Source organism: Leptothoe sp. EHU-05/26/07-4 (assembly GCF_043421015.1).
Taxonomy (GTDB): domain Bacteria; phylum Cyanobacteriota; class Cyanobacteriia; order Phormidesmidales; family Phormidesmidaceae; genus Leptothoe; species Leptothoe turfae.
In genome coordinates, this window is sequence record NZ_JAXSQV010000002.1 from 173,015 (window position 1) to 1,095,760 (window position 922,746).

742 protein-coding genes, 2 tRNA genes, 20 pseudogenes and 1 riboswitch (2 of these 765 only partly in view) are annotated in these 922,746 nt (G+C 46.7%); of the genes and pseudogenes, 378 read left to right on the forward strand and 386 right to left on the reverse strand.

What is annotated here, in order from left to right:
* The 3 genes from U2F10_RS02635 to U2F10_RS02645 all read right to left on the reverse strand — a co-directional run.
* Nucleotides 1-877: the start of a cyclic nucleotide-binding domain-containing protein gene (locus U2F10_RS02635; RefSeq protein ID WP_499870544.1), read on the reverse strand. The gene continues 953 nt to the left of window position 1, outside the view; only the first 877 of its 1,830 coding nucleotides appear in the window; it begins with the start codon at nt 875-877; its stop codon lies beyond the left edge, outside the window.
* Between the two features lie 185 nt (nt 878-1,062).
* Nucleotides 1,063-2,268 carry an acetate/propionate family kinase gene (locus U2F10_RS02640; protein ID WP_499870546.1) on the reverse strand — a complete coding sequence of 402 codons (1,206 nt, stop codon included), beginning with the start codon at nt 2,266-2,268 and terminating at the stop codon, nt 1,063-1,065.
* Complete coding sequence (locus U2F10_RS02645) at nt 2,265-4,682, reverse strand: phosphoketolase family protein (protein ID WP_499870547.1); 2,418 nt, start codon at nt 4,680-4,682, stop codon at nt 2,265-2,267. Before U2F10_RS02645 ends, U2F10_RS02640 begins: the two co-directional genes overlap by 4 nt.
* A 698-nt stretch (nt 4,683-5,380) precedes the next feature.
* Between U2F10_RS02645 and U2F10_RS02650 the strand changes: the two genes are divergently transcribed.
* From U2F10_RS02650 to U2F10_RS02660, 3 genes are all read left to right on the forward strand, one after another.
* Complete coding sequence (locus U2F10_RS02650; protein WP_499870549.1) at nt 5,381-6,376, forward strand: 2-hydroxyacid dehydrogenase; 996 nt, start codon at nt 5,381-5,383, stop codon at nt 6,374-6,376.
* A 171-nt stretch (nt 6,377-6,547) separates the two neighbouring features.
* Nucleotides 6,548-7,975, forward strand: coding sequence for a pyruvate kinase (gene pyk, locus U2F10_RS02655; protein ID WP_163671128.1), 1,428 nt, complete (start codon nt 6,548-6,550; stop codon nt 7,973-7,975).
* A gap of 218 nt (nt 7,976-8,193) precedes the next feature.
* Nucleotides 8,194-8,628: a VOC family protein gene (locus tag U2F10_RS02660; RefSeq protein ID WP_163671129.1), complete on the forward strand. Its 435-nt coding sequence runs from the start codon at nt 8,194-8,196 to the stop codon at nt 8,626-8,628.
* On the opposite strand, the gene U2F10_RS02665 is transcribed toward U2F10_RS02660, so the two are convergent.
* Both U2F10_RS02665 and U2F10_RS02670 read right to left on the reverse strand, forming a co-directional pair.
* A complete protein-coding gene (locus U2F10_RS02665) occupies nt 8,618-9,214 on the reverse strand; it encodes an esterase/lipase family protein (RefSeq protein ID WP_499870551.1) in 597 nt (198 codons plus the stop codon). The genes U2F10_RS02660 and U2F10_RS02665 overlap by 11 nt on opposite strands.
* The gene (locus U2F10_RS02670; RefSeq protein WP_163671131.1) at nt 9,204-9,497 is read right to left on the reverse strand and encodes a DUF3493 domain-containing protein; all 294 of its coding nucleotides are present in this window, start codon (nt 9,495-9,497) and stop codon (nt 9,204-9,206) included. Before U2F10_RS02670 ends, U2F10_RS02665 begins: the two co-directional genes overlap by 11 nt.
* Nucleotides 9,498-9,706: 209 nt before the next feature.
* On the opposite strand from U2F10_RS02670, the gene U2F10_RS02675 reads away from it, so the two are divergent.
* Nucleotides 9,707-9,778: transfer RNA gene (locus U2F10_RS02675), tRNA-Thr, on the forward strand.
* Between the two features lie 214 nt (nt 9,779-9,992).
* Here U2F10_RS02675 and U2F10_RS02680 read toward each other — a convergent pair.
* Nucleotides 9,993-10,169: a hypothetical protein gene (locus U2F10_RS02680; RefSeq protein ID WP_499870553.1), complete on the reverse strand. Its 177-nt coding sequence runs from the start codon at nt 10,167-10,169 to the stop codon at nt 9,993-9,995.
* A gap of 26 nt (nt 10,170-10,195) precedes the next feature.
* Here U2F10_RS02680 and U2F10_RS02685 point away from each other — a divergent pair, with 26 nt between their 5' ends.
* Both U2F10_RS02685 and U2F10_RS02690 read left to right on the forward strand, forming a co-directional pair.
* Nucleotides 10,196-10,771 (forward strand): hypothetical protein, encoded by a 576-nt coding sequence (locus U2F10_RS02685; protein ID WP_499870555.1) that lies wholly within the window; start codon nt 10,196-10,198, stop codon nt 10,769-10,771.
* Nucleotides 10,772-10,888: 117 nt separating this feature from the next.
* On the forward strand, nt 10,889-11,491 hold the full coding sequence (locus tag U2F10_RS02690) for a hypothetical protein (RefSeq protein WP_499870557.1): 603 nt from the start codon (nt 10,889-10,891) through the stop codon (nt 11,489-11,491).
* A gap of 24 nt (nt 11,492-11,515) precedes the next feature.
* Here U2F10_RS02690 and U2F10_RS02695 read toward each other — a convergent pair whose 3' ends face one another.
* Nucleotides 11,516-12,070, reverse strand: a complete 555-nt coding sequence (locus tag U2F10_RS02695) for a hypothetical protein (protein ID WP_499870559.1) — start codon at nt 12,068-12,070, stop codon at nt 11,516-11,518.
* A gap of 377 nt (nt 12,071-12,447) precedes the next feature.
* Here U2F10_RS02695 and U2F10_RS02700 point away from each other — a divergent pair, with 377 nt between their 5' ends.
* The 10 genes from U2F10_RS02700 (at nt 12,448) to U2F10_RS02745 (ending at nt 20,337) form a co-directional block, all read left to right on the forward strand.
* Nucleotides 12,448-12,942, forward strand: a complete 495-nt coding sequence (locus U2F10_RS02700) for a hypothetical protein (protein WP_499870560.1) — start codon at nt 12,448-12,450, stop codon at nt 12,940-12,942.
* 193 nt (nt 12,943-13,135) lie between these two features.
* A complete protein-coding gene (locus U2F10_RS02705; RefSeq protein WP_499870562.1) occupies nt 13,136-13,741 on the forward strand; it encodes a hypothetical protein in 606 nt (201 codons plus the stop codon).
* The gene (locus U2F10_RS02710; RefSeq protein WP_499870564.1) at nt 13,741-15,750 is read left to right on the forward strand and encodes a hypothetical protein; all 2,010 of its coding nucleotides are present in this window, start codon (nt 13,741-13,743) and stop codon (nt 15,748-15,750) included. The genes U2F10_RS02705 and U2F10_RS02710 overlap by 1 nt, the downstream gene beginning before the upstream one ends.
* Before the next feature lie 723 nt (nt 15,751-16,473).
* Complete coding sequence (locus tag U2F10_RS02715) at nt 16,474-17,451, forward strand: ParM/StbA family protein (protein WP_499870566.1); 978 nt, start codon at nt 16,474-16,476, stop codon at nt 17,449-17,451.
* Between the two features lie 7 nt (nt 17,452-17,458).
* A complete protein-coding gene (locus U2F10_RS02720) occupies nt 17,459-17,791 on the forward strand; it encodes a hypothetical protein (RefSeq protein ID WP_499870568.1) in 333 nt (110 codons plus the stop codon).
* A gap of 182 nt (nt 17,792-17,973) precedes the next feature.
* Nucleotides 17,974-18,330, forward strand: a complete 357-nt coding sequence (locus tag U2F10_RS02725; protein ID WP_499870569.1) for a hypothetical protein — start codon at nt 17,974-17,976, stop codon at nt 18,328-18,330.
* Between the two features lie 597 nt (nt 18,331-18,927).
* On the forward strand, nt 18,928-19,188 hold the full coding sequence (locus tag U2F10_RS02730; protein WP_499870570.1) for a hypothetical protein: 261 nt from the start codon (nt 18,928-18,930) through the stop codon (nt 19,186-19,188).
* A gap of 44 nt (nt 19,189-19,232) precedes the next feature.
* Nucleotides 19,233-19,601, forward strand: a complete 369-nt coding sequence (locus U2F10_RS02735) for a hypothetical protein (RefSeq protein WP_499870571.1) — start codon at nt 19,233-19,235, stop codon at nt 19,599-19,601.
* Between the two features lie 41 nt (nt 19,602-19,642).
* A complete protein-coding gene (locus U2F10_RS02740; protein ID WP_499870573.1) occupies nt 19,643-20,089 on the forward strand; it encodes a GIY-YIG nuclease family protein in 447 nt (148 codons plus the stop codon).
* Nucleotides 20,086-20,337, forward strand: coding sequence for a hypothetical protein (locus tag U2F10_RS02745; protein ID WP_499870575.1), 252 nt, complete (start codon nt 20,086-20,088; stop codon nt 20,335-20,337). Before U2F10_RS02740 ends, U2F10_RS02745 begins: the two co-directional genes overlap by 4 nt.
* Nucleotides 20,338-20,344: 7 nt before the next feature.
* Here U2F10_RS02745 and U2F10_RS02750 read toward each other — a convergent pair whose 3' ends face one another.
* Nucleotides 20,345-21,325 carry a hypothetical protein gene (locus U2F10_RS02750; protein WP_499870577.1) on the reverse strand — a complete coding sequence of 327 codons (981 nt, stop codon included), beginning with the start codon at nt 21,323-21,325 and terminating at the stop codon, nt 20,345-20,347.
* A 330-nt stretch (nt 21,326-21,655) separates the two neighbouring features.
* Here U2F10_RS02750 and U2F10_RS02755 point away from each other — a divergent pair, with 330 nt between their 5' ends.
* Genes U2F10_RS02755 through U2F10_RS02775 form a run of 5 tightly spaced genes read left to right on the forward strand, consistent with a single transcriptional unit; the run spans nt 21,656 to nt 26,253 of the window.
* A complete protein-coding gene (locus U2F10_RS02755) occupies nt 21,656-21,919 on the forward strand; it encodes a hypothetical protein (protein WP_499870579.1) in 264 nt (87 codons plus the stop codon).
* A complete protein-coding gene (locus U2F10_RS02760) occupies nt 21,919-23,091 on the forward strand; it encodes a hypothetical protein (protein ID WP_499870581.1) in 1,173 nt (390 codons plus the stop codon). Before U2F10_RS02755 ends, U2F10_RS02760 begins: the two co-directional genes overlap by 1 nt.
* A gap of 34 nt (nt 23,092-23,125) precedes the next feature.
* Nucleotides 23,126-23,512: a hypothetical protein gene (locus tag U2F10_RS02765; RefSeq protein WP_499870583.1), complete on the forward strand. Its 387-nt coding sequence runs from the start codon at nt 23,126-23,128 to the stop codon at nt 23,510-23,512.
* Nucleotides 23,513-23,529: 17 nt separating this feature from the next.
* Nucleotides 23,530-24,258, forward strand: a complete 729-nt coding sequence (locus tag U2F10_RS02770) for a hypothetical protein (RefSeq protein ID WP_499870585.1) — start codon at nt 23,530-23,532, stop codon at nt 24,256-24,258.
* Between the two features lie 21 nt (nt 24,259-24,279).
* A complete protein-coding gene (locus tag U2F10_RS02775; protein ID WP_499870586.1) occupies nt 24,280-26,253 on the forward strand; it encodes a hypothetical protein in 1,974 nt (657 codons plus the stop codon).
* Here U2F10_RS02775 and U2F10_RS02780 read toward each other — a convergent pair.
* Genes U2F10_RS02780 through U2F10_RS02800 form a run of 5 tightly spaced genes read right to left on the reverse strand, consistent with a single transcriptional unit; the run spans nt 26,250 to nt 31,005 of the window.
* Complete coding sequence (locus tag U2F10_RS02780; protein ID WP_499870588.1) at nt 26,250-26,735, reverse strand: hypothetical protein; 486 nt, start codon at nt 26,733-26,735, stop codon at nt 26,250-26,252. The genes U2F10_RS02775 and U2F10_RS02780 overlap by 4 nt on opposite strands.
* A gap of 5 nt (nt 26,736-26,740) precedes the next feature.
* Nucleotides 26,741-27,184: a hypothetical protein gene (locus U2F10_RS02785; RefSeq protein WP_499870589.1), complete on the reverse strand. Its 444-nt coding sequence runs from the start codon at nt 27,182-27,184 to the stop codon at nt 26,741-26,743.
* A 2-nt stretch (nt 27,185-27,186) separates the two neighbouring features.
* Nucleotides 27,187-27,903 carry a hypothetical protein gene (locus tag U2F10_RS02790; RefSeq protein WP_499870590.1) on the reverse strand — a complete coding sequence of 239 codons (717 nt, stop codon included), beginning with the start codon at nt 27,901-27,903 and terminating at the stop codon, nt 27,187-27,189.
* Complete coding sequence (locus U2F10_RS02795) at nt 27,904-29,424, reverse strand: hypothetical protein (protein WP_499870592.1); 1,521 nt, start codon at nt 29,422-29,424, stop codon at nt 27,904-27,906.
* Nucleotides 29,425-29,427: 3 nt separating this feature from the next.
* The gene (locus tag U2F10_RS02800) at nt 29,428-31,005 is read right to left on the reverse strand and encodes a hypothetical protein (RefSeq protein ID WP_499870593.1); all 1,578 of its coding nucleotides are present in this window, start codon (nt 31,003-31,005) and stop codon (nt 29,428-29,430) included.
* 126 nt (nt 31,006-31,131) lie between these two features.
* Between U2F10_RS02800 and U2F10_RS02805 the strand changes: the two genes are divergently transcribed.
* Complete coding sequence (locus U2F10_RS02805) at nt 31,132-31,797, forward strand: phage minor tail protein L (RefSeq protein ID WP_499870594.1); 666 nt, start codon at nt 31,132-31,134, stop codon at nt 31,795-31,797.
* Between the two features lie 121 nt (nt 31,798-31,918).
* On the opposite strand, the gene U2F10_RS02810 is transcribed toward U2F10_RS02805, so the two are convergent.
* Nucleotides 31,919-32,437, reverse strand: coding sequence for a hypothetical protein (locus U2F10_RS02810; RefSeq protein ID WP_499870596.1), 519 nt, complete (start codon nt 32,435-32,437; stop codon nt 31,919-31,921).
* Nucleotides 32,437-32,592: a hypothetical protein gene (locus U2F10_RS02815; protein ID WP_499870598.1), complete on the reverse strand. Its 156-nt coding sequence runs from the start codon at nt 32,590-32,592 to the stop codon at nt 32,437-32,439. The genes U2F10_RS02810 and U2F10_RS02815 overlap by 1 nt, the downstream gene beginning before the upstream one ends.
* 20 nt (nt 32,593-32,612) lie before the next feature.
* Here U2F10_RS02815 and U2F10_RS02820 point away from each other — a divergent pair, with 20 nt between their 5' ends.
* The 5 genes from U2F10_RS02820 to U2F10_RS02840 all read left to right on the forward strand — a co-directional run bounded on the left by U2F10_RS02820 (nt 32,613) and on the right by U2F10_RS02840 (nt 36,519).
* The gene (locus U2F10_RS02820) at nt 32,613-32,876 is read left to right on the forward strand and encodes a hypothetical protein (protein ID WP_499870600.1); all 264 of its coding nucleotides are present in this window, start codon (nt 32,613-32,615) and stop codon (nt 32,874-32,876) included.
* Nucleotides 32,877-32,940: 64 nt separating this feature from the next.
* On the forward strand, nt 32,941-33,480 hold the full coding sequence (locus tag U2F10_RS02825) for a hypothetical protein (protein WP_499870601.1): 540 nt from the start codon (nt 32,941-32,943) through the stop codon (nt 33,478-33,480).
* Between the two features lie 1,225 nt (nt 33,481-34,705).
* Nucleotides 34,706-34,975 carry a hypothetical protein gene (locus U2F10_RS02830; RefSeq protein WP_499870602.1) on the forward strand — a complete coding sequence of 90 codons (270 nt, stop codon included), beginning with the start codon at nt 34,706-34,708 and terminating at the stop codon, nt 34,973-34,975.
* 461 nt (nt 34,976-35,436) lie between these two features.
* The gene (locus U2F10_RS02835) at nt 35,437-36,120 is read left to right on the forward strand and encodes a hypothetical protein (protein ID WP_499870603.1); all 684 of its coding nucleotides are present in this window, start codon (nt 35,437-35,439) and stop codon (nt 36,118-36,120) included.
* A 57-nt stretch (nt 36,121-36,177) separates the two neighbouring features.
* Nucleotides 36,178-36,519 (forward strand): NblA/ycf18 family protein, encoded by a 342-nt coding sequence (locus U2F10_RS02840; RefSeq protein ID WP_499870605.1) that lies wholly within the window; start codon nt 36,178-36,180, stop codon nt 36,517-36,519.
* Here the strand turns inward: U2F10_RS02840 and U2F10_RS02845 are convergent.
* Nucleotides 36,500-36,853, reverse strand: a complete 354-nt coding sequence (locus U2F10_RS02845) for an immunoglobulin domain-containing protein (RefSeq protein ID WP_499870606.1) — start codon at nt 36,851-36,853, stop codon at nt 36,500-36,502. The genes U2F10_RS02840 and U2F10_RS02845 overlap by 20 nt on opposite strands.
* 220 nt (nt 36,854-37,073) lie before the next feature.
* Between U2F10_RS02845 and U2F10_RS02850 the strand changes: the two genes are divergently transcribed.
* Nucleotides 37,074-37,742, forward strand: coding sequence for a hypothetical protein (locus tag U2F10_RS02850; protein ID WP_499870608.1), 669 nt, complete (start codon nt 37,074-37,076; stop codon nt 37,740-37,742).
* On the forward strand, nt 37,742-39,937 hold the full coding sequence (locus U2F10_RS02855; RefSeq protein WP_499870609.1) for a phage terminase large subunit family protein: 2,196 nt from the start codon (nt 37,742-37,744) through the stop codon (nt 39,935-39,937). Before U2F10_RS02850 ends, U2F10_RS02855 begins: the two co-directional genes overlap by 1 nt.
* A gap of 273 nt (nt 39,938-40,210) precedes the next feature.
* On the opposite strand, the gene U2F10_RS02860 is transcribed toward U2F10_RS02855, so the two are convergent.
* From U2F10_RS02860 to U2F10_RS02870, 3 genes are all read right to left on the reverse strand, one after another.
* On the reverse strand, nt 40,211-40,588 hold the full coding sequence (locus U2F10_RS02860; RefSeq protein ID WP_499870611.1) for a hypothetical protein: 378 nt from the start codon (nt 40,586-40,588) through the stop codon (nt 40,211-40,213).
* Entirely contained in the window at nt 40,588-40,767 is a 180-nt protein-coding gene (locus U2F10_RS02865) for a hypothetical protein (protein ID WP_499870612.1), read from the reverse strand. Before U2F10_RS02865 ends, U2F10_RS02860 begins: the two co-directional genes overlap by 1 nt.
* A 178-nt stretch (nt 40,768-40,945) precedes the next feature.
* On the reverse strand, nt 40,946-41,467 hold the full coding sequence (locus tag U2F10_RS02870) for a hypothetical protein (RefSeq protein WP_499870614.1): 522 nt from the start codon (nt 41,465-41,467) through the stop codon (nt 40,946-40,948).
* Here U2F10_RS02870 and U2F10_RS02875 point away from each other — a divergent pair.
* Entirely contained in the window at nt 41,444-41,581 is a 138-nt protein-coding gene (locus tag U2F10_RS02875; protein ID WP_499870615.1) for a hypothetical protein, read from the forward strand. The two genes, U2F10_RS02870 and U2F10_RS02875, sit on opposite strands and share 24 nt — an antisense overlap.
* A gap of 285 nt (nt 41,582-41,866) precedes the next feature.
* Here U2F10_RS02875 and U2F10_RS02880 read toward each other — a convergent pair whose 3' ends face one another.
* From U2F10_RS02880 to U2F10_RS02900, 5 genes are all read right to left on the reverse strand, one after another.
* Nucleotides 41,867-42,283 (reverse strand): hypothetical protein, encoded by a 417-nt coding sequence (locus U2F10_RS02880; protein ID WP_499870617.1) that lies wholly within the window; start codon nt 42,281-42,283, stop codon nt 41,867-41,869.
* A gap of 102 nt (nt 42,284-42,385) precedes the next feature.
* Nucleotides 42,386-43,516 carry a hypothetical protein gene (locus U2F10_RS02885; protein WP_499870618.1) on the reverse strand — a complete coding sequence of 377 codons (1,131 nt, stop codon included), beginning with the start codon at nt 43,514-43,516 and terminating at the stop codon, nt 42,386-42,388.
* A 119-nt stretch (nt 43,517-43,635) separates the two neighbouring features.
* The gene (locus U2F10_RS02890; RefSeq protein WP_499870620.1) at nt 43,636-44,082 is read right to left on the reverse strand and encodes a hypothetical protein; all 447 of its coding nucleotides are present in this window, start codon (nt 44,080-44,082) and stop codon (nt 43,636-43,638) included.
* Nucleotides 44,083-44,318: 236 nt separating this feature from the next.
* The gene (locus U2F10_RS02895; RefSeq protein ID WP_499870621.1) at nt 44,319-44,600 is read right to left on the reverse strand and encodes a hypothetical protein; all 282 of its coding nucleotides are present in this window, start codon (nt 44,598-44,600) and stop codon (nt 44,319-44,321) included.
* A gap of 94 nt (nt 44,601-44,694) precedes the next feature.
* A complete protein-coding gene (locus tag U2F10_RS02900; protein WP_499870623.1) occupies nt 44,695-45,261 on the reverse strand; it encodes a hypothetical protein in 567 nt (188 codons plus the stop codon).
* 238 nt (nt 45,262-45,499) lie between these two features.
* Here U2F10_RS02900 and U2F10_RS02905 point away from each other — a divergent pair, with 238 nt between their 5' ends.
* The gene (locus tag U2F10_RS02905) at nt 45,500-45,727 is read left to right on the forward strand and encodes a helix-turn-helix domain-containing protein (protein WP_499870625.1); all 228 of its coding nucleotides are present in this window, start codon (nt 45,500-45,502) and stop codon (nt 45,725-45,727) included.
* A complete protein-coding gene (locus U2F10_RS02910) occupies nt 45,720-46,637 on the forward strand; it encodes a hypothetical protein (RefSeq protein WP_499870627.1) in 918 nt (305 codons plus the stop codon). Before U2F10_RS02905 ends, U2F10_RS02910 begins: the two co-directional genes overlap by 8 nt.
* Nucleotides 46,638-46,984: 347 nt before the next feature.
* Here U2F10_RS02910 and U2F10_RS02915 read toward each other — a convergent pair whose 3' ends face one another.
* The 3 genes from U2F10_RS02915 to U2F10_RS02925 form a co-directional block, all read right to left on the reverse strand.
* Nucleotides 46,985-47,437 (reverse strand): hypothetical protein, encoded by a 453-nt coding sequence (locus U2F10_RS02915; RefSeq protein ID WP_499870629.1) that lies wholly within the window; start codon nt 47,435-47,437, stop codon nt 46,985-46,987.
* A 113-nt stretch (nt 47,438-47,550) separates the two neighbouring features.
* The gene (locus U2F10_RS02920; protein ID WP_499870630.1) at nt 47,551-48,012 is read right to left on the reverse strand and encodes a tellurite resistance TerB family protein; all 462 of its coding nucleotides are present in this window, start codon (nt 48,010-48,012) and stop codon (nt 47,551-47,553) included.
* A 416-nt stretch (nt 48,013-48,428) separates the two neighbouring features.
* Nucleotides 48,429-49,214, reverse strand: a complete 786-nt coding sequence (locus U2F10_RS02925) for a hypothetical protein (RefSeq protein WP_499870632.1) — start codon at nt 49,212-49,214, stop codon at nt 48,429-48,431.
* Nucleotides 49,215-49,360: 146 nt separating this feature from the next.
* On the opposite strand from U2F10_RS02925, the gene U2F10_RS02930 reads away from it, so the two are divergent.
* The gene (locus tag U2F10_RS02930; protein WP_499870633.1) at nt 49,361-49,528 is read left to right on the forward strand and encodes a hypothetical protein; all 168 of its coding nucleotides are present in this window, start codon (nt 49,361-49,363) and stop codon (nt 49,526-49,528) included.
* 278 nt (nt 49,529-49,806) lie between these two features.
* Here the strand turns inward: U2F10_RS02930 and U2F10_RS02935 are convergent, their stop codons facing one another.
* The 3 genes from U2F10_RS02935 to U2F10_RS02945 all read right to left on the reverse strand — a co-directional run bounded on the left by U2F10_RS02935 (nt 49,807) and on the right by U2F10_RS02945 (nt 52,340).
* Nucleotides 49,807-50,127 carry a hypothetical protein gene (locus U2F10_RS02935; protein WP_499870635.1) on the reverse strand — a complete coding sequence of 107 codons (321 nt, stop codon included), beginning with the start codon at nt 50,125-50,127 and terminating at the stop codon, nt 49,807-49,809.
* A 362-nt stretch (nt 50,128-50,489) separates the two neighbouring features.
* Nucleotides 50,490-51,407 carry a helix-turn-helix domain-containing protein gene (locus tag U2F10_RS02940; protein ID WP_499870637.1) on the reverse strand — a complete coding sequence of 306 codons (918 nt, stop codon included), beginning with the start codon at nt 51,405-51,407 and terminating at the stop codon, nt 50,490-50,492.
* Nucleotides 51,408-51,443: 36 nt separating this feature from the next.
* On the reverse strand, nt 51,444-52,340 hold the full coding sequence (locus U2F10_RS02945; RefSeq protein WP_499870638.1) for a helix-turn-helix transcriptional regulator: 897 nt from the start codon (nt 52,338-52,340) through the stop codon (nt 51,444-51,446).
* Between the two features lie 283 nt (nt 52,341-52,623).
* Between U2F10_RS02945 and U2F10_RS02950 the strand changes: the two genes are divergently transcribed.
* The gene (locus U2F10_RS02950) at nt 52,624-52,971 is read left to right on the forward strand and encodes a hypothetical protein (protein WP_499870640.1); all 348 of its coding nucleotides are present in this window, start codon (nt 52,624-52,626) and stop codon (nt 52,969-52,971) included.
* Between the two features lie 145 nt (nt 52,972-53,116).
* Here U2F10_RS02950 and U2F10_RS02955 read toward each other — a convergent pair whose 3' ends face one another.
* The 5 genes from U2F10_RS02955 to U2F10_RS02975 all read right to left on the reverse strand — a co-directional run bounded on the left by U2F10_RS02955 (nt 53,117) and on the right by U2F10_RS02975 (nt 57,836).
* Nucleotides 53,117-53,809: a hypothetical protein gene (locus U2F10_RS02955; RefSeq protein ID WP_499870642.1), complete on the reverse strand. Its 693-nt coding sequence runs from the start codon at nt 53,807-53,809 to the stop codon at nt 53,117-53,119.
* Nucleotides 53,794-55,674, reverse strand: coding sequence for a DEAD/DEAH box helicase (locus U2F10_RS02960; protein WP_499870643.1), 1,881 nt, complete (start codon nt 55,672-55,674; stop codon nt 53,794-53,796). The genes U2F10_RS02955 and U2F10_RS02960 overlap by 16 nt, the downstream gene beginning before the upstream one ends.
* A 527-nt stretch (nt 55,675-56,201) precedes the next feature.
* Nucleotides 56,202-56,555, reverse strand: coding sequence for a DUF5615 family PIN-like protein (locus tag U2F10_RS02965; protein ID WP_499870645.1), 354 nt, complete (start codon nt 56,553-56,555; stop codon nt 56,202-56,204).
* Nucleotides 56,555-56,878, reverse strand: coding sequence for a DUF433 domain-containing protein (locus U2F10_RS02970; RefSeq protein ID WP_499870646.1), 324 nt, complete (start codon nt 56,876-56,878; stop codon nt 56,555-56,557). Before U2F10_RS02970 ends, U2F10_RS02965 begins: the two co-directional genes overlap by 1 nt.
* 133 nt (nt 56,879-57,011) lie before the next feature.
* Complete coding sequence (locus tag U2F10_RS02975; RefSeq protein ID WP_499870648.1) at nt 57,012-57,836, reverse strand: hypothetical protein; 825 nt, start codon at nt 57,834-57,836, stop codon at nt 57,012-57,014.
* A gap of 340 nt (nt 57,837-58,176) precedes the next feature.
* Here U2F10_RS02975 and U2F10_RS02980 point away from each other — a divergent pair, with 340 nt between their 5' ends.
* Nucleotides 58,177-59,502 carry a hypothetical protein gene (locus U2F10_RS02980; protein WP_499870650.1) on the forward strand — a complete coding sequence of 442 codons (1,326 nt, stop codon included), beginning with the start codon at nt 58,177-58,179 and terminating at the stop codon, nt 59,500-59,502.
* Nucleotides 59,480-60,412 (forward strand): hypothetical protein, encoded by a 933-nt coding sequence (locus U2F10_RS02985; RefSeq protein WP_499870652.1) that lies wholly within the window; start codon nt 59,480-59,482, stop codon nt 60,410-60,412. Before U2F10_RS02980 ends, U2F10_RS02985 begins: the two co-directional genes overlap by 23 nt.
* Here the strand turns inward: U2F10_RS02985 and U2F10_RS02990 are convergent.
* Complete coding sequence (locus U2F10_RS02990) at nt 60,401-60,700, reverse strand: helix-turn-helix domain-containing protein (RefSeq protein WP_499870654.1); 300 nt, start codon at nt 60,698-60,700, stop codon at nt 60,401-60,403. The two genes, U2F10_RS02985 and U2F10_RS02990, sit on opposite strands and share 12 nt — an antisense overlap.
* A 135-nt stretch (nt 60,701-60,835) precedes the next feature.
* Between U2F10_RS02990 and U2F10_RS02995 the strand changes: the two genes are divergently transcribed.
* The 14 genes from U2F10_RS02995 to U2F10_RS03060 all read left to right on the forward strand — a co-directional run bounded on the left by U2F10_RS02995 (nt 60,836) and on the right by U2F10_RS03060 (nt 83,105).
* Nucleotides 60,836-62,836 (forward strand): hypothetical protein, encoded by a 2,001-nt coding sequence (locus tag U2F10_RS02995; RefSeq protein ID WP_499870655.1) that lies wholly within the window; start codon nt 60,836-60,838, stop codon nt 62,834-62,836.
* A 13-nt stretch (nt 62,837-62,849) separates the two neighbouring features.
* Nucleotides 62,850-63,185 carry a hypothetical protein gene (locus U2F10_RS03000; RefSeq protein ID WP_499870657.1) on the forward strand — a complete coding sequence of 112 codons (336 nt, stop codon included), beginning with the start codon at nt 62,850-62,852 and terminating at the stop codon, nt 63,183-63,185.
* Between the two features lie 3 nt (nt 63,186-63,188).
* Nucleotides 63,189-63,605, forward strand: a complete 417-nt coding sequence (locus tag U2F10_RS03005; protein WP_499870659.1) for a hypothetical protein — start codon at nt 63,189-63,191, stop codon at nt 63,603-63,605.
* Between the two features lie 39 nt (nt 63,606-63,644).
* Nucleotides 63,645-64,379, forward strand: a complete 735-nt coding sequence (locus U2F10_RS03010) for a hypothetical protein (RefSeq protein ID WP_499870661.1) — start codon at nt 63,645-63,647, stop codon at nt 64,377-64,379.
* Complete coding sequence (locus U2F10_RS03015) at nt 64,376-64,756, forward strand: hypothetical protein (protein ID WP_499870663.1); 381 nt, start codon at nt 64,376-64,378, stop codon at nt 64,754-64,756. The genes U2F10_RS03010 and U2F10_RS03015 overlap by 4 nt, the downstream gene beginning before the upstream one ends.
* Entirely contained in the window at nt 64,756-65,163 is a 408-nt protein-coding gene (locus U2F10_RS03020; RefSeq protein WP_499870665.1) for a hypothetical protein, read from the forward strand. The genes U2F10_RS03015 and U2F10_RS03020 overlap by 1 nt, the downstream gene beginning before the upstream one ends.
* A complete protein-coding gene (locus tag U2F10_RS03025; protein ID WP_499870667.1) occupies nt 65,156-65,590 on the forward strand; it encodes a hypothetical protein in 435 nt (144 codons plus the stop codon). The genes U2F10_RS03020 and U2F10_RS03025 overlap by 8 nt, the downstream gene beginning before the upstream one ends.
* 14 nt (nt 65,591-65,604) lie before the next feature.
* Complete coding sequence (locus U2F10_RS03030; protein ID WP_499870669.1) at nt 65,605-66,621, forward strand: phage tail tube protein; 1,017 nt, start codon at nt 65,605-65,607, stop codon at nt 66,619-66,621.
* Between the two features lie 6 nt (nt 66,622-66,627).
* Nucleotides 66,628-66,885, forward strand: coding sequence for a hypothetical protein (locus tag U2F10_RS03035; RefSeq protein ID WP_499870671.1), 258 nt, complete (start codon nt 66,628-66,630; stop codon nt 66,883-66,885).
* A 35-nt stretch (nt 66,886-66,920) separates the two neighbouring features.
* On the forward strand, nt 66,921-68,174 hold the full coding sequence (locus U2F10_RS03040) for a hypothetical protein (RefSeq protein WP_499870673.1): 1,254 nt from the start codon (nt 66,921-66,923) through the stop codon (nt 68,172-68,174).
* A gap of 286 nt (nt 68,175-68,460) precedes the next feature.
* Entirely contained in the window at nt 68,461-68,781 is a 321-nt protein-coding gene (locus U2F10_RS03045; RefSeq protein WP_499870674.1) for a hypothetical protein, read from the forward strand.
* Between the two features lie 154 nt (nt 68,782-68,935).
* Nucleotides 68,936-79,627: a phage tail tip lysozyme gene (locus tag U2F10_RS03050; protein WP_499870676.1), complete on the forward strand. Its 10,692-nt coding sequence runs from the start codon at nt 68,936-68,938 to the stop codon at nt 79,625-79,627.
* 102 nt (nt 79,628-79,729) lie between these two features.
* On the forward strand, nt 79,730-82,414 hold the full coding sequence (gpJ, locus tag U2F10_RS03055; protein WP_499870678.1) for a TipJ family phage tail tip protein: 2,685 nt from the start codon (nt 79,730-79,732) through the stop codon (nt 82,412-82,414).
* Between the two features lie 28 nt (nt 82,415-82,442).
* Nucleotides 82,443-83,105 (forward strand): hypothetical protein, encoded by a 663-nt coding sequence (locus tag U2F10_RS03060; RefSeq protein ID WP_499870680.1) that lies wholly within the window; start codon nt 82,443-82,445, stop codon nt 83,103-83,105.
* A gap of 87 nt (nt 83,106-83,192) precedes the next feature.
* Here the strand turns inward: U2F10_RS03060 and U2F10_RS03065 are convergent, their stop codons facing one another.
* Nucleotides 83,193-83,561: a hypothetical protein gene (locus U2F10_RS03065; protein ID WP_499870681.1), complete on the reverse strand. Its 369-nt coding sequence runs from the start codon at nt 83,559-83,561 to the stop codon at nt 83,193-83,195.
* A 148-nt stretch (nt 83,562-83,709) separates the two neighbouring features.
* Between U2F10_RS03065 and U2F10_RS03070 the strand changes: the two genes are divergently transcribed.
* Nucleotides 83,710-84,564: a hypothetical protein gene (locus U2F10_RS03070; RefSeq protein ID WP_499870682.1), complete on the forward strand. Its 855-nt coding sequence runs from the start codon at nt 83,710-83,712 to the stop codon at nt 84,562-84,564.
* Nucleotides 84,565-84,734: 170 nt separating this feature from the next.
* Nucleotides 84,735-85,307 carry a tail assembly protein gene (locus U2F10_RS03075; RefSeq protein ID WP_499870684.1) on the forward strand — a complete coding sequence of 191 codons (573 nt, stop codon included), beginning with the start codon at nt 84,735-84,737 and terminating at the stop codon, nt 85,305-85,307.
* Between the two features lie 45 nt (nt 85,308-85,352).
* On the opposite strand, the gene U2F10_RS03080 is transcribed toward U2F10_RS03075, so the two are convergent.
* From U2F10_RS03080 to U2F10_RS03090, 3 genes are read right to left on the reverse strand one after another with little or no spacing between them, the layout of a single operon-like run.
* Nucleotides 85,353-85,853 carry a YpsA SLOG family protein gene (locus U2F10_RS03080; protein ID WP_499870685.1) on the reverse strand — a complete coding sequence of 167 codons (501 nt, stop codon included), beginning with the start codon at nt 85,851-85,853 and terminating at the stop codon, nt 85,353-85,355.
* 60 nt (nt 85,854-85,913) lie between these two features.
* The gene (locus U2F10_RS03085; protein WP_499870687.1) at nt 85,914-86,213 is read right to left on the reverse strand and encodes a hypothetical protein; all 300 of its coding nucleotides are present in this window, start codon (nt 86,211-86,213) and stop codon (nt 85,914-85,916) included.
* A 40-nt stretch (nt 86,214-86,253) separates the two neighbouring features.
* Nucleotides 86,254-88,653: a DUF3854 domain-containing protein gene (locus U2F10_RS03090; RefSeq protein ID WP_499870689.1), complete on the reverse strand. Its 2,400-nt coding sequence runs from the start codon at nt 88,651-88,653 to the stop codon at nt 86,254-86,256.
* A 260-nt stretch (nt 88,654-88,913) separates the two neighbouring features.
* Here U2F10_RS03090 and U2F10_RS03095 point away from each other — a divergent pair, with 260 nt between their 5' ends.
* Nucleotides 88,914-89,846 carry a hypothetical protein gene (locus U2F10_RS03095; protein WP_499870690.1) on the forward strand — a complete coding sequence of 311 codons (933 nt, stop codon included), beginning with the start codon at nt 88,914-88,916 and terminating at the stop codon, nt 89,844-89,846.
* Between the two features lie 46 nt (nt 89,847-89,892).
* Nucleotides 89,893-90,402, forward strand: a complete 510-nt coding sequence (locus tag U2F10_RS03100; RefSeq protein ID WP_499870692.1) for a hypothetical protein — start codon at nt 89,893-89,895, stop codon at nt 90,400-90,402.
* Nucleotides 90,403-90,570: 168 nt separating this feature from the next.
* Here the strand turns inward: U2F10_RS03100 and U2F10_RS03105 are convergent, their stop codons facing one another.
* Nucleotides 90,571-92,136 (reverse strand): IS5 family transposase, encoded by a 1,566-nt coding sequence (locus U2F10_RS03105; protein WP_499870694.1) that lies wholly within the window; start codon nt 92,134-92,136, stop codon nt 90,571-90,573.
* A gap of 364 nt (nt 92,137-92,500) precedes the next feature.
* On the opposite strand from U2F10_RS03105, the gene U2F10_RS03110 reads away from it, so the two are divergent.
* Both U2F10_RS03110 and U2F10_RS03115 read left to right on the forward strand, forming a co-directional pair.
* Nucleotides 92,501-93,499: a hypothetical protein gene (locus U2F10_RS03110; protein WP_499870696.1), complete on the forward strand. Its 999-nt coding sequence runs from the start codon at nt 92,501-92,503 to the stop codon at nt 93,497-93,499.
* Between the two features lie 194 nt (nt 93,500-93,693).
* Nucleotides 93,694-94,739: pseudogene (locus U2F10_RS03115) on the forward strand (IS481 family transposase).
* A 230-nt stretch (nt 94,740-94,969) separates the two neighbouring features.
* Here U2F10_RS03115 and U2F10_RS03120 read toward each other — a convergent pair.
* The 8 genes from U2F10_RS03120 to U2F10_RS03155 all read right to left on the reverse strand — a co-directional run bounded on the left by U2F10_RS03120 (nt 94,970) and on the right by U2F10_RS03155 (nt 99,692).
* Nucleotides 94,970-95,173, reverse strand: a complete 204-nt coding sequence (locus U2F10_RS03120; RefSeq protein WP_499870697.1) for a hypothetical protein — start codon at nt 95,171-95,173, stop codon at nt 94,970-94,972.
* 314 nt (nt 95,174-95,487) lie between these two features.
* Nucleotides 95,488-95,844, reverse strand: a complete 357-nt coding sequence (locus tag U2F10_RS03125; RefSeq protein WP_499870699.1) for a hypothetical protein — start codon at nt 95,842-95,844, stop codon at nt 95,488-95,490.
* Complete coding sequence (locus tag U2F10_RS03130; protein WP_499870701.1) at nt 95,841-96,314, reverse strand: DUF7167 family protein; 474 nt, start codon at nt 96,312-96,314, stop codon at nt 95,841-95,843. The genes U2F10_RS03125 and U2F10_RS03130 overlap by 4 nt, the downstream gene beginning before the upstream one ends.
* A 1-nt stretch (nt 96,315) precedes the next feature.
* On the reverse strand, nt 96,316-96,555 hold the full coding sequence (locus U2F10_RS03135; RefSeq protein ID WP_499870702.1) for a hypothetical protein: 240 nt from the start codon (nt 96,553-96,555) through the stop codon (nt 96,316-96,318).
* Nucleotides 96,545-96,826 (reverse strand): hypothetical protein, encoded by a 282-nt coding sequence (locus U2F10_RS03140; RefSeq protein ID WP_499870704.1) that lies wholly within the window; start codon nt 96,824-96,826, stop codon nt 96,545-96,547. The genes U2F10_RS03135 and U2F10_RS03140 overlap by 11 nt, the downstream gene beginning before the upstream one ends.
* Nucleotides 96,827-96,843: 17 nt before the next feature.
* Nucleotides 96,844-98,622, reverse strand: a complete 1,779-nt coding sequence (locus tag U2F10_RS03145) for an AAA family ATPase (protein WP_499870705.1) — start codon at nt 98,620-98,622, stop codon at nt 96,844-96,846.
* Between the two features lie 66 nt (nt 98,623-98,688).
* On the reverse strand, nt 98,689-99,015 hold the full coding sequence (locus tag U2F10_RS03150) for a hypothetical protein (RefSeq protein WP_499870707.1): 327 nt from the start codon (nt 99,013-99,015) through the stop codon (nt 98,689-98,691).
* Between the two features lie 65 nt (nt 99,016-99,080).
* Nucleotides 99,081-99,692, reverse strand: a complete 612-nt coding sequence (locus U2F10_RS03155; RefSeq protein ID WP_499870709.1) for a hypothetical protein — start codon at nt 99,690-99,692, stop codon at nt 99,081-99,083.
* Nucleotides 99,693-99,829: 137 nt separating this feature from the next.
* On the opposite strand from U2F10_RS03155, the gene U2F10_RS03160 reads away from it, so the two are divergent.
* From U2F10_RS03160 to U2F10_RS03200, 9 genes are all read left to right on the forward strand, one after another.
* On the forward strand, nt 99,830-100,132 hold the full coding sequence (locus tag U2F10_RS03160) for a hypothetical protein (protein WP_499870710.1): 303 nt from the start codon (nt 99,830-99,832) through the stop codon (nt 100,130-100,132).
* Nucleotides 100,133-100,404: 272 nt separating this feature from the next.
* Entirely contained in the window at nt 100,405-101,715 is a 1,311-nt protein-coding gene (iscB, locus tag U2F10_RS03165; RefSeq protein ID WP_499870712.1) for an RNA-guided endonuclease IscB, read from the forward strand.
* Nucleotides 101,716-101,783: 68 nt separating this feature from the next.
* On the forward strand, nt 101,784-104,657 hold the full coding sequence (locus U2F10_RS03170) for a DNA polymerase (RefSeq protein ID WP_499870713.1): 2,874 nt from the start codon (nt 101,784-101,786) through the stop codon (nt 104,655-104,657).
* The gene (locus tag U2F10_RS03175; protein WP_499870714.1) at nt 104,654-105,004 is read left to right on the forward strand and encodes a hypothetical protein; all 351 of its coding nucleotides are present in this window, start codon (nt 104,654-104,656) and stop codon (nt 105,002-105,004) included. The genes U2F10_RS03170 and U2F10_RS03175 overlap by 4 nt, the downstream gene beginning before the upstream one ends.
* Nucleotides 105,005-105,021: 17 nt before the next feature.
* Nucleotides 105,022-105,372, forward strand: coding sequence for a hypothetical protein (locus U2F10_RS03180; protein WP_499870716.1), 351 nt, complete (start codon nt 105,022-105,024; stop codon nt 105,370-105,372).
* A complete protein-coding gene (locus tag U2F10_RS03185; RefSeq protein WP_499870717.1) occupies nt 105,369-106,301 on the forward strand; it encodes a PIN domain-containing protein in 933 nt (310 codons plus the stop codon). Before U2F10_RS03180 ends, U2F10_RS03185 begins: the two co-directional genes overlap by 4 nt.
* Before the next feature lie 74 nt (nt 106,302-106,375).
* Entirely contained in the window at nt 106,376-106,768 is a 393-nt protein-coding gene (locus tag U2F10_RS03190; protein ID WP_499870719.1) for a helix-turn-helix transcriptional regulator, read from the forward strand.
* A 133-nt stretch (nt 106,769-106,901) separates the two neighbouring features.
* The gene (locus tag U2F10_RS03195) at nt 106,902-107,459 is read left to right on the forward strand and encodes a helix-turn-helix transcriptional regulator (RefSeq protein WP_499870720.1); all 558 of its coding nucleotides are present in this window, start codon (nt 106,902-106,904) and stop codon (nt 107,457-107,459) included.
* Between the two features lie 500 nt (nt 107,460-107,959).
* Nucleotides 107,960-108,334, forward strand: a complete 375-nt coding sequence (locus U2F10_RS03200; protein WP_499870722.1) for a hypothetical protein — start codon at nt 107,960-107,962, stop codon at nt 108,332-108,334.
* A gap of 262 nt (nt 108,335-108,596) precedes the next feature.
* Here U2F10_RS03200 and U2F10_RS03205 read toward each other — a convergent pair whose 3' ends face one another.
* Nucleotides 108,597-108,830, reverse strand: coding sequence for a hypothetical protein (locus tag U2F10_RS03205; protein WP_499870724.1), 234 nt, complete (start codon nt 108,828-108,830; stop codon nt 108,597-108,599).
* 194 nt (nt 108,831-109,024) lie between these two features.
* On the opposite strand from U2F10_RS03205, the gene U2F10_RS03210 reads away from it, so the two are divergent.
* The 3 genes from U2F10_RS03210 (at nt 109,025) to U2F10_RS03220 (ending at nt 111,042) form a co-directional block, all read left to right on the forward strand.
* On the forward strand, nt 109,025-109,447 hold the full coding sequence (locus U2F10_RS03210) for a hypothetical protein (RefSeq protein ID WP_499870726.1): 423 nt from the start codon (nt 109,025-109,027) through the stop codon (nt 109,445-109,447).
* 120 nt (nt 109,448-109,567) lie between these two features.
* Nucleotides 109,568-110,593, forward strand: a complete 1,026-nt coding sequence (locus U2F10_RS03215) for a hypothetical protein (RefSeq protein WP_499870728.1) — start codon at nt 109,568-109,570, stop codon at nt 110,591-110,593.
* Nucleotides 110,594-110,742: 149 nt separating this feature from the next.
* Nucleotides 110,743-111,042: a hypothetical protein gene (locus U2F10_RS03220; protein ID WP_499870730.1), complete on the forward strand. Its 300-nt coding sequence runs from the start codon at nt 110,743-110,745 to the stop codon at nt 111,040-111,042.
* On the opposite strand, the gene U2F10_RS03225 is transcribed toward U2F10_RS03220, so the two are convergent.
* The 20 genes from U2F10_RS03225 to U2F10_RS03320 form a co-directional block, all read right to left on the reverse strand.
* Nucleotides 111,008-112,093, reverse strand: coding sequence for a site-specific integrase (locus U2F10_RS03225; protein ID WP_499870732.1), 1,086 nt, complete (start codon nt 112,091-112,093; stop codon nt 111,008-111,010). The genes U2F10_RS03220 and U2F10_RS03225 overlap by 35 nt on opposite strands.
* Before the next feature lie 362 nt (nt 112,094-112,455).
* Nucleotides 112,456-113,196 (reverse strand): thioesterase II family protein, encoded by a 741-nt coding sequence (locus tag U2F10_RS03230; protein WP_499059046.1) that lies wholly within the window; start codon nt 113,194-113,196, stop codon nt 112,456-112,458.
* Between the two features lie 39 nt (nt 113,197-113,235).
* Complete coding sequence (locus U2F10_RS03235; RefSeq protein ID WP_499059044.1) at nt 113,236-115,623, reverse strand: non-ribosomal peptide synthetase; 2,388 nt, start codon at nt 115,621-115,623, stop codon at nt 113,236-113,238.
* 329 nt (nt 115,624-115,952) lie between these two features.
* Nucleotides 115,953-117,107 carry an acyl-CoA dehydrogenase family protein gene (locus U2F10_RS03240; RefSeq protein WP_250564653.1) on the reverse strand — a complete coding sequence of 385 codons (1,155 nt, stop codon included), beginning with the start codon at nt 117,105-117,107 and terminating at the stop codon, nt 115,953-115,955.
* A gap of 76 nt (nt 117,108-117,183) precedes the next feature.
* Nucleotides 117,184-117,372 carry a transposase gene (locus U2F10_RS03245; RefSeq protein WP_489670913.1) on the reverse strand — a complete coding sequence of 63 codons (189 nt, stop codon included), beginning with the start codon at nt 117,370-117,372 and terminating at the stop codon, nt 117,184-117,186.
* 30 nt (nt 117,373-117,402) lie between these two features.
* On the reverse strand, nt 117,403-118,773 hold the full coding sequence (locus U2F10_RS03250) for a class-III pyridoxal-phosphate-dependent aminotransferase (RefSeq protein WP_163659369.1): 1,371 nt from the start codon (nt 118,771-118,773) through the stop codon (nt 117,403-117,405).
* A 119-nt stretch (nt 118,774-118,892) separates the two neighbouring features.
* Nucleotides 118,893-120,407: a thioester reductase domain-containing protein gene (locus U2F10_RS03255; RefSeq protein ID WP_499870734.1), complete on the reverse strand. Its 1,515-nt coding sequence runs from the start codon at nt 120,405-120,407 to the stop codon at nt 118,893-118,895.
* Nucleotides 120,407-124,777 carry an amino acid adenylation domain-containing protein gene (locus U2F10_RS03260; protein WP_499870736.1) on the reverse strand — a complete coding sequence of 1,457 codons (4,371 nt, stop codon included), beginning with the start codon at nt 124,775-124,777 and terminating at the stop codon, nt 120,407-120,409. The genes U2F10_RS03255 and U2F10_RS03260 overlap by 1 nt, the downstream gene beginning before the upstream one ends.
* The gene (locus U2F10_RS03265; protein ID WP_499870738.1) at nt 124,774-130,659 is read right to left on the reverse strand and encodes an SDR family NAD(P)-dependent oxidoreductase; all 5,886 of its coding nucleotides are present in this window, start codon (nt 130,657-130,659) and stop codon (nt 124,774-124,776) included. Before U2F10_RS03265 ends, U2F10_RS03260 begins: the two co-directional genes overlap by 4 nt.
* 74 nt (nt 130,660-130,733) lie before the next feature.
* Entirely contained in the window at nt 130,734-134,192 is a 3,459-nt protein-coding gene (locus U2F10_RS03270; RefSeq protein ID WP_499870740.1) for a non-ribosomal peptide synthetase, read from the reverse strand.
* Between the two features lie 31 nt (nt 134,193-134,223).
* Nucleotides 134,224-134,475: an acyl carrier protein gene (locus U2F10_RS03275; RefSeq protein ID WP_499870742.1), complete on the reverse strand. Its 252-nt coding sequence runs from the start codon at nt 134,473-134,475 to the stop codon at nt 134,224-134,226.
* Between the two features lie 72 nt (nt 134,476-134,547).
* Nucleotides 134,548-135,432 (reverse strand): 3-hydroxyacyl-CoA dehydrogenase family protein, encoded by an 885-nt coding sequence (locus U2F10_RS03280; protein ID WP_499870744.1) that lies wholly within the window; start codon nt 135,430-135,432, stop codon nt 134,548-134,550.
* Between the two features lie 94 nt (nt 135,433-135,526).
* Entirely contained in the window at nt 135,527-141,376 is a 5,850-nt protein-coding gene (locus tag U2F10_RS03285; RefSeq protein WP_499870745.1) for a beta-ketoacyl synthase N-terminal-like domain-containing protein, read from the reverse strand.
* A gap of 133 nt (nt 141,377-141,509) precedes the next feature.
* Nucleotides 141,510-145,064, reverse strand: coding sequence for a non-ribosomal peptide synthetase (locus U2F10_RS03290; RefSeq protein WP_499870746.1), 3,555 nt, complete (start codon nt 145,062-145,064; stop codon nt 141,510-141,512).
* Between the two features lie 41 nt (nt 145,065-145,105).
* Nucleotides 145,106-146,632, reverse strand: coding sequence for a 3-oxoacyl-[acyl-carrier-protein] synthase III C-terminal domain-containing protein (locus tag U2F10_RS03295; protein ID WP_499870747.1), 1,527 nt, complete (start codon nt 146,630-146,632; stop codon nt 145,106-145,108).
* Between the two features lie 165 nt (nt 146,633-146,797).
* Nucleotides 146,798-147,259, reverse strand: coding sequence for a holo-ACP synthase (locus U2F10_RS03300; RefSeq protein WP_163659379.1), 462 nt, complete (start codon nt 147,257-147,259; stop codon nt 146,798-146,800).
* A 16-nt stretch (nt 147,260-147,275) separates the two neighbouring features.
* Nucleotides 147,276-148,598 (reverse strand): salicylate synthase, encoded by a 1,323-nt coding sequence (locus U2F10_RS03305; RefSeq protein WP_499870749.1) that lies wholly within the window; start codon nt 148,596-148,598, stop codon nt 147,276-147,278.
* An 82-nt stretch (nt 148,599-148,680) separates the two neighbouring features.
* The gene (locus U2F10_RS03310; protein WP_499870751.1) at nt 148,681-150,249 is read right to left on the reverse strand and encodes a benzoate-CoA ligase family protein; all 1,569 of its coding nucleotides are present in this window, start codon (nt 150,247-150,249) and stop codon (nt 148,681-148,683) included.
* Nucleotides 150,250-150,255: 6 nt separating this feature from the next.
* Entirely contained in the window at nt 150,256-150,705 is a 450-nt protein-coding gene (locus tag U2F10_RS03315) for a 4'-phosphopantetheinyl transferase superfamily protein (protein WP_163695968.1), read from the reverse strand.
* A gap of 33 nt (nt 150,706-150,738) precedes the next feature.
* Nucleotides 150,739-150,987, reverse strand: coding sequence for an acyl carrier protein (locus tag U2F10_RS03320; RefSeq protein ID WP_163659383.1), 249 nt, complete (start codon nt 150,985-150,987; stop codon nt 150,739-150,741).
* A 1,051-nt stretch (nt 150,988-152,038) separates the two neighbouring features.
* Between U2F10_RS03320 and U2F10_RS03325 the strand changes: the two genes are divergently transcribed.
* From U2F10_RS03325 to U2F10_RS03355, 7 genes are all read left to right on the forward strand, one after another.
* Nucleotides 152,039-153,043: a helix-turn-helix transcriptional regulator gene (locus U2F10_RS03325; RefSeq protein WP_499870753.1), complete on the forward strand. Its 1,005-nt coding sequence runs from the start codon at nt 152,039-152,041 to the stop codon at nt 153,041-153,043.
* Nucleotides 153,044-153,278: 235 nt separating this feature from the next.
* On the forward strand, nt 153,279-155,771 hold the full coding sequence (locus tag U2F10_RS03330) for a TonB-dependent receptor domain-containing protein (RefSeq protein ID WP_499870754.1): 2,493 nt from the start codon (nt 153,279-153,281) through the stop codon (nt 155,769-155,771).
* Nucleotides 155,772-156,965 carry an MFS transporter gene (locus U2F10_RS03335; RefSeq protein WP_499059010.1) on the forward strand — a complete coding sequence of 398 codons (1,194 nt, stop codon included), beginning with the start codon at nt 155,772-155,774 and terminating at the stop codon, nt 156,963-156,965.
* Between the two features lie 131 nt (nt 156,966-157,096).
* The gene (locus tag U2F10_RS03340) at nt 157,097-158,884 is read left to right on the forward strand and encodes an ABC transporter ATP-binding protein (protein WP_499870756.1); all 1,788 of its coding nucleotides are present in this window, start codon (nt 157,097-157,099) and stop codon (nt 158,882-158,884) included.
* Nucleotides 158,885-158,943: 59 nt separating this feature from the next.
* Complete coding sequence (locus tag U2F10_RS03345; RefSeq protein ID WP_499870757.1) at nt 158,944-159,786, forward strand: class I SAM-dependent methyltransferase; 843 nt, start codon at nt 158,944-158,946, stop codon at nt 159,784-159,786.
* Entirely contained in the window at nt 159,779-161,524 is a 1,746-nt protein-coding gene (locus tag U2F10_RS03350) for an ABC transporter ATP-binding protein (protein ID WP_499870758.1), read from the forward strand. The genes U2F10_RS03345 and U2F10_RS03350 overlap by 8 nt, the downstream gene beginning before the upstream one ends.
* 169 nt (nt 161,525-161,693) lie before the next feature.
* Nucleotides 161,694-163,064 carry an MFS transporter gene (locus U2F10_RS03355; protein WP_499870759.1) on the forward strand — a complete coding sequence of 457 codons (1,371 nt, stop codon included), beginning with the start codon at nt 161,694-161,696 and terminating at the stop codon, nt 163,062-163,064.
* A gap of 158 nt (nt 163,065-163,222) precedes the next feature.
* Here the strand turns inward: U2F10_RS03355 and U2F10_RS03360 are convergent, their stop codons facing one another.
* Nucleotides 163,223-163,930, reverse strand: a complete 708-nt coding sequence (locus U2F10_RS03360) for a Crp/Fnr family transcriptional regulator (RefSeq protein WP_499870761.1) — start codon at nt 163,928-163,930, stop codon at nt 163,223-163,225.
* Nucleotides 163,931-164,141: 211 nt separating this feature from the next.
* Between U2F10_RS03360 and U2F10_RS03365 the strand changes: the two genes are divergently transcribed.
* Entirely contained in the window at nt 164,142-165,608 is a 1,467-nt protein-coding gene (locus U2F10_RS03365) for an NB-ARC domain-containing protein (protein WP_499870763.1), read from the forward strand.
* Nucleotides 165,609-165,669: 61 nt separating this feature from the next.
* On the opposite strand, the gene U2F10_RS03370 is transcribed toward U2F10_RS03365, so the two are convergent.
* Entirely contained in the window at nt 165,670-166,377 is a 708-nt protein-coding gene (locus U2F10_RS03370) for an aspartate/glutamate racemase family protein (RefSeq protein ID WP_499870764.1), read from the reverse strand.
* Between the two features lie 88 nt (nt 166,378-166,465).
* On the opposite strand from U2F10_RS03370, the gene U2F10_RS03375 reads away from it, so the two are divergent.
* From U2F10_RS03375 to U2F10_RS03385, 3 genes are all read left to right on the forward strand, one after another.
* Complete coding sequence (locus U2F10_RS03375; RefSeq protein ID WP_499870766.1) at nt 166,466-167,374, forward strand: helix-turn-helix domain-containing protein; 909 nt, start codon at nt 166,466-166,468, stop codon at nt 167,372-167,374.
* Nucleotides 167,375-167,495: 121 nt separating this feature from the next.
* Nucleotides 167,496-167,786 carry a putative quinol monooxygenase gene (locus U2F10_RS03380; RefSeq protein WP_499870768.1) on the forward strand — a complete coding sequence of 97 codons (291 nt, stop codon included), beginning with the start codon at nt 167,496-167,498 and terminating at the stop codon, nt 167,784-167,786.
* 67 nt (nt 167,787-167,853) lie between these two features.
* Nucleotides 167,854-168,207, forward strand: a complete 354-nt coding sequence (locus U2F10_RS03385; protein ID WP_499058994.1) for an LptA/OstA family protein — start codon at nt 167,854-167,856, stop codon at nt 168,205-168,207.
* 2 nt (nt 168,208-168,209) lie between these two features.
* Here the strand turns inward: U2F10_RS03385 and U2F10_RS03390 are convergent, their stop codons facing one another.
* Complete coding sequence (locus U2F10_RS03390; RefSeq protein ID WP_499870770.1) at nt 168,210-168,932, reverse strand: GNAT family N-acetyltransferase; 723 nt, start codon at nt 168,930-168,932, stop codon at nt 168,210-168,212.
* 71 nt (nt 168,933-169,003) lie between these two features.
* On the opposite strand from U2F10_RS03390, the gene U2F10_RS03395 reads away from it, so the two are divergent.
* Nucleotides 169,004-169,609 (forward strand): TetR/AcrR family transcriptional regulator, encoded by a 606-nt coding sequence (locus U2F10_RS03395; RefSeq protein WP_499870771.1) that lies wholly within the window; start codon nt 169,004-169,006, stop codon nt 169,607-169,609.
* A gap of 9 nt (nt 169,610-169,618) precedes the next feature.
* Here the strand turns inward: U2F10_RS03395 and U2F10_RS03400 are convergent, their stop codons facing one another.
* Nucleotides 169,619-170,491 (reverse strand): LysR family transcriptional regulator, encoded by an 873-nt coding sequence (locus U2F10_RS03400; protein ID WP_499870773.1) that lies wholly within the window; start codon nt 170,489-170,491, stop codon nt 169,619-169,621.
* Between the two features lie 103 nt (nt 170,492-170,594).
* Between U2F10_RS03400 and trpB the strand changes: the two genes are divergently transcribed.
* The 3 genes from trpB to U2F10_RS03415 all read left to right on the forward strand — a co-directional run bounded on the left by trpB (nt 170,595) and on the right by U2F10_RS03415 (nt 173,901).
* The gene (trpB, locus tag U2F10_RS03405; protein ID WP_499870774.1) at nt 170,595-171,842 is read left to right on the forward strand and encodes a tryptophan synthase subunit beta; all 1,248 of its coding nucleotides are present in this window, start codon (nt 170,595-170,597) and stop codon (nt 171,840-171,842) included.
* Between the two features lie 211 nt (nt 171,843-172,053).
* Nucleotides 172,054-172,827 (forward strand): tryptophan synthase subunit alpha, encoded by a 774-nt coding sequence (gene trpA / locus U2F10_RS03410; RefSeq protein ID WP_499870775.1) that lies wholly within the window; start codon nt 172,054-172,056, stop codon nt 172,825-172,827.
* Between the two features lie 621 nt (nt 172,828-173,448).
* Nucleotides 173,449-173,901 carry a phosphate-starvation-inducible PsiE family protein gene (locus U2F10_RS03415; protein ID WP_006513708.1) on the forward strand — a complete coding sequence of 151 codons (453 nt, stop codon included), beginning with the start codon at nt 173,449-173,451 and terminating at the stop codon, nt 173,899-173,901.
* Between the two features lie 137 nt (nt 173,902-174,038).
* On the opposite strand, the gene U2F10_RS03420 is transcribed toward U2F10_RS03415, so the two are convergent.
* The 3 genes from U2F10_RS03420 to U2F10_RS03430 form a co-directional block, all read right to left on the reverse strand.
* Nucleotides 174,039-175,055 carry a DJ-1/PfpI family protein gene (locus U2F10_RS03420; RefSeq protein ID WP_499870776.1) on the reverse strand — a complete coding sequence of 339 codons (1,017 nt, stop codon included), beginning with the start codon at nt 175,053-175,055 and terminating at the stop codon, nt 174,039-174,041.
* A gap of 77 nt (nt 175,056-175,132) precedes the next feature.
* Nucleotides 175,133-175,837: a DUF4184 family protein gene (locus U2F10_RS03425; protein WP_499870777.1), complete on the reverse strand. Its 705-nt coding sequence runs from the start codon at nt 175,835-175,837 to the stop codon at nt 175,133-175,135.
* 79 nt (nt 175,838-175,916) lie between these two features.
* The gene (locus tag U2F10_RS03430; RefSeq protein ID WP_499870779.1) at nt 175,917-176,819 is read right to left on the reverse strand and encodes a LysR family transcriptional regulator; all 903 of its coding nucleotides are present in this window, start codon (nt 176,817-176,819) and stop codon (nt 175,917-175,919) included.
* 128 nt (nt 176,820-176,947) lie between these two features.
* Between U2F10_RS03430 and U2F10_RS03435 the strand changes: the two genes are divergently transcribed.
* Complete coding sequence (locus U2F10_RS03435) at nt 176,948-177,595, forward strand: DsbA family oxidoreductase (protein WP_499870781.1); 648 nt, start codon at nt 176,948-176,950, stop codon at nt 177,593-177,595.
* Nucleotides 177,592-178,755, forward strand: coding sequence for an FAD binding domain-containing protein (locus U2F10_RS03440; RefSeq protein WP_499870783.1), 1,164 nt, complete (start codon nt 177,592-177,594; stop codon nt 178,753-178,755). Before U2F10_RS03435 ends, U2F10_RS03440 begins: the two co-directional genes overlap by 4 nt.
* On the opposite strand, the gene U2F10_RS03445 is transcribed toward U2F10_RS03440, so the two are convergent.
* Nucleotides 178,752-179,273 (reverse strand): GNAT family N-acetyltransferase, encoded by a 522-nt coding sequence (locus U2F10_RS03445; protein WP_499870784.1) that lies wholly within the window; start codon nt 179,271-179,273, stop codon nt 178,752-178,754. The genes U2F10_RS03440 and U2F10_RS03445 overlap by 4 nt on opposite strands.
* Before the next feature lie 177 nt (nt 179,274-179,450).
* Between U2F10_RS03445 and U2F10_RS03450 the strand changes: the two genes are divergently transcribed.
* Together U2F10_RS03450 and U2F10_RS03455 are read left to right on the forward strand one after the other, a co-directional pair.
* Complete coding sequence (locus U2F10_RS03450) at nt 179,451-181,625, forward strand: glutamine synthetase III family protein (RefSeq protein ID WP_499870786.1); 2,175 nt, start codon at nt 179,451-179,453, stop codon at nt 181,623-181,625.
* A gap of 91 nt (nt 181,626-181,716) precedes the next feature.
* Nucleotides 181,717-182,013, forward strand: coding sequence for a hypothetical protein (locus tag U2F10_RS03455; protein ID WP_163695933.1), 297 nt, complete (start codon nt 181,717-181,719; stop codon nt 182,011-182,013).
* 449 nt (nt 182,014-182,462) lie between these two features.
* Here U2F10_RS03455 and U2F10_RS03460 read toward each other — a convergent pair whose 3' ends face one another.
* Nucleotides 182,463-183,044 carry a helix-turn-helix transcriptional regulator gene (locus U2F10_RS03460; protein WP_250565594.1) on the reverse strand — a complete coding sequence of 194 codons (582 nt, stop codon included), beginning with the start codon at nt 183,042-183,044 and terminating at the stop codon, nt 182,463-182,465.
* Nucleotides 183,045-183,283: 239 nt separating this feature from the next.
* On the opposite strand from U2F10_RS03460, the gene U2F10_RS03465 reads away from it, so the two are divergent.
* The 7 genes from U2F10_RS03465 to U2F10_RS03495 all read left to right on the forward strand — a co-directional run bounded on the left by U2F10_RS03465 (nt 183,284) and on the right by U2F10_RS03495 (nt 190,409).
* Nucleotides 183,284-184,543 carry an MFS transporter gene (locus U2F10_RS03465; RefSeq protein ID WP_499870788.1) on the forward strand — a complete coding sequence of 420 codons (1,260 nt, stop codon included), beginning with the start codon at nt 183,284-183,286 and terminating at the stop codon, nt 184,541-184,543.
* A gap of 162 nt (nt 184,544-184,705) precedes the next feature.
* Nucleotides 184,706-185,884: a diaminopropionate ammonia-lyase gene (locus U2F10_RS03470; RefSeq protein WP_499870789.1), complete on the forward strand. Its 1,179-nt coding sequence runs from the start codon at nt 184,706-184,708 to the stop codon at nt 185,882-185,884.
* Between the two features lie 146 nt (nt 185,885-186,030).
* Nucleotides 186,031-186,612: a TetR/AcrR family transcriptional regulator gene (locus U2F10_RS03475; RefSeq protein WP_163695925.1), complete on the forward strand. Its 582-nt coding sequence runs from the start codon at nt 186,031-186,033 to the stop codon at nt 186,610-186,612.
* 133 nt (nt 186,613-186,745) lie between these two features.
* The gene (locus tag U2F10_RS03480) at nt 186,746-187,402 is read left to right on the forward strand and encodes a peroxiredoxin-like family protein (protein ID WP_499870791.1); all 657 of its coding nucleotides are present in this window, start codon (nt 186,746-186,748) and stop codon (nt 187,400-187,402) included.
* Between the two features lie 273 nt (nt 187,403-187,675).
* Entirely contained in the window at nt 187,676-187,933 is a 258-nt protein-coding gene (locus U2F10_RS03485; protein WP_499866263.1) for a hypothetical protein, read from the forward strand.
* Between the two features lie 181 nt (nt 187,934-188,114).
* Nucleotides 188,115-188,480: a cyclic nucleotide-binding domain-containing protein gene (locus tag U2F10_RS03490; RefSeq protein ID WP_163660427.1), complete on the forward strand. Its 366-nt coding sequence runs from the start codon at nt 188,115-188,117 to the stop codon at nt 188,478-188,480.
* A gap of 282 nt (nt 188,481-188,762) precedes the next feature.
* Nucleotides 188,763-190,409 (forward strand): BamA/TamA family outer membrane protein, encoded by a 1,647-nt coding sequence (locus tag U2F10_RS03495; protein WP_499058963.1) that lies wholly within the window; start codon nt 188,763-188,765, stop codon nt 190,407-190,409.
* A gap of 241 nt (nt 190,410-190,650) precedes the next feature.
* Here the strand turns inward: U2F10_RS03495 and U2F10_RS03500 are convergent, their stop codons facing one another.
* Complete coding sequence (locus U2F10_RS03500) at nt 190,651-191,625, reverse strand: YbaY family lipoprotein (RefSeq protein ID WP_499870793.1); 975 nt, start codon at nt 191,623-191,625, stop codon at nt 190,651-190,653.
* An 820-nt stretch (nt 191,626-192,445) separates the two neighbouring features.
* Between U2F10_RS03500 and ptsP the strand changes: the two genes are divergently transcribed.
* The 3 genes from ptsP (at nt 192,446) to U2F10_RS03515 (ending at nt 197,684) form a co-directional block, all read left to right on the forward strand.
* Nucleotides 192,446-194,998, forward strand: a complete 2,553-nt coding sequence (ptsP, locus tag U2F10_RS03505) for a phosphoenolpyruvate--protein phosphotransferase (protein WP_499870794.1) — start codon at nt 192,446-192,448, stop codon at nt 194,996-194,998.
* Nucleotides 194,999-195,138: 140 nt separating this feature from the next.
* A complete protein-coding gene (gene ptsG / locus U2F10_RS03510) occupies nt 195,139-197,028 on the forward strand; it encodes a glucose-specific PTS transporter subunit IIBC (RefSeq protein WP_499870796.1) in 1,890 nt (629 codons plus the stop codon).
* Nucleotides 197,028-197,684, forward strand: a complete 657-nt coding sequence (locus U2F10_RS03515; protein ID WP_499870798.1) for an HAD family hydrolase — start codon at nt 197,028-197,030, stop codon at nt 197,682-197,684. Before ptsG ends, U2F10_RS03515 begins: the two co-directional genes overlap by 1 nt.
* Nucleotides 197,685-197,734: 50 nt before the next feature.
* Here U2F10_RS03515 and U2F10_RS03520 read toward each other — a convergent pair.
* The 6 genes and pseudogenes from U2F10_RS03520 to U2F10_RS03545 all read right to left on the reverse strand — a co-directional run.
* Nucleotides 197,735-198,178 (reverse strand): annotated as a pseudogene (locus U2F10_RS03520) (2,3-bisphosphoglycerate-dependent phosphoglycerate mutase); the annotation flags it as partial.
* Nucleotides 198,179-198,272: 94 nt separating this feature from the next.
* Entirely contained in the window at nt 198,273-199,736 is a 1,464-nt protein-coding gene (locus tag U2F10_RS03525; protein WP_499870799.1) for a transposase, read from the reverse strand.
* A gap of 82 nt (nt 199,737-199,818) precedes the next feature.
* Nucleotides 199,819-200,088, reverse strand: a pseudogene (locus tag U2F10_RS03530) (histidine phosphatase family protein); the annotation flags it as partial.
* Between the two features lie 47 nt (nt 200,089-200,135).
* Entirely contained in the window at nt 200,136-200,774 is a 639-nt protein-coding gene (locus tag U2F10_RS03535; RefSeq protein WP_163702964.1) for a histidine phosphatase family protein, read from the reverse strand.
* The gene (locus U2F10_RS03540; RefSeq protein ID WP_499870801.1) at nt 200,765-203,308 is read right to left on the reverse strand and encodes a glycogen/starch/alpha-glucan phosphorylase; all 2,544 of its coding nucleotides are present in this window, start codon (nt 203,306-203,308) and stop codon (nt 200,765-200,767) included. Before U2F10_RS03540 ends, U2F10_RS03535 begins: the two co-directional genes overlap by 10 nt.
* 543 nt (nt 203,309-203,851) lie before the next feature.
* Entirely contained in the window at nt 203,852-204,928 is a 1,077-nt protein-coding gene (locus tag U2F10_RS03545) for an AI-2E family transporter (RefSeq protein WP_163661696.1), read from the reverse strand.
* A gap of 105 nt (nt 204,929-205,033) precedes the next feature.
* Here U2F10_RS03545 and U2F10_RS03550 point away from each other — a divergent pair, with 105 nt between their 5' ends.
* From U2F10_RS03550 to U2F10_RS03560, 3 genes are all read left to right on the forward strand, one after another.
* A complete protein-coding gene (locus tag U2F10_RS03550) occupies nt 205,034-205,642 on the forward strand; it encodes a MarC family protein (RefSeq protein WP_163660411.1) in 609 nt (202 codons plus the stop codon).
* Between the two features lie 200 nt (nt 205,643-205,842).
* A complete protein-coding gene (locus U2F10_RS03555) occupies nt 205,843-206,970 on the forward strand; it encodes a LuxR C-terminal-related transcriptional regulator (protein ID WP_499870803.1) in 1,128 nt (375 codons plus the stop codon).
* A 331-nt stretch (nt 206,971-207,301) separates the two neighbouring features.
* Nucleotides 207,302-207,712, forward strand: a complete 411-nt coding sequence (locus U2F10_RS03560; RefSeq protein WP_163660407.1) for a hypothetical protein — start codon at nt 207,302-207,304, stop codon at nt 207,710-207,712.
* A gap of 131 nt (nt 207,713-207,843) precedes the next feature.
* On the opposite strand, the gene U2F10_RS03565 is transcribed toward U2F10_RS03560, so the two are convergent.
* Entirely contained in the window at nt 207,844-208,269 is a 426-nt protein-coding gene (locus tag U2F10_RS03565; protein WP_499058950.1) for an SRPBCC family protein, read from the reverse strand.
* A 48-nt stretch (nt 208,270-208,317) separates the two neighbouring features.
* Here U2F10_RS03565 and U2F10_RS03570 point away from each other — a divergent pair, with 48 nt between their 5' ends.
* The 3 genes from U2F10_RS03570 (at nt 208,318) to U2F10_RS03580 (ending at nt 211,306) form a co-directional block, all read left to right on the forward strand.
* Nucleotides 208,318-209,124: an AraC family transcriptional regulator gene (locus U2F10_RS03570; RefSeq protein ID WP_499870804.1), complete on the forward strand. Its 807-nt coding sequence runs from the start codon at nt 208,318-208,320 to the stop codon at nt 209,122-209,124.
* A 78-nt stretch (nt 209,125-209,202) separates the two neighbouring features.
* On the forward strand, nt 209,203-210,405 hold the full coding sequence (locus U2F10_RS03575) for a M28 family peptidase (RefSeq protein ID WP_499870806.1): 1,203 nt from the start codon (nt 209,203-209,205) through the stop codon (nt 210,403-210,405).
* A gap of 139 nt (nt 210,406-210,544) precedes the next feature.
* Complete coding sequence (locus U2F10_RS03580; RefSeq protein WP_499870808.1) at nt 210,545-211,306, forward strand: alpha/beta fold hydrolase; 762 nt, start codon at nt 210,545-210,547, stop codon at nt 211,304-211,306.
* A gap of 234 nt (nt 211,307-211,540) precedes the next feature.
* Here the strand turns inward: U2F10_RS03580 and U2F10_RS03585 are convergent, their stop codons facing one another.
* A complete protein-coding gene (locus U2F10_RS03585) occupies nt 211,541-211,918 on the reverse strand; it encodes an aminotransferase class I/II-fold pyridoxal phosphate-dependent enzyme (protein WP_499871600.1) in 378 nt (125 codons plus the stop codon).
* A 71-nt stretch (nt 211,919-211,989) separates the two neighbouring features.
* Between U2F10_RS03585 and tnpC (U2F10_RS03590) the strand changes: the two genes are divergently transcribed.
* A complete protein-coding gene (tnpC, locus tag U2F10_RS03590; protein ID WP_499870809.1) occupies nt 211,990-213,480 on the forward strand; it encodes an IS66 family transposase in 1,491 nt (496 codons plus the stop codon).
* A gap of 12 nt (nt 213,481-213,492) precedes the next feature.
* Here tnpC (U2F10_RS03590) and U2F10_RS03595 read toward each other — a convergent pair.
* Together U2F10_RS03595 and U2F10_RS03600 are read right to left on the reverse strand one after the other, a co-directional pair.
* Nucleotides 213,493-214,302: pseudogene (locus tag U2F10_RS03595) on the reverse strand (aminotransferase class I/II-fold pyridoxal phosphate-dependent enzyme); the annotation flags it as partial.
* Between the two features lie 90 nt (nt 214,303-214,392).
* The gene (locus tag U2F10_RS03600; RefSeq protein WP_499870810.1) at nt 214,393-215,043 is read right to left on the reverse strand and encodes a Uma2 family endonuclease; all 651 of its coding nucleotides are present in this window, start codon (nt 215,041-215,043) and stop codon (nt 214,393-214,395) included.
* 317 nt (nt 215,044-215,360) lie between these two features.
* On the opposite strand from U2F10_RS03600, the gene U2F10_RS03605 reads away from it, so the two are divergent.
* From U2F10_RS03605 to U2F10_RS03625, 5 genes are all read left to right on the forward strand, one after another.
* Nucleotides 215,361-216,389, forward strand: a complete 1,029-nt coding sequence (locus tag U2F10_RS03605) for a glycosyltransferase family 1 protein (protein WP_163660396.1) — start codon at nt 215,361-215,363, stop codon at nt 216,387-216,389.
* A 64-nt stretch (nt 216,390-216,453) separates the two neighbouring features.
* Nucleotides 216,454-217,173: a rhomboid family intramembrane serine protease gene (locus U2F10_RS03610; protein WP_163660394.1), complete on the forward strand. Its 720-nt coding sequence runs from the start codon at nt 216,454-216,456 to the stop codon at nt 217,171-217,173.
* A 103-nt stretch (nt 217,174-217,276) separates the two neighbouring features.
* A complete protein-coding gene (locus tag U2F10_RS03615) occupies nt 217,277-218,626 on the forward strand; it encodes an efflux RND transporter periplasmic adaptor subunit (protein ID WP_499870812.1) in 1,350 nt (449 codons plus the stop codon).
* Between the two features lie 429 nt (nt 218,627-219,055).
* The gene (locus tag U2F10_RS03620; RefSeq protein WP_499870814.1) at nt 219,056-222,286 is read left to right on the forward strand and encodes an efflux RND transporter permease subunit; all 3,231 of its coding nucleotides are present in this window, start codon (nt 219,056-219,058) and stop codon (nt 222,284-222,286) included.
* Nucleotides 222,287-222,323: 37 nt separating this feature from the next.
* Nucleotides 222,324-223,025, forward strand: a complete 702-nt coding sequence (locus tag U2F10_RS03625; protein WP_163661692.1) for a response regulator transcription factor — start codon at nt 222,324-222,326, stop codon at nt 223,023-223,025.
* A 131-nt stretch (nt 223,026-223,156) separates the two neighbouring features.
* On the opposite strand, the gene U2F10_RS03630 is transcribed toward U2F10_RS03625, so the two are convergent.
* Nucleotides 223,157-224,242: a M28 family peptidase gene (locus U2F10_RS03630; RefSeq protein WP_499870815.1), complete on the reverse strand. Its 1,086-nt coding sequence runs from the start codon at nt 224,240-224,242 to the stop codon at nt 223,157-223,159.
* Nucleotides 224,243-224,491: 249 nt separating this feature from the next.
* Between U2F10_RS03630 and U2F10_RS03635 the strand changes: the two genes are divergently transcribed.
* Entirely contained in the window at nt 224,492-224,737 is a 246-nt protein-coding gene (locus U2F10_RS03635) for a hypothetical protein (protein WP_499870817.1), read from the forward strand.
* Nucleotides 224,738-224,761: 24 nt separating this feature from the next.
* On the opposite strand, the gene U2F10_RS03640 is transcribed toward U2F10_RS03635, so the two are convergent.
* Nucleotides 224,762-226,012, reverse strand: coding sequence for a Sll1247 family protein (locus tag U2F10_RS03640; RefSeq protein ID WP_499058932.1), 1,251 nt, complete (start codon nt 226,010-226,012; stop codon nt 224,762-224,764).
* Between the two features lie 131 nt (nt 226,013-226,143).
* Nucleotides 226,144-228,885, reverse strand: a complete 2,742-nt coding sequence (locus U2F10_RS03645; protein ID WP_499870819.1) for a helix-turn-helix domain-containing protein — start codon at nt 228,883-228,885, stop codon at nt 226,144-226,146.
* A gap of 328 nt (nt 228,886-229,213) precedes the next feature.
* Between U2F10_RS03645 and U2F10_RS03650 the strand changes: the two genes are divergently transcribed.
* From U2F10_RS03650 to U2F10_RS03660, 3 genes are all read left to right on the forward strand, one after another.
* A complete protein-coding gene (locus U2F10_RS03650; protein ID WP_163660383.1) occupies nt 229,214-229,399 on the forward strand; it encodes a hypothetical protein in 186 nt (61 codons plus the stop codon).
* 64 nt (nt 229,400-229,463) lie between these two features.
* Nucleotides 229,464-229,814 carry an NfeD family protein gene (locus U2F10_RS03655; RefSeq protein WP_499870820.1) on the forward strand — a complete coding sequence of 117 codons (351 nt, stop codon included), beginning with the start codon at nt 229,464-229,466 and terminating at the stop codon, nt 229,812-229,814.
* Nucleotides 229,815-229,885: 71 nt separating this feature from the next.
* A complete protein-coding gene (locus U2F10_RS03660; RefSeq protein ID WP_163660379.1) occupies nt 229,886-230,116 on the forward strand; it encodes a hypothetical protein in 231 nt (76 codons plus the stop codon).
* A 73-nt stretch (nt 230,117-230,189) separates the two neighbouring features.
* Here the strand turns inward: U2F10_RS03660 and U2F10_RS03665 are convergent, their stop codons facing one another.
* A complete protein-coding gene (locus tag U2F10_RS03665) occupies nt 230,190-231,464 on the reverse strand; it encodes a sensor histidine kinase (protein ID WP_499870822.1) in 1,275 nt (424 codons plus the stop codon).
* A gap of 20 nt (nt 231,465-231,484) precedes the next feature.
* A complete protein-coding gene (locus U2F10_RS03670; RefSeq protein ID WP_163660375.1) occupies nt 231,485-232,168 on the reverse strand; it encodes a response regulator transcription factor in 684 nt (227 codons plus the stop codon).
* Nucleotides 232,169-232,292: 124 nt separating this feature from the next.
* On the opposite strand from U2F10_RS03670, the gene U2F10_RS03675 reads away from it, so the two are divergent.
* The gene (locus U2F10_RS03675) at nt 232,293-232,685 is read left to right on the forward strand and encodes a hypothetical protein (protein WP_250565769.1); all 393 of its coding nucleotides are present in this window, start codon (nt 232,293-232,295) and stop codon (nt 232,683-232,685) included.
* Nucleotides 232,686-232,756: 71 nt separating this feature from the next.
* Here U2F10_RS03675 and U2F10_RS03680 read toward each other — a convergent pair whose 3' ends face one another.
* On the reverse strand, nt 232,757-233,182 hold the full coding sequence (locus tag U2F10_RS03680; protein ID WP_499058925.1) for a hypothetical protein: 426 nt from the start codon (nt 233,180-233,182) through the stop codon (nt 232,757-232,759).
* A gap of 163 nt (nt 233,183-233,345) precedes the next feature.
* Here U2F10_RS03680 and U2F10_RS03685 point away from each other — a divergent pair, with 163 nt between their 5' ends.
* The 4 genes from U2F10_RS03685 (at nt 233,346) to U2F10_RS03700 (ending at nt 237,178) form a co-directional block, all read left to right on the forward strand.
* A complete protein-coding gene (locus U2F10_RS03685; protein WP_163660371.1) occupies nt 233,346-234,128 on the forward strand; it encodes a DUF4230 domain-containing protein in 783 nt (260 codons plus the stop codon).
* A gap of 136 nt (nt 234,129-234,264) precedes the next feature.
* Nucleotides 234,265-235,059, forward strand: coding sequence for a glutathione S-transferase family protein (locus tag U2F10_RS03690; protein WP_163660369.1), 795 nt, complete (start codon nt 234,265-234,267; stop codon nt 235,057-235,059).
* Between the two features lie 61 nt (nt 235,060-235,120).
* Nucleotides 235,121-236,371: an FAD-binding oxidoreductase gene (locus U2F10_RS03695; protein WP_499870823.1), complete on the forward strand. Its 1,251-nt coding sequence runs from the start codon at nt 235,121-235,123 to the stop codon at nt 236,369-236,371.
* A gap of 66 nt (nt 236,372-236,437) precedes the next feature.
* Complete coding sequence (locus U2F10_RS03700; protein WP_163660367.1) at nt 236,438-237,178, forward strand: 2-phosphosulfolactate phosphatase family protein; 741 nt, start codon at nt 236,438-236,440, stop codon at nt 237,176-237,178.
* 22 nt (nt 237,179-237,200) lie between these two features.
* Here U2F10_RS03700 and U2F10_RS03705 read toward each other — a convergent pair whose 3' ends face one another.
* Nucleotides 237,201-238,160 carry a Gfo/Idh/MocA family protein gene (locus U2F10_RS03705; protein ID WP_163660365.1) on the reverse strand — a complete coding sequence of 320 codons (960 nt, stop codon included), beginning with the start codon at nt 238,158-238,160 and terminating at the stop codon, nt 237,201-237,203.
* A gap of 521 nt (nt 238,161-238,681) precedes the next feature.
* Here U2F10_RS03705 and U2F10_RS03710 point away from each other — a divergent pair.
* Nucleotides 238,682-238,981: a ferredoxin gene (locus U2F10_RS03710; protein WP_006513757.1), complete on the forward strand. Its 300-nt coding sequence runs from the start codon at nt 238,682-238,684 to the stop codon at nt 238,979-238,981.
* A gap of 183 nt (nt 238,982-239,164) precedes the next feature.
* On the opposite strand, the gene U2F10_RS03715 is transcribed toward U2F10_RS03710, so the two are convergent.
* A complete protein-coding gene (locus U2F10_RS03715) occupies nt 239,165-240,889 on the reverse strand; it encodes a SpoIID/LytB domain-containing protein (protein ID WP_499870825.1) in 1,725 nt (574 codons plus the stop codon).
* A 411-nt stretch (nt 240,890-241,300) separates the two neighbouring features.
* Between U2F10_RS03715 and U2F10_RS03720 the strand changes: the two genes are divergently transcribed.
* Together U2F10_RS03720 and U2F10_RS03725 are read left to right on the forward strand one after the other, a co-directional pair.
* Entirely contained in the window at nt 241,301-241,783 is a 483-nt protein-coding gene (locus tag U2F10_RS03720) for a Dps family protein (RefSeq protein ID WP_163660363.1), read from the forward strand.
* Nucleotides 241,784-242,094: 311 nt separating this feature from the next.
* Complete coding sequence (locus U2F10_RS03725; RefSeq protein WP_499870827.1) at nt 242,095-243,252, forward strand: aminotransferase class V-fold PLP-dependent enzyme; 1,158 nt, start codon at nt 242,095-242,097, stop codon at nt 243,250-243,252.
* Between the two features lie 8 nt (nt 243,253-243,260).
* Here the strand turns inward: U2F10_RS03725 and U2F10_RS03730 are convergent, their stop codons facing one another.
* Entirely contained in the window at nt 243,261-243,470 is a 210-nt protein-coding gene (locus tag U2F10_RS03730; protein ID WP_163660359.1) for a hypothetical protein, read from the reverse strand.
* Nucleotides 243,471-243,724: 254 nt separating this feature from the next.
* Between U2F10_RS03730 and U2F10_RS03735 the strand changes: the two genes are divergently transcribed.
* Nucleotides 243,725-244,408, forward strand: a complete 684-nt coding sequence (locus U2F10_RS03735; RefSeq protein ID WP_163660357.1) for a helix-turn-helix domain-containing protein — start codon at nt 243,725-243,727, stop codon at nt 244,406-244,408.
* On the opposite strand, the gene U2F10_RS03740 is transcribed toward U2F10_RS03735, so the two are convergent.
* Nucleotides 244,398-244,751 carry a CU044_2847 family protein gene (locus U2F10_RS03740; RefSeq protein ID WP_163660355.1) on the reverse strand — a complete coding sequence of 118 codons (354 nt, stop codon included), beginning with the start codon at nt 244,749-244,751 and terminating at the stop codon, nt 244,398-244,400. The two genes, U2F10_RS03735 and U2F10_RS03740, sit on opposite strands and share 11 nt — an antisense overlap.
* A gap of 437 nt (nt 244,752-245,188) precedes the next feature.
* On the opposite strand from U2F10_RS03740, the gene U2F10_RS03745 reads away from it, so the two are divergent.
* The 6 genes from U2F10_RS03745 to U2F10_RS03770 all read left to right on the forward strand — a co-directional run bounded on the left by U2F10_RS03745 (nt 245,189) and on the right by U2F10_RS03770 (nt 250,774).
* Nucleotides 245,189-245,650: a Fur family transcriptional regulator gene (locus U2F10_RS03745; protein WP_163660353.1), complete on the forward strand. Its 462-nt coding sequence runs from the start codon at nt 245,189-245,191 to the stop codon at nt 245,648-245,650.
* Between the two features lie 355 nt (nt 245,651-246,005).
* Complete coding sequence (locus U2F10_RS03750) at nt 246,006-246,746, forward strand: alpha/beta fold hydrolase (RefSeq protein WP_163660351.1); 741 nt, start codon at nt 246,006-246,008, stop codon at nt 246,744-246,746.
* Nucleotides 246,747-246,884: 138 nt separating this feature from the next.
* On the forward strand, nt 246,885-247,460 hold the full coding sequence (locus U2F10_RS03755; protein WP_499870828.1) for a Crp/Fnr family transcriptional regulator: 576 nt from the start codon (nt 246,885-246,887) through the stop codon (nt 247,458-247,460).
* A 229-nt stretch (nt 247,461-247,689) separates the two neighbouring features.
* Entirely contained in the window at nt 247,690-248,454 is a 765-nt protein-coding gene (locus tag U2F10_RS03760) for a histidine phosphatase family protein (protein ID WP_163661684.1), read from the forward strand.
* A 590-nt stretch (nt 248,455-249,044) separates the two neighbouring features.
* Nucleotides 249,045-250,103 carry a Fe(3+) ABC transporter substrate-binding protein gene (locus tag U2F10_RS03765; protein WP_499058913.1) on the forward strand — a complete coding sequence of 353 codons (1,059 nt, stop codon included), beginning with the start codon at nt 249,045-249,047 and terminating at the stop codon, nt 250,101-250,103.
* Between the two features lie 224 nt (nt 250,104-250,327).
* Nucleotides 250,328-250,774 carry an SRPBCC family protein gene (locus U2F10_RS03770; protein WP_499866286.1) on the forward strand — a complete coding sequence of 149 codons (447 nt, stop codon included), beginning with the start codon at nt 250,328-250,330 and terminating at the stop codon, nt 250,772-250,774.
* A 67-nt stretch (nt 250,775-250,841) separates the two neighbouring features.
* Here the strand turns inward: U2F10_RS03770 and U2F10_RS03775 are convergent, their stop codons facing one another.
* From U2F10_RS03775 to dpsA, 3 genes are all read right to left on the reverse strand, one after another.
* On the reverse strand, nt 250,842-251,615 hold the full coding sequence (locus U2F10_RS03775) for a hypothetical protein (protein ID WP_499870830.1): 774 nt from the start codon (nt 251,613-251,615) through the stop codon (nt 250,842-250,844).
* Nucleotides 251,605-252,189, reverse strand: a complete 585-nt coding sequence (locus tag U2F10_RS03780; RefSeq protein ID WP_499870832.1) for a (2Fe-2S) ferredoxin domain-containing protein — start codon at nt 252,187-252,189, stop codon at nt 251,605-251,607. Before U2F10_RS03780 ends, U2F10_RS03775 begins: the two co-directional genes overlap by 11 nt.
* Before the next feature lie 366 nt (nt 252,190-252,555).
* The gene (gene dpsA / locus U2F10_RS03785) at nt 252,556-253,095 is read right to left on the reverse strand and encodes a DNA starvation/stress protection protein DpsA (RefSeq protein WP_163660341.1); all 540 of its coding nucleotides are present in this window, start codon (nt 253,093-253,095) and stop codon (nt 252,556-252,558) included.
* A gap of 532 nt (nt 253,096-253,627) precedes the next feature.
* Between dpsA and U2F10_RS03790 the strand changes: the two genes are divergently transcribed.
* Nucleotides 253,628-253,840 (forward strand): Asr1405/Asl0597 family protein, encoded by a 213-nt coding sequence (locus U2F10_RS03790; protein ID WP_163660339.1) that lies wholly within the window; start codon nt 253,628-253,630, stop codon nt 253,838-253,840.
* 38 nt (nt 253,841-253,878) lie between these two features.
* Here U2F10_RS03790 and U2F10_RS03795 read toward each other — a convergent pair whose 3' ends face one another.
* Nucleotides 253,879-254,061, reverse strand: coding sequence for a hypothetical protein (locus tag U2F10_RS03795; protein ID WP_163660337.1), 183 nt, complete (start codon nt 254,059-254,061; stop codon nt 253,879-253,881).
* A gap of 211 nt (nt 254,062-254,272) precedes the next feature.
* Here U2F10_RS03795 and U2F10_RS03800 point away from each other — a divergent pair, with 211 nt between their 5' ends.
* On the forward strand, nt 254,273-255,301 hold the full coding sequence (locus tag U2F10_RS03800; RefSeq protein ID WP_163702333.1) for a chlorophyll a/b binding light-harvesting protein: 1,029 nt from the start codon (nt 254,273-254,275) through the stop codon (nt 255,299-255,301).
* Nucleotides 255,302-255,858: 557 nt separating this feature from the next.
* Here the strand turns inward: U2F10_RS03800 and U2F10_RS03805 are convergent.
* Nucleotides 255,859-257,523 (reverse strand): ABC transporter permease, encoded by a 1,665-nt coding sequence (locus tag U2F10_RS03805; RefSeq protein ID WP_499870834.1) that lies wholly within the window; start codon nt 257,521-257,523, stop codon nt 255,859-255,861.
* Between the two features lie 127 nt (nt 257,524-257,650).
* On the opposite strand from U2F10_RS03805, the gene U2F10_RS03810 reads away from it, so the two are divergent.
* Nucleotides 257,651-258,766, forward strand: a complete 1,116-nt coding sequence (locus tag U2F10_RS03810; RefSeq protein WP_499870835.1) for a saccharopine dehydrogenase family protein — start codon at nt 257,651-257,653, stop codon at nt 258,764-258,766.
* 74 nt (nt 258,767-258,840) lie between these two features.
* Here U2F10_RS03810 and U2F10_RS03815 read toward each other — a convergent pair whose 3' ends face one another.
* From U2F10_RS03815 to U2F10_RS03845, 7 genes are all read right to left on the reverse strand, one after another.
* Nucleotides 258,841-259,794, reverse strand: a complete 954-nt coding sequence (locus tag U2F10_RS03815) for an S-layer homology domain-containing protein (RefSeq protein ID WP_499870836.1) — start codon at nt 259,792-259,794, stop codon at nt 258,841-258,843.
* Nucleotides 259,795-260,591: 797 nt separating this feature from the next.
* A complete protein-coding gene (locus U2F10_RS03820; protein WP_499870838.1) occupies nt 260,592-261,227 on the reverse strand; it encodes a DUF6232 family protein in 636 nt (211 codons plus the stop codon).
* 17 nt (nt 261,228-261,244) lie between these two features.
* Nucleotides 261,245-262,444: an HlyD family secretion protein gene (locus tag U2F10_RS03825; protein WP_499870839.1), complete on the reverse strand. Its 1,200-nt coding sequence runs from the start codon at nt 262,442-262,444 to the stop codon at nt 261,245-261,247.
* Between the two features lie 48 nt (nt 262,445-262,492).
* A complete protein-coding gene (locus U2F10_RS03830) occupies nt 262,493-264,733 on the reverse strand; it encodes a peptidase domain-containing ABC transporter (protein WP_499870841.1) in 2,241 nt (746 codons plus the stop codon).
* 669 nt (nt 264,734-265,402) lie between these two features.
* Entirely contained in the window at nt 265,403-265,906 is a 504-nt protein-coding gene (locus U2F10_RS03835; RefSeq protein ID WP_499870843.1) for a DUF937 domain-containing protein, read from the reverse strand.
* Between the two features lie 57 nt (nt 265,907-265,963).
* A complete protein-coding gene (locus U2F10_RS03840) occupies nt 265,964-268,891 on the reverse strand; it encodes a DUF4912 domain-containing protein (RefSeq protein ID WP_499870844.1) in 2,928 nt (975 codons plus the stop codon).
* 168 nt (nt 268,892-269,059) lie between these two features.
* Nucleotides 269,060-269,452: a hypothetical protein gene (locus U2F10_RS03845; protein ID WP_499870846.1), complete on the reverse strand. Its 393-nt coding sequence runs from the start codon at nt 269,450-269,452 to the stop codon at nt 269,060-269,062.
* Between the two features lie 293 nt (nt 269,453-269,745).
* On the opposite strand from U2F10_RS03845, the gene U2F10_RS03850 reads away from it, so the two are divergent.
* The 8 genes from U2F10_RS03850 (at nt 269,746) to U2F10_RS03885 (ending at nt 280,761) form a co-directional block, all read left to right on the forward strand.
* The gene (locus U2F10_RS03850; protein ID WP_499870848.1) at nt 269,746-272,727 is read left to right on the forward strand and encodes an AAA family ATPase; all 2,982 of its coding nucleotides are present in this window, start codon (nt 269,746-269,748) and stop codon (nt 272,725-272,727) included.
* A 218-nt stretch (nt 272,728-272,945) separates the two neighbouring features.
* Nucleotides 272,946-274,394: a glycoside hydrolase family 13 protein gene (locus tag U2F10_RS03855; protein WP_163660314.1), complete on the forward strand. Its 1,449-nt coding sequence runs from the start codon at nt 272,946-272,948 to the stop codon at nt 274,392-274,394.
* 80 nt (nt 274,395-274,474) lie between these two features.
* Nucleotides 274,475-275,644, forward strand: coding sequence for an esterase-like activity of phytase family protein (locus U2F10_RS03860; protein WP_163661682.1), 1,170 nt, complete (start codon nt 274,475-274,477; stop codon nt 275,642-275,644).
* 41 nt (nt 275,645-275,685) lie between these two features.
* Nucleotides 275,686-275,832: a hypothetical protein gene (locus U2F10_RS03865; protein WP_499870849.1), complete on the forward strand. Its 147-nt coding sequence runs from the start codon at nt 275,686-275,688 to the stop codon at nt 275,830-275,832.
* A gap of 185 nt (nt 275,833-276,017) precedes the next feature.
* The gene (locus U2F10_RS03870) at nt 276,018-276,425 is read left to right on the forward strand and encodes a Gp49 family protein (protein ID WP_163660311.1); all 408 of its coding nucleotides are present in this window, start codon (nt 276,018-276,020) and stop codon (nt 276,423-276,425) included.
* Between the two features lie 319 nt (nt 276,426-276,744).
* Entirely contained in the window at nt 276,745-277,944 is a 1,200-nt protein-coding gene (locus U2F10_RS03875) for an NAD-dependent epimerase/dehydratase family protein (protein ID WP_163660310.1), read from the forward strand.
* Nucleotides 277,945-278,207: 263 nt separating this feature from the next.
* Nucleotides 278,208-279,338, forward strand: coding sequence for a glycosyltransferase family 4 protein (locus tag U2F10_RS03880; RefSeq protein WP_163660308.1), 1,131 nt, complete (start codon nt 278,208-278,210; stop codon nt 279,336-279,338).
* A 352-nt stretch (nt 279,339-279,690) separates the two neighbouring features.
* Nucleotides 279,691-280,761: a WD40 repeat domain-containing protein gene (locus U2F10_RS03885; RefSeq protein ID WP_499870851.1), complete on the forward strand. Its 1,071-nt coding sequence runs from the start codon at nt 279,691-279,693 to the stop codon at nt 280,759-280,761.
* Nucleotides 280,762-281,207: 446 nt separating this feature from the next.
* On the opposite strand, the gene U2F10_RS03890 is transcribed toward U2F10_RS03885, so the two are convergent.
* From U2F10_RS03890 to U2F10_RS03900, 3 genes are all read right to left on the reverse strand, one after another.
* Nucleotides 281,208-281,663, reverse strand: coding sequence for a phosphatase domain-containing putative toxin (locus tag U2F10_RS03890; protein WP_499870853.1), 456 nt, complete (start codon nt 281,661-281,663; stop codon nt 281,208-281,210).
* A 29-nt stretch (nt 281,664-281,692) separates the two neighbouring features.
* Entirely contained in the window at nt 281,693-282,838 is a 1,146-nt protein-coding gene (gene arsB, locus U2F10_RS03895; protein ID WP_490793379.1) for an ACR3 family arsenite efflux transporter, read from the reverse strand.
* 220 nt (nt 282,839-283,058) lie between these two features.
* Entirely contained in the window at nt 283,059-284,072 is a 1,014-nt protein-coding gene (locus U2F10_RS03900) for an ArsJ-associated glyceraldehyde-3-phosphate dehydrogenase (RefSeq protein WP_499870855.1), read from the reverse strand.
* Nucleotides 284,073-284,606: 534 nt separating this feature from the next.
* Between U2F10_RS03900 and U2F10_RS03905 the strand changes: the two genes are divergently transcribed.
* From U2F10_RS03905 to U2F10_RS03925, 5 genes are read left to right on the forward strand one after another with little or no spacing between them, the layout of a single operon-like run.
* On the forward strand, nt 284,607-286,238 hold the full coding sequence (locus tag U2F10_RS03905) for an ABC transporter substrate-binding protein (RefSeq protein WP_499870856.1): 1,632 nt from the start codon (nt 284,607-284,609) through the stop codon (nt 286,236-286,238).
* Nucleotides 286,229-287,233 carry an ABC transporter permease gene (locus U2F10_RS03910; protein ID WP_250564694.1) on the forward strand — a complete coding sequence of 335 codons (1,005 nt, stop codon included), beginning with the start codon at nt 286,229-286,231 and terminating at the stop codon, nt 287,231-287,233. The genes U2F10_RS03905 and U2F10_RS03910 overlap by 10 nt, the downstream gene beginning before the upstream one ends.
* Nucleotides 287,230-288,090 carry an ABC transporter permease gene (locus U2F10_RS03915; protein WP_499870859.1) on the forward strand — a complete coding sequence of 287 codons (861 nt, stop codon included), beginning with the start codon at nt 287,230-287,232 and terminating at the stop codon, nt 288,088-288,090. The genes U2F10_RS03910 and U2F10_RS03915 overlap by 4 nt, the downstream gene beginning before the upstream one ends.
* Before the next feature lie 2 nt (nt 288,091-288,092).
* Nucleotides 288,093-289,022 (forward strand): ABC transporter ATP-binding protein, encoded by a 930-nt coding sequence (locus U2F10_RS03920; protein ID WP_499870861.1) that lies wholly within the window; start codon nt 288,093-288,095, stop codon nt 289,020-289,022.
* Nucleotides 289,009-289,638 carry an ABC transporter ATP-binding protein gene (locus tag U2F10_RS03925; protein WP_499870863.1) on the forward strand — a complete coding sequence of 210 codons (630 nt, stop codon included), beginning with the start codon at nt 289,009-289,011 and terminating at the stop codon, nt 289,636-289,638. Before U2F10_RS03920 ends, U2F10_RS03925 begins: the two co-directional genes overlap by 14 nt.
* On the opposite strand, the gene U2F10_RS03930 is transcribed toward U2F10_RS03925, so the two are convergent.
* Complete coding sequence (locus U2F10_RS03930) at nt 289,627-291,087, reverse strand: serine hydrolase (RefSeq protein WP_499870864.1); 1,461 nt, start codon at nt 291,085-291,087, stop codon at nt 289,627-289,629. The two genes, U2F10_RS03925 and U2F10_RS03930, sit on opposite strands and share 12 nt — an antisense overlap.
* A 267-nt stretch (nt 291,088-291,354) precedes the next feature.
* On the opposite strand from U2F10_RS03930, the gene U2F10_RS03935 reads away from it, so the two are divergent.
* Both U2F10_RS03935 and U2F10_RS03940 read left to right on the forward strand, forming a co-directional pair.
* Nucleotides 291,355-292,620, forward strand: coding sequence for a sensor histidine kinase (locus tag U2F10_RS03935; protein WP_499870866.1), 1,266 nt, complete (start codon nt 291,355-291,357; stop codon nt 292,618-292,620).
* Nucleotides 292,617-293,252, forward strand: a complete 636-nt coding sequence (locus tag U2F10_RS03940; protein ID WP_163660285.1) for a response regulator — start codon at nt 292,617-292,619, stop codon at nt 293,250-293,252. Before U2F10_RS03935 ends, U2F10_RS03940 begins: the two co-directional genes overlap by 4 nt.
* 37 nt (nt 293,253-293,289) lie before the next feature.
* Here U2F10_RS03940 and U2F10_RS03945 read toward each other — a convergent pair whose 3' ends face one another.
* A complete protein-coding gene (locus U2F10_RS03945) occupies nt 293,290-294,135 on the reverse strand; it encodes a response regulator transcription factor (protein ID WP_499870868.1) in 846 nt (281 codons plus the stop codon).
* 540 nt (nt 294,136-294,675) lie between these two features.
* Between U2F10_RS03945 and U2F10_RS03950 the strand changes: the two genes are divergently transcribed.
* Nucleotides 294,676-295,611 carry an IS5 family transposase gene (locus U2F10_RS03950; RefSeq protein ID WP_499870216.1) on the forward strand — a complete coding sequence of 312 codons (936 nt, stop codon included), beginning with the start codon at nt 294,676-294,678 and terminating at the stop codon, nt 295,609-295,611.
* Nucleotides 295,612-295,754: 143 nt separating this feature from the next.
* Nucleotides 295,755-295,886 (forward strand): hypothetical protein, encoded by a 132-nt coding sequence (locus U2F10_RS03955; protein ID WP_499870869.1) that lies wholly within the window; start codon nt 295,755-295,757, stop codon nt 295,884-295,886.
* A 3-nt stretch (nt 295,887-295,889) separates the two neighbouring features.
* Here U2F10_RS03955 and U2F10_RS03960 read toward each other — a convergent pair.
* Nucleotides 295,890-296,210: pseudogene (locus U2F10_RS03960) on the reverse strand (IS701 family transposase); the annotation flags it as partial.
* Between the two features lie 52 nt (nt 296,211-296,262).
* On the opposite strand from U2F10_RS03960, the gene U2F10_RS03965 reads away from it, so the two are divergent.
* A complete protein-coding gene (locus tag U2F10_RS03965; protein WP_499870871.1) occupies nt 296,263-296,607 on the forward strand; it encodes a hypothetical protein in 345 nt (114 codons plus the stop codon).
* A 130-nt stretch (nt 296,608-296,737) separates the two neighbouring features.
* Complete coding sequence (locus U2F10_RS03970) at nt 296,738-297,070, forward strand: glutathione S-transferase C-terminal domain-containing protein (RefSeq protein ID WP_499870872.1); 333 nt, start codon at nt 296,738-296,740, stop codon at nt 297,068-297,070.
* A 160-nt stretch (nt 297,071-297,230) separates the two neighbouring features.
* Here the strand turns inward: U2F10_RS03970 and U2F10_RS03975 are convergent, their stop codons facing one another.
* The 4 genes from U2F10_RS03975 to U2F10_RS03990 form a co-directional block, all read right to left on the reverse strand.
* Nucleotides 297,231-298,127 (reverse strand): ABC transporter substrate-binding protein, encoded by an 897-nt coding sequence (locus U2F10_RS03975; RefSeq protein ID WP_499870874.1) that lies wholly within the window; start codon nt 298,125-298,127, stop codon nt 297,231-297,233.
* A 289-nt stretch (nt 298,128-298,416) separates the two neighbouring features.
* Nucleotides 298,417-299,685 carry an MFS transporter gene (locus U2F10_RS03980; protein ID WP_499870875.1) on the reverse strand — a complete coding sequence of 423 codons (1,269 nt, stop codon included), beginning with the start codon at nt 299,683-299,685 and terminating at the stop codon, nt 298,417-298,419.
* Between the two features lie 378 nt (nt 299,686-300,063).
* Complete coding sequence (locus U2F10_RS03985; RefSeq protein ID WP_499870877.1) at nt 300,064-301,158, reverse strand: ABC transporter substrate-binding protein; 1,095 nt, start codon at nt 301,156-301,158, stop codon at nt 300,064-300,066.
* A 4-nt stretch (nt 301,159-301,162) separates the two neighbouring features.
* Nucleotides 301,163-301,498: a hypothetical protein gene (locus tag U2F10_RS03990; protein WP_499870878.1), complete on the reverse strand. Its 336-nt coding sequence runs from the start codon at nt 301,496-301,498 to the stop codon at nt 301,163-301,165.
* A 537-nt stretch (nt 301,499-302,035) separates the two neighbouring features.
* Here U2F10_RS03990 and U2F10_RS03995 point away from each other — a divergent pair.
* Nucleotides 302,036-303,040, forward strand: a complete 1,005-nt coding sequence (locus U2F10_RS03995) for a sulfite exporter TauE/SafE family protein (protein ID WP_499870879.1) — start codon at nt 302,036-302,038, stop codon at nt 303,038-303,040.
* Nucleotides 303,041-303,306: 266 nt separating this feature from the next.
* Here U2F10_RS03995 and U2F10_RS04000 read toward each other — a convergent pair whose 3' ends face one another.
* The 33 genes and pseudogenes from U2F10_RS04000 to U2F10_RS04160 all read right to left on the reverse strand — a co-directional run bounded on the left by U2F10_RS04000 (nt 303,307) and on the right by U2F10_RS04160 (nt 381,326).
* Nucleotides 303,307-304,059, reverse strand: a complete 753-nt coding sequence (locus tag U2F10_RS04000) for a thioesterase II family protein (RefSeq protein WP_499870881.1) — start codon at nt 304,057-304,059, stop codon at nt 303,307-303,309.
* 256 nt (nt 304,060-304,315) lie between these two features.
* Nucleotides 304,316-306,028, reverse strand: coding sequence for an NAD(P)-binding domain-containing protein (locus tag U2F10_RS04005; protein WP_499870882.1), 1,713 nt, complete (start codon nt 306,026-306,028; stop codon nt 304,316-304,318).
* A 504-nt stretch (nt 306,029-306,532) separates the two neighbouring features.
* Nucleotides 306,533-306,895: a YciI family protein gene (locus U2F10_RS04010; protein WP_499870884.1), complete on the reverse strand. Its 363-nt coding sequence runs from the start codon at nt 306,893-306,895 to the stop codon at nt 306,533-306,535.
* Nucleotides 306,885-307,820 (reverse strand): IS5 family transposase, encoded by a 936-nt coding sequence (locus U2F10_RS04015; protein ID WP_499870216.1) that lies wholly within the window; start codon nt 307,818-307,820, stop codon nt 306,885-306,887. Before U2F10_RS04015 ends, U2F10_RS04010 begins: the two co-directional genes overlap by 11 nt.
* A gap of 458 nt (nt 307,821-308,278) precedes the next feature.
* Nucleotides 308,279-309,550 (reverse strand): MFS transporter, encoded by a 1,272-nt coding sequence (locus tag U2F10_RS04020; RefSeq protein ID WP_499870886.1) that lies wholly within the window; start codon nt 309,548-309,550, stop codon nt 308,279-308,281.
* 175 nt (nt 309,551-309,725) lie between these two features.
* Nucleotides 309,726-310,607, reverse strand: a complete 882-nt coding sequence (locus U2F10_RS04025; protein WP_499870888.1) for a cupin-like domain-containing protein — start codon at nt 310,605-310,607, stop codon at nt 309,726-309,728.
* Between the two features lie 84 nt (nt 310,608-310,691).
* Nucleotides 310,692-315,332, reverse strand: a complete 4,641-nt coding sequence (locus U2F10_RS04030; protein ID WP_499870889.1) for an amino acid adenylation domain-containing protein — start codon at nt 315,330-315,332, stop codon at nt 310,692-310,694.
* A 111-nt stretch (nt 315,333-315,443) separates the two neighbouring features.
* Nucleotides 315,444-319,931: a beta-ketoacyl synthase N-terminal-like domain-containing protein gene (locus tag U2F10_RS04035; RefSeq protein ID WP_499870890.1), complete on the reverse strand. Its 4,488-nt coding sequence runs from the start codon at nt 319,929-319,931 to the stop codon at nt 315,444-315,446.
* Nucleotides 319,932-320,210: 279 nt separating this feature from the next.
* Nucleotides 320,211-323,453, reverse strand: coding sequence for a non-ribosomal peptide synthetase (locus U2F10_RS04040; RefSeq protein ID WP_499870892.1), 3,243 nt, complete (start codon nt 323,451-323,453; stop codon nt 320,211-320,213).
* A gap of 7 nt (nt 323,454-323,460) precedes the next feature.
* A complete protein-coding gene (locus U2F10_RS04045) occupies nt 323,461-328,686 on the reverse strand; it encodes an amino acid adenylation domain-containing protein (RefSeq protein WP_499870894.1) in 5,226 nt (1,741 codons plus the stop codon).
* 53 nt (nt 328,687-328,739) lie between these two features.
* Nucleotides 328,740-329,994, reverse strand: a pseudogene (gene ectB, locus U2F10_RS04050) (diaminobutyrate--2-oxoglutarate transaminase).
* 114 nt (nt 329,995-330,108) lie between these two features.
* Nucleotides 330,109-331,509 carry a condensation domain-containing protein gene (locus tag U2F10_RS04055; RefSeq protein WP_499870896.1) on the reverse strand — a complete coding sequence of 467 codons (1,401 nt, stop codon included), beginning with the start codon at nt 331,507-331,509 and terminating at the stop codon, nt 330,109-330,111.
* A gap of 64 nt (nt 331,510-331,573) precedes the next feature.
* Nucleotides 331,574-332,368 (reverse strand): class I SAM-dependent methyltransferase, encoded by a 795-nt coding sequence (locus U2F10_RS04060; protein WP_499870897.1) that lies wholly within the window; start codon nt 332,366-332,368, stop codon nt 331,574-331,576.
* Between the two features lie 86 nt (nt 332,369-332,454).
* Nucleotides 332,455-337,092, reverse strand: a complete 4,638-nt coding sequence (locus tag U2F10_RS04065; RefSeq protein ID WP_499870899.1) for an amino acid adenylation domain-containing protein — start codon at nt 337,090-337,092, stop codon at nt 332,455-332,457.
* 15 nt (nt 337,093-337,107) lie between these two features.
* Nucleotides 337,108-338,130 (reverse strand): TauD/TfdA family dioxygenase, encoded by a 1,023-nt coding sequence (locus U2F10_RS04070; RefSeq protein WP_499870901.1) that lies wholly within the window; start codon nt 338,128-338,130, stop codon nt 337,108-337,110.
* A 232-nt stretch (nt 338,131-338,362) separates the two neighbouring features.
* Nucleotides 338,363-343,108, reverse strand: a complete 4,746-nt coding sequence (locus U2F10_RS04075) for an amino acid adenylation domain-containing protein (protein WP_499870902.1) — start codon at nt 343,106-343,108, stop codon at nt 338,363-338,365.
* 111 nt (nt 343,109-343,219) lie between these two features.
* A complete protein-coding gene (locus tag U2F10_RS04080) occupies nt 343,220-347,869 on the reverse strand; it encodes a type I polyketide synthase (protein ID WP_499870905.1) in 4,650 nt (1,549 codons plus the stop codon).
* Entirely contained in the window at nt 347,862-351,323 is a 3,462-nt protein-coding gene (locus U2F10_RS04085; protein ID WP_499870906.1) for a non-ribosomal peptide synthetase, read from the reverse strand. The genes U2F10_RS04080 and U2F10_RS04085 overlap by 8 nt, the downstream gene beginning before the upstream one ends.
* The gene (locus U2F10_RS04090; RefSeq protein ID WP_499870908.1) at nt 351,320-357,208 is read right to left on the reverse strand and encodes an SDR family NAD(P)-dependent oxidoreductase; all 5,889 of its coding nucleotides are present in this window, start codon (nt 357,206-357,208) and stop codon (nt 351,320-351,322) included. The genes U2F10_RS04085 and U2F10_RS04090 overlap by 4 nt, the downstream gene beginning before the upstream one ends.
* A complete protein-coding gene (locus tag U2F10_RS04095) occupies nt 357,201-362,306 on the reverse strand; it encodes an SDR family NAD(P)-dependent oxidoreductase (RefSeq protein ID WP_499871602.1) in 5,106 nt (1,701 codons plus the stop codon). Before U2F10_RS04095 ends, U2F10_RS04090 begins: the two co-directional genes overlap by 8 nt.
* Before the next feature lie 150 nt (nt 362,307-362,456).
* Nucleotides 362,457-365,108, reverse strand: a pseudogene (locus U2F10_RS04100) (type I polyketide synthase); the annotation flags it as partial.
* 126 nt (nt 365,109-365,234) lie between these two features.
* Nucleotides 365,235-368,708 carry an amino acid adenylation domain-containing protein gene (locus U2F10_RS04105; RefSeq protein ID WP_499870910.1) on the reverse strand — a complete coding sequence of 1,158 codons (3,474 nt, stop codon included), beginning with the start codon at nt 368,706-368,708 and terminating at the stop codon, nt 365,235-365,237.
* 37 nt (nt 368,709-368,745) lie between these two features.
* Nucleotides 368,746-369,777, reverse strand: a complete 1,032-nt coding sequence (locus U2F10_RS04110; protein WP_499870911.1) for a hypothetical protein — start codon at nt 369,775-369,777, stop codon at nt 368,746-368,748.
* Nucleotides 369,660-370,394 (reverse strand): NAD(P)/FAD-dependent oxidoreductase, encoded by a 735-nt coding sequence (locus U2F10_RS04115; RefSeq protein WP_499870913.1) that lies wholly within the window; start codon nt 370,392-370,394, stop codon nt 369,660-369,662. Before U2F10_RS04115 ends, U2F10_RS04110 begins: the two co-directional genes overlap by 118 nt.
* A gap of 100 nt (nt 370,395-370,494) precedes the next feature.
* The gene (locus tag U2F10_RS04120; RefSeq protein ID WP_499870915.1) at nt 370,495-372,021 is read right to left on the reverse strand and encodes a 3-oxoacyl-[acyl-carrier-protein] synthase III C-terminal domain-containing protein; all 1,527 of its coding nucleotides are present in this window, start codon (nt 372,019-372,021) and stop codon (nt 370,495-370,497) included.
* Between the two features lie 161 nt (nt 372,022-372,182).
* The gene (locus tag U2F10_RS04125) at nt 372,183-373,670 is read right to left on the reverse strand and encodes an ASPIC/UnbV domain-containing protein (RefSeq protein ID WP_499870916.1); all 1,488 of its coding nucleotides are present in this window, start codon (nt 373,668-373,670) and stop codon (nt 372,183-372,185) included.
* 32 nt (nt 373,671-373,702) lie between these two features.
* Nucleotides 373,703-374,818 carry an FG-GAP repeat domain-containing protein gene (locus tag U2F10_RS04130; RefSeq protein WP_499870918.1) on the reverse strand — a complete coding sequence of 372 codons (1,116 nt, stop codon included), beginning with the start codon at nt 374,816-374,818 and terminating at the stop codon, nt 373,703-373,705.
* 224 nt (nt 374,819-375,042) lie between these two features.
* Nucleotides 375,043-375,519, reverse strand: coding sequence for a holo-ACP synthase (locus U2F10_RS04135; RefSeq protein WP_499870920.1), 477 nt, complete (start codon nt 375,517-375,519; stop codon nt 375,043-375,045).
* 5 nt (nt 375,520-375,524) lie between these two features.
* Nucleotides 375,525-376,847 carry an anthranilate synthase component I family protein gene (locus U2F10_RS04140; RefSeq protein WP_499870922.1) on the reverse strand — a complete coding sequence of 441 codons (1,323 nt, stop codon included), beginning with the start codon at nt 376,845-376,847 and terminating at the stop codon, nt 375,525-375,527.
* A 25-nt stretch (nt 376,848-376,872) separates the two neighbouring features.
* A complete protein-coding gene (locus U2F10_RS04145; RefSeq protein ID WP_499870923.1) occupies nt 376,873-378,411 on the reverse strand; it encodes a benzoate-CoA ligase family protein in 1,539 nt (512 codons plus the stop codon).
* A 24-nt stretch (nt 378,412-378,435) separates the two neighbouring features.
* Complete coding sequence (locus tag U2F10_RS04150) at nt 378,436-378,801, reverse strand: holo-ACP synthase (RefSeq protein WP_499871603.1); 366 nt, start codon at nt 378,799-378,801, stop codon at nt 378,436-378,438.
* A 140-nt stretch (nt 378,802-378,941) separates the two neighbouring features.
* Nucleotides 378,942-379,190, reverse strand: coding sequence for an acyl carrier protein (locus U2F10_RS04155; RefSeq protein WP_499870924.1), 249 nt, complete (start codon nt 379,188-379,190; stop codon nt 378,942-378,944).
* 1,068 nt (nt 379,191-380,258) lie between these two features.
* Nucleotides 380,259-381,326, reverse strand: coding sequence for a hypothetical protein (locus U2F10_RS04160; protein ID WP_499870926.1), 1,068 nt, complete (start codon nt 381,324-381,326; stop codon nt 380,259-380,261).
* Nucleotides 381,327-381,955: 629 nt separating this feature from the next.
* On the opposite strand from U2F10_RS04160, the pseudogene U2F10_RS04165 reads away from it, so the two are divergent.
* Nucleotides 381,956-382,784: pseudogene (locus tag U2F10_RS04165) on the forward strand (IS1 family transposase).
* A 174-nt stretch (nt 382,785-382,958) separates the two neighbouring features.
* On the opposite strand, the gene U2F10_RS04170 reads toward U2F10_RS04165, so the two are convergent.
* The 3 genes from U2F10_RS04170 to U2F10_RS04180 form a co-directional block, all read right to left on the reverse strand.
* Nucleotides 382,959-384,047, reverse strand: a complete 1,089-nt coding sequence (locus U2F10_RS04170; protein ID WP_499870928.1) for an ABC transporter substrate-binding protein — start codon at nt 384,045-384,047, stop codon at nt 382,959-382,961.
* A 166-nt stretch (nt 384,048-384,213) separates the two neighbouring features.
* Complete coding sequence (locus U2F10_RS04175; RefSeq protein WP_499870930.1) at nt 384,214-386,739, reverse strand: TonB-dependent siderophore receptor; 2,526 nt, start codon at nt 386,737-386,739, stop codon at nt 384,214-384,216.
* A gap of 129 nt (nt 386,740-386,868) precedes the next feature.
* Complete coding sequence (locus U2F10_RS04180; RefSeq protein ID WP_499870932.1) at nt 386,869-388,011, reverse strand: helix-turn-helix transcriptional regulator; 1,143 nt, start codon at nt 388,009-388,011, stop codon at nt 386,869-386,871.
* 276 nt (nt 388,012-388,287) lie between these two features.
* Here U2F10_RS04180 and U2F10_RS04185 point away from each other — a divergent pair, with 276 nt between their 5' ends.
* Complete coding sequence (locus U2F10_RS04185) at nt 388,288-388,707, forward strand: IS21 family transposase (RefSeq protein WP_499870933.1); 420 nt, start codon at nt 388,288-388,290, stop codon at nt 388,705-388,707.
* Nucleotides 388,708-389,852: 1,145 nt separating this feature from the next.
* Nucleotides 389,853-390,362, forward strand: a complete 510-nt coding sequence (locus U2F10_RS04190; RefSeq protein WP_499870935.1) for an ATP-binding protein — start codon at nt 389,853-389,855, stop codon at nt 390,360-390,362.
* Here the strand turns inward: U2F10_RS04190 and U2F10_RS04195 are convergent.
* Complete coding sequence (locus U2F10_RS04195) at nt 390,359-391,963, reverse strand: DUF6399 domain-containing protein (RefSeq protein ID WP_499870936.1); 1,605 nt, start codon at nt 391,961-391,963, stop codon at nt 390,359-390,361. The two genes, U2F10_RS04190 and U2F10_RS04195, sit on opposite strands and share 4 nt — an antisense overlap.
* A gap of 139 nt (nt 391,964-392,102) precedes the next feature.
* Between U2F10_RS04195 and U2F10_RS04200 the strand changes: the two are divergent.
* A pseudogene (locus tag U2F10_RS04200) lies at nt 392,103-392,318 on the forward strand (ATP-binding protein); the annotation flags it as partial.
* 1,037 nt (nt 392,319-393,355) lie between these two features.
* Nucleotides 393,356-394,485 (forward strand): IS3 family transposase gene (locus tag U2F10_RS04205; RefSeq protein WP_499870938.1). Its coding sequence is split into 2 segments (ribosomal slippage): nt 393,356-393,629 and nt 393,629-394,485, totalling 1,131 coding nucleotides; the frame shifts between segments, so codons are not numbered across the junction.
* Nucleotides 394,486-394,573: 88 nt separating this feature from the next.
* Here the strand turns inward: U2F10_RS04205 and U2F10_RS04210 are convergent.
* The 4 genes and pseudogenes from U2F10_RS04210 to U2F10_RS04225 all read right to left on the reverse strand — a co-directional run.
* Nucleotides 394,574-396,229, reverse strand: coding sequence for an IS1182 family transposase (locus U2F10_RS04210; RefSeq protein WP_499870939.1), 1,656 nt, complete (start codon nt 396,227-396,229; stop codon nt 394,574-394,576).
* 220 nt (nt 396,230-396,449) lie between these two features.
* Nucleotides 396,450-397,385 carry an IS5 family transposase gene (locus U2F10_RS04215; protein WP_499870216.1) on the reverse strand — a complete coding sequence of 312 codons (936 nt, stop codon included), beginning with the start codon at nt 397,383-397,385 and terminating at the stop codon, nt 396,450-396,452.
* Nucleotides 397,386-397,671: 286 nt separating this feature from the next.
* Nucleotides 397,672-398,511 carry a siderophore-interacting protein gene (locus tag U2F10_RS04220; protein WP_499870941.1) on the reverse strand — a complete coding sequence of 280 codons (840 nt, stop codon included), beginning with the start codon at nt 398,509-398,511 and terminating at the stop codon, nt 397,672-397,674.
* Between the two features lie 380 nt (nt 398,512-398,891).
* Nucleotides 398,892-399,344 (reverse strand): annotated as a pseudogene (locus U2F10_RS04225) (transposase); the annotation flags it as partial.
* Between the two features lie 108 nt (nt 399,345-399,452).
* On the opposite strand from U2F10_RS04225, the gene U2F10_RS04230 reads away from it, so the two are divergent.
* Nucleotides 399,453-401,126, forward strand: a complete 1,674-nt coding sequence (locus U2F10_RS04230) for an ISL3 family transposase (protein WP_499870943.1) — start codon at nt 399,453-399,455, stop codon at nt 401,124-401,126.
* 127 nt (nt 401,127-401,253) lie between these two features.
* Here the strand turns inward: U2F10_RS04230 and U2F10_RS04235 are convergent, their stop codons facing one another.
* A complete protein-coding gene (locus U2F10_RS04235) occupies nt 401,254-401,550 on the reverse strand; it encodes a hypothetical protein (RefSeq protein WP_499870945.1) in 297 nt (98 codons plus the stop codon).
* 354 nt (nt 401,551-401,904) lie between these two features.
* On the opposite strand from U2F10_RS04235, the gene U2F10_RS04240 reads away from it, so the two are divergent.
* The 7 genes and pseudogenes from U2F10_RS04240 to U2F10_RS04270 all read left to right on the forward strand — a co-directional run bounded on the left by U2F10_RS04240 (nt 401,905) and on the right by U2F10_RS04270 (nt 405,908).
* Nucleotides 401,905-402,243, forward strand: coding sequence for a DUF2004 domain-containing protein (locus U2F10_RS04240; protein WP_499870947.1), 339 nt, complete (start codon nt 401,905-401,907; stop codon nt 402,241-402,243).
* A gap of 164 nt (nt 402,244-402,407) precedes the next feature.
* Nucleotides 402,408-402,872, forward strand: a pseudogene (locus tag U2F10_RS04245) (Tse2 family ADP-ribosyltransferase toxin).
* The gene (locus tag U2F10_RS04250) at nt 402,856-403,380 is read left to right on the forward strand and encodes a hypothetical protein (protein WP_499871605.1); all 525 of its coding nucleotides are present in this window, start codon (nt 402,856-402,858) and stop codon (nt 403,378-403,380) included. Before U2F10_RS04245 ends, U2F10_RS04250 begins: the two are co-directional and overlap by 17 nt.
* A 118-nt stretch (nt 403,381-403,498) precedes the next feature.
* Complete coding sequence (locus U2F10_RS04255; RefSeq protein WP_499870948.1) at nt 403,499-404,029, forward strand: hypothetical protein; 531 nt, start codon at nt 403,499-403,501, stop codon at nt 404,027-404,029.
* A 151-nt stretch (nt 404,030-404,180) separates the two neighbouring features.
* Nucleotides 404,181-404,423: a hypothetical protein gene (locus tag U2F10_RS04260; protein WP_163671783.1), complete on the forward strand. Its 243-nt coding sequence runs from the start codon at nt 404,181-404,183 to the stop codon at nt 404,421-404,423.
* Nucleotides 404,423-404,887 carry a type II toxin-antitoxin system VapC family toxin gene (locus U2F10_RS04265; RefSeq protein ID WP_499061769.1) on the forward strand — a complete coding sequence of 155 codons (465 nt, stop codon included), beginning with the start codon at nt 404,423-404,425 and terminating at the stop codon, nt 404,885-404,887. The genes U2F10_RS04260 and U2F10_RS04265 overlap by 1 nt, the downstream gene beginning before the upstream one ends.
* A 160-nt stretch (nt 404,888-405,047) precedes the next feature.
* Complete coding sequence (locus U2F10_RS04270; protein ID WP_499870949.1) at nt 405,048-405,908, forward strand: alpha/beta fold hydrolase; 861 nt, start codon at nt 405,048-405,050, stop codon at nt 405,906-405,908.
* A gap of 282 nt (nt 405,909-406,190) precedes the next feature.
* Here U2F10_RS04270 and U2F10_RS04275 read toward each other — a convergent pair whose 3' ends face one another.
* Nucleotides 406,191-406,331 carry a hypothetical protein gene (locus U2F10_RS04275; protein WP_499870951.1) on the reverse strand — a complete coding sequence of 47 codons (141 nt, stop codon included), beginning with the start codon at nt 406,329-406,331 and terminating at the stop codon, nt 406,191-406,193.
* A 403-nt stretch (nt 406,332-406,734) separates the two neighbouring features.
* A complete protein-coding gene (gene tnpC / locus U2F10_RS04280; protein WP_499870953.1) occupies nt 406,735-408,225 on the reverse strand; it encodes an IS66 family transposase in 1,491 nt (496 codons plus the stop codon).
* Between the two features lie 187 nt (nt 408,226-408,412).
* Here tnpC (U2F10_RS04280) and U2F10_RS04285 point away from each other — a divergent pair.
* From U2F10_RS04285 to U2F10_RS04295, 3 genes and pseudogenes are all read left to right on the forward strand, one after another.
* Nucleotides 408,413-408,592 (forward strand): annotated as a pseudogene (locus U2F10_RS04285) (IS701 family transposase); the annotation flags it as partial.
* 131 nt (nt 408,593-408,723) lie between these two features.
* On the forward strand, nt 408,724-410,229 hold the full coding sequence (locus U2F10_RS04290; protein WP_499870955.1) for an IS5 family transposase: 1,506 nt from the start codon (nt 408,724-408,726) through the stop codon (nt 410,227-410,229).
* Nucleotides 410,230-410,324: 95 nt separating this feature from the next.
* Nucleotides 410,325-411,149 (forward strand): annotated as a pseudogene (locus U2F10_RS04295) (IS701 family transposase); the annotation flags it as partial.
* A gap of 355 nt (nt 411,150-411,504) precedes the next feature.
* On the opposite strand, the gene U2F10_RS04300 reads toward U2F10_RS04295, so the two are convergent.
* From U2F10_RS04300 to U2F10_RS04325, 6 genes are all read right to left on the reverse strand, one after another.
* A complete protein-coding gene (locus U2F10_RS04300; protein ID WP_499870956.1) occupies nt 411,505-412,245 on the reverse strand; it encodes a TIR domain-containing protein in 741 nt (246 codons plus the stop codon).
* 95 nt (nt 412,246-412,340) lie between these two features.
* Nucleotides 412,341-413,573 carry a COP23 domain-containing protein gene (locus U2F10_RS04305; RefSeq protein WP_499870958.1) on the reverse strand — a complete coding sequence of 411 codons (1,233 nt, stop codon included), beginning with the start codon at nt 413,571-413,573 and terminating at the stop codon, nt 412,341-412,343.
* Between the two features lie 60 nt (nt 413,574-413,633).
* Complete coding sequence (locus tag U2F10_RS04310; RefSeq protein ID WP_499870960.1) at nt 413,634-414,401, reverse strand: GUN4 domain-containing protein; 768 nt, start codon at nt 414,399-414,401, stop codon at nt 413,634-413,636.
* 294 nt (nt 414,402-414,695) lie between these two features.
* Nucleotides 414,696-416,312 (reverse strand): protein kinase domain-containing protein, encoded by a 1,617-nt coding sequence (locus U2F10_RS04315; protein ID WP_499870961.1) that lies wholly within the window; start codon nt 416,310-416,312, stop codon nt 414,696-414,698.
* A 61-nt stretch (nt 416,313-416,373) separates the two neighbouring features.
* The gene (locus tag U2F10_RS04320; RefSeq protein WP_499870963.1) at nt 416,374-418,188 is read right to left on the reverse strand and encodes a trypsin-like peptidase domain-containing protein; all 1,815 of its coding nucleotides are present in this window, start codon (nt 418,186-418,188) and stop codon (nt 416,374-416,376) included.
* A 155-nt stretch (nt 418,189-418,343) separates the two neighbouring features.
* Nucleotides 418,344-419,210, reverse strand: a complete 867-nt coding sequence (locus U2F10_RS04325) for a hypothetical protein (RefSeq protein ID WP_499870965.1) — start codon at nt 419,208-419,210, stop codon at nt 418,344-418,346.
* Nucleotides 419,211-420,344: 1,134 nt separating this feature from the next.
* Here U2F10_RS04325 and U2F10_RS04330 point away from each other — a divergent pair.
* Nucleotides 420,345-420,929, forward strand: a complete 585-nt coding sequence (locus U2F10_RS04330) for a DJ-1/PfpI family protein (protein ID WP_163664353.1) — start codon at nt 420,345-420,347, stop codon at nt 420,927-420,929.
* A 276-nt stretch (nt 420,930-421,205) separates the two neighbouring features.
* Here U2F10_RS04330 and U2F10_RS04335 read toward each other — a convergent pair whose 3' ends face one another.
* Nucleotides 421,206-421,763 (reverse strand): TerD family protein, encoded by a 558-nt coding sequence (locus tag U2F10_RS04335; RefSeq protein ID WP_163701912.1) that lies wholly within the window; start codon nt 421,761-421,763, stop codon nt 421,206-421,208.
* 151 nt (nt 421,764-421,914) lie between these two features.
* Between U2F10_RS04335 and U2F10_RS04340 the strand changes: the two genes are divergently transcribed.
* The 4 genes from U2F10_RS04340 to yddG all read left to right on the forward strand — a co-directional run bounded on the left by U2F10_RS04340 (nt 421,915) and on the right by yddG (nt 425,077).
* Nucleotides 421,915-422,439 (forward strand): MarR family winged helix-turn-helix transcriptional regulator, encoded by a 525-nt coding sequence (locus tag U2F10_RS04340; protein ID WP_499865942.1) that lies wholly within the window; start codon nt 421,915-421,917, stop codon nt 422,437-422,439.
* Nucleotides 422,436-423,317 carry a DMT family transporter gene (locus U2F10_RS04345; protein WP_163664346.1) on the forward strand — a complete coding sequence of 294 codons (882 nt, stop codon included), beginning with the start codon at nt 422,436-422,438 and terminating at the stop codon, nt 423,315-423,317. Before U2F10_RS04340 ends, U2F10_RS04345 begins: the two co-directional genes overlap by 4 nt.
* Before the next feature lie 36 nt (nt 423,318-423,353).
* A complete protein-coding gene (locus tag U2F10_RS04350) occupies nt 423,354-424,109 on the forward strand; it encodes an AraC family transcriptional regulator (protein WP_499870967.1) in 756 nt (251 codons plus the stop codon).
* 68 nt (nt 424,110-424,177) lie between these two features.
* Nucleotides 424,178-425,077: an aromatic amino acid exporter YddG gene (yddG, locus tag U2F10_RS04355; protein ID WP_499870969.1), complete on the forward strand. Its 900-nt coding sequence runs from the start codon at nt 424,178-424,180 to the stop codon at nt 425,075-425,077.
* Nucleotides 425,078-425,197: 120 nt separating this feature from the next.
* On the opposite strand, the gene U2F10_RS04360 is transcribed toward yddG, so the two are convergent.
* The 3 genes from U2F10_RS04360 to U2F10_RS04370 all read right to left on the reverse strand — a co-directional run bounded on the left by U2F10_RS04360 (nt 425,198) and on the right by U2F10_RS04370 (nt 428,986).
* Nucleotides 425,198-425,758, reverse strand: coding sequence for a redoxin family protein (locus U2F10_RS04360; protein ID WP_163664342.1), 561 nt, complete (start codon nt 425,756-425,758; stop codon nt 425,198-425,200).
* Nucleotides 425,759-425,957: 199 nt separating this feature from the next.
* Complete coding sequence (katG, locus tag U2F10_RS04365; RefSeq protein WP_499870971.1) at nt 425,958-428,195, reverse strand: catalase/peroxidase HPI; 2,238 nt, start codon at nt 428,193-428,195, stop codon at nt 425,958-425,960.
* A 494-nt stretch (nt 428,196-428,689) separates the two neighbouring features.
* Complete coding sequence (locus tag U2F10_RS04370) at nt 428,690-428,986, reverse strand: helix-turn-helix domain-containing protein (protein WP_499059482.1); 297 nt, start codon at nt 428,984-428,986, stop codon at nt 428,690-428,692.
* 291 nt (nt 428,987-429,277) lie between these two features.
* Between U2F10_RS04370 and U2F10_RS04375 the strand changes: the two genes are divergently transcribed.
* The 3 genes from U2F10_RS04375 (at nt 429,278) to U2F10_RS04385 (ending at nt 431,030) form a co-directional block, all read left to right on the forward strand.
* Nucleotides 429,278-430,003 (forward strand): Uma2 family endonuclease, encoded by a 726-nt coding sequence (locus U2F10_RS04375; protein WP_499870973.1) that lies wholly within the window; start codon nt 429,278-429,280, stop codon nt 430,001-430,003.
* Between the two features lie 364 nt (nt 430,004-430,367).
* On the forward strand, nt 430,368-430,586 hold the full coding sequence (locus tag U2F10_RS04380; RefSeq protein WP_499870975.1) for a hypothetical protein: 219 nt from the start codon (nt 430,368-430,370) through the stop codon (nt 430,584-430,586).
* Between the two features lie 45 nt (nt 430,587-430,631).
* Nucleotides 430,632-431,030, forward strand: a complete 399-nt coding sequence (locus U2F10_RS04385) for a hypothetical protein (RefSeq protein WP_499870977.1) — start codon at nt 430,632-430,634, stop codon at nt 431,028-431,030.
* A 236-nt stretch (nt 431,031-431,266) separates the two neighbouring features.
* On the opposite strand, the gene U2F10_RS04390 is transcribed toward U2F10_RS04385, so the two are convergent.
* The 5 genes from U2F10_RS04390 to U2F10_RS04410 form a co-directional block, all read right to left on the reverse strand.
* Complete coding sequence (locus U2F10_RS04390; RefSeq protein WP_499870978.1) at nt 431,267-432,391, reverse strand: PEP-CTERM sorting domain-containing protein; 1,125 nt, start codon at nt 432,389-432,391, stop codon at nt 431,267-431,269.
* Nucleotides 432,392-432,513: 122 nt separating this feature from the next.
* On the reverse strand, nt 432,514-433,359 hold the full coding sequence (locus U2F10_RS04395) for a leucine-rich repeat domain-containing protein (RefSeq protein ID WP_499870980.1): 846 nt from the start codon (nt 433,357-433,359) through the stop codon (nt 432,514-432,516).
* Between the two features lie 595 nt (nt 433,360-433,954).
* Nucleotides 433,955-434,785: an AraC family transcriptional regulator gene (locus U2F10_RS04400; protein ID WP_499870981.1), complete on the reverse strand. Its 831-nt coding sequence runs from the start codon at nt 434,783-434,785 to the stop codon at nt 433,955-433,957.
* A 134-nt stretch (nt 434,786-434,919) separates the two neighbouring features.
* Complete coding sequence (locus U2F10_RS04405) at nt 434,920-435,126, reverse strand: Clp protease N-terminal domain-containing protein (protein ID WP_499870983.1); 207 nt, start codon at nt 435,124-435,126, stop codon at nt 434,920-434,922.
* Nucleotides 435,123-436,118, reverse strand: a complete 996-nt coding sequence (locus U2F10_RS04410; RefSeq protein ID WP_499870985.1) for a MerR family transcriptional regulator — start codon at nt 436,116-436,118, stop codon at nt 435,123-435,125. Before U2F10_RS04410 ends, U2F10_RS04405 begins: the two co-directional genes overlap by 4 nt.
* A gap of 125 nt (nt 436,119-436,243) precedes the next feature.
* On the opposite strand from U2F10_RS04410, the gene U2F10_RS04415 reads away from it, so the two are divergent.
* Together U2F10_RS04415 and U2F10_RS04420 are read left to right on the forward strand one after the other, a co-directional pair.
* On the forward strand, nt 436,244-436,987 hold the full coding sequence (locus U2F10_RS04415) for a YegJ family protein (protein ID WP_499870987.1): 744 nt from the start codon (nt 436,244-436,246) through the stop codon (nt 436,985-436,987).
* Between the two features lie 35 nt (nt 436,988-437,022).
* Entirely contained in the window at nt 437,023-437,502 is a 480-nt protein-coding gene (locus U2F10_RS04420) for a GNAT family N-acetyltransferase (protein WP_499870989.1), read from the forward strand.
* Nucleotides 437,503-437,537: 35 nt separating this feature from the next.
* On the opposite strand, the gene U2F10_RS04425 is transcribed toward U2F10_RS04420, so the two are convergent.
* Nucleotides 437,538-438,278: a hypothetical protein gene (locus U2F10_RS04425; protein WP_163668263.1), complete on the reverse strand. Its 741-nt coding sequence runs from the start codon at nt 438,276-438,278 to the stop codon at nt 437,538-437,540.
* A 384-nt stretch (nt 438,279-438,662) separates the two neighbouring features.
* On the opposite strand from U2F10_RS04425, the gene U2F10_RS04430 reads away from it, so the two are divergent.
* Nucleotides 438,663-439,577 carry a LysR family transcriptional regulator gene (locus U2F10_RS04430; RefSeq protein WP_499870991.1) on the forward strand — a complete coding sequence of 305 codons (915 nt, stop codon included), beginning with the start codon at nt 438,663-438,665 and terminating at the stop codon, nt 439,575-439,577.
* Between the two features lie 102 nt (nt 439,578-439,679).
* Here the strand turns inward: U2F10_RS04430 and U2F10_RS04435 are convergent, their stop codons facing one another.
* The gene (locus U2F10_RS04435) at nt 439,680-440,465 is read right to left on the reverse strand and encodes a phycobilisome rod-core linker polypeptide (RefSeq protein ID WP_499870993.1); all 786 of its coding nucleotides are present in this window, start codon (nt 440,463-440,465) and stop codon (nt 439,680-439,682) included.
* Nucleotides 440,466-441,085: 620 nt separating this feature from the next.
* Here U2F10_RS04435 and cpcB (U2F10_RS04440) point away from each other — a divergent pair.
* The 14 genes from cpcB (U2F10_RS04440) to U2F10_RS04505 all read left to right on the forward strand — a co-directional run bounded on the left by cpcB (U2F10_RS04440) (nt 441,086) and on the right by U2F10_RS04505 (nt 456,523).
* Nucleotides 441,086-441,604, forward strand: coding sequence for a C-phycocyanin subunit beta (cpcB, locus tag U2F10_RS04440; RefSeq protein ID WP_163698652.1), 519 nt, complete (start codon nt 441,086-441,088; stop codon nt 441,602-441,604).
* 124 nt (nt 441,605-441,728) lie between these two features.
* Nucleotides 441,729-442,214 (forward strand): bilin-binding protein, encoded by a 486-nt coding sequence (locus tag U2F10_RS04445; protein WP_163698654.1) that lies wholly within the window; start codon nt 441,729-441,731, stop codon nt 442,212-442,214.
* Nucleotides 442,215-442,444: 230 nt separating this feature from the next.
* On the forward strand, nt 442,445-443,260 hold the full coding sequence (locus U2F10_RS04450) for a phycobilisome rod-core linker polypeptide (RefSeq protein WP_163698656.1): 816 nt from the start codon (nt 442,445-442,447) through the stop codon (nt 443,258-443,260).
* 26 nt (nt 443,261-443,286) lie between these two features.
* Nucleotides 443,287-444,156, forward strand: a complete 870-nt coding sequence (locus tag U2F10_RS04455) for a phycobilisome rod-core linker polypeptide (protein WP_163698658.1) — start codon at nt 443,287-443,289, stop codon at nt 444,154-444,156.
* A gap of 242 nt (nt 444,157-444,398) precedes the next feature.
* Nucleotides 444,399-446,615 carry an ATP-binding protein gene (locus U2F10_RS04460; RefSeq protein WP_250565750.1) on the forward strand — a complete coding sequence of 739 codons (2,217 nt, stop codon included), beginning with the start codon at nt 444,399-444,401 and terminating at the stop codon, nt 446,613-446,615.
* Complete coding sequence (locus tag U2F10_RS04465) at nt 446,612-446,992, forward strand: response regulator (RefSeq protein ID WP_163698660.1); 381 nt, start codon at nt 446,612-446,614, stop codon at nt 446,990-446,992. Before U2F10_RS04460 ends, U2F10_RS04465 begins: the two co-directional genes overlap by 4 nt.
* Nucleotides 446,993-447,001: 9 nt before the next feature.
* Entirely contained in the window at nt 447,002-448,921 is a 1,920-nt protein-coding gene (locus U2F10_RS04470; protein ID WP_163698662.1) for a response regulator, read from the forward strand.
* A gap of 264 nt (nt 448,922-449,185) precedes the next feature.
* The gene (locus tag U2F10_RS04475; RefSeq protein WP_499870996.1) at nt 449,186-449,968 is read left to right on the forward strand and encodes a phycocyanobilin:ferredoxin oxidoreductase; all 783 of its coding nucleotides are present in this window, start codon (nt 449,186-449,188) and stop codon (nt 449,966-449,968) included.
* 539 nt (nt 449,969-450,507) lie between these two features.
* Complete coding sequence (gene cpcB / locus U2F10_RS04480; RefSeq protein ID WP_499865964.1) at nt 450,508-451,026, forward strand: C-phycocyanin subunit beta; 519 nt, start codon at nt 450,508-450,510, stop codon at nt 451,024-451,026.
* Nucleotides 451,027-451,090: 64 nt separating this feature from the next.
* On the forward strand, nt 451,091-451,579 hold the full coding sequence (gene cpcA / locus U2F10_RS04485) for a C-phycocyanin subunit alpha (RefSeq protein WP_163698668.1): 489 nt from the start codon (nt 451,091-451,093) through the stop codon (nt 451,577-451,579).
* Between the two features lie 94 nt (nt 451,580-451,673).
* The gene (locus U2F10_RS04490) at nt 451,674-452,492 is read left to right on the forward strand and encodes a phycobilisome rod-core linker polypeptide (protein ID WP_163698670.1); all 819 of its coding nucleotides are present in this window, start codon (nt 451,674-451,676) and stop codon (nt 452,490-452,492) included.
* Between the two features lie 89 nt (nt 452,493-452,581).
* Nucleotides 452,582-453,454: a phycobilisome rod-core linker polypeptide gene (locus tag U2F10_RS04495; RefSeq protein ID WP_499865966.1), complete on the forward strand. Its 873-nt coding sequence runs from the start codon at nt 452,582-452,584 to the stop codon at nt 453,452-453,454.
* A gap of 64 nt (nt 453,455-453,518) precedes the next feature.
* The gene (gene cpcD, locus U2F10_RS04500) at nt 453,519-453,779 is read left to right on the forward strand and encodes a rod-capping linker protein CpcD (RefSeq protein ID WP_163698674.1); all 261 of its coding nucleotides are present in this window, start codon (nt 453,519-453,521) and stop codon (nt 453,777-453,779) included.
* 95 nt (nt 453,780-453,874) lie between these two features.
* A complete protein-coding gene (locus U2F10_RS04505; protein ID WP_499870998.1) occupies nt 453,875-456,523 on the forward strand; it encodes a phycobilisome rod-core linker polypeptide in 2,649 nt (882 codons plus the stop codon).
* On the opposite strand, the gene U2F10_RS04510 is transcribed toward U2F10_RS04505, so the two are convergent.
* Complete coding sequence (locus U2F10_RS04510) at nt 456,520-458,340, reverse strand: DUF2330 domain-containing protein (RefSeq protein WP_499871000.1); 1,821 nt, start codon at nt 458,338-458,340, stop codon at nt 456,520-456,522. The two genes, U2F10_RS04505 and U2F10_RS04510, sit on opposite strands and share 4 nt — an antisense overlap.
* A gap of 265 nt (nt 458,341-458,605) precedes the next feature.
* Nucleotides 458,606-458,977, reverse strand: coding sequence for a hypothetical protein (locus tag U2F10_RS04515; RefSeq protein WP_163668269.1), 372 nt, complete (start codon nt 458,975-458,977; stop codon nt 458,606-458,608).
* Nucleotides 458,978-459,451: 474 nt separating this feature from the next.
* On the opposite strand from U2F10_RS04515, the gene U2F10_RS04520 reads away from it, so the two are divergent.
* The gene (locus tag U2F10_RS04520; RefSeq protein WP_163697479.1) at nt 459,452-460,720 is read left to right on the forward strand and encodes a M23 family metallopeptidase; all 1,269 of its coding nucleotides are present in this window, start codon (nt 459,452-459,454) and stop codon (nt 460,718-460,720) included.
* Between the two features lie 72 nt (nt 460,721-460,792).
* On the opposite strand, the gene U2F10_RS04525 is transcribed toward U2F10_RS04520, so the two are convergent.
* Together U2F10_RS04525 and U2F10_RS04530 are read right to left on the reverse strand one after the other, a co-directional pair.
* A complete protein-coding gene (locus U2F10_RS04525) occupies nt 460,793-461,245 on the reverse strand; it encodes a hypothetical protein (protein WP_163668273.1) in 453 nt (150 codons plus the stop codon).
* A gap of 186 nt (nt 461,246-461,431) precedes the next feature.
* Complete coding sequence (locus U2F10_RS04530; RefSeq protein WP_499871001.1) at nt 461,432-463,483, reverse strand: ABC transporter ATP-binding protein/permease; 2,052 nt, start codon at nt 463,481-463,483, stop codon at nt 461,432-461,434.
* Between the two features lie 310 nt (nt 463,484-463,793).
* Between U2F10_RS04530 and U2F10_RS04535 the strand changes: the two genes are divergently transcribed.
* The 3 genes from U2F10_RS04535 to U2F10_RS04545 all read left to right on the forward strand — a co-directional run bounded on the left by U2F10_RS04535 (nt 463,794) and on the right by U2F10_RS04545 (nt 465,811).
* The gene (locus U2F10_RS04535; RefSeq protein ID WP_499871003.1) at nt 463,794-463,973 is read left to right on the forward strand and encodes a hypothetical protein; all 180 of its coding nucleotides are present in this window, start codon (nt 463,794-463,796) and stop codon (nt 463,971-463,973) included.
* A 586-nt stretch (nt 463,974-464,559) separates the two neighbouring features.
* Nucleotides 464,560-464,751: an SUMF1/EgtB/PvdO family nonheme iron enzyme gene (locus U2F10_RS04540; RefSeq protein ID WP_499871005.1), complete on the forward strand. Its 192-nt coding sequence runs from the start codon at nt 464,560-464,562 to the stop codon at nt 464,749-464,751.
* A gap of 397 nt (nt 464,752-465,148) precedes the next feature.
* Nucleotides 465,149-465,811 carry a transposase gene (locus U2F10_RS04545; RefSeq protein ID WP_499871006.1) on the forward strand — a complete coding sequence of 221 codons (663 nt, stop codon included), beginning with the start codon at nt 465,149-465,151 and terminating at the stop codon, nt 465,809-465,811.
* A 27-nt stretch (nt 465,812-465,838) separates the two neighbouring features.
* Here the strand turns inward: U2F10_RS04545 and U2F10_RS04550 are convergent, their stop codons facing one another.
* On the reverse strand, nt 465,839-466,027 hold the full coding sequence (locus U2F10_RS04550; protein ID WP_250565099.1) for a hypothetical protein: 189 nt from the start codon (nt 466,025-466,027) through the stop codon (nt 465,839-465,841).
* 113 nt (nt 466,028-466,140) lie between these two features.
* Between U2F10_RS04550 and U2F10_RS04555 the strand changes: the two genes are divergently transcribed.
* Both U2F10_RS04555 and U2F10_RS04560 read left to right on the forward strand, forming a co-directional pair.
* Nucleotides 466,141-466,875 carry an AraC family transcriptional regulator gene (locus tag U2F10_RS04555; RefSeq protein ID WP_499871008.1) on the forward strand — a complete coding sequence of 245 codons (735 nt, stop codon included), beginning with the start codon at nt 466,141-466,143 and terminating at the stop codon, nt 466,873-466,875.
* Nucleotides 466,868-467,029, forward strand: a complete 162-nt coding sequence (locus tag U2F10_RS04560) for a helix-turn-helix domain-containing protein (protein WP_499871010.1) — start codon at nt 466,868-466,870, stop codon at nt 467,027-467,029. Before U2F10_RS04555 ends, U2F10_RS04560 begins: the two co-directional genes overlap by 8 nt.
* A 476-nt stretch (nt 467,030-467,505) precedes the next feature.
* Here the strand turns inward: U2F10_RS04560 and U2F10_RS04565 are convergent.
* A pseudogene (locus U2F10_RS04565) lies at nt 467,506-468,521 on the reverse strand (IS701 family transposase).
* A gap of 63 nt (nt 468,522-468,584) precedes the next feature.
* Here U2F10_RS04565 and U2F10_RS04570 point away from each other — a divergent pair.
* Complete coding sequence (locus tag U2F10_RS04570) at nt 468,585-468,965, forward strand: DUF7980 family protein (RefSeq protein WP_499871011.1); 381 nt, start codon at nt 468,585-468,587, stop codon at nt 468,963-468,965.
* 15 nt (nt 468,966-468,980) lie between these two features.
* Here the strand turns inward: U2F10_RS04570 and U2F10_RS04575 are convergent, their stop codons facing one another.
* The 3 genes from U2F10_RS04575 to U2F10_RS04585 are packed head-to-tail and all read right to left on the reverse strand — an operon-like array spanning nt 468,981 to nt 470,784.
* Entirely contained in the window at nt 468,981-469,712 is a 732-nt protein-coding gene (locus U2F10_RS04575; protein ID WP_499871013.1) for a DUF2927 domain-containing protein, read from the reverse strand.
* A 41-nt stretch (nt 469,713-469,753) separates the two neighbouring features.
* Nucleotides 469,754-470,374, reverse strand: a complete 621-nt coding sequence (locus tag U2F10_RS04580) for a GNAT family N-acetyltransferase (protein ID WP_499865939.1) — start codon at nt 470,372-470,374, stop codon at nt 469,754-469,756.
* Between the two features lie 20 nt (nt 470,375-470,394).
* Entirely contained in the window at nt 470,395-470,784 is a 390-nt protein-coding gene (locus U2F10_RS04585; RefSeq protein WP_499871014.1) for a 2TM domain-containing protein, read from the reverse strand.
* Nucleotides 470,785-471,102: 318 nt separating this feature from the next.
* On the opposite strand from U2F10_RS04585, the gene U2F10_RS04590 reads away from it, so the two are divergent.
* The 16 genes from U2F10_RS04590 (at nt 471,103) to U2F10_RS04665 (ending at nt 491,760) form a co-directional block, all read left to right on the forward strand.
* Nucleotides 471,103-472,092, forward strand: a complete 990-nt coding sequence (locus tag U2F10_RS04590) for an NAD(P)/FAD-dependent oxidoreductase (RefSeq protein ID WP_499871016.1) — start codon at nt 471,103-471,105, stop codon at nt 472,090-472,092.
* Between the two features lie 70 nt (nt 472,093-472,162).
* A complete protein-coding gene (locus U2F10_RS04595) occupies nt 472,163-472,711 on the forward strand; it encodes a hypothetical protein (protein WP_499865936.1) in 549 nt (182 codons plus the stop codon).
* A 138-nt stretch (nt 472,712-472,849) separates the two neighbouring features.
* Entirely contained in the window at nt 472,850-473,911 is a 1,062-nt protein-coding gene (gene hisC, locus U2F10_RS04600; protein WP_163664366.1) for a histidinol-phosphate transaminase, read from the forward strand.
* A gap of 683 nt (nt 473,912-474,594) precedes the next feature.
* Complete coding sequence (locus U2F10_RS04605; protein WP_163664369.1) at nt 474,595-475,632, forward strand: hypothetical protein; 1,038 nt, start codon at nt 474,595-474,597, stop codon at nt 475,630-475,632.
* A gap of 95 nt (nt 475,633-475,727) precedes the next feature.
* Nucleotides 475,728-477,023 carry a S8 family peptidase gene (locus U2F10_RS04610; RefSeq protein WP_163664371.1) on the forward strand — a complete coding sequence of 432 codons (1,296 nt, stop codon included), beginning with the start codon at nt 475,728-475,730 and terminating at the stop codon, nt 477,021-477,023.
* 120 nt (nt 477,024-477,143) lie between these two features.
* Entirely contained in the window at nt 477,144-477,971 is an 828-nt protein-coding gene (locus U2F10_RS04615) for a hypothetical protein (RefSeq protein WP_499871019.1), read from the forward strand.
* 123 nt (nt 477,972-478,094) lie between these two features.
* Entirely contained in the window at nt 478,095-479,774 is a 1,680-nt protein-coding gene (locus U2F10_RS04620) for a hypothetical protein (protein WP_250564932.1), read from the forward strand.
* A 142-nt stretch (nt 479,775-479,916) separates the two neighbouring features.
* Nucleotides 479,917-480,948: a hypothetical protein gene (locus U2F10_RS04625; RefSeq protein WP_499871021.1), complete on the forward strand. Its 1,032-nt coding sequence runs from the start codon at nt 479,917-479,919 to the stop codon at nt 480,946-480,948.
* A 54-nt stretch (nt 480,949-481,002) separates the two neighbouring features.
* Entirely contained in the window at nt 481,003-483,378 is a 2,376-nt protein-coding gene (locus U2F10_RS04630; RefSeq protein WP_499871022.1) for a hypothetical protein, read from the forward strand.
* Nucleotides 483,368-483,700, forward strand: coding sequence for a hypothetical protein (locus U2F10_RS04635; protein WP_163697827.1), 333 nt, complete (start codon nt 483,368-483,370; stop codon nt 483,698-483,700). Before U2F10_RS04630 ends, U2F10_RS04635 begins: the two co-directional genes overlap by 11 nt.
* Nucleotides 483,690-484,454, forward strand: a complete 765-nt coding sequence (locus U2F10_RS04640) for a hypothetical protein (protein WP_499871024.1) — start codon at nt 483,690-483,692, stop codon at nt 484,452-484,454. The genes U2F10_RS04635 and U2F10_RS04640 overlap by 11 nt, the downstream gene beginning before the upstream one ends.
* 197 nt (nt 484,455-484,651) lie before the next feature.
* Entirely contained in the window at nt 484,652-485,932 is a 1,281-nt protein-coding gene (locus tag U2F10_RS04645; protein WP_499871026.1) for a hypothetical protein, read from the forward strand.
* 90 nt (nt 485,933-486,022) lie between these two features.
* A complete protein-coding gene (locus U2F10_RS04650) occupies nt 486,023-487,282 on the forward strand; it encodes a hypothetical protein (RefSeq protein ID WP_499871028.1) in 1,260 nt (419 codons plus the stop codon).
* Nucleotides 487,283-487,389: 107 nt separating this feature from the next.
* Entirely contained in the window at nt 487,390-489,618 is a 2,229-nt protein-coding gene (locus U2F10_RS04655) for a hypothetical protein (RefSeq protein WP_499871030.1), read from the forward strand.
* A gap of 184 nt (nt 489,619-489,802) precedes the next feature.
* Nucleotides 489,803-490,018: a hypothetical protein gene (locus U2F10_RS04660; RefSeq protein ID WP_036019430.1), complete on the forward strand. Its 216-nt coding sequence runs from the start codon at nt 489,803-489,805 to the stop codon at nt 490,016-490,018.
* Nucleotides 490,019-490,305: 287 nt separating this feature from the next.
* On the forward strand, nt 490,306-491,760 hold the full coding sequence (locus U2F10_RS04665; RefSeq protein WP_163664389.1) for a cation:proton antiporter: 1,455 nt from the start codon (nt 490,306-490,308) through the stop codon (nt 491,758-491,760).
* 13 nt (nt 491,761-491,773) lie between these two features.
* On the opposite strand, the gene U2F10_RS04670 is transcribed toward U2F10_RS04665, so the two are convergent.
* Both U2F10_RS04670 and U2F10_RS04675 read right to left on the reverse strand, forming a co-directional pair.
* A complete protein-coding gene (locus U2F10_RS04670) occupies nt 491,774-493,045 on the reverse strand; it encodes an adenylate/guanylate cyclase domain-containing protein (RefSeq protein ID WP_163664391.1) in 1,272 nt (423 codons plus the stop codon).
* Nucleotides 493,046-493,426: 381 nt separating this feature from the next.
* Nucleotides 493,427-493,576, reverse strand: a complete 150-nt coding sequence (locus tag U2F10_RS04675) for a hypothetical protein (protein WP_163664393.1) — start codon at nt 493,574-493,576, stop codon at nt 493,427-493,429.
* A gap of 359 nt (nt 493,577-493,935) precedes the next feature.
* Between U2F10_RS04675 and guaD the strand changes: the two genes are divergently transcribed.
* Together guaD and U2F10_RS04685 are read left to right on the forward strand one after the other, a co-directional pair.
* Nucleotides 493,936-495,279, forward strand: coding sequence for a guanine deaminase (guaD, locus tag U2F10_RS04680; RefSeq protein WP_499871032.1), 1,344 nt, complete (start codon nt 493,936-493,938; stop codon nt 495,277-495,279).
* 196 nt (nt 495,280-495,475) lie between these two features.
* On the forward strand, nt 495,476-496,057 hold the full coding sequence (locus tag U2F10_RS04685) for a PAS domain-containing protein (protein ID WP_499871034.1): 582 nt from the start codon (nt 495,476-495,478) through the stop codon (nt 496,055-496,057).
* Here the strand turns inward: U2F10_RS04685 and U2F10_RS04690 are convergent.
* From U2F10_RS04690 to U2F10_RS04705, 4 genes are all read right to left on the reverse strand, one after another.
* Nucleotides 496,049-496,297 (reverse strand): hypothetical protein, encoded by a 249-nt coding sequence (locus tag U2F10_RS04690; protein ID WP_499871035.1) that lies wholly within the window; start codon nt 496,295-496,297, stop codon nt 496,049-496,051. The two genes, U2F10_RS04685 and U2F10_RS04690, sit on opposite strands and share 9 nt — an antisense overlap.
* 222 nt (nt 496,298-496,519) lie before the next feature.
* Nucleotides 496,520-497,173, reverse strand: coding sequence for a response regulator transcription factor (locus tag U2F10_RS04695; protein WP_250564933.1), 654 nt, complete (start codon nt 497,171-497,173; stop codon nt 496,520-496,522).
* A gap of 336 nt (nt 497,174-497,509) precedes the next feature.
* The gene (locus U2F10_RS04700; RefSeq protein ID WP_163664402.1) at nt 497,510-498,478 is read right to left on the reverse strand and encodes a sensor histidine kinase; all 969 of its coding nucleotides are present in this window, start codon (nt 498,476-498,478) and stop codon (nt 497,510-497,512) included.
* A gap of 336 nt (nt 498,479-498,814) precedes the next feature.
* Nucleotides 498,815-499,615 (reverse strand): pre-peptidase C-terminal domain-containing protein, encoded by an 801-nt coding sequence (locus U2F10_RS04705; protein WP_163664404.1) that lies wholly within the window; start codon nt 499,613-499,615, stop codon nt 498,815-498,817.
* A 78-nt stretch (nt 499,616-499,693) separates the two neighbouring features.
* On the opposite strand from U2F10_RS04705, the gene U2F10_RS04710 reads away from it, so the two are divergent.
* On the forward strand, nt 499,694-500,092 hold the full coding sequence (locus U2F10_RS04710; protein WP_250565701.1) for a hypothetical protein: 399 nt from the start codon (nt 499,694-499,696) through the stop codon (nt 500,090-500,092).
* Nucleotides 500,093-500,246: 154 nt separating this feature from the next.
* Complete coding sequence (glgB, locus tag U2F10_RS04715) at nt 500,247-502,547, forward strand: 1,4-alpha-glucan branching enzyme (protein ID WP_163664406.1); 2,301 nt, start codon at nt 500,247-500,249, stop codon at nt 502,545-502,547.
* A gap of 56 nt (nt 502,548-502,603) precedes the next feature.
* Here the strand turns inward: glgB and U2F10_RS04720 are convergent, their stop codons facing one another.
* Together U2F10_RS04720 and U2F10_RS04725 are read right to left on the reverse strand one after the other, a co-directional pair.
* Nucleotides 502,604-502,855: a hypothetical protein gene (locus tag U2F10_RS04720; RefSeq protein ID WP_163664408.1), complete on the reverse strand. Its 252-nt coding sequence runs from the start codon at nt 502,853-502,855 to the stop codon at nt 502,604-502,606.
* 144 nt (nt 502,856-502,999) lie between these two features.
* Nucleotides 503,000-504,169 carry a metallophosphoesterase family protein gene (locus U2F10_RS04725; protein WP_499871037.1) on the reverse strand — a complete coding sequence of 390 codons (1,170 nt, stop codon included), beginning with the start codon at nt 504,167-504,169 and terminating at the stop codon, nt 503,000-503,002.
* Nucleotides 504,170-504,566: 397 nt separating this feature from the next.
* Between U2F10_RS04725 and U2F10_RS04730 the strand changes: the two genes are divergently transcribed.
* From U2F10_RS04730 to U2F10_RS04755, 6 genes are all read left to right on the forward strand, one after another.
* Nucleotides 504,567-505,148, forward strand: a complete 582-nt coding sequence (locus U2F10_RS04730) for a Uma2 family endonuclease (RefSeq protein ID WP_499871039.1) — start codon at nt 504,567-504,569, stop codon at nt 505,146-505,148.
* A 651-nt stretch (nt 505,149-505,799) separates the two neighbouring features.
* Nucleotides 505,800-506,720: a hypothetical protein gene (locus U2F10_RS04735; protein WP_499871041.1), complete on the forward strand. Its 921-nt coding sequence runs from the start codon at nt 505,800-505,802 to the stop codon at nt 506,718-506,720.
* 36 nt (nt 506,721-506,756) lie between these two features.
* The gene (locus U2F10_RS04740; protein WP_499871043.1) at nt 506,757-508,772 is read left to right on the forward strand and encodes an ATP-binding protein; all 2,016 of its coding nucleotides are present in this window, start codon (nt 506,757-506,759) and stop codon (nt 508,770-508,772) included.
* The gene (locus U2F10_RS04745; RefSeq protein ID WP_499871045.1) at nt 508,769-510,856 is read left to right on the forward strand and encodes a DNA translocase FtsK; all 2,088 of its coding nucleotides are present in this window, start codon (nt 508,769-508,771) and stop codon (nt 510,854-510,856) included. Before U2F10_RS04740 ends, U2F10_RS04745 begins: the two co-directional genes overlap by 4 nt.
* Nucleotides 510,857-510,928: 72 nt before the next feature.
* On the forward strand, nt 510,929-511,609 hold the full coding sequence (locus tag U2F10_RS04750) for a DUF4058 family protein (RefSeq protein ID WP_499871047.1): 681 nt from the start codon (nt 510,929-510,931) through the stop codon (nt 511,607-511,609).
* A 65-nt stretch (nt 511,610-511,674) separates the two neighbouring features.
* Nucleotides 511,675-513,054, forward strand: a complete 1,380-nt coding sequence (locus U2F10_RS04755; RefSeq protein WP_499871048.1) for an IctB family putative bicarbonate transporter — start codon at nt 511,675-511,677, stop codon at nt 513,052-513,054.
* 236 nt (nt 513,055-513,290) lie between these two features.
* Here the strand turns inward: U2F10_RS04755 and U2F10_RS04760 are convergent, their stop codons facing one another.
* Nucleotides 513,291-513,761 carry a nuclear transport factor 2 family protein gene (locus tag U2F10_RS04760; RefSeq protein WP_499871050.1) on the reverse strand — a complete coding sequence of 157 codons (471 nt, stop codon included), beginning with the start codon at nt 513,759-513,761 and terminating at the stop codon, nt 513,291-513,293.
* Nucleotides 513,762-513,982: 221 nt separating this feature from the next.
* On the opposite strand from U2F10_RS04760, the gene U2F10_RS04765 reads away from it, so the two are divergent.
* The 3 genes from U2F10_RS04765 (at nt 513,983) to U2F10_RS04775 (ending at nt 517,817) form a co-directional block, all read left to right on the forward strand.
* Nucleotides 513,983-514,525, forward strand: a complete 543-nt coding sequence (locus U2F10_RS04765; RefSeq protein WP_163664422.1) for an OsmC family protein — start codon at nt 513,983-513,985, stop codon at nt 514,523-514,525.
* Nucleotides 514,526-514,789: 264 nt separating this feature from the next.
* Nucleotides 514,790-515,959, forward strand: coding sequence for an acyl-CoA dehydrogenase family protein (locus U2F10_RS04770; protein WP_458789319.1), 1,170 nt, complete (start codon nt 514,790-514,792; stop codon nt 515,957-515,959).
* A 241-nt stretch (nt 515,960-516,200) separates the two neighbouring features.
* Nucleotides 516,201-517,817, forward strand: a complete 1,617-nt coding sequence (locus U2F10_RS04775) for a CmpA/NrtA family ABC transporter substrate-binding protein (protein ID WP_499871052.1) — start codon at nt 516,201-516,203, stop codon at nt 517,815-517,817.
* On the opposite strand, the gene U2F10_RS04780 is transcribed toward U2F10_RS04775, so the two are convergent.
* Nucleotides 517,818-519,083: a PAS domain-containing sensor histidine kinase gene (locus U2F10_RS04780; protein WP_499059424.1), complete on the reverse strand. Its 1,266-nt coding sequence runs from the start codon at nt 519,081-519,083 to the stop codon at nt 517,818-517,820.
* 222 nt (nt 519,084-519,305) lie between these two features.
* On the opposite strand from U2F10_RS04780, the gene U2F10_RS04785 reads away from it, so the two are divergent.
* The 5 genes from U2F10_RS04785 (at nt 519,306) to cynS (ending at nt 524,248) form a co-directional block, all read left to right on the forward strand.
* Nucleotides 519,306-520,082: a response regulator transcription factor gene (locus U2F10_RS04785; protein ID WP_163664430.1), complete on the forward strand. Its 777-nt coding sequence runs from the start codon at nt 519,306-519,308 to the stop codon at nt 520,080-520,082.
* A 249-nt stretch (nt 520,083-520,331) separates the two neighbouring features.
* Nucleotides 520,332-521,972: a CmpA/NrtA family ABC transporter substrate-binding protein gene (locus tag U2F10_RS04790; RefSeq protein ID WP_163664432.1), complete on the forward strand. Its 1,641-nt coding sequence runs from the start codon at nt 520,332-520,334 to the stop codon at nt 521,970-521,972.
* Between the two features lie 36 nt (nt 521,973-522,008).
* Nucleotides 522,009-522,848, forward strand: coding sequence for a nitrate ABC transporter permease (ntrB, locus tag U2F10_RS04795; protein ID WP_250564935.1), 840 nt, complete (start codon nt 522,009-522,011; stop codon nt 522,846-522,848).
* Complete coding sequence (locus U2F10_RS04800; RefSeq protein WP_499871054.1) at nt 522,845-523,744, forward strand: ABC transporter ATP-binding protein; 900 nt, start codon at nt 522,845-522,847, stop codon at nt 523,742-523,744. The genes ntrB and U2F10_RS04800 overlap by 4 nt, the downstream gene beginning before the upstream one ends.
* A gap of 60 nt (nt 523,745-523,804) precedes the next feature.
* Nucleotides 523,805-524,248: a cyanase gene (cynS, locus tag U2F10_RS04805; protein ID WP_163664436.1), complete on the forward strand. Its 444-nt coding sequence runs from the start codon at nt 523,805-523,807 to the stop codon at nt 524,246-524,248.
* 363 nt (nt 524,249-524,611) lie between these two features.
* Here cynS and U2F10_RS04810 read toward each other — a convergent pair whose 3' ends face one another.
* A complete protein-coding gene (locus U2F10_RS04810; protein WP_499871056.1) occupies nt 524,612-525,295 on the reverse strand; it encodes a TetR/AcrR family transcriptional regulator C-terminal domain-containing protein in 684 nt (227 codons plus the stop codon).
* 203 nt (nt 525,296-525,498) lie between these two features.
* Between U2F10_RS04810 and U2F10_RS04815 the strand changes: the two genes are divergently transcribed.
* Nucleotides 525,499-526,557: an NAD(P)-dependent alcohol dehydrogenase gene (locus tag U2F10_RS04815; protein ID WP_499871058.1), complete on the forward strand. Its 1,059-nt coding sequence runs from the start codon at nt 525,499-525,501 to the stop codon at nt 526,555-526,557.
* Nucleotides 526,539-527,156: a gluconokinase gene (locus U2F10_RS04820; RefSeq protein WP_499871060.1), complete on the forward strand. Its 618-nt coding sequence runs from the start codon at nt 526,539-526,541 to the stop codon at nt 527,154-527,156. Before U2F10_RS04815 ends, U2F10_RS04820 begins: the two co-directional genes overlap by 19 nt.
* Before the next feature lie 131 nt (nt 527,157-527,287).
* Here the strand turns inward: U2F10_RS04820 and U2F10_RS04825 are convergent, their stop codons facing one another.
* Entirely contained in the window at nt 527,288-528,862 is a 1,575-nt protein-coding gene (locus tag U2F10_RS04825) for a carotenoid oxygenase family protein (RefSeq protein WP_499871061.1), read from the reverse strand.
* Between the two features lie 97 nt (nt 528,863-528,959).
* Here U2F10_RS04825 and U2F10_RS04830 point away from each other — a divergent pair, with 97 nt between their 5' ends.
* Complete coding sequence (locus U2F10_RS04830) at nt 528,960-529,304, forward strand: hypothetical protein (protein ID WP_499871063.1); 345 nt, start codon at nt 528,960-528,962, stop codon at nt 529,302-529,304.
* 4 nt (nt 529,305-529,308) lie between these two features.
* On the opposite strand, the gene U2F10_RS04835 is transcribed toward U2F10_RS04830, so the two are convergent.
* The 5 genes from U2F10_RS04835 to U2F10_RS04855 form a co-directional block, all read right to left on the reverse strand.
* The gene (locus U2F10_RS04835; protein WP_499871065.1) at nt 529,309-529,806 is read right to left on the reverse strand and encodes a TIGR03943 family putative permease subunit; all 498 of its coding nucleotides are present in this window, start codon (nt 529,804-529,806) and stop codon (nt 529,309-529,311) included.
* Between the two features lie 6 nt (nt 529,807-529,812).
* Nucleotides 529,813-530,619, reverse strand: a complete 807-nt coding sequence (locus U2F10_RS04840; protein ID WP_163699794.1) for an ABC transporter ATP-binding protein — start codon at nt 530,617-530,619, stop codon at nt 529,813-529,815.
* 77 nt (nt 530,620-530,696) lie between these two features.
* Entirely contained in the window at nt 530,697-531,566 is an 870-nt protein-coding gene (locus U2F10_RS04845) for an ABC transporter permease (RefSeq protein ID WP_499871066.1), read from the reverse strand.
* A 291-nt stretch (nt 531,567-531,857) separates the two neighbouring features.
* Nucleotides 531,858-532,907: an ABC transporter substrate-binding protein gene (locus tag U2F10_RS04850; RefSeq protein WP_499059412.1), complete on the reverse strand. Its 1,050-nt coding sequence runs from the start codon at nt 532,905-532,907 to the stop codon at nt 531,858-531,860.
* A gap of 84 nt (nt 532,908-532,991) precedes the next feature.
* Nucleotides 532,992-534,554, reverse strand: a complete 1,563-nt coding sequence (locus tag U2F10_RS04855) for an amidohydrolase family protein (protein WP_499871068.1) — start codon at nt 534,552-534,554, stop codon at nt 532,992-532,994.
* 371 nt (nt 534,555-534,925) lie between these two features.
* Here U2F10_RS04855 and U2F10_RS04860 point away from each other — a divergent pair, with 371 nt between their 5' ends.
* From U2F10_RS04860 to U2F10_RS04870, 3 genes are all read left to right on the forward strand, one after another.
* Nucleotides 534,926-536,404, forward strand: coding sequence for an amidase (locus tag U2F10_RS04860; RefSeq protein WP_499871070.1), 1,479 nt, complete (start codon nt 534,926-534,928; stop codon nt 536,402-536,404).
* Between the two features lie 479 nt (nt 536,405-536,883).
* A complete protein-coding gene (locus U2F10_RS04865) occupies nt 536,884-541,494 on the forward strand; it encodes a PAS domain S-box protein (protein ID WP_499871072.1) in 4,611 nt (1,536 codons plus the stop codon).
* Nucleotides 541,495-541,506: 12 nt separating this feature from the next.
* A complete protein-coding gene (locus U2F10_RS04870; RefSeq protein ID WP_163699803.1) occupies nt 541,507-543,246 on the forward strand; it encodes a two-component system response regulator in 1,740 nt (579 codons plus the stop codon).
* Between the two features lie 79 nt (nt 543,247-543,325).
* Here the strand turns inward: U2F10_RS04870 and U2F10_RS04875 are convergent, their stop codons facing one another.
* The 6 genes from U2F10_RS04875 to U2F10_RS04900 form a co-directional block, all read right to left on the reverse strand.
* Nucleotides 543,326-544,459: an aromatic ring-hydroxylating oxygenase subunit alpha gene (locus U2F10_RS04875; protein ID WP_499871074.1), complete on the reverse strand. Its 1,134-nt coding sequence runs from the start codon at nt 544,457-544,459 to the stop codon at nt 543,326-543,328.
* 147 nt (nt 544,460-544,606) lie between these two features.
* Nucleotides 544,607-545,617, reverse strand: a complete 1,011-nt coding sequence (locus U2F10_RS04880) for a fatty acid desaturase family protein (RefSeq protein ID WP_499871076.1) — start codon at nt 545,615-545,617, stop codon at nt 544,607-544,609.
* A 188-nt stretch (nt 545,618-545,805) separates the two neighbouring features.
* Entirely contained in the window at nt 545,806-546,453 is a 648-nt protein-coding gene (locus U2F10_RS04885; RefSeq protein ID WP_163664462.1) for a transglutaminase-like domain-containing protein, read from the reverse strand.
* A 150-nt stretch (nt 546,454-546,603) separates the two neighbouring features.
* Complete coding sequence (locus U2F10_RS04890) at nt 546,604-547,347, reverse strand: metal ABC transporter ATP-binding protein (RefSeq protein WP_163664464.1); 744 nt, start codon at nt 547,345-547,347, stop codon at nt 546,604-546,606.
* Nucleotides 547,348-547,460: 113 nt separating this feature from the next.
* Complete coding sequence (locus tag U2F10_RS04895; RefSeq protein WP_499871078.1) at nt 547,461-548,417, reverse strand: hypothetical protein; 957 nt, start codon at nt 548,415-548,417, stop codon at nt 547,461-547,463.
* Between the two features lie 402 nt (nt 548,418-548,819).
* Nucleotides 548,820-549,680, reverse strand: a complete 861-nt coding sequence (locus U2F10_RS04900) for a metal ABC transporter permease (protein ID WP_250564939.1) — start codon at nt 549,678-549,680, stop codon at nt 548,820-548,822.
* Nucleotides 549,681-550,127: 447 nt separating this feature from the next.
* Between U2F10_RS04900 and U2F10_RS04905 the strand changes: the two genes are divergently transcribed.
* Nucleotides 550,128-551,783: a right-handed parallel beta-helix repeat-containing protein gene (locus tag U2F10_RS04905; protein ID WP_163664468.1), complete on the forward strand. Its 1,656-nt coding sequence runs from the start codon at nt 550,128-550,130 to the stop codon at nt 551,781-551,783.
* 15 nt (nt 551,784-551,798) lie between these two features.
* Here the strand turns inward: U2F10_RS04905 and U2F10_RS04910 are convergent, their stop codons facing one another.
* From U2F10_RS04910 to U2F10_RS04930, 5 genes are all read right to left on the reverse strand, one after another.
* Nucleotides 551,799-552,656 carry a transglutaminase family protein gene (locus U2F10_RS04910; protein WP_499865867.1) on the reverse strand — a complete coding sequence of 286 codons (858 nt, stop codon included), beginning with the start codon at nt 552,654-552,656 and terminating at the stop codon, nt 551,799-551,801.
* Between the two features lie 111 nt (nt 552,657-552,767).
* Entirely contained in the window at nt 552,768-553,718 is a 951-nt protein-coding gene (locus U2F10_RS04915) for an alpha-E domain-containing protein (protein WP_163664472.1), read from the reverse strand.
* Nucleotides 553,719-553,781: 63 nt separating this feature from the next.
* A complete protein-coding gene (locus U2F10_RS04920; RefSeq protein ID WP_250564940.1) occupies nt 553,782-555,227 on the reverse strand; it encodes a circularly permuted type 2 ATP-grasp protein in 1,446 nt (481 codons plus the stop codon).
* A gap of 416 nt (nt 555,228-555,643) precedes the next feature.
* Nucleotides 555,644-556,168 carry a zinc ribbon domain-containing protein gene (locus U2F10_RS04925; protein ID WP_499865865.1) on the reverse strand — a complete coding sequence of 175 codons (525 nt, stop codon included), beginning with the start codon at nt 556,166-556,168 and terminating at the stop codon, nt 555,644-555,646.
* Nucleotides 556,169-556,292: 124 nt separating this feature from the next.
* Nucleotides 556,293-557,645: an AAA-like domain-containing protein gene (locus U2F10_RS04930; protein WP_499871079.1), complete on the reverse strand. Its 1,353-nt coding sequence runs from the start codon at nt 557,643-557,645 to the stop codon at nt 556,293-556,295.
* 1,261 nt (nt 557,646-558,906) lie between these two features.
* Between U2F10_RS04930 and U2F10_RS04935 the strand changes: the two genes are divergently transcribed.
* The 7 genes from U2F10_RS04935 (at nt 558,907) to U2F10_RS04965 (ending at nt 566,790) form a co-directional block, all read left to right on the forward strand.
* The gene (locus U2F10_RS04935; protein ID WP_499871080.1) at nt 558,907-561,999 is read left to right on the forward strand and encodes a peptidase domain-containing ABC transporter; all 3,093 of its coding nucleotides are present in this window, start codon (nt 558,907-558,909) and stop codon (nt 561,997-561,999) included.
* Between the two features lie 116 nt (nt 562,000-562,115).
* Nucleotides 562,116-563,450: an HlyD family type I secretion periplasmic adaptor subunit gene (locus U2F10_RS04940; RefSeq protein WP_499865861.1), complete on the forward strand. Its 1,335-nt coding sequence runs from the start codon at nt 562,116-562,118 to the stop codon at nt 563,448-563,450.
* A 152-nt stretch (nt 563,451-563,602) separates the two neighbouring features.
* Nucleotides 563,603-563,800 carry a HetP family heterocyst commitment protein gene (locus U2F10_RS04945; protein WP_499871082.1) on the forward strand — a complete coding sequence of 66 codons (198 nt, stop codon included), beginning with the start codon at nt 563,603-563,605 and terminating at the stop codon, nt 563,798-563,800.
* Nucleotides 563,801-563,862: 62 nt separating this feature from the next.
* Nucleotides 563,863-564,798, forward strand: a complete 936-nt coding sequence (locus U2F10_RS04950) for an IS5 family transposase (protein ID WP_499870216.1) — start codon at nt 563,863-563,865, stop codon at nt 564,796-564,798.
* A 599-nt stretch (nt 564,799-565,397) separates the two neighbouring features.
* A complete protein-coding gene (locus tag U2F10_RS04955; protein ID WP_499865860.1) occupies nt 565,398-566,165 on the forward strand; it encodes a peptidylprolyl isomerase in 768 nt (255 codons plus the stop codon).
* Between the two features lie 56 nt (nt 566,166-566,221).
* Nucleotides 566,222-566,416 (forward strand): hypothetical protein, encoded by a 195-nt coding sequence (locus U2F10_RS04960; protein WP_163664486.1) that lies wholly within the window; start codon nt 566,222-566,224, stop codon nt 566,414-566,416.
* Nucleotides 566,417-566,451: 35 nt separating this feature from the next.
* Nucleotides 566,452-566,790 (forward strand): HetP family heterocyst commitment protein, encoded by a 339-nt coding sequence (locus tag U2F10_RS04965; RefSeq protein WP_163664487.1) that lies wholly within the window; start codon nt 566,452-566,454, stop codon nt 566,788-566,790.
* A gap of 172 nt (nt 566,791-566,962) precedes the next feature.
* On the opposite strand, the gene U2F10_RS04970 is transcribed toward U2F10_RS04965, so the two are convergent.
* The 7 genes from U2F10_RS04970 to U2F10_RS05000 form a co-directional block, all read right to left on the reverse strand.
* Entirely contained in the window at nt 566,963-569,308 is a 2,346-nt protein-coding gene (locus tag U2F10_RS04970) for a GNAT family N-acetyltransferase (protein ID WP_499871083.1), read from the reverse strand.
* Nucleotides 569,309-569,694: 386 nt separating this feature from the next.
* The gene (locus U2F10_RS04975) at nt 569,695-569,892 is read right to left on the reverse strand and encodes a hypothetical protein (protein ID WP_163664491.1); all 198 of its coding nucleotides are present in this window, start codon (nt 569,890-569,892) and stop codon (nt 569,695-569,697) included.
* A gap of 419 nt (nt 569,893-570,311) precedes the next feature.
* Nucleotides 570,312-570,584, reverse strand: coding sequence for a hypothetical protein (locus U2F10_RS04980; RefSeq protein ID WP_163664493.1), 273 nt, complete (start codon nt 570,582-570,584; stop codon nt 570,312-570,314).
* A 284-nt stretch (nt 570,585-570,868) separates the two neighbouring features.
* Complete coding sequence (locus tag U2F10_RS04985) at nt 570,869-571,117, reverse strand: hypothetical protein (RefSeq protein ID WP_499059383.1); 249 nt, start codon at nt 571,115-571,117, stop codon at nt 570,869-570,871.
* A gap of 302 nt (nt 571,118-571,419) precedes the next feature.
* Complete coding sequence (locus tag U2F10_RS04990) at nt 571,420-572,313, reverse strand: hypothetical protein (protein WP_499060278.1); 894 nt, start codon at nt 572,311-572,313, stop codon at nt 571,420-571,422.
* Between the two features lie 644 nt (nt 572,314-572,957).
* Nucleotides 572,958-574,712, reverse strand: coding sequence for an ABC transporter ATP-binding protein/permease (locus U2F10_RS04995; protein WP_163664499.1), 1,755 nt, complete (start codon nt 574,710-574,712; stop codon nt 572,958-572,960).
* A gap of 64 nt (nt 574,713-574,776) precedes the next feature.
* Nucleotides 574,777-575,169 carry a YybH family protein gene (locus tag U2F10_RS05000; protein ID WP_499871085.1) on the reverse strand — a complete coding sequence of 131 codons (393 nt, stop codon included), beginning with the start codon at nt 575,167-575,169 and terminating at the stop codon, nt 574,777-574,779.
* Nucleotides 575,170-575,764: 595 nt separating this feature from the next.
* On the opposite strand from U2F10_RS05000, the gene amt reads away from it, so the two are divergent.
* Nucleotides 575,765-578,377 (forward strand): ammonium transporter, encoded by a 2,613-nt coding sequence (gene amt / locus U2F10_RS05005; RefSeq protein ID WP_499871086.1) that lies wholly within the window; start codon nt 575,765-575,767, stop codon nt 578,375-578,377.
* A gap of 895 nt (nt 578,378-579,272) precedes the next feature.
* Here amt and U2F10_RS05010 read toward each other — a convergent pair.
* The 5 genes from U2F10_RS05010 to U2F10_RS05030 form a co-directional block, all read right to left on the reverse strand.
* A complete protein-coding gene (locus U2F10_RS05010; RefSeq protein WP_499871088.1) occupies nt 579,273-582,497 on the reverse strand; it encodes a COR domain-containing protein in 3,225 nt (1,074 codons plus the stop codon).
* Between the two features lie 128 nt (nt 582,498-582,625).
* Nucleotides 582,626-583,201: a PIN domain-containing protein gene (locus tag U2F10_RS05015; RefSeq protein ID WP_499871090.1), complete on the reverse strand. Its 576-nt coding sequence runs from the start codon at nt 583,199-583,201 to the stop codon at nt 582,626-582,628.
* The gene (locus tag U2F10_RS05020; protein WP_499871092.1) at nt 583,201-583,656 is read right to left on the reverse strand and encodes a helix-turn-helix domain-containing protein; all 456 of its coding nucleotides are present in this window, start codon (nt 583,654-583,656) and stop codon (nt 583,201-583,203) included. Before U2F10_RS05020 ends, U2F10_RS05015 begins: the two co-directional genes overlap by 1 nt.
* A 169-nt stretch (nt 583,657-583,825) precedes the next feature.
* Nucleotides 583,826-585,499 carry a DNA repair helicase XPB gene (locus tag U2F10_RS05025; protein WP_499871094.1) on the reverse strand — a complete coding sequence of 558 codons (1,674 nt, stop codon included), beginning with the start codon at nt 585,497-585,499 and terminating at the stop codon, nt 583,826-583,828.
* A 28-nt stretch (nt 585,500-585,527) separates the two neighbouring features.
* Nucleotides 585,528-587,399, reverse strand: a complete 1,872-nt coding sequence (locus tag U2F10_RS05030) for a hypothetical protein (protein WP_499871095.1) — start codon at nt 587,397-587,399, stop codon at nt 585,528-585,530.
* 327 nt (nt 587,400-587,726) lie between these two features.
* Here U2F10_RS05030 and U2F10_RS05035 point away from each other — a divergent pair, with 327 nt between their 5' ends.
* The 9 genes and pseudogenes from U2F10_RS05035 (at nt 587,727) to U2F10_RS05075 (ending at nt 598,529) form a co-directional block, all read left to right on the forward strand.
* Nucleotides 587,727-589,214 carry a tetratricopeptide repeat protein gene (locus tag U2F10_RS05035; protein WP_499871097.1) on the forward strand — a complete coding sequence of 496 codons (1,488 nt, stop codon included), beginning with the start codon at nt 587,727-587,729 and terminating at the stop codon, nt 589,212-589,214.
* A 324-nt stretch (nt 589,215-589,538) separates the two neighbouring features.
* Nucleotides 589,539-590,612: an endonuclease domain-containing protein gene (locus tag U2F10_RS05040; RefSeq protein ID WP_499871099.1), complete on the forward strand. Its 1,074-nt coding sequence runs from the start codon at nt 589,539-589,541 to the stop codon at nt 590,610-590,612.
* Nucleotides 590,609-591,262 (forward strand): hypothetical protein, encoded by a 654-nt coding sequence (locus U2F10_RS05045; RefSeq protein ID WP_499871101.1) that lies wholly within the window; start codon nt 590,609-590,611, stop codon nt 591,260-591,262. The genes U2F10_RS05040 and U2F10_RS05045 overlap by 4 nt, the downstream gene beginning before the upstream one ends.
* 9 nt (nt 591,263-591,271) lie before the next feature.
* A complete protein-coding gene (locus U2F10_RS05050) occupies nt 591,272-594,547 on the forward strand; it encodes an ATP-binding protein (protein WP_499871102.1) in 3,276 nt (1,091 codons plus the stop codon).
* Nucleotides 594,548-594,622: 75 nt separating this feature from the next.
* Nucleotides 594,623-594,876 (forward strand): annotated as a pseudogene (locus tag U2F10_RS05055) (ATP-binding protein); the annotation flags it as partial.
* A gap of 198 nt (nt 594,877-595,074) precedes the next feature.
* Nucleotides 595,075-595,317, forward strand: a complete 243-nt coding sequence (locus tag U2F10_RS05060; protein WP_499871104.1) for a hypothetical protein — start codon at nt 595,075-595,077, stop codon at nt 595,315-595,317.
* Nucleotides 595,317-595,721 (forward strand): type II toxin-antitoxin system VapC family toxin, encoded by a 405-nt coding sequence (locus U2F10_RS05065; protein WP_163702957.1) that lies wholly within the window; start codon nt 595,317-595,319, stop codon nt 595,719-595,721. The genes U2F10_RS05060 and U2F10_RS05065 overlap by 1 nt, the downstream gene beginning before the upstream one ends.
* 94 nt (nt 595,722-595,815) lie before the next feature.
* Entirely contained in the window at nt 595,816-597,363 is a 1,548-nt protein-coding gene (locus U2F10_RS05070) for an ATP-binding protein (protein WP_499871105.1), read from the forward strand.
* A gap of 2 nt (nt 597,364-597,365) precedes the next feature.
* Nucleotides 597,366-598,529, forward strand: coding sequence for an ARMT1-like domain-containing protein (locus U2F10_RS05075; protein WP_499871106.1), 1,164 nt, complete (start codon nt 597,366-597,368; stop codon nt 598,527-598,529).
* Nucleotides 598,530-598,557: 28 nt separating this feature from the next.
* Here U2F10_RS05075 and U2F10_RS05080 read toward each other — a convergent pair whose 3' ends face one another.
* The 15 genes from U2F10_RS05080 to U2F10_RS05150 form a co-directional block, all read right to left on the reverse strand.
* A complete protein-coding gene (locus U2F10_RS05080; RefSeq protein WP_499871108.1) occupies nt 598,558-599,568 on the reverse strand; it encodes a sulfotransferase family protein in 1,011 nt (336 codons plus the stop codon).
* 122 nt (nt 599,569-599,690) lie between these two features.
* Nucleotides 599,691-600,851, reverse strand: coding sequence for a hypothetical protein (locus tag U2F10_RS05085; protein ID WP_499871109.1), 1,161 nt, complete (start codon nt 600,849-600,851; stop codon nt 599,691-599,693).
* A 311-nt stretch (nt 600,852-601,162) separates the two neighbouring features.
* Nucleotides 601,163-603,673, reverse strand: coding sequence for an alpha/beta fold hydrolase (locus tag U2F10_RS05090; protein ID WP_499871111.1), 2,511 nt, complete (start codon nt 603,671-603,673; stop codon nt 601,163-601,165).
* A gap of 2 nt (nt 603,674-603,675) precedes the next feature.
* Complete coding sequence (locus U2F10_RS05095; protein ID WP_499871113.1) at nt 603,676-605,610, reverse strand: condensation domain-containing protein; 1,935 nt, start codon at nt 605,608-605,610, stop codon at nt 603,676-603,678.
* 14 nt (nt 605,611-605,624) lie between these two features.
* Nucleotides 605,625-606,983, reverse strand: coding sequence for a glycosyltransferase (locus tag U2F10_RS05100; RefSeq protein WP_499871114.1), 1,359 nt, complete (start codon nt 606,981-606,983; stop codon nt 605,625-605,627).
* A 2-nt stretch (nt 606,984-606,985) separates the two neighbouring features.
* Nucleotides 606,986-607,711 carry a methyltransferase domain-containing protein gene (locus tag U2F10_RS05105; protein WP_499871116.1) on the reverse strand — a complete coding sequence of 242 codons (726 nt, stop codon included), beginning with the start codon at nt 607,709-607,711 and terminating at the stop codon, nt 606,986-606,988.
* 1 nt (nt 607,712) lies between these two features.
* Complete coding sequence (locus U2F10_RS05110; RefSeq protein WP_499871118.1) at nt 607,713-610,541, reverse strand: non-ribosomal peptide synthetase; 2,829 nt, start codon at nt 610,539-610,541, stop codon at nt 607,713-607,715.
* Nucleotides 610,541-616,015, reverse strand: a complete 5,475-nt coding sequence (locus U2F10_RS05115; RefSeq protein ID WP_499871120.1) for an amino acid adenylation domain-containing protein — start codon at nt 616,013-616,015, stop codon at nt 610,541-610,543. The genes U2F10_RS05110 and U2F10_RS05115 overlap by 1 nt, the downstream gene beginning before the upstream one ends.
* A 2-nt stretch (nt 616,016-616,017) precedes the next feature.
* Nucleotides 616,018-616,257 (reverse strand): acyl carrier protein, encoded by a 240-nt coding sequence (locus U2F10_RS05120; RefSeq protein ID WP_023070732.1) that lies wholly within the window; start codon nt 616,255-616,257, stop codon nt 616,018-616,020.
* Nucleotides 616,258-616,335: 78 nt separating this feature from the next.
* Nucleotides 616,336-617,994, reverse strand: coding sequence for an amino acid adenylation domain-containing protein (locus tag U2F10_RS05125; protein WP_499871121.1), 1,659 nt, complete (start codon nt 617,992-617,994; stop codon nt 616,336-616,338).
* Nucleotides 617,995-618,003: 9 nt separating this feature from the next.
* Complete coding sequence (locus U2F10_RS05130) at nt 618,004-619,152, reverse strand: acyl-CoA dehydrogenase family protein (RefSeq protein WP_499871122.1); 1,149 nt, start codon at nt 619,150-619,152, stop codon at nt 618,004-618,006.
* Nucleotides 619,153-619,182: 30 nt separating this feature from the next.
* Nucleotides 619,183-620,289, reverse strand: coding sequence for an ornithine cyclodeaminase family protein (locus U2F10_RS05135; protein WP_499865830.1), 1,107 nt, complete (start codon nt 620,287-620,289; stop codon nt 619,183-619,185).
* A gap of 59 nt (nt 620,290-620,348) precedes the next feature.
* Nucleotides 620,349-621,557, reverse strand: a complete 1,209-nt coding sequence (locus tag U2F10_RS05140) for a HupE/UreJ family protein (RefSeq protein WP_499871124.1) — start codon at nt 621,555-621,557, stop codon at nt 620,349-620,351.
* A 701-nt stretch (nt 621,558-622,258) separates the two neighbouring features.
* Entirely contained in the window at nt 622,259-625,657 is a 3,399-nt protein-coding gene (locus U2F10_RS05145; RefSeq protein WP_499871126.1) for a GAF domain-containing protein, read from the reverse strand.
* An 81-nt stretch (nt 625,658-625,738) separates the two neighbouring features.
* Nucleotides 625,739-627,604, reverse strand: coding sequence for an AAA-like domain-containing protein (locus tag U2F10_RS05150; RefSeq protein WP_499871128.1), 1,866 nt, complete (start codon nt 627,602-627,604; stop codon nt 625,739-625,741).
* Nucleotides 627,605-628,368: 764 nt separating this feature from the next.
* Here U2F10_RS05150 and U2F10_RS05155 point away from each other — a divergent pair.
* Nucleotides 628,369-629,259: a metal-dependent phosphohydrolase gene (locus U2F10_RS05155; protein ID WP_163665336.1), complete on the forward strand. Its 891-nt coding sequence runs from the start codon at nt 628,369-628,371 to the stop codon at nt 629,257-629,259.
* A 197-nt stretch (nt 629,260-629,456) separates the two neighbouring features.
* On the opposite strand, the gene U2F10_RS05160 is transcribed toward U2F10_RS05155, so the two are convergent.
* Nucleotides 629,457-629,717, reverse strand: coding sequence for a hypothetical protein (locus tag U2F10_RS05160; RefSeq protein WP_499060326.1), 261 nt, complete (start codon nt 629,715-629,717; stop codon nt 629,457-629,459).
* Between the two features lie 77 nt (nt 629,718-629,794).
* Here U2F10_RS05160 and U2F10_RS05165 point away from each other — a divergent pair.
* Nucleotides 629,795-629,938: pseudogene (locus U2F10_RS05165) on the forward strand (transposase); the annotation flags it as partial.
* A 268-nt stretch (nt 629,939-630,206) separates the two neighbouring features.
* On the opposite strand, the gene U2F10_RS05170 reads toward U2F10_RS05165, so the two are convergent.
* The 6 genes from U2F10_RS05170 to U2F10_RS05195 all read right to left on the reverse strand — a co-directional run bounded on the left by U2F10_RS05170 (nt 630,207) and on the right by U2F10_RS05195 (nt 633,546).
* On the reverse strand, nt 630,207-630,638 hold the full coding sequence (locus U2F10_RS05170; protein WP_163665340.1) for a hypothetical protein: 432 nt from the start codon (nt 630,636-630,638) through the stop codon (nt 630,207-630,209).
* 520 nt (nt 630,639-631,158) lie between these two features.
* Entirely contained in the window at nt 631,159-631,587 is a 429-nt protein-coding gene (locus U2F10_RS05175; RefSeq protein WP_499871130.1) for a DUF1622 domain-containing protein, read from the reverse strand.
* A 99-nt stretch (nt 631,588-631,686) separates the two neighbouring features.
* The gene (locus tag U2F10_RS05180; protein ID WP_163703119.1) at nt 631,687-632,121 is read right to left on the reverse strand and encodes a GNAT family N-acetyltransferase; all 435 of its coding nucleotides are present in this window, start codon (nt 632,119-632,121) and stop codon (nt 631,687-631,689) included.
* Nucleotides 632,122-632,393: 272 nt separating this feature from the next.
* The gene (locus U2F10_RS05185; RefSeq protein ID WP_163665346.1) at nt 632,394-632,768 is read right to left on the reverse strand and encodes a VOC family protein; all 375 of its coding nucleotides are present in this window, start codon (nt 632,766-632,768) and stop codon (nt 632,394-632,396) included.
* Nucleotides 632,769-632,915: 147 nt separating this feature from the next.
* A complete protein-coding gene (locus U2F10_RS05190) occupies nt 632,916-633,140 on the reverse strand; it encodes a GNAT family N-acetyltransferase (protein ID WP_499871132.1) in 225 nt (74 codons plus the stop codon).
* A 157-nt stretch (nt 633,141-633,297) separates the two neighbouring features.
* Nucleotides 633,298-633,546: a hypothetical protein gene (locus U2F10_RS05195; protein WP_250566030.1), complete on the reverse strand. Its 249-nt coding sequence runs from the start codon at nt 633,544-633,546 to the stop codon at nt 633,298-633,300.
* A gap of 880 nt (nt 633,547-634,426) precedes the next feature.
* On the opposite strand from U2F10_RS05195, the gene U2F10_RS05200 reads away from it, so the two are divergent.
* The 4 genes from U2F10_RS05200 (at nt 634,427) to U2F10_RS05215 (ending at nt 638,222) form a co-directional block, all read left to right on the forward strand.
* Entirely contained in the window at nt 634,427-635,059 is a 633-nt protein-coding gene (locus U2F10_RS05200) for a hypothetical protein (protein ID WP_499871133.1), read from the forward strand.
* Nucleotides 635,060-635,578: 519 nt separating this feature from the next.
* Nucleotides 635,579-636,883 (forward strand): cadherin domain-containing protein, encoded by a 1,305-nt coding sequence (locus U2F10_RS05205; protein ID WP_499871135.1) that lies wholly within the window; start codon nt 635,579-635,581, stop codon nt 636,881-636,883.
* A 279-nt stretch (nt 636,884-637,162) separates the two neighbouring features.
* Nucleotides 637,163-637,453 carry a transposase gene (locus U2F10_RS05210; protein ID WP_499871137.1) on the forward strand — a complete coding sequence of 97 codons (291 nt, stop codon included), beginning with the start codon at nt 637,163-637,165 and terminating at the stop codon, nt 637,451-637,453.
* A gap of 13 nt (nt 637,454-637,466) precedes the next feature.
* Entirely contained in the window at nt 637,467-638,222 is a 756-nt protein-coding gene (locus tag U2F10_RS05215) for an IS3 family transposase (RefSeq protein ID WP_499871138.1), read from the forward strand.
* Nucleotides 638,223-638,301: 79 nt separating this feature from the next.
* On the opposite strand, the gene U2F10_RS05220 is transcribed toward U2F10_RS05215, so the two are convergent.
* The 17 genes from U2F10_RS05220 to U2F10_RS05300 all read right to left on the reverse strand — a co-directional run bounded on the left by U2F10_RS05220 (nt 638,302) and on the right by U2F10_RS05300 (nt 664,066).
* Nucleotides 638,302-639,096: an arylamine N-acetyltransferase family protein gene (locus tag U2F10_RS05220; RefSeq protein ID WP_163665358.1), complete on the reverse strand. Its 795-nt coding sequence runs from the start codon at nt 639,094-639,096 to the stop codon at nt 638,302-638,304.
* A 373-nt stretch (nt 639,097-639,469) separates the two neighbouring features.
* Nucleotides 639,470-639,955: a hypothetical protein gene (locus U2F10_RS05225; protein ID WP_163703123.1), complete on the reverse strand. Its 486-nt coding sequence runs from the start codon at nt 639,953-639,955 to the stop codon at nt 639,470-639,472.
* A 296-nt stretch (nt 639,956-640,251) separates the two neighbouring features.
* Nucleotides 640,252-643,155: an NHLP bacteriocin export ABC transporter permease/ATPase subunit gene (locus U2F10_RS05230; protein ID WP_499871139.1), complete on the reverse strand. Its 2,904-nt coding sequence runs from the start codon at nt 643,153-643,155 to the stop codon at nt 640,252-640,254.
* 40 nt (nt 643,156-643,195) lie between these two features.
* The gene (locus U2F10_RS05235; protein ID WP_163703125.1) at nt 643,196-645,382 is read right to left on the reverse strand and encodes an NHLP family bacteriocin export ABC transporter peptidase/permease/ATPase subunit; all 2,187 of its coding nucleotides are present in this window, start codon (nt 645,380-645,382) and stop codon (nt 643,196-643,198) included.
* A 245-nt stretch (nt 645,383-645,627) separates the two neighbouring features.
* On the reverse strand, nt 645,628-646,728 hold the full coding sequence (locus U2F10_RS05240) for an agmatinase family protein (RefSeq protein WP_499871141.1): 1,101 nt from the start codon (nt 646,726-646,728) through the stop codon (nt 645,628-645,630).
* Between the two features lie 101 nt (nt 646,729-646,829).
* Complete coding sequence (speE, locus tag U2F10_RS05245; protein WP_163703126.1) at nt 646,830-648,113, reverse strand: polyamine aminopropyltransferase; 1,284 nt, start codon at nt 648,111-648,113, stop codon at nt 646,830-646,832.
* A 308-nt stretch (nt 648,114-648,421) separates the two neighbouring features.
* A complete protein-coding gene (locus U2F10_RS05250; RefSeq protein ID WP_499871142.1) occupies nt 648,422-650,956 on the reverse strand; it encodes an EAL domain-containing protein in 2,535 nt (844 codons plus the stop codon).
* Nucleotides 650,957-651,010: 54 nt separating this feature from the next.
* Nucleotides 651,011-654,853, reverse strand: a complete 3,843-nt coding sequence (locus tag U2F10_RS05255; RefSeq protein WP_499871144.1) for a CHAT domain-containing protein — start codon at nt 654,851-654,853, stop codon at nt 651,011-651,013.
* A 193-nt stretch (nt 654,854-655,046) separates the two neighbouring features.
* Nucleotides 655,047-655,790, reverse strand: a complete 744-nt coding sequence (locus U2F10_RS05260; protein ID WP_163671435.1) for a DUF928 domain-containing protein — start codon at nt 655,788-655,790, stop codon at nt 655,047-655,049.
* Between the two features lie 660 nt (nt 655,791-656,450).
* Nucleotides 656,451-656,708 (reverse strand): hypothetical protein, encoded by a 258-nt coding sequence (locus U2F10_RS05265; protein WP_163703129.1) that lies wholly within the window; start codon nt 656,706-656,708, stop codon nt 656,451-656,453.
* A gap of 161 nt (nt 656,709-656,869) precedes the next feature.
* The gene (locus U2F10_RS05270; protein WP_163671433.1) at nt 656,870-658,297 is read right to left on the reverse strand and encodes a dihydrolipoyl dehydrogenase family protein; all 1,428 of its coding nucleotides are present in this window, start codon (nt 658,295-658,297) and stop codon (nt 656,870-656,872) included.
* A 478-nt stretch (nt 658,298-658,775) separates the two neighbouring features.
* Complete coding sequence (locus U2F10_RS05275) at nt 658,776-659,552, reverse strand: ABC transporter ATP-binding protein (protein WP_163671432.1); 777 nt, start codon at nt 659,550-659,552, stop codon at nt 658,776-658,778.
* A 2-nt stretch (nt 659,553-659,554) separates the two neighbouring features.
* Nucleotides 659,555-660,400, reverse strand: coding sequence for an ABC transporter permease (locus U2F10_RS05280; protein WP_490794888.1), 846 nt, complete (start codon nt 660,398-660,400; stop codon nt 659,555-659,557).
* Nucleotides 660,401-660,470: 70 nt separating this feature from the next.
* Nucleotides 660,471-661,523 (reverse strand): ABC transporter substrate-binding protein, encoded by a 1,053-nt coding sequence (locus U2F10_RS05285; RefSeq protein WP_499871145.1) that lies wholly within the window; start codon nt 661,521-661,523, stop codon nt 660,471-660,473.
* Nucleotides 661,524-661,758: 235 nt separating this feature from the next.
* On the reverse strand, nt 661,759-662,454 hold the full coding sequence (gene hypB, locus U2F10_RS05290; protein WP_163671429.1) for a hydrogenase nickel incorporation protein HypB: 696 nt from the start codon (nt 662,452-662,454) through the stop codon (nt 661,759-661,761).
* A 72-nt stretch (nt 662,455-662,526) separates the two neighbouring features.
* A complete protein-coding gene (gene hypA, locus U2F10_RS05295; RefSeq protein ID WP_163671428.1) occupies nt 662,527-662,880 on the reverse strand; it encodes a hydrogenase maturation nickel metallochaperone HypA in 354 nt (117 codons plus the stop codon).
* Between the two features lie 7 nt (nt 662,881-662,887).
* Nucleotides 662,888-664,066 carry an agmatinase family protein gene (locus U2F10_RS05300; protein WP_163671427.1) on the reverse strand — a complete coding sequence of 393 codons (1,179 nt, stop codon included), beginning with the start codon at nt 664,064-664,066 and terminating at the stop codon, nt 662,888-662,890.
* A 116-nt stretch (nt 664,067-664,182) separates the two neighbouring features.
* A riboswitch (guanidine-I (ykkC/yxkD leader) is annotated at nt 664,183-664,296 on the reverse strand.
* 176 nt (nt 664,297-664,472) lie between these two features.
* Here U2F10_RS05300 and U2F10_RS05305 point away from each other — a divergent pair.
* Both U2F10_RS05305 and queG read left to right on the forward strand, forming a co-directional pair.
* Entirely contained in the window at nt 664,473-665,048 is a 576-nt protein-coding gene (locus tag U2F10_RS05305; protein WP_499871146.1) for a GNAT family N-acetyltransferase, read from the forward strand.
* Nucleotides 665,015-666,007 (forward strand): tRNA epoxyqueuosine(34) reductase QueG, encoded by a 993-nt coding sequence (gene queG / locus U2F10_RS05310; protein ID WP_499871147.1) that lies wholly within the window; start codon nt 665,015-665,017, stop codon nt 666,005-666,007. The genes U2F10_RS05305 and queG overlap by 34 nt, the downstream gene beginning before the upstream one ends.
* 83 nt (nt 666,008-666,090) lie before the next feature.
* Here queG and U2F10_RS05315 read toward each other — a convergent pair whose 3' ends face one another.
* A complete protein-coding gene (locus U2F10_RS05315) occupies nt 666,091-666,867 on the reverse strand; it encodes a hypothetical protein (protein WP_499871149.1) in 777 nt (258 codons plus the stop codon).
* Between the two features lie 206 nt (nt 666,868-667,073).
* Here U2F10_RS05315 and gcvT point away from each other — a divergent pair, with 206 nt between their 5' ends.
* On the forward strand, nt 667,074-668,150 hold the full coding sequence (gcvT, locus tag U2F10_RS05320; protein ID WP_499871151.1) for a glycine cleavage system aminomethyltransferase GcvT: 1,077 nt from the start codon (nt 667,074-667,076) through the stop codon (nt 668,148-668,150).
* A gap of 39 nt (nt 668,151-668,189) precedes the next feature.
* On the opposite strand, the gene U2F10_RS05325 is transcribed toward gcvT, so the two are convergent.
* The 4 genes from U2F10_RS05325 to U2F10_RS05340 form a co-directional block, all read right to left on the reverse strand.
* Nucleotides 668,190-668,591, reverse strand: coding sequence for an NUDIX hydrolase (locus U2F10_RS05325; RefSeq protein WP_163697147.1), 402 nt, complete (start codon nt 668,589-668,591; stop codon nt 668,190-668,192).
* A gap of 79 nt (nt 668,592-668,670) precedes the next feature.
* Complete coding sequence (locus U2F10_RS05330) at nt 668,671-669,786, reverse strand: tyrosine-type recombinase/integrase (RefSeq protein WP_499871152.1); 1,116 nt, start codon at nt 669,784-669,786, stop codon at nt 668,671-668,673.
* A 793-nt stretch (nt 669,787-670,579) separates the two neighbouring features.
* The gene (locus U2F10_RS05335) at nt 670,580-672,043 is read right to left on the reverse strand and encodes a transposase (protein ID WP_499870799.1); all 1,464 of its coding nucleotides are present in this window, start codon (nt 672,041-672,043) and stop codon (nt 670,580-670,582) included.
* A gap of 70 nt (nt 672,044-672,113) precedes the next feature.
* Nucleotides 672,114-673,148 carry an AAA family ATPase gene (locus U2F10_RS05340; RefSeq protein ID WP_499871154.1) on the reverse strand — a complete coding sequence of 345 codons (1,035 nt, stop codon included), beginning with the start codon at nt 673,146-673,148 and terminating at the stop codon, nt 672,114-672,116.
* 309 nt (nt 673,149-673,457) lie between these two features.
* On the opposite strand from U2F10_RS05340, the gene U2F10_RS05345 reads away from it, so the two are divergent.
* The 6 genes from U2F10_RS05345 to U2F10_RS05370 all read left to right on the forward strand — a co-directional run bounded on the left by U2F10_RS05345 (nt 673,458) and on the right by U2F10_RS05370 (nt 676,591).
* Nucleotides 673,458-673,703 carry a helix-turn-helix domain-containing protein gene (locus U2F10_RS05345; protein ID WP_163697153.1) on the forward strand — a complete coding sequence of 82 codons (246 nt, stop codon included), beginning with the start codon at nt 673,458-673,460 and terminating at the stop codon, nt 673,701-673,703.
* Nucleotides 673,704-674,253: 550 nt separating this feature from the next.
* Complete coding sequence (locus U2F10_RS05350; RefSeq protein WP_499871156.1) at nt 674,254-674,841, forward strand: hypothetical protein; 588 nt, start codon at nt 674,254-674,256, stop codon at nt 674,839-674,841.
* Nucleotides 674,842-675,061: 220 nt separating this feature from the next.
* Nucleotides 675,062-675,397, forward strand: coding sequence for a hypothetical protein (locus tag U2F10_RS05355; RefSeq protein ID WP_499871157.1), 336 nt, complete (start codon nt 675,062-675,064; stop codon nt 675,395-675,397).
* A gap of 16 nt (nt 675,398-675,413) precedes the next feature.
* The gene (locus tag U2F10_RS05360; RefSeq protein WP_499871159.1) at nt 675,414-675,803 is read left to right on the forward strand and encodes a hypothetical protein; all 390 of its coding nucleotides are present in this window, start codon (nt 675,414-675,416) and stop codon (nt 675,801-675,803) included.
* A gap of 2 nt (nt 675,804-675,805) precedes the next feature.
* Entirely contained in the window at nt 675,806-676,171 is a 366-nt protein-coding gene (locus U2F10_RS05365; protein ID WP_499871160.1) for a hypothetical protein, read from the forward strand.
* Between the two features lie 9 nt (nt 676,172-676,180).
* Nucleotides 676,181-676,591, forward strand: a complete 411-nt coding sequence (locus tag U2F10_RS05370) for a hypothetical protein (RefSeq protein ID WP_499871161.1) — start codon at nt 676,181-676,183, stop codon at nt 676,589-676,591.
* Nucleotides 676,592-677,103: 512 nt separating this feature from the next.
* Here the strand turns inward: U2F10_RS05370 and U2F10_RS05375 are convergent.
* Both U2F10_RS05375 and U2F10_RS05380 read right to left on the reverse strand, forming a co-directional pair.
* The gene (locus U2F10_RS05375; protein WP_499871163.1) at nt 677,104-677,925 is read right to left on the reverse strand and encodes a formylglycine-generating enzyme family protein; all 822 of its coding nucleotides are present in this window, start codon (nt 677,923-677,925) and stop codon (nt 677,104-677,106) included.
* 208 nt (nt 677,926-678,133) lie between these two features.
* Nucleotides 678,134-678,262: a hypothetical protein gene (locus tag U2F10_RS05380; RefSeq protein WP_499871165.1), complete on the reverse strand. Its 129-nt coding sequence runs from the start codon at nt 678,260-678,262 to the stop codon at nt 678,134-678,136.
* A 90-nt stretch (nt 678,263-678,352) separates the two neighbouring features.
* Here U2F10_RS05380 and avd point away from each other — a divergent pair, with 90 nt between their 5' ends.
* Together avd and U2F10_RS05390 are read left to right on the forward strand one after the other, a co-directional pair.
* Nucleotides 678,353-678,739: a diversity-generating retroelement protein Avd gene (gene avd, locus U2F10_RS05385; protein WP_499871167.1), complete on the forward strand. Its 387-nt coding sequence runs from the start codon at nt 678,353-678,355 to the stop codon at nt 678,737-678,739.
* Nucleotides 678,736-679,812 (forward strand): RNA-directed DNA polymerase, encoded by a 1,077-nt coding sequence (locus U2F10_RS05390; protein WP_499871168.1) that lies wholly within the window; start codon nt 678,736-678,738, stop codon nt 679,810-679,812. Before avd ends, U2F10_RS05390 begins: the two co-directional genes overlap by 4 nt.
* Before the next feature lie 54 nt (nt 679,813-679,866).
* On the opposite strand, the gene U2F10_RS05395 is transcribed toward U2F10_RS05390, so the two are convergent.
* The 12 genes from U2F10_RS05395 to U2F10_RS05450 all read right to left on the reverse strand — a co-directional run bounded on the left by U2F10_RS05395 (nt 679,867) and on the right by U2F10_RS05450 (nt 690,367).
* Nucleotides 679,867-680,715 (reverse strand): formylglycine-generating enzyme family protein, encoded by an 849-nt coding sequence (locus U2F10_RS05395; protein ID WP_499871170.1) that lies wholly within the window; start codon nt 680,713-680,715, stop codon nt 679,867-679,869.
* 27 nt (nt 680,716-680,742) lie between these two features.
* On the reverse strand, nt 680,743-683,451 hold the full coding sequence (locus tag U2F10_RS05400; protein WP_499871171.1) for an SAV_2336 N-terminal domain-related protein: 2,709 nt from the start codon (nt 683,449-683,451) through the stop codon (nt 680,743-680,745).
* Complete coding sequence (locus U2F10_RS05405) at nt 683,451-684,473, reverse strand: AAA family ATPase (protein WP_499871173.1); 1,023 nt, start codon at nt 684,471-684,473, stop codon at nt 683,451-683,453. Before U2F10_RS05405 ends, U2F10_RS05400 begins: the two co-directional genes overlap by 1 nt.
* Nucleotides 684,470-686,314: a VMAP-C domain-containing protein gene (locus U2F10_RS05410; protein WP_499871175.1), complete on the reverse strand. Its 1,845-nt coding sequence runs from the start codon at nt 686,312-686,314 to the stop codon at nt 684,470-684,472. The genes U2F10_RS05405 and U2F10_RS05410 overlap by 4 nt, the downstream gene beginning before the upstream one ends.
* Nucleotides 686,315-686,671 carry a CU044_2847 family protein gene (locus tag U2F10_RS05415; RefSeq protein WP_215619577.1) on the reverse strand — a complete coding sequence of 119 codons (357 nt, stop codon included), beginning with the start codon at nt 686,669-686,671 and terminating at the stop codon, nt 686,315-686,317. It lies immediately after the preceding gene.
* Between the two features lie 483 nt (nt 686,672-687,154).
* Nucleotides 687,155-687,442: a hypothetical protein gene (locus U2F10_RS05420; RefSeq protein ID WP_499871178.1), complete on the reverse strand. Its 288-nt coding sequence runs from the start codon at nt 687,440-687,442 to the stop codon at nt 687,155-687,157.
* Nucleotides 687,443-687,505: 63 nt separating this feature from the next.
* Entirely contained in the window at nt 687,506-687,880 is a 375-nt protein-coding gene (locus U2F10_RS05425) for a hypothetical protein (protein WP_499871180.1), read from the reverse strand.
* A 14-nt stretch (nt 687,881-687,894) separates the two neighbouring features.
* Entirely contained in the window at nt 687,895-688,602 is a 708-nt protein-coding gene (locus tag U2F10_RS05430) for a hypothetical protein (RefSeq protein ID WP_499871182.1), read from the reverse strand.
* A gap of 12 nt (nt 688,603-688,614) precedes the next feature.
* Nucleotides 688,615-689,208 carry a hypothetical protein gene (locus U2F10_RS05435; RefSeq protein ID WP_499871184.1) on the reverse strand — a complete coding sequence of 198 codons (594 nt, stop codon included), beginning with the start codon at nt 689,206-689,208 and terminating at the stop codon, nt 688,615-688,617.
* Nucleotides 689,205-689,684, reverse strand: coding sequence for a hypothetical protein (locus U2F10_RS05440; RefSeq protein WP_499871186.1), 480 nt, complete (start codon nt 689,682-689,684; stop codon nt 689,205-689,207). The genes U2F10_RS05435 and U2F10_RS05440 overlap by 4 nt, the downstream gene beginning before the upstream one ends.
* A gap of 36 nt (nt 689,685-689,720) precedes the next feature.
* On the reverse strand, nt 689,721-690,107 hold the full coding sequence (locus tag U2F10_RS05445; protein WP_490795925.1) for a hypothetical protein: 387 nt from the start codon (nt 690,105-690,107) through the stop codon (nt 689,721-689,723).
* A gap of 38 nt (nt 690,108-690,145) precedes the next feature.
* Nucleotides 690,146-690,367, reverse strand: coding sequence for a hypothetical protein (locus U2F10_RS05450; protein WP_499871187.1), 222 nt, complete (start codon nt 690,365-690,367; stop codon nt 690,146-690,148).
* 366 nt (nt 690,368-690,733) lie between these two features.
* Between U2F10_RS05450 and U2F10_RS05455 the strand changes: the two genes are divergently transcribed.
* Nucleotides 690,734-691,048, forward strand: coding sequence for a hypothetical protein (locus U2F10_RS05455; protein WP_499060658.1), 315 nt, complete (start codon nt 690,734-690,736; stop codon nt 691,046-691,048).
* A 164-nt stretch (nt 691,049-691,212) separates the two neighbouring features.
* Nucleotides 691,213-693,318, forward strand: coding sequence for a hypothetical protein (locus U2F10_RS05460; protein ID WP_499871189.1), 2,106 nt, complete (start codon nt 691,213-691,215; stop codon nt 693,316-693,318).
* 128 nt (nt 693,319-693,446) lie between these two features.
* Here U2F10_RS05460 and U2F10_RS05465 read toward each other — a convergent pair whose 3' ends face one another.
* Nucleotides 693,447-693,806 (reverse strand): CU044_2847 family protein, encoded by a 360-nt coding sequence (locus U2F10_RS05465; RefSeq protein ID WP_499871191.1) that lies wholly within the window; start codon nt 693,804-693,806, stop codon nt 693,447-693,449.
* Nucleotides 693,807-693,894: 88 nt separating this feature from the next.
* On the opposite strand from U2F10_RS05465, the gene U2F10_RS05470 reads away from it, so the two are divergent.
* On the forward strand, nt 693,895-698,637 hold the full coding sequence (locus U2F10_RS05470) for an NB-ARC domain-containing protein (RefSeq protein ID WP_499871193.1): 4,743 nt from the start codon (nt 693,895-693,897) through the stop codon (nt 698,635-698,637).
* Nucleotides 698,638-698,867: 230 nt separating this feature from the next.
* On the opposite strand, the gene U2F10_RS05475 is transcribed toward U2F10_RS05470, so the two are convergent.
* On the reverse strand, nt 698,868-699,047 hold the full coding sequence (locus U2F10_RS05475) for a hypothetical protein (protein ID WP_499871194.1): 180 nt from the start codon (nt 699,045-699,047) through the stop codon (nt 698,868-698,870).
* A 481-nt stretch (nt 699,048-699,528) separates the two neighbouring features.
* On the opposite strand from U2F10_RS05475, the gene U2F10_RS05480 reads away from it, so the two are divergent.
* From U2F10_RS05480 to U2F10_RS05490, 3 genes are all read left to right on the forward strand, one after another.
* Nucleotides 699,529-701,925 carry a glycoside hydrolase family 9 protein gene (locus U2F10_RS05480; protein WP_499871196.1) on the forward strand — a complete coding sequence of 799 codons (2,397 nt, stop codon included), beginning with the start codon at nt 699,529-699,531 and terminating at the stop codon, nt 701,923-701,925.
* Between the two features lie 52 nt (nt 701,926-701,977).
* A complete protein-coding gene (locus U2F10_RS05485; protein WP_163663345.1) occupies nt 701,978-702,733 on the forward strand; it encodes an aspartate/glutamate racemase family protein in 756 nt (251 codons plus the stop codon).
* 192 nt (nt 702,734-702,925) lie between these two features.
* Complete coding sequence (locus tag U2F10_RS05490) at nt 702,926-703,396, forward strand: hypothetical protein (RefSeq protein WP_163663343.1); 471 nt, start codon at nt 702,926-702,928, stop codon at nt 703,394-703,396.
* Nucleotides 703,397-703,476: 80 nt separating this feature from the next.
* Here U2F10_RS05490 and trmB read toward each other — a convergent pair whose 3' ends face one another.
* The gene (gene trmB / locus U2F10_RS05495) at nt 703,477-704,133 is read right to left on the reverse strand and encodes a tRNA (guanosine(46)-N7)-methyltransferase TrmB (RefSeq protein WP_163663341.1); all 657 of its coding nucleotides are present in this window, start codon (nt 704,131-704,133) and stop codon (nt 703,477-703,479) included.
* 155 nt (nt 704,134-704,288) lie between these two features.
* On the opposite strand from trmB, the gene U2F10_RS05500 reads away from it, so the two are divergent.
* Entirely contained in the window at nt 704,289-705,392 is a 1,104-nt protein-coding gene (locus U2F10_RS05500; protein WP_499060355.1) for a metallophosphoesterase family protein, read from the forward strand.
* A 324-nt stretch (nt 705,393-705,716) separates the two neighbouring features.
* The gene (gene gloA2 / locus U2F10_RS05505; protein ID WP_499871607.1) at nt 705,717-706,100 is read left to right on the forward strand and encodes an SMU1112c/YaeR family gloxylase I-like metalloprotein; all 384 of its coding nucleotides are present in this window, start codon (nt 705,717-705,719) and stop codon (nt 706,098-706,100) included.
* 448 nt (nt 706,101-706,548) lie between these two features.
* Here the strand turns inward: gloA2 and rpsU are convergent, their stop codons facing one another.
* The 3 genes from rpsU to U2F10_RS05520 all read right to left on the reverse strand — a co-directional run bounded on the left by rpsU (nt 706,549) and on the right by U2F10_RS05520 (nt 709,543).
* Nucleotides 706,549-706,749 (reverse strand): 30S ribosomal protein S21, encoded by a 201-nt coding sequence (gene rpsU / locus U2F10_RS05510; RefSeq protein ID WP_499871609.1) that lies wholly within the window; start codon nt 706,747-706,749, stop codon nt 706,549-706,551.
* 468 nt (nt 706,750-707,217) lie between these two features.
* Nucleotides 707,218-708,705, reverse strand: a complete 1,488-nt coding sequence (locus tag U2F10_RS05515; RefSeq protein ID WP_499871197.1) for a tetratricopeptide repeat protein — start codon at nt 708,703-708,705, stop codon at nt 707,218-707,220.
* A 79-nt stretch (nt 708,706-708,784) separates the two neighbouring features.
* The gene (locus U2F10_RS05520; protein WP_163671610.1) at nt 708,785-709,543 is read right to left on the reverse strand and encodes a DUF1350 family protein; all 759 of its coding nucleotides are present in this window, start codon (nt 709,541-709,543) and stop codon (nt 708,785-708,787) included.
* 366 nt (nt 709,544-709,909) lie between these two features.
* Here U2F10_RS05520 and U2F10_RS05525 point away from each other — a divergent pair, with 366 nt between their 5' ends.
* The 3 genes from U2F10_RS05525 (at nt 709,910) to U2F10_RS05535 (ending at nt 714,081) form a co-directional block, all read left to right on the forward strand.
* Nucleotides 709,910-710,470: a hypothetical protein gene (locus tag U2F10_RS05525; RefSeq protein ID WP_499871199.1), complete on the forward strand. Its 561-nt coding sequence runs from the start codon at nt 709,910-709,912 to the stop codon at nt 710,468-710,470.
* A gap of 125 nt (nt 710,471-710,595) precedes the next feature.
* Entirely contained in the window at nt 710,596-712,176 is a 1,581-nt protein-coding gene (locus tag U2F10_RS05530; RefSeq protein WP_499060361.1) for an alkaline phosphatase D family protein, read from the forward strand.
* Between the two features lie 522 nt (nt 712,177-712,698).
* Nucleotides 712,699-714,081, forward strand: coding sequence for a hypothetical protein (locus U2F10_RS05535; protein ID WP_499871201.1), 1,383 nt, complete (start codon nt 712,699-712,701; stop codon nt 714,079-714,081).
* Between the two features lie 97 nt (nt 714,082-714,178).
* On the opposite strand, the gene U2F10_RS05540 is transcribed toward U2F10_RS05535, so the two are convergent.
* On the reverse strand, nt 714,179-714,379 hold the full coding sequence (locus tag U2F10_RS05540) for a ribbon-helix-helix domain-containing protein (RefSeq protein ID WP_499871202.1): 201 nt from the start codon (nt 714,377-714,379) through the stop codon (nt 714,179-714,181).
* A gap of 174 nt (nt 714,380-714,553) precedes the next feature.
* Between U2F10_RS05540 and U2F10_RS05545 the strand changes: the two genes are divergently transcribed.
* The 6 genes from U2F10_RS05545 (at nt 714,554) to U2F10_RS05570 (ending at nt 720,647) form a co-directional block, all read left to right on the forward strand.
* Entirely contained in the window at nt 714,554-714,760 is a 207-nt protein-coding gene (locus U2F10_RS05545; RefSeq protein WP_499871204.1) for a hypothetical protein, read from the forward strand.
* Nucleotides 714,760-715,041: a hypothetical protein gene (locus U2F10_RS05550; protein WP_499871206.1), complete on the forward strand. Its 282-nt coding sequence runs from the start codon at nt 714,760-714,762 to the stop codon at nt 715,039-715,041. The genes U2F10_RS05545 and U2F10_RS05550 overlap by 1 nt, the downstream gene beginning before the upstream one ends.
* Before the next feature lie 43 nt (nt 715,042-715,084).
* Entirely contained in the window at nt 715,085-715,294 is a 210-nt protein-coding gene (locus tag U2F10_RS05555; protein WP_499871208.1) for a hypothetical protein, read from the forward strand.
* A 105-nt stretch (nt 715,295-715,399) separates the two neighbouring features.
* A complete protein-coding gene (locus tag U2F10_RS05560) occupies nt 715,400-716,407 on the forward strand; it encodes a hypothetical protein (RefSeq protein ID WP_499871209.1) in 1,008 nt (335 codons plus the stop codon).
* Nucleotides 716,389-717,054 carry a hypothetical protein gene (locus U2F10_RS05565; protein WP_499871211.1) on the forward strand — a complete coding sequence of 222 codons (666 nt, stop codon included), beginning with the start codon at nt 716,389-716,391 and terminating at the stop codon, nt 717,052-717,054. The genes U2F10_RS05560 and U2F10_RS05565 overlap by 19 nt, the downstream gene beginning before the upstream one ends.
* A gap of 689 nt (nt 717,055-717,743) precedes the next feature.
* On the forward strand, nt 717,744-720,647 hold the full coding sequence (locus U2F10_RS05570) for a hypothetical protein (protein ID WP_499871213.1): 2,904 nt from the start codon (nt 717,744-717,746) through the stop codon (nt 720,645-720,647).
* A 393-nt stretch (nt 720,648-721,040) separates the two neighbouring features.
* Here U2F10_RS05570 and U2F10_RS05575 read toward each other — a convergent pair whose 3' ends face one another.
* On the reverse strand, nt 721,041-722,210 hold the full coding sequence (locus U2F10_RS05575; protein ID WP_499871215.1) for a tyrosine-type recombinase/integrase: 1,170 nt from the start codon (nt 722,208-722,210) through the stop codon (nt 721,041-721,043).
* Nucleotides 722,211-722,366: 156 nt separating this feature from the next.
* Between U2F10_RS05575 and U2F10_RS05580 the strand changes: the two genes are divergently transcribed.
* The 5 genes from U2F10_RS05580 (at nt 722,367) to U2F10_RS05600 (ending at nt 727,025) form a co-directional block, all read left to right on the forward strand.
* Nucleotides 722,367-722,440: transfer RNA gene (locus tag U2F10_RS05580), tRNA-Val, on the forward strand.
* A 486-nt stretch (nt 722,441-722,926) separates the two neighbouring features.
* The gene (locus U2F10_RS05585; RefSeq protein WP_499871217.1) at nt 722,927-723,520 is read left to right on the forward strand and encodes a TetR/AcrR family transcriptional regulator; all 594 of its coding nucleotides are present in this window, start codon (nt 722,927-722,929) and stop codon (nt 723,518-723,520) included.
* On the forward strand, nt 723,501-724,895 hold the full coding sequence (locus U2F10_RS05590; protein ID WP_499871219.1) for an HlyD family secretion protein: 1,395 nt from the start codon (nt 723,501-723,503) through the stop codon (nt 724,893-724,895). The genes U2F10_RS05585 and U2F10_RS05590 overlap by 20 nt, the downstream gene beginning before the upstream one ends.
* 29 nt (nt 724,896-724,924) lie before the next feature.
* Nucleotides 724,925-726,094 carry an ABC transporter permease DevC gene (gene devC / locus U2F10_RS05595; protein ID WP_163663327.1) on the forward strand — a complete coding sequence of 390 codons (1,170 nt, stop codon included), beginning with the start codon at nt 724,925-724,927 and terminating at the stop codon, nt 726,092-726,094.
* Nucleotides 726,095-726,323: 229 nt separating this feature from the next.
* On the forward strand, nt 726,324-727,025 hold the full coding sequence (locus U2F10_RS05600) for a DevA family ABC transporter ATP-binding protein (protein WP_163663323.1): 702 nt from the start codon (nt 726,324-726,326) through the stop codon (nt 727,023-727,025).
* Between the two features lie 155 nt (nt 727,026-727,180).
* Here U2F10_RS05600 and U2F10_RS05605 read toward each other — a convergent pair whose 3' ends face one another.
* Both U2F10_RS05605 and U2F10_RS05610 read right to left on the reverse strand, forming a co-directional pair.
* Nucleotides 727,181-727,354, reverse strand: a complete 174-nt coding sequence (locus U2F10_RS05605; RefSeq protein ID WP_499871221.1) for a hypothetical protein — start codon at nt 727,352-727,354, stop codon at nt 727,181-727,183.
* Entirely contained in the window at nt 727,351-728,298 is a 948-nt protein-coding gene (locus tag U2F10_RS05610) for an alpha/beta hydrolase (protein ID WP_499865798.1), read from the reverse strand. Before U2F10_RS05610 ends, U2F10_RS05605 begins: the two co-directional genes overlap by 4 nt.
* 264 nt (nt 728,299-728,562) lie before the next feature.
* Between U2F10_RS05610 and U2F10_RS05615 the strand changes: the two genes are divergently transcribed.
* Nucleotides 728,563-729,489: an AraC family transcriptional regulator gene (locus U2F10_RS05615; protein WP_499871223.1), complete on the forward strand. Its 927-nt coding sequence runs from the start codon at nt 728,563-728,565 to the stop codon at nt 729,487-729,489.
* Between the two features lie 34 nt (nt 729,490-729,523).
* On the opposite strand, the gene U2F10_RS05620 is transcribed toward U2F10_RS05615, so the two are convergent.
* The 15 genes from U2F10_RS05620 to U2F10_RS05690 all read right to left on the reverse strand — a co-directional run bounded on the left by U2F10_RS05620 (nt 729,524) and on the right by U2F10_RS05690 (nt 739,199).
* Nucleotides 729,524-730,078 (reverse strand): CPBP family glutamic-type intramembrane protease, encoded by a 555-nt coding sequence (locus tag U2F10_RS05620; RefSeq protein WP_499871225.1) that lies wholly within the window; start codon nt 730,076-730,078, stop codon nt 729,524-729,526.
* A 153-nt stretch (nt 730,079-730,231) separates the two neighbouring features.
* Nucleotides 730,232-730,420 carry a hypothetical protein gene (locus U2F10_RS05625; protein WP_499060370.1) on the reverse strand — a complete coding sequence of 63 codons (189 nt, stop codon included), beginning with the start codon at nt 730,418-730,420 and terminating at the stop codon, nt 730,232-730,234.
* Between the two features lie 62 nt (nt 730,421-730,482).
* On the reverse strand, nt 730,483-730,701 hold the full coding sequence (locus tag U2F10_RS05630) for a VOC family protein (protein WP_499061614.1): 219 nt from the start codon (nt 730,699-730,701) through the stop codon (nt 730,483-730,485).
* Between the two features lie 93 nt (nt 730,702-730,794).
* Nucleotides 730,795-731,520: a carbon-nitrogen hydrolase family protein gene (locus U2F10_RS05635; protein WP_163663311.1), complete on the reverse strand. Its 726-nt coding sequence runs from the start codon at nt 731,518-731,520 to the stop codon at nt 730,795-730,797.
* Between the two features lie 102 nt (nt 731,521-731,622).
* A complete protein-coding gene (locus tag U2F10_RS05640) occupies nt 731,623-732,156 on the reverse strand; it encodes a hypothetical protein (protein WP_499871227.1) in 534 nt (177 codons plus the stop codon).
* Between the two features lie 457 nt (nt 732,157-732,613).
* The gene (locus U2F10_RS05645) at nt 732,614-733,294 is read right to left on the reverse strand and encodes a DUF8091 domain-containing protein (RefSeq protein WP_499871229.1); all 681 of its coding nucleotides are present in this window, start codon (nt 733,292-733,294) and stop codon (nt 732,614-732,616) included.
* 149 nt (nt 733,295-733,443) lie between these two features.
* Nucleotides 733,444-734,055: a glutathione S-transferase family protein gene (locus U2F10_RS05650; RefSeq protein ID WP_163663305.1), complete on the reverse strand. Its 612-nt coding sequence runs from the start codon at nt 734,053-734,055 to the stop codon at nt 733,444-733,446.
* Between the two features lie 32 nt (nt 734,056-734,087).
* Nucleotides 734,088-734,726: a thiopurine S-methyltransferase gene (gene tmpT, locus U2F10_RS05655; protein ID WP_499871231.1), complete on the reverse strand. Its 639-nt coding sequence runs from the start codon at nt 734,724-734,726 to the stop codon at nt 734,088-734,090.
* Nucleotides 734,727-734,745: 19 nt separating this feature from the next.
* Nucleotides 734,746-735,084 (reverse strand): 3-methyl-2-oxobutanoate hydroxymethyltransferase, encoded by a 339-nt coding sequence (locus tag U2F10_RS05660; protein WP_499871233.1) that lies wholly within the window; start codon nt 735,082-735,084, stop codon nt 734,746-734,748.
* Nucleotides 735,085-735,151: 67 nt separating this feature from the next.
* Nucleotides 735,152-735,550, reverse strand: coding sequence for a hypothetical protein (locus tag U2F10_RS05665; RefSeq protein WP_499871234.1), 399 nt, complete (start codon nt 735,548-735,550; stop codon nt 735,152-735,154).
* 161 nt (nt 735,551-735,711) lie between these two features.
* Nucleotides 735,712-736,341 (reverse strand): cysteine dioxygenase family protein, encoded by a 630-nt coding sequence (locus U2F10_RS05670; protein WP_348917921.1) that lies wholly within the window; start codon nt 736,339-736,341, stop codon nt 735,712-735,714.
* Nucleotides 736,338-736,730: a NifB/NifX family molybdenum-iron cluster-binding protein gene (locus tag U2F10_RS05675; RefSeq protein WP_499871236.1), complete on the reverse strand. Its 393-nt coding sequence runs from the start codon at nt 736,728-736,730 to the stop codon at nt 736,338-736,340. Before U2F10_RS05675 ends, U2F10_RS05670 begins: the two co-directional genes overlap by 4 nt.
* Before the next feature lie 304 nt (nt 736,731-737,034).
* Nucleotides 737,035-737,739, reverse strand: coding sequence for an RraA family protein (locus U2F10_RS05680; RefSeq protein ID WP_163703177.1), 705 nt, complete (start codon nt 737,737-737,739; stop codon nt 737,035-737,037).
* A gap of 104 nt (nt 737,740-737,843) precedes the next feature.
* A complete protein-coding gene (locus tag U2F10_RS05685; RefSeq protein ID WP_499871238.1) occupies nt 737,844-738,779 on the reverse strand; it encodes an EamA family transporter in 936 nt (311 codons plus the stop codon).
* Nucleotides 738,780-738,800: 21 nt separating this feature from the next.
* Nucleotides 738,801-739,199, reverse strand: a complete 399-nt coding sequence (locus U2F10_RS05690; protein ID WP_163703175.1) for a VOC family protein — start codon at nt 739,197-739,199, stop codon at nt 738,801-738,803.
* A gap of 155 nt (nt 739,200-739,354) precedes the next feature.
* On the opposite strand from U2F10_RS05690, the gene U2F10_RS05695 reads away from it, so the two are divergent.
* The gene (locus tag U2F10_RS05695) at nt 739,355-739,855 is read left to right on the forward strand and encodes a MarR family winged helix-turn-helix transcriptional regulator (RefSeq protein ID WP_163703174.1); all 501 of its coding nucleotides are present in this window, start codon (nt 739,355-739,357) and stop codon (nt 739,853-739,855) included.
* Nucleotides 739,856-740,571: 716 nt separating this feature from the next.
* Complete coding sequence (locus U2F10_RS05700) at nt 740,572-741,282, forward strand: PEP-CTERM sorting domain-containing protein (protein WP_163703173.1); 711 nt, start codon at nt 740,572-740,574, stop codon at nt 741,280-741,282.
* 59 nt (nt 741,283-741,341) lie between these two features.
* Here the strand turns inward: U2F10_RS05700 and U2F10_RS05705 are convergent, their stop codons facing one another.
* Nucleotides 741,342-743,312 carry a GumC family protein gene (locus U2F10_RS05705; protein WP_499871240.1) on the reverse strand — a complete coding sequence of 657 codons (1,971 nt, stop codon included), beginning with the start codon at nt 743,310-743,312 and terminating at the stop codon, nt 741,342-741,344.
* 166 nt (nt 743,313-743,478) lie between these two features.
* Between U2F10_RS05705 and U2F10_RS05710 the strand changes: the two genes are divergently transcribed.
* Genes U2F10_RS05710 through U2F10_RS05730 form a run of 5 tightly spaced genes read left to right on the forward strand, consistent with a single transcriptional unit; the run spans nt 743,479 to nt 749,681 of the window.
* On the forward strand, nt 743,479-744,303 hold the full coding sequence (locus U2F10_RS05710) for a glycosyltransferase family 2 protein (RefSeq protein ID WP_163663244.1): 825 nt from the start codon (nt 743,479-743,481) through the stop codon (nt 744,301-744,303).
* A gap of 41 nt (nt 744,304-744,344) precedes the next feature.
* The gene (locus tag U2F10_RS05715) at nt 744,345-745,847 is read left to right on the forward strand and encodes a hypothetical protein (RefSeq protein ID WP_499871242.1); all 1,503 of its coding nucleotides are present in this window, start codon (nt 744,345-744,347) and stop codon (nt 745,845-745,847) included.
* Between the two features lie 33 nt (nt 745,848-745,880).
* Nucleotides 745,881-747,227 carry a hypothetical protein gene (locus U2F10_RS05720; protein ID WP_499057729.1) on the forward strand — a complete coding sequence of 449 codons (1,347 nt, stop codon included), beginning with the start codon at nt 745,881-745,883 and terminating at the stop codon, nt 747,225-747,227.
* Complete coding sequence (locus U2F10_RS05725; protein WP_163703169.1) at nt 747,224-748,435, forward strand: glycosyltransferase; 1,212 nt, start codon at nt 747,224-747,226, stop codon at nt 748,433-748,435. The genes U2F10_RS05720 and U2F10_RS05725 overlap by 4 nt, the downstream gene beginning before the upstream one ends.
* A 13-nt stretch (nt 748,436-748,448) precedes the next feature.
* Nucleotides 748,449-749,681 (forward strand): O-antigen ligase family protein, encoded by a 1,233-nt coding sequence (locus U2F10_RS05730; protein WP_499871244.1) that lies wholly within the window; start codon nt 748,449-748,451, stop codon nt 749,679-749,681.
* Here U2F10_RS05730 and U2F10_RS05735 read toward each other — a convergent pair.
* Nucleotides 749,605-750,795 (reverse strand): nucleotidyltransferase domain-containing protein, encoded by a 1,191-nt coding sequence (locus tag U2F10_RS05735; protein WP_499871246.1) that lies wholly within the window; start codon nt 750,793-750,795, stop codon nt 749,605-749,607. The genes U2F10_RS05730 and U2F10_RS05735 overlap by 77 nt on opposite strands.
* 90 nt (nt 750,796-750,885) lie before the next feature.
* On the reverse strand, nt 750,886-752,781 hold the full coding sequence (locus tag U2F10_RS05740; RefSeq protein WP_499871247.1) for an asparagine synthetase B family protein: 1,896 nt from the start codon (nt 752,779-752,781) through the stop codon (nt 750,886-750,888).
* 459 nt (nt 752,782-753,240) lie between these two features.
* On the opposite strand from U2F10_RS05740, the gene murJ reads away from it, so the two are divergent.
* The gene (gene murJ / locus U2F10_RS05745) at nt 753,241-754,623 is read left to right on the forward strand and encodes a murein biosynthesis integral membrane protein MurJ (protein WP_499871249.1); all 1,383 of its coding nucleotides are present in this window, start codon (nt 753,241-753,243) and stop codon (nt 754,621-754,623) included.
* Between the two features lie 57 nt (nt 754,624-754,680).
* On the opposite strand, the gene U2F10_RS05750 is transcribed toward murJ, so the two are convergent.
* Nucleotides 754,681-756,504: an ABC transporter ATP-binding protein gene (locus tag U2F10_RS05750; RefSeq protein WP_499871250.1), complete on the reverse strand. Its 1,824-nt coding sequence runs from the start codon at nt 756,502-756,504 to the stop codon at nt 754,681-754,683.
* Nucleotides 756,505-756,852: 348 nt separating this feature from the next.
* Here U2F10_RS05750 and U2F10_RS05755 point away from each other — a divergent pair, with 348 nt between their 5' ends.
* Entirely contained in the window at nt 756,853-757,140 is a 288-nt protein-coding gene (locus U2F10_RS05755; protein WP_499871252.1) for a PqqD family protein, read from the forward strand.
* Nucleotides 757,141-757,178: 38 nt separating this feature from the next.
* Here the strand turns inward: U2F10_RS05755 and U2F10_RS05760 are convergent, their stop codons facing one another.
* The 4 genes from U2F10_RS05760 to U2F10_RS05775 all read right to left on the reverse strand — a co-directional run bounded on the left by U2F10_RS05760 (nt 757,179) and on the right by U2F10_RS05775 (nt 762,319).
* A complete protein-coding gene (locus tag U2F10_RS05760; protein WP_499871253.1) occupies nt 757,179-758,417 on the reverse strand; it encodes a cytochrome P450 in 1,239 nt (412 codons plus the stop codon).
* 37 nt (nt 758,418-758,454) lie between these two features.
* A complete protein-coding gene (locus U2F10_RS05765) occupies nt 758,455-759,225 on the reverse strand; it encodes an SAM-dependent methyltransferase (RefSeq protein ID WP_499871254.1) in 771 nt (256 codons plus the stop codon).
* A 32-nt stretch (nt 759,226-759,257) separates the two neighbouring features.
* Nucleotides 759,258-760,265 (reverse strand): P-loop NTPase family protein, encoded by a 1,008-nt coding sequence (locus U2F10_RS05770; protein WP_499871256.1) that lies wholly within the window; start codon nt 760,263-760,265, stop codon nt 759,258-759,260.
* Between the two features lie 254 nt (nt 760,266-760,519).
* Nucleotides 760,520-762,319, reverse strand: coding sequence for an asparagine synthetase B family protein (locus U2F10_RS05775; protein WP_499871257.1), 1,800 nt, complete (start codon nt 762,317-762,319; stop codon nt 760,520-760,522).
* A 445-nt stretch (nt 762,320-762,764) separates the two neighbouring features.
* Here U2F10_RS05775 and U2F10_RS05780 point away from each other — a divergent pair, with 445 nt between their 5' ends.
* Nucleotides 762,765-763,862: a hypothetical protein gene (locus U2F10_RS05780; protein ID WP_499865760.1), complete on the forward strand. Its 1,098-nt coding sequence runs from the start codon at nt 762,765-762,767 to the stop codon at nt 763,860-763,862.
* Between the two features lie 19 nt (nt 763,863-763,881).
* On the opposite strand, the gene U2F10_RS05785 is transcribed toward U2F10_RS05780, so the two are convergent.
* Nucleotides 763,882-764,091 (reverse strand): Nif11-like leader peptide family natural product precursor, encoded by a 210-nt coding sequence (locus tag U2F10_RS05785; protein ID WP_499871258.1) that lies wholly within the window; start codon nt 764,089-764,091, stop codon nt 763,882-763,884.
* Nucleotides 764,092-764,109: 18 nt separating this feature from the next.
* A complete protein-coding gene (locus U2F10_RS05790; RefSeq protein ID WP_348918274.1) occupies nt 764,110-764,475 on the reverse strand; it encodes a lasso peptide biosynthesis B2 protein in 366 nt (121 codons plus the stop codon).
* Between the two features lie 630 nt (nt 764,476-765,105).
* Between U2F10_RS05790 and U2F10_RS05795 the strand changes: the two genes are divergently transcribed.
* The 7 genes from U2F10_RS05795 to U2F10_RS05825 all read left to right on the forward strand — a co-directional run bounded on the left by U2F10_RS05795 (nt 765,106) and on the right by U2F10_RS05825 (nt 773,269).
* Nucleotides 765,106-766,077: a hypothetical protein gene (locus U2F10_RS05795; RefSeq protein WP_499871260.1), complete on the forward strand. Its 972-nt coding sequence runs from the start codon at nt 765,106-765,108 to the stop codon at nt 766,075-766,077.
* Nucleotides 766,078-766,477: 400 nt separating this feature from the next.
* Nucleotides 766,478-766,759, forward strand: a complete 282-nt coding sequence (locus tag U2F10_RS05800; RefSeq protein WP_499871262.1) for a PqqD family peptide modification chaperone — start codon at nt 766,478-766,480, stop codon at nt 766,757-766,759.
* 68 nt (nt 766,760-766,827) lie between these two features.
* Complete coding sequence (locus U2F10_RS05805) at nt 766,828-767,229, forward strand: lasso peptide biosynthesis B2 protein (protein ID WP_499871264.1); 402 nt, start codon at nt 766,828-766,830, stop codon at nt 767,227-767,229.
* A gap of 16 nt (nt 767,230-767,245) precedes the next feature.
* Complete coding sequence (locus U2F10_RS05810) at nt 767,246-769,162, forward strand: asparagine synthase-related protein (RefSeq protein ID WP_499871266.1); 1,917 nt, start codon at nt 767,246-767,248, stop codon at nt 769,160-769,162.
* Nucleotides 769,159-770,838 (forward strand): O-linked N-acetylglucosamine transferase, SPINDLY family protein, encoded by a 1,680-nt coding sequence (locus tag U2F10_RS05815; protein WP_499871267.1) that lies wholly within the window; start codon nt 769,159-769,161, stop codon nt 770,836-770,838. Before U2F10_RS05810 ends, U2F10_RS05815 begins: the two co-directional genes overlap by 4 nt.
* 12 nt (nt 770,839-770,850) lie before the next feature.
* Nucleotides 770,851-771,867: an NAD-dependent epimerase/dehydratase family protein gene (locus U2F10_RS05820; RefSeq protein WP_499057697.1), complete on the forward strand. Its 1,017-nt coding sequence runs from the start codon at nt 770,851-770,853 to the stop codon at nt 771,865-771,867.
* 58 nt (nt 771,868-771,925) lie between these two features.
* Nucleotides 771,926-773,269: a glutathione S-transferase family protein gene (locus tag U2F10_RS05825; RefSeq protein WP_499057695.1), complete on the forward strand. Its 1,344-nt coding sequence runs from the start codon at nt 771,926-771,928 to the stop codon at nt 773,267-773,269.
* A gap of 95 nt (nt 773,270-773,364) precedes the next feature.
* Here the strand turns inward: U2F10_RS05825 and U2F10_RS05830 are convergent, their stop codons facing one another.
* Nucleotides 773,365-774,369, reverse strand: coding sequence for an alpha/beta fold hydrolase (locus tag U2F10_RS05830; RefSeq protein WP_499057693.1), 1,005 nt, complete (start codon nt 774,367-774,369; stop codon nt 773,365-773,367).
* Between the two features lie 144 nt (nt 774,370-774,513).
* Nucleotides 774,514-775,443, reverse strand: coding sequence for a fatty acid desaturase (locus U2F10_RS05835; RefSeq protein ID WP_499871269.1), 930 nt, complete (start codon nt 775,441-775,443; stop codon nt 774,514-774,516).
* 150 nt (nt 775,444-775,593) lie between these two features.
* Between U2F10_RS05835 and U2F10_RS05840 the strand changes: the two genes are divergently transcribed.
* Both U2F10_RS05840 and U2F10_RS05845 read left to right on the forward strand, forming a co-directional pair.
* Complete coding sequence (locus U2F10_RS05840; protein WP_499871271.1) at nt 775,594-776,313, forward strand: GntR family transcriptional regulator; 720 nt, start codon at nt 775,594-775,596, stop codon at nt 776,311-776,313.
* Nucleotides 776,314-776,453: 140 nt separating this feature from the next.
* Nucleotides 776,454-777,881, forward strand: coding sequence for a PDC sensor domain-containing protein (locus U2F10_RS05845; protein ID WP_163697102.1), 1,428 nt, complete (start codon nt 776,454-776,456; stop codon nt 777,879-777,881).
* Here the strand turns inward: U2F10_RS05845 and U2F10_RS05850 are convergent.
* The 14 genes from U2F10_RS05850 to U2F10_RS05915 all read right to left on the reverse strand — a co-directional run bounded on the left by U2F10_RS05850 (nt 777,878) and on the right by U2F10_RS05915 (nt 796,171).
* Nucleotides 777,878-779,200, reverse strand: coding sequence for a dicarboxylate/amino acid:cation symporter (locus U2F10_RS05850; protein ID WP_163670577.1), 1,323 nt, complete (start codon nt 779,198-779,200; stop codon nt 777,878-777,880). The two genes, U2F10_RS05845 and U2F10_RS05850, sit on opposite strands and share 4 nt — an antisense overlap.
* Before the next feature lie 50 nt (nt 779,201-779,250).
* Entirely contained in the window at nt 779,251-780,348 is a 1,098-nt protein-coding gene (locus U2F10_RS05855) for a peptidoglycan-binding protein (protein ID WP_163697104.1), read from the reverse strand.
* Nucleotides 780,345-781,151 carry an aspartate/glutamate racemase family protein gene (locus tag U2F10_RS05860; RefSeq protein WP_499871273.1) on the reverse strand — a complete coding sequence of 269 codons (807 nt, stop codon included), beginning with the start codon at nt 781,149-781,151 and terminating at the stop codon, nt 780,345-780,347. Before U2F10_RS05860 ends, U2F10_RS05855 begins: the two co-directional genes overlap by 4 nt.
* 75 nt (nt 781,152-781,226) lie before the next feature.
* The gene (locus tag U2F10_RS05865; protein ID WP_499871275.1) at nt 781,227-781,619 is read right to left on the reverse strand and encodes a DUF4280 domain-containing protein; all 393 of its coding nucleotides are present in this window, start codon (nt 781,617-781,619) and stop codon (nt 781,227-781,229) included.
* Nucleotides 781,620-781,632: 13 nt separating this feature from the next.
* Complete coding sequence (locus tag U2F10_RS05870; protein WP_163670569.1) at nt 781,633-783,642, reverse strand: VgrG-related protein; 2,010 nt, start codon at nt 783,640-783,642, stop codon at nt 781,633-781,635.
* Between the two features lie 213 nt (nt 783,643-783,855).
* A complete protein-coding gene (locus U2F10_RS05875; RefSeq protein WP_163670567.1) occupies nt 783,856-784,341 on the reverse strand; it encodes a CIS tube protein in 486 nt (161 codons plus the stop codon).
* Nucleotides 784,342-784,406: 65 nt separating this feature from the next.
* Entirely contained in the window at nt 784,407-791,564 is a 7,158-nt protein-coding gene (locus tag U2F10_RS05880; RefSeq protein WP_499871277.1) for a Rad2 family DNA repair protein, read from the reverse strand.
* 3 nt (nt 791,565-791,567) lie between these two features.
* Nucleotides 791,568-792,116, reverse strand: a complete 549-nt coding sequence (locus U2F10_RS05885) for a phage tail protein (protein WP_499871278.1) — start codon at nt 792,114-792,116, stop codon at nt 791,568-791,570.
* A 1-nt stretch (nt 792,117) separates the two neighbouring features.
* On the reverse strand, nt 792,118-792,375 hold the full coding sequence (locus U2F10_RS05890) for a hypothetical protein (RefSeq protein WP_163670561.1): 258 nt from the start codon (nt 792,373-792,375) through the stop codon (nt 792,118-792,120).
* A 7-nt stretch (nt 792,376-792,382) separates the two neighbouring features.
* Entirely contained in the window at nt 792,383-792,814 is a 432-nt protein-coding gene (locus U2F10_RS05895; RefSeq protein WP_348918745.1) for a hypothetical protein, read from the reverse strand.
* An 11-nt stretch (nt 792,815-792,825) separates the two neighbouring features.
* Nucleotides 792,826-793,311, reverse strand: coding sequence for a phage tail protein (locus tag U2F10_RS05900; RefSeq protein WP_163670559.1), 486 nt, complete (start codon nt 793,309-793,311; stop codon nt 792,826-792,828).
* An 8-nt stretch (nt 793,312-793,319) separates the two neighbouring features.
* Entirely contained in the window at nt 793,320-793,802 is a 483-nt protein-coding gene (locus U2F10_RS05905) for a phage tail protein (protein WP_006519850.1), read from the reverse strand.
* 45 nt (nt 793,803-793,847) lie between these two features.
* A complete protein-coding gene (locus U2F10_RS05910; RefSeq protein ID WP_163670557.1) occupies nt 793,848-794,345 on the reverse strand; it encodes a phage tail protein in 498 nt (165 codons plus the stop codon).
* A gap of 113 nt (nt 794,346-794,458) precedes the next feature.
* Nucleotides 794,459-796,171: a phage tail sheath family protein gene (locus U2F10_RS05915; RefSeq protein ID WP_163670555.1), complete on the reverse strand. Its 1,713-nt coding sequence runs from the start codon at nt 796,169-796,171 to the stop codon at nt 794,459-794,461.
* Nucleotides 796,172-796,651: 480 nt separating this feature from the next.
* On the opposite strand from U2F10_RS05915, the gene U2F10_RS05920 reads away from it, so the two are divergent.
* The 4 genes from U2F10_RS05920 (at nt 796,652) to U2F10_RS05935 (ending at nt 800,765) form a co-directional block, all read left to right on the forward strand.
* The gene (locus U2F10_RS05920) at nt 796,652-797,929 is read left to right on the forward strand and encodes a Pvc16 family protein (RefSeq protein WP_163702945.1); all 1,278 of its coding nucleotides are present in this window, start codon (nt 796,652-796,654) and stop codon (nt 797,927-797,929) included.
* A gap of 6 nt (nt 797,930-797,935) precedes the next feature.
* Nucleotides 797,936-798,199 (forward strand): hypothetical protein, encoded by a 264-nt coding sequence (locus U2F10_RS05925; RefSeq protein WP_499057680.1) that lies wholly within the window; start codon nt 797,936-797,938, stop codon nt 798,197-798,199.
* 69 nt (nt 798,200-798,268) lie between these two features.
* Nucleotides 798,269-798,484 (forward strand): hypothetical protein, encoded by a 216-nt coding sequence (locus U2F10_RS05930; protein ID WP_499871279.1) that lies wholly within the window; start codon nt 798,269-798,271, stop codon nt 798,482-798,484.
* A 328-nt stretch (nt 798,485-798,812) separates the two neighbouring features.
* Entirely contained in the window at nt 798,813-800,765 is a 1,953-nt protein-coding gene (locus U2F10_RS05935) for an ATP-binding protein (RefSeq protein ID WP_499871280.1), read from the forward strand.
* 215 nt (nt 800,766-800,980) lie between these two features.
* On the opposite strand, the gene U2F10_RS05940 is transcribed toward U2F10_RS05935, so the two are convergent.
* Nucleotides 800,981-801,190: a Nif11-like leader peptide family natural product precursor gene (locus U2F10_RS05940; protein WP_163671186.1), complete on the reverse strand. Its 210-nt coding sequence runs from the start codon at nt 801,188-801,190 to the stop codon at nt 800,981-800,983.
* A 202-nt stretch (nt 801,191-801,392) separates the two neighbouring features.
* Between U2F10_RS05940 and U2F10_RS05945 the strand changes: the two genes are divergently transcribed.
* The 7 genes from U2F10_RS05945 to U2F10_RS05975 all read left to right on the forward strand — a co-directional run bounded on the left by U2F10_RS05945 (nt 801,393) and on the right by U2F10_RS05975 (nt 811,906).
* Nucleotides 801,393-801,749 (forward strand): GPW/gp25 family protein, encoded by a 357-nt coding sequence (locus tag U2F10_RS05945; RefSeq protein ID WP_163671187.1) that lies wholly within the window; start codon nt 801,393-801,395, stop codon nt 801,747-801,749.
* 8 nt (nt 801,750-801,757) lie between these two features.
* Nucleotides 801,758-803,932, forward strand: coding sequence for a putative baseplate assembly protein (locus tag U2F10_RS05950; protein ID WP_499871282.1), 2,175 nt, complete (start codon nt 801,758-801,760; stop codon nt 803,930-803,932).
* Between the two features lie 10 nt (nt 803,933-803,942).
* The gene (locus U2F10_RS05955; protein ID WP_499871284.1) at nt 803,943-804,959 is read left to right on the forward strand and encodes a phage tail protein; all 1,017 of its coding nucleotides are present in this window, start codon (nt 803,943-803,945) and stop codon (nt 804,957-804,959) included.
* Nucleotides 804,960-804,977: 18 nt separating this feature from the next.
* Complete coding sequence (locus U2F10_RS05960) at nt 804,978-806,258, forward strand: hypothetical protein (protein ID WP_499871285.1); 1,281 nt, start codon at nt 804,978-804,980, stop codon at nt 806,256-806,258.
* A 93-nt stretch (nt 806,259-806,351) separates the two neighbouring features.
* Entirely contained in the window at nt 806,352-808,502 is a 2,151-nt protein-coding gene (locus tag U2F10_RS05965; protein ID WP_499871287.1) for a WD40 repeat domain-containing protein, read from the forward strand.
* Nucleotides 808,503-808,514: 12 nt separating this feature from the next.
* Nucleotides 808,515-811,082, forward strand: a complete 2,568-nt coding sequence (locus U2F10_RS05970) for a COG1470 family protein (RefSeq protein WP_499871288.1) — start codon at nt 808,515-808,517, stop codon at nt 811,080-811,082.
* A 176-nt stretch (nt 811,083-811,258) separates the two neighbouring features.
* The gene (locus U2F10_RS05975) at nt 811,259-811,906 is read left to right on the forward strand and encodes a hypothetical protein (RefSeq protein WP_499871290.1); all 648 of its coding nucleotides are present in this window, start codon (nt 811,259-811,261) and stop codon (nt 811,904-811,906) included.
* A gap of 790 nt (nt 811,907-812,696) precedes the next feature.
* Here U2F10_RS05975 and U2F10_RS05980 read toward each other — a convergent pair.
* A pseudogene (locus U2F10_RS05980) lies at nt 812,697-812,903 on the reverse strand (hypothetical protein); the annotation flags it as partial.
* A 68-nt stretch (nt 812,904-812,971) separates the two neighbouring features.
* On the opposite strand from U2F10_RS05980, the gene U2F10_RS05985 reads away from it, so the two are divergent.
* Nucleotides 812,972-813,118 carry a transposase family protein gene (locus U2F10_RS05985; RefSeq protein ID WP_499871291.1) on the forward strand — a complete coding sequence of 49 codons (147 nt, stop codon included), beginning with the start codon at nt 812,972-812,974 and terminating at the stop codon, nt 813,116-813,118.
* A 2-nt stretch (nt 813,119-813,120) separates the two neighbouring features.
* Here the strand turns inward: U2F10_RS05985 and U2F10_RS05990 are convergent, their stop codons facing one another.
* Nucleotides 813,121-814,563: an MATE family efflux transporter gene (locus U2F10_RS05990; protein WP_499871293.1), complete on the reverse strand. Its 1,443-nt coding sequence runs from the start codon at nt 814,561-814,563 to the stop codon at nt 813,121-813,123.
* Between the two features lie 97 nt (nt 814,564-814,660).
* Entirely contained in the window at nt 814,661-815,371 is a 711-nt protein-coding gene (locus U2F10_RS05995; protein ID WP_163703166.1) for an SDR family oxidoreductase, read from the reverse strand.
* Nucleotides 815,372-815,488: 117 nt separating this feature from the next.
* On the opposite strand from U2F10_RS05995, the gene U2F10_RS06000 reads away from it, so the two are divergent.
* Complete coding sequence (locus tag U2F10_RS06000; RefSeq protein ID WP_163671205.1) at nt 815,489-816,385, forward strand: LysR family transcriptional regulator; 897 nt, start codon at nt 815,489-815,491, stop codon at nt 816,383-816,385.
* A gap of 205 nt (nt 816,386-816,590) precedes the next feature.
* On the opposite strand, the gene U2F10_RS06005 is transcribed toward U2F10_RS06000, so the two are convergent.
* The gene (locus U2F10_RS06005) at nt 816,591-817,271 is read right to left on the reverse strand and encodes a response regulator transcription factor (protein WP_163671884.1); all 681 of its coding nucleotides are present in this window, start codon (nt 817,269-817,271) and stop codon (nt 816,591-816,593) included.
* A gap of 86 nt (nt 817,272-817,357) precedes the next feature.
* Nucleotides 817,358-817,537 carry a hypothetical protein gene (locus U2F10_RS06010; RefSeq protein ID WP_163671206.1) on the reverse strand — a complete coding sequence of 60 codons (180 nt, stop codon included), beginning with the start codon at nt 817,535-817,537 and terminating at the stop codon, nt 817,358-817,360.
* A 193-nt stretch (nt 817,538-817,730) separates the two neighbouring features.
* Between U2F10_RS06010 and U2F10_RS06015 the strand changes: the two genes are divergently transcribed.
* Complete coding sequence (locus tag U2F10_RS06015; protein WP_499871295.1) at nt 817,731-819,383, forward strand: phytoene desaturase family protein; 1,653 nt, start codon at nt 817,731-817,733, stop codon at nt 819,381-819,383.
* A gap of 57 nt (nt 819,384-819,440) precedes the next feature.
* Here the strand turns inward: U2F10_RS06015 and U2F10_RS06020 are convergent, their stop codons facing one another.
* The 5 genes from U2F10_RS06020 to U2F10_RS06040 form a co-directional block, all read right to left on the reverse strand.
* Entirely contained in the window at nt 819,441-820,439 is a 999-nt protein-coding gene (locus U2F10_RS06020) for a sll0787 family AIR synthase-like protein (protein ID WP_499871297.1), read from the reverse strand.
* Between the two features lie 196 nt (nt 820,440-820,635).
* Complete coding sequence (locus U2F10_RS06025; RefSeq protein WP_163703163.1) at nt 820,636-821,148, reverse strand: MSMEG_0567/Sll0786 family nitrogen starvation N-acetyltransferase; 513 nt, start codon at nt 821,146-821,148, stop codon at nt 820,636-820,638.
* Nucleotides 821,149-821,389: 241 nt separating this feature from the next.
* The gene (locus U2F10_RS06030; RefSeq protein ID WP_163671210.1) at nt 821,390-822,472 is read right to left on the reverse strand and encodes an MSMEG_0568 family radical SAM protein; all 1,083 of its coding nucleotides are present in this window, start codon (nt 822,470-822,472) and stop codon (nt 821,390-821,392) included.
* Between the two features lie 114 nt (nt 822,473-822,586).
* Nucleotides 822,587-823,585, reverse strand: coding sequence for a Nit6803 family nitrilase (locus U2F10_RS06035; protein ID WP_499865716.1), 999 nt, complete (start codon nt 823,583-823,585; stop codon nt 822,587-822,589).
* 197 nt (nt 823,586-823,782) lie between these two features.
* Nucleotides 823,783-824,265: an MSMEG_0572/Sll0783 family nitrogen starvation response protein gene (locus U2F10_RS06040; protein WP_499871299.1), complete on the reverse strand. Its 483-nt coding sequence runs from the start codon at nt 824,263-824,265 to the stop codon at nt 823,783-823,785.
* Between the two features lie 329 nt (nt 824,266-824,594).
* Here U2F10_RS06040 and U2F10_RS06045 point away from each other — a divergent pair, with 329 nt between their 5' ends.
* From U2F10_RS06045 to U2F10_RS06055, 3 genes are all read left to right on the forward strand, one after another.
* Nucleotides 824,595-825,884: an MSMEG_0569 family flavin-dependent oxidoreductase gene (locus U2F10_RS06045; protein WP_163703161.1), complete on the forward strand. Its 1,290-nt coding sequence runs from the start codon at nt 824,595-824,597 to the stop codon at nt 825,882-825,884.
* An 18-nt stretch (nt 825,885-825,902) separates the two neighbouring features.
* Nucleotides 825,903-826,139: a WD40 repeat domain-containing protein gene (locus U2F10_RS06050; RefSeq protein WP_163703160.1), complete on the forward strand. Its 237-nt coding sequence runs from the start codon at nt 825,903-825,905 to the stop codon at nt 826,137-826,139.
* A 63-nt stretch (nt 826,140-826,202) separates the two neighbouring features.
* Entirely contained in the window at nt 826,203-826,778 is a 576-nt protein-coding gene (locus U2F10_RS06055) for a Uma2 family endonuclease (RefSeq protein WP_499871301.1), read from the forward strand.
* Nucleotides 826,779-826,808: 30 nt separating this feature from the next.
* On the opposite strand, the gene U2F10_RS06060 is transcribed toward U2F10_RS06055, so the two are convergent.
* A complete protein-coding gene (locus U2F10_RS06060; protein WP_499057647.1) occupies nt 826,809-827,033 on the reverse strand; it encodes a hypothetical protein in 225 nt (74 codons plus the stop codon).
* Nucleotides 827,034-827,302: 269 nt separating this feature from the next.
* Here U2F10_RS06060 and U2F10_RS06065 point away from each other — a divergent pair, with 269 nt between their 5' ends.
* Both U2F10_RS06065 and U2F10_RS06070 read left to right on the forward strand, forming a co-directional pair.
* The gene (locus U2F10_RS06065; protein WP_163671134.1) at nt 827,303-827,887 is read left to right on the forward strand and encodes a TetR/AcrR family transcriptional regulator; all 585 of its coding nucleotides are present in this window, start codon (nt 827,303-827,305) and stop codon (nt 827,885-827,887) included.
* A 252-nt stretch (nt 827,888-828,139) separates the two neighbouring features.
* Nucleotides 828,140-828,523 (forward strand): allophanate hydrolase-related protein, encoded by a 384-nt coding sequence (locus U2F10_RS06070; RefSeq protein WP_499871303.1) that lies wholly within the window; start codon nt 828,140-828,142, stop codon nt 828,521-828,523.
* 161 nt (nt 828,524-828,684) lie between these two features.
* On the opposite strand, the gene U2F10_RS06075 is transcribed toward U2F10_RS06070, so the two are convergent.
* The 3 genes from U2F10_RS06075 to U2F10_RS06085 all read right to left on the reverse strand — a co-directional run bounded on the left by U2F10_RS06075 (nt 828,685) and on the right by U2F10_RS06085 (nt 831,482).
* Nucleotides 828,685-829,314, reverse strand: a complete 630-nt coding sequence (locus tag U2F10_RS06075; RefSeq protein WP_499871304.1) for a hypothetical protein — start codon at nt 829,312-829,314, stop codon at nt 828,685-828,687.
* Nucleotides 829,315-830,036: 722 nt separating this feature from the next.
* A complete protein-coding gene (locus tag U2F10_RS06080; RefSeq protein WP_499057640.1) occupies nt 830,037-830,756 on the reverse strand; it encodes an MOSC domain-containing protein in 720 nt (239 codons plus the stop codon).
* A gap of 57 nt (nt 830,757-830,813) precedes the next feature.
* Nucleotides 830,814-831,482 (reverse strand): M24 family metallopeptidase, encoded by a 669-nt coding sequence (locus U2F10_RS06085; RefSeq protein ID WP_499871305.1) that lies wholly within the window; start codon nt 831,480-831,482, stop codon nt 830,814-830,816.
* A gap of 151 nt (nt 831,483-831,633) precedes the next feature.
* Between U2F10_RS06085 and pdxR the strand changes: the two genes are divergently transcribed.
* Nucleotides 831,634-833,094, forward strand: a complete 1,461-nt coding sequence (gene pdxR, locus U2F10_RS06090) for a MocR-like pyridoxine biosynthesis transcription factor PdxR (RefSeq protein WP_499871306.1) — start codon at nt 831,634-831,636, stop codon at nt 833,092-833,094.
* Nucleotides 833,095-833,359: 265 nt separating this feature from the next.
* Here the strand turns inward: pdxR and U2F10_RS06095 are convergent, their stop codons facing one another.
* From U2F10_RS06095 to U2F10_RS06130, 8 genes are all read right to left on the reverse strand, one after another.
* Complete coding sequence (locus U2F10_RS06095; RefSeq protein ID WP_163670663.1) at nt 833,360-834,343, reverse strand: DMT family transporter; 984 nt, start codon at nt 834,341-834,343, stop codon at nt 833,360-833,362.
* Nucleotides 834,340-835,326 carry an ABC transporter ATP-binding protein gene (locus U2F10_RS06100; protein ID WP_499871308.1) on the reverse strand — a complete coding sequence of 329 codons (987 nt, stop codon included), beginning with the start codon at nt 835,324-835,326 and terminating at the stop codon, nt 834,340-834,342. The genes U2F10_RS06095 and U2F10_RS06100 overlap by 4 nt, the downstream gene beginning before the upstream one ends.
* The gene (locus U2F10_RS06105; RefSeq protein ID WP_163703150.1) at nt 835,310-836,341 is read right to left on the reverse strand and encodes an ABC transporter ATP-binding protein; all 1,032 of its coding nucleotides are present in this window, start codon (nt 836,339-836,341) and stop codon (nt 835,310-835,312) included. Before U2F10_RS06105 ends, U2F10_RS06100 begins: the two co-directional genes overlap by 17 nt.
* 453 nt (nt 836,342-836,794) lie before the next feature.
* Nucleotides 836,795-837,661, reverse strand: a complete 867-nt coding sequence (locus U2F10_RS06110) for an ABC transporter permease (protein ID WP_499871310.1) — start codon at nt 837,659-837,661, stop codon at nt 836,795-836,797.
* Entirely contained in the window at nt 837,658-838,686 is a 1,029-nt protein-coding gene (locus U2F10_RS06115; RefSeq protein WP_499871312.1) for an ABC transporter permease, read from the reverse strand. Before U2F10_RS06115 ends, U2F10_RS06110 begins: the two co-directional genes overlap by 4 nt.
* A 155-nt stretch (nt 838,687-838,841) precedes the next feature.
* Nucleotides 838,842-840,533, reverse strand: coding sequence for an ABC transporter substrate-binding protein (locus U2F10_RS06120; protein ID WP_163703148.1), 1,692 nt, complete (start codon nt 840,531-840,533; stop codon nt 838,842-838,844).
* 381 nt (nt 840,534-840,914) lie between these two features.
* Nucleotides 840,915-842,243 (reverse strand): hypothetical protein, encoded by a 1,329-nt coding sequence (locus U2F10_RS06125; protein WP_499871314.1) that lies wholly within the window; start codon nt 842,241-842,243, stop codon nt 840,915-840,917.
* Nucleotides 842,244-842,254: 11 nt separating this feature from the next.
* Nucleotides 842,255-842,839 carry a hypothetical protein gene (locus tag U2F10_RS06130; protein ID WP_499871316.1) on the reverse strand — a complete coding sequence of 195 codons (585 nt, stop codon included), beginning with the start codon at nt 842,837-842,839 and terminating at the stop codon, nt 842,255-842,257.
* Between the two features lie 319 nt (nt 842,840-843,158).
* Here U2F10_RS06130 and U2F10_RS06135 point away from each other — a divergent pair, with 319 nt between their 5' ends.
* Genes U2F10_RS06135 through U2F10_RS06145 form a run of 3 tightly spaced genes read left to right on the forward strand, consistent with a single transcriptional unit; the run spans nt 843,159 to nt 845,893 of the window.
* Nucleotides 843,159-843,452 (forward strand): DUF433 domain-containing protein, encoded by a 294-nt coding sequence (locus U2F10_RS06135; protein ID WP_163670685.1) that lies wholly within the window; start codon nt 843,159-843,161, stop codon nt 843,450-843,452.
* A 59-nt stretch (nt 843,453-843,511) separates the two neighbouring features.
* The gene (locus U2F10_RS06140) at nt 843,512-844,147 is read left to right on the forward strand and encodes a LysE family translocator (protein WP_163670687.1); all 636 of its coding nucleotides are present in this window, start codon (nt 843,512-843,514) and stop codon (nt 844,145-844,147) included.
* Between the two features lie 9 nt (nt 844,148-844,156).
* Nucleotides 844,157-845,893 (forward strand): CHASE domain-containing protein, encoded by a 1,737-nt coding sequence (locus U2F10_RS06145; RefSeq protein WP_163670689.1) that lies wholly within the window; start codon nt 844,157-844,159, stop codon nt 845,891-845,893.
* A 96-nt stretch (nt 845,894-845,989) separates the two neighbouring features.
* Here the strand turns inward: U2F10_RS06145 and U2F10_RS06150 are convergent, their stop codons facing one another.
* Nucleotides 845,990-846,664 (reverse strand): response regulator transcription factor, encoded by a 675-nt coding sequence (locus U2F10_RS06150; protein WP_163670691.1) that lies wholly within the window; start codon nt 846,662-846,664, stop codon nt 845,990-845,992.
* Nucleotides 846,665-846,868: 204 nt separating this feature from the next.
* On the opposite strand from U2F10_RS06150, the pseudogene amiF reads away from it, so the two are divergent.
* The 11 genes and pseudogenes from amiF to U2F10_RS06205 all read left to right on the forward strand — a co-directional run.
* A pseudogene (gene amiF, locus U2F10_RS06155) lies at nt 846,869-847,121 on the forward strand (formamidase); the annotation flags it as partial.
* A gap of 416 nt (nt 847,122-847,537) precedes the next feature.
* Nucleotides 847,538-847,768, forward strand: a pseudogene (locus tag U2F10_RS06160) (cysteine hydrolase family protein); the annotation flags it as partial.
* Between the two features lie 151 nt (nt 847,769-847,919).
* Nucleotides 847,920-848,477, forward strand: a complete 558-nt coding sequence (locus U2F10_RS06165) for a DM13 domain-containing protein (protein ID WP_250565195.1) — start codon at nt 847,920-847,922, stop codon at nt 848,475-848,477.
* Nucleotides 848,478-848,755: 278 nt separating this feature from the next.
* The gene (locus U2F10_RS06170; RefSeq protein WP_499871319.1) at nt 848,756-849,688 is read left to right on the forward strand and encodes an alpha/beta fold hydrolase; all 933 of its coding nucleotides are present in this window, start codon (nt 848,756-848,758) and stop codon (nt 849,686-849,688) included.
* A gap of 291 nt (nt 849,689-849,979) precedes the next feature.
* A complete protein-coding gene (locus U2F10_RS06175; protein ID WP_163670695.1) occupies nt 849,980-850,642 on the forward strand; it encodes a YdcF family protein in 663 nt (220 codons plus the stop codon).
* Nucleotides 850,643-850,681: 39 nt separating this feature from the next.
* On the forward strand, nt 850,682-852,367 hold the full coding sequence (locus U2F10_RS06180) for an ArnT family glycosyltransferase (RefSeq protein ID WP_499871321.1): 1,686 nt from the start codon (nt 850,682-850,684) through the stop codon (nt 852,365-852,367).
* A gap of 164 nt (nt 852,368-852,531) precedes the next feature.
* On the forward strand, nt 852,532-854,034 hold the full coding sequence (locus U2F10_RS06185) for a sodium-dependent transporter (protein ID WP_163670698.1): 1,503 nt from the start codon (nt 852,532-852,534) through the stop codon (nt 854,032-854,034).
* A 111-nt stretch (nt 854,035-854,145) separates the two neighbouring features.
* Entirely contained in the window at nt 854,146-854,373 is a 228-nt protein-coding gene (gene nrtS / locus U2F10_RS06190) for a nitrate/nitrite transporter NrtS (protein WP_163670699.1), read from the forward strand.
* 117 nt (nt 854,374-854,490) lie between these two features.
* Nucleotides 854,491-855,018 (forward strand): GNAT family N-acetyltransferase, encoded by a 528-nt coding sequence (locus U2F10_RS06195; protein WP_499871322.1) that lies wholly within the window; start codon nt 854,491-854,493, stop codon nt 855,016-855,018.
* 94 nt (nt 855,019-855,112) lie between these two features.
* Nucleotides 855,113-855,529, forward strand: a complete 417-nt coding sequence (locus U2F10_RS06200) for a hypothetical protein (RefSeq protein ID WP_499871324.1) — start codon at nt 855,113-855,115, stop codon at nt 855,527-855,529.
* Nucleotides 855,530-855,537: 8 nt separating this feature from the next.
* Nucleotides 855,538-856,206: a hypothetical protein gene (locus U2F10_RS06205; protein ID WP_499871326.1), complete on the forward strand. Its 669-nt coding sequence runs from the start codon at nt 855,538-855,540 to the stop codon at nt 856,204-856,206.
* A gap of 56 nt (nt 856,207-856,262) precedes the next feature.
* On the opposite strand, the gene U2F10_RS06210 is transcribed toward U2F10_RS06205, so the two are convergent.
* The gene (locus U2F10_RS06210; protein ID WP_163698644.1) at nt 856,263-856,808 is read right to left on the reverse strand and encodes a hypothetical protein; all 546 of its coding nucleotides are present in this window, start codon (nt 856,806-856,808) and stop codon (nt 856,263-856,265) included.
* A 389-nt stretch (nt 856,809-857,197) separates the two neighbouring features.
* Between U2F10_RS06210 and U2F10_RS06215 the strand changes: the two genes are divergently transcribed.
* On the forward strand, nt 857,198-858,379 hold the full coding sequence (locus U2F10_RS06215) for an MFS transporter (protein WP_499871328.1): 1,182 nt from the start codon (nt 857,198-857,200) through the stop codon (nt 858,377-858,379).
* A gap of 147 nt (nt 858,380-858,526) precedes the next feature.
* On the opposite strand, the gene mfd is transcribed toward U2F10_RS06215, so the two are convergent.
* Complete coding sequence (gene mfd, locus U2F10_RS06220) at nt 858,527-862,033, reverse strand: transcription-repair coupling factor (protein ID WP_499871330.1); 3,507 nt, start codon at nt 862,031-862,033, stop codon at nt 858,527-858,529.
* Nucleotides 862,034-862,436: 403 nt separating this feature from the next.
* Here mfd and U2F10_RS06225 point away from each other — a divergent pair, with 403 nt between their 5' ends.
* Complete coding sequence (locus U2F10_RS06225) at nt 862,437-864,617, forward strand: ATP-binding protein (RefSeq protein ID WP_499871331.1); 2,181 nt, start codon at nt 862,437-862,439, stop codon at nt 864,615-864,617.
* Nucleotides 864,618-864,669: 52 nt separating this feature from the next.
* Here U2F10_RS06225 and U2F10_RS06230 read toward each other — a convergent pair whose 3' ends face one another.
* A complete protein-coding gene (locus U2F10_RS06230) occupies nt 864,670-866,256 on the reverse strand; it encodes a glucose-6-phosphate isomerase (protein WP_163702561.1) in 1,587 nt (528 codons plus the stop codon).
* Between the two features lie 426 nt (nt 866,257-866,682).
* Between U2F10_RS06230 and ccsB the strand changes: the two genes are divergently transcribed.
* A complete protein-coding gene (gene ccsB, locus U2F10_RS06235) occupies nt 866,683-867,678 on the forward strand; it encodes a c-type cytochrome biogenesis protein CcsB (protein WP_163670705.1) in 996 nt (331 codons plus the stop codon).
* 88 nt (nt 867,679-867,766) lie between these two features.
* Here the strand turns inward: ccsB and U2F10_RS06240 are convergent, their stop codons facing one another.
* A complete protein-coding gene (locus U2F10_RS06240; protein ID WP_499871610.1) occupies nt 867,767-868,420 on the reverse strand; it encodes an SDR family oxidoreductase in 654 nt (217 codons plus the stop codon).
* Nucleotides 868,421-868,969: 549 nt separating this feature from the next.
* Here U2F10_RS06240 and U2F10_RS06245 point away from each other — a divergent pair.
* Nucleotides 868,970-869,578, forward strand: a complete 609-nt coding sequence (locus U2F10_RS06245; RefSeq protein WP_250565196.1) for a DUF1997 domain-containing protein — start codon at nt 868,970-868,972, stop codon at nt 869,576-869,578.
* Here the strand turns inward: U2F10_RS06245 and U2F10_RS06250 are convergent.
* On the reverse strand, nt 869,575-870,390 hold the full coding sequence (locus tag U2F10_RS06250) for a DUF362 domain-containing protein (protein WP_499871333.1): 816 nt from the start codon (nt 870,388-870,390) through the stop codon (nt 869,575-869,577). The genes U2F10_RS06245 and U2F10_RS06250 overlap by 4 nt on opposite strands.
* Between U2F10_RS06250 and folP the strand changes: the two genes are divergently transcribed.
* Together folP and U2F10_RS06260 are read left to right on the forward strand one after the other, a co-directional pair.
* Nucleotides 870,389-871,504, forward strand: a complete 1,116-nt coding sequence (gene folP, locus U2F10_RS06255; RefSeq protein ID WP_163670707.1) for a dihydropteroate synthase — start codon at nt 870,389-870,391, stop codon at nt 871,502-871,504. The genes U2F10_RS06250 and folP overlap by 2 nt on opposite strands.
* Nucleotides 871,505-871,904: 400 nt before the next feature.
* On the forward strand, nt 871,905-873,893 hold the full coding sequence (locus U2F10_RS06260) for a ShlB/FhaC/HecB family hemolysin secretion/activation protein (protein WP_499871335.1): 1,989 nt from the start codon (nt 871,905-871,907) through the stop codon (nt 873,891-873,893).
* Between the two features lie 185 nt (nt 873,894-874,078).
* On the opposite strand, the gene U2F10_RS06265 is transcribed toward U2F10_RS06260, so the two are convergent.
* The gene (locus tag U2F10_RS06265) at nt 874,079-875,767 is read right to left on the reverse strand and encodes an EAL domain-containing response regulator (protein ID WP_499871337.1); all 1,689 of its coding nucleotides are present in this window, start codon (nt 875,765-875,767) and stop codon (nt 874,079-874,081) included.
* A gap of 525 nt (nt 875,768-876,292) precedes the next feature.
* On the opposite strand from U2F10_RS06265, the gene U2F10_RS06270 reads away from it, so the two are divergent.
* The 10 genes from U2F10_RS06270 to U2F10_RS06315 all read left to right on the forward strand — a co-directional run bounded on the left by U2F10_RS06270 (nt 876,293) and on the right by U2F10_RS06315 (nt 891,586).
* Complete coding sequence (locus U2F10_RS06270; RefSeq protein ID WP_499871339.1) at nt 876,293-877,495, forward strand: glycosyltransferase family 4 protein; 1,203 nt, start codon at nt 876,293-876,295, stop codon at nt 877,493-877,495.
* A gap of 329 nt (nt 877,496-877,824) precedes the next feature.
* A complete protein-coding gene (locus U2F10_RS06275; RefSeq protein ID WP_499871340.1) occupies nt 877,825-879,018 on the forward strand; it encodes an SLBB domain-containing protein in 1,194 nt (397 codons plus the stop codon).
* A 76-nt stretch (nt 879,019-879,094) separates the two neighbouring features.
* The gene (locus tag U2F10_RS06280) at nt 879,095-880,513 is read left to right on the forward strand and encodes a GumC family protein (protein WP_163670713.1); all 1,419 of its coding nucleotides are present in this window, start codon (nt 879,095-879,097) and stop codon (nt 880,511-880,513) included.
* Between the two features lie 88 nt (nt 880,514-880,601).
* Complete coding sequence (locus U2F10_RS06285) at nt 880,602-882,035, forward strand: O-antigen ligase family protein (protein WP_499871341.1); 1,434 nt, start codon at nt 880,602-880,604, stop codon at nt 882,033-882,035.
* Nucleotides 882,036-882,078: 43 nt separating this feature from the next.
* A complete protein-coding gene (locus U2F10_RS06290; protein WP_499057555.1) occupies nt 882,079-883,389 on the forward strand; it encodes an oligosaccharide flippase family protein in 1,311 nt (436 codons plus the stop codon).
* An 893-nt stretch (nt 883,390-884,282) separates the two neighbouring features.
* The gene (locus U2F10_RS06295) at nt 884,283-885,485 is read left to right on the forward strand and encodes a glycosyltransferase (protein WP_499871343.1); all 1,203 of its coding nucleotides are present in this window, start codon (nt 884,283-884,285) and stop codon (nt 885,483-885,485) included.
* A 267-nt stretch (nt 885,486-885,752) separates the two neighbouring features.
* Nucleotides 885,753-886,730, forward strand: coding sequence for an alpha-mannosyltransferase (locus U2F10_RS06300; RefSeq protein ID WP_163670722.1), 978 nt, complete (start codon nt 885,753-885,755; stop codon nt 886,728-886,730).
* Nucleotides 886,731-887,070: 340 nt separating this feature from the next.
* The gene (locus U2F10_RS06305) at nt 887,071-888,057 is read left to right on the forward strand and encodes a glycosyltransferase family 2 protein (protein WP_499057550.1); all 987 of its coding nucleotides are present in this window, start codon (nt 887,071-887,073) and stop codon (nt 888,055-888,057) included.
* Nucleotides 888,058-888,166: 109 nt separating this feature from the next.
* Nucleotides 888,167-890,047: a glycoside hydrolase family 9 protein gene (locus U2F10_RS06310; protein ID WP_163670726.1), complete on the forward strand. Its 1,881-nt coding sequence runs from the start codon at nt 888,167-888,169 to the stop codon at nt 890,045-890,047.
* A 219-nt stretch (nt 890,048-890,266) separates the two neighbouring features.
* The gene (locus U2F10_RS06315; protein ID WP_499871345.1) at nt 890,267-891,586 is read left to right on the forward strand and encodes a glycosyltransferase; all 1,320 of its coding nucleotides are present in this window, start codon (nt 890,267-890,269) and stop codon (nt 891,584-891,586) included.
* 85 nt (nt 891,587-891,671) lie between these two features.
* On the opposite strand, the gene U2F10_RS06320 is transcribed toward U2F10_RS06315, so the two are convergent.
* Nucleotides 891,672-892,388 (reverse strand): polysaccharide deacetylase family protein, encoded by a 717-nt coding sequence (locus U2F10_RS06320; RefSeq protein WP_163670730.1) that lies wholly within the window; start codon nt 892,386-892,388, stop codon nt 891,672-891,674.
* 805 nt (nt 892,389-893,193) lie between these two features.
* Here U2F10_RS06320 and U2F10_RS06325 point away from each other — a divergent pair.
* Entirely contained in the window at nt 893,194-894,600 is a 1,407-nt protein-coding gene (locus tag U2F10_RS06325) for a type III PLP-dependent enzyme domain-containing protein (RefSeq protein WP_163699068.1), read from the forward strand.
* A 58-nt stretch (nt 894,601-894,658) separates the two neighbouring features.
* Nucleotides 894,659-895,945, forward strand: coding sequence for a carboxylate--amine ligase (locus U2F10_RS06330; protein ID WP_499057543.1), 1,287 nt, complete (start codon nt 894,659-894,661; stop codon nt 895,943-895,945).
* Nucleotides 895,946-896,147: 202 nt separating this feature from the next.
* On the opposite strand, the gene U2F10_RS06335 is transcribed toward U2F10_RS06330, so the two are convergent.
* From U2F10_RS06335 to U2F10_RS06350, 4 genes and pseudogenes are all read right to left on the reverse strand, one after another.
* The gene (locus U2F10_RS06335) at nt 896,148-897,137 is read right to left on the reverse strand and encodes a glycosyltransferase family 2 protein (RefSeq protein ID WP_499871348.1); all 990 of its coding nucleotides are present in this window, start codon (nt 897,135-897,137) and stop codon (nt 896,148-896,150) included.
* Nucleotides 897,138-897,358: 221 nt separating this feature from the next.
* A complete protein-coding gene (locus U2F10_RS06340) occupies nt 897,359-899,035 on the reverse strand; it encodes an alkaline phosphatase family protein (protein ID WP_499871350.1) in 1,677 nt (558 codons plus the stop codon).
* A 191-nt stretch (nt 899,036-899,226) separates the two neighbouring features.
* Nucleotides 899,227-899,361 (reverse strand): annotated as a pseudogene (locus U2F10_RS06345) (transposase); the annotation flags it as partial.
* A gap of 102 nt (nt 899,362-899,463) precedes the next feature.
* The gene (locus tag U2F10_RS06350) at nt 899,464-899,622 is read right to left on the reverse strand and encodes a hypothetical protein (protein WP_499871352.1); all 159 of its coding nucleotides are present in this window, start codon (nt 899,620-899,622) and stop codon (nt 899,464-899,466) included.
* A gap of 210 nt (nt 899,623-899,832) precedes the next feature.
* Here U2F10_RS06350 and U2F10_RS06355 point away from each other — a divergent pair, with 210 nt between their 5' ends.
* The gene (locus tag U2F10_RS06355) at nt 899,833-900,030 is read left to right on the forward strand and encodes a hypothetical protein (protein ID WP_499871354.1); all 198 of its coding nucleotides are present in this window, start codon (nt 899,833-899,835) and stop codon (nt 900,028-900,030) included.
* Between the two features lie 87 nt (nt 900,031-900,117).
* Here U2F10_RS06355 and U2F10_RS06360 read toward each other — a convergent pair whose 3' ends face one another.
* Both U2F10_RS06360 and pcrA read right to left on the reverse strand, forming a co-directional pair.
* The gene (locus U2F10_RS06360) at nt 900,118-901,020 is read right to left on the reverse strand and encodes a hypothetical protein (protein WP_499871356.1); all 903 of its coding nucleotides are present in this window, start codon (nt 901,018-901,020) and stop codon (nt 900,118-900,120) included.
* 407 nt (nt 901,021-901,427) lie between these two features.
* The gene (gene pcrA, locus U2F10_RS06365) at nt 901,428-903,788 is read right to left on the reverse strand and encodes a DNA helicase PcrA (protein WP_499871358.1); all 2,361 of its coding nucleotides are present in this window, start codon (nt 903,786-903,788) and stop codon (nt 901,428-901,430) included.
* Nucleotides 903,789-903,883: 95 nt separating this feature from the next.
* On the opposite strand from pcrA, the gene U2F10_RS06370 reads away from it, so the two are divergent.
* A complete protein-coding gene (locus U2F10_RS06370; protein ID WP_163671865.1) occupies nt 903,884-904,699 on the forward strand; it encodes an NAD-dependent epimerase/dehydratase family protein in 816 nt (271 codons plus the stop codon).
* A gap of 26 nt (nt 904,700-904,725) precedes the next feature.
* On the opposite strand, the gene U2F10_RS06375 is transcribed toward U2F10_RS06370, so the two are convergent.
* Nucleotides 904,726-905,256, reverse strand: a complete 531-nt coding sequence (locus U2F10_RS06375; RefSeq protein WP_499871360.1) for a hypothetical protein — start codon at nt 905,254-905,256, stop codon at nt 904,726-904,728.
* A 187-nt stretch (nt 905,257-905,443) separates the two neighbouring features.
* Between U2F10_RS06375 and U2F10_RS06380 the strand changes: the two genes are divergently transcribed.
* The 3 genes from U2F10_RS06380 to U2F10_RS06390 all read left to right on the forward strand — a co-directional run bounded on the left by U2F10_RS06380 (nt 905,444) and on the right by U2F10_RS06390 (nt 907,411).
* On the forward strand, nt 905,444-905,611 hold the full coding sequence (locus tag U2F10_RS06380) for a hypothetical protein (protein WP_163670752.1): 168 nt from the start codon (nt 905,444-905,446) through the stop codon (nt 905,609-905,611).
* Nucleotides 905,612-905,649: 38 nt separating this feature from the next.
* Nucleotides 905,650-905,955 carry a hypothetical protein gene (locus tag U2F10_RS06385; protein ID WP_163670754.1) on the forward strand — a complete coding sequence of 102 codons (306 nt, stop codon included), beginning with the start codon at nt 905,650-905,652 and terminating at the stop codon, nt 905,953-905,955.
* A 406-nt stretch (nt 905,956-906,361) separates the two neighbouring features.
* The gene (locus U2F10_RS06390; RefSeq protein ID WP_163670756.1) at nt 906,362-907,411 is read left to right on the forward strand and encodes a fatty acid desaturase; all 1,050 of its coding nucleotides are present in this window, start codon (nt 906,362-906,364) and stop codon (nt 907,409-907,411) included.
* A 205-nt stretch (nt 907,412-907,616) separates the two neighbouring features.
* Here U2F10_RS06390 and U2F10_RS06395 read toward each other — a convergent pair whose 3' ends face one another.
* A complete protein-coding gene (locus tag U2F10_RS06395; RefSeq protein ID WP_006519751.1) occupies nt 907,617-907,883 on the reverse strand; it encodes a hypothetical protein in 267 nt (88 codons plus the stop codon).
* Nucleotides 907,884-908,228: 345 nt separating this feature from the next.
* On the opposite strand from U2F10_RS06395, the gene U2F10_RS06400 reads away from it, so the two are divergent.
* Entirely contained in the window at nt 908,229-909,092 is an 864-nt protein-coding gene (locus tag U2F10_RS06400; protein ID WP_163670758.1) for a WecB/TagA/CpsF family glycosyltransferase, read from the forward strand.
* A 134-nt stretch (nt 909,093-909,226) separates the two neighbouring features.
* On the opposite strand, the gene U2F10_RS06405 is transcribed toward U2F10_RS06400, so the two are convergent.
* The 5 genes from U2F10_RS06405 to U2F10_RS06425 form a co-directional block, all read right to left on the reverse strand.
* Nucleotides 909,227-910,432 (reverse strand): bifunctional sterol desaturase/short chain dehydrogenase, encoded by a 1,206-nt coding sequence (locus U2F10_RS06405; RefSeq protein ID WP_499871362.1) that lies wholly within the window; start codon nt 910,430-910,432, stop codon nt 909,227-909,229.
* A 4-nt stretch (nt 910,433-910,436) separates the two neighbouring features.
* Entirely contained in the window at nt 910,437-910,721 is a 285-nt protein-coding gene (locus U2F10_RS06410; RefSeq protein WP_163670761.1) for a DUF427 domain-containing protein, read from the reverse strand.
* A 252-nt stretch (nt 910,722-910,973) separates the two neighbouring features.
* On the reverse strand, nt 910,974-911,882 hold the full coding sequence (rimK, locus tag U2F10_RS06415; protein ID WP_499871363.1) for a 30S ribosomal protein S6--L-glutamate ligase: 909 nt from the start codon (nt 911,880-911,882) through the stop codon (nt 910,974-910,976).
* Between the two features lie 219 nt (nt 911,883-912,101).
* The gene (locus U2F10_RS06420) at nt 912,102-912,566 is read right to left on the reverse strand and encodes an ATP-dependent zinc protease family protein (RefSeq protein WP_163670764.1); all 465 of its coding nucleotides are present in this window, start codon (nt 912,564-912,566) and stop codon (nt 912,102-912,104) included.
* A gap of 69 nt (nt 912,567-912,635) precedes the next feature.
* On the reverse strand, nt 912,636-913,481 hold the full coding sequence (locus tag U2F10_RS06425; protein ID WP_006519745.1) for an Npun_R2479 family HD domain-containing metalloprotein: 846 nt from the start codon (nt 913,479-913,481) through the stop codon (nt 912,636-912,638).
* A gap of 671 nt (nt 913,482-914,152) precedes the next feature.
* Between U2F10_RS06425 and U2F10_RS06430 the strand changes: the two genes are divergently transcribed.
* Together U2F10_RS06430 and U2F10_RS06435 are read left to right on the forward strand one after the other, a co-directional pair.
* The gene (locus U2F10_RS06430) at nt 914,153-915,523 is read left to right on the forward strand and encodes an efflux RND transporter periplasmic adaptor subunit (protein WP_499059974.1); all 1,371 of its coding nucleotides are present in this window, start codon (nt 914,153-914,155) and stop codon (nt 915,521-915,523) included.
* A 14-nt stretch (nt 915,524-915,537) separates the two neighbouring features.
* On the forward strand, nt 915,538-918,663 hold the full coding sequence (locus U2F10_RS06435) for an efflux RND transporter permease subunit (RefSeq protein ID WP_499871365.1): 3,126 nt from the start codon (nt 915,538-915,540) through the stop codon (nt 918,661-918,663).
* Between the two features lie 256 nt (nt 918,664-918,919).
* Here the strand turns inward: U2F10_RS06435 and U2F10_RS06440 are convergent, their stop codons facing one another.
* Nucleotides 918,920-919,354: a hypothetical protein gene (locus tag U2F10_RS06440; protein ID WP_163695726.1), complete on the reverse strand. Its 435-nt coding sequence runs from the start codon at nt 919,352-919,354 to the stop codon at nt 918,920-918,922.
* A gap of 105 nt (nt 919,355-919,459) precedes the next feature.
* Here U2F10_RS06440 and U2F10_RS06445 point away from each other — a divergent pair, with 105 nt between their 5' ends.
* Both U2F10_RS06445 and U2F10_RS06450 read left to right on the forward strand, forming a co-directional pair.
* Nucleotides 919,460-921,718 (forward strand): Tex family protein, encoded by a 2,259-nt coding sequence (locus tag U2F10_RS06445; protein WP_499871367.1) that lies wholly within the window; start codon nt 919,460-919,462, stop codon nt 921,716-921,718.
* Between the two features lie 61 nt (nt 921,719-921,779).
* Nucleotides 921,780-922,746, forward strand: partial view of a DUF4062 domain-containing protein gene (locus tag U2F10_RS06450; RefSeq protein WP_499871369.1) — the 5' portion only. 407 nt of this gene lie beyond the right edge of the window; only the first 967 of its 1,374 coding nucleotides appear in the window; its start codon is at nt 921,780-921,782; the stop codon falls past the right edge of the window.

Consider the following 922,746-nt stretch of genomic DNA (forward strand, 5'->3'; position numbering starts at 1 on the left):
GGGCAATTTGGATAAATTCGTTGGCCTTGTTATCGATGGACACAGCATCGGGAATTCGTGCGGCTGTTTGGAGGCAGGTCACTGTTTTTTCAACCCAGGCTTTAATCTCGTTACGGGTGAGATGGTGACGCTGTAGTAGGTATTGGGCAATTTCATCTCCCTGCACTAGATGTTGGGTGGCTTCATTCAGCTCAGGGCAGGTTTCTAGCAGATCTTCGAAGGACTCTCTGGGTAAACTGGCGATTTCACAATCTGTGGTTGCGATCGCAACCGTCCCATGGGGAGCCCCTGTAAAAAACGCCATCCGACTAAAAATGTCCCCTCGTTTCAGCTGGGCAAACGGCTGCATATCCTGGTCAGGATCTAGCAACTGCACGTTTCCACTGTTGAGGATGTATAACGTCTCGCAAGCACTACCCGGCTGATACAGTACGGTATTACTGGAATAGTGGCTAACCAGTAGACATTTAGTCAAGCGCTTTAGTGCGTGGGGTGTTAGCGAGCGAAAGATCTCAAGTCGTCTTACTTGTTTTAACAGGCCTTGGAAATGTTGCTCCTGATGATTGGCAATATGGGCAGCAGCCGTCGCTGGCTTTCGCAAAAAGCTGCCATATTTGTTCATAAACTGATTGACCGTTGTAAAAAAGAGACTGCCAATAATACCACCTGTCACCAACTCAACAATAAATCCTTCCTCTACAGCATGGGAGACTAGATCCAGCATCGTTGCTGCTAGTAACGCTCCGGCTCCAAATGCGGTCAGGGCACCGACAACCCGTCCCGAGGGTTGCCAAAAACGAGAGGTCACCGCCCCTAAAGGCATGGATGCCGCACATAGCAAACCAGATTGAAAGGCGCGTATAATCACAGGTTGCATAGGACAACTTCAGATTGACAGACGCGTATAATCACAGGCTGCATAGGACAACTTCAGATTGACAGGCGCGCACAATAATGAAAGACCCAGGTTGGGGTTGTCGATGGGTGGATGAGTGATGGGGGAATGGGGTGACTATTTCAGCGCAAGCGCCTAACTTGCCAGTCAAGGCCTAAACCGTTAATCTATGGCTTCTCTTGTTTCAAACAGTGCCAACAATCTTGGGCAATGGTCCAATCCTCTTGGGTGTGAATTACTAAAACACGCACCTTAGAATCAGTAGTGGCAATATCCTGATCGACAGGAGCCTTTTCATTTTTACTAGGATCTAGTGTCAGTCCTAAAAAATCCATCGCCCCACAGGCATCAGCTCTAATCGAGGCATCATGCTCACCAATGCCAGCTGTAAAAACAATAGCATCTACACCGCCTAAACTCATGAGCATTGAACCAAAACAGGCCTTAAGACGATGGAGATAAACATCTCGGGCCAGTTGCGCATGGGAGTCTCCAGCAGCAATTGCCTGTCTAATGTGTCGTAAATCATGGGATATCCCAGAAATACCTTTAAGCCCTGACTCTTTATTAAGCATGTGGTCCAGCTCATCCGCGCCATAGCCTTGTCGCATCAGGTAAATCAAAATGCCGGGATCAACCGCCCCAGAACGGGTACCCATCATCAAACCATCCAGGGGAGTAAAGCCCATGGTGGTATCAATGCTGTGGCCATGGCGAACAGCCGAAAGAGAACCCCCATTGCCTAGATGACAAATAATCAGCCGTAAATCATCATTTCCTAACAGCTGGGCAGCTCGCTGACTACAATATTGATGGCTGATGCCATGAAACCCATAGCGACGGATGCCCTGGTCTACCCAGCCATAGGGGCCTGGATAAATCGCTGCTACATCTGGCATCTGGCTATGGAAGGCCGTATCAAATACAGCTACTTGGGGGACTGCCAGTAACTCCTCCATAAGCTCAATGCCTTCGAGATTGGCCGGATTATGGTTGGGGGCCAGCTGTTTTAGACAATCAATTTCTGCTTTTACTTCAGACGTAACAACGGTGCTAGCTTGGTAGGTCTGACCACCGTGCACAACTCGATGGCCAACCACATCAACCTCTTCCAGGTGCTTGAGAACCTGCGTTGTCCCCTGGCAAAGAGAACCCAGCACCTGAGAGAGAATTTCTCGCCGAGACGTTATGGTCAGTTTCTGTTCTAAAGCCTCACCAGCTTCAGTCTTAACCTCGATCACAGCCTGTTTGGGATACCAATCAATTTGGGCCTCCCAAACAGGTGTAGGAGTATTCTCAGGCAGAGTCTCACCTAGGTCATACAAACAGAGCTTATGACTACTAGAACCGGCGTTGAGAACCAGGATCTTCATGTTGTGTAGGGCCACTTCCATTGAACAATTTCATCTTGGTCCTTACCATGCTCATGGGCATAGGCTAGGGATGCAATGATCTTGTTCTTCATCCGCTCTTTTGCATGGGCTGCAGCCGATCCCAGCTTCGGTACGCGGTTAATCACATCAATCACCAAGTTAAACCGGTCCACCTGGTTATTGATCGCCAGCTCCAGCGGTGTGTTGATATTTCCTTCCTCTTTATAGCCCCGTACATGGATACGTTCTTGCTTAGAACGACGGTATACCAGCTTATGGATCAGCCAGGGATAGCCATGGAAGTTAAAGATCACGGGTTTATCGGGGGTGAATAGGGAGTTGAAATCCCAATCCGATAGACCGTGGGGATGTTCTCCTTCGGACACTAGCCTAAACAGATCCACCACATTGACAAAGCGAATCTTCAGTTCAGGAAACTCTTCTCGCAAAATAGCGGTTGCCGCTAGCGCTTCCATGGTGGGAATATCACCGCAGCTGGCCATTACCACATCAGGTTCATCAGGATCAGTTCCGCAGTCATCATTGCTAGCCCAATCCCAGATGCCGATGCCCTTAGTGCAATGGGCAATGGCCTCATCCATGGGCAAATACTGCAAATGCTTTTGCTTATCTGAAATGATGACATTGATGTAATCCGTACTGCGGAAGCAGTGATCAGCCACCGACAATAAGCAGTTGGCATCCGGTGGGAAATACAGTCTGACCACATCAGGGCTTTTATTGGTCACCAGGTCGATATAGCCGGGATCCTGATGGCTAAAGCCGTTATGATCCTGTCGCCAAACCAAGGACGACAACAGAATATTGAGGGACGATACCGACCGTCGCCAGGGCACATGGTTACGACAAATATCTAACCACTTGGCATGTTGATTAAACATGGAATCTACCACATGGGCAAAGGCCTCATAGGTATGGAAAAGGCCATGGCGTCCGGTCAGCAGGTATGACTCTAGCCAGCCCTGTAGCGTATGCTCGCTGAGCATTTCCATCACCCGACCATCGCGGGACAGCTCAGTTCCCCCCTCATCCTCCGGGTAGATATCTGCCATCCAAACCTTTTTGGTGACCTGATAGACATCTTGTAACCGGTTTGATGCGGTTTCATCGGGCCCCATCAATCGGAAGTTATTGGGGTTATCCCGCATGATGTCGCGCATCAAAAAGCCCAGCACTTTAGTGTTTTCAAACTCCTCAGTGCCATGGTGTTCCATCTGAATGGCATAATCACGGAAATCAGGAATTTTTAGGGCCTTACGCAGTAAACCACCGTTAGCATGAGGGTTAGACCCCATGCGGCGACTACCGCTTGGTGCTAACGCCTTAAGTTCAGAGATCAGCGCTCCGTTTTCATCAAATAGCTCTTCAGGTTTATAGCTGCGCATCCATTCTTCCAATCGGCGCAGGTGATCAGGGTTGTCATGCATGCCTCCCATGGGCACCTGGTGAGAACGCCAGAAGTCCTCAACTTTTTTGCCATCAACTTCAGTAGGGCCAGTCCATCCCTTGGGGGTGCGTAGCACAATCATGGGCCACCGAGGTCGCTCAATTTTGCCGGATACCCGTGCCTCTCGCTGAACTTCTTTGATTTTCAGCACACATTCTTCCATCACCGAGGCCATCCGCTGATGCATCTCAGCGGGATCTTTCCCTTCCACAAAGTAGGGGGTATAACCATAGCCCCGGAACAAGCATTCCAGCTCTTCATGGGAGATACGGGCCAGAATGGTGGGATTGGCAATCTTGTATCCGTTCAAGTTCAAGATGGGGAGCACAGCGCCATCCCTGGCTGGGTTAATAAATTTATTAGAATGCCAGGCGGTTGCCAGGGGGCCGGTCTCCGCTTCCCCGTCACCCACTACACAGGTAACAATCAGATCTGGATTATCCAGCACCGCACCGTAGGCATGGGAGACGCTATAGCCTAGCTCACCCCCTTCATGGACTGATCCCGGCGTTTCTGGAGTGACATGGCTGCCGATATACCCAGGGAACGAAAACTGTTTAAAGAATCGGCCCATGCCTTCAACATCTTCGCCCTTATCTGGGTAGATTTCGGAATAGGTACCTTCCAAGTAAACAGGCCCCAACACACCCGGCGCGCCATGGCCAGGACCGGCCACAAAGATCATGTCCAGATCGTATTTCTTAATCAGCCGGTTGCAATGCACATACGTAAAACTCAGGGCTGGAGATGCTCCCCAATGACCGAGCAAGCGATGCTTAACATGCTCAGGCTGAAGAGGTTTCTTGAGCAATGGGTTGCTACGCAGGTAGATCATGCCCACAGCAAGATAATTACAGGCTCGCCAGTAGGCATCCATGAGACGTAATTCATCTTCCGTAGGCGCAGACAATGGGGAAAAGTTTGGTTGAATGGGAGTTTGAACCATAGTTAATAGTTCCCTCTAACAAAAATCACAGGTTTTTAACTGAAGATACGGTGACAGACTCTTTTTAAGAATTCTCTTAGAGTCACAAATAAGTAGCCTGAAAGGAGTCTTTAACGCAAAGTATATCTAAGAAGAGTTCTTCATTTACGATGCATGCACCATTGTAGGTTCCAAATTAGAATTGTGCAGATAAGAGGTACAACAAAGTCAACTCTTAATACTTTTAACTTCTTTGCTAGCAACAGCGATTTAACAACTTGCAACTGGCTGCTAAGACCAGTTTAAGCACATGATAAGCGCTATTTAAGTATTTGATAACGTTGCTCTTTCATGACAACATCCCCAGTATCTAGCTACAGTTTCCCATAACCAAATTCTATTTTTTGTCTTTGATAATGAACCATGAGTCTTAGGATTCTTTTAAGATTCCTGGTAAACAGCTGATGAACTTAGAATCCTATTCTCTGTAATTTTCTACTGTGCTAAATATCACTATTTAAACAGTTCATGGTGGAGAGATTTGAAGCTTGCGAAATAATCACATCTGACCAATTTCATTGACCAAGTTCTATAGTTTTATATGAAACACTTAGATAGATACAAGGGATTGTTTTCTAAGAACAATAAAGATTGTATTCAATGCAGACGATTGAACTAGCACTATTTATGATTGTGGCGTCAGGAGGCTGAGACCAACGATGAGAACAGCGTTTTTCAACACTAAGCTCTACGATAAACATTCATTTATTGAGATTAATGAAGATTATAACCATGAGCTCACGTTTTTTGAGCCCCGCCTGACACCCAAAACAGCATCGCTAGCCGCTGGTTTTCCAGCGGTGTGTGTCTTTATTAATGATGAATTGGACGAGGACACGCTGCGTGCGATCGCAGCCACAGGCACCAAACTCATTGCCCTGCGCTGTGCTGGATTTAACAACATCAACCTCAGTGTGGCAGAAGAGCTAGGCATTACAGTCATGCGTGTGCCCGCCTATTCACCCTATGCCGTGGCAGAGCATGCTGTTGGACTGATTATGGCCCTTAATCGTAAACTTTACCGCGCTTACAATCGTGTGCGGGATGATAACTTTTCGTTAGATGGCTTACTGGGCTTTGATCTCCATGGCAAAACCATTGGCATTGTAGGAACAGGTAAAATTGGCCAATGTTTTGCCCAGATTATGAATGGATTTGGCTGTAAGCTCTTAGCCTACGATGTACGGGTCAATCCAGCTTGTGCAGATATCGGTGTGGACTATGTAGAGCTGCCCATATTGCTGACCCGCTCCGACATAATTTCTCTCCACTGCCCATTGTTACCATCCACACACCACTTAATAAACGCTGAATCTATACAGCATTTTAAGCCAGGCTCAATGCTCATCAATACTAGTCGTGGTGGGTTAATTGATACCAACGCCGTGATTGAAGCCATTAAATCAGGGCGGGTAGGGTACTTTGGTATTGATGTTTACGAACGCGAAGGCAGTCTGTTTTTCGAAGACCTGTCTGACACCGTTATCCAGGATGATACCTTTCAGCTGTTGCAGTCTTTTCCTAACGTAGTCATTACAGCCCATCAGGCCTTTTTCACCAAAGAAGCCTTGCGCAACATTGCTCAAGTCACCCTGGCTAACATCAGTGATATGGAAGCAGGACGGACCAATTCCAACGCAGTGAAGCTCACTTAACATTAACAATCTCTTAACGCCCTCTTGTTAGATTAAATTTCAGCAAACTCACCTAACATTAATAATCTCTTAATGCCCTCTTGTTAGATTAACCTCAGCATTAGTATAGGTTTGACTTATAGTGCTGAGTAAGCATTGGATTTCTCTCTAGCAGTCCTTAAAATACTCTTTATGAAGCCACTTATTCATCGCACTAAAATTGTGGCCACCATGGGTCCTGCCAGTCGGTCTCCAGAGGTGATCAAACAGCTCATGCTCGCCGGCATGAATGTAGCCCGGTTAAATTTTTCCCACGGCACCTATGAAGATCATGCTGAGCAGATTCGTCAACTGCGGGCGGTTTCCGATGAGTTAGAAATGCCCCTGACGCTTTTACAAGATTTACAAGGTCCTAAAATTCGAGTGGGCCAGTTGCCCAACGGCGAGCTAGAACTCCAGCCAGGAAAGAAAATTACCTTTGTGCCCGTATCTGAGGAATCCCCCCAGACAGATGCGATCGCCATTGACTATCCACATCTAGCCGAAGAGGCTACTCCAGGGACTCAAATTTTGTTAGATGACGGGTTGTTGGAAGTACGGGTAGAAACGGTTCAAGGGAATGTAGTACAGTGCAGTGTCATTACCGGTGGCATCCTTAAAAGCCGTAAAGGTGTAAATCTCCCTAGCCTTAATCTGCGGCTACCCTCCTTAACTGAAAAAGATAAGGAAGATTTAGCCTTTGGCATAGAACAAGAGGTGGATATTGTTTCCCTAAGTTTTGTGCGGAGCCCAGAGGATATCAAAAACCTCAAAGCTTTTTTGGCAGCCAAAGCGGTTAATATTCCAGTATTAGCTAAATTAGAAAAACCTCAGGCCATTCAAAACCTGGAAGCAATTATCGATGAATGTGACGCCATCATGGTGGCACGGGGAGATCTCGGTGTAGAAATGAGACCGGAGAAAGTTCCCCTTATCCAAAAGCGAATTATTCGCCTATGTAATCGCAGAGGCATTCCCGTCATTACAGCGACCCAGATGTTGGATAGCATGACCCATAGCCCTCGGCCAACCCGTGCCGAAGCTAGCGATGTTGCTAACGCTATCATGGATGGCACCGATGCAGTGATGTTATCAGGAGAGTCTGCTGTTGGTAATTATCCCGTGGAAGCTGTGAAAATGCTGGCGCGGATTGCCACTGATGTGGAACCTGAGATCGATTATCCTAACTTTCCACCCCAAAAGATTGATGCTCCTGCAGCCATTAGTGAAGCTCTTAATGCCATTGATCATGTTTTAGATCTCCAGTGTATTGTTGGTTTTACAGAGACGGGATATACCGCTCGCTTAGCAGCTGCGGAACGTCCCAAAGCTACCGTCGTGGCTTTAACCGCGAATCCTAAGGTTTATCGACAGCTAAACCTTGTATGGGGAGTCCGTCCTGTTTTGTTAGAACAGTTAGACGGTTCTCTTGAAACACTGTTTGAACAAGTTGAAACCTGTTTGTTAGAGAAACATTTTGCAGCCCCTGGAGATCGCATTTTGCTTCTAGGGGGTCTACCGATTAAGGTTTCTGGCTCCACTAACTTTCTCAAAATTCATACTATTGGGTCGGGTGATTAAGGGGACGGCACAAAAATAAAGACCCAGGTTGGGGCTGTCGATGGGTGGATGAGTGATGGGATAATGGGGTGATTATTTAAGCGCTTGCGCTGAAGAAGTTGTGCCCAGATAGACCTGAGCTCATGCCAGACTACCCTTAGCTCAGGTCTAGATTTCGAGTTCTGAACCCGTTATCAGCCCATGTTTCTATAATAGAAACGTGTTTCACTTATGTAGCTATGGCAAATCTTTTCCACCTAGCATTCCCTGTTAGCAACATTCTCGACACCAAGCGATTTTATGTGGACGGTCTTGGCTGTCAGCCGGGTCGTGAATCTCCCAGTGCGTTAATTATGAACTTTCAGGGCCATCAGCTAGTGGCCCACGTTACCCGAGATCAGCTATCTGACCAAGGAAGTATCTATCCCCGGCACTTTGGCCTAGTTTTCGATACTGAGGCTGACTGGGAAGCTTTAGCAGAACGGGCTAAAGTCCAAAACCTCTCCTTTTACCAACAGCCAAAGTGTCGCTTTAGGGGGACTCCTTTAGAGCACCGCACATTCTTCCTCGAAGATCCATTTCATAATCTGTTGGAATTTAAATACTATTGTCATCCAAGTGCCATCTTTGGTGAGAGTCATCATGCTCAAGTAGGCGAAGTTGCTATGGCTTAATCTTTAGCCCTTGGGCAATGGCCGCTAAACCCCGTTCGTCCCACACCATGCCATCGTGGGTCCGTACGGGTAGTCGTTGGCTTTCACCAATCGGCAAACAACAGTGGTGTGCAGGCAGAACCAACAGATCATAGGCTGTCCATAGCCACAGCGGTCGACAGGTGACTAGCTGTTCCATATCTTGATTTAGCTCCGTTAGAAAGGCACTGCCTGGACGCATTTGTACACATCCTATATTCCACCGAAACCAGGCAAGGGCTGAACCATAGTGAGGCACTGCCACACCAACAAATCGCTGCACTCGCTGCAAACCACCCAAACGCTGTAGGTAGTAACGGCTAGCCAAGCCACCCATGCTAAACCCCACCAGGGAAAATGGTTGCCGCTCTCCCAGGGATGCCCTGATAAAATCATCGAGCTGCTTCGCTTGTTGCTCTATACCGATATCACCGTTATTGGGTTTTATGCTAATGGCATAGACATGCCAACCTTGATTTTCTAAATATGGACGCAACCGTCCAAAAATATTAACGGTATTCCAGAGACCATGGACCAGCACAACCGCTGGTTTGTGATTATGCGTCACGCTTGCCCCGACCCTCTAGCCAAAACAAAAACACAACGATGCCGATGACGCCCATCTGTACAGCTAGATTAGGCAAGGCCGTCTCTACATCCTTACCGGCCATCAGCTGAGTCAAAAATACAAATGCCCCCAACAGCCCGGACGCCCCCACAGCACCATAGATAACCTTACGCATTCCTTTGAAAGGTGACTGCGTCTCCTGAACCAGGCGCTCAAACCGTTCCTGGCTCATGCCTGGTGGTTTGGTGGGGGTGCGATCGCTAGAGCCAGACTTTTTTGCCATGGAGCCTTTATTTAGAGGGGATAAGTACCATTTTTTCAAACTATGTCCCATCTAGCACAGGGGGGCCTGGATTTTTGGAAGATGGACTACGATGATCCCCATAGCAATTGCCTCTCAGGCTCTATCATGCCCCATTGATGAATTTCTGAATTTCTGATGCACCCTGGATGCAGTACCATGATCTACTAGCTAGACTTAGCATTCAATATGCCAACGTGGCTCAGTGGTAGAGCACTCGATTCGTAATCGAGCGGTCGCGGGTTCAAATCCCGCCGTTGGCTTCTTAGGTTTCAGCGTTTTCAAGGGTTTCAACCTACTTCGAGAATTCTTATCAAAGTAGATATTCGAGCATAAATAACACAATTACTAGAAAATCTAGTCCAAAATTAGTCCACCCCTTGGACGCGATTTTGTTTGTCTGAGGCGCTATGAAAAGGGCCTTCTGGCTATAAAGAGAGCGTAGGTGGCTTCACAGAAATTACTGTGATCACATTTCTAATAGTCCTCGTTTGCCTCTTCAACGACAAAGGATAAGGCCAAGGCTTCACTACCATCTAAATCAATGGAGATGTTCAGCGCATCCAAATGTAATCCCGGTTGACAATATAGATTACACTCTGCTATCTTGATGAATGTAAGGCGCACCGCTTCAACTGCGCCACTTCCCTTCACCTCACTACATCTCAGGAATCAACATCATGTATACAGATTTTTACCGCCCAATTATTAACGCAGCTGCTCCTCAGATAGCTGCGTCCCGTGTAACTCGAATGGTTATCGAGACCAGTGCCATCGCTTTAAGCGAAGTCATTACGGTCCTACTACTCACTACTCTAAATGCAGGCGTAGTGAGCGGTGAATGGGTTAAGCGCAATTTATCTGAAGCGCTTCAATGGTGGAAAACCGGAGGCCAAACGCAAACCAAGGAACAGGTTGCAGAGTTCGGCTGGATGGTTCTTCGAGCAATCGCCCTAATTCTCATCGCCCTGGCCTGCCTGATCTGTGTACTCGGTTTCAGTCTTCAGCTTCATTGGAAAGGCTTGGTGGCTCTTTGGGGAGTTATTAATCGGGTCACGGACGATGGCTTAGGAATCTACGGCCCTTCACCCTTATTGGAGAGCTTAAAAGATCGACTGCTCCCCAGTGGAACCTGCCCAGTGCTAGCGATCTCAGAATCTGATCTAGTGGCCGATTCTCTTGAACTCCCTGAAAGCGAAGCTCTCATTTGGGCTAAGCAACGCTGGACTAAAGAGCTCTCTAAGAGTGACGTTTAAGTACCAGCAAAAGATAAGCGGGCAAAGGAGGAGCTGCACCTACTCTCGCTCTTCCTTTTCCCGCTTCAAAACTTTTCCACTTAATCCCCTCCTCCCTGCCCTATTCTCATTTCCGCTATGACTTCTTCTTCTTCCCTACTCTCTTCCCCCACCATTGTCTACGTCTCCTATCCTCGTTGGGAGTACTGCCCGGAACCGTTGCGGCAGACTATAGCCAAACTCGCTGGACAGCTGCCCCCAAAACATTTAGCTCCTTGGCCAGGACTCATTAGTCTGTCGAACTTGGACGATGACTATGCCACATATGAAGCTGTAAGAGAATGGGTCGGCAGGAACTGTGATGGCCACATCCGCTGGTTCACTCTCGGGGGAGTAGTGGATGCTGCTGAGCTCCTTGTGGAACGAGCACTAGAAAATGGCAATCTTCGTGAGTACACGGAAAGTATAGCTATCAACTTTTACTGGTCTTCCGAATGCCAGGGATGGCTAGATGTCGAGGAAAGCGGAAATGGAGATTGTCATTTCCTCGTACCGCCCAATTCAGTCGAGAATTTCTTAAAAGATTGCGGAACAGGGTTCGACCGAGAAGCGTTTAATGATGGGTGTGAACAGTATTGTGAAATGAATAAGGTGCTATGGGGAGAATGGATCACAGCGCTATACGAGCCTGCTGATCATGACTGGGAAGTTTATGAAGACGTTCTCGATGATGAGATCTAGCGGGATAATAGGGCAATTTACCCGCTAGATCTCAGGCTCCAGCGTTTCCTGCACACCACCAGAAATCTGCCATTGATATCCACCCTTAACATCCCAATACTCCAGCAAGTGCCAGATTACAATCCGACTGGTCACCTGGATCAGTGTCAAATCATCCACCTCCATAGCTAAGCGCAGTAATCCTGCATGATACTCGCTCACTCTAATTTGCTTTAGCCGATGCTGGTTCTTTCGAGCCTCCCCAGCATCGGCTATTCGTTTGAGGGGGGATGTGGGAAAGTCCGGTCGGAGTCCTTTCTCCTGCCAAGGTTTCAGGTCATCCTCCAAGAGCGCTCGATAATAGGCCCCCTGAACTCCGTTATAGCCTCGGGCCTCAGCATCTAACTTACCTGCCGCTAGATAGTAATCCAGGTTTTGCTGGAAGAAATCTGCGACGATCGCATTCACAAACCCTGTCATCGCCCCGCCTCGCATACCCAGCGCTGTCTGGAACTTTTCCCACAGTTCTGACCCCAGCACTAGATAACTGGTTTGGATTTGCACATAAGAAGGAGACGAGGACGAGGAAGGAGAGGCCATGAGCACAGGAACCCTGTAGGAGTAGGAAAGATTGGGAGATTGGGACACCTCAGTTTAAGCTCTGTAGCCGCTGTAAGGCAAAGGGTGGGGTGGGAGAGCACTTGGGAAAGAAGTAAGGCAAAAAGTGTGACATAAAAGGACAAAAGTGTTATCGTACAGAAGTCGGTACGAATCGGTACAGTTCGTACCGAAGAGATTTCAAGAGACACCAAGAAAATGGGTAATGCCTCTATTAGACCTGAGCTGATAAAACAGCTCAAGGAACGTTTTCCTAGGCACACAATTAGCGAATCAGTTGCTATTTTGTTGTCCCTGACGCTTCCAATTTCGATAGGGACCGCCACATCGCCAAGCAATGAATCGCAAGAGGAGGATGCATGCAAAAATTCACACCTGCTGGATTAGCATTTGGCTCCTTCCTGCTAATGGTCCCCAGTTTTGCCATCTACCATCACACAGGCCTGAGCCAACAAGCCTATGTGGCTAACACACGAGAATCCGCCCATTTAGATTGGGCTCGGGCTGGCTCTAGTCCAATTTCTAGTGAAGAGGCCCTGGCCAGAGCTAACACCTGTGCTATCGGTCGAGGCCGTGACATGGTGCCAGTCTCTACTGTTTTCAACAGAAATTTTAATTTTGATACGCCTGAAGAAGCTGCTGCCAATGAGGGGCGTTTCTACTGCGCCTTAGATGGCTCGACTGTTCAGATTATTGGGGGGAAGGCAACGAAGCCTGTTCGTGTAGCCCCTGAGGATTTGAACAGTTATCACCAAGTGCTTGTGGATAAGCACAACGTAGATGTTGGACAGATTTTGAACTTTCTAGAACGCAACGAAGATAGTAACGGAGATACCTCCAATGACAACGAGTGATGGCAGAAGACGATACCGAAGCTCCCCGCCAAGAGATGATTACAGAAGATCTCCTAGAGACCGTCGAGGAGAGCGCCCGCAAACCTCCGAGACCGCAACGCCTGAAAGTCCACCTCCCAAAAGGACGAGAAAAACTAAATCTTCCTCTAGTCACGACCCAATCATCAACGGGTTACCTGGAAGGGTGTTCGCGATGGTGCTGGGCCTTTGGTCTATTGCCATAAACATGCACAACTTGTACTACTATTTTGCGCCGGAGGCATCTGCCCGATTTGTCGCAACTGGGATACTAAATTTCATAGCGAGCTTGCCTGTCTTCAATCTCCTAGCATTTGTTTTTCGAATAGGGATGGCAGCGCTGGCGTTCTTACTCTTCCGAATCATGCGGCAAAAACGACTCTTCATGAACCCAATTTGGCTCATAATCTGGTCTTCTTGCCTTTATGGGGCAATTGTAGGAATCGTTCAGGTGATCATGACGTTCCCACTGTTGCTGTCCATGTATTTGGTGGCGGCCCTCCAATACGCCGAGATCATCTTCTGGAACGCTCGAAAACCCTCTATACAGCTTTGGATGCTGGTGTTAGGTGCCTACGGAGTTGAGATTTGGCTGCAATACGAAATGATGCCTTTTCACACTGACTATGCCACGTCACTTGGCCTGATCATGGCCATGGGCAGTCTTGGTAATTTTAACTGGGCAGGGTTCCAGCCGATTCAATGCCTTTTTGCAGCGATTGGTGTGTTTGGGATTGAAATGGCCGAGCGCATTTTGAAAATTACGGAGAAATATGGGTAATGGTACAGGAGAAAACTACCCCCGGTGCAGGGGGCCTGACGAAAGCCAGCAAAAGTGCGATCGCACGAATTGAAGATTTTGAGCTAAGAGATCTTGATTGTGTTGGGCAAAAGTGGCCAGAGATGAAGGCCGGGAATAAAGCTGTTATCTACTTTCTGTTTGCAGTTAGTTGTTTAATCAACCCAACACAAGCTGCTTGGGCCAGCATGCAACTCGTATTGGTGCCCGTCATCGTTGGCATTCTCAGTGGCGCGATGGGGCTCTTTCAAGTTGGCGAAGCGTTTGACGAACAAAAAGAGGAAGACGCCCGAGAAGAAGAGGAGGCGACTGGGGATGAAGAAGGGGAGGGGGAGATTGTAGACGTCGAATCACATGAGGTGGATGATGCCGACGATGGGGATGATGACCATGAGGTAGAGCATCAACCTCCCGCCAGATCTAGAGCTGGGAGCAGAAATACTCGTCGCAGTTACAGAACCAGTCCTAGCCACCCAGCTACCAATGAGGGTCAAGACGATTCTAAACCAGTTTTTGAGCCTAGTCCCTGGGCTAAGACCCCGGATGGGGTACAGATAAGACCTTCGCACGAAACCTCCTCTCCTGGCCAACACGAGGATGAGAGTTACCCGTTTCCTCGGAGACCGTCACGAGGGGAACTACCTCCTGATGATGGACCCAACGACAACGACGCCCCCAAAGAGGATCTCCTAAGTGACACAGAAGCAGCAACGGCCATGGCCAAATTCATGGCCGTTGCTGTAGATGAGCTTCTCCATCTGCCTGTGAAAGAGCGAGCTCAAAGGTTATTGGATGCGCTAGAAACCTCAGGATGTGATCTTTGGGCATACATCAACGACCCCATCCTTGTCTGTCAGGGAACCCAGCAATCTGGCAAGAGTACCTTGGCTGTGATTATCTCGGTTCTGGAGGCAGCTTTCTACGGAAAACGCATCAACTACATTACCAGTAATGGGGACATCTACCCGGTAGCGTTTGCTGCGATCGGAGATGGGCCAGAGTACTACCTTCAGTTAGCGGATTACCTCAGGACGCTACAGAAGGATGAGGGTGGGGAGGACATTTGGATTACAGATGAACTCTCTAAACAGCCGTATGAAGCGACATCCGCTGTGTGGAATCAGCTATTGAGTGATTTCATCAAGACGGGGGATACAGTACGTCTTATTGCTCACGGGACATCCGCAGCTGACATGGGCCTACCCAAAGGTCGAGCCAATCAGTCGAAAAAGGAAATCACAATTCTTGCCGCTAAACGAGCTGTAGATGTGGTGGGTAAGAAAGCTGCCCGACACCTAATGAAAGGAGGCCGGTACCCCAGTGGTCAATATCAGCTTCAGGAACTCCAGGGGGATACGTTGGTGGATGTTCCTGAGGAGCGAGTTCAATTACCTAAATGGCTGCAATTCGAGACTTACACCCATCCTCGAACAGGAGAGCAAATTCCTTGCTATGTGAGAAGTCTGCTGCGATATTTCCCTGAATTGGATACTCGGGCTCAGGGGGAGAAGCCTAAGGTGCTGTTCGAAGAGACGAAGAATGGTGCTAGCTCTGATCCTGCTCAAGCTGGATTTACCCCCGATCCAGCTGACGATAGCCCTCAGCCTGATGACAGCCCTCAGCCTGATGACAGCCCACAAGTAGATTCCGTTCGTTCATCTCTTGAAGGACTGCTCGACGCAGTTGATGACGACTCTGACCCCTTGGAGGATGTCTCCGAGTTAGCTCAAAAACTCCATGCCTGGATCACGACCGGAGCAGGAACTAAACTCTGGCAAGAGCGCGAAACCAAAACAGCTGTCATCACAATCGTAGACCGAGATGACATAATTTCAAAAGGTAATAAACATTGGATAAATGGAGCCACTAAAAGTTGCCATACTTTTGAATTGGCAGACGCGATTTCTGAGTTAGTCAGCATAAGAAAACTTTCTAAAACAAAAGAAGGTCATGTGGTGGTAAAAACGCAATGGAAAAGTAAGGAGATTTGATCAATCTTGGGTCACTTTTAGTGAGGATTTTTCACAAGCAAATCTTTCGCGATTTTTCAACGTAGTAATGGGCCTTACCGCATTCCTTACTACATTCCTTACTAGGGAAGGAATCCTTACACCCCTCATTACAGCTGCATTACAGCCCCTTACCAGGTCATTTTCCCGGTAAGGGGCTTACTTTTTAGAGTAAGGAATCCTTACACCCCCTATTACAGCTGCATTACAGCCTTTCTGAGAGGGGGAAATTCGTAAAAAGGCCAGTAAGGCAGTAAGGCGTCAGAAAGGCAGAAGTAAGGAGTTTGGTAAGGAATCCTTACACCGCCCATTACAGCTGCATTACGCGGATCGGGTAATTCCTTACTGGAGAGGGGCAATTCCTTACGATCCTTATGTAATGGGCATTACCACCTTACTAAAGAGCGGGGAAAAGGAGGTAAGGGGTTAGTGACAGGAATTGAGAATTTTTAGGAATTTTAGACAGTAGGAATAAGGGGGCATAGAAGGATATTAGCTAGTAATAAATAAGCCATATTTTTTATAGTTGTTGTTAGGAATAGCGGACTAAAATCTTGGCTTAACTAGGCAAAATGTAAGCCAAAATGTATACTAAGACACCAAATGGAGGTGGCAATGTAAGGCAAAAAGTGTAATATGGGATTTGTAGGCGAGGTCCTCCCAGTATACCCAAAGGACCCTCAAGTCAGAATTACCCAACGACTCATGGCAAAATCCTCTTCAGTCTCAAACAAAGACAATAAAGACTCAAACTACAACACCTTAGTTCTTGACATTGGCAATAGCGATATCAAAGGTGAAATTAATGGTGAGCAATTTACCCTTCCTAGTAACTACTCGCAATGGTGTGGTGCTAACAACCTAGAATTGCGAGGTATGCGCGCCCCATTCGACGGGTTTAGCGTTTACGACTACAACAACAACCCCGCTGAGGAGCAGTTCAAATTTAGTCCTCTAGGGGGTAAACGACTTCTTGGAGATGGAGATAAACTACTGCGCTACAAAAATATAGTGCAGGGGTGCTGCGGTGCTATTAAATCAGATGCTCCTTGGAAGGTAGTGCTCTCCTATTGGAACCCTGCCAAGTTAAACCTGCTCCCACAACTGCTTAAAGGTACCCATTCTGTAATGGTTAATGGTGTGGACAATCAATTCACTGTTGATCAAGTTATTGGTGTCGCAGAAGGAGCTGGCGCTCACGCATTGTATCGTAAAGAAGGTGCTGGCACTTTCGTCACAGTTGATATTGGATACAACACTCTGATTTTCCGATCAACAAGCGATGCAGGTGTGATGGAACACCACACAGAACCTAAAGTCGGTGTCTGCGAAATCGTTTCCTACATTCAGAAATCCCCAGCGCTGGTTAAACAAGCAGGAACCGGTATCACAGACCGAGCGGTGATTGAGGCAATTAAGAGCCGTGGAATTCTAAGAAACAATCAACGCGAGATCCCTGATATAGATATCTCCCCCCTTATTAAATCCGCATCTGCTAACTGGATGGAGGGACCTCTGTCTAAGCTTGTTCAAGAATTCTCTGCAGATGTCAACCAAGCTTCTGCCATCTGGTTAATCGGAGGTGGTGCTAACTTACTTCGCGAATTTACCCAAGGTACAAACATCCATGTTCCCGCCGATCCTGGCTTCACGAACTTAGCTGGTATGTCCACTTTCCTCTAATACCATCATGACTGGCTCAGAAAGCACTATCAAAGTTGCAACGGAGCTTAAAAATAAGTCCCTTGTCACGATAAAAAATAACGAACACGGGCATCTAAAAGGCATCGTTGCAACTTTCCTGAAAGCCTACATAAAGAACCCCTCCGCTATGTTGTATATGGCTAACGCTATCCTCTCTGACGCTCCTTGGCAGAAGACCGGAGTAATTCCAAGTTCTGAAGGGTCTGTGACTCCCGTACGTCCAAAAAGTGCGCTTACGGAAGATAACGCTTTTGGGAAAGTCTTCAAGAACGCACGAAAATCTCAAATTCAAATTAATGCAACGGAGGTATTGCAGTGATCCCGTCTCTGAGTTCACTAGAACAGATTGACACAGAAGTGGAGCACCCATTTACTTGGGTTCAGAAATCGAAACTGGTGCTCTCGTTTCGTGGGCAATGAAACTTTCAACACCTCGACCCCACCGCTTAGACCACCTCCTCTCACCCTCTTGTCTCACCCTCTCGAAGGAACCCATCCATCATGCCACGCATACCCGTAACCCTTACCCTACAAGACCTCGACGATTTAGAGCGAATCCTTGAAGCGCTAGAAACTGAAGCTTGCCATAACGAGATGAACGGGCACTACGCCAGCGCGGATATCTGTCGGATGCTGGCACAAGATCTAGCGCTTCAAAATCCGTTATCTCCGTCACCGCCTCCCCTCACCAGATATCACATCGAACTAGAAGACGGAACCCACCTCCAAGCTATAGAAGCCGAGTCTCCCGAAGATGCGTACAACCAGTATGTGGCAGAACATTTTGGTAATGGAAGCTGCGGTTGGGATATCAACGTAGTGGACGCTGAGTCAGATGATGTTGTAGGCGCGTTCTAACTCAGCGTCCACCACAGCAATCCCTCGCCCCACTTCCCTTCTCGTCCTCCTCCTTACCCACCCCTTCCCTCACCATGTCTTCGCTTTCACCCCCACCCTCACCTTCTCCCCAACCAACCCCTTGGCTATATATCGCAAAGTCCCTGGCAGGTTTCTGGCATCGCGGACTCAAACGAAAGGAAGAGTGTGTGGTGATCAACTTAAAGTACCATCCAGATCATCCTGCCCAAATAGCTATCCCGGTTTCTGTGATAAAAGAGCTGGTCGAACCGGCCTGGGGGAGAAAAACAGACTTACTCCAATATTTCGGGAGAGGGGAGCCTAAAATGCTCATCTCTGCGGAAATCCTGCGGAAAATTTTCTTAGAACTTCAACTATGCATAATTCCGGAGAAACCCTCATCATGCCTAGATTCGGACCTTTCTTGTTGACACTCTTGCTCGGGGCCAGTATCGGCTGGCTAGTGAATACGCACCAGTGTGGTCAGACAGTACTGGCTGAAGAGATTCAATACCGATGCTACTGGTGGAAATAACAATATTGTAAATGTAGTCAGTAGCACCAACCTAATTTTTAACCCTCTAGGAGAACTTGATCATGGCATTTGAAAAAGGAACAATGCGGCTAGAACCCGCACAAAAATACGCATTCCCCTACTGTGATATCCGGGATTGCAAGGAAAACGAAGGGAACTACCAAGCAACTTTGTTTGGCAAAAAGTTTGTTGATTCTACATTAAAGAACCTCTGCCTAAAACTTGCGAATGAGCTATATCGCTTAGCTGAAATTGGCCATCGCTGCGAGAACAGTGAGGTGGAGATTAAAAGCTTTTCAGGCAGGTCTACAGAAGAACCCTAACAATACCTCGTACATCAACAAAGTGCTTCATTAACAAGATCGTCATGAAAACACTGTTCGCCATCTTTCTGTTATCTGTGATCCCCGGAAGAGCTGTTTTGGCTCAATCGGTAACTATTCATCCTGCAAATGTGCACATTGCGGATCAGACCATTGGTTCTAATACTGCTATGTGTTGGATCGACTTCAATAGTCAAGGTATATTCGTTGGCCAACCCTGGTGCCAGGTTCACCTGCCCGCTCGTTCTGGTCCGCGCACTAACCGGCAATACTTAGTGGAAGGAAGCTCTGCGGTTATCAATGATCGGATTCCTGGGCAGCCTGGGAGAGCGGTTTGCACTGTCAACTTCGATAGCCGAGGCACTCTGATGACAGTTCCTCTATGCTATCGAGGACTGAGTGGCGGAGGCTGATTGAAATTTGTTGGCAAAATCATTAGCAGCACACACCCCTTATGACCCCCGAAGAACTTAAACCCATCTGGCGATGGAAGCGCCTCTCCTTCCGTCGCCGTTCCACTCTCCCCGATGGCCCCGGTATCTACGCTATCTGCGTCTTTTACCAAATCTACTACATCGGTCTAGCCAGCAGTCTACGAAACCGTTGGCGAGGACAAGGGCATCACCGATTCCATATAGCTCGTTTAGTCCCCTTTGCCCACCTTAAATATATTGAAGTGCCTGAGCCAGACCTTCGAGCTTGTGAAAAGCATCTTATCCAAAAGATCGACCCGCCCTGGAACTACACTTCTGACCCGATCGATGGTTGGCTAGGGGCCATCTGGTGGCATGGGAGAGGGCACTGTCATTCCGATAAGCCGCCTATCGATTGGATTGAAGTAGGTCTGTGGGTTGCAATCGTGGGAGTGGCTATTGTTGTGATCCGGAGATTACTGGGATGAAACGCTACCTGCTGTTTGCTTGGCCGAGTTACGAAGTTGGTGGAGGCTGGAATGATTTTTATGGAGACTTTGATAGCCTGGAGGCAGCTATCGACTACGTCGATCAAAACGAGAATATTCTAGGCTATTGCGACTATTTACAAGTCGTTGATGCACAAACTTTCAATGTGCGCAATAACACTCCAGGACTTATCGTATGGAAAGAACCAAGTAGAATCGACAGGACCCCATATCCTTCCTCGTCCTAACCGCCCATCAATCTCCTGCCAATCGCACAACCACGATCGCAATCCCCAGAACCGCCCCCACGATCGCAGCCAGCCAAGGGTGATCCTTGGCCCAGCTCATAAGCCCCCTCGCAACCTCAGCTTTCCAATCCTTGACCACAGGATCGGAAAGCTGAGGTTTCTTGTTCTTCACGTTCCCTCTACTCTGCCCGTTCCCCTCTCCCAAAATCTCCAACCACCCAAGCAGTGCGTACTGATTGTTAATCATGCGATTTTCTAGCCGAAGCTTCACCCGTCCAGCCCCAAAATCATACTCGCTATAGGATGCTTGCCCTGGATAGACCATCGCGTCCTGAACATGGGATGCTAGCCGCTCTTTATCCGGGCCAATCGGTAGCAAATTATTCAAAATGCAACTCTCTTCAATCTCCTTAAGCTCCCCAACTTCGGCCCCCAAAAGCTGCTCAGCATTGGCATCCAGACGAATGATAAACGCAATTCCTTCATTCCCAGAGGAAGAGAGCAACATTGTGCCAATCCCTTTGGCAGATCGACTAATCGCCACCCACGCTTGAACAGCATCGAGCCGGATAGTATCTAGACCGTTAGTGTTGTCCGTGTCCTGCTCGTGGAGAAGCTGGACTGCATAGCCTGCCGTTGGAGGCTTCTCAGGGTGGAAACGCAGTCGTGCCCCAACCGGGAACGGAGTCCACTTCAAATGGGAAAGCGCTTGACCATCGAGATAGGTATGCTTCCAGGTGGCGGACCAGCCCCCATTTTTCTCTCGACCTCCGTCCCGAACCATGAGCCGAGAGCCGTCCCCCTCTGGAGCAAGGATGGTCACCTGGCGACGACTCAGAAAAGTGATAATTTTGCGAAATGCGATATGGTTAGAGCCCATCCCCTCTCGGGAAACCCCAATGACAACTGTGTAATCGGCTCCCCAGCGTTTGGAGATATCGATCTCAACCGGAAATAGTCCTGGCTCGAAAATCCGAAGAGTAGTCATCAGAAGGGAAAGAGGAGGATCGCGTATACTAGGGATAAAAATTTAAGTCTACTCGGCAATCAAATTAGACTACTAAAGTACTATTCTATGGCACCGCCTCCTAAGCTGCATCCGCCCTCTTCGCAGAACTCTGACCCAGTGCGGAAAATCCTAACCTTGGTAGACACCCGGATGAGCTCCCGATTGGCCGCTACAAATCAAGAACTCGGGAAACAGTTCGGGAACTTGGAAAACGAACTAGGCAAGCTATCTAACCAGCTGTCAACCTTGAGAGCAGAGAATGAGGAGCTTAGGAAGGAAGTAGTACAACTGAGATCTGAGTTCAAAGAAATGCAAAAGTTAGCTCTCGCTGCTCAGGATTCCGCAGCATCGGCCAAAGCAGATGGACGAGTAATGGCAGAGACCATGGAACGAGTAAATTTGCTAGCTGAGATTAATGATGCATTCTTAGAATTACTAGAACCCTTGCACCGATGGCTATCCAAGGTAATGGAAAAGCGCAGACAACTTCATGAAGTTAGTGTGGGCAAAGAAAGTCTGGTCTACGGTGATCGACTTCCTGGGGACAAGGTGAATCAAAAGGGAGGGGGCTAGTGGCTGAAATCCCTACACTCACCTTGTCCCCGGCCTGGGGCGTGCGGGAACGGACCAGCCTCCCTTTTGACGAGGCTGAATTGGGAGATAGTTATAAGTCCCGAGTTGACCGCACCATCACAATCACAGGAACCTGGGAGATTTCTAGGGTTGGGCTCACGACAGCTGAGAAAGACCAACTGGTGGCGGAACTCTCCCTCTACACAGGGGTGGATGCCTTTCGATGGAGCCCGCACCCGGATTTGCCTAAGCGGGTCTACTTTTGTGAAAGCTGGGACACCATTCCGCTTGGCCCAAACGGCTGGGAAATCAGAGCTACATTTATTGAGGATGAGACCGGGGAGAACTTAGCTTTTGCGGCGCTGATTGATGATACAGCGATAGATACGATGCTGGCAGGATCGCTTCAGTGGCTTCAAACTTATACGAGGGATACGCTTCCGCTGGCTGCAAACTCAGATTACGTAACGGTTAACGCTTTTCATAATGTCTTAGGACGTGGGGGTTACTTTCCGGGTAGCGCTGGGACAACTGAGGGGCAAGCGGCTCTTGGTCGAGCTTGTATGGAAGCGTTCTTTGTTACGGGGGTTGTAGCTTGGAAGAACTATGCGATCGCACTTGGAGAGGCGCTGATCGAGTACTACTACAATGACCCTGTGCCAGCTCCAGGAAGTGAGTTTAGTACAATTTGGCTCAGTCACTGGCTGATTAATGTGAAAGAGCCTTTTGTGAGTCGAGGTCCTGCCAATACGATAGATCCATTAAATTATGGGGATTTTGGAAGGACAATTACGTTTACCAACGGTGTAGGTGTAATTCCTAGTGGTAACCCGAGTGATGGGGAACTCCTAGCCGTTGTCTATAAGGTGTATTCCACTGATGGGATCCTCCTTTGGCAAAACGTGGATGCTCCACTAGTCGCTGGAACTGAGTACGCCATTGAGTATTTCGTAAGTGATTTCCAGCTCAAAGGCCAAAATTATCGGATATTCCCCGATACAGAGGCATCTGGGGGAACACCTCCGATTTCGACAACGGAAACAGCTGGACTAATCAAGCTAACGAGTAGCTACACAGGAACCGCAAAGTTAGTGTATTGCACGTACTCAGGGCCTGTGATTCAAGTGAATCAGCTTTTTGAGCCGTACCCAGTCTGGCGCAAGCTACTTTAACTGAGTTGTTCTTTAGAAACCAACACTATCTATCATGTCTACCCCCTCCTCAAGTACATCTGATACCCGAACCTTCGACTTATCAATCCCGTCTGGCGCAACCCAGTCTGCACGAGTGCCAATAAAAACATTTGGCAAACTCACTAAATTAATGAGCTTAGCTGTATCAGCAGGAGGGGTTTCAAGCGACACAGGGCTCACGTTCATTACTTGGGAACTAGGAGGAACGGGGGATGGATTAGTTGTTTTAGCTTCTGAAACGATGAGTGATGGGGCATTTACGCTAATGGTTAATGCCGATGGGGGGGTATTCGGGGCGAATGTGATGGCTCCTCTAGCGGGTGAGATTGATAAGGACTGGCAGCTGAAACTGAGCAGTGCTGCAACAGCAGACTTGAAGATTATCTTACGAGTTATCTAGGTTGAGAGGGTCGGAAGATGAGTAGCTTCCTTCATCTAGGATTGGGTTTTGTTTCGGGGTTGTTTGGGTCCGGAGGTCCACAACTCTGGACACCCGCACAGATCAGTCCCTACGCTTGGTATCAACCTGGTGACTTACTAACTGACACTAGTGGGAACAACAGAAACTTTGTCGCAGTAGGGGGAGTTATCCAAGGCCCCACATTTATTTCTTTAGATGGAATCGATGGGGGGCTTAGCATCGAGTCCGGCTTTAATTTGGATCTAACGTATTACATTGTTTGGCGACTGGGAGATCACAATCCCAGTCAGCCCAATGGACGCAATCAACTACTGGACTCTTCCACTTCGTCTAACGGTATGGTCGTGCGGCGCTCTAGTCCTACGACGGCCCAGATTACTGGCAGAGGAGGATCATTTATAACAGCCACTTATCCGATGGCTGATCAAGAGATCATGCTGTTCCAGATGCAAAGCGTATCTGGAAACCGCGCAACATACAAAAATGGCGTACTGGAGCGTTCAGACAACAACCCTCTGAATAACCTGACAATAGGGCTAGAGGTTGGTCGCACGGGAGGAGGCCACAGTAATCACGCAGAACTCGATTTATACGAAATGGTAATCGTGGAGGGGGCGCAACCAGTCGATATTAGGCAAAATATCGAAGGTTACTTGCTATGGAATAACGGATTTCAAGATTTACTACCAATCGATCATCCTTACAAAGATTCTCCACCCAGCTAGCATCTTCCTGCCTACCACCTAATGACCACGACAGAAATACAATTCGCGTTTGATGTGGGAATTTGGAGCTGGCAATTCTACCAGTTCCTATTCCAAGAGACTGGTAATGATACATGGCGTAGAGCGGCTGAGGCAACCCGCCATTCAGTTATTCAATCAGCCGTCGTAGAGAATCTTTCCTTTTACTATCAGACATCCGACGATCCTACTAATCTCTACACCTACCCAGGCACCCAATCAATCCTGATCCAGAATGACAATGGATATTCTGAATCTCGCCAGATCGGGGGTGACAAAGACGGGTGGCTACGACTCGATATGAATACGGCTCCACCCATGCAGTTTGACGGAGAGGGGAAACCCATAGGACCATTTCCTTCAGTAGAGGTTCAAAACTTTGCGATCGTGACGGGAGTGGATAGTGCTACGACAATCCAAGCTGAAACGGCTCATAATCAAGGCGGAATCGTTGAGGTAGGCCTGAGCATCGATGACGACCCGTTCTCATTCGATCAGATCTACAAGCAGTTTTGGCAACTTAGCCCAGCGGGTGCTGCCACAACGCGCACCTTCAACCCGAGAGAATTGATCCGATGGTCGGGTGATTATCTCACCTGGTTTTACCAAATTGCTGAAGACCCAATTTACACGTATCAAGGTGGAGATGGAACCGCGACAGCTGGGCAAGCCTTTGAGACTTTTGCCTTTAATGGGGTTTCAGCATCCTGGCTAGTTGGCACGTTATCTCTTAATGGCGATGGTGGTTTTGCCGGTGGCGGACTCGTTTTCGATGGACTAGGAGCTTTTGTGAATTCTCCACCCCGCTTATGGTTAAGGCATTCTGGAGCAGAGATCCACTTTAAGGTTATTGATGGGGATGGTGACGACTTCTACTTTGATATCGCGGATACAGGTGGAACGTGGGTAAGTATCCAGCCAACCTGGGACCAGATGTACCAGATCGGAGGTGATGATAAGAACCCCAACCGAACAGATTCCCTCCAATCTATTGAATTCGTAGCCAAAGGAGTTGATGGAGCTTCGACCACCTATATTTGGTTTGCGTCGCCTGGTGCGCCACCTGAGCAATTAGACGTTCCAATCTTTACGTATAAGGCTGTAATCACCTCTCGCCAACGATCAGCACACACCTTATGGGTTGGCAATTTTCGACCAATCGGGAACACTCTGGACGAGCTTCAATACAACCCCGGAGTAGTGCCGTTTACAGTGAATCTACTAAATGGCGTAATTAGTGATTGGCGCGGGATTCCCTACGCAGGTTATCAATCGCCCCTGATGTGGCAACTTTGGGGCTACCCAAACCGGCAACGCCAAGTTGAAGATTTTCTTTTGGCAGCTCAAGCGGCTTATGCAAATAAAAATCCGAGTAATTTGTTTGGATCGTTTGCACCTGTATTCTCCTGGAGCTATTGGGATAACGGGGATTTCCTTGCCAACGGTTTAAATGATTTCGGCTGGAATGGGCCAGACCCAAACACCGCTTGGGCACCTTATGCATTTCGAGTACTTGAGGCCAGTGCACATGCATGGAAAAATGATCGGCTCAATACTCGGTTGAAACAGATCGTGATGCAATTTCTTAGATTTCTAGATGACGATTATCTAGAGAGAAATAGCAAATCACCCATTACAGATTTTCCTGAAAATGTTCGGGGGCAAGCAAATTACGCTGAACCTCATGCAGCATCCTTGATCGGGAGAACCGCACTGTACGCGAATTTGGCTGGTGGCGATCCAGTGGTCACGTTTAGGGTGTTGAAGATTTGTTTTGACTACGTGCGAGGTCAATATGTGGGAAGTGGGAATATGCTAGGAAGCTTTTCAGCTGGGCAGCCTACCTACGTTGAGAGTGGCACTACGTACCGAGAATATTTTGTATTCTGGCACGGCGAGATTATTGAGTTCTTGGCCCTGTTGAAAAAGTACAAGCAAGATCTGACGTACCCAGGTCCAAGTACATTTTTGCTTTAACTGAAAATTTCTGAGATACTTGTCAGTTCCTCGTTTACATAAACAAAAGTTTTAGTAAGTGTAATTTCTGCCTGTTCATTAATGGTGTCGATGAAAAATAAATCACCGTCATTGGAATACGTAAATGTCTTAGTAAACAGCTTGACAAGCTTAGTTTCATCGGCCCAAACATCAATTCGAGTGATATCTCCATCTGTATACGTAAATTCCTTATGGGTAGATGGATGTGACACAGCCACTCCAAGAGCTGTTTGATACTCGGTAGAAAGCGATTCACTAGACGAAGTGATAACCTCAATGGTAGTTCCGCCTACATCTTCTACTGATACCTCAACACTGGGTTGAGACTCAATCAACACGTCAACAATAGGCTGAGTTTCCACTTCAACGGAGATTTCTTGAATCTCTTCAATAGAAATATCTACTACTGGCGCAATCTCTACCCGTACACCAACGAGAGCCTGGTCAACCACTTCTACCATAGTGCTCATCCAGAAGTCACCTCCGATGTGACAGCCACCAGTCCGTTCAACCTGCGAATCACCACTGGAGGATCAGCCGCATCATAAGTCTCTAAATCCCAGACATAGGGGGCTAACCCTGTGTTAAATAATTTCCGCTCTTCGTTCGATAACGTCAACTTTGTAGCCCAATTTTTTATTTGAGCAAAGCTCAACGGAGAAATGTTGTCAGGGATATCGGTAGTTGATGGGAGTTCAATGGTCATCGCCCCATTAGCAGCATCCGTAATAGTAGCTGTGAGATCTACTAACGTCGTGCTCTCTGTATACGAAGATCGTATTTTTGCACGCACATCAAGACCCACAAGACTAATGGGGGTATTCGTCTCTTTGTCCTTTAAGCGGAACGTAACAGGTCCAAAAGTCGTTCCTTTATCGATGCATAAATTATAAATTCCTGCTGTACTCATCCTTATAGTCCCGCTGCTGAATAATTCTTGGCTGCTTTAGCATCAGCTGCAACAGACTCTAGGGCTGTTTGAATGGTAGCTAGAGCTGTATTGACGCCTCCTAAGTCAGGAATGGTAGTAAGAGGTCCACTCGATTCCATTTCTGCCAGCGTAGGCAGATTAGCAATAGCCGCTAATATTGCAGTCTGATTAGCAATCGTTGCACTGCCTCCGCCTGATCCACTAGGAGCATTTGCTAATGAAGCGATAGAAAACACTCCAATAGATTCAAGAGTAGCTGCCAAATTAGATAATTGAGACGCCTGCTGTGTTGTTAAAGCCCCACCTGTAGGGATAGTGATAATCTCGACCTGGAGCGGTTGATAGTCAATATCAACAATCGACGACAAGCCAGACCGATCGAACAAATCTCGACCCTCTAAAGCGTCAACGGTGCTGATTAATGTCCCTCGAATCAGAAGACTGTGCGCAACATCATATGGAACTAGCTTCACTCCTGAGGCTAGGTTGGTGAATCTTGGTGTAAACTTGTTAGCCCCAATCTGCTCGTTACCGAATGCGGATACCATTGGCAAGAACAAACGTTCACCATTCAAATTCAAGTGCCTACGCTCACGATGTTCGGTGTAAATATCGATAGGCTCAATTTCCACACCGATCGACTCAACCGATAAGTAAATTCGCTTGTTTGTATAATCTTCGGTGGCGATCAACGACATCTACAGGTTTGTTTCAGCCTCCGATAATGCCTGAGCTGTCACGACAGCCTGCCGAGTAATTGTAATGGTGGCACTGGCAGCTTGAGCACCTCCATCCCCCTCAGCCAGAAATATGACTGATTTGTCTATACCTGCTGTCAATCCGGCTTGAGCGTTCGCATCATAATCAAATGAGAACGAAATCCGGTAGCTACCTGCACTTCCAACAGCATCAGAGGATGTCCCAACAACTGGGTTATCGTCAGCATCATTCACGATCACTGCATTAGTCGTATCAAAATCCTGTGCACCTGCTCCATCGACAAACATGCATTGATACCAACCGTTTGAATCGTTCACCCATGCATCAGAGACTGCAACGTCTATCTGAACATTAAATGGATAGGTTTTCGGATTCCCAGCGTCATCAGTAAAAACAATTGACTGTTGGTCAGCGGTTGGGACATCCTCGATAAATAATCCTTGTCGGGTGACCAAACGGCCTTGGTCATCAATCGTATAAAGGGGAGCAACTCTCTTAGGTAAGAATCCATTTGAATTCTCATCTATATCTATGTCCAATCGCATCCACGCATCCATGCGAGCACGAATTTGAGCCAAAGATGCGGCGGCTGAATTGCTAATAATATCTGTGAATTGGCCATCAGTTTGGGCAAACCCTGTTTCAGTTCGTGCAGAGGCTAATCTCGTGAAAAGCACACCCGTAAATGGGGATACCGCAGACCCTCCATAAACATCAGTTTCTGTGAAAACATTGGTAGGGCTAATTGCTTCACCTACACCAAAACCAGCAGAAAACCCTTGTAATCGTGAAATGCCTGAACCTGAACTGGTTACTTCTCCTTGGGTAAACCCAAATGTTCGAACTTTAGTCACTAAAATTCGACTCGTCGTGAAATCAAAATCCCCTGCATCTGTATCCCCATTAACAGTGCTACCAAACACCTGAAACGCTTCATCTAGAGGACCTACCCTTGAGGCATCAATCGGAGTTGCGGCAAGTAGATCTGATTCACTCGTGCTAGCCGCAATTTGGACATAAGGTTGACTCGTACTCTCAATACTGTTGAGTGACCGAACCCCAAAATAGATCCGATCAATACTTCCGTTAGCTGCAAATTCTCGCCAGCCAGACCCTCGAATTTTAGTGCGGTCATCACTTGTTGAAGTATTACCATCCGCTGCCAACTTAATCCCGTTTTCGAACACCCATGCACCCGCATCCTGGAATGCACCGTCAACACCTGGCAGGAACTTTCGCAAGGATGTATTTTGCCTGCGGCTACGACGCTCAAAAGCATACAGGGCTTGTAGCGTAATCCCAAGGGAATTTGTTAGCGGGTTCGCTTCAGGTCCTGAACCCAGATCAACACTGGCTAACTCTTCTACGGTAATAATCTCAATAAGATCATTGGCCGTATCAAAATAAATATTTCCATCAGGAGTTCCACTTCTCCCCTGGGTGGATTCGACCAGTAGGGTTGCCTGATTCGCTGCTGTAATCAACTGGGGAGTGGCCATGGTCTAAAGATTATCCTCCAAAGCTAGGTTGCTAGACAAATCAAGCGTCTGAGATTGGGCTGGTATGGTGAACAACAAGTTCAGTTCCTTGTAAACTGCACTGTCTCCCGTATTCGGGACAAACTGTAACCTCACCTCATTACCCCCATCTCCGGTGTAAACAATATCTGTTCCTAGTGTTGGGTCGGTCACTTGCAAGGCAGTTCCCAGGTCTTGAGGGTCTGAGTTCTCGTCATCCCAGATTGTGAATATCCCGCCGGACGGGATGTTTTGAAATGTGATTGTCGGTTGGTCTGCAACAATATTGAGCAACCCTGCAACAATATCGAAGTCAGCCAATACTATTCCGCTGCTCCCTGCATTGAAATTTAAAGTTTTACCCGCTGCATCAAGCCTAAATTTATTAATTGATGGATTGTTGGTAAAAACTAGACCATTGCCCTCAAACGTTGCACCATCAGCAAACTCAGTCCCCTCGAAAGTAATCGCATAATCTGAACCAGGGCTGTCAAACACAGACCCTGATAGATTTGCTGCTCCATTCCATGTATAGGTGTGCTGAGCCGTTGAACCGTTGAAATTGAGCGCTAAATTTCGACCGCCCTGCACAACACCGAAAGCCTGAGAAATCCGCCCCTGATAATCGCCTTGTCCAAGATCGATAACACCTAGGCTTCTAACAAAAAAGTTTGTGTAGACATTTGAAACAGGGGAAATATCCTGAAACGCATCCGCAGCAGATAGACCAATAACTTGGAGGGCACTAAAACTCTCAGATGATGAGGTGTTTATTATGCGGTTTGTGCTTGCGATCGCAACGGTTGGCTCAACAGTTCCACTACTCACATCTGTAGGATCTGGAGTTTTGAGAACAGCTGAATCGAAACGTGTAACCTGAGCACTAACCCCATCACCAATGGAGCAACTAACCGGTAGAGCTTGATAATCACTAAATCCCTGCTGGGACGTCACCTCAATACTTTCACTATGGTACCCACCCTCACTAGTGGGTAAAGCTAGGAAATCTCCAAATGTTTCAGCTGTAATAGGGGTTAAGGCGTCTCCACCAATAGCAACCAAGCCCGGATTTTTAGGAATCCAAATCGGTTCATCGGTGAAGAATACATTGCGATCACTCTGGTTTCCATTCCACTGATACCGGAATCGACGCACGTCTGTAGGGTCGAATATACCCGCAGAACGATAAAAATCTGTAGAACTCGGATCTAGAAAATACTGCACTCGTCTGTTAGTAAGACCGCCTGGACAACGCCAAACCTGCCAGTTTTCATCAGGAGTCACACCAGACGAAAACCCAATCGAGAAATCACGACCGGTTCCCCAGTTCTGCTCAACCAGGCACTCAACAATAGCCGAACTTAAATCTAATGGCCCACCTTCAACCGGGATCTCAACCCAACTAAAGGGGGATTCTGAACCTGTATTGGTATCTGCCCGTAACCGCTCTCCATCAACGGAAAGAATCGGCGCAACTGGCACATTAGTAGCGATCACTGATGAGGCAAAATTCGCCTTTGTTAATAATGGGAAGTGGCCACTGAGTGGGGGGGGGGGTGCCATTGAGAAATCCTCGACCATTGCCTACAGTATAGTAGTTTAAGTTTACTGAATGGACTACTATACTGTAGTGGCCTGTCCTTGGTATCTGACCCCCTATTCCTTCCGTCTTCCCTCCCGCCTTCCTCCATGTCAGCCGTTGCCCACCTCCAGGAACTCACCCAGGACACATTCATCGACCTCTTTGCAGTCTCAGGCTACAACCCGGACTCCCCATTTGATTCCTTCCGCTTCACAAACCATGTGGGGATTCAGTTCGGTCGGCAAGGCTATCAGCCAATCCCCTGTCAGATCGACTCCATCGAATTCACGAGTGATGGAACTCAACCGGAACCCACACTAAGCGTAGGAGACCCCGAGGGCATCATCACGGACCTCATCCTCCTCTACAACAATATGGAAGGAGCCTCGGTAAGGATTACAAGGACGCAGAAACGCTATCTCGACGGGCAGCCTGAAGCCGATCCAACTGCGATCATTGCTCAGGCCGATTTCCTGATTGCTCGTAGGGAGCAACATATCCCTCGGGAAGTGGTTGTGTTTTTGTTGGCAAATCCGATCGACATTGATGGGGCCAAAACTCCGGGGAGGATTTGTCTAAGGAATTGTGTTTGGAAGTATAGGGATGCTGACACCTGTGGGTACAACGGGAGCGCAAGGTTCACGTTGGGGAATAAGCGGACTCTAGTGGAGAGTGAGGATAAGTGTGCGAAGAGTATTGAGGCTTGTCGGTTAAGATTTGGGGCGAATGGAGTGTTGAGACATAGCGGGTTTCCGGGGCTGCAGCGACGGTGATGAATGGGGGACGGCACAGACAGCACTTCACTTTCCCAATGGCACGACAGGCCAGCCAGTATTCCGATGGATGGGAAAGGATGGCGTAAGCTCTTGCTGGCTAGAGAGAACAGTTAGGGATTTATTGGATCCTCTCCCGCACATCGTAGTACGGGACCCTAGCTGCCGCAGCAAACATGCGATCGCTATCTCTCCCATTCGCATAGTCCGCTTGCCCGGAAAGGTCCCCTGTGTAGCTGAGAATCTCGTAGCCATGGCGCTCAGCAAGACGAGCCATGCCAGCCCCAGGCTTTCTATAATTATCTTCATCACGCACCAGGCCCCAGTCAAGCCGAGTGCACCAGTAGCAAGATTGCCCGTCATCAGGGCAGAAGTATGCGGCTGCAATAGGGAGCAACCGCATGAGAAAACGCATCTCATTGATCACCGCTGTGGGGCTCTTGTACCCCCACTGGATGCCGCCCTGATTGCTGATGATTATTATCGGCTCGTCCTGGGGGAGACTTAGGGCCAACTGAGAGAGTTGCTGGTTGTAGGGCATCTTGATGTGCCGCGGATGGTTGGCCGCCCAATCGGTATGCGAGCCTATGATCGTGCCGTCGCGATCATAGGCGTGGGCTTTCTTTCTTTTGGAAATCATTATTCGCTCCAAAAACAAGCCTCTGGAAGACCACCATTTATCCAAAACAGGGCCAGCAGGTCTCCGTTATTATCGTGATAATCTAATTCCATCAGCTCTACGCTAATGGCTTTTCTATCTTCAGTATGGACCAATGCTGAAGGCCCGCTTTTCACAAACTCCTCAGGAGTGGATCGTGAGTAACAACACAGCCATGGCCTGGCTATTTGAATGGGTGGAAGATAGTAGCAAAGAAGAGAGGGAAGGATATTTTAAGGACTTTTATTCGGCATATCGAGAGTGGTGTAGGGATAAAAAGCATAAAACTCCATTGAAGGCGATTGGTTTCTCGAAATACATCGTCGCAGCAGGAACTGAGAAGGTAAAACGGAACCGAGATAAAGGATGGTGGATGAGACTACCTGAAGCGGAGAAGATCGATTGGAGGGCGATCGGTTAAGAAAGCTCAGCTGGTGCATCTGACCCTTTCAAGCAAACCATTACTCGATTACTAAGGAGCCGCAATGAATACTCGCCAGTCAAAGCAAATCAGTCGGAAAGACAGATTGGATGTCCACATGGGCGACCACATGTCTGCATGGTTTGGGGACATGGTTATGGAGCTGGGCTACACCCACGGAGAAGACCGACCTGCGTACCGAAAATTCTTCAAGGCATGGTATGAGGGAAAATACCAGCTGGTGGAGTCTGGCCAGGTCCTAGTCAGTGCCGAACCGCCAGATTCTTTGGAAAAAGTAGAGTCAGCAAACGCTGAAGAAGAGGACGATGAGGTCGTCCCATCGTCCTCAAAAGGTCCATCAAATGAAGAGGCTGAGCACTCCGTTGCAAGATGGCTGGAGGTAAAAAAACAGGATATCCCTAGAGAAGCTTGTCAAAAGGAGTACCACCAGCTGTACCAAGATTGGATGTACATGGATGCTGACGCTGCTTATCTCACCAAACGCTCCGTGTTTAGCAAAGCGTTTGAAAAGGTAGCCCCTGTTGACAGGGTGAGCAAATATCCAGGGGAAGGATGGCTTTTGCGGTTCCGACCAAAGCTATAACAGCTCACTGGATAAACGAGAAGCTCTTAAATCTCAATAAAAAGACGCGGGGACGGATTGAGTCCCCGCGTCTTTTTATTGAGATTTACCGGGTAAATGATGATAAGGAGGCTGGCACAGCAGTATAAAGGTTCACGGGTTACCGGGTAAATTTTCACAGAACCTCTCAAATAACTACTGTGCCTGAGCTTTATAACTTACCGGGTAAAACAAAAACTGTTCACAATTTTACCGGGTATCTCTTTTACCCGGTAAAATTTACCCGGTAAATAGCCGATACCCGGTAAATTAAATTTCAGATTAAGCCCTTAGCAACTAAATGCAAATATAGGATTTACCGGGTGATTTTCAGATTACCCGGTAAATCCTATATTTTTCAGAGCCATTCTTAGGAGCTGTGAACAGACTTTGAAATCACCCGGTAAATCTGAAAACTTACCGGGTGATTTCAAAGTCTTTTGCAGCGGGACTTTGAACTACACACAAGCACATTTAAGTATTTTACCGGGTAAATGTTACCCGGTAAAATGTTACCCGGTAAAATTGTTCACAGGATTTTTGCTGATCAAAAATCCTTATATATCAAGGCTTTTAAGCTTTCTTATATACTCTGTGTTCCTTTTTTCAAAAATCGCCGACTAATTTATAGAAAAAAGGAAGAGGAAAAGGAAGAAAGAGGCCCAAAAAAGTAGTGAAAAAATAGAGACAACCCCTCGTTTTTTCATTCTTGCACTAAATAATAAAAGCGTCCTTAACTAAGGAACTGGCACACTCCTCTCTCACTGCCATCACCTATCCCCACTTCACTCACTCCCTTTATTCCTCTACCTCTCACCACCCCACCTCTCCCTTCCCAAGGACCCTTCTATAGCTCGCCTCTCATCCTTGGGCTTGCGCTTATTATTTCCCCACCAACCCAGGAGGGGAAAGGGGAGGGGCGACGGACGGGCATAGGGCGAACAGGAATCAAGAATCTCCCCCTTCCCCTCCCTTTCTCACTCACCTCCTTACTTTCCCCTCCTGTTCACCACCACACTCCTAGCCCCTCCCCCCTTCCCCCTGAGGTCTCAGGACCTGTAAGGCAAAAAGTGTAGACAAACGCGACTAGAATGTGTAAGCTTGGAATACGAAAAAGATTACATAGCCTGTACAGGGCGATCTCACCATCTGCAGAAGTGCCGTCCCCCTCTACAGCTTTAGCCCTTAACCCAACCCACTTCATCCCATGCCTAACCTTCGTCGTGACCTACTACCACGAGATTGGCAGCACTCTGCATCAGATCTCATCTTTTCCATTGCTCAGCGCTCAATCCCTCCTCATATCCAGGGGAGAGCTCGTACAAGCGCAGCGACGCGCAGAAACAACCAACTTGCCAAGCTTATCCAGAGTGAGTTCTATGGGAACGCCCAAATTACCTCCGCTGTTTCCACTGATATTTGGATTCAAGCCTGCCGCTTAGCAGACGCACACCATCCAGAAGATGCTGATTATTGAGCCACTGATTTCACGCACTTTCCCATCCCGTTACTCACCTTCTCCTCGGCTCTTTGCCCGATCTTGCGCGCTGTAATCAGAAATAGTAAGTTAAGATTACTATTGAGATTACAAGGTAGATGTTGGCCGTTGCTACTGTTCCATCGCTCCCATTAGTGACGACCGCGCACTACGCATTCCATCCATCCTTCACCCCCTTACCCATCCTCATGCTTCAAATCACCAGAAACGCTACGTTCGGACAACTCTATGTTTTGGATTTAAAAAATGAGATTGAGGTTCGTGTTACACGGAGAAATGGGTCAGCATTTCTCCGCAAGATCCAAGCTACTCCCTTGGAGGTGCTTGGATCTTCACCAGGGCTACCCCGTTCGAGTAGATGCAGATTTTGCGATCGCTCAAGACTACGAAGGTTAAGCGGGCTGGAATCCATTCTCATTTGTACCCCTCCCCCTCATCTCATGTTTTCGTCTATCACAACCCCATTTATTCCGACTTGCCTCACATCAACCCAGCGTCTGTATCTTGCTGATCGCGCTGAAGGTTTGACTCAACGTCAGATCGCCACCAAGCATTGGATATCGGACGAGAGCCTTGTAAGTCAGGTTTGTCATCGGGCCTGCAATAGAGTAGGGGCTGCATCTGTTCCGCAGCTTTTGTATTGGATGGGGCAAGATATCCCCTCATCTCTGCCACCCATTGTTGTAGGTCCTCGCAGAGGTTTGGTTTTGGCACTCCTTTCTAAAGGGTTGTTACCTAAGCAGGTCGCTAAACGATTGGGCATTTCTGAAGTGTGCACCCATTTCCATCTGAGAGCTGTGCGAGAGCAGACCAGTTCTCAGAATATGTACCAGATGATGTATGTCATTGGTCAGCGCGGTGTTCAGATCGGGGAGTTACTACGAGCTGAAGAAGTTCTAACTCTGAGGGCTTCTGAAATCTCAGAAGCGGAGAAGGAGCTTTTGGAGCAGTTGGCTTTATCTCGTAAGGCAATGACCTGGTCTGATGGGCGGTCAGATACAGCTCGGCTCATTAGGCAACTATGTGACTCCCAAGGGTTTGAGCCAGAATTTGCGCATACAGCACATAATGAGCGAGTTGATTTTTGTCGTCAACGGTATGGCGAGTTGTTCATGTCGGTTTAGGACTTTGCAAGACACAGATTCTTTTTTCGCCCACCCCTCTCACCCCCTTCCCTCGCCATGAGACCTCCCGAATCCTTCGACGACTCGTCATTTCCTTCTCAATCTCCCGAGCCAGAAATCACTTTGGAACAGGAATTTCAGCTCAAACTTCTCGAAAAGCAAGTCAAACTCCTACCCCCTGCACAAGCTCAAAAGTCTATCCTCGAATCGCTCCGCCAAATGATGGTTAAGGATAATGCGATCCTATGTTTAATGGAGCATGTAAAGTCGCAACATGAACTTTCTCAAGAGTTGGCCCAGCAGCTTTTATCCGTAAGTGCGATTAATCAGCAGCTGGGCTTCATTATTCAGATGATGAGTGGAGAAGGGGACCAGAAGGCTAAAGAATCTCAGGATTAAAGTCCTCCATGAAGGTCCCTGTCAGCCGCCACACTCCCTTCGCCACGGCTCCATCACTCACAAACACCAGCCATTCCCAGTCCCAATCCAAACAGGTGTAATTTCCGCCCTCATATCGAAAAGGCTTCCCTTTCCTGTCCCGCAAAAAGTCCTCCACGGCATCTCGGTTCTTCAGCACACCTTGAAAACTCCAGCTTCTGCGCGCATTATTGATGATCTGCGAGCGGCTCCGATGGACCACCCCGCCTCGACCCATCTCAATCCTTGTAAACTGGGGAGTCTGGTTGATCGGATTGCTGTAGTAGATCTCAAGAGGGATGATAGGGTAGGGCATAAGCGATGAGGATAGTGTAGACTTAGACTACTGATGAGTTTACTAAGGGGCTTCCTCAATAGTACGATCGCGACGCTCATCTTCCTGTATTTACGTCCATCCCTGTTCCCTCATCCTTAATCGCTTATCACACATGAAGCAAAATTTTACTCATTAATTGATTTTTATTGCATAACGTTACATTGCCTTCGTGTGATTGTTACACTGAGAACTTTTGCTGATGCCTACTAAGAGAGTCACTCCTGGGTACCGTCGTAATGAGATAGATGAAAGGGCTGAAGCAGTTTTTTTGCATCGTAGATCTGGGGGCCAGATTAACCGGGCATTGGCCAGTAAGCTTGCGGAGCAGGGCTACACAGACGCAAGCGGTTTCCCTTTAAGCACTCAGACGCTGCGAGATGATTACGCTCGGTATGTAGAGTGCCAGCAACTGTTCCATCGGGATACTCATCAGTCCTTTGGCACGCTCCAGATTATGCGATTGGAGCGTAACATGCAGATTTTGGATAAGTATCTGGAGATTTTTGATGTTGATTTGAACCCTGATATCGGGGAGAACGGGGTTCCTCTTGTTTCACCTGGCCAGATTTTCCAGGTTACTGCGCTGGCTAAGGAGATTCGCCAGAGTATTGATTCCATTTCCAAGCTTACTGGCTCCAACGCTCCGACCGAAGTGATTGTGACCCAACGGTTGGAATCTGAAGTCCAAAACATTCTGGCCATTCTTCGTCAGGGCCTTTCAGATGAGATCTTCCAGGAAGTGGCTCAGTGTTTGGCTAAGGGCGTAGGGTTGGCGCGGGAACGGGCTCAAGTGGTCGGGGAGGAGATGACTGTGCCAGGGTATCAGTTGGTTGAAGGGAGCGGGGGACCTGAGGAGGAAGAGGAGTAATGCTAACCAAACGCCAACTCATAGAAAAACTGATAGCTCTACCCGTTCCTGACGATACACCAGTCGTCACGGAAGGCTTTGATGAGACAAACTACACGTCCATTTCTGACCCCTCTCTCCGCTCCAATCTCCTAGGTTCCCAATCCACCGGCCTGGCTGCGGCTATCCTTGGTGCAGCCGCAGAACTCTCCACATCCGATCGGGCCAAGCGTGAGGCGTTCCTTAAGGAAAAGTGGACCCAGGGGGGCAAACCTTTTGTTGAAAGGGTTAGGAAGTACGGTAAGACCGAGGAGGGTGACCCGATTGAGTGGACCCCCTGGTTTGAAGAATTGTTAGAGGCAGAGGGGGACGCGAGATTGTCCGATCTGTCGGTTCAGGCTTGCTCACAATTAGGAAAGACATTTTCGTTTATCCTCCTCGCTTGCGACATCCAAACCACAGGCCGACTCGTTTTCGGCATGGTGTATGACAAGAAGGAAGCTCGCACCAAATTCGCTGCTACCCAGTTTCGTCCCATCATGGACCACTGGCTCGACTCCATGAAAGCCGCCGATGGCATCGACTTTGATCGTTCCAAAGATACTGTTAACGCCTCTCGTAAGATGCTTGGAGGGGTGAACTCAATTTTCTCATTCGCTTCCACGGCAGACCAATCACAACGTGAAGGTAAGTCTGCGGTATCCAGTGAACTTGCTGGTTGGTCGGGCGATTGGCTCCTGGAGGAAGAACGTTCCCAATGGCCTCTTGGTGCCGTGGATGTGGCCTATCGTCGCTTAGACAACTCTGCGATCGCAACCAAACCCGTTCGCTCATGGGGAACCCCTGGTGCTGGGCTCGGTGTGGAGAAAGAAGTGAGGGCCGCCGACTACCACTTCTACCCCCATGGCCAGTGCGAGGAATGTGGCGAGTTCTACCCTGTAGATGCCTTCGGCTCCCTGCTCAAGCCATTCGAGCGCGAGAACCAATACGGTCAAAAGGTCACTGCCTACGTTTCTGAGAGTAATCGCCCGGTCGAGTGGTTCCATCACGACCCCGAAGATCCGATCGGCTCGGCTTATTTCGCTTGTCCCCATTGTGAGGTCGAGCTGACAGAACGCTCTCGAACTCAGGCTCGTTTCAAAGATCTCCACTCGGGCATTTGGCTTCGGGACTTTCTCGATCAGCTTCCTAAGGAAATACCCTCTAAACGCTATCGAGTTGCACTCCACTATGGCCCCCTCCTTCGTGCTAGCAAGATTAACTTGGCTGCAGACCTTATCAGAAATGGTCTGGAGATGGCTAATGCCGCAGACTGGGTTCAGCAGGGTCTAGGCCACTCCACGGAACCAGGTGCCACAGCATTGACCCTTGCCATTCTGGAACGTGCGATCGCAGCGCCTCCTGCCTCTCGTTTCCCAGAAGTCCGTTTGGCAGGAATCGATCAGGGTAGATCGGGCTATCATACGCTCATCAAAGATGTTTCTCTACCATTAGGTTGGGAGAGCATGCCGGTGGCCCAGGTGATGGAGAAAGCGGTCAGAACGGTTCTTTTTTCTGGAGAGGTCTCAAAGCATCATCTTCAAGGCAAACTCAGAGAGTTCCAAGTCCAATACGGAGGCATCGATAATGAGCCCGATCGCACCTTTGCGGGAGACATCCAACGAGCCACCACCCTGGCCATGATGGATCAACGCACTGGTCTGGGAGATGCCTACAAAAAATCATTCGTCGAGGACAGCGGCAAAATCCCCTGTATCCTCATCAGGAATGAAAAATTTCTCCGGCATGTGATGAACAATTTTTTTCTGGTGGCTGATGATGGGCACCCACTCACTCGTTTACCCGACGACTGGACTCGCTGGATTTCATCGCCGACCGAGCGCTCACCTCTTCGTCATTACATGGGGGTGAAATGTGATCCGGATAGCGGGAAATGGGAAAAGGCCGATCAGAATGCGAACGGTCTCTACTATGCAGATATGTTTTCCGAGGCGGCTCTGTATGTTTGGCTGAGCCAAGGGGGTGAGGGTGGAGATAGCGAAGGAGGTGGAAGCGGCGGTTATGTTCCTGGCGGGTTGGTTAGCGTGATGGGGAGGGGTGGAGGTGGGTCAGCCGGGTTAGGAGGTTATCAGCCTAGAGGTGGAGCGGTTGGAGGGAGATCTAGCAGGAGACGGGGAGTGCGATCGCAAGGTAGACGTTTTGGTCGCAAGGGTTAGTACCCCTCTTCATCAAGTAATTCGTCAATAAAGTTTTTCTGGAGCTTTGTTAGGTGGCAGCGCTCTTTTCCAAAATGTTCTAAGCACAATTCGTTTTCTCGAATGACCATTTTACGGCTGTCTAGCGCGAATTCCTAGTACCCAGGTCGCTCAATATTGAACCCTAATCTGGTTGCATTTAGCTTGTACTGGTCTTCTTCGTTTAGCATTTTATTTATTCTCCACTTAAGCAGTTCGGTCGCAGGGGCTGAGCTAGCTCATCGAGTTCTCCAATCATTCGTACCACCAGTCTTTTAGAGACTGGTCAAATAGCACTCCCGGTTCTTCAATCATTTTGATGTTCTCATAGTAGTAGAGAGAATTTACTACTACTATACGGGGTTTTTCCTGCCATTCAAATTCTTCATAGGCGATATAAATGTCGTCTGGAAGCATCTCGCTACCTGTGCACTGCCACACATGATTAGATTTTTCTGCTATGTACATACATCCTAATGTCTGTAAAAAATTTTCTAGTTCTTTATCACCTCCGTTGCCAGGATTAAAATTTCCTATGAAGATGTAGTCGCGAGTATTGCTCATTATTGAGGGGAAAGAAGAAAAATTTTTCTGGTGGACGCTATTTTTTCTTGGACTCTTTTCTGCCAGCATCACTGTATAGTCTCTGTCTGGTCGTACCCGACACTACGAGTTAAACCTTTACCTAGAAGTTTCTCTAATTGACCATTCGTCAGCCTCCCTTGTGGCCTACCATCACCATCAAGCAGGATGTTGTTCTGGATCTTTCCGCCTGCTTTAATTACTTTGAGAGCTTCTCTCTGAGTAGTCATGATTTTGGACTCCTTTTGTCTTGCTAGTTGTTCTTGGATTGCGCTAACTGTTTCATGATCTTGTCGGCCTCATGTGCTGCTGTCACAGCGTCCAAGCCATCCTGGTTCATTAAGCGCAGGATTAATCGTCGTTTGATATTGGTCTTTGATAAAGGTTTGGCCATAGATTTTTCTAGTTCTAGCTCGCTTCGAACTCCTCTTCTATTAGGTCGTCTTCAGCTTTCGTAATTTTCCTGTTCAGCTCGAACAGTCGATCCTCGTAGAGTCCTTGATACTCAGGTCTCAACTCACATTTGTTCAATTGCTGTACAGCGAATTCCAGCACTTCCCGATCCGGTGCAGCAACATTAGGATTCAAATAATCATCTATCAGATTGTAGATCTCTTGAGCTTTCATCTCGTAGAGGTCTAACTCAGTAAAGTTCAAATAGACGCAGTATTTCAGGTCTGCGGCCTGAGTGGGGTCAAGCAGCCGACGACAAATTTTTCTGGGTAGCTCCTTTGTGCCGTAATCACGCAGGAAATCCGCGATTTCTCTTTCCAGAGAGTACTCAGCACGAGGGGATTTACCCGCGTTGTCACTCCAAAGGGTCAGTACTCTGTCCCAGTCGGAGGGGGTGTAATAGGTTCGGAGTGCCAGAGTTGTGAAATAGATAGTTTCTTTGATGGTGAGCGAGTGGGTAGTTTCGAAGGTAATCATGATGATGGGGATGATGATGATGATGATGAGGGAGGATGGTTAAAGGAAGAGGTAGAGGAAGGAGAAGCGGAGGCAGGTAATGTTTTTTCTGGAAAACACCTATCCCTGGTCTGAGACAACAGAAAACTCGGAAAATCTCTGTGGTAACCGTTTTTTGTTCGTCTTACATGAGCAGCTTTGGCCTGATCAAGGGCTTTTTCTATGTCGTCACCGTGGAGGATTGCTGATATCAGGAACATGGAGAGGTGAGAGAAGGGCTAGGGGGATGGAGGTTTGAACGCGTGTTGAACGGAGGTGGGGCACCCTAAACTGTAATTTTATGCGTAATCTAAGCTTACAGCAGCAAGTAAAATTTTTTCTGGGGCTGGGGCAGCTACGGCTGAGCCTGCTATCTCGCCATCAATCTACCAATGGGCTCAGATGTTCCTTAAACTCCTCTAGCGCCTGCTCGGGGTCGTTCGCTTCACTATGAAAGTTATATTTTCCAGAAACCCTGTTGTAGGGACCATGAGGCCATCTCACCAGATCCACACTCTCAAACCTGCAAAAGATTTCCATCCTGCCATCCCTAGCACTCATCGGATTTATCAGGATGCAAAGGTCTGAGCCCTTAGTGGTAGGAATTCTGGAGTAGTAGTAATCAGCTTCTTTTTGCCAGCTGAGCCGAATATCGACAGGGGAAAGGTTGTTCTCAATGTGTGCGATCGCAAGCTTGTGGAAGTAGTCTGTGTCGTCGGGGTGGATGAGTGAGGTTTTTGGTCGATGTCCAGGAGTAGAGGCGGAAGGAGCCGGGGAAACGCGTTTAGTAGGGGTCAAGGGGATTACGTTTTGCATGGTCAGGATGATGAGGGTAGGGATAGTGAATTAAAGGGTCAGGATGGAGTTTTTTTTTCTGGCAAGAGTAGACACACCCAGCTCTTAAGAGATCTCAAGCTTTAATTGGCTCTTCTCAGCCTGGATCTCGCGTTCTTCCTCATTGATCTCATGTAGGATTGCATCAAACGTTTCCTTGTCTATCTCATTGAAGAATCGCTTAGTATCCAGATACATCTGACCACCGGTTTCAAAGTGGTGATAAGGATTCCCACCGTTGTATTCGCAATCGAAATCGATAAAGATCTCAGTCGCATAACCCCCACGCTCGTAGGCTAAGGGATAGAATTTTTCTACGTACTCATCGAGATCTTCGATCTCAAACCATTTTTCAAACCCTCTCTCTAGGTCATGAGAGTAGTGCTGGATTTGATCGTCAAATGCTTCTGACTCAAGGGTGAGCCAGTGATCCTCATCAAGGATAGGATAGCCATCTAAGCTCGCTATCATTTCTACGAGTTCTTCATTCTGGAGTGCTACCCAATTAACGATTAGAGCAACTGTGCCATGGCCACCATTAGCTTGCCAATAAGGAAGATTATTCTCGATCAGGAAGTCTTTGAAGACTTCATAGTTGGATTGATCGCGAAGGCTACCCGAGTAGTCTGAATAACCCACAAGCTCAAGCACGGGTATCTGATGGGAGTAGCAACGGTTGAGATTAGGATTATCGCGGATCTCTAGATCCCTGTAAGAGATATAATCGCCTTCGGAGTCGTAAGCTTCAGTGGGTATATGTTCAGCCCACTCATTTTCATCAAGGTCGGGCAATTCTAGCGCTCCCACATCCACAAGTTTCTCTGCATCCACACAGCAAACTCTCATGTCATGTGTAACGATCTCATCTAGCAGTTGCAGTTGAGCTTCTAACAACGGGGCAGTTTGCTGATTGATCGCAAAGTAGGCATAAGGGGCATGGTTGTCTGAGAACTCAAAATCTTTTACGTCTGACAGTAGACTATTCGGATTGGCACTTTCAAAAAAATCATCTAGTGCGGTTTCCCATCCTGTCCAGTCGTCGATCCCGTAGTCAGCTGCGTTAGACGTGCATTCAATTTCGTCTTTTAGTTCTCCATAGGTCATTCCTGGCCATAGACTCACGGCTAGCACGGTTCGGGAATCACCTTGAAAGTCGTCAGGAAAACAGACGGTGAGGAAGTCAAGAGAGGTAATCATGATGATGATGGGTATGGGGTAGGGGATAAACAGGAAGGGGTGGGGGTGAAAAGTAAACTTTTATGTGGTCTAGACATGCACTCTGAGGTAAAAATTTTTCTGAGGTGAAGGGTTGAGGGTTAGGAATCTTCTTCTAGGTCATCTTCTTCATCTTCTTCATCGAGTAAAGCTTGACGCTCTTCAAACCAACTTTCGAAGATCTCATCAGCGTTCTCTTCATACCACTCAGCAACTTTTTCGTGGATATAGAAGTAGATCGCTACCATTCCGTTGTTATCGCGAGGATTCTCGCCCACACCCGCGTTCTCATAGGCTTCCTCTAGCTCGTCACCATGGAGGAACCAAGCCGTTTTAATCTCTTGCGTGTAGATAGGTACTGCACTATCAACGATTTCGTGAATACGCCCATCGTAATCTAGATCATTAGACAAACAAGGGGTTTCATCGGTATCAGGGTCTAGATCTGGATGCTCTTCGAGATAGTCTAAAAGGGCCTGTTTGGTCTCTTCGATCGCACCATCAACGCATTCTTGAAGAGTGTCATCTAGGGTGATTGTGGTCTGCATGACAGGTAAAGGGGGTGAAGGGTTAAAGAGTGAAAGAAGTGGAATGAAGCGAGTAGTAGAGTCCTGTAGACTGTGAGCGTAAATCAGGAGCGCGGTCCAAACTGTAATCTAAATTGTATGCTTGACTTACATTTATTATGTTACTTATCTCGTTGAGCGATCGCAACCCTGATCTGTAAAGAAGGAATGAAGAAAAGTAATCTTGAATGTATGCTTGGGCTACTTTTCTTCACCTGTTAGCTATCAGAGGGTTTCTTAAGGACGAACTTTGAGACTGTGTGGGCAGTGCCTAGGGCTTCTAGGATTGGGGTAGAGATCTCAGATTCCTCTAAAGTCTCCTCAAAATGGCTAAACATTCCATTGGATAAGGACTCTAAGACGTTGGTTAGTCCATAGCTATGAACCAGGGCCATTAGAAAGGATTGAAGTTGAGCCTGAGACTGATTAGGATTGGCTGAGACAGGAATAGTGATGCTAGGAGTGGAAGGCGTTGAGGGGATAGGTGTAGGGGAAGCCATGATAGTGAAGAGAATTGAGAGGCTAGGGAATGAGGAGAAAGCGGATAGGTGAAAGCGGGTGAAGCGAATAGGTGAGGAAGTAGGCAAAATCGATCTACAGTTCAGAGATCGGCGGCACTTTGCCAAGTTCTGCATCCAGATAGTAATCCTCGTCAGGGTTGACCTGCTTGAGCCGTTCAAACGCATCAATCACCGCTTGACCATCGTACTTTTGGGAAAGGGCTAGAAGGGTCTGGAATGCGTCGTATGCGACTAGATCTTCGATGTATTCAGGCAGATGGGCTGCTAGGGCGAGTTCGGCAGTAGGGTGATAATCGCTGTAGTAGGTAGAGCTAGGCTGCTGGTCGGTATTCGTGGCGTCTGTAGAGGTTGGGTCTGCCTGTAGAAGCGGATCAAAGTAGGCACGATAGCCTAAGGACTGCCTAACGATGTGGAGTCTGGGCGGAAGATTGGAAGGTGTCGCGCTCGTAGCGTACTCGTAAGGGTGTACTGGGTAGATGCGATCTGGGCGACGAGTACGGGAACGAAAGGGGTGGGCGGGGGAATGCGGGAGGGTAGAGGAAGGTTGAGCAGGAGAAGGGGAAGGAGGAAGGGACTGCTTGGAGGGTTGAGCAGGAGGAAGGGTAAAGCGATCGCAAACGGTAAGTGTTAGAGTTGTCATCAGGTCAAATCCTTGTTATGTAAGGGTTTGGTTAGAGGGCCTTGGGAAGGTGGAAGCTCCCTTGGCCTTTGCTTATGCCTTAAACTAGCAAAATTTTGTTAGTAGTGTCAATAATAAGCTAGCAATAAACTGATATATTGTGCTTATCCCAAACTTTGATCAGGATAAGCAGGTCTGATACTATGTTGCTAGCAATAAAGTTATAGTTAGGGTACCGATGGTAGAGAGAAAAACTACTATGCGACAACTCAGAGAAAGAGCTAATTTGACTCAAGAAGAGTTGGCACGGAAATTAGGGTTAACAGTATCTTCTATATCTAAATGGGACCAAGAGCGCACATTTCCGAAGCTTATGCCCATAGAGATGGCAAATTTAATGGAAATCCTTTCTTGCACACTCGACGAGCTTAAAGAAGCCCAGTCTAATTGGATAACCAAAAACACAAAGGAGAAAGAAAATGACTAAATCATCATCATCACTAATGTTTATCCCCGAACTCAACGCAAATATCCGATGTACTGAAGATGGACGTTCCAGTGTTTACGATATGATCGGAGCAACTGGAAAAGGGAATCCTCGTGACGTCTGGAAGCGTATAGTATCAACGCATCCAGAAGTTGTCGGAAAAACCGACAACTTTAAATTCCCCGGTCAAGGTCAACGAGAAACACCTGTCACCGACTTTCGAGGATGGCTCTATATCCTTGCCCTTCTCCCAGGTGCAATGGGTAAGAGATATCGTGAAGAAGCAGCGCAATTAGTAACCCGCTATATGAAAGGCGATCAATCTCTCATAGATGAAATAAAAGATCGTCGACCCATAGACGATAATCCTTTTTCATCTAGCTCGTCTCCTCACCCTTCCCCTTCACCATCTCTCATCTCTAGCGAATCTATCCAACGGGGGCACCAATTCTTAAAACTCGCCATCACCAGTCTTGATGGTGTTACCCTCGGCAAATCTCCAGAGCATGATGCGATCTTAAAACGCACTCTAGCGGTTAGTGCTACTCAGACCTGTATCCCAGAGCTTAAGACAGGGCTAGAACCTATCAGAGCTAAGCTTTATTCGGTTGCTTATCCTGAGCGTTGCAAGAATGATGATGGTAGTGACGTGTATCTCACGCCCACTGCCCTCGGTAAGCGTCTTGGTATCAGCGCTAAAGCTATGAATAATCGTTTGAAGATCCATGGACTACAGAAAAAGAACCGCGATTATTCGGCAGGCAAATCAGCATGGCTGCCCACCGAAGAAGGCAAGGAATATTCTATCCTCACCATTGAGGAGCATAAGGGCGATAACCCGACACAGTACCAACACCTCAAGTGGAATGAGCGAGTGCTAGAGCTGTTTAAGAACCCGTTAGCTGCTTAGCGGTGCTAGTGGCTGCTAGTGGCTGCTAGTAAAACAGAAAGCCTCCTAGGAATATAAGGTAATTCCTAGGAGGCTTTCTATGTAGAAGTGGAGTCAAAGCTAAGGGCAGTAAGTAGTACCTCCCACCCCCTCTGATTAAATGATACTAGGTGTTTGTAAGTGTGGCGGGGTGAGCTTCCGTCGATGGATTACCCGGTGATTGGCACCCTACCCCTCTCATTATTTTTGGCTTCCGTATTTACGGCAAAAAAGCACGTCCTATAATAAGGACGTGCTTTTTTGCTTATGGTGGAGCTTGATTCACACGAATTTATGGTTACTGGTGTGCAGCTCTCGTTATTCTCTCTTTATCTACTCCCTCCTATGCTCAATATTAGTTCCCAATTATCTTCTACCATTTGTTGGTAAGATTTCACTATTTCACCTCGCCTACCAAGGTCGAACACATAAAAATCAGACTGCGGTAGCGCTGTTTCAGGGATTATTACTTTACAAGTAACGAGACTCTCAACACTGTCGTCTTCTGCATCTGTATATGTGCCGTCATTCACACCTTGTGGCACTGGCACCACGGATATAACGTTGCCATTACCATTTCGAACGGTTATATTGAAGCCTTGCATTATGTCCTGGTAGCCGCTTCGTTGCGGATTACAAGGTTCTCCGAGGCGTCCATAGTAAACATCTATTATTATTATTTCACCGGATATTCGAGGCCCTTCAATTTGAGCCACTGCAGTCGAAGGTAGAGCCAAACCACACGCGATCGCAACCGCTCCAGCAAATAATCTACTTTTCATAATCAGACTTCCATTTCTAGAATTTACTTTGAATAGAAACTAAACCCTAATTAAACCCTTGAAAAATCCTGTTTTGTTAGCGTCAACAAAACAGCGACTTCCCTGAATTCTGCTTAACCTCGATTTTTAATCGCCATTACTTTAATAATCAACTGTGCTGTAGATTCAGGGATTTCCAAGACCCGATGCATCATCGTTAAAATCGTAATTTCCTCTTCACTTAGAATCCCATCTGCTAGTACTAGATCTGTTGAGATCGCGAAGACCGTCTCTTTTAGTTCAAATGGGATAGCTTCTTTAGCTGCATAAATAACTGACTTAAACCCATATTGGTCATAATCTTGGCCAACTTTTATAAAGATTCTTCTCACTACATCCGCAGCGTAGCTTTGAAATAGTTTCATGCGTTTGACAGCACTTCCGACCAGCTCAGTTTCTTCATTGGAGATTACGTCGTCAGCCATTACAGCCGCAAGAAGGAAGGCAACTACTCCTTCGGCGGGACTCAGTCCAGACAGTTCAGAAGATCGACCAAGGTTCAAATCTTGAAGCAATGTTTCGTTAAATAGTGCCATTGTTCAATGCGGTAAAATCCACCCTTCAACGAACCTGTTAGCCGACCGATTAAAACCCCTGAGCTGTACAGGTTTTTCACACTCATTCCATTGTTAGGGTGTAGTATTAACGTGCGATATTGAGCCTATGCTCGGGTATGGTTGAGTATGTGGTGGATTTTACAGTCAGGCAATATTTAAGGATTCGTGAAGGTGACGTTTACATTTAACAGCACCTCTACCCCCTTCTGTTCAACAGGGGGTACTAGATGTATGTGGGAGGGGCGAGGTAAGCTTCCATCGATGGATTGCTCTCAATTATCTAAAAAGTCCCTGCTTAATTACCCTCAACGTACTACCCATTATTTTTATTATTTTGGCTCAATAGCTACCCTAATGGGAAATTCCGTGGAAGGGATGATAAAAAGCAGTCAACTCTAAAGCTCTCTGGCTTTTTCAACGTTAATGTCACGCAGATCGAATGACGCTGGACCTGGTGAGAAGTAATATTCACCTGCCAATCCCAGCTCAAACTCAAGCCCAGCCATTAAACTTGCTTCCATGACTTGATTTCCCAGATCAACATTGCCGCTGTGCTTAAACTTAAACCAATCAGGATGATTGGAGGTTAGAGGGACAGTAAATTTAGTCCATTGCTCACCAGGCTCAACGCATAATCTTTTGTAGTTTAAAGGGGCTGTACCATAGACCCAAATTTCACCATCACGGTCCATAAAACGTATTCCTAAACAAACAGAACCTGAGGAACGTGCTTCGAAAGTAAGCCGAGCGGTTCCAGGGATCTTTTCAGGAACGCGGTTTTTAGGCACAATGCTCACACTAGTGCCATAGCCATGGCGAGCAAAATCTACGGTGAGGTGAGGTGAGGCCTGATCTCGGTTTACATAAGCCTGAACCCAGCTGAAATCCTCCCCTTCATGATTTTTTGCATCTGGGTCAGCCCAGAGTTTTCCAACGGTAGCAGTTTCTAAAGAAAAGTCTTGATAGATTCCGTTTGAGGCTTCTTTTCCTTCTGCGGGCTCAAGCCCGTGATATCGGTAGATGTCAGTATTGGGTTCAACAGCAAGTTCTTTCTGGGATGTAGTAACTTGAGCCGTGGGGTCCTGACGGGATTTATTCTGACTAGCTCTGGCAGCTGAAAGATAAAGTAGCGGTAAGCCTACCAAAATGGGACCTAAGATGGGATGAAGGAAACATTTCATATTGGACTCCAAACAACAACTATTGTTAAGATGCCCAGGATTAGACTTGTTGCAATATAAGGACCTCGTGATTTTGTTGCTTATACGAGACTGTCCAGAATTTTGTGTAAGCGGTCTGAAATCAACGTACATCAGGAGACCGTCCTATGGCACGCAAGAAAAAAGAACCCAATCGAGCTGATGCGCTAATCGATGAAATGCTCGAAGGCTTGCTCAAGTCGAGAACTTGCTCAAGCACGAACTTGCCCAGCTCTATCCCCGTTGAGGCTGCCAACCATTCCAACATATCGATTTCTCGGGAAGATTGGTTCTAATATGGCATTTATTTTTTCGATTAGTAATTTTTCTATCTGAAATAGATATACTTAGCTTAGAAATCAACTCTGATTCCTACAGTTAGACATATGACTTTTTCTTAACCTTAATGTAACTGCTTAGAAATAGGGGGTTAGGAATTACTCAGGCTATGGTTGACACAGCCACCCTGCTCGTCTCTTGAGAGTCAGCAGAGTGGCTGTGTCAACACTTCGATGCTAGAAGAACAGCCGCGCTGTCGATAGCGTGGCTGTTCATTTGCTTTTTCGTCATTCGATCAAGTCAAATGAACGGAGATAATCTTAGCTACTTGGTGACCGCGCCTAGTGTGTCGGTCAGTAATACCAATTCGAACAGGCCTTTTATCATCAAAGAACTGTGCTACGGCAATCGCGGTTTCCGGTGTTGCGCCAGTGAGAATAAAGTGAGGAGGGTTTTCCCCTTGTATAGTGGCGTGAACATACGGTGATCCAAAACCACCGGTTCCAGGTGCGAATTCAACAGTTATGGCTTCCAAGGTGAAGCTTGTCGTAGAAACCTCCCCAGCCTGTTTGTTCCCCAAGGTCTCGATTGTAGTTGATAGAAATTGCTTTGTCATATAGTTATCCTCCATCGCTGATGTTTGTGCAGTTTAAGCATACCCAGCGATATTAGTCTGCCTAAACATTTCTGTGCGCCGTACGAAATTGACCTGGCGTATTTGACCCTTTCGACGAAATGGGTGAAAATCCTCGCGTGCATTCTACTCGCAGGATGAGCTACTTAGACCAACATAATGAAAACATCTTATTATCCTCATTGAAGTCTAATAGTAGCGTTATGGGACTAACAGCATCAGCTTAATAACTATGCTACCGACCACTTCAGCAGAGAATGATAACTCTCTTCATCAGTGCATTCTTTCTATCCCATGAAAACACTCTAGGTCTTGCACACGAGTGCTGTTTTTGCACAAAATTGCTATGACTTGAGAAACTTCTTAGGCGTCACACCAGTTAACCCTTTGAAATGACGGTTAAGATGGCTTTGATGTGTAAAGCCACAAGAAATCGCAATATCAGCAATCGTCATTCTACCCTCTAACAATAGTTGTTTTGCGCGCTCCACTCGTTGCTGAATAACATATTGATGCGGAGTAATTCCCATTGATTGCTTAAACGCACGCGCAAAGTGATAGCGGCTGAGTCTCGCCACCTCGGCCAATTTGTCTAAGCTAAGCTCTCGCTCCAGGTTATCATGTATGAGTTCTTTAACCCGCTTTAACTTATGAGGAGACAAACCACCTGAGTAAGGTTTGACCGGTTTGGCCTGTGTTGAATAGTTCTGTAGCAGATGAACCGCTAATGCGTCTGTCATAGATTGCACATAGATCCGACTGCCAGTTCTGTTATGCATCAGTTCATTTTTAATTGCCAGGCCAATTTGTTGAATGAGTAAATCTTCAATGGAAGCAACTGAGTAAATCAGTTCAAACCTATCGTTGTCAAATAGTGCTTGCGAATGACCAGATAACAACGTTGGATCTAAATGAAGGTACAGGTGATGCAGTTCCTTATCCCAGCAGCTCCACATGGGTAACTGAAATGGGAAAATACCAATACCTCCGGTAAATATTTGCGCTTCCTCATACTTTCCATCGGTAATCTGCTCAATATGATGGCTCTGTCCAAGATTAATTCCAATGGTGTAATTATCTAGAATAATTTCCTGATGAACTTCTCCTTGTGGCAGATTTAGAATTTCTACACCAATACTCTCGCCACTTGCTTGGCAGCTTGATAGCATTGTTGACTCTGGAGAAGATTCTTCAACTTTTGGAGTAATCGCTATATCCTTATTATGTGAAATGATAGTGATGTCTTTGTTATCAGGTTCCATTTTTAGAGGCCCCTAGAGCTATTTAGCACAAACCTGTTATGAATTCACAAATTTCTTAGGGGTCACGCCAGTCAAACACTTGAAGTGGCGGTTAAGATGGCTTTGATGAGTAAAACCGCAGGCGAGTGCGATATCAGCAATCGTCATTCTGCCTTCCAGCAGTAGTTGTTTTGCACACTCCACTCTTTGTTGAATAATATATTGATGAGGAGTAATTCCCATTGATTGTTTGAATGCACGAGAGAAGTGGTAGCGGCTAAGCCCTGTCAGTTTGGCAAGCTCATCCAAACAGAGTTCGTGAGACAAGCTGTCATTTATATAGTCCTTCACCAATTTTAAGTTTTGCGGTGATAGACCACCTGGGTAAGAGACAACAGATTTGGTTCTCGCCGAATAATTCTGTAATAGATGTACTGATAATGCATCTGCCATGGATTGCACATAAACTCGTGTCCCATTTTTGTTTCTGCTATGAGCTATTTCGTTCTTTATTGCTATACTCAGATGCTGAATCAGTAAATCTTTATTAGCAGTCATTGATGGGACTAGTTCAACGTTATCGTCATCAAATAGTTCTTGCGAATGTCGAGATAATAACGTTGGTTCTAAGTGAATATATAAATGTTTCACATCTCTATCCCAACGGCTCCACATTGGCAGCTGATATGGGAAAATACCGACGCATCCAGGCAATATAGTATCTGTCAAGTAACGACCATCAATCGTTTGCTCAATCTTGTGACCCGGTCCAATATTAATGCCAATTGTGTGATTGTTTAATGTAACTTCTTGGGGAACTTCTCCTTGTGGAAGGTTGAGAATCTCTACACCAACCTCCCATAGATTCTTCTGAATGTTTGGTTCAGGAAAGCCTACTGGGAAAAAATCTTCAACAGTTGAAACACCTGTCGAGTTATGACTATGAGATCTCATCGCTAGAGCCCCCTATATTGCCTAAAACTATCGCCCTCAAATTTTCCTTCTTAGTTCCACCCCCACCCTCCCCAAATACCACACCCCGACCCCAAAGCGCAGTACCCCCAAGGGTACTTTTTCTTATCAATCTTTCAATGTGCCAGGTAGTCAAAAGCTCGCTCAGATATCTGAACATTTACTCTCAAGAACACCTTCTATCGTAAAATTTGAATCAGCACGGCTCTTAAGCCATATTTAAATAGAATATCTATTCTTAAACTGATACAGGAAACTAAGCTCAATGGAAATTTGTATTCAGAAAATTGAACCTAATCAACCTCTAATCGACCGAGTTGGGAGAAGAATAGGTGGTGGATATATTCCGGTACCTGAAGTAGCAATTCCCGAAGAGAGCAGAAATTTAGAAGACTCTGCAAACTTTATCGTTGAAATAGGTTATCTCGAACCAACCTCGAAAGTAATTTATGGTGCAAGCTTTGTCGCCAATTACGAGTTCCAAGGAAAAGAATACAGCACCCCTGTATTTGTGTATGGGTATACGGAAGAATTAGATGATATCGCTGTTTATGGGATTGTATCATCTCCAATCGCTCCAAATAATGAATGGCATATCTTCTTAGGGGGTTAGCCTGAGCGATAAGCAATACAATCGTAAAATTGAAATCGTAGCCCGCTGCTGCTGAAAAGCGGTGGGCACGCTATTGCAGGGGTGCTCAACTTCGAATATCTAAGATATCCCCACCCTTTCTCCCTTCTCCAGTTGCTCCCCAGCTCTACCCATCGTCCCACAACCGTTCATTCAAAAGCCCCACCATCTCTACCAAAAACTCGCGCTCCAACCGCTCAAGCAGCTGCCCTGCAAACGCATCCGGCTTCGTTGTCGGTCCTACCGAGAAGGTTTGTCGAGGCTTCACAATCCCCGCGTCGATCGCAGCCGCCCTGGTGGAAGAGTATTCGCCTGCTAGCATCTTTTGGTGGATCTCTGGGGCGACCTCGGCGATGCGTTGGGCCAGGTATTCAGAACCTCTTTCTTGCTTATCAACGTAGTCATGACTACGTTGATTCTCTGGCTTGGGTTTACCTTTCCGCCCATGAGGATTATTATTGCCTCCAGGTTTGCGTTCGAGTGTTGGATCAGCCTTTGCAGCCACCTCCACTACAGCCAAGCACTCCTTAGCACTGATAGGTCTATCAGGACTGCCCAGCTTCTTATATCCCTCAGCCACATATTCAATCCATTGAGCGGGGTATCCATAAAACTCTTGGCAAAAGTTCTCCCAGGTGTCGGCAAGCTTTTTCCAAAAGTCGTCTGTTCTGACTTCCTCTATACTCTTGCATAGCTTTCGGCAGTCGCTCTCAGCCGCTTCTGCCCGCATTTGAAAGAGCCTATATTTCCCATCAATCACCCGTTCTATTGGCCATTGGTTAACAGGCAACTGATACAGAGGGACTATGGTCTCATCCATTTTTCGACCTCCCCGGTCAGTTTCATGTTTTCGTTGAGGTCCTGAATCCACCGGTACTTCATCTCCAATTCTTCGAGCGTGCTTTCAGAGACAGCACCTCTAGCTCTTTTCCATCGAGTGTTGATCTTCTTTTTGAGAAGTCCTATCTTGCTGGGTTCAAATGCATTGGGGTGACAAATAATGCGAACAGCGTTATACGCCAAAGTGCCACAAACCTCATTACACTTTTTCCGAGCCTGGTCGCACTGCTCACTTCGGCTCATGACTCTAGGGGTTAGCCCTAATTCTTCCGTCATGGTTTGACGTGCAATATCAAGCAAATCTGATTGACTCATGCCTTTGAAAGCCTCCTTTTTGCCTAGGGTTTCTACTACCTGAGTCTGAGAAACTTTCTCTCCATCGATGGACCAATAGATTTCATCCTGCTTAATCTGTGCACCTATGAGAAAAAAGTCAGGAATCGAGTGAATGACTGGCAGGTCTATATCACTGCTTTCACCCGATGCGTCAGGAGTTACAACACTCGCTTCGACATCTTCCCCTTCGTATTCTTCCAAGACTAAATCGTCTAAACTCTTGAGAATATCTGCCATGCCATTGCTAGACGTTATGTAGATATCTGCAATATCTTCACGCTGTCCAGGGCTACCGAAAGAAATTATCTCTCCATTGCGTCGCAGCACTCTACCAAACGCCTGCCATGCTCGGGGTGTGTCATTCATGATGTTAAGGAAGACCGCAACACTTGCCCTAACACAATTGAAACCTTCAGCAGCCTTCCATACTTGGACCAGGCATTTCAGCTTATTGTCCTTATACTGTTCAATAATTTTATTGTTTATCTTGTCCGGTCGCCCATAGGTATAGCCATTGATGGTTGATTGTGTTCCAATCCAGTCAGCAAATCCTTCACCATGTGTTTTGTTAATCACCTTGCACAGATGCTCAGCATGCTTGCAGGACAGTGCAAACACTAGCATCTGATGCTGCTCAGGGTGTTTGGCATTTTTGGCATTCAGCCGACTAACGGCATCTGTTATTAGAGGGCAAACGTATTGATCGTAATATCGAGCCTCTTCCAAAATCTGACGCTTAGTCACGTTCTTGCCCTCTAACGCAAGCCTAGCCACATATTCGTCAACGTCATCTTCGCTAACCCGCTCTGGTTCACCTTCTCCGACAAAGTCAACATCGACATAGTAGGTTCTCACATGGGTCCTGACTGGGCGAATCGCGTCTTCTTCCAGAGCCTCTTTCAACGTAACGGCAATATCGGGACTGCCAATGATGGGTAAGCTGACGCGATCAGACCGTTCAGGTGTTGCGGTTAGCCCCAGACAAAATTCATAAGGAAGCTTTTTAACCTGCTCCCCCCACTTATTGATATCAGAGGTGCGATGGACCTCATCTAGCGCTAAAAGCCAGTTATGGCCTAAGCTCATCATTCGTCTAACTAGCTCAAAGCTGCTGGGGCTAAGCAGCGCTTGATACGTGGTTATAAATACTTCTGCCTTCCCTGACTGGCAATCTTTAATGGCGTAAAGCTCATTCGCTTGACACACCCCTGTCAGGCGAACCCTTAGCTTTTCGTGACAGTCGTTCTCTAAGTCTCGTATATAGCTAGAAAACTGCTCTGAGCTGGGAACTACAATAAGGGCTCTATTCACCCTATTGGTGTTGCATAGGCTTAGATAGGTGACCAAAAAGGCCAGTGTTTTCCCATATCCTGTAGGGAAATGCAAAAAGAGTTTATCTGCTTTTGGGTTGTCCAGAATCCATCCTGCAACTGCATTTTGCCCATCTCTGAGCTTATATTTCGGCTTGAATTCTCGAATCTTATTTTTGACTAGTGACGCTATGGGCATGACACTTAAAAACTGCTATAGTGCAATAGCGTCGCCGATAGACCGAGGAACAAACGGTCTTAAAAAAAATCTCTGGTAGTTCAAGACCACGCAGAGCACATCCATAATCTTGCAGCAAAATATTTTTTGCATTAAGATCTGTTAGCAAAATGTTAGGCGCTCGTTCGCGTTGTCCCTTAGTAGGCGACTGCTGACTGGAGTATAGCATGCTTTTGTGTAATCTGAGTTTACATCAGAAAAAATTTTGATCTTTGCATGATTTAGAGGTGGGAATGAGGGGATGCCCCTATGCAATGCCATTTCCATCCCAAATCCACCCCGAATACCACGACCCCACCCCCAAGCACAGTACCCTTAAGGGTACTTTTACCCGCACAACTCAGCACACCCCACATGAAAGGTGGAAGTTTGCTTTTGCTCCGTGACGTGATGCTGGAGTGTCTGGTGCGAACCTGTATGCTGGGTGGCAAGGATAAGGGAGGGGAGAAGAGATTCTTTCGAACTCTCCTCATCCCTATCACCCGACCTCACAAGGGGATTTTGGCGATTCGGTTAATCCACTCTTCTGCTGTGCTTACTGACCAAATTAAAATTAGTTCTTCAATAACAGTCTCTAAAGCCGTCTTCCTTGAGACGATCAGCACACCTGAGCTTTGGTTATCGACGATGAACTCTGCAAATTCAGTCGGCATTGTTCTACGGTCATGGGTCACCAAAATGCGCTGTTGCCTAGCTGATAGAGCTAATACTTCCGCATCTCGTAATCCTTCTAAGTCTGCTTCAGTAGCAGTTTGAAACTTCACACTGGGCTGTCGGCGGATAGTCCCGGTCACAATCGCTTGATTGAGATCAGCATCAGCTTGAAATTGAACGCTTGCCATTATGCCTGCTGCGCTGAATTCTTAGCTGCAAGTAGTTTTTCATGCAAAGAAGGTGCATCCACCTGCAACGGCTGTGGCATGGAATCAAACGCTTCTTCCTCGGAGATTAGATAAGCGTCGATATCAGAACGATTAGCTAGATAAAAGGTAATTGCTCCGTATACCTTCTCTAAGTCAAGCAACGGATAGGATTGAGCAATGCTCTCGGGAAGCATACCTTTGCGAAAAGCATAAACAATAGAATCCAAAGAGATTCGGGTACCAATAATCCAATACCCTCGGTTTTTGAACTCTACATATGACTTATTGGCAACGGCAGTCATAGAATTGGCCTGGAGGAGTGCATCTCTCAAATTATATCAAGCACATAGAATCAAAAGTGGCATTAGAGTGCCAGGTGAGATGCGCGCCTGTATCGTATCCGAAGTCTGCAGCCATTAACAAATCGCGTCAATCCTACAGCTCTGACAGCCCTGACTCGCCTTTGGCTCTCATTAAATCCTCTACTAAGCCCAAGTTGCTGGCCCATTCTTGTAAGTAGTCAAAGTCCAAGCTCGTACCCTGAACCTTCAGGACCCCCAGTACATCCCGCCATTGCTTCTCAGATTGGCTATGCTGTCCCCAACGAAGCTTATTCAGGATCACATCCTCAGGCGATGCAAGATAGACACCATTAACCAACTGGCGACGGCTGAACTTGATAATATCCCAGGCTTCATTTCCAGCAATGACTAGGTCAGCCCGTTCAATCGTTTCTTGGTCAGTAATCTGTAGTGTCTGCATTTGACCTGACACAGCATCCTCAACACCAGGAACGTAAAAACCGTCTGCTTCTAATGCGGCGACTAATGGATACAGATCAGCACCCGATACATTGATAACCAAGTCCAGGTCGATAGTGAACCTAGGCTCGCCATACGCTGTAGATGCCACACCACCGGTCACGTAATACTGGATACCCAAGCTAGTAAATATGGCATGTAACCGACGAGCTAGCCCAATCGAATCCTGAGTCCAGGTCATTGGATCTCCTTTGGGTTCAAATCCTACTGGCCAATGCTCACCTAACCAGGCTTGGGCCACTTTATGCGCAAAGGCCTGGTTATCAAGATGGCCAAACCGCTGCTTCAAGCCACCTAGAGACATCGCCAAACCGCCCTGGGTATACCGAACCGTCATGGCCATGCGCTGTTCATTGGTGCGTTGAGAAAGAAGACTGAATAGGTGTCGATCAGCTTCTACGGTGGTATCGATGGCTTGGGGGCGGTAGGCAATGACCATGGCACTGTGTAAGTGACTGATTTCATTACAGCGGCTAGTGCTGGAAAGATCAAGGGAATTAAAATCCTATTGATGGAAGCGTGGGTTAGCTTTCCTCTCTTTGGCTGGCCACATTGATTGTTAGGACCCCAAGAGTCACTCCCGTCACAACACCTAGAGTCAAAATTGCCCCTACCATCATCCCGATCGCAAAACTCAGGCCGGAAAAGTTTTCAAACATACACTAGTAAATTAAGACTACAGATAGGTAGACTATACTTTATTTGACCTGTGCTCAGTTGAGTTCATCTGGCCTAGCTTAGCCTAGCCTGTCTCCTTTATCGTCACGCATCCCCCTTCTATGCCCACCATCCGGGGTCAGCTTTCAAATCTAGTCGATCTCGTCCGGGGCAGTCGTCCCCGTAGACGGACCAGTAAACTAACCGGCTCTCAGGATCAAATCCTCCCCGCTGGGCAAATTCGTCGTCGCAATCTTCGGCAGCTTGACATCCCGGAGATTCCGCTTCGCCCTATCATGTTTGATCATGGGGCTTCCAGATCATTGCTGGAAATGTCTTCATGGTCTTATGAATTCTCCACTTGTCTCCGTCTCCTGGCCCAGAACACCTTTCAGAATGAGCATGGCGGAGTGGAATCCTGGTCTCTTGCTCCCAACACGGGTCTTGATTCCTACACCACAGGTATCATAGAGGATCTCCAGAATCGTTACTGCGGCAAAGATGAGCTTCTCGGTGGAGAGATCCTTGAAGCAGCCGTAGCTCAGATAATGGGTTATGGCGATTCGTTCATGGAACTGGCTATTGAGCGAGATGGCTCAGGGTACGCGATCTCTCAGACTATGTATTTGCCGTCCTTCTCCACTTTCACTGAGGAAGATGAGCATGGAAACATTCTCAACTATCGTCAGCAAGAGCGATTTGAGCCCAACGATTCAACCGACCGGATTTGGCGGGGCATAGACCTGGCCCGTATTCTCCATTTTCGTGCTCCTGGCCCTGGCCGCTATGGACATCCACCCGGACTCTCTCAAATAGAGGTATGGCAGGACATCAAGGATGCGATCGCAGACCTGGTAGACGCCGCTCGCTCATCGGCCATTCTCCCCAATCTCCATATCATGCCAGAGGATAAGGGAGCCAACTATAAGAACCTCTACCGGGCCGAGTACGAGGAAACCAGGGCCATGGGGATCGTGACGGACCTCTACCTCTCTCATGGAGCCAAGGTGGAGAAACTAGCTGCAGCCACCCCAACTCTAAAGCCGCTCATCGACCACTATCTTCAGCTTCGGTACCGCATGTGTCTCCCAGGGTGCCCAATCTTTTTGATTCCCGGTTTGGGTCTAGAACAAGGAGCTTCGAAGGAACTCGGGGGGCAACCCGCATTGGCCTATGGTCGACTCATCTCCACGGTGCGATCGTATCTGGCAAAGCAAATCATATGGGCCGTTGGAGTGGAGGTGACCTTGAATAAGGGTTACAACTTCTGGAAACAGGAACGGCCTAAGGTTCGATTGGAATGGCCTAAGTTTATTACTCAGGAAATGCCCGGTTTGCAACCAGGTGGGGGTGGTGGACAGCAGCAAGGGTCGGGTTCCACTTCTACTGAAGAGGATGAAGCCAAGGCTCAGGAAACCTTTATTAATGTCAACGGCAGAATTCGCTAGAAAAATCATGACTACATCGCCTCTCAGCACCATCTCACCGTCCCTTACTAAGGCTTTCAAAGGTACAACCCTTGAAGGACAAGAGGCCCAACTCTTCGAAGCTCTTGCCCCGCATATCATCAAGGAGCTCGAACACCTCTATCAGCAAGAACGCTCTGTCCAACCCCTCACCCGTTTTCAAGCTGAAGATCTTGAGTCGGATCAGTTGACGGGCCAGATTACGACTCCCGCAGCCTCTCAAATGCGCGCCATCAACGAACTGGTGGGTTGGGGATCTTCTGCTGACGACTGGCTAGTGGTCCCCTACACGGCCTCCAATAATCTGGTGGACTTTGATTATCGTCGATGGCACAAGGACGCAATCATCGGTATGGGGCTCACCTTCAAGGGCAGACCGCTCATCTTTGATCATGCCTGGGGCGATAGCGAAAAAGCTGCTGCGTTTATCTTTGAGTCCAAGCTCGTAACCGAGGAATCCACGACCAAGGACATTCTCAATGGTGGCGGATTTGCTAAGTTCAACCGCGAAATCATCAAAGACGAAGGCTATATCTGGCTCTACCTCGCTGCAGCGGTACCCAAGAATAGTGAGACGGCTGCAGCCATCCTGAGTCGCCGTTACAACGACTGCTCGACTGGCTCCATGCTTCGTCAGCCCACCCTTTATTGTCCAAATTGCTCACGCGAAAAGAACCGAATGGTGTCCTTCTACGAGAAGGACAAGAACGATGACTATGTTTGCCCTCACTTGATTCCGAGCAATTTCATGTTCTATCTCGTATCCATGTACGGGATAGATGATGCGGAGTTTGCTGACTACGCCATCCTTTCTGGGGAGTACCACGAGGCTGTAGAGCTGTCGAATTGCAATCGAGGAGCCCTGCCTGCTGCATCGATCCTACGCGCCTGATCTCTTCTCTAGAATTCGATTAATCCGTTGTAGCTCTTGAAGGATTAGCGCATACCTGTCGTCCACCGGGGGCTGTTCGATCACTCGTGACACCAGCCAGTAGGGGCTGATCCTCATTGCCTTGGCAGCAATCACTAGGTCTTCTACCTTGATATCGGTGGTTCCGTTAGTGCGGTCAATCCATAAATTTCTGTGCCATCCCGTCAACTTAGCTAACATGCTAGTTGATATTTCTTGCTCTTCGAGAGCATTTTTGAAGTTGGCGCACAGCAATTTTTTTAGATTCACAGGAACGTTTTACAAAATTACAGCTGAGAGTTGCACCTATTATACGTGCCTCGCACCTGTTTCCTGGGCGAATTCTAAATTCTCTTCTCTCTCTCGCTACCGTGGGTGGGAATAGATTCCTGGAGCGCAAGGGGTATGCCGAAGAGCCCGCTCAAAACAGTTTTAGACCTGACAAAGGTTTCTGACGAAGATAAAGCCAAGTTAGGTGTTAATTTAAATAAATCAGCAGCGGCAGGCACAGGCTTTGCAGCATCCCTACGTGTGCAAGATTCCGTAAAGACTCGGGCACCAGCGACACCGGCAGATTCAGACGCTACTGCCCCCGCTAGTGGACAAGAAGTCGAAACACCTTTACCCGTTGCCCCGCATAGCCCGACTGTACCTCAGGAACAATCTTCTACTGCTTCTGTTACCCAGTCAGCTGAGACTCAAGAGGGGGCGACTGTACCTGGAGAACAATCTGCCGACGACCCCGTCACCTCCTATCGGCTTGACCCAACCATCTTGCGGACCCTTGTAGATCAAGCTGTCTCCCAAAATATTGCTCCGCTTCAACAACAGCTCACCGAATCTCAGGCTCGTGCGCGTGATCTTGAATCCCAACTCGCGGCTGCCCAACAGCAAGTTGAGCAATCTCAAGCAGCCAACACTGCTGTCGAAAACTTATCCCGCCTACTGGGCCGGGCTGCTACACCCCAGTCAGGTCAAGATGCGCCTCCCCCCTCCCCTGGTATGCCCAACGTAAATACTCAGACGTCCACTAAGTCAGATGTTCTCACGGGCATGTTGGCAGAGTACGTGCAAGAGCGGGACTCCTCGGGGCTCATGTATCGCTCTACTAAGAAGGGTGGGCTGATTCCTGTGTATGACTCCACGAGAGTGGACCGTTTTGCCATCGAGCATGGTTGGAACAAGAAATACTCCCAGGGTTATCGCAACCTGATGAATGAACTCACGGAGTTAGGCAAAAAGAACGGCCTGTTCCGAGGGTCAGCTGCCATGACTCCCGACCAAGCTCGGGCAGCCACCACTGGAGGCAACATCCCGGCAGGTTTCCTGGACACGCTCTCTTCGATTATGAGAGTGAGTGCTCGCCCAGGATTGGTCTTCTGGCAATTTGCAACGACTATCCATCGGTTTGATCGTGGACTGGGTGAACGAGTGGATATTCCTCGGGCACGGTATCCAGATATTCTCACCGATTCCACTCAGCGCCTACTCTCAGGGTCCGGTACCTACATCCCGATTGATAGCTCGAATGCCCCAGTTCAGACCGGGTTTGTTCAGCTACAGCTCCAAGAATACGGGCGAGGCCGACCAGAGGCACCACCCTTGGCTATCCCCACTTTTGTGGAAGCCTACTCGATGATCTCGCTTATGCCGATCCTGGAGCGAGACTTATTCTTTGATTACTACAATTTCGAGGACCTCATCATCCGGGAACAGTGGAAACCCACCACTGCGGTCTTTTACCACAATGGTGCTGAGGGCACGCTGGTCACATCAGCGGCTGAAGTAACCTCTGGTGGGCAGTGTACTCGCAAGTTTCTCCGCAAGTTGCACACCCGGCTTCATGAATTACGGGTTGTCCCTCTCCCTGATGGTTGCTATGGCATTGTGCTTGTGCCTCGTCAGTTGGAGCAGCTTAAGGAGAGCCTCGCAGATGAGTGGGAGCCTCCCACTAAGGAGGATGTGGCTGAACTCACCAACATGATGATGAGCCAGTACCCGGCTGGTGAAAATATCCAAGTTGAAGGGTACATGGGCAACTATGAACAATTTCATATTTGGTCCACGAATGCCTTTGGAGTCGCGAGCAGCGGCCTGACCACTAACTACGATCAACCTGGCAAGGAGGGCGTTGCTGAAGAAACTAACGGGACTTCAGAAAATAGCATCTTCCGTCAAGGATACGCATTTGGTGGCTCAACAACAGGCCGAGGAATCGGAGGTGCAGGCGTTCAGATTCTTTACGACGAGAAAACTGACTTCGGACGTAATGAGCGTGCTATTTGGCACTGTTACGAGGGTCATGCTCCTTTGGATGTCGACCCGATCGGGTACGGGGATAACTCTGAAGTTCCCCAAGAGCTGCGGGTTTATAAGATCCGCACTGCCGATGAACCGGTAGCGTAGGAGAAGATTGGATATGGCTAGAAAGAGAGCTACCGGCTCCACCACTTCCACACCTGAGGAAGAAGTTGTTTCTACTCCGCTAACAGAGGAAATAGGAGCACCCGAGCCTAGCAGTTCATCTGGGGAAAAAGAAAATAAAGCTTCTATCCCTACTCCCAAGGTCTCTGCTCCGCCCCCTCCGTCACCACCACCATCTGAAGTTCAACTTCGGCCTGCGGAGTTCAAGCGCGAAGGACGAACAATGGTCTGCACAGTTTGCGGGACGGAGGCTCGGCAGAATCTTGACCAAGAACTCTTCTGTCCCAATGCTCACAATCATCCGCCCCTAGCTACCTCGGAGGCTGCTTAACCCATGACAGCACAGAATGTTTACGTTCCTCAACGCCATGTCACGGACAATCTTGGCGGTTGTGCCCGAGACATCTACGACTTCTCCATTCACGGTGGTGCGATCGGGACTATCACGATGCCCTTGACGACCCCGGATAACGCGATCATTACCGAGTGCATTGTCGATGTTTTGACTGACCCAACATCAACAGGCTCGGCCACGATCGCTCTCGGCCTAAACACCACCACTGATCTTCTCGCAGCCACAGCGATCGCATCGGTCACTGGGATCGTCGTGGCCAAAGAGCAAGCTGCAGCATTCAAACTCACCGCAGAGCGCAATCTCCAACTCACTATCGCTACGGCAGCTCTCACTGCAGGAAAGCTGGCAGTTTATCTCAAATGGGCTGGTGCCTACGACGACATCACTTCCCGATAACCTTTCTTTTTCTTCTTCGCTATCTCCCCCTCCTTTTTAATGGCCATTCTCAGCATCCAGGACTTAGCTACTTACGCACCAGAGTTGGATCTCGACCCTGGTGTGGCTCAAGGTGCAATCTTACAAGCTGAGATGTTGGCACAGGGTCCTCAAGGGTCCCAACGCCCTCTTTCTAAACAACCCTTCGTTGAGACTCCACGGGTTGGTGGAAATGGCATTGCTCGATTGACTCGTTGGCCGATCGATCCAGACGCTGATTTCACGGTCGAAACTCGTTATTACGCCACTAACCGGATTGCCTACTCCCACTCCAATGACTGGGTGGCCATCGAAGAATCTGAATACACGCGGGATCTAGAACTTGGTGAAGTCTCGATCCATGGTCTCATCGGGCATGCTGAGAACACCTTTTCCACTTTGGCGGGTAGGGGGCTTAATCATCCCGGTATCGGTGGCTATCGCAGTCGAAGTGCTGTGGCCACACGTCAAGCGTATCAACCCCAGGTGAGGGTTGCTTATACTGCGGGTTTTGATTTCCAGGCTGATCCGCTCTCGGAAGACGCCCTCCAGATAAAGACAGCGGTAGCAGCAATCCTTTCACTTCAGCAATCTCCTTTGGCTTCAGGACTCAGACAAGAAACTCTAACAGATTTTAAGTCTGTCACCTACGGGTCGGATACAGCCCAACTCACGACTACCCGTCAAGGTTCCACGTTGATGTCAGACTACTTGGCCATCATGCGGCAATATCGTGCCAGGGAGTACGCCTCATGATTACGATTAAGCCTCCTGCTAACGCCACACTCACCTTCCAACAGATTGGGCAAGGAACCACCACGGACACGGCCACCGGAAATGTTGTGGCTGTGACGACTCCTATTGAGATTGCTGCTTCCCTCACCGAAACTGGGAATCGAGCCAATCAACAAGAACAGCTCGGTCCCAATACAACCGGTCGACAGATGCGGGGGTACCTCCTTGAGACTCCTCCTGGAGATCCTCCTTATGAGGGTCGCACTCCCTGCACTATTAATGGCCAGTCAGGTACGTTTCACTTCACTGAGCGAAACACCCCCTATCGAGCCCAAATTGTTGCGGAGATTGGCGTCCCTATTCAAGGCTCTTTCCAGACTGAAGGAGGTGGTCGCTGATGGCACGTTGGGACAATTGGCATCCACCAACGATCGAGAAGCCTGTCGCGAAGTTCGAATGGGGGGTTCCCTATGCTGCTTTGGTTCATGAAGGGGCTGAAGGGGGAGGGATAATTTATCCTGGTCGCCCCTGGACAGATTATGCGATCGCACAGACAGACTTTGAACGGGTTTTCACAATAGCTTTCGAGGCCACCCAGAGCCTCCAGGTTGCTTTTCAATCCATAGTGGATGCTTTCGAGGGAGCCTGTTATGAGGCCATGTCAGCCCCCGTCTGGTATTGGCCGACGATGACTCGTCGATACAACGGTGAAGTCGTGCCTCCTGGCGCTCGGGATATTCGCGATTTAGATACTCTTTATCGCTCACTCACTATCGAGTATCAGGAGGGATTTACTTATGCTTAATCCTATTACGGCAAGAGATTCGCTTCTTAATCTTCAAAAATATCTGGCCCAGCTTTTGGCAGAGGACCTCGGTACATTTTCCTCCACTGGTACCCCTGCGATCTGGGTTGAACCTCCTTTTCTGGCCGAGCGACAGACCATTTCAGGTGTCGCTTGTATCATCGCTCGCCATGAACAAAATCTTTCTCAATCGCCAATTTATTCGGTTCCACAGTCGTCTCAAAGATTCGATTGGAAAGTTGTGATCCGCGCTTATGACCGGTCGGCAGAGGGGCTCGTTCCCTACGACCGTGCGATCGCAAAAATGCGTCAGGCCTTCTCTCAATTTAGAGAGATCATGCTTGAAACATCCGAGAATGTACTGCCGCAGGTTCGATATCTGTTGGCGTCATCTCGCATCGTGAACTTAATCCATCAGTACTCGTGAGGTGATAGCGAACAATGCCAAGCGTTATCGATTATCCAACAAAAAAGAGAACATCCGTTTTAACCACACTGCGGTTTCAACTCCTGATTCCAGGTAGTCGTGTCCCAACCACCTACGCCATCACGGCTGAAGCTGCTCAGGCTCCTGTTACTGACATTTCCATTGACTCTGGGTCACCTGTCACAGCAGGGGATACAGCTATCACTTTATCTGCACCTATTACGCTTCCCAATCACGCCAAGATTGCATTTGCGAACGGCGTAAATGCCCGTTTAACCTCTGCAGCGGCGGCTACTGCCACCTTAGCTGTTGCACCCATTAAAGACCCGCTTACAGGAGAGCCGACAGGAGGTGGAACGGCTATTCCCGCTTCTACCCCCGGAGTCTATAACCACGGTACTTTGAACGCGGGTGATGAGTACCTGTCGGTCGAGCCGATACCTAAAGCGCTATTTCCTGGAGAAGAATTATTCTTCGGTCCTTCGGGGGCTAACACCAAGGTGACAGTGGCCACCTATGCTCCAGCTGGGGCTACTGTCCTGGAGTGTCTCCCTCTTCCTGCCACCATTAGCGATGGTGATTCTGCTTCCACTTTTGCCACTATTTCGATCGCAGGGGCAACTGATGCTTCTCCCACATCCCAGCCGAAGATCGTAGACGCGACGACGTTTGCGGATGGAGCAGGCTATTCCGGTTTGACAACAGGCACCAACCGAACGTTGAATTTCACGTTTCAAGACGTGGAAGGAGACCCCGGTGCGAGCATCTTAAAACAGATGCTCTACATCGACAGAAACTTTGACCGAGAAATCTACGCGATCTTAAAACGTAATGCGGGTTTCAAGATTCAACCAGAGACTTACGAGGGTGCGTGCATCATGACTCAGGGGGACCAAAGCTCTGCTGTGCAGGACATCATCACTCTCACTGCGAACCTTCAATTCCAAGGTGGTTCCTTCAAGTACACTCCAACGGATGGTGATTACAACATGATCACTGAAGAGTATACGCCACCTGGCCTGGCGGTGTAGTGAGGTATGGATTCACCCGTTCATTATGAGGTGTTACGGTTCGGCTCTCTTATTTTCTTAGTGAACTGTGTCGTAACACCTCAAGAGATTCAAGCAGGATTTGGTTTTTTTGAAGCTAACATTCCGCTTGATTATCCACTTCGAAAGGAAGACAACCAAACAAAAGTAGCCCATGTGTTTACCCCTGAAGAAGCTAAGAACTCTCACCATCCTGTCGTTTTAGGGGATTTTGATTCTCCGATAATTTTGAAGCGCATTTCCTGACTCTTATCTGGCCAACCAATCAACCTTTCTAGACCATGCAAAAACTCCTCCCCTTTGTTAATAAGCCGCTTGAAGAGATTGAGGTCGTCGGCAGCGAACGTACTGGCCAACTTCATTTAGTCAGTCTTAAAGGTGTAACTCCTAATGAGAATCCTGCTGATTTTCAAGAACAGCAGAAGAAACAGCAGAAATTTCTGTTAAGACTCAGTCAGCGCATTAAGCAGCTTGCTAAGGAGCAAAGCGTCCCTATTAAAGAAATGCGCAAGAAAGTTATGGGGGCAATGGGTCCTAATTCAGACCCATTAGCAGCTTACGGGGTTTTTGTTTGTGCTTATGATGAGTACAATGCACTAGAGTTTTCCACAGAACCCGGCATTATTTACTTCCTAAAGATTGCCGATAGTTGGGTCATACGAGTACATCCTGACAACGGGAGTAGTTGGAAAACATATCCCGTTCATCAGAACTTGAATTTACCTGCGTACATAGCAATTCAAGAATATCTGAATGAGCAATTCAATAAGCTCAGCCAATGGCCTGTAACTCAGAATCTGTCGAGTGACCAAATCAATAAGCTTAAATTTTTAGTTAATCGTTTGCAGCTAGACATTCTCACTCAAGAGAGTGATGAGAATGAGTTGTTTGACTATCTAGATGAACAAACAGCTGAACTTTTATTCAATCTCCAAGAGGATAAAGCACGAGTCGAGATCCGCGCAGCAACCTTCATGCTGAAGTACCGGGTTGTTTATCCCGTGGTTGCATTGTCTAACTCGGTTGCAGGCTCAAGGCGCATAAATATTCAACCGCCTCAAGCACCCATTGAGAAAAATGTGTCTGTACGATTTGGACCTCACCAGTATGCAGAAACGACTGAACTCTTAGTTCCTGGGCTTAATCAAACGGACACCCTTCATGTTGACGAACTCCCCTTCGAAATTAAAGATGGCGATGTTGGTTTCATCTGCCAACCCGGTTCTAGGAATCTAAAAATTGGTTTTCCTGACTGGTCAGAAGAAGACACCCGAGATAGCATTCCTGAAGAATTAATCGCGCTTCTATTCCAGTTTTATCAGAAAGAAGCAGGCATCGTTGCGGACTTGGACACTGATGATGCTGAGGACTCGACAGGCACCCCCGAAGATGAGGGAAACTTATTGAGTCCCTCGAACGAGCCATCTCAGACCCTCCCATCAATTGGGGAGACATCTACTACCGACTCCAGTGGCTTGGAGTCAGAGACGAGCGATTCAACCACCAAAATTTTGGAGACCAGCCAAGTTGGCTAATCTTTCAAACACTAGAGTTTTTTGAGAAAGCCCATCGGCAGGAGGTAAATTATCGAGCGAGGACTGAAGCTATAGGGTGGGCCGGACTCTTTAATGGATTCAAAGGTGAGAATGCTGAACCTATTGATCCTGCAAACTTAATCCCCTTTCCTGAGAGAAGTGATGAAGATGAGCAGAAGCGTGTTCTCACTGTCAAGACGGCTAAGATTTTGGCGAAGGTTTTGGATGGGCGACGAATGCCTCCTAGGGCCAGACACTATGTAGAACATCTAGAGGAAATAACAAAATGGCGGAAGCGAAAGCAGTAAAAGTGATTTTTGGTGAGGGGTATGCCGGTAATATCCGAGTGATGATCGGGCCAGAAGAAATTCCTAATATTCGATCGGTGAAGCTTCCTGAAGTAAAGCCAGGAGAATTGCCTGAAATTGAAATTAAGATGCTCGCCCCCAAGCTAACAGTCGAAGATAAAACCCAAGATAGTGTGGTGGAAATGGAAGAGGTCGATCTCGATCTTAAGCCTGAAGCATCTGAAGTGAAAGTCGTTGATGTCCGTTCTACGCCCCCTGACGTGGTTAAGCGCTCTTCTTCTAGGAAGTCTGCGAAGTAGAGAGAGGGATCGGGGAGTATGAGTACAAGGATTAAAGGATAAGAATATCAGATAATTTAGCGGTTGGTCAGAAACCTTGTAGGCGATCGCTTGCAAGGTTTTTTCCTTCAGCAGCGAGGGGTAAGAAGAGGACAAACTAGGGGAGAGAAGAGTAGTGTCCACTACGATTGGCAGTCTAATAGCAGAGTTGGGGATCGACGACAGCAAGTTCAAGGCCAACTTGAAGATGGCCCAGGCTGAAGGAATCAAGGCTGCCCGTGAAGTGGAGAAGGCGTTTGGGAAGTCTCTTTCTAGGGGGGACTTAAGATTGACGCCTGAGGTGGACGACCGGCAACTGACATCTCTCAACGCACACCTCACTTTGAAAGAAAAACATTTCGGAAAAGCCCGAAATGACATGAAGCGTGATCCTCTTAAACCTTCAGTTGATTTAGAACAGCTAGATCAACTAGAAGCTAAATTAACTAATATCACTCAATTACAAAAAGCCGCTCAAAATCAAGTAATTCAGGCATCTGTTGAAACTACTGGGAGTGGGAGTAGCGCTCAAATGAGTCAGGCGGTTACTCAATTCTCTGAGTCCACAAAAACATTTGATGCGGCTGTAAAACAAGCAGCAGGGGGCGGGCAAGAGCGGTTATTCTATGACTCTCGATCGGGTCGCTATCGATATGCTGAAGGTCCTAGGGAAGGGCGCATTGTGAGGGATCGAGATTTAGCTCAGTTACGTCCTGCTGATAGCCCCTACGTCCGACAAGGACAACGGCGAGTACAAATTTCAGCAGATAAACGGGATGCCAGAACCTTCCGAGAACTGTTCGCTACGGAAGCTGATGAGCTAGCAGATGTAATCGAAGGGTCCGTTGAAAAAGGTGTTCAAGATGGTATCTACGGAGGTGCTGTTCGTAAAGCTTTCCGAGGATTAGGCTTTCTTTTTGGCAGCGTGGTAGAGGGTGCTTTAGGACAGCTGGGGTCATTTGCGTTCTCCACCATCCTTGAGAAGGGATTTGGCATCGAAGAGACGATAAAAATTGACGCGAGTCAAATCGATGCGGTCACTCAAGCGCTAGTGGGTACAGATGAAAAGGTAGAGTCAATTGTTGCCTCGATCGAAACATCTATTAGTGGGCTGGGTGATAGACTAGCGATTGAGATCGAGGAGGGTGTTCGTAAGGGAATGGAACCCTCTAAATTTGAGAAATTACTTAACTTTGCTACTGGAGGGTTGTTTGGGGCTTTTGGCGACATCATGCAAGGCCTGTACGAAGAGATTGGCGCTGGCTTTGGCGCTGAGATCAGTGCAGGGCTCGTCAGGTCCTTCGAATCTAATTTTGAGGTATCGCTGCAGCAATTTGGTAATAACAAAGGTGAACGGCTATTTCCGTTGCTTAAGGAAGGGTATAGGCGTACTGAAGGGGCACAGATCGCAGTAGAGGATACAGCTAAACTGCTGGGCGATCGTGTTCGATTGGCTGGTTTTAGATTGGGAGACGGGCTAGTTGCCGCGCTGGATGAGCCCCAGCTTAGGAATAAATTAGCTGCTCTGGTCACCGGGATTGATTTTTCCGGTTGGAACGAGGCTATCGAAGACATCGGAGAGCAATTGAGCGATATTGCTACCAACTTTAATGACACGATGTTTGCTGGGATGTCTGAGATCAAGGTTTTGGATGAAGCTATTCGCTCCAATCGACAATTCGGAGTTCAAGAGCGTGCTGTCCCCTTAGCACGAGAGCGAGCACTAGAAATTGTCCAGTCTGGTAAAAGACGTAACACAGCTAATATTGTCGATGAGAATACTCGTGAGTTATTCATTACTACAGGTGGCTACGCTAAAGCTCGGGGGCTTAGTGGTAAACGAATCTCCAGTGATTTGGATAAGCAGGCTAAAGAAGCTGGCCAAGCGGAAGAGCGCAAAGCCATCTGGGTCCGGAATGAAGCAACAGACATTAGAGAGACTGACTCTGCTATAGGCAAACTGTATGAACTCATGAAGTCCTTGAGTAAACCTCATCTTCAAGGGTATTCCCCTGATGCAGTAGAAATGGCTGCCCAGGCCTACGCTGCTTTAATGAAGAATAGTGAGATTACGGTCAAACTTTTGGGTGAAAGCGGTGGCGGGTTTGCCGCAGAAGAAGCTCACGAAATCATGAAACAATTAGGTTTCGGTGATCGAGTGCAGTACATGGGTGTGGGTACGCCAGACTTGATTGGACGGTTAGACCAAACTCGTCAGAACAAGATTATTTCACCAGATGAAATGTTGGGACGAGAAGCGCATATGTATGCGCGTATGGGTTTGGCCAATGTTGACTCTCCTACACAGAATATTCTGGGTGTGAAAGGACACCCCTATGAGCATTATCGCGATGCGAATATTGCCCAATATATGGACTTTACTCAAGGCAATTTACCAGGGGTCGACAAAGAGGGTGCGCAGTCTATTCTTAATGCAGCTAAACAGTTTCAGGCTCAGGATCTTGGACAGTTAGATTCTCGTCAGCTTGAAACATTCGCAGCTCAAGCCATGGCAAATTTGCAAATGGTTCGACGTAACCTAGCTGTTGCTACAGACGATGTCAGAGAAGAGTTGGAAGAAGCTGCTGTTATTTTTAACGACATCTATTTGGACGCTGCACCTGATGATGTCGGAGGCATGGGTAATATGCGAGCAGCCATTGGCCGTGCTAAAGAGATTCGCCAACAGATTTTGGAGAATCCTGGAGCAGAGTCAGTGGTATTGGCTGATCAGGTCTACAAGGAGCTTAAGAAATACAAAAAGGAGTTTGATGAACTGTACAAAAACACCACAGGGACTGTTAGAGCAAAATACGAGAGATTAAGTGGCGAGCTAGATACTCTTTTGCAGGACTTCGGCGCTCCGGATGCTGGGATTCGGCCCAGACAAAAAGTAGAAATGCCTTTGAAAGCTGTACAAGAGCCCGTTTTAGAGCAAGTTCCTCCGACACATGTCGAAGAGTCCCTTAGTGCAATCGCGACCGAAGCCCAGTCCATCGGACGAGAGATAGGTTTAGCGGTTAAAGAAGTTGTCGAAGCTATTGAGCTGAAACCTGTTGAATTAAAACTTCCAGAGCCCCTACAGGCTGGGCAACTCGCTGAGCCCACACAGCTTGTTCGTGAAATGGAGTCCCGTATTCAAGGGGCTCAATCACTTGTCAATGCTGATCCTAATCAGGCTCAAAATATTCTTCAAGGAGTCGTTGATGAGTTTTCAGCGTTGGAGACTCAACTCAGAGATTTACTTAAGCTTGTTCCCTCTGGAGATCGCATGTCTTCAGAGGTGGCAAATCAGTTGACTAACCTGCTATCACGAGTTCAGCGTATTGAGACGGTTCAAGAACGACTCCTGGCTAGTCTGTCTAACACTAATCGTCCACCACCTGGTGATGCACTTAGATCTCTTCGGCAAACATTTACAGATCAGACCAGGTTACTCAATGACGCTCAAACGCCACAAGAACAGCGTGTTGCAGCAGCTAGAGGAATTCTTTCCAGGGGTGCAGGTGTAAAAGATAGGCTCACTGAACTACGAGGTGCTGCCCCCGATTCCGTTAAAAAAGAAATTAGTTCAGCAAAAGGTCAAGTCACACGGGCTCAGAAAGAAGCTGCAAGATTTTTAGAATCTGTTGGGGAAGACGCGAGTCAAGCAGGGGCTGAGCTAGGTGAAGGGTTGGTCACAGGCATTGACCAATCTATGGCCAATGTTGAGGACTCCATTAGAGGTCTGGTAGAAGGGGTAAAAGACGCGACTGAAGAAGGTTTTGAGATTAGTTCGCCTTCAAAGTTGTTCAAACGGTATGGTCGATTCTTACCTCTGGGATTGGTCGAGGGTATTAAATCAGTTGATATTACAGAGTCGGCAAACAATTTAATTTCCCAGCTTGACCCAATTGTCGATAAAGCTAAGCAAACTTATCAGGAACTAAAGGATTCTGGAGAGCTCCGCAACAAAGTACAGGAAGGAACCGTTAATGCCGTTGGGTACGTTGGCGGTGTTGCAGGTGGCGCAATAGGAGGTGTACCCGGATCACTCATTGGTGATTCCGGAGGTGCTCTACTCGCCAGAAAGGTCTCTAATGACCTTTTAGCGGTTTATGATGCGATCGCAGAAGGTAATGCTAAAGGCATTCTCGCAATTCTCAAACGTGCACGGGAAATCAAATTAGAGCCTGAGAATATTGCTGAGGCGAACCGTACTTATAGGGAAGACCTGACTGGTTTCAGTATTGGTAATGTTGTTGGCAACCTGTCGCCCTTGCCTATCCCGCTACAAGGTGCCATGGCTGCAATGTACAGCACCTCCGATATCGTCGACATGATCGATCAGGTGAAAGCGGGTGAGGGCGTACGAGGTGCGTTAAAGCAAGGTGGGAAAAAGTTAGCAACTAAACCAATTGGCGGGATTAAGCAGCTTTTCTCAATGATAGAGAGGGCAGTCTCTTCCGAGGATCTGGAAAGTGTATCAGAAGAAGTAGTAAATGGAATCGCGCAAGGATTAGAAGATACGGGAATAGCCCAGGACCAGGCTCGAAGTCTAGCGCAGGATATCGTTCAAGCTACCAAAGATGAGCTTCAGATCAACTCTCCTTCCGAGGTGTTTGAAGAAATTGCTCGGATGTGCCTAGCAGGCTTCGAAAAAGGTTTATCCGAGTTTAGAGCTAGTAAAGCAGGGAGCGAGGTCGAAGCTCAACTATCTCAGTGGGTGGACCAGTTAAAGCAAACTGCACTTCAAAAAGGAGAAGAATTAGAAGTTGCTGTTAAGGAGCTGGTGGCCAAGGGACAGACAGAAGCAACAGACCTGGTCAGTCAGGCTTCAGTTATGGCTCAGCAGTTTGGCAGCGATGCGTCATCTGTTGGAGCTGAGGAAGCCAGATCGCTGTCAACCAAATTAAAAAATCTGGAATCCGGTGCTTTTAATGCCCCCGGTACAGGAGGAGAGTGGGAAGAAGCTGTTCGACAGCAAGTAGCCAGAGCATCCCAGGTGTTAGACGAACTGGCGGACAATGCTGAAGCTGTAAGTCAAAAACTCAGCCAAGAGCTTCCTGAGAGTGCCGATGCCTTTGAAGAAGTCGCTGAATCAGTAGGACCGCTAGAAGGTGCTCTGAATAGGCTCAAGGGTGTTGGTTTAGCTGCTTTGAAACTGTTCATAGGATTCCAAGCTTTAACATTTTTAAGCGAGTTCATGATGCAGTTTGGAGCAGCATCTCTCACTGCGGCTATCAATTTTGAAAAGCTAACGACCTCTTTATCCTTTGTTCTTGGTTCTGCCGCAGAAGCTTCCGATGCAATTCAGGAACTGCGCGATGAAGCTCAAGATCTAGGTATTGATGCAAACTCTAATATTCAAGGTTTCCAAGAGATTGCTGCTTCAACCAGGGGGACTAGTTTAGAAGGGGTTGCGACGGAGCAGATTGCCACAGCAGCTAGTCAAGCCACGTCAGCATTCCTACTGAACCCTCAGGAAGCTGAACAGGTCACTAGAGCACTTTCCCAAATTTCTAGTAAAGGTGTCGTGTCCACCGAAGAGATCCGCCAACAAATGGGCGAGGTTTTGCCATCGGCGTTCCAAACAGCTGCCCGGTCAATGGGTGTAACAACATCCGAACTCGATAGGATGTTGGCGAGAGGTGAAGTATTAAGTACTGAATTCTTACCTAAATTTGCACAACAGTTATCAGCAGAAACAGCAGCTGGTGTTGCAGGAGCGAGCAAAACAGCCCAGGCGTCTCTCAATCGGCTAACTAATCAGATTGAGGAACTTAAGATTGCATTTGGAGAACAACTTTTACCCGTTCAAAAACTAGGGGCGGATGTTTTAGGGGCTGCACTGAGTCAGCTAGTGGAAATCTTCCCGACCCTTATAAATCTGGTTACTACAGTTGGGGCAGTCTTTGCGGTGAGATTTGCTATATCTGCGGGGTTAGCAGCTAAAGCAGTAAGGGGTTTGACTGTCAATTTTGTGGAGGCTCTAGTCGCTGCAAAGGGACTCACATTTGAAAAAGTAACCACTGGTCTTAAAGGCATGTTTGGCGCGTTAGCAAAAACAACCGCAGCAATGCTCACCTTTGGCCTCCAAATGCTCGCGATTCAAGCCGCTATTGCAGCCGTTCGATTGGCATGGCAATTTTTTGGGGATAGCTCGGGCGATTTGGGCGACTTTGCAGAAGCATCGACTCGCGGGGTAGATAACCTTATTGCCAAACTCCAACAGCTTCAAGAAGAAACAGGGAGAACCAATGAAGCGCTAAATGGAATGGGGAATCGAAGTCAGCGTGATCAGTTGAATTCAGTGAAGGTGCAAGGGTTTGCGGGTGAATTACTCGACAATGATCTTATCCAGCGAATTAGTGATATCAGTGGGCGAGTAAACCCTGTAGACCGACTATCAAGGGTCATTCCTGGTATTGGTGAAGAAGGGATGATGGGGGTTTATCAACGGACATTTGCAGCTGATCAGCTTTCTGATCAATCTGCCAGAATCGCGGAGATGGGGGCTGAACAACAGCGACTTTCTGAGATTGCCGCCAGTTATCTGGATGGGGGTGCCAATGCTGATAGAACCGACGAATACATAAGAGTGCAAGAACAGCTTAAAGCGATTCAGCAACAAGAATCAGCTTTACGCATTCTTGATCCAGCTGATGTTGAAGCACTCGAAAAAGTTACGGCTGCTAAAGATGAGTTACTATCTCGCCAAGGGCCGTTAGTAGAGGAGATCGAGGGTGTTCGAGCCACCATAAATGCACGAATTCAGATCACAAAAAATGCAATGTCAGATCTTGAGGGAAGTCTGACATCAGGGGCTATCTCACCTGAAGAATTTGCTGTAGGCATGGCCGACTATGAGGCTCAGTTAGCGGATGCTGTCGCAGATCAAGAAGCGTTCAATGATGCTCTTGATGGAACAGCTAGTAGATTATCAGAGTTAAATCTCGAATTTGAGATGATAGCCGCACGTATCGCAGATGCGTCTCAAGCAGCGAGTCGTTCAGTCATGGGCGACCGGCAACGACTATTGCAGGCTCAATTAGCCGGTAATGCTAGCTCAGGCCAGGTTGCATTCACAGCTGGACTGATCGATCAGAAACGTCTTAAAGAAGAACTCCGAATACTCGAAAATGAGTTATCCGATATCGAGATTCAATTAGAAGCCCCTGAGATGAAAGGGCTCATCGATAATCTGAGACTGCGCGAGCCGGGGATAGACCAAATGGGGACCAACCAGCTCAATGTGATTCGAGAGCGGTTTGCTGAAAATCCTGAATATCAACAAGCAATTGATCGCTTAGCTGAAGCTCAAAATGTGCGACTTCAGACTGATGAGTTATCGGTGCAAATTGCTGAAGCCAGATTAGAGGCTAATCAACAGATCAAGGATGCGAACAGAGAGATTACTGAGTATTACCGAGAGGTATCCAATCAAGCGAATGAATTGGCCCTACAAACTCGTGAAGTCGCGTCACAAGCTGATTTCGCTGGGATTAAAAATAAGCTCAAAAGCGCCATGACCGGGATGTCCGGGTCGTTTTTTGACGATTGGATCGGCGGATTTATGAATTTCCTGGATTCACTTCAGGAGATTGTTCAAATCCAGATTGACGCGAATCGTCAACGGATGGCCCTAGAGCAGCAACAGATGCAAGCCCAGATGCAGGCTCAGCAGCTGCAACGAGGTTTACCGGGTCAAGTACCTGGGGTAGTTGGCGGTAGCGGAGGGTTCGCATCACCACTTGCTGGCCAGAGTATTCAATCTCTAATTGACTATGCTCCAAGTAAAGAGATAGGACAAGACTTCCATGCGTCTAGAGATGGAGGAAGACGTATCCACCGGGGTATAGATATCGATAGTCGGGCCGGTGGTGGCCTCGGAGCACAAGTGTTAGCGTCCTTAGGTGGAACAGCTCAAGTCATCGATATTGGCGAACAAAGTGGGGATATCGCGAACTCTGTAGGTGTCTGGATCGAATCTCAACTAGGAAATGGCATTCCTATAGAAATTCGCTATAACCATCTCAACCTGGATGATGTTAGGCGTGATTTAGGTGTTGGTATCGGTGGCACTGCCCAAGTAAACGCAGGTCAAGCTTTGGGGACAGTCGTCAACCATCACCTGGACTATAAGGTCCTCGTAAATGGGGAACACGTTGATCCTCAGGAGTTCATGGCTGCAATGGTTAGCGGTGGGGGTATTGCTAGCACGGTGGATGGTAGATCTATCCAAATTGTTGCTAATGCACCTGTACCAACTTCTCCTCAGATGCCAACCTCTACAGTAGCCGGTTCATCCGCTACAGTTGATCAAAACCAAGGTGGTCTTGATCAACAAGCCTTTAATTTCTTCCGTACTAAAGGAGCTAGTGAGCTGGGTGCCGCCATGCTTGTGGGCAACATCCAGCAAGAATCAGGATTTGACCCGTCCGCTGTAGGGGATGATGGTGCTGCTCACGGCATATTCCAATGGCACCCTGATCGCCGTGACGCAAGTTTCCCAGTAAATGATTTTATAGGCCAGTTGGAATATGCCTGGAATGAGTTTGCCGGTCCTAACGGGTCAGCTATTCGTGGGATTGACTTTCAATCTGCGATCGCGAGTAACGATAGAGGAACAGTACAGAATGCTATCGAGGGAGCCATCCGCTGGGGGCATGAGGGTGATAGATGGCAATATGGTGAGCAAGCATTACAGAGATTTGGTGGGTCTCCTGTGCAGCCTGTTGGCGTGAACACAGGGCAATTCAATCAGGCTCAGGGATTGCAGAATCAGAATTTTGCAATGGATATCGACCTAATCGAACGCAGGGCCGCCATTGCAGTAGAGCAGGCCAACCTAGAAGCGAATAACCTATTCAAACAACTGATGGGTACCGCTAATCGCGAAAGCATGGCGGTAGAAGATCGACGTACGGGAATTGATAGAGAGTTACAGGATCGCACTATTCAATCAATCCCCCAAGGTGATTTGCAATCGCGTACACAAGAGGCTGTGGCAACGGCAAGGAGTGCAGCAGATTCGAGTACGCAATATCAGCGAGATATCCAGCAACTCACAGCAGATATAGAATCAGCTAATGAAGCGCTGGCCACCATGGAGCAAGCCCGTGGTGTACTAGCAGGGCAACTTGATACTCCAGGCTTATCCCAGCAACTAGCAAATTACGATGCTCTGATCGAGCGTACCCGCACCCTACGTGATGAGCGTGAGAGCCTCCTGAATGATACGCAAGAAGCGTTTAGCGGGGCACTCGATTTTGAATATGATTCAGCTATGGCGACATTTGAGCGCCAAGCTGAAGATGCCAATATTGCTGCTGGGAACGTTGATCCGATCGAAGCCCAAACCGCTGATTTACGTCGCCAGATTACGGCACTTGAAGACCATATGGAAACGGCGTCTTCAACCTATCGAGAGTCCATAGAGGGGTTGTACCCTGAAGAACAGGTAGATGAACTAGTAGAAGCCTTTAATTTGCCTAATCAAATTAAATTAGATGGTGCTGTTCGTGAAGTTGAGCGACTAGAAGAATCATTGTTGGCTGCACAAGAGGCGGCGCGGGTAGAGATTAGAACAGAGGGTTTAGCTGAACTCACCCGAATTCTCAATCGTTCGGGACAAGGGAATCAAGCTCAAGAACTCAATTTTCAAAATCAACGCGATCAGTTGGATGCTGAAGAGAATAACCGTATATCAGCAATCCGAAACGATGATTCCATAACGCCTGCTGCGCAAGATGAGCGTATAGCTGAAGTCCGCACGTTGTTTGAACGTCGTCGAGAAAATTTAGCCTTCGATCAAGAAATGAATGCAGGTGAGCGCGATCGCACGATGCGCCAGCAATCATTAGGTGCTCGTCAAGGCTTACAGGGGGCGAGACAGCAACGAGCAGATATGTTGGGTTTTGGAGGTGTTGCACCGCTTCGACAAGAGGAAATGAACCTTGCTCTCGAACAACAACAGATTGATTATGAGGCGCAAATAGCCGAGCTGTACGCTACGACTGACGCGGCAGGTCGCACCACAGAAGCTTTCGCTGAGATGGAAGCAGCGATCGAGGCCACCAATCAGCTCTCGATTGAGAATATCAAAACTCAGTTTTCCGAATTGCCAGAACTCATCGGAGCCATTAAACAACCGATGACGGACGCTCTAAGCTCATGGATTCAGGGGACTAAGAGCTTTGATGAGGCTTTCTCAGATATGCTCTCGTCAATCCTGAGCAATCTCATCTCCATGATGGCGAACAAGGCGATCGAAGGTTTGCTAGGCTCTCTCCTTGGTGGTATGGGCGGATCTGGTGGTGGTGAAACAGGAGGTATTGCGGGTACTGGTGGAGGTGGCGGAATACTCGGAATTGTAGGTAGCGTGTTTGGGGGGTTATTTAAGGATGGCGGTAAAGTTGGACGCGATGGTTCGCTAGTACCCAATTTCTCATTAGGTGGACCTTTGCATGGTGGAGACCCAATTAAGGATGCCTTGAAGCGTGAGGGGCCAGGGGCTCGCGTAATCGTCGCAAACGATACCGAGTGGATTTTGAATCGCAAACATCAGGAGATCTTGCGGCAATACGGAGTTAATGAGCAGGTTCTTGGTTTCCGTGATGGTGGCCCTGTTGGTAAGCAGTCGTTCAGTCCTGCAGTTCGGGGGGCGGCAGCAGGTGGTAGCTCGGAAGGCATCACAGTGAATATTCCCATTACGGTGAATGGTTCTGGTGGAGAAGATGATGGGCGAGAACTTGCTCGACGCTTAGCAGATCCGATCAAGGCTTTAGTGGCCTCGGAGGTTTCGAGGATGAGGAAACCTGGTGGGCCATTACGGTCCAGAAAGTAATCTATGCTTGCAGTAAACTAAGACTACAACTAAGCATCCACTTGCACGCAGAATTAGCTAAGATGAGGCCAAATTGCAAAATTACAACCTCTCCCCTCTCCGTTGCCTGACAAAGACTTAACCGAATATTTATTCCAAGGCTCTGGCGGAGGTGGCTGCTTCATTGCCGGTACCCCGGTCTGGACACCTTCTGGCCCAGTTCCGATCGAGACGGTTCGAGAAGACCAACAAGTCTTGGCTTACACATCAGACCACAAGATAGTCCCCTCGCGAGTTCGAGCCACCCATTTCCACCCGAGCCATCAAATACTCACTCTCAAATACTGGGGAGGGCAGCTGGGCACCACCCCTAACCATTGGTTCTACCTCGAAGAGTTCGATGCCTTCGAGTACGCATCGAAACTCTGGATAGATGCCGGGCTCCTCGATCGCAACCTCCGTATCCGCCCCGTGGAGGAGCTCCAGTACGAGGTCAGCCGAGCCGACGTCTACAACCTCCAAGTCGAGCTCCTCCACACCTATCTTGTTGGCCCCCATGGAATCGTCGTCCACAATGGCGGGGGTGGGAAGGGTGGAGGAGGCAACCCGACTGAACAGGATAACGATGGCTTTAGCCGAGCTACCATCAGAATTGTAGAGCTCCTGTCAGAGGGTCCAATCCAAGGTTTTGTAGGAGATCCTCGGGAATCCACTTTTCTCGACGATACACCTGTTCGAAGCAACGGTACCCAGAACTTCACCGGCTATGCAGTAGCTTGGCGAGCAGGTACTCGTGATCAGACGCATCTACCTGGCTATGGAGATGAGGTCGCTAGCGAGACGTCTGTCGGACAAGACGTAACAGTCTCCTTTCCAGTCACACGACAAATAGTTAATCGACAGATTGATGCTGTCCGAATCCGGTTAGCATTTCAACTGCAAGAGTTCCAGGATGATGGAGATATCACCGGAGCTCAGGTGATCGTCCGAATCCGTGTAAAAGAGGGAAATGGCCCGTTTGTACTCAGGCAACAACTCACCTTTAATACTCGTTTCCAAGCGCTAAAAGAATTCGACTATCAATATCCTGTTAACAATCAAGGTGGGGCCGTTGATGAATTTACCATCAGAGTGGAATCTTCTGCTCCAGATGACCCTGATAGTAAGCTTCAGATTATTAGTCGTTTTCAATCCTATACAGAGGTTATCCAGCAGAAGCTTAGCTATCCTCACTCGGCCATCATTGGGCAACAGTTCGCCGCAGAGCAATTTAATTCTGTTCCTTCACGAGCTTACAAAATTGGAGGAATCCGTTGCCGTATCCCTACCAATGCGGTGGTTACTGTAGATGGGGGCCTAAATTTTTCTGGCCCCTGGAACATGCAACTTTATAGACCCAGTCAAGCCACATCGGACCCCGCCTGGCAGCTCCTAGAGCTTCTCACGAATGAGCGATTTGGTGTGGGCCAACGGATCAAATTGGAGCAGGTTTCTCTAGCCAGCTTATACGAGGTTTCTCGCCACAACAACCAATTTGTCCCAGACGGGTTTGGTGGGACTGAACGACGATATCTTTGCAACACCGTCCTCCAGAGCACCGAGGACGCGCACGACCACATTCAACTGTTCCTGAACGCCTGTAACGCTTTCTACTATTGGGGTGGAAGCAAGATCGAGTTTTGGCAAGACCGACCAGCGACTCCTGTTGCCCAAGTTACCAATGCCAACGTGACGGATGGGCAATTCAAGTATGGGAGCACAGATATTCGGTCGAGGAAGAGCGTTTGCAACGTTGTCTGGAATGACCCGGATGACAAATACCAACGGGCGGTAGAGCCAGTTGATAATGTCATCGAGGCCATCGACAAATATGGAATCCGGGACGTAGATTTTACGGCTCCAGGCTGCACAAGTCGAGGGCAAGCGGTGCGAGCAGGGCGCAGGCGTATCTACAGTGACCTTTTTGAGACGGAAACCGTCACTTTCCAGATGGCCGTATTTGGAATTAAATTCCGGCCTGGGGACGTGATCGAAGTGTTCGACTGGAAGAAACCCAATCTCCGGTATGCCGGGCTCGTGCTGAACGGTACTACTAGCCAGATAGGGTTGGATGCTCCCGTGGTATTGCCAGCAGGGGGAATTTACAGGCTTCAGCTCACATTGCCAAGTGGGGACAATCTGGTCCTGGAAGACCGTGCGATCGCCAATGGGCCAGGTTCCCATCAAACCCTGTCGGTGGTTACACCCTTTTCAAGGGCTCCCGTTCCCGGAGCCGTTTGGTCCATCAATGTGGTCTCACCCCAACTGTTCAGAGTGCGAGGAATGAGGGCGGAGTCTGATAATCAAGCTTTGGTGGAAATCGTCGCAGGCACTTACTACGACCAGAAACAGAACCTGGTGGAAAATGGGTTTGCCCTTCAACCTCAAGAGCTGCCGGTGGTCATCCCGGCTGTGGTGAATCCACCAAGAAATGTGGGGCTTTTGGACATCTCAGTGAGCGAGCAGATCGTTCTACTCGGGTCATGGGAGGAGCCGGTAGATGCAGGTGGAAATCGCGACTTATTCGTATCGGCTTACCGCTATCAGTATCGACGAGGGATTACCGGGGTGTGGTCTGACGTGAGCACTGTGACTACAACTTCAGCTAGAATCGAAGGACTAATCGAGGGGATTTATTACCTCAGGGTGGCCACGGTTTATATCAATGGTAAGGTGAGCGGCTGGGTAGAGAGTTCGGCATACATAGTCACATCGGCCAATTACTACTTCAATTTTGTTCGTCCGCGCAGTGCGATCGCACTCTTTTGATTCCGTCTATAGGAGATCCTGAAAGTTCATGGCTGATTTTGATTATCCCGTTGTCGATGGGGATTCCACAGGGAGAAAAATCCGCGCAGAGAATCTGGGAACCGATGACCAGGGGATTCAGATTCTAGGACACAAATTTTGGAATGACACCATCGGTGCGATAGCAGATGTTGCAGCGACTAATGAGAGTGGCTCTTCTACAGTGATTGCCTTGCTGAAAGGGGCACTTCGAGAACTGGTCGCGATTGCTGCGGGCTCAGGCGGAGGAGGCTCTGCAAACTATCTAGAAGGACGGACAGACGACTTAGACCCGGCAGGTCCTGTATCGATCGGAACTGCTGAGACAACTCTGGTAGAGATTGACTGCCGAGGGTATAAGCGACTGGGGATTATCATCGAAAATGCTGGAGGTGTTGCGCTTAACTCCTTTGTCACGAAGGTTCGCTACCATAGCTCTTTCACTTTTCATTTTCCTGAGGTGGCCGGGAGCTATGACACCGGCAGTTCCAATAACACCGGAAATGCCACAGTCTTGATTCGAAAAACTAATGGTACTGCGCCGGAATCCCTGGCAAGTGGGGAATACACTTGGATTCGGCTCAATGTAGAAGCAATTGAGAGCATTGAGTTTACTGCCACAGTGGGGGCCGGGACCACTGATTTGAATGCGTGGTGGATTTTGGAAAATTGAGGGGCTTGTGGCGAGAGCAAAAGAAAGCCCGACTGCTCAGAGCAATCAGGCCGGTTTGCATCACCAAGACTAGGGGAGAGGGGGGCTTTACTCCTGGGAGTTTTCACCTGCGCCAGTGGGCATCAAGCGTTCGAACTTCTCCTCCACAAAATCCTTAAACTGTTTAAGGTCCTCCCCTACAGCATTGGACTCACTCCGTGAAACGCCATCTTGGGCTCCCTGCCGATATGCGAGATATAAATCCTTAAGCTCGCCGTACTGGAACTTGAGCTTCTCATAGGCATCCTCGGCACGTTCAGCTCCGGCAGAAATACCCGAATCAACGGTCTCTAACGTTGCTTCGATGCGTTGGCCAGGGCCACTTCGCAGATATCTCACCACCAAGGTGAGTAAGGCAAGTAGAATTAGGCCATTTTCAGCCAGAAGCAATTCGAGTAGGAAGTCGGTATTTAGCATGGGGGTAGAGGCAGAAGAAAGCAGAGACTCTTATCAAGGATAATGGCATTTTTTCATTCTGGCTATAAGATGTAAAATATTATGTGCACTGAGATTACACTCAAAGTGTTCTGAGATCCATCCTCATCGTTGTCACTTCAAAGGTTCTATGCCTCTCTCATCTGTAGTTGTGACTCCAGCCATTCAACACTCTAACCCGTCCACAATCCCCATCGAAGTAAAGCAGAAGATCGCAGAACACGCTCGGCTATCTCCCGAACAGGAGGTGTGCGGGGTGGTCCTTGTGGATGGCCCTGGCTGGCAAGTTGTCCCTCTCCCCAATCAGCATCCGACCCCTACAACTGACTTTCAGCTTCCCTCTGACACCTTGCCCAAGTATGGTGAGCAACTCCAATTCATATATCACTCTCATTGGGAGGAGTCTTCTCCCGCGCTACTCACACCCGCCGATATCATCAATGCTCGGGCCACAAGAATAGCTTCAATCGTCTACCATACCACGTTCGATCAATGGGATCTTTTCGATCCCATTGGTCTCCACCCCTGGCCTTTGCGCCAAAGACATTTTAATCCTAAGCAGCTCAAATTCTACCTAGGCTGGCCATGGGAGTGGGGCCGGTCGGACTGTCTCACCCTGTTCCGAGCCTACTATCAGGGGATGCTAGGAATTCATATTCAGGACTTTCAGCGAGTGGAAAGTGAGGAGAAATTCCTGGAGCTACTCGATGCAGCCCAATGGAACCAGTATGATGAAGAACTCCCCGCGCAAGGGCTTCACAAGGTCTACGAGGGCACACCACCTGAGAATTTCGAATTCCATCAGCACGATGTGATTTTGATGCAATTGCAGGGAAGAAGGCCTCATCACGTTGGAGTGTTGGTGGACGTGAAAGAGATGCAGCTGTTGCACCATCTTCAGGCTGGGAGATTAAGTGAAGTGGTGCCGTACGGGAGGGGGCGAATGCGGCAAACTCATTCGGTGTGGCGGCACCAGTCACAATAAAAAAACCTTCCTGCTAATCGGAGACGCAGGAAGGAAAGGGGACATATCTCTAAAGCTTGCGTACTTGGAATACAGCTTAGCATACACAAGTGGGATTTGACTAACCAAGCTGATTGACTAATCTCCCTTCATGCTCGCTATCTTCGCGATACCCTTCCCCATCCCTCGTCATGCCTCTAATCAAGATCCGCCTCTTTGGTGAAATGGCAGACAAGTTCTGCTCAGAGTTCACCGCTGAGATCCGCACTGTCCGAGATGCGATCGCAGCGCTTGAGATTAATTTTGCAGGATTTCGTGAGTACCTCTTAGCCTCTGATTCCCTTGGCATCGATTTCCATGTGCTTATTGGAGAGAGCTGGGAACTCTGCAAGCCAGATGAGGTATTTCTGCCGGTGCCACAGCAACGAGAAATCTGCATTACCCCGGTGGTCAGAGGGAGCGGTCGGGTGGGGAAGATTATTGCGGGAGTGGCCCTGATCGGGCTAGGGATTGCAGGGGTCGGGTTTCTAGGGTTGAGCGCATTCCAGGTGGGGCTCCTGGGGGCAACGTTACTGGTTGGCGGGTTGTTTGGTGGGCAAACCGATGCCCCAGACCCTGAGGAGAATGAGGCTAAGAGTTATATCTTCAATGGGCCGACGAATACGGTAACGGTGGGGAATAGGGTGCCACTGGTTTTTGGGACGGTGTTGACGGGAAGTCAGGTGATCTCTGCGAGTATTCGAAGTTACCAGATTGCGGGATAGAAGTTAACTGACTTGATTTAGCGATAAGTGAAAAAGAGGAGGCAATCACTGTGCAAGATTTGTTGCGGCAAAGAGCTGAAGAAATCGCACCATCACCCTGAAAGTGTCCTGATAAATCTTAGGGTTGAACTCAGATAATCGGTTCCCTGCAACATTGAGCACCGAAATCTCGTTCTTCTTCAGCCAAACCAGCATATCGTGTGCAGTAGACGGATTAATGATTAAGGGTTTTCCTAATCGTCTAGCAGTACCACAGGTAAGTTTGCCTCCGGGACTTCCCTCGTAGCCAAACCAGACAGTGCCATCAGAGTCCTCAACATTGGCTTTGGTTCGAGCCGGATAACCAGGAGTAGGGTGTTCTTTAAGCCCAAAGAGAGTGAGGGAGCGATCAGCGATGTTCTGGCCGCTATACGTTTGAGTGAGGTAGCCTTTAGCGGCCCATCCTCCTGTGGGAAAGCAACAATAGGCTGCTGCGTCCAGTCCTGCTCGATCGGCACCTGTTTGTCCGCCACTGATGATGGTGAAAGAGCGAGAGATATCTTTCATAATTTCACTATTTTACGGAGTTCGTCAGGTCCTGGAGACCCTTAATGAAAGCCAGGCGTCTCAGTTAAATCGCTTCGGCACCGCTATCTTGGGCACTAACCCAAGGTCTCCAGCGTACGCCCAACATACTGGGGGTTTCGCCATGGCTTTCATAGTCACGGTTCCCCTGGATAGGCTCAGTCGCACGTAACCGCTATCTCCCCAGCCTTCACAGCGCTGGAAGGTGTAAATAGCGCTACTTATATTGATGCCTAGACAGACTTGGTCGAAGTCGGGTTCAGATTCTTGAGTATTGTTCCAGAAAGGTTTGGTTGGTGAAAACATGAGAATAGCGACTGAATTTGTAAGTTCAGTATACATTTTAGATTACGAATAAACTCATCGTCAAACTCTCTCTCCATTACCCAATCGCCCCCCACTGAATCTTCTCCGCCTCTGGCAACACCATCCACCAGCCCCGATCTCTGTGCCGCGTCACCTTCTCCGCTCCGGCAGCTACCAAATACTTGGAAAAACCAATCGCCTTTAACGGGGTTTTATGTCCCTCATCCCCGCACCAGCCCCGGTAATCGCTATAAAAATCCTTAAAATACCCCTCCCTCTCCTCCACTGAACTCCCCTCAACCCATTCAAATAACCAAGCCATGGCTGTGTTATTGGAGATAATCCATTCCTGATGAGTGTCCAGGGCAACTTTAGAACTCTTAAAATTCTCAATATTCTTAAATGCAGCTTCCAGGCTTAGTTCCTGCACCCAGTTGTAGATGCCGGGGAGTTCCTTAGCGAGCTGGTCCACCAGGGTTCGATCGGCCTCCCCTTTCCGTGGGGAGATCTTGAGGATCATGGCCCTCCGACTGAATCCCTCTCCATCACCATTACTCACGCTAGGGCTCTTATTGGCAGCCGCCCAGAGCACGGTGTTCAAGGGAGTGGAATGTTCGTTTTGCCAAAGTCGCTTCACATCGACCGGCTCATTTGAGATGACCTTATTCAAAATGGCGAGGGTCGACTCGTCCAAATGGCCCTTATAGTCCAAATCGATGGACACATATTTATCCAGGAGTTTGGCCAGTTTTTTCTCAGGCTCCTGGGTGCTTAAGCTTTTAATCGTAAAGGTGGCACAACCTTCATCAAAGCCCACGAGTGCTTGGAGCACATAAAGTAAGGTTCCTTTTCCTGAGCCGGGTGGACCTAGCAGAATCGGCCACACATCAAATCCATATTTTTTGCCTTTCTCCTTAGGCTCCAAACTCCATCTGAATAGTGATCGGATAGTCCAGAAGAGTGTGCCCTTTCCTCCGCACATTCCTTCGAGGAATTTCTTAAACTTCGGACAGTCAGCATGAGGATCGTAATCGAACCCGAGTCTCCGAGTGAGGAGGTGCTCCCGAGAGTGGCTAATGAAAAAGGTGTTAGCAAAGCCACTCGATGAGCCCTCAGGTTCCTTCACTAAAACCCCATTCCTGAAGCCTATATATTTAGGATGATTAAATTGGTCGAATTCAATAGCCAGTTCTTCCCTGGCCAGGTCGAAATTCTCTTGCTTAAGGGTGGCTCTGCGATTCTGCCAGTTATTTACTCGACAGACCGTATCTGGCAATAGGCTCCAAGCTCCTTTACTAATGGGTTCCCAGATTCCCTTGTCCTCGTCATACTTCATTCCCCCGTGGTCAGGGACGTAGCGGACATCAGCTCCCAAGGTGTATTTGACCATGAGTCCGCGATAATGGGTGGCTGAGATCTTATCCAACCCACCTTTCACAGGAGTGTAGGGACCGAGCAACTCACCAGTGTAGTGGGATGTGATCTTGAGCTCACCCTTTTCTAGCTTCACGGATTGAAGGGGTAACGCTTTAGCAGTGAGATCCTGTAGGCCTATGGTCTTGAACTTCACAAGGAAGTCATCCAACCCCAACTTTTCCCCATCTAGCGCAGTCGGGAGTAACAGAAACTTGACCTTTCTGTTCAGCAGTTCGGCAAAATGGTACTGAGGGAGTTTAGAGCCTTGAATCTTCCGGTCGTCCCACTCTCGAATCAAGCACTTGCCGAATCTCTGAGCGGCCTGAACCACCATCGGGTTATGAGCAGCATCACTATCGAATACAATGATGATTCGTCGCGGCACACTCCAATCAAAGTCGTAGAGTTCTTGAAGGAGCTGATCCGAACCTTCACCGCCTTCCCCATTCTTCTTTCTCATCCACCCCCAGACGCCTCCCAGGCCAAGAGTAGGGAACCCGTGAAGCGTGCCACACAGCGCTTTAGCTTCTCCCTCGGTTCCCAGTAGGTCCTTCCCTTTTAGATCACTAGGAATCTGGTGCCCCATGGTGGGAGTGTCGAGCCAGTTGAAGCCTCTCACCCGTGGCCAATAGGGAAGGACTCGGCTCCTGGGTGGGCTGGCGAATTTTTGTTTCCCGTCAGGCACATCTAGCCTAGCCCGGTAGAATGGATTTACCTCGCCCGTTGAGGGATGCTTCCAAGTGTAAAGCTTCCTTCCGTAGGGGTCAAAGTAGGAAAACACGAGACAAGAATCCGGCCTACCAACGAGTGCCTGGGCCAACTCCCCACTGGCAGAGAAGATCCCTGCATAGCATGCACTCTCCAGTCCTATACCCCGATCAGCCAGATATTGTTGATGCTGGGGCTTGATGTCCCATTGCTGAGGGAGACGGGTATCGAGCGCTGCGATCGACTCCCAGGTTTCTTGCAAGTAGTTATTTTCCAAGGTATTGGGATAAGGGTGAGAGTGACGGGGAGGAGACGAAGGATGGCTGTCTACTGCGTTTGTAGAGATTTGCATAGACATCAGGAGGAAGGGTAAGGGGGTGGAGGATGAGGAGCAAGGTGACGGAAAGGTTAATAGAAGTTGCGCTCCCGATATAATGAATATAAGCATTGTAAGCCTAGTTGACAAGACAGCTTACAAATTGCTAACTTAAGAATGCGGAGATGAGGTGGGCTTTTCAACTGTTCCTTGCTCCATCTCCGCGCTTTTCAGAATACGCCGCATTTGCGGAAAGAATATCGTTTCACCCACTTAGACACCTAACCTAATCTATTATGCCTTTTGGAAAACCTAGCTCCAATGGAGCAACCGCGACTCCTGTCGTTCCCTCTGTCAATCAAGCTGCAATGAATTCAGCTGTTGCAGATGCCGGTCCGGTCCCCGTCCCAGTGGTAGAGGCACAAGTAGTGACAGATATTGGAACTGATGAAGAAGTTCAGACAGCACCCCAGACTACACCTTCTCAGGCCTCTCAAGCCTCTCAAACTCCCCCACAATCTACAAACGCTAAAGTAGATCTGAAAGCACTCCTTGAAGAACGCACCTTAGAACTCGGGGGCTTCTTCGAGGCAACCGAACAGTTGGATGACACTGACCTTTTCCAGACGCCAGACCAGCAAGCAGCCTTCCAAGCGTTCACCCAGGCCATCGGGGTGCCCGAGTACGACATCAGCAGTGCTAAAACCTTTCAGTACGTGGTGACCTCAACCGGGAGTCGTTTCCTCAAAGGCCCCCAAGTGCAAGCTTATGGCGACCCTGAGACTGCCCAGACCTGTTGCGTCGTATGGGACTATCAAAAGACGGTTGGTGAAGGGAAAGATGCCAAAGAGGTCACTGACCAGCATGTACTCCCCTTGCCTGCAGATGCCAATGTGAATTCTATCCAATGGCGGATTTCTCCACCTCAAGGTGATAACCCTTATTGTGAAATCCTGTTCGAGGTTAAGAAGTTTAAGTTCCCCTTCCCATTACGGGTAGACACTGCTGTGTGGAAGAAGGGACAGGACCTTATGAATGCCCTTCTTGAAGTAGAGAACTTTGCGGACCTGGCTAAGTTCCTGCTGGATGGTTCACCGGTTGCTCGTTGGACAGAAGGGTATCCTGATGAGCTCCTCGTCTCTAAGGCCTCTAAGCTTCAACGTGGCGATGGTAGCGAATTCCTCGTGTGCTCAGCCATTGATGTGAATCAGAAGCCCTACCGGATCTGATTTAAATGATCTGCAGCTTCTGGAGGCACCGAAAGCGCTCCCTGCCATGGTTCGCAAAGAGGAGGGTGAAAGTCAGCTGACCATCGTCCCTGAGGATTCCTCAGTTGAGAGTTTCAAATGTGCTCTTGGCGGGAATATCTCTAAGCTACTGGAGCTTCCACTCAAGACCATGTTCTACGTGAGTGCAGTGGAGTTGCTCGAAGGCAAGGATCGGTTAAGCGTTGTCCTCACTGTGGAAGATGCCAATGGCCCGATCGGGTCATTCTGGAGTAATAAGAAGTTGGGGGATCTTATCCTTAGCATGAAGGATAAGGGGGAAGATATCTCACAAGTGTCTGCCTTTATCAAAGTGAATGAGCACAAGCAAACAAGAGAAGGTACGAAATTCCCTGACCTTCAGTACTGGCTCGTGAGTAGCTTCACCAATCCAGTCGCGCTCAAGCATATGAAGCGTAGCGGTGTCCAATTCCCGGCCCCTCTATTGCAAAAGGCGATCGCAACCTTGCCTGCGGGCGCGGTGAATGATGCGATCGCGGGAGAGCTGACCGAAGCATAGGTGAGCCCCCGCTAGAGAAGAACTCTCCCTTCCTAATTCCCTCTCTAGCTCCCTCTGTAAAGATGCGAGGACTCCAAGAACTCTCGCATCTTTACAGAGGGAGTTTCGTCGTTTATAGACCTATATCTATATAGGGTTTGCTGAAAAACTGAATAGAAATCTCAGGGGTTATCCAATAGCCCAGACAGGGTCATTAGTCCCTTTCCCAGAGGCAAGGATTTTCAGCCAGTCCTTGCTTAACGTTTCTGTAAAGGGACACACATTCGCCTGATAGCTGCGTAGTAAGCGCATCAAGACTAGCAAAAACAAGACAATAAAACGGCGTAGCCGTTTCTCCAAGTTCATCACCAAACAGGTGATGGCAATCATGGTTTCGGCGGTTTGGGCGAGTTTGGCCATCACCCGTCCGAGTCCAAATCGTCGTTTACCCTGGCCAAACTTACCTTCGACAGCGACCCGAATACTCTCATCGTCTCGGGCTTGTTGTCGGAGGAGCGCTTGTTGAGCCTCATCAAGAGACGGTCGACCTAAAGGCGGTCCACTCAGACGGATGCCATGCTGTTTACACCACTTCAAATTATCCCGTGTTCGATAAATCTGGTCGGCATGGACTGAATCTGGATAGTGTCCGGTTCGAGCTCGAAACCGTTCTATCTGAGTCATCAAGTGTGTGGATTCATTGAAGTTATCCCAACTGAGATGGTCGAGGAACACATAGCCTGCCACACAGCTGATATCGAATTTAGCCCCAAATTCGACGGGTGTGCCCGCTTTACCCCGCACAATCGGACGCACATGGGGCTGTGAAATACTCACAATGCGATCATCAATCCGGCGCTGCTTGCGGTCGTACATGTGCTGTTGTTGCCGATAGACGTCATGAATCACCAACAGCGTCTTGTACTCCCGTGGATTCAACGCCGCAAGCGTCGCTCCTGCCTCGATTAACTGGTCAATGTGGCCCAGGTTTCGACGCATATAGTTGAGCTGTTGGCGCAGTCCCTTACGAATCAATTTGCGGGGCTTTTTGCGCCGTTTCACAATCCTGAGAAAGTCTCTGCGAGCGATATGACGATACGTTCGCGGCTTTTTAGGAAGACATTCCGCAACCTGTTGATACAACTCATCGATAAGACGTTCACTCTGTTCCCTGGCCTCGTTGAGCAAATCCAGGTCGGTTGGATAGCGAATATCGGCAGGCGCACAACTGGCATCCACAATCAACTGACCCTGATTGCCAATCGATGGCGGCGGGTTGGGTGGGTCTGAGTCATCATCATCGCTCTCGGATGAAGGCTCCTCAGGTGGGGGAGAGACTTGGGGGCATGGAGGCAGGCCTGCTTGAACCACCGACTCATTGACCGTTGACACTAGGTCGACACTGATTCGTTTGCGAAAATGGACCAGCATTGACGCATCAAAGGGGGGCGTGTCGCTGTACTCATGAAGCCCTAGAAAATATTGCAGATATGGGTTCTCCCGTATCTGGTCAATCGTCTCTCGGTCGCTAACTCCCAATTTCTCTTTGATAATCAAGGCCCCCAACGCCATCCGAAATCCTTTCGCTGGTGCTCCCATATCCTCACTAAACTGGCTAGCGTAGATCGATTCAAACTCATCCCATGGGATCATCCCAGCTAGTTTGACCCAACGATTCTTTTCCGATAACTTGCCCCCAAACGGCAAATAAAAATCGTGGAACGATAGCTGACCGGGCGAAGGTTGTCGGTACATTTCCCGAAGTAGGTGCAAGGGTTTTGAGCATTTTAGCTATTTTCCCGTGCACTTAAGCACGTCGCAATAGATTGAAACCCTTGCAGAATATGGGTGCCTGACTTTAACAGCAAACCCTATATAACAAAAAAAATATATAGACATGTCTGAGAAAACCCATAAGACAAATCAATAAAAATACTTGTTCTTTACTAAATATCTTTAAAGAACTCTTTGGAAATCCAAATAAAAGTCAAATCCTTTATGAAACCTAAGTATTTACCGATAACAAGTTTTGGCTTGCAGGTATTAAATTTGACACATTGGCTTAGATAAACCAATAGGTTTTGCAGATATCAATAGACGACTATAAGGGAACGAACATATGCTTCAGGACAAACAGCATGCAAAGCTATTACTTATAGCAGCAAGTTCGATACTTACAACTTTTGGCCTATTTAATACATCCGTAGAAGCTGCAACTTATAAATTAGATTTCGATTCCATTACTATTGATGACGTCGTTCAAGAAGGTTCAATTTACTCCGCTAGCGAAGGCAGAGATATTGACGACGAGTGGGCTAACTGGGGAATCAATATCTCTGGTATTAATTACCGAGGCAACGGACAATATGATAATAGTGACCCCAACGCTACGCTAAGGCTATACGATACCCGCACACGCGATGGGAAAGACCATGACTTAGAGACAGGAGCTGACTACGGCACAAAAGACCAGGGTAATGCACTAATCATTCAAAAGCATAGCGAAAGAGATAGTTCTAGCCCTAATGATGACGCCAATGGAGGTGAAGTCTTAATAGATTTCACCGACGAGAGTGGTGTTGGGAAGCAAATTAACTTTCAACAGTTTACGTTGTTAGATGTTGAACTTGAAGAGGATGGAAACAAAGGCATCAATGTTTTTGGATACAATAAGCAAGGAAGTAAAATTTTAGATATTGATGTTGATGCTCTGGTAAGCGGCTTCTACAACAAGTATGATGGCGAGTACAACGCGGATAACCTTAGCAAAACTAATAAGACCCCTGACGGTGTTGTCTACAACCCTGGTGATCAAGAGCCTAGCTTTAGCTTAAACGGCGTTACCTTGTATCAAGAAGGGCAACAACTTGGCAATAACACTGTCTTTCGCTTTGAAATTGACGAAAATAATGAAACGGCTCAGAGTTTGAGTCAAATTAAGTTTCAGTATGCAGACGTAAGTGGAGCTATCTCAGGTGTTAAATGGAGTGATACTGATTCACCAGAATCTCCAGAATCTGTGCCTGAATCTTCTATGCTTCTAGGTCTAGTTATGCTGGGAGCCTTTGGTGTTTATAGGCAGCGTCTACGTCAAGTTTCAGTGGTAGAGGTGAAGTAGCTTTTGGAGCACAAGTTGTGATGTATGGCAGCAAGGGGGCATTAGATAAAACGAATTTATTTTGAAGTTGCCCCGATTGATAGCTAGGCTGGAAGCAACATGATTCCCTACAGGGAATCATGTTGCTAAATATGTAATAGTTAAGACTTTATCTGACACATCCTGTAAACTCACACTGAATCAGGAGTGTCACAATGAATACTCAAGACAAGATCGTAAAGAATCGCTTAGGCATCTTAAATCTAGCCAAAACCCTCGGCAACGTCTCCAAGGCATGCAAAGTGATGGGCGTATCGCGAGACTCGTTCTATCGCTATAAAGAACTCTACGAGACCGGTGGAGAAGCGGCTCTACGCGACATTGACCGTAAAAAGCCCTGCGTCAAGAACCGAGTCGACCCAGAGGTAGAAGCCGCCGTCGTTGCGTTTGCCACAGACCAACCGGCCTACGGCCAGGTGCGTGTCTCGAATGAACTCAAGAAACAAGGCCTCTTTGTCTCTCCAGGCGGTGTTCGCTCAATCTGGTTACGTCATGACCTTCAAACGTTTAAGCTGCGGCTCAAAGCACTGGAAGCGAAAGCAGCTCAAGACAACCTGATCCTCTCACCGAAGCGCAGGTCAAAGCCCTCGAAAAGGCGAAGGAACAAAAGGAAGCCCATGGGTAAATAGAAACCCATCATCCGGGGTATCTCGGCTCTCAAGACACCTTCTATGTGGGGCACATCAAAGGCATCGGACGGATTTATCAGCAAACCTTCATTGATACCTACACTCGGGTGGCTCAGGTGAAGCTGTATGACCGTAAGAATGCGCTGGTGGCCGCTGATACGCTCAATGACCGAGTGATCCCATTCTATGAGGAACAGAGCATTCCATTACTGAGGATTTTGACCGACCGAGGCACCGACTATTGTGGGAATGTAGAACACCATGAATATCAGCTCTACCTGGCGATTGAAGACATTGACCATACCCGAACAAAAGCGAGATCACCCCAAACCAATGGGATTTGTGAACGCTTTCATCGCACGATTTTGGAGGAGTTTTATCAAATTGCGTTTCGTAAAAAGGTGTATCAAAGTCTTGAAGACCTACAAAACGATGTGGATGAATGGATAGAGTATTACAATTGGGAAAGGCCTCATTCAGGGCGATATTGTTACGGCAAGACACCGATACAAACCTTTCTCGATAGTGCGCATTTAGCGAAAGAGAAACAATTAGATCAACACGGAGAATAGAGTGTAAAAAATCAAACACAATCTGACACATCTCTAAGTGTCAGATAACTCCCTTCTGTCAGATGAAGTTTGATCTATTACACATTAATTTAAAACAAAAGGCTCACCACCGTGCAAAGTAGAAAGCCTTCCGCCGTTTATTATCACCCTCTAAGGAAGGATGAGATTTCTTACTAACGATTATAACCTCAAAATCTCGCCGGTCAATCTTAATTCCAATTTGCACATCTCTACTCAAAGATGTTGAGTACAATAACCGGGCGACCATTCCTCAGTTCTCCGATTCCTACAGTAACCTCATCTGTATCAAAGTAGTCTTTTGCTTCTTTAGCGCTCACACTGAATAGAATAGGTGTATCGTCTGAAACAGGGTCTTCTAGTTCAGACTTTCCTAGAGTCTGAAGAATTTGTAAAAGTTCTCTTTTAGTCATCATGCTTTAGGAGCCACTAGTAAATGAATATAAATCACCATCGTGCTCGTATCTAACACTGAAAATCTCCAGAAACCTGGAACCCGGCTTTAACTCATACTCAATATATGTGATCACCTTATCTGTTAAATGCCTATCAATGTACTCAGAAAAACTGTTTCCAGCATATAGGGTGTCAAACTGTATTTTAGTTGCGTTGAATTCTAGACTTACCTCTGAAAGTGGTTCACCGCATGTATGGGAAATATTGCATCCTGTCAGTCTAGCTCCTGGGCTAAAATGATGCACCAGTTTAGTACTCTTTGCTTCTAGCATTACTAGTCTTTCCAATCAGTTTTGTTCGGCAGTCTCAAACGGAAATCAGGACCTAACTTTCTACAATACCAATCATCATTACTATCTTCCAGCTGTTCAGGGTCTACCTTGAAATAGATTTTCCCGCCTTCAACAGCCGCTACAACCTCAGCATAGTCTTCTGGATCGGGTAAATTGTGTTCAGATACCAAAGTTACCGGTCGACCCAAATGAATAGCTAAGTACGCTGATATCTGGTCCTGTCGAGTATTTTCTATTTGATTTGTGTACAGATAGAATCGATTGGGCTCACCAGAGGATTGGCCTGCCCAAAGATAAGTTTTGGTGCTAGACCCGACAAGGTAGAAACAAGTGCTCATGATGTAAACTTAAAATCCCCATCTACGAAGTTGAAAGCCCACTCTTGCCATCCTTTTTCTAAGATTTGCTCACGCCTTTCCTCATTGAACGTACCCCACTCAGATTCTGTATACCCAAGCTCTTCGGGCACCCAAAGTTCGCCTTTTACCTCGCTGCCAACCTTGCCTGTGGTAATGGTAAATTCGTACATACCCGCAGGGTATCGATCTAGTTTTGACATAGAAGGGAATACGGATTCAAATTCTAGAGAGTCTGAAAGTATTTCAACTCCTGTTTCGGCGCTCCACTCCGCTTCAATTACCCAGTGTGGTTGAATACCCCACTGGGTAATATCCCAACTCTTTACTTCGACCTCCGTATGGACGAACATGTCTTCATTATCATCCACCAAAAACCAAAAAAGGCTGGCATTAAGATAGTGTGTTTCTTCTGCATTTAGCAGTACGTAACCTTTTACGTTATTTTTCACTTCATCCGCACTCCATTTCGTCTAAACACTCTTCCAGGTCAGTACCTTCGATGTGCGCATAAGCAATTACTGCTAAGTTCCAACAACCAATTTCCTGAGGATGTGTGGCTTCATAGAATTTATAGCCTTCTGGTACCCGGCACCCCATGGAAGCGTAAAACAATTTTGCTAAGTAGTTACCCTCTGCAACAACCTCTTCAGACGTTTTATATTCTTCAAACTCTGATTCTTCATAAGGCATGATTTTTTCCTCCTCCCCTTTCTTCTTCCTCTTCTCGTCTGCCCAGTACTAAAGCAGTCTTCCAAACAGGGTCTCCTAAAGCTGTCCCCAGGATCGCTGAAGGTAAGGACTCTAAGCAATCAATCACACTATCGCCTAGTATAGTAATCGCACTGCCATTAGGAACATCGTGCTCAATACGGGCGCTGACGACAGGGTTTTCATCTGATTTCGGGGTAATAGCCAGGTTTGTTTCTATGTAGAAAGTTACTTTCAGATTTTCAAGTGCCATCGAATTCCTCCTCCCTTCTAAGCTGCAATCACAATCTGTTGCATAGCCCGGCTTGCAGCCGTATAGCACGTCCTCACATAATCCCAATTCTCATTGGAATACCTGGCCCCCATCCTGGGGAACACGGTGGCAGCATCGATCACAACGATGTCCACTTGGTCCCCCTGCATACTGTGAACAGTCCTAGCATACGAATAACGGATATCATCAACGAAGTTCAACAGGCGATAGTAGTTCTGCTGCACCTCTCGTTTGATATTGGCATAGACATCGGCACCGACCGCTGAGCCATCCTTGAACTTGAACCAGCTCTTAAGATCGTACATCTCCCAAACGAGCTTGGCATACTCACCATTCTGACCACGGGCTGTGGTTTTCTTCTGACCTCGGCTATAAAAGCTGCTCATAAGCTTCTTGAGATGGTCGAGGTCTGCCAGATACTGCTCTCGTTGATTCGGATTGAGGAGGATCAAGCACTGATCGCTCTTAGGGTTATCCTCAGGATCATCGAACTCGTAACGCCAGAACTCTCGTTGATAGGTGGTGCCGGTTGGAGCCTCCCACTCAAAATGCTGGGGCTCAAGTCGCACTTGGAAATCCGAGTATCGCACCGCATCCAGTTCGGTTGCTGCCCACTCGCCCACTTCAATCGGACGTACCAGATCTACCAGAGTGGAGGTGTGGGAAAGCGGTTTCCCCTTCTTAGCATTGGCGAACGGTCCTGTGGATTGGAGCCCGCCTCTGCGAACAGGCCTACGGGTGAGCAGGCGATCGCCAGGCCGGAAATCAAACTCAGGTCCATAGAGCTTCTTACGAATGAACCGATTAATGGACTCGACCTTTTCGTTTGTGGCGGCAATAAATACCACGTCCTCCCCATTGGCCAAGAGATCTGCCCCGCCCCACATCGCATCTCGATAGCTCAGCTCCATTACTTCGGTTTGGTCCTCCTTAAGAAAGGGGTGATGAAGTTGAGCTAGTTCGAACTTATTCTTGCACTCACGAATACTAAGGGCGTATTGGCGCACTCGACCGCTATTTCGGTGAACTTTAGTGAAATTCCCCAGATATGGGTCAATCTCAAAGGTCTTGGAGATTTTCTCCCCAATGGGCGGCAGCTGGAAATCATCCCCCATGAATAGGATCTTGGCATCCGGTCGGATCTGGTCTTTCTCGAATAGGTTCACCAGATGGTAGAAGATATCTTGCGGGACCATGGAGCACTCATCCACCAAGACAAGCTGGGTATCACCAAAATCACACCCCTCCTTTACTTGACGAAATACCAGATCCTGATTGGCAGCAGCCTCCTTCCGAAACTGGTACTGGGATATCATGCGGATGATATCTGTAGTGCGATTTTCCTCCTTGATTGTGAGGAGTTCTTCAAGGTCTTTCTGGTCCTCAGTGGTAAAGCGCTCCTCTTGAGGAATGAGTTTCAGTGCCCCGTGAAGTGTATTGAACCAGACTTTCTCATCCAGCCAAATGGGAGGCTCTGGTGCGTATTCCCAGAATTTATCAGCGGACTTTCTAAGCTGTTTGCGAGCTGTATGTGTAGGCCCAAGCCCTGCGATCGCACCTTGGAGAATACGTTGTTTAATGGCCAGGTGGCATGAGTGCCAAATGGTAGCGGTTTTACCTGAACCACCAACTCCCTGAAGAACGCCGAAGCGGTCAGCGAAAGGGTCGGCCAGCCATTTGAGGAAGGTATCTTGGAAGGTTTGTTGGTCCGGGTCGAGGGTAAAGGTGCTTGATGTGAGGGAAGAGGGAGGTGAAGCGGTTGCAGTGGTGGTCATGGTCAGTAAGGAAGGAGAGTGGAAAGTGAGATGTAGTGACGCGATACGAGGCGGTGTTAAATAGGGCTATTCAAGGTCCTTAAGGAAGTTTTCTATTTTTGTTGGCAAACAATCTGGTTCTGAAGCCAATTGACAGAGATTTACAATAGCCCTAGCGCACTGGATGTCGATTTTTTCTGAATCTCCCATCTCCATAGCGGTGCGAATTTTTTCTAACCGGCTTTGTAGAGCTATCAACAATCGGGAAGGAGTGGGGATATTTTCGTAATTTCTTGCAGCAACGGCATTTTCTGATTCTTTCACACATTTGTGAGTAGCTGATGTCACCATTTCCTGGAGAGTCATACTGGAAATAGTATTTGTTCGAGTTATAGGTTTATCTGCGAAAGGCATGATTAGGGGTAATAAAGGATTAGATCAGAGTGAAATGGAAGGAAACAGCGTGACGCGGTGTGAAGCTAAGGCTCAAAACCCAGCTCCAAAGGATGTTTGCGAAGCTTCTCAAAACTTGTAAACTCCCTTAATCTCGCCGCAAATTTACCCAGTTCTCGTAGCCGAGTGTTTCTCCCTGGGATATTTACATCCTCTGGCTCAAATACATAGGGGCGGGAGAGTAAGACCAGGTCTATAATCGTTTCGAGAACAGCCTGTACTTCTGTATCCGTCAGACTATCTTTTAAATCTTCACTTAGTTTGACGCCACTTTCCCAGTCTAAAAAATAAACACCCTTACATTGGTTTACTGCGAAAGAAATCTCGCTCCAAGTGCTCGACCCGATATAGCCACCAGGGTTAATGACAAAGATGGATTCAGATAAGTAAATCTTGTGTTTATGAATCTCATCAAGCATAGACTTCATATTTGATGGCAAAGGCTCTACTTCCTGGTGGGGAAAGTGCCCAACACTAAAAACGGTGTTACCCGCCAGGGTGAGATAGCGGTTGGCTAGCTCGAAGTAACCTTTGAACTTCGTACTCCCGCAAAGGGTGATTATTCTGTGGTTCGGGAGTGGTGGAGCCGGATGAGACGGAGGATAGGAAACAGGGGATTGTGTGGAAGGGAAAGGCATAGCGAGGTGGGATGTGTAAGTTCAGTTAACACCTAGTTTGACACACCACTCACAAAAATGTAAACTGAGCTTACAATAAAACTTACACAGGGCGTCTACGAGCTTATACCTCCCGCTTTGTCATTCCCATCCTCATCATGATTACTTCTGCACCACCCAATGATGTCCATGAAACCAACGAAATCTGGATTCCTAGAGATGCCTCTAATGGCGATGCACTAACTACAGAGCCAGTTTCACTCGATGTCGCGGTCGAACTTCAAAAGCACAATCCTCAAGGAGTTCGTTTAGACACTACCAATGGGGGCGGGGCTGGAAGCTGGACATACCCCATGGACGACATGACAGAGGTGGCGCACAAGCTTTTAGCGAACAAGTTGCAACCGTTCGATAAAACCTGGACAAATCTAGACAAAGTTGCCCAAAGCTACCCAGTCTAGTTCTGTCACTTCAAGATCGAACGTGCAGCATAGAGCCGTAATCGCCCTGTAACAAGGTTGGCTACGTTAGGTAACGCCAATACCTGAAAGATGTGAACGCCAGCATCTGAAGGTTATCTCAACCGGATTAAGGAATCAGTTTAATAGCTGCAACGGTGAATCTGGTTTATAGCCGTAGTGTCTAACCGAGATCTAAAAAGCGTCCTAACTTAATCGAGGCAAACCTAACTTAATTGGATTGGCTGAAGAAGCCTAATTACCCACCTAGAAAAATGTCAAACTTTGCATTTCTCACAGACCAAAACAAATCTCAAATGATGCCCGTGCATCCAAAGCAAGCCCGAAAGCTATTAGAAGCGGGCAAAGCTTCCGTGTTTCGTCGCTATCCTTTCACATTAATTCTTAAGCGTGAAGTCCAAGATATTATCGTTCACCCGCTCACCCTCAAGATTGATCCAGGTTCTAAAGTTACTGGTTTTGCATTGGTAACAGACCGTGGCGAAGTTGTTTGGAGAATGCAGTTAGAACATAGAGGTTTTCAAATTTCAGAGCGTCTTACACATCGCGCCCAAATGCGTCGACATCGTCGCTCTAACCTTCGCTACCGCAAGCCAGGACTACCTAACCAAAAGAAGCCTAAAGGCTGGTTGGCACCGTCACTTATGCACCGCGTTCAAACGACTGAGACTTGGGTGAAGCGGGTCTGTAAGTTCTGCCTAGTCAAAGAAATTTGGATCGAGCGAGTCAAGTTTGACACGCAGTTGATGCAGAATCCTGAAGTCTCAGGCGTGGATTACCAGCAGGGCACCTTGCAGGGCTACACCGTTAGGGAATACCTGTTAGAGAAGTGGGGCAGACAGTGCGCTTACTGCGGGAAAACCGATACAGCGCTTGAGATTGAGCATATTCATCCTAAGTCTAAAGGTGGATCTAATCGAGTCTCTAACCTGACTTTGGCCTGCAATCGCTGCAACCAGTCCAAAGGTAATCGAGACGTTGAGGATTTTCTGAAGCGTCGCAAAGGTGGGACTGCAATCCTTGAGCGTGTTCTGAAGAAAGCTAAACAACCTCTTAGAGACACAGCAGCGGTTAATGCTACTCGGTTCAATATTTGCGATACCTTAACCGCTCACAAGCCTGTTGAGACGTTTGCAGGTGCCCAGACCAAGATGAACCGGATCGCTTTGGGGATGCCTAAGAAAGACCCGAAAAATGATCCGCTGAACAACCACTGTATTGACGCTGCTTGCATTGGCGAAACTCCAGTTCTGGAGCTGGCTTCAACTAAGCCACTTCTGGTTAAGTGCGTTGGGTTTGGCGGTCGTCAGCGTTGCCAAACAGACAAATACGGTTACCCGGTGAAGCATCGTCCATTAAGACCAATTCACGGCTATCAGTCAGGCGACATCGTGACCGTGAACAATCCCAAAGGAAAGAACCAAGGCTTACACACTGGAAAGCTTTATCCCTACTCAGGCGCTGATAAGCGAGGTGAAATCATTATCGGTAAGCGTCGCATGGGCGTCTCGCTCAAGAACATTATCAAAGTCAATCACCGCAAGGATGGTTACACCTACGCCTAAATATCTACCCAATCGTGGGAGATCTGACCAGATATGTCCAGAAATAAGCGAACAGTTACTTACCCCTTATGATCACCACTCTTATGCAAGCTCTAGACGCTCGCCCATCCACTGAAACCGAATTCAAATTTCCTGAAATCTCTCCGGTGAAGAAGGATGCACCTTTTTCACCAGATCTCACTCCGAAGCTTCAGTACTTTCCTCTCGAAGATTATCCCACTCTCAAGGATTGGGTAGAGGCAATTGCACTAGCTCAATGGGACGCGATCGAGGAAGAGATTATCGCGTTTATCAACGACGAAGACCGTTGGCCCCTTTATAAACGCCCAACTGAAGACAAAGATCCTGCCCATCATTACCCATCAGACGCTGAAATTCCCTACCAAACTGGCTGGTATCACTTCACCCAAGAAGGTTGGGTCGCCTGCGCACCTGATGATATCCCCCACTTCATAGTCGCTGATACAGAATCTTGCCGACAGACCGAATCATCCCCCTACCGTCCCTTTCTCTTTGGAGGTCTCACCCGTCATGGATGGTACATGTGGCATTGCAATGACAATGAGCTGCCTAATGTCGTGCCTTTTCCCGCTGGCCGTATCGTTGTTGGGCACAACTTTTCCGATTATGATTCTCGCTTCCTTAGCTGCGAGCAAACCCTCGAAAATGGGCGACGAACAACGATTTTAGACACACTCTCGATGCTCACTCGCTACCAAGGGCTAAGCAATCAGCAAACTGGTCGCTACAAGGCTGCGCATGCTTCTGCTACGCAAGGTAGACCTGCTGATCCCTGGTACGCCCATGCCTGTGAAGGTGGCCTCGACCACGCAGTTGAAAAGCTTTTGGGCATCAAGATCGATAAGGGCACTCGTAAAGCCATGGAGAACAATCTATGGATGCAGCTTTACGACGTGGAGCCACCTCAGAGCATCTTCGAGTACTGGGCTCAAGATGTTCTCTACACTGCCAAACTGTTTAAGAAACTCTATTTGGAGTTGAGATATAACTTCCTCCCTAGTACTACCACTTGGGTAGGCATGGCTGAGATGGCCGGGTGCCGAGTGTGGTTGAAAGACTGGGAAGGGTTCTTGGCGGATAGCGATGAAAAATGGAAGGGCTGTAAGGATTACTTGGCTGGAGTGGTTAAGGAGCGAGCGGACCTACTTCTAGCGATGGAGGATGGGCCGAAGCTATTACCGCAATATAAAACTGCTGTTTGTTATGAGGTGCTTTCAGGAACCAACTGGCGAGGGCCTGACGGTGCAGATATTCAGATCCAAGAACTCCCTGATGATGAGTTCAACATCTCCATATTCCCGATGGACAAGGAGCGCTCCTTCGTGTTCCGCCCTGGCCCAGATGGAAAAACCTACTCCTTCGGAATGGAACCTGAGCCATCTGAAGGCTACTTGAAAAAAGAACGAGCTCTTCACCAGTCCCTCAAACGTGTCGCCACCGACCCTGCCTGCCTCCCATTAGAACAAGGCGATCTCATCACTAAGCTTGCCGCGCTGTTCCCCGATTTCAAGCCCTCCCTCAATAAAAGTGGTTGCTTCGACTGGACACCCGCCCGCTCCGGCACCCACAAGGGCCAACCCAAATGGTATAAAGACCTCGCGTCCAAGGGCTCTAAGAAAAACCCAAAAAACCCCTTCTCCATTGGTACCCAGATCGCAGTTTATCTTCTAGAAATCTGCTGGGACGATGAGCCAATCCGATATCGAAAGATCGGCAACAAGGGTGGTTGGGTGGACCATAGGGGAGTCCCCCTTCCTCATCCAACAGGTGGGGAAAATCTGGGTACCCCCTTCTGTAAAGACTACTTGGCCTATGCTACTGCCGGAAAGCTCACGAGCAAAGTGATCAGCCAGGAGGAGCTAATCGAGATCTATCGGAATATCCTGTTGAGTGGTCAATGGACTCAATTTCGCTCTCGCTACCGCGATGTCTACACCCATGAAAGCGAGTTCGAGGGGCTTAAGTTTGTGAAGCCTGCGATCAATCCCGCAGGCACAGTTACGGGGAGAGCAAAGTCTGGGGTCTGGGTGGTGACGCCCAATGAGAAGGAAATCTTTGATGGAAGCATTAAGATTGGCTCAGACATCCAGAACTGTGTGGTTGCTCCTCCTGGCTACAAGGTGGTTGGGGCAGACTTCACGAGTCAAGAAAGTTGGCTGGCTACCTTGCTTACCGATGCTCAGGCCGGGAAGATCGCAAGTAACCCGTGGTGCCAAAGTGTCCTTTACGGGAGTAAAGAAGACCTTACTGACATCCATAACATAACTGCAAAGGCCTTAGATATAAAACGTAAGCCAGCCAAAAACTGTGGATTCGCAAAACAGTATGGCTGCGGGGTTCAGAAACTCGTCATCATGCTTATGCTCGCAGGTATACCGTTTGAAATAGCGGAGCATAAGGCCCAACAGTTTGTAACATTCCTCCAGGGTCCAGAGGGCATCGCCCGCACTATGTTCGGCACCCTCCGCGAACTATCCCAGGTCCCTGCCATCCGAACAGCTATTCTGGGGTGTCGAGTGCCAGAATCGCTCGATCACACTTACTGCGGTCGGAATTTTGTCACTACTCGACAAAACTGGCTTATCCAGAGTGCGGGGGTCGATTGTATCCATACCTTGCTCAGCATCCTAAACACCTTCTTGATCGAGTACGAGGTAGACGCGATCCTCCTCCTCCACCGGCACGATGCAGTCTACTTCGCTGTGAAGGAAGGCCAAGAGGAGCTATTCACTCGCTGTCTCCAACAGGCCCACTACCTTACCAAGCAGCTAGCCTATGAACAGGCAGTAGAGCAGGCGAATCAACTCAACAAAGCCAAAGGACACACGGTATTTATCCCGACTCCGCCACTGGAGTGCCCAGACTCTCAAAAGTGGTTCGACGAGGTGAAGGTGGTAGATTGCGTGGGAGCAGCAGGGTGATGCGCGTCTGTAAAAAAGGTGGGAGCAGCAGGGTGATGCGCGTCTGTAAAAAAGTTCGAAACAAGCTTGTCCCGCTATCTCAAGCTCTCAAAGCCAACAGGGTGCCCAACCGGAAAACTCTTACTCGAAACGATGTTCCCATCCTTCGCATCCTTTTCGGCCATCACATTGTCTACTTTGGGGCAACTCACACCTATCGAATGTTTCGAGATGGCAAGAAGCTGGGGGACTACCAAGGTTCAACAGAGGTGGTCGCCAGGAAAATTGTTGGAGATATTCGTTTCTACGCCAAAGGTGGAAGTGCTATCTTCCCCCCGAACTTCTATCGAAATGAAGCTTTTTATTAAAAATCAGGAGCAAGAAAATGTCTGAACCCCTCTCAGAAATCACAATAGAATTCCGAGCATCTTTATCCGTTGAACTCTCAGAAAGCTTTAATTATGAGGAAGTCTTGAGCTTCGCCAAAGAAGATTACTTCGATTATGACGAGGCAGAATGTTTTGACGACCTCACACCCGAAGACCAGTTGGCAGTTCTCAGAATTTGGCTGCAGTACAAAATGACTCCTGGTGTTCGCCATCGAGACTACTCAGGTAAAAATCCAATGATCTGTGTTATTGACACCCCGCCCGGTATCGACTGGCATAGTTTTGAGGTTTATGAGATTGATTTAGATGATCAACCAGAGTTTGGTGCGTTGGAGGTGTCATCATGAAGCTAGTAATCATCGACACCTCTTGCATCCTTCACCAAATCTCTCACCTTCTCGTCACCTTTGGAGACAATCATGAATCCATTTACGAGTACGCTTATCTAGCTCTCCAATGGATAGACACTCTGGCCTTTTGCCCTCAGTGGTCCGCCCAACGCTATGATTTCAAAGTCCTCTGGGCGTGCGATCGCAAGCCCTATTGGCGCTCAGATTTTGAACCCGAATATAAAGGACATCGAGGCCCCCCTCCGTTTGCACTCGAATACGTAAAAAGGGCATTTGAGGACCTTCGTCGAGAAGGCAAACTCATCGCGATGTCCCTTGTAGGCCAAGAAGCTGACGATGTGGCAGCCTCGGTCATTCGTCTACGCAATCAGCTCCCCTTCGACCAGTATTTCCTCTTCACTGTGGATAGCGATTGGCAGGGACTAATCGTAGACACTCGAATCACATGGTGTGATACCGTGGGGCACGAGCCCCGAGTGCGAACTCGCCACGAAGCTTATTCATGGCTTATGAGTAAGCATAAAAAGCAAAGTGTGCGCGATCAGCTGCTCTGGCCGCTACCTGAACAAGAGGAGTTTGTCCCAGAGGATATCTGGAATTGGAAAAGTGCGGTCGGGGACGCTGCGGATAATCTTCCAGCTGGGACTCCCCCCTATTTAATTAATCTTTTCCACCCGCCCCATGAATACGATCCTGTAGTCCGCCATCGGGAAAGCATCATGGCCACAATCTCACGACTCAGTAGGCACACCCCTACTCCTCCTACCGATCTAGAGGTGACTCTCCACTGCTACGGAGTCGGGTTACCGCTGTCTGTGCTGAGCCTCAGTCCAGGGCAAGTGACCAGAAGACCTGGTAGCAGTAATCAAAACCATCACCAACCACTCCCGGCTGCTGCCGTTTCAAAGGAGCTTATGGTAAACTGAAGCGTAAGCTAAGATTACTCACTCATAAGGCATGCCCACTCACCCGTGCCTTCGTCACACTAACCGACCAAACCGTGAAAAACACTACCGAGATCGATAACACCGCTGCCACAATGCTTAGCGCGCCCAAGCCGCCGAAGATAAATGAAGCGCTCCAAATGTACATCGAAGGCATGGGGCTATCTCAAGCTGCTTTCGGGCGGAAAATTGGGGCAGAGCGAGCCACTGTCAACGGGTGGCTGCGGCAAGGGAAGCGACCTTCCGCTAAACTATTCCTTGAAATTGCTGATCGGCTGGATGAAGACCCACAGGAGTTAAATGAAAAACTCGGGTTCAATCTGGATCTGCAGGAGGCTCAAACTGAACGGGCTCTTTTACAAAGATTAGAGGAAGAAGTAGCTTCACTGAGCGTTCGTGTAGACCAGCTTAGTGAAGCCATTCCAGCTTTTCCGTCTACAGCCGTTTAGCCGTTATCTCTTTATTCGCCACAGTGAAACTTCCGCAAGACTCTACTATTGCGGAAGTTTCACTGTGGCATGCAATCAAAAGTGGTAATCAGGTACACTAAGGTGTTTACAGTTTCCTCCTACTTTCGATTGCATGGCTAAAAATCATAAGCTGCTAGCTTTCATCAACGACCAAAATCTGAACCAGACTTCCTTTGCCAAAGAAGTCGGTGTAGACCGCCAAACAATAATCAGCTGGATTAATTACAAAAAGGCCACATCACTGTCCTCGCTGTATGCGATCGCAACCAGATTCGGTCGAGACCCTTATGAGCTAAATGAAGAACTAGATCTGCGTGTTCAGATTACAGAAGCGGATACAGCACTTCAAAAACTTCAGAAGGAGCTGGCTGATCTAAGAGAGTGGTTTGAGCTACCTGAGCCTTGCGATTTAAAGGATGACAAAGATAAACAAGCAGAAGCTACAGTGAATTTTGTGCTCGGAGCGTTGGAGCGTAAAAGGCTAGCGCCAATAGATGTAGTCAGCAAAACCACCCTTACCACCGCAGACTGGGTCCGGTTTTATAACACAGGGGAGATAGGTGAAGAGGACTTAGAAGACCTTCTGGAATGGCTGGAGTTAAAAATCCCCGGTGAGGGGAAAACTAAAAAGGATGAGAGCAGGATCGCAGAGGCTGACAAAAAACACTAGAGTGTTAGGCGACAGCCTCGCAGATACCGCAAGTACAGTGTATGTCCCAATCCTCATACTTTAGCGACTGTGTACTTAAAGCCCGACAATAATACTTGTTGGCAGTTTTTAATAAAAATACATGTTCCGAAGGTGTGCAACAGACTTCGATGTCTCCACTGTCAATACGCTGCTTTAACCATAGCGGTTGAGCTCTTTTAAACTGCTCGATTAAAATTGCTATGTGAGGTTCAAGAGGTAGCTCACATCCGCCCTCTCCCTTGGCCTCTGTAACGGATGCAGAACTATCACTTCCCTCAACACCGCCGTCTGATTTCATCATCATCTACATCTGTTACCTCTAGGCAGAAAATTTAATCTGTATCTAATCTAATCGGTACTACATATGCACCCTTCCAAAGTATCTTTATCATAATCTTCGTTTGTAATATTGCAAATGAGAATGATTAGTAATCAGGTACAATTGCAATATTTCTTACATTTAATCTACTTAATCAAATATGTATGATCGAAAGCGTAAGAAGATCTTGGGGGAGTATCTTCACGACTTTCTAAGAAACGCAGAACTTTGGCCAGAGGACCTGGCTGACTGGTACGCCGAGCAAGAAGAGAACATGTCCCCGATGCAGCGCTCCAGGGGTCTAACAATCGAGCTTCTTCTTGAATATATGTCCTTACAAACAGGCCTAGACCTCAATAAACCCAGCTATAAAAACCTGCTCGGAAACTGGAGCCGGTGGCACAAAGAACCAGGTCGAGGCGGCGACAATACGGCACTGATGCTAGCATTGGCGACGTGCCGTATTGTCTATATTGATGATTATATTTTCACTTCCTTGGAAGATTTGCTTCGCTGGCTGTTGGCAGAGGACTGAGAAGCTTGATTAAATATCAATCTAAATAACCGTACAGGCAGAGTTTGCACTGCACCAGAGGGGAGTGTAAAACACAACCTCGTAGTCGGAGGCCAATCTTGAACCTTGTGACTCAGGATGAGCAATTGGACTTCAGCATTTTTACGTAGTTGCATGACGAAGACAGGATATGAAAGTTTAACTGTTGTGTTCTTAAATACGTATGTTTTCGTAGTACGCCCTGTAAAAATTAAACTGTAGCCCATGTAGCTACGGATAGACTTTAGTTTGATGGGGAAGCCATGAACTTCTTCATCAAATCCATCAAGGGAATTTGAAGCCCTTCTGCAAACCCTTGCCACTGGTCTGCTGTGAGGGTTGGTACCGTAACGCCTGCGCAATAACTGCGCAGAGTCTTGTACTGGATATTTGCGGCAGAGCAGATATCTTTTTTACGAATCTTTTTGGTGCGAATATGCTGTGTGAGCCAATGGCCCGATGCAGAAGATAGGGGCATAGGTGCAGGAACTCTTCTATGGGAACGATTGAGATAGGGAGCAGAGGATTCAAGTTACTCTAAGGAAATCCTATTGTACCTCAATTACAATTTTTCAAACGAACAGCACTTAGAAAATGTAATCTTGACTTACTAAAAAGATTACACTAGGATTAAAGGGCAAACACAAACCGTGCCTACACGGAGCAGAACCTATGGCCCCAACTCCTCAACTCTCCCTCGTAAGCTCTGAAGCATTAGAGCAGACCATTCGTCCTGATCGTCTACCGCTCTACACAGAGATTCGGCAGCGTATAGACGAGTGTAAAAGCTTGAGTTTCCTCCTGCATTCCAATGAACAAGACCAGCTGGAAGTTGAAAAACAGAAGGCGAAGATCCTCCTTTGCTTCCAGGAGGAGATAAATAACGATAAAACATTATCGAACGACGCAAAGCGTAGAACGGCGCTAACTCAGAAGCTAAATGAGGATGAAGTTTACCAGAATCTTGAACGCCGCTTATCTGCTCTCAAAAACGATGCTTCAATAGCAGGGATTGAACTCCGATATCAACGAGACTTGATTAAGCTCAATCTTGCTTTTGTCGAGCCAGAAGGGGGCCAATCTAAGCCAATCTGAGCGTTTGCTTAGATTACAAGTGGAAATACAAATTTAGCCATCTGGCTTAGAAAAGAAGTCGTGGTCTATGACTTCTTTTCTAAGCTCACCTCTCGCACCCACTGAAATTGTCAATCACCAATGTCACTGTCCGTCTCTGCCCCAATTTCAATTCATCTCACCCCCGACGCGCTCCTACCTAGAGGAACCGGGAGCAAACGAAAGCATATCCCCAAATTGACGGACGTCCTTACTTCCACCACCTTTAACACGGTCGTTGAGCCCTTCGGCCAAGGACTCTGGATAACCCAAGCGCTCCATCAAGGCGAAGAATCTTCGCTTCGTTGCATCATCGCAGCAGAATCCATGGTGGATATGCGTAGCATCTGGATGGCTTGGGCTGCCCCATGGTGGCGACCGGAGATTTTAGCACATTTGCGAGAATGGCAAGCTGTGCCGATCGAGGAGAGTTGGTCTCCCATTAAAAGGACTTGGGAAACGTGCCAGGCTAGAGGAGAAGTTTGCCCGATGGCAGCAGCAGCTGGGCTCGCTGTGAGAATTCTCACATTCTCGGGGATATGTCGCGATACACCTGGAAGTGGGAAGCTAAATATCAAATGGAATAAGAGTCAGCTTAAACGTTGGTTCGGGACTCCTGGCTTGGCGAAGTCAGATAAAAGTTATAGGCCTCCTTACACGCCTAAATGGCCTAAGCCACCACCGACTGATTTTCAGATTTATAGTGACTATGCTCAGGTTGAATACCCAGCTGATACATCCCGTACTCTTTCCCTTATCGATCCACCCTATGCAGGGGATATCTGTAGCCCTCCTCCAACTCGACGATCAGGCCGTTACATCACACCAGCCTATTTTGGGCACAGGCCGCACGCTCAGTTCACCTATGACATGGCGATCTTTTCGGTGAGAAAGGCATTGGCGACAAGGTGTCATACGGTCATCGCTTGCAACTATGACTCCGACCGGCTCCATAGAGATTACTTGGCTCTGGCCAGTGAGTTTGGCTACTCGTGCGATCGCACCGCGCTGGGAGAACTGAAAGGGCTCAACAATAATGCCCGAAAGGTGGAGCGAGCAACTCTGTATCAGGACACTTATTGGGTTTTTACACGGAGAGAGAGTGTGTGTGAAAGCTATGCAGATTGACCTTCCTGACCACCTCGCGTAGCAGAGAATGTCGAACCTGCCCACTCTGTACTCTAAGTGATTTGCTAAGTGGGTCAGCTACCGGAGAGATAGAGCATTAGAAATTCGAATCAAAAGTTCTAGAAAGTCTGATCAAGGTTGAGAAGAAAATGGCTGTTAATGAAATACAGATACTACGAACTCGATTAGAATATTTAGAGCGGTTAATAAACGCGCTAGGACTACCCACTTCACCATGGGTTACACCTACTAATGCGGCAGCAATTATCAGCACTAGTCGATCCACAATTATGAATGAGATCGAACGTGCTGAAGAAGCCCGTATTAGTAAACGAGACTCAGACCTTGCCTGGGGCACTCACTACCGAAAAACTGGAACTCATTGGCAGGTCAACCCGATCGAGTTAGAGAAAGTTATTTTTCTTCCTCCTGAAAGTCGTCCTTATTAACTTTTTCCCAGATCGTTTCATGTTGCCGCTGACTGATCGCCGCATGATATGTGGCAGCGTGGATAGAAACAGAGTGCCCCATCCAACGGGCAGCAATACTGTCAGGAACCCCCTTAACCGCTGAACGAATTGCCCAGGCGTGTCTCAATGCATACGGTTTATGGGGAATCTTTTTACGTAGATTGGAACTCATACGTTGGCCCAGCTGCTGATTGTCTCGACCTTCATAACGAATATTAGGCATAATCACTTTGGCCAGATTGAATCGTTCTCGCCATCGGTCGGGCAAAGGCCACACATCACGTTGCCCAGTTTTACTATCTTCAGCTATAGATATTTTCCCAGTCTTAGTCGCTACACTTTTAGGATCTACGATGGCGAAAATCTCATGGGGTCTGAGCCCGTAAGTCGCCATCATGCCATATGCCCACTCCCAAGTTGTACCCTTCAGCGACTCCCAGATAGCTTCAATATTTTCATCAGTAGGTAGGTCATCCGGCTTAACAGGCTTAGCGGCGTACCCCCTCCCTAAATCTTTTAGATCTACGGGCACTTTAGCAAACTTGCATAGGGCAGTGAAAACCATTACATCATTTTTCCGCGCCCAAGTTCCAGATTCATTTCTTTGTTGGATGTGGACTCTTAACATTTCCTCAGTTAGAGGTTTATCAGGAAGCGATTCTAGTGGATATAGATAATTTGCTCGGAATGACGAAGCTTTTATGCTCGCTTTTTTGTACGTCGCAAATTTTTCACCTAGCGTTCGAGCCGATTGGGGGAACTGGTCAATTCCCTCATCAGTCCATTGAGACCAGTTCCATTGCTGGAGACTCAAGTCAGATTCGGCCCGCTTTGCTCGGGCTAGCGCAACTTTAACCCCATCCGCATTAGCATAGATCTTCAATGGGATACGTTGCTGTTCAGTGCCTCGACCCTTCCCTGGCTTTTTGGGCAAAGTGCCACGCAGACTGAGCTTTTGACCTCTGCGTTCAATTCGTAAGATGTCTAGCTTAGAATTCGCAGTTTTGATCAACTTGTCTACGTCCGGCATGGCTAGTCCAACCTTAGTCCAACACCTTATGATACAGCCGTAAACCCTTACCTACAGGAAGTTTCAGAAATAAAGCACTCGATTCGTAATCGAGCGGTCGCGGGTTCAAATCCCGCCGTTGGCTTTTAGGCAGCGCAAGCGATACAGATTTTCTGGCAAGGGGTTCAGCGATCGCAATCCGAAAATAACCAAAAATACGTTGGACATTTTTGGGCACTTCTTAGCACTTTTAGACCCTAGATTGAGATAAAAACGGTTGGTATCGGAACATCCGTTTGAGGGCGTGTATATGGACTTTAACTTACGCTCTCTCAGCTCTGTCTTGATTTTGGGGGTCACTACAACTTGCAAGAAGTGTGATTTTATAGGGTTTGGATGAGCTCAGTGAGTTTGGCTAATAATCTCTGGGGAAACATGGGGTGATTGGTAAAAAAGTGATCACCAGGAACGGCCTCTAACGTAAATATGTTCGTGTGTTGTTGCCAAGCGGCCACATCAGTATGATTTGCTATCTCATCTTGTTCTCCCCAAAAACAGGTAATTGGGCAAGCAAGCTGAGCCTTTGGTTGGTATTGATAGGTTTCAAGAAGCGAAAAATCTGCCTTCAACATAGGAAGCATCAATTCCATTAGTTCTGGATTTTTCAAAACGCTCTCAGGTGTGCCATTGTACCCTTGTAGTTCAAGAATAAAATCATCGCTAGACAAGTTATGAATTGATTCTCTATCGGGTGGTAAGTGAGGAGCGCGAGCTGCAGCTGCCCAAAGATGACGCGGAGTAAGCTGAACTGTCTGTTGTGACCATCGAGAAAACTCAAATGCAATCCGTGCCCCCAGGCTATGGCCAAAACAGGCAAACGGAACATCTAAAAAAGGTACTAATTCAGGGCCAAGAGTTTGCAACAGTGAAATAATATCGGTGTAGGGAGTCTCAAACAAGCGTTTTCCGCGTCCAGGTAGTTCAACGGCACACACCTCGACTGTTGATGGTAACAACTCAGGCCAGTCATGAAACACCCTAGCTGAGCCGCCTGCATGGGGAAAGCATAGCAACCTTAATTTAGGAGATGGTTTTGGCTGGGGACAAACGATCCATTTACCCATAGTGCAAAATCTATCGTAATTGTATGCAAAGTTTATAATTTAGCCTGATAAGGCACGACGATCTACTTTGCCATTGGCTGTTAACGGTAACGCGTCCAAAAATTTGAAGTACGATGGCACCATATATGTAGGCAATTTCTGATTTAGAAAATTGCGTAGCTCTTCAATGGCAGGAGAGTACCCCTGGCGAGGAATGACATGGGCTGTGAGCGATTGTTGACTTTGTTGAGTGGTAGTGACGGTCACTAAGGCATTTTTGACCGCTGGATGCTTTGCTAGTGTGGATTCGATTTCTCCGGCTTCAATGCGATAACCCCTCAATTTAATTTGAAAATCAGCTCTACCCAGAAACTCAATATTTCCATCTGGTAAATAGCGGCCTAAATCACCAGTTCGATAAATCTGCTCACCAGTTCGGGGATGTGCAATAAAATTAGCTGCTGTTTTTTCAGGGTTGCGCCAGTAACCCTTGGCTAACTGTACACCAGCACAATACATTTGCCCTGGCACCCACACGGGGCAATCTTCCAGATTATTATTCAAAATATAATATTTTGAATTGGCCATAGGCTTTCCATAGGGAATACTTTTCCAATTGGGATCAATATCCTGGATAAGATAACCAATATTCCAAATTGTGGTTTCAGTAGGGCCGCCAATACTCAGAATATTTAAATCTGGAGATAATGCTTTTAATCGACTGGCAAGAGAAACTGGCAGCCAGTCTCCACCTAAGATAGCTAGACGCAAACTCTGTGGCAATTTTTCAGATTTAATGTCGAGATAATTGACCAACATTTCCATCATGGCAGGTACTGAATTCCACAGGGTTACCCGTTCTTTGGTGAGTAAATCCAGCCAATGTCGAGCAAATTTAGCAGCAGCAGCGTCTGGCATCACAATTGTTCCGCCAGCTGATAACGGACCGAAGATATCATAAACCGATAGATCATGATTGAGGGCGGTGAGCGCTAATATCCGATCTTTAGAACTGACTTGAAATCGTTGGTTAGTATGGATGACTACATTGACCACATTTCGATGGGTAATCATGACACCTTTAGGTAAGCCTGTAGACCCAGACGTGTAGATAACATAGGCAAGATCATCAGGGCCTGGGAGAGATAGCAACTGATGCTCAGTGTTTGGGAACAAATGGATTAGATCAACTGCAAATCGTTGAATGGTTGCTGGCCAAACTACCTTTTCTTCTAACCATGATTGCGTTAATGCAATATTGACACCACTATTTTCCAGCAGATATTGAAATCGTTCCGAAGGTAAGTCAGGATCAATGGGTACGTAAGCAGCGCCAGCAGCTAAAATACCAAGTACTCCAACAATCTGTTCCCAGCCTTTCTCCATAACGATGGCTACGGTATGATCAGAGCAGATACCTAACAATTGATTTAAATAATGACCAACTTGATTGGCACGACGGTATAGAAGGTCGTAAGTAATTGATTGCTTTGAAGTGATAATGGCAATCTGTTGAGGGTTTTGTTTAGCCTGATGCACAAACAAACTATAGAGTGTCTCTTCAGGTAGCGGAGCGGTCGTTAGGTTGGCGGTAACTCTCTGGCTAAGTTGAGCTGCAGGAATCATTGAGCGATTAGTTTCCTGCCACGCAGCTTCCTCATGGGCTAATCGTTGCAGAAATGAACAGTAAGATGTCAATATATCCTGCACCATGTTCGGAAGAAAAAAGTCCGTATCAGCATATAGATTAACTGTCAGTGTTCCATTCTTTTCAAGATGCCGACATTCTAGGCGGACGGGCGCTATTGAAGTGGAGTTATTATTAATAACATTTTCGATATTGGAGACGTCTTCTATGTTGTCTGGCTCAATGACAAAAGAAATAGCTAATATAGATTCTAATTTCTCTAATATCTCCTTAGGTAATAATTTTAACTGCGTAAACGGGGCTACTAATCGATGTTGCAGATCTGATCTTAACTTTGTTGCGATATGTTTAACTCTAGCTTCGAAAGAATCTGGTTGCAAATAATTGATGTCTAACAAGGTGTTAAAAATCTTCTTTTGATTTGGTTGTTTAACGGCATCCTCTTCCGAATTGAGAGTTGTAGATCTCGTTTCAACCAGATTAATTGTAAAGTAAGCGCTTTTACTCCAGGTTGCTAGTACTTCTGTGTAAACTGCTAATAGAACGTCGCCTGGTGATGTATTGGCCTTTAAGGCCTGTTGCTTCAAATGTGCCCAAGTTTTGGCATCGATTTGTTGACTATACTGCGCTAGTTTGATGTCACCTTTATTAAAGGTCTGGGCTAAAGGTAATTCTGGAGTAGGGGGCAGAAGTTCAATAGATTTTTGGCAAAATTCCATCCATTTTTCTTTAGCCTGATGAACATTATTATCAAACTTCTTACTAATAGAGATTGAAGTGAATAGTTTGTCTGTACTCATTCTTTTGAGTTTCTCCCTCTGTCTCCCTCACAGAAACTAAATAAAGCATCGACTATTATCCTCAAAAAGAGCTGATACACAGCATCATTAGCAAAGTTTTTTGAGCTAATGATGCTGCTCAATAATTTGCTCTGTAAAACTGCAAACTCGTTTTCCGTAAGCACTGATTTGAGAACTGTTAGATCTTGGAATCAAAAGCTTGCGGTGATTTTCATGGATCAAACCCACCTACTTGAAAAACTAGCTGCCTCTCTCCATAGAGGAGTATATACATGATTTAAGCAGCCAGAAAATGAAAAACAAAAAACAAGTTCTGAGAAGATGAAGATCTACACGCCTGAGAGGGTAGAGATAATATTGCGATGAATTTCAGATGTACCTGCATAGATGGTACCTGCTATAGAATCTCGAAAATATCTTTCTAGTTCGTAATCGGTCACATAGCCTCTAGCACCATGGATCTGGATAGCATCCTGACAGGTTTTCATGAAACCTTCGCTGATAAAAACTTTAGAAATTGAAGATTCTAAAAAGGCTTGTTTTCCTTCTTTTTTCAACCATCCTATTTTATACAATATAAGCTTTGCCAGCTCCAATCTCATCTTCATCTCGGCAATTTTATTGGATACACCCTGAAAAGAGCCAATGGGCTGGCCAAACTGCTTACGCTTTTTAGCATAGCTAACACATTGCTCGAAAATCCTTTCCATGGTCCCCACCTGACTGGCAAACAAGAAACTTCGTTCCCAGCTAATGGTGGATTGAAAAATATTGTGTCCCCGGCCTTCTTTGCCTAAACGATGGTTAACGGGCACTTTACAGTCCTTGAAAACGAGTTCTCCCATGGGTGCTGTCCGCAATCCCGATTTTTCCCACTCTTTTTCGATGGTCAATCCAGGCAAATCTTTGTGAATAATAAAGGCAGAAATTCCTTGTTGAGCACCTACCTCTAAATTAGTACGGGCGAATGTAATATAAACGTCGGCAACAGGGGCATTGCTAATAAATGTCTTGGTGCCATTGAGAATGTAGTAATCCCCATGGGGGATAGCCTCAGTTTGCATCTCAAAAGCAGCAGATCCTGAGTTTGGTTCGGTGATGGCATGTCCTCCCATCGATGTGCCCTGGCAAAGGGCTGGCAAATACTGTTGTTTTTGAGCTTCAGTACCAAAATTGGCAATTGAAACAGCACAACTCCAGAGATGGTTGTTAATGGCAAAGACTAGACCATTGTCTTTGCATCCATAGCCCAAACCTTCCAAACCTAATATGGTGGTTAATGGATCCAGACCTTGTCCACCATATTCTTTGGAAATTGGCCATCCTAAAATGCCAAAATCTGCACATTTTTGCCAGCCTGCTTGATTAAAGTGACTGCGTCTATCGTTTTCAATTAAGTCTGCATTTAACTCTTGTTGAGCAAATGTGACGATGGAGCGATAAAAGGAAAGTTGTTCTAGATCCCAGTCGAAACTGATACTCATGTGGGTACCTCTATTGATTGAACTTCTTAAAAATCGAGATTGTCCTCTCGACGGCTACATTGCTTGGATACGGCTACTAAGGTGGCATGCACAAGTTGTAGAGCTGCTGTAATATCAACAGATTAAACATCACGATGATATTGATGGGACGACGACCGGCATTACTCTTGTGAGGCTTGACATATACCTGTTCTAAAATTGGGTGAGACTGATTCCACGGAATCATCTTATCCAGATCAGACACCAAGTCTTCCTTAGGCTTCAGTTTCTGATGATGTGTCTCAAAATCCTTTGTCTAAACTACCTTCCTAATGTCTTCATAGGTCGTTTTCAGAAATTTGACATTTGAGTATCCCGCCATTTCATCAAAGATCTCAAATAAGCTGTCACAAAACTGATCAATTAAGTCAGGAGGGATTGTCAACGCTGGTCTAATTGCGATACTTTTACCAAATCGATTACCTACGGTACATAGAACCTGTTTTTCGCGAAACATCTTACCGCAGGCGATGCCATAAAAGAAATCTCCTTCCATCCAATCAAACAATTTTTGGGCAATTTTTTTCTTTTGCTGCTGGATTGAAACTGATAACATCAATCCCTTTCCCGCCACTTCTAAGGTGTAGTTGCGATGAGTATTCTGGAGTTCTAGCCGTTCTCGAAATTTTGCTTCTGCGGCTTGAATATTGGCTAAATCATAATTTCTCAGGTTTTCCAGGGATGCTAAACCTGCTGCCATTGATAAATTATTCTCTTTGAAGGTTGAGGAATATACCAGGATTTTCTCCATGCTGTCAAACACTTTCTTATAAACCTCTGCGGTATAAACCACAGCCCCAATGGGAACCATGCCGCCACTTAGTCCTTTGGCTAAGGTCATGATATCGGGTGTGACTTGGGACCACTCATAGGCAAATCGTTTTCCTGTGCGTCCCAACCCTGTTTGGACCTCATCATAAATGAGTAATGCGTTGTGTTTCTGGCATAGACGCTTAGCCTCTCTCAAAAATTCATCGCTAGCAATACTGCCGGTTCTTCCTTGGATGGGCTCAACAATAACTCCAGCGATTTCTCGATGGTGATTCTTAAACACCTGGTTGAGAGCATCTATATTATTTAGCTCTAGTTGAAAGTGAGCTTTTTCTACGCCAAAAATCTTCCTGTAGTTAGAGACACCATTAATGGACAAAGACGCTAACGTTAGTCCGTGATATCCACCTGTAAAACTGACGAAACGCTTTTTTCTGGTGAAGTCGATGGCCATCTTCATGGCATATTCAACAGCCTCAGTACCCGAATTGAGAAAAAATACGCGTTCAAATGATGGGTCAGTTAACTCTAAAAGTTCATGACCCAAAATTGCTGCCAGGGTAGGCACATTAATTTGTGTGAGTGATGGAATTGGAGTGTTGATAGCATCTTCCAAAGCGGTAATTAATTCTGGATTTTTCCGCCCCCAGTTCAAGCAGGCAAAGCCTGCTACAAGGTCTAGATACTCTTTGCCATTCTCATCAATAAGAGTATAGGGAGTGCTGTCTACAAATCGGATTTGAGTGGTCCCTACACTATCCCAATATTTGTAATAACAATGGTTAACTTTATTGGCATAGGTCTCGTTGATGGAATGCTCTTTGATAAAGGATTCAACTTTCGTAGCTAGTTTCATGATTATCCTTCCGTTTCAATAAGATAAATGGCAAATGAATATGCGGTGATATTTGGAGTTCGCTGTTTAGATTGGATTCTAAACAAAGTCATCAGCAATACTAGATATTGTTGATCTGCTTAATTCACTGAAATTCTTGCAGGTGGTGCTGGTAAGAAGTCATGGTGAATAAAATAAGATAATTGCGGATGTAATAGCTGGGAGCTCACAGGGGGACAGCTAATTTGAGCTTTAGCAAGTGCATGCACAGCATTTTCAGAGTTAAATTTGACCTGGTTACTACTACTGCCATGGGCTTGGAGTATGGGGAGTATATTGGCAATGGAACTCGATGATTCGGTAGTGTAGGTTTCAACCTGTTGCGCCCACTGTTCAAAAGCAACTAACTGAATCTGATAGCCAAAGTTGCTTAAGAAATCTGTTAACTGGTGCCAATGGCAGGGATAAGGATTAACTAAGTGGAAACATTGGTGGAGAGAGGAGGGCTGCCTAGATAAGTAAATAATACCTTGACTGACATAGTCCACTGGGGTCATTTCAAGAACTGTATCAATCGCTGGCAGTGCTTTTAGGAGAACAGCACTTTTGAGCGTCAGGGATAGCCAATCTTGTGTGCTACAAACTCCAGTTTGGCTATGGCCTGTAATAGTACCGGGTCGATAAATAGAAACGGGTAAACCCCGCTCACTGGCCAAAGACACCAGTTTTTCGGCCACCCATTTGCTTTGGCTATATCCTCCATAGAGGGTTCCTCCATGATCAAGGGAGTCTTGCTCATATATGACGTGATCGGTAGCTAAGTGAGAAGACAAAAATACACCAATGCTAGAAACATAATGGAGAGGTTTGATTTTATGGGTAGTGGCTAATTTTAGAATCTCGCGAGTGCCGTTAACATTGGTAGCTTTTAGAGCCATATAGGGATAAACAAAATTAACTAAGGCTCCATTGTGATAAATAATATCGATAGCATATGCAAGCTGTTGAAATTGATCTAAAGATAGACCTAGTAAGGGTTCTGCCAGATCTCCAAGCACAGGAATGATTCTGGTCCCTTGTGTTTCTTGCCAAAGTCCATAGGCCTTAAGTTTGGTTTGGAGGCGTTCTTGCCCAGTGTTGAGGTTGGGTGCGCGTACTAAACAATAGATGGTGGCCTGGGTTTGTTCCAGGAGATCATTGAGTAAGTAGGTACCTAGGAATCCTGTTGCTCCAGTTAAGAAAATGGCCATCGGCTCTTTTTGAGCAGGAACAAAGTGAATGGAATCAGGGATATCTTTCAGCTGTGCCATGGCCTCCTGAAGTAGCTGTTCAGTGGTGGTAGCTGTTGCGATCGCATTTCCCTCAGTCCCTTTATTCTCTAAAGCATTGGCAATCACCTGATTGAGGCTAGCCAGGGTTGGTTTCTGATAAAAACTGGATAAATTTAAGGGTGAGGACGGTGACGTGTCAACTGAGCCTTGTCCGAAGAAAGCTAAGATAGCTTGTTTATGTTGTTGTAACTCTGCTTTTAAGTCAGGTGTCAACGCACCTTTAGGCCCCCGAAACCGTAGTTGGCCATTGTCACACCACAATGTTATGCCGATTTGGGAAAATCGTTGTAACAGGTTAGGAATATCAGGATTATGGTTAGCCATTATAATGTGCCTTCCTCCCAGGCATCATGGGTAGTTACAGAACTCAGATCCACTGTCGGCATTGCCTGCTGATTGAGAGCACCCCCTAGCAGGCAATACAAATAGATATGGTGTTCATCGAGAGCAAACAAATGTCGGACCGTTTCAAAATCACAGCTGCCGATCTGACAAAGGCCCATTTCATGGGCAGGCGCAGCTAGCTCCAGCTGCTGACTCATCAATCCGGCTTCCAACAGGCAAAAATCTCGACTTAATTCGCCGTACATGGGTGCAATCGCAGCTAACTGGCCCACCAAAAAGATAGAGAATGCACTTTGATCAAATATCTTCTGATTGTTGAAGGCATACAAGCTTCGGTCAATTTCGGCGTCTGGCGTAATGATCTTTAATTGGTGCTCCAGGGGATGATAATAGTAGGTACCTGCTTTCAGACCAGAGATGCGCTCGGGTTTAATGTAAAGGTAGGCCTGGACAGGATAAAGCCCACCGGCAGACCCATAGCGCAACTTAGGCTGACCATTAACTAATAACTGTTGCCAATTACTCAAAAAAAGGCTGAATCGTTCAAACGGTAGTGGGTCTGAACTAAAGGTTCTACAACTGTAGCGGCTGAGATAGGTTTGTTTGAGCGTATCATCTAATGCTGGGGCCACTAGCTTTACACTCTCCCAAGAGTCTTGTCGCAGTCCACGCCGTAGATGCTTAAACTGTTGACGCTCTTCTGGATCAAAGATCATCTTAAAATTGCCTGCGAGAGCACCATTGTCGACTGATTGAGGTGCAGACTGCGGCGTTGTTTCCCTAACTAACCGATCGTCATAGTTTTTGGCCAACGCCCCTACGGTGGAGAGACTATATAGATCCTTAATCTGTAACCGATATTGGAACTGCTCCTCCATGAGATTAGCAATTCTAGCAATATCGATGGAATTAGCACCCAGATCTAGCAAATTAGCATTAGGTTCGATAGTATCAACATTGAGCACATTAGCTATCAGTTGGGCAATTTGTTGAGTAAGAGCTGCATCAGCAACATCTTTAGATGTTGAGAGTTGGCTCGATGCCACAGAAGTCTGTTGAGGTTCGGGCAGATGGTTTCGATCAACCTTGCCATTAGCTGTCAGAGGTAAGGTTTCCAAAAAGACGAAGGTTGACGGCACCATATAATCTGGCAGTAGCTCTAGTAGCTGTTGCTTTAAGTGGTCTGGCGTCAGTGTTGGCTGTTCTAAAACAACATAGGCCACTAGTCGTTTAGTTTCTTGAGCATCTCCCTTGAGTAAGACAACCCCTTGCTTGACAGCGGTGAGCTGTTCTAAAGCTGTTTCGATTTCTCCCAACTCAATTCGGTAGCCCTGTACTTTAACCTGGGAATCCGCCCGTCCCAAAAACATGATGGCACCATCGGGAAGGTAATATCCTAAATCTCCAGTATGGTAAAGCCGTTCACCTGTAACCGGATGGTGGATAAAGCTTTGACTTGTTTTTTCTGAATTGCGCCAATATTCCCTGGCCAACCCTACCCCACCAATGTATAAATTACCGGGTACCCACACGGGACATGGAGCCAAATGTTCATTCAAGATATGAAACTGTTGGTTCGCCATAGGTTTCCCATAGGGAATACTTTTCCCATTAGGATCCACCTGATTAATGACCTGGAGAATGGACCAGATGGAAACCTCAGTGGCACCGCCTAAACTTACCACCTCTGCCGCAGGGCTGAGGGCCTTAATCTGATCCGGTAACTTTAAGGGAATCCAATCTCCGCTGAGTAGTACAAGGCGTAGGGAATTTAAGGTGACTTCTGGATGAAATTCACTGTATTCCACCAGCATTTGCATCAAGGCGGGTACGGAGTTCCACAAAGTGATCTGATGCTGCTTGATTAATGTTGCCCAGTGGGTCGGTTCTTTGCTGTCGGCAGCATCAGGCACCACCAATGTGCCTCCCGCTGCTAAGGTACCAAAAATGTCGTAGACCGACAGATCAAAGCTGAGGGAAGAAATGGCCAGAGTTCGGTCCTTAGAACTAATTTGAAACCGCTGATTAATATCGAGAATTGTGTTAACAACAGCACGATGCTCAATGGCAACCCCTTTAGGGATACCTGTAGAGCCAGACGTGTAGATCACATAGGCAAGATCGTTGGGAGTTTGAACGGGCTGGAATTGACTAATTTCAGCATCACTACCAGACAGGTGCTCTTCAGTTTGATTGACCTCATCTCGACTAATAACAATTCGTTGCACATCATCTGGCCAATCTAATTGTGAATCTAACTCTGGTTGAGTGAGAACAATGTTGACTGCCCCTTGTTTTAAGATCTGCTGACGTCTTACCTGGGGCCAATTGGGATCAATGGGCACATAGGCTGCACCAGAAACCAGAACAGCGAGGACGGCAACCACTTGTTCCCACCCTTTTTTCATCACCACAGCCACTAGCTGATTAGGAAGAACCTCTAGGTGACGCAGCTGTATTCCCAGACTGTAGGCACGCTTTCCTAACTCCCCATAGGTCAGGGTAATGTCTCCTGCAACCACAGCAATATCTGTGGCTGATGTCTGTAAACGCCTAAGGACTAAACCATGGAGGAAAGACTGGAGATTGTCTGTTTGAGGACTGCTTGTTTGAGGACCGTCTATTTGAGAGCTTAACAACGGTTGCTCAGTGGCGTTGACCATGGCAATTTGAGCAGCCTGCTGGGGTGGAAACAGCCGTTGCATCAGCTGACGCGGATCAGCTTGCCATAAGCTTTCCTCGGTGGCAAGCGCCTCGACAAAATCACCATAGGCCTGAAACATATCGTCTAACAATCCGGGAGGGAAGACTTCGTCAACTGCATCCCAATTAAGAATCAGGGCTCCTTGTTCCTCAAGCACCTGGTGATCCAGATAAATTTGAGGTGTTTGGCTAAGACTGTAAACAACCTCTCCAAGTTCATAAATTGAGGCACTTTCGGTGTTGGAGCTGTTGGCAAAGCGATCACGATTTAGACTATCGTTGGTGAGGGTACTGGTGTAAACAACCGGCATCAGGGCACCGGAGTACCGCTGTTGGGCATGGGCAATATCCCGTAAAACCTTCATGCCGCTCACATAGCGATGATCCAGATCTTGCCAAAGTTGTTTCTGAATGGCCTTAGCGCGGGTGACAAAAGCGGCCAGACTTGAATTATCAATGGCCAATAAATCTAGTGAGGTAAAGTCCCCTACCAAACGGTTAATATCTTGATGTAGGGGAAGTCGTCGGAACAGGGTAATATTAAGGGTAAATCGCGGTTGTTTACTCCAGGCTGATAAGACTTCGCTAAAGGCGGCAAGGATAATGGCAGAAGGGGTTAGGTTTGCTTGGAATCCTCTTTGTCGAAGTTGTTTCCACTGTTCTGGAGAAATTCTCCGGGTGCGATGGACAAATTTGGGCTGCTTGATAGATCCCAAATTGGTTCCCAACGGTAATTCTGGTGATGGGGGCAGGGTGGCAACCCGATTTTGCCAGTAGGTTTGCGATCGCTGATACACAGCTGATGTTTTTAAGGCAATCTCTGCTAAAACATAATCTCGGAAAGACAACTCCATTGCTGCTTGAGAGGGCTGGGGGTTATGGAGATAGTCCACCAGTTCTCGTATAATCAGCTCCAAACTCCAAGCATCGGCAATTAACAAGTCAATGCTGATAAACAACCGGGTTTTGGTAGTGTCTAAAAGCGCTGCTCTCACCTCAAATAAGGGCCATGTGTCAGTGGGAAGTAACTGATGCGAAAGGCACTCCCGTAATGCCATCAACTGTTCATGCGCCACCTCTGATGCTGCCGTACGTAAGTCCAGCGTGTCTATCTGGTAATCAGGGACCTGTTCTAAAATTTGCTGATAGCCATCTGCATTCATCACCGCCCGCATCATTTCATGCTTTTGGATCAGATATTGCCAGGCTTGCTCAAATTTCTTCAGGTCTAAATCCACCACATCAATCTCAGCATAAACATGGGTAGACACATTACTGAGATCAAAGCTATCGTCCCGGCCAATCAAATAGGCCTGTTGGATTTCTGTTAATGGAAAGGATTGATAGCGCTCCGCTGCGTTGGTAACAATTTGCGGTAGGGGTTGATAAATCTCATTTAAGTTCGGCTGATCGCCTGAGTCTTCATCACCTGGTTGCTGTATAAATTCGATAATTTCTGCTTTTCGTTCGGTAATAGACTGTCGCAATGAGTCCGTCAGACTACCTTTGGGTGCATTACACCGCAAGCGGCCATCCTGAACATAGAGTTGAATATCCTGCGTTCTCAGATCATCTAAAAATTTAGCAATTGACTGTGTCGTAGGCTGTATCGCAGACTGTGGGGCAGACTGTGGGGCAGATTTCATAGCTCAATGTCCTCCCGAGCATTACTATCATTACTGAGGTCTGTTGCTGAGGCGGGAGTATTTCGATAGGTCGTATCCAGATATTCTGCAATCCCTGCTACAGTCAGGGCCTCGAATAAGATGGTCATGGGCAGATCAATTTGAAATGTTTGTCGAATCTGGGAAATGACTTGAATACCTACGAGGGAATCTCCCCCCAATTCAAAGAAATTATCGTCAATGCCTACTCGCGTAACACCCATGACATTTTGCCAAATTGGCACCAGTTTTTTCTCAGTCTCAGTACTTGGTTCTCGGTAAACGGCTTCCAAGTCGGGTCTAGAATACAGCTGGGTGTTCTGACTCGATGCTACCGAGGTCGATAGAGAAGTGTCCGGTAAGTCTTTTAACAAAGCTTGCTTACGCATCCAGTGATCAAGTCTAGGCTGTAGACTTCTGGTAGAAATCACAGCCCGCTTGAGTCCTGGGCTAGCCAAAACAGTTTTAAGGATTTTAATATCTTCCGCTGGGGTAACCGTGAGTTCACCGCTCACCGTGCCACTAGTTGACTGGCTCGGCACTCTCCCATCCCAGTTAACGCTGAGCCAGGGAAAGTGTGTTTGGCGATTCTGTTGGACAAAGTGATCTAAAAATATATTGGCTGCTGAATATGCCGTGAGGCCAACTCCACCAAACAGTGATGCCAATGAAGAAATTAAGAGACAAAAATCTAGGGGTTTGTTCTGTAGAACAGTGTCAAGGACTAGTACCCCTTGAACTTTAACACGAAACTGCTGTTGACAGTCTGTTTCAGTGGCCTCAGCAACAGGGCGATAGATCTCTAGGGGGTCGGTGGCCGCGGCATGAATCACCCCGTTCAGTTTGCCAAAACGAGTTTCAGCGCTATTGACGGCGGCAGCCATGGCTTCCAGATCAGCGACATCCGCCTGGGCCACCAGAATCTCGGACCCTAATGTCTCAAGGTTTTGCAATTGCAAAATCTTACGAGATGTCGGTTCTTGTTCACTATGATTTTTTAGCCATTCGGCCCACTGTTCCCGTGCTGGGAACTGCGATCGTCCGGTTAACACAAGCTTGGCTTGGACAGTTTCAGCTAAGTACTCGGCAATGACTAACCCTAAACTACCTAAACCCCCCACAATTAAATAAACTCCCTGGGATGTTAAGGGGAATGTCTGCTCTTCAGTGGATGATTCTAAAGATAAGGGTGTATGTGCTTCAACCCATCTGTGTCCATGGCGATAGGCCACAATGGGATCAAGAATTGGACTATCCAGCTCAGCAATCAAATTTGAAATTAGTGAATCGTTGGCGTGAGCATTGACCTCAGATTCTGATAAGTCAATACTGCGACAATAGACATTGGGGACTTCTTGGGGAATCGTCTTGATCGGTCCCAGGACGGTTGTTTTTTCAGGGAGGACTACCTCAGTGCCAATTACTTCATGGAGACCATGGGAAAGCACCGAGATTGGGAATGACTTGGAAAGTGTTTCTTTTGGGAGGGCCTGGGCCATAAATAATAAACTGTAGAAACCCAGATATTGGGCTTGCTCAGTCCTGGGCCAATCAAGCGGGGTAGGAGGGGTCAACTGCCAGCTGTGTAGTACTTTGGTGGGCATTAACTGGGCCTGTTCCAGCATCTGGAACAGAGACTGGTAGTCTGCCTGAGAGCGGGGATTGAGAATAATGCAATGACTGTCTTGGGTGACTTCAACCTGAAATGTATTTCCTGGCTGGACGAGAATGATTTCATCGCCTCGCTGATTGAGTTGGGAGATAATTTGGTCGCTAATGCCCCTATCATCCTTGAAAATTAACCAGCGTTCAGAAGGCTTTTGGTCAGCTGGACTTGGGGGAGGAAGGAGATGCAATCGCGACCAGGATGGACCATAGAACCAATCAGAAACATGGGGCTTTTTATCCGTCACCTGGCCCCTAGTTACCGGTGTGACAGTCGCAGTTGTTTCAGGTCTGTTGACCACAGTAAACGCAGCCGGTTGTGACCCCCCTTCTGTTAGTTCAGTCCTAGCCACAATGATATGCTGCCCTAGAGCATCGGACTCAGGCTGGGCACTCACCTGAGCAAAACCATGGTTGGTTAGCGTTTCCTGCCACTGTTGACTGCTTAAAAACGGATTGCCGCGACTACGCTGATTGTCCTCCAAGGGATTCATCAGCAAACCAGAGGTAATATCAAAGAACAACAGCGGAGTCGTGATTTCCCAAAGCAGCAAAATTCCCCCTGGTGCTAACAGAGAATGTATATAATCCAGGGTGTTTTCCAGATTCTTTGCCACATGGAGAACATTGGCCGCAATGATAACATCAAAGCTATGGCGCTCATATCCCTGGGATTCAGGAGCCGTTTCAATGTTCAGCAGTTTATAGTTAACAAACGGATAGTCATTAAACTTCTTCTTTGCCTGGTTTAAAAACCATTGACCAATATCCGTGAAGGTATACTGGCTACGCTCAGGTGGCAAAATGGGCAACAAATCGGTGGTTGCTAGCCCCTGTCCTCCACCCACTTCCAAAACTCTTAACTGGGGGTTATCAGATAATTGAGTAACAATTTGTTCTAAACTTGCCCGCATAACTGCACTGTAGTAGGCAAACAGAGGCATTTCTGGATTGGATGCCTTGCCTTGCTGATAGACTAGGGAATTAAAAATTTCAAGGGGATCTTTTTGCCCAGTGATGATCGCTGATAGATTGTTGCCACATTGTTGAGCTAAGTCGACCATCTGGGGAAATTTAATCCACCGGGCTTTAAAGGTATCTAAAATATCACCTAGGCTATTTTTAGCCTCTGGCATAAACTGACAATATTGCCCATCAACCTGTTGAAGGTGTCCTCGCTCAACTAGAACATCCAGCCAGCGGCAAAATAATTGTTGATAACGGGGGGCAATTTGACCCTCAGCAACCAGCTCGTCAAATGAGTATGTCCGAGCCGTATCTTGCCAAAACCCCAAGGATTGAAATGCAAGATTCAAATAGGAGAGACATACCTGCTCCATAGAGGGAAGATTCTCAACATAAACCTCCCGATCAAATTGAGAGATGCCCTGGTTTGCCTGATCTACCATCGCTGCGGTCAATGGCTGCCATAGCTCCTCTGTAGTAGGGGAACGGAGCTTAGTAGCACTCAACGTAGCCGCATTATTTGTGCTGTCAGTCAACCAATATCGTTTGCGTTCAAAAGGATATGTAGGCAATGGTACCCGGTAACGCTGTTGGTCAGCATAAAAGCTGGCCCAGTCAATCTCCACACCGGAAAGCCAGAGTTTACCTAAGGTTTGCAATAAAAAGGAAACATCGTGATAATTTTCCTGAGGGTGGCGCACGGTTGTTAGGACTAATTGTCCTGCTTGTTTTTCAGGATGCTGCTTCGCTAATTTACTTAATGTACGACCGGGGCCCACTTCCAATAGAATCTGATGGGGATTCTGACAAAGGTGTTGCAGATTCTCTCCAAACTGTACTGTTTGTCTAACATGGTTTGCCCAATACTGAGGGTCCGTGGCTTCAGCCTCAGTGATCCAAGTTCCCGTTACATTTGATAAATAAGGAATCTGAGGTGCATGGAATGTGACCTTTTGGAGATGCTCTAAAAATGGTTCAACTATGCCAGCCATCATGGGTGAGTGGAACCCATGGGAGGTATGTAACCGACGACTCTGAATTCCCTGAGTTTCCAAGGTTTGTGCCAATGCATCAATCGCCTCTGTAGACCCTGAAACAACACAGGTATTGACGCCATTCACAACCGCAATGACCAGACTCTCATCGGTCATAAACACTGCACTCTCTTCAGCACTCAATGGCACGGATAACATGCTGCCATTGGGTTGTTGTTGCATTAACTGCCCCCGCGCCACTACAAGTGCTAGGGCTTCCTCAAGGGTAAAGACTTCTGCCAGGGTAGCCGCAACATATTCACCAATGCTGTGACCCACCATGGCCTTGGGCTGAATCCCCCAAGTCATCCAGAGTTGGGCCAGGGCATATTCAACGACAAACAGAGCCGGTTGCGCTATCGCCGTTTGCTGTAGTTGTGCTTTAGCGGTTTCTCGACAGTCAGGTTCAGGATAAAGAATGGATCGTAAGTCTACGTTGAGGTGGGGCTTTAAGAGAGTTGAACAGTGATCAATCGATTCTCTGAATTGAGCCTCAGACTCGTAAAGATCCCGAGCCATGTTGATATACTGAGCGCCTTGCCCAGAAAACATAAAGACGACCCCAGGAGACTGAAGTTTTCTGCTTCCGGTGAGAACTGGGGGCGCTGTCGGATTCCTCAAAGCCGCAACAGCCTCATCCAAACTCTGGCAGGTTAGCCAGCGACGGTGCTTAAATCCACGACGGCCCACCTGTAGAGTATGGGCTACATCGGTGAGGTTGAGTTGAGGATTCGCCGCTAAATAATTGGCTAAATTGAGGGTTGCTTGTTCCAGTGCAGTTTCGGTTTTAGCCGATAGTGCTAATGTCTGATAAGGTCGGTCAGCGACGCTGTTAGTAACACTATCGGCCATCGTCTTGCTATGGACTTGGGACGGTGCTTCTTCAATCACCAAATGCACATTGGTGCCGCCCACCCCCAGGGAACTCACTCCCGCTCGCCGGGGCGTGCCATTCCTGGTCCAGGGGGTTAACTGATGAGCAACATAAAAAGGACTGTTGGCAAAATCTATTTTAGGATTGGTTTGTTGGCAGTGAAGACTGGGGGGAATTACCTGATTTTCCAGTGCTAACACTGTTTTAATAACACTGGGCATACCAGCTGCCACCCCTAGATGGCCAAGATTACTTTTGACAGAGCCGATGCTACAAAACCCTTTTTTCTGAGTGCTGGCCCGAAACACATCGCTTAAGGATTGAATTTCAATCGGATCTCCAAGCGTCGTTCCAGTACCGTGGGCCTCAATGTAGGTAATCGTTTCAGGGGCAACCTCAGCCATCTCCAACGCTTCGGCAACGACGGCAGCCTGGCCATCGATACTGGGAGCCGTGTAACCGACCTTTACGGCACCATCGTTGTTAATGGCTGAGCCTCGAATCACGGCTCGGATGGTATCTCCATCCGCTAAAGCATCTTCTAACCGTTTCAGCACAACCAGACCCAATCCACTGCCAGGCAAAGTTCCTTGGGAGTCTGCTCCAAAGGCTTTGCAATGTCCATCCGACGAGAAAATCCCTCCCTCCTGGTATACGTAGCCTCTTCCTTGGGGCAACATTAAATTCACGGCCCCGGCTAGGGCCATATCACATTCACCGTTAAGTAAACTTTGGTTGGCCACATGAATGGCCACCAGCGCAGTGGAGCAGGCAGACTGAACCATCAAGCTGGGTCCCTTGAGGTTCAAGTGGTAAGAAATTTGGGTGGCTAAGTAATTTAGGTCATTGCCTAAATAGGTTTCCAACCCACTCAGGGTCATTGGAATTATCTTACTGTGGTTAACCGCTGCGAGATAATTACTGACATTACTGCCTGCAAAAACACCCACTGACCCTGGACCATCGCCACCGGCATAACCTGCGTTTTCCAAGGCTTCCCAAGCACATTCCAACATCAGGCGGACTTCTGGACAGAGCACTTCTGCCTGTTTGGGATTAAAACTAAAAAATGAGGCATCAAACTGATCAAGTCCCTCTAACAGCGGTTCAGCTCCGACATAGTCTGGGTGTTCTAAAACCCCCGGATCGATGTGCATTTCTGCCGAATCCTGTTTGTCAAAGAAGGTGATGGATTCCACTCCATCCACCAAGTTTTGCCAAAACTGTTCGAGACTATTTGCACCTGGAAAATGTCCTGCCATGCCAATGATAGCGATGGCATTAGCCGTATTAAGATTGTCTGGCTCGATGTTAAGGTCTACCATAAGATTCTCTGACTATTTATCTGAGATGCTGACTCTGAAAGCTGAAGCAGGTTGGCTGAAGCAGATGGCTGATATTAGCGTCTACGTTTTGTCTGACGACGCTGTTGTAACTGTTTACGATGTTTAGCTCTGGTGAGTTGCCGATGGCCAACGTTGTTATTGTTGGATGGACGGCAGAAGTATTGAGATAATGCTTGGACAGTGGGATACCGAAACATTTCTATCAAAGGAATGTCTTGGTTAAGAATTTCCCGTATCTTGATATGGGTTTGAACCAAGTGAACGGAGTTTCCACCCAGATCAAAAAAGTTATCGTAAATACCAACTTGGGGAATCTTCAATATGGTTTGGATGATATCGCTGAGTTGTTTTTCAATCTCATCGGTGGGGGCAACATATGCTTGCTTTAAAGGTGATTCACTTAGATCAGGCTGAGGTAATTGGCGTCGGTCAACTTTACCATTGGCCGTTAGGGGTAAGCTATCTAAAAAGATAAAGGTTGATGGCACCATGTATGCTGGCAGTTTTTCAGCTAGGAGCTTTCGTAGCTCTGGAGTCAGCTGGGATTCTGTCTTTGCTGACTGAGCCGTTACGGGATAAGCCACAAGCCGCTTTACTCCTGGTCGCTCCTCTATAGCTGTGACAACGGCAGCGTCAATAGCTGGATGTTGGACTAGGGTGGCTTCAATTTCTCCCAGTTCGATGCGATGACCGTTGATCTTGACTTGGAAGTCTTCCCTTCCTAAAAACTCAATCACCCCATCTGGCAGATAGCGACCGATGTCACCAGTGCAGTAAAGCCGCTCTCCCGTTTGGGGATGGTGGATAAAACTAGCGTCGGTTTTGGTGGGATTATGCCAGTACCCCTTGGCTAACCCGACACCGCCAATGTAGAGCTGTCCTGGAACAAAAAGAGGACAGGTGTTTAGAGCGTGATCGAGCACATACATGCGCTGATTGGCCATGGGGTATCCATAGGGAACACTTTTCCACTCAGGGGAAACTTGGTTAATAGGATAAAGAATGGACCAGATGGAGGCTTCTGTAGCGCCCCCTAAACTAATGACCTGGGCCTCTGTAAAGGTTGTTCTAATCTGTTCTGGTAATTTCAGAGGTAGCCAATCGCCACTGAGTAAGACCAATCGTAGGACTGCCTGAATCGGTGTTGATGCGGCAGCTGCATATTCGATTAACATCTGCATCAATGCAGGTACCGAATTCCAAAGGGTGACCTGATGCTGGATTATCAGCTCGAGCCAGTGGGCTGGGTCGCGATTGGCCTCGGCCTTAGGTAACACCAGTGTGCCACCCGCAGCCAACGTACCAAAGATATCGTAGACGGATAGGTCAAAACTGAGGGATGATAGGGCGAACGTGCGATCGCGTTGACTCACTCCAAACCGCTGATTAATGTCTAAAACAGTATTCACCACACCTTGATGGTCAATGGTTACACCTTTAGGTAATCCTGTGGACCCAGACGTGTAAATGACGTAAGCAATATCTTCAGGGCGCTGGACAAATTCCAGGGGGGCCTCTGGGCGTTCATACTTCAGGGTATCGACACAAATACGAGTGGTCCTTGTTGGCCATTGAAGAGTCTGCTCCCACTCAGTCTGGGTCAGCACCAGATCAATGTTACCTTGTTCCAGGAGATGCCAGCGGCGTTCTTGGGGTAAATTTGGATCAATGGGTACATAGGCCGCTCCAGAGGTTAAAATTCCCAATACCGCGACAATTTGTTCCCACCCTTTTGCCATGACTACCGCTACCAGATGGTTTGGCTGTGCTCCTAAGCGGCGGAGTTGTTGACCGAGCTGTTGGGCGCAATTGCTAAGTTCTTGATAGGTCAAGGTGCGATCGCTAGCAATCACCGCAGGCTGGTCGGGCTGGTTAGCCACCCGCTCAAAAAACAAACCATGTAGACATCGACCCCTATCTTCCCCCAGAGAGCTCTCGGTTTGATTAATCGCAGCAATTTGATCTACTTGAGTTTTGGGTAAAAGCCCAGGACTTGTCGCCTGCCAAACCGCTTCCTCCGTTGCTAATCTCTCTAAGAGGTTGCCATAAGCGGCAAACATATCATCTAAAACACCCTCAGGGAATAACTCTTCAACACAGTCCCAATTAAGAAACAGTTCTCCAGATGGATTGAAAAAAACTTGATGATCAAGATAAACCTGGGGCGTTTGGGTGATCATATAAGTCATCTTACCCATGCCCTTAAGCATATCTCGATTGTAGGTTGTATCTACATAGGTATTGAGGTTGTCAGGTAAATTATCAGATGAGCTAACTACAGACTGTTCTCGACTTAAACTTTCGTTGGTCAGCGTACTGGTAAAAATAACAGGGGTTAAGGCTTCAGCCGGGCGGTTTTGAATTCTGGCTAACTCCCGTATAACCTTGACTCCACTATAGTAACTGTGATCTAAGTCATCCCAAAACTGTTCTTGAATCCGTTTGGCACGGGTTTCAAACGATGCCGATGACGTATTATCTACCGATAGTAACGTGACTGAAGTAAAATCTCCTACGATTTTATCAACATCAGGATGTAAAGGTAAGCGGTTATAAAGGGTTAGATTAAGAGTAAACTTAGGGTTTTTACTCCAAAGAGTCAAAATTTCTGCAAACGCTGCCAGTAAAATGCCAGAAGGCGTTAAGTTTGCATGATGAGCCCGTTGCTTCAGACGTCGCCAGGTTGTTGCATCCATCTGCTTTTCACGTCGCATAAAGTGAGGCGAATCAACGGATGAAAGACTTTTCTGTAGGGGAAGTTCTGGGGCTGGGGGTAACGTTGTTAGACGCTTTTTCCAATAATCTTTTGAACGTTGATAAAGCGGAAACCTATGAAATTCCAGCTCAGCTAGCACATAATCTCGGAAAGACAACGTCAGAGGTGGTAGCGAACGTCCAGGAACTCTAACTAAATCTGCCAATTCAGCCAAGAGCAACTCACAACTCCAAGCATCACCGATGAGAACATCAAGGCTAAAGCAAAATCTAACCTGATCAGGGTTGAGATAAATAGCTTGAATTTCAAACAGAGGCCATTGTTCCAGCGGAAAAATCTGATGGGACATCTGCTGGCGAATGCTCTCTGATTTCAGAGCAAGTGCTGAAGCACTTGCTCCCCGTAAATCAGTTACCTGAATTTGGTAGTCGGGAACCTCCGAGAGAATTTGCTGTTGTCCATCCTGACGGATGATCATACGCAACATTTCGTGACGTTGAATTAACTGCTGCCATGCTTCATTGAGCTGGGCTGGCGTAATCCCATCCGTTTCAATTTCAAAGTAGCCATGGGTTGAGATATTGCCTAACTCCAGTCCACCCTGACGACCTATCCAATAGGCTTGCTGAATGTCTGTAAGTGGAAAGGGATGATAGCGCTGCTCTAAACCGGGCACGATGATAGGGAATCTTTGCTCAGAAGAGCCACTTTCCCCTCGCAACCGTCTCTCAAGGAGTTGCTGTTTAGCCAGAGACAATTGAGACTTCTTGGCAACATTTTTTTCTCTTAAAGACATGTAGACCACCTATAGAAAACGCATCAAAATCTTAATGACCTACTGGGAGACTAGTTTTACGCTCAATCAACTGGATCATCGCGTTGACTGTTCTGAAATTCTCAAAATCAAGTTCCTCATCTTTGACAGTTAATTGAAACTCTTTCTCAATAAAGAGAACTAGCTGCATTGCAAACATGGAGTTAATAAAACCAGTTGCAAAAATGTCTTCATCTTCCTGTAATTGATAGTCCTGAAAGTGCTCCGAGAGAAATCCATAGAGCTTTTCTTTTATTTCCTTCATTTTTCTAACTTAGCTCAATAACAACAGTCTGAATACTTAACTGAAAAACCCAATATCTTGCTGAATAATCAGTCAACTCATCTTTTGACCTTTCACATAGGTGTAGAACCCTCGATTACTTTTACAACCATGTAATCCAGCATCCACCATTTTTTTTAGCAATGGACAGGGGCGATATTTATCATCATTAAAGCTCTCATACAAAACCTCAATGGAATAGAGAATCGTATCTAGCCCAATGAGGTCTGCTGTCTCTAATGGTCCCATCTTATGGCCAAAACATCCCTTAAATAAGCGATCAATTTCTGAAACAGTAGCAACTTGATCCTGCAAGATAAAAATGGCTTCGTTGATGGTCAACATCATGACTCGATTGGTTACAAATCCAGGCGCATCATTGACCACAATTGAGTCTTTTCCCATCTGATGCAGCAGTGTCTGGGCACTTTGGATAGTTGTTTCGGCGGTATGATAACCTCGAATAACCTCTACCATAGGTTTAATCGGGACAGGATTCATGAAATGCATGCCAATAACTCTCTCTGGTCGCTGAGTGACTGAACCAAATCGAGTGATGGAAATAGCTGATGTATTGGCAGCAAAAATAGCCTCGGGAGGACAAATAGAATCTATTTTGTGATAAATAGATTGCTTGATATCCCATTTCTCAGTCGCATTTTCGACAACAAATTCAACCCTTTCTAGCTGCTGATAATCTGTAGAAAAGTGAACCTGATTTAAAACATCTGATGTACTCAACTTAGTATCAGATTGACGAGTAGACTCTGAGAAAAAGCTCTGTAGTCGGAGATTTTTTCGTATCTCAAGCTCGGCTCGCTTTAAAATCCGATCAGAAATATCAAGTAACGTAACCTGGTGACCTGTTTGAGCCAGGCTTTGGGCCAGACCAATGCCCATTGTACCAGCACCAATAACACCAACTGATTTAATTTCCATGACTGTCATTCCAGAACTAAGTGCAGACAAAAAGTAGTGATGCAGATATAAATGAGAAATTATTCCATGAACTGTGATTTTCGTTTAGAGCAGCTCAATCTTCTTTGGCAGCAAGTTGCTCGGCTTCTTGCTCATCTAAAGCTTCTAATTCCTGAATGAGTATATTTTCAATCAAAACAGTTAATTCAGATACAGTAGGACACTCAAACAGGCTGCGAACTGGTATCTCAATCTGAAAAATATCGCGCAATTGATTGATTAAAATATTACCAGTGAGAGAATCACCCCCCAGAGCAAAAAAGCTATCGTGAATACCCACTTGACCAAAACCTAGTAATTCTTGAAACTTCTGAGCCAGTTTCTTTTCTAAATCACTGCTGGGTGCAACATAAACATTTTTAAGACCAGCAGGTCTTTGATATTTGGGTTTGAGTGTTTCAATATTGGTGGGTGTTAAAGGGACAAGCTCTTGTTCACCCGTATCCGCTAGAAAATCTTGAGTTGAAACAATAACTTGAGGCTCTGTACTACTTGATAAAATGCGCTCAAAAATCGCTACGCCTTCTGCAGGTGTCATACCAATTCTGAATGCTTTCTCAGCAGTTGCCTCATACTCTTGCTGAACCGTCACAGCTGTGCCAATCCCCTGCCAAACATCCCAATCAATACTTCTGATAAACCAGCCGTACCGATAGGCACCGTAATGGGCAAAACTATCGAAGAAGAAATTTTCAGCACTGTAATCAACTAGACCAGCTTCGGGCTTTAACGTTCTCAAAGATGAGCAGAGTATCCAAAAATCTAATTCGTTATCTTTAAGTAGCTGCTCCAATACCCTAATGCCTTTTACCTTAGGTGCCATATCAACAGCAACAACATCTTGAGTCTTGAGTTGTATAATCCCGCCTCCGCGCACAAAAGCAGCGTGAATTACCCCCTGAATTTGACCAAACTGGGTACAGGCCTGCTCAATGACCTTTTGCATTTGCGCTAGATTGGTAACATCAGCACCCACAGCCATGACTTCTGCACCCAGGCTTTCTAGATGCTGAATTTGGCGAATTTTTAGGCTGACACTTTCCTGCTGCCCGTGGGTGGCTAACCAATCTGACCAATTATCACGCTCTGGCAAAGATGAGCGTCCTGTTAGAACCAGTTTGGCCTGGAAGTTTTCGGCTAGATAGGTTGCTAATGTTAGCCCCACACCTCCTAGTCCACCCGTAATCAGATAAACGCCTTTCTTTTTTAACCTGGATTGTTTCTTGTTGACTGTCCCCAAATGCATCGATTCAAAGGTTTGCACCCAGCGATGACAACCGCGATACGCAATCATTTGCGTAGAGGAGATGGGATGATTAAATTCCATCAGTAACCGATCCACCAACTGCTGTTGTTGATAACCCTTTGTAGTCGGTAGCACAAGGTCAATACAACGGCACTGGATGTGAGGATACTCGGTCGGAATAACCTGACAAGGCCCTAAAACTAAGGCCTTTTCTGGGCAAATATCTTCTGTTCCGGTTAGACCTTGTAAATTATTGGAGACAATATTTATTTCCAGAGTGTCTTTGAGATTATGTTCTCCCAGGGCCTGTGCTATAAATAACAGACTGTAAAATCCTAAGGTCTCAGCAACTTTGTGCTCATTTTCTGCATTGACCAACCATAAATGGATGATTTTTTGAGGTAATAAATTCAGTGCCAACAGCTCATTGAAAAGGGTTTGATAGTCCCCAGGTCGCTGTGGATTAATGCTATAGGTGTGCTGCTTGTCGTGGTCAATATCCCTGGCAAACCCTTCTCCAATTTTAACGACAACCACCTCATGCTCTTCCGGTGTCAACTGCTGGATAATTTGCTCTCCTAACTCACAATCATCCATAAACACCAACCAGCACCCTGCACTGGTCTGAGGTGTCCAGGATGGTAGGGGTGATCGCTGCCAGGAAGGGGTATAGAACCAGTCTGACATGTCTGGCTGCTTCTGATCGGAGACAGGCTGTTTACCTGAAGAGACAGCTGGAATTTCTTTAAGCTGACTAAAGGCTGGAGGAGCAGAGGGTGTTGCTAGGGCCGATGCTTGGGCAACTAAAATATGCTCACCAAACGCAGGAAACTCTGAAAAGGCCTCAACGTTATCAAACCCATGGACAGTTAATATGTCTTTCCACTGTTGTTTAGATAAGTAAGGATCGCCCATATTACGCTGCCCCGTTGCATCAGCAATCGGCTGCATCAAGACGCCATCCATGATGTCAGCTTCTAAGCGAGCTTCTGTAATTTCCCACAACAGGAGTATACCGCCAGGAGCCAGTAATGAACGCGCATACTTCACCGTAGCATCTATATCCTGGGCAACATGAAGGACGTTAAATGCAATCAAAAGATCAAAACTATTGGCTGCATATCCTTGCTCCTGGGGTGCTTTTTCAACATCTAAGACTCCGTAATTAATAAAGGAATACTGACTAAATTTCTGTTGTGCAATACTCAAGAAAAAGCTGCCAACATCGGTAAACATATAGTCAGTTTGGGAGGCTGGCAACAGTGGCAACACCTTTTCGGTAGCGCTACCGGTACCCGCCCCTAGCTCTAAAATTCTCAGTTTGTTATTAGCCGGTAGAGCATCCACAATGGTTTGGATGATAGAAACTAGAATCGGCTCGTAATAGGGCATTGAGGGGTACTCTGGTACGGTATACCCTGCTTCCTGTAGCCGCATGGAGAAGTGAAATTCTAGGGGCTGTCGTTCTCCCGTAAGAATAACTGGCAGATTCATGCCATAAATGTGATAAATATCGTCGATCCATTCTGACGAGATTACATCAGCAGACTTGGCTTTAACGTCGGCTAAGCGATGACTAATTGTTTCAGGTGCCAAAGGCTCTAATTGGCTAAATTGACCCGATTCATCCCGTTGTAAACAGCCCTGAGCAACCAACACATCTAACCACCGTGCTAACAGTTCCTGATAGCGGGGAATAACCCTGGTTTGTTCGAACAGTGCCTCTAAGGTGTAAGTTTGCGTAGGTTGTTGAAATGCCCCTAGCTGCCTGCAGGCTTGATTCATATAGGCGGTGCAGAGACGATCAAGGGCCTGTCTGTAATTTGCATGAGTATGGCTATCTAACGTTTGGACACCATCTAACGCCTTGCTCTGTGCCATGGATACAAGCGATGACCAAAATTCTGGCGTAGTTAATCGTGACTGTATAGATGACTCATCTGGAGCATCGACCCAATAGTGCTGACGCTGAAATGGATAGGTGGGTAGGGGAATGCGGTAGCGCTTGTGCTGGGCTGAGAAAGCTGACCAATCAATATCAACGCCTGCTAGCCAGAGTTGAGCCACCGTATTCAGAATAAAGGCCGTATCTGATTGGGATTCATAGGCATTACGCAGCGAGGCAAGGGCGATTTTTTCAGTGGTGGTGACTTGGTCTAGACACTGTAATGCGAGGCTACTGAGGGTTTGTCCAGCCCCAATTTCCAAAAGAATTGGCTGTTGCTCTTGCCATAGTGCCTGTACTTGATCGGCAAACCGCACTGGTTGGCAGAGATGCTGTATCCAATAGTCCGGATTTGTAACCTGGTCTGGCGTGATCCAGGTTCCAGTGAGGTTAGAGACGTAGGGAATATTAGGGGGCTGCAGGTTAAACCCCGCAACCAATGTCCTAAATGCTGGCACAATAGCTTCCATCATATGGGAATGGAACGCATGGGAAGACTGTAACCGTCGACAGGCCAGTCCTTGTTCAATTAACTGCGTTTGTAGTTGATCGATGGCGTCTGGTTCTCCGGCAACTACACATTGAGTTGCACCATTCACCGCCGAGAGGGATAGTCTCTCATTCAGTAGAGGCTGTACAGCTTCTGCTGAAAGCGGCACTGCTAACATGGCTCCGGGGGGCAGTTGGGCAATCATCTCGGCCCGTTTAGCTACGAGTGTCAGGGCCTCTTCCAGAGATAAGACGCCGGCAAGGGTGGCAGCAACATACTCACCAATGCTATAGCCCACCATGGCGCTGGGGTGTATCTCCCAAGATTGCCACAGTTTTGCCAGGGCATATTCAATGACAAAAATAGCAGGTTGGGTTAAGTGAGTTTGGTTGAGTACACTGGTATCTTTGCCATCAGCCTGGCGATCGCGACCCAGCATCTGACGCAAATCAAGTTTAGGCGCTTGAGCGGCAGCGTCGGAGATGACAGCAGATGTATCTGTGGACTCAGCGCTTTGGGGTGGAAAAATAATCTCTCTTAAATCTATCCCTAAGAGAGGTTCTAAAATTTGGCAGCAGTTGTCGACCTGTTGGGCAAAGATAGGCTCAATGTGATACAGCTCTTTAGCCATGTCTTCATAGTGACTGCCCAAGCCTGTAAACATGAAGGCAATCGGGCGTTTTTGAATGGCTTGTTCCGTAGTTAAGATGCGTTTTGGATCCTGTAAGGCTGCGATCGCAGCTTCGACCGACCGGGCTATCACTGCTCTCTTATGGGAAAAGTTCTGGCGACCCCGTTGTAATGTGTAGGCAACATCTGCTAGATCAACCTGGGAATGCTGCTGTAGATACTGAATTAAATTTGTTGTACTTTGCTCTAAAGCGGCCTCTGTTTTAGCCGATAGAAGTAGTAACTGCCAGGGACTATCATCCCCAGTCGACTGTTCCCGATCTACCAAAGCACTCTGAGGAGCCTCTTCCAAAACCACATGGGCATTGGTTCCACCAAAGCCAAACGAACTTACCCCTGCACGGCGAGGAGTGCCATTGGTTTTCCATTCCGATAACGTTGTATTAACAAAGAAAGGGCTATTGTCAAAATCAATTTGGGGAGAAGGTGTCTCAAAATTAACATTCGGAGGGATACATTGCCGATCTAAACAGAGCACAGCTTTAATTAACCCTGTGATTCCTGCGGCAGCATCCAAATGACCAATATTGGTTTTAACTGAACCCAAGGCACAATATCCCTTTTTTTCAGTGGCAAATGCATGGGTAAGCGCTGCAATTTCAATGGGATCCCCCAACTTTGTGCCAGTGCCATGGGTTTCCACATAGGTAACAGTTTCTGGCTCTACTTCTGCCATTAGTTGAGCAGACTGAATAACTCGCGACTGAGCCAGTTCGCTGGGAGCGGTGTAGCTCACCTTGACAGCTCCATCATTGTTGGCAGACATGCCCTTGAGCACAGCGTAGATATAATCTCCATCGGCCAACGCTTCTGACAACCGTTTGAGGACAACAATTCCCACCCCATTACCTCCAACGGGACCGTTGGCACGGGCATCAAAGGCCCAACAATGTCCATCAGGAGAAACTCCCTCCGGACATAGGGTCATGGCATTTTGTGGTGCTTTGATGGAAACCCCAGCTGCCAGGGCCATATCACATTCTCCGCTGAGCAGGCTCTGATAGGCCAAATTTACAGCTATCAGTGAACTGGAGCAGGCTGTACCAACACTTATGCTGGGACCGTTGAGATTTAACTTGTAGGAAACACGTGTAGGCGCGTAGTCTTTATCAGAGGCCAGTAGGATGGGAAAATATCCCATCGTTTGATGCAAATGGTTCGGCAACAGGTTATACAACAGATAGGTGCTTCTACCAACGCCCGCATAGACACCAATGGTGGTCATTTCCTGTTCAGGATCGTAGCCCGCATTTTCCAACGCTTCCCAGGCACATTCTAAAAAGAGGCGATGCTGGGGATCCATGATTTCAGCATCCCTAGGATTGATACCAAAGAAAGAGGCGTCAAAGAGATCGATATCCTCCAATATGGCCGCCGCCTTGACTGAGTCGGCTGAAGAGTCTTCTGGAAAAATCGAGATAAATTCTCGTCCTGCCACCAAATTTTGCCAAAAAGCCTCAATGTTACGACTACCAGGAAAGCGACCAGCCAAACCGATGACGGCGACCTCTAAACCATTTTGTTCAACTGCCATGGCATTTTTTATGGGGGTAGATGGAATAATACGGATTGTAGTTATTACACTTTGGGACGTGTGGAGGGTTGAAGAAGAATCAAAATATGTGCTTTAAAGCACGATTGTTAAGACTATTGATCTCAAGTTACCCTTATCGATTCTTGCGAACTTTGTTTGTCCTGACCTTAATAGCTTTAGCGCGTTGTAGCTGTTGCTTAAGTCTCTGTTTACCTTCACTGAGACTAACCGCTACTTGTTGCTTGTCTAACGGTTTGCTGGTTGGAGAGATTGACGCTGGGCGATGATGGGCCGATAGATAGTCAGCTAGCCTATGAATAGTGGGATACTTGAACAAATCAGATAGTGATATTAATTCTACCTCATTGACTAAGCGTTCTTTCAGTCTATTGAAAACCGTGGTAATCAGCAGTGAGTTACCACCAACCTCAAAAAAATTGTGGTCTACTCCCACCTTATCTATATTTAAGGTGTCTTTCCAGATCTCACAAATTGTTTTTTCAAGTTCATTTTGAGGGGCAATATAGTCAACTGTTAACCCCGACACCATGTCGTTAGGTAATGAGAGTGCCTGACGATCTATTTTACCGTTAGCTGACAAGGGTAATGCTTCAACAATCACAAACACTGATGGGATCATGTAGTCAGGTAGATGAGCCCTTACGAACTGTTTGAGTTCATCCACCGTAATGCTCCCATGTGGAACGATATGGGCGACTAACCGCTTTTCATTGAGGTGTTTGCCGACTACGCTGACTAAAGCTCGATTGACAGCCCGATATTGCCCTAAAACTGCCTCGATTTCTCCCAGCTCGATGCGATAACCCCCTAGTTTTACTTGAAAGTCTTCCCGGCCTAAAAATTCGATATCGCCATCGGGTAGATAACGACCTAAATCACCTGTGCGATAAAGTCGTTCGCCACTGTCTGGATGGGTGATAAAACTAGCATTAGTCTTAGATTCATCTTGCCAGTATCCTTGGGCAAGACCCACACCGCCAATGTAGAGATCGCCTGGTACCCATGTGGGACAAGGTTCTAATCGCTGATTGAGTACGTGGAAACTCTGATTTGTTAGAGGACGACCATAGGGAATACTTTTCCAGGTTGGCTCTACAGTATGAATGGGGTAGAAAAGAGACCAAATAGAGGCTTCCGTTGCTCCGCCTAAGCTAATAACCTGGACATCAGACACGAGGGTTTGAATGTGAGGTGGTAAGGTGAGGGGAATCCAGTCTCCACTTAACAATACCAAACGTAGGGAGCTGAGTATAGCCGTGTGGTTGCTTGTAGCATCAACCAGCATTTGCATCAGGGCTGGCACAGAATTCCAAAGGGTGATCTGGTGTTGGCTAATTAAATCTATCCAGTGGTCTGGCTCCTTAAGTTGTGAGGCCTGAGGCAGAATAATGGTTCCCCCTGCGGCCAACGTGCCAAAGATGTCGTAAACCGACAGGTCAAAGCTGAGGGATGATAGGGCTAGAATGCGATCGCACGTCCCCACTGAAAACCGCCTATTAATATCTAAAATCGTATTAACTGCACCACGGTGGCTAATTTTGACCCCCTTGGGCGTGCCCGTAGAGCCTGACGTATAGATGAGATAGGCCAGATCATCAATTGTCTGTACCGGTTCAAGCGGTGGCAGTGACTGCCCATAACAGTCTTCACGATTCAACCTATTAAGGTTGATAATATGAACCCCTGTGGGCCAAGAGATTGTTTCATTGAGCCAGGACTGAGTCAGAACAATCTGTGCTCCACTATTGTCCAAAAGATAGGCTCGACGCTGATCAGGCCAGCCAGGATCAATCGGTACATAGGCTGCACCAGCCATCAAAATACCTAGAACAGCAACAATTTGTTCCCATCCTTTTTCCATGGCTACGGCCACTAGCTGATTAGGGCTAACCCCAATCACTCTGAGACGATGACCGACCTCATGGGCAAGACTATAGAGTTGTTGATAGGTTAGGGTACAGGTTTGGTCAATGACCGCACAGTGTTGAGCTTGCTGACGGACTTGCTTAATAAATAAGGTATGTAACCATTCTGACGTAGTAATACTTGCTTTAGCAATGGAAGCATCACCAATAGCTCTGCCATTGAGTTTATCTCGTTGCGCCAACTGCGGCTGCGGCAGAATCTGTAGACTCGCCTTACCCCAAACAGTTGTGTCAGTAGCTAGTTGCTCTAGCAAGGCACAATAAGCCTCAAACATATCACCAACTAGATTTACAGGGAAAAGCTCCTCAACCACATCCCAGTTAAACGTTAAAGTCCCTTGTTCATCCCAAACTTGAATATCCATCCAAGCTTGAGATGCCTGGGCACTCCCATAAACCAGCTGACCAAAGTGGTTAAACGTAGCCATTTTTTGGCCCAATGCTTCCATGCCTAACGTGCTAGTGAACACAATAGGCATGGCTTTGGGGGTAGTATGCTCCCTCTGGTTTAGCTCTCGAGTGACCCGCACCCCATTAAAATAGCCATGTTCTAGATCCTGCCATAGCTGTTGTTGAATAGACTGTGCACGTTCACGAAAAGATTTACCTTGGGCATTATCAACAGCCAACAGCGTAACTGAGGTAAAGTTCCCTAGAATCTCACTAATTTGCGAGTGCAACGGTAAACGATTAAAAGAAGCAACATTAATCACAAACTGTAGCTTTTTACTCCATCGCCCCAAGACTTCAGCAAAACTAGCCAACAATATGCCTGTTGCCGTTAAACCAGCTTGTTTTGCCAGCCTTTGCAACTGTTGCCACGCTTGGGACTCTAATCGACTTTCATAACGCTGGCATCGATATTGCTTTAGGTCCTTAGGGTTTTGAGTGAGGGGTAAATCCGGTGGCCCAGGAAAATTATCTAGCCGTGAGAGCCAATAATGACGAGAGCGTTCGTACAAGTTGGTTTGTGATATTTTTTGCTCACCTAAGACAAAATCTCTATAGGATAATTCCAATGCAGGCAGGGCTAGCTCAGGATTTTCATAAAGCTTAAACCACTCGTCAAAGAGGAGAAATAAACTCCATGCATCAAAGATCAGTAAATCATAACTAACATGTAATCGAACTCGCTGTTCTGGTAGTAAGGTTGCCCGAAAATCAAATAGGGGCCATTGATCAGCTGGCAACACTTGATGGGAAAGCTGATCTCGGGTGGTTTTAACGTGAGCATCAACTTGGTCCATCGGTTGTGACCTTAAGTCAATTACCTTAATCTGATAAGCAGGTACGTCCTCTAAGATTTTCTGTTGGCCATCCGACATGACGACGGCTCGTAACATATCATGTCTGCGAATCACCTGATTCAGTGCTTGATTAAGCCTGACGATATCTAGATTGTCACCGTCAATTTCGTAATAACCATGGTTAGAGACACCACCAAGTTCTAACAGACCACTACGGCCAATCCAAAAAGCATGTTGTAAATCTGTTAAAGGAAAAGGCTGATGACGGTCCTGAGGGGCAGGATTCACAGAGGGTAATGCATGGGTAACGGTATCGAGAGTAGCGTTACCCAATACGTTAAGAATCTCCGACTTCTGCCGCCTTATACTTTTTTTCAATTCTGGGGTGAGTACTCCTTGCGGTGCACGAATATGTAGTTGTGACTTATTATTTTTGTCTATCCATAGCTTTACACCTAATTCGGAAAGCTCCAGTAACATTTGCTGTAAATCCATCGCTTCTCCCCCTGATTGCTCCCTGTTTGAAGTATTGAATGTCAAAGAATAATTTCTTGTAAATCTTCTTCAGCATCAGAACTAGAACTCTGAGTAGTTAAATTATTAACAATCAATTGATTCAATATAAATCCCGCTAATAGGGAAATCTTGTCGTCCTGGAATAACTTGGCTATGGGAACTTGAATGCCCAGATCAAACTCAATTCTTCGCTTGATTTCTAAAGCCATTAAAGAGTCAACTAAATATCGAAGAGATTCATCCGATTCGAGGTGAAGATCAGGATGCTGCAACAATTCCCTGAGGATTTCTAACAGGTAAGTTTCCAAGAGAGGTCTTTGAGCCTTTGATTCAGCAGCTAGAATTTTCTCCCGATAAGGATGGACTTGAGCTTCTTTCTTGCCACTAATTAGAGAAACTGGCTGAGGGGCACACTGCTGAAGGTGCTCAGGTTTCTCTTGCTCTACAACAACTTGCATAGGAGGAGCAGGAGACGGGCCTAGACCAGTACACCCCCAGCGAATGACCATAGCAGCAGCTGTTGCACCAGCTCCATTACTATAAACTAAGACCAAATCATTTTCGCAAATTTTACCGTCCAGGACCCCATGATAAAGATTGGCGATGGGATAAACAGGTCCGATATTGGCATAGCGTGGATAAAGATTAATCACACGTTCTGAATTGATGCCCAAGGCTCGGGCACACACCTGGCTGTACCATGGTGTGGGAGTATTAAACGCAAAATAGTCAATCTGCTCTAGGGTGACTCCTGCTGCTTTAATCGCTTCTGTGCAGCAGTCGCGGACAAAATCGACAGCTGTTGCCGCTAACATACTCATATTCTCACCTGTACGGGTGAGATAGCGTGGGTTACCGGCCTGATCAATCACCAATTCATGGATATAGGCACCGCAGGTAGATGTCGTATTAACGACTTTACTACCGAGTAACCCCTGACCTGGCTTTAAAGCCTCAACCACAAAAGCCCCCGCACCATCACCCATGGACCAAGCCAGCGTATCCGATGGTTCGACAGCATGGGAGCCAAGGTGAGAAGCGACAACTAATACCTTGGCATATTCCCCCGTCTGAACTAAAGCACAGGCATTCTGTAGAGCGATTAAAGCTCCGGAACAGGTTGAGTCTAAATTCCAGGCAGGAATACTGAGCCCTAACTGATTGGCAAGAGCGACTGCATTGCCCCCACCTGCACCTTCAGCGAAAAGTGAACTAACAATAATCAGATCAATCTGATTTGATGCAAGATTGCTAGCGTCTAAGGCAGCTTTTGCAGCCGCGCACTCTAACATCAGCGAAGACTCATGCTCATCGATGACTCTTCGTTCAACATTGCCTCGAAATGGATCCGATAAATAAGGAGAAACAGCCCGAGACCAAATATCCAAATTGTCTAGCGCAGGATTCTCTTGAATAGATTTTCTCACCCGTCGATCACGCGGCTGGGGAATCAGCTCAGGATACTTTTGCCGCCAATAATCATTTGTGCGAATAGTCTTAGGAAAACTCACTGCCAGTGAGCTAATTCCTGATTGATGGACAGTCATGGAACAATTTTACACTCACATAATTATGTTGTCTTTGAACAAACTCATTGAAAAATGGATAGAATCCATGGCCTAGATAGGGAAGATAATGACATTAAGCTCTTTGTGTTGATAAGAGTTCATGGTGTTATGGCAGATGGCATAGTCACTCGTGTTGAACTTTTTTTACTTTGAGCTAAGGGCGATCGCACTTGCGATGGCATAAGTCGATGTGTGACTAATGCTTAACAACCAGGTTTTAATCCTCAGCTGACGTGCAACGTTCTGAACTTCGCCCTTAAGAACCACTAATGGCTGACCACTGGGCAGTTTCTGAATATCAATGCTTTGCCAAGAATTTTCAGGAACATTATCTCGACCCAGTGCTCTGACGACTGCATTTTTCCCGGCCAAACGACCTGCAAAAAAATGTAAACGGCGAGTACCTACAAATGCATTACGCTGCTCTTGTTCTGTGAAACAATGCTGCTCTAGCGATTTACCTAACTGATCCCTCAGTAGTTGGAAACGACTAATGTCTACTAGATAAATGCCGTGACTCACCACATTAGAATAATTAGGGTGACCATCAGATAAACTTTGAGAAATTTGCCGTTCGATATCTATCATCATTTCCGGCATTTCCATTGGTAGCACCTGTTATCTAAGGCTTGAGTACTAAATTGGTGAGCATGGTATTCATTTTGTTGACCGACTCGGTATATTCCTTCTCAGGAACTGATTCAGCAACAATTCCGGCACCAGCATTTAAATAAATACGGTCTCCATATTGATAGGCAGAGCGAATTGCGATCGCTAAATCTGCTCTACCACAACTATCCACCCAGCCAATTCCACCAGCATAGATACCTCTAGGTTGAGACTCTAGGCGATCAATCCATTCCAGGGCTTTACCCTTATTGATACCAGAAACCGTAATACCTGGAAATAAAACCTTCAAAGCATCCCAGAATGTCTTATCTGGTTGCAGCTGACCACCGACCCTGGACGACAGATGTTGTACGCAGCGATATCGCTTAACCTCCATAAAGTTGAAAATCTGAATTGTTCCTGGCAAGCAAATAGCCGTAATTTCATCCTGTGCTAACCAAACAGACAACGCATGTTCTTTAACCTCTTTAGCATCGGTAAACAACTCAGCACTAAATTTCAAATCTTCTTCAAGAGTATTCCCACGTGGCCGGGTTCCAGCTAAAGGATTAGTTGTCACAAAACCATCTTGGTTCACTTCTATCAGTGTTTCAGGGCTAAATCCAACAGCCTGTATATTCTCAAAATCCAGACAGTAAGAACGAGCTGCATTATTAACCTTGGCCCCCACTATATAAGTGCCTAAAACATCTAAATTCCCAGTAAATTCACGCGACCGTGCAATAATCGCCTTATGTAAATGCCCCCCTCGAATAGCATCAATCATTTCACTGACTGACTTTTGATATGTTTCTTGATCGCCACTATCAAGGGTGAGTGATACTGACTCAAGGTTGGGTAGGTCAGCATTAACAAACAGCTGATTTCTAACTTTTTCTAGGGATTGTGTTGTCTTGATTTTTACTCCTTCCTTAGTAAAAATCAATTCGGTTTCAGGAATGAGGAAGTGGCAAAGCGGTTGACTAATTGACTTCGAATATGAAGAGTAGAAACGAGTGATGTCAAAGGCAACATAACCATAGGCTGTCCAATTTTCAAGGGCTAAAGAATTCAGAAGATCCTCAACTTGTTTCAGGGGATCGCTAATGGGTTCCGATTTGGATATATCTAAGCCTTTTAGTGAAACCTCCTGCTGACTTACCGAAACCCTCGCCAATTCACCACCAGCAATACGGGTTTCATCGTTTGCCACATACATGGCGTATTTAGAAAAAATGCCCGCTTGAAGGAGGTTATTTAAGACAACGGTTGGTTCTCTTGTACCGGGAATGAATGTTTCATAATACTTAGTTGAGGGTTTGAATTCTAATACCATGGGAGAACTCCTAATTAGATTTGCACGTCATTTGTCAATGGTTTAAACCTTGTCCTACTGTCAATGACATTCAGTAGAAAAGTTAATGGGAAATGGCGAGTGCTTCATCATTAGCTAACTTATTTTTTAGCTGTTGACGATGGATTTTGCCTGTGGATGTACGAGGTAAGCTATCTAAAAAATAGATTCGCTTAGGTGTTTTAAAATGTGGTAAGCGTTGTTTAGCAAACTGATAAATGGTTCTTTCTAACTCCAGGGTAGATGATTGTTGAGATTTGAGCCTAATATAGGCAACAACTTCAGTCAATTTTTCACCTTGTTCAGCGGAGGACGTAACAGCTACCTCATGGATTTGTGGATGCTGATGTAAGACATCTTCTATCTCCAATGGCGAAATCCATTGGCCATTTACTTTAAATAGCTCATCTTTGCGCCCAACAAACCAGAAAAATCCGTCACGATCACGCCTATATCGATCTCCAGTTCTCATCGTAGAACCGCTGATTGCCTTACGTGTTTCCTGTAATCGATTCCAATACCCCAACATTAAACTTGGACCACTCACTTGTAACTCGCCAATTTCTCCAATGGAGCAAGGTAATCCATTTTCATCCACAACTTGCACCTCGTATCCCGGCAAAGGTTGTCCAGAACTGCCTGGCTTTGATTTACCTAGCTGATTAGAGAGAAATATATAGAGCAATTCAGTGGTACCAATTCCCTCGCAAATCTCTAGATGGTGAGCATCAAGCCACTTCTGCCAAATGCTTTTAGGAAGCTGCTCTGCCGCCGATATACACAGACGCAACGACGACACATTAAAGTTAGAGATTTCCTCTATCTCTAATATATTGGCATATACGCTTGGTATTCCGAAGAAAACCGTTGGTCGAAAATATTGAACATCATCAACAATGTCAAAGGCATTGCTAGCATCAGACAAAATTGAGCCAGCACCTACTGTCATAGGTAAATACAGACTATTGCCTAAACCATAGGCAAAAGCCATACTGGCTACGGAATAGATAATATCATCTTGGGTTAACCCAATCGTTTCTTGGCCATAATGCTGGGCGCAAAAAAGAAAATTTTGATGGGCATGGATCACACCCTTAGGACGCCCCGTACTACCCGATGTGTAAAGCCAGAAGGCTGCCTCATCAGGAGATGTCAATGCGTGAGCTGTTGATTCCTGCCTTTGTTCAACTATGGATAGAAATGGATCTTCCCCATCCACAAGTAAAACATGACGCAAATAACCTAATGAGGTAATACTGATCCTTTCTTGCCATGCCTGAGTTGTTAAGAGAACCCTACTTCGAGAATCTTGAAGGATATAGTCCACATCCTCCAAAGAGCAAGCAGGATTGATCGGAACTGGTATGGCTCCCAACCAAATGGCACCCAAAAAGAAAAATATCCACTCAACTCTATTCTCGAGTAGAATGGCCACTCGGTTTTCTTGCTCTATGCCTAGCTCGGACAATACTTGCGCGCTACGTTTTACCAGACTACTAACCTGTGCATAGGTATAAACTGCAGACTTGCTATAAAAGGCAGCCTTGTCACGACAATCTCGATTGAAATTGTTTTCAAGCAAGTAAGCAGCAAGATTAAAAGTATCAGGTAATTTTTGGTAGGTACCTATCATAGAAAACTATTCCCCTGATTTAACTATTCCAATGGCCACCGCATGAACTAAAACGTAAGCTTCTAAATGCCACCAGTTCAGGAACCAACGCTGTATATTGAGTTTCTGAGCGCGAACTCTGGCTTGTCCGCGCAAACAAACTGTCAGTTGTTGCCCGTTAGGATTTGTCTCAATTTCATTCCAATCAATCTCGGCAAGGCCGGTGGCTAGGGCTTTACCGATAGCTTCTTTAGCACCAAAACAGACTGCATAAGCCCAATTAGGATCGCTGGCCAAGCGACAATACTGCAGCTCGTTCAATGTAAATAGAAGGCCAAGACTGCTATCAGCATAACGCTCAATCAATCTGGCGATCCTAGTTGGAGAGACTAAGTCAATACCAAGCCCCTTAACTTCAAAGCATGGATGGTGAGCTAAGAAACAAAAAGGTTTCTCCTTAAGGCATTGTGATTGCACATCTTTTATCCTCTAAAGGATGCAAAAAACTATTTAGCCTGCATCTTGAGCCTTTGCTAAATCGACCAAGGTGCTAACTTCCTCCAACGTCTTATCTTGACGAGTCTCCAACTTAACCCCAACACCGAAATGGCGTTTCAATGCTAGAGAAAACTCAACAACTTCCGTTGAATCTAACTGTAGATCCTTATAAATAAGGGAACTTGGCTTCATCTTATCTGGAGGAATGCCCAATTCACCCAGAATCTCCATGAGAGAATTGATTGTCTGCTGAGTACTCATCTAATTAAACACATCTTAAAAATTGACTAGTTGCTTCGACTTACCGACACACCATATATCAACAACACTTCACCATTCGAATATCTGTCAACATAATTATTAAGCAGATACTCTAGCACTAAAAAATCAATCAGCTGAAGGACGTACTATTTATTCCTCCTGAACCGTATTACAAACAACCTTGAATAAGAAACGGCCTACAGCACATTAAAGATGCTGGTTGACAACCTTAAACTTATTTGGTTGGGCGAAATAGTTAACTTTCAAAGCCAGGATGTATAACTTGTAAAGAGTGTTATACTTCTAGATCACCCAAAAATGGTGAGGTGACAGTATAGCGTAACTATACTGCGCCAGCACTCTGTTGTCCGATATTCTTTCTATCCTCAAACCTTTTCAACCTTAGAGCAATAAACTCTCTAAAACTGGAAAGCTTTTGAGTAAGTCCTGAAAACATTGCAGTCATCTGAAGATGGAGAAACTGCATCAATACCTACTGATTGATAGCAGTTATTGCGAAAGATTCTCAGAAAAATGACTTACACCTAATTGTTAGCACACTCCTGTGTGATTTTCAACACCTATTTTTTAAAAAGTACGGTTGTTCTCATTTTTCACTGACTTCGTTGCGATCCTTTCAGTGGGTCGGACGCATTGGCAGAACCCTCTTACACAGGTTCAGTACATGAGAATCCGACTATTGCAGTCCTTTCATAGGCACCCTAGAGAGTGAATGTATCTTTAGGGTGAGTTTTGAAAAACCAAAAGGTTTTCCTTTTGGAATGATGAAAAAATCTCAATTTATTAGTTTATTAAATGACTATCCTATTAGTTCATTAAATAACCATACTTTCAATTAATACATATGTACATTCGCTCAAAACCTTGATGTATAAAGGTTATAGCTCTTATGGTCTAGAATTTTTATTATTGAAATTAATTGTCAATAATAAAAAATAATTGTAGGATTCTATAGACGGATTAAAAATGGCAACGCTGTTATGGGGTTGCCATTTTGGCAGGCAAAATAATCTAGCTGGAGGCCTTATGCATGCAAGTGAGCTTTTCTGCTAAAAACGTTGATAATTTATTTGCAGAATGGGGGCAGAAGATTGGTTCGTGTGTGCAGCTAGATTCCACTGATGCAGTGTTAGAGCTATCACCTCGAGTCGGTAAGGGGTATTGGCGACAAATTAGGCTGCGGCCGGGTTTAGAAATATCGATAGAGTATCTTGAGTTTCCCGAGCCTTTTACTGTAGAGGTCTCAAATCAGTTTTACCGAGAGGTAATTGGGTTTAAGTCATCTCTGTCAGGGTATGTTAGAGGCGATTTTTCACCCCTTAAAGATGGGTATCATCTCACTCCGAGACAAAATAGAGTGAGTTTTGCTGCACGCTGCGGGCAGTGGATTGAATATCAGCCACGTCAACCCATCATTCATGTTGAAGTTATTGCTGGAATCTCTACATTAAAAGCCCTAGTGGCTGATCAGACTGATCAAATTTCTGGGGACTTGCAAACTATTTTGCAGGGGCAAAGGGCAACTCCTCTATCAAGAATCCAAACCATGTCTCAAGCTGCATTTCAAGCAGCAGAACAGACTTTAAATTGTCCTTACCAAGGAGTAACACGCCGGTTGTATCTAGAAGGTCGGGCGCTTGAACTCATTGCTCTGCAACTGCCTTTAAATCGTTCGGCAGATAGTTCAACTCAGCTCCAGTCTCCCTTAAAGTCGGATGAAGTTGATCGAATTCATTACGCTAAGGAAGTACTGCTGAGTAATTTGGTAAACCCTCCGTCTTTGATTGAGCTAGCACAGCAGGTTGGACTCAATGATTATAAGTTAAAGCGAGGATTTCGTCAGGTGTTTGGTACTACCGCATTTGGCTGTTTGTATCATCACAGGATGGAGCGAGCAAGAACGTTGCTGGAGGCAAGTTATTCAACGGTGACAGAAGTGGCTCAAGCGGTCGGCTATACCAGTGCGACATCTTTTAGTGCTGCATTTAAGAAAAAATTCGGAATGTCCCCTAGATGCTACAAACTCCGTTCTTAAGTTAGAGTGCGATCCGCTTGCAATAGAAAAAAATCCACCTTGAAGAGGACATAGCCATTGGCATGTCCTACCATCACATCAGCATAGTATTGAGAATAATTTTCATTTTCTGTTTCATACTTTTGCCCCTATTGTGTTGTGAGGAAATAACGTGAGACAACTGTATCTGCTAAAGAGCTTATGTTTAGCTGGTCTATCATGGATTTTTATTTGTTCAACGGCCCATGCTGAATCCGTGGGATTAACGGCAAGGCTAGATGAAGAGTCTTCCACAGTGAGTCTAGTAGATGCTGCGGTAGAAGCTAACGAAGATTGGTTATCTCAGTCGCCCAGGTCTGATATTGAGGTGCCGGTTCAAGTTGAGACTTTAACTCAGATTACAGATGTTCGGCTGGTTCCTACCGACTCGGGTGTCGATTTGTTTTTACGAGCCTCGACAGGGCAACTGTTACCAGTTTCCCCCTCTGTTGTTGGCAATGATTTGATTGCAGATATTCCAAATGCAGTTTTAGTTTTGGCGGATGGTGAACAGTTTCAAGCAGTGGATCTGACGGATGACATTGCCTTGGTCAGTGTTAGCAATCAACCCGACAGTCAGGTGCGGGTAGTTATTTCGGGGGTCAGTGAAGCTCCATTTGCAGATATCACTGTAGAGGAAACAGGACTGTTGTTTAGCGTTGTACAAGCAGCGACGGATAACTTGGCTGAGGAAAATACTCTGCGCATTGTGGTCACAGCGGAGAAAACGTCTGAAGTTGTTCAGGATGTTCCCATTAGTCTAACCGTGCTCACTGAAGATGAACTGGAAGATGGAGACATTACCACCCTTGATGGAATTGCTGGCAATACCCCAAACTTTTCCTCTTTTTCGGCCACTGGCAGCCGTAGTTTTACGTTTTACAGTATGCGTGGTCTATCTAACCAAAACTTTGGCTCTCGGGATCCGGTGGCCTTCTATGTTGATGATGTGCCCTATGACTATGGCAGTTTCCTTGACCTTGATCTGCCTGATCTTCAACAAGTGGAAGTTTTGCGGGGGCCGCAAAACACCCTCTATGGCCGCAGTAGTCAGGCTGGGGTAGTCAATATTATCACTCGCAAACCGACGAATGAATTGTCGTTCAATGGTGCCCTCGGCTACGGTAGCGAAGAAAACCTGGGCCTTCAAGCTGGGGTAAGCGGCCCGATTATTGAAGATGAGCTGTTTTATCGACTGTCCGGTAGCTTTGAACGGCGTGATGGCTTTTATGACAACAGCTTTTTAGATGAGGAGTTTGATGAGAAATCAGGGGGGACAGGTCGGGCACAGTTACGGTGGACACCAACGGACGCATGGGACATTTCCATTAATGCATCCTTGGAAGATTATCAAGATGGTGCCTATCCGTTAGTATTGTTGGATGATGATCCCTTTGACATAGAACAGGACTTTAATGGCTTCAGCGATCTCAATACTAATAGTCAATCTTTGAAGGTTGCCTATCTCCAGCCAGATTTCCGAGTGACTTCGATTACCACCCGTCGCTTCTCGGAACAGGACGCTCTGGGGGAAGTTGATCTAACAGTGGCGGATGTACTGCGATCTACCAGCAAGTTGGATTCAACCGTATGGACTCAAGAATTACGCTTGCAATCTCCAGAAGCAGCGGAGCAGCTGCAGTGGATTGTAGGCGGTTACTTTGAGTCTAGAGAGTTTGACAATAATGGCTTTAAGTCGATTTTTGGGGATGATGCGGCAGCGGTTTTGGGGCCAATGACCATTCCGGGATCTAGCAGTATTAATACCGCAGATTCTCGCGATACAACTTGGGCGACATTTGGCCAAGTTAGCTATCGGCCGATTGATCCGTTGAGTCTCACTGTCGGTCTGAGGTACGAGAATACCGACAGTGAGCTTTCACGCTTTGACCAGGTATTTCGTGTTCCAGGTTTTCCTGACACTCCCTTGGCTACATTTGAAGATGTCGATCAAAGTTCTGATGCACTTTTACCACGCTTTGCTATTGACTACCGGTTGAGTCCAGAGGCTACCCTGTATGGCAGCATTTCACGGGGCTACCGTCCGGCTGGTGTCAATGTTTTTGCAGATGGCAGTGAGGCTTCTCTAGTGTTTGATGCTGAGCGCTCCTGGAACTTTGAAGTGGGGGCTAAAACTACTTGGTTTGATGATCGTCTAGGGGTCAATCTCTCTCTTTTTCATAATCCCGTCGACAATTATCAGGTGGCTACATTTAATCCAATCACCTTATTTACTGATAGTGTAAACAATGCCGATGTTAGTATCACGGGTTTGGAATTTGATATAAGGGCAACGCCCCTTGAAGGTTTGGATTTGCTAGCGGGATTAGGTTTGGTTGATGCTGAATTTACCAACTTCACTGACGCCAATACGGGGGTTGATTTTGATGGCAACAGCCTACCCTATGCCCCCGAGTTGACCTACAATGTAGCAGCTCAGTATCGAGCACCGTTTGGATTGTTTGGCCGGTTAGAATTGCAGGGTGTTGGCAAGACATTTTTTGATGAGGCTAATACTTTGAAACAAGATGCCTATGCATTGATAAATGCTCGTCTGGGATATGAATTTGATCAGTATGGGGTGTATCTTTTTGCCAATAATCTTTTTGATACTCGATATATTATTCAAGGCTTTGATATCGGTGGGCAACGGGCAGGTTCCTTTGGTGCTCCAGCAACCTATGGTGTTCAGTTCAAGTCTAATTTCTAAATGAACAGTCACAGACGGGGCCGTAAATTACTCCTCTTGAGCAGTCTGTATATTTCGCAGTACATTCCGCTGATGTTTTTTGTCCAGGCGCTGCCTGTTTTTATGCGCCAACAGGGGGTGTCTTTGGAGTTCATTGGGCTGGTTTATCTGCTAGCGCTGCCTTTGTTGCTGAAGGTGTTTTGGTCTCCCTTAATTGATCGCTATGGCCATACCCGCTGGGGACATTACCGTTTTTGGATTGTTACGTTTCAATTACTGTTAGCGGGTGTGGCTGCCCTCTGTGCATTTGTAAGCTTCCAAACCAATTTTATGTTGTTGTTTGGGTTACTGATGCTTATGGCCACATTAGCTGCTAGCCAAGATATTGCCACAGATGCTTTGGCAGTGAGGCTACTAACTCCAACCGAGAGAGGCTGGGGCAACGGCATCCAAATGACAGGTAATTATTTGGGGGCGATGTTGGGGGGCGGTGCCATGCTGGTTTTACTCAATCAGTGGGGCTGGCGAAATAGTCTGCTTGCCCTGGCATTGATTATAGTAGTTGCACTTTTCCCGATATTGCAATATCGGGAACATTCTTCAAAGGTAGCTCATAAAGCACCTATTTGGATGGATCTGGCCAATTTTTATCGTCGTCCTGGGGTGTGGCGTTGGCTGATGCTACTCACGTTATATCTTATTGGTGGCACCATGGCGGATAGCATGTTTCGCCCCCTTTTGGTGGATATTGGGTTGTCATTGGCTGATATCGGTTGGCTCTTGGGAGTAGTTGGCAATGGCGCTAGCATTGCAGGCGCTGTGATATCAGGATTGCTCGTGGTGCCCATGGGGCGAAAGCGCTCTCTAATCTTTTTTGGGGGAGTACAAATGATTGCTATTTTGACATACCTGTTGCCTGCATCGGGTATTAGTCATCAATTAGTTCTCCATTTTGTCACCATAGTAACTGGTTTTGCTAGTGGTGCTACTTTTACGGTGTCATCCACTGTCATGATGGATAAAAGTCAATTGGCAGCTCCAGGAACAGACTATACGGCTCAAACATCCATTGTTTATCTGGGTAGCTTTATGGCGGCTGGTATGAGTGGTGTAGTTGCTTCAGCAATCGGTTATCAAGGAGTTTTCGGAGTAGGTGTAGCGGTGGCCTTTTTAACGATTCTTCTGATGCGTCGAACGCTAACATTGGCACAATAGTCCGTTTAAAAATACGGTGAAGCAACGGATAAAAGACAAGGGAAAAAATCCGTTTTCAATATAAAAAAATCCGTTTCAAGAATGTTGTATTGCTTGATATTAGCTACGATGGCCGCATTATGAAAAAGCCCATGACTAAGTCACACTTTACTCAGCCACCAACTGGGATTTGGAGCACCATGGCTCCGGTTAAGGGGCGAATTGTTGTTGCGATCGCACTCTCTGCCCTGAGCTCTTGTAGCAGTCTTGCCTCATTATTGACTATTCCCTTTATCACTGCGGAACTGCTATCTGTAGCACCGGTGCCAGAGGTAATTTGGCGTTGGGTTGCAGTGGCCGTAGTCTTAGTGCTTATAGCTTTTACATCTCGCAGCTTTGCATTTAGAGTTTCCCACATTGGGGCCTTTAACCTTGAGGTGATTTTACGTACCGCACTTGCTGAACATTTGGCCAAAGTTCCCCTGGGATATGTTATTGCCACTGGTTCAGGCGCGATCAAAAAGCTGGTGCAAGACGACGTTAAATCTCTTCATGCCTTTGTGGCTGACAGTACTCCATTGATCGGTCAGGCGTACACCATTCCGATAGTCTCTTTGATAGCCATGCTAATTGCTGATTGGCGATTAGGGTTGGCAACCTTAATGGTGTTACCCGTAGGACTAATCTTTATTCAACTAGCGTTGCGAGACTATAAAGATCAGCGAGATGCCTATGATCAAGCCAATGAGTCTATTAATAGTGTAATTATTGAATTTGTTCAGGGCATGCAAGTGGTGCGTACCTTTGACGATGGTAGTAGTTCATTTGCACGATTTCAAACAGCTCTCGATGCCTTTACCCAGAGCCTGCGAGATTGGAACAATAAGACTCAGTTTTCTGCTCGTTTAGGATCTCTCTTATTTGAACCATTACCTACCCTAGTATTGGTATCTACGGTGGGAACATGGTTGGTCTCCCATGGGAGTTTAACAATACCGAGATTTTTAGTTTTTCTATTGTTAGCTCCTCGATTGTGTGGTGCCTTTAAACCTATTTTTACCCTTTCTTACCTGATTAATCAGGCCAATGCCGGAGCGTTGCGGATTGGTGCTGTGTTAGCGGAGCCGACGTTGCCTCAACCCATGCAGCCGCAGCAGCCTACAGACTCATCGATCTCCTTCCGTAATGTCACGTTTGCCTATGGCGATGGGGCTCCTGCATTGCAAAACATATCGCTTCAGTTGCCAGCGGGTAGTTTGACCGCTTTAGTCGGACCATCGGGGGCTGGTAAGACCACCCTGGCTCGTCTGCTCCCTCGATTCTGGGATGTTGATGAGGGAGCTATTGAAATTGGAGGCGTGGATATTCGTCAGATGACCTCGGAGACGCTAATGTCCTGGGTTTCTTTTGTTTTTCAAGATACCTTTTTGTTGCAAGATACCGTTTTCAACAACATTAAGCTAGGTCGCCCCGATGCTACTCAAAAAGAAGTAGAGGAAGCGGCTCAAGCGGCCCAAGCCCATGGATTTATTCTGGATTTACCTCAGGGATATGGCACCTTAGTGGGTGAACGGGGAGGACAGTTGTCGGGGGGGCAGCGTCAGCGCATCACGATTGCCCGCGCTATTCTCCAGGATAATCCTATTGTGGTGTTAGATGAGGCCACAGCATTTGCCGACCCAGAAAATGAGGCATTGATTCAAGCTGCGATCGCCGCCCTCACCCGAGATAAAACCTTGATAGTCGTTGCCCATCGATTAGCAACCATTGTTCAGGTCGACCAAATTGCTGTACTTGATCGAGGTCGTTTAATAGAGCTAGGCAACCACGACCAGCTGATTGCTGCCAATGGCCTTTACAACCAGCTATGGTCGCGTCATCAAGCCGCTCAGAATTGGGGCTTAAACATACAAAATGACCAATCAGCGCTAGCCCTGTAGTCGACAGCAGCAGCAGTTCTTGAGAATCCTAATGAATCGACACGTGTTATAGAAGTGACATGAGCGCCTATCAACGTGAATCAACTGAAAAATTAACAGGGGTGACCGAAACGTTGCTAATCACCCTGTATGCCCGATATCTTGAAACACAGAGACCCGATAGCTTTTTTCAAGACCTTAAAGCAGTAGAAGTCCTAGACAAAATTAATTACGACTTCCATAAGTATGCTAAGGGATGGAAGTCCAATCTGGGGGTTATCGTTCGGTTACAGGAATTTGATCAGATCATCAGAGAGCTGCTGACTGACAAGCCCAATACAACTGTTATTAACTTAGGCTGTGGACTCTGTACAAGATTTGACAGAATTGATAACGGCAGTGTCCGTTGGTATGAAATAGATTTACCTGACGTGATTGAGCTGCGGCGTAAGTTTTTTGAAGAAAACGAGCGCTACCAATTTATTGGAAAATCTGTTTTAGATTTTTCCTGGATTGATCAAATTCAGCGATTACCTAACCAGCATCTTGTGATTGTCATGGAAGGCGTTTCTTGTTATTTAAGTGAGGCCGATAATCGAGCCCTGATGTCACAAATTTGCACACGCCTATCACCGACAGAGTTCATCTTCGATGTGATTAGCCGCAGAATATCCAATAATTCAGCTAATCATGACACCGTATCTAAAACAGATGCTGAATTTAAGTCAGGGATTGACAACTCCAAAGATCTAGAAAACTGGGAACCTGGCATTACGCTCAAGAGCGAACATTGTTATCTGACCAGGATTGCTGCCCATACTGCTCGTTTACCCCTATGGGCAAGATACATTGCTCCTATCCTGACCCCTCTTTTTAAACAGGGTGGCCGTATTCTACACTTGCAGATTCATAAAAATGCTTAATACATATCGCCGCATGATGCGTGTTGCAGGTTCCCATCAGCCTCAACTGCAAACCACACTTCTATTATCTGTTGGCGCTTCTATTATTCAAGGAATTATCTTTGCACTTTTTTTTCCACTGCTATCGGCCTTAATGGCTTCTCCTGTTGTTGATATGCAGCAGGTTTGGCGGTTACTTGCCCTGTTCAGTTTTCTGGTGATCGTCGAAGGGGCAATTCGCTGGCGAGAGCTGGACTTTGGATGGCTGACATCCACCGATATGGCCTATGACCTTAGACTGCGGTTGGCAGAGAAGCTACGACAAATGCCATTGGAAGAACTTAATAAACGACAATCAGGGGATCTCAATATTGTCATGAGTGGCAATGTCAGTGAAATTGTTCTCTGGATTGGTAGTTTAGCAACCTTGATTATTCAGACCTTAATTGTACCGCTGATGACGGTACTAGTAACCTTATTTATTGATTGGCGACTGGCGGTTTCACTGTTGCTGACATTTCCCTTGGCCATTCCCATTTATCGCTACACACGGGATTTAGTCAAAAGATCCCTGCGAGATGTTTCCATGGCCGATGCCGAGGCAGCGTCCCGAATTGTTGAGTATATCCAGGGATTACCCGTCCTTAAATCTACTGGACAAGTGGGAGCAAGCTCACAATTGCTGCAAGCGGCCCTCGATCGTCAGCGCCAGGTTCAAGCTAAAGGAGAGCGGTTGATTACGCTACCTCTGGTGACCATGGCAACATTGGTAGAAGTTGGCATTTTGTTGATCATTAGTTTAGGTATTTTGTTTATTTTGCAAGGCAGCCTCTCTATTCCTGTTTTGCTTGCCCTAATTGTTATCGCTATGCGATTTACTGAGCCGATCTCTCAACTAATTGCCTACACCAGCATTCTAGATTTGATGGAAGTTGGCTTAGAACGCGTCGAAACCGTCATGGCTATTCCTGCCCTACCCGTACATCCTGCTTCCACGCAGCTGACTCAGTTTGACATTACCTTCGAGCATGTGTCCTTCCGCTATGCCCAGCAGCAAGAGTGGGCGTTGCGAAACGTGTCTTTTCAATTACCTTCTAAATCACTGACAGCGTTGGTAGGTCCGTCTGGCAGTGGCAAGACTACCATCACTCGACTCATTAGCCGCTTTGCCGATGTGCAACAGGGCGCTATCCGCATTGGCGGTGTTGATGTAGGCCAGGTGGATGCCACTCATTTAATGACATCAATCTCGGTGGTGTTTCAGGATGTATATCTATTTGACGATACTATCCTCAACAATATTCGCATGGCCAAACCCGAGGCCACTGATATGGAGGTGGAAGCAGCAGCTCGATCCGCTAACTGCCATGAGTTTATTATGAGATTAGCCCATGGTTACGATACCCGCATTGGTGAAATTGGCGGTACCCTATCAGGCGGAGAACGTCAGCGGGTTTCCATTGCCCGGGCGATACTTAAGGATGCTCCCATTGTGCTGTTAGATGAACCCACCTCAGCTTTGGATACGGAAAGTGAAGTGGCTGTTCAAACCGCTATCAATCATTTGATTGCTGATAAAACTGTCATTGTTATTGCCCATCGTCTATCCACAATTACCAACGCTGATTTGATTTTAGTGTTGGAAGACGGTGAGATTGTGGAACAGGGAACCAGCGGGGAGTTGTTAAACCAAAAGGGGCGCTATGCCAACCTATGGAATGCACAGCAGCAATCTCAAAGTTGGAGAATTGCGGCTTAGCAAATATTTTGCTGTTGGTGTTTCCCTTGTAGCAACAGCATATTTTTTTAGCTTGCGGATCCCCCCCGGGGGGATATAATAAATGCGTTAATCAGATGCCCCCGGGGGGCATCTGATTAACGCATTTCAGAGCACTTTAAAGTGCTCTAATAACATTTGGATTTTTAGTATGTGGAAACAGCGTCCTCGATGGCTACAGGGGTTGGCTAACCCTGTTTTTGCCAGACTTTATTTAGCTCAAACCATTAATTTGGTGGGGGAATCGCTGACCTGGTTAGGTCTTGCTTTATTAGCGTTTGAGATAGCGGGGGAGAAGTCAGGGACTATTCTGGCGGGAGCTCTCACACTACGGGTATTCGCCTTTGTGCTGTTGGCTCCCATTGCAGGTGCGATCGCAGACCAGATTGATCGTAAACGCCTGATGATTACCACACACTTGGTCCGCATGGGAATTGTCTGCTTGCTGCCCTTTATTACCCAGCCCTGGCACATCTATGGGATTGTATTCTTACTGAATGTGTTCTACGCCTTTTTTACCCCTACCTATAAGGCCACAATTCCCTTAGTGACCACCGAAGACGAATGCCCCAAGGCCATTGCCTTATCCAGCGCTACCTATCAATTGTTAGGGGTTTTAGGCCCCGGCCTGGCAGGGAGTATTGCCGCCTGGGTAGGCACACGACAGGTCTTTTTTCTAGATGCCATAACGTTTTTGGTGGCGGCCATTTTAATTGCCACCCTGCCAGGACACCTGCGAGCAGGCAACAATGCATCTGCAAATTTGAGAACAGATGCTAAAGCTGTTGAAACCGTTATTCGCAATATCAAAACCGGGACTCGTTGTTTATTTGCCGATCCTCCCATTCGTTATGCACTGATGCTGCAATTGATTGCTGCGATCGCAGGCGCACAAATTCTTGTGAATACGGTGGGCTATGTCCAGGGCACTCTGCAATTAGGAAAGCTCGAATATGGTTGGGTGATGGCGGCCTTTGGTATTGGTGCCACCATCACCTCCATTGGTTTAGGCAATGCCAAAAAGAAGCACAGCCCCATTTTGTTAACCAGCATTGGTGGAATTTTGATTACCCTGACCCTGATGACGGCCAATCTTACCGGGTTTGGAGTTCTCTTGTTGTTATGGGCTTTAGCCGGTATGGGAACAACCCTGGTTAATGTTCCCACCCAAACCCTCATTGCCAGCCGGGTAGCCAAAGAAGCCCAGGGTCGAGTCTACGGTGCTCAATTTGCTTGGAGCCATTTTTGGTGGGCCTTAGCCTATCCACTGGCAGGCTGGTTAGGTCACTATTCCCCTGACTACCATTTTCTATACAGTAGTCTGATTGGATCTGTATTTTTGGTGGTTATATACCTGTGGTTAAAACCTCAACGTCTCACCCAGCTACAGACTGGACTCTGGCATGAGCACGAACATATCCATGATGAGCATTATGCTGATAACGGTAGGACTCAGCCTCACAGTCACTTACATTTTCATGAAGCGATGAAACCAGGGCTTAGCCATTCATCTCTATCTTGACAGAAACTAACCCGTCATCCACGTCGGTCGACTTGATTGTCGTACTGGGCCGCAAGGAATGCGGTCCATAGAGATGACATGATGCCCGCACAGTATGATTTCACAGGTACTCTCTGATTGGAAAAATTATCTCAAAGAGAGCTTTCACTTTAATTCTATTACTGATTAAGATCAATGTCTCCAGCAGCAAGGATCTCCAGTTCATCTTGATTGAGAATGACAATCTTACCTCCACGATCGTATTGAACAATGGCCTCTAGTTTTTTCATTAAGCGAGCACATTCTTCGTAGGTAATACCAATACTGCGAGCCATTTGATAATAGGGCAGCTTAATTCGCAATTGTTCTCCAACATCGGTGATATCTGTGCCATGCTGCCAGACAGAATATTGAATTAACTGGGCCAACCGCACCACAGCTCGCTCTGAGACCAAGCCATGCACCATGGTATGCAACCGTTGCAGTCGCTGATTAAACACCATTAGTATCCGTAGTGCCACTTCTGGTGATTGCTGAATGGTATCGAGGAGATTGGCTTTAGACAGTGTCAATACCTGACAATCTTCCATGGCGATAACGGTGGCTGGGGCCCTAGCATCTCCAAACAGAGCTGGAGCTGCAAAAATATCTCCATTTCTAAGGGTGCGCAGGATTGTTTCCTTACCGGTTGTGGCACTTTTTTGAACTTGCAGTATGCCACTGATCAGGATGTGTAATTTTTGAGGAAGGATATCTCCCTCATGCAAGACAATTGTCTCACGTTGATAATGCTGAATGTGAGTATGGGGTTGAAGTTGTTCTAGCTCTTTTGGGTCAAGGGCCACAAACAACTGGATCTGGGTGAGTTGAGAAATCGTTGCTTGCATCGGGGTATAGGCGTTTTTGAGCTATATCAAGGGAAAAATGACGAATGGTTGGCAAACTATACTGATTACAGTCTAGGACGAGATGAGATGACTACCCAAGTCGAAATCTAGCCAAGCAATATCTGGCTCAGTGCTTAAAACCAGGGGTATACTCAAACCAGTTATGGACATGGTCACCCACGACTATATGATTTTGGGATAGTTGAGCAGCATGGGGCAGTCGGTACGAGCTTCGGAAAAGGGACTTGCGATCGCAAACCAGGCCCGTCAGCGCCGTGGCTGGACTAAAACGAGTACCGCCCGCTGGTGGCAGGACGCCCACACATCGAGGGCTACTTTACGACGCTTCTGGCGTGGCGAACGCATCCAGCAAGAGGCCTTTATTGCCATCTGTCAGACCGTAGGCCTTGAGCACTGGCAAGAAATTGCCGAAGAGCAGTTGCCGGAGGCTAGCCAGGCTACCCCGTCTAGCCCAACTGTCGTGGATTGGGGAGATGCCCCTGACATTGAGCAATTTTACGGTCGTGATCAGGAACTCCAACAGCTGCAGGAGTGGGTTCTCGAAGACCAGACCAAGCTAGTCAATATTAGCGGCCTGGGTGGTAGCGGAAAAACAACCCTGGCCTTAGCCCTGGCTGAACAGCTACAGCCAGAATTTACAGGCGTCATCTGGCGGTCAGTCGGTTCCCTATTATCCCTCGAAACACTACTCGGAGATCTACTAGATGCTCCCATAGAAACCGTGGATCAGGGGGTAAAACAGCTGCGTAAAAAAATGCAACAGGAACGATGGCTGATCATCCTGGATAACTTCACAGCCTATTTAGATTTTCTCTACCAGATTACCGGCGCTCGTCACCAAAGCTGTGTTCTGGTTATTAGCCACGATCCCTTACCCTCGCAGTTTCAAACGTTAAATCGAGTGCAGTCGTTATCGCTGCCTGGTTTATCTCCTATTGCAGCTGTTCAGCTGTTAGAGAGCTGTGGTTGTGGTGGGCATCCCCATCAGCTCAAGGCCCTTGCTCGTCTTTATGGCCATAATCCCCTGGCCTTAAAATTGATCTCATTGACCATTAAAACAACCTTCGGCGGTCAGCTCACCCAGTTTCTAGAGCAAGGCAGCGTGATCTTAACCAATCCGATCCGGCAACCTTTAATACAACAATTTAACCATCTGACTGGGCTGGAAAAAACAATTGTCTTCTGGCTGGCCATTTGGCAAGAGCCAATTTCCCTATGTCGACTGCAAACACACCTATTAATGTGTGAACCAGGAGCGGTGATTGAGTCCTTATCGAAGTTAGTCGCCGCTGCCCTCATCACCCGACACTTTTTGGCAGATGAACCCGCATTTAGCTTGCAACCCATGGTGATGGCGTTTGTAATTGAAAAATTGGTTCAGAAGATTTTAGAGGAACTTAGTCAGGCGCAGCAACAGGATAGCATTCAACCCTTTCAACTCCTGAGGAGCCATTGTTTGCTACGCCCCGGTACCGACGATATTCTTGGCGATCGCATTCTGAGCGCATTACAATCGGCCTACCGTCAACGGCCTCAGATACCCTCACTGTGCATGGAAAGTTGGCTTGGTCTAGCTAAAGCACATTATCCTAACAATGATTATCTTGTGTTTAACCTAACTATCTTGGCAACAATCCTAGACAACAATGACATCTAGGATAACCATGGGGGACAGGCCCATATCACCCATGTCAGTGACTGTTGTCAATTCGATGCGGCTAATCTATTGCTACCTGTGGTAGGGCATATTCAACTGCTTTGGCTGCATGGATAACGGTACTATCAAACAGTTTTACCTCAGTGTCAGTTTGTTGTACAAGCAGACCGATTTCAGTACAGCCCAGAATAATTCCTTCGGCTCCGCGCTTAGCCAGTTCATTGATTATTCGTAGATAGTCCGCTTTGGATTGGGCTTCTATTTTTCCCAGGCAAAGTTCCTGGTAAATAACTTGGTGAACAATCTTGCGGTCATGGTGATTGGGGATTAAAACATTCAGGCCATGGTTATCCCTAAGGCGACCGCTATAAAAGTCTTGTTCCATGGTAAACGCGGTTCCCAGCAGGCCAACCGTTTGAATATTTTGCTGAAGTAGGGTGGTTGCGATCGCATCACCAATATGCAGCAAAGGAATATCAATGGCAGCCTCCACCTGGGGAGCCACCTTATGCATCGTATTGGTGCAGATCAGTAGAAAATCAGCCCCAGCCGCCTGCACACCCAGTGCGGCTTCTGACAGGATGTTTGCCATTTCGTCCCAATTACCCGCATGTTGTAATTTTTCAATGGGTTCAAAGTCGACACTATACATGGCGATTTTGGCAGAGTGCAATCCGCCCAGGGCCTGTTTTACCCCTTCGTTAATGGCCCGGTAATAGGTCACGGTACTTTCCCAACTCATGCCGCCCAACAAACCAATTGTTTTCATCGCAGTCTCCCTATCATGTGAGCCCCAGTATCACACAATCAAAATGCTTGCTACCATTGTATGCCGTGGATAAGTCCCAGATGCCTGTATGAGCTTAAAGAAATCAACAGCACAGCACTGTGAGAATAATATTCTCTACATTCCCTCTGCTCTACACAGCATGAGAGATATAAAGCTTCTCCTTCACAATCAAGACTCTGCCATCTTTTATAAGGCCCTTGAGCAAGATCTGATCAATGTAGAGTTCCACACCAGCGCTCCCTGCATTGTTTATATCGAAACAGGTACGGAAACAATTACCAACTGCTATAACCATGCTTGCCGCGTGCAACAGCACGAAGCTGTCTTCTTACCCAAAGGGCTAAATCTATATTCAGACTACATCAGTACCGATGGCTCATTAAGGGCCTATTTACTGTTTCTAAGTGACGATGTTGTTACCGATTTTCTAGCGACTGGTACTAGTCTTCCTAAACTATCAAACAGCACAAGCACATTTCTCAAAGTAGACAAAAGCCCGGCAGTGACTCTGTTTTTTGAGTCGTTGATCGCTAGCTACAGGTATTGGCATCATTCTCCCCATATTCTTAAGCTAAAATTATTAGAAATCTTGCACATCATCGACATCAATGATGAGGACCAACAACTACGGTCCAACTTGTCTGTCAACCAACAAGAAAATCCCAAACGCAACATCAAACGCCTGATGGAGAAATATATCATCTCCCATCTTAGTGCAAAAGATTTTGCTGCCTTATCAGGTCGCAGTGTTTCTAGCTTTAATCGGGAGTTTAAGGCACTCTATGGAACCACACCCAAACAATGGATTATTGAACAACGACTTGCCCACGCTTACACCTTATTGGTCGAGCAACGATGGTCTGTCACGGCTGTCGCCAATGAGGTGGGCTATGACAACATTTCCCACTTTATTACCGCATTTAAGCGGGTTTACCACCAAACACCTCACCAAATAAAAACGGTTGACCCTCACTAAATGCCCAATTAAAACACCCCATTGACCAGAAATCGTTATTTCTGACCCGATGTGAGTAGTCGAGCCTTGAGCATTACTCTACAGTGGCTTTCATAATCTCTAATGTCTCAGGAGAGGAACCATGAGTACGAAAGTGCTAATCGAGTCCGCAGTTAAAGCTGGAAGTATGGACACATTGACGCCATTCTTAGCAGCTAACTTACCGAATGTCAGAGGTTTCTCAGGATGCCTGCAAGTGACCGTTTACTTTGATTCAGAGACTCAACGGATGATTTTTGATGAAGAATGGCTCACTATCGAACATCACCAACGATATATCAACGCCATCACCCAAAATGGCGTATTACATAAACTGGCCCATTTTCTTGAATCACCACCAAACATTAAATATTTTGATCGGATGGAGATATAGGGTATAACCTGACTAAGGCAAGCTTGTTTTACGCTAAGTGCTTCACTATTTTGAACGGGAGCTACCCATGATGAAACAAACCAAGCGCTTAAGACTACTCACAGCCGCCTTAGTTTCTTTCGGCCTTGTGTCTACAGCGACAGCCCATGCCCAATCCTCAAAAGGAGCCACACTTACCCTGCAGGCTGACGTTCAAGAAACCAACCCAGAGGCGAATATCATTAACCTGCGTGGCAATGTGCTCTTTGAATATCCCCGTCATCAGCTTGAAGGAACGGCTGAACAAGGCCAGTTTTTTATGACTGAGCAAAGACTGATCCTGGTAGGCAATGCTCAAGTCACCCAGCAGGGGGAAGTGTTAAGAGATAATCAAATTGTCTGTCTGCTAACAACGGGCCAGTGTAGTCCTTCGGGGGAATAACACTAGTGACTACCCTTACCGTGACTAGTGTTCTCCTTGGATGCATTCAGGGTGGCTCGATACTTGGTCACACCGGAGAACGTATGGTTAAAAAATGCGGGATAGAAGGTGGCAAACCGCTCAAAATACTTTTCGTATAGGGCCTGGGCTGGCTCATTACCGCGAATTACCATCACCCCTAGAGAAGAGGCTCCTGCTTCACGGGCACGCTTGAAGGCAGCCTGCATGAGGCGATGGCCCAGACCTAACCCTCGATGCTCAGGTAATACCGCAACAGTTTCGACAATCATGTCGGCCTGGGGCTTAAGAAAACTATGATCACCTTCCCAAATTTTGAGATAAGCCTGTCGAAAATCTTCAGTTATGGACGGGGTCCAGCCAAGTTTCTCCGCTATCTGTGGTAGTTTATCGATATTTAGCGGACTGTGGGCCGCTGAGATATCAGCGGGTCGAAAAACTGCGCAGGCGGCCACAGGTTGACCATTTCTCTCAATTACTAAGAAATCCTGAATCTGTCCCCAATGGGATGCGCCACACTGCAGCATCGATTCTAAAAACTGCAACGGTGATGTACCTGTCGGTTCCAGGATGTCTTCCCAAAAAGACTGCTGAAAAGGCGCTCGTGTAGCTTCTAAATCAATCTGAGCAAGAAAAGACACATCTTGAAGACCTGCTGAGCGCACCACATCATTGCTATTTAGTGGGTCATTTAGTTGCGTATTCATAGGTCCTCTTTTAACCTACCTTACGTATGTGATATCTCACATACGATTCGTATGTCAAGTAGGGGAAGCTGATGGCAAACTTGCGATCGCAAAAAAAAGCAGAGACCTCTGCTCGGCTGCTGGCCGCAGCCCGAAAAAGCTTTTTTGAACTTGGCTATGCTGCAACTTCAATGGATAAGCTCTGCGCTAGCGCTGGCGTTACCCGTGGCGCGCTATACCACAATTTTGGTGGTAAAGATGGTTTGTTTGAGGCCGTTGTGCAGGAGATCAACGATGAAATGGTTGAACGTCTCCTGGCTATGGCGGGGGATGATGCGTCACTGGATACGTTTGTGAGGGTCTGTCGCTCGTATTTGACCTTTGTCCTTGATCCGGAGATCCAGCGAATTGTTTTCCAGGATGCTCCTGCCGTGTTGGGGCAGAGGCTGCGTGATATCGATGCCCAGGGCAGTATTGTGCCCCTGACGGATGCGATCGCTGATCTGATTACTAGAAACATTTTCCCCGATATTGATCCGACGGCTCTGGCGGTTCTCCTCAATGGTGCAATGATCGATGCGGCATTGTGGATTGCCTCCCAACCAGACAAGGACCACAGTTTAGAGTCCGCAGCCAATGCATTGGAACAACTAATCAGGCAATTGGCCGGTGAGTCGTCACAGAGCTTGTCAGGATAATAGCCTGTTTTATGAATCATTCAAGGCAACATGGAGAAAACGTTCTAACACTGGAGATAGGCTTTCCTGTCTCCAAGCAAGTAGGGTTTCAATCTCAAACGTATGTTCCAAGTGTCGATAGACCACACCCGTGCGCTGTAGTTTTTTTATTGATTCTGGCACCAGGGCAATTCCCATACCGCTGACCACCAGCCCCAATACCGTTTGCAGCAATCTAGCTTCTTGAATAACTTTGGGAGTAAACCCATGGGTCTCACAAAGACTAAGGACCTGGTAGTAGAAACTTTGGCCCATGGTTGGTGGCGGTAAAATAAATGTTTCATCCACTAACAAATTGAGATCAAGAATCTGTTGCTCTGCTAACGGATGATAGTCTGGCAAGGCCACAACTAAAGGTTCCTTGAGCAGTATGTGATAGTTAAACTGTTCTCGCTGTTGTAAGTGCAGAAAACCACAATCAATTTGACCGTTGCTAAGCTGTTCTAGCTGTATCTGAGAGTCCAGCTCACAAAGTCTGATATTGACTAAGGGAAACTGTTGTCTAAATGCTTTGAGAAGCTCTGGCAAAGCAGTTTGCATGGCGGCACTGTTAAACCCAATAGCCAGTTGCCCCACCTCACCGCGACTGGCTTGTTGGGCAATATACCTGGCACGCTCCACTTGAGCCATTACCCCATTCACCTCTGGCAGAAACGCTTGCCCTGCATAGGTGAGCTGCAATGGGCGTTTATTGCGGTCAAATAGCCTGACACCCAATTCCTTTTCTAACGCTTGAATCTGTTGACTGAGTGGGGGCTGAGCCATGTTCAGTTGTTCAGCCGCACGACTGAAGTTCAGGGTCTCTGCCACCGCCAGAAAATATCTCAGATGTCGAAGTTCCATAGGACAATACTATATCTCAAAAATATAGTATTGCTAGTTAATCAATATTGGACATATTAAAAATCTGCCCATAGGGTGGCTATAGACGCTAGAACGCAGAAAAATGATAACTGTTGCCTCCCCACTGTTAAGCCGAAAGGGCTATTACGGTGACTTTGGTGGTCGATTTATTCCTGAGATTTTATACGAAACGTTTGAGTCGTTAACTGTCGCTTACCATGAGGCCCGACAGAACCCTGAGTTCTGGGAGAAATATGTGGCAATTTTATCTAACTACTCCTGTCGGCCCACACCGCTCACCTATGCTGAGGGACTGACCCACTATTTTGGCGGGGCAAAGATCTACATCAAGCGTGAGGATCTAAATCATACGGGGTCCCACAAACTCAATAATGTTCTGGGGCAAATGTTGTTAGCTCAGCGCATGGGTAAACACCGCATTATTGCTGAAACTGGAGCGGGACAGCATGGGGTGGCAACTGCAACCATGGCTGCAAAATTTGGTTTAGAGTGCACCGTTTACATGGGCGCTGAGGATGTTGAACGACAGTATCCAAACGTGTTTTGGATGCGACAGTTAGGGGCTCAGGTTGTGCCAGTCACTAGCGGGACTCAAACCCTCAAGGATGCCATGAATGAAGCGCTGCGAGATTGGTCTGCAAATATGGCAACCACCCATTATCTGATAGGTACCGTCTGTGGTCCCCATCCGTTTCCGGAAATGGTGGCCTGGTTTCAGTCGGTGATTGGCCAGGAGGCGCGATCGCAAATCCTTTCCCAAACCCAACAGCTCCCAAAGGCCGTCTATGCCTGTGTGGGCGGAGGCTCTAATGCTGTCGGTATCTTCAGCGGTTTTCTAGAAGACACCGATGTTGAACTTATCGGTGTCGAAGCAGGAGGGCTGGGAACCCACACACCTCACCATGCTGCTCGGTTGGCCAGTGCCCAGGCATCCATCGGCATTGCCCAAGGGTATAAGACTCAGTTTCTACAAAACTCCGATGGCCAAATGCAAGACACCCATTCTGTTGCCGCCGGATTAGATTATGTGGGTGTTTCACCTGTTCTGGCTAATTTAGCTCAAATAGGACGCATTCGCGTGACATCGGCCCTGGATGCTGAGGTGATTGAGGCCTTGAAATTAACCCTACGAAAAGAGGGGTTGATTCCTGCTCTAGAATCGGCCCATGGGTTTGTTCAGGCCTTTAAAGAGGCTGCTAATTACACATCTCAGGATGCCATCATCATTAATCAATCAGGCCGAGGGGATAAGGATATTTTTACTATTGCCGAGGCGTTGCAAGATCCTGATTGGCACAGGTTTTTACGACGAAGAGCAGTTAAAGATTAACCTGCAATCTTGATTGATAACACTCCACGCCCCAGGGTGGGCGCAAGGCACCACCCCTACAAGATGATTCACTTTAAATCGGAGATATTGAAAACAGCCCCTAATTAGTGCTGGTTTTTGAACTCTGCGTGGAGTTATGCCCCACAGCCGATCTCTTGATATAGATTTCAGATCTTTTTCCCTTTTCCCTTGCCTTATCCTTCACATAACCATGCATCTCGAAGAATTTATCCGTCAGCAACGACAACAGAAAGACATCTTACTCATGTCCCATACCGTATTGGGCTATCCCTCCTGGGAAGATAATCGCCAAGCCGTAGCAGCCCTGGTCCAGGCTGGCGTTGAGCTGATCGAACTCCAGTTTCCCTTCTCTGAGCCCATTGCCGATGGGCCGATCCTGTTAGCCGCTAATCATGCGGCTATTCAGTCAGGGACATCGATCCACGATTGCTTTCAGTTTGCAGCAGAGGTTGCCCAACAATATCCCCAAACTCGTTTTGTGATCATGACCTATGTCAATATTCTGTTTAAATATGGCATTGATGATTTTGTCAAAACTGCTGCCCAGGGTGGAATTGCTGGATGCATTATTCCTGATTTACCTCCCGAACAAGCAGAACATTATATTCACGCCTGTCGCGACCAGGCATTGGCAACAATCTTTCTAGTTACGCCAAAAAACAGCCAGACACGCATACACCAGATCGCCCATGACACCAGCGGATTAATTTACTGCGTCGCACGAAAAGGAGTCACCGGTCGACAGACTCAGTTCTCGACAATGGTTCACCAATATTTACGTCAGGTAAGAGCAACCACTTCACTACCCATGGCAGTGGGGTTTGGCATACGGTCTGCCGATGACGTGCAAAAATTAACTGGCCAGGCAGATATCGCTGTGGTTGGCACCCATGCTGTTGAATGTTTAGCAAAACATGGAGCTATAGGACTTCAAAACTTTATTCAAGGCCTAAGGAATTGCTAATCTGAAATCCTGACCAAGGTTTTGTTAATGCTAACGATTGATTAATTCAACGGATCGACGTTACGGGCAGCTAGAGTCGTTTGATCCAAAGACTCCGATTCCCAATCATTAAATTGGTAATCAACAAAGATAAGTCCTGAGAAGAAGGCAAAAAATAGCCACAGCATCATAGCCTTAAACAGCATTCTTGAACAAAGAATACCGCCCCCGCCTAAACAACATTAACCATATGGACTAGAACTTTAATCGTTTGCACAAATACAGATCTGAGTCCATCTCTACTTAGTCATAAAGTTCATTATCGCTCATCATAATTTTCGTTTTAGATAGACTCAAGTCAATTACAAGTAAATTAATATAGATTTTCATCTATGAATAGAATAATTGAAACCTGCTCAATGGCAAGGTTTTTGGGTGTTGTCAGTCTCTCTGTTATAGCGTAATCTTTGGAAGTCAAAAGATAACTTATCATTCCTTAAATTTGCGTTTAATAGGTAAGGGCTGAATTAGAACTACTCTTTAATGATTGGAAAATGGGTGTATTAGGTCAAATAGTCGGTTATACAAAGATTTCATCAGAGATTTAGACTAAGTTATTCAAAACGTTTAGTCTAAAAAATAATGTTGAAACGGTTTAAGCGATATATTCGCTGGCGTTCTAGTGACGAGGGATTCTCAACCGGGATCGATCAGTTTGAAACCCTCGTCTCAAAATTGCTTTCAATCACCATGTTGATTGTGATTATGGTGATTATGGTCGACCTTATACTGTTTTTGGCGACAGCCCTGTTTAATCCTAGCCCTGAAGGATTTTTTGTTGACACACTTAAAGATATTTTTGGATTATTTCTAAGTGTATTAATTGCTCTCGAAATCCTTGAAAATATTACGGCTTACCTGAAAAAGCATGTGGTTCAGGTTGAATTGGTAATCGTCACTTCCCTCATTGCTGTAGCTCGCAAAATTATTATTTTAGACCTGGATAAAGTGTCGGGGATCAGTTTGATCGGTCTTGCGATCGCAATCCTATCCCTGTCCCTAAGCTACTGGATTATTCACACTATCCATCGTTAAGCTAGAGGCCAATATTATTAGATTTCTCAAGGATTAGAGTCAGAACTAGCCCTATGAGCCATATCAGAGAAATTATCCAAAATGCCATTGATCGACGGCTACGAATCTTTCGGTTTGAGCAAGAGGTCGATGCCTATTCAATGAGGATATTCAAGCTGTAAGGCAGCCACTTCAGCAGTGCTCGTGCCATATAATGTCTCAATCTCTTGTAAAGTGATGTCCAGCGATGCGACAGGTGGGAGATCACTGCGTACCTCAATAGTTCGGCTGCCAGTCTTGTTTGTGCCGTGAACTTTATCGGGGACTATCATGAGGCCACGCCTGGTGGTTACACCTGCATCAGACGTATGTAGCGAGAATGCTTTAGAGCAATACGTGCGTGAATAGGCGTCAGCCACCAGTGACAAGGCGACTTCGTCAACACCTTTAGTGATCGGAATATCAATATCTTCACGAGCCCAGAATGAAAGACCGTTGGCAACAATCGTGAAGATACTTTTAGCACTCAATTTAAACTGTTCGCTGTGGTGCTCTGTTCCCCAGCTTTGAATACCCATCGCCTGGGCAACTAAGGCCGCTTTCCCATGGCCTGCGATCGCATCTACTAAAGCCACGGACACAGGAATCGATGCCGTTACTCCCGTTGTGGTGATAATGTTGCCATCGGCGATGTAGCGCGTATTCTGTAGCCATTCAGTTTGAGGAAACTTCTTTTTAAGACTGTTATACGAGAACCAATGGCATACGCTTTTGCGACCATTAAGCAGACCCGCATTGGCTAACACCCAAACACCATCGCATACCCCTACGATAGTTGCACCTTTCTTGGCCTGGGCATTGACCCACCCGAGTAAAGTTGGATCTTTTCTGCGAATAACGGCAGGAACAATAACATAGTCAGCTCCCTCTGGAAATTGTGAGTCAAACTCTGCAATTGTGGCCTGTGGCTGTAGCTTAAGGGCAGGCAGCATTTGGATCGGCCCTGCTTGGGTTGCGATCGCTAACACTTGTGCAACGCCAGACTCGGCCAGAACCCCATAGGGGATAACGTAATCCGTTAGTTCGGTAGAGCTATTCTCTGCAACAACGGCGACAACTGGTTTTGTTCGGTTAAATCTTGGGGCATATGCAGGAATACCAGATGTCATGTCCATGACTGAGATTGTTGAGATTAATACTATGGGGAACGCAACGTTCTCTGTTAAAACGAACTCCTATACGCCCATTGTAGTCAAGAAACCCTTAAGCGACGTATTCGATAGAAAACAGAAAACAGGCATAGGCCAACAACAAAGCCTGACATTGCCCCCGATGCCGAATTGATAGCAAAAGACTGCAGATCCTGAGACTGATGTACCCAGTTAGCCAGACCCATCAAGCTCAAAGTTGAAAAGCTGAGAATAGTGACTCCAGCCTGCACGGAGCGATTAGCTGTGCTAGGTACTTTGGCAACGCTCAAGTACCAGCTCAGGATAGCTGTTAAACCCATAGCACCACCGCCATATTGAATCCATTTGAATATGGGCAATCCGCCCAGCGGGTAGCGTAAGCCAGCAAATCGCTGTACAAACCACCCCCATTCGTGGCTAGTGGCATCTAGGAACGAATGGGTAGCGGCTCCTAACCAGAGACTGAGAATAACCAGCACTAGCCACGATAATGAAACCTGTCGTTTAGATGGTGCCAGACCAAACAGTGTGAGGGTTGATTTCTCCAACCACAGATACCATAAACCAAGGGCAAGCAAACCTTGGGGCACGGCATGGGTAATCAGCCCACTGATGCTGTGGCCGGGGGAATAAATGGGATTTAGATAGAGGAAATATGGCAGGTCTGGAGCCATACAGCCAATAATGAGTGGTGGCAACGGCAATCGCTTTTGGGACAGATACCACAGAGGGGCTGCGACGATTGTATGGGCTGGCGTATAGGGCATTGGTAAGTGGACGTTTTCGTTTTCTATTCTGGCGTTATAACAACTTTGAGCTGATGGTGGCTACCGTTAATGGGGGGAATTATTTCAGATGCTCTACGAGAAAGTCCACAAAGGTTTGCACTCGCAAAGAATATCGACGATTCGGTAAATAGAGGGCATACACTCCCCTATCCATGCCCGCTTGGGGATGCACTTGAAAATCTGTCAGGACGGCTTGCAAGCGTCCGCAGCGAAGGTCTTCATCAATTAACCAGGTGGGCATCAACATCAAACCAACACCATCTAAACAAATCTGTCGCAACACTTCTGAATTATTGGCAACAACAGAGCCCCGCACATTGACCTCACACGTCTCGGCATGATGCAAAAATCGCCATCGGGTTGCACCTGTGCTGTAGGTAAATAACAGACAGTTGTGGTGGACTAAATCATTGGGATGTGCAGGATAACCATAACGCTTAAAATAGCTGGGGCTGCCACACACTACGCGACTGTAATCCGCGAGCTTGCGAATAATTAATGTGGCCCCCGAGCGTTCCAGGTTACCGAGACGAATCACCATATCCAGGTCGTCTTCGACTAAATTGGCTAAGCCATCGCTCAGGCGTAGTTCCAGCTTTACCTCAGGGTATTGCTCTAGAAATTTATGCAGCAGCGGAGCAATATGGAGCCGACCAAAGGCCACTGGCATACTCACTCGCAAGACTCCCCGTGGCATGTCCTCTCCTTCCATCACACAGGCATTGGCTTCAGCCACATCCTGCAAGATTCTGGCTGCTTTTTCGTAATACTGTCGCCCTTGGGGTGTCAGGGTAATGCTGCGAGTAGACCGATTCAGCAGCTGAGTATTCAGCAACGTCTCAAGACCATTTACCTGACGGGTTACAGAAGACACTGCCAGATTGAGCTGTCTTGAGGCTTCCGAAAAGCCGCCCACGTCAACAACTTTGACAAATGACCGCATGGCCGCAAATTGATCCATGGCCATTAAGCTCCTTCAGTTTTGCGTTTTTTGCAAAAGTACTTGGCATGGCGGCTATATTATCATTTTTTCTGAATGGAATTACGATTGAAATGTCGCAAGTTGGAACCCAGTTTTAGGAGGCAACCATGACATTGACGATTGAAATTACATCGGACTTTATTTGTCCCTGGTGTTTAATTGCCCATCACAATTTGCAACAGGCAATTGCCCAGCTAGAAGCACCTGTTGACATTCAGTGGGTATGGCATCCGTTCGAGTTAAATCCAGATATGCCTGCAACGGGCATGGATCGTCGGGCTTATCGCACTAACAAATTTGGCAGTTGGGCCTATTCACAACAGTTAGATGCCCAAACCATTCAAGCGGGCATGGCCAATGGTGTTGAATTCCGCTATGACCTGATGCAAAAGACACCCAATACACTCAATGCCCATCGTCTGACTGAATTAGCGGCAAACGAGGGTAAAGCCACAGATATGGCAGAAAGAATTTTGCAGGCATATTTTACTGAGGGAGAAGACATTGGCGATATTGAAACGCTCTCAGCACTGGCTACTGAGGTTGGTCTCAACGGTGACCAGGTGAACGCGTTTCTCTTATCTGATGAGGGTATTTCAGAAATACGGGACTCCAAACAACAGGCAATTGCTCAAGGTATTCAAAGTGTGCCAACAATGCAAATTGGTGGCGCTGTATGGGTAGGCGGACAACCCGTGGATGTGTTTCTCTCGGCGCTACAAACGGCCCAAGATTTAGAGGGCATAAAATCATGAACAGTAACGGCCATGCCATTGTTATCGGCGGATCCTTAGGGGGACTGTTTACAGGGTTGCTTTTACGGTCGATTGGTTGGACTGTCGACATCTATGAACGCTCTGCCCAAACTCTCAATAGTCGCGGTGGTGGCATTGTGATGCAGCCTCAAGTGCTAGAGGCTTTTCGACGGACAGGCATTTCTCTGGATGACCTGGGGGTGGTTGCCCACGAGCGCTACTATCTAGCCCCCCAGGGAAATGTGGCTCAGCGCATGGGAACTCGACAAACGCTAACCTCCTGGAATCGTTTGTATGGTCTCATGCAGCGACAGTTTCCAGCAGAACACTATCATCTGAGGAAACAACTGACGGATATCCAACAAACGTCAGACTCTGTCACAGCTCAGTTTGCCGATGGCACCTCAGCCCCAGGCGATTTGCTGATCGGTGCCGATGGTCCTGGCTCTACGGTGCGGTCTCTGTTATTGCCGGATGCCAACTATCGCTATGCGGGCTATGTGGCCTATCGCGGCTTGGTGAATGAAGCTGATCTTGACCCAGATACGGCAGCACTGCTGACAGAACGGTTTGTGTTTTTTCAGTTGCCTAATTCTCACATTTTGCAATATGTGATTCCAGGGGAGGATGAATCTCTGGTGCCAGGAGAGCGTCGTTTTAATTGGGTCTGGTATGTCAATTACGATGAGACAACAGAATTACCTCGCCTTCTGACGGATACAGACGGCAGGCGACGTGATCATTCGATTCCGCCAGGGCTGTTGGCTCCTGCTGTAGAACAGGAGATGCGGGCCTATGCTGAACAGGTGCTGGCCCCACCCATGCAAAAGCTGGTGGCCGCAACCCGCGAGCCGTTTGTACAGGCAATTTTGGATCTCGACGTGCCACAGATGGCATTTGGTCGGGTGATCCTGCTGGGGGATGCCGCATTTATTGTGCGACCCCATACGGCGGCGGGTACGTCTAAAGCGGCGGCAAATGCGATCGCACTTGCCGACAATCTCAGAATCCACAACCACGATATTGTCTCTGCTCTAAAGACTTGGGAACCAGGGCAGCTAGTCGACGCAGAACGGCTGAGCCAACATGGACAGTTTCTAGGCAGACGGTCGCAGTTTACCCATGGTCTAGGTCGATTTCTTCCCCAGCATGGGCATTAGCCATCAATAGGATGGAGCGGTGTTTCCAGTAACAGCTGATAAAACGCTAAATCCAGCCAGCGATTGAACTTAAAGCCTGCCTGTTTAATGGTGCCTGCGTGGGTAAATCCCAGTTTTTTGTGAAGAGCGATGCTGCCAGGATTCTCAACATCAATGCCACCCACCATCACATGGTACTGCTGCTCAATAGCCGCTGCGATCAGCTGTTGCATCAGGGCATAGCCAATCCCTTGACCGCGATGCTCCCCATGGACATAGATAGAATGCTCCACTGAGTATTTGAAAGCGGGCCAGGCGCGAAATGTGCCATAGCTGGCAAAACCCAACAAAAAATCATTGTCGTCAACTGCACCAATGACTGGAAAATTACCGTTCTGTTTTGCTGCAAACCAGTGGACCATATTTTCTAACGTGCGGGGTTTATAGTCATAGAGCGCTGTTGAATTGACAATCGCATCGTTGAGGATGGCTAAGATGGCATCGGCATGTGCATCATAGGTACATGAAACAAATCGCACTGGAGGCTCCTCGTCACTAATGACAGATATAACCACATTAGCAAGGCGGGAAGCTGTCCCATTGAGAATATCGGTAACGCTTTAATATCCCGCGTTTCTTGCCATTAATATGTCTGCTATTTACTTCTATGTGGGGCGTTCAGTACCATCAGACAGTTGGTCCCTAAAAAAGTGATTATGAGTGGAAATGCAGGTCGGATTCAAGCCATTAACCAAATTATCCATTGGGAGCCACTGCCCCCCAAAACACCAGCCAGTCTTGAAGAAATGTGGGCAGAGAATGTTTTTAATCTACCCAAAATGAAGGCCACTCTGCCTAAGGCCGTATTTAAGTCAATCAAAAAGACAATTGTTACTGGAGAAAAACTAGATCTCTCCATTGCTGACGCTGTCGCCAATGCAATGAAAGACTGGGCGATTTCTAAAGGGGCACTCTACTATGCCCACGTGTTCTATCCCATGACTAATCTAACGGCTGAAAAGCATGACGGTTTCATCGCGCCCCAGGGTGACGGTACGGTCATTTCAGAATTTTCCGGTAAGTTATTATTCCAGGGTGAGCCAGATGGATCTTCGTTTCCCAATGGTGGTATTCGTGGCACCTTTGAAGCCCGAGGCTATACCGCCTGGGATGTGACTAGTCCAGCCTACATTATCGATACGGACAACGGCGCTACATTGTGCATTCCCACCGTATTTGTCTCTTGGACTGGAGAGGCCCTGGATAAAAAGGTACCGCTTTTGCGCTCTATCGCAGCTATGGACAAAGCGGCTCAGAAGGTTTTGAAACTCCTGGGAAATGCCGAAGTTTCTCACGTCAACTCCAGCTGTGGGGCTGAACAAGAATACTTTTTAGTGGACGCTAATTTCGCAAGCCTGCGACCTGATCTTCTCTTAGCTGGGCGGACCCTGTTTGGTAAAGCCCCTGCCAAAGGACAGGAATTTGACGACCACTATTTTGGTGCGATTCCAGAACGGGTGCAGGTGTTTATGCAGGATGTGGAGGAAATCCTTTACAAGTTAGGCATTCCTGCTAAAACTCGCCATAACGAAGTGGCACCAGGACAGTTTGAAATTGCACCATACTTTGAAGCGGCAAATGTGGCTAGCGATCACCAGCAGATGATTATGACGGTGCTGCGTCACACTGCGAAAAAACATGGCTTTGTGTGCTTACTCCATGAGAAACCCTTTGCCGGTATTAATGGCTCTGGTAAGCACGTCAACTGGTCCGTTAGTAACGCTACCCAGGGTAACTTGCTTGATCCCGGTGACTCTCCCCACGATAATACTCAGTTTTTGGTGTTCTGCGGTGCTGTGATTCGAGGTGTGCACAAGTATGGACCGTTGATGCGAGCTGCGATCGCAACGGCCAGCAACGACCACCGTTTAGGGGCAAACGAAGCGCCACCAGCGATTATGTCTGTGTATTTAGGCACCCAGCTTGAAGAAGTTTTTGATCAAATCAAAACTGGCTCCATTAGCGACTCCAAAAAGAAAGGGTTAATGGATTTGGGGGTGGATGTGCTGCCGTATTTGACTAAAGATGCTGGCGATCGCAACCGCACCTCTCCCTTTGCCTTTACCGGCAACCGCTTTGAGTTTCGTGCCGTAGGGTCAAGTCAGTCAGTGGCAGGCCCTTTAATTGTTCTGAATACGATGCTGGCCGATTCCCTAGCCTGGGTGGGGAATCGACTGGAAGCTGAACTCACTGGAGGGGCAGAACTCAACACCGCCATTCTGACTGTGCTCAAAGAGATTATGGAACAGCATGACGTAGTTGTTTTTGGTGGCAATGGCTATTCTGAAGAGTGGCACAAAATGGCGGTTGAAGAGCGGGGGCTAGCCAACTTACCGACTACTGCCGATGCGCTGCCCATACTGCAAGAAGAGTATATTAGAGATCTGTTCCAGAAAACAGGGGTACTCACCCCCATTGAGTTAGAAAGTCGTTTTCAGGTGTATGCCGAGCAATATATTCTCTCGATTGAGGTGGAATCTAAATTAGTGGTCGATATGACCAAAACCAAGATTTACCCAGCAGCTGTTGAGTATTTGTCTAAGCTGTCATCGACTATTTCAAGCTTAGAGAATCTGGGCGTTTCCCTTGAAAAAGGGACTGCTCAAAAAATAGCAGAGTTAACCAATGCGATGGTAACCAAGGTTACGCAGTTGAGTGAGGCCCTGGAGAAACATGACTTTAGCAGCACCCATGCACACATGAGCTACTGTGCGTCCACCTTGCGTCCGTTGATGGATGACGTGCGCGAGTATGCGGATACGCTAGAAGGCGAAATCGCTGATGAATGCTGGCCTTTGCCGACTTATCAGGAGATGCTGTTTATCAAGTAAGTTTGTTCTGTAGTCGCCGGGTGTGGTTTATTTTTGAGGCAAGGAGGGTACCTTGCCTCTTTTTTTATGTGGTTTAATGCTAATAATTGCCATGGATATTGTTACAGAACTCGAAAAATTTGATAGTCAACACACAGATACTCTCGAAACTCTTGCTGTACGACTTTCACCCGATGCAGCATTAATCCAAACCTTGCTGGAGATTACCAATGACAATACTCCTAAACTCCAAACAGCAACCACCTGGTTATTAAAGCATTTTCAAGAAAACGGATTTTCTTTTTCTTTTCAGGCTGCCACCAAGGCCGTTATGATCCCGAAAAAACAACGCCTTTTTGTTCTAACTGATACGCAGCAGCATGCCAAGTATTACTTAGAACTACATTAAAGGTTTGAGCTTGGTGATCGATCCAATAGAAGCCGTTAGGAAGCTTTCCATTATATTTTTTTAGCCAATCATCCCAGAACGACCTCTCTATAAATCCCATCCGGGATTCCATGGTTTTCATGGTTTGGCTGTTTGTCAAACTTTTCCGTTTACCCTCCAATACTTGCCACAGATGGATATTACTGGGGACCTTAACGTGCTGGAGGTCTTCAACCTTTACGAATTTAGGCATATTTATGTTCAAAAAACAACAAGGTTATTTTGTGCAAGATACAACCTATCGGTTGGTTGACATTGATCAATCCGGGTGGACTTTGATCTGTCAAAATAGCACTACTTGCCACTATGTAGATCCTGATTGCTTGCAAGAATCATCTAGCACCCTTGGTAGCTGGGCATTTCCCAAAATGATACTTGTCCGTACCCACTAACCCATGGCACAGACTTTTCTACTGGTCTTGGTTCTCATCCAACACAACCCGATAGGCACATCGCCTCGCCCCCGACAAAATGTGTTCCGTCCGTTTCACATCCACGCCTAGAACAGTTTGAAAGATTTCCAGTTCTCGATCACATAATCCAGTACAGGCTTCTGCCGCTGCACAGATAGGGCAGTGGTTTTCCACCAGTAGCATTGAGCCATCATCTTGAGGCAGCACATTAGCCATATACCCCTCACGGGTACGAATATCTGCCAAGGTTTCCAATCGGTCCTGCCAGGAATCTTGCCCATCCATCTGCGCCAGATAAGCCCCCAGCTGTTCACGAGTGCGAATATCCAGTAACCGCTCTAACCCATCTGCCCCAAACGCTTCAGTCACCGAGTGAATCAGACTCAGGGTTAATTCGGCATAGCCTTCAGGAAAAAAGCGATCGGCTGCCGCCGTTAAATGCCAGAGCTTTGCCGGACGCCCCATGGGGCGTGATTCTTCTTCATAGTCAATTAACTGCTCATCCTGAAGTGCATAGAGATGTTGCCTGACTGCCATGGCCGAAATACCCAGCTGCTCAGCAATGGCATGGGCATCCATGGCTCCCGACTGCTTTAGCAACTGAATAATGGCCCGCCGCGACTGCCGCGACTGCCGCGACTGCCGCAACTGCCGCGACCGCCGGGGCTCATTTTTTTTGCTTCGCTTTTTTTTGGGTTGTTTTGGGGGCATGGCTACATTCTAAAGAACTTTCTTTACAAAGTCGAGCTGGGTGGCTAGAGTACTTTATAAAGGAAAAACTTTAGAAAGTCGGTCCAGCGGTCGACGATGGAGGCTTTATGGGTACATTCTCCTGGTTGCCCCGACTCAATCCACAGATTTGGATACTCGTCATGGGGCGCTTTCTTTCGCAGGTTGGATCGGGGGCTGTGTTGTTTTACGAGCCCATCTACTTCGTCAATCAGGTGGGGCTATCCCCCACCCAGGTGGGTATTGGTCTGAGTAGTGCAGCCATGGCTAGTGCCGGGGGCTATTTTCTGGCAGGGGCGATGACAGACTCTCTGTTTTGGGGACGTCGTCGTACGCTGTTACTTTCTTGTTTAATTTCTATCGGGGCGGATGGTGTATTTTTGTTGGCCCATGGTTTCCCGTTGCTCATTGTGGCAAATGTGCTGATGGGGTTAGGCGATAGTCTCTATTGGCCTGCCTCAGGGGCAGCGATTACCGATAATTCCAATAATCATCAGCGCGAAGAGGCCTTTGCTGTTTCTGGCTTAGCTGATTCTCTCGGTTCAGGCTTAGGAATTGTTCTGGGGGGATTGCTTTTGACGATGGACAATTCGTATCAGCATTTGTTTATTGCCGATGGCATCACCTTTGCACTCTTTCTGGGGGTGTTGGCAATTGTGTTTAAAGATAAGCGAGATCGCACACACTCTTTCGAAGAAACGCCAGGCCGCAATGCCTGGCGTAAAGCGCTACTAAATCCTGTTTTCTTGGTATTTGCAGCAGCCAATATTTTGTTTACCACCTATGTCAACCTGATGGAAAGCACCATGCCGCTTTACTTTACTAACTTTGTTCACAATGCTTCCAGTACGGCTCCAGAAAATGTGGGTATTTTGTTTTCTGGCTATGTGCTGATAGCGGCTCTGTTCCAGTTACCCATCGTTCGTGCCATGCAACCCTACCGGCGGGTTTCTGTTTTGATGATATCCATGCTGTTGTGGGGGATGGGTTTTCTCTTAGTCTGGTTTGTGGGCATATCTGTTGGGGGACAGGGGGTGCTGATGGTGATGGTAGTGGTGGTATTAGCGATCGCAAATGTCACCTACAATCCATTCTCAGTCGCTTTAGTCACGGAACTCGCCCCTAAAGAATCCCTGGGTATATATCTCTCCTTGAATGCCCAGTGTTGGACTGTTGGGTATTTGGTTGGCCCCTTGATCGGAGGATGGACCCTGGACCAAAATCAAGACATTGCCCGTGGATTATGGATAACGGCTGCCTTTAGTACCCTGATTGGGGGACTCATCCTAAAACAACTTGAAAAGTTTCAAGCACACACTGATTCTATTAAATCGTCTTCAAATCTCTAGGAAAAATATTGCTACGTATCGGGTTGTTCGGTTAGCCAAACCAAAATCTTTCTGGCACCAATCAGCTTATGGGAGTGTGACAGTACCAAAATCTTTCTGGCACCAATCAGCTTATGGGAGTGTGACAGTTATCCTATGGGCAAGATTATTAAATGACTAGCCATGAATAAGGATGCCATTGCTTACCAGGTGCAACGCATAACCCAGATACCTGAGCCAACGTTATTTGCATTTGTCAATGGGGAAACGGCTAACCATGTCAATACATTTCATAGCAGTCTCCCTAATTACACCCCAACCCCCCTGGTCAGGCTGTCCAAACTTGCTAGTCGCCTGGGGATTAGCGAAATTCTTGTCAAAGATGAAAGTCAACGCTTTGATCTAAATGCCTTTAAGGTGCTGGGAGCGAGCTATGGGATCGCAAAATACCTAGGTAAAATACTAAAGCTCAACAAGGATGAATTGACCTTTAGTCATATAGTTGCCGAAAAATCCAAATACGAGCAGATTACTTTTGTCACCGCCACCGACGGCAATCACGGCAGGGCGGTCGCCTGGTCAGCAAACTTATTGGGCTGTAAATCTGTTGTATATCTGCCAAAAGGTGCTTCTCAAGCACGATTAGACGCCATCAGAAAATATGGAGCTGACGCATCCATCACAACGATGAATTACGATGACACAGTGCTCCATGCCGCTCAAAAGGCCCAGGCAGAAGGCTGGATACTTCTACAGGACACCTCTTGGGAAGGATACGAAGCAGTACCCACCCATATCATGCAAGGTTACAGTACCTTAATCACTGAATATTGCCAGCAGCAGCCAGATATCTGGCCCACCCATGTCTTTGTACAGGCAGGGGTAGGGTCTTTAGCTGCGGGTATCCTGGCGCGTCTGTGTGGTTTATCTGACCGTCCTATGCCCAAATTTGTTGTTGTAGAGCCCCAGGGTGCTCCCTGCCTGTTTGCATCAAAGACCCACAATAAACTTTTTAGAGTTCAAGGGGATTTACCCACTATTATGGCAGGCCTGGCCTGTGGAGAACCCAGTCACCTAGGATGGCCCCTATTAAAGTCAGCGACCAGTGGATTTCTAATGTGTTCCGATGATGTGGCTCGCAGGGGAATGAAGGTTCTGGGCAACCCCTTAGCAGGCGATCAGCGCATAATATCTGGAGAATCAGGGGCCGTTACCCTGGGTGCGCTGTTTGAAATTCTTTCAAATACCGACTTTCTTGACATTAAGCAAGCGCTAAATGTAACGTCCGCATCAAAAGTGCTATTGTTCTCCACCGAGGGAGATACTGATCCGGAGGTATATCGAGATATTGTTTGGCGCTAAAGCTCGATTAATAGTTGAGGCCAAGACCTAATGTTTTGCCACCTGAATTTTGCTCAATCCTATGACTTCCATAGGATTGAGATGATTGTTGACCGTTTGGTTTTTAATTTGCTATAATCATTGGTAGTTAGAACATCAGTCCGACCATGGCTCGCTTGCGAGAATTTGACACAGATGCTGTTTTAGATGCTGCAATGCAAACATTTTGGCTGCGCGGCTACGAGGCAACGTCTCTGGTAGATTTGATGGCGGCTACGGGCTTGCAAAAGGGCAGTATCTATAAGGCCTTCAAAGATAAACACTCGTTGTTTATGTTGGCCTTGCGCCGGTACTTAGATCAAAGCAATGATTTGAGCCGTCAGTACTTGGATGATCCCATTTCTCCCAGGGCTGGGGTTTCCGGTTGGCTGCAAGTGATTGTTTCTCTACGGGGAAATGATCAGACGCGGCGGGGATGCTTTATGCTGAATTCTTTGGTGGAGTTAGCGCCCCACGACGAGGCGGTAAAAACGCTATTAGATGAGCATTTGTGCCATGTGCAATTGATGCTGACACGAGCGATCGCAAAAGGGCAATCCCTAGGTGAATTTCGGGCTGACATTCCAGCGGAAGAGTTGAGTTTATTAGTGCTGAATTTGCTTCAGGGTTTAGTAAATCGCTCGAAATGCGCTGTCGCTGTTGATGCACTTCAACAGCAAGTGGAGACGTTGCTGAAGCTGCTGATTTAGCCGTGTTCTGATTATGGCCATTTTTTTGCCCTTTTGTTGACCAATTGGTTCCTGTCTTTTGTGATTGTTGAACTGTCATTGTTGGCAGGGATCGGCAATGGTGTTGACCTTTACCCATTCAAGGAGACTCATTATGACGACTCAATCTTCTCTTGCCTCACAGCTTAAAGATTTTCAAACTGGCTTTTTGGGGCAAGCCCCTCAAGAGACTGTTGAGACAATGGCTAAAGCAACGTCTGATTTAGAGCAGTCCGGCATTGTCAATAACAGTTTGCCGGTGGGGGCCCAAGCCCCAGATTTTGAACTGCCTGATCCAACTGGTAAACAGATTAAACTCAGTGCCCTATTGGCGAACGGCCCAGTGGTGTTAAATTTTTATCGTGGTGAGTGGTGCCCATACTGCAACCTGGAAATTCGCGCATATCAACAGTCTTTGCCCGAATTTCAACAGTTGGGGGCACAGGTGGTGGCGATCTCACCGGAGTTGCCAGATAGTTCACTGACAATGCAGGAAAAGCATGCATTGAGTTTTCCTGTGCTGAGCGATGTGGGTAATCGAGTGGCCCGTGATTATGGTTTGGTCTTTACCCTAGATGCATCTTTGCAGCCCCTCTATAAGGGGTTCGGCATTGATATTCCAGCGCACAATGGTGATGACAGCTATGAGTTGCCTGTGCCAGCGACCTATGTTGTGGACTCAATGGGTACGATTCGCTATGCCTATGCGAATGCTGACTACACGCTTCGGGCTGAGCCGACGGAGGTGTTAGCTGCGGTGAAAGCCCTTTGATCCATTGGTTGTTGCGGATGCTTAAGGGACTACACAAAACTAAAGACCCCGGTTGGGGCTGTCGATGGGTGATGAGTGGTGGGGTAACGGGGTGATTTAACGCAAGCGCCTTAGGGGGCATTAATAATAATGCCCCCTAAGCATCCGCAGATGCATTAGAGTTTATCGATCGTTTGCATAGATCTTTTGTATAGATCCTATCGATCTTAGTGTTTGTTGTCTTTGTTTGGGTTTCCTAAAATCAAGACAACAAACACTTTAGAGAACGCTATCATGGTTTGGTTTATAATAATTCACTATTCTTCTGAAATTGATGCGGTATCGGCATATACTTACCCACAGTCAGCGTTAAAAACGTTTTTGCATAAGTTTTGGAAGTTCAGCAAAACCTACGGTGAATATCAAGTACTACCGCCCGGTCGTCGCCGTCAGTTCCTGATTGACAAGAAGCAAAACGAGAAGCCCGCAGAAGACGACCTTGAATCTTATCTGTTCAATGCTTCCAAACAAGACTCAAGACTATTTTATTAGCTCTCTTTACCAGCCATCGCGAATTCAGCCTAGATTGACACCCCAGGGATATTGACCAGGGTGACAAAAAGACATGAGATCGCAGGCCCACCCAGCACTGTACTATTGTGATCTATAATCAAGACCAACAACCGGCCCTGCACATACAACAGTCACAATCTTCTGGGATCGCAGCAGCACTATGGAAACTCTGAATTTGTTTATTCACCCTGCAGACTTTGTTACTGTTAACGCTGGAGACATTATCTTTGAACAAGATCAAGTCAGTGAGACCCTGTATGTGCTGATTGAGGGGGAAGTTGTCATTCAGCGGGACGGTGAAAATATGGTTACCCTTGGTCCTAAAACGATCCTTGGAGAAATGGCGATTCTAGAAAATCGCCCCCATTTTGCCAGTGCGATCGCAAAAACAATCTGCCAGCTGATTCCCATTAGTCAAGAGCGGTTTCGATTTCTAGTGGAGCAAACTCCAAATTTTGCCTTTGACATGATGGCAATGATGGCCGAACGCCTGCATCAGATGAACATCAAAGCTATAGAGGCGTAATAGCAGAGCGGTATTGCCAATAAGTTAAGTAATTAATACGATTCTGGCTATGTAGCAAGCATTACAGAGTTTAATGTGCTTGTGTGAAGTAGTATTAGAAACAGTCTTAAACGAAGCTTTAAGATGTGCGGTTTGTTTGCCCTATTAAGCTTTGCAGCACTTTTCTAGTATCTAGGGTGAAGCAATTGACAGATTTTTTTGAGTTCAACGGATATTCCATTAAAATCGAATAGTTAACGCTTGTATTGATTATTAAAACCAAGTAAAGCCATCCTAAAGTTTATGGAAATAAAACTGTTGTCGGCATCCTATCTTCTTCAGCAGCATGGATGGGTCTTATTAATACCGTTAAGCGTTACCAGTAGTTCCCTGCTGCTGACGTTTCCTGGCTGGGCACAAACCAATACGTCGCTTCAAGCTGAGGAATCCCTTGTCAGTTCTCAGGAATTGACTGAACTCGACACCTCCAGCCTGATGGCGGCCCAAGACCAGGAAGAACATCTAGAAGCAACTCCCCATTCAGCCATTAGCCTCAAAAATAATGACCTGACCGTACCAAGCAGCAATGGAGAGGTCATTTCAGACATTCAGGTTCGCTTTGTGAATGGAGACGGTGAACCTATTGAGGGCAATACTAAGGACGAAATTATTACCCGAGAGTTTGACCTGCACTCAGGTGATGTTTATGACTCTGATCTTGCCCTAGAGGGGTTAGAGCGAGTTGATGAGATGTTCATCATTAAACAGGCATCCTTGACCCTCGAACCTGCCGCTGATGATCAAGTGGTGATGGTGGTGACAGTGGATGAGCGAGATTCTTTCTTCTTTAGCTTTGGCAATACCCTGCCACGACCCACTGCACTGCAAGGTCCCTCGCGACCTGCTGTCGTCAACGCTTCCTCTAATAGCGCTAGAGGTTTCTCCGCTGGGGCTCGTTTGGGGTTTACAAACATAGGTGGCAATAATCAAGCCCTGACTTTAGGTGTGGAAGGTGGTGAAAACACCTTGGGTGTGGATGTCGATTTTAGGCAATTTCTCAAAAATGGTTCAGGTTACGGCATCAACTTCGCCAACCAGCGGGGTGTGGAGCCTGAATTTACGGGAGGCGACAGAGAAGTGGAAACACCCAGCGGTGATGAACCTTGGGTGCATCGCTTGGGTGGTGGCGTTGAGTATTTTCGTCCTCTAGCGTCTGATTTTGATGCGGCTTTAGGTATTTCTTATCAGCGCATTTCTGTGCGAGAGGATGCGTTTTCGGATGATATCGCCTCCGAAGATGAGTTGGGTAACGATCTCACCGTCAGCGATGATGGTCAAGATGATCTGTTAACAGTCAATTTTTCGGGTGTAATTGACCGTCGCAATAGTTCCAAAAATCCAACCAAGGGTTCTAGACTCTTGGTTGGGGCAGACCAATCCATTCCCATCGGGGACGCGGATATCCTATTTACCCGCCTCAGTGCAAACTATACTCAGTTTTTGCCTTTAAATCTTTTTGGTTTTACAGAGGGTCCCCGCACGTTAGTGCTTAATGTTCAAGGGGGTACTATCCTTGGGGATACGCCTCCCTATGATGCATTTAGCCTGGGTGGGTCTAGCTCTGTACGAGGCTATAGCTCCGGTGAGATTGGCACAGGGGAGAGTTTTGTTCAAGCCACCGCCGAATATCGTTTTCCCATGTTTTCCTTTAATGCATTCGACGATGATGTCGATGTTGGAGGAACCTTCTTTTTTGACTATGCCAGTGATTTAGGCAGTGGTGATGATGTTATTGGTGAACCCGCAGAGGCACGGGACAAACCCGGTGATGGCTTTGGCTATGGTCTTGGTATCAGGGCTTTGACATCCATTGGCGCAGTGCGTCTGGAGTTTGGCATCAATGATGAAGGCGATTCCGAGGTGATTTTTAATATTGGCGATCGGTTCTAGAGAACCATCAGATCGAGACATTGAAATAGTTTCATGGCCAGGGCATCTGTTGCAGGTGCCCTGGTGCTTTTCTGGGAGTAACGCCTGCCATGTACACACAAGTATTGGAAACTAGCGTTTGCGGCTGTAACCCCCTCTAACTCCCCCTTGGTAAGGGGGAGAACCAGAGTTTGGGGGATTAAGGGGGGGAATGCAGGATTGTGAACTCCCTTCCGAGATGTGTGTACCCCATGGGTGACTATCACCCATCGTCTCGTCGCACTTGTGTGCCATCGCTGTTGGTGCGGTAGATATAACTTTGACCTGTGGCCGTGTCAATCACTTCTACTTCCCAACCTTCAGTTAATGCAGCCAGACAGCCTTCAGCGGGACCACCCAAGCCTAGACAGCCGTCAGACCAGGTTTCACGACTGTAGCGACTGATTTGGGGTGAAGCCGTTCTTAACTCCTGGCTGAGGGTTGTTGTCACGGCAGTTGCGATCGCATCAGGCAACTGTCCATCGGCCTCTGCGGGTTCAACGGGTTTATCCGTAGCTCCATCTAAAGCAGTCTCTTCAACCGGTTCAACCGTCAGGGCAACAGCCGAGGGAAACCCCTGGGTCATTAACAGACCATCACCGACCGTTTGCCAACGCACCTCATCTTGAACTAGAATTTGGGCCGTAAGGCCATATTGATGACTGGCTGTAAGATTGTTTGGATCATAGGATAGGTGAAATGGAATTGGCACCTGTTGACCAGTCGTCACAACGGTGTTCTCGGCAACAATGGCGTCACTGTCGAGATCCACTAGCATTGTTTTAACAACAGAACCAGGTTCCAACCCCATGCGTGCCAGGTAGTTCACCGTACCGATGATGGAACCAGCATGAATAGTACCTCCTTCAGACTGATCTTCAGTTTGCACCGCACAGTCTCCTGCACCCGTATCAACGGTCAGGCGTAGGGTTGATCGCCCTTGCTGATTAGCATATTCAATGCCGTTGGGTACCACATTAATATCCGTTAGCGCGTCATTAAGCCAAACCTGATTGAGCTCACGGTTATAGGCGCGCATCAGCACCTGGTCATTGTTCTCATAAACCCTCACTGCCGTACCGCTGGTTTCGCACAGAATCATTGTCATCTCTTTCGCAACCGCTGGTTTATCGGTGAGGGCAACGGCGGCAGTAGCTCCAACAATTATCCCATAGCCAAATTTTCTTAAGACTGTCATTGTTTCTCCCATATAGATACTCACCAATAAATTGTTCAGTTTTTAGGACGATCGTGGGGCCAGACTTAATTATCTATCTCACTGAATCTGTAAGTTTATACCATAGGCTAAATCGTTAACTGTCCCCCTATATAGCCACAGAAAACAACAGCTATACTAGTGAATTTACGATTTGACTATTTGTTATTTAAATGAAGGGTAATCTTGTGAATCCTCTCATATTACATGTTAAAAATATGAGTTTTCTCATGTTATGAATTGAAGCCGTTATTAATTGCAATAACGGTCATTTCTGACATCAAAACATCAACTTATTTATACTTTTTATACACCTGGCCATGGCCAGAATGTGAGTTGTATAAAAATAGGATAAGTTGCTTGCAGTCTGTTGACTGAGATCGATTCTTGCTTTGGAAAAAGCATGTTTTTCTCTAGTCTTATAGGGTATAGCGTGCAATAGTTTTGCTTGTCTATCGTTGCAATAAATAGGAGTCTATGTATGATTAAGGGCTTTTATAGCAATGGTTTTAAGGTTTTTATAGGGACTTCTAAAACACGACATGTTTGCTGCAAATGTTCTTTGAAACCACTGTCATAACAGAAAAAACAGGTTTCACCATAGGGCAACGCTACTGAAGAATGTATTGGCAAATACTAAAAAATAGTTAATAACACCGCTTTTTTGACCATCTTGCTTGCTTATTAATCCATAGGTACACCCAATAGGTATGTCCAATAAACACGCCCAACAAATACGTCTAACAAACACGTCCAACAGGTCACTATCCAGTTTTTAATGCTAAAGAGTATTAGCCATACCATGCCCCTAGACACACGCACTCCAGTTCAAACCATTCTGCGCTTAAACGCCCCCCTGTCCGGTTATTTAAGACCCATTGAGTCAGTACCTGATCCAGTCTTTGCCCAAAAGATGGTAGGCGATGGTATCTCGATTGACCCTATCTCTAACATTCTCAGAGCGCCTTGTGACGGTGAGATCATTCAGATTCATCCGTCTAACCATGCGGTTACCCTAAAAACGGCGGCTGGTGTCGAGATTTTAATGCATGTGGGATTGGATACGGTAGAACTGCGGGGAGAAGGATTTTCTCCCCAGGTAAAACTGGGTGATCGGGTCACAGCAGGGTATCCTCTGTTGGAGTTTGATATTGATTATGTCGCTCTCCATGCTAAAAGTTTGTTGACTCAAATCGTTGTTACCAATCCTGAGCGCATTGCAGAATTTGTTTTCCAGCAAGGACGGGTAACGGCAGGGCAAGATATTTTCCTGGAGTTGGTGCTGGATGAGGACAGTCAAGAGCAGGCCGTAATCACTGGAGATATCGTCACGTCAGAGCCCATTGTTATCAGCAATCCCCAAGGGCTGCACGCCCGCCCGGCGGCAGTTTTGGTGAACCTGACTAAAAAATATCAGTCCCAGGTGTCTCTGCTGCGAAGTCGTGAACGCGCCAATGCAAAAAGTGTCGTAGCAATTATGACAATGCAGGTGGCCTATGGAGACCGGGTTACCCTGGAGGCCAGGGGTGCGGATGCGAAGACCGCAATTACGGAACTCACTGAGGCAATCAAAGCCGGACTGGGGGAAGCTGGAGCCGCCCCGGCACCCGCTAGTATCGATCAGTCTGCCCTCAAAGCGCCGCCGCCCCAGCCCAAGTCTGATGACCCCAATATTATTTTGGCAGTGGCGGCTTCCTCAGGGCTAGCGGTAGGCAATACCTATCGGGTGCGTGAACAAACCCTGGCGATTGAAGAGGTGGGAGAATCCCCCAGTAAAGAACGACGAAAGTTGGAGGATGCGATCGCAAAAGCAGCCTTAGAAGTTGAATCCATCCGCGCCAAGGTTCACGGTCAGGGCAATCCGGGTAAAGCGGCTATCTTTGCCGCCCACCAAGAGATTTTGGATGATCCTGAGTTAATGGACATTGCCACCAGTGCCATCAATAAGGGTAAAAGTGCAAGTTTTGCCTGGCAACAAACCTACACAAACCAGGCAAATAAGCTAGCCCAGCTAAAAAACGAGCTATTGGCGGAGCGCGCCAATGACATTCGTGATGTGGGGATGCGAGTGTTACGGATTCTCACAGGCATCGAGGCCACAGAGATCAAGTATCCCCACAATACAATTCTGTTGGCTGAGGATCTCACCCCGTCTGACATGGCTACCCTAGATCGAGAGCGTGTGGTCGGCTTTTGTACCCTGGCGGGTGGAGCTACGTCCCATGTGGCTATTTTGGCACGATCCATGGGTATTCCAGCCATTGCCGGTGTGGAACCCCAGGTTTTGGACTTGGCCGATGGGACCCCAGTGATTTTAGATGGCACAAGCGGCATCCTGCGGTTAAACGCCCCAGCTGCAGACATTGAGTACACCCAAACCCGCATTGCTAACCAAAAGGCCAAACAGGCCGCTGATCTGGAGAACGCGTTTGCACCGGCCATTACCCAGGATGGGCATCAAGTTGAGATTGTTGCTAACATCAGTAGCCTCAAAGATGCCGAGGAAGCTGTCTCCTTAGGGACTGAAGGTGTAGGTCTACTGCGCACCGAATTTATCTTTATGGGGCGACCCCAAGCCCCAACAGAAGATGAACAAACCGGCATTTACCGCAGTATTGCCGAAGTCTTGGGAGTCGATAAACCTATGATTATTCGCACCCTGGATGTTGGGGGTGACAAGCCTCTACCCTACCTGGCCATGGCCCCAGAAGAGAATCCCTTTCTAGGAGAACGAGGCATTCGTCTAGGGTTTGACCAACCTGAACTGCAGCGCACTCAGCTGCGGGCAATTTTGAGGGCAGCATCTGCGGGCAAACTGCGGGTGATGTTTCCCATGATTGGCCGCATCGAAGAACTACGCATGGCCAAAGCCATGTTAGAAGAAGAACGCCAGGCCCTTAATTTGCCTCCCATTGAGGTGGGCATTATGATTGAAGTTCCCTCAGCCGCTGTCATGGCCGAGCAGTTTGCCAAGGAAGTCGATTTCTTCTCCGTGGGTACCAACGACCTCACCCAGTACACCCTGGCGATGGATCGAGGCCATCCAAAATTAGCTCCCTTTGTAGACGGTCTACATCCAGCGGTGTTGAGACTAATCGACCACGCAGTCAAAGGTGCAGGCCGCTATGGCAAATGGGTTGGCGTTTGTGGTGGCATTGGCAGCGATCCTCAAGCCGTGCCTCTCCTCATTGGTCTGGGCGTCAAAGAACTTAGCGTCAGCGTTTCGATGATTCCTACTATTAAGGCCCTGGTACGTTCTCTGAGTTTAGACCAATGTCAGAAACTGGCAGATCGGACATTGGGGTTAGAAACCGCCGCCGAAGTACGTAGTCTGGTGCCATTAGCCAATTCGTAGGGGCACTCCCTTGTGGATGCCCAAAACAAGACCATTAGCCAATTCGTAGGGGCACTCCCTTGTGGATGCCCAAAACAAGACCATTAGCCAATTCGTAGGGGCACTCCCTTGTGGATGCCCAAAACAAGACTCCCAACCCCATGACAACAACAACAGCTCCATCCCCTCTACCAAACCGACAACAATGGCGTGACCAAGCCTTTGGCCTCCTGCAAAAAATGGGAAAGGCTCTCATGCTGCCCGTTTCGGTCCTACCCGTGGCCGGTATTTTGCTAGGTCTAGGTAGCGCTCGCCTGATTGAGATTCAGAAAATTCAGGAGGGTGTTTTAACAAGTGCCAAATTTGGCTGGCTACCTGCCCCCCTGGCGGAGATTATGAAAGCCTCAGGGGATGCCATTTTTGCCAATCTACCCATCCTGTTTGCCGTGGCCGTGGCCATTGGCTACACCGCCAACGATGGTGTCTCTGCCCTGGCTGCCATTGTCGGCTTTGTGGTGTTCCTAGCCTCTTTGGGAGTCTCCTCAATTCTGTTTGCCAACATTGACCCCAGCGTCCTCAAACCCATTATGGGGATTCCCTCTTTAGATACGGGGGTGTTTGGCGGTTTGATTATGGGCTGTGTGGCGGCCTATATGTTCAATCGATTTTTCCGGATTAAGCTGCCCCAATACCTGGGCTTCTTTGCGGGTAAACGATTTGTGCCGATTATTACTGCGATCGCAGCCATTGTCGTCGGCATCCTCATGAGTTTTGTTTGGCCGCCGATTGGTGGTGCCATTAACAGTTTTGCCAACGCCGCTGCGCAAGGGAACAACATTCCAATTACCGTCGCCATCTATGGCTTCATTGAGCGGTTGCTAATTCCCTTTGGCCTGCACCACGTTTGGAATGTTCCCTTCTTCTTCCAGATTGGCTCCTTTACCGATCCCATTACCAATGAACTCGTTACGGGCGATATCAACCGCTTCTTTGCCGGAGATCCCACAGCCGGTATTCTTGGTGGAGCCTATTGGTTCAAAATGTTTGGTCTCCCAGCAGCGGCCATTGCCATGTGGCACTGTGCTAAGCCCAAAAGGCGCAAAGAAATTGGCGGCATCATGATTTCCGCAGCTTTGACCTCTTTTCTCACCGGCATTACCGAACCTATTGAATTTTCATTTGTCTTTATCGCTCCGGTCTTGTTTTTGCTCCATGCTGTTCTAGCGGGGTTTGCTGACTTACTGTTTGTTATCCTGGGCGGGCGTATGGGCTTTACCTTTTCCCATGGGTTTATCGACTTCTTTCTCTTTAATGCCCTGGGCACCAAGGTATGGCTAATTATCGCCTTTGGCCCCCTGTTTGCCGCACTTTATTATTTCAGTTTCCGATTTGTGATCAAGCGTTTTAACTTGATTACCCCCGGTCGTGAAGAGGAAAACGAAGAACTGGCAAGCAACCTACCCCAGGATGCTGCCGCCATGTCTAAAGAATTAACCCTGGCGTTTGGTGGACGGAGCAATATCGAGAATTTAGATGCCTGTATTACCCGTCTGCGTATTGGTGTTAAAGACATGGGCAAAGTCAACATTGCGCGCCTCAAAGCCCTGGGAGCATCAGGGGTGCTACAGGTGGGCAACAATGCCCAGGCAATTTTTGGTCCCCGTTCAGAAAATCTCAAAACAGATATGGTGGAATACCTAAAAACTGCTGGACCTGAGGCAGATGAGGTAGGAGCCCCCATACCAGAAGAGTCGATGGCAGCCGCAACTACCATGGCTGAGGTGACAGCTGATCCCGCCGCTGCCGAAAAATCTCAAGCAATGGTTGCCGCCCTGGGAGGTGCAGACAACATTCGTACAGTAGATCCGGTGGCCATGACTCGATTGCGTGTGGAAATTACGACCCCTGATACTGTTAACGAAGCAGCCCTGCAAGCAGCGGGTGTTGAAGCCATAATGCGAGTTCAAGACCAAGTCTTGCATCTGATCGTAGGGCTAAACGCTGAGCAATATGCTGGGGAAATCAACAAACGTCTTGGAGTGAATGTTTAATGCCTAGACAACAAATGGCCTTCATCTTTGATATGGATGGCACCCTTGTTGATAATATGGCGTTTCATATGCAGGCTTGGCAAAAATTTCTGTCAAGCCTGGGTGTGGAAATGACGGAGGCTGAGGTCCAGCAGCAAACCCACGGCACCATTGAACAATGCATTCGCCGCATTTGTGGTGAAGAACTATCCGATGCTGTTGTTACGACCCTGGCCCATCAGAAAGAAGCCCTTTATCGAGAGCTGTATAAACCCCACCTTCAACCTATCAACGGACTCAGAGAATTTTTACAGATAGCTCAATCGCTTGAAATTACCATGGCGTTGGGAACGTCAGCAATGAAACCCAATATCGATTTAGTACTCGATGGCTTAGATATTGCAGCCTATTTCACTATCTGTGTTGGTGGCGACGATGTCACATTGGGTAAACCTCACCCTGAAACCTTTTTGACCATTGCCCAACAGCTCGATATTGCCCCAAGGTATTGTGTTGTTTTTGAAGACAGTGTGATTGGCATTGAAGCCGCTCAAAATGCAGGCATGAGAGCCGTTGCCTTAACAACGTCAGCGCCAGCAGCCACATTTATAGGTCAGTCAACGGTTGAATACATTATTCAGGATTATTCAGCATTGAACCCTAGACAATTGCTGTAGTCACTGGTACTAGCTATCCTTGTTCTTTATTTGAGAATATAATCGGCCCCTTATTTATCCAATATTTCTTTATCCAAGACCTTAGCGGTCCGGTCCAGTTCATACACAATCGGTACACCTGTGGCTAGTTCTAACTTGACCACCTCTTCTGATGAGAGATCGTCTAAGTACATTAAGATAGCCCTTAATGAATTGCCATGGGCTGAAATCAGCACGTTTTCCCCTTGTTTGATGTGGGTGAGAATACGGGTTTTAAAATAGGGGACCGACCGGCGCATGGTATCTTCTAAACTCTCACCTCCAGGGGGACGTACATCAAAAGAACGTCGCCAGCGTTGGACTTGCTCCACGCCAAACTTCTCTGCTGTTTCCGTCTTATTTAATCCTTGCAGGTCCCCATAGTAACGCTCGTCCAGGGCTGGGGTGGGGAAGATGGGCAACTCTTTTTTGAGATCAACATTGTAATGGTCCCAACCATGCCAATTAGGGTCATTATTGGACTTTTAACAAAAAAAGAGGCAAGAGCTTCTATCTCTGCCGATTGCAGAGTGTGTTGTCACCGGGCAACATGAGTGCAAGCAATCAACGTTAAGCTGCTTTTTTCTTCTTTTTCAGTCTAGCCCGCCCCCGTTTGATAATGGGTCGTCTCGGTCTGTGAGGTAAGGTGGTTCCAACGGTGCGCCCCGGAGATTTACCTCGGGGTTTGGACTCAGCAGCCGGGGTGCCAATCTGCCGAATAATTCGCGTGAAGTCACGCTGAACCATGGCTGGTGTGCAATGGTGTTGAGTGTAATCGGGTAAAAATCGTTGCCACGGTTGCGGGAGTCCCTGAGCCAACAAGCGTGCCATCCACAATTGAGCATAAGCTAACCAGGAGAATTGAACCCAGGCTTCCTCTTGAGTGACATCAGGGGTTTGCAGGTCATTCATCATGAGGTTCTGCTTCGTGAAGCGAATGCCGTGTTCAAGATTGAAACGCTCGGTATAGCCTTGGTAGGCATTGCGGGTATCTAGCGGTCGCCGAGAGTGGCCAAAGACGATGAGCCATTGGGGTTTGAAGATGCGGTGTCCGGTGGGGTCAGTGAGCTGTACTTGGACAAGGTCAAAGGGGTGAGCATGCATGGGTTGGGCGCGTGAGCCTTTCATCAGCAGATCATGCCAACGCGTTAAGGTAACGGTCCGAAGATGGCCTTTGGTAGTGGTGGTTTCAAACCTGATTTGCTCGTCAGGGTCCCCCCACGTGGTCTCATCTTTGAGGTCGAAACGCAGGCCATACCAACGAGGATGGCCACGCCGTTTCTCAGTAGATGCCTGCGGTACCCGATAGAAGACACGATTGGCACGACTGCGGGTGACAATCACTCGATTTTCCTGAGTGCTGAAGGGATAGAGAAATCGGCGATGGCTATAATCACTATCGACCACCAGCACACACCGCTGCCCATGCCAGGGGACGGTTTCGTCATTGAGCAGACGCTCTACCTGCTGCTGCCCCACCCCGACCTTGCTCTCAAAACTGGTGACCCGTTCCACGCTGAGCGGAACAATCCAACGACGCGCCCCCGTGACCTCAGCTTCGGGGATAGCGGCCATCAGTGAATAGTTGTGCCCCAAGGTGATCGGTTTTTGGCCTGCCACCACCGTGGGTTTGTAGACCGACTCACGATCCTTAAGAGTGATGGCATGGGGGCGACTCACCGGAGTGACATCCACACCAAATAACCAATAATCCCGATGGGACGGGGACGGTACCCCCTTGGCAATTGACTGTATCCACGTCTGAGGAAATCGAGACTGAGGAGGACTCCCGTCAGGTTGGTCTGACGCGCTCACCTCATCGCGGGTTACCCCCAAGGCTCCGATAGCCGCATATAACGATCCATACTCTCGCCGAAACAGAGGGTTGAGGCTTAACTCAACAACAGACCTGGCATGGGTATTCCCACACAAGGCATCTAACAAATCCATCAGACTATCGGAGCGTTGATTGAAACTAGCGTAAACCTGATCTCGAAATTGGTTGAGTTGATTGATACGATCTTGCACATTCATGGCAATAGGCTGAGCTTCTTTTGGTTTTGCTCTTTATCGCCTATTGCCGCTTCCTAGTGCATTCCTCTCTTCAAATTTCTACAAAGTCCAAGTCATTAGCATCGTGCTTAAAAATGGGGGTCTTACCCCCACAAATATCGTCACATTCGGTTAAACAAATAACCGCTGTTTCCATAGCTCGAAACAGCAGGCTGGTGTAGCAGACATCCACGCGATGCTCACGGAGCTTACATGACGCAATGGTTGCTTCAGCCCGCCCCCGTTCACTTAGCGGGACATCAACCCAACCTGTAAATCGATTCTCTGCATTCCAAAGGCTTTGGCCGTGGCGCGTCAAAATGAGTTCAGGCATAGTAGTAATACCTCACTTATTTGTGTTCCAGATATGAACAAGAATAGTCATGTGCCCGCTCGATTACGCAATGCTTCAGGCAAATGGTGACGATCGCCCAAACGGGTCAGCATGGGGCCATAGCGACCAAAGGTAATGACGCTGATAGAGGCAACGGGCATTTCGATGCGATCGCGATATCGCCCCAGATCAATCCCCAATAGACTACAAATAATAATCCGAATGGTCGCCTTGTGAGACACCACTAGTACATTGCCCGTTTCGTAGGTCTCCTTAATCTCCGCAATCACAGTATTCGCCCGGCTCGCAATCTGGAGAGACGTCTCTCCCCCCGTGGGTGGATTCCAAGCCGGTTCAGTCATCCAGCGATTGTAGTCTGGGCCGTATAGCTGCTTAACCTCATCCTGGCTGCGATCTTCCCAAGCCCCATACTGCAACTCCTTAAGACCCTCCCGCAGCTGCGGCGTCATCCCCAGGGCCTCACACAGGGGTTTGGCCGTCGCCATGGTGCGCTTCATCGGACTGGTAAATACTGCTGTCCAGTCCATGGCTCCATAGGCATCTGCAAATGCCTGGGCCATCTCCATCCCCGCTGGCGTTAGCTCTGGGTTAAGGGCACCACAATAGCCACCAGTCTGGCTGTGGGTTGTTTCACCATGGCGGAGCAAATAAATGCTTAAACCCATGATTGGTCTACCCGTAACCCAGCATCCGCTTGCACGTAATCCTTGAGGGTTAACGGCACCGGCTGCACCTGCCAGATAGTCTCCCCATAGTCACGAATGGACCGATCTGAGGAGAACTTACCCATACGGGCAGTATTTAGGATAGACATGTGAGTCCAGCGGTCAGTGTCGGCATAGGCCTGGCTGACTTGGTCCTGGCAATCAACATAGGCTTGATAATCAGCACATAGAAGATAAGGATCTTGATACAGTAGATTATCAACTAGGGGCATAAACAAGTTTTGGTCGCCTCTAGAAAATACGCCAGAAGAAAGCTGGTGAATGATTTTTTGAAGGTTGGGGTTGCGATCGCAATATTCATTCGGTCTATAACCTTGGGCCTTCAGCGCCATCACCTCTTCCACCGTCAGACCAAACAAAAAGAAATTCTCTTCGCCAACCTCTTCACGGATTTCCACATTGGCCCCATCTAACGTACCAATGGTCAAAGCTCCATTCATTGAGAACTTCATATTACCTGTTCCAGACGCCTCTTTGCCCGCTGTAGAAATCTGTTCTGAGAGATCGGCAGCAGGATACACAGGCTGACTATTGGTGACATTGTAGTCAGGTAAAAACACTACCTTTAGACGGCCCGCCACATCAGCATCGTTGTTGACCACCTCGCCCACAGAGGTAATCAATTTAATCATTAGCTTGGCTAAAAAGTAGCCTGGTGCCGCCTTGCCGCCAAAGATAAAGGTGCGGGGAACAATCTCTTGAGCCGGATTCTCCTTAATCCGGTTGTAGAGCGTAATAATGTGTAGCACATTCAAATGTTGTCGCTTATATTCGTGGATGCGCTTGACTTGAATGTCAAACATTGACGTAGGGTCCACCTCAATACCGGTAAAGTTGAAAATGCGCTGGGCCAATTGTTGTTTATTGGCCAACTTCACCTGTTGCCAGGCGGCACAAAACTCAGCATCGTTGACATACGCTTCTAGCTGCCTCAGCTCATCTAACTGTCGCACCCAGCTATTGCCAATTTTGCTGGTGATCAGGTCAGCGAGCTGGGGATTACTCAACACCATCCAACGGCGAGGCGTCACCCCGTTGGTGACGTTGGTGATTTTAGTTGGCCATAGCTCATGAAACTCTTTGAGTACGGTGCTTTTCACTAGCTCACTGTGCAGCGCAGCCACCCCGTTGATGGCATAGCTACCCACCGACGCCAGGTTCGCCATCCGCACGTAGCGTTCTCCCGACTCATCAATTAAAGATAGCGCAGCTATTCTACCTCCATCATTGGGAAATCGTTGCCGGACTTCTTCTAAAAACCGTTGATTAATCTCATAGATAATTTCTAGATGTCGAGGCAACAACCGACCAAACAACGACAATGACCATTTTTCCAACGCTTCTGGCAACAGCGTATGGTTGGTATAGGCAAAGGTCCTTTGGGTCACATACCATGCGGTATTCCAAGGCATGGCGTGTTCATCCACCAGTAAACGCATCAGTTCGGCAACGCCCACCGCCGGATGGGTATCATTCAGCTGAGCTGCAAACTTCTCATGGAAGGTTTCTAAACGATTGCCTTCTGCTAAGTGGATACGAATCATATCCTGCAGTGAACAGGACACAAAGAAATACTGCTGCTGCAGTCTCAGCTCCTTACCCTGAACCTGTTCATCGTTGGGGTAAAGTACCTTGGTCAGGTTTTCCGCCGCCGTCTTATCATCGACCGCACCATAGTAATCCCCCTGGTTGAAGCGTTGAAAATCAAACGATTCACTGGCTTCTGCTTTCCATAACCGCAGGGTATTGGCTGTGTTGACGTGGTAGCCCAAAATCGGTGTGTCGTAGGGAATGCCTTTGAGGGTATAGTTTGGCAACCAGCGCACGCACTGTTCCCCTTGGTCGTTGGCATAAAACTCAGTATGTCCGCCAAATTTTACCTCAACAGCGATATCGGCCTGTAAAATCTCCCATGGATTGCCGTACTGTAGCCATTTATCGGTAATTTCCACCTGCCAGCCATCGCGGATCTCCTGGTCAAAAATGCCAAACTCATAGCGAATACCATAGCCAATGGCAGGAATTTCCAAACTGGCCAAGGACTCCATATAACAAGCGGCTAACCGTCCGAGACCACCGTTACCTAAACCGGGTTCTTCCTCCTGCGCAATTAACTCATCTAGATCCAGACCTGACTCTGTCAACGCCCTTTGGATAGGCTCATAGATATCGAGATTGACCAAATTGTTACCCAGGTGAGGGCCAAGCAAAAACTCTGCTGAAAGATAGCAAACGATGCGGACATCTTGTTTGTCGTAGGCTTCGCGGGTTGCCAGCCATCGCTGTAGCAACCGATCTCGCACCGTATAGGCCAGGGCCATGTAGTAATCATTTTTTGTCGCGGTCCCTGGATACTTACCCTGGACGTAAAACAAGTTATCGGCCAGGGCACGCCGCAGCGTTTCTATGCTCAGCCCGGTGCGGTCGTCTTCTACGTCTACAGTAGGGCAAGCTGCAAGATTCTCAACTTTCATCAGTGTTTTACTCCCAGAACATACTTAGCGATATGATTATTCACCTGGCGAGGATGACTAGCCTGGAAACAGTATCGCTTTATGACGGGCTCACTTTGTGACGGGTTCACTTTGTTTTTATTATTTAAAGGAAACGGATTACAGACAATAAGGCTTCTGTACCATCTAATTTTAGCTAGATTACAATAAACTGTATAAATTCATCTGAGAACCGATGAAAACAATCAGAAAACAAAGGCATACACGGGCTCAAAATAGTGTTTTTAGTAGAGGTCTAGTATTTTGTGGCCCACTGTAAATAACTGTTTCATGACTAGGCCCAGGTCTTTACTATCGAGCATCTGAGCCAGGGAATAATGCAAATTGTTAACTTGATTAGTCCCATAAACATCTCTTAATTTAGAGAATTTATCGTAGTGGTTTGTTGATTAACGATTAAAATTCCTGCGGCTATGTTACCGGGGGATCTCTCTAGGAGAATATCACCTCAAAAGCTTTTCTAGTCGTGACTTTGCCAACACTCTGATTGGTGTTAAAACAAGCTCAAGTTTTTGTTACTGCACTGTGGCTTAACAGCTGAGTGTCAGGATTATCTGTACTGCGCAGCATATCCCCAATTCGCTTAACAAAGCTAGCTGTGGGTACGGCCAATAACAATCCCAAGAATCCAGCCACTTTTGCGCCTATTAGTACTGTAATTAGCACGACAGCTGGATTCACCCCCGTCATCCCACCAATTAAACGAGGGGCCACTACATTCTCATTGATCTGGCCCAAAATAATAGCGGCTACTAGCACCTTGAGCCCTAGCCATAGGCTTTGACAAGCAAGTAGCCCACTGACCAATAAAATGGTAATGGTGCCACCAAAGGGAATGACACTGGCAAGGCCGATAACTACGCCAAATAACAAACCGAAGGGAATCTGTAATAGTGTGAATGCCACCGATAACACTGCCCCTAGCAATAACGCAATAATCGATTGACCCGCAAAATAGTTTTGGAGGCTAGGTTGAAGGGCTGCCTGGATGCGATCGCGCCACACCATGGGCAACCAGCTAATCAAACCGCGCCATAGGTCAGGGCCAAAAATCACTAGCAAAATGCACAAAATTAGCGTAATCAGCAGATTGACGGTGCTGCTAATGGTCTCAACCGTCAGACTTATCAGCTGACTGGTTAAGGACTTTAATGCCGTTGACGTTTGTTGGATCAGTTGAGTCGAGAGATCGCTCAAATCCACCGGCAAGTTTTGCATGATGCTCTGATCATCAAGGAATTGAATCTGCTCTTCGATTTTGTTGAGCCAAACCGGCAGACGATTGGCAAATTCAACCAGCTGTTGAAAAATCAGAGGACCTAAAATCAAGCTAATGACACTGACTGCAACCAGTGCCGATATCAGCACCAACGTAATTGCCCAGCCCCTGCCCAGCCCCTTTTTTTCTAAAAAGACGATGGGAAACTCTAGCAAAAAGGCCAGTAGGCTCGCCAGAATCACGATGCTGGTAATGGGCTGAAAATATTGAAAGAGCAGAACTATCAGCCAACCATCTAGAAAAATGAGGGGTAAAATGAGTCCAAACTTGAGCCATCCTGGTAGTTTTTGCTCTAGCAACATATGGGGCACAATAGCTGGAGGTTACAATTAGTCATCATAGCGAACAGCTAATAAACCCTGAAGTAGTGTAGATATCTCACAGGTCTATAGTAACGATAGATTTCTATGCTTCAACATTTTCTTCAGGATGCGGTAACACTATTTGTTGTCATTGACCCGATTGGTCTAGTACCTATTTTTATTGCCATCACGCAAAGGGAGCCCCAGGTTAGCCGCAGACGTATTGCATTGCTTGGGGTAGGCATTTCAACGTTAATTTTGTTAGCGTTCCTTGTCGTTGGCCAATCTCTGTTAGCGGCTTTGGATATCAGCCTGCCAGCCTTCCGAACAGCCGGGGGCATTCTGTTATTAATTGTTGGCCTCCAGATGGTCCTACAGGATTCAGGCGGTCATTCAGCCTCCACGGATCCTGCGTCATCCATTGACCTGGCTGTATTTCCATTGGCAACGCCTCTGATTGCAGGGCCAGGGGGCATTATGTCAGTGGTGTTGTTGACTGACAATACAAAATTTGGCTTTATAGACCAGACAGTGACAGCATTGGCATTGCTGAGTGTACTGTTCATTACCTTTATCGCGTTGCTATGTGCAGACTTGATTCAAAAAGGTCTGGGACGAACGGGCGTTAATGTGGTTACTCGCATTTTAGGGCTATTACTGGCCGCCTTGGCCATGGAAACGATCTTGGCTGGTGTGAAAGGATACTTTGGATAACTGTCATAGCCTGGGATTTTGCTCAGCTGTTTGCTTAGCTGGTGGTGCGATCGCATCCTAATGAGTTGACCAATAATGGGCTCCAACCTCCATTAGCTTCACCTACACTTGAAAAGAAGTTGCTTTAAACATTTTGCTTGATCGGTGGCTAATATTACCGCCATCACCCTCAATTTCAGCTATATTCAACCCTATTCGGTATGATATCTGCCACGGTGCCCAATCTTACAGCCCATACCTTGGATGTTTCACGGCTTTTGTTCGATCTAAAGCGGTGTGGAGATTTAGTCGGCAAATTTACCGGCTGGTTGACCCCCGATGAGATTGCCGTCTGCGTTACCAATGGGCTGATTGAGCAATTTGGCTGTGCATTTACGCGCATTTGGCTGGTGGAGCCCGATCGCCGTACTCTGCGACTAGTGTCCTCATCTGGTCTCTACACTCGTTTAGACGGTGACTTTGCTCGGGTACCCATGGGGGCCTTTAAGGTTGGCAAAATTGCCCAGCACTGCATTCCTTTTTTAAGCAACTGTCTGCCCGATGAAGACTGGGTTAAAGACCGAGAATGGGCCATCGCTAACAATATTCAGGGCTTTGCCGGATTGCCCCTGATGGCAGGTGACCAGGCCATTGGTGTACTCGCGGTTTTCAGTCATCGTCCCATGGCACCTGAGTTTTTAGAGGTCCTACAGATCCTCAGTTTGTCTGTGGCTGGTGCCCTGGCCAGTGCCGTTAACCATCAGGCCTTGTTAAAAACACCGGATGCCGCTCACCTATCGGAGCAGTTAGCCGCTCTGCTTGGGGGCAACCGGCTAAGTCTGTTGGGTACGGAACAACCGTTGGCGTTGCCGATCACCCAGCTATTGCTCCAGATGGCAAATCGGTTGGTCAAGTTGTCTTGTCAATATTGTCGTTTGGTTTACGATACAGATACTGTTGTCCTAGAGGCCATGTTGGCGACCACCCCTGCGCAGCCCCTAAATGAGACAACTCTGATCGAGGTTTTCCAGGATATTTTAGCCACAGGACAAACCCTGGGCGGTGAGTCTCAAATCCAGACAGGGACTGATGTGGCCCAGGTGCGATTGCGGTTACCGCAACAGTTGAGTTCATCCCAGGTGACTACAGCCGCTTCGCCCCTCTCCGAGCGGGAACAAGAGGTGATGCGATTGCTAGCCCAGGGTCATCGCGATCGCGACATTGCAGAACAGCTTTACATCAGTGAGAGAACGGTCAAGTTCCACGCCAAGAACATGCTAGAAAAACTAGGCGTTCGCACCCGCATTCAGGCTGTGTTTGAAGCTACGAAGAATGGTTGGTTGAGCTAACCTGGGTATCTTTTATTCCTGGGACAAAGGTCCTTTATTGTCGCCATTTCTACCCTATGGCTAGCTATGTTTTGGGATTATGTTTTTTGCTCACCATGACTATGGGACTTTGAGGATGCTGAATGTAACAACCAATAAATTTACTACAGATATAAAAGATAGCGTCGGCACTTTATTAAGTAATTAATTGATTAGTTCATATGTACCCTAGTGTGATACATTAGTACTTACATTTTCTAGTCCCTATGCCTCATTAAGTTCCCAAGGGATCGGTCATTAGCGCTTAGACATCCCTGGTTTCCATTTGCATTTCTCACATAAGGAGTGAGCTATGACGTTAGCAAAACCTACATCTAGCCCTGCTAGTTTTGATATTTCTGTCGCTGATGCCACAGAGCAGCCTCGTATTGCCCTCGAAAGCAAGCTGAGTAATCTAGCTACCCAAGCCACGGACAGTACTCTTAATCTATGGGTTCAGTATCAGCCGCTGGTCCTTGAGAAAACGCAGGCCGTTTGGCAGCTGCTGCGCAATACTCAGCCTATTCAATTGCTTCTAGCCGCAGCCCTAGCCGTACTCACCATTGCTTTGGTCACGTTGACGACTACGTTCAGTGGATTGATTATTTTCGGTCTTAAAATCACTGCTCTGGTTTTGTCCACTGTTGCCGTTGGGCAATGGGTTGTTCGTGGTTTGAGTTGGGCTGATGAAAAACTACCATCAGCCGTAGACACGAATAAATAGGTGTTTAGCTGAGCGAGTGTTGATCAAAAGGCGGTGCTTCTAACTGGGTTAGAAGCACCGTTATGGCGTGAGTTAGCCCACGTAACACAAAATTTAATACCTGTAAAAAGACTTTGATGATGCAATCTGCATTATTTATAGTTTTCTGCTTTATCTTTTAGATTTAAGGCAAACTGCTCAAAATATGGCGTCAGGTCTGGAATTGAGCGAGTTATTAACGGTGACATCAAACCGCTAAATTTTTCTTCCATATAAAACTCCATAGGGCCATGACTATCACCCGACAAGAGAAATGTACGAGCACCGACAAACAGCCCTAGGGGCATGCCGCCGCGCCAAATCATTTTCTTACCAGGTTCAAATTCTATAACCTTGACAGGAAATACCTGGTCAGGGTTACTTTTTGAGTAGACTTTGAGCTGTTCTCCTAGGGCAATATTACCTTCAATTTTGCCTACGGTCTCGTTCCAGTCAGGGTATTTTGAGCTATCAGTGAGTATGGCCCAGATGGTATCTGCACTGGCATTGATCGTTTTGGTGACGCTATAGGTTTTCATTATCCCTCCTTGTGAAGGCTTACAATATCACTGTTAGAACAAGAGCAGGTGACAGTATTGTTAATATATAAAACTTACAAACCAAATAGCTACTTGTCGAGCCTTGTTAAATTCTATTGGCAGTTTGAATTAAATTCAGACTTGCAAACAGTTTATACGGAAAGAGTAATTCCTTCTGGAGAATTGCAACTCATATTTCACTACAGAACCCCATTTAAAGAAATTAGCAAACATAGTCAAAGCCTCATCCAGCCACAATGCTTGATTTGTGGACAACAAACAGAATACAAGGATGTCATGACAGCACCTGGTTCTGTGGGAATGTTGGCTGTTGTGTTTTATCCTTGTGCCTTTAGAGCTTTTTTCCCAAATCCGGTTAATGAATTTACTAATCAAAGTATTGCTTTAGACAATATCCTCCCAGTGGAAATAAAAGCATTGCAAGAACGTATTATTGAAGCCAATGGGGTTTATGCACGTATTCTGCTAATTGAAAATTTTTTACTTCGCAGACTATCTATCCCTGATGATTTCTCTCTCGCTCAGGAAGCTGTCAATATCATTGCGGGTGTCAATGGGCAAATTGCCGTCAATGAAGTAGCAAGCAAGCTAGATATCAGTAAACGACAATTAGAAAGAACATTTCTAAAAAATGTCGGAATATCGCCGAGAAAATTTGGCCGTATTGTCAGATTTAATACCTCTATCAAGCATTTCGAAAGAGCTACATCCCTGACAGCACTTGCGTATGAAGCTGGATATTTTGATTCATCCCATTTAATCCGTGATTTTAGAGAATTTACTGGTTTATCGCCCAAAGCGTTTTTTAGACACCCTTGTCAAATACCAGAATAGATGTCGCATTCTTACAATTTTTTTTAGCAAGCTTGAGATACATTGCAAACATACGATTAACCAACGGAGGGGAATGTTATGCACAACAAAAATGTATTACTCAAGCAAATTAAACACCACATCAACGAATTATCTATAAATATAGGTGAAAGACCCACCGGCTCCGTTGCAAATCATAGAGCAGAAGATTACATTAAGCGGGTCTTTATTCGAAACAAGTTTAAGGTCACATTACAGAAATTTGGCTGCCTCGACTGGGAGAAAAACGAAACAACCTTAAATATCGGGGATACTAAAGCTGATGTTGAGCCTTCACCCTATTCGTTACCTTGTAACGTTCAAGCTGGTATTGAGGTGGTCAACAGCATATTTCAGCTTGAGCAGGCTGACTTGGCAGGTAAAATCGCTGTTTTATGCGGCGAACTAACCCAAGAACCATTGATGCCAAAGAATTTTAAATTTTATAATCCCGAGCATCATCAACGAATCATTAGCTTACTGGAAGAGAAAGCGCCTGAAGCGATCCTGACGACTAGCTTGAATGATAAACACCTGCTTCCTGTCCTTGAAGATGGTGATTTTGATATTCCATCGGTTGTATTTTCTAAAAATGATAGAGATAGGCTTGTAAACAGCAATTTACCGATTCATTTGAGAGTTAACAGTAAACGGAAAAAGACAACCGGTGCGAATGTTATTGCTAGAAAAGGTCAGGCTGGTCAAAGTAAATTTGTTGTCACGGCCCATTTTGATACTAAGGCAGGAACACCAGGTGCACTTGATAATGCCGTAGGCGTTGCTGTCTTACTTACCCTATCAGAGATGTTAAAAGAGACAATATCAGAACATGTTGAGGTCGAATTAGTCGCGTTTAATGGTGAAGATTACTTCTCTACACCGGGGCAAATAGCCTACCTCAATACATACAATAGTGAATTTAATCAGATCAAGCTTGCCATCAACTGTGATGGGTTAGGACTAAAAGATAATAAAACTGGAATATCTTTAATGGAATGTTCCGAGAAACATGCTGAACAAATCGAATCAATCTATCACTCATTTAAAAGTATTCAAGAAATACCCCCTTGGTATCAAGGCGACCATATGCTGTTTGCCTCTGCCAAAGTGCCGACCATTGCCATCACATCTACCGGGATATTTGAGTTGATAGATACGGTTATTCATACCCAGCTCGATACACCAAGCTTAATAGACCCGGAACTGATTCTTGATGTGTGCCTTTTTTTGCAAGAGATTATCAACTTAGAAGGGAAAGAATAAATCTCAACTGCGAGCTGAAAACATGAAACAGTTTTTGGCTCGCAACTATATTGATCAAACTAAGCATTAGTGATTTTGGATATAGATTCTGATGTTCTATCACTGCTCGGGAAACACTATAAGAATTGGCAACACCACAATGGAGTACGTAACATTTGGGCGTGGCGATACTCCGCTGATTATTCTTCCTGGTCTTAGCGATGGGCTACAAACGGTGAAAGGCAATGCCGTTACGTTAGCCCTTTACTATCGACTGTTTGCACAAGACCTTAGAGTCTATGTGTTTAGCCGCAAACAAGACATGGAAGAAGGATATTCCATCAAGGATATGGCGAACAATCTAGATAAGGCCATGGGTATATTGGGGATTGGGCAGGCTTTTATCTTTGGGGTCTCTCAAGGTGGCATGATTGCTCAGCGTTTAGCTATTGATTTTTCAGACAAGGTTTCTAAACTTGTTATAGGCGTATCTGTTGCCAGACAAAATCAAACCATTCAGACTGCTATTGGCAATTGGATAACAATGGCAGAGCATGGTGATTATAGACACCTCATTATCGATACAATGGAAAAAACCTTTACTGAAAACCGGCTCAAAAGGTATAAACCCTTTTATCCAATACTTACAAGAGTAAGCAAGCCAAAGTCTTTTGATAGGTTCCTAAAGCAGGCACATGCCTGTATCAAGCATGATACTTACAGCGAACTACCTTCTATTCAATGCCCTACTTTAGTAATTGGGGGTGATTCAGATAACGTTGTAGGTCTTAACTCCTCTGAAGAAATGGCAGAGCAAATTCGTGATAGCACATTGATTATCTATAAAGGACTTGGCCACGGAGCGTATGAAGAGGCTAGAGATTTTAACCATCAGGTAAAGTCTTTTTTGCTTCACGGATAAATGAGACAAACCTACCTCTTGGGGGAGTCTTCAAACGGATTTCACGGCCCCTTCGAGTTCCCTTTCTGGAAGTAGTCATGTTATCCCAATTAGGTACACTGAAGTTTCCCATGGACCGAGCCCCGGAACGCTGCTCTAAAACCCACCATATTAGGGTATCCCTAATTACATAGATGGGGTTATAGCGTATATCCTGACTGGTTTTTGCAAAACAGGTAGATCATGAAACTCCAATCATGAAGCTAATTCTTTAATGCCCTTTACCAGTCTATCCACGCCTAAAGATGCATTGTCTAGAGTGAGGCTACCATAGGAAATTCTAACATAACAACCCTGATGCATACCGAATGCCTGCCCTGGGATGACAGCTACTTTATAAGTCTCTACTAACTGTTTAGCCAAATCTAAATCTGATAGATCCGAATTGACTTTTATGAAAAAGTAAAATGCTCCGTTGGGCACAACAATTTGACAATTTTCAGGTAGAGCCTTCAGTTTTTGGAGAATACTCTCTCGAACTTTTGAAATTGCTGATAAATGAGTAAAAAGATACGCTTTATCAGTTTTTAATGCGCCTAGGGCTGCATATTGTGAAATGACTGGAGGACAAATTAAGGTAACCGTCCCAGGAAAATAAAGAAATCTTAGGGTCCGTCGTACGTGAGCTTCGCTAAGTTGGTGGCATGAGTGAAGAGATCGAAATTGCTGGAGTCAAGGTACCAAGAGCGGACTGGGAGGCAACCCCAGCAAGTATCCGTGCATTGGTGCTGGTTCTTAGCGAGCGCTTGAAGCAACAAGATGAGCGTTTAAGCCAGTTAGAAGAACGATTGAATCAGACCTCACAAAACTCATCAAAACCCCCTTCGAGTGATGGATTCAGCAAGCCTTCAGACGGTAAAAAGAAATATAAAAAGCGGTCTCCACTAGGCCAACCAAGATCGTCACCCCGTCAGGCTCGTAAACTCAAACCCAGCGACGAGTGTGACCAGGTGCATGACGTGATGCCGTCGACGTGTGCAGACTGCGGTGCACCGTTGAGTGGTCACGATAGTCATCCCCACCGTCATCAAGAAATCGAACTACCGCCGATGGAGCCAATGGTGATTGAATATCGCCTGCATCAACTCAGTTGCGGTGTCTGTGGTCAGGTTACCCGAGCGGCTTTACCGCCAGGGGTATCGCCCTTGGGCTATGGGGAACGATTAAGTGCAATCGTGATGCTGTTGAGTGGCCCGTATCGTCACAGCTATCGTCAAGTGTGCGCGCTCATGGCGGACCTGTTTAGCGTTCGTCTCTCTCGTGGGAGTGTCGGTCGCTTGCGCAATGAAATGAGCGACGCCCTCAGCGTACCCGTGGCCGCTGCCAAGGACTATGTTCACACCCAGCCAGTGCTCCATAGTGATGAAACCAGTTTTCCTCAAGGGAATCGGGATGGTCGAAATCCCAAGCAGACGAAAGGATGGTTATGGGTGTTGGTGACACCCCTAGTGAGCTTTTTTGAGGTTGTTCTGAGTCGGTCTCAGAAGACCGCAAAAGGTCTGATTGGTGAATCCTATGAAGGTATCGTGGCCTCTGACCGCTACAGTGCCTATAACTGGATTGCGTTAGACCATCGGCAAGTGTGTTGGGCTCATCTCAAACGAGACTTAACAGCAATGACAGAGCGTATGGGTGTTTCTCACGAGATTGGGAAAGCGTTGCTGCGTCGCCAGCGTCGGCTGTTTCGGTGGTGGCATCAACTGAAAAATAACACGTTGTCCCGTGAGCAGTTTATCCGTCAAGTCACCCAGCTACGGCAAGGATTCAAAACGACGTTAGAAGAGGCTGCTTCACTACCGATTGACCCTCATGAAAAATCTCCGTTGGCGAAGACCGTCAGAACCTGTCGTCGGTTGCTCAAGGTCGAACCTGCGTTATGGACCTTCGTTGCCATCGGAAATGTTGAACCCACCAATAATGCGGCTGAAAGAGCCTTGCGGCCAGCGGTGATTTGGCGGAAAACCAGTTTTGGTTCTCAAGCTCAACACGGTAGTCAGTTTGTTGCACGCTTGTTGACCGTCACTGCCTCGCTCAAGGCTCAGGGCAGAGATATGCTTGATTTCCTCGCTCATGCCTGCTTGGCTGCACGAACTGGAAAAGAGCCTCCTTCGTTGATTCCACAAGATCAACGCTAGGGACGGTTACCAAATTAAGTTAGTGTCTTGTATTTTTAGAATTGATGGTAATAACTTTTTAGGAATAACCATATACCCAATGCGCCAACTAGCAAATCCATAGGTTTTGGAAAGGCTAAAGAGGGAAATGGTGTGGGGCATACTATTCGGAAAGGAAGCAGGCGACGTATGTTTTACTTTGCCGTAAGTAAAATATTCATAGGCTTCATCACTAATGTGATAGATGCCTGCATCCTGGCAGATCTGATTAATTTCTCTCAGAATAGACGCATCATAAACGACGCCGGTAGGATTGTTAGGAGAAATTGTAACGATGGCCTTTGTTTTAGATGTGATTGCTTGGCGTAATTTATCTATTTGTGGATGATAGTTGTCATCAGTCTGGACAGGTATAGGATGACAATTGATCATGCCAATTGCCATCTCATGATTAAAGTAATAAGGAGTGTTTAAGATGATTTCGTCTCCAGCATGGGTAATGGCTAATATGGCATTTAAGAATCCCATATTGCTACCAGCACAAACGACAACACAATTATCATGGCCGATATCAATTTGGTTGTCTCGTTGTAATTTCCCTTGGATGCCACTTAATAGTTTGGGAATGCCAATTGTTGCTTGATATTTATGCTCTTGGGGGTGGGCTAGAAAATCTTGAATTGCTTCGATGGAACTATTTGGTGGTGTATATGAAACAACTCCTTGATCTAAAGGAATGGTGCCAGGATTGTTTTTGATCAGTTCTTTGATAAGCGGGATTATCGGAGTCTGTATACTTTGCATTCGAGAGTATACGGTACTAGTCGTTGCAGCCATTTTCATTGAATATTACTTCGCGTATTCCTGATCTCTTGTCAGCAAGTGTATCTCTTGATGCAACGTAGTCCCTATGGGTGATGAAAATCCGTGATTTCACATCACAGATCTCACCCATGCCCGCAAAGCTAGTTCGGCGTCGACCTCATCTTGCCTGGCTGTTGCCAAAAATTCATACAGCTTCACCTTAGGTACCAGCGGAAACGTAGGACTCTCCTCTACTTCCCCATACTCACCATCGCAAAAAGCATAAATGCGCCAAACCTCGCCGTTATACCGCCAAAATTCTGGGACTCCCATGGCAGCATAGAGCTGTAATTTATTAATGTCTGTATGGGTGATGTCCACCTCTACCACTAGATCAGGGGGTGGGTCTTGCTCCAGATCAACATCCCGACCAGCAACCAGGGGTTGATTCTGAATATAGTAAGCATCATCTGGTTCAGCAGATTTATCCAGGGCCTCCCTGTCCAGGGTGGTTGAGCCCATTGTCTTAACCTTCATTCCTAGCTCTACCACTAGAATACGAATAAAAAGCTCAATTAATCGAGCCGAAAACTCGTGAATTTCAAGTGGCATAGTTACTTCCAATGTCCCGCGCATGTAAGTAAAACGAATGTTGCGATCGCGACTCAGCGTATCCCGCAGAATCTGGTAACGCTGCCAATCAAGTTCGCGAAACAAAAAACGTTTTTCACCAACAGGCTGTGGCACCGGCTGTGAAATAATCGGGGCAACGCTGACCATAACGGCACATGGAAGCAAAAGAAATAGATTTAAGTATTCTAGCTTTGGAAAAGGTGTGTTGAGAACGTCTCCTCGGCAAAGCCCGTTACCGATTTATCTGGGTAAGGTCTACCTAGCCCCCTTTACATACAGCCCTGCTCAATGATGAGCTTAAGCGAGCGATGCATATTCTTAAAACTAAGCAACGCATTCCCCAACTATTGTTACAACCTATGACGAACCTTTCTAGTCCATATCTTGCTTAGCCCCATTGAGTTTAACTGTGCCACCATTTAAACCTTCTCCATATCCAGAAGCGTCTAAAGGGAGTAATTCCCATGGCCAGACCAAAGATCGTTTTTTATCTACCTCAGCCTTTTTGGCCAACCACCTGGCCAAAGAATGCTAATGATGATTGGCCTGGATTTAGGTTAGAAATTTACGCTTGGACCCTGCAAACCTATCTACGGTTGAAAGATGTGGGGTTTACCTGTGAACTGAGCCAACAACTCCCGAATCAGGGCATTGTTCTGTTTCACAGCAGTGTATTGCAAGGAGCATCATTAAAACCAGGGGCTCGACAACTGTTCATCTGTCTGAAGGCAGATGCCCCACCCCATGTCCATGCACAGCTACATATTGTTCAAAACCCAGTGGAGGCTTCTCCGCGTCGAGTCTTTATGCCCCATTGGCCACAGCCAGGACTACTCCCCCGTGATGCTGAACGGGAAAATCGGTTTGAAACCGTTGCTTTTGTAGGGCATCAAAACAGCCTAGATTCAGAGTTCCAGTCCCCCATTTGGCAAGAACGACTGGCTCAATTAGGGCTACAGTGGCGGTTGGTTTCTAACAGTGGGAACGACGATATCCCCCACGGTAATCAATGGCACGATTACCGTGAGATTGATGCAATTGTGGCTGTGCGAAGTTTTGATCCCCGGCTGCATTGGCAAACTCAGAATTTTTGTAACAAACCGGCGACAAAACTTTATAATGCATGGTTAGCAGGGATTCCAGCTATTTTAGGCAGGGACAGTGCCTACTGGGCAGAACGTCAAAGTTCCCTTGATTATCTAGAGGCTAATTCCCTCTGGCAGGTGTTAGAACAATTAACCCGTTTGCGGGATAATTCTAACTTACGTCAAGCGATGGTGGCCCATGGGTATCAGCGGGCCCTGGCCTGTACGCCCCAGGCCATTACTCAGCGTTGGGTGTCGTTGTTGAACCGGGTGGCGGTGCCTGCCTATGAGTATTGGTGCGGACAACCAGAATTACAACAAACAATAGGGTTGTTGAGATCGCAATCCCCCTCTCTTCCAAATCGTCTGCAACGACAAGCGAAAAAACTTTTGCGTCGATCTTCATAAACTAGGGCTGTCCCGTCTACAGGTAGCTGATATCTTGTAAGCAAGTGGTATCTCTTGGTGCAGCGTGGTCCCTATTCGTGATGAAAACCCGGTTCAGATTACGCCCTACGTAACCTACGGACTAATCACCCTCAACGTTTTCGTCTTTCTCTACGAACTCACGCTGTCGTCCCCCATGGAACTGACCGCCTTCTTCCACACATGGGCCGTAGTTCCAGAGCAGCTAACCGTCAGTTTCTTTGGTGATGGGAGCATCCCGTTTGACATCTACGAATGGTCCACCCTATTCACTAGCCAATTTATCCATGCCGGTCCCCTACATCTGGCTGGCAACATGCTGTACCTATGGATTTTTGGCAATAACGTAGAAGAACAGCTGGGGCGGGCTCGCTATCTGTTGCTCTATCTGGGTTGTGGTGCCCTGGCAGCCTTGACCCAATGGTACTTTGGTATGTTTTCTGACATTCCGTCCTTGGGAGCCAGCGGTGCGATCGCAGGTGTGATGGGAGCCTATATTTTCAAATTTCCCACGGTTCGGATCGTAACAATTGTGCCTCTGGGATTCCTGTTCTTGCCCTTCAGAATTCCAGCCATATTCTATTTAGGCATCTGGTTTCTACAGCAAGCGGCCTATGGTGTTGCCAGTCTCAGTATCCCCACTAATGTTGGCATGGCAGATGGCGGCATCGCCTACTGGGCCCATGCAGGCGGATTTGTATTTGGGGCTATCTTGGGACCAGCCCTGGGGTTATTCAGTTCTAACGAAGAGACTCAGCAAGGGTAGAACCGACTATCATCTTTCTGTGAGATTTCTCTGTAACACTGCATAGCAAGGTTTTGAAGCATTGAGCTGATACCTATCACGCAGTGTTACAGAGGTTTTGGAGATGTCCTCGGACTTTGATTCAGCGACCTTAGCTCGTCCTGGAAAGTATGAGAAAGAGCATAATTGGCGAGATCACTGGCTTCCCTGGTTAGTGATAGGTATTCTGGCTGGGGGTGGCTTGGTTTGGTTTATCAATCGAGAAAGCAGCGCAGTAATCGCCCCAGAGACTGTTGCCCAAGGACCACCGCCACGACCAGTGGAAGTAACAAGATTAACGACGGGAGAGGGTATCCGATCAGTTGAACTCATCGGTCAAGTTGAGGCGAGAACCAGTGCGACGGTGCGATCGCAAACCCCAGGCGTTGTACAACAAATTTTGGTTGAGCCGGGAGACCCGATCAACGTCGGTGCAACCATTGCAGTCCTCGATGACTCTGACCAACGCCTAGCCCTTTCCCAAGCCCAGGCGACTCTCGCCTCTGAGCGTAGCAATCTAGCCGAGTTAGAAGTCGGCACCCGGCCCGAGATTATTGAACAACGCCGAGCCCTATTGCAGTCAGCTCAGGCCAGGGAAGCAGAAGCTTTAGACAATCTACAGCGAACGCAAGAATTAGTAACTGTGGGCGGTCTACCTCAGCGATCGTTAATTGAAGCTCGAACTGCTGTTGCTGATGCCCAGGCATCGCGCTTAGAAGCCGCCGCTGTCCTCGCCGAAGCCACCGCAGGCCCTACCGCCGAAGAAATTGCGGCCCAGCGTGCCATTGTCACCGCTAGTCAGACCGCTGTGGATCAAACCCATCTCGAAGTTAGTCGCACACAAATTCAGGCAACCACGGCTGGAACTGTTGAGGAGCGCATGGCTAATGTAGGAGACTACTTGGAGATCGGCGATCCAATTCTGTCGATGGTTGACCGCTCTGACCTGGATATTTTTCTCGAAATTCCTGAGGATCTTGCGGGTCAAATTACGCCAGGGTTAACTGTTGAACTCACCTCCCGTGCTTTACCTGAGTGGCAGGGGCAAGGTGCGATCGCAGGTATCATCCCCACCGCTGATGAAGCCTCACGACGCCAGCGAGTCCGGCTTCAGCTAGCCAATCCGCCCACCGGATTGCTGCCCGGTATGGCCATCCAAGGCACCTTAGAGCTGGCAAGCAATACCTCCGGCTTTATCCTTTCCCGTGATGCCCTTGTGCAGAGAGCTGAAGAATGGATGGTCTTTTCAGTTACTGACGACCAAGCACAGGCCATCGAAGTTGAAATTGTTGCTGATATGGGGACATCTGTGGCTATTATCTCTGATCAGCTTGAAGAGGGTCAATCAATTGTTGTGCGAGGTTCTGAGGGGTTACAGGATGGGGCAACGGTAAATGTTACGGATGATCGATCGGCGGGTGAAGAGGGTGGGTAGGTGTTATTTGTTCCTTGTTATTGGTTATTGAGTCTTTGTTATTGGTTGTTTAGATCATTGCGTAGAATGCTGATGAGGAACTTCAAGATGTTGCTTGGGGTCCCTCCGAGTTCCCCAAACCCCCTGGTTAGGGCCGGGACGCCGCCCTAAGACCCAACGTACTAGGCCTTCCAAATAGCATTAAGTTGGGGGTTACGGCTAGGGCGACTATAAATGTTCTGGATCAATTTCTGCAGAAATTTCAAGTCATGAAGTTGTTTCTTAGCGACGCCTACCCCCCCTACCCATGTATCCTCCACCAGCCCCCAATAACCAATAACCAAACCAAACCAAACCCAAAATGCCCCAATCCACCCCCCCACCCCCAATAACCAATAACAAACTCACCTCCAATATTCTCGCCTAATATCCACCCCCCCACCCCAAATCATGAACCCCATCAAAACCGCCGTCCGCTGGCGACACGGAACCGCCGTTCTCTTTTGCCTAATTGCCCTATTTGGCACCTTGGCATTATTCAGATTACCGTTAGAACTACAACCGGGCGGAGATCGCCCCGAGATTACCATTACCACACCCTATCCAGGGGCCAGCCCTACTGAAGTGGAAGAACTGGTCACACGTCCCATCGAAGAACGTATGGAGGAAGTCGAGGGGATTCAAGAAATCACTAGCATTAACCGCCTGGGTTTGAGCATCATCAGTCTTGAATTTGAGTGGGATGTGGATGTTGACGGGCGATTTGTGGATGTGTTGAGTAAGCTCCAGCAGGTTGGTTCCCTGCCCCCTGAGGCGGATGAATCGGATGTTGAAGTGGTGAGCAGTAGCAGCAGTCCGATGATGTGGGTGATCCTGACGCCTAAGGAGGGTTTTACGTCGGATGATTATCACTACCGCGATTTAGTTGATGACGTCGTGATCCCCCGGTTTCGCCAGGTAGAAGGGGTGGGACAATTTCAGATTTCGGGCGGACGAGAGCGTGAGGTTGAGGTTGTTGTTGATCCGCGTGCCCTGGCCGATCGTAATCTCACCATTGAAGATGTGGTGGCAACACTGCGGGAGAATAATCGAGATATTCGCAGTGGTCCCTTGGTGGTGGGGCGGCGAGAATATCGTGTGCGCACGGTCAGTCGTTCCAATGATGTTGCACAGTTGGAAACGTTTGTCCTGCGGCGAGATCCTTCTGGAACGGTCTATTTGGGAGATGTGGCCCGAGCACAATTTGGACGTAGGATTCGCGACCGGGCGTTGATTCGAGATGGAGAGCCTACGGTTGCCGTGGGCATCATTCGTCAGGTGGGCGGAAATGTTCCCGAAATCTCTCAAGGGATTCGCACAGCTCTAGTTGAACTCGAAGAGCGCTTTGATCGTGAAGGTGAGGGCATCGTATTTGATATTCCCTATGACGAAAATGACTACATTAACGATTCTATCTCCTTTGTTCGAGGCAACTTGGTTATCGGGGCTATGCTGGCATCCCTGGTGTTGCTGCTGTTTCTAGGGTCGCTGCGTACAGTGGCGGTAATTGCGATTACCATTCCCACCACCTTAATCGCGGTATTTATGGTGTTTGCGGCCCTGGGGCGCTCGCTCAACGTGATCAGTCTGGCCGGATTAGCCTTTGCTGTGGGGATGGTGGTGGACAATGCCATTGTGGTGCTTGAGAGCGTATTCACTCACATGCAGCAGCAAAAGTCACCTGTGCAGGCGGCGATTGACGGCACTCAAGAGGTTGCTGGGGCTATGCTGGCCTCAACGCTAACAACAATTGCGGTATTTGCTCCCATTGTGTTGGTCACAGGAGAAGCCGGACAGCTTTTCTTTGACATCGGCATGGCGTTATCGGCGTCTGTTCTGTTTTCACTCTTTGCTGCTTTGACGCTAGTGCCCATGCTGTCGGGTCTGTTTCTCAACCAGGCTGAAGCTCAGCAAATGCTGCTGGACCCGGTGTATCGACAGGGAAACTGGTTTGAACGGATGGTGGCGAGAACATCTGGTGTGTTTCGGCGATGGCAAGGTCGACTGGAACGAGGTTTGCTAGCAACCGTTGGTTGGTCATTGGGGGCAGGTCGTCAGGGTCGACGTCTGGTGGTCTTGGCTATTCCGATTGGCTTGCTTGTGGTGACAACCCGTTTGTTACCGGCAGCAGATTATTTGCCGGAAGGCAACCGTAACTTGGTGCTTTGGCTGGCTGCCCCTTTCCCTGGAACAAGTATTCCAGAGGCGGTTGCCCTTTCCGAAGAACCCCGTCAGTTTGCCAGTGAACAACCGGGGGTGTTTCGCACCCTTTATGTGCATCGCCCAGGATTACAAGCGATCGCAGCTTTCCTTGAGCCAGATGAGGCTACGGGTAGAAACTTAGACAGCATGGTGAATCGAATGCGAGAGGCCAGTGTCAACTATCCTGGCTATCGGTTTCTGGTGCCACGACGGGTGCCCATATTTCGTGATCCGGGTAAAGAGTTTGAAGTCCAGATCGTTGGGGCAGATCTAGATCAGCTGAATCAACTCCAACAAGATGTTAGTAATCAGTTGCGATCGCTCCCTGGTATCCAAAACGTCCGCTCAGACTTTGTCACTGGTGCACCAGAACTACAGGTAATCCCTAATCGAGAACGGCTGGCTGAAGCAGGATTGTCTGAACTAGAGCTGGGAACGCTGGTCGAGGCGGCCCTTGGTGGTGTACGCGCCTCCGAATTTTCGGATGGACGTCGCGAGCTCGATGTGACCGTGGAGCTGCAGGATGCATTTGTGGAATCACCAGAGCAACTGCGGCAGCTAGCGATTTTCAGTGACAGCGGCTTTCAACTACAGCTGGATGATGTGGCCGATGTGGTGGAAACTACAGGGCCTGATGTCATCAACCATGTAGATCTGGAGCGGTCTGTGACGCTAACGGTCAGCGTGGCACGGGAAGCTCCCCTGGGTGCTCTATTGGAACAAGCTGAGCAGGAAATTCTGGAACCATTGCGAGCGTCTTTGCCCGCAGGCTATCGAGCGGAACTAGCCGGGTCTGCCGATGTGTTGACAGAAACTCTGTTGCAGCTAGGAAAGGCGTTTCTACTCTCTTTGGTGATCACCTATTTGTTATTGGTGGCGCTGTATCGGTCGTTGATTTATCCCATGGTGATTATGGTGACGGTTCCCATGGGGATGACGGGGGCTGTCTTAAGTTTGGTGGTCGCTAATCTGATTCCGGGTGTTGTTGTGCCCCTCGATATGATTACTGGATTAGGATTTGTGATTCTCACAGGGGTTGTTGTCAACAATGCGATTCTCCTGGTGGATCGTGCTCTGCAACTCCAAGACATGGAATGTTGTGGGTTGGATGAGGCGCTTTACCACGCAGTACGCGACCGATTGCGACCTATCTTTATGTCGGCTGGCACGAGTGTGCTAGGCATGTTGCCGCTGGCTGTTTTTCCCGGTAAAGGAGCAGAGCTTTACCAGGGGCTAGGGATTGCATTAACTGGTGGTCTGGCTCTTTCAACATTCCTAACGCCAACGGTGGTTCCAGCCATTATGCGTCTGTTGAGTGATATGACTTACCGAAAATCTCGACAACTCAAGGCTGATCTCAGTGTTGACCATGCCGACTTGGGATCAGAACCCGTGCTGGCAGGTATGGCAGGCCATGTTAATCGCTCTGAAGGGGAGTGAGATTATGCCAATGATTGACGTAAACTATCCTAAATCCATGGCAATTCAGATTTTAGTAGCCTCTAACCATTCGTCTTTAACAACGCTAATAACAACCGAATTACGCTACGAAGGCTATCAATTGAAGATAGTGGACGATGGTATCTCCGCCTTGATGTCACTGCGTGAGCAGCAACCTGATTTAGCAATTTTAGATCTTGCGTTGTCACGGCCATCAGGATTAGAAATTTGTCGGCGCTTACGATCAACTCAGCAAGCACTGCCGATTATTTTGCTGGATGAGGGTAGTGTTAATCATTGTGCGATCGCATTTGACTCCGGTGCAGATGACTACATGCGATGGCCTGCCAGCATTGAAGAACTGGTTGCTCGCATTCGGCTACACCTCAGACGTTACGGTCATGGCAGACGAGATATTCTTAACTTCCAGGACTTAAAAATTGATTTGAGAACCTGGGAAGTCTATCGTGGAGACCGTTTGATCAAACTAACACCTAAGGAATTTAGCTTGTTGGTCTATCTGATTTCACACCCACGACAGGTATTGTCGTGCGATCGCATCATCCAAGAAGTCTGGGGCTATGACTTTGGTGGGGAAACCAATATCTTGCACGTTTACATTCGCTACCTGCGATTAAAGCTAGAAGCCAATCGTGAAAGTCGCTTAATTCACACTATACGAGGTGCAGGCTATGTTCTGAGAGAAGCCTTTTCTTCTCGATCTATGTTAGTTCAATGACTATATCTACTTTCGGACACATTCAAAGAATATCCGACTTCAAACCAGGAACGTACAGTATGTTTAAACAAATCACGGATAACAACAGTCTTCTAAGTGAGTTTTAGGAGACTGTTGCTAACGCACCTTTTTTAACTCCCCGTTTCTTTGTGTCGCTTGAGCAACAAACCACCGACCCCCAGAGTCGCAAACCCCAACAGACTCATCGGCTCTGGTACCGATTCAGCATCTACCCGATCAATAAATTCATCAAAGATTAGTGTGTAATTTCGCGTGCGCTCCTCAATCAAACCAGGGAAAATTGTATTGATAAACTTTCGATTATCAGTGGCCGGGTCATGCCAAGTGCGTCCATTAGGTACCCTAGGATCAGAAGTCTGAGTAAAGCCATCTTGAGCACCAATGTCCCAGTTCGTCGCCTCAGCTGCCAATACGGGCATCAGAAAATCAAACGATTCTAAATCACTGCAGCAGCCGGTCCCCTTTGGATAGAAGGCATTGAACCCTGGATTACTTTCTGCCGCAATGTCATTTTCGGCGGCAATTTCAAGGGCAAGATCTCGATACTTGAACCACGAAGGTTTTTCTGTGGCCCCCCGCCCCGCATTGAAGTACATCTTATCGCCTACTATCAAACTATCGAGGTTGGCCATCAGTAACGTATCGTCAATCTCTTGCTTACTCAGGCTGTCAGCATAAAAATTTGAGCCAACTAACCCAATTTCTTCAGCTCCAAAGAAAATAAATTTGATTGTGTTGTTAGTTTCTGGTTCCAGACGTTGCGCCAGTTCTAGCAAAACACCAACCCCTGAAGCATTGTCGTTAACGCCTTCCAGATTGGTACGATCTAGCGTAGCGCTGCTGGGAGCATTGTCGTAGTGAGCCCCTAACAGAATTTGCTGACCCGAGGTGCCAGTGCGCTCAGCCAAAATATTATAAGAAGTTAGCGTCTCACCTTGCCATTCATAGGTAAATGGCTGCAAGGTAGGCTTATACCCAAATCCCTTGAGCTGCTGCACAAGATAGTCAACCGTTTCGGCTTCCTTTTGGGTACCTACACTCCGTCCTTTTAAATTTTCAGCCAGATAGTTGATGGTCTCAACGGCAGTCTCGCCAAAGCCAAAGGATGCCGCCTGAACAGACGATGATAAAAATGGCTGAGCAGCGATGCCCAATAATATCCAGGAAAAAGCTGTTTTTTCAATCTTGATAGACACAATAGAAACCTTCAGTGGGGGTTGAGAAGATTGTTAAACATTAATCTGAGCGATTGCTCACGCCAAAAAAGTTAGCGAAGTACCCCTGCCAGTAAATGTTGTGACTGATACGTATCCTTGGACATTTCACAGGATTTTCATCAAAAGAGCTATATATGAACTTCAGATGATGCTGAGGATTAAGAAATATTGCCCATTAGACAATGCTTACCCTAATACCCTATGGACAAATGATTTTCTGGGGGCAGCGTGGTCCCTATTCGTGACGAAAATCCGGTTCAGATTACGCCCTATGTAACCTACGGGCCCATCACCCCCAACGTTGTAGGCTTTCTCTACGAACTCACGCTGTCGTCATCCATGGAGCTGCCAGCCTTCTTCAGCACATGGACTTTAGTGCCAGAACAGCTGGACGGGCTCTCGATATCTATTGCGCTATCTGGGTTACAGTGTCCTGACAGCCTTGACCCAGGGGTACTTTGGTATGTTTTCTGAGGTTCCGTCCTTATCTAGAAGGCGTTAAGCGACAGTGTGTCTAGCCTTAGGTACGTAATTAACCCAGGGGGCATTTAAGGCAAGCGCTACATTCATGTATTCAAAGGACTGTACCAACCAACCAATGGAATCCAGTGAAGATGATTCCCACTTGTGGAACAAAATGCCAAAGCGGTCTTCGAACCAAGAACGCACCGTACGCTTAAACAGGACGATCTTTAACAGAACTGCCGTTAGTGCCTGATGGCCTACGGTCTTGATCAGATGCTTAAACTGACCAATGTCAGGATGCTCCAATGTATTACACACCAGTATTTTTAACAGCCGACTGCACATGTATGTAATCGATGCATCGGTGATGGGTGCTGTGTCTGTCCCCAAACTCTCAACTAATGTAGTCCTAACTGAACTGCTAAACCGATTATTTTTAAACCGTGAGTTAGCCTCCACAAAGGGCTCCATCACATACCCATGGAAATGCGTCAGAAAGTCCTCGCGCTTCTGACGAGAACGATAAAACTCATCAAACTGACAAGCCTGCTTTAAGTAGCTACCGTCTCGCCCGGGGAGAAATGCCCAAATTGCATTTCTGAGGTCATCATCGGACAATCTTGTGGGATTAACTGGATTTAGCCCTTGTTGATAATCGTGCCAATAGTTATTGAGACGTTTGTTGAAATGCTGGGCTTGGTGCTTGCGCTGTAGCTGAATACTTTTACGATGATGTAGCGGAATATCGCGGGTAACGGCTGCTGACTCATAAATAAAGAAGTAATCCTTGAAACAACTGGCAAAAGATGTGCAGTCTTCTTCCTGGGGAAGATCGCATAGCAAATGCATCTGACGCTGTAGAGGAACATACAGACTGCCATTTTTTACATAGGCATCCATAGCGTTTACCAGTTGCCTAACACGCCTGTCTCTTGGACGTTTCTCAGGGACGGCACTGGCCCTGAGGATCAATGTTCTCAGAGCAGAATGACGACTAGTATCCATGCGCCATATATTGCCAATTGTATAGAAGCACCGATTAATCACATAGGGCAGAATTTTATTAGCCTCGGGAGATTCCAAGATATGCAACAGTGCATGGCGCACTGAGTTAGAATCCAGCTCTGGGAGAGTAACACTTGCTTTGAAAAGAAGGCCGTAAAATGCATCAATTGCCTGCTGGGCATCTTCTATTCTTGAAAGCTGACGAACATAGCCGTAAACCTCACGCTCCGCCCTGGTGGCCGGTCGGCTAGCAAAAAATTCACCGTTGTTGGAATACATTGAACGTCAGGTCTCCGTTAGACCTGTCCTAGTGAGCTTAAGTATGTATTAGCGCAATTTATACGAAAATTCTAGTGCTTCTCAGTAATTCTCGAAGGATTGTTCAGGGTTTGTAACATCCCAAGTAATATTCACTCAACGACTACACCTCCAAGCCTTTGCACTGTATACAGTTCGTCGTCTGAGAACCCTTGTTTTGTGTAAAATTTACAGTCCTGGTATTGATCTAGATCACTGACAGTTTCCCAAATCTGTAAAATCTCTTGGGTCTTAAGGCTCCAAATACTTATGTTAGAAGGATTTTGGCATAGAAGCTGTTGTCCATCATCACTGATAAACAGGGTATCGGGCAATTCCGGTAAAGTAATCAGCTCTATTAGGGACATAATATCATTCCAAACCCAAACCGTGTGATCTATGTCACACACTGCTAGATATCTTCCATTTTTACTAAAGGTAGCCTGGTAAGGCTGGCTGGCATTAATCTCCAATTCTTGGACTTTGAAATCGATTGAATCTTCTGCCATAGTCTGATCAGTGACTGTAAAGGAGCGAACTACGACCTTAGATAGGCGTTTATGGGAATCATCATTTGACATCGCTTCAATCACACTCAGCTGATCCCCCATCCATTGAAACGCTAAGAAATCTCCGTAGGGGTTTAAGGGCAGTGGAGCCTCAGCCATGGTGTAGGTATTATGTGATGCATTGTAGTGCCAAACCAGTATTGAATTGTTGTTGTCATAGCCTGCTAAAATTCTGCCATCTGGACTAAATGCCAAATGTCTCACAATATCATTGGCATCACACAGCGGTTCGCTTATTTTTTCACCCAATATTAAATTCCAAAGCTGAATTTCTCGATTACCCAAGCCAATTGCAAGTAAATGAGCTTTCAGGTCAATACTGCAAATAGCGGCAACGCCAGATACATCACTATAAGACTGTTCTTTACGGGTAAGTGTGTCCCAAATTAGAATGCTCTGGTCGATTAAGACCACAATTAGCGTATTGCTATCTGTAATCACTATTTGCTGAATGGGGATACCCAGATCATCACACCAGGCCAAAATAAATCGATTGTTAACCCATTGATAAACCTGCAAAAATCCCTGCGAATCGCCAATGACCATCGCTGCTCTATTAGGATGTAGTGCGATCTCAAAAGATTCGTATACTCCTGTCATTAAGACAGCCTCTCGAAATTGGCATCCTTTAAAATCTAGGCCCTGTAATCCAGGTGATCTGAGATCAGCATGCCATAGGGTTAGGTTAGCCCAACTCACATCGACGAGCGATAGTCTCATGTGGACAGCTAAATTAAATAGGCTACCGGCTGCATAGCTACAAGAGGATGCAGGTAATGTAGTAAGCTGACTGAGCAGGCGACCAAATTTAGCATGTAAATCCTCTGGCGACAACCGATGCCTAAGCGTATTGACCATAGGCACCAAAAGATAGTTTTTAAGGATTTTCTGCTGCTCTACAGAGGCAGTTGGTAGAGACAACGGGTAAGTGTGGAAAAGCTTTAGGTTTTCTACATTTAACTCTTGCAGAAATATCTCTCTTAACTTTTGGAGTAAATAAAGGCCCAAGTATGGTGGAGTAATCTGATAGATACCATCGGTTTCTGAAAAGTACTCTAAAAGATGCCGACGATGTAGCATACTCCACGCCTGCATCAACTGATCTTGCGAAAATTTATTTATTATTGGCCATTTTTGTACATCATTCCAGGATAGGGGATTAAAGGCAAATAGATAGAGTAATTTTTGTTCTATTTCTGATAACTCATCTGTCAAACTCTCAAAGTATTTAAATAGAGAAGGTGGAAACGATGAGAGAACAGTCGTAAACTGCTCAATCTGGTTAATAGAATAAAATGATTGCAAGGCCTCAATACTCTTATGTAAAAGCTCAGGACTTCCTCCACATAGCTTGACAAGCTGCCTCCAGTGAATCTCATTTTGAGATAGTGAGTTGCTGAGATGTGGATATTCTTCATTTATAAAAGTACTTGCTTCGTCAAATGAGAAGCCTTTCAAGGTCTCTATAGTAACGCGCCTATTGATCTCAGCAGGGCGAATAGCGCTAACCCATAGTATGGCACTTTGGTGATTGATAGCCGTTGTTATTTCTTTATAGAAGATCTCCTGTTTGAGATCTTCTATAAAGCGCTCAGTCTGATCAATAATTATTAGATATGGGGCCTGGTGGAGTACTTGGAGTAGCTGCTGACGCATTTGATGCTCTGATACAGCCGTCTTATTTGCAGATTCGTTGGTTAAATCCAATAAACCAAGAGCAGATAATTCTTGGTAACACGTTCGCCAGGTAGCAGCTTCGTGGGTTGAATGATAAACGACCTGCGCAAAATGATTCCTTAGTTCTGAGCCCAAAGATTCAATCAGGTAACTTTTTCCAATACCCTTAGCTCCAGTCAAAAGAAGTACCCGACACCCTGACTTGAGGGTATCAACCAAGCGAGGTATTAATTCATTTCTATAAACACCATTAGAATTGTTTTCAGGAATTATCTTAAGGTCCAGATTAGAAGTGTTTGAGACAGAGCTTTGTTGATTACTATCTCTACTTAAGTCTAGATCTTCTCGATAAAGACGCTCTATAATCCCTCTAAATCTCGATTTATTAATATTTTCATTGGGCCACACCCGTCTCAGAAGCCGCCATAGTTGATATCCGTATACAGCACGTAGGGTACTTGAGCCATATTGCATCTGAATTGCCATTTCATCGTATGAAAGGCCTTCATAAGTCCAGCGGATAATATCTTTCTCAATCTTATTTAGATGTCGATCAGCATATTCAAAAACACAGCGATCGACATAGGCTAAGACATCCTTTAGCTCCAAAGTAGACTCCTTGACTGTAAAGTAGACACACACAACCCTTGTATATCCAGGAGTCTAACGTAAGTCATATGACTTTTTAAACGTCTACATGACTTTTTACTATGACATTATGACTTTTTTACCAAAGCATTTGTACTGACTTCTGTAGTACGTCATGGAAAGTCATTCATTTCCACCTGACTTTTTATGATTAGGGACACTAAGAGGCTTTAAAACAACTGACAACTCTCAAGACTTTAGAGGTTTCAACTTAGACTTTCTCTTTGGCAAGATCAGACTACAAAGCACCAAACGATATAAGTGCTGACATTAAGTGAGGGATTGTATTATGCCACTAGATATGTTGCTTGGTTTAAGCTTAAGCGGGGTACTGATTTTGCTGTTTAACCAATCGCCGCAGCCTAAATCCGATAAACCTGCTAGAAAAACAATTGCAACCGTAGTACTTTCTGGTTCCAGCGGAGAAATTGAAATTATCAAAGACTCCCAAGGTACTAACTCTAACAAGTCTTAGAAGCTAGCGTTGCTGCAGCTTTTATGTATAGGAACTGTATGCCATAGTTAAGGGGGACACTAATATGTCTATCCGCCCATTTTGGAAAAAAGTCTTTAGCCTTGACACCACTACACCTCCTTCTGAAGCCTTAGGCTTTTTGAAAGTCCAGGGCAGAGTGATTGAGTTAATTGAGCCTGGTTCTGTTGGTCGAGTGCAACTGCAGGGAGTATCTTGGTTGGCGCGTTGTGCTGATGCGTTACGTTATCCTTTACCGGTAGATACTCCCGTGCAGGTCATTGATCGTAATGGTTTGGTTTTGTTGATCAAGCCAGTTCTGCCTCTGCCTGTTGTCAATTTTCCATTATCAGAGCCAGACTCGGTACGTTATCTCACCCGACAACTATCTACCCCGAGAGAGAGAGCAGCTGCTTAATCATTGAGAGATGTAGAGAGAGTTCTACATCTCTCAATGATCTCTGTTTGTAATGACTGTTAGAGGTGTTTATGCGAAAAATTCATCATCACCCGTATTGGTACTATTTGCTGGGCAAGTTGCTTCAGGGGTTTCTGTTGTTAACCTATGTCTTTTGTGCCGTCTGTCTGTTGTTGGCTGTTTTTTTGAATGTGGCCATCGGCTGGACAGTCCTCGTTATGGGTTTCCCATGGTTGCTAAAACTGGCACTAATATTTGGTTTTGGCATAGGCATACTGTCACTACTTGAAGCATTGTCATAGCTTTTGTGAGCGTGCCGCTGATTTGGGCGCGCTCGCAGTTAATGTCCGTATTGCTGACGCAGACCTGTGGGGACTAATTGAGTGGCAATTGAACTTGAAAATTACTGCCTTTGCCCACAGTGCTTGTTGCCGTAATCTGTCCATTGTGGGCACGCACCACCTGTTGAGCAATTGATAGACCGAGGCCAAATCCACCTGTATGCCGCGATCGCGCTGCATCAACCCGATAAAATCGCTCAAAAATTTGGAGTAAATCTGCTTCTGGAATACCAACACCATCATCTTCAACCTGAATCAGCACATGATTGGCCTGAACTTGAAGACGCAGCTGAACAATACCGCTATCTTTGGTGTACTTAAATGCATTGTCTAAAAGATTGGTCAGGGCTCGGCGCAGGAGCTGTGCATTCACTTTGACCGTAGCGGTATGGTTTGGGATATCGTGAACAAATGTGCGATTTCGTCGGAAAGCTTGGGTACGACCATAGTCCACCAGAGGCTTGAGCAGGTCTCCAACACTAATCTGTTCAATCAGCGCAGCTCCATTAATTGGCCCCTCATGGCGGGCTAAAAACAAAAGATCCTCAATGAGGCCCCCCATTGCCTTAGCCGCAGTTTCGATCTCTTTTACACATTCCTCTTGAGACCCTGACTCAAGATTAGGGATAAGGGCAACCTGAGCATTACTGAGGATGGCCGCCAATGGATTACGTAATTCGTGAGAGGCATCAGCTGTGAATCTTTGCAGGCGCTCATAAGATTGTCGAATAGGCTGCATAGCGATGCCGCCTAAAATCCATCCGGTTAAGCCAATAATGCCAAGGGTCACAGGGACACCCAGGGTCAAAATCACAAGCGTTCGGTTTAAATCAGCCTGTAGGGGATTTAGTGGGGTGGCTGCTTGGATATATCCGACAACACGTTTGTTATATCTAATTGGGACGGTCAGTTGACGAATCGCCTGCTGCGAAGGAGCAACACCATTGATATAAATTGTCTCAAAGCGTTTTTTGGGCTCCATCACCGGCTTCAGGTCATGGGTGGAGCCAACAAACTGAATTAATTTCCAATTGTGGTTGTACCAACGGACGTAAAGTAATTCATTCTGGGGAGATAGGGAATTCTCTCCCACCAGTGTGGTGCCTTTGGCCAACAGCCAGTCTCCCTGATCGGGACGGTAGTAGGTGCGATTATCAATGTCCTTAACTGTCAAGTACAACTTCTCATCAAAGTCCTGGAGCTTATCGTCAGCTTCGAGGGTGTAAACCACACCGGTAAACGCAATCAAAATACTCCCCATGGAAAGGGCAAACCAATAAGCCAGATTAAGACGACTGCGATTGAACATTGCGACAGGTGTGGAACCCTTTAAGAAATTTTTTCAGGAATTTTAAGACGATAGCCCATACCGTAAACGGTCTCCAGCCAGCTTTTGGCATCTAATTCGTCCAACCGCTGCCGCAGTCGCCAGATCAGGGCTGTTACGGCATTACTTTCTGGTTCAGTACCCCAGGTCCATAGCGTTTGTTCGATATTATCGCGGGTGATCACCTGGCCTGAACGTCGCATCAAGTATTCCATCAAATGAAATTCGCGACTGGAAAGACGAATGCGTGTCTGCTGGCGCTCCAGGATTAGGGTGGAAATATGGAGACGCAGATCACCCAGGCTCAGTAGATCGCCATGCCATTGGGGTGAGCGGCGACCCAACGCTCGCACCCTGGCTAACAGTTCTGGAATGTCTACAGGCTTTACCAAGTAGTCATCAGCTCCAGCATCCAAACCCACCACCTTATCTGCCGTTGTATCCTTAGCTGTCAGCATCAACACAGGAGATGCTTTACCCAATGCTCTGTACTGTTGGCATAAAGACACGCCGCTAACCACAGGCAGCATCCAGTCTAAAATCAACAGATCATAGTCCCTATTGTTGATCAACCATTGAGCCTCTTGAGAATCTTCCACACCATCGACTAAGTGACCTGATTCGGATAAGGCGATGCACAGCGGTCGTAGTTGGGCGGGGTCATCTTCAACCAGCAGGATAATCATGGGGGATACCCAATACGGGCCAATAAAGTTTATCGCTCCTTAGTATGGGCAGAGAATATAACAGAAATATGATGTCGCTCATTGCTGGGTATGATCGGTGCATTAGGCGTTAAACATCATCACCTTGCGAAAGCTGTCTCAATTATTGAATTGGAGAGTATTACGGCTGTGGCTATCGCTGCTAGTGTTAGGGGGTGCTTTTTGGACCATCGGCCAGCTGATGACGCTCAGAATTCTGGGGCGTACCTATGACACATCACGCTATGTGATTACAGGTGTGCAGCCTGAAGAAGACATTTCAAAAGAGGCGATCAGGGTCATTCGGGTGGAGATTTGTAATGAAGCTGGCACCTCTGAGGCCAGGGTTATTTTTAATGATCTCGGCGATCGCAAACTACAGTTTGATCTGACTGTGCCTGGGGAGATTGAGGGTGCGATCGCAAAAGAAATCAACATCCCCCAACAAGCAATCAGCAAACTAGTTCAATACAAGGTCCGTGATCCATGCTCAATGTGATTAGGCTTGATTTATGTTTCGCAAAAGCTATCACAGGGCATGGGAGAGAATTATCACATCATCAGTCTGGATCAAAGACCAGGCCTCTCGGCTCGAAAGACTTTAGTGATTTCTGCATTCATCAGAGCAATTTGAGGATCACTCTGAATGGCTTCAAAATATTTGGCAGCTAAGGGCGTAGATGAATTTTCATTGGGTTTTAACATCAACCGCCCTTTCTCTAGAAAAATGGCCGCTGTCTCTTCGGGGTTTTCGGGCGGTTCCTTGGTACTGGTAAATTCATCAATCTGGACGATGAACTGGGAAATGGGACGTAGCCAGCTAAACGCATCGTCACTGATCACCAGTTGAAAGAATTCACCTTTATTTTTAATGGGGCCATTGACCTGTTCGTAGCGTACACGCTCTGACTCTAAAAGCAGCTTATGGAGCTTCAGTAGATTGTTGCGAAAGCGTTTAAGACGCTGTTGATTGGTCTCGGATGAAGAAGCGGTCATGGAATCAGCAAAATAGGGCGGTCCTATTCACATTATCGTGTTTACCTAGGTTGTATGGAACCATACATGCATGTGAATTAGGACATTTAATACAACTGGTCGCATTGAACGTTCATTCTTCGCAACTGACGTTAGAATCATCCCTAGCGTTCTAGGCGGTATCATGTTTACTCGTCCCTCCCGCATTACTAATCGCAGTCGCGTTCGTAAAACGGATAAGCAGAAGGATAAACAAACCAATCCCAACCCGCAGCAGCAGCCAGGAGTGTGGCGGGTTTTGTCAATGCTATCGATGGTGGTCTTTGGTGGCGGCTTAGTGGTGGCCTCGGTGGCAGGTTATGGCCTGTGGCGTACTGGGGATCAGTTTATGGATGGTGTGAAGCTAATGTTCACGCCGAAACCACCGGAGGATACGGTGGATACGCGCACCCTGATCGTTGAGCAAATTCAGGGGGCTAGCGAACTGACGACGGCTATCTTTTCCATGGAGGCAGTGGTGCCCACGGAAAGCAACCGGACAGTCGGTAACTATGTGATTGGTCAAACTAACTTGTTATACATTGCCCACGGAGAAGTCCGTGCAGGCATCGATCTTGGGGCGATCAGCGAAGAAAATGTACAGGTGATCAATGATTCTGAAGACTTGCCACCGAGCCTGATTTTGACCCTGCCAGCGCCTAAAGTTCTGGATAGTAAGTTAGATGTCACTCGCTCAAAAGTATATGAGTACGACCGTGGTTTCTTGAGCTTAGGTCCGGATCGTGCCCCGGAACTCCAGGCCTTAGCGCAGCAGGAAGCCCTTAAGCAAATTCGTCAAGGAGCCTGTGATGAGGGGATCTTGACCATGGCCAGTGAACGGGCTGAACTGACTATGCGGCAACTAATTGAGCCCCTGGGGTATGAAAATTTGACGGTGAACGTGGCTGAACCCACAGGGTGTTCTTAAGGGAGTTTTGAGCTTTGGGTGCTGAGTTGTGAGTTACAACGTTATCAACTCAATGCCTTACACTGCTTTGCTGTTACTGTTTTATGTCAGCATTTTTACTTGAGGCCAGTAGGTTCAATTCAAAACTCTCCCCAAAATGATAGAGCTACATCAGTTTGAAGCGTCTCACTATTGTGAAAAGGTCCGGCTGCTTCTGGATTATAAGCAACTGCCCTATAAAACTGTTGAAGTGATGCCTGGGGTGGGGCAGGTGGAGCTGTATCGGCTGTCAGGACAACGTCAGGTACCGGTGATTAAGGATGGAGCAACGGTAATAGCAGATTCTACTGCGATCGCAACCTACCTGGATGAAACCTATCCCGAACGGCCCGTCTTACCAGCTGACGGAGCCATGCGCGGTCTGTGTTTAATGCTAGAAGACTGGGCCGATGAATCCATGGGCCCTAATGCCCGCAAGGCCATGATTGGAGCCTTTAACCAACATCCCAGCTTTCGGACAGCGCTGCTGCCTGCGTCCACCCCCGATGTCCTAAAAGGTCTAGTCAGCGCTGTGCCCGGAGACTTACTTAACCTGCTAGGTACAGGTGTAGGCTTTGGCCCTGATGACATTAAAGCCGCCACCTTGAGTCTGAAACAGGCGCTATCATCAATCTGCATCGTCTTGTCAGAACACCCCTACCTGGTAGGCATTCAGCCCACCCTGGCGGACTTTGCCGTCGCTGGCATTTCCATGTATCTCAAGTTTCCAGACCAGCGCTACATTGATTTACCCGAAGGACTTTGTGGCAAAGGTGTGCCAGGATTGGCGGACGAGCCGGACTATGAGCGGTTTTGGACCTGGCGCGATCAGCTCTATGCCGACTACCGTAAGGTGCGCTCTGACCCCCCCAAAAATTCTGGCAGTGGCCCCGTAAAAATCGGCATTGATTAGACCGACTCCCCACGCTCCAACCAGTAACCGATAAAATGGAAAGCGCAGTCAGCGCATCACCATGAGCCCCGTAGTCAATAAATTTGAATCCTTGCTTGGTCCCGACCAGGTAATGTCTTGGTCCAATCTCGGCGATCATCGATTTGAGACACATAATGATCTCAGGATTGTTTTTCCTGAGTCCATTGAACAGCTATCGGCGGTTGTGCGCGCCTGCTACGAACAGCGCCTGCGTATAGTGACCTGTGGCCAACGTACCAAGCTGCATTGGGGTTGTCACCACAAGCTGAATAATGCCGATGTGGTCATTAGTACCGCTAAGTTGAATCGCCTGGTGGATCATTGGGTAGATGACTTTACCATGCGGGGGGAAGCGGGAATAGCTTTTGCCGATTTGCAGGCTAAATTACAGCCTCAGAACCAATTTTGGCCAGTAGACCCCCTCTATGCTGATCAGGCGACGTTGGGGGGCATTGTAGCGACTGCTGATGGCGGTTCTCTGCGACAGCGCTATGGCAGCGTGCGGGATACGGTGATCGGTGTGCAGTTTGTGCGCTATGACGGTGAGGTGGTGAAAGCCGGTGGCCGAGTGGTCAAAAATGTGGCTGGTTATGACTTGATGAAGCTGATGACCGGGGCCTATGGCACGTTGGGCATTCTCAGCCAGTTGACCCTCAGGCTATATCCCATGGCGGTTCAATCCCAGACCGTTGTGCTATCGGGACCCGCTGAGGCGATCGCTGAAGCTGCCTTACAAACTCGGCTACAGGGCATTACGTCCAGCGCCATGGATCTTATTGGTACAGACAATGGTGTTCGCTTAGCAGGTCGATTTCAAGGTATTCCTGCCGGTGTCGAGGAGCAAGTAGAACGGTTTGAAACAATTGCTAAAACAGCCGGACTGACGAGTAAGTCTGCCGAAGATAGTTCCTTCTGGTCCTCCCTGGCACTACAGCTGGGCAGTCCAACCAAAGTATTATGTAAGATCGGGGTGCTACCCACCCATCTAGTCCCTTTACTGCAGCTGCTAGAAACGTTCCCCTCAAGCTGGCTCGCTCGGTTGCATAATGCCAGTGGGTTGGGGTTAATTGCGCTGTCTGCCGATGCCCACGATGTCGCTGGTACCCTAGAAACATTGCGATCGCACTGCACCGCCCACAAAGGCTATCTCACAATTTTGCAAGCACCTCCATCCCTAACCATAGAGCCCTGGGGCTATACCGGGAATGCTACGGACATGATGAAAGCCATCAAACAGCAGTTCGATCCCCATGGAATATTAAATCCAGGACGATTTGTCGGAGGGATTTGATAAGCACATACATTTTTTGAGTACGTTCCCGCATAGAATAGTCAGGTCTGTCCGCTCTTAATTTTTGTGAAATTATTCGTTTACCACACACCAGAAGAGACGCCAGTTGATACCCTGCCTGCCTGTGCGATCTCAATTGATGTCCTCAGGGCAACTACCACCATGGCAGCCGCATTTGCAGCAGGTGCTGAAGCCATCGAGGTGTTTAGTGATTTAGATAAGTTGGTGAAAGCTAGCGAACAATGGCCCTCTGAGAAACGTATTCTTGCGGGAGAACGTGGTGGTCAGCGAGTAGATGGATTCGACATGGGCAATTCCCCTCGCGATCATGATCCCGAGCGTACGGCGGGTCGGCGCTTGTTTATGAGTACCACCAACGGCACCCGCTGTCTGCAACGAATTCAAGCTGCACCGTTAGTCATGACCGCTGCCCTAACCACGCGCCAGGCCGTCGTGGACAAACTCCTGCGTAAGCAAGAGCAACCTGAATCTGTCTGGTTGGTGGGTTCTGGCTGGGAAGGCACGTACTCCTTAGAAGATACCGTATGTGCTGGAGCGATTATCCATGCACTGATGGAAAAAACAGGCCAAAGCTTTGTGGAATGCACGGGCAACGACTCCGCTGTTGCAGCCGTAGGCCTCTATGAGCAATGGCAACACCGCATGCTAGACCTGATGCATGTGGCAACCCATGGTCAACGTTTGCTGCGTTTGAATAACACAGCCGATCTTGAATATTGCGCTCAGATGGACGTGGAGACCATAGTGCCAGAACAAGAGAGCCCAGGAGTTTTGGTTAATCGCTAATGGATTGCTTAGGTCTTAGACCTTACAGCATGATTCGCTGCCCTGACTCTGCCGCCTGTTGCAATGCTGCGGCAATTCGTAAGGAGTATAAACTCTCCTCAGGTTGCACATAGAGAGGTTTCCCCTCGGTCAAGTGCTCCATTATCCAATGGGTATCTTTTTGAAATAACCCTTGACGCGGGGCAGCCACAATTGGCTGTTCCCCAGTCTTTGTCACTAAACAGCCATGGTTGCCATTAAATATTAGACAGCCCAAGTCTCCTCTCACTTCTATGTAGCGGCTACGACGCCATAGACCTTCTCCCTTGCCATAGGTGAGTTCTGCTAAAGTGCCATTGTGAAAGCGGAGTTGAGCGCTATATAAACACCTGCGAAAGTAACCTGAGTTTGGTTGCACGCTCCCCTGACAGGTGACGTGTGCCACCGAGCCTAATAAATCCGTTAAGCGTTGAATGCGAGACAGAGCCGCCATCAGCGGAAAACCCAGCAATTCCGAGCAATAGCTCCATTTATCAGGCGCGGGATCCTTAGGAGCCAAGGTGCGATAGTTCACATAGTGGGGGGTACCCACCGCAGCGATATGCTGCTTCATGGCTAAATGCAACCCGCCAATCAATTCAATATGTTCGACATGCAGCAGTCGCTTACGCTCGCGGGCGAGGGACACCAGCTGTGTGGCATGTTCTACATTTAACGCCAGCGGATATTCAACGACAACATGTTTGTTGTGCTCTAAAGCCTGATTTACCAGGTTTCCATGCTCTGTATTGACGGTGCAAATAAATACCAGGTCTAACTGTTGACTATGCCATAGCTCCTCAATACGGCTAGCTGTTACCTGTTGTTCTGTCCCAAAACGCTGAGCTCGCTCAAAATTGCGGCTAGCAACAGCCACTAAATGAACCTGTGGAATGTCCCTAAGGGCCTCAACACGCTTACGCGCGGCAAAGCCAGTGCCAATGATGGCAGCGTAAATAACCATTGATACGTGAAGGTTAGGCAACGACGTTCTACAAAAAGAGAAGTCGTTATTTGAGTAGGTTGAACTAATTTTGTGAAAGGTTAATTAGACTACAAAGACCGTCATATTATGGACACCCTTTGTAGTAAAAGAAACCCAGACTAAATGGAGATTAACTATCAACAATATACAGATAAAATGGACTATAAGTTTTTTTAATGAAAAGATTAATTAATGATAACTTGATCAAGGTGTGTGCAGCGCTTTGCCAGTGCTGATAAAGCGCTGCATTTATTGTCTGAAGAGCTTTTTGGCAATATTGACGAGTATTCTCATTAGAAGAAGTATAAGTAAAACCATGGCAAAAGCCACGATTCGATTACGAATACCATTCAGCCATCTTTGAGAAAAGTACCACAGCATTCTGGTTTTCTCGTAGTATCAGAAATGATGTTGATCTGATAGATTCCTTACTAAACACTTTATGGGAACTATTGAGAGTTGACAGGATTACAATCACTGCAATAGTAGAGGATACTAGCATGGCAACCTTTAAGGTTACTCTGGTCAATGAGGCTGAAGGTCTAAACACCACTATCGACGTAGCTGATGACGAGTATATTCTCGACGCAGCTGAAGAGCAGGGTATTGATCTTCCTTACTCCTGCCGCGCAGGTGCTTGCTCCACTTGTGCTGGTAAGATTACTGCTGGAAGCATCGACCAGTCTGACCAGTCTTTCTTGGATGATGATCAGATCGAAGCTGGCTACGTGCTAACTTGCGTTTGCTATCCCACTTCCGACTGCACTATCGAGACTCACCAGGAAGAGGCTCTTTACTAAGCCCCATCTTGTTTGTTGTCTATTGACGGATGGTCTGAACGTTGTTCTAGCCGTTGGTAAAGACTAAAAATGCAGGCTCCCTGTTAACCAGGGGGCCTGCATTTTTATTGCCGCCATGACAAGTCGTGTAGAACACTAATATTTTTAGATTCATCTCCCTGAGAATCAGCAACGCCCAAATTGCTAAGGCAGTGAAAATGCCGGGTCTTGTGTTGCTGGGGCGGTGTCTACCGCAGTATTTGTTGCTGGCGTTGGGATCGTTGTTGCTGGTTCATTCCAAAACACAATGTCGTTGCTAATGGGCAGTAGTTGAGTATTGGGGTAATAAAACTGCAAAATGCGTTGGTAAGGCCAGCCGTTTTCGCCTAGGCGATAAGATCCCGTCTGACTCATGCCTACTCCGTGGCCAAAGCCTCCCCCCACAAAGGTATAGCCCTTAAGTACGGGAGGCGTTGGCTGCGTGGTTGGTGTGCTATTGGCAGTCTCCCCAGAGGTTGTTGTTGCTCCAGCATTATTCGTCGTTTGCTCTTCATCCGTAGTCTCCCCATACAGAGGTTCCAGGTAAAAGAGCTGACTACGGGGCGGGATCAACGCGCTGACAACTTCGTTTTTATGGAGTTCAAAGTCACCGATGTCGGTGTTGACTAGAACGGTTTGGACGCGGCCTGTATTAGCGCGTTCCGTCACGGTGAGGCCAGTAACAGCTTTAAGGCTGGCCATGGGATTCTGGCGGTTGGTCAGGTATTGTTTAACACCCGTGGTGATTTCTTCCAAGGTGCCGGAGCGCTGCCAACGGAAAGTGGGCCAGTCGTCTTCGTTAAAGCGGCTTTGTAGGTTGATAAAAGATCGAAAGTTGTTTTCGTCTGATAGGGGACGAGCGGCGAGATCCCAGCTGGTGGCCAGGGAGTCAATCACCGGTTGCAGATAGGGACGATCTGCCCCATTCCAGACATCGCTAAAACGGGCGGTTATGCCGCCTGTAGTTGAGGAGTAGAGCGCGTCAATCAGTTCGCCGTTGTGGGTTAGCACCTGACCCTGGGTCACTGCGATCGCACGATCTGCCCGGGCCACCGTACCGCTCAACCCGCGATACACCTGGCATTGGGTGTCAGCACAAAGTTCATAATTATCAATGGCAAACCGTCGCAGATTTCGCAAAGCATAGGTTCTGGCTAACACCGCCTGGGCTTCCACCGCAGACTGGGGTGCGCTGGGACCGATCTCATGGGGCACCACACCCCGCAGATAGAGTTCTATGGGCACCTGGTTAACTAAGGTGTAGTCGCCATAGGCATTGGGCTGAATCTTGAAGTCCCCCCCAAATAGTTTTTTAGCCCCACCGTTTTCAGCCATCTGGACACGGCGATTGGCACTGGTGATTCTAAAGCTGTGACGATGGTAGCGATAGCCGTTGGCAATGAATGCCGCCCGAGGCGATTCGGTGAGTACACGGCTATCTATAAAGGTATTGGTATGGCCTGCCCCATGCAGACTCTCTAAGAGCAAGCGACGCAGCAGGGGCGTATTGTAGTCTTCTCGCTTCGCCCACACCTGCCAAGAACTCGGTTGTGCAACCTCTGCGGCAATGCCCTTTGCTATCCACTGATTTGCACTTTCTTCGGCACTTTCAAAGCTACGGTGGCTACTGAGCACCACCCATTCTTGTAAAACAGGTTGGGGTAAAGGGTTAGCCCCTACCGCCAACGTCAGCTCCTGGGTGGTAATTGTCTGGGGTTGGCCACCGGTTTCAAAGGTCACCGTTAGGGTATCGCCATTTAGGGGGGTGAGGACAAGCTGATCGTCCCGCTCTTCTCCAAACCGCTGCACCAGACCGATTTGAATTTCGGGATTGAGCGGTGCTTGGGCTAGACCACGGCTGGGAATTACAGCCAGAAAACCGACAGCCATAACTATGGCGTGTTTGCCTAAGGACCGCTTCACTATCTGCCAATGTGCCAATGCCATTTGCCCAAATGTAATAATCCCTCAAACCATAGCCCAAACCTCGATCAACTGTGTTGGTAATTTGTCTGAGTTTTATATCTAACTGATGTTGCCATGCAGTGGTGTTTTTACATTGACTGTAGTCAATAAAAAAATATTGCAAGTCGAAGTCGTTATGAGTATGATTAAGAAGACCACAAAATACAGTCAGGCAAGGTTTCAATATCTATAATTGCTGCGCTGCACTATATTGTTTGGCCAAGCAGGTTATTGAACGTTGTGCATGTCTAAGGCTAGAGTGCTCTTGCAAAAGCAGCTGCCCATTTCAACTTGGACATCGTTTAAGACCCACCACTCACTATCAGGAGACTAGTCATGTCCACGTCAACTCTCCCTATTAACATTGGTATCAGTGACGATCAGCGTCAGGCGATCGCAGATGGTCTATCTCGCACCCTGGCTGATACGTACACGCTCTATCTCAAGACCCATAATTTTCATTGGAATGTGACTGGCCCTATGTTCCAGACACTTCATCTCATGTTTGAAGGGCAGTATAACGAACTGGCGCTGGCGGTGGATGCGATCGCAGAGCGTATTCGTGCCCTCGGTTTTCCTGCCCCTGGCACCTACAGTGAATATGCCAAACTCAGTTCTATTAGTGAGACTGAGGGGGTTCCCAAGGCAGAAGAGATGATCGCTCTGTTGGTTGAAGGCCAGGAGGCGGTTGCTCGCACGGCCCGTGAAGTGTTTGCGATCGCAGATGAGGCCAACGATGAGCCGACGGCTGATTTGTTGACCCAGCGGCTACAGATTCACGAGAAAAATGCGTGGATGCTACGCAGTTTGTTGCAGTAATCAATACCTGTTACTCGGGGGACTAGTCTCCGAGTAACAGGTATAACCAAGTACTTGTGTCCCCCCAACGTTGGCGAAGCCTATCCCTGTGACTAGGGGGACGACAGGGGGGTAGAACACTATTAGCCGAGTCTCCTCTGCCCACAGAACCTTTCTTAAGGGAGAGTGTGATCAGGCTTTTTTATTATAAGAACAAACGCCACCTGACTAATATCCTCCACCTGCCGAACACTCCTAACTTCGTGGGCCAGTGGCGATCGCAACGGTGAATATGATGACAAGATCAGGTAGTTTTCTATTGAATTTAGGATATGGCAAACTTCATGATTAACGCTCTCATCGATCGATCTAATTATCCAAGCCTTAACGATTCTGTCTATCTCAACCAGGCTTCATTAGGACTCATTGGTCAGCCCGCTGTACAGTCAATGCACGACTTCCTTGATAATATTGCCCGCCATGGCAATCTCAGAATGACCGATGAGGAAGAGGTGGGATTCTTTGAGTCGTTACGTCAGCGCGGTGCAAGACTCTTGAATTGCAGTCCCGATCGTCTGGCCATTATAGCCAGCGCTAGTGAATTGCTCGGTCAACTTCCCTTTTTGATTCGCCCAACATCCGGTAGTTGTATTGTTGCCGTATCAACAGATTTTCCAGCCATCACTCGCCCTTGGATTCGATATGCGGAAGAGCATGATTGCGCTCTTCGTTTTGTTGATGACATTGCAACCGAGAATCTTACAGATAGCCTGATCGATAACATCGATAGTCATACCGCCGTTGTCGCCATCAGCTCTGTTCAGTTTTCCACTGGAACCATGGTTGATATTCCCCGGTTACGCGAAGCCTGTGGGCGTGTGAATGCAAGGCTCGTGGTCGATGTCACCCAAGCAGCAGGAATTCTGAAGATAGATTCACAGCATTGGCAGGCTGATGCTGTTGTTACCAGTGGCTATAAGTGGTTGGGGGGGCATGGTGGTGTTGCGATCGCAACCGTTGCTCCCGGTTTGCTTGAGCAAGATACACCGCTTCCAGGCTGGATGGGAACAACCAATCCGTTTGATTTTGACGCCACAACGTTAACGTTTGCCACCGGCGCACGACGCTTTACACAGTCGACGATGTCCTACATTTCGATGGTGGGCCTCACAACGGCGCTTGAAAATTTAATGACGTTGAGCGCAGGTCAACGTGAGGCTCACTCACGTCGTCTTGCCCACAGGTTAATCCAGGGAACCCAGACATACGGATGGACACCATTTCGAGCATTGGAGACTCCGTCGGCTTCTCCTCATATCGTCACGCTTGCTCACTCAGAATTTGATGTGGAGAGAGCAAGAGACGCCTTACGTCGTAACCGAATCGTTTGTGGCACGCGCAATGGTCGCATTAGGATTTCGCTTGCGCCGTATAACAATAGTGTTGATATTGATGCGTTGGTCGATGTGTTGGCTACCCTCGAAAGCTGAAGACTCTATCAGTCTTCACCGCCTTCACCCCCTTCGTCGTCGCCATCGTCGTCGTCGTCGTCGTCTCCTTCACCGCCTTCACCGCCCTCAGGGGCCACGTCTTCAATGTCAGCAGGCTCTGTAGCTTCACCGCCTTCACCCCCACCACAAGCCGTACCAAGGGTGGCAATCATACCGACGGTTAGAAAAAGTTCTAGGGGCTTCAATCGCTTCTTCATAACTCACCTGTACTAAAAATATATTTCAAGAAATAAAACTAATTATGAGCCTATATTTATCAATATTACATGTCAATTATATAATTATTATTTCTTCACTATTAGTGGCGCTAGGAAACCGTTTGCATCATTGGGAATAGTTTTCAGCCATAGGAGCGCTCAGCTCGATGGAGTCGACGATTCTATGGCTGGCCCTAGGCACAGCAGGTTCTGGTTAAGCGGTACAATCCCATAACGCTTCATACCGCACGTCAATGTCCAACGCATCTAACCACGGTGATCCCTCAGCCAGCGAGCAGGCTCTGCAAACTATGATGCAGCAAGCCAATATCCCTAGCCAGCGGGCACTGGCCGAAAAAGCAAAGGTCTCTCGCTGGCAGGTACAACAGCTGAGGCAGGGAAATATTGACACCATGCGGGTGACTGCTTTGAAAAAGCTAGCAGCAGCTCTTGAATGCTCTCTTGCTGAGCTGTTTCAGGCATTTGACCCCGAACAGTCTACGGCAGAAATCATAGCTGCTTCCATTGGGGAGAGCACCAGTGACGAAGTTGCCCGATTGCGCCAGGAATATGCTCGTTTAGAGCAACGGTTAGAACAACAAAGCCAGTATCTACAGGAGCAATTCCAAGCGGATTCGCTGCAGGTGCTGGAATCTTGGCTGACTTATTGGCCCACAGCGGCAAAAGCCGCCACCGAGCATGACGGCTTTGATGCTAAAAAACTATTGCCTTTGGTCAAACCCGTGGAACGATTGCTGGAAAGCTGGGGGGTGACTGTTATCGGCACAGTGGGCCAACAGCTTTCCTATGATCCACAACAGCATCAATTGGTCAGGGGCATGGCCAACCCCGAAGACCTGGTACGTGTTAGCCATGTAGGATATCGCCATGGCGGTAATTTACTGCAACGGGTTAAAGTGGTGCCGCTTAATCCTTAAATGAGCATTCAACGGTAATTTGTAGATTGGCCTCGGCACTGCCCTCTGTGATATAGGGAATGCCCGATGATCCTGCTATTTTCAGACCAAACTCAAGGTTGACCTTATCGACATTACCACTGCCTAATTCTTTAAAGGCGTTTAAGACATAACGGGTGTACTGGGTAATGGTGTTTTTGACGGTTGGTAACTGGCGCTGAATGCCTGAGGAAAATGCTCCTTTAGACACCCGTCCTGGTTCCGATTCATCAGTAGGGGGGGCACTGGGGATATCGTTACGATCGGCCGCTTCAATGTAAATGGTCGTTCCGTCTTCGAGAATAATAGGCGCTAGTTGAGACATGAATAGACGTCCTGTGACGTGTAGATGCTGTTCTTTCTATGCCCATTTTCTAAGAGTTACTACCGTTGATATATGCAACCCCTCGGCATGCTTTGGATTTGCCCCCTCCCTCACTATTGAAAATCTATATTATTTATGTGACGTGGGATACGAGAAGCCGTCAGCGATCTTTAATAGAAACTATCGTTAACTGTCTGGGCATTGAATTATGGTTATCGCAATGCTGATTTTTTGTAGAAGGCGTTAGATTAGTCGATAAACTAGGTATTTAATAGGCATTTTCGGCAATTGCGCTAGCTATTTAACATAAAAAACTTGACCAATCTAGGTCCTCTAAATAAGAATGAGTATCAATCTTGTTAATGCGAACTAGTCCATGGCGGAGTGCATAGCCCAAATAGCGTGGCTCAGGCGAAGCCTTTCCAAAGGAGAATCCCATGTCTTTCTATTCTGATGATGTATGGAAAGCCGAGCTTAATGCCCGAGGCTACCGCTCTACGCCTCAGCGTCAGAAGATTCTCAGTATTTTTCAGACCCTAAGTCAAGGCAATCATCTGAGTGCTGAGGATCTTCACGATGTTCTTAGAGAAGATGGCGAACGCATTAGTCTGTCAACGGTATATAGGACGTTGCATCTATTGGTGTATATGGGTTTATTGAGGGAATTAGAATTGGCTGAAGGACATAAGCATTACGAACTCAACCGCCCTCTGCGGGATCACCATCACCATTTGGTGTGTGTTCAATGTGGTCAAACCCTGGAATTTCAGGAAAATAATATTGATCGGATTGGTCAAGGACAGGCAGATAGCTCTGGCTACCATGTTTTAGATTGTCAGCTAATGCTCTACGGTGTCTGCCCTAGCTGTAAATCACGGGGCAAGGTCTCCTGTGGGTAGCCTAACTAATTGGAAGAATTCTTAATAATTCTGTCATCACACTTAATTCAGTAAGCTGAAGCCTTTTTCTCCAAGCGCTTCAGCTTTTTTATTATTCAGTTATCGAGATCTATTCCTATTTATCCAAAAGTGATTTATACTAACTTCGAAGCTTATTGAAATCTATAATCAATAAGCTGGTGGGCTTGGGAGGTTTCAATGTGGCCATGATTGGTTTGTTTCTAGTGGGGGCAAACGTTTGCCACTAGTTGCTTATTTCAGAAATAACGTTGAGAAGTGACGTTGTCGTCATCCAGGTTGTTTTACCAAATATCAAAACCCGTTAATCAGATTGTTGCGTTAATCATTATTGTCTATGTCTTACTTTCCCTCTGCGTTGTGGTTGACGGTTAGTCCTAATCTCAAGAGATTTGACCAGAGATTATTGTGTCGTCTGTCAAAGCGAGTTTCCATCGCTCGCTGGGAATATATTCAAACGGCTGATGAGCCCTGTTGTTTAGAGGTGGCCATCAGTTTGTTGCATGACTATTTGCATAAGAATTTTGTACATACCAAGCAGCCGATAGATTTAATAGGACATGGTTTGAGTGGCGTTGTGGGCTGGCTTTATGCCCAGCGATATCCAGAACATGTTAGATCATTGACGCTGTTGTCTGTGGCAGCTAGTCCAGGGGTTAATTGGCACGCACACTACTATGCTTTGCGACAGTTGTTACCCTGTAGTCGTGAAATTGTGTTGGCCCAGATGGCGCGAATGTTGTTTGGTCAACGCAGTTGTGATATCACCCGCGTATTGGTCGAAATGCTGCAACAAGATTTAGATTCAGGGCTCGCTATCCATTCTTTGGTGAAGTGTCAAGATATTGAGTCAACCCAGATTCAGCCTCCATTGTTGGTATGTCAAGGGGGTAATGATGCCGTTGTGAATGGTTCGGAACGTTGGCAGTCGTTGCTGAAGCCCAGCGATCGCATATGGACCTGTCCTGAAGGCCATCATTTCTTTCACTTTGATCAGCCGCGTTTAGTCGAATCCACCATCCTGCACCATTGGCAACAGGTAGAACAGTTAAGCCGTGCTGCTGTATTAAATCACTAGTGTTGCTGGTTCTTGGGAGGGTCTAATCTGAAAAATACTGATGTAGGACAATCTTGCTAGATCGATTCATCCTTTAAATCAGCAACGGAGATTACTAACTTTCTAGCTATATCCCATGTTGTAAACACTCTATTCACTATGTCTTCAACGCTGTTACAACCCAATTATCGTTTTAAGCGTCGCGATCGCATCTCTGTTGACACGTGTACACTTTGGCAAGTGCGCTCTGGGTTAGTGCGTACGGTCACATGGAGTGAAGAGGGTGAAATTGTTGTTCTGGGTTTATGGAGCCCAGGCAGTGTTATTGGCGTTCCCATCAGTCAAGTGGAACCCTATGAATTACAGTGTTTGAGTGCCGTTGAACTGATTCGACTACCCCTAGATTATCCCCTCACAATTGATATGCTGCTCAAGCATACGGCCCAGGTTAATCGCTTATTACAAATTATGCACTGCCGCCAGGTACAAGATCGATTGCTGCAGTTTACCTGTTGGTTAGCAGAGAATTTTGGTCAACCCACGAGCCATGGCCGGTTGATCACTATCAGATTAACCCATCAAGAAATTGCTGAAACCATTGGTACTTCAAGAGTTACCATCACCCGATTTATTAAACAACTGGAGGCCACTGGGCTTATGCGCTGGTCTGGTAGAGAACGATTTGTCAGCAATAAAGCCCTTAAGGCTCACCACAGAGAATTGATGATTGCCTAAACATCATCATAAAGAGGTCCCATAAGGTCCGTAACGCGTTAGTGCCTGTGTTGATTGTCGGTCAGCACAGGTTTTTTCTCCTGTAATGCTGGAGTAATTTTTTAGGTGTGTTGACAACAGAATCGGCAGCTAATCGATATTTTAATGGATGTCAACTTTTTTATTTGACATCCACTCTCAATAGTGTAATTAATCTGTAATGACTGTTTTAAACAGATGGAGAGTGATGATGAGACAACCAAAAGCTGTTGAGTTATTTTTAACCCTTGGTCTTACAGTGGCTCTTGTGGGATGTGGTGGTGGAACGACGACTGGTGACGCTGCTGATACAGCGACCGATGCACCCGTCGCTGAGATTGCTGAAGGCGGGGAAGGCGGAGAAGGTGGAGAAGGTGGAGAAGGCGGTGCTGACTACAGTGCTGGAGAGCAGGCCAATGCTGATTTTCAGGACCAACTAACTGGCGCGGATTTATTGGCTGCACTGCAAGAAGGCGGTCATGTGATCTATTTCCGACATGCTCAAACAGAGCGTGACTATGCGGATCAGGCTGATCCCAACATGGACCTCAACGACTGTGAAACCCAGCGTAAACTCAACGATGTGGGTATACAGCAGTCAAAGGATATTGGCGCGGCCTTTGAAGAAAAAGCAATTCCAGTGGGTGATGTCATCTCCAGTGACTACTGCCGGGCATGGCAGACAGCGGATTTAGCCTTTGGTCGCCATGAGAAGAATTCCAAGCTAAACTTCCTGCCTTTTGAGGAATACACCGATGCTCAGGTGGAAGAAATGCAGGATAACGTGATGCCACTGCTGACAGCGGTACCTGAGGCTGGGCAAAACACGGTCATTGTTGGTCATGACGATATTTTTGAAGCTGCAACGGGTATCTATCCGGCCCCCCAAGGGTTAGCCTATGTGCTCACCCCCGATGGTGCTGGAAGTTTTGAACTGGTTGCCAATATGCTGCCTGAAGAATGGGCCGATCTATAATCTCCCTTTTAACCCATTAACTTTCCTTAACGCACACATGTGGTCCGATGGAGTCGTTTTCTCCATCGGATTTTCTGCCTAGAACATTGATATTGGTTATCAACTATATATTCTATAGAAAATAGATTAGTTAAACTTATTATGATTACTACCTGGCTTAACGTGTGTCTAAAGCTGGTGAAATTACCATAAACAAAGGATTTATCGCTTCTGTAAGCGATAAATCCGCTTAAATGCGTGTTCAGTTTATTAGCTATTGATGTCAATAAGCTTCTGTGGGATAATCCTTTGGCATCTGTGAAATTACTGAAAGTGGGAGTCAATAACTACGTTCATGCTCAGTAATGGAGCGCTTAGATATATCGCCAGCCCGATATTTAAGCACGACAAGGATGGCTACTGATACAAGCGGGATTTGTATCGTTGCTCACCTTAGTCTCAGTGAGCAGAAATTGATGATTTTTGCAACCAGTTTGTTTTTGGGTTTTCATCTGTTAAAAGTAATCACCATGCAGAATGATAATTAATCCTAATAAACGATGCGTATTGATGGCGTTGTTCGCCTGTAGTCACCAGAAGGATCGGAATCTATGAAATTTTCACGGCGTTCTCTTTTGATTAGCGGTGCTGGTTCAACAGCAGCGTTTGCAGCAACTCAGGTGTTTGCCCCTAAGCGGGGGGTTGCGCAAACGGGTGAAGTAAACCTGTATTCTTCTCGCCATTACAACACCGATGACACGCTCTACAAGGAGTTTACTGAGCGCACAGGGATTCGGGTTAATTTGTTAGAAGGTAAGGCTGATGAGCTGTTAGAGCGTCTTAAGGCAGAAGGTGATCGCAGCCCAGCTGATGTGTTTATGACCGTGGATGCAGGCCGGCTCTGGCGAGCTGATCAAGAGGGTGTCTTTGCACCCGTATCTTCCACCATTCTAGAAGAGCGTATTCCTGAGAGTCTACGTCACCCTGATGGCCATTGGTTTGGTGTCAGCAAGCGGGCACGGGTACTGATGTACAACAAAGATTTAGTCGATCCCTCTGATCTATCTACCTATGAAGCACTGGCAGATTCTCGCTGGCGTGGCAAGATTTTGACCCGCTCTTCCAGCAACATCTACAGTCAGTCTTTGACGGCGTCTATGGTTTCTGTCCATGGTGCAGCAGATGCTGAAGATTGGGCGACCGGACTGGTGGCTAATTTTGCACGTCAACCTGAGGGTAATGATCGGGCCCAAATTGAAGCGGCAGCCGCTGGCATCGGGGCAATTGCGATCGCAAACACGTACTATCTGCCCCGCTACGCCAAGGACAGCGATCCCGCTAAGCAAGAGATTTTCAAGAAGATCGGTGTGTTCTTCCCCAACCAGGGTGAAAATGAGCGGGGGACCCATGTCAACATTAGCGGTGCTGGTGTGGTTAAGTCTGCGCCCAACCGTGAGAATGCTGTTAAATTCTTGGAATATCTTGCCAGCGATAATGCCCAGGCATTCTTTGCCCAGGGCAACAATGAGTACCCCGTTGTTGAAGGAATTCCTGTGGATCCTGTTGTGGGCGAATTTGGCACCTTTAATGCCGATACCCTCAATGTGAATCAGCTCGGCGAGAATCAGTCTGAAGCTGTGCGCATTATGGACCGTGTAGGTTGGGTATAAAGGTTATAGGCTTTCATCAGATTGGTCCGGACCACTGGGTTCGGGCCAAAGTTCCCCTTCTCGCCAAGCTCCTCGATATATCACAGGGCATATCGAGGAGCTTAGTGGGTCATGTCAGCAATTAAGAACACTGCATGGCAAACAGAATCTAAGGGTTTAAATGCCGATGTGAGAGGCTTGATTACACTTGAGATGCTGCTTGAAGTGCCATCATCTCTATTGAAATGACCTCAATTACCGTCACTCGTAAAATTCTGGCTCCGGTATCCGTAGTGTTTAATGCGGTTGCTGATCCTAGCCAATTTGCCCAAGCAATCTCTGGGGAAACCAAAGTTGAGTTTTTGTCAGAGAACAAATTAGGCGTGGGCACCCGGTTCCGTCAGTCGCGGGTACTTAATGATAAAGAGACAATGATGGAATTTGAGGTGACTGAATCCGTCCAAAATGAGCAGGTCCGAATTATTAACGAGACCAATGGCACATTGTGGGATTCTATCTTCATCATCATTCCCTCTGGTCAGTTCAGCACATTAATCATTCAAATGGAGGCCATCAGCAAAAAATTGTTTCCTAAACTGCTTCTGCCCATAGTGATGCCGCTATTTATCAAAAAAGCGGTGGAAAAAGATCTAGATGATTTAAAGTCATTTTGTGAGCAAAAGCTATCCTAGTCCTAGACAGGATTAGCCTCCATCTATGGACTTGCCACTTGTGGACTGCCACTTGTGGACTACCACTCTATGGACTGCCACCCTGTGGGCTATCCCCTAATGTCTGTAACTCTTGCTGGGTAATGATGCGCGGCGTAATAATATAGATTGCTGTCCTTAATCCTTCCCCAAACACATTCAGGTACTTAATCTCAGCCTTATCGGGTAAACGCATCTCAAAAATTCTGTGGTTACGCACATCAGAATCATCGTTTCCCTCATAGGGGGTTAACTCATAGCCCTGAGCTTCTAATCTGTTTGTGATGTCTTGCACAGCGTCTATATAGTTTTGACCTTCAGCTGTGCGACAGTTTTCTAAGCCATAACAGCCTGCCTGTGAACCTGCCAGGTGGGGAAAATCATTGCCAAATTGAAATGCAATCCCAGCCTCTGGCTCACTATTTTCAGGGTCTAGTTCATCCTCATCAGAAAGCTCAATCGGTTGTTCTACCGCTTCAGGCTCCTCCAAATCTTCTAAAGCGTCTTCAATAATCGACAGATCCTCCATTGCCGACCCATTATCGGGTACCTGGATCAGGGGAGGGGGCTCAACAGGTTCAGGCTCTTGTACGGTGGGCGCTTCAGGTTGAAGTGGAGGATCGGACTGGGGGATTATCGGTAGAGTCGTAATAGAGATCGCACCACTTTCCTCAATCACCTCCTCTGGGTCAGACTCTACGGGCATTGACCACCATTGGGGCATGGGCAACAGCAGCAGCCCCCCGTGGAGAAACACCGATAACAGCACTAATGCTCCCAATCCCCCAGGCAAACGCAATGGCAAAGAGGGTTTAACCAACATTACTCTGCTGCTGAAAATGCTCAGCAATCACCCCAGGTATCTGACCAGGTTTGACTTTCGTATAGCGCTGCTTTTGGGGCATTACCACCATATTCGGACCCGCTTTGCACTTATCCATACAGCCCGTCAGCTTAACGTCAACTGAGTCGGTTAAACCATAATTTGCGAGGGTGGACTCTACTTCACGGCAGACCTGAGCCGCCCCCCGTTTCCGACAAGTAGACTTCTGGCAAATTAAGATTTTGGGCTTCTTCTGCTTAGCCTTAGGGGGTGTCTTTGAAGTTACCGAGCTGGAGGGGGTGGCCACAACTTCCAAAGGCTTAACCCGTAGGACTTCTTTTGCTTTGAGTTTCGGCTCACCAGTTTCTTGATCGATGGACTGCTCACCGATCACCCGAATCCAGTCACCGACCTGCAGATAACGAAACAGCATCAGCCGTACGGATTTAGACAGCTTAACCACATGCTGATCATCAGCCCCATGCAGGCTTAAATACTTAAAAGGAGATTTACTCCCCGCCATAAACCCTTCAAAACGGCCTTCCAGACAGAATGTTTGCTTTTCTTTCGCCATGTTCAGTCTGCGTAGCTTACTAGGGCTAGTCTAACTCAGATCCCCATGCTTATTGAGACTAGTTCCTTCAAAATTAGCCAAATTAAATCTAGGACAAACTCCTATTAGTAAAGGCTATATGAATATTGACATACCCGATCGATCTGCCAGGCAGTGGTGAAAACCCTAGTGAATAAAGGCATATGGCTGCTTAAAAAACATTGATAGCTATTGATATTCTGGCTATGTGTAGAAAAATGTCCCAGCTTCTTGACACTTATTTTCATTTGCTGTTCAATTGGAACTGGGAATATTTTTCAAATGGAAACCATTAAAAAACCTCCCTTAAGGGAGGCTGGTATTTGTTTGGGTTGTTTCTAGGGTTGGCTAGTTGTTAATGACAACTAAAGTATCATTGGCCAAAAAATGATTGAGGTGATAAGCGCGTTCTTCTGTCTTTAGCAGGATCGTTTCATACAAATAACGGGTGGCGCGATCCCCTACGCTCTCAGCTTGGGCAGCCTGGCGACGTAGAACTGTAATTATTGCTTGCTCTCCTGCCAAATCGTTTTCGATCATTTGGCGACAGCGATAGATGCCATCAGGTTCTGGGGTAAAGCAGCACAGCTCAGCTAGTTTGCTAAAGCTGGCAGCCGGTACTCCACCCAGTCCATCTAAGCGTTCACCAATGTCGTGAACATGGCCTTTTACCTGGTCATAACTTTCTTCAAAATAGTTATGTAGCTGGTAAAACTCGGCTCCTTCTACGACAAAGTGATGTTTTTGGTACTGAATATACATTGCCTGAAAACTGGCTAAGAGGATATTCAGACCTTCACATACAGGCGCTGTGATGGATTGTTCTAGTGCGATCGCGTTCTCTGTAACTTCACCAAAGGGGGTAACTAGTGCGGATAAGCTAACCATGTATGACTCCTTGAAAGGATTTAAGCGTGATGTCAAAGCTCGACTGAGCTGATTATTGCAGCATAGTTGAATTGTTCGTATTCCCTATGTTAGCTCACCAAAACCAACTAAAAGCACTGGTATGTATGGGCTTTACTGTTGTCACGTGAGACGTATTCGCAATAGTAGCTCCCTATAACCAAAGGCAGACTAGGGATTTACCCACTTTTGTCACCACCCACGTTTCATTAGCTTTTCTGCTGATGCAATTAGCTTCTAGTTATTTTGTTACGGCTGATTAGAAAGTAATAACGATTAATGACTGAATTTCTATTTTATTTATTTATTAAGTACTTAGAAGAGATTTGCACCTGACCTAGAAGAGTTTGTCGGCGTCTGACTTGAAATCTTTTAGAAATGAGGCTTATAAGCGTTTTATATATTGCTGTTGCCAATGGTTGCCAGGACCACTTTTTAAAATTCAATGACATGGGTTCAATGGTTGGTCATGTCCTGGTAACTCCAGTCCCTATCAAATCTATTGAGTAGTTCTATGGTTGAAATTGATTGTTGTGAGCGGTGGGAAGCCTATTTTCGATTAAAGGAGTTGGGCATTACCTGTGATTGTAAGAGTTACCAACCCCTCAGAGTTCATGTTGTGTCAGCGAACGAAGCAATCCAGGTGTGGTGTGTGACCAATCGTTTGGCTCAGTCACGACAAAGTCTTGCAACTTGGTTAGAAAGCTGTCTAACTCTGGTGCAATAGTCCAATTAACTATCGGTGTTGCTGATCCCCAGGAGGATTTAATCTAAAAAAGATTGACTTAGGGCAAATTTACTAGCTCGATAATCCCCTAAATCAGCAACAGCTAAATATCCTCTCAATCTGGATGGCATTTGCCATCCTTTTTTATTGGGAATTTTTCTTTTTATAAAACAGGAAAATCGATCTAAAAGCTTGACTTTTATAAGCTCTAATCCTTGCATGTCATCTAATTAAATGTTTCTTAGATCACTATTATTAAGAATAGATCTCATTAGTTGCTAAAAGAAGCTTTATGGGACAAGCTAGTCTCAGCCATTGAAAATAATTTAGTTAGCAGATTGTTTTCAATCAGGATTTGTTGTTGCACCGTGACATCTATCTCCCTAGGCAACAACATAACTATCGTAGTTATTCGGAGACATCATCACTATTATGCAAGCGTATGGTGAATCAAGTCCGACTTACGACTGGTGGGCGGGTAACTCTCGCTTTGCTGATAAGTCTGGACTGTTTATATCAGCTCATGTGGCTCAAGCAGCCCTCATTACATTTTGGGCCGGTGCCTTTACCCTGTTTGAGCTATCGACCTATAATTCCTCTTTGCCCATGGGGGAACAGGGGTTAATTTTGTTGCCCCATCTTGCCAGCCTGGGGCTAGGTGTCAGCGATGGCATTATGGTTGATACGTACCCTGCTTTTGTTGTTGGCGCTGTGCACCTGGTTTCTTCTGCTGTACTGGCTGCCGGTGCCCTGTTCCATTTAGTTAAAGGTGAAGAAGACTTAAGCAAAGCTTCCGGTAGAGCCAAGAAATTCCATTTTAGTTGGGAAGATCCTAAGAAGCTGGGCTTCATCTTAGGGCATCATCTGCTGTTTTTAGGTATGGGCGCCATTCTATTGGTCCTATGGGCGACAAAATGGCATGGTCTTTATGATCCAGCTTTGGGTGAGGTTCGTTTGGTTACCAATCCCACATTAGATATTGCCACCATCTATGGCTACCAAACTCATTTTGCTAGCATTGATAACTTGGAAGACTTGGTGGGAGGACATGCCTTCGTTGGCACCCTGTTAATTCTGGGTGGAATCTGGCATATTCTTGTACCTCCCCTCGGTTGGGCCAAGAGAGTACTCTCTTTCTCAGGGGAAGCTATCCTTTCCTACTCTTTAGGGGGGATTGCCCTAGCCGCATTCGTTGCTGCCTATTTCTGCGCCGTTAATACTCTGGCCTATCCCGTTGAATTTTATGGCCCCGTATTAGACACAAAGCTTGGGGTGTCTCCGTATTTTGCAGACACTATTCAACTACCCTTGGATGCCCATACGGCTCGGTGTTGGCTGGCTAATACCCACTTTTTCTTAGGGTTCTTCTTTCTACAGGGCCATCTATGGCATGCACTACGGGCAATTGGCTTTGACTTTAAACGAGTCAACAAGGCTCTAGATAGTATTGCCCAGGCCTAACGCTCTTAAATTTCCGACAGTTTAAGGGCTCATTAAGAAATTCTCCTCTCTCAACTTGGCCTGTACTTAGCAGTACAGGCTTTTTTGTTGAAATGGATCTTAATTGCCCCTATTGATTTTTATTTTTATTTACGGGAAACGTAGTATATGTGCCGTTTAGAGCGTCTAAACTTTTTGACTCCCATGGACGAGCGGGAATGCCTACGCCACTGCTCGTATCTAGATTTATAACACCAAAGCCAGGATAGTCTGAGCCCCCAGGCAGAGACTGCTATAAAGCAAACAATAAACAGCCAACCATGCCAGTTCATAAATTAAGATGCCTTAAGGGAGCATTTTTGCGTCAATGTAACGCATTTACTTGACCACCATTCTTCTCACTTATGATAACGGATCTCAATAAAATCACAAACTTAAGCGTGACATTCCCCCAATTGCTTTTACAAAAAGCAAACTGGCTCAGGTGAGCTATCCCCAGCCAGTTTGCTGGATAGCTGGGATTGCATCGTGGCCAGCCACGTTAGTCAGCTAGTAAGAATGGTCGTTACACCCTCAATCTATCTCTCGCGGGCAATACGCCAGCTCAACAAGATAACGGGTAACAACCCCACCAGCAAAATCATTAATGCTGGAGCCGATGCTTCCACTAGACGCTCATCAGAGGCATATTGATAGACTCTGACTGCCAGGGTGTCAAAGTTAAAGGGGCGCATAACCAGGGTGGCTGGTAGCTCTTTCATGACGTCTACAAACACCAACATAATGGCTGTTAGTAAACTGCTGGCCATGAGGGGGGTGTGGATTTTGACCAGGGTTTGACTAGGAGCACAGCCCAGGCTACGGGCAGCGTCATCTATGGTGGGGCGAATTTTGGCCAGACCTGATTCAACGGTCCCTAAGGCCACAGCAAGAAATCTGACTAAATAGGCAAAGATTAGGGCCACAATTGTGCCACTCAGAATTAATCCCATTGAATGTCCTGTACTGGCTTCTACCCAGGCTGCCAGTCCCTTATCGAGTTTGACAATGGGAATCAAAATGCCCACAGCAATGACTGCACCGGGGACAGCATATCCCATGGAGGCCAGACGCACCCCAAGACTGACAGTGCGTTGTTTACTCAAACGTTCGCCATAGGCTAAAACTAGAGCGACGATGACACCTATCCCAGCGGTGAGTCCTGACAAAATTAGGCTATGACGAGCCAGCTCAAAGAAGCGATTATCCAGGGTCTCATCCAGATGGGTGAGGGTCATGTGGGCCAGTAACCCACCGGGTAACAGTAACCCTAGGGTAATTAGCAGTCCGCAGGCTAAGGTTGCTCCCCAGGCGCGAATGCCTTTTAGATTGTAGGGTTGAGGTCGCTGAACACTGTTTTTTGCCTGATAATATTTTGCCTGTCGTCGCGACCAGCGTTCTAGAATAATCAGCACAAAAATGAAGACCATCAACATGGCAGACAGTTGGGCAGCGGCCACTTGGGCACCCATGCCAAACCAGGTGCGATAAATGCCAGTGGTAAAGGTGGCGACACCAAAATAGTCAACAGTGCCAAAATCGCTCAGGGTTTCCATTAATGCCAGCGATAGTCCTGCCATAATCGCTGGGCGCGCTAAGGGTAAGGCCACTTTAAAAAAACTGCGCCAGGGGCTACACCCCATGGAACGACTGGCTTCTAAGGTGCATACTGACTGTTCTAGAAAGGCTACCCGTGCCAGCATATACACATAGGGATAGAGGGTGAAGCTAAACATGACAATGGCCCCACCCACCGAACGCACGTCGGGAAACCAATAATCGGTGACAGACTGCCAGCCAAATTGCGATCGCAACCAAATTTGCACCGGGCCATAATAATCCAGCCAGTCCGTATAGGTGTAGGCCAGCAGATAGGCCGGTGCAGCCAGCGGCAATAGCAGACCCCATTCAAATAAACGACCGCCTGGGAAACGACACATGGTTACCAGCCAAGCCGTCGAAATGCCTAAAAACAGCACCCCAGCCCCCACCCCCACCATCAAGACCAGAGAATGGGTAATGTACTGGGTCAGTACCGTTGAAGCCAGGTGACTAAAGACCCCCTCACTATGGGAAAACACACTGCCCAGGACCACTAGAATAGGAGATGCCACTAACATGGCAATTAGCCACACTGCAATGATCCAGCCATTAATCGCAGGCAGATAATCACGAGATGCTTTGGGGGTGACGGGCAAAGTCATAAAGAATGAGGTCAACGTGTAGTTGGTTTATTGTCAGCTACAGCCGGTCTTTGCAGCAACTACAGGTTGTCAATAGTGAAGGTGTGAACGGAGGATAAGCTTGGCATAGCGTTGGGATAACTGGTTTATGGCACAGCGAGTTTTGATTATCGGCGGCAGTGGCCGCATTGGTCGGAGCGTGGCTGCTGATTTGTTGCGTCATACCGATGTGGAAATGACCCTAACGGGCAGACGTGCTCAGGCTGCGTTTAGTCTGGAGCCGCGCCAGCGATATCAATCTCTGCACCTGGAAGACAAAGTGCGGGTGAGGGATGCGATTTCATCTCACGGTTTAGTCATCCACTGTGCTGGACCATTTCGCCCACGAGATTTCCATATTTTGTCCCAATGTATTGAGCAAAAAGTCCCCTACATTGATGTTGCCGATAGCCCTGATTACGTTAGCAAGGCATTAGCATTTAGGGAGGTTGCCAAAGTGGCCGGTGTGACCTGCATTGTCAGCACTGGGGTGTTTCCCGGCATCTCTAATAGTATGGTGCTTCAGGGTATTGAGCAATTAGAAAAAGCTCAGCATGCTCATCTCAGCTATTTGGTGGCTGGGTCGGGTGGAGCAGGTGTAACCGTTATGCGCACCACATTTATCGAGTTGCAAACTCCCTTTGCAGCCAAAGTTAACGGTCAGCAACGCTTGATTCAACCCTACAGTGAGCGAGAAGTTTTACCCTTCCCTGCTCCCTATAACCAAGGGGCCGGCGTGTATTGGTTTAATACGGTTGAAGCCCTTACCCTGGCCCAATCCTTTCCTCAATTAAATACCGTAATCACTAAATTTGGCTCCCTGCCTGACATCTATAATCACCTGACCAGTTTAATGACTCTGATGCCATCTACCTGGCTAAAACAACCTGTCATAACAGAATTTCTCTCGCAGGTGAGTTATGCCATGACACAAGTCACCGATCGCTTCAGTGGTACAGGCATTGCCATGCGTTTGGCTCTCCGTGGGCAATCTCATGGACAAGCCGCCACCTACCTGGCTACAACGACCCATCCAGATACAGCAGAAGCTGCTGGGTATGGCACCGGCAGCGTAGCTCAGTTAATTTTATCAGGGCAACTCTCTCTCCCAGGTGTATGGCCAGTGGAACGAGCGCTGCCAACGTCTCTCTTCAAAGAAACATTGGCAGAACGGGGGGTAACGGTTCACAGTACCCTCTGTCTAGATGAAAATCTGTCTAGATGAAAACTGTCGTGCCAAAACCATTCATTAGATAATCTTGCACTCAAACGTGCTGACTGGTATCACTACTCAGTTCATTAATCATCATCGTCGTCATCGTCGTCATCGTCATCATCGTCGTCGTCGTCATCGTCGTCGTCATCATCATCACCGCCGTCGTTGCTGCTATCGTTATCAATATCAACCGAGTTATCTATCTCAATATCGTTGTTAATCGAGATGAAAATATCGAGGAAGTCGTCGGCCACATACTCATTACGAACATATTCAATAATTCCCAAGCTGGCCATGGCCTGATGGATAAAACCACAGGCTTCGGAACGACTCACTACTTGGGAAAGGTTGAGACGACTACGATTGGGGTAATTAACGATAATGCCACGCTCAGTCAGTGCTGCAATGATGAGGCGATATTCCGTGGGAATAGTATCAGCGTCTTCATAGATACTGAGAATCTCCGTCACGCTCTTCCCCGAAATAATTTCGGTGTAGCCTAAACCACGGGCTAAAGAAACCAAAACATCTAATCGTGTCAGTCGTCGTTCTGGATTAGCAACAACATCATCTAGATCGATAAAGCCCATGGAATAGGCCTTTTGAATAGCATTATAGGCCCAGTAGCTGCGAGAAATGCCAGAAATAGACGAGACTTGGCGCACTTGCCTCACATCAAAGGCTTTGTTAACTAACGCCGAGAACTGAGCATGGGTCAATCCATTGGTAGGCATAAACATGCCATTGGGAAACCCTTCGATAATGCTACGTTCACTTAAGGGGTAAATAAAGCTTGATGCCCAATAATTTTGACGAAGATCTGTAAAACTAGTTTGCCGAACAACACTGCGACGAATCACCTGTGTCCTTTGAGTTTGAGCAAGCAATTCTGAATCATTGTCTGACGTTACTACCTGTGCATCACGGGTGTTTGCTTGCACCGTGCTGGAGAAAACGCAGAGAGAGAGTACTGTTAGACAGGAAATGCCTAGGCCTGTGATGTTGCGTACAAGTCCTAAACGTTTAGAAGTATCCATGTTTAATTTCCTTTAGATTCAGATAAATTAAAAACAATTTCACACATCGAATGTTCAGCCATCCCCGATTTTATTTGTACTGATATCAGCCCGTATCTATTGATACTCTAACCGTGGGTTACCTTTAGTGACCGGCAATCCACACCGAATCGACAACAAACAATATTAGGGCTTATGAGTCACACTGATGTAATAACAATATGGAAGGTCTGTAGTAGATTCTGTGGTAGAAGACCTTAGATGTGATTCAACCCCACCGTGCCTAGCTAGGACAAGATACTATGGACCAATTTTTTAAGTGGTTTTCAACTGGGAAATCTACGAAAAACTTAAGTACTATCGCGTAGATATTCTAGATACTTGCAAAACTGAGTAGCTCGTTACGGTTGTTTTACATCCCCATCAGCAACTTTGAAATATATTGACAACTCAAATACAACATTGTTCAAAACAATATAGGGTCAATTTGAAAATTGGTTGGTTTGTAAATGTTACTGATTTAGAGACAGCCAAAAAGCTAGTTTAATCTAATTTTGATCACGTATTTAAAGCTTCTGTAAAGACTGTGGCACATAGTTTGAAGATTGTAATTTTGCCCTTGCCAAACGTTGCTAGCGTATATTAACAACAATCAATATAGCAGCCTAGATAGAACTCAGGAGGACATTGTCCTGAAGTATCCTAAGTAAATAGATGTCAGTGTGTTGCCCCTTCTTCAACCGTTAGACGCTTGCGCTTAAATCATCACCCCATTATTCCATCACTCATCCACCCCTCTACAGCCCCAACCTGGGGCTTTATGCCTTATGGAGGGTTTCGCCTGTGTACATATTAACCATCAGGGACTCATCGTTAAGATTGACCTGATCTAGACGGCGAAAAAGAATTTGATATAAGGTCTGAATTGCCTTGAGACTATGGCTTGTAATGACAACTTTTGACTCAGTCTGCATGGTCATGACAAGTCCGAATTCACCGCGTCTACGTTGTTCAATCCACCAATTAAAATACACGGCATACCCCAGACTACTGATGAATAGGAGCATGCCAAAAACGTGCACTAGCCAGGGTAGAGAGCCAATAACTAGCACCACACCAATTGTGGCTATAATCCCAGCAGCAAAGTTACTGAGCTTTTTTTGGATGACGGATCGCCTGCGATGCAGTTTTACGATTTGCAGTGAGTCAATGTTCTTGATAGGATAAACAGCCTCACCATAGAGTAACTCGGTGGCAGTGACCAAAGCTTCATCCCAGAAAATTTCTACCGTGTGGGAGCTAGGCTGAGACGCTCGCTTATCTACATGAAGCCTTGGGGATAGGGTGGCTGTATCCAGTACTAGTTCATTCGCTACTAGGGTCGCATCTCTAAGCGCTAATTTACCCTGTGACAAAGGCATTTCTTCTAGTTGTCGCTTGTCAGGCTGTACCACGGTAGTTTCTCAATAACTTAAATATTGCTGCTGAAACGCAGCTTCCTCAAAAAGAAGTTAAATAGCTTCTCTTGTCCAGTGATGATTGTTAGTTCCCCCTCCATCCCAGGCAACAACTCACAGGCCTCTGATCCGACAGCCTGTAGGGCCTGTTCTGTGGCTTCTACAGTGACTATGTGAGAGGTATCTGAAAGATTATCTGATTTGACTAGATCAGTTGCCACATCTGTTTGTGCTGATTCGATTAAGCTAATTTGGCCTGGTAAGGAACCAAATCTAAACGCAGCACATTTGGGTAAATGTAGCTTTGTAGGATGGCCGATTTCAATGTTTTGAATATCGTTATTAGGTAACAACGCCTTAATCACTAAACCTGTTTCATTGGAAATAACTTTAGCGATAGGTTCATCGGAAGCAACGGTCTGCCCTAACCTTTCAAGATCTAAATCATAGACAGTACCTGCTTGGGGAGCACGAATTGTTAGGCTGTCGATTAATTGTTGAGTTTGTTCTAACTCTTTTTGTTCCTGCTTTAATTGGCTTGTAAGATTTTTTTGATATTCCAAGAGCATGTTCTTAGAATATTCAAATTGTGGCAGGTTATTGTTAGTTCCTATTCCCCCTGGCACCAATTGTTTTAACCAGCTAGACTCTGCTATACGTCTCTGTTCCAGGGAACTTAGCTGACCTTCAACTTGGGCTAAGCGCTCTTCAATCCCAACAAGCTGAGTTTTGATGCGAGTGGCTTTAGCAAGCAGTGTTGTATTTTTTAGAGTAGCAATCTCTTGATCTGGTTTGAGGGAGTCGTAATCCTTAACGAGAATCTTGTCAACAACTCCTCCCATACCTGCTTTGACAGACCGGATATCACCAATGGGCTCAACTACAGCTTCAGCTTTAACCGTTGTGTTGTAAGTGATTAAAGTAGATGCAAATGCCCCTATACCCAGTAAACTTGCCAAGCCTAAGCCGCCAAAAATTAGTAGGCGGTTAGGGGACGGCAAAAAATCATCGACTACAGGTGATGCCAGAGACTGGGCCTCTTCTACAGATGTTTGCCGCGCTTGATATTCTTGTTTTGCTGGTAGGGTGCCTAAAGGTGATTTTGCTTGCTCAATTACAAGCTCAATGTCAGTAACGGACTCAATCGCTGTTGTTTTTTTTATTTGACTAGGCAACTCAAACATAGAATTTGAAATAGCATCATCATATTTCATGGGCCACACTCACATTGCCAATTATTATAAGTTTTTTGTGTAATTTGATTAGTTCTCTCGACGTCCTGGGAGAGAGGAAATATCAGAGATTGTTTTAGTGTTACTTGCCACGAGACGCTTAATTCCCCCTGAAGAGTAAGGTGATGACCCGTCTAGAAATTGTAAGTGACCACCTTCTTGACTGAGTAAGTATTCAGGCGAGCCAGCAATATCTGCTTCCCCGTTGTTAATGACGGTAACCCAATCAGCGATGCGGGTAACACTGGCGCGATGGCTAATTAGAACCGTTGTATGCCCCTTTCGATGCACTAACAGTCGTTGGAGTAGGTCAGCCTCACTGAAGGGATCTAATGCAGAGGTAGATTCATCTAAAATTAGGACAGCTGGTTTCAGCGCTAAGGCTCGAGCAATGGCCAAACGCTGTAGCTGACCTCCCGATAGATTAGATCCGGACTCTCCCAAAACGGTAAGATAGCCTTCTGGTAACTGGTCAATAAAAGAATCTGCGCCCGTAATGCGGCAAGCTGCGACAATCTCGTTATAGGTGGTCTTAGGTGCACAGAGCTGAAAATTTTCTAGAATTGAACGACTCCAAAAGTGAGTCGTCTGGGATACTAAAACAATCTGTTGACGCACACATTCAGAAGATAAATCCCGTAGATTGTGTGGACCGACCAGTACTTCGCCTGACTGATAGGGATGGAGGCCCGCTAAAATCTTAGCAATCGTACTTTTTCCAGAACCAGAGGCTCCAACAAGGGCAGAGAATTTACCACCAGGAATTGAGAGGGAAAACGTTTCTAGTAAATTGAACCGCCCCGGATAGTGGAAGGTGACTTTCTTAAAGGTGATATCTCCATCTGAGGGAATTTCAGCTAAGGGCTTTAGCCAATCATCTGGATTTTCATCCTCGACATCAATAACGTCATCAAATCGTTGAACTGATGTCTTAACTTCCATAAATCTGTCTGAAAATTTAACCAGAAAACTAATAAATTCCAGAAAGCTATAGCTCATGATGCTAAAGGCTAGGAGCTGCCCTAAGGTCAATTCCTCTTTAATCACCATGGAGGTGCCCAGCCAAAAGATACCAATTTGCCCAACACCTGATGTCAAAGTTGCTAACTGGCCAGTAAAAAAACTGAGTTGTACAGCGTCAGCTTTTTTACTAGCTAAATTACCAAATCTTCCCTGTATTTCTTTCCAAATTTGGGGCTGGGCCGTTGTTGTCTTTAATGTCATAGCCCCTCTGAAGATTTCCACCAGCATGGCCTGGTTCTTAGCTTTCAGAGATAGCAGACGTCGAATACGGATCTGAAATATAGGTAGTAATGTCAAGGTTGCTCCTAACATGAGGGCCGCTGTTAGCAGTGAGAAGGCTGTCAGACGATAGCTGTAGAAAAACAGCATGCAGCCAAGGGATACGGATGCTGTAAAAAGTAACCCAGGTAGCTGAACGGCTCCATCAACAATGAGCTCATTAATACGGGAAATATCTTTGAGACGACTAGCAAACTCACCGCTACGTCGAGTTTCATAGTAATTGAGCGGTAGCTTTAGTAATTTACGCCCAAACTCTAGGGTAATTCCTAGTTCTAATCTTTGAAAGATATTGGCGACTAACGTAACTTGGACTAGATTTAATAAGCTTTTAATGATAAAGAAGCCCAGAGCCGCTAAAGCCACCCTAGGCAACAGATGAATATCACCTGCAATTAGCACATCATCTGTGATGAACTGAATCAGAAATGGAAAAATTAGGGATAAAAAGCCAATGAAAAGACCGTATACTAGTATTTGAATTAATGAAACACGATAAGGCCAAAGCTTTTGTAGAACACCAATAACTCTGCTGGGTTGATCGGTTGATAAGCGATAAAATGGTTCATCGGGTACCAGCAAAAGCATGGCACCATCCCCCCAATTGCGCTTGATTTCGTCCGCACTGAGGTGGCGAATGCCAATACTTGGATCCGCTATAACGTATTTATTTTGTTCTTTTCCGTAGAAAACAACCCAGCGCTCCCTACCCCAGTGAATAATCGCGGGTAAAGGCAGGCGATGTATGCGATTAAAAATATCATCGGTTGCCTGACCAGAACGAGCTTGAAAGCCTAAGGCTTCAGCTCCTTGTTGCAGACCTAGTAAAGATGAACCCAGCTGGCCAGTTCCTACAAGTTCACGGACATGTGACAGAGGAAGTTTTTGACCATAGTGCTTGGCGATCATTGCAATACAGGCAATTCCGCAATCTTCTTCTCTAGGTTGATTAACAAATGAGTACTTCATAGGATTACGGTGTATGTGCCTTGGGGCCAATCACAAAACTTCCGGATATCAGATTCAATACCACAGGAGAAAAATACAGATAGAACCTATTTGTGATGATGAACCTTGAGGTAATCTTCGATAGATAACTCTTACTACCTGAAACGAAACCACCAGGATCAGAGCCGCTAAATTCAGTTAGATGGCGGATATTCTGGCTGAAATTCTATTTTTTAGTAGCTTTGAATACCGCCAATAAAGACTTTTCTCAAATAACTCCCTTAATACAAACATCATTAGTAATGAATAGCGATCCTTGAAAAAATCAGACAGGTAAACCTATGACCCATTCAAATGCATATGACAGCAAAAGTGGTCAATGTGTTTCTACGGAAGGATGGGGGCTTGTATAAATGTGCCCTAATGCTCAGTGGACTATGCAGAACGCTACTGCAAATAATGTTCTAGATTTGCACCTGTCAAGTAGGACGATAAAAAATCATGTATGTTTCCAAAAATCCAAGATTTTCGATAAAGTCTCTGCTTTTATACGGATTAAATGTAGTATGTTTTTTGGGGGCATACTACCTGTCTCAATACTTGGGCATGGATAGGATGATCGAGAACGTTTTGCTATTTCACATCTAATTTATTGGAGATTCACATACTTAAGCAGCCTTATATGCTTAGTCAGGCTAAAAATCGCTCTGCAAATTTCATAACATGGCCTAAATCCGTATTTTTCCCACGATTGCTGTCTAAAAACACACTTAGCAGAGAGTTGATTCCACCGACGCTGCCTGGTGTTGGTGCACCCATGTTAAACAACTGCATCACAATGGGTAGTAGTTGTGGGAACATAGCCTGGGCCGTAGAGGCTTGCATTCCAGTTTTTTGGGCGACTGTGTGGGCGAGTTGTTCCTGTAGCTGTGGAGAAATGATCGATGTCAACACTGAGGCATCATCTGTGCGACCCAGCATGGAGGCTAGTTGTCCAGCGCCGAACTGAGACTGTTTTTGTTGTAAGACAGGCTGTAGAGCTCCACCTAAAACAGTCATCATGGACTGCATTTGATGGGGATTAACGCCCTGACTACTGGCCAACTTTTGCACTGATGTGATTATTTGTTCTAACTGACTGATGTTGGCCTGCTGGTTAGGATCGTTGATTGCACTTAATACTTCGAAAAACATGGTTTTATTCTCCAAAATGCTCTCACTATTTGTATTCCAATAGAGTTGTTGTGCCACCTATTGCTTGACTATTGACAGGGTGACCTCACCTGAGTTGTCATCTGGATAGGTGTCTAAAAAGAAGGCGCAAATTTTAACACGCTCTCTAACATCCAAAATTAGGGTGTCATCATATCCATTGAGTGTGGTCCAGGTGGAACTGACGGGAACCCCAGTTTTTTGATTGATGACTGTGCCTCCATGAACCCAAAGCAACACAAAAGCTTCCCCTGGGTGATTGTCGTCAGCGTCATAGTTGAAGACTCCATCTCGAAGCTGCAATGTGTACATGCCCGAAGTTAACTGATAAGTGCTGGCAACATTATGTTCAATGTGGTGCAGCTGACCTTCATCAAACATAATGGCATTGTTGCGGCTATGGACTTGAACAGTTTGAGTAGAGCCTTGATTTAAGGGGGGGACTTGTGGTGTATCAAGGTTGTTTCCATCTGAGGGATCGGCCTGCCGAGCTTTGACTGTGGCGGCGGATAGACTGCCAGTGGCCACAGCGGCGGCGACTGGAATGGGGGATGTTTGCTCAGGGACTGTGTCTGCTAAATCAGCCGTATTGTCGGATTGGGTTAAGACTTGAGAGGGGGTCACTGGGATGGATCGAGCCAACGTTAGCCAGTCTTCAGAGGCTGTTTGGTAACCGACCTCTGCTACATACTCACTGTGATCGTTGGGTAGATGAACGGTGCGATCGCAATCCGACTCCGATAGACCGTAGGTAAGTGTGCTGTTGGGCGACTGTCGCTCGATATCAATAGCTGTGACATCGTGAATACGCAACTGATAAGCCTGCCCCCCTGCTGCTTTGAGGGCCGATTTTGCTGTTTCAGGAACTTCCCAATAGGCATATGCCTTTTGAGAGCTGTGCGGAGCCATGACAATCCGACTGTTGGAGATGGCTGAGTTTGCAGCTTGTCCGACGGTAGCACCTGCGACCGCAGCAGCACCTCCCAGCACAGCAGCACCAGGAAAGTTGCCGGTTAACGTACTTTCTTGACGACCGCCAGCTTGTACCAAATTTGATTGAGCTAAGGATAGCCAGCTACCTGAGGCAGTCTGATAACCAACGTCTGCGATGTAGTCGTGACCTGACGTAATGGGGAAATGGGCATCCCTATCCGCCGCTGCACACTCCACCTGAGCAGCAGGTTCCGGTAAGGCTGCATCGGTGGGTCTATCGGTAACATCGTAGAGCTTCGCCACCAGAGTTTCACCCCCTTGAAGCTGAGCATCCGCCAAGTGTTCTTTGGGAATTTCCCAGTAAGCATAGGCGTTTTGCCCATTGCGCGGCGTGAGAACCATGCGCCCCGCTGTTGCAGACGGTTTTGCTTTACCCCCTGCTAGCTTAGTTCCTAGGGCCGCAGCTCCTCCCGCCAGAGCCGCCCCACCTAAAACCGCACCTCCCAGAGCACCAGCCATGCCTTGACCACTAGGTTTTGGTGCTTTAAGCTCGGATAGATTAGAGGCAACTGGCTTGACGTCAGGACGGACAGGTATCCGTATGGGAGCTGACTTGGCAATGGGTAACCATTGATTATCGTTGGTCAAATATCCCACTTCTGCACAGTAATTGCGACCGTCCCCTTCAATCGGTAAGTGGAGATCAGGGGTGGACTCCAAACAGGGTAACTCCGCTGTGGGGGTAGGCAGAGGCGAATTTTTACTGCGTCCAGTGACATCGTAGAGGCGCAGCATCATGGTTTCTCCCCCTTGCCGCTTTACTTCAGCCAAATGCTCTTGGGGAATTTCCCAATAAGCATAGGCATGCCGATCGTTTCGGGGAGTTAATACCATACGAGGTTGGACTGGACTCTCTGCCACGGATGCAGGGGGAGCACTACCGCCGCTTTTTAACAGCCACCACAGCAAACCTCCTAATAACGGAATCGCGAGCAGTGGCAGTAGCCAAAATGGAAATCTACCGGTCTCTCCACTGGCTGTTACCCCCGCTGGTGGATCAGCTGCTGTTGTACCGGGAGCAGTCGCTGATGTATCAGCATCGGTGGGAGCATTACCGCTGGCTGATGTTGCGGTTGGTGTATCGGTTGGTGTATCGAGGCCAGATGCAGCGTCTCCAACAGCAGGAACCTTTTCCCCTAGTTCAGTGGTTGCAAATCCTAAAAAAGCAAGGGCTGCGGGACTAGCGCCTTCTTTATAAACAAAGGCACGATATTGAGAATAGGGATAGCGGGGATCATCTGGTAACGTTTGGTGCATGGGGATGATGGTCACATCATCGCGTTCGGCCACCTGGGACACCACCGCATAACCAATACCATCAGCGCCAAGGGCTGAAATCACACTTTCAGTTTCATCATCTGATACTGGATCAGCGATGGTCTCTGTTGTGAATGGCTGTCCTTCAAAGACGTTATAGGTACTGAAGGCCCGTCGGGTATCACTATAGCCAGGTCGATCAACTAAGCGAATGGGAACATTCGGACCGCCCACTTCAGACCAATTGGTAATGTCTCCTCGAAAGATACGGGCAAACTGATCAAAGGTGAGATCGCCTTCAAATCCGTTCTCTGGGCCAATGATAATGGCCAGTTTTTCCCGCTGTTCCAGAGGAACTTCTATGGCACCCTGCGATTTTTCTGCATCCGTTAACGGTCGACCTGTGGCCAGGATATCAATGTCGCCATTAATCAGCGCTTGAAATGCTTGATCTGTGCGGCTGGTATCGAGCTCAACATCCACATTGGGAAACTGTTTCTCAAATCGACTCTCTAAATCTTCGTTGGTGAGGCGCATACTGGTGGAACCATCCACCTTGAGAGTTGCACCATCTGGTAGAGCATCTGGAATGGGAAAGCTAGCGGGTGGTTCTTCAAATGACTGAGCAAATAAACGCTGTCGCGGGAAGTTCCCATGGAATATCTGAGAAACTGCTGCTGTTGCAACAATAATGGTGGCAAATTTAACCAAAGACATCGTTCGGTACACGTTGCTGCTTCAAATGTATGTATGAAATAGGAGAGACGGGTAGACAAAATTACGCTTAGGAGCAAGCCGTATATAAAGTCCAAAAGTAAATGTTGAAGAGATGTTCCATGGAACGTCTGTACACCCAAATTTTTGAAGTTAATTGGTTTTGCTTCCTTAGAGAGTGGTGACAGATAGGGTTAATTCACCACTGTGGTTGCCTGTGCTGGTATCGAACAAAAAAGCACACAGCGTTGCTGGCTCAAGCACATCCAGTGTCAAGGCGTCATCGTAGCCATTTAGCGACGCCCAGGTGGCAACAACTTCCACATTTGTTTTTCTATTAATAACTTTGCCACCATAAATCCATAGCAAAATCCAGGGTTCGGCCTTGGCCCCCGTGCCCGTTGTGTAAGAAGTCTCGTTTTTCAGAAGCTTGACAATGTTAGTGCCAGGATTTAGCGTCACCGAAACACCCTTATCTTGAATCGCATTCATTTGTTCGGGACTTAGGCGATAACAGTTATATCGACTATGCACTTTCAGATCTGTAACTACGTCAGCTTCCATGGTTTCAGCCTCCTTTAATCTGCCAGTGAAAAATTACAAGTCCATTTTTAAGGACAGATAAAGTTTTCTATCCACTTAGTCAAAACGGAACCTTATCGGTTATGGTTTTTGAACTTTGCTACAACATACGGCGAATTTAGCCCAAGAATAATCTCTCTTAAGGATAAAACTGGAATTACAGGGCGTTATAAGTAAACCAGATCGATGGGATCGCTAGTTATTTAAAAAACAGATCGTAAGTACTAAAGATCGTATGTACTTGCTATGGTGGGCATAGGCTGTAAAGCTATGCCATGATTCCCAAGCGTCTAACCCTAATTAATTTTTTGAGCTATCGAGAGGTTACCCTCGATTTTGCGGGGTTGCATGTGGCCTGTATCTGTGGCCCCAATGGTGCAGGTAAGTCTTCGTTGCTAGAGGCGATGGCATGGGTGATTTGGGGCCACAGTCGGGTGGCCACCGATGATGACGTTATTCACCTGGGTGCCAAAGAGGCCAGGGTGGAGTTTACTTTTGAGCACCAGGGCCAAGTTTATCGAGTGTTGCGGGGACGCAGACGCAAGCAAGGCTGTTTGCTCGAATTTCAGATACAGACAGAAAATGGATTTCGCAGTCTGACCCAGCGGGGAGTGCGGGCAACGCAGCAGCTGATTCTTCAGTATCTGAAGGTGGACTACGAAACGTTTATCCATTCGGCCTATTTGCGACAGGGCCGAGCGGATGAGTTTATGTTAAAACGCCCAGGTGAGCGGAAGCAGATTTTGGCTGATTTGCTAAAGCTGAGTCAGTATGACCGTCTGGTGGAAAAAGCGCGGGAGCGGGGGCGTGACTATCAGGCTGAAATTAAAGTCTTAACTACAACGCTAACTCAGGCGGAGGAGCAACTGGCAGAACGCAGTGCGATCGCCACCCACTATCAAACATTGCAGCAACAGGTTACAGACATCCAGCAACAGCAGCAGGCGGCTCAAGAACAGCGCGATCATCTGCAACAACAGCAACAGCAGCGGCAGCAACAGCAACAGTTGTTGCAAACCCTGCAACAACAACTTGAGCACTTACACCAAACTAAAATGCTGCGGTATGCAGAGCTACAGCGGGTTGAGGAGCAGTTTAATGCTTTTCAGGTGGAGTTAAATGCAGCTCTCGACATTGAAGCAGGCTATGGTCAACTGCAACAGTTGCAGACCCAAGAAGAGGAGTATGCCCAACGCTTTCAGCAGTATCAGCAAACCCAGACTAAACAGGTGCAGTTGCAGGCCCAACGCCAGGAACAACGGGCAGCATTACAGACCGCCATTGGCCAAATGCAGCTGAAACTTGCCTCACTAGACGAGACAATTGCGGAGCTGCAGCAGGGTCTGAGTCAACGGGAAACCGTGAAGGTCAGTTTGACACAGCTCCATGCTGCCCGTCAGCAGCTGCGCCTATTGGACCAACGCCAGATGGATGTCACACCGTTACTACAGCGACGGCAGCAGGTTCACACCCGACTGAAACAGGCATCGGCACGATTGGAAGCCCGCTTAGAAGCCATCAGTCAAACCCAGGCTACCCTGGCCCCTCAGCAACAACCGAAACTCCATCAAACCCTGGCCCAGGTACAGCATCAGCTCACCTATCTAGAACAACGTCGGGCCTATCAAGCTCAAGTTCGTCAAAAAGGTCAAGAGCGACGAGATTTTATGGCACAGCTCCAAAGTGAGCAGCGTCAGATTGAGCAGCAGCTGATCCAGTTAGAACAGCGGCTAGCGGTGCTGACCCAGCCAGCCGCAAACTGTCCTCTATGTGAGCGCCCCCTGGCGGATCATGGCCCCCAGGTGATTTCCCAACTACAACAGGAGCGAGACACCTTACAAAAGAGAGTATGGGTGATCCGTGAACAGTTAACCACCTCTGAACGAGAGATTCAGGTGCTCCGGCGGGAATATCGAGCCCTGGAAGCAGAGCTAGAAAAGTACGGTATGGTGTTGCAAAAGCAGGGGGCTCTCAAGGCTCAACTCAGCTCTGCAACAGAAGTGACCATGCGGCTCAAAGCACTGGAGCAAGAACGGCATCATTTAGAACAATGTTTAGATTCAGAAGACTATGCAGCTGACTTACAACAAGAATATCAACAGCTAGAACAACAACTTACCCGATTAAATTATGATGAGCGCGATCACGCCCTCGTTCGTAATCAAGTTGAACAGCTACGTTGGGCCGAATTTAAGCAAGCGGAATTATCTCAAGCCGAGCGCAAATTGGAACGACTGTTGGCGGAACGACCTGAAAAAGAAAATGAGTTAGCGGCATTGCGATCGCAACTCGACACCTTTGATCAACAACTCCCTCAAGAACTATTGCAGTTAGAGGAAACCCTGGCAGCGCTGGATTACTCCTCTGAGCATCACCAACAGCTCCGGCGACGTCTACACGCCCTGCAACCCTGGCAGCTGCGCCATCAGACATTACAGCAGGCCCGCTCCACATTGCCTGATCTAGAACAGCAGCGCCACACCTTATCCACTATTCAAGCGGAACAGCAGCAACAATGCGAGATGCTACAGCAACAGATTGCCAATACTGACGTCAACCTTATTCCTGATGCCACCGAGCAAATCCAGCAGTTGGATGTTACGTTGGCCCAACTGCAAACCCAGCGAGAAGCACACATTAGCCAGCTGGGTCGTCTAGAACAGCAGCTACAGCAGTTGGATGCCCTACAGCAACAGGTCGATCAACAGCGGCAACGACTCCACAGTCATCAGCATCAGTACAGGGTGCATCAAGAGCTGCAGCATGCGTTTGGCAAAAACGGCATACAGGCATTGATGATTGAAAATTTACTCCCCCAGCTAGAGGCAGAAACCAACCAAATTCTGGGGCGTCTCAGTGCCCATCAGCTGCATGTACAGTTTGTCACGCAGCGTTCGGGGCGTAAAAAACTGATTGACACCTTAGATATTCTAATTGCCGATACCCAGGGTACAAGGGCCTACGAAACCTATTCTGGTGGCGAAGCGTTCCGGGTCAATTTTGCCATTCGGTTAGCCTTGGCCCGGCTTTTAGCCCAGCGATCTGGCATGGCGCTGCAGATGCTGATCATTGATGAGGGGTTTGGTACCCAGGATCAGGCAGGGTGTGATCGATTAGTGGCAGCGATCAATGCGATCTCACCTGATTTTGCTTGTATTTTAGCCGTGACCCACATGCCCCATTTTCGAGAGGCCTTTCAAACCCGCATTGATGTGATGAAAACGGAAGCGGGCTCCCAGGTACGACTATCGGGATAATGTAATACGAAAAGGCTATACGAAGGGGAAATACGAAGGGGACCTACAGGAGGGATCGACAGTCAGCGCTGGGGATCAACTCCCTCTGCCACGGCCTCTACATGGCCTCTACATGGCCTCTACATTCAGGTAGCAACCATATCTTTAAGCATCCTAACGTCTAAACGATTTTCCCTAACAAACCGCTACCCTAAGCGATGCAGTCTGCCATAGCTTCTATGCAAATCCAAACTCCTGACTGGGTGAAACATGCCGTCTTTTATCAGATTTTTCCGGACCGGTTTGCCCGCACCCAGCGACAATCCCGACCTCCTATGATGCAGGTGCCTTTGGAAGCGTGGCAGGTACCGCCCACCCTCAGCGGGTATAAAGGGGGTGATTTATGGGGTGTGGCCGAAAATCTAGACTACCTCAACGACTTGGGTGTGAATGCCATTTACTTTACCCCCATCTTTCAATCTGCCAGTAACCATCGCTACCATACCCATGACTATTATCAAGTCGATCCATTGCTGGGGGGCAATGAGGCCTTTTTTGATTTACTAGAAGCCGCTCACCAACGAGACATCAAAGTTGTTCTTGATGGTGTTTTTAACCATGCTAGCCGTGGATTCTTTTTCTTCAATGACATCCTTGAAAACGGTCCCACATCTCCCTGGTTAGACTGGTTTAAGGTAGAAGGGTGGCCCTTATCTGCCTATGATGGAGCTAAACCTGCTAATTATGAAAGCTGGTACGATAACCGAGCCCTACCGGAGTTTAATCACGATAATCCCCAGGCTCGCGAGTACATCATGCAGATCGCTGAATACTGGCTTCGTCAGGGAATTGACGGCTGGCGATTGGATGTCCCGTTTGATGTAAAAGCAGAGGGTTTCTGGCAAGAATTTCGTCAGCGGGTAAAGGCCATTAACCCAGAGGCCTATATTGTGGGAGAGATATGGACCGATGCCCGCCAATGGCTTGATGGCACACAGTTTGATGGGGTAATGAACTATCTCTTTACGGGACCAGTGCTGGCCTTTACAGCTAAAGATCGAGTTGTTATGTCCCTGGTGGAGAGACCCGCCTACTTTCCCTATCCTGCCCTCGATGCCCAGGGCTATGCCAAAAAGATAGACGAGTTGTTAGCCCTGTATCCCTGGGAGATTCAATTAACCCAGTTAAATTTGTTATCAAGCCACGATATTGCCCGTGCCATTACTGTTGTTAGCGACGATCAGCGGAGTTTTCAACTGGCTGTGTTGTTACAAATGACCTTCCCTGGTGCGCCCAGCATTTACTACGGTGATGAAGTAGGATTGGCGGGTGCCCACGATCCAGACTGTCGTCGTAGTTTTCCTGATAAACCAGATTGGCATCAAGCTTTGTTAGCCCTGCACAAAGAACTCATTGCCCTGCGGCATCAGCATCCTGCCCTACGTACCGGCTCCTATCAAACCTTGGCTGCTGAAGACGATCTTTATGCCTTTGCCCGCAGCCATGAAGAAGAAACAATTGTAGTGGTGGTGAACACAGGTAAGCAGCCAGACATGGTTACCCTACCAACGTTGCCAACGTTAAGGAAGGACATGGACGTTCTTTGGGGAGAGATTGAGTTTGCCAGCGAGACTCAGCAGGTCAGACTCCCACCGCAGTCAGGGGGAGTCCTAGGTGCATCAATTTAGTGGGCCGCTTTTACAGACGCTTTAATGAGCCGTCTGCTACCCTAGGAGGGTTTATGAAGCTTTTGTTAGAGGCGTGGGTAATGAACAGGCTGAAACAACGGGGGGGAAGCGGTTTTTTAGGTTTTTTAAACGCTTTTCTGTGGATAGGATTGTTGGCGGTTGTTGTCAGTAGCTGTGCCGTTTCCCAGGTCAGTGCCGAAGAACGTTTATTTCTGGATCTATCGGTAGAGGCTATTAACCATATAGTGCTGCCCATGGAAGACTTTGAAGGGACTCAAGTCGGCGGGCTATCAGCGATTGCCTACGATCGCGATCGCAACCAATACTATGCCCTCTCTGACGATCGCCAACGCCCTCGATTTTACACCCTCAGCCTGGCGCTGAAGCCGTCTGGCATCCAGGCTGCCAGGGTAGAAGCCGTCACTGATCTACAAGACCAGGATGGCAACTCCATTGCGCCTCTGGATGCTGAAGGCATGGTTCTTACCCCTAGCCGCAGCTTAATTGTTTCCAGTGAGGGCTCCCCTCAGCAAAAAATCCCACCAAAATTACAGGAGTTTGATCTAGAAACTGGGCATCTCAAAACTAACTTTCGTATTCCAGAACGGTATTTGTTGGCCTCCCAGGATGGCGAAATTTCGGATCCCCAAACCCAGGGAATTCAAGAAAATATTGGATTTGAAGCATTGACCCTGAGTGCTCCCGGTGGCTCCTATGAACCCTTTCGACTATTTGCTGCCACCGAAGGCCCACTGTACCAGGACTTAGATGTTGACCCAGATATTCCCTTTAAGAACCGCTGGCTCCACTACCTGATTGATCCCAATTTTGTCGGCACAGGGCAGTCTACACTGTTGTCAGAACACTTGTATTCCATGGACCCTGCTCCCCTGGGGGCACTGCTCAATGGGTTATCGGAAATTTTATCTATCGATGTGGGCGGGCACTTTTTGGCCATTGAACGGGCCTTTGGCCTGCAAGGACTATCCATTAAGCTCTATCAGCTGGCCACTGGAGTGGCGAGTGATGTCAGTGCGATCGCAACTCTCAAGGGTGACACCAGCGGCATCACCCCCATTCGCAAGCGGCTTGTGGCAGATTTAACGCCTTTAGAGCCAGATAATCTAGAGGCCATGACCTTAGGCCCGAAACTGTCAGATGGACGTCAAAGCCTGATTATGGCCAGCGACAATAACTTTGACAATCGGCAGGAAACGCAGATTTGGCTCTTCACCTTAAGCGGTCTCTAAAGACAACCTCTTATAAACGCCACTATTCTCGAAACTAATCAATGCTTTATAGAGCACATCACACAGCACAGGAATGCTGGCGTGGGGAGCGATTAGCTGCGATCGCAGCGGTAATCAGCGTTGGCATTGGCACCTTTGACCGATGGCTAGTACGTGACAATATCCGGGAAACTTACGAACGGGGATGAATCATCGTAACGGATAACGTTGCAACGTCACGCTATGACCAGGCTCTAGCCGGTAATGTGACCGCTGCTATCTGCGGGCTGAAGGTCAGCTAGGATGGCCTGATCAGTCGCCTCGAAAAGCAAGAAACTGCTCAAGTAGTGTTCTACATGCCCGACAAAAAACGAGCTACGTAAGGAGAAGCCTCATGCATCAAACTTACATCGGTGTCAAAGAAGTGGAAGCTAAACCACTCAAAAAACATGGTCGAGATGGATATGAGGTGATCTATCCCGATGGGTATGTGAGCTGGAGCCCGAAAGCCACCTTTGAAACCGCTTACTTTCCCATTAGTGACAGCACCCGCATTTCTGAAACAGTGGTAGAGGCCTTTATCGATGATACGGAAACCCTCACCTTGGGAGAAAAAACCACCATTATCAGAGCCCGGCTAATTAATGGATTTGAACTATTTGCTCATTCTGCCTGTGTCGATGCAGCCAACTATAACGAGGTATTAGGGGCTGCCGAGTGTTTGCAAAAAATCGAAGCTCAGGTATGGCACCTTCTAGGCTTTACCCTCCGGTGGGCCAGAACTGGAGTACCCACCGATTAAAACCGCTTAACTAAAGATGTGACCACCCTGGGGGTTAAGCAGTGCGATCGCAGATGGACAGGTTGAGGCAATGGATACAAGTACACTAACCAGCAGCGACTCCGGTCGCGACTACTCCAACCGACGCCCAGAACGCTAAACAAAAGTGACGATCACAGCCAACATCGATCCTGGGAATGTCCATATATACAGACGCTCTCTTATTTTCTCAGAGGTGAGAGAAAATTTTGGTTCTTTGAGTTTTGCAAATCTTGGTTTACGCTTGGTAGGAATCGCCCAACAACTCTAGGGCGTGTGAAGGAGGCTTAAGCGCTAAAGGATGAAAGTAATCGTATTAGGGGGAGATGGCTTTTGCGGCTGGCCCACTGCACTGCATCTATCCAACGCAGGTCATGAAGTTGCCATTATTGATAACCTATCGCGACGTAATATCGATAATGAGCTAGAAATTGCTTCTTTAACTCCCATTAGCTCCATGTCTACTCGCCTATCGGCGTGGCAAGAAGTCAGTGGTAAGACCATTGACTTTCATAATCTCGACATTGCCCAAGAGTATGACAGACTCTTGCATCTAATTTGTGACTATGCTCCGGATGTGATTGTGCACTTTGCCGAGCAGCGGGCTGCCCCCTACTCCATGAAGTCAGCAAAGCACAAGCGTTTCACCGTTGATAACAACCTTAACGGCACCAACAATGTCCTATGTGCCATCGTTGAGTCTGAGCTAGATATCCATGTGGTTCACCTCGGTACCATGGGTGTTTACGGCTACGGCACCGCTGGTATGAAGATTCCCGAGGGGTATCTGGATATCCAAGTAGTGACCGATTCGGGTAAGGTCATCGAAAAACAGATTCTGCATCCAGCTAATCCTGGCAGTATCTATCACATGACCAAAACCCAAGATCAGTTGTTCTTCGCGTACTACAACAAGAACGATCAAGTACGGGTGACTGACTTACACCAGGGAATCGTTTGGGGTACCAACACCCGTGAGACTGCCATGGATGAGCGGTTGATCAATCGTTTTGACTACGATGGTGACTTTGGCACAGTGCTGAACCGTTTCTTGATGCAGGCTGCCATTGGTCATCCGCTAACTGTTCATGGCACCGGTGGTCAAACACGGGCATTTATCCATATTCAAGACACCGTCCGCTGTGTTGAGCTGGCCATTGATAACCCACCGGCCAAGGGTGACCGCGTTAAAATCCTGAACCAGATGACAGAAACCCATCGAGTGCGGGATCTAGCGCGCATTGTGGCTGACATTGCGGATGCTGAAATTCAGTATATGGAGAACCCCCGTAATGAAGCGGCAGAAAACGAGCTAGTCGTTGACAATCAGTGCTTCTTAGATATGGGGCTCCAGCCTACCCAACTGGACAAAGGTCTAATGCTGGAAGTAACAGAGATTGCCAAGAAGTATGTTGGTCGCTGCGACACGTCCAAGATTATCTGCACATCCAAGTGGACTAAGAAGTCTACTGCTGCACCTACCCCCATTCCTGCAGGTTAGGTCCCAGTGATTACGGTCATGTGATTACTGGATAGGCAGAGTATGGGATCAGGGAGTCGCTCCCCATTGATTCTATGCTCTGTTTTTTTATTTTAGGGGCTCATCCCATCTCAAAGCTCACTATCGATCAATGCAATCGATGTTGCCTAGGATATTGCCAAAAAAAAGATTTTATGAAAGCTTGAGCCTGAGGCAATTTCGCGATTGAATAATCAACAGCTCAGTATTTTTTGATACATCTGCATTCAATCATTGCTAACCGTATGCGCATTGCTCTGTTTACCGAAACATTCCTTCCCAAAGTTGACGGTATCGTAACCCGTCTCAAGCATACCGTCGAACAGCTTCAGGCCTTAGGGGATGAGGTATGCGTGTTCTGCCCTGAGGGGGGGCTAACGGAATATAAAGGGGCCAAGGTGGAGGGTGTTTCTGGCTTTCCCATGCCGTTATATCCAGAGCTTAAGTTGGCTTTGCCCCGTCCATCTATTGGTGAGGCACTAGAAGCATTTCAGCCTGATTTGGTGCATGTGGTTAACCCAGCGGTCCTGGGCTTAGCAGGCGTCTACTATGCCAAGGCCTTAGAAATTCCGCTTGTGGCTTCTTACCACACGCACTTGCCTAAGTATCTAGAGCACTATGGCTTCGGGATGTTTGAGGGCATGCTGTGGGAGCTACTCAAAGCAGTGCACAACAATGCACGGATGAATTTGTGCACGTCTACAGCAATGCAGCAGGAGCTAACTGAACACGGTATTGAAAATGTCAAGGTTTGGCAGCGGGGTGTCGATACAGACCTGTTTCGCCCGAGTCTGGCCAGCCGAGAAATGCGTGGGCGGCTGAGTGAAGGCCATCCAGATGCACCATTGCTGCTGTATGTGGGACGTCTATCTGCTGAGAAAGAAGTGGATAGAATCAAGCCAATTTTGGAGGCGATTCCAGACGCTCGCTTAGCTCTGGTGGGTGACGGTCCCTATCGAGAAGAACTGGAGGAGCATTTTGCAGGAACCGCGACTAACTTTGTCGGCTATCTTGGGGGTGAGGAATTAGCGTCTGCCTATGCCTCTGGCGATGCGTTTATTTTCCCATCTCGAACAGAGACGTTGGGATTGGTGCTGTTAGAGGCGATGGCGGCAGGCTGTCCCACTGTGGCCGCTAATGCAGGCGGCATTCCCGACATTGTTACCGATGGTACAAACGGATTCTTGTTTGATCCTCAGGATGAGGAAGGGGCAATTAAGGCGACACAGCGTCTGTTGGCGACCCGTGCTGAAATTGAGTTGTTGCGCCGCAATGCTCGCATGGAAGCTGAGCGTTGGGGCTGGCGTGGGGCCACGCAGCAGCTACAGAAATTCTATGCTGAGGTGCTTGCCGCTGAAATACCCATGGTGGCTTAATAAACGGGGGGATGTCCAACCTCCATTTCATTCATTGACATTTAGATCATACTCAGGTAGCGTCCAGACAAATCTCATCTGGGCGCTGTATTTTTGTGTTGAGTGGATCGTATGCCAGTTCTTGGTTCTTGGTTTTGAGTTGTGGAACTATGACATTGCTCAGTTCTGACATTGCCAAGTATGGAGGGCTCTGAACTGTAAACATGCCTTTGGGAACTGATATTAGATGACTATGCTAAATTCAGAAATATGTGATTGTTGATACTCAACGTGGGATGTCTGGTCTGTTCACTTGTTGTTAGCAATGGGATAGCTGTCTTAAGTAAGACATTTAAGACATTAGGGACGCATCATGAACTATCTAAATGGCTGGCTACGACCATGGTTTACTGAACTGAACCAGCGATCATTGTTATGGGTACCCGGTATTGCTGGATTAGTCGCGGCGCTGGCGCTGGTCATACCGGCCAGCCTAACCCGTACTGTAGAGCCCACGCCGACCAACGATAGTGGATCTGCACAGCTGTCCATTGTGCCTAAGACTCAATGGACATTGGCCCAGTATTTTCAGGGGGATAGCCCAGTATGGACAGTGGTTACCCATACCCAGGAAAGCGGTCTCTCTCTTTTAATTGGCGGCGAGGCTAATGGCCAAATAAAGGTGTGGGATCGGCAAACGGGTGACCGTCTGCACACTCTCATCGGGCATGAGGATGCGGTTAGGACCTTAGCGATATCAGCAGCTGGCCACTGGCTGGTCAGTGGCGGCGGCGATGGTTTGAAGGTGTGGCGATTGGAAACGGGAGAACTGCTGTATAGTCTTCCGGTTAAAAATTCCCCCGTATGGTCAGTGGCTTTGAGTCCTGATAATCAGATATTGGTCAGCAGTGACTATGCTGGCAATATTACGGCCTGGGATTTTAGGACTGGCGAACAGCTTTACAACAGAAATATCAGCGAGCCCGTGTGGTCAGTCAAGATTACACCCGATGGTAAATCCTTGATCAGCGGTGGTAGCGATCGCATCATTCGCCAATGGGATTTGGCCACCGGTACCCTCCTAAACAAGCTCACCGGCCATGACGATACTGTGCGCTCACTGGCCATTAGCCCAGATGGTGAAACCCTGGCCAGCGGCAGTTGGGATCAAACCATCAAGCTGTGGGATTTGACAACCGGTACGTTGCAAACCACCCTGACTGACCATAGCGATCGCGTCGTTGCTCTGGATATTAGCCCCGATGGCCAAATCCTGGCCAGTGGTAGCGTAGACACGGCGATCAAGCTGTGGGATTTATCCAGTCATCAGGTAATTCAAACATTGGATGACAACGATAATTGGATTTTGTCGGTGGACTTTGACGTTTTGGGACAAACGCTGATTAGCAGCGGCAAAGACCAACCCGTCAAGGTGTGGCAGTAAGGTTGGCAAAATCCAGCCCTTCCATGACGGTTCCCCTTGGTAAGGCTACGGTGTATACACATCTAGAAGATAATGTCCCAAAAAGTAGACCTGATCTTGAATTGGCCCTCATCCTAAATCCTTCTCCCTGGGGGCGAAGGACTTTGAGGTCAGGCCCCCCTTCTCCCTTAGGGAGTAAGGGGTTGGGGGATGAGGGCTCGATATTTGGAGCGACTCTCCGACTTATGTATACAGGGTAGCCTTGGTAAGGGGAACCGACAGGGAGGTGTGTGGATCACTTGCGCTAACGACCGAAGACCCCTCCGTTGGTTCCCCTTGGTAAGAGGAACCGGTGTTCGTCATGCTCGATGCCAAAATCTTCCAGTTGTGTATACACTGTAGCCTTGGTAAGGGGAACCAGTTGTTGCCAAAAGTTTCACAGGATCGCTCACGTATCTGAACATTGCTTAATCCGAGAGACTTTTGAGAAAGTTAATTTGTGCTTCCCTCAGCTCCACCGCTGGATTAACCGTCAAGATGGTATTTAAAGCCTTTTCATAGCTGTCTCCTGCCTTGATTAATAATGCAGCCAGCACCGTACCGGTACGGCGACGACCGCTAGAACAGTGGATAGCCACGGCATGCCCCAGACAGGTTTGTTCATCTACAAAGGTTTTGATTTGTTCCACCTGCTCCAGACTGGGGGCTTTGCCACCGAGGATGGGTACCCAGATATGGGGAATTTGATGCCGTTGGTAAAGCTCCAAATTGCCATCATCACTCATCAGTGAGACCAGTGCGCCAATGCCCTCACCCATCAGCTCTGCTAGCTCTGCTTCAGTGGGTTTGCGCACACCGGCAAGACGCTCGGGGATAACCCACCACAGCTGCTGAGAAATGGGGGGCAAGGACAGGTCTGACATGATGATTTTTGGGAATAGCTCTTAAATATCTAGGAAAGGGGACGGATACAACGGGGGTCAGGCAGGGTGGCTTTGTGGGGTTCACGGGAGAACCAGAACGCCGTGCGTTTGCACAGGGCCACTAGCATGAGCATAACGGGTACTTCGATCAGCACACCCACCACGGTGGCCAGGGCCGCACCAGAGTTGAGGCCAAACAGGGTGACGGCGGTTGCGATCGCAACTTCAAAATGATTGCTAGCCCCAATCAGCGCCGCCGGTGCAGCATCTTCGTACACCATGCCCATTTTTTGAGCGGCCACGTAGGTAATTAAAAAGATAAAGTTTGTCTGCAGAAATAAGGGCACCGCAATCAGCAAAATATGTAGCGGATTACGAACAATCAATTCTCCCTTGAGGGCAAACAGCAAGATCAAGGTGGTGAGCATGGCCAGAATCGCCACCGGTCCCAAATACTTCAAAAACACATTCTCAAACCAGGCTTTGCCCTTGTGTCTTAGAATCCAGGTACGTGAAATACTGCCTGCCAACAGGGGTAGTCCCACGTAGATGAGCACCGACAGCACAATGGTTTTCCAAGGAACGATCAGGTCATTGGCAGAGAGTAGCCATCCCCCCAGAGGGGCGTAGAGAAACAACATGGCCAGCGAATTAATAGCCACCATGACTAACGTGTGGCCCTGGTTGCTATAGGATAGGTAGCCCCACATCAGCACCATGGCTGTACAGGGGGCAATCCCCAGCAAAATTGCCCCAGCAATGTAGGAATTGGCCAGGGTCACTTCACTGCCGCGAATAATCTCGGTGCCTGTGAGTATTGGTTGAAATAGCCAGCCCAGGAAAAACTGGGCCAGCACCACCATGGTGAAGGGTTTAATCAGCCAATTAACAACCAGGGTAAGCAGCACTGGTTTTGGTGTTTGAGCCGCTCGCTTAGCCTGGGAAAAGTCAATTTTCACCATGATGGGATACATCATGAAAAACAGACAGATGGCAATGGGAATCGATACTTGATAAACACTCATGGCATCCAGTGTTTGGGCAACACTGGGAAAGACTCGCCCGAGGAGAATTCCGGCAACGATGCAAACGGCTACCCAGAGGGTGAGATAGCGTTCGAAGATATTGAGTTCACCACCGGCCTGGGGGGGAGCTTGGGAATAATCGCTGGTCATGGGATACGTCCTGATTTGGTTATGAAAAAAGTGTGTGTGTAAGGCTCGAAAGTGAAAAAAGAGCTTTAGTTTGTCCTCCCCTTTCGAAGGGGATATGCCGTAGGTGGAGGGGTTTCTTCGATACTTCGCGCTAGTGTCGAGACCCCCTGTAGTCCCCCTTCTAAAGGGGGACAGCTCTCTAGAATTGAAGTTATAAAAAGAATTCTTTTTGCATTAGCCATTAACTGCCAGTCCCCAGTGTCTCCGCCACCTTTTGTGTCAGCTCAGCCATGCGGCAGGAATATCCCCACTCGTTGTCATACCAGGCCAAAACTTTTACCTGGGTGTCGTCGACCACCATGGTGGATGGGGCATCAATGATGGATGAGCGAGGATCATCCCGGTAATCAACGGATACTAGAGGTCGTTCCTCATACCCCAAAATGTCCTTGAGGTCTCCGTCAGCAGCGGTCTTAAACAGCTGATTGACTTCCTCGACGGTGGTGGGTCGGGCGACTTCAAACACGCAGTCCGTCAAAGAGGCATTGAGCAACGGCACCCGTACGGCAATGCCGTTAAGTTTGCCCTTGAGCTCGGGGTAGATGATGGTGATGGCCGTAGCTGACCCAGTGGTGGTGGGAATCAGGGATAGGCCGGTGGCCCTGGCCCGTCGCAGATCTTTGTGGGGTTTGTCGACGATGGTTTGGGTGTTGGTTTGGTCATGAATTGTGGTGATCACGCCATGCTTAATGCCCAATCCTTCTTTAATGACTTTGACAACGGGGGCCAGACAGTTGGTCGTGCAAGAGGCGGCTGTTAATAAATGATGCTCGGCGGGATTATAGAGATGATCATTGATGCCGTAAACAATATTGAGTGCCCCCTGTTTGACTGGGGCCGCGACAATCACCTTTTGAACCCCGCGCCTAAAATAAGGATCTAACCGGTCGGGTGTACGAAACTGACCGGAGCACTCTAGAACAATGTCTACACCCAGGTCGTCCCAGGGGACTTCGCCAGGGGTAGCATGGTCGCTAAAGGTAACGGATTTGGTATCGATCAGGATGCGATCGCACCCAGCCGCTTCAACGTCTGGAGTCCAACGCCCATGAACAGAGTCAAACTTAAGTAAGTGGGCGGCAGCGACAGTACCACCAGTAATTTCATTAATATGGACAATGTCCAACTGTGGCCAGGCAGCCCGCAACACCAGGCGACCAATTCTGCCAAAGCCATTAATTCCAATCCTCACCATTACCCGGTCACCTTGAAACTGCGTAGACTATATTAATTATTTCAATTTTAGTTGAAACTTAAAGTTGTCTGCACGACAATTAGGCAACTCTATTCAACAGATACAGCAACAGATAAGAGCTAATCAAGTATTACGTCTGTATCAGAGAAGAGATTTTGAAGCACTACAGGCATATGCGGTACACATGAGTCGAAAAGCTTATAACCACAACAAAAGGAGGTCTAACGATAGATATCTCGATAGAATCGTCCGATAGTTCAAAACCAGCACCCAAAAATCAAGGGGTTACTCAAATCAAAAATCTTACTTAAAAGATTGGATTTATGCCCCTCAGGGGCATGGAACCCCTGGGAACTGTTCCGATAATCTATGGGGCAGACGAGAGTCTTCAGGCTTAGCGATCGCACCCGTAGTTGATTGAGAAAGTCTTCTACCATCTCATGACCCGCTCCACTGCGGAGACCACCAAGCGAGCTAAGAGATCTCTTGACCCTCGTCTAAGCCCCCACGCAATTAATAGGGTGTAAGCTCGCCATGGGTAAACGAAAACAGATATTACTTGGGTCTCTGGGAACCGCTTTGCTGGGAGCCGTTTTAGTCGGCTGCGGGGCTGGTCCAACGGGGTCTGGGACAGAGGAGCCTGCTGCCCAGACAGGATCAGCACAGCAGATTGTCCTAGCGATCGCGGGCGAAAGTGAAGAAGGCTACGACCCCACTCTGGGCTGGGGGCGCTATGGTTCCCCCTTGTTTCAAAGTACGCTGCTAAAGCGAGATGCCGACCTGAACATTATCAATGATCTAGCCACAGACTATACGGTGAGTGAAGATGGGCTGACTTGGACCGTGACCATCCGCGATGATGCGGTCTTTTCCGATGGTGAACCCGTGACGGCGTCTGATGTGGCCTACACCTTCAACCAGGCCGCCGCAAGCGGGGGGCTGACGGACGTGACCATTTTGGAAGAAGCGGTGGTCATAGACGACACCACCGTCGAACTGCGCTTAAACGAACCCCAAAGCACGTTCGTGAATCGCCTGATTACCCTCGGCATTGTGCCAGAACATGCCCACGGTCCGGCCTATGCCCGTAATCCCATCGGGTCTGGTCCTTACCGGATGGTGCAGTGGGATGAAGGGCAACAGCTGATTGTCGAGGCCAACCCCAACTACTACGGCGAGTCTGCCGGTATTGATCGCCTCGTCTTTCTGTTTGTGGAAGAGGATGCCGCCTTTGCTGCGGCTAAAGCGGGAGAGGTGCAGGTGGTCAGTGTGCCCCAGGCATTAGCCGTGCAAACCATTGAGGGCATGACGCTTTACGATGTGACCAGCGTTGATAATCGGGGTCTGATGTTTCCCTTTCTGCCAGCGTCAGCCGGTGAAACAACCCCCGATGGTGACCCCATTGGCCATGATGTGACGGCAGATCCGGCCATTCGGCAGGCGGTGAACTATGCCATTGATCGCCAAGCTTTGGTGGACGGGGTCCTTGAAGGCTACGGGTCCGTTGCCTTCGGTCCTGTCAGTGGTCTCGCCTGGGAGGAACCGAGTGCGACCATCGAAGATGCTCAGCCCGAAAAAGCTCAAGATATTTTGGCGGCGGGCGGCTGGACAGATAGCAATGGCGACGGTGTGTTGGAAAAAGACGGTCTCACGGCTGAATTTACGATCCTCTATCCCGCCAGCGATAGCACTCGGCAAGCGCTGGCCCTGGCCACGGCAGCAATGCTCAAGCCCGTTGGCATTCAGGCAAACGTCGAGGGTAAAAGCTGGGATGAAATCGAACCCGCCATGCATAGCAATGTGGTGGTATTCGGCTGGGGCAGTCACGACCAGACCGAGATGTACAACCTGTACCACAGTCAGGCCGCCCAGGGGGATTTCTATAATGCCGGTTACTACGCTAACCAAGCCATTGATACAACGCTGGATCTGGCCATGGGCGCACCGTCAGAAGCGGAGGCGATCGCCTTTTGGAAAGCGGCCCAGTGGGATGGCGACACCGGATTTACCGCTAAAGGCGATGCGGCTTGGGCCTGGCTGGTCAATCTAGACCACACTTACTTTGTCAGTGACTGTCTGGATATTGGTCAACTCCAGGTTGAACCCCACGGCCACGGCTGGCCGATTACGGCCAATATCGCTGAGTGGGAGTGGACATGCAGCTAACAATATTGACCTTTACGGCCCAAAAGCTGTTGCGACTCGGCCTCTTGCTGCTGGCGGTGGCCATCTTCACCTTTGTGTTGCTGAGCCTATCCCCGATTGACCCGGTGCAGGCCTATATCGGTGCTGACATGATGCGCATTAGCCCGGAGCAGCAGCAGCTGATCGCCGAGCGCTGGGGGTTGGATCAGCCCATGGCGGTGCGGTTTTGGGATTGGCTAGGGCAGCTGCTACAGGGTAACTGGGGCACTTCGATGGTGTTTAACCAACCCGTGGGCGAGGTGATTGCCAAGCGATTTTGGGTGTCGGTGCAGATGCTTGCGATCGCATGGCTGCTGTCCGGCACCCTCGGCTTAGGTCTGGGCATCCTGGCGGGAGCTTTGGCGGGCTCCTGGATCGACCGAGTGATTCGCCTCTACGCTTACACGATGGCCTCATCGCCCACATTCTGGGCCGCGCTGCTACTGCTGATTATCTTCTCGGTGTCCCTGAGGGTAACGCCCATCTGTTGTGCCGCACCCCCCGGTGTTTTGGCAGGCGATGTCACCCTCTGGCAACACCTGCACCACCTGCTGCTGCCTGCCATTACCCTCAGCATCATCGGCATTGCCAATATTGCCCTACATACCCGACAAAAGCTGATTGATGTACTACACAGCGACTACATCCTGTTTGCCCGTGCCCAGGGTGAACCGCTCTGGGGCATCATTCGTTATCACGGATTTCGCAACTTAATCCTGCCCGCGTTGACCCTGCAATTTGCCTCCCTGAGTGAGCTGTTTGGGGGGTCGGTACTGGTGGAGCAGGTATTTGCCTATCCCGGACTGGGGGAAGCCACGGTACAGGCCGCCCTGCGAAGTGACATTCCGTTGCTCGTCGGCATTGTTTTTTTCAGTGCGCTGTTTGTTTACACCGGCAATACGATAGCTGACTTGGCCTATCCCATCGTTGATCCGCGCATTCGGCTAGAAAGTTCACTGGGGAGTTCACAGTCATGACGATTACAGTTCCTTTTGACCCTGTCTCCCGCAGTCTCCGCAATAACCGGCGACAGCGCACGCTTTGGGGGATTGCCCTGTGTACGTTGTTTTTACTGGCAGTCATTTTTAGCACCTGGGTAATTGGCGATGGCGGCCTTGGCCCTGTGCTATCTCAGCGTAATCAGCCCCCCTCTGTAGCCCACCCCTTCGGCACCGATTGGCTGGGGAGAGATATGTTCAGCCGCTCCCTCCACGGCCTGTCCCTCAGCTTACGAATCGGCCTCCTCGCCGCCGCCATCAGCGCACTAATCGGCACTGGCTTGGGGTTAGCGGCGGGCACACTGGGGGGCTGGGTCGATGCCGTGATCACCTGGATTATTGATGTCTTCTTTAGCCTGCCCCACCTGGTTCTGCTGATTTTGATTGCCTTTGCTGTTGGCGGGGGCACCCGTGGGGTAATCATTGCCGTGGCGCTCACCCACTGGACGAGTTTAGCGCGGGTGATTCGGGCGGAAGTCTTGCAGGTGAATAGCGCTGACTATGTAAAAATCTCTCGCCGCTTTGGCCGATCGCCCCTCTGGATTGCCCGGCATCACATGGTGCCCCACATCATTCCACAGCTGATAGTGGGGCTGATTTTGCTCTTCCCCCACGCGATTTTGCACGAAGCGGCCCTGTCATTTATTGGTATTGGTCTGTCGCCCCATATTCCGGCCATCGGCATTATTTTGGCGGAATCCATGCGCCACCTGTCAACGGGATACTGGTGGCTAGGCGTTATGCCGGGGCTGCTGCTACTGCTGTCGGTCAAATCGTTTGACTGGCTGGGAGAAAATATGCGCGCGTTGCTGGATCCAAAGACAAGTCAGGGGTAACCATGCTCACCATCTCAAACCTGGGGATTACGTTTACCCAATACGATCAAGGACTGCACCGCAAGCGGCTAACGGTGATTACTGATTTGGATTTAACCGTCCAGGCAGGAGAACTGGTGGCGGTGGTGGGTGCCAGCGGTTCCGGGAAAAGTCTTCTGGCCCATGCTCTTTTGGGGATATTACCGGAGAACGCTCAGCTCTCTGGGACGATGGAATTTCAAGGAAAACCATTAACCCAGAAGCGATGCGAGGTATTGCGGGGTAAAGCGATCGCCCTGATTCCCCAATCGGTTGGCTACCTCGACCCGTTAATGACCGTCGGGCGGCAGGTGCAGCGGGTGGGGCAGCTCAATGGTCTCCCTGCGCGCTCAGCCAGAACCCTGGTGGAGCGAACCTTTGCTCGCTATGATTTGCCCGCTCATACGCCAAAGCGCTACCCGTTTCAGCTCTCGGGTGGGATGGCGCGGCGAGTTCTGGTCTCAACCGCCGTCATGACCCAGGCTCAGCTCGTGATTGCCGATGAACCGACGCCGGGTCTGCACCCTGACGTCGTGACTGAAACCCTCAATCACCTGCGCGAACTGGCTCAGGGGGGTCGAGGCGTGATGCTGATTACCCACGATATTGAAGCGGCCTTACAGGTCGCTGATCGGGTGGTAGTTTTCTATGGCGGCACCACGGTTGAAATCGCCAACGCTCAGGATTTCACAACTGGTAATCTGCGCCATCCCTATACCCAGGCTCTCTGGCGATCGCTACCTCAAAACGACTTTGTGCCGGTGCCGGGGAATCAGCCAAGCCCTGACCAGCTGCCGGTGGGCTGTCTGTATGGCGATCGCTGTTCCTGGAGCACGGCTGACTGTAAACAGGCGCGACCAGAACTACGGTTTATTCGTCAAGGTTGGGTGAGGTGTATTCATGCTGAAGGGTGAAAGTCTGTGGTTTCGTTACGGCGCTAAGCTGCCGTGGGTGGTGCGCGATCAGTCGCTCGCGATCGCACCGGGGGAAGTTATCGGTCTGATCGCCCCGTCCGGTCATGGCAAGACGACGCTTGGTAAACTACTCGCTGGATATCTAAGGCCCAGCCACGGGCGCATCACGTTAGATCAACAACCGCTGCCAGGAGGCTATTGCCCCGTGCAGCTGGTCTTTCAAAATCCTGAATTGTCGGTCAACCCACGCTGGCGCATTGACCGCATCCTACGGGAAAAACATCCGCCTCAGCCCCACATCCTGGATGCCCTCGGCATTCATCCCGGTTGGCTGACCCGCTATCCCCATGAGTTGAGCGGCGGAGAACTGCAACGAGTTGCGATCTCCCGCGTGCTTAACCGCAACACCCGCTATCTGATTGCCGATGAAATGACGGCTATGCTTGATGCCAATACCCAGGCCTTAATTTGGCAAGTGATCCTAGAGTTTGCTCACCAATATGGTGTTGGCATCCTCGCCATTAGCCACAATCAGCCATTGTTACAGCGGATTTGCCAACGAGATTGTTTGCTTGCTGAGCAGACACAGTTTACAGACTTACCACTAGTCTTCTAGCCTGGGTGCAAAGAGTTCATAGCCATGGTCGAATAGGGTAAACCCTTCGACGGTGCCATCATCATTGAGGTTGAACTTAATGAGAATGTCCACCACCTGGGCAAAAAACTCGGTTTCTGAGCTGGGATAAAGGATCACCGACGCTTGCCCTGTGGCTTGGCTGACAAGCTGGTTGTTCTCAACTCGTAGTTTGACCTGGAGCTCGGGTAACAGTTGATAGGTGCCGACATACTGCTCATAAAGGGCGGGGTCCAAATCAATGGCCTCACGCTGTCGAGGCATGGTGTAGGGTTCGTCTAAGAGAATAGCGGCTAGCCCTTCAGCTATAGAGTCCGTGGCCTGATTGGTCAAGTTGAGGAGCACACTAATGGTTAAGTTCTCTTCGGGATAGTGCATCAGGCTAGAGCGAAATCCATTGATGCCACCACTGTGGTGAATCCGCTGTCGGCCAAGATGGGCATCGCTCACCAAGCCATAACCGTAGAAGGCATCGGGCTGATCCTCAGCGGACTCCATTTTGGCCACTGGCTGGGCCAGCAAGTCAATCGATGCTTGACTCAAAATGGGGTGTTTCAGCTGCTGATCCCCGTAGAGCCATTGATTCCAAATGGCGAGGTCTCCTAACGTGGAATATAGGCCCCCTGCCCCCTGGGGGATACTCATGTCGATGGGGTCGGCTTGCAAGTAGAGATCAGGCCCTGCAAATGTGTACCCCTGGGCCAAATCGGGAATCACCGCATGGGGAATCTCATAGCCTGTATTATTCATACCCAACGGTGTAAAAATGTTGGCCTGCACATAGTCGACATAGGTTTGCCCAGAGACCGTTTCTAAAATCTGGGTTAGCAGAACGTAGCCAGAGTTGCTGTACTTAAACTGGTCTCCAGGATCAAATTCTAGGGGCAAATCTTTGAAGCGATCCACCAACTGGTCCAGGTTAGAGGGCAGTCGCAGCCATTCTTGGATGTCAGGGAATATCTCTCCATCCAGATATTCTGGAATGCCTGAGGTGTGGGTTAACAGATGATGGCTGGTGATACGATCGCCATCTGGATAGTCAGGGAGATAAGAGGAAATAGGGGCTTGTACATCTAATCGCCCCTGTTCTTGTAACTGGAGGATAGCAACGGCGGTAAATTGTTTGGTAATAGACCCGATGCGGAATTTGGTCTCTACAGTATTCGCGACTTGATGTTCGCGGTTGGCTAAACCGTAACTACAGGTAAATGTTGAAGCAGTACCGTAGTCAATGGCAACATTGCCCGAGAGCCGCCCCGTTTGGTCATAGGCATCTAAGTACGCGTTGATTTCATCAATGGTATCAGCTGTCAGGGCAGTTTCTGTTGAAGATGTGGCGCACTGATCGACCAGTGCTGGTGCGTTTGCAAGCATAGGTGCATCCTGGGGTTGTAAGAACTGTAGCGTTGTTAAATCCGACGATGAAGCCATGGCATTGGCGCTCCAAGCGAAGCCGACAGCCATGCCTATCAGTGAAGCTAATTGAAGTCGCCTGCCCATTGTCCCGTTTTATACCTGTCTTAGTAGCAATGTATGTGTACTTTAACGACGGGGAGCATGCGGTTCCATAGTGAAAGGTCATGCGTTGTCATGACCTTTGTCATGGAGCCAATCAGGCGAATGGTTTAGCATTAAGCAACGGTAAACCCTAGTTAAGTCAGCCACAGCCCAATTACCCTGCTACACCATCAACCAAGCATGAACGCTGTTAGTCACGTCCCCAGATTAGGCGAAAAGACCAAGCCCCTATCAGCCGCTAGCGCCAATCTGTCTCCATCTATTCCTAAAACCCTGCGGTATGTGGAATGGACGTTTGTGTTACTGGTGGTTCTGCGCGTTGGGCTACTGATGCTCAATAAACCCCTGGGGTATGAGATGGGTCCAGGAGACTATCTTGGTTTCACTGTGCTGGGGGTGTTGGTCATCCTTAGCATTGTTTTTCCCTTACAACAGTCCATGGGGCTACGGCGGGGATACATTCTGTTAGAAATTGTTGTTTTACTGATTAGTCGTCTGTTCACTAATTGGGGATTTGATCCGTTTTTGTATCTTGTCCTGGTCAAGAGCTGTTTCTTGCTAAGTCGTCGCGATGTCATTTTTACAACAATCCTGGCGGGGATTGCGTGGCAGCTTAGCCTGGCCCAGCGAATTTTTCATGAATTCTCTATCCCCACAGAAGAACTGCGAGCCCAGTTTGAGGAATCCTTAGCAGCTCCTAAAGCTCTGTTAGTGTTGGATGTGATTATCAACAGCACCACTATTTATGTGATTACTTGTTTGTTAACGATCTTGTTGTGTTGGGCAGTTTTATCTGAACGTAAAAGCCGACAACAAGCGGCGGCACTATCCCAGGAAGTGGAAACCCTGGCAACAGATTTAGAACGAACTCGCATTGCCCGAGATATTCACGACTCCCTTGGGCACACGCTGACCACCCTTAATGTTCAATTAGAAGTGGCTCAAACTTTATATTCTCAACAACCTGACCAGTCTTTGCAGGCACTCAATCGAGCTAAGATACTTTCTAGTCAGTCTCTACAGGAAGTACGACGGGCGGTTTCAACCATCCGCCATGGCACGTTTAATTTGCCCGATGCGTTGACGGGTTTAGTGGAGCAGATTCAGCAGGCCCACGCTACTGAGCCCCTGAAAATTGAAACTCGCATCAGCTTGCCAACCTTGCCCCTACAGGTAAACCAGCAGCTGTTTCTAATTATTAAAGAAGGGCTAACAAATATCCAAAAACATGCTCAGGCATCTACCGTAAAGCTGTGGGCTCAGCAAACCACAGAGGGCATTGCCATGGGTCTGGCGGACGATGGTGTTGGCTTTGTGCCTGAGGCATCTAACTCAGGCTATGGATTGCGGGGCATGCAAGAACGGGTACAGTTACTGGGAGGGCAAATGACAATCCAGAGTACTCTTGGAAAAGGCACATTAATTCAGGTTACAGTGCCACAATGATTCAGATTTTGTTGGTGGATGATCAACCAATGTTTCGGCAGGGATTGGCGTCGTTGCTATCCCTGGAGGATGATCTTGAAATTGTCGGTGAAGCGAATCATGGTCAGGAGGCCATTGCTCTGGTCCAGCAACTGCAACCGGATGTCATTTTGATGGATGTGCGCATGCCAGTGTGCAACGGTGTGGAAGCGACCCATGAGATCCATCAGCGGTTTCCGTGGATTCGGATTTTGGTGCTGACTACGTTTGATGAGGATGAGTATGTATTTGAGTCGCTGGAAGCAGGAGCATTGGGGTATTTACTGAAGAGTACCCCGGCGAAACAGGTTGCGATCGCAATTCGTAACCTTCACCAGGGCTACAGCCAGTTAGGACCCACCATTGCCCCCAAGGTGTTTTCCCATGTCAAATCAGATAATGGCACCAAAACAGATGTGGACATCCTTTTTAATAATCGGGAGATAGACATCCTCAAGCTATTGGGCCAGGGCCACAGCAATCGCGAAATTGCCGCTGCTTTACACCTGACGGAAGGTACGGTCAAAAACCATTTAACTAATATTTTTAGCCAGTTGGACGTTCGCGATCGCACCCAGGCAGCTCTCTGGGCCCACCAGAATCTGCTGTCCTAAAGCCTCAGGTCTACCCTTGAGATCTCAACATTAGACCCTAAAAAGTACTTTGGTGAGAAAGATGCTTGATCAAAATCTCCAGAACAGATTTTGCCTTGATGGGTTTACTCAAAAAATCTGATGCCCCCACCATTTTTGCCCGCAACCGTTCAGGGATTCTGTTTTTATTGGTCACAATGATGATAGGCGTGTTCTGCAAGAAAGAGATGCGTCGAATTTGGGCACAGAGTTCGTAACCATTCGCCACCGGCAGCACTAATTCTAAAAAGATTATTTTAGGCCTCAAGTCCATGAGCAGAGACACTGCCTGTAAGGAATCAGAAATATTAGCGTAGCTATAGCCAGCCGCTTGAACAATGTCCCCCAGTGCTTGACTATCTACTGCACTATTGTCCACATAGACCACCGTTACCTGGCCTACCTGACTTTGAGCATAGGGTGTCTCCTTTGGCCCCCTGTGCGACGTTGATGCAGACATTGATGCAGACGATGGATTACCGCTACTACCGGTCAGCTCTTTGGCAACTTTATCCAATAAGGATTCTATTCTTTGCAAAATGTGTCTAGCAGCAGCGGGCTTTCTGACATAGGTGTCAAACCCAGTCTGTATCAAAAGTTGACCAGTAACCGTTGGCTGCGCCAGGGCAATTACAGGAATGAGCCATGTGGGACTAGACTCTTTAAGAATCTTAATCGCTTGCCAACCATTAAGTCCCTGGGCATCAATATCCATGACAATCAGGTCAGGAGCCTCCTCAACGGCCAGCGATAAGCCCTTATCACCACGATGGGTACTGACTACCTCATAGTCATATAGCTTAAGGGCATGCTCAAGGATCTGACGGCTTGCCCTATCTTTATCTATTAATAGGATTTTAGCCATAAAACTATTTACAAAATTAGCCAATCCCTTTGCAGGGCTTAGCTAGCGGCATTCTTTATCGTTGAGATCCCTTTGTCTTTGAATACTCAGATACGGCTTCAAAAGTTATTTCTGAATATTCAAGGGCAAAGAAAATTAAGGAATAGCAAACCATATTGTACCTGCCCTTTCTACGAATTTACACAGATACGCTATAGAACATTTAACGATAGTCCATTTAACGCATGCTTTCAGGAAAAATCAGGCAGAATCAGCACCTTCACTTAAAACGCAACTTTTTCCAAAGTAGTAATTTTACTTACTTACATTGAGCGATGGTAATTAATTTCACACAGTTGATCCTCAGGAAAACGATCAAAAATGTTGTTTGAACGCTTGGTCAGGGTAAATACACAGAACGCACAGTCACAAAGTTCACACTGATCCCATTGTTTTTCCGGGAGAAAATCTTTTAGTTGTTTTCGGCTTTGGTGCGTGAATAAAGAAGTTGCGGAGCCGTAGGTGCCGGTAAAGTGTAGTTACCACACAAACACGGTACCGATGAAACGCACCTACAAACTCCGCAACTGGTCTGAGTATAACGCTGCTCTGGTAAAGCGAGGAAGTCTGACGTTATGGCTCAGTGATGAGGTGATTGCCGAGTGGAAAAACACTCAAAAGACTGGTAAACCAGGGGCATCGAAAGACTATAGCGATTTAGCCATCCAAACACTCTTGACCTTCAAAGTGCTCTATGGACTGGCCTTACGTCAAACCATTGGCTTTGCAGGGTCTATCTTTGAACTGATGGATGTATCGGTAGACTTACCGGTGCATACAACATTGTCACGTCGTCAACAGACATTACCGATTGATTTACCGATTCAGCCGACCTCTGGCAGTCGTCATGTGGTGGTTGATAGTACGGGCATTAAAGTGTACGGAGACGGGGAATGGAAAACCCGGCAGCATGGGGTGAGCAAACGTCGCACTTGGCTCAAACTCCATTTGGGTGTCGATGAGCAAACCGGAGAGATTCTGGCTGCCGTAGTGACTTCGAACGCCATCACTGATGGCGAGATACTCCCGGACATCCTCGACCAAATTCCCGATGAGATTGACCAAGTGAGTGCCGATGGGGCGTATGACCGCACCTACTGCTATGACGCCATTGATGAGCGTGATGCAACGGCAGCGATTCCCCCTCGCAAAGATGCCAAAATTTGGTTTCATGGCAATCGCAAACAGGCCCCGCATCCACGAGATGAAAACTTACGAGCGATTCGCAAACAGGGACGGTCTACCTGGAAAGAAGAGATAAACTATCATCGACGGTCTTTGAGTGAAACCATGATGTATCGACTCAAAACTATGTTCACAGGTGAGGTGTCTGCACGAGGGATTGAAAATCAAACGACAGAATTACTGTTGGAATGTTCTATTCTCAATCAGTTCACCCACTTAGGAATGCCCGATAGCTATCCTATTGAAGCCTAAGATCGATATCCTAGAGGACCGATCTGTCTACCAAAATATTCACGCACCAAAGCCGTTGTTTTCTACTATTTTCCACAAGGGTGCATTGGCTAAAAATTGTCGCTAACGGCATCCTGCATGGTGAAAAACAAAAAAGAGACTCTATGAATTTCAAGAAGATTCTCACGGTAGCAGCGGTCTCCCTAGGTGCTACATCCATCGCTCTCTCGGCTTCTAAAAATGTTGCCGATGCTCAGGTGGGCTACTTTAAGCTAACGACGATGTTTCTTGAATAGGACTTACGCAGCAGCGAACTGAATATCAGGGTTTCTGAGTTGTTGAACCAGATAATTGTCAAGCAACCCACGTTTGAGCTGGTAAAGTGTCTGACCTGTTTGGATCGCTAATTGATTGAGCCTGACCCAGACCAACAGCGCACACCCAATGTGGTTGCGCTGAATTCTGGCAAGCCGACACTGACAGTGTTCCAAGCCCGTGGTCTGTTTTCCCTCTCGGTGTAACTGCTCAATGCGCCAACGGTAGCTACACGCTTCTTGTGTCGCCGCTGTTGACTCTTGAGTCCAATCGTTGGTGACGATATAGTCCGTGCGGCGGGTAGACGCACGACTTGGAAGGTTAGGTCGTTCGCCTATCTAGGACAATAGTTGGACCGTGGTTGGAACCGTATCGATGCATTGTCCGTTGGTTGGGATTGGGGCTACATTAAAGGGCTTTCTACAGGACTATCGCGAGGTGTTTTGCCGGAACGCCGGATTTGACCATGTCAGCCGTTATATCAATGGTCTATTGTTAAGTCCGAATAAGACACTCCAAGGGATATACGCTCAAATCGTCTGGCCAGAGGGGAGCCAAGTGAGCCGTCGAGCGATGCATGAAGCGGTGTTCGAAGCGCAATGGTATCGAGACGCGCTGATGCGTCGACATCGGGAACTGATAGCCCCACGCTATCGAGGTCGTGGACGAGCGGTGATTAGTCTGGACTGGACCTATTCGTAAAACCTACGATTATGTTCCAGACGCTCTAAAGTCCGAAATTGATGCTTGGAATCAGCGCATATATAAAACTGTGAATAATGGTGTCTACAAAGCGGGCTTTGCGACAACCCAAACGGCTTCTTCATAAGCCGTGTATCCGTTATTTACTACGCTTGATGCCATAGAATCCCAATTAAGCAAGTCCGATTACTTGCTCGGAGAGCGTCCGTTAGAGGCTGATTGGCGTTTATTTCCTACGCTAGTCCGCTTTGACGTTGCCTACTACGGTGCGTTTAAGTGCAATCTGAGAAAGATAAGCGACTATCCAAATCTTTCATCGTTTACTCGTCGGCTTTATCAAATTCCGGGTATTGCCGAAACTGTAAAGTTTAACGTTTACAGAAAAGGCTATTACTCACCAAGCCAACAGAGAAATCCGTCTGGCATCGTGCCAGTGATGCCTAATATCGGCTTTTCTGATTGAGCTGACCCTAATAAAAACAATAGAGGCACCGGCGTTATCGGTGAGCTGTTGACCTTAGACCTGTCGTTTGGATAAAACGTAACGCGTTGGGCGTCATAATTTTTCAGTAGAACAATCTGAGCAGTCATCTCGCCAGTTAGGCTTTCATTGCGTTTGTGTTCTAAAGGGCCAGGATGTTGGTCCAATAGTCGTTAGACGACAAACATTGGGGAATCTGCTCAGTATTGTGCATCCAAGTTTGCAGACGATCGTAGTAATCTGCACTCATGGAAAAGTCGTGGGTAAAACAAGAGATTGTTGCATCATAGATGGCCTGGCCGATTTGATCACCCGCATAGGCTCCGGTACGCTGATCGTAAATGGCTTGGGCTGCTTTAGGCTGCTGGTGAATAAAGTCAATCCCTCGCCGTAGTATGTTTAAGAATGTCTGCAGGTCCTGCTGCCGCTGTTGTAATAATTGGGGTGTTGCAATCAAAATAAGTTGGCAAAAGTCAGGCACGCCCCAATCTTTGAGTGCAAAAAATTGAGCGTTATGGCCGCGCTGTCGCGATTCAATCACTTCAAAGTTGTAGAACACCAGCGTGGCTAGGTCGGCTTTGTCCTCAATTAGGGCATCGGTATGCATAAAGCCATTATCGACTGAGGTGATGGCATCTTCCGTAAAGTCTCCGCCATCCGCCTCAATCATGGTTTTGGCGATGGCTCGCCCTAATGCAGAAGGGGCACCGGGATACTGTAGACGCTTGCCCACCATATCCTTTGGTCGCTCAATGCCGCTCCCTGCAAAGTACATAACGCCGCCATTGGTATGCAAAAAGCGTGCCCAGCCAATTACGGCATGGCCGTTGCCTCGGTCTTCTACTAGATGAACCGGCTCAGTAATGGCGATATCTAACGTGCCCGCCTGAAGTTCTGCGATCGCATCCACATGCTCTGCCGGTTCAACCAGCTCTAACTCTAAACCAGCGTCTGCAAACCAACCCTGCTCTAGACCCACCAACAGCGGCACATGGTCTGGATTTAAGAACCACTCTAAGCCTAAACGTAATTTAGCCATTAGCTAGCTCACAATCACTTCAAACAGTATTCATTCTTAGCTTAGGCGTTTGCAACTGGATAAACTACCACTTGCACGTTCGTTGCTGGGAAGAGGGGGAGGAGCGTTATCAGTAAGTCAGAGAGAGGACAGAGTCGGGTATCAGCTGAAGCTGGGAAATCTCGGCCGGGTCAAAAGGCGGAAGGCGGAAGGCTTAAAATAACTGGCTTCTGACCTCTGATTGCTGCGTTCTGTCTCCAGAAAATTTTCCCGCATTAAATTGATACGCTCAATTCAGCCTGATCCTCAATTAGCCGATTTCGCTCAATTCAACCTGTCGCAATCTGCGCACACTGTACCCACTCAGGGAAATTACCACACCAAAACTGGCAAACAGCATCATTTGGAGCGCCATGCCAGCACCGGGGCCGACCCCAAAGAGACCGCCAAAGATAGGCGCGAGCGCCCCTCCTGATTGCATTGCAGGGCCGAAGACGTGATCGGCTAACGGTCCCGCCAGCGCCGCTCCCAAGGGGGTGGCCAACTGTGTTAGCAAAAAACGTGTGGCAAATACCCGTCCCTGCACCTCTGGCTCTACTTTAGAGCGCCAAATCGCCTGGCTGCAGCTACCGGGAAACGGCGAACAAAATCCGCTCGTCAATGCCGTACCAATTTTGGTAGAAATATTGCGAGATAGCGCTAGCACGATCAGACCCACTTTCCAAATTGCGCTGAAAATCAAAACTCCATGGATGCGTCGCTTTGGTCCACCCCAAATACTAAGGGTTAAACCACCCAATAGTCCGCCTATACCAAAAAAAGAGAAGAGTGTTCCCAGAATAGTAGAGTTATTTCCCAGACGAGCCAACACCATGGCCGGTAAAAGAGTAAAGCTGGCACTGTCGATAAAATTGCTGATTAGAAAAAAGATTAAGAGTACTTTGAGGCTGGGGCGGTTCCATAAATAACGAATGCCAAATATCAGCTGTTGCCAAACATCAGCTGTTTGTGGCGGTGCTGTGGATTGAGGAATCGTAACCGTGATCAGGGTTGCGATCGCAATCCCAAACGTAACCAAATCGATGATGAGAATCCCACTTAGCCCCGTAACGGCATACATGGCTCCAGCCATAGCCGGGGCCACCACAAAGCTACCGGACATCTGCAATGACTCAAAAGCAGACGCGCGAGCATAGTGTTGTTCCGCAACAATTAATGACATGGAGGCCGAGTGGGCTAGTCCTTGAATGTAGCCAAATAAACCATTAATTGCCGCAGAGATATAGAGATGCCAAATTTGAAGGTGATCAGTTAAAAACAATACCAACAACACAATTGTTGAGAGTCCGGCAACGGTATCTCCCAACAGCATTAAATATTTACGATTAAACCGATCCACCCAAATACCGGCAAACGGTGAAATTAATAACCTGGGGATTTGGGTCACGGCCAGGATAAACGAAAGTGGTGTGGCTTGCCCTGTGACTTCCCAGACCCAGATGGTAATGGCAAAGTTGGTCATCTCAGAGCCTAGCAGGGAGATGAATTGACCAAGCCAGATAATAAGGAAGGTTCGCACGGTAAAAGAGGGGGAAGAGGGGGAGGCAAGAGGGAAGGCGGAAGATTGAGAAGGGAAGGCGGAATTTAAACCCACCCTTTCTCCTTTCCCCAAGCTCCTTCGCTCAAAAAGTGATCTATATCACCTAGATTAGGTTAACTAGCGAACATATTCCTAGAGGTTTTGGCTCCGAAACGCATTTTTTTGCGCCCAAAACGCATTTTTTGCCGTTGCTAATTTAGAGGATAAATCGATCTGTTAGAAAGGCCGTATACCTCTATCTTTCAACTACAATCATCCCGAGGATCAGCAACGCCTATTTTTTACTTGGCCAAGTACTTTAGCAAATCATCCAAAACGCATTTCCTTCGTTTCCAAAGATTTGACTTTGACAGACTGCTAGCTCTTGTTATCGGGTAAGAAAAACCGACGAAGATCTTCCAAAACCAGCTCTGCACCAATGGGGCCATTAAGCGCATTCCATTTGTAGAAGGTAACAAAGAAAACACGATTTTCTTGACTGGCCGTAAGGGCTTGAGCAATCCCATTCGCTTCCCAATCTTGCTTAATCATTTTCACCTGATTCGTTTCAAGCAACTCCTCCACTGACGTATTAGTAGACGAGTCTGAATTCTCCAACCGCTCATTAAGCAAGTTAAAATCATAGCCCAGAATAATGATGGTATCGGCATCATTTAGCTCTGGCAGTGCTTCGATTGAAATTGGTGCGGTGCCGGTGGCGTTGGGCTGAGAAATGAGCTGAAAGCCAACGCTACTCAACAGTCCCCCCAAATAGCTATCAGCACCAATGACAAAAGCGCCCTGATCCAATCGGTTAGCTCCCAACAGCAACAGCTTGGGATATGCCGCAGTCACATCAGCCAAATCAGCACGCGCATCGCCGATGCGGGTTTCATACTGCTGAATGACCTCCTGCGCCTTTTTATCCTGCCCTAAGGCCGCTGCGAGCGTTTGCAAATTCTTCTGCCACTGGCCTTTAAGCAGACGATTCTGCCATTGCAGCGTAGGCGCAATTTGAGTGAGTAGGCCGTAATTGTCCGAGCGGCTTGCTTCACCCACAATCAGGTCTGGATTAAGCGCTGTTAGTTTTTCTAGAGAAGGTTCCCCCCCACGCCCCAAATTTATAGGCCGAGTCGTAAGCCGCTGGCCCAAATAAGGAACCTGCTGTGCTGGATTATCAAAGACCTCGCCAGCATAGGTATTAGAGGCTGCATACCCGATCGGTTGGACATCTAGAGATAACAGCAAATCGAGGCTATGAACACCAAGAACTGCTATCTTTTGGGGCTGCCCACAGACCTCAGTTTCGCCTAAATCATGGTTAAGCACGCGGCAATCCAGCAGTTGGGATGGCGCATCAACCGTCAGGCTTTCGCCTGATTCATTGCTCCCTAGAAGCCCACATCCAACAACAAAGCTGGCAGCGAGGAAACTCAATACTAACCAGCCTATAATTCGCCTTAGCGCCAGCATGGGTTTAAACAACTGAAAGTGAGCCAATTATCGTACCCCCCTCACTCGGAGAAATGAAAAACGTTCGACTATTTTGAGCCCCCTCTATGAAATCTACATTAAAGAGGTTACGAATGTTCAGACCTGCCTGCCACTTATCGTGTTTATAGGAAATGGCAGCATTGGGGAGGAAGTAGTCCTCAAGGGAAGTACCCTGTTGACCAGATTGAGTCTCCATTGGGCATGAGTCTGAGTGATGACTTGGACTGAACTGATGGGCACCTCGATGCCATGATGCGCTTTCAGTTTTCCTGGCATCCGACCAAAGGGGATATCGGCCCCAAAGTCGGTAATCGCTCATTGTAACGGCAATGAATAGCTACGACAATGTACATGGGCACTAACCGAAAAGGAACGAATTAATCGACCTCCCTTGCCAGCAGTAAAGATTTGTTCTGTTGCACTGATTTCACCAAATCGAGTGTAACAGTAAAGTCTTTTTTTCGGCTCCGATGGGCTTGGACAATCGCACTGACTGTTCGTTTCCCGAGTGCTAGAATAGCTCCAATGAAAAGCACCATCGCTGAGTCCCAGATGTGATGGGCGAATAACGGCGAAACAAGCTCAACACATTCAGTATTTCCCTTTACAGCAAGTCGGTTCTGACAAATCTACTATGCTTGCTGATTTCCTATGACCCTCTCTATTTGAATAAAGTCGAGCTTAATAATGAGAAAGCAGTATCCAGAAAAAACTCCTTCTTTAAAGACTTTTTCCAAGCTAAATCCTGTTTATTTTTGTTATTGGATGAGGCTTTTTGTATTGAAATATTCGATACCTTGCAATCATCTCGATTTTTTTAGAGTGGAGATAATCAATACATGCGAGTGCGTTTAAGATGAAGGGTCAATCACATACTGCCAGGCGCAAACTCAGCATCTGCTTCTTAATTACCTTATTTGTTTGGAGTGTATGGTTTGTCTTTTTAGGACCTATCTCTATCATTAATATCCTGCAGACTTACTGGCCAATAACATTGACGATGCTATTTGGTTCAATGGTGGCAGGAGGTACCAGTATGGGCGGTGGAGCCGTTGCATTCCCTGTTTTGACCAAACTATTGGAAGTGCCACCCCATGAGGCTAAGGTATTTGCTCTCGCTATTCAAAGTGTAGGCATGACTGCTGCTACGCTTACTATCATCGCCATGCAAACCAAGATAGACTGGCGACTCATTTGGTGGGCTAGTAGCGGTGGCTTGATAGGTATCGTCATTGGCACACTGTTGCTGGAACCTCGGCTGACTCCTGATTTTATTAGGTTGTCGTTCACTATGATGACGAGCAGTTTTGGACTAGTGATGGTGTTTACGCAACTGCGTAGTAGTGAACGGTGTATTCTGCATCCCTTTTGGGGAAATCAAGAACGGGCCATTTGGTGGATAACGGGCTTCATCGGTGGCACTATCAGCGGGCTTGTGGGTTCAGGAATTGATATATTTGCCTTTTCGGTAATGGTACTGCTGTTTCAAATGTGCGAGAGCATCAGTACATTTACTTCCATTGCTCTAATGGCAATTAATGCGATCGCAGGATTTGTTCTGCACGGTCTTTTCCTTAAAGACTTTGGTTTCCCTGTTCGGGAATATTGGCTGGCGTCGGTACCTATTGTTGTTGTAGGAGCTCCAATCGGGGCAGTTTTGTTCAGTTATGCTCAACGTCATCACGTCGTAATCATTCTATTAGGATTGATTCTTACGGAACTAGTCAGCTCTCTTTTGCTCATTCCGCTTACTTGGAATAGTATTCTGGCTTCCATCTTCGTTCTTACTGGCTTTCTTTGCTTTTATACTTGGATTGCCTATGCACAAGTTATTAATCCAGGAGACAAACAGAAGCGATAGAAGCAGGCCTGTCCTATCGCCTCTGTTTGCCCCCTTCGGACGGCAACATCTGAGTATAAGAACAACTGGTGTGTACGCGGTAGGTTCTATAACGCCACTATTCTCGACACTATCAACGCTAATCTTGCTACAGCTAATGTGCCTATTGCTGGAGAGACTTGGGCCATCTTTACGCGACCACCCACCCATCCACCAATCTACAGCCCCGACCTGGGTCTTTATTTTTGTGCAGTCCCCCTAAGGTCATCTACCTTGCTGTTATTTTTTCAACTGGGAGACTCAATGCAGCCAAATCTCGCTAGTTTAGACAACAATCTCTTGGGAAACAAGGGATTATGAGTAAAGAAATGATCGCCAGGAAGAGATTCTAAGTTAAATGTATCTGTATGCTGTTGCCAAGCCGCCACATCCACTTGGATCGCTGTATCATCTTGTTGCCCCAAAAAACAGGTAATCGGACAATCTAGTCGAGCACTAGGTCGATATCGATATGTTTCCAGCAACGAAAAATCCGCTTTCAGAGCAGGAAGTACTAATTTCATGAGTTCGGGGGTATTAAAAACCTCTTCAGGCGTGCCACTATATCGTCTTAATTCAGCAATAAATTCAGAATCGGGCAAATTATGTATTGGTGAAGTATTGGGTGGTAGATGAGGGGCGCGGGCGGCAGCAGCCCAAAAATGTTGGGGAGTAAGCTGACCTATCTCTCGCAACCATCGACAAAACTCAAAAGCAATCCGTGCGCCTAGACTATGGCCAAAACATGCAAAGGGAATATCCAGAAAAGGCAATATCTCAGGGCCTAAAATTGGCAACAATAAATCAATACTAGTAAATGGAGCTTCAAATAAACGCTTACCTCGCCCAGGTAACTCAAGTGCGCACACCTCAACCGTAGGTGGTAATAGTTCAGACCATTTATAAAATACTCTAGCCGAACCGCCTGCGTGGGGAAAACAGAGCAATCTTAGTTTGGGATGATCCCTTGGATGAAAACGAACCATCCATTTTTCTGACATAGTCGGTTTTCCCATGAATTTAAGCACCTCCTCTCGTTGACTTATGTCATCCTCTGTAGATGCAATGACGGCCTAACTAATAATCCATTAAACGAGCTACAATCACTGTGATAGAGCAAACCAGAATCCTGCCATTAAAGACAAAACAGGGGACTGGGAGGCCAAGGATTTAAGATTCTCCAATTGCCTCCCTACTCAATACCTGGTTGATTAAACTCAACTCAACTTAATGCTCATCAACGCCAAAACTCTGGAGTTAAACAGGGCGAACACACTCCGCAACCGCATCAGTTGGCGGATTATTCAACTTCCACTCTGCAATCTCTTCTTGAGACCATTTGCGGTAAGGACCTCCCTCTACAGGCTCTGGAAGATTAAGATCAATTCCTAACTGAGTTTCGAGCCACTTTTGAAACAAGTAGTGATACGACATAACGGCACCTCCATCACCATGGGGACGATCCCATCGAGCCAATAATGAATCACCAAAATGAAACTCGGTTTCTTCGCCATTATGAATGTGTCGAATGACAGGATGCAAAAATGCTGCACAGGAAGTATCTACTGGATCGGATGGCCCCATAAAGTTAATAGCCGGATCTTTGAAGTTATCAAAGCCAAATTCAAGCGTGAAGACCAGAATATGGTTTCCGTCAAAACTACGTTCTCTGACATGATTGAGAGGAAGTTCCTCAAAAATTGTCGCCTCCGTCATATCGTCCGAAAGAACAACAACATCTGAAAGAACCCCAAAAAGCTGATACGTAGCAGATGCGACGCTAAATCGTTCGTACATCCAATCTAAAAGTTTATCCCAATCTATTGGCTTTAACGCCTTACTAGGTAGAGGAACGTTTTCATAGCGCTCTTCCACAAGTTTGAATAATGTCCGTACAGCATATCGGAAGCCATGAATAAAAGCAGATGAAGCTTTTCTATCAATGCTCTGCATCGCTGCACCGATAAAGAACATATTGGGAACATTTTCCGATTCCCAGATAGGCGTCATCTTTGGATACTTACCTCGTTTCCAGGATAATGGCATGGCCGATTCATCAAAGAGGTCTTCATCAAACCAACGCCACCCAGAACAACAGATTATATGATCATATTCACGAGTCAACTCAAGAGAACCGGGAATATCTGAGTTTGGATAGTCATAGCTATGATTAGTTTGCAAACAACCATTTTCCAGTCGAGTAATGCGCTTCAACCGAGGATTCAGCACAGCATGCAGCGACTTCAACTGATACATGTCAAAGATATTGTTGTTTACAGCTCTCACATCCCCTACAAAGTGAGTATTCCATGCAAACTTAATTGGCTCTTTAGCAAAGACATGAACGAAACTAGCAATTCCTGATAAAAACTCTGCTGTTTCAAATGCTGAGTTTCCCTGCCCAACAATACAAACTCTTTTGTTTCGATAGGTCTCTGGATCTAGGATTTGATCATCATATACTGTCGCCAATTCGATGCCTTCGATATCTTCTGGCAACAGCGCCTTTAGAGGTCCTAACCCAAGGAAAAGAGCCTCGCACTCATAATGGATGCCTCTGTCCGTTATCAAATGAAAGCGCCCATCATCATATCGCTTAATCTTAGAAACCGCCGTACCGTAGCAAATATTTAGCTCAAAGTGTTTAGCAAAATCCTGAAGATACTCGTAGAGTCGATCAGCGCTTGGAAACAGATCATCTGAATAGCGAGTAAAGCGCATTTCTGGATCATCAGACAACAATGAATTCCAATCGTGGCGCAAATTAAAATCATCCTCTGGGAAATAATTGTTCTTCTTATTAATAGAGATAAGCTTGCGATGTAGCGGATATTTGGAAAAAAAGGAGCCGGCAGTTTGATTACGCTCTAAAATGACATAATCTCTCTTACACTTTTCCATGAAATAGCCAAGTTGCAAACCACTCGGACCAGCGCCTACAATAATATTTTTGCAACGTCTAACATCCATAACAATCTCGACTCCCTACTTCTTACTTTTTCAATTTGAACTGAACAGGTCTACAGAATTAGTAACAAAACAGGTTTCCTAAAATTTAACATGCCTCTAATACAGCCAATCTACTATTTACTTTTATTAACCAGAGACGTAAGTATAGCTATATTAAGAACTGTTCAAACGACTGTTGTAAATTAAGTCAAAACTATTTAAAAACTCCCAGCCCAAGAATCTTTTTAAGGGTCCAATTAATCGAAAGAATACATGCATAAAAGACTGACTCAGATAGCTTCGCCACAATAAACTCAAATATCTAATCACTTAGACCCATTCTGAACAAGAATCTTGCTCAGAATTCTTAGAAGAAAAACCTTTATGGCTTGATTAAACTCTCCTAGCCCAAAATAAACTAGCAACGTGTAACAGTAACCTAAACTTAAGGTTTTACCAAAACATGTTATCCACATCTATGAAAATAATTACTTTAAAGGCCTACATTAAGCGAAACGACAAAATCTAAGTGATTACCCCAGGTATCATTTGCTTGAACTTTTCGATCTTAACCTGCTTGTAAACCTCCCAATATGGATCATCTTTAACAAAATCGCTTGCTTCAGAATCTGACTCGACATTCAAACAAATACAAACTACGGTAGTGTCCGCATCTTCATCATAAGCAAGTCCACCAAACGCGATCTGCTTCAAATGATTTTTCATGTAACCACGATGTTGAGGTCGCAACGAAGCTATTAAATCTTGCTTATCTCGATCTATCAGGCAATGAAGAAAGTAAGCGATAGTAACACCTCCTACAGGCTTTGGTGCGTGAATATTTTGGTAGACAGATCGGTCCTCTAGGATATCGATCTTAGGCTTCAATAGGATAGCTATCGGGCATTCCTAAGTGGGTGAACTGATTGAGAATAGAACATTCCAACAGTAATTCTGTCGTTTGATTTTCAATCCCTCGTGCAGACACCTCACCTGTGAACATAGTTTTGAGTCGATACATCATGGTTTCACTCAAAGACCGTCGATGATAGTTTATCTCTTCTTTCCAGGTAGACCGTCCCTGTTTGCGAATCGCTCGTAAGTTTTCATCTCGTGGATGCGGGGCCTGTTTGCGATTGCCATGAAACCAAATTTTGGCATCTTTGCGAGGGGGAATCGCTGCCGTTGCATCACGCTCATCAATGGCGTCATAGCAGTAGGTGCGGTCATACGCCCCATCGGCACTCACTTGGTCAATCTCATCGGGAATTTGGTCGAGGATGTCCGGGAGTATCTCGCCATCAGTGATGGCGTTCGAAGTCACTACGGCAGCCAGAATCTCTCCGGTTTGCTCATCGACACCCAAATGGAGTTTGAGCCAAGTGCGACGTTTGCTCACCCCATGCTGCCGGGTTTTCCATTCCCCGTCTCCGTACACTTTAATGCCCGTACTATCAACCACCACATGACGACTGCCAGAGGTCGGCTGAATCGGTAAATCAATCGGTAATGTCTGTTGACGACGTGACAATGTTGTATGCACCGGTAAGTCTACCGATACATCCATCAGTTCAAAGATAGACCCTGCAAAGCCAATGGTTTGACGTAAGGCCAGTCCATAGAGCACTTTGAAGGTCAAGAGTGTTTGGATGGCTAAATCGCTATAGTCTTTCGATGCCCCTGGTTTACCAGTCTTTTGAGTGTTTTTCCACTCGGCAATCACCTCATCACTGAGCCATAACGTCAGACTTCCTCGCTTTACCAGAGCAGCGTTATACTCAGACCAGTTGCGGAGTTTGTAGGTGCGTTTCATCGGTACCGTGTTTGTGTGGTAACTACACTTTACCGGCACCTACGGCTCCGCAACTTCTTTATTCACGCACCAAAGCCCCTCCTACATACAAAGTATCACCTATTAAAATGACTCACTGTAAGAACCATTTGCCTTCTAAAGGCTTTTAACGAATAGCTCTAAAAGACATGGAGAGAATCTCTTCCTAATAGGATATTCAGATTCACAGAATTCGGTCAAAAGATGATCTAACCTAAAGTATCGATTACGACAACATGTGCATGTGTATTCTAATTTTCAGTAAAAGATGATCTCATAACAGAATGGTAATTGACTCTGCAGAACAAGTCAACTTATCTAAACATGTAACTAGGGCAAACGCATACTCAATTGGCCAAGATACCTAAAAGATAATCGTTATCTCATCCGGCTTTTAATGCTAATTCCGGGCTTCTCAATACCACTAAGATCGAGCTACTTTAATCTTCGACTTGTCGCAGACTACGTACCCCATACCCTCCTAGTGAAATCAACACACCAAGACTCGCAAACAGTAGCATCTGTAGCGCCATTCCGGCTCCAAGGCCCACGCCAAGAACATTGCCAAAGGGCTTAGTGAGAGCACCTCCTGGTTGCATCGCAGGCTCAAAGGCATAATCGGCCAATGGCCCTGCAATCATAGCTCCTAGGGGTGTAACTAATCGCGACAGCAAAAATCGTGCAGCAAATACACGCCCCTGCTTTTCTGGCTCTATCTTTGACTGCCAAATGGCCTCGCTACAGCTACCGGAAAATGGTAGACAAAATCCACCAACTAACGCTGCTCCAAGTCTGACGTAGGTCTGCTGAGCTAGAGCCAACATAATCAGTCCTGTTTTCGAAATCGCATCAGCTATTAACAAACCATGAATCCGGCGTTTCGGTCCACCCCAGATACTAAGGATTACCCCCCCTAAAAGTCCACCAGCACCAAAACAGGAAAAGAGCGTTCCTACAGCTGTAGTATTGTTGCCACTCCGAGCCAATAACATCGCAGGCAAAATTGTTTGACAAATGCTATTGATAATGTTCATTATCATAATAAAGCTTAAGAGTGTCTTTAAACTGAGATTGCGCCACAGATAGCGGACGCCGAAAGTGAGTTGTTCCAGCATCTTTCCCGACGAGACAGATTTCGATGAATCTTGCTCAGTGGGCTGTGGAATGGCAACAGTACTGAGAGATATAGTTGCTATGCCAAATGTAACCAGATCAAAAGTTAGAATTCCGCCTAAGCCAGTAATTGCATAAAGGGCTCCGGCCATAGCAGGCGCAAAAAGGTAGCCACCTGACATTTGCAGGGATTTGAGGGCTGAGGCACGGACGTAGTGATGCTTCGGGACAATTAGCGACACTGAGGTAGCGTACGCTAGCCCCTGAATATGGCCAAATAGCCCATTAATTGCGCTAGAAATATAGAGATGCCAGATTTGCAGATGACCAGTCGTAAATAAAATTAGCAGCACAATAGTAGAAAGCCCTGCCAAAGTGTCACCCAGCAACATCAGATATTTGCGATTAAAACGATCTACCCAAATGCCTGCAAAGGGAGAAATTAACAGTCTGGGGATTTGCGTAACAACTAAAATTAAGGCAAGAGGAGTCGCTTTACCCGTAACATCCCAAGCCCAGATGGTAATGGCAAAGTTGGTCATTTCAGACCCCAAAAGGGAAGCAAATTGACCCAGCCAGATGATCAAAAAAGTTTGCACGTTAATTACTAAAGATGCGTTGGGAACAGAACCATCAACAACGACATACTTGCAAAATCTGCGAACATCAGTTTAATAATTTAAATCTGAAATTGTGAATAACGTCCTCAAATTATTTCAGATTAGACAGTTTTTTCAAAATATATGAAAGAACAAAATCAAAATTGATAGGCCATTAGGGATTACGAGCGTAGTATTGAAACGCCAGTGGAATAGCTTTACCAACTATTGGCCAATTATTTCTAAAATACTGAAAAACTTGCTCTGAATTGAATTCATTTATGATGTCATGGGTTATAGATATACTATCTTCTAAGTTTTCTACTTGATGCCACCAAAGTGGAGGAGCATATATGACATCTCCAGCTTCCACTACAGCTTCGATGGGCTCAGCATTAGAATAGAGAGGAAATCTATCTAAGTCAGGGCTAAATATATCGATTTTACCACCATATAAAAATTCCGTTTGATCGGGTGCAAAGAAAACAAATCGTTTCCGTCCAGAAATCATCCCGACCCATCCAGAACTATGCCACATTTCATAGTGAAGCTTTCCTGATGAAGCGCCTTTAGGGCCAATAAATAGCCATCGCATCGGTTTAGTGGCTCGTAATAAAGTGCGCACAATTTTTCTAGGAAGTTTGTCGATCCAATCAGGAAAATAAACCGGAATTTCATAGTCTTTGAAAAGCTCAGGGTAACTCCAAAGAGAGTTGCCTGCCATATACATGATTTCGCTACGATCATCGGAAATCATGTAATCCATATAGTCAGAAACAGTCATGTAGGCAAAACGATTTTCTTGACAATTTCTTACTGAACATTTGCGAGATCCATACCTTTCTTTGAAAAAATTATAATTCCACTTTCTTGCAGCTTCCCAGTCATTTGTCACACCCGTAATGATTACGGGTTTACCTACAGAGGCGTACTCCTCAAAAAACTCTTGGCACGAAAGATTACTGCGACGATCAACGGAAGAAATTCTTGTCCAGGCTGGTTTATTGTCCTTTTCTTGCGAACCAATCGTTTGAGATTTTTTTGAATCGAAAATCATAGCTGCTGTGCTCTTACTAAATTTACAGTGAAAAGTCGGCAAATTAACATAACAAATCTATAGCTAAAAATCGCTCTTGAATCCTTAAAGCACTCCAGATAATGAGGTTCTTTCTGGCATACTTCTACTGGTCGTAAATCCTAATTCAGAAAGAGGTTGATCGGGATTAGAAACGATTTTCTCTAGCAATATCTGGAAATGTTCAGACATTTTATTAATCGTCTCAGCTTTGAATAAATCAGTACTGTATTCCCAAAAACCAGTAACTTGTTCTCCGACATCCATCAAAGTCAACGTTAAGTCACACCTTGCTGTTTCCCAATCATAATTAAACGGCAAAAGAGTAAAGTCCAAGTCTAAAGACTCTGCAGTAGGTGTGTCTAAAAATTGTTTATACACAAGCATGGCTTGAATTAATGGTGTGCGGCTGAGATCTGATTCTGGCTGTAGAGCTGAAACTAATCTACTGAAGGGCATATCTAGGTAATCATAGGCTTCCATACTGGTCTGACGGACTCGACTCAGCAATTCACGAAAACTAGGATTTCCTGAGAGATCTGCCTGTAGTACGAGATAGTTGTTAAAACATCCAATCAAACCTTCAAGTTCACGTCTAGTGCGATTATCAGCAGATGTGCCTATTAGGAGATCCTTCTGACCCGTGTAGCTATAGAGTAAAACCTGATAGGCCGCCAGGTTTGTAATAAACATACTCACCTCTTCCTGCTGACTCAGGTCTCTAAGAGCTTTTGTGACCTCCTTGGAAAAAGTTAAACGCTGATTAGCCCCCCGAAAAGTTTTGACCGATGGACGGGGATAATCAGTAGGTAAGTTAAGCACAGGAAGAGAACCTGTTAGCCATTTTTTCCACTGAGATAGCTGGTTTTCTAATACTTCTTCCGACAGCATTTTTTTCTGCCAATGAACAAAATCTGCATACTGAATAGGGAGTGGAGTTAATGGCGATGGTTTCCCAGCAGAGAAGGCTCGATAAAGAGTTCCTAGTTCCCTCCAGAGAACATTTTGAGACCAGGCATCAAAGGAGCTTTGGTGAATTGTTATAATTAAAGTGTATTCTGACTTACCTAGCTGTATTAAGGCAGTTCGTAGCAAAGGCCCACTTGATAGATTAAAGGGTCGCTGAACTTCCTCACGAGTTATTTGTACTGCCTTAGCTTCCCGCTCATTTTTCGAAGAACTCTGCAGATCGAACACCGTCATTTTCAATGTAGGTGCTTGAGCAATAACTGGAATAGGTTTTCCCTCAACAAGAGTAAAGGTTGTGCGTAAGGTTTCATGGCGCTGTAGAATCACATTCAGACTCTGTTCTAAAGCGCTTAAATTGAGATGTGTTTTGAAACGACTTATCGACGCTGTGTTGTAAAAGTAATGCTCAGGAGGCAGCTGTTCCTCTAAGAACCAGATATGTTCCTGCGCAAACGATAACTGCAACGGTTGCTCTCGTGAAACAGGGATTAGAGGCACAATTGGCAAACCTTGCTTACCTTGACGAGCTTCTTCAATGCGATCGCTCAAACCAGCTACCGTCGGTAATTCAAATAGGCTACGCAAGGACAATTCCATCTGAAAGGTGTTGCGTACTTGTGAAATCAGGCGAATTGCTAGCAAAGAATGTCCGCCTAATTCAAAGAAATTATCGTAGATTCCAACTTGATCAAGGTCAAGAACATTAGCCCAAATCCCCGCCAGCAATTCTTCAGTTAAGGTCCGAGGTGGAACAAAAGGTTCCCCTAACTCAGGCCTAACAGTTTCAACTTCTGGTAGGCTTCGACGGTCAACTTTGCCATTCGGCAACAACGGCAAAGAATTAAGTACAATAAAGTGGGCAGGTCTCATATATTCCGGCAATTTTTCATTCAGGAAAGCCTTTAGCTGTGCTGATGTTTGAGAAGTTAATTTATCTTCTAGCTCGCTTATTTCTGCCGTCTCAGCTTGAGGCTCCCAAACTATGTATGCTATGAGTTGCTTGTTTCCAGACTTATCTTCCCTCGCCTGAACGACGACCTCATGAACCAATGGATTTTGTTGAATAACTGCTTCAATTTCTCCAGGTTCAACCCGAAAGCCCCGAATTTTTATCTGATGATCAATTCGACCAAGCAACTCAATATTCCCATCAGGAAGCCAGCAGGCTTGATCTCCTGTTTTGTAGAGGCAATCTCCAGATTCTCGACTAAAAGGATTTGAAATAAATCTCTCAGCAGTTAATTCAGGTCGATTCCAATAGCCCCGTGCCACACCAAAACCACCTATATAAAGTTCCCCTGGCGTTCCAATGGGGACAGGCTGCAAAAATGAGTTCAAGATATAGAGCTGAGTGTTCGCAAATGGCCGTCCGATGGGTACTAACTGTTCAATCGATAAAGTTCCCACTGTTGCTTCAAAGTAGGAACTGTCGATAGTTGCTTCAGTTAAACCAAAGGAGTTAATGAGTCGTGTCTCGGGACCACAAAATTGCTGAAATTTTTGATACTCTGCGCCATACCAACTATCAGATCCACAGATAAGTAGCCGCATAAAACCAAGACTTTGTCCGGTCTCTTCCAGATACTGAATTAGATTCCTAAGCACCGCCGGAACAAATTCCGCACAATCAACCTGAGTTTGGCACATTAGCTGATAAAGTTCACCAGCCTCCAAAAGTCGCTCACGAGGACATAAAACCAGTTTTCCACCAGAGCAAAGACTCCGAACTAAGTCACCTGTGAAAACATCAAATGAAAAGCTCGCCATCTGCAGATGGCATGTTGCTTCTGAACCTAGTTTATAAGCGACATGCCAAGCTAGATAAGCATTGGTAAGACTGCTATGCTCAATCATTACCCCCTTAGGCTTTCCGGTAGAACCAGACGTATAAATCACATAAGCTAGGTTGGCAGGTGTTGCTTCGCTACATAAGTTATCCCCACTTAGCAACGCAATCTGCGGCCAGTCCTTGTCTAAACAAATAATTTTTACCTGAGGGTCAGGCAACACATCAATGAATCGCTGCTGAGTAAGCAAAATAGAGGCTTGAGTGTCTTCTAAGACAAATTTTAAGCGCTCTTTAGAGTAATTTGGCTCCAGCGGTACATAGGCTCCTCCTGCTTTGAGAACACCCATTACACCCACAATCATTTCCAGGGACTTCTCTGCACAAATACCAACTAAAACTTCTGGCTTTACGCTTAGTGCTCGCAAATGATGGGCTAATCGATTAGCCCTAGTGTTCAGCTCCCTGTAGGTTAACTGCTTGCCTTCAGAGACGACAGCAATGGCGGTAGGTGTTGCTTCTACCTGCATTTCAAACAGCTTATGAATGCACTGATCCTTGTTGTATTTTACTTGAGTACTGTTCCAATCTATGAGCTGTTGCTGCTGCTCTTGTTGGGTCAATATTGATAAGTCCGCAAGATGTTTGTCACAATTAAATGCGATTCCTCCTAACAGAGTCCGGTAGTGCTCTAATATTTTTTTGATCGTTGCATCATGATATCGACTGCGCTCATACAGAATTTCTAGTGATAATTCTGAGCCCGGACTGATTCCAATGGTCAATGGGTAGTTGGTTTTTTCGAATATATCTATATCTAGAAGCTGGATGCTACTGTCTCTCTCCTGAAGAGATTTGTCTACCGGCGTATTTTCAAAAATTATAAGGCTGTCAAACAAAGGTGTATTTCTAGGAAACTCGCTCCAAGCCTGAATCTGTACTAACGGACTATATTCATACTGACGCATTTCCAACTGCTGGACCTGGAGTTTTTTGAGCCATGCAAGACAAGTATCTTGGGGATCGACTTTAACCCGGACAGGTAAAGTACTAATGAATAAACCCACCATTGACTCTATCCCGTCAATATCTCCAGAGCGGCCAGCAGAGGTCGTGCCAAAAATTACGTCGTTCTCTCCACTATAATAGGACAACAAAAGCGCCCATGCACCTTGTGCCAGTGTGTTCAGGGTTAATTGATGCTGTTGCGCTAAGAGCCTAAGCGCTGATGTTGTTGATTCGGATAGGTGGATTTGCTGCCTCTGATAGTTTTCCTGTTCGTTATTCGGGGAGTGAGGAGGCTGAGTCATCCTGATAGAAGTTGGTGCTTCTATACCTTCAAGCGATCGCCGCCAGAAAGCCTCTGTTTCAGGAAGATCTTGCTGCAGCAGCCAAGTAATATAATCTCGGTAGGGCCGGGGCAGCTGCAGATTTAAGGTTTGATTTTGACTAAAAGCTTCGTAAAAACTCAGGACTTCCTTGAACACCAAGGATAGCGACCAGCCATCTAAAAGTAAATGATGATAGCTCCAAACAACCTGGGACGTGTCTTCAGATAAACGAATCAAAGCTAGACGCATTAAGGGGGCTTCAGAAAGCTGGAAATCACGCTCCTGATCGGTTTTCAGAAAAGTCGCTAACTGTTCCTTTTGTAACGGTTGAGATAACTGGCTCCAGTCTTGCTCATCCCAGGGCAAATCTACATGATCATAGACAACTTGGTAAGGCTGCTCAAGATTTTCCCAATAGAACGCTGTCCGTAGAATAGGATGCCGATCGATGACTTGCTGCCAAGCTCGTTTCAAACTTGAAGAATCAATATTCCCTTGTAACGTCCAGGAAAATTGCTGCAAGTATACTCCTGACTGAGGCGCACAGAGTGTATGAAACAGCATTCCCTGCTGCATGGGAGAAAGATTGTAGATATCTTGAACGTTGGCTTGTTTCATCATCTTGGGAGATTATTTTATCAAATTCAAATTTTCTGGCTTACAGATGGAAATCCTGAAAATGTTAGTCAAGCCATGGACTAGCGCCGTTCATCCATGATTAACACTGGAAGACTAATTGGATTTATGAATTTGAGACAGTAATTTGGATAGGTCTTTTTGACTCATCTTGGCAGCATCAAAGTCAGAAGTCGTATAGCTATCAGTATGGGGAGACTGGGTCGCGTTAATAAACGATTGCAGCTTTTTAGTAAATTGTTGTGACCAATTCTGCATCGTGGAACCATGATGTAAATTCTCGCTATATTTCCAGTTAATCTGTAGCTGTTCTCCAGCGACATATCCACTGATCTCCAGTACATAAGGTCGAGTGGCTTGGGAACTGCTAAGAAAAGCCTTTGGTTGTTGAATAGTCCTAAAGGAGAATGATTGATTGTGGGATATTTCACCTTCGGTAAGTTGTGAGGTGGGTTCAGACTTTGCTGGTGTCTGAGTCACTGCCCCCAGATAAGAAAAGCTCACTGTTGGCTGCAGTCTTTGTAACTGCTCAGCAATTTCCGTATCTCCACGAAGATAAAGCAGCACGCCATAACCGAGACCCTGGTTGGGAACGCTACGTAGTTGTTCTTTAAGGGCCTTAAGTGCTTCCCCCAGAGAAGCCCCTTGCTTGCTTGCCAGCCTGACTGGAAAGGCTGTAGTGAATTGGCCGACTGTACGAGACACATCAATATCTGCATGATTCATTGCAGAACGGCCATGTTTTTCAACATGTACTAAAAGCGATCGCCCTTCGGCATCGGTTTCTAGAGCCTGCAGTAGCGCTGTAAGTAACACTTCCTCGATCTCCGCTTTATAGACAGTAGGAATCTCATAAAGTAAGGAGCGAGTTTCTTGAGCCGTTAGTGTAATAGATATCGTGCGAACTGACGCCTCACTATTAATACCTTCAGGATGATCAACGGGTAAATCCCAGAATGGCTGCTGCGAAAGAGACCGCCAATAGTCTAATTCTGACGCCACCTGAGACGATTTTGCGTAAGTTTGGAGGCGTTCAGACCAATACTTAAATGACGTCGTTTTAGGCCCCAATTGAACAGCTCTACCCTGGCTAAGGTATTGGTAGGCCCTGTGTAAGTCTTCAAACAATATTTTCAATGAGACCGAATCAGCCACTAGTGGGTGAATTGCACATAATAAACGTGTCTCTCCTTCAGTTCCAGCATTCAGGAAAGCAAAGCTTATAAGTGGACCTGTGGCTAGATTGAGACTGGCGTTCAGCTTAACGGCTGTTGCCTCAATCGCTGACGTTTGTGCTTCTACTGAAAGCTCAGCTAAATCCAAATGCATCCATGGTGCAACTGCCTTAGGGGCAGCACTAGTCTGTTGCCAGCCAGACTCTCGCTGAACAAAATTCAGGCGCAGGGCATCGTGATACTTCAATAGCTGCTGTAGTGCTTCCTCCAAGAGAGCGGGCACAAGCGCTTGCTGTACCACTATCAAAATTGTTGGAGACCAGCGATGTGAGTCAGCTAAGTTTTGTTCAAAGAACTCATATTGCATAGGAGTCAGGGGAATTAGTCCTGTCACGAGTCCTTGATCCGCTTGAATAGCAGGAGCGGTTTGAGCAACTGCCGCTAAATCAGCAATTGTTGGATGTTCAAATAATTGTTGGGGCGTTAGTTTCAGGCCAACCTGGTTCGCTAAAGCCGCCACCTGAACACTAACAACTGAGTCTCCACCAAGCTCAAAAAAGTTACCGTAAACACTCACTTTCTGGAGGCCTAGAACATTTTGCCAAATGTCAGCGATTTTTTGCTCAATGTCATTGCGAGGAGTAACATCACATTCCCAGGAGCGTTGAGTATCGATTGAGGGGGCTGAAGACTGCTCCGCCTCTGCTTGTTCCGAAAAACTAGACTCTGCTGGAGCTGCAATAGCAAAGGCTTGCTTTGCTGGCTCAACCCAATATCGCTTTCGCTCAAAGGGATAGTTTGGTAGAGGGATACGGTGACGTTGCTCATGCTTATAAAATCCCGACCAATTGACCTGAAGACCTTCTAGCCAAAGCCGACCCAATGTCTTGAGCAAAACCCGGACATCAGAGACTTGATCCTGGGGATGCCTAAGGGAACAGACGATAGCCTGTTCAACGCCTTTTTGTTTTCTAGTCAGGGTGCTCAATGTCCGCCCAGGTCCCACTTCCAAGAAAATTCGCTTAGGCGCTTGTAATAATTCAGCCATGCCTTCGCTAAAACGAACCGTTTGGCGCAAGTGCATTGTCCAGTAGTTTGGGTCTATTGCTTCTGCTGCAGTAATCCAAGTACCAGTCACGTTAGATATAAACGGTATCTTAGGCGGATTGAGTTTAACCTGACTAACCTTCTCCTTAAATGGCTCCATGATGGAGTCCATCATTTGTGAATGAAAAGCATGGGAGGTATACAGACGGCGGCATTCCAAACCTTGATGGGTTAAGTGCTCTTGAAACTCATGAATCGCTTCTGTGGGGCCTGAAACAACACAACTTTCAGGTGCATTGGCCGTCGCTAGGGAGAGTTTCTCGCCTAATAGGGGGATAAGCGCTTGCTTCGAGAGTGTCACAGCTAGCATCGCACCTTCAGGAAGCTGTTGCATCAACTGCCCACGCGTAGCGACTAGTGCTAAAGCATCTTCTAAACAGAGCACGCCAGACAGACAGGCTGCCACATATTCCCCAATGCTATGGCCAATCATGGCCTGAGGACTAATCCCCCAAGCCAACCATAACTGAGCTAATGCATACTCAACCACAAACAATGCTGGCTGAGTGAGACTGGTCTGTTTTAACTGTTGTGTGGCTGTTTCTGCTTGCTCTTGACTCGGATACAGAATGGTTCGTAGATCAACGTTTAGCTGCGATTTGAGTAATTCGCAGCAGTGATCAACCTGTTCTCGGAAAATTGGCTCAGTTTGGTATAGGTCTCGCCCCATGTTTACGTACTGCGTCCCCTGTCCCGGAAACATAAAGACAACCTGCCGATTAGCCGGTTCATGGCAATGCGTAAACACCCGCTGCGAATCTTTGGACTCCAGCACTTTCACGGCATCATCAAGATCTCGAACAGCCACCATGCGGCGATAGTTGAAAGCTTGACGCCCGATCTGAAGTGTATGGGCAGCATCAGCGAGGTTTAAATCGGGATATCTTTGGCAGTATCCAACAAAGTTTGCCGTAGCAGTTTCTAGGGCAGATGCTGTTTTAGCCGAGAGGACTAGCAGCTGCCAAGGCCGGGAATGACTGGAGGGCTTAAGAGTCGGAGCCTCTTCAAGAATGATATGGGCATTGGTGCCGCCGATGCCAAAGGAACTGACTCCAGCTCGCCTGGGCGTACCATTTGTCTGCCATTGTGAGAGCGCGGCGTTAACGTAAAAAGGACTATTGGCGAAGTCGATTTTAGGATTAGGGGTTTTAAAGTGTAGGCTAGGGGGTATTTGTTTATGCTTAAGGGCCAGAACTGTTTTGATTAAACCGGCAATACCAGCCGCAGTATCCAGATGTCCGATATTGGTTTTTACTGAACCAATGGCGCAAAAACCCTTTTTGTCGGTTGTAGTGCGGAAGGCATCTGTCAATGCGGCAATTTCGATGGGATCGCCCAAGACTGTTCCTGTGCCATGGGCCTCGACATAGCTAATTGTCTCAGCCTCACTCCTGCCCATAGCCAAGGCTTCAGCGATGACAGCCGCTTGACCGTTAACGCTAGGAGCCGTGTAACCAACTTTGTCTGAACCGTCATTATTAGTAGCTGAGCCCTTAATGACGGCATGGATGGTATCCCTATCTGCGATCGCATCCTCTAGTCGCTTAAGGACAACAAGTCCAACACCATCACCACCAATGGTTCCTTCCGCCTTGGCGTCAAAAGCACGACAGTGTCCATCAGGGGAAGAAATCCCGCCTTCTTGGTAAAGATAGCCTGTTTTTTCTAGCGAGCTGACGCACACACCACCGGCTAGCGCCATCTTACATTCATGATCCAATAAGCTTTGACAAGCTAAATGAACCGCTACTAAGGAGGTGGAACACCCCGTCTGAACAGTGAGCGCTGACCCTTTAAGATTTAATTTATAAGCAACTCGTGTCGTCAAATTATCTTGACGATTACTGTATCTAAGTTGGGGAAGACCAATTGATCGAAGCAGAGCAGGGTTTGAAGCAAGATTGCAAAAGAAGTAACTATTAATCCCAGCGCCACCATAAACACTAATCCGACCCTGATGAGTCTGCGGATCATAACCAGCATTTTCTAGCGCACCCCAAGCGCATTCCAAGAATAACCGCTGCTGAGGATCAATAATTTCTGCCTGTCGAGGAGAGTAACCAAAGAAAGTGGCATCAAATAACTCTTTGCCTTCGAGTAAAACACCTGCTTTGACATAATTCGGATTCTTCAGTAGATCAGGAGCAACACCTGAAGCCTCCACTTCTTGATCTGAGAAAAAATAAACAGATTCTACGCCGCTTACCAAATTCTGCCAAAACTCCTCAAGATTTTTGGCTTTTGGGAAACGACCGGCCATACCAACAATGGCAATTTCATCAGTGCAATCAAGTTCTTCCATGCCACCCAAGCTTAAGTAAATCCAAACATGCCAGCTCTTCTTAATACTACAGACCTAAAGGTTTTATTTTTCACCATGAACATTTCATCTTCTCTATCTCTAGATAGTCTTCTATTAACCACTTATCAACAGCCTTATAAAGCTTGCTTGATACCATCTCTTGCCTCTACAAGCTGCCATCAGTATATAGCACTTACATTAAGTATACGTTGGCATGACTCAGGATCTTCCTTCTTGATTTTCATATAGCTAAGAGGGGAAATTAAATTTGTCTGTTCATTACTCCGTTTTGTTTGCAATTCGTCTCCTCCTTCTCGAATTCAGGCGCTCTTCAGCCTGTATTTGAACTTTCTCTAAAGAAGACTGCTTACTTTTTCCCTGACTTAAATAATCAGCCAGGGTACTGATAGTTGGATATTTAAATAAATCAGTAATGGATACGTCTTGATTAAACGTACTTTGCAGTTTGCTATGAACTTGAACAACAAGTAAAGAATGGCCACCTAATTCAAAGAAATTGTCATTGACGCCTACTTTCTCTACCTGTAGCATCTCTTGCCAAATAGCCGCCAGCGTTTGCTCTACTTCGTTACTCGGAGCAACAAACGTTTCCGCTAGCTCTGGCCGTATTTGATTCGGTGCTGGTAAAGACTGACGATCAACCTTCCCATTCGACTTCAGGGGAAGTTCCTTTAAGAACATAAAGGAGCCAGGTATCATATATTCTGGTCGCTTTTCTCTCAGAAAATTGCGCAAGTCACTCACACTGGGTTGCTGTGATTTATTAGGAACAACGTAGGCAACTAATCGCTTATTATCCTGTTCTTCCCAAACTGACACCACAGACTGACGCACACCTGGATGTTGGTCTAATAATGCTTCTATCTCTCCAAGTTCAATCCGAAAACCTCGGATTTTGACTTGGTTATCAGTTCGTCCTAGAAATTCCAGATTGCCGTCTGGCAAATAACGAACAAGGTCTCCTGTTTTATATAGTCGCGCCCCAGACTCACTTACAAACGGGTTAGCAATAAATCGGTTTTCTGTTAGTTCCGGTCGATTCCAATACCCCCGCGCTAAACCAGCTCCACCAATGTAGAGTTCTCCAGAGACACCAATGGGGACGGGGCGCAGCTGCCGATCCAGCACGTACACTTGTGTATTCGCCAATGGACGACCCAGGGGAACCATTTTAGAAATTTGTTGGGCAGATTGCTCGTTAACGGAATAGGTTAGAACGCCGACTGTTGTTTCTGTCGGACCATAGTGGTTCATAATTCGGCAGTTGGGTGCTTGCCACTGGATCTGCTCAATCAATCCCCAACTAGCGGCTTCACCTCCCAAGATAAGCCTTTGACGCGGCAGGATCGACTGCATTCCTGGAGACGTCAACAAAGCAGCGATGTGGGACGGCACAATTTTGAGGCAATCAATAGGGTGATGTTGGAAATAGTTTGCTAACGCCTCAGGATCGGATAATTGTGCTTGAGAGACCACATGGAGACATCCGCCGGTACACAAGGCCGGAAAAATAGCCGTATTACCTAAATCAGCAGCAAAGGTGGAAAAAGTCGCAAAACTCCTCCCAAGCGGCAGGTCTAATCGGACCAAGATACCATCTATGTAATTGAGTAATGACCGATGTTCAATAGCAACCCCCTTAGGTCGGCCAGTAGAACCAGAGGTGAACAATACATAGACTAGGTTTTCGCCATTCGCTTCACTAGTCGGATTCTCAGAATTTTCCTGCGCAATCACCGCAGAGTCTCTGTCCAGACAAATAACCTGCCCGGCATACTCAGGCAGCTTCTCCAACAGAGAGCTTTGGGTCAACAGCATCGGTGCCTCAGCGTCTTGCAACCGCAAAGCCAAACTTTCTTTTGGCAGTGCCGTATCTAGAGGCAGGTAAGCCCCACCCGCTTTGAGAATCCCCAAGATAGCTGTTATGACATCAAGCATCAGTGGCTCTCCGTCAGTGGCACTTTGCTCAATAAATATCCCCACCAGTACTTCAGGGCCAACACCTTGCTTTTGCAAATAATGAGCTAGTTGATTAGCACGTTGGTTGAGTTCAATGTAAGTGAGTTGAGCATCTTCAAATACCACAGCCACATGATTAGGTGTCTGCTTCACCTGTGTTTCAAATCTATGATGGATGCACCGCTCTATAGAATGATCAACCTGCGTTTGGTTAAACTCGATTAAAACTTGCTGTAGCTGGCGATCGCTCATAATCTTCAGCTCACCAACAGCGGCTTCCGGAGTATCAAGAGCGCTGGCGACCAAAGTCTGAAATTGTTCCGCTAGATATGGGATACTACCTGGACTCATGACTTCAGGATCGTAATGAAGCTGTGCCGTGACAGAATCCGGTCGAAGTATGCAGCTCAGCTTAAGTTTAAATTGTTCAAAGCAAACATATTGCTTCTCTAAGGAAAAAGAAACTCCACCATACTCATATCTGTCAGCCCCTACCTCACACTCAAAACTCACTGGCAAGCCCAAGGGAGAATCGTGAACAGTCTTCTGTTCTGCCTCAATAAAATATTCCTGCCATTTTGCATGACTATCTAAGGTTTGACTAATAGACGCTAAGATCTCGGTAAATTTAAGATTTTTTTGGAAGGAACACTGAACGGGCAGATCTTTTGCCAACAGTCCTAAGACTTCCTCCAGCTCTTCATACTTTCTGCCAGAATAGACAGTATTGACAACAATTTTTGACTGCCCTGTGATTTGCCAAAGTAGGGTTTGCCAACAGGCTAATAAAAACTCAGCCACCGTACACTTATACAGCGTGGCTGCTGCATCGAGTCTTGCGACCAAATCTTGTCCTAATCTAGCAAGATGAATACTCGGCTTAAATATTGTTGATTTGCTAGCGTGGTTTTCGAATGGTAGCGCGGGTGATGGAATTAAATCTAGCTCTTGTTGCTGCCAATAGCTCTTTCCAGCCTCTGCATCATCATCTTCCAGAAGTTCATTACACCATTCTGAAAATTGAATGTATTGCACAGGTTCATCTTCTAACTCTTTGCCTTGCAAACATGCAGCATAGAGATCGCCAAGTTCTTTCACCAAGTTTCTTAGGGAGCAACTATCCGCGCACAAAGAGGGCAAAGTTATTATCAGCAACCACTGACTAGATGACTCTCTCAGCAAAGAGATATGCAAGAATGGCCCTTGCTCAAAGTCAAAAATAGACTGTCTTTCATTCTGGCAAAGTTCTTCGACAGAGCTATCTTGCTGATCATGCTGACTAAATTCTCGATACAAAAATACACCGCTATTATTAATGACCTGTATCGGAATTTTGATGCCTGGTTGTCGATGAAAGTACGTACGGAGAATCTCATGCCGATCAATGACTTTTTGCAAAGCTGATTTCAGGATTTCTACTTGAAGATTACCTTCAATCCTCAAAATGCATTGGGCACAGTAAGCACCGCCACTCTGCTGTAATAACCAAAGCTGTTTTTGTTGAGGAGAGAGACGAAATCCCTCAATCGTTTGACTTAACATTGATTACCTAAACCCTTTCTATTAATTGACTATCGCTCATTTCTCCCATCGCAACTACAATCTTGCGCGAACCAACGTAAGGATTTCGCCCATGAGCAACTAACATGTTATCCAGCATTAAGATATCTCCTTTTTCCCATGGGAAGCTAATCTTTGTCTGGTCATAAATCTCCCCGATTTCTGCCATGACTGAGTCTTCAATTGGAGAGCCGTCACCATAATAGACATTGCGAGGCAACTTGCCTTCTTCAAGTGATGATAATAGAGAGGTTCTTACAGAGGATTCCAAACAGGAAATATGATGCAACTGTACCTGATTGAAAAACACCGAATCCCCGGTTTTAGGATGACTAGAAACCGCAGGGCAAATCTTATACGTTCTTAGCCCATTGTCTGAAAGCCATTCAAAAGCAATACCAGACTGACGACAATAGGCTTCAACAGCCTCTTTATCATCCGTGTGAAAGAAATTTTGCCAGCTAACATCTAGTCCTTCAATATAGTTGCGCACATATCTTAATCGCTTTTCTTCTAATCTTTTCCTTAACTTTGGATCCAGCAATTGATAAACTTTTCGGCAATCAACGATTGGCGTTTCTCCACCCTCTTGAGCCGGTTGCATACAGAAAAACCATATTTTGAGTGGCCACTGATGCATATGAGAACTTTCATTGTGGAAAAGGATGGCTCGGTCAGACGGGTAAGGAGTAGAACCATAAACTTTGTTGCTCACTCCTTCTCTGGGCAAATCTCCATAATTGCCAAATAACTTAGGGCAAATCGCATTAGCTACCTTTTCAAACTCAGGAACTGAGTTAAGCTGAAATCCACGGAAGAGTACAGCACCATGTTTCAATAAATTGAGTTCAATAAATTCGCGCTTGCTAGCTGCCCAATCAGCCAAGTCAATATCATGTCCATCATCGGGTTGAATAACATACGGCAAGCTCTGCTCAGACTGGAGACTACCTGTTTTAACTAATTCCTTCTGAGGCAAACTAACTGCCTTCGGCTTAATTGCTTTAAATTTCCTAAATTGCGTTTTTTCACGTTGAACTTTTTGAGTCATTTGCTGCTGTTTTTCGGACTCACTCAGCATTTCTAAGGCATCAATTCGAGTGTCAGGATTTTGGACAACATTGCATAGCAACGCTTCAAAGTTTCTGGAGAGCCGGGAAATCGCATCAGGTTCAAACAAATCGGTACGGTATCTCCAATTTCCAAAAATTCCTTGCTCTGTTTCTTGCACAAAAAGAGCTAAGTCAAATCTAGATTTCTTTCTAGTAACTTCTACAGGAGTGAGTGTTAACCCCGAAAACTCCACAGCAGAGCCAGGGGTATTCTGCAGGACAAACAATACTTGAAATAAAGGGGTCGCATTTGTAGCCCGATCTGGCCGTAAAGTTTCTACCAATTTGGCAAAGGGCAAATCCTGATGGGCATAAGCGCCCAAAGTAACTTCTCGAACTCTTTCTAGCAACTCTCGAAAAGAGGGATTTCCAGACAAATCACTGCGCAAGACCAAGAGATTGATAAAAAATCCGATAAGGGGCTCTATCTCAGCCCGATTGCGATTGGCAACATCAGTACCGACCACAATATCGTGCTGCTTAGTATGGCGATATAGCAAAGTCTGAAAAGCCGCAAGTAAAGTCATAAACAAGGTCACCCCCTGTCTACGACTTAGTGCTTTGAGCTGCTGAGATGGGTTAGCCGGTATGAGAAATGATTGAGCCGCACACTCTTTTTCGCTAGTAACCAGGGCTGTTTTCCCTGCTAGCTTTTGTAAATTCAATGTAGTAGAAATACCTGCAAGTTGCTGCCGCCAGTAGGAAAGATGTTTCTCCAAAACTTCTCCTTGTAACCAATGGCGCTGCCAATAGGCAAAGTCAGCATATTGAATGGGTAAATCTGCCAATTTGATACGCTGACGGTCAAAATTTCCAGAACAAAAAGCTTGATAAAGTACTGATAATTCTCGAGTGAGTACGCCATTAGACCAGGCATCCGTAGCGATATGATGCATCGTGAACAGCATTACATACTCCGCTAAGCCTAACTGAAGTAGCTTTATACGCAGTAATCTATCTTTAGTTAGATCAAAAGGAATATCTACTTCTTGAGCTATCAATCGTAAAACTTCTGCTTCTCTTTCTACTTCTGGTAATGCCCGCAAGTCCACCACAGGTAGCTTGAACGGTGAGCTTGACATAACAACTTGGCTTGGTTGTCCATCAGAAACAACAAAGACGGTTCTTAGAATTTCATGGCGACGTACAATCTCGGTAAAACTCTGCTCAAGTGCCGTCAAATTAAGCTCACCTTCAAGGCGAACTGCACTAGGCATATTGTAAGTTGTACTATCTATCTCTAACTGATCCAGAAACCAAAGTCTTTCCTGGGCAAACGAGAGGGGTAGATTACCATCTTTGGGAATAGCAGGTATTACGGCAGGAACTGGAAGAATATCCTGCGAGTGCTTCATTGCCTCAACAGACTTTGCCAGTGCCGCTACCGTAGGACATTCAAAAATTTCGCGCAAAGGCAATTCTATATGAAAAACATTCCTTAATCTGGACATTAACTGAGTTGCCAGTAGGGAATGTCCTCCTCGTTCAAAAAAATTGTCATTGATACCTACCTTCTCAAGACCAAGCACTTGAGTCCAAATGCCAGCTATTACTTCCTGAATAGGCGTATGAGGAGCAACATAGCTTTGTTGCCTGTCTTGCGGCAACACATTCATTGCAAGTAGAGCCTTGCGATCTACCTTGCCACTAGGAACTAATGGCACCCTTTCAAGGGGAACAAATATGGAAGGTATCATATATTCCGGCAACTTCCCCTTCAAAAAGTTCCGTAATTTCGATACAAACTTGCTAATAACTACTGAGTTTTTAGCTGATTGCTGGACTTCTTCTTCTTCTTCCTGAAGCACTTGAACTTCAGCAGACGGGACAAAGTAAGCAATTAAGTGCTCATCACCACCATTACTCTTCCTAACTAAAACCACAACATCTCGAACAGTTGGATACTGAACTAATAGCGACTCAATTTCTCCTAATTCAATACGGAAGCCACGAATTTTTACCTGGTTATCAATACGCCCTAAGAATTCAATATTTCCGTCAGGCAACCACCTTCCTAAATCTCCAGTTTTATAGATTAAATCTCTATTGCCTTCTGGCAAAGGCATTTCAAGATTAGGAAATGGATTAGGAATAAAACTTAAATTAGTTTTCTCTTTATTTTTCCAGTATCCATTCCCGACGCCAATACCCGATACACAAATTTCACCAGGAACTCCGATCGGCATCAGCCGCATTCGGGGATCAAGAATATAGAGGCTTAAGTTCGCTAAAGGTTTACCAATAGGAACAGTTCTTAGGTTTTCTGGCAGAGGCTCTTCAATAATAAATTGAGTGATGTCGTCAGCAGCCTCAGTTGGACCATAAGCATTAACTATTTTAATTGAAGGATAAAACCTTAACCACTGATTAATTAACTCTACCGAGACATACTCCCCTGTTACCATCATCCACCTTAGATCAGGTAGCAACCTTTGGCTATCTGATAGCTGTGAAACATAATTAAGTAGCTCTCGGAGAACTGCTGGAACAAGCTCAACAATAGTGAGCCTCTCATCCTTAACGACTTTAAATAATTTTTCTGGATCACAAACAGTTTCTGTATCTACGATAACTGTTCTTCCACCCGTTAGAAGCGGACCTAAAAATTGCCATACAGAAATATCCGATGAAGCGGGAGCACTTTGAAGAAAATCAAATCCTTCTCTCAAATCCAAAGCTTCAAATTGAGCATAAATATGATTAATAGCGCCATCATGCCTAATTATGGTACCTTTGGGCAATCCAGTTGAACCAGACGTATAGAGCATGTAGGCTCTATACGTTCCTCGATTAGCCTCTCCTGAATAATCTTTCAAAACACTCTTCTTAGAGAGATTACTAAAATCTGATTTAAAGTGTATGTCTATACTTGATTGCTGCAAGCTAAGAGATTTTTTGTCATCCTCATCCAAACAGACAAGATGTCTTAAATGAGAATGATTTTGCAAATCATCTATTAATCCACTTAAGCTCGAACAGTCTGTTAAGAGAATTTCTACCCCACTGTTCGATAACATATGCTTGATTCTCTCAGGAGGGTAAGTACTATCTATAGGCACATAAGCACCTCCTGCACCTAAAATAGCAATAATGGATATCAAGAAATCAATATCGCGTTCTTTGTAAATACCAACAAACTCACCTCTAGCAATTCCTATATCCTGTAAGAAGCCAGCTAATTCATTGACCTTCCCTTTCAATTCACTATAAGTTAAGACTTCCTTCTCAAAAACTACAGCAACTTCATTGGGCGTCCGAGATACCTGTTCTTCAAATAACTCATAAATTGTTCGATCTATAGGATAACCGCTTCCAATATTACGGTTAAATTCTTTCAATACCTGATGTTTTTCATTCCCTTCAAGCAGGGCAATGTCTGAAACTTTAATGTGAGGATCGTTAACAATACACTCAATTACATAGATATATTGCTGGATAAATATATCTATAACATTGTTTCTAAACAGAGCCTGTGCATAATCTACTCTGCCTATAATTTTATTCTCATTTACCCTAAAAATGACTGTTAAATCGTTGTTTACATCTGATGCACAGCATTGATCATGAATATTTTCCAACAAAACTACGATGTCATAAATCGGACAACGATTCTCACTTTGCGGTAAATCCAAAGTCTCAATCAATTCATCAAATGAATAATTTTGATGAACATAAGCATTAATTACGGAATCTCTAACCTTGAGAAGAATATCTTTGAAGGCTATTTCATCGGTTATATTTAAACGTAAAGGTATTAACTTACTAGAAAGTCGATCACCTATATCTTCTCCCACTGGTTGATAGCAAGGTATTCCAATTACAGAGTCATCGTTACCAGTATGCTTAGCAAGTAATATCTTAAGGGCTGACAATAGGAACAAATATATTGAATAATGAGAGCCATTACTAAAACTATTGATTGTTTGAGATAGCTGATCGTTGAGTTGAAACTCTATGAAATCATTTTTTCCTCTATAAAATTCAGGCCTTACATAATCGACCACGAAATTGGTCTCAGGCAGCTCTCCTGATAATTTATTAAGCCAATAGACTCTATCAGAAAGATTATTGCAGGTGTATGTACTTGCTTTTTCAATCATCATTCTCACTTAGCTCAATAAAGCAACCCAAAGTCTTAGAATCCAAAAAAATACTGTTATATCAAGCATTCATCAAAGGCTTGCTTAATAATCGAACATCCTTTTTGTAAAGTAGGCATTTCAATTGTCAAAGGGGGCAAGATCTTTAGAACAGTATCATTTCTCCCAACTCGTTCGACTATTAATCCTAGTTCAAAACAACTTGAAGCTATGGCTTTTCCTAACCTTTCATCTGCAAGCTTACTAATATCAATACCCCAAATCATACCAATTCCACGTATATCTATACCTTTGTGAATTGATGCTATTTCTTCATGTAAGAAAGTCTTCAAGAAGGATTCTTTACTTTTTACTTCCTTTTCAAGCTTAATCAGCTCTCTATATTCTAAAGCAGCTGTTCCACCAACAAAGGCCAACTGATTTCCTCTAAAAGTACCTGTGTGTTCAGCAGGTTCCCAAGCATCTAGTTCTGATTTAATCAGCAATAGTGACATTGGAAAACCGTATCCACTTATAGATTTTGAGAGTATCACCATATCAGGAACGATATTTGCTCTTTCAAAAGAAAAGAAAGAACCGACTCTGCCACAGCCAACCTGAATATCATCACAAATTAACAGAATGTCATGTCTATCACACAACTCTCTGAGTCTTTGCATCCAATCAATGGGTGCTACCACTACTCCCCCTTCAGCTTGTACTGTCTCAAATATAATTGCTGCCGGTTTTTCAATTCCAGAACTGGCGTCATTAAGTACTGACTCCATATACTCTATTGTGTCAATCGTCTCCATAAATCCAAAAGGATATGGCATAAATGACACGTTACCTGATGCTCCCCTTATTCCTGAACGTATCGTAGTATTACCGGTGACTAATAGGCTCCCCAATGTCATTCCATGGTAGGCCCCCATAAAGGAGAATATCCCTGCTCTTTTCTTGATCTTTCTGGCCAACTTTAGAGCTGCTTCAACAGCATTTGTTCCCGTAGGGCCGCAAAATTGGACACGATAATCCAGTTTTTTGGGGGTTAGAACATTCTTTTAAAAACTTTTCTAAAAATCTTTCCTTAGCAGATGTATGAAGATCTAAACCATGAGTAATAGCATCTGCATCTAAATAGAGCATCACCTGCTGCTTTATATAGTCATTATTATGACCATAATTTAATGCACCTGCACCTGCAAGAAAATCGATATAATCTTTTCCAGAATCAGAATAGACTATAGAGCCTTTAGCCCTGTGAAATACAGCTGGAAAACTTCGGCAATAACTTCTTACATTTGATTCGTATTTTTCAAAGATATTCATGGCAACTATTCACTGACCTTATTATTTTGAGTCTTGTAAAGGAGACAAACTCTAATCTGCCTATAGATAATTAGACTACTTCTTGCCTGACCTATATCTGGCTTAGATGCCCATTTAATTACACGAAGCCAAATTAAAATTAAAAGTCATTTCTTTCAACATCTTTAGAGTGAACTGCTGTCGTTCTGGAGTTAATAATGACAAGTCCTTGAGACGAGCTTCAGGATTCGCTGCCATTCCTTGAAGCAATATCTCAAAATGTTTTAATATGCTGGTGATTGTGGTTGAATCAAAACGACCGCAATCATAGTTGACTCCTAGCATTAGCTCTGGACCAGGATAACCGATTACATTCAGAGCATAATTGGTTTTATAAAACGCAGTAAATTGCTGCACCTCTAGCTCTTTCTTATCCTTCTCAGAAATCTCAGGCATTGGATAATTTTCAAACACGACGATGCTGTCAAACAAAGGAAAACCAGGCTGTAGTTTACTCCAATTTTGAATTTCTACTAGTGGGCTGTACTCATACTGACGTGTTTCAACAAGTTGAGCTTGAAGTTGCTTAAGCCACGGCAACAGACATTGCTCAGGATCCACATCAACAAAAATGGGTAAGGTATTAATAAATACTCCTACCATTGACTCTGCTCCCTTTAAATCTACAGGGCGACCAGAAACACCGCACCCATAAACCACTTGACTTTGACAACTGTAACGACTGAGAAGCAAAGCCCAAGCGCCTTGAAATAGAGTGTTCAGGGTAAGCCGATGCTGCTGTGCCAAGGATTGCAGCTGAGCCGTAGTTGCTGCTGATATCTTGGCTTGCTCTTCATCAAATCTTTCCTCTTGGCCAGAGCTTGTACTCTTTAAACAAGTTAAAGGTGTAGGCTTTCTAACTTCACCGAGTAATTTCTGCCAGTAAAATTTCGCTTTAGATATATCTTGCTTTCGCAACCAGGAGATGTAGTTTTTGAAAGGAATAGCAGGGGGCAAAGAAAGGTCTTGACTATTACAAAATGCCTGATAAAGTTGAAAAACTTCTCTCATTACTAAGCTTCCTGACCATCCATCGATAATGAGATGATGTTTGCTCCAGACAAGCTGGTAAGAATGATCAGCCAATCGAATCAAAGTCACACGCATCAGCGGTGCTTTCGAGAAATCAAAGCACCGCTGGCGGTCACTCTTCAAAAAAGCGTACAGGCGGTTTTGTTGTTCTGCAGGAGTTACTCCACGCCAATCATACTGTTCAATAGGTACTTTTACCTGTCGATGTACAACCTGTAGTGGTTTTTCAATATCCTCCCAGTAGAAACTGGTACGCAAAATGGTATGTCGATTTGTTAACTGTTGCCAAGCATGCTCAAAAGCAACAATATCGAGATCCCCGTGAATTTTATAGCTAAATTGGATGAAATAGAACCCTGTTTCAGGAGTGTATAAACTATGGAAGAGAATCCCCTTCTGCACTGGCGAAAGCTCATAAATATCTTGAACAGAATCAACTTTCATTACTTAAAAATCCCTTGCTTAGATTTACTGCCAACTTAAACAATCTCTAAAGGGGTATGATTTTTTAATCGGATTTCCTACAAACAAACAAGTTTCTTCCTGTAACTATCTCGCTCCCTAATTCCTTCCCATCTTGCAAAACTTGGATTTCTTTAAATCCTACTTTCTCCAGATTTTCTTTAATCTCTTCAGTAGAAAATATTTTGCCGTAAAAATCTGTATCTGTGCGCAACCACGTACTGTCAACCAGTTCAAAAACCGTAAAAAAGTTATGCATAACTTTTTCTCCTGGCTCATAAGTACTTCGACACATCCAGACATAATCATCTTCTACAGAAAGTGTTTTGGTATGAGCATCAGCAAGAGATTTACCCCAAGACATAACAGATTCTTCTTGACGCACATCAAACATGAAAACACCATTACCTAGCAATGCACTATACACTCGTCTGAATACATCCTCAAGTCCTTCAAGACTCATCATAACCATTAGAGCACCCTTCGAAAAAATCCCATTAAAAGTAGGTGAGTATTCAAGAAGGCGAATGTCACTTTGAACAAATTCGACTTCAGGTGCATTCTTGCGAGCATAACTGAGAAGTTTCTCAGAAATATCAATTCCAGTAACTTGATAGCCTGATTCAAATAAAAGACTTGCTAACTGACCTGATCCACAACCAAGGTCCAGAATTCGGCCTTTTTCAGGAATATATTGCAAAAACAACTGCTGAAATATGGTCTTAATAAACTCCAAGTTCTCCTTCGAATATTCTTTTTGATAGAGCTTATTTAATACTGAAGCCAAAACATCATATTGTCCCTGATGATCTTGTTGCTCTTTAAGATTTAAAGCAGACATAAGTACCTATGTAGAACTAGTTATAGAACAGGTTTTGAATAGCCATCTAAATCCAGGTCATTCAGTTTGGAGGATATCCTTAATTTCTAGTTATCGGTAGTCTGGCTTATTTTTGCAAGTAAGTTATCAAGTTCATGTTGGCTCACATTCGCTTCAGAAAAATCAGAAGGAGTATAGCCTCCTGCTTCCGAAGACTGGCAATGAATAATAAGCGCATGCAGCGATTCAATAAACTTCTCTGCCAGAGTTTCAACCGTAGCCCGACGATGAATGGCCTCACTGTAAGTCCAATTCAATCGTAACCGCCCACCAACAACTATTCCACTAATATCTAATAAATAGCTTCGACGTCCTGCCAAACTGCGTTCTAATCCGCCAGACTCCGCCGCCAAACCCAAAACCGAGAAATCTTGAAATCCTTGGTCGGTCTGACCTAAATAATTAAATCTGATTTCAGATTGAGGTTGATGTGGCCCAGACGCTAGAATCTCAGATCTGAGATAACGTAAAACACCATAGCCAATTCCTCGATTGGGAATACGTCTGAGCTGCTCCTTAATCGTCTTCAATGCTTCTCCCACATTGGTCGGCTCATCAACATGAAGGTATATTGGAAAAATTGCCGTAAACCAACCAACAGTCCTTGAAAGGTCGACATCCTCGAAGAGATCTTCCCGTCCATGCCCTTCTAAGTCTACTAGCAGCGAATTGCCTCCCGTCCATGGAGTAAATGATTGTATCAATGCTGTCAGCAACACATCGTTGATTTGAGTTTGATAAGCTTTCGGAACCTCCTGCAACAATGCTTGGGTGTCTTCTTGACTCAACGCTACCGATACTACCCGAGCTTGGGCCAAAGTATTTTTACCCTCAGAAAAATCCACTGGAATAGGAGTCCCCGGTCGAGCAGACTCTCTTAACCAATAATCTCGCTCTTGTTGTAGGGTTTCTGACCGCCCGTACACATGTAATTTTTCAGCCCAATATTGAAACGAAGTGGTTTTTGGGGGCAGTTGAATCTCCTCGCCCTGGATCAATTGTCCATAGATCCGATGGAAGTCCTCTAACAAGATTCGCCAAGAAATACCATCAACCGCTAAGTGGTGAATAACCCATAGTAAGCGAGCAGAGCGGTTATCCCCTAAATCAAAGTAAGCGACCCGCATCACAGGACCTTCAGATAGGTTCAAGCTAGCCTGCAATTCTGTAGCGGCTGTCGATATGGCAAGCTCTCGCTCTGCGTCTGAAGTAGTCGACAAGTCGAAGAGCGTCAATGGCGTTACTTCATCAGGCTCACCTTCAAACTGCTGCCAACCAGTTAATTGATGGACGAAGCGTAAGCGCAGCGCATCATGATGTTCAAGTAACGTCTGAATCGTCAGCTTCAAAAGGGTCAGATCTAGCTTTTGGTGGACTTCCAGCAGAATTGATTGATTCCAGTGATGGGCCTCAGGTAAACTCTGTTCAAAGAACCAATGTTGAATCGGTGTCAGGGAAACTGAACCCGTTACCAGATTTTGCTGAGCTTGAATTCCCTGATTCGTGGTAGAAATCGCCGCTAGTTCAGCAATTGTCTGGCGTTCAAACAATTGCTTAGGGGTGAGCTTCAGACCTGCCTGATTCGCTCTTGAAATAACCTGAATACCGAGAATAGAATCCCCCCCTAACTCGAAAAAGTTATCGTGGACGCCTATCTTTTCTAGTCTGAGAATCTGAGTCCAGATGTCAGCCAGCACTTCCTCAACATTCGTGCGTGGTGCAACAAAGGTTCCGATCTCCTCGGAACGAGTCGTCCCTGGAGCTGGCATTGCTTGACGGTCTATCTTACCGTTGGGAGTCAAGGGTATCTCATTCAGCAGCACAAAGGCAGAAGGCACCATGTACTCCGGAAGCTTGGTCTGCAGGAAATTACGCAACTCACTCGTGGTGAGCTTAGCTTGCTTTTTAGAGGTTAGATAGGCAACCAAACGCTTATTGCCTGGTTGATCCTCGCGTGCTAACACCACTGTTGCCTGAACTGCAGGATGCTGCCTAAGGGTGATTTCAATCTCCCTTAACTCAATACGGAAACCACGAATTTTGACTTGGTGATCAACCCGTCCCAGAAATTCAACGTTGCCATCGGACAGATATCGAGCTAAATCCCCTGTCTTGTATAATTTTGAACTTTGAACCTTGAACTTTGAATGATTGAAGGGGTTAAGAATAAAACTTTCCTGAGTGAGTTCCGGGTGATTGAAATAACCTCTAGCTACCCCTGCACCCCCGATATAAATCTCTCCAGGCACACCAATGGGCACCGGTTGCAAATAGGAATCAAGGAGATAGATCTGCGTATTAGCAATGGGACGACCAATCGGCACCGTCCCCCCCTGCAGATGATTTATGTATGAAGTTTCTGCACTGACCTGATAGGTCAGTACGCCGACAGTCGCTTCTGTTGGCCCATAGTGGTTAAAAATTAGGCAATTTGAAGTATGGCTCTGGACTTGCTTGATCAACGCCCAACTACAAGCTTCTCCTCCAAGAATCAGCCGCCGCTTAGGTAAGATTTTCTCAGGCTGAGAATATGTCAACAGGGCAGCCAAGTGAGAAGGTACAATCTTTAGACAATCGATGGAATGATGACAAAAGTAATTCGCTAGGGCCTCTGGATTAGAAGCACGCTCTTGTGAGATCACATGAAGACATCCACCACTGCAGAGAGCAGGAAAGATGACAGTATTGCCTAAGTCGGCAGCAAAGGTAGAAACAATAGCAAACTCGTTACAAGTAGAAAGTTCTAGCTTTTCTGAGATCGAATTTATGTAATTAAAAAGCTGTCGATGCTCGACCGCAACACCCTTAGGTTTACCTGTAGAACCTGAAGTAAACAGCACATATGCTAAATTTTGAATTCCGACCTCAGAACTCAAATTATCTTTGCTCTCTCTAGCAATTGTCTCCCATTGGCTATCTAAACATAGCAATCGTGTTTCACTTTCAGGAAGTGCCTCGACCAGTTGCTGTTGACTTAACAGCACCGATACTTGAGCATCCTTCAACCGGAACACCACATTCTCCTTTGGTAAGGCAGAATCTAGAGGCAGGTATGCTCCGCCAGCTTTAAGTATGCCAAGAAGTCCCACTATCAGCTCGAGCGATCGCTCTACATAAAGACCGACTAAGACCTCTGGTCCGACTCCCAGCTGCTGCAAGTAATGAGCCAGCTGGTTCGCTCGAGCATTGAGTTCAGCATAGGTTAAATGCTGGTCTTCAAAAACGACAGCAACTTGATTTGGTTGACTATCTGCTTGTGTCTCAAACAACCGATGAATACACTGACTCTGATCGTACGAATGATCAGTCTGAGTTTCGTTGAATTCGATCAATAATTGCTGGCGCTCTTGATCACTTAATATTTCCAGTTGACCGATAAAAGTCTCAGAATTCTCAATGACATTTGCTAACAGCCTCTGAAATCGCTCTGCCAAAAGTTCAACGGCTTCCCTCTGGAACAACTCAGAATCATAGTGAAGCTCTACCAATAACGTATCGTTACTGCGCACACATGAAAGCTTTAATTTAAATCGGTCAAAACAAACGTATTGCTTATCAATACAAAAAGAAAGATCAGCAACAGAATTTTCGACAGGTCGCTCATCAAATTCAAAGCAACTAGAAAAAAATGATATCTCCGGAGCATCTTCGCTTAGCTTTATTATTTGTTCCCAAGCAAAAGATTCCTGCCACTTTAAGGTTTCAACTACTGTTTCATCAACCTGCTTTAATACCTCATTAAACCTAAGCTCATCCTCCAAATGACAACAGATAGGCAAGAACTTGGAAAATAATCCGAGTACTGGTTCCAACTCTTCATAGTTTCGACCATCACAATGGGCACCAATTGTGACATCTGACTTTCCAGTTAATCGCCATAGCAAAATCTGCCAGCAAGCCTGAAGAATTACGGAAACTGCAACACCGTATTTATGGGAGATAGCCTCTAAGTTAACAACCTGATCAGCGGCAAGAAATAAACTAAGTAATTCAGGCTTAAAGCCCAGCTTTAATGATTCTGAGTTTTCAAAACTAAACTTATGCTGTGCAAAAGCAATAATATCTTCCCTCTTACTCCAGTAATCTTTCCCTATTGCAGCTTCCTCTCCTTCGAACAGCTCATTCTGCCATTCAGCAAGATCGGCATACTGTAGCAGATGGGTCACATCTGCTAGGTCCTGATTATTTAAGCAATTTATATAATCCCGACCAATTTCAAGAATCAAATTTTTAAAGGTAACTCTATCAGCGCAGAGCGCAGGCAAAGATACAATCAGCACACGTTTCTCAGAAGAAAGAGTTACCAAGGAAACATCTAAAAGTGCTCCTCGCCCAAAATCAAAAGTTTTCTGCTTTTTTTCGAGAAACAACAGTTCAAGCTTAGCATTCTGCTCTTCAGCGCTCAATCCCTCAAACTCATATTCAGTAATCGGCACTGTAATCTCATCGATGATGATCTGCAGTGGGACTGTCATCCCCTCTAAAGATTGAAAGTTAGTTCGTAATATTTCATATCTTCTAAAGCTTCTCTGTAAAGCCTTTTTCAATATCTCAGGTTGACAATGTCCTTCAATTAAGATTGAACAACAGGCACAATAAGCCTCTTTAGAATCAGCTTCCTGAAGCTGCCAAAGACGCTTTTGTTGAGGGGAAAGTCTAAAACCTTCGATAGATAAGTCCTGCATGGCTTCCACTCTGCATCACCGATTTTGAACAGTCTCACTGTAGGGTTCAGCCATCCCCACAACTACCTTCCGCGCTCCTAAAAATGGCATACGCCCATGAGCTGTCAGCATGTTATCTAGCAGTAGTATATCACCCTTCTGCCAACGAAACATAATTGTCTCTTGGTGATATATCTCACGAATTTCATCCAATATTGAATCTTCAATCCTAGAACCATCTCCATAATAGGCATTACGGGGTAAATCTGGCTCTTTCAAGACTGATAGTAAAAAATCCCTGACTTCTGTCTTCAAGCTAGACACATGAAACAAATGAGCTTGATTAAACCAAACAGTTTCACCCGTTTTAGGATGAGTAGCTACAGCTTGACAAACTTGACGAGTTCTCAAGTGATCAGCACCTCTCCATTCAAACTCAATCTCTGCTTGGTGACAATAAGTTTCGACCTCTGATTTTTCGTTAGTTTGAAAGACCGTTTTCCAATGAAGATCGAGTCCTTCTCCATAATTTCGAACATACATAATCTTCTTATGGCGGAATCGCTCTCTTACATCTGGATTAACGCGTTGAAAAACCTTCCGGCTATCAGCAATTGGCGTTTCCCCACCATGTTGTGCTGCCTCTGAACAAAAGAACAAAATCTTCATCGGCCAGCTTGAAGCATAAGCCATTTCATTGTGCAAAGGGATAAGCTGGTCTGCTGGATATTCAGTTGATGTGTAGACATTTCCACTCACTTTACTGCGAGGTGTTGAGCGATAGGAATACTCCGTCAGCTTCCCAGAAAGTGCCCTAATAAGAGCTTCAAATTCTGAAGCCAATTGCAATTTAAATCCTCGAAATAGGATGCCGCCATGCTGTAACAGCATTGTCTCGATAAACGTTTTATTAGTTGCTGTCCAGTTAATCAAACTAATATCAGAAACAGCAGGTTTTACGACCAGAGGCAACCTCTGGTTGGGCTGTATTAACTGTGTCTCAATCAGCCCTGCTTGCGAAATATTGACTGTCTTTCGACTAATACCTTTGAATCTCATGCTGCTTCTTTAGGGGTTTTGGAATTATCATCGACTATCAAAGATATGACATCGGAATGATATGAGGAACATGGTTAGCCTTCGAGAGAGAACCCATATTGGGCAATTTTATCCACAACTGTCCCTATCCGTCAGTTATATAAGCGAATGTTCTCAAACTTGAATCATCCCAACCCCTGTTCCTTTAACACCTCATCTCAGAATCGCATAATCGTTGTCTGACAACGATTCTTCAATTTAAATTGTCAACTGAAATGCCATTAACCGCTTTGCGCTCAAGTTTGCTAAGTTTTTGACGACGTGCTTTTTGAAATTCTTTTTCCTGTGTAAGTTGCTGCTGCTTTTTTTCTTCCGCTAAAACTGTTACTAGCGACCCAAGTTGAATATCAGGCTGCTGAACAATAGTCTCAAGCAAAAACTCGAATAACTTTGCCATTTGAGCAATAGTTGAAGCTTCAAATAGATCTATTCTGTATTCGAGGAAGCCCTTCAGCCCCTCCGGTGTCTCCATTAAATCCAACTTTAAATCATGTCGGACGGCTCCAGTTTCAAACTCTAGGGCATTTAGAGTTAAACTCGGAAGCTCTAGGGCTGGCATGAGAGCATTCTGGAGAACAAACCAGACTCGAAATAGGGGATTCTCATTAGGACCGCGCTCTAAACCTAGCTCTGTCACCAGCTTTTCGAAGGGTAAATCCTGATGAGCATAAGCGCCTAATGTCACCTCTCGAATTCGCCCTAAAAATTCTCGAAAACTCGGATTACCTGATAGATTCGTTCGTAAGACAAGCGTATTCACAAAGAATCCAATAAGCCCCTCAGTTTCAGGTCGATTCCGATTGGCAATGGGAGAACCCACTAGAATGTCTTCTTGACCTTTATAGCTATGGAGCAACACTTTAAATGTCGCTAACAGGGTCATAAACAACGTAACGCCTTCTTGTTGGCTCAAGTTTTTTATTTTTTCTGTCAAACTTTGGGAGAGTGCAAAGAATTTCTTAGTTCCCTGAGAAGTTATAACAGAGGGGGGATGTCGGTCAGTTGGTAACTCCAATACGGGAGGTGTTGCTTCCAGTTGCTGCTTCCAGTAAGCTTGCTGAGCTTCTAATACTTCCCCCTGTAACCATTGACGTTGCCAGACTGCGAAGTCAACATACTGGATCGGCAACTTTGGTAGTGGAGAGGGCTGACCTTGAGAAAAAGCCTCGTAAAGTGTCGCCAGTTCTCTGATTAACACCCCTATGGACCATCCATCAGAAATAATGTGATGCGTATTGAACATGAGCAAATGTTTCCGCTCATTTAGCTTCACCAAAGCCATTCTCAGTAACGGACCTTGAGCTAAGTCAAATAATCTTTGCCCCCATTCCTCAACTAATAGCTGGACTTTACTCTTCTGCTCAGCTTCTGGTAAGTGGCATAAATTCTCCACTGGCAAATGAAATTCTACATCTAGGGATGGAGTAACCAGCTGTATAGGCTCTCCCTCAACCACAGGAAATGTCGTACGAAAAATTTCATGACGACGGACAATCTCTTTAAAGGACTGTTCTAGAGCTACCACATTAAGCAAACCCACCAAACTTACAGCAGATGGAAGATTATAAGCGGATCTATCTGAAATTAGTTGATCTAGAAACCACAATCGAGTTTGAGAAAAAGACAGCGGTAGATTGCCATTTCGTGAGACACGCTCAATGGGAGGAATTTTCCGCTGAAATTTTGATTCCTTTGCATTCTGAATTGCTTCAGCTATTCCAGCGACTGTCGGTGACTCAAAAATGAGCCTTAAAGGTAGCTCCACCCTAAATGTTTCCTCTATTCGAGAAATAACTTGAGTGGCTAAAAGCGAGTGACCACCCAGCTCAAAGAAATTATCATAGACACCCACCTGTTCAAGATTAAGAGTTTTAACCCAAACCTTAGATAGCAAGTCCTCGAATGGATTGCGAGGTTGAACGAAAGCCTTCTCTAAAGAGGAGTTAGCCTCCGGTACCGGTAGGGCACGTCTGTCTATCTTGCCATTAGGCGTCAGAGGAAGTGTCTCTAACACCATGAAAGTCGATGGGATCATATATCTGGGTAGCTTTTTCTCCAGAAATCTTCGTAATTCCTGAGTAATGATTTCTGAAGAAGCATGGCCGACAACATATGCCGCTAGAATTTTATTACTTGACTCATCTTCCCTTGTGATAACCACAGCTTGTCTCACAGCTGGATGCTTATTTAGTACCGTTTCAACCTCCTCTAGCTCAATGCGAAAACCACGAATTTTCACCTGATTATCAAGACGTTCAATGTATTCGATCTTGCCATTTGGGAGATAGCGAGCCAAATCTCCAGTTCTGTAAAGTCTTTCCCCTGAGGTATGGGTAATGAACCTTTCAGCTGTCAATTCGGAACGATTTAAATAGCCTCGAGCCAGCCCAGCACCACCAATATGTAACTCACCGGGTATACCCGCTGGCACCGGCTGACCACATGAATTTAAAAGATAAATCTGGGTGTTGGCAATAGGATTTCCAATCGATACTCCCGCTCTAGAAAGATTGTTCGTTTCTATTTTGCAGGCTGTTGACCAAATGGTAGCCTCCGTCGGACCATACAAATTCCATAGAGTTGCACTTTTATCGAGTAACTCCTGTGCCAAACTTTTGGGTAAAGCTTCACCACCACAAAGTATTTTCAACTTGGGGTTGCCTTGCCATCCAGCTGTCAACAACATGCGCCATGTGACTGGAGTGGCTTGCATCACAGTCGCACCAGAAGTGTTGAGTTGCTTCTGTAGCTGCTTACCGTCAGTGGCGACTTCACGACTAACTAAGTTTAGGTGCGCCCCAGTAATCAGAGGTAGATATAGTTCTAGGGCAGCAATATCGAAAGATATAGAAGTAACCGCCAGGAGCGTATCAGATGCTGTTAATCCTGGCTCTCTACTCATCGATTTGAGGAAGTTCACTACAGCACCGTGAGGAATTTGCACTCCTTTGGGTCTTCCTGTAGAACCCGATGTATAAATGACGTAAGCCAGGTTTTCTGGTTTGGCGATGTTAAGTGGGGAATTTGGGCTAACAGTTTCCCAATGAATATCTTTATCCAAACACAGGGCATGAGCCCCATGTTGAGGAAGCTTTTCGAGTAAGTGCTCTTGAGTTACCAGTACTGAGATTTGGGAATCCGACAAAATCCATGCTATGCGTTCCTGAGGATAGGCTGGGTCAATAGGGACATAAGCCCCGCCAGCTTTAAGTATGCCTAGTAGGCCAATTACCATCTCCAGCGATCGCTCCACACAGATGCCCACAAGCACTTCTGGCTTAACCTTTAGCTTTTTGAGATAGTGGGCCAGTCTATTTGCTCGCTGGTTTAATTCCAGATAGGTTAGTGTTTGCTCTTCAAATACTATCGCTATTGCATCGGGAGTACTCTCTACTTGAGCTTCGAATAACTCATGAATACATGCCTCTTTAGGATAATCTGCTTGGGTTTGGTTCCACGCCACCAACTGATGCTGCTCAGACTCAGTTAACAGTGGCAATTGATCAACCTGCTGTTGTGGATCAGCTGCTATGGCTTTGAGCAAGATTTCAAAGTGCCCCCTCATGCGGTTTATGGTAGAAGCATCAAATAAATCAGTGCTATACTCCCAGAAACCCTCAAGCCCCGAATCAGTCTCTACGACATCCAAGCGTAAGTCGAACACAGCTTTGGTACTTTCAACCTCAAAAGGGGTTAAAGTCAGCCCAGGCAATTCAAATTCCACCTTTGGAGTATTTTGTAAAATAAACGATACCTGAAACAGGGGATTGTAATTGATATTCCGGTCTGGCTGCAGTTCCTCAACCAGTTTTTCGAAGGGCACATCCTGGTTAGCGTAGGCATCTATCATCACCTGACGCACTCGACATAAAAGTGTCTCAAAAGTTAGATTGCCTGAAACAGCGGTGCGCATTACCAGCGTGTTGACGAAACAGCCAATCAGCCCTTCAATTTCAGCCTGAGTACGATTAGCTGTAGGAGAACCTACTACAATATCTTCTTGCCCAGTGTAGCGATAAAGTAAAATTTTGAATGCCGCCAGCAGGGTCATGAACAGAGTAGCCTCAACTTTCCTGCCGATTGCCTTAAGCGCATCAGTTATTTCCTTGGGTAACAGGAATGATTGCCTTGCACCTCGATAGCTTGGAATTAATGGCCTTGGTCGATCCGTAGGGAGCTGTAGCAGGGGTGGTGCATTTTTCAGGTGCTGCTTCCAATAGGACAGCTGAGATGCTAGCTTTGCTTCTTGAGACTCATGTCGCTGCCAAATCGCAAAGTCCGCATATTGGATCGGCAATTCAGGCAACAAAGCCGATTTTCCAATAGAGAAAGCTTGGTAAAACGATGACAATTCGTGAGTAAATATACTCCCTGACCAGCCATCATAAACGATGTGATGCATCGTAAATAGCAATACATGGTTGCGCTCACTTAGTGCCAACAGTGAACATCGCAGCAGGGGGCCTTGAACCAAATCAAACGATCGTTGACTCTGCTCAAGTGACAACTTCTGGACTTCTTTGATCTGCTGAGCCTCTGGTAACTGGAGCAAATCTATGACTGGTAGTGCAAAGGTCTGGCTGGGGGCAATGATTTGAACAGGTTGCCCTTCGAACATCTCGAAGGTAGTTCGTAACACTTCGTGGCGTTTTACAACCTCGTTAAGACTCTTCTCCAACGCTGCTACATCGAGTAAACCTATCAGCCGTATGGCAAAGTGTTCATTATAAAAAGAGTTATCTGGTTCCAACCTTTGAAGGAACCACAGCCGTTGCTGACCAAAGGATAGGGGTAGAGGAGCTACGCTGAAACGTCGAACAACAATACTTGACCTAGAACTTGATTCAGCTTCACCTCGTAAGCGCTTTTCTAGAAGCGCTTTTTTTGTAGGTGAAAGCTTAGCAGCTCTCGCTAATATTTCTTCCTTACTTGTATTCATCTTTCTATTCAAGCTCATAGATTAAACTCTTATTAGGCTGTGGTAGTTAAGAGTTCTAATTACTACTAGCCATTCTTAATCGTATTATTCGACAATACTTCCAGATATTCGTCACTGATGATCAATAACTGCCATAAGCTTCTCAGCTTCATCCTCAGTTAATTTCTCTAACTCCCCTACAATAATTTCCTCTAATACTAAAGCCATTTGAGATACAGAGGGTGCCTGAAAAAGAGAATTAATAGACATTTCCACCTGAAATTCTTGCTTAAGTTTAGAAATCAGCTGAAGTCCTATCAGAGAATCACCACCCAAATCAAAAAAATCATCATAGATTCCTATTTGCTCTATCCTCAGAATGCTTTGCCAAACATCAGCAACCCTTCGTTCAGTCTCGTTTCTAGGAGCCACATAATTATTCCTTAGCTCAGGTCGTGGATATTTTGATATCGCTTCTATAGTTTCAGATATTATTTCTACAGTTTCAGATATTGTTTCTACAGCCTTAGGTAAATCACGGGTTGATATAACAATTTGATTGAGCGAAGGCAAGGAACTTCCTAAAATACGCTGTAAAACCTCTATACCCTCAGATGGAGAAAGACTAGAAGCGTTAGACATAAAGGAGTCGGAAATTTTTTCTTGATAAATATTGCGTTTCCTATTTTTTATTGCTTCAACTGTCATGCCGACTTCTTCCCAATCATCCCAATTGATAGCAACTGTGAATGCGCTATGGTTTTTTTTATAGTATGTAAACGAATCTAAAAATTCATTTGCAGCACTGTATCCCACCTGTCCAAACTTCAGCTGATATAAGACATTTCCCAATGAGGAAAATAGAACAAAGAAGTCGAGCTTGATATCATTCAACAGTCGATCAAGTACCAAAGTGCCCTTGACTTTAGGTGCTAAAACACCTTCTGTCATTTGCTTTGTTCTATTTTGAATAATTCCTTCATAATCTGCCACTCCAGCAGTATGAAAAACACCATTAACGCTGCCAAAGTATTCCTTGACGTCCGTTAGAGCCTTTTCCATCTGTTGGCTATCTGCTACATCTGCACTAATGACTAAAACCTCTCCTCCTAATTTTTCAAGAGATTTAACTTTTCTAATTTTGCTGCAAATCGGATCTGCTTCATCATGATTGGCCAGCCAGTCTTCCCATTTTTCTCTAGGAATAAATGAAGAGCGCCCTAGCAAGACTATCTTTGCTTTGACAGTTTCAGCCAAATATTGGGCTACGGTGAAACCCATTCCACCAAACCCACCCGTAATTAGATAGACCCCCTCTTCTTTTAATTGACTTTTGGCCTCCATAGAGTGATCTAGTTGAATTTTCTCAAATGTTTTCCCCCAACGAGAAAGCCCACGATATGCAATTACAATATCAGGAGAGCTAACTGTCAATTCACCTAGAAGTTGATCTATCAGCTGATCATTACAGCCTGTGAGAAAGTTTGTATCATCACCAGGGATAGCTACATCTACACTACGACAGTAAACATTGGGATACTCTAGGGGAATGGTTTTTATAGCGCCAAGTAAGGTAGCCTTTTCAGGAGCGATGACCTCATCCCCTGTGACATCTTGTAAGTTGTTTGAAACAACAACAATTTTAAGTTCATCTGCTGAGCTACGCTTACCTAATGCTTGAGCTATAAAGATCAGGCTGTGGAGCCCTAAATCTTGAGAATGATCAAGTTTATCCAGTGTCAATTCTGAATGATTATTTGATGTCACACTCCATAAATGAGCAACAATATCTGGGAAGAATCCTATTGTATTAAGCTTATTAAATAGAGTGTTATAGTCATCAAGCTGTTGAGGGTTTAACGTATAGACTCTTTCATTCAGCTCTGCAAACGAGTTTCCAATTTTGACACAAATGACATTTTGTCCGAGCTGTATCAATTGGTCAGCTAATTTTTTCCCAAAACCAAACTCATCTATAAACACTAAAACATTATTCAGTGTTTTCTCTAGTTGCTTGGCTGGCAGGGGGAGTCGCTTCCAAGAGGGAACATAAAACCATTGAGCAATATCTGAACGTTTGCCAGTTTCTTTATGCTTCGCCCTTGCTGTTTCTTTTAATTTTGTCGGCTCAATCCAGTAACGCTGACGTTCAAAGGGATACGTCGGCAAGGGTAAGCGATGACGACGCTCATGTCCATAAAATGCATACCAATCTACCTCAACTCCCGACAACCAAAGCTGACCTAATCCCTTCAATAAAAACGCGACATCCGACCCCACTTCCTGCGGATGTCTAATAGAAGACAGAACCAACTGCTCAGACGCTTTCGCTGGATGACGCTTAGCTAATGTCGTTAACGTTCGACCTGGCCCTACCTCTAGCAATATCTGAGCCGGTTCTTTCATCAATTCTGCTACACCAGAGGCCCAACGTACCGTCTGTCTGAGATGAGACACCCAATATGACGCAGACGTTGCCTCCTGAGCCGTAATCCACGTTCCCGTGACATTCGAAAGATATGGAATGTTTGGTGCCTTCAACCTGACTCCTCGAAACTGTTGTTCAAACGTCTCTAAAATCGGCTCCATCATCTCTGAATGGAACGCATGAGACGTACGCAGACGCCGAGTTTCAATACCTTGGGTGGCTAACTGATTTTGCAACGCCTCAATTGCGGCTGTGGGCCCTGAAATAACGCATGCCGAAGGACCGTTAATCGCTGCTAGCGAAACCGATGGCCCCAGTAAACCACTGACCTCTTGCTCCGACAAAGGCACCGACAGCATACTCCCTGAGGGCAACCCCTGCATCAGCTTTCCGCGCGCCGATACTAAGGCCAAGGCATCCTCTAAAGACATAACACCGGATACCGTAGCCGCCACATATTCTCCGATACTGTGACCAATCAGGGCGTGCGGATGCACTCCCCAAGACATCCATAATTGGGCTAATGCATACTCAACGACAAACAACGCCGATTGGGTAATCGCTGTCTGTTGCAACTGCTCAGTTGCTGATAACAATTCCTCATCGCAGGGATAGAGAACTTGACGCAAATCCAATCCCATATGAGCTTTCAGGTGCTCACAGCAGAAATCCACGTGCTCCCTAAACGTGGCCTCATGCTGATAGAGCTCCTGGGCCATATTCACATATTGTGCGCCCTGACCCGAGAACATAAACACGATTGGACGTTCCCTTGGCTCTTCAAATTGAGTCCAGACCTGGTCCGGGGCTAACCTATTGAGGGCACTCTGGGCCTGCTCAATATCCTGGCATATCACCGCACGGCGATAGGGGAACGCCCTACGTCCTAGACTGAGGGTATACGCCACATCCGCTAGGGGCATCTCACCCTGCAGAAATTGAGACAAATTAGTCGTCGCTGTTTCCAATGCTGAACTCGTTTTAGCGGACAGTAACAACAGCTGAAATGGACGTGATGGCCCGGATGCTTCAATGGCAGGGGCTTCTTCTAGCACCACATGCGCATTCGTTCCACCAATCCCAAACGAACTCACACCGGCACGTCGGGGCGTACCATTCGTTTCCCAAGACGAGAGCTCCGTGTTGACATAGAAAGGGCTATTTGCAAAATCAATCTCAGGATTGGGGGTCTCAAAGTTCAGGCTCGGCGGTATCAACTGATGTTTTAGGGCTAAGACCGTCTTGATTAAACCTGTGACACCCGCGGCTGAATCTAAGTGCCCAACATTGGTCTTGACCGAACCAATAGCACAAAAGCCTTGTTTCTGGGTGCTGGCAGAATAGGCCTGTCTAAGTGCGGCAATTTCAATGGGATCTCCCAAAGGAGTTCCGGTACCATGAGTCTCCACGTAAGTGACGGTTTCAGGGTCTATGCCAGCTAGGGCCTGAGCCTCTAGGATCACGGCTGCTTGACCATCCACACTGGGAGCCGTGTATCCCACCTTTGAAGAACCGTCGTTGTTAATGGCTGAACCTTTGATAACTGCATGAATGTAGTCACAATCGGTCAGAGCGTCCTCTAATCTCTTGAGAACCACAATGCCCACCCCGCTACCACCAACTGTTCCCTGAGCTTGAGCGTCAAAAGCCCGGCAGTGTCCATCAGGAGACAGAATCATGCCTTCTTGGTACAAATATCCTGCCTTTTGCGGTGAGTGGATCGACACGCCTCCCGCCAGAACCATATCAGACTGATAACTTAGCAAACTCTGGCAGCCCATTTGAACGGCTACTAAAGAGGTCGAACAAGCCGTATTAACATTAACGCTTGGCCCGGTGAGATTTAGTTGGAAAGAAACTCTTGTTGAAACAAAGTCTTTATCATTGCCAATTAGTAATCGATAGATATCTGAAAAATCTGAGGTCTCAGAGCTTGAATTCAGATTTTGCAACAAATAGCCACTGAATCCTGCACCAGCATAGATACCAATTCGACCCTGATATGTTTGAGAGTCATAACCAGCGTTTTCTAAAGCCTGCCAAGCAGATTCTAAAAAGAAGCGATGTTGGGGGTCAGTAATTTCAGCTTCATGAGGTGTAAAGCCAAAAAATGAGGCGTCAAACAGCTCAGTATCAGATAAGACGCTTGCTGCTTTAACATAGTTAGGATTCTTCAACTCGGCTGAATCTATCCCTTCAGCTACCAACTCCTCATCCGTGAAGAAAGCAATAGACTCTACGCCGTCATGTAAATTTTGCCAAAACTCATCAATATTTTTGGCTCCAGGAAAGCGACCAACCATGCCAATTATGGCTACAGATTCTAAAGAATCTTCCTTTTCCCAACTATCCATTGGCCTTCCTCCCTTGTTGCCTAAGCCGTTGTCTCTGTTTTTTTATGGCTTCTTTTTGTCTGCTTGCACGATCATGTATACGTTTAGAATGAAGCTTTTGAATTTTTTCAAAGTCACCTTTACGAGCCAGATATTGTGCCAGTTCCTTTATAGTTGGATATTTGAAGAGTTCAACTATTGGTATTTCCGTATCAAGAACTTCATTTAATTTTGTTTGAACCCTAACAAGAAGTAAGGAATGCCCTCCCATGCTAAAGAAATTGTCATTAATTCCTACTTTCTCTAGCTTAAGGAGATCTTGCCAAACAGCAGCAATAACTCTTTCTGCCTCAGTTTGAGGCATCACATAAGCCTCTTCCAATTGTGGACGACCTTCTGGTACTGGTAAGGCATCTCGATCAACCTTTCCATTAGGCATAAGAGGGATAGCATCCAGCACTACGAAAGCCGAAGGAATCATATAGTTAGGTAGCTTTTCCTTCAGGAAGGTTTGTAGTTGATCACTATTGAAACCATAGTTTTGGTTCAAAACTAGATATGCCACTATTCGCTTATCACCTGGATGATCTTCCCAGACAAGAACTACGGCCTTACTTACTCCTGGGTGTTGCAATAAAGCAGCTTCGATTTCTCCAAGTTCTACGCGGAAACTGCGAACCTTCACTTGATGGTCAATGCGACCCAGAAACTCAATGTTCCCATCAGGTAAATATTTTGCCAAATCCCCGGTTCGATATAATTTTGAACTTCGAACTTTGAACTTTGAATGACTAAACGGATTGGATATGAATTTTTGAGCCGTTAACTCCGGACGATTGAGATAACCACGAGCAAGACCCACACCACCAATATACAGTTCTCCCGATACACCAATAGGTACTGGCTGACCCTCACCATCTAGAAGATAAATTTGAGTGTTCGCAATCGGACGACCAATCGGGATGACTCGGCTCACATCTTTACATTCATAAAAAGTGGCACATACGGTAGATTCAGATGGCCCATAGGCATTGAAAAATTGACGATTCTGAGACCATGCTGCAACCAATTCCGCTGAACAACTTTCTCCAGCAACGATAATAGTTTGCAACGCTGGCAGCTCTTCTCTCGGCAACGCAGCCAATGCTGTCGGTGGAAGAGTCACATGAGTGATTTCCTGGATACGCAATAGCTGCATTAAAGCAGGGCCTGGGAGTAGTGAAATTGGCGTTCCTAAATACAGGGTTGCTCCTGACCCCAAAGCCATCATAATTTCCCAGATTGAAGCATCAAAATTTAAAGAAGCAAATTGCAGAACGCGGCTACCTGGTTGAACATTGAAGCGACTTGGTTCCTGGGCTAGGTTACATAATCCCTGGTGGGTAACTAACACTCCCTTCGGATTTCCTGTGGAGCCGGAGGTATAAATCACGTAAGCTAACGTCTCGGCACTGCCTGCCGCGACAGGATTTATATCGTCTTCTTCAGCAATGAGGCCCCAGTCGGTATCTAACTCAATCACAGTTGCGGGATGCTCAGGAAGGTGTTGCCTCAGCTGCCTTGTTGTCAATAAAACCGAGACCTGGGAATCTGACAACATATACGTTAAGCGCTCGGCAGGATAGGCGGGATCTAAGGGCACATAGGCTCCACCAGCCTTGAGAATCCCCAATAAACCTATCACCATCTCTAGAGAGCGTTCTACACAGATACCGACGAGTACCTCTGGTTGAACCTTCTGTTTTTTGAGGTAGTGTGCAACCTGGTTGGCTCGCCGGTTTAATTCTGCATAAGTAAGTTTTTGTTCCTCAAAGACTAATGCGATCGCATTAGGTGTTTGCTCCACCTGCGCTTCAAACAGCTCATGAATACAGCTCTCTTTGGGATAATCTAATTGGGTTTGATTCCATTCCACCAATAGCTGATACTGCTCTGATTCTCTGAGTAGAGGCAACTCGGAAACTCGCTGTTGCGGATTAGTTGCGATCGCTTCAAGCAACGTTTGGAAATGCCCAGCCATGCGCTTAACAGTAGACCATTCAAATAAATCAGTGTTGTACTCCCAAAAACACTCAAGTTTTGAATCAGTCTCTGTAATATCTAAACCTAAATCAAGCAAAGCTCTGGTACGTTCAATCTCAAAGGGAGCTATGGTTAAACCAGGCAGCTCAAACCCCACCTTCGGAGTATTTTGGAAGTCAAACGACACCTGATACAACGGATTACGATCAGCATCTCGCTCTGGCTGCAGTTCTTCTACCAACCTTTCAAAGGGTAGATCTTGGTTGGCGTAGGCCCCCATCATTACCTTACGTACTCTATCTAAGAGTTCTTCAAAAGTAGGGTTGCCTGAAACATCGGTTCGTAACACCAGAGTATTAACAAAAAAACCAACCAGTTTTTCAACTTCAACTTGGTTACGGTTGGCAATGGCCGAACCCACTACAATATCTTCTTGCCCAGAGTATCGATAGAGTAGGACCTTAAACGCTGACAACAACGTCATAAACAGTGTAGAGCCTGCTTTCTGAGAGAGTGCTTTAAGCACTTTGGTCAAACTCTTGGGCAACACGAAGGATTGTCTCGCCCCTCGATAAGTTTGAATGGGTGGTCGTGGTCGATCTGTAGGAAGCTGCAGCAGAGGTGGAGAATTCTCTAACTGCTGCTTCCAATAAGAGAGCTGAAGCTTTATATTTTCTCCCTGTAACTGCTGTCGCTGCCAAACTGCAAAGTCCGCATATTGAATGGGTAGCTCAGGCAGTAACACCGATTTTCCAGCAGATAAGGCTTGATAAAGGGTTGACAATTCACGAATAATAACTCCTCCTGACCAACCATCAAAAATAATATGATGTATTGTGAATAGTAAAATATGCTCCTGATCGCGTAGCTGCAGCAATGTACAACGCATTAGAGGCCCTTGAGCTAAATCGAAGAAACCTTGAATGTCCTCAGTTGCTAACCGCTTGACTTTCTCCTTTTGATCAGCTTCAGACAACTGACATAGATCGATCACCGGCAGTGTCAAGGTAAGATTCGGAGCAATAATTTGAACTGGCTGTCCATCTACTAACTTGAAAGTAGTACGCAAAATTTCGTGACGTCGCACAATCTCGTTGAGACTCTGTTCCATTGCGACAAAATCAAGAATGCCCGTCAGCCGTATAGCTAGATTTTCATTATAAAAAGGATTATTGAGTTCCAATTGCTGGAGAAACCATAGCCCTTGCTGGGTAAAGGACAAGGGTAAGTTTGCATTCCTTGATGCAGGCAAGATACATGGAGTGTTGGAATTCAAAGCAAGATCAGTGCTTTTAAGAAACTCAATGATCGCTGATTTGTGCTCTTGCAGCTGGGTCTTCAGCACTGGTGTAAGCGTTCCTTCAGGAGCACTATAATGCAGCTTCCCATCATCAACCCAGAATCTTACATCTAGGCTTTGGAAATAAGACAAGAGTTCTTCAATGTGCTTCATAATACTCCCTCATCTCGTTTAGCCGCAGTGAAATCAACAAAATTTGGCTGTTTTTGAGTCGTCAAACGCATATTCTTAATTTGCTCAGATATATCAGCCACCGTGGGTGTTTCAAATACACTATTTACAGACAATTCTGCATGGAATGCCTTGTTTGCTCGAGATATAACCTGCGTTGCTAAAAGAGAATCACCTCCCAACTCAAAAAAGTTGTCGTAAATTCCTATCTGCCCTATGCCAAGAACCTCTTGCCAAATGTCAGTCAGATTTTTCTCAGTATCATTTCTAGGAGCAACATAAGCACTGTTTAGTTCAGGTCGTGGATGTCTTGATAGACCTGAACTAGGCTCCTCTAAAGCCTCTATCTTGCTTAGTGTGGGATAAATATTGTCATCGTTGATTTGAGCTATCAAATCACTTGCCGATACAATAACTTGAGATAGGTTGCCTCCCAAGATTCGCTTAAATACCTCTATACCTTCTGAGATAGATACCCCATCCTTAAGAAAGTCCACCTTGAATTTACTAATGGGTCCAGCAGGATCTTTATACCAGTCATGATCATCTGTTTGGGACAGTTGGGTTCCAGCTAACTTTTTCGCTGCCTCCACCGCCATTCCACTTCCTAGCCAACTACCCCAGTTAATAGATATTGCGGGCGTTCCATCTTTGAAAGTTTTATAATGAGCAAATACATCCAGAAAATTGTTGGCAGAAGAATAACTCATCTGCCCGGCTAAGGGAGTAACTGAAGCACGCGATGAACAAAGAATCCAAAAATCTAACTCAAACGTCTTCAAAACTTCATCAAGCACCAATGTGCCCTGTACCTTAGGCAATAAAACACTTTCTGCATCCTCACGTGCCTTACGCCCAATAACTCCATCACCGAGAATACCAGCGGCATGGATAACACCATTAATCTGGCCAAATCGCTCCTGAGTTTGAGCAATCACTTGTTGCATCGCTTCGAGATCAGCCACATCTGCTTCAGCAATCAGAACCTCAGCTCCAAGCTCTTCCAACTTCTTCAACCGGCCAATCTTATCACTGATCTCATCGTCGAGTTCATGACTGTTTAACCACTCATCCCATTTATCTTTTGCCGGAAATGCTGAACGACCTGTGAGCACCAATCTGGCTTGCACAGTCTGAGCTAAGTATAAAGCCAGGGCAAGCCCAATGGTTCCCAATCCACCTGTAATGAGATAAACTCCTCCCTCTCTTAATCTTGAGGTTCCCTCAAAAGTCTCATCTAAACGCGCTTGCTCAATAGTCAGAGCCCAGCGATGCATGCCGCGATAGGCAATTATCGGTTCAGTCGTATTGACACTAAACTCCGCTAATAGATTCTCTACAAGGTTTTCCATATGCCAACATCCGCTTTCAGGAAGCAGAACGTCAATGCTACGACAATGGATGTTGGGATACTCTAGCGGAATAACTCTAACTGCTCCTAACAAAGTGGCTTTTTCGGGAGAGAGTTTCTCTTCACCCGTTACTGACTGTAGGTCGTTAGAAATAATGGTAACCTGCAACTCATCAGCCAGATTCTGGTTTGTAAGAGCCTGCACTAGAAAAAGTAGAGAGTAGAATCCTTTTGATTGAACTTGATCAATCACTGCCAGCTTTGATTCAGTTCTCTCCTGCGATGTAACATTCCAAAGATGAAGAACTTTAGTGGGTTTTAAACCAAGGGCAAGCAGTTCTTCGAGCAGAGCACTATAGTCATCCCTTTGTTGAGGATTAATCGTATACGTTCGTTGGCTTTGCTCTACCTGATTGCTGCTAAATTTCTCCCCAATTCCGACCGTAATGACGTCATGGCCCTCAAGCTCTAGTCGTTCAAGAATCTGTGCTCCTAACCCACACTTATCAACAAACACTAACCAACATTCCGGCTGACGCGTCTGCTCTTTTGCTCGGAACGGTAATGGAGCTGTAGAGCGCTTCCATGAGGGAATGTAGAACCACTCAGCCATGTCCGGATTCTTGTTTAATAAGGCTTGAGAAGTGGGTTCATTTTTATACTCAAGGGGTACGGTAAATGCTGCTGAAGTCGTTAACGTGTCAGGCATTGATGCCTGAGCCACTAGAATATGCTGTCCCAAAGATTCGCTTTCAGGAAAAGCAGCCACTTCAACAAAACCATGACGCAAAAGCGCTTCCCGCCACTGCTGCTTGGATAAAAATGGATTACCTATGCTACGTTCTTCATCCTCTAGCGGATTCATCAACAGACCCCAAGTAACATCAAAGTCTAGGGCTGCTTCAGTGATCTCCAAGATCAGCAATAGGCCATTAGGTGCTAGCAAAGAGCGAACATGGTGGAGAGTTGCGTCTATGTTCTTGGTTGCATGCAGTACATTAGCTGCTATTACCACATCAAAACTGTGATTTTCATATCCCTGTTGACTGGGAGGCTGCTCAATGTCTAAGAAACGATAGTCAATGAACGGATAGGTACCAAACTTCTTTTCACCACTGCTTAAGAAATAGCCGCCGACATCAGTAAACGTATAGTTTGTTTGTTTAGACGGTAATAACGGGAGTAATTCTCGAGTAGCTAAACCTTGCCCCCCCCCAATTTCCAAAACTCTCAAGTTTGTTAATTGGGGCAATGAGTCTGTGATTTGCTTAACAATTACCCGCAATATGCTGTTGTAATAGGTATGCCAAGGCCATACTATGCTGGCATCCCCAAAATCGTCAGGAGCATATATAAGATCCTGAAAAAATTCCAAAGGCTCTTTCTGACCTCTAAGGACAGACGCGAGATTTTTACCACAGCGCTCTACTAAATCGATCGCTGTCGGTACATCTGCCCATCTAAGCCTAACTTCCTTTAAGAAATCATTGACAGAACCTGTTAAACAGGGCGCAAGATTGCCAAATAACTCCCCATCTTTCTGTAAGTGACCATGTTCTACCAATACGTGCAGCCATCGAGACAACAGTTGCCGGTAGCGAGCATTAATCTGAAACTGCTCACAAAGAGACTCAATTGAATATTTCTGAGTATCTTCTTCAAAAGCACCTAATTGTCTAAGCGCTCGATTCATATAAGCAAGGCACAAAGCTTCTAGGCTGGGTCGATTTTCTAAATAAGCCTGCTCATCGAACTCTGCCGTTCCCGCAATCGACTGATGCTGGGCAGCCTGAACCAGTAATTTCCACAGTTCTGGCGCGGTTAGTAAGGGGCTATACCCCTCAATTAATTGGGTTGGAGGCTCAATCCAGTAACGCTGGCGTTCAAAGGGATACGTCGGCAAGGGTAAGCGATGACGACGCTCATGTCCATAAAACCCACACCAATCTACCTCAACTCCTGACAACCAAAGCTGACCTAATCCCTTCAATAAAAACGCGACATCCGACCCCACTTCCTGCGGATGTCTAATAGAAGACAGAACCAACTGCTCAGACGCTTTCGCTGGATGACGCTTAGCTAATGTCGTTAACGTTCGACCTGGCCCTACCTCTAGCAATATCTGAGCCGGTTCTTTCATCAATTCTGCTACACCAGAGGCCCAACGTACCGTCTGTCTGAGATGAGACACCCAATATGACGCAGACGTTGCCTCCTGAGCCGTAATCCACGTTCCCGTGACATTCGAAAGATATGGAATGTTTGGTGCCTTCAACCTGACTCCTCGAAACTGTTGTTCAAACGTCTCTAAAATCGGCTCCATCATCTCTGAATGGAACGCATGAGACGTACGCAGACGCCGAGTTTCAATACCTTGGGTGGCTAACTGATTTTGCAACGCCTCAATTGCGGCTGTGGGCCCTGAAATAACGCATGCCGAAGGACCGTTAATCGCTGCTAGCGAAACCGATGGCCCCAGTAAACCACTGACCTCTTGCTCCGACAAAGGCACCGACAGCATACTCCCTGAGGGCAACCCCTGCATCAGCTTTCCGCGCGCCGATACTAAGGCCAAGGCATCCTCTAAAGACATAACACCGGATACCGTAGCCGCCACATATTCTCCGATACTGTGACCAATCAGGGCGTGCGGATGCACTCCCCAAGACATCCATAATTGGGCTAATGCATACTCAACGACAAACAACGCCGATTGGGTAATCGCTGTCTGTTGCAACTGCTCAGTTGCTGATAACAATTCCTCATCGCAGGGATAGAGAACTTGACGCAAATCCAATCCCATATGAGCTTTCAGGTGCTCACAGCAGAAATCCACGTGCTCCCTAAACGTGGCCTCATGCTGATAGAGCTCCTGGGCCATATTCACATATTGTGCGCCCTGACCCGAGAACATAAACACGATTGGACGTTCCCTTGGCTCTTCAAATTGAGTCCAGACCTGGTCCGGGGCTAACCCATTGAGGCCATTCTGAGCCTGCTCAATATCCTGGCATATCACCGCACGGCGATAGGGGAACGCCCTACGTCCTAGACTGAGGGTATACGCCACATCCGCTAGGGGCATCTCACCCTGCAGAAATTGAGACAAATTAGTCGTCGCTGTTTCCAATGCTGAACTCGTTTTAGCGGACAGTAACAACAGCTGAAATGGACGTGATGGCCCCGATGCTTCAATGGCAGGGGCTTCTTCTAGCACCACATGCGCATTCGTTCCACCAATCCCAAACGAACTCACACCGGCACGTCGGGGCGTACCATTCGTTTCCCAAGACGAGAGCTCCGTGTTGACGTAGAAAGGGCTATTTGCAAAATCAATCTCAGGATTGGGGGTCTCAAAGTTCAGGCTCGGCGGTATCAACTGATGTTTTAGAGCTAAGACCGTCTTGATTAAACCCGTGACACCCGCGGCTGAATTAAGATGTCCAATGTTAGGTTTGACCGAGCCAACACCACAGAAATTCTTCTTCTGAGTGCTAGCTTGAAATACTTTTTCCAGCGCCCTTATTTCGATAGGATCACCCAATGCTGTGCCAGTTCCGTGGGTTTCGATATAAGTAATCGTTTCGGGATTAAATCTTGCAATGGCCTGACTTTCAGCAATCACAGCTGCTTGACCATCCACACTGGGAGCCGTATACCCTACTTTCGAAGAACCGTCGTTGTTAATGGCTGAACCTTTGATGACTGCGTGAATGTAGTCACCATCTGCCAGAGCGTCCTCTAATCTCTTGAGAACCACAATGCCCACCCCATTGCCAAAAACGGTTCCTCGAGCATCAGCATCAAAGGCGCGACAATGACCATCGGGGGAAGTAATTCCTCCTTCTTGATACAAATAGCCAGCTTTTTGTGGAACCTCTATCGAAATGCCCCCAGAAAGCGCTAAATCGCACTCGTAACTGAGCAATCCTCGACATGCCAAATGCACCGCTACTAGTGATGTAGAACAAGCCGTGCTCACATTAAAACTTGGGCCATTCAAATTAAGTTTGTAAGAAACCCGTGTAGGAATGTAGTCTTTATCGTTACCAATCAAAACCACTTCCTTGGCCAGAGATTTAAACAGGTGAGGGTTTGAACTCAGGTTATTAAGTAAGTAGCTACTTAAGCTACCTCCCGCATAAACACCCGTTAGCCCTTTATGTGATTCACAAGCATAGCCGGCACTTTCAAGAGCTTCCCAAGCACATTCCAAAAAAAGGCGGTGCTGGGGATCCATCACCTCAGCTTCACGAGCAGAAAAGCCAAAGAATTGAGCATCAAACAGCTCAACATCATCTAACAGAGAACCAGCTTTTATGTAGTTTTGACAACGCAACAAAGAAGGGTCCACTTGAGAAGCAAACAACTCTTCGTCTGTAAAAAATGAAATAGATTCAACACCGTTGCAAAGGTTCTGCCAAAAATGGTCAACGGTATTTGCCCCTGGGAAACGGCCCGCCATGCCAATAATAGCGATACCTTTCAAGGAACTAGAAATTGCCTGATTATCCACGTCCCTCTCTCCTTTGCCTGATCAATCGGATTTCCTCTTCCATAGCTTCCTGTTGCCGCTTGGCACGGTCATGAGCTTTCTGAAAAGTAGGTTTCTCGACTTGCTCTTGGCCTATATATTTTGTCAAGTCGCTTATGGTCGGATATTGAAATAAATCAGTTGTTGAAAAATCTCTTTTGAACATTTCTTGCAGTTTGCTGCGCACCTGAACTATCAAGAGCGAATCACCACCGAGTTCAAAGAAATTATCGGAAATCCCTATCTGATTTATGCCAAGAACGTCTTGCCAAATATCGGTAAGTCCTTTTTCAATTTCATTTCTGGGGGGAACGTAGGCATTATTCAGCTCAGGCCGTGAATGTACCGATTGTGTCGATAAACCTAACTTAAGCTTGTCTATCGTCTCTAACTGATTCTTCTTTTGACGATTACTAGGCCTAACTTCAGCTAGTAAATCAGTAGTCGATACCAAGGCCTGAGCTAATTTACCCCCCAAAATTCGCTTAAATGCTTCTATGCCTTCCGAGGGTGACAATCCATCTTTAAGAAAGTCCATTTGGGAGGCGCTATTAGATACGGCAGGCTTTTCAAGCCAGTTAGAAGCAGATACCAAAACAGCAGAAGGCTGATGAGCTGGCACAGCGATAGCGAGAGTCTTTTCAACTCCATGACCTACAGAACTATCTGCAAACAGCAAGGTTTCTCTTATCTCTTTGTCCTCTAGAGAAACCACAATCTTGCCAATATGCTTGGCTTCAGCCATGTATTTAAAGGCATCAACTATTTCCGTTATTGAAAATACTCGATGGGGAAGGGGAGCAAAATCACCTGCTTGGAAGTGAAGCACGACCTCTCGCCATAAGGAGCTAAAGTCAGGTAGTTCCAAGTCTGCCTGAATCGCAAAGAATGATAAGCGTTTCTCAAAAACACTCAAGTCTAATTGGCTATGACTAAGGATATCTCGCAAACCGAGTTCAAGGAAGCGTCCATAGCGTGCCAGAACTGAGAGGCCCTTTGGTATAAATTCTCCACTTAATGAATTCAAAACCACATCCACTCCCCTACCGTTAGTGTACTTCATGACTTCATCAGCAAAAGCAACAGACCGGGAGTCCATAACATTTTCAATACCTAATGAATGCAAGAATTGACGTTTTTCTGGGTTGCCAGCTGTAGCATAAATTTGAGCCCCTACCCATTTGGCTATTTGTACAGCAGCCATCCCAACACCACCACTGGCGGCATGGATCAAAACTTTTTCACCTTGGCAAAGCCTACCCATTTTGATTAAGGCATAGTAAGCAGTCGTAAATGCGATTGGAATTGTTGCTGCCTCCTGCAAACTGAGATTCTTTGGCTTTAAGACAACTAACTTAGCAGGAGTCGTAATAAATCGGCTAAAGCATGCAGAACCAAAGGCAATCACCTCATCTCCAACTTCAAACCCCTCAACACCTTCTCCTATGGCAACAATTTTGCCAGCACACTCAAGTCCAAGCTTAAAATCAGAGGAAGCAGGAATTAAGCCCAGTGCAAAAAGCACTTCTTTGAAATTGAGACCAGTAGCACTGACCTCAATTTCAATTTCACCTGCACCAGGCTTCTGACGAACATCAGGGCGAAATGTCAGTGTCTCTAGCATGCCAGGGGAAGAAATGTGCAAGTGAAAATTCTCGCTTTCTGAGGCAGGGCGCGTACCTTTACTTTGGATACTAGACTGCTTAGCAATAGTTGCATCAGCTCTTTCCAGGCTTACCTTTCTCAGGACATATTCTTCAATCTCAAGCAAATCGGTTCCCTGATCATCCATGATGGTAACGTTGAAGCTTAGGACTTCCGCTTGAGGCTGACTACTTTCAACCGCTCTAACGTAGCTATATATCTTAGATGGAAGAGTCCCCTTTATCTTCAATCTCTTATATGAAAATGGTAAATAACAATCTCCACTATTGAGCACCGGGAAACTAGTAGCGCGATCTAATAATGCCGGATGTAGCTTATGTAAATCAAGGTCACTAATAAAAATATCAGGCAATTCTAGCCTAGCCAACCCTTTATTGTTTCCTGACTTTATTCGTTGTAAATTATCCCATCTTTCTCCAAATTCAGAGAATTCTTCTGAGGAATCATATCTTTGTCTGGATGCGATTACTTTCTCCTGGCTAAAGCTTTCCTCAATTTCCTGAAGATTTCGTTTTTCAGGAGGTTTTGCTTCTGTTAAGACTATTTTGCCCGTGGCATGTTCAATCCATTGATCAGCATCAGAGTTTAATCGGCTAATAATCAGAAAGTCGAAACTATTCTCTTGTTTTTGTAAGAGCGTACGAACTTCCTTTTCTTCTGTGTCTTCCAATACCAGAGGCCTTAGGAGAGTCACATCTTGGATTTCGAGTGTCCCTTTTCCAATGTGGCTTTCACAAGCAGCCCAAGCCATTTCTAGATAAGCAGTTCCTGGGAGTGTCGCCTTCCCTCTGATTCGATGTTCATCTAAAAACCAGTGTTTTTCTACACTTAGAATAGATACATATATTTCCTTTGATCCCTCGATTAAGCATCGGTCAAATAAAGGGTTCGTAACCGATTTTGATTGAGGTTGCGAAACATTTTGGCTTCGAGCTAGTTTTTTCGCTGCTTCTACTGCCATCCCACTCCCCTGCCAACTGGACCACCAATTAATAGAGGTAGTCAATGTTCCATCTACAGCAGTCTTATAGTGAGCAAACGCATCAAGAAAGTTGTTAGCCGAGGAATAGCTAATCTGTCCCACAAGAGGATCAATTGCAGAACGCGATGAGCAAAGAATCAGGAAATCTAATTCAACTTCCTTCAAAAGGGCATCGAGCACTAATGTACCTTTGACCTTAGGCGCTAGAACACCCTCCGCATCCTCACGTGTCTTGAAGCTAATAAGACCATCTCCCAAAATCCCTGCAGCATGAACGACTCCATTAATCGGACCAAACTGCTCTTGAGCCTTTGCCATCATCTGCTGCATGGCATCAAGGTTTGCGACATCCACCTGCGCTACCAAAACCTCAGCCCCTAGTTCTTCCAAGTCCCTTAGCTGGCTAATTTTACGACTAATTTCATCATCACGATCATGGTTGGTTAGCCACTCATCCCACTTATCCTTTGCAGGAAAAGTCGAACGCCCCGTCAGAATTAGTTTGGATTGAACAGCTTTCGCTAAATATGAAGCTAGAGACAAACCAATGGTTCCTAAGCCTCCGGTAATTAGATAAACTCCCCCCTGCTTTAGCGGTGGAATTTCGCCAAAGGCCCTATCCAATCGCACCGGCTCAAAGGTGGGCACCCAGCGATGAGCACCCCGGTAGGCAATCACTTTCTCTGAGGAATCAAGCCTGACCTCTACCAACAGATCTTCTATGAGCTTCTCCGCTTGCCAACTACTCGCTTCAGGTAAATTAATGTCAATACTTCGACAGCCAATGTTGGGATATTCTTGCGGAATAACTCTCACTGCGCCAAGCAAAGTAGCTTTTTCAGGGGAGAGCCTCTCTTCACCCGTCACAGGCTGCAGGTTGTTTGAAATGACGCTGATTTGCAATTCATTAGTCAGATTCTGCTTCTCCAGAGCCTGCACTAGAAACAGCAGTGAGTAAAGCCCTCTATCCTGAGCTTGGTCAATTGCTTCGAGTTCTAATGTGGGATGATGATCCGGCAAGGTCACATTCCACAAATGTAGAATTTTTGTAGGCCTCAAACCTTGATCAGCGAGGTCTTTGAGCAGAGTATTATAATCATCTTTCTGATGCGGATTGATGGCGTATGACCGTTTCAATTGGGGAAATTTACTCTTCTTAAGAAATTTCTCTCCAATCTCGACAGTAACCACATCATGCCCCTGCCGCTCAAGCTGCGTCAGGATTGAAGCGCCTAACCCCCATTCATCAACCAATGCCAGCCAACATTCCGGCTGCATCGCCTGACTCTCTGATGGAACAGACGGTGGCATCGAACGCTTCCATGAGGGCATGTAGAACCAATCTGCAATATCGCTCTTTTTCTCTAACGAAACCTGAGGAGTTTGCTCGGTCGCTTTCGGTTCAAGGATGGTGGTAAATGCTGCTGGAGTCGAAGCGGTTTCAGGCATCGATGCCTGCGCTATGAGAACATGCTGCCCCAGAGCGTCCGTTTCGGGGAAAGCCTCCACTTCAACAAACCCATGACGCAAAAGGGCTTCTTGCCACTGCTGTCTGGATAAAAACGGATTACCTCGGCTGCGATTCTCATCTTCTAACGGGTTCATTAACAAACCCCAAGTAATGTCGAAGTCCAAGGCAGCTTCCGTAATCTCCCAAATCAACAACAACCCATTGGGGGCCAATAAAGAGCGAACATGTTGAAGGGTTTCAGACATGTTTTTGGTTACGTGCAGCACATTAACGGCTACCACCACATCATAGCTGTGGGCTTCATATCCTTGTTCCGTAGGAGGTCGCTCTATATCCAGAAGACGATAGTCAATAAATGGATAGTCGATAAATTTCTTTTTGCATCTGTTTAAGGCAGCGGCTCCCACATCCGTAAAGGTGTAGTTCGTTCGTTCCAAGGGCAATACAGGGAGCAATTCCCGCGTCGTCAACCCCTGGCCACCACCAATTTCGAGAACTCTCAGCTGCGTTAACCTCGGCAATGAGTCGACGACTTGCTTAGCAATCTCCTGAAACATGCTATTGTAGTAGGTATGCCAGGGAAATTCAATGTTGGCATCTGCCGCTTCATCAAAGTCGTATAGTAATCCCTGAAAAAGTTCTAACGGTTCTTTCTCACCCCTCAGGACAGAAGTGAGATTTTCACCACAACGTTCAACTAAATCGATCGCCTTCGGTGCACTTGCCCATTTGACTCTGACATTCGTCAAGAGTGCTTCTACAGACTCTAAAGAACACGGCTTTAGATGACTCAATAACTCTCCATCTTGTTGCAGATGTTCCTGTTCTACCAACACTTGCAACCATCGAGACAGAAGTTGCCGATAGCGAGAACTTATCTGAAACTGCTCAAAAAGCGTTTCGATTGAATATTGCTGAGAGTCCTCTGCAAACGCGCCCAATTGCCTTAGGGCACTGTTCATATAGGCGAGGCACAGAGCCTTCAAGCTGGGTTGGTTCTCTAAGTAAGCCTGCTCGTCGAACTCAGCAGTTCCAATCGTTGCCTGATGTTGACCAGCTTGCACAAGAGATTTCCATAAATCTGATGCGGTTGGTAAGGATTGAAAATCCTCAGTTACCTGTTTTGGGGGATCAATCCAATAGCGCTCACGCTCAAATGGATAGGTTGGCAAAGGGAGTCGATGGCGTTGCTCATGGGCGTAAAATCCTGACCAATTCACCGATCCACCGGCTAACCAGAGTTGTCCAAAGGTGTTCAACAAAAACGCAACATCCGATTGTTTTTCTTGAGGATGACGGAGTGACGTTAATACTACCTGCTCAGGCTTCCTCTCTGGGTGCTGCTTAGCTAATTTACTTAATGTTCTACCAGGCCCTACCTCTAGCAACAGGCGATTAGGTCGCTGCAACAAGACTTGCAATCCGTCAGCGAAACGGACGGTTTGTCGTAGATGAGCAGCCCAATAAGTCGGAGAGGTTGCTTCCTGGGCAGTAATCCAGGTACCGGTAAGATTGGAAATATAGGGAATTTGTGGAGTTGTCAGATCAACTTGCCTAACCTGCTCTTGGAAAGCCTCTAAAATAGGCTCCATCATCTGCGAATGGAAGGCATGGGAAGTGTGCAGACGCCGCCCTTCCACTCCAGCAGAAGATAACCGATTTTGGAGGGCTTCTATGGCCTCTGTTGGCCCCGAAACGACACAGGAAGTTGCACCATTAATAGTCGCTAGAGAGAGCGCTTCACCCAGTAAAGGATGTACCTCTTTTTCTGACAAAGGAACCGCCAGCATACTTCCTGGGGGCAATTGCTGCATCAACTGACCGCGTACTGTCACAATGGCCAACGCATCTTCGAGGGAAAACACACCCGCGAGACATGCTGCCACATATTCACCAATGCTGTGACCGATCATTGCCACCGGATGCACGCCCCAAGACATCCATAATTGAGCTAAAGCATACTCAACAACAAACAGAGCCGGTTGAGTAATCGCCGTCTGCTGTAGCTGTTGGGCGGCATCTTCAAACTCCGCTGCGGTTGGATATAACAGCTGCCGCAAATCCAACCCGAGTTGGGGTTGAAGCAAGTCACAACAGCGATCGCACACTTGGCGAAATACGGGCTCGCTTTGGTATATCTCCTGCGCCATGTTCAAATATTGCGCACCTTGACCGGTGAACATGAACACAACAGAACGCTCGGTTAAATCTTGAAATTGAGTTATAACTCGTTGCGGAGTTGTCGCTAGGGCTTTTTGTAAGTCCTCGATGTCTTCTGCCAAGATCATGCGGCGATGACTAAACTCTTGACGACCCATTTGGAGGGTATAGGCAACATCGGCTAAGTTCAGATCTGGATGGTGATTTAAGTGTGTTGCCAAGTTAGCCGTCAACGTTTCCAAAGCCGAACTGGTTTTAGCTGAAAGCAGCACTAGTTGCTTAGCTCTAGACGCACTGGATACTTCTAAAACAGGGGCTTCTTCTAGAATGACGTGGGCATTAGTGCCACCAAAGCCGAAGGAACTCACGCCAGCACGGCGAGGAGTCCCATTGGCTTCCCACTTAGAAAGCTCCGCATTAACATAAAAAGGACTATCTTTAAAATCAATCTGGGGATTGGGCGTCTCAAAATTAAGCGTCGGTGGCAACAGTTTGCGGTCAAGCGCAAAAATAGTTTTAATTAAACCGGCAATCCCAGCTGCTGCGTCTAGATGTCCAACATTTGTTTTTACTGAACCCAGGGCACAGTAGCCCTTCTTATCTGTATCGGCTCGAAATGCTCGTTTTAACGCTGCGACTTCGATGGGATCTCCTAGGGTTGTTCCGGTGCCGTGGGCTTCGACGTAGGTGATGGTTTCTGGCTCCACTTCAGCCATGATTTGGGCCGCTCTAATGGCCCTGGCTTGACCTTCCTCACTCGGAGCTGTGTAGCCAACCTTAACCGCTCCATCGTTATTAACAGCAGACCCTTTAACCACGGCATAAATATGATCCCTATCGGCGATCGCATCTTCAAGCCGCTTGAGGACCACAACACCAATGCCATTGCCACCAATTGTGCCATTCGCCTTAGCATCAAACGCCCTGCAATGACCATCCGGAGACGCGATTTCGCCTGGGGATAAGGTTAATTCGGTTTGGGGAACTTTGACAGCAACCCCTGTGGCCAAAGCCATATCGCATTCACCGCTGAGCAAGCCTTGACAAGCTAAATGAACTGCCACGAGTGAGCTTGAACATGCTGTTCCAACACTCATGCTCGGTCCCTTGAGGTTTAACTTATAAGAGACACGGGTGGGCAGATAATCTTTATCAACGCCCACCAAGGTTGGCAAAAATCCTCTTGACTTTATCAGATTATGATTTGGGCTCAGGTTGTAGAGCAAGTAAGTGCCCATGCCCACACCAGCATAAACGCCTATTGGCCTTTCCTCCACCTCAGAGTTATAGCCTGCGTTTTCTAGCGCCTCCCAAGCACACTCTAAAAACAAGCGATGCTGCGGATCCATTGTCTCCGCTTCTCTAGGATTGAAGCCAAAAAATGAAGCATCAAACAGTTCAATATCTTCAAGAACAGCGCCCACTTTAACTGGCCCACTAGGCTTATCAGAAGCTACACCGTCAGAGCCTGGATTAGAGAAAATCGAGGTCAGCTCTACACCATTTATCAGATTTTCCCAAAAACTCTCAACATTTTTGCTCCTTGGAAAACGTCCTGAAACGCCAATTACAGCTACTTCTAAGCCAGTTAATTCAGACATCATGACCACATATCATCACAAAACTGTGAACTCTATATTCGACGTCAACTTTTTCTCTATACTCGATCACTCAATGAGATTAATCACCTAATGATGCTCATAGTGACTAATCATTGCTTTAGACAAGAACTAAACTCGTAGATTCGCGTCTCTCGACTTCTTCAATTTTTGCTTTAGGCGGGTTTTACCCACTGATAATTGCTTACCCAACGCTAAATTTTTCAGTTCTGAAGACGTTACCTGTTGGGATTGATTAAGGTACTTCGCTAGGGAACAGATTGTTGGATGCTTAAACAAATCAAGCAATGATACATACTCTATCACACTCGGTAAAACATCCTTGAGCTGGCTGTAAACTTTTGTAATTAGTAGAGAGTTTCCGCCTATCTCAAAAAAGTTGTTATTGACGCCTACTTTTTCTAAGTTCAGAACAGCTTGCCAAATAGTTACCAGCGTTTGCTCAATATCGCTCTGAGGGGCTGCATAATCAATCTCTAGTGTCTGTATCGAGATATCTGGAACAGGCAGTGCCCGGCGATCTACCTTACCATTTCCCGATAGGGGTAAATTTTCTAGAAACATGAAAGCGGCGGGCAACATATACTCTGGCAACTGATCACGCAGAAAGCCTCGCAGTTCATCTATGGAGATTTCTTGCTGGGAGACTATATAAGCAACTAGCCGCTTTTCATTTAGTTTTTCGCCTACCACGTCAACAACGACTTTACTCACAGCAGGATGCCGCACAAGCACCGCCTCAATTTCTCCTAATTCAATGCGATACCCACCAATTTTGACCTGGAAGTCTTCTCGTCCTAAAAACTCAATATTCCCATCAGGGAGATAACGCCCTAAATCACCGGTTCGATACAGTCTCTCACCGGTTTGAGGATGAATAATAAAACTCGCAGCCGTTTTAGCTTCCTCACGCCAATACCCCATAGCCAAACCAATTCCACTGATGTAGAGTTGCCCCGGAACCCACACAGGGCAAGGGGTTAACCCTTCATTGAGCACATGGAAACCTTGATTGTCCATTGGTCGCCCATAGGGAATACTTTTCCAAGATGGATTAGCTGCTTGAATCGGGTAAAGAATAGACCAAATAGATGCCTCAGTTGCACCGCCCAGGCTAATTACTTGAACATCTTCAATCAACTCTTTAATCTGAGTTGGCAGCGTTAATGGCAGCCAATCTCCGCTTAACAGAATCAAACGCAGGTTTTCTAAGGCTTTGGATTCATTCGCTGCACAATCAATCATCATCTGCATTAAGGCTGGCACTGAGTTCCAAATGGTGACCCTGTGCTGAGCTATCAGCTCAACCCAGTGAGCTGGCTCACGCTCACATGAGACATTAGGAATAACAATTGCCCCTCCAGCGGCCAAAACGCCAAAAATGTCGTAGACCGATAGGTCAAAACTCAGAGAAGACAGTGCGAAGACTCGATCAGATGGGCTAACATTGAATCGTCGATTGATATCAAGGATTGTATTAACGGCACCACGGTGATTAATCATCACCCCCTTAGGCATTCCTGTGGAACCAGAAGTATAAATAATATAGGCAAGATCATCCGGGTTTTGAACCACCTCTAGCGACTCTTTAGGTTCACCTTCTAAATCTTGACTGTCAATACATAGCTGCAGAACATCTTCTGGCCAAACAAGCTTCTCCTTAAGCCAAGATTGGGTTAAAACAATATCGATCTCACTATTTTTTAATAAATATTCCCTTCGTTCTTGGGGTAGCCCAGGAGCAATCGGGACGTAGGCAGCGCCAGCAGCTAGAATGCCCATAACTGCGACAATCTGCTCCCATCCTTTATCCATAACCACAGCTACCAGTTGGTTGGGAACTACCCCTAACGCCCGCAACTTATGACCGACTTGATTTGAAAGCTCGTATAGTTCTCGATAAGAGATTGTACGTTGGGATGAAATGACTGCAGGCTCATTGTCCCGAATTTGCACCTGCGCTTCAAATAAAGTGTGCAGCCTCTCATCAGTAACTGGGGCAACCGTGGCATTGACAAGGCATCGCTGGGCTAATTGGGACGACGGGATTAATTGTCGGTTCGTTTCCAGCCAAACAGTCTCCGAAGTCGCCAGCCGCTTAAGAAAAAGACGATAAGCCTCAAACATATCCTGAATAAGGCCTTCAGGGAAAAGTTCATCAACCACATCCCAGTTAAAGGTCAATTCTCCCTTCTCCTCCCAAACTTGGACATCCATCCATGCTTGAGAAGCCTGACTGATACCGTAAACTAATTTGCCAAAGTGACTGAAGGTCAACGTTTCTTGACCTAGAGAGGTTAAACCGAGAGTGCTGGTAAACACAATGGGAATAGCGCTAGGAGCGGTACCTTTTCTGCGGGCTAGTTCCCGGGTGACACGGACTCCACCAAAATAGCGGTGCTCTAGATCCCGCCACAATTGCTGCTGCAGTCGGATAGCGCGATCAGTAAACGATTCAGCGCCTGAATTATCTACTGTCAGCAGTGTGGCAGAGATGAAGTCTCCCAAGATGTCATTGACTTGTGGATGCAGTGGCAGACGATTGAATAGGGCGAGGCTAACGGTAAACCGAGAGTTCTTGTTCCAGATTGTCAAGATCTCTGTAAAAGCGGCTAGTAGAATACCAGAAGGGGTTAAACCAGCCTGAGCAGCTCGCTGCTTCAATAGCTGCCAGTCCGATTTGTCTAGTTGCTCTTCATAGCGCTTGGTTCGATACTGTCTGAGTTCTCCAGGATTTTTGGCTAACGGCAACGTTGGCGCTGGAGGCAGATCGTCCAGGCGACTAAACCAATATTGTTGAGATCGCTGATACACCTCTGTCCCTTGCAAAGCTTGCTCGGCTAAAACATAATCCCGAAAGCAGAGTTCCAATGGGACTAATTTAATATCAGGATCTTGATAAAGCTGAAACCACTCATCAAATAAAAGAAACAAACTCCACGCATCAAAAATCTGCAGGTCGTAGCTAATATGTAAACGCACCAGCCCTTCATCCAATTGCGTTGCCCGAAATTCGAACAAAGGCCATTTATCAGCTGGCAACACCTGATGAGACAGTCGCTGACGAATCGCTTGGATCTCCTCAGAAACTACTGACTCTGTCTTTCCTCTTAGATCCAAAACTTCAACCTGATAAAGCGGCACCTGTTTAAGAACCTGTTGTTGACCATCTGGTAACACCACTGCTCTCAACATATCGTGACGCTCAATCAACTGTTGCAACGCCCAACTGAGTCGTTTTAGATCTAGATTCTGCCCTTCAAGCTCGTAGTAACCATGATTCGCCACAGTTCCCAACTGGAATATCCCACTGCGCCCCACCCAGAAGGCATGTTGCATATCTGTAAGGGGAAAAGGCTCATAGCGTAATTCTGGTGCAGGAACAATAACTGGTAGAGAAGTATCACCAGCACTCAGACTATTCTGGGACAGTAGCATGATAATTTCAGCTTTATGCTTTACCAATGACTCCTGTAGTTCTGGTGTCATCGCCCCTTTGGGAGCATCAACAAATAGTAAGCCTTTATTGGAAGAAAGCTTTACTCCTTTGTGAGCAAGATTATTCAGAAGTGCATGCAGATTCATTTCTTTAGACAGGTGTTGGTGTTTCTTTGCCGCCAAATTATCTTTTGATTGCCGCCACGAGATCTTCGATATCGTAGTCAAAGTACTCTTTAACGCCTGGGTTTGAAGATGTTTTAATCCAGGACAGAAAACGTGATTGCTCTGATTTACCAAAACCAGATAGCAAATCTAAGTACTGGTGTGATTCGTTTCCTAATCCCAGGTAATTTTTAGGTAAAAAGTCAATCGAGTTTATCAACGAGATGATTCGTCGTGTTGCTTTATCCGGAGATATTAAACCCTCTGCAACTTCCTCAACCGTTTTCGTAGCTTTTTCAAAGAAATCATCTCCTAACCCTTCAAAGCTAGGGGTTAGATACCCAATACTATCCTCATCCCTAACCTTTGAAAGCTCTTCTCCTCTACCGGCTTCAATCTTTAAACCCTTTCTTATGCCTGCTTTCCATTGACGTAAAGTACTTCCAAGTATCCAAACGCGTCTCCAAGCATTCCAAAGATCATAGCTAGCAAAGGAAATGTATGAACAGTTGACTAACTTATCGTTATAGTCAAAAAGTTGCTGTTGCAAGCGTTCAATATCCACAAAATACGTTGTTGAAAAGTCATTCTGCGAAAAAGCCTTCAAAATTCTATCAGCTAAGGGAATAAGAATTGTATACGTATTGACTAACCCAAAGGAGAAAAGAGCATCCACGAATCCTGCAGAATGAGGCACGACGTAAAACCGATCTCCGACACATGAATGAGAAGAATATTGAAGACGTCCTGTTGATGTCCAATGACGCACAGGTTTAGCGTCTTCAAACTGAACACCAATGTTTGGAAATTCCGCTAATAATCTCTGAAATTCTTGTTCAGGTGGAGTTTCAGTCTTCGGAAAGCGACGAGGATCAAGGTTGAGGCCTACACTACAAATTTGATTATCAGATTTTTCATGATTGTTGAATGGGATCACCCACATCCACCCCCCATCAAAGACATGATGCAGGGTTCCCTCATGCCATGATAAGGCATCTTGACTTTTTCCATTCTTCTGGATGCAGTCATCATAACTTTTGACCCCGACCATATGAGTGAACAGGGTTCTTGAGTGAGTTTAAACCTCGATGGTTCTTCGCGCAAATTGAACTGGCGGCTGACCAGAGAATTATAGCCACTTGCATCCACTAAATAATCAGAAACAAATTTCTCTCCGCTATCAACTTGGACTTCTACACTATTGGCATCTATCTGCAGATCAAGAATATGCGTTTTCTCTAAAAGCTCTACGCCGTAACTAACGGCCACGCCTACCATGTACTGGTCTGTATCTCGGCGAAATAAGTGACTGCTAGGATGGACACCTAATTTGTCGTATTCTTGCCAAACTCGCCCTTCAGCTTCGTTATGATACACAAAGTTAAAAGAACGCTTGAATCCACAGGCAGATGGTGAGATATTTTCACAAATATTCTCGAAAGAACTCAGATGTGCAATTTCAGGGACAGAATACTGATAACTGAGAATCTTCAACATTAAATCAGTATCAGGCGTCACTGCTTCTCCAATTGCAAATCTGGGATGGACATCCTTATCAATGATCAGGACACGCAAGTTATGTTTGGCTAAGATAGTTGCCAAAATTGAACCTGCTAATCCAGACCCTAGAACAATGACGTCAAACTGATTGTTTTTCCTACGATTCATAGTGTGTTCTCTCCAGTTCTGAAAGTTGAGCAATATCTTAGCCACATCCAGATTCCCGGTTTCCACTTTGGGAAAACCTCAGTTTCTCAATCGGATATGGTTAAAAACTTAATTTTTCCCGTTCTTCTGTATCACTCGCGTCAGTAACAGGAGCATCTTCTGATACCATCAAATTTGCCAACAAAAATTGACTAAGCAAAAATTCAACTAGTTGAGCAATAGTATCTTTCTTAAACAAGATCTCGACAGGTATCTGCACTTGTAAATCAGTCTCTATAAGGCCTTTAAACATTATGGCCAATAATGAATCCAGCAGTGAAGTCAAGGATTGCTGAGAATCTAACTCCGCTAAAGGGCACTGCAATAAACTCGCTAAATATTTCAAAAGATATGCCTCTAGCATCTGTCGCTGTTCTGCTGGAGTAGATGCTAAGAGTCGGTCTCTTAAGATTGTTTCTGGAATCGAATGGGTGTCTGGTACACCTAATAATGGTACGGCCTGGATTCTTTCTTGCGCTGGAGTCACACAAATTGGAGTTTCAGGAACGGGGCCCAACGCCACATCTCCCCAGCGCATTACCATGGCACCAGCTGTGGCAGCAGCACCATTAGTATAAAGCAGAACCAAGTCATTGGGGCAAAGTTGAGTTGATTGGGCGGCATGATACAGAGAGGCGATCGCAGATACTGGGCCAATATTGGCGTATCGCGGATAGAGATTTAGGGTACGCTCTGCATCAATGCCTAATGCCCGAGTACAGACACTGGCATACCATGCAGTTGGCATACTGAAGGCAAAAAAGTCAATTTGTTCAAGAGTGACACCAGCACTTGCGATCGCACCTTCACAGCAAGTACGAACAAAATCCACAGCTGTCTCGGCTAACATACTGGCATTCCCTCCCGTTCGAGTTCGTATCCGAGGTATGCCTTGAGCATCTGTCACCATTTCATGAGCATACGCATCACAGGTAACAGTAGTCGGAATAATTTTGCTGCTAAGGATGCCTTGATTCGATGACAGCGAATCCACCACAAAAGCACCCGCAGCATCTCCCACTGACCAGGAAAGGGTATCTTCTTCATCTGTTGAATTAGATCCGATGTGGGAAAAAATTACCAATACGTTGCGATACTCTCCAGCTCGCACCAATGCACAAGCATTCTGAAGGGCAACTAAGGCGCTTGAGCAGGTAGATTCCAAACTCCAGGCAGGGCAACATAGTCCAAGTTGACGAGCCAGATAAGCGGCATTGCCAGGACCAACTTGTTCAGAGAACAACGAAGCAACTATAGCCAAATCAACTTCGTGAGCAGTAAGGTTTGCTGCTTCAAGAGCATCTTGCGCCACCTGACATTCCAACGCCAATGCCGACTCCCCTCGATCTAATACTCGTCGCTCAACAGATCCTCGGAAGGGATCAGGCAAATAAGGAGCCACGGCCTGTGACCAAATATCTAATCCAACATGATCACTTGTATAGTCAAGTGGTTTAGAGACTCTTGCCCGCCTTGGTTTACCCTGATTGACTAACCCCGGATACTTTCGCTGCCAATAATCATTGGTTCGAATTTGCTTAGGGAAACTAATTGCAAGTGAGCGAATACCGACGTGACAATTGCTCATAGTAAAACTTCTACTCACAGCAATAGGAAAAGAGGGAAATTTAGAGCGTTGGTAAATCTGGGGGATAAATTGTAATTTATGAGGCTGTTGACAGCTGCTCATATTCAAGCTTTCAAAATGAGCCGTTGTTTAAATTTATCCCGTCATTTACCAACGCCAATTTAGAGAGTTGTAAAAGAATTCTCAGTCAGGTTACTAGCATTCACATCATTCAGAACTGCTAAGGTTTGCTCTTCGAAACCAATCAACGTGTTCTCACCATCCTGAACAATTGATAACTGACCAAAGCTAATCGAACCTGTCAGCCCAATTAAATCATCGCTAATCTCAAAGTCATCAATTGTATCAGTACCTTCACCCACAGCTAGGACAAATATATCGCTACCTCGGCCACCAATCAGGATATCATTGCCTAATCCACCAGAAATGATGTCATTTCCATTATCACCCCAAATGCTATCATCTCCTTCGTCCCCATAGAGTTCATCATTACCAGCTTTGCCGCCGATTCTGTCATCGCCTAAGCCACCATAAATAATGTCATCACCACCAACAGTTCCCCCAGGAGAACGGCTATTAAGATCTCCTCGCAAAACATCATCACCTTCACCACCGTTGATGATGTCGTTACCTAAACCACCTGCTACAACATCATCACCCGCTAAAGCATAGAATGTCTCAGCAGCAGCGCTACCGACTAGTTCATCTATATCTGGAGCACCTGCAAAAACGTCATCGCGCTGGCCTTGAGTTTCTACAAACGCCCTCACAGCACTTGAAAAGAATCGTTCTCCATCACTGGAGGTTAACGCCTGAGACTCCACTAATTCATCGATAGCATTACTTACAAGTGTTTCATAGGCTTGCAAACTCTCAAAATCACCATCAAAACTAACGGAAATTTCTGGAAAAACAATCTGCTCAAATTCCTCAACGTCATAAAGTCGATTGCGCACTCCACCTGCCCAGAGGACTTCGACCATGCCACTAGATTCTTCACCCAAGCCAAAGTTTGCCGTCAAACTATCCTGAGAGATAAAACTTGAGCCACCGAGAATCGGTTGAATTATCGTCTCACTATCTTCAGGGGTAAAAAAGACCACAGCTCCGATGCCATCACGATTGACACGCCCCGCTGTTGTCAGACCAACAGTGCCCAATACGTCCACTGCCACCCAACCATTACCGTTATCAGCACTGTTGATTTCCACAGCGAGGGTGCCATTGGGCAATTCAAACCCACTCGAGACAAATTCTGTACCGGTCTCATTGGCAGGTATGAATGTAGGTAGAAAACCTGCAATCCCATCAAACGGCGAACCAAAATCATCATAAGGCAATATTGGCAATGGTTCTGGAAAGTTAAAGTTGGATGTCGAAACAATATCAACAAACCCATCATTATTAAGATCGCCAACAGCTACTCCCTTATCACTACGCCGTAGATGATCAGCAGCTGTTGCCAGCGCATTTGCATCAGAGGTGAAATTAGCGTTGCCATCATTATTCAGGATTACCCCTGGATTAGATGCATCAACTAAAGGTCCAGCATCCATACCACCATAGAAGATAATATCAGTGTCACCGTCATTGTCATAATCAGTTGTTGAGGTTCCCCAGCCAAAAGGCGTTGCGCCTAAATCCCCCACGCCAGGATCCGTAAAAGTCCCGTCATCCTGCCCTAAAAACCATCGGGAACTACCAACAAAAGATTGGGGGGGGTTGCGATCTCATAGTCACCAAAGTTAGAAACGAAGATATCCAAATTACCATCCGCATTAAAATCTCCAAAAGATAGCCCCATCCATGCGCCAGGAATATCTAGATTGGCTTCTACTGTCACATCCGTAAAGTTTCCAGTACCATCGTTTTGGAGAATGTGAATTAAACCGCGATCAACTCCACCCAAGGGTTCTGCAGGAGGAACTGCTGCTTGATCATCTGCCTGAATGATATCAAGATCTCCATCCAGGTCATAGTCCACCAGTGAGATCGCCCAAGTAATGGTAGCTACCCCATCTGGCACTCCCTCAGAAAAACCTGTCAGGTTTTCAATCCCGGAGGTTGCACTAGCATCTACAAATGTATTATTTCCAGTATTAATAAACAACTGGTTATGCTCATTGAGGGCAAAGGGTTCAGCCACAATTGGAATTATGTTGTCAAAGTCAAAGGCGTTAGCAACGACAATATCCAATAATCCATCACCATTAACATCTCCGAACGAGGCAGAACTGGAGTATCGGTCTCCACCGCCAATTCCACTAAATTCAGTAATGTCAACAAACGTGCCATCTCCCTGATTTTCAAAGAGTCGATTAGGTTCACCACTCCCTAAAACAAGCAGATCATGGTCGCCATCGTTATCGATGTCACCATAGACAACACCATTGCTGTCTTGATCCGTAGCTGAGACGCCTACAGCTTGAGCAACATCTACAAATGATAACTGCCCTGTCTCTTTTAATTGATTTGAATAAAGACTATTAGTTGCACCAGGCCCATTAGTGACATAGACATCTAAGTCGCCATCGTCATCATAATCCAGAACGGCTACTCCAGGAAGACCTCGCGCAAAGAGTGGTACGTTGGGTAGATCGTCTGGAGTAAACACAGGCTGCTGTCTGAGTTGTTCAAAGATAGCGTTCCGTTCTGACTCAACACGACTATAGTCGATGCCTGAATTTACATCTGTAACAATGTCTGTGAAGGTAATGTTACTTTGCTCAACAGCCATATCCTGTGAACCTAATGTTGTGGTTTCCAAAATTTCTTCTCCTAGATAATCTCGCTCCATTCCTGGAGCCTAATTATTTATATAGGGATGTTCGCGACACCAGTAAGGCAGGAAAAACTTCTTATAAGAAGTATAGGATCTGAGAAGATTTAAGCGGATTTTTTTTGTTATCGACGATCTTGAGCACACCCCAAATTATATAGCACGTCTCCCACGCATGGCATACTAGTCGCCTGATTTTTCGGCCATTGAGAACTGTCGACCCAAGATTAAAGGGATGTGCTTCAAGAAGTTGTTCCAAGCGCGATCGCACTCGCGGCGGCGTAGGAAGATTCATGACTAATACTCACGAGCCACTTCGTAATTCCTAAACCCACTGCGATCTGTTGAAATTTTCCATAGAGCATGACTGAAGGTCCACCCATAGACAATCGCTTGATTTCGATATCGAGCCAAGAAGTCTTTTCACACCTTTTTTGGTCAAGTACCTCAAGCACCGCTCCCTTTGCAGCCAACCGACCAGCGAAATACTCAATGCGCCTAGCACCAGATTTATAGGTGCTGCGCTCATCGACCGTGAAACATCTCATTTCTAGAGAGTCTTCCGATCGCTCTATGAGTTTTTTAATGCCTTGCGTTTCAGTTATGCCGATGCCATGGCCAATGATATCGAGAGAGTCAAGCCTAGAATTGGGGGAACACTGAGGGGGGCTGCTGTTAGATCCTAAAGATGCAGCTTCCACCCTCAAAATGCTATCCATCGTACTTATGACCTTAGAACTACATTGGTCAACATTGTGTTCATCTTGTTAACCGACTCTATATACTCCTTCTGAGGAATTGATTCAGCGACGATCCCAGCACCAGCATTGAGATAGATATCATTGTCATACTGATAAACAGAACGCAGTGAGATTGCCAAATCGGCTGTTCCATTACTATCCATCCAACCAATACCACCAGCATAAATTCCCCTCGGCTCAGCTTCGAGACGATCAATCCATGCGAGAGCTTTTTGTTTGTCAATTCCAGAAACCGTAATCCCTGGAAACAAAACCTTTAAAGCATCCCAAGATGTATTTCCAGGCTTCAGAACACCTCCAACTCTTGATGATAAATGCTGTACCGTTCGGTATTTCTTGACTTCCATAAAATTAAACACCTGAACAGTTCCTGGCAAACAAATCGAGTCGATCTCACGTTGTGCCAACCATACAGAAAGTGCGTGTTCCTTAACTTCTTTTGCATCAGTAAATAATTCACCCGTGAAACACTCATCCTCTTGCTGTTTTTCGCTACGGGGTCTAGTTCCAGCCAACGGATTAGTCACAACTGACCAATCCGGATGTACTTCTAAAAGGGTTTCGGGGCTAAAGCCAACTGTACGGACATTCCCGAAATCGAGGCAATATGAACGAGCCGCATTATTAACTCTTGATCCAACCACATAAGTTCCCAACAGATCCAAATCGCCAGAGAGTTTAAGTGGACGAGCAATGATGGCTTTATGCAATTCGCCAGCTTGAATTGCTTCGATTAAAGTCACAATGCGATTCTGATACAGTTCACGATCAGTAAAATCAACATCTAATGAAGTTGATGCATAATCTGGTAGCTGACCGTCTTTCAATAAAAGGCTACGGATTTGGTCTAAAGACCTAGTGCTTTTGATATAGACTCCCTCTTGTGTGAAGCGAAGTTCAGTCTCCGGAACCAAAAAATAGAGCAACTCTTGCTTAATTGCTTTTGAGTATGAAGAATAGAAACTAGCTATGTCAAACCCAACATAGCCATAGGCTGTCCAATTTTCGATGGGCAAAGACCCTAATAATTTCCCAACCTGTTTAAAGGGATCACTAACCGGCTCAGAGTAGACCTTGTCTATACTTTTGAGCGAAACCATATCCTGGCTTACCGATACCTTGGCTAGCTCATTGCCAGCGATACGAACTTCATTTTTCTGTTCATACATTACGTACTTAGAAAAGACACCTGCTTGCAAAAGATTCTGCAAGACAACAGCAGGTTCCCTTTGGGTCGATACAAAGGTTTCGTCATACTTTATTGCAACCTTGAGTTCCGTTACCACTGATAAGCTCCTTATGGATAGTTAGTCAGGACTTGCGTAATAATTTACGGTGAACTTTTCCTGTTGAGGTTCGCGGTAAGCTTTCTAAAAAGTGAACCTTCTTCGGTGCCTTAAAGTGAGGTAATTGCTGTTTAGCAAATTTACGAATGCCATCCTCTAGTTCGGATGACGACACTTGCCCTGACTTAAGGCTCACATAGGCAACAACCTGAGTTAACTGCTCACCATTATTAGACTCAGGAACTACTGCAACTTCAAGTATCTGGGGATGCTGATACAAGACATCCTCAATCTCCATAGGCGATATCCACTGACCATTTACCTTAAAGAGATCGTCAGCCCGTCCCATAAACTTGAAATAGCCGTCAGGGTCACGCAAATACTTATCCCCAGTTCGCATACAGTTTCCGTAGATAGCGCTCCGCGTTTCTTGGAGTCGATTCCAGTATCCTAGCATCAGGCTTTCTCCACTCACCTGTAAGTCACCAATCTCGCCAGGAGGACATAACGAACCCTCTTCATCAATGACTTGAACCTCATAACCAGGAACAGGACACCCTGAGTAACCTGGCTTACATTCACCTAATCGGTTTGAAAGAAAAATATGTAAAAACTCAGTTGTTCCTATCCCCTCACAGATTTCTAGGTTATAACGCTTCAGCCATTTTTGCCAAACACTTTTAGGCATTTGCTCGGCTGCAGATACACATAAACGCAGAGAAGATGTATCTAGAGGAGAAATATCTTCTAAAGCAACAATATCTGCATATGCACTGGGAATGCCAAACAAGACTGTTGGCCTATAGCGCTGGATATCGGCAATAATATCAAAAGCGTTGCTAGCGTCAGACAAAACAGCAGATGCACCAACCGCCATTGGCATATATAAGGTATTTCCTAAACCATAGGCGAAAGCCATCTTGGCGACCGAATACGTGATATCACCTTCGTGCAGTTCAAGTGTAGCTCTTCCATAGTACTCCGCACAAGCTACCATGCTTTGATGGAGATGAATTACACCTTTAGGTCGACCCGTACTACCAGAAGTATAAAGCCAGAAAGCTGGTTCGTCACGATAGGTTTGAGCGCAAGATAGTAGATCGCTTGTCTGTTGAGAAAGGAGAGACACAAATGAGATTTTGCCATTTGTGTTTATGACATGGCGCAGAAACTGAGACCGAACAGGGGCAAGTTTCTCCTGCCATTCCTGAGTCGTTAACAAAACTTTAGCGCGCGAGTTTTGCAAGATATACTGAATATCTTCAATGGTGCAGGCTATATTTATCGGAACTGGTATAGCACCTAGCCAAATGGCACCCCAAAAGGCAAATATAAACTCCGGAGAATCTGGCAGAAGAATCGCCAACCTATTTTCCCTTTCCAGGCCAAGATTGGCCAACAATCCAGCAGTACGTCTAACAAAGTCATACATCTGGGCATAGGTGCATACTTCTCCTTGATGATAAAAGGCTACCTTATCGCCACGTCCCTGCGCCAGATTATTCTCTATGAAGTACGCAGCAGCATTAAAGACAATAGGTAATCGCTCAAAAATACTGTCCATCTAACCGTCCTTTAACCTTATGATTTACTGGGCAAGAACATGAACTAATACATGCTCATCCCAGTGAAACCAGTCTGCTAACCATTCTCTTACACCAAGCGTTTTTGCTCGAATCATCGCTTCCCCATACAGAAAAATTGATAACTCGCCGTGTTCAAGATTTGCTTCAATTTGATTCCAGTTGATTCCAACTAGTCCAGAGCCCAAGGCCTTACCTACGGCCTCTTTAGCAGCAAAACAAATAGCATAAAGCTGGTAAGGATCCCTACCGGATTGACAAAGCTCTATCTCTCTCAGAGTAAACAACAGATTCAACGCTTCGTGCTCATATCGATCAATCAAGCTGGCAATTCTGTAAATAGGTACGATATCAATACCGACCCCCTTGATCCCATTTGTCCATCTATACCTGGAAGAAAAAAATCAGGTACCGACCTTACAAAATCTTCTACCTCATCAAAATGATATTGATCCGTCATCATCATCATCTCCTTAGATGCGCAATTCTGTAGTAAGAAAACTCTAATTTCTTATTTAGAACTAGTTGCCATCGCTGCCTCAATCAAATCACAGACTTGAGCTAGCGTCATATCTTGCCGAGATTCAAGCTTTACACTGACTCCCAATTTACGCTTTAGCCCTAAAGAAACCTCAACTGTCTCCGTAGAATCAAGTTGCAGATCCTTATAGAGTAGAGTGTCTCTATCAAGAGGCTCTGCTGTAATTCCTAAATCAGCGAGTATAGCCTTTAGAGCATCCATTACCTCTTGAATATCCATAAATAGAAGCGCATTAACAACCTTTTATTCAGACAATGATCAGACACTTGTCAAACTATTAATAATCTCCATACTTGAACTCTAGGAGCAGTCTTAACAAATTCCAAACAGAATTCAGGAAACTCAATCTTTCAGATAAACACTTCTATGTACTAATAAAGATACATAAAAGGGCTAAGCCCTTTTTTTCTAAAACTAACTCAACCTTTCGAAATGCCTTTCAGACGGTCGCTCGATCATAATTAAGTTTCTGATACGAACGTTTTTTCTCCTAAATTCACCTAAAAAACATTAAAGATCGTTACGGATTAGCAAGTCTTAAACCACTATTTTTTAAGACTTTATTTAAGTGAATTAAATAACAGTTTCATACTATCACTACAGGATGGAGAAGACTAGCGATTTCTAAGAGATAGTAAGTTAATTCAAGAGAGCTGTTGCGAAATAGATGGGGAAAATGGCTCAAGCCCTTTCGTATCAATGGATTCAGGTTTTGTAACGCAAAATCCACTAAACTCCTTATCTGACAAAGGTTTCAAGCTCATCAGATCCTTATATCGCAACAAGTCTAAGATAAGGAATTTCAGGAATATCAACCTGAGGGGATAACCATTATGCAACCGAAGAAAAGGTCTTGTAATAGAGCATTGGCCGATTTCGAGAAAGTGTCAATTGCGGCATATTGAGTCTTTGGAATGGTCTCTATCGGGGCAAAGAATGACCTCTCAATAAAGACAACTCGCTGCGATAGGTGGACAAATCCCGAGCAGTCAGGCGACACTAGATTCTACTCTTATCTTCCTTGCCAGAACGCTCTCTTAGCAGACGATTCTTGAAGCTAAACCACGTCCAAGTTGAAACCTGTAGTTTCCTCTATAGAAAAACTCCAGTTCTGGACGTGGACAAGGTTTATGTGAGCTTTTACTAATCGTCTTTATATAAGTCTTTCCCACCTAACATATAGCGGTTCTCGCTCGCGCTGAATACACTTAGTCTAGATATGCCAGTTTTTGTATTATCAGAATGTATTCAAAACAACCCAGAACCGCTATAAAATAGCAGCTCTGTCTATGGCGAACAACTTGGAGCACCAATGATTTTTGAATTGTTGTTACAATTGTTACTTCGCTCTTTTAACCATTGTGCTTCTTGATAGACTCTGTTGGCGAAATCAGGATATTGCTGCATCTTAGACAGAATCAGCAATAGCGCTTCCCCTTTATCCTTACAAAGAACTCGAGGGCAAAAACTGATCAGCTCAGGTTCATCTACACTCCGAGATTTAGAGCTTAAAGCCACTTCTAAAATCTGAAAGCTTTCAAAGTCTCCATCATCAAATTCAAGTGAGCAATCATGAGAGGAAATACTTCTTCCAACATCATTATCTGATGTAAGACTGTCTGAATTTGCTATTTCATTAGTCAAAGTACTTTTTTGGGAATGCGAGTCTGATTCAGGGCAATGCGTTTCCACTAGTTCAGTGAGCACTAGATTATTGGTTGAAATACTTTCTTGAAAATTCGATTCTGATTTTGACGATTTGCCAATTTTCTGCGTATTAACTATGTAGGCGACTTTACCTCTCTGAGCTTTTCTCATTGTGCCCAAATTAGCCGTCACAGACTTGCCGTTCGATGTTTCTATCTTGTAATCGTTACAAGATAAGCTTAACTCCTTCCGAACTTTTCCGACTAGCGGATGAGTTACATGGCACCTACGTGCGATCTCATTATCGCTCCAGAGAGACCACTCGGGATCCTGCAACATCCTGCTCACAACATAGCGCTTATCTTTATTAGTCCGCCTCAATCCATGATTTGAATTTAGGCCGCTAGAAAAGAGAATTGCATCTCGTCTCTTACCTGGTTGAATCTCTACTGAAAACGTCTTAAACCCAGCCAATTTTCTTGCTTTAAGACGATGAAAGCCGTCCGCGAGCCAGTAAGAGTCACCATCATAGAAGACAACACCCGAGGGAAAAAGAGCTCCGCAAGTCATCGCCTCAGCATACTCATCAATCAAGGTCTTGTCTAAACGAGCTCTCGGATGAATCTCGAAATCTAATTTAATAGAAGAAATCAGTAGCTCCTTAGTACGACAAACCGCCAATCCGTTAAAGGAAGGTTCATTAACCATCACTATCTATCCTGTAGATGGGGACAAGTTCTACAAGTTGGCAATCAATCATTTATGCCAATAAGTATGAAATGACGAATTTTCAGGTCTTTCAAGCACGCATCCATGGATGAAAGAAAAACCTAACAATATATCCTCTCTAACTATTTTAACAGAAGCGAATCATCTCTTGCCCAATACTGGACAGACAGGGAATTAAATAAAGCCTATATTAGATAGCTTCTTAGCATGACAAGCTATCAATCTACCCAAGGAAAATTCATTAACCATAGTAAGTCCCTATAGATGAGGACTTACTCCAAAAGCTAACAATTATTCATGCCAATAGACGGCTTTTAAAGTCTTTCAAACATGCATCTATGAATGAAAGAAAAAACTAGTAACACACTTCACTATCTTAACAGAAGCGAATCAACTCTTGCCTAACATTAGACAGATATGAAATTAAATCAACTCTGCAGTAGCAGGAGAACTTATCAAAATCAAAATCCTATTAAGCGTTTGCCTATTTTAACTGATTACCAACCTACAATCCCAAAATTAGCAAAATCAACTATCAACGGGTGTTGGTCGTGAACCAAAGAAGTGTGGGAAACGTCCTGTAAAGGGATGCTATCTACCTAAACCCCATGGATTGCCCCTATTGCGACCATCTTAAGACTCACAAACACGGTAAAACTAGCAAAGGGAGTCAACGCTACAAATGTGCCCACTGCACTCGTATGTTTGTTGAAACCTTTGATACTCTCTACTACTGGCGTCAGGTCAGTACCGATGAAGTCGAAAAAATCCTTCAATCGCAAGCGGAAGGGAGCAGTTTACGGGGCATTAGCCGCATCAACAAATGGAGCCTCCAATACCGTTGTGAGTATCGTCCATGCAGCGGCTTATCGAGCTCAGTTAGTTCATAACGAAGAGGTGAGGGAGATTGAGACGGATTAAGTGATTGCTGATGAGATATGGTCATTTGTAAGAAAACAGAAACAATGCAGACCTGAAGATATCAAGCTGGGAGACTGTTGGATAGTGGTAAGTTTAACTCAGCAAAGTGGGTTGATTCTGACTGCCCGAGTGGGCAAGCACACGGATGCATTCTTCGAAGAACTCATCACCAGTACCGAAGGCAAAACCGATTGTAAGGTATGGTACACCGATGATTGGGCTGGCTATGAGCGAGTATTACTGTCTGAGGTTATCCATGTGATTGGCAAAAAGAACACCCAACGATTAGAACGAACCAATGGCATCATCCGGCAACAGACCGGTCGTTGACATCGACATCAGAATAAGTTTGCTAAAGTTTGGCAGATGACCGAGTGTATTCCTCGACTGGTCGTGACCTACTTCAATTAGATATGGCAGCACAGTCGCACAGGTGATACGGCAGCTCAGAGAGCAGAGATAACCACGAAACCTCAGTCCTGGAATGACATTGCTTCCTATCCCACTTTTTTCTGAGGCACGACCGTAGGCCGGTAGGTTGGAGTTGTTGTCGTCATTCACAACAACTCCTGCATCACATTCAAGGCAATGTTGAACAATAAAGGCGAAAGCAGGCAACCCTGAGGCAGATCTTCATAGAGGGATTTTAGAAATATTAACCACAGTTAAAATTATCTTTAGAGGGCTGCTCTATCCACCTAAGAAAAACCGATGAAGATCTGCCAAAATCAGCTCTGCACCAATAGGACCATTAATCGCATTCCATTTGAAGAAGGTAGCAAAGAAAACACGGTTTTCTTTGCTAGCCGTAAGAGCCTGAGCTATTTCATTTGTTTCCCAATCCTGCTTAACTACTTTCACTTGATTCGTCTCAAGTAAATCTTGCGCTGAAATATCAGCAGACGAGTCTGAATTCTCCAACCGCTCATTAATCAAATCAAAATCATATCCCAGAATAATGATGGTGTCGGCATCATTAAGCTCTGGCAGTGCTTCGATAGAAATTGGTTCGGTGCCGATGACGTTGGGCTGAGAAATGAGTTGAAAGCCAACGCCACTCAACAGTTCTCCCAAATAGCTATCAGCACCAATGACAAAAGCGTCCTGAGCCAACCGGTTAGCTCCCAACAGCAACAGCTTGGGATGGACAGCAATCGCATCAGCCAAATCAGCACGCGCATTGGCGACACGGATCTCGTACTGTTGAATGACCTCCTTTACCTTTTCGTCCTGTCCTAGGGCAGCTGCGAGCGTTTTCAAACTCTTCTGCCATTGGCCTTGAGCCATACGATTCTGCCATTGTAGCGTAGGCGCGATTTGAGTAAGTAGGCCGTAATTGTCCGAGCGACTTACTTCACCTACAATCAAGTCCGGCTTAAGCATTGTCAGTTTTTCTAGAGAGGGTTCTCCCCCACGCCCCAAATTTACAGGCCGAGTCGTGAGCCGCTGGCCCAAGTAAGGAACCTGCTGTGCTGGATTATCAAAGACCTCGCCGACATGGGCACTAGAGGCTGCATACCCGACCGGTTGAACCTCTAGAGATAACAGCAAACCAAGGCCATGAATACCGAGAACAGCTATATTTTGGGGCTGCCCGCAGACCTCAGCTTCGCCTAAATCATGTTTAAGCACACGGCAATCCGACGCATTAACTGTCAGGCCTTCGCCTGATTCATTGCTCCCTAGAATCCCACATCCAACAACAAAGCTGAAAGCGAGAAAACTCACTACTACCCAGCCAATTATTCGCCTTAGTAATGAGGACTTAATAACTTCCATAGTTTGCTTGAAGTAAAATAGGGTAACCTTTTCTCTCTTGGGAGGAGCAACGGCGTGAGTTGGCCATTAGTGCAAGTGATCGAGCCCACCCAGCCTACGGCACCCCTACCAAGAGGGGAGAAACTGGCACATTATTCAATGCTCGATCCTTAGCGTCAACATGGGTTTAAAACTCGACTGAAATTGAGCCAACTATCGTAAACCCCTCACCCGGAGAGATGAAAAACGTTCGACTATTTTGAGACCCCTCTATGAAATCCACATCAAAGAGGTTACGAATGTTCAGACCCGCCTGCCAGTTATTGCGTTCATAAGAAATGGCAGCATTGGTGAGGAAGTAGTCTTCTAAGACAAAAGTGTTGGCATTATCGCCAAATCGCTCACTTACATAGTTAAACCCTAGACCAAAGCCTAACCCTGTCAGCGGACCGTCTTGAATATCGTAGGTCGTCCATAGATTGAAATTATTTTCAGGCACTCCAAACAGTCGATTACCTTCTAGACCGCTGTTGTCTTCAGTAATGTCAGCATCGGTAAAGGAATAGTTGGCAATGATATTCCAGCCTGGCAAAACTTCTCCAGCCACATCTAATTCAATACCCCGGCTGCGCTGCTCGCCAGTTGGAACAACAAAATTAATGTTGTTTGGATCAGGCGTTGACACATTCTTTTTAGTCAGGTCAAACAACGCTAAATTGGCCACTAGCCTTCCATCTAACAATTCAGCCCTAGCACCAATCTCAAATTGCTTGCCCTCTTCTGGTTCTAGAAAATCACCCTCAAACGTTGTGCCCTCGTTGGGCGCAAACGATTGACTAAAACTGCCGTACAGTGAGACATCTTCGATGGGTTGATAAACTATCCCAATTCGAGGATTAAAGGAATCTTCGCTCTGGCTCGATTCAGACGCTACTGGGTTAAAGAATGTGGGGTTATTATCCACTTTTTGCTCAAATGTTTCGTAGCGAACACCGAGCAGTAACTCCAAATTATCTAACAGACTGATTTGATCTTGAATATAAATGCCAAGGGCATCCGCTGTGGTCTCGTTATCGATAGTGACAGGAAACGTGGATGGATCAGGACGCGAATCGCTAAAAACAGGATCAAAAACGTTAATAATTTCTGGTGTGAATAGGCCAAGCGCATCAATACGGGGATTCTCACGCCGAAATAAATCAACACCAAAGAGTAGGGTATGTTCAATGGAACCGGTGTTAAATTCGCCTACCGCATTGGTCTGGAGTTCAAAGATATCTTGATCTTGACTCGAAGATAGAAGTGAGCGGCTTAGACTTCCCGTGGCTTCGTCAAAGGCAAGGCCAACAAATTGCTCTGACTCCTCTATATCAAAGCTATTGAAACTGAAAGCATTGCGTATCTTCCATTTGTCACTAAAACGATGCTCAAAGTTATAGCCTACTCGTATAGTTTCAGCTTTGAAGAAATCTCCGGGACCACTTAAAATCTGTTCAAAGGGAACATCAATTACTTCATCGTCAACAGCAATCAAACCTGTATCTGAAGGCCCCTCAGTATCAAAATACTCAAAATTGATGGTTAAGTCAGTTCGATCGCTAATCTGAAAACTCAATGTGGGGGCGAAAGAAAACCGATCAAAGTCAGTATCAAAATCACGGAAGCTCTCTTCATTGCGATAGAGCGCATTCAATCGGAAAAGCGCACGACCGTCCTCGTCAAGTGGCCCTGAGACATCAATACTTGGCTCAACCAAGGAGCGGTTGCCCACCCGTAGACCAAGGTCAACAAACGGTTCGCTTAAAGGTTTCTTGGTGACCAAGTTAATCACACCACCGGGCTCCAAGGCACCAAACGAAATTGAGGCAGGCCCCTTTAAGACCTCTATGGTCTCTAGATTAGAGAGTTCTTGAATACCAGTATTGCCAATCCCTCCAAACGTCAATCTAAACCCATCCCGCAGAACCGCAGGGTCATCAAAACCTCGAAGCAGAAATCTTTGAGAGATACCGCTTCGATCTGCTGCTACCACGCCGCTCGCATTGCGAAGCGCATCATTAAGCCGAATCACTTGCTGATCTTCAAGTACCTCACGGGGAATCACTTGAATCGACTGAGGAATATCCCTTAGTGGCGTATCAGTGCGAGTCGCCGCTGAGGTATTTGGCTCAACGTAACGACTCTCGCCGTCACCTGTAACCAAAATCCTCAACCCATCATCTGTTTCACCTGCCTGGGTAGTTCCTGGAGCTACGCTTAGGGTCAGTCCGTTTGTATCCGTACTAACTATGGCCATCGGAGCCGCTTCTATTCCAGTAACCACTACCTGCACCCGGTTATCTGATAGTCCAATAACCTCTACCTTAGCAATTCCTGCTGCTGGATTAACCTGCTGAAATTCAGTTGCTTCAGGCAATGCAAGCACCGCACTGGAAATTTCAGCAATTAAAGTACTGCCTGAAACGGTTGTAGTGGGAGCTGTTAATAGCTCACCCTCGGTTGTTTCTAATAGAATTTGCAAGTCTGTCTCAGCAGCATTTAACCGCACTGCTGTAATTTGTACTAGCTGAGTTTGGGCAAGCCAGTTAGCCGCATCGCCTCGTTCAGCCAGCCGCTCAGTCCCTACATGCTCCTGCGCCTGAACCGTGGTAGACAAGCCCCCTACCACAGCCAAAATTATAAATAAGCTCCATCGCTGCAACCCCTTGCTCATAATAAACCTCACACCACTATTCGAGCTCAACGGCAGAAAGATTATCCAAATCTGACCCGTGCAAGCTTAAAAAGAATAATTCTCAAATAACTTACACGGTTTCCTAAAAAATTTGTCGCCCGAAACGCATTACTTCTGAGTAACTGTCGGGTGCCGGATGTGGGTTGAGCATAGAGAACAGTTATGAAGCTGGAGCTGAAAGTCCTTGGGGTTAAGACCAAATTTTTGGTAGAAAGCATTGGCAAAGCGGCTAGAGCTAGTGTATCCGACCCTGTAAGCAACGTCTTTAATCGCTAGTTTTGAGGTAATGAGTAATTGTTTTGCCAGCTGCAGACGGCAGTTGCGTAGATAGCGAAAGGGCGTGGTGCCATAGGTATGGTAAAAGCCTCGGTTGAGTTTCAAGCGATTGAGCCCCACCTGCCGTGCCAAAGCTTCGACGGACGGAGGATTTTGAAGCTGACGAGCCAAAATCGCTCCGGCTTGATAAATACCGTCTAAATCTCCAAGGCTTAAAGGATATGATAGAGATTTCAACTGTCCCAATACGTTGAGTTTCAGGCTAACTAACTCAAGCGCTTTACGCTCTAGATAAGCACGCCGAACCTGACCACTGTAGGGACAGCTAAAAATTTGATGAATCACCTGGTGCATCTCTGGGGTCATTAACTGCTGGACTGTATGGTCAGAGCCCAGCAGCTCGGAAGCAGACAGCAAATGATCGACCATTAATCTTGAGGATGCGGGCGGAGAACCTGTCTGGCTCAAAATTTGGATAAGCGCTGCTTGCGGTGATATTGCCTGGTAGCCAAACTGGGCATGATGCATGCATTGAACACTTTTATGGAATATATCCAATGCCTGAAACGGCAAAAGCTCAGCAATCAGTTGGTAATATGCCATAAAAGCAGATGGGCCAAAAAAGAAAATCTCAACTTTAAGCTGACGCTGTTGGGCTGGTTCGATATTTAGGTCTCCTAGCCCATAGTGGGGGGTAAGACCACTTTGCCCTGGGGCTGACCCTGATATCTGAAATTCAAACTCTAAGGAAGCCCTTTGCTTTGGAATATGGGTCAGCACAGTGTTGCGCATCGTGTAGTCGAGGATGACAAGAGATAAATCTTCCCGCAGTGGAATCGTTTGTAGGTATCCCTGCCCCACCTGGGGTGACCACACTTGAATTTGATCAGACGAATCGCCATGGAACAATCGGGAATCATCAGGACTGCCCGGATGAAGATAGTTAGATCTTGGATTGAGAAATCGGCTCGTCATGTCGCTATCAGGTGCCAGATGCAAAAAACAGCATTCAGCTTAATGAGAACAATTTGCATTAGCACTATTATGCCATGGTATTGCGCGACACTGACATTGGCGGGTTGAAAAAGCGTGTTGTCGTGACTGTCAAAAACGGAATGAGACCGACTACGCCAGACGCCAGACTCAGCCAACCTTGCAAAAAGGCAAAGAAAAGGGCACAGGTAGATCTCCTACGAAAGAGAGCTATATCCCGTGCCCAAAGCCATTCACTTATATCAGAAGAGAGCGTATATGAACGCACGAAAACTGGGATTGACCCAGTCGGACTCGTCGGAGATCGCGGAAATATCAGAACGTACGGGGCAACGGATCGATGGGGGAGACCACCGTAGCAACCGGGCATCGGTGGTCAATCCCGGCCCCATCCGAGACCCATTAGCCGGTGTGTGGACCGAAGAACTAGAACCCATGCTGCGTCGGGAACCGAGATTAAAGCCAACGACTTTATTTGAGTACCTGGAAGAGCACTATCCAGGCAAGTACCCTCGAGTACTACGGACGCTGCAACGTCGGGTCCGAGAATGGAAAGCGTTACATGGGCCTGAGCCAGACGTGATGTTTATGCTGGATCATGAACCGGGGGTGATGGGACTATCCGACTTCACGAAACTGAAGCGGGTGACGGTGACGATTAACGGTGCACCCTTCTGAGCACTTGCTCTATCACTATCGGTTGGCTTACAGCGGCTGGCAATATGCGCAGATTATCCAAGGCGGCGAAAGCTTCATCGGCCTCTCAGAGGGGTTACAGAATGCCCTAGCCGCTAGTGGCGGTGCCCCCAAAGAACACCGCACCGATAGCTTGAGTGCGGCCTATCGCAACCTGAGTAATGCCCGTAAAAAGGACCTGACGGGCCTCTACGATAACCTGTGTGAGCACTACCGGATGGAGCCCACGCGCAACAACAAAGGCAAAGCAAATGAGAATGGGTCGATAGAAAGTCCCCATGGCCATCTAAAGAACCGCATCAGACAAGCAATTTACCTGCGCGGCAGCAGCGACTTTGCCAGCATTGGCGAGTATCAAGCCGTTATAGACAAAGCCACAGCAGGCCTGAACCGTCAGTGTGCAGAAAAGTTTGTAGCCGAACAAGCCGTGCTGCAGCCACTGCCCAAACGGCGGGTGGCGGACTACGAAATTCTCAGTGCCAAAGTCAGCTGCCACAGCACCATTGATATTCGCTGCATTCTGTATAGCGTACCCTCACGCCTGATGGGTCAGCAGCTAGAAATTCACCTCCACCATGACCGTATAGTCGGTTACTTTGCTCGGCAGCCAGTGTTTCAGCTGAACCGAGTGCGCGTATCTGGGAAAGGCCGCAGGCGCGGACGCTGCATCGACTACCGACACCTGATTAGTGGACTGAGGAAAAAGCCCCGTGCCTTTCTCTTCTGTAAGTGGCAGGCAGACTTGTTACCCACCGCTGAGTTTTTTGAGCTTTGGAAACAGATGAAAGCGCAGTTCGAGCGCGACCAGGCCGCCGTGCTGATGGTCGAAGCCCTCTACATTGCCGCGACCTATGACCAAGAACAAGCCGTTGCCAGCTATCTCAGTGACGCCCTAGAGAAACGACAGCTCACCCTGAGACATCTACAGCAACAGTTTATGCCCAATGCGGCAGCGAACTTGCCACCGATAGAGACCCAACAACATGCCCTTGACAGCTATGACCAACTCCTCAGCCACTCAAACGATACGAATGACGACAACCGCGACACCCAAAACGACACCCACAGCCACTGCCAGCCCATATCAACAGCTGAGCACGCTACTCAAACAGCTCAAGCTTACTCACATGCTTACCCACTGGGAAGCTACCGAGAACCGTGCTTTGCAGCAACAATGGTCTTATGCGCAATTCTTACTCAGCTTGTGTCAACAGGAGGCAGACAGACGAGCTCAGTCTCGGCTAAAGCGCGCAAAAAAAGAAGCTCAGCTGCCCGCCGTAAAAAGTTTGACCAACTTTGACTTTGACCATTGCCCAACCTTCAATCCGGCACCGTTGATGCAGATGGCCGATGACGACAGCTGGCTCGATAACGCGTCCAATTGTCTTGTATTCGGGGCGTCGGGCGTTGGGAAAACGCATCTGAGTCTTGGATTGGCCCAAGCCATGTTGGAGAAGGGACGGCGCGTTAAGTTCTTCAATGCACTCGCAATGGTCCAACAGCTACAGCAGGATAAACAACAACTGTTGCTACCGTCCCGGTTGAAGAAGCTCGACCGATTTGACCTACTCATCCTCGATGACTTGGGCTATGTGCAAAAGTCTGAAGCGGAAACCTCGGTGCGGGTAACAACTTAAGCCGGGAAAAGTTCTGCGTGTAACGGTTGTATCTGATGTGCTTTATATGACCGTCTAGGCATTGGCAGCTCATCAATCGTACTGAGAATCCATTCAAATAGGTCCGGAAAAGGCTGTCTAAAGAGTCGTTGTGCGGCGGTGGTGCCATCGGGTCGTTTCAGGTCGAAATTGTGAATAATGGTAAGCACCTTCAACGACTGATGAGAAAAGCCTCGGTTGACATGATGGCGCTGCGACAAATAGCCATTGCGCCCTTCGACAGCAGAGGAGGTGCGTTGATACTTTGCACACATCCACTGACACCACTGCACCCAGTGTTGGTGTTGAGGGGCATCCATCTGTAGGGTCATCGTCTGGGCCATGAGCTGATCATAGGCATCGCTAGCGGCCTGTTGATAGCGAGATTTGAGGTGAGGCTGTCGAGTTTTATCAGCTTGTTGTAACCAGTAGACCCAGGGCAACAAGGCTGTCAGTACCCAATTTTGGAGGTCAACCTCCTGAGTTTCAGTGGCTAAGGCCTGGATCACCCACTGCCACCAGGCATGAATCCCCGTGGCAAAATGGGGGATCTGAGCTTGAAAGGTGGCAATCGCTTTTTGAGCCGTATCGCCCCCATAGAGACAAGTCAACTTGCTCAAGGTGCTCAAGGGAACGGTCAGTTGTGTGGTTAAGCCGTCGAAGAATTGCCATTGGGCCGTGTCGAGCGTGAAGGGATGGACCGCTTGGCTAATGTCTGCCAAGGCCTGATGGTAAATGTGTTGATCTTGTTCAAGCTGTTGGTGTTGGTGAGAGAGGGACTCTAGCTGCGAAGACAAGACCTGTTGCTTGGCCTTGTCTGTTGTTTGGCCTAATTGGTGGTGAAGGGTGTCTACTTGTTTTTCAAGCTGAGCGAGTTGACGTCCCAGAGCACTGCCGATAGGACGTCCGAGCGCCCGCATCGCATGGAATAGATCCGCCACACTGGCTGTTCCCAGACCGCAGAGCGCTAGTTTGACCAAGGCACGAGCTCCATCACTGACCATAAAGTGACACTGCCATTGGGTCTGATGCCACCAGGTCTCAGTCTGTTTGAGCCAAGTGTCATAACGGCGGTTCTCACATTCCACTTCTGTAAAAATGAACCCACTGGCTAACTCCACCAGCACCAGAATCGGCAGGCCAAAAAAGGTTTCATCCCCTCCGAGACAGATGCCAGGTTTGTTGACCGGTTGGCACTGCTCGGCTTGCGCCGTTTCGTAGGCCATTATGGCCTCATAGAGACGGTGTTTGAGTTGACGTAGCGCACTCGCAGAACTCCCCACATGGGTATCGAGGTGAACGGCTTTGAAGAACTCCGATAGGCTCTCGGCTCCTACCCCGTGCTTAATGCCAAAGTGATAGATCACCCCCACCACCAGACGTAATAGCCAGGCAGTCCCAGCCGCAGTTTCCCACAAACCTGATTCCGGATGCTGGTTGCGACGTGCAATGGCCTGATGATGACGATGCACACTACTTTTGCTGATGCCAAGGGTGGTTGCTATCGACTCTATCCCTTGCTTTGCATTCGTTTTGATACAATCGGCGACTTTTTGACTGCGCTCTCGTATAGTAAGAGACATCGTTCCCAACTTTACTTTGCATGGGTACGATACATGGCTCTGAGCATTGCTGCAGAGCTCTTTTTCTGGTCTTTGACTGAGGTGTTTATTTATACACACCTGAAAGCTGTATTTATTTCCCGCCTTAAAGAGTTACCCCTCGGTGCTCTTCGAACTCATTGCTCATCGCTATGAGCGCAAAAGCTTACTCATCACGGCCAATCAGCCTTTCAGCCAGTGGGACACCATTTTTCCTGATTCTATGATGACCGTTGCTGCCGTAGATCGCTTGGTGCATCATGCTGTCATTTTTGAGATCAAGGCTGACAGCTATCGGCAGCAGCAGGCAGCGGCTCGGCAGCAAGGCGCGGACTAAGTTCAAAAAATGGTGTCATTTAGATCGCACCCTAGCGTCTAGTGCATTGACTGTCATTTAGATCGCACTCTGTCGTTTTATTGGGGGACTGTCATTTAGATCTGTCCGTTCGCTTATTTTTTTAGCGTTTTAGGAATTAAGATCTACGCTAGATACAGTGTATGTGAGCACTAAAATTACGATACTGGAATTTGCTCGGGTAATCTCCATGCTCAGTTGATTTTGTCAATCACTTTCAGAAAGTCTGTAACCCCTATCTTGTCGTTGCTAATTCCATAACTCGATCAAAAATCAGCGAACCAAGCGTAGATCGCACCCTGGCGCATTCGATTTGACTGCCAGTCTCATAATGAGGACGGGTAGTCTCTATTAAATGTCAGTCAACCCGCCAACCCCTCTGTCGCGTCAGCCAATGGCCTTGACATCTGACAGCCATGGTTCCTTTTATCGACGACTTCCTTTGCTTCTTAGTAGAAAACCTGCACCCCTTCTACTACATATCCCTACTGCTCTAAGTACTGGCTTATCACGCTATACATATTGGTTGCGTGTGTGGCGGCCCCAGTCCATCCCTAGCAATAAGGGGTGATTGTAGGGTCGCTACGCTGAGGTAAAATTAGTAATAAGTAAGGTCTAATTGCGACTATTTTTTCTTCAGAGAATAAGTTTTGATTATAGATTTGCCGAACATTGAGATGGGCGTTTTTAGCATCTGCTTAATTGAGGGGTGCTGCAGTTAGCTAGGCGAAGCCCCTCACGGAGTCCCGCCCGCCTTCAGCACCCCTATTTGGTGTGCTGCAAGCGGTGCGATGTAGATAAGTCGAGTGTGACAAGGAGGCAACAGCCAAATTAAGAGTGGAGATCTTCTCCCAGCAGCACCTATCTTGCTATACCCACGTAACAGAGTCACCGACTCCGGTCACGCTGACATTAGTAATGATGTCAGTGGAATGCAGACCACGAAAGGACTGTAGTGACCCCCAAAATTAGGACAGGACTGAGAGAGCGTAAGCTAGAGTCCAATAGGGGGAAGGAATATGGCCAGCAAGCCAAGAAACTACAGTAGCGAATTTAAGGCAAACGTGGTGCTGGAGATCGTCAGCGGCCAACGGAGTGTGAGCGAAGCCAGTCGAGCCCATAACGTCCATACGTCAGTGATCAATCGTTGGCGTAATGAATTTCTTAAACAAGCGCATTTAGCGTTTGGAGGCAAAGGAGGAGGAAATGAATCAGCCGAACGAATAGCCGAATTGGAACGAATGGTGGGTCGGTTAACGATGGAGTTAGCGGTGGCAAAAAAAGCTTCAGACATGTGGAATCTGAGCGGAAACGAACCATGATAGAGCAGTTGAAAGGCGAGTATCCAATCCAGGTCATCTGTGATGTCATTGGCTACAGTCGGAGTCGTTATTACTATCGGTCAACATCAGACAAACAAACGCAAGAAGAGGAACTAAAAAAAGCGATCATTGATGTGGCGGGACGGTATCCCACCTATGGGTATCGACGGATTACTAAACAATTACAGCGAGAGGGATGGCGTGTTAATCACAAACGTATCAGCCGATTAATGAGAGAATTGGGACTACTGGAAAAGCGACGAATACGACGGAAACGAACAACCAAGAGTGTGCATGGCTATAAGCGATATCCCAACCTAGTCAAAGGGCTGTTAGTAGAGCGTCCAGAGCAAGTGTGGGTTGGCGATATCACGTATATTAGATTGAAGGACGAATTTGTCTATTTAGCCGTGTTAATGGATGTATTTACCCGCAGTATTCGAGGCTGGCACTTGGATAGAACGATGGAGAAACAGTTAACGATAACAGCGTTGGAGAAAGGACTGAACCAGTATATTCCAGAGATTCACCATTCAGACCAAGGGGTGCAATATGCGGCCAATGCGTATGTTCAGATATTGGAGGAGAATGAGATAGCGATTAGTATGGCAGGCGTGGGTAAGGCCTATGAGAATGGTTATGCTGAACGGCTCATGAGAACAATAAAAGAAGAGGAGGTTGACTTGTCGGACTATCGCAATTTTAATGAAGTGTATGAGAGAATAGAAGAGTTTTTAGACGAGGTGTATATGAAGAAGAGAATTCACTCTTCTTTGAGCTATTTGACACCCAGCGAATTTGAGGAAAAGTGGAGGAAGGAATTGTAGGATGTCTCAGATTGATACATGTCAGTCTAGACTTGCTATCATCTGATTTTACTGTCCAAATTCAGGATACTGTTGGCGAATGTCAGCTCTAGCTGTCAGGAGCTAGTGAAGCGAAGTGAGAGACTCGAGTTTGAGCTTTGGGAATGCCTTGCCACCAATCCCACAAACGCGAAATATTCATGGCTATAGCTGTGATGACATGCTGCAAGTGAGTTTTCTCCAAGCCAATATAACGAGAACGTCTTAGACCAAAGGAGCGGACACCTTGGGAGATTGTACCTTCAACGCCAGCACGGATAGAATAGCGCTCTTTAAATTCCTCTGTTTTCTGATAGTCTCTAGCCGCTTGTAGGGTGATATGCTGCTGTTGGGTTAGAAAATTGAGGCTTCGTCCATGAGCTGTTTTTGACCGAGTACAGTCAGCCCGAACAGGGCAATGGGCACAAAATCTTCGTGGGAAATGAACATGAACAACTGACTGTCCATGACGATTGAGTTGTTCTGACCAACTGCTCGTTTGATGACCTTGAGGGCACTGAACTTGTTTCTGTTGCCAGTTTATGTTGAAATTGGATAAATCAAAGCCTTTCCCTTCTTTGGCTTGCCAGCTCGTATCGGGCAAAACAGGGCCGACAATTTCAACACCATACGTCTCTTTCAAATTCAGCATGACGCCTGCACTCACGTAGCCAGTATCGACATAATGAGTGTCTGGAAGTAGCTGCTTTTCAGCCAGCTTGTCATGAATCCGTTCCGTCACCTCTACATCCATAGATGTGGCTGGAACCGTTTCAACATGAGTGATGAGATTGGGGCACTGGTCATCACACGTTTCCGTCAAGTTAACGCAATAACCGACCCAGTGTGTCGTCCGTTTTGTCCGATTTCTAGCCTCAATATCATAGGGAGATTCAATCACTTGTTTGTTGGGTGGCTGGTCGCGGGGCGTGCGAAGTCTGACTTGATTGTCTGCTAGATAAAATTGCTGAATCCATACCTGACGCAGTATCTCAACCGAAGACAGCTCCCTGAGTGACTGAAGACTCTCCTCCTCACCTTCGTAAATTTGAGCCAGCAAATGATGCCCATCAACGCCCACTTGCTGCATCCATTCCTCACGCTTTTTGTTCTTGGGTAGCTTGGATAACTCAATCCGTATGCCGTATCGTTCATACCCATCTTGACTGACAACGGTTCGCACCCAATCTGGAGCAACCCTTGACAGCTCATTGAGGGCATGTCGCAAGGTTTCTCCCACACATTCACAACGATTCAGATCACGGATTGCACCCAACACATGCGTTGAGTCCGTTCGCTGCTTGCCTCTGACTTTGACTAACCCCTGACTCTGGCAACTTTCTAGCAATTTTCCTAGCAGTTGCTCACTCTTTCCTCCTGTGAGCAATCGGCCTCGGAATTCGCTTAAAACTGAAAAGTCAAATCCACTATCGTCTAGCGGTAAACTGAGGAGATATTTCCAATCTATTCGACTTCTTACTGAGTCTGCTGCTTGGCGATCTGAAAGATTTTCGATGAATTGTATCACCGTAATCAAAGCCAATCTCCAAGGGCTTTCGCCTGGACGACCTTGATGGGCGTATAACTCTGAGAAGTCTTCGTCTTTGTACAGCACACCCAATTCCTCTCGTAATTTGAGGTAGATATTCCCTTTCCTAAAAGCAGCATGGGCAATACGTGCTGTTTCTTTGGGGACAGGAGGAATTAGGGCGGGATGGAGGCACATGGTGCATACCTCTTGTGAGTAGACTCCACTATCCTCGTCTTAAAATCGAATTAAACTCCCTTTTCGTAAGGCTTTTATTAGCTTTCTATGGATTCGCCAACAGTATCATTTTGGGGGTCACTTCAACTTATTATGCGGACTCAAGAGATCAATTGGATGTTTGAATGGCTTTGGTGCGTGAATATTTTGGTAGACAGATCGGTCCTCTAGGATATCGATCTTAGGCTTCAATAGGATAGCTATCGGGCATTCCTAAGTGGGTGAACTGATTGAGAATAGAACATTCCAACAGTAATTCTGTCGTTTGATTTTCAATCCCTCGTGCAGACACCTCACCTGTGAACATAGTTTTGAGTCGATACATCATGGTTTCACTCAAAGACCGTCGATGATAGTTTATCTCTTCTTTCCAGGTAGACCGTCCCTGTTTGCGAATCGCTCGTAAGTTTTCATCTCGTGGATGCGGGGCCTGTTTGCGATTGCCATGAAACCAAATTTTGGCATCTTTGCGAGGGGGAATCGCTGCCGTTGCATCACGCTCATCAATGGCGTCATAGCAGTAGGTGCGGTCATACGCCCCATCGGCACTCACTTGGTCAATCTCATCGGGAATTTGGTCGAGGATGTCCGGGAGTATCTCGCCATCAGTGATGGCGTTCGAAGTCACTACGGCAGCCAGAATCTCTCCGGTTTGCTCATCGACACCCAAATGGAGTTTGAGCCAAGTGCGACGTTTGCTCACCCCATGCTGCCGGGTTTTCCATTCCCCGTCTCCGTACACTTTAATGCCCGTACTATCAACCACCACATGACGACTGCCAGAGGTCGGCTGAATCGGTAAATCAATCGGTAATGTCTGTTGACGACGTGACAATGTTGTATGCACCGGTAAGTCTACCGATACATCCATCAGTTCAAAGATAGACCCTGCAAAGCCAATGGTTTGACGTAAGGCCAGTCCATAGAGCACTTTGAAGGTCAAGAGTGTTTGGATGGCTAAATCGCTATAGTCTTTCGATGCCCCTGGTTTACCAGTCTTTTGAGTGTTTTTCCACTCGGCAATCACCTCATCACTGAGCCATAACGTCAGACTTCCTCGCTTTACCAGAGCAGCGTTATACTCAGACCAGTTGCGGAGTTTGTAGGTGCGTTTCATCGGTACCGTGTTTGTGTGGTAACTACACTTTACCGGCACCTACGGCTCCGCAACTTCTTTATTCACGCACCAAAGCCTGTTTGAATTATCACAATTCCTTCTCTTTCTGCACGTTCCTTTACTTTTGCAAACCTAGCCAGAGAGTTCATCATGCAGCGCAACTCTCTTTAACAACACATTCTCCCCTTAGTGTTTGTTCCACGCTTATGAGTGATGCTGTAGCTGTTTCATGTTTCTTTTGTAGAAGGAGACTTGTTTAAGCGATGGGCATTGTAGAGAGATGATGTCACCACTTAAAGGACCAAAACCTCTGAAACCCTGCTATTAAATTCCACAAAATCTGAATAAACCAGGGTGCTCCTGCATCAATTTGCTTATCTATTCTGTGCTGATCTTCAGTACGATTAAACTTCCAGTAGCTGCTAATGTACATGTCTTCTGATTCTATATTACGTGATTCTTTCATGTACTGTCTGATTCTCTTCATGCTTTCAAATTCACAAGCTACCCAAACATAGGGCTTTCCATCTTTCCAAGGAAGAGGTTTTATAGAATTTAACAGGGCATCAGGGTTTTCACCGGGTTTGTCACTGACAATCCACTTCACATCAATGCCGCTAGGCACCTTTAAGGATTGTTTGTCCACCTCACTGGGCACCTCAATCACAGCATAGCCCTGGGCTTGACTGGGCAGTAGTTCCAAATTGCAACATAATGCTGGCAACCCTGACATATCGCTCGCCAGCAAAAACCAGTCAGACTTATGGTTAGCTAGCTTTGTGGGACCAGGACCTACCATAAGTATCTTGTCACCAGGTTTGGTTGATTCAGCCCATCTAGCTGCTGGACCACTTTTAGAACCATGGAGAGAAAATTCAATCCCTAATTCATTGGCTGCTCGACTAAAAGAACGCACGGTATAGGTGCGCTTTAGATGCTTCTCCTGCGTCTGGTTTTTATCACCTATGGCTTCACCATCGTTAGCAAATAACAGCTTGACATAGCCACTCTCATAATTTTCAGGAAAATCAGTCAAGTCATCCCCTGTAAAGATGACTCTCTGCATGTGGGGGGTGACTTTTAGAGATTTTCTTACAACTAGTGTTCGATAATCCGTCCCGGCCATAGGTCTGTTTAACAGAGATTTTACATATACAAATCCTATCACTTTCTTCCACAAATGAGAAGCATTCTTAATAGAGAAGTAATATCGTTAATAACATCATGTCTCTATCCCCACGCTCCTAATTTGGGCTGATCCAAATATTTGACGAGTTATAACCCGATTTTCTCACACCATCGGTGAGTTAGGTCAAAAAAATAATTTTAGCTGAGTTTATCGTCAGAGGAGTGGAAATAGGGACACATCGACCATCCTGTTGGCACAATAGAGGGCACACTCGGCCCGCTTGATGCAGAGTTGAGGAGAAATAGGCATCAGAAAGCGTGAGCGATGTCGCTCTGACAATCCGATGAAACCAGATAGACCATGCAGCCAAAGGAGTCTTAGCCAGAGGATACCGCTGTCTGGGATAGACGCTGATGGGCGAGAGCAAAGAGCTCGCGATAGGCAAACGCAGAATGCATCGCTAGATGGATGCGTCGGACACTCACCCGGAACAAGGTGCCGACTTTGAGCAGTTTGGTGCGGATAGTGCCCACGTGAGCATTCGCCAATGCTGTATGGTGTAGCACGTCGCGCAGCAGATTGAGTAAGACATAGGCAAACGAGTGGAACCATAGACGCAGTTGATTATCATCGAAAGAATGGTTGGAGGTGCGGTCACTGAAAAGGTCAAGTTGTTGTTCTTTGAGTCGATTTTCCATCTCACCTCTGGGGCAGTATTGCTTCTGGTGTAACACTTTCGAATTAAACTGTTTTGAGGACCAGGAGGTGACGACAAAATGGCGACGGGGACCGTTGGGACCATAGGTGACTTTACAAACGATGCGGCGTTGACGGCTCCAACTGCAAAATCACACTCACTTCGGGCTCTTGGCGACTTTTGGTGATCCGAATGGGATGGCAAACCGTAAATAGGGATTGGCCTTCACGTGCATCCCATCATGGACTTTCTACAGCATCTACTCCCTGACTCATCAGCCTTAGCCCTGAAACACTGGGATTTAGATACCCAAACCCATCGGTTCATCGTTACAGTAGAATCCACTCAGGTGATTGCCCATTGCCCATTGTGCCAAGCTCCCACTGGACGGGTTCATAGTCGTTATCAACGAACGCTCAGGGATTTACCCTTGGTTCAGTTCAGCCTGACTCTCTTGTTAGAGGTGTGTAAGTTTTTCTGTCTCAATGACACCTGTCAGCGACGGATCTTTACTGAGCGCATACCCAGTGTTGTCGCCCCTTGGGCTAGGCGTACGACTCGTTACACAGACCATCTAATCGCCATAGGATTAGAATTGGCTGGGTCAGCCGCCGCTAGATTAAGTTACAGAGTAGGCTACGCCTATAGCCGAAATACCTTTCTGCGCCTTCTCTCCAGCTTGCCGCTACCCGAGGTGATTACCCCTAGGAGTCTGGGCGTAGATGATTTTGCGTTCCGTAAAGGTCATCACTATGGAACTATCTTGGTGGATCTCGAAACACACCATCCCATTGCTTTGTTACCAGACCGGACAGCAGAAACCTTAGCCGCATGGTTAGAAGAGCACCCTGGTATTGAAATCTTGTCACGGGACCGTTCCAAGACGTACAAGCGTGGGATGACTCAGGGAGCTCCCGATGCCATTCAGGTGGCAGATCGCTTTCATCTGTTACACAATCTTGAAGAGACTCTAGAAAAGGCTCTGAAGAGTCACTCAAAAATCCTCAAACAGATTGAACAAGAACAGCTTCAATCCGAAGGAGCTACGGTGTCTGAAGTTTCGACATCACAGAATTCAACTCCCCAAACAGCCCAACAACAGAAAACGGCCCAAAAGCGAGCTGAACGCCTCGAAAACTATGAGCAGGTCCACAGCTTACGGAAGCAAGGATACAAGGTCAAAGATATTGCCTATCATCTAGGGATGGGTGAGCGTACGGTGTATACCTATCTATCGCATGAGACGTTTCCGGAATGGCAGCCATCCAGCCGAAAACGCAGGAGTATTTTAGACCCCTACAAGTCATATCTCATCGATCAATGGAACCAAGGACGTCAGCACACCAAACAGCTCTTTAAGGCAATTCAAGAAAAGGGCTATTCAGGGACCTACGAAACTCTTGCACGCTATACCCATACGCTACGGTCAGCTCAAGCTCAGCTAAGCCCCAACCCTGACTCATTAAAGGACTTGCCTGGTCGAGGTCCGGCCCCAAAGGTCACCATCAAGTCCCAGAAACCGTTAAGTGCTCGGCGAGCGGCTTGGTTAGTTCTCCAGAAACCGGACTCGTTGACAGATAAACAAAAAACGCTCCTGGAACGCCTTAGTCAACGATCTGAACTATTGGAGCTCATAAGGCTCACTCAGGACTTTATCATCCTTGTCCGACAGCGACTTCCTGCGCAGTTAGATAACTGGTTAGAAAAAGCTAAGAATACTACAGTGAAAGCATTTCAGAGCTTTGCCAAAGGATTGGACGAAGATTATGATGCGGTCAAAGCTGGCGTTACATTAGAGGTTAGCAATGGCCCCGTTGAAGGCCAAAATAATCGATTAAAAATGCTGAAACGACAAATGTTTGGACGGGCAGAGCTAGACCTATTGGCTAAGCGACTAATTTTAACAAACAGATAGTCTTCTGGGGCGATGGTTCAGGCTAGGGTAGCGCGATCACCAAAAGTCGCCAAGAGCCCGAAGTTGTGTGAATCAGCAAGGCTTGAAGTTCCTTGTCACCCTCTAAGGAGTCCGTCATGGCTCCTCCTTATTTGACACTGTTGAGTCCTTCACTGCGATTGCAGCTACTATGACCTCGGCTGACTTCTGCCCAGCTCGTCTTGACGTTGCCGTCAGAAGCGCTGTCTGGGTTACCGTAGGATTCGGTGGGTAATCCATCCCTTTCGAGATGGCCCTTAGTCCGACTTCCATAGCTGCCAATGAGCGCCTTAGGGTTCGGTGGGTGTTCTGCCCCTTTCACGACAGCCCTCAGTCCGACTCCCGTAGCACTCCAGACGGCTGCTGGACAGATCTCCCCGGATAAGAACGTGAACTGTCTCTGCACAACCGCGCCATTTACCCTGTTCCTTGGACCTTTAGGTTTCGTTGTGGTGTGCCAACTCACCCAGGAATCCGGGCCTTCTATGACGTTTCTCCGTCGGCTCGCAGATTTGCCGCTGGCTTCCTTCAGACCTTCCCTCGCGGGAACGCCCTTGCCTTAAGCTAGTAGTACTCGTCACTCGGCTCCTATGACTTTCGAGCATTTGGACGGTGATCCTCCTACAGGGGACTTTCACCCCATTAGTTCACGCCCATGCCGGGCGTACACACTGCGTTGCAGCGGACGGGCTCAAAGCTATCGGCTAAAATCAGAAATACTGACCGCCGCTCAGCTCCCTGTTAGCCGCGCATCTTGAAAATGACCGCAATTCCAAACGAGCTAGCCCGACGAATACAGGTGGCTCTTGAAGTTATTCAAGGTTCTGTTGGAACTGAGGAAGGTGAATTCGGTGCTGATCTGTTTGTCTCACATCACTTAGACGAAATGGACGCCGCCTACTGGTTGGAAAGACTGGGCACTGTTAAGCCAGATTCAAAACAGATCTTGGGACTTCTGATACTGCTCTCTCCCTCCGGTGAAGAGGAAGGCGAATTCGAACAGCTTGACTTTACTCTGCCTGGAGACGTTTCAAACTACATTCTCAGTGTTCAGTTCGACGATAGCGGAAACATCGATGAGATTTGCATGGGATCCTAATATATAAGGATTTAGCTGGATCTCAGCGAAAAGCTCATAAATTCCTTAAAGCAAGAAGGTGAATGTCGCCGTTAGCTTCCAGCCTCGATGCACGAACCTTAATATTCCTTGGGTATTCCATAAATGATTTAACATAACCTCTGAAGTCAATTTCTGGTAACCCGATGGCACGGCTTTACTATCGAGGTACGGCAGCGACGAATGGCAAACCAAAAATAGGTCGTAGCGCTCGTCTTCTAGGCGTGAGACCTGGATTGGATATTGATGTGTCTCATATGCTGCAAGGTTGGCTAGATGCTCAAGGTTATTTGTATCTTGAGGCGGAACGAAATGATTCAGGTGTAGAAGTGGAAGTCGCCATCCGACATACAAAAGGCATGTCCACATCGCTATCTATTTAAGGACGACCGCCTTTTCGGAAACCGAAGGCTTTCGGAGGAACAGGTAGAGATCCATTATGGCAAATTGACAGCAAGCACATTAATGGAGATTTAGAAGCCATCCAAGACAGCGCTACCCATGTCAGCATTATGCCAAGGGTTACAATGCTATTAGAACGGTATGAGGAAGCATTAGCAAAAACTCAGAACTATTGGCAAAAGGTGATTGATGATGGCGTGGGTATTTAGTCTATCGGCGGAATGTGGCTCAAATCAGAACACGGCAGAGCAATTCGCTCAGCATTTTGAGACTGTTTCATGGTCTCTATCAAATGGTTCTCAATCCCAGTGCTGTCCCACTGTTTTTCAAGACATTAATGGAAACTGGTGGTGCCGAATATGTCCTGATGGCATAAGCGAAGTAGGTATTGAGGCACCGGACTCAGCTTACTTAATGACAGAGCTAGGTATTTTGCTTTATCAACATTTGCAGTCTGCTCCAACCTTTCGTTACGCGCTAGTCGGACTTGAAGTTGATGAATTCAGAACGTTTGATGAATTACTAGATGAGTCATCTACCCTGAGTATGCCAGGGTTGGTTTTATCCGAGAGTATTTGGCAGTCACTTAGTTCATCATCTGTATTTAGAGCGTTTAGTTCAGGCTATGTTTGGCAGCCCTACGAAGGTGAAACTTACAAGCCTTTGACAGTATCTCCATTACTGAAAGAACAGATGAGTCGTTTGCTAGCTGCATAATGGTGTCTGCTCAACCCAGCTAACACTGCGTTGCAACGGCGGAACATAAGCAGTTGATCAGACGCTAAAGTTCCTGCCGCCGTTGAACTCCAACGTTAGCTGGCATACAAAGCGCATAATGCGACACGTAGAACTAGCCAAGCAACTATGGCCGAAAGCGAAGTTTATCCTGCTGCCATGGGACGGAGCAGCGACGGAGGTGTTTATCACGTCACTTGACAATGACTCCCTACACCATTCCATAGAAGTAATTCAAAATTTCGTAAATAACCCTGAGATTATTTGTATTGCCAATGAGAACGTTGAAACGCCCGTACCTCTAACTTCAGTTGTGCTGAAAAAGCTCAGTGCCGATCCAGATAACCTTATCCAACATGCAATGCGTGGTTCATTTATGAAAGCAGATGATATGTGCTTTTACATTTGGGTGGATGGACCAAACCAGTCACATGATATCGAAATAGTGTTCTGGAATGACCTACATTTCCCGAAGACAGTATCCGATGAGCAACATATCACTACTTGGGAAAGGATCGTGACTTTTACTGAACAGATTAGAGAGGGAACATTAAATAGCAAATGTATTCTCACTCCGGAGCACAATGGGCCTATAGAAGAGTTGTTTGACCATAAATCTATTGTTGTTTGATGAAAACCATGCAGCAGCCCATTGAAGCTTTGGTATACTACCTTTGTAAAAACATCGGTGCGTGTAGCTTTTAGAGTATTTACACTTATTTAAAGAGTAAAAGCTTGGATCAGCTATCATAGTTACAGCTATGGTATTCAGATCTAACATCATGCTGCGGGAAAATCTTAAGCAGGAAATTGATAAGCTCAATGACAGCCAACTAAGGAAGATCGCTGACTTTATCAATTCCGTCAAAGCTCAGGCTCAGCAACTTGCACAGTCAATGCCATTTTGGCAACGTGCAACGCCTGTCGAACGTGCCGACAATTTCCGTAGATGGGTAGCTCAACTGCCTAAAACAAGCGTCACACTATCAGATGAGGCGTTTGACCGTGGCAATATTTACGAATAATGACTAGATACTTGCTAGATACCAATGTTGTTCTACGGTTCAGTAATCCATCTGATTCTCAACATGATCTAGCCACTGAAGCTGTAGCTATTTTATTGTTCCAGGGCAACGAGTGCTATCTAACAGCACAGGTTTTGATTGAGTTGTGGGTTGTCGCAACACGTCCAGTAGATGTGAACGGATTGGGATGGTCAGTTGAACAAACGCATGATGTTATTGAGCAACTGTTGAACCGTTTTCCCATGGCAGATGAAACCTCTCAGATTTTCTCAAGTTGGTTCGCTCTTGTTACTGATAACCAAATCAAAGGTAAACGGACTCATGATGTCCGTATTATGGCTGTAATGCTGACTTCTGATATTGGTCACATCCTAACGCTGAACCCAGATGATTTTTCAGGGGTTCCAGGCATTTCGATTGTGCATCCCCAGCAAGTACTTGAGGAAGCAACTAAAACTGAATAAACGCCAGTTAACACTGCGTTGCAACAGCGGAGTGTTAGCAATTGATAAAAGGCTAAAGTTACTAACGCCGTTGAACTTCGCCGTTAGCCTGCAAAGTTGAAGGACGTGAACTCCAAAACGATAAGATACTAAACTTAGCACCCAATTGAAAAAAGTCACGATGAAGACAACAAATTTGCTAACTCTACCTGACAACCGGCGATTAGCCTATGCAGAGTACGGCAACCCTAACGGGCATCCCGTTCTTTACTTTCATGGTGGCGGAGCTTCTCGTTTAGAGCCGTTGTTGTTAGGCGATGAAGTATTTATTCGATTAGGCCTACGACTGATTGCGCCAGACCGACCGGGCATAGGGCAGTCAAACTTTCAACCGAATCGCGGATTTTCTGATTGGACTAAGGACGTTATATTTCTTGCCGATACTTTGGGGCTAGATAAATTTTCAGTGTTGGGTGTTTCGTCGGGAGGAGGTTATACTGCTGCCTGTGCTGCAAAGATTCCTCATCGATTATATTCAGCCGTTATCGTCTCAGGCGCATGGGAATTTACCGCTGCGGATTTACTGAAATACAAGCGTTGGGATTTGTTTTTAATCAAGTATTTTCCCTGGCTCTATCAAGTCTCAATGAGATTAACACAGCGATCGCTTAATGCCCCTCCAGACAAACTATTAAAAACCTTAAAAAAAAGACTTCCAGCAGCAGATTATGCGGTGATAAAATCGCCAGGCCAAATAAAGCAAAGCTGTGAAACTTTGAATGAGGGACTTCGTTCAGGAACACGAGGAACTGCCTGGGATCTTCAGCTTTACTTCAGGAAGTGGGACTTTAGTTTAGATGAAATTCGGATGCCGCTAACATTGTTCTATGGTGAAGAGGATAGGAACGTTCCACTTGATCTGGTAAAGCAGATTGCTGCGACTCTCCCGACGACTAAGCTAGTAATGTATCCAAATGAAGGACATATCTCAGTGGTGGTGAATCAGATTGAATCGATCGCCAAAGCGCTCCTAAGTGAATGAGAACTTTGTATTTGTTACGAACACTTCGGATGAAGATATAGCGATTTTCAGATTGTAATAAGGGCTATTGAGTATTTAGAGCAAATACAACAGCAAAACATTATTGAAGCACTTCGAGAAGCTATATTTTTCCATTAAATAGAGCGAAAGGCGGCATTCAAAAAGAGTAGAAAAAACTGATTTGTGGCTAAACCACGTCCAATTTGAAACCCGGATTTTTAGCTTAAGGAAAAACTGTGGATCTGGACGCAGTTTATCTTGTGTGACTATGCCTCACAGCCATCAGGGGCAAGGAGCAACTCCTGCCGTACCTTCTACAAAGGCCGCATTGGTGTCAATATCGTTGGGGTTAAAGGTGCCAACATTCCTTGCGGTAACATTTGCCTGGTCAAGCACTTGAAACTGACCGGCCCCATTGCTCACCAATTCAAAGCCATCGCCGCCAGGATTAGTAACACTTTAGATGTGTTTAGGTCCTTAAAGAGCCACGCAGAAGATTACTTCCAGTTATGTTGTTTGGATTCCAGAAACCATGGAAAAATTGTTTTTGAAATCTAAGGTGAGAAGAACTTAATCGATAGATCTTTCTTGCTGGACAGGCTAAAGAAAGAGGGCGTTGACACACTTAAACGCCTCCGAAAAAGGCGTTTAAGTGTTGTTTTAAATATTCTTTTTTAGGTAGAGCACAACAAATAAAAAGCAGTTGCTTTTCAATGGCAATCCCATACGCGAAAATCTCACATATGCATAAAGCTAGATAAGAACACAATTGGTTGTCAGTTATGGATACGAATAACAGTTAAACTTAGATGACTTGTAACCGTCCCTAGCGTTGATCTTGTGGAATCAACGAAGGAGGCTCTTTTCCAGTTCGTGCAGCCAAGCAGGCATGAGCGAGGAAATCAAGCATATCTCTGCCCTGAGCCTTGAGCGAGGCAGTGACGGTCAACAAGCGTGCAACAAACTGACTACCGTGTTGAGCTTGAGAACCAAAACTGGTTTTCCGCCAAATCACCGCTGGCCGCAAGGCTCTTTCAGCCGCATTATTGGTGGGTTCAACATTTCCGATGGCAACGAAGGTCCATAACGCAGGTTCGACCTTGAGCAACCGACGACAGGTTCTGACGGTCTTCGCCAACGGAGATTTTTCATGAGGGTCAATCGGTAGTGAAGCAGCCTCTTCTAACGTCGTTTTGAATCCTTGCCGTAGCTGGGTGACTTGACGGATAAACTGCTCACGGGACAACGTGTTATTTTTCAGTTGATGCCACCACCGAAACAGCCGACGCTGGCGACGCAGCAACGCTTTCCCAATCTCGTGAGAAACACCCATACGCTCTGTCATTGCTGTTAAGTCTCGTTTGAGATGAGCCCAACACACTTGCCGATGGTCTAACGCAATCCAGTTATAGGCACTGTAGTGGTCAGAGGCCACGATACCTTCATAGGATTCACCAATCAGACCTTTTGCGGTCTTCTGAGACCGACTCAGAACAACCTCAAAAAAGCTCACTAGGGGTGTCACCAACACCCATAACCATCCTTTCGTCTGCTTGGGATTTCGACCATCCCGATTCCCTTGAGGAAAACTGGTTTCATCACTATGGAGCACTGGCTGGGTGTGAACATAGTCCTTGGCAGCGGCCACGGGTACGCTGAGGGCGTCGCTCATTTCATTGCGCAAGCGACCGACACTCCCACGAGAGAGACGAACGCTAAACAGGTCCGCCATGAGCGCGCACACTTGACGATAGCTGTGACGATACGGGCCACTCAACAGCATCACGATTGCACTTAATCGTTCCCCATAGCCCAAGGGCGATACCCCTGGCGGTAAAGCCGCTCGGGTAACCTGACCACAGACACCGCAACTGAGTTGATGCAGGCGATATTCAATCACCATTGGCTCCATCGGCGGTAGTTCGATTTCTTGATGACGGTGGGGATGACTATCGTGACCACTCAACGGTGCACCGCAGTCTGCACACGTCGACGGCATCACGTCATGCACCTGGTCACACTCGTCGCTGGGTTTGAGTTTACGAGCCTGACGGGGTGACGATCTTGGTTGGCCTAGTGGAGACCGCTTTTTATATTTCTTTTTACCGTCTGAAGGCTTGCTGAATCCATCACTCGAAGGGGGTTTTGATGAGTTTTGTGAGGTCTGATTCAATCGTTCTTCTAACTGGCTTAAACGCTCATCTTGTTGCTTCAAGCGCTCGCTAAGAACCAGCACCAATGCACGGATACTTGCTGGGGTTGCCTCCCAGTCCGCTCTTGGTACCTTGACTCCAGCAATTTCGATCTCTTCACTCATGCCACCAACTTAGCGAAGCTCACGTACGACGGACCCTAAGATTTCTTTATTTTCCTGGGACGGTTACGATGACTTTAATTTTTAGCACTTGTCGAACTTTTTATACTTAATAGGACTTACGCAAAGCAGATCAGAAAAAGGAAGTTAGTCATAGCTTAATGCAGGGGAAATCGATAAGATCAAGGGCATGAGGAAACCGTTCAGCCGACTTGATGACTGCCAATATCTCCTGATCAGCCAAGTCAACTATACGCTGACCAATTTTGCTGACCATAGCGAAGCCTGGACCCATGACACCATTAATCGATACTTAAAACGAGAACGCATTACCCCTCGATTGGTCTGGGAGAACACACAATCGCAAGTCGAGGCAGATATCTAGGGTTTGCTGTCGAAGTCCAGCCTCCATACTCAGCAAGGGTTTCATTCTATTGAGATGTGCTTAAGTGCACGAAAAAGTGGTTAAAATGCTCAAAACCCTTGCACCTACTCAGGGAAATGTACCGACAATCTTCACCCGACCAGCTATCGTTCCAAGATTTTTATCTACCGTTTGGGGGTAAATTATCGCCGGAGAATCGTTGGGTGAAACTGGCCAAGATGATCCCATGGGAGGAGTTTGAATCGACCTATGCGAGCCAGTTTAGCGAGGATATGGGAGCCCCCGCGAAGGGATTTCGGATAGCGTTGGGCGCATTGATTATCAAAGAAAAATTGGGTGTCAGTGACCGAGAGACGATTGACCAGATACGAGAGAACCCCTATCTGCAATATTTTCTCGGGCTTCATGAGTACAGTGGCCAGGCTCCGTTTGATGCGTCAATGCTGGTCCATTTTCGAAAACGAATCGGTTTGGACCTGGTGTTAGCGGTGAATGAGTCGGTGGTTCAAGCAGGCATGGACCCATCTCCGCCCTCACCTCAGGAGAGTGCATCCGAGAGTGATGATGACTCAGACCCACCCGACCCGCCATCGAGTGGCAATCAAGGTCAATTGATTGTGGATGCCAGTTGCGCGCCTGCCGATATTCACTATCCGACCGACCTCGATTTGCTCAACCAAGCTAGAGAGCATAGTGAACGGCTAATCGATGAGTTGTATCAACAAGTGGCAGGCTGTCTACCCAAGAAGCCCCGAACGTATCGACACACTGCTCGCAGAGACTACCTCAGGATTGTGAAACGGCGCAAAAAGCCCCGCAAATTGATCCGCAAAGGCCTCCGCCAACAGCTCAACTATGTGCGACGAAACCTGGGCCACATCGACCGGCTAATCGAGGCAGGCGCAACGCTCGCGGCGCTGAATCCACAGGAGTACAAGACCCTATTGGTGAGTCATGAGGTGTTTCGTCAACAACAGCACATGTACCACCACAAGCAGCGACGGATTGATGACCGCATTGTGAGTATTTCACAGCCCCATGTACGTCCCATTGTGCGCGGTAAAGCGGGGACGCCCGTCGAATTTGGAGCCAAATTCGCCATGAGTTGTGTAGCCGGTTATGTGTTTCTCGACCGTCTCAGTTGGAATAACTTCAACGAATCCGAAGACTTGATTGCTCAGATAGACCGCTTTCGAGTTCGTACCGGACACTATCCTGAGTCAGTGCATGCTGACCAGATTTATCGGACACGCGATAACTTGAGGTGGTGTAAACGGCATGGCATCCGTCTGAGTGGTCCGCCCTTAGGCCGACCGTCGCTTGATGAAATCCAACAAGCATGGCTTCGACAACAAGCCCAAGAGGATGAGAGTGTTCGAGTCGCCGTCGAAGGCAAGTTTGGTCAGGCCAAACGACGATTTAGCCTGGGACGCGTCATGGCTAAACTCGCCCAAACGGCCGAAACCATGATTGCCATTACCTGCTTGGTCATGAACTTGGAGAAACGGCTACGCCGTTTTATTGTCTTGTTATTGAGGGGATTGATACGGTTACTACGTTACTACGTGGCTATCAGGCAAATGTACGCCCCTTTGCAGCAATGTTCAGCGATGATGGGCTGAAACCCATCGATAATCAGCAAGGCAATGCTGATCGCGTTTGGGCTGCTGGATAACCACTGAGATTTTTATTGAGTTTTTCAGCAAACCCTATCTATGGCTATGTGCTCTTTGACGACACGGTTCTCGACAAACGGCATTCGTTCTCGATTGATTTGGTGCGTCGACAATACAGTGGTAATGCCAAACAAGTGATTAAAGGCATCGGTGTGGTCAGCTGCATCTATGTCAATCCCAACACCGATCAGTTCTGGTTGATTGATTACCGAATCTATGACCCCGATGGCGATGGCAAGAGTAAACTTGACCATGTTAGCGAGATGCTAATAAATCTCGTGTATCACAAGCAATTACCTTTTCATGCCGTCCTGATGGACAGTTGGTATGCGGCCAAGGCGTTGTTGTTACTCATCGAATCGCTTGATAAAGTCTATTACTGCCCACTCAAGTCAAATCGCAAAGTAGATGATTCAGGAGGACAAGGTTCTTATGAACGTGTAGACAGTTTGAACTGGAACGAGACCGAACTATCCACAGGTAAAGTCATTAAGCTTAGAGGATTTCCCAAAGACCATAAGGTGAGACTGTTCCGGGTTGAGGCGTCTACCCACCGCACGGACTATATCGTCACCAACGATTGGACTCAAGAGTCAACAGCGGCGACACAAGAAGCGTGTAGCTACCGTTGGCGCATTGAGCAGTTACACCGAGAGGGAAAACAGACCACGGGCTTGGAACACTGTCAGTGTCGGCTTGCCAGAATTCAGCGCAACCACATTGGGTGTGCGCTGTTGGTCTGGGTCAGGCTCAATCAATTAGCGATCCAAACAGGTCAGACACTTTACCAGCTCAAACGTGGGTTGCTTGACAATTATCTGGTTCAACAACTCAGAAACCCTGATATTCAGTTCGCTGCTGCGTAAGTCCTAATAGAGTCAAGGCTGCTAATTGTCAGCTGATAGGTTTTAAGTGCACTTCCTAGTTTAACCCTCGGCTTAGGGGATTGCACAAAAATAAAGACCCAGGTTGGGGCTGTCGATGGAGGGATGAGTGATGGGGGAATAGGGTGATTATTTAAGCGCAAGCGTCGTAGCTCGTAAGGGAGTGATGTCTATCCGTACTTAATATCTTCGTCGATCAAACAAAAGTACTCGACTTCTCAGAAGCTTTTGAAGTGTTCTGCACTGCTTCTAAAATTTACATTGACAACCACGCTTCTTGCCACGGCAACACTTTTATTAGTCCCAATTCTTAGCTTTAACACTGCACTAAAGTCATTTATTCCTGGAGAGCATTTAACTCATCCTCTATTTCTTCAATTTCTTGTTCCAAGGAATTCTTTTGCCGATCTAATTTACTTTTCTCTACTGAATTATTAGTATAACTTAATTGCTCAGAAAGAGCTTTATAATCTTCAAATAAGGCTGAACGACGTTTCTTCAGCTCATCAATTTTGATTATAGAAAATCTGCTAACTTCTCTTCCTTTCTGATTAATTCTGATTTTTTCAAGCTTAGGTTTTACGTTGATAGTTTGTTGAACATCAAAACTTAATTTTATGTCTAAGTCTTGAATGAGTTTCTCTAAATCACGATGAAAGTCTGGATCGTTTCTTGCTTTAGCATTGTTGTAATAAGACAGTTTCTGTAAGGATTGAGGAAGAGCACTTGAAGCATGAAGCCTAGCATTATTGACTAGTAAGGGAATGATAGGTATGCCACGTTCCAGTGCCATCTCTATCTCTAATCTGACCCAGTCTTTTGGATTATCTAACCGCCGTTGCCCCTCGACAGTTGTTGTCTCTAGCCAATCTAGACCAATAATCACGAGCATGACTTGGCATTGATTGACCCAATGACGAATATGTTCCCTATAGTCCACCCCGTAAGGAATAGAATCAATGTCCTTAAAGACAGAATCTTGCCCATAGTGAGAGGTCAGTTTGTCGTAAATTCGACCAACGATATCACTACTATCACTTCGACGGTAGGATATGAATATAGAATACTGGGGTAACATAGCTGGCTAAAAAAGAGCTATCTTAAGATTACGAATGACTATGAAGCTTGACACAAAACAGCCGATGTTATTAAAAAACATCAACAATTACCAGGTTACTCCTTTAAAGGTTTTTGCTCTTCAGGAACTTCTGGTAATTTCAAAATAGAAACCAATTGATCTAGCTTTTCCTTGCTATCTTCATTTGGCTTGAGTGTAAATAAAAGCCCTTTATGAAGGGGAATTCCTTCTCCACAGTCACCATTCTCATTATCAGTAACACAAATAACAGGTTGGTTATTGAGTTCTCCATTGGTAATGTATACCAATAAGTCTTCTTGGAAAAACTCTTCAAAACGTGCTGATACTTGGTCGCAACGTGTTTCAGAATCATAGCCAGAGTCAGCAAAAAAATCAGAATCCCAAAGTACTACAAGCAGCTCATCTTCATCCTTAAGCTTTGCTATAGTTGCTGGTGACCCATTCTTGGTCTGACATAAAAAGTCAACATCCTCTAGCTCCAGTTTATAAGCAAGTTTTTCTAAATCTAGCAAAGTAATTTCTTCGACTGGATTAGCTTGAAAGTTTTCTGGGATGAGCGTAGGCTGAGAGCTTGTCAGGCTAGCAGCAGTTGAGGTTGGCAAGCCAGTGACGGATGCCCTGTCTAGAATTGGCTGACTTACATTTTCAGAAGGTAAGTTCGCTACAGGTGTAGTTGGCGAAGTCTCAGATACATCGCTTGATGCATCATTGTTTTCAGCCTGGGCTATTACGCTAGTGTCTCCAGGACTAGGACCAACATCAGCAGGAGTTACTGTATCTTCGTCACTATTAATAGATAGAAGTTCAGTATTAACTCCTGGCCTGAAAGCGATTGGCGCTTGTTGAGAAGTATCTTCTTTTGGCTGGAGATCATCGACAACAGGGTTAGTAGTCGAACTGTCGGCATCAGAATCTTCTACTGGTAAGGAAAGCACATTCCCTGGACTTGGACCTACTCCAACCTGCAATGAACCATCTGTATCATCTGAAATTGTGGTGGGCAGATCAGCTCCTGGGCTGGGACCAACGACATTTTCTGAAGGTATTCCTAAAGCTTTCGTACCATTGACAAACTTTGGAGCAGTTGACTTTGCTTCAGATAAAGCTGGCTTTGTAGGAAGTACACTAACTTCAGGTTGAATTTCTACACTATTTGGAGTTGAATATTTAGACTCCGAAAGGGCTTTATCTGTAAATAGGCTTGAATTCTGTTGAGCATTTACTTCAACAGAAAATGCTTCGGCAAAACTTGTTGATACATGGAAAGAAGATATTAAAGTGGCTGAAACTAGAAAAAAGGTTTTCATATTTCCCCTCAAACTTAAATGTGGAGTGTGATGATTAGCGCGTGCACCCATATCAACACTTTATATATTGCAGAAATTAATCATTTCGAACCTTCGATCCTGAGCTTGTTCATCTCCAGGTGCAATCTCCCATTCCATGAGCGCAGGCAAGTGCCCTTCAATAGAGGGTGCATTTTCAAAATCAGGCTTTTGGATATATGTGGCTTCATCATCAGTGTACTTCCAGGAAACTAACCATGCATCCGCATTCTCAGTAAGCCATTTAATTCGCCTGTAGAAGTCAAGAAAACTTTGATCAGACTCCTGGAACATGCGTCTTTGAGCACTAAATCCAAGCGTTCCATCACTCGAGCTATTCCAAAGGCCGTCAATTTTTCGGACAATAGAACAATGCTCTTGATCGCTAATGAAATTTTCCCACTCATCAAGATTGAAACGTCCTTGAGATCGAGAATCTTCACCAACTACAGATAAAAGGATTCTAAAAGTTTCTTGATCTGCAGCTTCCCATTCACCTGAGTCAAGAAACTGGCGAAGAGGAGTAATATCTGCTGGTGATGAAGTTACTTCGGAAGAAGTATCTGATAGCGTATCTTCTCCAACATTGTCTTGGTTATTTTGAGAAGATGCCGGGTCTTCTTCTAGTTGAACAGAATTATCATTGATATCTGACGAATCAGGTATTGGTTCGTCTGAAGTTCCCGGCATATCCACATTTTCAGTTCCAGTTGGCTCTGCTAAGGCTTTGCCAGAAATGGCAACTCCAGCAAAGGAGATACTGGCGTAAATTAGACAAACAAGTGTAAATCTCTCTAACAAGAATCTCATGCGTATTACTCCAAAGACATACAAGCTACTTGAAATCTTTTCGACTGAGATCGCTAACGTACTTTTGATATTGAAATAAAAAAATCAAACTTTGCAAGCCTAGTCGAAAACTTAACCCAATAGTTGAGGGTCATTCACTATTGAAACCCTTCAAACATATACCCAACACATTCTCTGACTTGTCAGATTAATCATTCTTTTAAGGTTTCCTTTATACAGCAAATATTGCAAAAAATCGTGGGATAAATAGTAAAAATAAATTAAGTTAATTTGGACAGTTAATCCTCTTTTAACTTATATATCGCAGGAATTAATCATCTGAATTCTTCTATCCTGTGATTTTCCCTCTTCGGTCTCAGTCTCCCATTCCATGCGAGCAGGTAAGTGGCCTTCAATAGATGTAGCATTTCTAAAATCTGGCTTTTTATTTTCCAGATAAGTAGTTTTGCCATTAGAGTAATCCCAATCAACTAACCACTGATCTTGATTATCAGCTAACCATTTAATACGCTTGTAAAAAGTGGGGTAATTGTAACCAGACATAATGAATGCTTCACGCTGAGCTTTGAAACCTAAGTGATCATTACTTGCTAGTGCCCAAAGACGATCTATAGAGTGTATATGTTTACAATAACTTGAGTTCTCAAGTGCTTGTTGCCATTCATCAAGAGCTAATCTGCCTTGTTGTTTTGATCTTTCCCCAGTTAACTTAAGTATCAAGTCAAATGTTTTTTGATCGGCAAGCTCCCAGTTTTCTGATTCAAGGTAAGTATATAGTTCAGCATATTCATTAAAGTAGCCTGAAATAAGGCTGTAACCTAACACTTGTAGGCGAGTTATTCCTATTAAGCTGAAAGGAATAAAAAGTATTAACAGCCCTAAACTCAGGACGGAAAGTTTCAATGATTTTTTCCGAGAATACTTTCTTAAAATGCGATCGTCGTCGTCTCGGAAAAGGTCATCAACGGACACCGTAGCTTCGTCTTGGTTGAGAGATTGATAGTCTGCGACTTTTTCTGGAAAGCAATCTTCAATAGCCTGTAGGACTTCTTCGGTAGATTGATATCGTTCCCGCGATTGAGAGCGAATCATTCTATCAATGATATGAATCAAAGAATTACTTGCTTGAGTATGTTCTTGCCAAAGAATTTCATCATTACTGTCTCTTGCTAATTGTGTTGGTTCTATACCTGTTAATGCCTGAATGCAGACTATACCAAGAGCGTAGATGTCGCTATTCATACGAGGTCTACCTGCAAACTGTTCCAAAGGCATGTACCCAGTTGTTCCAATAGAGACAGTGAGTGGTTCAACCTGTGAGGGCGTGATACTATTTAGTTCACTAACTTTCTTAACTGCGCCAAAATCAATCAATACAATTCTGCCATCATGACGTCGTCGCATTAGATTGCTAGGTTTGATATCTCTGTGAATAACTTCTCGATTATGAACAAATGTCAAAATGTTCAATACTTCTAGCAATAGTGTAATGACTTTGCTGTCGGACCATTGAAGAGATGGAAGAAGCTCACTGTTAATAGGGAACCCATCCACAAATTCCTGGACTAGATAAAAATTTCCATTGAATTGGAAATAGGCAAGCAGTCTAGGAATTTGTGGGTGTTGTCCTAATCCTTCTAACGTTTCAGCTTCTCGCTGAAATAGTTCTTCAGCGATCGCTAAAGAGGACGGCTCCTTAGTGGCAGGCTTAAGGATCTTGATCACGCATCTTGGCACACCGGGTCTATCTAGATCCCTAGCAATATAGGTTTCACCCCATCCACCTGCCTGGCTCAAGGTTTGAATCACTCTATATCGCTCTCTCAATAACGCACCTTGCTTTAGACCTGTTTTACCAAGGCCAGTAACAACTTGAGTAGGTTGTCGTAAAGCGTCAAAAAGAGATCCCATAAATATCAAAGTTGCTTATTTTCTCATTGTCATCAGCATATTTCTCAAATTGTGTGACAACCTATTGGGCAACTCGAGTCGGATCATATTTTGGTTTAGCAGCAGCAGGATTAAAGAAAGTAATGCTGACTGAATCATTAGCTACGTTGCCAACCGTTAGTTGTATGCCATGTTCTAACAAATAACCTGTTGACGTATCGACAAGCTCTCCAGTTGAGTCTTTGAGACCATTGCTACTCGTGTTACCTTGACCATCCCCATCAAATATGCGATAGTTCATCCCTTCCCTATGGAGAATAGCGTGTCGCCCAGATACAACACTCCAAGAATTAGGAACCTCTAAATCAGCCCAAGAGGTGTCTCGACCTAACCTGTGCTGATCACTAGAAAGATATAGCCTATGGATTTTGCCATTGAACTCTAACTCAAGCCATGATGTGGGGGATGACTGAGTGCCATTGCCTGCCACAGTATCTGCCTGACCATTAACTCTAATCGAGTTGTCTGGTCTGAAAACAGTAGTGGGAGATGTGTGAACTCTAGTAGATTCTTGGGGGGGATATATTTGTGAGGGTGAGTCGATCTGTGGTCCAGGTTCCTGAGAAAACTGCCTTCTCCCTACGATGATACCGAGCCCAGCAACACCTAAAGCCGAGCCTCCTCCAATTAGTGCCCATAGCCAAGGTGGTAAAGAAAATGCTGACCTATCTGGGTTGCCTCCATCATCAAAAATAGCTAAGTTTGCTTCACTAATTAGATCATCAACTTCTGAATGATATTCAAACAGAGCTTCAACATTCTCAAACTTTAATTTGGCTTTTTCAAACTCTCCAACCCAAAAAGATTCAAGTCCCTGTCGATATAGAGTATCCACTTGACTGGATTCATTTTCTATGCCATCTGCAGCCCCGATAAATTCATTTAGAGTAGATGTAGGTATAGCATTTGGAATGTTTGTACTTCCAAACAAATCCTGGTTACCGAATGAAATTAATCCGATGACTTCTCCTGAAGTATCAAGAACTGGTCCTCCAGATATGCCAGCAGATACAGTGTTACTAATTTGGATAACTTTGACGCCGTCTTCAGTTGTTTTAACAGCAGATACACTTCCGGCAATAGTTGACATCTGGAGCGATGATTCCGAATCTAGGAAATCAACTTCAGCTTCGGAAGGATAGCCAAGCATCAAAACATTTGATGCTGTCTTAGGTAAGCCGGAACTAGCAAGCTTCAAGGTAGGTGCCTTTTGAACCTCAATCTTAATGACAGCAACATCTTTACCTCGAATTTGAGAATCTTCATCTATAGGTGTACCAAATGACTTAATCTCAAAGTCAAACTCTTTCCCATTTGGCAGAATAATGCGGCTGACAGACTCAAAGTTTTCAAGCTTAGAGTGCTTTTTGACAAACTTTCTAGATTCTTCGTTGTCAGAATAGCTCCCCTTTTCAAAACCAAGTCGATTTTCAAACTCCAACAGGAACTCTTCAAACAAACTCTCTTCACAACCTTCATAATTATCATCTGCGTGTTGTACTACATGAGCATTTGTGGCGATGTAGCCATTTGGATTTACAAAAAAGCCAGAGCCTACACTTACAGAAGCTACATCGTGGATTAAGAAATTTGTGATGTCCCCTTCAGGATCCCAATAGCGGTATGTTCCAAAACACCCATCCACTACACGTACAACAGCAGGTTCCGCTATTTGAGTTAATTGTTCATTAGTCAAATTTGTTTGAGCTAAAGCTGGAAATTGAGCAAATACAGCAGATACAGCAAGTGTTGGTAAGAAAGAGGTTGAACGCAATAAACTCTTAGATAAAATACTACTCAACATTATTATTGTTTGACCTGGTTTTTGAAAAAGCATGGTTTTGCGGCTAACTCAACTGACAAGTACTTAAAAGAAATTTCAACAAGTAGTATTCTGAAATCCAAATTGAAATACAACAGAAGTGAGAATCACCTACTATAATATTTTCAGAATATAGGTAGCTTCATAATACAAATAATTTTAAGATCTCCTCAAAAATGACCAGAATCTCCTGTGGAAAAAGGCTCTTTGGCTAAGAAAGATTTCCATAATACAAAAAGGCTAAAAAATGTACAAAGTAATGCTCCCCATATTGCTCCACTTGCGTAACTGCTTCTGATAGCAGGATCCTGAACGCTAGCTTCAGCTACCAACCAAGAAAAATATCCAATAAAAGCACCTACAGTGCAATAAACAAGGATACCTTTCAAATGTTTGCGATAACTAATCTTTTTTCGAGAAAGACTTGATTTAAAGAAAAAATTACCTAGAGAGAGAAAAAAGCCACTCAATACTCCTCCTATTAATCCTCGTTGAGCAAGCTTGCCTGCTAACTCCTCGACTATCATAGTATTGTTGACCTCAATGCTTAAGGATTTTCCAGAAATTGCGAAGCAACTCCACATAAAGATCAAAAGAAATGACATGCTAAGAGGTATAAAATACTTGCCGACTTTGCTTGTCTCAAAATTCTTGTCCCCATGTGAGAAGGAATCAGTAGGGCCTCTGTAGCTTACTGTAGGAGGATTAGGAGGTTTCTGCTTAGCAGTTGACTTAGGGGTAGGAGGACTACTTCCTGTGTGTTTGCGGTAACTGTCTTTTGGTTCTCTAGAGAACTTTTTAATCGAGCTATTCAAATGTAGATACTCTACTTCAAACCTTTTATACTCCTGCTCAACCTCTAGCATTTCCTCATTGACAATCTCAAGCTCACGTTTTCTCTGCTTTTTAGTTCTCAAATTTGACTCTGTAGCAATTTGAGCCGATAAAATCTTGTAATCTTCCACAAGATCTTGAAGCCGCTTTTCACAAGCAGCCATTTTCTCCATAAGATTCTGTTTCTTGCGCTCTGACCACATCAATCAGCTAATCTACGCTACAACTTTCGAGGCTTTCCAGTACTTCTAGTAATAGAAGCTATAAAACTCCCTAAAAGTAGTGCTCAATAATACATAATCCCATGAAGATACGTGTTCCTTGCAATTTGCAAAAATGTATATGTTTAAGTATGCCAAACTCGACTTTGAATCTCAAGAGCTTTTTCTCCGAACTTTGCTTTTTTAATGTTTACTGAGATAGCTTGTTAACTTTCGTTTCCAATTTATGTGACTGACTTTAGAATTTACTTTTTGAGCACACGATTTACATGATTTTTCAGGAGTTACTTGCTTGATAGTGCATATAAATTAATTTTCAATCATATAAATGAAGTCTATTCAATTTTTTAAAGCAATAATGGGTGCTACAGAAATATTACAGGAGTGTTACAGTCTCTGAAAAGAAGGCCAGATTGTAATACATTTAGAGAAATCCTAAGTTTAGCTAGAGAATAATAGCAGTTAAATTTGCGTGTGGTAAGCATATTGGGTGATCTCTTTGGAATAAGGATTTTACAACATCCATTTTTAGATAACCTGAACAAGTAGGTTGTTTCAGAGAAATGCTGCCTGCACTGTGTGTACGTGTTTAGCGTGTTCAAGCCTCGATTATCAAGGGTTTCAAAAAACTGCTATCCCAGATTTGACCAATTTTGGCCTTCTGAAAGGCTAAAAAGAACGAATTCATGGGGGTTCAGACGCTAAACACATACCACTGTGTAAGAGTATATTGTTAGTTCATATTGAGGAGCACAGCACGGTGTTGCTGGGGCTCTGCTGCAAACATTGCTCACGTGGTGTCGCTCCAGCATTAATACGCAAGGTTTTTCTTGAAACGACGGTCAAACTCCTGGCAGCTCATCGCTTGTATGAAAAAACGGCTTCTCCAATATTGTGCGTAAAGCGTTACCATAGAACTTTCCTATAATAACTGTTGATACCAAATTCTATGCTTTATCGCTGTAATCCTTGGGCATAGAGTTTGCTGTGCTTGAAGTATCGATAATTTGCATGAAAGCGATTCATACTATCTTTTGGCACTGCTCTGTGAATTTCTTAGAGTAAGAGCACCACACATTAGAAGGGTGGTTTAGCAGCAAATTCTAGGGTTTTATGATGAATATAGGAATTTACATCTATGACCAGGCAGAGGTTCTAGATTTTTCTGGTCCTTTTGAAGTATTCTGCACGGCCTCTAGAATTTGTCCTGGCAGCACACCTTTCACGACATTTTTAGTGAGCCAAACGGGGGAAATTGTTACTGCTCGGGGTGGCTATAAAGTGCTTCCTGAGTATGGATTTCATAATCATCCTCCAATTGATGTGCCAATTATTGTTGGAGGTGTGCATACCGAAGAAATGCTCAAGCCTCCGGTCATTAGCTGGATTGCTCAGCAATCCAAAACCGCTAAACTAACAGCATCTGTTTGTACTGGAGCTTTCCTACTCGCTACAGCTCAGGTGATTACTACAGAGTCTGTGACAACCCACTGGGAAGATATCGCCGATCTGCGCCAACAGTATCCTAATCTTGATGTGCAAGAAGATATCCGCTGGATTGATACTGGCAAGGTTGTGACGTCAGCTGGTATCTCGGCAGGTATTGATATGAGCTTATATTTAGTGAGTAAATTTTGTGGGCAAGCCTTGGCTCAAAAAACAGCCAAACAAATGGATTTTGACTGGACAAAGCCTGAATGATACTAAGCGGTCAGAACGCTTTTGGAAGGCTTTTGAGACGGATGGATAGCTAGGGTACAATCAAATCCAATAGGCACACACCATGCATACATATCAAACCAGGAACTGTCAACAGAGACCCTAGGGTCAGAAATGCACTCCCTGATTAAAATTAACTTTACTGAGACGCTACAAGAATGCAGTCGCTGGGAGCGTTCAGGTCAGTTTTTTGAAAAAAGAGAATGCAGGCATAACTAAGCTGATAGGGACTCCCTGCCTGGTCTTAGACACAAAAGTTTAGGCTGGCAGATACCCATAAAGCAGTTCATTGAGATTATTTAATGGACTGGCCTCAAGACAAGAAGCTAGTTGCCATTGAGTCTCTATACGTTCCAATGTGGCAATAAACAGTGTCGTAATACCTTGCCACTGAGGGTTAGACAATGCGGAACGGAGTAAAACCTGCTGATTAGCATTATCCAAGATGCGCCAAAATGCATTCTCAGTTTGGCTAAAGTCCTGTTGTTGCTCTTCCCCACAGTCAATATTGACAACAAACAATAACTTTTTAATTTCAGCAGGCACAACCTGTAGACGAATTAAAAGCTGTTCGTCATCGCCCTCGCCTGCTCCCGTAATATTGTCATTGAGTAATTGAATAGCGCCAGATGGGTGATGCGGATGTCCTGCATAGATGACGCCTTCTTTTCCAGCGGCCAGTTTACCGTCAGCAGTGAGGGCTAAGACTGCCATATCTAAATCTAGTTCTGCTTCAGCTTGAGCATCCCAACCGAGACCACAGCGGAGCTGAGAGACATACTTGGGTAGACGTTGAGGTGCAGAATCGGAGATCATAATGCGAGTAATGCAGACGCTAACTAAACAGTATTAAACATCAAGGGCAGTTTAGGATAGCCATGGCAAACCATGGGAACCAATTTCATTTTTCAAAAATATATGCATAATGCATACATATAAAATAAATATAGGCTGATGAATGTGCTCTATGGATAATGAAAGAACCCTAAACCTTCTAGGTGCGTTGGCTCTCAGCCTTGGTGATGCCTTAAATGCAGTGGTTAAAGTCAACGCTGGATATGGCGGTGAAGCCCCTGCTGCCTTGGTAACATTGGGTGCTAACCCTGGTCTTTCGATCAATACCCTCAGTCAAATTCTCAGTCTTTCCCATCCAGGTACCGTGCGCTTGATCGATCGTTTGGCTTCCCAAGCGTTAGTGGAACGTCGACCTGGGACAGATGGTCGCACCCTTGCCCTATTTCTTACGGAGGCAGGGCAAGGTCGGCGGCGAGCAATTTTAACCGAGCGTCGACAACAGTTGAACCTGGCTGTAGAGCCTCTGAGTCTGGATGAACGCCAACAGCTAACAAAGTTGCTGGAAAAGATGCTGACAGCGATGACTACTGGCGAGCTACGAAGTTTTGCAATTTGTCGTCTTTGTGAAGAAGACGTGTGTCCAGCTGATAGTTGCCCTGTGGAACAAAAATATTGCCAGTTGCTGAACAACCCATGAACAATATTATTATTGCCCTCAGCTATGCCTTTTGCTGGGGAGTCGGGGTAACCCTGACAAAAATTGCCCTTTCAGAAATTTCAGCAACCACACTGCTGATTATTCAATTACTGTCCAGTGTTCTTTTTCTTTTTACGGTCTGTTATCTGACAGAGCATCAGGTTCCCTTGTCCTGGCAACAACTTAAGCAAGGTGTGGCCGGTATCTTTGAACCGGCTTTGGCCTATATGGTTGGTATTTTTGGTGTCAAGATGACAACTGCCAGCAATGCCACATTAATTGGTTCAACTGAGGTGATTCTAACCATTTTGTTAGCAGCCGTTTTCTTAGGTGAAAAACTGACATTAGGAAAAATACTCTTGGCTAGCATTAGTTTTGGCGGCGTGTCTTTACTGATATTGAAAGATGTTCAAAGTATTGACCATGCGTCTCTCAGGGGCGATTTACTCGTACTCCTGGGCACACTTTTTGCAGTATTTTATGCTCTTTTAAGTAAGCGACAGATCCAAACAGCAAATCCTTTACAGCTCACCACATCGCAGCAGACCATCGGTTTGATGACAACGGTGCTATGTTTTGGGGCGTTATCTCTGCTTAATCCCAGCTATGGGATCAGTGCAGCCAATATTTCACCACAGTTTTGGTTGCTAGCAATTGGTTCAGGAATTATGCAATATGCCTTAGCATTTTTGCTATACCTCACTGCATTGCGGCATGTGCCTGCTAGCCATGCGGCATTTTATCTTGCTTTAATTCCTGTTTTTGGTGTAGCCAGTGCCATTGTGATGATTGGCGAGCAACCGAGCTTAGCCCAAGGAATTGGTGGGTTGCTAGTTGTCGCATCGTCCTATTGGGCTAACAAGCTGCAAGTGACCTAAGCGAGATAGTATTGTAAGTGTGGGGTTCCTAAGGCTATGTCCATGCTACAGACAATTATTGGTGAAAAGCGAACCTATGCTGCCAAGGGCTGTACCCATGATCATCCCTTTGCTCAGTTAATTGTGCCGCTTACCGGTAGCCTGTTTATCAAAACCCAGGTACATCAATTTGAGCTGGATGAGTCGTCTGTCTTTTTTGTACCTTCTGGATGTTCACACTATTTCTATGCCCAAGATACAAACGAGTTTCTAGTGCTCGATATTCCTGCTCATCTTGTGGCAGATCTGGCCAGACATGAAATATCCCAGGGTATTCGAGCTGATTTTGAAGAGCGGTGGCATGCTCTTCGTTTACTCTTGTTAGCTGAACTTGATAAACAGGGTGAATTAGGGGAGAACTCGTCTCCAGCTGGCTCGTTATTGCATCTGTTGCACTATATCAGTAGCTTGCTGGCTCAATCGTTCGGCTCTCGTTCCCTGAATTATATTCACCAACACTACCATTGTCATCTGGATGTGGCTTACTTAGCCCAGATTGAGGGGTATAGCTTTTCCTATTACAGCGAATGGTTTAAGGCAAAAACGGGAAAATCTCCTAAGGTGTATATTCAAGACCTACGGCTTAAAAAAGCAAAGAATCTACTCCTGCATACTGATTTACCAATCTATCAAATTGCGCAACAGGTCGGTTTTGAGCAGGCGTCATCCCTCACGCGTTTGTTTCAACAGCTAGAAGGTGTCTCACCAAAGCGTTATCGCACCGGATCCGAAATCCAGCTAACTTATTCCTGAAATCTGGATAAGTTAGCCATTGGCTACGCTTCTATGATGGGCAGCGTAACCATTAGGGAGCTGCTGCGGTGCAATCGAGTGTGAGTCGAAAAAAAACTACCACTATTGGGTTTACAGCTATTTTAATGTGGGCCACTCTGGCCGTATTGACCAAACTTAGTGGGCAGATCCCGCCGTTTCAACTGACGGCAATGTCATTTACGGTTGCCTTTTTCATTGGGGTTGCCACCTGGATACGAGGTGGAGGCAATCCGCTGGATCATCTAAAACTGCCCAAAGCAGTGTGGGCTCTGGGTATTGCCGGGCTATTTGGCTATCACTTTTTCTACTTTATGGCATTGCAAAATGCACCTGCTGTTGAAGCGAGTTTGATTGCCTATTTGTGGCCATTGTTGATTGTGTTTGTTTCAGCACTATTACCGGGGGAGCGGCTGAAATGGTTTCATGTGGGAGGTGCGATCGCAGGTTTCATCGGTGCTGGTTTGCTAATCACCAAAGGGCAATCCTTAAGCTTTGACCCTCGCTATACTACAGGCTATTTGGCCGCACTTGTCTGCGCGTTGACCTGGTCAAGCTATTCGTTATTGTCACGGCGGTTTGGCAATATTCCAACCAATGCCGTGGGCGGATTTTGTGGGGCGACGGCAATTTTGGCCTGGCTCTGTCATTTTATGTTTGAGCCAACCATCTTACCCACAGGCTGGCAGTGGATTGCGATTCTATGTTTGGGATTGGGTCCCGTCGGTCTGGCCTTTTTCACCTGGGACTACGGTGTTAAACATGGTGATATTAAGGTGTTAGGCGCGCTTTCTTACACAGCTCCTTTGTTATCGACCATTCTATTGATCGTCTGCGGGTTGGCTGAAGCAACCTGGTCGGTCTGGCTAGCCTGTCTACTAATTGTAGGTGGCGCATTTTTGGCCATTATGGATTTCTTTAAACCAGCAAACGATTTTCAATCGCATTGAATCGACCCTACCCTACTCCCTAACCCCTGCTGTCTATTCCTTGACACCACCAGGATATATTCATCCTAACCAAGAACCGCATGATGTCATGCGATGTCATTACCTGTATTCACCCTTTTTTTAGTCAGAAAGCATCGTCCGCCACATTTGCATCAGTACAGCTGTTTGCTCAGGCGTTTCAGCCTCTGGGTTAATGTAGTTCAACATTGTTTCAGCATTAGAAATCACCGGAATTGTTTCAATCGGGGCCCGTTCAATGAATATTTTTTCAATCACACTGTCTCTCACTAGCATGGAATAACGCCAAGAGCGGTAACCCATTCCTTGACTGGAAAGATTTACCATCATCCTCATCTCGCGAGTAAAGTCGCCATTTACGTCGGGGATAAAGCTGACCTGATCGGCTCCCTCTTGTTCAGCCCAGGTTGCCAGTGAAAACGGATCATTGACTGAAATGCAAAAGATCTCATCCACACCGTTTCTTCGAAATACCTTGGAGTATTCGTTGTAGCCTAATAGCTGAATAGAAGCATAAGGATAGATAAAGGCTCCTGACACCGCAAACGCCACTACGATTTTGTTATTGAAGAGATCTGCCGTCGAAGTCTTGTACCATCCCCCGTCAGCAAACATCCAAAAGGCAACTTGGGGAACACGCTGGCCCCTATGATTAAATACCACTTTACTAACTCCTTACTTGCAGGCAACAGTGGAGTCAGTTATCCCCTCCTGACCTATGAAATTGTTGAGTAGAGACACTACCCTGAGACCAACAGCAAATACATCCATCTGCGTTCAAGATTTCTAAAGGTTTATATAGCCTCACCCGATGCTCGGGTGAGGCTACGCTCAGCCTCCCTTGAAGGCCTATTTACTGAGATTAATTGAGAAGATCAAAGCGATCGAGGTTCATCACTTTATTCCAGGCTGCCACAAAGTCTTGCACAAACTGTTGTTGTGAATCTTCACAGCCGTAAACTTCAGCAAGTGCACGCAGCTGAGAGTTTGAACCAAAGATCAAGTCGACACGGGTGCCGGTCCACTTAAGTTCGCCCGTTTTGCGATCGCGCCCTTCAAATACATCTTCCGCTTCAGAGGTTGCCTTCCACGTTGTATCAAGATCGAGCAGATTTACGAAGAAATCATTGGTCAATGTCTCTGGCCGGTTAGTAAACACACCGTGTTGGGTCTGGCCAACGTTTGCATTCAAAACACGCATGCCACCAATAAGAACCGTCATCTCAGGCGCACTCAGCGTCAGTAACTGAGCCCGATCCACCAGCAGTTTCTCTACAGGTATGGTGTACTTGCCTTTAACGTAGTTGCGAAACCCGTCCGCCATGGGTTCAAGGACAGCAAATGATTCCACATCAGTTTGCGCCTCTGATGCATCGGTGCGCCCAGGCGTGAAGGGAACCTTAACATCGTACCAACCAGCATTTTTCGCCGCTTGCTCAACAGCTACACATCCACCCAGAACAATCACGTCAGCCAGCGAAACTCTTTTCCCACCAACCTGAGACGTGTTGAAGGTTCGTTGGATGGCCTCCAGCGTCTGTAGCACAGTGGCTAATTGTCCCGGCTGATTCACGTCCCAATCCTTTTGCGGTGCAAGACGAATGCGGGCTCCATTCGCTCCGCCACGCATATCAGATCCCCGGAATGTGGAGGCCGATGCCCAGGCCGTTGAAATCAATTCAGAGGTGGAGAGACTAGAACCAAGAATCTGTTCCTTAAGGACTGCAATATCCTGCCCATCAATCAGTTCATGGGTGACTGCCGGAACCGGATCTTGCCAGATCAGCTCTTCTGCAGGAACCTCAGGGCCGAGGTAACGTACGCGGGGACCCATATCGCGGTGTGTCAGCTTAAACCATGCACGGGCAAACGCATCAGCAAACTGGTCTGGGTGCTCAAGGAAACGTCGTGAAATCGCCCCATAAATGGGGTCCATTCTCATGGCCATGTCCGCTGTGGTCATGATGGGAGCATGACGCTTCGATGGATCGTGGGCATCGGGTACCGCATCGTCAGCAACACCTCCTTTGGGAACCCACTGGTGGGCACCAGCAGGACTTTTTGTTAGCTCCCACTCATAACCAAATAAGTTCTCAAAGTAGTTGTTATCCCATTTCACCGGGTTAGTGGTCCATGCCCCTTCAATGCCGCTGGTGATCGCATGAACACCGACACCGCTACCAAAGCTGTTCTTCCAGCCCAACCCTTGCTCTTCAATACGAGACGCCTCGGGTTCAGGGCCTACCAATGCTGCATCGCCAGCACCGTGACATTTACCAAAGGTGTGTCCACCGGCAACGAGGGCAACAGTCTCCTCATCATTCATCGCCATCCGACCAAAGGTCTCGCGAATGTCTCGGCCTGAAGCGATTGGGTCAGGACGGCCATTGGGACCCTCCGGATTCACATAGATAAGACCCATTTGAACCGCACCCAGCGGATTTTCAAGTTCGCGGTCACCGGTGTAGCGCTTGTCGCCAAGCCACTCAGACTCAGAGCCCCAATAAATGTCTTCCTCAGGCTCCCAAATATCTTCACGTCCACCGGCAAAGCCAAAGGTTTTGAACCCCATTGACTCCAGGGCACAGTTACCAGCAAGGATCATCAGATCGGCCCAGGAGATTTTCCTGCCATATTTCTGCTTAATAGGCCAAAGCAACCGGCGAGCCTTATCAAGGTTGCCATTATCAGGCCAGCTGTTAACGGGCGCGAACCGCTGGTTGCCAGTGCCACCGCCACCACGTCCGTCGCTGATGCGGTAGGTACCAGCACTGTGCCAGGACATCCGGATAAAGAATGGTCCATAGTGACCGTAGTCTGCTGGCCACCAATCCTGAGATGTTCTCATCAGATCGAAAATATCTCTCTTAACGGCATTTAAATCAAGACTTTTAAACGCTTCAGCGTAGTTAAAGACCTCACCCATGGGATTCGACTGGGGAGAATGCTGGTGGAGAATCTTCAGGTTCAACTGATTTGGCCACCAATCTTGGTTAGAGGTTCCAGTGCCAGCGGTAAACTTCTGGGTCGCACCAGTAAATGGGCATCCTCCTTTACTGCTACTTGGCTGACTGGTCATGCTACTGCTTAAGTCGGTCATAGTGTCTCCTAAAGAGTGTGTAGTGAAAACTTCTTTACGCCGCGTCAATATGCTCCAATAGACACGAAAAAAATTAATCAAGTTGTTTGTCGCTGGCATGGCTAACAACATATTTAAACCAATAATAATCCCTGAATATGAAAAATAGCTGAATTTTAAAAACTTTACTTTTATAGTTTTTTTCCTATAAAAATAGGTGTTTAACAGGAGTTTTTACATGGAGTAAATAAGTATAAATCCTTGAGATGAAATCAACCAATTAAATAGCTAGACCTCTATAAGTCCTTTTGCCAGAAAGGCATTTCAGAATTAAAGCCCATCAAAAATAAGATTTTCAGATATATATTTCTCCCTAAAAATCTAATCACAGATTATTTAACCAATCCACTTAGATTTTTAATCCTAAAATCTATTAATCTTAAATTTTGTTTTTTCAAAGCATGCAAAAATAAACTAATTTACAGACACTCTTTTTGTATTTATCTGAAATATATTTAGTCGATCTCGCGTGGATGGATTTGAAATTCAACCACCCACCCTAATCGATAAAAAAGCTGAATCAATTTATCGATTGTGAATCGAGTAAAGTGACCATTAAATAGATGTGATACTTCAGGTTGCTGAATAGCCAGCAATGTTGCGAGTTCTCGCTGCTTCAACCTTTTTTTGATTAGAATTTGACGTAACTGATGCCCTAACTCTGCACGAGGATCTAAGGCAACGTTGTTATATCCTTCTCGTACCAACCTAGACCTATCTTCCGGAATGGAGCCATCATTTTCATCTCTCATTGTGATCTCTTATCCAATGCCTGAACAACCTAAGGTTTGCTGGAAGACTCGCAATCAGACTCAAAGCGGCTTATGCTCAGCCAAGATTAATCTGACTATTATTGAATCTAGTCTTATTTAAGAATAATTCTAATCTAAGAATAAAACAATAAGTATGATTGCTTATTGTTTTATGTGTAGGTTTGCAGTTCTGAGCTGCTTTCTACAATCAATTGTGAGGCTTTAGCTCTGCTGCTAGGTGCAATGTGACCCACGCCTCTGACTGCTGGGAGATTATCTGCTGGGAAGCAGATGGTGTTTGCAGCAGATAATGGCCAACTTACGGAGCGATTCATTAGTACTAATGAATCGTGTTATCCTAAAGCCACTGCCGTCGCTAGCGTGCATATGGTTGCTACGATCGCCATTCATAAAATTTGCCTAGAACCGGGGAGTCGGATCATGATTCCCGACATTAGCTGGCATAAATTTGAATCAATTTTGCAGGAGCTGGGTGAGTATCGCAATAGCCGTATTGCTTATAGTCAGAATACGTTAGAAATTATGGTTCCTTTGCCTGATCATGAGCGTAGCAAGATTTTAATATCTGACATTGTTAAAATTTTGTTGCGTCGTCAAGGTCGTGATTGGGAATCTCTTGGTTCAACAACATTTCGAGGTGAGCTTAAAACTGCAGGTGTAGAACCGGATGACTGTTTTTATATTGCAAACTACGAAGCTGTTATTGGCAAAAGTCGTCTTAATTTAGCGGTTGACCCACCTCCAGATCTGGCAATTGAGTCAGATTATACGTCTAAGACTAGATTGGATGCCTACATAGCTGTGAAAGTCCCTGAGCTTTGGATTTATGATCGGGGACTCAAAATTTATGTGATAGACGGTGAGGATTATCTTGTTGTTGAGAATAGCCCTACATTTCCTGGATTACCTATCAAGGTGATGGTTGATCGGGTGATTCAGCAGGCACAGCAGGTAGGCAGCAGTCGAGCATTACGAGCTTTTGAAGAAACTCTTTAGGGTTTGTCTAAAACTGAGTGGTCGAGAAATTTTTCGGCTGGTTTAGCAGTTAAGGGCAGCTTGGATAGTGCCATAGTAAATGCTGGATAACTCTCAAAAGTGCTGGGTAAGAGCCTACCTACTTTCCTGGAGTTATACAGCAAAATTTCGGTATAAGTTCTGTAAATAGGGATGTTATTACGCAAATCTGCTGGATAAAATGCGGAAGCATGGATCTTATCCAGCAAGTCTGAGTTGAATTACAAGTTATACGGGCTTAATACTTGGTGATGTAGTACTACAGGCTTACTTCGCTTACTTCTCTCTTTTTATGTTTTCAAAATATTGAAAGCTTAGAAGTCGTTTTTATTTACTGAAACAGCTGATGGAAATTGCAAAGCTTCTTCTCGAATATATCAAAGTTCTTGCATGGCCATCCGTCATTCTGACAATTGTCTTGATGTTTCGTAAACAAATCGAAAGCCTTATTAAACGATTAGAAAAAGCTGATTTGCCTGGAGGTGTATCAATAAGCCTGCGTGCCGAGATCCTCGAAGCGAAAAAATTGTCTGAGCAAGTAATTGCGGAACCACTATCCCCATAGGCAAAAGGAGTACAAAATTTACCTCTAACAGAAGCTAATTTAAGGATGATAAAGTTAGGGTTGCAGCCTTCGCCAAGTGGCCTTAACGTCAACTATTATCGTGATCTTGTCGAGGATGATCCAAACCTTGCGCTTGCCGGATTACGTTTGGAAGTTGATGTATTGGCTAAAAATCTTGCTACAGGCTTTGGCATTGATGTTACCCCAAAAGATTCGGGAGGACGCTTGATCAAGAAATTGCACGACGCTGGTTCAATAACCTTGCAACAAGCACAATTGATCCAAAAGATATTAAAGTTAGCTAATGCTGGCATTGACGGAACATCTGTTAGCTATCGTGAAGCCAGTCAGATTATTAACATTGCTGGTGTTCTAGTTAACCAGTATATTGCATGGTTAAGTTGGGGATTTGACGATGGGTGGCAGCCAAGACAGAAAAGATAGTTAAGCAACCTCCATAACGCTACGCAGAAACCCATAGATCTCAAGTTCTATGACTTTGCTGATGTTCGGATAGCCCTCACCCCAACTCTCTCTCCCTGGGAGAGAGAGTCAGATTCAAAGTCTTTCTCCCCTCGGGAGAAGAATTTAGGATGAGGGCAAAAAGCTGGGCATTAATAAATTCTGATTCCTTAAGCAGGAATTCTGTTTCGCTCCATATCAGTCGATAATGGACCACGTTAAGACGCGCCGTGGAGGTCAGCTGTCCAACCCTCAAAATTTCCCTCTGGGTTGATGCCAGTGCCGACAATGGTTAAACCATCATCAGAAATTCCAGTCGCTGCGCCCAATTTCCAACCCGTTAAATCAAGGCCAAATTCATCTGTAAAGACAGCCTGTAAGCTACGCATCCCATTGACGGCATCCCAAATAAACGCCCCCGCATCGATCGCAGACTTAGCAAAGTTACCACCGATCACGATCGCTCCATCCGCAGAAACCTTAACGAACCCAGGCCACTCACCCAGGCTGACCATCCCCTCTGCTTGAGTCCATCGAAAAATTTCCGTCTCAAAAGCGGTTGCTCTTTTACCCACCACCACTGAGCCGTCATCAGAGACATCAGTGGCCAGACTAAGTGCTTGATCTGTTGGATCGCTCAGCAGAGACATCCCGCCCGTTTGTGTCCAGCGAAAGGCTCGATTTTCAGACACTCCAAGCGGATTATGGCCATTAGGATTGATAAAGCCGACAATAACCGATCCATCTGCAGAAACGGCAACTGCTCGGCTCGTGAAACTGCCACGAATTGGCAAATCAACTGGAGAACCCAGTACCCTCATCCCCTCAGCTTGAGTCCAACGAAAGGCTTCATGATAGTTCGCTTCGCTACTCCCCTTGCCGACAATGACAGAACCATCCGCTGAGATGGCATCAGCCCGACTCCTGAAACTACCGTCAGGCAGGTCGCCGAGGCCAACAAAACCTTCTGCCTGCGTCCAGCGAAAGGCTTCGTTATCGCTATGGCCAGCAATCACAGAACCATCAGCCGAGATATCGCTTGCAACAGTTCCATAGGGATTACCCGGTAACTGCCCCAGGCCAACCATGCCCTCTGCCCGTGTCCAGCGAAAGGCTTCAGGCAAAGATGCACGATTGAGTTCAGTGCTGCTGTGACTAGCACCCACAATTACAGAGCCATCAGCCGAAATTGCCAATGCATAACTTTTAAACCAACCACCCGGTAAGTCACCAATGCCCACAAATGAGGCGATTGGGACAGCATTTGAGAGTGATGTACTGATGACAATTGCTGCTATTACTGCCATCACTGCACTGATAAAGACCCAATATTGCTGCCTCATGGTTATGCTCCCAAAGCTGAATAGGTATGAAGAGTATTGGCCTTCACCGGATATCTCAATAAAGCGGTTGTCATGGTCGAGATTGACAAGACATGTTTACCCAGCAACGGTAGGGCCAAAATTCAAATATCAAATGCTGGACAGAGTGCTCCAAACAGAATTTCTGTTCTATCGGCCAAAGGGCGTAAAACGTCAATGTTATCAATGGGATTGCGACACAGATAGGCGAATTCTAAGTTAGTCAACGATTGCAGCGGACTCACATCAGTGACTTGGTTGTTGCTCATTGTGAGTTCCTTTAAGTTGCTCAGGGCGCTTAAGGGGGTAATGTCGGTAATTTGATTGTTGGCAATTTGTAAGGTTTCCAGCTGAGTGAGTGAGCGCACTGCACTAATGTCAGTAACCTGACTATCGCTAATGGCTAAACGGGAAAGCTGAGTCAGTGAACTGAGGGGGCTAATATCAGTAACCTGCTCAGTGCCGATCAGCTCAAGGATAGTGAGATTTGTTAACGTCTGTAGAGGTGCGAGATCGGCAACAGGGGTGTACCACAGTCTGATGGCCCTCAAATTAGTTAAGGACTGTAGCGGACTCAAATCTGATATTTTGTTGTACGACAGGTCAAGGCTGGTGAGATGCGTTAGCGATCGCAACGGCTCAAGGTTTGAAATTGCACTAGTCGTAGGACTTGCCGGGCTGCCATTAAACCCTTGGTTGCCCGGTAAACTCAAGTGAGTTCGGGTTAAGAGATGTTCATTCGCTTGATTGCAGTCAGACGTTTCGGTCAACAGCAACAGCCTATCGACCGTCATGCGAGCTGATTCTTCAAGGTTATCTCGATTGGCACACCAATCTAAAAAGCTACTGAACGTATGCGTCTCAACTGATTGTTCTACCGTTTCAGTTTGCCCTACCGTTTCGGTTGCTTGATTGAAGATTAGCGGCAGACTGAATGCGAAAACTAGCATCAATTTTCTAGAGATAGGTTTGATGCTTGATGTTGAACGTTTGAAGAGAGTTTGAACAGTTGTCAGTCTTAGCATCTTTATTTTAACCGGATACAGGTTTCAAAGGATTGCCTTGATATCAATCAAATTGTCTGATTTATGGATCTGGGTTTGAGAGCATATCCTTAGCTATACGCGTAACGCTCTCTCTTGAAATCTAAATACAGCGACAGCTAAAAGCTATGTACTATTACAAGCTAGATGACTTGCATAGTCAGCCTTCTGGCGATAATCAGTGCATCATTAATCTAGCCAGTGCTGGAAAACTGATTTAGTTAGAGCGGGAATAACAATAAGCACTCAATTACCCATAGACTAATGAATAGACTGTATGAAAGAGATAAACAATGTCGGCTTTTATATGAAGAAATGGTCAAGCATATCAGTAATAACTCGTAGTAAAAATATACCTGTGCGGCATGCCGAGAGATCAATGCTGGATATTTTCCTCGGAACACAATAGGCCATGGGCCCAAGGCTCTTCACTCAAGCACTTAAGCCCATAGCCTATTTCTACTTAAGCTACCCAATCAAAGTAGCAAGCAAATACAATCAATCATTTGATCGAAACCCAAATCTCGAAGCCACCTAGCCCTGTTTCGGAGTTAAATGTCTCGTCATATTTCTCTAACATCGGTCCTGCTGCGGCTTCATACCCAGATTGCAGTAGGCCATCACTCCAAATGGCAGAAATTACCGACCGAATCTCTGAGATATGGCCATCGTGGCTAAACACGGCATACTTTTGGGCTGGTAAATTCAACTGCACCAACCCAAACGGTAAGCCATTATCTGTTTGCACTTCGACACCGCACAGGTAATCAAACACCCCGTCATCGTCGTAGTTGTAGCACACACCATAGGCAGCGCTGCCCAATTTTTTAGGCATGCTGTCGAGATACGGGACAAATCGTTGCCATTGATTTGGAATCCCAGCTGCCGATTCGCAATCGTACCGTTCTACAATGCCAAACAAGCGTTTGTTGGCCAGAGTCTCGACTCGTGGTGTACTGAGTTTAGGGAGTGGTGTTGTAGTCATAGCAATTGGCTCCATCAGTGATAAGTTGTTCAGGTTCCCTTGCAATCGCACCACCTCAGGTGTGAGATGAAACTCTTCCTTAAAGGCACGTGAGAAGGCTTCGTGGGAACTGTAGCCGTGGTCAAGGGCAACTGAGAGAATATCCGGCGCTCCCCCAGCCAACACCTTGGCCGCTTCTGTCAAACGACGACGACGAACGTATTTCATCAGCGACATTCCCATAACTTCTGAGAATGCGCGGGTGAGATGGAACTTGGATACGTGGCTAGCTCTGGCCACATCCTCCAGGCCTACGGAATTACGGAAGTGGCTTTCAATGTACCAAAGTCCCTTGTGTACTACGTTCATCTAAACTCCATTGGCGTCTTTTCTAATCCTAGTCATGCCTATAAGCTCGCGCTTGATAGTTTTTGCGCTCCCTAGGATTTTTGCTATGGGGATGGTCCAAATTAGCTAATGCCGAAATCTGTGTTTCTGTATGTTTAGCTAGCCTTTAACTGTTGCATCAGACGATCAAGGTTGATACCAAATTTCTCTCTCAACATACGGGCTGCCAAACCGGCTAAATGGCCCGCTAATTCCACTTCTTCAGTTTCTTCTAGCATGCCAACGAGCAAATGTTCTGGGGCGACATAAGTCTGTCCAAGCACATTGACGGTCTCTCGGGCTAGTTCTAACACCCGTTTCACCCTCGGGGCAAACGGTAGCGACGGGGGGGAGGAATGTCGACCGGTGGTTCAGGACGGGCTCCCAGTAAGGCCACAATATGGCGTTGGGCATCATCAAACGTGACGGCGGCAGCGGATAAGGCGTTTGCAGCTGGGCTGGTCCCTTCAGCCAACAATCCCAACAACATGGTCTCTGTGCCAAAGACACCCAGGTTTAGCTGACGGGCAATTTCTTGTCCTAACGTAATTACATTAATCGCTTCAGGGGTATAGTTTTTTGCCGATATGTGCAGCTCAATATCTTCAGCTAAAGAAGAGAAGGCAATGGCTTTGAGAATATAGTCAAACGTTGCCTCATCCATCGTGCCCCAACTGGCGGCGGCGGCACCTTCTTGCTGGTATATTTTCGCAAACGACTCATAAATTTGTTCATCACCACAAATTAGGGAGTTCATAATGCCTTGCCAATAGTTGGCCAAGGCTTTTACCTTGATGCCTTTGAGATCACTACCTTGGGTCATTTCAGAACGGGCTAAGCTCAGCATTTCTTGCCACTCTGTTTGATGCTCCTGAAAACGGTCGGCGAGCACAGCTTGCTGCTGGGGAGTAAAATATTGTTCAGACATTGAAATGGTCTCCATTGCTTCCATCAGTTTTTCAACCGCAACAGATTTCGTGGTTTTAAGATCAGTTGCGATCGCACTCAACCGCTGCACTAATGTCCGCGACAGCGCCATCTGCTCCCGCAGGCGCGCCAGATGCAGATCAATCACCTGAGGTAAGGCATAATCAGGACTATCTAGACAGTCACGGATTTCTGACAATGTAAAGCCCAGCTGCCGGAGTGATACAATCTGCTGAAGCCGGATGATATCCCGCTCACTGTAGAGACGATGTCCTGCCTTGGTGCGCTGAGACGGTGACAGCAACCCTATCTGGTCGTAATAGTGTAACGTCCGGATCGAGAGTCCAGTTTGCTTGGCAAGTTCACCAATTTTCATTTGGCTCGTCATCTCAGCTCCTTAGAACTGCGGTTGATGTCTGCATGCTAAAACCTGACGTCGCGTCAGGTGCAAGGGGGTAAGGTATGTTGGCATTGTGCATAGAACTGCATTTACCCATAAAAAACGAGGCAGTCATGAGCAAAGACGATCCTGTTATTTTTCATAAAGATGATGATCCGGAGTTACTACAAGCATCACAACAGGCTAGGGAAACGTTTCGATATTTCTGGAATCAAGTAGCTCTGGACTTCAACAGAATTATTCCTGCCCTGGAGTTGGCTTGTGTTAAGGCTCCATTTTCTGATGATGCCGCTAACCCACAGGCACCGGTCGAGCATATGTGGATTGATCAAATCAACTTTGACGGCATTGATATCTATGGCATTTTGCTCAACACACCTAGCCACCTCACGTCCTGGGTCGAAGGTGATGAGGTCCGGTGCCCGCTGACCGATCTTAGTGATTGGCTCTGTGTGTTAGAAGGCAAGGTCTATGGGGGCCACACTGTACAGGTAACCAGGGGGCGGATGGAGGCGGTAGAACGTCAAGAATATGATCAGGCCTGGGGGTTGGACTTTCCAGAGCCAGATACGGTGTTTATCCCTGAGCGGAATGACGAATTTGAGGGTACGATCGCCAACCTAATAGCAGAGGAAATTGCGAAGAATCCAGATGTTGTCAGGGCAATATTTGACAGTGGTCAAACATTGCTGCACTTAGAATCACTCTATGGTCGTATAGAATCCGTCAAGGTACTTTTAGAACAGGGAGCCAGTCCGACCACCTGTTGCAATCGGGGATGGACACCGTTTGACTATGCGCGATCCCTAGGATGGTCAAATATAATTCAGTTGTTAGAAACAACAACTGAACGGTAAAAATTATTGGTTAAAAATATTGTTCAAAACGCTAGATGGACATAGTACTCAGAAAACCCACACCTGGTGATATTGGCTGGGTCATTTCAATGCACGGAAAAATTTATGCTCAAGATTTTCAATTAGAGCCGCAATTTGAAATCGACATTGCTCGAAAAATAGTATTGTTTTTCGATAATGCCAGTGGTTTTGATCTCTTCTTAATTCCCTATTTTCAGGGGCATCGAGCAGGTTCCATAGCAGTTTCAAAAGAATCAGAGAAAACGGCATTTGTGAATTTTGTTCTGGTAGTCCATGAGTTTAGGGGGCAGGGCATTGCCAGGACCATGATGCATGCCATCATCAATCACTCTCGCAAGCATAATTTCAAGACATTACGCTTGGAAACCTACAGCTGTCTGAACGCTGCTCGCAAACTATATAAAACTCTTGACTTTAATTTAATGAGCAGTAAGAAAAATATTAGAAAGTATGGCCAAAATTTTGATCAAGAATTTTGGGAACTAGAACTGTAAAAATCGGTATACAACGAAAAAAGCTTAACTAAATACTAATTCCTTGCTTCATTAACTTCCACATAATCGAGTCTTTGTATCTTTTGGTCATCTAAGTTTTTTATGGCAATCTTCAATTCTTGAGATGTTTGCAGTCTGTCCCAGGTAATACAAGGTGCAAATGCGCCCTGAATTTTTAAGGAAGCAGACGCCATACCGGCTGCATCAAAAACAACTTGTACTGAATCCAGTTCCTGCTTGGTGTTAATACATCGGTAATAGTGGTCAGTGATGATAGGTTCTCCTGCTTGTTGTAGCCGATCTAGCAATGAATCAATATTGTCGTCAGCACTACCCTCATAACCTCTGATTTTTGAGCCTACGAACTCCAATTGCTCAGCTAATATACCTGAGTTAAATAAAGATAGATTGACTGTTCCATCACTGCTTCCATTCTCAAAATGTATAACTTTGCAACTACCTAATTCTGAAAGCCTACAGAGATCTAGTGCCGAAAAAATTATCTGTGGTGCTAATTCACTGATATAAATCCAGTTATGATCCACTAGTTTAAATACTACAAAGGCATTTTTTGAGCTTGGAAGAATAGTTCTGTTGTAGCAATCCCTAAGGTGCAGTCTCGAATTTATTATTTCAAATAAAGTATCGATTGTCCGCTGGAAGGATGCCTCCACTAAAGTAATTTCATAGGAAGACTCGAAACAGCTGATTCCTCTAAATCCTTCAAAAGAAACGTCAAAATCTTTGCCCGGTGTTAGATGATAACAGCCATGCATTATTCAGTCACCGAGCCTCCAAAATAAACTTTAAATCTGTTCGCCTGGGTGCAACGCGATGGATTTCGACACACTTGAACCATCTCCTGGTCCTTAGGATCCTCAGGTCGTTTAATGCTATCGCCTGGCCAGTATACAAATATGCACTGTCTCTACTAACTGTTAGCTAGATTATCCTGTGCCAGTGTTCTGTTCCTCCATCAGTTAATTGGTGGTTCGTCTGTAATATAGCAAATATTAATTTCTAGCTTAGTAAACTGCTGCTTACATGCAGTCGCTTTCTGGGCACATAGCTGCCACTATTTATGGCTTTCAGCAATCACTGATGTTGTGAACTATGTACACCAAGCTATAGTTTAGATATCGCTGGGAGTGATATCTAAGATGAACTATGACCTCAACCTCCTCAGAACCTTTTCGGCATTGATGACGGAGCGGAGCGTGACAGCTGCCAGTCAGCGATTAGGTGTGACGCAGCCTGCGGTCAGCGGTTCACTCGCAAAATTACGGCGTTTGTTTGACGATCCGCTCTTTACCCGCACTCGGTATGGGATTGTGCCGACAAAAAAGGCTGAGGCCATTGCCCCCATTGTGCAAAAAGCCCTGGAAGATTTAGATGCTGTTGTTCAAAGAGAACCTATCTTTGAACCAAAAACAAGTGTGCGAAGATTTCATGTTGCTGCAAATCCCTATTTTGAATCTGTGTTGATTCCTCGTTTAGCTCAAATGGTTCACCAGCAAGCTCCACAAATACAGTTAACGCTAGTGCCCATAGGAGCTGATTTAGCGGCAGCTAAACCCAATGGCGGAGTCACTGAATTGGCCCTCAGTCAGTTTGACCACCCTCCTGAACAAGTGATGTGTCAAACCATTTTGAAGGACGAATTTGCCTGTGTTGTGCGGGCTGAAAATTCTTGTGTCGGAGATATGCTCACCATAGACGCCTATGAAACCATGAAGCATGTGCTTGTTGCATCTCCTAGCCGACTAGAAAATGGGGTGTTTACTATGCTGAAACAGCAATCGATTCAGCGTAAGGTTGCGATCGCAGTTTCTCATTTTCTAGCAGTTGCCCCCATCATTGCCAAAACAGATTACTGCGCCACACTGCCAAAACGCATTGCTCAACAGTATGTAGGCAACCCTCGATATCGTGTATTTGCCCCACCCACTGACTTTGGACAGTTTCCCATGCACATGGTGTGGCATCCTCGCTATGACAATGATGCTGGACACCAGTGGTTACGACGTTTAATTCAAGATATCTGTAATGACTTGACAGAACCACAAAGCATTTAACATAAACATCATTCAGAGTTACACCGAAAGACATTCATTGGTGCACCCTAGCTAACCTCCCAAAGACAACAGCCCGAACCTTTTGTTGTCAGATTTTCTCAGCTACCATCTGTATGATGGGGATGGTGTTACATCATTGTTGTCTCGATAAGGGACAGTGGCATCAATATCAATGCTATCGGTAGATGTAATACTTGGTTGGTGCACTTGGGAAGTAAAGCCCTTTGCCATATCGAGAAATAAAGCCGGATCTCCAACCTTAGGTTGTAGCTCATAGGAGCGGAAAGTACGAACCGCCTCTTGCCAGATTGGCTGTGGAAAACCTAATTGATCACGATGGTAAGCATCGTAGCGAGGAGAAGCAATATTAAAGGGAACTTCACCTATAGTACGACTAGGCAAAACTCGACGACGATGATAAGGCACAACATTTTCGCCAAAGTTTTCAAGATATTCATGACTATTTAGTAACTCAGCAATAAAGCCCTGGAGCCCTTTGCTCATAACCACTGCCGACCAGGCAATTTGCTCCGCTTCACTATAGGCTCGACGTCCCAAAACCCTTTCAATGCAGTGTTTGACAAAGCGATAGTTGCTGTTCTTACTGTAGAAACTATCGATAAAGGTATTGGACAACAGCAATCCCCGAATAAAATCCCGCACTGTAATTTGTCTATTGCGCAGCTGAGATTCTAGGGCAATTTCACGATCCCACCTAAAAGCGTGAAAGAAGATTTGTCGATAGGCTGCATCGATAAGAGCCCCCATTTCTGTTGGCGAGAATAAATCATCGGTTGAATAGATAATTGTTTCGTCATCTGGAGCACCGAGTGGATCAACGCGCTGGTTAGGACAGGAAGGAGAATAAGCCAATAGAGGAATAGTCATATTTTTTCAAGTCTTCACTCTTATAGATTTTGAAAAACCAAAACATATCAACTCACAGTGAATTATAAAAGGCAACAACTCGTCAAATCTTTAATGGATCAAAAAAATGTTACAGACCTTAATCTCAAACATGGGAAGATCACTAAATATTTTTGACTCTTATTTTGCCTAGAGTAACTCTTAAAAACCTGCCATGAATAGCTTAGGCAAGCTATATTTTTCTATTTCAAGTGTCTTTTATTTCATATTCTTTCTTAGGGGCTGCACAATTCCTGCACAATTTCCTTGGTCTAATGGGTGACATAAGATTAGCTTACAAGAATTAGAATCTTGAGCTTGTAAACCCTTAAGATCAGGTATTGAAAGATTCAGATTCTTACACTGCTACTCTATCGTTGATAAAGCTAATACCAAATCTCATCAGGTTCTTGTTAAAGAGTCCTGTAGAGAACCCTGACAGTTTAGTTTGTTCACTGCCTCTACTCTTAGACGGTTTTGTGGCATCAGGGAGGTTAGTCAGCGATCTTTCTAGACTACTCAAGCAGACGTTAGCTGGCATTGGCGAAGTCAGGCTTCAGCACCTAACTCAGTGGACAAGAAAAAATTAGGAGATTGAATCAATGTTAGATGCCTTTACGAAGGTTGTGTCGCAGGCTGATAATCGGGGTCAGTTAGTGGGTCCTGATCAGATTGATGCTCTATTGGCTGTCGTTAAGGATGGGGCAAAGCGCACTGATGTTGTGAATCGCATTACGGGCAACGCCTCTGCAATTGTCACTAATGCTGCACGAGCATTATTTGAAGAGCAGCCTCAATTAATTGCTCCCGGTGGTAATGCTTACACAAATCGCCGAGTTTCGGCTTGTTTACGTGATATGGATATTATTCTTCGCTATATCACCTATGCAGTATTTCTAGGGGATACCAGTGTCTTAGATGATCGTTGCTTGAATGGTTTGCGCGAAACCTATTTAGCGTTAGGTGTGCCTAGCTCTTCGATGGCGACTAGTATTCTCAAGATGAAAGATGCAGCGATTGCGATCGCAAATGACCGCAACAACATCCAACCTGGTGATTGTAGTACCCTGATGGCTGAACTGGCTAGCTACTTTGATCGAGCTGCTGCTGCTGTCAGCTAATTTGACCTTAATCCTGAACAACAACGTCAAATAATCTCTGAACAAGCTATTCCTTTAAGCAACTTGTTCTAATCAATGCTTTCCTCAATCATCCCTGCTAAAACACGAGTAAAAAATCATACCAATGAAAACACAATTAACAGAAGCCGTTGTAGCTGCTGACTCCCAAGGCCGTTATTTGGGCAATGTTGAACTTCAAATTGCCTTTGGCCGTTTACGCTTAGCAACAGCCGATTTAGAAGCAGCCAGGGAACTCGGTATTAAGGCACAACAATTGGCTGAAGGTGCTGCGAATGCAGTCTATCAGGTCTTTCCCTATACAAAGACTATGCAAGGCAGCAACTATGCCTTTGATACCCGTGGTCAAGCCAAGTGCTTGCGCGACATCGGCTACTATGTACGGATTATTCAATACTGTCTGATTGCAGGTGGCACGGGGCCAGCTGATGACTATTTACTGGCAGGCTTGGCTGAAATGCACAGTAGTTTCGAGCTAGTTCCAAGCTGGTACGCTGAGGCACTCAAATATATTAAGGCCAACCATGGTTTAACGGGAGACCCTGGTCTGGAGCTCAATTCCTACATTGATTACATTATCAACGCTCTCTAGAGGCCAGTAATCGCTCAGAGGTCATGGTCCTTTCAAATCCATAGTCCGACTGTATTAACGTCGCTGATTTATGAGATGAATCTGTAATCACTAGAATTTACAGCATTTTCAGATTAGAGGATTAGAGAATTAGCGACGTTATTTTTTGACATTTTAGACAACGGTGGGAGCTATAGCATTAAAAATCCATGGCAAGGCTTGTTTATTAAGTAGTGACGTTAGGTAAAAAGATGGCTGGTTTGCAAGAAGCTGGGAGATTGGGAATTAAACCCTTTGATGAGGCTAACCCTGTTGAATTGAGACCCAATTGGACCCGAAATGATGTCCAAGCTGTTATTTCAGCAGCCTATCGACAGGTGCTTGGCAATGAGCATCTTATGGAGAACGATAGGTTAGAAGAACCAGAGTCCCTTCTAGCTCAGGGCATCATCTCAGTTCGAGACTTTATCCGGGCAATTGCAGAGTCAGATCTCTATCGTCAGAAGTTTTTATATCCCAACTTTCATGTTCGCTTTATCGAGCTGAACTATAAGCATCTGCTAGGTCGAGCGCCCTATGATCAAACTGAAATTGCCTATCATTTAGATCTCTTTTTGACCAAAGGATACGAAGCTGAGATTGACGCTTACATCAGCTCTATAGAGTATGAGAATAGTTTTGGGGACAATATTGTTCCTTACCACAGAGATTTTAAAACCGATCATCCGGGTCAACGGACAGTTGGCTTTAGCCGTTTGTTACAACTTTATGGTGGCTATGCTAATAGCGATCGGGCACAAGGGCAAAAACAACCTCAATTGACCGTAGCCGTCGCTAAAAACTTACCGGCTCCGCTGAGTGCGTCTAAGCGTGTGGCTTTATCTGGCCCCTTAGGAGGGGCTCGTGGTGATGTCTATCAACTGCGAGTGGTCCGGGCAGCGTCAACGCGTTCTCCTGTTGTTAGACAAAGTGTGACAGAGGTACTGGTTTCCTATGACCAGTTAACGACCAAGCTACAACAGTTAAATCGTTCCGGCAATAAGGTACTGAGTGTAACTGCTGTTTAGTTCTGTGAAATAAAGGAAAATGTCTGATGGCTATTACAACAGCAGCCTCTCGTCTAGGGACATCCGCGTTTAGTGATGCTGCCACATTAGAACTACGACCTAATACCACAGCAAAAGACGTTGAAGCGATTATTCTGGCCGTGTATCAGCAGGTCTTGGGCAATCCTCATCTGCTGTCGTCTGAGCGGCTAGTTATTGCGGAATCATTGTTGCGCAATCATAAAATCACCGTACAGGAATTTGTACGACAAGTGGCGAAATCAGACCTGTACAAACAAAAGTTTTTCTACAGCACCTTTCAAAGTCGGACAATTGAGCTGAACTATAAGCATCTGCTAGGTCGAGCGCCCTATGATCAAGCTGAAATTGTAGAACACATGGATTTGTATGAATCTAAAGGCTTTGAAGCAGATATTGATGCTTACATTGACTCAGCTGAGTATCAAACCTACTTTGGAGAGACTATTGTGCCCTACTATCGGGACTTGGTGACCACGGGGGTGGGGCAACGTTCCGTAGGGTTTTCCCGTCTTTTTCAGCTTTATCGTGGCTATGCCAGTAGCGACAAAGCTCAATTTACTGGAAATGCCCCCCAACTTGTCAAAGATCTTGCACGGAACACAGCTACAGTAGTTCAGCCTCCTTTAAGTAGCGCAGGTAGTATCGCCTTTATACCTGCGCTTAAAGGAGACGCATCCGTTAGCACATTTGGTGGCTCCAAAGCCTTTGGGTCTGGTCGGCTTTTTCGGGTTGAGGTCGCTGCGATCAGTGGCCCAGGCTACCCTAAAGTCCGACGGGTCAACAAAGCTGTCATTATTCCCTATGAAGAGTTAACCCCCCATATGCAACGGGTACAGCGTCAGGGGGGAAAAATCGCAAGCATCATAGAACTCTAAACTACGTCAAGGTTAGAACTCATAGTCTCTTGCGGGGACAATGTAGCTCTGGCCAGGGTCAAGGTTTAGACGAGGGTCAAGCAGACTATTGCTGGCAGGAAAGTGATTACTTCCCTACCAGCAATATTTTTTTGCTAATGATAATTTGAACAATTACTTGAAACTTAAAAAAACTAAACAATCATTAAAAAACTGTCAAATACCTAATAAATTGGTAAGTAGCGCAATTGAGTTTATCGCTGATGGTGCTTGACGTTAGCGTAAGTGAATTTTCTTCCTGGAAAGAGGTCATGGATGCTCAACCATTGACTGCTTCCAGTCAAACTTCGCTGCCAAGAGCATTAACGAAATTTACCACTCATCCTGAAGTTGGCTGTATTATTGTGTTACGTCGGGCTCAGGTGGTTGGTATTGTCACTCGACAAGATGTCCTAAAACTCATTGCGAAAAGAACGGACTGGGCCAGACTACGATTATCTAAGGTGATGACACGGCCTGTGATAACAGTTGTGTCATCTGAATTATCCACCATAGAATCACTGCTAGAGCAATTTGAGTGTCACCAGATTAGCTATCTTCCCGTGTTGGATGAGCAGAGTGGATTAAAGGGCGTCATTTCTCACAAGCGCCTGCTAATGGCTTCAAATTATCAGAATACTGAAGTCATTCTTAAGCGGAAGCATCAACGGGCCCAGATTTTTGCAGACATTACCCTCAAAATTCGGCAGTCATTACAACTCAAAGAAATCTTACAGACAAGCGTTGAGGAAGTTCAAAAACTACTGAATGCTGACCGAGTCTTAATCTATAAAGTTTTGCCCGATGGTACGGGTAAGGCAACGAGTGAGGCGGTTAAGGACTCCTATCCAGCCGTTTTAGGGATGACCTTTCCTGAAGAGGTATTTCCAACCGATTATCAACAACTCTATGCGAAAGGACGTGTACATGCTATTACCGATGTTCATGACCCCGAGGCTGGTGTTGCTGAATGTTTAGTTGAATTTACTGAGCGGTGGGACATTAAGTCTAAGTTGATTGTTCCAATTGTGTATCCCCTGACTCCTAAGCAAACAAAAGTTGATAAGTCTAATCACCAAGACTTGTGGGGGCTGCTCATTGCCCATCAATGCGAAAGTCCACGGCGGTGGACAGACTTTGAATTAGAGTTAATGCAGCAGCTCGCCGCTCAGATTAGTATTGCGCTTTCCCAGGGGCAGATGCTGGAGTATTTAGAAGAACGGGTCAAATTACGCACCGCAGAGTTGACTGAAACCAACAAAGCCCTGTACCAAGAAATTCAAGAACGGAAGCAGATTGAAATAGCACTGCGACAAAGTGAAGAACAAATACGTCTGATTACGAATAATTTGCCAGTTCTCATTGCCTATGTTGATGCTCAACAATGTTATCGATTTAACAATCAGGCTTATAATTCCTGGCTAGGTCAAGATCCTACAGACCTCTATGGTAATCCCATCAAAGCTTTTAAGGATCCTGACTATTATGAGACAATTCGTCCTCATATTGAAGCGGCTTTAAGTGGTAACCAGGTGACCTATGAGAGTGAACTTATCTTTAAAGATGGCTATATCCACTCGATGAGTGTCAGCTATATTCCTCATCTGGAACTTACGGAACAGGGGCAAGCCATAATCAATGGTTTCTTTTCACTGACCACGGATATTAGCGATCGCAAAGCCATTGAACGAATGAAAGATGAATTTATTGCTGTTGTTAGCCATGAATTAAGGACTCCTTTAACATCACTGCATGGCTCATTAAAGCTGATTGCTACAGGGCGTTTAGGGCATTTATCAGAAGAAGGTCAACAAATGCTGGCGGTGGCGGATGAAAGTACTGATAGACTTGTACGTTTAGTCAACAATGTCCTGGATCTACAGCGGATAGAATCCGGTGAAGTCACTATGGATAATTGCACATGTAATGCTGCTGATTTAGCAGAGCAAGCGGTTGAGGCCATGCAGCCCATAGCTCAACAACATGATATTGAGATCCATACCCTGCTGGAACCACTCTTAATTTGGGCTGACCCAGACTATATTGTGCAAACTCTAACCAATCTCATTGGAAATGCCATTAAGTTTTCAGCTCCTAATAAAACAATTCTCTTAAGCCTGCAATCACACTCTATTGCTCCAAAATTACCTAATGGCTCTACCAAACCTTCATTATCTGATTTAGAGGCAGCACTTTTCTGTGTGAGAGATCATGGACAGGGCATTCCTTCCGATAACCTAGAGAGTATATTTGAACGATTTCAACAGGTTGATTCTTCTGATTCTCGTAAGAAGGGAGGAACAGGCCTAGGATTAGCGATCTGTCGTAAGATTATCGAACAACATGGCGGCACAATTTGGGCCGAAAGCCAGATAGGAATTGGTAGCAGCTTTTATTTTACTGTTCCGCTTTCCAAGGATCAGGTATTAAAAACATTATGAAATCCAAACTGATACTGGTGATTGATGATGAAGAGCCTATTCAGAAGGTGGTTAGGCTCAGCTTAAAGATGGAAGCCAATTGGCAAATTATTTGTGCATCTTCGGGAAAGGAAGGAATTCATCTGGCTGAAACACGCCAGCCAGATGCCATTCTACTGGATGTAATGATGCCTGACGTAGATGGCATTAGTACCTTTGAAAAGTTACATAATAATCTTCAGACCAGAGATATTCCAGTTATTTTGTTGACGGCTAAAACTGGAACAGCAGAAAAACGCTTATTTCAAAAGATTGGGGTGACTGGGGTTATTACTAAACCTTTTAACCCTTTATCATTGGCCAGTCAAATAGCCAAGTTGATAGGGTGGCAACTCTAGGGGGATTTAATGAAAATCTTATTGGTAGACGACGACAACGCAATTTCTGAAGTTCTCATCCAGCAGTTAACAGTACAAAACTATATTGTTGACCGGGTGGCTGATGGCGAAATGGGGTGGTCCTATGCGTCTACCTTTAACTATGACCTGATTTTATTAGATTGGGGATTGCCTCACCTGGATGGAATGCAACTCTGTCAACGGTTGCGCCGTGAAGGATACGGTGTGCCTATTTTACTGTTGTCGTCTAGAAATCAACAAGTCGACAAAATCAAAGGGTTGGAGGCTGGTGCCGATGATTATTTAGTCAAACCCTTTGATATCAAAGAATTGTTAGTGCGTATTCGCGTACTGGTACGACGTACGTCTGCTGAACCACAACCCGTTTGGGGATGGGGAGACCTTTGTCTTGACCCAGCCAGCTGTAATGTCACCTATCAGGGGCATCCCATCAAACTGACGGCTAAAGAGTATGCTCTGCTAGAATTTTTCTTACGTCATGGCCATCAGGTTTTTAGCACATCTGCACTATTGGATCAGATCTGGTCTTCTGATGAATTTCCCAGTGAAGCGACTGTGCGATCGCATATTCGGGGACTACGGCAAAAACTTAAGACGGCTGGAATTTCAGCTGACGTAATTGAAACCGTACGAGGGTTGGGATATCGCCTCGGGACATCACCATTAACATCCCTTCACCACCAAAAACTATCGAAAACAATTTCATCTGAACGTCAGGCTCAGTATTTGCAAGGTCTGACTCAAACCTGGCAAACTCACAAAGATGAAAGCATTAGACGTTGGCATTACTTAGCACATTTGTCACAAACTCTCAAAGAACAAGACATCAATGAGCAACAGCAGCTACAGGCCAAACAAATGGCCCATAGTCTAGCAGGGACCTTGGGGATTTTTGGATTGATCGAGGGCCATCGCTTAGCTGTAAAGATAGAGCAACTCCTGGACGCAGTGTCGACCTTATCACCGACACAGGTAAAACAATTTCAGGCATTGGTGACCACCTTAGGCCATACATTGGACAATCCACCACAGCTAGTTTCCTGGACAGAAAACGCCCCTCATTTGCCCAAAATTCTCATAGTAGATGTCAATGAAGCTTCTTATATTCAGCAACTGATGGCGTTGGCCGTAGCCCAGGGCCTAGGCATAGATGTGGCCACCTCCACTGAAATGGCATCTCAAGTTTTAGGCCTAAATGACTCTAAAACCCCTAACCTTGATGTTGTCACCGAGCTTCCAGACCTGGTACTCATCAACCTGGTTAGTAGCGATACCGATCTTGTACTGGCTGAATCTAACTCAAAACTGCTATTACAATTGAGCACCCAATTGAATACTCACTGGCCTCAGCTGCCCATGGTATTAATCACTCCTCAAGCAGATTTTAGTAATCGCCTGGATTTAACTCGTCGAGGAGCTACCAAAGTACTAGAGTATCCAGTGAGTCCTGCAGAAGTACTAGAGGCTATTGATCAGGCAACATACCTGAGATACCGTCACAGCAAAATCATGTTAGTCGATGACGACAGTCATTACTTACAACAGATGATGGAATTGTTACAACCCTGGCATTTGCAAATTACGCCTTTAGCAAATGCACAGCGCTTTTGGACAATCTTTAACCAGGTCATACCCGATATCATTGTTCTAGATATTGAGATGCCTGGAATTAATGGGTTTGATCTTTGCAAAGTGCTTCGTAGTCATCCTGACTGGCAGCATATACCCATCATTTTTTTGAGCGTCCATGGGGATCAAGATAGCCAATCTAAAGCGTTTGCTGTTGGGGCAGATGACTACATCACTAAATTAACCCAGGGACAGAACTTAGTGTTCCGTATCCTGAATCGATTAAGACGTTATCACGCTTGGTGTAATCAAGAAAATATAGCGTTAGCCTTAGAATAATCATCATATTTAGCGATAGATATTCGTCTATGCAATCTTGAATGTGCACAAAGGCTGCACAGTGGTACGGCATGGTAGAAAGATACCTTTGCAATACTCAACCCATCGGTTTTTACTCTCCCGTGTACTCAAACATTAAACAATGCAACAGGACAACGCATTGGCGATTGTGATTACACACAGGATGGCAACCCTTGCTCTAAAGCAACCCTTGCTCTAAAGCAACCCTTGCCCTAAAGATTTCGCAGTGACTTACGTACAATCATGAAGCAAGCTTGTTATAACTCCCTATGTCAACACCAGCATCCTTTAATTGCTCAATTAGCCAAGACCATTGAAGCAACCTGGCAAAATCAGTTTGTACTCTATCCTTATCAGATACCCAAAGATTTAGGCTATATAGAAGGGAGCCTTGAAGGTGAGAGACTGACCATTGAAAACCACTGTTATCAAACAGTACAGTTTCGCAAAATTCATTTAGAGCTTGCCAAAGTGGGTCAACATTTGGATATTCTGCATTGCGTCATGTTTCCACGCACCAACTTTCCCTTACCCATTTTTGGAGTGGATATTGTAGCGGGTCGAGGACAAATTAGTGCTGCAATTGTCGACTTATCTCCTGTTTCTGCTGTCCAAGGTTTACCTATCAAGTATCACAAAGCTTTGACAAACCTCTCTAGTCCTCGGTTTGACAAACCGAGGAAGCTACCAACTTGGGGGGATATTTTTTCTGAGTTTTGTTTATTTGTTAGCCCTACAAATGAACAAGAAGAAATGTCATTTCTAACTCAAGCAAGTGATTTTTTATCAATCCATTGTCAATTAAGTAATCAGACCAGTCCTGTTGAATCCATGAAGCAGAAAGCAATCGTTGTAGGAGGACAACATCGTTATTGTTTACAACAACAAAAAAATGATAAAACCAGACGAATTTTAGAGTCTGCTTTTGGGACTGAATGGGCTGATCGATATCTGCGGACTATGTTGTTTGACTGCGGAGATATGGCTGTAACTGAGAAAAATACAACAGGATGTAAACCTTCATAAGGTATATAAGCCTATCATCAATCACTCAAAGGCTTATTCTACAAGCGCTTGGGGATTGTAAGCATTCAGATACAAAACCATGCACAGCTTCTGCACGATCAAATTGATTAAATCAAATTGGTTCAAAAGTCAGGGCCTTGATTACGGTCAAGGCTCTCTTCCCTCAAAGTTTGTTGGCAAATATTTTTTTGTTTTACAGCACAGTGGACTTGATCGGCAATAGATTAGAGGCAATATTGATTCCATGCCTTATACAGCAATGTTTAGGCTGCCTTCCAACAGTTCCTAGATCATTGTGCCACAAGGATTTATTGACGATAAAGTCTATGTGCCTTGGGGGATATGTTTTTGATGTTTTTCTCTATTAAGATGTTCTTCCATTTTTCCTGCTGGGGCGTTGCTCTCCTCACTCAAATAGAAGGAAATTAGTTTCACTCATTTGAACCTGACTTATCTAGAACATCTTGTTGGTGAAATTTGAAGCTTTTCTTAACAGCTTCAGTACTTGTATATGCTTGTTTTAAGTAGGAGATTTTTCCATGTTCGATGCTTTTACCAAGGTGATTGCCCAAGCCGATGCACGAGGTGAATACATTGGCGATTCCCAAATTAACGCGCTGACTCAACTCGTTGCAGATGGAAGTAAGCGCATGGATGTGGTTAACCGGCTAACAGGTAATGCCAGTGCCATTGTTACCAATGCAGCACGGGCTCTGTTCAAGGAGCAACCCCAACTGATTGCACCCGGAGGGAATGCATATACCCATCGTCGTATGGCGGCCTGTTTACGGGATATGGAAATCATTCTGCGCTATGTTACCTATGCAATTTTTATAGGTGATGCCAGTGTCTTGGATGATCGGTGTTTGAATGGGTTGCGTGAGACCTATTTAGCCTTGGGTGTACCGGGTGCTTCAGTGGCAGAAGGTGTGAATAAGATGAAAGAAGCGGCGATTGCGATCGCAAATGATAGAGCTGGCATTACCCAAGGCGATTGCAGCTCCTTGATGGCCGAACTCAGTAGCTACTTTGATCGAGCAGCAGGTGCTGTTGGTTAATTTCAAAAAACACTAATAACTCTTTTGTCAATTTTGTAAGTAGTTTTTGGAGAGATTTAGCATCATGAAAACACCCATGACAGAAGCTGTTTCAACAGCCGATTCCCAGGGTCGCTTCTTAAGTAGCGTTGAAATGCAAGTTGCTTTTGGTCGCTTTCGTCAAGCTCAAGCAGGCTTATCGGCTGCTCAAACCCTGACAAAAAATGCAGATAGCCTAGTGAATGGTGCTGCTCAAGCCGTATACCAAAAATTCCCTTATACCACACAAATGCAGGGTAACAACTATGCCTCCACACCGGAAGGCAAAGCTAAGTGCTCCCGCGATATTGGCTACTACTTGAGAATGATCACCTATTGTTTAGTGGCTGGTGGTACAGGCCCTATGGACGACTACCTGGTTGCTGGGGCAGCAGAAATTAACAAAGCGTTTGAGCTATCCCCAAGCTGGTATGTTGAAGCTCTCAGTCATATCAAAGCGAACCATGGCTTAAGTGGAGATGCAGCCGTTGAGGCAAATTCCTACATTGACTATGCCATTAACGCTCTTAGTTAACGGTTAAACCTTATCCGCGGCCTGACACAATCAGGGCTCAGGCCGCGGATGTCATAACAGCATTGATAATCAACGATAGTTCTGGGAAGCCATTATGACAAGCGCAGCATCAGCCAGTTCACTCGGATTTGAACCATTTGCCCAGGTAGCCCCCATTGAGTTTAGGGCTAATGCAACTGAAACAGATATTAAAATCATTATTGAGGCTGCCTATCGTCAGTTGTTTGGCAACGATCACATAATGCGTTCAGAACATCTGACTAGTGCTGAGTCTTTGCTAAAGCAAAGACATATTCATGTTCGTGATTTTGTAAGAGCATTGGCATTGTCAAATCTCTACAAACACAAGTTCTTTAGTAACAACCCTCAGGTTCGTTTTATTGAGCTGAATTTTAAACATTTTCTGGGTCGAGCTCCCTATGACCAAACAGAAATTTCCGAACATGTGAACCTTTATATCAAAAAAGGATACGAGGCTGAAATTAACAGCTATTTTGATTCTTCTGAATATCGCGATACCTTTGGTGACCAAATTGTCCCATATTATCGAGGATTTGCTACCCAGAGGAATCAGAAAACAGTCGGCTTTGTCAGAATGTTTCAACTGTATCAAGGATATGCGAGTAGCGATCGAGCCCGAACCCAGAATAAAAAGGGATGCTTAACAACAGAATTAGCAACGAATACAGCCACTCCTGTAAGAACATCAGGCTTTGGTAAGGAATTGCAGGGTATCACCAGGGGTAAACGGGATAAACTCTATCGCATTCGCGTTTCTCAATCCGCTAGTGGACGTATCCCGCAAATTCGTCGCGGTATCCAAGAATATCTAGTTTCCTATGAACAATTATCATCCACAATGCAACGACTAAATCAGCGGGGTAGTCGCATTATCAATATTACATCAGCGTAATATTTCCACGTTTGGAGTGTTACCTCATACAGATATCTAAATCAAGGTAATTAAGTTACCGAGTCAAACAATTTGAAGGAGATTGATCTGTGGCTATTACCCGATCGGCTGCTTGGCTAGGCACTACACCGTTTAATGAGCAAGATCCTATAGAGTTTCGTCCCAATGCCTCGTCAGACACCATACAAGCCATTATTCATGGTGTTTATCGACATGTCTTGGGTAATGATTACTTAATGGAATCAGAACGGCTCGTTGGTTTAGAATCTCTATTTGTTAACGAAACATTAACCGTTCGAGAGCTTGTTCGAGCTGTTGCTAAATCTGAGCTATACAAGGCTAAGTTTTTGTATCCTAACTTTCAAACCCGTGTTATTGAACTAAACTTCAAGCATTTGTTAGGTCGGGCACCCTATAGCGAAGCAGAAATTATTGAGCACCTAGATCGCTATGAAACCGAAGGGTTTGATGCTGATATCGATTCCTACATCGATACACCGGAATATGAAAAGGCATTTGGCGATAATATTGTTCCCTATTATCGTAGTTTTAGAACGGAAGTAGGACAAAGTATCTCAGGGTTCACCAGAATGTTTAACCTCTATCGAGGCTATGCCAATAGTGATCGTTCACAGCTCGCTGGCAAAAAATCTCGTTTGGCAACAGAATTGGCCCTAGGAACAACTTCTGTAATTAATACCCCTTCAGGTACTGGCAGTGGAGTAAGTACGTATTTAGGGTCCGAGAAAAATAATACTCAAAACCGTGTTTTTGGACGGCCTCAAACAACCCAGGAACGTGGCACCCTATATCGAATTGAAGTTGCTGGTATGAGTACACCAGGCTATCCCAGTATTCGCCGTAGTAATCGAGTTTTTATAGTGCCCTACGAAACTCTATCTCAAACTCTACAACGCATCAACAAAACTGGAGGACGGGTTGCCAGTATTGCCCGTGCGTAAAACATTCAAAGTCATCAATCTTTATGACTATCCTTCACTCGATTGTTACTAAAAGGTGATAACTATGTTAGGACAATATTCAACCAGTACGTTGTCTACTTCAGACAACCGCATGTTTGTGTATGAATTAAGTGGGCTCAGCGAAAATGAGGTGACATTTATTCATCAGTCCCCCATTCGTCAAAGTCATACCCAATTCATTCAAGTTCCTTTCCATCGTATGAATGAAGAAATGCAGCGCATCCATTTGCTAGGCGGCACCATTGTTAACATTCGTCCCCTGAACATCTCAGAAGGAACAATAGGGGTAACAGACCCTGATTAAGGTTGATTCAGCAGAGCAAATAGGCACTGCTAACAATGCTTCACGTTGAAAAAACTCAACCTAACGCGTTATTACAAGGGAGTCTTGGAAACAGAATGACTGTAACCGCAAGTGGTGGAAGTCCTTTGGTTCAGCCACAACTTTATCAGACCCTACCATTGGCCACAATTGTTCAGGCTGAACAACAAGACCGCTATATGGAAAGGGGTGAGCTAAGTACCCTAACTGAGTTTTTTAAGTCGGGGAAAAAGCGGCTTGCGATCGCAACTATAATCACTCAATACTCTGAACTGATTATTTCCCAGGCAGCTAACCGTATTTTTACCGGTGGTTCTCCCCTCTCGTATTTAGAAAGAGTTGACATTGAACTCGCCCCCGAGCCTCAACTGTCAGCAGAGGCTAGCACCACAAATAGAACAGTCAACGGATACAATAAGCTTTTTGGTGGGTTTCGCGATTTCCTAACCGTTGCCGATGTGCCTACACCACTTGGATTTCGCCCCATCAATATTGGTCGTTACGGACCTGAAAAAATGCAGAAATCGCTACGCGATATGAGTTGGTTTCTGCGCTATCTCACCTATGCCATTGTTGCGGGTGATCCCAATATTCTGTCTGTCAACGTGCGCGGTCTGCGGGAGATCATTGAAAATGCTTGTTCATCCGCTGCTACGATCGCTGCACTACAGATAATGCAGGCAGCCAGTCTCAAGTATTTTCGCCAAGATCTGGCAGCCCAAGAAATAGTGATTCAATATTTCAATGTATTGATCAACGAATTCAAAGCGCCCGCTCCTTCGGATCAGGTTCGTCAACGATCGTCTCAGGATCTTCAAGGTCTACGGTTGCCTCAGATTTATTTCAATGCAGCAGAACGTCGACCTAAGTTTGTCATGAAGACTGATCTTTCAAGCTTTGAGAAAAGTTCAGTCATTAAGGCTGCCTACCGACAGGTATTTGAGCGCGATATCACCCGTACCTATTCTCTCCACATCTCCCACATTGAATCCAAGGTCAAAAGTGGTGAAATCACCATGAGAGAATTCATTCGCCGCCTCGCAAAGTCCCCTCTCTACCGCAAGAACTTCTTTGATCCATATATCAATAGCCGTGCCCTTGAGCTAGCGTTCAAACATCTTTTAGGGCGTGGTCCCAGTTCTCGAAAAGAGGTGCAAAAGTATTTCTCTATTGTTTCTCAAGGTGGCCTGCCCACCTTGGTGGATGCCTTGATCAATTCCCACGAGTATAGCGATTACTTTGGCGAGGAAACTGTTCCCTACCTGCGTGGTTTTGGCCAAGAAGCCCAGGAATGTAGTAATTGGGGACCTCAGCATGATCTTTTGAACTACAGTGCGCCTTTTCGCAAAGTCCCCCAGTTCATCACCACATTTGCCGCCTATGGGCAACCATTACCCGATCAGCATCCCTATGGTTCTGGCAACGATCCCCTCGAAATCCAGTTCGGAGCTATTTTCTCGAAAGAAACCCGTAACCCCAGCACTCGTCCCGCTTTCTTTAGCAAAGACACTCGCCGGATTTTAATTCACCATGGTGCCGGTATTGATAACCAAGTTAGTAATCCTAGAGATTGGCATAAACCACCCGGAACCTTAGGGCCTAAGGTATTCAAACTGGATCAAGTGCCATCTAGAAATAGCCAGAGCGTCAAATTCTCTGAAAGCTCTACTCAGACAATTATTCGAGCTGTTTATCGTCAGGTTTTTGGTCGTGATGTGTATGCGGGTCAAGCGCTTAAGTCCGCAGAAATCCGTCTAGAGAATGGCGAGATTTGTGTCCGAGACTTTGTGAGACTCCTTGCCAAATCTGAAGTATTTCGCCGGACCTATTGGACCCCTTTATATGTCATGAAGGCAGTGGAGTATATCCATCGTCGGTTACTGGGACGTCCCACCTACGGACGTTGTGAAACCAATAAATACTTCGATATCTGTGCTAAGCAAGGATTCTATGCTTTGGTAGATGCCCTAATTGATAGTACGGAATATATCGAGGCCTTTGGCGATGATATAATTCCATACGAACGTTACATTACACCAGCAGGTCAAGCGCTGCGTGCCCTCCGGCAAGGGTCTGTTGGAGCGACAGGTCTCAAGCCACTTACCCACTACCCGGTACCTCGATTTGTAGAGCTAGGGACTGTAAATTCTGTCTATGGCGAGATTGAACTAAATCGGCGTGTTAGCCAGGGTGTGGATACTCGTCGCATTCAGACAAGAATCTTCAAGCTCACTAGCCTCGACGACAAGATAAATATACAGTCCGTCATACAGGCCGCCTATTGCCAGATATTTGAGCGTGATGTTTCTCCCTATATCGTTAAAACTGAGTTTACTTCTCTCGAAAGTAAGTTGAGTCATGGTGAAATCAACCTAAAAAAATTCATTGAAGACTTAGGTTGTTCCACTCTATATATGAAAGAATTTTATGCTCCATATCCCAACACTAAAGTAATTGAATTGGGAACAAAGCACTTTCTAGGACGTGCTCCTTTAAACCAAACAGAGATTCGGAAATATAACCAACTGCTGGCTACCCAAGGTATTCGTGGCTTTATCCAAGCCATGATTAAGACCCCAGAATATGCTGAGTTCTTCGGCAATGATACGGTTCCCTATCGTCGGTTCCCAACGCTACCGGCTGCAAACTTTCCCAACACTGAGCGACTATATCAGCAGCTAACACGCCAGACTAGTAATAGTGTGATCTCTAGCGTGGCCCCTTAAGTTTTAGGATTTACATAGGGTTGCAACACCTCAATTAAGGCTTCATTGTTTGATGTTTGAGCCGTCTCCCAAACCATTTGGAGTGTGGAATCGTTAACGCCAGCCTTCAGTAATTGTTCAACCGTTGTCAGATCGCTAAACCCAATGGCCCATAAGAGAATGGGCTCCCCTCGCCAACTAACGTTAGGGTCAGCCCCATTGTCCAGCAGACGTTGAATGATCTCTGGCTGATCATTTGCGATCGCATTCACCAGGGGCGTCATCCCCCTCCACTGATTACCAACAATATTCACATTGGCCCCTTGCTCAATCAGTTGTTGTACCTTGGCAAGATCATTCTCATTAATGGCTTGGTGTAGTTTAGTTTGCCCCTGCTTATCTAGCGCATTGACACGACGATCAGCAATCATTTTCTGCCGAATTTCTCCATTATCCCAGCCCGTCAGCATCGCCAGATTCTCAGCAGCTTGAGCCATGGTACGTTGATAGCGCCAGCGGGATATACAAACGGCAGATCCAAGCGGCCGTCTAATCACATATCTCGCCTGAAAGTCCACACCCGCCCATTCCGGGAACGAACGTCCTGCAATTCCAGGCTTTTCTGCCAGTTTCTCAAGGGTGACTTCTTGGAAGCGTAAATCTTCTGGAAAGGTGTCTGAGTTGTAGCGCACATGCAATCGAGTGATCCAGGTTTCAGGAAACTCCTCACTCCACCATACGCCCATGTCCTTTAGATCCTCTTCTGTTGGCAGTTCTTCAGGGGCCACTGCACAAGGATCACATTTAATATTTTCACCAAATATGCGGGTGGCATACTCCAAAAACACAGCATTGGTATATTTTTCATGGGTGCGTTGAAACATTGTTTCGTAAAAGTCGCCAAATTCGCTTTGAACAAAGGCTGGCAACTCATGACCAGACGGCCAACGGGGTTTAGATTCTGCATCGGTCGGCACAGGCAGCGTCTGATAATTAGCTATTTCAGCGTAGGCAGTAGGCGATAAAACATGAATAATCAAATCCTGGTCGCCCTTGGCGTTCAGAGTCCCCAAACGAATGGGTAGCATAAACTCGTCCGATTCGTAGTCCAAGACAATGGGACGTAAAAATTGTCCTCCCACTTTTTGAAATTCTCCTAGATTGACCCGCACCACAAAGAATTTCATCTCTGCATCAATGTAGGATTGCAACATTGTAGTTGCATCTGAGCTCACCTGATAATCGTTCTGTTGCAACCAGGTCACCAGGTCATCTGACTCATTAGCACTTAAAATAACAACATCATATTCTCCAACCGTAAACTCATCTTCAACGGTGACAGCGGGCATAGACTGGGTAATGGTTCGATTAGGCCCCCCTGCTTTATTCGCCTGATTGAGAAAGGAGGGTACAGCAGCCACAGCCAGAAGCGTCAGGAACAACAGTGCGATTGCCAGTACCAGTTTGTTCAGTCTGGGCCAGATCCATGAGAGCAAAAAGAATACAATGATCGGACTAGCCAAAAAGACGATAACTCGATACCAATCGTATTCTTGTTGGCAGGGATGATCAAAATATTGAGCCAATCGCGGTGCCGTAAACGCACCCAACTTTTCTATGAGTGCACCGTCACCGACACTGACTTGATCGCGACTTGGGAGCACCGGAATTGGAACAATTCGGGCAAAGTCTTGAACATCCCCCTGGAAATCATTGGCCATCATAAAGACACTGCGATTTCCACTATGGGCGATGACAACCTGGGAAGCCGTATTTTCTAGAGTACTGTCTGCTTTAGCAACGAAGAACCCGCAGAATGCCTGCACGGGTGCAGCCATGGCAATACAGAGGCAAACGGTGACCAAAACAATCCCTAAGGGTTTCAGCCACCGGATACAGATTGTAAACAAGCGCACGAACCATGACGATGACATTTAGTGAAAAATGGCGAGTCAGCTACGTCCACTTTGCCCAAGTGAACGGGAGAACTTATCAAGCTCAGGCACACGGCAAGTGTGGCTGCAGGCTAATAAAATCCTTGACAAAAAGGACACTAGAACAGGGTATCAATTTAGGGCGGGACGTTGTTCCAAAGATAGAAGTTTAGTTTTCATAGTACGTATGGGTTTCTAAATCACATACGTTAATGCCATATTTTTCCAGTTTGTCACCATCGGAAAATACGGCCAGAAAGTCATAGATACAGCCACGGTCACCGGACAGGGTAATAATAGTCCAATCGCCATTTTCTCGAACCGCCTCATTCCCCAGGAGATCGCCCTCCCAATCGTTAGCCACCTGGGGCGAAGCATAAAACTCCAGCATGTCGACGGACGTATCGTTGACCAGTGTAAACGCATATTCATCAGCATTGGCCCACGCCGGTGTGGCTGACGAGAGGGCTGCTAAAACTGTTAATGGACAGGCCAGAACCCTTGGGAGAGCAACAGACTGGGAGAAACGGAGCAGACTCATGTTAGTTCAACTCTGAAACGTTAATCACACAATGTCCCTATTCAACCTAGCATCGACTTAAGCGCTTTGAAGCTATAGGGCAGGAGCCTTTGTCAAAGCTTCAAGGTAGATTTCTCAGCACGTCTATCCAAGCATTAAGGACAGGATTGTTAGCTTTATTAAGCCGTTTATGCCGGTTTGAGAAGTGGCATAAAAATTATGTCATTTTTTGCTATCCCGTATCCGTATATGGGCTAGGGCGCGATACATAACTGAGAGGGCCTACATTGGCTCCATTACTAGGTATTCCTAACCTGTATCTATCGATTGCCACGTTTCAGTGGACTCCGGATATGATGATTCCTTCAGTTTATTGCTACTCTGTTATACGTAAGTCTAAATGGCTAAGTTAAACGCTAAAATTCTCAAGCTCAGCGGGCACCTAAATTAACTCTAACGATTGGCAGGGCCTCCTACTCAAATACCAATTTCGCCATGACCGCTTCTGATAAAACATTTATTCAACTAGTGCAGAACCTCCCGCTTCAAAGCTCACAGCTTTTGAGGGTTAGCACCTTTGCTGTCGTTGGTCTGTTGAGTACTCAGGCCGTCTTGGCCCAAGCTGAGATGGGGTCGGCCAGTGATTTAGCCACCCCTCAATCTGCCGTTGAAACCCCTCAAGGACAAGTTGCCCCTCCTGTTGCTCCCGCCCCCTTGGTGGTAGAGCCTGTAGCACCCAGCAGCGTTGTGCCTAGCTCCATTGAGGCTCCATCGTCTGGAGCTGTTGATTATGGCACAGTTTTTATTGAGCCAGCGCCAGCGGCTGCCCCCACCCTGGAGTCCTTGAGGACAGGCAGGCAGGCTGAGGTTTCTAACAGTGCCCCTGACGTAGAGGTGATTTCACCCGCTGACTATGGGGCTGGGCTGATTGATACCACATCCTATAGCGTGGGCGCTACGATGCCGGATGTGGTTATTTCTGAACGTTCTAGCGGCTGTGAGTTTTTGTTAGAAGGTCGCAATGGAGTGAGCAATGCTGCCTGTGGCACCGTGGGTCGGTTGGCAGGTGCGATCGCAAACCGTTTAACCCCTGGCCAAGCCCAAGGTGGCTTTGCCGGTTCTGCCATTAATATTCCAGGCCTACCGCTGCCGGGCGGCACAACCGCCGCTGCTCGGGACTATTACAATAGAGCAGCCCAAGCCGTTGTGCAGCTACAGCTGGGTGAAAAATTCATTTTTCCATTGACCGTACCTGCCTCCATATCCTCCCTCTTTGGCTGGCGGATGCACCCTATTTTTGGAGTACAGCGCTTCCACTCAGGGACTGATATTGCCGCCCCCATGGGGACATCCGTTGTTGCTACCCAGTCCGGTCGCGTCACCGTATCAGAATATTTAGGGGGTTACGGTTTAACGGTCATACTACGCCACAACGACAACAGCCTGGAGAGCCGCTATGCCCACCTGGCACAGATTTTAGTGCAGCCCGGTGAATGGGTAGAACAAGGTGAAGTGATTGGTTTGGTGGGTAGCACAGGTAACTCCACGGGGCCACACCTACACTTTGAGCTGCGCCAACTCACCAGCAATGGTTGGGTTGTGCTAAATCCAGACTCACTGGTTAAGCAAACGTTAGGCACCCTGGCGCAGGCCCTGGGTAATTCGTCGTTGCTAACCTTCTCAGGGGCTTCCACCCTTCAGCCCATTAGCGGAGAGGCTGTAGCCGACTTACCGTTCCGCCCAGCCCAGCCCCTCGCCAATTAGCCAATTAATCAGTACGCATTAGCTGTGCCCGCACATAAGCTGCGCCCGCACATAAGCTGCGACCGCATCTCCTTAAAACACAAACACGTTGCCGTTGGCCTCAACGGTCAGGTTACTGACATCCGCATCTAAATCATTGGTGGGGCGGATAATTATATCTAAGACACCGGTCGTTTCATCAAAGTTGATGGCCGTTTGTAGTAAGCCCACCCCCGTCTGGCGATCTTTCGGAATATCTTCGTAAAAGAACGTCAGGGTGGCTGGGGTGTTTAGCTGTTGCAAGGTGATGTCTGCTGTTGGTGTGAGGCGGCGAGGCTGAGTATCCCCCAATGCTTCATAGGTAATGGTGTCCGTTGTTTGATTTACCAGGCGAATGGTGATGCCGTCTTGAGCCACCGGCACTGTGGTCACAGGATCTCCCAGGGCTGGTGCCTGGGCCACCAGGGGAGTTGGATAAGCCGCGCATAGGACTAGCGTTGTTAAAACAGAGAGTGAAAGGGGCGTCCACTTCTTAATGTTCATCATTTTTTTTCGAACTGTAGTAAATATATAGCTTGAGCAAAAATAGCTTGGCGCATGTAGTTCACAGCATCAGTGATTGCTGGAAGCTATGGATGGCAGCAGCTATGGGCACAGCAAACGACTGCATGCAGTTAGCAGTTTGCCATAGGTCTGTAATTTTTGGCCTATAAAGAAATTGTATTGGGCTTTTTAGCCTTTGTGAAAAATAAATGGCGATGATACTTGTCTCTCTGAGGATTTGCGGCCATAGGCTGCCGATGACGCCACCTGCCAGGGCTGATCGCCCCTTAACTCCAGTACCCTATGGTGGTACTCCAACAACGATGGCCGGTGTCCCACGCTGACGTAGGCTGTCTCAGTTTCTGCTAGCAATTGATAGAGATGCCGCTCATTTTCAATATCTAAAGCACTGGTGGCCTCATCTAACATGACGTATCGGGGCTGAGAGAGTAGCACCCGGGCAAAGGCCAACCGTTGCTGTTGTCCTAACGATAAAACACTGAGCCAATCGTGAATTGTATCGAGACCGCCAAACCGCTCGGGTAAACCGCCCAAATTTACCTGCTCTAACACGTTTAGCAGCGTCACCTCTGGGTGCTGATAATTATGGGGATAGGTCAACTGCTCTCGCAGGGTGCCCAACAGCATGTAAGGTCGCTGGGGCAAAAACAACATATCTCGCACCTCTGGCCTTAGGATCTGACCCTGGCCGTTGGTCCATAACCCTGCGATCGCACGCAATAGCGAGCTTTTACCACAACCGCTTGCCCCCACAATCAGTAGGCGGTCGTTTGCCCCTACCTGTAGAGACAAATCTTGGACCAGGGTCTGGCTAGAATTGGGTGTCAAAATCGTCAGCTTTTCCAACGTCAATTGAGCATCAATATGCGTCTGAATCTCACTGCGATGTTCGTGCTGATGGGCAACATAGGGCTGCTCCATATGCCCATAGAAAGCCCCAAGCCGATTGATGCTGGCGGCAAATTCGGCAATCTCGTCAATACGGTTAGTAATTAGCGACAGCGCCCGCAGCACCTGATTAAAGGCAATAGCTGCCTGGGTGAAGGTGCCAAAATCGGTTTCCCCTGCAAAATACAACGGCGCAACAATCACATAGGGAACAATCCGGGTGAAATAGTTGTATCCATACTGGAATATGTCAATTAAGGATTGCCAAATAATCAACAAGTCAAAGTTACGGACAGCTGTGAGCAGACGCTGGGTGACCTGTTCTCTCTCTAGTTGCTCACCCCGATAAAAGGCAATGGATTCAGCATTGTCTCGCACATGCACCATGCTGTAGCGAAAGTCGGCTTCAAGGCGGAGCTGATCGTAGTTGATTTTGATCAGGCGACGACCGGTGAGGGCTGCGATCGCAGTTCCCACAATGGCATACACCAGTAGCCCAATGGTCAGCGGCTTAGAAATGGTATAGAGAATGGTAGTAAAAGCAACTAGCGTCAGCACCGAGTCTAAAATATCGAGCAAAAACGATAACGTAACCGCTGTAAACGACTTAATATCCTGGGTAATCCGCTGATCTGGGTTATCAATTTCCGTATTGGCGGCATTCGAATCTAACTCATAGTAAGCACGATTGCTAAAATAACGCTCCAAGAAATGTTCCGTTAACCACATACGCCAGCGCAATGCCAGCTTCAGGCGTACATAGCGGTACAACACAATAATTGGAATAACCGCCACAATAATCACGCCATATACAGACAGAAATTGCCAAAACGTATTGGCATCCTGCTGATTTAGGGCATTTTCTACAAATCTAAAAACATAGCTAATGGAGACATTGATGCCGTTGACTATAAACGACAACAATAATAAAAGACCGAGCAAACTCCATTGGGACCATCGCTGTTGCAAGCCTCGCCTCAACCGATACGCAACTGCACCCCCTATGACTAGAGTTGCCACGGCCCCATAGGGCATCCAAGACAACAATAACGCCATCACTTGCGCCACCAGTTGTCCAGCCAAAGTAGTAAAAAAGTCAGGAAATAGCGCTCTGCCCAGTAAAGTTAAACCGACTGTGAGCCAAAACGCAACAGCGACGACAACGAATAACAACAATAATAATAGACCCAGATAGACTCTAGTTTGCCTGGGGCCAGTGGGATAAAAATAGGGTTGGGCAATGGCCACAAATCGTTCCCACAGTTGGCGGTTAAACTGAAAGCGACTGGGGGTGGCACCCAGTGACAATGAAGATGACGATGGGTCTTGCATGTTAGCAATCTAGTAACAAGGTGCTCCAAAGGATGGCAGAGTTATCTGAAGAATTTCTGACAAAATGCTGAGATAACTGTAAATACTGCTTTAAAATGGCTGAGTTTATCCGGTGACAAGGGTCACTACCAAGGATGATTTCTATGAGAAGAGTCTCAGCAAACCTATGCCATTTTGTCATTCACTTCTAAGCAACCATTAAAACTACAGCGATGGAGCCTGGATAAGTAATACCCATGAAAGGAAAAGCGTTCATTGTGTTTCTCCTTTCACAGCTCGTAACTGTCCTAATTTTTTTGAGGCATGCACCATGACAGATCAAACTAAGAACACCCAGGCCGATGAGCAAATCTCTGATGAGCAGCTGACAGATGTTTCTGGTGGCAACAGCGTACATCAAAGACGCTTAGAGCATTTGGATAACCAGTCTAAGAGTGTTAAAGATATCCAGGAGACTCACCTGGAGCACCTAGACAATCAAAGTAAATAGAGACAAGTAAACGGTTGTAATAAAACCTAAATGGTTGATGTAGGGGCTCCCCTTGTGGGTGCCCTTTTGTTATTCAGATACCTTGTTATCTCTATATAAATCCACCATGCCCAAAGATATTCAAAATGGTCAACATAATACTGAATTTATACAGAAAACGTAGGGGCTCCCCTTGTGGGTGCCCTAGATAACCTACGCCATAATCCAACATACCTATCACATCCGTCCACAACAACATGACCCATGGCAGATCGACATTAGGCCAAGCGATCGCAGGGCAGGCACAAGGCCAGCCCCTACACCTACTGTGTATACACATCTGGGAGACTATTGAATTTAAGCCTTAAGCTGACTTCTGAATGCCTTGATATTGCATAGGTTATTGTCAATAAAAAATCGCTATTGACAATCAAGCTCGCTGGATAAAACCCTTTGAAATCAATACTTTCAGTAATAGTCTCTGACTTATGTATACACGGCAGCTTATAGGGGGTTATCGATAGTGCATGCTATTGGTCGAGACGCCTCCGCCTACGGCACCTCCCCTAAAGCCCAAAGGGCATGCGCTAAAGCGTAGCGTTAGGGGATGACATCTTACATCATAATTTCACGCTGGTGTTTTATTTGGCTGCTAATACACAGTGGTGACGACACCTATCGCGTCCTACGGAGCGGTTCCTGGATTGTTGGTCCTGCCCAATGCCGTTCTGCATTTCGTATGAGCAGCACCCCAGACACCCGCGTAGATTATTATGGTTTTCGCATCGCCTGCGGGTAGGGGCTCCCCTTGTGGGTGCCCTGGATAACCTATGCCATTAGCCGATCGACCATTCATATGTCGGCAAATGCCGATAATGATCGGGGGGCAAGCACAAGGCATTGCCCCTACCGAATATCCTGGATAACCTATGCCATTAGCCGATCGACCATTCATATGTCGGCAAATGCCGATAATGATCGGGGGGCAAGCACAAGGCATTGCCCCTACCGGATGCCCTGGACACCCCATGTAATGATTCGACCGATTATTGGACTATATTGGGCAAATGCGAGATCGCACCATCGGTATATGGCAATAACGGTCGCAGGGCAAGCACGAGGCATTGCCCCTACAGGGTTTCGGTGTTTTGCGATAGCTATGGGGGAATTCTGAATTACCAATCCATGGCCATGCAATGCCCAATAAATTTGATCCAGACAAACACCATCGCCGATCCATTCGCCTGAAACATTACGACTATTCATCACCAGGAGACTATTTTGTTACCATCTGCCTTCAAAACCGTGCATGTTTGTTGGGCGACATTGTTGCTGGCCAAATGCAATTAAATGATGCCGGTCGTATGGTGCAACAATCCTGGATTGATCTACCCGACCGATTTCTTCATATCGCATTAGACACCTTTGTCGTCATGCCCAACCATTTTCACGGCATTATCACATTGAACAATTCCGTAGGGGCTCCCCTTGTGGGTGCCCTGGACAACCTATGCCATAATCCAGCATCCCTATCAAATCTATCCTGCAATAACGTTACCCATAGCGGATCGATATTAGGCGACAATGATCGCAGGGCAGGTACAAGGCCAGCCCCTACAGAAAAAATCACGTTGGGACATATTGTTGGCGCATTCAAATCCATTACGACCCACGGTTATATTACCGGGGTACATCACCAGGATTGGGAACCTTTCCATCAACGCCTGTGGCAACGAAATTATTACGAACACATTATCCGTGACAACGAGGCGCTACAAACACTGCGACACTATATTGTACTGAATCCTAAAACTTGGAAAAACGATCAGCTCTATCCTATCGTGGAGATCTCATGGTGATGTTTTCCACATCTGTCTCCTCTATTTCTATGCCGAAAATACATGCTTGCGGCGACCGATTAGCTGGTAAAGCCGCCAGCTGAAGAGGATAGCCACGGCTGCGATCGCAACCGACTGTCCGATCCATAGTCCCCGACTGCCCATCCCAAACTGGAAGCCAAGCACATAGCCCACCGATAGCCCAACGCCCCAGTAGCCCAGCATATTCAGCAGCATGGGTACTTGAGTATCCTGGAGACCTTGCAGAGAACCGTAGATAGCTTTCTGGTTGAAACTTGCGTATTTATCAGAATCTTGCGGCCAATTTTTGAAAAAGTCTTAAACGTCTTATGGCAAAGGCAACTCAGCATAACAGTAGCCCTCTGAGCAGCTCTGGACCTAAACCGATTGCTTCGAGCCAAACCCTGGGCTGGCAGCCGTTATTGGTGGAAGAATTTCAGGAACCGCCCGGTGGCACAGACCTGCTAGAAGGGGAACGACATGCTATTGCCCTCTGCTTGGCCCCCCGCCCCCACCGTATTCATCAGGTGGTGGGCGACCGCCGGTATACGGGGCTCTATGCCAAAGGAGACATTTCTATTATCCCAGCTCAGATCCCAGCGTCCTATCGAGCTGAGGGGGACGATCACTATTTTCATGTGCAAATTCCGGCACAGTTTCTGCAGTTCGTGGCCCAATCTGTCGTAGAGCTTGACCCAGCTCGATTGGAACTCCGCACAGTATTTTGTATGCGCGATCCTCAGCTTGAACAAGTTTTGATGCTGTTACGTAGCGAGATGCATAAGGGTGATGGCTGGGTGGGGCAACTTTATGTGGAATCGCTGGCGAATGTGTTAGCGATCAATTTGCTCCGTGAGTATTCTGCTGATCAGCCTCGCGTTGCTTTGTATAAGGGAGACTTAGGCGATCGCAAGATTTTGCAAATTTCAGACTACATTCAGGCTCATCTCGATCGGTCGATTCAATTGGCAGACCTGGCTGAGGTAGCCGGTATGAGTCAGTTTCACTTCAGCCGCTTGTTTAAGCAGTCGATGGGCATCACCCCCCCATCAGTATATGCTTAAGCAGCGGGTAGAGCAGGCTCAACAGTTATTAAAAGGAACAAAACTTGCGATCGCAGAAATTGCCCTGCAATGTGGGTTCAATAGCCAAAGTCACTTGACCAAACATTTTCGAGAAGCTACTGGAATAACTCCTAGTCGTTATCGAAAAAGCTAAGATTGCAACAAAATGGCTGATGCGATGCTAATGCGATTTAAGGTCGCATAGCGGTTTGGACTTCAGGAGCTTCTTTCGAATGAAAGTTTAACTTGTTCCGAAAGCCTTTCTCCCCATCCGACAGCTTTGAATATATCGGACACTTCGTCTGCTCCTGCGCAGGGTTAGGCGTCAAGGCCAGAAGCTTTGTCCGTGTCCGCCTCAGAATTAACCTGGGATCTCCTGCGTCAAGGAAGTTATGAGCAGGGCGCGATCCTCAAAAATTATGGGTGAGACATTGAAGCTGCAGCAAGGCCTGACCCTTACGCTTGCTAGCTTTTAGGTCAATTTAAATATTTTTCATCCAAATCGCCCCCTCATTCGTATTGATAGTCAAGTAGGTAAATATTGATTGATATGAGGAGATTCACGTTGAACATCAAGGATTGGTTTATAGATCGCTTGCTTTGTGGTGGTTTGTCTAATTTAAGTAGGACTTACGCAGCAGCGAACTGAATATCAGGGTTTCTGAGTTGTTGAACCAGATAATTGTCAAGCAACCCACGTTTGAGCTGGTAAAGTGTCTGACCTGTTTGGATCGCTAATTGATTGAGCCTAACCCAGACCAACAGCGCACACCCAATGTGGTTGCGCTGAATTCTGGCAAGCCGACACTGACAGTGTTCCAAGCCCGTGGTCTGTTTTCCCTCTCGGTGTAACTGCTCAATGCGCCAACGGTAGCTACACGCTTCTTGTGTCGCCGCTGTTGACTCTTGAGTCCAATCGTTGGTGACGATATAGTCCGTGCGGTGGGTAGACGCCTCAACCCGGAACAGTCTCACCTTATGGTCTTTGGGAAATCCTCTAAGCTTAATGACTTTACCTGTGGATAGTTCGGTCTCGTTCCAGTTCAAACTGTCTACACGTTCATAAGAACCTTGTCCTCCTGAATCATCTACTTTGCGATTTGACTTGAGTGGGCAGTAATAGACTTTATCAAGCGATTCGATGAGTAACAACAACGCCTTGGCCGCATACCAACTGTCCATCAGGACGGCATGAAAAGGTAATTGCTTGTGATACACGAGATTTATTAGCATCTCGCTAACATGGTCAAGTTTACTCTTGCCATCGCCATCGGGGTCATAGATTCGGTAATCAATCAACCAGAACTGATCGGTGTTGGGATTGACATAGATGCAGCTGACCACACCGATGCCTTTAATCACTTGTTTGGCATTACCACTGTATTGTCGACGCACCAAATCAATCGAGAACGAATGCCGTTTGTCGAGAACCGTGTCGTCAAAGAGCACATAGCCATATCTGCCTCGACTTGCGATTGTGTGTTCTCCCAGACCAATCGAGGGGTAATGCGTTCTCGTTTTAAGTATCGATTAATGGTGTCATGGGTCCAGGCTTCGCTATGGTCAGCAAAATTGGTCAGCGTATAGTTCACTTGGCTGATCAGGAGATATTGGCAGTCATCAAGTCGGCTGAACGGTTTCCTCATGCCCTTGATCTTATCGATTTCCCCTGCATTAAGCTATGACTAACTTCCTTTTTCTGATCTGCTTTGCGTAAGTCCTATCTATTTAAAAACCTGCGCGGTGGCGCACTGGTAAGCATTGGGTATATGTTGTCTCCCCTCTCATGGTGGAATGATCTATTTTTTAACCTGCCCATCGCTCTGGCTTTTGGTTATGGGGTGAGTTGGCTAAATTCCCATTGGTTTCTCCCAGGCACAATAATTGGCTACTGGCTCTCCAATGTGCTGGGGATGATTATGATGCAGTTGGGAGCAATCGATATATTTCTGCCTGACGATAAACGGAACATTATCCGAGATACCTTAATTGGCTTGGGCAGTGCCACCCTCTATACAATCATTGTTTCTGCCTTAGTTTACTTCCACGTATGGGATATTCCTGACTTTATAACGGACCTACAGCTCTAATCTCCAAGAACATTTTCATAGAGATTTAAAGACTGCATTGAGGTCCTGTTTGGTCATGTTGGCTTTTACTTTATCGCTGTATAAAATCTTGATTATCTGCTGATCAATCGCTGAATATTCTGTGGTTTCCGTCCACTTTTGGTAAAAAATACTCTCTGGATATTTATATGAGTCATTTAACAATCCTAAAGACTGAGTAAGCTCTTCTCGTAATATATGTTTCTGAGCATTTTCATCGGTAGCCCTCAGTACATCAACATACATTGAGCCCTGGTATATTTCACCATTAGCATCCCAATAAACCCAAAGCAGTCCCCAGTTATCATCCACATAGGGTTTAGCGTTCGGCTCTATATCTGAATACTCTGCTGCACTGCCAAAATGAATTAAATAATTAGACTCTTCTTTAGAGGCTGTTCGTGTCAGCTGAATTGACTCACTTAGCTGGTTAAGCTCGTCGATAATTTTGGTTAACTCTACATCTAAATATGTAGAATATTGCCCAGAAATAAATATTTTTATATCCGTCTCCCATTTGATAACTCGGCCTGTGGATTCACCAAATTCTGAACTCAGAGCAACCTCATAGAAATAGTCTAGAATCTCGTTCGTTTGCTCCACTGACATATTCGTGATCTCAGCATCAGAGCCATCTGCAGTGGATATTGAAGAATTTTCACCATGGGGCTTAAGACAACTACTAAGGCTGACAAGCATTAGAGTAGTGCCGACCAAAAAACGGATCATCAATTGCTAGGTGGCATGGGATTAACTAGCCGGATCTTAGCCTAATCAGCCGGCGACGTAATCTGCGATAGCAACCAATATTGGAGGCCACTTTTGGGGGCTATATCAGTGTGAATAACTTCAAAGCCAAGGTGCTGGTAAAGGGGAACATTTTTCTCGTTATCCGTTCTCAGTAGACAGGTTGAGTAACCGCTACTATACATGTCCCTCAGTGCTGATTGGAGCATCCGTTTGCCCAGCCCCTGCCCCTTGGCCTGCGGATGCACACCCACGAGCCATAGGTAGGCAAACTCCTTTGGTGCTTTGGACAAAAGCACATGTTCACAAAAGCCATCATGGGCTTGTAAACGATTAAATGCATCAAAACCCATGTTCAACGGCGTCCAAATCAATCCGCTCCGGAGTAGCTGAAATAGATTCAAGGGAAGGACATGCCCTGGTAGCCAGGCAAGTACGCCATGTTCTGGAGCAAATTGAACGTTACCGTAAAGCATAGCAGAACGGATAATGGGTAGAAAAAGCTGTGCCAGATTTCTCTCCCGTGTTGCAGCATCGGGAAATAGATAGGCCATAAAGATGTCTTGGGCAAAGGCTGCGCCTAAAACGTCAGCAGCCGTTTCTTGTTGAGCAGTGGTTAAGGTATTCTCTGATTGTTTAATCATAATTCACTACCAAGCTTGGTTTAGACCTTTCCCCATGATTGAGTCTTGGTGCAGGGCAAGAAGTCTTCTGGCAACAGCAGACCTAGACCCCAACCTAAGAGGGGATAGATAGCCCAGGTAATTGTGCCGCTGAGGGTGACGTTTAGGGCAAGTAAAAAGGCATTGACAACCGCATAGGTTTTCAGACTCTGTTGGAATTTCTGGCGCTTTGAAGCTTGCATAGAGACGGACTGCTTGGGCACGGGTACCTGTTGCAAAGTTTGCTCTGCCTGCTGGAGAACCTCTGGGGAGATGCCTAGGTCAGTAGCCATTTCTATGAGTTGCGATCGCGAAAATCCATCTTCCTGCCGCTGTCCCATGGCCGTCACCAAAATTTGCTGCACCTGCTCAGCTGAGTAACCTTCTGCCATTACTAAACCTCCCTACAAGCATCATTCAATATTTACGCTGTCAACTTAAAGATAGCCAACCATATTGACAGTGTCAACATTGTTTTTTTCGCCTGCCTTGGGGCTATTAGGTAAATACGCTAAAGCTCCTTGCACCAAGCTTTCAGGGCACTGTAAGCCGCCAATGCCTTAGAAGTTCCTGAGAATTCAAGTTATTATACAGACCTGTCTATATAATTGAAGTTGTGAGCGACCTTGGCGGCTATTCTTGTCAGCTGCTTTTGATTTATAAGTACAGACCTGTCTACCTATACAGTTACGTAAAGGAGATCCTTGACTATGAAACTTAATAAACGAAATCTCCAAGAACAAAATGATCATATTTACGATGCGGTTGTTGTAGGAGGCGGAGCCGGTGGTCTCTCTGCAGGGATCTATCTGCAACGCTATCTTCTCAATACCCTGATTATTGATAAGGGCAAAGCTCGCTCATTGTGGATGCAGGAATTACACAACTATCTAGGTCTGCCTCCGGATACGCCAGGACGGGAACTGCTTAAGCAAGGGAAAGAGCATTATCTTTCTCTGAATGGCGACTGGCTGAATGCTTTTGTAGAAGACGTGACCGACGCAGGCGACTATTTTATTGTGCGTGTCAAAATTGGCCGTAGCAACAGTGTCTATCACAGCTTTAAGACCCGCTATTTAGTTGCTGCCAGCGGTGTAATTGATCATCTGCCCCAGCTTGAAAATATGCAAAATGTCTTTGATTATGCTGGCTACAATCTGCATGTGTGTCTGATTTGTGATGGCTATGAAGTTGTTGATCAGCGTGTGGGTATTTTTGGTGCCAGCGAAGCCAGCCTGGGGGTTGCCGAACCGTTAAGCTGGTTTACTCGCGATATTGTTCTATTGACCAATGGACAGTTTGAGGTCAGTCCAGAACGTCAAAAGTCTCTAGCTGACCAAGGCTTTGAATTAGTTGAAACGCCCATTAAGCAATTCCTCGGTGAAAACCATCAGATGACTGGTGTGGAGCTAGAAAATGGCTCCAAGGTTCAGCTGCAAGCTGGGCTAGTTTCCATGGGCTCTCGCTACCACAGCGATTACTTAAACGGTATTGATCTGGACTATAAAGGCGGCAACCTGATTACGGATGATATGTTGCGCACATCTCACCCACGTATCTTTGCCATTGGTGACCTTAAAGTCGGTATGAATCAGGTGATTGTGGCCGCCTCTGATGGCGCAAAGGCAGCTACCCAAATTTGGCGAGACATTCGCCGGGTAGAAGGTAGCCGACGTGCTGGGAAAGCAATTGCCGCCTAATAAATTTGTTGTTGCTGAGGATCGGCAACAACAAAAATCTCTTTTACCATCTCTATGTCTTTTCAGAATCATGCTCCCTATTACTATTGAACGTATCCTCCATGCCATAGCCCTTACTAGTCTGGTATCTTCATTTGCCCCCGTTGCCGTCGCTCAACCGTCTACTAACTTGGTAGATGCTGTACCTGAAGAGATCGCCTTAGATCTGAGATCGCCTGACGTACGCAACGGAACTTATCTCTTTAGTAGTGACCTACAGCCAACGTCATCCGATAGCCTTGCTGACAGCTCTGAATCTGCAACTGTTGAATATATGGTGTTACAGCTAGAAGAGAATCAAGTAGTCGGTGGATTCTATCAGCCACTATCAGAATATAGCTGTTTTACAGGAACTGTTCATGGAGAGAGTCTGGATTTGTGGGTGTCTCCTCCTGGTACCACAGAGGTTTATCCCTACAGCATTTTGACCCAGCTACAGCCTACCATAGCGGGGCATCCAGAGGCGACTGGCCTAGCCCCCTATGAACTAGAACTCAGAGATGCCCATCGTCTTAGCACGCTGGATCAGGTGAGCCAAAATGTTCTTAATGCTTGTCTGATTGAGCTGAGCGTTCGTTAACCTAGAAAAGGATAGTCGGGTCCCAAAGGCGTAACCCAGTTGCAGGAGGGGTCACCGAAGATTTAACGCGACAAATATCAGAGCATCACAACGATGACCTACAATGAATAGGTTTATGATCATGTTGCTAGAGCTGCCATGGGTTATTTTCGTTCTGCCATTGATGCGATGACGGGGTATGTACCTGGTGAACAGCCGGCACCAGGTACCAGGGTAATCAAACTCAACACCAATGAGAATCCTTATCCTCCTTCACCTCAGGTGGCAGTAGCGTTAAAAAATATCAATCTTGATCAGCTCAGACGCTATCCTGAGCCATCTGCCAGAGAGTTTCGTCAGGCAATTAGCGAGGTATTTCAGATACCTGCGGATTGGGTGATTGTGGGTAATGGCAGTGACGACATTTTGAATCTTTTGGTACGGGCCTGTGCTGAAGGGGATAATCGTAAAGTTGTCTATCCCATACCCACCTATGTGCTTTACAAGACACTGTCTGCAATACAAACCGCCGATATCGTTGAGATTCCCTATCCTCAGAATTTTCAGTTACCTATCGAGGCGCTAATTGCAGCAAACGGTGCACTCACATTTGTTGCCTCTCCCAATAGCCCCTCCGGTCACATGGTGTCCTTGGATGATTTACGGGCTCTGGCTCAAAATGTGTCAGGTGTGGTTGTGATTGATGAAGCCTACGTGGATTTTGCTGAATTCTCGGCCCTACCATTGGTGCAGGAATTTGAGAATGTTATTGTCTTACGAACACTGTCCAAAGGCTATGCTCTGGCTGGGTTGCGGGTGGGTTTTGGCATTGCCAATCCGACGTTATTAGCAGGGCTGTTGAAGGTGAAGGATAGCTATAACGTGGATGCGATCGCAATCACCTTAGGCGCAGCCGCCATCCGTGATCAAAATTATAAAAATGCCCGTGCCAGTCAAATTAAAGCCTCCCGGTCTAAGCTATCCATCGATTTAAAGCGTTTAGGATTTTCAGTCCCTGAATCCCATGGCAATTTTATCCTGGCCACACCCAACAGCCACCCTGCAGAGTCGCTGTATCTAGCTCTAAAAGAGCAAGGAATTCTTGTCCGTTATTTTAAGCAACCTGGCTTGGAGGATAAACTACGCATCTCCATCGGGACTGAGGAAGAAAACAAAACACTCATAGAAGCATTAGCTAGCTTGATTCAAAACAACCCATAAAAATTTCTCTATTGAGTTAAATATAGGGAAAGGTCAACCAATTTCGGTGTAACGTTGCGCCGAAATTGGCTTGCATACTATCTGATATGTGCTTAAACCAGATATTTGATTAAGTAATGTCTCATTTACTGAAAAAAGATAACATGTTCAGAAAGGTCCGTCGGTAATTTCTGTTCTCGCATATGATTAATCTAATAACTTAAGTTAGTGATTTTGCGAAAAGTCGTTTCGCTTTTTCTAAATCAAGTAGTACGAATCTATTTGATAGCGGTGTGTAGCGGGCACTGACATGAAGAGTCCCGCGTGTAAACTTCTGCTCTAACTGTAGTATGCTTGCCATAGGGCTACTGTATTCCTTCTTCTGGTCTGGTTGGAGACAGAGGGTATGACCCAGGAGGACATATGATCATTTTTCACAATGCTTTGTTTAGGCGTTATTCCCTGGCTTACATTTGTTGAAGATAAAGTTGTTCTAGCGAGCTATTACAGCTTTACAGAGAATTAGCGCTCTATAGAATTCTATAGGCGGTCCCTGACAAGGATCAGAGAAATTTTGGTCTGAGACTTCTGTCTGAGCGCGATCTAAGCTGGCGATCTCGGTGAGGTGATCGTTAAACTCTCCTGTTTAGCCTTGGTTTTAAGCACCATGGTGCCAGCTTTTGTTGGTTTCTATTTTAGAGAATATGGTTGAAACATCACTCTCAGTAGAAAACTGGGTGGCTGTTAGCCAAATGTTTGGGTTGACCGATTTAGTTGATGAGGTGAATGGATCAACAACATCGACTTCAACACCAGTTTTACTATCTTCTTTTCTCCACCATGGCCAGTTAACAGTTGTAGCTAGTGACAACCAAGGTACATTATTTACTAATCCCACGGACCTCAGCGCCAGGATAACCTTTATCCCTGATGTCAATGGACGATGGTTTATTGAGCGTCCACGCCCGATAGATCAAGCAGAATCAGAAATATTGGAACTTGATTCCCAAGGCAGTGAAGAGTGGGCCAATGTAGCAACTGTTGACTCTTATCGTCCTTTAGGTGCAATCCTCTTTAGGCGAGAAAGCTGGGATGACAATACATATAAAAAGGTTGGAACACAGATAACAAAAGGACTAGATCCTGGAGAAAACATCTACTTAGTCTGTAATTTCTATCGTGAAGGCTATGAGGTGCCGGGGAATGTCAATCTCGCTACCAATTTGTATTCTTCGAACAGCGATAGTATAACCGTTTGGTGGTTCCTTGAGGTTGATCAGGAGGAACCTACTCGAGGTGAATTTACAGTCAAAGCTACCTCGGGACGTCTATTTACCAATAACTTTGATCGCACATTAACATTTTATTTTGTGGCTGAGGGAACATGGCAAATTTTCCCAACCGGTCAGTTAATTGAATATATCGGTTATACCGCTATGTATACAGAGGCAGCCGCTACATACCTTCTACCTGGGGCACCCGCTGGCTGCGTACTGGTGGGACGAGGAGAAACAATAAAAGTGGAGACTGGTGATTCTGGGTTAGACGGAGATGATTTAGTCCCCCTTAACGATCAAAGAAGTTGGTCGTTAGACCCAGGAGAAACAATTCTTTTCGTGGCCAATGGCGATCTTTCGCATGCTACAAAACATGAGGATGGGCAAGATGGAGATATTGATTGGACGTTTGAGAAGCATTCTGGTGAGATTGCAGTTAAGTGGACTGTAGTGGAGGTGAGCTAACCACAGAGTACCATTTTGAGCTCGATAACATATTGTCATCTGATGATTAACTGAGCGGTATAAAAAACGCTGCTGGCACCGATGATTGATTTTTTATGAAACCCCATATCCTAGTCACCTTAACAAAAGACGTTGCCCCTGGTCAGATTCCTTATTGGGAGGATGTTGCCCAGCATAAAGCAAAGGCTCCTACTCAGCTCACGCCAGCTGTGGATCAGGTGGCGAAGAAATATGGTCATTCGTTTCAGGTGACGCGGGAGTATAGGTCTGCTAAACCTAATGGTTGGGATCAACATGAACAAGAGAGCAAATTTGATCGCACATATCGTCTGATTTTGCAGCAGAATACAGAAATTCCCGCCGCATTAATTCAGGATATTACGGTTATTCCTAACGTCGAAGCTGTCAACTCCGGTAAGGTGGCGACAGCCGAGCTGCCGGTGATTGCTAAGGGATTGAGTTTTGATACAGATATGCGATCGCGCCAAGCCATCTACCTACCAGAGGCCCATGACTACAGCCAGGGCGATTCCAAAATTACAGTGGCGGTGTTAGATACCGGCATCGATCTCGATCATCCCGAGTTAAAAGAGGTGTTGCTTCCCGGCTATGACTTTGTCGATATTCTCGATGGATCTGGAAAGTTTCTCGGAGACTATTTGGACTATGATGAGGACCCGGAAGACGAGGTGGGTCATGGCACCCATGTCGCTGGAATCATTGCTGGCCAGGGCTTAAAAATGCCGTTAGGAGTGGTGCCCAAGTGCAAGATTTTGCCTGTGCGGGTGTTGGGAGCGATGAAACGTGGCTCTAAAAAGGTCGGCGCAGGTTTGGTGGATAACATCAATTCAGGCATTAAGTGGGCCATTGACCACGGTGCAAATGTGATCAATATGAGTCTTGGCATTGAGCACACAGACGGTGGGCTACCCCATGAAGAAGTAGTGAACTATGCTCGCCGTAAAGGCGTTTCAATTGTTGCCGCGTCTGGCAATGATGGCCAGGAACACCTTTATTATCCAGGGGCACTCCCCCATGTGATTGCGGTGGGAGCCTTGGATGAGTCAGGGGAAATCACGTCGTTTTCCACCTATGGCAAACAGGTTGATTTTGCCGCTCCTGGCACAGATATTTATAGCACTTACATCGGTAATGACTATGGTTTTTCCACGGGAACATCCCATGCTTCACCCTTTGTTGCCGGAGCGATCGCCTTGCTCAAGTCCTATGCTCGACAAAAATACAAGACTAACTTATCTGATCGGCAAGTGAAATATTTGCTCAAGCATACCGCCGACAAACTGGATAAACGGTTTAAACATCCCAAGGCAGGCTTTGGCAAGCTTAACTTATTAGATGCCCTGCGACTATTGGACTACAAGCTTGCCTGATAATACAAGGTTGCTCACGGGGAGGCATACAGTCTTAGGTGAACATGATTATTTTATCTCCAGTTGACTTTGAGATCACTGGTAACTATCCTCAAGCCCACTTCATCGGAGAATAATTTAATGTCAACAACAACGGTCGACCTTAATCTAGTTGTTTACGCAACTCCGGAAGAAATTCAAGCCGATAAGGCTTCTCTTGAAACAGACAACTACACTGCAAAGCTGGAAAATACTGCATATGCTCTGCTCAATGTGATTGAGGCTCTCAAAGACTATCTTCCAGATATTGAGGTATATAACGGTGTTTATCTTCCAGTTACAGTAGCATCAGCTGCCCTGGCAGAGCTTGCGAGGGTAGGAGAGACGCTGAGTCTAGCATCGTCATCAGCAAGTAGTTTTATTACAGAAATACAAGAGTCAGCCGAGTCAGCAGCCTCTTTCGATCCAGGTTCAACCGCAGCAACAGAGGCTCAAACATTACTAAGTAACGCTCAGACGATACAAACAACACTAGAAGAAAGTATCTCAAGCTTTAATGAAGATTCAGGTGAGATAGTTGAGAGTGGTAATTTCATAAAGTCTGTGCCTGCAAATATTCCAAAAATAAAAGAAGTAGCCTTGCTGTATATTTCGCAGCCTACTAAAAGCCCAGCCACCAACAATGATCCTTTAGAAGTAGCCACAGCTACACTAAAAAGTGCCATTCAAGAACAGGTTACTGACGTTTTAAGTGGTCTGGAAGCGAAAGTATTAGAGGCAGCAGCCTTAGCAGCTGCAGCAGCGGCTGCATATGATAATTGGGACACCCTAAGTGACCTATTTGGGATTGAGAGTGCTGAGGGGGAGAGTCCTACTGATGGGGAAAGCACCAATCTAGCTCTGAGTGAAGTGGATAATTGGCTGGTGGTTCAACAACAGTTTGGTCTCTCAGACTTACTCGTCGGCTAGGCTACAGTCGTTAGTAGGCTTAGAGTTTGAAGCACTAAGGTTTATTTGATGACAGTTTTTGCCTTGAGAAATTGAAATTTCTGACTTTATCAGTTTTTTATTGATTTATTGCGGGAAATTACCATGGTTCTTACCTACGCTAACGGTTCTACCACCTACACGGAATACACTGCTGAGTTGGTACTACAAATCAATCCACCAAGCGTCACCTTAGATTCCTATGCTGAAACAGCCTTAAGTAATACAGAAACCTATTTCATCAATCAGGCAGGAGATGACGATCCTAGAGATTACATAACCAGCGAGGGTTTGTTAAGTAGAGTTAATACCCTGACTGAAAAGCTAAATGGCTCTGGATTAGACAATATTCCAAAATTATTACTTTCCAGACCAATCATTTATGCTACCTTGATTAAGGCTGCCCGCGAAGACGAGAGCGTATCAGATGATGATCTTGAAGGGTTATATAGCTCGGTACTGCGAAATGTAAACAATATTCCCAAGCGCTATTTCCTAGCCCAGATGCTTACCCTGGTGCTCAACGATAGGCGCATTCGGCTAAAGTCCACTGATAAGCGTTGGGAACAATTAGACGACCTCACGCTGTCCCAGGGGCTGCCCATCACCATTGGCCAGGTGGAGCCTGCCGTTACCGACCTGCTTTCCACTCTTTACACTGAAGGGAATATTCCTTACTATGTAGCCCAGTTTGCTGAAAGAGACGACAATCCAATCTCTCCCTATTCCTTTACGGCCTCGCTTCAGCAGGGAATGACCGATTATTTGGTCAAGCTGGGTATTGAGATTGATGATGACACCTTTACGGCTGGCGGCTACGATCAGTACTTCCTGATGGCCTACAATGAGGCCCTCAAAACCAGTACGGTTGCTGAAGACCCCATTGATGCTGCACGGGTTAAAGGTGGAGAGACTACTTGGGATTTCTCTGTCGACACCTTTGAGAGTATCGAAGAACAAGGGGTAAGCTCGGACAATATTTTGGCGGCGGGCGCGCTGGACTACATCTACTGTATTGGGGAACGCATGCATGTGTTTGATGTGGCCAATGCACTGGTATTACGCTGGGCTAGCGGCATGCTGGATGTACCTGAGGGGACGACAGCTGCTGCACTTTACCGTTACCACAAACTCCGTAGCGAACGCTCCACACCTCAAGAGCGAGCCATGCTGTATCGCCGAGTCCTGAATCGAGGTGCTGGTCGCCTGCTCTCGAATATGGTTCCCAATGAAGATTTTCCCCGGCTATGGCACCAGCTGATGTCTGAGGTGGCTGAGTACATTCGCAAGGCGGAGGGCAGCTACTCAGCAGATGGTTGGGTCTCCCGAGCCCCCATTTACCAGGCGACGAAGAACCTGCAATATAATCTGAGTGAAAACATGACTGGGATGTCTCACCTACAGGTAACTGAAGATTATGCCCACTTGCAAGAGGCGCTAGATATCATCAAGTCTGAGGATGTGGTGATCTCCTACGGTGGTCGCCGTCAGAGTATTTGGACGGTGATTGAGCAGATTGCCAAAGAAGATTTGGGAATTATGGTCTCCAGTGCTCCCATTCGTACCGCTGCAGTGGAGGGCAACAAGGTTTTTCAGTGGATTGCCACCTTTAATGAAGGTTCGGTTCAAGACAGTATTTTCCAGAATTTCCTCTCTTCGGCAGAGGCTTGGATTATTGCCCAGGCCGCCATGGAAGAAGACGATGACTCCTTTGGGCAGGACGATGACGATATGGACGACGATATCGACATGGATGAGGATGACGATTTTGATGATTGGAATTAGGTAACGAGTGACAAGTAACGAATAACGAATAACAAGTAACAAGTAATAAGTAACAAGGACAGGAACAAGTTACAGGTTACTCGTTATGAGTCAAACGGGGTCCATTTAACAGTTCTATTTGGCGTAGAGAGGCTAAAGTGCCATGTCACAATTGATGTATGACGAAAATATTCAGACAGAAGCGCGGGCGCGGGCGCGATCGCTACTGTCCCAATCCCAATCATTCCGGAATATGGATCGCAATGAACAGGCGGCCATGTATAAGGACGTAGTCATGGCTCAGTGTAAAGAATTGGCTGATGAAGACGGTGGTCAATTAGCAACTCAAAAAGGATTGTCAACGGGCTTGGCTGCCAGTGATCAAATCGATGACAAACGCCATCTCAATGAGCGAATTGGCCCAGAAACGGGAGAGATGGCTGCTGACTTTATCAGTGATGTCGATTTTCCTCAATTTGTCGAAGACTTGCTCACGGGTGTTTTTGACGCGAACTTAAACGTCACCGTAACGCAGATGCAGGAATATCAGAGCCTGTTAAAATCTGCGACCAAATCTCTCAGCAGCTTTGTCAAAAATGTCAGTGATGAAGATGCCTTTGCCCACATGGCAGATAGTATGGGCGATCAATTTAGTTTTATTGAAGATGAGCAGGGGCAACCGGCCCTCGGTAATGCCAGTGGACAACAGCTAGATATTGGCGATAACGAAGTTAGAGCCAGAATTATGGACGCTAAACTGGCACTGGCTCAAGAACAACGAGCCCTGCTGCGAGAAACTATTTTGATGGGTATTTCTCGATTAGTGGTCGAACGTGGTACGGTCAAAGCAGCCGTTGTCTTTGATGTTAAAGCAACTGAAAAGATTAGTAAATCTGACAAGGCTGCCGATTCATCTACCACCAAATCTGGTGGCACCCGTGGAGGCGGCCTGTTTGGGTTCTTGGGCAGACGTAGTTCCAGCACGAACAAGCGCAGCAAGATTAGCGTGTCTTCTGCCAAGAGTACCGCAACTACTGATTTAGCTGCGCAAATTACCGGTTCGGTCGAGCTTGTTTTTAAATCTGATTACTTTAAGTTAGACAACTTTGCCTCGATGTATGGTGGGGAAGCACCAAAACCCCAAAAGCAGGCTCAACCAGGAGAACAACCGGGGCAGTATTTGCCGGGGCAGTAGCTGATGTTTTGTTTCTAGACTCTCTCTTGGTTTTAATGACATCGGGTAAGCACAATGGCTCTGGCAATCTTAAGGTGGCAAGACACGGACGACGACTATACCCACGTCAACATTGATATCGGAATTACCAATCGATATTACCGATATCAGATTGGCGATGAAGCGATCCGTCGTTTTAATGGCCTCAAGCAGTTAGAAGATCCAACCTTTATCTCGCCCCTAATGGGGCCGCTGCCAGAGGAAAGTTTGGGCCGTAAGACATTGGAAATTCCAAATGAGCAGTTTGATCGCAAACATCGTTATCTTCAACTCTTTAGTTTTCGCACGGCTCAGCTAGAAGGCCCCGCTCTTTCTGAAATTGTTCAGATCCCCGCTTTCGGTTTGCAACGTGAGCAGGATGATTCCCACAACGCTGTCTCCCTAAGTTTGGAGGACTCTATGCCATCACAAACCATCGAACAGCCTCCGGTTGAGGTGGTCGCTTTTTCCTATAAAGAAGCCTCTCCGGTGAGTACGGCCATGGCCTTCAAAGGCTTATCATCCGTCATTGGTGGCCTTAAAAAATTTGCCCCCCTGGCAAAAAAAGCTACGGCTGTTGTCACCAGTCCCCAGGCTCAGAACGCCCTGAAACAGGCAGGTACGTTTCTCAAGAACCCTCAAAATCAGCAAATGCTGATGAATGCAGGCACGTCACTCCTGTCAAAAACTGGACTCACAGGACAGCAGCCCATGAATAACCAGGCGATGATGCAGCTCTTGATGAATTTTCTCAATCAGAGCGGTATGGCGGGTACGCCCCAGATGGGCATGATGCCAGGGGCAGGTACCATGCCTGCTATGACAGGAGCTAATCTAATGGGGGCTCAACAAAATCCAATGCTGGCGGCAGGAATGTTTCCAACCCAGCAAATGGGCTCTCAACTGCCCAACTCCTCGGCAGTGAATACAGCGATGTTGGCGCAACAACAGTTGCAGAAAAATCAGCTGAAACGATTCCCCACAGGGATTGCCAATCGCACTACTAACTTGAGTCGAGCCCGATCTTTTTCAACAGCCGCATCCGTCCCCTACAGTGATCAAATGGCCCTGCCAGCCTTGGCAGCCCTGCCGTCACTATTAGGAGGATTAGGTGGCGCGGGGGCAACGGGCGGAGCTTCGGCCCTGATGGGAGGTGCCAACATGAGCGGTTTGGTAACGTCCCTAATGCCTTTGTTGCAGCAGGTCTTAACTCCTGAAACGGTGCAGATGATGATGCAAAACATATCCCCCACCAAGATGTTGGGGGCGGTCACCGACAGCGTCACCCAGGTAGCCAAAGTCAGTCTGGAAGATAAAAAACAAGATCAGCAGCACATTGAGAAATTAATCGCGAATGCAGACGATACTGCCATGGAAAAGTGGGCCTATGGAGCGGCGGTGGTCAATGCCCTAGCTTGGTCACCTGAAGTTGTTGACTATCGGCGGGTGGGTCGGGTGCGGCTGGACTTTATGGATGTTACACCCCTGATGCTCCACGGGCGTTCTCGGGTGCTCTACCATCAGGATCACGACATTGCTTTTCCCCTTAAGTTAGAAACACCCCGCCCGATCCGTAAGGGAATTCTCCAGATCCTGGTGAAGGATCCAGAGAGTCTGGAGATTTTGCTTGAGAAGAAGTACAAAGTTGACGATCTCACCAGTGGGCCGTTGGATGTGGTGCCCACCTTAACGCGAAACCAGCTGGAACTGCTGGAATCCAACGAGGATTATTTAGTGACGGTGGTGCTGGCCTGGAAGGGGCGATCGCGACGAAACCCCAGCCCACGCCGCAAGAAACCCATGGGCACCAGCATGACCCAGATGATCACCCTGATGCGAGACTATTGCTTTGATCGCATTGAAGGTCAGTCGGAAACCGTTACCCTCAATGATGTGGATCGCTATCGGTCTTACTGGCACAAGGTATGGCAGGGGCAACTCTCTAGTCGACGGCGTAGGTTGACCCTGGACTGTAAGTACTACTACACATTGGAACGCGATCGCACTGTCCTGGCTCGGATGGAAACCCTCTCCCGCATTCAACAGACCAGCGACACCCGTCAGGAAGGAAAACTCAAGGCTGGGATGATGCTCAACCCCGAGCGTTTGAACGAACTGCTCGGTCAAATCTCTGACCATGAGCCCCTCGACGACGAACAGTTAAACGCCCTGTTTAATACCGACAACATCAGTCTGTTCAATGCCCTGGCCCGCACTGAGGTCAAATTTAAAGGACGCAAAGGCAGCACCGTTGCCCTGTGGGTCTATCCAGAGTTAAAGATACAGCGGATTTTGCTAAAGCAAGCCTCAGAGATTGACGAAAACGGTCATGTCACCGAGCTAGTAGAAGCTCCGGTGTATTTCCCCATGCCCGCCAAGGCCCACTTTATCGGAGTTAGCGATGATGACTAATGCAAATTCTTCTCCAGACGACCTCACTGGCCATGAACAGTTTGAGGAGCTGGATCCGTTGTTGCCCTTTGCCGATCTCGTTCATAGCCTGACGGACTACGAAAAACAGCGGGTAAACTCTGAGACGGGGCAGGTATTAACGGTGGAAGCAATTAAGGTGGATATGCCCATCGAGTTGCGGGTCACAGTGGATGATGCCGGTCAGGTCACCCTCAAGGGGGCGGCTCCCACCCAGCGGACGACAACAACAGTCTTGCCAGTGTTTCATCGTATGCAGCTGCGCATAGTTGAGGATCACGGGGAGGAGCGCCATGGCCAGTAGTGGAAACAAATCCTGGAATTTAGAATCTTTTCTTGACTCCTTGATCTTTGAGTTAGACAAGGCTCAAGACACCCTGTCGGTCAAAGGGTTAAACCGTCGGTTGACCTATATGGTGCAAGACATGAACCTAGAATTACAGTTGTTTCCAGAGTTTGATGGCGATAATGTGCGTTTTACCACCGCCAAACCCGGCGAAAAGGGGGCCTCTAAAATCTCTTTCCAGTTGGGGTCCATCAGCGATAGCCAAATTCGTGAAGTCACTCGGCCACCGATCCAACAGGGAGAAACCTCCATTGATGAGGTGGACCTGCCCGAAACTGAGCGCAAAGAGTTAAAAAAACTAGGGATTAAATCCACCGAAGATCTGCGTCGAACAGTCCAAGATCGCAATGTGGACCTGGGCAAAGTCACCGAAAAGAAACTCAACTACGGTAGCTTAGCCAACTTAATTAACAAAGCCCATCGTCAGGAAAAGCCCCCCAGTGTGGCCAAGGCCAGTCTCTCTAAATCCCAGGGTGACACGGTTTTAACCTTAGAAGGTAGCAATCTTGCCAGTGCCCAGTCGTTGGATCAGTTTCCGGCTGCAGTGATTAACGATCAGCCGGTGGAGATTCTCTCAGCCAGTGATAAGCAGCTCAAGCTTAAAGTTAAGCAGCAGCATCTGCAAGGTCAGGGAGGGAATCAGCTGAAAGTGGCGTTGGATCCCTACGCAGTATTTACGATGAATTTAGAATCGCAGGTGCAACCACCATAGGGATGGAATTTGGGGGATCGGTTAGTGGCAATAGCGGTTAACCCACCCCGCCTTTTGGGAAGCCCCATTTTGCTATTTGGGATAACACTTCTCGATAGAGAAGCTCTATTGCTCCCAGGAGAGGGATTTAAACAGAGACCTTATTAAAATCTTGTTACTTAAATTTTGAACTTTGAATTTTCACTTTTGAATTCACCATGTCTGCCTACATGCCACCTAGCCACAATCGTCTGTTAGCCCTGGAGCAACACATTCGCCCCCAGCAGCCTCGGGTCAGGCCGTCGCGCCAGTCTCGCTTAAAACAGCCCCAGCCCCGGTACTATCGAGAGCTGACCACTCCTAACTCAGCGTTACAATCGCCCCGGCAGCCACAAACTCAGCAACCCACCGGTCCCTATCGTCAGCTGGCGGCCCAGCTTGGTCAGCGTTACTATACTCCCTCCCAGACCCACACATCAAAATCCGACCTCCCCACCATTTCCACTCCCATTAGCCCAGCCATTGTCGAAACCTTTGAAGCAACTCCAACAACAGTTGCCCAAAAACATCGTCGCCAAACCCTCAACTCCCTACTGACATCTCCCCCTTGGGCTGAGGCTTCGACGGTAAGCTCAGCCGAATTACTTAAGCCCAAGGGCTCAGCCGAACTGCGTCAGTCGAAGCCTTCCCCTCGCTCACCCAAACCAAACCCGACTGCTACCCTAGCCAGCTATAAGTCCCTTGCCACTAGTATCCGCCAGGCAAGACTAGGTCTCTCCACTGCCACTTCAGAGCCCACAACTCCGGTTGAACAGCCTCGCTCATCTGCAATGAATTGGGCTATTGACGAGGTTCTTACAACAGAAGCTGATGCCTCACCAGTAGCACTGAATAGTGTTGTGCAACAAGATGTTACGGAAGTAGAGAGTACACAACAGCCTATGACAAGGGAGACAATAGCATTAGAGGATAGTCTGCAAAATCCCGTCAGCGATTTGCCATTAGAGAATTACTCAGGGAGTGCTCCTGACCATGGGCAGGATACCCAGTCGGATGTTCCGTCGATTGAGATCCAAGTAATCGAGATATTCTCTGATGGTCAAGATCAGTCTCCATGTGAGGCTATGTCACCAGAAGAGGCTTTATCTGAGGATGATATCCTAGCTTCGGCAGCTACGATTGACGTAGTGCCAGTAGTCACTGCCAACGATACCTTTAGTGAGGTTGCACCACCGTCATTCTCTCAACCAATCGCAGATGAGTCCATCACTATTCCTAAGAATTCTTCTGATGTCCCTCAGCAGGCCCATGAGAAAAGTGTGACTGCTGTTACATCGGCCTCTAATGCGGCAGCAGGATTACGCAACAATATGTTGCTGTTGACCTATCAGCTGGCCTGTCCGCCACAACTAGTGAACTATATGGCCCAGCTAAAACACAAACGCCATAAAAGAAAACGTTCCACACAACCCCCACCAATCACATCACCATTTGCCTAAAAAGTATCTTAATCACCTAATTAAATCCCAACCTCTCGCCCTTTTTACTTTTTACTTGTCCCTTTTTACTTGCCCTTAGGTACTGGTCCCATGAGAAATCGATTGCTGGAGTTAGAACGAAAAGTATATACCTCTCTAGGTAAGCCGGGCAAACCACCAAGAAAACGTCGGGGTAAACGCCGACCAGGCTTGCCCAAACGAGGACCACGCCCCGTGGCAGCCCGGTGTCGTCGTCGAGTACGGGTGAGGGCACAATCATTTGACTGGGATGAACCCATCGAGCTGATCTACAACAGCGAGCGTGATTCCTATGTGGCCCAAGAACCCTATGCAGCCGCCCATGACTATGAGGACGAGGGCTATGACGAGGGTTATGAAGCCAGTGCCTTTGGCTTAGACGAGGACGATGGGGCCGAAGCTTTTGAAGTAGAGTCCTTTGAGGTGGATGAGGATGACGAGTCGGATACACCCGTTGGGCAATCATTTTCTGCCATTGATCTCGATGAGGAAACATTGGCAGAAGATTTAGATTTTAGTGATCTGGATGCGGCACTAGAGCAAGAAATGCCAAGCAAGGCAATGGATGATAGCGATTTTGCGGCGGATCTGCAGGCGATTATCACTGGTCAGAAAACCTATGACAAAGACCGTGGTGGCATGGTGAGCGCCAATCCAGATGAGCAACAGATGTCGACAGCTGCTGCGACAGATTCTACATCAGCTCTCCCTGACGACATCAGAGAGACAGCGGATAATCCCCACGATGTATTTTCTCAAATGGCTCAACACATGCCTCACAATCAGATGAACTCCACATCATTGCCCCTGGCAAGAAGTAAAGAGGACACATCTGACGATGAACAAAAACCTCATGATGTATTTGATCGCATGGGGCACAACATGAGTTATGCCAACTCATTTGATTTAGGCAGTATCTCCCTGGAGCAGCGCTTTGATGAATTTGATGACTTGTTAAACAAGGAGAAGACCATACAATCCACAGCTCAATCAGTTCTGATGGATGAGTTTGATGAATTGCTAGACAACGAGAAAAGAGCCCAATCCAGGGCTCAATCAGCTCAACTAGAGGAAGGGGCGAGTGCTCAGTCAGTCAGTGCGTCGTTAGCCTTAGATGAGGCCGCGTTAGAAGAGGATCTAGCACAGATGTATGGAGTGATGACGGAAGAGCGAGAACCTGAACTTCAAAAGACCACGCCTGAAATGCATAAGGCAATGCCTGAGCCGGATGAAACGACATCGAACGCAGAATCTCAATCGAGGATAGCACAGGAAACTGTTTCAGAACTACCCGAAAAAACCTCGAATGGGGAAACGGAGGAAACGAAGTGAATATTTCCTGTTTCAAGTTTTTAGCCGCAATTGCACACTAGCTGAGCTAAGCAATTTGATTAACAAAATTAATCCAAGTACCCATATCCAAACGAGAAAAAATTATCATGACTGACCTCTTTGACTTAGAAAACACTGTTGCTAAAGCAAAGCAACAAGCATCCCCAAAAATTGCGGACTCACAGTCATATAATGGCGGTTCTTCCACACAGAATACTTCAGGCAATCGCTTACTGGCTGTGCAACAAGAGCTAGCAAGAACTCAACTGAGACAATCTCATCTCAAAGTCCACCAATCAGACAATATTTCTAGTCAGCTATCTTTACAAACAGGTCATGGAGAGATTAGCCGTTATAGTCCAGACAAAGGTGTAGGTGCAATCAAGCACAAAAGTCCAAAGAATGGCGAATTTATGGGCCTGAAAACAGTTAAGTTCAAAGATGATAATATATCTGGTGATAGGGAAAAGCTGATTAAAAAAGGCACACTAGTCAAATACAGAATTGAGACAACTAAGATCAAGTACGGAGATGCTAACGTTGTTGGTAAATCTCTCAAGATTGATACTGCCCAAATTGCTCAAAGGCTAGTGGGTAAGAATGGAGTTATAATGTCACTTCCAGGCGATAGTAGCTCCGGTAAAATTAAGCAAACTAACGGTACTATAGTCAGCTTTAAATGGGAGAACCTTCTTAACGGTGGACAACTAAAAATAGAATACGACGACGCAAATACTCGACCTAATATCAGGAAATATACGCAGGTTAGCTATCGAGTTGATCCAGACTCCCCTAATAAAGTTGCTGGCAAAACTCTTGAGTTCCGCAATGCAATGGTACGCCTAAATGCTCTACCGATTTTACTTGAGAGGCAGACTCAATTAGAAAGATACCTGAGCCATACTCAAGGAGTTGGTTTCGAGTTGGAGTGTGCAGATTTTTATTTAAATGGCGTGAAAGGGGTTACGAATCATGACACGTATGGAGACCCCGTAATCAGCACAACCCACTTCGCTTCAAAAATTGATGAAGGACTGTCTCTGGTTAACGCTGCAGATCGTTTACCTGTGATTCAGGTCGTGTTGGAAGAGAGAAAAGGTGGAGCCGATCCGCATATAGAAGTCGTCACTGCTCCTTTCCACGAGCGAGGCCTTTTAAGGCAACTCAAAAACTACATTAACAATACTGTTCTCGCAACAGCCAACGGCAACACTGCTGGAACTTGGGCAGCAGCCATACCCACACCAGGCCCACAAATTACAACCTTGTACCACGCTGGTGGCCCTGCTGTCCCCGGTGTTTCAAACCAGGTGAATCTAGCCTGGCAGCAAGACCCAGGCTATCCAGTGATGTTTAATAATCTGCGGTTAGCGAAGAAGAAAGCTGGAGCGCGGCTTATTCAGTGTAATGTGGATCTGTTTTTGGATCAGTTTTATCTTGCACCAGCTTTCATCCGCTCCATGATTCATGGCAAGTCACATTTGAAATTCTATAATGCGGCCTGGCGAACGGTAGATGCCTGGAAGCATACCTATCAAAACTTGTTAAGACCCAATGATCCTCGCCATCATGTAGCTGGACTCCTCACCTATGCTTTATACCAAGCCTTTGCTGCACGAGCATACGGTGGCAATTCTAAAGAGTTTGTTCAACCGCTAATCAAGTGTGGCGTTGATGTCCTTGCCAGAGTGGGGTTAAATGCAGCTGAGCGAGGATTGCTTTTAGATATTGCTAACTTTGTGGTTAATGGCTATGATGCAGCTACATCAGCTGCAGGCGCTGCACCTGTGTTGGGAGCATTAGCAGCGCAAACAGCAAGGCGTAATGAGTTAATGACCCCGTTGAATAAGGAGCTTGAAGGAGCCTTCTCTGTGGACGAAGATGGCTTGGAAAAGGATGATTTAGAAGGGCCATTAGACGACGTCCGCTTTTCTTTCGCTACATGGTTTTTAGTCAAGCAGGAAGTTACAAAAATCATCTCCAACAATGTTGATCGAGGCAATGCAACTGACTTAGTCAGTTTATATCCGGGAGGCCCGACTAATGAACAGCTGAGAAATTCTGGGATAAACGATAACCAGGATCTTGACAACTGGATAGATGACATACAGATGACTGATTCAGGCGACAATCTCATTGATTTGTATGATTCTTCACGCAGAGTCAGGACATTAGGCGATAGTGTAGATTGGGATGGCGAAAGGAAGGGAGGTGCTACCACAGCTGGGAAGCATCTAAAGCCAAGATTGCATGTGGCTGCAAACAAAACAATAGTTGTGGTTGAGGTTAGAAAGAGCGAGGCGAAATTCAACAAGCGTATGTATCACAACTTGTAATCAAGATTAGCGCCTCCGTGGGAGTATCCGAATTTTTGTATCAGTACGGGCAGCTTGCCTGCGCATCCCCGTCTGATCGAATGCCACCCAGAGGGTCGGTATCAAAAATTGACTACTCTCCCCTTGGGGGGGTGCTAATCTGCGCAACTCAGCCTACTGGCTGTCTACCTCTATTAGTCAGGTAATGATGATGCCCCAGACACCTCACCCTTTTGGTCGAGCTTTGGATATCGATCCCTTAGACGATCTCGACGACCTCACTGAATCCGACTTAGACTCAGCCGATGAATCCAAGTCTCCCGTGTTGCTCAACGGTATGAAAATCCTCTTTGATAAAGCCGTTCCTGTTTCTCCTGTCAATTTGTTACCAAAAATATCACACAGACGAGATCGCACATAGGGTAGGCATTGTTATCTTCTTATTCCTTGAGGACGCGGAAGCTTTAGACGGATTGAAAGGCTTCCAAAAAGCCTGCGTGAACAATCCTATTGTATGCGTTTGTCATGGCTGATAGTGCCTGAGAGGCGGTAGAGTCTGGGTTATGTGCATTGAGTATCCCTGTATATAACTGGCAAGCCATATAAGTCAAAATCAACCACAGGATGCAAAGGCCTAGTTTTTTGCATCGATACACCTTGCTGGTCCGTCCCATGCTATTCCTACAATAGGATGCCTTAAAAGAAAAAATGATAGTAAACCATGAAACCCTTAGCCTTATTTGGATTGCCCTGCCCTTATTTATAGGCTTCAGCATTTACCTGCTACCCAAATTAGATCGGGCTCTGGCCATTATCATTTCATTGGTTTCATTCGGCTATGGGTTCTGGCATGTGCTCAATCCGGACCCGGTAACGTTTCAACTATTAGATAACTTTGGTGTCAGCTTACTTATTGATGGTCTGAGCGGCTTCTTTATCCTTACCAATGCCGTCGTCACCACAGCGGTCATTCTCTACTGCTGGCAAAGTAACAAAGGCGCTTTCTTCTACACCCAAGCTATCATTTTGCACGGCAGCGTTAACGCCGTCTTTATTAGCGCAGATTTAATTAGCGTCTATGTTGCCCTAGAAGTCATCAGCATTGCCGGATTTTTGTTGATCGCCTACCCCCGCACTGACCGTTCCATTTGGGTAGGGCTGCGTTATCTATTTGTCAGTAATACAGCCATGCTGTTTTACTTGCTCGGGGCTGTGCTGGTCTATCAAACCAATAATTCCTTTGCCTTCACTGGGTTGGCAAACGCTTCAGCAGAGGCCATTGCCCTCATTTTTATCGGCCTTTTAACCAAAGGCGGCATCTTTGTTTCAGGGCTGTGGCTACCGCTCACCCACTCTGAATCGGAATCACCCATATCCGCTCTGCTGTCAGGCGTCGTGGTCAAAACCGGTGTCTTTCCCCTCGTCCGGTTTGCACTCATGTTGCCTGAGATTGACACTATCGTTCGTTTCTTTGGTGTGGCAACCGCGCTTTTAGGTGTGGGCTACGCTGTATTTTCGAAAGATACCAAGCGTATCCTGGCATTTCATACCGTTTCTCAGCTCGGGTTTATCTTGGCGGCACCAGCTGTAGGTGGCTTTTATGCCCTCACCCATGGCTTGGTAAAATCAGCCCTTTTCCTGATTACGGGCAAGTTGTCCAGTCGCGACATTAAGGTACTGAAGAAAAACCCCATTCCCACGTCTATATGGGTAGCGTTAGCCATCGCCAGTTTTTCCATCTCAGGTTTTCCCTTACTGGCAGGGTTTGGCGCTAAAGTACTGACTTCTAAGAATCTGGTGCCCTGGCAAGTGATCGGCATGAATATTGCAGCCTTAGGCACAGCCATCTCATTTGCCAAGTTTATCTTTTTGCCCCATGTTCATAATTCGGAAAAATCCGAAAATAGCCCCAATGCAGGTTTTTGGTCAGCCCTGGTAATATTGCTGGGCGGATTGGTGTTGGCAAATGGCCTTTATTATGAAGCTTACAGTTTGAAAAATGTTGTCAAACCCCTGATCACCATTGCAGCTGGTTGGCTAGCGTACTTGCTAATTTTTCAAAAGCTATCGATCAAATTTCCCCGTGTACCTGAGCAGTTTGACCATTTGATTGGGACCATGAGCCTGATGTTAACCTTCCTGTTTTGGATGGTGCTGGCATAAGTGTGGGCTGAATCTACTTCTGCGTAAACTCCCAAATGCCTTGCCAGTCGTCGGGAAGTCCCTGTTTTTGTAGCAGCTGCAACCGCTCTAGATAAAGCTGCACCGTCTTATCGGTGGGGTTCGCTTGGCAAACCTGTTCAAAACAGGCCTGGGCTTTGGTTAGCTGGCCCTGTTGATAAAAATTTAGAGCCTCTAAATATTGAGGTAGGGTTTTGAGCTTGTGGGCTCGCAGGGTCTTTTCTTCGGCATCCAGCACTTCGTAGACAGTGATGGGGGTGTGCCGACCTTTGACAATGGCACGATCAATCAGGCGCACTGGGTAGCGATCGCAATCCGTCAGCTTCCGCAGAACATCTTCTGAAACCAGCAACTGAACACCATAGTATTTGGTGAGTCCCTCCAGTCGGGCTGTGAGGTTCACATTGTCAGATAAGGCATCCCCTTGCATGCGATGGCTCTCACCCACAATGCCCACCATCATGCGCCCCACGTGAATACCCATGCCTACACTTAGGGGGATATGACCATGGGCCCGGCGATGTTGGTTATAGTCTCGCAATCGCTGAGCCTGGGCAATGCAGGCCTGCAGCGCATCATCCACCCCATCTGGGAAGACGGCCATTAAGCCATCGCCCATGTATTTCATAATCAGACCGTTGTGATTAGCAATTTCTGGGCTAACGTATCCCAAATAGGTATTGATAAAATTAAAGTTTTCCTGGGGTGTCATGGTCTCGGCCAGGGTAGTAAAGCCACGAATATCGGAAAACAAAATGGCCATTTCTTTGCTGACGTGATCCCCTAGCTGTAGATCAATCACGCTCTCTTTTTGTAAAAAATGCAACAGTTCCTGAGGAACAAAGCGACTGTAAGCCTGCAATAGTTGTTCTAAATGTTGGTTAGTCTCCACCAATGTTTGTTCATGGTGTTTGACGGCTAACACTGTTTCTGTAAATACCTTGGCTAGATTACCTAGCTCATCATCACGCTGGGCAATTTTTTCTAAGTGTTGGGAGGTAAACACATTTTGTTGAACTGCTGCCGCTGCTGAGGTAACAATTTTCACCTGGTCAATGTAGCCCAGCATTTCCCGCTTTTGTTGATTGAGCGAATTTTCCAGCACGGTGGAATGTTCGGTCACAATATTCGCTAAGGCCTCTAAACTGTCACGTTCGCTCTGGACGAGCGCTAGTAAATCACGCAATCGCTTATTTTCTGCGGCAAGCTGTTGCAGCGATTGGCCGTCAAGGGCGTGATCATCAGAGTTAGAGGAAAGAACATTCATAGGGGAGAGCAGCACCTTTAGCCATGTTTACATGGATGCTAAAAAAATCCAGGAGTATTTACATAAGGACGACTCAGCCATTTGGCGGATTAGTCATGAATGCCAGATAATGGGGGTCGCAAAATACCTTATCGCACAGTGGAGCTACCTGGATCATTAGGGACCATGGTCCCACAGCGGAACACAGGCGTAGACCTTGGGAGTCCTATAAAGGGCGTTCCTTAAACAATCTAACGTGGTGCCCTGAATTCGCCAATTTAGAACCGGTACGGTGATGATGCGATCGCACAGTGGTTTGAATCAGCAGTGAACCTAGGGTAATAAATGGCACTGGGCTATCTATTTCTTAGTATTTTTTCCAGAGACGAAAAACTCAGACAGTCAATTAATATTAATCTCAGGGTAATCGACGGTTCGTTTGCTCAGCCACGATAGCTGTCCCTGATCAGCCATGGTGATGGGCATAGCGCTTAGGAAGGAGCCAAAATCAAACGTACGATAACCTTGGGACATTCCTGGTAAAGAAGCCATCAGTTATCCAGGCCCCCTGTTAGGGGGAAAACTCCGGTCCTCCCCCTTGGTAAGGGGGAGTTAGAGGGGGTGATGCAATCGTCATCGCCATTTTCGATCACTTGTGTGTACACCGTAGCTTCCGTAAGGGGGGCCTTCAACCGATATAGTCTGTTCGAGAAAACCCCTTACACAGTAGTGGGGAGGGACCTGAAACCATGGTTTTACCCACATCATCTAAGTCAGAATTCTTTGGTCAGTTCGTTAGTGAGCTACAGGAAAAAAATCTGTATTGTTTTATGAGAGTGGAGAGTAGAGATTGGGGTTCTGGGGACAGGATATGATGAGGTGGCTTATTCCTTAGTTTCTCTTTCTAGTCAATGTCTGCTTCAGATGGTCAGTCAGGTTGGTCCCTGCTCAAGGGTATTCGTGGGTCGTTTTTAGATTTTATTGACGATCCCTTTTATCAGCCCGAGACAGACAGCGTTCGCTATATAGCCGATGGGCTACTGGTACTGGATAATGGCAAGATCAAGGATTTTGGCCATTATGCTGACATAAAAGCTAAATATGGAGATATTTCAATCATTGAATATGCCAATCGACTGATTATGCCGGGTTTTATCGATACCCACATCCACTATCCCCAAACTGGCATGATTGCCGCCTACGGAGAGCAACTCTTAGAATGGCTCAATCAATATACCTTTCCGACAGAAAGCAAATTTAAGGATAAGGCCTACGCCCGAGAGGTGGCTGAGATTTTCTTGAATGAGCTGTTGCGCAACGGTACCACAACAGCCCTGGTCTTTGCCTGTGTTTTTCCACAATCTGTTGATGCCTTTTTTGAAGCCGCAGAGCGTCGTAATCTTTGTATGATTGCCGGTAAGGTGATGATGGATCGCAATGCGCCTGAAGTGCTTTGTGACACAGCAGAATCATCCTATCAAGAGACTAAAGCGCTGATCCAAAAGTGGCATAAACGAGGTCGGTTACATTATGCAGTCACCCCTCGATTTGCCGTCACCTCGACCGATGAACAACTGCGCTTAGCTGGGAAGCTCTTAGCAGAATTTCCAGATGTTTATCTCCACACCCATTTGTCTGAGAATGTGGATGAAGTGGCCTGGGTAAAACAGCTTTTCCCTGATTATGAGGGGTATCTGGATACCTATGATCAGGCCGGTTTAGTTAAGGAGCGTTCGGTTTTTGCCCATGGGGTGCAGCTAACCGATAAAGAATTTAAACGTCTGGCAGAGGCTAAATCCGCCGTTTCTTTTTGCCCCACATCTAACCTGTTTCTTGGCAGTGGTTTGTTCAAAATCGAACAGGCCAAGTCAAAAGAGTATCCTGTCAAAGTAGGGCTGGGAACAGATGTAGGGGCAGGCACAAGCTTTTCAATGTTGCAAACGGCGAATGAAGCCTACAAAGTCGCCCAGTTGCGTCGTCAAAAGCTGTCTCCTTTTAAAGCATTGTTCTTAGCGACCTTAGGTGGTGCCAGGGCGCTCTGCCTGGATGACGTCCTGGGTAATTTTGACATTGGTAAAGCTGCAGATTTTATTGTGCTGAATCCACGGGCCACACCGCTAATGGCCTTTCGTAATGCGTCTGAGGCCCCCAGTAATCTTCAAGAACTGGCCGATCGCACGTTTTCACTGATCATGATGGGGGACGATCGGGTGATCGAGGCAACTTACATCTTAGGAGAACGGGTTTCAATCTGATTTGCCGTTACTGATTTAGGCCACCCATGGATTAGCGAATGTTTACAGCCAGTTGCTTACCCAACTATAGGGAGCCCAGAAAGGGTAATTTGTGTGCTTTTGATTAAGCCAGTCATAAGGTACGTAATTTTCCACTTTTGGAAAGTATCTGACCATCAGGTCCTTTACAGTACCAGTAGTTATTCTTATTCGAGTTATGTCAGATAGTGATCCAGTCCCTCACGCTGTCGATGTTTCAGATCAACAGGCTGTGTTAGAACATCGATTGTCAGAGCTAGAACAGGAAAAAAATGACCTACAGCTGATGCTGGATATGGCCCTTGAACACTCGGATACCCTTTTAGATACCCTAAGAGAAGAAAATCAAAAGCTGGTACTACAACTGGAGCATGCTACAGGCTTAACTGATTTTGAAGAAGCGCAGAAAAATCAGTCAATAGAACAGTTTCAGCTTGTTGCAGAAGCGTTGCCAGTGGGGTTAATGATCGCTCGCCTTGTGGATGGGCATATTGTTTATGGCAATCCGACCATCTGTCAGTTTCTAGGAGTTTCTGTCGAACAGTTAGGGCAACAGAAAATAACAGATTTCTGTTCTGACCCAGGGGACTCTCAGCAGCTAATCATGGCCATGGTTAAGCAGCACACATTCAGTGGTCAATTCCGCTGGGCACAGCCTGATGGTAGCTCTCTTGATGCAACGGTTTCGCTTCAACCGTTTATCTTCAAAGATGAACAAACTATCCTTACTGTTATTCAGCCTGCAACAACATTAAGCTAGCAGCAGTCCAGGTCGCCACAGATTGGCTCGACACACAAAGGCACTGTAGTGACAAATTAACTGGCGTTGCAGTTCTTGAGGTTGACATTGGGCAATGTCGTACTTTGCGATCGCAACCGCAATTGATCGCGCATGTTGCTTGGGAATACCAATGTGGATCAGTTGTTGCCAATAGCTAGAACCCACTTCCTTAATCTTGAGAAACTGTTTGCACTCTGCTGGCGTTTGAGGCACTGGCATGGTTGAATCTCCCTAGAAACACACTTGGTTTAAATCTCTTGCTTTGCGGAACAATGATGGGTTGAGTGCAAGTTCGTCAGCCGTAGGCTGTATTGCTCAACCTAAGTGTGGCTTAATTCAATGGAAAAATCTTTCCTTGGGTGGCAATTCGGACATCTGTTTTTTCCAAATTTGGCAATTTATAGTCCATCGTCAAACAGCGACGATGTGCCCCCGTAGCAATTAATGAATCAAGCCTATTTTGCGAGCTTCAATCTCAATTTGTACCTTTAGATCTTTGTCAGGCTCATCACCAATTAGCAAAGCATCCTGAATACGCACCCAATAGTTGCGAATGGTGCGATCGCTAGTGCCCATGCGTTTAGCCACAGCCTTATCCGTCAGCCCTTCCTGAAACCTGAGCTGCAGCAGTTCCAACCATTTAGGATGAAACTCCGGTCGTGACTTTACCTTTTGGGGTAAATACACCGACCCCCGCATCGCAAAATCAATATAGTTAAGCATCTCCTGTAGCGGCAAAGACTTATCCATGGCAGCAAAGCCCCCCTCATAGCCTTTAATCATGCTCTTCAACCGCACCAGAGGATTAATATCCGTACTAAGCACCGCAATGTTCGGAGCTAGGGTGCTGGTCAATAATTTCTCCACGAGTTTAAGACCCACCTCTGGGGTAGCCACCTCACCGGATGCATGGGGAATGCTCAGATCAACCACCATCAGCCCAGGTTGTACCTGTTGCATCTTCTGAATCGCCGCCCCATAGTCTTGGGCCGTAAAAATATCTGCCCAGGGATAGGCCTTTTGTAAAGCAGGCACCGTACCCTGCAAAACAGCTTCATGGTCATCAACGACCAAAAAACATTGCTTTCTTGACATGTCTTCGCCTAAATCCATAGTGTTGCCCGATGGTATTTGGCATCACCATACTGGAGTAGAAAGGTGGGTGCAGCAAAACTGACAGCAAATTTTACCTATCTAGCAAGCCACAACCTCCATTTCCTACCCCATAAGCAAGACGATGCCCTGTGATGGAGTTACGTTCTAAAGCAAGAAAACTCAAAGATCAGAATTTCCAAGATTAGCAACCTAAAAACCAAAAACCAAGAACTAAAAACCAAGAACCAAGAACCAAGAACTAAAAACCAAAAACCAAAAACCAAGAACCAAAAACCAAAAACCAAGAACCAAGAACCAAGAACCAAGAACCAAGAACTAAGACGGCCAAACCAACTCACACCACATCCCCTGGGGCACATTACATCGGCGCTGGAATTTCCCAGACAGAGATTTAGCCAGTCGTTGGGCTTGATGCGTGCCCTGCTGGTCAGATGTGGAGAGCCCTTTTTCCTCAGTAAGGCCCTGGCCATTGTCCACAATGCTCAGATAGTGGCTATCTTGATGGCGTTCACACAGCACATCTAATCGGGTTGTACCTAAGGCATGTTTACCCACATTACATAGGGCCTCTTGCAAAAACAGACAGAGGCCTCGTTTCTGGTCCAGGGATAAGGCTGCCGTCGTCAGCGAGCTAAAGTCTGGCGTGATCTGAAACAGAATGGTCTTAAACCCAGGAAAGTCTCTTTCTAAGGTATGTTCAAAGGTTTGCAATAGTAACCCCGGTAAATCTTCACTCAGGTCTAAGGTCAAGCCACCTTCTAGACAAAGAACTTCATGATGATTATCCACAGCCCCCCGCATGGATTGATAGATGCCCCGCAGATCGGTATTGACTTTTTGGAGTTGCGATCGCAACTGTTCATCCGAAAACGAACTAATATCCGTCCGTAGCAGAACCGCTAATTCTTGCAATGGACCATTGTGCACTGCCTCGTAGGTCCGTTCGATGGTGAGCGAACGCTGCTCTAAAACCTGCCGGGCCAACGCCATCGCTTCTTCCTGCGCCTGCTGACGCTCAGCAATCTCCCGAGCCAAATTCTGATTCGCCGCTTCCAACTCGGCGGTGCGCTGTTTCACCCGCTCTTCTAATACACCATTCAACTCCCTGACATGGCGTTCAGCCAACTGTAGCTCATGCTCCAATAGGGTGGAATGCTCCACAACCGTATCGAGCATGATCTCTGCATCGTGCTTTTGAGCCTCTAACGCCTGTAGTTTCTGGGTTAAATCCTTAACCAACACCAATAGGTCGTCACGGCTAGCATCCTCAAAAGATGAAGGCATAGGCATCTAAACGGGCCAGCGTCACAGCAAGCTAACACCTACATTACCAATACCGAGAAATATAGCGGTTGTGCACCGCCTAAACACTCGCTTTACTGCCCCTGCCGAGTTTTTCCTCAAAACCTAACCATCTACGCCAGCAACCACCATAGACCGGCATATCCAGTAAAAATTAAGACAAAAAAAATCCCTCAGCATTAACTGTGAGGGATATGTCAAGGTTCATCTACTCATTCACACTTTCTTAAAGACCCATAGCCATCCGGAAAGTTTTGACCATTGTGTAAAGAAATCGCCAATTTTCAATAAATCCAAAAAAATTGAAGTGTATTGATGCTACTGACCGGCACCATCCAATGAACCCTCAGGCGTCTGACCAGACCGGACAAATTCTGCCTGTTCGAGAATCAGCGAAGCAAAGTCCCCTTGCCCGTTCGCCCCATAAAGCTGAGCTGCTTTTTCATAGTTATCCACAATGTCTGCCCGAACGTCTGTCGGCAAACTGCCAGGCCCCGCAAACGATTCACCTTGCAATAACGCCTGTTGACGTAGCAAAGCATCAGCTCGACCCAAATAGGCATTTGGATCCTCAGGCATTAGAACGATGGCTGCCGAATAGGCCTCAGCCGCCTCACCATAGTCCTCAGACTGCATTAACTCTAATGCCCGATCATAAACCAGCTGATAGTCAGAAGCAGATTTGACCGAGAGGCGATAATTCCCCCCAAACTGTCCATAGAACGAGCCTGCTAGCAATGTATACTCACCATCCTCAGGCAACTCTGCCACAATCGTTGCCTGGGGAGTCCCGTTATAGTCGTCATTCTGTTCCAGAATTTCCCCAGCTGGATTTAATAGCGTGACAAACGTATCAAACTCCTCGCTCACCATCTCGATAATGATGGCTTGACCGGCTTCAGCCGTAAACGTATAAGTATCTTGCTGCGGTTGAAACTCAACCTGCTGCTCGTCAAGCAGGGTTTGAGCCGCAACCGGGGTAGCTACAGCCGTACACACCACTAAGGCTGTCCCCGCGTAGATTGCCCGTTGAGCCAGTTTCAATAATCTACCGAGTCGTCCACTAGACTCGCGATGTATCTGACGACCCATTAAACTGAGTATGAAAAAGCTAGGCATAGAACTCCTTAGCGCTGCCCACAGCAGCAATTATGATTAGTAATGCATCACGATAGCGGAAATTTTCCATCTAAACCCATGGTGCCCTGGCAAAAAATCTTAGGTATTAGCATCAGCTGTCTCGGACTCTGGTCTCACCTCAGCACTAATGGATTAGCACAATCCATTAGTCCAGCTATCATGCCCGCTGACGAGCAGCCTGTAGCAAATCCTGCTACCACTTCGGGAGTCAATATAGACCAAATTGTGCTGCCCCCCGCTGACGATGTGCCAGAAGAAATATTGAGGACTGAAATTATCTTTGAAGCCCGCTCTCCATTAGATGGCGCTCCCCTATCACCCGCTGACTACGCCCAACTCCATTCAGAGCTCGCCACACGCCAAACCGTCCTCACCCTCAATTCTGACATTCGCTTTATCATTCTGCTATTGCAGGCCCGCCGTGCCTTTAAACCAGTGATTCCGTTTTTGCCATAGGGATACTTTTCTCAGAAAACAGATCTTTCGTAACAAGCATTTGTTGTTACGTTCTGTTAACCTAACTTCATAGTCTTTGCTCACACAAAGGCATTAAGAACCACCCTCTCTTTAAAAGCACGTTTTTATATACGGTTATTAGGTTTAGATTTCTATGGCACTTACAACGGCCCCAGAGCAAATTGACCGGATTGTTGGCAATTATCACCATAATCCTTTTGACGTTCTCGGTCCCCATCGCATTCAGATAGATGGCAAAGATGTATGGACGGTTCGTGCCTATTTACCCAAAGCTGAGTCTGCCTGGGTCATCATGCCTGATAGCCGTCAGGCAGTGTCGATGACTAACGAGCATCACGGTGATTTCTTTGAATGCATCCTGGACGTTGATGATTTAGCGAGCTATCAGCTTCGCTATGAAGCGGACGGCCACGAGCATGTGATTTACGATCCCTATGCCTTCCGGTCTCCCTTAGTTACTGAATACGATGCTCATCTATTTGGTGAAGGTAATCACCACCGGATTTACGAGAAACTAGGGGCACACCCCACCACCATTGATGATGTTACAGGCATTTATTTTGCCGTGTGGGCACCCAACGCTCGTAATGTATCGATTTTAGGAGACTTTAACGACTGGGACGGTCGCCAACACCAGATGAATATTGGCCATGGCGGCATTTGGGGCTTATTTATTCCAGAACTGACCGTCGGTGCCCACTATAAGTACGAAATTAAAAACCACGAGGGACACATTTACGAAAAGTCCGACCCCTATGGGTTTCAGCAGGAAGTTCGTCCCAAAACAGCGTCCATTGTAGCTGATCTCAACAGTTATGGATGGCAGGATGACGCCTGGATGGAACAACGCCGTCATCAGGAACCCTTATCTCAACCCATTTCGGTGTATGAATTGCATCTGGGTTCTTGGATGCATGAATCTTCTAACAATCCTGCTCTACAGCCAGACGGGACTGAATCACCGGTTGTAACCGTTGCAGACCTTAAACCCGGAGCCCGTTTTCTCACCTATCGAGAACTCGCCGATCGCTTAATTCCCTACATCAAAGAATTGGGATTCACCCACATTGAGCTATTACCCATAGCTGAGCATCCATTTGATGGATCCTGGGGCTATCAGGTCACAGGTTATTATGCCGCCACCTCTCGCTATGGCTCTCCCGAAGATTTGATGTACTTCATCGACCAGTGTCACCAAAACGGTATTGGGGTGCTGGTGGATTGGGTGCCAGGTCACTTCCCCAAGGATGGCCACGGTTTGGCATTCTTTGATGGCACTCATCTTTATGAGCATGCTGACCCCCGTAAAGGCGAACACAAGGAATGGGGCACTCTGGTCTTCAACTATGGCCGCAATGAGGTGCGCAATTTCTTGGTGGCCAATGCCCTATTTTGGTTTGACAAATACCACATTGATGGCATTCGCGTAGACGCCGTAGCGTCCATGCTCTATTTGGACTACAACCGTAAATCAGGTGAGTGGGTTGCCAATGAATACGGCGGTCGTGAAAACATTGAAGCTGCCGATTGTTTACGCCAGACAAACCATCTACTGTTTAGCTATTATCCCGGTATTCTCTCCATTGCAGAAGAGTCTACCTCCTGGCCGATGGTGTCTTGGCCCACTTATGTAGGCGGTCTTGGCTTTAACCTCAAATGGAATATGGGCTGGATGCATGACATGCTGGACTACTTCAGCATGGACCCCTGGTTCCGTCAGTTCCACCAAAACAACGTCACCTTCAGTATCTGGTACGCCTTTAGTGAGAACTTTATGCTAGCCCTGTCCCACGACGAAGTGGTGCATGGCAAGAGCAACATGATTGGCAAAATGCCCGGTGATGAGTGGCAAAAGCACGCTAACATGCGCTGTCTCTACACCTATATGTTTATGCATCCAGGTAAGAAGACCTTGTTCATGGGCATGGAGTTTGGCCAATGGAGCGAATGGAATGTCTGGGGTGATCTGGAATGGCACCTGCTACAGTATCAACCTCATAAAGAACTAAAGGCATTTTTTGAGCAGCTCAACACCACCTATCGGAGTGAGCCCGCCCTCTACACTCAAGACTTTGACCAACAAGGGTTTGAATGGATTGACTGTAGTGATAACAGACACAGTGTTGTGGCCTTTATCCGTCGGGCTAAGGACAGCGATGAATTTATCGTTGTTGTCTGTAACTTTACGCCTCAGCCCCATAGCCACTACCGAGTTGGTGTACCTGCCAAAGGTTACTATCGCGAAGTGTTTAATAGCGATGCCCGCGAATTTGGTGGTAGCAACATGGGCAATCTAGGCGGCAAGTGGTCCGAAGATTGGGCTTATCACAATCGGGCCTATTCGTTAGATTTGACCTTGCCTCCGTTGGCAACGGTTGTGTTTAAGCTGGATCCCGCAAGAACGTCTTCCGCAGCCTTGTCTGGATTTGTATAAAAAATAAGTCGGGTCCTTCTATAGAAGGACCCGACTTATTTGCGCCAGATCATTTTCTATGGCAGCCCCATGGTTTCCCAATCTTTGGCTCTTGACCCAAACATCTCCGCAGCCTTTTGCTCAGCGGTCTTGAGGGACGGGTGCCACTCTTTCAGGGTGTAATCACCGTCTAATTCTGTCGCCATCAGACAATAGCCATGGCCATCGAATTCGATGGTTAATCGAACAGTTGAACCAGGTGGCAACTCGGCTGGTCGGTTCGGCACATTTTGAGGAATTTGCCACGAACGAATTTGCTTAACCACCATAGAAGGCATGAATGATGAATAATTCGCCTTTAGAGACAAATTATTGCCACAACTTTTCCTTATACGTGATTTAGCGATGGATTCCGTATCGACTTAGTTGGCACTCCATGACAAGAAAGAGATAGGGAAAATCCGAGAAAGTACTTAGTTGTCGCTTCGAATGTAGGCCTGGCCCTGCTCTTCGGCTGTCAAGTCAGATAAAGTAATGTCGTTTCTTAGTACACGTCCGGTGGGGCCAACGATCTGTCGCGGTAGGGTTTGGGTGTCCACCAGTTCCATACGATTCATGTTGTAGGTGGTATAAACGGTCTCGCCAGTATCAAAGAAAAAGTCTAATACCGTCATTGTTTGCATGGCGGCATCGGTGCGATAGAGCCAGGTGCGAGGACCGCTGCCGAGGGCACCGCAGTGGAGCAGGTTTAGATTACCAACGTGACCGGGATAGTAAGCGTGGTGGTGACCACTCATGTAGGTGTGGACGTTGTGACGTTCTAATATGGCCTGAAGTTGGTCGGCGTTATTGAGAAACTCACCGTAGCGATCGCGACCTTGAGAAATGGCATACAGCGGCAGATGCCCTAGAGCAATGCGAAACTTGGCAGCCTGGGCCGCTTCGCTACTTAGCTGTTGGTCCGCCCAGGCAACTTGGTCAGTAGGTACATTCGCCGATGATGCATCCCAGACAATATAAAAAATATCGTTCTGCTTAAAGCTGTAATAGTAAGGAAAATCACCCATATCCACATACTGTAGGTCCAAATCATTTTGGTGGGCCTGCCAGTAGCGGGTAGTTACTTCGCGATCAACGGCATAAATATAGCCGCCCCCCTCGTAGGTCTGGCTAGACCCATCATGATTGCCAATGGTCAGCGCATAGGGAATATCAGCCTCGCGAATAGGCTTAAGAATGAAGTTATCAAACCCTTCCCACATGGCCTCCACTTCGGAGGTACTTAAGAACGTGGCTTGACCTGCCACCATATCGCCCATGCACAGCACAATATCCGGTTCCCATTGGGGCAGGATGGAAACGCCTTTTATCACTTCACGGCGATAGTCTACAGACCCATAGCGGGAATTCAGATCACTGATCACCACTGCTCGCACATCACCGCGTTTAGGTGCAAAGAGTTCTTCAGGGCCAATGGGTTGACCAAAGTTGGGATGACGTTTGGGGACAGCAGGGGCAGCGGGGGAGGAACTGGCGGACACCTCTGGGGTGCTGCTAGTGGTGACTGATTGAGCAATGGGGCGACTGGAGCAGGCTCCAATGGCTAGGCTACTGAGCACGAGAAAGCGACGCCGGTTGAACATGGGAAAGCGGAGGATACGTGTCTGGTTAGGATCAACCACATCCAAGTTGAAGCCTGCAGGTTCTTCTACTGAAAAACTCTAGTTCTGGATGTGGACAAGGTTTATCTATGGGAAAGGTAGCGCAGGGGATGAAAGACGTAAAGTATTTTGGATGCTGGGGCATTAGAATCCTTTCTCCCCAAAGGGTATTACCCTAGTAGGGTGTCAACATGTTGACACCCTACTGTGAACCCACAAATTTCACCAGGAAGCAAAGCCATGACATCGATCAAAATTCAACCCATGCGTTGGACGGTTGACGATCTAGAGGGTCTTCCTGAAAATGGCAATCGCTGTTTGATGCGTTACGCTGGCGCTAACGACACCCTACTATAGAAACCTCTAGGAAAACAACGTCATGGTTGCGCTTACACTCAATATGAAAGCGGCAGCGCTTGCTCTGGATGATGAGCAATTTTATCGACTGTGTCAAGCCAACCGAGATTTGAGGTTAGAACGTACGGCCACGGGAAATTTGTTAATCATGCCGCCAACGGGTTGGGAAACGGGTAATCGCAATCTGAAAATTAGTCAGCAGTTGGCCAATTGGGCGGATCAAGATGGGTCGGGTTTAGGGTTTGATTCATCTACGGGATTTCGGTTGCCCAATGGGGCAGTAAGATCTCCCGATGTAGCCTGGGTGAGTCGAGATCGCATTGAGGCACTAAACCCAGCTCCGGATAAGTTTTTGCCCCTTTGTCCAGATTTTGTTATTGAACTGAGATCTGCCAACGATAGTCTTGGTACACTCCAGGAAAAAATGCACGAATATGTAGCTAATGGCCTGCGACTGGGCTGGTTGATTAATCCGCAAGATCGACAGGTGGAGATTTATTCTGCTGATGGTCAAGTAAGTATTGTTAATCAGCCAGATAGTCTCATGGGGGAAACGATACTGCCTGATTTTGTTCTTGTGCTTAACTGGCTTTGGAAAAACTGAATAAAATCTGTGGATATTTTAGATGGGACTTTTTAGCCGACTCCTCAATTTTCAAGCAGTGAGCATTCCTCTAGAAGATTTTTTTTACAGAAATTGTTGCTGCTCTGTTTAGTTCTGAGCAAGATCTCTTGTACGCATGGTTTCAGCACATAAATATTTTCGATCTTGAAAACACTTCAAACGCAGATATTTCTAGATCAGCAAAAGATTACTGAGCTAGAAAATCATGATAGATCAAGTCGTCCCGATATTGTCATTGAATTAGTGGGAGACCGCGCTCCCAAAATATTATTTTTGTAGAAAATAATGAGTTCAGCCGTAAACTGCTTTTTGATTTCATTGATCGTGAAATCATGGTGGTTCATCGCTTATGAGGTTTTTATATTTTAACGAGTCATTGCCATTTGGAGACGGTTGAATAGGCTATGAAACTGAAATAGCAAGTATTGTAAAGCCTGGCGTTGACCAATAAAGAGGAATTAGCGCGAGATCTTATAGCTTTTATAAGAAGCGTCGACGTGTTTAAGATACCTTCCTAAACTATAGGGGATAATCGGTCTATAGGAGAAACAATAGCCCTTCTATTTATGAAGTTCTAATTTCTTTAAATGCTGATTGACATGCTCTATTCCTATTGAAACCATAAATCCTATGGAGCTATCTTCGCTCGAATTAAAGCCTATAGAAGTAAAATTTTTGCTGCGGTTGTTGGAACATGCTCCAGATTATCGCGTTCGAATTAGCAAGCTAAAGCCACCCAATGCTAAAACCCTTGCCAGCGAACGCAATCGAATTTGCAAGAACCTTAGTAGTGAAGGCCTAGTTGAATATACTGACGAAATTTCCAAGTATCAAACTAATGCTGCTGGAAAAGCATTGTTGGAGTCTGAGATCAACATGCTTCCTGTTACTTATGATGAGTTAAAACTACTGAAAAAATTATTGGAAGTTGCGGTTGGTAAATCAGTACCACCAGGTACAGCAAAGCAGGTACCAGCCAGCGAGCGTCAACGATTACTCAAGCAGCTTGAGGACAAGGGGCTTATCAGTGTTGTCGGCGAGAAAGTAATCAAAGATGTCTGGCTAACCCAAACAGGGTATCAATATTTGCAAAATGATTGTCATCCAACGAGTACTAGTGCTAGTTTGACATTCTCGATGTTGGGGTCCTATTTAAACTTTCTCAGGGAAACGTTAGGCCAACAAGAAATCTCTAGAACAGTCAATAATACACAAACTTATGTTAAGGAAGAAGCAGAGCAACAAACGTCTCCTTCACCATCAATTGCTGATATCAATGGTCTGTCGCCAGAATCAATACTAGATACTATTAAAATGCTAGATCAGCAGTTGGATACAGATAACTTTCTGCCAATCTTCCATTTACGGGAAAAGCTACAACCTCCCCTAACTCGAGAAGGCTTAGACAAACTACTGTTTGAACTACAAAGCCAGGATCTAATTGAGCTTATTACCCTACAAGAAGTTTCTGACTACAGTGATTCTGAGATTTCTGCTGGTATTCCCCAAAATACTGGAGGAGCTTGGTTTTACATCAGTGTTAATGACTGACTTCTATTAAAAAACATGTAGAGGCGGTAAAAGATTGTGACTTCGCTTCAAAACCTAATTCAACAGAATCTCAATCCTTTTGATCAGAACACATTTCGCCCAGGTAATTTCTGGCAAGAAAGGCCTGATATAGCGTTGGAAGTCAATGGTATTCATTGGTCAATTCTTCAAACAATTGACCAAATAATTACTCAAATTGGAAAAGACAATGCCACGCGCACCTATTTGCTAAGTGGAGATAGAGGTGCAGGTAAGAGTTACTTATTAGGGCGACTCAAGCGACAGCTCAACGATAAAGCTTTTTTTGCCTACATCGGTCCCTGGCCTGATAGCGATTACCTCTGGCGGCATACACTCCGTAATACGGTTGACAGCCTTATCTATGTACCAGAAGGACAATCTGAATCGCAGTTACTGCTTTGGCTTAAAGGACTTCCCAGTTTACATCATCGTAGCTTTGCTAAATGGGTTCTGGGGGAACGAGGTCGCTTTATTCAAGACTTAAAGGCAAGCTTTCCAGTAGGTATTTACAACGGTAAGGAATTCTTCGGTGTTCTTTATGATTTGGCAACCAATCCCGACTTACGTTCTCTAGCTTACTCCTGGTTAAAAGGTGATAACCTAGACAAGGAAGAATTGAAAGTACTGCGACTCAAACAACCTATTGACTCGGAAGACGCGGCTCAAAAGATACTAAACAATATCGGTCGAATCGCCACTTCTACTCAGCCTATCGTACTCTGTTTTGACAACTTAGATAGTATTCCTAAATTGCCAAATGGTAAGTTGGATTTGCAGAGCTTGTTTAATCTTAACTCTACAATTCACAACGAAAAGCTACGTAATTTTTTAGTACTCATCAGTCTCGTGACGAGTACCTGGCAAAATAATCGAAAAGCTATTCAGCCAGCGGATTTAGATCGCATTCATCAAGCCTTGCGACTCAAGTCAATTAATCTAGACCAGGCAGCAGCACTTTGGGCCGCTCGCCTTGAATCACTTCACTTAAAAGCTCAGCCAAAACCGTCAAGCGGAATTGCTCCCCTATCTCGTGATTGGCTAGAACATTATTTTCCTGGCAAGAAAACCTTGCCTCGAAACACGTTGGACTTAGGTCGAAAGCTCATTGACTATTACAAACGCCATGGCAAAATGCCGGAGCTTAAAGCTGATGGTAAAACAAATGAGCAGGATACAATTGATACTGTTGATAACTCACAAGAAAAGATCCTTGCAAATTTCCAGTTAGCTTGGAACAAAGAGTTTCAGGCGGTTCAAAAGCAAATAACGCGGATTGGGCAGTTTACCTCCCCAGAATTAATTTGGCGGCTACGTCAGGTCCTAGAAGCCCTCAAGTTACCACAGATAGAAACTCAGTTTTTACGGGGTAGTAAATATGCTTCCTATTCTCTCTCCCATCAGCAAAAAAAAGGCACTACGGGCATTATCTGGAACGAGGATTCTAATATGACTACTTTCTATCATGTGATGAATGCATGTCAAAAGATAGTTAGAAAGAATGCTTGCCAGCGCCTCTATCTAATTCGTTCTGCTGGGACAGGAAAACCAAGTACCAGAGGAAATCAAATCTATTGCCAGATGTTTAACGGTAAGGCCCCGTCTGCTCACTTTCAACCTGATCTGCTCTCATTATATTACCTAGAAACCTATCATCAGCTTGCTAATGCCGCCCGTGCTGGTGAACTAGTGCTGGGTGAGAAAACACCCCATCTTAAAGATTTGCAGGCTGTCGTGCGAGAATCAGGCGTATTAGATCAGTGCCCCCTATTGCAAAAATTACAGATTGTAGAAGGTAACGTGGAACCACCCCCACCTAGTCAAGCAGTTGCAGATTATATTGTTAACCTGATGGCAACTCAATCGTTTATCGGACTGCTTGTGTTAATTGAAACAACACGACAACAGTTTTCTAGTATTCAAGAGCAGGAGATTGAACAAGAAGTTCAAACCCTCTGTGATCAGAAACGTCTGCAACTACTTGACCCCCAGGCTAGCCGTGAAGCCCAGTTAATTTGTTACGTCCCTGCATGACTTCCTCTTTGAGTGTTAGTAAAGTTCGGATCGCTTTTGAGTGTCCCCGTTTGCTCTATTTGGGGCATCATTTTGGCGGTATGGTGATGTTTTTACCACCAGGGAAGACCCTGGGTATTGGTAGCGCATTCCATCAGCTTTCTGACCAATTTGTACAACAACTGCGGTCTGATCCGAAATTTGAAACATTATTGATAGAGGCTCCAGAACAATTAGACAGTGTAGCAATCGCACAAAAATTGGAGCAACAACTTTACCAAACAATCTTTTTTCCCTATCTTCAGCAGGCCATTGCCGAGAAACCAGATAAAGCTCAGGCACTTCACCAACTATGGCAAGGCCTGAAGGGACTTATCCAGCGCTGGGCAGAACTGCTAGTTAGCAATCGTCGCTCCTGTAATGCCCAGAAGGTAATGCAAAAAACCTTTTTAGCCCAAGAACTCAGTGTTAAACATACATTTTCCTTGCCCGATGGCGAGCAACAGCTAGTGCAGGGGCGTTTTGACAGCCTGGTGTATGACTTCGCTAACCATCGTCTCTGTGTGGTGGAATACAAAACTTATCAGTCACCTGATCCATCTGCTCAGTTAGCTCAGGTTGCCCTCTATAGCTATATGCTGCGGGAAAAGATTGGTGTGCCCATCGATTCTACAGTTTACAGCGTATTACCCGATTGGCAAGAGCAAGTATATCCCTGGGCACAGCTAGAAGATACGGTGCATAAGCTGATTCCTCAAAAGCTTATGCATATCCGTGACTGGCTAGCCTGGAGTCCTGGCCAGGGAGAATCACCTCCAAAAACACTGCGGTTGGACCTATGTGATATGTGTCCTCAGTATAAAAAATGCCAAACCTATTTTGAGCCTCAGGGAACGGCAAGACCTGCGTTTGCCCCAGACGTTAACATCACATCAGAACAATACAACAAATCTTCTTATCAGAGAACTAACCCCAAAAAATCTGACAAGAGAACGGGTAAATCGACCGGTGTTAAGGAATCTAAGCCTAAGTCTACTGAGCCATTACCAACGCTATCAATAGCTTCACCCGCAAATAAGTCAGATGCCATCGCTGCGCAATTAGTCGAAACATTAAAGTCCTTTGGCGTTGGTGTTGATTTACAAGGAATTGCCTTAGCCCCGACCTTTCTGCGAGTCAAACTCAAACCTCAACTGGGCGTCAAAGTCAATTCTATTTTGCGTCTGACTGATGATTTACGGGTGCAACTTGGCATCGAGGCTCCGCCGATGATTGCCCCCCAGGCGGGTTATGTCAGTGTTGATTTGCCTCGTCCAGACCGTCAGTCTGCCCTGTTTGAGCAATATATTCAGCCTCTGACTCTGACACCTAACGATCCGGTCAAAATTGCCATTGGCGTGGATTTGGAGGGTAACTTAGTTGAAGCTGATTTATCGGATCCCAATACCTGTCATTTTTTAGTGGGTGGGACGACTGGCAGTGGTAAAAGTGAATTTCTGAGATCGCTCCTGCTCAGTCTCCTAAAGCGTCACTCCCCAGAGCACCTACAAATTGTCCTGGTCGATCCCAAACGCGTTACATTTCCCGAATTTGAAGACAATCCCTGGTTGTTAAAACCCATTGTAAAAGATACCGAAGGTGCAATAACCCTGATGGAGTCTTTGATGAATGAAATGGATCGCCGTTACCAAAAATTTGAACAGAGTCATTGTACTGACCTGACCCGCTATAACCAAAAGTCTAATAGCCCAATATCTCGAATCGTCTGTATTTTTGATGAATATGCAGACTTTATGGCAGAAAAAGAAAGTCGCACTGCTATTGAGCAGAGCATTAAACGGTTAGGAGCCATGGCCCGTGCCGCTGGAATCCATCTCATTATTGCTACCCAGCGTCCTGATGCTCAGGTAGTGACTCCACTTATTCGCTCCAATTTACCTGGACGAGTTGCCCTAAGAACCGCTAGCGATGCGGATTCGGCGATTATCCTAGGCGGTAAGCAAGGAGATGCCGTTAACTTACTAGGTAAGGGCGATTTGCTTTATTTAAGAGGTGCACAGTTGTTGAGGCTGCAAAGCTTATTTGCTCCAGAAATCACGCTTTAGCTCATACTCATTGCCCTTGAGTGTCGGGGAGCTATGCTGGTTTTTATAGATTATAATAAAGAGTTTAACCCAATGGCGTCTCCATTTCCTGGAATGGATCCATACTTAGAGCATCCGGAAATGTGGCCAGGTGTTCATTTGCTAATGATTGCAGCTTTAGCAGAGTCTTTAGCCCCCCAACTACGGCCTAAGTATTCGGTCTCAGTCGAAGTTCGAATGTACGAGATAACTTTGGTTGAGGTGCCAATGCCCATTACAGTTCGACAAGGGTATTTAGAAGTACGTGAGGTGGCAACCAAAGAAGTCGTTACTGCGATTGATCTACTATCGCCCATTAACAAACGTCCAGGGCGGGGGCGACAAACTTACGAAAATAAGCGGGAGCGGGTACTCAGTAGCTCGACTAATTTAGTCGAGATCGATTTATTGCGAGCCTATGAACCCATGCCAGTCTTGGGAGATGGCCTGCATAGTCATTACAGGGTTTTAGTCAGTCGTAGTGATTTAAGACCCCAAGCAGAAATCTATAAATTTAACGTAACGGATCAGGTGCCATCCTTTCAGCTACCGTTACGACCAGACGATCAGGCTCCCATAGTCGATCTACAGCGGTTATTAGATGAAATTTACGAGCGCTCAGGATATGACCTAAAGCTGGATTACCAGCAAGACCCTGTGCCATCTGTAAGTGATGATGAGGCAGCTTGGTTAGATTCTTTACTTTGTGAGCAAGGATTACGCTCCCTGTCTTGAGAGAACGACCGTTGCCCGCTACTATAAGGCGCATATTTTGTGGTCGGCTCTAGGACAGTGCCTCAATGATTGACTCAGTGCTGCGTACCCTTACCTTTGGTCAGCTTTCGCTACAGCAGTGGCGAGAGGTGAGCCTTATCCATTGGCTGCTAACGCCATTACGTAAATGGCGTCAGGGTAGCGGGCTACTGCCCCATGGTGACCTGATAGCAGCTGCTATCGTAGCGGTGCTGCTGGTACTGTCTCCTTATACCTCCACCACCCTCATCGGTATTTTGCTGGTGGCCTGTGCAGCGCTGTGGTTTCTTCTCACAGTCAGCGATGAGGCCAACGGTTGGCTCACGCCTATTCATCTGGGGGTCACCCTCTACTGGGCCACCATGGTATTAGCTACGGCCCTGTCACCGGTCAAAGCCGCCGCCGTTTCTGGGTTGATTAAGCTCACCTTGAATCTGTTGCTGTTTATGCTGCTGGCACGGATACTGCGGCAGCCAAAGTTGCGTACGGGGGTGGTCTCTGTCTATGTGCTGGCGACTTTACCCGTAGCGGTCTATGGTATGCGCCAATATTTCTTTGGAGCTGAGGCCCTGGCCACCTGGGTGGATCCAACGACTAATTTATCTGGGGCAACTCGCGTTTATAGCTATCTAAAAAATCCTAATTTGTTGGCAGCCTATCTGATGCCTGCAGTTGCCATGAGCGTTAGCGCCTTTTTTGTATGGCCCCGCTGGCTACCTAAGGTGTTGGCAGCCATTGCTTTTTTTCTAAATCTTGCCTGTTTGGTGCTGAGCTACAGCCGTGGCGGTTGGATAGGGCTGTTGGGGCTATTTTTTGTGCTGGCAGTGCTGCTGGTGTACTGGTGGAGTGAACTGTTTCCATCTTTTTGGAAGCAATGGGCACTACCGATGTTGTTGGGGGTAATGACCGGTTTGGTTGTATTTGCCGTGCTGTTTGTTGGCCCGGTGCGTGAACGGGCTATGACCATGTTTGCCGGGCGGGGAGACAGCAGCAACAACTTCCGCATTAATGTGTGGGAAGGGGTGATGGATATGATCCGGGCGCGGCCTGTTATTGGCATTGGCCCTGGTAATGAAGCTTTTAACAGAGTTTATCCGTTCTACCAGCGTCCTAACTACACTGCTTTGAGTGCCTATTCAATTTTTCTAGAAACCCTGGTTGAGGCCGGCATTATTGGCTTTACGGCTCTGTTGTGGATGTTAGGAACAACCTTATATCAAGGGTTACACCAGCTACGGCGTCTGCGGATGGATATGAATGGGCAGGGCTATTGGCTGATTGGTGCGATCGCAACCTGTTCTGGTATGTTGGTCCACGGTTTAGTCGATACCGTCTGGTATCGTCCCCAGGTCAGCACCCTCTGGTGGCTGTGCATGGCCATTATTGCCAGTTTCTACGTGCCTCGCCAGCAACGCTACGAAGAATAGGGCTACGTTATGACGTCCCCAGAGCCCATGGGCCTGAGGACGATGAAACATCCTGGATAGGACTACCGGAGGAGACTAGTTCTGTTCGTCAGAGCTAGTCTCACAATGTCTTCTTTGTGATGGGGGTGATTATTAACAATGGCAACAGAATCCCTCGGTCTATGGGGAGTTCCCCTAGGAATATTGGCAGGCACCCTGCGGGGCAGTGCCCCATTATTATAGTTGGTGCGATCGCACTACTCTGGAGAATCAATCAGCCCCGGGTGATCGTCTGGACGAGGACCAGGTGCAGGCCAGAAAAAGCGACGTTCTTCTTCAGTAATGGGCTTATCGTTAATGCTCGCCTCTCGGCGACGCATTAACCCATCCTCGTCAAATTCCCAATTCTCATTACCATAGGCGCGATACCACTGACCGGCATCATCGTGCCATTCATACTGAAAGCGCACGGCGATCCGATTCTCACCAAAGGCCCAAATCTCCTTAGTCAAACGATAATCCAGTTCTTTATCCCATTTTCGGGTCAAAAACTCTCGAATCGCATCTCGTCCCTGAAAAACCTCAGCCCGATTGCGCCAGTGGCTATTTTCTGAGTAAGCCATGGAAACCCGCTGTGGATCTCTACTGTTCCAGGCATCTTCTGCCATACGAACTTTTTTAACAGCAATCTCATAGGTAAATGGGGGGACCAGTTTCGAAGCTGACATGGGCAAGAATCCTGAGTAATCAGTCAAAGAGTGAATTCGGAGTTCATTCTCCCTATATATACCCCTCAGCGTGCCAGGTAGATGGGACGAACTTTTGGAAAACTAGGATTTTCTTGGGGCTCTCAGTGCTCTCTATTTTTATCAATCAATAACATTGACCTTTCACCTCCCAGGAGTTTCTTGTATCTTAAGTAGAGTGATCATTCTACTTGGATAAAATCATGGCCGAAGCAACTACCGTAACCGCTGAGGTAAAGGCACCGCTTACCCCCATTCCTCAAGACGGTCTAACAGATTTAGCCGCTAAGAATAAGGCCAACCCTGCCGATAAAACCCTAAAAGTTAAAACTGTCTGCACAGGCAAGTTTCGCAGCCTTAACTACGCCCGTGATCTGGACGCATTTGCCATTGATGAACCTCCTGTTCTTTTGGGAGATAATACCGCACCCAACCCATCTGAGATTGTGTTGGGAGCCCTGGGTTCCTGCTTGGTGGTGGGCATTCAGGCCAATGCAGCCGCAAAAGGCGTTACCTTAACTAAGCTAGAAGTTGCCCTAGAAGGCGATATCAACATTGTTAGCACCTGGGGGACTGGAGAACTGGCCAAGCCTCAGGCTGGGTTTACTGATGTCCGCGTTAAGGTAGACATCGACGGTGATGCTGACCGGGCAGTGCTAGAGGAAATGGTGACCCATGCGAATACATGGTCACCGGTGTCTGCGACATTAAGCAACCCTATGCCGGTATCGGTTTCAACGGTTTAATTGGAACGGTTGGATTAAATTTATCTAAAGTCGGAGTTTCTACCGTGAGAAACTCCGGAAACTTCTCTTTAACCTTTTCGTCTCTGGCTTAGGGCATTTCTTGCGTATATTCGTTTGGGTAATGTCGATTCTGGCAACCAATACAATATTTTGGCATCGTTAGGTCTCCATTAGGTTTTCAAGCTTCAAAAATCTAACCCAGCGATCATCACATACCGCTTTATCAGCCCAACTCAATACATCGGCCTTTTATAGAGCATCGCCATGCAAACCATTTCAAAATCATCGAATCATAAGGCATCTTCGGCAACCTTAGATTCAGATCCGGCCATTGCTAACCTACGCACTGTAATTAATCAAGTGCTGACACCTAAGGTGCAAGACATTGATCTCAAAGGAGAGTATCCGGATCAGATTATGCACCAGCTAGGGACTACCCATGCCTTTGCCCATGCAGTGTCCACAGACTACCAGGGGTCGGGTAAAGGATTGAGAACAGCGATTCAAAGCATTGAAGAAATTTCTAAAGACTGTCTTTCGACCGGATTTATTACCTGGTGTCAGGTGGCCTGCACCTGGTACTTAGAAAACACTCAGAACACGACGCTGAAAGCAGAGATGCTGCCTAAAGTCGCGACGGGTCAGGTGCTAGCCGGTACTGGGTTATCAAACCCCATGAAGCATTTTGCCGATATTGAGAAAATTGCCCTGACGGCAACGCGTGTGGACGGTGGCTACATCGTCAACGGCCTGCTGCCCTGGGTGTCTAATTTGGGGCCTGGCCACTATTTTGGGATTGCCGCCAAACTGGCTGATTCGGAAGACTACATGATGGCGCTTGTTTCCGATGCGCTAGAGGGGATGTCGCTGCGGCTTAATGCTCACTTTATTGCCCTGGAAGGGACAGGCACCTATAGCTGTGTATTCCGCGATGCCTTTGTTCCAGATGAGTGGGTTTTGGCATCTCCCTGTGAGGAGTATGTCGCCTGCATTCGCCCTGGATTTATCTTGACCCAGATGGGTATGGGGTTAGGATTAGCCGATAGCTGTATTGAGCTGATGCGTCGGTCTAATAAGCGTCTGGGTCATGTAAATTGCTATTTGGATGATCAAGTTGAAGACCTGGCTGATGCTTTGCACATGGCTCGGTTGCATACCTACAGCCTGGCTGACCAGCTGAATGAATGTACAGGGTTGGCTGATCCACAACTGGATCGCGAGATTATTCAAGCCCGGGTAACCGGTGCAGAACTCTCGTTACGGTCTGCTCAAGCGGCCATGCTGCATGCGGGGGCCAGAGCCTATGTGCATGGTAGCCCGGCAGAGCGTAAGTTGCGGGAAGCTTATTTTGTGGCGATTGTGACTCCCGCTCTCAAGCATCTGAAGAAGATGTTGGCTGATATGAAGCAGCAACCCGCTTTGTCGGTTGCCTAACAGTCTCAAATTGGGAGGGTGGGAATTGCTTACCCTCCTACAGGCTACTTGACTGGAGGGGACATTCAGGTTTAGGAAATATAGCCTTTGAATGCATCACTTAGCCGACCTTGTAGGCAGTGGACACTGAGGGTTGTAACGAAAATCAAAGTCTGTAAAACGGTATCCGTTGATACGAAAATAAGATAGATTAACCGTTCTAATAGATATAATCAGGCTTTAGTTCTACCCAAAAATTAATATGAAATCGGTCACGGATCAGTTCCGCCAGTGGAATAGTCTTTCTTGCCAATATGGTGGGACTAATACCATGCCGACCCGCTGCGTTGTTTGTGGAAGTTATCATTCTACTCAGGACCACTGGCGTTTGATGGCTGAGTCGGAGATGCCCCAAAATCCGGCTGATCTGATCGATGATCTGGCTAAAATGCGGTTTTATAAGCCAGAGGCCATTGAGACTGCTGATGCTATTAGTCAGGCGGAGCTACGAACGGCTCTGTTTGTGAGTAAGGTGGGCAAGGGTAGCCCCAAGCGAGAGCGGCTGGTTCGAGATTTAATTGACCTGGCAGGCGGTCTGGATCAGGCGTTTGGTGCAGCCTTTGGACCTAAGGCTGGAGAGTTTTTTAGTGATGCTCAGCGCATCAGTCAGGTAACTCGGCGTAAGTTTTTACAGAACATTGCTGTGGGGGCAGCTTTGGTCACGTTAGCCAACTGTGCCGATTCAGCGGAGGTTGCTGATGATCCTCAAGGGTCTGTTGCTGGTGCCCCTGCTGGCTCGTTGGAGAAAACGAGTCTGAAGCTAGCGTTTTTGCCGATCACCTGTGCGACTCCAATTATTATGTCGCAGCCGCTGGGCTTCTATGAGAAGCATGGTCTCGATGTGGAGCTGATGAAGTATGCTAGCTGGTCGGTGGTCAGGGATGCTGCGATCGCAGGTGAACTCGACGCTTACCACATGCTTGCACCCATGCCCATTGCCATGTCCCTTGGCTTGGGGTCCACTCCTTTCTCAATTAAGCTAGCCAGCATTGAGAACAACAACGGCCAGGGTATTGCCGTTGCCAACAAACACCTGGGCAATGTCAGCGGTCCCGCCGACTTTAAGGGCATGACCATCGGCATTCCCTATGATTATTCCAACCATAACCTGCTGTTACGGTACTACCTGGCCACTGGCGGGTTGGATCCAGACAACGATGTGAAGCTGTTGATTTTGCCCCCGCCGGATGCGATCGCAAAAATGTCCACCGGTCAAATTGATGCCTTTATCCTGCCCGACAACTTTACCCAGCGGGTCGTGCAGGATGACATTGGTTTCATTCACATCTTAACCAAAGACCTGTGGCAAGGGCATCCCTGCTGCGCCTTTGTTGCTGCTCAGAATTGGATTGATGAACACCCCAACACATTCCGCGCCCTTAACAAGGCCATTATTGACGGGGCTACCTACGCCAACAATCCAGCCAACCGTAAGGAAATTGCAGCGGCTATTGCCCCTCGTGAATATCTGAATCAGCCCTTGCCAGTGCTGGAAGCTGTCATGACCGGTCAGTTTGAAGATGGTCAGGGCAACACCTTTGACATTCCCGATCGGATTTACTTTGACCCCTACCCTTGGAAGAGTTTTGCCAGCTGGATTACTACACAGCTCGTACGCTGGGATTACACGTCGGCGGATAAGATTGCCGATGGTGGTCGAGAGTTCTTCTTGACGGATCTAGCGCGGGAACTCGCCCTAGAACTGGGTGTGGATTCACCCGAGGAAATCTCCCGGATCGAAAAGATGAAGTTTGGCGATTTTGACCCAGACAAAGCCGATGAGTACTTGAAAGAGCAGGTTGATAAGTTTGGCGTTTAATTAACCCGGATGACGGATCTCGGAGTCTCGTCTAGGATAGACTCCGAGATCGGAGTGGGTCTCAACAACTGGCAACGACAATGGCAAAATCACCTTAAACGTTGTCCCTGTGCCCAGCTGGCTTTTGACCTGAATATCTCCCTGTTGGAAATCAACAAACTGTTTGACAATACTTAGGCCTAATCCAGTACCTGGAATGTTACTGACATTCTTGCCTCGGTGAAACGGTTCAAATAGATGGGGATAATCTTCCGGCGGAATTCCTAGACCGTTGTCTTTGACTACAAAAACTGCCTGTTCCTTATGGCGGAATAGAGACAAATAAACAGATCTGCCATCCAGGGTGTAGCGAACAGCATTAGACAGAATATTGGTCAAAATTGAACGCAAAAGCGTTTGATCTAGTTTCGCGATCAAAGGTTTGTGTCTGCCAGTGAATTCCAGCTGCCCCGTTTGTGAGGGCAGTTCTGTCAGCAGATTGCGACAAAAGTCGACGAGATTTAGGGGCTCAGGGTTGAGGCATAAGCGCTTGGCTTCCAATTTACCAAGCACTAAAATATCGTCGATCATCTGAGTCATGCGCTCAATATTCTCTTTAATAGTCACAAGATATTGATTTTTCTGCGACTGCGATAATTGTTCGTCATACCGATTTAAAGAGGAGACTGACAGCGCAATATTATTCATTGGATTGCGAAATTCATGGCACACCATGGAGACAAATCTGGACTTGAGGTCACTCAACTCCCGCAATCGCTCATTGGCCGCATAGAGCTCGGCTGTCCGCTTTTTTACTTTGAGTTCTAAATCTTCGTTGGTCTGTTGCAAGACCGTTTCAGCCCACTTGCGTTGGCTGATATCGCGAAAGGTCACCACCGCCCCAATCAGTTCGCCATGATCGTCGCGCATGGGCGTACTAATGTATTCCACCGGGAAACAGGTGCCATCCTTGCGCCAAAAGACTTCATCGGTAACCCTTTGCACATGCCCTTGTTGGAAAACTTCATAGATCGGACAACATTCCCTGGGATAAGGACTGCCATCAGCATGGGAATGATGGAGAACTCGATGCATCGACTGACCGATCAAATCCTCCATCTCCCAATCGATCATGGCAGCGGCGGCTGGATTCACAAAGGTAACATTGCCCTGCAGGTCTAACCCATAGACCCCCTCGCCCACGGCGTTGAGAATTAGCTGATGTTGACGACGTAGAGCTTCAAGTTCGTCATGTTCTGAAAGGCTAGCGGCATCACGTGGTTCCATAAAGCTGTTCAAGACTGTAGTGCACTACACCACGACTGGTTCCTAAAACCCTTAAACCTGTTAGTTAAGCATACAAAATACCCTCAGCAGAGGGTAGGCCCTTGCTGATTTATTGGAGCCATCGGTCTAAAATGATTGGTTAGAACGGGTTGGATTTGTTTTTCCTGGAGGTCAGCAACGGCAAGAGTATTATCTTAATTTCCATCTTAGATGGTAGGGGCCATGGTGAAAACGATTCTGGTCATTGAAGATGAGGCCCAAACAAGAGAAATTTTTCTCCGCTGTTTGAAATTTGAAAAGTTCAAAGGCATTGGCGCAGAAAATGGGTCTACTGGCGTTAGACTAGCGACAAAACATCGTCCTGATCTGGTGGTTTGCGACATTATGATGCCAGACATGAATGGCTATGAGGTATTGACCTCCCTTAGAGGGAACGCGGTGACAGCTGCAATTCCATTGATCTTTTTAACGGCCAAGGTAACAATGGCAGACCTCCGACAGGGTATGACCTTGGGGGCAGATGACTATTTGACAAAACCCTGTACGGTAGAGACTTTTTTGGATGCGATCGCATCCCGCCTAAAGCGTCAAGATGAACTTAAACGCGGGTTACAAGCAACATCTTTTATGGATGCCCAGGGTCAGGATCAGGCTACTGCTGAAACAATCTTTCCTGAATGTCCGCGACTGAACGCTGTTTTCGAATTTATCGAAGCTCATTATCAAAAACCCATTAACTTAACCGATGTAGCTCAGGCTGTGGGCTACTCTCCTGCTTATTTAACGAATCTATCCCAAAGCCATACAGGTCGAACGGTAAAAGCTTGGATTATTGCCCGGCGCATGGCTCAAGCTCGACAATTATTGTCCAATACGGCTGAGTCCATTAAACAAATAGCCAGCTCTATCGGCTACACCGATGCTGGCTATTTCACTCGACAATTTCGCAAGCTCCATGGCGTGACGCCACAGGTTTGGCGGAGTGGTCCCAATTCGTAACAATCGCAACAAAACAACGCTATAAACAGCCAACAGACTTAAAAAGTCCTAGTTTTGCAAAAAATAATCCAATGTAATCCCTAGAAGTGATTGGTATAAATTTTACTATCAAATCCCGCATATAAACTTAGTTCGTGTCCAAGTGTGGAGTTCTATTGCAAAGGACATTATCCATTTTCCCTTGGACGCCGTTTAACTTACGTGGATAACCAATAGTCTCAGTCAACGCTAGTTAAGGTGAGTAATCCTATGGTTTTAACCTCCGCACAAACTGATCAAGGGTGGAACAATCTAAATTGCGATCGCGGCAATCTCACCGATTTTCAGACGGCCTGCGTCATCTGTGGTGGAGCTCATCTGACCCATTCCCATTGGGAATTCTTACAAACCATGCCCCAGGACCCAGTGGAGATGGTGGATGACCTGATGAAGATGGGGCTGTATAAGGATCAGCAGCTGCGAGCTGCCGATAATGTCAACGCCTACGAGCTCCGCAAGACTCTGTTGCTCAAAGCAGCGGGCAAAGGTGATCCAAAGCGTGAAAAATTGGTGCTGGCCCTGGCAAGACAAGCGGGCGGGATTGAAAATGCGTTTGCAGCGGCCTTTGGCCCCCAAGCCGGACTGTTCTTTACCGATGCCATTCGCAACAGCCGATTTACCCGTCGAGAGTTTCTTAAGAACTTAGCCATTGGTGCGGCACTAGTGACCCTCAGCAACTGTGGCCCTAATTCCCAGCAAGCGGCAGAAGAAGAAGATGCCGCCGCTCCGGTGGATGTCTCCAACCTGGAGAAAACGGATCTCAAGATTGGTTTTATTCCCATTACCTGTGCTACACCCATTATTATGTCCGAGCCTTTGGGCTTCTACGCCAAGTATGGGTTTAATGCCGAGGTTGTCAAGATGCCCAGTTGGGGGGCCGTACGAGACTCTGCCATTGCTGGAGAATTGGACGCTTATCATATGCTTGCACCGATGCCAATTGCCATGACCCTGGGCCTAGGGTCTGCATCCTTTGGTGTCAAACTCGCTAGCATTGAAAATATCAATGGACAGGCCATTACAGTTGCCGAACGCTATAAGGGACAGATCAACGGTCCAGCGGACTTTAAGGGCTTTACCATCGGCGTCCCGTTCCCCTATTCCATGCATAATCTGTTGCTGCGCTACTATCTAGCAACTGGGGGTATCGACCCCGATGTGGATGTTAAGATTCGCCCCGTGCCGCCACCGGATAGCATTGCCCAGTTGATTGCTGGAGATATTGACGCTTACTTAATGCCCGATCCCTTTAATCAGCGTGCCGTCTTTGAAGGGGCTGGGTTTATCTTTAAGCTGACTAAAGACCTATGGCCAGGTCATCCCTGCTGTGCGTTTGCCGCTAGCGATCAGTGGATTGATGCCAATCCCAATACCTTTAGAGCGCTGAATAAGTCCATCATTGAAGCGGCTGGCTATGCTCGTGATCCGGCGAATCGTCCTGAAATTGCTAAGGCAATCTCCGAGAGAGCATTTCTTAATCAGCCAGTTGAGGTGGTTGAGGCTGTGCTGACCGGTAACTTTGAGGATGGTCAAGGTAACACCCTGAGTGTGCCGGATCGAATTGACTTTGATCCATATCCCTGGCAGAGTTTTGCCAACTGGATTTCTTCGCAACTGGTGCGTTGGGATTTACAAGGGGATGGTAAAGCTAATCAGGTTATTACCAGCGAAACCTATAATCAGATCGGGAAAGATATTTTCTTAACTGACTTAGCTAGAGAGTTAGCTCAGGAGGTGGGGCTTAACCCACCGGAAGATATTTACCGCACTGAGACCCTTGAATTCGATACCTTTGACCCTGCTGATCCAGCAGCTTATGTCAAAGAGCAAATTGATAAAAATGGTGTTTAAGTTCAGCGGTCAGATCTTGAAGGAGGTGCAGATTACATGGCCTTAAGTAAGCCAGCTTTAAATAAAGTTAATGGCGTTGACAGTAGGTCCCCATGGCTTAATGAGAATGTCAAGGCGTTGGGACTATTTGTTATTTCGCTCATTCTTTTCTTAGTGTTTTGGGAAGTTGGTGCCAACCTGAAGTTGTTTGCTAAAGGGATGCCCACTGCTTCTAAAACGTTGCAAGAACTATGGTGGTGGACTACTCATCCCTTTTTTGATAATGGCCCCAACGATTTAGGCATTGGGTGGAATTTATTAATTAGTTTGCGACGTGTGGCAATTGGTTACATTTTAGCCTCTGCGATCGCAGTTCCCCTGGGCATTCTCATTGGCATTTCACCCATTGCCTACAAAGCCTTTAACCCTTATGTACAGCTCCTAAAACCAGTCTCACCGCTAGCCTGGTTACCTTTAGGGCTCTACATATTTCGAGATTCCGAAAAAACGGGCGTCTTTATCATTTTGATCTCCAGTATCTGGCCAACGCTGATTAATACAGCCTTTGGTGTCGCCAATGTAAGTCCAGAGTATCTAGATGTCTCCAAAACATTGGGAGCATCAAGGTTGCGGACCATCTTTAAGGTGATTATTCCAGCTGCTCTACCCAATATTGTCTCCGGTTTACGGATCAGTATGGGCATCGCCTGGTTGGTGATTGTGGCGGCTGAAATGCTTTTAGGGACCGGGTTAGGCTACTTTATATGGAATGAATGGAATAATCTCTATATTCCGAATATTCTAGTTGCGATTTTCATCATCGGTCTGGTTGGGCTCATCTTAGACAGTATGTTTGGTGCCCTAGAAAAATTTGTTGCGTTTGGGCGTAAAGCATGAGCATTGCTTCCGTCAATTATTCCAATAATGGTGCCGTATCTCCTGAACCTGAATTTCCTTCGGCCCAGCTTTCCATTCGGAATGTTACCAAGGTGTTTGCAGGCAAACGGGATATCTTCAGTAGGTTGTCAGGTAAGACAACCCGAGATTTTGTCGCCATTGAAGACATCAGTTTAGACATAGAACCTAATACATTTGTCTCTATCATTGGTCCTTCGGGCTGTGGTAAGTCGACATTGCTCAATATGGTGGCCGGGCTATCCCCCGTTACTGGGGGTGAAATATTGCTGAATGGTCACCCCATTCAAGGGCCTGGTCCTGATCGAGGCATGGTTTTTCAGAACTATGCCCTGATGCCCTGGATGACCGTTGAAGAGAATATTCGGTTTGCGGTTGAAACCGTTTTTCCCAAGCTGTCACCCAAGCAAAGGACTCGCACCATTAAAGAGCAGATCCAGTTAGTGGGGCTGGAAGGGGCGGAGAAAAAGCATCCCCATGAACTTTCAGGAGGGATGCGACAAAGGGTCGGCATTGCTCGTGCTTTGGCTATTAATCCTCAGATTTTACTGATGGATGAGCCCTTTGGAGCCCTGGATGCCTTAACTCGTGGCTTCCTACAGAGTGAAGTTGAGCGCATTTGGGAACAACACCGGAAGACGGTCATCATGATCACCCACAGTATTGAGGAAGCCTTACTGCTGTCGGATCGCATTGTGATGATGACTCGAGGGCCAGCTGCTCGCATTGATGAGATCCTCGAAGTCCCATTCCCCCGACCTCGCGATCGAGAAACCATCGATCAGCATCCGGCCTACCACGATCTTAAGGCCGAAATGGAACACCATCTGTTCCGTGAAACCCGTGCTGTTGAAGAGTCTCGTATCCAGGTTAAATAATTAGAGCTGCGTTAAGCGTTATTCCTGTTTAAGTTTTGCAATCAAGAGGTGATTTTTGCGATGGCTATTTCTGAAATCTCTGCCAAGTTTCTCGCAGCCAAGAAAGCCAAAGGGGTATCATTTGCCGATTTGGAAGCCAAGCTAGGCTACGACGAAGTCTGGATTGCATCAGTCCTGTACCGTCAGGCCAGTGCCTCTGAAGAAGAAGCCACCAAAATTGTTGAGGCCTTGGGCCTGGGAGCAGAATATGTTGAGTATCTGACTGAGTGTCCTGTAAAAGGTGGTCTAGACCCACTTGTGCCCACTGACCCCCTGATTTATCGCTTCTATGAAATTATGCAGGTTTATGGCATGCCGGTTAAGGCAGTGGTCCATGAGAAGTTTGGTGATGGCATCATGAGTGCGATTGATTTCTCCATTGATGTGGAGAAGGAAGAAGATCCCAAGGGCGATCGGGTGAAGGTGATCATGTGTGGCAAATTCTTGCCCTACAAGAAGTGGTAAGACAAACATAAATGGTAGGGGTATACAGCTAGCTGTGCGCCCCTACCGCATGCATATTCAGCAAGAGTTGTTGTGTTAGCAGCCTTAGCTGGAGTCTTTCATGGCTTTGCCTACGGGGAAGGGATCTGATTAGCATTTTAATCATCTGTTGTGATGGGCTAGTGTTGTTAGCAGAGTAAATATTTCTATCCCCTCTACTCTCATTTTGCTTTCTTTCTGGGGCTAACTCTTACCCAAGCATAGTGGCGCTTCTACCTGGACCAGAAGCGCCACTTTTTTAGTAGTACTAAATTAGTACTACTAACAGCAAATCTGCATTCAGTGTGTTGTTAAGCTTTCTCTAAATTCAGCAGTAACGTGTTCCTAAACTAAACTATCAGAGGTTTTACGAAAACTATCGAGGCTATTAAGCAACAACTCTAGACCAAACTCAAAGTCATGAATGCCGTTATACCGACCATCCATGACATAATGCGTGAGCTTATTCAAGTAAGGATAGGTGTCCACTGGGAGCATGGCAACATGCTGCTGCGCTGCCTCTACATACTCTGCTTCTTCAAAGGGAAAATTCAACTTCTGTAGGGTAAAACCATAAATATGGCTATCGATGGCATTCCACACATGATCCGCCATTTCAAATGAAAAGCCCGCTTCCACCAGGCAGCCCAGGGTAGCATCCACATAGCGCAACATTGCTGGCCCCACATTGGCCCGTGACACTATAGCCATGGTTGCCCAAGGGTGACGTAACAAGACCCTATGGGCTGATATCGCCCGACTGCGCATCGCTGTTTTCCAGTCCACTGCCACATCAGGCACCTCTATCTCACTGGCAACAATATCCACCATGCCGTCTATCAAGTCATCCTTATTGGCCACATGGTTATAGAGCGACATAGCCTTCACCCCCAGCTGCTGGGCAAGCTTTCGCATCGAAAGCGCATCGATGCCATGGTCATCGGCCAATTGCATGGCCGCTGCTAATATCCGTTCGCGGTTTAACGGAAACGATGGGGATGTACCTGTGGCATTCGTCTTTTTGCCCATTTAGCTTTTCTTTAGATCAGCCCTAACCCTTCACCATTCAGCTGTTTTTAAACATTTGGCTCGATGCACATCTTGACATACTTACAGCGTAAGTTACACTTACAGTGTAAGTTGGGAATTTGAGACACTTAGTGCTGATATTGGCTATGGAGCCTGCGCTGCGCTCATCTGCAAAACGACTCTTCGCATGGGAGAGACCCATTATGCAAACGCTAAAGACCTCTGCCTCCGTTCAAGGAAACACGTTGGAAAGTGACAAAATGAAGGCCATTGTCCAAGACACCTATGGTTCGACCGATGTCCTGCGACTGGAGAATGTGGACAAGCCAGTTCCACAGGATAATCAGGTGTTGGTCCGTGTTTATGCATCATCTGTCAATGCAGGGGACTGGCATTTGATGCGTGGCACGCCATTGCTGATCCGGTTAATGTTTGGCGGAATTTTGAAGCCCAACATTAAAACCCTTGGGGCAGATGTGGCAGGATCTGTAGAAGCCGTTGGCAATGATGTGACGCAGTTTAAACCAGGGGATCAGGTGTTTGGAGATGTGTCCGAATACGGGTTTGGTGCCTTTGCTGAGTATGTCTGTGTGCCACAGGATGCCTTGGTGCTAAAACCCTCCACCGTACCTTTTGCCGTCGCTGCCGCCATGCCAGCTGCAGCCATGGCTGCGCTTCAAGCCCTGCGCGATTGTGGGCAGATTCAACCAGGGCAGAAGGTTTTAATCAATGGTGCGTCTGGGGGAGTGGGGTCGTTTGCGGTGCAGATTGCTAAGGCATTTGGCACTGAAGTAACGGGAGTGTGTAGTACAAGCAAGGTGGAGATGGTGCGATCGCAAGGTGCCGATCACGTCATCGACTATACCAAAACCGACTGCACCCAAGCAGAGTCTCAGTACGATCTCATTCTTGATGCTGCCGCCTACCGCTCGGTATCTGACTTTTTACCTGCCTTAAAACCGGGCGGCACCTATGTCATGATCGGGGGTGCCACCGGATCATTCTTTCAGGCAATGTTGCTGGGGCCTTGGTTAGCAAAGCGCAGGGGGTGCAATGTGAAATGTCTGGAAATGAAACCCAATCATGATGATCTGGTCACTGTGGGAGAGCTGATGGTTGCTGGCAAGATTACTCCTTTTATTGATCGTACCTTTGGCCTGGATGAGGTACCTGCCGCCATGCGTCACGTTGAACAGCGTCAGGTGCAAGGAAAAGTTGTCATTAACATCGGGGAAGAGAGCCCATGCGCGACTGCCCGCTAGTCTGGATAATTATGGGTGTTGCTGGTTCGGGTAAAACGCTAGTGGGGCGGATGCTGGCTGAGCGTCTAGAGAGCGACTTTTTAGAAGGGGATCGGCGACACCCGTTATCCAATATTCATAAAATGTCTTCGCAGCAGCCTCTCGACGATGGAGATCGTCAGCAGTGGTTGTTAGAAATTCAAGGGGATATGCACCGGGCAATTGCCAAAAACCGCGAGACCGTCATCACCTGTTCTGCGTTAAAGGTCGCCTACAGAGAACAACTTTCCGCTTTAAATCGCGTTCAGCTAGTGTGGCTTGATGTACCCAAGGCAGAGCTAGAGCGGCGACTGCTCAGGCGGTCAAATCACTATATGAAGCCTGACATGTTGGCGAGTCAGTTAGCGACCTTTGAACCCATTGCTCCAGACGAGACTGTAATTACGGTCGATGGCCGTTTGTTGCCTGCCAGGATTGTTGACGAATTGTTGAACCAGGCCACGTGGTTGTTTCCAGATTTAGAAAAGCCTTGGTGGAAGAGAGCTGGGGGAGACGACTCAACTAATTCTGATGTGGGTGACGCTGTCATGTATTCAGACATTTATGGCGATGATTTCTAACATCTCAAGGGCGATCGCAACGGTGAGTTTTAACCTGATCGCATACGGTGCCATGTGCTCGCCCTAGGATACCCTACGCTATCTAACAGAATATTTCATACAGAACAGGGGGCAGGTACAAGACCATGCCCCTACCGTGGCCCGTAATAGTTGGGTACCCATGACCCATGCAGACCTGGCACCAGTCGATGATTTAACCACAACCGACACACTGGACCGGCTGCTAAATCTTTTGCATTGAGGATCACCAACGATGAACGCTCCTTGGCATGGTCGTAAACCATGCCAACCAACCAGCCCTCATCCTCGTCCCCACCGGCAGGGACAAACACCGGTTCATCGGTAAAACTGAGACCATCTTCCATCCAGATTTGAGACTTTTGGGTATGCAGATCTACCTTGAGATAACCGATGGGGGGAGACGACTCCCCCACACGGTTGCTATAGGTCATGTAAAGATAGCGCACAGCCTGGGTTTCATACTGAGGGTGGCAACAGGGGTACTCAATGCAATAGTTCTCAAGAACAACCTGGTGATTGACGGTGCCTTGCTGGGGCTGAATGGTTGTTTGCCAAAGATAGGTGGGAGCAATGACATCAAAGTCCGGCGCATACCCCTGCCAGCTACTCAAAAATCCCTGTTCCAGCCCGGCCTCTGGCCAACCGGCACTATAAACCACCACAGATCCATCTGGCTGATCATAGGCACAGGCCTGGTGAATTGAAAACCAGGGGCTGGTCTCAACGATTTGTACTGGCTGCCCTGCCATCGGACCATCGGGACGGGGCACTAAATGTATCCGCGTTGGCTGATTTGTTTGTAGTTGCAGACAATCCGCCGGGGACTGACGACCCAGGATAAAGGGTAACGGGTTAAAGGTAAGGCGGTTTTCAACAAAGACATAGTATGTGGGTGTAAGGGCAAAATCATGGGGATTGATCATGGCCCCAGGCATCTGAAACTGGGAGCGGATGCATTCTTGCCATTGTCGGTCATATTCCACAATGGCAATGGTGAGGCCCTTGAGCTGGGCGGCCCAGTGCCATAGGATGATGCGATCGCGCACCGGATCACCATGGGGATGGGCCGTCGTTGCCCACTGTCCCTGAGCAAAGCGTTGTAAAGTTTGCCAACGGGATTTTGGTAATGACTGAGAAACCAACTGCCCCTGGGAATTTTGGGGTCCGATGGTGTCCAGCGTATGGGGATTCACCTGATACGGTAGTCCAGCCTCGTACATCGCTAGCAGTCTGTCGCCCCAAGCCACTGCGTTTACATTGGCCGGGTTTTTCAGATAAAGCTCCAACAGATTGTCTTGAGGTTTGCGAGTCCCAAAGGTGGAGCGAAACAAAAATCGATCAGCCTGTTCTTCCTGTACAAACTCCGCCGTTTGCACAAACCTGGAATCAAAAAACACCCGCCCATCATCACGAAAGGCGATCCGACAGAGATAACCATCGCCATCTAAAAAATGATTGACTCGTTGGTTACCCCGCTCAAACCCACTGGGACCATTGTGAAACCAGGTGGAGTTTAACAATGCCTCCGGTAACAAACCTTCAATTTCGGTGATTTCGTAGGAAAATTCTGATCTTTGGGACCGAAATGCACCAAACCATGCCGCCTTTTGCACCGGCCTTAGACGATCATCACGTTTACCCCAAACAATCTGGTCAGCATTAACAGGTCCCTGGTCTGTAATCATATTTGAAAGTGTGCATCCACCGATTGCTTATGTACCAGAATAAAATATAGCGCTACCGTAGAGGTGTAGATACCATGACCGCTAAGGAAATATCTCTATGCTACCGTTATTGCCCACCCATCCTCTGGTGCTCAAAGTGATCAAAGGGGTCTCCTGCACATTAATCGCTGGAGCATTGGGACTCGTGGCAACCAAGCTGAGCGGCATGATTGCAGAACATACATTATTAGAGAGAGTTTTTTGGATTGGTGCAGCCGCATTGTTGTTTCATATTTTAGAAGGTATAGCTGTGGGTATTTTGGCCCATCGCTTAAAGGAAAACCCAGTTAAAGCGGGCATGTATACCTTTTGGACTGGGATTGCAGGCATTATAGAAATCTTGCAAAGACTGGAAGATAGCCGCCAGGTAACAACAATTGAGTCAGGAATTAGGATCAAATAATTTATCAAAAGACACCGTTAATGTAGGCTTTCTTAGGTTCAGGAATCGATTGAATTTGCTTAGGAATCACCACTAGCGTGGGGCGATTACGCACATCCACTGTGCCAAAGACTCCCTGTACCTGTAGCCAGGTATCATTTTCAAAGTCATCAGCGGTATCGATGTGGATCGCTAACCCCAGGGGCACCGTATCCGCCAGGCAACAGCGAATGATACGGCGAGCCAGGACAAATTGGTTAGGAGCCCCTGGAAACTGACGATGAACAAAGCCAACGATGTCAACGGGTTGTCCTGGAAAAATATCTAACGGTTCTCTCACGGACGTAATCAAGCGTCGCCATTGCAAGACATTACGTTTGAGGGGATCGGGTTCTTCCCCAGCAGGCTCGGCATAGGACCAGATGTCGATGGCGGCTTTGTTTTCGTCTGCTTCGGCGATTTTCGCCTGGGTTCCAGTGACCCACTGGGCCAGGTTTTTCAATAGGGGAAATCGAGTAACCATAGCTATTTATTTAATGCGAGTATCCAACATCTCTGCCAGTTCTTGCTCTTCAAAGGCTTTGACCACCTCAGAACGCAGATGATCCACAAACAGATTGCGATGATACTCAAACCCTTTGCTCATCATGTCGCGGGGACGGGACATCTCTACTGGCACCATGGCCAAAGTGCGGCCTGGGTTGGCGGTTAAAATCAACACCCGATCCGCCAAGTAAACGGCTTCATCAATGTGGTGGGTAACAAAAATAACGGTCTTACCAGTGCCTTGCCAAATATCTAGCAAGAACTTTTGCATTTGATGACGGGTTTGGACATCCAGGGCAGCAAAGGGCTCATCCATTAGCAACACATCGGTGCCAAGACAGAGGGCACGGGCAATGCAGGCCCGTTGTTGCATCCCCCCCGAGAGCTGATGGGGATAGCGGTTTGCCGCTTTTAACAGTCCCACCTGTTGTAAATACTCCTTGGCTCGCTGGTGGCGTTCCCGTTTTCCTAAACCCTGTAGATTTAACCCAAAAGCAACGTTATCAATCACCGACAGCCAGGGAAATAGAGACGCCTGCTGGAAGATCATGGAGCGATGGGGAGACGGTTCTGTGATGACCTCACCACGAAATCGCAGTGTCCCCGATGTGGGTGTTTCCAAACCAGCAATCATGCTTAGCAGGGTACTTTTGCCGCAACCACTGGGACCAATAATCACTAAAAATTCCCCCGGTTCTACGGAGAAACTGATGTCGTCAATGGCTAAATTGGCTTCAGAGCTGTCAGGATTCCAGATTTTACTGACGCGATCGCAAACAATCTCACCCATCCATAAACCCTCCTGTACACCGTTTCTCAACTCCGTTGAATAAATCTCGCTGGATGGGTGGGCCAATGCCCACCCTACTATATTTGCGCCGATCCTTTCCACCACAGCACCCGTTGCTGCACCTGCCGAAATCCAACATCCAACAGGTAGCCCACCACCCCAATCACAGCCATGCCTAAAAACATCAGCTTGGCATTAAACATTTGCCGACCTACCATCACAATGGCTCCTAGCCCGGTATTCACCCCCACCATCTCAGCTGCCAACACCGCCATCCAGGCCGCAAAAAAGTTAATCCGCAGGATAAAAAACAGGTCTGGAATCACCGCCGGTAAAATCACCTTAAACATCACCTGACGACGGCTGGCACCCAGAACCCGTGCCGTATTGATATACAGCTGCTTGACATTGTTAATAGCATTAACCGTCGCCAGGGTAAGCAAAAAGAAAATGCCAATAAACACCACAAAAATGGCCGCATTATCCCCAATACCAAAGGCCATAATGGCAAAGGGAATCCAGGCAATAGGAGCAATGGGAGCCAGCAGCGTAATCACTGGTAGGGTGAGTTTACCAAAAATCTTAAAGTAACAGGCCAGGCCACCCACCCCAATGGCGGCAATAAAGCCCAGCACCAGACCGGCCACTACCCGCTTGAGGGTAGCCACAATGGCGGTAAGTAAAACAAAATTGCCACCCGTGCGCTCCACACCAATTCTGGGCGCAAGAAACTGTTCCTGATTGCCAATTTCAGCAATAAACTCGTGGGGTGGGGGCAAAATCAAAGTGTTCACCCACCCAAGCAAGGTTACTAATTCCCAAATTCCAATAAACAGACCCAGCGAGAGACACCACCACATAGCTGACGTGGCTACAGTCTGCCACCAGCGACTGCGCGTTTTAGAAACGCGAGGTTTGGCTAGCCTGACAGAAGATTTGAGTTGCATATTTTCTAAGAATAGAATAGTCGAGTTGAAGACATAACGCTAATGACTAAGGAAGCATTAAACAACAACCTCATGACTGAGGTTTTACACTCCAGACGTTCTGCAGAAACCGGTCCAGAACATATATAATCGACCCCACCGTAACCCCAAACTTAATGCTCTTAGGAATAACCTAGTACGTTGGGTTGTAGGGCGGCGTTCCGGCCCTGCCCAGGGGGTGTGGGGAACTCGGAGGGACCCCACGCAGCCGGTTTTGCATCCAGTCAATATCCTGAACCATGATTGTGAACTTTAAACAGTCACCTTCACCTTCACCCGCTCCCAAAGTTCAGGGCTTTCAGCAATCACATCTTCCAACAAAGAGAAATTAACAAAGTTATCATCCAGATCCGTATTAATGTAATTCAACTCCTTCATGCTTTCCGCACGCTCATACATAAAGTTGCGCTTATCCCGTACATCCACACCGGGAGGCTGAGCCTGGGCAGAGGCCAACAGGCTCTCCATGTCGGTCTTATAATACTTATCGATGGTGGCTTGAGCCGCCCCTTCAAAGTTATTTTCAATCTCATACTGAGCTTCAAAGAAGACTCGAATAACGTCTTTCACCATCTCGGGTTCGTTTTCAATGATTTCGTTACGAACGGCGAGAACACAGTCAGGATAGCCACTGCCATAAATATCAACACCATTACCCAGAATATTGCCGTTGGTCTGGGTTTTAGCTTTGGTGGCATAGGGTTCAATGTGGCTGACAGCATCCACCTGACCCGCCAGATAAGCGTTTAACAGTTCAGTTGAGTCACCCAGGTACACCATTTCCACATCGTCGTAGGTCATACCTTCTTTCTTTAAATAGTCATAGACGATGACATCCAGAGTGTCGGCCTGGAAGGTGGCAACTTTTTTACCCTTCAGATCAGCAAAGGATTTGATTTCGGGTTTAGCGACAATGACTAAGCCTTCGACACCACTGCCAGCAACAACTTGGAAAGATGCACCCTGGGTATAGGCTGCGATCGCATTCGTAAACGGAATCACCGCCATTTCTACCTGGCCCGTGGCCAACTGCACCGCCACATCAGCAGGCATCGGCGTCAGAGCCGCTGTTCCCTTAAACCCATACTTGGCAAAGAGTTGTTTCTCAGCAGAGTAAAACAGAGGCATATTACATAACCCCGCCCCATGGGCAAACTTAATCTCACGACCATCCCAACCGCCTGAGCCTACAGGCTTTTTACCCGGTGCGCAACTACTGAGGAAAGATAACAAAGCAGGCGTCATCGCTGCACCCAGACTCATACCCAGAAAACGACGACGGTTAGTACGGGAATGAAACATGATAAAAGTCTCCTTAGTTTAATGTATTCATCAGATAACGAAGCCAATGGACTGAAGCAAGAACAAGAACTTTAGAATAAAGCTTCACCCCAACGATGGGTGATAGCTCTGGCAACTGGTGCAGTAAAACGACTTATAAGCCTCTGGTCTAAACCAGCCGTCATAGACCTTTTTCACATAGGGAAAGACGTCTTTAGCAAGCTCTCGACGGCGTAATTCATCCGATGTGAGGGGAGCCTTGAGCATTTCGGCCAACTCATCCAGCAACGCATCCTTGTCCACATGGGTAAACGTGCCATTCTCTAGAATTACCTCACCTGCCACCATGACAGCATCAATACCATGGGGACGACTCCGGTGAATAACAGCTTCCAGAACAGGAATGGTGTCATCGAGATAGGGATAGGCCAGATGCTCCCAATCCATCACCACCAAGTCTGCAGCTTTACCGGGCTCTAATACACCTACTTCATTGGCAAAGCGCGTAGTATGAGCGCCATTTTCTGTCGCCATTTGAAATACCTGGGATGCTGCGGGCACCAGAGAATCCATACCGGGGACTCGATGCAACTTGAGAACCAGCCGCATTTCCTGGAGCATATCGCGGTCATCATTGATGCCTGCCTCATCCAAACCCATGCCCACTCTAACTCCCTTCTGAGCATAATGATTAAGAGGAGCAACACCACTTTGCAGACGGAGGTTAGAACTCGCATTGTGGCAGATCATCGTCCCTGTTTCGGCAATGAGATCAATGTCTTCTTCTGTCAGCCACACACCATGCCCCAGGGTTAAATGGGGACCTAAAACACCTAATTTGTGAAGATGCTTCACTGCGGATGTACCTGTACGACGATGGGCATACTCCATCTGATAGGGAGTTTCCAGGAGGTGCATGTGCATGCCAACACCATACTTATGTGCATACTCTGTCTGGGTAGTAATGGCATCATCGTCACACCAGTGCAGATTGGCAGGCGCTAACTGTAGGCGAATGCGATCATCGGCAGCCCCTTCCCACTTTTTCCAAAGTGTTTCAAAGAACCAGAGAAAGTCTTCCAAAGGTACTTCGTGGGGCTTGAGCAGGGCCTCCATATCCGCCGCAATACTGGGAGGTAATTTAGCGACAAATTCATCGTTAGATTCATAAACAAAATGGTTCTGCGTACGCACACCAAAACAGTAGGATGCTCGCATACCAATGTCTTCATAGGCTTTGAGTATCTTGTCTGTAATCTCTGGCCACAGGGTGGCAGGTCCTGGCAACCAGCCATGGATATGTTGCACCGTTGTAATCCCTGACTCCACCATTTCAAAAGCAGAGTAGAGAGTATCCAGATAAAAATCCACTTGCCTGGCAGACAGACGACTGGCAAACCAAAGCTCTAGGGGATAGTCCAGCGACCCTAGTTGAAAGGGAGTTAACCCCACATGGTGGTGACTATTAACAAAACCTGGCATCACCACATGGTGAGCTGATCCCAGCATCTTATCAGGTTCATATTTTGCGGACAGTTCCTGATACGTCCCCACGTCTATAATGGTACCGTCATCTACAAAAACAGCACCATCTTCAATAATTTCAGCCTTTGTGCGGCTGATAGCTTTGCAAATAATATATTTACCCCGGATGAGAGTGGATGGCATGGCAGAATTCGCTGAGACAACGAACTTCGAAAGAGAAGTCTAATAAGGCCCCAACTGCTACAGCTAACTGTAAAAAACTAAGCTAATACTGCTCTAGAAAGGGCTTCAGGGAATGTTGCGCTAGTGCCCAAAACACCTTAATGTAAAGCCTAAACCACGCCAAGCTTAGACCGAGCTATGAAAGAAATCATAAGTGAACTGTTTTTGAAAGAACCGTATAAAACAATACGCTTCTCTGAGAATTTCAGTGATTTTTTGTAAACATTACTAAAAATGGGTGTTGCTGATCTTCGGGATGATTTTATCTTTCAAATTCAGACGATTAGCGAGGTCTACCGATCAATTTACCCCCCAAATCAGCACGACAAAAAATGATACTCCCACGATCACCCTTAGATAGTTTGAGTGTTCAAGCGATAGCTAAAAAACTAGCAACAGGGGAGTTAAGCATTACAGAATTATTACAGGCTTGTTTTCAGCGAATTGAGTTACGAGAATTTCAGGTACGTGCATGGACATATCTTGATATGGACCATGCACAACAGCAGGCAACTGTGTGGGAACAGAAATTGCAACAGGAGGGAAGCCAAATCCTGGAAACTTTTCCACTGTTAGGCGTCCCCATCGCGGTAAAAGATATCTTTGCCACATTAGAGATGCCCACTGGCTGGGGAACAGAAATTTATCGTAATCGGTATATGGGTTATGATGCAGCAATTGTCTCAAAACTCAAGGCAGCGGGGGCAATTATATTGGGCAAAACCGTTACCACAGAGCTGGCCACAGCCGCCGCAGGACCGACAGCCAATCCCCACAATTTGGCCCATACTCCTGGTGGTAGCTCCAGCGGTTCGGCAGCAGCGGTGGCAGATGGAATGGTGCCAATTGCCATGGGCTCACAAACCATGGGCTCAATTTTACGTCCGGCTGCCTACTGTGGCATATTTGGATTCAAACCGAGTTTTGGGCTAATTTCTCGCTATGGCATGATGCCAGTTGCTCCAGTCCTCGATCATGTAGGAGTCTTTGCCCGTTGCTTAAATGATATTCACCGATTGTTAACTGTATTAATAGGTACAGATAGTCGAGATCCAGATTGCCAGACGACTAAACAGACTTTTTCTTTTAAAGCAACATCACTATCAGTTCGGTCAACAAAAGATTTTCAATCAATCCGCTTGGGCCTGATCAAAACATCTCACTGGCAACAGACAGAGCGTATTGCTCAATCTCGATTAATGCAAGCTATTACAGTGTTGAGACAGGCTGATATTCGAGTGGATTTGGTGGCGTTACCTGCTAATGTTGATCCCTATTGGAATATTGTTCAAACCCTATGTGCCCATGGCTTGTACCAAAATCATGGTGCTCTTTTATCCAAGGCTCCCGATCAGTGTTCTCCCTTGTTACGAGATTGGTTGCAATGGGGAAAATCTATTTCTGCTGATACTTCCCAGCAAGCTTGCCGATGGCGCTATCGCTATCGTGAACAATTACGCCCTATCTTTGCCAAATACGATGCCATGTTAAGTCCGGTCACTCTGGGACCTGCACCTTTGGGACTGGCCAATACAGGTTCACCCATATTTTGTGGGCTGTGGACCCTATGTGGGTTGCCAGCTCTAAATATCCCTCTAGGAAAAACGGTGGATGGTTTGCCACTGGGCTGTCAGTTGGTGGGATCCCTCTATAATGATCAAAAACTCCTAGAAATCGCCCATCAATGTTGGGCGATTTTAAGTCCTGTTTTTGGAGAGATTACGCTGCCTCCCGTGTCATTCCTGACAGATGAAGGTATAAAACAATGTCAGAGTCATTATGGGTTTGAATTCTCTCCAGGGTATAGCTAAATTTAGCAATTAGGCAGATTGTTGAACTTAAACAACAGCGTCGCCAGAATGAGTTGCCTTTAGTGCTGGATCCGGATAAGGGATCACTATGAAATCGTTTGATCAGCGTTGTATCTAATTAGCTTTTGCCTGGGGTTATATAACTTTTTGTATAAAAATACTCGCCTTAAAAGCAATCAAGATTGTGAGAATACAATGGTTGATGCTACATAAATCCCTGAAATGGGAAATTATCAGTCAAGGTGCTAAATGAGCGTTTTCTTGCAAGATTAAACAATTCCTAGATTTAATCCGCTCACAATCTTAAATTTATCAGTATAAAGAACCTTATAAGCTTTTGTGCCTTGCACTACAATGATTTCAGGTCAAAATCTGTTACACAATTTTCAGCCCTTCCTGGGTGGGGATTAGATGTCAAGTCAAGTGTTTAAGTTACTCAGCATTTAGATTTTCTTAGTGTCGCCTACCGAGGCTCGGCTATGTCAGATCAGGCTTTACCGTCTATTCCAGGCTATATTCTGACCACAAAACTCTATGCAGGCAGTGGCACCGTCGTTTATCAGGCCGTCAGAGAGAATCATATTGTCAAACCTCTCGCTTTCGTCCCCTGGCACCACAACTATGCCCTGATAATGGCAGATGTGGGCGCTATCTCCCTACGGGACTATATACAGAACCACGGTCACCTTCTGAACCAGTATCGGATACTACACAAGGACATCAACCCGGCCAACATCCTCATCCATCCCAATACCCACCAAATCTGGCTAACCGACTACAACTGCGAACTCGAACGGCAAGTAGAAGAACGCACCCGAGCACTGCAGGCAAGTGAAAAACGGTTGCGGCTTGCTATGCGTGCGGCCAACCAAGGCTTTTATGATCTGAATCTACAGACGGATGAAGCCATTGTCAGTCCAGACTATGCCTTGATGTTGGGATATGATCCAGCGACTTTCTGCGAAACCGAGGCAAATTGGCAGTCACGTTTGCACCCAGATGATCGAGAACGGGTGAATCAAGCTTACTTGACCTATAAAATCGGTCAAACTCCCCAGTACAGAGCTGAATTTCGGATGCAGACTCGGCAAGGAAACTGGAAATGGATTCTCACCATGGGACAGTTCATGGAATGGGATGAAACTGGAGAACCGACAAGACTGCTGGGCACCCATACAGACATTAGCGATCGCAAGTTCACTGAAATTCAATTGGCAGCGCAGAATGCGCTTCTAGCAAACATTGCCCAAGGTCAGCCCCTATTGGACGTGCTGAATGCTTTGATTTATCACATAGAACATAGTTTGGAGACAGTGCTCTGTTCTGTCTTATTGCTCGATAAAGAAAATCGACTTCGTCACACAACGGCCCCGAGCTTACCCACTGCTTATAACCAGGCAATTGATGGCGTGTTAGTTGGTGAAGGTGTGGGGTCTTGTGGGACAGCAGCCTTTCGTAATCAAACAGTTATTGTGGCCGATATCGCCACTGACCCCCTATGGTCTGCTTACAGAGACTTGGCATTAACCCATGGTCTCAGAGCTAGCTGGTCAAGCCCAATTCAGGCCCGTGGTGGCCAGGTTTTAGGGACATTGGCAATGTATTACAAACAGGTGAGATCACCGCAAACCCATGAATTAAAAATGATTACGCAGATGGCCCATATTGCAGGTATTGCCATCGAACGTCACCAAGCAGACGCTCAACTGCGCCAAAGCGAAGCCACTCTACTCAAAGCACAACAGGTCGCTCACGTCGGTAACTGGGAGTTTGACATCGCTAGCCAAGCTATCACCTGGTCACCAGAAATGTTCCGCATCTATGGGTTAGAGCCAACCGCATCAGCGCCGTCCTATCCAGACTATCTACAAATGCTTCCGGCTGAGACTCGCCTGCAATTACAGAGTTATGTCGAACGGGCACTCGCTGAAGGCACCCCGTATACAATTGAATACAGTCGAACTCGATCCGATGGGTCGCTGAGCCATCACGAGTATCGTGCCGAGGTAGAACAAGACGAACAGGGACAGGCAATTCGTTTACTTGGTACGGTCCTTGACATCACTGACCTTAAACAAGCTGAACTGGCCCTACAAAATCTGGTTACGGGAACAGCCGCAACCATTGGTAAGGATTTCTTCCCAGCCCTGGTTCATCACATCAGTGTAGCCCTCGACGTTCCCATCGCCTTAATCACTCAATTTGTGGATCAAGAGCTGCAAAGTCTGGCCTTTATTGTTGACGGTGAACCGCAACCGAATTTTGCCTACGATCTTCCAGAAACCCCCTGTCGTGATCTTGTTGTTAACTATTCCTACCATTGTCCCAGTGGTGTTTCTGAGCATTTTCCCAATAACCCTATGCGAGAGAAAGCCGTTGAGAGCTATCTAGGGGTAGCCCTGCGCGATCGCCAAGGTCAAGTACTAGGAAGTTTGTGCATCTTTGACCGACAACCTTTGCAGGATCCCAAACGAGCCAAACAAATTTTAGAAGTCTTTAGTGGCCGAGTTTCAGCTGAACTAGAACGCCAGCGTGCAGAAAATGCCCTCCAAAATCTGATTGAAGGTACGGCGGCATTAACCGGTCCTGACTTTTTCCCAGCCCTGGTTCAACACATTGCCACCGCTTTGAATGCATCCCATGCATGTGTTACCGAAATTGTTGAAGGCAATCAATTGCGCTATTTGGCCGCTTGGGGGGATGGCCAGCATCTACCGAACGAGATTGTTGAGGTCGAAGGTACCACCTGTGGAGTTACCCTTAGGGCAGGGGTGTATCACTGTGAGAGAGAGGTCATAGCTTGCTTTCCTCAAAATCCTAGACTGGTGTCGATGGCGGTAGAAAGTTACATGGGTGTGGCGCTACAAAATCGTCAAGGTCAAGCACTTGGAACACTCTGCATTTTTTCACGCCAGTCCATAGTCAACCCGGAACACTCCCAGGAAATTCTACGAGTGTTTGCGGATCGGGCTGCTGCTGAGCTTGAGCGACTAAGAGCGCAAACAGCCTTAGAACAACTTAATCAAAAGCTGGAACAGCGTGTAGAGCAACGTACCCAAGAATTAGCACGTTCTGAACAGGACTTACGCACCATCTTTAACAATGTCTACGATGGCATCATGATTCACGATTTAGAGGGTACCGTCCTTGACGTTAACGACCGATATGTGGAGATGCTGGGAGCGACGCGAGAGCAAGTTTTGGCTGCCAGCATCGCTGATTTTATAGCCCCAGAGGCTCCTATCGAGCAGATTTCGGAAATAACTCAACAGGTGGCAAAGGGTAAAGATCTGAGGGTGAAATGGAAGGCCCGTCGATGGGATAATGACACTACGTTTGATGTGGACGTGTCCTTAAAGAAATTAATGTTAGGTAACCGTCCGGTCATTATCGCATGTGCCCGTGATATCAGCGATCGCCAACGTGCTGAAAGCGCCTTACATTTAAGTGAAGCCCGTGCTCATGCAGCCTTTGAGCAGGCCGCTGTAGGCATTGCTGAAAGCAACTTAACCGATGGTAAAATCACCCGCACCAATAATTATTTTTGTCAAATGACCGGCTATACAGCCCAAGAGCTTGAGTCTTTGACAGCGGCTGATTTAACCTATTTTGAAGATCTAAACGACTCACAACAACAAATAAAACAACTCTTCACAGGCGCAATTGATAGTTTCACCCTTGAAAAGCGTTATATCCGTAAAGATGGCTCCTACTTTTGGGCGACCACAGCCGTTACCCTGATCCAAAACCCAGCAGAAGACTCCCCTCGCTGTTTAGCAGTTATTCAGGACATTAGCGATCGCAAAGCCGCTGAAACCCAACTCCAACGCACCAATGCAGAACTGGTCCGCGCCACCCGTCTCAAGGATGAGTTTTTAGCCAATATGAGCCATGAACTGCGCACCCCGCTTAACGCTATTCTGGGATTGTCTGAAGCGTTGCAAGAGAAAGTCTTCGGTCCCTTGACCGAGCAGCAACTCAAATACCTGAAAACCATTGAACACAGCGGCACCCATTTACTAAACCTGATCAACGATATTCTCGATGTCGCCAAAATTGAAGCAGGACAACTCGACCTAGAGTTAAGTGTCACCAACATTGAAAGTCTGTGTGAATCTAGTCTGGCACTCGTTAAACAACAAGCACTCAAAAAACGCATTTCCCTCACAACAACGATCCCTCCCAACTCCCCCACACTGGCTATTGATGCACGACGCATCCTGCAGAGTCTAGTGAACCTACTCAATAACGCCATTAAGTTCACCCCTGAAGAGGGATGTGTGGCCTTAGCGGTACGTTATCATCACCAGGACGATCCGTCGAAACCATCTCACTTGCAAAAAACATCTGAGGTTATGCAACCCTCCCATGCATGGAGTTGGGAATCTGGCCCCCTCACCGCTAGACACTACCTCAAACTCAGTGTGGCGGATACGGGCATTGGTATTGCTCAAAAACATATCACTAAACTCTTCAAACCCTTTTCCCAAATTGATAGCACCCTCAATCGAAAATATACGGGCACCGGTTTAGGCTTAGTTTTAGTCAAACAAATGGCCGAGTTGCACGGGGGAACCGTTAGTTTAACCAGCGAAGTTGGCGTGGGTAGCTGTTTTAGTATTAATCTCCCCTATGAGTCTGTTGCCCCCCTGATTGAACCTGGCCAATCACCTCATCAGATCAGCCCGCTAAGCCTGCCTGTCTCTGGTCAACAAGACAACTCACCCCTGATCCTATTGGCGGAAGACAATCAAGACACCATTAGTTTAATGGTGTCCTACTTAGAGACCATCGGCTATCGACTGATGGTGGCTAACAATGGTCTAGACGCCCTTGAATTAGCCCATACACATCATCCTGATTTAATTTTGATGGATATCCAAATGCCAGACTTAGATGGTCTCAAATCGATTCAGCGGATTCGTCATCAAGATTCAACCCTCAAATCCGTTCCCATTATTGTCCTAACCGCCCTGGTCATGGCGGGAGATCAAGAGCGTTGTCTAGCAGCTGGTGCGAACGAGTACCTCGGTAAACCCGTCAAGCTCAAACAACTAGCCCTGACCATTCAAAAATTGTTAGTTCAATAAGGTGGTCATTGCATGAAAATACCGATTATTCTTGTTGTGGATGATGAGCCCAATAACTTTGAGGTAATTGAGGCACTGTTGGCAACCGAAAATTACGAATTACAGTCTGCAACCAGTGGTAAAGAGGCCCTTGGGATCCTTCCTTCTGTGCAACCGGATCTGATTCTCCTGGATATTGCAATGCCTGAGATGGATGGCCTAGCGGTCTGTCAAAAGATAAAAGCAATGCCCCAGTGGCAATCTATTCCCATCATCATCGTGACGGCTGTGACAGGCAAGCTGGTTTTAGCCAAATGTTTAGAGACTGGCGCAGATGATTTTATTAGTAAGCCCGTTAGTGGGTTAGAACTTCGAGCGCGTGTGCGTTCAATGCTGCGTATTCGCCAACAACATCAGCAATTGTCCGCATTCAATACCCACCTGGAAGCAACCGTACAGGAACGAACAGAGCAGTTACAAACCATGATTGCTCAAGATAGCTTAACCAAGTTACCTAGCCGAACCAATCTCCTGGAAAAATTAGCCGAATGTTTGGATAGGAAAGACTCAACCTTGGCCGTTATTATTCTCGACTGCGATCAGTTCCACTTGGTGAATGGTTCGTTTGGCCATGTGTTTGGGGATAAACTTCTAGTTGCGATCGCCCAACGATTACTAAAAAAGATTCGCCCCAGCCATATCCTTGCACGTCTTGGTGAAGATGAATTTTGCTGGGTTGTCAATCCAATTTCTGAGGCTAATGCCACCGCCATTGATTCAGTGATCCAAACAATTAGTAACAGTTTCCATCAGCCGTTTCTGGTGGAAGGGTGTGAAATTTATATGACCGCCAGTGTGGGGATTGCCTTTAGTCAGGAACCCTGTCAAACAGCGGCACAACTGCTCCAGGCTGCCGATACTGCCATGTATCAAGCCAAGCTTAGAGGTAAGGGAAGTGTTCAAATATTTTCCCCGCAGATGCATGTTCAAATCCATGATCGATTGACTCTAGAAGCAGATCTCCAACGAGCATTGAATAATCAAGAGTTCACGGCATTTTATCAGCCCATTATTCACCTTGAAACTTTGAAGATAGTTGGTTTTGAAGCGTTAATTCGTTGGCAGCATCCTGAGAAAGGCATTCTGCCACCGGGTCTCTTTATCCCATCCATAGAGGCCTCAGGTTTAATTGAACCTGTGGGAATTTTAATCTTCCAAAAAGCTTGTCAGCAACTGCAAGTTTGGCAGCAACGGGGGTGGCCAGAGCTAACCATGAGTATTAATGTCTCACCCCGACAATTCAACTCTCCAAATTTATTAGATAGTATTGATCAAGTGTTGGCTGAAACCCAGGTAAATCCAGCCTGTTTGAAGCTTGAAATCACGGAAAGTGCCATCATGGGAAGTATTGATAATGCGACTGCTCTGACAAAAGAGTTGCAAGCTCGACAGATGCAAGTGAGCATTGACGACTTCGGTACAGGGTATTCATCTTTGAAATATTTAAACTGCTTTTTAGTCAATAATCTCAAAATTGATCGTTCCTTTATCAAGGAATTTACCTCAGAAAGGAATCATTATCCAATTGTGAACACAATTGTAGCGCTTGCTCAAGAATTAGGGTTATCGATTATTGCAGAGGGGATTGAAACACAACAACAGCTTTTATGGCTCCAGAACTTAAAGTGTGACTTTGGACAGGGCTATTTTTTCTCTAAACCACTGCCAGCCAGTGAAATAGAAAAAGTGTACTTAAATCGGGACAGCGATTAAATAAGTCCCAGCGTTGCTGAGCCTCGGGAGGGTTTAACCTAAGAAAAAGCTGGTGTAAAGCCAGCTTACCAGATCGATATCAATGACCCGATAACCGCATAACATAATCATCAAACTCCTTGATATACACCTCCAACGGAGCATGCAATAAACCTGATTTATCCGAACCAAAATTCGCACCTGCCTGCATCCGCTCAACCATTCCCTTATCTTCAATGGTCGCTATTTCAATCACATTGACAATCTCTTTCACAAACTTATCAGGATCAGGTATTGTCTGCATCGCATGGTGAGAGAAAGAAACTCCCCAACGAGCATTCGTCTGGTCAACAGATTTGGGTTCAAGGGCCATCCACCAAACAAAATTTGGTTCAACCGCAACTAAACCATTCGGGAAAACACCCGCCACATAAAACCGTCTATGTTCATTTTCATCTAGCTGGGGGTTATAAATAGCTGGCTGATGTTCATGGGTATACGAATTACTGTGAATCGTAAAATTGGGATCGCCAGTCGGGCCATATTCAACTAACTTGGTTGGGTTAGCAGGGCCAATAGACTTCGTATGGGTGTAAGTGGTGTGATAACTCTCAATAAAGTTGTGGTAGATCAGCTTCCAGTTAGCATTCCACTGTTCCTCATGTACCACATGCCGATCTTCATAACGATCTAGCTCAAAATTCTTAAGTATATAGCTAAGATTTTTCAACCGCTCAGACACTGGCAGCAAGTCTTGTCGTAGAGCAACAAAAACGTAACCAAGATACTCTTCTGTCGCCAGGGTTTCCAAGGAAAGTCCATCAATGTCGCCCGCCCTAAACCCTTCCCGCTCAGGCACACCGACTAACTCACCATCTAATTTATAAACCCAGCAATGGTAAGGGCACACAATACTTTTTGTGGACCCACAGCCCTCTAACAGTTTGACGTAACGGTGTAAACAGTAGTTTGCCATCGTCCGAAGGTCACCATCTTGCTGACGCATGACAATAATAGGCCGTGACCCTAAGGATGCCGTCATATAGTCCCCGGGATTGGGAATCGCCCCCGAACGCCCTACCATCACCCAATCGTTATCAAAAATGCTGGTCATCTCATGGGCAAACAGATCAAGATCCGTGAAAGTCTTTTGCTGACGTGCCAGCATCCGACTTGGAATGTTGGGGGCCAGGGACTGATTTAATGTGTAGTTGAACTGTTTAGAAGGGCTCATAATGTATCGCTTCTTTTCCCGTAGTACCGTCTGTGCACAAAGAATATCAAACGAACCAAATGCTGCGATAGTGACTATACGGGGACTGCATACAAATAAAGCCCCTGGTTGGGGCTTTAGATAGGTGGATAAAAAGCAATAACAGGCCTAATCCTTCGTTGAGAGGCCCCCAGCCATAGGAATTAAAATGAAGCGATTCATCAATCGCCGCACCGCCTGGGTATAGCCCTGTTCGAGTTCCATTGCGGGCATCCCATGATCATCCAACACAGTCTGAAGCCGATCATAGGCCTGGGGCAGCTGATTAAATGGAATCGATGGAAAGGCATGGTGTACAGCATGGTAGTTGAGACCTCCCACTAACCAACTAAACCAGTGGCTCGTCTGTAAATTTCGAGAAGAATATAGTTGCGTCAGTTGATGACCGCCCACTTGCTGCCATAAACCATAGTGTTCTAAATGTGCTCGTGTTTGGGCAATCACGCCAACAACTCGTTCTAGGCAAAGCCAAAATAACAAATAACGCCAAATACTCGTGTGGGAAAGAATAACAACCGCAATTAAACAAGCCTGAACAATTCCTATGCCCAAAAAATCAGCAAATAACTGAAATCTCAATCGGGGTAATAAATCCTGACATCTGCGGCCACCCATGAGGGTTTTAAGGATGATTCCTAAACCACCCAAAATCAGAATATCTATCAGCCACTGGTGGCGCATGTACCACTGTACGAAGGGCGATGCATCCTGATATTCCTGGGTAGTCCATTGAATGCGCTCTGGGTCGCGTAAATCTAGACCATTCCAACCGTGGTGTAACCGATGCAGCTCTGCATAAACACCGACGGGCCAGAGCATCGGCCAAGATATGATTCGTGCCAGCGTCTCTTCCACAACAGGCCAGTCTAGAAGTGTATGGTGAATCGCGTCATGGGTACAGATCAGCCAGAAGGCATAAAACACACCTGCGACAACAGTCCATCCCCAGAAACTGAGGCCAGCAGCATGGGTCCAGGCCAAGGTTATACAGCCTATTACAGCAACTCCCAATACACCAAAGCGTAAGCACCCTACCCAGAAATTGACGGCCTGCAAATCGGTAACGGCTGCTTGTAGAGCCTTGTTGGAAACTGTCGGTCGCAAACAGGCCTCTGTCATAGTGATATGTTTTTGATTGGGTAGACTCACCATTGTACCTAGCCCCATTACTATTGACGCTTGGCAACAACAAACCATGGGGCCATTGGCTTGAATGAATAGCCCATGGCGCTGATGGTTTTGCCTATCTTACTAATGTAACGGTAAAAAATGAAGAAATTATGAGGTTTAGTGGGAACACAAAGACCCTAAAAATTAGAGGGATGAGGTCTGAGATTTTGCCATAGTCCATACTTTGCTGCCATCTCAGGAGAAAGATCTGGAAGCTTTTGCAGCAAGCTATGCCAAGTTTGGTAATTATTTAAAGCGTCTACAACCACTGCCAACGGGGCTGGCAGAATCGCAGGAAAATCAGTCTCTTCTGTTAATCGCGGGCTAAAGGCGAGTTTTTCCTGAGGGGGCATAAACCTTGCATCTATCCCCCCACGGTTTCCCCTCGGGTCAATGCGATACCAGCCGATTTCAGGTAAATAAACGGCATTTAACCCGTGGAGACAATAGGGTGCACCCTGATCATTGACACTTAGGCGTTGATAACAAAAGCCAGTCGGAATGGCATTAGCCCGCAGCAGGGCAGCGAGCAGATGGCTTTTGGCATAACAATAACCCGTCCGATGCCGCAGCACATCGGACGCGCGACAGGTCACCGGGTTTAACTGATAGTCAAAACTGTGACGAATTTCATCCCGCACCCATTGAAAGCAGACCTGGGCAATTTCCGTCGGTTTTCCATGGCCTTTTGCGAGAAAAGCGGCCAGCTCCACAATGGACGGGTGTTGCCAATCAATAATGTTGGAGGTCTGTAAATAGGCGGTTATCGCTGGTTGATCACTCATCTCGACCTAGCCCTTAAAACAGTACATCTTAAGGATGGTAACGGAGATATTAGATAGCTTAAATCAGCCGCTTTGAACTCATCCATCAAATGAGTTAATGGGGTCTGCCCATGAACATGAGCTTGCCCTACAAAAAATTGGCGGAGCTGGTTAACTCACTAATCGCATGGCCTGAGGCGTGCCAAAGCTCGATTGAGAATTCATACCAAAGGCGCGTTGGATATTGTCCATGGTCATCACTGCATGGGGGCGATCGTTGGCCAGCAGTTGCCGATTGAGTAATAGCAATCGATCATAGCGATAAAGATCATCACCCCATTCATGGCTACATACCAGTATTGTTTTTCGTTGGGCACTGAGTTCGGCAAAAATATCGACCATCACGGCCTCAGTCTTCTTATCAATGCCAGTGAATGGTTCATCGAGCAAAAAGAGTTCTGCCTGCTGAGCTAAGGCACGGGCCAGAAATACACGCTGCTGCTGCCCGCCGGAAAGCTGACCAATGGGACGATCTTTGAGAGATAGCATATCTACACGATCAAGGGCTTCACTGGTCATCCGCTTAGCATCAACGCCAGGGCGACGACCCCATCCTAAGGCTCTAGTCTGGGCCATCATCACAACATTCCAGACAGTCACAGGATAGTCCCAATCAATTTGCGATCGCTGCGGTACATAGGCCACCCGTCGCCGCTGTCGTCGCAGAGGTCCACCACAAAATAGCACCCGTCCCTGGCAGGGGGTTAGCCCCAAAATGGCTTTGATTAGAGTGCTTTTACCTGCTCCATTGGGGCCAATTAACCCCACCAGCTCCCCCGGTTGCAAATGCAATGTAATTGCATCCAATGCCGAAACGCCCCGATAGTTAACGGACAGGTTTTCAACCTCTAGCATGGGTAGAAATGATAATCGTTATCGTATGGCAATCGCAACTATAGCAAATTTTTGAGGGCATGCCATGGTAGAGGTTGATTTATTCCTTTAGATATTGGTAGATATCGGGTAAATCAACTAGAAAATGCATAGGATGGCACCCCCAACGCATTGCCCAGTAAACCTAAACGGTAAAGGTTGGCCAACGGTTCCTGAAATGAATTAGCGTTAATTCCTAGAAAATAACGGCTGCGAACATTTGCCAATATCTCTAAGGGCAAATGCCCTGCCACGTTAGATAATTCTGGTTCCGGTGACCACAGGGGGCTGTGGCAGATAATCTCTTGAGCCGAAAAAATCAAGTCATCCAGGGTATTAATTTGCAAAATCGTCGTAATATCAGATGCCGTAGCTCCATAGCCGTAGGCAAAGGCAGCAGCCAGGGCAATGTTGAGGAAGCCATGCATTTCTACGGAATTGCCATCGGGTAGCAGTTGCCAGCTGCGTAAGGGCTGATGTAGACCACCAGTCGCCTTCAAGGGAATCTGCCCATTGGCACAGGTTACTAGCAAATGGGCTAATGTATCAATGCTGGGACAATCGGCAGCAGTTGGCCCACCCATGCGCACCTTAATGGCCGCGCGGCTACCTTGCAATACTGTCAAATAGTCGGGTAGGGTCGCATCCAGGGGTACCTCAAAAAAGAGATCGCTGTGGGGTGGCAGATGGGGAAGCAGGGGTGCGATCGCATCTGCCCCTGCCAGCTTAAATTCAAGGGCTGAAATCGTAAACCGGTTTTGTTTTTTTAGCCATGGCGCTAAATTCTCTAGCGCTTGCGCCGAAGGCTCTAAGATGACGCTCAGTGGCCAAAAGGCTGCTGCGTATTGTTGCTCTAATTCATCTAAACAGTTTTCAAACTGAGATAATTGAGATAAACATAAGACAAACCGTCCCAGCATCCAACGATGGGAACTGTCGCTATATCGCTCATAGGCAGTGATGGCTGCTGCCATACCTAGGCTCGTAGAAGAAAGCAACCCTGCATAGTCAATCAATGTTGAGAGCAGTAATCGAAGGGAAGGAGCAGTCATCTTAAATTAATGAACAACCAGAAAAATAAATTTAATGACTTGTAACAAGTTTTCAGAGGGCGATATTCAGAAAGAAAAATCTTGAACAAACTAGTTTCATTATAGTCTCTCCCATCAAGATGAGGTATCGATATATGATCTGGACAAGAAATCATGAAGAGATTGCCATCAATGTCTGAAGGCACTGATGGCAATCCACTGTAATGTCGATACCAACTCAGCTTGAATTGTTGTTAGAGATAGTTTGTTATGGCCTCGCTCCTTATCAATTCTCAAGCCTTGAGATATTGATCGTTGTCGCTTCATTCCCTAAATCAGCAATGAAGCAATGACAAAGAGGTATTCTCTGATCGAATCTTCCTACCATGGAGATGGCATAGAAATGGTCCAAAAAATCGGGTATCAATTTAAGGTGTTGTTTTGGCGCTTAGAAACCCAAAAACGGTGGGTCAATATTCCCTGGCTAGGGCTAAATAGCAATGTCAATAAAAAACAGCTAAATAGGGTCAATGTAATCGCTGGCCCCGACGGAATATCAAGGTAATAGCTCACATACATACCCACCAAGCTAGAAATCACACCTAAGCCTGAACCGACCATCATCATCCAGTGAAGTTCAGTCGTTAATAAAGAGGCGGCTGCCGCCGGGCTAATCATTAAGGCCATCACCAAAATAACTCCCACCGCCTTCATGCCAGCCACAATCGCCAGGGTAATCAGGGTCATCAATCCCACATTGATCCGGGTAACCGGCAGACCACTCGCCTCTGCCCCTAACGGATCAAAGGTAAAGAATAAGAGTTCTTTATAGAAAATTTTGACAGCAACTAGAATGATGACGGTAATCCAGCCAATCTGCCAGACATCACCCATTGAAATACTCAGGATATCGCCAAACAGAAGCCCTTCAAGGCCGATACGACTGCGTAGGATCGTCAGCAGGGTAATGCCCAACGCAAAAAAGCTGGAAAAGGTAATGGCCATGGCCGTATCTACCTTGACCTTGGATTGAGCCTGAATCCAGGTGGTCACAAACGTGCTGATAATGCCAGAGATAAAGGCTCCCAGCAGAAGGGGGATGGTCAGGAAATTTGCGATCGCAAGCCCTGGCAGTACCGCATGGGCAACCACATCCCCCAACAAGGCCATCCGCTGCACAATTAAATAGGTACCGACGACTGGGCAAAGAATTCCGATGAGCACACCAGCCAGTAGTGCCTGACGCATAAAATCATAATTCAGCGGATCAAATAGCCAATCCATAATGGACCTCAAAACTGCACCATATCAACCACACTAATCCCTTATTCGTGACTATAATGTCTGTGAAGCTGCCCTGACCTATATCAAAGGGATATACAGCAAACCCTGTAAACATTAAGCAACCAAAATCAAGCAACCAAATTTGGGTTTTCTAAGGGACATCTACCACTACAGTGCCCAACAGTGCCCACGTCCTTAGAAAGGTCCGCCATGACACCTCAAATTTGAGGATTCTATCGAGCAAATCCCAACGGTTAGTCGGTTTCATAGACTGGTTCCTACTCTAAATCAGCAACAGCAAAATTTATCTGTGGAGACGTCTATTTTCTCTACTGATATGCATTAAGAACACCAGGATCTAGTAGATAGCCTGGCAATTTTGTCTACAAAAATCCTACTCTTCTGCAACGCAAGCCTGTTCACAATCATCTAGGACTTAGCCATTGTATGTTTTTTTATATACTTGTCGCCATCTTGTCAGGGCTTGAGACCTCAGCCTATCCCCACATCAGTCACCCTACAGAAATTGTCAGTTCCGTCACAATCGCTGACAATAGCACCGCCAGATCATCCACCACTATTGACATCACTAACCTTCCTCCGGAAGTTTTTGAAGCCAATCCAGGGCTTGATAATGCTGTTGCTAATGACGGTCGAGATGACTCCACAACAATTCAGGCAGCCATTAACTGGCTTACGGCAGAAAGTAGAGCCGATACCACGGCCACACTTTACATTCCTGAAGGTGTTTTTGACCTGGCCAAAACCCTTAACGTCAACAGGGCCAATATCGTATTTAAGGGGGCCGGTCGTGGACGCACAGTTTTACAAAATAGAAGCTCATTTAAGGTGGGTACCCAAGGACTACCCGATGGCGAAACAGTTTTTGATTCCATTGATCAAAATGCCTATTTGTTTAGTCTCAAGAAAACCGCTAATAATGTCTCCTTTACAAATATGACCTTAACCGGGCCAGAGATTCATGGTGCAATTTTTAGTGGGCGTAATCAAGGCCTGGTGCTCAAGAACCTGGAGTTCAAGGACTTTTTGTGGAGTTCCGTTAGACTGTTTCAGGTGAAGAATGCAACCATTCATGACAATATATTTATTGATGCGGGTGGCCAAGGGCATGGGGACAGTGGCATCACCAGCGGCTCGATTTTTGCAACGTATCTCAAAGACTCCGAAATTTACAACAATGACATTTCTAAAAGTGGCCAGCGCAACATCAATGTATATGGCATCAAAGGCCGACAGTTTAGAAATGTAAGAATCTCCAACAACAGCATCAAAACAGACTTTTCCATTGAGCTGCCATTTGAAAACGATCGTTTTGTTGAAATTGATCACAATTATCTCAGTGGCACCATTTCAATCCCAAAGTTTGGCGGGGGCAACATCCCTGAGGATGGCTTCACATTTCACATTCACCATAACTACTTCACTAGCTCCTATTCCTTAGAATGGGCTCGCAATGGTGCTGAGATCAACAATAATGTTTTTGTTTTTGACACTGGCAAAGATCATGGCAATTTAATTTCAAACTTTGGTGAAGAACCCGCCAACGGTCCCACAAAATTCCATAACAATCTGATTGTGAACCCGGGTAGGGGGGTGGTTTGGCATAAAGGCATCTATAACAACTTTTCGTTTTACAATAACGAGGTGATCGCCAATCAAACTGAAACCCCCAGAAAAGCGGGCTTATTTGGTTTCCATAAAAAGACAGACTTCAGCACCATTGAGATTAAAGACAACCTCATTCGGGTCAACGGCATCTCGCGTCCGCTCATGCGTAACCAAGACAGTTATCGTGCTGTCATTGAGAACAATAAACTGATCAATATTGCCGATGTGAATGATTTTAATAACCCTGAGACAGGGTCACCCCAAGGTCTGCTCGAACCCTTGAACTTCAGGGTAGGCGTCAATGGGGAGTTCACAGTGAATGGAACGGAGTTGAGTGCTACCCACAGTGAGACAACCACGGCCATGTCTCAGGACGACCCTGGGATGCCAGGATCCCCCAGAGGGAGGCAATGGTCCCCCAGGCAGTTCGTTGCATCGTGGCTGAAGTGGGTGGGTGCCATGGTCACAGGCTAGGTCACGCTTTGCGGCCTAGCCATCCACTACATTTAACCGGATGTTTGCCGTTAGGGTGCTCTGACCCAAATAGCCGGACTGTAGTCTGCCGGTGATGGGAGCGGCCTGGGTCGGTTCCACTGCGGCTGCTAGGGCAATATGACCATCGGCAACGGCCAAACCCAGGGTCGGGTCAAAGCCCCGCCAGCCACCGCCGGGTATGTACACCTCAGGCCAAGCGTGTAACTCATGGGTCGTTTGGTCAGCATCGCCCCGTTGATAACCGCTGACAAATCTTGCCGCCAGCCCCACCGCTCGACAGGCAGCCATAAAGAGCACGGCAAAATCGCGGCAAGACCCTCGCTGTTTGGCCAGCACCACACCCGCTGGCCAGGGTGGGCCATGGTGGCGGGTTTCATAGGTACAGGTTTGGTAAATGGTTTGGGTAAGACCGGTCAAAAATAGGCCCACATTGCCGTCCACCTGATGCAGCTGCTGTTGAGCCCAGTCAATCACAGCTGGGCTATGGGTACAGGGGGATGTCAGATAAGGGGCAACTAGACGCTGCACAGACTGGGGATAATCTAGGGGAGCCGTCATTGCCCAGTCTGGAGAAAGATAGTCAAAGGGATTAGACCGCAGGGTTTCTACATCACATTGACTGGTGATGGTCAAGGTGGCGATAGGGGTATCGACAAACTGTACCTGGCGACAAACATTGCCCTCTAAATCAAGCCAGTCAGTAGATTTGTCAGGTGTAGGGGCAACCTTACAGGTGAATTGATGCAGACGTTGACTACCGTCTACCCGTGGTTGCAGCCGCAATAGATGCAGTCCTAGCTGTACAGGTTCAACATAGTGATATTGAGTTTGATGGACAATGCGATAGCGCACAGCGGGTTTTAGGGTGAGCGTTGGTTAAGGGCTAATGGGTTTTTAACCAGGGTTATCAACACACCATTGTAGGGGCCTTACATATAACGTCCCTACAATGGTCTATCCCCATTAAGCCAAGACCGAGACCCCAAAAAAATTTTCGGTAATGGCACTACCCACATGGTTCAGGTCATCCTGGAGATGATCCAAAAATTCGTGGAGCCCGGTTTGGAAAATCTCATCTAGGGTGATGTATTCGAGGTGCGATCGCAACTTGCCCAAACGCCGCTCACTACTGAGCCGCCAGGTACCTATGGGTGAGCCTGAGATTTTATTCAAAGACTGCTCAGCCTGTAAAATGCAACAGCGAATAGACCGGGGAAATTCGGGATGCAGCACCAAAAAGTCCACAACGCCTCTGGGATTAATGAGATGCTGACATTTGCGGTACATCTCGTAGGCACTGGCGGAGCGCAATAGGGCAATCCACTGGAGGTTATCTAAAGAGCTACCCACCGCCGCTATCGATGGCAGCAGAATAAAATACTTCACATCTAAAATCCGGGCTGTTTTATCCGCTCGTTCTAAAAATCGCCCCAATCGGCCAAAGTGCCAGCCCTCATTGTGGGACATGGTGGCATCCATCACCCCAGCAAAGAGGTGACTGGCAAGTTTCACCTCAGGGTAAAACGCATAGAGTTCAGCCACTTCATCGGACTTAGCCGCAGCTTCCACCATCAGGTAAAACTCATTTAGCTGTTCCCACATTTCCGATGAAATAATCTCTCGCACCGAACGGGCATTCTCCCTGGCCGATTTCACGCAGGCACGAATGGAATTAGGATAGTCCGCATCAAAGGTGAGAAACCTCAGCACATTTTCAGCCGTCGCTGCACCATAGCGCTCTTTAAAAATCTCCTGATCGCCCGTGGTTACCACCAGTGGCTCCCACTGTTGTAGCGTACCCATGGGGGTATCAAGCAACAGATTCAAGTTAACATCCACAAAACGGGACACATTTTCTGCCCGTTCCACATAGCGGTTAATCCAATAGATGGAATCAGCAACGCGACTTAGCATAGTTGTTTTTAAGAAAAGTGTAGGGTGGGCACAACCCACCAAAAGGGGAAAAAATATACCTACTTAATTCGCCGCTGCCACCACCCACGTATCCTTACTCCCTCCCCCCTGGGATGAATTCACCACCAGCGACCCTTTCTTCAAAGCCACCCGCGTTAACCCCCCTGGATTCACGTAGATATCTTCTCCATTCAAAATAAACGGGCGCAAATCCACATGGCAGCCTTGAAACTGACTGTTAACCAAAGCCGGTACCCGGGAGAGGCAAAGGGTGGGCTGGGCAATATACCCCCGAGGATTTGCCTTAATCTGGTCAGCAAAGGCATCACGCTCCGGATCGGTGGCATGGGGGCCCACTAACATGCCGTAACCTCCCGAGGCATTGGTGGCTTTGACCACCAGCTGATCAAGATGGTGGAGTACATAGTCCTGCTGCTGGGAATTTTCGCAGAGATAAGTAGGAACATTGGGGATGATCTGCGCCTCATCGAGGTAATAACGCACCATGGCGGGCACGTAACTGTAGATCATCTTGTCATCGGCAACACCGGTACCTGGAGCATTGGCGATCGCAACCCGCCCCTGACGATACACGTCCATGAGCCCTGGCACCCCCAAGAGAGAATCAGGATGGAAGGTCAGAGGATCTAAGAATTCATCATCAATGCGGCGGTAAATCACATCTACCCGCTGCAACCCTTTAGTGGTTTTCATTTGCAAATAGCCGTCTGCCACAACTAAATCTCGACCTTCCACCAGCTCAATGCCCATCTGTTGAGCCAAAAATGAATGCTCAAAATAAGCAGAATTATAGATACCGGGAGACAACAGAACCACTCGCGGCTCGGGCATTCCATCGGGTGCCAGGTGCAATAGGGAGGCGAGTAGCTGACTGGGATAATCGTCCACTGGGTTAATATTGAGGGCCTCAAACAGGGCTGGAAACGCCCCTTTCATCACCCGTCGATTTTCTAAAACGTAGGAGACGCCAGAGGGACAGCGAAGATTATCTTCAAGGACATACCAGTTGCCGTTGCGATCGCGAACTAAATCAGTCCCAGTGATGTGACACCAGATCCCTTTCGGCGGCTTTAAACCCAAGCAAGGCTTCAAAAAACCCGTTGCAGACTCAATCACCTCCCTGGGAATAACACCGTCCTTGATAATATTTTGACCATTATAAATGTCGTCCAAGAAACAATTTAACGCTTTAATACGCTGTTTTAAGCCTGTTTCCAGCCACTGCCACTCATTGCGAGGCACTACGCGAGGCACTACATCAAATGGAAAAATTCGCTCTGTTCCTTGATTATCGTTATAAACGTTAAACGTTACGCCCAGCTTAAACAACATATTCTGAGCCATCTGTTGGCGCAGCATCAGCTCATCAATGGAAATGTCACTGATACGCTTCACCAATAGTGCCGCCTCGGGTCGAGGCACCCCTCGTCTGACAAATAGCTCGTCGTAAAAATCTCCGGGATCGTAGGAATTAAACACAATCAGCATTCTCAAAGCGCATATTCCACTGATTAGCGGCTATCGGTATCGCAAATTGTAAAAGTCCATACATCTGGCAAAAATTTAATACCAGGTTAAGCCATTAATGGGTAAAACAGCGTTCAGTTATCACCATTACGTTTTTCCATGAAGAACAATAACGCTTAAAACTTTGAACACCATTGTAAATTGTTATGGTAATCATCGAGAGAATACCACAGTCATCCAATCTCAATCATCAGAGAGCATTTGAGAACAGAGGCAAACGGCCTGCCACATAACACCGTCTGGAAATTGAGAGAGTCCAGGCTGACAGAGGATGTAGCATACGAGACTATCCTTTTATACACATTCTGTAAAAACAGTTGTTCAATCCCCGTTTAAACAGAAAGGCTGTGGCTATAAAAGACCTGGAAAAATCTCCTTCAGCTTAAGGCGTGACCACAACTAGAGCAAAAATTATCCCCAGGGGCAACTTTGGCACCACACTGGCTACAAAACTGTCGAGTAGCCGCAGGTTGAGGCGCTTGATTAGCCGCATTCATCTTTAATTCCATATTCCCCATATGCATTTCCATCGGGGTCATCGTCATTTGCATCGTCCCCATGGTCATCGGTGGCATCGGCGGCATAGATGAGGTGGGCATAGCAACCGTTTGCCGCATCGACAACTGCTGTGCACCGACCATAGATACCTCACTACCTGCCAGGGTAATGCTATTACCCTGGATATACACACAGGTTTCACCCTGGGCAGTCAACAACTTAACGATAGCCCCAGCGGTATTTTGATATCCCTCTGGCGGTGCAATCCAAGGCCCCGTAGTCATGCTGCTACTAGCCTGTTGCTGTTGTCCTGGCATTCCCATAGTCGTGGTGACAGTCGTTTGGTCACCCTGATTATCTAAATAAACATGGTGACCAGGGTTGAGTTCACATACGTAGGCCATGATGATCTGATTAGGTAGAGCTGTCACTAAATGATGCCTCCCCAGCCGGGAACATGAATAAACATCAGAAAATCTTAATCCTGAGCTATACTCAGCTGTTAACCGCTATTAAATTATGAAAGACTTACGAAAGTTGCGCACTAAAGTACAAACGATATAGCTCACAGCTAGGTATTACCTGGTTACCCTGTAGCTGTATGAGTCCCATACTATCTAACTCATAGGCCAACATCGGATCAACTTTGGTACTCTGCTCCGCAGTCATGACGTCTTTGAGAGCAGCGGTTAACTCAGGACGCAACTGCAAAGCCACTAAGTAACCACGCAAATGATCTTGGTAAATGCTGGCCAGGGTCGGTGCATCGCGTAACAATTGCCTTACAGTAACAGCGCCCTGACAAAGGTTATAAAACGCCAGCTGTACGAGATAGGGGTGGCCACCTGTCATCGCTAACAATGAGGAAAGCCAAGCTATATCGGCATTACCTTCCGAGTCATGTAGTTTATAGCGACCTGCCAACTGCTGCATCTGATTCAAGCTAAAATAGGGCAACTTGATTGGCAAGCCGACGTTGCATAAAGATTGGCCGATATCGAGACAACTGTGAAACTCTGAGCAATAAGTTACCACTAGTCGGAGATTTTGCATTGAAACAATGCGCTTCGCCCGTTCGTGCCATGATCTCAAGACTGAGAAAAAACAACGAGCCATGTCAATATGCTTCAAGAGCAGATCCGCATCATCCACAAATAATACCAGCGGTTTTTTAAGCTGCCTGAGTATATATTGCTCAATATACAGGGTAGAACTTAAACGAGCCCCCATTTCTGCATCCCAATAATCATCAAGTTTAGGCTCTAGATCTAGCTGATAGCTGATGTTGGCACAGAACCAACGTAGAAATTTAGTCTGATCCTCTTTGAGACAACCATCAATCTCTTGACAGTCCAAGTAAACAGTCCGATAGTTTTGAACAGCTGCATACGATAGTATTCTGAGCAGCAATGAACTTTTACCCATTCTCCTAGGAGCTTTAATGCGCACCATTCCTCCTGGCTCACTTATCTCTTGACAAGCCATGTCTTCGATCGTTGGATGACTAATATATAGCGCTGAACCAACGGGAATAGAACCAGCAGGAAACTTACTTTTGAAGCATAACTCTGTTAAATAGACTTGCCTGCCAAGGAGAGATTGACTGTCCTCAAGAAACTGTTTTTGGTGAGGGGCTAAGGATTGTGGTTCAAGGATCGGACGCAGTGTAACTTTACTAATGGGAGTTTCAAAGGTATCCGACAACAAATGCCATAGCTCAAACGCCACTTTTTTTAGATAAGCCGCATCGTAATGCAATTCCTCTGCCATACTGGCATAGGTTTCTCCTTCCCAAGACTGGCGTAAAATCAGTTCCTGCACGGGAAGCAACTGCTTTTGCCCTGTTGCATTAAGCACATGAACTATCTCATCAGGGGTCATAGGGCTCCTAGAGATATGGGTAAGCCATAGGGCATATACGAACTATCATATATCGCTTATGTGGATAACTTTTGTGTACTAAATTAATTTTATTAGAGTTTTTCAAGAAAGTAACCTTTTGGGTGTTGACAAGAATCATAAGTAGTGAATGCATGCCCCTCAGGCACCCTGACGTGCCTGAGGGTAGAATAATATTTCAGGTTTTATTAAAAAATGTCACAAACTGTACTGAGCCATCATCATAGTTGTTGGTTTTTGTATTGAATCTTATTTTTTTTAAAAAATACGTTTGCGCTATCTAATGGAATAAGTAACCCTTTAAGGGGAATACAAGTAACTTTTGTCCAATGGAAAAATCTCTTAGTTTATATACACTGAGTTGAGACAAGAGTACGGTGACAGTGCGATTGCTGAGCAATTACTATACACAATCAGCCACTGTGAGAGCTCTCTCGCAGTGGAACAAGTATGAGTGATCATGATTTCATTCAGTTTCTGTAGTTCGTCAACCGAAAAGCGATGGGAGCATCAATATGTCTAAGGAATATTGAAGTGAAAATCAAATAAGAGCCTGTATATTAATCTCTTAAGATTTTCCATGGGAAGAGAGTAATTCGCTTGATCGCATTTAATCTAACCCTTTGAATATCTTAGGCAGTTGTTAAAAACCCAGTTATTGGGCAATAGTGCTTATGATTTTAAGCAATTAGGCGTATTGTGCTCTACCACCAACAATACGGACATACTAAAAAAGCCTTTCCCCGTCTGGGGGAAGGCTTTTTGCGAAGATTGCAATACATACTACATGCTTCGATAAAGCGTCAGCTTAATTATTTATTTAAATTTAATAACAACTTAAATTCAATATTGTTTTTTGTTAGCGTCTCATATATATACTGTTGCTGTGGTGAGTGAGATTATTGCGCGTATTATGGCAATAACCCACATTTTCTTATAAAAAACTTCAATTTAACCTAAAACGGTAATAATAAAAAATGATTTTTCCCTGTCAGCTTCGCCATAGTCGGAAAGGATTTTTCTTTCTAGAAAGTACCTTACAATATTTATCTACGTACGTTCATTCAATTTTCAATTCATTTCCTAATACACAGATGTTTGTTCCATACAGCTGTGGTCCAAGGGTAATCGGTAGCTAACCTAAAGCTGCTTAGTCCCGCGACTAGATTTCTGTTGCAGGAAATCTAAGAATTTTAGTTCTAAAATTTCCTGGTTTTTACCTGCACACGTTTGGATTTGGGTGATGAACTACTCCTCAGTACCTTTTAATATTGCTGCATTAATTAATGTAGCTTCTGCTATTCCGACTGCTTTTAATCAAGCCTTCCAAATTTGTACATACAAGATAGGCGATGAATTCTTTGCCTATGGGGAAGGTCCTCAAGGTTCTCCGTTATCCCATGAAGAGGGTGCAGGGCTTTATATCATCTGTGATGGTCGTGCTCGTATTGTTAGTGATGCAGAGGTGATGGGTGGCACCCCTGTGCAATCTCTAAAGCGCGGTGATACATTTGGGGTGGAGCCAATATTAAACGATCACAAGCTCACATATCGGGTCGTAGCCGCTGAAAATGTTGAAATTGCTTGGATGTCGTTAACCACTTTCCAACGTTGGATTAACCAGCTACCAGATTTAAAGACATATCTACTTTCCCAAGCCCAACACCGCGAAAAGCTAATCTTCTTCAAGACGATGACCTCTTTCCAAGGGCTCAGTAGTTATGAGCTAGATCCGTTTGTCGGTGTCTGTCAACAGCAACAGGTCCCCTGTCAACAGCGATTAGTTGAATTAGGCGATGACTCTCATTTTTGGTTGAGATCAGGCCATATTCAATCATCTCGCCATGGACATAATCCATTGTTGCCGGGAGATAGTTGGGGGTATCCCCAACCGATTCCGACTGATTGGGTTGCCCGAGAAGCGGTGTCAATCTATAGCCTCCCCAAAAAACAATGGGCTCGATTCCCGTTTTTACACCCCGTAGAATCTACATTATCCAATGGATTCAAAACAAATACGGTAGAAACACCATCATTTAAGAACAGGATATCTCTTGAAAATGTGTTGAATTCCACATCCACATTAAATTCAGTTACGCCTCCTGCCCATAGAATGGGCTTGCCTGAGAACATTTCTGAGCAAGGTCTAGTGGAGTTTCCTCAACCCCGTTATCGAGGACGCCACCCCTGGCAAGGTTTTCCTTTTATTGAGCAGCAAAGTACAGCAGACTGTGGTGTGGCTTGCCTGGCTATGGTAGCCCAGTACTGGGGTAAACAGATCAGTCTTAATGTTCTACGAGAACTGGCAGGGACTAGTCGAGAAGGGACGTCCTTAAAAGGGCTAGTCAGAGCTGCTGAGAAAGTAGGCTTTGAGACTAGGCCAGTTCGGGCGAGTTTAGATTGTCTGCATGAAAAACAACACCCATTTGTCGCCCATTGGCAAGGAGACCACTATGTTGTGGTCTATCGAATTCAGTCTAAACGTATTTTAATTGCAGACCCAGCCAAAGGTCGTAAATGGATACAGCAGAAAGAGTTTTTAGAAGGATGGACTGGCTATGCTCTGCTCCTGGACCCCACTGACCGGCTACAAGCGTTGACTGCTGAGAGTCAGCAATCGATGGGTAATCTGATCAGATTACTATGGCCCTACCGCACTCTCATTAGCCAAATCATTCTCACTTCATTGCTAATTCAGATTGTTGGTTTGGTAACTCCCCTGTTTACTCAGGTGATTCTAGACCGTGTGGTAGTACAGCGTAGTATCGTTACACTCAATGTGTTTGCTATGGGTCTATTGCTCTTTGGTCTGTGGCAAATTGGGTTAACGGCTGTACGTCAATACCTCCTAGATTACTTTTCAAATCGTTTAGATCTTTCATTAATCAGTGGTTTTGTACAGCACACATTAAAACTACCCTTAAAGTTTTTTGATTTTCGCCATGTGGGGGACATCACAACACGAGTTGAAGAAGGACAGAAGATTCAGCTGTTTCTCACACGGCAGCTGGTTATTGTTTGGTTAGATGTCGTGATGATGGTTGTCTATATTGCCTTAATGGCCTATTACAACTGGCATTTAACGTTATTGGTTTTAGCATTTATTCCATGCATTGCCCTACTAGCTATTGGAGCGACACCATTATTGCGACGGGTATCACGCAAGATCTTTAATGCTGATGCTAAGGAAAATTCGACTTTAGTAGAAATGATGGCAGGTATTGGCACCATTAAAGCTGTCTCTGTGGAACAAGAAGCTCGCTGGCGTTGGGAAAATGACTTAATTCAGCTACTCAATGCTCGATTCCATGGTCAAAAACTGGCCAATGCATTGCAAGCATCGAGTGGCGTTATTCACTCATTAGGGAGTACGGCTTTAATCTGGTACGGTGCCTATCTGGTGATCCAGGATCAGCTAACCATTGGGCAGTTTTTTGCCTTTAACATGCTGATTGGCAGTGTCATCGGCCCCGTACTGGCTCTCGTAGGGCTCTGGGACGAATTTCAAGAGGTGACAATTTCCATAGAACGGCTCAATGATATTTTTTCTGCTAAACCTGAAGAAGCTACCCAACGTTCTATGTTGGAATTGCCATCTATTCAAGGTCACATTAAGTTCGACAATGTAACGTTTCGCTATGCAGAGGATGACGAGCGTAACATTCTACAGAATATTTCTTTTGATGTCCCTGTTGGAGAAACCGTTGCCATTGTAGGGCGTAGCGGCTCAGGTAAATCAACACTCATTAGCCTACTACAGGGGCTGTATCATGCGAGTAGTGGTCGTATTCTGGTTGATGGCCATGAAATTCGTCATATTGCTCCCCATTCATTGCGATCGCAACTCGGGGTTGTCCCTCAAGAATGCTTCCTATTTTCTGGGACTATTCTAGACAACATCACCCTACATCGCCCCAACTATACCATTGACGATGTTGTTGAAGTCGCTAAGCTTGCCGAAGCCCACAGCTTTATTCAAGCATTACCCTTGGGATATAACACCAAGGTAGGAGAAAGAGGGGCCACACTTTCTGGAGGGCAGCGACAGCGCATAGCCATTGCACGAGCTTTGCTAGGACAGCCACGTGTCTTGATTTTAGATGAAGCAACCAGCTCACTAGATACCGAATCCGAGCGACGTTTTCAACACAACCTAGCCCAGCTAAGTCGTAACCGCACCACCTTTATCATCGCTCACCGACTATCGACCGTACGCCAGGTCGATCGCATTCTTGTTCTAGATCAAGGAATCCTTGTGGAACAGGGCAGCCATGACCAGCTGATTGCGGAACGGGGCTTGTACTACTATCTAGCCCAGCAACAGCTAATGCTCTGAGTCGCCAGCCCAGTAATGAGCATCAGTTACTAAGCGTTATTCTTTCTTTTTTATCAAGAGACGGGTCGCTATGGTCACGACCCTATGCAAAGCCCCCTTTTTTGGAGTGCAGACCCATGACACACGTATCTAGCATTACCAACACTGCGCCCACATCCACATCATCGCCTGATTCAGCCATCACAGCCTGGTCACCCGCGGTGCAATCCACCCTGGACCGCCCACCATCGCAGCTGCCCTACCGTCTGCTGACAGGCGGTATTACCTTTTGCATTGCATTTGGCATTTGGGCCTATGTGGGAAAAATTGAGGAAGTGAGTTCTGCCCGCGGACAGTTGATCCCCCAGGGAGAAGTCTATAAAGTGATGCCTGTTAAACAGGGTAAAGTGTTAGACATTTTAGTCAAAGAAGGTGAGCCAGTGCAGGCTGGCCAAGCCATACTGAAGCTAGATGATCAGCTTGACCGCAATGAAATCGAACGACTGGAACAAGCCCTAGAAGCTGCCCAAGACAAACTTAGCCAAACCCAAGCCTTGGTGGCAAAAACCCGTTTAGAGATTCAAACCCGACAAGCAGGTGTCCAGGCCAATAGCCTGACCTATACAGTAGCTATTGAGCAGGCTAAATCCAAAGCCACGACGACACAAGCACTAACAACACAAATTCAGACAGAAATTACGGCCCATCAAGAGCGTATTCAGCGGCTGCATTCTCTACAAGAGCATGGAGCAATCTCCCAGGAATATTTCTTTAATGCTGAGCAATCTCTTCTATCACGACAGCAAGCCATGACCCAATACGAGGGTGATTTGCAAGGACAGCTGTCAGAAGTCAAACGTTTAAAGGCAGAACAAAAACACCAACAGGCAGACGGTAAACGTCACGTATTAGAAGTTCAGCAGCGCCTGCAACAGCTAGAAGTAGAAACAACTCAGCTGAGAGCTAACATTCTTGAAATCAAAACTCAACTGCGGGGAGCCTACGCTAAATTAGGCCATAGAACTCTGGAAGCACCGGTGGATGGTGTCGTTCTTAACGTCAAAATTGCGAACCCTGATGAGGTTGTAGATGCAGGCCAACCGATCGCAGAAATCGCGCCAAAGGAAGCTCCATTGATATTATTTGCTAAGCTAGCTAATCGAGATGCTGGCTTTGTACAAGCTGGCATGACTGCGCGGATCAAGTTTGATGCCTATCCTTTTCAAGACTATGGCGTAGTCGATGGAACCGTGGTGACCGTTGCCCCTGATGCCGTCAAGGATGAGAAATTAGGAGAGGTCTATGAAGTTGAGATAGCTCTCTTGAGCCATTATATGGAAACTGAAAAAGGACCTAAAAACTTCAAGCCTGGGCAAACGGCCACCGTTGATATTAGTCTGCGTCGACGTCGAGTCATCAACATTTTGATCGATCCTTTCAAACAGTTAAAAAAGGGTGGAATCAATTTATAGGCTCTAGATTGTAGATGTAATAAAGATTTTCATCAAGGCATTTTAGACGCTTGACAGCTCCTTAAGCTCACTAATGTGAGCATGTCCGTGAAACAAATACTCAGTTCACAATAGAGATTCAATCATTTAACAACAGATAGAGGATATCAAAAATGGATAAACAGTCAGATGATGTCATGACAGCCATTTTAGATGGTAAATACTCATGGGCCTGTGTATTATGGCTACGGGGCAAGGGATATAATCCTAAAGAATACATTCCCTGTCGTACCTACAATCGCTTACTCAAACAGCAGCAAATTGCCTGCAAACAGAACAATAATTCAGCAGGTAGCGGCTTTGGTGCGTGAATAAAGAAGTTGCGGAGCCGTAGGTGCCGGTAAAGTGTAGTTACCACACAAACACGGTACCGATGAAACGCACCTACAAACTCCGCAACTGGTCTGAGTATAACGCTGCTCTGGTAAAGCGAGGAAGTCTGACGTTATGGCTCAGTGATGAGGTGATTGCCGAGTGGAAAAACACTCAAAAGACTGGTAAACCAGGGGCATCGAAAGACTATAGCGATTTAGCCATCCAAACACTCTTGACCTTCAAAGTGCTCTATGGACTGGCCTTACGTCAAACCATTGGCTTTGCAGGGTCTATCTTTGAACTGATGGATGTATCGGTAGACTTACCGGTGCATACAACATTGTCACGTCGTCAACAGACATTACCGATTGATTTACCGATTCAGCCGACCTCTGGCAGTCGTCATGTGGTGGTTGATAGTACGGGCATTAAAGTGTACGGAGACGGGGAATGGAAAACCCGGCAGCATGGGGTGAGCAAACGTCGCACTTGGCTCAAACTCCATTTGGGTGTCGATGAGCAAACCGGAGAGATTCTGGCTGCCGTAGTGACTTCGAACGCCATCACTGATGGCGAGATACTCCCGGACATCCTCGACCAAATTCCCGATGAGATTGACCAAGTGAGTGCCGATGGGGCGTATGACCGCACCTACTGCTATGACGCCATTGATGAGCGTGATGCAACGGCAGCGATTCCCCCTCGCAAAGATGCCAAAATTTGGTTTCATGGCAATCGCAAACAGGCCCCGCATCCACGAGATGAAAACTTACGAGCGATTCGCAAACAGGGACGGTCTACCTGGAAAGAAGAGATAAACTATCATCGACGGTCTTTGAGTGAAACCATGATGTATCGACTCAAAACTATGTTCACAGGTGAGGTGTCTGCACGAGGGATTGAAAATCAAACGACAGAATTACTGTTGGAATGTTCTATTCTCAATCAGTTCACCCACTTAGGAATGCCCGATAGCTATCCTATTGAAGCCTAAGATCGATATCCTAGAGGACCGATCTGTCTACCAAAATATTCACGCACCAAAGCCCAGGTAGCCAACATCAAAACTCTACCCATGGGACAGGCTCACACATTACAGACCTATCTTATTTAAAGGACAGTCATCAGAACGACCGGTCTGTCCGAGGTGGGTTTAGAAGCGTTTGTTCACGGTTCAAACTGAATTCTTCCAAACCACTATCTCTCCATTAGAATTCATTGATAAGGGGCTAATAGGCAACACTTACTCCAAAATAATTGAGCGTATAAACAGGCAACGATTAATCTGGTTGATTTTCATCAAAAATAGGTCAAACCCTTTATTCAAAGGCTTTTTGAAAGCTCAGCTGAATAAAGGGTTTATTGCTTTTTGTAACAATTGTTACCGTTGGCCAAAATGGCCTGACATCTACCTAAAACCAAGCTATTCTCAAGAAAACTTAGAATTCACGGCCCCATGATTAAATGGATGATCGGTCATCACCATTAACCATAGATGTGGGCTTAGCATTCTAAATAGGAAAAACTCATCAGTTTTACACTTCTCAACGAGAGAAACCATTAAGCTGACTATACACTGGAAGACTCTGACATATGACAGATTTTTCTAAGGCTGATTTCACCTCAGAAGAGATTGTTAGTTACCTTAAACAAACAACTCAACTTAAAGGTATTTACCAAAAACTACTGAGTCAAAAAGTAATCCAGCATGGGGCTCGCATTAGAGATATAACAGTTACCCCTTCAGATGTTGAAGCTGAAGCGGAGCGTCTTCGCCGTGAGTATCACCTAGAAAAAGCGACTGACACCTTTGTTTGGCTAGCTGACCACTTAATGGGCGTTGATGATTGGGAAGCAGGCATATATTCAAACCTTTTAGAAAAAAAGCTAAAGGAAAGTTTATTTGCCTCAGATGTTGAGAAGTATTTTTCACAAAAGCGACTTCAGTTTGATCAAGTTTTGCTCTACCAGCTGCAAGTCAAAGAATCCCACATTGCCACAGAAATACGGTATCAGATTCTGGAAAAGGAAATCACATTCTATGCTGCGGCCCATGTATATGATATCAATTTAGACCGTCAGTTGCGATGTGGCTATGAGGGTAAGCTGTGCCGATGGCAATTGGAGCCCCATGTGGCCGCTGCTATTTTTGGCTCCCCCCCAGATAGCGTTATTGGCCCAATTGAAACAGACTCTGGCTATAGTCTGTTTATGGTTAAAGCCTTTATTGCAGCTCAGTTAACACAGGAGATTCGACAAGAGATTATTCAGGAGCTTTTTGATGAATGGTTGGCACAAGAGATTAACCATTTAGTTTATAGTGACTTGGATTCAAATCTATTGGATCCAGCCTTCACATAACCATGTGTCGAGACGATTGATTTAATAAGTACCCATGTAATTAGGAGAATTGGACCATGAAACGACAAAATTTTGTAAAAAAGCGTATTATTACTGCTAACGGGCAGGTGGTTGCAGAGGCAAGTAGCACTGTTATTATTTCGGATAATTCGACCCCAGAGAAGACAAGTTATCAGCAATGGGTAGACGTAGACATATCTCCCAACCAGTCAAGTAGCTGTGCCAGTAGCCATTCTAGCGTGACGGAATAGCTTTGAAATGACTACTCACACACTGGAGGGAATCGATGAATAAAGCAGAGTTTGATGAAGTGATCGAGGCCATTCTTGATGGCAAATATTCTTGGGCTTGCGTTTTATTTCTTTATGGTGAAGGCCATAATCCACTTCAATATATGCCCTATCGAACCTATCATCGCTTAATGAAAGCAAATCGACATCAAGAGAGAGCGTTGCAAGAATCACTAACTATGCCTCAATGCTCTACAGGGCATCAAAACACTGGGCAAAAAATTACCGACCTCAAATACCTGAAGACCGTTGATACGTCTCAAATCAATATTAGAGGTGGCTGGAAACAATGGTTAAGCCAAACCGTTTCGCCCACATTGAAATGGAGTAACTAAAGTATCAACTCACCGGGTATCAACTCAATCACAGGTCCAGGCATCAGAACCTTACTGATGCCTGGCTTCTGGCTACATACATCTGAGGCTTCATCAATTAACCAATACTTCCCGACTTTAAGTTGATGCTCAACTCACCAGTTAGGATCAGCTGTGTAAGGACAATTATTGACTATTGTTTGACACAGCTGACTTTAATAGTGACATTATCTCGTTCCTGTAATGCGGTACGCAATGCGTGTTTAGCATCTGTCAGCGATGAATTCATGCTAATGGCTATGCGATAGGAGTCAATGGCAGCCTGTAGATCACCCAATTCCTTTTGCGAATTGCCCAAGGTGTAAGCCCTATCAGCATACCTTAATTGCTCAGATTGAGAGAGTTTGCCTTGATGATAAAGTATAGTCGCTATGCCTATATCTGCAGTTGGATCAGCAGGGTTAAGATTTAGTGCTTTTTGATAACAAGCAATGGCTTCATCCCAGGATTCCTCACCTTTTAACTGCAGCATTAGAGCCAGATGAGAGTAGGCCTCCAACAGCTCGGGTTGCATCAGCGTGGCTTGTCGATAGTATGAAATCGCAACCTCCAACTCTTGCTGTTTCTGATATTTGTTGCCTAGCTCATAGTTAGCCAACGCATATTGATGATTTTCTGACGGTGGTAACTGTTTCTGGTCATATAGTATATTGGCAACAGCAACCTCAGCTTCCCGATAGGCGGGTTTCAGCTGCCACGCCCTTTGATAACAAGCAAGAATATTATCGTTGTCTACGTCACCCTGGATCTGAAGGGTGAGTCCCAAATAATAAGAGGCTTCTGCCAAATCAGGCTGCATGGCAATGGCTTGTTGATAGTATGCGATCGCAACACTCAAATCACCTACCTGACGTCGCTGGTCTCCTAAATCCATATTGAGGTTTGCATAGTGCGAATATTTTTCAGAGGACAATTTACCTTGCTCATACAGGGCATTCGCCCAAATCACATCAGCCTCGACACATTCAGGCTGTAGGTCTTTAGCTTGTTGATAACAATCAATAGCGCCATCCCAGTCACCTTGCTGCTGTAATAAGTAGCCAAGATTATGGAAAATTGCTGCCGTAATCACAGGTACCGTAGGTAAATCAAGCGCTCGCCGAAAGGTCTGGTCAGCCCTATGTAAATGCCCCTGGGTTTGATAGAGCGTCCCTAAACTAAACCATGCCTTGAGATTGTCAGGTTGAAGCTCTAACAACTTTTTAAAAGATGTTTCAGCCCCTTGCCAATCTCCAGTACGCTGACAAATAACGCCTAATCCATAGAGAGCTTCAGCATGCTCCGGCTGTGTATGCAAAATTTGACGATAACACTGCCCAGCCTCAGATAAACGGCCCGCCTGGTGATAAATTGAGGCAATTTCCAGGGCTTGAGGCAATGTCCTTATATCAAGCTGAGGCGATCGCTGTGACTCACCTCGACGTTGTAACGTTAAGATTTTAATATGCTGAGGCTGAGCACCCAACGAAAATTTATAGGCCTCATTTCCCATCAAAAAATCATACACCTCAAATTGGTTTTGAATAGCAAACTGAATACTCAATGCATGCAAAATTAAACCTGACGAGAGATTTTTAACCGCCTCATCACGTCCCCCCAACCAAAAAAGCATCGACTTCTTCTGCCAATCTATCAAATTGGCAATGGCACCCAGGGGTTGATCATTTCGCCATAAAACTGGCAAATAAAGACAATGATATTCAAAACAACGTCGTAAACTCAAATCAGCATTTTCTAAAATGTTGCGACAGTGCTCATTGCCTTTTCGACCCGACCAGCTTTTTTCCCAAAAATTCAATAGAACTTTAATATGCTGATCCAGTGTTTCAGCTGTCGGTTGCGTTACCCTGAACTCACCATTTTGACTAACTTTTCTTAAAAGGCGTTTGACTTTTTGACGTGTATTCGAGCTTAATTTCTCTTGAAGATAGATATCCCAATCCTGAGGCAACAGAATATGGGGAACAATATTGTTATCTATAGAGTCAACATCACTCGTGTGATGAAGTTCCTGAACAAGATAGTTTTCTTTAGGAAAATCTTCTAATAATAACTTTGATCGAGTATCTGCTGTTGAAAGATTAGCAATGGTTAGAGTTGACCATGCTGTGAAATGCTGTAGCAAATAATTAGCAAAAGCAGAAGCCACATCTTTTTCATAGTTTGGAAGACAGATAAAAGGAATATGCATCGCATCTGTCACACCAATAATTGATAGTTCGTTATATAGCTGACCTGGTAGTTTTTCATCAGTATTAATAACGAGGGGGAAGAAAGCTACATAATTTTGATTGGGTTCAGTTTCCTTTGCAGCTAAAATCATCCAAGGTTGTTCATATGCTTCATGGCAATTAAGTCGACCATTTAGCCAAACCCAAGAAATAAAAAAAAGAGATTTAGGATCAGATTGGTATACCCATTCCCACTCTTCTTTTATTTCCTTAAATTGATCAAGCGTATCAACAACGTCAATTCTCATAGCTATATTGAACTTGTCGGCTATTGGCTGTATACAGTTGGTAGGCCTTGAAGCTTACTGGCTAACGATATCAGGTCAAAAAAGAACCACTGCATTCATCTGAAATAATCATCATCTGAATTACAGTGATTCTTTTAGGGGACTGAGTAGAGCTCTGACATCTAAGCTGATTTGGGCAGCACGGAGGTCTTGTTCAACCTATCTAAATAGTTAAATTGACCTATTCTATGCAACTCCTGAGAAAATTAGAGCGTTGTTGAATCTCGACATGAAACAATCCGTTAAATCTCAACTGTTAGCAAGTTTTACGAACGATTCACTCTCTAAATCAACAACGCTAGAATCGGATGCCAAATGCAAATTAAAGTAGAGGTGCTGATTACTGATTAGTCAACACTAACTTTAGTAATTGCAGTGGCTTTTGCATTCCCTTTGAATGCATAGGCACTAGCTTTTGAAGACGCATTCACCTTTACAACATCGATTTTAATTTTGACGCCACGACGACGGCGACGGCGATGAGAACCACCAACGATATCGGAAGATACTGTTGTTTCAAGATAGCTCAAATCAGAAATATACATTATCTTTCTCTCCAAGTTTTGTAGTATGCTCACCAACCAAGTTTCTGATTGGTGAGCATACTATATCTACCTGTTCTAAGAGAATGTTGCCAACTTGGCAGGAGTTTTTTTATACGTTGCCGTTACTAATCTTTGGTATAGCTCTTTACCTGTGAAATCTAGGCTATTAGCCCGTTTTATAGAGCACTTCATCTTCTAAATCAGTAAGGTTTTGATTCCTAGCTTCTGACGTCTAAGTACTATCCTTAGAAAAAGGTCTCATTTTAAGTTGATATTCTCTTTATAGCTTTGTTACCCATAAAAATAAGAGTCAGTTACTTGACTGACTCTTAAACTTACTAGCCATGTTCAGACGAACAATACTAGATTTAATATTGTGACACAAGGACAATGGCTTCTGTTCAACCTTAGAAATCAGCTTACAGCTGAACAGAAGCAGAGGCGCGTGCCCGACCCCCCACTGCAGTGGCACTGGCTAAAGCACTCCCCCTCAGGGCTCTGGCAAAAGCACTAACACGGCGAGTACCATGGGGGCCAACATAGGTTGTAAAATCGACGTCGAAATCAGCATCAAACTCGGCATCTAAAGCAACGTCGACACCCCGAGAGCTGCGACGAGAACCACCATGAATATAAAGCTGATTTGATATATCCTTGAAAAAATCAAGGTCTGAAATTATCAACTGACTCATTTTTTTCTCCTTATCGGACGATAAGTTGTTACAACGATGAGAAATGAACCTCGACAGACAGATAGTACAAACAGTGAAACGATCTTGCTATTTCCCCACTCGTTGTGAGAATACAACCGCAATGGGGCATCTGTAAGTTAAGGCTCACCAAAAGAACAATATGGTGCCTGATCTTTTGGTGAGCCTTAAAGGTTCCCATCCTTGCAAATACTAGGATTGCTGAATGGTAAAGCTGATCAAATTAGAAATAGATCAAAGATCCACTCCAATAGAATCTGCTAAACTTAACGACGACGACGACGTCTGCCATTGCTAGCATACGATGTGGAGCTAGCGTAAGAACTGGAGCCAATACCAGCCGCCGCATTAGTTTCTACATAAGCATCGGTTCTAGTGTATTTACCCAGTGCATCTGCAGCCGCATCAGCTGTAGCTTTAGCAGATCCACCGCGATGACGACGGCGACGACGACCACCTAAGATATTTGTTGTTTCAGAAACAGTACCTAGATAGCTTAGATCGTTGATATTCATGAGTATGGCTCTCCAAAGAAGATGTCTAAAGCAACCTTTTGTTGCTGTTGTAGATACAATATTGTTTTTTTTGAGAAAGATGTGGCCATTTTGGCAGATTCTTGGAAAAATATCGTATTTAGTTCGGCAGCTGACATTTTTAGCAAGTGTGGCCATTTTGGCAGTTTTGACCAATATCAAGCTTAGTTAAGTTACCTCAAAACACATTTTCCCCCTCAACGACCTTAAAGTAAAGGAGCGTTAAAGGGGGAAAAGACAAAGAGAAGAGATGTTTAAATAATGTGAGACAATCTCTTAATCAATTAAGATCTCCTTACACTAGCCATGGAGCTTTTTTTTAATGAGAAGCCAGTTAAGCCTAAGAGTGGTGCAATTAAAGCTAATACACCAGTGGGTTCTGGCACCGACTGTTTACAGTCTTGCTGGCTGGCAGCCGTTGCCACACAGGCAGAACTGGTTTTAACTTCCACCAGTTGTAGGTAGGTATCTGTGTCAAAGCTACGGCTATAGGATCCTTCCACAAAGGCATCGACAAACTCACTTTGTCCGCCAAAGGATGTGTCAAAGAACGTGTCAAATGTCAGCGCACCGCTCGTCTGTGGTTCAGTGAAATTATCGTCTGAGCCAAGTGTGGATAAACGTCCACTGAGTGTAAAGGTATCCAACAGAGATAAAGAATTGGATTGAGTACCTCCATAGAGGGAGAATGAGACTTCACCAGTTGCCTGGGCAGCTTCAACATCAGGACGATCAATCTCTGTTTCGAGCAGCAGCGAGGCAATAAAGTCAAAGCTAAAACTGTTGCCAGAGGCGACAAAGAAGTCACCAATGACTTCAGAAAAGCTTTCACCAATGCCAAAATAGTTGTTGCCGTCGTCACCTATCGCCTCGCTAAATGCGACATTACAGGCACCAGGATTTCCTAAGCCGAACAAACATGAATCTGCACCAGCCGCATCATTAAAAGCTGCAGCATCTGCTATAGCATCTACCATAACTTCACCATCTTCGGCGATGGCAATAGTATCCGTATTTGTATCTGTTGCACTACCAAAGAAATCTTGATTAAAGGTTACTTCTAGTAAGCTTTCTGAAAACGCAAGACTAGCGGCCTGACCGGGGGATGCGATCGCAACCACCCCCGACGTAACAGAAGCCATCAAAAGCCAAGAGGCTTTACCTAAACATCGATTCATGGAATCTCCTGACATAAATAATTTAAAAAGCATGTATCATGACGCAATTACGTCATTTGAATTGGTATTTGCCACAGGGAATTTCTAAAAACAGACAGCCCGTTCCTGATCTGACTTGGCAGATGTGTTGGGGTATTTGCCAGTTCAATCGCTTAGTAATCTGTTGTTCTCAACGATTACGTCTGTTTTTAGCAATCGAGCCAGGCTAAAGATAACAAGTTGTTCAAATACGTCCAGGCAGTTGTAGACAAATAAGTCTTCTTTGCTTCTGCATTAAATCCAACAGAATTATTTAAATTGAGATGCTCAACAGCTCACTACAACGAGTGACAGATTGGTTATGCACCCCTCTGTCGCGATGCGACTATGCAAACTATGGCACCCTAAGATATCCTACCGACTAAAACAGTGGCAGATATCTAACTTGACACCCGGTAGTCACACTCTAATGGAGACTTAAATTAGGTTGAGACTATAGTGTTTTAGCGTTTAACTGTTGATTAGCACCTAAGTGCTTTCCCGTAAGTATATTTAACTGTATTGCCAGGGTCCCTAGGCAAAGCCAAAATAAAGTCTGTGGTGACTTTAATAAAGATTACTCAGTAAAGTTGCCCTAACCCACCTGTCCATAGATGTTTGCTGACTTAGACCACGGAATCAAGCAGCGATTGCAGCTGCCATGTATGGTCTTCTGACAGTCGTAATATAGATTGATGGTATGCTTCCAGAGATTTGCGATGGCCAACACTAAGGTAAGCGGTTTTGGTGGCCGCTAAATGACCATAAAGTTGTTGTTCATTGTCACGATCAAGGGCGCTGGTGGCTTCATCGAGAATTGTATATTTTGGCTGATGCAGCAGCACTCGGGCAAAACTCAGTCGCTGTTGTTCTCCCAGGGATAACACATCGCTCCATTCTTCTTCAGCATCAAAGCCACCAAAGCGTTCATCTAAGTCAGGCAAGTTAACTTGCTGAAGTGCTGTTTTGAGCTGGGCATCATTTAACTCAATATCGGGATAGGGATAGAGCAACTGCTGCCGGAGGCTACCTAAAATCATGTAGGGCTTTTGCGGTAGAAATAGCAAGTACTCCAGTTCGGGGCGCTCGATGGTGCCGTTGCCAGAGTTCCATAGACCTGCGATCGCACGCATCAGCGAACTCTTGCCACAACCACTGGGGCCAACCACCAGTAGCGAACTTTGGGTATCTAATGCCAACGAGAGATCTTCAATTAGCGTGCGCTGATAGTTAGGCGTCTGCAATGTCAAATTCTGTAGCGTCAACTCTAAACCAATCTCACGATTGATAACGGGGTGGGCAACAACTATTGCCGACTCTGCCTGCTCTATTTCCTCTTGAGTATTCTCCTCTGGTGAACTCTCTGGCTCCTCAATGTGGCCAAGGGATGTGGCAAAGTCATAGAGACGATCAATCCCCGCCCCAAACGCAGTCAAGGATTGAAAGCGGGCAACAATCAGGTTAAGAGAGAAGAAAACGCGAATAAATGCCCCCTGGGCTTCGCTGACCTTACCCACTTCGATTTCACCGTTGAATATGCCAGGGGCAACCACCAGAGCCGGTAAGATAAACGGAATAAATTCATAGGCATTGGTCACACCATTCAGTCCTAACTCCCAGCCTAGCAGACGCTTGTAATTATCAAACGCCGCCATAAATCGGTTATTAACCTGGGTCGATTCTTGAGTCTCACCTTGGTAAAATGCGATCGCTTCAGCATTCTCGCGCACCCGCACCAGGCTAAACCGAAAATTAGCTTCCCGCTTCAACTGTTCAAAATTTAGACGAACCAGGGGCTGGCCAAACACACCCACTGTGACCAGGGTGCCGACAATGGCATAGCCCACCAAAAAGAGTACCAGCTCTTTAGAAATTCCCAACAAGACGCCACTAAAGGCAATAATTTCCAAAATTGAATCAGACAGCACCAGCAGTAAGGTCAAGGACTCTTGAGTAAAGTTCTTAACATCCTCAGCAATCCGCTGGTCAGGGTTATCAATATCAGGATCAAACTGATTAATGCGGTAGAACGCTCTATCAGCAAAGTAACGCTCTACAAAGTCGCCAGTCAGCCAGCGTCGCCAGGCCAGACCCAGACGGTCACGCAGGTAGGTGTAGCCTGCCAGCAGCGGCGCATAAACGACTAGAACACTGATAAAAATGACAACGGTTTGCCAAAATCGGGATTCATTTTTGGCAGACAACGCAGAGATCAGCTCCCCCCGCTGATTATTGAGGACAACGCTAAGACCGGTATAGGCCAGGAGAAGTACAACAATGATGAGCAGCAGTCCTCGGGCTTTCCACTTTTCATTGCTGAACCAGTAGGTTTTGGCAATGGTCCAGAAACGTTGAAAGATTTGGAGGTTAAAGCGTTGCATAGAGGAGAATTCATAGCCAGATCCGGTCTTGTTAGTGTAAAGGGTTTAGCGGAGCAGTGGCTATTTACTGGGGCTTCTCATTCCAGATCTGACGATGGATTTTCCAATCTCCCTGCTCTTTTTGCATGAGCCATAGGCCCCGAAACTTAATTTGCACCGATGGGCTGCCATCGTGGGGGTGTACGGTCACCATGGCGATGCCAGTGACGTAGCCAAAGTCTCCCATAACCTGGATTTCTTCGGCGGTGAGTGTGGGAACTAGATCTTTATCGGCAACCTGCTGCGCATATCCTGCTGCAATACTGGCTCTACCGTTATGGTCAGGAACATGGGGTGGCATTTGTATAGCTGCTTTGGTAAACATGGCGGCATAGGCATCGGAATCTTTGGCCCTGGCGTTTTCGGGATAGATGTCCTCGAATATTGTTTTGATTTGGTTGCGATCGCTAACCGACATAATTCCCTCTCTAATGATTCTTGCAGGTGTAGAGATCTCTTCCGCTGTAACTTACTTGCCTAATCCGCTTAAGTTTTACCCTCTGGTATACATCTCAAACATCAGCAGGTTATAGCCTTGAGAACGTGCCCAACATAGAAAGACCTCGCCCCCCAACATGTAACTATTCGATCTTACGTCCTATCCCTAAGCTTCCGCTCGTCCTGTCATGTTGGGAACACGGGGGGCTGTGGCAACTTCTCAACCGCTAGCCGCAGCAACGGGGGCAGAAATTTTGAGGCGGCGCTGGTTGTATTTTGTGAGCTTGTGGGCCGCAATAGAACAGGTAGTGCCAAAATTTACACTACTGAGTTGACGATACTGAAATTTATGTGCTCAAGTTTCGCTAGGCTATCGGCATTTGAGTACCTAGCGTACAATTTGTATACAGTATATTGATGTAAATCACAGATAGAATGAGATGCAAGTCATATTGCAATCAAACCCAAGATGCATTTGCGTCTGTCTGTCGTTGCATTAACACTGACACTGAATATTCCCAAACGTTGCATCTGCTCAAATCAACCAAAGCTATATTTCTTTATTGACTGATTAAATGCACGGCAAAATAGATATATTGTGGCTGGTGTGCAGCGCTGGTCTGGTTTTTTTAATGCAAGCAGGGTTTCTGTGTCTGGAGGCCGGAGCAACTCGTCGTAAAAATAGCATTAATGTTGTTATTAAAAATATTGCTGATCTCAGTGTCTCAGTCCTCATTTTCTGGACCATTGGGTATGGTCTCATGTTTGGCCAATCCTACGGTGGATGGTTAGGTAACAATAGCTACTGTCCACCCCTAGAACAACTATCTGCCTGGTTTAATGCATTTTTCCTCTTCCAGGCCATGTTTTGTAGCACAGCTGTGACCATTTTATCGGGGGCAGCCGCTGAACGGATTAGTTTCAAAGGGTACATTGCTATCTCCGTAATTATTTCAGGTCTGATCTATCCCCTATTTGGTCACTGGAGTTGGAATGGATTGTTCCAGGGAGAAATGCTGGGATGGTTGGGGCAGCAAGGCTTTATTGATTTTGCGGGTTCCACCGTGGTGCACAGTGTGGGGGGGTGGAGCGCCCTGGCAACTATTTTATTTATTGGCCCCCGCTTGGGCCGGTTTTCTAAAAAGCGATCGCACCAGAGTATCTCAGGTTCCGACTTTCCCCTTTCGTTTCTCGGCACAATGCTGCTCTGGTTTGGCTGGTTTGGCTTCAATGGGGGCAGTGCCCTGGCGTTGAATGATAATGTTCCCAACATTTTGACCCATACCCTATTAGCCGGGGCCGCTGGCATCGTTACCCCCATACTCATAGCCCTCATTCGCCAAAAGACCCTGACCGTTAGTACAACCATGAACGGGGCCCTGGCAGGGCTAGTCGCGATTACGGCCAACTGTCACGCTGTATCCACAGCTGAATCTCTCCTGATTGGTGGCGTCGGCAGTTTGTGCATGTTATGGCTCACCAAACTGATGGAGCACTGGCATATTGATGACGCCGTTGGTGCAATTCCCGTCCATCTAGGGGCCGGTATATGGGGCACCTTAGCCGTCGCTATTTTTGCGGATCCGGTCATTCTCAACACAGGTCTGAGCCCACTAGAACAGCTTAAAGTTCAAGTGTCTGGAATCCTGGCCTGTGGCCTATGGAGCTTTACAGCAACACTATTGGCTCTGGTACTTTTGGATCGTTGCTTTGCCCTCAGGGTTACTGCTCGGCAAGAGTATGTGGGACTTAATATCACTGAACACCAGGCTAGAAACCCACTACAGGATTTTTATACAACCATCAGTCACCATGCACGCACGGGTAAACGAACGCGACGCATACCAGTCGATACCTTTTATGAAGAAGGGCAACTGTCCCAGTGGTATTTTCAGGTAGTCACAACATTAGAAAAAGCAATTGAAAAAACAGAAGCAATTTTTGAAACAGCGGGTGAAGGAATTTTATCCGTTTCTGTGGATCAGCTCCTGATTCAAACCACAAACCCTTCAGTTGAGCGTATCTTTGGCAACTCTAAGTCAGAGATGATTGGACACAATTTTTCACACTTTGTCTATTTGGAAAACTGTACCTGGGACAATAAAGTAGTCTGTCTCAAACGGTTACTGCAGCTAACCAGCGACAGTCAACAACCCCATGAAATTTTAGGGAGACATATTGAAGGGCATTTATTTCCCCTTGAAATAACCGTTACCCAGACACAGGTTTTTGACGATCTTTTTTATACCATCATGATTCGTGACATCACAGCGCGCAAGGTGGCCGAGGCTGAACTACGCTGTTCTGAACAACGCGAACGAAATAAGACTATCGAGCTGACTAACACCCTGAATAAACTGAAACAAACCCAGGTCCAGTTAGTGCACAGCGAGAAAATGGCAGGCTTGGGGCAATTGGTAGCGGGCATGGCCCACGAGATTAATAATCCGGCAACCTTCATACAGGGTAATCTATCCCATGCCGCTGACTATGCTCAGAATTTGATCCAGTTAATATCCCTTTATCGCCAGGGATACCAAGCCTTACCACCCCAGACCCAGACTCAACTACAGGCTCAATCTGTTATTGACGATCAAGAACTTGATTTTTTGCTAGATGATTTTCCAAAGCTAATTAATTCTATGCAGGTTGGTGCAGAACGTATTGGTGACATTATAAAATCACTGCAAACCTTTGCACATCAAGACAAAGCGGATTTCAAAGCGGTCGATCTCCATGCGGGGTTAGAAAATGCATTACTGCTTTTAACCCATCGTCTAGACTCAGCCCATACGCCCGTTGTTATCGAACGCCACTATGGACAACTACCTAAAGTGCCATGCTATGCCAGAAATTTAAACCAGGCGTTTCTCAATGTTTTGACCAATGCGGTGGATGCCGTAACGACGCCTGCCTGTACTCAACCTAAAATTGCGATCGCAACCCACGCTACCGATCAACTTGTCACTATTACTATAAAGAACAACGGACCAGGCATTCCTCCAGAAATTAAATCCAATATCTTTAACCCATTTTTTACCACCAAACCCGTCGGTGAAGGGACTGGCTTAGGCCTGGCGACAACCCATCAAATCATCGTCAACCAGCATCATGGAAAGATCTATACGACAGCCGGAAAGGAAACTACCTTTGTCATCGAAATTCCGTTGCCTGCTTTAACTGTTTAAGAGAATGCCCAAGGGTGGACTGGCTGGGGCATTTGCAGATGGGTTAGTTTTTCGAAAAGTGAGATAACTTTTCTTTTACGGTGTGGAGCGAACGCGGAGCAGCGTAATCACCTCGCCGATCACCCAAATCCGCCTAAAAGGGATAAGACACCAATTTTTGCAGGGGGTGTGGGGGCGTTGAGGCCCCCACGAACAGGAGGGTTTCAGGGAGGAAAGCCCTGAGCAGCCCACCTCGCTATTAGCTCAGTAGCTTGAACAGCCAACCCAACCCGTCATCCCTCTCTGTAGGCTAGGGCTACTGTGTATACATAAGTCGGAGAGTTGCTCCAAATCTCGAGCCCTCACCCTCATCCCCCAACCCCTTACTCCCTGAGGGAGAAGGGGGGCCTGGCCTCAAAGTCCTTCGCTCCCAGGAGAAAGATTTAGGATGTAGACGCTAAAGCGGCTTCTCGCAGAGTGGAGCAATTCCAGGCCAGGTATACTTTTTGGGACATTATCTTCTAGATGTGTATACACCGTAGGTAGGCTAGGGCGTACACACAAGTCACAGAGTGGAGCAAGACAGGAGTTACTAATATCTTGCACCTGGCTGGGAAGCATCAACCCACCTTGGACTCAAAGTCGCAAGGCTAGCTGGATCAAAACCCACTAAAGGGGTTAAGAGATTGGTGAAAGCTTATGCACAGAGCTTAACAGCCTATCTTATCGCTACTCTGCGAGAAGTCTTGCGCCTATAGCGACAGCCCTCAATTAGCGCTGGGTTTTGAACCTGGCGTGGGATTTAGCTTCACCACCAACTTAGTGCAAGATCTAGGAGTTAGAGCCATTTTCCAGTTCAATCTCCGAGATGTGTGTACACCCGTAACCCTGTAGGGGAAAAAGTTATCCCTTCCTTTTAGTATTCATCAACAAACTGGGAGTGTACCCATAAAAACTCGCGGCGTTTGTTTTGTACCTGCACTAACCCGCCAAAGCTAGGATCTTTTTCTTTAAGAAATCCGTGGAGTTCTCGCAGCATAGCACCCTGGGCACGAATAGCGTCTCCCTGCTCAAATTCGGCGGAGTCGCGTTTAGTTTGCCAGTCTACGGTGATATCGCTACTCTTGATGCCAAACTCCAGGCTTTTTTGGCCCAGGTCCAGTTCTTCTTGGATGCCTTTGTAGGTGGCATCATCGAGCATAAACTGGGTGGTGGATGCGGCGACGGGGAGGACCAGGCTGAGGGTGCCGGTAAGGAGTTTGAAGTAAGGGACAGCTTTAGTAAACCATTCGCAGTTAAGTTCGAGTTCGTAGACGCCCTGTTGGTTGCCGTCATTAAGGATGGGCAATGGTTGGCGGGAGTGTTCGCACCAGAGGGTGAGTTGGAACTTTTCGCTGACCCATTTGGGACGGTCGAAAAAGCCTGGGTCGAGGGGCTTAAAGCTGAATAGGCGGGGACCATCTTTGGCTTCGTCGGTGAGCATTTGCATGACATAGGCAAACTGCTGGTCGATCTGGCTCAGCATGGCCCGCTGATTTTTTGAAAGGGCTTGGTAGCGCTGCTGCTCGTTGCGATCGTGGGTGGCTAGATCTTTGCGTAGGACTTTCAGCTCGTCTCTGAATACGGTGCGCAACTGGTCGATACCCAGGTTTTCTGATGGGGGGGGGGCAGTCGGGGCATTGCTGAGCAGTTGGTCAATGTCTTGCCACTCATCACAGCCGGAAACAGGGCAGGGAAACTCAGGCCGCTTTTTCTTTTTGCTGGCGATTAGTTTTTCTACTTCAAACCGTCCAGTGCCGGGCTGTTCCATGCCGCAGGGATGAATGCAGGGCACCATAATTTTGCAATTGAGACCTTCCCAAAAGCTTTCCACCAGCCATTTAACTTCTTCGGTGAGGTAAGCGAGAAATCGTTCTGGATAGGCGGCACGGACGGTGATTTTGACATCGTTGCCGATGTGTTCGAGCAGGGCGCGACCGTTGTAGTCGTTGTCGAGCATCAGGCCCCGTTGCCAATGGATGCTGTTGGCATAGTTGTTGCGGCCAAGGGAATATTTGTGGAGACGAACAATTAGCTGAAAGAACAGACCCTCTGCCTTAGCACTTTGGCCACGATCATCAACAATACAGCAGAGTTGTATTTGTTGGTTATCGCCTTCTTCGGGCTGTTCTTTCCATTCAGGCAATTGCTCTGGGCGATTGTCATCGACTAATTGACCGATTAGGTAGGTATTGCTGGTTTTAGGTGCGGCAGGATCAAGAACGACTTTGTAGGAGAGGTCAAAGCGTTCCATTAGCTTTAGGAAGACGGGATGGAGTTCCTTTGGATAGCCGGTTTCATCTTCGAAGGGGGGATGACTCCAGAGGTGGCTGAGGTGGTCGAACTCGACTAGCCCATTGTTGTTTCGAGTTGTTTCATCATCGAAGACAAAGCTGATGGCTTTGGCTAGCCAGTCGGGTTTGAGGATAACGATGTCTTTGAGGACAGTGTCGTAGTGGTAGTGGATCAGGTAGCCGAGGGTATGGGAGACGCGGACAAAGAGTTCGGCGGCAAAGCCTTCTAGGCCTTGTTCTTCGCAGATGGCAATGACATTGTCATAGCGCATATGAGTATTGCCAGTTTCTTCCAAGAGTTCTCTAATTTGCTGCCATTTAGTGGGTACGAGGCGACCCATACCGGGGAGCTTAGTAGCTACTTCACCAATTCTTTCTCTTAGTTCAGTAATTCCTTTCCCAGTCTTGCTGTCTACATAGTGGAAACCTAAAACTGTTTCTTCGCCAAACAGGTCAATTAGTTCCTGGCGATCAATATCTGGTTGGCGCTGTCCGGGGCCACCGTGGGTTGCGACTACCAGTATTTTGGCATCAGGCTCTCGGTGTTTAATCAGCGTAATCCACTCTTTGACAAAGCCTTGTTGTGGACCTTCCCGTGGTTTCCATACCACCAGATAAACTGCAGATGAACTGAAAAATAGCTGGTGAGTAGGGCGATAGACTCGTTGTCCGCCAAAATCCCAGCCGTTTAATCTAATCTCTGTCTTGTTCCCAGGCGTTTTGACAATTACAGGTTTAATTTCAATACCATGTGTAGTAGGACGACTGTCTACCCATATATCTCCGCGTAATGCGCCTAGCAAACAACTTTTGCCGACTTCACCCTCACCCACTAAAATAAGCTTTGCTTCATTTAGTAATACTTCTCCTTCAAATCTAGATCGCAAATACTGCTTAACCTCTTTGACTCCTTGTTGATTTGCAGCATTCAGATCCTCGTTAAGAGGATTATCGTTAATATTAAGAAAATTTAAGTGAGTGAGATTTGCCAGAGATTTTGGTAAATCAGTTAGCTTATTTCTTTGTAGATAAACTGTCCTTAGTTCTATGAGTTCTCCTAGCGCATCAGGCAAATGAGAAAGTCCAGACCCGCCAAGAGCTAATCCAGTAAGTTTTTTTAGCCGCAGAATAGGTAAAGGAAAACAACCAAATGAGTTATCAAGGTATGCATTTCTTAAATTTTGAAGATTACCTATACAATCTGGCAATATAGTAATTCTATTGTTCCAAAGATGTAATTCCTCAAGTAAAAGTAATGCTCCAAGTGCTTCAGGTAACTCTGTTAATTGATTGCTGTGGCAAGAAAGAGATTGTAGTTGAACAAGATTTGAGATCGCATCCGGCAACTCCGTCAGTTTGTTGTTGGAAAGATTCAGCTTTTTCAGTTGAGTGAGATTTGCGATCGCATCCGGCAATCCCGTCAATTGATTATTGGAGAGATTCAGCTCTTTCAGTTGAGTGAGATTTGCGATCGCATCCGGCAATCCCGTCAATTGATTATTGGAGAGATTCAGCTCTTTCAAATGAGTGAGATTTGAGATCGCATCCAACAATCTCGTTAATCCATTATTTGAGAAATTTAGTGATTGTAACTGGGTAAGATTTGCGATCGCATCCGGCAATCCCGTCAATTGATTTTTAGAATCTCCGTATCCACTAAGATCAAGCTTGTCCAACTGAGTAAGCTGACCAATCGACTCAGGCACCTCTGTCAACGCCAGATTACTCAAATCCAGCTCCGTCGCCCCCTCCTGACGCGCCACCTCAATCCGCCGTTCTGCTTCCCGATAACCTTCCTCTGGCGTCATCTTTGCTTACCCAATCGTTTGCCGCCTCCGTTATAGCAGATCTGTAGGGGAGAGAGGGGAGAGGGGGAGCAGGGGAGGTAGAGGAGGACGGAGAGCAGGGGAGGTATAGATTGATTTAGGCCAAATATTTAGCTCTTATACTCCCTCAACTGACGTAGTATTGAAACCGTTACAGGCAATCCTTGCCTTAGCAAAATTTCTAGATACTCATCAAAACTAACGGGCGGTTTTTTCAATCGGCTTTGAATCGTTTGTATTGCTTGTATCCCCCGTAACGGCTTCAAATCCAGCAGGTCAGCGATAAAGTCATCAGGATGCTGTGCCTCAATGTCATGCTGAGCTAATACCGAACTGGGAAAGTCTTTGAGATTGAAAGTAACTAAAATATCCACATTGGCTGTAATGGCAGCAGCTAACACATGCCGGTCATCAGGGTCTGGTAACTCCACTGACGGAATAATGTACTCAAAACCTGTTACCAAACAGTCGGGAATACTCTGATTGATTAGCTTTCTCAGGTTTTCTAACTTATCAGCATCAATATCAGCACGATTTTGCAGTAGGTTGCGCGTCCATTCATCATGAATCTGCTCTGTCCACTTAGCAGCAAAAAGTCCCGTTGTTGCCAACTGCATCAAAAGATCCCGCAAATGATTAGGATAAAAAACACAGGCATCATACAAAACCGTTGAACCCCTGGCCATCAGTCATACAGACCCATATCTTCTGACAGCGCCACCATCTGATCTAATGCCTTAGTGCTTCGCTCATCTACCTGTTGCTTGTAAGCCATCAAATCATCAAACCGAATCCGACGATGTCGCCCCACTTTATGATGGGGAATCGCCCCAGCTTCAATTTGCTTAATCAGATAAGGCCGCGAGACATTCAACAAGTCAGCCGCCTCTTGGGTAGTCAGCTCAGCATGAATAGGAATTAACGTAACCGCATTGCCCTGGGCCATTTGGGTAAGCACATCCACCAGCAGTCGATAGGCCGCAGCCGGTATAGATATCGTTTGCTCAGTCCCATCCTGCTCCACCACTTTGAGATTAGGTGTGATGCCATTAACATGAGCAGCAAGGATGCGACTACTTTCCTTAGAAAGCTGCGCATCATCATTTTGGGGAATATAAGCCGTGTAAGGCAAACTAGCCATGGGTTAGGCCCTCCGCTAGGGCTAACATCTTAGGATCCAGTGTAGGAAATATTCGAAATATTCGCAACGAGCTGCCTCGCTGAAGTGGAATTTTGGGGCTAAAAATCCACTTGCTGAAAACGAAGTGGATTTTTAGAGCACTTGTCCGTTTACGATTTTTGGTTGGCAGTTAGGTGAGAACCTCAATTTGATAGCGATAGCCCTGTTCTGTGAGAAATAACTGTCGATGCTGGGCAAAGTCTTCTTCACAGGTGCGTGATGACACCAGCGTATAAAACTGAGCATTATTTCCTGTCTGTTTCGGACGGAGTATCCGCCCCAATCGCTGGGCTTCTTCCTGCCGTGAGCCGTATTTGCCTGACACCTGGATCAACACATCCGCATCGGGTAAATCTAACGCAAAATTTCCCACCCGCGATAGCACCAAGCCAGAGACATCTCCTTGACGGAATGAATCATAGATTTTCTCCCGATCTGATTGGCTGGTTTTTCCCGTAATTAATGGAAAATCTACTATTGCCGCAATGGATTTAAGCTGACTGATATATTCACCAATAATTAGAATCCGATGACCAGCCTCTTTCTCTAGGAGAGTCTTAACTACCTCCAACTTACGGGGATTTTCCGCAGCAATGCGAAACTGTTGCCGTCGGGGAGCCATGGCATAGTCCATCTGCCAATCCTCCGGCTGAGCAATCCGAATCTCGGTGCAGTGGGCCGTGGCAATAAAGCCTTGGGTTTCCAGGTCGCGCCAGGGCACATCGTAGCGTTTGGGACCAATCAGGGCAAACACATCTCCTTCATGGCCATCTTCTCGAATCAGGGTGGCGGTCAGACCCAAACGCCGACGGGCCTGGAGGGTGGCCGTAATGCGAAAGACAGGGGCCGGTAGCAGGTGAACCTCATCGTAGATGATCAACCCCCAGTCCTGCTGGTCAAACAAACCCAAATGCCAAAAGTCTTCATCTTTATGGGCACGGTAGGTAAGAATTTGGTAAGTGGCCAATGTGACTGGCCCCGTTGCCTTGCGGTCACCGCTGTATTCGGCAATATGGTCCTCCGTTAGACTGGTTTTATCCAATAGTTCTCGCCGCCATTGGCGCACCGATGTGAGATTACTGGTGAGAATTAGGGTGTGTTGTTGAATCGCCGCCATGGTTGCCATGCCCACCATGGTTTTACCGGCACCACAGGGTAAAACAATCACGCCGCTGCCGCCTTTGGCATGGCCCGATTGGTAAAATAGATCCGCTGCTTTTTGTTGATAAGAGCGTAAACTAAACGGCTGACCTGAGAGACTTTTTTCCCTTAGAGACAGGGTGAGGGCATCACCGGTCACATAGCCAGCCAGGTCTTCTGCTGGATAGCCAGCCGCCAATAAAGCCTGTTTAAGACTACCGCGATGGGCCAGGGCGATCGCAAACTCCGTGTCCGAAAATCGCTCCCCCAATAGCGGTCCCACCTGTTCATGACGCTGTAGTTGTTCCGCCAGGGCCGCATCCACCACCAGCAACACCAGTCCCTGTGCTCGATGCTGTCGCAGCACCGTCAGTCCATAACGCTGCCCCAACGTTTCCAGTTCCTGGGCCACGGACTCCGGCATGGGATATTTGGCATTTTCCTCCAGGGCCGCCACCATCTCGGTTACGGCCATACCCGCTGCCCGTGCATTCCAGATGCTCAGAGGACTGAGCTGATAGGTGTGAATATGTTCAGGGCTTTTAACCAGTTCAGCAAAGGGTGCGATCGCAGCCTGAGCCTGTTCTGCATTGGCCGCATGCACATCCAACAAAACAGTGCGATCGCTTTGAATAATCAACGCATTATCAGGCGAATAGCTCATCCCATCTCCCGTTCATCCTTTCTCCACCTCACCCCAACGGCAACGTATACCCCACCTTACGCAACGCCGTCCGAAATCTTGTCTCCTTGTCCGTCGGCACCACCAAACAACAATCCCCCGCCAGATAACAAAACTTTTTCGTTCGCGAGTCATTGGCGATTAAGGCTGCCAGGGTCTTATCCTTACACTCAATCAACCGCGCCAAACCCCGATCCTGAACACTGGTGGTTCGCTCCACGCAGTCCTCAAAAAACTGTTGCACCGTATTCGGCAGTCCATCAGCGCTGGCCTCCGTCAAAAAAGCTTGAAATTCTGTCAGTGAATGCCCTTCGGCAGCGGCCTTAAGCGCCGTCTCTCGATCCAGCTTCCACACCGCATCTGAGGTTTGTTGGGTAAACGTATCCATCATCATCAGCTCAGTCGCCTGAAGCGGTTGTCCCGTCAGCACAATATCGAGATTGGGTAAGACTCGCAGGGTGGTATCGGTGGTCAGTTCTGGGGCTGTGTAGTCCGCCGTTAGACCCAGACAAAATGCTCCCAAGGGAGTCAGCCGTAGCGCCAGCAGTCCATCGTATCGGCTTAAAAAACTAAGGTCTTCTCCTCCCCAAAAGTGATCTAATTCAGTTTGCGATGGCGCATCATAGGGATTCACATAGGCAATATCGATCAGGCCCAATGTGGCCACATATTCAAACAAAAAGCAGCGCATATAGGCTGTTTCCAAAATGCTCCAGTACCCACCCGCATCGTATAGACGACCATAGTTTGAGTCGCTGATGTACAGGTTCTCAGGATAACGACTCACCTCAAATGTTTGGTTACTGGCCACCAAATAGTCTTTTAGATCGTCATAGGTCACCCATTTCCCCACCGGACAATCCATTAAACCCTGGACAATCACACTGCGCCGTCCCGCCACTGCCGTCAGCCCCCGTTTTCCTTTACCCGTCTGGCCTTTAATGTTGTCCACCCGCCGCAGTTCATCCAGGATGGTGGTCTTGAGCCACTTCTTCCACAGGGTTTTTAGCGCCTTCTCAGGGGAGGCCGCTAGCGCCTTTTGGCCTGTTTTACTGAGCTTGAGTTTTTTGCCTTCCAGGAGGGTCAACCCTGATGCCTGTAGCAGCATCGTCCAGGCCAGGGGTTTAATGGTGCCAATGGGGTCTAGATAATCCAGGTCTGGCTCTTCATCGGCTTCGGTATAGTAGTCTTCCCCTTGGATTACGCTGGCAACAGACTTGAGGGTAGCTTTGGTGGGCATCAAGGTTTTGTCACTGACGCTGACCTTACCCAGGTTTACCAATCGCAGCACAGCTTGTAAATCTTGCTGGGCCAGCCGTTCTGTTTCACACAGACGCACATCCACATCTCTTTCCTGGGAGGCCGGGCGACGATTTTTATAATCGTAGTATTTGTCAACTACCTTGAAACCACTGGGGGGATTCTCCAGGGTGTTTAAGGCTAAAGGTTTTGGTTCTGGGACGTAGGCTTGCAGCTCAACCTGCATGTCAATGGGCATATGGAGACCAGCACCATAGGTTCCTGTCGGTAGGAAAAATAGCTGTAGTGGCGATGGTTCAGAGCGATAGCCATAGGATCCGTAGGTACCCCAGCTGGGTTTTTGACCATATTTGGCGATAAATGACCCAGCGTTATAGGTGCCGTCAGTGACATGAACGGCTTCTGCGACAACGGCCTGTTGAATTTCGGTGAGTCCTTGCCACAGTTTTTTGAGGGATTTGCCGGTTAGCTGGGTTGCGATCGCGGCCACTAGATCTGCTTTGCGGGTAGCTTTAACGGACTTGGGCAAGAGGGGTAGCAGCTTTTTGAGCTGGTCTACAGTGACAAAGGATAACCCTTCGTCTACGGTTGTTAGCAGAGATATGTCTGAGGTTCTTGCCATGGGTCAACAGTTTGGACATGCAGCAACTGCCAATGCAGTCGTCACCATAGTATGTCAGCCATAAACCTATCTGATTTCCTGGCAAAAAGCGTTACATTGAGGCGGTTATCGTTGCCCTGGTAATTGACCAAATTCTTTATCAGCGCATTTCTGGCATCAATATCTGTCTGGGATGCACCGCGTTAGCAGTTTTCAGGATAATCGGGTGTTTTTGGAGCAGATGGTGTCATGGCATGTGGCGTTAGGGTTAAGCGAGTTAAGATCAATGGGGCAGACTCCTGGTAGGGTCCATAGGATGGTGTCAAAACAACTGGCATAAAAACAACAATGAGCTATCAGCAGGCAGTGGATTGTGTTGAGCGGGGCGAACTACGTACAGCATTAGCCCTATTAGATCAGGTAATTTTAGCCAACTCGCAACAGGCAGAGGCATACCGACTACGGGGACGGACACGGCTTCAGGTGGGAGATAGTGCGGGAGCGATCGCAGATTACACCAAAGTCATCCAACGAGAACCAACGGCGCAGGCGTACCTGGGACGAGCCCTCGCCTATGTCACCACCGCCACACCGTCATCAGCCATTATCGATGCCCAGCAAGCATTAAAGCTAGATCCTCAGCTAGCAGCAGCGCAACAATTATTAGGCAAAATGTATCGTCAGGTGGGTCAGCCCCAAGCAGCAATCAACGCCTATAAGGCAGCCACTAAGTTATATCTGGCACAAAAGGATAAGGCGAACGCAACCGCTTGCTTGGAGCAGGCGAATCAGCTACAGACAGAGTTAAATCAGCCAGTAGAACCGACTGCTAAGGTATCCCAGACTCCAGGAAAGACCTCTGGAACACCAGCTCCCATGGTGTCACCAACAGAATTTTTGCAGCGGGCAAGGGAAAAAGTGACCCAAGGTCTATTCAGACAAGCATTGGCAGATCTAAATTGGTTGTTGGAAATCGATCCGAATCATCTAGAGGCCCTGTGCGATCGCGCCTATCTCCAAGCCCAGCTCCATCGTTACGAAGCAGCAACACGAGATATGGCCAGGGTGCAGCAGCTAGCTCCCGAAGATCCGATGGTTCAGGTGCAACGGGCCAAAATTCGGCTGGCATTGGGAGATGCCTACGGGGCAATGACAACAATAACAGAGTTGATCAAAACGGAGGCGACAGCAGAGCGGCTGACGATACGAGGGCAAGCCTATCAACAGCTGGGAGATATGGACAATGCGTTTAAGGATTATTCGAATGCGATCGCAATAAAGCCATCAGCTGAACTATATGATGCGCGAGCATCGGTGCAGTCTGGGAAGGAGGCGTTGGCGGATTATCGGCAGGCGGCATCGTTATGGCTAGATCAGGGGAATTGGCGAGCGCAGAAGGTAGCCGCGAATCGGGCGGAGGCAATTCGTCAGGAGTTGGATCAAGAAAAGGCCGAGGCCGAGGCGGAGCGGTTAATTCGGGTGCCGATTAAGGCGATGCGGTCGGGGATGCCGGTGATTGAGGTACGGTTTAATGATCGACACTCATTTGATATGTTGATGCAGCAGGATTTGCCTCGCACCATTATTACCGAGACGATGGCATCGATGTTGGGGATTAAGGGGACTCTAGGGGGCTTTTTGCAGATTCCAGGTGAGGCGGCGATTCCGATCAGTAATGGTTGGGTGCGGTCGATTCGGGTGCAGTCGGCAGCCGCGATGAATGTGCATGTTGCGATCGCGCCCAACTTTTCAGCCGGTCTCCTCGGCCAAGATTTCCTGGCCTATTACGATGTCCGCATCCTGGCCAACGAAGTCGAACTCTATCGTCGTCAGTAATTGTTGTCAGGTCGTTTGGGGGTAAGTGATCTTTGCCATGATGTGCAAGTTGTTGTGGATTCAGGGATATTTGGGAAGGGGCAGGTGATTTTGCGGTTGGAGAATGGTGTGCTGGCGGCAAAATCGGAATTACAGGCGGATGGGATGGCATTGTGTTGTGAGACTGTTGACAGCTGGAGGGTAGAGTATTTGAAGGATTTGAGGTACGCTATGGTCTCTGGCTGAAATAATTAATTCTTACAGTAAAAATACGGCATCAAAATTTTCTGAAACGTTGTACTAAATACTGTATAGACTTCATTGTAGATGTAGTATTCAGGTCTAATGTCTCATCAAAAGTCATTAAGTGATGCCCTGAAACTGCTCTCTCCAAGGCAGGTTCAAACCGTTCTATGCAAGAACGCCACAGGTGATATCGCTCACATATTTGCGGCTGTCAATGATATGCATTGGCAACGAGTTGTAACACATATTTGGGATTTACTACCTAATCAGAGCCAGGTCATTGCTGATGTTGTAGAAACTCTAGCGAAAGTTTCTTTTGAGTTATGGCCTGATTGGTATCAACAAGATGAGTTATTTGTAGAATCTGGAGCATTAGCAACGGATGCCTTAATGAATAGGTATTCATGTTCTGCCTTGCAAGCAACCCGTGACAATATATCTTTACCTTGGCTCAAGACTGCGGTACAGGCATGTCAACAGCAGAAGATACCCTTTCTGAGGAATTTTTCCCATAATCTACAGTTAACTCAACTCGCTTTTGCCCTTGAATTAGATGGGCTTATTCTTGCAATCACAGATCCTCAGCCATCTAGTCATTGTTTATTTGGACTAGCCAAAGCTGTCACTTGGATAGCTGATCATACAAATTCACGTGTTGTAGTACTCCTTCCAGAGAGTTTAGCCATATCTAATGAGCTAGAGTCAATACTCTATGGATCAATCACCTTATCTACTGTTGAATCATCATCTCAACAGACTAAATCTCTTCAAGAAGCTAAACATACTATTTTTCCTATTCAGGGAAGGCCCCACCCTTTTAGTCCTGGAGAGCAAAGGTTAGCTATACTACTAACCCAAGATACGGAATTAGCGTCATTATTTAAATTTAACCAAAGGTTGCAAACAGTTCGCTTTAGTCATTACATGGTCGATTTACTCTGGCCAGAAGGGCGTGTTGTGGTGGAAATTGATGGCTATCGACACCATGGGAATCGATTTGGATTTAATCGCGATCGCAACCGCGACTACGAACTCCTCATAAGCGACTATATTGTGTTGAGGCTACCCCATGATGAAGTTATGTCAGATGCTGAGGTAGCCATCGACAAAATCCGCGATGTCGTTCGATTTCGGCGACAGCAACTTCGATCTTTACGTGAGGTACGTCAATGAGTGAACAACTATCATATAAACACGAGCTGGTTCTCTTGAATCTTTTGCTGACGGGTGACACACCGATGGTATCAAAAGTGAAACCTAAAATGACTAAAGCAACCTGTCAGCCGTTAATCGAAAAGGGACTCATCAAGCTTGAAAAAAGAGGGGGTGCCAGCCATCTTGTCCTGGAAGAAAAAGCCTGGTACTGGATGTCAGAGCGTTTTCAGTCGGAAGACTTTAAAATAGAGATTTCGCCTAGAGCAACCACAGCCATCCCAATTTTTCAAACATTTCTCATGCGGTTAGGACAATATATGCGTTCTAACGATGTTCCACTAGTAGACTTTTTAGCACCTACAGTATCTTCATCAGATACGCCTACAGAGAGTCAAATGGCGAATACTTCACTTGAAGAGAAAATTCGTGAAGCATACATTAATATTACTCAAAATAGTTCCGATTTTAGAGCGCGGCTTTACAAAATTCACCAATATTTAGAGGATATACCGCCTCAGGTAATTAACGATACTCTGCGTTCTATGCAACAGGCTGGTGAGGTTTCACTTAGATCCATGGAAGACCCCCAAGAAATTGGACCTGAAGATGAACAAGCAGCCATTGATTTGGGTGGTGATAACAAACGTTATTTTGTATATGTTAAGTAATTAATAACTATGATTGACGATGCTCTAGCCTTACAGGCCTTACAAGCTGTTGATTTTAGCTGGACCACCCATGTACGAAGTATATGGGATACACCTGCGTTTCACATTGAGGGTTTACATCAACAAGAACGTGAAAAGATTCTTACTGCCGTAACTGGGCTTTCTAAATTAGAATATTCTGAGCCACCTTTAGGTCAGGTCATTTCGGGTTTAGCTGGATCAGGGAAAACTCATTTTCTAGGTGTTCTTCGTCAACAATTAGCGTCGCAGGGTATTGGCTTTATCTTAGTAGATATGACCGATGTTCATGATTTTTGGGAAACAACAGTACAAGGCTACATCAGTTCTCTTCGTGAAGAAAGTGAAGGTGGAACTCCTCAATTCCAACTAAGACAGGTAATACAATATTTGCTAAACTTAGCTGGCCATGCCAATGTCTCGGCTGAAGAAATGGCAAATTTAACAGCAGTTCCCCTACACAAAGGAATTCTGTTAATACTTAAAGCGATTAATCAACGTAATCATCAAGCGGCCAATCGATATCAGGATATTGTCAGAGCCCTAGTACTGCTTAATTCTGATGATTTTATTTTGTCTGACATCGGTTACTCTTGGCTATGCGGTTTAGAAATCGAAGAGTCTGCCAAGAAAGATTTTCGCTTTAAAACAAATTCTTGTAAAAGATTGAGCGATATTATAGAAGGACTATCTTGGATTTTAGGGTTACAGTCTTCATGGGTTTTGGCCTTTGATCAAATTGACTCTATTGTTGCTCAACACCATTATGCGACATCTGTGACAACAGACGGTCACATATCAGAAGAACAACTTATTTCTAAATCAATTATTGAGGGAATTGGCGGTGGCCTCATGGCGCTACGAGACAAAACCTCACGTACACTGACCGTGATTTCCTGTCTGGACGTTACTTGGAAAATCCTTACAGAAGAAGTTGTTCAATCATTTCGTGATAGATTTCAACGTCCAACAGTTTTAATGGAAATCACTCAACAAACTATAGCATCTCAATTAGTAGAATCTCGCCTAAGGGCAGCTTATCAGAATAGTTTAGATGTCCCCTATTCAACCTGGCCATTTCATCCTAATTTTTTTGCAGATGCCACGCAAAAAGGGATATTCCCTAGGGAAATTTTGCAACGGTGTGAGCAGCATCGTCAGAGTTCTTTAACGGCTCAAAAAATTACCGAATTACGCTCATTTGAAGAAAATAGCCCGATCAATCCACCATCAAATAGATATCATGCTGTTGAACAAGAATTTCAAAAAGTGATTCAACGGTTCGACATCAGCCAGGCACTGAATGAGAAAAAAGAGGATACTGTCTTAGGCCAGTGGCTACAGACGGTTGGGTACTGTCTTCAACAAGAAAACTCTCTTCCCGATGATATAGATACCGCTCTAGATATTAACTTTCCTGGTGGCAGAAACTATCCCCAAATGCATGCGCGGGTTCGGCTGATCTATAGAGCAGAAGGAGATCGAGAGAAACATCTTTGTCTCAGAGCCCTCCAGCGTACACATCATTCTGCCTATAAAGCTCGATTAAAAGCTGCCATAACTACTGCTGGTATTGATCGCGCCTTGAGCTTTCGACGATTGGTGATCGTTAGAACCCAAAACAATGATATTCCAGGTGGTGCAGCTACACAGCAGCTAACACAGAAATTTTCTCAGGCAGGGGGAATATTTATCTATCCAACTAATGCAGAGCTACAGACTATGGGTGCTTTGCATCATTTAAAATCGCAAAACCTGCCTAACTTTGATAGTTGGCTACAACATCAACGCCCTGCTTCCCAGCTTTCTTGTCTGCAAGATACTGTAGCCTGGCTATTTGGCGATGCAATTCCTACGACTAATAGTCAAGATAATTCGAAACCTGCCGATAGCTCTAAAGGCGCTGCTTCAGGTAATGCCGAACCTTCTTCCTCCAGTGCTAAGTCTAGCGAAACATCAAGCGAGACCCCAACAGATCATTCAAGCTTTGATTCGCCTATTTCTGGCTCGTCAGCTTCCGAAAACAAACCTACTGGCTTACCCGTAGGTAAACGAATCATAGGCAAACAAATCGGCAATAGTATTTCAATCCCGCTAGAAGCATTAACCAAACATACGGTAATTTTGGCAGGTAGCGGAGCCGGTAAAACAGTACTCGTCCGACGACTGGTTGAAGAGGCTGCCCTTCAAGGCATCCCTGCCATTGTGATTGATGGGGCCAATGATTTAGCCAGAATGGGAGACCGATGGCCAAATCGACCAGATGCCTGGAGTGAAGACGATCAATACAAGGCTGAATACTATCACCACAATACTGAGGTGATGATCTGGACACCGGGACGTGAGTCCGGTAGGCCACTTTCCCTCGACCCATTACCCAACTTTTCAGCGTTGGTTAACGATGCCGATGAACTAAGTCAAGCAATTGATATGGCCCGCGACAGTTTACAAGCTGTTGTAGCCTCGGGTAAGGGCAACACAGCTCAGATTAAGCGTGGAGTTTTGCGAAATGCCCTAGAGCACTTTGCTCGTACAGGCGGAGGAGATTTAGAATACTTTGCCGAGTTCTTAAAAGAACTTCCCGAAGAAGCCAATGGTGGTATCACAAATGCCCATAAACGAGCCCAGGAAATGGCTGATCTATTGAATGCAGAAATTGCCAATAATCCACTTTTACGCCAGGGGGGCTCCTCCCTTGATCCAGCTATCCTACTAGGTCTAGAGAATCCATCAAAAACACGTCTATCTATTATTAACTTTATTGGTTTGCCAGGGCTATCTCAACAACAACAGTTTCTTAATCAGTTAGCAATGACGCTATTTACCTGGATCAAAAAGAACCCAGCTCCATTGGATAAACCGTTGAGGGGCCTGCTAGTTATTGATGAAGCCAAAGATTTTCTGCCATCTCAACAATCTACACCCTGCAAATCTAGCCTCAATCGGCTTGCAGCTCAGGCACGCAAATACGGGCTTGGTATTATTTTTGCAACCCAGGCCCCAAAAAGTATTGATCACAACATTATTGCAAACTGTTCTAATCAGTTTTATGGAAGAGCTAATTCCCCTGCTGCTATCAGCGTAGTGCAGGATCAAATCCGTCAGCGTGGCGGACATGGGGATGATATTGCAAAACTTAAACGAGGACAATTCTATGTCGCTTCAGAATCTATCAATCCACCCCTTAAAGTCGCAACTTCACTCTGCCTATCCCATCATCCATCAACTCCTCTGGATGAATCAGAAGTACTACAACGTGCCCAATAGCTAATGCTTTAATATGAGCCGACGTGTCAGTCTACATTGCTATACTGCACGTATCATTTCGTCGTGACTTCCTAGATGCCCAAATGGTTCAACACGGCTGGCCCTTGCCAGCCTGAAATCCATTACATGTTACCGCCCACTGCATGGTTCCCAGGCATCGAGCGCATTATCGATCAACGCGGCTACTTCGTCGTCCATGCCCCCGCCAAACCGGCAAAACCACCGCCATGTTGGCCCTGGCCCAAGAACTAACCGCCAGCGATCGCTACACCGCCATCATGGTCTCCACCGAAGTCGGCCAACCCTTCAGCCACGATCCCGACAAAGCCGCAACAACATCCTAGAATCCTGACGACAGGCCGCCAGAGCCTGGTTATCCCCAAACATGAAAATCTCGTATGCATAGTGCCTTTTGCATACCTAAAATATCAAAAGCCACCAGAGCCAACACTAAGAAAACCGTCGAATCCAGATTTGCTATCCTATTTCTATGTCAATCTCAATGAGTAGTCTGACGGAGAAACCCCATGCAAATCATGATCAATCTACCGCCAGATCTCGAACAAGATCTAGTCCGACAAGCAGCAGAATCAAATATTCCGCTCCAGACCTTCATTCTCCAAGGCTTACGGCAGATAACCCAAGCATCAACTGTGCCGATGCCTCAATGGCCAGACACAATCCTATCCTTTCGTGGATTCCCCGACTTTCCTGCCTTCGAATCCTATCGAAGTGAACTGCTTCCACCTCGCGAGTCAGAGCTATTCTGATGCAATACTTACTCGATACTTGCGTTATCAGCGATTTCATAAAAGGTGAGCCCGGTACTCAAACTCGCCTAAAGCAAACAGCCCCTACCGATATAGCCGTTTCAGTGATTACCGTTATGGAATTGCGTTATGGCCTGCTAAACAATCCTCAGCGTGCCCAGAAAATAGAACCAACAATTGTTACGTTGCTCGATTCTATAACTATTCTCCCTATGGGGATTGAAGAAGCTGAAGAAGCTGCCCAAATTCGAGCACGTCTTAAAGAGCAGGGTCAACCAATTGGGGCTTACGACATATTAATTGCGGCGACTGCTCTACAGCATAGTCTTCTCATGGTCACGGCAAATCAACGGGAGTTCGATCGAGTTCCTGGGCTACAGACAGAAAACTGGCAACAGCCCTAATCGTTTGTAATCTGAACAAATTCAAGAATTCACTACGCTAACGTGTCAGTCTACATTGCTATACTGCACGTATCATTTCGTCGGGGCTTCCTTGATGCCCAAATGGTTCAACACGGCTGGCCCTTGCCAGCCTGAAATCCATTACATGTTACCGCCCACCGCACGGTTCCCAGGCATCGAGCGCATTATCGCTCAACGTGGCTACTTCGTCGTCCATGCCCCCCGCCAAACCGGTAAAACCACCGCCATGTTGGCCCTGGCCCAAGAGCTAACCGCCAGCGATCGCTACACCGCCATCATGGTCTCCACCGAAGTCGGCCAACCCTTCAGCCACGATCCAGACAAAGCAGTAACTAATATCCTAGAATCCTGGCGACAGGCTGCCAGAGCCTGGTTACCCCCAGACCTACAACCACCTCCATGGCCCCAGGTAGACGGCAACCGCATCGGAGCCGCCCTGGAAGCCTGGTGTCAGGCGTCCCCCAGACCGTTGGTGGTTTTCATCGACGAAATCGACGCCCTTATGGATGAGGCCCTCATCAGTGTGTTGCGTCAGCTACGTGATGGCTATCCCCGCCGCCCTAAAAACTTCCCGCACTCCCTGGCACTAATCGGTCTTAGAGATGTACGTGATTACAAGGTTGCCTCAGGTGGTAGTAACCGTTTACAAACAGCCAGTCCCTTCAATATCAAGGTTAAATCATTAACCCTACGAAACTTCAATCAATCAGAAATCCTTCAGCTCTATCAACAGCACACAGAAGAAACCGAACAACAGTTTACGACAGACGCCATACAGGCTGCATATGAATTAACCCAGGGCCAACCCTGGTTAGTCAATGCCTTAGCCAAAGAAATTGTTGAAGAACTTGTTCCCAATCCTGAGCAAACCATTGACGTTGGCCATATCTACGCAGCCAAAGAAATTTTAATTCAACGACAAGACACCCACCTGGATAGTTTGGCTGAACGCCTGCGAGAAGATCGTGTGAGAGCGATTATCGAACCTATTCTGGCAGGGCAATCGTTACCCGTAGTTCCCAATGAAGATTTACAGTATGTGTTAGATCTCGGCCTATGTAGCCTGGCCAATGGCGGTGGCATCGTCATAGCTAATCCCATCTATCGGGAAGTGTTACCATGGGTCCTGGCCAAAGTGCCCCAAGCTTCATTACCGATGATTGCTCCATCCTGGCTAAATGACCAGGGAGAGCTCATGCCAGATGCCTTACTCAAAGCATTTCTCTCATTTTGGCGACAACATGGTGAACCATTGCTTAAAAGTGCTCCGTATCATGAGATTGCCCCCCACTTAGTTATGATGGCTTTCTTACATCGAGTTGTGAATGGTGGCGGCACTCTGGAACGGGAATATGCTATCGGCACCGACCGGATGGATCTGTGTTTGCGCTATGGCAAAACCATACTGGGAATCGAACTGAAAGTGTGGCGACAAGGACGAACCGATCCACTAAAAGCAGGGTTAGAACAGTTAGATCGATATTTAGCTGGATTAGGTCTTAATCAGGGTTGGCTAATTATTTTTGACCAGCGTCAGGGATTACGGCCCATCGCTGAACGAACTACAACTGAGGTAGCAGAAACCGAGAGCAAGCGTCAGGTGACGGTGATCCGAGGATAATCATGAACACATCGATCAATACTCCTGACCCCATCAAACGCATCCGTGGTGAAGGGTTTGTCGATTATACAATTACCCGTCGTCTACCCAAGATTCTGTCTACTATTGAAAAACAACTACAGGATCATAGACAATTAGAAGCTGCCCAAAGACTGCTTCAGTCTGTTATGGAAGGTAGCCCCATTGATACAAAAATCTTCTCTTGCCCCACAGCTTACTGGGAAAACTATCTTGATCACCTAAGCAGGTTAACCTGGAACGATCCATCGTTTTTTGATTTAGAATTTCTCTTCTATCACGGATTAAACTCCATCGCGGGCTATTTTGATAATGGTGTAGATGTCTTTTGGCCCACTCGTCAAAGGGCACTAGCCGAAGCAATTCCAGCCCTTGACTCCGGTTTAGAAAAAATTTTACAGCTATCTGACACCGATTTACTAAAGGCAACCATTCGTTGTTCATTGTTTGCTAATGAAGCAGACTACAGTCAACTCATCACCTCACGAAGTGATTCTAATTTATGGAATGATCGTGTGTTACTTGACGAAAGCGACGAGTTTATCTCTTGTTTAGAGCAGCATCCTGTTAAAGGAGACATTCATATAATCGCTGATAATGCTGGGCATGAGCTCTGTTGGGATCTGGTCATGGTCGATGCATTACTCAGATCATTCAACAATATTCGGGTGATCATTCATGTGAAACCATGGCCCATGTTTGTTTCCGATGCGCTCTCCATTGATGTAGAGGAAACCCTTAATCGTTTTGTTGATGAGAATCTTTCTGAAGGTATTTGCCTAATGGGACAGCGGCTGAGGTCCGCTATGGACTGTGATCGACTGCTCATCCAGGCTGAAGCAGACTGGGGTGAACCCAGACACTTCAGTGCTTTAAATGACGACCTTAGCAACACCCTGAGTAACTCAACTATTGTTATTTCAAAAGGTGATCTCAACTATCGTCGATTTGTACAAGACCGACAATGGCCAATGGATACCCCCGTTGAAATCGCCACTGACGGAGTTCCCTTCAAAGCTCTGGCGTTGAGAGTACTCAAATCTGATGCGCTAGTCGGTATTGATTTATCAATTGCCGAAACAGCCGCCGCAAAATTTGATAATTGGCGCACTCGCGGTCATTTTGCTGTGATCCAATCCCTGGGTTAATGCTGCTTTTGGCAATCTCTTAAACACGTTATCTCCCACCCTTATAACCAAGCCGCACTAACTGCTCTCCCGCAATTTGATCACACATGGCAATCTCAGCCTCAGACAGCTTCTCTTTCCAATCCCCCACTAAACCGGATCGGACATATTGCCCATCGCCCTTTTGTTGAACCCGGCTAATATCCGCCGCCTTCACAATCGCCTTAACCTGCTGTTCATGCCATGCCAGGTTAGCAAACTGAAAAATCTGCTGTAAACACCTATCTGGGTCTGCCTTTAGCGCCTCATAACGCACCGTATGTACCCGGTTACTTAAACTGGGTCGCTCCCGAATCAGTTCGCCCCACTCCACACATTGCTTCCACTGTCGAATTGCGCCAGCTGTACCTATCTGCGCCCAGCGTTGCTGCTTCGCCAGGGCATTGTACGACACACATACATCCCGCCCATCCCGAACCACTTCAATAATCCGAGCCTCTGGAAAACGCCATAAGATCTGCTCCCCATAGCGAATGTGCATTGGTGTCTTTTCTAAGACTACTTGCCCTGGTTTGCCATGCTGCTCAAAAAACCGATCAAACATCGCTGCAATTAGCTCTTCTGCTTGTACCAGCCCACGGTTAGTTTCTGGCACCTGCGAGCGAATCGCCTTAATCAGTGACCTTAAGTCCCCATAGTCCACCAGCCCATGTAACCCATGACTATCAGGCCGATTAAGAATCTGATGCTCCCGTAAAATTCCCCGCCAAATGTCCGCAGGCTGAAAGCCAAACAACAGTGATTTTAGACCATAGCGCCGTAAAATACCTTTCCAAGACTGTAACCGTTTCTTCCACGTCCACGTTGGCATCTCCACAAACGGCTCATACACCAGCCGATAAACATGGGTTTCCCTGGGTACCGCCAAAACATCTGGATGCCCTGCAATCAACGATGTCACCCACGACGTCCCAGAGCGTGGACAGCCCACGATAAACAGCTTGGGGTAGGGGGTTAATTGACCCATATCAACACTTTCACCGACCTCTTGTGTATGCATAACTCAATAAAAATAAGGTTAGCAAGTGGCTGGCAGACAGACTCTTCTTAACGAATGAGCCCTAAATCCTAAATCCTTCTGTCTAAAAGACCATGACCTTAAGGGCGGTTCTTCTTGTTCCCTTAAGAAAATGGAGCCGGAGAATGGGGCAGGCTCTGTCCTATGCTGACGTCCGTACATTCATCAGTATACATGGCTTGGGTAGATGGAACCGGATGAAGCAACTTGGCAAACTGGATGGCACATTGGGCCAGAGTACGGTTTTGATAATGGGTATAGGCATTATCTGCAATTGCCTGCAGCGTCGATGGTTGGGCAAACGCTTGTAGCGACGATGTCACTAAATAATGATGGTTGGCCACAATCTCATCTTGAGGCTTTAAACCATAGCCATTACAAATCGGCAACAGCCCATGGGAGCAATAGGCTGCATATACTGTGGATTTCGCTAGGTTTTGAGGAAATCGTCGATAGTCAAAGATTCCTGCTAAGGACTCAGCCAGTAGCTGGTTCACCTCAGCCGCTGGTAAAAAACCAGTTCTGACTACATTTACATCCAATCCTTGATCGTCCCACTCAACCGGACGACCCACATCATAAAGGGTGTCGATATTCAATGTGTGACAAATATGATTGAGTGTCTCCGTATTGTTACGGTAAACGCGGGTGCGATCGCTACTGCCAAACACCACCAACGAACGCTGACGCTTAGCAAGCGGCTTCACCTGCCCTAATTCTCCAATTGTTGAAAAGTTGGGCACACAGTGCACTGGCAACTCCGTCCATCGCGCCAGTGTCTGCTGAAATGCCACATTGTTGGTCACCACCACATCAGCTACTTGAGCCAGCCCACGGGATACCCGTCGCTGCACAAAATTTGGACAGCGAATCCGCTTATAGCGCAACGTCGGTAACTCATGAAACATCACCACAATCCGCATCCCCCTTTGCTTCAGCACCTTCAGTGCATCCACTAACCACATCGGCGCATCTAGTTTTCCCCGCAGATAGGGATAATTACTGTATTGAAGAAAAATAGTTGATATATTTTCTGGCACACGGTTCAGTAGCCCTTGCACCGTATGGGTTTCGAGTCGATGTACAGGGAACTGATCTACTTGGGGTCGTAGCTTGGGGTTGGGTCTGAATACTAAAAAGTCAGACAGGATTTGGTGGTGATTATATAGCTGGTGAGCCAGCTGTAACGCATAGTCACCGACACCATCCACATCGGGGAAGATACGAGGCACTATTTGTAGAATTCGAGTTGGTTGAGCAGTCATAAGTGTGTAAGGAGTGTGATATTAGGAATTAATGTGTGAATGAATTCGTATAGAGAAACTGTTCCTTAGGTTGTCCCCCCCACCGTGTATACACATCTCGGAAGTGAGCTCAAAATCCTGTATTACCCCCCTTAATCCCCCCTTACCAAGGGGGGAAACTCCAGTTCTCCCCCTTACCAAGGAGGAGTTAGAGGGGGTGAGGCAACCGAAAATGCTAGTTTTCAGTACTTGTGTGTACACCGTAGCCTTACGACGGGGAACCAGATATCGCCAAGCCTTTGATATAGGTATGCAATTTACCCACATCGCCCTTACTCCAACTTCGACAGATAATCTCTCACCTGGTTCACCAGCAACGGTGTCGCCTGCTGATTAAACAAATTTCCAAAGAATCCCGGAATCTTTGTCACCTCCACACCATCCTTTGCGACCACCTGCCACCCCAGCTCACGGCCAAAATACCAATCTAAAATCTGGATCTCTGCTCGGAACAACCTCACTCGTCCTGCATAGGGCTGGGGCACATAGCGTTCTGCCGCTAGCTCATTAGCCTCTTGCGCTCGAGCATAGCGATATTCGTAGGGAGTTTTGGGCTGCTCGGAATTAGAAGCTTTAGTAACAGGGGAGCTATCTTCAGAATTCACTAAGTTAGAAGAATCCTGACTCGTTTCAAAGTCTCCCAGCATTGGAGGGGTAGGGGGGCCTGCAACCGACCTTAGCTTTTGCCAAATCTTCCCTGGCAACGAGGCTAGTTTCTCCCATCCCCCGTGGTAGTAATAATTCTTTCGTACCCAAAAAACACCTAATTGCAAACGGCTTTGCAGCTTCATTAGCGCTGTTTCAGGTAACTCCCCTGGTCGATAGGAATCAATCAGCACAACGCTAGCAACATCCTCGCCATCCGCCTGTAACTGTTGGGCAATCTCAAAGGCGACTGCTCCTCCCAAGCAGTGTCCACCCACCAAGTACGGACCTTTTGGCTGCACCATGCGCATTTCGTTGACGCAATCTGTTGCTAATGCCTCAACGGTGGTATGGGTCACCTCACTACCATCAAGATCAGGTCGTTGCAAAGCATAGAATGGTCGGTCAGTTCCCAATAAATAAGAGAATCTGGCCCAAGTTAGGGCATCTGCTGAGCCACCATGGAAGAACAAGGGTGTCTGAGAGCCGTTAGTTTGAATTGGTACCAGGCTGGACCATTGAGAAACCGGCTGGTCTTGACTGAGCAGTGCCGCAAACTGACGCACGTTAGGAGCCTGAAACAAGGTTGCTAGCGGTAGCGCACAGTCTAACTGCTGTTGCATCTCGTTAAATAGCTGCACTGCTAATAGCGAATTACCCCCCATATTAAAAAAGCTGTCTTCCACACTGAGAGAATTCACCCCTAAAACAGATTTCCAAATTTGAGTGAGCTTTAGTTCTAACGGATTGCTTGGTGCAAAGAAACTGCCTTCTAACTGATCCCGACTGAGATTAACTGCAGAGTCTTCTACAGACTTAAGAGATTGCTCTACCACTAACAGGTCCTGTGGTGGCACGATTTCACCAACAGACTGTTCCGGATGCTCAACAATGGCCAATAAAGCCTGCTCGAACTGCTTTAACAGGATAGGTAGCGCCTGCCTATAGGGTTCATCTGCCTGCAGCATTACCGTCAGTGCATCCCCCGGTTTCACAATTACGGTCAGCCCATAGGTGCTCACCAATCCGGACTGCATCTTCTCCACCTGCAAACTACGGGCTACTGCTGTCTGTATTGGGTAGTTTTCAATCACCAACAAACTGTCAAACAAACGCCCCGCAGTCTCACTCCAACCCTGAATTTGGTCCAGCGAGGCATAGGCATAGCGACTGGCCATCGCCTGTTGCGACTGAAGCGTCTGTAACCAGTCAAGTACAGTTTGTTCAGCCACAATCTTGACACGCACTGGCAAGACATTGATCAGCATCCCCACAATGGATTCCACGCCGTCTAGATCTGCTTGACGACCAGAGACCGTTGCACCAAATACAACATCAGAATTGCTACTGTAACTATGGAGAAGTAAGGCCCAAATGCCTTGTATTAGGGTATTGAGGGTGAGACGGTGCGATCGCAAAACTTCCTGCATCTTTGCAGTCACCTCAGGAGAAAAAGTAATGCGTGGGAAGACGTTTTGAGTTTTGAGCTTGTCTTCTCCTTTCAAAACTGGTAAACCCATCGGTTCCCCATAGCCTTCTAATGCCTCGCGCCAAAACTCTGCTGCTGCCGCTTCATCTTGTTGTTTCAGCCAACGTACATAATTTTGATAACTGGGAACAGCTCCTAAAACTGGCGACTGCCCCGCTAGCAATGTCTCATAGGCATCAAATACCTGATTAAATACCAGCGCCCCAGACCAGCCATCCAGCATCAGGTGATGACAGCTCCACACCAGTTCATAGTCTGTGTCACTCAGGCAAACTAAGGCAAGGCGAGAGATGGGAGCTTGGTTGAGGTTAAAGCTTAGCTGCCGATCCTTCACCAGAAAATCGGCCAACGCTGCCTGCTGATCTGCATGACCACGCCAGTCTAGCTGTGTCCAGGGAATAGAAGCCTGACGCGCTACCACCTGTAGCGGCTGCTTCACGCCTTCCCAATGGACCGACGTTCTCAATGCTAGATGACGATCTACGACGAAGTCCCAGGCTTGCTGCAACAGGGTGATATTCACATCGCCACGCAACGTGCAGCGCATATGGATTAATCCACCCTGGACAGAAGTCTGCAGACTATGCCACAGAAATGCTTGCTGTAGGGGAGTTAAAGGATAAATTGTTTCAATATTCTTCTTATCCATCGTTATACCTCCCCAGTAAGTTGGCCAATAAAGTCGTCTAGTTCCGTCTGATTAAATTCCGCGTCAGGAAAGTCGGATGGTGTAAAACCGCCGCTGTCTGTGTCAGAGCATTGGGCAATAAGAGATTTCAGAGTACTACGGTATTGATTAGCCAGGGTTTTCAAGGTGTCTGATCGATGAATCTTGGTGTCATAACGCCAGTTGACCTGCAGTTGTCCGTTGGCGACCCAGGCATTGATCTCCAAGAGATAGCCACGCCTGTTTCGTGGATCCCTCAGCGTGCCAACATCAATATCCTGGATTACCTGTAAACCTGCAGATGAGAGATCTTGCTGACCTAAATAGTTAAACAAGACTTCGGAGTCAGATGCTTGAGCCAATTTCTGTCGTATCGTCTCATTTCCTAAATGGCGCAACATTCCATAGCCAATACCCCGATCAGGAATCTGCCGCAGTTGCTCCTTGACTGATTTAAGGGACTCCCTACAGTCTTTAGTATTTCTCACCTGTAGATTGACTGGATAGGTAGTCGTGAACCAGCCTACGGTTCGCGATACGTCGATCTCAGGGGTCATCTGTTCTCGACCATGGGTTTCTACTTCCACCCGGACAGTACCTGATGTTGTGCCCACCCACTGCAACAACGTCTGCGCCAACGCAGTCAGCAATGCATCATTGATCTGGGTGTTGTAAACAGCAGGAACAGTTTGGAGTAATGTCTGGGTATCTTCTTCACTCAGGGAAACCGAAACTGTCTGCGTTGTTCCTTCTATAGATAATGTTGTGTCATCATAATCACGCCGTAATTGGATGGGAGACTCTTCCACCTGGGTTAACCAAAAGTCAGCTTTGGCTTGTTGTGTAGCCGCCCTCAGTGTTTCAGACCAGGTCTTGAACGAAGTTGTCTTCTCAGGTAGTTGTGCAGTCCCACCTAGCAGTGTCGATAAGTCACCCAGAAGAATCTGCCAGGAAACAGCATCGACTACCAGATGGTGCAAGCTAAGCAGTAACCAGTCCGGTTGGGTTGTATCGCGCATGAACAGAGCTGCCCGCATGAGGCCACCTGCGGCTAAATTCACATCTTTGTGCAGCTTAGTGCCGTGATCAGCAATCGCCTGAACTTGCTCAGATTCACTCAAGTGTGTGAGATCTATTTGAACTAGCTGTGGTGGGCTGCTGGCATCAGCGTTGATTTGTTGGTTAGGGAAGGTCAGCCTAAGGGCATCATGGTGGGTCCAGAGGGTTGCGATCGCACCCTCCACCATCTCACTATTCACCCCGTCAGGCACCTCCACCAACATTGCCTGATGCCAGTGGTGTGCAGATTCCATCTCCTGCTCAAAGAACCACTGCTGAATCGGAGTCAGGGGTACTTCTCCAGTCACCACGTCCTGGGTGGCAGCCACTTCAGGGGTAATATTTACGACTGCCGCTAATTCCGCTATCGTTGGCTGTTCAAACAGCTGGTTAGGCGCTAGCCGTAGTCCAGCCTCTCGTGCCCTAGAAACAATTTGAATGCTCAGGATCGAATCTCCACCCAGTTCAAAAAAGTTGTCGTGGATGCCAACGGCATTGAGCCTCAGCAGATCTTGCCAAATTTGAGCTAGGGTTTCTTCAATGGCATTGCGCGGAGTCTCACCTGCATTAGAGGTAGCTATCTTTGGTTCAGGCAAGGCGTTAAGATCAACCTTACCATTAGCAGTACGCGGTAGGGTCTCTAAAGGAACAATGGCCGCAGGCACCATGTAATTGGGCAGTTTAGATTTGAGGAAATCCTTTAATGCAGAAGGATTTAGAGAATCTCCATTCGTTTTAGGCACCACATAGGCAACTAGCCGTTGGGGAGAATGAGACAGCTGTTGTGCTAACGCCACTCGCTGACTTGGCGAGAGCTTCATCACCCGTTGACGTAGTTCCCCATAGCTATCTTTTGTCATGATGCACCCCCTCCTCACTGGTTGCTAACAGCTAAGAAATCGCGTTCTGCCCGTTGAGAATCCAATAAAGACTCAACAACCCGAGCGGCGCGGTGGCCATAGCGATGACAGCACTCACCCATGCGCTCGGCCTGTTTTTTATAGGACTGATCACTCAGCAAGGTCTGAATATACTGGCGTATTTTCGCTGATTGATCCTGAACAATATCGCCAGCAATCCCCAGACCGTGGTAAGCCACACGAGCTGCATCCCCATCTTGATCAAAATGCTTGAGGGAATAAACCAACATCGGCACACCAAAGTACAGACACTCATTAATGCTATTAATGCCGCCATTATTGATGACACAGTCTGCATGCTGAATTATCGTTAACTGAGGTACCCAGTTAAAGGCATAAACATTAGGTGGCAAGTTTGGTAGTTTACAAGAACTCAACTTTCCCCCCAAGCCCAACACCAAATTCCATTCTGGACAAGCCGAGACGGCCTCTATCAGCTGTTGAAGAAATCGCTGATCGGTCGTTACAAAGGTGCTACAGGCACAATATATAAGAGATCTTTCACCAGACGTATGTTTCTCAAAAAGTTGTGAAAGAGCCGTTTCTGTTGCTGACTCAACTCTTGGCTCCTGACGGTTTTCTAAAACCATAGGACCAACATAATTCATAGAGGGATGAGGGTCATGGGGAAAGTCCAGTTCCAGCGCATTAAAACAGAGAATGGGTAGTGAGCCGTGGGGATACGGTACTAACCACTGATCGCGTTGATTACGCCAGGGATAGCCGATCTGTCGGGCATAGCAGCGCAGTATCGAGACTCGATCAATGCCCATGCGCCGCCAGCGCTCTCGCTGGAATTCCCACCATTTTCTCCAGCTATAGCGCCACCAACTCCACTCAATGGAAATTCGCTGTCCTGACAGTCCTTTACCTGGCACAATACTAGTATGAATGGGCGGTAGATTAGGACGCTTCCAAATAGAGAGAAACTGACACAGCAATGCTACAGAAAACTGACCAGTGACAGCCGCCATGATGTGAGGATGCATCTCCATATCAATTAACAGCAAGTCTGGAGCCAGCTCGCGTATAGTCTCGACAAAGTTCTGCACACCGAGGGCATCAACTGCTCGCTGCTGTCGTTCTTGGTGTGTTCGCCACTTTTGCCAGCGACCCATTGACGGCTCACCTGCTTGAATTACCCAGGGATCGAGCTGTACATAAGGAATACCCTGGGCGGTAACCGACTCCCGTAGCTTAGCCGGGCTCGCATAGGTGACTCGATGTCCAGCCTGTTCCAGCTGTTTCACCAATGCAAAACTGGCATTAAGAATGCCGGTCAGTCCTCCAGTCATACAAACAATATGGGCCATAGTTACCCTCCCTCCATTGAGTTCTTCTGTGCAATCACACACAGATCCTCAATGGGCATGTTGTGGGTAAATGGAACAGCAGCCCAAGGATCAAGCAAATCCAGGCGTTTGATGTTTTTAAACTGATTAACTCTCTCTAGCTGATACTTAAGACCCTCATAGTCATAGCTCCACCGATGGACTTGACCCGGTTCTTCGACTGGCGCATATCCAAATTGGTGAGCGTGGAATGAAAAAATAAAGCTTGGCGGTGCATCTTTTGGAATTCTGCGCCGAGCATATTTCACAAAATAATCCATGTGACGATAGTTTGTGAAATACCCATTGATATGGATTCGTAAGTCTGGGACTGTGATTAATAGATAGCCATCTGGCTTAAGGATGCTAGAACAGAACTTTAGAAGGTCTATCCCTTCCTCAAAGCTAAAATGTTCAAAAACATGCTGCATTCTAACTAAATCAAACTGCCCCAATTTCGCACGATCGGCCTCTCCTAGCTGGCTGATATTGGCCTGATAATATCTTTCAGCACGGTCAGGAGATAGGCCATCAGCTGAGCCCAAGTCTAAGCACATAAAGCCGTCTTCAAACCGGCGACTACCCATATCTAACCAGCGGGTTCGCCCTTCCTTTAACAGCTTTTGCTTCAGAGCGCTACCTTGTCGAAGCTTGAGTTTTTTTAACCCCCTAACAAGAGTGTATTTTAGCCATGATTCCTTCATTAACATGCTAAAAGCCCTCCCCCATTGCGTTGGCTAATAATATCTCTGTTTTCTCAAGAGGAAGAGAGGCAAGAGCAGAAACTAAACTATCGACATCCGATGGCTGGAATGTGTTGCGAGCAACAACTACGGCTTCCTGAATTGCTTGATGGTCTTGTAGAACATCCTCAATCTCTCCTAGCTCAATCCGATATCCACGAATTTTCACCTGCCGGTCACACCGTCCTAACCATTCCAGGGTGCCGTTGGAACGATATCGGGCCAAATCGCCAGTCTTATACAATCGCCCCCTGTAGAAGGGTGGGCATAGCCCACCCTTCGGCATCACAAACGACAACGCCGTCTTCTCCGGCTGATTCAAATATCCCTGCGTCACCCCATCACCACCGACATAAATTTCGCCAATGGCCCCAATGGGAACCGGATTCAAATCTTTATCCAGCAGATAAATTTGCGTGTTGGGAATCGCCTTACCAATTGCCACAGGTCCAGGCTCAATCTGCGTCGGAATGCGATACGCTGTACACCACACAGTTATCTCAGTGGGACCATATTCGTTATACAAATCCGTAGCAGGCAGTTTGGCATAGTGATTCTGAACAAGAGTACGCGGGCAGGCCTCACCTGCCACAATCACCGTGCGGAGTTTAGCTAGCTGTTGCGGATTAGCGGATTCCAACAACAAAGAATACAGCGTCGGTACACAGAGTGTATGGGTAATTCGCTGGTGAGCAATCAAATCAGCTAGCTGCTGCAAATCTTGTTCTATGCGCTCGGGCGGTAAGATCAGAGTTCCTCCCTGACAAAGGGTCCAAAAGATACCGGCAACAGAACTGTCAAAGGCAATGGATGAGAGCAACAGAAATCGACCCACAGGCTCTGGGTAAACGTGGGTGCGAGCAGTCGTAGAATGTACCAAATTTTGATGGCTGACCATGACGCCTTTGGGGGTGCCGGTGGAGCCAGAGGTGTAGATGATGTAGGCGATGTCTTGAGGTTGAGGGGCAGAGGGAGCAGGGGAGGCAGAGGGGGATGAGGGGATGGGGGGATAGGGGGATCGTAGGGGCTGGTCTTGTACCTGCCCCTGTGCCTGCCCTTGCACCTTCCCATTCCTATCCAAATAAAGAACAGAAACAGAGGTATGCGGCAGGATAACTGAGCGCTGCGTCAGCAAGAATTTTGGGTTGGTGTCTTCTAGGCAGTATTTCAGCCGTTCAGCCGGATATGCTGGATCAAGGGGTACGTAGGCTGCGCCTGCTTTGAGCACGGCTAGAATACTAATGATTCTGTCTAGAGACGGCTTTAGGCATAGGGCAATTCGATCACCAGGGGTAACGCCTTTTGAGCGAAACAGATTGGCCAGTTGATCGGCCTGTTGATTAAGTTCGCCATAGGTGAGTGTTTGCTCTTTAAACACAACTGCTAGAGCGTCTGGTGTTTGCTGTACCTGGGCTTCAATCAGTTGGTGAATAGTTAAGTTACGGAGATAGTCGATCGTCTCCCAGGTGGTTAGCTGCTGCTGTTCTGCTGGTGTGAGACGGGGCAGATCAGCCAGTTTGCTTTGAGGCTGTTCGATAAAGGCAGTCAGCAACAGTTCTAAATGGGTGTGTAGGTGTGCGACTACACCTTCCTCAAACCTGCCCGAATCAAACAACAGCAACAACTCCAATGACTCACCAGGAACCACCAGCAGCGCCAGCGGATAATTGCTCTGCTCCAAATAGCGCACGTCGCTGGTATCAAACCCCAGTTCTGTAACTGCTGCCGCTGGATAGTTTTCAAACACCACAATGCTTTCAAACAGGGGACTGCCCTGGGGCACATCACTCCAGCGTTGGATATCGGTAAGGGCTGTGGTTTCGTACTGTCGCAGGTCGAAAAGCTGTTGCTGTCGCAACCGTAGCCAATCGATGAGAGTTTGCTCAGGCTTAATGCTTATCCGCACAGGTAGGGTATTAATAAACAATCCCACCATGGTTTCCACACCGCTCAGAGCAGCCGGACGACCCGATACCACCGAACCGTAGGTCACTTGGTCCTCACCGCTGTAGTGGTTTAACAGTAATGCCCATGCTCCCTGAACCAGGGTATTCAACGTTAACCGATGCTGTCGCGCCAGATTTTTAAGGGCTGTGGTTAAAGACGGCGATAGGGATTGTGTCTGTTGCTGGTAGTGTTGAGATGTGCCAGCAGAACGAGTAGCAGGCAGCGGTGTGGGCTCAACAAAACCCTGAAGCTGTTTTCGCCAGAAAGATTCAGCCTTACTGGGATCCTGTTCCTGCTGCCAGGCAATGTAGTCGCGGTAGGGGCGTGTGGGCTGTAGCTGGGGCACGGTTCCCTGAAGCAACGCGCCGTAGTAGGTCAACATGTCCTGCCAAATGAGGGGCAGTGACCAGCCATCAAATAGCAGGTGGTGAGAACTCCAAACAAACTGATGGACGTTGTCGCGTAGGTGAATTAGGGTGAGGCGTAGCAGTGGAGCCTGGTCTAGGTGAAAGCCTTGGGTGCGATCGCACCCCAAAAACTCCTCCAACTTAGCCATCTGCTCAACATCCGTTACCCCACGCCAGTCCAATAACCGCCAGGGTACATCTACCTGCTCACGAACCACCTGTAGTGGCTCATCCAACCCGTCCCACAGAAATGCCGTGCGTAAAACCGGATGCCGTGCCACCGTCTGTTGCCACGCCTGCTGTAGGAGTTCTATCTGGAGATCACCGCTCAGCTTACAGGTGTATTGATTCACATAAACACCAGCCTGGGTATCGGCCAGGGTGTGAAACAACATACCTAGCTGTACCGGCGAGAGCGTATAGATATCGGCAACATTTTCCATTAACCCTGACCTCCTGCACGATCGGCCTTATTTAACAAAGCTGAAAGCTTATCGAGCTTTTTGCTGTTAAGCTTTGCCAGGGGAAAGTCTGCAGCTGTTACCTTGTTGCCTGGTCCCTCCAGAAGTGTTTGGAGATGCTGCATTACACCATCAGCGAGTGCCTGGGCTGCAGAGTCGCCTAGACCGCTGTAGCACCAATCAATATGGAGCTGGCCTTCTCTAATAAAGGCGCTGATGTCGAGGGGGTGCGATCGCATCTGTCTCGGACTTCGAGATACCTGTAATGGCTGAGAAAATCGGAACATAGAGTTGGGTGGCAATAGCTGCTCTAAAGTTCCAAGATAGTTAAATAAAATCTCAGGCTGGGGCTGTTTAGCAGCCTCCGCATCTCCGAGATAGCGCAAAATACCGTACCCAATACCATTTTGAGGAATCTGTTCTAGAGTCGTTTTTACAGATCTCAGTGTCTCATTAGGATCAGCTTGGGCCGTCAGTGTGACCGGAAAAAGTGATGTAAACCAGCCGACAGTGCGCACCAGGCGCATATTGGAAATGATAGATTCTTCTCGTCCATGACCTTCCAGGGCAACTTGCACCGTAGGTTGTTCAGTATGTTGTTTGACAGCTAAGGTCAAAGCCGCTAACAACAGTTCCTGAGGACGCGTTCTAGACGTTTGCAGAAAGGTTTGAGTCAGGTCATCACTTAACTGTTGAGAAACAGTGCGAGCAGTAGCTTCGGCCTGAGGAGTACCACCTAACTGAGCAGCGGAGTCAGGCTGAGAGAGCCAATAGTCAATTTCTGATTGAGGTAATGAGATCTCTTTAAGCCCATGCGCCCATGCTTTAAAGGAGCTAGTCTTGAGCGGAAGCGAAGGTTCCTCACCCTGACTGAGTTGCTGGTAGGCCGTTTCTAAATCCTGAATTAGCGTCAGCCAAGACAAGGCATCTACCGCCAGGTGATGTATGACCAGCCCTAGCTGCTGGCGGTCACCCAGATCAAAGAGAACTGCTCGCACAAGATCTCCTTTGGTTAAGTCAAGCTGGGTCTGAAGTTTGGCAATTGTTTTAGCAACGGTTTCTTGAGGGTGAGGCTGTGCCGAGACATCTACTTCGATAGTGGCCACATCAGAAACAGGTTCACCATAACGTTGCTCCCAGCCTGCATCGGTTTGAGTATAGGTCAGCCGTAAACTATCGTGATGATTTACCACGGCTGTCAGGGCAGATGTCAACACTGGCAGGTCTAATATTTCAGCCACATCCAAAAACACTGTCTGGGTAAACTGCTCTGGCTCTGGCGATTGTTGCTCAAAAAATGCCTGCTGGATGGGAGTGAGAGGTATCAACCCTGTCAAATCTTCTGGGGTCAGATGCTCATGCTCAGGGGCCACTACAGTAGACAGCTTTGCCAGGGTGGGATGCTGAAAAATCTGGTTGGGAGATAAGCTAAAACCAGCTTCTGACATCCGGGCAGCAATTTGAATGGCCATAATCGAATCGCCGCCCAGCTCATAAAAGTTGTCGTGGATGCCAATGCGATCCACCTTCAGCACCTGCTGCCATAGCTTGGCTAATGTCTTCTCCACAGCCGTAGCAGGGGCAACAAATTCTGCCTGTAGCTCGGGACGACTGGCTTTTGGATCCGGCAGAGCCGCAAAATTCACCTTGCCATGCACGGTCAAGGGCATGTGCTCCAGCTGAATAAAATAGGCGGGCACCAAATTGCTGGGCAATCGCTGGGCTAAAAAGCGTCTCAAGTCTGCTGTCGAGGTCTGCCCCACATAATAGGCCGCCAGCTGGGCTTTGTTTATTTGCTCGTCTTCGTAGCCAATCTCCTGAAGAATTCTCTCCACATCGGCCACGTCAATCTCATCATTGAGTTCGTCGATGGCCGCTTCTGGCGTTTTGTGCCCCATACGCACATCCCAGCTGTAGGGCAGAGCGTAGTTATGATAGCCACGCTTCTTAGTATGCAGATGAATGCCCACATTGTTGATCAGACAGTTGGTAGAACGCCCTGTGTCTGACGGACGAATCCACGGTACCTGCTCCTTTAAGAAAGAGAGCATCTCTGCTAGCTCAACATCGCAATAACGGTAGAAATCAATAATCTCCACCGCTTCAAAAATGTCATCGGTTTGAAATACCGCCACATCCATCAGCTGCGATACGGCATCGTCAGTGCGATGGTAGGCTTTGCGAGCGGCCAGAATGGTCTCGTCAATCTGGTCTACATCAAACTCAGACTGGCCAAACAGCTCCGTAAACCATTCTTCTGTCAGACGGGTTTCAAAAAACTGTCCCCGTGAGAGACCCGTCACAATGCACGGAATCCCCCGCTCGTAAGCCAGCTGCATACTCAGGGTATAAATGGTCTTAAAGCAGCCATTACATACATTACAGTGGCGATTCAGGCTATCGACAAAAATGTCGTTCATCGCCGGTGTGGTGCCAAATTGATGCTCCACACCCAGAGTCTTAACAACACGTCGAATATTGTCTTTTGCTTGCTCAGAAATGTAGCCGTTATCCAGGGTAAAGGCAAACACCTTGAAGCCCATGGTCACCAGCTGAGCCAAGGCATAGGTGCTGTCCTTACCACCGCTGAGCAGCATCAGACAGTCGTACTCACCCTGTTTGCGCTGACGGGCTCTCTCTAGACGAGACTTGAATTCGTCAATCGACTTGAAGTATTGCTCGGTGCGATCGCGATAGGTCTCATAGGTTTGACAAATATCACAAACACCCTCGTGATCAAAGGTAATGCCAGGATAGTTGGAGGCAATGCCACAGCGAGTGCAGTAAGTCACAGGACCAGCCTGCACAGGACCAGCCGACTGAACTAAGCTAACGGCACTAGCACTTACTTCAGGATGGTCCATCAGGGCCGCTTCGATTTCCCCTAGCTCAATGCGGGTACCGTGAATCTTTACCTGACGGTCACCGCGCCCAAGGTACGTTAGCTGCCCATTCTCCTGCCAGCGACCCAAATCGCCCGTGCGATACAGTCTTTGATCACCGCGAGCAACAAACCGTTCCGCCGTTAATTCAGATCGATTGAGATACCCCCGCGCCAGACCAGGGCCACCGATAAAGATTTCACCTACGGCTCCCTGGGGCACCAGGTTTAAATGATCATCCAAAAGATAAATTTCCGACCCTGCCGCTGGTTTCCCAATGGAAACAGATGTGGGTGCATCAGGCTCCATTTCAAATTGATGAATCATACAGCCAACCGTAGCTTCTGTTGGACCGTACTCGTTGTAAATCTCAAGGGGATGGTCACTAGCATTGGCAATGGCATCTGCCAACGATGTTTTCAGATCCTCCCCACCTAAAATCAGCGTCTTCAACCGAGAGCCAATGGCCATGCCCTGCACCAAGGACAGGTGAGAAGGGGTTAGTTTAATCACATCTACTACATTCTCTTGGAAGATCTGCTGCAGCGAAAGATCAATAGCTTCATCCCCTTCAGGATAAATCACCACCTGTCCACCTGAGAGCAGAGGCACATAGATAGAAGTAACCGTTAGATCAAATGTAAAAGGAGAGAACAGGGGAAACGCCAGGGTTCTCCCTCTCACATACTGTTGAATCGCCCAGTTAACGTAGTTGGCTAATCCACGATGTTCAACTTCTACGCCCTTAGGCTTGCCTGTAGACCCTGACGTATAGAGCAGATAAGCAAGCTGATTAATGCCAGACGGATTATTTAAATTGTTGTTTGGCTGCGACGTTAAATCTAATGTGTCCAACTGGATATTCACGGCATGACTGTTCAGGTGCACCGTAAACTCAGACTGGGTCAGCACCCAACGTACCTGGGTGTCTCTCAGAATATGGGCAATGCGCTCATTGGGGTGGCTGGGATCAATGGGCACATAGGCTCCTCCGGCTTTAAGCACTCCCCAGATAGACACCAGCATCTCAACAGAACGGCGCAGACAGATGCCAACGGGCATCTCAGGCATCACACCCTGCTGTCGAAGATAGTGGGCCAGCTGATTGGCTCGGGCATTCAGCTGACTATAGGTCAAAGTTTCATCGTTACAAGAGATTGCAACAGCATCTGGGGTTCTCCCCACCTGTTTTTCAAACTGTTGCACTACGGTTTGAGTAACGTCAATGCGATCGCACTTCCCCAGATCTACAAGGTGAGTCTTTTCCGACCCATTAACAATCTCCACCTCAGCAATGGGTTGGTTAAGATCAGCCAACACCGCATCCACCAATGCCAGAAAATGGCCTGTGGCCCGTTCCTGTAGTTCTGGCTCAAACAAGTCACAATTAAAGTCGAAATGTAGCTGCAGACTGCCCCGATCATCAAAATCATGCACCTGTAGCCGTAAATGATGTCGTGGATCGCCAGCCCCTGGATGAATCCATTCTGAAGACACTGGACGACCATCAAAATCCGACAGCCTAGCGTGGATAAAATTCAGTACCACATTGACATCACGACTGGGGGCAAACTGGCTAACACCAGGCTGGGCATAGCGCAGCATACCACCGCTAGCATGACTCACTTTACGTAACAGCGATGCAAAGGTTTCCCCTGGTTCAATGTCAGCTTGTAAAGGAAACAGTTCGATAAATACGCCGATAGTCTCTTTCAACAGTGCGGTAGTGCGACCATGGGCAGGGGTGGCAAATGCTACTTGATTGCTGCCGCTAATCCGATGGAGATAGGCCAGCAGAATACCAGCCACCAGGTTAAACAGAGACAGCTGGGGCGTTAACGCCCGTGCATCCGAGTTCATCGCCAGCTGTTTCAATGCAGCCGTTCTTTCTGGGCCTAGTTCCCATGAAACACGGCGGGTGCGAGGGGATACCTGGCTTGCTGATCGATGGTAAAGATCTACTGAGTTCGCCTGCTGTTGTTGCCAGTAGTCAATGGCGCGAGACGAGGGTGATGGCAACGATACATCACTATATGCTGGTAATGCTGGGGCCTCTGACAAATTGCCCGCTATCGAACGATGATAGAAGTCTCCTACTGTTTGGTAAATCAGTTGAACTGACTGAATATCCGTAATCACATGGTGCTGACTGATATACCAGGCATAACAGTTAGAACTGAGACGTATTAGAGCTGTTTCAAAAAGTCTCTCGGATAAATTGAACAGTGTCTGACTACGATTCTCTGCCCAGGTACATGCCTTTACTTGGGGATTCCCTTGATCGCTGAAATCAAACACCGGCACTTCATAATCCAGTTGAGACAATACCCGCTGCTGCGGCACACCGTCCACTTCCTCAATCACCATCCGTAGAGCATCGCTGCGTTCCACCAATGCTTGGAATGCCGCCTGAAAATGAGCAGGCTCAATCTCACCGGATAGCGTAAACAAAAACGCCATGTTGTAAAGCGGTGATTCTGGTGCCAGCTTTTGCCCCAGCCACAGCAGATGCTGGGCCGTTGTCAGATTAGACTGGGCGGCAGTGGATTGAAGTGGCATTGCAACAACGGTCATGATTACAGGCTCCGCTTAGCAAGGTAGGCATCAATGGCCTTGATGGTCCTAAAGTTAGTGATGATGATGTCCGACTGGGGCACATCACAGCCAAACTTATCTTCCACAAAAGCCACCAGCTGCATCACTCCCATGGAGTCAATAATCTCTTCACCGAGGAGATCATCGTCTGCCTCAACCTGCATCCGACCGTTAAGCAGGGTTTGACTAATATATTGTTTAAGAATTTCTTGGTTATCCATCACTGTGAGTCTTGAATTTTGAGTTAAAGTTTGCCCGCCAAGAGAAATCACCTTATTTCTATAACTAAGAACCAATAACTAATAACTAATAACTCTCCTCTCCGCCTGTTGTTGCAACGCCCGCCGATCAATTTTGCCAGTGCCCGTTCTAGGGAATGTGGTCGCGATCGCAATCATCCTCGGCACCGCATACCCCGGCAATCGTTCCCCCACATAATTAAGCAGTTCACCATCACTCAAGGTAGCCTCGGCCTTCAGAATCACCACCGCTTCCACTTGATAGCTACCGGCCTCAGCCGACACCGCATAGGCCGCCGCTTCTTCCACATCAGGGTGTCCCACCAAAACCGCTTCCACCTCATCCAGTTCAATGCGATAGCCCCGAGTTTTAATCTGACGATCTTTCCTGCCAACAAATTGATAGTTACCGTCCGGTAGCTGCTGCACTAAGTCCCCTGTGCGGTAAAATACAGCCGTCTGATGAGCAATTTCAGTCCGGTAAAAAGCACTCTTATTTAAGTCAGGTCGCTGCCAGTAACCCATCATCATGGTCGGCGTTCGCACCAGCAGTTCACCCACATCGCCTGACATAACTGGATTGTCCATATCATCCACCACAATTTCCTCTGCATTAGCCCAGATTTGCCCAATGGGAGCCACCTCATCAGGCATCGCCTGGCCCTCAGACAAAGGAGGGACATGGTAATAGCTACACTGGTTGATTTCTGCTGGTCCATACACATTACTAAAACGTGCCTGGGGCAAACGTTCCATCAACCCATACATATATTTCGCCGGGTAGGGCTCTCCACCAAACAACACCCAGCGCAGTGAGCTTAAATCTCTCTCTTCTAGCACACCCCGCAACAGTAGCTGGATTAACGCAAACGGTACCGAGTACCAAATGGTTAACGATTCATCCTGGGCCAACTGCGAAAGACTAGCAGGCATTTTCATATAGGCTTCAGGGATAATCACCGTTGTCGCCCCTACCAACGGCCCTGAGAAGTAGTCCAGGGTGGACATGTCGAAATGAAGCGGCGAGTGATTACCCAGACGATCTTCGTGGGTCAAACCATAGGTATGGGCCGCCATCCGCGCATAGTTTAGACCACTGCAATGGGTATGCATAATTCCTTTAGGAGTGCCCGTAGACCCCGAGGTATACATGATGTAGGCCAGGTCTTGCTCCATGGTGAGCACCGACGGTGGCGTATCGCTGGGTAGAATATCTGACCAGTCACAATGGTCCACAGCCTGTTCCAGGGCAAATGTTTCTGGCAAACCAATGATGTACTGTAGGGGTGCACCGCTGCGTGCCCTAATTCCATGGGCTCTGCTCCCATGCATGCCCACACCATGGGCCTCTCCCACCAGCGTATCTAACAAATCCGGCATCCGCACCCGCTTTGATTTCTGGGTAATCAGGTGACGAATACCGCAATGGTTAATGGCGTAGGCTGTACGGGCAACAGGTGCACTCGGATCAAGCGGCACATAGGCAGCACCGGCTTTCCAAATGCCATATATTGCGATCGCACTCTCCAAACTCTTATGCAAGTAAATCCCTACCCGGTCTCCCCGCTTTACCCCCAGATCAACCAGCTTATGGGCCAACCCATTTGCACGCCGCAACAGTTCGCCATAGGTAAGACTCTCACCATCACAACGAAATGCTTCGCGTTCAGGAAACTGCTCGGCAGAGTGATCTAAAATTTGAGACAACAAATAAATCATATCCACCTCCTACAATCCCAATGAGCGCGCAATAATGTTGCGCTGAATATCCGAGGTGCCCGCATAAATCACCCCGCCAATGGCGTCCCGTAAATCTCGTTCCACCCCATACTCCGTGAGATAACCATTACCGCCATGGATCCGCACCGCATCTAACCCTGAGGCCACAAAACACTCGCTCAGATAAAGTTTGAGCAATGCCGCCTCAAGCATAGCCGGTTGCCCGCGTTCTTTTAACCAAGCCACCTTATAAAGCAACAGCCGCGCCGTCTCCAGCCGCAGTTTCATATCAGCCACTCGATTCGACACGGACTGAAACTTACCAATGGGTTGACCATACTGCTCCCTCGCTTTGGCATACTCAACTGTCTTCTCTAGCTGACGCTCCATGGTGCCTAGCTCGCTGGCCAGGTTAAAACAACGGTCATACTCTAGCGAACTATGGGAGAAACTAAACCCGGCTCCTTCCGGCCCCAGACGATCTTCTTCAGGCACAAAACAATCGTCGAAGAAGATCTCTCCAAACGGCACTGTACGCAAACCCATTTTGTCTTTTACTGGACCCGTGGAAAAACCCGCTGCTGTCCGCTCCACCAGAAAAGCAGTTACTCCCCACTTGCCCAAGCTCGGGTCAATGGTGGCAAACACGAGGGCCAAATCACAGATAGGAGCACAGGTGACAAACTTTTTACTGCCGTTGAGAATATAGCCCCCGTCACACTTTTGGGCATGGGTCTTGAGGCTGTACACATCTGACCCAGCATTGGGTTCAGATAAGGCATGCACACCAATCCATTCACCTCGACATAGTCGTGGCAAATATCGTTGCTTTTGGTCATCAGTCCCGAACTGCTGCAAAAGAATCTGCACCGTCCACATCTGGGCATTCAGACCCAGGGTAAGGCCATTATCTTCACAGCCATAGCCGAGGGCTTCCATCGCCAGCACCGCTGTCATAATGTCCAGGGCGGGCGATCCGCTATAGTCTTCCGGCATACACATGCCCTGAATGCCAAACTCGGCACATTTTTTCCAGTTCTCCGAGGAAAATTTGCCATGGTAGTCGCGCTCAACCATGTCACCATTGAGGTTCTTTTGCGCAAACTGAATGACACGATTCTTAAAAGCGAGTTGTTCGTCTGACCAGGAAAAATCCATGACAAATCTTGGGGGTGAGATGTGGGTAGATTACAGGACAAAACTGTAGGGATTTTTGACCTCAGCGGTGGCGCTTTCTAGCTCAACTAAGGTACCGACCTGCAGCTCAGTTGCATAGTCCAGTAGCATATTCATGGCCACCTGATCCTCAAGGGCAAATCCGGTGGAATCAAAAACCGTGGTCTGTTGCTGATGGTGACGATACTGGGCTGGATGCTTGACTACGTTAGATAGCTCAGCTCCAATCTGCTTCAGGTTCTTAAACTGTTGACATTCGCCTTCGCGAATGGCCTGATCTCGAAAATCAGGACACACAAAACTGCGCTCTAAAAGACTTAAGGGTACCTCAAACTTACCAGGAAAATCAGCCCCCACTGCGTTAACGTGCAGCCAGGGTTTCAGATTTTGATCGGGAAAGACCGGTCCATCATTCACATCCACGGACGTTGCTGTGCAGAGGATATCAGCTGCGGCAACAATATCAGCAACGTCTGCCTGGCAAATCTCTAAAGGGTTTAACCCCAAACACGCCACACGCTCAGCAAATGATTGACTCACGGCTGGATCGCTATCGAAAATGAGCACCTTCTTAAGATCAAAGCAGCGAGAGAGACCATGAAGTTGTGTAACGGCTTGGGCTCCTGCACCAATCAGGCCAAGGACTTGACTGTTGGATGAGGCGAGGAGTTGGGTTGCGATCGCAGATGCCGCTCCTGTCCTCAACGCCGTCAGAAATGTACCATCAATCACCGCAGACAAATGCCCCGACGCCGGATCATAAGCAGAAACCGTGGAAAGGACCGTCGGTAGGTTATGCAAGCTCGGATTCTGGGGATGATATCCCACCGCTTTGATCACAATCTGACGATGCTTTTCGAATAGCGGCATCCATTCCACTAAACCCACATGGGGTTGCTCATAGCTGAACCCAGTACGCACGGGCACCACAGTTTTTGCAGGATCGAAGTATTCAAATGCCTGGGTGAGGCGAGTAATCGTCTCATCCATCAGGACATCTAAACCCACATACTCAACAATTCGTCGGGTATCCTCTACCGTGAGTATCAGCGTTTGTAACGGTGACTTAGAAACCACAACGACGTTATCAACCATGCTAGATTGCGCCAAAGAAACCATGGAAAACCTGTTTGCCAACTTACCATCTTAAAAAATGATGCTTCACCCCACTAGCCACCCTAAAACAGACCCTGTAGCACTGGTAAAACTCGAATATTGACATCAAACGCCCGTTCTATAAACCAATAGAGTGACATTACCCCCAGCATCGAAGCTCCTGTTTTCATGACAAAACTGGGATAAAATTGTTGGTTTCGCAACAAATAGAGCACTGGAAAGACTACAGCAATAATCATCAATTGCCCAATTTCCACACCCAGGTTAAATCCAAACAAGGATAGGGCCGCGTTTTGACTGGTCACCCCTAATTCTGCCAGCACATCGGCAAATCCAAATCCATGGAATAACCCAAAGAGAAAAATGATTAACCATGAGCGTCCCCGAAAGATGGGATAAAAAATATCCACCGCAGCTAGACCAATGGACGCCGCAATAATAGACTCCACTATGCGAGAAGGCACCTGTACAATCTGTAATGTAGCCAGGCAGAGCGTAATACTGTGGGCAATCGTAAAGGCCGTAGCAATCTTGATAATGTACACAAACGCAGTTGAAAACTTGCCCACTGGCTGCCACATTGAATCGTCTCGTCGCCTCAACACCGATGGCAGCAATAAAGCAACTAAAAAGAGAACATGGTCAATACCTTCTACGATATGTATTACCCCAAGATGAACGACCGCCGAAAAGCCCTGCCACAGACTACCGGATGTTAGATCTAAAGTCTGAGTCTGCCCCGGTTGTCTAAATATCATTAGCGGCGTAGACTCATTTTGGAAGGTTCCAGTCATCCAGTTTTCTTCCACCAGCAACATATTTGTATGCTGCGGTAATTGCTCTAGAATCACATCGTAGGTAACATCAATAGCCTCAGGCGTAGTCTGAAAACCCTCTAAGGTATACTCAAGCGTCAGAAACTGGGCAAATGTGGTGTTCAGGAATCCATACTCTTGGAATGTAAGGTTACATGCCAGAGGAGAACAGTCAAGGGTTAGATGTTCATCTACATAGGCTCTAATCTGCTCTATATGAGGTTCAATATCTCCTCTACGAACCTTCTTTTTACTAGCAAGCCCCAGCTCAAGTACCTCATCTAATTCTTTAACGGGCATTTCTACCCGTGTCGAGACAGCATCTTCCCTAATTTGAAAGTAGACATAGCTTTGCCCTAAATTATGTGCTGACGCACTCGGCAATAAAGATGAGCTAACACCACACAACAAACAGGCCAAAGTAGCCAGTAAAACTCTGGCTGCGGTAGATCGCATCAGCTTACCAAGCATGACTCTTGCTAGGTCAAAATGACCTCTCCTTAAAATATCTCGTGAATATGAAAAAACACTGAATTCTGTCTTAAACCTAACTAATTCCCAAACCTCAACTAATCAGAGACCAGTTAATGTCTGGAATCTCCACACAAGTCCCGCTTAGTGCTTCCCCAAGAACTATACATTAGATTTGCTGTTCTCAAAACATCATAGATATAGACCGTTATTCCGATAGTCCAACAAATCAAAGATTTTCTATGGATAGTACGGAAAGGTATGAAAACTGGTTTTAAAGCTCACATAAACTTTATTTGAAGTTAACATGAAGATAATGGTGTCACCATACAGTAACTATTCCAACAGTTCAAAACAGTTTTTATGAATATATTGTGAGATTATTCTTGTAGTCAGCAAAACAGACAGTATATAAGTCTTATGGTCAACAGTATTAGTCTAAATCTAAACAAGCTTTAGGCAATAAAGCATGAGGCGAAAGTCCTAAGTGTTAGGGTGGGTCTTTAGCCCTATGGAAGAAATTGCCAGGAATCTCAAAACATTACGTTAAGACATATTGGAACTATTTCGAAACATATTGAAATATTGAGTTATTTCTTCCGCGTCAATATCTGCCTTGTGTAATATAAGACGCTTGCAAGAGCCAATAGTCAGTTTTATAGAGCTTTGTCGAAGACCCTGAGACGTCACTGCTTGGACAAATTCTCTCTCAGAATCTGCTCCTGTTGTCGTACGGCAGCCAATAGCTCTGCGTTCTGAATGATCATTCCCACCTGATTATTAAAGATATAGAGACACTTTTGATCGCTATCATCAAAACTAGTTCGATACAATTCTGGCACGGGTTGGTCGTACACCAGCGGCAACTCAGGATAGTGCCCTGCTTTCTGTTTATTAATCAGCTGGGTCACACCAATCAACTCACCGTCTTGATTAAGAATCGGCATACAAAGTAGACTACAGGTACGATAGCCGCTGCTAGCGTCAGTATTCCTTGCTCGTTCAGAGGCCGGATGGTCGTACAGGTCAAAGGGAATGTTTAAGGGGTCACGGCTTTTAGCCACTTCTCCTGCAAATCCTTCACCGATCTGGAGTCGAATTTCTTCCACCTGACCATTATCAAACTGGATGCGGCTCCAGAGTTCATTGCGATCGCAATCCAACAACCACAAGGTGCCCCGATCTGCACTCATTAGTTCTTTAGCCGCATCAATAATTCGTCCCAATATCTCCTCTGGTTCAGCTGTATTAAAATCGCAGGAACGCACCGCCCCCATCAACGTGGCCGCCACCCGCTGCCCCCGCGATGTCTTATGGTACGAAAAGAAGCTCTCCAATATAATCTGAATGGCAGCGGAGCTAGCATTAACAGTTTCAATGTCCTCTGCCGTAAACCCCTGACGATCAATGCGCTCTTCTAAGGGTAAATCTGGGTTCAAATAGGGCAATAATTTGTTCAAGAGCTGCACCACGGCAATCAACTCACCCCGATGATTGATCAAGGGTAAAGATAACAACGTGTACGTTCGATAGCCTATTTTTAGCTCTTGCTCTTGGGCAAACGCTGAACGTGGGTCGCCATAAAAGTCGTAGGGGATATTAATCATTCGATGGTGGGCTGCAACCTCTCCTACAATGCCCTGGTTGAGAGGCACCCGAATTTCCAAATCATTGGCTTCGCTATCGGTTTCTGCCACAATGGACCAAAATTCCTGACGGTCGGAGTCAAACAGAAAAATGGTCGTCCGATCGGCTCCCAACGACTGGCCCAATTTAAGGGTAATAGAACGCAGGGTGGTGTCTAAAATCTCATCGAAACCCTGTTTGTCCATGACCTGATTTAACAATTCCAGGGTTCTGCTGACAACATTACGGGGATAGGCCGACTGACGTTCAAGTTCGTTAAAATACTGAACATTTTGCAGGGCAATACCCACCTGGGTATTAAAGACCTCCATATGTTGTTGGCTAGTAATGTCAAAACTGGCCTGAAAACAGGCAGGGGGCTCAGGCCAGGTACTGGGATCGTAAGGAGGGAAATCACCCTGGCGGCGTTTATTGATCAGTTGGGTGACGCCGAGGAGCTGGCCGTTGCGATCGCACACCGGCATACACAGCAAACTACAGGTACGATAGCCCGTCCGCCGATCCGTCAACTTAGCCCGCTCAGACTGAGGATGGTCATATAGGTCAAAGCCAATATTTAAAGGTTCTCCCGTTTGCGCCACCATTCCTGCATAGCCCTGACCAATGGGAATGCGGATTTCTTTGACCTCACCATTTTCAAAGGGAATATTCGACCAAAGTTCTTGACTTTCAGGGTCAACCAACCACAGAGTCACCCGATCAGCATTCATCAATCGCTTGGCTGCATCAATCACCCGCCCAATAATTTCATCAGGATTGAGACTACTCTGGGACACAGATGTTGTCGCTTCCGTCAGGGCCTCAGATGTCTGTATGCGCTGGGTAAGACGATAACAGTAATGACACTGTTCTAAAATCCGCTGAATCGGTTCAGCATAGTCCCTTAATTGCACCTGATCTTCTTGGTTAAAGCCCACCAAATCAACGCGTTCTTCTAAGGGGGCAGTTGGATTATGGGAGAGTTTGAGCTTATTCACTAAATGAACAAACGCGATCAAATGCCCTTGAGATTGAGGCAAAGAAAAAAATAAATCATTATACGTAATATAGTTCTCGGCTTCACGAGCAGACCCTTGAGTAGCTTGAATAAACTGTTGAAATTCTGTCAGCTGGCCTGCACTCGCCTCATTGGTCAAAATCTTAATCGTAGGGTATTTGATATCACCGCTATTGGCTTCAATGGACCACAGCTCATTTTTCTCTGGATCAATGAAGAATATTGTCGTGCGGTCGGCACTCAACAACACACTCATTTTCAAGGTAATATCACTCAAAATCTCATTAAGGATATAGTCAAACCCCTTACCCTCCATGACATTGAGCATGGACAAAAGTTTTTGCTCTTGTTTAGAGACAGTTTTCATAAACTCCTCGTAAACGTTAGACAAAACCCGTTGTACCCATTGGTTATTAAAGACCGTGGCATAAATCCGATTGTAAACACGCAGTTGTTCACCCCGTTTTACCACCAGTCCTGCCAGCTGTAGCTCTAACTGTTCACTACTGTCATCGGCAGAGACATACCGATCTTTGAGAATCCGCTCATACAGCTGTAATAACGGTCCCGTTCGTTTTTCAATATTTAGCAAGCGATCGCGAATTGTCTTTAAGTGGGGTGGCTCATCCTGAACTTCCCAGTTATCCAAAATGCGAGCTTCCACCAAAACTTCCACATAGCGCCGTTCTTGCCCTGCCGTAATTGGCTCATTCTCAGCCGTAATGACCTGACATAGCTTCTGAGTCAATAACGGCTGTCCCCCCGTCCAGTTCAAAATACATTTCAGCACCACCTCTGGACGTTCAGCATTAACCAATCCTTTGGCCAGGGTGCGGGCTTCTTGAAACGTAAACCCATGCAGATCAATAGCCCGTCCCACATTAAAGGGGGTGCAATACTTATCTGTAATCAAATCAGAGGGTGTAGTGACCCCCAACAGCGCAAACGTTAGCTGCCCCGAATCGAGACAAGAACGAATACAGGCAAAAAAATCATCGGTCTCAAACGGCAAGCGCCGCATGCTGTCAATCTCATCAATAAAGATAACAATTGGCTGGGTAACATTATCTAGTAATATCTGTTCTATAAACTCGTTAAGTATCTTTACCGGTGATAGATAGTCATACTCTTTTAACCACTGACGCAGATTGACAGGCAGGTCAAAACTGGTCACTAAACGCCGCATAATACCGGCATACCACTGTTGAGCCGTAATATCTCGACTACCAATCTTGTTCAGATCAATGGCCACACAGGCAACACCAACCTGTTGCAAACGATAAAGTGTACGCACCCGCAGACTGGTCTTCCCCATTTGGCGAGAGTTAAACACATAACACAGCTCGCCCGCTTTCAATGCTTGATAAAGCGCCTCATCTGCTTCCCGCACGATATAGCTTGGAGCATCCAGAGGTAAATGTCCTCCAACCTTATATTTCATACCTATATCACCCCCTCATTTACACACAAGCCTGTCATCTCTTTGATCACAGCTCAGACCATTCCCTCTAGATAATCCCCTTTAGACAATCACCTTCAAACGGCCACTAAAGTACTGACGATACAATTCAAAGCGAGGAACAACGCCATTGCCTTCCAGTTTTACTAATCCAAGACTGTGAAGCTTGAAAGCACATTCCGATTCCAGACAAACGGGTTCATGTCGAACCAGCACCTGGCTAAATGAATTAGCCAGAACAGAATTACGATGTAAAACCCACAAATGGCGGCGCAGATGGTCACCATAAATGCCAGATTCTGTTGGCGCACTTTCTAGAAGCTGCTTCCAGGTGAGGCGCTTTTGAGCAATGTGATAAAACGCAAATCTCACAAGATATGGATGACCACCAATCAACGTCATCAGCTGTTCAAGCTGCTCAGCTGTCCAATTCAATCCGTGACGACAGGCCAGATCGGTCACCTGGTCTAGATTAAAATCCTGCAGTTCAATGGGCAGACCGACGTTAAACGGCGACTGGTTAATATCCAGAGGAATATAGCCCTCCGTCGAGTGCACCACCACTAACCGTAATTTTTCCCAAAGACTGCTGCCTGCCATGCCATAACCCGCTTCTTCATACCAGGCCCGCAATAGTCCAAAAAAGTCATCTACAATATTGGCATAATGAAACACCCGATCAACCTCATCCATCCCCAACACCAGAGGTGTGGTAATTTCAGGCAGCAGATAGTCCTCAAAATAAGCCGTACAGTTATCCTTACTGCCATAGGTGTCCGTCCAAAAATCCTCTAGCCGAGGCGGAAGATTTAGTTTGCGAGCCACACGCACACATAGCCAGCGCAGCACCTTATCAAGGCTATTGAAAATCTCCTGGTCCGCATGCTGAAAGCTAAGGGGAATCGTTTGATATCCCTGCTCGCGCGCTTTAGACAAAATCCGAGCCATCAGAGATGTCTTACCCATCTGGCGTGGGGCCTTAATGCGAATCAGAGCCCCTGGTTTGAAAATTTCTTCATAACACAGCACGTCTTGAGGATTGCGTTCAATGTAAAAGGCAGAAGCCAGGCGTACTTGCCCCCTGGGTAGCTCTGGATCTGCAACAGGCCGTGGGGCAGGCAGAGAGGATTCAGACCGCTCTACATCAGCAGAACATAATGATGGACTTTCAATTGTTTTTTCTGTAGAGCTAACCTTAGCAGTACCCACTATGGGCGGTTTGCCAACCTGAATAATTTGTACGAGATCTCGAACCAGTCGTTGCTCATCGTTGGGCTTCACCCAGCTATACTGTCGAGCCTGCGCTAGATAATTACGCAGGTCATGATTTAAAGGAAATGGTGACTCTGTACATACATGCAGCACTAACAACCATGGCTTATGGCTGTAGTAACTAACATGATGGTCCCAAATGCGTTGCAAAATCTCAATAACCATCTCACTCATAGCCATTTGAGATGACAACACCAAAATAAAGTGGCTACAGCAGATCAGCTTTGCCTCCAGCTGGCTAGCCCAGCTACCGCCTGTACTGGATACCGTATCTAAATTAGCTAAAAAAGAATGGCCTACTGGTTGAACCGCCCGGCTTAAAATCTCAGCGATCTGAGCATCCGGCGTCTGTTGTCGATAAATAATGGCAATCTGTTTCTGTTGTTTAATTGCCCGTTCAACACATCCCTTCAGGCGTTTTTTAGTAATCTTTTCCCCTAAAACATCGGAGAGTTTATGCCAAAGTCGATAGCCGACAGACTTCTCAATGTATTCTGCCTTAAACGGGTAAATTTCCTCATAGGTTTTTCCATGCCACGAACCCAGAAAAACCTGACGTTCTAGGTCATTAAGTCGTTTTTCTGTCTTGGCATAGACTAATCGATCAACAAATTCCAAGGCTGCATCTGCATCCATGGCAAAATCGCTGCTGAGCATGGGAGTGACGAATCATGGTAGGTAGTCGAGGCAGGGGATGCACAGTCCTAAGTTACCCCGCTGTTTATTTTCTGACAAAGCTAATGTGGAGGTTTGGAGGGCTTTGCTGAGGTTTTATGAGGTTTAGATGAAGCGAATGTTTGAGCAGCTATCCTATACTTAGCAAATTTTTCCCCAGATTGTGAGCTTTTCTGGTTACACTCCAGAGCTTAACGCCAGATACTAAGGATGACGGGGATAGTCAGATAGCACAAAAATACTGGACTAGCCACGGGGTTACTCCCCTGTAGCCTTGGCCCATGATTCGAGCCAAACTATAGACTTAAGCAAACGCCTGTGCAGCGCCAGGATTAGATGCCCGCTGCAAGACACAGTGCCCCGTCACAATGTCAAGCAGCCGCCCCTGGAAGGAGAACATCAATGGCACCTGTTCTTTGATATTTCTCTGTTTTTCTCCGGCTATTACTGCTTTTCAAAAGGGTCAATGCCAGCACGGCCAACCCCAAACCATCTTAGCTATCTATCGAAAAGGTAATCGACCTATTCGGCGGTCAGGATGACGAAATTATTATCGTTTATCAAAAGAAACGCTAATGCAAAGAGCAAATATATTCATCAAACCAAGTAAGATTGACATTAAGACTGAAAAGGGTAGGTTAAATGAAACATATAATTTACCCATAGCTCATAGTTCCTTAAACGCAAGCTCTTTAACCTGCAATCAAGTTCCACGGACATTAAAAGTGCTATACCCCTCCACCTCAATGAAGCAAGCTTGTGTAAATCAGCTGCACGAGAAGTATATCCAGATGCTGGGGAAACCTTTGGGCTACCTATCTGCAAAGCCTGAACAAGCGTTTCAATTGGACTATGGTCATTTATTAAGCACGTTTGCTGCTCAGGTATTGGATAGGCTTAGTGCCAGCACAGCATTGTACCACAATGTTGAACACACGATCCTTGTCTGTCTAGTAGGGCAGGAAATCTTGCACGGCAAGCATCAGCTTGAGGGTAATGTCACTTGTGAGGACTGGCTGAATTTTATGGTGTCGTTGCTCTGCCATGATATTGGCTATGTCAGCGGTGTCTGCCAGCAGGATGATATTGCACAACGCCGTTATGTTCGATCGCGGGTTCAGACCTCTGGTTTAGTGCCAGAAACAACCTGGGTTACCCTACCTCCAGGGTCAACAGATGCTAGTTTGGCTCCTTACCACATTGAACGAGGTAAGCTATTCGTGCAAGAGAATTTCAGCCACTATGAAGTTTTAGACCTCCAGGCAATTAAGCGCAACATTGGCTTTACTCGATTTCCGGTACCAGATGAGCCGGTCTATCAGGTTACGGGGCACTATCCTGGTCTGACCCGTGCGGCGGACCTGATTGGTCAGCTTAGCGATCCGGGTTATTTACAAAAGACAGTGGCGCTTTTCTATGAGTTCGAGGAATTAGGGAAGAACCAAGAGCTGGGCTATCGGACTCCTGAGGATTTGAAATTGGGTTTTCCTAAGTTTTATCGCACTCAAGTTTATTCCTACATTCAGCCTGCATTGACCTATTTGCAAGCAACCCCCCTAGGACAACAGATTGTTGAAAATCTAGAAGCTAATGTGGAGGCGGTAAATATTAAGCAACCAGCTCTCACAAAACGCTAATTTTTTCGAGGATAATATTGGATGAAATTGCTTCAAATTAATCAATATTATCTCAAAGTTCCAGGCCATCCCCTTGAAGCTAGCAACTCAAGTTTCAAAGCTTATTAAATAGGCTATATCGTAGTTTTCTATCTTCTGTAACAACTTTAAAATTGTATGAAGAATAGAATTACATGTAATTGTTGGATAGTCTAGTGCTATTCAACAATGCGCTCAAAGCTTCCTTCACGTAATTCCACCAATATCCCATCACCATTACTACGCTCTTCTTTGGATTCAGAAACAACTCGGTTACCTGAATCAAATCTCAACCTACCAGTTGCTCCGTAATCTAATGCGACTTGTGTCGCTAGCTGCTCTTGAACTTGGGTGCGACAAAAAGCAGTATTTTCCATAGTTGGCACACAAGAAGATTTTTCAAGAGCTTCATAAAAAATAGCTGCTGCATCATATGCCATAGCGCTACGCCAGTTTATAGCATTATCGACTCCCCATAATCCAACAGCATAGCGTTCAAATGTATTTCTATAATCATGCCGCCGTCAAGGCTGGTCTCACGTTGGAGGTGAGTAATGGACCGGTCGAAGGATTAAACAATCGACTGAAAATGTTGAAGCGGCAAATGTATGGCAGAGCAGGGTTCGACCTACTGGCAAAACGATTTATTTTGGCTGCATGAAAATACCTCTCTACTAAACTAGCAAGAGGGCATTGATCAGATAACAACAGTTTCGGTAACAACCTCTGCAAGGTGGACTTCCAAGGCAATAACTGCCTTGACCATTTGCGCTGCCAAGCAACTATGCCTTTGACCTGAAAGGGATGTGGCAGCATCTCTAACGGAAATGCAAGGAGTTCAGATGATAACTGAACGGTGATTTAGGCCAATTTTAGTCACCAAAAGCTCGGAAGAGCCCAAAGTACTTGACATTTAATAGGCGATTAATTTACTGAATCTCAATGCTTTCAATCGACCAACTTTGGGGTGAATGGTTAAAGGTAGCCACAAAATCAGCCTCAGTTCGCCCGCCAACCTGATCGATAGTTACTTCCCTGAACTCTTCAGACCGTCCTTCTTGCTGAGCACGAATAGTGAGCGTAATGTTGCTAATGGGCGAGGTTCCAGAATTTCTTAGCGTCCCTTCTATGTTATTACCGACAGCCCTAACGCCATAGGTATATAAGTTTGATAGCCTCTGCTGATTGAGCACGGCAATCGCTTGTTCCTCTCTCGCCTGGGCCGCGACGTCTCGCTCGTTGCACATATAACTCAGGTCCGTGCGTACACCATACATATCCATGTAGCACACAGGTATAGCCAATGCCGAGGGAGCAGCAGAAAACAATGCAAACGAAGCGATAACCGGGGTAAGTTTCATGTGTTGTATGTAGGGAAACTACACTAAAAACTTCCCTGGGATGGCTTGCTATCGGGAGCCTTTTACTAAATGAGACTTTCGGCTAACCCCCTCAATAGATAGCATTGAGTATTCCTTCGCAACTTTTAAAGGCACTCGGAGGTCTATGCTACATATTCCTCAGGACAAAAGGGTGCTCACCAGACTCTAAATTCACTGTTCATGTCCCTCAGCTATTACCAGCCGAGGGATTTTTTTCAAAAAAATACCCCAACAAATAACCCCCGAAGCAATGAGCGTCAGGGGGTGTTGCAAGGTGCTATGTCTATCTTGAGTTAGGGTGCCCAGGTGCAGGGTGCTCTAAGCCATCTCCGTCTCCAACCGCTTCCAGATAGGCACGGGGTTAGGCGTGTAGGTTCCTGCGCGGTTTGCCTTCATGCAACCGATAAAGGTAAGCCTCGGTGGTTCCCTTAGCAGGTAAGACAAATGCTGCAAGAGGTTTACCCAATAAAGGTGTTTTATCCTGATGCCCTGTCCTCACTTAACTTGTACTTAACTTCTCAGAACTTGTACTTAAGTTATCAGCTGAAGATCTCACTAGCACAGCTTCTTCCAACCGGTGTAATTCTTCCAGTTCTCGGGTGAGGAAGAAGTTGAGGCCCGTTCGGATCACTGCAAGGATTGCTAATTGGCCCAAGGACTCAAAGGATGGGAATACCGCTGTCGCTAAAATATCGGCGGCTAATTGAAATTCTAAAGCCAGAGCCAGGGCTCGCCCAAAGCGGGTACGGACTCGGGTGTAGTGATAGGTGTTGGGACGTCGTAAGAGTAAGAACGCAAGTCGCCCACTCGTAATTAGCCCAAATAGGATGGTACCAATGGAAATAGCTTCAAAACAAACCTTCAGCGAATAGGCAAATAATCCGATAGTCGCTTCAAAATTTTCGACGAAATGTGTGAGAACGTCCATTCACCATCACCTCAAGAGTTCAGTGTCTTTAGTCTCGTTTAGCCTATTGTTTTATCCACACATTAAACCGATTATAGGAGTTGAAGCTCCAACGAGTGGTTAGGCGCGCACCGAACGTTTGACATACACGATCTCCGGATCGTCGGGATCAAGATTATGGATGACTCCTGACCGTTCGTAACCCAGTTTCTCAAGGACATGTTGAATGTGCGAGTTGGATTCGTTGGTCGAGGTGAATAGATCGCTCGATTGCGATTGTCTTTCGAGAAACGCCACCAATTTAGGTCCGTGCCCGGATGAGCGATGGGGTTCTGCAAGGTAGATGAGATCAATGAATGAGCGGCCAAAGAACCCATGGGAGATGACTCCGTAGCCAATAATCTCACCGGAAATTTCGACCACCCAAGCGCAATCACTTTCCACCGTGTTTCGGATAAAGTCCCTTCGATTGGAACTGCCACGGGCAATGTGATCGAGATCGCTTAATGTGGAAGCATCGTTGACGATCGCCCGGCGGATTATATGGTCTGGCATGTGCGCCTAACGTATGGCTGAGCGACGGCCAGTAGTTTTTCGAGACCTGGATGTAAATAGTTCCGTCCGCTCCTGCACAGGGTTAGGCGGCAAGGTAAGGGCCTTTACCTGTGTTCGCATCGCAAATATTTTAGGCTGAGAGCGCTTGCTTCAGGGAGTTTATAAGCATGGTGTGGCCCCTAAAATTTATTAGAGAGGTATTAGAAGTTGCAGCAAGAACCACACCTTACAGTTTGTTGTTATGTGGAATTACCATTGATGGCGTTGTGCAATTACTCATACCGGTAGAATACAGCGATTTTATTTCCGTCAAAGTCTCTAAAGTACGCACCAAAGAATGCCCCCTCGTTCCTTTCTCCTGGAACACCTTCACATGAAGCGCCTAATTCGACAGCCTTGGAATAAACTTCTTTGACCTTCTCTATACTTAGCAATTTAAACGCAACCATAGTTCCATTACCATGAGTAGCTGGCATACCGTCAAACGGTATGCTTATAGCTAATTTGGTATCGCTATCCGGAAAGCTGAAAAAGACAACTTTTTCTGATTGATGGATTAGTTTTCCACCAAACAAACCTAGCAATGTTTCATAAAACAAAACTGCCTTTTCGATATTTCCAGTACCAAGCGTAATATGTGAAATCAAAATTTAACCTCAATTACTAGTGTAACGGCTTGGGCTTGAGCGAACGACAATAATGTTTCACTATATCAATAGTGCATATTTCCGTTCCGTTGCAAGTGCTTGTTAGCCATTGATGGTGAATGAGCGTATTTGCTCTTCTGATCGAGGCTATATATAGGCTGAGCACTGTTTATGCCAACCTAGTTTTTCATAAAAGCTGTTTTTCCCTGGTACGGCTGTCAACATTGTAGTAAGAAAAGGCTTGAGGTCGTTTTCAAGCTCACTAAGGATTTTAGAGCCAATCCCATTCCTTTGATATTCCGGCAACACAGCCAAATCAACTATCCATCCATAGTAATATCCATCATCAACTGTTCTACCTACACCAACCAATTCATCACTAATTTAAGCAAAGCGTTTAAAGGAGCTTCTTTCGAATGAGAGTCTAACTTGTGCCGAAAGCCTTTCACCCCATCCGACAGCTTTGAATATATTGGACATGTCCTTCCAGTTTGTATTTTCAACTGAAGTTGTATACCTGACATTCATATCAATATTTTTGATAGCTAATAGCTCGTTCACGGATACGGCGTTTATTGATAAATTCTAAGATCTTTTTCTCATCGCTTCTGGCTAAGCCGCTATATTTTTCAGCAAGGGTTAATGCAAATTTGTCATGAACCCAATCTTCTTCAGTCATCTCGGCGAGGGACTTGAGCGGTCGTGTTTTACGGGTCCAACGAGATTGATACTCCTTAAGAGTTTGTGTAAATTGCTCAATCGAATTGAAACATAACATTGAGGTGTCAATGGCAAAAGCATAAAACGCTTCATCAGAATGCCCCTAGGTAAACTGTTCAATTTTGGAGCAGCAATCAACAAATATTTTATCAATGTCGAATGGCATTAAGGTTATCTCTTTGCAGCATAACGCCTAGCTCAGTGGCGCTTGAGGCGGCACCTCCCCTACACATCCTGGCCGCTCGCTTTGGACAACGGTTCTGGATGCGATCTCGGGGCAAGCCTTTTCACTCATGCGGCAATTCTACCCCGCCGCAACACCCACGCCATCAGCGCGTTGGATTGCCGAAAACGAGCCACAAAACCGCTGGAAATCGCGGATAAAACATCCGTGACGACTAACTCATTATTGGGAGGAAACTTTCTGCCTAATCCCCTGATTTAGTAGATTAGGTAGAAATATTTCAGTCTAACACCCCCGATAAGATAATTAGCTGGACAGCTGTCAGCCTAACATGCTGATTTGGGTGATTAGGTGGAAACTTTCTACTGAATCACCTAAGGCTCTATACCGTGGATTAGTTGCACTAGACACAACGGGGCTCTGGATTTTTCAGGGCTTTCAGCGATCACAGCAGAACGGCAGCATCAGGCTTTGAGTTTATGTCCCCGTTTTTTTGCCATTAGCAGGCGTCATCATGGGGTATGGCTTACTAATCTCCCCCCCAACCCCTGCCGCTCCCCTTTGCCATCCTGGAGGCTTTGGCTAAGATGCTGAGCATTTCTATGTTCTCAGGAAAGTCATGCAAAATCAGTAAAAAGTCATGCATTCTCAGTCTTGAAGTCGGTCGATGACCCATGACAATAAAGGCGTAATGACCACAATGAATATCATTACGCCTCAAATTAAAGCCTCATAGAAATGGAGAATTGAGATCATGAAATACAAACAAATATTATTTGCTGCTGCCACACTCGTTGCGACCGCAGCCTTTCCAAAATTATCAGTCGCTGATACAGGTAACGTGGTTGGTATTGGTATTGCCGGGTCTAATGACCACACCTACTACTTCTACACTGGCGGTCAGGTGAGTTCTGGTACCACTGACGATCCAGAGCATCACCGACAGACCTATAGTGCCAACTACCCGCCTCAAAAATCTGTTATCGCAGTCGGCATTGCTGGATCAAATGATCATGTTTATTACTGGTATGTCGACGGCACGGTAAGTTCGGGAACGACCAATAACGCAACTAGGTATCGAGACTACTATCCAGGTAACCTTCCAGAGGATGAGGATAAAGATCTGATAGCGGTTGCCATTGCAGGGTCTAACGACCATGTTTACTATTGGTGGTCGGATGGAACCGTAAGCTCAGGTACTACAGACAATCCCGTGCTTCACCGAAATTATTATGAGTCTAACCAACCAGAGAATAAGAGTTTGATTGGTGTCGGTATCGCTGGTTCAAATGACCATGTTTACTATTTCTATTCGGACGGAACAGTGAGCGCGGGCACGACTGACAACCCAACCAAACATCGTACGTACTATAACTCGGGGCTTTGACACTCATTCAGCCAAATCAGAGATTATGGTTGATGAGCATCAAAAGATCGAGATACACCTTACCCTTCCAACCCTGGCTTCGGTCAGGGTTTTGTTTTGGTTAGGTGACTGCATCTCCTTTAATCAAGTCCGTTACCCGTTCACTCCACTTAAGATTCTGACCGATTCAAGCCGCTCTAAAGTGGTTGTGCTTGGCTGCAATATTTATGCCCAGGGTTACGAGCTGATGAGTTACTGAGAAACTAGAGGCAGGGTTCGGAGAAAGTTGAAGAATCTGGAAAATTAATAGGTGTCAGGCATGGGAATTAGGATGGATTGTTAGTTTCAGCATGCGCTAGATCACAGAACGTTGAGTAGTGGATCACATAGTCTCATCAGACCTGAATAAACCTGAATATTTACCTGAATAAACCTGAATATTTCGGTCTTTTTCCTACCCTTGAGATTCGCCATAGTAAGGCCAGCGACATAGGGAAAAGATTGTCACTTATCTTGTAATTGCTTTAGGAGATTGAAGGAATGTTTGGTGAATTTTTTAATCAAATTATCGATAGCGGTGTCCGCATTGGAGATGAGGGTAATAATGTCTTAAACGGAACTAATTCAAGCAATCAGCTTTTGGGTCTGAGTGGTAACGATCGTCTTAAAGGAATGGCCGGAGCGGACTTGCTAGATGGTGGTACTGGCAATGACTGGCTGTATAGTGGGAAAGGTCAAGATCTACTAAAGGGCGGTGCCGGTAATGACTGGCTGTATGGTGGGAAAGGTCAAGATCGATTAGAGGGTGGTGCTGGCAATGACTTACTGGTGGGGGGATTAGGTAACGATATACTGGTGGGTGGAGCAGGTAACGATATTGTTGTGCTAGCTCCCGGTAGCGGGTCTGATACCCTGATAGACTTTCAAAATGGACAGGATAAGATTCAGCTAGAGGGTGGCCTTACCTTTGATGATTTGGATATCCTTTCTCAAGGTGCTAACAATACAGATATCTTTATTAACAAGGCTGGTGATCCAAATGATGGTGAGAAATTGGCCACTTTGATAAGAGTTCACCCTACACAGCTAACTAAGGCTGATTTTATCAGTGCTCCAACTATTACCAGCACTTTTACAGCAAGTGTTCCAGAGAATCAGATTGGCGCAATTAACGTAGAAACATCAGATGATAGTGATTCTGAAGGCTCTGGTTTAACCTATAGCATTTCAGGGGGTGCTGATGCAGCATTGTTCTCCATTAATGCTGATAACGGTGTAGTCACCTTCAACAATGCACCTAATTTTGAAGCGCCTGGGGATACCAATGGTGATAATAACTATGACGTTGAAGTAACGGTGACTGATTCGGATGGGTTAACGGATACTCAAACAGTCACTATCAGTGTGACGGACATAGCAGAGGATGCCGCGTCAACAAATAATATCCAAAGCTTGCAGGCAACAAATAACATCAAAGATTTGAAGTCCTTTCTGAAACGAAATAGGAAAGTTGATTTTCGAACCGCAAATTTACTCAAAAATTCGACCCTCGATAGCTATAATTGGAAAGGCTTAGAGGACAATAAAGAAAGTGTGATTTTTCAGCTTAAAGCCTACCAACGCTTGCTAAGAATTGTTCCCAATGGTCAAGAAGACGTCGCTATAAAGTTACTACAAGAAGGGTTTCACTCTTCTTTGCAAATTGCCAATACGCCTAAAGCAAAGTTTCTCCAAGATACTCATAGCATCTTTAGTGGCGACACAACCCTGGCCGAACAGTTGTATAAGCGTGCGTTGGCGGTGCGTAAACTGGTTATATTAAAATATTTGAATCAAGCCCAGTAGCAGTCTAACCATGCTGTTGCTCCATCATAGTGAGAAGTGTATGCGCCTGGGGGGCGTTTGGGACAGAGTTCGGGAAAGAAAACCCCTCTGGCCGATTGGTCACCAGAGGGGAATGTCAACTATTTGCTTTACACAGAATTACCTGACGTATTAACGTACATTGTGGTTCCCACACAGCAACATCAGCCTTAGTACAGATGGGAGGCGAAAGCAGGACTATAGTGACCCCCAAAATTAGGACAGGACTGAGAGAGCGTAAGCTAGAGTCCAATAAGGGGAATGAATATAGCCAGCAAACCCAGAAACTACAGTAGCGAATTTAAGGCAAACGTGGTGCTGGAGATCGTCAGTGGCCAGCGGAGTGTGAGCGAAGTGAGTCGAGCCCATAAAGTTCATACATCCGTGATCAATCGTTGGCGCAATGAATTTCTAAACCAGGCGCATTTAGCGTTTGGAGGCAAAGGAGGTGGGCATGAATCAGTCGAGCGAATCGCGGAACTAGAACGCATGGTAGGTCGGCTAACGATGGAATTAGCGGTAGCAAAAAAGCTTCAGACGTATGGAATCTGAGCGGAAACGAACGATGATTGAGCAGTTAAAAGCCGAGTATCCGATCCAGGTAATCTGTGATGTGATTAGCTACAGCCGAAGCCGCTATTACTATCGGACAGAATCAGATAAACAACAGCAAGAGGAGGAACTGAAAAAAGCGATCATTGATGTAGCGGGACGGTATCCCACCTATGGTTATCGCCGGATTACGAAACAATTGCAGCGAGAGGGATGGACAGTTAATCATAAACGTATCAGCCGATTAATGAGAGAATTAGGACTACTGGCCAAGCGGCGCATACGTCGGAAACGAACAACGAATAGTGGGCATGGCTATAAGCGGTATCCTAATCTAGTCAAAGGGTTGGCAGTAGAGCGTCCAGGGCAGGTGTGGGTGGGCGACATAATGTATATTCGATTGAAGGATGAGTTTGTTTATTTAGCGGTGTTAATGGATGTGTTTACCCGCAGTATTCGAGGCTGGCACTTGGATAGAACGATGGAGAAACAGTTAACGATAACAGCCTTGGAGAAAGGACTGAATCAATATATTCCAGAGATCCATCATTCAGACCAAGGGGTGCAATATGCGGCCAATGCGTATGTTCAGCTATTGGAGGAGGACGAGATAGCCATTAGTATGGCGGGTGTGGGCAAAGCCTATGAGAATGGCGATGCTGAACGACTGATGAGAACAATTAAAGAAGAGGAGGTTGACTTATCAGACTATCGCAACTTTAATGAGGTACATACCAGAATAGAAGAGTTTTTAGACGAGAGAAACTGAGAACCTAAGGTTACCTTTAGCGGTGCGGGGGGGTATCTTTTAAAGAAACTGAAAAACAACTTATTTATCAGCTGTAAGGCTAGTTAGGCAATACATCTAGACCTATAAGAATATCAACGCATACTCCTTTTTTAAATTCTATCCCGAACTTAGATTTCAGAAGATTTCGATACGCCTTCTCATCTGCCACCATCTGTTCCTGACGCTGCCCTCCAGCAGTTACGATCAAACGATTATTTGAAAGCGTGATACGTCCATCTCGCGTTGCCAGTGAGCAGAGTGATTTTTGTTTGAAAGCTGACTCTAGAGAAGTCTGTTGATGCTCGCACATGGTGCTGAATTCAGCAAGCTGATGGGGAGTCAATGAAAAAACATATTGTGACTCCCAAGTAGACTCTCGTCGACGCTGGAGGAGCCTATCAGTCCCTGATTCTATCAAGCGATATGAACAACCATATTGCACATCCTCTGCTCCAGCATCGAGCCGTAGCGGTTCTAGAAATGAATCTCCAAATCCCACATCTGCAATTAGACGTTCCTCCATCTCAACCAATAGAACTAGATGGTCAAACTCAGGCCCTGGTTGATCGCCATTAAACACTTGTGCTGACAAGAGTACTACCGTAAAACCAAGCTGCTCAAGTAGCCATCCAAAGAGTCCATTCAGCTCGTAACAGAAACCACCTCGCCGATGCTGAACAATCTTGTCGTAGAACGACGCGAGGGAAAGGGTAATCGGGCGACCTAGAAGAATATCCAGATTTTCAAATGGAACAGCAAGCATGTGCGCCCGATGAAGTTGTTTCAGCGTCTCTGTTGTAGGTTCACGTGGCCCGCAGTATCCAATGCGTCTAAGATACGACTCTATATCCATGGCTTTACCTCATGTCGAAAACCACAATGGGCAAGTTAGCAGTTGTTGAATGACTCGAAATAGCATTGATGGCTGAAATAATGTACCAGATGGCTGAACCATATGAAAAACATTAAATAATACCAAGGTCACTTGAGGTTCTTTCGTTGTTAGCTGAATAAGTTGATCCGTATACCAGCCGATCGCTTGTTCTGGCAGAATTGGAGGTTGTGTTAGGCCTTTCACACTGGGATATTTCGCGTCTTGACTGGTCGCTGCGATCCAGGGGTTGCATTGACCTTGGCAAGTTCTTTTTGAAAACGACTAGGTAGTTCTGTTAAAGCAGTTTCTTGCAAACATTGCCGCAACAATATGGCTCCTAATGCGGCTACCGTTATCCCCTGTCCATAGATCGGTGTAAATGAGCAGACAGAATCTCCCAAGGCAATAAATCCTTGTAGCTAGCAGCTAAGACGTTCCGTTCATAGTAGCGTAATCGATTGCCTGGTGGATGATAAATTCCGATTTCAGTTGCAGGCCTTGCATCCTTCACGGCATTGTAAATGTGTGGACTTGGCAAATTTCGCAAGGACTCTAGAAATTCAGCTTCATTTTTAGAAGGTCGATGCGGAGCCGTCGCACAGACACCGACAATCCAATGGTTATTTTCAATTGGATAAAGTACTCCCATGGACGTTCGCTCGGGAGGAGCTGCTTGAATGTACACCCCTCTCCAGTCTGCTTGAAAATTAGCAGGGATTTCATAGAGGCGGCTGGCATAGCCCATTGACGTTGTGACTACTGTCTCTTCTGGGGCATCATAGCCGATCGCTTTCAACCATTTGGGTGCTTGAGAACTATAGCCACTGGTATCAATCACCAAATCTTTAGCAAAATATGTAGCTGCTTACATTGAGGCACGCCTTTTCGAGGCTGAGGACTTGTGGTCGGAAAGCGATCGCACTCCAAAATCAATCGTAACTTGCTCAAAATAGTCCACTTCCTGAATGTGAGGCAGTGCTGCTACCGTTACACTCACAAGCTTAGATTGATTGATAGGCTGTGAATTGGCAGCGATCACAATCGTTCTCTGCAAATTCTATAGGGCACCCTAGTCCAGTCCACTAGAATGGGTTAGCAATAACGCAATGCATCCTAAGATAGAATTCATGGAGCTTAAGCTAGCTGTCGTTTTATGAGCTCTGCAAAAACGCCTGGTTGTTTTGCTAACTCATCAAAGTTGCCTACCTGAACTACACGACCAGCTTTAATCACATAAATGCGGTCGGCATTTCGAATGGTGCTCAGACGGTGGGCGACAACAACACGGGTAACGTTCAGCTGGTCTAGACTTTCACTCACAATTGCCTGGGTTCTATTATCTAAAGCACTGGTAGCCTCGTCCAACAGTAACAGTTTTGGGTTAAGGGCCAACGCTCTCGCAATAATCAATCGCTGTCGCTGTCCTCCAGAAAGGTTGCCGCCTCCCTCACTGACTACTGTGTGTAGCTGCATTGGAAAATTGCGGATATCCTCAGCAAACCCAGCCATCTCAGCCGCTCGCCAGGCATCATCTTGGGTAATCAGTGCTCCACCTGAGATATTTTCAAAAATGGACCCAGCGCTGATGTGACCATTCTGCAACACCACACCCAGCTGTCGACGGATGGCAGTTAAATTTAAACCGCACATATCCCGACCGTCATAGTAAACAGTGCCTGAATGGGGATGTTCAAACCCTAGTAGCAGCCGCAGAACAGTAGACTTACCAGAACCAGATGGTCCCACCAGCGCAATAAACTCTCCAGGCTTAGCCTCTACTGTCACATTGTCTAAAATCAACGGGCCATCTTCCCGATAGCGGAAGGTAACACGATCTACACAAAATGCTCCCGATAGCTGCCCCGGATCGGTTTTTTCAGTAGTAACTTCAGGAGATGCCGCGAGGATAGGTTGCGATCGCATCCACAACGGGATCACATCCATCACATCGATCATCGTCAAACTCAGATTAGTGATACCGCCGATAAAGATCGCAAAGGCTGCATTAAATGCCAGGAATCGCCCCGTCGATAGTTCAAATGGCCCTACCAGCGTACTTGCCAACCAAAACAGGGCAATAGTTGTCACGGTGGGAATCACCGTATTAAACACATTGACCGAGTCTTCCAACTGCTGGGTGCTGAGCTCTATCTCCAACAGTCGACGATACTTATTGCCCCACTGAGCAAACGCCCGCGACTCCGCCCCAGCAATCCGCAGTTTTGAGACTCCATTGATCAGCTGCACCATGAGACCATACAGTTCTCCTCGAATCTCCAGCATAGGCCGTTGTTTCTTTAGCAAAAATGCGCCAGAAGTGACGGTGACGACCATAATCAACAGCGCTACTACCAGTGCCAGCGCAGCCAATTTACCACTGTAATAAAACAACAATCCCAAATTCAGCAACGCAAACGTCCCTGACAAAATCGCATCTAATGCCGAACCACTGAGTAAGCGACGAATCGACGTAATACTTGACACCCGCGACAGTAAATCTCCTGTGGCATAGTCCCTAAAAAACGACGTCTGGAGCTTTAGCAACCGATCCCACACTGCTGCCTGCAATGCCACATCAGACCCAGTCTCCAGCCGCATGGTGGTAATCGCCTGCACCAGCTGAAAGCTTGCTCGCCCAATGGCTACAGCCACCAGCGCCAAACCAATTTGCAACAGCAATCCTGCACTACCAAAGGGAATCGCATCATCCACCAGCACCGCCGTCATCTGCGGCAGCACCATTCCCAACAGAGTCACTACGACTCCCGCCAGCCCCATCACTGTCAGGTCTCGTTGATGCCCCTGAAACGCAAACTTCAGTAAATTCCAGGCCGTCAGATGGCCCTCAGGCAAAGGCCGATAAAACATAAACGCCACCGGCTCCACTGTCCTCGCAACCACTTCAGTCACGGGTATGCGCTGACCATTCGCTTCCAGTAGCTCATAGTGAGTCTGACGCACCGGAATCAATGCCACTGGACGACGCTCATCTTGCGTATAGGCCACCAATGGGCCAACATCCTGCCGCCACCAGCGCCCCCGCAACAACACCTGCCGCATTCGCAGCTGAGATGCCCTGGCAATCGCCTCCAACGGCTCCTTAACCTGTTGCGCCTGGTCAGACTCTGCCGGAGGTTCAATCTTCACTCCCAAGGCATGGCCCACGGCCCCTGCCACCCTTAGCAGCGGCGTGTCTGCCAGCAAATAATCCCCTGAACTTGGCTGCAAGACAGAAACCAAACCCTGCAGTGCCGTTTGTGTCACTTCCTGGTTTAGTTGTTGGCGAGCCGTAAACTGTTGTTCCCCGCGTTGTCGATCTGTCTGCCACCCTTCTTCAATGACTTCCAGCGCATACTGGTGAAACAGATTTAACCCCTGCATAAATTCCTTATAGGAACTCTTAGAGCAAAGCTGATCAGCAGAAACAATCTCTAACTCCACTGACTGATCTGGAGCCTGCAACCAAGTTGTCCGCGAAATCGGAAACAAAGGAGACGAAGGCCCAAGCACAAACCGCTCCACATCTAGCCAATATGCCTGATGGGTCGTAGGTCTCACCCACATCATCGCGGCCTTTGGACTATAGCCCTCGGCAGGCTCAAGGCTCACGGTCCCAACAATTTCAGAAGACTCTGCAATCGATCTGCCAGGAAATCCCTTGACCTGAGTCAGTCCACCCACCCATCGCTCAACCTGCCTGAGCAACGGTATGGTCACATGGCCACAAATACCCCCATCCCCATTAGCATCTGCTTCTTTGGCAATAGGTTCTATCTCACTTGCCTCAAATGCCACCGCCACCAAAGCCAGATCGCAGGATCTAGCCTCAGTCTCGATGATCAAATCCCCTACATCTACAGTCCACAGATAGCGGCGTTCGCCTACGGGTTCACCATTCTTCCAACCCACGGCAAATATGCCTAAGCGACCAGATTTAACTCGCCACAGTCCGGAAGATAGTAGAGGAAAGACATCATTACTGTTGATGGAATAAATGCCAGAGGTATTAGACGTGCTTTGTGAATCTGCGAGAACCATGGGATCAAGTCGTCGATAAAACAGTTAAACTCAAAACTCTCTAGGCAACCGCCAATGCCGTCCCTGAACTGCGAATCAAGTCTCCATAATGGCCAGCCTCTTGCCAAAGTTCTCCATGATTTCCCCTTTGCACAACTTTCCCTCGATCCAACACAATAATCTCATCCGCATCTCGAATCGTACTTAACCGATGCGCCACAATAATACACGTACACCCACGCCGCCGTAGATTCTGATCAATCATCTTCTCAGTCTCCGTATCTAGCGCACTCGTCGCTTCATCCATAATCAAAATCGACGGGTTATTAACCAATGCCCGCGCAATCTCCAGTCGCTGCCGCTGACCACCACTGAGGTTTTGGCCCCCTTCCAACAACTTGGCATCATACCCATAGGGCATCGCCAAAATTGCTTCTTCAATCGCCGCGTCTCGACAAGCCTGCTTCAAATCGTCATCCGAAACGGTATCATCCCAAAGCGTTAGATTATCCCGTACGCTACCGGCAAACAACAGAATATCCTGTTCTACCATGGCAATGGAGTTTGTTAGTGTGGCTTGGGAAATCTCTTGTCGGGGGCGGCCATCAAAACAAACGTCACCACTTCTCGGCTGATACAGTCCCGCAATCACTCGCGCCAATGTAGATTTACCCGAGCCGCTGCCACCCACGAGTGCGATCCGCTGCCCTGGTTTAATGGTGAGGTTAAAGTCTTCAATCAGAGGAGGATCCAACGGGCTGTAACCAAAGGAAAGATTACGAATCTCCACGGCTCCAGAAAGACGGTGATTATTGGCAGCCTCCTCTTCTTCAGAGACATTGTGCTTGCAGTGCTGGCAAAAAGCGACATCTGTCTCGTTTTCCAACACGTCATCCAAACGGTCAAGATTGCCCTGTAGGGTTTGTAATGTCCCGGCAAACTGCACTAGGGCATTCACCGGCCCCTGGAAGCTTTGCATTAACAGCTGGAATGCTACCAACATACCGATGGTGAGACTGCCGTGGATGATGCGCCAGCCGCCAATGATGAGCAGCGACAGTGCAGCCAGGGTGGACAGTAGCGATGGCAACAGGCCAATCACACGGTTAGCCAATCCCAGGTTCTGCTGAGCATTGACCGCTTTGGTGTGATACCCCGCCCAGCGAGCAAAAAAGTCAGACTCTAAACCACCTGCCTTGAGGGTCTCCATGCCCTGTAATCCAGCGACGGCAATTCCTGATGCCTTACCGTATTCTTGCACCAGTCGCAGGTTGGCATCCTTACGTTGCCGAGATACCCACTGTAGAACGCCGACGTTAATGATGGCAAAAGAGATGACGATGATGGTTAGGGGGACATCGTATTGGAGCATTGCGATCGCATAAAACACGATCATCACCGAGCTAATAATTGTCGTCGTCAGTCTCCCTGACAGCACTGCGGCCACGCTGTCATTTAGACTAATGCGACCGCTAATTTCCCCCGCAAACCGCTGGGCATAGAACCCCACCGGTAGCTGTAGTACATGCCACACAAATCGACTGGCCATACCCACCGCCAGCTTGATCCTGAGCGCTCGCAAAAAGCGCAATTGCAGCATGGTCAATAGGCCCTGCACCAGCACTATTAAGGCGATGCCCAAAAGCACATAGGGTAACCAGTCCAAACGCTTAGCTAACAGAATATTGTCAATATAAATGCGGCTAAACGCAGGCAGTGCTAGCCTTGGCAACACCAGCAAAAAACCTGCCAATGTGCAATAGAGTAAGGCTCCCGTAGATCCGGCCAGTCGCCGTACCAGGGAGCCAATTACGTTGGGTTTGCGACCACCCTTTTCAAAGGTATCCGTTGGCGCAAACGTTAGCGCAATTCCCGTATATCCCTCATCAAATTCTTGACGTGTCACCCGGCGCGGTCCAGTCGCTGGGTCGTTGAGACGTACATGGCTAGCCTCAAACCCATCCACCACCAAAAAGTGGTTGAAATGCCAGAATACAATAAACGGTGGTTTTAGCTGTTCTAAGCTATCCAGACTTTTCTTAAATCCCTTCGCCTCCAGGCCATAGGTGCGTGCGGCCTTAAGCACATTGGCTGCCGTCACCCCATCCCGTGAAACACCGCAGGCATGGCGCAACTCCGCCAAGGGCACATACCGACCGTAGTAACCCAAAACCATACTGAGGGCGGCGGCACCACATTCCACCGCTTCCATTTGCAGAACCGTTGGCGAATTAACCCGACGCGCCATTCAAGTTACCCCTTTGAACGAACCACCTAAAGCTAGTTTTAATTGCTTGGCAGAATAAAAACAGCACCTGAACAAGCATCTAAACAAATCATTAGAAAGCGTTGAGAAGGCAATACTTCTTAACTTGGAGGGTTGTAGAGTTCTGAGTTTTTAATTTTGAGTTGTGAGTGCTCGGTTATTGGTTATTAGCTAGTTGTTTTTAGAGGCATATCCTAGGCAAAGGCTATTAATTCAAAACTAAGCACTCACAACTCAGAGCCACCCTCACTCATATTCATAAGACTAAATAGCTTATATAGTATCCGCGCACTCACATTGCCATCCCACTCATGGTTACCGGTCTCGCAAATGTCGCAGCCAATAATATGCCGCCCACTGCGAACCACCTCACGCCATAGACAATAAGCCTCTTCAAGGTTTAGTCCGCCAGGGACCGGTGTACCCGTATGGGGACATAGCTTCGGATCGAGACCATCTACATCGCAGCTGATATACACATGCCCAGGCAAATGGCGCACAATGTCCTGACACTGCTCCAGCCAGCTTTTCCCAGCATAATTTGCCTGCTTTAGCTGTGTATCTAGATAGGTCACAATCCGGTCATTAGAGTCTTGAATCATGGACATTTCACCATGGGAAATATCCCGAATGCCTACCTGCACTAGCTTTGAAATCTGCGGCAGCTGCATCGCGTTAAACATAATCGATGCGTGGGATTCTTGAAATCCCTCGTAGGCATGGCGCAAATCACCGTGGGCATCTAGATGCAAAATACCAAAACTGAGATATTCCTGAGACAGAGCTTCCAAAGCCCCTAACGGCACACTGTGATCGCCACCAATAACGACGATCTTTTTCTGCTGCTGTAGGGCCACTTGGGTTTGATGGCTGACCCAGCGACTCATGGCGCGGCAGCCTTGGTTAATGCGCTCTAGGGCAGCCGCTAGATCTAGATTATCGTCAGGGGTTATGCCCTGCTCAGCATTGCGGATGATTGCGATCGCATCCGGTCTTAACCGCCGATTCTCCGCCAGCAACCACTGTGGAATCGGCAGCATATAAATACCCTGTCGCCATGCTTCAGGATTATCAAAATCATAAAAATCAAGCTGGGGCGATGCCCGTAGAATAGCCTCTGGCCCCCGACATGTGCCATCCTGGTACGACGTCGTCACATCCCAAGGCACGCCAATCACCACCGTACTGGCATGGGCATAATCATGGGGAAACCCAAACAAATTACCATTGACAGCACCTACCCCGCCCGGATCAAAGCTGGCAATTTTGTTAGAAATACGTTCCTCTGAATCAAATGACTTCTTTTCAGATTGAGACTGTTTACCCATACTATCCTTCAAGGTGAGCGTTCCTTGAGCGCAGCTAAAAGAGACTACTGTCAAAAAATTTTAGCTTCAGCTCCGCTCGCTTAGCAGAAAGCGCAAACTAGTTAACTATCAAGCATGGTACGAATAAAGGTGGGCAAGCAAAACGCCGCCCCATGAATGTCGCTGTTGTAATATTGCAGACCAAACTCTTTAGAAATTAACTGGGCTCGTTCCCGATCAAAATCTGCAACAGGATGTTTGCCCCCCTTAGTGCAGTAAGTGAAGCTCCACATGCCCGTAGGATAGGTGGGAATAAACGCTAAATAACAAAAGACACTGTCGACATTAAAAATATCCTTCAAACAGTGGTTGAGTTCAACAAATGCCTTTTGGTTAAAATGGGGCGACTCACTCTGGGCCGTCATCACCCCGCCTGGTCGTAAACAGCGATAAACATCTTGATAAAACGATTTGGAAAATAGCCCTTCAGCCGGACCCACAGGATCAGAAGAGTCCACAACAATCATATCAAAGCAGGCATCTGGAGCCTGCTTCACATACTCAATGCCGTCATCAATAATTAAATTGAGCTTGGGATGATCAAAGGCCGACGACAAGCTGGGTAAAAATTCCTTAGAGGCCCTGACAACAGCATCATCAATTTCTACCATGGTCACCCTTTCAACAAGGTCGTAGCGCAAAATTTCACGGATGCTGCCCCCATCACCACCGCCCACCACCAGAACGTCCTTCACCTCTGGCTGCATCACCATCGGCACGTGGATAATCATCTCATGGTAGCCCTTCTCATCTTTTTCGCTACACATAACCATTTTATCAACGGCCAACAACTTACCATACTCAAAGGTGTCAAACACCTCTACCGTCTGGTAAGGGGATTTTTCTCGAAACAGACAGTCTCCTTTATGGCGAATCGAGAGGGCCATGTTTTCATTGCGATCGGTAAACCAAACGCTGCGACTATACTTCGGAACTACCATCTGTTGTGCGGCCTCATCCCTCAGCTCTCCCAGTTCCATACTCGCTTTCTCTAATAAATCCAGTTGACCCCGGTTAATTTCCACCGCTGAGCCATGTTCAGCTTGAAATGCTTTTTTGAGAATTTTATAGGATGTCCATGGATTAACCGAATCACCACAGGTAAATAAGTCTACAGCTGCATAGCGGTACTCTGGCCAGGTGTGAATTGCCAAATGACTTTCTTGAATAACGACTACACCTGACACTCCAAAGGGAGAGAAATGATGAAATACCGAGCTAATGATCGTAGCTCCCGACTCTTTAGCTGCACCGACCATGCTTGATTCTATGCATGGCACATCATTCAGCACTTCAGATGAGCAACCATGGAATTCCACTAAAATATGGCGACCAAGAGATTTCATGCACCTACAGCCTCAATATAAGCTACTTAAAAACAGCCATCTTCAAAAGAAACAAATACTTGCCATACCCCTCATGTACCGATAAAGGCTTAAGACCCAACTGGGAATTAGAGAGGTGAGAACCAATAGTAGACCGTCCACATAACTTAGCTAGATAAGTTTATAACTAAATTGACTGAACTGAAACAATCAGACACCATCATAATCATATATTCTTTTGAAAGAGAACTATGATGGTAGTTGGGTCCAAAATTTGAGGACATAACATGCAATCGATGCAAGAGATTGTCATAACTCTCTACGCCCCACTAATCTTCAATCTTCCAACGCTTATTCTGCCTCAACAGCTGCGCAGCTTGGTCTCTAGGCAAAGGTTTTGCAAAAAAATACCCCTGCACATATTGACAACGCAGTTGCTTTAGCAGACAGGCTTGTGCCATGGTTTCTACACCTTCGGCAATAATATCCAAATTCAGACGATGCCCTAAGGACACAATGGTGCCAACAATATCTGCATGTTCACTAATGTTTTCCATGCGGTCAACAAAGGATTTATCAATTTTTAGAGAATCAATCGGCAGCCGATGGAGATAGCTCAGGGATGAATACCCCGTACCAAAGTCGTCGAGACTGATGTGTAAGCCTTTCTCCTTCAATCGTTTCAGCTGCTGAATAGCGGCTTCTACATCTTCCATGGCCACACTTTCTGTGAGTTCTAGTTTGAGGCCACGGGGGTCAATTTGATGCCGCTGTGTAATAGTGGCAATCGTCGTCGCCAGATCTTGTTGAACAAACTGTCGACTAGAAAGATTGACACCAATAAATAGGGGTTGAGGCATGGGAAATTGCTGTTGCCATTGGCGAATTTGATAACAGGCTTCATCTAAAATCCAATCCCCCATAGTTAGAATCATGCCAGTGTCCTCAGCAATGCTAATAAAGTCATTGGGGGGAACGGTGCCACGCTCAGGGTGCAACCAACGAATCAGGGCTTCAAAGCCCGCTATTTTACCCGAGGCTACCTCGATAATCGGTTGATAGTAAAGCTGGAACTGTTCATCATCTCCAGCGTGGCGCAACTCCATCTCCAGTTGAAACTGAGAGACCGAGTGGGTGCGCATGGTTTCGTTGAATACTTCATAGCGATCGCGACCTGATTTTTTGGCTTTACCCAGAGCCCGGTGAGCATCTTGCAACAGTGCATGGGCTCGATATCCCAGCCCTTTATGATGGAGCGCGATCCCAATACTGATGGTGGTGCTGACCAACTGCCCACCAATGTGAATAGAGTGCATCAGCTGTTTTTGCAGAGCAGCCGTGGTGGAGATCGCCTCTTGACGATGGGCCACTGACGGCAAAATTAGGGCAAACTGATTGCCACTTACCCTGGCAGCCGATGCATGGGGCATCAGATAAACGATGCGTTCGGCAACAATTTGCAGTAGCCGATCGGCCACTTGCACGCCCAACGTTTCATTCACTGATTTGAATAAATCCAGATCAAGTAACAGCAGGGCCACCATAGGCTGCGATGCATTACGCTGATTTAGACAGGACTGTAGGCGCTTGAGGCTAGAGACTCGATTGGGCAAACTGGTCAGCGGATCGTAAAAGGTGCGATAAAAAACTTGATAGGCGATGGTACTGCTCACCACGGTGGCAAAGCCCAAAGCAGGTGGCACAATGGGAATCCAACCCTGGTAAAGAAACATCCCCCAGCCGGTAATTACCAGGGAAGCCAGTGCGATCGCACTAGTTAGGGTCAACAGCACAAACCGCTGAATATGCCAAACTAAAACACTTCCCATCAAACACCAAAAGCCTATCCACAGCATTTCCTGCCATTGGGTCCATCCCCAAATCAGAGAATAGTCTCCCTCAACAACTGACAAAATTTGACGCACCGCATGGGCATGTAAAATCACCCCCGGTGTTGTTGCAACCGATCCTGCTTGGGTATTGAGGGAGGTGAAAACAGTGTCTTTAATACTAGGGGCTACGGTACCTATCAAGACCACCTTATTTTTGAACCAATTGGGATCAACCTCGTTATTAAAAACATCCGTCAGAGAGACTTGGCGAATTGATCTGTCGGTGGTCTGGTACTGAAACATGACCTGGTAGCCAGCCATGTCTTCATTCTGATAACCGCCCGTATTTTGGGCCAAAGTAGGGAAAAACCGACCAGCAATGGTGAGGCCTGCTAAATTTTTTTTTAGAATATCGGGACCATAGCGGTTTTTCAGCACATGCAGGCTTAACTTTAAACCCAAAGCATAGAATTCATCAGGCTTAATGGAGGCAAACATAAAGTTGCGGCGAATCACCCCGTCACTATCAGCCACAAAATCTGCAAATCCCGTACGTTCTAGATCCATCCCTTGCGGCGGTGGGGTGCTGCGGGTGGGATCCAACCCTACATCATATACGCCATAGACATTCTCCACCGCCAGTTGTTGATCTAACTGTTCACGACCGGGAGGATGATCAATGTCTCGATAGATATCCAGGCCAATGGCTACAGGTTCATAGGTCTGTAATTGTTCTAGCAGCTCAGCTATCGTTTGATCACTTAAAGGCCAATGGTTGTAGCGCTTGATATCCATCTCATTAATGCCTACGACCACCACATCGGGCAGATCAACATTGGTCACAGCATGACGGACACGACTGTCAAATAGTTTAAGTTCTAACTCTTCTAATCCCCCAAGTTGACGAATACCAATAACAGCAAGAGCTACTCCCAGAGCAATTAATACATAGCCATAGCGCTGCAGCCATCGCCACAGCCACAGCTGCACAGAACGTAGACGACTACGACCGTAAAAGCTACCAAAGTGCAATGGGCCCCCTTAGGATTAGGCAGTCAACTGGATATGATGAATCAGGCGGTAGATTTACCAAGGATTCCCAATCATCGTAAAACCAGACCAATAGGCCGGATGGCTAAAATCCCAACTGCCGCTGGTGCCTAAACCAGACAGATGCCCAATTAGCTGACCATCACTGCCATATACGGTGCCATCTTCAATACCAACCTGGCCGCGCAACATCGCCAACTGGGCCTGACGAAGGGCGGCACTGCGGGTTAAAGGCTGTTCAAGGGCACGATAAAATTCCGCCATCAGGCCCAGGGTGCTCTCATCATCAATGGACCAAAGACTGGCCAACGCTGTTTGAACGCCTACATTAACCGCTAATCCTGCAAATCCAAATTCGGCAGCAGCATCGCCCACTGCTGTGGCACAAGCACTTAAAATCAAGAAGTCAACCGCATCAAGCGGTAATGTCTGCAGCTGTTCCAGGTTCACAGTTTGATCCCAAAGCTGCACATAGGATGCCTCTAAACTGCCAGGCTGAAACACTGCATGGGTAGCTAAATGAACAGTCTTAAAGTTTCCCTGTTCTAAACGCTGCCGTAGCACATCCAGGGTGGCCTCATGATCCAAATATTGCTCATCATCCTGGCGTTGACTAGCCAGTGAAAGCTCAAACGGAACCGCCGCCAGATCGGCATGGGCTTCAAAGTTAGCAACCCCCATAGCCAGGGTAGCCTGTAATGCACCAGGCTCCGTTAACAAGTCTATGGAGGGCTCTAGGGGGGTCAACCCAGCACTGGGCAGTAGGCCAATACTGTAATTCTCGATCAAAAAGCGTTGCCCATCGTGGAGAGCGGCCATCGGCAAAGAGCGTAGCCCAGTATCTAGAACGAAACCAATATGGTCGATATCAGCGACTTCCAACTCATCTAATATTGGTCGCACTAACCAATCATACAGCTGTTGCGCGGCAGGCAAATACTGAGCAGGGCGCAACACTGGATTTGTAATTGTCTGATGAAACGTTTCTACAACAGCTTTCACGTCTGCGGCAGTAGCCTCAACCGGACGATACACGGGTGCCCCCTCACCAGTGACAAGGACTAACTCGACATGGGTGTCTTTGAGACGAATGTACATCAGAGCCGGTGTAATGGCCTGAGCTTCACTCACCTGCCTCAGAGTTTGCTGGAGTCTCTGTAAGGAGGGTGAGGCGGGCATCGGTAGATTGAGGGCTCTAGCGAACTCAGCTGAGAACGACCTCTCTATTTGAGCCCAAATCAACTCGCTATCGCTAACAGAGCCTTCTTGCTTTTCTCTAGCACCATTGGCTAATGCGTTATGGTTTAGACTGTCGATATTCTCAAGTCCAAGCACAGTGGAAAGATTAGTCAGGTCTGCAACTGGCGACAAAGGTTCTGGGACATCAGATTGTGAACCTGACGGGAAAGACTCAAATAAGTTATTGAGTTCAATGGTCTCTAAACTAACTTCTTCAACAGTCTGAGGAGCCGTCAAGGTATCTAAACCGGTCGTAATCTCACCTGCTGTTCCATTTATCCCACCATCACCCAGGGAGAAAGGGATAGCAGGATCACTATTGTAGGTTAAACGAATGGTCCCACCATTTGTTGTCAATAGGCTGGCATTGGTGTTAACAATCGTATCAATAGCTCGAAATGACTGTTGCGTAGTCACATTAATATTGCCACCTTGCCCCTCTCCTGTGGCGTTAATAGAGTCCACTACAATCATGCCATCAGCCCTTAGGCCAATATCGCCACCCTGGGTTTGAGCTGAATCAGGGCTAACCGTGATAGACGTAATTTGCTGACTCGTAATGTCTCCTTTACTGGCATTCAACCTAATGGAACCACTATTTCCTGTATTACTGCTAGCGGCCTCTATATTGGTATTGAGTGCAGCAGTCGTAATATTACCAGAACGATTAATAAGAGAGATATTACCAGCATCACCAGCGTTGTTAACAGTGGCTTGAACAGATGTTGTCACATCAGCGGTATTAATGTTGGCAAATGCATCGATAGAAACCTCTCCTCCTGCTCCTGAGTTATTGTTGCCAGAGGTGCCAGTATTCAGAGAACCTGTCACAATGTTGCTTCTGCGACTAATAAGGGTAATATCACCACCGCCACCGCTATTGCTGAGGGCCGTGGTGGCCGTTGTAATATTGCCAACGCTGATCGCACCAGGTGCCGATAAAGCTATCTCACCACCATTGCCACTATTATTAAGGGTGCCACGCGCTGTGCTAATAAGATCGCCACCCACAATACTCCCGCGAGTTGATGTAAGCTGAATATTTCCCGCATTCTCCGAGTTATCGATGGCGGAAAATGCACTAGTATTTAATGTTCCGACCGTAATGTCAGCAGCTGTAATGGCAATGGCTTGCCCTGAAGTGCTCAGACGATCGCCTGGGGCCATGGTAAAACTCCCCTGACCATCGCCATCTGCATCCGCTAAAAAGCTGATACTGCCAGTTCCTTGGCCAAAGGTTAACTCGCCATCGCTTAAGGGTTCAATGGTAATGTTGTTGTCTGCTTGTAGCAACAAATTAATATTGCCGATGATAGAAGACTCTAGGGTGTTTTCATACAATATTTGAGGCTCACCCGTGTCCATACTTCCTGGATCGCTCCCCGCCCGAATTTCAATATTTTCCGGGTCGAGCAGTAAGGTGCCTGGGGCACCTTGCGATCGCAAATCTACTTGTCCACCAAAATACAGCTGCTCCTTGCCAGATACCTCGACTATCCCTCCAGCGGTATTTCCCCGAGCCCTAATCGCCCCCCTAAATTGGGTGAGTCCATCTGACCAGATGACCACTTGTCCACCCGCCTCACCATCAGCAATAATTGTAGAAGCAGCATCGATAAAAGTTGACTGAGCCGTCGGCAACAAGCCCCTGCCCTGATAGTCACCACCAATCAAAACTTGACCACCGTCAGTGGTGCGCAATGTCGCTCCTACCGTCGCCACATGGTCACCAACAATCTGAATACGGTTTAAGCCTAGATTGGTTGTTTGCTGAGTTGTTAGCAGCCCCCCCACTAGCGCTGTTCCAACAGGAACATCGAGCAACTGTCCCCCAGTCAAGCTTAGGGTTCCATCCTGATTGACTTCAATGGCCGTAGCATGGTCAACTCCTGTGGATGTAAGCCACAGGGGTAACGATGCCCTGGGTTGAGCCGCCGCCGCAAACTGCAATCCACCAGCCAAACCAACAATCTCATGGGTGCCAACCGCAACGATGTTAATTGCTCCACCTCTTATGGTTCCCTGATTAACAACACTATGACCAATTAAGGATAAAGAATTATCGGCACCAACCGTCAGATCACCTAAATTCGTAATGTTACCAGGACTGTCAGGATTGAACTGTAACTGTAAAACGTTACCCTGTACATCACTGGAAAGACCCGTTAGTCCAAAATGTCCCCGCTCAAAATCTAGACGTTCAGCTGTTAAGACGGTAAAATCACCTGCCAAATTGATAGATGCGTCAGTACCGAATAACACACCTGCCGGATTGATCAAATACAAACTAGTTGGACCCCCAATAACGTCTATCAGTCCATTGATCTGCGAGGGCATGCCATTGGTGATGCGGCTAAAAACAGCTTCTACGCAAGATGTCACCTGAAATTCAGCCTGATGATTTTGCTCTAAGTCAAATTGCTCAAAGCTATGGAACAATAGTCTGGCATTATCCGCTGTTGTTCCTCCAGAAATCTCAAATTGATTGTTCTGTTGAACAACTTGAGTTTGTATAGAGTCTTGAGCTGAGATTACCTGGGCATTAGCCCATGGGATCCCTTGCCAAAGAGCTGTGTTAGCGATCCCAGCAGCACATATCTTTTGACCATAACTACGCCATAATATTTGAAGCTTACCCATGACGATTAACACTCCTCAGGTGACGATTTCTGATCAGTACAGTTCCCACCGTCGGTTCTACTGCAGAGTCTCAAGCTGTGGCACTGGAAATAAAATCAATTAACGTCCAAATTTTGGATGTGCAGACGTTCCATGGAACATCTCTTCAACATTTACGTTTGGAATTTCTTGATGGCTTGCTCTTGAGCAACCGTTAGTTTATCGCCTCCGTTGTTGGCAGCATAATTTCCACAGAGCTGGCACTCACCGACAGAGGAACAATTTGTTCTAGCCTAGCTGAAGCCATTAGCGTATGCCATTGACTCCATACATCTTGATTGTGTGGATGACGTTGCATCTGTTCCAGCAATACTCCCAGATGGTCATACCAAAGTTTGTTGGCGTCTAAGCTAGAACCCTCAACCCGATCAACCCAACCCTCCACTGAAATATTCTCTGAGCGGTTGTTAGGGTTACAAACGATGGAAGCTGCCCAACGATATCGCTGATTGATTTCTAATTTGGGCGCTCCACCCATGACACCTAAATCTAAACCAACAAGATCAGCGGTAGGTTCAACCGTTAAGTTCGTTTGATAAATAATCTCATCCTGGGCATTAAACAGATAAAACTCTAACTGTTTGGTACTTTTGACCTCTGGCACACTAAGCCAAAGTGTTGGTTCCGCTAAGGCCGTTGCCCCTAAATTAGTCTCTGGCACAATGGCCACCAGAGGCGCCGTATTTTGGGCACAGGCAGATGTTGGCAGACGAGAGGCACCACTGATGCGTCTGCCTGGCAAACCTTGGCGAACTTCTTCTTCCTCAGAAGCCTGAACTATACTAGGAGAACAACATTGAAGCCCTAACAATGTTGCTACTCCTATCGCTGTCAAGCGCACTAACCATTTAGAGGCAGGTAAAGAAACTGGGGTAATTGTGTTATTTGTGAGTTTCATGTGAAATAGTAAATTCGATGTCCTGCGGTTTATACGTGTTGTTATTTTTGACAAAGTTCTCAATTTAAATAGCACCCATAGAATAAACAGGACTCAGAGAAGACATACCGTCTAGTTCTTTATGAACTAAAAAGCACAGAGCGAAGCAAAATTAGTTTTACGTTCTATGGATGAGGCTATCTCCTTAATTCCCTCAACATGCCTCTCTTTAACTTTTCTAAGCCATGGGCTACCTGAACCAAAACCGTGGTTGTACTTACCTGATTATGTGTATTATGCGAAAATAAATTTACCTATTTAGACAAAAGTAGAGCTATTTACGCTCTAGCTAACAGGCACTAAAACCCCCGAAATACGTTGCCTTTCAAACCCTAAGTCTTTTATTTAATTTTAAAGTGAAGATTAAAGTAACTGTTTTTAGAAGAAATCAACTAATAATGTTTCGCCATTTGTCGGAAATAAATAATGACGCAATAACAGACATATAAACTCATCAACTTACACAACAATGTTATCTATAGTTTTCAGCAAGAGCTGATGTTGTAAACGATGTGCGCCAAGCTATACATCAGAGTTGAGTCATCTAGACACACAAAAACCGTCCTAGATACTTTTTCTAAGACGGTTTTGTATAGGTGAAATCTCAGTATTTATGAGGAACTATCGTTTAGATTTCACCTGGGTTTTGTGCTTTCTAGACTTAGAGCCAGATTTGCCCTTGTAGTCGTCATCATTATTTCTGCCGTTAGCCTCCCGAGAAATGTAGTCGATCAAGGCTAAGCTTAGTGACTGATCTTCAAAATCTCCATAGGATGTGCGCTTGGTTGATCGTTTTTCAAGCCGTTGATTAGGCTGTTGGAGAATTTTACTTCCTGCTAAAAAGATACCAATGACGATGAATAATGGTAGGAAAGGCATGGGGGTAACCCTCGTAAAATTCAGTAGATGCGCTGATAACAGGGAACATGCATTTAACTTTACCTGTGTGAAATTACCGTGAGGATGATTTTGATCACACGTCCCATAGGATTTTGATAGAGCGTATCTGTGATTAGTAGGGTTGGATACTTAATGATCTCTTAAGCAAGGGAACGTCGCCAGCTGAAGAACCCACGCAGGATATTCTGTAACCGATCGTTTTGGGCATAGCTTTGCTTAGTCAGTTGCAAAGCCGTCTTAGCATTGATTTCTGACAGTGTGGGGTAGATGTGAATGATGCTCTTAAGGGCTCCAATTTTCATTTTGTAGCTCATAGCCAAAACCACTTCATGGATGAGCTCACCGGCATGGGGACCGACGATGTGAGCCCCTAGAATTTCACCGTTTTGACGGGTAATAAATTTGGCAAATCCATGGCCTGCGGCCTCAGCTAAAGCGCGATCGACATCCTTAAACTCGTGCTTTAGTACAGCTACGTCATCCCCGTATCGTTCCTTTGCCTGCGCTTCTGTTAAACCAACGCGGGCAAGTTCCGGTTCTGTAAATGTCGCCCAGGGGATAACCCGATAATCGGCTTTTTTAGTGGCTAGGAATAGCGCATTCTGGATCACAACAGCGGCTTCATAACCAGCGACGTGGGTAAATTGGTATCCACCAATAACGTCGCCAGCACCATAAATGTGCTTGACGCTGGTCTGAAGTTTTTCATTGACCTTAATACCGGCTTTACCGACTTCTACACCGGCTGCCTCCAGACCTAAGGATTCTACATTGGGGATGCGACCTGTGGAGAGCAAGATCTCGTCCACAACAATGACTTGGTCGCCGACATAGAGATGCTTTTTGCCGTCAATCACCTCTACTTTCTTGGCTCGGCTTTTGGTAAGAATGCGAATGCCTTCGGTCTCAAGCTGCTTTTGGACAACAGCCGCTGCCTCAGGTTCTTCCTTAGGCATAATCTGATCGCGGCTGGCAATGATAGTGACCTCAGCTCCCAAACGGGCAAAGGATTGACCGAGTTCACAGCCAATGGGACCAGCGCCAATTACGGCTAGGGAATCGGGTCGCTCTTTCAAGGAAAAGACCTGTTCATTGGTCAAAAAGCCAGCTTCTTTGATGCCTTCAATGGGAGGAATTGCAGGTCGAGAACCGGTTGAAATTAGAAAATTACGTCCTTTTAATTGCTTGCCGTTGACTTCAAAGGTTTTTGAGTCAGTAAACTGACCGGAGCCATAGAAAACATCGACGCCGAGGGCTTCAAATCGCTCCGTTGAGTCATGCTCTTGAATGATACCGATAACGTTCTGAACATGGTTGATGGCTTCTTCAAACTTGATGGTGGGTTTTGAGGTGTAGATGCCAAACTGGGACCCAGTCCGTACATGATGGGCCACCTGACCAGCGTGGATAAGGGACTTACTGGGGACACATCCATAGTGGAGACAGTCGCCCCCCAGTAGATGTTTTTCGACTAAGGCAACACGAGCCTTGAGCTGAGCCCCAGCGCTAGCGGCTACTAAACCGGCAGAACCGCCACCAATAACGACAAGATCGTACTCCACTGCCATAGTTTGCTGCTCCTGTTTGGGTTCATGTTCGAAGCTACAGGCCATTCCTGAAACCTGGCTGAGAACCTCTAGAAAAAAAGCTAAAGGTCATCGCTGTGGCAATTTTTCCCAACGTTGGCTTAGTTTGACGACTGCAGGTGGCAGAAGCAACTAAAAATGCTGCTTTGCCTACCCGGTTTTATTGAACTGGGTTTGTCTAAATATAGGGCTTAGCCCTTAGCTATCTTCACATGACTGTAAAAAGTTCAAAATCAGCTGTTACCGATGCAAAATGCGAGCCTCTAACTGGTTCACTGCCTTTGGGCACTATCATTCCCATAGTGCCAAGTACAGCCAAAATACGGGTCCTTTATAAGGGCCATCGGGTAGGAGGGGTGTTATGTTCGGCATTGGGCAAAAACCGCTCGGGCAGTTCACTCTTGGCCATCAGTGGCTGGGATAGAGGCTGTTGACATAGAATTGCTGTGCAAACCAGCGGCTAAGCAGTTACCAGATCTAAGTCCTGTTTGCCTCGCAATAGGTCGGTTATTTCATGTTTGTACGACTGAAACTTAGGATCGCGCTTCATGGCGTAGGTGCGTGCTTCAGGTAGATCAACGGTAATCTCACGCTGAATGGTTCCGGGACGTGCCGTCATCACATAGATCCGCTGGGATAGAAACACGGCTTCTTCCACATCGTGGGTAATCATCAAAATGGTGCAGCGGGTGCGTTTCCACAAATCCAACAGAAATAGCTGCATGACTTCTTTGGTTTGCACATCCAAGGCTCCAAAGGGTTCATCCATGAGCAGGATTTTAGGATGACAGGCCAGGGCGCGTGCGATCGCAACCCGCTGTTTCATTCCCCCCGACAACTCTTTAGGCAATGACTTAGCAAAGTTAGCCAGCCCTACCACATCCAAATAGTAGCTAGCCCGCTCACGCCTTGCCTTTTGGGTTACCCCCTGTAGCTTCAGACCAAACTCAACATTGCGCTGTACCGTCATCCAGGGATAGAGGGTGTACTTCTGGAATACCATGCCACGGTCAGCCCCTGGCCCCGTCACTGGCTCAAAATCAACGGTAATCTCACCGCCGGTGGGCGTATCCAAACCAGCAACCAATCGCAGTAATGTTGACTTCCCTGAGCCAGAAGCGCCCACAGCACAGACCAGCTCCCCTGTTTCAACATGGATATTAATGTCTTTAAGAGCTAGCAGCGGCCCCTGCTTCGTTGAAAATTGTTTATAAAGCTTAGAAATTTCAAGATGCATAACTAATCAAACGCCCACTTACAGCTTGTCTTGAGCACCCAACGAAAGATTAAATCTAAAGCAAATCCGATGACTCCCAACATAATCAGGCAAGCAAAAATCTCATCAGTTTTAAAGAAGCGCTGGGCCAGCAGAATACGTTTGCCCAACCCTTCCTCGGCTGCCACCAGCTCGGCAATTACCACCAAGTTCCAAGCTGTGGCGACGTTAATACGAAAAGTATCGATAATACTCGGAATAACGTAGGGCGTAATCACTGACATCAGCACCTGCCAGCGTCGTCCCCCCAGAGTATAGGTAGTCTCGATCAAGTCCTTAGGCACAAATTTAACCGCATCCATGATCATCAGAGTGTTGTAAAACACCGTACCGATCACAATAAGTGCGATTTTAGGTTCCTCATTTAGACCCAGATAGATAATTAACAGCGGAATAAACGCCGGAGCAGGCATGTACCGCAAAATCCCAACAATCGGCTCCAGCATGGCACGAATACTGGCAAAGGCTCCCATACTGATTCCCAACGGTATCGAGACAATCGCCGCCAAGGTGAAGCCAATCGTTACTCGCCCAAAACTTGCAAAAATATCTTGGGTGATAAATCCTTTTTCCCATAGTCGTTGAAAAGCGCCAGCCACATTCTGAGGACTAGGCAAGAACTTAGGATTTACCCCCGTATAGTTAGACAATAGCCACCAGGCTGTTAAAGGCACTACTACGGAAGCAACAATTAGAATCCAGTTCAGCGAATCTGGAATCTCTTCAGCAATACGCCAAAACACCGTGGGCTCTAGGCTTTTAGGCGTTGGCTCAAAATCATCTTTGAACGGTTCAGATGTTTGAGTCATCGGTCGTTCTTCCTAAGAAAACATAAAAAACAGGTAGGGGCGCACAGTTCGCCCCTACCATCAGGTCTATTTACAAGCCCTCTGAATAGGCTTTCACGAAACTGTCATCTAAGATGGCACCCAAATCTTCAGGACCGGCCTCAATAAAGCCCACATCCACCATAAAGTCGTTCATTTTCTGCGCAGCAAAGGGCATGTGTTTCATACCCTCACCCTCGCTAAACGCTTCTAAATTCTCTTCAATGGTGAAGATGCGAGTACCCGCTTTAAAATCTTCATAGTCTTCAACGGAAACACCAGAGCGCTCCGCCATGATTTTATTAGACTCCTCTGGATTTTTGGCGATGTAATCAAGGGTGGCAAACCAAGTGTTAACCAAAGCCTGTACCTGTTCAGGTTGCTCATCAATCATTGTTTGACTCACCACCAATAGGTCAGGAATTGCCCCTGGATAATCCTTGGACGATAACAGTTCTTTGCTACCTTCACGTTCCAGGGCAATCCCCCAGAAAGGTGGCCATCCAGCAAAGGCATCCACCTGACCAGAGGCAAACGCTGCCGCCGCTGCCCCCGTTTCTAAATTCTTGATGGTGATATCAGAACGAGACATACCAGCCTTCTCCAGGGCCTGGGTAAGCATAAAGTCACCCACCACCCCTGCTTCTAGGGCAACAGTCTTGCCCTTTAGATCTTCCACACTATTAATACCTTCAGCAACAATCACTTTGTCATTGCCGGCTGAGTTGTCATTGACCAAAACAGCCACTTCCCCATTGACAGCATCCGCCGCAAATGAAATGGTGTCGTTCAACGTTTGACTATTCCCATCCAGCTGACCAGCAGCAAAGGCCTCCATGGAGGCTAGATAGCCGTCAAACCACTTGAGTTCTACATTGGCTCCATTGGCCTCGAACAGTCCTTTTTCTTCCGCTACAGCCCAGGGTAGCCAGCCGGGCCAATTACTGTATCCAATCACTAAAGGAGCACCTTCAGCCGCAGCTATCTCTGGGGCATCAGCGGCAGGTTCAGAGGTGGTTTCTGGAGCATTGCCAGCACACCCTACAGCAACCACCACACCAAAGACAAAGGCTAAACATGTAGATAAAAATCGTTGTCGTCGCATCGCACACCTCACTAAACTGTGGAACTAGTTAGTAGCTGTCTTGGGTAATCACATCGGCATTGCTGATCCTCGGGATGACTTTAGTTGTGAGATATCGTCAAATAGCAATAGCTCTAGATTGATTCATCCCCTAAATCAGCAATCGCATCACATCCAGGTTGTAGCCAATGGTTTTGTCTGCTGAAAACCTAAAGCTTTGCATAGGGACAAAGCTTTTATACAGGACCTTGGAACGTCATACTGTGAGCTGTAAACGGTTTGGCTGATTAGCAACCGTCTGCTGAACCCACTCAAACCAGCCCGCTAGACCGTCACCAGTCTTGGCAGACACACGAAAGATCATCACATTGGGATTAATTTGTCTGACGTTAGCTTCAATCTCTTCTAAGTCAACATCCAGATAGGGTGCTAAATCTGTTTTAGTGATCAACAAACAATCTGCTTCTCGGAACATCACCGGATATTTCAGAGGTTTGTCTTCTCCTTCAGTCACGCTGAGTAGAGCAACTTTGGCATGCTCACCCACTTCAAATTCAGCAGGGCAAACCAGATTACCGACGTTCTCAACAACAACGAGATCCAGACTGGCGGGATCTTGCTCATGTTGCAGCTGATGTATGCCACCAGCCACCATTTTGGAGTCTAGATGGCAGGAACGACCGGTGTTGATGGCAATGACCGGAACACCGTACTGACGGAGGCGATTGGCATCCAGCTCAGTGGTCATGTCCCCTTCAATCACAGCGATATTTAAGCTCTGTAAGCCGTTAAGTGTAGTTTCCAGCAGCTGGGTTTTACCCGCACCAGGACTACTCATCAGGTTGATACAGGTGATGCCCCATTCATCAAAATGGGCACGGTTGTGATCGGCTCCTTTCTGATTGGCATGGAGCAGATTCATTTCGAGGGCGGCGTCAAAGGTTTGGTGCATTGTATAGGTAATGGGCAATGGACAACGGGGTGTGGAGACGTTCCATGGAACGTCTCCACAAGGGGGGTGGCATTAGGCCACAACACATTCAAGGCGGTCAATTTTTAATTCCCGACCAGATCGAATATCTTCCATGGGGCTATGACAGGTGGGACAAGCATATTGGCTGCCAAATTCAGGTCGATAATCAGCGCGGCAGGTATGACAGTGGGCCACCAGGGGAACATCCTTAATCACCAACTGAGCACCGTCGAGAAACGTTCCCTGGGTCTGTACGTCAAAGGCAAACTGCAAACTGGCCGGTTCGACACAGGTAAATGCCCCCACAATCAGATGAACCTTTTCAATGATCGGGGTTTCCGGCTGAGAGTCCCACCAGTCGCGAATGGTGCCAATTAAGGCTTTGGTCATGTCGGTTTCGTGCATGGTTGGTTTATTGCCAATCGTTGCCGACATCCATGTTGGCCTCGGCGTGAATATAGTCAGGGGTGCCTGTCCTTGGCAGCTGTCCAGATTGCACCAGGTGAGCCATGGCATCACAAATTACGCGGGTGGCCATCAGAGAGGTCATGTCACTGATGTCGTAGGGTGGTGAGACTTCTACCACCTCTAGGCCGCAGACTGGGGCATCGCGAATGATTTTGCCCAGCAGGTATAGGGCCTCACGCGGCAGGAGGCCACCGGGCTCAGGCCAACCGGTACCGGGGACAAATCCGGCATCAATGCAATCAATATCGAAACTGATATAAACACAGTCGGTGCCATCCAGGGCTCGTTCTAGGGCAAAGTCAGCGGCGGCGTCCAGCCCCATCTCAGTAATGTCTGTAACCGTGAGAATGTTGGTGGCCCGCTCACGACATACTTTGACGCCCTGGCGTGGCACCTGCCACCCGCCAATGCCCAACTGTACTAAATTCTTAGCAGGCGCATTTTTCATATTGGTGGCATGGAACCAGGGGCAGGTATGCATGCGCTCATCCAGGTCAGTTTCTTGAGTATCCACATGGCGATCAAAGTGGATAATGCCGACTTTTTTATCCCCCAGGTGACGGCATACACCTCGCACAGTGGGAAATCCGATGGAGTGGTCACCGCCGAGAATGATGGGAAACGCACCGGAACTGAAAATATGGGCGATGCCTTTAGAAATTTGGTCAAAAGACTTTTCGTTGTTGGCAGGAATTGTAAAAATATCGCCCACATCACAAAGGGTAATTTGCTCTCGTAGATCAATCCCCATTTCAAAGTTGTAGGGGGTGTAGAGAGCGGAGATGCGACGAATACCTTGGGGACCAAAGCGGGTACCAGGACGATAGGTGGTGCCAGAGTCGTGGGGGACACCCACAATGGCAATGTCATAGTCACCCACCTTGCGGACGTCCTCGATATAGGGAGCTTTGAGAAAGGTATTAATGCCAGCGTAGTGGGGGAGCTCGCCACGAGAGAAGGTGGGAATGGTGCGATCGCGAATACTATCGGCGGCCTCTAACCCATACTCCAACCCTTGGGCTACTTCCTGTTGCCAGCCCGTGAGGGGCAGTTGAGCCTCACGCTCTAGGGCGCGGTTCGCCTCTGAATCAGCTGGATTACGAAAGGTAGGTGTGTCACTCATGATGTTGGTGCATAGCGCTAAATAGGCAAGGATATTGAACCGTTATGACATTCAACAGGAAATCAAAAAATTAAAAGCCCGAGAGAATCCATAGCAGACACAAGCTGCTGAACGGTTTCTCCCGGGCTTTTATCCCGCCGTGTACCAGAAAACTGGCGGTTTCTCTCGGACCAGACATTTAACATCGAGATATCTCAAATGATTAAATCGGAACCCTAGAAACCTTCCTTGTTGGCTCCAGTATTAAAGGTCACTACCTTTTGAGAAGTATCTTTTGTTACCAAATTTCCTATTAAATTGTGACGTATTATTTTCAGCAAGGAGAGAAATAAAGACTTTCCCAAAAAACAAGATTGGGATACAAATAAATCAGTATTCAAAGATAAAAGGAATGGACAATGGGGATATGGTCAATGCGGTAGAGTACGCCGTGGGCTATCTAATTCGGCCAGCCCAACCATCGGATGTTGAACATCTGCCTGCCATAGAGCGAGCGGCAGCCCAACGTTATGTCCCCTATCTCGGTCCATTGGGGCTAACTCCAGGAACACTAGACGATATTGTCTCCGTTGATTTTCTAAATCAGGCCTTACATCAACGGCATCTATGGGTAGCAGCCACGGCAATACCTCAGACCTCGCTCGTCGGGTTTGTAGTCGTTGATCGCTTACCCACCGGCTATTTTGTGGTGGAGCTTGATGTTTTGCCTGATTACAGTCGACAGGGTATTGGCACAGCTCTGATGAAGCAAGTGGTTGAGGCTGCCCGTAAGCAAGGCTTTGCAACGGTCACCTTAACCACATTTCGCCATATCCCTTGGACAATTCCTTTTTACCAACGGTTAGGATTTGAAATTGTTGTTCCAGAAGACTACACTCCAGATATCCGTGCCATTGTTAACCATGAAGACCATCATGGATTTAGTCGTCAGGTCCGGGTAGTAATGCAGTGCCAGATTCCATCTCTCCCTCCTCCCCAGTAACCAATCCACTGCTTGCTGAGATTAAGCAACAGGTGAAAACATTAGGCTTCCATCGCGTTGGGATTGTGGCTGTGACGCCTGAGCCAAGTGTTCAGGAAAAGACGATGCAGACACGGCTCCAGCAATGGTTAGACCAGGGGCATCAGGCAGATATGGCATGGATGGCCAACCCAAAACGCCAAGACATTCGCCGGGTGATGCCAGAGGTGAGGTCGATCATTTGTGTAGCGCTCAATTATTACACCTACCACCAGCGACCTGAAAGCCCTGAATATGGCAAAATCGCCCGCTATGGCTGGGGGCGCGACTACCATCGGGTCATGCACAAAAAGTTGAAACAGCTATCGCTATGGCTGCAGGCGCAACCGGATGACAACGGTCAGCCTATCCTGGCTCGCTATTATGCCGATACAGGACCGGTGCAGGATAAATTCTGGGCCGAGGCAGCGGGGTTGGGCTGGGTGGCCAAAAATGGCAACCTGATCACCCGTGATTATGGTTCTTGGGTGTTTTTAGGCGAGGTTTTAACCAATCTGCCCCTACCGGCATCGCGCCCACACACTAACCACTGCGGCACCTGTACCCGCTGTCTTGATGCCTGTCCGACCAGTGCAATTCGTGCCCCCGGTGTGGTTGATGCTAGCCGCTGTATTGCCTATCACACCATCGAAAACCGTAGTGAGCAGCTGCCATCTCATGTGGCCAACCATCTGGATAACTGGGTTGCCGGTTGCGACATTTGCCAGGACGTATGCCCCTGGAATCAGCGCTTTGCCAAACCCACGGATGTGGCTGAGTTTGAACCCTACCCTGGTAATGTGGCTCCTAAGTTAAAGGACCTGGCCAACCTAAGTGACGAAGAATGGAATCAGCAATTTCCCGCATCAGCCCTCAGACGCATTAAACCGACCATGTGGCGACGAAATGCGGCCACAGCGTTAGCAAACCAGGGTGAATAGAATTGAATCTTGAATTTTGGGTGATGAGCCTTTGACTTGAGGCAACCATCTTAAAAGGCGAATAATTCAAAACTATTCCATCTTTAGATAACTAGCTTTGCCGAAGCCTCAGTCAACACATAGGCATAGTCTGAATTTTCTAAAGCAGTATGGACTTCGTCGTAGTTAGCGATGAGATCTGAAAGTCTTTGGTGCACTAATTTTATGGAGTACTGAACCCGCTTACGCTGCTGTAGCGATAAGAAACGACACAGACGCTGGGCTACTGTGTCGTGGACGTTGGGATCTAACAGATCAGTTTCATAGGTAATCGTCAGATGCGGTACCTGGCCAACAATGGCAGCTTCAGAAATGCGTTGCTCATCTAGCTTTTTGAGGGTGGCAATCAAAGCTGTAGGGTTGATGTGACGACTACCAGGCTGTTGGGCCTTAAGAACTGCAATCCCATGGCGCATTAAATCTCGCCGCCGCAGATGAATGACCTTATACCCCTGGTCGTAGAGGATGGCCATAAACCGAGAGGGTTCGTTCATACCATGGGTCTTAATCAGATCTGCTGCCGATAGTTTGAATCCGAACAGATAATCGGGACAAGCCAATCCATGGCGCTGAATATGCCGTAACGGGAAAAAGTGTCGCTGTTCTAATAGCGGTTCCATGGTCCACGTCGATGGCAAGGAACCATAGCGAGTGTCGGTCACCACCTGACGTAGCAAATCCGTCACCATGCGCCCACCGCTAAAGTCTTCGCCAAACAACACAAAGCGATGGGATGGTTGAGCCGTTAGATTGCGCTGACCGCGATTTATCAGACCCTGAAGCTGATGGGCAAACCAAGAGGAATAGTGTGTAGATGGCATGTTCTGTCATGATCGCTAACCCTGAGAGGTCTTAGTATTCCCTGAAGAGCTATTCCAATCAATTGCAGCGAAATTTTACCTTCCCATTGAATAGCATGATTTATACCCCATAAAGTACGGAATTGCCTATCCATAGATGTCTTTCAATAGATAAAAATAGGGTCAAACGAGAGAGTAGGATTGTCTATACTGTCTCTCCGCTTACCATGAGTTTGCTTCGTACCCCGCTTTACGATTTATGTATTCAAAACAAAGCCCGCATGACTGACTTTGCGGGTTGGGAAATGCCGGTGCAGTTTAGCGGTATCAAGCAAGAACATGCCGCTGTACGTAACGAAGTGGGCATCTTTGATATTTCCCACATGGGGAAATTCATTTTGACTGGGGATCATGTTTTGCGATCGCTACAGCAACTCGTTCCCTCAGATTTAGACAAACTCTCCCCTGGCAAAGCACAGTACACCGTATTGCTTAATCCCCAGGGCGGCATCATTGATGATCTAATTATTTATGACGAAGGTGAACAGGTCACTCTCATCGTCAATGCCGCAACAACTGATAAAGACAAGACATGGCTACTTGAACATCTAGCCAATGTCGAACTGCACGACAATTCCCAAACCCATGCCCTAATCGCTGTACAGGGTCCCAAAGCGGTAGAAACTTTACAGAAAATTGCAGATATTGACCTCAGCGTTATTCGTCGTTACAACCACGCCTATGGCCAGGTGCTGGGACACAAATCGTTCCTTGCCCGCACAGGCTATACCGGTGAAGACGGGTTTGAAATAATGGTAGAGGCCGACGGTGCTACTGCTATCTGGCAAGCGCTACAAGAACATGGCGCTGAACCCTGCGGTCTGGGGGCAAGGGATACCCTGAGACTAGAAGCATCCATGGCCCTTTACGGTCAGGACATTAACGATGAAACCACACCGCTAGAAGGCGGACTGAGCTGGTTAGTCCACCTAGATAAAGTGCCCAACTTCATCGGTCGAGATAGTCTTGCCCAACAAAAGGCGGATGGAGTCACCCGTCGTCTGGTGGGCCTACAGCTAGAAGGTCGCAATATTGCTCGTCATAACTATCCAATTATTCAGGATGACAAACAAATAGGTATTGTTACCAGTGGCACCCTATCTCCCACACTGGGATATCCAGTGGCACTGGCCTATGTCCCCATTGAACTCGCTAAAGTGGGCACAGTAATCAATGTCCAAATCCGTCAGAAAACAGTACCTGCTACCGTAGTCAAAAAACCTTTTTACAAAGCATCAACATAGAGAGCTAGTGAGAAATAACTAAGGATTTCTGATGACGGGTTACGACATCCTAAGCTGCGGCAAAATACAGTCAGTAATCAGCGGAGCAAGCTCAATTACATAATCCTCCGCCATAATCGGTATCCACTGGAGCTCAACAATTTCATTAGATGCCGTAGGAGTACCAATCAAATCCCCTTGAAACACAGTGGCCACCAGCTCAGTGTCAGCTTCATTGGCAGCCGTTGTCACATATTTACCAAGGAGCTCAATAGTGCCAGGGGCAATCTCACAGCTTAGTTCTTCCCGAACCTCTCGCTGAATAGCCGCTTTCGCATTCTCACCCGGCTGGAACTTACCACCGGGAAACATAAACTTGTGGGTATTTTTTTTACGGACAGTGAGCAGCTGTTGGTTCTCAACAACTGCATAGGCAACAACATGGAGTACAGATTGAGGCATGCGATTCCTCGGAGCTGAAAGCCTTATTATACAAGGCTTTTTCTTGCCATGAATATAGATAACGTACAGATTACGTCCGCTATTCTCCAAAGTCGGGCATTGATGGCATGGTAACCTGGTGGATGTAATGCTTTGCTACCGTAGAGACTGAATCCCCTGCTATTTCTGCAGCCTGGGCTACAGTCCAATTCTCGGACTCGATACCGTGACTGATCAGGGTATGACGTGTGGTGTACAGAGGACGATGGGGGACCTTGGCTAGCTGTAGTGCTTTATTCCAATACCGCTTAGCAAAGGATGATGCGTTGATAACTCCGCCCTTGGGGGCAGTAAATACTAGATCATCCGGATTATTCTCCCCTCGTCGCCTTTGGAGCATTGCCAGGGCTGGAGCCGATAGCGCCAGCGTCCGAACCACTCCGTTCTTTGTCCCCTTTCTAATTGCCGGACCATGACCACCACGTCGTACTATCGCCTCTTGAATAATGATGGTTTGTGCCTCTAGATCTACTGATGACCACCGCAGCCCTACCGCTTCACTTGGCCTAGTTCCCGAACAAAATAAGAACAGAACAAAATCAGCATAATGATCTAAGAACTCAGTGGTTCTGAAAACTTCCAGTATTCGCTTAATCTCGTCAGTGGTAAACGGTTCTCGCTTATTCTTTTGTCGAGTAGAATTTTTGAGAGGAGAAATGTCTTTAAAGTAATCCTGGGTTGTCTGGCCATGTTTAACAGCCCATCGAGAAAACTCTTTATAGGTATAGAGACAATTGTTGTAATTGTATCCAGTCAGTCGTTTTTGTAATGTGCCACAAAAACGCTCAGCATCTTGAATACTTGAGATCGTCCCAAACCGCTTTAAATCATTCCGACGAGTCCGGTACTGGTTGCCCGCTGTGTGCTCTGCTAATCCATTTTGCACTTTCCACCGAACGAACTTTTCAAACAAACTACTATCCAGCCTTCCGCCATCGGGATTAAACCGATACCGGGTTAACGTGGTATCGAACTGTTCTAGGGCAATGTCAATTTGAATTTTTGCGGCCTTCGCTTCAGCCGCCGCCCGATTGATCGGCGTATCGGGCAGACCCACAGCCAGCGAGTAACCACGACTTTGATAGGTCCATCGCAGCCTGAGCATGCCATTGCGATTATGTACAGATACTGAGCCTTTTTTATGTCGCTTACTCAACTGTCCTATAGTACACCTGTGGAAAACTACCCTCGTTTTGTTACGGCTTGTAACGCATTCTCAATAAGGACCGGCTGATCACTTGCCTGATCACTTGCCGATCACTTGTGCTGATCACTTAAAGTGATCGAGATCACAACAAATTAGTATATTTTTTTACATGATTTTTGCGGCGTTTGAATGCTTTGAAGGCCCTACTTGTGATCTGGATCACTTTAAGTGATCAACTGATCAGCGATTTTGGCCATTTCTACTAAGAAAAAAATGCGATTTTTGCTGATCAGTTGATCAGTTGGCACTCAATCAATTGCTGGGTATGGGTTTCAACAACTGATCAGCAAAAAGTGTCCTAAGAGTCAAACAGTCAGTTGATCACTTGTATTTCTGTTAAGTGTCACAAGGTAGATCTGACTGTACAAAATCCCTTAATTCCCCCACGTAGTAAGAGAAGTAGCGGTTTTTATTGAATCTGTCTCGATTGATTCGTCCCGTTGCCCATAGCTCCCGTAGCAACCGCCTAGTTGTATTGGGGGTTATGGCTAGGAATTCTGATATTTCAGGGGCTGACCACGGAATACCTACCCGATCATCTTCGTTAAGCCACAGCCGGATCCGTTCTTCCTGGTTGGTCGTGTCTTCCACTTCACCATCAGCATCTTGATCGCCCAGTAGCTGATAACTGAAGTCGCTATCATCAAAGTTGGACTTTTAACAAAAAAAGAGGCAAGAGCTTCTATCTCTGCCGATTGCAGAGTGTGTTGTCACCGGGCAACATGAGTGCAAGCAATCAACGTTAAGCTGCTTTTTTCTTCTTTTTCAGTCTAGCCCGCCCCCGTTTGATAATGGGTCGTCTCGGTCTGTGAGGTAAGGTGGTTCCAACGGTGCGCCCCGGAGATTTACCTCGGGGTTTGGACTCAGCAGCCGGGGTGCCAATCTGCCGAATAATTCGCGTGAAGTCACGCTGAACCATGGCTGGTGTGCAATGGTGTTGAGTGTAATCGGGTAAAAATCGTTGCCACGGTTGCGGGAGTCCCTGAGCCAACAAGCGTGCCATCCACAATTGAGCATAAGCTAACCAGGAGAATTGAACCCAGGCTTCCTCTTGAGTGACATCAGGGGTTTGCAGGTCATTCATCATGAGGTTCTGCTTCGTGAAGCGAATGCCGTGTTCAAGATTGAAACGCTCGGTATAGCCTTGGTAGGCATTGCGGGTATCTAGCGGTCGCCGAGAGTGGCCAAAGACGATGAGCCATTGGGGTTTGAAGATGCGGTGTCCGGTGGGGTCAGTGAGCTGTACTTGGACAAGGTCAAAGGGGTGAGCATGCATGGGTTGGGCGCGTGAGCCTTTCATCAGCAGATCATGCCAACGCGTTAAGGTAACGGTCCGAAGATGGCCTTTGGTAGTGGTGGTTTCAAACCTGATTTGCTCGTCAGGGTCCCCCCACGTGGTCTCATCTTTGAGGTCGAAACGCAGGCCATACCAACGAGGATGGCCACGCCGTTTCTCAGTAGATGCCTGCGGTACCCGATAGAAGACACGATTGGCACGACTGCGGGTGACAATCACTCGATTTTCCTGAGTGCTGAAGGGATAGAGAAATCGGCGATGGCTATAATCACTATCGACCACCAGCACACACCGCTGCCCATGCCAGGGGACGGTTTCGTCATTGAGCAGACGCTCTACCTGCTGCTGCCCCACCCCGACCTTGCTCTCAAAACTGGTGACCCGTTCCACGCTGAGCGGAACAATCCAACGACGCGCCCCCGTGACCTCAGCTTCGGGGATAGCGGCCATCAGTGAATAGTTGTGCCCCAAGGTGATCGGTTTTTGGCCTGCCACCACCGTGGGTTTGTAGACCGACTCACGATCCTTAAGAGTGATGGCATGGGGGCGACTCACCGGAGTGACATCCACACCAAATAACCAATAATCCCGATGGGACGGGGACGGTACCCCCTTGGCAATTGACTGTATCCACGTCTGAGGAAATCGAGACTGAGGAGGACTCCCGTCAGGTTGGTCTGACGCGCTCACCTCATCGCGGGTTACCCCCAAGGCTCCGATAGCCGCATATAACGATCCATACTCTCGCCGAAACAGAGGGTTGAGGCTTAACTCAACAACAGACCTGGCATGGGTATTCCCACACAAGGCATCTAACAAATCCATCAGACTATCGGAGCGTTGATTGAAACTAGCGTAAACCTGATCTCGAAATTGGTTGAGTTGATTGATACGATCTTGCACATTCATGGCAATAGGCTGAGCTTCTTTTGGTTTTGCTCTTTATCGCCTATTGCCGCTTCCTAGTGCATTCCTCTCTTCAAATTTCTACAAAGTCCAAATCAAAGGCAAACGCATACTTACCTGGCGGTTTACCGAGTCGCGTTTTCTCCACGGTCAGGACACGCCGATGGGGGCCATCCATCCGCAGCGCCCACACTTCCGAAACGCTGTTTTTAATGGCAGTCGTGCCCCTAACTCCTCCCTGAGCATTGCTGTGGTGGATGACGATGACGCAGGTGTCAAACCGCTCTGCAATGTCCCTCAAGTGAAGCAATGGCCTAGCGTATTCAGTGTCTTTTTCACTGCACAGACTTTCTTTATTGATGGTGCTCAAGCTATCGATAACCACCAGCTTGGGGCGTTGTTGCTCGATGTAGGTGGCCAACTGTGGCAATGCAGCGGATGACCACTCACTGAGGATCTCCAAGGGTGCCTCATCAGCAATATTTCTAATATCCATACGTTCAGAGGTGACCAGGCCCGGTTCATCTGTCTGAACCAACAGCGCTGGACCTTTCTCTATCGGGTAGCCGTTCCACGAGCCAGTTGAAACAATGGCTTCAAAAATTTGATAGGTAAATAGCGTCTTCCCGGCTCCACCATCCCCATGGATTAGCAACGTCGTCGAAGCAGGAATCCAACCAGGGATAAGCCATTTCATCCGGCCTTTGTTCTTTTTTCTGAACTCTTTGATCGATAAGGGCTGGACTGGCTTCTGGTTAACCAGTGCCTTAATGTAGGCTTCCTGAAGCTGAGAGTAGGAGCGATGATAACGCTTGGCGATCGCTTGCAGTTTCCATAGACGTAGACCCTCATCAACGATATTTTCTTCAACCCATTTCACCTGCTGGATGGCTGCGTTAAACTCGTCATCATCGAGGTTTGCGCCATTGGCAGATTGCAATATATCGTTTGCAATTGCACGCACAATATCCAACGGCAAAGCGTGAGCAAACGCTATCTGAGCCAGGGCAGCGTCTTTAAACTTAGCCCCGACGACCACACCTAGTGTGTCATCGAAAAGCTGTCGATCTCGCTCAGAGCGGATCGAGTCAATTATGTCTTTATGCATGGCTATTTCTCAGTTTTTTGTACGTGTTAAAATCGCTCAAACCGTTGGTAAAAGAGGGTTTTGAAGTAGACGTACATTGAGAAATATGTAATAATACTGACAGGGTACATTCATCGTTCGAAAACTTAATTACATTTACTGGCGGTTCCTTCCATGTGGGGAGGGAACCGCTTTTTAGTGCCACCGTTCAGAGCGTGAACGGTGGCAAAATGCATTCGGGGTGAGTAGTCGCCAACCGCACACCCTTAATGCAGTCGATAAAAGTACACGTTAAACGTAACTGTTTAACGTGTACTCGTGGAGTATACTATGGACGAATACCGAAATGAAGAGGCCCGTACATTGAAGTCTCTAAGAGAGGCAGTTCCTATAAGCCAAGTGGTTGCAGCTGTTGCTATTAACGTAAGGCCAGCTACGCTAAGCTCCTGGGAGAACGGTAAATCTGTTCCACGTCTTCCCCTTGAAGACTGGTGCAAATTGGCTGAACTCTATGGCGTTTCGATAGATGAGCTTCGTGATGCAGTAGCAAAATCTCAACAAAAAAGCGGGAGGTAGTCCCGCTTTAAATGGTTTATTTAGCAATACATTTCACTCTTGGGAGGTGATCGACATGTTCAACAGCGTAGCTGAGTCAGTATTCCAACCCCGCCTCAGCTACACCTAAAGCCAGTTCCAAGTAAACCTTAAAACCAGACATACCAATGATAGATGATCAACCAGTATCAGATCGTCAAGACTTTGTAGTAGCCATCTTTGAAATCAAAGACAGAGTTTGGGATTCCACTCTACAAAGCGTTGTCATCAAATTACATTCTCAGGGATGGACCTATCAGAGAACATCGCCCCCCCATTGACAGGATTAAAGCCTGCTGAGGTGGCATACCACGGTGTTCGAGGAATATCGATCCCATCCATATATCCAGCGTTTGACAGTCTTGTTCCTGACCATACACACGTCACCGTTATGAGCTCTCCTCTCGGAGCAATAAAGAGAGTTTTAGAGATCGAGTAGCGCACATCAGAGCGCACTCGTAGTACAACAGCAGCGCACCGCGAGTGTAACCAACTGCGCAACACAAACCATTGAAAATAAAGGAATAGCATCATGACAGCACAACAAACGCACATCCCAGAGCACAACACGCCGCACACTCAGAGTGCAGTGGAGCGCACCGGAGCGCACTACAGCGCAAAACAACTAGCCGAAGAACTAGAAACCGTCAGCTCTACCCTAAGAACTCGCTGGTTCCCCTGGCTCAAAAAAGTAGCCCCTGAGCAACTGCTCAAAACCGACCAAGGCTACACCGAACTAGCCAGGGCACTCTTTTTCGAATTCAAAACCGTAGACACCAAAGAGAGAGATGCCTGGGTAGTCGATGCAAAACACCGCTATTCCCAAGAATGGGAATCAGCCGGAGTGATTGAAGGTGAGTTAATGCCTGAAGAAGTCGGCGGAGTTTTAGCCATACTCTCAAGCCAGAACACATCAAGTGAGATAGCGCTACAACAAGAGCTAGACGACTTAGACGAGTTTATTCATAGCCTCAATCAAGCTGAGTCTAACTTTTCTGATGCTGAGGTGGCTCGTTTTCGCCTTAACGGTGCTCAGCGTGGCGTTGCTCGGTTCAAGATCGAGGCTAAGGCAGAGGCAGAGGTCTACAACAGACTGCAACAAAAACGCCTGGAGAAATAACAATTGATTCCTGATTTTCTAAAGCCATATGCACAAGAAAAGGAGATCAACAAACTAGAAGTCTTTTCACTGGAGGTATACAAAACCCTCCTATCTATCCAAAAATTAACGACAGAAGAAGAGCACGCGGACTTACAAACAGAGGCCATAATGCTGTCAATAAATATGCTCTACAGACTCAAAGAAGCTCAAACACCAACAAATTCAGATCTCAACTAACATGAACGATGACAGTCCATTTAATACCCCTGAGTCCCTAGACATCAGAATTCCAAGGCTGTTTGACGATGTAATAACAGCACAAAACGATATAGCCGATCTGATATCTCGCCTTGACGAGGTTAAGCAAGAACTCAAGCAACTACAAAGCGATCTAGCGCTTGCCTTGAAATCAAAGATTGGTCCTAGTGGGGCCGTTCTACACCGTGATCTCGTTTGGCTTTACACCATCGACACTGGCTATCAAGGCAATGACGTTACGTGTAGATTCCAAAGCCTTAAAACAACAACATTACTTAAGACCAATGCGGCACCCATTAAAGACGAGATTGTCTAGTCTGCGGAAAATTCCGATGATATCGCTTGACCTGGCTTTACTGATCGGCCTAACCAGTTGTGCCGATGGGGTCAGTGATACGGTCAATAGCCTAACGCAGGCATTCAGGAATGACGCCGTAGCCGTAAGCCAGCCAGCCGGACTTGTTGCCCATAGTCAAGGGCCAAGCTCCAAGGCATTCCATATGGTTGGCAGCTCAGGCCAGCTCACACACCAGCAGACCACCACACTATTGCACCTCAACTGGCCACAGTTCCACCAGGCCATCGAGGGAGCCTTAGGGCATCCACATACCCGTGATACCTATGCCGACTATTACACCCTGCCCAACGGTCACACAGCAACAGTTTACTACTCCGGTGGCAATGCCACCGGCTACAGCTTAGGTGACTCAGGAGTTGAATAACCATGACACAGAAAAAACGACAAGTTCCCCCACATATTGCCGTACAGCTCGATCTTCAACAACTGGCAGCCCTGCAAAGTGCTTTAGATGACTTTGACAATAATTACAACTCGTTGATGGAAAGGTTAGCGGAGCTTCATGCACCTTCCGTTGTCTACATGATGGTCAATGGAGCCATCAAGCGAACGATGCTCAAAGGGCGCTCTGATGTTGACTTAAGTGATCAATTTGAGCTAGAGCTATGGGCCACAGGTTATGATAGAACAACTGAACTAATGACGGATTTAAGCGATCCAGAAGGTACAGCGCGGGAAGGCTTCACTCAAGCCAAAATGTTGAAAGGTGTAATTTCTTACTACACAAAGTAAAGGAGACTTATGTTATTGACAGCTTGTCCAGAATGGTTAGCGAATTCGGTAAACATTGCCAGTCAAACCCTTGACTGGTTAGTACTCAACTTCAAAGAATATAAGTGCTCAACCTCGATGTTTTCAGAAGAACGCGAGTTTACTTTTTTTGTAGACTACGTAGCTGAATGCTTGAAAGAACCAATGTTAAATGACACAGCATTGGCCATACAACATTTAGACGAAGCCTGCACAGACATCATTGGAAAATTACCCACCGACAAGCAGTCAGAGTTTTCATACAGAGTATTACGGATGATGTCTCATCTTGATAAGGCACTCACAAAATATGGTGAGATTTACAAGAACATGAGCGAAGAACAATTACAACTCTTGTCTGAACGACATCAAGAGAGAAATAAACAAAAGCTAGTAGGCTAGTAGACCATAAGGGGATACTACGGTTGACACTAAAATGTTGTTAAAAGTCTAGGTAGCCTCCTCTTTATAGCAACACAAAGAGGTTTTTGATGACTGGCCTAAATCTGGCCCAAAACAGCCAACTGGCACACACCTAAAATGCCCATTCCCTCATTAAGTGCATACTCCGAAAACCTCGTAACTACGTTGATTAGTTGCTGCTGTTGCAAACAGTCAACAGGACACCAGCATTCAAATCACTTACTCTGAAAATCTCTCAGACAAAACCGTAGATTTTGGGTTAAAGGCTCTCACTCACCAATTCAACTCCCATGTTAAAATAGCTGCGCCTTCAGCGCAGTGATACAGACAAAATAGTGATCATTATTTTTGTGTAAGGATATCTTGCGAGTAACGGGCAAATAAACATAATCGCCAATTGCAGTAGTGTAAGGATGTCTTACACTACTGCAATCTCCTTCAAGGATGCATCATTTTCTATAAAGAGAGCAAAAGAGAAAGAGAGAAAAGGGCTACTGGAGAATCCTGGGCGCTGAACATACTACACGAAAACCGAAGCTGAAGCGGCTAGCGGGCGTAAGGTTGTTGCGATAAGCGGAGCGGCAATCCCCCGGATTGAAGGGCCAGGAGCCCCCGTGTAGTACGCGATAATCAGAATCACCACCTTCTATCCAGGCACTGCCATCGGTAGGAGCTCCCTCGTAATTCCCATGCCAATGATCCTGGCACCACTCCCACACATTGCCGTGCATATCGCTTAAACCAAACCTATTGGCAATGCCAAACTTATTTACTGGAGTAGTCGCCTCTCGATACTCTCCCTTTTCACCATCACCATAGATTTCGTTGCCATCGTAATTAGCGACATTGGTGGAAATGGTGTTGCCCAAATAAAACGGTGTCTGGGTGCCTGCTCGACAGGCATACTCCCACTCTGCTTCGCTGGGGAGCCGATAGGGACGTTTGGTGTGCTGTTCCAGCCGTTGGCAAAACTCCACTGCGTCATACCAGCTTACGGAGTCCACTGGATGGTTATCCCCTTTGAAGTTCGATGGGCTTGCTTCTAGGTCACGTTCTACCTTGGGCAAGGATACAACCGCTCGCCACTGGGCTTGGGTCACCGGATAACGTCCCATAAAAAACGATGGCACGGTGACCTCCCGCTGAGGCCCTTCATAATTGTCACGTTCTAGTTCATCCTCTGGGGAGCCCATGGTAAAGGTACCGCCAGGAACTAGCACCATATGGAGCGGCAATTCCTCAGACGACACGGATAGCTCTGGCTCTACATATCCTTTAGCAGTGCGGGGAGTACGGCGTAGGGTAGGTGGCATAGTTAGGTGGAGTGGGCCAGTTAAGTCGTCGGTTTCCCTACCAAAGTAACTGACCCGGTTTTATTTTTGGATGCCTGGGCATCGCTGGAATAGGCTCTGGACTCTCCTGGGGCACGCTTGACAGATTCCCATCTGCCAATTCTGGCCAGCTTGGTCCCCAGGCAAAGCCCAGGAACCAGCAATAGAAGAGTGCTGGGCGCTGAACATACTACACGAAAACCGTTGTTGTTGCGGTTATCGGGCGTATTGTTGTTGCGATAAGCGGAGCGGCAATTCCTCGGATTGTTGTTCCAGGAGCCCCCGCTTCGCGGCCTACCCCACCTATCAGCATAGGCATATCAGTTCAAGCCGTAACGCCCCTGAGATAAAACGCTACATAGAGTCTCTGGGCATTCTGAAGGGCGTCTGCGTCGGGGTCAATTTACCCATGCTCAAGGATCTACCGATTATTCAAAAAACCTACGATCTGGTGAAGTGGTACGTGCCCATCATTAACAAATTGCCCCGTGAGCATCGCTTTCTGCTGGGCGATCGCATCATCACCGAACTCTATAACCTGCTTGAAATCTTGGTCGTCGTCCGCTATCAACGCCAGAAACTACCTCAACTTCAGCAGCTCAACGGCAAGCTTGATGTTCTTCGCTATCAAACTCGGCTATTACTGGAATTTGACTTGATCTCCCACAAGCGATATCAGTACGCCGGTCAGCTCATCAATGCCATTGGCACCGATCTGGGTGGCTGGATTAAGCAGCAGCAAGCCAAGACAGACGGTGAACGTCCAAAGCCCAAACAACCTATGGTTCGACCATGAAACGTCGTGGCAACCTGTGGTCCCAGGTGATCGCCTTCGATAACTTGCTAAGGGCCTCTAGACTGGCCCAAAAGGGGAAGCGTTTCCGGCCCAACGTTCTAGCCTTTAACCATCGCCTAGAGAAAGAACTACAGCAGCTTCAGACTGAGCTAAAAACCCTCACCTATCAGCCAGGGGGCTATCGCACTTTTCGCATCCGAGATCCCAAGCCTCGCATGATTTCAGCAGCTCCTTACCGGGACCGGGTGGTGCACCATGCCCTCTGCAATGTCATCGTCCCTTGGCTAGACCGCACGCTGATCCACGATACCTATGCCAATCGTCTAGGCTATGGCACCCACCGAGCCCTCCATCGCTTTACCGGCTGGGCTCGGCAATACCGTCACTGCTTACAGTGCGACATTTCCAAATATTTTCCATCCATCGACCATGCAATCCTCAAAACCTTATTGCGTAAGCATCTTAAATGCCCAGATACTCTCTGGCTAATCGACACCATCATCGATGCCAGCAATGAGCAAATGCCGGTGATTGAATACTTTCCAGGAGATGATCTACTGACACCGGCACTGCGGCGTCGGGGACTGCCCATCGGCAACCTCACCAGTCAGTTCTTTGCAAACCTGTACCTCAGCCCCTTTGACCATTTCGTTAAGCGCCAGCTCAAGCTCAAACAGTATCTACGCTATGTGGATGATTTTGCGGCCTTTTCAAACGATCGCCAGGAACTGGCAGACGCTCGTCTGGCTATGGAGGACTATCTAGCTACCCTGCGGCTAAAGATGCACCCGATTAAAAGTCAGTTGTTTGAAACCCGCTATGGAGCCAACTTCGTTGGATTTCGCATTCTACCGGATCGGATTAGGGTACGTAATGATAATGTGCGTCGGGCTAGGTGTCGACTAAAGACGCTCCAGCAGCAGTATGCTGCCGGGGATATTGAACTAGAGCCATTGGTGCAGCGGCTGCAAAGCTGGGAAGCTCATCTGAAGCATGGCGATACCTATCGACTCAGGCAGCGGGTATTTGAGCGACATACCTTTATGAGGGAAGAAAAAGAGAAAGAGGGATAAATTCAGTTTTCTCTCATAGGGCAAGAGAGCAAGAGAGCAAGAGAGAGGAAAGGGCTATGGGAGAATCCTGGGCGCTGAACATACTACACGAAAACCGAAGTCGTTGCGGTTAACGGGCGTAATGTAGGGGCGAAAAGCGGAGCGGCAATCCCTCGGAAAGTCGTTCCAGGAGCCCCCGCGTAGTACGCGATATTTAGAATCACCTCCCTCTATCCAGGCACTACCATCTGTGGGGGCTCCTTTATAATTTTCATGCCAATGGTCCTGACACCATTCCCACACATTGCCATGCATATCCATTAGACCAAAGGCATTCGCTCCTTTGAACTCATTCACAGGAGTTGTCTTTTTTCGATACTCTCCCTTAGGTCCTTCACCATAAGATCCAACTCCTCCAACCTCCTTCCAATCTGTACCTCGATAGTTAGCGAGTTCTGTATTAATGGTCTGACCGAAATGAAATGGGGTGGTTGTACCGGCTCGACAGACGTATTCCCATTCCGCCTCTGTGGGTAGTCGGTATTGACGATTGGTATGGATGGTCATGCGATCGCAGAACTCCACCGCATCATGCCAGGAAACATTCTCCACTGGGTTCAGATCGCCTTTAAAGTCAGAGGGCTCCGGCTCTAACTTCTGGTTCACCTGCTCCATGGCCGCCACCGCTCGCCACTGGGCCTGGGTGACTGGATACTTGGCCATAAAGAAACGGCCAAGACTAACTTCATGCTGAGGGCCTTCGCTATCCAGGCGTTCTAGCTCCTCCTCTGGGGAGCCCATTATAAAGCTACCTGCCGGTATCTCCATCATGCGCAGGGGCCATACGCCTTTGGCGATGGGTTCATCGTAATACTGGTTCTGGCCTCGGTTTTCTTTGATGGAAAAGATACTAGCTTTTTGCATAGGGCAAAAGGGAAAGAGAGAAAAGGGCTATGGGAGAATCCTGGGCGCTGAACATACTACACGAAAACCGATGAGGTCGCGGAAAGCGGGCGAAATGAGGTCGCGATAAGCGGAGCGGCAAAACCTCGGATTGAAGTACCAGGAGCCCCCGCGTAGTACGCGACGTTTATCGTTTCCTCCCTCTATCCAGGCACTGCCATCAGTAGGCGCTTCTTCATAATTATCGTGCCCATGATCCTGGCACCATTCCCGGACATTCCCGTGCATATCGCTTAAACCAAAGTCATTTGCAATACCAAAGTGATTTACGGGTGTGGTCTCACCGCGTCGTTCCCCCCTTGGACCATTTGCATAGGCACTACCACCATAATTCGCCACTTCAGTGGTGATCATGTCTCCAAAGTGAAACGGTGTGGTGGTTCCTGCTCGACAGGCATATTCCCACTCTGCTTCGCTGGGTAAGCGATATTCCCGTTCTGCATAAACTGACAACCGAGCACAAAATTCCATTGCGTCATGCCAGGAAACTTGCTCCACCGGTCGATTATCTCCTTTGAATCTGGCTGGAGCAGCCTCTAGCTTACGGTTTACCTGTTCCATGGCGGCAACCACACGCCATTGAGCCTGGGTCACGGGATAACGTCCCATAAAGAAAGACTCTACTGCGACCTCATGCTGAGGCGACTCACGGTTACTGCGTTCGGGCTCATCGTCTGGGGAGCCCATTACAAAACGCCCCTCTGGAATCGCTACCATCTCTAAGGGAATCTCTAAAGACAGTTGTTCAATATAGCGATAGGCCGTCTGCGGCTGTTCCTGACGCTGCCACTGCTGGCCACTGCCCGTCAGGGTTACGACTGTCACCTCAAAAGGTTCTAGAGCGTTGGGGTCTTCAGAGTCGTCACCAGCTTCCAACGTTAGAATCACAAACTCTTCAGTCTGAAGCGCTGGTGGGAATGTGGGTAAAGCTTCTTCAGCATCAGCCGTCACTAAAGCTTCAAACCGAGCATCGATAAAGTCAAAGTCTTCCAGCTCTGGAAAACGAATCGGTTCAGGCTCGTCTAAAGACGATACACCTTGAGCAACGGGCACCTGACCAAAGTCACGCACTAATTCTGCATATCTCCCCCCCAATCGCCGCAATGCCTGCTTGGTCACCGTCGCAAAGGTTAAAAATTCTTCTCCGACATCGCCGAGTTCTTCTTCAAGACGCAGAAGGGCTGTAAAGCTGTAAATGGACTTACCCAGCTTCTTGCCAATATAAGTCGAAATTTCATTGAGAACAATTTCTGCCGATGGCATATCCACCGTGCCAATCAGTAACTGCCGCACACCGGGCAAAAACTCATATCGACGTTTAGTGGCAAATAAACTGCCTTGGTTAGGCACACTCGCCTCAGCGTCAGCAGCAGAGTCTTGTTGACGTTCTATCAGACCACTCAAAAACACTTCGGCCACATGGAGCGGTGTAGACTGCGGCAACAGCTTTGCCTGGATGATATAGATCAACGACAATTCCACCGGCACAAGGGCCATCAAAGACGCTAATTCACGCGCTGTATCAGAGGCCGTCTTACTAAAGCGACGCACAAGATATTGAGCCTGATTCGTATCATTCGACAACGGTGGCGCAGGCTCCTGCGGCTGCGATTGCCAATGGGGGTCAAACCAGATGCCTGCTGCCTGACTATCGCCAAAACCTGCTAGCATCTTGGCCCACTGCACCATCGATGAGGGCTCCAACGTGATCACTGGCAGCTTCAGACCGGGCTCGCCATCGTCCTCCCAGGTCAGGGGCAAATGGTTGATTAGCTGGTTATTGGGTACCCCTGGGCAGCGCCCCGAGAAAGAGGTCCTCAGCCCAGCACTCAAAACCGTTCTAGACCACAGTCGCCCCGGTAACATCTGCACAATGGCCACCGGGCTATGGTTCGCCCATAGCGATAAATACTCTGTCTGCACGGTGCCCGTCTGCCATGCGGGCGAAATACAATCACTAATCACCAATATCAACCGTCGCCCTGAAATATCAATCAGTTCTTTCGGCGCACGGGAACGAGGAGATACATTACCCGTCGGACGTTTAGCAAATAGCTTGATGGCTCCGGCAGAGGCCGTTTGTAAATACCAGGTACTAATGGTGCGAAATGCGCCCTGGCGTTCTAGCACCTGTTGAAAGTCCCGAATCGTATCGCGCCAGAGAAAACTAGACGCTGAATCTTCAACCACCAACACCAGCTCTAACCAACGCTCACGGGACGGTTTTGTCACGGTCATACAAAACTGCCGTTCTGCCGTTTGTTCGGCAGTGGCGTCTTCGTCCAGAACCCGCTGGGTATAGGAATCTACCTTACGCATCAAAGGCCGCAGAGAGCGGCCTAATGCCAGGGTTTTACGCAGTGCTGGAGCCGTTGGAGTTTGAAACGGAATGCTGCGCTGGATAGGTTTATCCTGCTGTGCCTGATCGCCACGGGACGATGGGGCCGACAACGTTAGGCTGGGGTCTCGATTGGGTGACACAGAGGGTAACGGTCCTGAGTCTATAAGCTCATCATCCCCAGAGTCATCGCCATCATCGTCGTCATCAGGCTCTGTACGCGCCTGGGCAGCCGGTGCATCGATATAGTTGACCAGCCAAAGCAAGTCAGCAATATTTTCGCCATCCCAATCAACACCCGCTGATTGCAAACGAGCAATCAGCGTCGCTAAATTTGTCGATGACGCATCCTGAGCCATTACGCTCCAGGACCCGAAAGCGGCTTTAAGATCTTATCGAGCAGATCATTGTTCTCGACATCTTCTGATGGAATCCCTTCTTGGAGAAGAAGATAAATCGCGTTCAGCAACTGGTCCGTGGCTAATTCTTCACTGCTACGCTTCTCGACAAAGGCGTTGATAATCGGCTGAGCCTTGGTGAGCACATCTGGATCAAGCCGTTGAAGGTGTCGCGACACGATATCGGACAGTTCTTTGGGGTCGGGTTCTTCCATTTCTAAACGGATACACCGACGCAAAAAGGGTGGCGGAAAGTCTCGCTCTCCATTGCTGGTCAAAATTACAAAGGGAAAGGCATTACACTGAACCTGGCCATTGGTAATCTCTGCGGTCACACTGCTCTGGGTGTAGGAAGTACCCACCTCCACCGTAGACAGTACTTCTTTAATGCGCTCTAGTTCGTCAATGCGATAACGCCCTTCTTCAAAGGTATGGAGTAAGTCATTGGGCAAATCAATATCGCTTTTATCGATCTCATCGATCAACAAAATTCGGGGGCGCTTGAGCCGTTCTGAAGGTACCGGCAACAACGCTGTCCCCAATGGCCCCAGCCGAATATACTTACCAATCGATTCTAATTCTTCGGCTGCTGTCTTTTGTTGGTTAGTCTCAGCAGACTCTGACGGTTGCACCTGGGAATCTTGCAAACGGCCAATGGCATCGTAGCTATACAACCCCTGCTTTAATGTGGTGCGCGTAGTAATTGGCCAGTAGAGGACTTCCCCCAGCTTTAGCTCATGGGCCACCGCATAGGCTAACGAGGTTTTACCGGTCCCCGGCTTACCCGTAATCAGTAGGGGACGGCGCAGGTATAACGCTGCATTCACTAACTGGATCTGTTCAGGTCGAGCCTTAAACGTTGTCCCCTTTTGCGCTTGATACTTACCTACATCTTGAAATTCACGCCATCCGGGGGGATCGGGGAGGCGATCCAAGTCGTCATGGGGCGTGCCACTGCCGTTGTAAATTTCCCAGGAGGTCATAGATTCGCGTGGGCGTAAGAATAAAGATTGTCAGTATTTGGGGGAATATGGTTGGGATTTTCCCATAGCACTGCTAAATGGTGACCCAGTTCGGCAGATTTACAATATTCTGTATCATCATCCAGTTCCGACGTATTACGCCGAAGGTTAAGAACTTCTTCAGGCACCTTTCCTAGCGGGTGGCTCAATAGGTCAGTATCCAGCGTTGTAGACCAATCGCAGTCTGTACAGTCATTATTTCGCACCCAAAATGCTAGGGGGGTACCCGTTAGTACGAGCAAGGCAATGTCTCCAGCATTACTGAGATCCGGCGAACTCGATAGCTTTAAACCCAACACAGCCTCAGATTTAAGCTTTCGCTTCAGTGTCCTATCTTTTTCGGTAAATTTTGTGTGGGCCACCGTGGCTTGATGGGCTTCCACTTGCTCCCATTTCTTTTGCCATGGCGATCGGGCACGCGGCTGAGCCACCCGTTCCTGTGAACGCAGCAAGACTTGGGGACAGGCATCACCGGCAATACTTAGAGGCTCATTAAACCCCATAAACGGAATTCCTAGACGTTCTAGGGGCTTATTCATCAAGGCAAAGGGCAATAAAATTTCAACCGTCAGGTCACTGGTGTCAATATCCAGGTCGGCTGCTTGGTTCAAATACGCCTCGATAATCTCGGGTAACACCTGATAGAGTTCCGGCTGCTTCGAGGACGATTGCAGCGAGTCCACTAATGATTTGGGCAACGATAAGCGTTGTACCGTATCGCCAGCCTCTACCTTGGGATCATATTTGGTGGGGTCTGGAATCAGCCAAGCATCCACTAAATGTGAATCAAGGTCCCCATTTTGTTCGCGCTCATGGATGCTCACTAACAAGACGGGCGATGCTGGAGCAATCGACTGATATTGTCGCTCCAATGCCGCTGTTCGCATTTGAGTTCGAACCGCGTCAAACTCATCGGTAAATTCATTCGCCCATGAGGTTAATGTGGCGATTAAAGCCTCAAATTGCTGGGGCACTAAATTATCCACTAAACTTGCTGTGAATTGCACCAGCTTATCTACACCATCATCGCCACCTGCGCCCTGGTTGGATAGTTCCTCCAAAATCTTTTCAGGCTCACGTTGAAGCGTTCCACGAGCATTCTCACTACGACAAAGACGATACGCCACAGCAATCTGACTGCCGATCTCCTCTGTATGAGGCTCCAACAGATCCCATAAACGGTGACGCTGCACCAGCCTCAGGGGGATACGCAACTGATCGACCGAAATCATAAAGCCCAGCCGATCGTCTGGATTAATTGCGTCACGGGCCACCACCAGACCGATAAACAGTTGGGGCGCTTCGTGCCACACTGGCGAACCGCTTATTCCTTCCGAAATAGAGGTTCCTATATCTTGGGAGACTTCCAACTGCACCCAGTTACGGCTTGAACCAGCCGTTTGTGCTGCGATGTTACGCCCAGCAGGGTTACCGGCTAAATGCCCAAAGGTACGCACCGTCGCCCCACTCAAGTCTTGAAAACTAGATGGCATCTGAATGGGTACCAACGGTGGATCGGTCTCAATGGGGGCTTGTAAACGCAGAACAGCGATGTCCTCGTAGCCTTCAGACGCCCTGAAGTCGTGATACACCAACTCAGATGTCAGACGCTCTGTCTGGCCAGCCTGATCGAACATCACGTCAACCTGCTGACCCAATGGGGCCGTTTCACCCACCACATGGGCACAGGTGATTAAATAGCGGCCACCGATCCAAAAGCCAGTGCCCGCAATCTCATCGGTATCACCGCGATAGACCTGGACTATGGAGCGTTTTCCAACCTCAAACTCTATCGCTGGCATCTACTCTGACTCTTTTTCCCACTTTAGCTTGACCTCAAAGGTAACCTCACCACCGACAGATCCAAAGACAATGCCGGTTTCAGCACCTAATTTAAGACCAAACGTAACCTCTACTTCATTAGCAGGGGTGGTCAAACCGGATTTCATTCGAGACACAACCTTAGAAACGACAGGTTGCACCTTATCTAATGCTTCTTCCAAAGTTTGGCTAGCCTGGTAAACCATCCGATTAGTATCTGGTGTGGACACCCGCTCAACTCCAGGTCCACGCCCCGTTGATTGGGGTTTATCTACCTCTACCAGGAATGTAGTACCGTCATCATCACTGAGCGTGAACTGGGCTAATTCTCTATCCATAAAGCACGTTATTCCTAGATCTAGATATACATCCAATAACCATCAACAATTATGGCTATCAAATTCCAGAAATTCCTGATTTTTCAGATTTATTCTAAGTGAACGCAGTAAGGAGCTAAATGGGGTTAATTACCACCTAAAACTTGCGGAAGCATGTTAACAGACTAAGAAGCTTCCAAAGCTCTGACCCGTTGCACAACTCTCAACGACTCTACTGGGTGGATACTTTGTTTTGAGTAGCTACTAGCCACAGCAGGAAATCAATAGTCCCAACGGATACGGATACGGCCTGGACTTACCCCCAGATGGACAAACCCTCTTAGGGTTCCAAACCTCATACTACAGGGCCAGTGTTGGCGACAAAACTCTTCCAGGGCATAGATGCTTTAGAGATCCAAAGCTCTCGTTTCAGACACTTCGTAAAAGTGCTCAGATTGTTTGCCCCCCTAATTGCAGTATTGACCGCGCGTTAAGTGCATTTTTTTAAGGGGGTAACTCGGCATCAAACCCTTTGACCTGAGCCAAAAATACTTGATTGATTCCCCTCACAGTAGCGATCTCCTTCTCTACTGAATCAAGACGTCGCTCTAACTCTTTCAACAAAATATTCGTATTGTTACTCAGCGATGTATAATCTCGCTTGAGATGATTGATATCACGCTCTAACCCGTAGCTACGACGCACTCTAGCAACAAAGAAACCAATCACACCAGCTGCCGTTGAAAACACTGTGATTGCTAACGGTAAATTTTCTATCAGAAATTTGTTCATGATGACTAAACATAAAGGGCGATCTTGGGTCGCCCTTTTTCCATGGGAGTTTCAAGGAATCAACTATGCCGCCTGTTCTTTGGCTTTGCTGGGGTGGACAAACCCAATTGAACAAATGCTGGCAGTTCCCTTGTTGTCTATCTCAGACGTACAGGCTGGATAAACAACCGCCATCGGCGGAATACCCGATACATCGTCTGTGAGCTTCCATCCTTCATGGGGTTGGCAGCTCTCGATTTTACAGGCTTCCGAATAGATGACACTCCCACTGTTAACCTCTAGAATGCCCCATTTGCGATCGCCTACAGGCCTGTCTTGCGAGTGAATCAAGACATACTGATCGTAAGGCAGCTTTTCAAGCCACTGGCTAAAGTCGAGCGTCAATAGGTAGCCCGGTTTTGGAATGGTAACCACGCCATTCACAACAGGTCTAATCATGAGCTATGCCCCCCTTAAAGGGTATCGGGTACGTCTTCACCGTCACCGCCACTGTCACCCATTGGGGGGGCTGCGGGCGGTTGGGTGTCAGACTCAGCATTCACCTGGTCTAAGGATGTTGGCAACACACAGTTAACCTGCAACCGTTGCTGAAAGGCATTAACGCCTGCTTGAACCGCATTGTAGATATCGGTCACCGCTTCACAGCGAATGGCATCCGCATCCAGACCCAGTGAGTCGAGATCAATGTTTTCAAGCTGCCCTTGCAAGTCTGCAATCTGCTGCCCTTGGGTGGCTTGAGTCGTTTGGATAGTGGTCTGGTTTGTCTGCAAGTTGGTGATCTGATCACCATGCTGATTAATTTGTTGTTGCTGGCTGTTATAACTGCTTTCCAGGGCATCCAGGCGATCCTTAACCTGTTGCAGGTCATTAACGCCGTCACCATCCTGGTCTTGCAGCGATTCAATCAGATTTTGTAACTGTTGAACCTGAGCGGTAAAGCCCTCCTGGTTAACCAGCGTATCTAGAACAGTCTGCATCGCTGCAAATTGTTCTAGAACAAATATCCGATCCTCGATCCGACCGTCACAGATTGCCGTCTGTAGGGCTTCACCCATCTGGTCGAAGAATTCAGCAATATAGGCAGGGTTCACACAATCCCCGTCTGGCGTGGTATACCCTGTAAAGCCTTGTGCGCCTTCACCGTTCTGAACAGTCACCATAGGTCAAATTAGCTAAGTTTTCCTGAGAAACAAAAGAGAGCCATAGATCTCTGGCTCTACATGGGTGCGGTAGCCATACCCCCAAGCCTTAGACCGATTGCGATCGCATCGCATTTCTGCGACCAGCTGCGTTGGCTCAGTGACCGCTAGCAGCCCGTCTAGGGGGATATGCCAGCTATAATGCAAGGAATAGGTGCTCGCACTATAGATCGGGTCTAGCGAGCCTGTTAGGGGTCGTAAACGGCATCGCATCCCCGCGTTTTCCATTCCCGTCATCCAGCCCATCACGACGTAGTGACCCGAGGGAAGCTCAATCCGTCCAGCGCTGGGCAAGGGTGACAGTGTTCCAAAGTCGTTTAAGGGGTGTTCATAGTTGAACGGTCGCTCTAACCAGGTTGCTGGTGGGTAAAAGCTACCGCCACTTTCACCCGCAGGCCGTCTGATTTGAAACGAGGCAACCTGAACACCCAGAGCAGACGTTAGACCGCTTATGGATGGATCGGGTACTCCTCGATAAGACTGGCCATCACGAGACACGTAAAAATAATCTGTGTCTCGATAGGGCAGTGGTAGCAATGGGAGTTCTGAAAACTCGTTACTACTCATGGAAAGTGTATTAGGTCTCCATTAAAGGTAAACGCTCTATCGGGTAAACCCGATCCAACTCCGAAGAACAACACCCCCCCATCAAACCTTGGAACGATAGGATTCAATTCGATGTGTTGTTGCTGTTTGGCCCATAGCTCAATGCGATAATCGGTGATCCACACATGGGGCCAAAACTCAAGATAGTGCTCTAATCCCGTGTAGGCAATAGAGATATGTTGTTGACCAAAATACAGTCGCTCAACCGCTTGAATCGGCTCACGAATCGGCCCACCCGTTAGCAAATTTGCCAGATACCCGGCCCGATGCCAGCCTTTTTGATTGGCAATAACGCTCGTGACCTTGACCAGTACATCAGCCGATTGATTGAGCTTAAACGCAAATCGATATCCTTTGTGAGAAAGAAGAGATTTAATCTCTAATCGTTGATACTGGTCTGTTAACACCTGTAGAGATAACTCAAACGCTATCCCCACAGGCTTTGTAAATGGCCAGCCTCTAACTCTCACAGCTTAGTAGTAGCAGCGCTTTAGCGGTCTGTAGACACGGATTACAGCTCGGCCAAAGATTTTCTTTTTTGCCAGAGACAGCATGGCGTCTTCAGCTTTGTCAGGGTCACAGTAAAAATGAAACCGCTTGGGTTTGTCTACCTGAGCGGCATTTTTGACGGCAGTCCCAACAGCGGTACTGTAGACCAGCACCAGCTTGACAAGTACGCGCTTGGCCTCAACACCAGAGACAACAATGCCACTGTTGGTTGCGCCTGAGGTGGCTTCTGTTGCTGGAGTACCGCCAATGATTTTCTTGACGGTCTTATCCGCGTAAAACCATCTTGCACCACTGATTTGATACGTGTTTTTTCCAACCGTGAAATTGACGTTGATTCGTTCTGTTCCCATGATCTAATCCTCCTAGGGTTTACGTATTCCCTAGCTGATTAGCTTAGGTATTCAGATGCGGACAAGGTGAAGGCTCCACCCGTACCGCTCAAAGCCGTTGGTAGAGTCATGGTGATCGAGACCAAACCACTTTCAATATCCGTATCAATCTGGACATTATTCAACGGCACATCAGCCGTAGATTGTGCCGCTTCTAATACTTGAAGCTCGCGAGCAACTTCAAGCGCTTGTCCTTCAATACTTGTTGCTGATGTCGTCATTGCAGCAGCCATAGCCAAAAATCCTTGTTAATAGACAGCGGAGTTTCTCCACCCAAAAGGTTGGCTAAAACGCTTGCAAATCCATCATGTTAGAAACGCTTTTGTCCCTTCGACATTAAACCCAAAGGGGTTAACCACGCTTTGTTAGAATGAGCCACTTACCGGCAATCTTGTAAGCACGTAATTGCTTACATTTACATCGTCTTCTTACCGTTCTTTCGTGAATAAAAAATCTTTCTGAATAGTCAGAAACACTGATTAACTCAAACCCGTCAGGGATTTGGGTTAATCCTGTGATAGTTCTACGTTTGTTGTAAAAAATATCCACCTATACTATGGAGCGAAGCTACACCCGAATCATCCATCATGACAATCCCACTCACCAGAGCACAAATACCCGATAGCGCATTCATCAATGGCCTGGAGAGTTTAGCGGCATGGGCGAATGCCGTACTCGAATACATGAACAATGGGGAGACCTATAACGAAGCAGAAGGTATCCGAGTAGACCGCGTGCAACAATCTCTGTTTAGAAACTATGACAAAGAGATTTACATCAGTTATCGGTCTAACCTCAGGTTGCACCCAGACTATAATACAGGGGCGTATGGGACGTTATGGGAAGCCACGAAACCCTATTATTCGGGAACCATACCCAGTGAGTTCTTACAAAGTAGCTGATAATGCCTACGTATTTGTCACCGGGGAATACGGCTTCTATCCTAGGCCCTTATACAACAGGCTCACAGGGGAGCGGTATTACGTCGGGAGATCTCAGTGCTAGCCCATCATCAGGAGGCTTAAGGCTACAACGGTCTCCAGCCACCGCGCCGAGTCCAGGCTCATTGCCGTATAAAGAGCCTGGACTCAACTTAAAGCGGCAACTCAATCTCAGGAAACCATTAAACCTAAAGCCTGCGCCGACTCCTCAACAGGGGCATGGCCTGTCAAATGCATTAAATCGGAGTTTGCAACGGCATCAACAGAATTTTTCTCAACATGGCAACAGAACCTCAACCAGTGGTCCTAGAGGAACCACACAATCGGCCCGCAATATAACGAGCTTTGGGTCTCAAACAAGGAACGTTGCCAGTAATTCAGGGACAGCAACAACCAGCAGTGCTCGAACAGCACAAGCGATACAAAACTGGAATGCGGCAAAACGCGCTCGTTTGAATGCGCCACAAGGAACAAATCCTATCCATAGCACGGCGGTTAAAGGGACAACATTAAGTGCCAGCACTGCAGGTGGTGGTTCAATCTTGTTTACTCCTGTTGCCAGTAATCCGGCGGGTGTTGTGGCAACATTAGGAACGGCTGCCTTTGGCATTGGTTTATATACAGGCAATAAAATCTATGAGGGAATGGGCTCGCCTTTTGGTCCTAGTTTAGGAGAGCACTTAAAGGCGGCACTTGGAAAGAACGATCAACAGTTAGAACCCAGTACACACAAATCTAAACCTATCGCTGAAGGGCTCACTCACGATCTTGAAACCTATGGGGAAGCAGGCAAAAAGTATACCGTAACATATAGAACAAAATCTGATTATGGGCCAGATCATTCTGAGGGTCCCCAAGAAAGACCATGGAGAGAATCAAAAACGTTAACGGGTAAAACAGGACCTATCGGAACCGCTGTTTATAGGAATCCGACTTCTCAACCAGAAGGGAAACACTATTTCAAAGGAATTACCGGAGGCAATGCCCATCGTGACCATCAATTTTATGGTGGTGGTGGTGATTTGCTAGATATGGGATTTATTACAGGAACCGGAACTAATAACCGTGATGTTTTTGTAAGCTCTTTAGAAATCTTAGACGTTGTTCCTTTAGATGACAATAATAATCCTTCGGGTGCTCCTGTAGAACCTCAGGTGATCAATCCCTCAAAAAGCTGGCCTGATATCAGCGAGTTACCTGATTTTTCTGGCGACACCCAACCGCCCAGCGACATACCGGATACAGCACCACCCGATCCTTTAGACTCAGATGAACAACCCGAACAAACACCGAGCAACCCAGACGTCCTTAAGGGTTTAGATGGTTTGCCACCTGTAAACCCAGTCAATCCAAAGGAAGCTAAAGAGAAAAACTCGTCTAATGACAATAGCCCTAATCTTCTGCCTGTTCCGTTTATTCTGGGTAGGATACAGCGCAAAAAGTCTAGACGTGTTACTAGAACAAGCCCTCCACCTAACGTAAATAGCCAAAAGAAGACGACTCCACCGACCACGAAAAAGAATCCTGAGTCTGACTGTCAAACGACATTACGAGTCATCAGAGAAAACATAAACAATGAGTGTTGTGAGGCTAGCGCAAATAACATCGAACAGTTACTAAATGAGATACAGGAGATAAAGAAAAAATTTGAGGCGTCTGGGCTCGGAAGTATTAATATGACTGAGTGTGAAAGCACCTTACCCTATCTATTACCATGGTCAGGATCTGGATTACATGGGATTTATGCTGCCCTAGAAAGACTTTCTGAAGCAACAGAGCGAGTGTGGGACAAAATCAAATGCCCACCCGAAACAAATGCAGCTGTTCCTATAGCGTGGGAAACAAAAACAGGAGAACACCCACAATTGATTATCCTTTGGAAACCATCAGAGGGAGGTCATAGTCGCTGGTCTATGCATATCCCTCATCCAAAAAAAATGATTTCACACACCTATGATTTTAACTTTCCAACGTACACAAAAGGCGCTGTTAGAGGAAGTTTAGTCTTAAACGACAACAGCAAAGTTGTTGTTAATGGTCAGTCTGAAGCCGAATGTAAAAAGGTTCTAAGCTATGCTAGAAGCCTGATAGAGTCGAGTTACCTAGTGGGGGCTAGAGAAATATTCTCTAAAGGTGGATCAACAAACAAGGTGCAATCTGTTAGAGCGATTTACATAAAAAGCTTTGCTGGTCATTTGGATCAAGCGCCACTGTGGGTTAAATCCCTCTGACTATCTGCAACGCCCGCAACTAGTCAACAGAATAATAGCCATCGTAGCCGATGACCTCAACGGAAAAATAAGCATTCTGCCTATGTGACAGTGGGTTAATTTAGCCCACTTTTAAGCCAGTAATAATGTTAGCTCTTGGGTTTACACTTCACTTCGACTTGAAAGCTGCCTTCTGCAGACCCCTGGGTCAGAATAGGCATGCCCGTAGTCCCTGCAATTTTGATGCCAAATTTTAGGGTGATTTCTTCAACCTCTGCAAACGCTACCTTGCTAAAAGCACCCATGGCGTAATAGGTGTAGGCTCTCAATGTACCGTGAATATCTTTGAGCTTGGCTTTCACATCATCGGTGATGCCCATGGACTCGTATTCATCATCATTGCTGGTAGCTGATGTTTCAGGGACTTCTATTGGTTCAGACGCCTCAAAAAACATGATGTAGGCATTGCCATCATCATCTTCAAAGGTGAGCCGTTCTACGTCAGACATAGTGATACCTGGGCTATTGTTTCGACATCGGCTATGTTAAGGGGAAATACGCATTGTCAATACGCTTTCCCTAGAAAGTCTTAAGTCTATGGCCCGTTATGCCCTCGTTATCGGCATTTCTGAGTATGAAAGCAAACATCATCTTAAGCCTCTACCGAAGGCGATCGATGATGCTGAGGCCATTGCAACGGTGCTCAGACAACACGGGCAATGTGAGCAAGTCAATGTACTATCGGGCAAGGTGTCCAAGAAGGCAATTGAAACGGCCCTGGCTACGTTGGTTACCCAGAAAGCTGCCAAAAATGAAGTATTTATCTACTTCACTGGCCATGGCGTTGCAGTAAAAAGCGGCCTGGGTATTACAAAAGGCTATTTGACTACCTCAGATTGTCAGGTCACCTTAGACAATGGAGAGCCCAGCGAGGTCAGTCAAGCCATTGAATTCTCTGACCTTAATGAGTTGATTCGTAGCTCGGATCTCAGCAATTTGGTGATGCTCATTGATGCGTGTCACAGTGGTGAATTTATCGAACGCACCCTGATGAAAGGAAGCTTTTCAGCATTTAATGACAAGCAAGACTATTTTCTGGTGACGGCATGCCGAGGATATGAGAAGGCTTGGGTAAAAACGCGAGATGACCACAGTGTCTTTACTGGAGCCGTTTTAGAGGTGCTAGTCCCCGCAAATGCGGATGCGGATGGTCGGCTGACGGGTGATCGGTTGTTCTCAGAACTCAGTCGAGCCTTACGGGAGAGTCGTCAGGAGCCGGTTCGCTTTGGTAAGGGAAGAGCACTTCCCATTGTTCAATTTTCAGCAGAGGTAATGAGCACTGTTGCCGCATCATTGGATGCGGAGCATGTAGCAAGACTAGCCCGACCGTCTAGGGTGCCGTTGCAAATGCCTCCGCTACCGGATCACTTTGTCGAACGGCCCGATCATCAACAAGCAGTTCTACAACAGTTGCTTTGTGAGGAGACCAAAGTTGGCACGTTAGTTGTCAGTGCCATCTATGGGCTGGGCGGTATTGGTAAATCGGTACTGGCTTCAAAATTGGCCCATGAGGATGTGGTTCAAACTCGCTTTGCAGACGGTATTTTATGGGTCACCTTGGGTCAGAATCCAGATATCTTGCCACTCCTTAGCGGATGGATTCAAGCCCTGGGAGATAACGACTATAAGCCAACAGCTATCCAGTCAGCGTCGAATCATTTGCGGACGCTGCTATATGACAAACGGACATTGCTGGTTGTTGATGATGTTTGGAATCCCCAGCATTTAGACCCATTTCGGGTTGGGGGAGATGGCTGCTGTGTTCTCGTCACAACCCGTGAAGTAAGAATTCCAGAAGCCCACCGTTATGCCTTAGATGTGATGACGGCAGACCAGGCGCTAGAGCTGATGACTCAAAAACTATCAGAGCCTCTCAGCCCTGCAGATCGTGAGCGCGCCTTAGAGTTTTCAAAGCGGGTTGGATTTCTACCCCTGGCACTAGAATTAGCGGCTTCTCAAATAGAGGAAGGGGTGAGCTGGTCAGAGTTGCTGGGCGATTTACACGCTGAAGTTGTTCGCTTAGAAACACTGGATTTTTATGGTCAAGACGAAATCCCTGATGATGCCAAGCGGCGTAAATATAGCTTGCTGGCTTGCTTTAATTTGAGTCTAAAACAACTTTCCCTGGAACAGCTACGACAGTTTGCCTGGTTAGGGGTGATTCCTGAAGATGTGAATCTGACTCAAGAAATGGCAGAAACCCTGTGGCAAGTGACCTCGCGACAGTCAGGCTCGATCTTACGGACTTTTCGAGCAAAGGCGCTTGTATTACAAGGCATTAAGCAGGCTAATGGTCAGCTCAGCTATCGAATGCATGACCTCATGCACGATCTCGCTGGACGCCTACTGATGAGTCCGCCTCAGCCGATTCGTGAAGGGGAGTTACCCGGTCTGGGATTGACAAAAGCTGAAGCCCATCATGAATTGCTTAGCCGCTATCGTGCCAAAACATCGAACGGGCAATGGTACACCCTTAAGGATGATGGCTATATCTATGCTCATCTCACCTGGCATATGGAGCAGGCAAAACAACCGAAAGAGATTCATCGGTTGTTACGTATTAGCAATGAGCAAGGGCGTAATGGCTGGTATGAGGCTTGTGATGCGATTGGTAAGCCAGCAGGTTTTGTGAACGATTTAGGTCGGGCGTGGCAGTTAGCGATTGATGCTTATGACCAGGAGCCCAGTCAGTCCGTTGCCTTAGTGTTTCGCTATGCGCTCATACGTACTTCCCTTAACAGTTTGGCCAGCAATGTACCGGCTGAGTTAGTCGGGGCACTTGTTGAAAAAGGTGTTTGGCAGGTGGCTCAAGGATTAGCCTATGCTCAACAAGCTCAGAACCCATGGCATCGAGCCGCGTGCATTTCTGCGGTTGTGCCCCATATGCCCAAAGCCTTACTTCCTGAGGTGCTAAAAACCATTGGTCAAATCAATGATGCCGTTTATCGTTCCTATGTCCTTAGCAAACTGGCAGAGCGCTTTCTTGAGGTCTGGCCTGACGTACTCAAAACAATTCAACAGATTCAGGACCGATACGGAGACCAACGTAGGCAAACACAAGGGTTTTGGTATCGAGCATTTGCCCTTAGACACATCGCAAAGTTGTTGCCACGGCAATACCTGCCAGAGGCCATTGAGATTACTTGTCAAATTCAGGATGCGGCAGATCGAGCCAGTGCTCTGATTAAACTGGCTCAACAAACTGTCGAACTCTGGCCAGAAGCGCTGGAGGTCACTCGCCAAATCCAAGATGAATCTTATCGGTCGTTTGCCCTGAGTGCGATGGCCCAGCACCTCCCGGAGCTATGGCCAGAGGCGCTGGAGGTGACGCGCCAAATCCAAGATGAAGATTCTCAGTCGCGTGCCCTGAGTGCGATGGCCCAGCACCTCCCGGAGCTATGGCCCGAAGCGCTGGAGATGACGCGCCAAATCCAAGCTGAAGATTCTCGGGCGCGTGCCCTGCGTGCGATGGCCCAGCACCTGCCAGAGGCGTTATGGCCCGAAGCGCTGGAGATGACGCGCCAAATCCAAGCTGAAGATTCTCGGGCGCGTGCCCTGCGTGCGATGGCCCAGCACCTCCCGGAGCTATGGCCGGAAGCGCTGGAGGTGACGCGCCAAATCCAACATGAACCTTCTCGGGCGCGTGCCCTGCGTGCGATGGCCCAGCACCTGCCAGAGCCACTTTGGCCGGAAGTGCTGGAGGTAGTGCGCCAAATCCAAGATGAAGATTCTCGGTCTTGGGCCCTGAGTGAGATGGCCGAACACCTGCCAGAGCTATGGCCGGAAGCGCTGGAGGTGGCGCGCCAAATCCAACATGAACCTTCTCGGTCGAGTGTCCTGAGTGAGATGGCCGAGCACCTGCCAGAGCCACTTTGGCCGGAAGTGTTGGAGGTGACGCGCCAAATCCAACATGAAGATTCTCGGTCGAGTGCCCTGAGTGAGATGGCCGAGCACCTGCCAGAGCCACTCTTGCCGGAAGTGCTGGAAATGACGCGCCAAATCCAAGATGAAGATTCTCGGGCGCGTGCCCTGCGTGCGATGGCCGAGCACCTGCCAGAGCTATGGCCCGAAGCGCTGGAGGTGACGCGCCAAATCCAAGCTGAAGATTCTCGGGCGCGTGCCCTGCGTGAGATGGCCGAGCACCTGCCAGAGCTATGGCCCGAAGCGCTGGAGGTGACGCGCCAAATCCAAGATGAAGATTCTCGATCTTGGGCCTTGAGTGATATGACCGAGTACCTGCCAGAGCCACTCTGGCCAGAAGTGCTGGAGGTGACGCGCCAAATCCAACATGAACCTTCTCGGGCGCGTGCCCTGCGTGCGATGGCCCAGCACCTGCCAGAGCCACTTTGGCCGGAAGTGCTGGAGGTAGTGCGCCAAATCCAAGATGAATCTTATCGGTCTTGGGCCCTGAGTGAGATGGCCGAGCACCTGCCAGAGCTATGGCCGGAAGCGCTGGAGGTGACGCGCCAAATCCAAGCTGAAGATTCTCGGGCGCGTGCCCTGCGTACGATGGCCGAGCACCTGCCAGAGCCACTCTGGCCGGAAGCGCTGGAGGTGGCGCGCCAAATCCAAGATGAAGATTCTCGGGCGCGTGCCCTGAGTGAGATGGCCGAGCACCTGCCAGAGCTATGGCCGGAAGCGCTGGAGGTGACGCGCCAAATCCAAGATGAAGATTCTCGGTCTTGGGCCCTGCGTACGATGGCCGAGCACCTGCCAGAGCCACTCTGGCCGGAAGCGCTGGAGGTGACGCGCCAAATCCAAGATGAAGATTCTCGGGCGCGTGCCCTGAGTGCGATGGCCGAGCACCTGCCAGAGCTATGGCCGGAAGCGCTGGAGGTGACGCGCCAAATCCAAGATGAAGATTCTCGGTCTTGGGCCTTGAGTGATATGACCGAGTACCTGCCAGAGCCACTCTGGCCAGAAGTGCTGGATTTGGCGCGCCAAATCCAAGATGAAGATTCTCGGGCGCGTGCCCTGCGTGCGATGGCCGAGTACCACCTGCCAAAATCGCGCTGGTCTGAAGCACTCGACATCGTATGGAGCATCAAAGATAAATACTATTGTGCTAACGCGCTACAAGGATTTTTATCCTACTTAGAGCCACTCTCGAAGTCGTTTACTCAGTGGACTGACGTTATTGATATTTTGGCCTATCAAAAGCGAGCTCAGTTACTCAACGCATTACCTAAGATTAGACCGATGATCATTAGCTTTGGTAAAGAGCAGGCATTCTCTGAAACCTTGCAAGCGGTTCGTGAGGTGTGCCGACAATGGCCTTAACTTACGGCAAATATAGGTGGGATAACCTCATCAATCAAAACTGAGCTTGATGTGTGGTTATCCACTTCGAGGTTCTGCAGATGGACAAGCGCTCTTAACGGCCCGGTTACGTCCAGTTCAAAAGTACTGATATTGCTTAAAAAATCATCTCAAGCTAGGTATTTTACGTCCTTCAAGGGTTCAGACAGGGTAAAAATCAACGCAATCCTCAGGTATATCGAGCAACTCCGCTAACCATCGCCATATTGCATCAATAACGGAGTGATTAGACCAGAAATCTGCTGCCCTGGAATATAATAGCCGTTACTACGAGACCCACACATTTGAAGGTAACGCTGTAACGCTGGTGAAGCCCTAACCATCGAACTGACCATCTGGAAGGTGGATGATACCGCCACCCAACAACTCATGGTGGCTTACTACGAGAAACTACTAGATGGCCCCCACGAGATCAGGCGTTAACAGATACTCAAAGAGAATTCCTTCTAAATCTAGAGTATGACCATCCCTACTACTGGGCGGCCTTCATTGGCTCGGGCAATTGGCAGCCTTTGGATTAAAGCGACTCGTATCAGCTGTGAATGCGCTGGCTTAGCTGTCACCATAAAATAACGTCCACTATGGGTACTATTGTGGCTGCAGCCTCAAGCTGACAAAGGTTTTGACTATCAGGAGTACAGATCCGGACACAGTTCAACAATTTAAGAAGGGTTAAGTAATCCTAACGTTTCCAATTGTCCCAACGTCAATTTCAGGCACTTAGATGTCTTATATCTCGATGACAGCAAATTTACCGCAAATGTCATCGAGGCAAATCCAAGGAACTTTTCAAACCCAGGAATAGACTGTCTACTAAATCCCACTGTCCAACTTCCACACCTTCACACCCAAATGTTAGAAAACCTCCTCTCTTTTCTACTTGGTTGGACTACCGTTGACCATTGCAACGCTAACTTGGCAGGTATTGAAATTCCAGCCATCGTCAACTCATCATCCTCAAAAGAGGATGATGCATCGGGTATCTCAGTAACCCACGCTTATACCGTCAGCAAAAATGTAGTGGCCCTACGTGTCGAAGTGGGTGAACTGGTTCGGGGCAAACAGGTTGTTTACAATGCTGAACCTGGTGACACCATTAAGAAAGACGGTTGGGTATCGCGGCAGGGGACGTTTCTGGGGCAGCTGGTTCCCGATGTACCCAACATGATTCGATTGGCAGATCAATATGTGGGCCCTAAATTCAACACCAACTGTATTGACAGCCTTAACCAGTACCAAATCCTAACCAGTGATGGTAAAAAGGTTGCTCCTAGCAATGTCTATCGCAAAAGCAACATCAGGTCCATGGCAGAAACTGGACCCTGGCGGTTTGAGTGGCCTACAACCCACACCATATTCCTAGAAATGCCGGACGAGCTAGTGGTGGGTGAAACCTATCAGCTCAAATTTGGTAAAACCGTCCTGCAAGATACTAGTTTTATCTATAAACCCGAACAAACCCGCAGTGAAGCAGTTCAAGTCTCACACCTGGGGTTCGACCCCGATGACCCGGCCAAAGTAGCCTTCTTATCTACCTGGATGGGGAACGGTGGGGGCCTTGACTATAGTGTGGGCAAGGCATTTTGGCTGATTGATACAGCCACGGGCAACCGAGTTTATGAAGGTCAAACGGCCCTATCGCAATCAAAAGACTACAGGGACTCACAGGATCGCAACCATAATGACACCAATGTTTTCATTATGGACTTTAGTGACTTTTCCACACCGGGACAGTACCGTGTCTACGTGGACGGGGTAGGCACATCCTATGAGTTCGAAATTGGTGAAAATACATGGCGTGATGGATTCTATGTCTCGGCCCGGGGAATGTACCATCAACGCAGCGGCATTGCCCTCGAACAACCTTACACCGATTATCGACGACCTCGCCCTTTCCATCCAGAAGACGGCATGGTCATTTACCGCTCCACCGTGCCGCTGATGGATACTCGCATGGGTTTTAACTATTGGGATGGGATAAATTCGTTCGAAGCATTAGTGGAAACCCGCACCGAGGAAGAAGTGCCTGATGCCTGGGGTGGATGGATGGATGCCGGAGATTGGGACCGTCGTATTTCTCACCTGCATGTTAGTCGGTCATTTCTAGAACTGGTAGAACTCCATCCAGAGTTCTTCGACTCAATTAAGCTGAATCTACCTGAATCCAACAATAATTTACCGGACATTATGGATGAGGCCCTCTGGGGTTTGGATGTTTTTCGCCGTTTACAGACCGAAGCAGGCGGCATTCCAGGCGGCATTGAATCCGCTGAGCATCCAATTAAGCCCCAGGGCAGTTGGCAAGAATCCCAGATGGTCATGGTGTATGGCCCAGGCATTTGGTCTAGCTATTTCTATGCCAATGTGGCAACGCGAGCCGCCTATGTGCTGCAAAATTACGATCAGACCTTAGCTAAAACCTATCAAGATAGTGCTATTCGGGCCATGGACTGGGCTGAAGCAGAGCTAGCCAAAAAGACTGAAGAACAGCATGAAATTGTGCACTCAGCCCGTAATCTAGCGGCTGCAGAGCTCTATCGACTGACTGGTGATGACCAATGGCATCAGATTTTTCTCGACACAACTGTGTTTACTAGTGCCGATGTCTCCATCTCACCCCATAGCTATCACGATCAGAGCCATTCGGCATTTGTTTATAGCCGTACCAATCAACCAACGGTCAATAAAACTATTCAAAAAAATGCAACCGATGCCATCATTCGGGCAGCTAAAACTGATATCGAAAGTATTGAGAGCACCGGTTTTAAGTGGAACGCAGATCCGAGTCGTTCGATTGGCTGGGGTTCTACGACCACACCCAAAACTCGGGCGCTTTTCCATGCCCACACCCTAACAGGGGATGAGGACTATTTACGGGCGGGCATTTTAGCAACTCAATTTGCAGCAGGGGCCAACCCTAGCAATATGATGTACACCATTGGTCTGGGTCACAGAAATCCCCAAATGCCGCTGATGTCAGATGTACGGGCATTGGGGCAGGATCCACCGCCAGGTATCACCATCTATGGCCCGATGGATGTTCAAAATCCCAATGGCCATGCAGGTCGATGGGAAGCACCGATTAAGAAATTTGCCGATGAAGTCAGTCCTTCCCCCTGGGAATGGCCCACCACCGAAGCCTATTTTGACTCGTACTATTATGTGCCAGTGACCGAGTTTACCGTGCATCAATCCATTGGCCCAACAGCCTATAGCTGGGGATACATAGCAGCCAACGATAAAAACTAAGGCTGGGTCCTAATGGCATGGGAGCATTGTCATGTTCTAGCTCCCTAAGGCCATGGCTCAACCAACGTGTCACATAAAGATCATCAACGGCAATACTTGCCAGCCGATGACGGCGAATATCAATGCCTCAGCCCAAGCTATCAAGTTCCTTAATACGGAGATAATCACTGTACAACCTCAAACAGGACCTGAGTCCATTGAGAGTTTTTATGATGAGTATCTGGCTATTCCTGGGATTTTGGAACAAATTATTCTGGATACTAGCTCTGATGCCTTTATTTTGGCCTGTTGGGGAGATCCTGGCATCGAAGCAGCCCGTGAAATTACGTCGAAGCCCGTAGTGGGAATTGCCGAGGCCAGTCTCTACATGGCCAATATGTTAGCGGCTAAATGGAGTGTTGTTACCACCCTCCACCGTGTACGAGACATGGTGGAAAAAACAATTCAAAAAACAGGGCTAACAGCTCGATGTGCATCGGTACGCACCACAAAACTATCGGTGCTCGATACGGAGCAGGATCGGACTGCCACATTAGATATTCTGATCAAAGCTAGCCAACTGGCTATTCAACAGGATGGAGCTGAAGCCATTTGCCTGGGCTGTGCTGGTATGAGTGGTTTGGAAAAACAGTTAGAAGCACGCTTAGGGGTGCCGGTAATTGACGCTGTGGCAGCAGCGGTTAAAATGGCAGAATCTTTGGTGCACTTAGGAAAAAGTACCAGCAAACACCTTACCTACCGCCTACCGGAACAGAAAGAAATTAAGGGATATAATCCTCACTTTCAGGCCCAGAGTTTTTACCCTTAGAAAATTAGAAATTAAAGAATTATTTCACCATAAACCATCAATTTTTATCCTGATATTTTGGAGATTGTACCAGTGATAAAAAGCGTCATCTTAATAGTATCTAACCCTATTAAAGGAGATACTGTAAGAGTGTAGGGATGCTAGAAATAGTGAGTTATAGCATCCAATGTGTGCCCCTGAGGTGTGACCATCATGTTTAAATCAACAACTTTCAAATCAACAGCATTCAAATTAACGGGTCTTGTTTTACCCTTAGCATTAGCTGCCGTTGCCCAAGCTGCCGATGAAATGAGCCTGGCCCTGGGCTTTACCTCTACTCAAGCAACGGGTGAAACGGTTGGTTCCTATGGTTTATCAAACATCGCTAACCGTGACAGCAATGGTGAGTTTTGTCTAGGATACGCTGACCGCACGCCAGACCATGTTTTGACGTTAGAGGAAGACTTTAGTGAGCTAACGATAGCGGTTGATAGTGGTGGCGCAGACACCACATTGCTGATTCAAGGGCCGAATAACAACACTGTGCGTTGTAACGACAGTGCCAGCCGTCAAAATCGTGACGCTATGATTCAGGATACCTTTACCAAAGGTACCTATCGCGTTTGGGTTGGCTCCTTTGAACCGGAAGGTCGCCATCGTTACGCACTCAAAGTCACCGAATAGAGCTTTTTACCAAGACGTGTTCTAGAGAGGCACATGCTGGACAGCTATTCATTCTCTTAAACTCGTCTCTAGAAGGTCATCTAGGCTTTGATAAAGAGAGCCCGATAAACAGGTTTGCCCTGCCCTAGGGTGACTCGTTCTCGGTCAGTTTGGGCTGGCAAGGGATTGTTTGCTAACCAGGGTCCTGTGGTGCCAACGGGTGCTGGATGAGGAGGCTCAAAGGAACGCCGAAAAGAGGAATTGGCGGCAAATACCTCAACCATGTCCTCTGCCACAGCTTGCACATCAGATTGCAGCCAAATCCATGCACCGGGCAGCATATACTCAGCCAAATCTGCCACTAGCTGCGGTTGCACCACACGCCGTTTCTGGTGGCGCTTTTTAAACCACGGATCGGGAAACTGAATGCTCACTCGTTGGGGGGGGTGAGGCAAACTTGCCAATAGCGGTCGTAGGGAATTGTTGGCATTACAAAACAGCATATGTAGATTGTGCAGTCCCAGCTGGTCACGATGTTTCAGACACTGTTCTACTAAGGGGGCTCGAATCTCCAAACCAAGGAAGTTCCAATCTGGGCAAGATTGAGCCATATCGCTGATGAAATAGCCTTTAGCGCAGCCAATATCTATATGTAATGGTTGGGCAGGCTGGGCAAAGACATCGGCCCAGCAAGGCGGGGTAACAGGGGTGGCGTAGCGAATATTGAGTGGGTTAACGTGCTGGCGCACACGGGACATAGTCGAAAACAGGCGATGATGGCACTAGGCTGAGGACACAGTTTTGAGCTTTGAGTTTTAAGGTCTAAGCCAATGGCTTAATTCAAAACTCAAGATTAAGCGCTCACAACTAACTAAGCCTTTGTACCGTTTGCTTATCTACCCTATCAACTCCTATGTCTCTTTTGGCTCGTTTTGCAGTGGTTAGCGATCTGCACGTTGCCCTGCCCCACACCATCTGGGACTCACCTAATCGATTCCATCTTGTGGAAGTCAGCATCCCAGCCTTGGAACAGATTTTGGATCATCTGGAACAGATGGATATTGATTTTTTGTTATTGCCTGGGGATTTGGTTCAGCATGGTGAGCGGGAAAATCATCACTGGCTGGTCCGTCGTCTGGAGCGGTTGCCGTTTCCGGTCTATGTGGTGCCTGGCAATCATGATGTGGTGAGACAGGCAGGGTGCGATCGCACCATTTCCTTAGACGAGTTTGTTGATCTTTACCAGGCCTTTGGCTATACCGATCCAACCCGTCCGTACTATCACCACACTATTTTGGATGGGCTCCATCTAATCGGATTAAATTCCAACGGCTTTGATGTAGAGGGCGAGCCCTTTTACACCGGCTGGCTCGACTCAGAACAACTAGACTGGCTAGATGAACAGCTAGATCAGCTCACCAACCAGCTCACCCTGGTGATGCTGCACCACAACGCCCTAGAACATCTGCCCCGCCAATCCCATAGCCGCATGGGACAGCGTTACATGGTCAAAAATGCGCCTGACCTCACCCAGCGTTTGCAGGCTGCTGGGGTGCCCCTAATGCTCACTGGCCACCTACATGTGCAAGATGTAGCCCAAACTGATGGACTCTATGAAATCACCACTGGCTCTCTCGTCAGCTATCCTCACCCCTACCGCATCTGTGAACTGACGACTGTAGACGATCGCCACCGGCTGGATATTACCTCTCACCGCATTGAGGCGGTACCTGAGTGGCCCACTCTACAGGCCACTTCCCATCAGTGGATGGCCGATCGCTCCTTCCCCTTCATAATGAAACTACTCACCAGTAAGCCCCTTAACTTATCTTCAGCCGAGGCAGAGCAATATGCCCCTGTTCTAGAAAATTTTTGGGCCAAAATTGCATCGGGTGATGGTCTATTTAACTACCCTGAGCTACCCCCTAAGCTGCAACGCTATTTTCAAACCTTTAGCGCCACCAACAGCTGTGGACAACCTGACTACATCGATAACAACGCAACGCTTTGGCTGTAAGTCTAAAGCAGGGGCTAAACCCATAAAGTGAAACCCCGACCGCATGTGGGCCGAGGTATTTGCCAAGTTAGTTGTGACTGATTAAATGCACCAAACATTCTTAAGCCACCTTTAAATTAGCAAGGGATTTTAGGAAAAAGCATAGTCGCTGCATCTGAAAAATCATCTAAAACGGATCGTCGACCGTAGACGTTTTTTAAAGTCAGCTTTTAACAATAATCGCTGAAACAGCCTTGACAGCCCCTATGTCATTAAGGACAAGCCATTACTATCCTCAGGGACAGCTGTTCCATGGAACGGCTGTCCCCATTAACCGATCAATCCATGCAAATCAAAGCCATTCACCACATTGCCATCATCTGTTCAGACTATGGGCAATCAAAGCACTTTTACGTTGACATTCTAGGAGCTGACATTATTTGTGAAACCTGGCGCGAACAGCGGCAATCCTACAAGCTTGATCTCACCCTGGGCAATGCCCAATTAGAACTATTTTCATTTCCAGAACCACCACCTCGACCCACACGTCCTGAAGCCTGCGGTCTACGCCATTTAGCCCTAGCCGTCGACAATCTGGACGCCAATATTGCTCACCTACAAAAACACAGCATCCCAGTAGAACCCATCCGATTAGATGCACTAACCGGCAAACGCTTCACCTTTTTCCAAGACCCTGACGGGTTGCCTTTAGAGCTTTACGAAGTTTAAGGATGCATCACATTAAGCAACACAGCGTGCTCGTCTAAGTCAAATGACTGATATTGCACTGGCGGCAAATTTCTCAGACATGTATGGGCACCCTATGCATACAGTTCAGGTTAAAAGTGTCCTTTCTGAACACCAGCCGTAACGGCATCTTTTTTTCACCACCAGCTAAGCAAACGCCTTTGTTTACGACTGTTTACAAGGTTTGGCTTGATTGGTGTGATACGAAACTTAAAATTTTGTGATCTGACGCACCGTTATGAACTATAGACGAGAGTAAAGTTAGGACATATAAGAAAACTATATTTCTAAACCGCCTGACCTTAAAAGGCTTGGCGCTATTATAGGCAGAGCCGCTTAAAGGCTAGGGCTATATCTATGACTAAGGGGCGATGACGGTTAACCGTCATCGCCCCTTAGTTGCTGGGTCGCTATTGTTCAGGCAATGTGCTTAGGCGCTGGCATTGGCATTGGGTTTAAAGCGGCGCTTACGACGACGAGAAATTGCCTTGCGTTTAGCTTTTTCAATAGGGGTTTCAAAATAACGTTTCTTTTTTATATCTGAGAAGATATCAGCCCTCGATACCTGACGTTTAAAACGTCGTAATGCTGACTCAATACCTTCATTTTCACCAACAATGACCTGGGCCATCTGACCTAACACTCCTTGAGTAATCACTAGATTTAAGCGTTTTAAAATACGTGCGTCGACGGCAAGCAGCATTGTCAAAGTTATGCAGGGCTGACGCTTCAACCCTGATATACATAATCCTATGGACAGCTAGAAAGTCTTTAGGATGAGTGCAGCCCAAGGCACTGTATTCCTAATAGACAGGCAACTTGGCGCTTCTAGCCAACTGCTCTACACAACGTTCAAGATTTTATGACATCCGAAAATTTGTTCGAAGACGACGTTCCAAACAGCTTTGAATATTAATATATTTCAACCGATGCAACAAATTAAGCTTGGTAAAGCAACCGCAATAATTATGTGGGCGGTTGCTCAATCAATGCACCTTTTAGTGTTGCTAATCCTCGGTATGATTTCACCTTTCAAGGCTAGGTTGTTAGCCTGTTGGGTTGAGCCGTTCATGCTCTAAATCAGCAACAGCAATTTGCGTTACTCTGCATCGTCTGCGGCCTCCTCTGAATTGTCATCTGAAGGCGATGCGTTTTCCGCTTCTGCTTCTGCCTGCAGCGCTGCGGCTTGGGCAGCATAGTCTTGCGCCTGTTGCGGCTCATTCTGAGCTTGATGCACTTCAGATAATAAGCTGAGCAGGCCAAACTCGGCTTCGCGATCGCCCATGTCTTTAGCAATCACTAAAGCCTGTTCAAGATGACCTTGGGCCGCAGGATAGTTCTCCAGCTGGACATTGGCAAAGCCTAAACCAGACAGACTTAAGCTTTGGAATAGGGGCTGATTACGCTCCTGGGCAAGAACGAGTAAATCGTCAAAGGATGCGATCGCAGCTTCATACTGACCACTATCTAAATAAGTAGAACTTAGACCCAGCAGTGACTGTAGCTCTGCACCCACAGCGTTGGACTCACGACTCAGCTGCAAACGGTCCTCATACAGCTCAACTGCCTGATCCAAATCTCCCTGGTCGTAGAATGCCAGCGCCAATACGTATAGCGCCGTGAACTGCACATCTAGGGCCTCTGCCTCTTCTGCCAGCGCCAATGCCTCGGTTTGAGCCTCAATCGCCTTGTCAAGGTTTTCTAAGCGATAGTGGGCCACCCCCATATTGCTCAGCGCCAGGGCCTGCGATCCTGGGCTTTGCAACTGAGTTGCTACGGTCAGCGCATCTTCAGCCGCTGTCAACGCAGTTTCATACTCTCCCAGGGCCAACAGCGAAGAACTTGCCACATTTAAAGCACTCAACAAGGCTTGGCCATTCCGTTCTGATTGCGCCAGGGGAATCACCAACTGGGCCGCCTCCAGGGCTAATACATCTTGACCAATGGTTCTGTAGCTGGTGGCCAAAATGCTCAAAGAATTCAACCGACCTGAGTCAAACTCAAGGCTGTCAGCCAGGGTGAGGGCGTCCTGGGCATAGGTAATGGCATCCGGTAAATTGCCCTGGGATTGGGTCGCGAGTGCCAGCACATTGAGGGCGACCACCCTAGATTCAGGATCATCCACCCCCTCTAACGCCGTCAGCGCCTGCTCACCGTAGTCAGAGGCAGTTGTATAGTCCCCCTGATTAACGGTCACCAGCCCTAGCATAGTTAAAGCAAAAGACTCCTGGGCCAAATTCTCATTGGCTCGGGCAGCGTCAAGCGCCTGTTCAAGGGTAGTTTTTGCCTCCGCCAGATTGCCGTCTTCATACAGGGATAACCCGGTGAGAATTAGCTGATCTACGTCATCCAAAGATTGCTGCTCTGGTGCTGCCTCTTCAGACTCTAATGCGTCTGCATTAGTCTCAATGTCGGCTTCTGAGGACACTTCTTCTGAGGTCGCATTCTCTTCTGAATCATCGGAAGTTTCAGCAGCCTCACTTTCCTCAGCCTGTGCAAGTAATCTAGACGAATCAGCCCAGGCTAGCTGGCCTGGGAACGTAAGTAGCAGAGCAGCGGTACTGAACGTTAGCAAGCGAAACAGCATAGTGTGGAGCTCAATATGGCAAGAGTTTATTCACCCTAGCAGCAAATGTTAGAGACGTCGTCATAGAGTAGGCGGATTTTTAACCCAGCCATTGGAGCATGGTTTTCTTAAGCTGCCCTAAGTCTTTGTAGAACTCTTGTTTAACAAACTGACCAATGGCATCAAAGGCTGTAAATGACTGACCGGGCTGCCAGCGGACATCTTGGGCAATGGGTGTGGTGTGTGTACCTTGGAGAATCTGAATCGCAGTGAACTGGGGAAAGCGCTGGTAGAGCACATCACTGAGATCGTAGGTTTGGTCAATGGTATCTCGGCGAAACTTGATCAGCAGATTATGGCCAATGGCGTAGCGATCGCGAACCAGGTTAAGGGTTTGGTTGGGGCTGGGGGTAAACTCCACATCAAAATCTGGAGCAAACTGAACGAACTGTTCTAACAACGGAATAGATTTGCGGGCGGGGTAATTATTAAAGGAAATCAGAATATTGCCTGCTCGCTCGATGTTGTACAGACTGGCAATGAGCAGATGAACTTTGCAGCCCATGCTGTGACCGACACCATATATAGGTATGTAGCGATCGCCAATGATCTGACGCCGGAGATAGATCATGGCCTGGTCAAATGTGGTCAGCACCTCGTCTGCGATCGCACCATGGTCAAAGGTATTGATAAAGGGCGTTGCCACAATGCAATAGCCCTGCTGATAAAGATTTTCCAATAGCCAACTATAGGTTAGGTGCGGCGCAGCGGCAATAAACGCCCCCCCTAAGAAATGAATAATGGCCTTTGGGCGATCGGGAACGAGAAGCCAGTTACCAGAGACTTCTTGCCAGGTCATACACACGGAATCAGGAAACTGCTGTTTTATCCTAACGGTCTGACGCCTAGAACGCAGCCTCAACATTGAAACCACTCTAGATGCTTTAAAGCGGGGTATGCCACCAATAACAACTTATTTCTATGTGTTTTGGCAAACATAATTTCCGCCTAAAAAAGGGTATTGTTGTTTCGTATTTATATTAGTTTGCAAGGCTCTTTTTAGATTGCTCAGGCATCTTTTAGAAAGCCTGCATCCTTGTTAAAAATGTCCTCTGACTAACCGTTTTAGACATTCTAAAAGACAGTGTAAAGACTCTTCTCTAAAGCTATATAGTTTAGTCTTTTTCACACATTAAGTGATTATTAAAAGCTGGAAGTTCATGCAATGAGAATGGCTCTTTCAACGGTTGCGATCGCATCCACTCTAGTCGGTTCGACGGTTCTATCCACAGCCCCTGCCTACGCAGCCAGGTTTCAAACAAACTTCTTCGTAGATATTGTCAGCGGTGATTTTCTAGTGGGGGACACATTCTCAGGGCAGGTCACCTATGACGATAGCTTACTGAGCGGCATTGGCCTGGAGCAGGTAGCCCCAGACTTTGGGTTGATTTCCCTCACCTTTGACTATGTGGGTTCCGACCTGAGTACAGCGGTCACCTATAGCAAGGGCGATGACGATACCGACAGCGGCTTTCCCCTGGCAATATTTCAAGACGGTGAACTCGTAGGCTTAGACTATTCTGTTGCCATTGCCTCAGACCTGAGTTTTCAGTTTCGCGAAGAGCCCTTGGGCAGTGGTGATTTTGGCTTTTTTACTGACAATTTTTCCACATTTGAACTCAATACAGGCACCGTTACATTTGCCGAGCCCATGCCTGTTTCAGAACCTGCCATGGTGGCGGGCCTGGTGACGCTCGTCGGCCTGGCCCTATGTCGTCGCCCATAGCCTCAGCTATCAAAACTTGCTGCCGTTACTGATCATTATTCATAGGGCCATCTTGCCAGAGCGAGGCATCCCCTAAATCAGCGGCAACAACTTTCTAACAGTCAGCATTTACCAGGAACATCAGCATGCACCGTTCATCTATTGATCGTCCCATGTCTAATCGTTTCAATCGGCGTAGCCTATTGGCAGGCATGGGTGCATTTACCGGCCTTATCCTTGTCAATCAGCACCCCGTTCTTGCCCAGACAAGGTTTTCCAGCTATCCCTTCACCTTAGGTGTGGCCTCGGGCGATCCCCTACCAGATGGCATCGTGCTATGGACCCGTCTGGCACCGGATCCTCTCAAGGGGGGTGGCATGCCCAATAGCGATGTCACTGTCACCTGCACCATTGCTACGGATGAAGCCCTACAAAATGTGGTCCGGAGAGAGTCTACTTTAGCCCGCGCCGCTTTAGGCCACTCAGTTCACCTGGAAGTATCTGGCCTAGAACCGGATCGGGTTTATTGGTATCGCTTTGAGGCCGGTGGTGAAGAAAGCCTGGTTGGCCGCACCCGTACAGCACCTGCACCGGGAACGCCGTTAAACGACCTGCGGTTTGCGTTTGCTTCTTGCCAGGACTACGAAAATGGGTTCTACACGGCTTATCAACACATGGCCCGGGAAGACCTGGACCTGGTTATCCACCTGGGTGATTACATTTACGAAGGGGGGATTAGCGCGGACGCTGTACGTCAGCACAACAGCGGCGACGTGATTACCCTGGAAGACTATCGAAATCGCTATGCCCTCTATCGTTTAGACCAAAATTTGCAAGCGACCCATGCCGCATTTCCATGGGCCTTCACTTGGGATGATCACGAAGTAGACAACAACTATGCTAACTTTCTCCCTGAGGATGAACAAAGCGCCAGAGACTTTGCCATACGTCGTGCTGTTGCTTACCAGGTTTACTACGAACACATGCCGATGCGGCGACAGTCTGCCTCTCGCGGTGCCTTTCTCCAGCTGTATCGACGATTGAGTTTTGGCAACCTGGTCACCTTTAACATTTTAGATACCCGTCAATATCGCACCGACCAACCCTGCGGCGATCAGTTTGGCCCTCGCTGTGCCGAAGCGTTGAGTGAGGCTGCTACCATGACAGGCCAACGTCAGGAGAACTGGTTATTCTCGGGGTTAAATCGCTCAAATGCGCGCTGGAATGTGCTGGCCCAGCAGACAATATTTTCTCAATTTAACTTTGGCAACACCCAGGTTTTACCAGGGGATTTCTTTAATCCTGACCAGTGGGATGGGTATGTGGCTCAGCGCGATCGCATTATCGAGTTTTTACAAGCTCGCCGACCGTCTAACCCCGTCGTGATCACCGGTGATATTCACTCCAGCTGGGTTTACGACATCAAAGCCGACTTTGACAATCCTGCCTCTGCCACCGTGGGTACCGAATTTGTCGGTACGTCAATTTCGTCGAGCTTTGGGGATGGTGCAGACACTAACGCGCTTGTGTCGCTGGCAGTGCCTGGTAATCCTCACACTAAGTTCTTTGATGGTCTTAATCGGGGCTATGTGCGCTGTACCATCACACCCGATCTTTGGCAGGCGGACTATCGCACAGTGGAGTCCATAGAGTCGCCTACATCAGCAGTGCAAACCCTGGCCTCTTTTGTGGTTGAGGATGGGCAGCCGGGGGCTCAACCTGCGTAGGCTTGGGATGATGCCAAGGGGTGAGTGCGATCGCACCCAATCCGGGACTCTAAAAACTACTCAAACAAATTCTTGCGAAGAAACGTTGCCCTATTTCGAATTACCATGTTACGCTTATAAGCCATTGAGGACGTATAGCTCAGTTGGTTAGAGCGCATCGTTGACATCGAATGACTAGATCCCCGATACATAAACATTCTAGCTTCTAGATGCGAATTTCACCCTTAAAGTGTTGTTGATATCTTCTAATTAGGCTCAACGGCACAACAGAATATTATGGAAACCTCTTTGGCACTATTTAGCCTTAGAGGTTTATTTTTTATTGCAACTTGCAGATGTGTTCGTAAATAAAAACTCCTAATGCAAACACATCAGAGCTATATAGCAATTCAAAAAGTTGACTAGATAAAATGCCTACTTATTAAATACTGGCTCGATCTTACAGTACTACCAAAATGTTATTTAGTTTTATAGCTAAGATAGTAGCTAGTTAATTAGTCTATTTATAAGGAGTAAGTTTGTATGAGTGATTCAGGTCCAAGACTTGAAAGAGGCGACAAATATAGCACGGGTCACAATACATCTAAATACGAACTTATCTTTAAAGGAAAAACTATAGATCCGGAATCTGGATATATTGAAGTTACTTCTTTCCCGAGCAAAACATATAACCGATTAGTAATTAAAAACCTAGATTTATACGAAGAGATAACTATTTACTCACCTAGAAGATTACAAGAATATGAAATTATTTTTAATCGAGACTGGTACTTAAATGATGTATTTAAAAATTTTTATATAGACAATATCAGATTACATACTAATCATTATTTTCATCAACTAGGTGATGTTGAAGGCTTAAGCATAGAGTTTCATTTTGCCATTAATATATTAAGTTGGCAAAATAACTGGACATTAGAGAATCAATTAAACTCATTTAAAGAGTTTATAAGCGAGTCTTTCTCAGAATATGAAATTGGTGACATAGGTACAACAAGCTCGATTTCTGAACCAGGAAATATAACTCCTGTAGCTCAGTATAATCTTTATATTTTATATCCTGACCTTGATTTTCCCTTAAACAAATTTATTAATAGATGTCTGAAGACTTTTAGTGAAGCTCAGAAAAAAATAATAGAAAAGTACCAATCATCTTTAACTACTTACTCTTTATCTAAGCACTTTGACTTTTCAGAATTTTCACCAGGAATTAGATCAGCCTGTGAACGATATCTTACATACTTTGCAGATTTCTTAAGGGATGTTGGAATTGAAGCAAGCGTCAATATAGATAAAAAAGGAAAAGACCTTTACTTTAGTGTCATTCCAGAAAGTGAAGAAGATGAATTAGAGACAATAAATATACTTCTAGAGCAATTTTATATACGTCTTCCTGATAGTGATTTAATCAAAAAATATAAGTCTAGTTCAGAGTTAGACTTTGCATCTGAAAGGTTAGTTCGTCAGGTCAGAATATTAGAAGATGAAATAAGATTAATAAACTTAGAAAGAAAGACAAAAGCTTTAGAGCTATATCAAAAGGAAGATGAAATAGAAGAGCTTGCTCTAACAAAAGATAATCTTACTGATGCTCTTTTAGATCAACAGTCCGAAATAAAGAGTCTAATTAAAGAAGTAGAGGAAAAAAGTCAAAGACTTATTGCTTCTGAAGTTCTGAATAGTTCACTTAAAAATAAGCTTACTGTACTTGAGAGTGATAAACCAGACAAAGAGACTATACTGCGTTACTTCGCAGTTGAAAATTTCAAAGCTGGTGATATTAAGAAGCTTAATTTTCTTGAAATTCGTGCTGCTCTCATGGCAAGAGATATTAATGCAGCACCTAAACGATTATTTCAAGTCATTCAAGCTATTCGTACTTGGGTTAAAAGTAGAAAAAGTTAAATAGTAAGTAGTTCTTAAGTAGTAATTAAGCCCATCAAATATAAGCTCACCTTCACTAATTAAGTACACGTTTCAGGCTTAACAGTGAAGTTGAAATTTAGGTTTTATCAGTCTGGTTATCAGCCGTAGTTGCCCCCTGTATTTCATCAGCTGGTTGCCAATCTTCCATAGCACGTTCAAGTAGGTAAGCGATCAGAGCACTCCTGGATTGCCCTTCTTCATCAGCTCTTGTGTTTAGACGCTTAGCTAACTTGTCTGAGACGCTAGCCCAAACTTTACTTGCCACAGATTTACCCATAGTTGCTTATTTGCTCCTAAATACTAGCCGAGTGTGCTGAAACCTTGTAATTTCAGCATATATAAGATTTTATACTCACATTGGTTGTAAATAGGCAACTATTGGCGCTACTATACCTATGTAAACCACATTAGCCAGACCCAACGCTTAAATGGCATATGGGTCTAAACCGCTATGGCACAAATACGGGTAACGATTGAGAAGGGGTATCAACCCATAGTTCAAAAGGCTATGGCCAGATTAGGTACTGACGATTACAAGGTAGGTGTTCAACACATCCTTGGGGAATGGTCAGCTACTCAGGTAGAACAGCAACCTAATTCTCAAAACCCACAATTAAATAATGCTTCTCAAGTCCAAAGTTTTAGGCCAGAGGAGTAATGGAAGTAATAGTACTTTCAATAGAAATTCTTGAAATTCAAGAACAGACTCCAGAAGGAGCTACATCACCAGCTTTAGTTAAATGTAAAAACAAAAGTTTTGTTATGCCCTGGAATTGGGTTTCTACATTTACTAAAGAATGTAATTCTTTTCTTGAACAAGACTTCTTAGATGGATGGCCTCAGTTAGTAACTATGCCTTTAGGTAAATGGGAACTTTGGCTTGGATTATTTGAACAAGTTCATGCTTCAGGCATTCCTACTATTGAAGAGAGAAACTAACTAAGCATTCATCTACACGCTTGTAGTTGAAGATTTTAGTTCGATGGGGAAATCAATAGTTTACGGTTCACAGCAAATAATTGTCGATGGTAAGTTCACAAAACAATTTAGGAGAACAGAAGATAACGTTACCTTTCAAGGTACGAAGGAAGCTTTGCAAATTAAACTTGCCAGTCACAAATTAATTCTAGGTGCAGGTAAGGATTATCAGCTTACGGATATAGATTTTACAACTGGCACCTTAAAAGGTTAGTTCAATTCGTAGTTCAACCTTCCGCTACAGCTTTCTACTTAAAGGGGTAAGTAGCCTGAGAAACTTCCTTACCCCATTGTCCCAATAGCATGGAACATATCCATTATGACCACAACAGTCCGATCGTGTAATGCGATTCAGCATAGTTACGGTGCTCAGCCTGATGGTAGCTGGGTGGAATCGTACATCGATAGTGATACGGAAGCCGTATTATTCGTCCAACCGATTAAGCCCTATAAACCAACACAAACAGCAGCTGATCAAGTTGGTTTAGAAAATGGTTGGTGTACTAATAATTATCAAAGTTCGAACGAAGTACAAACCTCTACTACACATAGGGTATTAGACTCACAAATTCAAAATAAAAGTACTGTTTCACAAGTTAACCAGGCAAGTACAAATTCGATTTCATCACCTAATGGGTTAGGTGTACCTTTTCCTATTTTCTTTGTATTGCCATCAGTAGCAATTTTTTGTTTACTCAAGAAATTAGATAACAATAAAAATCCTAAATTAATAGGTACATCTCTACTTAATGGACATAGCGATATACCTGAGTATAATCCGGTATACCTAACCGCTGACTCAACATTGACATGCACTGGCTCACTATCGGTTCCGACTGAAACGAACCAGAATACAGTTACGCGTAACCAGACTGATATGAAAGGGTTTCAAGCTCCATGGGATGAACCCGATAATTTAGGCGAACTAGACGGAACCGAAACCGAACCAGGGGAATCAGACCAAAAAAGTTACGATTCCTCTAACAATAATGTCCTACCTGAAAGCGCTAACTTCAATCGAATTCAAGGCATGTCCTTGAAAGAATTTAAAGAGAAATTTAGTCAAGAGGTAGATGGTAATACCATACATTGGGAACGTGCTAGAGACTTGTATTATCCACAAGGTATTGATGCAAGAATTCAACGTTTTTGGCAGTCATTTGGTTCTAAGAAAACTGATATCGCAGTTTACTACGTATTTGGTTTAACCAAAGGGGGTGAAAAGGGCTCTGATCGAAGAGAGCGTTATGACATTTGTGCTGAATATATCAGCGATTGGTTCAAGAAAAATCTACCGGGGGTTAACCGATGCAACGTAAAGGCTTAGTTTTTCGTAGATCCCCTATTTGGACACAATCCATCGGCATTGCATGTTTCATTCTGGGGGCTTGGGTGTTATGGCGAAATGTAGAATTAACCATCATCGGTTTAGGCAATATGGGGATAAATCCTGTATATGCTCAACCACTAGGTTGGACAATGGCCTCAATTGAAGCAGCAGTATCAATCTTTCTAACTTCTCCTGAAAACTGGGATGATATATGGGGCTTATTAAATGCTCCACTAAATCACAATGGTTTGCCCAAAGTTCCTAAATATATTTTGGCAAGTCTAATACTTGGGTTGTTTCTTCTAACACTGATTGGTGTTTACTGGTTTGACTACAACACTACTTGGTTGGGGTTGTTCCCTAACAGTCAATCTCCTACTGAGAACCAAGTTTTAATCGTATTAGCCTTTAATTTAGGTACTGAACTTGCATCATTTTTTGGCTTCCAATCAATGAGAATGTCAAAGATTGCAAGTATAGAGGTACTTGAAGAGAGTTTGACTGTTGAACCTAAAAAGGCATACATCCAACGGTTGTTACAGCACAGGATTGATACTGCCAAGAGACAGGCTGATGCTCAGATAGCTCAAGAGGAACAAGCTCAAGCCGAGTATTTCAGTCGTAATGGAAGGAACCCCAGATAACGGGTACTTACCAGGGTTAACCGTAGTGATTATGAGTTAGCCCTGGAATACAATCAGTCTCTCTCATCGAAATCTCTTGTGAGATAAGTAGCGCTTATTTAACTCCAAGTACCAACCATCCTGCATAGCGGTACTGTCACATTAAGGCTCAAAGCCTGATGATTCTTTGGTTAGAACGTCATGATCGCTTAAGCAGTTCCTATTAGACAGAAACAGCAATGCATTCATTCCAGTCTGAGCATAAGCGTTCGAATTGAGATGATTTGGCACAGGGGATAGTTGCCCTAGACTTACAGTGTAAGTTTTGTTGATGTGACAGCAAAAACCCCTGAGAGACTCTCTCAAGGGCATTGCAATCAAAAGGTCTTGTTGTTATTGTTCTCTTAGCTCAACACGTTTAAGGATCACACATGCAGGTATAGAGAATGCCTGAGAACCTTATACAGTAAGCTTTTTCACCTTTATAGACAGTAAAAAACCAACTACCTAGCTTCCTGGCGGGAAAAGTAGTTGGCTTCAATTAATATGTTTGAACTAAGTGTAACAGGGGTTCTCACTGAATATCAACCCCTAAACAAAAAAGAAATCCCCCAATAGCCGTTAGAGTGTTCAGCCCTTGATGGGTAAGCATTCTAGCGGTTTATTTTTTGGGGATTTCTCCTTTAAGCAATATAGGAGCATCATACCTAATGCAAGAAACTAAGACAACTCTGGCAACAACTGACAACGACAGTCAGAATAAGGAATATAAGGCAGAAATAACAATATCTGACAACAACTTAGATAATTCGTCTGATTTACCTAAACCTGGCATATCTGACTTAAATGATAGCCCTGTTGTATTAAAAAATGAAAAAAGTACTAAAGAGAAAATCCAAATTGCAATAGATGCTGAATGGGATAGTAAAGAGAAGCTTGATCTATGTGTTCAACTATCAGCTAAAGGCTTAGATAAAGCTGTTTACTTGAATAGTGCTATAGAACAGCATGTACCCCCTATCGAATGGAACCTACTTAAAATGAAGGTTAGTACATGGGCCAAAGTTAATGATGTAACTATCGTTTGGATTACTTTCCATGATGATTTGAATATACTTGAACACTTTATAGAAGAGATTATAGAAAAAGACCTTAAGAAAAACGCAATTGATTTACTGTTGTTCTATTCTCCTAAAGATTTATCGTTAGCCTTTGGTTTTGAAAATATAAGACGATACTTTTCTAAGGAACCACTGCCATTAAACAGCTATATTTACCAGAAGCGTAATATTAAAGGAAAAATAGATTGCTTTAGGATACATGACCTGAAAGGTTGGTCACAAAAATCATTAAAAGACTTTGCTGCATCAGTGGGTTATAAAATGATCTCTAAAAGTGACATGGATAAATATAAATCAAACATGCTTGAAGGTTTACTTAGTGAGACTGAAAAGTTTTTAGATTACGCAATTGGTGATGCTGATGACCTACACGGAATTAAAGAGTCATTCACATCACTAATTAAAGAAGATATTTGCAAAGATTTGCTAGGTTTCACACTTGATAGATTGCCGTATACAACAGGCGCTTTAGTATCTAAAATTTTTGAAACTTGGTTATACAACGAAGCTAATGATCTTGAAGGGTTTAAGTTAGCGTTAGCACGGTTAGGGCAAATTGATACTAGTCATGAACACTATCATTTCTATAGAAAGTGTTGGAGAGCATTATTCTTTAACGGTAAAACACCTATAAATAAAAAGACTAACAAACTTTTTTCAAGAACTGAATTAAAAAAGATAGTTGCAAAAACACCATGTAAGCATAAAGCATATGGTGAAGCATCAGTTAAAGCGTTAGCAGAATTTTCAGCTCCAAAAACATCTAATACAGTTGCGTTTGCTGCATTAGTTCAAGGTGGACGTTGTAATAATGAATTTCCTGAAAACTATGTTCTTTACAAAGCGCTCGATGTAGACGCTAAAGGCTGCTATAGTACCTCACTTTCAAAATTTACTTATCCAATAGGTCTACCTAGTTACTTTGGTTATGGTCCTAATGAATTGAGAATCACACTTAGAGCATTCCTTGATAAGTACGAATCAGAATTAGTTGATGGCCTTTATACAATATATGTTTCAGGCAATATCAAGTTTTGCCAAGACTTAATATATTCAAAACTTACAAAGCTAAAAGATATTGCTAATGCTATCAAGAACAATTTTCCAGAAGATGAGAATTCACAGGATAAAGGGGATAGTATTTCCCATATTGCTGGTGAGTTTGCATTGCTTAGAAAGCAAATTGAAAATGGAATTATCACAGCAGATATATTAAACACAATTAGAGAAACAGCAAATAATCAACAACTAAAGCAACTTATGGATTTAGAAGTTATTTGTGCTGTCTACTATTCTGCAAAAGATAGAGTAGATACTATAGATGATTGGACTAGAACTATACTTAAGTCTAAAGGACAACTCAAATCAAGAAATGGTTTACCAATTGATAATCGTTGTAGAGCATGGGTAGGTATTCCAATCGCAGAGTTCATAAGTCCATTGATTGAAGCAAGGAATAAAACAAAAGCAGAAAAGAAAAATCCAAACCTTACTGAAGTTGAAAGAATAAAAGCAAAAGCTAAAGATGAATGTCTAAAGCTACTCCTAAATACACTATATGGTGTTTTAGCTAGCCCTTATTTTGCTATCGGTAATACTGTTATTGCGAATAACATAACAGCAAGGGCAAGATTAAATACTTGGATGTTTGCAAAAGCTCTAAGCTTAGTTCAGGTTATAACTGACGGTGGTTTCTACTCATTTGATAAAGCCTTGTTTTTATCTCCTAATGGTAAACTACCAGGTCTAGATTACTTATCAAGTGTATCAAAGTTAGAAAGCCATAAAAGCATCAAGGTAGGAAACCTAAAAGACGATCATGGCAATAATTTAACTTGGAATCTAATAAAGGAATCTGTATCAACTGTAGGTTCAGGAGATATAGATAGATGGGCAACAAAACACGTTAATAATTTTTGGGCAAACTATGGTCTTGAACTACAATTTGAACTTGAACATAAAGCAAGTCCAGACGAACAGCATACTTCTGAAGTTATGGCTTATTGGTCAAAAGGTCATTATGCATTCAAAAATATAGAAGGAAAAATACAATATAAGATTAGAGGTACAAAACAATTTGAAGATGCAGAAAAAAGATGTTCTCCTATGTATGACATTTTTTACACTTTATTAGAAATGCATCCAGACTGTAATGGAAATGTATGCATTTTGCGTAAGGATATGCAATACACACATACATCATTACAGAAAATAGGAAAGTATTTAGATGTTCAAAATTCAAAAGGATACTTGAATCAAAAACGATATAGACCTGGTGATTTAGTTATAGAAGATAGAACGTTCAGGTTAAACAATACACATTTACCTTCAGATAATAAAGATCAATTAAAAGAGCGTAGTAATAGAAGAAAATTCAAAACTATAAAAGGCGAAAAAATACCTTTAGAATTTTACGAACGTTTCTTACCCGAAGGTATTGATGTACTTTTTCAAAAACTATTTAATAATGAAAGTTTTCATTATAGAAAATAGACTATCAACCCCTCAGACTTGACGGCTGTATTTTCTGCGTTAACTGGGGGGCAAGTTTCATCCAAGTTACATCCCCATAATATGCATTTTCGACCCTACTTTCCCATAACCATCAACCTTTCACGAGTTACCGTACCCCCCTTTTTTGGAAAAACACCCTAGACGGTAACCAAAATAGTGAACGCTGAAACCCCTGAAACCTCGTTAGATAAAAATCGCTGAAACCCTCATTCTCTCGCTGGTATTGATTCTATTCGCAATAACACAAGACATTCAGTTAATACTATCTAGAAGGCTTTATAACGAATGAAATGCATTTTATGGATAATCACACCTAATATTCAAAACGATAGTCTTAGAGATTATTCTGATAAGGGTGATTTTCAAGTCTGTCTAAATTTCTGGCATTGTCCCAGGCGTGATCGCATGACCATAGACCTGCTGAATCATCCTTGTGTCTTTATGTCCTAAATGTTGTGCAGCCTGGTAGTCAGTCCATCCATACTCCTCAATACCTAGTGATGCAAAAGTATGTCTACAGGTATGAGGTGAACGATATTCCACACAAGTTTGTTTTAATAATGGTTTCCATACCTTTAACCTGAAATTACCATCATTGATAACTTTGCCTCTGACAGTTTTGAAAACCAAATCACTACTTAGATAGTCTTGTGGTCTAGAGTCCAAAAATTGTTGAAGTAGTTTAGGTGTGATGGATAATGTTCTTACGGAACCTGTTTTAGTCTCTTTTCGCTTTCTATGATAGGTATCTACTTTTGATAACGATGAGCCTACGGTTACTTGTGAAGTTTGAAAGTTGATATCACACCAACGTAGGCCAATTAACTCTGATACTCTTAACCCCCAACTAAATAGGCAAAGTATAAACAGGTAGTAGTGATTGAACCTAGCGTGTTCTTTTGCAACGGTCAGTATTGCGTCTACTTCATCACGGTTAAATGGTCGCTTTACTTGAGCTGGTCTACTTGTGTACTTCGTTTTGATTTCTACATGGGCACATATGTCAATATCTATAACACCTAATTTATTTAGGTAGGCACTTAAACCCCTAAGTACAGATAGATAGCCTCTGATCGACTTTTTTCTTAAACCTTGATTGGCTAAGTAGTCTGTAAACTTCTGAATCAAGTTAGTTGATAATTTTTTACATTCTAGGTTTTCAAATAATTTAGACCGTTGCATATGCTGTCTTAATGGATTCCAACGATTATGTATGGTTATCGCTTGCAACTTACCAAGGGAAACTCTATGGGCTTGGTACCTATCCAGTAATTCAAAAGTACTAAGACTTTCTAGTACAACTTCATTTCTTGCCGTCTTAGTTGGCTTTCGGTACTTGGCCAATGTGGGATCGTAATTAGCTGTGCCTAAGTCAGTCTGGATAATGGCAGCTTTAGCTCTAGCCCTGGTTAGGAATTCCCGTTTAGCTGGATAGCCTGTAGCAATTTCACGACGTTTATGGTGTGTAGGGCACGTGAAAGTAAGTACATAACGTCCTTGACGGTTCTTAACCCCTACTTCGCCTTTGCTGTAGCGTTTCAAATTCCCCCCTTATTTCGTCACACTTTTTATGAATTAGGGGGATCTAGTCGTAGTTTTAAGCTATAGTATTACAGCGCCATTCAAACTAGGTTAATTTGCTTGAAACCCTTTAAGTAAGAGGATTCGAACGGTGACCTTAGCGAATGGCAACGATAAGGACGTATAGCTCAGTTGGTTAGAGCGCATCGTTGACATCGATGAGGTCCGCCGTTCGAGTCGGCGTACGTCCATTATCTTTCAGCTCAGCCCAGCTAAAGTATGGTATAAACGTGGCCCAAAAAGCTACCCTGAGCCATGCTTGTAGGTGGGAATTCTTCTCGTCTGACTACATCTTGGAATTAGACCAGATGGGGTCTTTATCTCCCATCCCTTGATTGCGTGCAGGTACTCTGCTTTTTCGTGCCATGCGCTTAATGTATTAACTTCATTCCTGTAACGTCTTTCCTGTTCACAGTGATACTTAGTCTTTGTTGATGCGCTATTCATTCTATTGATACTCCTTTGAATACTGCTGAACGCTGAACTGATTGAGGCTTGTAGGCGTCTGCCGATGTGGGTTTCTTGGCAAGATCCTGAAGCATGAAGCTAGCTCTTACCTTGAACATACTGACAATTCTTGATTTTTATCTAATCGAGTCTTGATTATTTATAACGAACATATGTTATAAATAAATAGAGGGGGGTAAAATTATGTCTACCGTTCTTCACACGTCGCTATGCCTAAAATTGTCGATCATGATCGTTACCGTAAGGAGTTGCTAAGCGGGTGTCTCGACCTCTTCGCTGCACGAGGATACGGTTCGATTACGATGCGGCAAATTGCCAAGGGTCTGGGGGTGTCTACAGGCACCTTGTACCATTACTTCCCAAGTAAGGAGAGTATTTTCATCCAGCTCGTGCAGGAGCTATGTGAGCAAGATATCTATGATTTTCTGGCGCAAGTCCCTGAATTGAATGATTTAGAGGGTCGTCTACAGGCCATCGTGGATTTTGTTTTGCAGAATACGCAGTATTACTATCAACAGCTATTACTGTGGGTGGATTTTTCCCAACAAACCCGCCCTAATCCTGACAGCGATATCCAAGCCTTGCGTGAAGTTTGGCGACGGACACGAGAGTTGCTGGCTGACTATCTGCAACTATCCAAGCCCGAATTAGTGGATTTTGTCATGGTGTTTATGGATGGATTGGTTTTGCAACATGTCTATGATCATGGCTACGATGTAGCAACCACAGAGACCCCTTCATTTGAACAACAAAGTCAACTTATGATTCAGATGGTGATACACCATGAACAAAACTGTTCTTAGCCTTAATTCAAGGTTGTTATGGCTGATACTGTCGGCACTGGCAGCTTCTGGCGGTATTTTGTATCTTGGCTTCTCTCCCTACAGTCAACCGGTTGTAACCGAGTCTGAAATGACGGCTATACCAACGGAGTTGCCGGGGGTTGCAGCATTAGGTCGGTTAGAACCTACGGGAGAAATTGTTCAGGTGGCGGCTCCATTGGAGTTGGATGGAGATCGCCTAGCAGAGCTGTTTGTTGATGTGGGAGACCAGGTGAACCAGGGTGATGCGATCGCTATGCTTGATTCCTACGATCGGCTTCAGAATGCAGTGATCCAAGCTCAACAACAAATTCGACTGGCCGAGGCCAGGTTGGCCCAGGTACAGGCAGGAGCCAAGTCCGGCGAGATTTTGGCGCAGCAGGCAACGGTGACACAGCGATCGGCTGAACTGACAGGACAGCTGCGAATACAACGAGAAACTATTGCCCGCATTGAGGCCCAATACGAAGGCGATCGCGCGGCTCAAACGGCTACGATTCGTCGATTGCAAGCAGAGCTACAAACGGCGACGGCTGAACTAACTCGCTACCAATCTCTTTACGAAGCTGGGGCTATTTCTGCCTCTCTCTATGACGAAAAACAGTTAGCGGTAGATACGGCCCGCCAGGCTAAGGTGGAAGCTGAAGCCGTACTAGAGCGAACTTCAACAACAGCCCAGCGACAGTTACAAGAAGCTCGTGCTGAACTTGTTCGCTTGGAGCATACGGGGCAGGCTCAGCTGGCGGCGGCTCAATCGACCCTGGAACAGGTGGCCGAGATCCGCCCGGTAGATGTGCAACTGGCGCAGGTGGAATTAGATGCTGCCAAAGCAGCCTTATTGAGCGCTGAGCATGATTTGGCTAAGGCGACTATTCGAGCCCCAAGTGCAGGTCAAGTCTTGAAAGTTTATACCCGACCCGGAGAACAGATGAGTACGGATGGCATTGTTGCCTTGGGTCAAACTGACCAAATGTTGGTGATTGCAGAGGTGTATCAAAGCGATATTGGTCGCGTTCGCCTGGGTCAATCAGCAACAGTGCGAGGTCAAGCTTTCTCAGGTGATTTGCAGGGGGAAGTGATTGAAATTGGTCGTCAGATTAGTCGCCAAAATGTCTTCGCCCGTGAACCTGGTGAGAATCTAGATCGACGCGTCGTCGAGGTGAAGATTGCCATCAACCCTGGGGATAGTGAGCGTGTGGCCAACTTGAGCAACCTCCAGGTACAGACGGTGATTGCGGTTAGCCGTGCGGCCCAAATCCCACCAACTCCAGCTAAACCTATCGTTGATATTGGTCTTGGTAATCCTAGCTTACAGAATGTCTTGTTCACACCGTTCAGCTCTAATTTGCTTTTTTAGATAACGAACGTTCGATTTTCTTTGTGACCATGTTTAAGCCTCGATTTCTCAAAAAAACGCCGTTGGCCTGGCTGCAGGTTAAGCGAGAGCGGACACGGTTGATGGTTGCGATCGCAGGTATTGCCTTTGCCGACATGCTAATTTTCATCCAAATGGGATTTGAAGGTGCGCTTTACGATGCGGCCATTCAGCCCCACCGCAACCTGCAGGCAGACTTAGTATTAACCAATCCCCAGATGCAAACATTGTTCTCGGTAAAAGATTTTCCCAGACAGCGGTTATATCAAACCCTGGCCCATGAAGATGTGGCTTCAGTCAGCGGTGTTTACATTGCCACCGGGCAGTGGAAAAATCCCGAGACCAGGCTAGAGCGAGCTATTTTAGTCTGGGGGATTGATCCAACAGAACCCTCCTTTAATTTTCCGGAGGTGAATCAGAATTTACACAAAATTCAGCCCCTTAATCAACTGTTATTTGACCAGGCGGGGCGACCTGAGTATGGGTTTACAGCGGCTGCTTATGGGGAGACTGGTCAATTTTCCGCAGAACTAAATGGGATGCAGGTGGATGTGACAGGGGTGTTTACCAACGGTGCGTCTTTTGCCGCCGATGGGAACGTGATTGCCAGTGACTCAACATTTTTGCGGCTCTTTCCTGACCAGAATGCTGACCACATTGAGGTGGGGCTGGTGCAGCTCAAGCCCGGGGCTGATGTTGAAAAGGTACAGCATGAACTCACAGCCGCTTTGCCTGACGACGTTTTAATTGGTTCACCAGAAGATTTTGCCCAAATTGAGCGGGAGTACTGGGCCAATGGTACCGGCATTGGTTTTATCTTTGGCCTGGGCGTCGGTGTGGGCTTTATTGTCGGCATTGTGATTGTTTATCAGATTCTTTACTCCGATGTGTCTGAACACTTGCCAGAATATGCCACCCTCAAGGCCATGGGCTATACCGACAGCTACTTGCTGAGTGTCCTCATCCAAGAGTCGTTGCTGCTGGCTGTGTTGGGTTACGTGCCCAGTATTGTTCTCGCCTTTGGTCTTTATCAGCTGGCTTTTACAGCCACAATGTTGCCCATTGCCATGACCAGTCGACGAGCCATCACCGTGCTCATTTTGACCATTGTTATGTGCTCTGTTTCAGGAGCCATTGCCATGAGAAAGCTACGTACTGCCGATCCCGCTGACATTTTTTAGTGAGTTTCTCCATCTAGACTGTTTATTCCCTTTATTGCCTGAGTCTTTTCTATGAATATCGTTGTTACAGCTTAATCACACAGAATGGTTTTTAGGGTATGCCCTACAGCCTACTTAAAACCAACACTGAAGGATATATCCTCTAATTTCCCCTACTACAGCTTCTACGTATATTCTCCTTGCGCTTAACTACTTTACGCTATCTCTACCCTGATTCTCCGGTGTGACCATGTCTCCAGTTATCGTCTCTCAACAATTGAACCATCACTTTGGTGAAGGAAATCTAAAAAAACAGGTTCTATTCAACATAGACCTAACCATTCGTGTTGGCGAAATCGTTATCCTCACTGGCCCTTCTGGTTCTGGAAAAACGACGTTACTCACCCTTATGGGGGGGCTGAGGGCAGCACAAAGCGGGAGTTTAAAGATTTTAGGGCAAGAAATTCTCGGAGTCCCTAAGCCGGTGCTGAATAAACTGCGGTGCAATATTGGCTATATTTTTCAGGCCCATAATTTGCTAAGTTTTCTCACAGCTCGACAAAATGTGCGGATGTCCCTGGAGCTACATCCTCATTTTCTCGATCAAGATCTAGACGAGGTAGCGGCTAATATGCTGACGCATGTGGGGCTGGAGGACCGGATTGATTATTACCCTGATGAACTATCGGGGGGACAGCGCCAGCGAGTTGCGATCGCACGGGCCCTAGCCAGTCACCCCAAAATTGTCCTGGCCGATGAACCCACAGCTGCTTTAGATAAACAATCAGGACGGGATGTGGTGAACATTATGCAGCGCTTAGCTAAAGAACAGGGCTGTACCATTTTGTTAGTTACCCATGACAATCGCATTCTCGACATTGCCGATCGCATTATCTACATGGAAGATGGGCGGCTCAAGCCGAACCCTCTCTTGGAACCTGTTAGTGCTTGATATTCCTATTCTGAGTCGGGGGGTATAGAGCAATTCCCAAGATAGGTGTCGTCAATACCCCCACCAGCCTGTTGATGTTCAGCGGGTCAAGCATTGGGTATAACAGCAGTTGGTATATTACCTGCGATCGCAGGTAAATTGGGTAACAGCCGCCGCTAAACCATCGCCCGCACACACATCACAATATGACCAGTGTCAATGTTTAGGCTGTCAGCGTGCTCAAAACTGTTCAAACCAACCCTCACCGAGGAACGCTGACAGGGTACCATCAAGAACATAATCACAAGGCTGGCAATCCGGTGGCCTTTACCGAGCGTTTTAAGGTTCATGGTTGATTACCATATTTGCCAAAGAAAGTAGCAATTCTGTCCACGGCCTGATCGACATATTCTTCAACATCGTACAGGTCTACATGGGAAGCTCCAGGCACTTCAAATAGCTCTTTTGGTTCGGTACATTTTTCGTAGTAGGCCACTGTCAGTGGACCGGTATCGGCCAATGCTTTTTTCCCGTAAATGCCAAGATACGGTGTGTAAAGATATTGAGCCCAGCTGGTCGCATCGGTCAGCGCATTAATATCGGCAATACTAGCCAGGCTGCGGTTTGAATAATTTGGATAGGTTTCTGCACCGGCACGCTTGGTCATGTAATAATCAAAGCCCTCGCGGGGTGCACCTTCGGGAATCTCGTCTGGTGACTTGCCTTCATATCCGAGGGTATCCATATAAACTGGCTCACCCGTTTCATACTGTTGCTGCCGTGCTTCATTAGCAGCTATGAACATGGAGATTGCCATATCTTTATCCGCTGTCGCCAGGTAGGTAGAACGGTTATCCAGCATGCCACAGACGGTCACAATGGCTTTCATCCGTTTGTCGGTCACAGCGGTCAACGCCATGTAACCACCACCAGCACAGGCGCCAATGCCATAAAATTGGTCGCGATCCACATAAGGGAGTGTCCGCAAAAAGCTAATGGCGTTGTGAATGTCTTCGATTTTGATAAAGGCATTTTCGTAGTTGCGAATGTCGCTTTCGCTATCACCATAACCAGTATGGTCAAAGGCCAGAAACAAGAAACCTTTTTCTGATAGCTTACGCCCGTAGAGTGCACCCATCTGTTCTTTTACCTGGTTAAAAGGCGGTGTAAACACAATGGTGGGATACTTTTGCAAAGCGTCAAATCCCTCCGGCGCATAGAGATTTCCTACCAGCTGGTAATTCCCGCTTTTAAAGGTGACGGTATTCTTGCCCGCTGTAATGTTGGTACTCATAGTTTTCTCCTGTCGGTTAGTCAACCATGAGTTGCTGTGCACTCATGATTAAATTAAAAATTACGTTTCCATCCCCTTCCAATGCATAAAGCTGAAGGGTGGGGAGAGTAAATCACATGTTCGGTTGTGGCTTATAAAGGCCTAGCGGAATCTATTTGCAGGTTAAGCGCTTGAAAAGCTAAAATTCAGCCCCATTCCTCTCATTTTTTTGCCTATTTATCTCAGTGAGGTTTCAAAATAGGAAAAATAGGTCATCCTAAATGCATGAACAAGCATGACATTGTCCAACTTATCGATCGATATGCAGTGACCGAGGGAGTCATCGATACCCCATTGGAAGGATTACGGCTGTTTCGCATGAGTCACTTAGTGGAACGGGTACCGGGAGTATATGAGCCCGGCATCTGTGCCATTGTTCAGGGCAGCAAACGGGCCTACTTAAATGGCACAACCCATGTCTATGATGAGCATCAATACTTGTGCTGTACAATGCCCCTGCCTATAGAAGGGGAAATAATTGAGGCTTCACCGGAAAAACCACTGCTCGGATTCTCCTTGAACTTTGACACCCATGTGATCATCGAGACCGTCATAGAGATGGCAGCCATGGAAAATGCTAGCGACTCTACTGCCGAGATTATGCCAGGGTTGACAGTGGCAAAGTGGGATGATGGTTTTACAGAAGCACTGGGGCGGCTGTTGGAATTGATAGATGATTCGGTTGCCCTGCACATGCTCAGCAACGGCAGGATGAAAGAACTAATATTTGCTGTTCTTCGAGGTGAAGCTGGTTCCTCAGTGCGTCAAGCCTATGGGGGAATGCAGAAGATATCACGGGCACTGACTTTTCTAAGAGCTAATCTTCATGAGGCGATTTCAATTGACGATTTGGCTCAACAGGCTGGCATGAGCCGCGCAGTATTTCACCGTAAGTTTAAGGAAGTTACGACTTATTCCCCCATTCAGTTCATTAAACTTCATCGTCTCAACGATGCGTCCAGCCTTATTGCCAGTGGTACTACAGTCGGTGAGGCAGCACATCGGGTAGGCTATTCTAGCCAGTCACAGTTCAGTCGAGATTTCCGGCGGTACTTTGGCCAATCACCTCGTCAGTGGGGACACACGACAGGTTCAATAAACAGAGATATTCCACCTACTAAAACAATGTCGAGGGAAGAAAACACCTCTTGAAAAAAGAGCAAAGAGTCCATGTGGTCGTCAGTTTTTATGAAGTCAGACGATCATAGCCTCCCAGCCAACAAAGCCAGATCACGACAGGGATCCAATGGATCAATATAGGGGGCCATGCAGAGCCCGTTGTCTCGTACGCCAGAGTACAAGCAAGCCCCAAGAGGGTGGCCTGAATTAGAAAACCTGGCATGAAAAAAGTAGGATCACCAGCTTTATACAACGTTAAAGCATTTAGGGGATGGTAGACCAGGAACAGCAACAGGCTAATGCCTGCATACAGCCACCAGCTTGTTAAAGAGACAGTTTCACTGGGGTGAGGTATAAGTACAATCCGAAAACCAATTTCTTCGATAAAGGCTGGGGCCAAAAAAGCTTGAACACTAATCTGCAACCAATGGTCGACTGGTGAGTTCCCACGAAAGAAATGAGAAGCACTGCCAATACCCAGGGCTAATAGCCCATAAACCAGGAATATACCTGTAGCTATAATCCAATCTTGTAATGTCGGAAAAGTAGTTAGGGCGGTAATGGTGCGCTCCCAAAGAACATTAGGTATATTGCTGGGTTCAAAAATTATGAAGTAAACCATTTGCAATTAACCTTCACCTTCTCACCGAATACATATTTCTTTACCCCAATTTAAAATAGATCATCTCATAGATACTGTTCCTTGTGCGATTCGACAAAGTTCGCGCTGAGGTTCAGCCCTGAGATATCTGAGGCTATCAGCCAGGTTTTCGGATCATAACGTCTCACAATACGCGACAAGCTGATCAAGTCCTTCATCCCAACTACTGCTGTGTTGATCACGAGAAGCTTCAAAGACTGCGGCTTCTGCTTGAGTTGGACTGACCGGCTCCCAAATTAACTGTGGATTTACTGCTTCATACTTCGTGAGTAGCCACATTTCGTGACCATTGGGAGCGGTCATTTTATGTAGAAATGCCCCCTGGGTGTGATGTCAGCAGAGACGTACTCGCAGGTGAATGCTTTTTAGGCTAAATGGGCCTTGGTACGACTTCGATCTATCCCATCTTCAATGCCTACATGAATAGCGTGATCACCCACACTTAGCCAGAACCCTCCACGAGCTTGAAGGGTCTTGGGTTTTGGGATTTCTTGGAGCTTTAGTACATGGCAATAGAAGTCTCTGGCAACATCTTCTTGCCGTGATGGAACCGTGATCTGAACATGGTGTAAGCCAATAATCATTTATTTGATAATTTCTTCGGCATTGCTGATCCTTGGGATGATTTCATCTATAAAGTGTGGGCATGGGGCATGTTTGACAGATTGATGCATCCTCTAAATCAGCAATAGCATTTCTTCTGTGTCGGTGTCATACAGTAAGATACCTTCGGTCATTTCATCAAGCTGTCCTACTAGCAATCCATCTTGATTCCAGATAGCTGATTGACCAACACTTTCAAAGTCATCACTGGGTCCCAAACAGTTGGCCATGAGCACAGGCATTGAATACTGCTTGGCAATAATTGGATAGTGTTTGAATGCTTTGGCAATTCCACGGGCCGGTTTAGCGACACTGGCAATATAGACTGTGGCTCCACTCTCAACGGCTTTCGCAACATGTTCTGGCTGTAGCGATTCGTAGCAAATGGCAGGGGCTATATTTTCTTTCTCAATTGTTAAAACAACCTGTTGCTGGCCATGGACAAAATAAGGCAACTCGTCTGAATGTAAGAGTTGTTTTGAGTAGGTTTGTCGGAGTTGATGGGGCTGAAAAATACCCATGCTGATTAAGATGCCAGCATCGTGCTTAGTTGGCATGCCAACCCCGATAGTGATGTTAGAGTTGTCACTAATGTGTTGAAAGTCATCAAACCTTGCATCATTCTGATTTGTTGCCAGGTCTTTGGCAAGTGTGGGTTCATACCCTGTTATAGAAAGCTCGGGAAAGAAAATTGCATCTGCCTGTTGTGCAACGGCTAAGGCAATAAACTTTTTGTGAATAGCAATATTTTTATCGACGTCCCCTTTGATGGGTCTTATTTGTGCTGTACAGATTTTCATCTTCCCAAATCTCGGCTTTACGCTTGGCGATTTGCACTTTTTGTAACCCTATATTGGTCAAAACCCTCCCACGTTTGCGAGTGATGCGCTGTTGTGGCATGCCTAAAACGTCTCAAACGATAGGTTGGCCGGTGACTCTGTTAATTGTCGTGTTTCGGAGGACTGCTCCAGGCTAATAGCCGTCGTTGGTGTATGAGCATCAACGACTTCGAACTGAAGGTTATCCATCCAGACTTGACCATCTCCTGCCAGCAGTAGACCAAACGCAATGTTGTTACTTTCGACCGGTACATCTAGAACAACGTCATAGGGTTGCCACTCTGTCGTGCCTTGAATCGATCGATTTTCCATATTGTCAAAGCTCAAGACTTGACCAGAGGCGCTGTCAACCCGCATCCACAACCCGGCCCAATCTTCAACGGCCTTAGCCTTGACATATCCCGTTAGGCGCAATCGCTTTCCCTGGTACGCACGGGCATCAAAGACTTGCATCAATGTGCCAAAGCCCTCTGACCCATTATGTTTGCCTTGCACGGTACCACTGGCAGTGCCATCGTAAGTAGTACGGCGATCTGCCCCCATTTCATAATCATTGGGATGACTACCAGCCTCAAACCATCCGTCCAAAGGTTTCACAGTTTTAGACCGACTCCAACTTAAAAGTGGTCTTCTCTTGAACACTGATGAGCCGATGCCAACTACGGGGGCTGCAAATAGGTAGCTGCCTGTAGTTGCTGTTCCAAGGATGCCGAACAGCCATAACAGTCTAAATTGCAGTTTAGATGGATAAAACATGGGGGCAAAAAGTGAAGCTTTAAGCCTAGTGTGGCCTCTAGATTAAAAAATGACCATGAATGATTAAGGTTTTAAACATTGACTTAAGGTAAATTTTGATTTTTGATACCTGAGCTTTGAATTATGGATGTAGCTCACAATTTACAATTAGCGAGTGAAGGGATACTTCTATTTAAGCGGGTAATAGGGTGGTCGTGGTGGGGCAGTGGAGATTTGCGATTGCACGCTTCTTGACAATCTAGAGACATAGTATTATAAGGTGACCGTTCTAATAGATACTGACAAAAGTAGTCCCTTATTAGGTACCTGAAATAGTGTAGAGATTGGCCCGTCCTTGCTTACCTATCAGCTTAATGAGACTCGCTTTTCGTAGAAAATAAGCTATTTTCTGCGCCAACTCTCTTCTAATATCTCTTGCTTCCGCCAGATCTTTCGTAGTAAATGACTCTAGCCCTTCCGGCAGAAATACTAGCCAATCTGCTGGTCCTTCAAATCGCCTCTGGCCTACGACGTCTAATAACCGACGTTCTTCAGTGCGCCATCCTCGCTTGCGCCATCTTCGCTTTCCCTCAAATCGTCTCACTTCTTCTTCCTGGATCATCAAGACTTCTAGTGAGAAATTAGGGCTCGAAACCAACTGGGGAAGACTCACCATTTCTCGGAATAGATCCTCCACCCGTCCTCTTTTCGGTGACTTGCGGCGACTGCCATAACTCCCCTTAGCCTCGTCCAACTTAACAATCCATTTTTCTTGAGCTATGGGATAGATCAGCCGTATCCGATGGGAACGTGTCAGATTGATCAGTTTCGACTTGATAGCTGAGAAATTGCCGGTCTGGATTTCCAGCAATAGATCATCTCGAACAATGTCAATTACAAACCCATCAACCGCCACTTCAAATCGATCACCTGGCTGTGCGTACCAAGTCTTCAGCGATGCATGGAGCGGCTTTTCATTAAGTAATCCAATACTTGACATGTCGCTCCAGTTCCTCAGCCATCGGTTTATTGGTTAATAATGTACCACCCTGGATTTAGCTACATGTTCAACGTTAAGCCTCCCTCTGTAGAGCTTTGATCTACAGCCGTCGCTAGAGTCGAAACATTCGCCATGAACTGATTTCATCATTAAGCATTGTCCCTGGACATTGTTATATAACCCGGAATACTTTCAAAATCTTTGAACCATCGCCGGATATTGGCGTAGGCTGATAAGTCAAATCCACCTTCATCGGCGACATGGGTATAGGCATATAGGCTAATGTCTGCAATTGTTACCTGATCGCCTAGAAAGAATTTATGGTGAGCCAGATGTTGGTCCATAACCGCAAGGGCCCGATGCCCACCGATCTGTTTGGCATGATATTCTGCTTCTCGTTCTTTAGGTAATCCTAAATACTTATTGATATACCTGGCTGTTGCAATGTAGGGCTCATGGCTATACTGTTCAAAAAACTGCCACTGTAGCACCTTTGCCCTTGCATAGTTCTCTTGGGGAAGCCATGGGGTATCTACAGCCAAATAATTCAGAATTGCGTTAGATTCCCAAAGATGCTTGCCATCACCTAGTCGAATGACGGGGATTCTGGCATTGGGATTCATCTGCTTAAATTCTTCCGTGTGGGTCTCACTGGCAAGAATATCAATAGGGACCCATTCATGCTCGACTTTAAGAAACTGCATTAACAATTTTACTTTGTAACAATTGCCCGACAACATGTCTCCAAAGACTTTATACATGGCATTCCCTAGTTAGATTTGACAAGAAGTTATTATGTGTTTTTTAGTAGCCAAATATTTTTTTTCGCAGCACATTTACCTTTTAACCCACCAACAATATCTGTGCTGACCAGGAGATTTAAATCATAACTATCTCCATAATGTTGATTGACTTCCTCGTTACTAACTGAAAAAGGAGGACCTGCCATCAGAGTTTGATCGTATTCATAGCTAATGAGCAGCTGCGGTGCTTTTGTAGTAACCTCCATTAAGTGTGCTGAATATTGATTGCGCATGTCTTCGGGCAAGGCTACTAAAGCGGCTCTATCATAAACTGCATCGATTGGGCCAAGTACCTGGCTAGACACATCGAAGATATTGCCAACAAAAATATCGATATTCTTGGCGCTATAGTGCTTGACCTCCTCAGCGTCTGATATGGTTGGCTCTAACTCAAGTTCCATAAATAATTGCTCAACGGCCATTTCAACCAATTCAGCTCCAGCAACACGATAGCCATGGGAGAGCAGCCAAGCAATATCACGGGTTTTACCGCATAATGGTACAAATACACGACTGTCTTTCATTAAAGAAAGCGTTTGGAAATAGTTGACCAGTACAGGGTTAGCGTCACTTCTGTGAAAAGTAATATTATTGTTTTCCCATCTCTGCAACCAAAAACTTGTATCCATACTTACTCCTTTGTCCTTCTCAAGAATTATAAAAGTCTACTCTTTTGATAAGTCTGCCTGCATTTTGGACACCCTCTTCCAAGGTTGTGTATGAGCCGAATGGGAGATCGCCAATGACGAGTGCATGATGCACCGCACGAGCAACAATTTCACAGTGATAAACCATTGCATCCATGGTCACTGGGAGAGTTGTATCATGGCCTTGAACAAAAATGCCCAGGGTATCTCCGACAAGAATTAGTGGGATGCCAGTCTCATCAAAAATAGTCGCGGTCAAGTAGTCGTAGGCCGTTAGCATTGTGAACCGCTCCCCCCGAGATTTATAGGAAGACAAATCTTGAATAGTGATACGACTCATCTCTTTAAAGCCCACTATACGGAAATTAATTGGCTGCTAGATACGACGATTTTTAGAAGGTAAATGCTTATTCTACAACGCTGGTTTGAATAAATCCATAATCACCAGAGGTAAAGCGAATATGAATCCATGGCTCCCCGGTGTCTGCCAGAATAAACTGCTGCAGCACAATGACTCTAGCAGGTGGCTCAAACGTTAATGTCTCTCCATAGCCTGGAGAGATCCATACGGTTGCAGGTTGTACGAGTTCTGCCAGTTGATAAATTGTACGAATATCTTCGAGCTCGCCCTGAAAAAATTGTCGAAGTTTGTAGGCCTCCTGACAATCTGCGTTTATTGCTGGATCGATGATGGCTGCACATCCTTCAGCTGTGGGCGTAAATAGACCTTGAGCTTGGGCACGTTCAGTAGTTTTAGGCGTTAACGCTAACAGAGCTGTAAGAGTACCCAGTAATAGTGTTTTCATCAGGAGCAATACGGTATACCTACTCCTTATACTATCGGGAGATACATTGATTTCACCTTTCTATAAAGGCATGTCTACAGTTTAAAGCCCTCTATACTTTGCAGTGTCAGAGTTCTACAACTCAAAACTAAGAACTCAAAACTGAGAACTGATATTATTCCTTAAAAGTTTTTGGCTTGATGGGTCTTTGGATCAAACTTAAATCTATCCTTGCTGTGGGTTTCACCATAGAGGTTAAAGGTGACCAGAGGAGTACTCCCAACGGCCTCTACGCAGTGAATTGCACCAGGAGAAAAGCTGATAACATCCCCAGGACGAAAGATTTTTTCTCCCACTGGAGTCAGTTTATCTTTGAATGCTTGAGTCGGAGTATGTTGCCAGAATGTATTTTTCTCTTCCCCCTTTAATAAGGTCACAACGCCCCATGTGCCATGATTATGAATGGGAGAAACCATTCCAGGGGGGTAGGTGTTAGTTTGAACCGTTAGGGGATATCCAATTTCGTTATAGAGCGTCTGGATTGCAACATCACTTAAGGTACTAAGTTTGGGGTGTTGGGTCTGTAACCAATAGGAGTTGAGGGCCAACTTACGGACTAGATGTCGAATAGCAGGCAGACAGTCATACTCATTGAGCGATTTTTTGAGAACGTCTTCTACCTGGGTTAGAAAACGATGAAAGTGGTAGGGCGTTTCCAGTAAGTCCCATTGCCGAGGGGTGGTACAGGCTTGCACCTGACCATCGTCAGCAACCATCCAATCTTGTCCCTGTGTTGCTCGTCCCTGGATCACACGTTCACCTCAGACGGATGCAGGCAAGCCTGGTGTTCATGGGGCAAGCCTGCGGCTAAGTCCCCCATCCAATAAGCTGTTACAGCCTGATCTGGATTTGTCTCAGTGGTGGTTAGCAACTCTGTATTTCGCTGTTGTAGCCGACGCCGAACGCCTTCACCAGCGGAAACAGCTATGGCAATGTCAACAAAATGCAGTGGGTGACGTTCACCGTCTCCTCGCACATGCCATTCATGCAGGCAACCTATATCGGTTAAGTTCAGTGTCCAGGCTAAGCGTGCATTGACTTCATCAGCAACAACATAAACTATCCACTGCAATGCCCTTCCTGCATGGGGTGCAATGGTTCCATCATGCGCGACAGCGACAGCGACCAATTTTTCTGTCATCTGCTTAAAGCCTCCAAATAAGCACAATATCTTAGGCCCTGGGCCTATACCAAAATGCTTGGGGCCCATTTACTCGTCAGGTCAAGATATGGGAATTATAGAAGATGGCAATTGTTAAGTTGTTGGTTCTTGTTAAGCCTGTACTCAAAGGCTGGAAGTAGCTACCAGTCGTGATTTTCAAAATAGTTTGGGCTGATGGACGAGTATTTTTTGGGCAACCAAATCATACTGTCTACCCAAGCTAGGCTTTGCTTTGGGCGTTATTCCATGGGCTTATTAGTCGGCAGTGCCAAGGTTGATAGTTTCAAATTGCTTGACCTAATTTAGCAATATGCTGATTGAAGTCAGCTTGTGGATTAGCCGCTCGCTCCTCCATAAAGGTGTCAAGGTCAAGTAACTCTCCCAGGGAAATTCCTGACCGTATCTGGGCTGCTAGAGACTCCTCACGTTGGTACGACTGCTCCGCCCACTTCAAGAGTTCTGGTAGATCTAAACTCCCAATGAAAATGACCCCATCAGCATCCCCAAAGGCCCAATCTCCTGATTTGACGGTAGTATCGCCGAGGGTGAGTTCTAAACCGATGTCGCCTATCCCTTTCAAATTTTGGGGAAGTTTCAAGGGACCCATGGGATACACACCTCTACAGAAGATCGGCACCCCAATCTCAATCAGTTCAGTGGTATCGCGAACCAGTCCATCAACAATGATACCTGCAATACCCTTGCGGCTAGCTTCGGTGGCGATCAGATCGCCAATCAAGGCCACATCATTTGAGTGGTTTGTGATGACGATAACATCACCAGTGCTTGCCTGATGGATCCCAGTCAGGATGGTGACCAGATCATTATTGGCCTGGATGGTAACCATTGGACCTGCTAATTTCATGGCCCGGTCAATGGGCGTGAGACCGCTTGGAGCTGCGTCGAGTGAGATACCTGCCCGAAAGGCAGCATCGGCCAAAAGGGCACAGCTATACTGATTTTGGAAAATTGTAGGGAAGTCAGTCATTGTGCACTCCTTCAGGCTGAATCGTCGAACTAGGTTAGCTACCCAAGGAATAGATTATAGACAAAGGTCATTTGAACTGAAATTTGTAATCTGATTGAGGCCAACTAACGGTGGTGTTTAGGCGCGTTCAGTATTTTTGTCTCAATACCCGATTGAGTTTTAAATAACAACTGGGTCGGACGCGAAGCCATAATCTTTTGTCCCACCAAAATGGTGGTAAAGATAATGGCGATCCCACAGAGTTGAATAGGTGTCAGTGTCTGATGTAGCCAGAAAAACCCAAGTAGTGTGGCCATGACCGGACTCAGGAGACCTAAGTAGGACACCGCAGGTGCAGAGAGCTTACCAATACCGCGAAACCAGAGTAAGTATGCCAACCCAGTGCCGACCAACCCCAGATACAAAAGACCTTGTAAATTGGTTGTGGTCAATGGGGTAAACGGACCTTCTATAACCAGGGCAATCGGCAGCAATAGTGCACCACCTACCGTGAGTTGCCATGCGGTAAATACGAGCAGAGAAACAGGCGGTCGCCAGCGTTTTACTAACACCGTACCCAGCCCCATGGTGGCGGCCCCAGCCAGGGCGGCGAGAATACCTAAGGTGTCAAGCTGAGCCGTTGGGTCCAGGACCAAAAGGCCAATGCCAAAGAAGCCTGCGATCGCAACTAAAATCGACCCTTTAGCAGGCCTTCGCTGTAAAATCACCCATGACAACAAGACAACCAGTAAGGGTTGAATTGCGCCAGCTGTGGCAGCTACACCACCGGGCAGGCGATAGGCCGCTATAAACAACAAGGCTTGGAACATAGCAATATTCAAACCACCAAGCACAAGAATTCGCCACCACCAAATACCGTGGGGTAATTTTCTGAGGGTAATGGTCAGCAATAGACCAATGGGGAGCGATCGCAACGCCGCTATCAGCAGGGGATGACCAGGGGGCAAAAATTCTGTTGCGACAATATACGTTGTCCCCCAGGAAATAGGGGCCAATGCCGTTATCGCGATGTCGATTAGTTTAGACGTAGGATATTTCATCGTTGTCTGCTCACAGTTGTTTCATGAAGTAGGAAGTTCCGTAAATTCGAGGACATTCAAGTCCGGATCACGGATAAAGATTGACGTTTTACCATCACCAAACGTGACAGGTCCACCTGTAATTTTGATGTTGATTGACTCAAAAAAAGCTTTGGCATCCTCGACCGATCCCACCTCAATGGCATAGTGGGTGTAGCCGGGATATCGCACGTCCACGTCCATGAGAATATTGCGCCTGTCGTGATCATTATCACCATGGGCAATCAGGTTAATCTCTATGCCACTTGGATGCTTCACGACAAAAACCTGTTCTTTATAATCTTCTCGAATCCCTTGGAATCCAAGAGTTTTATAAAACTGCATCGATTTCTCGACATTCATCACCCGAATACCAACGTGATCTAATTTCTTAATCTGCATAGGTTGCTCCGTAAGACTGGTGGACGTAATAAGACGTGACAACCAAAGACATCTTTCAAAAAGGAAAAAAACCTTTGTTTGAAAGTATCTTAATATCAAGATACTTTACATAAAGCTAGACGTCAAGTGTCTTGATATCGAGATATACTGGAACCATGACTCAAGACAACATCGATAAAATTCTGACCCAGTGGCAACGCGAGGCCCCTAGCCTGGATATTTCATCTCTGGCCGTGGTTGGGCGTATTATGCAGCTAGCCCAATTACTAGAGAAGCATCGAGAAACCGTACTGGCCGACTTTGGCCTCACAGTGTGGTCCTTTGATATGCTGGCAACTCTGCGGCGTCAGGGTCCCCCTTACCAACTCAAGCCAACTGCCCTGTATAAGTGGTTAATGCTGTCTTCGGGGGCCATGACCAATCGCATTGATCGGCTAGAAAAAGATGGCATGGTGACCCGTCTACGCGATCCTGATGATCGTCGCAGCGTCATTGTGCAACTCTCTGAGGCTGGTATAGAGAAGATCGATGCCGCAATGCCCGTATTGTTCGAACGGGAAAATCAGTTTTTAGCAGACTTAAGCCAGACCGAAACAGCAAACTTTATCACGCTACTACGGCAGTTTCTAGCGACGGTACATCAGCAAGTGTTGTAGCTAATTCTGGGTACTTTTACTTTTACTAGCTTGAATGTAATCCCTTTTTGAAGTGAGTAATGGCCCATGTCACACCAACACCATTTGGAATTTTCCCATGGGACTCAGTCATTATAAACATCTTTATTTATGCTAACTTCCCCCTATTAGCCAAAGGTGGTTCAGGGCCGTAAGATTCACAGCGATCGCTCCTACATATACGTACTTTCCGTATATTCCACAGCATTTTGGAGGATTTAGATGAGCAACCTTTAACCCAATTTAGCTTTTAACCAACAAGCGTGCGTGTACGTTCTATTATCACTACAACGGGTCAACTAATCCGTATTCCCACGCTTGACTCCTCTTGATTTCCTAACCTCTTCAACATTTTCTGAAACCTGTCTCTAGTTTCTCTGCGACTCATCAAATCATGCTTTTGGCATAGATTACAGTTGCGTCGTAAGTGTCGACAATGACCATCATAATTGCCCCATAAGCCATTTAGCTGGCTATTTTTAGACGTATCTGCACAAGACTATTTCTGATGCACTTTTATCAAATTGCTTTATCAGAATTTGTCAAAGACTGGCATTTTGCGGGGATTTTATTGATGCAAACTTTGTTTCTAATGTCTCATATTTCTGTGTTTTTTCAGCTTCTGAAAGCATTCTCTATAAGCGTTAATAGTCTTAATCAGACGTTGTCCCGTTGCTTTCATTATCAAGGAGTTCAGAATGCTTAATCAATCTAAGGGATATCTTGTTGCTGCTTTTAGTTCACTAGGACTTTTGGCTGCCATGACACAGCCAGCCTCCGCTAACACTTTCCGAGGTATTGAATTTCCCTTAGGTGAATCTTCTTTTGCAGATGAAGTGGTTGACTATAACAAAGTCTACGCCAATGGTCTAACCAAAGAAGACGCCTATGGCAAGAATTGGAAGGCATCAGCCCAGGCATTTGATAATCCCACATCTGTTTTAGGGGTCGCTAATTCCTCATGGAAAGGAAATAAGATGCCCATTGCTCAGCGAGATGACTTTTCTCTAGGTAAGGGTGGTTCGATTACCGTCAAATTTACAGACAACGTCTTAGTGGGTAGCGACGATGATAAAGATGATTTATGGATTTTTGAAGCAGGTGGTCTCGTTGAGGGAATGTTTGTTGAAGTTAGTAAAGATGGCAATACCTGGTTGTCCCTAGGTGAAATTGGTGGGACTCAGCATGCCGGTATCGACCTTGATGCCTTTGGATTTACCTCTAACGATGCATTCTCCTATGTAAAAGTCACAGACAATGGCAAAAATCGTTATAACCAGGGGTGGGCTGGTGTCGATGTTGACGCGATTGGAGCGATCTCTTCTAAAGATGTACCTGAACCGGCTTCACTGCTTGGTCTGTTAACAGTAGGTAGTTTTATAATGACTTCTGTACTCAAGCGTCGCTAAAAGTATCGATGACCCTTTTTGTATAGCTGCGATCGGATGGATTAGCTGTCGTTGTATAGCTACATAGAACCGATCGCTACTATACCTAAAATGTTAATTCCGCATTGCTGCAATTCACGCATTAATTGTTGAAACATTCTTTGTTTGACTGATCTAATCCTAACGACCAGTATTAAGCCCTCCAACTGACTAGAAATTAGTCGTGCCGCCGCCGAACTTTGTATAGGTGGGGTATCAATCACCAGCGCATCATGCTGTGTTTGAAGTTTTTCTAAAAGCGGTTGGAGAGAGTTGGCTGAAAATAAGTCTATAGGATTTTTGATAGGTCTCCCCGCGAGCAACAGGGAGAGATGATCAGTGAGTTCAATCGTTGATGCTGGAGAAATCATGTCAGCGTTGACCAGCAGATCGGCTAACTTACTTCCGTCATGGTCTAATGGCCCAGTCTGAACAGAATCACGTGGATTAGCATCTATCAAGAGCACACGCTGGCTTGATCGAGAGAAGGCTAGCGCCAGGTGCTGTGTAACCGACAACGTTGAGGAGGTGTTATCGGCAGAACTAATTGCTAAGGTGCTGAGGTGCCTGTCAGGGTACAGTAGTTTAAGATTGGTTTCTAATAACCTAAAAGAATCTAGCAGGTCATGTGAACTGTGAAACTTAGCAGATGAATAGAGTTCTTCTTGTGATTTAAATGAATCAAGGGGATATCTTATGCTTAACAGAACAGGTATATCTACGTCGTTTTCAAGCTCTTCAACTGAACGATACGTTTCGTCAAACTGATCGGCTATTAGCACTGTTCCTGAGCCAATAAGGATGCCTGCAAATAATCCTAAAGCAAGTGTGCGAGGTACTGATGATACGGGCTGATCAGGTTCTTCTACATCAGAGATGATCTCCCATGGCGGCACTTTCTTCGCAAGCTCAAGTTGTAAATCCTCTCTGGCAGAAAGTAATCGATTTAAACTATCTGTTGAAATCTGTAGATCACGTTGTAGGTCTGTATATTGGTTATCTAAATAGGCTAACATCTGGATATCTTTGTTAATCCCTTGTGTAACCTGCGTTAATTCTTCCTTCTGCTGTGTCAGTGCTGTTAGGTCGTTTTCAGCTTGCAACAATTCAAGGACATTATCTAGCTGAACAATATCGCCTGGATATTTAATGTCTTCATCGAGGCTAGAAAGAGCAGCGAGTCCTAGCCGTGCTTGCTCTTGGTCCTCGGACTTTAAACTATTTAGCAGCAGCAAATATAGAGACACTCCATTGGCTGCTGCTAGATTCTCATCAACCTGTAAGCGCTCGGTTAGTTCATTTAACAGCGCTTCTGAAGAACGGATGGAAAGATCGACGGTCCGCATTTCACTCGTTGACTCGCCAAGCTGTTGGCTCAGTTGCTGACTGAGTTGTTGTGGCTCGTAAAAGTTGTGGCTTTGCCGAAAATCCTCTAATTTTTCCTGTAACTGTTCAACTCGCGCTTGCACAATTGGGAGTTGTTCTTCTACCAAGGCAGTTGCCTGATCGATACTGCGGAGGCTAGTTTTTCTCGCATAGAGTATGTAAGCCTCTGCCAGGGCCTCTAGGACCTGCTCAACTTTTTCAGAACTCGTCGCTTGAAAACTAACCTCCATAATTTCACTACGGGGTAGATGTTTTATCGTAAGTTGCTTCTGTAATGTTCTATATTCTTCGCCAGGAAAATTTTGCTGAATTTTGGGTAGGGCCGGTGCAATCACCTCATAGCTTTCAAGTAGCTCAATAATTGTTTGAAAATCACGAAACTCCGGTGGTACGTAGGGTCGTTGCCCTCCCTCAGACAGTGACTTAGTGGGTACTGCGAGAAAATCTGGATTGAGTAAAAGCGTTAAGGTTTCTCGATAGAGAGAAGGCTGGATGACACTTTTGAAGCAAGCCAACAAAAAAATAAGCCCCGACATCCCTAAAAAGAGCGGTAGTCTGTATAGAATAAGGCGTGGTAGATAACGCAGGGCTGCAATAACAGTGCCTGAGTGAGAAGTACGAGTCAAGGTTATTACTGAGGACAACTAACGCGATAAACAGTAGTATCCTTACTATTCGCTCGCTGGGGTGAGAGGCTTCATTATATTTGAATTTTGCTATTTGCAGTAGTTGTTATCAATTAAAGTTAAGATTTCCCCAGACAGTCAGACTTGATTACTTCCCATAAGGGATATGTCTGGTTTTCGCCAACCAACTCGAATGCGTATTTCTATCATTACAGCAGTTAAAAATCGAACAGCAACTATCCGCCACACGATTGAATCAGTTATCGGACAAGATTATCCTGATATTCAATATATTGTGATCGATGGTGGCTCCGTTGATGGAACCGTTGATATCATAGACAACTATCGCAATAAGATTGATTATTTTACGTCTGAGCCCGATGGCGGTGTATATGATGCCCTGAACAAGGGACTCAAAATTGCCCAAGGGGATATTGTTGGCTTTCTACATTCAGATGATTTTTACCATCATCACCGGGTTGTACGCTTAGCCGTTGATGCGATCGCACATCACCAGGCCGATATTGTCTTTGGAGACATTGTATTTATTGATCCCTGCCGGCTAAATCATATTCTTCGAATCTATCGCTCCCATCGATTTCACCCCGACTTATTTGCCCAGGGTTGGATGCCTGCCCATCCAAGCTGTTTTATTAAACGTGAGGTGTATGAACACTATGGCCTTTTTAAGACATGCTATAAGTTGGCATCAGATTTTGAATTATTGCTCCGGTTTATCAAGATCAACCAAGTGAAATATTGCTATTTGCCAGAGATCTTAGTCTGCATGAGACCAGGGGGATTAAGTAATCGTAGCTTGGCCAATCGCTGGACAAATAATCAAGAAATTCTGCAAATTTGTAGAGAACAGAATATTCCAACGAATTTGCTGAGGCTGTTGGCACGTTATCCCGCTAAGCTCTGCGAAAAGCTCACTTGGCTGCCCGCTTATCAAGGGATGCGCAAGCGTAAGTCCGTTATTTCCATATAGTTTTCTGTTTTATTCAATTTGTTCCGTATGACTCCATGGCTATGGGAAGTAAATCAGTGGAATTTCCGAGAAAGGTGATTTTTATCGAACTCAATGAAGTCCCTTTCAAGATAATTGATAATTTTATTCGGCAGAATCCTACTTCAGATCTAGCGCTGGCGCTACCGAAGTTTCACCAGTATCTAACCCACATTGATGACAAGGTTTTGAGTCCGTGGATTTCCTGGCCAACCCTCCATCGAGGCGTCCCGGCCCACAGGCACGGTATTTCTAACTTGGGAGAAAATCTCACTCTATTAGATCAGCAATTTCCCCCAATTTGGCAAATATTATCCCGACATGGTGTGAAAACGGGGGTGCTTGGTTCGCTACATTCCTCTCCTTTACCCCAAGAGCCAGACAGCTATGCCTTTTATCTGCCAGATAGCTTTGCCCTTAGCCCCGATTGTATACCGGCCCACCTATCCAGCTTTCAGGCGCTAAATTTATCCCTGGCAAGTCATTCTGCACGCAATGTGTCTGGTATGGTGCCAGTGAGGCAATCCCTTGAATTGTTAACGAATGTTGGACGTTTGGGGATTTTGCCATCCACATTAGTAGCGCTTGTCAGACAACTGGGGTTAGAGCGTCTGAAACCTTATCGGAAAAATCGTCGCCGCACCTATCAAGCTGTTCTGCACTTTGATTTATTTTTTAAGCAGCTCAAAGAGATTCGCCCTGACTTTGCCACCTGCTTTACCAATCATGTCGCCTCCGCCATGCATCGCTACTGGGCGGCAGCATTTCCAGAGGACTACCAGAATTTTGGGTTTTCATCGGCATGGGTGGCACGATACCGGGATGAAATTGATTTTGCCTTGGGCCAGTTTTCTCGCTTCCTGGGCCGGTTGATCCACTTTGTTCAGCAAAACCCTAGTTATATGCTGTGGATTACCTCTTCCATGGGGCAATCGGCAACGACGGCAAACCCGATTTTGCGACAGCTGTATCTGACTCAGCCCGCAAAACTGATGGGCACCCTCGGTGTGCCTGATCACGCCTGGAAACCCCAAAAGGCAATGCTGCCGATTACCAGCATTTGGGTAAATACCCCCTGGAGAGAATCTGTCCGTAAGGCGCTCAACTCTCTAACCATTGAGGGTGTTCGTGTGACCGTAGAAGAAAAGGCAGACGGGTTCTTTTCTGTCCATCTAGACAATAAGAATCTGGTGACATCTAAAACAACTCAGGCCGTCATTCAAGGACAAGCCTACGGGCTACTGGACTTAGGTCTAGAAAATGTCACCATTGAGGACCAAAGCGGAGCCAGCGCTTATCATATTCCTGAAGGATTGTTGCTCATTTATGATCCACTGACCCAGGCGGTAAACCATCGTCGCAGCTGTGTTTCTGTTCTTGAAATTGCCCCTACATTGCTAGAGCTATTTAACATTTCAGTTCCAGACTATATGCTGCCGCCGTCTGAACGAGGCCGCCTAGCATCCGATCTTGTTACTAAGGCAAATCAGCTAGCAAATCAACCCGCTACTGTGGCGGTATCCTAACCCATTAGTTTGAGGGGGTTTGAGGTTGTGTTAATGGAACAGACGCGACTGTCTGGAGTCTGTGAGTCTTCAGACAGTCGTAGATCAACCTGGTTACCACTACTGGGCTGGCTGCCACTGGCGTTAGCGATTAACAGCATTTTTTGGCAAGGACCCATCGCCTATTGGGGACGGTGGCTAGGTCTGCTTGTTTGGATTGGTTATGGATTTTTAACCCTTGTTACCAGTCGGCAATGGCGGCTGAGAGAGTTTGATGGTCTGGCCATATGGGTGTTTTTACTGATTGTTATTAGCACTTTTTGGGCAGGCGAGAATTTGAGCAGTGACCATAGTCTTGCCGCTGTAGATTTTCGCCAAACAGCTCTCATCAAAGCTTGCTCGCTTTTCTTAGGCTACCTGACCCTGACCTGGGGACTGGAGAGCCTATTGATTTCCCTTCAAACCGTTGTCCAGGTGATCAACAAATTTGTCATTGCCGTAACATTACTGTTGGCAGTTGGTTTGTTGGGTAATCTAATGGGGGCTATTCCCTGGATTGCAGGAGCCGGGGCAGGGCTGTTTGTTAACCCCAATACAACCACGGCGCTGGCGCTGGTGACGCTGCCCCTGGCGATTTGGTTTTATGTTCAACATCCAGGACTGATGGGCGTTTGGCCGAGTTTGACCCTTGTTACGGCCCTGGTGCTGGCTCAGGCGCGCTCAACAGTTATGGTGTGTGGACTGTTGGTGTTCTTCTACTTAGTCTGCTGGCCAGGGCTACGACGGTTACGGCTGGCTAATTTACTGTTCCCGTTGGGATTGATGCTACTGGGCCTGGTGCTCTTTTTGAGCATCGACTTTTGGGGGACTAACCTGGCCGATAGTTTGGTTCATGGGCTGCGCCCCAACTTTGATAATGCGCAGCGACCGGGACTGAGCAGCTATCGGCTAAATTTGTTGTGGCCAGTATTCATCCAGGGGATTGCAGCATCGCCTGGGACGTTCTTGATTGGCCATGGCTGGGGTAGCGAAGAGGCGTTGATGCTATTTCAGGCAGACCAATCCCGTTTTTTTGCCGCCTTGAATCTCATTAGTGCCCACAGTGCCTATTTGGGACTTACGTACCAGATTGGCCTAGTGGGCGGGGTGTCGGTATTTGGGCCGCTGTGGGCAATGGTACTGCGGCAGATGCTAACACCTCTACCCGAGACCATAACCCCATACTTTCAGCTCAAGGTTTCACTGGTGGGTGTTGTCCTCGCTGCCTTGGGTGTGTGTGTGTTTGAGTCTGGCTTTTATAACCTGGGGGCGATTTACATGCTACCAAGCTGGATGGCGATCTATCTGGTGACGCGCTTGGATCAACTGCCTGGGCAATCAGAGGAGAGGAGTCCTGTATGAAAGTACTACATGTAATTCCATCACTCAGTCCAGCTTTGGGGGGACCCACGGTGGTGGCGCTAAGGCTGGTCAGTCATTTACGAGCCTGCGGTGTTGACGCTGAAATCGTCACGACCAATGACAACGGTGGGCAGGTGTTAGACGTGCCTCTGGGTGAGCGGATACTTTACCAGCAGGTGCCTGTGTGGTTTTTACCGCGCTTTAGTTTGCCGATGAAAGAATTTCTATTTTCTGTGGCGCTCACCCGTTGGCTTTGGCAGCATGCGGCAGATTACGATCTGTTGGATCTGCACTATTTGTTTTCCTATGCACCCACCTGTGCTGGCATGCTGGCTCGCTGGCAACAGATTCCATATACCGTGAGAACACAAGGACAGTTAGCCCCTTGGGCGCTGCGGCAGAGTCAGTCTAAAAAACAGCTATACAGCTGGCTGATTGAACGGCGACATTTGAACAGGGCGGCGGCAGTTCACTGCACGGCATCACTGGAGGTTGAGGATGTGCGGCGCTATGGTATTACCGCGCCGACAAAGGTTTTGCCCTTGGGGGTGAGGAGTTTGGCGACTAATCCCAACGCCCGTGGGGAACTGCGGCAGCGCTATCGTATTCCTCTCAATAGGCCGATTATCCTATTTTTATCGCGTCTGCACTATGTTAAACAGCCAGATGTGCTGCTGCGCGTAATACACCAATTAACTCAGCGAGGGTGTTCGGCTCATTTACTCATGGCTGGAACCGGTGATGCAGCCTATGTCCATAAGTTGAGGGGGCTGATTATGGCTTTGGGACTAGAAGACACCGTAACCCTAACTGGGTTTGTTACGGGCACGGATAAACAGCTGCTATTACAGGGGGCAGATATGTTTGCCCTGCCTTCTCAGACAGAGAATTTTAGTATGGCGATCGCAGAAGCCATGGCAGCAGGATTACCTGTTGTGATTACGCCAGAAGTGCAAATCGCACCGGATATTCTATCTGCCGGGGCGGGGGTCGTCGCCAAGGGTACCTGTGATGACTTTACAGCGGCCATAGCAGGGTTGTTAGCCGACCCAGACCGACGGCACCAGATGGGAGAACGGGGACAACATTGGGCCAAGCAACATTACGACTGGTCCGTGATTGCGGGACAGCTAACCCAGGTTTATTCCGGGATTTTACGACAGCAGTCGCAGGAGACGGGTATGAGCGCACCGGTAGTGGTCCAATGAGACCTGTCTAAGGATGAAACGAGAGAAGATTTGGTACCATACCTATTCTTCTGGGCGGCTGCTATGGCTGAGCTACCTGGGGCTGCCGTTTTATGTTGGCCTGGTGGGGCTGGGGGTGACGCTGCTGTTGGCGGTATGGAATTACAAAATGCAGCTGCTGCGTCCTGGCATTGTGCGCTGGCTGGGGCTAGTGGCCCTCTGGATGGTGGGACAGACATTGTTGGCCCATGACCCGGTCAAGGCTGGGTTTGGGTTGGTGCATTATTTGCCCTACTTTGGGCTGTTTGCAGTGCTGCTGGTCCTGGAGTTTTCTGTGGCGGACTGGCGGGGGCTGGCTTGGGGACTGTTACTCGCGTCAGTTCCTGTGAATGTGGCGGGCTTGGTGGAGTATATCCTCAAAGCACCGGGAGTGGAGGCCATTTTGGCTGACCAGACGCTGGTGAATTGGATGTATCAAGGAGAGCATTATCACCGGGCGGCCTCTATTTTTTCGAACCCTAATGTGTATGCCAATTATCTGGTGGTCTTGTTGGGGCTGGGGTTGGGATTAGTGGGGCAGTGGCCGCAGCGCTGGCGACAGATCAGCCTGGTAATCGCACTGGGGTTAGTGGGCATTGGCATTGTGTGTTCGGGATCGCGTAATGGGTGGTTGGTGGCCTTAAGTCAGCTGATGCTGATGCTGTGGCTGGGCAGACTGCGGGGCCAGCTACACTGGCTGGGGAGGATAGGCGTGCTGGCGCTGGTGGGAAGTGGGATTTTGGGTGGCATCGGCACCTACGAGCTGACGCTGGCAGATATAAACCAAAGCTTGCAGCATGATTCTCGATTGAATACTTGGTGGGTGGCCTGGCAGTTGGTGCAAGCTAAGCCCTGGCTGGGTTGGGGGTTGGGTAGCTTTGCGCAGCTATATCCGACGCTGAACCCACTGAAGGACTATTTGCAGATGTCCCACGCCCACAATATTGGGCTAATGCTGCTGGTAGAGGGAGGACTGGTACTGACCCTGGCGCTGGCGTTACCGGTGGGACATGTGTGCTATCGGGGGGTGCGATCGCTGCTATTGCCTTTGTTTAAGGGCAGAGCCAGGGCAACGCTGCTGGGCTATGGGCTAGCCCTGTGGGGGCTGCTGGGCTTTTCGCTGTTTGACCTACCGTTTTACGATGCACGGATTAATGCTCTGCACTGGATGGTGTTGGCGGGGGTGTATGGGCTGACGGGTAAAGACGAGGCATCAACATCTGGATAAGCTTATGCAACAGGCGCAGTGGCCGAGCGAGATAGGACAGTCCCCAGTGGGAGAAATGGGGGGAAAGCCATGTGCGATCGCGGGAATTGGGAGTCAGGGCATAGCCAACAACATGGGTCAATAGGCGCAGGTCGGTCCAGCTGGGTCGGTGGGGGTGCTGACACAGTAGCAGAGCACGGAGGCAGGCTTGCTTGCTGCTGCTGATAGGGTTGGATTGCAAAAGGCTGAAGATGCCCTGGTGGGGGTCGCGCTCAGTGAAGAGTGTGGCAGCGACCTGATCAATATGGCGGTTAGCAATAGGGTCGCTATAGCTGGCGTGCTCCTCCTGTAGCGGTAAGGGCAAGGTGAGGGGAATAAAACGGTAGGTCAACTGTAGGGCACAGTGCACCAGACGGAGGTTATTACCGGCCAGGGTGAGCACCTGTTCTGGATCAAGTTTGGGCATCAGATCGGCCAGGTCACAAAATTGCGACAGACGCAGACGGTCAAAGTAACTGTCTTTAACAATTTGGACGCAAAGGATAAGAAAATGGTCTTCTGGACTGAGGGTAGGTAGGGTAGTTCCCAGGTAGGGCAGGGGACGACAGCGCTGGTGTAGGGCAGCAAGATCGAGCCGGTAGGAAAAGCAGGGCGGGGCGATTTGCCAGTGTAGGTCGATGCTGAATTGGCCGTTGGGGGCAGTGAAGTCGCTGCCCCAGGGAGTTCTGTCCCGCAGGCAGTAGCCCTGGGCCAGGAGAAGAGACTGGGCGGCCTCGGCATCTGTCGCATCGACCAGCAGGTCGAGGTCACAGTAGGTGCGGCGGGAGAGGTCACCGTGGAGGGTGAGGGCCAGGGTGGGGCCTTTGCAGGGGAGGACGGGGAGATTGGCCTGGTGAAAAGTGGAAAGGAGATGGGTGAGGGTTCTAGCAAGCTGCCAGTTGTAAACCGTGAGGGATTGGGCGGTTTGTTGTAGAGGGCATTGGAGGGAAGGAGGCAGGGTATGGTAGAGCCGAAGCAAGACGCCGTGGCGCTGTGATAGATGAAATAGGGCAGGCCATTGAGGTGACTCTAGTGCGGCACTAGTCACTGTTTGGTTGAGATAGGATAGCAGGTGGGTAATTTGTGGAGAGTGCACGGGTAAGGGTTGCGTAAAGGGGTGACACTAGCAAGGCTTTGGTAACCAAATAAGACTTAAGACAGACCAAGACCAGGACCCATAACACCATCAAAGGCTACAGGAGTGAACATAACGGCAGTGTTCTCCTTGCGGAGCTGTGGCAACAGTCAACGGTTGTTCACTAAACGGTTTAGCTTCAGTAGAAACCTGTAGCCAGTAGGCCAGCCCCAACAGTCTCTCTGTTGCCTCCATAGCCTCAGTTCCTGCCGAATCTGCTGCCCGAAGGATCTTCAACAGTTGCTCGCGATTCACATAAGCCTCTAATCTCGGCGCGGTTCTCACCAACCCTTCTATCCATACCGGCAACATCGCCTGCATCACCGTGGCATAGTCCTTTGGCGCTTCAAACACCATTTTCTTACGGGTGCGAATGGCCTCGGGCAGCTTGCCATACATCATTTCTCGCAACAGCCGTTTATCCACCAGCCAGGGAATCGGTGGAATCGCCATCAGAAACTCCACCAATCGCAGGTCAAAGAAGGGGTAGAGCGGCTTCACCGGTAGCCCAGTCATACCCGGATCGTGCATTTCAAAGAGATTGGACCAAACGGCGGTGTGACCCATGCCGTAGCGAGAGATTTTGTCTAACGCATCGGCCTGCTGGACGGCAAACCGTTGCTTGAGTCGCCAGCGAGCCGCAAAGTTGTGGTCTAACGCAAGGGGCACCGTTGCCCGGTTGCGGATAATGGAGCGCCGACAGGCCCGCCACCAGAATACCCTTGGTGTGCCGTGGGTCTTAAAGTAATCAAGCTGTACCTGCCACCAGCGCTGTCGCAGCCCCTGCTGCCACCATTCCCAATGGTAAAACTCACCAAAGCGCAGGGCCGAGTCGCCGCCAAACCCGGTCAGCACCGTGCGGGCATGGTCGCCGCAGCGCCGCATCAATGTTGTTATGGTTTGCCTGCCCATGACAGAGCCCGGTGGCAGCACAGGCGAGCGGGCGGGGTGCAAATCGGGCACCTGGCGATACCTGCCGGTCGCATCGAGTGTGTTTAGGGGAACGCCAATGGTGTGGGCCACCATGGCCGCATAGGCGTTTTCTTTTGGCATTATGATCCGGTCTTGCATTGTGAAAGCCTGCAAGCGGCCCGCCTGTCCCCGTTGCTGTAGTATGTGCTGGGCCACAGCAGCAATACTATTGGAATCTATGCCACCGCTGAGGTGAGTTGCCACCTGGGGGCTGCGCAACCGGTCAGATACGGCTTGTTCAAACAGTTCAGAGAAGTGTTCGACATAGTCTTCTGGGCGCTTGTACAGCGTCAGCGGTTGCACCCTAGGCAGCTGCCAGTAGGGGCGCACCTTGAGCACGCCCGGTTCCCAAGTTAGGGTATGGGCCGGGGGTAACCGGCGCACATCGTCAAAAAGAGTGGTGGGATAGTCCAGATTCATGCCCCATAGCACCTGGTCTGCCATGGCCTGCTCATTGATGCGATCGCTAACGCCGGGATAGCGACGCACACAGTCTAGGGTGTTGCTACACACCAAAGTCTCTTTTACCTGGGCATAGAAAAAGGGCACCACACCAAAATGGTCGCGGGCGGCAAACAGACGCTGTTGCCCCTCATCCCAGATTAAAAAGGCAAAATCCCCCTGGAGATGCTCAACACAGGCCGTATCCCAGGCATGGTAAGCTCTCAGCACTAAAGATGCATCCGAGCACTGCGATGAAATATCGGCATAATAGGACCTGAGCTTGGCAATGAGCTCATCGCGGCCATCCAAGCGTACGTCTGCTGAAATCCACACCCACTGATCTAGTGTCAGGGGTTGCTGCTCCTGTTCTGGGGCCGTTCTCAGCAGCGCGTGTCCCAGACCTGCCAGTGGTGTATGCCAACAGGTTTGGGCATCTGGCCCGCGAAAGGCCATACTGTCTGTTATTTGACGCAGCAATGCTTGACTGACCGGCTTACTGGGCCGACTAAATAAACCAACTATTCCACTCATGCTGCTGTGTGACCCTTAGTTAATAACAGAAATCATCAATAGACCTTCTTCCACTAGACCGTTCACCGGTGTCTGCATGTCCTGGTTAAACTGTTCTACTAAGAATAGACACTGGCACCACAACCTACTGCATACGATTAAAAATGTCACATTAGACTATTTAACCAGACTATTAATTCAAAAAATCTGTTAGATTGAACTTTCTCTATTGACTGGTGCTAATGGTGTTGATTTTCTGCGTGAAAATACAGTGAGTGTACTGCCAATATTTTTCTCGGATTCTTGGTAAACCAATGGCTAAGGCTTAAGAGGACTACACTTACAAAAATCTTTCTGTTCTATGGGTAAACACTGTTGTTTTCTACGAGAAGGAAGGTTTGTTCAATGTCAGCTGACGGTACTGTGGAGACTTTACTGGTCTTCAACGAAGCAAACTTAAATCTTAGTTAGGATTGAGTCTTGCCCAAGCGTTTGTCCCTGTTTCCAAAAATTGTTCAAATTCTGACTTCATCGGCCAGCGTCGTGGCGGGGGCAACTCTGGCCACCCGGCTGGCTGGTTTGATGCGAGAGCAGGTAAACGCAGCTGTTTTTGGGATTGGGCCGCTCTATGGAGCCTTCCAGTATGCAGTTTTATTACCAAACCTGTTTCTAGTTGTTCTGGGGGGGATTAATGGCCCGTTGCACAGTGCCGTTTTGACTATTTTGGCGAACTATCCTCCGGAGAAGTCCAGGGCCATTGTTCGGGCGTTAACGGTGGTGATCGGTGGCGCAATGTTGGGGGTGACTGGCTTGCTAGTTTGGTTGGCTCCCCAGGGTATTGATCTGATCGCGCCGGGGCTGGCGGTGGGGGCGGGTGACGTCCGAGGCTTGGCAATTCGGCAGTTGCAAATTATGGCTGCGACGGTGTGGTTCGGCAGCATGATCGGCCTCAACATTGGTCTGTTGACCTGGCATCGTAACTATTGGCTGCCAACGCTGAGTCCGCTGCTGTCGAGTTTGGCTGCGATCTCAGGCGCATTTTGGTTTAACCATGGGTTCCAACAACAGCTCAATAGCGCTGACCTAGCGAGCGGTCAGGTGCTGGCCTGGGCCTACTTAGCAGGGGCGGTGCTGCAGTGGGGAGTGCTGTGGCTGGGCCTGCGGGGGTACCCACTTAGTCATTCGTTGAGTGTGGCTTGGCGACATCTGGGCCTGTGGTCAGAAATCCGCGTAGCGCTGCGTTTGATTGCCTCTAGCTGCTTATTTATGAGTGTTACCCGAGCAAACTGGTACATTGACTTGGCCTTTGCCTCATGGCTACCTGAGCCGGGGGCGGCGGCCAGTGCGCTAACGCTGGCGTTTCTAGTAGTGCAGGCCCCGGCAGGGATTTTTTCCAATGTGATGCTCGTACCGCTGGTGCCAAACTTGGCGCAGGTGGCGAATGAGCCCGGGGAGCTATGGGAGCAATCTCAACGAGCTTTAAGTCTTATGCTCCGATTTGTTTTACCCATGGGCGGGCTGATGGCACTGTTGGCCACCCCCATTGTGGCACTGACGTATCGGCGAGGGGCCTTTGACCCGGAAGCGACATTACTGGTGGGGCACGTACTACGCTGCTATGGGTTGGGGCTGGGGGCGTACCTGAGCCGAGAACTGCTGGTCCGCGTCCTACATGTGCTCCGCGCCCATCGAGCATTAGGCTGGCTGAGCGCCTGGAGTCTGGGGTTAAACATTTTATTTAACGGTTTTCTATATCAATCCCTAGGCGTTGCGGGGCTGGCGCTGGGGAGCAGTGTGGTCGATGGGGTGTTGAGCCTTAGCATGTGGCTTTGGCTGCGGGAGCGATTGGTGTTGAAACCCTGACAAGTTAACTTCCATGCCCCTGTGGGCTTGTACTTGAGAGCAAATATCCGTTTCTCTCTAACGATATTTTTCAGCTTGTATTTCAAACAACTGGAAATAAAGCCCTTGATTGTTCATCAGCTCAGCGTGGCTGCCACATTCAACGATTTTTCCCTGTTCCATTACATAAATACGGTCGGCCAGCCTCACAGTGGACATACGATGACTAATCAGAACAATCGCCTGGTGACGAGCTAAGCTTTTTAATTTTTGAAACACAGCATATTCTGCCTTGGGATCCATAGCGGCAGTGGGTTCATCTAAAACCATAATTTGTGAGTCTCGCAAAAAGGCTCGGGCTAAGGCAATTTTTTGCCATTGGCCTATGCTTAGTTCTTCGCCTTGATCAAAGAGTTTGCCTAAAATAGTTTCATAGCCCTTAGGAAGCGTTTGAATAATTGACTCAGCACCAGACTGACGAGCCGCAGATTCGATCCGTGTAACGTCATGGTGGTGTTCAATATTGCCAAAGCTAATATTCTCGCGGGCTGTGAGATAGTACTTGGCATAGTCTTGAAAAATAACGCTGATTTGTCGTCGCAGCTCGGAAATTGCGTAGTGCTTAATATTTTTATTCTCTAAGTAGATATCTCCTGATGTGGGATCGTACAGCCGACAAAGTAGCTTAATCAGCGTCGTCTTCCCACATCCATTTTCACCGACTAGGGCAATGGTTTCACCGGGGGCAACCCTGAGGTTAATGTTGTGCAGAACCTGGCGTTGAGTGTTGGGATATTTAAAATTAACCTGCTTGAAAACAATGCCTTTCTGAAATGTGGTGGGCATTACTTGGGGCTGCTCAGGTTCTAGCACATGGGGCGTTAGTTCCAGAAATTCGAAGATATTTTTGAGAAATAGATTATTTTCATGGAGTTGCGCCAAACTATTAAAAAACTGTTTTAATGCGGTTTGCCCTCGCTGCATAGCTTGATAATAAAGAACTAAGTCACCAAAGGTAAATTCGTTGTTAAATGCTCGATAAATAATATAGCCATAGCTAACGAGCAACAATACTCCACCAAAGAGCTGGGTGCTAAAGTTGTAGACAGCTTGCTTGGTTGCGATCGCTAATTTTTCTCGATAAATTTTAGTTTGTACTGTGCGATACCGACGTCTTAAAAATGAGCCTAAATTGAACAGGCGAATTTCTTTAGCAAACTTTGCCTCCGTCAGCAAATGACTCATATAAAAAGATTGGCGCTGCAAGGCTGTACGGCGACGTTGCCAGCGGTAAAAGACACGGGTATATTTCAGCCGAACCCACAAAGCAGGGAGGGAGGCAGCCACTAGAAGAGCGATAATCTGCCAAGAAATAGACAGCAAAAGTCCACTGAGGGCAGCTAGCAAAACAGCATTTTTGAAGACATTCGCCAGACTACTCAAAATTTGATTACAGCGAAACGATGCTTCATTTTGAGCCCGTTGGAGCACATCATAATACTGAGGATTTTCGTAGTATGCCAAGTCTACGGCAATGGATTTTGCATGGAGAATATCTTGCAGACTATTGGTTACTTTTTCACCCTGTGCCGTGTTGACCAAGTCAGTGGTGCTTGTTAAGACAATATCAACAATGGCAATGCCCCCAAGTACTACTAACCATGGCATCAGGTGAGTATAGCTATGCCATGAATTGGGAAGGGCATGAGCTGTACTAAAGATAGCTCCAATATTGTCTACAATTACTTTACTGACATAGAAAAAGGTGGCAGGCAGCAGACCCTGAAACACTAGCAATAGAGAGCTTACACATGTCCACTGCGGTGCGCTTTGCCAAATAATTTTGATGGCAATAATAAGGTATATTCCTTGCGGAAGAATGGTTGGAAGCCAACGCTGCATCTCAGTTCCTGACTTGGGTTGGACTGTGTGACCTGAATAGTGCTCAGCGTACTCATTTAATACTATAAAAAGTGTTTTTGACAGTCTGGAAAATTATTCAGGCAACATTCGTATAATTACTGATGGCAACTCACACAATCGTTGAGATCCTCTTGTTGTAAGACCATTGATTTAGTAGAGATTTTTGGCTTGCCGTAATCGATCCCTAAGTTTATCTGAAGATTATCTGCAAAATCTAAATCTAAGATTCTAGTTTGTCACAGGAAAAGAATGTGAATCAATTGCGCTCTTGAGTTTTCTCCAGACTATGGGTTCCAGATCCCGATTTCGTTCAACAATCCTAAAACTATGATGCAATTTTCGTTAGATCAAGGACTATCCGTGACCTCCCATGTGTTGGCTCAAGACTTAGCCGGAGAGTCTGTGTTGTTAAATATTCAAACTGAGGAATATTTTGGACTGGATGATGTGGGGACTCATATGTGGCAAACCTTGATTGAGAAGGAGTCCATTGAAATGGCCATCGCCACCTTGCAAACTGAATATGATGTGGAGCCAACACTGCTACAGCATGATGTGGAAACATTAATTGACGAATTATTAACCCATGGTTTAGTTGAACTGATTGCTGCATAACCTCCTTGGCTACTTTATAATCACGCTGGCTCGATTGATTAAAATGAGAGCGGCAATGATTTTAATCCCCGTCCCAGAAAAGACTCTTCCCAGTCGAAAGCCTCTGGCGCTGTGGATACGAAGGATAACTTAGGTAAACGCTGTACTAGAGTCCCCACGGTGATTTCCGCCACAAGTTTAGCCATATGTTTGCCGATACACAGATGAATGCCTTGGCCAAAGGACAGGAAAGGATTGGGGCTGCGTTTGATGTTAAAGACGTCAGGTTCAGAAAATTTAGCCGGATCTCGATTAGCGGCAGCGATAATACAGTTCACCACTTGTCCCTGTGGAATCATGTGATTGTCAAGTTCAATATCCACCAGTGCTTGGCGTGAGACACCCTGCACCGGACTGTCATAACGCAAGACTTCATTAATTGCCGTCCCCATTAAGGATGGCTCACTCTGGAGTAGCTGCAGTTGATGCGGATGTTGAAGTAAGGTGAGCATGCTTATGCCTAATAAATTTGCAGTGGAAGAGTGCCCAACGGTAAACATGAATATACAGGTTGAGAGCAGTTCTGTTTCACTTAACTGATGGTCGGCTACGGCTTGCATCAGGGTGGCAATTAAGTTGTCCTGGCCTTGAGTAATGTTGCGACATTGATCAAACCAACTTTGAAAGTAGTCAGCTAAACCTGCGATCGCTAATAGTCCCCGCTCTCTTGCCATGGGGGTTACATCCATATCTGCAATTACAGATAAATCTTCTGACCACTGCTTAAATTTGGGATGCCAAGCTTGGGGCGGAATACCTAAGATTTTGCAGTTTAAACTGAGGGTAAGGGGATAGGCGAGATCTGCAATCAGGTCCATCTGGCCTTGAGCTTGGACCTGATCAATCAGGGTATGGACTGTTGTTTGCAGATGCGATCGCAAGGCCTGAACCTGAACAGGCCGATAGGGATGATGTAAAAGAGAACGAATTCTGCTGTGATCGGGCGGGTTTCTCAGCACTAACCATAGGCCCATCAGGTTTTGGCTTTCCTGACGCAGTTTGAAGAATCGATGCAGAGGCCGTTGACTGCTGATTTGTTTTACCGATGACTGGTGATGTTCTGTACGACCAAACTTAGAACTTTTGAGAACGTCTGCAACATCAGCGTAGCGCGTCAGTAACCAGTCGTTATGGTCAGGCCGATAATAAATGGGATGATGGGTCTGCAAATAACGATAGGTAGGATAGGGATTGGCCCGAAACTCTGGTAATCGAGGGTCAAAAGGTAGACAGTCCATTTCGGCTTTTTTAGCAGCTAACGTTAAATGAAATACCTCAATTTGCCACGATGTCTATCAACGGGAAAGACTGACACCAACCTCTGGGCGATCGCAACGCAGTATCCACCAGGCCACGCAAAACACCAAGCTGTCCAGGGGGTTCAGAATCACCATAGATTCGCTCAAAATTCTGTTGCCAAAGTAAGATCGTCCGTAGGGAGTAAACCCGTCGATTTTGCATAGATTGAATAGTCCAGCCTGCCAACTTCAAATTGCGCACCAGTTCAGAAACAGTGCAAAGCACAATGGAGTTACCAAATGTTAAACGATCACCGCTATAACCATCTGCCGCACAGCTTTCTGACAAAATTAAGCGTGATCCACAGGAACGTAGACGATGTAGCAAGCTTAATTTGTCCTGAATATGGGAAATCATTTCAAGGCTAACTATCACATCATAATCGCCAGGAATTTTTCCAGAATCTTGATCTAAATTCTGTTGCCATACCTGTAAACCTAGGCTTTGACAATAATTCATTTGGGCCGTACTACAGGTAATCCCAGTGACCGTGCATTCCCGTTCTGCAATTAATAGTTGGGCCGGACCACCCCAACCACAGCCAACATCTAAAACGTTTGAACCCGAGGGAATATGGGGATAATAATTTCTAACCGTTTGTTTTAAGCCTGTTTCTAATGTTTCAGTACCTCGAAAATAACCAAAATGATAATGTAAATCTTCACCAATAATCTGTTTCCAGGCCTGAACCGATTCAGTTGAATAAAAACGATCTAAGTCCAAGACTACTCCAGTGTCCATGGTCATCTAACAATTCCTGGGTTAATGGCATTGCAGCTCTAGACCGCACTCAGCCTCACATCTTCTACAATCGCATCACAGAGTTGAGACAGTGCCTGCAAATTATGACTGCGTTTCACCTTTCGTACGGGTACATCCCTGACCACAGAACTCATCGCTGCAAATTCCCTAGCTTGCTGATCGGCATCCGCGTTCATCAACTGACCAGCCGATCGATGTCTCATCATCAGCATCACAGCGGCAGCCGGGGAAATGGGTTCGATTGTTGGCTTTGCCGCTGTCAGCTGATCTTTATTCACGGTATCTAAGACATAAATAGCCGACAACGGTAGGGGATGAGGATAAAAGTTCCATGCCGTTTTATTGAGCGCCGGAGAATCACTGGGAGTTAACTCAACAAAACGTTTCTCCGAAAAGCTAAAAACCCTTGTCAAATCAGCCTCTGATCCATATACAGCCTGGATCGTTTCAGGCCATAGCCGTAGACGAGGATAGCCCGGATGGACATGCCAGGACTGGGATAAATTGTCCAGTACCGCCACATCGTCAGCCAGCATTGGATAGCCTTGACTGACCAAGGCTGCTGCTGTAGTCGATTTTCCGGCTCCGGTGTCACCTACGATGGCAATGGCCTTTTCCCCCATGGCAACCACACAGGCATGAAGACACAACCTACCTCGCAACCGCAACACACAAGCTAAAACGGGTCCCACTAAGAGACCAGTAACTTCTTCTAGAACCGAGCGATCCCAGGTGACTGAAATGTCAGTACCCAGAGCATCGATCTCAAAATTAAGCTGTCCATCGCCACGAAACCAAAGTTGGTAATGGGGCACATCGGCCTGGGTGATAACCGTCAATCCCGACGACACAAACTCAACATCAGGAGACGGTATCTGGGATTTCTCTCCACTCATTAAGTCAACTTTGACATCAATGGGTAAATCAGGGCTAGCGGAGATGAGATTAGGCAAACATCGATTTACCTGGAGGGTCAGGCCATAAATCCTGTATGTTTTATTCTGCTTAGAAGCTTGTTGAGGCACAGATATAGACCGTTCAAAACGTCAGCTATGAAGCATATTGGAAAATTCCACTGCCACCGTCTGAACCCACAAATGTTGTGCTAGTCAGCGTAAGCTCACTCACTTTACCTAATTTATCGAATTTAGGAGAATGGTATAGACGCTTGCCTGATTTTGGTGTCTTATTAGGAGTCGTTTGAGACATGATAATCATCCTGTAGTATGGTACTTGAGTGCCGTTATTCTTGACTGAAATGAAACTCAGCCTATGGATGCTATGAATGGCATAGCCAATAAGCAAGTTGTAAAACGCTTGATGCCTGATTATAGCCCAGGGGAGTGAGAGTTTCAGGCTTTTGCAACGTTTGTAATAGTTGTTCCGACTTAATATAAGGTGTTAACGCAGTGGTATGAATTAATTCTGTCATCCAGGGTTGGATGCCTCGCTGTTGCATCAACTTGTAATGGGGAGACTCACCTAAAGGGGTTTTAGGCCGCTGTCGCACAGAATCTGGCAATCGCCCCTGCATCGCTTCCCGTAACAAGAACTTACTTTGGAACCAGGGGGTTGATGGGACGGACAGTAAAAATAACACCAGGTGCAAGTCGAAAAAGGGAAAGCGCGATTTAACGGGGAAGCCGCTGAAGCCAGGGTCAGACCAGCCAAAAATGTTAGACCAAAGGGGTTCATCGGCCATCCCATAGCGTTCTAGTTGTCGTGATATCGTCAATTGTTCTTGCAATCTTGCGGCTAGGTCCGTTCGTTTAGCAAAATCTGGGTTAAACCAGCCAGGTAACACCATCGTTTGGTCTCTTCCAAGCCATCGATTAAGGCGAGTTCGGAGGCGGAGCTTTGAGCGAAGTGTTCCCATACAGCCCAGGAGATTAGGAATAAAATACTGGTATTGTAGTAACTGAGATAGATTTATGGGCACTGGATAAAGGGCGGGATCCCCGCCAAATCCTTGCAGTAAGACGCGGCTATAGGTGGCTACCCGGCGAATAATCTCCACCTCTGCCACCTGGGTGGGAATTAGGAGAGGTTCAGGATAACGATAGTCTGGTTTCTCTGGGGGAGCTTGCTCAATAAAATCTTCTGCAATAAGGTATTCCAGGGGCAATCCAGCCTGTTGAGCAACCTGTGCCGCATAGGTCCCCTCATCTTCTTCGATCAAATGGTCGTAAACAATCGCGTAGGCCCGGAGGTCAACCTTAAAGCCACAAGTTGTTTTCAACAAACCATGGGCCGTGGCCGCAATACTAGTGGAGTCCATGCCGCCACTTAAATGGGTACCTACTTGATCGGTACGCAGCCGATCGGCCACAGACCGGTCAAATAATTCTCGAAAGTGTTCGATATACTCCCGTGGGTCTTTATAGTGGAGCATTTCCACCTGTTCTGGCAACTGCCAGTACTGCTGGATACGCACCTTGCCTGCGGACCATATCAGGGTGTGAGCTGGGGGCAACCGTTGAATATCGGCAAAGGTGGTACTGCTGCGATCCATATTCATACTGAACAACAGTAGGTCTGCGATCGCCTGCTCGTTCAAATAATCGGACACGTGCGAATGCAGCCTTAGGCAATTCAAATGGTTGCTGACAATGACACCGTTACCAACGGTGGCATAATAGAGCGGCACCACCCCAAACTGATCCCGCGCACAAAACAGACGCTGCCGGGGACTATCCCATAGGGCAAAGGCAAAATCTCCACTCAGTCTGTCTAAACAATTCTCTTGCCAAACCTGATAGGCCTGTAAAACCAGTTCAACATCGGCGGCCTCTGATTTTACCATGCACCCAGCCTGGCGGAGTTGATCGATTACCCCCTGACGGCGATCGAGACGGATATCTCCAGTTAACCAAACCGTGCCATTTAAACTATGGGGTTGCCGTTCTTGCTCAGATTCCCAAGTGGTGCGCAACAGAGCATGGCCAAGCCCCACATAACTTTCACTCCAGATATTCTGGGCATCTGGGCCGCGAAACACCATTAAATCTGTCATTTGCTGAAGCAAAGAACAGTCAAGGGGGTGACCCTCTCCATTGAGAATAGCAACAAAACCACTCATAGTATTAGAAAAAGTTCAAAAATGTGAGCGGCTCACATGTACTCTTAAAGCAAGGACTACAGTTTCTGGATTGTCCACGGTTACGATAATTATGATTTTCGGTTTTTACGCATACTCAACAAAACAAACGAATGATAAGTGAAACATACTTGTAAAAACACTCGTAAAAACACATAAATCACTGCAGTAAAGCAGGCGTAGGCCCCTACGCAAAATTATGTACACCATGGGAGTTATTGAATCACCTAAAGGAAAGATTAACCCGATCTATCTGAAGACTAAATGGGATTAATGACCCATTATGGTGATCATAAAGACCTAACTGTTGAAGGTCTAACTCTATGGCGCTATCGTATTTATGGCTTAACGTTAGTTGCTAATCAGCCCATTTCCAGGTTAACGAAGGCATCAGCTAGTTAACTTGCGCATAACACTCCTAAAACCGATGACGGCTGTATTTGCTGAATCCATTGACTTACTCTTACCCCAACTCTCCGCCGCATTATTGGAGCCAAACCAGGTGCCTGGGCTCAAAATCCTTGCCAGTCAGATGGCCCCGATTTTACGGGGTGGATTTGAGTGTCGTCTAGGGGACAACTCACCCCAGGTGGACATTCAACAATGTGTCATATCTGGCAATGATGAACCAGCGCTATTGAAAAAATATCTTGCCGAGCCATCCTTGGCAATTAATCCGCTATGGAACCACATTCAGACCTTCCTCCATCACTGGTCGGATCCCGACTCCAGTCTTCATGACAGCATTCCAGAGATTTGGCTTGAGTTTGACAGTGATGTCTCAAACCCTCGGCTGTTGCCCTCGCTCTTCTTTGCTTTACCCACCCATCTTTCAGATCCATCCCAATCATTTGTTCAGGCCAGCCAAGTATTGGATAGTCTTCTGGGATCCACTTGGGTACCCTGGCAGGATTCGTTAAAACGTTGCTTTACGGCTTGTCCAGAAGGTACTTTCGTCAGCCATATTGGCGTCATGTTGTCCCGTTCTGTCGAGGCATTGCGGGTGAATGTCAAGCGCCTACAGCCGGAGCTGTTGGTCCCGTACTTACAACGGATAAAATGGCTAGGCCAAACCGATGAAATCGAGTCACTTATGACAAAACTAGCGACCCAAGTGGATCGGATCACGGTGTGCCTGGATGTGGGGCAACAGGTATATCCCAAGTTAGGCTTTGAATGTATTTTCCTAAAGCAGCCCCAGGATGAACCCGGTTGGGCCAATTTTTTAGATACCCTCGTTGATCAGGGATACTGTACGCCTGCCAAGCGACAAGCTTTTTTGCAATGGCCAGGACAAACCACCCCCATGACTATCCCCACCCATTGGCCGGGGGAGTTGATTAAGGCCTCATTATTGCGCCCTCAGAACTGTTTTACCAGCCTGAGCCGCCGCGTCAGCCACATCAAGGTGGTCTATCATCCCCACTCTCCCTTGGAAGCAAAAGGATATTTATGGTTTGCCCACGAATGGCTCTCTCCACCCTCAGCAAGTAGGCCAAGCTCGATATCAGTGTCCATGGATTGAACGCTTTGCCTGTTCATTTTCAGTAAGACTGAAAATGAACCCAGCGCATCATCCAGTCATGTCTGTGCGCCTGTTGCAGTTCTTCCATCGTAAATTCAAAGCCATACATAGCTCCGATATCTACCAACGAGGCTAACCCCACCTGTAGATCCGTCGATTCAAGCTGATGTTGAACTGTCTCATTGCTACGAACATGCTGAATAAATTGTAAGGCCGTTTGAATCGACATCTTGTTTACTTAATTTACTTACAAAGAAGAAATGTCAATGGGGCGATCAAACATGGCAAATCTTTCCCGCACATCCTGGCGATCGCCCAGGATCAAGTCTTGCCACTCTACCCAGGCATGGGCTTCAAATTTTTGGGCATCTTGTCGCACCCCAATGCGCAACTGGCCATCAATCCCCTGAGCTCGTAGTAAGCTCCATAATACTAATGATTTTTTTAAACAGTTAGCCCAAGGCTGACAGTATTTTACCGCCAACTGCACCATCCGAGTTGTGGTAATAAGCCGGTGTGAATGATTAGGTGGCGGCGAAGCTGGGATAGGGAACAGTTTTACTAATATTGCTTGGGTGAACTTTAGCCCCCAGAATTTTAAGGATAGGGCCACTGATGGCAAGAGCAGAAAAGTCTGTAGTAACAGCCATCGGCTCTCGACATCTAAACTCCATAGCGTACGGAACTTACGAACTAACCTAGTTAAGATAATAATAACTTTCGATTTTTACACATACTCAACAAAACAGGTGAATAATACTCGACCCTCACCGGTAAAACACTTGTAAAAATACATAAATTTCATTCAATATTAACTTGTTGCCCAAGGGTTTTTAACAGTCCAAAGATTGATTTAGACAACATTCGTATAACTACTGATGGCAGCTTACACAATCGTTGAGATCCTCTTTTTGTAAGACCATTAAGTTAGTACTGAGATCTTGCACCTGGCAAGGAAGCATTAACCCGCCTTAGACTCAAAGTCGCAAGGCTAACTGGCTCAAAACCGCTCAAGCGGTTAAAGAATCCCTAAAAGCTCTCTATTTAGAGCTGTCCAGCCAATCTTGTCCCTTGAGTGGACAGCCCTCAATTAGCGTTGGGTTTTTAACCCAGCGTGGGTTCGAGCTTCACAACCGACCTTAGGGCAAGATCTGAGTAGTAGAGATTTTTAGTCTATTGTAATCGTCTCCTAATTTATCTGAAAAATCTAAATCCAGGATTCTGGTTTTTTAAAGGGGAAAGGATGTGGATCGATTTAGAGACAAAAACCACTGAACAATTGAAGATACGTCTACACCATCCAAACAATCATTTTCATCATTATTGTGGATTTGGGTTGCACATCGTATCGGAGTTCGAATGCCCCGAACTATTGCCCATTGCTGCCACTCACTCACCCCCCGATATTGTCATCAGAGTTGGCCCTGTCCCTAGACTCTTAGAGGGTCACCAGCTTGATGATGGATTTAGTCAGGTTAAACCAGACGCGTATCTATTGCGTCTTGACAATATCGCTAATTATTACGTCACCAATGGCTGTGAGATTGTGGTTCAGCCCCATGCAGGTTGTTCTGATAATCTTATCCGGTTGTATTTGTTTTCCCAATGCATTGGTGCATTACTCCATCAACGCCATCAGCTGATTCTCCATGCAAGCGCGATCGCAACTGACCAAGGTGCCTTAATTTTTATGGGACCATCTGGTTCTGGAAAATCAACCCTGGCAGCAGGCTTGATCGATGCTGGGTATAAACTGCTGGCAGAAGATCTATGTGCTCTTGAGTTTTCTCCAGGCCGTGGGTTCCAGGTATTGCCAGGCATGGCCCAGCTTAGATTATGGCATGACACCATCCAGCAGCTGGGACACAATAAAAAACTGATGCAAAGGGTATGGCAAAAGGAAGATAAGTATTCGCGTTTATTACAGGATGAGTTGGCGTCAGTGCCCACCGCCCTGAGAATGATCTATTTGCTTAACCCAGCCGATGTTGAGACCGTGGACATCACACCACTATCACTGCCAGAGATGACAGCTGCCATTGTTAAGAATGTCTTTCGAGGGGAGTACACCCAAGCGTTGGGCGTACAAAAACGACTCTTTAGGCAGACAGCTGAACTGATTCGTGCTGGCCAGATATGCCAGCTAACACGACCTAGGAATGGTTTTTCACTGATAAATCAGATCACACTATTGCAGAAAGTACATTCTCTTTAAAGGGCTTCTGAGTCTGCGGATAATCAATTTAAATTTTACCGTTAGACCTGGTTTAGACTAAGTTTTCTTTGTGAATTTGGGAAATATGAATTAGTAGCATCTCGAAAGGGATGCTAAACACCCTTTTGCAACATTAAAATCATTAACGAGGATTGAGCAGAATGAAAAACGAAGCATCTACCCATAAAAAACAATGGACAGCTCCCGAGCTAAAGAAAATTAGCGTTAAGGATACCAACAGCGGTCCTTTCATCCCTAATGTAGAAGCTGGTGCTTGTAGACCTTCATGATATCTACTGAGTCAAAACAGCATCGATAGATTCTGAGAGAGATGGGTTGAAGACGAGGGCTTTATTTGCATAATCGAGATGCACTTCACACATGCCCCTGGGAGACGTAAATGCTTGAGCTGACAACTAAAATTGTGCAAAAAGAAGACCTCATCGCAGCTAACTTAGGCAACGAAGTGATGATGATGAGTCTGGAGACAGATAATTACTTCGCGCTCGACTCTGTGGGGAGCGAGATCTGGCATTTAATACAGCACCCTGTAACAATTGCTGAGATTTGCGCAGTCTTGCAGGAACGTTATGCGGTATCAGCGGATACTTGTCTCGCTGATACACAAGCTTTTCTACAGCGGATGATCGATGAAAAAGTAGCCCATGTTGTTGAATCATAGTGCACAGCAATATAGATAGGGCTCTACCAGGATGGCGCTATAGAGTAGGGCGCTACATTAACCTGCCGATGGCAACACAGTTCATGTTGTTGGAAGCAACTGTACTGCTGGCGTTGTCTCGCTGTGTGGTACTTGTTTTACCGTTGCGTCTTCTCGGCCCTTGTCTTGGCCATCTGAATTGTGAAACGCCTAAAGTTTGCACGGGGTCTCACCAGCTGATTGCCCAACAGATTGCCACAGCTATCACTATGGTAAGCCCTTACACGCCTTGGCGCAGTAACTGTTTGGCACAAGCTATCTCAGGAAAGCTCATGCTGCGGATGCGTGGGATTTTCAGTACGCTCTATCTAGGACTCAGCAACGAAGGTGCCCAACTGGCAGCGCACGCTTGGCTACGCGTGGGGGGGCAAATGGTTACGGGCGGGGCGATCGCTGCTCAATATCAGGTTGTTGCATTTTACGGTAAGTAGACACGGTAAGTAGACTATGCGCGGCATTTTTGGGATTTTTCACAAAAACGGCCAACCTGTCACCCCTGAAACATTGGGGGCCATGCGAGCCATCATAAAGCTATGGGGGCCAACGGGCACTCGCGCCCACTGCACTGAGGAGATCGGAGAGGAGATCGGATTCGGTTATTCTCTTTGTGACCTAGACTCTACATCAAATCCTGAGCATTTGCCGATTACCCATCCACAGGCTTTAGGACTGTTTATCATAGCCGATGCACGGATCGATAATCGGGAAGAATTATACGAGATATTGAAGATTCCCGTGAGTGAACGTCGCACACTCACTGATAGCCACTTAATTCTATTAGGGTACGCGAAGTGGCAGAAAGCTTGCGTTGGGCAGCTAGTTGGGGCGTTTGCTTTTGTTATCTGGGATCAGCAACGCAAAGAATTATTTTGCGGTCGGGATCATATGGGGCTGAGGCCATTTTTTTATTATGACACTCCCGGCTGCTTTGTCTTTGCCTCAGATATCGAAGCTATGCTGGCCTGTTCCTCCGTGCCTCAAAAGTTGAACGAGCCGCTGCTAGCTGCGCATCTCCAAGAAGATACGTATTTTGCTGAGAAGCATCAGACATTTCAGGCCAATATTTTCAAGCTCCCCCCTGCCCACCACCTGTCGGTGACAAAAGAGACGAGCCGGCTGTGTCGTTATTGGTCTTTAGACAATATCCGCGACGTTCGCTTGCCATCCAATGAGGCCTATGCCGAACAGTTACGAGACTTGTTGTTCCAGGCTGTTGAATGCCGCATCCAAACAAATCTGCCCATTGGTGCGCACCTAAGCGGTGGGCTAGATTCGTCCACTATTGTCGCCATTGCATCGCAGCTGCTACAGCACCAAGACAAAACGCTGAAGGCCTATTCCTGGTCACCTCAGCCAAGTCGAACCAATAAACCAGCTGGAAATGAACATGATCTTATCCAAACACTCTGCCGTCAGTATGCCATTGATTGTAACTATATCGACCTCAGTGTAGAGGATGTTGTGCGCACGTATCGGCGTGATTTTACCCGTGTGCCCTACGAAATGATGCTGCGAGAAGAACTTGTCTTGCAGCAGGCTAGCCAGGATCACGTGCACGTGATGCTTTCAGGATGGGGCGGTGATGAAACGGTGACAGGACATGGTTGGGGGTGTCTCTCTTCACAGTTCTTGCAAGGCCGGTGGCAACAGCTGCACCATGAATTGTGTGCCTTCACAAAGACAAGCGATAATATCTCACAAGTACGACAAACGGCGCGATATGCCCGTCTGTTTTACGAAAAAGTGTTGATCCCTCTGATCCCAGAGCCCATTGCCGTGATGCTGGCGGGGCGACACAGCCGCTATCCAGAGAGCTGGATCAATCCTCAGTTTGCCGATGCCCATGGGCAGGCGGTGCGAAGATTACGGGGCGTGGCTTTGCGTGAGCGTCCTGGTGTGCAACAAATGCAGTGGCGCTGGCTAGACAACGGTCACATTACTAAGCGCCTTGAATCCTGGGCCATCAATGGGGCCAGGCAAGGTGTCTCTTACCGTTATCCACTGCTAGATCGGCGGATCTTAGAGTTTTGTTTGGGGGTGCCGCCGGAGCAGTTTGTGCAAAATGGCTGGACGCGTTCTTTAATGCGCCGCGCCGTGGGGGGGATACTTCCCCAAGAGATCCGGTGGAATCGTTCTAAAGTAGAGCAAGCGGCCTTTGATGTGATTGGCCAGGTGATGGTCGCGGCCTTACCAGAATTGCTCGAACAGCTCCGGGCGGACCCACGTTTCCATACTGTCGCTCAATATCTCGATTTGAAACGTCTTACGGAAGCTGTAGATCAGGCAACAGGGTTTGAGCGGGGTACGGAAGCGTTAGCCATCACGTTGGCCTGTGCAAATGTTTGTACGAAGGTGGTCGCATGATGGGCACAAACCAGGACACGGTAACTGACTGCCATCAAATGGCCACGTTGTATCTGAATCACCCGCCCGAGCCAAGACTAAGTGTGTTGGCCATTGGCTGGTACGAAAAAGCGTTAACGCTTGAGCCAGAGAACGTTGAGAGCTATTTGGGTCTGGCGAAAGCGTATCATCATCTTGGCCAATCTGAACAAGCTTTGCAATGCTGTGATCAGGCGATCGCACTTGAACCGGATTCTCTAGCCGCCCGCTATTTTGCCTGCATGCTACAGATCCCGATTATTTATCGAACACAAAAAGAGGTATTGTCCAGCCGACATCGATATCATAGTCAGCTGCTTGAGCTGCACCAACGTTTGCAGAAGGCTCCAACACAGGCTGTTGCCGAACTGGCGACGGTTGTCGGTACCGTGAGTCCGTTTTACTTGATCTATCAAGGGTATGACGATACTGAGTTGCAGAGACTCTATGGAGATGTGGTCTGTCATATTATGGCAGCACGCTATCCACAATGGTATTATCAACGCCCATTACCATTTCCCAAGACACCTGTTCATAACACAACAGAGCCACTACGGATCGGCATTGTTTTCGGTCATTTTCACAACCATTCTGTATGGAAAGTGATTTTAAAGGGGTGGTTGCAGCATCTAAATCATGAACGGTTTCAACTATTTGGCTATTCGTTAGGGACAAAAAAAGATCACGCAACAGACCTGGCGAGATCGCTACTGCATTCCTACACAGATGGGACACGATCCATCGAAGCCTGGGGCCAGATTATCAGCACCGATCATCCCCACGTCTTGCTTTATCCAGAAGTCAGTATGGATAAGATCAGCATTCAGCTATCAGCGCTGCGCCTCGCTCCCATTCAATGCACTACTTGGGGCACCTATGTCACCAGCGGTCTACCAACCATGGACTATTACTTGAGTGGCGACTTGCTAGAACCCAGGAATGCACAACACCATCACACAGAAAAATTGATTCGATTGCCCAATCTGTCCATTCACTACACGCCGTCCCAGGTTACCGGAGCGGATCTACAGCGACAAGCATATGGATTGCGATCATCATCTGTTGTTTATCTATGTTTGCAATCCCTGTTTAAATACCTGCCGCAATATGATCGCCTCTACCCTCAGATTGCAAAGGCCGTTGGCGATTGCCAATTTGTTTTCCTCAAGCATAAGTCCTCGGAGGCATTGACACGTATTTTTGAAAATCGCTTGCGACAAGCTTTTTCTGACGCTGAGCTAGATATGGATCAGTTTGTGGTGATGCAACCGACATTGTCAGATGCTAATTACCATCGTCTCAATGCGCTTGGAGACATTTTTCTAGACAGCATTGACGTCGCTGGGACAACCACAACGCTGGAAGCAATCACCCATGATTTACCGGTTGTAACGATGCCAGGAGAGTTTGTCCGTGGGCGCGTCAGCAGCGCAATTTTACAACAAATGGGCGTGATCTCAACGGTGGCAACCAGCGTTGAGCACTATGGGGAAATTGCCATCTGTCTCGGGCGCAACAAGCAATGGCGTCAGGTGGTAACAGAACAAATGGCACAGAATAAGCATCGCCTCTATGATGACTTGTCTTGTGTTGAGGCATTGGAAAAAAGCTTTTTCACATTTCTAGAACAAACGCCCGTGCCCCAACATGTACTTTAAATATATGGCTCCATGATCCATACCTTTTTACGTGGTCAGCGTGTTCTTATTACAGGCGTGAGTGGCTTTTTAGGCCTGGCACTGTGCGATCAGCTAACCATTGCTGGTGCCCATGTAACGGGCATTGACATTGATCCACCTGCGGCGAGCAACTCAGCGTATGGGCGTTGGCTAAAACTGCCGCATCAATTTGTCCAACTTGATCTACTCACTCCACAGCTTGGTGAGTTTTTAGCCGATCAACGGTTTGATACGATTTTTCATCTAGCGGGCATGGCCAACGCCTCAGGTTCTATCATATGGCCCACTCAAGACTTTTCACAAAACTTAGTTGCCACCGTCCATTTACTCGATGCGCTGCGCAACTGTGAATTCAGAGGTCGTTTTATCTTTGCGTCTTCAGCGGCTGTATATGGTGAGCCCCCCACCCATCGAATTACTGAGGAGACACCTGTTAGACCTATTTCCCCCTATGGTGTCAGTAAATTAGCCGCAGAAGAGTACATCCGCGTCTATTCAGACCTTTATGGGTTTGAAGCTGCGATCGCACGTCTTTTTTCTATTTATGGACCAAGACAGAAAAAACAAGTGGTGTTTGACATTCTGCATAGGACGTTGCTTTCCGATGAACCCATTTCGTTATTTGGCAGTGGTCGGGAAGTGCGAGATTTCATTCACGTTGAGGATGCCACACGCGCACTCGCAACGTTGACTAGCCAGACAAGAATTGGCGCACCCATATTTAATGTATGCTCTGGTAACGGTACGGCAATTCGTGATCTAGCCTATCTAATTGTCACGATGGCCCATCAAAGCATCGAGCGTATTACCTTTAAAGGCAATAAAAGAGGAGGCGATCCATCTCACTGGGTAGGCTGTAACAAGGCCCTGATTCGTACAGGATACACGGCAGAATATTCATTATTTACTGGGTTGCAAGCAACACTAAATTGGTTTAATCAATGGCGACATCAGACAAATAAGGGGACTACCAAAAGTGTGGTAAAGCTTGCAAACGCCTTGAAGTGACCTCCTAGGGTGGTGCGTTTAGCGTTAGCTTGGAGTAGTCAGCATTCAATACGCAAGCATGACTACTCAACCACTGTCTTGGACCGAGCTAGAAGCGCTAGACACAATTCAACGTGATCGCATCAATGGCCCAACAAATCCTCAAGCAACGCTGAGATTATTCGGTCAAAAAGAGCCGCTGCTAACGCTGTTCAGGGACAACCACGCATGGTGCCCTTACTGCCAGAAGGTGTGGCTATGGCTAGAGGAAAAGCAAATTCCTTATGCCATTAAAAAAGTAACCATGTTCTGTTATGGCACCAAAGAAACATGGTATAAAGCCCTTGTCCCATCTGGGATGCTGCCTGCTATCCAGTTTGATGAAAACTTTTCTGCTAAACTATGCCAGGCTGAAGCCTGGTATAAACAGAAGGTGCCTTCAGGTACGCTGCCTGGGGTAGAGTTAGATGGAAAGCGACTTACAGAAAGCGATGATATTCTAATCGCTCTGGAGCAGGCATTTGGACCACTGACCGTAAGCATGTTGGCTCCCCAGGCAATTCCCCTGCGACGGTTAGAGCGCCTGCTGTTCCGTGCCTGGTGTAGCTGGCTGTGCCAACCCGTTCGCTCTGCCCGTCAGGAGCAGTTTAACCGCGAGCAATTTGTGGCTGTGGTAGCTAAGGTGGAAGAAGCGCTAGCGGCTACTCCTGGCCCGTACTTTTTAGAAAAATTCAGTGTTGTCGACCTGGTATTTACCCCCTACGTGGAGCGCATGAATGCCAGCCTGTTTTACTACAAAGGCTACTCCATGCGCGAAGAGAATCCTGGTTTGGCTGCCTGGTTTGACGCTATGGAAACTCGCCCCACCTATCGCGGTACCCAGAGTGATTTTCATACCCATGTCCATGACCTCCCACCCCAAATGGGAGGCTGCTGGGAAAATGGCGAACCCGAGGCCAGGGCTAATCAACAACGGGTAGACCAGGGACCTTGGTTGGGTCTACCGGATGTGGGCTACCCTGAACCCGAAAACTCTCGTGTGGAAGCACTGCATCGGGTATTAAAACATCGTGGCAATATTATTCGCGTCAACCCCACAGACGATCAGATGTTTGATGAAGCCCTGCGCTGTGCTCTCACCAACTTGATGACGGGGGAAGCGTGTGAACCACCCCAGGGGAGCGATAATGGTCTGCGCTATCTGCGAGACCGGGTCAATGTCCCCCGCGACATGTCGATTTATGCAGGAAAGCGGTTGCGGATGGCCCTAGAAAAGACAGCGGCGCTAGTCGGTGATGCCCAAGGACCAGCTATTCCAATACGTAATCGGTATGATCAAAATCCGGCAGAATTCTCTTCAGAAACCCCTGATGGTGCAGCAGAAAAATCTCTGCCGTTTGGATTGAACTGGCTGAGGGGATAATAAGGGGACTGCACAAAATAAAGCCCCAGGTTGGGGCTGTCGATGGGTAGATGAGTGATGGGGTAATGATGTAAGACGTTCCATGGAACGTCTCTTTAACTGGCTAGCAACATCTCAACCGTTTGCTTAATAAAGATCTCGTCTTCAGGATTCTGGTAAGGATTGCCAGCTCGATGGCCCCAAATGGAACGAATTGGAACGTAGTTACTTCCGGAGATTAGTTTGGCCTCTGCCTCACAATCTTCCGGTGTAAAGTACAGATCTGTTGTAGCAGGCATCACCAAGGTCTTGGCCGTAATTGACCCCATTGCTTTAACATAGTCACCCCCATAGATGGGATTATCTCCCACATTGCAGTGTAGCCACGTCTCAATCATTGCCAGTAAATTATGCGGATCGCGCCGTCGATAACCCGCTTCCCAACTCCGCAGCAGATAGTCTTCTAACGACCCATAGCCCCATGCCAGATAAGGCTTTGCTCGATAATAAGCTGGCGACGCAGCCCAGCTGGCATAAATCTGAGTAAACGTGTGAAACCCTTTTTCCGGTATCCCTTCAAATCGCTCACCATTCCAGGTGGGATCACCCTGTAAAGCAGCCCTCAAACTGTAGAGAAAAATCCGATTATGATCAGTAGTTTTAGCGGTGCCACACAATGCTGCAATCCGCTTCACCCGCTCTGGATAAAGTGCACCCCAATGATATCCCTGCTGGGCTCCCATGGACCAGCCGTATACCAGGGCTAACTGATCAATGCCTAAGCTGTCCAACAATGCAGCTTGGGCTCGCACATTGTCATAGTGGGTGAAGTAAAACCCTGGTCGCTTGGCATCCTGACAGGTGCTAGGCGATGTGGAAAGGCCGTTGCCAAACATATTTGGCATAATTACAAACCAGTCAGTGGGATCCAAAATACTTTCTGGACGCACCAACCAGTCAACATCACTGTGCTGTGCTCCGTAAGATGTGGGATATAGTACCCCATTACTGCGCTCTGAATTTAACTCTCCATAGGTTTGATAGATAATCTCTGCTTCAGGCAACACTACACCACACTGTAGTGGAAACTCTTTCAAAACAAAGCTGTTAGGAGACGTCATGATTCTGTTTACGAATGAAGTAAATGCAGTGCTCAATGCTCAATGCTCAAATCAAGACGTTAATCTCTTCCTAGACAGGTGACAGGGGGGATTATCCAAAGGGAAACTACCTCTTTTGAGGAGAGAAAGGATTAATGTTCTCTCTTATTGCAAAGCGCTAATAATTGATCGATTCACCTGGAAATATCCTGAATCGACTCGAGAGAAAGAATCTTTCAGTTTTTGGTGAGCCTTGGGCAACGCATGAAATGGAATCGACGGATAAAGGTGGTGTTCAGCGTGATAGGGCATATTCCACATCAAGAGTCGGAGCGGCCATATCGTTAATGTTGTGCGTGTATTTGTGAGAGGATTATCATCATTCGTACACCCTGTATGCTCTGCAATGAGTACAAATCTGAGGAATGGCTGTCCTAACGCCAGTGGCAACAACCAGTAGGTGACAATAAACCAGGGATGCCCTAGGGCCGTGGAAAGTAGTGCGATCGCAATATATGTTCCTAACTGTAGCCGAGTTGACGAGATCACGTCTCCGTAGGAACTTTGTGGCAAAAAGTAATAATCTTCCAGTTGCCCAAAAGAAATCTTTAGATGACCTTTAATTTTGTCGTACCACCAAGAAGCACCACTTAGCCGCCATAGATACTGGCCTAGATTTTCAGGTTTAGGATCATCCAGTTCTGGATCTTTTCCGGCAATTTGTGTATAGCGATGGTGCCACTTATGGTAATAACGATAGAACGTGCTGTTATAGAACGATAATAGACCCGCTAACCATCCCACAACATCATTGGTCCTAGAATTAGCAAATGCTGTTCGATGAACACATTCATGGGTTGGACAAAACATCATGGCAAGGCCGATCCCATAGAGCAACAGGGCGGGAAACTTTAGCCAACTGGACGCACTTCCCCACAGGTAGCCACTGACACCAAGCACAACTACATGTAAGGCTAACCTAGCTACACCGTCCAGATTAGTGCGTGTATTCAATGTCTTAAGCTCACAAACATCCAAGATTTTATGAGGTTTCGACACCGATACGTTAGGGGCTTGAGTCGAGTCAGTTAACATCTTTCCAACGTTGATGGGACAAGTGCTCAACGGTTCTGACATCTTGAACTCTTGAAACACTTGTTATAACAAGTAAAAAGTAGCACACCATAGCTGCTATAACAAGGCTAGGTGATATTTCATCAAATCCTGACATAGGCACTCTTCCATATGTCGTCAACATCTGTTCCTTTACACATCACTATCTCGGAGAAGCTTCGCCAGCAAATTGAAGCAGGTGATTACTTGCCTGGTGAAAAATTGCCCAGCGAACATCAGCTGATGGAGGCTTTTAATGTCAGTCGGATTACGGTTAGACAAGCTGTGGCCAACCTAGTTAGTCAGGGGTTGGCACAAGCGCAACAGGGGCGGGGTGTTTTTGTCACTCCCAGGCAAAAGGTCGCCTATGCATTATCTAGCCCCTTGGTTTTTCTAGAACGAGATCTAGCACGTAAAGGGATTCAGTTCACATTTGAAAATCTTACTTTTAGAAAAATTCGTCCTTCTAACGCTGTGCAAACATCCTTACAGTTGCCTGATAAGTCAACAGTTTATCTGCAAAAAAAACTGCTGCATATGGATGGCGTCGTTGGTGCAGTGGATGTCAGCTATCTTGTACTGGAACTGGGGCAGCAGTTTGGTGCTCAGCTGAAGCGGCAAATGACATTTCCAACCCTTGAAGCTCATGGAATCGTCATTGCGCAGGTTGATGCAGTCATTGAATGCACGCATGCTGACTATGAAATCAGTGGTTATTTAGAAGTGCCCTTAGGTCAACCACTGATTGTGTATCGCTATACGGCTTACACCCATGATCAGTCCCCCATCTTACATGGGGAAACAATCTCGCGAGCAGATCGTTTTTGCTATTCTCTCTCCTTTGAGAAGTGAAAAATAGTCATCCAGTTTCAGGTGAATAAGATAGGAGTCCGGTGGAATCAGCAAATTATGTTGATGCTGTAGCGACTACGGGCATGTTAGTAGGAGATTCTTGGCTTGATTCAAAGCCTCTAACCCTAGCAATCACTCCTATGACAGCTAAATTCAAAAGTTCTCTAGCCACCGGGATAACTACCGGAGTTAATGCGACTAAACAGCTTGTTTCTATTCGCTGGAGTTTGCCCCTGTGTGTGGTCACCCCCTTAGTGTCTGGCATTCTTTTGACGAGCGGGTTGGCTTTTCGTAACGGTCAGAAAGCTGTAGATGAGCTAGTGGGAAAAATTAGTACAGAAGTTGCTGCCAATATTGAAAAACAGGTTGACAGCTACTTGACCAAACCATCGCTGATTGCTTCTGTAATTGAGACCGAGGTGGCTAGTGGCAATCTCAATATTCAAGATACTCGTCAGTTGGGGCAAACTCTCTGGACGTTCACCCAGTCCGATGAACTGACTAATAATCTTTTCTATGGCAATGAGTTGGGTGAGTTTGTTTACAGCGAACGTCAAGATGATTCAACTCGTATGGATTTTGTCGATAAAACCACAAATTTTCAACGCATTGCCTATGAAGTGGATACTAAGGCTAATCCAACAACCCAACTGACAGTATTCGACTACGATCCTCGGGTTAGAACTTGGTATAAAGAAGCCGCTTTCAACAAAGAACCTGTCTGGAGTCAGGTCTATATTGCCAATTCTAGGGCGGATCTTACCCTGACTCGTGCCACACCCATTTTTGATCAAAATGGCCAGCTACAGGGGGTATTTGGCATAGATGTTTACCTCTTTGAGCTCAGTGACTTCCTTAAAAACTTATTTGTTAGCCCTAATGGCAAAGCATTTATCATCGAGCCATCTGGAGATTTGATTGCAATTTCTGCCAATGAGAAGCCATTTATCGTGCAAGGAGACAAAAAACTACGTCTAGCGGCAAACAATAGCCAAAATGAATTGGTACGAGAAACTGTCAATCATCTGTTAGAGAATATCGATGATCTGAATCAGATGAAAAAGCAGTACTCCTTTAGATTTGATTTAGACGGGCAAACGCAGCACGCCCATATTTATCATCTAAAAGACTTAGGAGTTGATTGGATTATTGGAGTCACCATTCCTCAAGATGACTATATGGCCAAAATTCGAGAGACAGCTCAACATACCCTACTTATTGGTATTGGTATTACAGTGATTGCTTCTTTGTTAGCGCTAACCGCAGCCTTGCATATTATTCGTCCCATTAATAAGCTAAATCAAGCGGCAGATGAGATTAAGCGTAATCGGTTTAATCCGCGGACGTTAGCCCATGTTATTTCACGACCTGATGAGTTTAGTAAGCTTGCTAAACTATTTAATGATATGGCTACTGTGGTGATGAGCCGCCAACAATCTCTATCTGAGCAGGTTAAGTTGTTGAAAACAGAGATTGATCAGCATGGTAACGCTGGTGACGATCGTCAGCGGCTGGAGACATTGTTGAGACATGCTCAGCAGGTGCGACAAGCCTATAGAAATCGCTAGTTGAGACCAGGGATAATAGTTTTGCCGCTAGATTTATCAGCAATTACAGCAGTTGTTGCAATGCCGGTGTGAACAATACCCAAAGTACGGAATGGGTCCATAATGGGATCAATCGCTACGAATAAAACTAAGACAGCCTCCAACGGCAACTGTAACGGCTCTAGCACAATCCCCAGCATCGTTAATGTGAGAATGCCAGTAACCCCCGCTGTTGCCATACCGGCAAAAATAGATCCGACAATTACAACCATGATGCTAACTGGACCTATTGGCTTGTCATATAGCTGCATCACAAAAACTGAGCCCAAGGCAAAGTAAATGACTGAGCCAAATCGACAAAGTGTAATTGACAAAGGCGTAACCAGGTTTACAGTTTGACGACTAAAATTTAAGGCTTCGGTTAACTGGGCAATAGCTGATGGTAAACACGCTAAGCTGCTGGACGTCGCTAAGGCCAGGATGGTCGGCTCACGTAAAGCTGACAACACTTTAATGATGGACATCTTGGATTGTTGCCAGACCACTATCGTACTCAAAACATAGATGACTAAAAACGTGACTAGGGTAGCTATGACAAAATTAATCATTGATAACATCACATCTAGCCCCTGTTGAGAGAGCTGATAGGCTAAAAGACTAAAGAGGCCAAGGGGTAAAATCATGGTCAGCCAGTCAATTAGTTGATTAAATGTTTTATAAATGGCTTCTAAGATATCGAAACAGGGCTCAGTAACGCGATCGCGAATCAGCCCCAATGAAATACCGACAATAATGGAGAAAATCAATACCTTTAATGTTTCACCCTGGCTCAGGGCATTAAAAATATTTTCGGGCACCAAGCTAATCAGAAATGAGGCCATCCCTCTGGAGGATTCTTCAGGAATTGGCCCTGTCAACGCCATTTCTAAATCAATGCCAGAATTATTAACCAGGACTCCTAGAGATTCCAGTGTTTTGGTAGATAGATTACGCCCAGGTCCCATCATAGCCGCCAGAATAACGGTTAAGCCACTGGCAGACAAGAGACCTAAAGGAAAGATTACCAAAATACGTTTGATATATTGAGCTGCATTGCTGCTCTGCATCAGTCGGCCAATGCTAGTGGTAATAGCGGCTAAAAGAATAGGTAAAACACACATCTTCAGTAACCCCAAGTAAAAATTACCGAGGGGTGCTAGCAAGATGGCAAATTCTTGATGTGTAGTACCGACATAGATTGCTAGTGCAACACTAATGAGAATTGCCCAGGGACTGCGTAACCATTTGAGTGAGAGAGTATTTGACCAAAACTGTTGTTTAGTCGCAGGATTAATCGTCATAATAAGCCCGTATAGATGTTGAACTTGTAGAGGCGCATAGCTGTTGATCCCTACTCTTTTTCATCGGTCTCTAGATGATCGGCATAGTCTTCTAGAACGGTGTCAGCTGTGTAGTCAAGACTATAGGTATCTAAATACTGATTAACAAAGTCTTGTAAATGTTGACTATCCCAAGGTAAGGCCATGGCAATTTGGTCTTGGGTGTCATTTAAGGCAATGGTTTGTAACCTGAGGGCTGCGTCTGGATTTTTATGAATAATTTTTTTGACTTCAAGTTCATCTCGATAAGCTGCCTGAATATCGCCATTAATGACAGCTTCTACAATGTCCTCCCATGTGGGATATTCTTGAATCGTGGATTTAGGAAACTTTTGTTTAATAAAACTAGCGTAAGATGAACCTTGAATAACACCCACGTTGCCGCTGAAGTTACGAATGGCTTCAATGACCTGATTCCCTTCGGTTTGTTTAGCCAGCTGCACCCGATTAACTAACAATCCCTGACGCATGGTGACATAGGGGCGGGAGAATCGCACCCGTTTGGCCCGACTGAGGGTGCGACTGAGCTTAGAAATAGCAATATCAGCCTTCAGTTGATATACCTGATCAACAACATCATTAAAGGTATTCGCTGAGCGGTTAAACTCTAAATCAACATCTAGGGCATCAGCTAATCCCTGGGCAATAGTAATGTCCAACCCCTTTGGTGTGTTGCCTTCTGTAAAAAAGGGAGTGTTATCGGTGCTAAGTAACGCGACGACTAATTTTCCGCGATCGAGAATGCGCTGAATATCAGGAGGCATCTCTGTCCGGGGAGCATGGATAGCTTCTTCTGTACCTGCAAGCTGGCGCTGAGTTTCAGTGCCAGCGATGCCATCTGGCTGTAGATTACGGTCTCTTTGAAATGCTTTAACGGCAAGCTGAGTAGATTTGTTATAGCTCCCGTCAATCTCTGCCTCAAAGTATCCTAAGGTATGCAATCGGGTCTGTAGCTGTTCAACAGCGGTCCCTTCACTCCCTAATCGCAGAGTATTTAGGGTATTAGCCAGGGCAGGCTGGGCAGCTAATTGAACCAGACCAATCAACAGGGTGACAACAAGGAGATGCGATACCCATCGAGGTAGTCGCAGTGACGATATATTAATCATGGGAAACTCTTGACTGACACAGTGGATGACTCTGAAATTATTCCGTAGGCAAGATCGAGGGTGAGATTGGCCATGATATCCAGGGGATCAATCCAGTTAATGGGTAGCTGGCTGAGTTGGGCAAGACCGATGGATATTTCTGTACATCCGGCGATTAACAGTTCTGCTCCTTGAGCCGCTAGCCAGCGAGAAGCAACGATCAGCTCGATGAGAGCAATGTCTGAAACCCAGGCACCCGTGGCTTTGATTCCCCAGTCCGGTGAGTAAATTGCTTCCATAATACGATGCTGAATAGGAGAACCTAAAGGGGGCAAAATTGGAGAGATCCCATATTGAGCAAGGCTAGTGGTATAGAGTTGCGATCGCAACGTTCCATCTGTTGCCAACACGCCCACCTGCCGTACCTTAGGAAAACACTGAGCAATGTAAGCCGCTGTTGCCTCCATCATATGTAGCCAGGGAATATCCAACTGTGCCTGCACCGTGTGATAAAACCCATGGGCAGTATTGCAGGTCACCACTAAAAAACCAGCACCCATCGCTTCTAATAAACCAGCACTGCGCACTAGATAAGGAACACAGTCTGACCCCATCCCTGCCAAACTTTGAGTCCGATCTGGCGTAGACGCAGCACTCAACAACAACCAGTTAGGATGCTCCTGATCACACTGTGTTCCCCGTCGCGCACTATGGTGTAGCAGGCGTTGTTCGAACTCAATATGGGCCAACGGACCTAACCCACCCAAAATGCCTGGAAGCTTGACTTGCCGCTGGGAATTTTTGGGAAGATTATCTGCCATCATGTACCCATAGCTTTCCTGGGAGCTTGTTACTCCTTGAGGATGCCCAGTTGACTAGGGGTTTTAGCAGAAAAATAGCTATGGAATCTGCACCGTAAACTGTCCGGGATTCATAATTGTTATCACTCCCCCCCAAGTACACATGCACTTAGAACTGTTGTTAAGGGCTGGAAAGTTATTGATATTTACCGTAGGAGAACCTGGAACCCAGGGAGCTGGAATAACAGGTAAACAGGGCATGGGCGTCAGTACGCCCAGGGCAGCGGCAGTAGCGCTCGCCACAGTGGGATTAGCCAGGGAAGTACACATGCCAAAGGGAGGAATATTCACAATAGGCGCATAGTCCATGATGGTGGCGGCTAGAGGGCCAGAAGCCATGACAGGTGGTCCTTTGGGTAAGACATTTAAGACACTGGGTGCCACCCCAAAAGGGCATTTGAGCATGGCTCCAGCAACAACTTGCATTCCCATAATTTACCTCCAGTTAATTCAACTTCAACAAACTCCCTGCCACCTTCGTCATCCCCGAACACTGAACATTTACGGTCGCCTTCCCCTTCACATCCACCATCGAGCCCTCCATTTTCGCCGTTGCATTTGCCTTTATATTCACCTGAGTTCCCGAAATATCCACCCCCGTAGAACTCACAACAATCTTACTACCACCAACCTTAAGCGTAATCTTCGTCGCTCCGGTTAGCGTGATTTCACCGCCATTAATATTAATCTTCTCACTGTTACCACTCGTGCCTGATTTCGCATTAAGGCTACCGGTGGAGATAATATCTACCTTCTTGCCATTATCATCCATCGAAATTTGATGACCATTCTTAGTCTTAAGCTCTATCTTTTTATTCTTATCGTCAAACTTGAGCTCATGCCCGTCTTTCGTTTTGAGGTCAATATATTTATCAGTGTCATTGAAGTGAAGCTGATGCTTATCCACTGTGGTTAAATACACACCTTTTTTACTATCACCCTTATCTTCTTCCACAAATTGCAAAGTATGCCCTAGGCGAGTTTTTAGAGTTCTCAAACGAACCTTACCATTGGCAATGGTTTCCTCTGTTTTCTCCGGTGGTGCATCTTTACCGTTCCACACTCCCCCTAAAATGTAGGGTCGATGTATATCCCCATGTTCAAAGGCAACTAGCACTTCGTCGTTAATCTCAGGTAGCCAGTCAACCCCCCGGCTGGGTCCTGCTCCCATAGACACCACCCGTGCCCAGTTACTCATGTGGTCTTCGGTTAGAGTGGGCAGTTTTACCCTGACTCTTCCCCACCCTTTAGGATCTTTGTTATCGGCAACAACCCCCACCATTAGGGTCTGCCCTGGCAATAGCGTATTTTTAGTTTCCAACGTTTGTAACAAGTCGCCACCACGCAGTCCTCGTACCGAAAACTCAGTCATGTAAATGCGCTCGTGGAGCACATGCCGGGTCTCGGTAATATAGTAACTGCCGCTATAGTTACCCATACCCGTGAGTTTAACCACTCGCCCTGGTCGGATTGACGGATCGCCCTCACTGCGAGCATCAGCCTGGACAAACTCTCCACCCACTTCGTCATAGAGCGCCTGAGCCATCGTTTGAGCCTCTTTAGCTTGGGAGATCGGCTGATCAACCATGATTAACGTCGGTGTTTTGGGTTTACCATCAAAGCTGCTAACAGTTTTACTACCGTCACCACTATCGGTATCAGTTAAAACCTGTTTTGCTTTACTAATGGTTTCAGAAATTACCTCTTTTCGGCTATAATCCCAACCCCGCACTTCCACACTTTTGACCTGCTCAGCACTGCTTACGCGCACACGAAAACTGTGGATATCCTGTAGCCATTCTAGGGACAGAGTGCTGTCTTTTGTCGGTTTACGAAAGTTGAGCTTGCCATCTTGAACAAATAGTTCAAACCCATGGCGAACAGCTCGTTCCCGCAAAAACTCCATATTGGTCTGGTTCTGCTGAAACACATAACCACTAGAACCACCGATATCTCCGTACCCATAGGGTCCTCCGGTGGAGTCCACTGTCCCTGTAGAAATACCAACTTCTGAGGCAACGGATTTAACAATATCAGAATCCGTTTTATTTTGAAATGAACGATTATGACGTCCTCGATGCAAGCGATGGGAAGCATCGTAACCACGAATAATGATAGGAGCTTGGGCTTCACTGGTGAAATGGGTTTCAATCGCTGTGATTTCTCCTTTGATCACCGTGCCTTTGTTCTCTTCGTCAAATTCGTCTGACTCGGTGGTACTGGAGGTAAACCCGATTTCTATCGATTTGCCAATCTCAAATAGTTTCTCGTGTTTCCAGACTTGATAATTTTCTTCACCAGCGTAGTAATCATTCTGAATTACCAGGGTAAACATTCCTGGCAGATGTAAACTTTCCTCCACCACGATTTGTAAAAGATCCTCCATTAAATCACTGGAGGCGGCTTTGCCATCGATCTTCAGTGTAGGTGTGGCGACAAACTTGGTGGCAGCCATAAAGAAGCTTCTTACAAAGAGAACTTGATTTTAAAGAGGTAATGTCAACAGAACATGGAGGTAATTACCAGTTTCTGAAAATAAAAAACAATTGCTTTTACGTATTTTCACGTCAAGCTCCTATTGCCCCCTGCTCCCTTGCCATCTGCCTTTCTATAACAAATGGCCAGGCACAAGGCCATCTCCTACTTACTTTCATGCCCTCGTTTTTATCTAGCGGCTACTGCTGCCTCGGCTAGGCGTGCCTGTATTACCTGAGCCACTGGTCTCACCAATTTCTTGCAGAGTTATATCCACTGTTGCCCTTACTGGAGTGCCATCAGGCAAAAACATAGTTAGCTTATAGGAAAGTGACTGAACAAAACAACGTAAATATTCTTGTTTTCCCCAAGTAAAGATATACATAGGAGGACGTTCTTTACTGTCTAAGAATTCAACCGCCTGTCGAAAATTTTCGATGTGTTTGTCGAGTACATTTTCGCCTGTCTCATAGGTGTCAAACATCAAACCACCAAGGGTGATGCTATAGGGGTCCGGTGAGCCAAAGCTAATTTTAGGAACACCATCATCCGTGCGGGCACCACCAGACGAATTGAGATTCATCTTACGACTAAAACTCAATTCAGTTGGATTAAACATAAACTCGATATTGCTACCACCTCCTTGGGCAATGAGTTTGGCTTTGACAAATTGGCTCATGGTTCGATCTAATGTATGGTTCGATCTAATGTTCGGACGGATAACTTTTCAAATTTAATTGAGGTTTATCTAGGGTATTTAGGTCCTCTACGCTCCTGTTCTAAAGAAAGTCGTTGTCGCAATAGGCTATAAACTTCTTGAACTAGCATCTCTAAATACTTGCTGTAGTTGTGGCTATCATCGGTTTGTGCATCGGCTGATACAGTAACCGTAGAGGAATTGTCTGGACTAGCTTGAATAACTGTGGGCTTGGTCGAAGATACTGGGCTTGCTACTTGGTGTTGAACAGTAACTGTAGCTGGCTTGGCAAGTTTGACAGTGGGGCTTGCTGACGTTATTTGGCTAGGTTTTGATGTTGATTTTCTAGCAGTGGGGCTAGACTGTTGAGAAGATGCTTTTTTCGTAGACTGATGACCTGACAATTTACGCTGTACAGGTGTCACTAAATTTTCTAAATTAGACCCATTGCCAGGGATATTGGTAATAGCATGTTGCTGTTGACTAGAACCATTGTTAACGTTAGAGACCTGGCGCTGAATTGTGTCAGAGTTGGTCTTTGATGGTTGCGTTGTAGATTCTGAATCTGTATTTGTAGGTTGATCAAAGGCAGGGGAGTTCTGTGGGTGACTGTTGGTCAGGTCTGCAACTAATGATTCTAGATTAGACCACTCACCAGGAATATCGTTGATTGTCTGGCGTTGAATTGTGGAGCTTGATGAGGGTAACTCTGAGGCAGTAGAGTTACCTTTCAGGGATGTTTGAGATGTTTTACCGTGTAACGATGGCAATGGTTCCAACACGCTTAGCGATCTGAGTACCGCTAGCGATTGTTTCTGTCTAGAAGGGGTTAAGACATCTTTATGAGTTGAAGTGATACTCGTGGATATAGATGTCGCTGACTTGTCTTTTGTCTCTGAAGAACGTTGTAACTTTGGGGAATCGAAGGCGATATTCGACGAACGTTGTCCAGTAGATTTCAAGCTTGCAAATTCTCCTCTACCAGACTCAGGCGACTGAATTTGAGTATCACCTAACTGCATCGAAGAATTGTTTGATGTCCCAAACTGAGTAATCTGCTCAGCCACAGAATCACTAATCACGTCCCGTTGGACTGTAGTTGGTTCTATGGGAGTCTGTTTGGATTCAGATAGTGTGTTGTTAGCTAGGCCATGCTTCTTATTCTCTTGCGATGGCTGTAGAACAGGTGGCTGGCCACTTATTGCAGACAAGTTGCTTCCGTTAGGATGATTGGACCGCTGACTGTTTTCTAACGGTGTCTGGTTCAATGGTAATGTGGCTGATTTGCTTACTTCAGACCGGTTGAAATTGGCAACTTGACGCTGTATAGGTGAATCAGGCGTTGGACTGTTTGCGCTATCAGAATGCCGCGTCGTTGGTTCTTGGATATTGGTTACATTATTAACCGACCTCGTCCGAGATGGAGAACTGTCAGTTAGCTGACCTGGCTTAGGCACGCGTTGAACCGATGGCGTTGCGTCAGAGCCTAGCGCAGCATCATGTAGTTCATTAATCTGAGTTTCTGACCAGCCCTTAAGAGATGCTGCATCCGTTTGGTTTAAGACATCGGGATCTGACGCAGTAGGCTGTGTTAGATCAGTAGTACGTTGAACTGAGCCTGTTGAGGTGACATCAGATTGTCCATGACTTGATTTCTGAATCGTCTGGCTTTCCGTTAACCTATCGGGATGATCTGTATCCGTTGAGTTTAAGGTTGATGTTGTTTGACTTGCCTCAGTTACGTGTTGAATCGAAATGGCTGACGTAGCAATAGGTTGAACGTTATTTAATTTGCTAACTTGATTCTCTTCTGATGAGTCATCAAAAGATTGAGACAGACCATAGGGAATTGATTCACTCGGCTGTGTTGAGTCAGGGACTCGTTGGATTGATTCTGTTGGCCCAGAAATGGCTTGCTCATGGTTTTGTTCTTGGATAATCTGATCTATTGATGAGCGATCAGGGGGTGCTATATTTTCTTGGCTAGGTTTATAGACATCTAATGCGGTGGGCTGACTTGACTCGGTTGCACGCTGAACAGACGTTGCTGAGTGAGAAATGGATTGAACATCCTTTAAATTCTGAGTCTGAGCTTCGCCTGATAATTTGTTGGAAGATTGGGTTATCTCATCAGGAGAAATGGATGTGGTAGTTTGTGTGACTTCGTTAGTGCATTGAATCGGATTGATTGAGTCAGAAATGGAGTGTACATCACTTACTTCTTGAATGATCTGCTCTGCTTTCTGAGGACAAGATATGTCCGTTTCAATTGAGCCTGGTGATGCTAAGTGAACTGACTCATATACACGTTGGACCGGCACTTCCAAACTAGATGTAGCAGCTTGAAGGTCTTTCAATACGTTGACTTGAGTTTCTTTCGAGCAATCATCAGAAGATTGGGTTAGCTCAGGAGAAACGGATGAAGTTAATTGAGGGGAAATAGTACGTTGGATTGAGGTTGGTGCACTAGAAATGGGACGCTCATCACTCGATTCTGGAATATCCTGGGCCGCTTTCAAGCTGTCAGGAATGGCTACATCTGTTTGGTTTGACTGATGAGAACCTGATGCGGTGGCCTGGTTTAAATTAGTGGCACGTTGAACCATCTCTGTTGGGCCAGATGTTGGATCAGATGTTGGGCCAGATGTTAGGCCAACAACGGATTGACCAGTACTCGATTTCTGAATAGTAGTCTTGACCTCAGGCGCATGATGAGGGTGAGCGATGTCTGTTGGGATCGGGGCTGATGTGATTGTTTGACGTGGTTCATCCGCACATTGAATTGATCCTGCTGAGGTGGCAACGTGTTGAACATTGCTTGATTCGTTAACCTGAATGTCTGGAAAATTGTCAGGAGACACTCTATCGGCCTCAATTGAGGTTGCTACTGTTGGCTCAACAGTAGTATGTTGAACAGGTTCAGCTGAGGTAGACGTATCTTGAGTATCACTCTTATGATTGAATTCAGTCTCTGCTGACTGCTGAGAAGACAGTTGAGATAATGGCAATTGAACAGCTATAGAATTATTGCCTACATCGCTTGAACTTAGAGACCTTTGAACCTGACTATGGGAAGTATTTTGAGCTATTGTTGGAAGATCTGGTGTGACTGATGCTTGACTGACTGCAGTTTGGTCTTGAGGAGATATCTGATCAGCAACGTTCTTACTTTGTATAGGCTCTATCATAGAACGCTGAACAGAACCCATTGACTCAGGTGGTATTGCTGGAGTCCCAAGATCTAATGCTGGCCTGTTAAATGTGGGATCTTGCTGATTAGATAGTGTCGGATCCTGCTGATTAGATAGGGACAGTTCTATCTGTGAATATATAGATGGTGAATCCTCAATATTGTCTGGCACGCCAGACAAATCGCTGGGCTGTCGTTGGATTGGGGCTGAGGCCGTTGGAGACAAATTCGCCTGGGGTGATATTTCAGTCTGGTCTAATGCAGTCTGGATTTCAGGGGAAGAGGTTAGTGGATTGGCGGCGAATGCCAACTGATTTGCGGCTTGAATCCCATCTGGAGCAGCAGAGGACTGAAGATTTTCCTGTTGGTTGGAATCAGTTGATGGCGCTGATGTAATCTTACTAGGGTTTACAGCTCGCTGCATCGAGATAGACGGCTGCGACTCATCTTTTGATTGAATCTTGTTCTCAGTCGAAAAATCTCTTTGGGGAAGGATTTCATTTGAGTCAAAAGATTGGGATTCAGTATTAGATGCCTCTGAAAAGCACTGAATAGATGAGTCCTTAAGTGGTACTTCTGGAGTGAAGGAAGCACTGGCACCTTTAGTATCAGATAGTTGAGTTGGGTTTATCTGATGTGATTCGTGAGACACTAATGGAGTTAATTCAATCGATTCAGCTGCCCGCTGACTTGACTTGACTGAATTAGAGATAGATTGAATGTCGCTTGAAAACTCATTTGTCTGAGGGTCATTGGGCAACGGTTGAGCCACATTAGCTGAACCCAATTTGTCAGAAACTGAGTTGAATGGCGACTTGGATTCGGTTACCCGTTGAATTGATTCAGTTTGGTGGGAAAGGGATTGACTCGAGATTGAGACATCAGGCAATGAAGCCTCGGAAGGATTGTTGCTAGGGGGTTGTTGAGAAACAGTTGGTTGGTTAGAAGCGCGGGAGATTAGTGTATCGGCTTGACTATAGGTAATATCAGTTGTGGTTAATTCAGAATGTAACTGTTGAACTGAAGGAGATTTATCTGGTTCGATAGTCTGTGGACTCTCTGCTATGTCTGTTGCTCGCTGGAGAGTGCTATGAATATTCGCTGTCGGTAACGTATTAGAGTGATTATTTGATTTGTGTGCGATCGCATCCCCAACCACCTGCGTTGTTTCTACTGGTCCTGAATCATTAGAGACCTTGGGTGACCCTGATAAATCAACTCTCCGTTGAACTGATTCTTCTGAGTTAGCAACAGATTGACTATGGCCCAAATTCTGACTAGTCTCAGTTTCGGCAAGGTTATTAGCCGATAGCTGAGTTGCGTCCGTTTGGCCAAATTCAATAGGCTGAGTTGTATCTACTTGCGCTGATTTGTTAGACTCCCTAGTTGACTGAATTAAATCCGCTGATCGTTGAACTGTTGCTTCCAAATTATCACCGGATTGATCATTACCTGAATTCTGACTAGTCTCAGTTTCGGCAAGATTATTAGCCGATAGCTGAGTTGCGTCCGTTTCGGCAAGATTATTAGCCGATAGCTGAGTTGCGTCCGTTTGGTCAAAGTCAATAGACCGGTCTGTGTCTACTTGCGCTGATTTGTTAGACTCCCTAGTTGACTGAATTAAATCCGCTGATCGTTGAACTGGTGCCTCCAAATTATCACCGGATTGATCATTACCTGAATTCTGAAGAGTCTCAGTTTCAGAACGACGATTAGCCGATAATTGGGGGCTGTCTGTCTGACTAATTTCACTCACAACTGAGTCCGAGCCTGAGGACTGAGGTGTTCCAGCGACTCGTTGAATGGGGTCAACCTGGTTAGATATTTTCTCGAAAAGGCTATACTGGCTGGAATTCTCCCCTTTTATGGAAGCAATGCTATTATCCCGACTAGGCATAATAGGGTCTCCCAGATTCTCAGAGGGATAAGACTCAAAGCCCTCAGAATTGGGGGATTGGCTTCGATGTGAGGCTTCGACGGTGAGCTTAGCCGAACCGCTCAGCCGAACGGGGTCTGAATAATGGTTAGCTTTTTTCCTAGAAATATCCTTAGGTATGGACGGGGTTGGATGGGGATAATTGAATAATGTTTCTGACAGATTACTTGCAGACGGCTGACCTGTATCTACTGGGCTGGAGTCATGGGAGCCTTCTATTGTCTGAGATGGTTCAGCTACACGTTGAATCAGTTTGGGTGCATCAGTAACAGATTTCTCAGTGCTCAGTGCATCAATTGAGTCAGCCGCTGACGCATGACTGAGAGACTCTTGCGATCCAGATAGTTGATGGTTTGAAGAGTTATCTATATCACTAAAATTAGGTGACCTTTGAATTTCAGAATGAGCAGCTATCTGATCGGTCGCTGATGGCTCTGATATAGCAAAATCCTGACTGACTGGAGTTGGTCTCTGCGCGGGTGATTGGATACCCTGATCACCGATATCAGATCCAGCTATAGTCCGTTGAATAGGATCTATTGTGGAAGATAATGTCTCAGGTGTCGCTGTGCAGTCGAATGATTGATTAGAATTATCTGATTTCAGATCTAGAGTTTCTACCTGAGTTAGCTCTGCTTGTGAACTGTTATCACCAGCATTGATTGTTTGTTTAGATAACAGATCAACTTTTCTTTGAATTATATCTGGGCTATCTGAATTCGAATGAGACGATACTTTAGCCTGGTCTAAGGCAATCTCCTGAGTTTCAAGAAGGGCCGATAATCCATTGGGGGCTGTCGGTTGCTGATTGGACGCTAGTTGAATGTCATCATGGGCAATACTCGTTTCACCAGAGGAGGATAAATGGCCAGGTGGCTGCTGCGACTCATCACATCGTTGAACAGGCGAGTCAGTTGCACGTGTTCCTAAAGTTGGCCCTATCTCAATAGTGGGAGACGGATTTGAAGTTGTGGGTTTTGTATACTCTAAGCTTGATTGAGTGGCTACGTCCGCAGACTGTCCAATAGTTGGGTGATGCTGAGTAGCTCGTTGAATCGGAGAAGATAATTCTCGCAGACTCTGAATGGATTGGTGAATATCAGTTGAGCCCAGTCCCATAGGTGGCGGCTGGGCAACCGCATTTTGCTTATTATTGTTGACCGTATCTGCAGCCCTCTGTAAACTGCTGGGGGCAGTTTCTTTTGATGCCTTAGGGATAGTAGTGGATGAATCAACTGTATTTGAACCTAGAGTTGAGCCTGACTCAGCAGTTAGAGACAGATCTAAAGATTCTTGGGGTTTCAACCCTAACCCAGCTTGAGTTTTTACGTCGGTAGATTGCCCAATCTTTGGATTATCCTGGTTAGTCGATTGTTGAATTGGAGACGATTCACGGAGACTCTGAACGGATTGGTTAATATCGGTTGAGCCTAGGCCAATGGGAGACTGTTGAGCGGATGTTGGTAGATGTGGTTCCGGAACAGATTGAGGACTATTAGTAGGGGATACTTGGGGATGATTGGATGTAGTGTTGCGAGTATTCTCATCCGTTAACCGTTGTATGGTCTGAGCCTCAATTGTCGCGGAGACCTCATGGGTATCAGAAGGGTCACCATCTGTTATTTTGTGAGCAGCCTGAAAATTTGATGTAGATGCATGGGTTGGAGATGCTTGGACAGTAGACTGATGAGGGGAGAGATGAGGCGAGGGATGCGGGGAGGGATGTGCGATCGCATCAGAACAACCTTCTACCTCTGGCGAAAAGTAACGCTGCAAACGGCTACGAAAAGAGGGAGTCTGCTCGACGGAACTAGGTGTATTTTCTCCCTTAACGCGCGATTTTGCATGGTGAGCTGAAAGTACTGGCGTGTCTACACTACGCGCAACTGTATTATCTGTGATACTGGATTGCGATGCATGATCTGTTCCGTCAGAGGTAACGGCAGGAAACCCATGGGGATAAAACGTTTTAAGATCTAAGATCGCTAACGATGACGTCCCCAACGAATGTCGCTGTACCCCGCTGCCCAGGTTACGAAATGCGCCTAAGGGAGACGTATGCCCCAGCTGTCTTGCCATCGATTACTTACTCTCAAAGTAGCCAGTATCAGAGCGTTTTGTTAGCATTGTGGCCCCACCGCCACCACTGCCAAAGGTGACATTCAAACCTTCATACGCTAGCGTAAGTTCCTCGATGGCAACGGCACTACCCTCTGCCTGTAGAGAAGGTGCCTGCCACCCCACAGGAACAGCACCAATCAAAGTCCAACATTGTTGGGTTTGTCCCGCTTGATTGAAAATTAAGATATTGATGTTGCGGCGATACTGTTGGAGGGCAGTGCCTGACGTGCGCGGTTGAAACAGTGTATTAAGCCAGTCCCAAAAGACTTGATCGCCACTTATACCCCGCTTTAGCGTGACATCCGAAAATTCAGGTGTACCCAACAAAATTCGCTGCTGGTCATTTAGGCCTCCTTCCGCGACGGTTTCTTTTTTGACCTGCACGCCAAGTCCACCACATTCTGTAAAACAGGCTGTGATTTTGCTTTCGATCTCCACATAAAATCGATTACTGGTGACATAGTTAGCTGCGGTAGAACTCTCAGAGCTGCTGCTTGATGTAGTGGCCATTTTATCTCCTGCAAGACCGTTCCTGTTGTAATTTCATGTCGTCACACAGGAGTTGGTGGATGCGATCGCAAAATTGTTGCATCGCTAGGGGATTATGGGCTAGCTTCTCAGCTACCTGAGCCATCATTCGTTTTACTTCCAGCGTATGATCACTCTGCACAATGGCGGGTGCCACAAACGCTGCTGGGTTAGAAATATCGCTACTGGGCGGCAAAACAGTTGTGCGTTCAGCCCCAGCCATAGAATCTAAATTAGTCATAACGTATTTACCCCGTTAGGCGATTGATGTTTCTATAAAAGTTCTGTAGATAATTTAAGTCTCCGGCAAATAAGCCCTCAATGACGGTGGGACTGACCTCAGGTAAGGTGCCCAACGATAGAATAACCCGTGCCAAAATAATCACCGTGGCATAGGCTGGATTCATCTGAACCCTTGGATCAGACATGGGTTCAATCTCATCAATGGTGCGGGCCAATCGCATGGTGCCGTGTTGATGCACTTGACCAGCCGCATCCAGATAGCCCGTTGGCAGCCTGAACATAAACTCAGTTTGTATACCAGAGGAGCCATGACTGGGTGCTTCTGGTTGAAAATCTGAAGCGATGGTTTTGGGCGGCAACGGATCAATGGGTTGAATAGAGGGCTTAGTTTTGGGTGGTGCTAACCCTAAATTGTTGCTGAGTTGAATGGCTGTCATAATTCTCTTTCTCAGTTACAGACGCGTTTGAGCGATTCGACAACAATTTCTACTTCTTCAATGTTGTAGTCAGCTCCTTTAACATCTAAATCAGAGATTTTATAGCTGACGGGCCAAGCTCCAGTGAATTCAAAACGAAATTGTTCATCCCCCGCTTGATCATAGATGCAAAGAGCACCGTTGCGACGCTGGTCAATCCAATTACCCTCACCAATGGTATCCATCCACTCCCAAAAGGCTGTGGAAATGGTCAAACCTCGTTTGATTGTGATGTTGGTATAGGAGCTGTTTCCTGGAATTTTAGATCGAACAATGTGCCCACGGCTTTTTCCCTGTTTCCCCCAAACCTGGGGGGTTACTTCACAGATTTCGATGACATCTTGCGATCGCGCAAAACCACTACATTCCATGAAGTAACCATCGGTTGAATCAACACTACCGTCCAGCCTAAGTTCCAGATAAAAACGAGCTTTAGTTAAAATCTCTGGAAATGTCATTAGTTACACTATTTGTTTCGAGTAACTTGAGTAAAGTACAACTCTAGTGTGTCTTCCGCTAAGTTGCCACCACTATCAACGGCAAGGCTGCCAATCTGTTTCTTACTGCCTGGAAATAGATCGATAAAGTTATAGCGCATGGCCTCTTTCCCATTCGGGTCATAGACCACTAGCGAACCCGTTTTGCGACTATCCATCGCCTTGGAACCACCCCCCGAATAGGTGTCTGGGTGGCAATCGTTATACCAATCTGATAACTTCTTCTGATCAGATTCGTTACCCGCTACATAGGTCAGGGTAACGGTACTGTTGTACTTCACACCGCCAATCGTTGCCTGGGTTTGAGTTTTGGCATCTTTAGTCACACCAATGGCTGAATCTCCACCAGCCACTTCTAACTCAATCTCAGGCCCAGTACAGTTTTTGATTGACAAAGCTGTTACGCCATCAATCTCGAAATAGAATTTTGAATTGGTTAAATATTGGACCATGACTATGTTCTCTTGACTGTTCTCTTGACTGACCTAAAGGTCAAACTACATGGTGCGGTTAAACTTTTCGCAGGTAATGGTATAGGTCTCTTCGATGTAAGCATCCGCCGTTACATCGAGATCGGCACACTTATATTTAGAAGGCCATGCCTCAACAAATTGCCATTTAGCTACCTCATTGCCATCGGTATCGTAGGCAGTAATGCTACCTTCTTTTTTGTTGTCGCCCCATTTACTCTTGCCGCCATTGGAAGAAGGTAAACAGTTCTCAAACCACTCGTAGAGCTTTTTGCTGGTACTGTCACCATCGCCGCTGGCAATGCAGACACAGTCAAAGGTAAACAGTCCTTCAAAACCCGCTGAGTTTACTTGCCACAAGGTTTTACCACCCTTGGTGGTGCCAACAGCCTGCTGTCCACCCTGGACCTTAGGAGAATAGTCAGGAATATTGACACTCTTGAAAACAGACTTTTCCCCTTCACAAACTCCGGCAAGTTCCAGATAAAAACTACTTGGGGCTATTGGCTTATTGAGATCAGCCATGGGGTTATCTCCTTAAAATTCTGAAAACGTTGACCAAAACCCCTCTCTTTTTCGGAGGGGGGATGACGTAGAGGCACTCCATGGAACGCCTCTACATCCTTGATTGATATCCCTTATTGATTAGGTGCCCACTGGCTGATACGGAAGATGACAAATTCTGCCGGGCGTACAGGGCAGACACCCACTTCAACATATAAGCGGCCCAACATAATGGTGTCGTGGGTATTCAGCTCACCATCACACTTCACATAGAAGGCTTCTGCTGGAGATGTACCAAACAAGGCTCCCTCGCGCCATAGCCGTTCTAGGAAGTTACTGACCGTGCGACTCACACGAGCCCAAAGATCAGGATCGTTAGGTTCAAAGACAACCCACTGGGTGCCAATTTCAATGGACTTTTCAATGTAGCTCAACAGTCGCCGGACGCTGATGTAACGCCACTGAACATTGTCAGGTTCAACCAGGGTACGAGCACCCCAAACTTTTAAGCCACGATTGTAGCTGGAGAAGTTACGAATGCAGTTTACACCCAAAGGATTCAGCAGTTCTTGCTCACGCATATTTGTCTCGTAAGCCAGGCCAATAACACCCCGGGGTGTTTCGTTGGCAGGTGCCTTAAACACACCGCGAGACTCGTCAGTACGGCACCAGATGCCCATCATGTGACCAGATGGGGGAACCAGTTTAGGACGACCGCCGTTGCGGGGGTCAGCCACCTTGATCCAGGGATAGTAGGTGGCCCCAAACATAGAGCGACGATTGAATGTGGTCAACCACTTAGCCGCATCTGCCGGACGCTGACGACTGGGTTCTACGGGATCCATGCTTTTGCCTGGTTTTACCGGCGGTGGATCGATAATGGCCATGCGATAAGCGGGGCCGGGGAATGAATTCTCACACATGCTAAGCATCATTTCCATGACACCGTGCACCTGATCGAGATCAATCAGACCTTTCTCGTAGGCTAACAATAGGTCTGGACAAGCCACCATAGAGACTTCATCAATCTCATACAGACCTTGAATGCCAGTACGATCGTCGCGGTTGCCTTGAAGATCGCGATTAAAGCGCTCTGGCTTGCCGACATAGGGGGGAGGTGCGATCTCATAGGAGCCATTAGCCGGTCGGCGAGAAAGAGCCTGGCCAGATTGTGAGATGTTCTCAACCACAATATACTCAGAGGGCTCTAGCATCGTGACAGCATAGTCAGCAACATCGGAGGCCACCTCTGGATTCATGCTCAGGTGATCGTACTGCTCTAAGATTTCATCCCCTTGTCTGACGATGACTGTGAAGTACTCACCATTATTAATGGGGGGTTCCGCATCCTCATCGGCATCGTCAGGTAAAGGCTTAGGTCCTCCATCTAGAACACTGACAGTTAATCGACCCGCACTGGATGGAAGCGCCAAGGTGCCTTCTTCCTCAGATTCAGAGGCTTTTAGATAGAAGGAAAGAGAAGGTTTACCACTGGAGGTGATCAGTTTGGTTGCATTCTCAGATGCAGCAGGTTTAGGCGTGCCCGGTAGCTTAGTGCCAACACTTACCACCCAACAGCGACCGCCACCATTCAAAAACCAACCCTGTACAGCAAAGGGAAGGTAAGCGCCAAAATCAGTGAACCCATCGGAGCCTGGCTTGCTAAAAAATTCTAAGTATTGAGCCCAGTTGGTAACCATCATGGGCTCAAACAGTTCAGCGTCTCCTCGTACGTCTTCGGTAAAGCCGATAAATCCGGCAACACTCATGCTGACGCCCTCAATGGGGCGACTACCTCGGTCTACCTCTTCGACGTAGACCCCTGGCGCAAAGTAGTCTAAGGCCATACTAGTTATTCTCCATCCAGTTTGAGCTGTAGTATCTGTGTTTTTCCGTAGAGAGAGGACGTTCTCCTCGTCTAACAGGAAGATAAAAATATAAGTGTTGCTAATTAAGTTTTAATCTGTTATCCGCAAAGGGCAGTGATAACAGGCTAAATCGTCTCTTAACCATATCCAAGCTAAAATCGATTGCTTCTTCTACAAAAACGAATGTTCTGGATGTGGTCAAAGTATAAATCGGCAACAACAATGTGAGTGGATTGACTCCTAGAATACTGTTTTCCCCAGAATCCCCATGCAATATCAATAAAAATCAAATTACGTATATTTAGTTCCCATTACTACGTTTGAACTATCCAAAATTACGGATGGAATAATGGTTTATCCAGATTGCCCAATGGCAGTAGACGCTAGTATTTATCAAACAATGTTGAATTCAATCGTTAACTGGGCACTTCTATAGCAGACGTTTTCATACATGGCTGAATGAGTAATCATCTTGCGATCGCAACTGTCACCGCTACACTACAGCGGTTGCTTCAGGGCGCGATTCAGCGTGATGTAGACGGAGCTCGAGTTACCACCCTAAAGCCCAACAGCATTGGCAGCAGCACCCCTGAGTCAGGCATCAACTTGTTTCTATATCAGGTCGCCCACAATAATGCTCTGCGCAATGGTGATACTGCCACATTTCGCTCTAAAAAAGGCCCCATTCGACGCCACTCCTCTCTGGATCTTTACTATATGTTGAGCGCCTATGGTAATGATACAGAATTAGAACCCCAGCGGTTGTTGGGGAGTGTAGTGCGCACTCTGAGCGATAAAACTGTGCTCACCGCCGATATGATTGACACCGCAATTGTAGACTCGGCGTTCTTAGCCAATTCAGATTTAACCACCCAGACGCAACAAATCAACATCAATCCAGTGCCCATGGATATGGATGAGCTGTCTAAAATTTGGTCAACATTTTTTCAGGCACCCTATTCATTGTCTCTGGTTTATAAAGTCATGGCTGTTGTCATTGATGGTGAAATATCGACCCAGAAAGCCCTGCCAGTGCGAGAGCGTTACTTTGGTGGGATGGTTCCATTTCCCCATCAACCAGTAATTGAGAAAGTAATTGCCCAATCAGGCCCTCTGTCCCCCATTGATGAAAAAACTCCCCTGCGAATTTTAGGGAAGCTGCTGCAAGGACCCAATACTCAAATCAAAGTTGGTGATGCTGAGATTGTCCCAAACTCAATCACCGACAATGAAATCAACGTGTCGCTTACAGACGCCCCCCGCTTATCTTTACGGGCAGGCATTCAGTCTGCACAGGTGATTCACTATGGAGGTCAACAACAATCGCAACATTCCTCAAAAATCGTTAATCAATCTGTACTGATCAATTCCAATGCGTTACCTTTTGTTCTGCGTCCCACCGTAACATCGATAAAAGTTGTTGATATAGAAGGCGTTGACGACGATCCACGGACGGGGATTTTACAAATCTCCACCTATCTACCTGTCGGTGCTCAACAGCATGTAGTGCTTGCCCTTAATGAGTGGTCCACAGATGCCCCAGTCACCTACCTCTTTACCGCATCTCCCCGCGCAGCAGATACCGACAGTTTGACAATTTCCATTAGCGGCGTGAAACCTGGCGACTATCTTGTTCGTCTACAGGTTGATGGGGCTGATAGCCTATTAGGTGTTGATACTGATCCTAACAGCAGCACCTTTAATTGGTTTAATAGCCCCAGAGTCGTCGTCAAATAAATTGTCATGAGTGACGTTTCCGAACCCAATGCGGACCAGCCAGCCGAACCTGATTTTGAGGCCTTAAAAAATAAGATGAACCTAGAACTCGAAACAATTAGTGTTAATCAGCTGCATAATTTAGCGACCCAAGCAGTTGAGAAAAAACTCATTACCGCCCACGGTTATCGTGGGGGACAGTATGAATTACTCCGCGATGGAGAATTTGTTCTGTTATCTCCGACAGAAGCCATTCAGTATTTGCAGGACCTGTTGCAAACGAATGATTAGAATTTGTTAAAGAGCAATTGCATGATTTAAATTTTATGCCCTGGCACCCCAAACAGCTGGTTTTGCTCTATGCCGACAACTCAGGAAACACAGTTATCACAATTGATAATACTGAGATCTTGCACCTGGCAAGGAAGCATTAACCCGCCTTGGACTCAAAGTCGCAAGGCTAACTGGCTCAAAACCGCTCAAGCGGTTAAAGAATCCCTAGAAGCTCTAGATATAGAGCTGCCCAGCCAATCTTGTCCCGTTAGTGGACAGCCCTCAATTAGCGTTGGGTTTTGAACCCAACGTGGGTTTGAGCTTCACTTTGCCCTTCTCGGAGAGTGGGCTCGAAACTGTGAGCAACTCTCCAACTTATGTATACACGGTAGCCTAAAGTGGGGCCTAACTCCCCCTTTAGGAGTAATTAAGTTATCTCTGTTAGGCAAATTGGGGTTTCCCCGAAAGTAGGCTCTCGTTTATCGCCAATATTCAGATTTAGTAAAGGATACGGCTAGGTCGATTAATAAGGTTATGCCTTAATCTCAAACTATTTCTTAACAGCACATTAAATACTCGTCTATCTTGCCATTGGTGAGATATTGCTAATAATTTTACTGAGCCAAACACCATGACTGTTGCATTGTCACCGTCTAAATCTATCCAAAGTTGGCACAGTGCCAATCAGCAATATCTCAGCTATTCACTCGCTCAGATCCGTCAACAATTACAACAAAAAAACGAAACACAAACTCCTTTAGCCCACCCCACCCCACCTGCATTAGACAACAATTACAATGGTCAACTATTTGCCATAGAACTACTAACCCGTTCCCTTAGCCTCACAAACTTCGAACAAAACATTCTCCTGCTATGCGCAGGTATGGAACTAGACGGGCATTGGCCCAACCTGTGCCAAACAGCTAGCGGTAGCCCCTATCCTACCTTTGGATTAGCCTTAAGCCTATTCGAGAACGTCTGCTGGGAAGCGTTAACCCCCAGTGCAACACTCCGAAGGTACCAGCTGATTGAGATCGGTGGCGGCAATGCGTTAGTTACGAGCCCTCTACGGATTGATGAGCGAATTTTACACTATCTGACAGGGGTGCAATATCTTGACCAACGTTTGCAAACACTGATGCATGCTGTGCATGCGCCCAGTTTGTTAGTGCCTTCCCATCAACGTCTTATTGACCAGATAGAACAGACTTGGACTCAGAGGTTGCCGGGGAGTCTCCTGTCAGTTATTCAATTGATTGGCGGTGATAGCTCTAGCTTGAGAACTGTAGCCTCTGAAGCCTGTCAGCATTTAAGCCTGGAACTACAGGAGTTGTCTGCTGAGGCGTTACCTACCGATTGGCAACAGCTGAAAACATTGCAAACATTATGCGAGCGTGAATATCGACTGAGTCGCATGGCAGTGCTTTTAAACTGTGAGGATTTAGAGACTGAAAGTGCGGAGAGACGGAGTGCGATCGCAACCTTTATTGACACGACCAATCTCCCCCTGATGATTACTGGTAGAGATCGCCGTCGGCAGCGGCAGCGCCCCCTTTTCACCCTCGAAGTAGACCACCCCACATCGTCAGAACAGCGTCAACTGTGGCAGTCTGGCCTCGGCCATCGCGGAACGACTTGGCAGACCTCTATCAACTCGCTAGTGTCTCAGTTTAATCTGAGCCCTAGTGCCATTCATACCGTTTGTCTACAGGGGCAAACAGTTAATACCCCTGAGCCCCTATGGAATCTTTGTCGTACCCAGGCTCGACCTCGCTTAGATGAATTAGCCCAGCGTATTGACGCTCGTGCCACCTGGGATAGCCTGGTATTACCCGAAAAAGAACAACAGATAATTCAAGAACTCTCTACCCACGTGGCCCAGCGCTCTCGCGTTTACGAAGACTGGGGTTTTGGTGGCAGAAGTGGTCGTGGATTAGGCATTAGTGCTCTATTTTCTGGTGCGAGCGGTACGGGTAAAACGACAGCAGCTGAAGTGATCTCACGGGATCTCAATCTTGATCTTTATCGGATTGATCTAAGTACAGTGGTGAGTAAATATATCGGTGAAACTGAGAAAAATTTGCGTCGTATTTTTGATGCCGCTGAGGGCGGGGGGGTGATTCTACTCTTTGATGAAGCCGATGCTTTATTTGGTAAACGCAGCGATGTCAGTGACTCTAAAGATCGCTATGCCAACATGGAAATTAGTTATCTTCTACAGCGGATGGAGTCTTATCGGGGGTTGGCCATTTTAACCACCAACCTGAAGAACTCCATCGATCAGGCATTTCTCCGTCGTTTACGGTTTGTTGTTCAATTTCCTTTCCCCGACGCCAAACAGCGAGCTGAGATTTGGCGTCGTGTATTTCCTGCGGATACTCCCACTAAAGACTTAGTCTATGAGCGTTTAGCAAAACTGAGCATTGCTGGCGGTAACATCCGGAATATTGCCCTGAGTGCCGCCTTTATCGCAGCCGATGCTGATGAGCCTGTGATGATGAAACATCTACTGCAGGCAGCTAAACGCGAATATCTAAAGTTAGAGCGCCCATTAACCGATACAGAAATTAAGGGATGGATATAGGGGTACACCGCCGTGCCTTCTTCTTGACACTAGAAAAGCCTTAGAAAAGAGAGTTTCAATCCCTCTTTTCTAAGGCAATGCAGAGAAAATGATCAGCTATGCAACTATGCTAGTACCCATGGCAGAAACTTGGCAGCGATCGCATCCACCCATCCACATTTGAATTTGATAGTGGGCAAACTTACGCCACAAAATACTCGTGTGACCCAGATGCTTTAAATTCCAGGAATCTCAGAGAGTTCACACTCTAATTCTTCCACCGAGAAATTAGTCATCTCTCGCCATTCTTTCATCGTAAACGAAAAGCCCTTTTGGTTAGCCATCGCTACAAATATCTCTGGGCTAGGTGCTGCACTGAGGGAGTTGCGTAGGGACGGGTTTGTTTGAGCTTCGCGAAAAAGCTTAGCTACTTGTTCTCTAGCCATAATTTAAATACTCGCTAAAGGAATTGAATCAATTAAAATTCATTTGTGTTTACTGTTGTACTCTGAATACCTGGCTAGTGCGAATCGTTAGAATCACGGAAGTTTTCTCACGTTTAGGTGGTTAACATAACAAAAAAAGTTGACAGCAATAAACATATTGGTAAGCACTAAAGAGATTTTAGGACAGGGTTGGGGATTTCCCATGAGGTTAACGCTTCAGGGGGGACTTCAATTTAGTCATGACTATCGTAATCTTGAAGAATCAATTGTCATCATTCTCAGCACTCGTTTAGGCGAGAGAGTCTATCGCCCTGATTTTGGCTCTCGCCTCCATGAATTAGTGTTTGCTCCCCTCAATGATGACACTCTACTGCTGGCCCAGATTTATGCTCGCACAGCGATCCAAAAGTGGGAACCTCGTGTCTTGGTTGAAGCAGTTACAGCCATACCGATGCCTGATACAGCCAGTCTCAGCATCACAGTTAATTATCGAATTCGAGAAACACCTCATCGACGGAGTTTGGTATACCCCTTTTATCTCACCCCATCTGATGAGTAGCGAGCCCTATGGAATTTGACTTTCTGCCCAAACTACCTAATTCCAATTTAGACGACCGCACGTTTAAGGAGCTGGTCGAAGAGTGTCTGTTGCGTGTGCCCCGCTACTGCCCGGAATGGACTAATCATAATCCTAGTGATCCCGGCATCACCATGGTGGAGCTATTTGGCTGGCTCACTGACCAAATGATGATGCGGTTTAATCAGGTGCCGCGTCGTAACTATGTAGCTTTTTTAGAGTTGTTAGGTATTCGTTTACAGCCGCCTGCGCCTGCCCATACCGCCATTACGTTTTACCTGGCTGCAAGTTTGCCAGAGCCTTACCAAATTCCTGTGGCAGTAGAGGTGGCAACTGAGCGTACTGAAACAGAAGAGGCCATTATTTTTAGTACTGATCGGCCACTAATCATTGGTCTTCCCTTGATTAATCATCTGTTGACAGCAGATACGGCTGAGCGTATTCCTAACGTTTTACAAGATCGGCTCTCTACCCGTTGGAGTCGTAATACCAGTGGTGATTGGACCGGTTGTGAACAGACTATTTTTAATCCCACCCCTCAACCTGGTAACAGCTTTTATCTAGTGCTTGATCCAGCCCAGTCCCTTGAAGGCAATGTGATCGCCCTACACTTTACGGGTGAAACGGCAACGCCCACTGGTATTCGTCCTGAGACACCACCCCGCCAATGGCAAGCCTGGGATGGTCAAACCTGGGTGCCAGTTCTCATGCAAGAAAGCGATGACGAGACCTGTGGGTTTAGTTTTTACAATACGGGTAGCACCAGCGATATTCAGCAGGGAGAGGTGGTGCTGCACCTGCCTCAACAATTTCCAGTGACCGACTTTGCTAGCTATCGGGGCCGTTGGCTACGCTGTGTTTGTACAACTCCTGACAGGGGAGTTCCCACCTATCGTAATTCTCCTCGTCTCTTGAGTGTTTCAGCTCGTTCCATTGGTGGCACCATTGATGCTAGCCAGTGCCTGCTGGTGCAGGATGAATTGCTAGGGGAAAGTGACGGGCAGCCAGGCCAAAGCTTTCAATTGCAGAGCCAGCCGGTGCTTCCCCGTGATGAAACAGAATTTTTATCGATCATTCTGCCCAGCGGTATTCAGCAAGACTGGCAAGAGGTGACTGATTTTGCTGACTCTGGTCCAGAGGATTGGCATTACACCCTCGATTCGCTGACGGGGATGGTGCAGTTTGGCCCTCTGATTCGAGAGCCTGGTCAGCTAAAAACGGCGACACACGTGCGATCGCAACAACAATTCCACGGCACCACCGTACTCACTACCCCCCCACAGCTGCTGGAACGACAGTATGGCGCCGTTCCCCCCAGAGGGTCCATGATTACCATGGGTGCCTATCGCACTGGGGGTGGACAGCGGGGTAACGTGCAACCCCATACATTACGGGTGATTAAATCAGCTGTCCCCTATGTGGCCTCAGTGATCAACCATGGGGCCGCTTACCATGGAGCCGATGCTGAATCATTAGATGATGCCGTACTACGAGTGCCGCGACTGTTGCGTACCCGAGACCGAGCCGTCACTCCAGAAGATTTTGAAACCTTGGCCATTGAGGCCAGTCAAGGGGCTGTAGCCCGCAGTATTTGTCCTCAACAGATTAACAGCCAGCCGGGGGTGGTGAATGTGATGTTAGTGCCCCAAGCCAACACCGCCACCATTGATACTGCCATGGGGATCTCTCCGGAGTCCTTTGACCTTACGCCTCAGCTGACCCAACAGGTTACCCAGTATCTAGATGAGCGCCGTCCTTTAGGTATCCAGGTGAAGCTACAGTCCCCTGAGTATGTGGGCGTGACTGTCAAAACAGAAGTTGCCATTGATGCAGCCTATGGTGCCCCTGAAGCTCAGCAGGTGATTCTCCATGATCTGCAAGTCGCCCTCTATCGGTTCTTAAATCCCCTTGTTGGAGGCCGTAACGGTCATGGTTGGCCTTTTGGTACAGCGGTGCATCCGTCAGACATTATCACATTGTTGCAGGGGATAACTGGAGTACGTTATCTCGGGGCCGTCATGCTGTATGAATTACGACGTCAAGACAATGGCTGGGTGCGTCAGTTAGCCCCTGATAACGTTGTTAAACCAGGACCATTAGGCCTGGTCTGTTCCTGGGCAGATACTCAGCTACGTTCGGGCCACACCATTAGTCTGATTAATTAGGGAGAGGCCGATGTCACAGGTACAAACGGGACAAATGATGAGTCTTGAGCTATTGCCTCTCCAGGTGCCTGAAGCGGTTATAGACTCAGCTACCGTATTCTCTCGACAAGCGGTAATGCCGCAGTCGTTAATCAGTAAACTGTGTCTACGGCCAGGGGAGTTTAGTGAATTAGTGGTGCGGATCAAAAACCACTCTAGTGAGTCGATCCAACTTAACTTCTCGGTCACTGGAGATATGCCCTCTAGCTGGTGGCAACTGCGCACAGAAGGCTCTAGTTTACCTGGCCATCACCAGATGGAAGTTGTTCTGTATTTTGCGATCGCAGCCGATTTCTTTGAACAGCCCCTCGCCCCTGAGCAACTGCCCCTGAAACTAGATTACACTGGCCAACTAACCGTTACCGCCATCACCTCCCGAGGTGACAGTCAGGAACAAATTAGCCCTTTCCAAGTGTTGGTCAGGCCGCCAAGCCTGTATCTCGACTTTCTCCCCGACATCTATCGCAATGTTGATTTTGTTGGTCGATTTCTAAAAATCTTTGAAACCACCTTTGAGCCCACCGTTGATATTCTCGATCACCAATGGGCCTACCTTGATCCGCTCACAGCCCCCCAGGCCATGCTGCCGTTTCTGGCACACTGGGTGGGCTGGTCATTTCAAGGACCGCTCAGTTTAGCCCAACAGCGTGCCTTGATCCGCTATGCCATGGAGATTTATCGATGGCGTGGCACCCGACGCGGTTTGCGATTTTATCTCCATCTGGCCAGTGGTCTCCCCTTAGACGACCATGTATCCGATGAATCCCAACGGTCCATTGGCATCCACGAAAACTTTAGCCAGGGCTACGTGTTGGGTCAAACTATTCTAGGAGAATCCACCATCCTCAGAGGTAATCTTCCCTATCACTTCAACGTGCAGCTACGCCCTCCCAGGGATTATCCCCTCGATGAGACCCTGATTCGCACCATCATCGAACAAGAAAAACCCGCCTTCTGTAGCTACGACCTTGCCATCGAACCCCAATAACCAATACCAATACCCCCCATGAACCCCACCCCCCTCCGGCGTATCCAAGTCAACGACGGCATAATGAATCCCAGCCCCCTCCAGCGCATCCAAGTCAACGACGGCATGCTGATCACCGCCAACCATTGGCAAATCGCCCACAGCTATCACCAACAACGACAAACTATTCATTATGAAGCTCTCCATCGGGGTGGTATTGTTAGCGGCTTAGGAGTGAGTGTGGGTCCCATTCCCGAAGTCGCACCGAGTAAATATCGACAGCCCCGCTGGTTAACTATCCAGCCGGGATTAGCCATCGACGCTAAAGGCAATCCCATTGTGGTTTCTAATTTAGAAAGCTGTTATCTCTCAGCCCAGCCCATTGCTGAGACGACAATTTATATTGTGCTGAAACATTCAGAACGGTCCTCTCAATCTGAGATTGTTCAAGAAGCATTTCAGATTATTGAAAAAGATGTCCCGGCAGAGAGTGATGAGGTAGAACTTTGTCGAGTGCGATTAGGCGTGGGGGACGTTGCGATCTCACCTCCTGAGGATGTCTTTTCTCCTGCGCTCAACCAGCTTGACTTACGCTATCGTCAGTGGGTGCAGCCTCGCCCCCAGCGAATGGCCAGCGTTGCAGCCTGGTCTTACCATAGCTCAATTATTGCTCAGTTCGAAGACCTATTTGCCGCCTTGCCAGGCCTATATCCAGCATTGCAGGGACAGGTGACAGCGCAAGTATTGGAGAGTGATTTAACCTATCTTGCCTATGAAGATTTTTGTGAGCTGACTCGCCCCGATCAGCGGCAGGTTGCTCAGTATCTTCAGCAAGGGGGTGTAATTTTGGTTGGAGCTGCAGCCGACCAACTGGGTGAACTCTATCGGGTTGAAGCTGAGCTCAATCAAGCCCTCTTCGCCAAGCCTCAAGGCTTAACGTCATCGCTATACACCTCGGCAGAGCAGGAACTACATAACGTTCAAGGTTGCATTGCTGAAGCTGTGGCAAAACTAACTGAGCCATTGCTGGCTTTTCTAAACGCAGAGGGATTAAGTCTTAAATCTGTAGGCAGAGAAGTGCGATCGCACCCCTTTAGCTTTAGTCAGTGGCCCACGATCCATGGTCAGCCCATTGATCTCCACGGTTGGGGTGGGTTGTTACTGCTGGTGGGGCCGTTGCCTCAGGCTTGGAGCCTTAGCGAAGACCTGAATCTCTCCCGCGAAGAGATTCGCAGCGCTCAGGAATTGGGGGTTAACGTGTTGAATTTTGCAGCACGGCGGCGGTGTATGTATCAGTGGTTAGCGCCGCCGCCATCATAAGGGGGCATTGCCCAACCTCAGTTTCCTGATGCCTTGACCAATTCTCAACTAATCCGATTGCCTGACCCCATTGCCTGACCCTATTGCCTGACCATGGCCAAACAAATTCTGACCCAGCTTTCTACCCATACAGTCCATTTAGGCATGGGTAATGACCAATTTGAAGTCATGGTCAATAATCTTAGCGATCGGTTTGCCACCTTTGCCTTAGAACTGTCAGCTTCGGGGCTAGCTCGCCAGACTACACCAGATTGGTATCGGCTCACTCCAGACATCTCGGCAAAGATTCCGGCGGGGGATCAAGTCAATTTTGTGGTGAGCATTCTAGAAACTCCCCCGATCCCCGGTGGTTTCACTGGCAAAATGAATCTCAATGTCAATGTGACCTGTCTGGAGTTGGGGGAAGAAGACCGCCAGCTAGTCAACCTTGTTGTTGCCGGATCTGGTGTATTACCGTCCTCCCTTAGCGTCCCCAAAACTGAATTTCAGGCTGTTCCAGGAGATTTGATTGAGATCCCTTTACAGCTGTTTAATCCTAATCGTAACACCGCACATACGCGGGTTACCCTCAAAGGTTTGCCCAAAGCATGGCTTACCGACGGTCACGAGCGGCGTTTACAAGTGGCCCCCCAGGGAAGTGCCCATGGGGTATTTATCTGCCAGCTACCATCGACTAGTGAGGCAAAACCCTATCCATTTAGCATTGAAGTAAACCAGGCCGAGGCACCGATTGTCAGACAAAAAGGTATCCTCACAGTGTTGCCAACGGGCTGGGTTGAATTTGTTTATGAACTTGAGCAGTCTGAATGCTCAAAATCACCATCGGAGGAGAGAGTAAATGCTGCGTCGCATCGCTATGCCCTGGTCCTCAATAACAAAAGTAATGTCCATCAATCTGTTGCCATCACCCTAAATCGAGTTGATATTCCCTGGCACCAGAAAATTTGGGCGATGTTACATCGCCGCCCACCCATACCTGCATCAACGACATCGCATTTACTTCAGCTGACGCCAGCACAGGTTGATCTCAAAGTGGATGATCTGGCCCAGATGAGTTTAACCCTTTCGCCAAAATCCCCCTGGTGGGGCTGGCAACGACGGCAACAGTTTCAGCTACGCCCCCAGCTACATCAAACAGAAATACGACCATCGACTCAGACCGTTGAACTGGTAGCCACCCCCAAAATTCCCTTCTGGTTACAGTGTCTAGGTTTCTTTAGCCTGAGTATTATGGCCATTATGGCTGTCTATTGGCCCAGTGGTCATCGCGGCTCTGTGAATAGTGTACAGTTCGACGGTCAGGCGAATGCCGTGATTAGTGGGGCAGACGATCATACTCTATATCGTTGGCAAGTCTCGCCGCGTCTGCAAGATGTAGCAAAGCTTACAGATACGAATAAGTCTGTGCGTGTCGTTCGTTATCGTCCCCGCAATAATGATTTGTTAGCAGCTGGTTTAGAAAATGGAGAAATTCAACTATGGGATTTTTTATCCCAGAAGTCTCCTAAAACTTTGGTATTTCATAAGGATGATCGAGTCTTTGACCTGCAATTTAGCTATGATTCCCAAAGTCTTTTTAGTGCCCACGGTAGCGGGCTAGTACTGCGCTGGGCCATGGATGATTTATCTCACCTGGGTCAGGGCACTGTTCCAGAACAGGAGCACCACTTTGACTTTGCTATTCAAGCGATAGCACCGATTGATTACACTAACCAGCAACATAATCAACAGTCCCACTGGCTGGCTGTTGGCGGACGCTTTAACCACCTGGTTTTATGGAATCTAGAAACGGATCAGCAACACTTCCTGAAGTACCCTGCTGGGGAACCCAATCACTATATCTCTAGCGTAGATACAGCAGATGCTACTTCAACTCGCTTAGCGGTTGCAGATAATCAGGGGCGCATTACCCTATGGGATTTGGATAAATGTCTCCATAGTGTTACCGCTTGCAAAGTAAGCGACCAATGGATGGATGGCCATAAAGGTAAACCTGTAAATACCGTAGCCCTGAGTAAAAATGCCTGTTACCTGGCTAGCGGTGGTGACGATGGTCGTGTCATGCTCTGGTTTCTGAATACGGCAGGGCAGGTGATGGAACAGAAGAAAATAGCCCACTTTAGTAAACCCGTTAACAGTGTTGACATTTTGCAACAAGATAAAACCCTGCTAGTGGTCAGCGGCAGTGATAACCATCGTGTCAAGCTGCATCGCACTAAGGCCAACAATAAAATCTGCCCATAAGGATACGTCGCAATGACTCATTTTTCCCTACCCATGCGATCGCTACCCGAGATAGCTATGGAACCGTCTGAGATTGCCCTATCTCAGCCCATTGGGATTATCCTCTCCTCTTCTGGAGAAGACTCTGTGCTACCGGGCGAGCGTTTAGAAATTGGGGTGACCATTAACAACAAGGGAAACCAGAGTGCCATTATTGATGTCTACCTAGACGAATTACCAACGGCCATTCATAACTGGTGCTCTACGACACAAACCCGTCTGGCGTTGGATCCTGGTCAAGGGGAAGAAGTCACCTTTGGGTTTGATGTGCCAGCGTCAGCTTTATCGGGAGCCTATCGCTATCGATTGATCGTAGACGCCCCTAACCATTATCCTGATAGTCCGCCCCAGCGATACGAACAAGTCTTGCAGGTGTTGCCACCGACCCATACAACCGTCAGAGTAAATGATCCGACGTTTGCCGTAGAGCCAGTTACCACCACCAATAAGCCAGTTAAAACACTGCCAGGCAATCCGCTTCAGTTTCAAATATATGTTTATAACAGAGCGGACCGAGTGGATCGGTTTCGGCTACAGTGCACTGATTTAGCTGAAGATTGGGTAACCATTAATTATCCCCAGGGATTCCAAGCGCCAGGTTTGGCCATAACAGAACCCTATCTGGATTTGAACCCAGGTATGGAGGGCGTTATTTTATTGACCATTACGCCACCATCCAATGCCCTGGCAGCAACCATGCTGGCTACGCTACAGCTTAAATCTGAGAATAATCCACAACTCAAGCTGCTAGATGTTCTATACATCACCATTGATCCGGTTTATCAGCTGGATACTCGCTTTCGCACCCTGGTGAGTCGGGTACAGCGACAGCCAGGTTTATATAGTATTCAAGCCAGTAATCAGGGAAATACCCCCAGAACCCTGGAGTTCAAAATTTTAGGGCTGGAAGACGCTGATCTTTGTGACTATCAGATTCGGCCTCCATCACTGACCCTAGCTCCGCAACAAACCTTACTCAGCCAGATTTCTGTTCAACCTAAAAATCCCTGGCAGCGACCACTGTTTGGGGGTGGGCGAGTAATCAACTTTGAAGTTACAACAACTGACCCAGAGAAAAAGCCACTCCTCGACATGCCCATGCAGGGGCTTTTAATGTGGGAAGCGCGCCCCTGGTGGCAAATTTTGCCAGTTATTTTATTGTTGCTAGGCTCATTTATCGGGCTAATATGGTTAGCCTGGTATTTTTTTATTCGCCCCCCTGCACCCACCAACATTTTACGATTTTCAACCGAGGATACAGCCTACAGTGCCGCCCAAGGAGACACAGTACATCTTGGGTTTGACATTGCCAACCCAAGGCGGATACAGCATCTAGAAATCGTTGGCCTATCGGCTGAAGGTAAGCTGTTGAGTGGTCCTTTAAAGTTTGACTTTACCCAGGGGTTGCCTGCCACTTTAGAGCCTCTATGTGTGCAGCGACCAAACCAGCTGACTTGCCGTAATATTCGCACTGATGCCACACGAGCAGGCGAGTATACGTTTACCCTTTCATTGATTCCTAAGCCAGGTCGTAATGCTACACCAGCAACAGCAACAGCACTGCCTGTGACAATTACCCCTGCACCGCTACCGGCCATTCTAGAACTGGTCCCGACCTTCGCTTCTTATGCTGAAGCACCGCCACAGCCAAAGACAAAATCTAAGGAGACCCAGACAAACGCTGCGAAGAAGGCCCAGGCTACGGATGGGAAAAGAGCACAAATGACAGATCTTCCCATAGCGTTTGTTCCATCTCTGCCAGAAAAAGATCCCCATGTTGCCAGAGTCAACTGGAAGGTAGATCATCCAGAACAATTAGAGACGCTACACCTGGTTGGACGAGATGCAGAAGGAGCTGTCGCTACACCAGTGTTTTCATTCGATTTTCAGGCTGGGATACCCAAAGAACTCACTGATTTCTGCCTATTAGACACCCAGTTAATTTGTCGTAATGTCCCCACAAGTCTGCGTCAGGCGGGTATATACACGTTCGATTTAATCGCCATTCCTAAAGGAGAGTTGCCTGAAAAACCTATTTCATTGACCAGTGAACCCACACACATTCAGCCGCGCCCCCCCCGTTTGTTGACGTTCACGCTCAATGGAGAACCGGCTCAGCCTAACTATTTGGTCCCTGTTGATGAGGGACAGCCTTTAGTAAATTTGGAACTAGCTTGGACCGTAGAAGATAATCCGGGTACTCAAGTGATGCTGATGCCAGCCCCTGGAAATGTCCCCGTAGAAGGTGTTTTACCTTTACCCCTTAGTCCAGAACCGGGTGAAACGCTCGTCTCTTTGCAGGTGATTAATGGGGCTGGAGAACAGCTCACCCGTTCGATTACGATTACCACCTATGATCCGACACCAGAGAGTCCCACAATTGTTGTGAATACAGGGGATGCAGCAGCTGGTAATGGTGACGGAGCTAATGCTGCTGGCAGTGCTGATGCTGCCGGGAATAATGGAGGCGCAATTAGGGTGCCAGTGCCTAGCCGACCAGGTACAGTATCCCCGCAGGAGCTACCCCCACAGTTTGAATAAACTGGCTGTAATCCCCGTTGGATTTGGCGCGATACTCCCCTTGCTGGGATCAGAGAAGCACTGGAAAACTCTATCTACTCACAGCAGGGTATCCTGGCCCACGAAGTTGAAAAAGATCGAACCGTAACACCTAAAGAATCCATTTGATCGTTGGCAGACAGGGCACGGGTAAAACAATGACTATTAATTACCTGCTCAGCCTGATCACCAACCGCAAAATCGTACTCGATCCGCATTACCGATACGGAGCCTGGAAGGGCTGCGAGGTGATCGGTAAAGGCATGGCCTATCAGGAGATAGATGAATTCATTCAGGAGTGCTTGGAGGATATCCAAACCCGCTACCAGATGTATGCGACGGTTCCTAACTATCAACCCAAAATCGTCACCATCGTCTGTGAGGAGCTAACCAATTGGGCTGAGCACATCACTAAAGGTAAGGCATTCACCAAAGCCTCCCTTAGCGACTTTAGAAAAGCGGGCTACCAATCGATCAGCGTTGCCCATGGGGACACCAATACGGCCCGTGGGGGTGCAACCGGTACCCGCAAGATGCGGGATGAAGGGGAGGTGCATATCAAGCTACTGGCTAAAGGTAAGGCACGAATCACGTTCCCGGATGAAGCGCCCTTTATCCTGCACTATCCCAACTTGGAAGCCTACACCCAGGTAACTGACAGCTATTTAAGCGAGCATGATGCACTCATTGATGAGCTAGCTGAGGATGATTTTGAAAGTCAAATCATTAAGGAATCCCCTTCAATAAAGCTCCCTACGAAATGGGAAGTGGCTAAATCCAAAATGCAGGCTGTGGGATGTCGCTGATAGGTACTCAGCACTCGCGCAGGTATCAGAACTGTTAGCAGCGTCCCATAGTCAAATGCGAGCGCTCGAACATCGCCACGTGCTCTTTGAGAAACATGGGATTCCAATCCAATAAAAATCATTGCATCTACTACATACCTGGAAATCAAGACATGTCACTGAATCAAAATGAAAATCACGAATCGAAAATCAGGCTTCACCCGCCATAGGGGAAGCAGTCAGTAACCACATCAATACGCGCTTTGAGCGGTAGCTGTAGATTCGGTTACCGCTCGCTTTTTGAAGAGGGGTACTGAAATGCTTGCAGCTAAAGGCTTTGAGGGTGCGGGGATTGTGCGTTTCTTGCTGTTAGAGATATCAGCATTCTGATCGAGGTCGCGACAGAGGATGAAAGCGTCATTGATAAAATTATTTGGCTTAAGAAAATGCTGGATGGTGATGCCCAACACGAAAAGGAGCTTAAGCAATCTGGCACTGTGAATGATGATTGCGCTTGAGTATGGAGACGAATTACTCAAGGAAAACGGAATTTCAATCGAGTAACCCGCAACTTAGTCTCACTTGCTTCCGAAAAATCACTGCATCTACTTGATTCCTAGAAATGAAATCATGTTGCTGAATCAAAATGAAAAACACAAAAGCAAAACTACGCCATGGCAGACATCGGGGTACTGGTCGGTAGAAGCCTAAGCCATGGATAAATGTAAGCGGTAGCTATGGACATTTCAGGCTACCGCTCTCCTAACATCACTTAACTGTAATAGATCAAACTTCATCTGACAGAAGGGGGTTATCTGACACTTAGAGATGTGTCAGGTTGTGTTTGATTTTTGACACTCTTTTCTCCGTATTGATCTAATTGTTTTTCGTTTGCTAAATGCGCACTATCGAGAAAGGTTTGTATTGGTGTCTTGCCGTAACAATATCGACCTGAATGGGGGCGTTCCCAATTGTAATACTCTATCCATTCATCCACATCATTTTGTAGTTCCTCAAGACCTTGATTAGGGCAAACGCATACTCGGAATGGGAATATCAAGGGGCATCCTCCTGAGCTCATGCCCTATGCCTACCCCAGTTGAGAATTCAGTTACCCTGCTTGAGCATTTCAGAGCCCTTGAAGATCCCCGAGTTGAGTACCTGGTGGAGCATCGTCTGCTCGATATTATTGGCCTCACGATTTGTGCGGTGATTTGTGGGATGGATAGATAGTATTAGTGGATTGATTGTTGAGTAGTTGAGTAGTTTTCCATTTTTTCTGAATAGATAGGTGGCAGGATTAAGCCATTTTTAAGCCCATCGAAGATCTGGTATAGGCGAAAGCTAAAGAGCACAGCAACTGCAGCGATCGCAACCGACTGCCCAATCCATAGCCCCCGACTACCCAGCTCTAGCTGAAACCCTAGACCATAGCTCACCGATAGACCCACACCCCAAAAGCCCAGCACATTTAGCGCCATCGGTACTCGGGTATCTTGCAGCCCCTGTAGTGCACCGTACACAGCCTTTTGCAAACCATCCAATACCATCGTGATCGCCGCAATCGTCAGCAACGGCATTGCCAACATCACAATGCCTGCATTCTCAGGGCTATTCACATCTAAATAGATGCTAATCAGCTGTTTGGGGAACAACAAAAATGCTAACGACCCAACGGTCATCGAAACCGTCGTCAGCCCCAGACTTACCCAGGTAGCCTGTTGCATACCTGCTAAATCTCGCTTGCCAAACCACTGCCCTATGCGAACTGTGGTGGCAAAAGAAATCCCTAGTGGCACCATAAATACCACCACAATGGTTTGCAGCACCACCTGATGAGCTGCCAGTGCATCGGTTCCCAAGCGACCCATTAACAACATAATGGTTAGAAAGAATCCTGACTCCAAGCCAGAAAAAATGCCAATAGGCACACCCACCCAAACTAGCTTTTTGAGTACTCGCAGTTTAGGCCAGTGTAAGGTATGGAGAATCTGATACTGTCGAACAGCAGGATGCAGACGCACATACAGTGCAAGAGCAATAAACATTCCCCACCAGGTGAGCATGGTGGCTAAGGCTAGACCTGACAATCCCATGGCGGGCAAGCCTAATTTTCCAAACCCCAATATATAGTTGGCAACAATGTTGAACAGGGTACCCACTACAATAGTGACCATAATAGGCTTAGCGTGGGACAAGGCAGACACTGTTGAGCGTAGAGCCGTAAACCCTGCCATGGGCAAAAAGCTCCACAGGATAATCTTGAGATAAGTGTCGGCCAGTTCAACAACAACTGGGTCTTGACCACTGCGAAGCATCCAAACACCCAAATGACCAGTGAACGCCATGGCTGGTATGGCCACCAGTAATGCCAACCATAGACCCTGACGAGATACCTGTTGAATTCTGCCTCTCTGTTCAGCCCCAAAGGCTTGGGCTACCAAAGGACTGACCCCCATCACCACACCGGTGAAGGCGGTCATAACCACAATGTAGATAATGGCGGCCAATCCCCCGGCTGCTAAGACATCTGGCCCCATGCGACCCATCATGATGGTGTCGGCAAAACCAGTAGCGGATTGTGCCACCTGGGCGCTGATTAGGGGAACGGCTAAGTTGAAAAACTCCTTTATTTCAGAACGCAGAGCATTCTGACGAATTGTTATGGGGAAGGTCATGGTAAAAAGCGTTTCAATAAAACCACTGTAAAGACTTCAGGCGGCTATCAATATCTATGGCTTGCAACGGTTCCATCAAAGCCATAGAACTCAGAGGTTAAATCGCCGCAGAATAGGCCTCATCTACTTTGAGGGTGGTACCTGAAATAAACTTGGCATCGTCTGAGAGCAAAAAGGCAACGGCTTTGGCCAGCTCTTGGTAGGTGGCAGGTCGGCCCCACATCAGGTCGTCTGGCACATTCCAGCCTTCTAGTTCGGCCATATCATCGGCCACAAAGAAGGGGGCAATGGAGTTGATGCGAATGCGATCGCACCGATACCGTTTGGCATACAGCTTGGTAAAGCCTTCCATCGCGGTCCGCAGGGTACCGCTAAAGGGGGTTCCCAATGATGGTTCGTGGGAGTCACAGGCAGAAATCGTCACCATGGCCCCACCACCCTGCCGTCGCATGGGCTCTGTCACCAATCGAGCCAGACGAACAACGCTGAGAAATAACATTTCAAAATGGTCAAGCCACATTTGATCTGAAATCTCCAGCAAATCAGGCCGAGGCGGATCACCAAAGCTCATAACTACCCCATCAATACGCCCCCACTGGTCCAATGTGCTTTTTACAAGGGTTTCCAAATCAGCTGCACTCGACAGAGAACCCTGGACCCCAATGCCCTGCAGAGATTCTGCCAGATCTAAAACAGACGCTGAACGGGCCAACAGAGAAACGTTGTACCCCTGGGCTGCCAACTCTTTGGCACAACCGGCACCAATGCCCCGGCTAGCCGCCGTCACAATTACGACTTTGTCCCCCATTGTTGTCAACCTCACTAACTGTTTTTGGTCTAACACAGCATTATTTCCACCTTAATCTGTGCTTTTCTAGAAGAGAAGTCCATAGGCAGGCATATCACCTGTGCCCACGGGGAATAAATGCTAAGTGTTTTTAACCAGCTGCCGGAGCTAATCGCCTTTGTTGAAAGTGTTGATGTGGGAAGCTTTAGTGCCGCTGCGCGTTCGTTAGGCACGACCCCTTCCGCCATTAGTAAGCGGGTGGCCAAGCTAGAAGATCGGTTAGGTATACGACTATTGCAGCGCACTACCCGATCACTAAGTCTGACCGCCGAGGGAACGACTTACTACGATCGGGTAGCACGACTGCTACAGGAACTGGAGGATGCTAACGACAGCGTTATCTCGGGCGGTCGCCCCCGAGGCAAACTAACGGTTAGTGCATCCCTCGATTTTGGGCAACGGTTTTTAATGCAGCGACTGCCTATCTTCTTGAAAGAATATCCAGAAATTCAGGTGAATTTACAATTAACTGAGCGACTGGTGGATTTAGTGGCTGAGGGCATTGATGTGGCGATTCGACTGGGGGACCTGGAAGACTCTAGCCTCATTCGCAGACACCTGGGCTATGCGCAGTTTATTTTATGTGCGTCCCCTGGCTATTTACAAAAGTACGGCAACCCCGCCACACCAAAGGACCTGGTGCAACATAACTGCATGCGCTATCTCTTTAACGGGCAACCCCTTCCCTGGGAATTTCTCATTGATGGTGTTTGGCAAATAATTCCCGTCCGGAGTTCCTTTAATTCTGACAGTGGTGAATCTCTGAAAAATGCAGCATTAAGCGACCTTGGCATTGTCCGTATGCTGAGTTTCCATGTAAAAGAAGAGTTAAAAACCGGACAGTTAGTGTCGCTCTTTTTTGAACAGCTGCCACCGGGATTAGCAACCCAGGCTGTTTTCACCCACCGTCGTAATTTATCTCCTCGGGTGCAGGTATTTCTTGAGTTTTTGAGCACTCACTGTACTGTTTCTTAAAATCATTCACTGTGTTTTTAGGGCGATCGCACAGGTCGATACATAAAAATGAAGCACAGTGTGAATTACACGTGTAGTTCTTATCGGTAAAAGTGATTTATGATTTGAGACAATGACCTGAAGAAAAACTGGCTCCATGGGTCTGACAATCGCCAGATGGCGTTATGGCAATCAGACGAGGATGGCTAAGAAATCTGTCTAGAGCTTATTCATACGTAAAGCGGTAACCTGTTCCCCTAATGGTCTCGATCAAATGACGACCCAGCTTTTTCCTTAGATAGCCCACATAGACATCAACAATATTGGAGCCCGGATCGTAGGTATAGCCCCAAACGTCATCCAGTAGTTTTTCTCGGCTCATAATTTGCCCTGGATTACGTACAAATGCTTCAGCCAGCAAAAATTCTCTACTAGAAAGCTGAACAGCATTCCCATTAACTCGCACTTCTCGGGTGCGTAAATTTAACTCTATCCCCTTAAAGCTCAGAAAAGTCAGGGGGCTACTGGGGCGACTTTGAGCAACATGCACATTATGTAGACGGGCTCGAACACGGGCGAGCAATTCCGCAAACTGGAATGGTTTGGTGATGTAATCATCTGCACCATGATTAAAACTGGTGACTTTATGATTGATGCCGTGATGAGAAGAAAGCACAATCACCGAGAGTGGTATTCCCTGTCTTCGTATCTCATCGAGCACAGTAATGCCATGCTTCATGGGCAACTCCAAATCAAGAATCATGAGATCAAACTGTCTATTTAAGACGGCTTCGATCGCATCTTCGCCATTATGAACAACAGCTGTTTCATAGCCATTGGCCTGCAACCCCTTTTCCAAAAAGTGGGTAACTCCAGGAGCATCGTCCGCAACTAAAACACGTTTCATCATGATTACAACTAAAATTCAAAACTTGAGGCAAGTAGTCTAAAGCCTTAGAGATCACTTGATCAATCATGTCTAAATATTCTATCTCAAAATTTCATTGTACTAAACGGTTTAGTAAGGCGTACATCATCCACAGTCTTTTCCAATATCTGCGCCCGTCCATAGGCTTCATGGGTTAGGGTCTCTTGCTCTTGCCATAAGGTTTCGATCTGTTCTTTTTGAGCCTGGACTTCTTGGGTCAGGGCTTGGGCATCCTCCGGCGTCATCGGATGTTGACAATAGAAACATTTAGAGCTAAGTTTATGTTGTCGATGTCAACATTGATGTTATAGCCTTAGTTTGGGTGTCGATTATGGATGGCCTTAGTGGGCAAAGTTTATTCAACGCTGCGTCGATACTCTGATCATTCTCTTCATTTTGCGATCGCAATCATCATTCGTTTGACCGTTGGAGGTCACCATGAAAACTACACGCAAAAACTACGACCTAATCTTGATTGGCTCTGGTATTGGTGCGTTAACCGTGGCTAGTTTAATGGCCCAGCTACGCGATAAGCGTGTGCTGATTCTAGAGCGCCATTTTGTCCCAGGTGGTTTTACCCACACGTTCCAGCGTAAAGGGTTTAGCTGGGATCCAGGTCTGCACTATGTTGGGCAAATGGAAGCAGGCTCTGAAGTTCGTAATTTGTTTGACCTGATTACGAACCAACAGGTGCAGTGGCAAAAGATGCCAGAACCCTTTGAAAAATTTGTCTATCCCGAGTTCAGTTTCGACCTCTATGGTGACCCTAAGCAGTTTCAAGCTGATCTAACCAAGCGATTTCCAAAAGAATCCCAGGCCATTCGTCAGTACTTTAAGGATATTCCTAAAGCAGCTGCAGCATTGTTTCTCGATGCGGCCAAACACAACAGTGCTTTTCTGTTCAAAGTAGTCGGTGAAGTGGCAAAACTCTGGCATGGAACTAGTCTCAATCTGACAACTCAAGACTATCTAGATCAACACTTCCAAGATCCCCAACTGAAAGCATTGCTAGCCTCTCAATGGTTAGACTATGGTCTGTCACCAGCAGACAGTCCCTTTGCCCTCCATGCCACGATTGTTAACCACTATCTCAACGGAGGCTATTATCCTGTAGGCGGATCTGGCACCATTGCTAACAGCGTACAGCAGGTAGTTGAAGCTAAGGGTGGCAACGTATTGGTGAGCCGAGAAGTTACCGAAATTTTGCTTGACGGTGACAAGGCTGCTGGGGTGCGGGTGCGTAATTTGAAAGCAAAAGAAGAGACATTTGAAGACTATTATGCACCTACAATCGTATCTAATGCTGGAGCCTATAACACCTACTTCAAGTTTATTCCAGACAACTATCCCATTCCATTCCGAGAATCTCTGCAACAATTTGTGGAAGCGCATCCACCAGCCACAAATGTGTCTGTATACATCGGTTTCAAAGATGATCCACGGCGGTTAGGTTTCAAGGGCGAAAACCATTGGATTTACGATACTTTTGACCATGGGGCTGTGGAGCAACAAAAGGGGAGCTGGATTCATACAGGTCAGCCGCTTCAGGTATATCTGTCGTTTCCATCGCTGAAAAATCCTTATGCCAAAAAACACACAGCCGAATTGATCGCCTCTGCCGATTACGCTAGCTTTGCCACCTGGCGCGATCAGCCTTGGTTACATCGAGATAACGATTACAATGCTCTCAAGCAACGTATCCAGAACGTTTTACTAGACATGGTTGAACAACATTATCCAGGGTTCTCAGATCTCGTGGACTACTGCGAAGTATCCACACCTCTCACTAATGAACATTTCACAGATCATCCTCAGGGTGGAATATACGGATTACCCATGTACGCAGAACGATTTGCAGCTAAGAACCGAGGCTGGACCAAGATCAAAACACCGATGCCAGGGCTATATATGACCGGCAGTGATGTTTGTATGATGGGTATTGCTGGCTCAATGATGGGAGCAGTTTTGACGACCAGTCACTTGCCTGATGGGATATCTATGGCTCAGGTATTTGCAAAGGCGGCGAAGGCCCAGGGACATGGAGAGAATAGCCTGACAGAAACATCACACACAATGCGTTTAGGAATGTAGATCAAAAGTTCTACGATTCATAGTTCTGCAGGCTGTCAATTTAGATAATCCCCCTAATTATTCACGTTGTCCAAACCCTGTTAATGGATAAACCATATCCCAAAACAGCTCTTGGTCTCCCGCCTGCTGCAGAATGATTTGAGACCCCGTTGTCACCTTACCAACAGCCTTACACGTTAACCCATGGGGCTGAAACAGTTTCTTGACCTGGGCAAGACGCTCAGGCGGCACAGTAAAAAGAAAACCAAAGCTAGGAAAACTCGTGAGCCATTTCTCCCAGGCAACATTCGGTGGGTGCGGTACCAAATCCAGGTTCAAGGTAGCCCCCACCCCTGACGATTCAGCCAGCATTAGCAGGGTGCCCACCAGACCGCCCATGCTGATATCCTTCCCCGCAGTACACAACTCAGCGCTCGCCAGCTCAGGGAGTAAGGCTATCTGTTGTCGCAGCATCGCAGGCTCAGCCGTTGTTGCAGCATTCCAAAACGGATAGTTTCCGTAGTAACTGCCCGCCATGTTTACCACCATGACCAAATCATCGCCGGGCTGCGCATCAAAACTGGTGATTAGCCGCTGTGCGCGCCCCAATATGGCAACGGCAAGACCATCGTAGGGGCTATGGCAGTTGGTATGCCCGCCAATAATAGGCACATTATACGCACGGGCAGCCGCCTGCATTCCCTTCCACAAAGGAGTGCAAGCGGTGACAGATTGACTCCAAAGTGTATCCACTACGGCGATGGGTGTCCCTCCCATGGATGCAACATCCGAAATGTTGACCATAATGGCACACCAGCCCGCAAACCAGGGATCCTGGGTCACTAGCTGGGGCCACAGACCTTCGGCAGCCAGCAGCAGATAACCATCGCCATCGGGGATGGCCGCACAGTCATCGCCTAAGCGAATCGGTTCTCCGGCAGCCGTTTGCACATATTGCCCAATGGCTGTGGCAGCTGTTTGGATATCCCGTTTGTTGAGGATACTGACAGATTCCTGGAGGGAGTTAACCAGGGTAAATAGGCTGGGTTGCTCGGTTTTAGGGGTGGTGGGTTGCATGGCCTTCATCCCCCGGTCCCTTCTCCCTGGGGAGAAGGCGGGTTAGGGATACTTAGGCATTTTCCCGAAAAGGTTATATCAACTGGAAGTCCTCCTTTTTTGGGTGAAAGTATCTGTGTTATCCCCATTAGGCATACTGGGGTTTCCCGAATTCTGGGGGGAACAAGAGTCAAGTCTAACACTCTACAACTCCCCCTTAAGCCACCTGCGCAAGAGGTAATTCTGGACGAGGCTGATCCGTAGCAGGATAATATTCCAAATCAGCTTCCATAAGATGGTGGGGGTGTCCCAGGATTTCAATTTCCTCCAGGCTATGCCAATGGAGGCGGGTGAAGAAACGCACGTTTTGCAGTTGAACGGTGGCGAGGAAGCGATCGCACCCCCAAGTATTCGCTGTTGTTACTGCCTTTTGAATCAATCCTTTACCAATGCGACCCACCCGCCGAAAGTCTGGATGCACACCTAAACGCCCACCATACCAAAGCCGAGGTTTCTCCTCATAGATACGCACCACACCGACAACCTGGTCAGGCTGGTCGGGCGTGTGGGCAATGGCCACAATGGGGTACGACGTATTGTCAATGGAATCGCGATCATGCCCCTGGAATAGACCTTGCTCTTCACAGAAAATCTGTTGCCGCAAGTTGAAATAGTTGGCAATATCTGGTTTAGAAAGGGCAAGTTGAAAACTATACGTACGTTTTTTCATGGCTTTGAAAAATTTGTATGAACATAATTCCAATGGTGAAATTATTTCTGAGAACCTCCTCCCCTGACGCTACGCTTTAGCGCATGCCCTTTGGGCTTTAGGGTAGGTGACGTAGGCGACGGGATCTCGACCGATAACGCCAGTTGTTGATACCCCCCTCCCTACTGGTTCTCCTTATTAAGGGGAATCAGATACCGCCAAGCCTCTGACGTCGGTAGACCATTATTGGCCCATAAATTCTTTAACTCTCAAACAAAGACAACGCCGAACAAGCCCCACATTTAGCGCAGCCCGCCTTCATCTCACTGGATAACAGATTCGCCTGCTTCAGCATTCGCCCAATGCCCTGATACAGGTCATACATAAACTCACTGCTGGGAGGCTTATGGTCAGCCAATGGCGTGCCCCCAATGGGAACAAAGGGAACAACAAAGGGATAAACACCGATATCTATCAGCCGTTCGCTGACCTCCAGTAATGTCTCTTGGCTATCCCCCAGTCCAGCCAACAAATAGGTGCTGACCTGACCGCGACCAAAGACTTTGGTGGCTGCTTCAAACGCTTTGAAATAATAGGAAAGAGGTACTTTGGCTTTACCCGGCATAATCTTAGCGCGCACCTCGGGGTCTGCCGCTTCTAGGTGCATGCCTAAACTGTCGATGCCTGCTGCACGCATGCGATCAAACCAGATAAAATCATTGGGGGGCTCACACTGGGCTTGAATGGGAAGATTTACACGGGCACGAATCGCCTGGGCACATTCGGTTAGATAGGCCGCACCGCGATCGGTTGTGTTAGGGGTGCCTGTGGTCATAATCATGTTCTCCACTCCGTCCAAACGGACAGCGGCTTCAGCGACCTCAGCCAGTTGCGCGGGTGTTTTTTGAGCAATGGTGCGATCGGCGGCTAACGATTCACCAATGGCGCAAAACTGACAGGCTGTTTTCCGATTCTCATAGCGGATGCAGGTTTGGAGAACTGTTGTAGCCAGAACATTGCGACTGTGGAGCAGAGCAATCTTCCAATAGGGAATGCCGTCAACAGTTTGTAGATCATAAAACCGAGGCTGTTCTGGAAAATCTAACTCGGTGATCACCTGATCATCCTTAGTGAGAACAGACTTACCAGACTCACAATCCACACCATAGGGTGACTGGGCTGCACCATCCGTATACACCGGAACCATAAAGGTGGTTTCACCAATGGTGACTGCCTTATGGTCGGATGGACCCGCTCCTCCTTTACGGCCCGATGCACCAACGGTATCGGTGACCAAGTTGAGGCCCTTGGTCTGAAGCTCAGTAATCACCTGCTGTGAATTCATGGTGGAAGAAAAAAGAGAAATCTAAAGGGTGAATGAATTTGAGGGAATGGGGAGTGGGGAATCGGCAGTGAGAGCAGCTGGGATGAAGCAGGTTGTCTTGCTGAGGGCACTGTTTTATTCTGGCGTTTCTTCGGGGATGGGCGAAGGATTTAAAACATCAGAGGAGATATCTTGAGTTGTGCTCTCTGGGGATACAACAGAATATGGGGTTTTATTAACGGTTAGTTGTAATAAATCAGGACGGGCGTAGTGGCCGACTGAGTCCATCATGCGCTTACGTTTAGTGATTAGGGAAAAGTCTAGATCTGCGATCGCAATCCCCTCTCCTTCCCGAATCGGTTCACACAACGGCACCCCTTCCGGACTAATAATGGTGGTATAGCAGCCACCCCGCAAAACTTTCTCCAACGCTTCATTGGGAGCAATCTCACTCACCTGATCAGGCGTTAACCACCCCGTAGCATTGACCACAAAACAGGCAGACTCCAGCGCATGGTGGCGAAGCGTTACCTCAGTCTGGTTTGCAAAAACCTCTCCTACCATGGAGCCAGGAAACTGAGCACAGTGAATCTGTTCATGGTTGGCCATTAAACTATATCGGGCCAGCGGGTTGTAATGTTCCCAACAAGCCAGGGCCCCGACCCGACCAACTGCCGTATCGCACACCTGTAAACCAGACCCATCCCCCTGCCCCCAAACCATGCGTTCATGGTAAGTAGGCGTGATTTTGCGTCGTTTAAGCAGACAGGTACCATCTGCATCAAAAATTAACTGAGTGTTGTAAAGAGACCCCTTATCCCGCTCATTTACCCCCAGCACAATGACCATCTCATGGTTACGAGCGGCACGGCTCACCGCCTCAGTGACCGGCCCAGGCACCTCAACAGCCTCTTCGTAAAGCTTCATATGCTCTTTGCCCATCAGCACGGGGGGCAGCACAAATGAAAAGTATGGATAGTAGGGGACAAACGTTTCCGGAAAGACAATTAGATTAGCCCCCTCACGGGCAGCGTCATCAATGGCCTTCAAGACTTTTCCCAATGTACCTTCACAACTATGCAATACAGGTGAAATCTGTACCGCAGCTGCTCTTACGGCTCGAGAATAGTCCATAGATACTTTCTCCCCCACAGGATTTTCAACATCATTTTAGAGTGTTAGACAGTAGGTAATAGGTGTTAGACAAAACTGACACCCAATACCTACTACATAGTACCCGATAGCAGAAACTTGGCAGTTATTTCATCCGCCCATCGACTCATCCCCATTTGATAGTGGGCCAACTTACGCCACAGAGTACTAGTGCCTTTTTACATGGTCCAAGTATCGAGAACAAACGCCCCATCCTTACGGTGCATCAAGATAATGTCCAAGACATCCAAAGGATTAATGGGCATAATGCCAGGGATTAAAGAAGGCTCACCATGGCCATATAGCGCCTGCAAGGCAAATCGGCAAGCATAGACTTTACCACCCTCTTCCATAACCTTCACCAGTTGATTATTCATGGCCAGGTGCCCAGGAAAAGCCTCGTCTCCAATCTTGGGAAAACCGCGCTGCACCCCTAACGTAACACCAGGACCATAAAGCAGAACCGATGTTTCAAAGCCCTTACGGATCAGACGAGTTGCCTGCAATAAGTTAACTAAACCAATAGACCCTTCGAAGGCAACTGTGTGAAATGCGACCAGTGCTTTCTCTCCAGGTTCTGCTTGAACATCAGGAAATACCTTCTCTTCATAGTCAACAAAAAAATCACCGGCCTTATGAGCTGGAGTAGTTACTTCAGGCATCTGACGCTGCTCCCAATATGAATTTGTCAGCAGCTTAAAAGGTCTCAGTCACCATTCTCGTATCTGTTGTTACAAAGTCAGTAAGCCTGACAAATGAGACAGCTAAATCAATTTATTTCCATGAGAGATATTCCCAAAGGACAGTCTCCTGTTCAAAAGTGCAGGTCAAAGGATGTCGGTGTGAATTTTATGCGTCTTTAGACAGGGGATTTATCGTTAACGCCTGACCATAAGCCGAGATTTCAGGTTTTAGTATCTGTTGCTACAGGGGATTCCAGTGCTGATTTTTATGGTTGAACTGTAACCCATTGTCTTCAGGGACTGAATTTATGCGGGCACTCACTAGTTCACATTTTCCCGTTGCTATTGTTGGTGGAGGCCAAGCTGGTCTGTCTATTAGTTATTGTCTGAAGCAACACGGCATTGACCATATTATTTTTGAGAAGAACAGAATCGCTCACTCCTGGCGCTCGAAGCGATGGGATACATTTTGCCTAGTAACACCTAACTGGCAGTGTCTGTTACCTGGCTATCCATACCCTGGCAATGACCCGAATGGCTTTATGCAACGGGACGAAATTGTTCAATATATTGAAGATTATGCTAAATCTTTCAAGCCCCTGATTAAAGAGGGTGTCACTGTTTCGAAAATCAGTAAGCCGGAAAACGTATTTGAGATAGAGACCTCTATCGGTCACTACATTGCAGACCAAGTTGTGGTTGCCACGGGCGGTTATCACACGCCTAAAATGCCTAGGATGGCTGAGCGGTTGCCGTCGAGTGTGACCCAGTTACATTCTTCTGAGTATAAGAATTCTGAGACTTTACCAGAGGGAGCTGTGTTAGTAGTCGGTACAGGCCAGTCAGGCTGCCAAATCGCAGAAGATTTACACCTGTCTGGCAGACAGGTGCATCTATGTGTTGGCGGTGCACCCCGTTCACCTCGAAGATATCGAGGTAAGGATGTGGTGGACTGGCTAGATCAGATGGGTTATTACGACATGTCCATTGACGAGCATCCCCAGAAAGAGTCTGTCCGCACCAAAACAAACCATTATGTAACAGGGCGAGGCGGCGGACGTGAGATTGATCTACGACAATTTGCCCTAGAAGGCATGAAACTCCACGGCAAACTCAAGCATATCCAAGGTGATTCCTTAGAATTTCAGGATGATCTTGGCCACAATCTCGATCAAGCCGATGCTGTAGCTGAAAGTATTAAGCAGACTATTGACAGCTATATCGAAAAGCATCGGCTTGATGCGCCCATTGATCCTCCTTATCAAGCCGTTTGGCAACCTCAAACGAGTCTTTTATCTTTGGATTTGGTAACAGCAAAAATCTCCACAGTTATTTGGTCTACTGGGTATCATACGAATTTTAGCTGGGTAGATATTCCTGTATTTGATGGTAAAGGGTACCCGGGTCATGAGCGTGGAGTTACGACTATCCAAGGTCTCTATTTCTTAGGATTGCCCTGGTTATACACCTGGGGGTCGGGGCGCTTTTCGGGCATTGCTCGTGATGCAACCTATTTGGCAGATTGCATCGCGTTGAAGAATAGAGTGTTACCCCGACATTTGAACAGCAATATCAATGAAGTTGCATTAGGTTCATAAATTAATCAGACATTCTTTGTGGATAGTGACGATGCCCATGAACATGATAAATCGGTGGTTGCGATCGCATTCCATCCCACCACCCGACTACTGGCCTCAACGGCCCAAGATGGTCAGCTCTGCCTATGGAAAAGTGCAACCTCCTTACAACAACCCCTAAAACGACGACTCTGCTCAGCCAACGACGACTCCGCTCAGCCAAAAACGGCCCCTGAGCGGCCCCTTCGGCCCCGCTCAGGGGCCGCTTACCATTGATTACTCAGAAAATAGTTTTGACCGCTTACAATATGGGGGTAAGGATAGCTCGGCTCGCCTGTAATGACTGCCATCAATCTCAATTTAGAACCGTTAGTCGAGGAGCTGAGCCATGAGCAGTTCTACAGACTATGCATGGCAAACAGAGATGTTGTCATGGAGCGGAGTTCGACAGGAAAGTTAATTATTATGTCCCCAGTCGGTGGTGAAAGTGGTCGGCAGGAAGCTAACTATATTATCGATTTGGGTATTTGGAATCGTCAAACGGGTTTAGGAGAAGTATTCAGTTCCTCCACAGTGTTTAACCTACCCAATGGGGGTGATCGGTCTCCAGATGCAGCATGGATTACGTTAGAGCGATGGAATGCATTGACGCCAGAGCAGCAAACAAAATTTCCTCCCATTTGTCCTGACTTTGTGATTGAACTGCGGTCTGAAACTGACCGGTTGAAACCACTTCAGAAAAAAATGCAGGAGTATCTTGATAGTGGTTTGCGCCTTGGTTGGTTGATTAATCCCCAAGGAAAAACTGTTGAGATTTATCGACCAGGGCAAGCAGTAGAGGTCATAAAGTGTCCGACTACGGTCTCAGGAGAAGATGTTCTACCTGGGTTCGTTTTAGAGGTTAAGGGTTCCTGATTTCTGAAATTGTGGGTTCCTGGGCATAGTTTACTGGGTTAGGAGCTGTTCGACTTCAGCTGATTTTGAGGATATGTCCAGCTCTTGATAAAGAGATAGGCTAGCAGTTAAAAACTCTTTGGCTTTGATATCTGCGTTGGGTTCTTGTTGATGTGCCCAAGCTAGGTACATCTCACCCAGCAGTTTATTGGTTTCTGCTAAATTAACCAAGCTATCTACCGGGCTATCATCTCGGCGAACATAAAAATCTTTCAAATCCTCGCTTACAAGCGGTTCGTCAGGCTTAAATAACCGATAAATAGGCCGCCAGAAACTAATGCCACAATTTCCTGGGCTTGGATGTAGACAAGTAAATGGTTAACCACCCTTAGGTTTTATACACATTCATCCACCCAAGTCATGTAGCTAAACTATATGACCATAATTTTGCTAGTTGCAAACAGTGTCCAATTGCCCAAAAATCATAAGGCTAAAAGATATACTAAGTAGGCTTGTCACCCTGAAGCTCATCTTCCAAAGCTACAATGGCTAACCTGAAACGGACCCGTGAGGACATTTTGAAATCAATTGTCAGCACAGTTCATCGTCAGGGACTGACAGCGACAGGGTTAAGTAAACTGTTTGAAGTTAGTGGCGCATCATCGGGTAGTTTCTATAACTATTTTCAGTCAAAACATGAGCTGGGTCATGCCCTGATTGACTTTGAATGGTCCCAGCTCCAGGCCGATGTATTAGAACCTGCTATCTCCCATAGTGAGGATCCGATTAAGCAAGTCTTCTGGATTTTGGATCGACTAGAAGAAAAGCAAATGAAAGCGCCCAAATGCGGTGGCTGTTTACTCGGTAATTTGATTGTTGACCTGGTGGAGCAGGATCCCTCATTTCGCGACCATTTAATGCAGGTATTTAGCAAATGGGAAGGGGCCATAGCCCAAACGTTGCGTCAGGCTAAACCTCAACTCAGGGATGATATTAATCCAGAGCACCTGGCTGAACAAATCATCACGGCCATTGAAGGGGCAATGTTGATGAGCAAGTTACATCGAAATCAGGCCCGGCTCAAGCGAGGCTTCAATATCGCACGACAGGCATTAAAAAATGCACTGTAGAGTTTGATAGGTAATAATCACATACCCTTTGGTGCAAATCCCTGTTCCACAAAGCCTCTACATATTTTTGACTAATGGAGAGCTAGCGATGGGAGAATTTTTACACTTTAGGAAATAAAATCAATTAACTGCCAAATTAGTTGGATGTACAGACGTTCTATGGAACGTCTCTTCCACAGTTACGTTTGGAATTTATTGATGGCTTGCCCCTTAGACATTTATCGCCTAAATAATTTCTTCTCTCTGAAACCTATGACCGAAACTATCAAGCTTGCTGTCAATGGCACTCTGATGCGGGGACTTGAACTTAACCCCAACCTTCTCAACGTCAACGCCACCTTTGAACGCGACGCTCAAACAGAACCCGCTTACCGCATCTGGTCCATAGATGACAAATATCCAGCCATGATCAAGGTCAGCTCAGGGGGCGTCGCTGTGGCTGTTGAAGTATGGCAGGTGCCCCTGGCAGGTTTGGGGCTTATCCTTGCCCAGGAACCGCCGGGTCTGGCCATTGGGAAGGTGAAGCTCCACGATGGCGAAGAGGTGTTAGGCGTGATTGGAGAACCGTTGACGGTGGAAGGGAAAAAGGAAATTACAGAGTTCGGTGGCTGGCTGGCTTATCAGGAGGCTAACTGAGTCTTATTTGAGCATGCTTCATCTGCCAGCCAATACCTACCATGGCAATGGGCTTTTGCTGATGCCCGTTAAGCACCTTGAAACACCTAAACAGCCGAGGCTTCAAGTATATGCCCTGCTAGCAGACCAGTGCCCACCGCTTCAATCATTCCTTTTTCAGTTTAACCGTCTGATGGATCTGGATCACAAGCAGCCAATGCATGTTTCGTTTCTAGGTTTCTCAGATAGACCTGCTGCTGCTCAGGTGTAAGAACAGACAGTATTTTCGATTCAAACTCTCTATCTATTGCTTGGTTCTCCGCTACCTGTTCTGGAGTAAGCCGCAACCTTTCGGATAGGACAAACTCTACGTATTGACCGTATTCCGCGTTAAGCTCATCTATCTGCTCACTATCAGGCACCTGATCGAGGTTGGCAGCATCAGATACACTGAATATCTGTTGAAGTACATCATCAGGTATATGTACACCACCCTTCGCTATAATATTTATGCCATTGGGCATAACTTCCGTCTGAACATCCATCAATGCAGATCTTGCACTTAATTCCTCTTCTGCTTGTTGGTATGCGGCCTCTTGCTCAGGTGTAAATTCGATTCCTTGGAATTCATGAAATAATTCACCTTCAGGAACGAGTGCTTCAATACAATTACCTACAGATAGAGTTTCTATTTCAACGTCATCTTGATTTCGGGCTTGAACATATTGTTTATCGTTAGAATACATGGCGACTGAGGCAGCAGCCATTAAGCCAAAAGCAGAGATAGTCTTCAGGAAGAAAGAATGTCTCATGGTAGTCAGAACTCCAAAGAAAAAATGAGTTGGATAACGGATATAGTGCTGTGTGGCGGTAGTATGTAACTAAGTACTAACCCAATGCTTGCCTGATAAGGCTTTGAATTGATTTTTAGTTAAGAATAGGCGTACGGAATTTAAGCTCAACGCACAGCGCTTGAATTAGACGGTATATCTCGACAGTAGAGATGGCTCTCAGTTATTTCAAGCCGTCTGCGGGTTGAACAGCGAAGAACGAAAAGAAGCTAGGAAGAAAGTCTCATAAAACAATGTAACTTCTAAATTTAAGAGTCCTAAGTGATTTAGCCAGTTTTGAATCTGGCTATAGCGTTTCTCTATCTGGTGAGGGACATACTTGAAGCTAGAAAGCTTATCAGTTAATGATTTTGACGCACCTCATTTGAGCGGGAACCGCTATAAATCACAGGGCTTATAAAAAATCATAGTTTTAGGATTGACTCGCCGCTATTCTGTAAACAGAAATAGCCATGCCCATCAGCCCTATCCATGTAATCTCAAATATAGTTCTTCTCAAAAGAGGCAGATACCCCTCACTGACATACTGCTGCATTAGTTCTTTAAAGTTTCCCCATTTCATCCCTCTCTATAGAAGAAACACTAGCTTAGGGGACTGCACAAAAATAAAGACTCCGTTTGGGGCTATAGATGGGTAGATGGGTGATGAGGTGATTAGTTAAGCGCAACAGACCATTAGCCTACTATTCATTTTCACCAATTAACCGAGGTTTTGTATCCACCCTAATACCTCGACTAGCACGATTGGCCAGAGTCTGCTGCCAGTTTGCAGCAAGCAGTGGCAGTTCAGCCAGTTCAGCCACCTGGTCACGGCTAGTAGTACGATGATGCATCGTTTCATTCGCCCGCATCACCGTCCATTGAGGATAGGGACGATTGATTAAAACAAGCGGCTGCTTAGGAGTAACATACCCCTCTTGTAACACTCGAAAATACCAACCCGTTTTACCTGTGCGTTGCACTTGCAGGGCAAGATCTTTAATGCGCCATCGCCGTGACAGTTTCCAACAGGGTTGACGAGGTTGAGAGACCTGTACAATAGCGTCTCCTACCCCATAGGTATCACCAATACAAACCGATGATTCTGTTTGGCCAACCACTGTAAAATTCTCTCCGAATGCCCCATAGGGCAATGCTGGATTCATCAGCTGTTGTCGCCAATCAGGATAATGCTCAGCCGCATAGGCCAAAACGGCTTTTTCAGGTCCACCATGGTGACGTAAGTCAGCCTGTCTGTCTCCCTCTAAATTAGTTTTACCCAACCAAATAGACGTCTCAACCGGCTCTTTAAAGAAGCCAGTTGACCAGGGTCGATCCATGGGGTCAGATGCATTTTTAACCCCTAACTTTTTAACCAAACCTACCTGTATTGACGTTAGGTAGGGCGTCTCTACTAAGCTCATAGGCCTTGTGGTGGCTATATTATTTGACGGCGGCACTAGTGGTGTCAAATGATGGCATCAAATGAGAAGATCTTCATAAAATGCACCAAATGCTCTATGGGGGTGACGAATTTGAATCTCTAGTACCCACAACTTAGATGACGGACAAAAGGAAATATCCGCGAGACCGCCTTTATAGTAAACATCATGGGGAAAGTCTCCCAGGCGATGACCACTTAAATCCATATTTAACACCCAACCCATCTGATGGGCAATATCTTGTGCAAATTTATAGAGGCTATCCCCCCCCAGGGCGTCTATTTTCCACTTGTCTGATACCGCTTGAAAGATGTGTTTTACATCGTCAGCACAGCGCCGTAGTATCAGATTTTCCCCTGTGACAAAGGTATCCCCTGCGGCCCCTTCATAGTTTCCCCAAACTGGACCCACATCAATGAAGTAAATATCATTTTCTCCCAGGCGAATGCCAGATACTGAGTCTGCCCCAATTGTTTTGATGGTGTTGGGGCCAAACCGTACACAGGGTTGATGCCAGTTTTGGCGAGCACCCATATCCTGCAGGGTTGCGATCGCGATCTCGTTGGCTTCTTCTTCCAGCATACCAACCTGAATTTGCCGAGAAATCCGTCTGACTGCTTCAAACGAACGGTCACGGCTTGCAAAAAATAGATCCTCAGAAAAATTAGCTTGGGTTCTTTCGAGTACCTGTTGTTCTAAGGTGTGCATAAAATGACGGTCCCTTGAAACGTAGTTATATGAGCCCTTAAGTCCTTCAGGCCTATAGGCTTACAAGCTATTGCTGAATGACACATTACATCCTATAAAAAGATTGGACTCATGTAATGGACCAATTCAAATAAAAAATAGTGTACCAATTATGTTACACCTCCAGCTTGATCGGCAGCGCTCCCATCATCCCTATTACCTGCAAATTATGGAGCAAATTCGTGGAGCTATTCTTGCGGGTCATGTATCCAGGGGGTTTCAATTGCCCCCCAGTCGACAACTTGCCATAGAACTCGGCATTGCTCGACGGACCGTTGTTCTGGCCTATGAAGAGCTATGCGCCCAGGGATATTGTGAGAGCCAGGTGGGCAAAGGTACCAGCGTTGCTGATGTCGCGTTGCTGCATGTAGCTCCCCTGGAACACAGAACAACCACTGGATTACCCCAATGGCTCGTGGGGAAAACCCCTAGGTCAGCTGTCCCTGAGGGTGAGTGGCAACCTACCCTTAACGACAAGAGCATCTCCCCACAGCAACCCTTGATTTGCTTCACACCCAGCCTGGCTCAAACAAATTTACTACCCCTGAAAGCCATGCAAAAGGCATTTCAAACGGTGATGCAAACGGCGTCCATCCATTTACAAGGGTACGAAAAAAATAACGGTCATCCCGAACTATTAGACGCTATTTGTCACCATGTTTTATCAAACCGAGGTATAACGACCTCTCCCGATCAGATTCTTATTACCAATGGGTCGTTACACTCTTCATATCTACTCGCTGAATTGTTTACCCCCCATGGTGGTGGCCTCAGTTATGGTGTTCCAGGATATCTGCCGATCTCTCGAAATTTTATAAAAAAAGGAATTCAAGGCATTCCTTGTGCTGTCGATACAGACGGAATTTGTCTCACTGAGGCGGCCCATTTAGCCCGATTTCACTACGTGATGCCGGAGCATCATTTTCCTACCGGTGTAACATTATCACCTGAACGCAGAGGACTCCTGTTACAACTTGCGAGTCAACAAGATGCATTAATTATTGAAGATGATTATGACAGTGAATTTTATTTTAACCGCCATCCATTACCAGCATTAAAAGCGGCTGAATACAATGAGCGGGTTATCTATTTAGGGACATTCTCCAAAACGTTATTTAATGGTTTGCGGGTCGGATACATCATCGCTCACCCGGAAATAATTCAGCAACTGATGGATTTACGTTGGCAAATGGATGGGGGAACCAGTCTAATTCTACAGCTTTGGTTAGCTGAATTACTCAAGTCTGGCACCATCGATCATCATTTACGTCGTATGCGCGTACATCATCGTAAAAAGCGCGATCTAATTGCTCAATATTTACACCGAGGTTTTCCTCACTGGCAATGGCAACCACCCACTGGCGGCTTACAATTTTGGATTAAATTACCACCGAAACAATCTGCCCTCAAGGTGGTTCAACAATGTCGCGCTCTAGGCGTAAACGTTTTTTCCGGTCATCATTATTACTCATCTGAGTGTAAACAGGAAAGAGACCATTTAATTCTCGGATTTGGAACAGTGACTGAACAGCAAATTCACCAGGCCTTTAGTCAACTAAAGAATCTCCCCTGAAGCCAGACCCCACATCTGCTGCAAGCTCTGAAGCCTGTAATATGATCGCTTCGGCTGATTCGCTACTGAAAAGACTGATCAGCAGAGACGGATGCGTAGACCGGATGCATTAACGGGTGGGATTGCAGGGCAGCCAGGCCGCTCCCCGCCGCATAGATAAACTGTCGTCTTTGCATAGATGTGGGGTTTGTGGGGGTGAATCGGCTGGGGCGTTGGGTCCAGAATACAGAATTTCCTTCCCTAGGACAGCCCCATAGCCATGTCACTAATCAGCATAACGGGACTTTAAACTCAGCATAGACACACCAGTGGTCACCAACCCAATGCCCACAATCTGTTGTTGCTGCAACGCCTCTTGCAATATCCACCAGGCAAATAATGCCGTTAACGCAGGTGCGCTGGCGCTCAGTAATGCCGTTAAAGAGGCCCCAATCAGACCAATACCAGAGTTACTTAGAACATAGGCAATCAGTGTAAGGGTGGCTGAAAATACGGTCATCGCCAGAACGGGTGGCCAGGCATCTGGGGGTATCGTTATTTGCTGATTGACCAATAGAGTCAGACTGGCCAGCGTTGCCACGATAACAAAGGTATACAACGAAAACGGAATCGGATGTAACCCTGGATATTCAGGGTTTGCTTTGAGGGAGAATTCAGCAACAATACCATAGAGGCCAAAGCTAACCCCAGCACCAATCGCACAGATAATGCCCAATATAGGATTGGATACCCATTCAGATGGCGGTGTCAGGGTGGTGAGTACGACCCCCGTAGAAATGACCACCATTAGCCAAAGCTGATAGGGGCGTGGAGATTGTTTGAACAATTGCCACGCCAATAAAATAGTGATGGCTGGATAGATAAAAAAGATTGCGATCGCAACTCCAGCCACAATCTGACTCAGCGCTGTATACAACAGCGTTAAACCAAAAAACAAACAGACTCCACTCGCTGTCACAGATCCCCACAGTTTGGGCATAGTTGGCAATGTTTGCAAAACCTTAAACGTGCTGGGATATAACCAGGGGGTAAGTGCGGTTAATAGCAATGCCATGATTACCATACGCAAAGCCAGCAACAGGACAACATGACTCAGTTGCGGAGTAACAAATCCACCAAAAGGAATCTGACCAAACAGCTGGCTTGGTGTAAAAAACAGCCGTAATACTACATTTTGAACCGAGAGACCCAGGGCGCTTAGCAATACTAAGCCAATCCCCATAAGTTTACTAGAACGAAGTGGCGTCATTGAAGAGATGCAGGATAATGACAGGCCACCTGATGATAGTCGTTAATGGGCTCCAGCGTGGGTGCTGTTTGCTGACAGCCATCATCCCCCTGCGGACAACGACCATACAATCGACAAATGTGGGGTGATGGGTTGATGGGACTGCGCGGCTCCCCCGTCAAGGGAATCCGATGGGGATTTGCCTCAAATGCAGGAATAGCGGAAATCAGTGCCTGGGTATAAGGATGTCTGGGCCGATTAAAAATCTCATCCGTTGGCCCCGTTTCCACCAGCTTGCCCAGGTACATGACCAGGATGCGATCGCACAGCAGCCTCACCACATTCAAATCATGGGAAATAAACAAATAGCCCATAGTCATCTGTTCACGCAGCTCTGCCAACAGATGCAAAATCACCGCCTGCACCGACACATCCAACGCCGATGTCGGCTCATCCAAAATCAGGAGTGTGGGATTTAATGCAATCGCCCGCGCAATCCCCACCCGTGCCTTTTGCCCCCCTGATAGCTGATGGGGAAACCGACTTAACAACTCTGGCGGCAATCCCACCTGCTGCGCTAACTCCGTCGCCCGTTGTGGTAGTCGCTGCCGATCCTGCCTTGACCCCAACCGCCGAATCGGTTCTGTAATTGTATCAAACGCCGTAAACCGAGGATTCAAACTATCACTCGGATCCTGAAACACCATCTGCAATTTAGCCCGCTGAGCACTGTGCGCAAACTCTCCCACCGACACCTGACCAATATCCACCCCATTAAACACAATCGACCCAGCCGTCGGCTCTAACAGTCGCGCAATCAACCGCATCAACGTAGACTTACCACAACCAGATTCACCCACCAAACCCACACTTTCCCCCGGCAAAATCGTCAGATCCAAACCATCCACCGCATGGAGATATTGCGCCTGTTTGCTTCCAGACATCCAACGAGGTGTCTTAGTAGCAACAGGAAAATGTTTTGTAAGGTTAGTGACTTGTAGCATTTTCTCTCTCCAACGGATACCAACACCCCACCCAATGTTCCTCCCCAACCTGCTGATAAACCAGCCCTTCTTTTTGACATTTCTCAGTCGCCCGATCACACCGACTAATAAACCGACACGGCGGCAAATCCTCCCGACGCAAATCCGGCAAACTCCCCAAAATCGGAATCAAATCATCAAATCCCTTATGGGGCTCCGGCGTCGCCGCAATCAGCTTCGCCGTATAGGGATGACGCGGCTGAGTAAACAACAGATGGGTGGGCGCACTTTCCACAATGTGACCAGCATGCATAACAATGATGCGATCGCAATATTCCGACGCCAGTGCCAGATCATGGGTAATCACCACCGTCGCCATCCGTTGTTCCGTTGCCAGCTCCTTCAACAAATTCATTACCGTCGCCTGGGTCGTCACATCTAACCCCGTGGTTGGCTCATCCGCGATCAGCAATTGGGGGGAACAAGCTAGAGCTAATGCAATCATAATCCGCTGACACAGACCACCCGATAGCTCGTAAGGATACGCATCATACCGCTGCTGAGGATCAGGAATTTTCACACTGATCAACAATTCCAGGGCACGCTTTTCCAGTTGATTGCGCGGTAAATCTGCATGACAGCGCAGCACATCCACCAGCTGTTTACCCACCTTACGAATAGGGTTCAGCGCCACCCGAGGATTCTGAAAAATCATCGACAGATCCTTACCCCGCAGATATCGCAGTTTCTTTTCAGGCATCTTCAGGAGGTTATAGTGCTCTGTATCCTGGCTCCAGAGCACATCTCCATTGGTGACATGGCCTGCCCGGTCGAGGATGCCTAAGATGGCCAGGGCTAGGACGGATTTACCTGAACCACTTTCACCGACGATGCCGACGGTTTCTCCTTTGTTGATGTGGAAGCTGATGTTTTGTAGGGCTTTAACGGTGCCAGTGCGAGTGCGGAATTCGACTGACAGGTCGCGTACTGACAGCAGGGAGGTTTGAATAGATGTAGTAGTAGGTGGGGAGATCATGAGTTAGTTTTCATCGATTCCACTGCTGGCTAAAAGTTAAAGGTTTGGTATGTTCTACGCTGAGAAGGGCCGCCAAACAACAAGACGATAACCCAATTAATCGACCCTGCCGTAACCCCTATTTAACGCAATTGAGGACAACCCAATAGGCTGGGTTCTAGGGCGGCCTCCCGGCCCTAGCCATGGGGGTTTGGGGAACTCGGAGGGACCCCAAGTAACCGGTTTTGGTTCCCTCCAATCCACCTCTCGATTCACTCTGAATAAAGTCATCATCCTTACAGATTTTCTCTGGTGAATACGAAACAACTCTGCCTTACGAAGGGGAGGTGCCGAAGGCGGAGGGGTCTCGACCGTTGGCGCAAGTTTTCCAGACCCCTCCCTGACGGTTCCCCTTGGTAAGGGGAACCAGTTTTTGCCAAGCCTCTGGGAGATTTTGAACTTGATTCCCATGGTTTAAGTCCTCATTCTTGGGTCAATCAAATCTCGCAAACCATCTCCTAGCAAGTTAAAACAAAACACCGCTAACATTAGCACCGCCCCTGGGAAAATGGCTAGCCACCATTCGCCAGAAATAATATAGGTGGCTCCTTCAGCGACCATAATCCCCCACTCGGGGGTGGGCGGTCTGACACCGAGACCAATAAACGACAATCCGGCTGCATTCAAGATAGCCCAGCCCATATTTAATGAAATATGCACCATCATCACGGGCAACACATTGGGGAACAGATGGACGGCCATAATTCGTAGATGGCCATTGCCCGCCAGTCTTGCCGCCTCCACATAGCCCGCATCTCGACGTACTAAAATCTCGGCCCGTACCACACGGGTATACAGGGGAAGATTGATGACGGCTGTGGCATAGATAATATTCTCTACAGTATTACCGAGGGCGGCAACCAAACCCATGGCCAGGATAAATAGGGGGAATGCCATGAGGGTGTCAATGACGCGGCTGATGATGCGATCGCACCAGCCCCCAAAATACCCGGAACAAGTCCCTAAAATACTGCCCAGTGCAAAGGACAGTGCCACCGCTACCACCGCAATGCCCAGGTCCAACCGAGTCGCCACCAGCACCCGGCTTAGCACATCCCGACCCAGGTCATCGGTGCCAAACCAATGGTTGGCTGTGGGGGGAGATAGGGCAACAGCTGCATTGCTAGCGACGGGATCGTAGGGTGCGATCGCATTGCCAAACAGGGCAAACAGTACGAACACAAAGAACAATAAAAATGCCCCAAATGTGACTACATTCTCGCCGATAATATAGCGAGCCTGGGCCAGTGAAGATTTGGAAACTGTTTGAGATCGGGTCATGGCTCCACTCCCGCCCGAGGATCAATCACGGTGTACAGCAAATCAATTAACAAATTCAGCACCACATAAAGCAACGCCATCGTCAGCACAAATCCTTGCACCGCCGCATAGTCCGAAGCAATCAGGGCAGACACCGCATAGGAACCAATTCCCGGCCAGGCAAAGACTTTTTCCACCAACACATTAGCCCCAAGCAAAAAAGAAAACACCACTCCCAATGTGGTCACCACCGGCAACATGGCATTGCGAAAAGCATAGCCAAACAGAATCGTATGGGGCGCTAATCCACTAGCTCGGGCCGTGCGAATAAAATCACTGGACAAGACACTCAGCATTGATGCCCGTGTCACCCTTGCTAAAGGAGCCAGAGCAAACAGGCCTAAGGTGACTGCAGGCAATATTAGCTGGCCAAATGCCGCTTGAAACGTTTTCCATTCCCCAGCCAACAAACTATCCACCAAAAACAATCCTGTCACCTGCTCCGGCGATGAGTAGAGAATGGCCAGCCTTCCTAGGGGAGCTGGTGCCACACCCAAACGAAAATAAAATACATAGATTAGCAATAACCCTGTAAAAAAGGTGGGCAATGACACACCTGTTGTTGCCAAAACTCTGACACCATGGTCAATCCAAGACCCTGGACGAGTAGCCGCCAGAATACCCAACGGTAAGGCCAAAGCTAAGGAAAAGACCAGCCCTGCCAAGGTCAGTTCAAGTGAAGCAGGCAATCGTGTGAATAAATCAGAGACAACGGTTTGCCCTGTGGTCAGAGAATTACCCAAATCTCCTTGCAGGATTTCGCCAACATAAATAATGAACTGTTCAGGCAGACTACGATTCAGCCCCAAAGTTTCTCGAATCTGATCAATAGCTTCTTGGGTCGCAGCAGGTCCAGCAAAATAAGCAGCCGGGTCTCCAGGGAGCGCGCGGGTAAGCACAAACGTGACGACAATGACACCAAGGATGCTAGGAATTGCGGCAATAATGCGACGGATGACAACAGAGAGTGTAGAGGGACGAGACATAAGCTTTAGGAAGGGCGTAACCCTGTTACAGAGGCTTAACGATAACTGGTTCTCCTTCGTAAGGGGAACCGTCAGGGAGGGGTCTTCGAGATGCGGCACAAGTTATCGAAAACCCTCCGCCTACGGCACATCCCCTTCGTAAGAGGAGGACACCCCTAAGCCTTCTTCAACTGCCGATAATCCAACTGTCTGTGGAACCAATACTGATACCCACTCACCCCAGGCTGCATCGCCACCGACAAATACGGCTGCGCCACCACGATCCGGGGCATCTCCTCAAACGCAATCTTCAGGAACCCTTTGACACTTTTCTCATACTCCGGATCTCCTGGTTCTGTGGCCAACGCCTTATCCACCAGCTTGTCTAACTCCGGATTCTGATAAGAACTACCATTAAACGTCGCATTCTGCCCGTGGTACGAATAGAAGAAGAAATAATCAGGATAGTTGAGCCAACCACCAAAGTTGTTAACAATCATCGGGCGATTCTTCTCCACCAGCACAGCCCGAAAGTTGGAGCCAGGAACTTTTTCCAAAGTAGCGTTAATGCCAATCTCAGCCAGGGACTCTTTTACTAATACACACAAGGGTTCAGCCCATTCTTGAGTACCCAAATTAAAAGCCAGTGTTGTATCAAACCCATCCGGGTAACCAGACTCAGCCATCAGTGCTTTTGCCTTCGCCATATCAGTGCTGTAGGGATACGGCTGCGGCCAGTCAATACTCTTCGGCTCAAAACTCTCCCCTCCATACATTTTGACACACTCACCATAGAGGGCCGTGTCTACAATGGCATCGTAGGGCATAGCATAGGCCACCGCCTGTCGTACTTTGACATCGCTAAAGGGGTTAGGAGTACCGTCTAGCTCCGGCTGAGAGTTCAGGTCAATGGTGTAGAGACAGTTTTCAATGGGGGTGGAAACAACCGTGTGCTTACCCATGGCTTTGAGTTCGCTAATGTCTTTTTCAGATACTTCATAGTTAATATCCACATCACCCTTTTCTAGCAAGGCACGACGATTACCTGACTCAGGCACATTCAGCCAAATAATCTTCTCAATAGCAGGGGCAGGACCAGATTTCCAGTCATCATTGCGCACCAATACGACTCGCTCTTCGGGGGCAAAGGTATCTAGCTTATAGGCACCACTACCAGCTGAATTGGCGTTGGTCCACTCCAGTCCCCAAGGGTCTGCTTCACTAGCATTAGGTTCAATTAGAGTAGAGTTCATGATGGCAGGGATGGGTACCGCCATGTCCATAAGAGTAAGCTTATCCTTTCTGAGGAAGTTAACTTGGAAGGTATGGTCATCCACGACGACAAACTGGTCAGGACTTTCCAGGGCTCCTGCTTTCATCTGGAATGAGGGGAAGCCACCGACGGACACAGCCCGGTCGTAGGACCATTTCACATCCTTGGCGGTGACGGGGGTGCCATCGTGGAAAATAGCGTCTTTGCGCAGATTAAAGGTGACGGATAGCTCATCGTCAGCGACGGTCCAGGATTCGGCTAGCTCGGGTTCGATGACGGTATAGTCATAGGAGAGGGAACCATCGTCTAAAGTTTTGGTGCCAAAGGTGACGAGGCGATCGTAGAGGCACCAGGAGATACCGTAGGCGGGGCGGTTGGTGCCCACTTGGTGGAGGTCCAGACCATTGGGAAAGCCACCACCTTGGACGACAGTGAGTACGGCAGGTTCAGCACCTTTGCCAGGGTCAGCAGTGGTTGCACCTTCGGTTGACTCAGCGGCAGGTTTGGATGATGAAGCACAGGCATTAATCAAAGCTGCTAGGGATACGCCTCCGGTAAATGCTGTCCCTCGTTTTAGTAGGTCTCGTCGCCGCATTGCCTGACTCCTTCGCTGACAAAGATGTGTAACTGGCAGCAGGTTAGGCCAGACAGACGAAGTTTTTCAGGAAAAATTCGGGAAGAAATCGGGAAGATTTGAAGAAGACTAAGCAATTCGAGTCAACTCAAAAAATAGACTTAATTGGAAATAAAAGCGATCAATCAAAATGGTGTCAAAACCTGACTCTATAAGTATTTAGTCTATACATATCCTCCTAAAACTCTTTTCCTGCAAGGGTTCTAGTGTTTCAGATTAAGTCTTAAGTCTAATGTATCAATCGAGTTTTTTATCGGGTTACATCTACACTACCAATCAACCACAACAGAGAATCTCCTAAGACTCAACTAAAAAATCATACAATCAGCAGCATGTGAGTTGTTATTTGGAATTTTCATCAACAACATTTAACCAGAATCTAAAATCGTGATACACCTGCTTGGAGTTTATAGCAGTGCCAGACTCGAAACTTTTCAACATCAAACCATTATTATCTTTTTTGTCAAAGCTAAATATCTCTAGTTTTTTTGTTCCTGAATTATACAGGAAGCTCAAGAACGGATACAAACTAATAGATTCAGCATTAAAACGTATATATAGCTTCTCTTTACTCAATGATTTATCAGCCTCAAATTCTACCCTTTCAAATACAGGATGATCCCCTCTAAGAAGACTCGCCTTATAAATTATTTTTCCTGTAGACCATTCAGTATCAATATCGTCAATTACGACCATTTCGCATTGACTTATGAAGTCAAGATCCTCAAGCAAGGCATTTATATAAATAGATTGCTTATCAACAAATTCTTTATATTCATTAGTGTTTACAGGGCCTCTACCATGCTTGAAATCATTAAGTCTTTCAACAATATATTGACGTGTGTTTTTAGCGAACTCTGATTCTTTTTTACCTCTCCCCTTAAACCATATTGCCGAAAAATTATTTGCTAGTGGGGTATTATCAACCTCTCTTAAGATATTGCATGAGGTTTGTAATAATCTTCGCCAATGTCCTGGCGATAAACCGCTAGCAAGTCCATCTTTAATCTGAGAGCAAAAATCATCAAGTGGATGATTAATATAGTCTCGATATTCAAATACAAGACTCATTCCTACAGACGCTAAAAACGATAAAAGATGTTCACCATACTTCATTTGGCGGTCATATGTGGCAGCATACTCTCGCTCAACATAGATATTCCGGTAAGGATAAGCTAAAGGAAACGGATAGAGATTACTAATCTTATAATTAATATCGTTCTTTTGAGATAGTGCTTTCTTTAACACTTGAGATGTGAATTTCACCTTTTGAAGGTTATTGGATAGTTCCACTTTGTCAACATTTCCAGAAATTGACTTTCTTAATTGAGCAATTTCAGTAAAAAATGCCAATTCGACTTCGTTCAACGCTTTCTCGAACTCAGCAATTTCTTCTGGTGTTTGATACTTATTACCAATACGATCTGCTTTAAGAAACAACTGTTCGTCTATATCTCCGTTAGGATCAGACTGCAGCAGTAATTCGTTGATTTTTTGATAAAGCGCAATAACGTTGTCCCACCCAGCATTTTTATATCCCTGCGTTGCCAGCCAAGCTTGGTCCTCCTTCGGTAGCTTGCTACGTTGATTTGAATTTGAACGCTTTATCTCCCAGTAACTCATACCGCTGAAGAGACGCTTTTGGCTTTTTTTCTGTTTATTGGTAGCCATGGCGATAACCTCTACCCCAGCGTCCATCTAAACAGACGAATCAACGCCTTACGGATTTCACTATCCTCATACTGCAGTAGCATTTTTGTGTCTCGAGCCAGCCGTAGGCGGATCTGGTCAACGATGTTCTTGAGTTCCTTATTATCCTTTTTGAGCTGAGTATTCGCATCCACCAACTCGTCATTCTGCGTCGTCAGGTTTTGAACCTTGGAGTCTAGATACGACTTTTCAGCCGTTAAACGCTTAATTTCTGCTTCAAGGGTCGCCTTTTCCTTGCTAATAACCTGCTTCGGCTCAGAAAGATTGGCCTTCGCCTTTTCCATCGTTGCAATTTGCGATTCTAGATACTGATATTCTGACTGTAGTTTTTGCAGCTTTTTTTCTGCATCACTAAGAAGTTGATTGGAATGCCGATTACTTTTGCCCAGTTCTGAATTCTTTGAAGCGTAGGAATCCACAAGCTTAACGGCACTGGGCTGGCTTTGCAAAGTTGCCAACAACTGCTCACAATCCTCAGTATCGAGGGGCTGACTAATATTTTTGTTAATGCCGTATCGGTTTTGGAGAATGGCCTGAAGCTCTTTCTTTGAGGGCATTTTTCTATATTCTACGAAAACTGGAATATCCGTACCCATAACAGATGTTAACTTAAATTAGATTCATATATCCCCGAACTACATCCGTATAGTTTGGCAATTATTGGTGACTAAAGCGATGTGGCCTTCTCTACTTAGTAAGCTAGGTTGCCATCAGCATGACCGGACTATTAACGATGCATCTTTCAGACAAGATGTCGGGTAATACTACATCAGTAGCCACACTTTCATCATTGGTGAGCCAAGAAATTACCACACACATAAACGAAAACTATACTAAGGGCACTAAGGACTGATTACACCTGTGTGGATTAAATCGATGACAGCGGCACCTACATCAAGATACGTTACCCGAAATCCAGATATCCTAAACGGTGAGCCAACCATCGTAGGCACCCGCGTTTCAATCAGCGCCATTGTCGGTCAATGGCGCTTAGGAACCTATGCCGAAGACATTCCCACACAGTTTCCTCAACTTACGCTGGCACAAGTCTTTGACGCCCTTAGCTTCTACTTAGACAACCAGGTAGAAATCAACAAATATATTGAGCGTAATCATATTCCAGAAGAACTCATCCATCCTGCTGTTCATGAAATATTTGAACATGAATAGCTTCGATGGCTTCATCCATAAAGCTGTGATAGCCTACCAGCTAACCAACGGAGCCTACCATGGAAATATTTGCTGCCATTTTTAGTATTGCCATAGCCCTGACCATCGGAGCCATGAGCCCTGGTCCTAGCTTCGTGATGGTCGCTCGCACCGCATTAGCCGTTTCCCGCAAAGATGGCCTAACAGCGGCGCTAGGCATGGGTGTTGGCGGCGTCCTGTTTGCCACCATTGCCCTACTCGGTCTCCTCACTCTCCTCACCGCCGTACCCGTTCTCTACATTTCCCTAAAAGTCCTAGGAGGAGTCTACCTGATTTATCTCGGCTATAAAATCTGGCAAGACTCTGCCCAGCCGGTCACCTTGAATCCTACCGAGCAACAGACTCAGCAAAATCCAGTCTGGTATTCATTTTTCCTAGGCCTCACCACTCAAATCAGCAATCCCAAAACCGCTGTTGTTTATACCAGTGTTTTTGCCTCTTTACTACCCAGCAATGTGCCCGCCTTCGCAGTCATTGCCCTGCCAATTGTCGTCTTTATCATCGAAGCTGGCTGGTATTCCCTAGTCGCCTTAACACTCTCTGCTACCACCCCTCGCAGCCGCTATCTCGCCTCCAAAAAATGGCTGGACCGCACCGCTGGCACCATACTGTCCTTGCTAGGTGCTAAACTCATCTTCGAAGCGAATAACCCATAGGTAAGGCATGTGCGTATCCGTCATCCAACATTACCTATTGTTCTCACCCTTCTTTTAGGCACTGGCCTATCTATCCTGGCCACCCTTGCTGTTGCTCGCTGGGAACATGCCAACTATCGCCTCCAGTTCCAACACCAAACCGATGGCCTCACCACTGCCCTCCAGCGTAGCATCAACCGCTACACCGATTTACTCCTGGCCCTGGGAGACTTCTACACCGTCTCAGAACAAACTGTCTCCCGTGCCGAGTTCAACCGCTTTGTCCAACGGGCACTCAAAACTTACCCCGGCATCCAGGCTCTGGAATGGGCTCCTGTTATCTCCGAACAAGATCGCAACACCTTCGAGACTACTATCCAGACCGAAGGCTATGCCTCCTTTCAAATTACCGAACGAGAAAGTCGTGGTGGCCTCACCCGTGCCGCATCCCGTCCTTATTATATTCCTGTCACCTATTTGCAACCCTTAGCAGGCAATGAACTTGCCTTCGGTTATGATCTTATCTCTGACCCCACTCGCCGCACCGCCCTTGAAACCGCCCGAGATACTGGGCAAATTGCAGCCTCCGGTCGAATTCGGTTAGTGCAAGAAAACAAAAATCAGTTTGGTTTTCTAGTCTTCTTGCCCCTATACAATAACTCCACAATTCCCCCATCCCAGACAGCTCGTCGCAATCAGCTCAACGGTTATCTACTAGGAGTTTTTCGGGTTTCAGATGTAATCGAAGAGTCCCTGGAAACCCTCAATTACAACATTGACTTTATCCTAAGAGATCAGAGTGCAGCAGCTTCTGAACAGTTATTAGGTAGCTATGATGCCGCTACTCAAACAGTGACAACGGAGATAGATCAGCATGTGGCTAACAGAACGCCATGTCCCTCATCCACTGACTGCACCCACACCCTTACTACCGGAGGACGTCAGTGGGCCATCACCTTTACTCCTGCTGCCAGTTATCCAGCCCTAGCACCCTGGGGTGCCTTGTCTACGCTAATTATCGGTTTGTTGCTCACGACAATAGTTGCTCGCTATCTCTTCCAAGCCCAAACAGAACTCTCTAGGGCCCGAGAACTGAGCGAAGCTAAAATTCGTCTTTTTTCCATGGCTTCCCATGAGCTACGCACACCCCTCAGTACCATTTTGCTCTCAGCCCAGGCCTTAGAAGCCGATACCCAAGCCAACAATCATCAGCATATCTATGGACGTATTCGAGCCACAGCTAAGCGGATGAATCAGCTACTGAATGATCTGTTAACCCTATCGCGGGCAGAGTCTGGCAAACTACAATTTAACCCCGAAATTATCAACCCAGAAAAGTACTGTCAACAATTAATAGAAGAAGTTCGGTTTAGCTTTGAAATATCTCCAGTCATTAGTTTTACAATATCCGGTGATTGCCAAAAAGCTTATATTGACCGGCAGCTACTGCGAGCAATTTTGACTAATTTACTCTCCAATGCCATAAAATATTCTGGACCTGAACCCCAGGTAACTTTAGAATTATCTTGTCACCATCATGAGATTATTTTCCAGGTGCAAGATCAGGGTATTGGTATCTCCAAAGCAGACCAGGCCAGACTTTACGAAGCCTTCTATCGAGGGACCAATGTGGGCAATATTGCCGGTACCGGTCTGGGATTATCAGTCGTCCATGCCTGTTTACAGCTTCACCAAGGTGCCCTCACCTGCAAGAGTCAGCTAGGCCAGGGAACAACTTTTAAGGTGACTTTACCACGCATTGATTAACGCCCCGAGGCACACAAATTCCCATGTAGGGTAATGTAGGGGCTGGCCTTGCACCTGCCCTGAGATAGCTACACAATCATGCTAGAGGTAGGTATATTATTTTCCCTGTAATCGATACCCTACACCATGTACAGTTTCAATTAATGTTTTAGGTGCGCCAGCTACTTTGAGTTTATTGCGCAAACTTTTAATGTGGGCTTTAACAGTCTCTTCATCGGGTGGGCTCTTCATGGACCAAAGAGATTCTAGAATGAAAGAACGGCTTAGCACTCGTCGACCATTGCGCAGCAGCAGTTCTAAAATTGAAAATTCTTTTGGGGTCAGGCGTAGGGCTTGTTTGTTGTAGTTGACCTCATAGGTGCTTGGGTCTAAGCTCAACTTTTCCCAGACGAGAACCATAGGAGACTGTACACTGCCCCGACGTAACAAAGCCCGGATCTGGGCCAAAAGCTCAGATAAGTCAAAGGGTTTAACCATATAGGCATCTGCCCCAGAATCCAAACCCCGAACCTTATCCTGACTGGTATCCCGCGCCGTCAGCATCAGCACTGGCAGCTCATAACCATGACTACGCAACCGCTGACATAGTCGAATCCCGTCTAGGTAAGGTAAGGTCACATCCATCAGCGTCAGGTCATAGTCCATCAGTTGCACCTGACTCCAGCCTGATTCCCCATCCTTAACAGCGTCCACCACGTAGCGCTGGGCCTCTAACACCTCTGTCAAAGACTCTGCAAGTTGACTATCATCCTCAACCAACAGAAGACGCATTGCTACCTATACCAACTGTCAATACTTCCTATTTAAAGATGACTAGATCATTACTCCTATGCTGTGTAATTGACTACACCTATTACTGACGATTTGTTACCGCTACATTACAAAACACTTAACTTGCAACAAAGTACACAGTTCTCTACGTAGGTCTCGTCTAAATTCACACCATAGGTCTGCATGGCGAGGATAGGGTGATGGGTGGATGAGGAAGTACGCCCAGATTTAGTGCGCGAGGCCCGTCAGCACTAGTCCGTAGAAAACAATATTTACCTGTTTGGTCATCGAGGCTATGTAGCTGTCAAAGGGGGTGCTCAAGACTGTCCCTATATCTATCAGGCAAGATATGGTGACCGGTAATTATCGGCTGCCTTGGGAAGACGACGTGGTGTATACCGATGGTACTTCATGTGGATTTGACGCTCCAACCCGTGAGTATAAGGGAGAGGAGTGATCTTCTAGTGTTTTGAGCAATGGTTAGTAGCTTTTCTATATTTTCTAAGCTGTGCGGTTTTGACTGGTTGTATTCAACCTGAGCCTTGGTAGGGTGTGGTTATTGGACAACCATAACGTCACCACAAAAATTCCAGCTACTAAGCCCAAGCTGATCAGGGCAGTAATTATAAAAATTTTATTTTCTCTCATGACATGTTCGCTATAGGTGCGATGAAGCTAAGGTGAGATGCCCAAAAAGCTTCGAGAATTTCTGATAGTTAAGTAGCTCAAAGCCACTGCAATCGTAGATGCATTAGATATGGACGTAGACCTGAACACTTGGTTCCCTAAATCAAAAATTAAAATTTGGTTCGTTGCGAACATTTTGATCAGAAATAGAAATGGTACGCCTGCTTTGGAGCGAGTGTAATACCCATGGGTCGTTACGTAACCTCAGCCCCCTATTCCTATCCTTACAATGGCGATCTGCGTCCCGACAATACCGCTGATCATCATTGATATGCAAACGGACTTTTGTCGCATTTTGGTACGTGGTGAAGCAGGCTGGGAAATCATCCCTAAGCTAGCTCCTCTACCAGGGGAAACTGTGATCGATAACCTGGTAAAGGGGCATTTTTTGCGACTGATCTAGACTTGTTGTTGCGTCGTAATATATAAAAAATCTTCTAAGCCAAAGCTTATCTAAGAACTCTTTTTACTCAGGCGAGATTCAGCTTAGCCCTGTTTACTAAAAACCGTCAAGCCGGTCATCGCTGGCAGTTCAAGTCCTTCTGACTATTTTTTCTCAGTAAACAACATGAAACTTACTTACTTTGCAGCCCTGGCTGTTTCTTCTATGCTGACTGTTAGCACAGCGATCGTTACCAACAGTTTTCAACCGGCATATGCAGCTCCCTGTGCTGCTTCAAGTGTAAATCCTTGTGCTGCTAACCCCTGTGCTGCTAATCCTTGTGCTGCTGACCCCTGTGCTGCTGACCCCTGTGCTGCTGACCCCTGTGCTGCTGACCCCTGTGCTGCTGCTAACCCCTGCGCTGCAACGGGTACAGGCAGCTTTGTTACTGTATCCAGCGATACCGTTGGTGGCGTAACTATTGTCGAAGAAAATGGTAAGCGCTATCTCGAATTTGACGAGACCTTCAGCACTGATGACGGTCCTGATCTATTTGTATTGCTACACAAAGAAGCGACTCCCCAAAGCTATAGCTCTGACAAGTTTGTGAATCTAGGAGATCTACAATCCATTAACGGTAGTCAGCGCTATGAGATTCCTGAGGATATCTCCATTGATGAATTTAAGTCTGCTGTGATTTGGTGCCGTCAGTTTAATGTAACCTTTGGCTTTGCAGCGATTTAGAACGGGATAATATTTTGATTCTAAAAGTCTCCTAAGTAAAAAAGAAAGGTTTATTACTCGATTTTTGAAGATCCCCCTTAACTCCGCTCTGCCCCTAGCAGGTAAAGCTCTGGGGGATTTTCAATTGTTAGAAACAAGGTAAGGAGTTGTGAAAAAATAAGTTATTTCTAATTGCATATATTCGGGGTTACGACGAGGTCGATTGTGTATGTCAGGAACTGCCATAGATCAAGCCTCAAACGCTAACAGCCCCATTGGGAGAAAATACTTCCGTTGCCATGGATAATGGAAAGGTACGTCAGCAGACGTTTTGTACTTTTCCCGATTTTTGCTTAATGGCAACCACATTACCCGCTGATGTTCAGCATCTAACCGAAGACACATCGGTGGCCCTAGCCAGTCAAATCCAGTTTGCTGATATCTCTACCAATCTCACAGAATCGCCCATAGCCACTAGCTATATGTGTGCTGGAACCGGCAAACCTATCCTATTAATCCATGGATTTGACAGTTCGATTTTTGAATTTCGTCGTTTAGTCCCCCAGCTATCTGCTAATGCTCAAGTCTGGGTAATGGATTTACTAGGCTTTGGGTTTACTGACCGCACTACGGATGCCCCCATTACTCCTACGGCTATCCAGCAGCATATCTATAGTTTTTGGCAACAGCAGATCGGCCAGCCAATGATCTTGGCCGGTGCTTCCATGGGAGGAGCCGCCGCCATTGACTTTACCCTCAATTTTCCAGAAGCAGTGGAGAAACTGGTGCTTCTAGACAGTGCCGGATTTGCTGCTGGACCAGCCATGGGAAAATTTATGGTGCCTCCCCTTGATGGCTGGGCAACCACATTTCTCAAAAATCCTGGTGTACGGCGGCGGATTAGCCAACAGGCTTACTACGATTGCACCTTTGTGACTCCAGATGCTGAACTTTGTGCTGCCTTACATCTACAGATGCCCAACTGGAAAGAAGCCCTGATTGCATTTACTAAAAGCGGTGGCTATAACTTCTTGACTAACTATATTCAAAAGATTGAACCACCGACGCTGATTGTGTGGGGTAGGCAGGACAAAATCTTGGGTACCAAAGATGCTCAACGCTTTCAGCAGACCATCCCCAATAACAAGCTGGTGTGGATTGATGACTGTGGCCATGTGCCCCACCTAGAAAAACCCAGGAACACAGCCCAGGCAATTGTGTCTTTTGTGTAGGTTCAATTGGTAGACCTGGGTAACACCCAAAAAATTTGCCTTTATGGTATGTATATTGGAACATTAAGGTTTACTAACTAATTATCATATAGAAACCTAATGTGCATTTTGTCAGACGCGGGTAGCGCGTCTGCCTAATCTCACACGACTAATACGCCCATGAACCTCGGAATGATTCTAGACATTTGTCCGGAAAATATCAGTGTGAGCCGTTGGGTCCAGTTTACAGGTTCCATCACTTGGTGGGTGGCGAAATCTCCCCTGGCAAGCTTAATGATAGGGGGCATGCTTATGCTCAGCTTCCTAATTATTAGTGGACTCTTGATGCGGGGTTTTATTCTGCTGGGTCGAGGCCGCTCGATTAAGCGGGTTTGGAGCTGGGGTTTTCCCATCGCATTTTTGGTAAGCGTTTCACCACTGCTGATTGGAGAGCCCTTACTGACGCATTTCCTCCCGGCCTATCAGGGACAAACCGCCGATGCTGTTGTCATATTGGGGCGCGGCAGGTCGTTACAAAATAGCCGGGTGATGGCAGCGGCTGAACTCATGGCGATGGATCGTGCCCCACAGGTATTTGTCAGCGGCCATGGAGATGCACCTTTTCTGGCTAATCAATTAGAGCGTGTGGGCATAGCTCCTAGCAAAATCTCGGGGGAAGCTTGTTCTCGCACCACGGAACAAAATGCCAAATATACGGCTCAACAGTTGATGCCCAGTGGGGTTAGATCAATTATTTTAGTGAGTGATCCTCCCCATCTATTGCGATCGCAGCTAGTTTTTCGCAGCCTTGGGTTTGACGTCATTCCTTACCCCAGCCCCCTGCCGCAGACGCTGGGGCTACGGTATCGCCGTCTACTGACCATGCGAGAGACCCTGGGTCTCGTTGCCTATGGTGTGATGGGACGCTATCAACCCCGACCGATTCACTCCATGAATCCGACCGCTGCACAGTAAACTAGTGCGGAAACATGGTTTATCGGAGGTGCGATCGCAATGGGGTCAGCTTCATCACAGTCATCTGTCCGCTGGATCGCCATCCTTACCGTGGTTTTCACCCTGTTTATTGCCTTTTTCTGGCGTTTAGACAGCATTGGCTTAATCGATGAAACAGAGCCTTTATTTGCCGAAGCCTCCCGTCAGATGTACGCTACCGGCGATTGGATCACCCCTTATTTCAATGGTGAAACCCGGTTTGATAAACCTCCCCTGGTGTACTGGGGTATGGCCTTAGGGTTTCACATTTTTGGTGTGGGAGAATGGGGCGTGCGACTACCCTCGGCATTGGCCGCTGCTGGTTTAACCGGATTTAGCTTTTACACCCTGCAACGGTTTGGCTATGCCCATGGAGGGCAGTCCGCCGACATTCAAGATAAACGACAAGCCTTCACCCTGGCAGCTGTAGTAGGTGCCGTCTCCATGGCCCTCCACCCAGAGACCCTGGTGTGGGCCCGCACTGGTGTCTCAGACATGTTGCTATCAGGCTGTATGGGAGCCGCGCTGCTGTGTTTCTTCTGGGGGTATGCCCAAGCCCCCCGCTGGTACTACGGCTTCTACATTTTTGTCGCCCTGGCAGTATTAGACAAAGGCCCTGTGGGACTGGTCATTCCAGGGTTAATTGTGACAGTGTTTGCGGCCTATGTGGGCCAGATTCGCACCCTACTCAAAGAAATCAAACTGCTACAGGGTAGTCTCATAACACTGTTGTTGACGGTGCCCTGGTTCATCGCCGTCATCGCCATCCATGGTCAAACCTACATCGACAGCTTTTTTGGTTACCACAACTACGAACGTTTTACCGACGTCGTCAATGGCCACGCCGCCCCCTGGTATTTCTACTTTGCCGTCGTCGCCGTCGGCTTTTTACCCTGGTCCCCAGGGTTACCCTTTGCCATGATCCGCTTGCGCCCCTGGGCCTTAGGCTACTGGCGACATCAGCCCAGAGAGAAACAGCTAGGACTGTTTGCCCTCATTTGGTTTCTCACCATTTTCTGCTTCTTTACGGCTGCGGTGACTAAGCTACCCAGCTATGTGCTACCGCTCATGCCAGCAGCAGCCATCCTGGTGGGGCTTATGTGGGCCGGGCCGCGTCAGCGCGGTACCTGGATCAGCGCTATCTTGAGCATTGTGTTCTTTGCAATTCTCTCCATAGCCTCTTACCTCACCCCCAATTGGATCGGGGGTGATCCAGTCATGCCAGACTTTCCGGTATTAGTACGAGATTCTCAGGCTATGGCCTATGGCTCCATTGTATGGGGGCTAGCCACCCTGGCAGGGCTAGGATTGTTGCTAATGCGACGTGTTCGCTGGGTATGGGCCGTAAGTTTTATAGCATTCATGGCATTTACTGTGGTTTCCATTTTGCCCGTAGCCGCCATTGCCGACAGCCAGCGTCAGCTACCCTTACGACAGCTAGCCGAGACCATCCAAACAGAACAGCAACCAGATGAAACCATAGCAATGGTAGGGTTTATGAAACCCAGTCTGGTGTTTTATACCCAAAGCCCTGTACTATATACCTATAACCCTGATTCAGAGCAATTACAGGCCACTGGTCAAGCCCTGGTCGTGGGTCATCCCGATGAAATTGCCACAGCCATTAGCGCCGGCCAGTCAGGAGAGATTTTACAAACAGCAGGCACCTATCAGTTAGCTCGCGTAATCTTCACTCCAGAGCACTAACGGAACAGCATCTTTGCACGTATCCCGTAATGCCTTAGCTTAACAAACCCTTGTTGGGGTACTCTGTTTAGCTTTGAACGCTTTACTAACGCTTTGGCAACGTTGTTTCCCATAGCCTGTGACACAGACAATATCAGGAACCGCATCAACAAGAATTCAATACTATGGCACGTCAGCAATGGTCTTCCAAAACAGTTTTTATCCTCGCAGCTATTGGTTCAGCCGTTGGCTTAGGGAATGTTTGGCGCTTTCCATATCTTGCCGGTAAATATGGCGGTGGGGCTTTTCTAATTCCTTATTTAGTAGCGCTATTAGTTGTTGGGATTCCTCTCCTGATGCTGGAGTTTGCCATTGGGCAAAAAATGCAGCAAGGGGCAATCGGTGCATTTAAGAAAATGCATCCCAGGTTCCAAGGCTTTGGTTTAGCTGCAGTTATCGCAGGCTTCATAATCATTGCTTACTACGCAGTCGTCATGGCCTGGACCCTTATTTATTTTTTGGCAGCCTTTCGCGTCAGTTGGTCAGAAAATGCAGAACAATACTTTTTTGAGTCGGTCCTGCATCTAAGTGAAGGGATAAGTACAGTTGGTGCCATTAATTTCCCCATTCTGCTTGCCTTGGCAGCTGTGTGGATGATGATTTATTTTTGTATCTGGCGTGGGCCTCACAGTGCGGGTCACGTCGTTCTCTGGACTGTACCCTTGCCTATTATCCTACTAGGCGTCTTATTTATCAGGGCCGTTACCCTACCTGGTTTTTTAGACGGTTGGCAGGTCTATCTCATTCCCGCTTGGCAAGTATTACTTAAGCCTGAAGTCTGGTCAGCCGCGTTCTCTCAAATTTTCTTTACTCTCTCCCTGGCCTTTGGCACAATGCTGACCTACGCCAGTTATAAATCTCCTGACAGTGAGATTGTGCAAGACACCTGGATCACAGCCTTGACCAACAGTGCCATTAGTCTATTCTCAGGTTTTGTGGTCTTTGCCGTCTTGGGATACATGGCGTTGCAAACAGATACCCCAGTAACAGAACTGGCGGCCTCTGGACCAGGTTTAGCGTTTGTGGTCTTTCCCCAAGCCCTTAGTCTCATGCCACTACCAGGGGTGTTTAGTGTCCTCTTCTTTCTCATGCTATTCTTCCTGGGGATTGATAGCGCATTTTCCATTGTGGAAGCGGTTAACGCAGCCATCCTAGATCTTAAACCTAACTGGCAGACTCAATATGTATCCATCGGCGTCTGTTTGTCAGGCCTATTGGCGGGATTAATATACACCACCCAGGCAGGTCTTTATTTTCTAGACATTACAGACCACTTCATCACAAATTACACCCTCATATTGATTGCTATTGCCCAAGCAATTTTAGGAGGTTGGATCTATGGAGCTGAAGTACTGCGTCGATACATTAACAACGTCAGCAACTGGCAAGTAAATCGATGGTGGTCCATATTGATCAAGTTTATTGTTCCAGGCTGTCTAACTGCACTCTTAGTAGCTCAACTGATCAATGATCTCCGTGTTCCCTATGAAGGCTATCCAAGCTGGGCGTTAGCCTTTGGCTGGCTGTGGGTGTTGTTCCCAATTGTCATCATGGTCGCTCCTTTCATCATCAAACTAGAGGGAAGTAAAACGGAGCATTATTCCGCCACTATTCCCCCCAGGAAATAGTTAGGGTTTCCAAGTAACACAGCCCATCAAAACTGTTCGATTCGATACATTTTGTGTTAACTTTTAAATCCATGTACCTGAAATAAAAAACATTCGTTACCAGCATCTGCTATGAAAAGCTACTTTTCTGCCCTGATTGATCGTGATCTATGTCCCGGTGCGGTCAAAGTTGCGCTTGTCGTTGGTACTCTTCTGTTCAGCATCAACCATGGCCCCGCCCTTGCTAAGGGTAAAATGACACCCACCCGCTGGCTGGCTGGACTGTTAACCTACGTCGTGCCCTACTCTGTCAATATCCATGGGCAGTATGCTTATCGCAAGCGTCAGTCAGCGTCTTAGTTGGATACAGGTACTTAGTTGAATACAGAACACGACCATGGCATGGTTAGATATGCCATGGTCGCCCATGCTAATGGGGGTAGAACGACTGCCGACTAGCCTGGTTCAAGGTGACCTATGCAACCCTTTCCAACAACTCTCCCCGAGCTAAAGACTCGGCAGTTCAGGCTGCGTTCCATGTCGACTAATGACAAGGCCAGTCTATTTGCTATCTATGGCGATCCAGAGGTGATGCGGTTCGCAAGTGATGAGACATTCTCGACCCCAGCAACAGTTGACGAGATGCTCTCAAGTGCCAGTCGCCTCTTCCAAGAACAGACATCTATGGAATGGGGTATTGAGCGACGTACCGACCATACATTGATTGGCACCTGTGGTCTGCACTCCTTTGATCTGACAAACAACTCGGCAGAGGTGGGCTGCATGCTTACCAGGTCAGCCTGGGGACATGGGTATATGCAAGAAGCACTGCGCGCAGTTATCTGGTATGCATTTTGCGATCGCAAAATCACGCGCTTGCGAGCTGATATTGATACCCTCAACCACCGTTCTATTCGCTTGTTTAGCAAGCTGGGCTTCGTCCATCAGGGAGGTACCATCTATGTTTGCAAACCTAAGTGCAAACCTGAGGGAGGCGATCTCTGATCCACACTAAGGATTTCTAGCAGATATGGCTTTGATGCCTGAGTAGGCCTGTAGAATATCAAAATTAAAGTGTTTCAATTATTTGTCAAAGCAGATGTCTCAGGTGTCAGACAAGAAGCTTAAAGAGAAATTTTGCCAGCAACTTTTGTTGACTGCTCAAGAATTAATTCCTAACACAGCGGTAAATAACACTACAGTTCAACCCTTAGCCACATTAACAAAGTTAGTAGTTCGCCATCGAGAGACGATACGCGCTCTGAAAGTAACCTACCCCTCGCTTGTTATCATCCTATCAGGATCCAAAATCTTCTATATCAATGAACAACCATTGACATTTGAAGCGGGCGATTTATTTGTTATCCCTCCGCATATTGCTACTGTAGATTTCAATATTGTGTTATGGCCATCCCTAGCAGATGCACTCATTCACATTGAAAAAGCGATTATGGATGTTTGTGGTTCAACTGGATACCCAAATGTAGCTACACTAGAGACCTCTGTGAGTGATTAAGTAGCCTAATGCGTGAAAACAAAATTCTAGGTAGATACGTTTCGGATTTTGAGTCAACGCCTATGCCTGATAGAAAAGGATTAGGTGCACTTAACTCCAATGACCACTTAATATTGGTGAAAGCTAATATCGATGAGGTTGGCTTTGCTCTAAAGAAAATAAGAAATTGTGGACTTCATCAGCAGAATGTTTATGGAAAAGATATAACGTTAGGAAATCGAGCATGCTGTTACAGCATACAATTAACTGGTCATGGTTGGTCCGCTCTACAGTATATAAAGGTTGCTCCTGTTCTTGCAATTTTTAATAGAGAGGATGCGCAGGCAATTTCCAGATTTTTGAGCTCGGAAGCAGTTTTCTTCGAGTTCAGTGACACTGGTACCTATTTAAATTATTTTTACTACAGGTTAGGTGCGCTTTTGGAAAGATTGGAGTATGTTGAGATATCCAACAAAGCTTATTACGAATTTTATTCTGAATATCGCTCTTTGGGTTTCGATGTAACACGCGATGATGCTTTTCTTGTTGCGAATGATTTCTTTTACAATAAGGGGATTTATCCTATCGAGATTACTTGGAAGGGTATTGGTCCGTTTGTGGCAGGAGACAATGTTTTATTCGAATTTACGCGACTGGACATAAAGGATGTTGTGCAAGCTGACTACTTTGAAATTTAACAGAGAGTATCGTTTGTAATAGCACTACCCAAAGCAGGCATGGCTCAACAATATAACTAGGAGCGAAATATAATTCTGAAAATACCTACAAAATCATCAACATTTAAGCGCTCATCTACAATCGTAGCAACGTTATTATGTCGAGCCTGCCTAGACCAACAAGCATAAAAAGCGCTGATTTGTTGATCTTTTAAGAAGATGTCTGCAGTTGACCAATCACCTTCATACTCATCTTCTAAATCATCGGAAGGATAACTGAAATGGCTTATGATTCCTGCTGATGTGTAATGCGTGTAGCGGATAGAATCTTCTGTATCACACACCGTAAGGAAAACCACTTCACAATTGAGGCTGGAGACTATACCTTTAATAAAGTCAAACTTTGGCCTACAGGCCAAGAATTCAACATTAATCCACTCATTACCCTTGAATTGATATAGTAAAGCGCTTTGACAATTATTGACCGATACAGTTTTGCTATACACATTACTATCAATGTATATGTCTGCCACCTCTTGAAGATTATCTATAACCCTCAAGAGATGTTCTTTCAAAAAATGAAGCGTCAGGGATGCATTCGTATCAGGCAATCCGTAGTGCACTTCAGAGAACTTCCTAAGTCTTCAAAAAGATGAATGAACATTAGTTGATTGGTACAACCTCAGCGAAGCAAGCTGGATTAACCACACAGCCTTGGATATAGCATGACATTTTGACCTATCCCATTTTTTATTGAGGCAAGATCGGATTTCCGCCCTACTCGTACTACATGAAATCAGTATACTTGTGCCCATAGTGCATTGAAAAACTTACAATGAGATTCCCACCCTGGTAACTTTCTAAAACTCGATCGCAGCAGCATACCTTATCTGTCCCATGGTCACAGGTAAGATATCGTTTCTGTTCGTGGATTCCTCCGCCTGGTCCAGCTGGACAAGAAATTTGAACATTACGTTTGTCATCAAATTTTTCAGGACAGGAGAATTTCACAATGCGATTGACGGGTAAACACAAAACCCTCAAGACGGTGATGAGTTTAACTATCATCTTCTTGATCATTGAACTATTGGACGAGTTAGTTGGGGGTGTTTTAGATCCGGCTTGGCCCCTAATTCGTCAGGATTTAAACCTGTCGTACGGGCAGGTTGGTTTACTGTTGGCCACGCCCAGTACCATCAGTCAGATAATCGAGCCAATTTTTGGCATCTGGGCTGATATGGGACATCGACGGCGATTGATTATAGGTGGAGGCATGGGGTTTGCGATCGCACTCCTCCTGCTCTCCTTTAGCCAAAACTTTACCGGATTTACGCTCGGACTCATGCTGTTAGGTCCTGCATCTGGCAGCTTTGTCAACATTGCCCAAGCCACCCTGATGGATCTTGAGCCCACACGCCATGAACAAAACATGGCACGTTGGACCCTGGCCGGTTCCTTGGGTAATGTGATGGGACCTTTGATTCTGGCCGTTGCGATCGCGCTCAACCAAGGCTGGCGAGGGGCACTGTTTATTTTGGCCGTTCTTAGCGGGTTAATGGCAGTGCTGCTATGGCGATCGCCCAACCTGTTTAAACTCACATCGCCCCCCGAAGCTCGGAAAGTCCATAGTCTTAACCATGGATTCCGCAATGCGATATCCGCCTTAAAACGTCCCAATATCGTACGGTGGCTGACATTACTACAGTTCTCCGATTTGATGTTGGATGTATTCCGTGGCTTTGTTGCACTGTACTTTGTTGACGTAGTGAATACTAATGCAACCCAGGCCAGTTTTGCAATGGCCATTTGGTTGGGCTTTGGTCTCCTAGGAGATTTTCTTCTGATTCCTTTACTCGAAAGAGTGAGAGGCCTAACGTACCTCAAAGTCAGTGTGATTCTAGTGCTATGTCTTTATCCTGCTTTTTTGTTGGTTCCTTCCCTCACCACCAAGTACATCGTTTTGGGGTGTCTTGGTTTCCTCAACGCCGGATGGTACTCGATTCTACAAGGACAGCTCTACACCGCCATGCTAGGACAGAGCGGTTCGGTCATTACCCTCAGCAACCTATTTGGCCTCATCGGTAGTTTAGCGCCCTTATTAATCGGTGTTGCCGCTCTCTACATTGGATTAGGAAACGCCATGTGGATATTAATCGCCGCCCCGATTGCTTTGCTGATTGGCTTGTTGCGATAGGGTAGTTTTCTACAACTCCCACGTATGCACATCTGGAAAATAGCGATTATCGTAGGGCAATCCCTTGTGGTTGCCCCTACGGGATTGCTGATGTTTAATCGGATTTACTGAACGCGGATTGGGTATAAGCAGGATTTTGACCAAAGACTACACATCACTTCCCGCTAAGGCAGGCTCATTTAATGCCCCACGCATATACCCCAACCACTCAATCAAGTTCTCCAGCTGCTTGTCCGGTTTCATCACACCGAGACCACGCACCGTTACTTTACCCGACCCATAGATAAACCGTGATTTCAAATGACCCGGTACCTTCTCATGCAGCAGCTTCCAGGCTGGCGCTTCCATGGGTGTCTCCATCACCACATGCTGCTTGCCCTCCGGCTTAATTTTCGCAAAGCCCAAGGGTTTGGCAATCTGCTTCAGCTCTAACATTTTCACTAGCTGTTCCACTGCCGGTGGAATGGTCCCAAACCGATCGTTCAGGTCCGTCACAATTTGCATCAGCTCACGCTTCGTATCTGCAGCCACCAGTGAGCGGTAGACGCTCATCTTTTGATCGGTATCGCCAATGTAGTTGTTGGGAATAAATGCCGTCAGTTTCAGATCTACCTGAGTCTCGTCCACCTGAGGAATCTCCTGACCACGAATCTCGGCAATTGCCTCCTGTAGCATATCCATGTACAGGTCAAAACCAATCACCTCCATCTGACCAGACTGTTGCACCCCTAGCAGGTTACCAATGCCGCGAATTTCCATATCCCGCATGGCTAGCTGATAGCCCGAACCCAGCTGGGTAAATTCTTGAATTGCCCGCAGCCGCTTGCGTGCCTTATCTGAAAGTTTGTTTTGCCTTGGGAAAAACAACCAGGCATGGGCCTGAATGCCAGAACGCCCCACCCGCCCCCGCAACTGGTAAAGCTGGGATAAACCAAATTTTTGGGAGTCTTCGATCAGGATCGTATTCACCCGAGGAATATCCAAACCCGATTCAATAATGGTGGTACACACCATCAAGTCTGCTTCACCATTGCTAAAGGCCAGCATAGTGGCTTCCAGCTCGCCCTCTGGCATCTGACCATGGGCAACCGCCAACCGAATAGATGGAATCATCTCGCGAATGCGAGCAGCAATCTCTTCAATCCCTTCCACCCGTGGCACCACATAGAATACCTGTCCGCCCCGGTCTAACTCTTGGCGAATGGCGGCCCGCACCTTCTCCATATCGTGGGGAGCCAGGTGGGTCATAATCGGTCGTCGGGATGGAGGTGGCGTTGTAATCAAGCTCATCTCCCGCACACCTGAGAGCGACATGTAAAGCGTGCGGGGAATCGGGGTGGCACTCAGGGTCAGCACATCCACCTGGGTTTTCATGGCTTTGATTTTCTCTTTTTGGTTCACCCCAAACCGCTGTTCTTCATCGACCACCAGTAGTCCCAAATCTTTGAATTTAACGGCTTTCCCTAACAGCTGATGGGTACCCACAACAACATCTAGCTCGCCTGTCGCTAACCGCTGAATAATATCTTTTCTCTCACTGGCAGTGCGGAAGCGGTTTAACAACCCCACCTGGATAGGATAGGGGGCATATCTCTCTTTGATGGTGTGGTAATGCTGCTGGGTGAGAATTGTTGTCGGAGCTAGCATTGCCACCTGCTTACCAGCGATTACGGCCTTAAAGATCGACCGAATAGCCACTTCGGTTTTACCAAAGCCCACATCGCCACAGACTAGTCGATCCATGGGGCGAGGGCTTTCCATATCCCGTTTCACATCCTGAGTGGCCTTCAGCTGATCGGGGGTGGGTTGATAGGGAAAAGAATCCTCCAATTCCTGTTGCCAGGGCATATCCACTGGATAGGTAAAGCCTTCCAGTTCAGAGCGCTGGGCATAGAGCTTGAGCAGATCCACTGCAACCTTTTGGATGGCTTTTTTGGCACGGGTCTTTGTTTTTTCCCAAGCCTTGCCAGTCATTTTGTTCAGCGCAGGCCGTTTCTCCGCTGATGCTCGAAATCTCGACAGCGAGCCCATTTGGTCCGCAGCCACCCTGAGCAAACCGTCGGCATATTTGATCACCAGGTACTCTCGTGTTTCCGCATCAATGGTGAGACTTTCTAGCTTGAGAAACTGGCCGATACCATGGTTACGGTGTACTACATAGTCGTTGGGTCGGAGCTTATTAGGGTCGACTTTCTTAGAGGCCGCCCGGCGACGTTTGCGCACATAGCTGGGGGTGGCCAGGGTGTGTTGACCAAAGAACTCCCGATCGGTGACGATGCCAATGCGAAAGGTGGGCAGGATAAAGCCTTCCAGTTCTGCCAGGCCAGAATACTTGACGCCGACGGGCACATATTGACCATGGAGTTTTTCAATGGCAGGGTAGTCTTTGGGATTGGGGATAAACTGGGCAGGACAGTCATGCTCTTGAAGTAGGGCCACTGAGCGGGTGGGCTGGGCAGAGATGAGCCAGATTTGATGTTTGCGATCGCACTCCCCTCGCACCGTTTCCGCCAGCTTGCCAAACTGATGGGGAATGGCCGGTACCGGACGGCTAGATAGGTTGAGTCCTTCCCCCTCCTCAGCAATCTCCGACATCAGGAGCTGGGAAAACAGAGACAGATCGTCCAACGCCTCATCAAAGGAGCGATGCAGACGCGGAACCTGATCCCCCGGCAGCTGAATCTCGTCACTACTGCCCAGGGTTTCATTGACCTCATGCCAATAGTCATCCACCTGCTCATACCAACGACCACTGTGGGCTCGACATTGATCAGGCTCATCAAGGGTAATCAGCGTATCCTCTGGCAAATACTCCAGCAACGATGCCGGTTGATCAAACGCAATCCCCAAAAATCGTCGCAGACCTTCTACCCGCTGACCACTTTCATACCCTTCCCTAACCTCCAACGGCATCAGGTCCATGAGCACGCCTTTCTGATCTAACTTGGAGGCAATCAGCGGACTGAAGTCCGTTGCCGTCAGCAATAGGGTGGAAACTTTATCCAACGACCGCTGGTTTGCCGGATCAAATTCCCGCAGCCGCTCTAACTCATCGCCAAACAGCTCCAACCGCACCGGCAGTTCCGCCGACACTGGAAACACATCAATAATGTCTCCCCGTTGGCTCCACTGTCCTTCTGTTTCCACCGTCGGTACCTTTTCATATCCCAGGGTAGCCAACGTCCGTGACAGCTCCTTCAGGTTTAGCTCCATGCCCTGCTCTAACTGCAAACAGTAGGGCTTAAAGGATTCCACAGGGGGCAAGTGTGGCTGCAACGCTCGCTCCGTTGCCACAATGACGCTGGGCTTGTCAGATTCCTTAAGCAGATCCGCCAGCACCTGTAGCTGTCCCCAGGTCATCTCCGACTCCTGGTCAAACGGATCGTAGGGCGAGGCCTCTGATGTCGGATACAGGGATACCCTGGGCCAGCCCATGGCGTCTAGCTGCGCGGCCCAACGCCCCGCTTCCTCTAGCGTTGCTGTTATCACCAGCAGGGGACAGGCCTGGGCCTGGGCCAAGGCTGAGGCCACCAGCCCTTTGGGTAAACGGGGTAACCCATTGAGTACTAGCTGCTGCTGTTTATCTAGCTTTATAAGTAATTCTTGAGCTAAAGCAGCCTTACTAAGGGCACGAACAACAGACGAAAAAGCCATGAAAGCAGTGGAAATGGGTTACAGCATCTATAGATTGTAAAACCTGATTTGCGGAACAGGATTGTCAATGCAGCACAGGATTGCTAATTCTAAATCAGAACACAGTACTGCCCATGGTTAACGCCATATCCCCAGGGATTATCGCAATGTTTCCTAAATTTTGGCCATTTCTGAGGTGACGTTGGGATTAAAGGGAGAATTCTGGCAACATTCAGACATTTATCAGACATTTAGCTGATGTAGATATGGCATAACTAGCCGTATCTTAGAATGTCTAACCATCTATCATATAAATTCCCCATAGGGACAAAGCATTGCCCCAGGGATTAAAGCAGGGAAACTTACCGATAGATCAAGGGTGCATCCAGTCAGTTGATACGGTTTGGTTGGATCAGTACAACCCATGCCATCTTTCAAACGTTACAGTTATTTTTTAACCGGAACATTTTTAATTGTTCTGCTTATTTCCCTAAGTTTTTTAGGGTTACAGTGGCATGCTGTCTATACCCATGAGCAGATTGTCATTCAAAATAAGTTCTTTGAAAATGCCGTTCACCTGGACGGCATTGTTAAATCGGTTACTAATCAATTGCATATTCTGCAAGTAACCGCCGAAGAGGATCTCAAATTGTCCATTAAAGATCCAACCACGTCACCTCTTCGCAAACAGGTGATCCAGACAAGAGACTCCCGCTACAAATTATTTCCGCAAATCGGTGAATCCCGGGATACCTTCGGCAATATACAAGGAATAGGGGCGCTGTCCCATCAGTCTAATGAGTTTGAACGTGAGTTCAACATGACGCTGCGGCTGATGCCGATCTTTCGAGGCATCAAGGAAAATTTTCAGGAAGTGACCTGGGTTTATTACATCTCAGCCCAGGGGTTTATCAATCTGTATCCCTATAGTGAAGAGATTGAATTTGATCAGGCCATGTTAAAAATGGCATTTTTTGCCCAAGGGCTGCCTGACCATAATCCCCAACGACAAACATCATGGACAGATGCCTACCTTGATTTAGCAGGACAAGGGATGATGGTCACCGCTAATGCACCGATTTACGAGCAAGATCGGTTTCGTGGCACAGTTGCCATTGACATCACCCTTGAGCGTCTTAATCAGGCCATTCAAAATTTTGATTATGCCAAAGGAACACTATTGATTTCAGGGGCTAATCAACAGTTATTGGCCTATCCTGGCCTGAAAACCACCAGTGCTTCCGAAATTCAGACCCTTGATACGGTCTTACCGGACGCTCTCAAAGCTGAAACAAATTTGATTTTATCTAGCCCTAATAATCACGTGCAGGCTATTGGGTCGTTTTTAGTGATTCACCGCAGGATAGCCGATACTCCCTGGGATTTAATTTTCTTTATCCCAAAAAGCGCTATTTACTATGCAGCCGTGACCAATGGTCTCCTAGCATCCATGATTCCACTTATTGGTCTAGGGCTCTGTTTATGGGCAACGAGTCGCATCTTAACCGATAGCTTTATTCAACCCGCCTGCCAGCTAGTAGATCATATTGAGCATGAAAAACAGGCGATCTCGACAGATCTTCCTGACACCCTGCCCGATATTTGGGTGCCTTGGTTTAAAACTATCTCCCGTGCCTTTAGAGAAAATCGAAACCTGTTAGGAGCACTCGAAGTCCAGCTAGACAATTTAAAGAAAACCCAGCTTCAGCTGGTACAAAGTGAAAAAATGTCCGCACTAGGGAACTTAGTCGCAGGTGTGGCGCATGAAATCAATAATCCCCTCGGCTTTGTAAGAGGAAATGTGGCTGAGTTACAACTATCCCTCAAGGATATTACTGCCTATATCCAGCTATGGGAACGAACGTTTCCATCCCCGGGAGAAGAGCTCAGAACCGCCCGTGAGCAGCTGGATATTGAGTTTTTGTTAGAAGACTTGCCCCATATGCTGGCTTCGATGAATGCGGGGTGCGATCGCATTCGCAATATCAGCAATAGTCTGCGATTATTTGCCCGCGCTGACCATGACCAAAAACTCAAGGCCAATGTCCACGAAGGCATTGACAGTACCCTACTGATTTTGAAATATCGACTCCAAGCCAACCAGTACCGTCCTGAAATCCAAATTATCCGTGACTATGCCCAACTACCAGACATCATGTGTTTTCCAGGGCAACTGAGTCAGGTGTTTATGAATATCTTGGCCAATGCCATTGATATGTTCGATGAACTCGCCGAAGAAACATCATTTACCGAGCTAGAGACCACACCTCAACAGATCACCATCTCCACCCAACTCACCCCCTTGCGGCAGGTGGAAATTCGCATTCGGGATAATGGCAAAGGAATTCCCACGGATCTATGGGCCAAAATTTTTGACCGTAAGTTTACAACTAAGACCGTCGGCAAAGGTACAGGATTAGGGCTGGCGATCGCCCACCAAGTTGTCACCGAAAAACATGGTGGTCGCCTGGACGTGTATTCTCAGCTAGATCAAGGCACCGAATTTTCAATCCTGTTACCGATTGAAACCAGCGACAGGTCAACGGATGACCAGACCGATGAGCCCAAGCAAGTCAGCATAAGCACGGCCAGCACAGGTCATTAACCGCTGCCGCTGGCCATGCCTCAAACGGATAGCTCACCCAAATTAGAGCTCGCTAGCGAGCCATCACCCGCATCGTGCCAGGATTGCCCGCATTGCCATCAATGGCCACCATGCGACCATTGGCATCCAGATGTCTGATAATTTTATAGATATCCTCAATGGCATCTGGGCGGCCCACCTTATCAGCCACCTCAGCCAGGGTCAGAGAACCGCCGGTTTTACTCAGCACGTCCACCACCATGTTCTGTAGATTGAGAATACTAGCCGCCGCTTTTTTACCCGCTTCTACACCTGGCTGATGATAGGCATTGATATTGACCACTGCGGCATACAAACTCACGGCCCGCTCATATAGGGCAATCAGCGAACCCACAATCACAGGTGTCACCTCAGGAATGGTGATTGTAATGGACTGACGCTTATTTTCAAACAAGGCTTTGCGAGTCCCTTGCAAAAAGCCTGAGAGATAATCACCAGCGGTCACACCTGGGTCAATTTCCGTCGAACTCCCCTCGCGATCCGTCAGCACCTCAATCAGCGTCACGAAGAAATTATTCACCCCTTCCCGCAGCTGCTGCACATAGGCGTGCTGGTCAGTGGAGCCCTTATTGCCATAGACCGCAATCCCCTGGAACACCTTATTGCCGTCTAGATCTGTTTCCTTACCCAAGGATTCCATAATCAGCTGCTGTAGATAGCGGCTGAACAGCAGCAGGCTGTCCTTGTAGGGCAAAATCACCATATCTTTCTCACCCTTACCATTACCTGCGTGGTACCAGGCCAGAGCCATCAATGCGGCTGGGTTGCTTTTGAGATCAGGGATTCGCGTTGCCGCATCCATCTGTTTAGCACCCGCCAGAATGGCACGAATATCGATGCCCTGGAGCGCAGCCGGTAGCAGCCCCACTGACGATAGCTCCGAGGTCCGTCCGCCCACCCAATCCTGCATCGGGAAAGTGGCTAACCAATTGTCAGCCTGAGCAACTTTATCGAGCTTGCTGCCCCGACCAGTGGTGGCTATTGCATACTTCGAAAAGTCCAGCCCCCGCCGTTCATAGGCGGCCTTGACTTCTAACATGCCATTGCGGGTTTCTGGGGTGCCGCCAGATTTAGAAATGACAAGCACCAGGGTGGTTTTTAGCCGATCCCCTAACCTGGCCAGGGTCTTATCGATACCCGCTGGATCGGTATTATCAATGAAATTAATTTGCAACGGCGGATTGACTGCCCCCAGGGCCTCAGCCACAAATTCTGGCCCCAAGGCTGAGCCGCCAATACCGATGGACAGGATATCGGTAAAGCGCTCTTCACCCGGCGGCGTAATCGTTGCCGTATGAATTTGCTGAGTAAAATTTTCTATATCGCGCAGGGTATTAACTATTTCGCTACGCAGGTCTTCATTCGGAGCAAGATCGGGATCCCGTAGCCAGTAGTGACCCACCATCCGATTTTCGTCGGGGTTTGCGATCGCACCCTTTTCCAATGCATCTATCGCTTCAAACGCCTTTGCAAACCGAGGTGTCATCTCAGCTACAAAGGCATCATCAAACGTTACACGACTGACATCCAAGTAAAATCCTAGCTCCTCGTTGTAATAAAGCCAGTCTTGATATCGTTGCCACAACGCAGTCGCATCCATAGTTACCTCTCGAGGGCTGCTAATTTTTTGTCACTAAACTATATTCACATCCAGCGTTGACAGTTTTCGTAGTAGAAAACTCAGAGTTTATGCCTTGAATGTGTTTGGGGCATAGGGCAAAAATCCTGAGTCACCTGGACATTTACATCTGCCAGAGCCGACTGAAACGCATTGTATAAGGGATGCGTCTGAATCTAACCCACAGAACCTATGCCATCTATGCCATCCATGTACCGACTGCCAGTGTAGTGAGCATTTATCCGGAAGACCCCAAAATTCTTGAAGGATTTCACGATTCGTCGAGGAGCTCGTCAAACAGACAACCGCTAAGGGTTCTCTGGCTCCTCATTTCTCTAGTAAAATTGTAATGGCCGTCACACAAGCGGCCAGTACACATCAAATCGCAGGGCTTCACATTACTTCCTAATGGATTTAGTTACCCTTCAAGGACTGCTTGACAACGCTTCTTTTGCCGTCCTATTTCTGACGATGCTCCTCTACTGGAGCAGCCTTGCCTTTCCTGGAATTAACTGGCTTAAAATCCTGGGCACCACTGGCATGGCCATTGCCAATCTCTGCATTGCCGCTTTATTGGTAGCCCGATGGATTGAAGGCGGTTATTTTCCCCTTAGTAATCTCTACGAGTCTCTTTTCTTTATTGCCTGGGGGATTACGGCCATCCATTTTGTTGCGGAGCGCATGGGTAATAGCCTTTGGGTCGGTGCTATGACCGCACCGGCTGCCATGGGGATCACTGCATTTGCCACCATTTCTCTCCCCAGCAACATGCAGGTCTCAGAGCCTCTGGTACCTGCCCTCAAGTCCAACTGGCTGATGATGCATGTCAGTGTCATGCTACTGAGCTATGCGGCCTTAATGGTCGGGTCACTGGTTGCGATCGCATTCCTTGTTATCACCCGTGGCCAGGCGGTTGAACTGAAAGGGAGCTCTGTGGGCACAGGGGGATTTCGCGATCGTAAATACATCCTCAACCGGGCTGCAGAACAGAAAGCCAAGGAAGCTGCGATGGCTACCGCTAGTGCAGGCGGCGGTACTGCCGTGCTAGAAAAACCAGCAAAGACGGCCCTGTCCATACAGCGTCTCACCCTGGCAGATACTCTAGACAACATTAGCTATCGCATTATTGGTCTTGGGTTTCCCCTGCTCACCATTGGCATCATCTCCGGCGGTGTCTGGGCCAATGAAGCCTGGGGTTCTTACTGGAGCTGGGATCCCAAGGAAACTTGGGCCCTAATTACCTGGCTAGTGTTTGCGGCATACCTGCACTCACGCATCACCAAAGGTTGGCAAGGCCGTAAGCCTGCATTTATTGCGGCATCTGGTTTTGTGGTGGTTTGGGTATGCTATCTAGGCGTGAATTTGCTGGGTAAAGGTCTACACAGCTACGGTTGGTTTTTCTAGTGTAGGACCGGTGAATAGTTGACCCTGGAGGGGGGAATTGCCCCCTCCAATTTTTTACACAAAAATTGGGACGCCATCCCATTGGTGATTATCGGACCCCGGCAAACAACGCTCCAAATGGCTGCGCCTGCGCCTCAGAATTCATCACAATCTCGACAATCTTATTCTCAGATTCTGGTTCGCTCAGAGCGGCAATACACACCTGCGCTACCTTTTCTCGGGCGATCCCACCCTCAAACAGGGTATCTGCCGACGCCATTAAAATCGGGTCTCCACTATCCTCATTACGCAGTCCCCCAGGCCGCACAATTGTGTAGGTCAAGCCACTATTGGCAATATAATTCTCCGCCTGCTTTTTCCAATAAAGCACTAGCCAAAATAGGTTAAGCGGATGAAAGAACTTAGATACACAGAGTGAAGAAACAATCACAAAGCGCTTGACATCGGCTAATTTAGCTGCATCAACCAGATTTTTAGTGCCTACAAAATCCACCTGGTAGGGGCCGGTCATATCAAAACTTGGGGCAGCCCCCGTTGCGCAGATAATGGCATCGCAACCTGCGATCGCAACAGCCAACGTTTCAGGCTTAAGCACGTCCCCGACAACGACTTCCACAGCCTCTGAAAAATCAGCCTTGGAACGATCTCGCACCATTGCCTTCACAGTCACATCTGAACCACTCAGTTGATTCGTAATTCGTCGCCCAGTTTGTCCCGTCGCTCCAACAACCAATACTTTCATTTTCATACCTGTAGTTACGCCCCAACCCCTCTCAACGTAGCAAACTGTAACGTTGGCTGCACCTTAGATACCTCAGCTCTGTTATTACTGACAAAGCCCTGCGAACACCTTGGAACATTAAGCAATTCACACCAGACTCACACTTGATGTTCGTATCTTTGAATTTCATTAAGCCTCTATCGAAAAAATTGTGGTCCTAAAAAAATCGACTAAACTTAACGAATAACAATAAAGTTTAAATGGGGGAGCTATGGCTGATAACAGCAGGGTTTGCCCGTAAGTCCATATCCGTGGTTTAACGATGGTTACTTATTTTTTTAACTCAGTAACCTGGGGGTATAACGGTAAATCAATTATCCCGATAATTGATCCCTGTACTTGCCCACCATGGAAATAGCCAAAAGCTATCGCTAAGCTATCCATTAGCAAGCACCCAGCGCATCTTGACAGTTTACCGATAGATTGTTTAGAACTTTAAATTTTATGCACGTGTCTTCTACGCAGCATTCTCACTCAGGAGTTTCTGGCACTTCGCAGACGTCACCTAGTATGGTTTCAAATGACCAAACGTTGAACAGCAGTAATAATTTGGGTGTATCCGACACGATCATTTTTGAAGGCTATTACGTTGGCAATATGGAGATGTATGCCGACGTCGATACCGTAGCCAGCTATCTAGACTCCCACCAGGGTTGGTTTACCCGATGTGCTGAGCCGATGGATGTTAAGCCCATCGGCCATAATGGATACGCCATTTCCCTGGGTCGCTTTGGCAGCCTCAATTTTCAGATCCAGCCAAAAATTGGCCTGCATCTACTACCTCAAAATCGTGGCGTATATAAAATTGAGACAATCCCCGTACCTGGTCATAAACCTGAAGGATACGATGTAGACTTCAGTGCTGCCATGTCCCTGGAAGAAAAGCAAAACAAGAAACTGCCCAAGGGACAAGCCACCCACGTGGAATGGGAACTTAATCTGCAAACTAAGGTGCAGATGCCCAAATTTATTCAGGCATTACCCCAATCCCTGGTGAAGGCCTCCGGTGACAAGTTACTGAACCAAATTGTGCGGCAGATTTCTAAACGCCTTACCCACAAAGTTCAAGAAGACTTCCACACAATGATGAATCTACCTTTACCTGGGCGTAAGGGTTAATCCTCAAGTGTTTGCCTTAATGCCTCGATAGGTGCCAAATAATTCGCCTCAGGCTCTTGGGCTAGCTGACAGGCCTGGCGATCTATAGCCAGTAGATCATTACCCCATACTACCTGTCCAACTACAAACCCTTGCCCCACATCGGGTCGCCAATCTTGGCTGATAAACTTTTGGCTACAGTCGGCCACGCCACCATCGAACAGATGACCGATAGTGCCATAAATATCTTGCAAAATCTGCGGTACTGAAGGTCTATGGAGTTGGCCTCTAGAATGAGCACTGCGGGCTTTGTACTTAGCCCTTGGGAATAAACCATATAGGTTTTTTAAGGTAGCCGATACTAACGGACTTTCTTTCAGGCTAGTCACTTTGAAAGCACTGACAGAAATACGACAGTCCACTTCCTTCAGCAGCTTGGGTGCCCATAGCTCTGAATAACGTACAGGCTGAGGGGAACGGTTGCGATAGGCAACACAGGGCAATGTATCGGCATCAAGTACCGCCATACCATCATCCAAAATGTCGTAGAGGCCATTTTGATTAGCAATTTCTGCTAAAGAGAATTTGGAGCAAACACCCTCTACCACCAAAATCTCAGCTTGAGGGCTGGCCTGGCGAAGTCCCTGCAGCACTTTTGATAAAACCGACATACCAACCGTTACCGGTGGTCCCTTGGGATACCCCAAATTCGGCTTTACTAAAATTCTCGTTGCCCCTTGAGCCGTTACTGGCGGAGTATAAATAAAGTCTGCCACTTTAGCGGTATGAGTAGCAGTGTCAATTTTCTTCGTCTGAGTAGTCTGAGCAGCCATGGCCTTTACGGTAGTAACCCGCGGTTTTAAACAGGAATTTGAACGGTGGACCGACGCACTTGAAACTGCCAACGGTCTGAAACCGCAGCTTAAAAGCTGGTTTGTCGATATTCGTATCTTCGACGGTAAAGACCTGGTGTGGATGTACAGCAAGTTACGTGCTCACCCAGAGTACATTGGCCCTGGCACCTATGATCGACTGGCACGATTATTTATGGCCGAAGGTCAACAGAAGGTGGCTAGCCGCCAAGCCTGGACTATTCGGGGGCATCAGTTTAACTGGGGTGAACGCACCTATCTGATGGGGGTAATTAATATCACCCCTGATAGCTTTAGCGATGGTGGCCAGTTTAACTCCGTGGAAACAGCACTCAAACAGGCAGAGGCGTTGTTAGCAGCCAATATTGACATTTTAGATCTGGGCGGCCAGTCGACTCGACCAGGAGCAGAGCAGATTTCCCTGGGTGAGGAACTGAACCGGGTGATACCCGTGATTGAGGCCATTCGCCAGGCTGACAATGCAGACCTCAATCAAGCCGTGATTTCGGTGGATACCACCCGAGCCACGGTGGCTCGGGCAGCGGTTGAAGCTGGTGCAGATATTATTAACGATATTTCGGGAGCTACCTATGAACCCGATATGCTCAAAGTTGCTGCTGAAAAAGAGGTGCCTATAATTTTGATGCATCTACGAGGTACGCCGGAAACGATGCAGCAAATGACAGACTATGGCGACCTGATGGGTGAAATTTCCAAGTTTCTACGGGAGCAAATTGAGCAGGCTTTAGCCGTCGGCGTTCCTATACAAAATATTTGTATTGATCCCGGTATTGGATTTGCAAAAAGCTATCCTCAAAACCTGGAAATTTTACGTAAGCTGCCAGACCTCGTGGAGCTGGGCTGTCCAATTTTAGTTGGTGCCTCTCGCAAGAGCTTTATCGGTTGGATTTTGGATCAACCTGATCCCAAACAGCGGGAATGGGGCACTGCTGCAGCTTGTACAGCAGCTATTGGGGGAGGAGCTGATATCCTACGCGTTCACAATGGGGCAGCTATGGCGGATGTTGCCCGGGTTGCCGATGCTATCTGGAGACAGACTGAGTCAACAGACTGAGTTCTAGCAACATTAACGAGTTAGTTGACTGCTTCATCAATGTGACGCTATCTGTCACCTTTAGGCAGGGAGCAAGTCTTTCAGAGCGGTGCCCCCTGAAATCAGCAATGGTGAATATTCCAGGCATAAATTTTGATTAGTTGGGCACTCTAATTAACGGATGCTGATGCTCAGCCTGTTAAAAGTTACCGGAAATCTGCGTAAATCCCGGTAGGGAATAGGTTGTAAGGAGTTACCAATAGTAACTAGGTCTGGCTAGTCCTAGGCATAGTATTGGTCCTTTGCAATTAACGTCTTTGGTTGTGATACAGTCAGCACGGAAAATCGGGTTTGTAATAGGCGTCCTTAAGCCAGGCAACCGATGGCAGTGTAACCCTGTGGTGGAGATAAGAGGAGACCCATGCAACAGAAACTAACAACGATTTTGTTGTTGAGTACCGTCATCGGCATTAGTGCAGGTACTTCTGCAGAGGCAAGTGGTTCTCTACTGACAGATCTGTCAAGACAAGAATTACCAACATCCAAATTATTAGATAGACATTTAACTACAGAGGTTAAGCTAGTTGAAGATGCTTCCGCCACAGGTGATCGGGTAATCGATGACAATTCCGCGTCTATTGAGGCTCCTTCCCCTAAAAGTGATTGGGTAGGCAATGCCCATGCCCCATCTGTTGTCACGTCTCCTAAAGCATTTGATGCGACGGAAGCCATACCGTTACCTGAACCCATGGTTCCTGAAGAGATTGGTGGACTATACCTGCGGCAGTCAGGCGTTATGGTCAGTCAACAAGTGCCTGCTACGCCACCCCCAGCAGATAGTTTGCCAGAGCCACTACCAGAAGCCGAGCCAGAAATAGAAGATCCAGATCCCGTATTACCAACAACACCTGTACCTCCTCCTGAGTCGGCTGAGCCACCTCCAGAAACAGGCCCTACAGTTACGGTTCAGCGGTTTGAAGTGCTGGATAGTACTGTGTTTGATGAATCAGACTTCGATACTGTTCTGTCATCTTTTGTGGGTCGGGCACTAGGAATCGATGAACTACGGCAAGCTGCAGATTCCATCACTCAGCTTTATCTCAATGAGGGATACATTACCTCGCGAGCTGTTCTGCCTAACCAGCCGATTACGGATGGCGTTGTCAAATTACAAATTATTGAAGGTAGCTTAGAGGAGATTCGCATAGAAGAAGCCGATCGACTAGCTAACTATGTGCGATCGCGAATTAACCTAGGGGCCAAAACCCCTCTAAACCAGTTTGATCTAGAAGATCAGCTGCGACTGCTACGGGCCGATCCCCTCATTGACAACATTGAGGCCAGTCTCCGAGCAGGCACAGGTTTGGGGCAAAGTATTCTGGTGGTGCGCATCGATGAAGCCGAGCAGCTTGAAGCCCATCTCACCCTAGACACTGATTCACCCGTGAGTGTTGGTGTGGTTCGTATGGGCGCTAATGTTACCTATCGCAACCCCCTGGGTATTGGTGACCAAATACGGGCAGCTGCCTATCGGGCTACCACAGGGGGATCCCACCTATATGAACTGAGCTATAGCGCCCCCATCAATCCCATGAACGGGACAATTTCGGCGCGTTTTTTGCCCAGTGAGTTTGAGATTATCTCTCCCCAGGAACTAGCCTCATTTGACATTGAAGGCGATGCACAAGTTTACGAGCTAACCTATCGTCAGCCCCTGGTGCGCAATCCTCGCGAGGAATTTGCCCTTTCCCTGGGGTTTCGTCACCGGGATGGCGACACCCGCATTGCATCAACAGATTTCTCTAGCAACAGTGCCAGTGTCATCCAGTTTGGTCAAGATTATTTGCGTCGAGATCCCCAAGGAGCATGGGCGTTGCGATCCCAGTTTAGTCTGGGCGTTGATTGGCTAGATGCAACAAATTTGTCATCGCCCCAAGCAGACAGTCAGTTTGTGGGCTGGCTGGGCCAGGTGCAACGGGCCCAGGTTCTCAACCCAGATCATTTGTTGATTATTCAAGGTGATGTTCAGCTAGCATCAGATACCCTACTGGGGTCAGAACAGTTTGTCATTGGGGGTCGCCAATCGGTACGGGGCTATAGTCAGAACGCCCGATTTGGCGATAATGGTGTTCGTCTCTCAGTTGAAGATCGAATCACGATCCAGCGTGATGAATCAGGAGCACCGATCATGTTGCTCAGTCCGTTTATAGATATGGCAGCTGTTTGGAATACTGAATCTGGCACCACCGTTAACGATGATCGTTTTCTTCTCGGTACCGGTGTAGGCTTCACCTATCGCCCAGTTGAGAAATTAAATCTACGTCTGGATTTGGGTGTGCCATTGGTAGATATTGATGACAGCGCTCCTCAAGATGTATTCCTATATTTAGATTTTGATCTTGAGCTTTAGAGGGATATCAACTTAGGCTGGGAAAGCTAGCCCAGGTCAGGAGTCAGAAGTCAGGAGAAATAATCAAACGAGTATGACTGAAACCGTATAAGGTGCTTGCACTTAAATAATTACCCCATTACCCCATCACTCATCCCCCCATCCACAGCCCCAACCTGGGTCTTTATTTTTGTGCAGTCCCCTAACTATATCGGTCTCACTGATTGAGCAGCGTACCTTTTAGAGGATCCCAGCAAGAGTTTTTCAAAATCTTTGGCTGAGAGAGCGGGGCTAAAGAGATATCCTTGCATACTGTGACATTTAAGTTGCTTAAGGATTGATAGCTCCCTAGCTGTTTCTACACCACCAGCAATGGTAGAAATATTTAGCCCTCGAGCCATTTCCATAATAGCTCTGACAATTACTTGATTACTTCTATTATTGTGCAAGTCACGAACAAAACACTTATCTAACTTGAGAATGTTCACCGGTAAAGATTGTAAGTAGCCAAGGGAGCCAAAACTAAAATCATCAATGGCTATACTAAACCCCCTACTTTGGAGGTCAGCCAACAATAACTTAGCCCGACCAAAGTCTTCCATAATTAGTCGTTCAGGCAATTCCAAATCCACCATAACAGGATTGACCTTTACAGCCTCTACTAAGGTCATCAACCGATCTATAAACTGGGAACTGCGCAATTGATGAGCCGATAGATTAACAGCAATGCTAATGCCGGATAACTGTATTCTTTGCCAATGGGCCAGTTGCTGCAGTGCCGTTTCCAAGATCCACTCACCAAGAGGTAACATTAGCCCATGTTCTTCCGCAACTGGGATGAACTGAACTGGCAATACAGGTGGCTCGCCTGGCACAATCCAACGCACCAAGGCTTCTGCCCCAATAATCTGACCACTGCTTAACTCAACTTGAGGCTGAAAATAAAGCTTTAACTCATTCCGTTGCATCGCCCATTTCAGCCGCTCTGCCAACGATGGCTGGCTAGCCGATGGGCTAACTTGATTAAGTGTTGTTTTTAGCGCCTTAAGTGTGGTGGATTCAGGGCTTTGGACAACCTCAATGTGAATGTCTGGAATCAGACGGTGATTATTGATCACCATTGGTTGTTGTAAATCAGATTTTAGCTGGGCAATAGTTGCCTCATAACTGGTCTCCTCAGGCGTATTCAATGCTCTTAAAAAGACAATAAATCGATTTGCTCCCACATAAGCTAGGGTACTGATCGAGATCGTTGGGTGGTTCCAACACTCTCGCCATTGGTGTAGTTGTTGCCCAATTGTTTCAAGAAAAAGCTTCCCAAAGACATGGCCATAGCCAGTTTGCAACACATCATAGTTATCAACTCGAATCACCCATAAACTCGACCAAGGTGACTGTCGAACCACGTCCAACTGTTTTGCTAAATCGGACCACTTAATGGCAGAGGTAAATCTGCAGGATGCATCAACAGATTTAGATTTTAAATACTTAGATAAATGCTCCCGCTTGTTAAGCTGTGCCCGCACCGCACGCAAAAAGCTTTGTAAGTCAATGGGCTTTGTCAGGTAATCATCAGCCCCATGCTCCATACTACGGCGGAATGTGTCGGAGACATCATGGCCAGTCAGCATAATGATGGGGATAGTGGCTGTGGTTGGATGCGATCGCAAACATGCCAACACCTCATATCCATCAATATCTGGTAACCCTATATCACAGACAATCAGCTGGGGTTGATGCAGCTGCGCCAGATGCAGACCATCCTGTCCTGTAGTTGCCCTGAAAGGAGTAAAGCCATTAAGACTAAGCAGATCACAAAATACCGTAGCTAGATCGGCATCATCATCAATCACCAAAATAGTTGTCATTACCGCAGATGTTTCAGGCATCACCATAGACTTAGGGTCATTTACACTCGATTAGCGTTTGCACCAACATTACCTATCGCCATCGATAGAGTACCCAGCCCTTACCCTTGGTGTCTTAAGTTCATCACCCCAGCTCATTTTCAACTTACTCGCACCATAGGTAATTTCTCTGAATCTCCCAAATCTCAAGCTACATATGATACAAACAAAGGCTAGGGATTTTCAGATAAGTTGAAATTAGCTTAAAGCTCACCAGTCCGACCGTTGCTCATCAACAGAACTGGACTGTAACAATCAAGAATCTGTAAAGACTGTGCAAAGATGCCCACACAGACAGGGAAGTAAAATTCTTGTTCGTAAGGGTTAAATATAAGTGAAATATAGGTGAAAATTGACTTTATACCCTCTCAATAACAGCAAAAAGCTAACCCCTTGATTGTGCCAACATTTACGATGAAGACCATCGAACGGTTGTTGGATGGTGTTAGAAAAATCACATTTAATAGCCAGGTCTATTATTAACGTCTTATACTCACCCTCTAGCTATCTTTTATGGATCTACAGCAATTGCGTTTACTTCTGGTGCAAAGTCATGAGCCCTATCAAGAGGGCATGGCGAATGGCACTTTGAATGCTGAGCAGCTAATTATGTTGGAAGGCTTAACCACCTGGGGATTTCAACTACAAGAAGTAGGAGTGTTGGGCTGTGTGTCAGACGCCCCCTATGATCAGGTCCTGAATACGGGTGTGCGCGTAATTGGCAATGGACCCGTTACAACTAATGAGACGATCTTTAAACGGCTGGCAGACTTCTGTCCCACCCATCTGATTGTTGATGTTCCCAATCCTGCAATTTTTCGTTGGGCCACCCGTCAGCACGTACGTTGTATCGGCATGTTTCGAGAAACGCTGACTGCACCAGGTTTTAAACAACAATGGAACAACTATCAACTCTCCAAAGTACTGAACCATAGTGGCATTGAATGGGTTGGGGGACTGGGGCTAGAAAGATGCAAGACTCTGGCACAAATAGGTGTGCGCCGTGACAAACTGATCCCCTGGAATTGGCCGCCATCTAACCGAGCTGAAACGTTTGAACCTAAACAGTTGAGATCGCGTCCCGATCCCCTACAGCTAATTTATGTAGGCCCTCTTTTCTCCACTAAAGGCATTGGCGATTTACTGATTTCTACGGCACAGCTCAAGGCTCAAGGCTGGAACATTCATCTCAAGCTAGTAGGACAGGGCAATATTAACCGATTCAAAATTCAGGCAAAACGATTACAACTCAGTCACGTTGAATTTATTGAAGATATTCCGGACCACAGCCTCGTTCACCTGATTCATCAAGCTGATATTTTTGTGATGCCGAGTCGGCACGAATCTCCAGAAAACTCCAATACTATTCTCAATCACTGTTTACAGGCTCACACACCAATTGTGGCCTCTGACCATCCCATGTTTACCGGCAGTCTAAAACATAATGTCAATGCCATGATATTTCCGGCCGGTAACGCCCGTGCCATGTCTCAACGGATTGATTATCTACTCAATCACCCAGAAACCTACACCAAACTTTCTACAACTATCCAAACAACCTGGCAATCTTTACAGCTACCTGTCCACTGGATATCTCTATTAGAAAAATGGCTGAAAGAAACAAGTACAACACATCAGTGGTTTCAACAGCACTCACTGACAGCTCCCCTTTACCAGCAGCCCTCAACAGCACAGTTTATACATCCCCCTACGTGAAGTTTGACCATACCATTGACTGCGAGAAAACGACACCGTAATCACTAGGTTCAAATTCAGCAAAGGTATGGAGCTACAGACAACAATCAAAATAACCGTAAATTTACGAAACCTGATTGAATTACAAGCTTTAGGACAAATAGTCGGAACAGACACGGGCATGCTGTATCAGTAGGGTAAATACATAGAAATACTCGTCAGCTCTTTCTTACTCTAATCCAGTAAAACTAAAAGAAATTGAAACTTTCTCAGACGTAGGTCAGTCCTATACACCAGTCAACGCGAACTAGCCTGCAATTTTCACTTGCCTACACTTTCCTAAGACAGTCATGGAAATCGTTCAATTCCCGCACACTCATCCCCCATCCGGGCCTCGTTTGAACCTATCGTTACTTCCCTGTGGGCAAAAAGCTATTCAGCCAAAGATCTTTAGTCTTATAGGAGTATTATTTCTCAGTAGCTTTTCCATCAGTCTTGTAGCTTCCCCAAGCTTAGCCCAACTACCTGTATTAGAGCCTACAGGCAGCAGCACTAGCCAACAACGGCGGCTCAGTTCACCTCGTAACGAGTCAACCGTTGCCCTGGAAACTTACGCCCTAGGTCCTGGGGATCAAATCAGAATTGATATCCTATCCTCCAATGAACTGTTCAAAGAACCTATTGATCAAATTGTCTTATTGGATGGCTCAATCACCTTACCTTGGGTTGGTAAAGTTAGTGTCACGGGGCTGAATCCACTGCAAGCTGAGGAAACAGTCATCGCAGCCTACAGCGAGTACATCCGTAACCCACGCATAACATTCCAGTTACTACAGCCACGCCCGATCAGAGTAGGTATTGTGGGTGAAATCAAACGGCCCGGTGGTTACACGTTACAGGTCAACTCAGAAGCCGGTGAACAATCCGAGGCAAGTGAAAGTCGGACTCGTTTCTGGCCAAGTGTAACCCAAGCCATTAGTAATGCAGGTGGGATTACACGTTCTGCAGACGTGCGCTCTGTACAAATTAAGCGCGAAGGTGTCCCTGAGCTGATTCAGGTCAATCTCTGGGATTTAGTCGAAAGTGGGAACCTTCGCCAGGATGTTTTGCTACGAGATGGCGATCAAATCTTTATCCCCACTGCACAGGATATCAATAATGCAGAAGTGATTGCCTTAGCTAATACGACATTTGCCCCTGCAACTATCACAGTCAATGTTGTGGGTGAAGTCGCATCTCCAGGTAGTCTGGCCGTCGCTCCCGATACATTACTCAATCAGGCCATTCTGACAGCTGGGGGCTTCAATACGCGAGCGCGTTCCAGTCGCGTTGAACTGATTCGTCTTCACCCCAACGGCACTGTCTCCCAACAGAGAGTTGATATTAATCTTGCTCAGGATGTGAATGATCAGCAAAATCCTATTCTTCAGGACGGAGATACCATTGTTGTTGGTCGTTCAAGCCTTGCTGCCACTTCAGATACGGCTGGTCTGATCTTCTCACCCCTGACTAATTTACTTCTCGGGCTTTTTGGCATCCGATAATCAATCCTGATACTAATTTATCTCTTTACTTACTGTTTCTGTTTCATTAATCGTTTGGATGGCAGCCTAACTTACTATGAATTTCATTCGTAACGTTATTGACCTCAACCTGCAATATTTATTTGCAGCAACTCGCCGAGGTATTGTACCCGCAACGACAGCATTTGTCTTGACGGTTTTAGGGGCTGCCGCAGTCGCCAAACTACAAAAACCAACCTTCTTATCCGAAGGCAAACTTTTATTTAAGCCAGACCGAGCAGCCACCCTCACCGGGCTAGAAGAAGATGGTAGCCCTTTACAAACCATCAGTTACGGAACCCAATTGAATTCTGAGATTGAGATTATCACCTCAAAGCCACTGATCCAAAAAACCATCGATACACTACAGCTCAAAGATGATGAAGGCAAGCCCTTAAAAATTGAAGATCTTCTGGAAAATCTTCAGGTAAGCGTTGTATTCCAAACAGATGTACTGTCCTTTACGTACCTAGACGAGGATCCCGTAAAAGCAGCCGATATTGTCAATACCTTGATGGGGTCGTATCGTTCCCAAAAACTAGCAAGTACTCAAATAGACACCGAAAGTGCAGGGGACTTTTTAGACCGTCAGCTACCTGTCAGCGCTGAAAAAGTAAGGCAAGCAGAATATGAGCTACGAGTTTTCCGAGAAACCTATGACATCGTTGACCTCGCTGCAGAAGTAGAAATTTCAGTTGCCTTCCTAAATGATTTACGCCAGGAGGAATCTAGATTAAGGGTCAGCTTGAGGGCACTCCAGGGCGTCCAAGAAGCGCTAAGTAATGAACTTCGTCTCAGTGTGTCTGATGCCATTACGGCAAACGCCTTAAGCCAATCTAAGTCAGTCCAAGATATTTTGACGGACTTAAGCGCGGTTCGTCGAAAAATTGCAGTTCAGCAAGTAGAGTTTACTGAAGAAAGTCCCATTCTACTGGACCTGCGTGCTCAGGAAGCTTCCCTCGTCAACCTCTTAGATGACAAAGTCCAGGGGATAGCAGGGGGGCCTGTTCAAGAAGACTTACTTCAGATGGGAGCTACCCGAGAAAGGCTAGTTGAGGATTATGCTAAAAACAATATTCAACTTGTTTCTTTCGAGGAGAGCTTGAAGGCTGTCGAAAATAATAAACAGATATACCAGCAGCGCATAGATCTGTTTCCAGAGTTAGAACAACGTCAGCGAGATTTACAACGTAAATTAGAAGCAGCCCAAGAAACCTATCAGGAATTATTGAACCGAAGCCAAGAGCTACAGGTTAAAGAGAATCAGTTGACTAATTTCATTCAAATTATTGAACCCGCTGTTCCTCCTGAGAAACCGTCTTCTCAGGTGGCCATTAAGATCATTGCCATGGGAATTGTTGCTGGCTTTGCCCTGGCTTTGACCATTATTGTTGCCATTGACTTCTTTATCGTAGATGTTAAAGGAACTAATAAGGTTTATGATCCCGATGCCTATAACATTCCTTCAGGGCTCTAATAACAAGATATTGCTTGTTATTTTACATATTTTCTTAGAAAGACCATCTATCCAACATATTTCAAAACCCCTATAAGCCTGTTGCCCTATGGTGCTTCAAACTACTCCAGCAAGCGAACCTCCTTCTGAAGAAGTAGAAAAGAAAAAGTCACCCGGTAGAGCTTTATTAGAAAAGATCTTAGAAAAAGTCGAATTCACCTATGTGTTTATTTCCTTCTTTTTCTTCACAGATGCTGTAACGATGGTTCTTCTTAGCGGTGGAGCCAGTGAAGGAGATGGATTTAGCTACGATTCGATTAACTATATTCCCGTTCATCTTTTCTACGTTATTCATAATTGTCTTACGCTTTTTTTCGTGGCGTGCAGATATAAACGAACGCTCTATATTTTGCTGAGCAACCCAGTGCTGATTGCAGCCAGCACCGTTGTGGGTCTGTCATTTTTCTGGTCTTTTGCCCCTGATGACTCCCTATCTGCAGGGATCTTTGCCACGTGTAATATGTTGTTCGCAGTGTATTTAGCAGGACGATACACCTTGAAACAGCAGATCACAATCCTCAGCTATGTGCTGCTAAGTATATCCATCTTAAATTTTGTGTTTGTCTATGCACTGCCTCAGTACGGCATTATGGGCCCACCGGTTCATCCAGGGGCATGGCGAGGTGTCTTTACCCATAAAAACGGTGCTGGGAAAATGATGGTACTCGCCTGTGGTGTCATGTATACCATGTTCAATGAGGTCAAGGATAAACGCCTCAAGTGGCTCTACATCATTGGATTGTTCCTCTCGCTGCAAATGATCAACAAAACTGGATCCGGAGGAGCATTACTCAATTCTGTTTTTATTTTGACTATCGTTACAGTGCTTCAAGTATTTAAAACAGAAACTCGTAAACTACTTCTATCACTGATTTTTCTGATCTCGGGAGCCATATTTGTCTCCGTCGCTTATGTTCCTCTAATGACATTTGCCCTCGGGTTAATTGGAAAAGACGCAACCCTAACAGGGCGTACAGATATTTGGGAGTACATTTATACAATGATTGGCCATCGTCCAGCACTCGGTTACGGTGTTGGTGGTTTCTGGCATGGGACAGCCGGGCCGTCTTTATATATATGGCAGCGGGCTGGCTGGCGTGTACCAGATGCGCACCAGGGGTTTCTGGACATGACCTTGCAAATTGGCCTGATTGGCACAACCTTAGTGTCATTAGTGCTATGGCAAACGTTGCTTAGGGGGCTTGCCAGAACTCGCTTGTTTAAAACATGGGTAAGCAGTTGGCCTGCAGCCTATACCCTCTATATCGTCCTAATTAATCTGGCAGAATCTTCACTGTTAGCACCTAACAGCATTTTTTGGATTCTAATTTGTTCCATGAGCTTTACGACATCATTTGAAGCGAAATATTTGAATGACTTTGACAGATTTAGTCTGGGCAACAACAACAATATTATGGGGGATAAAATCATGGACAAAATCAAGCCCTCAAAAAATGTCCAGACTACTCAAACTAATGTTTAATTTATAGTTTGCCAAATTTATCCTTTACAACTGAGTCAATGAGGTGAAAAAGATAATTTCCAAACTCAAAGGGATCTTGAGTGGATCCTTAGTAAAAGACAGCATGTGGATGCTATCTGCCCAAGCACTCGGTATATTTATTCAAGGGGCCTACTTTGTCATTGTAGCTAGAGTCTTAGGAGCTGAAGCATACGGCATATTTATCGGCATTGCTGCCTTCGTTAAGCTACTGTTTCCATTTGTTGGTCTCGGCAGTGCGGATATTTTTATCAAGTATGTTTCAAGGGACCCAAAGGTTTTTAGAGGATATTGGGGTACAGCACTACTCACCTCTTTAACCTTTACCGCTGCCCTAGTCCCCATCATGCTAGGCTTGGTCAAGGTCATTTTTGCTCCCAGTACGTCACTACTGCTTGTCTTATTTATACTGCTAGCAGATCTCTTAGGGGGGAAAGTATTCGATCTAGCTGCAACTGCGTTTGTGGCTTGCGATCGCTACAAGGTAGCTGCCCAAAGTAAGGTTCTATACGGTGTAGGAAAACTACTTGCAGCCATTGCCCTCCTGGTCCTCTTCGAAGATGGTAATATTGTTGCCTGGGGTGGTTTATACTGCTTAGGCTCAATCATACCAGCGACTGTATCACTGCTAACGGTGAACAAGTTATTTGGTCGTCCTATATTCAATCTAAAAAAGTATCCACCCAAGTTTGCCGAGGGCTTTTTCTTCGCCATTGCCCAGTCCGCAGAAACTGTAAACGGCCAGATTGACAGAACAATGTTAGTCAGTCTGGCATCTGCTGATGCAGCTGGTATTTATGCTGCAGGGTATCGATTTATCGATGTTGGATACATCATTATTATTGCAGTCATGAGTGCCACCTACACTCGCTTTTTGCGATATGGCGCTTCTGGCATTAAAGCAGGTCTACAATTTGCCTTTAAATTGGTCCCTGTGGCCGTAGGCTATGGAGTTATTGCAGCAATTGCCTTACTGACTCTTTCGCCATTTACATCAAATATTTTAGGACCAGAATACGCCCAGTCTGCTGGTGTATTAATATGGCTGGCACCTATTCATTTGATCGCAACTCTCCAATTCATTGCTGCTGATACGTTAACTGGTGCAGGCTTTCATAGAGCCAGAAGCGTATTGCAAGTAACAGCAGCTTTTATTAACTTTGGAGCAAACCTATACCTCATTCCTCGGTATTCTTGGCAGGGGGCAGCGTGGGCAACGTTGACATCTGAACTATTCAAACTCGTAACCTTATGGCTAGTGGTATTCTTTTGTTACCGACAATCAAAAGAGCAAGAGCAGGTTATTCAGACTGAAACTGCTTCTGACAGCGATTAGAGGAAGACTCCACAGGAACACAGTAAATCTCTTACATGACTTTCTTAAAAATTCTCTGGGATAAAATAGTTCAAAATTAATTAAAATAAAAAGATTTTCAAGAGTATTTAAAGCAAGTTAGTCCAGAAACAATAAGTCTATGTAGACTGACAGCATTAATAAAAGTTTTGTTGCCATCAATCAATATTAGAAGCATATTTATGGATTTGAGGAGACCCCTCAATGAACTATGCCGCGATGATTCTTTACTATATAAGACAGCTTATGACAAGCTTAATCTTTAAATCGCAATCACTACAATTCAATTCTGTTTGCGACAAAGTACGTATTGTCATAGACAACTCTTCCATTCATAATAGAAAAATATATTCCTTAGTTGCAGCTATCAGGGCATAATCAGGCATCTACCCAGTTACTCAGCAGGTTTTTATCAATTGAAAACTGTTGATATATGCTCAATCCCATTCGTATTCAATGGGCATAAGGATTGTATTTACTTAGTTCTAGCCATCGAGCAGACATTTACATAATTCTCTACGAATAGTCTTCACAACCATTTTTCCGACATCGTCAGCATATTTTACCGCACTAGAGAAGCTGTCATAGCATCTTAAGGAACAATAACTGTATAGTTTAAGTCATTTTGAAAGAAACAAATTGCCTATCTGAGTATGAAGTTCACTTTTAGGGCATTATAGGATTTTTTAATGCCAGGCTAAAGGGGTAGGGCGATTTGAGAAATAGGATGGGAGCATTAGGCGTACATGCTATCTAAGGCTAAAAGATTAAATGTCATTTCCGATGTAATTCCTAGGAAAGCATTAATTTTTTATGAAATCAAATAGTGTTTTTAGCTGTTTTATTGAGTTAAACAAAGGGTTCTCTGAGTAGTAATGAAAGCAACTAATGTTTTGTTCTTAACTACGCTGCTTCCTAGTCGAAGGAAAACTGGAGGTGAAGTCGCATCTCAGGCTTTTATTAATGGCCTGAGACAAAACGGATATAAGGTTTCAGTCGTAGGCTACATGCGAAAGGATGATAGTTTTGAGCCGGAAGCTCATGAAGTGTTAGTAGAAAAGCGGCATATAGAGACAAGTAGTGCCAAAATTGACGCTATCCTCTGGCTTTTACTCAGCTTCCTAGTTAAGTTGCCCTATTCAGCTGCTAAATATTACTCTCAAACCTATGTGAAATTGGTAAACACTCTTCTTAGTGCCAAGCAATATGATGTGGTTTTTATTGATCACTCTCAACTAGCTTGGTTAGCAAAGTTAGTTGCTGGGAAAAGTAAGATTATATTTATTGCTCATAATATCGAGCATGAAATCTACCTCAGCCACTTCAATAACTCTAAGAACTTATTCGAAAGATGGCTCTATGCTCGAGAAGCCAAAATGGTAAAAAGAATAGAATCTGAGCTTTCGAAACAAGCCGCAGAAGTTTGGACCTTAACTGAGCATGATGCCAATCATTTTTCTAGACTCAAAGGCGTTTATAACGTTAAAGCGTTAGCCTTACCCTTAGGTCCAGAGAAAGTTTGTGAAAATGTGATTGAGAAGAGATTTGATATTGGATTAATTGGCAGCTGGACCTGGAAATTTAATGAGGAAGGGTTACATTGGTTTTTTAAGTTTGTTTATCCTGAACTATCCAGTCAGCTATCCATTCACGTTGCTGGCAAAGGTGCTGAATGGTTAAGCGGGAAATATCCAAATGTTAAGTATGAAGGTTTTGTACCAAACTCTCAGGTTTTCATGGCCCAAGCTAGAGTGATCGCACTACCGATGTTGGGAGGCAGCGGTATACAAATCAAAACCCTTGATGCTCTTGCCTCAGGATCAGCAATTGTAGCCACTCCAACCTCTATGCGAGGTGTCTCTCTAGTCTCTCCAATCGTCCAAATATCTGAACACCCTAAAGAGTTTGCCCATCTATTAGCTGCTGAGGCGTTTAACTGGACCACGGAAAGAACGCGAAGTGCAGAAAAAACAACTTCAAATTGGTTACAAACACGGAAAGAAAAGTTTCTGAATGATATTGCCAGTTCCGTAGAAAACGGAGCACAAGCATTCACCCAAATGGCTAAAAGTCACTAATCTTCTCACCAATATAGTTGTTCTAAATAACGTACAAAAGATATCTTCTAAGGGCATGAATAGATACGGAAAGTCTTCATCTATCAACAGATAGAAAAGAAACTTTGCACCACCTAGTGCGTCAATGTTTGTGTCGGAAAGAGCAGTTTCCACTTCGTCTGATATTTTCACGTTTGCATACCCCATTTCGGAAACACCAGAACCAATTTTTGTAGATGGGACAGGGAAGATTCAGTGGTGTAGCACTATAAATTGAAGGATTAATCTATGAATGATTTATTAGAATACAAGATCGATGCGTCTAATGCTGCAAACTTATTTAATGAACAAGTTAAGGCTCCAGCACCTGAAATGAAAGATTTTTCTGGAAGAGGGTTTGTCATCTGCGCAGGAGGCCCTTATCTAGAAAGCGCTTATGTTGTTGTCCGTCTCCTACGGCACTATGGTGCGACGCTACCGATAGAAATCTGGCATGCTGGTGAAGATGAGATTCCAGCCTGGGCCAGACCAGCATTTATGGAACATGATGTTTCGTTGCATGACATCATGGACTGTTGCAAAAACCGGCCTCTAAAACAGATGCGTGGTTTTCCTATTAAGACAGCAGCCATTCTCCACTCACAATTACGGGAAGTAATGCTCATTGATGCTGACTGCTTTCCCGTATGCAATCTAGAGTTTCTGTTTGACACTAAGGAATATCAAGAGAATAGAGCTATTTTCTTCCCCGATTATCAGCGTCACATACTCCTACCTGGTAAGCCTGTTTGGGATCATGTAGGTATGCCCTATAACGGTGATACAGAATTTGAAACGGGTTTACTACTCTTTGACAAAGTTGCTTGTTGGAAAGCCCTAAACCTTGCCGAATGGATGAATCTTGGTTCGGAGTTTTGGTATCAACATGCAATGGGTGATAAAGACACATTCTATTTATCTTGGCGAAAACTCAACCACCCATATTTTCTAGCTCCAGACTGCTCACGAGTTCCAACTGTTCTGAGTCGACACTACTGGACTGGCAAAAAGCACTTGGCCGATCACCGTACAGGAACCTCCAAATATACAGTGCCTTACAAGAAGGGTATCTTTACAAGCTACCTATCTCCCTATAAAGGTCGTCCTGTATACAAAGATTTTATTGATGAATGTTTACAACGATTTGTCAATAGCAATTATGGATTACATATCAAGTTCTTAGATGCCCTGAAAACCTACAAAGATGCCTCTGAGTCTTCACAATAAATATGCTCAAGTATGGTTAGGGGAGTACACAAAAATAAAGACCCAGATTGGGGCTGTAGATAGGTGGATGAGTGATGGGGTAATGGGGGGATTATCATAAGCACAAGTGCCTTAGTTTAGGCAGAAGCAGTAATCAAGACCTGAGCTATATAACATGTAGCTTCCAGGAACAATCTTTCTAATTTTCATTCGTAATTGTACGTGGGGCATTCTAGATATGTGTCTTACTATGTCCATTTTTTAGCTATCAACTGAAGCAACTATTTCCGATAGGGCCATGCTGAAATGGGTTCGGGCCATCCAATAGTTCCAAATCTAATTTACTCACTTAACTTGAAAGATGCAGGCAACCTCCAATCAACGATCCGATGGTGAGGCTAATATCAATTCCTCCACAACTCTGACCCAGGTTTCAATTTGTGCCGCAACGTATAAACGCCCTCACTTATTGCAAAAATTGTTGGAGTCTTTGAATAACCTTACATTTACTCAGATTCCTATACCTAGTATCGAAGTCATCATCGTTGATAACGACTCTACTCGTTCTGCGGAGGCAACAGTTGAAGCCCTAAAATCTTCTTTCCAATGGTCACTCAAATATTTTGTAGAGACTAATCAGGGAGTGACGTATGCGCGTAATCGTTGTGTTGCTGAGGCATCTGAAGATTCGGATTTCATTGCCATGCTAGATGACGATGAGACTGCAACTCCCCATTGGCTAGAGGAACTTTTAATCAATCAACAGAAGTTTAACGCTGCCATCATTACAGGTCCAGTTCTTGCTGTTTATAAGGAAGAACAGCAAGTGCCTAATTGGATTAAAGCTGGCGACTTTTATTCATTTCCTCGCTATGAAACTGGAAAAAGAATGGATACAGCTTTCACAGGCAACGTTATGTTTAGCACTAAGCTGTTGAAAGATCTGGAGGAAGATGAGCCACTCTTTGATCATCGTTTTGCCCATAAGGGAGCAGAAGATGCTTACCTGTTTTCATGCTTAAATAAACAGGGGTATAAAATTGTTTGGGCTGATGAAGCAGTTCTCTATGAGCCTATTGCCGATCAACGCTTGTCTTTAGATTGGATTTTAAACAGAGGATTCTGGTCTTGGAGTGTTCACAGCTTAATTGAATCAGAGCTTTATCCTTCATTTAAGGTTCAGGCTATTCGAACAATCAAAGGATTGGGGTTAATTGTCATGGGGTTTCTCTCTATTGGCCCATCTATATTTCTAGGTAAGAGTAAAGTAGCCCAGGCATTACTTAGAATGTATCGGGGTATGGGAACACTCTCCGGACTCTTAGGGCGTCAAGGTAACTGGCAGTAGTGCATTACTTGGGCTTGCCTAGGATATATTTGTGCTTTCGAATTTGTTTGAGATAGTTATAGTCATCTCTACAGCATCTTCTAATAACTCCATCTACACAAGCATTCCTATGATTAAATCTACGCTTACCAAACCTTTTCGAAATTATCAGGCAATACTAGGCACAATTGCTAAGGTCGCTGGTGCTGTTACTATTGCTCTTGGTGCACTGAGCTGTTCAGATGGCGCTCAAGAGTCGACGGTTAAAGAGTTTCAAGTTTTAGTAGACCAGTTTGGCTATCGCCCTCAAGATCCAAAAGTTGCGGTTGTTATTGGTCCTTTAGGTGGTGATCAACCTTACGAATTAAGAAATGCTGAAACCGATGAGGTGATTGAGGTTATTACCCCAGTCAAGTGGACAAATGGGGCGGTTCATTCACAGTCAGGAGAACGTGCCTGGTGGGTTGATTTTTCAGACCTGGATGAGCCTGGTAAGTATGTCATCGTCCGTGAAGACGGAGAGACACGTTCAGCTGAATTTGAAATTCGCTCAGACATCTACAGAGATGTCTTAATTGCTGCTACTCGAATGTTTTTCTACCAGCGCAGTGGTTTCTCTAAAACAGAACCCTTTGCAGACGCACGCTGGACTGATGGAGCAGCTTACATGGGTCCTGGACAAGATACCCAGGCACGATTTGTAGATGACAAACAAAATCCAGCAACCGAACGCGCTATGCATGGTGGTTGGTTTGATGCAGGTGACACAAACAAGTATGTTACGTATACGTTGCAACCTGTCCATCAGCTTCTAAGTGCCTACAGTCAAAACCCCAAAATTTGGACGGATGATTTTAATATTCCTGAGTCAGGTAATGGTATTCCTGATTTGTTGGATGAAATTAAGTATGAACTAGACTGGCTCATACGGATGCAAGACGATGATGGGGGTGCCTTTATTAAGATCGGAAATTTGGATTACAATCCGCCAAGCCCTATTCCTAGTAAGGATACTCGGCCTCGGTATTATGGTCCTAAGTGTTCATCATCTACAATTGCGATCGCAAGCGTCTTTGCCCACGCCGCAGTAGAGATGCAGTCTATTCCTGAATTAGAAGACTACGCTGCTGAGTTAACATCCCGAGCCAGAGCAGCCTGGGACTGGTTCCAGGTCCATCCAATAGACACAGATTGTGACACAGGAGAAATCAAATCAGGAGACGCAGATATGACTGCGGACGCCCAGTTGGGAACAACAGTGAGCGCCGCTGTTTATCTGTTTGCAGCAACAGGAGATCCACAGTTCTCCAACTATGTTGTTGACAATATTGACCTGGCACAACCCTACAGAGACGGTCCCTGGTCTCGCTACGATCCTTGGCAAGGAGATGCGTTAATTTTCTATTCCCAAATGCCTGATGCCGATGAGGCTTTAAAAGAGGAAATTTTAACAGATCTAGAAGATAAGTTAATTGACTATCATCCAGAAGCCTATGGCAGCGATGATTTGCTAGATCCGTTTCGCTCCTACATGCCTGACGAACAGTATCATTGGGGCAGCAATATGACTAAGGCCAACTATGGGAACATGAATTATGACCCTGTTATGCTGGGCATACATAAAGCGGAATGGCCAGCCTACATTGAGCGCTCCTTAGGTGCCATCAACTATTTTCACGGTGTAAATCCATTAGGCATTGTCTTTCTCAGTAACATGTATGAGTACGGTGCCGAATACTCCGCTAATGAGATGTACCATCAGTGGTTTGGTCAGGGTGAATTTGAAAACGCACTGACATCGAAAAAAGGACCCGCACCTGGATTCTTTATGGGCGGTCCTTACAAAGACTATTCCGGAGATGAAGCAATCGCGTCAGGACCTCCAATGAAAGCCTATATCGATGACGTAGAGCCCAATCAACCCACATATGAAATCATAGAACCCGCCATCTACTACCAGTCAGCTTATATCAAGCTACTATCTAAATTTGTTACCGCAGAAGAGAACTAGATCAGTCCCTTTTGTATCTCTGTTCTTACACAGCTGATATCTTGAAAACGATAACCACTTAGAACATGTAACAGTCGAATCAGCGTCACTTTTTCTTGATTGCAAGCATCTACTTAAACGTCTATGACTATTAAACAAGTTGAATGTAGATGCTTACATATGTATTGCAATGGTGAAAGCGTCATATTCATATGCCGTCACATCATAGGATAATTATTTATGGCTAAAAAGAGATTGAAAGTATTACTCATTATTGAACAATGTAATCCTGCCTGGAACTCAGTTCCCCTGGAAGGATATCGATTGTATGCAGGTATCAGCAGATTCGTTGACACTACATTAGTAACTCACGCACGCAATAGAGAAGAGCTAGAGAGAATACACCCAGATGCAGACATCACTTACATTGAAGACAGTAAACTGATTGAAAACCTAGAGCTGCTTGGGGATCGTTTGAGCCTATATAAGGGGCAAATCATCTGGCCGCTGCGCAATGCGTTTACATACCCAGTTTACTGGGGATTCAATCGGGCAGTCTATAGTCGATTTAAAGAAACTATTGTTCGCGGTGACTATGATCTAGTTCATACCATCACCCCAATGATGCCACGCTATCCTGTAAAAGCAATTAAGGCATGCAAGAAAACTCCGTTCATTCTAGGTCCAGTCAATGGTGGAGTTCCGTTTCCTGACGGATTTAAGGAGCTGGGGCGTCGAGAATATTCTTACTTTAATTTCCTACGCTGGATAGGACGCTCTATCATTCCTGGGTACCGGGAAACTTATAAAAAAGCCCACTATATTTTGGCAGGCTCTAGTTATACACTGAGTCTGATTAAAGAGCTATTCCCTAAGACTCGCGACAATCAGATAGAACTATTTTATGAGAATGGTATTACCAGCTCCTTTGTCAGATCTGAGGAAGAAGTAGCCCAAGCGAAAATACCTACAGAAGCGTCAGTAGATAATAAAGTTAAACTCCTATATGTTGGTCGACTTGTTCCTTACAAGGGGGCTGATATGATTTTAGACGCTATTAGCAAACTGGACGAGTCTATAAAGCTAAAGATTCATCTAACCATTGTCGGCAATGGCTCTGAGCAGGAAAGCTTAGAGCACCAGGTAAAACAGCTAAAACTCAATGATCATGTGCATTTCACTGGATATGTTGAGCAGTACCAGACCTTAGAATATTATCGACAGTCTGACATTTTCTGTTTCCCCTCAGTTCGTGAATTTGGTGGGGCAGTCGTTTTAGAAGCCATGGCTAATGCTTTACCTTGTATTGTGGTTGATAACGGTGGCATTGGTGAGTATGTAACAGAGAAAACAGGCTTTAAGATCGACCCTTTATCCAGAGAGTTTGTAGTGAACAAATTAGCTATTTATATTGCCCAGTTGGTTGAGGACCATATTATGCGACATGATATGTCCTACGAAGCACTTCAGCGTGCAAAGGAGTTTACCTGGGATACAAAAACTCGTAAAATTGTCGATATTTATTCAGAAGTTGTAGAAAGAGAAGCAACAACAGTCTAGTAAGACTCATCTGTATTGGCATTGAAAGCACATAAGCCCTTAGCAATGCGCCAAGGGCTTATGTGCTTGGGCTTTTGATATCTATTTATGCCGCCTGTAATGCCATCAACTGAGAAACTGTTTTGAACTGATACCCCTCTTTCTGAAGCCTTTTCAAAACTATTTTGGTTGCTGCCACAGTCTGGGATCGATTGCCTCCACCATCATGTAAAAGAATAATAGAGCCAGGCTCCACACTGCAAACGATAGACTCAGCAATTTTTTCTGGATCAGCTGTTTCGTAGTCCTTAGGATCAACATTCCAAAGAATATTTGTTTTTTCTCTACGGGCAAGCTCCCAAGGCAGCCGAACACGCTTTAAACCATAAGGTGCACGAAAATGTATTCTTGATTCGACACCCAAATCAGCTAGTATGTCGTCCGTCTTTTGGATTTCAGAACGGACTGTTGCCAAACTCGTGTCTATTAATCTTTGATGGGAATACGAATGGTTACCTAACTCGTGCCCTTCATCAATCATACGACGAGTTGTTTTGATATTTTTTTCAATATTTTGACCAATTGCAAAAAAGGTTGCTTTTGCATCAAACTCTTTTAATACATCAAGTAAGTTATCTGTATAAGGTGGATTAGGACCATCATCATAGGTCAACGCTAGAACTTTCTCAGTTGTATCCACACATGTAATCATCTTTCCAAACAGCTGAAACTTGTATGATGTTGACAACCAATTTAGGGTGTAACGGCTTAGAAAGCCTAACAAAACGCCGGAGACAAGGGAGATAGCTAGAAAAGAATTCATTTTATATGTGCGCGAGGTGACTCTCTAGGATAGGCATTAATGTACTTTCAGCCTCAAAACCAAAGGGGTTTCGGTATGATGGGAGCTCAGCTAAAGCAAGGATAAATAGATTCTAGTTCTGAGTGGTTTTGAAACAACAATTTCATTGAAGCAAAAGCCTTTAGTTACTGCTGAGGCCATGTAAAACCAAACGTTCTAAACCAAATATTTTAGTCACTAGTATGGTATCGGATACTATAAAATACTGACTTATAAGCTAATCGAGAATATTTTATCATAGTAACTTAAATATCTGATCAAGCTATTCAGTGAAAAACTTGAAAACATGGCAATAAAATATTATAAGCGATTAATAATAAGATAAAAGCACCGAACACCCGTAAAATTTCGTTGTATGGTTTTACAAACAGTAGGTTCAACTAGGTTCAACAAGCTTGGCAACAACATGAACCCCACATAGGAGAACACAGATAATATTGAAAGGCTACGCAACAGTATGGAAAGAGCAGCATATCAAAGTAATCTCTTGTCTAGTTACCTGAACATCCTCCAAAGTTGTTCAGCCTTGAGGACAATACTAAACAGGCAAATACACAGAAATTGTTTCGACAGTTGGAAGCATTTTCCAGGCAAAATTGCGAACTTTATGCTTGTTTTCAGTGATCGGACTCGATATGCGTCACTCTCTAATGTTTTCTTGACGTAGATGTTTATCGTATTAAGAAACCATGGATCTAGGGGACTTTTATTCTTTGCTCAAGTCATACATGAATAAGAATTAAGAATTGGGGAATTGCAAGTAATTATGCCAAAGACTCAAGCAAAACGGCTCGTGCGCAGTATTGGTGCCCAAGCATTGCAAAAGCGAGTGGGCATGCGTCAGGATTTATCTCCCCAGCTCTGGAATATGTCCTATGAAAATAGTGCGCTTACGCTACATGGCGTCAATCTTCAAACTCTTCTGGAGCAATATGGTAGTCCCCTTCATGTATTGAACACACAGAAGCTAGCGCAGAATGCCCATGCCATGATGTACGGGCATCAAAAGCAGCAGATTCTCAATGTTTACTATTCCTATAAAACTCATCCTATTCCCCGCATACTTCAACTCCTGCATAGTTATGGCGTAGGTGCCGAGGTTATTTCTCCTTATGAACTATGGTTAGCTTTACACCTTGGTGTAGACCCTCAAAAGATCATCTACAATGGCCCTGCCAAATCAGACAAGTCCATCGAGATAGCCATTGACCGAGGTATTCGCTTACTTAACGTTAATCATCGCGAAGAGCTAGAGCGTTTTGCTAAAATTTCTCGGCAAGTTGGCAAAAAGGCCAATATTGCAATTCGATTGATATTCGCCAAGGGCTGGAGTGGCCAGTTTGGTCTTGGTGTAGATACTGGCGAGGCGTTAGCAACTTACCGTCAGGCCCTCAGTATGCCTGAGCTTAATGTTATTGGTGTGCACTGCCATCGAGGTGTTCTCTTTGATGGTCTGGATGATGTGGCAGGATACTTGCAAGGTATTAAAGATTTTTTGAATACTTTGTATCAGGAATTTGATTTTCACCCAGAGATTTTGGATGTTGGCGGGAGTATTGCTATTCCAACGGTACGTTCATTTTCAGACTTTGATAAAAAGCTAAGTGAGACCTTCCGTATTGAAGTAAGAGAGCCGACACCACAGGATTATCCTACGCTAGAAGACTTTGCTGAGTTTATTTCTAAGGATCTCACAGGGTATTTTCAAGACGTTAGTCGTCCTATACCGGAGCTAGCTGTTGAACCAGGAAGGGCGATTACGGGGAATACCCAAGCACTACTATCGCGTATTGTTGATACTAAAGAAACGTCCGAAGCATTTACCTATGGAATTTTGGATGCAGGCATTAGTGTTGCTGAGATTGTAAAGTATGAGTTTCATCAGGTTCTTCCTCTACAGCAGAAAGCTCAGAATCCGGAAAAGCTTTATCGCTTAGTGGGTCCTATTTGTCATATGGGAGATACACTCTATCCTGCTTGGCGACTACCTGAACTAGCTAAAGGTGATGCCATTTCCATTATGGATTCTGGGGCTTATTTTGTGCCTGAAGCGCGAGCTTTTTCGTTTCCTAAGCCTGGCATTGTCGGATTAAATAGCAGTGGTGAATCTTTTATGATCCGCAAGTCTGACACTTTCGAAAGCATTATCCATATGGACTGTTTGGCTGACTAGGCCACATGTTTGAAAATTTGTTTTAGAAGAATCTCCTAATTATTTAAGATCTCGTCCTATGGTAGCTATTAGCTCATCTACCCAAGCTCCAATTATGATGACTATGGGAGATTATGGGGGAACCCTCGCAGTTGTGAGGTCCTATGGGAAGCACAATCAGCCTACATTACTGGCTGATCCTAAGACTTCTACACTTACCCATAAATCTCGCTATCTTTCAAAGGCCCTCAAATCCCCACCAGTAGAAGATTTTGAGAGTTTTGTTAACTGGCTAATAGAGTATGGCAAACAAAATCCTGGCGCGTTTCTCTACCCGTCAAGTGATGATATGACATGGTTGATCTCTCGGTATCGTGATCAGTTAAGCGACTATTACAAGCTCTACAGCCCTGATGTTAAAACCATTTATGCGCTGCTGAATAAACCAGAGCTACATGCGATCGCAGAAAAGCTAGGGATTCCTGTTCCCTCTACAGTTGCGCCCACATCCGTAGAAGACCTCAAGGCGCAGGCTCACAAGCTTAGGTATCCAGTATTGATCAAACCTAGAACCCAAATTGGCATGTTGCGACGCCAAAAGGGTCAGGTCTGTGAAACGCCAGAAAAATTACTGGAAATTTACCCAGACTACCAACAAAAATTTTATTACCACCCTCTTCTCATTGACTTTGACCCAGAGGTCAATTGGCCCATGGTGCAAGAATTTCATGCAACCGCCGGTCAAAATACCTACAGCGTCGCTGGTTTTGTTGATGAAAGCCAAGAGATATTCCTAACCCGTGCATCGGCTAAAGTTTTACAATTTCCTATTCGTGTAGGCGTAGGACTCTGTTTTGAAAGCCGTCCTCTGAATCCTAAGGCCATAGACCATCTCAAAAATATCTGTAGAGAAGTTGGCTATTACGGCGTATTTGAAGCCGAGTTTATTGTGCATGGCAACCAGCTATTGTTAATGGACTTTAATCCAAGATTCTATGGGCAAATGGCCTTTGAATTAGAGCGTAAGTTACCATTAGATCAACTAGTTTTAGCCTATGCCAACAATGATTCTGAATATGGCAAAGTTATTCAAAAACAAGATCAGACATGGGACCATCACAAAGTTTATCGTTTTAGTAATCGATGGCGCTTGTGGTTGATTTTGACAACTCAAGCTGTTGTGGGGCGTTTTTCTTGGGCCGAGCGTCGTAAGTGGCTAATCTGGGCCGGTCACACAGACACTGGCTGCGATCCGGTCTACACAGATGATGATCCGAATCCTCGTCGTGCTGATATCCTATCGGTGGTCAAAAGCTGGATCAAGCATCCTCGTAGTACATTTAAGACTTTTTTTGCAGATCTTTGATGGCCACGATTGTTTCCAGTCGCTACTAGTAGGTGCTAAGTTAACAGTATGAACTACTTGGAATCACCTAACTGATATTGCTCATCACATGCCTAGCAAGAGCTGATGCTGCCGTTGTTAGGCATTAAATTTCATCCATATAACAAGTTGAACCGCGTAGTCACCTGAGGCAGAAGACTGCGCATTTTAACATGACTAGAGCTTAGCTAAACTTCTTGTATACTTTAGTCTTAAAAAAGATAGCACCAAAGTGTCTAGAGAGTGACTTTGGCACTTCTGATAGTAGGGTTTGATAAAATAAAGGATATTTCAGAGATTCTAACCCAGCTCTGAAGAGTTTTCCTCGCTTGAGAAAAGCAACGACCTTATAATAGTCTTTTAGTTTTTTCGTCTCTTTAAGCTTTAGATTTAACGCATCAACCAGCTCTATATTTTGCTTTAGATAACTAGCTTCATCTTTGAAAAAACGCCTGACCGCTGCACATTCTTCATTTAGTCTTTCAACTTTGTTGGTGCTGGTCGTTAATGCACCATCCCTAGACCGATAGTAATAGTAGGGTTCTGGCAACAGCAGAAATTTTGCACCTCTCACCAAGCAGTCTAAGTCTAACCAAAAGTCCTGTGAAACTTTGATCTCTGGCTTATAGGTGATATTGTTCTCAACGAGCAACTGTCTGCGAAAAAGTGGCTTGCTGAATCCTAGCTCTAGACCTTGTCTGCCCTCAATATCAGAGAGGACAAACGACACAGGATTAATAGCGAGAACATCAACAATAGATGGATCATGGTACTTAATCATTGTTGTTCGAGGTTCTGTTTCTCCATCTTCAATGATGTAAAAATCATCCGCCACCATATCTGCTTGATTTTCCTTCGCAAAGGTTAAAAGTCGCTCCAATCGCTCAGGTGCATACCAATCATCAGAATCTAAAACCGCAACCCAATCTCCAGTTGCTTCTTGCAGAGCCCGATTTCGCGCAGCCCCTGCCCCTCCATTTTGTTTTTGACAAACTAACTTTAACCGATCATCCTGTATTCCTTTAAGAACCTGGACAGTTCCATCTGTAGAAGCATCGTCAACAACTATGATCTCAAAATCCTCAAACGTTTGAGACAAAACTGAGTCAATCGCTCGCTTAATATAGGTTTCAGTGTTATATGCAGGAACTATAACTGATACTTCTGGCTTCATAATAGTAGTGTGAACTTATCTAAGTGTGTCTGCTCCCAATAGAAAAAGTGACTGGTGGCCAGTAACCTGACCACCGGGTAGATTAGGATTCTAAAAATACTTTAGTTTCTACACAGGTAACCTACCTGTCTATGTCACGATTATCTCCTTAGCTGTCGTCACTAAAAAACATTGGTCAGAACGATGAAATAGAAACTTGGGGTTGCGATCGCAGCCTATATTCACACTACAGTGGTAATTGCTTTAGAACGGGAAGAAGCAAACAAGGATTTACCATCAAAGTGCTCTGGAATGGGTGCACCCAAGGATGATAGGAACGTAGGCGCTAGATCGACAACGTGACCATTTTGCAACGTTTCACCAGCTGGAATTGCGGCACCCTTAGCCACAAAGAAACCACGAGAACGATGACCACCAGGACGATTAAATGTCACTGGGCCAATCCGTCCTAGAGTAGGGCTATCGACCACATCGGTTGGTAACTCGTGCCAAACAACCACCAAGTCTGCATCGGGTAGAGTTGGATTATCGTCCAACGGATCCTGACGGGTGCGTAAGACTTTTTTCACCAATGGCTGGCCCGTACGACCATCAGTCAGCTCATACAGCATGGCTGTAATATCTTCACATAGTGCATCGTACTCATCAGGAGTGACCTTGCCATCTCCCTCTCGTCCCTGCAAATTAATGCGAATGTGACCATCCGCAAAGGCAGGCAGCGCAAAGGCTTTCATGTCTGGCCATAGGGGAGAAAAGGCCATGCCAGGCATCCATCCTAAGTGAGGCTGAGTAGACTGTAGCAATCGTGGTGATGCCAATCCATCCTGGGTTTCACTTAACCACTTCTTAGGTGTCCAAGTATTAATCAATCGCTTGACCGGATTAGGCTCATTAATCTTGCGCCAAACCTCATCTGGCCAGGAGCGACGAATGGGTCGCTTAATGGGTGGAGGTGGTGTGGTACCTAGCTTACCGGGAGCCAGCCCCATCTTACCTGGGAAGTTAAACCGATACATGACTTCTCCTAGGAAAAACATGCTTAACAAATCTGTGAGGTTGGCCCCTATCCCGTGGACAGAGTAGCAAAATACCGTTGCATCCTCTGGAGCGGCAGCTAGGATTTCACCAATAGCCCAGTCAACCTTCTTATAGATGGTCAACAGTGGGTCAGTTTTGCCACGGCGATAGGTGTGCAATGGATGATCCGGTTGGCTTTGATCGTACAGGTCATGGCCAGCGGAGTGGGTATCACCAAAAGTGGTCAAGAATAAATCCCAAGAGTCTCGCTGGAGCAGATCTTTACAGACATCTACTCGCTTCTCAATACTTTCCTGAAGAGCCGTTTGAATCCAATTTACGTAGGTAGGGTCCCACCAGCGACCGTTATCGTTATGCAATACCGGATTACGACCATGCTTTTCGACAATGTCAGAAAACAGTTCTTGGGGTTGAGAATGGCTTTGAACAAAGGGAAAGTGGCCGCCCCAACCCAGGATTTGTGCACCTTTAACTTGGTCACACAGGGCTGAAACTGGAATATCAAATGCTGCGACTCGATAGTCATCGCCTAGCGCATAAAAAGGAGAAAAGTTTTTATAGTCATAGCCACTCTCGACTTCGTCACACACGACGCTGTAGCTTTCTGGAGAATATTCTATAGTGTCCCAGAAGCCTGTTTTATTGGGATAACAACCCGTGGAAAAAACCACCCAAGATGGTTCTGTAGAGGAAAATTCTGCCTCGCCGCTAACATAGGGAACCGTATTTGCTAGCCGACCATAGGTGCCTTCTTTTCTCAGTCGGGCAAGGTTAGGTAGCAGCCCTTGATCCATCCAGGGCTCCAGTAGGGTAGGATCCGCTGCGTCTAAACCAATACCAATAACGGGTGTCTTTGTCATAAGATTAGTCGGGACAGATAATAGAGCTAGGATACAAATACTAGATGCGCTAAACAGAGAAACTGTTTGCCATCCAGGGTGTTATTAATCAATAAAAAACACTAAGGGCTGATCCCTAAAGTTAAGCTGAAGAAATCAGCAGATGTACGGAGTTTTTGGAATCTAGGGGGTCTTATGTCTGGATCTTCGATAACAATATTGCTTAACAGACATGCTCGGTTTTGGAAGCAGATGGTGACAAAATAATTTCCTGGTGTGGAATAGTCGTAATGTTTTAGACGAATAGATCGACGATGATGTTTGTCTAGATTGTATTTGGTGGGCATCATATGGCAATGGATAGGTAATCCAGAATTCCCCCATAATCATCCCTAAATACCGAAATCCTGTAGGGGCAATGCCTCGTGCTTGCTCGTCGATCACCTGCGCTAGATACCGATGGTGCGCTCATATTTGCCGTCTACCATAATCGGATAATCAAAGGTCGGACAATCAAAGGGTTGAACAATGGCATAGGTTATCCAGGGCACCCACAAGGGGATGCCCCTACCCACTACACCAGGGTCTCTGTCATTATTCCTCGTCATTTGGGATACTGCTCACGGCTGTGGATTCTGAACTTGCAATTGAGATGAGTTGCCGTCTTGGGCGATGTTGCACAGTCAACTGACAGCTGTTGAAAAGCTTATGGTTGATGGAATGCTGGAACCTGCATTACTTTATCTTTGGGGTCCACTTCAGGGTTACTTAGAAAACATGCCATAGAACAGAATTTGCCAATTGATCGTCTTCCTCCTGTGAAGCTATTGAATCATATGTATTCCAGTGGTGAGATATCGATGGATGAATTTGATATGATTCGAGCAGTGATGGAAAAGCGGAATCGGGCAGCCCATGGGCTAGTGGTTTCTTTAGCAGATCGCGAACTTGAGGAACTGTTGACAACAACTAATTCTCTAATTAAAAAATGGCAAGAAGAGACCTCGTTTTCGTGAAATTCTTTCAAGTTTTTAACGAATGTGAACTTAGATATTATTATTTTCTTTTCAGAGTGTTATCTTTGTGTAGATTTTTCCATGTGTTTAAGCATAAAAATCTGAAGACTCGCTAGTAACAAATCTACTAGAGAAATGCATGTTGTGGTTTCTAAAAACCAACATTTTTCGACGCTGAACAAAGTCATTAAATATATTGGTAGAATCTACAATTTTATCTAATTCGTTGACCACTATTACTTGCAAACCCTCCTTCCATCCTGTGCGTTTCTTATGTTGTTGGAGTTCTTTGGCTAAAATTGATTCTAAGGGTAATAGATCAGGAGTGATAGCATCACGAATACTACGATGGATATTACCTAGCGAGTCCATATACTGTCTTATCAACGGAGTTAGTTCAACTAATTCGCCCATATCTTCTAACTCTTTCAGTATTTTCGCTTTAAATTCTTTATTGTTTTTGAGCTGTTTAGGCATGATTTTAGGGGCAGTAGAAATTTTCCTGAAAACTTTAGACTGCTCTTCTACACGTCTGATTCCGTTTGTTAGCTGTTGAAAGGGAATATCGTAATGCTGAGAATGATTTCGAAGAGCACAGATTACCCGATAGCCAGGACGATTGGAATCATATTCCTGAGAAGTTAATTTTTTGACTATTTGATATTTTTGAGAGTCCTTAGAATAAATTTTATGGATAGCGTGTTCTAGAACACTTACGTACAGAGAACCACTTGACAATAAATTAATAACTCTACGATTTACTAGAAAAACTTCTTCGACACTTGCACACCAAGGATTTTCAAATTTTTCTTGTTCAGAATAGTTTTCTGGGAATATAGCATTCTTGAGGCTAATTTTTATGAGCTCGTTTTCAAATTCAAAATAATTATCAAGCACTAAGTTCAGATGTTCTTCAATAAACATTGCTTGAAGCAAATCAGTCTGAGCCTTAATTAAAGACCGATATTGTTCTGCCGGAATTTCAGACACATACTTTTTAAGGCCTATTCCTCTGAGACAGTATCGAAGCATTAGTATTCAGACAATTAGATAGTCGACAATTACAGATCAGAGCCTTTTAAGTAAACGATTCTACCTATGATGTTTAAAGTTGGTTGTTGCCATTTCGAGTTTTGGATAATACATTCTCTAGGAATAAAATAGGCTGGGTTTACCTGTCGAAAGACAGTACCTAGATCATAGGCTAAATCACCCACTAGCCTGGAATGTTCTCTACGTGGTTTAGGTATTGTGATGACCCACACCTTGCCTTAAATCATAACGATTTTCTAAATTCTCTGGATACCAATCCATGAATTCATCAGGCGTTGTTGGTGCCCTGTCTATGACTAAAATCATCGTGAAATCGCATCTCTGTTACAACTTGTGCAATCTAGCTACTCAACTCTAGTCAATGTAGCTGCTCTTGGATCAATAATTTTTTTACCTAAGCCAGGAAACTTAATTGCTAGACAAATCTTATTGCCAGCACCAAAAATGTGAGTGATGGTGCCTTCGCCAAAGGCACCGTGTATGACCTTTTCACCCACACCCCAATCATCCTCATGGGTTCCCGGCTTTTGTACTTTGGGTTCAGGATTTTTGAGCTGTGCTGTGCGCTTAGGTGTCAACTCTAATCGAGGTAGCGCCGTCGCCGTATTGGCCAGGATGTAATCCTCCGGCAGTTCGCCTAAAAACATTGAAGGTGTGGCAATCTCTCGCATATTCCCGTACAAACGCCGTTCCCGCGCATAGGTCAGAAATAATCTCTCCTGAGCGCGGGTAATACCCACATAACAGAGGCGTCGCTCCTCTTCGATGGCGGCGGCATCATCCAATGATCGGAAGCTCGGGAACAACCCCTGTTCCATCCCCACCACAAACACCACTGGAAACTCTAATCCCTTCGATGAGTGCAACGTCATCAGGGAAACTGCATTGCTCTGCTTATCATCGTCCATATCTGAACTCAGCGCAGCACTGGCCAAAAATGTCAGCAATGTGGCATCTTCGTTCTCTTCTTCAAACTGGATGACGGCGTTATATAACTCATTAACGTTCTGGATGCGATCTAGATCTTCATCAGTGCCCTTATCTCTCAAAGCCCGAATATAGCCAGAGTCTTCGATCACCTCCTGCACTAATTCTGAAGCAGGCACGGTTTCTACCCGTTGCTGCCAGCCCTGGATCATAGTGGCAAAGCGGTTAACTGACTTACTGGCACGACCGGCTAAGGTTTTTACGGATGTGTCATCCGACAGAATTTCCCACAGGGGCATCCCTAACTCACCAGAGGCCTTTTCCAGATTCTCCATGGTGGTTTTACCAATGCCACGTCGGGGTGTGTTGATCGCCCGCTTGAGACTTACCGTATCGGCTGGATTGGCAATGAGTCGTAGATAGGCGAGGACGTCCTTAATCTCACGACGATCATAGAACTTAAGGCCACCCACCACTTTGTGGGGCACACTGTAGCGGGTGAGCACCTCCTCAAAAGAACGAGACTGGGCGTTGGTGCGATACAGAATCGAAAAGTCTCCCCACTTTAGCTCAGGATTCTTGTCTATGGAAATGCGAATCTGGCTCACAACATAGTCCGCTTCGGCTCGTTCATCGTCGGCTTTATAGCAGAAGATAGATTCCCCTGTGCCCCTGGTGGCTCGAAGAACTTTATCGATGCGCTCGGTGTTGTTTTCAATTAGATGGTTAGCGACTTCGAGAATGTTCGAGGTGGAGCGATAGTTCTCTTCTAGCTTCACCATTGTACGGGTGTCGTCATCCGATAGCCCATCACCAAAGTCGCTCTGGAAGTTCATCAGAATGGTGAAGTCGGCAGCACGGAAAGAATAAATAGACTGATCGGCATCACCAACGACAAATACAGATCGCTGATTCCAGTCTTCAAAGACTTTTGTGGTGGGGGCATTATTGGTGGCAAGTAGCCGCAACAGATCGTACTGGGTGCGGTTGGTGTCCTGATATTCGTCCACCAGCATATGGCGAAAGCGGCGGTGCCAGTAGCCCAACACTTGCTCGTTCTGCTGAAACAGCAAGACCGGAATGCGGATCAGATCATCAAAGTCGAGGGCGTTGTTTTGGGCCAGTCCCTTTTGGTAATGGCGATACACATCAGCGATGACGCGCCCTTTAAAGTTGGGGTTCTCCTTCTCGTACTCGTCAGGATCGAGACCCTGGTTTTTGGCATTGCTGACGGCGTATCGGACAGAGCGGGGATTAAACTTGCGGTCGTCCAGATTGAGGGTACTGACGACGATATTTTTGACCAGGCTCTGGGCATCGGATTCGTCAAAAACTGTAAACGCTTTGGTCCAGCGATGACCGGCACGGCTTTGGTATTTTTCGATATCAAAGCGCAAGATACGGGAACAGAGGGCGTGGAAGGTGCCGATCCACAGGTCTTTAATAAAAGTTTTGTAGACGTAGGAGCGCAGCTGGGTTTGCTCGTAGTCGGGCAGCAGGTGTAGGGGCTGCCCGTGGCGACCGAGGGCTTCCTGCTCGGCAAACAGCTTTTCGATGCGCTCTTTCATTTCCTTGGCGGCCTTATTGGTAAAGGTCACCGCCAGGATATTTTCGGGGTCCACACGGTGGTTGAGGATCAGGTTGGCAATGCGGTAGGTGAGGGCACGGGTTTTGCCAGAACCGGCCCCGGCGACCACAAGCAAGGGTCCACAGAAATGTTCGACGGCCTGACGTTGAGCGGCGTTGAGCTGACTGAGGAAATCGGCTGGTGTGGTCATTGTGGCAGTGGGTTAGGGGAACGGCGGCCGGGTGATGCGCTGAATCAGTATTCTAATGTAACGGATCTAGTGTGGATGGGAGCGGTTGTATGGTCATAAATGCAACGATTATTGGCTGTGGCTATGTGGGTAAGGAGGTGGCTCGACTGTGGCAGCAGCAGGGCCTGAGGGTAACGGTGACGACGACCAGCCCAGAGCGTGTCGAAGAGTTACAAACTGTGGCGGATCGCGTACGGGTGTTCAGGGGAACGGAGCCAGAGGCGGTGCAGGATTGTTTAGTGGATCAGCAGGTGGTGCTGGTATGCGTGGGGTCAAAGCGCGGGGCGAACTACAAAGAGACGTACCTGGGAACGGCAAAGACCCTGGCGGAGGTGCTACCGAATACGCAGGTGCAGCATCTTATATATACAAGTACGTACTCTGTGTACGGTCAGCATCAGGGGGCAACGGTCACTGAAGCGACGACCGTAAAGCCTGCAACAGCTAATGGTGAGGTGATTGCGGAGACGGAACAGACATTGCTGGGCTTAGGGGGGGTAAAAGTATGTGTGTTACGGCTGGGAGGAATCTATGGACCGGGCCGGACATTGGAGAGGATTTATAGTCGGGCAGCGGGTCAGACGCGACCGGGCACGGGCGGTGAGTGGGCAAATTGGATTCATCGGGATGACATTGTGGGGGCGATTGATTTTGTGCGATCGCACGCCCTCTCAGGCATCTATAACGTAGTGCAGGATGAGATTCCAACGGTTAAGGAATTGATTAATGAGGTGTGCGATCGCTACAATTTAGCCCCAGTGCACTGGGATCCATCGCAGCCTAGTGCAAGAGCGTACAATGCAAAGGTTTCGAATGCAAAGATTAAGGCGGCAGGATACCAGTTCGTACATCCGCAATTTTTTGATTCGTAGGGGCACTGTAACGTTGCAGCACATACCTATTGCACATTCACATTAATCACCGACCCATCCTGCGGCCCCAAAATCACCTCCAGCGGTCTCTGATCCGCATGGGCTTTAACGGCTTGACGGTAGACCTTATAGCTAGTGGGTAGAGTTTTCTGCTGTCCGGGTTGATCCACCGTCAATGTATAGTCAACGGATTTGATCAGCTCAGGTGATTCGGGCTGCTCGTTTTCGCCCTGGCGAGCTTCAACATCATCCACGGTAGGTTTGGGGGGAAGTTCGGGCCACCAGAGACCTTCGTTATCTGGACCGGTAACGGCCAGGCCAGGTCGAACACCATTTTGGTTTTCTAAGGAAGTGGAGGCGAACTTTTCGAGCCGGGTGTCGTTGGGGCGATCGCGACCGTCGGCGCGGTTGTAGCGTACTTGCCAGGTATAGGTAACGGTGGCATTAGCACTATAGTCGGTGGTGGCAAAGTTGGTTGTGACGGGTTCACCGCAGGCTGCGATCGCAACTAAACCACCGATCAATACAGAACCCAAATATTGTCTGGCTAACACCATCGCTTTTGCTTTACGTGAAAGTACTCATCCTATCAAGTAAGCCATGGCCCATTCTCCGCAATACACAGGAATGTTCACTTATAAAATCGCACCTGGACGTATCCTTAACCCTACGGATGCATTTGTGATTTTGAGAGCCCTATCATCAAAAAGTCTTAAAGGATTTTAAAGAAAGTCTCTAAATTTTATGGATAACAACCTCACCCATGCTCTGCAACAGATGATTTTTTCCTATGGTTGGCGGGCAGTTCTCGCAGAGTTAGCTCAGCTCTCCATTGACCAAGGTCAGCATACTAATGCTGATTTGTTGTTGCAGGTCTCCTATGATGGTCCTAAACATCCATTGGTGCGTTAAATCCGCCATCGGTAAGTTGTGCTGACCTAATGTTAACCATGTTAAAAAAGTTGTGTTTGGCAGGAGAATTACTGGGCCTAGTATTGTTATTCAACTTGTTGCTAGTTCCAGCTATCCAGGCAGCACCCTTATGCCGAACGGTGGATAATCACCAGGTTTGTGTTCTAAAAATCACCCGGAGTGCTAAATATTACTGGGAGTACCGAGCTGTGGTGCAGGTAGACGATACCCGTCGTCCCATGGGTCGGTATAACTGCCATACCCATGAATATATCCGCCGTGATGGTCAGCCCGTAGCCGATGATATTGCGACCCAAGTCATCTGTGCTTTTTTCAAGTCCTAGGGGTTTGACTGTGGTCACCTGATGCAATCACCCCCTAAGTTAGGGATGACCAAGATAGGCATTACTTACTACATATTTATTGATTTGTGGCATACCGAATTAAACAATGAGGCATTTATATTCAATGCTCAAAGGAACTCCATTGACACCTTTCAATTCATCTGAGAACGCAACCACGCCATAGTAGAATCAAAACAATTTGTTAAGCAGCTCTAACAAATATTAAGCAGAGCTGCCCTCCCCGTTGCAGGGGGGTTGGTCCGGCGCATGGCAGCCGTTTCCGGTTGTAGTGTGCTTTTTAGTGGCGTTGTAAATGGCTGCTGAGGACTGCTAACCAAAAACGTCCCAGCACCACCTGGGCGGTAGTTTGCAACGACGATTGTCAATTCAGAGCGTGGAAAATTTTATGACCGCAACACTTGATAGGTTATCAACCGATCGGCTTTCTGATGGGCCGTTGGCTAATGTAACGCTGAGAGATGTGATCAACACCATACCGAAGGAGTGCTTTAAGAAAAATTCTCGCAAGGCATGGCAACAGGTGGGTCTAAGCGTTGTAATGACGATTTTAGGGTATATTGCGATCGCCCTATCACCTTGGTTTTTGCTCCCTTTTGCCTGGTTCTTTGCAGGTACAGCTCTAACGGGTTGGTTTGTCATCGGGCATGACTGCGGTCATCGGTCCTTTGCCAAACGTCGTTGGGTTAATGACATCGTTGGTTACATCTCCTTTGCTCCCCTAATCTATCCCTTCCACCCTTGGCGACTACTCCACGACCATCACCATCGCCATACCAATAAGCAAGATGTCGATAACGCTTGGCATCCCTGGACTATCGATACCTATACATCAGAAAGCAAGTTCATGCAGACGGCTTACTGGCTAATGCGTGGACGTCTTTGGTGGCTGGCTTCCATTATTCACTGGGCCGGCATTCACTTTAATCTAAATAACTTTGCTGAGCGGGATAAGCGTAAGGCTCAAGTATCCATTGCGGTCGTTGTTATATTTGCAGCTATTGTTTTCCCCACAATGATTGCCACCTTAGGTGTTTGGGGTTGGGTCAAGTTCTGGTTGATGCCCTGGATAGGCTATCACTTCTGGATGAGCACCTTTACGCTGGTACACCATACAGCGCCTGATATCCAGTTTTATCCTGAGGAAACCTGGAATGAAGTGGAATCTCAATTGGCCGGTACGGTTCACTGCGACTACCCTAAATGGATCGAATTGTTATGCCACGATATCAGCGTCCATGTGCCCCACCATATTTCTACAGGTATCCCAGCCTATAACCTGCGTATGGCTCACCAAAGCTTGAAGGATGCTTGGGGAGACCGGGTGCATATTCGTGAGGAAAAGTTCACCTGGAAATTTATGCGCAGCATCATTGACCATTGCCATCTCTATCACGCTGAAAAGGCCTATGTACCGTTCAAAGCCGTTCGTCGGTAATAGCCCAAGCTATTAAGTTCCAAGCGTCGATAGCCTTAAATAAGGCCCTGGAATATGCCGGGGCCTTTTTGCTGAACGGGCATCGACCAGCATTTCGTATTAAAGGTAACAAAATAAAGAAAAATGCCTAAACAAATGACATTTAAAAATTAATTTTGTCTATCAATGTGGCCCAGTTTAATCGTATTAATAGATAGCAAAATTATTAGGGTTTTATATTTACTCCAATTTCTTTGAGGGATTTTTCAATTTTTGATAAATCCATCTCTGACACACTTTCTGTCAAAGCACTGATTTGAGCGGACATTGTCAATGATGCGGCCACCTGAAGTCGCTCACCCACTGTCATCTTTTCGCCAAAATTACCAAGTAGCCACTCATCAAAACGACGGAAGGCAATAGTGGTATCGTAAAAAGCTGTATCGGTTACGCTGGGCATTGTCACGCTCTCTTGGGTGTTTACCGAGGCCATAGTTCTCAGGGTAAAATGCTCTTAGGATGAGCATTCCAGTGGCGGGTCAGATTACCTAGCCCTTGAGGATTTTACATAAGTCAATACTTAGCGTGCAAACGCTGCATAGTGCCAAACGTCTAATCCTCATATGAATAATACCCTGGGTCACAAGGTCCTTCAGGCTAATTTCAATCTCCCTATTACCCAAGCAACCGATGCGCCTAAACAGGTACCTCGGGCATTAATGAATGACGGTGACGCCTAATTTGCATCAAACATCCAATTATTTTAACTAGGAAACTGCCAGGTGACATTTACCGGCGACTGGGGAACATTCTAGTCAGTGCACTTCCCTAAGTTCCCATGAGTCAGCAGGTTCTACAGAGGCCTACGCCCTCTGATTATAAGCGTCTGTTTCGCGTCGCTGTTTTAACTTCCACAGCGGCTGGAATGCTTGAGCGGCAGCGTGCACGACTGCGCGAGCGGGTCGAAATTTTAGGGGTGGAAATTGATAATATCTCTCAGCGTCAGTTTTTAGCAGAGCTCACAAGAGGCGTGATTTTCACACCGAATGTGGATCATCTGATGAAGCTCCAGGACGATGCTGAATTTCAGGAAGCCTATCGCCAAGCAGATTACAAGGTATGCGATAGTCAAATTTTGATGTATGCATCTAAGTTGTTGGGCAAACCCTTAAAGGAAAAGATATCAGGGTCTGACTTACTCCCTTTGTTTTGCGATTATCACCGCAACAACCCAGGCATCACAATTTTCTTCCTGGGAGGTGCCAAAGGTGTTGCCAAACAAGCCCAAGTGAATATTAATGCCAGGTTTGGACGAGACATGGTGATTGCAGCCCACTCACCTTCTTTCGGTTTTGAAAAAGATGAGGCTGAATGCCAGTCAATCATTGACATTATTAACGCCTCAGAAGCTACGGTTTTAGCTGTGGGGGTGGGCGCGCCTAAACAAGAACTATGGATCGCAAAATATCGTAGCCATATGCCCAAGGTAAAAATCTTTATGGCGGTCGGGGCCGCCTTAGATTTTGAAGCAGGCAACAAACCCAGAGCACCGCAATTGTGGAGCAGTTTAGGCATTGAGTGGCTATATCGACTAATGTCTGAGCCTAAACGCTTGTGGAAACGCTATTTACTAGATGATTTACCGTTTTTTAAGTTATTGCTTAAACAGAAGCTTAAACAGGTTACGAAGGGAAAGGAGTAGGGGAGTGTTACTGGTTATTGGTTATTAGTTAGCTGTCGACATGGCATTGTGTCTGCGGAGTCACCAATAGCCATCAACCAGTAGCCAATAACCAATAACCAATAACCTCAGAATCTAACCTCCACCCCTTCCAATTACCGAATATTCTCCCCCTTAGAGAACAGCTTAAAGTAGAGCGACTGCATTATTTCCTTAATCGGAAACATGACATAGGTAATCGGGTTGATCGTGACGATAATGTTCCGAATATCTCGCTTAGCTAAAGCAACAATTGCGCCTGCAACCCAGTCAGCCGACATCACACCCACGGGGTTTAACTGGCTCTTAAATGGCCCCAGCACAAGTTTACGAATCACACAGGGTGAATCTTGACGGCGCAGGGTGATTAGATCTCCTAGCAGACGTTTTGATGTTTCGTATAGCGGGCTGAAAGCAGGATTTACCTCAGCTTCAGAGGTATTGATCCACAGCTCTTTCGTGGCAGGACCTAAGCGATTGTCCACAGTTTCTAAAAATACCTCCATCAATCGCCAGGCAGAGAGCGCGTTCACGTCAAGGGACTTGGCGATCGCATCTGCCGACCGCTCACCGTGCACATTGACCCCATGGTTAATTACCAGGATATTTACTCGGCTTAAGGCCTCCTTGAGTTCGTTTTCATGGCCTGAACGCCAGGGAATGACCTTAACAGCCCCTTCAATAACAGCATCCGCCGCTCGGCTGATGGCGATTGGCTTTGCCCCCTGGGCAGCCAGACGTTTAATTAGGGCACGTCCCAGGGTGCCAGAGGCCCCCGTCACAGCGACAGTTTTGCCCTTGAGAGACAGTGCCGTACCCATAAGCTTGTCCGATAGGGTGAAGTAGCCTGAATAGTAGGCAGTAGTTTCATCAAAGTGATGCCGCCAGTGATACGCACGGTTAACAAACCATACCCGAGGTGGCGCATTGAACGGACCTGGCTTGTGGGTCAGGTCCGTGCTACGAAGAAACCCTTGCGATCTCAACAGCGCTGCGATCAAGAAAACAGCACCATAGAGAAATCCTAACCAAAATCCCCATATGGGAGTGAAGAGCGCCAACAACGCCATCACCGCCATCATCACCAGCGCCTCAGGCACATCGTTATAAAGCTGAGCCTTACGGTACAGCTCATCGCTCACAACAGAATAGTCCTTACGATAGACTTTGTGATGCCAATTATGGAGTTGAATAAATGGTGGCCAAAGATGACCTACCACATGGTAGGTATCTCGCACCATCTCTACGAGCAATAAAGACAATAAGCACCATAAGCCTTGGAGCAGCCAGCCTGCTTCAAAGCTGATAACAACATCCCCCACAGAATTAAACCTCTACAGTGACACCGCGCCAGAAAGCAACATAACCTTTGATATTGTTAGCCGCTTCCTTAGGGTCTGCGTAGTACCAAGCAGCATCTTTGTTTTGTTGGCCATCCACGTCAAGGGTGTAATAGTTCGCCACCCCTTTCCAACCACAGGTTGTAGTCTTAGTGCTCGGCTTAAAATAGTCCATATTCAAGGTCTCAGGTGGGAAATATTGATTCCCATCAACCACCTCACAGTTGTCACTCTCGGCTAGCACAGCCCCATTCCAAGTTGCCTTGGGCATGACTCTTGTCCCTTCAGTGTTGCGAATTGTTTCGTATCTGATGGTAAATCTTAATCGAACTAGATGGAAGGGGAGTGGCAGGGAGAATAGGGCGTGGGGCATGGGCAATGGGCAGTCAATAACTTGCCCTGAGCCGGTTAGGGGAAATTTTAACTACTTGGTTTTGAGTGACTGAATTACCTATACTGGTCGCAACGGATTGAAGGTCAGCAGCTCAAAACTTAAAATTCACAACTTAAAGCTCTTCATCCGCTATTTCCTTTTCTCCTCCTGAGCTTTGCGCTTGATTCGCCATTGTTGTTCTAGATACTGAATAATTTTGCTGGCAATATCGATATCTGTTGCCCGCTCAATGCCCTCTAGTCCGGGGGAAGAGTTAACCTCAATGACAACAGGTCCTTGGCTAGACCGCAACAGGTCCACACCCGCCACTTTAAGCCCCATGGCCATGGCAGCCCTAACGGCAGTATCTCGCTCTTGATTGCTGAGTTTGACACGGCGTACGCTGCCACCCCGATGAATATTAGAGCGAAATTCACCGGGCGCTCCCTGGCGTTTCATGGATGCCACGACCTGATTATTGATAACAAAGCATCGCAGGTCCTGGCCTTTGGCTTCCTTGATATATTCTTGGACCAAAATATTGGCATCCAAACCGCGAAACGCCTCAATTACAGACTTTGCCGCCTGGTATGTTTCTGCTAAAACAACACCGATTCCCTGGGTACCCTCCAGCAGTTTAATCACGAGCGGGGCTCCCCCCACCAGCTCAATGACTCCCTCTGTATCTTTAGTGGAATGGGCAAATCCGGTGACCGGTAATCCCACCCCTTCCTTAGAAAGCAATTGCAAACAACGTAGTTTGTCACGGGAGCGCGCAATGGCATCAGAGCCGTTGGCACTGAGCACCCCCATCATCTCAAACTGGCGCACAACAGCGGTGCCATAGAACGTGTAGCTAGCACCAATACGTGGAATCACCGCATCAATATCGGTCAGGGGTCTGCCTTGATAAATTAACCGAGGACTATCAGCTGTTATTTCTATGTAGCAACGCATATGATCGATGATTTTCATCAGGTGACCACGTTTGTTGCCTGCTTCCAATAGCCGGCGGGTGGAGTACAAGGACGCATCACGGGACAGCACACCGATTTTCATAGGAAGCGCAAACTGAGTAAAGGCACCGAAAAACCTATTTAATCTATGATTCCATAGAGTGAGGTTGGAGAGGGCAATTGGCGATGGAGAATGGGGAAAAGTTCTTAGTTTTGAATGCTGAGGTCTGAGGTCTGAGTGTTGAGTACACGCCCCTGGCCAGGTTCATACCAGCAAAACAGCGATCACTGAAAATTCAAAATTCCTACTGTATACCTCCTCCTATATTGACTCTTCACTCTTTGACAGCCTCCGACTGCTCTGCAAAAACGAATGACCAGGGTGGACTAAGAAGCGATCGCGAATGGCCTGACGCCCCAGCAACATACGAAATCCCATCACATCTCGATTGGCAAGGGTAAGCTCAATGGGCCAGGTGGCACCGCCAAGAGATACAGCGGTGAGCACCACAGGGCGTTTTTCTGTGTGGCCACCGGAATCCGTCACCGTCCGTTGGCAAAGGAGTTTTGCCTCGGCTTGCACCAGCTGCCGATCATCATGCTGAACCGGAGCAATTTGGAATCGCACTTTTTGGATGCCACCGGCATCAAACTGTTCAATGTTGATGGCATGGATCGACGAGGAACGAGCCCCTGTGTCTACTTTTGCCTTAACACTGGTGATCCCAAATTCAGGTAGCCTCACCCACTCACGCCACCCAATCAGTGGCAGCTGTTGGGACTCCATCTATTCCCTATGCTCCGATTGCGTACAACACCTTGCTCACTCTATGACAGGTGGTGCACGAGACAGCCATCACAGGGGTAGCAAATCCTGCTCATATTCAACGATGAAGACGTTGGAGTAAAGGTTAGCAATAATTTGCTTCCCCTCTTGAGTTAGAGCTAGATAGCGTAGACTGTCATGGATATAAGGGTGAACAACTCCCCAGTAAAACTTAGGATAGTTACGGCGCAGATCGTGGGGAGTTTCATATTTCAACTCCTTATTTTGACCCGTTTCGGCAAACTCATAGAATAGGGCACTGATCTTTTTGAGGTAACGGGGATCACTCAGCTGACCAATTAAATCTGCTGCTCGAATTAACCCTGGATAGTTAATTGTGTCTTGATGGTCCTCTTCTTTAGGTACTGGAAAGCGAGTGAGTTCAATACTATGTTGAATCCGTTTAGCATCAATCCGCTCATTGTTACCAAAACGTTCTGCGACAAATAGCTTGCCACGGTCAACGTGATAGGGTGTCAACGCCGCATCAGTGGCACCGGGAGTAAGTTTAATCATATCGCCATGGCCCGTGGCATATAGGTGTTCATGGTCAAGGTCGTCACGACAGACACCTTTGACATAGCCAATGTCATGGCAAACCAGGGAAATGATGAAGTGCAGCCAATCTTCAGCGGTGACACCTCCTTCGCGGGTATGTTTACCCCTGAGGATTTCTTGACCCACCAGTGTGACTAAAATAGTATGCTCGACATTGTGGTACAGGGCATCGCTGTTGGCAATATTTTCAAGGGCCATGCTGCCAGCCCAAGCAATAATTTCTTCGTAGTCATGGTGCAGCCCACCGTAGGTGCGTCGATAGCCAAGACGTAGTTTTTCAACAAAATCAGCGATTAGAATCTCGGTGACATTGAACATGGTAAGGGCTGCTTTTATGGGAGGAAATAAGGGCACTGCGTTTAAAGCTGAGCTAACGCTAACACACCGTAGGGCTACCCTTATATAGCCAAAGGTACTGTAACGGAATGTATGCGCAGCGCAGGTTGCATATGGTTTACTGACAAAAATTTAAAATTAGATATTGACAGCCTCTCCCAGCCTGATCCCACTGCTATATCCGAGGTCTTCTCTACAAAAGAACTCCAGGGTGTGGGCAAGGATTGTCTGGCTGCGATCGCAGGTGCGCATTTTTTCAATATGCACTGACTAAGCTACACAGCACGCCATGACACTGACTGGCATATCGCGGATAGATACCTGATGCCGACATGGGCGGCAGTATAGTTAGAAATTTTGCCCCATGCCTGACGTTAGGGTGCCAAATAAAACTGTCACTGGCTGTGATCAAAGTCATGCAAGGATACGCCATAATGGCAACAGGTTTACATTTGTTAAAGATTTCTACTGTTGCTGATCTAGGGGATACATAGCTCTGTCTGCATTGCCCCGGATCGTTATTTTTCAGATTCAAGCCTCCCAGGCTCAGCAACGTCAGATTTCTTATACAGGCATCCGATAAACAGGGGCCCTGTTTACAGGGGGTCCTGTAAACAGGGTTGTCCTTTAGTTGTACTGGTATTTTCTAGGCTGTGACGTATCGAAATTTTCAAGACGACCCTCAACTCAAAGAATCTACCAATGGTCAGTATGCGAATGGTGCTGCTTTGATTAATGCTTCACCCAAGCAGCGCTCTGCCCTGGTGGGGATACGGGGTTTAGGACTGGGACTACTGCTGGGGATTGGGGTTTCCTTTGTGGGAGGGAGACTGCTATCACGGCCAGCATCTGAGCCAGCAGAAATTCCAGCCGCAGCCACTACGGTGGATCCATCTGGCGCTACCAGTGTGACTGCACAACGGCTGCAATCGGCCAATATTCAACAGTCTTTAGCAGCTACGGGAACCGTACAAGCATTTGACTTACTACAGATTTCTCCCCAAGTCAGTGGCTTGCAGATTCGTGATGTGCGAGTGCGCGCAGGCGATCAAGTGAGTACAGGACAAGTGTTAGCCGTTCTGGATGATTCAGTACTGCAAACTCAGATTGCTCAAGCTCAGGCCAACTATGCCCAGGCAGAAGCACAGGTGGTGCAAGAGCGGGCAGAGCAGGCCCAGGCAGAAGCAACGGCTGCCGAAGCTCAGGAAAACTTTAACCGCTACCAGACCCTCTACGAACAAGGGGGCATTAGTTCACAAGAGTTAAACAGCCGCCGCACTGAAGCCATTACGGCTCGCGAAGCCGTCGGTGTGGCCAAAGCCGCAGTCCAAAGTGCCCAAGCCACCGTAAACAGTCGCGGTGCCGAGATTAGCCGCCTAGAGACCCAGTTAGGCCAAACCGTCGTCACAGCCCCGGCGGCTGGTCAAATTGCTGAGCGACAGGCCACGGTTGGGGATACATCATCCACGGGCACCGCTCTATTCACCATGGTCCAAGACGGTTTATTGGAATTAGTGGTGGATCTACCTCAACGGCAGCTGTCTAATATTCAGGTCGGCACTCCGGTGATGGTGACCGCCTCAACCAACAACCAAATTAAGATATCGGGGTCTGTGCGTTCTATTGAACCTTTAATCGATCAACAAACTCGCCAGGCAGCGGTCAATGTCAGTCTGTCGGCCAATAGCGAATTACGCACAGGGATGTTTCTACAGGCCGAATTCATGACGGGTCAACGCACCGGCATGGTGCTGCCAGCGACGGCGATACTGCCCCAGGCAGACGACACCTTTAAGGTCTTTACGGTGGATGAATCAGGAGCGGCAGAGCTGGTCACCGTCACCGTTGGAGCGCGACTCCCGGCAACCGCCAATCAGCCGGAACGACTGGAAATTTTATCGGGGCTAGATCAGGGTACCCAAGTGATTGTGGAGGGGGCAAGCTATTTGCAACCAGGCGATCCGGTATCTGTTGTGTCATCGCCCTTTACAGACCCATCAACTCAAACCACCCCAGCGGAATAATCGGAGACTAACCCATGAATTGGAATATTTCTGAGTGGTCGATTCGTCGACCGGTGCCGACGCTGGTGTTGTTTTTGGTGCTGACCTTATCAGGCTGGTTGTCGTTTACCCAGTTAGGCATTGATGCCAACCCGAATATTGATATTCCGGCAGTCATTGTGTCGGTGAATCAGCTGGGAGCCGGTCCAGAAGAGATGGAAACCCAGATCACCAAAACGGTGGAGGATGCGGTTTCTGGCCTTGGCAATATCGACAATGTGCGCTCGACGGTAACCGATGGTAATTCCACCACGGTGATCAGTTTTGACCTGGGGGTGGATACGGAACAGGCCACCAACGATGTGCGAGATGCCGTCACCCGAGTGCGGGCTGAACTGCCTCAAGATGCTCAGGAACCCCAGGTACGACGTCTCAAATTTGAAGGCGGACCGATGCTGACGTATACGGTCAGTTCTGGAACACGATCGGTGGAGGATTTGAGTGACCTGGTGGATCGCACCATTGCGACGGAGTTGCTGTCGGTAAAAGGTGTAGCCCAGGTACGCCGGTTTGGTGGGGTGGATCGCGAGATTATCGTCGATCTCAATCCCAATGAGCTAGACGCTCTCGGTATCACTGCTACCCAGGTCAACAATCAGATCCGTAATTCCAATATCAACCTGCCCGGTGGTCGCAGCGACATTTTGGGCCAGGAACAGGGCATTCGCACACTGGGTAGTGCACCCACGGTGGAACGTCTACAGAATCTGGGTATTCTCCTACCCGATGGCAATACGGTGCCTTTAAATACTTTGGGAGCCGTTGAGGATGACTTTGGTGAAAAACGGCAATCGGCTTATTTAGACAATCAGCCGGTGGTGTCGTTTTCTGTATTTCGCAGCAATGGCAGTCTGTTAGTAACGGTGGAAGATGGGGTGCAAGATGCGATCGCAACCCTTACCGAAACCCTCGACGACGTCGAATTTGACCTGATCTACACCCGTGCCACCGACGTTCGCGATTCCTATAAAGCCTCCATTGATGCCCTCATTATTGGCTCACTACTCGCAGTTATTGTTGTTAGCGTTTTCCTACGCAACTGGCGCACCACATTAATTACCGCCACCGCCCTACCTCTTTCGATTATCCCCACCTTTATTGTTCTGCAATCCCTGGGCTATACCCTCAACAGCATGACCCTGCTGGCCCTCACCCTGGCGGTCGGCAACCTGGTGGACGACGCCATTGTAGAAATCGAAAACGTAGAACGGCACATCGACATGGGTAAACGTCCCATGCGGGCGGCCATGGATTCTACGGCTGAGGTGGGGTTAGCGGTGGTGACCACCACGGCCACCATTGTGGCCGTATTTTTGCCCGTGGCCTTTATGGGTGGGGTGCCCGGTCAGTTTTTCCAGCCCTTTGGCGTCACCGTAGCCGTCTCCACCATGTTTTCTACCTTGGTGGCCCGTCTGATGACCCCCATGATGGCGGCCTATTTGCTGAAGCCAAAACCAGTGCAAGAAAAGTCTCCCGGTCAAGCCGATGGCTACCGAGCTGGAAATATCTACGTACCCAAGGGGCTATTGCCCTACTTTCGACTGGTGCGGGGAGCACTGCGCCATCGAATTTTAACGGTAGGCTTAGCCATTGGCTTTTTCATTGCCAGCCTGATGTTGTCGCGGTTTATTCCCACCAGTTTGTTTGCCGCCGGTGACACGGGTTTATCTAGCCTGGCCATCGATCTACCGCCGGGCAGTACCCTGGCCAAAACAGAGCTGGTTACCCAGTACGTGAGTGATCGGCTTAAAGCAAATCCCGCCGTAGATAGCGTATACATTTCCCAAGAGCCCGCCGAAGCCTCAGCCGTAGCTCGACTAAAACCCAAACAAGAACGCCTATCGCGAGGCCAGTTTGAAAACGATATGCGCCAGGTGCTACGACAGATTCCCGGTGCTCGCATTAGTTTTGAAAACCAGGGTGGCGCGGGTGGTAGCGGTAAAGCCCTGGAGGTGACTTTGCGCAGTGACAATCCTACGGCTCTAAAGGCCACGTCCGATGCCCTCACCCAGGAAATGCGCCAGATTTCTGGGTTGGTGGAGGTGAGTTCCAGTGCCAACCTGGTACAGCCCGAGATTTTGATTCGCCCTGATGTGCAACGGGCAGCTGACTTGGGTGTAACAGTCAGAGACATTGCCAGCACCGCCTCCCTGGCCACACTGGGCGATGCCGAATCTGATCTGGCGGAATTTGATGTGGGCGATCGCCAGATTCCTATTCGGGTACGGCTAGCCTCAGAGTTTCGCAATAACCTATCCACATTAGAAAACCTCAAGGTTCTCAATAACCAGGGACAGCTGGTTCCTCTGATTGCCGTCGCCGACATCGAGTTTGGCAGTGGCCCAGCCCAGATTGATCGATTAGACCGCTCCCGGCAGGTCACCATTGGTGCCAACTTAGACGGCATCACCCTGGGTCAAGGGTTACAGCAAGTTTATGCCCTTCCCTCCTTTGTCAATCTCCCCGCAGGGGTTTCTCAACAACCCTCCGGCGATGCCGAAATCATGCGAGAAGTCTTTAGCCGGTTTGGTATTGCCCTGGCGACGGCGATTGTCATGATCTACGCAGTACTAGTCTTGCTGTACAACAGCTTTATCTATCCCTTTGCGGTGATGGTCGCTCTGCCCTTGTGTATTGGTGGGGCACTATTGGGACTGATGATTGCCCAGAAACCCTTGGGGCTGTTTGCCTTGATCGGCATCGTTCTGTTAATGGGTCTGGTGACCAAAAACTCAATTCTGCTGGTGGACTATGCCCTGATGGCCCGAGAAAAAGGAATTGCCCTCCGGCAGTCGGTGATTGAAGCGGGTCTGACACGACTCCGCCCAATTTTGATGACCTCTATTTCCACCATGGCAGGCATGGTACCCATTGCCATGGAGTGGGGTGCTGGCGGTGAAACCCGTAGCCCCATGGCCATTGCCGTTATTGGTGGTTTCTCGACAGCCACCCTACTCACCCTGGTGGTGGTGCCGGTATGTTTCACCTTTATCGCTCAGTTTAATGAAGGTATTGGCTCTCTGCTAAGGCGGCTAACGGGGCTGGGTCGAGAGGAAGATAGTGATGAGAAACCAGAGGCGATCGCAACTGGTGTGAAATAGTTCTCGCAACACCATCAACAACGACAAACAGTGAACCAGGGATCTGGTTCACTGTTTTTTAATAGCAACCGACACAATCACCCTCTGAATATGAAACGGTGATCTCTCTTGAAACAATTGAGACAGCATTTAAGAATGGACACATGAAGATGTAAAAAGATGCAAATCCCTGATTTTCAGATGTGCAAACTCAACAAAGATATTGTTCTTCTATATCAATCTCGCATGTTAATCCATAGGATTTCCTGACATTTTTTCAAAACACATTACGAACGCCAAAGGCTTCTTGGACAGGTTGTTGCAAAAAGTAATAGATATAGAAGCCACTAAAGGCCACAGCTGCCAAACTGATGGGGTTGACCATCAGTAGGCCCCCTAAATTGCCAAAAATACCCAGGGCCTGCAGCATTAGATTTAAGTACCAGGCCCATGACTGTAGCGCCCATAGGCCAATTGCGATCGCAGCGTTCGCCAATGCCAGCACTAGAAATATTCCCCCCATCACTTTAGGAAACGTTTCTATGACCTCTGGAGGCAGTTGCTCTAATAGCCCCGACATCTCAGGCTCTAGACGCATCTGCTCTAGAATTATTTTGCTTAGAAAAAAGGCAGCAATCCCCATCAGACCTAGCAATATGGCCTGTAAACCATCAATAATGGCCAAAATTGTCACACCTACGGGTCGTTTCATAACTCTGGGACAGCATCTGTAGTTTCACGGTATAGCAATTAAGGACGATTGGGGGCAAGTATGACTCGCTATAATCATGGCGACTTATTTTCTTAGAAACTCCCTATGCAGTTTGCTCCCGTCATTGCCAAGGATCTATCGGTTCGACCCGCTCAAGTGGAGGCAGCGTTAGAACTACTGGAAACGGGGGCAACGGTACCGTTTATAGCCCGCTATCGTAAGGAAAAGACGGGGGAACTGGATGAACGGCAACTGCGGCAGATCGAAGAGCAGTTTGCCTATCTGACGGAGCTAACGAACCGCAAGCAAACGGTGTTGGAGTCGATTGAAGGCCAGGGCAAGCTGACGGATGAATTACGCGATCGCATCCAGCGTTGTACCAGCAAAACTGAGCTAGAGGACCTTTACCTGCCCTATCGGCCTAAACGTCGTACCCGTGCCACCATAGCCCGTGAAAAAGGTCTAGAACCGCTAGCCCAGCAGATTGCTCAACTCAATAAAACTGGCGAAGCCGTGAAATCGCTGGAAGATCTGGCGGCTAACTTTATCACGGACGATGTGCCCGATGCAGCAACAGCGTTGCAGGGGGCGTCGGATATTTTGGCAGAGGGCGTTGCAGAGCAATCGGATCTGCGGGCCTATGTGCGGCAGACGCTGCTAAAAACGGGGGTATTTAGCTCGAAAATTAAGCCGGACTATCCCGAGGGCAGCACTAAGTATGAGATGTATCGCAAGTATGAATGTGCGATCGCAAAGCTTGCTCCCCACAATTTGCTGGCCCTGCTGCGGGGTGACAAAGAAGGCATCCTTAAGGTTAATCTCACCGGTGATGAAGACCAAATTCTTAACCATTTAGAGACTAGCCAGATCCGCACTAAGCAGGCCAAGGTGCGACAGTTTTATCAAACTCTGATTAAAGATGCCTTCTCTCGGTTGATGAAAAACTCTCTCACCAATGAGGTGATTGCAGAGAAAAAAACCTGGGCCGATGGCGAATCGATTGATACGTTTGCGGTGAATATCAAAAACCTGTTGTTGGCAGCCCCAGCAGGGATGAAGCCAACGTTGGGAGTGGACCCTGGCTTTCGCACCGGCTGTAAGGTGGCAGCGATTGATGGAACTGGGAAGTTTCTGGAGTATAAGGCGATCTTTCCCCATACGGGTAAACAGGAGAGTGCGGCAAAGATTCTCTCAGAGATGATCTCTCGTCACAATATTCAGCTGATTGCCATTGGCAATGGTACTGCTAGCCGAGAGACCGATGCATTTGTTGCGGAGGTGATTAAAGGTGTAGATCCAAAGCCGATTAAGGTGATGGTGAATGAGTCGGGGGCATCAATTTATTCAGCCAGTGAGGTTGCGATCGCAGAGTTCCCCGATCTCGATATCACCGTGCGCGGTGCCATCAGCATTGCTCGACGACTGCAGGACCCGCTGGCGGAACTGGTAAAAATTGAGCCCAAGTCCATTGGTGTCGGGCAGTATCAGCATGATGTGGACCAAAAACAGCTCAAGCAAAAGCTAGATGCCACAGTGGAAAGCTGTGTGAACTATGTGGGTGTGGATTTGAATATTGCTTCCCGCGAATTACTCACCTATGTATCGGGGGTTAGTTCGGCCATTGCCAATAATATTGTTGCCTATCGCAATGAAAATGGGGCGTTTAACAATCGGCGACAGTTGTTAAAGGTGGCAAAGTTAGGGCCGAAGGCCTATGAGCAGTGTGCGGGCTTTTTACGCATTCGGGATGGAAAGAATCCGTTGGATAACACGGCAGTGCACCCAGAGAGTTATGACATTGCTACAACAATTTTGAAGGATAAAGGAGTGGATGGGAAAAAGGGTTTGAGTGATTTGAACCTGGAGAATCTGGAGCTGCAACGGTATGTGACGGATGCAGTTGGTTTGCCCACATTGCGGGACATTGTGGAAGAGTTGGAGAAGCCAGGGCGGGACCCGCGAGCGGAGTTTACCTATGCGAGCTTCCAGGAGGGAGTAAATGAGATTTCAGACCTGAAGGAAGGCATGGTATTGGAAGGGGTGATTACCAACGTGGCAAACTTCGGAGCGTTTGTGGATATTGGCGTGCATCAGGATGGGCTGGTGCATATTTCGCAGTTGGTGAATCGATTTGTTAAGGACCCGAAAGAGGTTGTACAAGTGGGTCAGGTGGTGAAGGTGAAGGTAATGGAGATTAATAAGGAGTTAAAGCGGATTGGGTTGAGTATGAAAGCGGTGGATGGTGGTGCAGGGAAGGCGGCACCAAGGACAAGTAAGAAGCAGGCAGTGGAGAAGGCTGCACCAAAACCAGCTAGTTTGGCGGATTTGCAGGCAAAGTTTAGTCGTCCGAAACGGAGGAAATAAATAGATTTCTAGTTTATATTTACAGGGTTCCAGTCTGAAAACTTACGTCAGAGCAGTTTCAATGCAGCAAGTAGAAAAGCTCAAGATTTTTCTTGCCTCACCAAGTGATGTACGTACTGAGCATAAGCATGTAACTTCAGTAGTAGGCGAACTTAATAGAACGGTTGCTGGTCCTAAAGGACTCGTACTTGAGGTTGTCAGCTCAGATAATGCTTTCCCCGGCTACGGTAAAGACGGTCAGGCCATACTCAATGAGCAATTTGGTAGAATGCATGACTATGAGCTGTTCATCGGAATTATGTGGAATCGAATTGGAACACCGACTCCACGAGCGAAGTCTGGAACAGTGGAAGAATTTGCTAGAGCAGTTAAATCTTTAATTCGCAGAAAGAAGCCTGATGTTTGGTTTTATTTTCGACAATCGCCAGCCAATCTCGATACGCAAGAAAAGTTGAAACAAAGAAGCGAAGTCTTAGCTTTCAGAGACAAATTTCGAACAAAAGGGTTATTCCGAGAGTATAAAACTCCTGCTGATTTTCGTGATAAGTTACGTGAACACTTAACTTGTTGGCTGAATCAACGAGAAGAAAAGACACCAAAATCTCGCTCTAAAGGCGCGACTCGAAAAACTGTTCAGTTAAAGTCCACAAAGAAATCTAGCAATACTCGTGGTAAAGCAGCAGCAACGCCTAAAAAAACATCTGCCGCTAGACGAAAAACCTCACAAAGTACGGTAGCTGTAAAGAGCCCTTCGAATTGGATAATGCTTGATGGAAAATTTTTCCAGGCCAAGTCAAGTATTACAGATGCAGATCGAAATATTCTTCTTAAAATTGCACCCAGAAATACAGAACAAGCTGCTGTACTGAAAGCACATTATTCAGCTAATTCATTTAGCCAAAGGTACACTTCGTTTTCCGATTCCAATGAAGCTGGAGTTATGACAGTTTCCTCTGTAACGACCGAATCAACTGCTGGTAAAAGTATCTTTAATATTACATTGACTCCAAATCAGCACTCGCACAGTA

What these genes read in the sequence shown, in the direction of transcription:
- U2F10_RS02700 (WP_499870560.1), top strand. Translation starts at nt 12,448, where the DNA reads ATGCAAAAATTCACACCTGCTGGATTAGCATTTGGCTCCTTCCTGCTA.
- U2F10_RS03425 (WP_499870777.1), bottom strand. Translation starts at nt 175,837, where the DNA reads ATGCCCTATACGCCAGCCCATACAATCGTCGCAGCCCCTCTGTGGTAT.
- U2F10_RS03300 (WP_163659379.1), bottom strand. Translation starts at nt 147,259, where the DNA reads ATGGAAATGCCGGAAATGATGATAGATATCGAACGGCAAATTTCTCAA.
- U2F10_RS03750 (WP_163660351.1), top strand. Translation starts at nt 246,006, where the DNA reads ATGTCTTACTTTCCCTCTGCGTTGTGGTTGACGGTTAGTCCTAATCTC.
- U2F10_RS04865 (WP_499871072.1), top strand. Translation starts at nt 536,884, where the DNA reads ATGTCAGATCAGGCTTTACCGTCTATTCCAGGCTATATTCTGACCACA.
- pyk (WP_163671128.1), top strand. Translation starts at nt 6,548, where the DNA reads ATGAAGCCACTTATTCATCGCACTAAAATTGTGGCCACCATGGGTCCT.
- U2F10_RS03420 (WP_499870776.1), bottom strand. Translation starts at nt 175,055, where the DNA reads ATGGACATGACATCTGGTATTCCTGCATATGCCCCAAGATTTAACCGA.
- U2F10_RS02750 (WP_499870577.1), bottom strand. Translation starts at nt 21,325, where the DNA reads ATGACTACTCTTCGGATTTTCGAGCCAGGACTATTTCCGGTTGAGATC.
- U2F10_RS05150 (WP_499871128.1), bottom strand. Translation starts at nt 627,604, where the DNA reads ATGCTCAGCAGCGATTTTGCCATGGATGCAGATGCAGCCTTGGAATTT.
- U2F10_RS04920 (WP_250564940.1), bottom strand. Translation starts at nt 555,227, where the DNA reads ATGCTGATTGTGTTTAATTCCTACGATCCCGGAGATTTTTACGACGAG.
- U2F10_RS06010 (WP_163671206.1), bottom strand. Translation starts at nt 817,537, where the DNA reads ATGACGCCGGAGGATGCCCAAGCCCTGACCCAAGAAGTCCAGGCTCAA.
- U2F10_RS03715 (WP_499870825.1), bottom strand. Translation starts at nt 240,889, where the DNA reads ATGGCTGTCGGTTTTCTGGCTGTAATTCCCAGCCGTGGTCTAGCCCAA.
- U2F10_RS05215 (WP_499871138.1), top strand. Translation starts at nt 637,467, where the DNA reads ATGATTGAGCAGTTAAAAGCCGAGTATCCGATCCAGGTAATCTGTGAT.
- U2F10_RS03845 (WP_499870846.1), bottom strand. Translation starts at nt 269,452, where the DNA reads ATGGAAGCTGACGTAGTTACAGATCTGAAAGTGCATAGTCGATATAAC.
- U2F10_RS04535 (WP_499871003.1), top strand. Translation starts at nt 463,794, where the DNA reads ATGACAGATCAAACTAAGAACACCCAGGCCGATGAGCAAATCTCTGAT.
- U2F10_RS03280 (WP_499870744.1), bottom strand. Translation starts at nt 135,432, where the DNA reads ATGGAAATTAAATCAGTTGGTGTTATTGGTGCTGGTACAATGGGCATT.
- glgB (WP_163664406.1), top strand. Translation starts at nt 500,247, where the DNA reads ATGGCACTTACAACGGCCCCAGAGCAAATTGACCGGATTGTTGGCAAT.
- U2F10_RS02870 (WP_499870614.1), bottom strand. Translation starts at nt 41,467, where the DNA reads ATGATTACCTTCGAAACTACCCACTCGCTCACCATCAAAGAAACTATC.
- U2F10_RS04395 (WP_499870980.1), bottom strand. Translation starts at nt 433,359, where the DNA reads ATGCTAGTTTTCGCATTCAGTCTGCCGCTAATCTTCAATCAAGCAACC.
- U2F10_RS05930 (WP_499871279.1), top strand. Translation starts at nt 798,269, where the DNA reads ATGCCGACAACTCAGGAAACACAGTTATCACAATTGATAATACTGAGA.
- U2F10_RS04075 (WP_499870902.1), bottom strand. Translation starts at nt 343,108, where the DNA reads ATGAATACAAGTAAGGAAGAAATATTAGCGAGAGCTGCTAAGCTTTCA.
- U2F10_RS04215 (WP_499870216.1), bottom strand. Translation starts at nt 397,385, where the DNA reads ATGAAACGCACCTACAAACTCCGCAACTGGTCTGAGTATAACGCTGCT.
- U2F10_RS02795 (WP_499870592.1), bottom strand. Translation starts at nt 29,424, where the DNA reads ATGGCCACTCCCCAGTTGATTACAGCAGCGAATCAGGCAACCCTACTG.
- U2F10_RS05565 (WP_499871211.1), top strand. Translation starts at nt 716,389, where the DNA reads ATGCAACGTAAAGGCTTAGTTTTTCGTAGATCCCCTATTTGGACACAA.
- U2F10_RS04390 (WP_499870978.1), bottom strand. Translation starts at nt 432,391, where the DNA reads ATGAGGCAGCAATATTGGGTCTTTATCAGTGCAGTGATGGCAGTAATA.
- U2F10_RS03680 (WP_499058925.1), bottom strand. Translation starts at nt 233,182, where the DNA reads ATGACCGCTTCTTCATCCGAGACCAATCAACAGCGTCTTAAACGCTTT.
- U2F10_RS04660 (WP_036019430.1), top strand. Translation starts at nt 489,803, where the DNA reads ATGATGATGCCCCAGACACCTCACCCTTTTGGTCGAGCTTTGGATATC.
- U2F10_RS03615 (WP_499870812.1), top strand. Translation starts at nt 217,277, where the DNA reads ATGTCCTCGGACTTTGATTCAGCGACCTTAGCTCGTCCTGGAAAGTAT.
- U2F10_RS02685 (WP_499870555.1), top strand. Translation starts at nt 10,196, where the DNA reads ATGTATACAGATTTTTACCGCCCAATTATTAACGCAGCTGCTCCTCAG.
- U2F10_RS03600 (WP_499870810.1), bottom strand. Translation starts at nt 215,043, where the DNA reads ATGGTCAGCGTTGCCCCGATTATTTCACAGCCGGTGCCACAGCCTGTT.
- U2F10_RS06440 (WP_163695726.1), bottom strand. Translation starts at nt 919,354, where the DNA reads ATGAAACGACCCGTAGGTGTGACAATTTTGGCCATTATTGATGGTTTA.
- U2F10_RS03305 (WP_499870749.1), bottom strand. Translation starts at nt 148,598, where the DNA reads ATGGTATTAGAATTCAAACCCTCAACTAAGTATTATGAAACATTCATT.
- U2F10_RS03370 (WP_499870764.1), bottom strand. Translation starts at nt 166,377, where the DNA reads ATGAAAACAATTGGTTTGTTGGGCGGCATGAGTTGGGAAAGTACCGTG.
- U2F10_RS03995 (WP_499870879.1), top strand. Translation starts at nt 302,036, where the DNA reads ATGAAGGGTCAATCACATACTGCCAGGCGCAAACTCAGCATCTGCTTC.
- U2F10_RS04030 (WP_499870889.1), bottom strand. Translation starts at nt 315,332, where the DNA reads ATGATGAAACAAGCCAACGTTCAAGATATCTACAATCTTTCTCCCATG.
- U2F10_RS04320 (WP_499870963.1), bottom strand. Translation starts at nt 418,188, where the DNA reads ATGCTTTTTCAAAAACCAGGTCAAACAATAATAATGTTGAGTAGTATT.
- U2F10_RS04230 (WP_499870943.1), top strand. Translation starts at nt 399,453, where the DNA reads ATGGACTTTCTACAGCATCTACTCCCTGACTCATCAGCCTTAGCCCTG.
- U2F10_RS05815 (WP_499871267.1), top strand. Translation starts at nt 769,159, where the DNA reads ATGATGGGCACAAACCAGGACACGGTAACTGACTGCCATCAAATGGCC.
- U2F10_RS03100 (WP_499870692.1), top strand. Translation starts at nt 89,893, where the DNA reads ATGGTTCGCAAAGAGGAGGGTGAAAGTCAGCTGACCATCGTCCCTGAG.
- U2F10_RS05800 (WP_499871262.1), top strand. Translation starts at nt 766,478, where the DNA reads ATGCTTGAGCTGACAACTAAAATTGTGCAAAAAGAAGACCTCATCGCA.
- U2F10_RS03830 (WP_499870841.1), bottom strand. Translation starts at nt 264,733, where the DNA reads ATGAAGTACTCATTTGTTAATCAACCTAGAGAAGAAGATTGCGGAATT.
- U2F10_RS04900 (WP_250564939.1), bottom strand. Translation starts at nt 549,680, where the DNA reads ATGGATTGGCTATTTGATCCGCTGAATTATGATTTTATGCGTCAGGCA.
- U2F10_RS02730 (WP_499870570.1), top strand. Translation starts at nt 18,928, where the DNA reads ATGGCATTTGAAAAAGGAACAATGCGGCTAGAACCCGCACAAAAATAC.
- U2F10_RS04265 (WP_499061769.1), top strand. Translation starts at nt 404,423, where the DNA reads ATGACTAGATACTTGCTAGATACCAATGTTGTTCTACGGTTCAGTAAT.
- U2F10_RS04625 (WP_499871021.1), top strand. Translation starts at nt 479,917, where the DNA reads ATGTCACAATTGATGTATGACGAAAATATTCAGACAGAAGCGCGGGCG.
- U2F10_RS03160 (WP_499870710.1), top strand. Translation starts at nt 99,830, where the DNA reads ATGATTACTTCTGCACCACCCAATGATGTCCATGAAACCAACGAAATC.
- U2F10_RS05340 (WP_499871154.1), bottom strand. Translation starts at nt 673,148, where the DNA reads ATGCATAAAGACATAATTGACTCGATCCGCTCTGAGCGAGATCGACAG.
- U2F10_RS03025 (WP_499870667.1), top strand. Translation starts at nt 65,156, where the DNA reads ATGCTTAATCCTATTACGGCAAGAGATTCGCTTCTTAATCTTCAAAAA.
- U2F10_RS04845 (WP_499871066.1), bottom strand. Translation starts at nt 531,566, where the DNA reads ATGCAACTCAAATCTTCTGTCAGGCTAGCCAAACCTCGCGTTTCTAAA.
- U2F10_RS02670 (WP_163671131.1), bottom strand. Translation starts at nt 9,497, where the DNA reads ATGGCAAAAAAGTCTGGCTCTAGCGATCGCACCCCCACCAAACCACCA.
- U2F10_RS06325 (WP_163699068.1), top strand. Translation starts at nt 893,194, where the DNA reads ATGCCAAAGACTCAAGCAAAACGGCTCGTGCGCAGTATTGGTGCCCAA.
- U2F10_RS04635 (WP_163697827.1), top strand. Translation starts at nt 483,368, where the DNA reads ATGATGACTAATGCAAATTCTTCTCCAGACGACCTCACTGGCCATGAA.
- U2F10_RS05050 (WP_499871102.1), top strand. Translation starts at nt 591,272, where the DNA reads ATGATTGACGATGCTCTAGCCTTACAGGCCTTACAAGCTGTTGATTTT.
- U2F10_RS05680 (WP_163703177.1), bottom strand. Translation starts at nt 737,739, where the DNA reads ATGACTGACTTCCCTACAATTTTCCAAAATCAGTATAGCTGTGCCCTT.
- U2F10_RS04800 (WP_499871054.1), top strand. Translation starts at nt 522,845, where the DNA reads ATGAGCATTGCTTCCGTCAATTATTCCAATAATGGTGCCGTATCTCCT.
- U2F10_RS03515 (WP_499870798.1), top strand. Translation starts at nt 197,028, where the DNA reads ATGCCTAGACAACAAATGGCCTTCATCTTTGATATGGATGGCACCCTT.
- U2F10_RS06285 (WP_499871341.1), top strand. Translation starts at nt 880,602, where the DNA reads ATGGTGCTTCAAACTACTCCAGCAAGCGAACCTCCTTCTGAAGAAGTA.
- U2F10_RS04005 (WP_499870882.1), bottom strand. Translation starts at nt 306,028, where the DNA reads ATGGATGTTAGACGTTGCAAAAATATTATTGTAGGCGCTGGTCCGAGT.
- folP (WP_163670707.1), top strand. Translation starts at nt 870,389, where the DNA reads ATGGCCTTTACGGTAGTAACCCGCGGTTTTAAACAGGAATTTGAACGG.
- U2F10_RS05880 (WP_499871277.1), bottom strand. Translation starts at nt 791,564, where the DNA reads ATGGCAAGACAGCTGGGGCATACGTCTCCCTTAGGCGCATTTCGTAAC.
- U2F10_RS06205 (WP_499871326.1), top strand. Translation starts at nt 855,538, where the DNA reads ATGCGTGAAAACAAAATTCTAGGTAGATACGTTTCGGATTTTGAGTCA.
- U2F10_RS06320 (WP_163670730.1), bottom strand. Translation starts at nt 892,388, where the DNA reads ATGAATTCTTTTCTAGCTATCTCCCTTGTCTCCGGCGTTTTGTTAGGC.
- U2F10_RS03580 (WP_499870808.1), top strand. Translation starts at nt 210,545, where the DNA reads ATGGAGTACGTAACATTTGGGCGTGGCGATACTCCGCTGATTATTCTT.
- U2F10_RS04400 (WP_499870981.1), bottom strand. Translation starts at nt 434,785, where the DNA reads ATGAACGTAGTACACAAGGGACTTTGGTACATTGAAAGCCACTTCCGT.
- U2F10_RS04040 (WP_499870892.1), bottom strand. Translation starts at nt 323,453, where the DNA reads ATGTTAAGTCAAACGATTGAGGGATTTCGTCTCTCTCCTCAACAAAAA.
- U2F10_RS03080 (WP_499870685.1), bottom strand. Translation starts at nt 85,853, where the DNA reads ATGAAAGATATCTCTCGCTCTTTCACCATCATCAGTGGCGGACAAACA.
- U2F10_RS03920 (WP_499870861.1), top strand. Translation starts at nt 288,093, where the DNA reads ATGCTCACCATCTCAAACCTGGGGATTACGTTTACCCAATACGATCAA.
- U2F10_RS04370 (WP_499059482.1), bottom strand. Translation starts at nt 428,986, where the DNA reads ATGAGAGATGAAAATGATGGCTCCATTCCGGAAGATAGGTCTAGGTTG.
- hisC (WP_163664366.1), top strand. Translation starts at nt 472,850, where the DNA reads ATGGGTTATTTTCGTTCTGCCATTGATGCGATGACGGGGTATGTACCT.
- U2F10_RS02720 (WP_499870568.1), top strand. Translation starts at nt 17,459, where the DNA reads ATGACTGGCTCAGAAAGCACTATCAAAGTTGCAACGGAGCTTAAAAAT.
- U2F10_RS03795 (WP_163660337.1), bottom strand. Translation starts at nt 254,061, where the DNA reads ATGCAAGGATTAGAGCTTATAAAAGTCAAGCTTTTAGATCGATTTTCC.
- U2F10_RS03910 (WP_250564694.1), top strand. Translation starts at nt 286,229, where the DNA reads ATGCAGCTAACAATATTGACCTTTACGGCCCAAAAGCTGTTGCGACTC.
- U2F10_RS05685 (WP_499871238.1), bottom strand. Translation starts at nt 738,779, where the DNA reads ATGAAATATCCTACGTCTAAACTAATCGACATCGCGATAACGGCATTG.
- U2F10_RS03295 (WP_499870747.1), bottom strand. Translation starts at nt 146,632, where the DNA reads ATGACTGTCCATCAATCAGGAATTAGCTCACTGGCAGTGAGTTTTCCT.
- U2F10_RS03350 (WP_499870758.1), top strand. Translation starts at nt 159,779, where the DNA reads ATGCTTAATACATATCGCCGCATGATGCGTGTTGCAGGTTCCCATCAG.
- U2F10_RS06075 (WP_499871304.1), bottom strand. Translation starts at nt 829,314, where the DNA reads ATGAGACATTCTTTCTTCCTGAAGACTATCTCTGCTTTTGGCTTAATG.
- U2F10_RS03990 (WP_499870878.1), bottom strand. Translation starts at nt 301,498, where the DNA reads ATGAGCGATTACCGACTTTGGGGCCGATATCCCCTTTGGTCGGATGCC.
- U2F10_RS04970 (WP_499871083.1), bottom strand. Translation starts at nt 569,308, where the DNA reads ATGAGAATTGACGTTGTTGATACGCTTGATCAATTTAAGGAAATAAAA.
- U2F10_RS03870 (WP_163660311.1), top strand. Translation starts at nt 276,018, where the DNA reads ATGCATCAAACTTACATCGGTGTCAAAGAAGTGGAAGCTAAACCACTC.
- U2F10_RS05870 (WP_163670569.1), bottom strand. Translation starts at nt 783,642, where the DNA reads ATGGCTGCCACCAAGTTTGTCGCCACACCTACACTGAAGATCGATGGC.
- U2F10_RS05750 (WP_499871250.1), bottom strand. Translation starts at nt 756,504, where the DNA reads ATGCAGCGTTGGCTTCCAACCATTCTTCCGCAAGGAATATACCTTATT.
- cpcD (WP_163698674.1), top strand. Translation starts at nt 453,519, where the DNA reads ATGTTAGGACAATATTCAACCAGTACGTTGTCTACTTCAGACAACCGC.
- U2F10_RS05175 (WP_499871130.1), bottom strand. Translation starts at nt 631,587, where the DNA reads ATGGACGTTCTCACACATTTCGTCGAAAATTTTGAAGCGACTATCGGA.
- U2F10_RS03205 (WP_499870724.1), bottom strand. Translation starts at nt 108,830, where the DNA reads ATGCCCCTATCTTCTGCATCGGGCCATTGGCTCACACAGCATATTCGC.
- U2F10_RS04415 (WP_499870987.1), top strand. Translation starts at nt 436,244, where the DNA reads ATGAGCAAAGACGATCCTGTTATTTTTCATAAAGATGATGATCCGGAG.
- U2F10_RS05450 (WP_499871187.1), bottom strand. Translation starts at nt 690,367, where the DNA reads ATGACGACATCAGCAACAAGTATTGAAGGACAAGCGCTTGAAGTTGCT.
- U2F10_RS05145 (WP_499871126.1), bottom strand. Translation starts at nt 625,657, where the DNA reads ATGAAATATAAGGTTGGAGGACATTTACCTCTGGATGCTCCAAGCTAT.
- U2F10_RS03485 (WP_499866263.1), top strand. Translation starts at nt 187,676, where the DNA reads ATGGTTTGGTTTATAATAATTCACTATTCTTCTGAAATTGATGCGGTA.
- hypA (WP_163671428.1), bottom strand. Translation starts at nt 662,880, where the DNA reads ATGCACGAAACCGACATGACCAAAGCCTTAATTGGCACCATTCGCGAC.
- U2F10_RS05975 (WP_499871290.1), top strand. Translation starts at nt 811,259, where the DNA reads ATGACTATTAATTACCTGCTCAGCCTGATCACCAACCGCAAAATCGTA.
- U2F10_RS04195 (WP_499870936.1), bottom strand. Translation starts at nt 391,963, where the DNA reads ATGTCTCTTACTATACGAGAGCGCAGTCAAAAAGTCGCCGATTGTATC.
- U2F10_RS06260 (WP_499871335.1), top strand. Translation starts at nt 871,905, where the DNA reads ATGCAACAGAAACTAACAACGATTTTGTTGTTGAGTACCGTCATCGGC.
- U2F10_RS04120 (WP_499870915.1), bottom strand. Translation starts at nt 372,021, where the DNA reads ATGAGCAATTGTCACGTCGGTATTCGCTCACTTGCAATTAGTTTCCCT.
- U2F10_RS04315 (WP_499870961.1), bottom strand. Translation starts at nt 416,312, where the DNA reads ATGGGATCTCTTTTTGACGCTTTACGACAACCTACTCAAGTTGTTACT.
- U2F10_RS03760 (WP_163661684.1), top strand. Translation starts at nt 247,690, where the DNA reads ATGAGACAACCAAAAGCTGTTGAGTTATTTTTAACCCTTGGTCTTACA.
- U2F10_RS05525 (WP_499871199.1), top strand. Translation starts at nt 709,910, where the DNA reads ATGAGAATGGCTCTTTCAACGGTTGCGATCGCATCCACTCTAGTCGGT.
- U2F10_RS02710 (WP_499870564.1), top strand. Translation starts at nt 13,741, where the DNA reads ATGGTACAGGAGAAAACTACCCCCGGTGCAGGGGGCCTGACGAAAGCC.
- U2F10_RS06270 (WP_499871339.1), top strand. Translation starts at nt 876,293, where the DNA reads ATGGATCTACAGCAATTGCGTTTACTTCTGGTGCAAAGTCATGAGCCC.
- U2F10_RS04190 (WP_499870935.1), top strand. Translation starts at nt 389,853, where the DNA reads ATGCTTACCCACTGGGAAGCTACCGAGAACCGTGCTTTGCAGCAACAA.
- U2F10_RS03620 (WP_499870814.1), top strand. Translation starts at nt 219,056, where the DNA reads ATGAACCCCATCAAAACCGCCGTCCGCTGGCGACACGGAACCGCCGTT.
- ptsP (WP_499870794.1), top strand. Translation starts at nt 192,446, where the DNA reads ATGCCCCTAGACACACGCACTCCAGTTCAAACCATTCTGCGCTTAAAC.
- U2F10_RS05305 (WP_499871146.1), top strand. Translation starts at nt 664,473, where the DNA reads ATGGTCAATGCGGTAGAGTACGCCGTGGGCTATCTAATTCGGCCAGCC.
- U2F10_RS06105 (WP_163703150.1), bottom strand. Translation starts at nt 836,341, where the DNA reads ATGATCTCCCCACCTACTACTACATCTATTCAAACCTCCCTGCTGTCA.
- U2F10_RS03955 (WP_499870869.1), top strand. Translation starts at nt 295,755, where the DNA reads ATGAATTTCAAGAAGATTCTCACGGTAGCAGCGGTCTCCCTAGGTGCT.
- U2F10_RS02805 (WP_499870594.1), top strand. Translation starts at nt 31,132, where the DNA reads ATGTCAGCCGTTGCCCACCTCCAGGAACTCACCCAGGACACATTCATC.
- U2F10_RS04620 (WP_250564932.1), top strand. Translation starts at nt 478,095, where the DNA reads ATGGTTCTTACCTACGCTAACGGTTCTACCACCTACACGGAATACACT.
- U2F10_RS04255 (WP_499870948.1), top strand. Translation starts at nt 403,499, where the DNA reads ATGCGACACGTAGAACTAGCCAAGCAACTATGGCCGAAAGCGAAGTTT.
- U2F10_RS04490 (WP_163698670.1), top strand. Translation starts at nt 451,674, where the DNA reads ATGACAAGCGCAGCATCAGCCAGTTCACTCGGATTTGAACCATTTGCC.
- U2F10_RS04155 (WP_499870924.1), bottom strand. Translation starts at nt 379,190, where the DNA reads ATGGATATTCAAGAGGTAATGGATGCTCTAAAGGCTATACTCGCTGAT.
- U2F10_RS06425 (WP_006519745.1), bottom strand. Translation starts at nt 913,481, where the DNA reads ATGTTCAATGTCACCGAGATTCTAATCGCTGATTTTGTTGAAAAACTA.
- U2F10_RS05210 (WP_499871137.1), top strand. Translation starts at nt 637,163, where the DNA reads ATGAATATAGCCAGCAAACCCAGAAACTACAGTAGCGAATTTAAGGCA.
- U2F10_RS06435 (WP_499871365.1), top strand. Translation starts at nt 915,538, where the DNA reads ATGAATTGGAATATTTCTGAGTGGTCGATTCGTCGACCGGTGCCGACG.
- U2F10_RS02910 (WP_499870627.1), top strand. Translation starts at nt 45,720, where the DNA reads ATGACTAAATCATCATCATCACTAATGTTTATCCCCGAACTCAACGCA.
- U2F10_RS04855 (WP_499871068.1), bottom strand. Translation starts at nt 534,554, where the DNA reads ATGCCATCCACTCTCATCCGGGGTAAATATATTATTTGCAAAGCTATC.
- U2F10_RS04905 (WP_163664468.1), top strand. Translation starts at nt 550,128, where the DNA reads ATGTTTTTTTATATACTTGTCGCCATCTTGTCAGGGCTTGAGACCTCA.
- U2F10_RS03440 (WP_499870783.1), top strand. Translation starts at nt 177,592, where the DNA reads ATGAACAGTAACGGCCATGCCATTGTTATCGGCGGATCCTTAGGGGGA.
- tnpC (WP_499870809.1), top strand. Translation starts at nt 211,990, where the DNA reads ATGAGTGAAGAGATCGAAATTGCTGGAGTCAAGGTACCAAGAGCGGAC.
- U2F10_RS03400 (WP_499870773.1), bottom strand. Translation starts at nt 170,491, where the DNA reads ATGGAACTTCGACATCTGAGATATTTTCTGGCGGTGGCAGAGACCCTG.
- U2F10_RS05375 (WP_499871163.1), bottom strand. Translation starts at nt 677,925, where the DNA reads ATGCCACCTACCCTACGCCGTACTCCCCGCACTGCTAAAGGATATGTA.
- U2F10_RS04950 (WP_499870216.1), top strand. Translation starts at nt 563,863, where the DNA reads ATGAAACGCACCTACAAACTCCGCAACTGGTCTGAGTATAACGCTGCT.
- U2F10_RS02800 (WP_499870593.1), bottom strand. Translation starts at nt 31,005, where the DNA reads ATGGCACCCCCCCCCCCACTCAGTGGCCACTTCCCATTATTAACAAAG.
- U2F10_RS04875 (WP_499871074.1), bottom strand. Translation starts at nt 544,459, where the DNA reads ATGAGCCCTTCTAAACAGTTCAACTACACATTAAATCAGTCCCTGGCC.
- U2F10_RS03450 (WP_499870786.1), top strand. Translation starts at nt 179,451, where the DNA reads ATGAGTGGAAATGCAGGTCGGATTCAAGCCATTAACCAAATTATCCAT.
- U2F10_RS05045 (WP_499871101.1), top strand. Translation starts at nt 590,609, where the DNA reads ATGAGTGAACAACTATCATATAAACACGAGCTGGTTCTCTTGAATCTT.
- U2F10_RS02790 (WP_499870590.1), bottom strand. Translation starts at nt 27,903, where the DNA reads ATGTCGTTGATCGCCACCGAAGATTATACAAACAAGCGAATTTACTTA.
- U2F10_RS06275 (WP_499871340.1), top strand. Translation starts at nt 877,825, where the DNA reads ATGGAAATCGTTCAATTCCCGCACACTCATCCCCCATCCGGGCCTCGT.
- U2F10_RS05590 (WP_499871219.1), top strand. Translation starts at nt 723,501, where the DNA reads ATGAACAAAACTGTTCTTAGCCTTAATTCAAGGTTGTTATGGCTGATA.
- U2F10_RS03110 (WP_499870696.1), top strand. Translation starts at nt 92,501, where the DNA reads ATGCTTCAGGACAAACAGCATGCAAAGCTATTACTTATAGCAGCAAGT.
- U2F10_RS04995 (WP_163664499.1), bottom strand. Translation starts at nt 574,712, where the DNA reads ATGCAACGCTTTAACCTCCAAATCTTTCAACGTTTCTGGACCATTGCC.
- U2F10_RS05625 (WP_499060370.1), bottom strand. Translation starts at nt 730,420, where the DNA reads ATGACCGCTCCCAATGGTCACGAAATGTGGCTACTCACGAAGTATGAA.
- U2F10_RS04420 (WP_499870989.1), top strand. Translation starts at nt 437,023, where the DNA reads ATGGACATAGTACTCAGAAAACCCACACCTGGTGATATTGGCTGGGTC.
- U2F10_RS04085 (WP_499870906.1), bottom strand. Translation starts at nt 351,323, where the DNA reads ATGAAGCACATTGAAGAACTCTTGTCTTATTTCCAAAGCCTAGATGTA.
- U2F10_RS02865 (WP_499870612.1), bottom strand. Translation starts at nt 40,767, where the DNA reads ATGACTACTCAGAGAGAAGCTCTCAAAGTAATTAAAGCAGGCGGAAAG.
- U2F10_RS03075 (WP_499870684.1), top strand. Translation starts at nt 84,735, where the DNA reads ATGCCTCTAATCAAGATCCGCCTCTTTGGTGAAATGGCAGACAAGTTC.
- U2F10_RS04720 (WP_163664408.1), bottom strand. Translation starts at nt 502,855, where the DNA reads ATGGTGGTTAAGCAAATTCGTTCGTGGCAAATTCCTCAAAATGTGCCG.
- U2F10_RS05520 (WP_163671610.1), bottom strand. Translation starts at nt 709,543, where the DNA reads ATGACCTGGCAAGAAGTCTCTGGTAACTGGCTTCTCGTTCCCGATCGC.
- U2F10_RS04185 (WP_499870933.1), top strand. Translation starts at nt 388,288, where the DNA reads ATGAACGCACGAAAACTGGGATTGACCCAGTCGGACTCGTCGGAGATC.
- U2F10_RS06070 (WP_499871303.1), top strand. Translation starts at nt 828,140, where the DNA reads ATGACCGAAACTATCAAGCTTGCTGTCAATGGCACTCTGATGCGGGGA.
- U2F10_RS03200 (WP_499870722.1), top strand. Translation starts at nt 107,960, where the DNA reads ATGTATGATCGAAAGCGTAAGAAGATCTTGGGGGAGTATCTTCACGAC.
- U2F10_RS04385 (WP_499870977.1), top strand. Translation starts at nt 430,632, where the DNA reads ATGATAAAGTTAGGGTTGCAGCCTTCGCCAAGTGGCCTTAACGTCAAC.
- U2F10_RS06380 (WP_163670752.1), top strand. Translation starts at nt 905,444, where the DNA reads ATGGATAACAACCTCACCCATGCTCTGCAACAGATGATTTTTTCCTAT.
- U2F10_RS05085 (WP_499871109.1), bottom strand. Translation starts at nt 600,851, where the DNA reads ATGACTGCTCAACCAACTCGAATTCTACAAATAGTGCCTCGTATCTTC.
- U2F10_RS04940 (WP_499865861.1), top strand. Translation starts at nt 562,116, where the DNA reads ATGACACACGTATCTAGCATTACCAACACTGCGCCCACATCCACATCA.
- U2F10_RS05230 (WP_499871139.1), bottom strand. Translation starts at nt 643,155, where the DNA reads ATGGTTCTCGCAGATTCACAAAGCACGTCTAATACCTCTGGCATTTAT.
- U2F10_RS04410 (WP_499870985.1), bottom strand. Translation starts at nt 436,118, where the DNA reads ATGACGAGCCAAATGAAAATTGGTGAACTTGCCAAGCAAACTGGACTC.
- U2F10_RS06305 (WP_499057550.1), top strand. Translation starts at nt 887,071, where the DNA reads ATGCAGGCAACCTCCAATCAACGATCCGATGGTGAGGCTAATATCAAT.
- U2F10_RS02980 (WP_499870650.1), top strand. Translation starts at nt 58,177, where the DNA reads ATGCCCACCATCCGGGGTCAGCTTTCAAATCTAGTCGATCTCGTCCGG.
- U2F10_RS05985 (WP_499871291.1), top strand. Translation starts at nt 812,972, where the DNA reads ATGCCTACCCCAGTTGAGAATTCAGTTACCCTGCTTGAGCATTTCAGA.
- U2F10_RS02930 (WP_499870633.1), top strand. Translation starts at nt 49,361, where the DNA reads ATGGCACGCAAGAAAAAAGAACCCAATCGAGCTGATGCGCTAATCGAT.
- U2F10_RS03665 (WP_499870822.1), bottom strand. Translation starts at nt 231,464, where the DNA reads ATGTTCAATCGCAGTCGTCTTAATCTGGCTTATTGGTTTGCCCTTTCC.
- U2F10_RS03625 (WP_163661692.1), top strand. Translation starts at nt 222,324, where the DNA reads ATGGCAATTCAGATTTTAGTAGCCTCTAACCATTCGTCTTTAACAACG.
- U2F10_RS03605 (WP_163660396.1), top strand. Translation starts at nt 215,361, where the DNA reads ATGGCCAGACCAAAGATCGTTTTTTATCTACCTCAGCCTTTTTGGCCA.
- U2F10_RS02855 (WP_499870609.1), top strand. Translation starts at nt 37,742, where the DNA reads ATGCTAACCAAACGCCAACTCATAGAAAAACTGATAGCTCTACCCGTT.
- U2F10_RS03555 (WP_499870803.1), top strand. Translation starts at nt 205,843, where the DNA reads ATGATATCTGCCACGGTGCCCAATCTTACAGCCCATACCTTGGATGTT.
- U2F10_RS03975 (WP_499870874.1), bottom strand. Translation starts at nt 298,127, where the DNA reads ATGGCTAAATTACGTTTAGGCTTAGAGTGGTTCTTAAATCCAGACCAT.
- arsB (WP_490793379.1), bottom strand. Translation starts at nt 282,838, where the DNA reads ATGACCAGCGATTATTCCCAAGCTCCCCCCCAGGCCGGTGGTGAACTC.
- U2F10_RS04775 (WP_499871052.1), top strand. Translation starts at nt 516,201, where the DNA reads ATGAAATCGGTCACGGATCAGTTCCGCCAGTGGAATAGTCTTTCTTGC.
- U2F10_RS06185 (WP_163670698.1), top strand. Translation starts at nt 852,532, where the DNA reads ATGGCACGTCAGCAATGGTCTTCCAAAACAGTTTTTATCCTCGCAGCT.
- U2F10_RS02705 (WP_499870562.1), top strand. Translation starts at nt 13,136, where the DNA reads ATGGTGCTGGGCCTTTGGTCTATTGCCATAAACATGCACAACTTGTAC.
- U2F10_RS05090 (WP_499871111.1), bottom strand. Translation starts at nt 603,673, where the DNA reads ATGGATAAGAAGAATATTGAAACAATTTATCCTTTAACTCCCCTACAG.
- U2F10_RS05480 (WP_499871196.1), top strand. Translation starts at nt 699,529, where the DNA reads ATGTTAGAAAACCTCCTCTCTTTTCTACTTGGTTGGACTACCGTTGAC.
- U2F10_RS05435 (WP_499871184.1), bottom strand. Translation starts at nt 689,208, where the DNA reads ATGAGTAGTAACGAGTTTTCAGAACTCCCATTGCTACCACTGCCCTAT.
- U2F10_RS03790 (WP_163660339.1), top strand. Translation starts at nt 253,628, where the DNA reads ATGGTTGAAATTGATTGTTGTGAGCGGTGGGAAGCCTATTTTCGATTA.
- U2F10_RS03740 (WP_163660355.1), bottom strand. Translation starts at nt 244,751, where the DNA reads ATGTCTCAACTAGCGCCTATTATTCTCGAAGACGGAACGACCATTTAC.
- U2F10_RS03065 (WP_499870681.1), bottom strand. Translation starts at nt 83,561, where the DNA reads ATGCTAAATACCGACTTCCTACTCGAATTGCTTCTGGCTGAAAATGGC.
- U2F10_RS04930 (WP_499871079.1), bottom strand. Translation starts at nt 557,645, where the DNA reads ATGACCCCTGATGAGATAGTTCATGTGCTTAATGCAACAGGGCAAAAG.
- U2F10_RS04160 (WP_499870926.1), bottom strand. Translation starts at nt 381,326, where the DNA reads ATGGTTAATGAACCTTCCTTTAACGGATTGGCGGTTTGTCGTACTAAG.
- U2F10_RS04725 (WP_499871037.1), bottom strand. Translation starts at nt 504,169, where the DNA reads ATGTTCAACCGGCGTCGCTTTCTCGTGCTCAGTAGCCTAGCCATTGGA.
- U2F10_RS04305 (WP_499870958.1), bottom strand. Translation starts at nt 413,573, where the DNA reads ATGAAAACCTTTTTTCTAGTTTCAGCCACTTTAATATCTTCTTTCCAT.
- U2F10_RS02740 (WP_499870573.1), top strand. Translation starts at nt 19,643, where the DNA reads ATGACCCCCGAAGAACTTAAACCCATCTGGCGATGGAAGCGCCTCTCC.
- U2F10_RS04550 (WP_250565099.1), bottom strand. Translation starts at nt 466,027, where the DNA reads ATGCTGCTGAATATGCTGGGCTACTGGGGCGTTGGGCTATCGGTGGGC.
- amt (WP_499871086.1), top strand. Translation starts at nt 575,765, where the DNA reads ATGCACGGCAAAATAGATATATTGTGGCTGGTGTGCAGCGCTGGTCTG.
- U2F10_RS03325 (WP_499870753.1), top strand. Translation starts at nt 152,039, where the DNA reads ATGCAAGTGAGCTTTTCTGCTAAAAACGTTGATAATTTATTTGCAGAA.
- U2F10_RS03875 (WP_163660310.1), top strand. Translation starts at nt 276,745, where the DNA reads ATGAAAGTAATCGTATTAGGGGGAGATGGCTTTTGCGGCTGGCCCACT.
- mfd (WP_499871330.1), bottom strand. Translation starts at nt 862,033, where the DNA reads ATGGCTTTTTCGTCTGTTGTTCGTGCCCTTAGTAAGGCTGCTTTAGCT.
- tmpT (WP_499871231.1), bottom strand. Translation starts at nt 734,726, where the DNA reads ATGGATACAAGTTTTTGGTTGCAGAGATGGGAAAACAATAATATTACT.
- U2F10_RS04510 (WP_499871000.1), bottom strand. Translation starts at nt 458,340, where the DNA reads ATGGCTGCACCCGTGCAGGCATTCTGCGGGTTCTTCGTTGCTAAAGCA.
- U2F10_RS02650 (WP_499870549.1), top strand. Translation starts at nt 5,381, where the DNA reads ATGAGAACAGCGTTTTTCAACACTAAGCTCTACGATAAACATTCATTT.
- U2F10_RS03730 (WP_163660359.1), bottom strand. Translation starts at nt 243,470, where the DNA reads ATGAAGAAGCGATTGAAGCCCCTAGAACTTTTTCTAACCGTCGGTATG.
- U2F10_RS03015 (WP_499870663.1), top strand. Translation starts at nt 64,376, where the DNA reads ATGATTACGATTAAGCCTCCTGCTAACGCCACACTCACCTTCCAACAG.
- U2F10_RS03720 (WP_163660363.1), top strand. Translation starts at nt 241,301, where the DNA reads ATGTCCACGTCAACTCTCCCTATTAACATTGGTATCAGTGACGATCAG.
- U2F10_RS03780 (WP_499870832.1), bottom strand. Translation starts at nt 252,189, where the DNA reads ATGGCGAAAGAAAAGCAAACATTCTGTCTGGAAGGCCGTTTTGAAGGG.
- U2F10_RS05095 (WP_499871113.1), bottom strand. Translation starts at nt 605,610, where the DNA reads ATGACAAAAGATAGCTATGGGGAACTACGTCAACGGGTGATGAAGCTC.
- U2F10_RS05960 (WP_499871285.1), top strand. Translation starts at nt 804,978, where the DNA reads ATGAACCCCACCCCCCTCCGGCGTATCCAAGTCAACGACGGCATAATG.
- U2F10_RS03320 (WP_163659383.1), bottom strand. Translation starts at nt 150,987, where the DNA reads ATGAGTACTCAGCAGACAATCAATTCTCTCATGGAGATTCTGGGTGAA.
- U2F10_RS05690 (WP_163703175.1), bottom strand. Translation starts at nt 739,199, where the DNA reads ATGCAGATTAAGAAATTAGATCACGTTGGTATTCGGGTGATGAATGTC.
- hypB (WP_163671429.1), bottom strand. Translation starts at nt 662,454, where the DNA reads ATGCACCAAACCTTTGACGCCGCCCTCGAAATGAATCTGCTCCATGCC.
- U2F10_RS03000 (WP_499870657.1), top strand. Translation starts at nt 62,850, where the DNA reads ATGGCTAGAAAGAGAGCTACCGGCTCCACCACTTCCACACCTGAGGAA.
- U2F10_RS05430 (WP_499871182.1), bottom strand. Translation starts at nt 688,602, where the DNA reads ATGGTGACTGTTCAGAACGGTGAAGGCGCACAAGGCTTTACAGGGTAT.
- U2F10_RS06385 (WP_163670754.1), top strand. Translation starts at nt 905,650, where the DNA reads ATGTTAAAAAAGTTGTGTTTGGCAGGAGAATTACTGGGCCTAGTATTG.
- U2F10_RS05920 (WP_163702945.1), top strand. Translation starts at nt 796,652, where the DNA reads ATGAGTAATCATCTTGCGATCGCAACTGTCACCGCTACACTACAGCGG.
- U2F10_RS05970 (WP_499871288.1), top strand. Translation starts at nt 808,515, where the DNA reads ATGACTCATTTTTCCCTACCCATGCGATCGCTACCCGAGATAGCTATG.
- U2F10_RS03060 (WP_499870680.1), top strand. Translation starts at nt 82,443, where the DNA reads ATGGCTGATTTTGATTATCCCGTTGTCGATGGGGATTCCACAGGGAGA.
- U2F10_RS04645 (WP_499871026.1), top strand. Translation starts at nt 484,652, where the DNA reads ATGTCTGCCTACATGCCACCTAGCCACAATCGTCTGTTAGCCCTGGAG.
- U2F10_RS04850 (WP_499059412.1), bottom strand. Translation starts at nt 532,907, where the DNA reads ATGTTTCATTCCCGTACTAACCGTCGTCGTTTTCTGGGTATGAGTCTG.
- U2F10_RS05855 (WP_163697104.1), bottom strand. Translation starts at nt 780,348, where the DNA reads ATGATTAATATATCGTCACTGCGACTACCTCGATGGGTATCGCATCTC.
- dpsA (WP_163660341.1), bottom strand. Translation starts at nt 253,095, where the DNA reads ATGGTTAGCTTATCCGCACTAGTTACCCCCTTTGGTGAAGTTACAGAG.
- U2F10_RS04870 (WP_163699803.1), top strand. Translation starts at nt 541,507, where the DNA reads ATGAAAATACCGATTATTCTTGTTGTGGATGATGAGCCCAATAACTTT.
- U2F10_RS05350 (WP_499871156.1), top strand. Translation starts at nt 674,254, where the DNA reads ATGACAGCACAACAAACGCACATCCCAGAGCACAACACGCCGCACACT.
- U2F10_RS06165 (WP_250565195.1), top strand. Translation starts at nt 847,920, where the DNA reads ATGAAACTTACTTACTTTGCAGCCCTGGCTGTTTCTTCTATGCTGACT.
- U2F10_RS05715 (WP_499871242.1), top strand. Translation starts at nt 744,345, where the DNA reads ATGGGAAGTAAATCAGTGGAATTTCCGAGAAAGGTGATTTTTATCGAA.
- U2F10_RS04220 (WP_499870941.1), bottom strand. Translation starts at nt 398,511, where the DNA reads ATGGCCGGGACGGATTATCGAACACTAGTTGTAAGAAAATCTCTAAAA.
- U2F10_RS05820 (WP_499057697.1), top strand. Translation starts at nt 770,851, where the DNA reads ATGATCCATACCTTTTTACGTGGTCAGCGTGTTCTTATTACAGGCGTG.
- U2F10_RS03725 (WP_499870827.1), top strand. Translation starts at nt 242,095, where the DNA reads ATGGCAAACTTCATGATTAACGCTCTCATCGATCGATCTAATTATCCA.
- U2F10_RS03135 (WP_499870702.1), bottom strand. Translation starts at nt 96,555, where the DNA reads ATGCCTTATGAAGAATCAGAGTTTGAAGAATATAAAACGTCTGAAGAG.
- U2F10_RS05545 (WP_499871204.1), top strand. Translation starts at nt 714,554, where the DNA reads ATGGCACAAATACGGGTAACGATTGAGAAGGGGTATCAACCCATAGTT.
- U2F10_RS03540 (WP_499870801.1), bottom strand. Translation starts at nt 203,308, where the DNA reads ATGAAAGTTGAGAATCTTGCAGCTTGCCCTACTGTAGACGTAGAAGAC.
- U2F10_RS05865 (WP_499871275.1), bottom strand. Translation starts at nt 781,619, where the DNA reads ATGGGAATGCAAGTTGTTGCTGGAGCCATGCTCAAATGCCCTTTTGGG.
- U2F10_RS03375 (WP_499870766.1), top strand. Translation starts at nt 166,466, where the DNA reads ATGAGCTTAAAGAAATCAACAGCACAGCACTGTGAGAATAATATTCTC.
- U2F10_RS03240 (WP_250564653.1), bottom strand. Translation starts at nt 117,107, where the DNA reads ATGAGTATCAGTTTCGACTGGGATCTAGAACAACTTTCCTTTTATCGC.
- U2F10_RS03650 (WP_163660383.1), top strand. Translation starts at nt 229,214, where the DNA reads ATGCCACTAGATATGTTGCTTGGTTTAAGCTTAAGCGGGGTACTGATT.
- U2F10_RS02915 (WP_499870629.1), bottom strand. Translation starts at nt 47,437, where the DNA reads ATGAAAAGTAGATTATTTGCTGGAGCGGTTGCGATCGCGTGTGGTTTG.
- U2F10_RS04445 (WP_163698654.1), top strand. Translation starts at nt 441,729, where the DNA reads ATGAAAACACAATTAACAGAAGCCGTTGTAGCTGCTGACTCCCAAGGC.
- U2F10_RS05365 (WP_499871160.1), top strand. Translation starts at nt 675,806, where the DNA reads ATGACACAGAAAAAACGACAAGTTCCCCCACATATTGCCGTACAGCTC.
- U2F10_RS02755 (WP_499870579.1), top strand. Translation starts at nt 21,656, where the DNA reads ATGCAAAAGTTAGCTCTCGCTGCTCAGGATTCCGCAGCATCGGCCAAA.
- U2F10_RS04665 (WP_163664389.1), top strand. Translation starts at nt 490,306, where the DNA reads ATGATAGTAAACCATGAAACCCTTAGCCTTATTTGGATTGCCCTGCCC.
- cpcB (WP_499865964.1), top strand. Translation starts at nt 450,508, where the DNA reads ATGTTCGATGCTTTTACCAAGGTGATTGCCCAAGCCGATGCACGAGGT.
- U2F10_RS05765 (WP_499871254.1), bottom strand. Translation starts at nt 759,225, where the DNA reads ATGACCATGGACACTGGAGTAGTCTTGGACTTAGATCGTTTTTATTCA.
- U2F10_RS04630 (WP_499871022.1), top strand. Translation starts at nt 481,003, where the DNA reads ATGGCTCTGGCAATCTTAAGGTGGCAAGACACGGACGACGACTATACC.
- U2F10_RS05040 (WP_499871099.1), top strand. Translation starts at nt 589,539, where the DNA reads ATGTCTCATCAAAAGTCATTAAGTGATGCCCTGAAACTGCTCTCTCCA.
- U2F10_RS05755 (WP_499871252.1), top strand. Translation starts at nt 756,853, where the DNA reads ATGATGCAATTTTCGTTAGATCAAGGACTATCCGTGACCTCCCATGTG.
- U2F10_RS04310 (WP_499870960.1), bottom strand. Translation starts at nt 414,401, where the DNA reads ATGAGATTCTTGTTAGAGAGATTTACACTTGTTTGTCTAATTTACGCC.
- U2F10_RS05115 (WP_499871120.1), bottom strand. Translation starts at nt 616,015, where the DNA reads ATGACCGTTGTTGCAATGCCACTTCAATCCACTGCCGCCCAGTCTAAT.
- U2F10_RS05950 (WP_499871282.1), top strand. Translation starts at nt 801,758, where the DNA reads ATGGAATTTGACTTTCTGCCCAAACTACCTAATTCCAATTTAGACGAC.
- U2F10_RS03985 (WP_499870877.1), bottom strand. Translation starts at nt 301,158, where the DNA reads ATGCTGGCGCTAAGGCGAATTATAGGCTGGTTAGTATTGAGTTTCCTC.
- U2F10_RS02775 (WP_499870586.1), top strand. Translation starts at nt 24,280, where the DNA reads ATGACCACGACAGAAATACAATTCGCGTTTGATGTGGGAATTTGGAGC.
- U2F10_RS04435 (WP_499870993.1), bottom strand. Translation starts at nt 440,465, where the DNA reads ATGACTATTCCTCTATTGGCTTATTCTCCTTCCTGTCCTAACCAGCGC.
- U2F10_RS05720 (WP_499057729.1), top strand. Translation starts at nt 745,881, where the DNA reads ATGGAACAGACGCGACTGTCTGGAGTCTGTGAGTCTTCAGACAGTCGT.
- U2F10_RS05925 (WP_499057680.1), top strand. Translation starts at nt 797,936, where the DNA reads ATGAGTGACGTTTCCGAACCCAATGCGGACCAGCCAGCCGAACCTGAT.
- U2F10_RS06085 (WP_499871305.1), bottom strand. Translation starts at nt 831,482, where the DNA reads ATGCACACCTTAGAACAACAGGTACTCGAAAGAACCCAAGCTAATTTT.
- U2F10_RS05160 (WP_499060326.1), bottom strand. Translation starts at nt 629,717, where the DNA reads ATGGCATATGATGCAGCAGCTATTTTTTATGAAGCTCTTGAAAAATCT.
- U2F10_RS05315 (WP_499871149.1), bottom strand. Translation starts at nt 666,867, where the DNA reads ATGCCATCTACACACTATTCCTCTTGGTTTGCCCATCAGCTTCAGGGT.
- U2F10_RS04885 (WP_163664462.1), bottom strand. Translation starts at nt 546,453, where the DNA reads ATGAGTGATCAACCAGCGATAACCGCCTATTTACAGACCTCCAACATT.
- U2F10_RS02940 (WP_499870637.1), bottom strand. Translation starts at nt 51,407, where the DNA reads ATGGAACCTGATAACAAAGACATCACTATCATTTCACATAATAAGGAT.
- U2F10_RS03935 (WP_499870866.1), top strand. Translation starts at nt 291,355, where the DNA reads ATGAACGCTGTTAGTCACGTCCCCAGATTAGGCGAAAAGACCAAGCCC.
- U2F10_RS04960 (WP_163664486.1), top strand. Translation starts at nt 566,222, where the DNA reads ATGAAACGACAAAATTTTGTAAAAAAGCGTATTATTACTGCTAACGGG.
- U2F10_RS06195 (WP_499871322.1), top strand. Translation starts at nt 854,491, where the DNA reads ATGCAACCCTTTCCAACAACTCTCCCCGAGCTAAAGACTCGGCAGTTC.
- U2F10_RS03710 (WP_006513757.1), top strand. Translation starts at nt 238,682, where the DNA reads ATGGCAACCTTTAAGGTTACTCTGGTCAATGAGGCTGAAGGTCTAAAC.
- U2F10_RS03345 (WP_499870757.1), top strand. Translation starts at nt 158,944, where the DNA reads ATGAGCGCCTATCAACGTGAATCAACTGAAAAATTAACAGGGGTGACC.
- U2F10_RS03380 (WP_499870768.1), top strand. Translation starts at nt 167,496, where the DNA reads ATGAGTACGAAAGTGCTAATCGAGTCCGCAGTTAAAGCTGGAAGTATG.
- U2F10_RS04450 (WP_163698656.1), top strand. Translation starts at nt 442,445, where the DNA reads ATGGCTGGTTTGCAAGAAGCTGGGAGATTGGGAATTAAACCCTTTGAT.
- U2F10_RS04170 (WP_499870928.1), bottom strand. Translation starts at nt 384,047, where the DNA reads ATGGAAGTTATTAAGTCCTCATTACTAAGGCGAATAATTGGCTGGGTA.
- U2F10_RS03210 (WP_499870726.1), top strand. Translation starts at nt 109,025, where the DNA reads ATGGCCCCAACTCCTCAACTCTCCCTCGTAAGCTCTGAAGCATTAGAG.
- U2F10_RS02965 (WP_499870645.1), bottom strand. Translation starts at nt 56,555, where the DNA reads ATGGCAAGCGTTCAATTTCAAGCTGATGCTGATCTCAATCAAGCGATT.
- U2F10_RS03435 (WP_499870781.1), top strand. Translation starts at nt 176,948, where the DNA reads ATGACATTGACGATTGAAATTACATCGGACTTTATTTGTCCCTGGTGT.
- iscB (WP_499870712.1), top strand. Translation starts at nt 100,405, where the DNA reads ATGTCAAACTTTGCATTTCTCACAGACCAAAACAAATCTCAAATGATG.
- U2F10_RS04515 (WP_163668269.1), bottom strand. Translation starts at nt 458,977, where the DNA reads ATGAGTCTGCTCCGTTTCTCCCAGTCTGTTGCTCTCCCAAGGGTTCTG.
- U2F10_RS02920 (WP_499870630.1), bottom strand. Translation starts at nt 48,012, where the DNA reads ATGGCACTATTTAACGAAACATTGCTTCAAGATTTGAACCTTGGTCGA.
- U2F10_RS02970 (WP_499870646.1), bottom strand. Translation starts at nt 56,878, where the DNA reads ATGACTGCCGTTGCCAATAAGTCATATGTAGAGTTCAAAAACCGAGGG.
- U2F10_RS02890 (WP_499870620.1), bottom strand. Translation starts at nt 44,082, where the DNA reads ATGCAGACCACAATCACCCTAGATGACACTCTTCAAGAATGCGTTGAT.
- U2F10_RS03770 (WP_499866286.1), top strand. Translation starts at nt 250,328, where the DNA reads ATGACCTCAATTACCGTCACTCGTAAAATTCTGGCTCCGGTATCCGTA.
- U2F10_RS03250 (WP_163659369.1), bottom strand. Translation starts at nt 118,773, where the DNA reads ATGAAACTAGCTACGAAAGTTGAATCCTTTATCAAAGAGCATTCCATC.
- U2F10_RS06315 (WP_499871345.1), top strand. Translation starts at nt 890,267, where the DNA reads ATGGCTAAAAAGAGATTGAAAGTATTACTCATTATTGAACAATGTAAT.
- U2F10_RS03745 (WP_163660353.1), top strand. Translation starts at nt 245,189, where the DNA reads ATGTCTTTCTATTCTGATGATGTATGGAAAGCCGAGCTTAATGCCCGA.
- U2F10_RS05630 (WP_499061614.1), bottom strand. Translation starts at nt 730,701, where the DNA reads ATGATTATTGGCTTACACCATGTTCAGATCACGGTTCCATCACGGCAA.
- U2F10_RS02745 (WP_499870575.1), top strand. Translation starts at nt 20,086, where the DNA reads ATGAAACGCTACCTGCTGTTTGCTTGGCCGAGTTACGAAGTTGGTGGA.
- U2F10_RS04830 (WP_499871063.1), top strand. Translation starts at nt 528,960, where the DNA reads ATGCTACCGTTATTGCCCACCCATCCTCTGGTGCTCAAAGTGATCAAA.
- U2F10_RS05400 (WP_499871171.1), bottom strand. Translation starts at nt 683,451, where the DNA reads ATGGCTCAGGATGCGTCATCGACAAATTTAGCGACGCTGATTGCTCGT.
- U2F10_RS06020 (WP_499871297.1), bottom strand. Translation starts at nt 820,439, where the DNA reads ATGCAACCCACCACCCCTAAAACCGAGCAACCCAGCCTATTTACCCTG.
- U2F10_RS02860 (WP_499870611.1), bottom strand. Translation starts at nt 40,588, where the DNA reads ATGCTGGCAGAAAAGAGTCCAAGAAAAAATAGCGTCCACCAGAAAAAT.
- U2F10_RS03810 (WP_499870835.1), top strand. Translation starts at nt 257,651, where the DNA reads ATGGCACAGCGAGTTTTGATTATCGGCGGCAGTGGCCGCATTGGTCGG.
- U2F10_RS06295 (WP_499871343.1), top strand. Translation starts at nt 884,283, where the DNA reads ATGAAAGCAACTAATGTTTTGTTCTTAACTACGCTGCTTCCTAGTCGA.
- U2F10_RS03850 (WP_499870848.1), top strand. Translation starts at nt 269,746, where the DNA reads ATGATTCCCAAGCGTCTAACCCTAATTAATTTTTTGAGCTATCGAGAG.
- U2F10_RS04690 (WP_499871035.1), bottom strand. Translation starts at nt 496,297, where the DNA reads ATGCCAGTGCCTCAAACGCCAGCAGAGTGCAAACAGTTTCTCAAGATT.
- U2F10_RS05075 (WP_499871106.1), top strand. Translation starts at nt 597,366, where the DNA reads ATGAACACATCGATCAATACTCCTGACCCCATCAAACGCATCCGTGGT.
- U2F10_RS05710 (WP_163663244.1), top strand. Translation starts at nt 743,479, where the DNA reads ATGTCTGGTTTTCGCCAACCAACTCGAATGCGTATTTCTATCATTACA.
- U2F10_RS04530 (WP_499871001.1), bottom strand. Translation starts at nt 463,483, where the DNA reads ATGCAAGACCCATCGTCATCTTCATTGTCACTGGGTGCCACCCCCAGT.
- U2F10_RS06340 (WP_499871350.1), bottom strand. Translation starts at nt 899,035, where the DNA reads ATGACAAAGACACCCGTTATTGGTATTGGTTTAGACGCAGCGGATCCT.
- U2F10_RS03260 (WP_499870736.1), bottom strand. Translation starts at nt 124,777, where the DNA reads ATGAAATCTGCCCCACAGTCTGCCCCACAGTCTGCGATACAGCCTACG.
- U2F10_RS05120 (WP_023070732.1), bottom strand. Translation starts at nt 616,257, where the DNA reads ATGGATAACCAAGAAATTCTTAAACAATATATTAGTCAAACCCTGCTT.
- U2F10_RS05465 (WP_499871191.1), bottom strand. Translation starts at nt 693,806, where the DNA reads ATGTCTGACGTAGAACGGCTCACCTTTGAAGATGATGATGGCAATGCC.
- U2F10_RS05335 (WP_499870799.1), bottom strand. Translation starts at nt 672,043, where the DNA reads ATGAATGTGCAAGATCGTATCAATCAACTCAACCAATTTCGAGATCAG.
- U2F10_RS06045 (WP_163703161.1), top strand. Translation starts at nt 824,595, where the DNA reads ATGCGGGCACTCACTAGTTCACATTTTCCCGTTGCTATTGTTGGTGGA.
- U2F10_RS05125 (WP_499871121.1), bottom strand. Translation starts at nt 617,994, where the DNA reads ATGATTTATTTGTTGTCTCAAATTTTAGATCACTCTGCCGAGCAGTTT.
- U2F10_RS02975 (WP_499870648.1), bottom strand. Translation starts at nt 57,836, where the DNA reads ATGGTCATTGCCTACCGCCCCCAAGCCATCGATACCACCGTAGAAGCT.
- U2F10_RS03670 (WP_163660375.1), bottom strand. Translation starts at nt 232,168, where the DNA reads ATGATTATCCTGCTGGTTGAAGATGACCCCGCCCAACTACGACCGCTG.
- U2F10_RS03285 (WP_499870745.1), bottom strand. Translation starts at nt 141,376, where the DNA reads ATGGCAGTTGAACAAAATGGTTTAGAGGTCGCCGTCATCGGTTTGGCT.
- U2F10_RS02690 (WP_499870557.1), top strand. Translation starts at nt 10,889, where the DNA reads ATGACTTCTTCTTCTTCCCTACTCTCTTCCCCCACCATTGTCTACGTC.
- U2F10_RS03070 (WP_499870682.1), top strand. Translation starts at nt 83,710, where the DNA reads ATGCCTCTCTCATCTGTAGTTGTGACTCCAGCCATTCAACACTCTAAC.
- U2F10_RS03180 (WP_499870716.1), top strand. Translation starts at nt 105,022, where the DNA reads ATGTCTGAACCCCTCTCAGAAATCACAATAGAATTCCGAGCATCTTTA.
- U2F10_RS06120 (WP_163703148.1), bottom strand. Translation starts at nt 840,533, where the DNA reads ATGCGGCGACGAGACCTACTAAAACGAGGGACAGCATTTACCGGAGGC.
- U2F10_RS02715 (WP_499870566.1), top strand. Translation starts at nt 16,474, where the DNA reads ATGGCAAAATCCTCTTCAGTCTCAAACAAAGACAATAAAGACTCAAAC.
- U2F10_RS03430 (WP_499870779.1), bottom strand. Translation starts at nt 176,819, where the DNA reads ATGGATCAATTTGCGGCCATGCGGTCATTTGTCAAAGTTGTTGACGTG.
- U2F10_RS04290 (WP_499870955.1), top strand. Translation starts at nt 408,724, where the DNA reads ATGTACCGACAATCTTCACCCGACCAGCTATCGTTCCAAGATTTTTAT.
- U2F10_RS02735 (WP_499870571.1), top strand. Translation starts at nt 19,233, where the DNA reads ATGAAAACACTGTTCGCCATCTTTCTGTTATCTGTGATCCCCGGAAGA.
- U2F10_RS03815 (WP_499870836.1), bottom strand. Translation starts at nt 259,794, where the DNA reads ATGGATACTTCTAAACGTTTAGGACTTGTACGCAACATCACAGGCCTA.
- U2F10_RS05445 (WP_490795925.1), bottom strand. Translation starts at nt 690,107, where the DNA reads ATGGGAACAGAACGAATCAACGTCAATTTCACGGTTGGAAAAAACACG.
- U2F10_RS03495 (WP_499058963.1), top strand. Translation starts at nt 188,763, where the DNA reads ATGGAAATAAAACTGTTGTCGGCATCCTATCTTCTTCAGCAGCATGGA.
- U2F10_RS05285 (WP_499871145.1), bottom strand. Translation starts at nt 661,523, where the DNA reads ATGCGACGACAACGATTTTTATCTACATGTTTAGCCTTTGTCTTTGGT.
- U2F10_RS05200 (WP_499871133.1), top strand. Translation starts at nt 634,427, where the DNA reads ATGAAATACAAACAAATATTATTTGCTGCTGCCACACTCGTTGCGACC.
- U2F10_RS05390 (WP_499871168.1), top strand. Translation starts at nt 678,736, where the DNA reads ATGAAACGTCGTGGCAACCTGTGGTCCCAGGTGATCGCCTTCGATAAC.
- U2F10_RS02895 (WP_499870621.1), bottom strand. Translation starts at nt 44,600, where the DNA reads ATGGCTTCCCCTACACCTATCCCCTCAACGCCTTCCACTCCTAGCATC.
- U2F10_RS05325 (WP_163697147.1), bottom strand. Translation starts at nt 668,591, where the DNA reads ATGCCTCAATCTGTACTCCATGTTGTTGCCTATGCAGTTGTTGAGAAC.
- U2F10_RS05675 (WP_499871236.1), bottom strand. Translation starts at nt 736,730, where the DNA reads ATGACAGAAAAATTGGTCGCTGTCGCTGTCGCGCATGATGGAACCATT.
- tnpC (WP_499870953.1), bottom strand. Translation starts at nt 408,225, where the DNA reads ATGAGTGAAGAGATCGAAATTGCTGGAGTCAAGGTACCAAGAGCGGAC.
- U2F10_RS04380 (WP_499870975.1), top strand. Translation starts at nt 430,368, where the DNA reads ATGGAAATTGCAAAGCTTCTTCTCGAATATATCAAAGTTCTTGCATGG.
- U2F10_RS05360 (WP_499871159.1), top strand. Translation starts at nt 675,414, where the DNA reads ATGATATCGCTTGACCTGGCTTTACTGATCGGCCTAACCAGTTGTGCC.
- U2F10_RS06350 (WP_499871352.1), bottom strand. Translation starts at nt 899,622, where the DNA reads ATGACGAGGAATAATGACAGAGACCCTGGTGTAGTGGGTAGGGGCATC.
- rpsU (WP_499871609.1), bottom strand. Translation starts at nt 706,749, where the DNA reads ATGGCCCAGGTCATTGTTGGTGAAAATGAAGGTATTGAGTCAGCATTA.
- U2F10_RS06015 (WP_499871295.1), top strand. Translation starts at nt 817,731, where the DNA reads ATGAAAACTACACGCAAAAACTACGACCTAATCTTGATTGGCTCTGGT.
- U2F10_RS05620 (WP_499871225.1), bottom strand. Translation starts at nt 730,078, where the DNA reads ATGGTTTACTTCATAATTTTTGAACCCAGCAATATACCTAATGTTCTT.
- U2F10_RS04335 (WP_163701912.1), bottom strand. Translation starts at nt 421,763, where the DNA reads ATGATCTCCGATTCTGCACCTCAACGTCTACCCAAGTATGTCTCTCAG.
- U2F10_RS05065 (WP_163702957.1), top strand. Translation starts at nt 595,317, where the DNA reads ATGCAATACTTACTCGATACTTGCGTTATCAGCGATTTCATAAAAGGT.
- U2F10_RS05515 (WP_499871197.1), bottom strand. Translation starts at nt 708,705, where the DNA reads ATGCTGTTTCGCTTGCTAACGTTCAGTACCGCTGCTCTGCTACTTACG.
- U2F10_RS04780 (WP_499059424.1), bottom strand. Translation starts at nt 519,083, where the DNA reads ATGGAACCACGTGATGCCGCTAGCCTTTCAGAACATGACGAACTTGAA.
- U2F10_RS06300 (WP_163670722.1), top strand. Translation starts at nt 885,753, where the DNA reads ATGAATGATTTATTAGAATACAAGATCGATGCGTCTAATGCTGCAAAC.
- U2F10_RS03500 (WP_499870793.1), bottom strand. Translation starts at nt 191,625, where the DNA reads ATGACAGTCTTAAGAAAATTTGGCTATGGGATAATTGTTGGAGCTACT.
- U2F10_RS03355 (WP_499870759.1), top strand. Translation starts at nt 161,694, where the DNA reads ATGTGGAAACAGCGTCCTCGATGGCTACAGGGGTTGGCTAACCCTGTT.
- U2F10_RS02765 (WP_499870583.1), top strand. Translation starts at nt 23,126, where the DNA reads ATGTCTACCCCCTCCTCAAGTACATCTGATACCCGAACCTTCGACTTA.
- U2F10_RS04520 (WP_163697479.1), top strand. Translation starts at nt 459,452, where the DNA reads ATGACCGCTTCTGATAAAACATTTATTCAACTAGTGCAGAACCTCCCG.
- U2F10_RS02995 (WP_499870655.1), top strand. Translation starts at nt 60,836, where the DNA reads ATGCCGAAGAGCCCGCTCAAAACAGTTTTAGACCTGACAAAGGTTTCT.
- U2F10_RS05485 (WP_163663345.1), top strand. Translation starts at nt 701,978, where the DNA reads ATGGCTCAACCAACGTGTCACATAAAGATCATCAACGGCAATACTTGC.
- U2F10_RS05180 (WP_163703119.1), bottom strand. Translation starts at nt 632,121, where the DNA reads ATGCCAGACCATATAATCCGCCGGGCGATCGTCAACGATGCTTCCACA.
- U2F10_RS05105 (WP_499871116.1), bottom strand. Translation starts at nt 607,711, where the DNA reads ATGTTAATGAAGGAATCATGGCTAAAATACACTCTTGTTAGGGGGTTA.
- U2F10_RS05500 (WP_499060355.1), top strand. Translation starts at nt 704,289, where the DNA reads ATGTCTCTTTTGGCTCGTTTTGCAGTGGTTAGCGATCTGCACGTTGCC.
- U2F10_RS05910 (WP_163670557.1), bottom strand. Translation starts at nt 794,345, where the DNA reads ATGGCTGATCTCAATAAGCCAATAGCCCCAAGTAGTTTTTATCTGGAA.
- U2F10_RS03030 (WP_499870669.1), top strand. Translation starts at nt 65,605, where the DNA reads ATGCCAAGCGTTATCGATTATCCAACAAAAAAGAGAACATCCGTTTTA.
- U2F10_RS02840 (WP_499870605.1), top strand. Translation starts at nt 36,178, where the DNA reads ATGAGACCTCCCGAATCCTTCGACGACTCGTCATTTCCTTCTCAATCT.
- U2F10_RS03460 (WP_250565594.1), bottom strand. Translation starts at nt 183,044, where the DNA reads ATGGATGCCCATGCCATTGCTGAGCAGCTGGGTATTTCGGCCATGGCA.
- U2F10_RS03475 (WP_163695925.1), top strand. Translation starts at nt 186,031, where the DNA reads ATGGCTCGCTTGCGAGAATTTGACACAGATGCTGTTTTAGATGCTGCA.
- U2F10_RS03005 (WP_499870659.1), top strand. Translation starts at nt 63,189, where the DNA reads ATGACAGCACAGAATGTTTACGTTCCTCAACGCCATGTCACGGACAAT.
- U2F10_RS02725 (WP_499870569.1), top strand. Translation starts at nt 17,974, where the DNA reads ATGCCACGCATACCCGTAACCCTTACCCTACAAGACCTCGACGATTTA.
- U2F10_RS02905 (WP_499870625.1), top strand. Translation starts at nt 45,500, where the DNA reads ATGCGACAACTCAGAGAAAGAGCTAATTTGACTCAAGAAGAGTTGGCA.
- U2F10_RS03705 (WP_163660365.1), bottom strand. Translation starts at nt 238,160, where the DNA reads ATGGTTATTTACGCTGCCATCATTGGCACTGGCTTTGCCGCGCGTAAG.
- U2F10_RS03565 (WP_499058950.1), bottom strand. Translation starts at nt 208,269, where the DNA reads ATGAAAACCTATAGCGTCACCAAAACGATCAATGCCAGTGCAGATACC.
- U2F10_RS05895 (WP_348918745.1), bottom strand. Translation starts at nt 792,814, where the DNA reads ATGACAGCCATTCAACTCAGCAACAATTTAGGGTTAGCACCACCCAAA.
- U2F10_RS03905 (WP_499870856.1), top strand. Translation starts at nt 284,607, where the DNA reads ATGGGTAAACGAAAACAGATATTACTTGGGTCTCTGGGAACCGCTTTG.
- U2F10_RS06250 (WP_499871333.1), bottom strand. Translation starts at nt 870,390, where the DNA reads ATGGCTGCTCAGACTACTCAGACGAAGAAAATTGACACTGCTACTCAT.
- U2F10_RS03290 (WP_499870746.1), bottom strand. Translation starts at nt 145,064, where the DNA reads ATGGATTTACAGCAAATGTTACTGGAGCTTTCCGAATTAGGTGTAAAG.
- U2F10_RS03085 (WP_499870687.1), bottom strand. Translation starts at nt 86,213, where the DNA reads ATGTATACTGAACTTACAAATTCAGTCGCTATTCTCATGTTTTCACCA.
- U2F10_RS06095 (WP_163670663.1), bottom strand. Translation starts at nt 834,343, where the DNA reads ATGACGCCACTTCGTTCTAGTAAACTTATGGGGATTGGCTTAGTATTG.
- U2F10_RS05010 (WP_499871088.1), bottom strand. Translation starts at nt 582,497, where the DNA reads ATGACGCCAGAGGAAGGTTATCGGGAAGCAGAACGGCGGATTGAGGTG.
- U2F10_RS05830 (WP_499057693.1), bottom strand. Translation starts at nt 774,369, where the DNA reads ATGACGTCTCCTAACAGCTTTGTTTTGAAAGAGTTTCCACTACAGTGT.
- U2F10_RS02945 (WP_499870638.1), bottom strand. Translation starts at nt 52,340, where the DNA reads ATGAGATCTCATAGTCATAACTCGACAGGTGTTTCAACTGTTGAAGAT.
- trpA (WP_499870775.1), top strand. Translation starts at nt 172,054, where the DNA reads ATGCATCTCGAAGAATTTATCCGTCAGCAACGACAACAGAAAGACATC.
- U2F10_RS03360 (WP_499870761.1), bottom strand. Translation starts at nt 163,930, where the DNA reads ATGCAAGCAACGATTTCTCAACTCACCCAGATCCAGTTGTTTGTGGCC.
- U2F10_RS04650 (WP_499871028.1), top strand. Translation starts at nt 486,023, where the DNA reads ATGAGAAATCGATTGCTGGAGTTAGAACGAAAAGTATATACCTCTCTA.
- U2F10_RS03860 (WP_163661682.1), top strand. Translation starts at nt 274,475, where the DNA reads ATGAACAGGCTGAAACAACGGGGGGGAAGCGGTTTTTTAGGTTTTTTA.
- U2F10_RS03765 (WP_499058913.1), top strand. Translation starts at nt 249,045, where the DNA reads ATGAAATTTTCACGGCGTTCTCTTTTGATTAGCGGTGCTGGTTCAACA.
- U2F10_RS02955 (WP_499870642.1), bottom strand. Translation starts at nt 53,809, where the DNA reads ATGGATGAGACCATAGTCCCTCTGTATCAGTTGCCTGTTAACCAATGG.
- U2F10_RS03120 (WP_499870697.1), bottom strand. Translation starts at nt 95,173, where the DNA reads ATGATGACTAAAAGAGAACTTTTACAAATTCTTCAGACTCTAGGAAAG.
- U2F10_RS04115 (WP_499870913.1), bottom strand. Translation starts at nt 370,394, where the DNA reads ATGAATCGTAGGAAAAACAATCAGTTTGACGTCATTGTTCTAGGGTCT.
- avd (WP_499871167.1), top strand. Translation starts at nt 678,353, where the DNA reads ATGCTCAAGGATCTACCGATTATTCAAAAAACCTACGATCTGGTGAAG.
- U2F10_RS02785 (WP_499870589.1), bottom strand. Translation starts at nt 27,184, where the DNA reads ATGAGTACAGCAGGAATTTATAATTTATGCATCGATAAAGGAACGACT.
- U2F10_RS03735 (WP_163660357.1), top strand. Translation starts at nt 243,725, where the DNA reads ATGTCCAACGCATCTAACCACGGTGATCCCTCAGCCAGCGAGCAGGCT.
- U2F10_RS03865 (WP_499870849.1), top strand. Translation starts at nt 275,686, where the DNA reads ATGCTTTATAGAGCACATCACACAGCACAGGAATGCTGGCGTGGGGAG.
- U2F10_RS05540 (WP_499871202.1), bottom strand. Translation starts at nt 714,379, where the DNA reads ATGGGTAAATCTGTGGCAAGTAAAGTTTGGGCTAGCGTCTCAGACAAG.
- U2F10_RS04575 (WP_499871013.1), bottom strand. Translation starts at nt 469,712, where the DNA reads ATGATCCGTTTTTTGGTCGGCACTACTCTAATGCTTGTCAGCCTTAGT.
- U2F10_RS05700 (WP_163703173.1), top strand. Translation starts at nt 740,572, where the DNA reads ATGCTTAATCAATCTAAGGGATATCTTGTTGCTGCTTTTAGTTCACTA.
- U2F10_RS05775 (WP_499871257.1), bottom strand. Translation starts at nt 762,319, where the DNA reads ATGAGTGGTTTTGTTGCTATTCTCAATGGAGAGGGTCACCCCCTTGAC.
- U2F10_RS02850 (WP_499870608.1), top strand. Translation starts at nt 37,074, where the DNA reads ATGCCTACTAAGAGAGTCACTCCTGGGTACCGTCGTAATGAGATAGAT.
- U2F10_RS04330 (WP_163664353.1), top strand. Translation starts at nt 420,345, where the DNA reads ATGAATATAGGAATTTACATCTATGACCAGGCAGAGGTTCTAGATTTT.
- U2F10_RS04000 (WP_499870881.1), bottom strand. Translation starts at nt 304,059, where the DNA reads ATGTCAGAAAAATGGATGGTTCGTTTTCATCCAAGGGATCATCCCAAA.
- U2F10_RS06125 (WP_499871314.1), bottom strand. Translation starts at nt 842,243, where the DNA reads ATGGCTACCAATAAACAGAAAAAAAGCCAAAAGCGTCTCTTCAGCGGT.
- U2F10_RS03225 (WP_499870732.1), bottom strand. Translation starts at nt 112,093, where the DNA reads ATGCCGGACGTAGACAAGTTGATCAAAACTGCGAATTCTAAGCTAGAC.
- U2F10_RS05380 (WP_499871165.1), bottom strand. Translation starts at nt 678,262, where the DNA reads ATGCCTATGCTGATAGGTGGGGTAGGCCGCGAAGCGGGGGCTCCTGGA.
- trmB (WP_163663341.1), bottom strand. Translation starts at nt 704,133, where the DNA reads ATGTCCCGTGTGCGCCAGCACGTTAACCCACTCAATATTCGCTACGCC.
- U2F10_RS03220 (WP_499870730.1), top strand. Translation starts at nt 110,743, where the DNA reads ATGGCTGTTAATGAAATACAGATACTACGAACTCGATTAGAATATTTA.
- U2F10_RS04105 (WP_499870910.1), bottom strand. Translation starts at nt 368,708, where the DNA reads ATGAATCTGCATGCACTTCTGAATAATCTTGCTCACAAAGGAGTAAAG.
- U2F10_RS03775 (WP_499870830.1), bottom strand. Translation starts at nt 251,615, where the DNA reads ATGTTGGTTAAACCCTCTTTGCCATTGCGTTTGCCTGGGGGATTGGGA.
- U2F10_RS04670 (WP_163664391.1), bottom strand. Translation starts at nt 493,045, where the DNA reads ATGAATGTTCTTTCCTCTAACTCTGATGATCACGCCCTTGACGGCCAA.
- U2F10_RS03855 (WP_163660314.1), top strand. Translation starts at nt 272,946, where the DNA reads ATGCAAATCCAAACTCCTGACTGGGTGAAACATGCCGTCTTTTATCAG.
- U2F10_RS03695 (WP_499870823.1), top strand. Translation starts at nt 235,121, where the DNA reads ATGAGCCCCGTAGTCAATAAATTTGAATCCTTGCTTGGTCCCGACCAG.
- U2F10_RS06100 (WP_499871308.1), bottom strand. Translation starts at nt 835,326, where the DNA reads ATGCTACAAGTCACTAACCTTACAAAACATTTTCCTGTTGCTACTAAG.
- U2F10_RS03825 (WP_499870839.1), bottom strand. Translation starts at nt 262,444, where the DNA reads ATGAAATATGATGATGCTATTTCAAATTCTATGTTTGAGTTGCCTAGT.
- U2F10_RS03925 (WP_499870863.1), top strand. Translation starts at nt 289,009, where the DNA reads ATGCTGAAGGGTGAAAGTCTGTGGTTTCGTTACGGCGCTAAGCTGCCG.
- U2F10_RS04685 (WP_499871034.1), top strand. Translation starts at nt 495,476, where the DNA reads ATGTCAGATAGTGATCCAGTCCCTCACGCTGTCGATGTTTCAGATCAA.
- gloA2 (WP_499871607.1), top strand. Translation starts at nt 705,717, where the DNA reads ATGCAAATCAAAGCCATTCACCACATTGCCATCATCTGTTCAGACTAT.
- U2F10_RS05850 (WP_163670577.1), bottom strand. Translation starts at nt 779,200, where the DNA reads ATGACGATTAATCCTGCGACTAAACAACAGTTTTGGTCAAATACTCTC.
- U2F10_RS03340 (WP_499870756.1), top strand. Translation starts at nt 157,097, where the DNA reads ATGACTAAGTCACACTTTACTCAGCCACCAACTGGGATTTGGAGCACC.
- U2F10_RS04465 (WP_163698660.1), top strand. Translation starts at nt 446,612, where the DNA reads ATGAAATCCAAACTGATACTGGTGATTGATGATGAAGAGCCTATTCAG.
- U2F10_RS04425 (WP_163668263.1), bottom strand. Translation starts at nt 438,278, where the DNA reads ATGCATGGCTGTTATCATCTAACACCGGGCAAAGATTTTGACGTTTCT.
- U2F10_RS04470 (WP_163698662.1), top strand. Translation starts at nt 447,002, where the DNA reads ATGAAAATCTTATTGGTAGACGACGACAACGCAATTTCTGAAGTTCTC.
- U2F10_RS05645 (WP_499871229.1), bottom strand. Translation starts at nt 733,294, where the DNA reads ATGTCAAGTATTGGATTACTTAATGAAAAGCCGCTCCATGCATCGCTG.
- U2F10_RS05965 (WP_499871287.1), top strand. Translation starts at nt 806,352, where the DNA reads ATGGCCAAACAAATTCTGACCCAGCTTTCTACCCATACAGTCCATTTA.
- nrtS (WP_163670699.1), top strand. Translation starts at nt 854,146, where the DNA reads ATGAAAAGCTACTTTTCTGCCCTGATTGATCGTGATCTATGTCCCGGT.
- U2F10_RS06180 (WP_499871321.1), top strand. Translation starts at nt 850,682, where the DNA reads ATGGGGTCAGCTTCATCACAGTCATCTGTCCGCTGGATCGCCATCCTT.
- U2F10_RS04590 (WP_499871016.1), top strand. Translation starts at nt 471,103, where the DNA reads ATGAAACTTAATAAACGAAATCTCCAAGAACAAAATGATCATATTTAC.
- U2F10_RS03940 (WP_163660285.1), top strand. Translation starts at nt 292,617, where the DNA reads ATGATTCAGATTTTGTTGGTGGATGATCAACCAATGTTTCGGCAGGGA.
- U2F10_RS04655 (WP_499871030.1), top strand. Translation starts at nt 487,390, where the DNA reads ATGACTGACCTCTTTGACTTAGAAAACACTGTTGCTAAAGCAAAGCAA.
- U2F10_RS04785 (WP_163664430.1), top strand. Translation starts at nt 519,306, where the DNA reads ATGGTGAAAACGATTCTGGTCATTGAAGATGAGGCCCAAACAAGAGAA.
- U2F10_RS04895 (WP_499871078.1), bottom strand. Translation starts at nt 548,417, where the DNA reads ATGACTGCTCCTTCCCTTCGATTACTGCTCTCAACATTGATTGACTAT.
- U2F10_RS03550 (WP_163660411.1), top strand. Translation starts at nt 205,034, where the DNA reads ATGCTTCAACATTTTCTTCAGGATGCGGTAACACTATTTGTTGTCATT.
- U2F10_RS04810 (WP_499871056.1), bottom strand. Translation starts at nt 525,295, where the DNA reads ATGGGCAAAAAGACGAATGCCACAGGTACATCCCCATCGTTTCCGTTA.
- cpcB (WP_163698652.1), top strand. Translation starts at nt 441,086, where the DNA reads ATGTTAGATGCCTTTACGAAGGTTGTGTCGCAGGCTGATAATCGGGGT.
- U2F10_RS03095 (WP_499870690.1), top strand. Translation starts at nt 88,914, where the DNA reads ATGCCTTTTGGAAAACCTAGCTCCAATGGAGCAACCGCGACTCCTGTC.
- U2F10_RS04250 (WP_499871605.1), top strand. Translation starts at nt 402,856, where the DNA reads ATGGCGTGGGTATTTAGTCTATCGGCGGAATGTGGCTCAAATCAGAAC.
- U2F10_RS03690 (WP_163660369.1), top strand. Translation starts at nt 234,265, where the DNA reads ATGATAGAGCTACATCAGTTTGAAGCGTCTCACTATTGTGAAAAGGTC.
- U2F10_RS06310 (WP_163670726.1), top strand. Translation starts at nt 888,167, where the DNA reads ATGATTAAATCTACGCTTACCAAACCTTTTCGAAATTATCAGGCAATA.
- U2F10_RS04240 (WP_499870947.1), top strand. Translation starts at nt 401,905, where the DNA reads ATGACCGCAATTCCAAACGAGCTAGCCCGACGAATACAGGTGGCTCTT.
- U2F10_RS06000 (WP_163671205.1), top strand. Translation starts at nt 815,489, where the DNA reads ATGCTAAGTGTTTTTAACCAGCTGCCGGAGCTAATCGCCTTTGTTGAA.
- U2F10_RS04860 (WP_499871070.1), top strand. Translation starts at nt 534,926, where the DNA reads ATGATACTCCCACGATCACCCTTAGATAGTTTGAGTGTTCAAGCGATA.
- devC (WP_163663327.1), top strand. Translation starts at nt 724,925, where the DNA reads ATGTTTAAGCCTCGATTTCTCAAAAAAACGCCGTTGGCCTGGCTGCAG.
- ptsG (WP_499870796.1), top strand. Translation starts at nt 195,139, where the DNA reads ATGACAACAACAACAGCTCCATCCCCTCTACCAAACCGACAACAATGG.
- U2F10_RS03560 (WP_163660407.1), top strand. Translation starts at nt 207,302, where the DNA reads ATGACGTTAGCAAAACCTACATCTAGCCCTGCTAGTTTTGATATTTCT.
- U2F10_RS04110 (WP_499870911.1), bottom strand. Translation starts at nt 369,777, where the DNA reads ATGGTCGGGGTCAAAAGTTATGATGACTGCATCCAGAAGAATGGAAAA.
- U2F10_RS04460 (WP_250565750.1), top strand. Translation starts at nt 444,399, where the DNA reads ATGGTGCTTGACGTTAGCGTAAGTGAATTTTCTTCCTGGAAAGAGGTC.
- U2F10_RS03915 (WP_499870859.1), top strand. Translation starts at nt 287,230, where the DNA reads ATGACGATTACAGTTCCTTTTGACCCTGTCTCCCGCAGTCTCCGCAAT.
- U2F10_RS05940 (WP_163671186.1), bottom strand. Translation starts at nt 801,190, where the DNA reads ATGGCTAGAGAACAAGTAGCTAAGCTTTTTCGCGAAGCTCAAACAAAC.
- U2F10_RS03310 (WP_499870751.1), bottom strand. Translation starts at nt 150,249, where the DNA reads ATGATAGGTACCTACCAAAAATTACCTGATACTTTTAATCTTGCTGCT.
- U2F10_RS05260 (WP_163671435.1), bottom strand. Translation starts at nt 655,790, where the DNA reads ATGAAACTCACAAATAACACAATTACCCCAGTTTCTTTACCTGCCTCT.
- U2F10_RS03125 (WP_499870699.1), bottom strand. Translation starts at nt 95,844, where the DNA reads ATGAGCACTTGTTTCTACCTTGTCGGGTCTAGCACCAAAACTTATCTT.
- U2F10_RS06215 (WP_499871328.1), top strand. Translation starts at nt 857,198, where the DNA reads ATGCGATTGACGGGTAAACACAAAACCCTCAAGACGGTGATGAGTTTA.
- U2F10_RS04260 (WP_163671783.1), top strand. Translation starts at nt 404,181, where the DNA reads ATGCTGCGGGAAAATCTTAAGCAGGAAATTGATAAGCTCAATGACAGC.
- U2F10_RS06025 (WP_163703163.1), bottom strand. Translation starts at nt 821,148, where the DNA reads ATGAAAAAACGTACGTATAGTTTTCAACTTGCCCTTTCTAAACCAGAT.
- U2F10_RS04540 (WP_499871005.1), top strand. Translation starts at nt 464,560, where the DNA reads ATGACATCTTACATCATAATTTCACGCTGGTGTTTTATTTGGCTGCTA.
- U2F10_RS03885 (WP_499870851.1), top strand. Translation starts at nt 279,691, where the DNA reads ATGAACTATCTAAATGGCTGGCTACGACCATGGTTTACTGAACTGAAC.
- U2F10_RS05490 (WP_163663343.1), top strand. Translation starts at nt 702,926, where the DNA reads ATGTTTAAATCAACAACTTTCAAATCAACAGCATTCAAATTAACGGGT.
- U2F10_RS06170 (WP_499871319.1), top strand. Translation starts at nt 848,756, where the DNA reads ATGGATAATGGAAAGGTACGTCAGCAGACGTTTTGTACTTTTCCCGAT.
- U2F10_RS05070 (WP_499871105.1), top strand. Translation starts at nt 595,816, where the DNA reads ATGCCCAAATGGTTCAACACGGCTGGCCCTTGCCAGCCTGAAATCCAT.
- U2F10_RS02825 (WP_499870601.1), top strand. Translation starts at nt 32,941, where the DNA reads ATGAATACTCGCCAGTCAAAGCAAATCAGTCGGAAAGACAGATTGGAT.
- U2F10_RS05635 (WP_163663311.1), bottom strand. Translation starts at nt 731,520, where the DNA reads ATGAAAATCTGTACAGCACAAATAAGACCCATCAAAGGGGACGTCGAT.
- U2F10_RS04760 (WP_499871050.1), bottom strand. Translation starts at nt 513,761, where the DNA reads ATGTCAGCTTCGAAACTGGTCCCCCCATTTACCTATGAGATTGCTGTT.
- U2F10_RS03275 (WP_499870742.1), bottom strand. Translation starts at nt 134,475, where the DNA reads ATGAAGGAAATAAAAGAAAAGCTCTATGGATTTCTCTCGGAGCACTTT.
- U2F10_RS05605 (WP_499871221.1), bottom strand. Translation starts at nt 727,354, where the DNA reads ATGAACCTTAAAACGCTCGGTAAAGGCCACCGGATTGCCAGCCTTGTG.
- U2F10_RS04710 (WP_250565701.1), top strand. Translation starts at nt 499,694, where the DNA reads ATGGTGCCCTGGCAAAAAATCTTAGGTATTAGCATCAGCTGTCTCGGA.
- U2F10_RS03535 (WP_163702964.1), bottom strand. Translation starts at nt 200,774, where the DNA reads ATGGGTTTAAGCATTTATTTGCTCCGCCATGGTGAAACAACCCACAGC.
- U2F10_RS06395 (WP_006519751.1), bottom strand. Translation starts at nt 907,883, where the DNA reads ATGGCCTCGGTAAACACCCAAGAGAGCGTGACAATGCCCAGCGTAACC.
- U2F10_RS04955 (WP_499865860.1), top strand. Translation starts at nt 565,398, where the DNA reads ATGACAGATTTTTCTAAGGCTGATTTCACCTCAGAAGAGATTGTTAGT.
- U2F10_RS05015 (WP_499871090.1), bottom strand. Translation starts at nt 583,201, where the DNA reads ATGGCCAGGGGTTCAACGGTTTTGTATGATGCCTGTGTTTTTTATCCT.
- U2F10_RS05025 (WP_499871094.1), bottom strand. Translation starts at nt 585,499, where the DNA reads ATGAGCTATTCGCCTGATAATGCGTTGATTATTCAAAGCGATCGCACT.
- U2F10_RS02935 (WP_499870635.1), bottom strand. Translation starts at nt 50,127, where the DNA reads ATGACAAAGCAATTTCTATCAACTACAATCGAGACCTTGGGGAACAAA.
- U2F10_RS05835 (WP_499871269.1), bottom strand. Translation starts at nt 775,443, where the DNA reads ATGTTAACTGACTCGACTCAAGCCCCTAACGTATCGGTGTCGAAACCT.
- U2F10_RS02640 (WP_499870546.1), bottom strand. Translation starts at nt 2,268, where the DNA reads ATGAAGATCCTGGTTCTCAACGCCGGTTCTAGTAGTCATAAGCTCTGT.
- U2F10_RS04815 (WP_499871058.1), top strand. Translation starts at nt 525,499, where the DNA reads ATGCAAACGCTAAAGACCTCTGCCTCCGTTCAAGGAAACACGTTGGAA.
- U2F10_RS04080 (WP_499870905.1), bottom strand. Translation starts at nt 347,869, where the DNA reads ATGGATAGTTGGGAAAAGGAAGATTCTTTAGAATCTGTAGCCATAATT.
- U2F10_RS03930 (WP_499870864.1), bottom strand. Translation starts at nt 291,087, where the DNA reads ATGGCTTCATCGTCGGATTTAACAACGCTACAGTTCTTACAACCCCAG.
- U2F10_RS06230 (WP_163702561.1), bottom strand. Translation starts at nt 866,256, where the DNA reads ATGGATGCGACTGCGTTGTGGCAACGATATCAAGACTGGCTTTATTAC.
- U2F10_RS06055 (WP_499871301.1), top strand. Translation starts at nt 826,203, where the DNA reads ATGACTGCCATCAATCTCAATTTAGAACCGTTAGTCGAGGAGCTGAGC.
- U2F10_RS05785 (WP_499871258.1), bottom strand. Translation starts at nt 764,091, where the DNA reads ATGTCGATTCAAACGGCCTTACAATTTATTCAGCATGTTCGTAGCAAT.
- U2F10_RS04130 (WP_499870918.1), bottom strand. Translation starts at nt 374,818, where the DNA reads ATGGAGCGAGATTATCTAGGAGAAGAAATTTTGGAAACCACAACATTA.
- U2F10_RS03170 (WP_499870713.1), top strand. Translation starts at nt 101,784, where the DNA reads ATGATCACCACTCTTATGCAAGCTCTAGACGCTCGCCCATCCACTGAA.
- U2F10_RS04175 (WP_499870930.1), bottom strand. Translation starts at nt 386,739, where the DNA reads ATGAGCAAGGGGTTGCAGCGATGGAGCTTATTTATAATTTTGGCTGTG.
- ccsB (WP_163670705.1), top strand. Translation starts at nt 866,683, where the DNA reads ATGGATTTAGTTACCCTTCAAGGACTGCTTGACAACGCTTCTTTTGCC.
- U2F10_RS03525 (WP_499870799.1), bottom strand. Translation starts at nt 199,736, where the DNA reads ATGAATGTGCAAGATCGTATCAATCAACTCAACCAATTTCGAGATCAG.
- U2F10_RS03880 (WP_163660308.1), top strand. Translation starts at nt 278,208, where the DNA reads ATGCGCATTGCTCTGTTTACCGAAACATTCCTTCCCAAAGTTGACGGT.
- U2F10_RS04475 (WP_499870996.1), top strand. Translation starts at nt 449,186, where the DNA reads ATGAAGCAAGCTTGTTATAACTCCCTATGTCAACACCAGCATCCTTTA.
- U2F10_RS06065 (WP_163671134.1), top strand. Translation starts at nt 827,303, where the DNA reads ATGGCTAACCTGAAACGGACCCGTGAGGACATTTTGAAATCAATTGTC.
- U2F10_RS05425 (WP_499871180.1), bottom strand. Translation starts at nt 687,880, where the DNA reads ATGATTAGACCTGTTGTGAATGGCGTGGTTACCATTCCAAAACCGGGC.
- U2F10_RS02780 (WP_499870588.1), bottom strand. Translation starts at nt 26,735, where the DNA reads ATGGTAGAAGTGGTTGACCAGGCTCTCGTTGGTGTACGGGTAGAGATT.
- U2F10_RS03010 (WP_499870661.1), top strand. Translation starts at nt 63,645, where the DNA reads ATGGCCATTCTCAGCATCCAGGACTTAGCTACTTACGCACCAGAGTTG.
- U2F10_RS03755 (WP_499870828.1), top strand. Translation starts at nt 246,885, where the DNA reads ATGTCTTCAACGCTGTTACAACCCAATTATCGTTTTAAGCGTCGCGAT.
- U2F10_RS05995 (WP_163703166.1), bottom strand. Translation starts at nt 815,371, where the DNA reads ATGGGGGACAAAGTCGTAATTGTGACGGCGGCTAGCCGGGGCATTGGT.
- U2F10_RS06420 (WP_163670764.1), bottom strand. Translation starts at nt 912,566, where the DNA reads ATGGAGTCCCAACAGCTGCCACTGATTGGGTGGCGTGAGTGGGTGAGG.
- U2F10_RS05890 (WP_163670561.1), bottom strand. Translation starts at nt 792,375, where the DNA reads ATGACTAATTTAGATTCTATGGCTGGGGCTGAACGCACAACTGTTTTG.
- U2F10_RS04880 (WP_499871076.1), bottom strand. Translation starts at nt 545,617, where the DNA reads ATGACAGAGGCCTGTTTGCGACCGACAGTTTCCAACAAGGCTCTACAA.
- U2F10_RS04605 (WP_163664369.1), top strand. Translation starts at nt 474,595, where the DNA reads ATGGTTGAAACATCACTCTCAGTAGAAAACTGGGTGGCTGTTAGCCAA.
- U2F10_RS04675 (WP_163664393.1), bottom strand. Translation starts at nt 493,576, where the DNA reads ATGGCTTCTTTACCAGGAATGTCCCAAGGTTATCGTACGTTTGATTTT.
- U2F10_RS04555 (WP_499871008.1), top strand. Translation starts at nt 466,141, where the DNA reads ATGGCAAAGGCAACTCAGCATAACAGTAGCCCTCTGAGCAGCTCTGGA.
- U2F10_RS04135 (WP_499870920.1), bottom strand. Translation starts at nt 375,519, where the DNA reads ATGGATAGCATTTTGAGGGTGGAAGCTGCATCTTTAGGATCTAACAGC.
- guaD (WP_499871032.1), top strand. Translation starts at nt 493,936, where the DNA reads ATGTCTGCTTCAGATGGTCAGTCAGGTTGGTCCCTGCTCAAGGGTATT.
- U2F10_RS05660 (WP_499871233.1), bottom strand. Translation starts at nt 735,084, where the DNA reads ATGAGTCGTATCACTATTCAAGATTTGTCTTCCTATAAATCTCGGGGG.
- U2F10_RS06245 (WP_250565196.1), top strand. Translation starts at nt 868,970, where the DNA reads ATGGTTTCAAATGACCAAACGTTGAACAGCAGTAATAATTTGGGTGTA.
- U2F10_RS04345 (WP_163664346.1), top strand. Translation starts at nt 422,436, where the DNA reads ATGAACAATATTATTATTGCCCTCAGCTATGCCTTTTGCTGGGGAGTC.
- U2F10_RS05825 (WP_499057695.1), top strand. Translation starts at nt 771,926, where the DNA reads ATGACTACTCAACCACTGTCTTGGACCGAGCTAGAAGCGCTAGACACA.
- U2F10_RS05080 (WP_499871108.1), bottom strand. Translation starts at nt 599,568, where the DNA reads ATGCATACACAAGAGGTCGGTGAAAGTGTTGATATGGGTCAATTAACC.
- U2F10_RS02810 (WP_499870596.1), bottom strand. Translation starts at nt 32,437, where the DNA reads ATGATTTCCAAAAGAAAGAAAGCCCACGCCTATGATCGCGACGGCACG.
- U2F10_RS05570 (WP_499871213.1), top strand. Translation starts at nt 717,744, where the DNA reads ATGCAAGAAACTAAGACAACTCTGGCAACAACTGACAACGACAGTCAG.
- U2F10_RS05270 (WP_163671433.1), bottom strand. Translation starts at nt 658,297, where the DNA reads ATGGCAGTGGAGTACGATCTTGTCGTTATTGGTGGCGGTTCTGCCGGT.
- katG (WP_499870971.1), bottom strand. Translation starts at nt 428,195, where the DNA reads ATGACCGACTTAAGCAGTAGCATGACCAGTCAGCCAAGTAGCAGTAAA.
- U2F10_RS05955 (WP_499871284.1), top strand. Translation starts at nt 803,943, where the DNA reads ATGTCACAGGTACAAACGGGACAAATGATGAGTCTTGAGCTATTGCCT.
- U2F10_RS04700 (WP_163664402.1), bottom strand. Translation starts at nt 498,478, where the DNA reads ATGCCTTCATCTTTTGAGGATGCTAGCCGTGACGACCTATTGGTGTTG.
- U2F10_RS02845 (WP_499870606.1), bottom strand. Translation starts at nt 36,853, where the DNA reads ATGCCCTACCCTATCATCCCTCTTGAGATCTACTACAGCAATCCGATC.
- trpB (WP_499870774.1), top strand. Translation starts at nt 170,595, where the DNA reads ATGATAACTGTTGCCTCCCCACTGTTAAGCCGAAAGGGCTATTACGGT.
- U2F10_RS03660 (WP_163660379.1), top strand. Translation starts at nt 229,886, where the DNA reads ATGCGAAAAATTCATCATCACCCGTATTGGTACTATTTGCTGGGCAAG.
- U2F10_RS02695 (WP_499870559.1), bottom strand. Translation starts at nt 12,070, where the DNA reads ATGGCCTCTCCTTCCTCGTCCTCGTCTCCTTCTTATGTGCAAATCCAA.
- U2F10_RS05405 (WP_499871173.1), bottom strand. Translation starts at nt 684,473, where the DNA reads ATGACCTCCTGGGAAATTTACAACGGCAGTGGCACGCCCCATGACGAC.
- U2F10_RS06030 (WP_163671210.1), bottom strand. Translation starts at nt 822,472, where the DNA reads ATGAATTCACAGCAGGTGATTACTGAGCTTCAGACCAAGGGCCTCAAC.
- U2F10_RS06140 (WP_163670687.1), top strand. Translation starts at nt 843,512, where the DNA reads ATGGAAATATTTGCTGCCATTTTTAGTATTGCCATAGCCCTGACCATC.
- U2F10_RS03390 (WP_499870770.1), bottom strand. Translation starts at nt 168,932, where the DNA reads ATGAATACGCAACTAAATGACCCACTAAATAGCAATGATGTGGTGCGC.
- U2F10_RS04300 (WP_499870956.1), bottom strand. Translation starts at nt 412,245, where the DNA reads ATGTTACCCCAGTATTCTATATTCATATCCTACCGTCGAAGTGATAGT.
- U2F10_RS05760 (WP_499871253.1), bottom strand. Translation starts at nt 758,417, where the DNA reads ATGGACTGTCTACCTTTTGACCCTCGATTACCAGAGTTTCGGGCCAAT.
- U2F10_RS04455 (WP_163698658.1), top strand. Translation starts at nt 443,287, where the DNA reads ATGGCTATTACAACAGCAGCCTCTCGTCTAGGGACATCCGCGTTTAGT.
- U2F10_RS03840 (WP_499870844.1), bottom strand. Translation starts at nt 268,891, where the DNA reads ATGTCTTTGGTTAAATTTGCCACCATTATTGTTGCAACAGCAGCAGTT.
- U2F10_RS03900 (WP_499870855.1), bottom strand. Translation starts at nt 284,072, where the DNA reads ATGGTGAGGATTGGAATTAATGGCTTTGGCAGAATTGGTCGCCTGGTG.
- U2F10_RS05475 (WP_499871194.1), bottom strand. Translation starts at nt 699,047, where the DNA reads ATGAGTTGTTGGGTGGCGGTATCATCCACCTTCCAGATGGTCAGTTCG.
- U2F10_RS05220 (WP_163665358.1), bottom strand. Translation starts at nt 639,096, where the DNA reads ATGGATATAGAGTCGTATCTTAGACGCATTGGATACTGCGGGCCACGT.
- U2F10_RS02830 (WP_499870602.1), top strand. Translation starts at nt 34,706, where the DNA reads ATGCCTAACCTTCGTCGTGACCTACTACCACGAGATTGGCAGCACTCT.
- U2F10_RS05905 (WP_006519850.1), bottom strand. Translation starts at nt 793,802, where the DNA reads ATGGTCCAATATTTAACCAATTCAAAATTCTATTTCGAGATTGATGGC.
- U2F10_RS04595 (WP_499865936.1), top strand. Translation starts at nt 472,163, where the DNA reads ATGCTCCCTATTACTATTGAACGTATCCTCCATGCCATAGCCCTTACT.
- U2F10_RS04015 (WP_499870216.1), bottom strand. Translation starts at nt 307,820, where the DNA reads ATGAAACGCACCTACAAACTCCGCAACTGGTCTGAGTATAACGCTGCT.
- U2F10_RS04545 (WP_499871006.1), top strand. Translation starts at nt 465,149, where the DNA reads ATGCCCAATAAATTTGATCCAGACAAACACCATCGCCGATCCATTCGC.
- U2F10_RS05170 (WP_163665340.1), bottom strand. Translation starts at nt 630,638, where the DNA reads ATGAAACTTACCCCGGTTATCGCTTCGTTTGCATTGTTTTCTGCTGCT.
- U2F10_RS05255 (WP_499871144.1), bottom strand. Translation starts at nt 654,853, where the DNA reads ATGGGTAAGCTTCAAATATTATGGCGTAGTTATGGTCAAAAGATATGT.
- U2F10_RS05195 (WP_250566030.1), bottom strand. Translation starts at nt 633,546, where the DNA reads ATGTTATGTTTCAATTCGATTGAGCAATTTACACAAACTCTTAAGGAG.
- U2F10_RS03890 (WP_499870853.1), bottom strand. Translation starts at nt 281,663, where the DNA reads ATGTCAGACCTGTCCTTGCCCCCCATTTCTCAGCAGCTGTGGTGGGTT.
- U2F10_RS04070 (WP_499870901.1), bottom strand. Translation starts at nt 338,130, where the DNA reads ATGAGATTCAAAGGTATTAGTCGAAAGACAGTCAATATTTCGCAAGCA.
- U2F10_RS03945 (WP_499870868.1), bottom strand. Translation starts at nt 294,135, where the DNA reads ATGGCTAAAATCCTATTAATAGATAAAGATAGGGCAAGCCGTCAGATC.
- U2F10_RS04505 (WP_499870998.1), top strand. Translation starts at nt 453,875, where the DNA reads ATGACTGTAACCGCAAGTGGTGGAAGTCCTTTGGTTCAGCCACAACTT.
- U2F10_RS04975 (WP_163664491.1), bottom strand. Translation starts at nt 569,892, where the DNA reads ATGTATATTTCTGATTTGAGCTATCTTGAAACAACAGTATCTTCCGAT.
- U2F10_RS05020 (WP_499871092.1), bottom strand. Translation starts at nt 583,656, where the DNA reads ATGGCTAGTTTGCCTTACACGGCTTATATTCCCCAAAATGATGATGCG.
- rimK (WP_499871363.1), bottom strand. Translation starts at nt 911,882, where the DNA reads ATGAAAATCGGTGTGCTGTCCCGTGATGCGTCCTTGTACTCCACCCGC.
- U2F10_RS04430 (WP_499870991.1), top strand. Translation starts at nt 438,663, where the DNA reads ATGAACTATGACCTCAACCTCCTCAGAACCTTTTCGGCATTGATGACG.
- U2F10_RS05585 (WP_499871217.1), top strand. Translation starts at nt 722,927, where the DNA reads ATGCCTAAAATTGTCGATCATGATCGTTACCGTAAGGAGTTGCTAAGC.
- U2F10_RS03335 (WP_499059010.1), top strand. Translation starts at nt 155,772, where the DNA reads ATGAACAGTCACAGACGGGGCCGTAAATTACTCCTCTTGAGCAGTCTG.
- U2F10_RS05795 (WP_499871260.1), top strand. Translation starts at nt 765,106, where the DNA reads ATGTGGATCGATTTAGAGACAAAAACCACTGAACAATTGAAGATACGT.
- U2F10_RS03455 (WP_163695933.1), top strand. Translation starts at nt 181,717, where the DNA reads ATGGATATTGTTACAGAACTCGAAAAATTTGATAGTCAACACACAGAT.
- U2F10_RS06410 (WP_163670761.1), bottom strand. Translation starts at nt 910,721, where the DNA reads ATGCCCAAGGCAACTTGGAATGGGGCTGTGCTAGCCGAGAGTGACAAC.
- U2F10_RS03155 (WP_499870709.1), bottom strand. Translation starts at nt 99,692, where the DNA reads ATGCCTTTCCCTTCCACACAATCCCCTGTTTCCTATCCTCCGTCTCAT.
- U2F10_RS02835 (WP_499870603.1), top strand. Translation starts at nt 35,437, where the DNA reads ATGTTTTCGTCTATCACAACCCCATTTATTCCGACTTGCCTCACATCA.
- U2F10_RS05240 (WP_499871141.1), bottom strand. Translation starts at nt 646,728, where the DNA reads ATGGGTAAACAGTCTCAATCTGAAAAGAAGTCATTTGATTCAGAGGAA.
- U2F10_RS06400 (WP_163670758.1), top strand. Translation starts at nt 908,229, where the DNA reads ATGAGTCAGCAGGTTCTACAGAGGCCTACGCCCTCTGATTATAAGCGT.
- U2F10_RS05990 (WP_499871293.1), bottom strand. Translation starts at nt 814,563, where the DNA reads ATGACCTTCCCCATAACAATTCGTCAGAATGCTCTGCGTTCTGAAATA.
- U2F10_RS06110 (WP_499871310.1), bottom strand. Translation starts at nt 837,661, where the DNA reads ATGACCCGATCTCAAACAGTTTCCAAATCTTCACTGGCCCAGGCTCGC.
- U2F10_RS06040 (WP_499871299.1), bottom strand. Translation starts at nt 824,265, where the DNA reads ATGCCTGAAGTAACTACTCCAGCTCATAAGGCCGGTGATTTTTTTGTT.
- U2F10_RS03470 (WP_499870789.1), top strand. Translation starts at nt 184,706, where the DNA reads ATGAATAAGGATGCCATTGCTTACCAGGTGCAACGCATAACCCAGATA.
- U2F10_RS05030 (WP_499871095.1), bottom strand. Translation starts at nt 587,399, where the DNA reads ATGGCAAGAACCTCAGACATATCTCTGCTAACAACCGTAGACGAAGGG.
- U2F10_RS05840 (WP_499871271.1), top strand. Translation starts at nt 775,594, where the DNA reads ATGTCGTCAACATCTGTTCCTTTACACATCACTATCTCGGAGAAGCTT.
- U2F10_RS05885 (WP_499871278.1), bottom strand. Translation starts at nt 792,116, where the DNA reads ATGGCCACTACATCAAGCAGCAGCTCTGAGAGTTCTACCGCAGCTAAC.
- U2F10_RS04350 (WP_499870967.1), top strand. Translation starts at nt 423,354, where the DNA reads ATGTCCATGCTACAGACAATTATTGGTGAAAAGCGAACCTATGCTGCC.
- U2F10_RS04745 (WP_499871045.1), top strand. Translation starts at nt 508,769, where the DNA reads ATGACTTCCTCTTTGAGTGTTAGTAAAGTTCGGATCGCTTTTGAGTGT.
- U2F10_RS05600 (WP_163663323.1), top strand. Translation starts at nt 726,324, where the DNA reads ATGTCTCCAGTTATCGTCTCTCAACAATTGAACCATCACTTTGGTGAA.
- U2F10_RS05810 (WP_499871266.1), top strand. Translation starts at nt 767,246, where the DNA reads ATGCGCGGCATTTTTGGGATTTTTCACAAAAACGGCCAACCTGTCACC.
- U2F10_RS05395 (WP_499871170.1), bottom strand. Translation starts at nt 680,715, where the DNA reads ATGCAAAAAGCTAGTATCTTTTCCATCAAAGAAAACCGAGGCCAGAAC.
- U2F10_RS05420 (WP_499871178.1), bottom strand. Translation starts at nt 687,442, where the DNA reads ATGAACAAATTTCTGATAGAAAATTTACCGTTAGCAATCACAGTGTTT.
- U2F10_RS03090 (WP_499870689.1), bottom strand. Translation starts at nt 88,653, where the DNA reads ATGCAAATCTCTACAAACGCAGTAGACAGCCATCCTTCGTCTCCTCCC.
- U2F10_RS05805 (WP_499871264.1), top strand. Translation starts at nt 766,828, where the DNA reads ATGGCAACACAGTTCATGTTGTTGGAAGCAACTGTACTGCTGGCGTTG.
- U2F10_RS05615 (WP_499871223.1), top strand. Translation starts at nt 728,563, where the DNA reads ATGAACAAGCATGACATTGTCCAACTTATCGATCGATATGCAGTGACC.
- cynS (WP_163664436.1), top strand. Translation starts at nt 523,805, where the DNA reads ATGGCTATTTCTGAAATCTCTGCCAAGTTTCTCGCAGCCAAGAAAGCC.
- U2F10_RS03365 (WP_499870763.1), top strand. Translation starts at nt 164,142, where the DNA reads ATGGGGCAGTCGGTACGAGCTTCGGAAAAGGGACTTGCGATCGCAAAC.
- U2F10_RS04270 (WP_499870949.1), top strand. Translation starts at nt 405,048, where the DNA reads ATGAAGACAACAAATTTGCTAACTCTACCTGACAACCGGCGATTAGCC.
- U2F10_RS04765 (WP_163664422.1), top strand. Translation starts at nt 513,983, where the DNA reads ATGGCCGAAGCAACTACCGTAACCGCTGAGGTAAAGGCACCGCTTACC.
- U2F10_RS03950 (WP_499870216.1), top strand. Translation starts at nt 294,676, where the DNA reads ATGAAACGCACCTACAAACTCCGCAACTGGTCTGAGTATAACGCTGCT.
- U2F10_RS05035 (WP_499871097.1), top strand. Translation starts at nt 587,727, where the DNA reads ATGAGCTATCAGCAGGCAGTGGATTGTGTTGAGCGGGGCGAACTACGT.
- U2F10_RS04985 (WP_499059383.1), bottom strand. Translation starts at nt 571,117, where the DNA reads ATGAATATCAACGATCTAAGCTATCTAGGTACTGTTTCTGAAACAACA.
- U2F10_RS06330 (WP_499057543.1), top strand. Translation starts at nt 894,659, where the DNA reads ATGGTAGCTATTAGCTCATCTACCCAAGCTCCAATTATGATGACTATG.
- U2F10_RS05665 (WP_499871234.1), bottom strand. Translation starts at nt 735,550, where the DNA reads ATGAAAACACTATTACTGGGTACTCTTACAGCTCTGTTAGCGTTAACG.
- U2F10_RS03270 (WP_499870740.1), bottom strand. Translation starts at nt 134,192, where the DNA reads ATGTCTTTAAGAGAAAAAAATGTTGCCAAGAAGTCTCAATTGTCTCTG.
- pdxR (WP_499871306.1), top strand. Translation starts at nt 831,634, where the DNA reads ATGTTACACCTCCAGCTTGATCGGCAGCGCTCCCATCATCCCTATTAC.
- U2F10_RS05135 (WP_499865830.1), bottom strand. Translation starts at nt 620,289, where the DNA reads ATGGTTTCTTTGGCGCAATCTAGCATGGTTGATAACGTCGTTGTGGTT.
- U2F10_RS05000 (WP_499871085.1), bottom strand. Translation starts at nt 575,169, where the DNA reads ATGTCGGTTAGCGATCGCAACCAAATCAAAACAATATTCGAGGACATC.
- U2F10_RS04705 (WP_163664404.1), bottom strand. Translation starts at nt 499,615, where the DNA reads ATGCCTAGCTTTTTCATACTCAGTTTAATGGGTCGTCAGATACATCGC.
- U2F10_RS03035 (WP_499870671.1), top strand. Translation starts at nt 66,628, where the DNA reads ATGGATTCACCCGTTCATTATGAGGTGTTACGGTTCGGCTCTCTTATT.
- U2F10_RS03640 (WP_499058932.1), bottom strand. Translation starts at nt 226,012, where the DNA reads ATGTATTCCAACAACGGTGAATTTTTTGCTAGCCGACCGGCCACCAGG.
- U2F10_RS04095 (WP_499871602.1), bottom strand. Translation starts at nt 362,306, where the DNA reads ATGAACAGTGCCCTAAGGCAATTGGGCGCGTTTGCAGAGGACTCTCAG.
- U2F10_RS02900 (WP_499870623.1), bottom strand. Translation starts at nt 45,261, where the DNA reads ATGACAACTCTAACACTTACCGTTTGCGATCGCTTTACCCTTCCTCCT.
- U2F10_RS03235 (WP_499059044.1), bottom strand. Translation starts at nt 115,623, where the DNA reads ATGAGTACAGACAAACTATTCACTTCAATCTCTATTAGTAAGAAGTTT.
- U2F10_RS05530 (WP_499060361.1), top strand. Translation starts at nt 710,596, where the DNA reads ATGCACCGTTCATCTATTGATCGTCCCATGTCTAATCGTTTCAATCGG.
- U2F10_RS05265 (WP_163703129.1), bottom strand. Translation starts at nt 656,708, where the DNA reads ATGCCTTTCCTACCATTATTCATCGTCATTGGTATCTTTTTAGCAGGA.
- speE (WP_163703126.1), bottom strand. Translation starts at nt 648,113, where the DNA reads ATGAAATCTCTTGGTCGCCATATTTTAGTGGAATTCCATGGTTGCTCA.
- U2F10_RS04375 (WP_499870973.1), top strand. Translation starts at nt 429,278, where the DNA reads ATGGTGTTTGCAGCAGATAATGGCCAACTTACGGAGCGATTCATTAGT.
- U2F10_RS03140 (WP_499870704.1), bottom strand. Translation starts at nt 96,826, where the DNA reads ATGGCACTTGAAAATCTGAAAGTAACTTTCTACATAGAAACAAACCTG.
- U2F10_RS05100 (WP_499871114.1), bottom strand. Translation starts at nt 606,983, where the DNA reads ATGGCCCATATTGTTTGTATGACTGGAGGACTGACCGGCATTCTTAAT.
- U2F10_RS06130 (WP_499871316.1), bottom strand. Translation starts at nt 842,839, where the DNA reads ATGCCCTCAAAGAAAGAGCTTCAGGCCATTCTCCAAAACCGATACGGC.
- U2F10_RS04210 (WP_499870939.1), bottom strand. Translation starts at nt 396,229, where the DNA reads ATGTGCCTCCATCCCGCCCTAATTCCTCCTGTCCCCAAAGAAACAGCA.
- U2F10_RS04695 (WP_250564933.1), bottom strand. Translation starts at nt 497,173, where the DNA reads ATGTCAAGAAAGCAATGTTTTTTGGTCGTTGATGACCATGAAGCTGTT.
- U2F10_RS06135 (WP_163670685.1), top strand. Translation starts at nt 843,159, where the DNA reads ATGACAGCGGCACCTACATCAAGATACGTTACCCGAAATCCAGATATC.
- U2F10_RS04750 (WP_499871047.1), top strand. Translation starts at nt 510,929, where the DNA reads ATGGCGTCTCCATTTCCTGGAATGGATCCATACTTAGAGCATCCGGAA.
- U2F10_RS05345 (WP_163697153.1), top strand. Translation starts at nt 673,458, where the DNA reads ATGGACGAATACCGAAATGAAGAGGCCCGTACATTGAAGTCTCTAAGA.
- U2F10_RS05915 (WP_163670555.1), bottom strand. Translation starts at nt 796,171, where the DNA reads ATGGCCTTAGACTACTTTGCGCCAGGGGTCTACGTCGAAGAGGTAGAC.
- U2F10_RS03215 (WP_499870728.1), top strand. Translation starts at nt 109,568, where the DNA reads ATGTCACTGTCCGTCTCTGCCCCAATTTCAATTCATCTCACCCCCGAC.
- U2F10_RS05535 (WP_499871201.1), top strand. Translation starts at nt 712,699, where the DNA reads ATGAGTGATTCAGGTCCAAGACTTGAAAGAGGCGACAAATATAGCACG.
- U2F10_RS05875 (WP_163670567.1), bottom strand. Translation starts at nt 784,341, where the DNA reads ATGAGCCAATTTGTCAAAGCCAAACTCATTGCCCAAGGAGGTGGTAGC.
- U2F10_RS05845 (WP_163697102.1), top strand. Translation starts at nt 776,454, where the DNA reads ATGACAGCTAAATTCAAAAGTTCTCTAGCCACCGGGATAACTACCGGA.
- U2F10_RS06035 (WP_499865716.1), bottom strand. Translation starts at nt 823,585, where the DNA reads ATGGACTATTCTCGAGCCGTAAGAGCAGCTGCGGTACAGATTTCACCT.
- U2F10_RS06265 (WP_499871337.1), bottom strand. Translation starts at nt 875,767, where the DNA reads ATGGTGATGCCTGAAACATCTGCGGTAATGACAACTATTTTGGTGATT.
- cpcA (WP_163698668.1), top strand. Translation starts at nt 451,091, where the DNA reads ATGAAAACACCCATGACAGAAGCTGTTTCAACAGCCGATTCCCAGGGT.
- U2F10_RS04025 (WP_499870888.1), bottom strand. Translation starts at nt 310,607, where the DNA reads ATGATTTTCGATTCAAAAAAATCTCAAACGATTGGTTCGCAAGAAAAG.
- U2F10_RS03145 (WP_499870705.1), bottom strand. Translation starts at nt 98,622, where the DNA reads ATGACCACCACTGCAACCGCTTCACCTCCCTCTTCCCTCACATCAAGC.
- U2F10_RS03040 (WP_499870673.1), top strand. Translation starts at nt 66,921, where the DNA reads ATGCAAAAACTCCTCCCCTTTGTTAATAAGCCGCTTGAAGAGATTGAG.
- U2F10_RS04065 (WP_499870899.1), bottom strand. Translation starts at nt 337,092, where the DNA reads ATGCAGGACTTATCTATCGAAGGTTTTAGACTTTCCCCTCAACAAAAG.
- U2F10_RS04525 (WP_163668273.1), bottom strand. Translation starts at nt 461,245, where the DNA reads ATGATGAACATTAAGAAGTGGACGCCCCTTTCACTCTCTGTTTTAACA.
- U2F10_RS06150 (WP_163670691.1), bottom strand. Translation starts at nt 846,664, where the DNA reads ATGCGTCTTCTGTTGGTTGAGGATGATAGTCAACTTGCAGAGTCTTTG.
- U2F10_RS02925 (WP_499870632.1), bottom strand. Translation starts at nt 49,214, where the DNA reads ATGAAATGTTTCCTTCATCCCATCTTAGGTCCCATTTTGGTAGGCTTA.
- U2F10_RS03415 (WP_006513708.1), top strand. Translation starts at nt 173,449, where the DNA reads ATGTTGAAACGGTTTAAGCGATATATTCGCTGGCGTTCTAGTGACGAG.
- U2F10_RS06335 (WP_499871348.1), bottom strand. Translation starts at nt 897,137, where the DNA reads ATGAAGCCAGAAGTATCAGTTATAGTTCCTGCATATAACACTGAAACC.
- pcrA (WP_499871358.1), bottom strand. Translation starts at nt 903,788, where the DNA reads ATGACCACACCAGCCGATTTCCTCAGTCAGCTCAACGCCGCTCAACGT.
- U2F10_RS04770 (WP_458789319.1), top strand. Translation starts at nt 514,790, where the DNA reads ATGCAAACCATTTCAAAATCATCGAATCATAAGGCATCTTCGGCAACC.
- U2F10_RS03230 (WP_499059046.1), bottom strand. Translation starts at nt 113,196, where the DNA reads ATGGGTAAATGGATCGTTTGTCCCCAGCCAAAACCATCTCCTAAATTA.
- U2F10_RS05060 (WP_499871104.1), top strand. Translation starts at nt 595,075, where the DNA reads ATGCAAATCATGATCAATCTACCGCCAGATCTCGAACAAGATCTAGTC.
- U2F10_RS06175 (WP_163670695.1), top strand. Translation starts at nt 849,980, where the DNA reads ATGCTCAGCTTCCTAATTATTAGTGGACTCTTGATGCGGGGTTTTATT.
- U2F10_RS04980 (WP_163664493.1), bottom strand. Translation starts at nt 570,584, where the DNA reads ATGAGTCAGTTGATAATTTCAGACCTTGATTTTTTCAAGGATATATCA.
- U2F10_RS05140 (WP_499871124.1), bottom strand. Translation starts at nt 621,557, where the DNA reads ATGCGATCTACCGCAGCCAGAGTTTTACTGGCTACTTTGGCCTGTTTG.
- U2F10_RS03835 (WP_499870843.1), bottom strand. Translation starts at nt 265,906, where the DNA reads ATGTTTTTCGAAGTATTAAGTGCAATCAACGATCCTAACCAGCAGGCC.
- U2F10_RS05860 (WP_499871273.1), bottom strand. Translation starts at nt 781,151, where the DNA reads ATGATGGCAGATAATCTTCCCAAAAATTCCCAGCGGCAAGTCAAGCTT.
- U2F10_RS05935 (WP_499871280.1), top strand. Translation starts at nt 798,813, where the DNA reads ATGACTGTTGCATTGTCACCGTCTAAATCTATCCAAAGTTGGCACAGT.
- U2F10_RS04325 (WP_499870965.1), bottom strand. Translation starts at nt 419,210, where the DNA reads ATGTGGTCAGAGCGCAAGAAACAGAATCTTATGGAGAAAATGGCTGCT.
- U2F10_RS03805 (WP_499870834.1), bottom strand. Translation starts at nt 257,523, where the DNA reads ATGACTTTGCCCGTCACCCCCAAAGCATCTCGTGATTATCTGCCTGCG.
- U2F10_RS02985 (WP_499870652.1), top strand. Translation starts at nt 59,480, where the DNA reads ATGTCAACGGCAGAATTCGCTAGAAAAATCATGACTACATCGCCTCTC.
- U2F10_RS04560 (WP_499871010.1), top strand. Translation starts at nt 466,868, where the DNA reads ATGCTTAAGCAGCGGGTAGAGCAGGCTCAACAGTTATTAAAAGGAACA.
- U2F10_RS05155 (WP_163665336.1), top strand. Translation starts at nt 628,369, where the DNA reads ATGAAGCAAGCTTGTGTAAATCAGCTGCACGAGAAGTATATCCAGATG.
- U2F10_RS05110 (WP_499871118.1), bottom strand. Translation starts at nt 610,541, where the DNA reads ATGGAAAATGTTGCCGATATCTATACGCTCTCGCCGGTACAGCTAGGT.
- U2F10_RS04045 (WP_499870894.1), bottom strand. Translation starts at nt 328,686, where the DNA reads ATGATGATTGAAAAAGCAAGTACATACACCTGCAATAATCTTTCTGAT.
- U2F10_RS04820 (WP_499871060.1), top strand. Translation starts at nt 526,539, where the DNA reads ATGCGCGACTGCCCGCTAGTCTGGATAATTATGGGTGTTGCTGGTTCG.
- U2F10_RS03045 (WP_499870674.1), top strand. Translation starts at nt 68,461, where the DNA reads ATGGCGGAAGCGAAAGCAGTAAAAGTGATTTTTGGTGAGGGGTATGCC.
- U2F10_RS04890 (WP_163664464.1), bottom strand. Translation starts at nt 547,347, where the DNA reads ATGCTAGAGGTTGAAAACCTGTCCGTTAACTATCGGGGCGTTTCGGCA.
- U2F10_RS05130 (WP_499871122.1), bottom strand. Translation starts at nt 619,152, where the DNA reads ATGGATTTTTCCTGGTCAGACGAACAACTCGCTTTTAAGAATCGTGTC.
- U2F10_RS05355 (WP_499871157.1), top strand. Translation starts at nt 675,062, where the DNA reads ATGAACGATGACAGTCCATTTAATACCCCTGAGTCCCTAGACATCAGA.
- U2F10_RS06080 (WP_499057640.1), bottom strand. Translation starts at nt 830,756, where the DNA reads ATGAGCTTAGTAGAGACGCCCTACCTAACGTCAATACAGGTAGGTTTG.
- ntrB (WP_250564935.1), top strand. Translation starts at nt 522,009, where the DNA reads ATGGCCTTAAGTAAGCCAGCTTTAAATAAAGTTAATGGCGTTGACAGT.
- U2F10_RS05650 (WP_163663305.1), bottom strand. Translation starts at nt 734,055, where the DNA reads ATGTATAAAGTCTTTGGAGACATGTTGTCGGGCAATTGTTACAAAGTA.
- U2F10_RS05280 (WP_490794888.1), bottom strand. Translation starts at nt 660,400, where the DNA reads ATGACTCAAACATCTGAACCGTTCAAAGATGATTTTGAGCCAACGCCT.
- U2F10_RS03800 (WP_163702333.1), top strand. Translation starts at nt 254,273, where the DNA reads ATGCAAGCGTATGGTGAATCAAGTCCGACTTACGACTGGTGGGCGGGT.
- U2F10_RS04145 (WP_499870923.1), bottom strand. Translation starts at nt 378,411, where the DNA reads ATGGACAGTATTTTTGAGCGATTACCTATTGTCTTTAATGCTGCTGCG.
- U2F10_RS04610 (WP_163664371.1), top strand. Translation starts at nt 475,728, where the DNA reads ATGAAACCCCATATCCTAGTCACCTTAACAAAAGACGTTGCCCCTGGT.
- U2F10_RS05610 (WP_499865798.1), bottom strand. Translation starts at nt 728,298, where the DNA reads ATGAGTACCAACATTACAGCGGGCAAGAATACCGTCACCTTTAAAAGC.
- U2F10_RS04035 (WP_499870890.1), bottom strand. Translation starts at nt 319,931, where the DNA reads ATGGAAGAACTTGATTGCACTGATGAAATTGCCATTGTTGGTATGGCC.
- U2F10_RS03195 (WP_499870720.1), top strand. Translation starts at nt 106,902, where the DNA reads ATGGCTAAAAATCATAAGCTGCTAGCTTTCATCAACGACCAAAATCTG.
- U2F10_RS05900 (WP_163670559.1), bottom strand. Translation starts at nt 793,311, where the DNA reads ATGACATTTCCAGAGATTTTAACTAAAGCTCGTTTTTATCTGGAACTT.
- U2F10_RS06445 (WP_499871367.1), top strand. Translation starts at nt 919,460, where the DNA reads ATGCAGTTTGCTCCCGTCATTGCCAAGGATCTATCGGTTCGACCCGCT.
- U2F10_RS04790 (WP_163664432.1), top strand. Translation starts at nt 520,332, where the DNA reads ATGGTTTTAACCTCCGCACAAACTGATCAAGGGTGGAACAATCTAAAT.
- U2F10_RS03265 (WP_499870738.1), bottom strand. Translation starts at nt 130,659, where the DNA reads ATGGTAGACCTTAACATCGAGCCAGACAATCTTAATACGGCTAATGCC.
- U2F10_RS02960 (WP_499870643.1), bottom strand. Translation starts at nt 55,674, where the DNA reads ATGCCCATAGCGTCACTAGTCAAAAATAAGATTCGAGAATTCAAGCCG.
- U2F10_RS05730 (WP_499871244.1), top strand. Translation starts at nt 748,449, where the DNA reads ATGAAACGAGAGAAGATTTGGTACCATACCTATTCTTCTGGGCGGCTG.
- U2F10_RS05725 (WP_163703169.1), top strand. Translation starts at nt 747,224, where the DNA reads ATGAAAGTACTACATGTAATTCCATCACTCAGTCCAGCTTTGGGGGGA.
- U2F10_RS04965 (WP_163664487.1), top strand. Translation starts at nt 566,452, where the DNA reads ATGAATAAAGCAGAGTTTGATGAAGTGATCGAGGCCATTCTTGATGGC.
- U2F10_RS04730 (WP_499871039.1), top strand. Translation starts at nt 504,567, where the DNA reads ATGGTTGCGCTTACACTCAATATGAAAGCGGCAGCGCTTGCTCTGGAT.
- U2F10_RS04580 (WP_499865939.1), bottom strand. Translation starts at nt 470,374, where the DNA reads ATGATTAAACAATCAGAGAATACCTTAACCACTGCTCAACAAGAAACG.
- U2F10_RS06005 (WP_163671884.1), bottom strand. Translation starts at nt 817,271, where the DNA reads ATGAAACGTGTTTTAGTTGCGGACGATGCTCCTGGAGTTACCCACTTT.
- U2F10_RS04825 (WP_499871061.1), bottom strand. Translation starts at nt 528,862, where the DNA reads ATGATTACAGACCAGGGACCTGTTAATGCTGACCAGATTGTTTGGGGT.
- U2F10_RS03465 (WP_499870788.1), top strand. Translation starts at nt 183,284, where the DNA reads ATGGGTACATTCTCCTGGTTGCCCCGACTCAATCCACAGATTTGGATA.
- U2F10_RS03105 (WP_499870694.1), bottom strand. Translation starts at nt 92,136, where the DNA reads ATGTACCGACAACCTTCGCCCGGTCAGCTATCGTTCCACGATTTTTAT.
- U2F10_RS04840 (WP_163699794.1), bottom strand. Translation starts at nt 530,619, where the DNA reads ATGGGTGAGATTGTTTGCGATCGCGTCAGTAAAATCTGGAATCCTGAC.
- U2F10_RS06280 (WP_163670713.1), top strand. Translation starts at nt 879,095, where the DNA reads ATGAATTTCATTCGTAACGTTATTGACCTCAACCTGCAATATTTATTT.
- U2F10_RS04055 (WP_499870896.1), bottom strand. Translation starts at nt 331,509, where the DNA reads ATGAAAGTTGATTCTGTTCAAGATATTTATGAGCTTTCGCCAGTGCAG.
- U2F10_RS06200 (WP_499871324.1), top strand. Translation starts at nt 855,113, where the DNA reads ATGTCTCAGGTGTCAGACAAGAAGCTTAAAGAGAAATTTTGCCAGCAA.
- U2F10_RS03385 (WP_499058994.1), top strand. Translation starts at nt 167,854, where the DNA reads ATGATGAAACAAACCAAGCGCTTAAGACTACTCACAGCCGCCTTAGTT.
- U2F10_RS03255 (WP_499870734.1), bottom strand. Translation starts at nt 120,407, where the DNA reads ATGGCTAACCATAATCCTGATATTCCTAACCTGTTACAACGATTTTCC.
- U2F10_RS05455 (WP_499060658.1), top strand. Translation starts at nt 690,734, where the DNA reads ATGACAATCCCACTCACCAGAGCACAAATACCCGATAGCGCATTCATC.
- U2F10_RS05275 (WP_163671432.1), bottom strand. Translation starts at nt 659,552, where the DNA reads ATGCATCTTGAAATTTCTAAGCTTTATAAACAATTTTCAACGAAGCAG.
- U2F10_RS06115 (WP_499871312.1), bottom strand. Translation starts at nt 838,686, where the DNA reads ATGTCTCGTCCCTCTACACTCTCTGTTGTCATCCGTCGCATTATTGCC.
- U2F10_RS04755 (WP_499871048.1), top strand. Translation starts at nt 511,675, where the DNA reads ATGATTGACTCAGTGCTGCGTACCCTTACCTTTGGTCAGCTTTCGCTA.
- U2F10_RS05205 (WP_499871135.1), top strand. Translation starts at nt 635,579, where the DNA reads ATGTTTGGTGAATTTTTTAATCAAATTATCGATAGCGGTGTCCGCATT.
- U2F10_RS04990 (WP_499060278.1), bottom strand. Translation starts at nt 572,313, where the DNA reads ATGAATCGATGTTTAGGTAAAGCCTCTTGGCTTTTGATGGCTTCTGTT.
- U2F10_RS04925 (WP_499865865.1), bottom strand. Translation starts at nt 556,168, where the DNA reads ATGGCCTACGTATGTGAACTCAACCCTGGTCACCATGTTTATTTAGAT.
- U2F10_RS04180 (WP_499870932.1), bottom strand. Translation starts at nt 388,011, where the DNA reads ATGACGAGCCGATTTCTCAATCCAAGATCTAACTATCTTCATCCGGGC.
- U2F10_RS05370 (WP_499871161.1), top strand. Translation starts at nt 676,181, where the DNA reads ATGTTATTGACAGCTTGTCCAGAATGGTTAGCGAATTCGGTAAACATT.
- U2F10_RS05415 (WP_215619577.1), bottom strand. Translation starts at nt 686,671, where the DNA reads ATGGATAGAGAATTAGCCCAGTTCACGCTCAGTGATGATGACGGTACT.
- U2F10_RS04945 (WP_499871082.1), top strand. Translation starts at nt 563,603, where the DNA reads ATGGATAAACAGTCAGATGATGTCATGACAGCCATTTTAGATGGTAAA.
- U2F10_RS05780 (WP_499865760.1), top strand. Translation starts at nt 762,765, where the DNA reads ATGACGGCTGTATTTGCTGAATCCATTGACTTACTCTTACCCCAACTC.
- U2F10_RS03185 (WP_499870717.1), top strand. Translation starts at nt 105,369, where the DNA reads ATGAAGCTAGTAATCATCGACACCTCTTGCATCCTTCACCAAATCTCT.
- U2F10_RS05550 (WP_499871206.1), top strand. Translation starts at nt 714,760, where the DNA reads ATGGAAGTAATAGTACTTTCAATAGAAATTCTTGAAATTCAAGAACAG.
- U2F10_RS03490 (WP_163660427.1), top strand. Translation starts at nt 188,115, where the DNA reads ATGGAAACTCTGAATTTGTTTATTCACCCTGCAGACTTTGTTACTGTT.
- U2F10_RS05740 (WP_499871247.1), bottom strand. Translation starts at nt 752,781, where the DNA reads ATGAGTGGAATAGTTGGTTTATTTAGTCGGCCCAGTAAGCCGGTCAGT.
- U2F10_RS05235 (WP_163703125.1), bottom strand. Translation starts at nt 645,382, where the DNA reads ATGGCGCGTCGGGTTAATTCGCCAACGGTTCTGCAAATGGAAGCGGTG.
- U2F10_RS04835 (WP_499871065.1), bottom strand. Translation starts at nt 529,806, where the DNA reads ATGGTTACTCGATTTCCCCTATTGAAAAACCTGGCCCAGTGGGTCACT.
- U2F10_RS05695 (WP_163703174.1), top strand. Translation starts at nt 739,355, where the DNA reads ATGACTCAAGACAACATCGATAAAATTCTGACCCAGTGGCAACGCGAG.
- U2F10_RS04615 (WP_499871019.1), top strand. Translation starts at nt 477,144, where the DNA reads ATGTCAACAACAACGGTCGACCTTAATCTAGTTGTTTACGCAACTCCG.
- gcvT (WP_499871151.1), top strand. Translation starts at nt 667,074, where the DNA reads ATGAGTTTGCTTCGTACCCCGCTTTACGATTTATGTATTCAAAACAAA.
- U2F10_RS03545 (WP_163661696.1), bottom strand. Translation starts at nt 204,928, where the DNA reads ATGTTGCTAGAGCAAAAACTACCAGGATGGCTCAAGTTTGGACTCATT.
- U2F10_RS04640 (WP_499871024.1), top strand. Translation starts at nt 483,690, where the DNA reads ATGGCCAGTAGTGGAAACAAATCCTGGAATTTAGAATCTTTTCTTGAC.
- U2F10_RS04915 (WP_163664472.1), bottom strand. Translation starts at nt 553,718, where the DNA reads ATGCTAAGTCGCGTTGCTGATTCCATCTATTGGATTAACCGCTATGTG.
- U2F10_RS04340 (WP_499865942.1), top strand. Translation starts at nt 421,915, where the DNA reads ATGGATAATGAAAGAACCCTAAACCTTCTAGGTGCGTTGGCTCTCAGC.
- U2F10_RS06240 (WP_499871610.1), bottom strand. Translation starts at nt 868,420, where the DNA reads ATGAAAGTATTGGTTGTTGGAGCGACGGGACAAACTGGGCGACGAATT.
- U2F10_RS05300 (WP_163671427.1), bottom strand. Translation starts at nt 664,066, where the DNA reads ATGAGTGACACACCTACCTTTCGTAATCCAGCTGATTCAGAGGCGAAC.
- U2F10_RS06375 (WP_499871360.1), bottom strand. Translation starts at nt 905,256, where the DNA reads ATGGTGTTAGCCAGACAATATTTGGGTTCTGTATTGATCGGTGGTTTA.
- U2F10_RS02950 (WP_499870640.1), top strand. Translation starts at nt 52,624, where the DNA reads ATGGAAATTTGTATTCAGAAAATTGAACCTAATCAACCTCTAATCGAC.
- U2F10_RS04060 (WP_499870897.1), bottom strand. Translation starts at nt 332,368, where the DNA reads ATGTCTGCTTTAAATCTTAAAGAGCAACAAGATCATCAGGGACAATAT.
- U2F10_RS04735 (WP_499871041.1), top strand. Translation starts at nt 505,800, where the DNA reads ATGGAGCTATCTTCGCTCGAATTAAAGCCTATAGAAGTAAAATTTTTG.
- U2F10_RS03150 (WP_499870707.1), bottom strand. Translation starts at nt 99,015, where the DNA reads ATGCCTTTCGCAGATAAACCTATAACTCGAACAAATACTATTTCCAGT.
- U2F10_RS05470 (WP_499871193.1), top strand. Translation starts at nt 693,895, where the DNA reads ATGGCCCGTTATGCCCTCGTTATCGGCATTTCTGAGTATGAAAGCAAA.
- U2F10_RS03575 (WP_499870806.1), top strand. Translation starts at nt 209,203, where the DNA reads ATGCACAACAAAAATGTATTACTCAAGCAAATTAAACACCACATCAAC.
- U2F10_RS04585 (WP_499871014.1), bottom strand. Translation starts at nt 470,784, where the DNA reads ATGGCAGAAGGTTACTCAGCTGAGCAGGTGCAGCAAATTTTGGTGACG.
- U2F10_RS02885 (WP_499870618.1), bottom strand. Translation starts at nt 43,516, where the DNA reads ATGATTACCTCTCTTGACTTCCTCACCGTCTGTTTTCCTGACGACTTT.
- U2F10_RS05560 (WP_499871209.1), top strand. Translation starts at nt 715,400, where the DNA reads ATGACCACAACAGTCCGATCGTGTAATGCGATTCAGCATAGTTACGGT.
- U2F10_RS03480 (WP_499870791.1), top strand. Translation starts at nt 186,746, where the DNA reads ATGACGACTCAATCTTCTCTTGCCTCACAGCTTAAAGATTTTCAAACT.
- U2F10_RS03685 (WP_163660371.1), top strand. Translation starts at nt 233,346, where the DNA reads ATGTTTACTCGTCCCTCCCGCATTACTAATCGCAGTCGCGTTCGTAAA.
- U2F10_RS03395 (WP_499870771.1), top strand. Translation starts at nt 169,004, where the DNA reads ATGGCAAACTTGCGATCGCAAAAAAAAGCAGAGACCTCTGCTCGGCTG.
- U2F10_RS06225 (WP_499871331.1), top strand. Translation starts at nt 862,437, where the DNA reads ATGCCATCTTTCAAACGTTACAGTTATTTTTTAACCGGAACATTTTTA.
- U2F10_RS06390 (WP_163670756.1), top strand. Translation starts at nt 906,362, where the DNA reads ATGACCGCAACACTTGATAGGTTATCAACCGATCGGCTTTCTGATGGG.
- U2F10_RS04935 (WP_499871080.1), top strand. Translation starts at nt 558,907, where the DNA reads ATGAACTACTCCTCAGTACCTTTTAATATTGCTGCATTAATTAATGTA.
- U2F10_RS02660 (WP_163671129.1), top strand. Translation starts at nt 8,194, where the DNA reads ATGGCAAATCTTTTCCACCTAGCATTCCCTGTTAGCAACATTCTCGAC.
- U2F10_RS03020 (WP_499870665.1), top strand. Translation starts at nt 64,756, where the DNA reads ATGGCACGTTGGGACAATTGGCATCCACCAACGATCGAGAAGCCTGTC.
- U2F10_RS02770 (WP_499870585.1), top strand. Translation starts at nt 23,530, where the DNA reads ATGAGTAGCTTCCTTCATCTAGGATTGGGTTTTGTTTCGGGGTTGTTT.
- U2F10_RS05410 (WP_499871175.1), bottom strand. Translation starts at nt 686,314, where the DNA reads ATGCCAGCGATAGAGTTTGAGGTTGGAAAACGCTCCATAGTCCAGGTC.
- U2F10_RS02645 (WP_499870547.1), bottom strand. Translation starts at nt 4,682, where the DNA reads ATGGTTCAAACTCCCATTCAACCAAACTTTTCCCCATTGTCTGCGCCT.
- U2F10_RS05945 (WP_163671187.1), top strand. Translation starts at nt 801,393, where the DNA reads ATGAGGTTAACGCTTCAGGGGGGACTTCAATTTAGTCATGACTATCGT.
- U2F10_RS05555 (WP_499871208.1), top strand. Translation starts at nt 715,085, where the DNA reads ATGGGGAAATCAATAGTTTACGGTTCACAGCAAATAATTGTCGATGGT.
- U2F10_RS03655 (WP_499870820.1), top strand. Translation starts at nt 229,464, where the DNA reads ATGTCTATCCGCCCATTTTGGAAAAAAGTCTTTAGCCTTGACACCACT.